Genomic DNA, 912393 nt, shown 5'->3' with positions numbered 1-912393 from the left:
GACAAGGCCCGGCAACTGGCGCAGAAGCGCGCCGCCGCCGAAGCCCGCCACCGCCGCGAGGATGCCGCCCTGGCCCTGCGCGAACAGCGTCGCCGCGAAGCCGAGGCCCAGCTGGCCAACGCCCGCGCCAAGGCGGAGCGGGCCCAGGCCGTGGTGCCGGTGCCGGAAGTGGTGGAAGTGCAGCCCGTGCCGACCCTGGCCGAGCAGGTCAAGCAATGCAGCACCTTGTCCGTCTTTGCGCGCGAGAGCTGCCTGTGGAAGCTGTGCGACGGCAAGTGGGGCAAGAACGGCTGCCCCTCCTACGAGCGCAACAACGAAGGTGCCTGATCCCTCCCTCTCCTGCGCTGCCGCTTCCGGTGGCGCAGGCTGCTTCACTCCCGCTTCATCTCCCCCGACAAATTCCTGAAGGCCCGCCCGTGCGAGCGGGAGCATTTCTTGCTTGCCGACAGACCACTCCGCAGCGAGCGGCCAGCACGGCTGTGGTCCGCTGGCGACAGATGAAAAGTCTTGCCGCAAGCGGCTTTGCGCGAGGAAGTTGCCGCTATAATGCGCGTTTTTCTTACCCCCCCTGCAAGGAAAAAGGCATGAATGCACTGCTCTGGTTCGTCGTCCTCTACTGGGTCATCTCGGTCGGTATCGGCCTGTATGCCACCCGCTACGTGAAGAGTTCGAAGGACTACGCCGTCGCCGGCCGCTCGCTGCCGATGTCGGTGGTGACCGCGACCGTCTTTGCGACCTGGTTTGGCTCCGAGGCGGTGCTCGGCGTGTCCTCGACCTTCCTCAAGGACGGCCTGGGCGGCATCGTGGCCGATCCCTTCGGCTCGTCGCTGTGCCTGATCCTGGTGGGCGTGTTCTTCGCCAAGAAGCTGTACCGCATGAACCTGCTGACCATCGGCGACTACTACAAGAAGCGCTTTGGCCGCGCCGCCGAAATGCTGGTGACGATCTGCATCGTCATCTCCTACCTGGGCTGGGTGGCGGCGCAGATCAAGGCGCTGGGACTGGTTTTCAACGTCGTCTCGGGCGGCTACATTCCCATGCACTGGGGCATGATCATCGGTGCCGGCAGCGTGCTCATCTATACCCTGATGGGTGGCATGTGGGCCGTGGCCATCACCGACTTCCTGCAGATGATCATCGTGGTGGTCGGCATGCTTTATATCGGGTATGAAGTTTCGGGTATGGTCGGCGGTCCGGGGGTGGTGATTGCGCACGCCGCCGAGGCCGGCAAGTTCAACTTCTGGCCGGCCGCTGAACTGAAAGACGTGCTGTGGTTCTTTGCCGCCTGGATCACCATGATGCTGGGCTCGATTCCACAGCAGGACGTGTTCCAGCGCGTCATGTCCTCCAAGAACGAGAATGTGGCGCGCAACGCCTCGGTGCTGGGTGGCGTGATTTATTTCTTCTTCGTCTTCATCCCCATCTTCCTGGCCTATTCCGCTACGCTGATCGATCCGGCCATGGTCTCGCGCCTGCTGGAAACCGATTCCCAGCTGGTGCTGCCGACCCTCATCATGGAAAAGATGCCGGTGTTCGCCCAGGTGATGTTCTTCGGCGCGCTGCTGTCGGCCATCAAGAGTTGCGCCAGCGCGACCCTGCTGGCACCGTCGGTGACCTTCACCGAGAACGTCCTCAAGGAAATTCGCCCGTGGAAAAGCGACCGTGAATTCCTGTTCTCGATGCGCGCCGTGGTGCTGGTCTTCACGGTGGGCGTGACCACGCTGGCCCTGAACAGCCAGTCCAGCATCTATGAAATGGTCGAGAACGCTTACAAGGTGACCTTGGTGGCGGCCTTCGTGCCGCTGGCCTTCGGCGTCTACTGGCAGCGCGCCACCCGTCAGGGCGCACTGATGGCCATGGTGCTGGGCCTGGTCTCCTGGATCACGCTGGAATATGCCGCCCCGGACGGCCTGTGGCCGCCGCAACTGGCCAGCCTGCTGTTCTCCATCGGTGGCATGGTGGCCGGTTCGCTCCTGCCCCAGGTGCTGGCCCCGGTGCCGCCCATGGTGGCGGTGCCCGCCGAGGGCAGCGTACAGTCCTGATCCGGCTTGCTCCAGCGAAACGGTCGCCCGGCCTTGCCGCGCGGCCGTTTCGTCTTTTTGGGGAAGCCGCCAGAACTGCTGGGCCAGGTGCTGTCAAAGCAATTCCAACGCCCGGGTTTTCGAACTTGTTCGATATTTATTTGACAATAATTCGAGAGCCACCCGGAACTTATTTGCTTTCCATCAACCTGAAATGGCATGACTGAGCACATTCGCCCCTACGATGTCGCTGCCGATGCGTTGTTTCTGGACTTCGACGGCACCCTGGTCGACCTGGCGCCCCAGCCTGAAGAGATCGTGGTGCCGCCGGAGCTGATCACGCTCCTGCAGCGCATCCAGCAAGAATCGGACGGCGCGCTGGCCATCGTCAGCGGCCGTCCGCTCGATCAACTGGATTTCTTCCTGGCCCCGCTGCGCCTGCCTGCGGCCGGTGTGCATGGTGCCGAGCGGCGTACGGCCGATGGCCGCATCCTGCAGCAGCCGGTGCCGGACGTGCATCACCTGCGCGAGCGCCTGCTGCCGCTGGTGGAGTCGCATCCCGGCCTGCAGCTGGAACTCAAGCGCGGCGCACTGGCCCTGCATTACCGCCACGCCGCCCATCTGGAACAGCGCTGCGTGGAGACCATGATGGACGCGCTGCGCCATGAACCGGGCTTCACCTTGCTGCACGGCAAGATGGTGGTGGAAGCCAAGCCGCACATCAACAAGGGCGACGCCGTCGCCGCTTTTCTGCATGAGGCCCCGTTCCGGGGCCGCCGTCCGGTCTTCATCGGCGATGACGTGACCGATGAGGCCGGCTTTGCCATCGCCCAAGGTGAAGTCTTCGGCGGATTTGGCATCAAGATCGGCGCCGGCCCCAGCCAGGCCCTGCAACGCCTGGCTGATCCAGCCGCCGTGCTGGACCTGCTGCGCCAGAGCGTGGAGGTACGCAGCACCCCCGGATAGCCGTCGTACCGGCCTGTTTGCCGGCCCCGCAGCACATCGCCTTCCATCAAGAAATCTGACCCACAGAACAGAGCACGAGGAACCATGAGCCAGCCCAGCCCCGATCCGCATCAAGAAGCGCAACCGCAACCCCACTCCCAGACGCAGCATTCCGAACAACCGCACCTGGCCGCCCAGGCGCACGACATGCCCTCGACCTCCTCGCTGGAGCTGGGCGTGATCGGCAATTGCGCCTTCTCGGCCTTGGTGGACAAGATGGGCCGCATCGTCTGGTGCTGCCTGCCGCGTTTCGATGGCGACCCGGTCTTCAATGCCTTGCTCGATCCGACCGACAATGGCGCGCTGTGGGCTTTCCAGCTGGAGAATTTTTCCCACAGCGAGCAGTGGTATGAACCCAATACGGCGGTGCTGCGCACCCGCCTGTACGACACGCTGGGCCAGGGCATCGAGATCACCGACCTGGCGCCGCGCTTCCAGAGCCGCGGCCGCTTCTTCCGGCCGCTGCAGCTGGTACGCCGCATCCATCCGCTCTCGGGCGCGCCGCGCATGCGCGTGGTGCTGCGTCCCAAGTTCGACTGGGGCCGCGAAGTGCCGCCGCAGACGCGCGGCAGCAACCACATCCGCTATGTCGGCCAGGAACAGACCCTGCGCCTCAATACCGATGCGCCCATCAGCTACATCGTCGACGAGACCGCCTTCGTGGTCAGCCGCCCCTACAACTTCATCCTCGGTCCGGACGAAACCCTGCATGGCGGCATCAACGATACCGCCCGTGATTTCGAGCAGGAAACCACCGCCTACTGGCGCAACTGGAGCCGCGCCCTGGCCACGCCGCTGGAGTGGCAGGATGCCGTCATCCGCGCCGCCATCACGCTGAAATTATCGGTGTATGAAGATACGGGCGCGATCATCGCCGCCATGACCACCAGCGTGCCCGAAGCACCGGGCAGCCAGCGCAACTGGGACTACCGTTATTGCTGGCTGCGTGACGCTTTCTTCGTGGTGCGTGCCCTCAACAGCCTCTCCGAGCTGGGCACCATGGAAGACTACCTGCGCTGGCTGACCAATGTGGTGGTGCGTTCCGGTGGCGGGCACGTGCAGCCCCTGTACGGTATCGGCCTGGAAGAAGCGCTGCCCGAGCAGATCCTGGATCACCTGCCGGGCTACCAGCATCACCAGCCGGTGCGCGTGGGCAATCAGGCGTATGAACATTTCCAGCACGACGTCTACGGCAACATCGTGCTGGGCGCGGCGCAGGCCTTCCACGACATGCGCCTGCACCATCGCGCCGGGGCCGAACACTTCCAGCATCTGGAAGCCGTGGGTGAACGTGCTTATGAAGTCTACAACCAGCCCGATGCCGGCATGTGGGAGTTGCGTACCCGCTCGCGCATCCATACCTCGTCGGCGCTCATGAGCTGGGCCGCCTGCGACCGCCTGGCCAAGATCGCCGCCCGCGTGGACCTGCCCGAGCGCGCCCGCTACTGGGGCGACCGTGCCAAGGAAATCGGCGACCGCATCCTCACCGAAGCCTGGAATGAACAGCGCCAGGCCTATGCCGAAAGCTTCGGCGGACGCGACCTCGATGCCAGCGTGCTGCTGATGGTGGAAGTTGGCCTGATCTCGCCCACCGATCCGCGCTTCATCTCCACCGTGGAAGCGCTGGAGAAATCGCTCTGCGACGGCCCCTACATGCGCCGCTACGAAGCCCCGGATGATTTCGGCCGTCCCGAGACTGCCTTCAACATCTGCACTTTCTGGCGCATCGACGCGCTGGCACGTATCGGCCGCAAGGAGCAGGCGCGCGAGATCTTCCAGGCCATGCTGGATGCCCGCAACCACCTGGGCCTGCTGTCCGAGGATACGCATCCGGTCACGCGCCAGATGTGGGGCAACTTCCCGCAGACCTATTCGATGGTGGGCATCATCAACTGTGCGATGCGCCTGTCGGCGTCATGGGAGGCGGTGATCTGATGGGCAGACTCGTCGTCGTTTCCAATCGCCTCGCCGATCCCCGCAAGCCGGCTGCCGGCGGGCTGGCCGTCGCGCTTGGCGAGACCCTCAAGAAGACCGGCGGACTCTGGTTCGGCTGGAGCGGCAAGGTGGTCGAGCACGGCACGCCCGGCGAGGGCGAGCTGCGCGTCAACCAGGCCGGCCCGGTCACCCTGGCCGAACTCGATCTGTCGCAGGAAGACCATGATGCCTACTATCGCGGCTACGCCAATGGCGTGCTGTGGCCGGTCTTCCACTATCGGCTGGACCTGGCGCATTTCGAGGCCGGCCACCTGGGCGGTTATCGCCGGGTCAATCAACTCTTCGCGCGTAAATTGTTTCCGCTCTTGAAGCGCGATGACATTGTCTGGATCCACGATTACCACCTCATCCCGCTGGCCGCCGAACTGCGCGCCATGGGCTGCGAGGCGCGCATTGGCTTCTTCCTGCATATCCCGCTGCCGCCGCCGCCGATCCTGACCGCCATCCCTTCGCATGAATGGCTCATGCGCGCACTGTTTGCCTATGATCTGGTGGGCTTCCAGAATCACGCCGACCTGCAGCACTTCGCCCAGTACGTGCAGGCCGAAGCGACCGCCGAGCCGGTCGGTCCCAACCAGTTCCGCGCCTTCAACCGCACGGTGCATGCCAATGCCTTCCCGATCGGCATCGACGTGGCCGAATTCCAGCGCCTGGGCCAGGCCAAGGAAGCGCGCGATACCTATGAAAGCACCAAGGCCGAGTACTCACGCCGGCGCTTGCTGATCGGCGTGGACCGGCTGGATTACTCCAAGGGCCTGCCGCAGCGCATCCGCGCCTTCCGCGAGCTGCTGCGCCTGTATCCGGAAAATCGCCACAGCGCCACCTTGTTGCAGATCGCCTCGCCCAGCCGTGAAGACGTGGAAGCCTACGGCGACATCCAGCGCGAGCTGGAAAGCCTGTGCGGCTCCATCAACGGCGACTTCGGCGACTTCGACTGGATGCCGATCCGCTACATCCACCGTACCGTGGCGCGCCGCCGACTGCCAGGTTTGTACCGTGCTTGCGCTGTGGCCCTTGTGACGCCCCTGCGGGACGGCATGAACCTGGTGGCCAAGGAGTTCGTCGCCTCCCAGGATCCGGACGATCCGGGCGTATTGGTGCTCTCGCGCTTTGCCGGGGCGGCCGAGCAGATGAAACAGGCGCTCATCATCAACCCCTACGACACCCACGGTGCCGCCCAGGTGATCCAGCAGGCCCTGCAGATGTCGCAGGGCGAGCGGCGCGAGCGCCATGCCGCACTGATGGAGAACATCCGCCAGTTCGACGTGCATTGGTGGTGTCGTGAATTTCTTGACACCCTGCGCAGCAGCCGCGCCGCCCCTGTTGAGGGATGAGACGGGAGCAGGCCACCGGCAGGGCCGGGTGGTGAATAAACTTTCCAAAAAGCAAATCTTTGCCTGGTGCGAGGCCCGAGCCGTCGCGCCAGCGCATCGCCTGCGCGGGCAGGTTCACTAAAACTCCGCCAAAAGCCTTTATAATTCAGGGTTTTGGAAGTTTTTTGCGGAGTTTGTCATGCCCATTTATGCGTATCGCTGCGAAGCGTGTGGTTTTGCCAAGGATGTCTTGCAGAAGATCTCTGACGATGCGTTGACCGTTTGCCCCTCCTGCAACAAGGACAGCTTCCGGAAGCAGCTGACTGCGGCCGGCTTCCAGTTGAAGGGTTCGGGCTGGTACGTGACCGATTTCCGGGGCAATGGCAGCGGCACGGCCAACAGCAAGGGTGCCAATGGCACCGGCATTGCCGGCTCAGCTGACGCCCCCGCTGCGCCTGCCGATGCACCTGCTGCTGCAGCTGCTCCGGCCGCTGCGCCCGCACCGGCACCGGCGGCGGCTGCCCCTGCGGCAGCGTCCACCCCCAGCGCCAGCTAACGAGGCCTTCCTTTCCCCCATGCGCAAATACTTCATTACGGGTCTGCTGATCCTGGTCCCCCTGGCGATCACGCTGTGGGTACTGAACCTGATCATCAGTACCATGGACCAGTCGCTGCTGCTGCTGCCGGAGGCCTGGCGGCCGGCGCACTGGCTGGGCCACAACATTCCCGGCCTGGGCGCGATCCTGACGCTGCTGATCGTCTTCCTCACCGGCCTGGCCGCGCGCAATTTCATCGGCCGCCGCCTGGTGCTGCTGTGGGAAGGCCTGCTGACCCGCATTCCGGTGGTGAAGTCGATCTATTCCAGCGTCAAGCAGGTCTCCGACACGCTGTTCTCGCCCTCCGGCAACGCCTTCCGCAAGGCCGTGCTGATCCAGTACCCGCGCCAGGGTTCGTGGACCATCGCCTTCCTGACCGGCGCGCCCGGTGGCGAGGTCAAGAACCACCTGCAGGGTGACTTCATCAGCGTGTATGTCCCTACCACCCCCAACCCGACTTCCGGTTTCTTCCTGATGCTGCCGCGTGCCGATGCCATCGAGCTCGACATGTCGGTGGATGCAGCCCTGAAGTACATCGTCTCCATGGGCGTGGTCGCCCCCGAGATGGTCACCGACAAGAAGATCATCACCGACGCGGCGGCGCCGAAGAATTGAGGGGGCGGCCGGCAGTCCGCTGCCCGGCCAGCCCCGCCTTCGCCCTTAGCGTCTTCTCTGAAATCCAACAAGAACACTGTCAACGGAATCACAACCATGTCCATGCGAACCCAATACTGTGGCCTCACTACCGAGGCACTGCTCGGCCAAACCGTCAGCCTGTGCGGCTGGGTGCACCGTCGCCGCGATCACGGCGGCGTGATCTTCATCGACCTGCGCGACCGCGAAGGCCTGGTCCAGGTGGTCTGCGACCCGGATCGCGCGGATGTCTTCAAGAATGCCGAATCGGTGCGCAACGAGTTCTGCCTGCGCATCACCGGCCTGGTGCGCAACCGTCCGGAAGGCACCACCAACGCCAACCTGAAGTCGGGCAAGATCGAAGTGCTGTGCCAGGAACTGGAAGTGCTGAACCCGTCGGTGACGCCCCCGTTCCAGCTGGATGACGAGAACCTGTCCGAAACCACCCGCCTGACCCACCGCGTGCTGGACCTGCGCCGTCCGCAGATGCAGAACAACCTGCGCCTGCGCTACAAGGTCGCCATGGAAGTGCGCAAGTTCCTGGATGCCCAAGGCTTCATCGACATCGAAACCCCGATGCTGACCAAGTCCACCCCGGAAGGCGCACGTGATTACCTGGTGCCCTCGCGCGTGAACGCCGGCGAATTCTTCGCCCTGCCGCAATCGCCGCAGCTGTTCAAGCAGCTGCTGATGGTGGCCAACTTCGACCGCTACTACCAGATCACCAAGTGCTTCCGCGACGAAGACCTGCGTGCTGACCGCCAGCCGGAATTCACCCAGATCGACTGCGAAACCTCCTTCCTGAACGAACAGGAAATCCGTGACTTGTTCGAAGGCATGATCCGCCTGGTCTTCAAGAACGCGCTGGACATCGACCTGCCGAACCCGTTCCCGGTGATGGACTTCGCCACTGCCATGGGCATGTATGGTTCGGACAAGCCGGACATGCGCGTCAAGCTCGAATTCACCGAGCTGACCGATGTCATGAAGGACGTGGACTTCAAGGTCTTCTCGGGCGCTGCCAACAGCGAAGGCGGCCGCGTGGTCGGCCTGCGCGTGCCGGGCGGCGCCGAAATGCCGCGTTCGGAAATCGACGCCTACACCCAGTTCGTCGCCATCTACGGCGCCAAGGGCCTGGCCTACATCAAGGTCAATGAAAAGGCCAAGGGCCGTGACGGCCTGCAGTCGCCCATCGTCAAGAACATCCACGATGCGGCCCTGAACGCCATCCTCGAAAAGACCGGCGCGCAAGACGGCGACCTGATCTTCTTCGGTGCCGACAAGGCCAAGGTGGTCAACGATGCCATCGGCGCGCTGCGCGTGAAGATCGGCCACAGCGAATTCGGCAAGAAGAATGGCCTGTTCGACGACGCATGGCGTCCGCTGTGGGTGGTCGACTTCCCCATGTTCGAATACGACGAAGACGGCCAGCGCTGGGTCGCCCTGCACCACCCGTTCACCTCGCCCAAGGATGGCCACGAAGACTTCATCTCGACCAACCCGGGTGCAGCCATTGCCAAGGCCTACGACATGGTCCTGAACGGTTGGGAACTGGGCGGCGGTTCGGTCCGTATCCACCGTGCCGACGTGCAGAGCAAGGTGTTCCGCGCCCTGAAGATCGATGACGAAGAAGCCCGCCTGAAGTTCGGCTTCCTGCTGGATGCCCTGCAATATGGCGCGCCCCCGCACGGCGGCATCGCCTTCGGCCTGGACCGCCTGGTCACCATGATGGCCGGCGCCGAATCGATCCGCGACGTGATCGCCTTCCCCAAGACCCAGCGCGCCCAGTGCCTGCTGACCCACGCTCCGTCGGAAGTGGACGAGAAGCAGCTGCGCGAGCTGCACATCCGCCTGCGCAATACCGAGCCGGCAGTGAAGGCCTGATCGATTCATCGATTCATCGATTCGACATTCAGCTCCGTATCGATTCATCGATGGGGTGGATGAATCGATGAGGGCAGCAACAAGAAGCGCGTGCAGAAATGCACGCGCTTTTTTCATTCCGGCAGCGGATTGCTAAACGATATAAACAATATAAAAATTTAAGGCGAAAAATCGCCAAATCATTTACGCATGCATGCGCACAGAGCATGGCTGCATGCACAGATATCATTTCCGCCAGTCTCCCGCTGACCCTATTATCGGCCGCATATCAACGTCTGACATGAGGGGAGAGCATGCAAGCAACGACATTACCAGCCGGCGGGATTCCGGTGGTCACCAACCACCAGCGCCGTCGCGCGATCATTGCCACCGTGATCGGCAATGGTCTCGAATGGTTCGATTTCACCGTCTACAGTTTCTTCGCGGTGATCATCGCCAAGCTGTTCTTCCCGACCGGTAACGACCTGACCTCCTTGCTGCTGGCAGTGGCCACCTTCGGTGTCGGTTTCTTCATGCGCCCGGTGGGCGGCATCCTGCTGGGCATCTACGCCGACCGCGTGGGCCGCAAGGCGGCGCTGTCGGTCACCATCCTGCTCATGGCGGTGGGCACCACCATGATCGGCCTGGCACCGACCTATGAAAGCGTGGGCCTGTTCGCCCCGCTCATCATCGTCGTGGCACGCCTGCTGCAAGGCTTCTCGGCCGGCGGCGAAATGGGCAGCGCCACTGCCTTCCTGACCGAATACGCGCCCGAGCGTGAACGCGCCTATTACTCCAGCTGGATCCAGGCCAGCATCGGCGTGGCCGTGCTGCTGGGGGCGGCCGTCGGTACCTTCGTTACCACCAGCCTGGATCCGCAGGCCCTGGCCAGCTGGGGCTGGCGACTGCCCTTCCTGCTGGGCATCATCATCGGCCCGGTGGGTTACTACATCCGCAATCACCTCGAAGAAACCCCGACCTTCCTCGAAGAAAAGGACAAGACCGATTCGCCCTTGAAGGAAGTGATCCGCAACTTCCCGCGCGAGACTTCGGCCAGCTTTTCGATGGTGATCCTGTGGACGGTCTGTACCTATGTGCTGCTGTTCTACATGCCGACCTACTCGGTCAAGGTGCTGAAGCTGCCGCAGACCACCGGCTTCATCGCCGGCATGGTCGGTGGACTCTGCATCATGGTGCTGGCCCCCATCGTCGGCCGCCTGGCCGACCGCATCGGACGCCGTCCGCTGCTCTCCGGTGCCGCCGCGCTGATCCTGGTGCTGGCCTATCCCATGTTCGCTTACATCAACAGCGCGCCCAGCCTGTCCACGCTGCTGATCTTCCAGCTGGTCTTCGGCACCCTGATTGCGGCCTATACCGGCCCCATCCTGGCGGCCTTCTCCGAACTGTTCCCGGCCAAGGTGCTTTCCACCGGCCTGTCGGTGGCCTACAACCTGGCCGTGACCATCTTCGGCGGCTTTGCTTCCTTCTTCATCACCTGGCTGATCGCTGCCACCGGCAACAACATGGCCCCGGCCTTCTACGTGATGATCGCCGCTGCCATCAGCTTCGTCGGCACCCGCTTCGTGCGTGAGCCGCAGTACCTGCAACAACATTGAATTTCGCCATGACCAAGATTCTCCTGAAGGGCGGCAACGTCCTCGACCCGGCGCTGGGCAGCCTGTTCCCGCGCCATGATGTCCTGATTGAAAAAGACCGCATCGTCGATGTCTCCGCTACCCCGCTGGAGGTGAGCGGCGCACGCGTGATCGACGTCACCGGCAAGACCGTCATGCCCGGCCTGATCGATTGCCACGTGCACGTGCTGGCCTCGCTGGCCAACCTGGGCCTGAATGCCTTGCAACCCGGCTCGCTGACTTCGATCCGCGCCTTGCCCATCGTCGAAGCCATGTTGAATCGCGGCTTCACCAGCGTGCGTGATGCGGGCGGTGCCGACTGGGGCCTGGCGCAAGCTATTGCCATCGGCCTGGTGCCGGGTCCGCGCATCTTCCCCTCGGGCAAGGCGCTGTCGCAAACCGGCGGCCATGGCGATTTCCGTCCGCGTTCCGATGTGCTGGAGCCGTGCTCCTGTGCCTTCCGCGCCGGTGCCATTGCGCGCGTGGCCGATGGTGTGGATGCCGTGCGGCTGGCTGCCCGCGAGGAATTGCAGAAGGGGGCAACCCAGATCAAGATCATGGCCTCGGGCGGCGTCGCTTCGCCCACCGACCCCATCGGCAATACCCAATACAGCGAAGATGAAATCCGCGCCATCGTGGCCGAAGCCGAAGCCGCGCAGACCTACGTGATGGCGCATGCCTACACCGGCCGCGCCATTGCCCGTGCCGTGCGCTGCGGCGTGCGCACCATCGAGCACGGCAACCTGGTCGATGCCGAGGCCGCACGCGTGATGCGCGAGCACGGTGCCTTCGTGGTGCCCACGCTGGTCACCTACGACTCGCTGGCCCGTGATGGCGCGCGCCTGGGCCTGCCGCCGGATTCGGTGGCCAAGATCGAATCGGTGCGCCAGGCCGGCCGTGACTCGCTGCGCATCTATGCCGAGCACGGCGTGCAGATGGGCTTCGGCTCGGACCTGCTGGGCGAGATGCATCAGGATCAATCGACCGAATTCCTGATCCGCGCCGAGATCCTGGGCAACCTGGAAACCATCCGCTCGGCCACCTCGATTGCCGCTGCGATCCTGCAGCGCGAAGGCGAATTGGGCACCGTGCGCGCCGGTGCGCTGGCCGACCTGATCGTGGTCGACGGCAATCCGCTGCAAGACATCACGCTGCTGACCGGCCAGGGTGAACACCTGTCGCTGGTCATGCAATCCGGTCACATCCACCGCAGCCGCTGATCGCCGGCACTGCGTCGTTTGCGCCGCAGCTTTCCGCACCTCATGGGAAAGCTGCGGCGGGCATGCTTTTCGCTCTACCATCTCGACCTGGATGAGACCTTTCGAGCCGGAGCGCCGACCATGCGTATATCGCCCCTTCCCCCATTACCTTCGCTGATCGCCTTCGAGGCGGCCATGCGCCATGGCAGCTTCACCCGCGCGGCGGCGGAACTGCACCTCACGCAAAGCGCCATCAGCCGCCAGATCGCCCAGCTGGAGCGCTTTCTCGGCAAGAAGCTGTTCCTGCGCGAGCCGCGCGCGTTGCGCCTGACGGTGAGCGGCCAGCGCTATGCCGCGCTGGTGCAGCGCCTGCTGGTCGATTGCGCTGAAGCCACCGAAGACATCATGAAGCGCAAGGGCCATCAGGAACTGACCGTGGCCTGTTCGCAGGGGGTGGCGGTGCTGTGGCTGACACCGCGCCTGGCGCGTTTTCGCGCCCAGCATCCGGATTGCCACCTGCGCCTGGTGGTCAATGACAGTCTGGCCCAGCTGTCCGAAACCGATTTCGACATGGGCATCTACTTCCTGCGCGATGGCCCGCCTTCGGGCCTGGCGGTGCGCCGCCTGTATGACGAGGAAGTGTTCCCGGTCTGCTCCCCGGCCTATCTGAAGGGCCGTACGCTTGCTCCGGCCGAGCTGCCCCAGGAAACCCTGCTGATGCTGGAGGACGGGCAGCGCCAGTGGATGTCTTGGCAGAACTGGCTGGCGCACAACGGGGTGGACGATGTGCGCATCGAACAGCAGATCCTGTCGAACCAATATCCGGTGCTGTTGCAACTGGCCATGGAAGGGCAGGGTATCGTGCTGGCCTGGCGTCACATGATCGACGCCTGCATGGAGCAAGGGCTGCTGGTGCGCGCCTGTGAAGCCAATGCCAGCCTGGGCGGCGGTTATTATGCGGTGTGGCCGCGCGACCGCATCGAGCATGCAGCGGCACGGGCCTTCCGCAGCTGGCTGGTGGCCGAGAGCGAAGCCTCGCTGCTCTGAAACGCTGCCGTCCCGATACAATGGAGCCTTTCCCGCATCACGGACAGGCCATGACGCAAGCCAAGCCCCACAAGATTCCCGAATCGGTGCTGGTGGTGATCCACAGCGCCGATCAATACGTGTTGTTGATCGAACGGGCCGACCAGCCCGGCTTCTGGCAATCGGTGACCGGTTCCAAGGATGCCCTTGATGAGCCCTTGTCGGAGACCGCCCGACGCGAGGTGGAGGAAGAAACCGGCATCGTGGTGGCCGACACCGGCGTAGACTCCTTGCAGGATGGCGGAAACCGCGTGCCGCGCGCGCATCTGCGCGACTGGCAACTTTCCAACATCTATGACATCTATCCGGTCTGGCGGCACCGCTATGCGCCGGGCGTGACGAGAAACACCGAACATGTCTTTGGCTTGCTGGTGCCCCGTGATATTCCGGTGACGCTGGCCCCGCGCGAGCACACCCGCCATGTCTGGCTGCCGTATCGCGAGGCAGCCGACCGCTGTTTCTCGCCCTCCAATGCGGAAGCGATCCTGCAGTTGCCGCGCTATCTGGCGACCTAGCCAGCGTCTTGCGCGGGACCGCCACCGGACAAGAAGAAGAGAAAGGTTGCATCGATGAAGCTGCGTGTCGCCACATACAACATCCACAAGGGCGTGACCTCCTTTGCCGGCCGCCCGCGCATCCTGGCGCTGAAGCAGGCGCTGGCACAACTGGATCCGGATATCCTGTTCCTGCAGGAAGTGCAGGGCCGCCACGACCTCAACGCCCTGCGCCACGCCTCCAACTGGCCGCAGCAGGGGCAGCATGAATATCTTGCCGGTGATACCCACCACGCCGCCTACGGCATGAATGCCGTGTATGACCATGGCCATCATGGCAATGCGCTCATTTCGCGTTTTGAAATCGCTTCCATCCGCAACCAGGATGTGTCGGACCATGCCTATGAGTCACGTGGCATCCTGCATTGCGTGGTGCCCATCGAAGGGGTGGAGGTGCATTGCTACGTGATTCACCTGGGGCTGTTCGCAGGGGGCCGTCGGCGCCAGATCGATGCGCTGATCCAGGCCGTGAGCACCTCCTCGCCGCCCGATGCTCCCTTGCTGATTGCCGGTGATTTCAATGACTGGACCAACCAGTTGAGCCGCACGTTGTACCAGAACCTGGGCGTGACCGAAGTGTTCGATCAGCCGCAGCCCAATGCGCGCGGCGTGATGCATGGCTTGCGCCGACTCGGTGGCTTGTCGGCACCGATCCGCCCGGCACGGACCTTTCCGGCCATGATGCCGTGGCTGAGATTGGACCGCATCTATGTGCGAGGTTTCCGCGTGGAAATGGCGGAGGTCCTCAAGGATGGCCCTTGGGCGCGCCTGTCGGACCATGCCCCGATCGTGACCGAACTGCAGCTGGCCTGATCTTGCGCCACCTCACCTTTACTGACGGCAACCAGATTGCGCTGCTGCACAGTGGCGCGGGGTTCTATCCCGCCCTGATCAGCGCCATCGACGCAGCACGCGTCGAGATCTATCTGGAAACTTATATTTTTTCGCTCGACGATACGGGGATACTGGTCTGCGAAGCCCTGCAAAGAGCCGCCGGACGCGGCGTTGTGGTCTATGTCATCAATGACTGGCTCGGTACCGGACGCGAAAATACTAACAAATTGCGACTCGCGCTGACGGCGGCCGGGGTGCAGCATCGCTCCTTCAATCCTTGGTTCCGGCGCGGCGTGGCGCGCAGCCACCGCAAGCTGTGCGTGGTGGATCGGCAGGTGGCCTTCGTTGGCGGGCTCAACATCAATGACGACATGGTGTCCGACCGTGACCACATCACCGCGCTGCCCGCACCGCGCTGGGATTTCGCCGTGAGCGTGCTCGGGCCGCTGGTGCAGGACATCTATCGTGAAGTGCAGGCGCAATGGCTGCGTGTGGGGCGCATGAAACTGAAGGCGCGCTGGCGCAACTTCAAGCGCCTGCGCCATGGCCACCCAGGTCCAGTGCATGACCAGACCCAGGCTGCGCTGGTGGTGCGCGACAATTTCCGCAACCGGCGCACGATCCAGCGCGCCTATCTGCAGGCGCTGGGGCGTGCGCGGGAGACGGCCTTCCTCGCCAATCCCTATTTCGCCCCGGGCCGCAAGATGCGTCGCGCGCTGGAAGAAGCCGCCATGCGCGGGGTGAAGGTGACCCTGCTGCTGGGCGTGGGACAGTTCGTGATGCAGGATGCGGTGGCGCATTCCTTCTATCCCAAGCTCCTGCGCGCGGGCGTGCGCATCATCGAATACACCCATACGGAACTGCATGCCAAGGTGGCCGTGGTGGATGACAAATGGGCCACCGTGGGATCGAGCAACTATGACGGCCTGTCGCTGTTCGTCAACCAGGAAGCCAACGTGGTGGTGCAGGATCCGGCCTTCGCCGCTTACCTGCGCCAGGAGATCGAAGCCGGTGCGGCCGGGGGCCGGGTGGTGCACCTGTCGGACTTCCTGCACGTGCCCTGGTACAAGCGGGCGGCGTATGGTGCGGCCTTCCTCTTGTATCGCACGGTAATTCACATCATCACGCTCGGAAAAGACGCTTGAGACTTTTTGCCGGGTGTTTGATTTACCGAAAATTCACCATATCGCGTTCCAAGCTGAAATCGAATAAGATGACCATCCCGGTTTTCGAAGGACAGCCGTGCGCGGCTTCCTGCCATTTCAATAAAAGGAGCGAGTTATGGATGATGTGGTCATTGTCGCAGCACAGAGAACGGCGATCGGCAAATTCGGCGGATCCTTGTCGAAGATTGCGGCGGCCGATCTGGGTGCGCAAGTCATCAAGGCCCTGCTGGCCAAGACCGGCATCAAGCCGGAAGCCATCAGCGAAGTCATCCTCGGCCAGGTGCTCACGGCTGGCCTGGGCCAGAACCCGGCGCGCCAGTCGGTCATCAAGTCGGGCCTGCCTGACATGGTCCCGGCCTTCGTGGTCGGCAAGGTCTGCGGCAGCGGCCTGAAGGCGGTGCAGCTGGCGGCGCAGGCGATTCGCTGCGGCGACGCCCAGATCGTCATCGCCGGTGGCCAGGAAAACATGAGCGCCTCGCCGCACGTGCTCAACAACTCGCGTGACGGCTTCCGCATGGGCGATGCCAAGCTGACCGACACCATGATCGTCGATGGCCTGTGGGACGTCTACAACCAGTACCACATGGGCATCACCGCCGAGAACGTGGCCAAGAAGTTCGAGATCAGCCGCGAAGAGCAGGACGCCTTCGCTGCCGCCTCGCAGAACAAGGCTGAAGCGGCGCAGAAGGCCGGCAGGTTCAAGGATGAGATCGTGCCCATCGAAATCAAGGGCAAGAAGGAAACCGTGGTCTTCGATACCGATGAATTCGTCAAGCACGGCGTGACTGCCGAAGCCCTGGCGGGTCTGCGTCCGGCCTTCGACAAGGCTGGCACGGTGACGGCCGGCAACGCCTCCGGCATCAACGATGGTGCGGCGGCCGTGGTGGTGACCTCGGCCAAGCTGGCCGCGGAACTGGGTCTGCCGGTGCTGGCCAGGATCAAGGCGTATTCCTCGGCTGGCCTGGATCCCAGCATCATGGGCATGGGCCCGGTGCCGGCATCGCAGCTGACCTTGAAGAAGGCCGGCTGGACGCCGCAGGATCTGGACCTGATGGAAATCAACGAAGCCTTCGCCGCGCAAGCCATTGCGGTGAACAAGCAGATGGGCTGGGACACCAGCAAGATCAACGTCAATGGCGGCGCCATCGCCCTGGGCCACCCCATCGGTGCCTCGGGCTGCCGCGTGCTGGTGACGCTGCTGCATGAGATGGTGCGCCGTGATGCCAAGAAGGGCCTGGCGAGCCTGTGTATCGGTGGCGGCATGGGCGTGGCGCTGGCGGTGGAGCGTTGAGCCTGTTGATGCGCTTGTCGTGATGAAGAAACGCCGGCTTTTCAGCCGGCGTTTTTCTTTGGGGCAAGATGGGGGCCCCGCCGATCAGCTTCCTTTTGCCATTGGTTCTTCCGCACTGAAATTGCGGATCGTGATGGCTTTGCGTCCTGAAGGCAGGGGTTGGTTGGCCTGATCCAGCCATTGCCATTCAATTTCTTTCGGAGAGATGTCCAGCCCGCGATCACGCGGATCGGGGAAGGGCTGCCCTTCTTCGACATAGGCCTGGCGGTTCCACTGGTTGAAGACCTTGGCCAGAGGATGGGCCGGATCAATTCGTCCGTGCCAGATACCGGTAGCGGGTGCAGGAAGCAAGCCTGTGGCGCGCAGTTCGCGTGAAGGAACGGGGATCTCGCGCAGCACGCCTTGGGGGACGCGCCAGTCTGGGACATGTCGTGCAGCTGGCGCTTTGGGAACCGGTATGCCGAGATAGTGGAAACGAAGAACGCCAGACTCTTTTGTGATGTCGTCAGGGGGAGTGAAGGATTCGCCCTGCTCGTAGTGCATGGGTACCTGTGCCGCATTCCAGGCGACTTGGCGGGGAGTGTAGGGTTTGACTAATTGGGCGATCCAATAACCGCTGATGACGGCATTGGTGTTTGGATGCTGGATCAGAGGGCCACCTTGTGGCTTTTCAGGGAGGATAAAGCCGTCTGGGATGTGAGCGCGGCCTTGGCGCTGGGAAGCTGGGGAGGGTTTGCCGATTTCAGATACAACCACCTTGACGGGTTTGGCACCGTCGATCAGGGATTGTTTGTCGCCATCCCAGTAGGGGAGGATGGCGGGAGGCAGGGGGAGGACTTTGTCGAGGTTGGGGAGGCGCAGGTCCGGGTTGAGGTGGAGCATATCTCCGATTGCCATATATCGGTCGGCCCTGTCTGGATCGGGTACATTGCCCGTCAGTTCGTCAGCAGTAGCGAAGCTTGCTGCGAGATAATTGGCACTTGCCGCGCTGCCAAAGGTAGCTCCTTGATGGAGTACTCGCAGCGCTTCATCATATTTCGTCATTGCATTCAGACTGACGCCCAAATTCAGGCTGGCAAGTGCACTCTCTTGTGCAACAGCACACCTCAGCATTGTTAATCCGATCGCCTTATTTCCCCAAAATGATCCGCGAGGATCATCGTAGTTGGCGTTGAGTTTTCGGCCCAGGTAGGCCTGTGCTGCGGAGCTACCCATCTCAGCAGCGAGAGCCCAAAATGCGTAGGCTCTGGTGGCGTCCTTTTTTACTCCGGATCCGTTTAGATGGTATGTCCCCATCAGATCGTAAGCGCTTGGAATGCCCATCTGCATTGCTTGTTCAACCAAGGTAACGGCGCGCTCGGAATCTTGCGTAACCCCCCTGCCTGCCAAGTAAAGACTTGATAAATTCAACATGGCTTTCCAATGCATTTTTTTTGCGGCGTTTTCCCAGAGAATGGCTGCCTTTCTGTAGTCCCGGTCTTCAGGCCAGAGGTCGTAGCTGGTGATTGCCAATCCCTCTCGAAACCAGTTCTCTGCGATCTCATCCAGCTTGCTCTCGACGTCTTTCTCATGTCGGCAGATGAAGTTTTCCATATGGGGCTGGAATGTTTTAAGGGGCATATTGCGAGGAAGATGGTCCATGGAGCAAGCTGAGAAAAAGGGGAGTGACAAATACACCAGCGATCTTTTGATGCAGTAGAAAAGGCCGATGGTTTCGGATTTAAGATCACACTTCATCTGTGAAGTCATGCCAATCGGAACTCCGAAGTTCTCTTGTCCGAAAATGGGAAAAGAAAGCTTTTGGGTGAAGTATTTGCTTCCTTGCTGCTCTGGTTGTCCAGCATCTGTCGTTGCCATTGAAGGAAGGTTCTCTTGATGTCCAATGGAGATCCATTTCCGCCATCGCACGCTGTCGTGCTAAATGAGTGCAAGGAAAGAACTTCCTTCCTCAGTTTTTCGCTCAACAGCGGATCATCACACCCGATATTGATTTCAGCATCCACCGCCATGCTGCGCAGATTGAGATTGGCGCTGCCCAAGGTGAAGAAGGCATCGTCGATGATCATCAACTTGCTGTGAATGTAGATCTCGCGATATTTGTCGCCCGTGCTTTTCCCGGTATGGTCGTAGGTCCAAAGGCTGGCTGCCAGCGTCTTGATACCCAATGCCTCCAATTCCTCGGCGATCTCGGCATTGCCGTAGGGTTCCTGTTGTCCCGGCGGGGGCTTGGGCGTTCGTACAAGCTCCGGTGGCGTACCATTCCCCGTCTCTTTGAGGCTGACCCTTTCAATCTCCCTCTGTTGTTGTTTCTGACGGACCTGTTGCTGCTCTTCGAACATCTTGTCCTGATCAGGCATCGAAGTTCCCAGCCCGAGCAGCTTGAGTGTTTCATGCGTGGCCGGGACCATCTGTACTCGTTCGGGTGTAGGGATGACGATGAAGACATGCAGATCCGGAAGGGTCTTCAATGGCTGTCCCGCTTCCTTCCACGCAGCAATGAAGTTGCGCCGCATTTGCTTGAGATACCTGGCCCATTCGGTGTACTGGAAATACTGGTTTTCGATGTAGATGTAGTTGGAAGCAAAACTGGTCGCTTGCCGATACAGGCGCTGGATGGTTTTGTCACCTTCCTCCGGCTGGGTGCGCACGATCTGTGCGCGGTGAGCGGCCTTGCCCGCGCTTGCCTTCAGGCCAGCAGGCGGTGAGCGCAGATCATGCACGCGCTGGATTGTCTGACCGGGAGGGGCGACCCGATTCCAGGCATCGACAAAGTTCTTGCTCACGCAGATGAGTACCTCACCGACAATACGGCACGCATAATCCTGAAATGGCTTCAGGCCCGGGAGATTGTCTCCACCGCCTTCCCATGATTCACCTCGGCGCGGATCATGAAACAGGTGTTTTCTGGTATCCCAGTAATCGGTGACGCTGTTCAAGCCCATGACGTAACCAACCGCGTGCTTGCCGTGCGCATGGTCATAGTCGATCAGTATCGTTTTTTGATGCGCAGTCGAGGCTTCCATGAAGGAGATAGCTTCCATCCGCGGGAAGATCTTCTTGTTTTCTTTCGAAAGGCTCTCGCGCACCTTGTCGCTGTCGCACGCGCGGACCTTGAAGCTGAGATGAGAATGGGTGCCGTGGGTCGCATCAAAGAACCACAATGCGTTGAAGTAGTCGCGGCGCTCCTGTGGCGTCATCCCGGCTTCATGTGGTTTTCCGGAGAGGCGCTCGTGATGCCGGATGCGCTTGACCTGCTCCGCTTGGAACATCCCGTAGCCCGGTGTATTTCTCGCCAGAGCGGAGACCAGTCCATCACGCCAGCACAGCACCCGCACCTGAACCGGCTTGCCGTTGTTGTACTTGCCGGCCGCGACCTCCCTGAGCAAATCCCCCCAGGTCGGACCCCGAGGCCAGGTATTGCCCGTGCGTTCCAGTTCCATGGCGGGATCGAAGCCCCAGCAAATGATTTCCACACTGTGCTTGGCCCGCCGGATGTCCTGCAAGATACGGGAAAAGCCTTCTTCGCCGCAGATCAATATTTCCAGCTGGTTGGCGTGATAGATCGGAGAGTTGCTGTCTTCTGCGCGTTCCAGCAGCCATTGTGCAGTGGCGGTGGCCGATCTTTTGCGCAGATCCATGGGCACGCTGCCCGGATGATGTGTTTCTTTCATAAGTAGCGTCGTTGAAAGCGCGATGGTTGTCGTCAACGAGCGCTTGTCGTTTCTGAAGGGGAAAAGTTGCGAATCGTGATGTCCTTGCGGCCTGAGGGCAGGGGCTGATTCGCCTGATCCAGCCATTGCCATTCAATTTCTTTCGGAGAGATGTCCAGCCCGCGATCACGCGGATCGGGGAAGGGCTGCCCTTCTTCGACATAGGCCTGGCGGTTCCATTGGTTGAAGACCTTGGCCAGCGGATGGGCCGGATCAATTCGTCCGTGCCAGATACCGGTAGCGGGTGCAGGAAGCAAGCCTGTGGCGCGCAGTTCGCGTGAAGGAACGGGAATCTCGCGCAGCACGCCTTGGGGGACGCGCCAGTCTGGGACATGTCGTGCAGCTGGCACTTTGGGAACCGGTATGCCGAGATAGTGGAAACGAAGAATGCCGGACTCTTTTGTGACGTCGTCAGGGGGAGTGAAGGATTCTCCCTGCTCATAGTGCATGGGTACCTGTGCCGCATTCCATGCGACTTGGCGGGGTGTGTAGGGTTTGACTAATTGGGCGATCCAATAACCGCTGATGACGGCATTGGTGTTTGGATGCTGGATCAGAGGGCCACCTTGTGGCTCGTCAGGGAGGACAAAGCCGTCGGGGATGTGCGCGCGGCCCTGACGCAGTGAAGCGGGGGAGGGTTTGATGTCCGCCAGTGAGGCTGTCTTGACTGGCTTGGCACCATCGATCAGGGATTGTTTGTCGCCGTCCCAATAGGGGAGGATGGCGGGAGGGAGGGGGAGAACCTTGTCCAGGTTGGGGAGGCGGAGGTCGGGGTTGAGGCGGAGCATGTCGCTGATGGCAGAGTAGCGTTCAGCACGATCGGGATCCGGTCTCGGACCGCCAGATTCGAGACCTCCTCGAAACTCTACCGCCATATGGATGGCACTCATTTCGTTCCCGAATTTCACGCCGTCGTGATAAACCTTGAGCGAGCGTTCCAGTTCTTCAGGCAGTGCGATACGCAATCCAAGTTCGGACGCGCCATTACCGTTTTCTTGTGCGTAGGAACATTCCAGCATTTTTCTTCCAATGACTGAATTGCCCCAGAATGTTCCCTTGGGGTCGTCGTATGCCGCCATGAGCTTTGCCCCCAGATAAGCCTGAGCATCAGCATCTCCCATCTCGGCCGCGAGGATCCAGAATGCATAAGCCCTCGTCGCATCTTGTTTAACACCTGTTCCATTGATGTGGTAAGTCCCCATCAAATCGAAGGCCTTCGGCACTCCTTTGCGCATAGCCTCCTCAACAAGTTGAACAGCACGCTCCGTGTCCCGCGTAACGCCTTTTCCCTCAACGTAAAGACTTGCCAGGTTGAGCATGGCTTTCCAATGCTCTTTTTCGGCCGCCTTGGTCCAGAGAGCCGCCGCCTTATTGAATTGACGATCATCAGGCCAAAGGTCAAAGCTGGTTAACGCCAAACCTTCTCTGAACCATTGCTCGGCTTGTGCATCGAGTTGAGGTTCTGCAGGTTTTTCGTATCGGCACGTCCATATTTTCATGTGTGGATCGAATGCCGTCAGGGGCATGTTGCGGGGAAGGGAGTTCATGCAGGAATTCAAGAAAAGAGAAAGAGTAATGGCGAGCGAAATTGTCTTGAGAATGCCCTTGCCGGGAAATGCTTTTGGAGTAGGTTCGTTGTTCATGCCAGTCGGATCGAGGAAGTGCGTACATCAAAAAATGGCAACAAGAAGCCTGTTAAGGGTTTCCGTGAAGCTTTCTTATTCTGGTTAACTCGCAACAATTCCTGCCAAGCTTCAAATGCAGATTGAATTGACGATGAAGTTCCGTTGCCGCCGTCGCATGAAGCAGTGCTTCCGGAGTGCATAGAAAAAACCTCCCTCCGCAGTTTCTCGCTCAACAACGGATCATCACATCCGATGTTGATCTCAGCATCCACTGCCATGCTGCGCAGATTCATGTTGGCGCTACCTAACGTAAAGAACGCATCGTCGATGATCATCAACTTGCTGTGGATATAGATCTCGCGATATTTTTCACCCTTGCTGTCCCCGGCATGATCGTAGGCCCACAGACTGGCCACGAGCGTCTTGATGCCGAGGGCATCAAGCTCCTTTGCGATGTCTGCATTGCTTCGGGCTTTACCGTCAGGAGTAGCTGGCTTGGGTCCCCGCACCAGCTCTGGCGGAGCACCATTTTTCCTTTCCTTGAACGCGTAGGTCGCCAGTTCTTTCTCCTGTTCCCGCAGAGCCAGCTCTCGTTCCACTTCCTTGTCCTGATTGGGCATCAATGTGCCATGCCCGAGTGCCTTGACGGTCTCGTGCGTGGCCGGAACCATCTGCGTGCGCTCCGGGGTGGGGGTGACGATGAAGACATGCAGATCGGGAAGCGCCTTCATCGGCTGTCCTGCTACCTTCCATGCCGCGATGAAATCACGCCGTAGCTGCTTGAGATACCGCGCCCACTCGGTGTATTGGAAGTACTGGTTCTCGATGTAGATGTAGTTGGAAGCAAAACTGGTCGCCTGCCGATAGAGACGCTGGATGGTCTTGTCGCCTTCCTCGGCCTGAGTGCGCACGATCTGCGCGCGATGAGCGGCCTTGCCAGCGCGAACCTTCAGGCCAGCTGGCGGGGAGCGCAGGTCATGCGCACGCTGGATTTTCTGATCGGCAGTGGCCACCCGATTCCAGGCATCCACGAAATTCTTGCTCACGCTGATCAGGGCCTCGCCGCAAATGCGGCAGGCGTAGTCTTGCAGTGGTTTCAGGCCGGGAAATTCATCCCCGCCGCCTTCCCACGATTGCCCCCGGCGCGGGTCGTGAAACAAGTGCTTTCGCGTATCCCAATAATCGGTGACGCCGTTCAATCCCATCACGTAGCCGACTGCATGTTCGCCTTCTGCATGGTCGTAGTCGATGAGTATCGTTTTCTGATGCGCCGTCGATGCCTGGACCAGGGATTGGTGCTCAGCCATCGCCAGCCTTGCCGAACGCTCTTCTGCAAGACTCTGGCGGACCTTGTCGGCATCACCCGGGCGAACCTTGAAGCTGAGATGCGCAGACGTACCATGGGTGGCATCAAAGAACCACATTGCGTTGAAATGACGGCGCCGTTCCTGCGGTGTGAGGCCGGCTTCGTGTGGCTTGCCGGAGAGCCGTTCATGATGCCGCAGGCGCCTGACCTGATCCGCATTGAGGGTGCCATAACCCGGCGTATTCTTGGCCATCGTGGAGATCATGCCCTCGTTCCAGCACAGCACCCTTACATCGACCGGCTTGCCGTTGTTGTACTTGCCGGCCGCGACCTCCCTGAGCAAATCCCCCCAGGTCGGACCGCGCGGCCAGGTGTTGCCCTTGCGTTCCAGTTCCATGGCAGGGTCGAAGCCCCAGCAGATGATCTCCACGCTGTGCCGCGCCTGGCGGATGTCTTGCAAGATACGAGCAAAGCCCTCTTCGCCGCAGATCAATACTTCAAGCTGGTTGGCGTGATAGATCGGGGAGTTGCTGTCTTCTGCGCGCTCCAGCAGCCATTGCGCCGTTGCGGTAGCACTACGTTTGCGCAGGTCGATGGGGACGCTGCCTGGGTGGTAGGTCTGTGTCATGGCGATGATCCAGAAAGGGAAGGGGTTCAGGCGCCTGCATGGCGCAGGCGGCTTTCTGCGTCCGCTTCAGTACTGCGGTAGCCCGAGGCCGCCAGTTGTTGGTCCAGTGCGCTGACCTGTTCGTGGACCGGTAAATCAAAGCAGTAGCCATTGGGGAGCTTGACCGAGTAGCTGTCGTCGCCCGGCTGATGGCCTTCGATCCTTAATCGCCCGGCCGCGTCAGTGACGCCCACGTCGATCTGCGCCCCCTGCTTGAAGAGCGTATAGGGCTGGTGTGCCAGCGGCCTTCCATCGCGCGCATGACTGCGCAGGCGCACCAGCAAACTGCCGCTCTGCTGCAAGTCTTCATAGGTAGGCGGTGGCGCTATCTCCGGTGGCGGACAATTGGCCGGACCCAGCACATTGTGTTCAGCAGCCTGTTGCCGCCACTGTCCGCTGGTGCCGTGTTCGATGAGGCTGGCATTCCAGCGGCTGAAGCTGCCGCCGCCATGGATTTGCGTGTCATCGCGCGAACGGATGCTGATCTTCGGGGCCTGCAGAATGATCTCTTCGCTGGCCTCCAGCAGGATGCGTCGCGCAGCCTGAAGCTCGACGTGTTCTTCGTGCGCCTGCACCTTGACACTGCCCTTGCCGCTGATCAGCTTCATGTGCTTGCCGGCAAAGGCAGCGAACATTTCTCCTGCCCGCATCAGCAATTTGCGTCCGGCATTGAGCTGGGTATTGTCCCGGCTGACCAGGTCGATATGCCGGGACGCGCCCAGCACCATGGTGTCCTGGCTCGTCACGCTCACGCCGGCCGGTGCGTCGAGGGCGACCATGGGTGCCGCAGCGTGCCTCGTGCCGCCGGCCGCTTCGCTCGTGTCCCATGCCTGCAGCTGCTTCCTGATGCGCTCCAGCTGCGCCAGATCGGTCACTTCTGCGTGGTACCTGGCGGCATCCTGGCTCAGGCGCTGCGCCAGTTCCTCCAGACTGTGCAGGGTGTCCAGCAGGGCCTCGCGCTCCAGCATGCGGCCGCGCCCCCGGTCCTGTGCTTGTGCCGTAATGAGGATGCCTTTGGCCCCACGCAGGACGCCATGCCCATCCGTGCGCGCCTCCAGTCCCTCGCCACGGCCATCTCCCTGCCCGTCGTGGCGCGGTTCGGTGAGATAACCCAGATTGATCTGGCTGTGCTGGTGCTCGCTGGCCAGTTGCGTGCTGATCTGTCCGGGTGTGTCATCCAGCCGCAGCTGGTTGTAGCGGACGCCTTCGATCTCCTTGCTCTTGATCCCCGAGAGGAAGCGATTGCCGGGCAAGCCGCCGCTGTGGCTGAAGCGCGCCGGATGGTTGATGCCGTTGTGCAGGACACCGGCGACGAACATCTTGTCCGGATCACCCCCAAGAAAATCGATCAGCACTTCCATGCCGACCCGGGGCACCGCATCGTGCCCATAGCCTGCTCCGGCCCAGGCGCTCGATACCCGCACAAATGCGCTATCCCGTTCCTGCCCGCTGGTGCCCGCACCTTGCGCGTGGACGTGGTCTTCCACGTGCAAGCCCTGCAGTTGTACCTTGATGCGGCCCAGCTCGTCGCAATACACCTCCTCGTTGGCAGGCCCGACTACCAGTGCGGTGACCGGATGCACGGCCGGCAGATGCAGCCGGGGATCGTAATGCGGTGCCAGCGGCGCGCTGCGGCGGCGGCAGCTGAGCTGGTTGCGGTAGCGCATGTCCGCTGCGCCCTGTACATCGGCTTGCCAGGTGGAGGCGGGCAGCAGGCGGTCGATCGCATCCTGCAACGCTTTGGGGAAATTGTTTTCGGCTTGCTGCCGCAAGGAGGTCACGATGAATTCGCGCAAGGTGCGATCTTGGCCGTGCATGTCCGGATGCCCTTCCAGCTCGAACCAGTGCCCCACCGCCAGATCGCGCACCGTACCACTGGCCTCGAAGGATTCGCTGCGGCCCTCGTGCGCCAGCATGCGGGCATCGGCCAGGCGCAAGTGATCTTGCTGGCCATCCGCAGCGTGAGGGGCCTCGATCAACCCGTCATTCAGGATGGCCGCCAATGCCCGGCCGGTATCGCCCTGGTCGATCGCGCTGTGGCTGGCGGCTTCCTCCACGCGCACCGCCTTGTAGTCCCAGCTGCCGCGCCATACGCGACCCGGCACCAGGTTGCGCTGGCGGCTCCATGCGCTGATGGTGTCGCGCTCCTCGGTGGCACCCTCGCGGTGGTAACGCACCGTACCGGCAAGGGCTCGGGGCAGCAGGGCGGACTGATCGCAGAACACCAGCTTATGCATTGGAACGTCTGCATCCTCTGTCCTGCCGGTCTCGGCAGCGGGCTGGGGGCTGGCTACATACCAGGCAATGCCCTCGCGCCGGCAGAGCCGCCTGATGAAGTGCGCATCGGATTCGTTGAACTGATGGCTGATCTCGCGCATCGGATAGCGGCGATCTTCCAGGCCATCCAGATCGAAGTGAAACGCCGTCGCCAGTGCGGGGCTGCGCTGACGCCATTCACCGAGCATGATCTCCAGGATGCGCGGCACGCTCAGTTGACGGAAGACGCGGGTGTTGATGCGCTCCTCCATGATCGACAGCGCGTCCTTGAGCGTGAGCTGGTAGACCCGCAGCGCACCGTCGGCCTGGCCGGCGCGCGCCTCGGTGATGATCCCGTTGGTGTGATGCAGAGCGCCGCGGTCAGTCACGATCTCGATGCCCAGCGGCTGTCCGAGCAGGGCCTGCAGCGGCAGTTCAGGATCGCTGGACACGCAGGTCAGCTTCGCCTGCAGCCCTTCCAGACAAGCTTCCTCGATGTCGACCCGCTGCACCAGCAGCCATTGCGCGAAACGAGCTTCCTGCGCTCGCCAGCGCAGCCTGAGGGGACGGCGTTGCTGCGAGAGTACGACGCCGGCAAATGCCGCAGCGATGGTCTGGAATTGATCTGTCATGGCGGAATGGACGGCAGCGACAAGTGTGGTCGCAAAACTGGCCAGCATAGTGAGGCTGATCCACCAGGGCAGAGATTCACCAAAGAAAGGATGTGAATCCCGATTTTCTTGAGCAAATGATTCAAAAAATATCGATAATTAGCCCTACCTACTTAGCGCCAACGACCAATTCTCATCCCTACATGGACACCACCCGCATCGACAAATGGTGCTGGGCCGCACGCTTCTTCAAGACGCGGTCTCAGGCCACCGAAGCCGTGGAGCGCGGCCGCATCAAGCTCAACGGCGAGCGCACCAAGCCCGCCCACAACGTCAGGAACGGCGACCGCCTGGACATCGACAACGGTTCCACCGAATGGGAAGTGCTGGTCACCGGCATCGCCGACAAGCGCGGCTCTGCCGCCATTGCCGCGACCCTCTATCAGGAAACCGAGGAGAGCATCACGCGCCGTGCCGCGCTGGCCGAACGCCATCGCCTCTTCCGCGAACCCTCGGCCGAGATCAAGGGACGTCCCACCAAGCGTGACCGCCGCCTGCTGGACCGCTCCTCATCCTGATCCCGCCGCAGCGCTGGCTCGTTGTAAGATGAAGGCCGTTTCCCCGGCCTGTCTTTTCTCCAACCCAGGTGCAAAGGTGCAGATGTCTCAGGTGGTCTCTTCCGAATCGATGCAGTCCGTCCCCGTGGCCCGGCCCCTGCGCAAGGAGTGCCCGCCCGGTGCCTGCGATTGCCAGCGTGAGGCGCTGCTGGAATGCCTGCACGCGCCCGAAGCGCGCGTACTCTGGCTTACCCGTGAAGAAGAAAAACGCCTGATCGAACGCATCACCCGCATCAGCACCTACGACGAGCTGCTGCATGTGGGCAGCCTCATGCGCAAGAACCTCGGCATCCACCTGCACATCAGCCCCGGGGCCAACGAGGTGCGCACCGTGCGCGGCCTGCAGATCCACCTGGCCGAGCAGCCCGGCCTGTGCCGCAAGACGCGCGACACCATCCCGGCGGCCATCCGCAAGTGCCTGGAAAACAATCCCACCATCGTCTATGCCCTGCTCGATGCCCACGACCTGCTGGGCGCCGCCAGCCCCCCTCCCGAGTCCGCCTGAAGACTTGCCGCGCAGCAAAAATCCGTACCACAAGACAGCCCGATTTTTTGTTTGACATTTGCGGCGCGATGAATAATAGTACGATCGTTCGAATAAATTCTGCATGAAGATAAATTCATGTCAGGTTATCCAGGGCACAAGACAGCGGACCCCGAGCCGCGCCCGTCGAACCGGTTCCTTCCCGTCGCCGCCTGCGGCGGATATCAAAGAGACAACGATGACTGAGACAAGCAAGGTGACCACCGCGCCCGCCCGGCCCAAGTTCCTGCGCAAGGGCGAGCAGACCCGCGCCGCCATCCTGGATGTGGCGCTGGAGCTGGCCAGCCGTGATGGCCTGGAAGGGCTCACCATCGGCCTCCTGGCCGAGAAGATGAAGATGAGCAAGTCCGGCGTCTTCGCCCATTTCGGCTCGCGCGAGGACCTGCAGATCGAGGTCGTGCGCCTGTACCACAACCGCTTCGAGCAGGACGTGTTCTATCCCTCCATCAAGGAGCCGCGCGGCCTGCCGCGCCTGGAAGGCATGTTCGCGCGCTGGATCAAGCAGGTCACGGTGGAAATCGCCCTGGGCTGCATCTACATCAGCGGCGCGGTCGAGTATGACGACCGCCCGGGCGCCATCCGCGACCACCTGGTTGCCATGGTCCAGGCCTGGCGCGATGCGCTGGAACGCTGCATCAAGCAGGCCATGGAAGTCGGCCACCTGCGCACCGACATCGAGGTCAGCCAGATGGTCTATGAAATGTATGGCCTGATCCTGGCCCTGCATCACGATGCGCGCTTCCTGCACATTCCCGGCAGCGTCGAACGCGCCGAGGCCAGCTTCCGCCGTCTGATCGACAGCTACCGCCCGCAGGGCAGCGACAGCGCCAGTACCAGCGCCCCCAAGAATTCCAAATCGGCTGCCAGGAAGGCAGCGTAACCCGTCCGGAGACATTCATGCCCCAATACAACGCCCCCTTGCGCGACATGCAATTCGTGCTGCACGAGCTGCTCAATGTCGAGGAAGTGTTCAAGGAACTGCCGCCCCACGCCGACACCAACCGCGAACTGGTGGATCAGGTGCTGGAAGAGGGTGGCAAGTTCGCCTCGCAGGTCCTGTTCCCGCTGAATCATTCGGGGGACCGCGAGGGCTGTCATTTCGATCGCGAGAGCAAGGCCGTGACCACGCCCAAGGGTTTCAAGGAAGCCTACAAGCAATACGTGGAAGCCGGCTGGGCGGCATTGTCCTGTGATCCGGACTTCGGCGGCCAGGGTCTGCCGCTGACGATCAACAATTCCTTCTACGAGATGCTGAACTCGTCCAACCAGGCCTGGACCATGTACCCCGGCCTGTCGCACGGTGCCTACGAGTGCCTGCATGCGCACGGTTCGGATGAACAGAAGCAGCTCTACCTGCCCAAGCTGGTCTCGGGCGAATGGACCGGCACCATGTGCCTGACCGAAGCCCATTGCGGCACCGACCTGGGCCTCCTGCGCAGCAAGGCCGAGCCGCAGGCTGATGGCTCCTACAAGATCACCGGCAACAAGATTTTCATCTCCGCCGGTGAGAACGACGTCTCCGCCAATATCGTTCACCTGGTCCTGGCCCGTTTGCCCGATGCGCCGGAAGGTTCGAAGGGGATTTCACTTTTCCTGGTACCCAAGTTCCTGCCCAATGCCGACGGCTCCCTGGGCGCGCGCAACCCGATCTTCTGCGGTGCCATCGAAGAGAAGATGGGCATCCACGGCAACGCTACCTGCCAGATGAACCTGGACGGCGCCACCGGCTGGCTGATCGGCCAGCCGCACAAGGGCCTGCAGGCCATGTTCGTGTTCATGAACGCGGCGCGCCTGGGCGTGGGCATGCAAGGCCTGGGCCTGACCGAAGTGGCCTACCAGAACGCCCTGGTCTACGCCAAGGACCGCCTGCAGATGCGCAGCCTGTCCGGCATCAAGGCCGCCGACAAGCCGGCTGACCCGATCATCGTGCACCCGGACGTGCGCCGCATGCTGCTGACGGCCAAGGCTTTCGCCGAAGGCGGACGCGCCTTCACTTCGTATGTGGCGCTGGAGCTGGACAAGGAACTGACCCACCCGGATGAGCAGGTGCGCAAGGACAGCGCCGACATCGTGGCCCTGCTGACCCCGGTGGTGAAAGCCTTCCTGACCGACAACGCCTGGATGGCCACTTCCGAGTGCCTGCAGGTCTACGGCGGCCACGGCTACATCGCCGAGTGGGGCATGGAGCAATACGTGCGCGATGCCCGCATCAACATGATTTATGAAGGGACCAACACCATCCAGTCGCTGGACCTGCTGGGCCGCAAGATCCTGATGGACAACGGTGCCAAGCTGAAGAAATTCGGCGCGCAGATCCAGGCCTTTGTGGAAGAACACGGTACGGATGAGTCCATGTCCGAGTTCATCACTCCGCTGGCCGACATCGGCGACAAGGTGACCAAGCTGACCATGGAAATCGGCATGAAATCCTTCGCCAACCAGGATGAAGCCGGTGCGGCTGCGGTGCCCTACCTGCGCGTGGTGGGCCACCTGGTGTTCTCCTACCTGTTCGCCCGCATGGCCAAGATCGCGCTGGAGAAGCAGGACAGCGGCGACGCCTTCTACACCGCCAAGCTGGCCACGGCGCGCTTCTACTTCGCGCGCCTGCTGCCGGAAACCGCGATGCTGATCCGCCAGGCCCGTTCGGGTGCGGCCAACCTGATGGCGCTGGACGCAGAACTGTTCTGATCGCAACACCACGCCGCGCGCGGGCTGCACGCCTGCACGCGGCGTTGATCCAACGCAATGCGGCCCGTGACGGCGTCACGCGGGCGTCACTGCGGCAGGGCATGCTGTGAGCCGCCGCACCCGGGATAAAGAGCGTACAGTGAGCGCTCGTCCCAGCGGCGCAGCACCTTGCCAGGCCCGAATTCATGTTTCATGTTTGCAGCACCAGCAAAGGAGATTTGCGTGTCCAATTTCATCGTCAAAAAAGTGGCCGTGCTCGGCGCGGGCGTCATGGGGGCCCAGATTGCCGCCCACTGCATCAATGCCCGCGTGCCGGTCGTGCTGTTCGACCTGCCGGCCAAGGAAGGCCCGAAGAACGGCATCGTGCAACGCGCCATCGAGAACCTCAAGAAACTGAGCCCGGCGCCGCTGGGCAACAAGGATGACGCGGCCCTGATCCAGGTCGCCAACTACGAGGATGACCTGGCCGTGCTGGAAGGCTGCGACCTCATCATCGAAGCCATCGCCGAGCGCATGGACTGGAAGCACGACCTCTACAAGAAGGTCGCCCCGCACATCGGCCCCAAGGCGATCTTCGCCTCCAATACCTCGGGCCTGTCGATCAATGCCCTCTCCGAAGGTTTCGATGCGGGCCTGAAGGCGCGCTTCTGCGGCGTACACTTCTTCAACCCGCCGCGCTACATGCACCTGGTCGAACTGATCCCGACCCAATCGACCGAACCGCACATCCTCGATCAGCTCGAAGCCTTCCTCACCACCACCCTGGGCAAGGGCGTGGTGCGGGCCTTCGACACGCCCAACTTCGTGGCCAACCGCGTGGGCGTGTTCGGCATCCTGGCCACCATCATCGAAGCAGAAAAGTATGGTCTCTCGGTCGATGTGGTCGATGACCTGACCGGTGCCAAGCTGGGCCGTGCCAAGTCCGGTACCTTCCGTACTGCCGACGTGGTGGGCCTGGATACCATGGGCCACGTCATCCGGACCATGCAGGACAACCTGAAGGACGATCCCTTCTTCTCTTCCTATGCCACCCCGCCGCTGCTGGCCAAGCTGGTCGAGCAGGGGGCGCTGGGCCAGAAAAGCGGTGCCGGTTTCTACAAGAAGGTGGGCAAGGACATCCTGCGCATCGATCCGGCCAAGGGCGATTACGTCCCGGGCGGTGCCAAGGCCGATGACATCATCGCCCGCATCCTCAAGGAAAAGGATCCGGTCAAGCGCATGAAGGCGCTGCATGATTCGACCAATCCGCAAGGCCAGTTCCTGTGGGCCATCTTCCGCGATGCCTTCCACTACATCGCCGTGCACCTGGAATCGGTGGCCGACAACGCCCGTGACCTGGACTTCGCCATGCGCTGGGGCTTCGGTTGGAGCGTCGGCCCCTTCGAGACCTGGCAAGCTGCCGGCTGGAAGCAGATCGCGCAATGGGTCAAGGAAGACATCGAAGCCGGCAAGGCACTCTCCACCGCACCGCTGCCCGACTGGGTCTTCGATGGCCGTGATGGCGTGCATTCGGAGAAGGGCTCCTGGTCGCCCTCCAAGAAGGCCGACGTGGCCCGTTCCGAGCTGCCGGTTTATCAGCGCCAGGCCTTCCGTGCCCCGCTGGTGGGCGAAGGTGCAGCCGATGGCAAGAGCGCCGGCACCACCTTCTTCGAAGACGAATCGGTGCGCATCTGGCATCAGAACGACGATGTGCTGATCCTGTCCTTCAAGACCAAGATGCACGTGATCGGCCAGGGCGTGATCGATGGCATGAACAAGGCCGTCACCGAAGCCGAGCAGAACTTCAAGGGCCTGGTGATCTGGCATCCGGATGCGGCCGAAGGCGGCGCCTTCTCGGCCGGTGCCGACCTGCAGTCGATGCTGCCGCTGTTCATGTCCGGTGGCGTCAAGGCCATCGAGCCGGTAGTGCACCAGCTGCAGCAGGCGCACCAGCGCCTGAAGTACGCCAGCGTGCCGGTAATCGCCGCGGTCGCCGGCCTGGCGCTGGGCGGTGGCTGCGAATTGCTGCTGCATACCGCCAAGCGCGTAGTCTCCATCGAGTCCTACATCGGCCTGGTGGAAGTGGGCGTGGGCCTGATCCCGGCCGGTGGCGGCCTGAAGGAAGCCGCCGTGCGCGCTGCCAAGGAAGCCAAGGGCAACGACATCCTGCAGTTCCTGAAGGAATACATGCTGGCTGCGGCCACTGCCAACGTCTCCAAGTCCGCACTGGAAGCGCGCAAGCTGGGCTACCTGCGCGAGGATGACGTGATCGTCTTCAACCCCTATGAATTGCTGCACGTGGCCAAGGTCGAGGCGCGCGCGCTGTTCGATGCCGGTTATCGTCCGCAACTGCCGCCGCAGGTGCCGGTGATCGGCCGCAACGGCCTGGCCACCATCATGGCACAGCTGGTCAACATGCGTGATGGCGGCTTCATCTCGGCCCACGACTTCAAGCTCGGCAAGATGATTGCCGAGACCGTCGCCGGTGGTGAAGTGGAAGAGGGCAGCATCGTCAATGAACAATGGCTGCTCGACATCGAGCGCAAGTTCTTCATGGAACTGCTCAACCACCCCAAGACCCAGGAACGCATCATGGGCATGATGCAAACCGGCAAGCCTGTGCGCAATTAATGAAACCTCTCTCCCCCTGAAGGGGAGGGAGAGTCCAAGGAGATTTGGTAATGAGCAAACAACTGCAAGACGCCTACATCGTCGCCGCCACCCGCACCCCCATCGGCAAGGCGCCGCGTGGCATGTTCAAGAACACCCGCCCGGATGACCTGCTGGTGCGTGCCATCCAGTCCGCCGTGGCGCAGGTGCCGGGCCTGGATCCCAAGCTGATCGAGGACGCCATCGTCGGCTGCTCCTTCCCCGAAGGTGCACAAGGCCTGAACATGGCGCGCAATGCCGTGCTGCTGGCCGGCCTGCCCAACACCATTGGCGGCGTCACCATCAACCGCTACTGCGCCTCCGGCATCACCGCTATCGCCATGGCGGCCGACCGCATCCGCGTCGGCGAAGCCGACGTCATGATCGCCGCCGGTGCGGAATCGATGTCCATGGTGCCGATGATGGGCTTCCATCCTTCCATCAACATCAACGCTTTCAAGGATGAGAACGTCGGCATGGCCTATGGCATGGGCCTGACCGCCGAGAAGGTGGCGCAGCAGTGGAAGGTCTCGCGTGAAGCGCAGGACGAGTTCTCGCTGGCTTCGCACCAGAAGGCCATCGCCGCACAGCAGGCCGGTGAATTCGCCGACGAGATGACCTCGGTCGAGATCGTCGAGCGCTTCCCCAACCTGGCCACCGGCGAAATCGACATCAAGACCCGTACCGTCGCCCTGGACGAAGGTCCGCGCGCCGATTCCAACCTGGCCGCGCTGGCCAAGCTGAAGCCCGTCTTCGCCGCCAAGGGCAGCGTCACGGCCGGCAACAGCTCGCAGACCTCCGATGGCGCAGGTGCGCTGATCATCGTTTCGGAAAAGATCCTGAAGCAATTCAACCTGACCCCGCTGGCGCGCTTCGTCTCCTTCGCCGTGCGCGGCGTGCCGCCGGAGATCATGGGCATCGGTCCGAAGGAAGCGATTCCTGCGGCCCTGAAGGCCGGTGGCCTGACCCAGGACCAGATCGACTGGATCGAACTGAACGAAGCCTTCGCTGCACAAGCGCTGGCCGTCATCGGCGACCTGGGCCTGGACCCGAGCAAGGTCAACCCCATGGGCGGTGCGATTGCCCTGGGTCACCCGCTGGGGGCCACCGGTGCGATCCGTGCCGCCACCACCATCCATGCACTGCGCCGCAAGAACCTGAAGTACGGCATGGTGACCATGTGCGTGGGCACCGGCATGGGTGCGGCGGGCATCTTCGAACGCGTCTGATCCGCGCCAGCAAGGCCTGATGCAAAAGCCGCACTGCGCATGCCGTGCGGCTTTTTTCATGAACCTTATAAATCATTTATAACATTCAAGGAGACTGTGCAGATGGATATCCAGCTCACCAAGGCCGATGGCATCCTGACCATCCACTTCGATCGCGAAGACAAGAAGAACGCCATCACCGCGGCCATGTACCAGCAGCTGGCCGATGCCTTGAAGGAGGCAGAGACTGACAATGCGGTCCGCGCCATCCTCTTCACCGGCAAGCCCAAATCCTTCTCGGCGGGTAATGACCTGGAAGACTTCCTGAAGAATCCGCCCAAGACCCAGGATGCGCCGGTATTCCAGTTCCTCTGGCAGATCAGCCATGCCAGCAAGCCCATCGTGGCGGCCGTCTCGGGCGTGGCCGTGGGCATCGGTACCACGCTGCTGCTGCATTGCGACCTGGTGTATGCAGCTGACAATGCCAAGTTCTCCATGCCCTTCACGCAACTGGGTTTGTGCCCGGAGGCGGCGTCTTCGCTGCTCTTGCCGCACATCGCCGGTTACCAGCGTGCGGCCGAGAAGCTGTTGCTGGGCGAAGCCTTCGGCGCAGACGAAGCCTGCCAGATGGGTGTGGTCAACCGCGTGCTGCCGCTGGAGGAATTGCTGCCCTATGCGCAGCAGCAGGCAGCCAAGCTGGCGGCGTTGCCGGCGGCCTCGATCCGGGTGACCAAGCAGTTGATGAAGAAGAATCGCGTCACTGCGACCGAGCAGCAGATGGTGGCCGAGATCGAGCACTTCTCGCGCATGCTGACCGCGCCTGAGGCCAAGGAAGCGTTCACGGCTTTCTTCGAGAAGCGCAAGCCGGATTTCACGCAGTTTGCCTGAGCCGGGGCGGCGGGGGCGCCCGCCGTCACTTCCAGCTGCTCTTCCCCGAAGCAATCACCTCCACCGGCTCCACCCGCTGCTCATAGGGATGGCGCAACACGATGCGGCTGGCGAATTTCTCGATGCCGATCTCGTCCTCCAGCAAGCGTTCCATCAACTCCTGAAACAGCGCCACGGTGGGCGAGACGATCTTGAGCAAATAGTCATACCCCCCGCTGACGTTGTAGCACTCCACGATTTCCGCATACTTGGCCGCGCCCTGTTCGAACTTGCGGAAGTCCGCCGGGCGATGACTGCCCAGCGTAATCTCGGAGAACACCACGACATGACTGCCCAATTTGTCCAGCGCGACCCGGGCGGCATAGCCGGCGATGACGCCGTTTTCTTCCATGCGCTTGGTCCGGGTCAGACAGGGACTGGGGCTGAGATTGACGGCCTCGGCCAGCTCCACGTTCGAGCACCGGCCCTCGCGCTGCAAGTGCTCGAGGATCTTGATGTCGGTGCGGTCGAGAGGGTCGGTAGGTCGCATGGTCCGATCATAGCACCGCATCGCCGGCCTCAGGATCAACGCCGCCCCGCCGCCGATCGCGCTTCCGTCAGCGACTCGTCCAGTGCATCGATCACCATGCCCGCCTGTTCCGCCGTCAGCACCAGCGGCGGCCGGATCTTGAGCACGTTGTGGCCCATCGCGCAGGCGCTGAGCAGCACGCCCTTCTGACGCATGCGGTTGACCACCTCGCTGGTGAGCGCGCGGTCAGGCGTGCGCTGCGTCCGGTCCGAGACCAGTTCGACACCCACGAACATGCCCGCACCGCGCACGTCGCCGATGGCTTCATGGCGTTCGGCCAGCGCACGGATGCCGTCAAACAGCACGCCACCGACCTCCCGTGCATGGGGAATCAGGCCTTCACGTTCAATCGTCTTCAGCACCGCCAGCGCAGCGGCACACGAGACCGTATTGCCGGCAAAGGTATTGAAGTAACGCGAGCGCTGCCCGAACTCCTGCAACACATCGGCCGTCGCCAGAATGCCTGCGACCGGCTGGCCATTGCCCATCGGCTTGCCCATGGTCACGATGTCCGGCGCAATCCGGTGGCGCTGGAAGCCCCACATGTGCTCGCCGGTGCGGCCGAAGCCCGGTTGCACTTCATCGGCGATGAACAGGCCGCCGGCCGCCTTGATGGCCTGCACCGCGCCCCGGAGGAAGCCCGCTGGTCCCGGCAGGATGCCGTCACTGGTGAAGAGTGAATCCACGATCAGGGCGGCAGGCTGGATGCCGTGCCGCTGCAGGTCGGCGATGGCGGCTTGCACGTCGCGGGTGAATTTTTCTCCCAAATCCTGCCCCGGCGCATGATAGGCACGCGGGGCCGGCACCAGGCGCACATGCGGTCCCAGGTTGACGCTGCTGCCCAGCGAGGGCGAGAACTGCGAGACCGCATCGGTGATGCCGTGATACGCCGTGTCGGTGACGATCACGCCGGTGCCGCCGGTGCGGACCTTGGCGATGCGATAGGCCAGGTCATTGGCTTCGCTGCCGGTGCAGGTGAGCATCAGGTGCGCCAGCGATGTATCCGGCACCGTCGCCAGCAGGCGTTCGGCCAGCTCCAGGATGGTGTCGTGCAGGTAGCGCGTGTTGGTGGCCAGCGTCTGCACCTGTTCGCAGATCGCTGCGGTGACGGCCGGATGGCAGTGTCCCAGCGAAGTGACGTTGTTGTACACATCCAGATAACGCCGCCCCTGCGGATCGATCAGCCAGACGCCCTCGCCACGCACGATGTGCAAGGGATGTTCATACATCAGCCGATACGCCGGCCCCAGCAGGGCATTGCGGCGCTCGATCAGGGCCCCGGTGACGGGCCCGACGTCGGCACGGCCGGGGATGTAGGCGTTGACCATGGTGAGGTCGGTAGGGGTGCTCATGCAATGCTCCTGTGTCAGATGTCGGAAAGCAGGCGGTCACGCGCGTCCTGCCGTGGCAGGTCGGCCAGCTGGCCGAGCGCCTCCCAGGCCGCCGGGTTGTGCCGCATGATGTAGGCGCGGTTGTGGGGATAGCGCACCGCGCGCCATTCGGAAATGAGCGCCGTGACCAGATGGCGCGTGACCATGAGGTCGGCGACGATCTCCTGTTCCGGCGCGGTCAGCGGCAGCTCGGCGTGATAGGCCGCGACGAACTGCGCTGGTCCGGCAAACGGATCCTCGCTGCCGGTCATGTGGAACGCGGCCGCCGTGGCGACTTCACCCACCAGTGGCGCATGCAGCATGTCGCCGAAATCGATGATGCCGGTGATGCGCTCCAGCTCCTGCGGTGCCACCAGCACGTTGTAGAGGTGATAGTCGTTGTGGATCACCTGCGCACGCACGTCGCCCAGGCGCGGCAGCACATCTCGTTCGAAGCGCGCCATGAAGTGCCGTGCCAGCTGCTGCTTGGCCGGATCCTGCAGGCTTTCCATCTTGTCGCGCAAGCGGTGCGCTGTGGAGACATTCCACAGCAGGTCATGATGCGCCCCGGTATGGCTGAATCCTTGCAGGGCCAGGTCCAGCCTGGCCAGGCCACTGCCCATGGCGCGCCGCTGGCCGTCGCTGCGTTCGGTGTGCTTGATCTGTACGCCGTCGAGGTAAGTCAGCAGGCGCACCATGCTCACGCTGCCATCCGGCAGTGTCACCTGTTCGATGCTTTGCCCGCTCAAGGAGCGCAGTACGCGCTGAATCGGAAGATCCGGTGCCGCCCGCGCGATGTGATCCAGCGCGGCGATCTGGAAATCCACCACCGCCGCCTGTTCGGAAGGATTGCTGATCTTCAGCACGTAGCGCGTGCCATCGGCGCTCTCGATGCAGGCGTTCTGGTCGCGCTCACCTCCCAGGGCGCTGGACTTGCCCGCGATGCCATAGCGGGCGGCGGCCAGTTGTTCCAGCGCTGCCGGCGCAAGATCAGGTGCCGCCGTATTCAAGGCGGCGGGTTCTTGCAATGCGGTCTCAAGCATGATGCGTCCTGTCTCTCGTAGGCGCGACGGCAGCCATCAAAGGCCTACCAGCGTGGCCAGCTGGCGGAAGTCCGTCAGCCGGCTCACGCCATAGCCATCGCAGTAGGGCTCGTGATTGCGGTCGATGTAAGCCTTGCCCATGAAGCCGAGATCCTTGGCCGTCATCAGGTCATAGCGGAAGCTCGACGAGCAATGCACCATCTCTTCCGGGCCGCAGCCCAGCTGGTCGAACATGTATTCAAAGGCCTGCCCGCGCGGCTTGTAGGCTTGCGCTTCCTCGGCGGTGTAGACCGCATGGAAGGGCGCTTTAAGGTGCGCCACGCTGTGCGGAATCAGGTCGATCATGGAGTTCGAGAGGATCACCAGCGGGATGTGGGGCGCGATCTTCTCCAGCGTTTCCACCACATGCGGATGTGGCTGCCAGGTCGGCACGGCCGCATAGAGGGCCTGGCCATCGCTGTCCCGGCATTCCACGCCATGGGCGTGGCAGGTGCGGCGGATGGCGTTGTCCACCACCTCCAGGAACGGTTTCCAGGCGCCCAGCACTTCGTCGAGACGATAGAAACGGAAGCTATCCAGGAAGGACGGCATGCGCTTCTCGTCGACGCGGTCGGCAAAGAGCCTGCGGGCGGTCGGGCCCATTTCAAAATTGATCAGGGTGCCATAGCAGTCAAAACTGATGTACTTCGGCTTGAAAGTCATTTGCTCAAACTCCTTCGTTGGGGATGGAAGAAGTATGGTCGCCGGCCTCCAACTAATAATTTTTATTGCGCCGGGATCGGAGCAGCTTCTACTTTTAAAAGTCAGCTTTCCGGCATTTTTCGTTACGCTGCGCTGCTCGTCCTGCTGGCAGCCAGCAAGGACGGGCGCTGCACGAGCATTAACCTGGGCTTAATGCTGCGTTCAATGAGCATTAATCACCGTACCGGGAGCGCGCACCATAATCAGTCCACACCCCGTTGCGGCCTCGTCCCCTGCGTTCATGATCCGGCTGCCGACTGTCGATGGAGCTCCTGATGCAATTGAAGTCGTACTGGCTGGACACCTCATCCCCCTTCGTCAGCACCCACACCGCCTTGCCGGGCGACGGATGCGACGTACTGGTCGTCGGTGGCGGCATCACCGGTTCAGCGGCCGCCCTGGCGCTGGCGCGCAAGGGGGCCAGGGTGGTGGTGTGCGAAGCGGATATCGTCGGCGGTGCCGCCTCCGGCCGCAACGGCGGCATGTGCAACAACGGCTTCGCGCAGGACTACGCTGCCTTGTCACAACGCCTGGGAACGGAATGGGCCAACCGGCTGTATCGCGCCTTCGATGCCGGCGTCGATACGGTGGAACGGCTGGTGCGCGAGGAATCCATCGACTGCAGTTTTGTACGCTACGGCAAGCTCAAGCTGGCGGCCAAGCCCGAGCACGTCGACAAGCTGGCGCGCAGCCAGGCCCTGCTGGCCGCCAACGTGGATGCTGACACGCGCCTGATCACCCGCGCCGAGCTGCGTGACGAACTGGGCAGCGACCGTTACTACGGTGGACTGCTGATGGAAAAGAGCGCCGGCATGCATGTCGGCCGCTATGTGCGCGGCCTGGCCCACGCGGCCCAGCGACGCGGTGCGATCTACCTCGAACACACTCCCGTGCTGGGCCTGAAGGCGCAAGGAGGCGGCTATCAGGTGCAGACGCCTGCCGGCAGCCTGCGCGCCAGCCAGGTGCTGCTGAGCAGCGGCATTTCCCAGGTCGGTCCCTTTGGCTGGATACGCCGCCGCATCGTGCCGGTCGGCGCTTTCCTGATCGTCACCGAACCCTTGCCGGCGGAGCTGCTGGCACAGTTGCTGCCGACGCGGCGCATGTACACCGACACCAAGAATTTTGTAAATTATTTCCGCGCTACGTCGGACAATCGCCTGCTCTTCGGCGGACGCGCGCGTTTCGCGGTGTCCAATCCGCAGTCCGATGCCCGGAGCGGCGAGATCCTGCGCAGCCAGATGCTGGAGGTCTTCCCGCAACTGGCCAAGGTCCGCATCGACTATTGCTGGGGCGGCATGGTCGACATGACGGTGGACCGCCTGCCGCGTGCCGGGCAGCGCGATGGCGTGTTCTATTCCATGGGTTACAGCGGCCACGGCACCCACATGGCCAGCCTCATGGGGACGCTGATGGCCGAGGTCATGGACGGCAGGACCGATCTCAATCCATGGAAAGATTTCGACTGGCCGGCCATTCCCGGTCATCTGGGCAAGCCCTGGTTCCTGCCCCTGGTCGGGGCCTGGTACCGGCTCAAGGATTGGCTGCAGTGAGGTGTGCCGGGCTCACGACGAGCCGGTCGCGTCCGGCGCGCTTGGCGTCATACAGGGCCGCATCGGCCAGCGCCATCAGGCTTTCCAGCGCCAGTGCCGGCTTGGTGTAGAGACTGACGCCCACGCTCAGGCTCACCGCCTCGGGAGTGGCCACGCCCTTGCGCGCCACGTGGGAGAAGGCCATCCGCAACTGTTCGCCGAGATGGGCGACCTGTTCTTCACGCACATCCTGCAACAGGATCACGAACTCATCCCCGCCCAGCCGCGCGGCCAGCGCATCGGCGGGCAAGACTTCACGCAGCAGCGTGCTCAGGGCTTCCAGCAACTTGTCGCCGGCGGCATGGCCGTGCAGGTCGTTGACCTGCTTGAAGTTGTCGATGTCGATCAGCAGCAGCGCGCCCGGATGGGCCTCGCTGGCCCGTGCCAGCAGCGCCGGTGCGCGCGCCTGCAGGGCGCGCCGGTTCAGCAGTCCGGTCAGGGGATCACGTGCGGCCAACTGCCCGATGCGTTCTTCGCGGCGATGGCGCTCGGTGCCGGTCATCGACAAGGCGATCAGCATCACCGCCATCGATCCCTCCACCAGCGACACCTGGATCAGCACGCCACCAAAGGCCGCCAGATCCACGAACGCCCCCAGCGCCAGCGCCGAGACCGCCTTGGCCACATAGAACAGTCCATGGATCAGCAGTACGAAGCGCAGCTGCACCGCGCCCACGCTCAACGACGCACCATGCGGACGCAGCAGGGCGCTGGCCTGCAAGGTGAGGGCGGCGATCATCAGCGATTGCAGTCCCAGCATCACGCGCGACCACCAGGCGTGCACGGGCAGCAACAGCATCAGCAGCCACAGCAAGGCAATCAGCCACCAGGCGCGCGAGATGCGGGTGCGCGTGAACCAGGCCACGCCCGCCAGGAAGCAGGCATGCGCCGCGATCAGCAAGCCGTTGGCGAACCAGATGCCGACCAGCAGATAGCCGCGCGAGCGCAGCAGCGCAAGGAAGGAGCCGACCGTGATGATGGCGAAGCCGCTGCTCCACAGCAGCAGCGAACGTTCCCGGACGCTGGTCCATTCGATGGCCAGGTAGAGCGAAGCGGCTGCCGCCAGCGCGATGGTGAGGATGAGAAGAGTGGAGGGATCGAGAGCCATGACAGGAGCAGCGCCAGTTTGCCGCGCAATAAATACGGCTCCATTTTAGCCTTCCGGCACGATGCCTCCGGAAATCCCTCCGCAGGAGGTGTTGCTGCGGGAGAACTCAGTCTGCCGCCGCTGGCCCGGCAGGTGCCGTTGATGCTTCTCCAGCGTCTGCCGCCGTCGTGCTGTCGGCAGCTTGTTGCGGCGAGAGATGCGGCAGTTTCCTGTTGATCAGGGGCAAGTTCTGACGTTCGCTGCCATCGGGCATGACGGCCTGTTCGGCCGATAACCAGTTGCCGTTGTCTTGGGACATGAGGGTTCTCCAGGTCATGAAAGGGGTTCAGCAAGCCCGGAGCTTGTCTCTTCCACGCCAACAACTCGTTGATAAATCTCAATGGGGCTCATGTTTTGATGGGAATTCTTCTTATTCATTGGATAATACCCGCCATCGGTAGCGCTACCTTGGGCAGGTGGCCGCCGCTTCTGCCTCGCCGCTCGGCGGGCAGCGCAACTGGGCACCACGGGATGGGGATGTGAACGAACTCAAGACAGAAACCGGTGCCGGCGACCACGCGTCCCGGCTTGCATTGCGACAACTGATTCGCGCGGACCAGCTCACGGCGGCCCGCCATACCGTCATGCTGTCGATCCCGGTGGCCTTCGTGCTGAGCGGCATCTCCACTTTCGTGGCCTGGCATTCCGGCAAATTCTGGGTGGCCCTGATCTGGCTGGCCTGCGCCACGCTGGTCAACCTGGTGCGGATCCCGCTGTGCCGCCTCTCACCGCAACGCGTGGCGCAACTGGTGCCGTGGATGGCCCCGCGCGGTCAGGTGCGCGACGCCAGCGACGTGGTGGAACTGAACCTGCGCCTGCACTGGATCCTCGCCCTGATCTCGGGCTTCGCCTGGGCCGGCATGCCCTGGCTGAGCGAAGGCTATACCACACCCGAGACCCTGTTCTATCTGACCTGCGTGTGCGGCATCACGGCCGGTGCGGTCACCCACGGCTTCGCGTTTGCTCGCATCCCGATCAGCTTCATCACGCCGCCGCTGCTGTCGGTGATCTTCAGCCTGTTTGCCTTCAATCGCACGCCGACCCGCCTGGCGCTGGCAGCGACGGCCGTGATCTACCTGGCCGGCCTGATTCGCGGTGCCCGCGTGGGCGAGCGCATGTTCGCGCGCGCCTGCGCCCTGAAGAACGAAGCCACTGCCGCCAGCCAGGCCCTGGCCGTGGCCCACGAAGACCTGCGCCAGTTCGCCGCGCGCATGCAATACCAGGCCGAGCACGATCTGCTGACCGGCCTGCTGGACCGTGCCGGTTTCATGCAGGTGGCCGCGCAGGTCCTGGTGCAGCAGCGGGAACGCCAATGCCTGATGTTCCTTGACCTGGATGGCTTCAAGGTCATCAACGATGCCTACGGGCACGAAGCGGGCGATCAGGTGCTCATCGAAGTGGCACGCCGCCTGCAGGCGGCCTTGCCCGAGGGCGCTACGCTGGCGCGCCTGGGCGGCGATGAATTCGTGATCCTCTATCCGCTCACCGCCCACGCGGAGCCGCCGGAGCACGTGGCGCAGCGCCTGATCGCAGCGATGCGCCAGCCCTTCGCGCGCCTGGCCCATCGTCACATCGGCCTGAGCCTGGGCATCTACCTGTCGCGTGGCGACGATATCAACGAGATGCTGGTCTGCTCGGATGCCGCCATGTACGAGGCCAAGCGCCGTGGCCGCAATCAGTACCAGGTCTTCAATACGGCGCTGGATGCGCATCTGCAGATGAAGCGCGATGTCGAACGTGATCTGGCGCAGGCGCTGGCCGATGGCGAACTGCAGGTGTGGTTCCAGCCCATCGTCTGCGAGGACGGGCGCGCGCTTGATGGCTTCGAAGCGCTGGTGCGCTGGACGCATCGCCGCCATGGTCCGATTGCGCCGCCCGATCTGATCGAGATTGCAGCGCTGGCAGGACTGTCGGAAGAGCTGCTGCGTTTCATCATGGGCGAGGTGGCGCACATGATCCAGTTCATGCGGGACAACGGCCGCAGCGACCTGCGCGTGTCGATGAACATCTCGCCGCGCGAAATGGAGCGCATCATCATCGAGGATCTGGTGGTGGGCACCCTCAAGCGCCAGAACCTGCCGGCGCAGATGCTGGAGATCGAGATCACCGAAGAGACCGCGCTCGACCTGCAGGCCGCCACCCAGACGCTGACCGCGCTGGCGCTGCAGGGCGTGAGCATCGCCATCGACGATTTCGGCGTGGGCTATTCCTCGCTGGGCTTCCTGCGCCAGCTGCACGTCTCGCGCGTGAAGATCGACCGCAGCTTCGTCACCGGCCTGGCCGACCAGACCGAGAACCAGGCGCTGGTGTCGGCGGTGCTGCAACTGGCGGCCTCCTTCGGCTTCCAGGTGGTGGCCGAGGGTGTTGAGAGCGAGGAAGACCTGCAGGTCCTGCAATCCATGCATTGTCACGCCATGCAGGGGCATTATTTTGCCGAACCGATGCCCGCCGAACGCGCGCGCCAGCACGTGCTGGCACTGACTCCGGCCTGACCGTCCGCAGTCCCGCCCGCGACGGCGGATGCACCCGGACAAAGTTGAAGCAGATCAAGCTTTGTGTTCTCTGTCCGGTTTGCGGGCAATCCTGCAATTGAACTCACCTCCGCCTGCGGCTATGCTGCGACACAGCAAGCCCGCATGAGTGCGTCCGGCCTCATGCCATTCCCTCAGGAGGACACCATGTTTCCACCGACGCAGGCCACGCCTGCCGAGCGCTACGGTCAACTCATCCGCGATGCCCTGGGCGCGCAGACGATGCGGGTCGCTGTAGTCCACCCCTGTTCCGCCGAGGCCTTGCAGGGCGCGCTGGAAGCGCGCGAAGAGGGCCTGCTGGAGCCGCTGCTGGTCGGGCCTGAAGCCCGGATACGGCGCGTCGCCGAAGAAGCCGGCCTGTCGCTGGCGGGTCTGCAGATCGAGTCCACCGAACACAGCCACGCCGCCGCTGCGCGCGCCGTCGAGCTGGCGGTACAAGGGCGGGTATCCGCGCTCATGAAGGGCAGCCTGCACAGTGACGAACTGCTGGGGGCGGTCGTGGCCTCCGGCTCGGGACTGCGTACCGAGCGCCGCATCAGCCATGTGTATGCCATGGCCATTCCCACCTATGCCAAGCCGCTCATCATCACCGATGCCGCCATCAACATTGCGCCCACCCTGGCGCACAAGCGCGACATCTGCCAGAACGCCATCGACCTGCTGCACGTGATGGGCGTGCCGCGTCCGCATGTGGCGGTGCTGGCGGCAGTGGAGACGGTCAATCCGGCCATGCCCTCCACGCTCGATGCCGCAGCCCTCACCGTGATGGCCACGCGCCATCAGATCACCGGTGCGCTGGTCGACGGCCCGCTGGCTTTCGACAATGCCATCAGTCTGCAATCGGCCAGCATCAAGCAGATTACTTCGCCGGTGGCCGGCAGTGCCGACATCCTGCTGGTCCCCGACCTCGAAGCCGGCAACATGCTGGCCAAGCAATTGATCTACCTGTCGCAGGCCGAGGCCGCCGGGCTGGTGCTGGGGGCACGCGTGCCGGTCATCCTCACCAGCCGCGCCGACAGCCTGCGCGTGCGTCTGGCCTCCTCGGCACTGGCCCGTCTGTTCGCCTCGCGCAGCAAGGTGCAGGCGGTCGGCAAGGAGGCTGCATGAATCGCTGGCTGCTGACCTTCAATGCAGGATCGTCCTCGATCAAACTGGGCGTCTTCCGGCTCGATGGCGAGCGCGCCAGCAAGATCGGCCACGGACAGCTCGACCTGCATCTGTCTCCCTTGCGGCTGCGCCTGGAGATCGAAGGCAAGGCGTCGGCCATGGCCATCGACGCCGATCCTGCTGCCTCCATGGACAAGGTACTGGAGCAGGTGCTGCACCAGCTGGAAGTGGGTCACGAGCAGGGCGCGCTGTGTGCAGTGGGCCATCGCGTGGTGCATGGCGGCTTGCATCTGGCCCATTCGGTACTGCTGGATGAGCGCATCGAACAGGAACTGGAATCGCTGGCCCCGCTGGCCCCCCTGCATCAGCCGCAGAACCTGCGCCTGATCCGCGCCATCGGGCGCCTGCGCCCGGGCCTGCCCCAAACGGCCTCCTTCGATACCGCATTCCATGCGACGCAGGATGCACTGGCGCGCCGCTTCGCGCTGCCGCGCAAGCTGCATGACGAGGGCGTGCTGCGCTATGGTTTCCATGGCATTTCCTACCGCTACATCGCCAGTGAATTGCGCCGCCGCCAGTTGCCCGAGGCGCATGGCAACGTGGTGGTGGCGCATCTGGGCAATGGTGCCAGCCTGTGCGGCATCCAGAACGGGCGCAGTGTCGATGCCAGTACCGGATTCTCCACGCTGGAAGGCGTGCCCATGGGCACGCGCTGTGGTGCTCTCGATGCGGGCGTGCTGCTGTATCTGCTGCAGCAAGGGATGACGCCGGCGGCGCTGGAAGACTTGCTGTACCACCAGTCTGGCCTGCTGGGTGTGTCCGGGGTGAGCGCCGATGTGCGCACCCTGCAGCAGAGTACGGAACCCTCCGCGCGCGAGGCGCTGGAGTTGTTCGCGTTGCGCTGTGCCGGTGAAACCGCACGCCTGGCGACCACGCTGGGCGGCATGGATGCGCTGGTCTTCACGGCCGGCATCGGCGAACACGATGCGCGCATGCGTGCGGCCATCTGCGCTCGTCTCGACTGGCTGGGCGTGCAGCTCGACGAGAGCGCCAACACCCAGCATCTCGAATGCATCAGCCATCAGGCCAGCCGCGTGCGCGTGCTGGTCATTCCGACCAATGAAGAACAGGTCATTGCCGACGATGCGGCAAGACTCATCCATGGGAGCCCTGCATGACGACCTCATCTGCCAGCCACGCCCGCCATCCCGCACCAGAGCCTGCGGCCTGCGGGCCCGGCTGCGTACCGCTGTTCTGGCCCATGATGCTGGCCACCGAAGTGTTCCGCCAGGGACAGGAAGTGGTGGACAAGCATCTGCGCTTTCTGGAAGAAGAGACCAAACTGCATTCCCTGCATCACCCGCAGATGGCCACCGCCAACCAGGTGCGCCTGACGCTGCGTACGCTGAGCTTGCGCGAATACGGCAAGCCCGCTGCCGCGCATGCGGTCCCGACGCTGGTGGTGGCTCCCTATGCGGGACACACCTCGGTGATCGCCGACTACTACCGCGGTCAGAGCCTGGTCGAAACGCTGATGGAACATGGCGTACCGCACGTGTTCCTGACCGACTGGCACAGCGCCAGCGAGGACATGAAGGACCTGGAGATCGACAATTATCTGGCTGATCTCTGCGTGGTCATCGATGAACTGGGCGGGCGCGCCAACCTGGTGGGTCTGTGCCAGGGTGGGTGGATCTCGGCCATGATCGCGGCGCGCTTCCCGCACAAGGTACAGCGGCTGGTACTGGCCGGCTCGCCCATCGATGCCGGGGCGGGAGAAGGCCCGCTCAAGCAGATGGTGGAGCGCACGCCGATTCGCTTCTACGAAGATCTGGTGCGTACCGGCGGCGGCCTCATGCGCGGCAGTTTCATGCTGCAGGGCTGGAAGAACATGCATCCCGACGAGCATTACTTCAGCGAACATGTGGACTTGTTCCAGCACATCGACGACCCCGTGTATCTGGCCAAGCGCGAGATCTTCGCGGCCTGGTACGAAACGCCGATCGACCTGCCGGGACGCTGGTATCTCCAGGCCATCCGCCAGATCTTCAAGGCCAATCTGCTGGCACGCGGCCAGTACGTGGCGCTGGGCAAGATGCTGGACCTGCGCGATATCACCTGCCCGCTCTACCTGCTGGCCGGGGAACGCGATGACATCACCACACCCGAGCAGGTGCTCAACGCAGCGCAATTGGTGGGCACCCCTGCTGCGCACATCACGCAGCGCGTGGTGCCGGGCGGGCATATCGGCCTGTTCATGGGCGGGCGCACCCTGGCTGAGGCCTGGCCGCAGATCGCGCAGTGGCTCGCTGCATGAAGGCCGACCTCAGATCGCGGAACTGATCGCCACCCGATTGCGGCCCGCTGACTTGGCGGCATACAGGGCCTGATCGGCTTCGGCCAGGAGTTGTTCGGCTTGCGCGTGACGCTGCAAGTCGGCCTGGGCCACGCCGAGGCTGATGGTGACCATGCCGAAACGGCTGTGCGCATGCGGCAGGGCGAGGTGCTCGACGGCTGCCCGAATGCGCTCGGCCACCTTGCTCGCGCCAGCCGCATCGCTGCCCGGCAGGATCACCACGAATTCTTCGCCGCCATAGCGCGCCGCGCCGTCCTCATTGCGCGCCAGGCTGGTCCGCAAGGCGGCCGCCACCTGGGCCAGAACCAGGTCGCCGGACTGGTGGCCGTAACCATCGTTGTAGAGCTTGAAGAAATCGACATCGATGAAGATCACGCTGAGCTGCCGCAACGTTCCCTCGCGCAGGTGCTGCCAGTGGCGCGCCATCAGCTCGTCCATCGAGCGGCGGTTGATCAGTCCGGTCAGGCCATCGATGGTGGCCAGCGTGGTCAGGGTCTTTTCCGACGCATGGCGGCGCAGGAATTCGCTTTGCATCGAGCGGAAGAAGGAGAGGGCGCTGAAGATCAGCAGGATGGAACCGATGATGAGGATGGCCAGCGTCTTCTGCCAGTAGTTGTAGATGTTGCTCTTGGCATAGCCGACGAAGACCATCAGGTTGGTGCCCGGCACCGCGTGAAAGGCGTACAGGCGCTCGACGCCGTCATTGACCGACTTCCAGAAGAAGTGACCGGAGTCCTGCTTCAGGAAACTGTCGAGCATCGGTGCCGAACTCAGATTGCGGCCGACCATGGCCGGGTCATAGGGAATGCGCACATACACTGTGGCATCGCGCGAGTAGATCGACAGGACGCCGTTGTTGCCCACATCCACCCCTTCCAGCATGGAACGGAAATAGGCCAGGTCCAGCACCATCATGGCCACGCCAGCGAAGTTGCCCTGCACGTCGGTGATGCGCCGGGACAGCACGACGACGAAGTAATCCTTGGCCAGCTGGATCGGCTTGGAGAGGAACAGCTTGCCGGCGGGGCTGTCGGCGTTCTGCTGGGCCTGGAACAAAGGCGCATCGCTGAAATCATTGGTCAGCAGCGTCGGCGAACTGCGTGAACTGGAGACCAGGAGGCCGTGCTTGTCGAGCACGGCGGTTTCGACGATGTAGCGATTGGCTTGTCCGCCCGTGAAGAGAAACGATCCCAGCTCGCTGCCCGACACCGGGAAATGCAGCACCTGGCGATAGCGTTCGCCGATGGAATCGAGGACCGAACAGAAAAACTCTGCGTGCCGCTGCAGGCCGCGCTGCATCACCAGCGTGATGTTGGCCGCATGGCCGATGGCCGTTTCTTTCGCCTGCTGGTGACTCTGGTAGATGGCACCGCCGCCGAGCAGGATGGCCATCAAGACCATGATCACCCAGCCCCTTTGCACATCGCGCTTCAGGATTTGAATTTTGGACTCCGGAACGTCACAGACCAGATGCGTGGCCCGTCCATTTCTGTTCCGGGAACTGCCTCACGTGGCTATCTGCAGGAAAGGGCGAGCAGGCAGCCCCTTTTTTGGAAACGGAATATAGCAGCAAGCGCCAGTGCGCGCAGCTTCCAGGCCGCGGGATGCAGCCTGCCAACAACACGAGCAGGGGAGGTCATACCAGTTGTTGCAGCGATTTCTCAGGCAGCAGGACTTGCAACCACTGCTGCACCGGGTGCGGCAATCGCAATGGACGCCTTGAGGAACCACGCCAGCACCGATTCGGCGGTCTTGCCATCGACGATGTGCGGTACGCAGCGATAGGAAAAACTCACGCCCTCGCACAAGGCCATCAGCCCGATGGCGATCTCGCGCGGCGGCGCGGCCGGGGCGGTGCCGGTCAGGCGGCAGTAGGCTTCGACGAAGCGGGTGATCTGGCCGTAGCGCTGCTCCAGGAAGGTATCGAGCTGGGCGCGGAATTTTTCGTCGCGCAAGGCAATGATGCGCGCTTCCATCCACAGCAGGCTGCATTTGTCATCGCGGTACAGCGCCGAGTACTGCACTGCCAGCGCGTCGCGCAGGGCATCGGGGTCGGTCAGTTCGCCACCGAGGATGCGCTCGAAGCCGCGGTCGATGCTCTCGCCTTCACGGCGCAGCAGCTCGAAGAACAGCTGCTCCTTGTCATCGAAGTTGGAGTAGAAGGCCCCGCGCGAGTATCCGGCGGCGGTGCTGATATCCTCCACGCTGGCCTGCGCGTATCCCTTCTGCATGAACACCGCGTGCGCCGCCTCCAGCAGACGTTCCCGGGTCTGCTCACGGCTTTGCTCGCGGCTGAGTCGTTGGCGTGTCATGGGGCTGGATTCTAACACTGTTGTATTCGGATACAGTATTGCATTTGAATTCATATGTGCATTAGAATCGCTGAACTTTTGTAAAGATGCGGAACGCGCCGCGGTCCGACACCTGACACTACCCTTTCCCGAAAGGAATGCTGTGAAGCCAGTCTCCCGTCCGTGTTCCGGCCGTCTTTCCACGTCTCTTTCGGCCCCTCGCCGCGTTCCGCTGGCGCGCATGGCGCTGCTGGCGATTCCCTTAACGTTGTTGCTCTCGGCCTGCAGCAAGCCGGCCCCGGTCGCCGACGCCCCGCGCGAAGTGGTGGTGCTGCAGGCGCAGGAACGCGGCAGCACCCGGCCGCTGCACCTGCCGGCCGAAGTGCAGTCGCGCTACGTAACCTCGCTCTCCTTCCGCGTGGCCGGCCAGTTGGTGGAACGGCGCGTGCATCTGGGTGACGCCGTGCGCAAGGGCCAGGTGCTGGCGCGCCTCGATCCCTCGGACGCCGACCAGAATGCCGCCTCGGCGCGCGCCGAACTGGCCTCCGCCCGCCAGCATCTGGATGCAGCGGAGAAGCAGTTGCAGCGTGACACCGCACAAGCCGCCGAACAGCTCATCAGCGCCCAGCAACTGGAGCAGAGCCAGGATGCGCATGCCGCCGCGCTGTCGCAATTCAAGGCCGCGCAGGCCCGTGCCTCGGTGGCCGGCAACCAGCGCGACTACACCACCCTGGTAGCCCAGCATGATGGGGTCATCAGCGCCGAGCAGGCCAATACCGGTGACGTCTTGAGTGCGGGCCAGCCGGTTTATTCGCTCGCCTGGTCGGGCGCAGTGGACGTGGTCACCGACGTGGCGGACCGCCAGTTGGCCGGCCTGCAGCCCGGTGCCGCCGCCGAGGTCACGCTGGCGGCCCTGCCCGGCAAGAGCTACAAGGGCCGCGTGCGCGAGGTCAGCCCGGCGGCCGATCCGCAAAGCCGCACCTTCCGCATCAAGGTCACGCTGGAACAGCCGGACGCCAGCGTGCGCCTCGGCATGACCGGTGAAGTGAAGATCACACCGGCCGATACGGCGCAGGGCCAGGTGCTGCTGCTCCCGGCCACCGCCCTGTTCCATCAAGGTGCCAAGCCTGCGGTGTGGATCGTGACCAATGATGGCAAGCTGGAACTGCGTCCGGTCACCGTCGCGGCCTACGGCGAGCGCAGCATCTCGCTCTCGCAAGGCGTGGCCACACAGGACAAGGTGGTGGTGCAGGGCGTGCATACCCTTACCGCGGGTGAGAAGGTCAAGCCGGTCGCCCCGCTGCACGCCGAGGACTTCGCCCTATGAGCGCGCCTGGCCGTTTCAATCTTTCCGCCTGGACCCTGCAGCACCAGGCGCTGGTGACCTTCATCCTGGCGCTGGTGACGCTGCTGGGCATCGGTTCCTACTCGCGCCTGTCCCAATCGGAAGACCCGCCCTTCACCTTCAAGGTGATGGTGATCCAGACCGACTGGCCCGGTGCCACCGCGCGCCAGGTGCAGGAGCAGATTACCGACCGCATCGCCCGCAAGCTGCAGGAGACGCCCGATGTGGATTTCCTGCGCAGCTATTCGCGCGCAGGGCAGTCGCAGCTTTTCTTCACCATCAAGGACACGGCCCCGGCCTCGCAGGTGCCGCAGACCTGGTACCAGGTGCGCAAGAAAGTCGGCGACGTTGCGGCGACCTTGCCACAGGGCGTCAGGGGCCCTTACTTCAATGACGAGTTCGGGGACGTCTACACCAACATCTACGCCCTGGCCGGCGATGGCTTCACGCCTGCGCAGCTGCGCGACTATGCCGACCAGCTGCGCGGCGAACTGCTGCATGTGCCGGGCGTGGCCAAGATCGATTACTTCGGCGAGCGCCAGGAGCGCATCTACATCGACATCGGCAATACCCGCATGACGCGCCTGGGCATCAGCCCGCAGCAACTGGCCGACGCCATCGGCGGGCAGAATGCGGTGGTGCCGGGCGGCCTCATCACCACCAGCAGTGACCGTGTCTACGTGCGTCCCACCGGCCAGTTCGACAACCTGCGCGCGCTGGAAGACAAGATCATCCACGTCAACAACCGCAACTTCCGCCTGGGCGACATCGCCACCATCACGCGCGGCTACGACGAACCGCAGGAGCAGGAGATGCGCGCCAACGGCCAGCCGGTGCTGGGCATCGGCGTGACCATGCAGCCGGGCGGCGACGTGATCCGCCTGGGCAAGGCGCTGGACGAGCGAACTGAACAATTGCGCAAGCGCCTGCCTGCCGGGCTCACGCTGACGGCAGTGTCGAGCATGCCGCATGCGGTGGAAAAATCGGTCGATGACTTTTTGGAAGCCGTGGCCGAAGCGGTCGCCATCGTGCTGGTGGTGAGCCTGGTATCGCTGGGCATCCGCACCGGCATGGTGGTGGTGATCTCGATTCCCATCGTGCTGGCGGTGACGTCGCTGTTCATGTACCTGTTCGACATCGGCCTGCACAAGGTTTCCTTGGGCACGCTGGTGCTGGCACTGGGTTTGCTGGTGGATGACGCCATCATCGCCGTCGAGATGATGGCGGTGAAACTGGAACAGGGCTGGAACCGCCGCCGCGCTGCGGCCTTCGCCTACACCAGCACGGCCTTCCCGATGCTGACCGGCACTCTGGTGACGGTGGCCGGCTTCCTGCCGATTGCGCTGGCCAAGTCGGGGACCGGCGAATACACGCGATCCATTTTCGAGGTCTCGGCCATTGCACTGCTGTTGTCCTGGCTGGCGGCGGTGGTGCTCATTCCGCTGCTGGGCTATCACATGCTCAAGGAAAAGCCGGGCGCGCTCACCGATGAACAGATCGCCGCCAATCCGCATGCCGGCCATGATGAGGAAGACCACGATCACCCCATCTACCAGACCCGCATCTACACCTGGCTGCGCCGTTCGGTGGCCTGGTGCGTGGCCTTCCGCGGCCGCGTGGTGATCGCCACCACGGTGCTCTTCATCGCTTCCCTGGCGGCCTTTGCGCTGGTGCCGCAGCAATTCTTCCCCAGCTCCGACCGCCCTGAATTGCTGATCGACCTGCACCTGCCGGAGCGCGCCTCCTTTGAAGCCACCCAGCGCGAGGCGGTGCGCATGGAAGCGCTGCTCAAGGATCGCCCGCAGATCGACCACGTGGTCAGTTTCGTCGGGGTCGGTGCGCCGCGCTTTTACCTGCCGCTGGATCAGCAACTGGCCAGCCCCAACTTCGCGCAATTCGTGGTCACCGCCAAGTCGGTGGAAGATCGCGAGGCCTTGGCCCGCGCGCTGGAAGAGCCGCTGCGCAAGCAGTTCAGCGGGGCACGCACGCGCATGACCCGACTGGAGAACGGCCCGCCGGTGGGCTTCCCGGTGCAGTTCCGCATCAGTGGCGAACAGATTCCCAAGGTGCGTGCCATCGCCGAACAGGTGGCGGCTGAATTGCGCAAGGAGAGTCGCGCCACCAACATCCAGTTCGACTGGGATGAACCGGCCCAGCGTTCGGTGTCCTTCGAGATCGACCAGAAGCGTGCCGGCGAACTGGGGTTGAGCAGCCAGCAGATTGCCAATTTCCTGGCGATGCAATTGTCGGGCTTCACGGTGACTCAATACCGCGAACGCGACAAACTCATTGGCGTCGACCTGCGGGCCCCGCGCAGCGAGCGGGTTGATCCGTCGCGCCTGGCTACCTTGTCCATGCCGACCGCCAACGGCCCGGTGCCGCTGGCCGCGCTCGGCCAGTTCCACAATACGCTGGAATACGGCGTGATCTGGGAGCGTGATCGCCAACCGACGATTACCGTATTGGCTGACGTGCGCGCCGGCGTGCAGGGCATCGACGTCACCAATGACGTCAACCGCAAGCTCGATGCGCTGCGTGGCGAGCTGCCGGTGGGCTATCGCATCGACGTCGGCGGACCCGTGGAAGAGAACGCCAAGGCGCAATCCTCGATCTCGGCGCAGATGCCGCTGATGATCATTGCCGTGCTGCTGTTGCTGATGGTGCAGTTGCAGAGTTTCGGCCGCACCCTGATGGTGGTCATGACCGCACCGCTCGGATTGATCGGCGTGGTGGGCGCACTGCTGCTGTTCGGCCAGCCCTTCGGCTTCGTCGCCATGCTGGGTACCATCGCCATGCTGGGCATCATCATGCGCAACTCGGTGATCCTGGTGGACCAGATCGAGCAGGACATCGCCGCAGGACGTGGCCGCTTCGATGCAATCGTCGGTGCCACCGTGCGCCGCTTCCGTCCGATCACGCTGACTGCGGCGGCGGCCGTGCTGGCGCTGATTCCGCTGTTGCGCAGCAACTTCTTCGGTCCGATGGCCACTGCCCTGATGGGCGGTATCACCATCGCCACCATCCTGACCCTGTTCTACCTGCCGGCGCTGTATGCGCTGTGCTACCGGGTCAAGCCGGATGAAACCCATCACCGCGACCACGCCGCGCAAGGGAGCCACTGATGAGCGCCGTTCGTTTGATGTTCGCCCCGCAGGTGCGCCCTCTGGCGCTGGCCGCCGTACTGCTGCTGTCGGGTTGCGCGCTGGGCCCGACCGGCGAAGCACCGGCCGTGCCGCAACCGGTCCACTACGCCGCCGAGGCCACCCCGGCCACGCTGGGTCCGCAGGAGGCGCGCCAGACCTTCGTACTGGGCCAGCGCAGCGTGCCGCAATGGTGGCGCGCCTTTGGTTCGGCGGATTTGTCCGCCTGGGTCGAGGAGGCGCTGCGCAGCAATCATTCGCTGGCTGAAGCGGATCGCAACCTGGCCAGTGCGCGCCTGCAATTGCGTGCGCAGATCGATGAATCGCTGTGGCCGACCATCGACGCGGTCGGCCAGGCCCAGCGCCAGCGCGCCCTGGGTCTGCCCAATCTTGGCCCGACCACCAACCTGTACAACGTCTTCGCCGGCCAGATCCGCGCCAGCTATACCTTCGACCTGTTCGGCGTGGAGCGCTTCGCCAACTCGGCGCTGGCCGCCCAGGTCGATGCCCAGTCCTACCAGTTCGATGCGGCACGCCGCGCGGTAGCGGCCAATGTGGTCATCACGGCCATCAATGCCGCCTCCCTGCGCGCGCAGGTGGCCGACACCGAGCGCCTGGTGGCGCTGGCCGATGCCGACGTGGGGGAATTGCAGCGGCGTCTGGCGCTCGGTGCCGTGTCCAATGACGATGTCCTGTCCGCGCGCGCCAATGCGCAATCGCTGCGCGCCAGCCTGCCCGCCCTGAAAGCGCAATGGCAGGGCGCACGTCACGCGCTGGCGGTACTGATGGGCCGCACGCCGGATGCCGCACCGGCCGATCTCGACATCACGCGCCTGAAGCTGCCCGAACAGGTGCCGATGACGGTGCCTTCGGAATTGCTGAAACAGCGCCCCGACATTCTCGCGGCCGATGCCGCATTGAAGGTGGCGGCCGCACAGCAGGCGCTGGCGACAGCGGAGATGTTCCCCAGCCTGTCGATCAGCGCATCGTTCGGCCAGTCCGGTTTCTCCTGGGCCAAGGCCACCAGCGGTGCGGGAGCCGTGTGGGGTCTGGGCGCATCGCTGACGCAGCCGCTGTTCCATGGCGGTGCCCTGCGCGCCAAGCGCGATGCCAGCAAGGAAGCCTACCTCGCGGCCGAGGCGCATTATCGCCAGACCGTGTTGAATGCTTTCCAGAACGTGGCCGATAGTCTGGTGGCCTTGACGCAGGATGCCGACGCCTTGCAGGCCTCGGCGGCGGCACGCGCGGCCACCGAGCAGGGCTGGCGCAATGCGCAGCGGCGCGCGCAACTGGGTGCTTATCCGGCCAGTGCTGCGCGGGCCGGCGAACGCCAGTATCTCAATGCGAGGCTGGGTGAAATTCGCGCAACCGCCAGCCGCATGAACGATACGGCCACGCTGTACCAGGCCATGGGCGTGGGGTTGGACGCACCGCCGCAGCAGGCCGCCCAGCCCTGAGGATCGCGCAGTTCAGCCACCGGTGTACTGGTGGAACAGGTGGCTGAACAGCCGTGTCAGGTCCTTGAACAGCATCGCCCCGCCGCGTCCGGCGTGGGCCTCGACAGTCATGCTCAACATGCCGATGAACACGGCCAGGCGCAGGGTGGTGGTATGCATGATGTTCTCCTTGGGTTGCGGTGTCGATGGAGACATCGTGCGCCGCTGCCATCACGGCCGTATGTCAAAAAACCACGCGCGTATTTCAGCTGAAATATTTTCTCTTTCCTGTCAGTGATTCGTCAGTCACGCGACGCGCAGCTCGGCTATATTCTCGCAGGATGGCAGGCCTCCGGCCCGCCATCGAGGGATGCGGCAACGATAACGACAACACGCGCGGGCGCGCAAGGAACATCGGGGATTTCATGTTGAGAATGCTGGTATGCATGGCAGCCTTGCTGCTGAGCGGTTGTGCCTCCATCACGGGCACGCAGACGCAACCCGTTTCGATTCAGGCCACGCAGGGCAACCAGATCATCTCGGGCGCCACGTGTACCCTCACCAATGACGCGGGCCAATGGTTCGTGAAGACGCCGGGCAGTGTCACCGTCAGGAAGAGTACCGCCGACCTCTTCGTGGAATGCGCCAAGGATGGCGTGACCGGACAAGTCAAAGCCGTCTCCCGGGCCAACAACAATGTCTGGGGCAACGTCTTCGCGGGTGGGCTGATCGGCTATGCCATTGACCGCAACAGCGGTGCCGGCTTTGATTATCCCGAGACGGTCACGGTGATCCTGGGCGGCAAGCTGGGCATGATGTCCCCCTCTGGCGTGGCCGGGGCGGCACCTCCCAACGGCAGCAACGTGGGCACGGTCAGCATCGATCCAAGCCCGCCGGACGGCCGCTGGCGCGCTGTCATGTCCTGCGATGCCAACCGCTTCAACAAGGATTCACAGCCCTTCCAGGCCAACTTCAACGCCCAGGTGGACGGCAACCGTGTGGTCATCCGACGGCGCAACAAGATTGCCGAAGAAGTGATGTCGGGCACCATCTCCGGCGAGTCCCTGAGCCTGGCCGGGATGGGTTACCGGCTGGAGAACCCGGCCAATTCGTGGACCTTCAAGATTGACGGCGTCTTCATGGGCAACGGCAAGATCTACAACGGCAAAGGCGCGCAGCTGGCCAAGAATGGCACGACTGCACGCCTTTGCACGGTACTCATGATCCACACCGATGTGCCGCCCCCGGTACCACCGCAAACGCCCGAGGCGGGCGTCGCGACCCTGCAGTAAGCGCGGGCCGCGATCCTTCAGCCCTTGCTGGCCCCGAAGGTCAGCCCGGCCACGAATTGCTTCTGCATCACGAAGAACAGGATCACCGAAGGCAGCGCTGCCAGGATGGAACCGGCCGAGACCAGGTTCCAGGCCGTGGTCCATTGCCCGCGCAGCGCCGCCACGCCCACGGTGATGGGCGCCACGTCATCGCCCTGGGTCAGCACCAGCGCCCAGAAGTAATCATTCCATACGAAGGTAAATACCAGCACCGCCAGCGCTGCCAGTGCCGGGCGAATCAGCGGCAGCACGATGCGATAGAACACGGTCCACTCGCCGGCCCCTTCGATGCGCGCCGCCTCGATCATCTCGAAGGGCAGCTGCTTGATGAAATTGCGCAGGAACAAGGTACAGAATCCGGTCTGCATGGCGATATGAAACAGCATCATCCCGGTGATGGTGTTGAACAGGCCCAGCGACAGCGACAGGTCGCGCACCGGAATCATCAGGATCTGCTGCGGCACGAAGTTGCAGGCCACGAAGGTGGCGAACAGCACCGTGTTGCCACGAAACTGGTAAGTGGACAGCGCAAAGCCGGCCATGGCCGCCAGCGAGATGGCGCCGATCACCGAGGGGATGGTGATGAGGCAGCTGTTCCAGAAGTAATGCAGCATGGGCGAGGCGGTCAGCGCCTCGCGGTAATTCTCCAGCATGGCGAAGTCCTGCGGCCAGCCCCAGTAGTTGCCGGCCATCAGTTCATCGTTGGAGCGGATCGAGGTGACCAGCGCGGTCAGCATCGGCAGCAGCCAGATCAGCAGCGCCACCGGCAGCGAAGCCCGGTAGAGCGCGCGGTTGATCGGCTTCCATTTTTCTATCGGCATGGGGAACATGGCGATCTCTCTTTTCTCTTGAGCGTTGGGCGATGGACGTGCAGCGACGGATGATCAGCGTTCGTCGCGCAGCATGCGGCGCAGTTGATAGATGATGTAGACCAGCATGATGGCAAACAGCGTCACCGCCACGGCCGCCGAATATCCCTGGCGGTAATACTTGATGGCCTGGTCATAGGCGTAATACGCCAGCACGGTGGAGCTTTCGTAAGGACCGCCGCTGGTCATCACCGAGATCAGGTCGAAGCTGCGCAGCGCCCCGATGATGCTGACCACGAAGGCCATGAAGGTGGTTGAACGCAACTGCGGCAGGATCACGTAGCGCAGCATGCTCCAGCCCTTGGCCCCTTCCATGCGGGCGGCTTCCACCTGGTCATGGTTCAGGGCGGTCAGGCCGGTGAGGAACAGGATCATGCAATACGCCGTCTGCGGCCACAGGGCGGCGAAGATGATGCCGAAGGTGGCATAGCGCGCATCGCCCAGCACCGGCACGCCCTGGCCCAGGATCAGCGACAGCAGGCCGAAGCTGGGATCATAGAACCAGCTGTAGATCAGCCCGACCACCACGCCCGAGAGCACGAAGGGCGCGAAGAACAACGACTTCACCACGCGCATGCCGGCCACTTTCTGGTTCAGGTAAAGCGCGATGGCCAGGCCCATGGGCGGGGCCAGCAGGAACATGAGCAGCCACAGCACGTTGTTCTTCAAGGCCGTATAGAAGGTCGGCGCATGGAACAGTTCGATGTAGTTGGCCAGGCCCACGTATTTGGGAGCGGTCATGCCATCCCAGCTGAAGAAGCTGAGATAGATCGTATAGAGAATCGGGTACAGCACGTAGACCAGCGTCATCACGCAGGCCGGCGCCAGGAACCAGAAGGCGGCGCGATTGCGGCGGGCGGCACTGCGCTGCGGGCCGGAGACCGGCGTGGCAGCAGGTTGGGTCGCAGGCGGCTGCGCGGCGGATGTGGGCGCTAGCATGGCGGGGGCTCCTTCTTTTTCTGCGGGCCATTCCGCTGCTGCACGGGGCAGGCGGAATGGCCCGGATGGGCTGCCTGGACCAGCCAGGCATCAACAACGACGATCAGGACTTCTTGTAGATACGCTTGCGGCTTTGTTCCAGCTCGTTGAGCACGTCATCGATCTTGGTCGGATCGCTGACGAACTTCTGCATGCCCTTCATGCCTTCATCGGCCATTTCCTTGGTCATGTCGCGATCATAGAACTGCGAGATGCCGCCCTTGGCGTTGGAGAGGATCTCGAAGCCGATGCGCGAGATCGGATCGGCCGGGGCCGGCGACTTGCTGTTGGCCGGCAGCGAACCCAGGCCATCGGCCAGCTTGGCGCTGATGGCCGGCGTGCCGACGAAGGCGATGAAGCGGCGCGCATCGGTCTTGTTGCGGGCCTTGGCCGGGATGTGGATGGATTCGGTCGGACCTTCTTCGGCGGTCGGCACATTGGCATCGATGATGGGGAACTGGAAGTAACCCATCTCCGGTGCCAGCTTGGCCGGGAAGCCCTTGGCGATGAAGGTGCCCATCAGCATCATGGCGGCCTTGCCCTGGAACAGGAAGGGCTGGGCGCCATCCAGGTCATAGGACAGCGCATTGTCGATGAAATACTTGTTGTCGATCAGGCTCTTCCAGGCGGTGTAGACCTTCTTGACGCGCGGGTCGGTGTAGGCGACGTCGCCGGCCATCAACTGCTGGTGGAAGGCGTTGCCGTTGATGCGCAGGTCGAGGTAATCGAACCAGCCGGCCAGGGTCCAGGCGTCACGGCCACCCACGGCGATGGGGGCGATGCCGGCGGCCTTGAGCTTCTTGCAGGCCTCCAGGAATTCATCCCAGCTCTTGGGTTCGGCCGCGATGCCGACCTTCTTGAACAGGTCCTTGCGATAGAACATGCCCCAGGAGTAATACACGGTCGGTGCCGAGTATTGCTTGCCCTGCCAGGACGAGGCTTCCTTGGTGGAGGCGTAGGTGCTGTCCCAGCCGTTCTTCTTCCAGTCTTCGCTCAGGTCTTCCAGCAGGCCGCGGCTGGCGTAGAAGGCCATGCGTTCGCCGTTGTGCCAGTTGATGATGTCCGGGGCCTGGGTCGAGAGCCAGCCCGGCAGTTGTACCTTGTAGGCTTCTTCCTCGATGAAGGACACCTTGACGTCGACGTCCGGGTTGGCCTTCTTGAATTCATCGACCGTGGATTGCCACACGGTGCGCTGTACGGCGCCCTTGTAGGCGATGTTGACGGCCAGCGTGCCGGCCAGGGCGGCGGCGCTCCAGGCGGCGGAGGCGGCCAGGCAGCCGGCGATCACGGTCATGCGCATCATTTTCTTCATTGTTGTCTCCGAATGTTTGGTTCAGACAGTTGAAACCATTGAAACCGCTAAACAGTTTATAAAATTTATAAAGTTTAAAAAGTCTTGAAGTTCTAAAAAGTTGATACGGCGGTGTCGTGGATCTTCCAGATTTTTCCAGGATCCTGCAGGTTCTGTCGCCTGCTCATGCACGGCTGCCGCAGCCGCCGTGCTGTCTTCCAGAGTGAGGCCGGCGTGTTGCTTATCCTTGCGTACGCGGACGATAAATCGCCACGCCCTGCGGTTCCAGCGCTGCCTGTCCGACCAGGAACTGCGCGCCGTCGGCATGCGGCAGCGTGATCGGTGCGTCACTGTAGTTGAAGGCGAACTGCAGGCCGCCGCGCTGCTGCAGGCGCAGGCCTTCTGGCAGACGTTGCGGAGCCAGTCCGGCGGCGCGCGCCACCTGCTCGAAGTAGCGCGTGGTCAGCCCGGCATCGAAGATCCCAGCCAGGTAGTGCGCACGCTCCTTCTGCACGATGGCCGGGTGGCCGTCAGCGAAGGTGGCAATGGTCTGCAGGCCGTCGCCATCGGCTTCGATCAGGTCGCGCCAGTAGCGGGCCTGGCCTTCTTCCGTACCGAACCGTACTGTTTCGCTGACGTTGGGACGCATCGATTCCACGCGCCATACGCGCATCGGCAGCAACTGCTGCAGCGGGCCCGGCGGCAGGGTCGAAGGAATCTGCAGCGATTTGGTCTTGGAGCCGCTGCGCGGACCGAACACCACCTGCGCGCCACTGTCTGCGATGCGGCCCGGCAGGTCGTCCGGCACGATGGGCAGCGGCGGCACCACGATCATGGCGTAGCCTTGCAGATCGGCGTTGAGCGGGACGATGTCCACATCCAGACCCAGCGAACGCAGGGTCGAGTAATAGTCGAAAGCGAAATGCGCATATTCGAAATCGATGCCCTGGAAATGGATCTCGAAGAGCCACTTGGCATCGTAGTCGAACAGCAGCGCCACCTTGCCGCGCGGCTGGGCCAAGGCACCGTTGGCGTTTTCCACCGCGATGATTTCCTGGGCCACGCGCTCCGCTTCGGTACCGCCCACGTCGAGGCGATTATCCGGGCGGTTCAGGCCCGCATGCAGTTGTTCTTGCGCGAACGGGCACTGGCGCCAGCGGAAGTAGGAGACGCAGCCGGCGCCATGAGAGAAGGCTTCCCAGCTCCACAAGCGCACCATGCCGGGCAGCGGGGCCGGATTCCAGTGCGCCCAGTTCACCGGGCCGGGCTGCTGTTCCATCACCCAGAACGGCTGGGCCGACATGCCACGATACAGGTCGTGGTTGAAGCTGGCGAAATCGGGATGGCCGGTGCGCAGCCAGCGGGCCTTCGTTTCGGCGTCGTACCACATCACTTCCAGCGCACCCAGCGGGTAGCTGTCCCAGGTGGCGACATCGAGGTCGGCCGCTACCGGATAATGATCGAACTCCAGGAACATCTGCATGAAGTTGTGCACCATCAGCCGGCCCGGCGAGAGCGGGCGCAGGATCTCGACCTGCATGCGGTTGTAGCGCACCACTTCGTCCGAGGCAAAGCGGCGATAGTCCAGACGATGCGAGGGATGGGCCTCGGTGACGGTGCCGACGGGCGCATCGATCTCGTCGAAGCTGCGGTATTCCATGCTCCAGAACACCGTGCCCCACGCGGTATTGAGCGCATCGATGCTGCCATAGCGCTGGCGCAGCCACTGGCGGAAGCGGCGCTGGGCCGAGGGCGAATAGCTGACCACGGTCTGGTGGCAGCCGTATTCGTTGTCCAGCTGCCAGGCGGTCACCGCCGGATGCTGGCCGTAGCGTTCGCCCAGCAGGCGCACGATGCGCTGCGATTCTTCGTAATACGAGTCCGAGGAAAAATCATAATGGCGGCGCGAACCGAAGGCGCGTTCGCGGCCGTTGGCATCCACCGCCAGCACGTCGTCATGACGGTCGATGAGCCACTTGGGCGGGGTCGCGGTCGGGGTGCACATCACCACTTCCAGACCGTGGCTGGCCAGCACCTCGATGGCGCGGTCCAGCCAGTCCCAGCGCAGGTCGCCGGGCGAGGGCTCGATGCGGCTCCAGGCGAATTCGCCGATGCGCACCTGCTTGATGCCGAGCGCCTTCATGCGCTGGGCATCGCTTTCCCACATGGCCTCGGGCCAATGTTCGGGGTAGTAACAGACTCCCAATCGTAACGACATGATCGTGGTTCCTTAGCGGTAGTGAAGCGTCAAGAGAAGAGGGCGCGTGCGCACTGCCTGTTCAGGCTGCGGCGGCCAGGCCCGGATGAACTTGTGTGCGCGCCAGCGCCACCCCGTCCGCATCGAACAGGTAGGCGCAGCTCGGCGCGACCGACACGCGCAGGCGCTCGCCGCGCGCGATGTGGGCATCGCCCGGGGCCTTGGCCACCAGCGGCTGGCCGGCCGGTTCGTCCAGGTGCACATAGGTCTGCTCGCCCAGGCGCTCCACCAGCATCACTTCGCGGGTGATGCCGTACTGGCCCTGGCTGCCGATTTCCATGTGTTCGGGGCGTACGCCCAGGGTCACCGGCTGGCCCGGCTGCACCGGTCCCTTGGCCGCCACCAGCAGGGTTTCCTCGCTGTGCTGCAGGCGGATCAGGATGCCGTTCTCCTGCGCATTCACCACCTGCGCGGGCAGGAAGTTCATGCGCGGCGAACCGATGAAACCGGCCACGAAACGATTGCGCGGATGGTGATACAGCTCCATGGGCGCACCGACCTGGGCGATGCTGCCGAAGCGCTGGGTATCGGCACCGGCATGCAGCAGCACGATGCGGTCGGCCAGGGTCATGGCCTCGACCTGGTCGTGCGTGACGTAGACCACGCTGGCCTGTTCGAACTGGCGATGCAGGCGGGCGATCTCGATGCGGGTCTGGCTGCGCAGGGTTGCGTCGAGGTTGGAGAGCGGTTCGTCGAACAGGAACACGCCGGGACGGCGCACGATGGCGCGGCCGATGGCCACGCGCTGGCGCTGGCCGCCGGAGAGTTCCTTGGGCTTGCGCTGCAGCAGTTCTTCCAGCTGCAGGATGCGCGCCGCTTCGCGCACCTTCTGCTCGATCTCGGCCTTGGGCAGCTTGGCCAGGGTCAGGCCGAAGCTCATGTTTTCATACACCGTCATGTGCGGGAACAGCGCATAGCTCTGGAACACCATCGCTACCGAACGCTGCGCCGACGGCACGTCATTGACGCGCTTGCCGCCGATGAAGAGATCGCCGCTGGTGAGATCTTCCAGGCCCGCGATACTGCGCAGGAGCGTGGATTTGCCGCAGCCGGAGGGACCCAGGAAAACACAGAATTCATGTTCGCCAATGTCGAGATCGACATTACGGATTACCGGCGGTGCGTCGCCGTAGGCTTTTTGTGCTGCACGCAAGCTGATGCTGGCCATCACGTTTTCCTAGCAGAAATGGATTGCAGGGCAGGGCACCACGAGGCAGGTGCAGCGTCAGGTTAAGCGCTTAATCAAGTGACCCAAAAAAAAGATCGCCTGAGTTTCCTGTATGCAATCGGGGGTTGTCTCCACGTCGTTGTTCTGAGCGTGTTGCCGTGTTGGGTTGGCAAATATTTTGGTCGATCATACCCATCTTGGATGGCCTCTGCAACAACAATCCTGTAACGAAAAACTGCCAGCGTTTTGTCAGGATTGTGTTCCTCTGAAGGAGTGGGGCGCGGATGAACAATGCGTAAATCATTTACGGATCGGCTGCGCGGCGCGTCTTCAGTTTGAGCAGCGCGGCCCGCGTGTGCGCGTTGACAAGCCCGTCATAAGCGGTTTGAATGCGAGGGCTTCCAACTCCATGCACCCATGACCACCTTATCCGAAGTTGCCCGTCTGGCCGGTGTCACCTCGGCCACTGTGTCCAATGTCCTGCGCCAGCGCGGCAAGGTCGGCGAGCAGACGCGCCAGCGCGTGCTGGAGGCGGTCGCCCAGCTCGGCTATCGTCCGCACCTGACCGCACGTGCCCTGGCTGAGGGGCGCGCGCCCACGCTGGCGCTGGTGGTCTCCAGCATCGCCAACCCTTTCTATCCGGAATTCGCCCTGGCGGCCGAGCGTGCGGCGCGCGAGCGCGGCCGCTTCCTGATCGTCTGCAATACCAACGACGATCCCGACACCGGCCGCGCCTACCTTGACCAGATCGCCGGAACGCTCTCCGACGGCGTGCTCATCATGAATGCCAACCTGCCCATGGACGAGCTCAAGAAGACCGAGCGGCGTGGCGCCCCGGTGGTGCTGTGCATGTGGGAAAAACCGGACGCCCCGCCCGAGCTGCCCTGCATCGCGGTGGATTTCTATGCGGCTGGCGCGACTGCCGCGCAGCACCTGCTGGGGCTCGGCCATCGTCACATCGGTGCGCTGGTCGGCAGCAAGAAGAGCGGCATCCACGCGGAACGCTATCGCGGTTTTGTCGAGGCCTGTGCCGCTGCCGGCGTCAAGCACACCTTGCAGAGTGCGCGCTACATCGCTGATACGGTCGAGGCGGGGTATCAGGCCACCATCGCGCTGCTGCGCGAGGAGCCGCAGCTCACGGCCATCTTCGCCAGCAATGATCTGCCGGCACTGGGTGCGATGAACGCCATCGCCGACCTGGGGATGAATGTGCCGCGCGACATCTCGGTGATCGGCATCACCGACATCCAGTGGGCGCGGGTCTCGCGTCCGGCGCTGACCACCGTGGCGGTGCCGACGGAAGAAGCGGCGCGCATGTCCATCGACCTGCTGCTGGCCTTGATCGAGGGCCGCAGTCCCTCGCCCGTGATGCGCGTGACGGCGACACCGCAGCTGGTGCAGCGGGCTTCCACGGCGGTGCCGCGCAAGCGCAAGGTGTGAGCGCGGTTCAGCGTGGCTGCAGGCTGTCCAGATAGGCGCAGAACATGTCGGCCATGGCCTCGCCATGGGCGCGTATTTCCCTCTCAGGCAGCGTGCCGCGCGAAAGATGTTCGCCCGCCGTGGTGAGTGTGGTCATCATCAATTGCCCCGCGCGTTTGCGCCGCGGCGCGGACACCCCCGGCAAGGCTTCGCGCATGAACTGCGCGATGATGCCGTCCCAGTCGTGGCGCATTTCTTCAGCCTCGCGCGCATCGCGGTAGAGCGGCGCGGCATCGGCCAGCGCCATCCGTACCTGGGCCTCTTCGAATTCGCTGCGCAAAAAGGCATGCACCAGTTCGCGCAGGCGGCGTGCCGGTGGCTTGTCCGTCTCCTGCAGCAGCTGGCGCACCATCGCCGTTGTCTGCTGCCACTCGTCGGCCTGCAGGCGAAACAGGATGGCCGCCTTGTTGGGGAAATACTGGTACACCGATCCCACACTCACGCCCGCGCGCTCGGCCACGCGCGCGGTCGTGAAACGCGGCGCACCTTCGCGCAGCAAAACCTGAACAGCAGCTTCCAGGATGGCTGCCACCAGCTCGGTGGAGCGGGCCTGTTGCGGTGTCTTGCGCAGGGAAATCTCGGGGCGGCGGGGCTTGTTCATGGGGAGAAGGGGGAAGAGGCGAAGACGTAAATGGAATGCGACTAGGAAACCTGACGAATCCGTCACATACTGCCATTCGACGGAATATGACGGATTCGTCGCATTCTACTGCGCAGCGTTCCTGCCATCAACGGGACTTCCGCAACATTCCTGAGTCCACCCTTCACAATTTTCTTCGAGGTTTCCCATGAACGGAAAACAGGCAGACCCGCCTCACTCCATCCCGCCGGCCACCGCCGCCGGCACCGGCACATCCGTCCTGCAGGCGCTTGCACCGCTGACGCTGGCCGTCTTCATCGCCTTTCTCACCATCGGCCTGCAGTTGCCGGTGCTGCCCTTGCACCTGAAGGAGGCACTGGGCATGAACGCCACCGTAGTCGGTGTGGTGGTCGGTGCGCAATTTGCAGCGGCGCTGCTCTCGCGTGCCTGGGCCGGCAACGTGGCGGATCTGCGTGGCCCCAAGCGCGCCGTCGTCGGCGGCTTCGTGGCCGCAGCGCTGTCGGGGTTGATCTATCTGGCCTCTCTGCTGTGGCTGGACCAGCCTGCCATCTCGGTGGCGGTACTGCTGGCGGGACGCGTCCTGCTGGCGCTGGGCGAGAGCCTGGTCATCACCGGCACCATGGGCTGGGGCATCGCGCTGGTCGGGCCGCAGCATGGCGGCAAGGTGATGGCCTGGCTCGGCATCGCCATCTATGCAGCCATGGCCGGCGGTGCACCGTTGGGTGTGGCCGTCAGCAAGGCCTGGGGATTTGCGGGGATTGCCGGTGTGAGCGTGCTCTTGCCGATAGGGGCGCTGCTGGCCGTCAGTCCCCTGCGTGGCGTAGCGCCCGGTGCCAGCCGCCGCACGCCCTTTTACCAAGTACTGGGTGCCGTGTGGCAGCCTGGCCTGGGGCTGGCTCTCGCCAGCGTCGGTTTCGGCGTCATCACGGCATTCATCGCCTTGTTGTTTGCGGCACGGTCGTGGGGGGATTCCTCGTTGGCCTTCACCAGCTTTGGTGTGGCGTTCATCTTGGCGCGCCTGTTCTTTGCCCATCTGCCGGATCAGATCGGTGGCGCAAAAGTGGCGCTCGTGTGTGTGGTCATCGAGGTGTGCGGGCAGTTGCTGATCTGGCAGGCCGATAGCGCCTGGATGGCCTATGCGGGTGCGGCACTGACCGGTTTTGGCTATTCGCTGGTGTTCCCCGGATTTGGCGTGGAAGCGATGCGCCGCGCACCACCGCAGACGCGCGGCCTGGCCATGGGGGCGTATGTGGCCTTCCTGGATCTGTCGCTGGGCATCACCAGCCCGCTGGCCGGTGCGCTGGCCAGCCATGCAGGGTTACAGAGCGTGTATCTCGCGGGGGCCGTGGTGGTAGGCTTGTCGATGCTGGTGGCGCTCTCTCTGCTTTCCAAACCGCCTGCCAGTCAAGGGCGATAAGAGCTCGCTACGGACTATAAAAAAATCGCCGCTGTTTTCACAGCGGCGATTTTCGTTCCTGCCCAAGCGTCAGCAGCGGCAAGCAGCGAGCTCATGCATTGCGCGGATTGCGCCCATGCTTGCGCTGATACATGGCCTGGTCAGCCGCATGCAGCAAGGCGCTGAAGTCGCACATCTCCGAAGGCGTCACGGTCGCCGCGCCCAGGCTGATCTCGATGTCGGTGTGCGGCCACTTCACGCGGGCCACGGATTGCTTGATACGTTCCGAGACTTGCATGGCACCGGTCTCATCGGTATCCGGCAGGATCAGCGAAAACTCGTCGCCACCGTAACGTGCCAGGAAGTCGCTGGCCCGCAACGGCGAGCGCAGCACGCGCGCCAGTTGCACCAGCAGCGCATCACCGGCCGGGTGGCCATAGGTGTCGTTGTATTGCTTGAAGTAGTCCACGTCCACCATCAGCATGGTCAGCGGACGGGCATTGCGCAGATGGCGTGTCCATTCTTCTCGAAGGCGCGAATCGAAACTGCGGCGGTTGCCGATGCCGGTCAGGGCATCGGTCATGGTCTGCTGTTCCAGCTTCTGCATGGCGCGATGGCTGTCGATCTGTGCTTCCAGCTGGCGTGCCAGTTTCTGGAAGGCGTCACGTTGTGCCGGGGTCAGGGTGCGCGGTACGCGGTCCATCACGCACAGCGTGCCCAGGATGTCGCCATTGCCCGACACCAGCGGCACACCCGCATAAAAATGCACAGCCGGATTGCCGCGTGCCAGCGCACTGGTGGCAAAGCGCAGATCGCTGGACAGGTCATTGACTTCCGTGATCTGGCCCGGCGTACGTGCCGCCATTTCGCACAGCGAGAAGTCGACCGCATTGCGCATCACCCCGGTCTGGCCGGGGAAGCGCCACCACTGGTTGCGGGCATCGCCACGGCCATTGTTGACCGACAGGTAAGGATGCTGCAGGCCGATGTCTGCGTGCAGCTGGCTGAACATGCCCATGGGCGTGCCGCAGACGCTGGAGGCCAGCGAGATGAAGTCGGACAGGGCCGGCTCCAGCCAGGCATCGGCGTCACTGTCGGTGTGCGCAAGCTCGATGCGCTGGGAGGCGTTGTCCGTCATGGCGCGATGCGCAGCTTGGGTCCGCTTGAAAATGGAGCGTTCGGGAGTGTACTGAGCGTGCAAATCTCGAATGTTCATGGCGCGATACTCGTGAGGGTTGTGTTGCGTTATGTTTGGTCGCCGTCAGCGCAGTGGACTGCAGTGGGGAGGACGGCGTGGCATAGCGGTGTGCAAGTGGAAATATTTTTCTTTTTCTTCGCCACACACCATGTTGCCCTGCGACATCAAGGTAGCAGATCGAGTTCGGAAGTAAACCGATTTGGAACATCCTCTTACAATTTATACGCGTTCGTAGCGCAAACGATGCTATTCCGATCACATACAAACAGCTTGGCTGATCATGCTGACAATTGACGATTTATTAGTCTCTTACCGGCGATATGCGACATTAGTTTTTTCGCGCTGAAATGAACATCGGACAGCACCACTTTCGCGTGTCAGCGGATTCTTATATTGCTCTGCAATATGTCGGGGGAAAGGCGACGAACGGGCGTCGCCATGCGGCGACATAACGCTGTCGCCACAGGGAGACGATTAATGCTTGCCAAGCGCGATGGTCGTAAATAAACTCTGCCGTTCCTTGTTTGATCCGATCAACGTTTTTGAAAGCAGAGATGTCGACCCAGCCCAAAGCAGGCGCAGTCCTGTTCGCCAAAGATGTAGCCCGCCTCGCCGCGTTTTATGCGCAGGTGCTGGCGGTGGTTCCCAAGCAGGCCCAGGCGGAGAAAGTAGTGATCGAAGCCGAGGATTTCCTGCTGGTGATTCATGCGATTCCGCAAGCCAGTGCAGCTACGGTGGAGATCACTTCGCCACCGGTGCTGCGCGAGAACGTGCCGGTGAAGCTGTTCCTTCCCGTGCGTTCGCTCACCCACGCCCGACTCGCCACGCAGCAGCTCGGCGGTGGCATGAAAGCGGCCGAGGACGAATGGAGTGGTCCGGATTTCCGTGCCTGCGATGGCTTTGATCCGGAAGGCAACGTGGTGCAGTTCCGCGAATTCCTGCGCGAACCCGCACTGGCATCCTGAAGCTCGGATGCACTGACCACGCACGGTCGCGCGGCATCACAAGAACAATATCGCGCACCTGTCGTGCACCAGCAAAAAAAGCCGCCCGGTCTGCACCGTGCGGCTTTTCGTTTTGAGGGCCGCGCCGTGATGGCGCAGGCAGGCCCGCAGCTTATTGCAGGGCGAGCTTGAAGTAGCTCTCGCGCTGCATGTCCACCACTTCCACCGTGAGCTGTACCTGCAGATCCTTGGGCCAGCTCTGGTCCTTCTGGAGTGCCGCGCCCAGCAGGTCGGATACCTGCTTCTTGTCTTCCAGCGTGCGACCGGTCAGGATGGCCAGGCGCACCGCCACGAAGGCACGTTTGGCCTCCGGTGCGGTACCGACCAGGTAGTTGTCCAGACGCACGGCACGCGCCTTGATGGCGGTTTCTTCAAAGTGTCCGCTGGCCACCAGTGCCTGGTTCAGCTTGAGCAGCGTCGGTTGCACATCGAGGGCGAGATTGCCGGTGTATTCCAGTACGAGATGGGGCATGGTGTTTCCAGTCCTTGTGGGTGAGTGGAGGGATCAGCATTGAATGATGAGGGCTCAACACTGTAGGCCAAAACGAAGTCGCGTGCGATTGGGCTCACTGATGCGCCAGATAATCAGGACAAATAACCCGACAGCTTGCCCAGGTCAATGTTGCCGCCGCTGATGATGACGCCCACGCGTTTGCCCTGCAGCTGCTCCTTCAGCTTGCGGGCGGCAGCAAAGCCCAGGCAGCCGGTCGGCTCGACCACCATCTTCATGCGCTCGGCAAAGAAGCGCAGGCCGGACACCAGCTCGGCATCGCTGACGGTGTGGATGTCGTCCACCAGCTGGCGAATCACGTCGAAGGTGTACTTGCCCAGATGCTGCGTCTGCGCGCCATCGGCGATGGTCTTGGGCGTATCGATATGCACGATCTGGCCCGCGCGCAGCGACTGCTGTCCGTCGTTGCCGGCTTCCGGTTCGACGCCATAAATCTTGCAATCGGGAGACAGTGCCCGCGCCGCCAACGCCGCACCGGACAGCAGGCCGCCGCCGCCGAGGCAGACGAAGAGCGCATCCAGCGGACCGGTTTCCTGCAGCAGTTCCAGCGTGGCCGTGCCTTGCCCGGCCATCACGTGCGGATGATCGTAGGGCGGGATGAGCGTCATCTTGCGCTCGGCGGCCAGGCGCGCACCGATGGCCTCGCGGTCTTCGGTATAGCGGTCATACATCACCACTTCGGCACCATAGCCACGCGTGGCGGCGACCTTCGCTGCCGGCGCATCCTCGGGCATCACGATGACGGCGGGAATGCCCAGCAATTGCGCGGCCAGCGCGGTCCCCTGCGCATGGTTGCCGGAGGAGAAGGTGATGACGCCATGCTTGCGCTGTTCGCTGTCGAACTGCGAGAGCGCATTCATGGCACCGCGGAACTTGAAGGCCCCCATGCGCTGGAAGTTCTCGCACTTGAAGAACAGCTGTGCGCCCACTTCTGCATCGGCCGTGCGCGAACGCAGGACGGGCGTTCTGTGCGCCCACGGCTTGATGCGTTCGGCGGCCAGCAGGACATCGGCGAAGCTGGGGGATTCGGTAGCGCTGGAGACGGGAATCATGAGGTTTCCTTCAAGTGGGATGGAAAGAGACAGTGACGATGCATATGGCGGGGAGCGCGCGTGACGGCCGCGCTTACTCCTTCTCGTCGTTGTAGACGGTAGCGCGCGAGACACCCAGATGCGCGGCCACGATCTCGGCCGCGCGCCGGATATCCAGGCAGCCGGACTGGCGCAGTTCACGCATGAGCTGGCGGCGGTCTTCGGCCTTGAGGCTGCGCGGCGTAGTCGACAGCCGCGCGGCAAAGGCATCGATGCGGCTGCGCAGGCCTTCGGCACCGGCCGGCTCCAGCGTCTCGGCCACGCGCACGCCCTGGTCGATGCCACCGAACTGGCGCAGCATGCCCTGCAGCGCACTGAACAGGGTCAGGTCGATGTTCATGCACAGCGCGGCCATGTATTTGCCATCGGCATCCTTGATGCCGATCGAGGTGCTCTTGGCTTGTCGTCCGTCCGGCAAGGTGTTGGCGTAATTGGTGAGGACCTGCGGATAGCTCTCGTCGGCGATGCGCGCCAGACCCAGTTCGGTAGTGGCGTCGCCGACCTCGCGGCCGGACAGGTTGTTGTGCAGGGCGACGATGGAGTGATCCGCATCGCGCAGGTCGTGCAGCACCACTTCGCAGAACGGCGCAAAGGTCTCGCCCAGACCTTGCGCTACCTGTTGCAACTGTGAAAGCAGCAGGGCGTGGTCGGGACGGTCGGGTTTCTTTTTGCGGGTGCGGGAGCTCATGCAATACATATTATCTAAAATTAGACGTTGTGTATAGATTGGATTTTACGCTGCATTCTCGTCCGCTTGCGAGGGCCGTTGCGGACTGCAAGACGGCGGCTGTTGCTATCATGAGCTCTCATTCATGACCGGTTTTTCCAGCCGTCCACCCCTGAGCGCACCCATGAGAGACCTTCCCCCCACGGCCACGTTGCGGGCCTTCGAAGTTGCGACCCGGCATGCCAGCTTCACCTCCGCCTCGGAAGAGCTGCATGTCACCCAGAGTGCGGTCAGCCACCAGCTGCGCCACCTCGAAGCGTTGTGGGGCATGGCGCTGTTCCAGCGCGGCAAGTCCAACACGCTGACGCCGGCCGGGGCCGCGCTGGCGCCGGTGGTGCGCGAGTTCTTCGCCCGGCTGGAGGCCACGCTGTCCGAGCTGCTGGTGACGCTGGAGACCACCGATACGGCCATCCACTTCACGCCGGCCGAACCGGATGTGGCGATCCGCTTCGGTCCCGGCCACTACCCCAGCCTGTTTTCCGAATTCCTGTTCCGCGAGCAGATCTTCCCGGTGGCCAGCCCGGCCCTGCTGGCGCGCCTGGGCATGCCCCGCAAGCCGGCTGACCTGCGCCGCTATCCCCTGCTCACGCGGGCCGGGGCCGACATGGTGCCGAAATGGGACCTGTGGTTCCAGCAAGCCGGGGTGAGCGTCTCGGCCCTGCGCGAAAGCGTGCGCCTGGCCGATACCAACATGACCATCGAAGCAGCGCTGCTGGGCCAGGGCGTGGCCCTGGCCCGCAGCGGCCACGTCGAACAGGAACTGGCCAATGGCAGCCTGGTGCGGCTGTTCGAGCTGGCCTTGCCCTCTCCGCTGGCGTATTACTTCGTCTGTCCCAAGGGCGTGGAAACGCAGCCGCACGTGGCCAGTTTCCGGGCCTGGCTGCAGGCGCAGTCACAGGCGGCCGGTGCACGCTACTGACATGCAAGGTCACCGCCTCGGCGCCAGGTATGAGGATTTGCTCATGGCGGGATGAGGAGACTTCGCTTCTGTCCGGCGGCGCTCCTGCTTACCATGGCGCATGCCTTTGCCCGTCGTCCTGCTCATCCTCCTTGCCGCCTTCCTGCACGCCAGCTGGAATGCGCTGCTGCGCAACGGCGCGGACCGTCTCTGGTCGATGGCCGTGATGTGCCTGGCCGTGGCGTTGGCCAGTCTGGCCGTGACGCCGTGGCTGCCGCTGCCCTTGCCGGCCAGTTGGCCGTACGGACTGCTCTCGGCCCTGCTGCACGTGGGCTACAACCTGTTCCTCGTCCGCAGTTACCGTAGCGGTGAGCTGGGCCAGACCTATCCGATCGCGCGTGGATCCTCGCCCCTGCTGGTGACGCTGGGTGCGGCCCTGCTGGCCGGTGAGATGCCGGGGCCGGCGGCGCTGCTGGGAACAGGACTGGTATCGGGCGGCATCATCGCGTTGGCATTCAGGGGCAGCAGGATGGCGTTGCCCGGACTGCGCTATGCCCTGGGGACCGGCTGCTTCATTGCGGCCTACAGCGTGGTGGATGGCCTGGGCGTGCGGCTCTCCGGCAGCCCCATGGCCTATACCGCATGGATGTGCGCCGGCTGGGGTTTGCTGATGCCCGCCGTCTTCGTGGTGTGGCGCGGCCCCCGCGCATTGTGGCAGCCCCCCGCCTCGGCGGCGACCTGCGCCACCGCCTTCGCTGGCGGACTGGTCTCGCTGCTGGCCTATGGCATCGTCATCCAGGCCATGGCGCTGGCACCGATGGGGGCGGTCTCGGCACTGCGCGAAACCAGCGTGCTGTTCGCCGCCGTCATCGGCCGTCTGTTTCTGGGCGAGACGCTGACTTGGCCACGTGTGCTGGCCTGTGCTGCCATCGCAGCGGGGACGGTACTGATCGGTTGATCCGCTGGCCGTTCCTGCTCCCCTCCCGTTTTGCTCACTCCATGGAGATCTGTCATGACTCACGCATCAACCAAGCCCGTCATCCTCATCACCGGCGGCAGCCGCGGCATGGGCGCCGCCACCGCGCGGCTGGCCGCTGAACGTGGCTACGACGTGGCCTTCAGCTACCTGCGCGATGCGGCCGCGGCCGATTCGGTGGCGGCCGATATCGCGCAGCGCGGCGCACGGGTGCTGGCGCTGCAGGCCGACAGTGCCGACCCGGAGCAGGTGGCGCAGCTCTTCGCTGCCATCGATGCGCGCTTCGGCCGTATCGACGTGCTGGTCAACAATGCGGCCATGCTGGAGCGCCAGTCACGCATGGAAGACCTGGGTTTCGCGCGCATGCAGCGCATCTTCGCGGTCAACGCCATCGGACCCATGCTGTGCGCGCAGCAGGCCGTCCGGCGCATGGCCTATCGGCATCAGGGCAGGGGCGGGGTGGTGATCAACGTGTCGTCGGCCTCGGCCCGCCTGGGCAGTCCCAACGAGTATGTCGACTACGCCGCCTCAAAAGGCGCACTGGAAACCTTCACCACGGGCCTGGCCAAGGAAGTGGCGCGTGAAGGCATCCGCGTCAACTGCGTGCGGCCCGGTCACATCTATACCGAGATGCATGCCAGCGGCGGCGAACCGGACCGGGTCAACCGGGTCCGCGAATCCATCCCCATGGGAAGGGGCGGACAGCCCGAGGAAGTGGCGCGCGCCATTCTCTGGTTGGCCAGCGAGGAAGCTTCCTTCAGCACGGGGACCTTTCTCGACGTGACCGGAGGCAAGTGAAGCCGGGCTCCCGAGATCAGGCCGCGATCTTGTGCACCCGCGCGAGGAAAGCCTGGGTGGCCGCCTGCGTCGGCGCATCAATCACCTGCGCCGGCGGCCCGGCCTCAACCACCACACCATCGCGCATGAAGATCACCTTGTCCGCAACCTCGCGGGCAAAGGCGATTTCATGGGTGACCAGGATCATCGTCATGCCGCGCTCGGCCAGTTGCTTGATGACGTTGAGGACCTCGCCGACCAGCTCCGGATCCAGTGCCGAGGTGGCTTCGTCGAACAGCATCACTTCCGGATCCATGGCCAGCGCCCGCGCGATGGCCACCCGCTGCTTCTGGCCGCCGGAGAGCTTCTCGGGATACATCTCCGCTTTCTCCGCCAGCCCGACCTGCGCCAGCAGTTTCATCGCCTGGGCATGGGCATGCGCCTTGGGGCGGCGCAGTACGGTGACCGGGCCTTCCATCACGTTCTGCACCACCGTCATGTGCGGGAACAGATTGAAGTGCTGGAACACCATTCCCGTCTGCGCGCGAAAACGTGCCATGGTCCGGTCGCTCAGCTTTTCCGGCACCGTCTGGTCGAAGTCAAAACACTCGCCGCCGATCTTGATGACACCGTGATTGGGCGCGGCGAGCAGGTTCAGGCAGCGCAGCAGGGTGGATTTTCCCGAGCCCGAGGGACCGATCAAGGCCACCACTTCGCCCTTGGCAATCTCCAGGTTGATGTCCCTCAGTACCGTCTGGTCGCCAAAGGACTTCTTCAAGCCGCGTACAGAAATCATGATGGGTTTGCTCATGGCGCTTCCTCAAGCCTTGATCTGATGCAGTTCCAGCCGCTTGGCCACCACGGTGGCCGGGAACAGGATGATGAAATACAGCACCGCCACCAGGGTATAGATCTCCAGGGGGCGATAGGTGTCGTGGGCGATCAGCTGGCCCTGGTAGACCAGGTCGGGGACGGCCAGCACCGAGAGCAAGGACGTGTTCTTCAATTGCATGATGGACTGGCTCACCAGCGGCGGCGTCATGCGCCGGAAGGCCTGTGGCAGGATCAGCCGCCGCATCACCTGCCAGCGGGTCATGCCGATGGCCTGGCCCGCCTCGGTCTGCCCGGCATCGATGGAGACGATCCCGCCTCGCACGATCTCCGAGTAGAAGGCCCCGCCATACAGCGTCAACGCCAGTGCAGCCGCCATCCAGGGCGAGAGTTCGATGCCCAGCAGTACCGGTAGCGCATAGTAGAACCAGATCAGCTGCACCAGCACCGGCGTGCAGCGGAACACCTCCACATAGCCGCGCAGCACACCGCACAGGGTGCGGTTGGAGGAGACCCGGCCCAGACCCACCAGCACGCCTACCAGCAGGCCGGTGACGACGACCACGGCGGTGAAGAGCACCGTGGTGATGACGCCCGACACGATGATGCCGCGGTATTGCCACAGCATCCCGAAATCCCAGCTGTACATGGCCGCTCCTCAGAACTTGAGCTGCGGTGGGAAAGCGGTCGGGGGCACCTTGGCGAGATTCTGCATGTTGGCCACGATGATTTCGCGGATGCGGCCGGCCTTGCGCGATTCCTCCAGCCAGCCGTTCACTGCGGTCACGAAACTCTGATCGGCCTGCTTGCGGATGCCGATGTTGGTCGGGGCCGTTTCATCCGGTGTGGGGAAGACGATGTGACCGATGTTGGGCAGTTTCACCAGCAGCGAGGTCGACAGCAGCACCACCAGCACCTGGCAGTCGGCGCGTCCCGATTGCAGCGCCATGGTGGCCGCGGCCGAGGTCTCGAAGCGCAGGATGGTGGCCTTGGGCAGAATGCGCGTGACCAGCTGGTCGTGCGAGGAGCCGACGTCCACGGCGACTTTGATTTCAGGCTTGTTGAGATCTTCCCAGGCCTTGAACTCCAGCCCCTTGCGGGCGACCACGGTATTGATGTTGTTGTAGAGCGGATTGCTGAAATCGACCACTTCGCGGCGCTGTGGTGTGGGTGCCATCGCCAGTTGCGCATCGATCTTGTTGGTCTGCACGTCCAGCACCGCATTGCCCCAGGTGGTCTCGACCCATTCGACTTCGGCCTTGAGATAGCGCGCCAGGTCACGGCCGAAATCAGCACAGAAACCTTTCCACTCCTGCGTCACCAGATCCTTGTTGAAATAGGGGATGGCACCGTTGATGGCACCCAGGCGCAGCTTGCCGGTACGCTTGACGCGCGCCATGGTCGATTCGATATCCTGCGCGAAGACTTCCGGCAGGGTCAGTACGGCCGTGCCGGCCAGTGCCGAGTGGAGGAAATGTCTGCGTGAAATGCTCATGTGGGTCTCCTGGTAGGGTGGGTCGTGGCTCGTGCTTGCGGGGTTTCACTTGAAAAAAGACTGCGGTACAAAGCGCATTGCAGGCGGGGTCGACCTAGCGATTTTCATGCCATCCATACGCACGGCTGATCGATGCAGTACTCGCCCGGCCAGCCTCTTGCAAGAGGCTGGCCGCACCATGAACGGTCGGTGTTGCACCACGGTGAAGGCATGTGCCGGCATGGTGCTTGCTGTCTGCCTTCGTCAGGCGCGTTCTTGTCGCTATTGTCGTGGCCGCTGAGGCTGAATCCGTGAGCTGAATCTGTGAACTGCAATCTGCAAATTGCAATTTTCGGTTTCCCTGAAAATTATTTAAACAATTATCGTCGGGAATGCGTTGCCGTGCACGCCGCACTGCACATCGTCGCGCGCGCGGCATCAGGGTGTGTCGAGCGCCCATGCACGGCCATCATGATCGCGCACCCGCACCGTCGCCAGCCAGAGATGGACGTCTTCCACGCAGCGCACGTTGACGTTGATCTGCGCAGGTGCCGAGCGCGGGTGGCAATGAGTATGCGTGCCGCACAAGCGACAGAAGAAATGCGTGGCACGCAGGGTGCCGAAGCGGTACAGGTTCAGTGCCCGGGCGCCGGCCAGCAATTCGAAGTGGCGGGCGTCGATGCGATGGTGCAGCGCGGCCTTGCGCACGCAGTAGGAGCAATTGCATTGGACCACCTCCTCGATATGGGAGAGGAAACGGAAGCGTACGGCACCGCAGTGACAGCTGGCCTGATGCAGGCGCAGGCCTGGCGCGGTGCCCCGGTCCTCCACGTCAGGATCCTGGGGGCGGGACATGGAAGACGCTCTCGAGGCGGATCAGGCGTAGACCTGACCGAAGCGGTTGGCCAGGAAATCCGGCAGGCTGATCGCCTCCTGGCTGATGAAGCCGCGCTGCGGCAACTTGCCGAGCCGGAACAGGTCGACCGCCGTGCAGACGCCGGAAGCGGTGGTGCTCTGGATCGCACTCTCGTAGTGGCCTTCCTCATGAATGGCGAAAATCTTGCGGGTGAAGACTTCCTGGACGAACTTGTCGCCGCGCATGCCGCTGACGGTCACGAACACCAGCACCACGTCCTGCATGGTGGTGGGGACGGCCTTGCGCAGGATGGTCTTGAGCAGTTCCTGGTCGTGCTTCAGGCCCAGGTCGCTGAGCAGGAATTTCATGCGCTGCTGGTGACCGGGATAGCGCACCGATTTGTAGTCGAGATTGCGGATGCGGCCGGCCAGCGTTTCACACAGCGTGCCGAGCCCGCCGGAGGTATTGAACGCTTCATACTCCACGCCATCCAGCGAGAAATGTTCGATGTCGGCCAGCGGATCGACCGCCACCTTGACGCCGTCGCGCAGGGCTTCGCAGGGATGGCAGTACTCATTGACCAGTCCGTCCACGCTCCAGGTCAGGTTGTATTTGAGTTCGTTGGTAGGGTACTGCGGCAGCGCCCCGACGCGCATCTTGACGTCATGCACTTCGTCGAAGGAACCGGCCAGATGGTGCGCGGCGATGCCGATGAAGCCCGGTGCCAGTCCGCATTGCGGCATGAAGGCCACGGGCGCGTCGGCAGCCAGTGCGGCGATGGCCTTGGTGGCCCGCACGTCCTCGGTGAGATCGAAGTAGTGGGTACCGGTATTGCGCGCTGCGCTGGCCACCTTCACGGCCATGTGATACGGCAGGGCGTTGATCACGATGTCGGCCGGGTGCAGCAGTGCTTCCAGCGCCCGCGCATCCGAGGAATCGACCACGGCCTTTTCGATGTTGAGCGCGCTGACGGCCTGCAGGGCCTGGGCATCGCGGTCGGCGATGGTGACGTTGTAGTCGCCGCTGTCGGACAGCAGACGTGCAATCGTTTGGCCAATGTGGCCCGAACCCAACAAGACGGTGCGCATGATGAAACTCCAGAGTGAATGAGACGAAGAGGCTGGTCTTCATTCTAGGAAGCTTCGCGGACAGAATATACGGACAATGTGTCAGAAAGCAGGGTCCGGCACTACAGAAAGTAGTGCGACTTCGTCATTCTGTCGGTTCGCCTGGTCCGGAACGGCCGTTCAGCGGGTCTTGGGCGCATCGCCGCGGTCGATCTTGCGTGCCAGCACGACCGAGGTGGTGGTTTTGATGACGCCATCCATTTCGCCGATCTCGTCCAGAATGCGGTCGAGCTGCTCCGGCGTGCTCACGCGCAGCCATGCGACATAGTCGAACTCGCCGCTGACCGCGCACAGCTGATGGACTTCCGGCATGCGGTTGAAGCGCCGCACCACATCCTTGCCCGCCTTGGGCTGCAGGGTGATGCCGACATAGGCCTGCAGGCTGGAATCGAGCACGTCACTGCCCAGCTTCAGGGTGTAGCCGGCGATGATGCCGCTTTTTTCCAGACGCTCCACGCGCGCAATGATGGTGGTCCGCGCCAGGTCCAGCCGGCGCGCCATGTCGGCCACCGAGGCCCGCGCATTCATCTGCAATTCCGAAATGATCTGGCGATCGACATCGTCCAGCAGGTCCAGTCTGATCATGCTGTGGGCTCCGGGGAAGGGAGGAAAAAATCAGTAAGCGCTACAGAAAGACGAAACGGCACGTCATTACGTCAGTTTAGACCACTATTTCGACGTTCTTGCCCTTTTTTGTGTCAGCGCTCCACCCTAGACTGCGGTCTCGCTGCCGGCGAGTGCGCCGGTCCCTTCCATGCTTCACTCTTTTGCAGGTGCAGCGCACATGAAAGTCGTCGTCATCGGAGGTGGCATCATCGGCACGGCCACCGCGTACTGGCTGGCCACTCGCCACGTTGAGGTGGTGCTCATCGAACGCGAGGCCGATGTGGCCTGCCAGACCAGCGCCGGCAATGCCGGCGTGATCGCACCCGGCTATGTGACGCCGTGGGCAGCGCCGGGCATGCCGGGCAAGATCCTCAAGTATCTCTTCAAGGCCAGTTCGCCAGTGGTGTTCCGGCCGCGGATGAGTGCACGGCAATGGCGCTGGATCAGCCAGTGGCTGGGCAACTGCACGCTGGAGCGCTATCGCCGCAACAAGCTGCGCATGCAGCGCATCGCCTATTACAGCCGCGATTGCCTGCACGAGTTCCTGGCGCAGCATCCATTTGATTACGGCCGCAGCCAGGGCTATCTGCAGCTCTTTCGCAGCCGCTTCGACGAGGACATGGCGGCCCCCGCACTGGCCTTGCTGGAGGAAGCCGGCATTGCCCACCAGCGCTTGAGCGCGGCGCAATGCGTGGCGACCGAACCGGGGCTGCAGCACGCGCGCATCGAACCGCTTTCGGGCCTGTACCTGCCCGATGACGAGGCCGGGGATTGCGCGGTTTTCGCGCGCCAGTTGCGGCGCTTGTGTGAGGAGATGGGCGTGCAGTTCCGCTTCGGTACGCAGGTCAGCGGTCTGCTGGTGCAGGGTGGACAGGTGCAGGGTTTGCAGGTGCGCAGCGTAGGGCAAGCCGGGCAGTTGGCATGCGATGCCCTGGTGGTTGCCGCCGGCGTGGACAGCCATGCCTTGCTGGCACCGCTGGGCATCCGTGTGCCGCTGTATCCGGTCAAGGGCTATTCGGCCACCATTCCCGTCCGCTTTCCCGAGGCGGCACCGCGTGCGGCCGTCATGGATGAATCCCTGAAGACGGCCATCACCCGCATGGGCGATGTGGTGCGGGTGGCCGGTACCGCCGAACTGGGCGATGACCGTCTGCAGTTGCGCGCCGCTTGCCTGCATACCTTGCGTCAGGTGATGCGTGACTGGTTTCCGCTGGCCGGCGATCTTGATGATGCGCAGTTCTGGGTCGGACGCCGTCCCATGACGCCCGATGGACCGCCCCTGCTGGGTCCCACGCCGGTCCGCAATCTGTTCCTGAACCTTGGTCACGGTTCGACCGGCTGGGCCATGTCGCTGGGCTCCGGCCGCATCGTGGCGGACCTCATCACGGGTAGCCCGCCGGCCATCGATATCGATGGCCTGACCCTGGCCCGCTATCCATGAGCAAGGCAACCCTTACCCCTACCGAAACGGAGAAAACATGACTGGTGCAGATGTCCTCGTGAAACTGCTGGAAGAATACGGCGTGGAAGTGATCTTCGGCGTGCCCGGCGATACCAATGTGGCTTTCTACAAAGCCCTGAACCGCTCCGGCAAGGTGCGCCACGTGATGGCACGCGACGAGCGCTCGGCGCTCTACATGGCCGACGCCTATGCGCGCTACAGCGGCAAGCCCGGCGTGGCCGAGTGCCCTAGCGGTGCCGGTGCCATGTATTCCCTGCCCGGCATGGCCGAGGCCAACAGTTCTTCCATTCCGCTGATCCTGCTGACCAACGATATTCCCCTCAAGGGCGAAGGTCGCGGCATGATCACCGAGCTGGACAACGCCAAGCTGTTCGAACCGGTGTGCAAGCTGTCCTTTCAGGTCAAGACCACGGCCAAGATTCCGGAGGCAGTCAGGCGCGCCTTCCGGACCGCCACATCGGGTCGTCCGGGCGCGGTGCACCTGACCTTCCCCGAAGATATCCTGGCCCACGCCTCGGCCAGTACGCCGGACGAGATTTACGCCGAGCCTGAGTGCCGGCGCTTCCCGGCCTTTCCCATGCGTCCCGATGCGGATCTGGTGCGGCAGCTGGCCGCGTTGCTCGACGCATCGCGCCGCCCGGTGCTGGTGGCCGGCGGCGGGGTGATGCATTCCGATGGCGGGGCAGCCCTGCTGGCCCTGGCAGAGAAGATCGACGCCGCCGTGGTCACCACCATCACCGGTCAGGGGGCGGTGCCGGACGAGCACCCGCTGGCGCTCGGTGTCATTGGCGACAATGGCTTCCATCCCCATGCAGCACGGGCGGTCGAGGAGAGCGATCTGCTGGTTTACCTCGGTTGCAAGATGGGATCGGTGGTCACCATCGGCTGGACCTTCCCCAGCCATCAACAGGAACGCCAGCGCGTGCAGGTCGATATCGACCCGGCAGTACTGGGCAATACCGGTCGCAACGATCTCAACATCGCCGGCGACGTCCGTTCGGTCTTGCAGGATCTGCTGCCGCTGGTGACGCAGCACGAACCGCGTGCGTGGAATGCTGAACTCAACGGCATGCGGCGTCGATTCTGGGAGCAGGCCCAGGCGGATTTGCACAGCGATGCACTGCCGCTCAAGCCCCAGCGCGTAGTCCACGAATTGAACCGCCGGCTGCCGCCGCGTGCGGTCATGGTCTCCGACGCCGGCACGCCTACGCCGCACATGACGCGTTATCTGCGCCTGCCCGGCGATGGTTCGCGGCTGGTGATCCCGCGTGCTTTCGGCGGACTGGGCTACGCGATTCCGGCGGTGGTCGGTGCCTGGCTGGCGCGGCCCGACGTGCGGCCCATCGGCCTGTTTGGCGATGGCTCCTTCTCGATGTCCTGCGGCGAACTGGAAACGCTGACCCGCCTGCAGGTACCTGCCGTGCTGCTGCATTTCAACAATGGCTGTTTCGGATGGATCAAGGCGCTGCAGAAGCTGCACAACGATGCGCAATACCTCTCGGTCGATTTCACCCGGCTGGATGTGGCGCGCATTGCGCAGGGCTTCGGCCTCAAGGGCTTGCGTGCGGCCAATGCCGAAGAACTGGTCGCTGCACTGGATGAAGCCTTTGCCAGCGAGGGGCCGGTGCTCATCGATATCGTCTCCGAATCCATCGTCGATGAATGTCCGCCGGTCTATTCGTGGATCAAGGCCATGGGCAAGGATCCGCTGGCCGTGGGTGGCGCATAGCAGGCGTTTTGCCCGGGTTTGGTTAGAATGCCGGGCATTCCTTCCGATTTTTTCAAAGGCCACGCATGCTTGGCATCGTCATGCTCGATACCGTTTTTCCGCGTCCCGTGGGCGATATCGGCAATCCCGCGACCTTTCCTTTCCCGGTGCGCTTGCGCAAGGTCAGCCGGGCCTCACCCCAGAAGGTGATCTTCGAACGGGCCAGCGGCATGGTGGATGACTTTGTCACTGCGGCGCAGGCCTTGCAGGCGGACGGCTGCAAGGCCATCGTGACCAGTTGCGGTTTCCTGGCGCTGCATCAGCAGACCATCGCGGCAGCGCTGGAGATTCCGTTTGCCAGTTCCAGCCTGTGCTGGTTGCCCACGCTGTATCACGCCTTCGGCGGTGCGCGCCATGTCGGCATCCTGACGGCGTCCGGTGCCAGTCTCGGTGCGGCGCACCTGGCTGCGCTGGGGGGCAGCATGGATTCGCCCATCGTGGGCATGCCGGTGGAGTCTGAATTCGCGCGCGTCATCGTGGGCAATCAGCCCGAGGGGGATATGGATCGGGTGCATGCCGAGATGGTGGCGGCCGCCGATCAGCTGGTCGCCACCCAACACCAGGTGCGTGCCATCCTGCTTGAATGCACCAACATGCCGCCGGTGGCGGGCCTCATCGCACAGCGCACCGGGCGTCCGGTCTTCGACCTGGTGGGACTGGCCAGGCAGATGATGGGCCTGGCACCCTGAGTGCCAAGCTGGTGAAGAGGTCCTAAGGCTTGCCCTTGGCCGGCTTGGGATAAACCTTCAGTACGTCGATGGGCTGGGCATAAGGCGAACTCCAGGTCTGCTCATGCAGGGCCGCCACGCGTTGTGCCATGGCCGCGTCATGCAGCACCACTTCCAGATTGCGCGAGTTGTCCAGATAACCGCCGGCCCAGTTGCTGGTACCGACCCAGGCCACCTTGCCATCGATGCTCATGGCTTTGGTGTGGATCACTCTGGCGAAGGGGATGAAACCGCTGCTGGCCTGCGGCAGGGTCACGATGCGGATCTCCACGTTGGGCAGCACCGCCAGGCTTTGCAGGTAGCGGATGGCGGGGGCCTCGGTGTTCCAGTTGGAGACCATCAGCTTGATCTTCACGCCGCGCGTGGCCGCTGCGCGCAGGGCATCATCGATCACGGCGTAATAGGGCCGGGTGTGGTTGGGACCATAGGAGAGCGGCGCATAGTCCAGCAACTGCACCCGCACTTCCTGTTGCGCTTCTCCGATCAGGCGTACCAGTTCGCTTTGCGAATCGCCCACGCCGGGCGGGTTGTAGGCATTCGGGCTGGCCACGAGGTAATTGCCGCGCGCCACATCGGCCGGGACCACGCTGCGGTTGGTCATGACCGGGGTTTGTCCTGCGGCGATGGCCGCCTGCGCCGCCCAGTCGATTTCGAAGATGGCCTGCACCTGCGCTGCCACGGCCGGGTCGGTGATCTTCAATCCGGTCTCATGGATGTGCGAGAACGAACGCCAGTCGAAGTTCTGGCTGCCCACATAGGCGCTGCGGCCATCGACCACGAAATACTTGGCGTGGATGATGCCGTTGCCGGTCATGCGGGAATAATCGATCTGGCGGAATTCCAGATTCGGGATGCGCTTGAGCTTCTCGATGGTGGCCGGGACCGAGGCGAACTCGCCCTTCTTTTCCATCAGGAAGCGGATCTTCACGCCGCGCCGTCCGGCCGCCTCCAGGTGCGCCATGATGTCATCGAGCGCCTCGCCATCCTGCCCGGCCACGTAGAACTGGCCGAACACGATCTCGCGCTGCGCGCTGTCGAACATTTCCTTCCACACCACGGCCGCATCGCGCAGATCCGGCGTGGCCAGCGTGGTTTCGCGCGGCACGGTGTGGACCAGTTCGAAGCCGGGAATGGCGAATTCGGCCCGGACCGGTGTGGCCAGCGAAAGAACCAGCCCGAAGGCGGCAGCGAGACGAAGCAGAAGACGGCGTGGCGCGAGGGTCATGATGTCGGCAAGGGAGAAGTCAGTGTGGTGCTCAGGCGATGTGCAGCTTGCCCTGCGGTTGCGGGCTGTGTTGCGGCTGCGGGTTCAGGCGGCCGACGCAGGCGCGCAGCATCAGGACCTTCAGATGATCGTTGATGCGCTCGATGCGTTCTTGGAACAGGTTGAAGAAGAACATGCCGACCACCGCAATGCCGATGCCCAGTGCCGTCGCATACAGCGCGGTACCGATGCCCTGCGACACCTGGCCCGGGTCCGACACGCCCTGCACCGCCAGTGCCTTGAAGGTGTCGATGATGCCGAGGATGGTGCCGAGCAGGCCCAGCAGGGGCGCAGCGGTCACGATGGTATCGAGGATCCACAGGCGCTGCTGCACTTCGCCGCGCTTGGCAATGTAGACCGACTCGCTGAAATCTTCCAGGTCCTTTTCGGTATGCAGGTGATGCTTCTCGGCCAGGATGTCCGACACCAGGGCCAGCGGCAGGCTGGGACGGGTGGTCAGTTCGGCCGGCAGTTCCTGCAGATGCTGGACCGCGTGCGTCATGGCGCGCTCCAGGCCCGTGGCCTGGCGCATGGTGTAGCCGAAGAACAGACCGCGTTCGACGATGACGAAAATGGCCAGCGCCGCGCAGGCGTACATCAGGTAGAAGGCCAGTTCGTGGAGTAGTTGCATGTTCATGCTTGCCTCTCTTGCAGTGATGGGCGGCCCGTGTTGCAGGTGCGGGCCGCCCGGTTCAGGCCGCGATCAGAAATCCGCGGTCAGGGTGACGGTGAAGGTGCGCGGGGCACCGATGTAGAGCGAAGGATCGGTGCCAGGGATGCCGTTGACCGCCACTGCGTTGGTGGTGAACTGGCTGCCGCTGCCGCCGTTGAGGTTGAGGTACTGCTTGTCGAACAGGTTGTAGACGTTCAGGCGCACCGTCGGCTTCTTCAGCCAGGTGGTGGACGCGAAGGTCATGCCGGCACCGGCGTTGAACAGGGTGTAGCCACCCAGTGCATCGTCGTTGACCAGCGTGGTGTAGCGGCGGCCGGTGTACTTGGCCTGGCCGAACACGTACCAGCCATCCTGTTGGTATTGCAGCGACAGGCCCGACAGCCAGTTCGGCGTATCCGGGAATTCCTTGCCCGAGGTCGGCAGGAACTGGGTCGAACTGTTGCGCAGGTCCTGCTTCATCTTGCTCTTGATGTAGGACAGCGAGCCATACATCGACAGGTTGCGGGTGAAGGCGTAACCGGTTTCCAGTTCCAGGCCGTGCGAGCTGGCATCGCCGACGTTGTAGTCGGTCTTGTTGTTGGTGTCCGGGTTGTAGGCGCTGGCGATGCGGTTGTGATAATCGATGTAGAACAGCGAACCGGAGGCCATCCACTTCTCCGTGTTGTAGCGGTAGCCGAGGTCGTAGTTCCAGGAGGTTTCCTTGTCCACCGGCACTTCGCGCTGGGTCGCCCCGACCAGCTGGCCGTTGACGATGGTGCCGCCCGAGAGCAGCCCGAAGTAGGAGAAGTTGCCCGGCGCCTTGAAGTTCTTGGCGGCATTGAAGAACACCGACTGCTTCTCATCGAGCTGGAAGCGCACGCCCAGGCTGGGCAGGAAGTCGGCGTAGTTCTTCTTGACCTTGTAGTAGCCGGCGCTGGAATAGCTGTTGGTGCCGCTGGTGGAACCGGTGCTCGGGTAGTTGGTGAAGTCGCGGTCGATGGAGGAGTAGCGGCCGCCGACTTGCACGTTGAGCTTGTCGTTCATCATGCTGATGCTGTCCTGCAGGAAGATCGACTGCGCCGTGCTGACGGTCATGGTGTCGCGGTACTGCAAGATGGAGCCATCGGCATTGCGCAGCCACTGGTCCGAATTGTCCTGCCACAGGTCGGCGATGTTGCCGTTGTTGTCCACGCGGCTGAAGGGGCCGGTCTGCTGGTGACGGGCGCGCTCGACCCAGTAACCGGCCAGGATGCGGTGGTTGTCCAGCTGCTGGTTGAACTTGAAGGTCACGCCCGGACGATAGGTGCGGGTGCGGCTGCCTTCGTAGGCGTAGACCGTATCGAGACGATCGCCGTCGCCGTTGACGTCGCGTGCGCCGCCACCAAGCTGGCTGGCGCCGGTCACGCCGCCTTCACGCACGGTCTGCAGCTGGTTGCCGCCGGTGCCGAAGCCGTACCAGAAGTAGGGATCGATATCCAGGCTGGAGGTCGGGCTCAGCTGGAAGTGCGCATTGATGGTGCCCAGCCAGTTCTCGAAGGGATTGAGGTTGTAGGCGTAGTACGCGTTGTTGGCGATGTTGGCCGCAACGTTGGGTGCATAGGTGGTGTCGTTCTGCGCGGTACCGGCCACTGCGGGCTGGTGCTGTGGAATGGTGCTGCCGAAGTCGGCATTGCGGCCCAGTTGGGCGATCTGGGTCTTGGTCAGCGAACGGTAGTTGTTGTTGAGCTGGCGGTTGTAGAGCAGGTTGGCGTTGATGAAGCTGCCCTGGCCCAGGTCGAAGTTGGTGCCGATGTCGACGTGATCCTTGATGGCGCCGCCCGGTCCCTTGAACTTGTCGGCAGTGGTCTTGGAGTACGAGATGAAGAACTTGAACTTGTTGTCCAGCAGCTTGCCCGAGTCGAAGCGCACATAACGCTTCCACAGGCTGTTGGAGCCGAAGGCATTGGTCACGCGGATGCGCTGCTGGTCTTCCGGTGCGCAGAAGGTCATGCCGATGTTGCCGCCGGTGGCGCCCACGTGCGGCGCTTCGGTGTCGGTCGAACCCTGGGTCACGAAGACGTTGCACAGGTTGTCCGGCTCGGTGTACTCCTGCGGATACACCGCGAAGTTGCCGGAGTCGTTGACCGGTGCGCCGTTGATGGTGAAGCCCAACTGGTCGCTGTTGAAGCCGCGCACCCGGATGTTGCCGCCGAACAGGCCCGAGCCGTCGTTGTCGTAGGTGTTCACGCCGGGCAGCAGGTTGATCATCTGGTAGGGCGTGCCGGTGGGCGATTGCTTCTCGATGTAGTCACGGTTGACCGAGCTGCGCGCCTTGGGCGAATCTTCCGCCTGGATCAGGCCGGTGGCTGCAGCCGTGCCGGCACTGGCGCTGCCGCCGCCCTGCACGGTCACGGTGCCGACGTCAGTGGTGGTGGACTGGGCGAAGCTGAAGGCCGGTGCGCCTGCCATGAAGAGCCCGGATATCAGCAAGGACAGCCGGGTGAGTTTGCATTGCATGTCGTGTTCCCCTGGGTTTGTTGAACTGCGTGTCGAAATCGTTGCGCCCGGTGCGCGCCCCCTGCGTTCTGCAGCGAGCCGCGTCAGACGGGAATGAATTCCAGATCGGCGGTAAACCGGTGCGTGCTCTCGCCCTTGTAGCTGTCTTCCGGGAAGGGCGCGAAGGCGGCGCGATTGATGGTCTTGCGGGCGGCATCATCGAGCAGCATGGAGTTCGATGAACTCTCGATGCCGCTGTCGACCACGCTGCCATCGCGCTTCAACACGAACCACACGCGCACCTTGCCTTGCGGGCGCAGGGTGCTGGCTTCGCGTCCGGTCGGATAGCGCTTGATGCTGTTCAGATGTGCGCGCAACTGGCCGACGTAGGTCTGCTCGATGTTGGCGGTGTTGGTCGGCGGCGGCGACGGCGGGGCCACCGGCGCGGACTGCACCGGAGGTGCGGCCGGAGCGCTGGGTTGCGGCGGCGTGGCCGGCAGGATCGGTGCGGTGGCCGAGGGCGGTGCCGGGTCCACCGGGGCCGGCGCTTGCTTGACCGGAGCCGGCTTGGCCACGGGCTTGGGTGCTTCCTGTTTCTTCGGCGGCTCGACCGGCTTGGGCTGCGGTTCCACTTGCGGCTTGGGTTGCGGCGCCGGAGGCGGCGGTATTTCCGTCAGCGAGATTTGCACCGGCTGCGGATCTTCCTTGCGCTTGAGTTCGGTCACTTTCTGCACGCCGGCCAGGATCAGCACGGCCAGCACCACCAGCGAGGGCAGCGTGGCCAGCGGCTCACGGAAACGGAAGAGGATGGGAACGTTCATCATCACTGCTTGCGAGTGGCAATCGAGATGGAATCGAAGCCGCCCTTCTTGAGCGTATCCATCACGTCGACCAGGCGCTGCACTTCCACGCCGCGGTCGCTGTTGATGATGAGATTGAGTTTCTCGCCATCCTTGCGCAGCTTGTCGAGGCGGGCGGTGAGGGCGTCCAGGGTGGTGTTCTCGCCATCGACCTGGATCACGTCTTCCTTGGCGATGGTGATGACGGCCTTGGTCTGCGGTTTCAGATCCTGGGCGGTGGACGAACTGGGCAGCTGGGTCTTCAGGCCCAGGGCCGGAATCACGTTCAGGCTGATCAGCACGAAGAAGACCAGCAGGAACATCATGACGTCGATCATCGGGATGATCTCGACGCGGGCCTTCCGTTTTTTGGGTTCGTCCCAACTGCGCATGCCACACTCCTCGAAGCTTCGTTATACGATTTGTAGCGCTATAGTTTTTATAGCGATGCGCAGCGTAGCGAGGAAATGTGTCGTGCGTATTGCACCATGCGGGTTTGCGTTAACCCGAGTGAAGAAAATGTTGCCTGGGATTATCCGCAAGTCCGCAGTTGTGCCAGCGGCTGACGCCTGCCGGCGACAGCGCGCGGGCTGCCATCAGCGCCGTGGCACGGGCATGCGGGGCAGCATGGACAGCAGCAGCTTGCACAGGTAGACCACGATCAGCGAGCCCGAGAGATCGCCGATGGACATGACGATCAGGCCGCTCCAGAAATCCGGATAGACCCCGCGCATGACGAACCAGATCAGCTGGAACAGCGGATTGGAGAGCGCATAGAGCAGGATGCAGGCCATCAGCCGGGTGGTGTTGAGGTTGCCCAGGTTGCGCCCCAGGTCCATGCCGGAGAGGGTGAGGCGGTAAGCCAGGTAGGGGGCGCCGGCCGAGATCAGGCAGTAGCCGGCGGCGGCGATGAGGTCATGCGGGAACAGCTGATAGGTGGCCGCCGTGGCCAGGGAGCCGACCAGCAGGCCCACGCAGCCGGCCTCGGCAAAGAGCAGGGTGCAGATCAGGCGCACGCCGGCGGGCAGGTAGATCCAGGCGATGCCCTCGGTGAACTGGGTGCGCCGGAACAGCCATTCGTTGATCGAATAGAACAGGAAATAGCACAGCGCCGTGCCGGCGATGGCGGCCAGGTGGGTGCGCAGGACGGAACGATGGTCGGGCGAGGCGTGCATGGCGAGGGGAGGCTGGGACATGCGGAACGGCGCGTATGTTACCCAATGCGGCGGGGCGCTGCACCTCAACAATTTTCAGCAGTGTGGCGCGCCAGCCTCGCAAATCGGCGTGCAAACGTTACCGCCGGACGCATTGCTGCCGGTCAAGACGGTAAAGTTTGCACTTTCCGGCAGGCCCGGCGTATGATTCGCTATCAATTCTGGAACGATGTCGCGCGCGCGTGTTACGCGCGCTCCGTACGTAACGCGTTCCTGACTTGCAAGACAACAACCAACACCATCGCCATATGGGTAAAAACAAGCGGCCGGCGGATATCTACCTGAGATTTCTGCAACTGGCCGAAGCACTCCGGGGATTGCCGTCACTGGCTACGCTGGATCCGCTCGAAGACCGGATCCTGGCTTTCATCGCCCGTGCCGGGCAGGAGCAGCAACGCCTGTCGGTGCGCGACCTGATGGCGCAAAGCGAATTCGGTTCGCCCGCGATGCTGCATGCACGCCTGAAATCCATGCGCGAGAAGGGCTGGATCGTGCTGGCCGATACCGAAGATCCGCGCCGCAAGCAGGTCGAGCTGAGCCAGGCTGCCTGGCTGCATTTCGACAAGCTCTCCAAGTGCTTGGTGCAAGCCACGCGCGACAAGTAATCTCCCCCCGTCATACGGCTGTCATGCTGCGGACATACCGGGCCGTTAATCTCACGGCCTCGCTGCGGCGCTGACTGCCTGCCGCCTTGCAGCTCATTGTCCCGGATGGTTTCGATGCGACTGCTTTCCCTTTTTTCTTCCCGCGCCGCCTTCCTGTGCTCGCTGTTGCTGGCCGCCTGCGTCTTGTCGGCCAGTCCGGCCCGGGCCGCCGATCCCCACAAGCTGTGGGAAATCACCAGCCAGCAATGCCTGCCCAACATGCAGTCCACCGGCCAGCCGCAGCCATGCGTGATGGTCGATCTGGCGCGCGGCTTCGTGGTGCTCAAGGATCTGGTCGGTCCCGCGCAATACCTGCTCATGCCGACCCGTCGCCTGACCGGCATCGAAAGTCCGGAGTTGCTGGCGCGGGATGCGCCCAACTACTGGGCTTATGCATGGGAGCAGCGCGGGCGTGTGGCGCAGGCCCTGGGCCGTCCGCTCTCCGATGAACAGCTGGGCATTGAAATCAATTCGGCGGCCGGCCGTTCGCAATTGCACCTGCATCTGCACATCGATTGCATGCGCCGCGATGTGGCGGCCAGCCTCGATGATCACCGGGGTGACCCTTTGCAGCAATGGCTGCCGTGGTATTTCGAAGGCCATCGCTACTGGGTCATGCGCCTGCCCGCCGATGCACTGGCACTGCACGACCCCTTCAAGCTGGCCGCTGCCCGCAGCGCCTATGCGGCCGACAACATGGCCGCGCAGTCACTGCTACTGACCGGGGCGCGTTTTGCCGATGGCAGCACCGGCTTCTTCCTGGTCAACATGCCGGTCAACTTCGACCGCGAGGAACAGGGCAGTGCCGAAGTGCTGATGGATCACGACTGCCGCTGGTAAGCCAGCACATTCACTCGGCGAATTCGCGCACCAGCGTATCGAACACCAGCCGCAGGCGCGGCGGCACCGGTCCGCGTTGCGGACGGTAGAGGTACATGTCCCAGGGATCGGGTTCGTGATCAGTCATGACGGGGACCAGCCGTCCTGCCGCGATGTCGTCCTCGCACAGGAACCCGGCGATCTGGCCGATGGCCACGCCACTTCTCACCAATAAATATTCGCCCTCGGAATCATCGCAGAGGAAGCGGGCATGATCGGCCATCCACTGGTTCTCCTGCGCGAACAGCCAGGGCCAGGGGCGGCCCGTGCCCCGGTCCAGCATGGCGGTGCAGGGCAGGGCGCGCAGGGCCTCGGTGTCCTCCGGGGCCCCATGGCGGCGCAGGAAGCGCGGCGTTGCCACCACGTAGAAGCGTACCTTGCCCAGACGCCGCACCACGAAGCGGTTGTCCGGCACGGTGCCGACGCGGATGCCGATGTCGATCTTTTCTCCTACCACGTCGGCGCGCTGATCGGTCAGGCGCAGGTCGAAGCGCAAGCCGGGATGCGCCTGCGCCAATCGCTCCACGATGGGCAGCAGGCGGCTGCGACCCAGTGCCGACGGTGCGGCCAGGCGCACCAGTCCGCTCATCTCGTCGGCCGGGCTGGCGGCCTCCGTTTCGAAGAGTCCATCCAGATCACGCAGGCTTTCGCGTGCGCGTTCGGCGAGCGCTTCGCCGAAACTGGTGATGCGCACCTGGCGCGTATTGCGATGGAACAGCATCTCGCCCTGCAGGCGCTCCAGTTCCTGGATGGCGCGGGTGACGGCTTGCGGTGAAATGCCGAGCCGGATCGCGGCTTCCTTGAAGCTGCCGGTATCGGCGGCAGCGCAGAAGATGCGCAGCATCTCCAGTCGGTTGAGCATGATGATTCCTGAAAATGGAATTCTGTAATCTTATCATTTCCATTGTTTGGCATAGTGGCGCCACCCATAATCCTCCCATCGACACGCAGCAACCGCAAGCCAACCCCTCACTGGAAAGGATTCATCATGAGCAACAACATCAAGGACAAAGTCGTCGTCATCACCGGTGCCAGCAGCGGCCTGGGCGAAACCACCGCACGTCACCTGGCTGCACTGGGCGCCAAGTTGGTACTCGGTGCGCGCCGCACCGATCGTCTGGAAAAGCTGGTGGCCGACATCACCGCCGCCGGTGGCCAGGCCATCGCCGTGACCACCGACGTGGCGCGCCGCGACGACGTGGAAGCCCTGGTCGCCAAGGGTGAGCAGCACTTCGGCCGCATCGACGTGCTGGTCAACAATGCCGGCATCATGCCGCTGGCCCCGATGGCCAAGCTCAAGGTCGAAGAGTGGGACCGCATGATCGACGTCAACGTCAAGGGCGTGCTCTATGGCGTAGCCGCCGCGCTGCCGCGCTTCGCTGCGCAGGGCTCGGGCCACATCATCAATGTGTCGTCGGTGGCGGGCATCAAGGTCTTCGCCGGCATGGGCACGGTCTACAGCGCCACCAAGTTCGCGGTGCGCGCCCTGACCGAAGGCCTGCGCGCCGAAGCACCGGACGGTGTGCGCACCACCATCATCTCCCCGGGGGCGGTGGATTCCGAACTGAAGACCCACAGCAGCGACCAGGAGACCTCGGAAGCCCTGCTGGCCTGGTATGAGGCCAACCAGATTCCGGCCGATTCGGTGGCGCGTGCGATTGCCTATGCCATCGAGCAGCCGGCCAATGTGGATATCAGCGAAGTGGTGCTGCGTCCGGTGGCGCAGGAATTCTAAGTTTTCCACAGCCGTTTTCAGCCGGTTCGATCTGACGGCACCGTCGGGCAGCCTTGCCCGGCGGTGCCGTTTTTCGTTGGCTTGTCATCCTGCCATTGCCGAATCGGTAATGATTTCACGGCGGCATGTTGTTTGCTTCAAACGCCGCCATGACGCCGTGCAGACAAGCACCGTCCTTTTCTATATGATTGCCGACCCAAAAAGAAGGAGTGATCGATGGCGAACGCGTGCGGTGTGGATTTCGGCACCTCCAATTCCACGGTCGGCTGGATGCGTCCGCAGGCCGGGGATTCCCTGCTGCTGCCGCTGGAAGACGGCAAGGCCACGCTGCCTTCGGTGGTGTTCTTCAATGCCGACGAGAACAGCTTCAGCTATGGCCGCGCCGGTCTGGGCGAATACCTGGCTGGCTACGAAGGCCGCCTGATGCGCTCGCTGAAGAGCTTGCTCGGTTCCGGCGCCATCGATGGCCAGACGGAAGTGGGCGGCCGGGCGCTGCCCTATCGTGGCCTGCTTTCGCAGTTCATCGGTGAACTCAAGCAGCGCGCCGAACGCGCGGCCGGGACTTCGTTCTCCAAGGTGGTGCTGGGCCGTCCGGTGCACTTCGTCGATGAGGATGCGGCCGCCGACCAGCTGGCCCAGGATACGCTCGAAGAGATCGCGCGCGATGTCGGTTTCAAGGACATCGCCTTCCAGTTCGAACCGATTGCGGCCGCCTTCGATTACGAGTCGCGCATCGACAAGGAAGAGCTGGTACTCATCGTCGACATCGGCGGCGGTACCTCCGACTTCTCGCTGGTGCGCCTCTCGCCCGAGCGCGCGGCGCGCAGCGAGCGGCGCGAGGACATCCTGTCCAATGGCGGCGTGCACATCGGCGGCACCGACTTCGACAAGTATTTCAGCCTGGCCTGCGTGATGCCGCTGCTGGGCCTGGGCGGCCGCCTGCAGGGCAATGCCGAGATCCCCTCCAGCTATTACTTCAACCTGGCCACCTGGCACACCATCAACCAGCTCTACACCCGCAAGGCCTGGCAGCAACTGCAGGACGTGGCGCGCGAAGTGGCCGACCGCGAGCGCTTTGCGCGCCTGCTGGACGTGGTCGAGCAGCGTTGCGGCCACTGGCTGGCGCTGCAGGTGGAGGCGGGCAAGATCGCGCTCTCCAGCGCCGAGCAGACCCTGCTGGACCTGGACCGCCTGCGCCAGCCGGAGCGATTGCCGCTCCTGCGCAGCGACTTCAACGGTGCCGTCGATCACCTGGTGCAATCGGTGGAGCAGACCGTGCTGGCGCTGTTGCAGCAGGCCGGCCTGCGCGCCGACGATATCGACAGCGTGTTCTTCACCGGCGGTTCCAGCGGCGTGCGCCTGCTGCGCGAACGCATCAGTGCGCTGGCACCGCAGGCGCGGCATGTGGAGGGCGACCTGTTCGGCAGCATCGGCAGCGGCCTGGCCATCGACGCTGCACGCAAGTTCGGCTGACGCCGCAGCAGGGCCTGGCTGCTATACAATGCGGCGACCCGGTCCGGATCGCGTGGGTTTGAGGCGATATGAAGCAAATCGCCCGCCACGGCTTCGCGACCGCCCGCATTGAACTGCCTCGCGGATCTGCCCCGCACCGACATGAAACCTTCTGCCGAATCCTTCGTGCGCCGCGTGCGCAGCAAACTCGACGAACTGTCCAGTACCGAACGCCAGCTGGCCGACTTCCTGCTGGAGTTCCCGGGCGAGCTGGCCAGCTATGCCGGCAACGAGCTGGCGCAACTGGCGGGCGTGTCGCCGTCGACCGTGAGCCGCTTCATCCGCCGCGTCGGTTACGAGAGCTACGAGGAAGCGCGCCGCCACGTGCGCGAGGAACAGGAGACCGGCTCCCCGCTGTTCCATGCCAGCAGCCCCGGCGCTGCGCGCCAGGTGCGTTCGGTGGCGGCGCACTTCCAGCAATCCCAGCAGAACCTGGCGGCCACCTTCGAGCGCCTCTCCGACGCCACCCTGGCCGAGATCGCCCGCGCCATCGTCAACGCGCCCCAGGTGCTGATCTTCGGCAGCCGCAGCAGCCAGGCCTTTGCGCTCTACCTGCGCTGGCAGATCATCCAGGTCTTGCCGCGCGTGGCCTGCCTGCCGGGGCCGGGCGAGACCCTCGCGGAATACACTGCCGGTCTGTCCGAGCGCGATTGCGTGATCGTCTTCGGCACGCGCCGCCAGACCGGGCAGATGGAACGCCTGCTGGAGGCCGCCACGCGGGCCGGATCTTATCTTCTCTACATCAGCGACCAGGCCTCGGCCGACTATGCTTTGGCCACCTGGTCGCTGCAGGCACATTGCCGCGGTCCCGGCTCGCTGGACAATCATGTCGGCGTGATGGCGCTGTGTGATCTCTTGTCCACCCTGGTGATCGAAGCCAGTGGTGCCGCCGGACGCAAGCGGCTGGCGGCAGTGGAGCAGGAGCATGAGGAACTGGGCGACTTCGATTGAGTTGCCGGGCTGGAATGTCGGACGACTGCCTGCTTCCAATATTGAAATCGTGATTTCAGGCACTTCAATTTTCTGACTCCCGATTTTCATGCGTGCCGCCCCGCGCCGGTGCGGCGACCGTGCTGCCTGCCCTCTTGCGGCGCATGCCGGGCGTTCCCGGCCGGTCATTTCCTCCTGAAATCCTGATTTCATCCCTCCAAAATGGCTGGCACGCAGATTGCTAATGCAGCTGCATGAGTGAAATCTCAATTTCAATAAACAATATATATTGAAATCTAGCTTTCATTTCTGGGCATGCTGGACTACAGTAGTTTCACGGCCGCAAGGTCAGGTGGCCGTGGTCTCCCAGCCTCGCATCACCCGATGCACATACCGAGCAGCACTCATTGGACCTTCCAACGCAAGAGGAGCAGACCATGGCCGGACCCACACTTTCATCGCCCGACCTGCCGCACTCGCCGCGCGTGGCCGAACTGGACGGCGCGCTGGACAAGATCGGGGTGACCCGTTCGCATCACACCATCATCTTCCTGATTCTGATCGGCTGCCTGTTCGACGCCTTCGAACAGAACGCCATCGGCCTGGTCGGCCCGCTGCTCAAGCAGCAGTGGGGCCTGACGGCGACCGACATCGGCCTGCTCAATACGGTCACCTTCGCCAGCGCCGCCATCGGCCGCATCGTCTCCGGTCTCGTGGCGGACCGTTATGGCCGGCGCGTCATGCTGAGCCTGGACCTGCTGCTGTTCACACTGGGAGCCGGCATCTGCGCGCTGGCCCCGGACCTGACGGTGATGGCTGTGGGCCGAGCCATCGTCGGTTTCGGTCTCGGCGGTGAAATCGCCATTGCGGTCACCATGCTGGCCGAATTCTGTTCCAGCAAGTTCCGTGGCACCGCCGTGGGCCTGGTCAATGTGGGCGCGGGCGGCATGGGCAATTTCCTGGCGCCGGCCTTCGGCCTGCTGGTGTTTACCCTCTTTCCCGGTGAAAACAGCTGGCGCTGGCTGTTCTTCTGCCTGATGCTGCCGGCACTGCTGGGGGCCTTCTATCGCCGCTACATTCCGGAGACGCCGCGTTTCCTGCTCTCCCGCAACAAGATCGCCGAAGCCAATCAGGTGCTGGCGCGATTGGCCAGCGGCAAGCTCTCCGGCCCGGCGCCGCAAGGCCGTGACTGGATCAGCGACGATGGCAGCCGCCAGCAGGCCGCACCGGCCAAGGTGCGCTCCATGGAAATTTTCCAGGGCGCGCTGGCGCGGCGCACGCTGCCGCTGTGCATCGCCATCTGGATGACCTATGGCGCGCAGATCTCGGTGCTCACGCTCATGCCGACCATTCTGGTGAGCCTGGGCTACACCATCTCCAAGAGCCTGCTGTTCACCATGGTCATGCAGAGCGGCAGCCTGCTGGGGGCGATTGCCGCTTCGGTGGTCGGATTCCATCTGCCGCGCAAGCGCGTGCTGACCGCCGGTGCGATCTGCGCCTGCCTGGCGGCGCTGGCGATCGGCTTCCTGGCCAAGAGCATCGTGCTGATCCTGGCGGCGGGTGCGGTGTTCCAGTTCTTCGTGCTGCTGCTCAACACCACCATCTGGATCTTCGCGCCCGAGCTGTATCCGACCCGCGTGCGCGCCTTCGGCACCGCCTTCATCCTCGCCACCGGTACGGCGGCGGGTGCTCTGATGCCGCTGGTCGCTGGCCGGCTGTTCGATGCCTTCGGGCTGGCGGGCGTGTTCGGCATGATCGCCGCCATGTACGGCATCTTCACTGTTGCCATCCGCACCGTGCCCGAGACCTATGGCAAGTCGCCCGATGCACCGCTGGAGGAGACCGCGCCGGAGGCAGTGGTGCCGGCGGTCGCTGCACGTAGTTGATTTTCTTTTTCATGAGTCTGGCATGCCGCATATCCTGTTGATCAATCCCAATTCCTCCCAGGCCACCACCGAGATGATGGTGGCCATTGCCCGCACCTCGCTGCCAGCGGGATATGCCCTCAGCGGCGTGAGCGCGCGGCAGGGGCCGGAGATGATCGTCAATGCCGTGGAACTGGCGGCAGCGGGGGCGGAGGTCGAGCGCAACTGGCGCGAAGGCGGACGGCACAGCGTCGGGTGCATCATCAGCGCCTTTGGCGATCCTGGCATTGAGCGCCTGCGTGCGCTTGATGGCCGGCCCGTCGCCGGGCTGTGTGAAGCGTCGATGCTGGAAGCAGCCGAGGGTGGACGCCGCTTCGGTGTGGCCACCGTCACGCCGGAGCTGGCTGATGTGATTGGCGAAAAATCGCAGCAGGCGGGTGTCGGTGCGCTCTACACCGGCATTCGTCTGACCGCCGGTGATCCGCGCGCGCTGGCGGCCGATCCGCAGGCACTGGTAGAGGCACTGGCGCAAGCCGTGCGCGCCTGCGTGGAGCGCGATGGTGCCGAGGCGGTGGTGATCGGCGGCGGTCCGTTGGGGCAGGCGGCGATGGCACTGGCGCAGCGGTTTTCGGTGCCGGTGATCGCGCCGATTCCGGCGGCCGTGCGCTACTTGCTAAAGGCCTTGCAAGCCATGGAAGCAGCCGCCTGAATCTTGAACGTCGATTGCGGCATCATCCACCGTTCGTCCTGAGTAGACCCTCGAGGGTCGTATCGAAGGCGTGGCTACGGTAACAAGGCAGGTGCGCCTTCGATACGCCGCGCTGCGGCTACTCAGGTCGAACGGCAGGTTTGGTGCGACATGTTCATAGCATCGCCAGCGGCTGCTTGCGCCGTGGCGGTGGAAAGGCCGCGTCCAGCTCACTGTAGTCATTTTCGTTCAGATGCAGCGCCAGGCAGGCCCGGTTGGCCTCCACGTGCGCGACATCGGCGGCCTTGGGAATGGCGATCACCCCGGGACGTCGCAACACCCACGCCAGCGCCACCTGCGCCGGTGTCACGCCGTGGCGCTGCGCGACCGCCTTCAGGGCCGCCTGCTTGAGGATGCGTCCTTGCTCGATGGGCGAATAGGCCATCACGGCTACGCCGCTTTGTTCGGCCTGCGGCAGCAGGTCATATTCGATCCCCCGGCGCGAGAGGTTGTACAGCACCTGATTGCACAGCACCTGCTCGCCACCGGGCGCATCGGCCAGCTCGTCCATGTCGTCGGTGTCGAGATTGCTGACGCCCCATCCGCGAATTTTTCCCTGCGCCATCAGGGTCTCCATGCCCGCGATGGTGGCTGAAAGCGGATGCGATCCGCGCCAGTGCAGCAGGTAGAGATCCAGATGATCGGTGCCCAGGCGCTTGAGGCTGGCCTCGCAGGCGGCGATGGTGCCGCGCTCGCTGGCGTTGTGCGGCAACACCTTGCTGACCAGATAGACCTGTTCGCGGCGGCCGGCGATGGCTTTGCCGACCACGCGTTCGGACTGGCCATCGGCATACATCTCTGCGGTATCGATCAGCGTCATGCCCAGGTCGATGCCGGCCTGCAGGGCGCGAACCTCGGTGCTGGCGGCCGCGGCGGACTCGCCCATGTTCCAGGTGCCCTGGCCAAGTGCCGGGACTTGCGCGCCATTGCGCAGGGTGATCATTGGAATGGGCTGCATGCGGGGCTCCTTCATCGGTGGCGGGAAATCATTAGAACCCATTTTGCGCATCGGTTCATCGCGCCCGGCTTATTTCCCTTATTCATGCGGTCATGCCGTGTGGCAACTCCCGGCGTGCCGCGCCGATTGTGGGCACAGGCAACTGGTGGCATGATCGCAGCCAATCAAAAAAGGAATCGGGGGAAAGTCCATGTTGCGTCGTTTGCGTACCGCCTTCGCCAAGTACTGGGCGCGCTGGCTGCTGGCGCTGTTGCTGATCGGCCTGGCCGAGGCGGTGGTGGTGGGTGTGCTGCCCAATCGCGTGGTCGAGCGCATGGACCTGTTCTTCTATGACTTGCGCATGCGTGTGGCCAAACCGGCACTGGATCCGCGCATCGTCATCGTCGATATCGACGAGCGCAGCATCAACGAGCTGGGCCGCTGGCCCTGGAGCCGCGACCTGGTGGCCAAGCTGGTGGAGCAGATGACGCAGGCCTACCAGGCGCAGTCAGTCGGTTTCGACGTGGTCTTCGCCGAGCCCGACACCACCTCCGGCTATGGCCGTCTGGAAGACCTCGCGCGCGGACCGTTGAAGGACGTGCCGCAACTGGCACAGCAATTGCGCCTGCTCAAGCCGCAGATGGATTACGACGCACGCCTGGCCGCCGCCCTGCAGGGCCAGCCGGTGGTGATGGGCTATGCCTTCTCCAATGAGGGCGGGGCCGTGATCAAGGGGCAGTTGCCGCCGCCCGCCTTCAGCGTGGCCGCCCTGGGCGGGCGCGATGTGGAGGTGGTGCGCTGGCGCGCCTATGGTGCCAACCTGCCGCAGCTGCAAGCGGCGGCGCGTGCCGGTGGCTTCTTCAATCCGGTGCCCGATGATGACGGGCTGATTCGCACGGTCTCGCTGCTGGCGCGGCATGGCGACAACTTCTACGAGTCGCTGGCCCTGGCGACGGCCCGGGTGGCGGTCGATGGCAAGCGCATCAAGCCGGTCTTCCTGACCGGCGCGGATGGACTGCTGGGGAATCAGAAGGAGACCTACGATGCGCTCGCCGCCATCGCCGTGGAGGCGCGTCCCCAGCCGCTGATCATTCCGGTGGAGCGCGGGCTGACCACGCTGGTGACCTATCGCGGACGTGGCGGACCGCAGGGCGGTGCCTATCGCTATGTACCGGCAGTGGACGTGATCCGTGGCACCTATCCGCACGACCAGCTGGATGGCCGCATCATGCTGGTCGGGACCACCGTGCCTGGCCTGAACGACCTGCGGGCCACGCCGGTGAGTCCGGTCTATCCCGGGGTGGAGATCCACGCCAACCTGATCGCCTCCATCATCGATGATGATTTCAAGACCCGCCCCGATTTCGCGGCGGGCTATGACGGGCTGCAGGTGGCGCTGGCCGGCCTGCTGCTGGGCCTGCTGTTGCCCGCGCTGGGGCCGCTGGCCTCGGTGCTGCTGTCGCTGGGGACGGCGGCCGCCCTGGGCGGACTCAACTACTGGCTCTATGACAGCGCCGGCCTGGTGCTGCCGCTGGCGTCCTCGTTGCTGCTGGTGGCGCTGCTGTTCATCAGCAACCTGGCCTGGGGCTACCTGTTCGAATATCGCAACCGCAAGGCCATCGTCAACCTGTTCGGCGAATACGTGGCTCCCGAACTGGTGGCCGAAATGGCGGCCAATCCGGCCAGCTACAACATGGAAGGCGAGATCCGCGAACTGACCGTGATGTTTTCCGATGTGCGAGGATTTACTACCATCTCCGAAAGCTTGCAGCCCAACGAGCTGCGTGAATACATCAACATGTATCTCACGGCCATGTCCGAAGATATCCGTGGCAATCGCGGCACGCTCGACAAGTACATCGGCGACGCCGTGATGGCCTTCTGGGGCGCGCCCCTGGATGTGCCCGATCACGCCGCCCGCGCGGTGGCCACGGCATTGAAGATGCAGCAGACCACGCTGTTGCTCAACGAGGAATTCACGCGCCGCAACTGGCCGCCGCTGAAGATCGGCATCGGTTTGAACAGCGGCCAGATGCGCGTGGGCGACATGGGCTCGCGCATCCGCAAGGCCTATACGGTGATGGGCGATGCGGTCAATTTGTCCTCGCGCCTGGAGTCGATCACCAAGGTCTACGGGGTTGGGGTGCTGGTCGGTGATGCCACGCGCCAGGCCGCGCCGCAGTTCGCCTATCGCGAATTGGACCGGGTGCGGGTGAAGGGCAAGAACGAACCCGTGCCGATCTTCGAGCCGCTGGCCGTCGAGAGCGAACTCGATGCCGGGTTGCGCGCGGAAGTCGAGCAATGGCATGCGGCGCTGGCGCTGGTGCGCGCGCTGCGCTGGGAGGAGGCGCAGGCCGCCATCGAAGCGCTGCAGGCCGCGCACGCGCGGGGACTTTATGCGCTCTACCTGGAGCGTATTGCGCACTATCGCCAGTCGCCGCCGCCGGCCGATTGGGATGGCGTGACGACCTTCGATACCAAATAAAAAGACCTGGTCAGTCCGCCGCATTTTCCCTGGGGAAATCAGCGCGGTGTGATCGCCGCGTGACTTGTTTTGCACAAACGTTCTCATCCGCTGGCACTTCACGAAAATCTTTGCATGTTGAAACCGCAAATCATTTCCGAGTGGCAATCAAGTGCTGTGCAATCAGCCGCAAACGCCCGCTGGAAGCGGTTTTTCAGCGATTCTTGTCGACGCGGTCAGGACTAGTCAGTATACTTTACAAGCATCAAGAGTGATGTTGCCTGGCAAGGCGGCGTCGCTGCCGGACGCGATTGATCCCTCCTCCAAGAAGTGGAATATCGGTGTCCGGGCGCATCTGCTTCAGGGGTTCCTTTTCGTCTTGTTGTTCGCTTCCGTGGTCCGGGTACCTGCGTGCCGGCCACGCATTGCGTCCGCGCGATCCATGTGCTGACGTCAGTGCAGGCGGCTGGCCGGATGGGAGGGTGGCAGTGACAGCGTGGCTTGCCGCCGCGCTGCGCAACAAGAAAACTGGGAGGGCTCGCCGGGGGGCGGGTCACAGAGACGATGAAACGATGCTTTGGGCATTCTCTGATGGGGATGGCGCTGCTGGGCAGCGCCGTCGCCGCGTGGGCGCAGCCGCAGCCGGCACCACAGGCTTCCGCCGTGGCGGTGGGCAGCGCGCCAGTCCGCAACGACGAACGATTCGACATCACGCGCTTCGCGGTGGAGGGCAACACCTTGCTGACCCAGGCCAGGGTCGACGAAGCGGTCACGCCTTTCCGCGGCCCCGGCCGCGTCTATGGCGACATCCAGCAGGCGCTGGAAGCCCTGGAGAACGCCTATCGCAGTGCCGGGTATACCGCCGTGCAGGTCAGCGTGCCGGAGCAGGAACTGACCGGCGGCGTAGTACGCCTGCAGGTGGTCGAGACGGTGGTGGGCAAGGTGGTGGTGAGCGACAACCGCCATTTCAGCGAGCAGAACATCCGCGTCAGCATTCCGCAGTTGGTGGAGGGCAGTGCCCCCAACTTGCGGCGCATTTCCGAATCGGTGCAGCTGGCCAACGACAACCCGGCCAAGCAGGTCAACGTCACGCTCACCGCCTCCGAATCCACCAACCAGATCGATGCGGCCATCACGGTCAAGGATGACAATCCCCTGCGCGTGATGCTCAACGTCGACAACAGCGGCAACCGTGATACCGGGCAATGGCGCACCGGCGTGGCCGTGCAGCACTCCAACCTGTTCAACCGCGACCATGTGGCCACGGTGGCCTACACCACCTCGCCCGACAGTCCCTCGGGGGCCAAGGTCGACCTGTATTCGCTGGGTTATCGTCTGCCCATGTATGGACTGGGCGACAGCCTCGATTTCATCTACGGCAAATCCAACGTCACATCGGGCCAGACGCTGGCGGTCAACTCCACGCTCAACATCACCGGCCGCGGCGAAATCTATGCGCTGCGCTGGAACCACTACTTTGCCCGCAGCGGCGAGTGGAGCAGCAAGCTGGTCTTCGGTGCCGACTACAAGAAGGTCGATTCCAGCTGCAACATCAATGGCGGTCTGCTCAATGGCGCCTCGCTCAATACCTGCCTGCCGTATTCCACATTGCCGCTGTCGGTGAGCTACAGCGCCCAGCAACAGGGCGTGGGACAGGTGCTGGACTACAACCTTGGCATCGCCCGCAACATGGCCACCGGCGAGGCGCGCCGCAACGACGCGCTGCAGGTGACGGACCGTTATTCGCTCTTCACCGGTTCGCGCCAGTCGATGGACAATTTCATCATCGTGCGGGGCGGTGCAAGCTGGTTCAAGGTCTTCCAGAATGACTGGCAGGTACGCCTGGCCAGCAGCTTGCAGGTCTCTCCCCATGCGCTGCCGCCGGTGGAACAGTTCGGTCTGGCCGGGGCTAATACCGTGCGCGGCTTCACCGAGCGCGCGGTGGCCGCCGACAGTGGTGCGGTGGTCAATGCCGAACTCTATACCCCGGATCTGCTGGTCAAGAGCGAAGCGCGCGGCAACCTGCGTCTGCTGGGTTTTTTCGATGCCGCGCGCGGTGCCAACAACAACGTGACTGCGGCCTCGACGGTGCCGTCCACGCTCACGCTGGCCAGCTTCGGCGCCGGGTTGCGCTATACGCTGGGACGTGACTTCACCTTGCGCCTGGATGTGGCGCGGGTTCTGCTCAACGGCAATTCCGTCACCGAACAGCGGGGCGATCTCAACGCCCACCTGAGTGCCATCCTGGGGTTCTGACATGACATCACCATCCACTCCCGCACCAGCCCCGGTTCCGCCGGCCATCGAACTGCTGCCGCCCTCGATCACGGTACGTGTCGGCAAGCGCCGCCTGACGGTTTCCTGGCGGGCGCGCAAGCCCTTGCCGCTGCTGCTGTCGCGTCTGTTGCAGCGTGTGTGGAAGCGGGCGCTCGCGCCCGGGTTGCGGCTGTCGCTGGCCGCCGCCGCCGTGTGTGGCGCGTGGCAGGCCCCGGCGCTGGCTGCCGCGCCTGCGCCCGGTACCTTGCCCACCGGCTGGAGCGTGACCAATGGCAATCTCAGCTTCAGCCAGAACGGCAACACGCTCAACATCAACCAGTTGTCGCCGCAGGCCATTGCCCGCTTCGCCTCGTTCAGCATCGGTGCCGATGCGGCGGTCAACGTGGCCCAGCCGAGTTCGTCCGCGGCCTTGCTGGCCAAGGTGACCGGTGCCGACATCTCGCAGATCTACGGCAAGCTCTCGGCCAATGGCACGGTGGTGCTGTACAACCCCAATGGCGTGGTGATCGGGCCCGGCGGTACGGTGGATGCCGCCCGCTTCATCGCGACCTCCCTGGCCATCAGCGACAACGACTTCCTGGTCGGCCGTCTCAATTTCATCAAGGACGGCAATGCCGGCCTGGTGGACAACCAGGGCAAGATCAGTTCGGCCACCGGCGGCAGCGTCTACCTGATTGGCGGCAGCGTGTCCAACAGCGGCATCATCACCAGCCCGCAGGGCGAGGTCATCCTCGCAGCCGGCCAGACCGTGACGCTCGCCGATACCGCCACCCCGGGCGTGACCGTGAACGTGACCGGCAGTGCCGGCAACGTCACCAACCTCGGCACCATCACGGCCGAAGCCGGGCGCATCGGCGTGGCGGCGGGCCTCATCACGAATGGTGGCGTCATCAATGCCTCCAGCGTGGTGCGCGAGGGCGGACGCATCTTCCTGCGCGCCTCGGGCAATCTGACCACCACGGCCAGTTCCGGCATCAGTGCCGATGGCACCAAGGGCGGCAATGTCACGCTGTATGCCGCCAATGCCGCCTTCATCGATGGCGATGTGTCGGCGCTGGGCGCGCCAGGGCAGGGTGGATTTGTGGATACCTCCGGGCTGAAACGGCTGGATGTGGTGAAGGTGCCGAAGGTCGGGACGGGCGGGACCTGGCTCATCGATCCGCATGATCTGGAGGTGGTGCCCAACACCACAACGAACGTCAGCTTCGATGGCTGTTCGTCCTACGCGGTCACCTCCACCGATAGTGGCGCGACGATTTCGGCGGCGACCATTTCCAATCAGCTCAGCAATGGTGTCAGCGTCAGCCTGACCACCGGCGATAGCGATGGCGTGGGCGGCAACATCACCGTCTCCGCCAACATCACCAAGAGCGGCGGCGCGGACAGCACACTGACGCTCAACTCCGCCAACAACATCAGCATCCGGGCCAACATCATCAGCGAGAGCGGACGGCTTGGGCTGACCCTCAACAGCGGCTATGTGCAGTCATCGCAAGAGAGCTTCTCGGAAGCCCGCATCATGGACGCGGTCAAGCCGCGCAATCTGAGTACCATCGACAATGGCGCACGCATCGTGCTGAACGGCGGCTCGCTGAGGGTCACCGATGATTCCGGCAACGGGGATCTGCTCATCAGCAATGGCACGGTCAACCTTGGCAGCGGCAACCTCTACGCCGCAGCAGTGCGCGTCAACAGCGCCGGTACGCTTACGCTCAACGGCGGCGGGGGCAATATCAATTCGCTCACCAACAACGGTACCGTCAGCGTCGCCTCCAACGGCGAGGGCAGATTGTCGGTCGGTAGCGATGGCATCACCAACAACGGTACGCTCAACATCAGCGGTCGCGTCAACTCCAGTGGTGATGTGACCAACAATGCCAATGCCACGCTGGTCCTCAATGGTGACGCTGCCGTGTTGAGCGTCACCGGCAATGCCAGTGTGAGCAACTATGGCACCCTGACGATGGCCGGCGGCAATGTCAGCGCGAGCTACATCCGCAACGAGACCAACGGCACCATGTCGGGCAATGGTACGTTGTCGGTCAGTGGGTCGTTTACCAATGACGGTATCCTCGCACCAGGTGGCGACGGGACAGTGGGGCGTCTGGCGTTGCGGGCAACCGGCGACCCCAGCGATGCCAGCTTCAGCCAGGGCGATACCGGAAAAATGCTGATCGATATCGCAGGTGCCAGCGACGGCAGTTATGACGTGATCGAATTGACCGGATTCTCTTCGACCAGGCTGGACGGCAGCCTCAAGACTCGTCTGCTGGGCGGCTACTCACCCGCTGGCGAAGTGAGCATCAATGCCATCAACATCAGCGGCACTTCGTCACCGACTGGCTACTTCCGCTCCGTGACCGGGGATATCGTCACGGCGGGCGGACAGGAGAAGATGTTCAAGGCGGTCTACGGTGACAACGGCCTGGCGAACCTCTCCCTGCGCGGTGCCGAGACCTTCACTTATCAGCAGTACGGCTATTCGGAAGGGGGCTGGGAGGACCGCCAAAACTGGGTCAGCAACGCGACCGTAGGCAACGTGTCCACCTACATGCCGACCCAGATCGATACCGTGGTGATCTCGGGCAACCAGACCGTGAGACATGACAGTGTTGACGATACCATCGCCAATCTGCAGATCGCAGCGGGATCCGAGCTCAACCAGCGCGGCGGTACGCTGACGGTACGCAACAGCACCAGCAACAACGGCACGATCAGCGTCAACCGCATGAGTGGCTCGAACAACAGCATCGCTGCCCTGGTGCTCAATGGCACCACCAGCGGAAACGGCACGCTCAATATCGGCAGCACGGACTTCATCAACGGCGAGACGGTCCTGCTCAACGGAACCGTCACCTTGGCCAATGCCGCCCAGTCCAACATGACGGCGGAGCTGGTCGCCGGCAACCTGACCCTGGGCGGCGATGTCCGCCTGTCCAATCTGACCGTGTCCAACGGCACCGTGACCGGCAACGTCGGCTCGCGCCTGGTCGTGGCTGATGCCTTCAGCCAGACCGGCGGCAACCTGACCCTGGCTGATGCCGCGCTGTCGCAGGCTACCGGCTCGCTGGCCATCGGCAACATCACCGCCAACAATCTGGTGCTGCAGGCTGCCAATGGCAACCTTACCCAGAGCACCGGTACCTCGATGCGGGTGAAGTCGCAATTGATCGCCTCGGCCAGCAGCGGCATCACCTTCAACAACAGCGGCAACCAGATTGCCGGCTTTGCCGCCAACAACAGCGGCACCGGCGACATCACGCTGAAGAACGCGCTCAACACCAGCGATGCCAGCGCGGTCAGCATCAACGGTGTGACCACCGCGCGCGGCAACATCAGCATCGACAACACGGGCGGTGTGGTCACTTCGGCCATCGGCACCCGCGCCAGCTTCCTCGGCAGTCTGCCCAGCAATGCCAATGGCACGGCCATCAGTACCGACAGCAAGCTGGCCACCTTGGGCATCAACAGCACCGGCCAGCTCAAGAGCAGCAACGGTTCGGTCAGCGTGGTCACGCACAGCCCGCTGACCATCGGTTCGGGCGGCGTCAGCGCCACCGGAACCATTACCCTGACCGCGAGCGCCTCGTCGGGTAGCAACGACACGCTGACGGTCAATGGCGTGCTGGTTTCTACTGGCGGCAACATCACGCTGTCGGCGGGTGATTCGATGACCATCAACGCCAACATCTCCACCTCGCCGCCGGGCGTGGCGCTGCTGTCGGTGGATTCCGGCCAGGTGATCGGTTACGCCCAGGGCGTCACCATCGTCGACGCCAACGGGACGCGCACGCCGGTAGCGGCCAGCTCCAGCAGTTCCAGTTCCAGTTCCAACTCCAGCAGTACCAGCAGCAGCGCGTCCAACAGCCAGACCGCGCTGGCCGTGCAGCAGCAACAGAACCAGCAGAGCCGTGACTTGCAGGCCAGCCTGAACAACGCCCAGCTCACCGATACCGTGCCCGCCACCAGCGGCAATGTCGTACAGCAGACCGGTGCCACCACCCAAACCGTGGGCGGTACGACGGACCACTTTGGCGACGAAGGCGATGACCGCAAGCAGGCCAAGAAACCGCTGCCGATGTGCACCTGATAACCGGATGATGTGATCTTCATGAATTCCTTCAAGCAAACTTCGCCGGCCTCGGTCCGGCGCCCTCTGGCCGGGTTGATCCTGGCGCTGCTGCTTCTGCTGGCGGTGGCGACTGCTTTCGCCCAGTCGCAGCCGGTGGTGGGCCAGGTCACCCATCTGTCGGGTGTGCTCAGCGTGCGCCATGCGGACGGTGCACGCGTGGTGCTGTCGGTGAAATCGGCGATCCTGCAAGGCGATACGCTCATCACCGAGCGCGAGACCTATGCCCGCGTCAAGTTCGTCGACAACGGCGAGATCGTGCTGCGGCCGGGTTCCGAGGTGGCGGTGAGCAAATACCTCTATGACGAGAAGGAACCCAAGAATGATGCCGTGGCCATCGGCCTGGTCAAGGGCGGTCTGCGGGCGGTGACCGGGCTGGTCGGCAAGCGCAATCATGATGCCGTCAATTTCGATACGCCCACGGCCACCATCGGCATCCGCGGCACCCACTTCGGTGCCCTGTACTGCCAGGACGATTGCGCCGGCGTGCCTACCCCGAGCGGGCAGCCGCCGGCCAATGGCCTGCATGTGGATGTGGTGACCGGGGCCATCCAGGTCACCAACCCGAGCGGATCGCAACTCTACAGCGCCGGCCAGTTCGGCTTCGTCCCCTCGATCTCGCAGCCGCCGGTGATCGTGCCGCCGGCACAGGGCGTGACAGTGACGATGCCGCCGGCCATCAGCAGCAATGGCAACACCGGGACACAGAAGATCGGCGCGGCCAAGCTGGATGCCTGCGTGACCCAGTAAGGCGGGAGCGGCTGGCGGTAGACCAAGAGAAAAGGCACCGGCTCTGGAGCGCGGTGCCTTTGTCGTTGAGGGCGGGATGGATCAGAAGTCGAGCACGGTGCCCGTGGCCAGCATGCGCGGCTGGTGCGCGCTGTTGCCAGCCTTGATCTCGGCGGCGATCTCGTCCAGCTGCCCGGGTTTGGCGTGCGTGATCAGCACCTCGGGCCGGCCTTGCAAGTGTTGCAGTTCTTCCAACAGCAGGCTGGGGCACAGGTGCTTGGACAGCAGCGCAAGCTCACGGTCGCGATTGGCGAACGCGGCCTCGATGATGAGGTAGCGCAATTGTCCGATGCGATTGAGCGCTTCCCACAGCGGCGGGCAGAGACAGGTATCGCCGCTGAAGGCCAGTGACGACCCGCTCACATGATTGCGCAGCTGGTAGCCGACCGCCGGCACCGTGTGCGCCGCAGGCAGCGGCGTGATGCTGCGCTGGCCCAGTTGCACCGGCTGGCCGGGCTCGACCGTGGCAAAGCGCAGGAAGGCTTGCTCGGGGGTCGGGATGACGCTGAAGTCGGGCCAGATATGCCAGTTGAAGATGTGCTTGCGGATGATCTCCATGGTCGCGGCCGTCGCGTGCATGGTCAGCGGCGTGCTGCGCATGTCGCCCACGCTGTCGATCATCAGCGGCAGGCAGGCAATGTGATCCAGGTGCGCATGGGTGATGAAAACGTGATCGATCTGCGCCAGCCGCGTCAGCGGCAGGTCGCCTACGCCAGTACCGGCGTCGATCAAAATATCGTCATCGATGAGCAGGGAGGTGGTGCGCATGCCATTGCCACCGATGCCCCCGCTGCAGCCCAGGATTTCTACACGCATTGTGATTGCCGCTCATAGAGTTGTGGGTTCCGGCCCTGCCGCACGGGTTGAGAGGGAACCTTGTTGCAGCCCGGAAACCCTTTTCCGGACTGGCTTTGCGGACGATGTGGCAAATTATGCAACACAGATGGATGGTAAGGGATACGGCTCATCAGCGCAATCGGGAGATCCCTGAACGCGGGCGCGGCCAAGGGGTGCTGGTCGCGGTTGCCGGCAAGCGCAGAATTGGCGGCCAAATCCCCTCAAGCTCGCTGCAAGACGGCGTGCGCTGCCGGTCTAGAATCGCGATGATGCCGAAAAAGCATCCGCCAGAAGTGCGTCGGCATTGCCCTTGCGCAATGATCGCGCCGTGTCCGTCCGCCAACGCTTCAGGGAGTCGCATGTTGCCAGCAGTCCACCCAGCAGCCCACACCTGCCAGACCGTCCAGTGCCTGCACTGCGGCGGACGGGAGCGGGCGGCATGAACGTCCCGGCCAGCATGCATGATCTCGCCCCCACGACCGGCGAGCACCGCGACATTGCCTATCGCCTGGAACGGCTGACCGAGCTGTGCCGCGAGCTGGGCAGCCAGCGCGACATTCCGCTGTTGCTGGAGCGCATCCTGCTGACCGCGCGCGACATCACGCGCGCCGATGGCGGCACGCTGTACCGCACCACCGACCATGGCGACGCGCTGCGTTTCGACATCTCCGTCAACCAGACCCTCAAGATGCACCAGGGCGGCAGCAGTGGCCAGGCCGTCTCGATTCCCGATATCGCCCTGACGCTTCCCGATGGCCAGCCCAACCTGGCGGCGGTCGCTGCCTATGCGGCCAACACCCGGGAGTCGGTCAACATCGCCGACGTCTACCAGGCCAGCGGCTTCAACTTCAACGGCATGCGCCTGTTCGACGAGAAGTATGGCTACCGCTCGAAGTCCATCCTGACCGTGCCGATGCAGGATCACGAGGGGGAACTGGTGGGGGTGTTGCAGCTCATCAATGCCATTGATCCCGACAGTGGCGTGCCGGTCCCCTTCTCGGAGACCGACCAGCGCTTCATCGAGGCCCTGGCCTCGCAGGCCGCCATGGCGATGACCAACCAGCAGTTGATCGCGCGCCTGGAAAACTTGTTCGAAAGCCTGATCAAGCTGATCAACATCGGCATCGGCGAAAAGTCGCCGCACACCGGCCGCCACTGCGAGCAGGTACCGCAACTGGCCATGATGCTGGCCGAGGCTGCGCACAACACCACCGAAGGCCCGCTGGCCGATTTCCGCATGACCGACGCCGATCGTCGCGAACTGTGGCTGGCAGCGCTGCTGCACGACTGCGGCAAGATCGGCACGCCCAGCCACATCGTGGAAAAAGCCACCAAGCTGGAAACCATCTTCGATCGCATCCACCTGATCGATACCCGATTCGAAGTGCTCAAGCGCGATGCCCAGATCCGCGTGCTGCAGGAGAAGCTGGCGCTGGGTAGCGCGCTCACGCCGGAGCGCTCCGCCGAGCTGGACGCCGGCCTGCAGGCCGAGTTTCTGCAGATGGAGGATGAGCGCGCCTTCCTGCGCAGGATCAACTACGGCAACGAAGGCATGCGCGCCGAAGACCAGCAGCGCGTGCTGGATATCGCCGAACGCAGCTGGCGCGGTCCCGACGGCCAACTCCGCAAGCTGCTCGATGACGAAGAGGCCGGCAACCTGCGCATCCGTGCGGGGACGCTAAACGATGCCGAACGCGCCATCATCAACAACCACATCGTCATCACCATCAAGATGCTGGAGTCCCTGCCGTGGCCCAAGCAGCTGGCCCGCGTCACCGAATTTGCCGGTGGCCACCACGAGCGTATGGATGGCAAGGGCTATCCCAAGGGACTGACACGGGAGCAGATGTCGGTGCAGGCGCGCATCATGGCGGTGGCCGACATCTTCGAAGCCGTGACCGCCGCTGACCGTCCCTACAAGCGCGGCAATACCCTCAACGAGGCGGTCGATATCCTGGCCGGCTTCAAGGCGCGCAATCACATCGATCCGGATATCTTCGACCTGTTCGTGCGCGAACGCATCTACGAAAAGTATGCCGAGCAATTCATGCATCCCAGCCAGATCGACCCGGTCGACCTGTCGCGTATCCCCGGCCATGGCGGGTGAAGGCGCGACGGCATCGCCAAGCTGGGTTATGCTGTTGGCTTCATAAAGTCTCCCTTCATTGAAGACGCTGTGCGCACTGCGCGGCAGCGCATCGAGGAAAAGCATCACGTGTCCCAGGCAGTAATCCGATCGTCCGTTCCTTCCAGCCCGCCCGCCAGTTTCCTGCGCCGTCATTGGCGCGGTGATTATTCGCTGGGCCGTTCCTACTGGCTGCATACCGTCCTCCTGACTTCGCTGGTGCCGGCGCTGGCCATCTCGGTACTGGCGCGGCTGACCAATGACATGCCGGCGCGCTACGGCATGGCCGGCGTGCTGGGTATCGCCACCTTCAGCTACCTGGCCTGGACCTGGGGTGTGTGGGGCTGCTGGCGCTCGGCCAGCAAGCACGTGGCACGCGGCGGACGGCGCTGGGCCGAGGTGGTGGTCAAGTTCCTGATCGTGTGCGGTGCCATCAGCATGGTCACCAGTACCTGGCGGGCCGCGCATTCCGTGCGCGAACAGCTCGAGATCGCCCTGGGCAAACAGCTCGGGCCACCGGTGGTGTACCAGGTGCGGGTGGATGGCAAGTCGGTCCTGCTGCAAGGAGGGATGAACGACGGCGCGGCCGATGGGCTGGATGCGATCCTGCAGCAGCATCCTGGCGTGCAGACGGTGGTCCTGTATTCGGCCGGTGGCTGGGTGCGCGAAGGCAAGCTGGTGGGCGAGGTGATCCGCCGCCGCCGGCTCAATACCTATGTCGAGCAGGAGTGCTCGTCCTCCTGCACGCTGGCCTTCCTGGCGGGACGTGACCGCGCGATGGATCCGCGTGCGCACATCGGTTTCCATACGCTCTATACGGTCGGCGGCGATGATCGCATCAACAAGAGTTTCGACCGCAAGCTGACCTTCGATACCTACGGCAAGCTGGGTCTGCCGCATGACTTCATCGAACGCATTGCCGATACCCCGGCGGCGCAGAGCTGGTATCCGGAGCTGGGCCAGCTGCTGCAGGCCGGTGTGCTGACGCGTCTGGCACCGGGCGGCGAGACCGCGCAACTGGCCACCATCGCCACCTCGCGCGACGTGCTGGAGGCGGAATTCAAGAAGGGGGCGCTGTTCGACATCATGGCCCGTTACCACCCCGCCGACTTTGCCCGCACCATCGACCTGGCCTGGGCCAAGGTACAGGCGCATGCGTCGGACGCCGAGATCCTGGCCGTGGGCCGCGAGCAGGTCGGCCTGTTGAGCCGGCGGCTGCTGCCGATTGCCTCTGATGCGTCACTGGCCGAATTCCAGCAATTGCTGCTGGACGAAGCTGTGGCCTTGCGCGGCATCAGCGTGGCGGCCTGCACCGAGCTGATCTACCCGCGTTCGCGCGCGGAGGCGGCGGCCGGGCGCGAGGCGCCGCAAGCGGCCTTGCCGCAGGAATTCGCCAATCGCGAACAGGTGATGACGCAGCGTCTGCTGCGTGACGCCGATCCGGCCAATGCCGGGCGCTACAGCCTGGCCGAGCGCACCCGCGTGATGCGCAAGGCACTTGCGCCGCTGACCCAGGAACAACTGAAATTGCTGTCTTCGCCCCTGCGCCGCCAGGCTGACCCGGACGCTACCTGCGACGCCTCCATCGCCTATCTGCGCGCAGTCATGCAGTTGCCGGCGGAGGAACGGCGGGTGGCCCTGCGCGTGCTCTACTCACGCAGCTGACACGTTCCTCATGGCCGATCTCCCAAGCTCCCGCCCCGCCTTCGCCGACAGTCTGCGCACGCTGTTGGCAGCGCTGGCGTGCGGCGTGGGCTATGCCTTGCTGGCCAGTCCCGCTGCCCATCTGCAGGACAGCACTACGCTGGCTCCCATCGCTGCGCCGGCACCGGCGCTGATGATCGCGCTGCTGTGGCGCGAGCCGGCGCGCGACTGGTTCCCTTATCTGCTGGCGGTGTTCGTGGCGATGATGGTGGTCGGCGATCGCGACAGCCTGCCGTGGCAGGTCGATGCCGGCTTTGCACTGCTCAACGTGGTGCAGATCGTGGCCTGCGTCCTGCTGGGGCGGCGCTTCGTCAGCCGCGACGGACAATTCGACGGGCTGGTCAGGCTGGGCCGTTTCCTGCTGCTGTTGCCGCTGGTGGCGGTGGCCGTGGTGGCGGCGCTGAGTGCCACGCTGGCTGCCGATGTGATGCCGGGCGGCTGGTGGGCCGAATGGCGCACGCTGTTGGTGGGGCATGGGCTGGCGATCCTGGTGTTGACGCCGGCCGTGCTGACGTGGTCAGACGGTGCCTGGCGCAGGCTGTTCCATGACCGCATCACCCTGCTGGGCGCGCTGGCGGTGAGCGGCGTGCTGCTGGCTTGCGCGGGCTTGGGCTGGTCGGGCGAGGTGCAGCGCGTGCTGCTCTCGCTGGCGCTGGCCGGCGCCGCGCTGTATGGCGGCCTGCGCAGCGCCACCCTGGCGACCAGTCTGGCGGCCGTGATGGCAGTGCTGTTCACGCTTTACGATATCGGCCCCTATGCGCAGGAGGGGCTGGACAGCACCTGGAACCTGCAGGTCGACCTGGCCGGCCTGGCGATGCTGACCTTCTTCATTGCCGTGGCCATGCGTGAACGACAGGTCCTGGCCGCCCGCATGGAACAGATGCGCCGTTTCGAAGCGCTGGGGATGATGGCCGGCGGCATCGCCCATGATTTCAACAATGTCCTGGGCGCAGCCGGCGGCTATGCGGAACTGGCCCAGGAGCAGCTCGATGCCGACGCGCCCGCCCAGCGCCCATTGAGCGAAGTGCTGGCGGCCGTGCGTCGTGGCCGCGATCTGACCGAGCAGATCCTGCTGGCCGGTCGCCGTGGCGATCGTCATCGCAGCCTGCTCGATATCCGCGATCCGGTGGCCGAGGCCGTCATGCTGGCCCGTCCGCTGTGTCCAGCGGCCGTGGTGATCGCCTACCAGCCGCCGCCACAACCGCTGGCCGTGCAGGGCCATGCGGGACAACTGGCGCGCCTGGCGCTGAACCTGATCCGCAATGCCAGCCAGGCGGCGCGCAGCCAGGTGGTAGTCAGTCTGCATGCCGGAGCCACGCCGGCGCAAGCGCCGCTGGCCGGTGAGCTGCCGCAGCCGCAGGCGGTCTGGCTGGAAGTGACGGACGATGGTGCCGGCATCGCCCCGGAACATCTGGCACGCCTGTTCGAGCCCTTCTTCAGCACCCGCAGCGGGGGCGGCGGCAAGGGTAGCGGCACCGGTCTGGGGCTGGCCATCGTGGCCGGCATCGCCATTGAACATGAAGGCGGCGTGGCGGTCAGCAGCTCGCCGTCGGGGACGCGCTTTCGCCTGCTGCTGCCGCTGCCGGCACAGGAGCTGCCGCTGGCAGTACCTGAGCGCGTCGTACCCTCTGCTGCGCCGGGCGCGGCCGGCGCGAGTGCCTGTGGACAAGGCGAATGCGTCTTCGTCATCGATGACGATGCAGCCCAGCGCGCCCTGTGCGCGCAGTGGCTCGCCAGTCTGGGCTACAGCCCCATGGTGTTCGGCGACCCGCAGCAGGCGCTGGCGGAATTGACGCTGGAGCCGCTGGCCGTGGATCTGGTCATCACCGATCTGGACATGCCGCAGATGCAGGGCGATGCGCTCATCGCCGCCATGCGCACGCTGCGTGCCGACCTGCCCGTGCTGCTGTGTTCCGGCCAGCCGCGTGTGGCCACCCTGGCGGCGGCGCTGGCAGCGCGATCGCTGGCCAAGCCGTATGATCTTCCTGCCCTGCGGCGTGCGGTCCTGCACGCCCTGGGCGCATCCGAACGAGGTTCTCCATGAGCATCACGCCCCCGCCGCGCATTCTGGTCGTCGATGATGACCAGGCCATGCGTCAATTGCTGGTCGACTACCTGAGCGGCCACGGACTGATCGTGGACAGCGCCGCCACAGGTGCCCAGGCGCAGGCCGCCGTGCAGGCCACGCAGTACGACATGGTGCTGCTCGACCTCGGTCTGCCCGATGTCGATGGTGCCGAACTGGCGCGCGGCTGGCGGGCTGCGGGTGGCTTGTCCATCATCTGCGTGACCGGCCGCAATGAGGAGGCCGACATGGTCATGGGCCTGGAACTGGGCGCGGATGACTACATCACCAAGCCCTTCTCGCCGCGCGAAGTGCTGGCACGCATGCGCGCGGTGCTGCGGCGCGCCGCGGCGCAGGCTGCGCCGGCCGCTCCGGTGACGCGCGGCCGGCATCCGCGGGCCTATCGCTTCGCCGGCTGGGAGCTCAACCTCAATACGCGCCGGCTGACCGCGCCGGACCAGCGCCAGGTCAGTCTGACCAATGCCGAATTCAGCCTGCTGGTGGCGTTCCTGGGCGCACCGGGCCGCATCATTTCGCGCGAACACTTGCTGGAAAGCACGCGCGCCTTCGACGAAGTCTATGATCGCGCCATCGATGTGCAGATCCTGCGCCTGCGCCGCAAGCTCGAAGCCGACCCCAAGCATCCGACCCTGCTGCGTACCGAGCGCGGGGCCGGCTATCTTCTGGATACCGAGATCGAGGTGATCTGGAGCTAGGGCTGGCGTGGCAGCCGCGCCACGGCCACCGGCAGTCGATGCTGCGGTGCGGTAAAATGCTGTCTTCAAGTCTTGCGGACGTGCTTTCGCCCAGTTTCCGGCGATGGCAGTGCGTGCGCAGGGCATCTCTGCCGTACCGCCCTTGCCGCCTCACGCGCGCTGACGCGTTCATGATGGTGCCGGCCCCTGCGGCCTGTTTCTTCCCTGCCCATGACGACTCTCTCCTCATCCACTTCGCGCCTGCGCGACCTGCGCCAGAACGTTCTGGCCGGCCTCACCACCTCCTTCGCGCTGGTGCCCGAATGCATCGCCTTTGCGCTGGTGGCGCAGTTGAACCCGCTGATGGGGCTATATGGCGCTTTCTTCATCTGTACCATCACGGCCCTGTTCGGTGGCCGCCCGGGCATGATTTCCGGGGCGGCCGGCTCGATGGCCGTGGTCATCGTGGCCCTGGTCGTTCAGCATGGTGCACAATATTTCCTGGCGACGGTGGTGCTGTCGGGCGTGATCATGCTGCTCTTCGGCGCGCTGCGGCTGGGCAAGCTGGTGCGCATGGTGCCGCATCCGGTGATGCTGGGCTTCGTCAATGGCCTGGCCATCGTGATCGCGATGTCGCAGCTGGAACATTTCCGCGTCGAGACCCCCGCCGGTCCGCAATGGTTGCAGGGCGGGGCGCTGGCCATCATGATCGGCCTGACGCTGGCCACCATGCTGATCGTGTGGCTGCTGCCGCGCGTGACCAAAGCGATTCCACCGGCGCTGGCGGCCATTCTCGGCGTGGGCCTGGTGACTTATTTCAGCGGCCTCCACACCCGCACCCTGGCCGACATGGCGCAGATCGCCGGCGGCCTGCCGCCGCTGCACTGGCCCAGTGTGCCGATGAACCTGGAGACGCTGCGCATCATCGGTCCCTATGCGGTGCTCATGGCCATCGTCGGCCTGCTGGAAACCCTGCTGACCTTCAACCTCACTGACGAAATCACCGCCAGCCGTGGCCAGCCCAACCGCGAATGCCTGGCACTGGGCGCGGCCAACATCGTCTCGGGCCTGTTCGGCGGCATGGGCGGTTGCGCCATGATCGGCCAGACCATGATCAACCTCGGCTCGGGTGGGCGCTCGCGTCTTTCCGGTGTGGTGGCGGGCGGGATGATCCTGCTGTTCATCCTCTTCCTGTCGCCGGCCATCGAGCGCATCCCGCTGGCCGCGCTGGCCGGTGTCATGTTTGTGGTGGCGCAGGAGACCTTTGCCTGGGGTTCGCTGCGCGTGCTGGGCAAGGTGCCGCGCAGTGATGCGCTGGTCATCATTGCGGTGACCATCATCACCGTGCTGACCGACCTGGCCGTGGCCGTCCTGTGCGGCATCGTCATCACCGCGCTCAACTTTGCCTGGCAGCATGCCCGTGAAATCCGTGCCGACCGCCGCGATGAGGCCGACGGCAGCCGCACTTACCTGCCGCAGGGCACGCTGTTCTTCGCCTCCACCACACACTTCCTCGACCTCTTCGATACGGCCAGCGATCCGCAGCAGGTCACCCTGGATTGCCGTCATCTGCGCCTGGCGGACCACTCCGCCATTGCGGCCGTGCAGACCCTGGCCGAGCGTTACGTGCGTGCTGGCAAGGAGTTGCGCGTGGTGGCCTTGTCGCTGCGTTGCAGCCAGTTGCTGGAACGCGCGGGTTTGCCGCAGGTGGCGTAAAAAAAAGCCCGCCGTCGCTTGCGCAAGGCGGGCCAGAAGTACCACGGGAAATCATGCTTCATCGTCGGCCCGCATCGCAGGATGCGGGCCGATGTCACGTCTGCGTGCTTACTTCGATGAGGATAGTTGCATTTCCGGACTACCCCATCCGCCGCCCAGGGCACGGATCAGGTTGACGGTGGAACGGGCCCGTTCGCCATCGAGCGTGACAGAGGCGCGCCGGGTCTGCAGCACGGTGCGGTCGGCATCGATGACGCTGAAGTAGCTCACCGCACCCTCGCGGTACTGCGTGTGCGAGAGTTTGGCTGCGCGCGCGGAGGCGGCCACGGCTTCATCCTGGGCGCGGTTCTGGTCGTCCAGGATGCGCAGGTTGGCCAGGTTGTCTTCCACTTCGCGGAAGGCGTTCAGAACCGTGCCGCGATAGGTTGCCACCTGCTCTTCATAGCTGGCGCGCGCACGATCCACACCGGCCTGGCGGCGTCCGCCATCGAACAGCGGCATCGACAGCGCCGTGCCCACCAGCGGGCCCAGGAGGAAGGTGCGGCTGGACCAGTTGAACAGATCACCCAGTTGCGCCGACTCATACCCCAGGCCACCGGTCAGGTTCAACGCCGGGAAGAAGGCCGACTTGGCCACGCCCACGCGGGCATTGGCGGCAGCCATCGCGCGTTCGGCGGCGGCGATGTCGGGACGGCGCTCCAGCAGCGTCGAGGGCAGTCCGGCCGGCACCGACACGCTCAGGCGCGTCAGCGGTTGCGGCGGCAGCGAGAACTCGGCCGGGGTGCGGCCCAGCAGGATGGCCAGCGCGTGTTCGGCGGTGGCGCGCTGGCGGGCGATGCCCAGCGCTTCCGATTGGGCCGAGGCCAGTTCGGAACGGGCGCGGGCCACGTCCACTTCACTGATGTCGCCTTCGTCGAAGCGGCGCTGCACCAGGCGCAGCGATTCCTGGCGCAGTTCGACGGTGCCGCGATAGAGCTCGGCGGCAGCGTCCAGTTCACGTACCTGGAAGTACTGCTGCGCCACGTCTGCCTGCAGGGCCAGCAGTACCGAGTGGAACAGCGCTTCGCTGCGCTGGGCGTCGGCGGTGGCGGCATCGACGGTCGAGGCGACCCGGCCAAAGAGATCAACTTCGTAAGAAACGTTCACCTGAGCACGATAGAGAGTGAACGGTTGTGTGTTGGCATCGGCCGGCAAGCCTTGCGAGGCGGGCGACGGGCGCTGGCGGGTCGCACCGACCCCTGCATCCACCTGCGGGAAGTAGCCCGAGCGCGCATCGCGGGTCAGGGCGCGCGCCTGGCCCAGGCGGGCGGCGGCCGCCTTGAGGTCCTGGTTGGCTTGCTGGGCGGTGTCTTCGAGGGCGTTCAACTTGTCGTCGCCGAAGATTTTCCACCACTCGCCACGGGCAATGTCTTCGGCCGGTTGCGCGGTCTTCCACTGGCTGCCGTTCTCGCCTGTTTGCGGCGCAGGGGCCGCTTCCTTGAAGGCGGCCGGGGTGTCCACCGCCGGACGTTCATAGGTCGGGGCCACCGAGCAGCCGGCCAGCACCAGCAGTGCCGCCAGCAGTGCCGAGCTGATGCGCACGGGGCGCAGCAGGCGGCTCATCGAGAGAGATTGGGTCATCATTTTTCTTGCTCCATTCATGGGCCGATCCGCAGATCAGCGATCATCCTGTGCGCCCGGTGCAGCGTGGGCGATGTGGGTGCCGGCGGTCATCGGGGCTTCGTGATGCGAGGCCGAGTGCAGGGCACGGCGATCGATGGTACGCAGCAGGACATAGAACACGGGCGTGAGGAACAGGCCGAAGAGGGTCACGCCCAGCATGCCGAAGAACACTGCAATCCCCATCGCATGGCGCATTTCCGAACCGGCGCCGGAGGAGGTCACCAGCGGCACCACACCCATGATGAAAGCGATCGAGGTCATCAGGATCGGACGCAGACGCAGGCGGCTGGCTTCGATGGCGGCTTGCACGGCACTGCGGCCCTGCATCTCCAGTTCGCGGGCGAATTCCACGATCAGGATGGCGTTCTTGGCCGACAGGCCCACCAGCACCATCAGGCCGATCTGGGTGAAGATGTTGTTGTCGCCGCGGGTCAGCCACACACCGGTCAGTGCCGCCAGGATGCTCATCGGCACGATCAGGATCACGGCCAGCGGCAGGGTCAGGCTTTCATAGAGCGCCGCCAGCACCAGGAACACCAGCAGCACGCTGATCGGGAACACCCAGACGCCTGCGTTGCCGGCCAGGATCTTCTGGTAGGTCAGGTCGGTCCATTCGAACTTGATGCCGCGCGGCAGGGTGGCAGCCGCCACGCGTTCAGCCGCAGCCTGGGCCTGGTCCGAGGAATAACCCGGAGCCGGACCGCCATTGATGTCGGCGGCGGTATAGCCGTTGTAGCGCACCACCATTTCCGGACCGAAGGTCTGCTTGACCTTCACCACGGAGGACAGCGGCACCATCTCGCCGGCATCGTTGCGGGTCTTCAGTTGCGCGATGTCCTCGGCCTTGGCGCGGAAGGGCGCGTCAGCCTGGGCACGCACCTGGTAGACGCGGCCAAAGCGGTTGAAGTCGTTCACGTACAGCGAACCCAGGTAGATCTGCATGGTGTTGAAGACGTCGGTGACCGGAATGCCCAACTGCTTGGCCTTGACGCGATCCAGTTCCACATCCAGCTGCGGCACGTTGATCTGGTAGCTGGAGAACATCGGGCCCAGCGCCGGTTCCTTGGCGGCGGCCTTCATGAAGGCTTGCGCGGCCTTGTCCAGTTCGGCGTAGCCCAGCGCATCGCGGTCTTCGATCTGCATCTTGAAACCACCCAGCGTACCCAGGCCCATCACCGGCGGCGGCGGGAAGACGGCGGTGAAGGCTTCCTTGATGCCGCCGAATTTCTTGTTCAGCGAGGCGGCGATGGCGTTGCCCGACAGTTCCTTGCTCTTGCGTTCCTCGAAGGGCTTCAGGCCCACGAAGACGATACCGGCCGAAGAGCTGTTGGTGAAACCGTTGATGGACAGGCCAGGGAAGGCAATCGCGCTGGCCACGCCCGGTTCCTTCAGCATGATGTCGCTCATCTTGCGCATCACTTCTTCACTGCGGTCGATCGAAGCGCCATTGGGCAGCTGGGCGAAGGCCACCAGGTATTGCTTGTCCTGGCCCGGCACGAAGCCGCCGGGAACGATGTAGGACACACCCAGGGTCGCCGCCAGCAGCACCACATACACGCCCATGGTGGCACCCTTGCGCTTGATCACGCCGGTCACGCCATGACCGTAGTTGTCGGAGGCGCGGTTGAAGAAGCGGTTGAAGCGGATGAAGAAGCCACCGAGGAAGCGGTCCATCTGCCGCGTCAGCCAGTCCGGCTTGTCGCCGTGGCCCTTGAGCAGCAGGGCGGCCAGAGCCGGGGACAGCGTGAGCGAGTTGAAGGCCGAGATGACGGTGGAGATCGCAATGGTCATCGCGAACTGCTTGTAGAACTGGCCGGTGAGGCCTGTCATGAAGGCCAGCGGAACGAACACAGCCACCAGCGTCAGGGCAATGGCGATGATGGGGCCGGAGACCTCCTGCATGGCGCGATAGGTGGCGTCACGCGGCGAGAGGCCGGCACCGATGTTGCGTTCCACGTTTTCCACCACCACGATGGCATCATCGACCACGATACCGATGGCCAGCACCATCCCGAACAGCGACAGCGCATTGATGGTGTAGCCAAAGCCCAGCATCAGCGAGAAGGTACCGATGATGGAGACCGGCACGGCCAGCAGCGGAATGATGGAAGCGCGCCAGGTCTGCAGGAAGATGATCACCACGATCACGACCAATGCAATGGCTTCCAGCAGGGTATGCACCACCGCTTCGATGGAAGCCCGCACAAACTGGGTCGGGTCATAGACGATGCTGTAGCTGACCGAGCTGGGGAAGTCGGCCGACAATTCCTTCATCGCCGCGCGCACCTGGGTCGAGACATCCAGCGCGTTGGCGCCAGGGGCCTGGAAGATGGGGATGGCCACGGCCGGCTTGTTGTCCAGCAGCGAGCGCAGGCCATATTCGGAGGCGGCCAGTTCGACACGTGCGACGTCACCCAGGCGGGTGGTCGCTCCATCGGGCGAGGCCTTCAGGATGATGTCGCGGAATTCGCCCTCGGTCTTCAGACGACCCTGCGCGTTCACCGACAATTGCAGCGGTGTCTCCGGCGAGCTGGGCGAGGCACCGATCACACCGGCCGCCACCTGCACGTTCTGCTCGCGGATGGCGCGCACCACGTCGGTGGCCGTCAGGCCGCGCTGGGCCACCTTGTTGGGATCGAGCCAGACGCGCATGGCGTAGTTGCCCGAGCCGAACAGGCCGACTTCACCCACGCCCTGGATACGCGCCAGCCGGTCCTTGACGTTCAGGACCGCGTAGTTGCGCAGGTAGGTGGTGTCGTAGCGGTTGTCGGGCGAGGTCAGGTGCACCACCATGGTCAGCGTGGGCGAGGATTTGAGCGTGGTCACGCCCAGTCGCTGCACGTCTTCCGGCAGGCGCGGCAGGGCTTGCGAGACGCGATTCTGCACCAGCTGCTGGGCCTTGTCGGGATCGACGCCCAGACGGAAGTTGACGGTGATGGTGAGGTTGCCGTCGCTGTTGGCCTGCGACTGCATGTAGAGCATGTTTTCCACGCCGTTGATCTGCTCTTCCAGCGGCGAAGCCACCGTTTCAGCGATCACCTTGGGGTTGGCGCCGGGATACTGCGCGCGTACCACCACGGAAGGCGGCACCACTTCCGGATATTCGGAGATGGGTAGCTGCAGCATGGCCAGCACGCCGCCCAGCAGCAGCAGCACCGACAGCACGCCCGCGAAGATCGGGCGGTCGATGAAGAATTTTGAGATATTCATGTAGGTTCCTTGTCAGTCGTCAGGATGCAAATGCCCTGGCAGCGGGCCTTGCAGCCCCTGCGACTTGTTCTTCCTTGAATGCGAGAGCGTTCTGGCGTGGATCAGGCCTTGCCAGCGGCAGGTGCCGGTGCGGCCGTAGCGGCCTGGGTCTGCATCGGCACCACGGTCGGGGTGATGGCGTCACCCGGACGGATGCGCTGCAGGCCATTGACCACGATGCGTTCGCCCGGCTGCAGGCCCTTTTCGATTACCACCAGACCGTCATGGCCGGCGCCCACCACCACCTGGCGGTAATTGGCCTTGTTGTCCTTGTCGGCTACCATGACGAAGCGCTTGTCCTGGTCGGTACCGAGGGCCTTTTCGTCGATCAGCACGGCCTGGTGCGGCGCGCCGCCACCCAGGCGCACGCGGGCATACAGGCCCGGGACCAGCTGGCCATCGGCGTTGTCGAAGATGGCGCGCACGCGGATGGTGCCGGAGGCGGTATCGAGGCGGTTGTCCACCGAACCGACGCGGCCCTTGCGGGAGTAGCCGTCTTCATTGGCCAGGCCCAGTTCCACCGGTACGGTGGCACCCGCGGCGCGCGCCGGGTTCACGTACTTCAGGAAGCTTTGTTCATCCACGTCGAAGGAGGCATAGACCTTGGCGACCGACACCAGCGTGGTCAGCGGGGCATTGGCTGCGCCCGGGTTCACCACGTTGCCCACGGTCACTTCGGCGCGCGAGATGCGGCCCGAGACCGGTGCGGTGATGCGGGTGTATTCCAGGTTCAGGCGGGCCGCGCGCAGGGCGGCACGGGCGGCGGCGACATTGGCCGAGGCTTCGCGCGAGGCATTCTGCTTCTCTTCGAAGTCGCGCTTGGCAATGGCGTTGTCGCCCAGCAGGCGCTGGCCACGGGCCAGGTCGGAGGCGGTATAGCCGGCACGTGCTTCGGCACCGGCCAGTTGCGCTTCGGCGCGGGCGACTTCGGCCTCATAGGGGCGCGGGTCGATGGTGAAGAGCACGTCGCCCTTCTTCACCAGTGCGCCATCCTTGAAGTGGACGGCGGTCAGGGTGCCGCCCACCAACGGGCGGACCTCGACGCGATCGACCGCTTCGATGCGGCCCGAATAGGATTGCCAGTCGATGATCTGGCGCTGGACCACTTCGGCGACATCGACCGGCGCGCCGGCGGCGGCAGCGGTCGGGGCCGTGGAGGCATTGGCCGAGAGGCCGACCATGGAGATGGTGCCACCGACCGAGAGGGCGATGACGGCCAGGACTGTGGCAGTGAGAGCGAAACGTTTGCGCAGTGGGGCGGGAGTGTTCATTTTCTTGTCCTCAGAGTGAAGTGGAGGGGTGAAGCGGATGCGGCAAAAATTCAGGGAGCGCAGCATCGCGTCGCAGGGTGGCGAAGCGGCAGCGCAGGAAATTGACGATCTCGGTCAGCAGCGGCAGGTGCGTACGCAGGGCCCCGTGCGTGATGCCGACGAAGCGCGAGACCTGCGTGGGCACGCCGGCGCGGATCAGGCTGGAGGCGTATTTCTCGGCCTCCGGGCAGAGCACGTCACGTTCGGCGGTGGCAATGAAGGCCGGCGGCAGCCCCGCCAGGCGGCTCACTTCCAGCGGCGCGGCATAGGGATGCAGGCGCTGCATGGTCTGCGGCAGGTACTGGCGATAGCTGGCCGCGCAAGTCTCGGCGGTGACATCGGATTGCAGGCGGGTGGCATCGCCCAGCAGGCGCATGCTGGGGTCCAGCATCGGGCTGATCAGTACCTGGGCCGCCAGCGGCTTGCCGCAGCGGTCGCGGGTCATCATCGTCAGGCTGGCGGCCAGGCTGCCGCCGGCATCGTCGCCAGCGACCACCATGCGGTCCAGGTCCACCTGCAGTTCGGTGGCGTTCTTGCAAGCCCAGGTGGCAGCGGCGAAGGCATCTTCGGGCGCGGCCGGGAAGGGCTTGGCCGGCGCCAGCGCGTAGCCGACCGACAGCACCACCGCCTGGTTGTGCTCGGCCAGGAAGCTGGCCGGGGTGTCGGCGTCATCCAGCGAACCACTGGTGAAACCGCCGCCGTGGAAATACAGCACCAGCGGGCGTTTCTCACCTTTGGGCAGGGCGGCAGCGGGCTGGTACAGGCGCACGGGGATGCGTCCCAGCGGGCCGGGAACGAAGAAATTGCGGATGTCCAGCGGAGAGGAACCTTGCATGATGAGCGCCTGGGCCGAAGCCACTTGTCCAAGAATGGAGCGGATTGTGCGCCACAGCAGGGTCTCGAATAAACACCTATAATCCAACAACACTGTTCGGTCAGTCTGAACAATCAGTGAAATTAATTCATTCACTTTTCTGATCCTTTCAGTGAAGAAAAAGCCCTAGCTTCCTGCTTCGGTGAAGTGGGTGGCTCATGCAACATCGATGCTGTTGTCATCCGATACGCAAAGTTGGCTGGATTTTGTCTGTATTTGGTTTAAATTGGGATGGGGCTGGTCACTGCGATCCAGGTCCATCCGGTCATGGCAAGATGGCGCGCCGGGGGCGGTGCCTGGTCTTGCAGGGATCTGTCTTGCCCCCGATTGCCGCCCCGGCGTTTTCCCTGGCGTCGGCCTCAAAGGAGAGAGCGATGGACCGTTTCCAGGCCATGCAAGTCTTTACTGCTGTGGTGGATGCCAACAGCTTCACACGCGCTGCCGACAACCTGAACCTGCCGCGCACTACCGTGACCACCCTGATCCAGGGGCTGGAGAGCATGCTGAAGGTGCGCCTGCTGAACCGCACCACACGTCGCATCAGCCTCACGCCCGACGGCGCGGCGTATTACGAGCGCTGCGTGCGCATCCTGGCGGACGTCGAGGAGACTGAACAATCCTTCCGCAATGTCACCCGCGGTCCGCAGGGGCGGCTGCGTATCGATGTGCCGGGCTCCATCGGCCGGCTCATGCTGCTGCCCAACCTGTGCGACTTCTACAGCAAGTACCCGGACATCGAGCTGGTCATGGGCATGGGCGATCGTCCCGTGGACCTGGTGCAGGAGGCCGTGGACTGCGTCATCCGCATCGGCGACTTGCAGGATTCCTCGATGGTGGCGCGCCGCATCGGCACCTTCCAGACCGTGACCTGCGCCGCCCCGTCCTACCTGGAGCGCCATGGCGTGCCGCACACCATCGAAGACCTGCAACAGCACCAGTCGGTCCATTATTTCTCCGGCCGTACCGGCCGCACCATCGACTGGGACTTCGTGGTCGATGGCATCACCCGCGAGGTGAAGATGAATGGCCGTCTCTCGGTCAACGATGCCGATGCCTACGTGGAGTGCGCCCTGCAAGGCTTCGGCATGGTGCAGGCGCCGCTCTACATGGTCACCCGCCACATCGATGAAGGCCGTCTGGTGGAAGTGCTGTCGCAATGGAAGCCGGCACCGCTACCGATTTCCGTGGTGTACCTGCACAACCGCCATCTCTCGCCCAAGGTGCGTGCCTTCGTCGACTGGGTGGCCGAACTGTTCGCCACCTGCCCGTTGAACAAGGCCTGCACCATGGGCATGGAAGAGAGCGAGTGCCACTTCGTCAACAAGCCCGAATCCACGACGGTGCGCACGGTGGTGGAGCAGTACAACATCGCCGAGAGCGTGTTCTGATCGATGTAAATCTGGCTTGGGGTTCGGCGAGGATTATGCAGGGCGGGCCGGTGTTTTCGCGTGCCTTAAGCTGCTGGTTTTTTGCCCGATTCTCTTTTCATGCTTGCTGGAGTTTCAGGTGAAATCGCGCTGGCGCGTGGTTTTCGGTGTGTTCGCGCCATGATCATTGCGCTCAATCGTGCAAGGGCATACCTGATCCTGCAAACTTCTTGCCCGATTCTCCATGGATGGGCTGCGGAGGATCAGGCAGTTGCCAGTCCGCGCTAGAGTCGCGTCTGTCTTTCAATGAGAGGAGCTTATGGACCTCGATCTGCATTCCGTTCAGGATTCCGGCCCGTTGCTGCTGCCGGAGGCAGTGGAGAGTGCGCCCGCCCGGCAGCAGGATGATCCGCGTTTCCAGGCCATGCAGCAGGAGCTGCTGCAACTGCTGGAGCGCACTACGGCCGGCGTCGAAGGCATGCTGGCTACGGCCATCCCCAACCTGGAAATCTATCGCATCACCTGTCCGAGCGGCCCCAAGCACGCGGTGCAGAAGCCGGTCTTTGCGGTCATTGCGCAGGGTTCCAAGCGCATCTTCGTGGGCGATGAGATCTACGAATACGATCCCATGCATTACCTGGTCGCCTCGGTGGATCTGCCGGTGGTCGGCAAGGTCATGGTGACCAGTCCCGATGAACCCTATCTGGGGTTGCGGCTGGAGCTCGATACCCAGGAAATCGGCGAGCTGATCGGCGACGAGAACCTGCCGGCGTCGGCCAATTTTGGCGAAGGGGCTGCGCGCGGCCTGTATGTGAACCGGCTGGACGTTGACCTGCTCGATGCCGTGCTGCGCCTGTTGCGCCTGCATGAGACCCCGCGTGACGTGCCGATCATGGCGCCGATGATCCGGCGCGAGATCCTGTATCGCCTGCTGATGAACGGCCAGGGAGCGCTGTTGCGCCAGACCGTGCTGCAGGACAGCCAGATGAACCGCGTGGCCAAGGCCATCCGCCTCATCAAGGAGGGCTATGAGCAGGCCTTGCGCATCGAGGATGTCGCACGCGATGTGCATATGAGCGTGTCTTCGCTGCATCACCACTTCAAGCTGGTGACGGCCATGAGTCCGCTGCAATACCAGAAGAATTTGCGCCTGCAGGAAGCCCGCAAGTTGATCCTCACCGCCGACGCCAGCGTGGCTACTGCCGCGCATCGCGTGGGTTACGAGAGTTCATCGCAGTTCAGCCGCGAGTACAGCCGCCTGTTCGGCGCACCGCCGCTGCGCGACAAGCGCCGCTGGCAGGAAGAGGAAGCGCCGGTGCTGTGAGCTTGAGCAGGCGTACCAGGAGCTCGCTAGAATGAGCGGCTTGCGGCAGTTAAGTTATCCACATCCCATTTGATTCGGAGACAGCATGCATTATCGTCGCCTCGGCAAGAGCAACCTGAAGGTATCGGCCCTGTGTCTGGGTTCCATGATGTTCGGGGACCAGACTGACCTGGAAGAGTCCGGCCGCATCGTGGCGTCGGCCCGCGAGCATGGCATCAATTTCATCGATACGGCGGACGTCTACACCAAGGGCAAGTCCGAGGAAATCGTCGGCAAGCTGCTGGCCGGACAGCGCCATGAGTGGGTGCTGGCCAGCAAGCTGGGCAATGCCATGAGTGGCAAGCCCAATGAGTCGCACTATTCGCGCAGCTGGATCGTGCGCGAGACCGAGAACATCCTCAAGCGCCTGGATACCGATTACCTCGACATCCTCTACATGCACCGCGACTACCAGGACGAGAACCTGGAAGAGGCCGTGCAGGCGCTGGGCGATTTGATCCGTGCGGGCAAGATCCGTGGCTTTGGCGTCTCCAACTTCCGTGGCTGGCGCATTGCCGAGATCGTGCGCCTGTGCGAGAAGAACAATGTCCCGCTGCCGCTGGTGTGCCAGCCGTATTACAACCTGTTGAACCGTCAGCCCGAAGTGGAAATCCTGCCGGCCTGCGCCAACTATGGTTTGGGCGTGGTGCCCTACAGCCCGATTGCACGCGGCGTGCTGACCGGCAAGTACCAGCCCGGCCAGAAGCCGCCACAGGACACGCGTGCCGGGCGGGGCGACAAGCGCATGATGGAGACCGAATTCCGCGAGGAATCGCTGCTGATCGCGCAGCGCCTGCAGCAGCACTGCGAAGCGCGCGGGATCAAGCTGGGCCAGTTCGCCACCGCCTGGGTGCTGGCCAACGCGTCCATCAGCAGCGTCATTGCCGGACCGCGCACGCTGGCGCAGATGGAGGATTACTACGATGCAGCGGAAATGACGATCAGCGCAGAGGAAGAGGCATTGGTCGATAGCCTGGTCACGCCGGGGCATGCGTCCACGCATGGGTACAACGATCCGAATTATCCGTTCTTTGGGCGGGTGGTGAGGGGCTGACGTCACACCGCGCGTCGCGCATCGGTGCATGAAAGCGGATCAGCTGCAGGCGGCTGATCCGCTTTTTTTGTTTACGATTTTCCCGGGTAGCACGTCAGCGCAACGCAGCGATCCTCCGCGCCCCCTCCGCCTTGATCTGCTGAATGTCAGTCCCCGGCACCACCAGGTCCATGCCGATGCCCTTCATGCGCTGCGCCATCTCCATGGTGCCGGCGAAGATCCCCACGTATTTGCCCAGCTTGCGCGCCAGCGCCAGCAGATGATCGATGGCCTCGTTGAGGCGTGCATCATCGTAGGCGTCCGGCGCCAGGCCGAGTTCGATGGCCAGGTCGCTGGGGCCGATGAAGATGCCGTCCAGGTCCGGAGTCTGCAGGATCGCTTCGGCGTTGGCGTAGCCTTCGCGGGTTTCGATCATGGCCAGGGTCAGGATGGTGGCGTTGGCGTGCGCGAAGTAGTCCGCGCCGCCATACAGGAAGCCGCGCGCCGGTCCATAGCTGCGTCCGCCGCGCGGTGAATAGTGGCAGGCGCGCACGAAGCGCTCGGCGTCGGCCGCCGTGTTGATGAGCGGGCAGATCACGCCGTAGGCACCGGCATCGAGCAGTTTGTTGATTTCTCCCAGGCTGTTTTCGGAACAGCGCACCAGCGGCACGGCGGGCGTGCTGGAGATGGCCTGCAGCATGGGCAGTGCCGATTCGATCGAGAACGGACCGTGCTGCAAGTCCACCGTCACCGCATCGTAGCCGCTGTGGCCCAGCACCTCGGCCAGCAGCGAATTGCCCATCGATACCCAGCCCGAGAGGGCCAGTTGCTGTTGCGCGAAGAGGGTGCGCAGCCGGTTTTCCCGCATCGTTCGTCTCCCATGGATGGGCCTGCGCCATTGCAGGCCAGGGGCCATGTTAAGTCCGAATGCCGAAGCCTGGCATGAAACTTCTTCAGCCGCGGTACTGGAAGGCCGTGTCGTCGATGGCGCGCCGGCGGCCGGCGATCTGGTCGGCGACCAGCGCCGCGCTGCCGCAGGCCAGCGTCCAGCCCAGCGCACCCTGGCCGATGTTGAGATGAAGATTCTCCACCGGCGAGGCGCCCACGATCGGCACGCCGCTCGGCGTCGCCGGACGGAAGCCCATCCACGGCGACAGCGTGGCATCCTCGCCCAGCGCGCAGCCGGGGAAGAGTTCGCGCAGGCCGTTCTTCAGTTCTTCGATGGCCGCCGGCGGAATGCTGCGATCCTGGCCCACCAGCTCGATGCGCCCGGCCACGCGCAGGCGCTGGCCCAGGCGCGCATAGACGATCTTCCTGGAGATGTCGGTGATGGAGACTTGCGGTGCCGCCGTACGGCTGGCTTCGTCCTCCAGCGGCACGGTGATGCTGTAGCCCTTGAGCGGATAGAGCGGCAGGCGCAAGTCCAGCAAGCGGGCGAACTCCACGCTCTCGGCGCCCAGCGCCAGCACGAAACGATCCGCCGCAATCCATTCGCCACCGGCCTGCACCGCACGCAGCGCGTGGCCTTCACGACGCACCTCACTGATGCGGGCACCACCGATGAAGCGGAAGTTCGGATGGGCCTGCATGGACGCCACCAGCGCGCGGCAGAACTGCGGACAATCGCCCGCCTCTTCGCTCGGCGTGTAAACGCCGCCGACCCAGTCGCGCTGCGAGTGGCCCAGCGCCGGCTCGATGCGGATGCATTCGGCCGCGCCCAGGACTTCCTGTTGGCAGCCATATTGCGACTGGAATTGCACCTGCTGCGCGGCGGCTTCCAGTCCCTGCGCGTCGGTGAACATCACCAGCTTGCCGGAACGTTGATGGTCGAATGACAGCTGCAGGCCGGCGTTCCATTGCGTGAGCTGATCGCGGCTGTAGAAGGCCAGTTGCAGCAGGTCGATGGTGGTCTGGCGCACCCGCTGCGCGTTGCAGCAGCGCAGGAATTCCAGCAGCCAGCGGTATTGGGCGAGATCGGCCGTGGGCCGGATGGTCAGCGGCGAATCCTTGCTGAAGAGGTAGTAAGCCCACTTGGTCCAGACCGAGGGGTCGGCCAGCGGCGCCACATAGGAGTAACTGAGCTGGGCGCCATTGCCCTGGCTGGTGCCCTCGCCGGGCTGTTGGCGAGCATCGATGAGGCTGACCTGATGGCCATCCTGCAGGAGACGGTAGGCAGTGGTCACGCCGATCACGCCGGCGCCCATTACGCAGATATGCATGGAATTTCGTTGAAGTCAGTCAAGAACCGCGCGGCGCGTGGCCTGCAGCGGATCAGCAGCAGACTACCGAAGAGCCGCACGGGTGTCACATGCCGAATTGGCATGAGCTTTTGCGCGCACGCAAAAGCGTTTTGCGACGGAGGATCTCCGGTGCCGGCCCATGCTGCGCTACAATAGCGCCCGATGCAGGCCAGACAGCCGCTGGCCGTCTTCGCAAGGAGGTGGCGGGAGGAAGGTCCGGACTCCACAGAGCAGGGTGACGGTTAACGGCCGTCCGCTGAAAGCCGGCGCAAGCCGGTATAAGGCGAGGAACAGGGCCACAGAGACGAGCGTATTCAGTTACGGTGAAACGCGGTAACCTCCACCCGGAGCAATTTCAAATAGGCACGCGTTGATGTGGCTCGCGGAGCGTGCGGGTAGAAAGCTTGAGCGGCGGAGTGATCCGTCGCCTAGAGGAATGGCTGTCATAGCGGGTTTCCCGCCGTAACAGAATCCGGCCTACCGGCCTGCTTCATTGAATTCATTGACATAAAACACACTGCGGCCCGTGGGCACTGCGGGCTCGCCAGAGACCCAGGAGACCCATGAATCAAACCGCCGCCCCCGTGGTATTCGAAGAACTGACGGCTGCCAACGGCCGTCGCATCGGCATCGCCACCCTCGCTTCCGAAAAAACGCTGCATGCCATCTCGCTGGAGATGGTCCGGCTGCTCACGCCGCAACTGCAGCAGTGGCAGGCCGATCCGGGCGTGGCCATGGTGATCCTGCAGGCGCAGGGCGAGAAAGCCTTCTGTGCCGGGGGCGACCTGCAGCAGCTCTATCGGTCCATGCGCGAGCATCACGCTTCGCCCGCACGCGAGGACATCCGCGCCAATACCTACGCGGCCGAATTCTTCGAGCACGAATATCGTCTGGATTATCTTGTCCACAGCTTCGCCAAGCCCATCCTGTGCTGGGGGCATGGCATCGTCATGGGCGGCGGCATCGGCCTGATGGCCGGTTGCAGCCACCGCGTGGTCACCGAAAAATCGCGCCTGGCCATGCCGGAAATCACCATCGGGCTTTATCCGGACGTGGGCGGCAGCTGGTTCCTGGCGCGCATGCCGGGCAAGACCGGCATCTTCCTGGCGCTGACCGGTGCCAACCTCAATGCCAACGACGCGCTCTTCGCCGGGCTGGCTGACTATCGCGTGGCGCATGCCGCCAAGGCCTCGGTGATCGATGCCCTGCTGATGCAGCCGTGGGGGCAGGGCAATGATGCCGAATTGCTGGATCGTGTCCTGGCAAGCGCGCAGGCCTCGTCCTCGCAAGAAGGGGCGGCGGTCTTCGCGGCCGCCAACCTGCGCACGCATTTCGATCTGATCGACTCCCTGTGCCGCCGGCCCACGCTGCCCGAGATCGTGGACGGCATCCTCACCTTGGAGACCGAGGATGCCTGGCTCGTCAAGGCACAAGCGACCTTGCGCGCCGGTTCGCCCGGTTCGGCGTGGCTGGGCTACGCCTTGCAGAAGCGGGTGCGTCCGCTGTCGCTGGCGCAGGTGTTCCGGCTGGAATTCGTGGTGTCGCTGCATTGCGCGGCACGCCCCGATTTCGTCGAAGGTATCCGCGCACTGATCATCGAGAAGGACCAGAAACCGCAATGGAATCCGGCTTCGCTGGCCGCCGCCACGCCGCAATGGGTGGAAGGTTTCTTCGCTGATCCGTGGCCGCAGGCGGATCATCCGCTGGCTGACCTGGGTGCATGAAACGCTTCAGGCGCTCCCCGGCCGGGCCAGCGGTCCGGCCTTACAGACCCAGTTCGGACAGGCTCGGATGATCGGCCGGGCGCGGGCCTGAACGGTCCCAGTGGAATTTGCGGTCTGCCTCCTTGATGGGCAGGTCGTTGATGGAGGCATGACGCAGGCGCATCAGGCCATGCTCGTCGAATTCCCAGTTTTCATTGCCATAGGAGCGGAACCAGCTCCCCGAATCATCGTGCCATTCATAGGCGAAGCGCACGGCGATGCGGTTGCCTTCGTGCGCCCAGACTTCCTTGATGAGGCGGTAATCCAGTTCGCGCGCCCATTTGCGGGTGAGGAAGGCGACGATCTCGGCCCGTCCGTGGACGAAATCTGCACGATTGCGCCAGCGGCTGTCTTCGGTATAGGCCAGCGAGACGCGTTGCGGATCGCAGGAATTCCACGCATCTTCGGCGGCACGCGCCTTCATGGCGGCGGTCTCGCAGGTGAAGGGCGGAAGTGGCGGACGCTGGGCAGGGCTATTCATCGACGGTCTCCTTGGATGAACCGGACGGGCCGGCTGTTCATGGTGTACGACGGGACGGCAAGCGGAAATGAGGCAGTGTGCAGAAGTCAGGCCGAAAAAATTCTAGGCGCTGCGGGTGGCCTTGGCAAACGAAGCTTGCTGCTCATGGAGGTCGCTCCTGCTGTACGTGCCGGTCCGGATGGCAACTGTGCTGGCGGGGCTTGTGCAAGGAATGCGTCCGGACACCGTGCATTCACTGTGGCCAGTGTGCAAGCGAAGAACCATCAGGGGAGCGTAGTGCGGAAGCGGGTGAAGCGAGGGGGGGAGGGGACGGCCGATCCTGTCGAATCGGCCTCGATTTGAATGCCCTGAACCTGGTTTAGGGCATTCAAATGCGCGAAGCGTGAAATTATTTCTTCTTCTTGTTCACGGCTTCCTTGAAAGCCTTGCCAGCCGAGAACTTCACGGTGGTTGCAGCGGCGATCTTGATTTCTTCGCCGGTTTGCGGGTTACGGCCGGTGCGAGCAGCGCGCTTGCCGGTCGAGAAGGAACCGAAGCCAACCAATTGCACGGTATCGCCCTTGGTCACGGCCTTGATGATGTTCTCGATGACGGAGTCCAGCGCGCGCTGGGCTGCTGCCTTGGAGATCTCGGTGTCGGCGGCGATAACGTCAACCAATTCAGATTTGTTCACTTTAAAATTCCTTTCACTGTTAAGGTGCCCAGATTTTAGCACTGGAATGAGCCGGATCCGCAAGCCCTATCTGCGTTTTCAGCCGATAGGCCCTGGCCGGAACCGGCTTGGATTGAAAAAAATCGACGTGCTTTTCAACACCCGCAAACGGGCCATGCCGGCCGCGTTCTTGCGTATCGATCTTCCCAAAGACACGGATAGTAAAAGGTGCTCGCCGCGGAAGTCAAAACAAAAACGCTTCCGGCCATTCATTTGACGAAGAATTTGATGAAGTTTCGGGCTCGGATGCTGCTTCGCCGACCTCCTTCCTGTACGCCCTCCCGGTATCACCTTCCTCGTGGTTGTGACCGGGATGGAAAACGATCCGGGTGATGGCATCCCGAATCCGGATATTTTTTGCCCTTTTTTCCGCCCTCTGGTGAACTTAAGTTGCACTGCAAAATCCATGTCCGTTAGCCTCGCGCACTCGCAAATCGGGCGCAGTCGGATTCCCTCCAATTTCCTCTCTGGCGCTGCCCCGAAATCGGGCGCAGCGGCTGTTCCATGCGGCGCAAATCCGCGCCGTTGCGCAATTCTGGCGCGAAACACATGTGTATAGCTCAGGTTGCACCTTCAATGTAAATGCTAAGTCCTTCATTTTCTTCACAAATGTTGTGAATGGCCGGTTTTAAGGAAGTGCGCTAAGTCTTTGACTTTATTAGCAAAATCCCGGTTTTTCGCTGCGTATACCGCTTGACCTGCAATAGTGCATCCACTAAAGTGGGCGGCAGTGTCAAAAAGTGTTTTTTTGTGGGGCATTTGTGGCGTCATTTGCATTTGCCCGGCAGGACACGGCACCCGATCAGCAATCTCACTCGCCGCAGGCGAAGGAAAAACACAGTGTTCCAGGGCGCGTCAGCACTCAATCTCGATGCCAAAGGACGGATGACCATTCCGGCCAAGCATCGTGACGCCCTGATTGTGCAGTGCGAAGGACGCGCCACCGTGACGCGCCATCCGCATGGCTGCCTGCTGTTTTTCCCGCGCCCGACTTGGGAAACGCATCGCGAGCAGATCGCCAACTGGCCGATGTCGGCCCGTGCCTGGCAGCGCATCTTCCTGGGCAATGCCCAAGACGTGGAGCTCGACAGCGCCGGCCGCATCCTGATCGCGCCCGAACTGCGCGCGGCCGTGGGCTTGCAGCGTGATGTGATGTTGCTGGGCATGGGTAGTCATTTCGAAATCTGGGATGCCGTCAAGCTGGCCGAAAGCGAGGCCGAGGCTGTGGCAGGTGGCATGCCGGATGTGTTGAGCAACTTTTCCTTCTGACGGCCGGACAAGATGAATCTGCAACCGGTGCCCGAGCTGCAGCACCGCACCGTGCTGTTGGAAGAAGCCGTGGACGCGCTGGCCATTGTGGGCGAGCGCGCCAATGGCATTTACCTGGACGGAACCTTCGGCCGCGGCGGTCATAGCCGCGCCATCCTGTCCAGGCTGGGCCCGCAAGGGCGCCTGATCGCATTTGACAAGGATCCGTTGGCCATCGCCACGGCGCAGAAGATTGACGATGCCCGGTTCGAGATCGTGCACGACAGCTTCGCGACCATGGATGAAGCGCTTGCCGCACGCGGCATTGCGCAGGTCGACGGCGTATTGATGGATTTGGGCATCTCGTCGCCGCAGGTGGATGACGCCGCGCGCGGCTTCAGTTTTCGCCTCGATGGCCCGCTGGACATGCGCATGGATACCACCCGTGGCGTGTCGGCAGCGGAATGGCTGGCAACGGCAGATGAACAGCAGATTGCAAAGGTGATACGAGATTATGGGGAAGAACGGTTTGCTCTTCAGATTGCAAAGAAGATTGTTGCTGGCCGGGCAATCGAGCCAATTTCAAGCACACGACAGCTTGCCGCGCTCGTGGCACAAGCCGTCAAAACCCGCGAGAAAGGCAAAGACCCGGCCACTCGTACATTTCAGGCTGTACGGATTTTCGTCAATCAAGAGCTTGAAGAACTCGAAGTAGGTCTGGACAAGGCATTTGCCCAGATGGCGCAGCACGGGAGATTGGTCGTGATCAGCTTTCACTCGCTGGAAGATCGCATCGTCAAGCAGTTCATGGCCTCCAAAGCCCATGCGCCGCAGCCCGACCGTCGCCTGCCGATCCGTGCCGTGGACCTGCCGCAAGCGCCGGCCCGCCTGCTGCCGCGTGTCATGCCCAGCACTGACGAAGTCACTGCCAACCCGCGTGCCCGCTCGGCGGTCATGCGCGGCCTGGAGCGCGTGACGCCCGTTTCCTCCACCACGACCCAAGGGGCGCCTGCATGACCGGGCGCCTGTGCATCCTGCTGACCATCATGCTGGTGGGTTGCGCGCTGTCGGTCGTGAGCGCCCAGTACAAGGCCCGCAGCCTGTTCATCGAGCTGGAACGCGCCCAGAGCGCGGCCCGCCAGCTCGACGTCGACTGGGCGCAGCTGCAGCTGGACCAATCGACGCTGGGCAAGAACGCCCGCATCGAGGAACTGGCGCGCCGTGACCTGGGCATGGTTCCGGTCTCCTCCGCCCGTACCCAATACCTGACCGTGGGGGCACCATGACCAAGATGCCTCCGCGTACCAACCTCTCCGGTGGCCGTGTGGCGGCTTCCAAGGGCGTGGCGTTTTCTTCCAATCCCATCTTGCAGGTCAAGCTGCCGGCCTGGCGTTCGCGCTTCGTGCTGTTCGTGCTGTTTGCCGCCTTCGTGGCGCTGGTATTGCGCGCGCTGTGGCTGCAAGGCGTGTCCACCGATTTCCTGCAGAAGCAGGGGGCGTCACGCTACGCTCGCACGCTCGAATTGCCGGCCACGCGCGGCAAGATCACCGACCGCAACGGCCAGGTGCTGGCTTCGTCGGTGCCGGTCAAGGCCATCTGGGCCATCCCGGAAGACGTGCAGGCCGCACCCAAGGACAAGCTGGTGCAGCTGGCCAAGCTGCTGGAAATGAGCGATGCCGAACTGCGCAAGAAGCTCGATTCCGACCGCAGCTTCGTCTACCTGAAGCGTCAGGTCGAACAGGATACCGCTGACAAGATCGTCAAGCTGGGCATTCCCGGCATCGAGACCCGCAAGGAATACAAGCGCTTCTATCCCGAAGGCGAGGTGATGGCGCACGTGGTCGGCTTCACCAATATCGAAGACGCCGGGCAGGACGGCATGGAACTGGCCGCGCAGAAGACCCTGGCCGGCATGACGGGCAGCCGCCGCGTCATCAAGGATCGCCTGGGCCGCGTGGTGGAAGACATCGAATCCATCCGCGAGCCGCATGACGGCCGCGACCTGACCCTGTCCATCGACAGCAAGATCCAGTACATCGCCTTCACCCAACTGAAGGAAGCGGTCGAGAAATTCAAGGCCAAGGCCGGCGGCATCATCGTGGTCGATGCCAAGACCGGCGAGGTGCTGGCCCTGGCCAACCTGCCGACCTACAACCCCAATGACCGTTCGGTGCTGACCGGCGCGCAGCTGCGCAACCGCGTCGTGACCGATACCTTCGAACCCGGCTCCACGCTCAAGCCCTTCACCGTGGCCCTGGCGCTGGATACCCATCGCGTCACGCCCTCGACCGTGTTCCAGACCGCGCCCGGCAAGATGACCATCGGCACCGCCACCATCGGCGACTCGCATGCCCACGGTCCGCTGACGGTGGCGCAGATCATCGAGAAGTCTTCCAATATCGGTACCGCCAAGATCGCGCTGGGCATGCCGCCGGAAGAGATGTGGGAAATGTTCACCACGGTCGGCTTCGGCCAGCAGCCCAAGTTCGGCTTCCCGGGTGCGGTGGCCGGGCGCGTGCGTCCCTACAAGTCGTGGCGTCCGATCGAGCAGGCCACCATGAGCTACGGCCACGGCATCTCGGTCTCGCTGATCCAGCTGGCGCACGCTTACCTGATCTTTGCCCGCAATGGCGACATCATTCCGCTGTCCTTCACCAAGGTCACCGATTCGCCCATTGGCCAGCGCGTCATCTCGGCCGATACCGCCCTGCAGATGCGCCGCATGCTGGAAACCGTGGTCGCCCCCGGCGGCACGGCCCCGCAGGCCCAGGTGCCGGGCTATCGCGTCGGTGGCAAGACCGGTACCGCCTACAAGATCGAGGGCGGCAAGTATGTGCGCAAGTACGTGGCCTCCTTCTCGGGCATCGCCCCGATGTCGGACCCGCGCCTGATCATCTCGGTGATGATCGACGAGCCGCAAGGCCAGCACTACGGCGGCCCGGTGGCCGGCCCGGTGTTTGCCAACGTGGCCGCCAATGCCTTGCGCGCATTGAACGTACCGCCTGATTCCAGCGTGACCAACATCATCATTCCCAAAGAACCGCTAGAGGAGAGCATGTAATGTCCCAGCGCGTTCCGAGCCTTCAAGAGATCCTCGCCTGGCTGCGCCAGGCGTCGCCGTCTGCGCAACTGACCTCGGATTCCCGCCGCGTGGCAGCGGGCGACGTGTTCTTCGCCTACGTGGGCGACGCCGACGGCCGTTCCTATATTGCCGATGCCGTCGAGCGCGGTGCCGCTGCCGTGCTGTATGAAGCCGATGGCTACAGCTGGCCCGAGCAGATCGATGCGCCGCACCTGGCCGTGGCCGACCTGAAGATGCGTGCCGGCGAGATCGCCGCCGCCTGGTATGGCCAGCCTGACCAGCACATGCTGACGGTGGCCGTGACCGGCACCAACGGCAAGACCTCCTGCGCCTACTGGCTGGGTACGGCACTGTCGCGCCTGGCCGGTGCCAGCAGCGCCGGTGTCATCGGCACGCTGGGCGTGGGGTCATTCGTCAACGGCAAGCCGCAAGGCTTCGACGTCACCGGCTACACCACGCCGGACGCCGTGCTGCTGCAACGCAGCCTGTTCAAGCTGTCGCAGGCCCGCGTGAGCGCGCTGGCCATTGAGGCTTCCTCCATCGGACTGGCCCAGGGCCGCATGAACGGCATGCACGTCGATGTCGCCCTGTTGACCAATTTCACCCGCGATCACCTGGATTTCCACGGTGACATGCAGACCTACGAAGACGCCAAGCGCAAGCTGTTCCAGTGGCCGGGCCTGAAGCATGCCGTGGTCAATCTGGATGACGGCATGGGCCAGCGCCTGCTGCCGTTGCTGGCCGAGCGCAAGCTGCCGGTGATCGGCTACGCGATTGCGGACGAGCTGGGCGGCGATACGCACGGCGTACCGACTTTGCGCGCCAGCCAATTGCGCAGCAGCCATACCGGTACCGCCTTCCATGTCGATTCCCCTTTCGGCAGCGGCCAGGTCAAGACCCAGCTGGTCGGACGTTTCAATGTCAGCAACGTGCTGGGCATCATGGGTGTGCTGCTGACCCAGGGCGTGGCCTGGGATGCCGTGGTCGCTGCGGCCGCCGCGCTGCTGCCCGCGCCAGGCCGCATGCAGCAATTTGGCGGACCCGATGTACCGCTGATCGTGATCGATTACGCGCATACGCCCGATGCCCTCGACAAGACCCTGTCCACCCTGCGCCAGGTCGCTACCCAGCGCGGTGGACAGCTTTGGTGCGTGTTCGGCTGCGGCGGCGATCGCGATCCGGGCAAGCGCCCGCAGATGGGCCAGATCGCCGAGCAGGCCGACCAGGTGGTGCTGACCAGCGACAACCCGCGCACCGAAGATCCCCATGCCATCATCGAGCAGATCCGCGCCGGCATGAGCCGCGTCGAACCGACCGTGCTGCCCGATCGCGCCGGTGCCATCCTGTGGGCGATCCGCCATGCCACCAAGGCCGATGTGGTCCTGCTGGCCGGCAAGGGGCACGAGCCCTACCAGGAAATCGCCGGCAAGAAATTGCCCTTCCTCGATGCCGACCATGTCGCGCTGGCGCTCGCCGCGCGCTCGACCATGATGGGGGGCGCATGATGCGATTCGATTTCCGCCAGTTGCTGGAATGGATCCGCACCGCGGAGGAAGCCGCCTCCGCGCACACCGTGCCGGGCGTGGTCAATGCGTCGGCCGGCGTGCTCGACCTCAATGACGTGGTCACCGACAGCCGTGCGGTCAAGCCCGGCAATGTCTTCGTCGCGCTGCGCGGCGAACGTTTCGATGCGCATGATTTCCTCGATGCGGTGGTCGCCCAAGGCGCTGCCGCCGTGGTGGTCGACCGCGTGCCGCCGGGATTGAGCGTACCGGCCATCGTGGTGCCCGACACCCGCGCCGCACTGGGCCAGATCGCCCATGGCTGGCGTGCGCAGCGCCAGATTCCGGTCATTGGCGTCACTGGCAGCAACGGCAAGACCACCGTCAAGGAAATGATCGCCGCCATCCTCGCTGCCGCCTTCGGTGAAGACGGCTACCTGGGCACGCGCGGCAATTTCAACAACGAGATCGGCGTGCCGCTGACCCTGTTCCGGCTGCGCGCACAACATCAGGCGGCCGTCATCGAGATGGGCATGAACCATCCGGGCGAAATCGCCGTGCTCTCGCGCATCGCCGAGCCGACGCTGGGCCTGGTCAACAATGCCCAGCGCGAGCATCAGGAATTCATGGCCAGCGTGGAAGCGGTGGCCCGCGAAAATGGTGCCGTGATCCGCCACCTGCCCGCCGATGGCGTGGCCGTGTTCCCGGCCGATGACGATTTCACTGCGCTCTGGCGTGAAGAAGCCGGTGCGCGCCGCGTGCTGACCTTCGGCCTGAATGCGCAAGCCGATGTGAGCGCCAGCTACCAGGCCACCGCTTTCGGCAGCACCCTGCAAGTGACGGTGAAAGGGCTGGCCGTGCCGCCCGCACAGTTCAAGGTGGAACTGGCTGCCGTCGGTGAGCACAACGTACGCAATGCGCTGGCGGCTGCCGCCTGCGCGCTGGGTGCCGGCATCCCGGTGGACGCCGTGGTGCGCGGCCTGCAGAGCTTCGCCCCGGTGAACGGCCGCCTGCAGCGCAAGCAAGCCCGCAGCGGTGCGCTGGTGATCGACGACACCTACAACGCCAACCCTGATTCCGTGCGCGCCGCCATCGACGTGCTGGCGTCCATCGCCGGCCCGCGCGTGCTGGTACTGGGCGACATGGGCGAGGTCGGCGACCAGGGTCCGCAGTTCCATGCCGAGATCGGTGCCTATGCCCGCAGCCGTGGCATCCCGCTCTTCTTCGGACTGGGCGAATTGACGAAACACGCCGTCACTTCGTATGGCCCCGCGCTGCAAAACGTAGCGCAGGCCATGCATTTCGACGACATCGCCGCACTCAATACGGCGGTAGAACAGGCCGCGCCGCAGGGCGCGACCGTTTTGGTAAAAGGTTCACGCTTCATGAAGATGGAGCGAGTTGTACAGCATCTGGTCAACGTTGAATCCCTCACGCAACATCAACAGGAGACCCATTAGCATGCTGGTCTGGCTCGCACAGAATTTTCAACAGGATTTCGGCTTTCTGCGCCTGTTCAACTTCATCACCTTCCGCGCGGTGTTTGCCACGCTCACGGCCCTGCTGATCGGCATGATCGCCGGCCCGGCCGTGATCCGCATGCTCACCCGCATGAAGGTCGGTCAGGCCGTGCGCCAGGATGGTCCGCAGACTCACCTCATCAAGTCCGGCACCCCGACCATGGGCGGCGTGCTGATCCTGATCGGCATCGGCATTTCCACCTTGCTGTGGGCCGACCTGTCCAACCGCTTCGTGTGGATCGTGCTGATCGTCACGCTCGGTTTCGGCGCCATCGGCTGGGTCGATGACTACCGCAAGGTGGTCTATCGCGATCCGGAAGGCATGCGCTCGCGTGAAAAATATTTCTGGCAATCGCTGATCGGCCTGGTGGCCGCGTTCTACCTGGCCTTCTCGGTATCCGAGGTGAGCAACATGAAGGTCTTCGATCTCTTCGTCGCCTGGGTGCGTTCCGGCTTCAGCCTGGACCTGCCGCCCAAGGCCGACCTGATCGTGCCCTTCTTCAAGACCGTGACCTATCCGCTGGGCGTGTGGGGTTTCATCGCGCTGACCTATTTCGTCATCGTCGGCACCAGCAATGCGGTCAACCTGACCGATGGCCTGGACGGCCTGGCCATCATGCCGACCGTGCTGGTCGGTGCGGCCCTCGGCCTGTTCGCCTACCTGACCGGCAATGCGGCCTATGCCAAGTATCTGTTCATCCCGCACATCCCGGGGGCCGGCGAACTGCTGATCTTCTGCGGAGCCATGGGCGGCGCGGGACTGGCCTTCCTCTGGTACAACGCCTACCCGGCGCAGGTGTTCATGGGCGACGTCGGCGCACTGGCGCTGGGCGGTGCGCTGGGCACCATCGCGGTCATCGTTCGTCAGGAAATCGTGCTCTTCATCATGGGCGGCATCTTCGTGGTGGAAACGCTCTCGGTGATGATCCAGGTGGCCTATTTCAAGTACACCAAGAAGCGCTTCGGCACCGGCCGCCGCGTGCTGCTGATGGCACCGCTGCACCATCACTACGAGCAGAAGGGCTGGAAGGAAACCCAGGTGGTGGTGCGTTTCTGGATCATCACCATGATGCTGGTGCTGGTCGGTTTGTCGACGCTGAAGCTGCGGTAAACAGGCGATATGAACAAAAACGGCAGCCCTTGTGAAGTATGGCAAGCGCTGCCTTTGTGGTTGGCAGGGCAGTCCCTGCATGGCAAGAAACAAGTGAAGAAGTGAGTCTGGAAACAACGATGAATTACTCGGGCAAACACGTTCTGGTGCTCGGACTCGGCGAGTCCGGCCTGGCAATGGCGCGGTGGCTGGTCTACTGCGGCGCCGGCGTGCGCGTGGCCGATACCCGTGGCGAAGCGGCCCTGGCCGAGCGCCTGGCCGCCCTGCGCGCCGACGCGCCCGAGGCGCAGGCCGTGCTGGGCCAGACCTTGTCGCCGTCCTTGCTTGATGGAATCGATTTCGTCGCCGTCAGTCCCGGCCTGGCCCCCGAAGGCGAGCTGGCACCGCTGATGCCGGCCATTGCCGAACGCGGCCTGCCGCTGTGGGGCGAGATCGAATTGTTTGCGCAGGCGCTGGCCGCCTTGCGCGAAGAGACCCTGTATCAACCCAAGGTGCTGGCCATCACCGGCACCAACGGCAAGACTACCGTGACCCGCCTGACCGGCCTGCTGTGCCAGCGCGCCGGCCTGTCGGTGCAAGTGGCGGGCAACATCAGCCCGGCCGCCCTGGATGTGCTGCGCGAAGCGGTCATCAAGGACAAGGTATTCTTGGCCGAACTGGCCGAGCAGGATGCGATCGCCGCCGAACAGGCTGCCGCCGAAGCTGAAGCGCAAGCCGCGCAGCAGGCCGTGCTGGATGCCCAGCAGGCGGCCGAAGCCGAGAAGCATCGCCGTGCCGCCGCCAGCATCGAGGCGGCCGCTGCGATTGCGGTGCCGGTGTTGCAGGCGCAGCCGCAAGCAGACGCGCCGGTCTCCGCATCGGAATCTGAACCCGCGCCGCAGATGGATCTGCTGGCGACTGCGGAGCAGCAGCCGGTGGCAGAGCAGGAAGCAGGACAGGAGAACGTACAGGATTCTGTACCAGCTTCTGTGCAGGAATCTGTACCGGAAACAGGACAGGGTACAGGACAGGAAACAGGACAGGAAACAGGACAGGAAACAGGACAGGAAACTGCACTGCAGCCGGCACCCGAGACCGCGCATTCCGCCACCGAAGCCTCCCCCGATGACGCCGAGGCAGCCGGCTCCGCCGCGCACGAAGCGCCGGAGCCGGCTGTCGCGGCCACGCTGGACGTCGCTTCCGACGCGATCCCGCAAGCCGAGATCGACGCCCCGGCGACCACTGGCGAGGCCATGAACCTGGGCGACTTCATGGAAGTCTCGCGCAAGGCCGAGGAAGATGCGCTGGTGGAAGTCCCGCCACCGCCGCCGCCCGAGCCGACCTATCGCGGCTCGATGCCGCAAGCCTGGGTGCTGGAGCTCTCCAGCTTCCAGCTGCACACCACGCACAGCCTCCAGCCGCACGCCGCCACCGTCCTGAATTTGACCCAGGATCACCTGGACTGGCACGGCAGCATGGAGCACTATGCCGCCGACAAGGCCCGCATCTTCGGCCAGGATACCGTGCGCGTACTCAATCGCGATGACGCCCTGGTGATGGAGATGAGCGCCGCCGCCGCGCCGCTGTCCACCTTCGGCCTGGATGAACCGTCCACGCCCAACAGCTTCGGCCTGGTCAACGACAACGGCATGCTGTGGCTGGCCAATGCCTTCGTGCATGAAGATGACGAAGTGCCGGAGGGCAAGCGCCGCCGCAAGCAGAAGGACATGCTGCCGCCGCCGGTGACCGTCAAGCGTCTCATGCCCGCCGATGCCCTGCGCATTCGCGGTGCCCACAACGCCATGAATGCGCTGGCCGCACTGGCCCTGTGCCGCGCCATCGACCTGCCGATGGCACCGCTGCTGCATGGCCTGCGCGAGTACACCGGTGAGCCGCATCGCGTGGAACTGGTCGGCGTGATCCAGGATGTCGAATACTACGACGACAGCAAGGGCACCAATGTCGGTGCCACGGTGGCCGCGCTCAATGGCCTGGGGCTGGGCGGCCGTCCCAATCGCATCGTGCTGATCGCCGGCGGCGACGGCAAGGGCCAGGACTTTTCGCCGCTGGACCTGCCAGTACAGAAATATGCTCGTGCAGTCTTGCTGATCGGCCGTGACGCTCCTGCCGTGCGCGCCGCCCTGGCCGACAGCGGGGTCGAGCTGATCGATTGCGCCAGCCTCCAAGCCGCCGTGGAAAAGGCCGGAGAACTCGCCACCGCTGGCGACATCGTGCTGCTCTCGCCGGCTTGCGCCAGCCTGGACATGTTCCGCAACTACGCCCATCGCGCCGAAGTCTTCGTGGATGCGGTGCGTGAACTGGCGCTCTCGCGCGGTGAGGTGCTGGCATGAAACTGGGCCTGTCTTCCGTGCGCAGCTGGCTGGGTGGCTTGAAAGAAGCCGCGCCGGCGGCCGCCGGCCGCGCCCAGGGTGGCCGCAGTGGCCGTGGCAGCGCATCGGGCAGCATCGGTTTCGAGCAGCGTTCGCGCATGATGGAATACGACCAGCCGCTGATCTGGGTGGTGCTGCTGTTGATGCTGTTCGGCATGGTGATGGTCTACTCGGCCTCGGTGGCGCTGCCGGATTCGCCCAAGTACGCCTCCTATTCGAATTACCACTTCCTGATCCGCCAGGCGATCTTCATCGTGCTCTCCATCATCGCGGGCGCGCTGGCCTTCCGCGTGCGTATGGAGACCTGGCAGAAGTGGGCGCCCTATCTGTTCGCGATCACCCTGATACTGCTGTTGATGGTGCTCATTCCTGGCGTCGGCAAGGGCGTCAACGGTGCCAAGCGCTGGCTCTCGCTGAAGGTCATCAACCTGCAGCCCTCCGAACTGATGAAGCTCTTCATCGTGCTGTACGCCGCCGACTACACGGTGCGCAAGCAGGCGGTGATGCACAAGCTGGTCAAGGGCTTCTTCCCGATGGCGGCCGCCGTCGGCCTGGTGGGCTTGCTGCTGCTGCTGGAGCCCGACCTCGGTGCCTTCGGCGTGATCGTCTGCATCGCCATGGGCATCCTGTTCCTGGGCGGCATCAACGGCGTCTGGTTTGGCGGCATCGGTGCCACGCTGGTCGGGGTGTTCTCGCTGGTCATCGTGACTTCTCCGTGGCGGCGCGAGCGTATCTTTGCCTACCTGAATCCGTGGGAAGAGGAAAACGCACTGGGCAAGGCCTATCAGCTGTCGCACTCGCTGATCGCCTTCGGCCGTGGCGAGCTCTTCGGCGTGGGCCTGGGCAGCAGCGTGGAAAAACTGCACTACCTGCCGGAAGCGCATACCGACTTCCTGCTCGCCGTGATCGGCGAGGAACTCGGTTTCGCCGGCGTGCTGGTGGTGGTGCTGCTGTTCTACTGGCTGGTCAAGCATGCCTTCGAGATCGGCCGCCAGGCCATCGCGCTGGACCTGACCTTTGCCGGCCTGGTGGCCAAGGGCATCGGCATCTGGCTGGGCGTGCAGGCCTTCATCAACATGGGCGTGAACCTCGGCCTGCTGCCGACCAAGGGCTTGACGCTGCCGCTGATGAGCTATGGCGGTTCGGGCGTGCTGCTCAATTGCGTGGGCCTGGCCATTCTGCTGCGCATCGATTACGAAAACCGGGTGCTCATGCGCGGAGGCCGTCTATGAACGCGCCCCGCACATTGCTCATCATGGCCGCCGGTACCGGTGGCCACATCTTCCCCGGCCTGGCCATTGCCGACACCATGCGTGCGCGCGGCTGGCAGGTGAGCTGGCTGGGCACCACGCACGGCATGGAGCGCGAGCTGGTGCCGCGCCATGGCGTGGAGATGGACAGCATTGTCTTCGCCGGCTTGCGCGGCAAGGGCCTGATGCATACGGTCAAGGGCGTGTGGCGCCTGGCGGCAAGCTTCTTGCATTGCCATGCCATCCTCGGCCGCCGTCGCCCCGATGTGGTGCTGGGCATGGGCGGTTACGTTACCGTGCCGGGCGGCATGATGGCGCGCCTGCGCGGCAAGCCGCTGGTGCTGGTCAATGCGGACGCGGCCCTGCTGCTGTCGAACAAGACCCTCACGCCGATGGCCACCAAGGTGCTGTTCGGCTTCCCTGCCGATTTTGGCAAGGCAGCGGGCAAGGCCGAGGTCACCGGCAATCCGGTGCGCAAGGAAATCATCGCGCTGCCGCAACCGGCCCAGCGTTACGCCGGCCGCAGCGGCCCGCTGAAGATTCTGGTGGTGGGCGGCAGCCTGGGCGCCAAGGTGCTGAACGACAACGTGCCGGCGGCGCTGGCAAAACTGCCCGCCGGGTTGCGTCCGCAGGTGACGCATCAATCGGGCAAGCAGCACATCGCGGCCTTGCGTTCAGCGTATGAGGCGGCAGGCGTGCAGGCCGAAGTGGTCGATTTCATCGACGACATGCCGCGCCGCTATGCCGAGGCTGATCTGGTGATCTGCCGCGCCGGCGCGATCACCGTCTCCGAGCTGACGGCAGCGGGCGTGGCCAGCGTGCTGGTTCCGCTGGCGGTGTCGACCACCTCGCACCAGATCGACAATGCCAAATGGATGGCACAGAACAAGGCGGCGATTCACCTGCCGCAACGCGAACTGACGCCGGATCACCTGGCCGGTTTGTTGCAGAAACTGGACCGCGCTGCATGCCATGCCATGGCGCAGGCGGCGTACGAACAAGGCCGGCGCGATGCCAACGAGGCAATCGCGCGCGTGCTGGAAGGACTGGTAACACCATGAAGCATCGCGTCAAGAATATCCATTTTGTCGGCATCGGCGGCTCGGGCATGAGCGGCATTGCTGAAGTCTTGCTCAACCTGGGCTACGGCGTCTCCGGCTCGGACCTGGGCAGCAACGCCGCCACCCAGCGCCTGGCGCAGCTGGGTGCCAGCATCCGCTATGGCCATGCAGCCGAGAACATCGAGGGCGCTGACGCCATCGTCACCTCCACCGCCGTCAAGGGCGACAACCCGGAGGTGCTGGCCGCGCGCAAGAAGCACATCCCCATCGTGCCGCGTGCGGTGATGCTGGGCGAACTGATGCGCCTGAAGAAGGGCATTGCGATTGCCGGTACGCACGGCAAGACCACCACCACCAGCCTGGTGGCGAGCGTGCTGGCGCAGGGCGGGCTGGACCCGACCTTCGTCATCGGCGGCCGCCTCACCAGCGCCGGCGCCAACGCCAAGCTGGGCACCGGCGAATTCATCGTGGCCGAGGCCGATGAATCGGATGCGTCCTTCCTCAACCTTACGCCCGTGATCGAAGTCATCACCAACATCGATGCCGATCACATGGAAACCTACAACCATGATTTCGCGCGCCTGAAGCAGGCCTTCGTCGAGTTCACCCAGCGCCTGCCGTTCTACGGCGTGGCCGTGCTCTGCCTGGATGACCCACACGTGCGAGAAATCATGCCCATGGTCTCCAAGCCCATCCTCACCTATGGCTTCCATGAAGACGCCGATGTGCGCGCCATCGATGCCAAGGCGGTCGAGGGCAAGATGGAATTCACCGTGATCCAGGACGGCTACGCCCCCATGCAGGTGAGCCTGAACCAGCCCGGCATGCACAACGTGCAGAACGCTTGCGCCGCCATCGCGATTGCGCGCGAACTGGACGTGGACGATGCCGCCACCCAGAAAGCACTGACCGAATTCAACGGTGTGGGCCGTCGCTTCACGCGTTATGGCGAAGTGCCGATCACCGATGCGCAGGGCAATCCGGCCGGTCATTTCACGCTGGTGGACGATTACGGCCACCACCCGGTCGAGACCGCCGCCACCATCGCCGCCGCCCGTGGCGCCTATCCGGGCCGCCGTCTGGTGCTGGCCTTCCAGCCGCATCGCTACACCCGCACGCGCGACCTGTTCGAGGATTTCGTGAAGGTCCTGTCCTCGCCCGATGTGCTGGTGCTGGGCGAAGTGTATTCGGCCGGTGAAGCGCCCATCGTGGCCGCTGACGGCCGTTCGCTGGCGCATGCGCTGCGTGCGGCAGGCAAGGTGGAGCCGGTCTTCGTGGATGACATCGGCGACATGCCCGAGACCATCCGCAACGTGGTGCGCGATGGCGATGTGGTCATGACCATGGGCGCGGGATCGATTTCCGCCGTACCCGGCCGCCTGGTGGCGCAAGCCGGTGGCAAGAACGAACAGGGGGCCGCATGATCAGCCAGGACCAGATCAAGGCCTTCGGCCGTGTCGGCGTGCTCTTCGGCGGCCGCTCCGCCGAGCGCGAAGTGTCGATGATGTCGGGCAACGGTGTCCTGCAGGCCTTGCGCAGCAAGGGTGTGGATGCGCATGCCTTCGACCCGGCCGAGCGCAGCCTGGGTGATCTGCAGGCCGAGAAATTCGACCGCGTCTTCATCGCCCTGCATGGCCGCTACGGCGAAGACGGCACGCTGCAGGGCGCGCTGGAACAGATGGGCCTGCCCTATACCGGTCCCGGCGTGATGGCCTCGAGCATCGCCATGGACAAGATCATGACCAAGCGCATCTGGCTCTCGCACGGCCTGTCGACGCCGCGCTTCCTGAGCCTGGATGCCAAGGCCACTACGCGTGAGCAACTGCGCGTGGTCCCTGACGAGCTGGGCCTGCCGCTGATGTTGAAGGCGCCGCACGAAGGTTCGACCATCGGCATTGCCAAGGTCAACGGCTACTCGGACATGCAGGCCGGCTTTGATCTCTGCGCGCGCTACGACAGCGTGGTGCTGGCCGAGGAGTTCATCCGTGGCCGCGAACTGACGGTGCCTGTGCTGGGCACGGGCCGCGAGGCGCGCGCGCTGCCGGTCATCGAGATCCGCGCACCGGAGGGCAATTACGACTACCAGAACAAGTATTTCACCGACGACACGAAATATTTGTGTCCGGCGCCCCTTGACGAGGAACTGACGCGCCATTTGCAGGATCTGGCGGTACGTGCGTTCAATGCGCTCGGTTGCCGTGGCTGGAGCCGTGTGGACTTCATGCTGCGCGAGGCCGATGGCAAGAGCGAGCCCTTCCTGCTGGAAATCAATACCTCGCCCGGCATGACCGGCCATTCCCTGGTGCCGATGGCGGCCAAGGCCGTGGGCCTGAGCTATGAAGACCTGTGCTGCATGATCCTGCAGATGGCGTCGCTGGACATGACGCCCTCGAAGGACTGGACGCCGCAGGCGGGCCAGCCGTAATGGCCCGGGTTTAAGGAAGAACGCGTCGATGTGGCAGGACGTCAAGATGCTCAACGCCATCAGCAGTGCGCTCATTGCGCTGGTGCTGCTGGCCCTGGTGGCATCAGGTTTATGGTGGGTGGCGCAGCGGCCGATGTTTACGCTGCACACGATACGCATCGAATCCTCCGGCGACATGCCGCTGGAGAAGGTCAATGCGTTGACGGTGCGGGCGACCGCGGTGCCGCGCATCCATGGCAATTTCTTCACCGCCGATCTGACGGCGGTGCGGGCGGCCTTCGAAGCCGTGCCCTGGGTGCGCAAGGCCATGGTGCGGCGTGAATGGCCGGACCGGCTGGTGGTGAAGATCGAGGAACACAAGGCCCTGGGCACCTGGGGCGAGGATGGCAAGCTGCTCTCGCAGAAGGGTGACGTGTTCACCGCCAACCTGGCCGAGGCCGAGGACGACGGTGACCTGCTGGAGTTCGATGGCCCGCCCGGCAGCGAGAAGCAGGTGGTGGCGCGGCTGGCGCTGTTTCGCCAGTGGTTCGCGCCCATCAAGCTGGAGCCGGAGTCGCTGGTGCTCTCGAACCGCTACGCCTGGACCGTGCGGCTGGACAACGGCATGACCGTCGAGCTGGGCCGTGACCAGGGCGATGCGGTGTTGAAGGAACGGGTGGCGCGGCTGGTGGCGGTGTATCCGCAGTTGCTGGAACGATTGCAGGGCAAGATAGAAAGCGTCGACTTGCGCTATCCCAACGGGATGGCCCTGAAGGCAGATGGAATGGTGCTGGCGGCAATGAACGGGAAAAAGAAATAAGCGGAATGCTATGACAAAAGACGCAAAAAATCTGATCGTCGGTCTCGACATCGGCACCTCGAAAGTGGTGGCGGTGGTGGCCGAGGTGCTGCCCGATGGCCGCCATGAAGTGATCGGGCTGGGGCAGTCCGAATCCAAGGGGCTCAAGAAAGGCGTGGTGGTCAACATCGAGGCCACCGTCGAATCCATCCAGCGCGCGCTGGAGGAAGCCGAGCTGATGGCCGACTGCAAGATCCGCAATGTCTACACCGGCATTGCGGGCAGCCACATCCGCAGCTTCAATTCCAGCGGCATGGTCGCCATCAAGGACAAGGAAGTCACCGCGGCCGACGTCTCGCGCGTGATCGAGACCGCCAAGGCGGTCAACATCCCGACCGACCAGCAGCTGCTGCACACGGTCCCGCAGGAATTCATCGTCGACAACCAGGAAGACGTGCGCGAGCCCATCGGCATGAGCGGCATCCGCCTGGAAGTGAAGGTGCACATCGTCACCGGTGCGGTCTCTGCCGTGCAGAACATCGTCAAGTGCGTGCGCCGCTGCGGCCTGGAGGTGTCGGACCTGATCCTGCAGCCGATGGCTTCGGCCGATTCGGTGCTGACCACCGACGAGCGCGAGCTGGGCGTGGTGCTGGTCGACATCGGCGGCGGTACCACCGACGTGGCGGTCTTCACCGAAGGTGCGATCCGCCATACCGCGGTGATCCCCATCGCCGGCGACCAGATCACCAACGACATCGCCATGGCCCTGCGCACGCCTACGCTGGAAGCCGAAGAAATCAAGCTGCGCTATGGCGTGGCCAAGCAGATCCTGGCCGATCCGACCGAGACGCTGGAAGTGCCCGGCCTGGGCGACCGCAATCCGCGCACGCTCTCGCGTCAGGCCCTGGCCGCCGTGATCGAGCCACGCGTGGAAGAGCTGTTCGCGCTGGTGCACCAGGTGGTGCGCGAGTCGGGTTATGAAGAGGTGCTGTCTTCCGGCATCGTGTTGACCGGTGGCTCGGCGATGATGCCGGGCATGACCGAACTGGCCGAAGACATTTTCCTGAAACCGGCGCGCCTGGGCACGCCCGAGTACAGCGGCCAGCTGGCCGACGTGGTGCGCAGCCCGCGCTACTCGACCGTGCTCGGCCTGCTGCAGGAAGCCAAGAAACAGTATCTGCGCGGCTACATCGTGACGCGCCAGGAAGGTTCGGTGAAGGCGGTCTGGCAGCGCATGAAGGAATGGTTCCTCGGCAATTTCTGATCGATTCTCATCGGCTGCCACGAGCGGCCGGTGGTGAATGCATCAGGATGTAAAAGCATTGGTCGTTGCTGGCGGTTCGGTTGTACGGTTCTGGCAGTAAAAATTGATGAGAACGGCAGCAAATTTGCAGCAGTGTTTTCTTAGAATAGCGGTATCAAGGCTTCAAGAATTTAAGGTTTCAAGAATTTAAGGTTTCAAGGTATCAGTCGCATCATTGGCAGCATCGGTATCAGCATCAACAAGAAACAACAGGGAAGCACACATACGGACAGCAGTGATCAGTTGCTAGTCGTCACACCGCGTGATGCCTATCAACTGCCAGCTGCAGGACACATATATTTTAAGGAGTCATCATGGAAATCGATATGGTCGACAATGCGACGCTGGGTACGATCATCAAGGTCGTGGGCGTTGGCGGTGCTGGCGGCAATGCCGTGCAGCACATGATTAACAAGGGTGTGTCCGGCGTCGAATTCATCGCCGCCAACACGGATGCCCAGGCACTGAAGCAATCGAAGGCGCACAACGTCATCCAGATCGGTGATACCGGTCTGGGCGCCGGCATGCAGCCCGACGTCGGCCGCCGCCTGGCCGAGGAAACCCGCGCCCGCATCGAAGACTCCCTGCGCGGCGCGCACATGGTCTTCATCGCCGCCGGCATGGGTGGCGGTACCGGCACCGGTGCCGCTCCGGTGGTGGCGCAAGTGGCCAAGTCGCTGGGCGCACTGACGGTGGCCGTGGTCTCCAAGCCCTTCTCCTACGAAGGCCAGAAGTGCATGGACATCGCCGACGCCGGCCTGGAAGAGCTGACCCAGCACGTCGATTCGCTGATCATCATCCTCAACGAAAAGCTGGAAGAGATCTACGAAGACGACAGCATGATCGAATGGCTGTCGCACGCCGATGACGTGTTGAACAACGCGGTGGCCGGTATCGCCGAAATCATCAACGTGCCCGGCCACATCAACGTCGACTTCAACGACGTCAAGACCATCATGGGCGAGCAGGGTAAGGCCATGATGGGTACCGCAACCGCTGCTGGTGTGGACCGCGCCCGCGTGGCCGCCGAGCAGGCCGTGGCCTCGCCGCTGCTGGATGGCATCGACCTGTCCGGCGCGCGCGGCGTGCTGGTCAACGTCACTGCCAGCCGTGGCCTGAAGGGCAAGGAAATCAAGGAAGTCATGGCTACCGTGCGCGCCTTCGCGGCACCGGACGCCTCGATCGCCCAGGGCATCGCCTACGATGACAGCATGGGTGACGAGATCCGCGTGACCGTGGTGGCCACCGGCCTGGGCCGTGCCCGCAAGGCCGTGCAGCTGGTGCAGACCCCGGTCATGCGTACCGGTACCCACAACGAGCCGATGATGGCCGTCGGTGGCGTGATGCCGCAAGGTAACGCGCAAGCCGGTGGTGCTACCTTCGGTGGCCTGAAGGCCCCGGCCGTGTGGCGTCGCGAGTCGGCTTCCGACACCGTGCGCGCCCTGGAAAAGAACGGCATGGAAACCTACGACATCCCGGCCTTCCTGCGCAAGCAGGCGGACTGATCGTCGTTGGCCACGGACGGCTGCCAGCTTCACAGCAGGCCGCTCCGTTCCAAGGCATACTAACGCCGCGCCTGGTGCGCGGCGTTTTTTCGTGCGCAGCGTGCCGGCAACTCATCTGCTGAATCGATCAATCGCGGCAGATGCATCTGTTTCACCACTTAATTCACTGTCCTACAACCAGACGAGGAAACACCATGACCATCAAGATCGGCGACCGCCTGCCCGAAGGCACCCTGACCGAATTCATCGAGACCGAGACCGAAGGCTGCAGCCTGGGCCCCAACGCCTTCAAGGTGTCGGACCTGGTCAAGGGCAAGAAGATCGCGCTGTTCGCGCTGCCCGGTGCCTTCACCCCGACCTGTTCGGCCAAGCACGTGCCGGGCTACATCGCCCTGGCTGACCAGTTCAAGGCCAAGGGTGTGGATGAGATCTGGTGCATCTCGGTCAACGATGCCTTCGTCATGGGCGCCTGGGGCCGCGACCAGAAGGCCACCGGCATCGTGCGCATGCTGGGTGATGGCAGCGCCACGTTCACCAAGGCCTTGGGCATGGAATTCGACCTGACCGAACGCAACATGGGCGTGCGCTCGCAGCGCTATTCCATGCTGGTCGAAGACGGCGTGGTCAAGCAACTGAACCTGGAAGCCCCGGGCAAGTTCGAGGTCTCCAACGCGGAAACCCTGCTGGGCCAGCTGGGCTGATGCCTGCCGGGATTTCCCGGCCACCAGGCGAAAAAGAAACGGCATGCTGCGGCATGCCGTTTTTCCTTGGGGAAACGGATTTATCGCTGTGATCGATGAATGGGCGCCTCCGGCCCCTGTTTTACAGATAGGAACGATTTGCAACAAAGCCCTGCGGCAAGGGGCGGGGCAGGGGCATCTTGGCTATAATGACCGGATGTTGAAACAGCGCACAATCAAGAATCTGGTCAAGACCACCGGCGTCGGCCTGCACTCCGGCACCAAGGTCGAGCTGACCCTGCGTCCGGCCGCCCCCGATACCGGCATCCTGTTCCGCCGCGTGGATCTCGATCCCGTGGTCGAGCTGCCGATGATCGCTACCGGCGTGGGCGATACCCGCATGGCCTCGACCCTGACCAAGGATGGTGCCAAGGTTTCCACCGTCGAACACCTGCTGTCGGCCTGCGCCGGGCTGGGCATCGACAATCTGATCATCGACCTGACTGCCGAAGAAATCCCCATCATGGATGGTTCGGCCTCGTCCTTCGTCTTCCTGCTGCAGCAGGCCGGCCTGCAGGAGCAGAACGCGCCCAAGAAATTCATCCGCGTCAAGAAGGCGGTGGAAGTGCGCGAAGGCACGGGCGACAAGGAAAAATGGGCGCGCCTGGAGCCCTATGACGGCTTCCGCCTGAAGTTCTTCATCGAATTCAACCACCCGGCCGTGGATGGTACCGGACAGGTGGCCGAGGTCGATTTCGGCATCGACTCCTACGTCAAGGAAATCGCCCGCGCGCGCACCTTCGGTTTCATGCAGGACGTGGAAACCCTGCGCGGCATGGGCCTGGCCCGTGGCGGTTCCTTCGAGAACGCCATCGTCATGGATGAGTACCGCATCCTCAATGCCGACGGCCTGCGCTACGACAACGAGTTCGTGCGCCACAAGATCCTCGATGCCATCGGCGACCTGTACATCATCGGCCATCCGCTGCTGGCCAGCTACGATGCCCACAAGTCCGGCCATGGCTTGAACAACCTGCTGCTGCGCGAATTGCTGTCCCAGCCGGATGCCTATGAGATCGTCAGCTTCGACCAGCTCGACCAGGCCCCGCAGACTTACGTGATGCAAGCCCAGCAGGAGTGGGCGCTGAACTGACGCTGGCGCTGATGCTGGCTGCACACGCCGCAATGTAAAACGCCCCGGCCTGGACCGGGGCGTTTGCTTTTCTGGCGGTGGCTTGCTGGCGATCTGACGAGAGAAATCTTGTAAATTTTTTAGAAGAATCTCGTGATCCGGCTATTTCAGGACTATTTTCTCTGAAGAAATGGCGGGTCTTCTCCTGCCTGCTTGGCCAATCTGCGCTGGTCGCGCCGCCGTATCATGGCGTCGATGGCTTCCTTCAGGCCCTGGCTGCGCGGATCGCTGGCCAGTGTACTGCTGAGTTCGGCGAAGGAAGTGAGCGCGTTTTCGGTCAGTTCCAGCACCCGTTTTGGCGCTGGCGGGGGGGGCGTCCGGCCAACTTGCACTTTGATTCGGATTGAATTAACCTGCCATCCGTCCTTCAGCAGGCGGTCCTGCAGCCTCGGGGTTTGCTGCTTCAACCGTGCCGCCAGCGCTGCATTGGGCGCGCTCATGACCAGCACGCCAGCTTCAAACTGCAAGATCTGACACGCGGCAAACATCGCCGGCAAGTTCGCGGCCACTGACTGCTGCAGCGTGCCCATGCGAGCCAGGGCGGGCAACAGCGCCGCCATCGTCGAATTCGACCGCAAGAAATCCGCGGCTCCCTTCGTGCTCTTCGCCATGCGTTGAGCACTTGTGAGAGCAGGCCGATAAGGGGTAAACGTAGATGCGTACTTCATCTTTAAACCTTATCACATCCGGTGTCTGACCGGCCGGAGACCAAGGAGCAAAGATGCAAATTATCCTGTTGCACCCCCGTTTCACCAAAGCCCGATCGGTCACGCTCGGTACCAAGCACCTCCTGCTGATGTTGCTGCTGCTGGTGAGCGTGATCGCCGGCGCTTCGCTGTCCATCACCTATTTTCTGCTCAACAAGGCCGGCGACCCGGATGCCGCGCCCATGCTGCACAAGCTGGCCGTCTCCATGAGCCAGGAAGAAGATGGCCGCAACGAGAAATTCCTGAAAGAGAACCTGGCCATGATGGCCGTGAAGGTCGGCGAGATGCAGGCCCAGATGATGCGCCTGGATGCGCTGGGCGAACGCGTGCAGGGCCTGGCCGGCATCCGTCCGGAAGAATTCAATTTCAAGGAGCTGCCCGGTCGTGGTGGCGCTGAAGTCTCCAGCATCGCCGGCTCCGGCCGGGATGTCGGCATGGACGAGCTGCGCCGCATGCTCGACAACCTGGCCCAGGATGCCGGCCATCGTTCCGATTATCTCAACGCGGTGGAATCCACCCTCATGGGCGACAAGATCAAGTCGCGCCTGCTGCCGACCAATCAACCGGTCAACGTGGCCTACAACTCGTCGAGCTTCGGCTGGCGGCTGGACCCCTTCAGCGGCCATAACGCCTTCCATGAAGGCCTGGACTTCCCGGCCCCGGTCGGCACCCGGATCGTCGCCGCCGCCGCCGGGGTGGTGATCGCCTCGGAATATCATTATCAGTTCGGCAACATGCTTGAAATCGACCACGGCAACAACATCATCACCCGCTACGCCCACGCCTCGCGGCTGTTCGTGAAGGTGGGCGACATCGTCAAGCGCGGCCAGCATGTGGCCGATGTGGGTTCGACCGGGCGTTCGACCGGGGCGCACCTGCACTTCGAGGTCCGCATACGCGGCATCGCCCAGGATCCGCGCAAGTTCCTGGCGCTCGGTGCCACCGGCGGCAACCAGCCCAAGCAGATGCCGGTCTTCGTCGCGGGCCGCTGAGTCCGTTCAGGCAAGTTCTGGCCGGCGCCAGCCCCCGTGGGGCGGGCGTTTGCGGCCGGGCAGGGTAGCCTGCAGGCCGCATTCCCTGCACGTTGTTGCATCTCTGGCAAGCCTGGCATGACGATTTTTGCCAAATCCCCATCCCCCATTGAAACCTTGCAAACACGCCCGATCTAAAGCGAATGCGGTGCGCAGGCGGCATGAAGACGGGCTGGCGAGCCAATGCCCTCGGCCTGCGTGCTAGAATCCATGGTTTATTTTCGGGCGTTGTCGGCTGGAATCCCGCGGCCGGGAGCCCAACGTCACTCTGCCGGATCGTTCATCGGCGCTTTTATAGAATCCAAGCATGTCATTCCTGACCAAGATTTTCGGCAGCCGTAACCAGCGACTGCTCAAACAATATCAAAAAATCGTCCGCCAGATTAACGCGCTGGAGCCCTCGGTCGAGAAGCTGAGCGACGCCGAACTGCAAGCCAAGACGCCCGAATTCAAGCAACGCATCGCCGGCGGCGAGACGCTCGATGCGATCCTGCCGGAAGCCTTCGCCGTCTGCCGCGAAGCGTCCCGCCGCGTGCTCAAGATGCGTCACTTCGACGTGCAGCTCATCGGCGGCATGGCGCTGCACTTCGGCAAGATCGCCGAAATGCGCACCGGTGAAGGCAAGACCCTGATGGCAACCCTGCCGGCCTACCTCAATGCGCTCGGCGGCAAGGGCGTGCACGTGGTGACCGTCAACGACTACCTGGCACAGCGCGATTGCGAAGACATGGGCCGCCTCTACAGCTGGCTGGGCCTGACCACCGGCGTGAACCTGTCGCAGATGGAACACGACGTCAAGCAGGAAGCCTACGCTGCCGACATCACCTACGGTACCAACAACGAATTCGGTTTCGACTACCTGCGCGACAACATGGTCTTCGATGCCGATGACCGCGTGCAGCGCGCCCTGAACTTTGCCATCGTCGACGAAGTGGACTCGATCCTGATCGACGAAGCACGCACGCCGCTGATCATCTCCGGCCAGGCCGAGAACCACACCGAGCTGTATTACAAGATGAACGCCGTGCCGCCGCTGCTGACCCTGCAGATCGGTGAAGAGACCCCGGACGGCAAAGGCAAGATCGAAGTCCCCGGTGACTACACCAAGGACGAGAAGAGCCACCAGGTCCTGCTGACCGAAGCCGGTCACGACAAGGCCGAGGAAATCCTGACCCAGATGGGCCTGCTGCCCGAAGGCGCATCGCTCTATGATGCCGCCAACATCACCCTGATCCACCACCTGTACGCCGCCCTGCGCGCGCACACCCTGTATCACCGCGACCAGCATTACGTCGTGCAGAACGGCGAAGTGGTGATCGTCGACGAATTCACCGGCCGCCTGATGACAGGCCGCCGCTGGTCCGATGGCCTGCACCAGGCCGTCGAAGCCAAGGAAGGCGTGAAGATCCAGAACGAGAACCAGACCCTGGCCTCGATCACCTTCCAGAACTACTTCCGCATGTATGCCAAGCTGTCCGGCATGACCGGTACGGCCGATACCGAAGCCTACGAATTCCAGGAAATCTATCACCTTGAAACCGTGGTGATCCCGCCCAACCGTCCCAATGCCCGCAAGGACCGCCAGGACCAGGTCTACAAGACCGCGCAAGAGAAGTACATGGCCATGGTCAAGGACATCCAGGACTGCTACGAGCGCGGCCAGCCCGTGCTGGTGGGCACCACCTCGATCGAGAACTCGGAACTGCTCTCGGGCATCCTGACCAAGTCCAAGCTGCCGCACAATGTCCTGAACGCCAAGCAGCACGCGCGTGAAGCGGAGATCGTGGCGCAGGCCGGCCGTCCCAAGATGATCACCATTGCCACCAACATGGCCGGCCGTGGTACCGACATCGTGCTGGGCGGCAACGTGGGCAAGCAGATCCAGCTGATCGAAGCCGACGAGTCCCTGTCGGATGCCGACAAGGCCGCCAAGTCGCAGCAGCTGCGCGATGAATGGCAGTCCCTGCACGACCACGTGGTCAATGCCGGCGGCCTGCACATCATCGGCACCGAGCGCCACGAATCGCGCCGCGTGGACAACCAGCTGCGTGGCCGTTCCGGCCGCCAGGGCGATCCGGGTTCCTCGCGCTTCTACCTGTCGCTGGATGATGCGCTGCTGCGCATCTTCGCCGGCGACCGCGTGCGCGCCATCATGGACCGCCTCAAGATGCCCGAAGGCGAACCGATCGAAGCCGGCATCGTGAGCCGCTCCATCGAGTCGGCCCAGCGCAAGGTGGAAGCCCGCAACTTCGACATCCGCAAGCAATTGCTGGAATACGACGACGTCGCCAACGACCAGCGCAAGGTCATCTACCAGCAGCGTAACGAGTTGCTGGAGTCGGCCGAGATGGCCGAGATGATTGCCTCCCTGCGTGATGGCGTCTTCACCGACCTGTTCCGCGAATACGTGCCGGCCGAGTCGATGGAAGAGCAGTGGGACATCCCCGGCCTGCAAGCTGTGCTCAAGAACGAATGGCAGCTCGACATCGACCTGGAAGCCATGCTCAAGGCCGAACCCGACCTGGCCGAAGACGAACTGCTGGAGCGCCTGCTGACGGCCGCCAAGGAGACCTATGAAGCCAAGGTCGCCGTGGTCGGTGTGGATGCCTTCGCCGGTTTCGAGCGCAGCGTCATGCTCCAGAGCATCGACAACCACTGGCGCGAACACCTGGCCGCACTGGATCACCTGCGCCAGGGTATCCACCTGCGCGGCTATGCGCAGAAGAACCCCAAGCAGGAATACAAGCGCGAAGCGTTTGAGCTGTTCGCCCAGATGCTGGACCTGATCAAGAACGAAGTCATCAAGGTCGTCATGACCGTGCGCATCCAGAGCCGCGAGGAAATCGAAGCGGCCGAGGAAAGCATGGCCGGTGGCTCGCCCATCAACGTCAACTACCAGCACGCCGACTTCGATCCCGAAGCCGCGCCGGAGGAACTGCTGGCACCGACCGCCCAGGCCGGTGGCGAAGACGACGGATCGGAATACCCCAAGGTCGGCCGCAACGATCCCTGCCCTTGCGGCAGCGGCAAGAAGTACAAGCAGTGCCACGGCAAGCTGGCCTGAACCAGAGTCCCCCGGTTCGGCCGCATTCCGGCCAGAGGTGAAGAGGCTGTCCACCCAGGCGGGTGGGCGGCCTTTTTTACATCCTGCAGGTGAAGGCTTCTGCAAAATTGGCCTGGCTCCCTTTATGATGAACGCTCCGGCAGCCCACGCCTGCCGCCCAGGAGAACAAGAAGATGTCGCTCGCCAAGATGTTTCGTGCTTCCCGTCCCAGCGTCACTGCCACCGCCATCGCCATCGCCGTCCTGCTGGCCGGCTGCGCGTCCTCGCCGCTGCCGCAGTGGCGCGACAGCGGCAACCCTGGCTACGCGCCCGTCACGCCCTCCATCCCGGTGACCAATACCGGCGTGCCCGCCGTGGCCATCAGCACCGCGCCCCCCACCCGTGCGGCGCTGGTGGAAGCGGCCAAGGCCGAGTGGGATTTCTTCGGCAACCAGCAGATCGACATGCGCCATGAACCCTTCAGCGCGCCGCGCCTGGGCTTGCTGGAAGACGAAGGCGAGGCCGTGCAGCGAGTGGCCGAGTACTGGCACGCGGTCGGCAAGAACCTGACCGGTGCGGATTGCCAGCAAGCCTGGTCGGCGGCCTTCATTTCCTGGCTGATGGTGAGCACCAATGTGCCGCCGCAGGATTTCGCGCCCAACGAAACGCACTTCAACTACCTGAGCTTCCTCAAGGACCGCCAGTCGCGCCCCTCGCCGCAATTCGTGTTGCGCCCGGCCGAGAGCGAGCCGATTGCGCCCGGTGACCTGATCTGCGCCCCGCGCGGCAACAACAACATCACCACCATCGACGAGATTCGCCCCGGCCTGGCCGGCCATTGCGACCTGGTGGTGGAAGTGCATGCCGATGATGGCTGGGCCGGCGTGATCGGCGGCAATGTATTCAATTCGGTCTCCGAATCCCTGATCCCGGTGGATGAGCAGGGCCGTGCCCAGCCGATTGCCGCGCGCCCGTGGCTGGTGGTGCTCAAGAACCTGCTGCCGTGAGGCCGCCCATGCTGATCCTGGGAAAACTGCTGCTGGGGCCCCTTTTGCTGACGCAAGCCAAACGCCTGCGCCAGACCGCGCTGCGCCTGCCGGAAGCGGCCGGTCCGCGCAGCGGCATGGAGTTTCCCGCCTTGCAGCCTCGGCTGGTGGCCGAGCCGTTGCGCGTGCTGGTAGTGGGTGATTCCTCGGCGGCCGGGGTCGGGGTGGAGCATCAGGAGCAAGCCCTGGCCCAGCCGCTGGCTCGCCAGCTGGCCGCGCGCACCGGCCATCCGGTGGCCTGGCAGCTGGTGGCGCAGAGCGGCGTCAATTCGCTCGAAGCGCTGGACCTGCTGACGCGCCATGAGATCGGTCCGGCCACCGTCCTGGTGGTGGCCCTGGGCGTGAACGACGTGACCTCGCAGATGAGCCCGCAACGCTACGTGGCCAACCTGCGCCTGCTGTGCGAACGCCTGATGGCGCAGGCCGGGGTGGAGCACATCGTCTTCTCGGGCTTGCCGCCCATGCACCTGCTGCCGGTGGCACCGCAGCCGCTGCGCTGGTATCTGGGCCGCTACGCGTGCAAGCTGGACCGCGCCCTGCGCGACTGGATCGATGCCGAGGCCGCCTTGCGTTACTGCTCCCTGCAATGGGCGCTGCCGCATGAGATGGCGATTGACCGCTTCCATCCGGGCCACGGCCAGTATGCGCAATGGGCCAGGATGAGCGCCGAGATCATCGAAAGCGAGTTCCTGCGTCATCAGCCGGTGACGGAAAGTGTTTAAAATACGCGTTCCGATTTTTACGCTGAAAGCTCGCCATGGCCGTCAATTCCCCGATTCCCGTTCCTTCCGACCTGAAAGCCGTCGCCGGCATCGAACTCGGCCATGCCGAAGCGGGCGTGCGCAAGGCCAATCGCAAGGACGTGCTGGTCATGAAGCTGGCCGAGACCGCCACGGTGGCGGGCGTCTTCACCAAGAACCGTTTCTGTGCCGCCCCGGTGCAGATCTGCCAGGCCAACCTGGCGCAGCTGAGCGCCGGCAAGCCCATCCGCGCCCTGGTGATCAACACCGGCAACGCCAACGCCGGCACCGGTGAAGAAGGCCTGCAGCGCGCCAAGTCGGTCTGTGCTGCATTGGCCCAGCAGATGGGCGTGGAGCCGCAGCAGATCCTGCCGTTTTCCACCGGCGTGATCCTGGAGCCGCTGCCGGCTGATCGCATCATCGCCGGCCTGCCGCAAGCCATCGGCAACCTGAAGGCCGACAACTGGTTCAACGCGGCCGAGTCCATCATGACCACCGACACCCAGCCAAAGGCCGCGTCGCGCACGCTCACCATCGGCGGCAAGCAAGTGGTGATGACCGGCATCAGCAAGGGCGCTGGCATGATCAAGCCCAACATGGCCACCATGCTGGGTTTCCTGGCCTTCGACGCGAAGCTGCCGCAGGCACTGCTGAACCAGCTGGTCAAGGATGCCGCTGACCATTCCTTCAACTGCATCACCATCGATGGCGATACCTCGACCAACGATTCCTTCATCCTGATGGCCACCGGTGCCGGCGAACTGGAGATCACCAGCGCCGACAGCGAGGAATACAAGCAACTGGCCGCGGCCGTCACCGACCTGTCGCAGCACCTGGCGCACCAGATCGTGCGCGATGGCGAAGGCGCGACCAAGTTCATCGAAGTGGCCGTGGAAGACGGCAAGAGCATCGAGGAATGCCGCCAGATCGCCTACTCCATCGGCCACTCGCCGCTGGTCAAGACCGCCTTCTTCGCCTCCGACCCGAACCTGGGCCGCATCCTGGCCGCCATCGGCTATGCCGGCATCGAGGATCTGGATGTGTCGAAGATCAACCTGTGGCTGGACGATGTGTGGGTCGCCAAAGATGGCGGCCGCAACCCGGATTACCGCGAAGAAGACGGCCAGCGCGTCATGAAGAAGGCCGAGATCGTGGTGCGTGTGAAGCTGGCGCGCGGCACGGCCAAGGCTTCCATCTGGACCTGCGACCTGTCGCACGACTACGTCTCGATCAACGCCGACTACCGTTCCTGAGCGTTTTTCTTCACCTCGCGGCGTTTCGCCGCCATCGGCCCACCCATCCCCGGGCCGGTGGCGCGCCCGGGATGGCGGCGGCAACATGAATGTCCGCGCCCTCGGATCAATTTTATTCACACCGGCCGCCAGCGCCTTGCGCCACAATGGCGCGTGCATTCCCGCCCCGTTCATCCCGATTTGCGATCACCATGACCCAGCTAGACCAATTCCTGCAGCGTGCCGAAGCCTTGCTGGCGCGCGTCGAAGCCATCCTCCCCAACGCCGCCGCCCGTGAACCCGACTGGAACGCCGCCGTCGCCTTCCGCTGGCGCGGTGCGACCGCCCAGCGTCCCGGCTACCTGCAGGCGGTGGGGCAGATCTCGAAGATCGGCCTGTCGGACCTGCATAACATCGGCCCGCAAAAGGAACAGATCGACCAGAACACCCGCCAGTTCGTCGAAGGCCGCCCGGCCAACAACGTGCTGCTGACCGGCGCGCGCGGCACCGGCAAATCCTCGCTCATCAAGGCGTGCCTGAACCAGTACGCCGACCGTGGCCTGCGCCTCATCGAAGTGGACAAGGATGACCTGCACGACCTGCAGGACATCGTCGAACTGGTGGCGGCGCGTCCGGAACGCTTCATCGTCTTCTGCGACGATCTTTCCTTCGAGGAAGGCGAGGGCGGCTACAAGGCGCTGAAGGTGGCCTTGGACGGCAGCATCGCCGCGCAGTCCGACAACGTGCTGATCTACGCCACCTCCAACCGCCGCCACCTGATGCCGGAGCGCCTCTCCGACAACAACACCTACACCCACACCGAGGATGGCGACCTGCACCCCGGCGAAACGGTGGAAGAAAAGATTTCGCTTTCCGAGCGCTTTGGCCTGTGGGTGACCTTCTATCCCTTCAAGCAGGACGATTTCCTGGACATCGTGGCGCACTGGCTGCGCCACTTCGGCTGCAATGATGCGCAGATCGCCGAAGCCCGCGCCGATGCCCTGCGCTGGGCGCTGCAGCGCAGCTCGCGCTCGGGCCGCGTGGCCTGGCAGTTCGCGCGCGACTACGCCGGCAAGGCGCAAGGCTGATGAGCGGAGATTCCAAGCCGGTGGCCAAGCCCATCGATGTAGCCGTGGGCATTCTGATGCAGCCCAACGGCGACGTGCTGCTGGGCCAGCGTCCGGACGGCAAGCCCTATGCGGGGTACTGGGAATTCCCCGGCGGCAAGGTGGAGCCGGGCGAAAGCATCTTCGCGGCGCTGCAGCGCGAGTTCAAGGAAGAGCTGGGGATCGAGGTGCTGGACGGTGAGCCCTGGTGCGGCGTCGAGCACGTCTATCCGCATGCCCATGTACGCCTGCATTTCTACATTAGCCGCCAGTGGCGCGGTGAGCCGCAGAGTCTGGAAGGCCAGGCCTTTGCCTGGCAGGGCAGCGTGGGCGTGGAACCGCTGCTGCCGGCCACCATTCCGCTGCTCCAGTGGCTGGATCAGCTGCGATATGGCGACGAAGCCTGAAGATGGGTGGCTTTAAGGCGAAATGAAGGAAAAAGCCCGTCATCACTGCACGGGCTTGTCCCCTTCGTCTTCCAGTGGCAGGTTCACTGCGGGGATGGTGTACTTTTCTTCGGCCCAAGCACCCAGGTCGATTTGCTTGCAGCGTTCGGAACAGAAGGGGCGGTACTTGTTCTTCTCGCTCCATTCCACCTTGGTGCCGCAGGTCGGGCAGTCTACGATCGTGGCCATACGTTTACTTCACTTCATTCGATTCAGATTACGGATCAAAAGCCGCACAGCGCCAGTTCGAAGGGCACTTCGCCCTCGAAGGAGCGCGGCTTCTCGTCGCCATCCTGCTGGGTGAAACGCACCCACAGCATGTATTTGTTGGCCGAGATCTCGGGGATGGCGCCGAGGTTGATGTCCAGTGACAGGCGCAGCATCTGGTAGACCTTGCCCTGCAGCATCTGCTGGTAACTGCCGCCTTCGGCGTTGATTTTTACTGCATGTCCGGATTCGCGCAGCAATCGCATGACGATGGCGATGGCATCGAACAGCGGGATCAGCGGGGCGAACCAGTTGGAAATGTCCTGGAAACGGCGTTCAAACGGATGTTGTTGCCAGGCGTAATAGGCCGGCAGGTCGAATTCGCAGGCGCCGCCCGGGATGATGGTGCGGCCGCGAATGCTCATGAGCCATTCATTGTCGCGGATGTTCTGGCCGGTCTTGCCCTGGGCAGCCGAGAGGGCGCTGCTGGCCTGGTCGACTTCGGCCAGGATGGCATTGAGCATCTCGGGCTCGACATTGGGATTGGACTGGTAGGCCAGGAGGATCTGCTTTTGCCGTTCCAGCTCTTGCAGCAGGTCGGACTTGAGGTCGGCGCGTCCGGCGACCTCCAGCATTTCAAAAATGGTGGCAAGGGCGATGTGATGCTGATGCGGGCTTTCCTGGTGCAGGAAGAAGACGAATTTCTCGTAGAGGTCTTCCAGTCGCAACAGCGTGCGAATACGCTCATTGAAAGGGTATTCGTAGACGATCAAAGCATGATCCCTTTATTGGTTGAACCGGACTTGTTAGGCCGCTGACAGGCCGCGTGGGTGCAATAACCTCGTCAACATGTGCAATGTCTGTGATTCTGACCCATGCAGAAGAAAATTACAAATGCAGTCGCCATCAAATGAAGCTGCAGGCGCGCATCGCATTTGCCGCGCTGCCCAAGTGCATTGCTGCAGCCGCGCAAGCTGCACCATCGCTCAGTGCCCGCCTGCCAGCGCCAGGTAGCGCGCATGCAGCTCGCGTACCTGAGCCGGCAGCTCGGCATTGCTGCCGCCGTTGTCGATGACGTCCTGCGCCACCGCCAGCCGCGCCTGCCGGCTGGCCTGCGCGGCCATGATGGCTTCGACTTCCTCGCGTTGGAGGCCGTTGCGCTGCATGACCCGCGCGATCTGCACCTCTTCCGGACAATCCACCACCAGGATGCGGCTGGCGCGGCCAACCCAGGTGCCGGACTCCACCAGCAGCGGCACCACGAAGATGACATAGGGACCGGTGGCATCCTCGGCCTCGCGCACGGTTTCGCTGCGGATCAGCGGATGCAGGATGGCTTCCAGCGCATGGCGTGCCGTCGGGTTGCCGAACACGTGCTGGCGCATGCGGGTGCGGTCCATGGCACCGTTCGCATCGATGAATTCGCCGCCGAAATAATCGCGGATGGGATCGATGGCCAGGCCCTGCGGTGCGGTCAGGGCGTGGGCGATGGCGTCGGTATCGACCAGCGAAGCGCCGAGCTCGCCAAACAGGTTGGCCACCGTGGTCTTGCCGCTGCCGATGCCGCCGGTCAGGCCGATGGTGAAGCGTTCAGTCAATGAGGTCATGGGATCAGAAGTCGTAGAGAAGTTGCGTGAGCCAGCCATGGCCCATCAGCAGGGTCAGCATGCCGGCGCAGGCCAGGCAGGGGCCGAAGGGAATGGCCTGGCCGCGCCGGTGGCGGCCCAAGCCCATCAGCGCCAGGCCCAGGACTGCGCCCAGCGCCGAGGCCAGCAGCAAGACCAGCGGCAAGGCCTGCCAGCCCAGCCAGGCCCCGAGTGCGGCCATGAGCTTGAAGTCGCCATAGCCCAGACCCTCCTTGCCGGTGGCCAGCTTGAAGATCCAGAAAATCAGCCACAGCACGCCATAGCCGGCCATCGCGCCCAGCACGGCATCCTGCAGCGGCACCAGGCGATGCACCACGTTGACCAGCAGCCCCAGCCACATCAAGGGCAGGGTGAGGTCGTCGGGCAGCAGCATGGTCCGGGCGTCGATCACCGCCAGCGCAATCAGGAAGGACGCGCACACCATCAGCGCCACGCCGTGCAGGCCCAGGCCGAAACGCCAGCCCAGCAGGGCGAACAGCAGTGCGGTCAGCAGCTCCACCAGCGGATAGCGGGCGCTGATGGGGTGGTCGCAGAAGGCGCAGCGTCCTCGCAGCAGCAGCCAGCTCAGTACCGGAATCTTGTGATGCAGCGCCAGCGGCGCGGCGCAATGCGGGCAGGCGGAGGCCGGCAGCCAGAGGTTGTAGCGGTCGGCATGCGGCAGGGCCTCGCCGCGTTCCTGGGCCACGAAGTTGGCAGTCTCGCGCAGCATCATCAGCGGCACGCGATGGATCACCACATTGAGAAAGCTGCCGACCAGCAGGCCCAGCAGCGCCGCCGCGCCAGCGAGTGCAGCGTTGCCGGGGAAGGCCAGAGCATCCAGGAAAGACATCGTCGGGTTCAACTGGTTTGGTCGTCAAAGAAGGGGAAGACAGGCGTGCCGGCTTATACCACTGCACCCATGCGGAACACCGGCAGGTACATCGCCACCACCAGGCCGCCGATCACCACGCCCAGCACCGCCATGATAACGGGTTCCATCAGGCTGGTGAGGGCAGTGACGGCTTCATCCACTTCGCGTTCGTTGAGATCGGCGATCCTGCTCAGCATGGCGTCGAGGGCGCCGGCCTCTTCGCCCACGGCCGTCATCTGCACTGCCAGGTCGGGGAAGACGCCCGTGGCCTGCATGGCCGCATGCAGCGAGGCGCCATTGCGCACGGCGTCGCGCACGGCCAGCGAGGCGTCGGCATAGACCACGTTGCCGGCTGCGCCGGAGACCGTTTCCAGCGCTTCCACGAGGGCGATGCCGGCACCGAAGAGGGTGCCGAAGGTGCGGCTCCAGCGTGCCAGCGCCGCTTGCCGCAACAGCTTGCCGAACAGCGGCAAGGACAGGCTCAGGCGCTGCGCCGCCAGTCGCAGCGGAAGATAACGCCGCCACGCCAGCATCGCCAGCACGCCCGTCACCAGCGTGCCCAGCAGCAGCCAGGGACCATGCTGTCCGAGCAGACGCGCCGTGGCCATCACGATGCGCGTGGGCAGCGGCAACTCGGCCCCGAATTGCTGGAACATCTGCTCGAAAGCCGGCACCACCCACAGCATGATGACCACCGTCACGATGATCGCCACCAGCACCACGGCACAGGGATAGGCCAAGGCCGCGCGCACCTTGCCGCGCAAGGCCAGGGATTTTTCGCGATAGAGGGCGATGCGCTCAAGCATGCTGTCGAGCATCCCGGCTTCTTCGGCGGCGCGCATCAGGTTGCAGAAGAGCGCATCGAACTGGCGCGGATGGCGCGCCAGCGCCGCATGCAGGCTCTCGCCGCGCGCCACGGCCTGGCGCACGTCGTCCAGCAGCGTGGCCAGTGCGCTCTGGCCGGCGCCGCGAATGGCGATGTCCAGCGACTGCAGCAGCGGCAATCCTGCCCGCAGCATGGTGGCCAATTGGCGGGTGAAGAGGGCGATCTGTTTGGCGCTGATGCGGCCACGCGCCCTCGCTGTGGCCGGGTTTGCCGCAGGGGCCGGGCCATTGTCGAGGTCGGCCGCACGCTCCGCGCGCCGCAGCCGCGCCACGCGCATCCCCTGCTGGCGCAGCCGGGCACGTGCCTGGGCTTCATCGCTGGCTTGTATCACACCGCGTTGCGGGCGATTGTGGCGGTCCAGCCCTTCCCAGCGGAATTGGGACGCCGATGTCGTGCGATCAGGTGCAGGCAAGGATTTCTCCCATGCTGGTTTCACCGCGCAAGACCTTCAGCAGCCCCGCCCGCCGCAGGTCGATGATGCCCTCCGCTTGCGCCTGCCGGCCCAGTTCCAATGTGCCGGCCTGGGCCAGTATCAGCGACTGCATGGCCGCGCTGACCGGCATGACCTGATAGATGCCGGTGCGCCCGCGAAAGCCGGTCTGGTTGCAGGCCGGGCAGCCGTGCGGCACGAAGGTGGCCGGCGTACCACCGGCCGGACGGCGGCAGCGGCACAGCTTGCGCACCAGCCGCTGGGCCACGATCAGGCTGACCGATGCCGCAATGTTGTAGGCCGGCACGCCCATGTTGAGCAGCCGCGTGAGCGTGGCCGGGGCATCGTTGGTGTGCAGGGTGGAGAGCACCAGGTGCCCGGTCTGCGAAGCCTTGACGGCGATGTCGGCAGTTTCCAGGTCGCGGATCTCGCCTACCATCAGCACATCCGGATCCTGGCGCAGGAAGGCGCGCAGTGCCAGGGCGAAGTCCAGTCCGGCGCGTTCGTTGATGCTGACCTGGTTGATGCCGGGCAGGTTGATTTCCACCGGATCCTCGGCGGTGGCGATGTTCACCCCCGGCTGGTTCAGGCGCTGCAGGCAGGCATACAGCGAGACCGTCTTGCCGGAGCCGGTCGGCCCGGTCATCAGGACCAGCCCGTGCGGCTTGCTGATGGCCTGCAGCAGCGCTTCCTGCTGGGCCGGTTCATAGCCGAGGTCGCTGATCGACAAAGCCGCCTGCGCAGTATCGAGAATGCGCAGCACGATCTTTTCACCGAACTGCGTGGGCAGCGTCGAGACGCGGAAATCCACCGTGCGCGCACCCAGCGCCAGGCGCATCTTGCCATCCTGGGGCAGGCGCTTTTCGGCGATATCCAGACGCGCCAGGATCTTCAGGCGGGTGGCCAGCTTGTCGCGCAAGCTCAATGGCGGCTGCGCCAGCTCGTGCAGCACGCCATCCAGCCGCAGGCGTACGCGGAAGAGATGTTCGAAGGGCTCGAAATGCAGGTCGGAAGCGCCCATGCCGACGGCATCGGCCAGCAGCTTGTGCAGCAGGCGCACCACGGGGACGTCATCATCGGCCACGGCCGTGTCGGGAGTGTGCAGCATGGGAGACCTCGCGCAGGGGCGCTGCCGCAGGGCAACGCACAGGGGAGGGCAAGTCTCCCACGCGCGGCGGCCGCCCGAAAAGCGGGCCGGCCGTTTGCGCGGGACAAAATCGGTGGAGTTCGATGCCGGCCTGCAAGGCCCGGCGCAGGTTCAGTCCTGTGCCTTCACTTTCGCAGGCAAGGCGATGAGCTTGACCATGCGGATGGCCTGGTTCTGTACCTGCACGATCTCGATCACGCAGCCATCGATCTTGACGGCCACGCTGGCTTCGGGAATGTCCTGCAGGGTTTCCAGCAGCAGGCCGTTGATGGTCTTGGGGCCATCCAGCGGCAGCTTCAGGCCCAGGCGCTTGTTGATGTCGCGCAGGGTGGTGCTGCCCTCAAGCAGGCAGGTACCGTCCTTGTCCCAGCCGAAACCTTCGCCGGAGGATCCGGGCGAGGAGGTCGTGAATTCGCCGATCATCTCTTCGATGATGTCCTCCAGCGTCACCAGTCCCTGCACTTCACCGTATTCATCGACCACGATGCCCAGGCGTTCGTGGTTTTCCTGGAAGTACTGCAGCTGGGTGAAGACATCGGTCTCCACCGGCACGTAATACGGTGCCGAGAGCAGGGTGCGGATGTCATCGTGGGTGATGTCGTCTTCCTGGCGGAACAGCGAGACCGTCTTGCGCACATGCAGGATGCCGACGATGTGATTGATCTCGCCCTCGAACACCGGCAGCTTGTTGTGATAGCAGGTGGCCAGCTGGTGCAGGATCTCCTCCACCGGGGCGGCCAGGTTCAGGGCCTCGACCTGGGCGCGCGGGGTCATGACGTCTTCCACCGAAATCTTTTCCAGGTCGAACAGGTTCAGCAGGATGCTCTTGTGCTTCTGCGGAATGAAACTGCCGCCTTCGAGCACGATGGAGCGCAGCTCTTCGGGAGAAATGCGCTGCTCGGCCGCGCGCGATCCGGTCTTGATGCGCAAGACCTTGAGGATGGCGGAAACGAAAATGTTGACGAACCACACCAGCGGCTTGGCCACCCGCATCAGCGGCTTGAGAATGAAGCTGGTAAAGAGCGCAATGCGTTCGGGATGGGTGGCACCGATCACCTTGGGCACGATCTCGGCAAAGATGATCAAGAGCGCCGCCACGAAGGCGGTGGCCGCCGTGATCACGCGCTGGTGGTTGCCGAAGGCGGCAATGGCCAGCGCCGTCACCAGGGCTGTGGCCAGCGCATTGATGACGGTATTGGCGATGAGGATCAGCGAGAGCAGCCGTTCAGTGCGATCCAGCAACCACAGGATGGTGATGGCGGCCCGGTTGCCCTGTTTGGCCAGGTGCCGCAGGCGATGGCGGTTGGCGGCCATCAGCGCCGTCTCGGTCATGGAAAAGAAGGCCGAGAGCAGGATGAGAATGAGGAGTGCAAGAGCTTGCACCCATATGGGTACGGTATCCAAACGTTGCCGTCAGTGGGTTGCCCTCACGCATGGGAGGGAGTCGGCGGGCCTGTTTGCTTGTCATCATGACAGGCAAGCCAGGGCGGCCAGCGAGCGCCAAAGTCTAGACGATGGGGGCTTATCTCGCAAGCCGGGCGGCGGCGCGGTGTGGCGGCTGCGCCCGGACTTGCCCTTCAGTAACCCTTGCTGCGGTCGTAGAGATGCGGCGGCGGCAGGCCGCCCAGCATGGCGGCAATGGCCACCGCCGCCTGCCTGGCGCGTTCGCGGCGCGAGGGCGTGGCCGCTGCATGGGGCGTGACCAGCACGCGCGGATGGCGCCAGACGGCAGCCTCGGCGGGCAGCGGTTCTTCATCGAACACGTCCAGCACGGCACCGGACAAGTGCCCGCTGTCGAGCGCGGCCAGCAGATCCGGCAGGCACACGTGGCTGCCGCGGCCGACGTTGATGACCGCGGCACCGCGCGGCAACTGGCGCAAGAGATCGGCATCGATGAGGTGGCGGGTATCGGTGGTCTCGGGCAAGAGGCAGATCAGGATATCGGTGCGGGCCAGGAAATCCGGCAACGCAGCGGCCCCGGCAAAGCAGGCCAGCCCCTTTTCGCTGCGCAGCGAGCGCGCCCAGCCGGCGGTCTCGAAGCCGACCGCTGCATGCATGCGCGCCGCCGACAAGCCCAGCGCACCCAGGCCCAGCACGCCTACGCGGGTTTCGCGCGCCGTGCGGGGCGTGGAGAATTCGCGCCATTCGGCGCGCGCCTGCTGGGCAATGATGCGCGGCATGTCCTTCAACAGCATCAGGCTGCTCATGAGCGTGAATTCGGCCATGCGCTGCTGCGTTTCAGGCGTGACCATGCGCACGATGGGCAGCTCCGGCAGGTGCGGGTCTGCAAGGATGTGATCGACTCCGGCAGCCGCACTGATGATGGCCTTCAGGTTGGGGAACTGCGCCAGCCGCCCCGGCTCGGGCTGCCACACCAGCACGAACTGCACGCGCGCCGGATCGACTTCCGGATCATCCCAGGCGCGCACGTCGAGGCCCAGTTCGGGTGCGAATTCATGGAAGCTGGCGCGCCACTCGGCCAGCGCGGCAGCACCGCCGGACTTGATCAGCAGCACGGGAGCAAGAGCAGGGGTGGTCATGCTTGTGGCTCCACGGGATTGGCCTGGTGCATGGGCCGGCGCAAGGCCGGGTCGAAGGGATTGATCCGGCGCGACAGGGCGGCGGCTTCCCGCTGCAGCATCTGCACCAGGGTCGGCAGGCGCTCCTCGGTCAGGCGCGAGGTCAGCGTGCCTACGCTCAAGGCACCGACGATGTTGCCGCCGGCATCGAAGAGCGGCACACCCAGCCCGGCCATGCCATCGAGCAGGCCGGCCTGGCGTGCCGCATAACCGGTCTCGCGCACACGCTCGATTTCCGTGCGCAGGTAGACCTCGTCATAGACCCCGAATTCGCGCAGGCGCGGCACGTTGTAGCGGATCACTTCCTCGCGTTCTTCTTCCGGCAGGAAGGCGAGGATGGCCAGCGCGCCCTGGCCCACGCCCAAGGCGACGCGCCCGCCGATGTCGCCGGTGAAGGCGCGGATCGGGAAGGGACCATCGACGCGATCCACGCACACCGCATCGAAGCGCGAGCGCAGCAGCAGGAAGACCGTATCACCGAGACTGCCGCACAGCCGCAGCAGCGCCGGGCGGCACAGGCTGCGCACATCCGACGCATTGCCGGCGCGTGCGGCCAGGGCGAACAGGTCCATGCCCAGGCGATACAGCTTGCTGCGCTCATCCTGTTCCACCACGCCTTCCCCGGCCAGCGATTGCAGCAGCCGGTGCGTGGTGCCCTGGGTCAGGCCGATGGTCTTGGCCACTTGCGTCACCCGCATGCCTTGCGGTGGTGCATCGGCCAGCGCGCGCAACACCGCAAAGGTGCGCTGGATGCCGTTGACCGGCAGGGAGGCGGGGGCGCTGGCGGCCGTGGCCTCGTCGTTTTGCTCGCTCATGAGGGGGCTTTGTCTGCTGGGTGGAATCGGCGGTGGTTCGCTCGCCGATGCATTTCATTGAATGGAATAAATATAAAAAATTTCCCGACTGTCGAAATACGATAGCAGAATTGGCACCGAAATTGCATCAATAACGAAACAGGAGACGCGCCGCTCACATCGCTTCAGCGATGGGGTTGCGCAATTGAAAGTATGCATCGGAGCGCCCGCCGGCCGACAAGCCCGCCAGCCGTGCAGCGCCCGAACCTTGCGACAGGGAGCTTGCAATGTCATTTCTCACGCTGACCAATGTCAGTAAGTTCTATGGCGATACCCAGGCGGTATCGGGGTTCAACCTCACGGTGGAAAAGGGTGAGTTCATCTCCCTGCTCGGTCCTTCGGGCTGCGGCAAGACCACCACCCTGCAGATGATCGCGGGCTTCGAGGCCGTCAGCGGCGGCCGCATCGAACTCGACGGCCGCGACATCACGCATGCCAAGCCCAATACGCGCGGCCTGGGCATCGTGTTCCAGACCTATGCGCTGTTCCCGCACATGACGGTGGAGCAGAACGTGGCCTTCGGGCTGGAGATGCGCAAGTGCGGCGCCGCTGAGAAGCGCGACCGTGTGGCGCAGGCCATGTCGCTGGTGCATCTGGAAAAACACGGTGCGCGCTATCCGCGCGAACTCTCCGGCGGCCAGCGCCAGCGTGTGGCACTGGCGCGTGCGCTGGTGATCGCTCCGCCGGTGCTGCTGCTCGATGAGCCGCTCTCCAACCTCGACGCCAAGCTGCGCGAAGAGATGCAATTCGAACTGCGCGACATCCAGCGCAAGGTCGGCACCACCACCATCATGGTCACGCACGACCAGAGCGAAGCCATGTCCATCAGTGACCGGGTGGTGGTGATGGAGGCCGGCCACATCACCCAGGTCGGCCGTCCCCTGAACGTGTATGAACATCCGGCCAACCGCTTCATCTCCACCTTCGTGGGCAAGGCCAACCTGCTCGAAGGCCAGGTGGTCGGTGCCGCAGGTGAACGCGCTGACATCGCGGTGGGCGGCATGATGCTGTCGCTGGAAAGCACCGACGCCGGCCTGCGCGGCGGCGGCCGCGTGGTGCTGGGCCTGCGTCCGGAAAAGATCCGCTGTACCGCGCCCGGCCAGGGCCGCTGCAATGGCGAAGTGGTGCGCCGCTTCTTCCTCGGCAGCCAATGGATGTATGAAGTGGAGACCCCGCTGGGCCTGCTCTCGGTCCTGTCGGCCAACGATGGTGCCGAAGCCCTGGAGCAGGGGGCTGCCGTCGGCCTGGCGTGGAGCGACTACAGCCTGCGCCTGGTCTCCACCGCCCGCAGCGATGAAGGGGTCGCAGCATGAGCGCGGCCGGCACAACTTCCGTGGCACCGCCCGTGGTGAGTGCCGCCGATAGCGACAAGGCGCCCGGCCAGCGCAGCCTGCCCTGGCTGATGTCGGCCCCGGCCATCCTGCTGTGCACGGTGATGCTGCTGGTGCCGCTGGTACTGACCTTCGTGCTGTCCTTCAACGCCTATGATGCCGAGACCGGCCCCAAGGCCGGCACCTTCACGCTGGAGCATTACGCAGCGGTGCTGACCGATCCGTATTACTACGGCATCTTCTGGCGCACGCTGTGGATCTCGGGCCTGGTCACGCTCATCTGCATCGTCGTCGGTGCGCCCGAGGCGTACATTCTCAACCGCATGCGCAAGCCCTGGCGCTCCATCATGCTGCTGGTGGTGCTGGCCCCGCTGATGATCTCGGTGGTGGTGCGCGCCTTTGGCTGGAGCATGCTGCTCGGTCCCGAAGGCCTCATCAACGGCACGCTGGTGGCGCTGGGCTTTGCCAAGGTCAAGCTGCTCTATACCGAAACGGCCATCGTCATTGCGCTGGTGCATGTGATGCTGCCCTTCATGGTGATCCCGGTGTGGACCTCGCTGCAGAAGCTCGATGGTGGCGTGGCCAATGCGGCGCTGTCGCTGGGCGCCTCGCCCATCACCGTGCTGCGCCGTATCGTGCTGCCGCAGATCATGCCCGGCATTCTCTCGGGCAGCCTGATCGTCTTCGGCCTCTCGGCCAGCTCCTTTGCCATTCCGGGACTGCTGGGCGGACGCCGCCTGAAGATGATGGCCACCATCATCTATGACGAATACCTGCACGAACTGAACTGGCCCCTGGGCGCAGCCATCGCGCTGCTGCTGCTGGTGGCCAACCTGGTCATCATGCTGGGCTGGAACCGCATGATCGAACGCCGCTACAAGAAAGCGCTGGGCTGAACCATGAACAAGAACGGACCGATTGCATTGTGCTTCAATGCGCTGGTGATCCTCTTCACGCTGGCCCCGATCCTGGTGGTGTGCGTGATCGCCTTCACCCCCGAAAACACCCTGACCATGAACGGGCCGGAATTCTCGTTGCGCTGGTTCAAGGCGGTGTTTGAGTTTCCCGACTTCGTGAGTTCCTTCTGGAACAGCCTCTGGCTGGCCCTGGCAGCGGCCACCATCTCCACCGCCCTGGCCATTCCGGCGGCCATGGCGCTGGTGCGTTATCCGCATCGCTGGTCCGGCGTCTTGCAGGGCCTGTTCCTGTCGCCGCTGATCATTCCGCACCTGGTGCTGGGCGTGGCCCTGCTGCGCCTGTTCTCGGTGGTGGGTGGCGCGGGCAGTTTCGGCTGGCTGGTGCTGGCGCACTCGCTGGTGGTGACGCCCTACACCATGCGCCTGATCATGGCCGCGCTCATCGGCTTCGACCGCAGCGCCGAGCATGCCGCCCTGTCGCTGGGGGCCACGCGCTCCACGGTGTTCCTGCGCATCACGCTGCCGATGATCCTGCCGGGCATCACCGGGGGCTGGCTGCTGGCCTTCATCAACAGCTTCGATGAAGTCACCATGTCCATCTTCGTGACCTCGCCCTCGACGGTGACGCTGCCGGTGCGCATGTACATGTACGCCACCGAATCCATCGATCCGATGATGGCGGCCGTCTCGGCGCTGATGGTGGCCATCACGGCGGTGGCCATGATCATCCTGGACCGGGTCTATGGCCTGGACCGCGTGCTGGTGGGGCGTTCATGAATCACACCTCTGCTCCTGCACAGGCCCAGCTGGTACGGCTGGCCGAACGCGATCGCGCTGCGGTCAGCTTCACGCTGGACGGCCGCCCGGCGACCGCGCTGGAAGGCGACACGGTGCTGACCGCCGTACTGACCAATACCGCGAGCCTGCGCCGAAATGAATTCAGCGGCCAGCCGCGGGCCGGCTTTTGCATGATGGGCGCGTGCCAGGATTGCTGGATCGCCACCGACAGCGGCGAGCGCCTGCGTGCCTGCTCCACCTTCATCCGTGCCGGCATGCAATTGCGCAGCGGCCAGGAGGAACCCGCATGACGCGCGCAGCTCCCGTCATCGTCGGTGCCGGCCCGGCCGGTGTGCGTGCGGCGCAGACGCTGCTGGCCCATGGCGTGCGGCCCATCGTCATCGATGAAGCCGCGCAGGCCGGCGGCCAGATCTATCGCCAGCCGCCGCGCGGGTTCCTGCGCAGCCGCAAGACGGTCTATGGTTTCGAAGCCAGCCGCGCGCAATCGGTGCACAGCACCTTCCATGCGCTGCGCGAGGCCATCGACTACCGTCCCAACACCCTCGTCTGGAATGCTCAGCCGGGTTTGCTCGACCTGATGGAGGGCAGCGCGCAATCCGCTTCAACGCTGGCCTGGGAAGACATCATCGTGGCCACCGGTGCGACTGATCGCGTGCTGCCTTTCCCCGGCTGGACCACGCCGGGCGTCTATACCCTGGGCGGCTCGCAGGTCGCGCTCAAGTTCCAGGGCTGCGCCATCGGACGCTCGGTGGTGTTGGCCGGCAATGGTCCGCTGCTCTATCTGGTGGCCTACCAGTATGCCAAGGCCGGTGCCCGGGTGGCGGCGGTGCTCGACAGCAGCAGCCTGGCTGACCGCATTGCCGCACTGCCCGCCATGCTGGGCCAGCCGGCCTTGCTGGCCAAGGGCATCTACTACCTTGCCTGGCTCAAGCTGCATGGCGTGCCGGTGCATTCGCACGCGCGGGTGCTGCGCGTGGAAGGCGATGCGCGGGTGCAGGCGCTGGTCTGGCGTCGCGAGAACCTGGCAAGTGCGAGTGGCAAGCCGGGTACCGAGCAGCGCATTGAATGCGATGCCGTCGGTTTCGGCTATGCACTGCGTTCTGAAACGCAATTGGCTGATCTGCTGGGTTGCCGCTTCCAGTTCGACAGCCTGCAGCGCGCGCACCTGCCGGTGCGCGACAAGAGCACCCGCAGCAGCGTGCCGGGCGTCTATCTCGCCGGTGACGGTGCCGGCATCATGGGGGCCGATGCCGCCGAGCTGGCCGGTGAACGCGCTGCGCTGGCCTTGCTGCAGGATCGCGGCATCGCCGTCGATGCGGCCCGTGTGACGCAGATCGAAGCGGAGCTGGTGCGCATCGGCGCTTTCCGTCTCGGACTTGAGCGCGCTTTTCCCTTCCCCGAACGCTGGGCGGCGACTGCATCGGACGATCTGGTGATCTGCCGCTGCGAGAACATCCGCGCCGGTGAATTGCGCGCGGCCGTGCGCGAGAAAGGCGCAGCGGAAATGAACCGGCTCAAGGCGCTCACCCGCGTTGGCATGGGCCGTTGCCAGGGCCGCATGTGTGGTGCCGCGGCCGCCGAAATCCTGGCGCATGCCGCTGGCCTGCCGGTGCAGGAAGTCGGTCGCCTGCGCGGCCAGGCACCGATCAAGCCGATTCCATTGGGCATGCATGTGCCGGCCCCCGAGCCGGTCTCTGCGCGCGTGATCGCGCTGCATGCGCAGGAGGATGCTTCATGAAGAGCCTCCATACTGAAGTCCTCATCATCGGCGGCGGCATCGTCGGCAGCTCGGCTGCGCTGGTGCTGGCCAAGGCCGGACGCCGCGTGACCATCCTGGAACGCGACCTGTGCGGTGCGCGTTCCAGCGGCATCAACTACGGTGGCGTGCGCCGCCAGGGGCGGCCCGAAGTGCAGCTGCCGCTGTCGCAACGGGCGCATCAGATCTGGGGCGATCTGCAGTCCCTGATCGGCACCACCGGCGAATACGAACGCAGCGGCCACTTCAAGCTGGCCCGTAGCGAGGCCGACATGCAATCGCTGATCGCTTATGCCGAACTGAGCCGGCCCTATGGCCTGGGGATCGAACTGATCAGCGGCGAACGCCTGCGCCAGCAATGTCCCTGGCTGGGCGGCGCGGCGGTCGGCGGCTCGCTGTGTCCGGAAGATGGCCAGGCCAATCCGCGCCTGGTCTCGCCGGCCTTTGCGCGTGCGGCCGAAGCGGCGGGCGCGACCGTGATCGAGCGTTGCGAAGTCATGCAGGTGGGTCACGATGGCCGCGACTTCGTGGCCGAAGCGCGGCAGGGTGGCGAACCCTTGGAAGTGCGTGCGGAAGTGCTCATCAATTGCGCCGGTGCCTGGGCCAATCGCGTGGCGCAGTCCTTTGGCGAGGCCGTCCCCCTGACCAGCGGCCACCCCAGCATGGTGGTGACCGAACCGATTCCCCACTTCCTGCCCTGGAGCCTGGGCGTGGAGGGCGGCTCCATCTACTGCCGCCAGGTGGCGCGCGGCAACGTGGTGCTGGGCGGCGGCCGCGGCTACGAGCAGGATGAACTGCGCGCCCGCGCCTCGCATGATTCCATTCTCGGGCTGCTGCCGCAGGCGGCGGCCTTGCTGCCGGCGCTGCGCCATGTCCACATCATCCGCAGCTGGAGCGGCGTGGAAGGCTACTTGCCGGACCAGCATCCGGTGATCGGTCCCAGCACCACGCAACTGGGCCTGCTGCATGGCTTTGGTTTCTGCGGTGCCGGTTTCCAGATCGGGCCGGCTGCCGGTGAGGCACTGGCCGAGCTGGTGCTGCATGGCCGCAGCACCATCGCGCTGGATGCTTTCTCGATTGGCCGTTTCCTGCCGCCACGTTCCGACGCTGTCGACCTGTTGTCCTCCCACCCTGAAAGGAAGATCTCATGATGTCGCTTTCCCGCACCGCTGCCCTCGGACTGTTGCTGGCCGCCACCGCCGCCCAGGGGCAGGCGCAGACCCGCACGCTGTACGTCGGCATGAATGGCGGCAACATGGAGAAGACCTTCACGCAAGCGGTGTTCGCTCCCTTCGAGCAGAAGTACAACGTCAAGATCGCCGTGGTGCCCGGCGGCTCGGCCGACATCCTGGCCAAGGCCCAGGCCGCCAAGGACAAGCCGCAGATGCACCTGATGTTCTTGGACGATGGCGTGATGTATCGCGCAGTCGGCATGGGCCTGTGCGAGAAGCAGAAGCCCAATCCCAACCTGGCCAATCTGCTGCCGGTGGCGCACATCAAGGATGACCTTGCTACCGGCGTGACCATCAGCGTCACCGGCCTGGCCTACAACACCAAGGTCTATGCCGAGAAGGGCTGGGCGCCGCCGACCTCCTGGCTCGACCTGGCGGACCCCAAGCTCAAGGGGCGCGTGGTGTTCCAGTCGCTGCCTTCATCCACTTTCGGGCTGCATGCCTTCCTCGCCTTCAACCAGCTCAAGGGCGGCACGGATGCCAACGTCGATCCCGGCTTCAAGGCCTGGCCCTCGACCATCGGGCCCAATGTGCTGGAGTACATCTCCAACTCGGCCAAGATTTCCGAGATGGCACAGACCGGCGAGGCGGCCCTGTTCCCGTACACGCCCACGCAATCGACGCTCTTGAAGAGCAAGGGCGTGCCGGTGGAATACGTGCAGCCCAAGGAAGGTGCCATCGTGCTGATGGTGGCGCAGTGCGTGATTGCCAACAATACCGAGCCGCAGCTGGCGCAGGAGCTGGCGGCCTATCTGCTCTCGCCGCAGGCGCAAGCGCTGGCGCTGGAAAACGGCAACTACAACCCGACCAATACCAAGGTCCAGGTCAGCGGCACGGCCGCGGCCGAGCAGGCGCGCATGAATGGCTTCGTCAAGGCCGCGCGCGCGGTGGACTGGGATGAGATCAACAAGAATCGCGCCGTGTGGAATACGCGCTGGAGCCGCACCATTGAGCGATGAGATCGGCAGCTCGTTGGCCTGAAACGCAGGGATGCGTAAATGATTTATCTGATTTTGCAGAACCTCTGGTAGTTTTTTACGCCACCTGCGCGGTGGCGTTTTTTTTTGCGCTGATGGCGCGTGATCCCCATTTTTGTTTATCTGTGGCATCGATAAATCGATGTCGATTGTGCAATGGCGCAGATAAACCACAGCAGACCGTCCCGAGGCGCGCAGTGGCGGGTAGGGCAAAAATCGCGTATAATGCATGGATCGCTCAAGAACCGAGCGGAAATCCTGATCCCCACGCGCCTTGTCGTACAGCATCTTGCAATCCGCGTGATTCGCATCTTCATCCGCTTCCCCGAGTAAAGAAACTGCGCTGCCGGTCTCGCCGCCAGCGGGTTCACCTGTCCTCCGACCTTAACGCTCCCGGCCTCCCCATGGCGTGGCCAGTCGTCAAAGCCAGAGATTGCAAATCCCCGAGCCCTTCCTCCGTGAGGTCGCGTGCTCACGCACAAGAAAGAGAAAATGGCAAAAGAAGAACTGATCGAAATGCAAGGACAAGTCTCCGAAGTCCTCCCCGACTCGCGTTTCCGCGTGGCGCTGGACAACGGCCATTCGCTGATCGCCTATACGGCCGGTCGCATGAAGAAGAATTTCATCAAGATTCTGGCGGGCGACAAGGTTACGCTGGAACTGTCTCCCTACGACCTGAACAAGGGTCGCATCATCTTCCGTCACCTGGAACAGCGCGGCCCGAGCGGCCCCCGTCCGGGTTTCCGTCGCCGCTGAGATCGCGCGGCGCATCCCTCCCACGCCCAATGGCGTGATGCGCCGCCTGATGCCTTCCGGCTCGCCTGTCCTTCACGACGGTATGCGCCCTCCCATGATCGGTTTTGCGAAAGAAAAAAAATATGCAAGCTCCGGTCACTCATCAGGAGCAGTACAAGGGCTTTCACATTTCACTGCGCTGTCAGGGCGAGGGTGGCTTGTGGGAGGTTGCTGAAGTTCATATCGCCGACAGCGGCGGGCTGGCGCCGCCCCTGTTTCCACGTCGCCAGCTGCCTGGCCGGTTTGATAGCGCGGTATTGGCCGTGGAGCGCGGCATGGGTTGGGCGCGGGCGGTGATCGACAATCTTGATCCAGCGCTGGATGGGGATTGGCTGAAGTGAATTGCGTTGAGTTGAGCCGGTCCGGATGGGCCGGTGGCTCAAGCTGATGAAGCGCGACGGGCTCTTCCTTCCCTTTCTTTTTCTCCCCCTCCACTGGCTACTCCCTTCATGGAGCATGGACACACGCCATGCGAAGCCGCATGAACGGTCCGATATCCCTGCGTTCTCGCGCATCGAAAAAATTTAGACTTTTAGTGCAAATTATTCTCGTCCGACGGTAATTTCATTTCCCTCGGTTAATCTCTGCCCTCCATTTTGGTACCGATGCTTCCGGTGCAGCCTGCCCCGGGACCACCGCGTCAGCGGTGCATCGCCGGGGGCATGAGTCTGTCTTCCATCGCTTCTCCTCCCCCGATGCACCTGTGAGCAACTGGATGCCGTTCACCCTGCGACGGCGTTCATCGTTTGGGGATGCAGTGATTTACCTTCCAACTGTGCTGCAGAGGCTTGCGGGCCTGCTGCTGCTCTTTCTTTCCTCCTTGGCCCAGGCGCAGCAGCCGCTCGACGTGGCTTTCGCGGGCTTCGCCTATTCCGGCAGCGAGAGCACGCTGGACGACCGCTTTCCGTACTCGCGCCGCTACGAGGCGACCCGCAAGCGTGCCGGCACCACCCTGCATCAGACACTGATGCAGCAACTGCAGGCCACGCCGCCCGCCCACCTGCGCATCGTGCCGCAACTCGACGAACTCAAGGGCCGCGACCAGGCGCTGGCCGTGGCGCTGGTGGTCGGCAACGAGATGGTCTCCGAGGAAAGCTTCGGCAGCCTGCACAAACTGCTGATCGTGGTGCGCGCGCAGGTGATGTTCTTCGATTTCAAGTCCATGAACGTGATCCGTTCCTATCCCGTCAGCTTTGCCTACGTCGACGTCCTGGATCACCCGGCTTCGGAAGACGAGATCCTGTCCCGCATCGCCCTGGTCTACGAAGGCAACGGCGGCAAGCCCGGCATACTCGGCCGCTTCGTCAACAACGTGGCCAAGGCCGAGTTGCCGGCGCAGGTGTCGCGCACCCTGCAGGTCGTCAACGTGCAGGTGAGCCCGGAGGCATCTGGCCTGCTGCCTGGCTTCCTGAAGTCCGCTCCCGGCGCATTGGAGAACTGGGCCGCCGATCTGGCCGGCGAAGCCATCTCCACACGCGCCGGCGTACCCATCCTGCCCTTCAGCAAGGGCTATGCGATCGGCAACGTGATGTCCTTCCGCGTCTCCGATGGGGCCGTGTGGGACCTCAAATTGCCCAAGCCCGACTACGAGATCAGCGTCGATCTCACCGGTTTCAAGAAGGTCAGGTTCAGCGAAGTTGAAGGCGGTGCCACCACCTACGTCTACGGTGCCTACGGCGGCATCCGCCTGATCGAACCGCTGGGCAACAAGGTGTATCTGGATACCGCGCTCAAGAACGGCGAGTCGCGCGTGATTCCGGCCAGCCAGGATTACGTGGACGACTTCCCGCATTTCTATGACGCGCTCAATGGCATGTTCGTCAAGCTGGCCCAGGTCATCGATGGCCGGGGTGACGAGAAATGGCTCAAGAGCGCCGCTGCCGCTCAAGACATCGAACAACAGATTGTCCACACCAAGGAGTTGATGAAGTCATGCAAATAAATCGCCATCCCATCCGCCATCGTTGCCGGTCTTTCCTCATCCTGCTGATGGCGGCGCTGGCCCTGTCGGCGCAGCCGGCCCTGGCGCAGATCCAGCAGGCCCGTGGCCAGTACTCGCTGAGCTACAAGGAATCGGTTGGCGTATTCGACCGCACCGAGGCCTCGCCGGCCATCAAGCAGAAGGCACGCCAGGAGGCCGCGCTGAAGGCGGTCGAAAGCTACTACGCTGAAGCCGGTCAATCGGAGTCGGCCAACTTCGATGCGATCCGCGCCAAGATTCTTGAGAATCAGGATCGCTACATTCTGGATACCACCGTGCTCTCCGAAACCGATGACCCCAAGGAGATGCGCTACACCATCGCCGTGCGTGTCTCGCTGAACGTGGCCAATCTGCGCAACGCCGTGCAGGCCAGCTCGGCGGTGGGCAAGGCAGCCCAGGGCGAGAAGTCGGCCATGAGCTTCGTGTTCGTCTCGCGCCAGGTGGACAGCGCCAAGTCTTACGATGATCGCGTCTACAAACGCCAGGACGAGGGTGCGCAATTCTCCGGCTCGGCCACCGCCAAGGAGAGTTACAAGGAGTCCACCAACGAAGGTGAATCGGTAGGGAAGGGGCGCGTCAGGACCCAGGGTGGGATTTCGCGCGAGAGCCGTAACGGCGTCGACGTGTCGGCCAAGTCGACCGTCACCTCGGAGACTGGCGGCAGCACCACGCGCAAGGCGACCGACACCACCTGGCGCGTGCTGCCCAGTGCCAACCTGAACCAGACCTTCGTGGCCAAGTTCTCGCAGGCCGGCTATGACGTCATCGAAGCGGCCATGGTTGAAACCGCCGGCTTCAAGATCGCCGCCATAGAGGCCGACTACAAATCCGGAAATGATTTGCAGCCGCAGACCCTGCGCGCGATCGCGGCCGGCATGAAGGAACATCAGATCCCCTACATCGCCCTGGGCACGCTGGACGTCGGCTTGGCCGAGAAGGATCCGCAGAGCGGGCTGCAGCGCGTGGCGGTGACCGTCAATGCCAAGGTGTGGGACGTGACCAAGCCCATTCCCCGCACCCGCGTGGCGGTGGGCCCGGTGGCCTATGCCGGCGTCGGGCCGACCGAAGAGGAGGCGCGTGGCAATGCGCTCAAGGCCGCTGCCAGCAATGCTGCCCAGGAACTGTCGAGCCGCATGGCCACCATGGGACTGCAGTGATTGCGCTGCTTTTTCCCTTTGTTTCCCTCTGACTGAAAGATCTTCATGAAAAAATCTATCGCGTTCGCCGTGGTCTCGATGGCCCTGGTTTTCCCTGTTACCAGCTTCGCCCAGTTCGGCAATTTCCTGGGAGGCAGCAAGCCCGCTTCTTCCAGTACAGGTGCCGATCTGTCCGGACAGCAGTCGCAGCTCACGCGCACCTATCGTGCGGCCGGCAAGGACGTGCTGACTGCCAACGGCCACATCGGTGCAGCGCTTGGCATCAAGGCCCAGGCCATCAATGCGGCAGCGACGTCCGATTCGATGTCGGCCAGCGACCTGGAGGCGCAGGACAAGGCCATCAGCGCCGATGCCCAGGCCATCTCCGATGCCTTGAAGAGCGGTGCCACCCTCAAGGATGAGGCGGCCAGGAAGGAATACGCAGAGGGCCTGGTGGTACTGGTCCAAGGGGTGAAGAAATACATCGCCATGTCGGCCGAGGCGCAGACGTTTGCCAATGGCCTGAGCAGCGCCTCGCCGATGCAGCTGCCCGGTCTGCAATCGGGTGCCTACATCGTCAAGAGCCTGCCCACCAGCATCGGCAACCTGACCGGGCTGCTGAAGAATGCGGTCAGCTTCGCCAGGAGCAATGGCGTGGCAGTCCCGGCCGATGCCACCAGCGTGCTGTGATGGCGCCCGGACTGTTCCATTGAGAGGACGCCATGCAGCCAAGAGTGCGAGCAATACTGATGGTCTTGTCGATGGCGTTGCTGTCGGCCTGTGACAGCAAGGACGAGTCGGCTGCTGGTGTTTCGGCCAGCAGTCAGACGACGACCACGGCGGCGACACAGTCGCCGGCGCCGCCGGCGCTGGGCGTGGGCAGTACCAGTCGCGTCAGCCGCGAGGCCGAGGCGGTCGGCAGCACGCTGGAACTGGCCGTGGTTGCTGCCTTGCAATCGGCGGTGGCGCAGGTCAACGGCGTGCAGATGGCGAGCCGGATGCACAGCCTGCGGCAGGGGCTCGATGTGGTGGTCAACGGCGAGCGGGATTCCGTGCGCACCGAGGCCTTCGCGCAACGCATGGTCGCGGCCTCGCAGGGTGCGGTGCTGAGTTACGAGATCCTCTCGCAGGAGGAAATCGACAAGCTTGATGAAGAGACTGTCGCCAAGGTGCAGGCCAGTGACGCCGGGTACCGCTATTCTTCGGCGGTGCAGGGGGAGGGCAGCCAGGGCGCGCAATCGGCGTCGGCCGAACTCAGTCACAAGGCCATGCGCAGCTACTGGAAGGTCAAGTTGCGCGCCGAGATCGCCCAGTACCAGGCGCCCGATGAGAAGGGCCGGCCGAAGATCGTGGTGGTGCTGCCCAAGACACTGGTGTCCACCTATGCGGTCGGCGACAGCAAGGTTGCCTCCGATGAAGTGGCGCGTGCGGTGCGTGGCCGCCTGTCGGACATCCTCACGCAGACCAGGCGCTTCATCGTGCTGGATCGCGAATTCGGTGCCGAGCTGCAAGCCGAGATCGATCACATCAACAGCGGCAACGTCCGTGTGCAGGACAGTGCCCGTATCGGCCAGCAACTGGCCACGGATCTGTTGCTGATTCCGACCATCGAGCGTTTCGACTATCCGCGCTCGGTACGCAAGCTGCGCATGTCCGATCGTGAGCTGGTGTCGTACGCGGGCGGCGGTCGCATCACCTTGCGGCTGGTCAACGCGGCCACCGGCCAGGTGGTGATGTCGCAGAGCTTCGAGCACAAGCTGGCCAGTGCCGATCCGAGTACGATGCCGCGGGTCATCGATGGCAAGAGCATGGCGGCCGGGTTGATGGATGCTTTGTCCAGTCAGATTGGTGGTGCCATTGTGACGGAAATCTTTCCGGTATCGGTGGTCTCGCTGGAGGGCGATCAGGTGGTCCTGAGCCAGGGGGGTGAATCGCTGCAGGCGGGCCAGCGCTGGAAGGCCGTCTATCTGGGGGAAGAACTCAAGGACCCGCAGACCGGCAATTCGCTGGGGCGCAAGGAAACGCCGGTGGGGACGATCCGCATTGATCGCGTCGCCGCCCAGACGACCTATGGCACGGTGGAGGAGGGCAGTATGCTCAAGGAGCTGTCCTTCAAGGCAGGCAGCATCGAGTTGCGCGCCCTGCTGGCCAAGGCCGGCCTGGCGCAGGCCCCTACGACTGCCAACGGGCAGTTCTCGAGCAAGCCCGTAGCAGCTGCGGCTGCGCAATCCCGTAGTCGCAGCGACAGATCCGCCGCTGGGGAGACTTCCCTTGCCAGTGAGTCCGAGAAGGATGGCAAGTGGTGAGCGCATGATGAGCGGGGGGAGTCAAGGCCCGCTTCGTCTGCAGGGGCCTGTAACCCGAACCCCTAGTTAGGCGGCTGTCTCTTGATTGGCCTGATTTAGTGGGTACGGCAAGCTACAAAAATGCGCGCAATATCTGGCCGCGCACTGGTCCGTCCAACTGTCCGTACGCTCAGACTGGCCAGGTTCTATGCTTGAAGTGATGCGCTAGTTGAACTTTACTGCCAGCAGCGCTTCTCCCGCTTTTTGCTGCTTTCTGTACCCGGCTTCCTTATTTTCAGCGGAACTATTTTGCTCGCCGTCTTTCATTCGATCAGCGCGCCGTGTGGCGCCGGCCAGTTTGATGCAATTTTCTGGTCGTGGTCGGCATGTGGCTTGTAGTCTGTATCCTTCGCACCATAGAATAGCGCCGCGACTCATTCATTTTTGTTAAGTTTTCGGGGGGTATATGCATCATTTCCATTTGGAAATGATTCGCCGAGCTGGCGGCCCAGCTTCCCGATTTTCCATTTCACCTGGTTCGGATCGACAAATCTGAACAAGAGCACGGACGACATGCGCCAGAAACGCCATGAACATTCATTTAAGCCCCCGCGTATGTGATGCGCCCGTTAGCTCAAATCACGCCCCCGAAGTGCTGTCTCGCGCATTGGGCGCCTGGCTGCGTCTTGCAGTGACCGTCTTTCACAATGGGGGGGCGGTATGAGCATTCCCGCCACGTCGGAGCGCGCTGCAGGCACTGTCCGCTTCTCCGGCTATCGGCCCTGGCTCGATGGCATCAGGGCGGTGGCCATCTTGCTGGTGCTGCTGGAGCATACCAACCTCTTCAAGCAATTCAACTTGGGTGGGGTCGGCGTCGGTATCTTCTTTGCGCTGTCAGGTTATTTGATTACCGGTCTGCTGTGGGATGAGTTTGCCCGCGAAGGCCGACTGGCACTGGTGCCTTTCTACATTCGGCGCTTCGCGCGTCTGGCCCCGGCGCTGCTGATCGTGGCGGCGGTCGCGGGCGTGGCATTTCTGGCAGAAGGGCAGCGGCGCGCTGCTTTCAACGGCCTGTTCGCCGTGACGTACACGGCCAATTACGCTGCCATTTTCAGCGGCCATCATCTGGCTGGATTCGGGCATACCTGGTCGCTAGCGGTGGAAGAGCATTTCTATCTGGTTTGGCCACCACTGATGCTGTTGTTGCTGCGGCGTTTGCAGGCGTCCAGCTTCATCAAGGCCGTGCTGGCGATCTGCGTGGCAGTACTGTGCTGGCGGGCTTTGCTCTTTGTGTTCTTTGGGGAGCAGGTCAGGCTCATGCTCTATGCCGGCAGCCTGGAACGGCTCGATTCCCTGCTATATGGTTGCGCGGCGGCGGTCGCCGTGCGTCGCGGCTGGCGTCCGGGGATTGTTGCCCTCCTGGCTGGCGTGGCGGCAGTGGCAGCCAGCATCGTGTGGCTGGCCCCCCTGAGCAGCGTGTTCTGTCCGACCCTCATCGGTGCGGGCGGTGCCTTGCTGATCGCGGCACTCGACTGCGAGCGTCGTGCCGTGGTGCAGCGGCTTCTCTCAGCAAAGCTGATGGTGCGTGCCGGGATACTTTCCTACGGTATTTACCTGTGGCACATCCCTTTGCTGCAACTGGCTACACGTGACGGCGAGGGCCCCTTGGGTCGCATTTTGCTGGCGATGACACTGGCCGTGATCTTGGCACATGTCTCCTATCGTTACTGTGAAGTGCCGATCCGCGATAGTGTGCGGCGGCGGCTGGCGCGCAAGCCTGACCCGGCACCGATATGAAGGCAGGGGCGCATTTGCCTGCGATCCGGCAGGTGCCTGCGGTATCGGCAGGACTCTGTCAGTGTCACGAATGAAGAATCAGGAATAATCGGTCCCGTCCGTGACGGGCCGGTCAGTGAGGAAGATGAGCAATGCGCGCTCATTTTTGAGTCCTCTGGACAAAGCTGGTGCAAACGGAATGCGCAAAAAAAACAGCGAGTTATTTCAACTCGCTGTTTTTTTCGGTAATTCTGGTCGGGGTGAGAGGATTCGAACCTCCGGCCTCTACGTCCCGAAGAATGCGCACAGTGTATGGAGCCGCCCAATCTGCGGGGTGGTCAGTAAAGTACTACAGTCAGTACTACACTGCTTCATGTTTGAAAAAGCAAAGGTTTCGCTGCTGTAAAGATCCTACTTTTTCGGGCGCTTCTCCCCTAATTTCTCCACCCATGCATTCAGCTGGTTGAGCAGAAAGATACGATCTGCCTCATTCAGCGTGTCGATTTTCCCAGCTATCGAATCAACGACTGTCGCGGATCGCGTAGAGGCTCCATCAAACAGCTGGGAAAGTGGGACGCTCAATTCATCTGCAAGGGCTTCTAAGGTGGCTAATCCTGGCGCAACGACACCTCGCTCGATACGCGAGAGCGAGACCGTATCTATACCTAGCTTCTCCGCCACTTCTGCCTGAGTTCTCCGTTGGGTCCTTCTGGCATCAGCGGCGTTCTTGCCAATCCGTTGAGCAATAGTAATCGTCATTCCTATGAGCGTAATTTGCATAGTACAGGCGACTTATGTTGTTCTATTCCTTTCCTTTGTGTAATATCTAAATATGCCTTTTATAGGCATATTGAGTTTATTTTGGTGGGTTCCCTTGGCCGTTAATCGGATTGTTGGCGCGGGTGAGAGCTAGGCCGCGTCGAGGTAGCTGCGGGGGACAGAAGCTATGGGGGAAAGCGATGAAAGGCAGGATCATTCCAGTAGCAATTTTTGCGGTGCTGTTCTTTGTGGGGATGAAATATGTTGTAGAGCCGTGGAAGAAGGGCAGTAAGTCAAATGCGCCGGAAGTGAGCAAAGCCGTCCCTGGAAAAACAGAGGGGAAGCATGAGTCAGCGATCGAAGCCGCACGGAAGAGAGAGCTAGCAAGCGATTTGAAAGATCCAGTTTTCGCCGCGGCTGGAAAGTTGCAGTTAGCAGCGAACCGAGCAATAGGCTTTCTGATGAGGGAAGCGCCTGACTACTACCAAATGTACAAAAGCGATTTGGATCGCCGACAAGAGGCGGTGACGAGCGAGTTCAATTCATATTCAGGTACGAAGACGTCGAAGATCGGAGTCATCGTGGACTATGCGAAGACTGTTGGTCGAGTATGTGAGAGCGCCCTCGCATCGGGTTCGTTCGAATGCGGAACGCTCAAAAGAAATCTTGAGGAATTTAGTTCTCTGGCAGGCGATTACCGTTAGTCGCCGTGGCCATCACAGATTCTGATGTTGTCCTAAATATGTTTAAGCATTATTTAAAGGGGAAACCATGAGCAGTTTGGAACGTGAACAGCGAATTCGGGAGGACGAGAGAATTCGCGTCAATGAGCGCATGCAGCTGGAACGGAAGCAGGAAGAAAAACAGTTGAAATTGATTCGTGACGCGGAGAAGATGGCTGCGATCGAACACCATATCGCAGCTTACGGCTTCAAAGAAACGTGGGTAAAGGTTGTCACACCCTATTTGTTGCTGAGTATCTTGTTTGGCGTAGTGGTTGGCTTATTCAGATGGTTCAATATGGGAGATGAATCCTTCGTCATGAAGATAGTTGAGCCGGCGTTGTGGGCCTTTTCAGCCGCAGCGATAGGTGCGTTGGTTAGCGTAATTGCGGCATGGCTAGAATGCCTTGAAGCGCGGTAGTGAAAGGATTGGAGGCCTGGTTCTGGCGATGCAACTGGGAGTATGAATAGATGCGATGGGAAGACGCTATGTCATTCGGCTTGAATTTTCTTTATGTCAGAAAGACGTTGTAGCTGTTGAAAATATTCTGGCCGATTCTTGGCTAGCCATCGCACCACGGCTGCATTTTCCAACAGCGTTGATCCGATATACGTTTTGACGATCTCGAGTTGTAAGCTAGCCGGGCCGTAGCCCTCTTCAAGTAATTTGGTATCCGCTTGCATTGCGGATAATTCTCGCTCTAAACGGCGGAGAGCATCAGTTGGGGGAGCAGTTTTTTTACTAGAACTCGCCTTCCTTACAAGCTGATCAGGCGGAGTATTTTGAAGCATTGCTGTTGCGAGCTTCAGTGAATAGTTTCCGAGATTAATCATGGCTTGAGCTACATCGATTTGTCGAAATGGGGTCATTTGCTTCAGGATTCGGAACATTCCAGACGTTGCTGGCTTATCCGCCAACAGCGTAATGACTTCGCTACAAATACCATCAAGTAAGCGAAATCGCTCGCGAATCGCATTCGGTGAAATAGCTAATGCATCGGCTAATTGCTGAATAGATGCCCCACGTTCGGCAGCGAGAACAATCATTCGGTGTGCTTGAACAACTGATAGACGATTTACCTGCTTGTTGTACGTATAGCCTTCGTCGTCAGTGGCTAGTAAGCACAATGCGTGTTGTAGTCCAAGATCCCGCAGAGCCTCTACGCGTAAGCGACCATCCAAAATGATGAATTCTCCGACCTGACTTGGGTTATTCGTAACGACAATTGGCTCTACCAGGCCTATGGTCTTAACTGAGCTTTGAATTTGCAGATATACAACCGATTCCTTTATCCCCGTCGGTAACGGAATCGGAAAAGATAAATTTTCCAGCGGTATCTTGATGCATTCACGTTCAAAGCCTAAACGAACTGACTTGGGATGAGAGTTCGTCATCGTGCAGTACCCTTGCGAGGCAGAAGATCAGCTAAGGGCTGAGGAATGCTTATCAGCTTTTCTGATTCAAGCAAGGACGCAAATTCTCTATTCGTAAATAAATCCTTAAAAATCTCACGTGCCACTACGAGAGAATGTTGGACGTACTCAGATTTCTTTTGAATTCGGCGATGCATTTCAACTTCCCGCTTGTATAGCTTTGTGAGCTCTTCTGGAGTCATGGGCTTTCGATTTGCTGCCTTTGCGAAGCCATTATTTCCTTTCTTGCCACTACGAGCTCTTTGCTCCAAAATTCTGCGTACGACAGTAACTTTGTGACCTTTAAGTTCTCCGCTGTCATATGCGCTTAAAAGCAGTTGCTGTGTTTCGCTATCGTTAGCACGAGAAATGCTGACGGCGAGATGCAATGGAATGTGGCCCGACTCAGCGGCGGCTAGAAGGCGTTTTTCTCCTCGCTCAAGAAGATTTGCTACATTGTTTACCCAAGAGGTAGTACATCCCAGCTTCGTTGCCACTTCATGATCACTGTATCCGCGCTGCTTCAGTACCCTAACTTGCTCCATTGTTTCAGCAGCTCTTGGCGTACGTCGAGCGATGTTTTCCACAATGCTCATGACATGTCCGGTTTGTTCATCTACATCCAGAATTAGTGCAGCGATTTCTGTTTGGCCCAACATTTTGCAAGACTCTAGACGACCCTGGCCGCAAATGAGTGCATAAGGTAATGCTCCAGTTGTCGAAGGAACGCGTCGCACTGTGATTGGTCGTTTTAGCCCAATCCGTTCAATATTCTCAGTAATCGCCTTGTGAATTTTTTGGTTGCGCACGCGCGGATTCGCTATATTAATATCAGCGATAGGTATCATTTCGACTCGTGGGGGAGATGTGTTCATGCTACCTCTCGGAAGTTGGTCCGCCCCGCTAACTGATAAAAATTCGCCAATGAATCGGTGCGGTAAAAGTCCAATGAAAATTCGTTATCTGCCAGAATCGGCAGGTTTTCCGATGAAAAATCCAATGCGGGGAAAACGTAGTAATCATGGGCTTGCGTATTTGATGAGTCCATACGAACCACGATCGTTATATCTGGGTGAAGACCAGCGTCAAACCGAATTAGCCAGCGATGCGAGCCTGCTGTGCTCGTTTTGCACCTTGCGATAACGAGCGACACAGAGAGTTCGTTGTTGATCGTTATTAAGTCGTTTAAGCCATTGTGAGAGGTCCATCCACCTGCCAATTGGATCCCCGCAGTTATCTCAGCTATAAGTTGCGGATGACGTTGACGTAAAGCACGATTAATTTCCAAATAGGTGTAGTCTCTGCGCGGCGTGTACCCAATAAGGCTGTAAGCGCGCAATAGGCTTCCAAAGCGCGTTCGATATGCAGAAGTGGAGGGGGCTTCGTCGTCTTCGTCAATCAACATTCCCGACAGCGCTCCGTATCGAGTCAGTGTTCTTCGAAGTAAGTCCAGCATTGCCGTGTCATCTAGGTGCTGAGATCGACTCGCGATAACAGACTGGACCTCCATAAACATCGCTACAGGAACAATGGCTTCGAAAGCGCCATCTTTGCGAATCCATTGCTCGGGTGGATTCCTTACATGCTGAATTTTTAGCTTGAAAGAAGAGCGGTTATAGACATTGTTGCCAATGTATTTTTCGTTGGTGAGGATTTGGTGAATGGCACCTTTGCTCCAAGGTCTTCCTGCATCGTTCTTCAGGCCTTCCTGGTTCAACTTGGACGCTATTACAAGTTCAGGCATTCCCTCTTCTAGAAACAACCGATAGATGCGGTTGACTGTGGCAACTTCTTCTTCTGGACCTGGCACGAGAATGACGCGATCCGTTTGGATGCTTTTTTTCTGTCCTCGCGAGAGCAACCCCTTCGAATTCTGCTGTTCGTCAATAAGCTGTCGGCGTAGTCCAAATCCCGGGGTGCCGCCTTGACGCCATCCTCGTTGGACAAGGTTGCACGCGCCATTGAAGACTTTCACTCCAAGTTCTCGACTGTATTCAGCGGCCATGCTTCTCTTCAGGCCGATAAGAACAGTTGAAGATATCGATCCATCGTTATCGAATGGCTCCGCGCAATAGATTATTTGTATGTTTCGTCGTTTGCACGCATAGACGTACGTGGCAGCTTCATCGGGGTCGGGAAAGCGGCCCCACCGACTAATGTCGTAGACCAAAATGGCCTTGAAACTAGGAACGTCCTGCTCGACGTCGTGGAGCAGTGCCTGCAAGCCCTTGCGCCCCCTAAGATTCAAGCCACTCTTGCCAGAATCCTCATAGGTCTTAACTATTGTCATGCCGTGTGAGCTAGCGTACTTGGCAATGACTAGAGCTTGATTTTCTGTGGAGTACTTTTGATGCTCAGTAGACATGCGTACATATTGCGCAACCGGAATCTGGGATGCTAACGAGGGATCTGCAGTACTGTTCTGGCGTGTTCCCGGCATGCGTTCACTCCACCTAATGGGCAATAGCTGTCTCGCTCACTATAGTTCTGAACTCTTTCAGAATGATGACCGTTTCATGACGGAAGTAGCGAATTTAGGCTGGGTGTAGACACTGCTGCGAAAGCAAAGCGACTCATCACAACGGCGCAACTATATGCCTATATGGTAGCAGTGCTGTTTAGTATGCTTATGGCGTGGTTCGAATGTCTTGATGCACGTGAATAGCAGGTCTTACGTGCATCCGCCACTTTGTTCGTAAATTGCCCATCACTACGCTGGGCAATTCTTTATGGGCGTGTGTTGATCTTTGCCAATGTTTGTTGCGTTTGTTGCTGCTTAAGCCTTAAGTCTGCAGCCTTCGCAAGTTCAGTTGCCCGCTTGGCGTTCTTCAGTTGTTGCTTGGCTTGATCCTTTTGTGCCTGCACTTGCCTTTTCTGGCCATCCATTTCTTCGATCATTTCTTTGTATCGCATAAGCGCCTCCTCACTATATTTATTCTTTACCGTCGGTGCTGTAATCTGACGTGATAATTTCAACTATATGTGAGCATCGGCATATGCCATATCCAATTGACCGGAAACTCGTTATCGGAATTGCTTCTAGCGCACTCTTTGATCTTTCTACATCGCATCAGGTCTTTCTTGATAAGGGGGCTGAGGCATATCGAAAACATCAAGAAGAGAATATCGATAAGCCTTTTGACAAAGGCGTTGCGTTTCCTTTCATTCGGCGTTTCTTGAACATCAATAAGGCGTTTCCAAAGCAATCGCCGGTTGAAGTCGTCCTTCTTTCTAGGAATTCACCAGAAACGGGACTTCGAGTTTTTAGATCTATACGGCACTATGGTTTGGACATATCACGTGCTGCTTTTATGACAGGGCGTTCTCCTTATGAGTACGTTCCGGCTTTCAACTCGTCTCTGTTTCTGACGGCAAATGAAGAAGACGTTCAGAAGGCCATTGACGCAAACTATCCCGCAGGTTTGGTACTTCCCTCCATAGTGTTTGATGACGAACTAGATTTGGAGCTGCGTGTAGCCTTCGACTTTGACGGGGTCATCGCTGACGACGAGGCGGAAGCGGTCTATAAGAAAAATAATGATCTGAATGAATTTCAAGAGCACGAAGCGCAGAAGGTACTGATACCTCACAAGCCCGGTCCATTGGCAGACCTCTTTACCAAGCTTGCTTTCATGCAGAAGCTGGAAGAACGACAAATGAAGCATGACTCCGCATACAAAAAAATATTGCGTATCTCGATTGTGACTGCACGAAATGCCCCTTCGCATGAACGTGTGGTGACAACACTGAAGACATGGGGGGTGTCAGCAGATGAGACTTTCTTCCTTGGTGGTATGGAGAAATCGCGGATCTTGACGATTCTGAAACCGCATATGTTTTTTGATGACCAGAGAAGTCATCTGCAATCTTCCGCAGGAAATATCCCGATGGTTCACATCCCATTCGGTATCGCAAATAAGTGATGTGAATAGAGATAAACGACGAATGGCCGAAAGGAAGGGCCATTCGATCAAGGGCGTACATCAGGATGAATGCTTGAATCCTGCGCTCAACGATTTGCTGACTACTTCCAGTTGTGCATCAAGCTCACCGGCAGAGGCCGCCGCTTTCAGCGCTTCAAGGGTGGGAATAAGCTCAGCGATAGTGCCCACTTCCACAGTGCTCTTCCCCTTTGCAAGTTCGACAGCTTTAGCACCGTATTTTACGGTCATACAGATTTTCCCGTTGTCTGCCGTCCACCACCACGGACGAATACGTTTGCTTGTTTCGACAGTGCTGCGAGCACCAGTGTCAGTATTCTTGATCGTCCGAAAGATCGTTGGAGAAAACACCGTTCCTTCTTGTTGTGCTTTGGCGAGCTGGACTTGTTCCCAGATCTTAGCGATGAATCGGTTACGGCGTTGCATGAGTGGAGGCATGCCACTCGGGCGCTTCGTTGTAACCAGTTTCAGATTTGCCAGCTCGCCCATCTTGTTCTCCTATGTAAAGTTGATGCAGGAGAGGATGTATTCGCCTTTGAATGGAATCAACTGATTTTTTGACGTATTTCGGATGCCGTCACAAATCAGCCGTATGCCGGTAATAAATACCGACATGACCGAAGATCAAAAACGAATACAGCAGGCTTGCATCGAATGGATGGTTCAACATAAAGACGCCTTTAACTACGCAGTAACGCTCACCCTTAAGTCTTGTCGGCGATTAAGGAATGATCGAGGACAGGCCGTAGAGCAACTAAGCCATTTCGAGGCAAAACAGACACTACGTTATTTCGTGAAGCGCTTGAACATTGGTCTATTTGGGAAAGCCGCGAAGCGCTTTGGTCGGTCTGTTTCGATCATTCCTGTATTGGAAGGTCACGGTGCAAATAAACGACTGCACTATCACTGCGCCATTGGTCTCTTGCCAGAGAAAATGAGTGTTGATACGTTCAATGCCGCAGTCAGAGATGCATGGTCAAAAACACCGTTTGGCTATGACGAGATTCGCGTGACACCAATCAGTAGCGTGGATTGGTTTTCCTACATGGGGAAAGAAATTGGTTTCAAAAACGCAGACGTTCTCGATTGGGAAAATGTGGTGATTCCGTCTGCATCTACGTCGCTGGTCTAAGCGCCCTTCGTAGACTGATCGTTAAAGAGCATCAGTGCTCTTTAATGGGCTTCCTACGAAAGGTGAAAGTGCAGCGAGTAAAAGGTATGTGCCGTTTGTTGAAGAAGACTGATATCTCTAGCTAGAACGGAATCTCATCATCCATATCCGAGAAATTAGGGGCTTTCCCAGAAGCAGGCTTTTTTGCTCCACTGATATGCAAAGTGAACTTTTGCTCGTTGCGTTCGATCCATTCCCATCCCAGTGCGGTAACAAGGAGCCCTTCGTAGCTGTTGTAGCTGTTTCCTTCGTCGGTCATTTCTGTAATTTCGACGAACGCTTTCTGTTTGAGCCGACGTAGACCGAGAGAAAAGCCAATGTTTGTCAGTCCTGCGCGTTCGACGTCCTTTTTGACGCCCCAAAGAGCAGTGGCTTGTTCATCGTCTGGAACATTTCCTGCTGCAATCGCCAGCACAGTAAGTTCAACCTGCGAGAGCCCTTCTACATCGGCAACAGGATCTGTCTCCGCAATATGTTCAATTGTTCTAGCCTGATTCAACATAGCGGACAACTTTTCTGTCAATTGATTTTGGAAGTTCACAAAATCTTGAGGTGCCTCTGTCTTGTAAGTTAATACTGCGCGGTGCTGAATATCAAAGGGAAATTTTTTCCCTTCCTTGAAGCGTTCGTCGCTGCACACCATAACAACGGGTCTGCCTGCTGCGAGAGCAAAGCCTAGCTCATACCAAACATTCGGATTGTCGGTTGTAATATCAGCCAAACATACCGCTGCACGTCGGATGTTCTCCTCGATGGCTTGGATTAGGATGGTCGCGGATGCATCTTTGTCGACACGATATGGTTCCATTCCGGCATCTTTAATCGCGGGCTTGAAGATGCTTTCAAACCGCTTATCAAACTTCCCAGAATCAAATGGCTGTATTACAAAGCAAGTTTGCATGTCCGGCCTTCACCTTTGTTTTTGAATTTTTAACGTCGATCAGATAGCAAAGAAAATAGCAGAAATCTTTGCTTTGTAGGTAAGTGCTTGATTCTTCTGGGCCTCTGCGCGATCAGCTTTTATGTTGATCTTCGTAAGAAAAGAATACATCGTCTGACGTGTGTTTTCTTTGATTGCAGAGGATTTATGTCGCAGGCAAAAACGCTTACGGAAAAGGAACTGAAGAAAGTTCTTCTCTACATCGCGTTACGCAAACATGCAGCACGCAATCGTGCAATGTTGTTGCTTACACATTGGTCGGGTATGCGGGTAGGGGAAGTTGCAGCATTACGCATTGGTGATGTTTTGTCCTCGGACGGTTCTGTTAAGTCAGAAGTCCGGTTGCTGCCGGAGCAGACAAAAGGAAGTCATGCACGCACAGTCTTCCTTGGTACGCGAATCCGTAAGGAACTGACGGCGTACATCGCAACGCTACAACGACCATCGTCGGACAAGCCGTTGTTCTATACCCAGAAGCGTGCTGGATTTACGGCCAATACTCTGTGCCAACACTTTCACCATCTTTATAAGCAGGTCGGTGTGGAGGGAGCTAGCAGTCATTCTGGGCGAAGGAGCTTCATCACAAATCTTGCAGCGAAAGGTGTTGGTGTACGTGTCCTGATGGCTCTTGCTGGCCATCGTAATATCTCCACCACTCAGGCATACATTGATGTGAATGACGAACTGCAAAGGGCTGCAGTGGAGTTGCTTTAACCCCCTACAAGTTTGCAGCAACATAGAAGTCTCAGTGCTCTATGGCGTTCCGAGTCTAGTTGCTTGAACGGAATTGATCGACGACACGTAGCTGAGGATTCCTTCGCGCTGAAATTCACTTTCAGACTCGTTAAATGCCGCAACAAACTTATCGTATCGGCCTTGCTCAATTTTGAGATGGTGATTAGATAGCGCCACATTAAATGCGGTTACCTGAGGTGCGGGACCTTGTTCTTTATTGGGATTCAAATTGAATCTAGACCGAGCCGCGGATATCTTTAATTCTGCAGTGGCCGCTATCAAGTCTGCTTCGTTGTCGCTTGATAAGATGATGTCATCGACATACACACTGACGGCTAAGCCTGCAAATTTTCGAGGTAAGGCCTGCAAACTGTGACCAAGTGCACTTTTAGCCAAGCAAAGAGACGCTAGCAATGGCGATTGAACAAAGCCAAACGGAAGAATCAAAGCCTTGCTAGCAGGGTGGATGACAGTAGATTTCGTAGCTATAGACCTAGCATCTTTGTAGCTGAAAATCCCCTTAAGGCTTCTTGTTACGCGCGATTTGTTAATGCTGCCAAAGAAATCCTGGATATCAAGATGAACAAAGAGTGAGTTGTTTGTATGCATCTCCAATGCTTTAACGTGCCCGCCGGCTCTTAAGTGGAAGTAGTTTTTTGGCGGCTGCCAACGATTGCCCAGTAACTTCTTAATGGAATTCCCATCCTCCAACGTTTCACTCGTCGGTACAAAAACCCAAACACCTGGTTTTAGTTCGAATTTAGATGCCCAAGTCGGAAGCATATGGCCAACGATAGTTGTAAATCATGCCCAGCAGAACAACGAGCTTAGTCGCAAACCGGAAAATCTCGGTTGCGAGCACGATGCTTGCCAGGACCAGGTGATGTTTATTGTTCATAACCATCCTCCTCATCAAATCCCGGCTTGCCTAGCGCAAAGCGCATGATTACCCAACCAACAGATACCATGAGGAAACATATAGATACTTCTAGGTATCGACATAGTCACAGGGTGACACGATGAGGGATAGGCATCGAGGTACGAAGGTGCCTATCGCCGGGATAATAGATATTAGCACGAGGTATTGCGGGTTGTGCCTTGGACCGGAGATGTGCTCTTCTTGCGCTTTGTCTGTGTTCCGCTCTCCTTATTTCAGTTGCAGGTTGTGGGTTTCATTGGACAACACAAGACCATTGAGGCAGTCCTGGGTGGACGTCTCGGAGATAAGATCTGATTGTCTTGCCTCCGTCCGACTTGGCATTATGCTCAGCTTCGGAGGGAGGGCTTGGTACTGCGGTATTACTTGTTACTTTGCGCTGCAAGAATGCGACGAGCTTCGGCAACGGTCTGCTTCTTAGGGGACGTGTGCAGGACACTCGGAACGCTAGACAAATCCCACGCAATCGCATCATTGTTAATGTATCCAACTTCCTTTGTCAGATAGAAAGATGCGCCGTCAGTGTCATGCAGCGGGGTCAAGTCGAAGCGCGACATGCTGCCAGTCGTCCTGTTCCAAACGCCCCGAATGGTCTTTTCCAAGTGTTCGTTACGCTCGCCCGGAATGTTTCCGATAATCAGATGCGCATGAATCCGCTTGTTTCCGTTTTGACCTTCGATCACGGGGATGGCAATGATCCTGCACTTGGATTTCGTACGCGCAGCACGGCTGCGGTTGCCGTGCATTTCCCAGTTCAGTTTTGTAATGAAGTAGCGCACCGCAGACCTTGCGGCGTGGACTGAGATGTCGTCCTTCATGGTAAGCGTCAGCATGTGTGACGCGAAATCGGTGTAGCGGTTAAGCAAGTGCTGATGCCCGCGTTGGAGATTATTGTTGTTCATTTTTATTCTTCTTTTTCGTATTTCAGCACAGCTTGTTCTGTGTTGATGCCGCCATTGTGCATGGTATCGGGGCCGCCGTCTAATAAAAAAGGCGGGCCTTGGAAGGCCCGCCATGCGTCGGTTTTTGTCGTTACGTATTCTGCGGTGCAGCCAGTGCGATATGCCCGTTTTGGAGCGTCAGGCGCTTTTTGGGATCAGCATCTTGCGCAAGCCTGAATGTCTTTTTCGTGCGATTCGATTGCAGTGCGTCGATGTTCATTTCTCCTGACAACTGGCTGGCATAGAAGCGTTCGATCATTTCTACAGAAGTGCGAGCGTTTCGCGCGAGAGTCAGCAGATCAATGTTATCCCCGTCGAGCAATCGGAACATGATGCAAGTGTGACGAAGGCTGTAAATCGTACGGTCTTCTTCGAGCGCGCCTTTCTTGAAGTTCAGGTCTTGCAGCAGATAGTTGAACTGCTGCTGTAGCTTGCGCAGTGCCGTTGCCCGATTTGTATAGGTCGGCATGAACACGTAATTGTTCGGTTCGGCAAGTTCGCTTTTCGCGTTCTCAGTCTGGATTCCTTCGTAAATGGCGACGGCTTTTTCGAGAGTAACGATTGGTTTGTCGTGCTTCTTGCTTTCAGGCAGCGTCAACCGCAAAAACGTATGATCGCCACGGATGATCTCGATGTGTTTGTGGCACATGTTTTTCAAGTCAGTAGGGCGGATGAATCCGTTAACCATGAACGCGATCATGTTGGGCAAGTCGCTGGTGATCGTTACGCGTCGAATCTCCCGTTTTTTTTCCTTTGTTTCATCGGTCGCGGATTTCAATTCGACGTCTTGTCCGACGAGCTGTTTTGCCCGGGCCAAGAGTGCGTCGTATTCGGATGGCCGGAACCAGCCGCGAGGTTGATCCTGTTTCTGTACTTTGGGGAATAACGGCATTGTTTTCAGCAAGTGCCGATTGTGCGCATATTCTAGAACCTTACGCACCAGACCCAGATACCGTAAGATCGAGGATCCCGACAAGGTTTCGCCGAGCTTCGCCACGAATTTCTCAAGTTCATCGAATGTTACATTTGCGACGTCCATGGTGCGGAAGCGGGGCAAAATGGTCGCATCGAGGAAGTATTGGTCGTTCTGATGGGCAGCCTGAGAGATGTCTTTGCGAACCACCCGCGATTGTTGCAGTTCCATCATGGCTTTGGCGCAGACATCGAACCGGCTCTTGGATGAAGTGCTCGTTCCGTTCAGGCGATGGTAAACGACCTCCTGATACAGCATCTTCGCAGCCTTGAAGGCTTCGGCTTTATGTTCTGACTGCGAGCTGCGCTTGATGGTCTTCTTTGCCTGTTCATCGTACAAGCGGATCTGCCAGAACTTACTTGCGGGCATCCGGTAAATTTTGAGTTTGTCGGGATAACCAGGTACGCTGTGGAGCGAGTCGGGAATTGGTACGGTGCGCGACGCCTTGGTCGACGCCGGGATCGAATTGCTGGACGCAGCTTGGGCTGCGATTGTAATACGGGTCATTTTTATTGTTTTTATAAGTTAAGATGCTTACAAGCAAGCACCAGACCCGTAGTCTACGTTCGCCGATACGGCTACGCAAATTGTATTTTGGCGTTTTTACTGCGCTTAAACCGGGGCCACATCAACCGAAACGCGATTTATCGCATACCGTGCCACAGAGATTCCGCTCGCCTTATCCGGATTGAATAATGCGAGGTTCATGCCTGTGCTGACTGAGCTACGGAAGGCAACGCCGTCGTAACCACTCTTCTTGATGAACTCGCATAGATATTGACTTGGAATATAGTCGATTGCCGCGCTCCTCGGAAGAACGGGACGTGTTAGCTCCTCTCCCAGTCTCTCAAGAAAAGGTATGTCTGCACGGAGTTGCCCGATTGCGCTCGCGTCGCCAAGAACAAAAGGTGAAACCAATTTGCGGGGTTCGCGCAGATCAACCGCAGCCAGCGGAGGGAGAATCCTGAATTCTGCGACGCATGCAATTTCGCCCGTATGGGGCCGTATCTCGGCCGCTGCCGTTTCAGGCAACGAACCCAAATACAGATAGGGAATTCCGACGGGGTTAGCGCGCCCATGCGTTGCATATTGTTTGGGAGGTGCTCCCATCTCAGCAAGCGGATATGGGGTGTCGCTGGTCATTATTCGCGCTCGATACCATATCTCAGGTAGCGGATCAGCGATCAAGTGAGAGAGAAGTTCGCGAAGTCGGGCCGTATCGAGCGCTTCGTCGAGAAAATATCTGTTTTTGTAGAGGAGTTCGTCTCTTAACGTTTCCCACCGTACCAAGCCTTCGCTCTTATACGTCGCTGAAGGAGCGAACGATTTCCTAACAATCTCTCCATCGTCCAGAACTTCTGCTAATAGTGCTTTTGCGTTAGCAAGATCAAGGCGTGGATGCGAGAAAAGGCTCCAATCTTCCTTCATCCATTCGGCTAGAGTTTTCCCTTGAGCGCTCGGCTCGTAGACACTGACGAGCATTTCAAAGACGGTCGCAAGTTGAGCTGGCTCAATTAAGTCAACATCTATTGAGCCGCAAAAATCACATGTTCCTCGGTTGGGATTCAATGACGGAATAATGTTTTTGCTGAGGCCCCGGTCTCCGAAACACTGAGGGCAACAATAAGCAGCCATAGTCGAAGTCTACGAGAGAAAATCTGCAAGCGTCTCTAGATGATGTTTCATTGCCAGTTTCTTCACATGCCCTAATCCAGGGAAGTGCTTCTTCTCATGGAGCTCTCTGAATTCGGCGATGGAACTACCTTCAACTAAATGGGATGCTCCCGAATTTAGTTTGGCAATTAGTTTCTCAAGAGCCTGACTAAATTTGCCGGCCGGATCCGTTGGCGTGTCATTTGTTGTCGAGAGAAAATGATATACGTACATCACATCATCTTTATCTGGATCGATATGAGTGAGATGAATTGCAACCGCATAAGCAGGCCCACCGCCTTCGCTGTAATCATCTCCAACCACGAGAAAGTCACCGAATCCGTTCATGCCTTCTTCCTCAAATGTGACATGAAGATCTGAGAATTTTTCAACCGGAGGATAGTCTGCGTTCTTGCGCCGTACGAAACCGTCACGTATAAGGACACGTTGGCTACCCTTGAAGTGCCTCCAATACAATTTACCGCAGTATTTTTCAACAAAGACGTGTAGCGCGTCTATCTGCGCGCTTTGAAGCTTGTCCGCCAGTACTTTCGGTTCAGTAAATCCAGCATGTATGAAGACGGGGCTATGATCTTTATGAGTCTCGTAACACTGAAATGCGATGTCGGCAGACATGCTCTCTTTCAGCAAAACGCCGGCTGATATTGTCTTTTGGTCTCCAAAGTTATCTTGGAGTAGTTTTGAAATATCGGCGCCGTCACTTGCGTGATCACCATAATCCGGATTCACAATGACAATGGCCCTGCCGTTCGCATCGCAAATTGCTTTGAGAGTTCGATCTAAGCCATTTAATGCTTCTTTCACCGGTTCAATAATTGGTACGAACTGTGCGTTCGCCATTAAACCAGCAGTCTCGCGAATTGCTAGGAGCTCAAACTGTTTGCCGCGAAAGTATGGGTGGTACATTTTGTCGTTATGCCCAAGTCATTGCTACGTTAAGCGGTGTTTGCACTGCGTCAACTAGGCGACCATGATCCGCACGCTTTACTTGAATGGAGAGCGCGGCTGGTCGTAAAGATGCTGGCAATTGTTCAACGAAAGAATTCAGCGATGCCAAACTGCGGGTCTTCTTTAGCGTGCTAATCATCTCGCGATGCAAATCTTGAGGCGGTAACGTTTCAAAACGTCGCCGTAATGCCCCCCAAAGCATTGTATTTGGAACGTCAGGCGCTTCGACCCCAAGATTCCTCAATACTGTTTGAGCTTCTTGTACGCGTAGCGTCTCGAAAATAGCTATCGGACAAATTAACTCGGTTTGTTCGACTGCAGTGCGAACAGTGCAGATTCGATCCCATCGAGCCAGACTTAAAATGCCGATTTCCGTGGGAGTGTTATCGATAACTCCCTGTACATGAGCCTCGCCGGCAATCACGTAAACTTTTGGAAATACCTTGCGATAGTTTGAAATTTGGTTGGCTAAACGTGCGAGAGAATCACGGTCAGACTTAATCTCATAGACTGTGGCTGTACCGTTTAAGATAATCAAATCCGCTTTGCAGGAGCCTATGCGGAATTCCGTAAGCATGCTCGCAGTGTTCAGCGAATGGCGCCCTAGCAGAATATTATGTGTTATTGCTGCGCGATAAACATATTCGTCGCGGGTGCCAGCTTTACGAAGGATGCCGAAGGCTTTATCAAACGCGGAGCTTACGGTATCTGAGTGGTTTGGCTTGTCGCTAAGAATGCCAGCATCAGCCATCAATCGCGCAAATAATGGGGAACGGCCTTTCCTTGCCAGTTCGTGAAACACGCTGGACGAGAAAAGGCGAGAAAGCGCTGATAATTGTCTTGTAGTTAATGCCATTCTTTTTTCAGGCCCATTTGCAATTGCCTGAGCCATAGGTCCCCGATGTTCCTTGGCTGTTACCAAACGATCTAGCTTCAGTTTATATCATTACCCCAATGATGGCTTGATCCAATAAAGCTGACGCTAGTTTCGTTTCGGGAAATCAACGAAGAAGCGACGCATAGCCTTACGGCTTGCTCTTGTGCAAAAGCTATTTTGTCGTGATGTTGGGGAATAATGCGGCGTTTGATCGTGGAAATCAAAGGAAATCCACAGACCTAACCTAACAGATGTACTACAGCGAACACTGTAGTACTGGGAAACAGACCATCTTATGGAAACCCGCATGGCTGCTGGGTTTAATGGTCGGGGTGAGAGGATTCGAACCTCCGGCCTCTACGTCCCGAACGTAGCGCTCTACCAGGCTAAGCTACACCCCGTCGAGTGAGATCTAAGTCAGTGATTTCGATCTACTGCGAAAGCCGATAATTCTAACAGGGATTTTTTGAATTGGCTATCGGGAAGTGAAATAATTGCATCCGCAGCGCGCCGGGCGGCGATTTCCGCCTGTTCGCGCGTATAGGCCAGGGCGCCGGAGTGAGTGATGGCCGACAGCACTTCGTCGAAATGCTGTTCATCACCGTTCTCGATGCAGGTGCGCACCAGTTCGCGCTGTTGCGGTGTGCCGTGCTGCATGAGCCAGATCAGCGGCAGCGTGGGCTTGCCTTCGCGCAGGTCGTCGCCGACGTTCTTGCCGATCTCGGCGCTGTTGCCGGAATAATCCAGCACGTCGTCGATCAGCTGAAAGGCGGTGCCGATGGAGCGGCCATATTCGCCGGCAGCTTCGATGCTGGCTTTGTCGGCACCGGCAATCAGGGCGCCGATCTGGCTGGCGGCCTCGAACAGCTTGGCGGTCTTGGAACGGATCACCTGCAGGTAGCCGGCTTCGTCCACATCCGGATTGTGCATGTTGAGCAGCTGCAGCACCTCGCCCTCGGCGATGACGTTGGTGGCATCAGCCACGATTTCCATCACACGCGGGTTGCCCACCGCCACCATCATCTGGAAGGCGCGCGAATACAGGAAGTCGCCTACCAGCACCGAGGCCGCATTGCCGAACATGGCATTGGCAGTCTGCTTGCCACGGCGCAACGAGGATTCGTCGACCACGTCGTCATGCAGCAGCGTGGCCGTATGAATGAATTCGATCACGGCCGCCAGCGAGTGGTGATGCTCGCCCTTGTAGCCGAAGGCATTGGCGATGAGCACTACCAGCACCGGGCGCAGGCGCTTGCCGCCCGCACTGATGATGTATTCGGCGACCTGGTTGACCAGCGGCACCTCCGAGTACAGCTGGCGGCGGATGACTGCGTTGACTGCCTCCATGTCGGCGACGATCGGATGCATGATGGTTTGTTGCGAAGCGTTTTGTACGGCGGCAGACAAGGCGGAACCTGTTGGAAATGGTTATTCCCCAGATTATACGATGACAAGGCAGGGGCACGCCAAAGACCCTGAGCCCGGAAACTAAAGGTTTTTCATTGTTGGAATGAAAACATGGGTGGGGATACGGGTTGCCTGGCGGACAAGTTCTCTTCCATTGTCCTGCGGGAAACTGTGTTGTACAGAGGTCGGGCAAAGTGTCAAGGCTTTTGACCGTGCGGCTAAGTGCCTGTATAATTTGCGGTTTTCCTGTTTCGCCATGGGTTTTTGACGGGCGCGGCAAGGGAAAAATCGTTCTTATTCATTCATTCGTGAGGTTTCACATGTACGCGGTCATAAAAACCGGCGGCAAACAATACAAAGTTGCTGCTGGCGAAAAACTCAAAGTAGAACAGATACCGGCTGACATTGGCTCCGAAATCACTTTGGATCAAGTGCTCGCAGTGGGCGCAGGCGAAACCGTGAAGTTCGGTGCGCCGCTGGTCGCAGGTGCTACGGTGCTGGCTACTGTGGTAGCACAAGGTCGCCATGACAAGGTCCGCATCTTCAAGATGCGTCGTCGCAAGCACTACCAAAAGCGTCAAGGCCATCGTCAGAACTACACCGAACTGCAAATCGTCTCCATCAACGCCTGAGCGTTGACCCGAACGAACTGCTCATCCAAAGTCATCAAGGAGTTTTAAATGGCACACAAAAAAGGCGGCGGCACTACGCGCAACGGCCGTGACTCAGAATCGAAACGCCTGGGCGTCAAGGTTTATGGCGGCCAAGTGATCAACGCTGGCGGCATCATCGTCCGTCAACGCGGCACCCGCGTCCACGCTGGCGAAAACGTCGGCGTCGGCAAGGACCACACCCTGTTCGCCCTGAAGGACGGCAAGGTCAAGTTCGTTGTCAAGGGCCTGCAACAGCGTCAATACGCTACCGTCGTTACGGCGTAAGCGTTCCTGTCATCCGGGTTCGCCCGGAAACCAGGCATAAAAAAGGCTCTGCCGATGGTGGAGCCTTTTTGATTTTTGAAGAGCCGTCAACAAAGCGCCGAGCCCAGGCTTCCGTCGGAAGCGCCGGGGTGGGTCCTGACCAGGACCGAGGTGCATCGACGTTTTGTTAGCGGCTCCCATGTCCCATGAGGCGTCCAAATCATGAAATTCATCGACGAAGCACGTATTGAAGTCGTGGCGGGGGATGGCGGCAACGGTGTCGCCAGCTTTTGCCGCGAGAAATTCCGCCCCTTCGGCGGTCCCGACGGCGGCGACGGCGGCAAGGGCGGCACCATCTGGGCCGTGGCCGACCGCAACGTCAACACCCTGATCGACTATCGCTACGCCAAGCTGCACCGCGCCGGTCGCGGCGAAAACGGCCGTGGCTCGGACTGCTACGGCAAGGGTGCCGATGACGTCTACCTGCGCATGCCGGTGGGCACGCTCATCGTCGACATCAACACCGGCGAACACATCGCCGACCTGACCTTCCACGGCCAGACCGTGATGCTGGCCAAGGGCGGCGAAGGCGGCTGGGGCAACATCCACTTCAAGACCTCCACCAACCGCGCCCCGCGTCAGAAGACCGAAGGCAAGGAAGGCGAGCGCCGCGAGCTGCGCCTGGAACTGAAGGTGCTGGCCGACGTGGGCCTGTTGGGCATGCCCAATGCGGGCAAGTCGACCTTCATCACGGCCGTCTCCAACGCCCGTCCGAAGATCGCCGACTACCCCTTCACCACCCTGCACCCCAACCTTGGTGTGGTGCGCGTGAGCCACGAGAAGAGCTTCGTGATCGCCGACATCCCCGGCCTGATCGAAGGTGCGGCCGATGGCGCCGGTCTGGGCGTGCAGTTCCTGCGCCACCTGCAGCGCACCGGTCTGCTGCTGCACATCGTCGACCTGGCCCCCTTCAATGAGGAAGTCGATCCGGTCAAGGAAGCCAAGGCCATCGTGCAGGAACTGAAGAAGTACGACCAGTCCCTGTTCGACAAGCCGCGCTGGCTGGTCCTGAACAAGCTGGACGTGGTGCCCGAGGCCGAACGCGCCAAGCGCGTGAAGGATTTCGTCAAGCGCTTCGGCTGGAAGGGCCCGGTCTTCGAGATCTCGGCGCTCAACCGTGACGGCTGCGAAGAGCTCATCAACGACATCTACAAGTATCTGGAAACCAAGCGCGCCGAAGAGCACCGCGCCGAAGAAACCCAGATGACCGAGGAAGCCCGCGCCATCTCCAGCATCGATCCGGACGATCCGCGCTTCAAGGTCCTGGACTGATTCATCCCGGCGCAGCCCTGAAGCTTCTTGGGGCTGCGCGCGGGGGCGGTTCGGGCTATCATCTCTGCCTGTCGGATTTTACGACCGCTCCCAGAAGAATCAGAACCCGGAACACTATGCAATCGGTCATTCAACGCGCCAAGCGACTCATCATCAAGGTTGGCTCTTCCCTGGTCACCAATGATGGCAAGGGCCTGGACGCCAACGCCATCGCCCGCTGGGCGGAACAGATCGCGCAATTGCGTGCGCTCGGCAAGGAAGTGGTGCTGGTCAGCTCCGGCGCGGTGGCCGAGGGCATGCAGCGCCTGGGCTTCGACAAGCGCCCGACCGGCATCCATCACCTGCAGGCCTGCGCGGCCGTGGGCCAGATGGGCCTGGCACAGATCTACGAAACCAGTTTCCGCAAGCACGACCTGCACACCGCACAGGTGCTGCTGACCCACGCCGACCTGGCCGACCGCGAACGCTACCTCAATGCCCGCTCCACCCTGTTCGCTCTGCTGCAACTGGGCGTGGTGCCGGTCATCAACGAGAACGACACGGTGGTCACTGATGAAATCAAGTTCGGCGACAACGACACCCTCGGCGCGCTGGTGGCCAATTTGATCGAAGCCGAAGCGCTCATCATCCTCACCGACCAGCCGGGCCTGTTCACCGCCGATCCGCGCAAGGATCCGACGGCCACCCTCATTTCCGAAGCGCGTGCCGGCGACCCGTCGCTGGAGCTGATCGCAGGCGGCACCGGCACCGGCATCGGCCGTGGCGGCATGCTGACCAAGATCCTCGCCGCCAAGCGCGCGGCCACCTCCGGCGCACATACCGTGATCGCCTGGGGACGAGAGGAGCAGGTCCTCACACGCCTGGCTGCAGGTGAAGCCATCGGTACCCAGCTCAATGCCGAGACCGCGCAACTGACCGCGCGCAAGCAATGGATGGCAGATCACCTCAAGACCGCCGGCCGTGTGGTGCTCGATGCCGGCGCAGTGCAGAAGCTGAGCCTGGAAGGCAAGTCGCTGCTGCCTATCGGCGTGGTGGAAGTCTCGGGCGAGTTCGGCCGGGGCGACGTGATTACCTGCGTGGACGAGAGCGGCCGCGCCATCGCGCGCGGCATGAGCAACTACAACAGCTCGGATGCGCGGCGCATCATCCGCCATCCTTCCTCCGAGATCCAGGCCATCCTCGGGTTCGTCGAGGAGCCAGAACTGGTGCATCGGGATAATCTGGTGCTGCTGTGAAGGCGATGCATCGAATTGCAGCAAAGAAATAATTTATACGATTTATACGATATAAATCATTTCATGCGGGCAATAAAAAACGCGGCCAAGGCCGCGTTTTTTATTGTGTGCTTCGAGCCAGCCGCCGGGATCAGCGACGCACCGGATCAATACGCGTCTGCGTCTTGAGGCGATTGACGATGCTCTTGACGTTCTCATTGTCGGCAATGATCTTGCCTTCGCAGAAATAATCCTTGAACAGCGCGCCATCGATGCGATTGACGCCGATATCGCGGATCGGCTGCCACTTGTCGCGGCGCGAGCGCGACCATTTGCCATCGGGATGGCCGAAGGCGTAGGTCTTCTTTTCCCAGGTCTCGCAGCGCATGCCTTCGTACATCACGTTGACCGCACCGCCTTCGGTCTTGGTGACCACGGTGTAGCGCACTACCTTGTCGGTGCCGATCGACACGGAATTGGTATCGATGTAGGCCTTCATGGTGGCATTCGGGCTGAGATAGAACTCGGCCAGGTTCTGCTCTTGCGGCGTCGGCGGCAACTGCACGGCAATTTCCTGCCAGGGCTTTTCCTCGTCGTCGAATTCTTCATCGAAGCTCTGCGCCAGTGCGCCGGCGCAGGCCGCCAGCAGCGAGCAGGCCAGCACCGTGCGGCGCAGGCCGCGCACGGTGAACAGGGAACGTGGGGGTTCAGGTTGCTGGAAAGAGGGCATGGAACTCACTTGGTTTCCGGCGTGTTCGCGCCGTTGCAGGGCTGGGCTTGTGCGGCCTGGCCGGGATTCTTGTGGGGATGCGCAATGCGCCCGGCTTGCTCGGCCCGGCGCGGGCCGTGGCCCGGACGACTCAGGAAGCGCGACAATTCCTGCAGCGCCTGCTGATAGACCTCGCGTTTGAACTCGATGACCACATCAAGCGGCACCCAGTAGTCATGCCAGCGCCAGGCATCGAATTCCGGATGCGAGGTGCCGCGCAGGTTGACGTCGCAATCGCGCCCGACCATGCGCAGCAGGAACCAGATCTGCTTCTGGCCGCGGTAATGGCCGCGCACTTCGCGCTTGATGAAATGATCGGGGACTTCGTAGCGCAGCCAGTCACGGGTGCGGCCGATGATCTTGACGTGCTCGGCACGCAGGCCGATCTCTTCTTCCAGTTCCCGGAACATCGCCTGTTCGGGGGTCTCGCCGTGCTTGATGCCGCCTTGCGGGAATTGCCAGGAGTGCTCGCGTACGCGCTTGCCCCACCACACCTCGTTATTGGCGTTGAGCAGGATGATGCCGACGTTCGGGCGGAAGCCTTCTCGATCCAGCATGGTGATCCTCAAACTTTCTGCGGCTGGAAGTCCCTTTCAGGCAGGCTCATGCGACTGCGGGCGCACGCGGCAAAGCCGGTACGCCAGGCGGTCAGGAGCAATCACATCGATGCACGGATGTCATTGAAACTAGGAGCAAATCTGCAAAGAAAGGGCGCATCAGCCAGCTAATCCTTTAAAATTGGAACGATTATAACCCTCCTCTTTTTAAAAAGAACCGACCGTCATGCGCGCCTCACGTTTTTTTATTTCCACCCTGAAAGAAGCCCCGTCCGACGCTGAAATCGTGAGCCACAAGCTGATGATGCGTGCTGGCATGATCAAGCGTCTGGGAGCTGGCATCTACACCTACATGCCCATGGGTCTGCGCGTGATTCGCAAGGTCGAAGCCATCGTGCACGAGGAAATGAATCGCGCCGGCGCCGTCGAGCTGCTGATGCCGGTGGTGCAGCCGGCCGAGCTGTGGCAGGAAACCGGCCGGTGGAACAAGATGGGTGCCGAGCTCATGCGCGTGAAGGATCGCCATGGCCGCGATTTCGCCATCCAGCCGACTTCCGAAGAAGTGGTCACCGACGTGGCCCGTACTGAGCTGCGCAGCTACAAGCAATTGCCGGTCAACTTCTATCACATCCAGACCAAGTTCCGCGACGAGCGCCGTCCGCGTTTCGGCCTCATGCGCGGCCGTGAATTCACGATGAAGGATGCCTACTCCTTCGACCGCGATGTCGATGGCCTGAAGAAGTCCTACCAGGCCATGTATGACGCCTACGTGCGCATCTTCACCCGCTTCGGCCTGGAGTTCCGTGCCGTGGCCGCCGACAATGGTGCCATCGGCGGTTCCGGCTCGCACGAGTTCCACGTCATCGCCGCCACCGGTGAGGACGCGCTGGTCTATTGCCCCACCTCCGATTACGCCGCCAACATGGAAGCGGCCGAAGCGCTGCCCGTGGACAGCAGCCGTGGTGCCGCCACCCAGGCGCTGGAAAAGACCGCCACGCCCGGCAAGTCCAAGTGCGAAGCCGTGGCTGAATTGCTGGGCCTGCCGCTGGCACGCACCGTCAAATCCATCGTGCTGGCAGTGGACAACGAAGATCCGGCCAAGAAGGAAATCTGGCTGCTGCTGTTGCGCGGCGACCATGAACTCAACGAAGTGAAGGCCAGCAAGATTCCGGGCCTGTCCACCTACCGCTTCGCCAACGAAGCCGAGATCGTTGAATGGTTCGGCACGCCCCCGGGCTACCTGGGCCCGATCGGCACCAAGAAGCCGGTCAAGGTGGTGGCCGACCGCACGGTCGCCAACATGGCCGATTTCGTCTGCGGCGCCAACGAAGCCGATTTCCACTACACCGGTGCCAACTGGGGCCGTGACCTGCCCGAGCCGCTGGTGGCCGATATCCGCAATGTCGTTGAGGGCGATGCCTCGCCGGACGGCCGTGGCGTGCTGGCGATCCAGCGCGGCATCGAAGTGGGCCACGTGTTCCAGCTGGGCACCACCTATTCCGAAGCGATGAAGGCGACTTACCTGGATGAGTCCGGCAAGCCGCAACCGCTGGTGATGGGCTGCTACGGCATCGGCGTGACCCGTATCCTGGGCGCGGCCATCGAACAGAATTTCGACGACCGCGGCATCATCTGGCCGACCTCGATTGCGCCCTTCGAAGTGGTGCTCTGCCCCATGGGCTATGACCGCAGCGAAGCCGTCAAGACCGAAATCGACAAGCTGTACGCGCAACTGACCGAGGCGGGTGTGGATGTGGTGCTGGACGATCGTGGCGAGCGTCCGGGCGCGATGTTCGCCGACTGGGAACTGATCGGCGTGCCGCATCGCATCGTGGTCGGTGACCGTGGCCTCAAGGATGGCAACATCGAATACCAGGGGCGCCGCGATGCAGAAGCCACCCAAGTACCGCTGGCCGAGGCGCTGGCCTTCATCCGGGGCAAGCTGGCCGCCTGATCTTTCCACAGGCTGCAATGACAAAGGCGGACGCCATGGCGTCCGCCTTAGTTTTTGGGGAGAGCGAAATTACTTGGCCGGGACGATGGTCACGGTCTCGCGCAGAATGCCGCCCGAGGCGACGCTGCCATCGCTGTTGCCCTGGCCGTTGACGCGCTTCTCGCAATCGATGCGATCCGATTGCGGCAAGCCCTCACAGCGGCGCAGGGCGTTTTCCTTCAGTTGCGCCGCGCCCGGATCGGTCAGCGTGCCGCGCGCAGCGGCTTGCTGGGCAGCACCGGCTTCACGCAGGCAGGTAGCGCGGTCTTCGGTGGAGGCGCCGCTCTTGCAGGCGGCGATCTGCTGCTGGTATTCCGAATTGCCGGCCTTGCCCGCAGCGAACACGTGCGAGGCACCGCCCAAGGCGGCCAGGCCGATCACGAGGGCGCTGGCCGAACGCAGCAGTTGGTGACGCAGGGTGGCGGTTTGGTTTGGCATGGTCATTTCCTTTCTCTTGGTCATGAGCGTCCAGGCTCATCAGTGGATGGCACAGGGATAGACCCGGTTTCCGGTTTTCGGTTCTTTTATTCAGTTCTGCCGGAGGCGATGTGAGCTGGAAAGCTGAAACCGGCCTTTGCGGCCAGTGCCACACCCTGCAGAACCGCCATGATAGGCGGTGACAGGCCTGCTCGCCATCAGAGAAGTGCTGCATGCGGCGTCAGACAAGAGGAAAACCGGCCGGCAAGGCGACGCCTTCTGAAACATCCGGAAACAAAAACGCCCGCATGACATCTGCGGGCGTTTTTGTTTGCAAGTCGCTTGCAAACCGCGGGCGTCGATCAGCTCAGGTGAGCCGAGATCAGCTTGGTCATTTCAAACATCGTGACTTGCTTCTTGCCACCGAAGATTGCCTTGAGCTTGTCATCGGCATCGATGTTGCGCTTGTTTTCGGCGTTCTGCAGCTTGTGCTTCTTGATGTATTCCCAGACCTTCTTGGTCACTTCAGTGCGTGGCAGCGGCTTGGCACCGACCACCTCGCCCAGGGCTGCCGACGGCGTCAGCGGCTTCATGAAGGCGGCATTGGGAGTACGTTTTGCTGCGGGCTTGGCGGCGGGTTTTGCTGCGGCTTTCTTGGGAGCGGCTGCCTTGGGAGCGGCCTTCGGTGCGGCTTTCGGCGCTGCCTTGGCTGCAGGCTTGGCTGTGGCCTTGGGAGCGGCGGCTTTGGCGGCCGGTTTGGCGGCTGCCTTGGCGGCGGGTTTGGCTGCGGGTTTTGCTGCTGGCTTCTTTACTGCGGCTGCTGCTTTTTTTGCTGTGGCCATCGGAAAGACTCCTCACAAGAATGAGATGAATGCGTCATTTACGCACCGCTAATAGTGGTGCTCTTTGCACGGCCACGCAAGTATTTTTTAGTGGATTTTCCCGTGAAAGCGCCAGGAAACAACGAGCCGCCCCGATCCGCCGTCAAGCCGCGCCGGTAAAGGGATCGCGGCGGATCGCGGAAGTCCCGGAAAGGGCCGCATCGGCGATATCGGAGGGGAAGGAAAAGCGATGAAAGAAGGGCATGTTTTCGTGCGCATGACGCGTGCAGAAAACGTATCCGGAGAGACCGGATTGGGGCTCGAAAACGGAGCGGAAAAGCGGAGGAGGGGAGTTTTTCCGGCGCCAGAAGAGACCGCCGGAGATCGTGTGGAAGGGCCGCAAAGCCTTTTCCAGAAAGACTTTGCGGCCGATGCCGTCAGCGCATGCCGCCCGGCAGCATGCCCTTCATGCCACGCATCATCTTCATCATGCCGCCGCCCTTGAGCTTCTTCATCATCGATTGCATCTGCTCGAACTGCGACAGCATGCGGTTGACTTCCTGCACCTGCACGCCGGCACCGGCGGCGATGCGGCGCTTGCGGGTGGCCTTGATCAGTTCCGGCTTGGCGCGTTCCTGCGGGGTCATGGAGTTGATGATGCCTTCCATGCGGCGCACCTGCTTCTCGGCCTGGTCCATGTTGGCGTTGCCGGCGGCGGCCTGCATCTGGGCCGGCAGCTTGTCCAGCAGGCTGGTGAGGCCGCCCATCTTCTTCATCTGCGACAGCTGGGCCTTGAAGTCATTGAGGTCGAACTTGCCGCCGCCCTTGATCTTGTGCGCCAGGTCCTGCGCGGCTTCCATGTCCACGCCCTTGCGTGCCTCTTCCACCAGCGCCAGGATGTCGCCCATGCCCAGGATGCGGTTGGCCATGCGCGAAGGATCGAAGGCTTCCAGGCCGTCGAGCTTTTCGGCCACCCCGGCGAACTTGATGGGCTTGCCGGTGATGTGGCGCACCGACAGCGCAGCACCGCCGCGCGAGTCGCCGTCCAGCTTGGTGAGCACCACGCCGGTCAGCGGCAGGGCGTCATTGAAAGCCTTGGCGGTGTTGATGGCGTCCTGGCCCAGCATGGCGTCGACCACGAACAGGGTTTCGATGGGCTTGATGGCAGCGTGCACGGCACGGATTTCATCCATCATGGCCTGGTCGATGCCCAGACGGCCGGCGGTGTCGACGATCAGCACTTCGTGGTGATGCTTCTTGGCGTAGTCCAGCGCGGCCAGGGCGATGTCGACCGGCTTGTCGGTCGGCTGGCTGGGGAAGAAGTCGGCACCGGCCTGGCCGGTCACGGTCTGCAGCTGGCCGATGGCGGCCGGGCGGTAGACGTCGGCGGAGACGGTCAGGACCTTTTTCTTCTTGTTCTCGCGCAGGTACTTGGCGAGCTTGCCGACGGTGGTGGTTTTACCGGCACCCTGCAGGCCGGCCATCAGGATGATGGCCGGCGGCTGGGTGGCAAAGTTCAGTTGCGAGGCTTCGGCACCGAGGTCGGCGCCCATCAGGCTGGCCAGCTCGCGCTGGACCACGCCGACCAGGGCCTGGCCGGGGGTGAGCGAGCCGATGACCTCTTCGCCCATGGCTTTTTCCTTCACCTTGGCGATGAACTCGCGCACGGCGGGCAGGGCCACGTCGGCCTCCAGCAGGGCCAGGCGCACTTCGCGCAGCATCTCGGCGGTATTGGATTCGGTCAGTCGCGCCTCGCCGCGCATGGTTTTGACGACTTTGGCGAGGCGTTGGGTCAGGTTGTCTAGCATGGTGATATCTGCAAATGAATGGGGGCGGAAAGGCCGCAGGGCCGCTGGCCGCGACTACGACGCACCGGGAGTGCGCAGGCGGGGCGGCGGGCAATCCTGCATTCTAACCGATCAGCCCCGCTGCGCCCCTGCCGGCGCGTGCGGCCCAGATGGGGGCGCTACGTAAAATTAACAGCTTGTACGGCTTGCGCTCTTTGTGTATACATGGGCGCTGAATTTCCAAGCGCACAGAATAATCAAGGCCCCTGCCACGCAGCACGGGCCAACGCCATCGAGACTGCCGGCCTGCACGACTGCCGCCGGCGCGCCGTATCAACAACGATACACACAAGAGGAGAGTGGAAATGCAAAAGCAAAAACCAAAACAATGGATCGCGCTGGCCCTGCTGGCCACTGCCGGTTTCTCGGCCACCAGCCACGCGGCAGACGACGTCATCCGCCTGGGCAACCTGAAGTTCGCCCACTATGGCGCGGTGTCCTACATCAAGGAGATCGCCCCCAAGTGTGGCATCAAGGTCGATGAAAAGGTCTTCGCCAAGGGCCCGGACGTGATGCAGGGCATCCTGGCCGGTGAGCTCGATGTGGGCACGACCGCCTCCGAGGCCGCCATTTCGGGCCGGGCCAACGGCGCACCGATCTATGTGGTGGCCGGTTTCGCCAAGGGCGGCGCACGCCTGGTGGCGGGCAAGGACTCCGGTATCAAGTCGGTCAAGGACCTCAAGGGCAAGAAGGTGGGCGTCACCCGGGGCGGCATCCATGAAGTGCTGCTGGATGCCGAATTGGGCCAGAACGGCCTGACGGCCAAGGATGTCACCATCGTCTATCTGGCCTTCGCCGACCTGAACCAGGCCCTGCTGGGCAAGAACATCGACGCCATGATGCAGAGCGAGCCGCAATCCTCGCAGGCCATCAACAAGGGCTTCGGCGTGGAAGTGATGAAGCCGTATGACACCCCGATCGGCGAGCCCTATCGCACCATGGTGATGACCGAGAAGTTCTACACCGAGAAGCGTCCGCTGGCCGAGAAGTTCATGCGCTGCTTCCTGGAGGCGACCAAGACCTTCATCGACAAGCCGGAAGTGGCCGAAAAGTACGTGCGTGAAGTGATCTTCAAGAACCAGATCACCAAGGAAGACTTCTACGACGCCATCGGCAACTCGCCTTACGCCTACGACATCACGGCCGAGCACATCCAGGTCACCACCGACACCATGGCCAAGTACGGTACCGGCAAGATGGCCAAGCCGCCGGTGGCCAAGGATTGGGTGAAGACCGATCTGCTGGAGCAGGCCAAGAAGAGCATGAACCTGAAGTAAGACGGGGGAATCTCGATGGCAAATAACAACAAGGGCAGCTTCCTGCAGGGGCTGCTGGTGCCGATCGTCGTGATCGCGCTGTGGGAGGGCGCGTCCCGGGCTGGCTGGATCAATCCGCAGATCCTGCCTTCGCCCTGGGCGGTCCTGAAGAAATGGGTGGAATACGCCACCCCGCTCAAGCCCTATGAGCCCGAGGCCGGCAGTTGGCTGGCCTGGGCCTTCTCGGGCGAACTGATCATGGATGCCATCGGCAGCCTGTACCGGGTGGTGGCAGGCTTCCTCATTGGTGCCGGCCTGGCCCTGCCGCTGGGCTTGCTGATGGGCTCCAGCCAGCGCATCTATGGGCTCATGAATCTGACGGTGCAGGTGATCCGTCCGATTCCGCCTATTGCCTACATCCCGTTGGCCATCCTCTGGTTCGGGCTGGGCAATCCGCCGGCGCTGTTCCTGATCTCGCTGGGGGCGTTCTTCCCGGTGCTGATGAATACCATCGCCGGGGTGCGCCAGGTCGACAGCATCTACCTGCGCGCGGCCCGCAATCTGGGGGCGAGCCAGTCCACGCTGTTCCTGCGGGTGATGCTGCCGGCGGCGGTGCCTTACATCCTCTCGGGCGTGCGCATCGGCATCGGGACTGCCTTCATCGTGGTGATCGTGGCCGAGATGATTGCGGTGAGCAATGGCCTGGGCTTCCGCATCATGGAAGCACGTGAATATTTTTGGTCGGACAAGATCATCGCCGGCATGATCACCATCGGCCTCCTGGGCCTGGCGATCGACCTGGGCATGAGCCGCCTCAACAATTACATGCTGCGCTGGCATCGCGGGCTGGAGAACTGAGATGAACCAGACAAATGCTTCTCCGCGCATTCGCATACAGAATGTGCACAAGGTCTTCAAGACCGATGACCGCGAGGTCGTGGCCCTCAAGGACATCCATTTCGATATCCCGGACGGCCAGTTCGTCTGCCTGCTGGGGCCTTCCGGCTGCGGCAAGTCGACGCTCCTGAACGCCATCGCCGGGTTTGCCCTGCCATCGTCCGGCCAGATCCTCACCGGCGACAAGGTGGTCACCGAGCCGGGACCGGATCGCGGCATGGTGTTCCAGGAATACGCGCTCTTCCCCTGGATGACGGTGGAACAGAACGTGGCCTTCGGACTGGAGATCAAGGGAACGCCCAAGGCCGAGATCCACCAGCGCGTCACGCAATTGCTGGACAAGCTGGGTCTGATCGACTTCCGCACCCGCTTCCCCAAGGATCTCTCGGGCGGCATGCGCCAGCGGGTGGCCATCGCCCGGGTGCTGGCGCTGGATTCGCCCATCATGCTCATGGACGAGCCCTTCGGTGCCCTCGATGCGCTGACCCGCCGCAACCTGCAGGATGAGCTGCTGCGCATCTGGGACGAGTTCAGGAAGACCATCGTCTTCGTCACCCACAGCATCGAGGAGGCCATCTACCTGGCTGACCGCATCGTGGTCATGACCTACCGCCCGGGCACGGTCAAGCGCGACATGCTGGTGAACCTGCCGCGCCTGCGCGATCCGGCGGACCCCGAGTTCAATGCCTTGAAACGCGAACTGGGCCAGCTGGTGATGGAAGAGCAGCAGCGCCATCACAATGCGGAGATGAAGGCGGCGGCGGTCGACTGACGTGGCTGCAGCTCTCTATAGTGATGTGCCCGACACGGCAGGCAAGCCCTGCCGTGTCGCATTTGGCGGGCCCGATTCGCGCGCCGGCTGACCGGGCGCAAGCGGGCCGGGGGCCGAGATGGTGTAAACTCGGGTGATGCAAACTTATTTTTTCATCCTGGCTGCGCTGCTCTATCTGGGCTGCGCCTTCATGCCTTCGGAGCGGCGCGTGCCGATTTCGGCGGGCATCGTGGCCGGCTGGATGCTGCATGGCGGGGCGCTGCTGTCGGACATGTTCGCGCCCGACGCGTTGCGGGTGGGCTTTGCGGTCATGCTGTCGTCCACGCTGTGGATCTCGGTGGCGGCCTACTGGCTGGAAAATCGCAATTTCTCGCTCGACAGCATGCGCGTGCTGGTCTTGCCGGTGGCGGCGGTGGCCGTGGTGCTGCCCAGCGCCTTCCCCGGCAACATGGTGGCGCTGGCCGGCAAGTCCGACTGGTTCCTGGCGCACATCGCCATCTCCATCCTGGCCTACAGCACGCTCACCATCGCCGCCTTCCATGCGGTGCTGATGGTGCTGCAGGAGTCGCGCCTGCATACCCGGCCCGGTCCGGCTGCCCAGTCGGGCTGGTTCGGGCTGGCGCTGGATCGACTGCCGGCGCTGCTGACCATGGAAAAACTGCTGTTCCGCCTGATCGCCTTCGGCTTCACCTTGCTGACGCTGACGGTGCTATCGGGTGTCGTCTTCTCCGAGCAGTTGTTCGGGACACCATTCAAGTGGGACCACAAGACGGTCTTCACCATGCTGTCCTGGCTGCTGTTCGGCCTGCTCCTGGCCGGCCGTCGCTGGCAGGGATGGCGGGGGCGGACCGCGCTGAGCTTCACGCTGGCCGGGTTCGCCATCCTTTTATTGGCTTATGTGGGCAGCCGGTTCGTTCTTGAAGTCGTGCTGCATCGGGTTCTGATATGAAATATCTGATTTGGCTGGTGGTCCTGCTGGCCGTGGTGGTGTGGTTCCAGCGCGCCAAGAAATCCATGCTGGCCGGCAGCGACCGTGCCGCCGACGGCAACTCTGCCGCCGGTGAGCCCGAGCCCGGCATGCCGCGGCCCAAGCCCTCGCGCTTTCGCCGCCGTGGCGACAGCAATGTCGAGACCATGGTGCAGTGCGCCCATTGCGGCATCCACTTCCCGTCCTCCGAGGCGGTGGTTCACGCCTCCGGCGCGCACTACTGCTGCGAAGAGCATCGCCGCCTGGCTTCCTTCTGAGCATGGACGCTGTCTTCTCTGACCCCGGCGCCTGGATCATCGATGGCGACGGCTGGTGTGATCACGCCCGCCGCGAACCCTCGCCCAATTGCGACGAACGTCCCGAAGGCGTGGCTGCCGAGCTGCTGGTGATCCACAACATCAGCCTGCCGCCCGCTGAATTCGGCGGCCCTTATATCGCCGACCTGTTCTGCAACCGGCTCGACTTTGACGCGCATCCTTATTTCAACCAGCTGCGTCCCCTGCGCGTCTCGGCCCACTTCCTGATCCGCCGCGATGGCGAAGTGGTGCAGTTCGTCCCGGCCCATCGCCGCGCCTGGCATGCGGGCGTGTCCAGCTTCGAGGGGCGCGAGCGCTGCAATGATTTTTCCATCGGCATCGAGCTGGAAGGGACCGACTTTGAACCCTTCACCGAAGCCCAATATGAGACGTTGGTGCAGCTCTCCCAGGCCCTGGTAACGCGCTACGGATTGACCGCCGTGGCTGGCCACGAACACATCGCGCCGGTGCGCAAGACCGACCCCGGACCCTTCTTCGACTGGGACGGCTATCACAACAAAATGGTGAAAATCGTTAACGCGGCGCAATTGCGCTTCCCCGTTGGCCTTCACAAAAGTCAAGCTTGAGCAGCAGAAAAATTCTCTAAATAGCGGTTGCATCCGCCCGGACCCGCTACTAGAATTAGTCCCATTCGATGTTTTGATACTAGATGTAGTGTTCAGTTGAACTTGTTGTTGGTATCGGGTCTTCATCCACGGTCGGCCCGTTTCAGGCAGTGCTTCAGAAGGTGCAAGACCCGCGAGGCAGTAACCAAGTACGACAACGCCCCCGGTTCTCCTTCTTTTAATTCCGTTCCACACATCAGTTTCAAGCAGTTTTGCGTCAGCATGAATGTCCACGCAAGGGACAGTCATTGTGGGACGCTTCCGCCGTTCGCGGGTCCTTTGCCGTTCGGGGCCCGGATGAAGTTATTAGCAACGCAGGTGGCAACCCCCGGCCATCTGCCCCATGTACCCCAGGAGGCTAAGTGCGCTCAACCCAAGAAATTTCCGTCAAATCGCCCGCTCCGTTCGGCACCTCTGCCGAGCTGGAAGGTTCCGCTGAAGGCCAGGCCATCGTGTCCCAGACCGCTGGCCTGGGCGAATACCGCATCATCCGCCGCAATGGCGCGGTGGTCGGTTTCGAGCCCTCCAAGATTTCCATCGCCGTGACCAAGGCCTTCCTGGCCGTCAACGGTGGCCAGGGTGCCGCTTCGGCGCGTGTACGCGAGATGGTCGAGCAACTGACCACCAACGTGGTGTCGGCGCTGGTGCGCCGCCAGCCCACCGGTGGCACCTTCCATATTGAAGATATCCAGGATCAGGTCGAGCTGGCCCTGATGCGTTCGGGCGAGCATGACGTCGCCCGTGCCTACGTGCTGTACCGTGCCAAGCGCATGGAAGAGCGCGCCCAGCAAGGCGCCGCCACCAAGACCGAAGCGGCCGCACCGCAACTGCACGTGACCGAAGACGGCCAGAGCCGTCCGCTGGACATCAACGAAGTCCGTTCCCTGATCGCCGCTGCCTGCGTCGGCCTGGAATCGCACGTCGATGCCGATGCCATCCTCTCCGAAACCGTCAAGAACCTGTATGACGGCGTGCCCGTCGAAGAGCTGTACAAGTCCGCCATCCTGGCTGCCCGCGCGCTGATGGAAAAGGACCCTGCTTACAGCCAGGTGACCTCGCGCCTGCTGATGCACACCATCCGCAAGGAAGTCTTCGGCAAGGAAGTGGCTCAGGCCGACGCCCCGGCCGAGTACCTGGAGTACTTCCCGCAATACGTGAAGAAGGGTATCGAAGCCGAGCTGCTCGACACCAAGCTGGCCCAGTTCGACCTGGCCAAGCTGGCTGCCGCCATCAAGCCCGAGCGCGACCTGCAGTTCGGCTACATCGGCCTGCAGACCCTGTATGACCGTTATTTCCTGCACATCGGCGGCACCCGCATCGAGATGCCCCAGGCGTTCTACATGCGTGTGGCGATGGGCCTGGCACTGAACGAAATCGACCGCGAAACCCGCGCCATCGAGTTCTACGACCTGCTGTCCTCGTTCGACTTCATGAGCTCGACCCCGACCCTGTTCAACTCGGGTACCCAGCGTTCGCAGCTGTCTTCCTGCTACCTGACCACGGTGGCCGACGACCTCGACGGCATCTACGAAGCCATCAAGGAAAACGCCCTGCTGGCCAAGTTCGCCGGCGGCCTGGGCAATGACTGGACCCCGGTGCGTGCCCTGGGTGCGCACATCAAGGGCACCAACGGCAAGTCGCAAGGCGTGGTCCCCTTCCTGAAGGTGGTCAACGATACCGCCGTGGCGGTCAACCAGGGCGGCAAGCGCAAGGGCGCGGTCTGCGCCTACCTGGAAACCTGGCACATGGACATCGAGGAATTCCTCGAACTGCGCAAGAACACCGGCGACGACCGCCGCCGCACCCACGACATGAACACCGCGAACTGGATTCCCGACCTGTTCATGAAGCGCGTGATGGAAAAGGGTGAGTGGACCCTCTTCTCGCCCTCCGACACCCCGGACCTGCACGACAAGTTCGGCCGTGCCTTCGAAGAAGCCTACACCGCCTATGAAGCCAAGGCCGCTCGTGGCGAGCTGAAGCTCTTCAAGAAGGTGCAAGCCAACGACCTGTGGCGCAAGATGCTGTCGATGCTGTTCGAAACCGGCCACCCGTGGATCACCTTCAAGGATCCTTGCAACATCCGTTCGCCGCAGCAACACGTGGGCGTGGTGCACAGCTCCAACCTGTGCACCGAGATCACCTTGAACACCAACGAGAGCGAGATCGCGGTCTGCAACCTGGGTTCGGTGAACCTGCCGGCGCACCTGGTCAATGGCGAGCTGGACCATGCCAAGCTGCAAAAGACAATCCGCACCGCCATGCGCATGCTGGACAACGTCATCGACATCAACTATTACGCCGTCAAGAAGGCACGTGATTCCAACCTGCGCCACCGTCCGGTGGGCATGGGCATCATGGGCTTCCAGGACTGCCTGCACATCAAGCGCGTGCCGTACGCCTCGATGGACGCCGTCGAATTCGCCGACCGCTCCATGGAAGCCGTCTGCTACTACGCCTACATGGCTTCGACCGAACTGGCCGAAGAGCGCGGCCGTTACGCTTCCTACCGCGGTTCGCTGTGGGATCGCGGCATCCTGCCGCAAGATTCCCTCAAGCTGCTGGCGCAAGAACGCGGCGGCTACCTGGAAACCGACAGCACCGAGACCCTGGACTGGGGCGCCCTGCGTGCACGCATCGCCGAACACGGCATGCGCAACTCGAACTGCGTGGCCATCGCCCCGACGGCGACCATCTCCAACATCATCGGCGTGTCTGCTTGCATCGAGCCGACCTACCAGAACCTGTACGTGAAGTCGAACCTGTCGGGCGAATTCACCGAGATCAACGAGTACCTGGTGCGCGACCTGAAGGCCCGTGGCCTGTGGGACGAAGTCATGGTCGCCGACCTCAAGTATTTCGACGGCAGCCTGGCCAAGATCGACCGCATCCCGCAAGACCTGCGCGACATCTACGCCACCGCCTTCGAAGTGGATCCGTCCTGGCTGGTGGAAGCCGCCTCGCGTCGCCAGAAGTGGATCGACCAGGCCCAGTCCTTGAACATCTACATGGCCGGTGCTTCCGGCAAGCGTCTGGACGAGACCTACAAGCTGGCGTGGCTGCGTGGCCTCAAGACCACCTACTACCTGCGCACCATCGGCGCGACCCACACCGAGAAGTCGACTTCCCGTGCTGGTGCACTGAACGCCGTGGCCGTTGATGGCGGCGCCGGTGCCATGGCCTCGGCTTCCGGTACGGCCGTGCCGGTCGCACCGATCGCTTCGGCGGCTGCTGCCTCGGCTGCCTACGTGATGCCGACCCCGGGTGCTTCGATCGAAGCCGATGGTCCGGTCTGCACCATGCGTCCGGGCGATGCGGGCTTCGAAGAGTGCGAGGCCTGCCAGTAAGCAATCCGGGCAGGGCCGGGACGGCCTGCTGATGAGGATGATCCAAGGTCATCCGAGATGACGGCAGCAACACTGTCCCAAGTCCTGCCCACCCTAGCCGGCGCATCGCGGTGAACTTCACCGGATGCGCCGTTGTCACCTGATAGACACCCGCCGCGCCATGGTCATGCGACCTCGCCGGCAGCTACCGATAAAGTAAAGAGGAACCACAGATGCTTTCTTGGGATGATGAAGTCAAGCAACCGGCCCAGGCGCCGCGCACCCCCAACCTGCAGCCGCAACTGCAACCGGCCTTCGGCCAGTCCAATGCTGCGCTGAACCCGGCACTGATGGCCGGCAACAGCGAGCAGGTCGACACCACCCGCCGTGTCAATGCTGCCGACAAGCGCATCATCAACGGCCACACCGACGTCAACCAGCTGGTGCCCTTCAAGTACAAGTGGGCCTGGGACAAGTACCTGGCCGGCTGCGCCAACCACTGGATGCCGCAAGAGATCAACATGCAGCGTGACATCGAGCTGTGGAAGAACCCGAACGGCCTGACCGAAGACGAGCGCCGTCTGGTCAAGCGCAACCTGGGCTTCTTCGTCACCGCCGACTCGCTGGCCGCCAACAACATCGTGCTGGGCACCTATCGCCACATCACCGCACCGGAGTGCCGCCAGTACCTGCTGCGCCAGGCTTTTGAAGAAGCGATCCACACCCACGCCTACCAGTACATCGTCGAATCGCTGGGCCTGGATGAAGCCGAGATCTTCAATGCGTATCACGAGGTCGCATCGATCCGCGACAAGGACGAGTTCCTGATTCCCTTCATCGATACGCTGACCGATCCCGAGTTCAAGACCGGCACGATGGAGAATGACCAGAAGCTGCTGAAGTCGCTGATCGTCTTCGCGTGCATCATGGAAGGGCTGTTCTTCTACGTGGGCTTCACGCAGATCCTGGCACTGGGTCGCCAGAACAAGATGATGGGCGCGGCCGAGCAGTACCAGTACATCCTGCGTGACGAATCGATGCACTGCAACTTCGGCATCGACCTGATCAACACCGTGAAGATGGAGAACCCGCACCTGTGGACTCCGGAGTTCCGCGACGAAATCAAATCGTTGTTTTTACGCGCGGTGGAGTTGGAATATCGTTACGCAGAGGATACAATGCCGCGAGGCGTGCTCGGGTTGAACGCTACCATGTTCAAGGGCTACCTGCGATTCATCGCAAACCGCCGCGCACAGCAAATCGGATTGGACCCGCTGTTCGCACAAGAAGAAAATCCGTTCCCGTGGATGAGCGAGATGATCGACTTGAAGAAGGAGCGCAACTTCTTTGAGACCCGTGTCATCGAATACCAAACCGGGGGCGCACTGAGTTGGGAATGATGTGCAGTCTTGAAGTTCTCTTCATCGAGACATGATGCACAACAGGAGCCGGGTAGCTTGCAAGATGCCCGGCTGCTGAAACGGAAAAGGCCTACGCCAAATTAATGAACAGTCAGAGACCGAATCAATCTTCTCTGTTATCGCCGCTTAACCCCATCTTGTCGGGTCAGGCGGCTTTTCCTTTGAAAAACACCAAGGTTTTTCAGGAACGCGATTCCGACGCTAGCGTTTGAACACGCTGGCGTTTTTTTTGGTGTCGCGCCTGCTCCCGTAGTCGCATCTTCCTGCGCCATTGCGCGGGCACTACCGGAGGGGCGTCGCCAAGATAGCTGAAGCGCTGCATAGGTGAGGGGATGCAGCAGTTCAGCTGGTGCCGAATTCATTAGCGCAAGCCACAGGCGGCTTGTGCCGATGAATAGCTCGCCCGCGTCATCGCGATGTCGCGTGCGGGTTGCTTATATCAAGCTTGATTTTTTCCATTCACGTGAAGAAGGAGAAACAAAATGGCAACAGCAGCAAAGAAGACCGCGGCGAAGAAGCCGGCGGCAAAGAAGGCGGCAGCCGCCAAGGAAACCACCAAGAAGGTAGCCGCGCCCAAGGCCGCAGCCGCCAAGAAGACCGTGGCCAAGGCCGCCGCCAAGCCGGCAGCTGCCAAGAAGGCAGCCGCTCCGAAGGCAGCAGCGAAGAAGGTTGCAGCCCCGAAGGCAGCAGCAAAGAAGACCGCAGCTCCGAAGGCAGCCGCAGCGAAGAAGGTTGCAGCCCCGAAGGCAGCAGCCAAGAAGACCGCAGCTCCGAAGGCCGCCGCAGCGAAGAAGGTTGCAGCTCCGAAGGCAGCAGCCAAGAAGACCGCAGCTCCGAAGGCCGCCGCAGCAAAGAAGGTTGCAGCACCGAAGGCAGCAGCCAAGAAGGTTGCAGCTCCGAAGGCAGCAGCCAAGAAGACCGCAGCTCCGAAGGCCGCCGCAGCGAAGAAGGTTGCAGCTCCGAAGGCAGCAGCCAAGAAGGTTGCAGCGCCGAAGGCAGCCGCCAAGAAGGCAGCAGCTCCGAAGGCAGCCGCAGCGAAGAAGGTTGCAGCGCCGAAGGCAGCAGCCAAGAAGGTTGCAGCTCCGAAGGCAGCCGCCAAGAAGGCAGCAGCTCCGAAGGCAGCCGCTCCCAAGGCCGCAGCCGCCAAGAAGGTTGCAGCGCCGAAGGCAGCTGCTCCCAAGGCCGCCGCCAAGAAGGTCGCCGCTCCGAAGGCCGCAGCGCCCAAGGCAGCTGCAGCACCGAAGGCAGCCGCCAAGAAGGCCGCCGCTCCGAAGAAGGCAGCCGCCAAGCCGGCAGCCGCCGCAGCAGCACCGGCCGCCAAGACCGTGCTGAACCCGGCCGCTGCATGGCCGTTCCCGACCGGCGCTGGCCGTCCGTAAGATCGGCGTGCGTCTAGTCTGATCCCCTCAGACTGAAGGCCGCTGTATGGCATTGCGCCATGCAGCGGTTTTTTTATGCCTGCCGGAAGGGCCTTGCCTCCCCCGTGCCGCCGCTCCCGGCGATGATGAAGGACTGCATCTCTGCTCTGGCATTCCGGCACAATGGCACAATATATGAAAGCTCAGGTATGCTCGCACGCGGCGCTAACGCTTGCCTGCGCGACCACCTCGCCGCGGGCAGCACGCAGCAGTCAGCGATTGCGCAGCGACCGCTTGCCCACTAGTATGTGCCCTGCCTCTCACTGATGGAGATCCCTGTGCTGCATAGTATTTTCACGATGATCGTCAACGCCGTCGCCAGCATTCTGGCCGGTGTCCTGCTGCTGCGCTTCTGGATGCAGGTAGTGCGCGTACGTCCGCCGCAATCGGTGGGTCAATTCGTCTACCAGCTCTCGGACTGGCTGGTGCTGCCGCTGCGCCGGGTGATGCCGGGCGGCCGCCATGACTGGGCCAGCCTGCTGGGGGCCTTCCTCATCGTGCTGCTGTCCATCATCGCCATCCTGGGCTTTCAGAGCGGTTTCGACTTCAAGCTCATCTTCCTGGTGGCACTGGAGCGCTTCTTTGAATGGATCTGCTACGGCTTCATGGCCACGCTGATCATCGAGGCCGTCTTCAGCTGGGTCAATCCGCACGCACCGCTGGCCCCCTTCGTGCGGGCCCTGAACGATCCGCTGCTGCGTCCGCTGCGCAAGATCATCCCGCCCCTGGGCGGTGTTGACCTGTCGCCGCTGGTCCTGCTGATCCTGCTGCAGATCGCGGTGCGCGTGGTCAGTGGCCTGCTCTTCGGCGGATTCTGACCAGACCGCCGGGTTTGTCTCCACGTGAAAAGAGCCGGACATCCGGCTCTTTTTTCATCTGCACGCGGCAACAACGCGATCAGCGCTTCTGCTTTGCCGACCACTGCTCCAGCGCCTGCATGGTGTTCTCCACATGCTTTTCCGGATTCATGTCGGTGTACTCGTAGAGGATCGCATGGTCCGGCGTGATGACGTAGGAGGTACGGCTGGCATAGCCGGTGACCTTCATGAACTGCGCGTCATAGGCCTTCATGATCTTCTTGTCGACATCGGCCGCCACCGCGAACTTGCTGCGGCATTCGCTGACCGAGAACTTGTTGAGGGTCTCGATGTTGTCGCCCGACACACCGATGACGGTGGCCCCCAGCGCCTTGTAGCGATCCACGGCTTCCGCAAACAGGTGCGCTTCGATGGTGCAGCCGGAGGTGAAGGCGGCCGGATAGAAGTACAGCACCACCGGACCTTTCTTCAGCGCTTCCGACAGCGAGAAGGTCGACACCTGTCCGCCCAGCGAACTCGGTGCGGAGAACTCGGGGGCCTTGTCGCCCGGCTTGAGAGCGGCCAGTGCGCCCTGCGAACACAGCACCGCCCCCAGCAGGAGCGAGGCACCACACCAGCGGCGCAGGCGCGCGGCCGCATCGGCCGTGAGGGAAAACGAGGAAGGGTTCAGCATGGCGAATCTCCTTGATGATGCGGGGAGCCGGCATCGCGCGTGAGCCGCTGCGCGTGACCGGCAGGGAAGCCCATCAGCCGAAGCGATAGCCGAAGGCCTTGTGGAAGCGCTCTTCGATCTCCGCCTTGGACGGTGCATGGTTCTGCGGACCTTGCGAAGCGATCTTGATGGAACCCATCAGGCTGGCCAGGCGGCCGGTGGTTTCCCAGTCATAGCCTTCGGTCAGGCCGAACAGCATGCCGGCGCGGAAGGCATCGCCGCAGCCGGTCGGATCGGCGATCTTGTCGGCCTTCACGCAGGGGATGGCGTGGTGCTTGCCGTCCACGAAGATGTCGGCACCCAGTTCGCCGCGTGTGACCACCAGGGCCGTGACGCGTTCAGCGATCTGCGCCAGCGACAGCCCGGTGCGCGCCGTCAGCAGTTCGGCTTCGTAGTCATTGACCGCGACATAGGTCGCCAGGTCGATGAAGTTCTTGAGGTCATTGCCATCGAACATCGGCATGCCCTGACCCGGATCGAAGATCAGCGGGATCTTCAGTTCAGCCGCCTGCTGCGCGTGCTGCAGCATGCCGTCACGGCCATCGGGCGCGACGATGGCGAACTTGACCGCACCGGCGTCAGCGACCTTGTTCTCGTGCGACCAGGTCATGGCACCCGGGTGGAAGGCGGTGATCTGGTTGCTGTCGGCGTCGGTGGTGATGAAGCACTGCGCAGTGAAGGAGGATTCGAACTGGCGCACGCATCGGGTCGAGATGTCCAGGGCGGCAAAACGCTCCATGTAGGGTGCGCTGTCCAGGCCGACGGTGGCCATCACGATCGGTTCGCCACCCAGCAGCTTGAGGTTGTAGGCGATGTTGCCGGCACAGCCGCCGAACTCGCGGCGCATGGTGGGCACCAGGAAGGAGACGTTGACCTTGTGCAACTGGTCAGCCAGCAGGGCTTCAGCGAAACGGCCCTCGTATTGCATGATGTTGTCGTAAGCGAGGGAACCGCAGATCAGGGAGCTCATGGCGTGGTCGGGACAAGTGAGTGAATGATGCCGCATTGTAGAAGAAAAGCGGCGTGCAGTCCGAACCTGACGCAAGTCGTTTCGAGTTCAGGCCGGGCAGTGATGATCGGTGACGATCAGCCGGGATGAGTCCGGGTCAGGGATAGAAGAGATAGATGCGATAACCCGAGACCAGCGCATCCTTGAGCTCGAAGTTGAGCTTGATCTGCTGCTCGCTCTCGGGCCCGATGCCACGGTCGACCTGCGCCGGGTCGGCCAGGTAGTCGCGCGGGCGGAAGACGCGCCGCACCACCGCCTTCTCGTCGTCATTGTTGAGCGTAAGTTCAATATGCGGCCAGGCCTGGGCGCTGGTGCCGCGATTGCGCATCACCAGCGAGAGCGCATAGACGTTCTGGTTGGGTGGCACCACCTGCAGTTCGTTGGATTCCAGCGAGAGGCGCTCGATCTCGGTGGGCAGGCCCACGGTGCAATGGAAAGCCACGCACATGCCGTTGAGCATGGGACGCAGCTGCGGCACGGAAGCCGCCAGCGGATTGCGCCAGTAATAGAGCGATTGCAGCAGCAGTACCGGCACCATCACGCCGGCCAGCACCATCATCACCATCTTCATGGCCTGGCTGATGCGCGCGCGGCGCTCGGCACGCTTGACGAAGCCGGGTTCGTCGGCGGGCTCGCCGTCTTCCGCTTCCGCTTCTTGTGCGTCGGATTTTTCGCCATCGCCGGGGACGCCGTCCTTGGCATCGGCCACATCATGCAACACCGGCTCATCGTCGATACGGAAGACGGCGGCCACCTCGGGCGGCGCGGCAATCTCGTCGGACTCGGCCGAGGAGCGGCGCAGCAGCGCTCCGCTGTCGGGGCCATCCTCTTGCGGCGGCATCGGGCTGCTGGCTTGATCCTCGGGACTTGTCTTGTCCACAGGCACAGCGGGTTTGAAGCTCGCACCAAGATCCGGGAGGTAGCCCGGACTGGTTGGCGAGCGGAACACCTTGGGCTCGGCAATGACCGGGATGGCGGCAGGCAAGGGAGCCGGCGCAGCAGCCTGGACGGGCGCGGCTGCCGACATTGGCTGCGGCGCAGGAACGTTCACCTCGGGGACGGGCGTTTGAGCAGGGGGAACGAAGGGAGGCTGTTGCGCGGTCAGCGGCGCGCCAGTTCGTTCATAGGGGCTGTTAGCGGGGGGCGTCGGGACGGAGGAGGACGAAGCTGCCGGCGCAAACACCGGTGTCGCCATCCCGGCCTGGGCTTTGCTGCCTGGTGCCGGTTGGTAGTGGCCGTCGGCCACGCTGGCCTCGACCAGGTATTCGTTACCGTTGAAGACCTGGCGGCAATTGCCGCAGCGGACCAGTCCGCCGCGCAGTTTGAGCTGGTCGCTGGCGACCCTGAAGATGGTCAGGCAGTGCGGACACTGGGTCGCCAACGCCATGGATTACTCCGGCAGGCGGCCTGCCAGGGCCACCCAGCCTTCATGTTCGGCCCAGACGGTCAGGGCGATCCAGGGCGCGTAGGCGTTGATGACTTCTTGCGCCTGGCGATCCAGCACGCCCGAGAGCACCAGCGCACCGCCGGCGCGCACGCGGCCGGCCAGCATGGGGGCCATCAGCTGCAGGGGGCCGGCCAGGATGTTGGCCACCACCACGTCGAAGCGCTCACCTTCCGGGTGGGCTGCGGCGAAGGGTTCCGGCAGGTAATAAGTCGCGCTGCAGTGGTTGCGTTCGGTATTGTGCTTGGCTGACTCCAGCGCCTGCGGATCGATGTCCACCCCGATCACCTGCGGCACGCCGATCTTGGCGGCCACCAGGGCCAGGATGCCCGAGCCGCAGCCGTAGTCCAGCAGGGTTTGGGCCTGGGTGGCATTGGCTTCCAGCCACTCCATGCACAGCCGGGTGGTCGGATGGCTGCCGGTGCCGAAGGCCAGGCCCGGGTCCAGTTCCAGCACCAGGGCGTCCGGATCGGACGGTGCCTCGTGCCAGCTGGGTACCACCCAGATACTCTGGCCGATGTGGATGGGCTCGAACTGGGATTGCGTCAGGCGCACCCAGTCCTGCTCTTCCACAGTGCGCGTGGCAAAGGGCAGGGCATAGTCCAGGCCGATGGCCTTGGCCGCATCCATCACGATGGTGGCGTGGTCGGCATCCTTGCCGGCCAGCGCCACCACACGGCTGCGGTCCCAGGCGGCTTCTTCCGGCTCCATGCCGGGTTCGCCGAAGAGCGGACGCTCGGCGTCCGTCCCTTCATCGGCATCTTCCACCGACACCGAGAGGGCGCCAGAGTCCATCAGGGCGTCGGACAATGCCTCCGCCTGTTCGCGCGCCACTTCGATGACGATTTCTACCCAAGCCATGCCTGCCTTTGCTGTCGTTACTGTTATTACTGTTGTTGCTGCTGAACTGCGATTTACTTCTTGAGGGACTTGTCCGCTTCCGGCGCCGTCGGACGTTCCGACAACTTATGTTCCAGATAATGGATATTGGTTCCGCCTTCGAAGAAACGCGCATCCACCATCAGCTCGCGGTGCAGCGGGATATTGGTCGAAATGCCTTCCACCACCATCTCCGACAGCGCGATCTGCATGCGGCGGATGGCCTGTTCCCGGGTCGCACCGTAGGCAATCACCTTGCCGACCATGGAATCATAGTTGGGCGGCACGAAATAACCCGAGTAGGCATGCGAATCGACGCGGATGCCAGGACCACCCGGCACGTGCCACGCCGTGATACGGCCCGGCGAGGGGATGAACTTGAACGGATCCTCGGCGTTGATGCGGCACTCGATGGCGTGACCCTTCAGTTCGATGTCGCGCTGGCGGTAACGCAGCTTTTCGCCGGCGGCGATGCGGATCTGTTCCTGCACGATGTCCACACCGGTAATCATTTCGGTCACCGGGTGTTCCACCTGCACGCGGGTGTTCATCTCGATGAAGTAGAACTCTTCATTTTCGTACAGGAACTCGAAGGTACCGGCGCCACGATAGTTCATCTTGCGGCAGGCTTCGGCGCAGCGTTCGCCGATCTTCTCGATGATCTTGCGCGGGATGCCCGGTGCTGGCGCTTCCTCGATCACCTTCTGGTGGCGGCGCTGCATGGAGCAGTCGCGCTCGCCCAGCCAGACGGCTTGCTTGTGCTCGTCGGCCAGGATCTGGATTTCCACGTGGCGCGGATTTTCCAGATACTTCTCCATATAGACTTCCGGATTGCCGAAGGCGGCACCGGCTTCGGTCTTGGTCATGGTCACGGCATTGATCAGCGCGGCTTCGGTATGCACCACGCGCATGCCACGGCCACCACCGCCGCCGGCGGCCTTGATGATGACCGGATAGCCGATCTTGCGGGCGATCTGGACGATTTCCTTGGGGTTGTCCGGCAACGCGCCTTCCGAACCCGGCACGCAGGGCACGCCGGCACGGATCATGGCCTGCTTGGCCGAGACCTTGTCGCCCATCATGCGGATGTTTTCCGCGCGCGGGCCGATGAAGACGAAGCCGGACTGTTCCACGCGCTCGGCGAAATCGGCGTTTTCCGAGAGGAAGCCGTAGCCGGGGTGGATCGCTTGGGCGTCCGTCACTTCAGCGGCGCTGATGATGGCCGGCATGTTCAGGTAGGACAGGGCCGACGGGGCCGGGCCGATGCAGACCGACTCATCGGCCAGCTTCACGTACTTGGCCTCGCGGTCGGCCTCGGAGTGCACGACCACGGTCTTGATACCCAGTTCGCGGCAGGCGCGCTGGATACGCAGGGCAATTTCGCCACGGTTGGCGATGAGGATTTTTTCAAACATAACAGGAATGAGGCGTCGCCAGGTTCAAGCGTTATAGGTTCCGGAGCCGGGCCGCAGCAGCCGGCATGTGCCGCGCGGCGGCCGTTGCTGCCAGGCCAGGGACTGCTGCGGCGGGAATCAGCCCAGCACGAACAGCGGTTGGCCGAACTCGACGGCCTGGCCGTTTTCCACCAGGATCTGCTTGACCACGCCACCCTTGTCGGCGTCGATTTCGTTGAGCAGCTTCATGGCTTCGATGATGCACAGGGTATCGCCTTCCTTGACTTCCTTGCCCACTTCGACGAAGGCCGGTGCGCCCGGTGCCGAGGAACGGTAGAAGGTACCGACCATGGGCGACTTGACGATGTAGCCTTCCGGCACGGCCGGCGCCGCCGGTGCGGCAGCGGGAGCAGCTGCAGCCGGGGCGGCCGCGGCCACGGGGGCGGCGGCGGGGGCGTAGGCTTGCTGTTGCGGCACCATCACGACCTGGTTCTGGGCATTCGGGGACGACTTGACGATGCGGACCTTGCTTTCGCCTTCGGTGACTTCCAGCTCTTCGATGGCCGATTCAGCAACCAGGTCGATCAGCGTCTTGAGTTTTCGTAAATCCATTTGAATCCCTCGGAATGTAGATGAGTAGTGTTAAACGAAACGCCGGCGCTCTGTGGCGCCCGGCGGGTTCAGTCTGGGTCTTGCAGTACGTGAAGCGATCCGTTCGAAGCGGCGTGTCCGCCCTCAGGATTGACGCAGCCAGAAATCAACGGCCATACGATAGCCATCGACCCCGAAGCCGCACAGGACTGCCCGGGCGATGCCGGACAGATAGGAAAAATGCCGGAACTCCTCGCGCTGGTGCACATTGGAGATATGCAATTCCACGAAGGGAATCGCCACCCCGGCCAGCGCATCGCGCAGGGCCACGCTGGTATGGGTCAATCCACCCGGATTGATGATGATGCCATCGACCCCCTCCAGGCGCGCTTGGTGGATGCGGTCGATCAGCGCACCTTCGTGGTTGCTCTGGAAGGTGGCCAGGGTCGCGCCGGCGGCGCGGGCCTGTTCTTGTGCACGCTGTTCGATATCGGCCAGCGTGGTGGATCCGTAGACTTCCGGCTCCCGGGTTCCGAGCAGATTGAGGTTCGGACCATTGAGCAGGAGAAGCTGTTTTGCCATGGAGATTAAGCTCCGTTTGACGACGATGCGCGCATTTTGCCGTCAAATGCCATCATTTGGCAAGAAAAACTTTCTTTTCACGGATTTGCGTTTGCGGGCCGCCGAGGTGGCCCTGCGAGTGACTCTGCGAATCAGAGCTGTGACAGGTCGGCGCGCAGTTCATCGAACTTGATGCGGCCCAGGTAGACCTTCTTGACGTTGCCGTCCTTGCCCACCAGAGCGGTGAACGGAAGACCGCCCGCCTGATTGCCGAATTGCCGCAGCAAATCGGTGGCGCCGGTTCCGGCAACGAAGAGAGGATAGCGGATTTGGTACTTTTGCGCAAACTTGGCGATATTTTCCTGACTATCGACGCCAATTCCGAGGATTTGCACCGGCGCGATCTCCTGCTGCAAGGCCGTCAGCTCGGGCATTTCTTCCACGCAGGGGCCGCACCAGGTGGCCCAGAAGTTCACGACCAGGGGTTTGCCCTTGTATTGCGCCAGCGATTGGGTCTGGCCGCTGGCATCCGGCATCGATTGCGACAGCAGCTTGTCGAGCGCCTGGGTCTCGGGCGAGGCGGGCGGGTTGGCGCGATGGCTGGCATAGATGCCAACGCCCACGCAAACGACCGCAACCACGGCCAACAAGATCACATTTTTCAGTTTCGTCATGAATCAGTCCTCGGAGGGGGCATCGATGAGCGCCGCCAGCGCGGCCGCATCGCCGCGCTCGGGGCGTTTGCCAGGGGCGGCACGCAGGCTGCCGCGCAAGTCGTCTTCGTCATACAGGGCCAGATGGGCCAGTTCGGGGTCGGCACCGCGCTGGGGCAGCAGGAAGCTCAGGGTTTCCACCGCCTGGCCGGTGCGGAAGTGGCTGGTTTCGCCGACCTCGAAGTTCACATTCTTGTTCAGAAGGAAAATCTCGACATCCTTGGCGCTGGGGGAGAACAGCTGCAGGTGGATGTCCGAATGTTCACCTGCCGTGCCATTCCACACCGCGCCGGTAATGTAAGGATTGAACTGCTGCAGGTCCTGCATCAGCTGCAGGGCCACCTGGCGCAGGTGCAACAGGCGCGCCGGCTGGGTATCGGCAAAGAAGAGTTCGTTGTAGATGCGGACTTCTTCTTCGATCTGCTCGTTATCCGGCATGATCTCGCCGCGCATCTTCTGGTTGCCCAGGATCTGTTTGGCCGCCTTGCGTTTGGCGCTGCCGTAGTCGGCACCATCTTCGGCGATCATGCGCGCGGCGGCGGCGGCGATTTCTGCACGCAGCTGCTCTGTGGGGGAGGTGAATTCAAATTCAGACATGGGCGACATCATACTCGTTAGCAGGTGCAGCCGCCGGCTCAGGTAAAATCGCGGGATTACACCCCAAGATTCGCTATGCATATACACATCCTCGGCATCTGCGGCACCTTCATGGGCGGCCTGGCCGTGCTGGCCAAAGAGGCTGGCCATACCGTGACCGGCTGCGACGCCAACGTCTATCCCCCCATGAGCACCCAGCTGGAAGCCCAGGGCATCACCCTGACCCAGGGTTTCGAGCCGTCGCAGGTGGAGATCAAGCCGGACCTGTTCGTCATCGGCAACGTGGTCTCGCGCGGCAACCCGCTGATGGAGGAGATCCTCAACCGCGGCCTGCCCTATGTCTCCGGCCCGCAATGGATGGGCGAGAACATCCTGCAGGACAAGTGGGTCCTGTCGGTGGCCGGCACGCATGGCAAGACCACCACCTCGGCCATGCTGGCCTGGGTGCTGGAACACGCGGGCTACCAGCCGGGCTTCCTGATCGGCGGGGTGCCGATGAACTTCGGCATCTCGGCGCGCCTGGGCAGTGATGGCCAGGGGGGACCTTCGCCCTTCTTCGTCATCGAGGCCGACGAGTACGACACCGCCTTCTTCGACAAGCGCAGCAAGTTCGTGCACTACCGCAGCCGTACCGCCGTGCTGAACAATCTTGAGTACGATCACGCCGACATCTTCCCCGATCTGGGGGCCATCGAGACGCAATTCCACCATCTGGTGCGCACCGTGCCCGGGATCGGCCGGGTCATCGCCAATGGCCGCGAAGCCGCATTGCAGCGCGTGCTGGCGCGCGGCTGCTGGAGCGAACGTGAAGATTTTGGCGTAGCCGCCGGCCAGCCCGGCTGGTCGCTGCAGACCCATGAGGATGGCCGTTTCGAGGTCTTCTTCGCAGGCCAGTCTCAAGGTACGGTGGACTGGTCGCTGACCGGTGAACATAACCGCATGAACGCCCTGGCTGCGATTGCCGCCGCCCGTCACGTGGGCGTGCCGGCGGCCCAGGCCATCGAGGCATTGGGCGCGTTCCAGAGCGTGAAGCGGCGCATGGAGCTGCGCGGCAGCGCCAATGGCGTGGCCGTCTATGACGATTTCGCCCATCATCCGACCGCCATCGCCACCACCGTGGCCGGCCTGCGCAAGAAGGTCGGTGCCGCGCGCATCCTGGCCGTGCTGGAGCCGCGTTCCAACACCATGAAGCTGGGCACGATGAAAGAAGCCCTGCCGGGCAGCCTCACCGAAGCGGATCTGGTCTTCGGTTTCGGCGCCCAGTCCGGGCGTGATGCTCTGGGCTGGGACCTGGCCGAGGCGCTGGCCCCGCTGGGCCAGAAGGCCGCTGCCTTCCACGACCTCGATGCACTGGTGCAAGCCGTCAAGGCCGCCGCGCAGCCCGGCGACCATGTGCTGGTGATGAGCAATGGCGGCTTCGGCGGCGTACACCAGAAGCTGCTGGACGCGCTGGCATGATCCTGTACCTGCACGGCTTTCGTTCCTCGCCGCAGTCCTTCAAGGCGCGCGTGATGGGACAGCGCATGGCCGCGCTCGGCCTGCAGGACCAGTACGTCTGCCCGCAACTGCCGGCCTCGCCGGCCGGGGCCATCGCCCTGGCGGGTGCGCTGGTGGCAGGGGTGGACCCGGCCGAGCTGACCGTGGTCGGCTCGTCGCTGGGCGGTTACTACGCCACCTGGCTGGCCGAGCACACCGGCTGCCGGGCGGTGCTGGTCAACCCGGCGGTCAAGCCGCCGCGTGACTTGGAATCCTATGTCGGCGTGACCACGCAATACCACTCCGACGAACCCTTTGAATTCAAGCGCGAGTACATCGCCGAGCTGCTGGCCCTGTCGGTGCCGGCGATCACGCGCCCCGAACGCTATTTCCTGCTCGCGGCCACCGGTGACGAAGTGCTGGACTGGCGCGAGATGGTGGCCCATTACCCCGGCGCGCGCCAGACCGTCATCGAGGGCAGCGACCATGGCATGGCCGAGTTTGCCGACCATCTGGACGAGGTGCTGGCCTTCTGCGGCGTGGACCTGCCCGGCAAGGCGGTGCGCTGATGCCCCATCCTGTCCGCAAGGCGCGCTGGATGGCGCATCCGCAGGCATTGGCGACGCTGCTGGCGGCCGATGGCGACCTGATGCGGCGTACCCGCGCCTGGCTGGCCGACCCCGGTTCCATGACCCTGAAATTGAAGAAACGGACTGAAAGCTTCAGCGTGCGCCTGCTGCGCCAGCGTCCGGGCCGCATCCTGGCCGATGAGCATGAAGCCTTGTGCATATCGCCCCGTAGCCGGGTGGTGGAGCGCGATGTCATCCTGCTGGGCGACGGGCAGCCGGTGGTGTTTGGCCATACGGTGCTGTCGACCAGCTCGGTCAAGTCCGACTGGCCCTTTTTCAGCAAGCTTGGCAGCACGCCCCTGGGGGCCAACTTGTTCTTTGATCCGCTGGTCGGGCGCAGCCCCATCCAGTATGCTCGGCTGCCCGCCGGCCACCCGCTGATGCGCCGCATCGCGCAGGCCTTGCCCGAGTCCGAATTGCCGACCAGTTTGCTGGCGCGCCGCTCCCTGTTTACCCGGCGCGGCGGCGTGCTGATGGTCACCGATGTTTTCCTGCCGGCACTGGAGGCGCTGATGCGTCCGCTGCCGGCCCACGTACCGATTGAAAAGCGATAGAAGCAGATGAATTTATTGTTCGAAGAATCCGGCGATTTCAAGGCCGGCTCCATCATGACCCAGCAGGGCGAGTCCTACCAGGTCGAGATGGCCTCCGGCAAGCGCGCCAAGGTCAAGTCGCGCGATGCGCTGCTGCAATTCGCTGCCCCCGCGCCGCAGGAGCTGATGCAACAGGCCCAGGCCATCGCTGATGAAGTCGACCTGGATTTCCTGTGGGAAGTGGCCGGCGAAGAAGAATTCGGCTTCACCGACCTGGCCGCCGAGTATTTCGGTCACGCCCCGCTGCCCCCGGAAGCGGCCGGTCTGCTGCTGTGCCTGCATCGCGCACCGATCTATTTCTACAAGAAGGGCCGTGGCCGCTACAAGGCGGCACCGCAAGCCTCGCTGCAGGCGGCCCTGGCCGGGCTGGAAAAGAAGAAGCAGCAACTGGCCGCACAGGCCGTGTATGTGGAAGAACTCAAGGCCCACAAACTGCCGGAAGCCTTCCGCCCCATCGCCCTGCAACTGCTCTTCAAGCCGGACAAGAACGGCATCGAATTCAAGGCCCTGGACGCCGCCGCCAAGGAAATGCAGACTACCCCGCAGCGCCTGATGCTGGCTGCCGGTGGCGTGGCCTCTCCCAAGGATCTGCATTACGCGCGTTTCCTCTACGAATTCTTCCCGCGCGGCACCGGTTTCCCGGCCATCGATATCCCGCCGGCGGCTACCGATCTGCCGCTGGCCGATGTCCAGGCTTTCTCCATCGATGACGTGACCACCACCGAGATCGATGATGCCCTGTCGGTCACCCGTCTGCCTGACGGCAAGCTGCGCGTGGGTATCCACATCGCAGCCCCGGGCCTGGCCATCAAGCGCGGCGACGCCATCGATGCGATTGCGCGTGCGCGCATGTCCACCGTCTACATGCCGGGCGAAAAGATCACCATGCTGCCCGACGACCTGGTGGCCACCTATACCTTGGATGCCGGCGCTGCCCGTCCTGCGCTGTCGCTGTATGCCACGCTGGACGCGGCCAGCTGGGAAGTGCTGGGCACCGAGACCCGCGCCGAGCTGGTGCCGATCGCCGCCAACCTGCGCCACAACGACCTCGACGAGCTGGTCACCGAGGAAGCCCTGGCCGAAAATCGCGGCGAGTATCCGCACAAGGAAGAGATCGCGCTCCTGTGGCAGTGGGTGCAATTGCTGGAACAGGGCCGCATGGCCAAGCGCGAGAGTTTCGGCCTGCGCCCGGAACAGAACAATCGCGTCGACTTCAATTTCTATGTCGAGAACGATGTGGTGAGCATCGTGCGCCGCCGCCGTGGCGCGCCGCTGGACAAGATCGTGGCCGAGCTGATGATCTTTGCCAACAGCACCTGGGGCAAGCTCATGGCCGATCACGGCGTGCCGGGCATCTACCGCGCGCAAGGCGGCGGGGCCGGCGGCTGGGCCGCCAAGATGCAGGTGCGCATGGTCACTCACGCCGCGCCTCACCAGGGCCTGGGCGTGGATCAATATGCCTGGAGCACCTCGCCGCTGCGCCGCTATACCGACCTGGTCAACCAGTGGCAGATCCTGGCCTGCATCGAGCACGGCGTGACCGCCCCGCTGGTGGCGCCCTTCAAGCCGCGCGATGCCGATCTCTTCGCCATCGTCTCGGGCTTCGATGCGGCTTACTCCGGCTATGCCGATTTCCAGTCGACCATGGAACGCTACTGGTGCCTGCGCTGGCTGGCGCAGGAAAACGCCCGTACCGTGGAAGCGGTGGTGCTCAAGGATGAAATCCTGCGCCTGGTCGAGATCCCGCTGGTGCTGCGCATGCCGGGCCTGCCGCAACTGGCGCGCGGCCTGCAGGTCAAGCTGGACCTGCTGCGCTGGGACGAGGTCGACCTGACCGTGGAGGCGCGCCTGCTGGAAGTGCCGGCCGCTGCGGCCCAGGCGCTGGCCAGCGACCTCGGTGAAGACGATGACGAGTTGCTCGAAGGCATGGCCTCCATGGGCAGCGAAGAACAGGGCGAGGAAGCCGCTGCCGAGCAAAATTCGGTACAGAACAATGTACAGAACGATGCACAGGATTCCGTACAGGAAAATGCACAGGAAGAGCCACATCCCGACGCCGCCGATGCCGACGAAAACCCGTCGGCCCAAGCCGCGCAATGACGCGGTGCTGGCGTAGAATTGGCGCTGTGAATATCGTCGTTGCTCCCCGTCTGCTGTGAATCTGTTTGCCCAACATCGTCTGCTGAGCGTCGCGCTCGGAATCTCGCTGCTGGTGCATGGCCTGCTGCTGGCCGTGCACTTCGCCGCGCCCGACGCCTTCCGCTTCAAGCCGTCCGATCCGGAACTGGAAGTCATCCTGGTCAACGCCAAGCATGACAAGAAGCCTGTCAACGCCCAGGCGCTGGCGCAGGCCAACCTGGATGGCGGCGGCAATGCCGACGACGGCCGCGCCAGATCGCCGCTGCCGGACATGCAGCACGTGGAGAGCGGTGACAGCGTCAAGGCCGCGCAGCGCAAGGTGGCCGAACTGGAACAGCAGCAGCGCAAGATGCTGGCGCAGTTGCAGGAGGCGCGCCAGCACGTGGCCAGCGCCGAGCAGCAGAAGCCGACCGAGACGCCGCAGCCCAACGCGCGCGACCTGACCGAAACCGCCAAGGCCATGGCGCGCATGGAAGCCGAACTGGCCAAGGACATCGCGCAATACAACAAGCGCCCCAAGAAGACTCAGATCACGCCAAGCACCCGCGAAGTCGGTTATGCCCAGTACTTCAAGGCGCTGCAGGACAAGATAGAAAAGGTCGGCACCCTGAACTTCCCGACCCGCGACGGCAAGAAGCTCTACGGTGAACTGCTGGTGGTGATCCCGGTATTCCAGGACGGCAGCATCTACGAGCGCGATGGCGGCGTGGTGGTGCGCACCAGTTCCGGCAATGCCGCGCTGGACCAGGCGGCGGTGGCCATCGTGCGGCGCTCGGTGCCGTTCGGCCGTTTTCCGGAGAACATGCGCACCAGCGGCAAGGATGATGTGTGGGAAGTCATCGTGACCTTCCGTTTCACCCGTGACCAGGGCGTGCAGGCAGAACTGGGGGCCGGCTGATATCGCCAGCGGCGCAGCGGTCCGATACAAGAACAGCAAAGAGCAGTCAGAACATATAACGAGGGAGCAGGCAAACCACCATGGATGAATACGTCGTCATCGGCAATCCGATTGCCCACAGCAAGTCGCCCGAGATCCATGCGCAGTTCGCCGCCCAGACCGGCCAGTCGCTGCATTACGATCGCCTGCTGGTTCCGCTGCACGGTTTCAAGGCAGCGGTGCAGGTGTTCCAGCGGCGCGGCGGACGCGGTGCCAACGTCACCGTTCCCTTCAAGCTGGAAGCGCATGCGCTGGCCGATCAACTGACCGAACGCGCGCGTCTGGCCGGTGCGGTCAATACGCTCAAGTTCGAAGGCGGCCGCATCCTCGGCGACAACACGGATGGTGCCGGCCTGGTGACCGACATCATGGTCAATGCCGGCCAGGCGCTGGCAGGCCGTCGCGTGCTGTTGCTGGGCGCCGGCGGTGCCTCGCGTGGCGCGCTGCTGCCGCTGCTGCAACAGCAGCCGGCCGAACTGGTGATCGTCAACCGCACGCAAGCCAAGGCCGATGAACTGGCGCGCCAGTTCCGGGAATTCGGCCCGGTACGCAGTGCGGCCTATGCCGAACTGGAGGGCGTGTTCGATGTCATCATCAACGCTACCTCGGCCAGCCTGTCGGACGATCTGCCGCCGCTGCCGGTATCGGTGTATGGCAGCGAGACCCTGGCCTACGACATGATGTATGGCCGCCAGCCCACGGTCTTCATGCAGAGCGCCCAGCAACACGGGGCCAGCGTGCGCGATGGCCTGGGCATGCTGGTCGAGCAGGCCGCCGAAGCCTTCCAGCTGTGGCGCGGCGTGCGGCCCGCCACCGCCGAGGTGTTTGCCAGCCTGCGCCAGCAGTTGTCGCAATAAGCACCAAGCACCAAGCAAAAGGCCGGCAGTCCTCCACAGATGTAGAGGACCGCAGGAGTGCAGGACGGTATGAGTGCATGAGTGCACCTCTGCAGGATCGCACCATGACGGAATTTCCCGGATCGACAGAACACGGCAACAGAACAACAACCGGCTCATGAAATCGCTACGCAAGCTGCTCTTCTGGATCATCGTCCTGCCCATCACCCTGGTACTGCTGCTGCAGCTGTACTTCTTCGTCCAGATCTGGTGGTGGAAGGATCACAATCCGGAGTCCACCAGTTTCATGCGCCAGCAGTTGTCGATCCTGCGCGAGAAGGACCCGAATGCCCAGCTGCAATTCCGCTGGGTGCCTTACGCTCGCATCTCCAACAATCTCAAGCGCGCCATCATCGCCTCGGAAGATTCCAACTTCTCCGAGCATGACGGCATCGACTGGGAGGCCCTGCAGAAGGCCTACGAAAAGAACGAGAAGAAGGGCAAGGTGGTGGCCGGCGGTTCCACCATCACCCAGCAGCTGGCCAAGAACCTGTTCCTATCGGGCGAGCGCAGTTACCTGCGCAAGGGCCAGGAATTCATCATCACCTACATGCTGGAATTCCTGCTCGACAAGCAGCGCATCTTCGAGCTCTACCTCAACGTGGTGGAGTGGGGCAACGGTGTCTTCGGTGCCGAGGCCGCAGCCCAGCATTACTACCGCACCACGGCCGCCAATCTCGGCGCGGAACAGGCGGCACGGCTGGCGGTGATGCTGCCGCGTCCGCGCTATTACGATCGCAATCGCGGCTCCGGCTATCTGGCCGCGCGCACCAGCCTGATCCTGCGCCGCATGAACGCAGCCACGCTGCCGCCCACGCACAAGTAATCCTGCGCTGCTGCCGCAGCCACATGACCGCCGTATGACAGCGCACTCCGTTCGCCACAGCCGTGCGGCATGCGGCGCATTGGCGCTTGCCTGGCACGGGGCTTGAACGTACACTTGCGCACGTTTCGCGCCTGTCGCCACGGGCTGCCGCATTTCACCCGGGACTCTTCCCCCCGCGTTCCACCGAGCGAGAACCCATGATCAATGTATTCGTGTTGCAAAACGGACGGCTGAGCCAGGTCAACATCGACAGCCGCACCGACCTCGAACAGGCCGCGCCGGTCTGGGTGGACCTGACCGAACCGAATGACGAAGAGCGCGCCTGGGTCAAGAGCATCTACGGCGTGACCCTGCCCGACGAGGACGAATTCAGCGACATCGAAGCCTCGGCTCGTTACTTCGAAGCCGAGAACGGCGACCTGCACCTGCGCACCGACTTCCTCTTCGAAGGCGACGACGATTCTTCCTCCACCATGACGGTGGCCTTCATCCTGGCACGCAACATCCTGTTCTCGGTGCATGCGGAAGACCTGCCGGTGTTCCGCCTGGTGCGCATGCGTGCGCGCTCGCGGCCCGGTTCCATCGGCGACTACCGCGACGTGCTGCTGGACCTCTACGAGACCGATGCCGAATATTCGGCCGATGCCCTCGAAGGCATCTACCAGAAGCTCGAAGCGGTGAGCACCAGCGTGCTCAAGAAAAGCCTCTCCGACCAGGCCGCCGCCGAAGTGCTCAACACCATCGCCCACGAAGAAGACTTGAACGGCCGCATCCGCCGCAACATGATGGATACGCGCCGCGCGGTCAGCTTCCTGATGCGCGGACGTCTGCTCAGTTCGGAGCAGTTCGAGGATGCGCGCCAGATCCTGCGCGACATCGAATCCCTGGATGGCCACACCGCCTTCCTCTTCGACAAGATCAACTTCCTGATGGATGCCACCGTCGGCTTCATCAACATCAACCAGAACAAGATCATCAAGATCTTCTCGGTGGCCTCCGTCGCTTTCCTGCCGCCGACGCTGATCGCCAGCATCTACGGCATGAACTTCAAGGTCATGCCGGAACTGGATTGGGTGGTGGGTTATCCGCTGGCCATCCTGATGATGGTCGGATCGGCCATCGCGCCGTTCTGGTATTTCCGTCGGCGCGGCTGGCTCAACTGAGACTGTCTGCTGACGGCGACGTCCTCATTTCTCCGACAAGCATTGCCGGGCTTCTCCGATGCCGCGCACGCAGGCTGCGCGGCACACTGCGAACATCGTCCATCGCATTCGTGCATTCGTGCAGAGGAGAACACCATGTCCGTCCGTCATCACTACATCTCGCTGGCCGTGATCAGCGCCAGCTTTGCCGGTTTGCTGATTGGCTGCGCGAGTCCGCAGCAGGCTCCCTATGGCGCGGCACCGACCTCGCAGAACTATGAACGCGTGGCGTCCTATTCCGGTACCGGCGTGGTGGAAGCCATTGAAGTGACTCACAAGGAAAGCAGTGGCGTGGCCGGTGCGGTCATGGGTGGCGTGGCCGGTGGCCTGCTGGGTAATGCCGTCGGCGGCGGCACCGGCCGCGTGCTGGCGACGGTCGCGGGTGCCGCCGGTGGTGCCTATGCCGGTAACCAGGTCGAGCGCAATAACTCTGCCGGTCGCCAGGTCTACAACATCCGCGTGCGCATGAGCGATGGCTCCTTGCAGACCTTCGCGCAGGAAGACAATACCGATTTCCGCGTGGGGGACCGCGTGCGACTGGATAATGGCCGCATCAGCCGTTATTGATCGCCGTCAGCAAGCGTCATCAAGCGCCATTACTGATATTACTGATTGTTGAATTCATTTTGATACCGACCCGTTCGGTATTGAAACAGGCGCCAAACATCATGAAGCGCTAAAGAGAAAGCCGTCCGTGCCATGCACCGGACGGCTTTTTCGTTTCTGCGATCGGACCTCAGGCCGGGTACAACGCGCCGAGCACCCGCAAGCCGCGTGCCCCGGTCACCGCCGGCAGGTTGCCCGGCAGCCGCAGATCAAAGCGCCGCGCCAGCCAAGCGAAGGCCAGCGCCTCCACATGCTGCGCAGCCACGCCCAGAGCGGCCGTCGACTGCACGGTTGCGCGGCTGTCCAGTTGCTGCTGCAACAGCCGCATCAGGAAGGCATTCTCGGCGCCGCCTCCGCATACATAGACCTGCTGCGCCGTGGGTGCGTGCGCGGCGATGGCGTCGGCAATGGTGCTGGCCGTGAGCAGCGTCAACGTGGCCTGCACATCTTCCGGGGCGATTGCAGCGCCCGTGCGCAGCAGGGCCGCCTGCAGCCAGTCGAGATGGAACAGGTCGCGTCCCGAACTCTTGGGCGGCGGCAAGCGGAAGAAGGGTTCATCGCGCAATTGCGCCAGCAGTCCCGCATGCACTTGTCCCGAGGCACCCCATTCGCCGTTGGCATCATAGGCGCGCTGCTGGTGCAGATGAATCCAGCCATCCATGAGCGCATTGCCGGGGCCGGTATCGAAGCCGTAAGCGCCGTCTTCCCCCGCCGGCAGGATGCTGATGTTGGCGATGCCGCCGATATTGACGACCACCCGCGACTGCGCCGCATCGCCGAAGATGGCGCGATGGAAGGCCGGCACCAGCGGTGCGCCCTGGCCACCTGCGGCGACGTCGCGGCTGCGGAAGTCGGCCACCACATCGATGTTGCACAGTTCGGCCAGCAGCGCCGGGTTATTGGTCTGACGCGTGAAACCGAGTTCGGGACGATGGCGGATGGTCTGTCCATGCACGCCCACCAGGTGCACGTCGGCCGCCGTCTTGCCGGCCTGCAGCAGCAGTTGCGCCACGCAGTCGGCGTAATGCACGGCCAGCGCATTGGCGGCCAGGGCTTCGCGTTCGATCTCGTTGGGCCCGGCGGCCTGCAGGGCCATCAGGTCCGCGCGCAGATGGGCGGGGAAGGGCACGTAAGCCGCCGCCAGCGTGGCGGTGATCGTCTGGCCATCGAAGGCGGCCAGGACGCCGTCGACGCCGTCAAGACTGGTGCCGGACATCAGGCCGATGGTCAAAAAGGGAGAATCGTTCATGGCAGGCAGCTCGTAAAAAGAAAAGGGCGGCCGCTGATTCTACAGCGCCGCCCTGGTCGGGGAGTTCGGACAGCCGTCTCTTACTTGGCTGCCGCCAGCTTCACATCGGGCGCACCCGGTACGCGCAGCATGGCCATGCGATGCTGCATGTCGGCGGCCACGGTGCGGAAGCGCTGCAACTGCGGGCCGGTCAGGGCCTGGTTGTTGGGCACCTCCACCGACAGCGGATTGCGCGGCTGGTTGTTGACGCGGAACTCGTAGTGCAGGTGCGGGCCGGTGGCCCAGCCGGTCATGCCGACGAAACCGATCACGTCATTCTGGCTGACCTTCATGCCCTTCTTGATGTTGGGCGCGAAGCGGCTCATGTGGCCGTAGGCGGTGGAGTAGCCGCTCCAGTGCTTGATGACGACGATGTTGCCGTAGCCATTCTGCTGGCCCACGAAATCGACTACGCCATCGGCGGCCGCATGGATGGGCGTGCCGGTCGGTGCGGCGAAGTCCACGCCGGTATGCTGCTTCCACTGACCCAGGATCGGGTGCAGGCGCATCGAGAAACCGGAAGAGATACGGGTGAAGGCCAGGGGCGACTTCAGGAACGCCTTCTTGAGCGACTTGCCATCGAAGGCGTAATAGCCGCCACCGCCGGTCTTGCTGGCCGGGTCGCTGAACCACACGGCCTGGTAGCGGTTGCCGGCATTGTCGAATTCACCGGCCAGCACGCGGCCGGTGCGCACCAGGTCGCCATTCTGGTAGAAGGTCTCGTAGACCACGTTGAAACGGTCGCCACGGCGCAGGTCGGAGGCGAAGTTGATGTTGGTGGCGAACATGTCCACCAGCTGCATGGCGACCGCATCGGGGATCTGCGCGTTGTCGGTGGCGGCGAAGAGCGAGGAGAAGATGGTGCCGGCACGCATTTCCACGCGGCGCTCCAGCACGGCGGGCTGGGCTTCGGCGGTGAGCTTGCCGTCATGGCGCGCGATCACCAGGTTCTTGGGCGTGTCGCTGCCGTCGTCGAGGGTGGCGGAGAGCTTGATGAGCTCGCCGTTGTCATCGGTCTGGGCCACGACGCGCTTGCCGGCGCGCAACTGCATCACGGTGCGCGCCAGGGTATCGGACTTGATGAAGGCGGTGGCCTCATCGTCATCCACACCGAGGCGGTTGAGCAGGGTGGCCAGGGTGTCGCCGCTGCGGACCTTCTCTTCGTTGACGTAATACTGCGAACGCTCTTCCAGTGCACTGATCTGCTGTTGCAGGTCGGGCAGGGCCAGTTCCTTGGAAATCGGGTTCACCGGGGCATCGCGCAGGTCCGGCTCGGCCGGGGCGAAGCCGGCGGCACCGATGGTGAAGGCAGCCAGGAACAGGGCGCTGGCGCCGATGATGCGGGTCTTGGGCGAGGAAGCGGCGACTTTGTGGTGGCAGGACTGCAACGCGGAGAAGCACAGGGACGAGACGTGCTTGAGTTTATCTTGTGGGAACATGCAAACCGAATACGTTAAAATCTGACGTTTCCGTGGCGGATGGCGGGTGATGGCTGCAATGCGGCGTTTCCTGTCCCCCCGCCGTGTTGCGCCCGCGTAACATCGCCTACGGGTCGAGAACGTTTTCCTGCTGCTGAGCTTCTGAGGCCGCGTCCTGGCGCTGGGCAGAAAAAACGAAAGTCGGAATTATAGCAACACGATTTAGCGGTCCTGTCCTACAAAAGCCAATTTTTTAGTTATATCGATGAACGCCGACCAGTCCACCTCCGCCGCCTCTGCCCAAGCAGCTCCTTCCCGCCTGCCTCTCACCGACAAGGTGCAGGAAGCGCTGGCCATCACCAAGCGCGGCATCGATGAGCTGCTCATCGAAAGCGAATTCGCGCAAAAGCTGGCGCGCGCCGAGCAAAGCGGCCAGCCGCTGCGCATCAAGCTGGGCCTGGACCCGACCGCGCCCGACCTGCACCTGGGCCACACCGTGGTCCTGAACAAGATGCGCCAGCTGCAGAACCTGGGCCATCAGGTGATCTTCCTGATCGGCGATTTCACCTCGATGATCGGCGACCCGTCCGGCCGCAATGCGACGCGCCCGCCGCTGTCGCGCGAGCAGATCGAGATCAACGCCAAGACCTATTTCGCCCAGGCCAGCCTGGTGCTGGATCCGTCCAAGACCGAGATCCGCTACAACTCCGAATGGTGCGATGCCCTGGGCAGCCGCGGCATGATCCAGCTGGCCTCGCGCTACACGGTGGCGCGCATGATGGAGCGCGATGACTTCACCAAGCGCTTCAAGGAAGGCACGCCGATTTCGGTGCATGAATTCCTCTACCCGTTGATGCAGGGTTATGACTCCGTGGCCCTGAAGTCGGACCTGGAGCTGGGCGGCACCGACCAGAAATTCAACCTGCTGGTGGGCCGCGAACTGCAGAAGGATTTCGGCCAGGAGCCGCAGTGCATCCTGACCATGCCGCTGCTGGAAGGCCTGGACGGCGTGGAAAAGATGTCCAAGTCCAAGGGCAATTACATCGGCATCACCGAGCCGGCCAACACCATGTTCGCCAAGGTGATGAGCATTTCCGACGTGATGATGTGGCGCTACTACGACCTGCTGTCGTTCCGTTCGATGGCCGAGATCGCCGGCTACAAGGCCGAGGTCGAGGCCGGCAAGAACCCGCGCGACATCAAGGTGGCGCTGGCCCAGGAAATCGTCGCCCGCTTCCACTCGCAGCAGGCCGCGGAAGATGCGCTGGCCGACTTCGTGAACCGCTCCAAGGGCGGCATCCCGGACGATATCCCGGAAGTCTCGCTGTCGGGCGCGCCGCTGGGCATCGGCCAGCTGCTCAAGCAGGCCAACCTGTGCGCCTCCACTTCGGAAGCGCTGCGCATGGTCGAGCAGGGCGGTGTGCGCATCGACGGTACCGTCATCAGCGACAAGGGTCTGAAGGTCGAGGCCGGCCAGTGCGTGGTGCAAGTGGGCAAGCGCAAGTTTGCCCGCGTCACCCTGGCGTAAGCTGGAACGCGCATGATCGCTCTCTTGCAGCGGGCCAGCCAGGCCTCGGTGGTGGTGGATGGCCAGACGCTGGGCAGCATTGGCACCGGGCTCATGGTGCTGGTCTGCGCCGAGCGCCATGACACCCCTGCCGAAGCCGACGCCCTCTTGAAGAAGCTGCTGGCCTATCGCGTCTTCAGCGACGAGGCCGGCAAGATGAATCGCAGCGTTGCCGACGTGCAAGGGGGCTTGCTGCTGATCCCGCAATTCACGCTGGCGGCCGATACCAATTCAGGCACGCGCCCGTCCTTCACGCCGGCGGCAGCACCGGAACTGGGACGGCAACTGTTCGACCATTTCGTGGCCCAGGCGCGTGCGCGCCATGGCGAGGAAAGGGTAGGAACGGGGCGCTTCGGAGCCGATATGAAGGTGTCGCTCACCAACGACGGTCCGGTGACCTTCTGGCTGCAGGTCAAGCCCAAGGCGCCGGCTGCCGATATGAACGTTACTGAATAAAACCGAGCCCGGCATTGAAGCCGGGCGGCGCGTCCCCAAATGGATTCGTAATGCGTGTTGCATGTGGCCTTACTTTTAGGAGGTGATATGAAATTCTGGAGCGATTCTTTCAAGGACGGTGCCAACATCCCGGGCGAATTCGCCTTTGCGGTGATGGATCCCAAGACGCACGTGGCGCTCTCTGCCAATCGCAATCCGCACTTCGCCTGGAGCGATCTGCCGGCTGGCACCAGGTCGCTGGCGCTGGTGGTGCATGATCCCGACGTGCCTTCGCGCGGCGATGATGTGAACCAGGAAGGCAAGACCGTGCCGCTGGAGCTGCCGCGTGTGGATTTCTATCACTGGACGCTGGTGGACATTCCGGCGGGCGTGAGCGAAATCAAGGCCGGCCAGTTCAGCAACGGCGTGACCGCGCGCGGCAAGCCGGGACCGGCGGTGCTGGGCGATGTGATGCCGGGCGCGCGCCAGGGTATCAACGATTACACCGGCTGGTTCGCCGGTGACGGCGACATGCGCGGCGACTACTTCGGCTATGACGGCCCCTGCCCGCCGTGGAACGATGCGCTGGTGCACCGCTACATCTTCACGCTGTACGCGCTGGACGTGGAACAGCTGCCCGTGGTCGGCAACCTGGAAGGTTCGGTGGTGGTCACTGCGCTGCGCGACCATGTGCTGGATCAGGCGTCCCTCACCGGCCTCTACACCCTCAACCCTAACGCGGTACCGCGTAGCTGACCTGACTGCACTGCATGACCGACATCCTGCTGATCCGCCACGGCGAAACCGACTGGAACGTGGACAAGCGCCTGCAAGGGCATATCGACATCGGCTTGAATGAAGCCGGCCAGCGCCAGGTCCTGGCGCTGGGCGAGGCGCTGGCGGGGGAGGGCATCGATGCCGTTTTCGCCAGCGACCTGCAGCGTGCGCGCGATACGGCCCAGGCCGTGGCCGGGCCAGCGGGATTGGCGGTGCAGATCGATGCGGGCTTGCGCGAGCGCTGCTACGGCGGCTTCGAGGGCTTGCGCCATACCGAGATCGAAGCGCGCTATCCGGAGGCGTATCGCCAGTGGAAGGCGCGCGAGCCGGACTTCCGCTATCCCGCCGGCGAGCGCATCGCCGAGACCATGCGCGAATTCTATGAACGTTCGGTGGCGGCCGTGCAGCGCGTGCTGGCTTCGGGCAGCTATCGCAAGGTGGCCATCGTCACCCATGGCGGCGTGCTGGAGTGCGTACATCACTGGGCCAGCCAGACTTCCTTCGCCCAGCCACGCAGCTTTGACATCTTCAACGCCAGCGTCAATCGCCTGCACTGGGATGGCGAACGTGCCCACATCCGCTCCTGGGGCGAGATCGGGCATCTCCAGCGCGAGACGCTGGATGAGGTGGATCGCTAGTCATTCATTGCCTTGAGGTAATCAGCAGGGTGGCAGGAAGGCATTTGGCCTGCCGTTTTTCCTGTGCAGTGATATTTGATATTGGCATTTCTCCAACAATCTCCGCTGCCCAATAAATAATCAGCCCCAAAGATGTAACCGCGCCCGATTCTTGTTGGGCGAGGCAGGCAATCGCGCTAAAATAGCGCCCTTCCCCGTATCTCCCCCTATCCACGTCGTGAACATTGGGCCCTATTCCCTGCGCAACAACGTGTTCGTCGCCCCCATGGCGGGTGTGACCGACCGTCCGTTCCGCCAGCTGTGCAAGCAGCTGGGGGCGGGCTATGCCGTCTCGGAAATGGCCGCGTCCGATCCGCGCCTGTGGCACAGCGAGAAGACCTCGCGCCGCATCAACCACGATGGCGAGATGGAACCCAAGGCGGTGCAGATCGCCGGGGCCGATCCCGTCATGCTGGCCGATTGCGCGAAGTACAACGTCGAGCGCGGGGCGCAGATCATCGACATCAACATGGGCTGCCCGGTCAAGAAGGTCTGCAACAGCTGGTGCGGTTCGGCCCTGCTGCAGGACGAGGAACTGGTGGCGCGCATCCTGGACGCGGTGGTCTCTGCGGTGGATGTGCCGGTGACCCTGAAATTCCGCACCGGCTGGAACCGCGCCAACAAGAACGCCCTCAAGATTGCCGCCCGCGCCGAGGCCGCCGGTATCGCCATGCTGACCCTGCACGGCCGCACCCGCGCCGACGGTTACAGCGGTGAAGCCGAGTACGAGACCATCGCCGCCGTGAAGGCCGCCGTGAAGATCCCGGTGGTGGCCAATGGCGACATCACCACGCCCGAGAAGGCGCGCGAAGTCCTGCGCCTGACCGGGGCCGATGCCGTCATGGTCGGCCGTGCCGCCCAGGGACGGCCCTGGATCTTCCGCGAGATCGATCACTTCCTGCGCACCGGCGAGCACCTGCCGGCACCGCTGGTGACCGAGGTGGCGCACCTCATGGATGAGCACCTGCAAGCCCACTACGCTTTTTATGGCGACTACCTGGGCGTGCGCACGGCACGCAAGCATATCGGCTGGTATGTGCGCGACCTGCCGGGCGGCGAGACCTTCCGCCGCAGCATGAACCGCATCGAAGACTGCGGCCAGCAGTTGCAGGCGGTGCGGCAGTTCTTTGCCGAGCAGGCCGTGCATGGCGATCGCCTGCAATACGGACTGGCCGACGAGGTAGCCCTGGCCGCCTGAAGCAACACTGCAGGACGGCAGGACGGCAGGACAGCACGACAGGACAACAAGGGTATCGGATGCGCTGGCGCAAGCAGCAACAGCGGGCGCAATTGATCAACAACACGGCATCGCCACGCACCATCGCGCCCGCGGGAAAACGGCGCATTCAGGTTTGCGGGGTGACACCGACAAGAACAGAAGCAGCAGAGCAATGAGCAAAGAAAGTATTGAGGATGTCGTCAAGAAGAGCCTGGAAAAATATTTCCGGGATCTGGGTGAACAGCTACCGACCAATGTCTACGACATGGTGCTGGCCACGGTCGAAAAACCGGTCTTCGAGACCGTGATGGCGCGCGCCGAGGGCAACCAGTCCCAGGCCGCCGAGATCCTCGGCATCAACCGCAACACGCTGCGCAAGAAGCTGCAGCAGCACGGCCTGCTGTAGCCGCCAGCGGCCTTGCCGGCGCGCCAGGGCGGGCGCCGGGAGGGTGCGCGGGTGCAGCTTCCTTCCACGGTTTTTCAGGTTTCCTTTTCCTTACCAGTCTTGCCTACCATGATCAAACAAGCACTCATTTCCGTATCCGACAAGGCAGGCGTGCTCGACTTCGCGCGCGCACTGTCCGCCATGGGCGTCAACATCCTGTCCACCGGCGGCACCGCCAAGCTGCTGGCCGACAATGGCGTGCCGGTCACCGAAGTGGCCGACTACACCGGTTTCCCGGAAATGCTGGATGGCCGCGTGAAGACGCTGCATCCCAAGGTCCATGGCGGCATCCTGGCCCGTCGCGATTTCCCCGAGCACGTGGCTGCGCTGGAACAGCACGGCATCCCCACCATCGACATGGTGGTGGTGAACCTGTATCCGTTCCAGCAGACCGTGGCCAAGGATGAGTGCTCGCTGGAAGATGCGATCGAAAATATCGACATCGGCGGCCCGGCCATGCTGCGTTCCTCGGCCAAGAACCACAAGGACGTGATCGTCATCTGCGATCCCACCGATTATGAAGGCGTGCTGGCCGAGCTGAAGTCCGGTGGCGACCTGGCCTACGAAAAGCGCTTCGCGCTGGCCAAGAAGGTCTTCGCCCACACCGCGCAATACGATGGCGCCATCACCAATTACTTCACTGCCCTCGGTGAAGACAAGCAGCACAGCACCCGCAGCGCCTATCCCGCGACCCTGAACCTGCACTTCGAGAAGGTCCAGGACATGCGCTACGGCGAGAACCCGCACCAGAGCGCTGCCTTCTACCGCGACATCAAGAAGGTCGATGGCGCGCTGGCCAACTACACCCAGCTGCAGGGCAAGGAACTGTCCTTCAACAATATCGCCGATGCCGATGCTGCCTGGGAATGCGTCAAGAGCTTCGATCCGGCCACGGAAGCGGCCTGCGTCATCATCAAGCACGCCAATCCCTGCGGCGTGGCCATCGGTGCCCACCCGCTGGAAGCCTACAGCAAGGCCCTGCAGACCGACCCGACCTCGGCCTTCGGCGGCATCATCGCCTTCAACCGCGAAGTGGACGCGGCAGCGGCCGAAGCTGTGGCCAAGCAATTCCTGGAAGTGCTGATTGCCCCGTCCTTCAGCGCCGAAGCCAAGCAGATCTTCGCTGCCAAGCAGAACGTGCGCCTGCTGGAAATCCCGCTGGGCACCGGTCTGAATGGCTACGACTTCAAGCGCGTCGGCGGTGGCCTGCTGGTGCAGTCGCCGGACGCCAAGAACGTGCTGCTGGCCGATGTGAAGGTGGTCAGCAAGAAGCAGCCTACCCAGCAGCAATTGCAGGACCTGATGTTCGCCTGGCGCGTGGCCAAGTTCGTCAAGTCCAATGCCATCGTGTTCTGCGGCAATGGCATGACCTTGGGCGTCGGTGCCGGCCAGATGAGCCGTATCGATTCTGCGCGCATCGCCTCCATCAAGGCGCAGAATGCCGGCCTGACCCTGGCCGGTTCGGCCGTGGCGTCGGATGCCTTCTTCCCGTTCCGCGATGGCCTGGATGTGGTGGTCGATGCCGGTGCCACCTGCGTCATCCACCCGGGTGGCTCCATGCGCGACCAGGAAGTCATCGATGCGGCCAATGAGCGCGATGTCGTCATGCTGCTGACGGGGACGCGTCACTTCCGTCACTGATCGTCAGTGTTTGCTGCAACAAAAACGCCCGGCTGCATGCCGGGCGTTTTTCGTGGTGCACACTCTTGCAGCAGCAAGGCTGCGCATGGACCTGCCGGTGGCTCTTATCCCGATTGACCGGCATCCGGCGGTGTGTCGTATTCTGGATCTGTTCCAAGTGCTTCGAGCCGAGCACAATTCCATTTCCCATCCAATGCCGCCTGGTAGAGCATCCCCAAGGTCAGCGGGGTCCGCTCGTACTTGGCCCGCTTTTTCTTGGACAAAGCCATGTGGATCACCTCGATGAGATTGAATCCCTCGCCGAGGAAATATCGGTCGAAACTATAGTCCCCAGGATCGATGGAAAACGCCGCGAAGTAGCGATCAATGAAGTCAGCAGCTTCATCGCCGGTGAGGTGCATGTCTCCGGTCAGCGTGGTGGTTCTCACCAAGTGCATTTGATCGCTGGTGCCATGTCGCTGTCGGACCCAAGCTTCAAAGGAGTCCCATGTCAGAGTGTTCATGACAGAACTCTATCGACAGGGTCGACGCGACGGTTGTAGTTCGCCACAGCTCGAACGCTGATCGCTGCAACGTTGTAAGCCATGAAGACCCATCCAACAACCGGGACAGCTCGTCCCACAAAAGCACCGATGTTTCTGGTCATGAGGATTTGGAGGCGCTTGATGCTTTCTCGTGTCACCGTTGGTAAGATGCGTTTCTTCAGATCGTAGTTCAGGTATCTTCGAGACAATATGGACGCAACTGACGTACCCTTCGTCGCTCCCCTGGGCTTGGCGCGTGTGGGAATAATGTTTTCACCAGCGACGATGGCAGCTGCCGCGCCAATATCGTCTACACCAAGTTCTTTGCAGGTCTCGTCGACAAAAATGTAGAAAAGTAATTCATTTGGGGAGAGGTTTTCATGAATTCCATAGCGATATTTGTTAGTCATTATTTTTCCTATCTCGGATGAATCAAGAAACAACGGGGAGCTGTGACAAGCCGTTCAGACAACTCCGAATTGCCGAGGTTCGGAAAGAAGAAATGCACTTTGGTGCTGCATTGTGGTGGTGCCATAGACGCAATCATCAGGGCGTCAAGCCGGCTTTAGCTGTTCTCGCTGATCATTCCTTCGTGGATGGCAATGCGCGTCAAGGCCGCTTCAAACCGCTGCCGCGATTCCGAGGTCAGCTGCTGCAGGTATTGATGCAATTGTGCGTCAGCCACGTTGCGGTTGGCGCATTGCGCGCTGTAGCGCTCGAACTGCGACAGCTGCATCAGCAATTCCGCCACGTGACGGGGGCACTCGCAGGCCACCGTGGTGGACTGGTTGGCAAAGGCGATCAATTCATTGTCATCCCAGCGGCGCGGCGGCAGCGCCTTGTCGCCTGCCTCTTCATCGCGCGCCGGTGACGACAGTGCCGCCAGGCCGCGCAGCCATTGCAGGATCACCACATCGGGCTGCGGCGCACGCAGCAGGCTGATGCCCACCGCCGCCAGCGTCTCGCACACGGCTTCGCTGGCAAATCCATACAGCACCGCCATCGGCAGCCCGCTCAGCGCGGGTGCCGAACTCTCCAGCGCGCCCAGCCAGCCGGCGTGCAACTGCGGCTCGTGCAGCAGCAGGGCATCCACTTCTTCCCGCTTCAAGGCCATGGCCGCCTGTTCGATGCTCTCGAACGGACCCAGCAACTGCAGCGGACGCCCCAGGCGCTGCAGCAGGCCGGGTTTGTCCAGGCGCTGCGCCAGGGTGGAGCCGATCACCGCCAGCCGCCATTGCCCCTGCACCGCTTCCGGTGGCGTCGGGCGGGCTGCGTGCAGTTCCGCGTGGGTGGCCGCCACCTGCTGCAGCTGATCCATATCCAGTCCGGCCAGGCTGCCGATGGCGTGGCCCAGTTCGGTCAACTGCCGGATCAGCGCCAAGCGCCGCACATCGGCTTCCGAATACAGGCGCTGGCCGCTCGGTGAGAGCTGGCCCTGGGTCAGCGCATAGCGGCGCTCCCACACCCGCAGCGTGGCCACCGGCATGCGCAGCATGCGCGCCACCGCGCCAGTGCGGCGCAAGGCTTCGCCAGCAGGTTTGTCGGCCGCAAGGGCAGGGGAAGAGGTCGATTGCGCAAGGCTCATGATGGGCTCCGGTGAATCATATTTGACACAGATTATAGACGCTAATTTGGCGTCATGAGTCAAGTGTGACGCATTTATTCAGTACAATCCGGAGTCATGAAACAGAAAAGCCAAGTCACCGGACATCGCGGCAACAAGGCGCACTTGCCCAGCAAGCCCTGCGCCGTGTGCGGCCTGCCCATGACCTGGCGGCGCGCCTGGGCCAAGAACTGGGACGAGGTCAAATACTGTTCCGAAGCCTGCCGCCGCAAGCGCGCCCACCCTGGCCTTTGAGGAGTCGAGCCATGTATCGCAAACATCAATTCGACCTGGTGCTGGAGTCCCCTTCCCCGGAAGACGCACCCGCTGCACCCGCCACCTCTGCTGCCGTCGCAGCGGTCCCCACGCCGCGACCGCTGGCGCTGCTGCCCCTGCTGCCGACCCTGGCCGCCGCGCGCGAGCGCATTGCCGCCGTGCGTCCCGGCGCCTATGCCCGCACCCGCAACAGCCTCGATGGGGCGGTGACCGGCTTGTCGCCCTATCTCACGCACGGTTTCGTCAGCCTGCGCGAGGTGCTGGCGGGCGTGTGCAGCCGCCAGGCGCTGGATGTGCAGCACAAGTTCGTCTATGAGCTGGGCTGGCGTGCCTTCTATCGCTACGTGTGGGCCAGGCGCGGGGCGCGCATCTTCGATTCGCTGCACGCCGGCCCGCTGCCGGAGTCGGCCTATGCGCGCGAACTGCCGGCCGATATCCGCGAAGCTGCCACCGGCCTGCCGGTGATCGACCAGGCCGTGCGCACCCTGTATGCCACCGGCACCCTGCACAACCACGCGCGCATGTGGCTGGCCAGCTATGTGGTGCATCTGCGCAAGGTGCATTGGCGTGCGGGGGCGGACTGGATGGTCGGCCATCTGCTGGATGGCGACCTGGCCAGCAATCATCTGAGCTGGCAGTGGGTGGCCGGGACCGGCAGCCACAAGCCTTATCTGTTCAATGCCGAGAACGTGGCCAAGTACGCCCCGGCCGAGTGGCACAGCCCAGGCACGGTGGTAGACACCTCATATGAAGTGTTGGGCGAAATCGCCCTCAATCCCGACCCGGTAGCCGCCGAACCCGCCCAGCGCGCGCGGGAACGCTGCAAGGAGCCGACCCTGCTGCCAGTGCCACCTGAACATTTGGGCAGTTTGACCCCGGAGGCGCAAGCCGTGGCCGGACGCGATGTCTGGCTGGTCCATCCGTGGAGCCTGGGCGAGTTGCCCGCCGATCTGCCGGCTGACACCATAGTGGTGGGACTGTATCTGTCTGACTTCCATCTGCTCTGGCCGTGGGACCAGCGCCGTTGGGAGTTCGTCGGTGCGCGCATGTGCGAGCTGACCTCGCTGTGCTGGCACGGCGACGCAGCCACCGTCGGCCGTGCCCTCAAGACTGCCCGCAGCGTGCGTTGTGTGGCCGATCCGCATCTGGCCCCCTGGTTGCCGCTGTGGGCACAATGCGTAGCGGCACCGGAACTGTTCCCGGTGGTCGACAAGCCCAGCGACCTGTTCACCCAATGGTGGCGGCGCAGCACGCAAGGCCTGCAGAGCGCCGCCGAGCTGTTGGCGCGCACCGAGCGCAAGGAGCGGCGCGATGGCGGAGCCTGACCCTGACCCTCGTCCGCCACAGGAAGAGATTACCGTGCTGTATGACGGTGCCTGTCCGCTGTGCCGGCGCGAGATCGGCGTGTACCAGCGCGGCGCGGAGGATGCCCCGCTGCGCTTTTGCGATATCAGCCGCCCGGATGTGCCCGCCACAGAGCTTCCTGCGGGCATGACGCGCGAGCAGTTGCTGGCGCGCTTCCATGTGCGTCGCGCTGATGGCGTGGTCTTCAGCGGTGCCGAGGCCTTCGTGCAGTTGTGGGCCACCTTGCCGGGATGGCGCTGGCTGGCCCGGCTGGCGCGTCTGCCCGGCATGCTGTGGCTGATGGAGCGCAGCTATCGCGGCTTCCTGCGCGTGCGTCCGGCCGTGCAACGGCTGGTGGTGCGGCTCGAACGTCGCCAGGACCGAGGCTGACATGAGCGTCGGCCTGGTCTGGTTCAAGCGCGACCTGCGCTTGCGCGATCACGTGGCGCTGGCTGAGGCGGCGCGGTGTGAGCGTGCGTTTGCGGTGTTCATCATCGAGCCTGCATGGCTGCAGAGTTTTGAATGCGATCCGCGTCACGTGGATTTCCTGTTGCGTTCCCTCGTCCCCTTGCAGATCGAATTGAAGCAACGCGGCCTGCCTTTGCTTCTGCGCATTGGTGAGGCAGTGCAGGTATTGGAATCCCTGCGTCGCGAATGGGGCGTGACCCATCTCTTCAGCCACGAAGAAACCGGCCCGGCCTGGAGCTATGCGCGCGATATTTCGGTGAACCGCTGGAGCCGCATCCAGGGCGTGCAGTGGCAGGAGTTTCCTCAAACCGGCGTGGTGCGCCGCCTGCGCAGCCGCGATGGCTGGGCCGCGCGCTGGGTGCAGCGCATGGAGGCGGTGCAGATTGCCAATCCTGTCGGCTTCCGTGCGCCGCAAGGGATGCAGCCCGACAAGCTGCCCACATTGACCGCACTGGGTTTGCCCGAGGTGCGCCTGCAACCGCCCGCCGGCGAGGCGGCAGCGTGGGATACGCTGCGCGCCTTCCTCGGTGGCGGCGGGCGCGAATACCGGCGCGGCATGTCCAGTCCGTTGACCGCACCCGACGCCTGCAGCCGGCTCAGCGCGCATCTGGCCTTCGGTACCATTTCCATGCGCAGCGTGCACCAGGCTACCGAGCTGGCCATCGAACACACGGCTGACCGCGAGCTGGCGTATGGCCTGCGCGGATTCTCCAGTCGCCTGCGCTGGCATTGCCACTTCATGCAGAAGCTGGAAGACCAGCCCGATATCGAATGGCGCAATGTGGCGCGTTCGCTGGATGGCTTGCGTCCGGGCGATGGCGGTCCGTGGGGTGCGGAGGCGCAGGCGCGTTTCGATGCCTGGTGCGAAGGCCGTACCGGCTATCCCATGATCGATGCCTGCATGCGCCAGCTGTGCGCCACCGGCTGGCTCAACTTCCGCATGCGCGCCATGCTGGTCAGCTTTGCCGCCTATCACCTGTGGCTGCACTGGCGAGCGCCGGGGCTGTTTTTGGCGCGGCAGTTCCTGGATTTCGAACCGGGCATCCACTGGAGCCAGATGCAGATGCAATCCGGCACCACCGGCATCAACACCCTGCGCATCTATTCGCCGTCCAAGCAGGCGCGCGATCATGATCCGCTGGGCGAGTACGTGCGGCGCTGGGTGCCGGAAGTCGGTACGGCGGCTTATCCCGATCCCATCGTGGACGAGAAGACGGCGCTCAAGCAGGCCAAGGATGCCCTCTACGGCCAGCGCAGCAGCAGTAGCGCGCGCGGAAGCCGATGCCATCCAGGACAAGCACGGCTCGCGCAAGAGTGGCCTGCCCTCGACCACCCAGCGCCGCCCGCGCCAGAAAACCGCGGATCCGGGGCAGGGCGTCTTGTTCTGACACGGGTTGCCCGCCTGATCGGTTAGACTGGCGGGCATGAAAATCCTCGGTATCGACCCTGGCTTGCGCACCACCGGTTTCGGGGTCATCCACAAGCAGGGCAACACGCTTTCCTATATCGCTTCCGGCACCATCAAGACGCCGGATGGCGACCTGCCTTCACGCCTGAAGGTGATCCTGGCCAGCGTCGGCGAAGTGGTGAAGTCCTATGCACCGGACTGCGCGGCCATCGAAAAAGTGTTCGTCAACGTCAATCCACAATCCACCCTGCTGCTGGGACAGGCGCGCGGCGCGGCCATTTGCGCGCTGGTGGCCGCCGACCTGGCGGTAGCCGAATACACGGCCTTGCAGGTCAAGCAAGCTGTGGCCGGCCATGGACGCGCCCAGAAGGCGCAGGTGCAGGAGATGGTGGCGCGGCTGCTGAAGCTGCCCGGCCTGCCGGGCACCGACGCCGCCGATGCGCTGGGCGTGGCGATCTGCCATGCGCATGGGGGAGGGGTCTTGTCCGACCTCGGCGCGCTGGCCCCGGCGCTGGCGCGCAAGGGCATCCGCATGCGTGGCGGGCGTCTGGTCGGTTAGTGCTTTTTCTTGAAGAGCGACAGCACGCGCTGCGCCAGCTTCACCACCACCAGCACCACTGCCCCTGCGACCACGCCGAAGAGGGCATTCAAGACCGCCGGGGTGATCGCCCCGAGGATCGGTCCGACGACCGCGATAGCCTCCACCGCTTGCGCCGCCACCTCGATGGCGTGATGCGCGAAAGGCAGGCCGTGGGTCAGGATGCCGCCGCCGACCATGAACATGGCAATCGTCCCGATCACCGACAGGCTGCGCATCATCTTCGGTGCGGCCGCCAGGACTGCCCGGCCGATACCGGCCTTGAAGCGTCCCCAGGCGCTTGCGCCCGCATGCTGCACCAGGTAGCGGCCGCCGTCATCGAGCTTGACGATCCCGGCCACCAGCCCATACACGCCCGCCGTCATGATCAGTGCGATGCCGACCAGTACCGTGATCTGCTGCTGCAGCGGCGCACCGGCAACGGTACCCAGGGTGATGGCGATGATCTCGGCCGAGAGGATGAAGTCGGTGCGCACGGCATCCTTGATCTTTTCCTGCTCGTAGACCAGCGGATCGACGTCCTCCGCCGCCTTGGCGGCGACTTCATGATGTTCGTCATCGTGCGGAAGATACTTGTGGGCCAGTTTCTCGAAGCCCTCAAAGCAGAGGAAAGCGCCCCCCAGCATCAGCAGCGGCGTCACCGCCCAGGGGATGAAGGCACTGATGGCCAGCGCCGCCGGTACCAGGATGGCCTTGTTCTTCAACGAACCCTTGGCGACCGCCCAGACCACAGGCAATTCCCGCTCGGCGCGTACGCCCGCGACCTGCTGGGCATTGAGGGCCAGGTCGTCGCCCAGCACGCCGGCCGTCTTCTTGGCGGCCACCTTGGTCATCAGGGAAACGTCATCGAGCACGGTGGCGATGTCGTCAATCAATGCGAAGAAGGCGCTACCGGCCATGTTTTTCCTTTGTCTTCATCTCTGAGGGTGGCTTGGATACTGTTTATCCGAACAGTGCTGTATCATCGCGGGATTATCACAGAAGCTGCCTCCCACGCACATCCCTGACGCCATGATCGGTCGCCTCTCCGGAATTCTTCTAGAAAAAATCCCCCCGAACCTGCTGGTTGACTGCCAGGGCGTCGGTTATGAAGTGGCCGTGCCCATGAGCACCTACTACAACCTGCCGGGCCTGGGCGAGAAGGTCACGCTGCTGACCCATCTGGCCATCCGCGAGGATGCGCACATCCTGTTCGGGTTTGGGACCGCCGAAGAACGCAATACGTTCAAGGAGCTCATCAAGATTTCCGGCGTGGGGGCGCGCACGGCCTTGTCCATCCTCTCCGGCATGTCGGTGGCCGACCTGGCCCAGGCCGTGACCCTGCAGGAAGCCGGGCGCCTGACCCGCGTGCCCGGCATCGGCAAGAAGACCGCCGAACGCCTGCTGCTGGAACTGAAGGGCAAGCTCGGTGCCGATCTTGGCGCGGTGGCCGGCGTGGTCCACAGCGACGCCTCGGCCGACATCCTCAATGCCCTGCTGGCGCTGGGCTATTCGGACAAGGAAGCGACCCTGGCCATGAAGCAGGTGCCCAAGGACAGCAGCGTCTCGGACGGCATCAAGCTGGCCCTGAAGGCGCTCTCCAAGGGCTGAGCCCGGCCAGACAAGGATTAGAGCATGAGCATCCAGACCGACGATTTCTCCGAACAGCGCATCATCTCCGCCACCCCGGCCTCGGCCAACGAGGAAGCCATCGAGCGCGCCCTGCGGCCCAAGCAGCTGGACGAATACGTCGGCCAGGAAAAGGTGCGCGCCCAGCTCGAAATCTTCATTTCGGCCGCCCGCAAGCGTGGCGAGCCGCTCGACCACACCTTGCTGTTCGGCCCGCCCGGCCTGGGCAAGACCACCATGGCCCACATCATCGCCCGCGAGATGGGCGTGAACCTGCGCCAGACCTCGGGCCCCGTGCTGGAGCGCGCGGGCGACCTCGCCGCGCTGCTGACCAATCTCGAAGCCAATGACGTGCTCTTCATCGACGAGATCCACCGCATGTCGCCGGTGGTGGAGGAAATCCTCTACCCGGCACTGGAGGATTATCAGATCGACATCATGATTGGCGAAGGCCCGGCCGCCCGTTCGGTGCGGCTGGACCTGCAGCCTTTCACGCTGGTGGGCGCCACCACCCGCGCCGGCATGCTGACCAATCCGCTGCGCGACCGCTTCGGCATCGTCGCCCGGCTGGAGTTCTATACCCCGCCAGAGCTGGCCCGCATCGTCACGCGCAGCGCCGGCTTGCTCAATGCCCCCATTGTCGAGGAAGGCGCGCTGGAAATCGCCCGCCGCAGCCGTGGTACCCCGCGTATCGCCAACCGCCTGCTGCGCCGCGTGCGCGACTATGCCGAGGTCAAGGGGGAGGGGCGCATCACCCGCGAGATGGCCGATGCCGCTCTGGTGATGCTGGACGTGGACCCGGTCGGCTTCGACCTGATGGACCGCAAGCTGCTGGAGGCCGTGCTCTTCAAGTTCGGCGGTGGGCCGGTCGGGCTGGACAACCTGGCGGCGGCCATCGGTGAAGAACGCGACACCATCGAAGACGTGCTGGAGCCCTACCTGATCCAGCAAGGCTACCTGCAGCGCACCCCGCGCGGGCGCATCGCCACGGGGCTGGCCTATCAGCATTTCGGCGTGACTGCGCCGCAAACCGGTCCGAACGGTGAACTCTGGGGCGCATGAGCTCTGCCATTCTCAAGTTGGACAGGACTGTTGCAGCCACTGAAAAACAGCATGACGCGGAGCAGGTCAATCTGATGAATTTTTTGTCAGATCTCGTATAAAAGCGAGTTTTTGCTTGTGCAAAAATTAATCGTCATCGACAATGGATAGCTATTCACTATCTTTCGATGTGAGCCCTCCATGCTAATGTCGAGCCAAGCCCTCCGCTACGCGCATCAGTTGCTGGATGCCCGCGCTCAGTCCCGCATCATCCCGCGCATTTCCGAGTCCGAGCCGCTGTCGGTCGAAGACGCCTACGAAATCGCCCACAACATCCGCAATATCCGCGTTGCCCAGGGCGAGCAGCCTATCGGCCGCAAGATCGGCTTTGTGGTGCGCAAGAACTGGGAGCGCTACGGCATCATCGATGAAGCGCGGATTCCGACCTGGGCACCGATGTACGATGCCACGGTGCGCTTCGCCGAAGACAATCACGGCGCGCAATCGCTCACCGGTGCGGTGCAGCCGCGCATCGAGCCGGAGATCGTCTTCAAGCTCGGCAAGACCCCGGCCCCCGGCGCATCGCTGCTGGAACTGGCCGATTGCCTGGAGTGGATGGCGCATGGCTTCGAAATCGTGGTCTGTCCCTTCCCCAACTGGGAATTCACGGTAGCCGATTCAATTGCCGCCTTCGGGTTGCATGGCACCCTGATCGTGGGCGAGCCGCACGTGCTGTCTTCGGCGACCAAACACCACCTGCCGCAGATCCTGGCCAGCGCCAGCGTCTCTCTGTCCTGCAACACGGAGTCGTCCAGCGTGCTGCGTGCCGCCGGCTTCTGCAATGACGAGATGGACAGCCCCCTGCACGCCCTGTGGCACCTGCACCAGCTGCTGCAGAAGCAGACCCGCTTCCGCCAGCTGCAGGCCGGCGAGATCATCAGCACCGGGACGTGGACCGACGCCTGTCCCATCGAACCCGGCCAGACCTGGACCACGGCCTTCTCGGGCGTGACCCTGCCGGGCCTGACCGTGTCCTTCGTCTGACGCAGGCGAACGCGCACTGATGGCGATCTGGGTGGATGCCGATGCCTGTCCGGGTGTCATCAAGGACATGCTGTTCCGGGTGGCCGACCGCACCACCATCATCGTGACGCTGGTGGCCAACCGCCCCTTGCGCACACCGCCTTCGCGTTACATCAAATCCATGGTGGTGCCGGCCGGCTTCGACGTGGCCGACAAGGAAATCGCCCGCCAGTGTGAACCCGGCGACCTGGTCATCACCGCCGACATCCCGCTGGCCGCCGACGTGGTGGCCAAGGGCGCGCTGGCGCTCAATCCGCGCGGCGAGCTCTATACGGCGCAGAACATCGGCCATCACCTCAGCACCCGCAATTTCATGGAAGAGCTGCGCAGCAGCGGCGTCGAGACCGGCGGCCCGGCCGCCTTCAGCGCCAGCGACGGCCGCGCCTTCGCCCGCGAGCTGGACCGTTACGTGCTCAACGCTTCACGTCTGGCCTGACGCGTCGGCGTTACTGCTCCCGCAGCCAGGTTTGGGTGCGGCCCAGCATGGGCATGCCGACATAACCGCGCACATTGAGTTTTTGCCCCTCATCGACCACCGTCAGCTTGCTCTTGTAGACCTTGCCATTGGCCGGATCGATGATCTGGCCACCGTTGTATTCTTCGCCGTCCTTCTTCAGGCCCGACAGGATGGTCATGCCGATGACCGGCTTGTCCTTGAGCTCGCCTTCACACTTCTGGCAGACCGGGTTCTGGTCTTCTTCCGGCGCACGGAACAGCTTCTCGATCTTGCCGCTCAGTTCGCCATTGTTTTCGCTGATGCGGATGAGCGCCTTGGGCTTGCCGGTGGCGTCATCGATGCTCTTCCACAAGCCCACCGGCGAGCCATCGGCCCAGGCGGCAGCACTGGCCAGCAAAGTAGCAGCCAGCAGCGACAGCGTGGCCAGGCGGGAAGGGGAGGAAATACGGTTCATGCTGATCTCCTGTTATCGAGTCGAATGCCATAAAAAGCACGATTGTTCTAATTTTTTCGATCCAGTCTAGACAAGCCCGCGCCGCAAGGCAAGCAGAAAAAACAAAAGCCGCCGTCCCTTGAGGGACGACGGCTTCATGAAGAAACAGGCTGGCTTACTTGAGCTTGGCCAGCTGTTCCTTCACCTTTTCCAGCGTAGCGCTGAAGTTGGCGACACGCTCCTTCTCCTGCGCCACCACGGCTTCGGGCGCACGGGCCACGAAGCTTTCATTGGACAGCTTGCCATTGGCCTTGGCGATCTCGCCGGTCAGGCGAGTGACTTCCTTGCCCAGGCGTTCACGTTCGGCGGCCACGTCGATTTCCACCTTCAGCATCAGCTTGACTTCGCCGACGATGGCCACCGGTGCCGGCGACTCCGGCAGTTGCGGCACCACCGTGGCTTCCGACAGGCGCACCAGCCCTTGCAGGTAAGGCAGGAAGGATTCCACGGCCGACGCATCGGCGGCTTCCACGATCAGCGGCACGCGCAGCGACGGCGCCAGTTGCATCTCGCCGCGCAGGTTGCGGCAGGCATCGGTGTAGGCCTTGAACTGGGCGACCCAGGCTTCGGCATCGGTGTCGATCTTCTCCAGGTCGGGACGCGGATAGGCCTGGCGCATGATGGAATCGCCCGCCGGATCCGGCTTGCGATCGGTCAGCGGGGCCACGCTTTGCCACAGCTGCTCGGTGATGAAGGGCAGCACCGGATGGGCCAGGCGCAGCACGCTTTCCAGCACGCGCAAGAGCGTGCGGCGGGTGGCGCGCTGTTGCGCTTCATTGCCGCTCTGGATCTGGGCCTTGGCCATTTCCAGGTACCAGTCGCAGTACTCGTCCCAGACGAACTTGTAGATGGCGGTGGCGATGTTGTCGAAGCGGTAGTCGGCAAAGCCCTTTTCGACTTCGGCCTCGGTACGCTGCAGCAGCGACACGATCCAGCGGTCAGCCTTGGAGAACTGCAGCTTTTCCTTGTCGCAGACGCCCTTCTCGTGGCCGTCGAAACCGCAGTCCTGGCCTTCGGTATTCATCAGCACGAAGCGGGTGGCGTTCCACAGCTTGTTGCAGAAGTTGCGATAGCCTTCGCAGCGGTTCAGGTCAAAGTTGATGTTGCGGCCCAGGGTCGCCAGTGAGGCGAAGGTGAAGCGCAGCGCATCGGTGCCGAAGGCCGGAATGCCGTCCGCAAATTCCTTGCGGGTAGCCTTCTCGATGCTGGCCGCCTGCTTGGGATTCATCAGGCCGACGGTGCGCTTGGCCACCAGTTCATCCACGCCGATGCCATCGATCAGGTCGATCGGGTCCAGCGTGTTGCCCTTGGACTTGGACATCTTCTGGCCAGACGCATCGCGCACCAGGCCGTGGACGTAGACGGTGTCAAACGGCACCTTGCCGGTGAAGTGCGTGGTCATCATGACCATGCGCGCCACCCAGAAGAAGATGATGTCAAAGCCTGTCACCAGCACCGAGGAGGGCAGGAACAGCTTGTAGTCCGGCGTTTCTTCCGGCCAGCCCAGGGTGGAGAAGGGCACCAGCGCCGAGGAGAACCAGGTGTCGAGCACGTCTTCATCGCGCTTGACGGACTTGCCACCGGCTTGCTTCTTCGCTTCTTCTTCGGTGCGGGCGACGTAGATGCCGCCATCCTCGTCGTACCAGGCCGGGATCTGATGGCCCCACCACAGTTGGCGCGAGATGCACCAGTCCTGGATGTTGTTGAGCCACTGGTTGTAGGTGTTGGTCCAGTTCTCGGGGACGAATTTGATCTCGCCCGAGGCAACTTTTTCCAGCGCGGTTTCGGCAATCGACTTGCCGGGGAAGTAGGTCCCTTCCGGTGCCGGCTTGCTCATGGCGACGAACCACTGGTCGGTCAGCATGGGCTCGATCACCACGCCGGTACGGTCGCCACGCGGCACCATCAGCTTGTGCGGCTTGACCAGTTCCAAGAGGCCCAGCGCGTCCAGGTCGGCCACGATCTGCTTGCGCGCTTCGAAGCGGTCCAGGCCCTGGTACTTCTCGGGCGAATTCTCGTTGATGGTGGCCTTGAGGGTGAACACGCTGATCATTTCCAGGTTGTGGCGTGTGCCCACCTGGTAGTCGTTGAAGTCGTGCGCCGGGGTGATCTTCACGCAGCCGGTGCCGAATTCCTTGTCGACGTATTCATCCTTGATGATGGGGATCTCGCGGCCCACCAGCGGCAGCTTGATCATCTTGCCCACCAGCGCGGCGTAGCGCTCGTCGGTCGGGTCCACGGCCACGGCGACGTCGCCCAGCATGGTTTCCGGACGGGTGGTGGCTACCACGATATGGCCGCTGCCATCGGCCAGCGGGTACTTGATGTGCCACATGGAGCCGTCTTCTTCTTCCGACACCACTTCCAGGTCGGAGACGGCGGTGCCCAGCACCGGGTCCCAGTTCACCAGGCGCTTGCCACGGTAGATCAGGCCCTGCTCGTAGAGGCGCACGAAGACTTCGGTGACGGCCTTGGACATCTTCGGGTCCATCGTGAAGTATTCACGGGCCCAGTCGGTGGAGGCGCCCATGCGGCGCATCTGACCGGTGATGGTGGAGCCGGATTTCTCCTTCCACTCCCACACCTTCTCGACGAATTTTTCACGGCCCAGGTCGTGGCGCGAGACCTTCTGCGCATCCAGCTGGCGTTCCACCACGATCTGGGTAGCGATGCCGGCGTGGTCGGTGCCGGGGATCCAGGCGGTGTTGTAGCCGCGCATGCGGTGGTAGCGCGTCAGGCCATCCATGATGGTCTGGTTGAACGCGTGACCCATGTGCAGGGTGCCGGTCACATTGGGCGGCGGCAGCTGGATGGAAAACGAGGGCTTCTCCGCGTCGGTGGTGGCGGCGAAGTAACCGCGCTTTTCCCACTCCTCGCGCCAGAATTTCTCAATCTCGGCGGGCTCGAACGACTTGGCTAATTCCATGATTTGACGTGTGTTTTTGCGAAACCCATCATTATAAGGGACGGACAGGGCAAATCTCGCCACAGGCGCGAAATTGACGCGCTCAACGCCGGTCTTGGGCCGCCCGCCAATCCATTGCCCCAGGGCATGTTGCCCGGTCCGAATGCTGCGCTGCACACCCAGCCCATCCGAAATGAAGCCTTGTTCCTCACGCCAATTGGAGTAGAATCCGGCCCACGACAAGGACTGCGCAAGCGGCCCGCGTCGCATCGCTAGGGGTCCTGGCACCGGAGCACATGCTCTGGCAGCCGGGTGAGAAATACCCTTGAACCTGATCTGGATAATGCCAGCGAAGGGAAGCAACCGGCAGCATGACGCACCCACGGTCCGCAGTACTCCACGCCGTTCGTCCTCTTCCGCAACCTCCTTTGCTGGCTCCGAGCCATGAGTCATCAAGCAAAGGAGCCGAAATGAATGCCAACCCGAAATTCCTGTCCGCGACGGCCACCGTCGACGAGGCAGCCGTCCAGCCTCTCCCGAATTCCCGCAAGATCTATGTGACCGGCTCGCGCCCGGACATCCGCGTGCCCATGCGCGAGATCAGCCAGGCCGACACGCCGGCCATGTTCGGTTCCGAAAAGAATCCGCCGATCTATGTCTATGACACGTCCGGCCCCTACACCGACCCGGACGTGAAGATCGACATCCGCGCCGGCCTGTCCACCCCGCGCCTGCCCTGGATCCTGGAACGCAACGACACCGAGGAACTGCCCGGCCCGACTTCCGAATACGGCCAGCAGCGCCTGAACGACCCGGCCCTGGCCGAGCTGCGCTTCAACCTGCATCGCAAGCCGCGCCGTGCCAAGGCCGGTGCCAACGTGACCCAGATGCACTACGCACGCCGCGGCATCATCACGCCGGAAATGGAATTCATCGCCATCCGCGAAAACCTGCGCCGCAAGGAATACCTGGAACAACTGAAGGGCTCCGGCCCCATGGGCAACAAGCTGGCCGACCTGATGGGCCGACAGCATCCCGGCCAGTCCTTCGGAGCGTCGATTCCCGCCGAGATTACCCCTGAATTCGTCCGTGACGAAGTTGCCCGCGGCCGCGCCATCATCCCCGCCAACATCAACCACCCGGAAGTCGAACCGATGATCATCGGCCGCAATTTCCTGGTCAAGATCAATGCCAACATCGGCAACTCGGCCGTCACTTCCTCCATCGGCGAGGAAGTGGAAAAGATGACCTGGGCCATCCGCTGGGGCGGCGACAACGTCATGGATCTCTCCACCGGCAAGAACATCCACGAGACCCGTGAATGGATCATCCGCAATTCGCCGGTCCCCATCGGCACCGTACCGATCTACCAGGCGCTGGAAAAGGTCAACGGCAAGGCCGAAGACCTGACCTGGGAAATCTTCCGCGACACCTTGATCGAGCAAGCCGAGCAGGGCGTGGACTACTTCACGATCCACGCCGGCGTACGCCTGCAATACGTGCCGCTGACGGCCAAGCGCATGACCGGTATCGTCTCGCGCGGCGGTTCCATCATGGCCAAGTGGTGCCTGGCGCATCACCGCGAATCCTTCCTCTACGAACACTTCGAAGAGATCTGCGAGATCATGAAGGCCTACGATGTCAGCTTCAGCCTGGGCGACGGCCTGCGTCCCGGCTCTATCTACGACGCCAACGACGAGGCCCAACTGGGCGAATTGCGCACCCTCGGTGAGTTGACCCAGATCGCCTGGAAGCACGACGTGCAGGTGATGATCGAAGGTCCCGGCCACGTGCCCATGCATCTCATCAAGGAAAACATGGACCTGCAGCTGGAGCAGTGCCACGAAGCCCCGTTCTATACGCTTGGCCCCTTGACCACCGACATCGCGCCCGGCTACGACCACATCACCTCCGGCATCGGCGCGGCGCAGATCGGCTGGTATGGCACGGCCATGCTGTGCTACGTCACCCCCAAGGAACACCTGGGCCTGCCCAACAAGACCGATGTGAAGGACGGCATCATCACCTACAAGATCGCCGCGCACGCCGCCGACCTGGCCAAGGGCCATCCGGGCGCGCAGATCCGCGACAACGCGCTGTCCAAGGCACGTTTCGAATTCCGTTGGGAAGACCAGTTCAACATCGGCCTGGACCCGGACAAGGCGCGCGAATTCCACGACGAAACCCTGCCCAAGGATTCGGCCAAGGTGGCGCACTTCTGCTCCATGTGCGGCCCGCACTTCTGCTCCATGAAGATCACCCAGGAAGTGCGTGATTACGCCGCCAAGGAAGGCATCTCCGAGATCGACGCCCTCAAGCAAGGGATGCAGGTGAAATCGGTCGAGTTCGTCAAGATGGGCGCCGAGATTTATGCGAAGCAGTAAGCCATGCAGATCGAACTGAACGGCAAGCCTCATCCGCTGCCTGACGGCGCCACGCTGGACCAGCTCATTGCCGGCCTCTCTCTGGCCGGTAAGGCGGTGGCCGTGGCGGTGAACCGCCAGGTGGTGCCCAGCGCGCAATGGCCTGAGCGCGCGCTGGCCGAGGCCGACAAGGTAGACGTAGTGCGCGCCATCGGGGGCGGATGAACGATTGTTCCGCGGCGGCGCGCTGGAGCTTCCAGGCGCCGCCTCCCGTGGCACGCAGCTCTCACAGACAAGGAATCGACATGAACATGAACGACGCCCCCCTCCTGAGCGAGGACAAGGGCCTGACCATCGCCGGCAAGACCTATCGCTCGCGTCTGCTGGTCGGCAGCGGCAAGTACAAGGACCTCGACGAAACCCGTGCGGCGACGGTTGCCAGCGGTGCCGAGATCATCACGGTGGCGATCCGCCGCGTCAACATCGGCCAGGACCCGAATGCGCCCAGCCTGCTGGACGCGGTGCCGCCCTCCGAATTCACCATCCTGCCCAATACGGCGGGGTGCTACAACGCTGCCGATGCGGTCTACACGCTGCAACTGGCGCGCGAACTGCTGGGAGGCCACAAGCTGGTCAAGCTGGAAGTGCTGGGCGACGAGAAGACGCTGTTTCCCAACATGCCCGAAACGCTCAAAGCCGCCGAGACCCTGGTCAAGGATGGCTTCGACGTGATGGTGTATTGCAGCGACGATCCGATCCAGGCGCGCATGCTGGAAGACCTGGGGGTGGCCGCCGTCATGCCGCTGGCCTCGTTGATCGGCTCGGGCATGGGCATTCTGAATCCATGGAATCTCTCGCTCATCATCGAACAGGCGCGGGTGCCGGTGCTGGTCGATGCCGGCGTGGGCACGGCCTCCGATGCGGCCATTGCGATGGAGCTGGGCTGTGATGGCGTGCTGATGAATACGGCCATTGCCGGTGCACGCGATCCGATTCGCATGGCGCGCGCCATGAAACTGGCGGTGGAGGCGGGCCGCGAAGCCTTCCTCGCAGGACGCATTGCGCGCAAGTTTGCCGCCTCGCCGTCCTCGCCGATGGCCGGCCGCGTGGCGTGAGCATGCAGGCCGCTTATCGCGCCACGCCGCCCTGCGTGCTGGTCTTCTCCGGCTCCGACCCCAGCGGCGGGGCCGGCATGCAGGCCGATATCCCGGCCATCACGGCACTGGGTGCGCATCCCTTGTCGGTGCCGACGGCATTGACGGTGCAGGACAACGTCAGCGTTTTTGCGGTGCATGCGCTCGATCCGGAACTGGTGCGTCATCAGGCGCAGGTGCTGATTGACCGCTTCGACATCGCAGCGGTCAAGCTGGGCATCGCAGGCAGTCGAGAAAATGCCGAAGCGATCGCCGGCCTTATCCGGCAGTTGCGCGCGCGTGACCCGCATTTGCCGGTGGTGCTCGATCCGGTGCTGGCCAACGGCAAGGGTGACCAGCTCTCTCGCGACGATGCTGCGCGGGTGATCGAACCCTTGTATGAATTGGCCACCGTCATCACCCCCAACCTCAACGAGGGGCGCCGCTTGTGCGGTGATGTGGAACCGGCGCGGCAGGCGGCGCTGCTGATGGAGCGCGGCTGCGCGCATGTGCTGCTCAAGGGCGGCCACGGTCCGCAGGAGCAGGATGTGATCAATCGCTGGTTCGGACAATTGTTCCGTTCCGAGTTTGCCGAAGAGGCCATCGAGAGCGCGCGCTGGCGCTGGACCCGGCTGCCTGATGAATTCCACGGCAGCGGCTGCACGCTGGCGGCCGCGCTGTCGGCCTGCCTGGCGCGCGGCCTGCCGATGCGCGAGGCCATCGACCTGGCGCAGCAGTACACGCAGCAGGCCTTGTCGACGTCCTATGCGATTGCCGAGGGGCAGCGCATCCCCAATCGCGTGCCTGCCTTTGAACCTGTTATTGACGCCGCCGTTGCGGCAGGAGCCTGACATGAAACCCGAGTACGCAACGCATCTGCGTGGCCTCTACATTGTCACGCCGGATTGGGATGACACCGCCCAATTGCTGGCCGCCACCGAGCTGGCCTTGCAGAACGGTGCTGCGCTGGTGCAGTACCGCCACAAGACCGCCGGTGTGGAGCAACGCCGCGCACAGGCTTCGGCATTGCTGGCGCTGTGCCGGCAATATGATGTGCCCCTCATCATCAACGACCACGTGGACCTGTGCCTGGAGATCGATGCCGATGGCATCCACGTCGGCGGTACTGATGCTTCCATTGCCGAGGTGCGCAAGGCCGTGGGGCCGGAGCGCATCGTCGGGGCCTCGTGCTACGGCACGCTGGAGCTGGCGCATGCGGCGTATCGCGATGGCGCCAGTTATGTGGCCTTCGGCGGCTTCTATCCGTCGCGCGTGAAAAAATATGATTTCCGGACGGCCCCGGAAATCATTGCGCAATCCAAGCGCGAGATCCCCTTGCCGGTGGTCGTGATCGGTGGCATCACGCTGGAGAACGCGCCGCCGCTGGTGGCGCAGGGAGCGGACATGGTGGCTGTCATCAGCAGCGTGTATCTGGTGCCGGTGGAGGAGCGCAAGACGCGGCAGTTGGCGGATCTGTATCGCTGAGGCGCATCTTCATACTCTCTGACCGTTCGGACTGAGTAGACCCGCTGGGTCGTATCGAAGACGCAGCGAAGACACTCCAGTGCAGCTGCGCCTTCGATACGCCGCAGTGCGGCTACTCAGTCCGAACGATAAGTGAATGACCAAACAAAATGTAAATGGCGTCGCGCCGGGTATCTGATGAACCTCGTCCCGAGTCATTCCGAATTTGAGCGGTTCGACGCCTACGTACGATGTGATGATGTGCTCTTGCATACTTAACCTGTCCCGGCGAACTCTGGATCGCCTCGCCGAAGTTGCTAATAAAATATTTGAATCTTTCGTCTCTCCTCTCATTTCCTTGCCACCACAGGTCCCAGTTTGAAATTCATGAACGGGCCCGATGTCTTGGAACTAGGTCGGCCAGTGTCAAGAAAGGAAGGAATCTTTGGTCGTGACTTTCCTCTTCAATGCTTTTGGGTAAACGGTTTGAGTTTTGGGAGCCATTTGTCCCAAGCGCCGCGTGGGAACATGGTAAGAGCCTTCTGAGAAACGTTTTGATCGTGAAATCCTGTGAGTGTTATTCCAAGTTTGAAAAGAACGATGAATCCAAGGTATGTGAACGGGTTGCCGTCTTCCGCGACCAGCTTCGCAAGAACGACGCTTTCTTCATCGAGGAATATATTGCTGTCCTTGAATCGGACGTTCTCCATCTGCCGTCCAAAGCCGATGTGAGATACGGTTTCGGCAGACCCGGGCGAATAGCCTATATTTGTGAAGCTGCGGAATTCCACTCTCTGCTTCAGATGATTGAAAGTTACGCTGTCTGCGGGACCATAAATTTTCTCAATTTCTTGAGGCGTCATACCGAAGCATATTTTCCCTGCTCCAATATACGGGATGATTTCGAACGATTCGTCTTCATTCATTTCTTGTCACCTTAAAAGAGAGTTCTTCTCAAGACATTTAAAATATTCCAGCATTTCAAGCATTGCCTCGTTGTACCTTTTGGTCTCGCCAGCTCCTTTCGCAACCTTTCTTACATCTCGAATCTCGATCGCCATTGCATCTCTCCACTTTCCTTGTGAAAGTAACGATTCAATGGCATTTCTGTATGCGATCGAACCTGGCATTTGACCGTTGCTAGCAGTCTTCGAGTGGTCTCCAGGGGCCATTTGGATTGCCGGTCCGTCATTGTGCTTCAATGGACTAGCATCATTAGCCGGCATGTGATGCGAATCTTTTCCATCGTTCCTTGGCCTGCTCGTCTTGCCGTGTGCTCCCCCTCGATATGGCCCTTTGCCACTTCCCTGTCGGAGATGATCACAAGGCCCCTTCTTCCTTCCCTTGATCGTGGTATCTTTGCCGCCCCTCTTGCCTCCGCCACCTCCTGAGGCCGTCGTCGCTGCATTGACGTCCCTCGCCACCTTGGCGTTTTCCTGCGCTTCTTTAGCGGCCTTCGCAGCCTTGAGCGCTTCTTCAGCTTCGCGGGCTCCCTTGGCGAATCTTGCCGCGCTGACTGCTCGCTTGGCCACCTTGCCTGCCGTCGTGACAACCTTGCCACCCGGGATCATGCTTGCCGCAGCAATTCCCGCTTCAACGTAATCGCCCTCGGCGGTATAGATGGCCGCATCAATCGCACCCGTGATGACAGACAAGCCCGGAACGAAACTGGCCACGCCCAGCACGCCGTGCACCCACGGACTGGACTTCTGCCAAAACGTTTTCTCGGCCGCAGTCTCTGCCTTGATGGCTGCATTGGCTCCGCCACCGAGCGGTTCGATGCGCGTGAACGACCTGTCAGCCTGTTCGAGGATGACGCCTTTGGTCGTCATGACACTGCATCCCGCGTCATGTCGACCGGGGCGCAGGGCGAGCCGTTTAGTCCAAGCCAGGTGTGATCGGCCAAGCGCCCAAGAACAGGCGCGAAGCCGCGTGGCAACCGCTCGCTGGCGTCAAGCCGGTTGACTAGCAGTTCATGTGGGGAGACGAGGTGAAACGGGGAAACCCGCCGCAGAATGCGGACGGAGAGAGTGTCCGGAAGCAGCTCTTCCAGACCCGGGGGCGCTTTGGGCATGCGAAGATCCTGTGCTCATCAAGTATCCCTCCCTGATGCAACACTGGCCCGCATTGTAATGTTTCCGTGCGGGAATCCGCAACTCCCGGATGATGACTTCGGCAATGAAGCGCTGAAGACGCGACTGACTGATACCGGGCCTGCCTAGGCTATCGCTCGATAAAAAAACAGCCCCGGCCGTGTGAACGACCGGGGCTGCAGGTTACAGCGTGCGAGCGCCTTGCGTGCCTCGCAAAAAGAGCCAGCTCTCCTATCAGCCTTCCAGCAAGCTGCGCAGCATCCACGCATTCTTTTCGTGCAGCTGCATGCGTTGGGTCAGCAGGTCGGCGGTCGGTTCATCAGCGGCGGCATCGACGGTCGGGAAGATCGAACGTGCGGTGCGGGTCACGGCTTCCTGGCCGGCCACCAGCTGGGCGATCATCTCTTGCGCATTGGGCACGCCTTCGGCTTCGGGGATCGAAGACAGCTTGGCGAATTCCTTGTACGAACCCGGTGCCGGATAGCCCAGTGCGCGGATGCGTTCAGCGATCAGGTCCACTGCCAGTGCCAGTTCGTTGTACTGGCCTTCGAACATCAGGTGCAGCGTGTTGAACATCGGACCGGTCACGTTCCAGTGGAAGTTGTGGGTCTTCAGGTACAGCGTGTAGGTGTCTGCCAGCAGTTTGGACAGGCCGTCGGCAATCTTCTTGCGGTCCTTGTCGTTGATGCCGATGTTGATCGAGGGGGCTGCCACATTCTTCTTTGCCATTATTCGCTCCTTAGCTGTTCGGTTTTTCGTAAGCGGGTACATACACTGCGCAACACCGCGATTCTATTGCAAATCGCAAACGGACAAACTGCGACTACGCAACTATTGATAAGAGAGTGGGGCCGACGTTCCCCATTTCAATCGATTTTGGAGATAAATGCACGCCTATAAATCAATCGGGCCGATAGATCAAAACCTATCGGCCCGACGTCTCATCGACTGCAACGGCAATCAGATCAGGATTTGGCGCCCTGCTGCGCACTGCGATACAAGGACAGTGACAGGGCCACGCCACCAATGGCCGCAATGGCGGCGAAGAGGAACACCTGCGGATATCCCAGTTGTCCCGCGATGGCCCCGGCCAGCGGACCGGTGATGCCCAGCGCCAAATCGAGGAACACCGAATACGCTGCCAGTGCCGCACCACGATTGGCCGGTGACACCAGGCTGACGGCTTCCACCCCCAGCGAAGGAAACACCAGCGCAAAGCCGAAACCGGCCAGCGCCGCGCCCAGCAATGCGAGCGTAGGCGTGGTGGCGCTCCACAGCAGCAGCAGGCCGACCGATTCGGTCAGGAAGCACACCACCGCCACGCGATAGCCACCGAAGCGCGTGATGACGTTGGCAAACAACAGACGCGCACCGACGAAGGCGGAGGAGAAGGCGGTCAACGCAAAGGCCGCGCCGCTCCAGTGCTGATCGGCGTAATACAGGGTGATGAAGGTGGCGATCGACCCGAAGCCGATGGTGCCGAAGGCCAGGCCCATGCCATACGCAAACACCTTGCGCAGCACCAGCTTGAAGGACAGCTGTTCGCCCTGCACCACCGGTGTGACCGGACCACTGCGCGCCAGCACGAAGCCGAGTACGGTGAGCAGCATGCCGGTCAGGCCGATCATGGCAAAGCCCAGCGAGCGGTCCAGCACCACGCCCAGCGGTGCGCCGATGGCCAGCGCCGCATAGGTGGCGATGCCGTTCCAGGAGATCATCTTGGCGGTGTTCTCCGACCCCACGCGGCCCACGCCCCACATGATGGCGCCGGTACCGACCAGGCTTTCGCCGAGACCGAGGAAGGCACGGCTGGCAAACAGCAGCACCAGCGACAGGAAGGGCAGCGGCTGCGCCAGCGCCGAGAGCAGCAACAAGCCGCCGCTGGCCGAACACAGCAGCATGCCGCGCATGACGGTGTGCTTGGCGCCCATGGTATCGATCATGCGGCCGGCATTGGCGCGGCTCACGAAGGTCGCGAAATACTGCACGCTGATGCCCAGGCCCGCGATCACCGAGCTGTAGCCCAGGTCGAGGTGGATGTAACCCGGCAGCACCGCCATCGGGATGCCGATGGCCAGATAAACCAGGAAGGTGAAGAAGGCGGTGGCGATGATCTGCCGCGTGACCTTGGCCGGCGTCAATGGACGCGGCGCAGCGGCGGGCACGGGCGTGCCGGTGGAACTGGGACTACAGGAATCGTCGGACATGGCGGGAAAGTCGGAATGTGAATCCGGAAGGGCAAACCGGAATGAACAGGCCGCGCGCGCCGGTGTGCGCGTGAACAGCCAAACCGAATTTTACTCCCGCCCTAAAAATGCTGCAGGACAGCAAAAGATTTTTGCCTGTCAATTCAGCAACTTAGTCGTTTTTGTGCGACGTCTTGTTGCCTGCAGGCTGTATTTCAACGCTGGCAGTGCAGTGCGTCGGTGGCCCGTTCGCGTACCGCGGGGGCGTAGTCGGCCCCCAGGATTTCCGGTGCCAGCTCGGCCAGATCGCGCTGCACGGCCGGTTCGCACCAGTGGCCGTTCAGGCGGGCCAGCGCCGCCAGCAGGTCGGGAGTGAGGCGGTCCAGCACCGGGCGCACCTGCAGCGCCAGGTCTGGCGGATTGGCGAAGGGCGGACGCTGCTCCACACGCCACTGGCGATGCAGGTCGCGCTGCACGATCTTGCCGGCCTCGAACTGGTCCTGGAAGAAGCGCCGGGTCCATGCGGCATCCAGTCCCAGTTTCTGCGCACGGGCGGCCACGTCGTCGAGAATGACCGCCTCGCGCGCCGGATCATCGATGGGCGCATGCGAATTCCATTTGCTGCGCGCCACGGGAGCGGCGACGTCGAGACGGGTCTTCTGCAAGGTCAACAATTGTTCGACATCGCTGCGCGCGGCCGGGGGCGGCGTGGTGGCGCAGGCGGCGAGCAGCAGGGCGGCGATCAGGGGCAGGGCGGCGAAGGAGCGGGAAGACAGGCGGCGCATGGTCGGAAGAGTCGATTGCTGAGGTGAGTGCCGGGTTCGGCTGTGGATAAATCAACTGTGCGGCAGTATAGCGCCGCGCCTGCCCGCCCGGTCAGGGCACGCGCCCTTTATAATCGCGGGATGCAAAATCTTCTCCACAACCTCAATGAAGAGCAGCTCGCCGCCGTGACGCTGCCCGCGCAATCGGCGCTGATCCTGGCCGGTGCCGGTTCCGGCAAGACCCGGGTGCTGACCACCCGCATTGCCTGGCTGATCCAGACCGGGCAGGTCTCGCCCTCGGGCATCCTGGCGGTGACCTTCACCAACAAGGCCGCCAAGGAAATGACCGCGCGCCTGTCGGGCATGCTGCCCATCAATACGCGCGGCATGTGGATCGGGACTTTCCACGGACTGTGCAATCGCCTGCTGCGCGCGCATCACAAAGATGCCGGGCTGCCGCAGACCTTCCAGATCCTGGATACGCAGGACCAGCTCTCGGCCATCAAGCGTTTGCTCAAGCAGATGAACGTGGACGACGAGAAGTATCCGCCGCGCAACCTGATGTACTTCATCAACAGCGCCAAGGACCAGGGCCTGCGTGCCAAGGATGTGGATGCTTACGACGACTACAACCGCAAGTTCGTCGAACTCTACGAGCTCTACGACCAGCAATGCCAGCGCGAAGGTGTGGTCGATTTCGCCGAGCTGCTGTTGCGCACCTATGAATTGCTCTCGCGCAACCAGCCGCTGCGCGAGCACTACCAGGGCCGCTTCCGCCACATCCTGGTCGACGAGTTCCAGGACACCAACGACCTGCAATACAAATGGTTGAAGCTCATGGCTGGTCAGCACGGCGCGGTCTTCGCGGTGGGCGATGATGACCAGAGCATCTATGCCTTCCGTGGTGCCAACGTGGGCAACATGTCGGCCTTCGAGCAGGAATTCCATGTGGAGAACCTGATCAAGCTGGAGCAGAACTACCGCTCGCACGGCCACATCCTGGACACCGCCAACGAACTGATCGCCAACAACAGCAAGCGCCTGGGCAAGAACCTGCGCACCGATGCCGGCCACGGCGAGCAGGTGCGCGTCTATGAAGCCACCAGCGACCTGCAGGAAGCACAATGGATCATCGAACAGGTCAAGGACCTGATCGCCGAAGGCTGGGCGCGCAGCGAGATCGCCATCCTCTATCGTTCCAACGCGCAGTCGCGGGTGCTGGAACATGCGCTGTTCAGCTCGGCCATTCCCTATCGCGTCTACGGCGGCCAGCGCTTCTTCGAGCGCGCCGAAATCAAGCACGCGATTGCCTACCTGCAGTTGATGGACAACCTGCACAATGATTCGGCCTTCCTGCGCGTGGTCAACTTCCCCACGCGCGGCATCGGTGCCAAGGCCATGGAGTCCTTGCAGGATGCAGCGCGCCAGTATGGCTGCTCGCTCTACGCCGCCGTGCCTTACGTGGCGGGCAAGGCGGGCTCTTCCTTGAATGCCTTCATCAAGCTGATCGAAGGCGCGCGTTTCGAGACCCAGCATCTGCCCCTGCCCGAAATGGTCAAGGTGGTACTGGACCTGTCCGGCCTGATGACCCACTATCGCAACGAAAAGGAAGGCGCAGACCGCATCGAGAACCTGGAACAGCTGGTCAGTGCGGCCACGCTGTTCGTCTCGGAAGAGGGCTATGGCCTCGATGCCCCGGCCTTCCTCGGCCCGCAGGCGCAGGCCTCGGCCGGCACGGCCATCACCACCGCCGATGGCGTGGAAGTGCTCGATGCCGATGCGCCACTGGTGACCATCATGTCGCCGCTGTCAGCCTTCCTCTCGCATGCCTCGCTGGAAGCCGGCGACAACCAGGCGCAGGCCGGCCAGGATGCCCTGCAGCTGATGACGGTGCACTCGGCCAAGGGGCTGGAGTTCGACGCGGTCTTCATCACTGGCATGGAAGAGGGATTGTTCCCGCACGAGAACAGTGCCAAGGAAGAGGGCGGCGTGGAAGAAGAGCGCCGCCTGATGTACGTGGCCATTACGCGGGCGAGAAAGCGGCTCTTCATGACCTTCTCGCAGACCCGCATGCTGCACGGCCAGACGCGCTACAACATGCGTTCACGCTTCTTCGATGAAATGCCGGAGCAGTCGATCAAGTGGCTCTCGCCCAAGATCGCCCAGCATCACTGGTTCGCCAATCCCAAGTCGGCCTGGGATGAAGTGCCGGAAGCGGGCAACAACCGCATCGCGCAGAACTTCTCGCGCCAGACCGATTCCGGCTGGCGCATCGGACAGAACGTGTCCCATGCCAAGTTCGGCGAGGGCGTCATCGTCAACATCGAAGGCGGTGGCGGTGCGGCGCGGGCGCAGATCAACTTTGGCAAGTTCGGGATGAAATTGCTGGATCTGTCGGTGGCGAAACTGGAGAAAATCTAAGTTTTTGCGTTGCCGTTGAATTGGGTTTGCGCAGTGAAACGCCCCGTTGCCTTCTGCAGTGCAACGGGGCGTTTTCCATGCCTGCTCCGGCGACTGAATTCTCCATTGTGCTGCTGGATGCACGGCGTGACCACGGACCGCAATCGTAAAATCGTAAAAGAGATTCAAGCCCTTGCAACGATGGCTTTCGACGGGTAACTTGCCAGAATGACTGAGGTGGTAACAGACCCGAACCTTGCCAGTGCATCGATCGCGGCTTCCAGCTGCGCCATCTCCTCCACCACGACGCGCACGACAAAGCAGTCTTCCCCCGTGATGCGGTCTGCATCAATCACCTCTGGCATCGACGCGAAGGCGAGCAAGCAGCGTTTGATCTCCGCGTGGGTCGTGCGAATCCGCACCAATGCGGAGATATTGTGTCCCACCAAGCCCGGATTTATTTTTGCCGCGTAGCCTTCGATGACACCCCGGTCTTCCAATTTCTTGATACGTGCGGTGACGGCTGGTTGAGATAAACCGATCTGCTTTCCCAGTTCCGTATTACTGATGCGCGCATTGTGTTGAAGCGCCTCCAAGATGCGCCAATCCAGGCGGTCCAGCGCATCCCCTTTGATTTCATTCGTAGAGTCACTCATCTTTTTTTGATTCATTCAGTTGAGGCCTTGAATTCATTCGAAGCTTCATGGTGCCTGAAATCCGTTCTTCATACAATGAGCGCTGTTTCATCAATGGAGACTTCGCAAATGCATCCTTCCGTCCTTCTGGTTCCTGGTATCGGCAACTCCGGCCCTTCGCACTGGCAGAGTTTATGGCAGTCTTCACATCCGAACTGGCGGCGCCTCATGGTCGACAATTGGGACAACGTTGAATGCGAAGACTGGGTATCCGCACTGGAGCGACAACTTGTCAATGCTCCTGAAGACACCCTGCTGGTAGCCCATAGCCTGGGATGTCTGGCGGTGGCACATTGGGCTGCACAATCGCAGAAGAAGCTCGGTGGCGCCTTGCTGGTGGCCGTTCCCGATCCTGCCTCCTCTTCATTTCCACGTAGCGCGGCGCGTGGATTCTCGCCACTGCCTTCGCAACCATTGAGGTTTCCGACGCTGGTCGTCTGCAGCACCGACGATCCCTACGGTAGCGTGGACCATGGCCGAGAATGCGCCAATGCCTGGGGCAGCGAGTTCGTCGTGGTCGGAGCGAAGGGACATCTGAATGCTGAAAGCAACTTGGGTGCCTGGCCGCAAGGGCTAGATTTGCTCGCAAGACTATCCTCTTCGATCGCTGATGGCCAAGGGAATTGATGAAACCTGGGGGCAACTCACACTTTCGCGCCGACGATGTCATCCCTGAAGCCATCAGATCAAAACCCCCGTCGGCGCTCCTGCTTCAGCCAAGCCTTGATCTGCTGCACATCCGCAAATGACGCCAACGCCGCCCGCAGAGCTTTGCCGTCTTCCCGCATCCAGGTCATTTCCTTGTTCAGGTCGCGCACGATACCTTTGGGTGAGACGCGCGCATAGGGTGGCATGTCATAGCTCTGCTTGAAATGCTGTTCTACGTGAGATAGTTCCTGATCCAGCTCCACCAGTTGTTCCTTGAGGATCTGGTTGTAATGCTTCAATCGTTCCGCGCTGATGCCGTTCAACGCACCCTGGTCGATATGCTCCAGTTCCAGTTGGAGTTCAAGCAGTCTCAGCAGGTCGTTCTTTTCGTAGGCCTGGTTGACCTGCTGCATCAGCTGGGTCTTGCGGTCACGCTCGGCGGCGTCGGGTTCGCGGTCGGGATGCAAGGCGCTGGCCAGCTTGCGGTAGACCGCACGGATGGATTGGCTCAGTTCGATGCGTTCCGACTCAAGTTTGACTTCCGCTGCCCGCTGCCGCGGTGATTTCTTGCGGCTCGCGCGGCGCTCCTCGCGCGCTTGCGCCGCCGCCATTTCCTCCTGCTCCCTCTGTTCGAGCATGGCCTCCATTTGCTGCATGATCTCTTCCGGCGTCGCACTGCCAAGATCGTCGCCGAGATCGATGTCCAGCATCTCTTCGATCACCTGCTTGACCTCGTGGAGTTCATCTTCGGTCTCACGATCATAGTCAGACGCACTGTGCTGGTTGTAGATGAGCTTGAGTTCAGGATCGTCCTGCTTTCCAAGCAGGCGATGCGCCATGTCGGCAATCATTTCCGAGAGCATGGTGCGCTCACCCTTGGTCAATCCTTTTTGTGGCCATGCTTCATGCAGGCGCCGGACCAGCTTGCCATTGAGTTCTTGCAGCTCCCGGTCCAGCGGCACGAACTGGTCGACATACTTTTTTTGGAAGTCGGCCATGGCATTCTCCCATTCCGCCAGGCTAGCGCGCCGCTTGCCAATCTGCTTGATAAGGTCATTGAACTTCTTCTGGGCTGGCGACAGGGGGACTTTCTGTTCGGTGTCGTCAATACTGATGGCGCGCAGGTGTGGCTTGGGCATGGGGTAGGGGACTGACTCGGAATCCAGAATTTTAACCGGGTCCGCGACAAGCCAGATGCGTACGTTGGGGCTGGCGCCTCGTGCACTGGACGGGCATTGGTGAAGGAACTGGCAAGGGTCCAGACCAGGTGCGGCCGGGGTGAAGTTTTCTGTAAATTTGCCTCAGCCGAGTTCGATCATGGCTTGCACTTCGTCCCAGGTCGCGGCATAGGCCCCGGCCTTGGAAGCGGCAATGGCCGCCCCGGCCGCCGCACATTGCAGGTGGACCTGCGCCGGGGCATCGGGCTGGCGCAGCTGGCTGGCGATCCAGCCGCCCATGGAGGCATCGCCGCAGCCCACCGTATCGACCACCTCGACGCGATAGGCAGGCTGGTCGATGACCTGCCCGCCTTTGATCCACTGCATGCCCTTGGCCCCCAGGGTGTAGAGGATTTCCGCCTGTGGAGCCAGCGCTTGCAGTGTGGCCAGCGCATTGCCGTCACCGGGGAAGAGGCGCTCCAGGTCTTCGTCGGACACCTTCACGTAATGCGACAGCGACAGCAATTGCTGCAACAGGATGCGATAGGAGGGGCTGTCCATGAGCTTGCGCCAGTTGGGATCGAAGGCGATCTTCTTGTTGCGCAGTGCCGCTTCCTGGGCGATCTGCAGCAGTCGCGAGGCCAGCGGTTCGCGGGTCAGGCTGATGCAGCCGAAGTGCAGCACGCGGGCCTCGTCCATCCAGCCGGCGGGCAGGCGCTGCGGGTCGAAATGCAGGTCGGCGCTGTCGTCGCCGATGAAGAAATAATCGGGTGGGGTGGTCGAGGTCACCATGGCCAGCAGCGGTGCCTTGGCGTGCTGCTGGGTGAAGCGCATGTCCAGTCCGGCCGCTTCGGTGAGCGCATACAGCTCGGCACCGAAGACGTCAGTGCTGACGCTGCCGGCGTAACCGGTGGCCACGCCCAGGCGGGCGGCCGCGCGTGCCACGTTCCAGCAGGCACCGCCGGGAATGGCGCGCCACTGGCCGTCAGGCTGGCGGATGAAATCGGTCAGGGCTTCGCCGAAGACGACGAATGCGGCGCTCTGGGTCATGCTGGTCTCCGTGGGCTTGTCGTTATGGGGGTAAGAAATAGATCGTCGGTTCAGTCTTGCAAGGCGTGGCGCGCGCAGGTCTCGTCGGTCACCAGGCCGGTGAGCCAGCCGCCGCGCAAGGCGGCGCGCACGGCGTCGGCTTTCTTGCTGCCGCCGGAGAGCGCGATCACCGGCCGCTGCGGTGCCTGCGCCAGCGGCGGCGTGGTCACGCGCGCAGCCAGCGACGAGGGCAGCATGACGCCGTCGACGTCGAAGGCGTGGCAGATCATCTCGCCGATCGCCCCCTGGCGCTGCAGGTCGGCCACTTCCTCATCGTCGATGAAACCGTCCTCGTGCATCGCGCCCTGCAGGGCGATGGTGCCGATGCCCAGGAACGTCACATCGGCGCGCTCGGCCAGGCCGGTCACGATCTTGTAGGCGCGGTGGTTGCACCATTGCTGGCGGTCGCGTTCACTCTCGGCCACGCGCGGGGCGGGCAGCAGGTAGAAGCGCGCGCCCAGTTTTTCTGCAGCTTGCAGAGCCACGTCGTAGCGGTTGGCCGAACCGTCGGAAGCAAAGGCACCGATCATCGAGACGATCTGGTGCTGCGGACGCTCCAGTTCCGACAGGCGCTCGATGGCCGCCTTGAGCGTGCGTCCCGAGCCGACGTTGACCACCAGCGGTGCTTCCGAACTGAGGTATTGCTCCATCACTTCGGCCCCGGCCACGGCCAGCATCTGCTGCACTTCCTGTGATTCATTGGGGTTCTCAGCCCCGCCTGCGCCCGGCACCACGCGGCACACTTCCAGCCCGTAGCGCTCCTGCAGGCCCTGCGCCAGTTCCAGGCAGGACGAGACCGGATGCGTGATCTGCACCTTCACCAGATTGGCATCGGCCGCATAGGCCACCATGCGCTGCGCCATCTGGCGCGAGATGCCGAGCCGTTCTGCGATTTCGTTCTGGGTGTTGCCGGCCACGTAGTACATCCACGCGGCGCGCGCCGCCAGGTCGAGTTTGGATGCGCTGCTAGACATGTTCTCCTCGCCAGCCGGCCCGTGGCTGCCTATGCAGGCGGGCGCGGGCTGTCTCTGTGATGTTGATGCGGTGAATTCCCTCTTGGGTCGCCATTTTACGGCCAGTTGACCGTTCCATTATTGCGAAGCTTGGGCAAATGCTCAATCAAAAAGCAAATGCTTGACACAAATTCGAGAATGGATGAATATTTGCCCATAAAAATAATATTTGCTCAAAACGTAGTTAGCGAAAACCGTTAGCGAAAACCGCCTTTCCCTGCATGCGTACACCGGCATCGTCTGCCGCTGCCACCCAGGAAGAACGTGCAGGAGGGCCCATAACATTCGGAGACCAGCATGTCCAAACTCGTGCGCACCCGTGCGTCCGGCTTTACCCGCGTTCGCTTCACCCTGGCCGCTGCGGCCATCTCGACCCTGTTTGCTGCCGGCCATGCACGAGCCGAGCCGGTGACGCTGAACATCGCGTCCATCAACAACCCCGACATGATCGAACTGCAGAAGCTGGCACCGGCGTTCGAGAAGGCCAATCCCGACATCAAGCTGCGCTGGGTCACCATGGAAGAAAGCGTGCTGCGCCAGCGCCTGACCACCGACATCGCCACCAACAGCGGCCAGTTCGACCTGATGACCATCGGTGCGTATGAAGCGCCGATCTGGGCCAAGAAGGGCTGGCTGGCACCGATGAGCGGCCTGCCGGCGGATTACGATGAGGCCGATCTCATCAAGCCGGTGCGCGAGGGCCTGAGCGTCGATGGCAAGCTCTATGCGCTGCCGTTCTACGCCGAAAGCTCGATGACCTACTACCGCAAGGATCTGTTCGAGCAGAAGAAACTGACCATGCCGCAGCACCCGACCTGGGATGAGGTCGCCAAGCTGGCCGCGCAACTGCATGATCCGGCCAAGGGCGTCTACGGCATCTGCCTGCGCGGGCGTGCCGGCTGGGGCGAGAACATGGCCATCATCACCACCATGGCCAATGCCTGGGGTGGCCGCTGGTTCGACGAGCAATGGCAGCCGCAGCTGTCCTCGCCGGAATGGAAGAAATCGGTCAACTTCTATGTCGACCTGATGCGCAAGTACGGCCCGCCGGGCGCCAGCTCCAACGGCTTCAATGAAAACCTGGTGCTGTTCTCCAGCGGCAAGTGCGGCATGTGGGTCGATGCCACGGTGGCGGCCGGCATGCTCTATCACGGCAAGGATTCCAAGGTGGCCGACAAGACCGCCTTCGCTCCCTCCCCGCAGCAGGTGACCGACAAGGGTTCGCACTGGTTGTGGATCTGGTCGCTGGCCGTGCCGAAGTCCTCCAAGTCGCAGGACGCCGCCAAGAAGTTCGCCGCCTGGGCCACCTCCAAGGAATACATCAATCTGGTCGCCAAGGATTCCGGCTGGGCCCTGGTGCCGCCGGGTACGCGCAATTCGACCTACGCTTCGGCCGAATACAAGAAGGTCTCGCCCTTCTCCGACTTCGTGCTCGATGCGATCCAGACCGCGGACGCCAACAAGCCGACCCTGAAACCGGTGCCTTACACCGGCGTGCAGTTCGCCACCATCCCCGAGTTCCAGTCGATCGGGACCGTGACCGGCCAGGCCATTGCCGGTGCACTGGCCGGCAAGACCAGCGCGGATGCCGCCCTGGATGCCGCCCAGGCACAGGCAGTGCGGATGATGCGCCAGGGCCGCTACATCAAGTAAGTCCTTCCGCTTGTGGTTCCGCCGGCATGCAGCCCGTGCTGCATGCCCCGCGCGCGATGTGAGCGGCATGCCTGCATGCCTTGCACATCGCGCCGTTCTCCCCGGCTGTCTGCACCTTGCGTGCGCCGCCCGGATTGAAATGCCGAGGCCGTCATGTCCACGATCCACTCTACCCAGGTGTCGTCCACCTCACCGATGATGCAGAGTTCTTCCCAGCCTGCTGCACGCAAGCAGCAGACCAGTCCGCCGCGCAAGGAGCGCTTCAATCCCATCCGCCTGATGCAGACGCCGTCGGTGCTGATCCTGCTGGCCTGGATGATCGTTCCGCTGGTGATGACCATCTATTTTTCGGTCAATCGCTACAACCTGATGGCCCCTGACCAGACCGGTTTCGTGGGTCTGGAAAATTATATTTTCCTGTTGCAGGACCCGGCCTTCTGGCCCTCCATCGGCAACACCGCGCTGCTGATCGGTTCGGTGCTGGCCATCAGCGTCATCGGCGGCACCCTGCTGGCGGTGCTGTTCGACCAGCCCTTCCGCGGGCGCGGCATTGCGCGCCTGCTGGTCATCGGTCCCTTCTTCGTCATGCCCACCGTGGCCGCGCTGATCTGGAAGAACATGATCATGCATCCGGTCTATGGCATCCTGGCCTACGTGATGCGCCACCTGGGGCTGGAGCCCATTGACTGGCTGGCCGAGTACCCCATGCTGTCGGTCATCATCATTGTGGCCTGGCAGTGGATTCCGTTTGCCTTCCTGATCCTGTTGACCGCGCTGCAGTCGCTCGATACCGACCAGAAGGAAGCTGCACAGCTTGATGGCGCAGGGCCGGTGCGCATCTTCTTCTACATCGTTCTGCCGCACCTGAAGCGCGCCATTACCGTGGTCATCATGATCGAGACCATCTTCCTGCTCTCGGTCTTTGCTGAAATCTTCACCACCACCGCAGGCGGCCCCGGTACGGCCACCACCAACCTGACCTTCCTGGTCTATTCGATCGGCCTGCAGCAGTTCGACATCGGCATCGCTTCGGCGGGCGGCATCTTCGCGGTCGTGCTGGCCAACATCGTCTCGTTCTTCCTGGTGCGCATGCTGGCCAGGAACCTCAAGGGAGTCAACGAAAAATGAGCGATCCTAAGAAAAGCCCCCTGTGGGTGGCGGCGCTGGGCTGGGCCTGCGCCATCGTGCTGTTCTTCCCCATCTTCTGGGTGGCGGTGACGGCCTTCAAGACCGAGTCCCAGGCCTATACCCCCTCGCTGATTTTCTTGCCCACGCTGGACACCTTCCGCGAAGTCTTCAGCCGCAGCCACTACCTGGGCTATGTGCAGAATTCGTTGATCGTGTCGCTGGGGTCGACGCTGTTGTCGCTGCTGCTGGCGGTGCCGGCGGCGTATTCGATGGCCTTCTTCCCGACCGGCCGCACCCAGAAGCTGCTGCTGTGGATGCTGTCGACCAAGATGATGCCGGCCGTGGGCGTACTGATCCCCATCTATCTGCTGGCAAAAAACACCGGCCTGCTTGATACGGTAACCGGGTTGACCATCATCTATACGCTCATCAACCTGCCCATCGCAGTGTGGATGGCGTTCACCTACTTCAATGACGTACCCAAGGAAATCCTCGAAGCAGCCCGTATCGATGGGGCCAACGCGTGGCAGGAAATGATTTACCTGTTGCTGCCCACGGCCATGCCGGGCCTGGCTTCCACGGCCTTGCTGCTGATCATCCTGTCGTGGAATGAAGCCTTCTGGAGCCTGAACCTCACCAGCGTCAATGCGGCACCGCTGACGGTGTTCATCGCCTCCTATTCCAATCCGGAAGGCCTGTTCTGGGCCAAGCTGTCGGCCGCCTCGCTGCTGGCGATTGCCCCGATCATGGGGCTGGGCTGGCTGGCGCAGAAGCAGCTGGTGCGCGGCCTGACCTTCGGAGCGGTGAAGTGATGATGGCGCGCCAGGCGATCACCCACCTGATCTGCGACTGCGACGGCGTGCTGCTCGACAGCGAGAGCATCGCCCTGCGCGTGCTGCATCGTGAACTGTTGCCGCTGCTGCCCGCCTGGAGCGGTGCCGACGATGACGAGCAGGAAGAGCAGCGCAGTCAGGCCCTGCACACCGCCATCGCGCATCGCCTGGGCATGTACACCGACATCCTGCTGGGCGAAGTTGATCTGGAATTCGAACTGGGCCTGGATGCATCCGCCGCCGAGCGCATCCACCAGGCGGTGGCCGTGGCCTGCGGCGAAGAAGCGCAGCCGGTGCCGGGCGTGGTCGAGGCCTTGCAGGCGATCCGCTTGCCGCGTGCGGTGGCCAGCAACAGCGATGCGCCGCGCATCGAAGCCGGCTTGCGCCGTTGCGGCCTGTATCCGCAATTCGCCGGCCGCATCTACAGCGGTCATGACGTGGCCCATCCCAAGCCGGCACCGGATGTGTATCTGGCGGCAGCGGCGGGCTTCAATGTTGATCCGGCGCGCTGCGTGGCAGTCGATGACAGCGTCACCGGCGTGCGTGCGGCGGTGGCCGCCGGCATGTACGTGCTCGGCTTCACCGGGGTGGCGCATGACCGCAAGACGATGGCGCGCAAGCTGAAGGATGCCGGCGCGCATCAGGTATTCGAGGACATGAAACAGTTTCCGCAACTGGTGAGTGAATTGATCTGGCTGCGCTGAGCAAAGAGCGCGCAGTCCCCCTACAAGAGAACGAGGAGAATCCCATGGCAGCCGTGAGCATCAGGAACCTGGCCAAGCGCTACGACGACAACGAGGTCATGCGCGACATCAATCTGGAAATCGAGGATGGCGAATTCGTCGTCTTCGTCGGCCCCTCGGGCTGCGGCAAGTCGACCTTGCTGCGCATGATCGCCGGGCTCGAAGAGATCAGCGATGGCGACCTCGACATCGGTACGCGCCGCATGAACGACGTGCCCGCGTCCAAGCGCGGGGTGGCCATGGTGTTCCAGTCCTATGCGCTGTATCCGCACATGAGCCTGTACGACAACATGGCCTTCGGGTTGAAGATCGCGGGCAAGTCCAAGGCCGAGATCGATGCCGCCGTCCAGCATGCCGCCAAGATCCTGCACATCGATCACCTGCTGGACCGCAAGCCGCGTGCGCTCTCCGGGGGGCAGCGCCAGCGCGTGGCCATTGGCCGCGCCATCACGCGCCAGCCCAGCGTGTTCCTTTTCGATGAGCCGCTGTCGAACCTCGATGCCGCGCTGCGCGTGAAGATGCGCCTGGAATTCGCCAAGCTGCATGACGACCTCAAGACCACCATGATCTACGTGACCCACGACCAGATCGAAGCCATGACTCTGGCCGACAAGATCGTGGTGCTCTCCGAGGGACGCATCGAACAGGTCGGTTCGCCCCAGCAGCTGTATCACCATCCGGCCAATCGTTTCGTGGCCGGCTTCATCGGTTCGCCCAAGATGAACTTCATCGATGGCACCGTGGCTGCCGTGCAGGCCGATGGCGTACAGGTGCAATTGCCCGGGGGCGGTCTGCAGTGGGCTGCGGTTGACGGCAGCACGCTGCAAGCGGGGCAGAAGGTCACGCTGGGCGTGCGTCCCGAGCATCTCAACATCGCCCGGGGCCAGGCTGCGCTGCAGGCACGCTGCACGGCGCTGGAGATGCTGGGTGATTTCTCTTACCTCTATGCGGCCCATGAAGGCAGCGACGATGCGCTGATCCTGCGCGTGCCCGACAGCCTCGATCCGCCGCATGGCAGCGTCTTGCACCTGGCTGCCGATCCGGCCCGCTGCCATCTGTTCGGTGCCGACGGCCAGGCCTTGCCGCGCCTGGCATCGGGCGTGGCCGCGCCGCGCCCGCATTGATCCCTTCGACCATTCACCTCCTCGACAAGGACCAGGCATGACCCGTACCGCCACTTCCATCGACCAGGACGCCGCCGACAGCCTGACCTGGCTGCACATCGGCGCCGGCTCCTTCCATCGCGCCCACCAGGCGGTCTACCTGAATGCGCTGCGCGAGAGCGGCGCTGACTGCCGCTGGCAACTGGCGCTGGCCAACATCCGCGCCGACATGAGCCCGCTGCTGGAAGCGCTGGCCCGCCAGCAGGGCCAGTACACGCTGGAGACCGTCACGCCCGAGGGTGAGCGCAGCTACCAGCGCATCGCTTCCATCGGCCGCATCCTGCCGTGGGATGAACGGCTCACGCAACTGATCGCCGCCGGTGCGGAAGAGCGCACCCGCATCATCTCCTTCACCGTGACCGAGGGCGGCTACTACCTCGACCATCACTACCAGCTCGACACCGGCAACGCCGATCTGGCCGATGACCTGCGTTGTGCCCTCGACGGCAGCGGTGCACCGCGCACCATCTACGGCGCGATTGCAGCCATCCTGCGCGCACGCAGCCAGGCCCATCCGCAGGCGGCGCTGACCCTGCTGAACTGCGACAACCTGCGCCACAACGGCGAACGTTTCCGCGACGGCCTGCGCCAGTTCCTGACCCTGCGCGGCGAGAGCGCACTGGTGGCCTGGATGGATGCCCATACCACCAGCCCCAATGCCATGGTGGACCGCATCACCCCCCGCCCCACACCGGCGGTTGCGGCCCGTGTGAAAGAAAATACAGGTGTCGACGATCCCTGCGCCCTCATGGGCGAGTCCTTCATCCAATGGGTGATCGAAGACGACTTCAAGGCCGGTCGCCCGCGCCTGGAAGCGGCCGGCGTGGAGATGGTGCAATCGGTGCTGCCCTACGAGGAAGCCAAGATCCGCATCCTCAATGCCAGCCACAGCTGCATCGCCTGGGCCGGCACGCTGGCCGGGCTGCAATACATCCACGAAGGTACGTTGCGCGAGGACATCCGCCAGATGGCGCATGACTATGTGACGCAGGACGTGATTCCTTGCCTCACGCCCAGCCCCATCGACCTGGCGGCATATCGCGATACTACGCTGGCGCGCTTCTCCAATCCGGCCATCCAGGACACCAACCAGCGCGTGGCCGCCGATGGCTATTCCAAGATCCCGGGCTTCATCCGCCCGACCTTGCAGGAGAGCCTGGCGGCCGGCCGCGATCCGCAGGCTACAGCCATGCTGCCTGCGCTGTTCCTGGTATTCCTGCAGCGCTGGGCGGCCGGTGCGCTGCCTTACGAATACCAGGACGGCATCTTCGACGCCGCCGCCGCGCGCAGCATGCTGGCGGCAGAGGATGTAGTGCAGGCCTTCTGCGCCGATGCCGTGCTGTGGGGCGAACTGGCCGGGGACGCGCGCCTGGTGGCGCTGGTGCGCTCGGCTTATGGACGCGTGCAGCAGTGGCTGGGGCAGGCGCACTGACGCTGCCTTTTGTGCCCAAGGCGTCATAGAATTGCCGTTCAATAACGAATAACGAGGAGCACCATGTATCTTGGGATCGACCTGGGTACGTCCGAGGTCAAGGCGGTGGTGATCGACGAGACGGGCGCGCTGCTGGCGCTGGCTGGCAGTACGCTGACGGTCTCGCGTCCGCATCCGCGCTGGTCCGAGCAGAGTCCGGCCGACTGGTGGCAGGCCACCTGTGCCACCGTGGACAAGCTGCGCGAGCAGCTCGGCAGTGAGCGCTTCGGCCGCATCCGCGCCATTGGCCTGTCCGGCCAGATGCATGGTGCGGTGCTGATGGATGCGCAAGATGCGGTGCTGCGTCCGGCCATCCTCTGGAGCGATTCGCGCAGTGCCCCCGAATGTGCCGAGCTGGAACGCCGCGCACCGCGCCTGCACGGTATCGCCGGCAACCTGGCCATGCCGGGTTTCACTGCGCCCAAGCTGCTGTGGGTGGCGCGCCATGAACCGCAACTGTTTGCGCGTATCGCGACCGTGCTGCTGCCCAAGGATTGGCTGCGCTTCATGATGACCGGGCGCAAGGTGTGCGATCCCTCGGACGCCGCCGGCACGCTGTGGCTGGATGTGGAAGGCCGCAACTGGTCCGACGAACTGCTGGCCGCCTCCGGCATGCGGCGCGATCAGATGCCGGCGCTGGTCGATGGCAGCGCGGTCTCGGGCACGCTGCTGCCGGAAGTGGCACAGGCCTGGGGCTTGCGTGCGGACGTGATCGTGGCCGGTGGTGCCGGTGATGGCGCGGCCAGTGCAGTGGGCATCGGTGCGGTCAAGCCGGGTGATGGTTTCCTTTCGCTGGGCACGTCCGGTGTGCTGTTCGTGGTCAATGATCGCTTCCGTCCGAATCCTGGGCGCGCCATTCACGCCTTCTGCCACACCCTGCCGCAGCGCTGGCACCAGATGAGCGTGATGCTCTCGGCGGCCAGTTGCCTGCGCTGGTTCTGCCGCTTGTGTTCCGTGGATGAGAAGAGCCTCCTGGCCGAGATCGAACAACTCGACGAAGAAGCGCGCAACAATGCGCCGCTGTTCCTGCCTTACCTGTCAGGTGAGCGCACACCGCACAACGATCCTTACGCCACCGGCGTCTTCCACGGGCTGACACCGGAACACCAGCGTGCCGCACTCGGTTATGCGGTACTTGAAGGCGTGGCCTTCGGCATGGTGGATGGACTCGATGCGCTGCGTGCGGCGGGCACCGATGTGGCCGAATTGTCGCTGGTAGGAGGTGGCGCGCGCAGTGCTTATTGGGCACAGTTGCTGGCCGATGCGCTGCAGGTGCGCATCGTCACCCACGTGGGCAGCGAGGCCGGCGGTGCGCTGGGTGCGGCGCGCCTGGCCTGGCTGGCCGACGGCGGCGATGAAGCCGAGGTGTGCCGCAAACCGGCACAGCAGGCGCTGTACCAGCCCGATGCAGCACGGCATGCGGCCCTGCAGGTGCGGCTGCAACGCTATCGGGCAATCTATGCGCCGTTTGCGCCCTTGCAGGGAGAGAGTGCCTGAGCGCAGCGCTTACTTGCGCTGGAACTTGAACACCGAGATCGCCTGCAGCAGGCGCATGGTCTGCTCTTCCAGACTGGTGGCCGCTGCGGCCGCTTCTTCGACCAGCGAGGCATTCTGCTGGGTGCTGGCATCCATCTGCGTGATGGCTTCATGCACCTGGTTGATGCCCGCACTCTGCTGCTGGGTCGCCTCGTTGATCTCGCTCATGATGCCCGAGACCCGCTGCACCGAAGCCACGATGTCGCGCATGGTGCTGCTGGCCTGCTCCACCTGGCGATTGCCCACTTCCACCTTGGCCACCGAGTCGTCGATCAACTGCTTGATCTCCTTGGCCGCCGCTGCCGAGCGCTGCGCCAGCATGCGCACTTCCGAGGCCACCACCGCAAAGCCGCGTCCCTGCTCGCCGGCGCGCGCCGCTTCCACGGCGGCATTGAGTGCCAGGATATTGGTCTGGAAGGCGATGCTGTCGATCAGGCTGATGATGTCCACGATCTTGTTGGAGGATTCGCTGATCTCGTTCATCGTCGTGCCGGTGCTGGCCACGGCATCGCCGCCGCGCATGGCAATGGATGATGCGGTCCCGGCCAGCTCGTTGGCCTGGCTCGCGTGATCCGCATTCTGGCGCACGGTGCCGGCGAGCTGGTGCATGCTCGATGCCGTTTCTTCCAGATTCGCGGCTTGCTGTTCAGTGCGGCGTGAGAGATCCATGTTGCCGGTGGCGATTTCGCGGGTCGCCATATTGATGGTCTCGACGTTGGATCGCACGTCGCCGATGATGGCGGTCAGGTTCACGTTCATCTGGCGCAGCGAGGCCAGCAGGCGGCCCAGTTCATCATGGCGGCCGGTCTCGATGCGCACCGAGAGATCGCCTCCGGTGATGGCGTGGGTGATATCGAGGGCCTGCTGCAGCGGCTTGATGAGCGCGGCGCGCAGGGCGATCCACTGCACGATGGACAGCAGGGCTGACGCGGCCGCCAGTGCGCTGATCCACCACTGGTGCAGCGTCATCATGCCGGCCAGTACGACGGCGATCTGGATCGCCAGCATCACGCCCATCGACCAGTTCAGGCGCGTATTCAACTGCATGCGCCCGAGCCTGCCCAGCCATCCGGCCAGTCCGGTCCGCACCACTTCACCACGATGCAGGGCAATGCCCTTGGCCTGGCCACGGCGCATGCTTGCGTAGAGCTTCTCGGCGCCATCCACCGCCGCGCGTTCGGGCTTGGTGCGGACCGACATGTAGCCGACCACCTGGCCGCTTTCGCGGATGGGCGTCACGTTGGCACGCACCCAGTAATGGTCGCCGCTCTTGCTGCGGTTCTTGACCAGTCCGGTCCAGGGTGTGCCGCCCTTGATGGTGGCCCACATGTCGGCGAAGGCCTCGGGCGGCATGTCGGGATGGCGGATCAGGTTCTGCGGCGCGCCCAGCAATTCCTCTTCCTCGAAACCGCTGATCTCGATGAAGTAAGGATTGACGTAGGTGATATTGCCCTGGAGATCGGTCTTGGAAACGATGGCCTTGCCATCGATGAGCAGGCGTTCCTGCCCCGTGACCGGCATGTTCATGCGCATCTGATACCCCCGTGTAAGAAGCTGTGATGATGGAAAGTCCAGCTGGCGGGGGCGGGCGGTGGAGCGGATGCTGTTCGCCTCTCCCTTGCGAACACATCGGACCGGGCGCGCCAGGCAGCGACAGCCTGGCGCAAGGTCCTGTATGACGGGAATGACGCGTCAGACGATGGGATTGTCTCCGTTGTGCGGGCTGTCGGACCCTCTGCGGGGCTTTCCGAAGACGCTAGTGTAGGTCGGATAGAACGAACAGTACATGATGACCGTCAATATTATCGAGATCGGCAGCAGGATGAAGAACACCGCCGTAATGCTGCCGGTCAGCAGCGTGATGGCCATGCTGATGACCGTGGGCACCACGATGGCGATCACGATCCAGGCCAGGCCGAAGACCAGGAACGCACGCCCGGCGCGGCGCACCGCGAAGAAGCTGTAGAACAGTGCCTTCCCCAGCGGCATCTGCTGCCACATGATCAAGGGGGCGGCATACCAGAACGCCATGGCCGCCGGCACGTAGAGGGCGGCCGCCACCAGCATGGCAATGCGCATGCTGCCAGCGGCGCTTTGCAGTTCCTCGGTCGACAGGCCGCCACCCATCATGGCTTTCCAGAAGCTGCCGCCGTCGGCCAGCGCCGAAGCCGCTACCACCAGCGTGGCCACCAGCAGATAGAGCAGGCCGAGCTTCAACAGCGTATTGCGCGCCGGGCTGCGGAAGCCGATCAACAGCAGGTTGGGGAACACCCGCTCACCGCGCTCGATCTGCGCGCAGGCCTGCATGAACGACATCGAGAACAGCGGGATCAGGATCAGCGGCAGCATCTGGCCGAGCACCGGGATGATGCCCAGCGCCAGCATCAGGAACATGTAGGCGAAGAACAGCGTGGAGATTTCGGCCGGTTGCTTTCTGAACAGGGCGAAGCCCTGTTTGACCCAGGACCAGCCGGTGTGTGCGGGGATCTTTTCCATGGCTCCAGTGCTTACAGCGTCGGTGGCGCATCCTGGATGCGCAGGCGCAGGATGCGTTCGAAGTGCGTCGGATCATGCGGCGTGAGCATTTCGGCTTCGCGCGGCAGATAGAAATCGTACAGGCGCGAGAGCCAGAAGCGCAGCGCGGCAGCGCGCAGCATCGGCTGCCACGCCACGCGTTCGGCGTCCGAGAACGGACGCACGGCACGATAGGCGGCCAGCATGGCTTCGCTGCGGGCAGTGTCGAGCACGCCCGTGTCCAGGTCCACGCACCAGTCGTTGACGGTCACGGCCAGGTCGAACAGCCAGGTATCGCAACCGGCGAAATAGAAATCGAAGATGCCCGACAGCTGCTCGCCCACGAACATCGCGTTATTGCGGAACAGGTCGGCATGCACCGGTCCACGCGGCAGGGCGCGGTAGTCGGCGGTGGCGGCAAAGTCCTTCTGGTACTGCACTTCGCTGGCGAGCAACTGGCCCAGTTCGGCCGGCAGGAAGGGCAGCACCGCCGGGGTGGTTTCCAGCCACCAGGCCAGGCCGCGCAGGTTGGGCTGCAGGATCTTGAAATCCTTGGCCGCCAGGTGCATGCGCGCCAGCATGTCGCCCAGCGCGGCGCAGTGCACCGGCTGTGGATCCAGCTGCGACTGGCCTTCGAGCTTGCTGACGATGGCTGCCGGCTTGTCGTTGAGCAGGTTGACGATGGCGCCCTTGTCGTTGGGCACCGGCGCCGGCACCGGGATGCCGCGCTGCGCCAGGTGGCGCATCAGTTCGAGATAGAAGGGCAACTGTTCGATGTGCAGCTTCTCGAACAGCGTCAGCACGTATTCGCCTTGCTCCGTGCCGATGAAGAAGTTGCTGTTTTCGATGCCCGAGGAGATGCCTTTGATCGAGGTGGCGCGGCCGAGCGGGAATTGTTCAATCCAGTCCGAGAGTTGTTCCAGACTGACCGGTGTAAAGACTGCCATGACGAAAATGAAAAGAGGATGCTGGCTGGGGCGCGCTGCCGCCAAATCCGGCGGCTGCGCGAGGGGGAGGGCAGATGCGCCGTCCTTCCCGTTCCTGAACCGGCTGCGCAATGCGGCCGGGTGATGCGGTTGATCGCTGTCGATCGCGCGCCATCATCGTCTGGCGACGCGCGCGATCAACGGAATCACTTCTTGGTGGTGCCGTCGGTGTCGCCTTCCTGAGGCTTCTTGACACCCCAGTCGAACTCGCCGACCTTCCACTGGGCCGAGCTAGGCGGCGGGCTTTGTGCATCGCCGGGGGTGGAACCGCCCAGTTGCGGATTGGGACGCACGTAGTAGGTGCTGGGACCGGACTTGACTTCGATTTCCTTGGTCTGGCCGTGGTCGCGGCGTTCCTTGATGCTGTTGCCCTGCGTGCGGCTGTCTTCGCCCGGCTTGCGGATGGTCACGGCCGGTGGTTCGCCTTCTTCCAGCTTCTCCAGTTCGGGCGGCGGCGGAGCGGGCTGGGCAGCCAGGCCTGCGGGCGGAGTTTGTGCCAGCGCCAGCGGCGCGGCCAGGCCAGCCGATGCGCACAGCAGCAGCGCTGCCAGGGACTCTTTGAACCGGAGTTGGGATGGTTTCATGATCTTATGAAGAAAAAGGGGTGTTGTTTTCTTCATTGTAGCAAACCATCAAGGTCTGGCCGTCGCGTTTCTTCATGGGAATGATCAATAAGACAACAGGCAAATGCGAGCGCGCGTGGCCGTGTTGAGCCGGATCCATCGCCGGGGCTAGTCCAGCAGCGGGATGCGGGTGCTCAGCCAGTCGGCCAGGGTAGGGGGCATGGCCACCACTTTGACGAATTCTTCATCTTCGCCTTCGCTGGCATCGAAGTAGGCGAGGTGGTCGCGGGCATAGTCGATCAGCACGGGATAGTGCCCGCCCCATTGCACGGTGAAGTAGCGTACCGCGCGCCACTGGCCCTGCTCATCGAAGATGCGCAGGCGGATCTGGTCGTGCCGGTGGTCGCCGCTGCCGGTGCCGCACAGTTCGACCAGGAAGTCTTCGCCCCGATAGTGGCGCAGGCCGCCGTTGAGCTTTTCGGTGTACATCTGGCATTGCTGGTAGTGGGGCCGGGTGCTGGTGACCACGGCAATGGCCACGCCATAGCTCATCACCACCATGTAGAGCAGGGTGGTGGTCCAGTAGGCTGGCTGCCAGCGCGGCTGGGCCTGACCGATGACGCGGCCCATGCCCCAGCAGAACCAGGCCAGGGTGGCGGCCATGAGCAGGGCCGCCAGCCAGTACAGGGTTTCACGGTGCGCGTGCAGGCTGTCTTGCCACCGGTCGGGGTGCCATGGCTGCCACTGTGTGGCGGGAAGAAACAGCATGGCCGCACCGGTCGCCATTGGTATCAGGCACAGGAACAGCGCCGCGTACAGCGTGCCCAGGAAGAGTTGCGTGAAATAGGCGCGGGCGACCGGCATAAAAGAGAAGGTGCAAGAAAGTGGTATGAATCTTCATGAAGTTGCCCTGCATCATGAATTCTTGCGTTGTTGTTTCAAATCGTACGTTGGTGAGGGGAAGTGAACTTTCTTGCGTCTATCGCTGATGCCATGCCGGTTCTGGTCCGGTAAAAAGAGAAGGCCGGACGGCATCGCTGCGGTCCGGCCTCGTCGTGCTCATGAAGTGCGGTGTTACAGATACATCCCGCTCTGACGCTCTGCCTCCTGCTGGGTTTCCGCCGGCTTGGACTTCTCGGCGTGGAATTTCTGGATGGCTGCCAGCACGTCGGCAGGTTCATCGATCACCTGCAGCAGGTTCACGTCCTTGGGCGAGATCATGCCGTCGTCCACCAGGCGGGTCTTGATCCAGTCCACCAGTCCGGCCCAGAACTCGCTGCCCACCAGGATCACCGGCATCATGCGCGACTTGCCGGTCTGCATGAGGGTCAGTGCTTCGGTCAGCTCATCCAAGGTGCCGAAACCGCCCGGCAGCACCACGTAGGCATCCGCATATTTCACGAAGGCCACCTTGCGCGCGAAGAAATGGCGGAAGGACAGCGAGATGTCCTGCCAGGCATTGCCGTGCTGTTCGTGCGGCAGTTCGATGTTCAGGCCCACCGAGGGCGAAGCGCCTTCGTAGGCGCCCTTGTTGGCAGCCTCCATGATGCCGGGGCCGCCGCCGGAGATGACGGCATAGCCGGCGTCGGAGATCAGGCGGGCGATCTCCACACACAGTTGATAATGGGGATTGTCGGGCTTGATCCGGGCAGAACCGAAGATGGAAACGGCAGGACGCAGCTCGGAGAGACGTTCGGTCGATTCGATGAATTCTGCCATAATCGTGAGTACATGCCACGACTCGCGCGCCTTCTTGGCCGTCGCGCGTTCGATGTCCCCCACCTCCCGCAGACGCGGGACATTTTTTCCTCTCTGTTCCATATGCAAAAAACCTTGTTGTTAGTTGATGGTTCCAGTTACCTCTATCGGGCCTTCCATGCACTGCCCGATATGCGTAACGCGGAAGGCGCGCCCACCGGTGCGCTGTACGGCATCATCAATATGCTGCGCCGACTGCGCAACGATTATCCCGCAAGTTACGTTGCCTGTGTGTTCGACGCCAAGGGCAAGACTTTCCGTGATGATCTCTATCCCGACTACAAGGCCACCCGCAAATCCATGCCGGAAGACCTGGCATTGCAGATCGAACCGATTCACGCCGCCGTGCGCGCCCTGGGTTGGCCGATCCTGATGGTCGAGGGCATCGAGGCCGATGACGTCATCGGTACGCTCTCGGTACAAGCCACCGCCGCCGGACTGGACACCATCGTTTCCACCGGCGACAAGGACATGGCCCAACTGGTCAACGAACACGTTACCTTGGTCAACACGATGAGCAATGAAGTTCTCGACATTGCCGGCGTGACTGCAAAATTCGGCGTGCCGCCCGAGCGCATCGTCGATTACCTGAGCCTCATCGGCGACACCGTCGACAACGTACCCGGCGTCGAAAAGTGCGGCCCCAAGACCGCCGTGAAGTGGCTCTCCGCCTATGGCTCGCTCGACGGCGTCATGGCCAACGCCGACAAGATCACCGGCGTGGTCGGCGAGAATCTGCGCAAGGCCCTGGACTGGCTGCCGCAAGGCCGCGTGCTGGTCACGGTCAAGACCGATTGCGATCTGTCGGAGCACATGAAGTCCATCCTCGAATCGCTGACCATGCAGCCGGTCGACAAGGAAGTGCTCAAGGATCTCTTCACCCGCTACAACTTCCGCACCTGGCTGCGCGAACTGGGCGAGGGCAGCGAGCCGGCGGGTGCCAAGGCCCCGCTGGTCGGTGCCAGCGCCGCTGCAGCACTGGAAGCGCCGGCCCAGGGTGGCCTCTTTGCTCCTGCGCCCAAGGTCGAGTACGAGACCGTGCTCACCGATGCGCAACTGGATCAGTGGATCGCCACCATCAACGCCGCCGAACTGACGGCCGTCGATACCGAGACCACCTCGCTGGATGCGATGCAGGCCGAGCTGGTCGGCATCTCGCTGTGCTGCGAGCCGGGCCGTGCTGCCTACATTCCGGTGGCGCACAACTACCAGGACGCACCCGAACAATTGTCGCGCGAGCACGTGCTCGCCAAACTGAAGCCCTGGCTGGAAGACGCCAGCAAGCCCAAGCTCGGCCAGCACCTGAAATACGACAGCCACATCTTTGCCAACTACGGCGTTCGTCTCGCTGGCGTGAAGCACGACACGCTGTTGGAATCCTACGTCTTCGAATCACATCGTCCGCATGACATGGACAGCCTGGCTGCACGTCATCTGGAGCGCAAGACCATCACTTATGCCGAAGTGTGCGGCAAGGGTGCGTCGCAGATCGGCTTCAATGAAGTGGCCATTGAACGCGCCACCGAATACGCCGCCGAAGATGCGGAAGTCACGCTGGCCCTGCATCACGCCATGTGGCCGCAGATCGAGCATGATGACAAGCTGCGCTTCATCTACGAGAAGATCGAAGTTCCGACCTCGGTAGTGCTGCAGAAGATCGAACGCAATGGCGTGCTGATCGACAGCGAGCGCCTGGGCCAGCAATCGCACGATCTCGGCAAACGCATGCTGGAAATCGAACAGCAGGCCTACGATCTGGCTGGCCAGCCTTTCAACCTGAATTCGCCCAAGCAGCTGGGCGAGATCCTGTTCGGCAAGCTGGAGCTGCCGGTGGTCAAGAAGACCGCCTCGGGCGCACCGTCCACCGATGAGGAAGTGCTGCAGAAGCTGGCCGAGGATTATCCGCTGCCCAAGGTCCTGCTGGACTATCGCGGCCTGGCCAAGCTCAAGTCCACCTACACCGACAAGCTGCCCAAGATGATCAACCCGGCCACCGGCCGCGTGCATACCAACTATGCACAGGCGGTGGCGGTCACCGGCCGCCTGTCCTCCAACGAACCGAACCTGCAGAACATCCCGATCCGCACGCCCGAAGGACGCCGCATCCGCGAAGCCTTCGTCGCCTCCGAAGGCTGCGTGATCGTCTCGGCCGACTATTCGCAGATCGAGCTGCGCATCATGGCGCACATCTCCGAAGACGAGAACATGCTGAAAGCCTTCGCCAACAACGAAGACATCCACAAGGCCACCGCCGCCGAAATCTTCGGCATCGCGCCCGAGCAGGTTGAGTCCGAGCAGCGCCGCTATGCCAAGGTCATCAACTTCGGACTGATCTACGGCATGAGCGCCTTTGGCCTGGCCGGCAACCTTGGCATCGAACGCTCTGCCGCGCAGATGTACATCGACAAGTACTTCATGCGCTTCTCGGGCGTGAAGCGCTACATGGATGAAACGCGCCTGCAGGCCAAGGCGCGCGGCTACGTGGAAACGGTCTTCGGCCGCCGCCTGTGGCTGCCCGAGATCAACTCGCCCAACGGTCCGCGCCGACAAGGCGCCGAGCGTGCGGCGATCAATGCGCCCATGCAGGGCACCGCGGCTGACCTCATCAAGCTGGCCATGATTGCCGTGCAGGACTGGCTGGAGTCGACTGGCATGAAGAGCCGCATGATCATGCAGGTCCACGATGAACTGGTGCTGGAAGTGCCCCAGGAGGAGCTGGCGGTGGTGCGTGAAAAGCTGCCTGAATTGATGAAAAATGTTGCGGAGCTGAAAGTTCCCTTGCTTGCCGAGGTCGGAATCGGTAAGAATTGGGACGAAGCGCATTAATCTTCACCCCCTCACAGGAAAACGCGGCTTTCCGCTGTGCGATAGTGCAGGGGCGTGAACGATTAGGCAAAAAAGCAAGATTGGCAGGAAGGCAAGCTGACGCCGTGACGTGACCCCAGTGGTCAGCAGGCGTCAGTGCCCCGACCAAGCCAGCACCTGAATGACAAGACAAGCAGACCGGCGTCGCAACCGCAGACGAACAAAGACGGGATGACGCCCTGGGTGGTACCGGACGGGGTCCGGGCAACCGAGGCTGAGGCAGGGAAGCAGGGGACAAGCACATTCATCACCGGCCATGACCGCATGCGGTCCGTGGCCGTTGTCATCTCCGTCTTTCCGTCCGGCCTCCGATGAACACATGGGAGGAGACGTCATGAAGTCAGGAATGAAGGTAGGTACGCGCCTGGGATTGGGGTTTGCGTGGGTGGTCTTGCTGCTGGTGCTGGTGACCGGCTTCGGCATCTTCAACATGCACCAGGTACAGGGACGCTTCACCCACGTGGTGGAGGTCAAGAATCCCGAGAGCGCACTGGTCAAGGAGATGCTGGAGACCGTGGGCGAGCGCTCCATCTCGCTGCGCAACCTCATGCTGCCCGCCGCGCCCGAAGATGTGGACATCGAGGCGCAATACATCGAAGGCCAGACCCAGAAATACAAGGTCGCCGCGCAGAAGCTGCAACAGCTCTTTGCCGATTCTTCGGACACTTCCGAGGAAGAGAAGGCGGCCCTGCCCAAGATCCAGGCGCAGGCCGCTACCGCCGAGAAGCTCATCAACGAAGCCGTCGAATTCGGCAAGCGCCGCGAAGCCTATGAACTGGCGCAATTCCTGAAGGAGCAATACCTGCCGGTGCAGAAATCCTGGCAGGTCGAACTGAAGGCATTGGCCGCACTGGAAGACAAACTCAACCGCGAAGCCGCCGACAGCAGCGCCGCCGCCTATGCCCGTGCGCGCCTGCTGATGCTGCTCATCAGCGCCATCGGCGTGGTCACCGCGATCCTGGCGGCGGTCTGGATCACGCGCCAGATCCTGCGCAAGCTGGGTGGCGAACCGGACTACGCCGTGCAGATCGCCGGCCAGATTGCCGAAGGCGACCTGGCTGTCGTGATTGATACCCGCGCGGGTGACAACGACAGCCTGCTGGCGGCCATGCGCGTGATGCGCGACAAGCTCGCGGCGATCGTCTCGGAAGTGCGACGCGGTTCTGAAACCATCACTACCGCCTCGACCGAAATCGCACGCGGCAACCTGGACCTCTCCGGCCGCACCGAGCAGCAGGCTGGCGCGCTGGAAGAGACCGCCTCCTCCATGGAGCAGCTCAATTCCACCGTCAAGCAGAATGCCGAGAACGCCCACCAGGCCAACGACCTGGCGCTGGCTGCCTCCGACGTGGCGGTGCAGGGTGGCAGCATCGTCTCGCAGGTGGTGGAGACCATGCAGTCCATCAATGCCTCCTCGCAGAAGGTAGCCGACATCGTCAGCGTGATCGATGGCATCGCCTTCCAGACCAATATCCTCGCGCTCAATGCGGCGGTGGAAGCGGCGCGTGCGGGCGAGCAGGGGCGCGGCTTTGCAGTGGTGGCGTCCGAAGTGCGTTCGCTGGCGCAGCGCTCGGCCTCGGCCGCCAAGGAAATCAAGGTGCTCATCGGCGACTCGGTGGGCAAGGTGGAAAACGGCAGCAAGCTGGTCGAGCAGGCCGGCAGCACCATGACCGAGATCGTCACCAGCATCCGCCGCGTCACCGACGTGATGACCGAGATCACCCACGCCAACCGCGAGCAGAGCAGCGGCATCGAACAAGTCAACGAGGCCATCATCCAGATCGACGACATGACCCAGCAGAACGCCGCCCTGGTCGAACAGGCAGCGGCCGCAGCGCGCCAGCTGCAGGAACAGGCGGCCGGTTTGCAGCAACTGGTGAGCGTGTTCCGCATCGATGCGGCACAGGCGCGCGTGACTTCGTCCACTTCTGCAACTTATGCACAACCGGCTTCGGCTGAGCGCGTCATCGACGTCACGCCCGGTGCGCCGGAGCTGCCGGGCGGCAAAGCGGCACTGGCGGTGCAGGGATGAAGCCGGGTCAAAACCTGGTCAAGCCGCGCTCAACACGTTCTGCCGATTGCGGTTAGACTCCGGCAGGGGATGAAGCCGGCGTGCGAAAAATGCCAGCTTGTCCGGTGCCATGAAAGCGGTCTGCAAGGACCGCTTTTTCATCTTGGCGCTCCCCCGCATCACCATCACTTCCACCACAACGAGGCCAAGTGCCACCAAGATGGAGAACCCGATGAACGACCTTCGCAATGATTTCAACAGCCTGCTGGGCCAGAGCAACCTGTCCGGCAACGCTGATCGCCGCACCTTCCTCAAGACCGCGCTGGGCACCGGCTTTGCCGCCGCCGTGCTGCCGGTGTGCGCGCAGACCATGATCAAGACCGATACCCAAGGCCTGACCGCAGGCGAGGTATCCATCGACGTCAACGGCCAGCGCGTGCCGGCCTATCGCGCCCAGCCCGAGGGCAAGACCGGCCTGCCGGTCATCATCGTGGTCTCCGAGATCTTCGGCGTGCATGAGCACATCGCCGACATCGCGCGCCGTTTCGCCAAGCTGGGCTACCTGGCCATCGCACCGGACTTCTTCGTGCGCCAAGGCAATCCCATGGCCTATACCTCCATTGCCGAGCTGCAGAAGGAAATCATTTCCAAGGTGCCCGATGCGCAGGTCATGGGCGACATTGATGCCTACGTGAAATGGGCCGGCGAGAACGGCGGCGACATCAAGCGCCTGGGTATCAACGGCTTCTGCTGGGGCGGCCGCATCGTGTGGCTCTACAGCGCCCACAACCCCCAGGTCAAGGCCGGGGCCGCCTGGTATGGCCGCCTGGTGGGCGACAAGACCGCGCTGTTCCCGAAACAGCCCATCGATATCGCGCCCACGCTGAAGACGCCGGTCATCGGCCTCTACGGCGGCAAGGACCAGGGCATCCCGGTTTCCACCGTGGAGCAGATGAAGGAAGCCCTGCAGAAGGCAGGCAACAAATCCGAATTCCATGTGTACATGAATTCGGGCCATGCCTTCAACGCCGACTACCGTCCCAGCTATGTGGAGGCGGACGCCAAGGATGCGTGGAGCAAGGTCGTGGCTTTCTTCAAGCAGCATGGCGTGGCCTGATGTTGATGCAATAATTTGGCGAGCTTCTTGTTGGTGCGCTTCTGATGCAGATCAAGGCAGGGCGCACCAAGATGTGCAGCGCGCAGGCAAAGGGACGGAATTCTCCGTCCCTTTTTCATTGAACCGCAGAAAGAACACATGGGTTTACGGCGCTTCCGGCCTTGGCACGCCGTTTGCTAAAGAAGCGATTGAGTAGAAGCGGCTAGCAGTCGGTAACGAAGACACTTACCTTCTTGCGGGGCATTGCTCGTGACGCCATCGGAGCCTTCCGGTGGTCCCTCTCTTTTGACAGGACACGAGACCATGCACATTGCCCGAGCGCCTTCTCATTCTGCGTTGCCGTTTTTCGCAATACTCCCCCTGATCGATTCCCTTTCCGGCAATGCCATCCGAGGTGGGCGATGAACGCTGTCACCGATCGTTTCAATGGTAGTGCCGACACCACACTGCCTTTGCGGGTGAGGGCAGTGCGCCACGCGGCCGAAGGGATTCGTCTCTTTGAACTGGTGGCGCAGGAGGGTGCCGCGTTGCCGCCCTGGACGCCGGGCGCGCACCTGCGCCTGCATTTGCAAGACGGTCTGGTGCGTGCCTATTCCCTCTGCAATACGCCGCAGCAGCGCGACTGCTACGTGATTGCCGTCAAGCGCGAGAGCGATTCGCGCGGTGGATCCGCCTTCCTGCATGAACAGGTGCAGGCGGGTATGGCGATCAGCGCATCGTCTCCCGTCAATGCCTTTCCCCTCATCGCCGACACCCGCGCGCCCTTGCTGCTGGCCGCTGGTATCGGCATCACGCCGCTGCATGCGATGGCCGCCGAGATGGCCGCGCAGGGCAGACGTCATCGCCTGCATTACTTCGCGCGCAGCCTGGCACACGCTGCATTTTTCCATGAACTGGCCGCCTGTTCGCAAGGCATGTCGCTGCACCTGGGGCTGGACGGTAGTGAGACCGAGCGTGCCATCGCAGCGGCGCTCGCAGCCGTGCCGCCTTCGTCGCCGCTCTATGTGTGCGGACCTGCACCTTTCATCGAGGCCGCGCGCCGTCATGCGCAACTGGCGGGTTGGCGCGAGCAGGACATTCATTTCGAATTGTTCGCTGCGCCTCTGATGGCGCATGCCGAGCCGCCATCCGCTGCGCAGGCTCAGGCCGAAGAGCACGTCTTCGAACTGGTCCTGCACCGTTCCGGCCTGCGCTGCGAGGTGCAGCCCGGACAGAGCATCGTCGCAGCCGCTGCGCAACTGGGCGTGGTGATCGGCACCTCCTGCGGCGAAGGTTTCTGCGGCAGTTGCGAAAGCGTCGTGCTGGAAGGCCAGCCCCTGCATCGCGACAGCGTGCTCTCTGACGCCGAACGCGCCAGTGGCCGCCGCATCCTGCCCTGCGTATCGCGCTGTGCCGGCACGCGACTGGTTCTGGATCTGTAATTGGTTAGTGCGCAAAGCAAGTTCAACCCACCTGGAGAGGAAGGCTATGAAGAAGCAATCGATGCAAAAGCGGACATTCCTGCGGCACCTGGCCGCGCTGTGGCTGGGCGCGGCTGCCCTGTCGGTGACGGGCCTGGCCCACGCCGAGGACAAGGTCACGCTGCTGTCGAACTGGTATGCGCAGGCCGAGCACGGCGGCTTCTACCAGGCGGTGGCCAAGGGTATCTATAAAAAATATGGGATGGATGTGACCATCAAGATGGGTGGTCCGCAGGTCAACAACATGCAGATCCTGGTGGCCGGGCAGGCTGACTTCAGCATGGGCTATGACTTCACGGTGATGAAGGGGATCGAGCAGGGACTGCCGCTGGTGACTGTCGGTACGTCCTTCCAGTCCGACCTGCAGGGCATGATGACGCATGATGATGTCAGCAGCTTGGGTGGTCTCAAGAGCAAGACCATCCTGGTCGCTGGCTCGGGCCAGTCGAGCTGGTGGCCGTGGCTCAAGTCCAAGTACGGCTACACCGATGCGCAGTCCAAGGCCTACACCTTCAACCTGCAGCCCTTCTTTGCCGATCCCAACATCGCGCAGCAGGCTTATCCCTCGTCCGAACTGTTCCAGGCCGACAAGGCCGGCGTGAAGAGCAAGTTCTTCCTCTTCGCCAGCGAAGGCTATCCGCCTTATGGCACCACCATCGTTACGCTGCAGAAGACCGTCGCCACCAAGCCTGACCTGGTGCAGCGCTTCGTCAAGGCGACTGCCGAAGGCTGGAAAAGCTACCTGGAAGACCCGGCACCGGCGAATGCCCTCATCAAGGCCGACAACAAGAACATGGGCGATGAGCAACTGGCCTATGCCCTGGGCAAGCTCAAGGAACTCAAGGTCGTCACCGGGGGGGATGCGGCCAAGATGGGCATCGGCGTGATGACCGATGAGCGCTGGAAACAGACCTATGACGTCATGGTCGCCACCGGCCTGCTCAAGGCGGGGACCGATTATCACAAGGCCTACACCACCCAGTTCGTCAAGGACATGAAGGTCATGCCCTGATGTTGTGACCCGCCGATCGCTGCTGCCTTGTGCTGTCCGCAGCAGCGATCCCCTTCGCGTGAGGACGCCATGATTCCCTACACAGTACCCATGACCGCGCGCCGCATTCCGGTGATCGATTTCGCCGATGCGTTCTCGCCCGAACTGGCCCGCCGCGAGGCGCTGGCCTGGGAGATCCACAAGATCTCGCGTGACGTGGGGTTCTTCTACCTGGTCAATCACGGTGTCGCGCCCTCGCTGGTCGAGCAGCAATTCGATTGGGCGCGGCGTTTCTTTGCCTTGCCCCAGACCAGCAAATCGGCCATCGACATGCGGCATTCTCCGTCCGGCTACGGATACGAGCGCATGGGCGCGCAGGCCCTCGATGAAGGATCGCCCGCCGATTTGAAGGAAGGCTTCCAGTTCGGCTTTGACATCGCGCCCGATCATCCGTATGTACAACGCGGCCTGCTGCGCTATGGCCACCACCTGTGGCCGCAGGATCTGCCGGGTTTCGAAGAGCACTCACGGCTGTATTACGACGCCGTGCGCGCCCTGTCGCATCGCCTGCTGGGCATGATCGCACTGTCGCTGGAGATGCCCGAGGATTTCTTCGAGCCGGTGCTGCAGGCACCCATCGCCACCCAGCGCATGCTGCACTATCCGCCCCAGCCTGACGGTGCCCGCCACAACCAGATCGGTGCCGGGGCCCATACCGATTGGGGCCTGGTCACCATCCTCGCGCAGGACGACATCGGCGGACTGGAAATCTGCAATGCCGATGGCCAATGGGTGAGCGCGCCTCCCATCGCGGAAAGTTTCGTGGTCAACATCGGCGACCTGTTGCAGCGCTGGAGCAATGACCTGTATCACAGCAATGCGCATCGCGTGCTCAATGCGGGCAGTGCACCGCGCTATTCCCTGCCGTTCTTCCAGGATGGCGACCAGGCGGCGGTGGTGGCCTGCCTGCCCAGTTGCTGCAGCGATGAACGCCCGGCGCGCTACGCCCCCTGCACCATCGGTGACTACCTGGAAATGAAAGTGAAGCAGACCTTCGGGGCGGTAGCGGCGGCCTGAGCTGCCGCATGACACCTCGAAGCCAATGTATTTCGGCGAAGGCGACCGTGTTGGCACGCCGGCCGGAACACTGCGAACCATGGCGTTCGCAGTCCAAGCAGAAGGAGCAGCCTCATGCTGGTAACTCAACAAAAAGTCTTGCGCAAGTTCTGGTACGCGCTCATGCCCGTCACGCAATTGAAGGATGGTCCGCAGCCCTTCACGCTGTTGGGAGAGAAACTGGTGGTATGGCTCAAGGAGGACGGCTCACCCGCCGCCTTGCAGGACCGCTGCTGCCATCGCACGGCCCGGTTGTCCAAGGGCTTCGTGGAAAACGGCAACATCGTCTGCGGCTATCACGGCTGGACCTTCAACGGCGAGGGCGCCTGCGTGCGCGTGCCGCAGAGCGTGGATGGCAGCGTGCCGTCCGGTGCCTGCGTGAAGTCGTATTTCTGCAAGGAACGCTACGGTTATGTATGGGTGGCGCTGGAAGAACCGCTGCGCGATATCCCGGAGTTTCCCGAGGATGGCGCGCCCGGCTATCGGCGCATCTTCCAGTTCTACGAGCGCTGGGAGACCAGTGCCTTGCGCATGATGGAAAACTCCTTCGACAACTCCCACTTCAGCTACGTGCATCGCGCCACCTTCGGCCTGTATGACCAGCCCAAGCCGGAGAAATACGAGATCGAGGAAACCGACTACGGCTTCGAAGCCGAAACCCGTGTGCCGATCAAGAACGTCCCGGCCAGCCATCGCGTCACCGGCAGCACCGCCGACACCACGGTGCGCCACATGTTCAACCGCTGGTACCTGCCCTTCGTGCGCCGCTTCGGCTGCACCTATCCGGAGAGCGGTCGCCATCACATCATCTACAACTGCGCCACGCCCATCGATGATGGTGCCATCATGCTGTCGCAATGGCTCTATCGCAACGATACCGAGGAAGAGTGTTCCGAAGCCGAGCTGATCGCCTGGGATGCGCCCATCCTGGTGGAAGACCGCGAGATCCTGGAAGCCACTGACCCCGATGCCTGCATCGACGTGCGCCGCCGCCAGGAATTTCACATGGCCTCGGATCGGCCCGGTCTCATCATGCGCCGCATGCTGCTGCAATTGCTGGAAGAGCACGGCGAATCCGAAGTGTTCCGTATCCACCCCGCTGCATGAACCCGCCAGGAGATCCCATGGACAGAGATGAATTCGCCATGTCGCAGGCCGCGGCATGGGAGCAGGAGAGGGCGGCCGCGGTGGCCGCGGTGTCTGATGCGCCGCCGGTGCTCTCGGCACAGCGGGTGGAGAAGACCTATCGCAACGGCACGCATGCGCTGGACGAGGTGAAGCTTGATATCGGGCGCGGCGAGTTCGTCTCGCTGCTGGGCCCCTCGGGTTGCGGCAAGAGTACCTTGCTGAAGATGTTTGCCGGGCTGGAAGAACCCTCCCACGGCCACATCCGCTGGTGGGGCGGCAACCTGGCCACGGTGGGCACGCCTGAACGCACGCTGGCCATGGTGTTCCAGGAAGCCACCCTGATGCCCTGGGCCACGGTGGAGCAGAACGCAAGGCTGCCGCTGGAGCTGCGCCACGTGCCGCGCGCGCAGGCCGATGCGCGGGTGGCCGAGGCCTTGAAACTGGTGGGCCTGGAAAAATTCCACAAGGTGCTGCCGCGCGAACTGTCGGGCGGCATGCAGATGCGGGCGTCCATTGCCCGTGCGCTGGCGACCTCGCCCAATCTGCTGCTGATGGATGAACCCTTCGGGGCTCTGGATGAATTCACCCGCAACAAGCTCGACGCCGACCTGCGCGACATCTGGAGCAAGCAGGACCTGACCGTGGTCTTCGTCACCCACAGCATCTATGAAGCGGTGTTCCTGTCCTCGCGCGTGATCGTGATGGCAGCCCGCCCCGGGCGGGTGATTGCGGATGTGGCCATCGAGGTGGACGGTCCGCGCGATGAAGCTTTCCGTATTTCGGCCCCCTTCATGCAGTACTGCAAGACGCTTTCCGATTACCTCACGCTGGCCAACCAGCAAGGAGACGGCCATGAAGCCCAACACTGATCCGCTGGTCAATCGTCCCGGGTTCTGGCGCGTGGTCGCGCCGCTGTCCATTGGCATCGCCCTGCTGCTGATGTGGCAGATCGTCTGCACGCTGCTGGAGGTGCCGCCTTACCTGGTACCCACGCCCGCGCTGATTGCCAAGACCCTGGTGGCCGATTGGGGCATGCTGATGGAGTCGCTGCTGGTCACGCTGAAGATCACCTTCCTGGCCTTCGTGCTGGCGGTGATCCTGGGCGTGTCCATCGCTTTCGTGTTCGTGCAGAGCCGCTTTATCGAGGTCAGTCTCTTCCCTTACGCGATCATCCTGCAGGTCACGCCCATCGTCGCCATCGCTCCGCTCATCATCATCTGGGTCAAAGACACCACGGCCGCGCTGACGGTATGCGCCACCATCATGGCGCTGTTCCCCATCATCTCCAACACCACGCTGGGACTGCGCAGCGTCAATCCGGGCCTGCTCAACCTGTTCCGGCTCAACAAGGCCACGCGCTGGCAGACCTTGCGCCGCCTGCGCATTCCCAGTGCCTTGCCGTATTTCTTTGGCGGCCTGCGTATTTCAAGCGGGCTGGCGCTGATCGGGGCGGTGGTGGCCGAGTTCGTGGCGGGCACCGGTGGCACCGGATCGGGACTGGCCTACCAGATCCTGCAGGCGGGTTTCCAGCTCAATATTCCGCGTCTGTTTGCGGCCCTGCTGCTCATCACGCTGACCGGCATCCTGCTGTTCTGGCTGATGAGTGCGCTGTCGCGCGCCATGCTGGCCGGCTGGCATGAGAGCGAGATGGCATGATGACGACTGTCCAAGGAGCCGACCTGTCATGAACACTTTCTTGATCCGCAACCTGCAGGCCATCCTCACCGGCCTGCCCGGCGAGGCCGCGCGCCACGCCGGTCCCGACATCCGCGTGGCCGATGGGGTGATTGCCGCCATCGGAAAGCTCGACGCACTGCCCGGTGAGAACGTGATCGATGCCAGCGATTGCGTGGCCTATCCGGCCTGGGTCAATACCCATCATCACCTGTTCCAGTCGCTGTTGAAGGGGGATCCGCTGGGCATCAATGCCACGCTCACGCCCTGGCTGGCGGCCACGCCTTATCGCTATCGCGCCAAATTCGATGCCGAGCTGTTCCGCCTGGCTGCGCGCATCGGCATGGTCGAACTGATGCGCTCGGGCTGCGGCACGATTGCCGATCACAACTACCTGTATTACCCCGGCATGCCGTTTGATACCTCGGAGATCCTGTTCGAGGAAGCGGAGAAGCTGGGACTGCGCTTCGTGCTGTGCCGGGGCACCGCCACCCGCACGCGGCAGCTGGAGGCGGAGTTGCCCAGTGCACTGCGTCCGGAGACGCTCGATGCTTTCCTGACCGACATGCAGCGCCTGGCCAGGCGCTTCCATGATCCCGCGCCCGCTTCGATGCGGCGCGTGGTGATGGCACCGACCACGCCGCTGTATTCGGCGGCCCCGGAGGAAATGCGTACCATCGCCGATGCCGCGCGGGCGTTGGGTTTGCGACTGCATAGCCATCTCTCGGAGACCGTCGGCTACCAGGACAGCGCACACGCCATGCATGGCTGCCGCCCGGTGGAATTTTGCGAGCGCATCGGTTGGCTGGGGCCAGACGTGTGGTTTGCGCATCTGGTGAAGCTCGATGCCGAGGAAATTGCCTTGCTGGGAAGTACCGGAACGGGCATCGCCCATTGCCCGCAAAGCAATGGTCGCCTGGGCAGCGGCATCGCCCCGATCCGGGCGCTGGAGGCAGCGGGCGTGCCGGTGTCCATTGGCGTGGATGGTGCGGCCTCCAACGAGGCGGCCGACATGATCTCGGAAACGCACGCCGCCTGGCTGATGCAGCGCGCCCGGCGCGGCCAGGAGGCGACTCCGACGTTCCGGGGCGGGGCTTTCGAAGGCGGTGCCGATGAAGCGACGGTGGAGGATGTGGTGCGCTGGGGTACGACCGGTGGCGCCCGGGTGCTTGGCCTGGACGGACTGCAGGGCCTGCAGGTGGGTCAGCAAGCTGACATTGCCTTGTACCGGCTGGATGATCCGCGCTACTTTGGCTTGCATGATCCGGCCATCGGCCCCGTGGCCTCGGGTGGGCGGCCTTTCCTGAAGGCAATGTGGGTCGGCGGCCGCGCCGTGGTTCGCGATGACGCCATCCCCGGCGTGGATCTGGCCGAACTCGGTGCGCAGGCGAGGCAGGCTGTCAAAAAGATGCTCGAAGGCAATTGAGGCTGGCAAAGCCGGCTGCATGCGGCCGGCTTTGCGCGCGCTGCCCCACGAGCCACATGGGATCCCGGCCAAAACTGCTAAAATGCCGGGATGATCAAGAGACGCAATTCTCCCTTCAGTTTCTCAGCCGAGGATTTCGACGAATCCGTGGATTCCTTTGGCGCTTTCGACCCATTCCATTCCGACGCCCCTTCCCGCCACGCTGCCGGCTCCGATGCCAGCGGCCAGGCCGAGGGCGACGATGCCGCTGACGAGGTCCGTCCCCCGCTGGAACTGGACCTGACCAATCATTTCCTGATCGCCATGCCGTCCATGCTGGACCCGATCTTCGGCGGCACCGTGGTCTATCTTTGCGAGCACAACCACAACGGCGCGCTGGGCGTGGTCATCAACAAGCCCACCGACATGACCATGGATGTGCTGTTCGACCGCATCAATCTCAAGCTGGAGATCCGGCCCGACACCCCCGATGCCATGCCCGAGCTGTATCGCCGCCCGGTCATGTTCGGCGGCCCGGTGCAGGTGGAGCGCGGCTTCGTGCTGCATTCGACCTCGGAAAAATATTCCTCGACCCTGCAGGTTACCGATGAGGTCGCGCTGACCACCTCCAAGGACGTGCTCGAAGCGGTGGCCCACGGTGATGGCCCCGAGCGCGTGCTGGTCACCCTGGGTTGCTCGGGCTGGAGCCCGGGCCAGCTCGAAGGCGAGATCGGCCGCAATGGCTGGCTGACGGTCAAGGCTGACCCTGCCATCATTTTTGAGTTGCCGGTGGAGCAACGCTTCACGGCGGCGCTGGCCCTCTTGGGCATCGATCCGGTGATGCTGTCCGGCGACGCCGGCCGGGCCTGAGGGAGCGGGGACGTTTGGATACCATCCTGGCCTTCGACTTCGGCTTGAAGCGCATCGGCGTGGCCGTGGGCAATACCGGCCTGAAGCAGGCGCAGCCGCTGGCGGTGATCAGCGAAGCGACCAACGACGGCAAGTTCGCGGCCATTGCGCGCCTGATTGCGGAGTGGCAACCGGCGCGCTGCGTGGTCGGCCTGCCCCTGCATCCGGACGGTGCCGAGCACGAGATGAGCGTGCGCTGCCGCCGCTTTGCCAACCAGTTGCACGGCCGCTACGGGCTTGAGGTCACGCTGGTGGATGAACGCTACAGTTCGGCGGTCATCCAGCACCAGCGCGGCGAACAGATCGACGACCAGGCGGCCGCCATCATTTTGCAGCAATACTTTGACGACGCACATTCATGAGCACAACACCTTCCCAGCTTGATGCAGAAGCGCTGTACCAAACCTTGGTACAGCAGATCCAAGCCGGCCTGCAGGGCGCAACCGAGGTTGCGCTGGTGGGCATCCACTCCGGCGGTGCCTGGCTGGCTGAACGCCTGGCTACCGAACTGGGCCTGGCCGAGCGCCTGGGCTTCGTCGACGTGTCCTTTCACCGTGACGATTTTTCCGAGAAGGGCCTGCGCGCTGACGTGAAACCCAGCCAAATTCCCTTCGATGTCGAGGGCGCCACCATTCTGCTGGTCGACGACGTGCTCTACACCGGCCGCACTACACGGGCCGCCATCAACGAACTGTTCGACTATGGCCGTCCGGCGCGCGTGCTGCTGGCGGCGCTGGTGGACCGCGGTGGCCGCGAGCTGCCCATTGCCGCCGATTTCGTCGCGGCCTCGGTCGAACTCAGCAAACAAGAAAACCTGCAACTGCAACGCGCCGACGACGGCCGCTTCTCCCTTACGGTGGTCCATGCTTAATCCCCAACTCAACAAAAACGGCGAACTGCAACACCTGCTGACCATCGAGGGCCTGCCGCGCTCGATCCTGACGCACATCCTCGATACTGCCTCGTCCTTCGTCAGCATCGGCGACCGCGAAGTCAAGAAGGTGCCGCTGATGCGCGGCAAGAGCGTCTTCAACCTGTTCTTCGAGAACTCCACGCGCACCCGCACCACCTTCGAGATCGCCTCCAAGCGCCTCTCGGCGGACGTGATCAACCTCAACATCCAGGCCTCCAGTACCAGCAAGGGCGAGTCGCTGCTGGACACCATCGACAACCTGGCGGCCATGCACGCCGACATGTTCGTGGTGCGCCACGCGCAATCGGGCGCGCCCTTCCTGATCGCCAAGCACCTGATCGATACGAAGCAGTCGCACGTCCACGTGGTCAACGCCGGTGACGGCCGCCACGCGCACCCGACCCAGGGTCTCTTGGACATGTACACCATCCGTCACTACAAGAAAGACTTCACCAACCTGCGTGTGGCCATCGTCGGCGACATCCTGCACAGCCGCGTGGCGCGCTCGGACATTCACGCGCTGACCACCCTGGGCGTGCCGGAAGTGCGCGCCATCGGCCCGCGCACCTTGCTGCCCAGCGGTCTGGAGCAGATGGGCGTGCGCGTCTTCCACAACATGGAAGAAGGCTTGAAGGATGTGGACGTCATCATCATGCTGCGATTGCAGAACGAGCGCATGAGCGGTGCCTTGCTGCCGTCGGCGCAGGAGTTCTTCAAGAGCTACGGCCTGACCCCGGAACGCCTGGCGCTGGCCAAGCCGGATGCCATCGTCATGCACCCCGGCCCGATGAACCGCGGCGTGGAAATCGACTCCGCCGTGGCCGATGGCGCACAGGCCGTGATCCTGCCGCAGGTGACCTTCGGCATTGCGGTGCGCATGGCGGTCATGAGCATCGTGGCTGGCAATTGAATTGAGTGTGGTGTCCTGAATCTGCCCTTCGATACGCCGCTGCGCGGCTACTCAGGGCGAACGGAGTCGATGTTTGACGATCCCGTTTCACCTGAGCCCGTTCGGGCTGAGTAGGCCCGCAGGGCCGTATCGAAGTCAGCGCACGGTGTGCGCGATCAGAAGTAGAGGTGAGCATGGCGTTTTATGTTTATCTTTTACGCTGTTCGGATGGAAGCTATTACGTAGGCCATACGGACAATATCGAGACGCGGATTGCACAGCATCAGTCTGCTGCATTGAAGTGCTATACCTCGACTCGGCTGCCGGTGCAGTTGCTGAAGACGGAAAGCTTCGATACCAGAGATGAGGCTCTGGCAGCGGAGCGACAATTGAAGGGCTGGACTCGCAGGAAAAAAGAAGCCTGGCTCGCAGGAAATTTTGAAGAATTAAGACGACTCGCTAAAAAGACATTCAACTGATGAAACTGCATATCAAGAACGGCCGCCTGATCGACCCGGCCAACGGCATCGATGCCCAGCAGGATGTGTATGTGGCCGCCGGCAAGATCGTCGGCGTCGGCCAGGCCCCGGCTGACTTCGTGGCCAACAAGACCATCGACGCTACCGGCCTGATCGTGGCTCCCGGCCTGGTGGACCTGTCGGCCCGCTTGCGCGAGCCCGGCTACGAATACAAGGCCACGCTGGAATCCGAAATGCAGGCCGCCATCCAGGGCGGCGTGACCAGCCTGGTCTGCCCGCCGGATACCGACCCGGTGCTGGACGAACCTGGCCTGGTGGAAATGCTCAAGCACCGCGCCCGTTCGCTGAACCAGGCCCACGTCTATCCGCTGGGCGCGCTCACCGCCGGCCTCAAAGGAAAAGCGCTGACCGAAATGGCCGAGCTGACCGAAGCCGGCTGCATCGGCTTTTCGCAAGCCGAAGAGCCGATCACCGATACCACCGTGCTGCTGTCGGCCCTGCAATACGCCAAGACCTTCAACTACACCGTCTGGCTGCGCCCGCAGGACCCGCACCTGGGCCGCACCGGCATCGCCCACAGCGGCCCGGCCGCTTCGCGCCTGGGTTTGTCGGGCGTGCCGGTGATGTCGGAGACCATTGCGCTCTATACCCTGTTCGAACTGATGCGCGCCACCGGTGCCCGCGTCCACCTGTGCCGCATGTCCTCGGCCGCCGGTCTGGAGCTGGTGCGCCAGGCCAAGAGCGAAGGCCTGCCGGTGACCTGCGATGTGGGTGTACACCACATCCATCTGTGCGACCTGGACATCGGCTTCTTCGATTCCAATGCCCGCATGACGCCGCCGCTGCGCTCGCAGCGCGACCGTGAAGCGATTCGCACGGCCTTGCTGGATGGCACCATCGATGCCGTCTGCTCGGATCACACCCCGGTCGATGACGATGAGAAGCTGCTGCCCTTCGGCGAAGCCTCGCCGGGCGCAACCGGCCTGGAACTGCTGCTGTCGCTGTCGCTGAAGTGGGCGCTGGAGACTGAAGGCGAGGGCAAGGAAGTACTGTCCAAGGCCATCTCCAAGGTGACCCATCGCGCCGCCAAGGTGGCGGGCCTGAAGGCCGGCAACCTGGCCGTGGGCAGCGTGGCCGACCTGTGCCTGTTCGATCCGAATACCTTGTGGAAGGTACAGGGCTCGGCACTGGCCAGCCAGGGCAAGCACACGCCCTTCCTGGGGTATGAGCTGCCGGGCGTGGTCAAGGCGACCATCGTCTCGGGACATATTGCCTTCGAGCGCTGAAAACCTGCCGCTTGATTTTCGGTTTGATTCTTTCTTGATCGATGGTTGACTAGAGGCAACCTCGATCTTGAATTTCAATCAAGCCGTTGTTCGTCACGACGATTCGATCACGCCCTCATCAAGACCCGAATACGCCATGTTCGTTTTCCGTTTGCTGCGCCTGATTGCGCATCTCTTCAAGGGCATGGCGGTCTGTGCCTTCCTGTTCCCGTTGACCTCCGAGAAGGGGCGGGAGGCGCACATCCGGCGCTGGTCGCGCAAGCTGCTGCGCATCTGCGGCATCGCCATCAAGATCGACAGCCCGCTGCCGATTCCGCGTTCGTTGCTGGTGTCCAATCACGTGAGCTGGCTGGACATCTTCGTGGTCAATTCACTGCAGCCCTGCCGTTTCGTGGCCAAGTCGGAAATCCGCAGCTGGCCCCTGATCGGCTGGCTGTGCGCCAAGACCGGCACCATCTTCATCTCGCGCGGCAAGGCCAGCGACGTGCGACGCATTTTCAAAGGCCTGGTGGAAAGCATCGAGAAGGACGAGCACGTGGCCTTCTTCCCCGAAGGCACGACCGCCGCGCAGGGCACGCTGCTGCCTTTCCACGCCAACCTGTTCGAGGCCGCCATCGATGCCGGGGCACCGGTGCAGCCGTATGCGCTGCGTTATGTGGATAGCGAGGGCCGGCTGCATGCGGCGGCTGACTTCATCGGGGACATGTCCATCGCCGAGAGCATCATGAGCATCCTCAAGTCCAAGGGGATGACGGCCGAACTGAAACAATTGCCCCTGATCAGCACGGAAGGCGCGCATCGCCGCGACCTCGCGCGCACCGCACGTGAAGTCATTGCCACCGGACTGGGATACTCGCTGGAATCGCTCAGCCCGGCCGCCGCGCCTGCGGACACTGCACCTGGAACAGCGCCCGATCCTCAAGTCGCACCGCACTGAGCTTGCCGCCCCAGACACATCCGGTGTCGAGGGCGATCAGGTTGGGGCGCATCACCAGACCCAGTGTGGACCAGTGACCGAAGACCACCGTCACGTCTTCGGTCCTTCGCCCTGGCACCTCGAACCAGGGCATCAGTCCTTCCGGAGCCGCTGCCGCGCCTTCCTTCACCGCAAAATCCATCGTCCCGTCCGCCTGGCAGAAGCGCAGGCGGGTGAAGGCATTGATGATGCAGCGCAGGCGATCGTGGCCGGTCAGGTCATCGCTCCAGCGATCGGGCTGGTTGCCGTACATGTGGCGCAGGAAGTCCATCCACTGGTCGCTGCGCAGCATGGTTTCCACTTCGCTGGCCAGGGCCAGGGCTTGTTGCAGGTCCCATTGGGGCAGCACGCCGGCATGCACGATCAGGTGGCCTTGTTCGTGGATGGCCAGGGGACGGTGGCGCAGCCAGTCGATGAGCGCGTCACGGTCGGGGGCGTTGAGGATCTCGTCCAGGGTGTCGTCGCGGTGCGCCGGGCGGATGCCGCAGGCCACGGCCAGCAGGTGCAGGTCATGGTTGCCCAGCACCGATTGGGCGCGCTCGCCCATCTGCATCACGGTGCGCAGGGTTTGCAGGGACTGGGTGCCGCGGTTGATGAGGTCTCCGGCGAAGATCAGTGAAGGGGTGGTGTCCGGGAGGCTGGCCAGCAACTGTTCCAGGGAACCGGCACAACCCTGCAGGTCGCCGATCGCATAGATAGGGGAAGAAGAATGCATATGAAGTAAAAAGCTTGCTGTGCCTGCAAGAATGGGCAAGGAAATGTTAGCGGCTGTCATACATAAAAGTTATCATACGACGGCATTTGCACGGTTGTGCCTATTTTGATCATGAAACGTTTCTTTGACATTTTTGTTGCTGTGGCGGCCTGCCTGGTGCTGGCACTACCGATGTTGCTGGTGGCCATCCTGGTCAAGCTGACCTCGCGCGGACCGGTCCTGTACTGGTCGGATCGGGTAGGGCAGGATAACCGGATCTTCAGCATGCCCAAATTCCGGTCGATGAAAACGGGAACCCCGGCGGTGGCGACGCATCTGTTGACCGATTCCGGTTCACACCTGACGCCCATCGGCGGCCTGCTGCGCAAGACCAGCCTGGATGAGCTGCCGCAACTGTGGAGCATCGTGCGAGGCGACATGTCGCTGGTCGGTCCCCGGCCGGCGCTTTACAATCAGCATGATCTCATCGCGTTGCGCAGTGAACGCGGGGTACACAGGCTCAAGCCGGGCCTGACGGGCTGGGCACAGGTGAATGGGCGCGATGAACTGCCGATTCCCGTCAAGGTCCAGTTCGACGAGCAATACCTGAGACAGCAGTCCTTCTTCTTCGACCTGCGCATCCTCTGGATGACGGTGGCCAAAGTGCTCGGACGGGATGGTATTTCTCACTGAACATCTTGCAAGGAACCAATAAAAATGAAGGATTGGCAGTCATGAGACGCCATGTGCTGGATTTGCCGCGGTTGAACAAGCAAGCCATCGTTGCCACCATCGATGTCCTGATCTCCTTGCTGGCGACCTGGATCGCCTTTTCCCTGCGCTTGGACAGCTTGCACTGGCCGCAGGGTTACCAGTGGCATGTCTACCAGATTGCTCCGGTACTGATGTTGCCCATCTTCGTGCGCATGGGCCTGTACCGCTCGGTGTTCCGCTACACCGGGATTGCCGCGATCGTGACCATCGCCAAGGCGGTCGCACTCTACGGACTGTTGCTGTTCACCTTGCTGGTGTGGCTGGCCTTGCCGGGCGTTCCGCGTTCGCTCGGCGTGCTGCAGCCGCTGCTGCTGCTGGTGATGGTGGGCGGAAGCCGCGCCTTTGCCCGGCTGTGGCTGAGCCAGGTCGACTCCAAGCGCAAGCATCTGCGGCAGTCGCGTCTGCTGGTCTACGGTGCCGGCCAGGTGGGCGCGCAGATTGCCGAAGCCATGGAGCGGCAGCACCAGCTGGTGCTGTTCGGTTTCCTGGAAGACAACCGCGAACTCTATGGCAAGACCATCAACGGCCGCCGCGTCTATCCCGCCAGCGAGGCCGAGCGTCTGATCGAGACCTTTGCCATCACCGATATCCTGCTCGCGCTGCCCTCCATCAGCCGGGCCCGGCGCAAGGAAATCATCGAGAAGTTGCGGCCGTTCCACGTGCATATACGCTCGGTCCCCGATCTGGCAGACCTGGCGCAAGGAAAAGTGGCCATCACCGATGCCCATGAACTGGATATCCTCGATTTGCTGGGGCGCGAGCCGGTGCTGCCCAATCCCGCGCTGGTAGGCCGCAACGTCACCAACAAGGTGGTGCTGGTCACCGGGGCCGGCGGCAGCATCGGCAGTGAGCTGTGCCGCCAGATCCTCAGCTCGCGGCCCTCCAAGCTGCTGCTGTTCGAGCAGAATGAATACAACCTCTACACGATTCACCGCGATCTGCAGCAGCGGCAGACCAGCGTCTCGCCCGGCACTGAACTGATCCCGCTGCTGGGCGACGTCTGCCACTTCGATCGCATCAGCCAGGTCTGCCGTACCTGGCAACCGCGCACGATCTACCACGCCGCGGCCTACAAGCACGTGCCGCTGGTTGAGCACAACCCGGTCGAGGGCGTGACCAACAACGTCTTCGGGACCTATTGCGTGGCGCGGGCTGCGATTGAAAACCAGGTCAGCGACTATGTGCTCATCAGCACCGACAAGGCGGTGCGCCCGACCAACATCATGGGAGCCAGCAAGCGCATGGCGGAAATGGTCTTGCAGTCGCTCTCCGATGTCGAGGTGGTGCCGCGTTTCCTCGGGCAGGAAGCCAATGGCACCGGGACGCGCAACCTGACGCGTTTTTCGATGGTGCGATTCGGCAATGTGCTGGGCTCTTCCGGCTCGGTGGTGCCGCTGTTCCGCGAGCAGATCAAGGCCGGCGGTCCGATCACGCTCACCGATCCCGAGGTGACGCGCTACTTCATGCTCATTCCGGAGGCCGTGCAACTGGTCCTCCAGGCCGGTGCGATGACCGAAGGCGGTGACGTGTTCGTGCTCGACATGGGCGAGCCGGTCCGCATCCTTGATCTGGCGCGACGCATGGTGGAATTGTCCGGCTTGTCGGTACGCGATGAGCACAATCCGGACGGAGACATCGAAATCCAGACGGTCGGACTGCGCCCGGGTGAGAAGCTGTATGAAGAATTGCTCATCGGCGAACAGCCGGCGCCGACTGCGCATCCGCGCATCATGACCGCGCATGAAGATTTCATCCCGTGGGACCGTCTGGCCGAGGAACTGCGTCATCTCCATGACGCGCTGCAGGCCAATGACATCGGGGCCATCCGCGCGCTGCTGCACAAGCTGGTCAGCGGCTACCAGCCGGCAGCCGAGATCGTTGACTGGGCCTTTGTCGAGAAGCGCCGCCAGGCCGCGCAGCGACAGGAGAGCCCGCGTCTTGAGGTGGTCAGCAAATCATGATGGCTCGCTCTGAATCCGTATTCCCTCCAACCCGTATCCGTACTTGAGGACCTGATTTCCATGATCTCCAATTCCATTTTCAAAGCCTACGACATCCGCGGCATCATCGACAAAACCCTGGACGACCAGGTCGCCTTCCAGATCGGCCAGGCCTTCGGTGCCGCCGCCCTGGCCAAGGGGCAGAAGAAGGTCGTGATCGGGCGCGATGGCCGGCTCTCGGGCCCCTCGCTGTCGGCCGCGCTGGCCAAGGGTTTGCAGGCGGTCGGGGTGGATGTGATCGATCTCGGCATGGTCGCCACGCCGATGGTCTATTTCGGCACCCACGTGCTGGACACGCAGTCCGGCATCATGGTCACCGGCAGCCACAATCCGCCGGACTACAACGGTTTCAAGATGGTGCTGGCCGGTGAAGCCATCCACGGCGAGACCATCCAGGGCCTGTACCAGGCCATCGTCAAGGGCGAATTCCCGCAGGGTGCCGGCAACTACAGCACGCATGACATCAAGGCCGCCTACATCGCCCGCATGATTTCGGACGTCAAGCTGGCCCGTCCCCTGAAGATCGCCGTGGACTGCGGCAACGGCGTGGCCGGTGCCTTTGCCGGTGAAATATATCGCGCGCTGGGCTGTGAAGTCACCGAGCTGTTCTGCGAAGTGGATGGCAATTTCCCCAACCACCACCCCGATCCGGCTCATCCGGAAAACCTGCAGGACCTGATCCGCTGCCTGCAGGAAACCGACAACGAACTCGGCCTGGCCTTCGATGGCGACGGTGACCGCCTCGGCCTGGTGACCAAGGATGGCCAGATCATCTACCCGGACCGCCAGCTGATGCTCTTCGCCGAAGACGTGCTGACCCGCAACCCGGGCAAGGAAATCCTGTACGACGTCAAGTGCACCCGCCACCTGGCGCCCTGGATCACCGCACGCGGCGGCCAGCCGCTGATGTGGAAGACCGGCCACTCGCTGGTCAAGGCCAAGTTGCGTGAAACCGGTGCGCCGCTGGGCGGCGAGATGAGCGGCCACATCTTCTTCAAGGACCGCTGGTTCGGCTTCGACGACGGCCTCTACGCCGGCGTGCGCATGCTGGAACTGATGGCCCGCCAGAGCGATCCGTCGGCCGTGCTCAATGCCCTGCCGCAATCGGTCAGCACCCCGGAACTGCAACTGAAGCTGCAGGAAGGCGAGAACTTCGCGCTCATCGGCAAGCTGCAAAGCGATGCCAGGTTCGAGGGTGCCCAGGACATCATCACCATCGACGGCCTGCGCGTGGAGTACGCCGACGGCTTCGGCCTGGCCCGTTCCTCCAACACCACGCCGGTGGTGGTGCTGCGTTTCGAGGCCGAGACGCCGGAGGCACTGGAGCGCATCCAGGGCGAATTCCGCAAGGTCATCCTGGCCGCGCGTCCTGATGTGACACTGCCGTTCTGATGGGCCGATGAGGTAAGATGCTGGCCCACCAATAAAGTCACGCCAACGTGGGTCAGCCTTGAACATTCTTATCGTCCGTGTCTCCTCGCTGGGAGACGTCGTCCACAACATGCCGATGGTGGCGGACATCCATCGTCATTTCCCCGCGGCTCAGATCGACTGGGCGGTCGAAGAGGGCTACACCAGCCTGGTCGGCCTCAATCCCCACGTCCGCAAGATCATCCCGATCGCCCTGCGTCGCTGGCGCAAGACCCTGTTCTCGGCGGCCACGCGCGCCGAGATCGGGGCATTCCGGCGGGAGCTGCAGGCCGAGCGCTATGATCTCGTGTTCGATACCCAGGGCCTGCTCAAGACCAGCGTCGTGATGCGCATGGCGCGCCTGGCACCGCAGGGCCGCCGCATCGGCCTGGCCAATGCGACCGAAGGCTCGGGATATGAACCAATCTCCCGCATTTTCCATGACCAGAGCATCCCGGTCGGCCTGCGCACGCATGCCGTCACGCGCGCCAGGCTGGTCGCGGCGGCTGCGCTGGGCTATCAGCTGGAAGGTCAGCCCGACTTTGCCCTGCAGCCGCCGGAGCCGGCGCGCTGGGCCTGGATGCCGGAGCAGCCGTATGTCGTTTTCTTCCACGGTACCGCCCGCGCCGCCAAGCAGTGGCCGCAGGCGCAGTGGATCAAGCTGGGCCAGGCCCTGGCCGAGCGCGGATTGCAGATCCTGCTGCCCTGGGGCAGTGCCCGCGAGCAGGAGGCGGCACGCCAGCTGGCGGCCGGCATTCCCGGTGCCACCGTGCTGCCGGCGCTGCCGATGATGCAGGCCGTGGCCCTGGTGCAGCAGGCGCGGCTGGTGGTCGGACTCGATACCGGCCTGACCCACATCGCTGCCGCCTATGGCAAGCCGACGATCGAACTCTACTGTGACTCGCCGCGCTGGAAGACCGAGGGCAACTGGTCGCCGGCGATCATCAACCTGGGCGATCTGGGCGCGCCGCCGTCCGAAGAGGATGTGTTGAAGGCTGCGCTGGGCCTGCTGGCCTGAGTTTGATTGTCCCTTGGGGCGGACTTGGGTATGCGTTGAAGCAGATCAAACGCCCCGTTCAAAGCATCAACTTTGCGTGACAAGCCGCATCCGGCCTGCCTTGCAGGCGTGCCGGAGCAGCCGTGTTGGCCACACGGGCAGAGCGCTTGCGGGCATAATACGCGCCATGGAATCGCAAATTATCGAGATTGGCCTGACCGAATGGCAGGTCGAGTATCCCAATCAGGACTGGATCACTGCGCTGGAAGCCGGCAAGGTGCTGTACTTCCCGCAGCTGGCATTCCAGTTGATGGACTCCGAGCGCAAGCTGCTGGATCCGGCCGTGCGCGCGCCCAAGTCGCGCAACATCAGCCTGGACGCCCGCGGACACATCAAGGGTGCCGCCGGCGGCACCGAGCAGCAGCTGGCCCTGGCCGCGATGATTGGCCGCTTCCGCGAGCAGGCGTTGTCGCTGGTGCATACCTTGTTGCCCAAATACCGCGATGCCTTGCGCATTGCTCCGACCAGCTACCGCCCGATGCAGGTGGAGACGCGGGCCCAGTCGTGGCGTGCCGATGACCGCCGCATGCACGTGGACGCCTTTCCTTCGCGGCCCAATTACGGCGAACGCATCCTGCGCGTCTTTACCAATGTGAATCCCGATGGCGTGCCGCGCGTCTGGCGCGTGGGCGAGCCTTTCGAGACCGTGGCGCAGCGCTTTTTGCCGCGTGCCAAACCTTATGTGCGCTGGCAGGCCAGCGTGCTCAAGGCGCTGCATGTGACCAAGTCCTTCCGCAGCGAATACGATCACCTCATGCTGCAATTGCATGACGGCATGAAGGGCGACATGCAGTACCAGCAGGATGCCCAGCAGGTCACCATGCCCTTTGCCGCCGGCTCCGTCTGGATCTGCTTCTCGGACCAGGCCTCGCACGCGGTCATGTCGGGCCAGTACATGATGGAACAGACCCTGCACCTGGCACCGGACCAGCAATATGATCCGCAATCCAGTCCGCTGGCCATTCTGACGCGCCTGGTCGGCCATCCCCTGGTCTGAGATGCGGCTGCTGTATTCACTCGTCTGGTGGCTGGTGCTGCCGTTGGTACTGCTGCGCCTGTGGCGGCGCGGCCGCAAGGAACCGGGCTACCGGGCGCATGTGGGCGAGCGCCTGGGCTTCTATTCGCAAGAGGCGCGCCTGTCTGGCCCACAGGCGCGTTTCATCTGGGTGCATGCCGTCTCGGTTGGCGAGACACGTGCCGCCGAGCCGCTCATCGACGCCTTGTTGCAGCAATATCCGCAGCATTCCATTCTGCTCACCTGCATGACCGCCACCGGCCGCGAGACGGGGACTCAGGTCTATGGCAAGCACGGTGCGCGCGTGGTGCAGAGCTTCCTGCCGTACGACACGGGATGGATGTGCGCGCGTTTCCTGCGCCACTTCCGGCCTGTGGTGTGCGTGCTGATGGAGACCGAAGTCTGGCCCAACCTGATCAGGCAATGCCGCCGGCACCAGGTGCCGGTGATGCTGGCCAATGCCCGCCTGTCGGAGCGTTCACTGCGGCGCGGCCAGCGTTTTGCCGCGCTGCTGCGTCCGGCGGCCGAGGCGATCGATGTGGTCGCGGCCCAGTCGCCGGCCGACGCTGAGCGCCTGCGTGCCTTCGGGGCGCGGCACGTCGAAGTGACCGGCAGCCTCAAGTTCGACGTGCAGCCGCCGGCCGAGATGGTCGAACGCGGTCTTGCATGGAAGCGCGCCATCGGGGAGCGCAAGATCCTGCTCTGTGCCAGCACGCGCGAGGGCGAGGAAGCCTTGATTCTGGATGCGCTGGCCAAGCTGGGGAGGACCGGCTGGCTGACGGTGATCGTGCCGCGCCACCCGCAGCGTTTCGATGAGGTGGCCGGGCTGATGCAGGCACGGGGTTTGCGCCTGCGCCGGCGTGCTGCCCTGGGGCAGGGCGTTGACTGGGATCAGGTGGATGTCGTGTTGGGCGATTCCATGGGCGAAATGTTCGCCTATTACGCCTTGTGTGATGTGGCCTTCATTGGCGGCAGTCTGTTGCCGCTGGGGGGGCAGAACCTGATTGAGGCGCTGGCGCTGGGCAAGCCGGTGCTGGTTGGCGAGCACACCTTCAATTTCCTCAGTATCACGGACCAGGCCATCGAGGCCGGTGCGGCTTGCCGCATCTCTTCAACCGAACAGTTATGGGACATGACGAGCGCGCTGTTTGCCGATCCGGATCGGATCGCTGCCATGACGCATGCGGCGCATGGCTTCGCCGGCGCGCATCAGGGCGCCTCGCATAAAACAACAGAACTGCTGGCACCCCTGTTGGCAAGATGAGCGCGTGAAGTCCGTTTCAGAACTCGTAACTTTACGAGGCGCAAGGAGTTGTTGCTTTCGGGAACGCCTGTCAAGCGGCCAATCTCGCAATTGGTCACCAGTTCTGAGATAATTCCCGGTCGTTGGCTTTTGGAGTTGTCTTAAATGCAACTTAACGAGTCCATTGCTATTTGCCGTAAATTTATCAGGGTCGTGAAATGATTTTTGTCACCGGGGGGGCGGGCTTTATCGGTTCCAATTTCGTGTTGGAATGGCTGAAATCCAATGACGAGTCTGTCGTCAATTTCGACAAGTTGACATATGCAGGCAATCTTGAAAATCTCAAGAGCTTGGGGGATGATCCCCGCCATATTTTCGTCCAAGGTGACATCTGCGATCAGGATCAGGTGCAGGCGTTGTTCCTGCAGTACCGTCCGCGCGCCATCCTGCACTTCGCCGCCGAAAGCCATGTGGATCGTTCCATCCATGGTCCGGGCGAGTTCATTCGCACCAACATCAACGGTACCTTCTCCCTGCTGGAGGCAGCCCGTGCCTACTGGAACGGGCTGGACGGACAGGAAAAATCCGATTTCCGTTTCCTGCACGTGTCCACCGATGAAGTCTACGGCTCGCTCAGCCCTGAGGATCCGGCCTTCACCGAGACCACGCCGTACGCGCCCAACAGCCCTTATTCGGCCTCGAAGGCGGCTTCCGACCACTTGGTGCGCTCGTATCATCACACCTACGGTTTGCCGACCCTGGTGACCAATTGCTCCAACAATTACGGTCCCTATCACTTCCCCGAGAAGCTGATTCCCCTGGTCATTTCCAATGCCCTGGCGGGGCAGTCGCTGCCCATCTACGGTGACGGCATGCAAGTGCGAGACTGGCTGTACGTGACTGATCACTGCGCGGCCATCCGCCGCGTGCTGGAGGCCGGTCGTCCCGGGCAGGAATACAACGTCGGCGGCAACAATGAAAAGGCCAACCTGGACGTGGTCAAGGTCTTGTGCGGCCTGCTGGATGAGCTTTCGCCCAAGGCCAGCGGCAAGTATTTTGATCAGGCCGTGTTCGTGGCAGATCGTCCCGGCCATGACCGTCGCTACGCCATCAACGCCGCCAAGATCGCCGGCGAACTGGGCTGGACCCCGGCCGAGACCTTCGAGACCGGCATGCGCAAGACGGTCGAGTGGTATCTGGCCAATCAGGACTGGGTAGCCAACGTGCGTTCGGGCGAATACCGCAAGTGGATCGAAGGCAATTACCATGGCCGTGAGCAAATCGCCGGAGCACAATAATGAGCACAGCTACCCAATCGGCAAGCACCAAGAAGGGCATCATTCTCGCGGGAGGCTCGGGCACGCGCCTGTACCCCGTCACCACGGTGGTGTCCAAGCAGCTGCTGCCGGTCTATGACAAGCCCATGATCTATTACCCGCTGAGCACGCTGATGCTGGCGGGGATTCGCGACATCCTCATCATCTCGACACCGCAGGACCTGCCGCGTTTCCGCGACCTGCTCGGTGACGGCAGCAAGTGGGGCCTGTCGCTGAACTACGCGGTGCAGCCTACACCGGATGGCCTGGCACAAGCCTTCATCATCGGCCGTGACTTCATCAACGGCGAGAACTCGGCACTGATTCTGGGTGACAACATCTATCACGGCGAGGATTTCGAGCGCAACCTCAAGCACGCTGCGGCGCGCGAGAGTGGTGCGACCGTCTTCGCCTATCATGTCAATGATCCCGAGCGTTATGGCGTGGTCGAGTTCGACGCTCAGCGGCGCGCGGTCAGCATCGAAGAAAAGCCGGTCGCACCGCGTTCCAACTACGCCGTGACCGGGTTGTATTTCTACGACAAGCAAGTGTGTGACATCGCGGCATCGATCAAGCCCTCCGCCCGCGGCGAGCTGGAAATTACCGACGTCAACCGTGCCTACCTTGAAGCAGGTACCCTGAATGTGGAACTGATGGGGCGCGGCATGGCATGGCTCGATACCGGTACGCAGGATTCCTTGCTTGAGGCCGGGCAATTCATCGCCACCCTCGAACACCGCCAGGGACTGAAGGTGGCCTGCCCGGAGGAAATCGCTTTCCGCAAGGGCTACATCGACGCCGAAATGCTTGAGCGCCAGGCCGAGGTTCTCAAGAAGAACGCCTACGGACAGTATCTGTTCAGACTGTTGCGCGGAGATATCGTCTAGTCCACGCCCATCGGACATCAGCCATGCGGATCCCGATGGGGTCCGTTTTTGATTTTTCCCTAGCCCATTGACGCAGCATGCAAATCCAGACGACAGACCTGCCCGGAGTAGTGATCATCGAACCCAAGGTGTTTGGCGATGACCGCGGGTTTTTCTATGAAAGCTTCAATGAGCAGCGCTTCGCAGAAGCGACTGGTCAGCGCGTCAACTTCGTGCAAGACAATCATTCGCGCTCGGCGCGCAATGTCCTGCGCGGGCTGCACTATCAGATCCAGCAGGCGCAGGGCAAGCTGGTGCGCGTGATCATGGGCGAGGTGTATGACGTCGCCGTGGACATCCGCAAGAGTTCGCCGCATTTCGGACGCTGGACCGCCGTGCGGCTGTCTGCCGAAAACCGCCGCCAGTTGTGGATTCCGCCGGGCTTTGCCCATGGTTTCGTGGTCACCACCGACTACGCTGAATTCCTCTACAAGACCACCGATTACTGGGCGCCCCAGCATGAGCGCTGCATTCGCTGGGATGACCCGGCGCTGGGGATCGACTGGCCGCTGGATAGCGAGCCCGTGTTGTCGGCGAAGGACGCGGTCGGCGCATTGCTGGCCGATGCGGAGGTATTTGAATGAAGATTCTGGTGACCGGCAAGAACGGTCAGCTTGGCAGTGAACTGGTCCGTGCGTTTCGTGGCGTGGCCGAGGTCGCGGCGTTTGATCGTCAGACGCTGGACCTGGCCGATATCGGGCAGTTGCGCAGTCTGATTCGCGCGCAAGCCCCCGATGTGATCATCAATGCCGCGGCCTACACCGCAGTGGATCGCGCCGAGACCGAGCAGGCGGCAGCGCACGCGATCAATGCGCAGGCACCTGCCGTCATGGCCGAAGAGGCCAGCGCTCTGGGGGCGGCACTGATTCATTATTCCACCGACTACGTCTTCGACGGACGCAAGGCCGGGCCATACCTCGAAACCGATCCGACCGATCCGCAGAGCGTCTACGGCAAGACCAAGCTGGCGGGCGAGCAGGCCATCGCCGCGGCTACCGACAAGTTCTGGATCTGGCGGACCAGCTGGGTCTATGGCGTGCACGGCGGAAACTTCCTCAAGACCATGCTGCGTCTTGCCAGCGAGCGCACCAGCCTGCGTGTCGTGGCGGACCAGTTCGGTGCGCCGACCTTCGCCCGCGCAATTGCTGAAGCTACCCGCGATGCCTTGATGGCAGGCGACAACGCCGGCACGCCCGCGCGCGTGGCCGATACGGCGGGCATTTACCATTTCACCGGCGGAGGCCGGACCAACTGGCATGGCTACGCTCAATACGTCATCGAGCGTGCAGCCGAAGCCGGGCAGCCCTTGAACATCAAGGCAGCCGACATCGAGGCCATCCCTGCATCGGCTTATCCGGTACCGGCACCGCGCCCGTCCAATTCCTGCCTGTCGCTGGAGAAATTCACGCAGACCTTCGGCCTGCCCATCGCTGCCTGGCAGGATGGCGTCGATCGCTGCCTGGCAGAATTGTTAGCGCACCATGATCAAGCATAAGAGCACGCCCCTCTCGATGTTGTCCGGACTGTGGAGCCATCGCGTCCTGATGCTGGAACTGGCGCGTCGCGAGGCCATCGGCCGCTACAAGGGTTCCTTGCTGGGCGTCTTCTGGAGTCTCGTGACGCCCTTGTTCATGTTGACCATCTACACGCTGGTGTTCAGCCATGTCTTCAAAGCGAAGTGGGGCGGGACCGGCGACGAGTCGCAATCGCAATTCGCCATCGTGCTGTTTGCCGGGCTGATCGTCTTCAATTTCTTTTCGGAATGCATCGGCAAGGCGCCCAGCCTGGTGCTCAACAACGTCAACTTCGTCAAGAAAGTGGTGTTCCCGCTGGAGATCCTGCCTTGCGTCAATCTCCTGTCGGCGCTGTTTCATGCGGCAGTGAGCCTGCTGGTCCTGGTCGGTTTCGAATGGACTGTGGCGGGCCATGTGCCGGTGACGGCGCTGTACATACCGCTGGTGCTGCTGCCCCTGGCCATGCTGATTGCCGGGGCGAGCTGGCTGCTGGCGGCCACCGGCGTCTATCTGCGTGACATTGGCCAGACCATCGGCATCTTCCTCACCGGCCTCATGTTCCTGTCGCCGATCTTCTTTCCGACCTCTGCATTGCCGGAGCAGTGGCGTTCGCTGGCGCGGCTGAATCCGTTGGCGATTCCCATCGAGCAATCGCGCCAGGTGCTGATCTACGGCCATGCGCCCGACTGGCGCGAATGGCTGGTGTATGCGGCCGTCGCCGCAGTGACGGCCTGGTTCGGTTATTTCTGTTTTCAAAAGGCCAGAAAGGGTTTCGCGGATGTCCTCTGATATTGCGATCCGCGTCTCCGGTGTCAGCAAGAGCTTCAACACCTACGAGCGTCCTGCCGATCGGCTCACCCAGGCGGTACTGGCAGGCCTGGCCAGAATCGTGCCGGTGCCGGGCTTGCGGCAACGCCTGGGCCAGCGTGCGCATCAGCTGGCGCGCAAGCACCATGCGCTGTCCGATATCTCGCTGGAAATTCGCAAGGGCGAAACGGTCGGCATCATCGGCCGCAACGGCTCGGGCAAGAGTACCCTGCTGCAGATCATCTGCGGCACGCTCAATCCGAGCGCCGGATCGGTCGAGGTCACGGGGCGCGTGGCAGCCTTGCTGGAGCTGGGGTCCGGTTTCAATCCGGAATACAGCGGACGCGAAAATGTCTTCATGAACGGACAGCTGCTGGGTCTTACGCGCCAGCAGATCGAAGCCCGCTTCAAGGACATCGAGGCGTTTGCCGATATCGGCGATTTCATGGACCAGCCGGTCAAGGCCTATTCCAGCGGCATGTATGTGCGCCTGGCCTTTGCCGTGATCGCCCACGTCGATGCCGACATCCTCGTGATCGATGAAGCGCTGGCTGTAGGCGATGCCTTCTTCACCCAGAAATGCATGCGCTTCCTGCGCGGTTTCATGAAGACCGGTACGGTGCTGTTCGTCAGCCATGACACCGCCTCGATCAAGAACCTGTGCACGCATGCCGTCTGGATCGACCGCGGTCACATGCGCTCGGCAGGCGAGCCACGCCATGTCTGCGATCTGTACCTGCAGGAATTCTATGAGGCCCAGCAGGGCAAGAGCGCCGTCGCCAAGGTGGCGCGGTCCAGCATTCGCGCTGAAGGTCCGAGCGTGGATGTGCGGCGTGACAAGATCAATGCCAGCAACCTGCGCAATGACCTGCAGGTCTTCACCTTCGATCCGGAGGCCGCAGCCCTGGGCAGCGGCGGTGCCGCCATTACCGATGTGAGCTTCGTCGGTGAGGATGGCGAGCGTCTGAACTGGGTGGTGGGCGGCGAGGCGGTGACGCTCGCCATCAGCATCACGGCTGTCGATTCCTTGCGCTCGCCGATCGTCGGTTTCTTCGTCAAGGACAAGCTGGGACAGACGCTGTTTGGGGAAAACACCTATCTCAGCTATGAGTCCGACCCCGTACCGTGCGCGGCGGGTGAGCAGCTGCAGGCGCGCTTCGAGTTTCGCATGCCGATCTTGCCCAATGGCCAGTACTCGATCAACGTCGCCGTGGCCGAGGGCACGCAGGACGAGCATGTACAATTGCATTGGATTCATGACGCCCTGATCTTCAAGTCCGAGTCCAGCAGTGTTTCCAGCGGACTGGTGGGCATACCCATGCAGGCCATCGTGCTGGAGCCGACCTGACCATGCGCGCCGCAGCCCTACTGCGCAATACCGCATCCCTTTCTTCAAACCATGGCCATCCCGTTGCAATTGGCCGTAGCCGAAATGATCAATGATGAACGTGCAATCCAGAAATGACAGCCAGTCCGCCACGCCGCAGCAATCGGGCCTGGAATTCACGGGCGAACGCTTTGTCCCGGAAGAGCATGGCAACATCGAGCTCGAACATTGGCACCGCTATCTGCAGGCGCGCGAACTGGCCGTCGGCAAGGATGTGCTGGATATCGCCAGCGGCGAAGGCTATGGTTCCGCCCTGATCTCGGAAGTGGCGCGCCAAGTGACGGGCGTCGATATCGCCCCCGAAGCCGTGGCCCATGCCAGCGCACGCTACCAGCGTCCCAACCTGCGCTATCTGGAGGGCAATTGTGCGGCCATTCCGCTGCCCGATCACAGCGTCGACCTGATCGTCAGCTTCGAGACCATCGAACATCACGAGCAGCACGAAGAAATGATGCGCGAGTTCAAGCGCGTGCTGCGTCCCGATGGCCTGTTGCTGATTTCCAATCCCGACAAGCATTTCTATTCGGAAGTGCCGAACTACAGCAACCCGTACCACGTCAAGGAGCTCTACGAGCAGGAGTTCAAGCAGCTGCTCTCGGGCTGGTACAAGAACACCCGCTACTTTGGACAACGGCTGGTGTACGGTTCGGCGATCTTCCCGGAGGCCGGGGCGTCGGAGTCGATCCACTACGAAATGCAGGATCGAGAGATCCGTCCCAGCAGTGGCCTGCCGCGTCCGCTCTACTGGATTGCGCTGGCATCGGATGTGGAGCTGCCGGCGCTGTCGACCGGCTTGTTCGAGCAGGATATCCTCAAGTCCGAATTGCTGAGCCAGTGGAAAGCCGCGGTCAAGGATCAGGCCCGCGTGCTTAGTGAGCGGGCCCATCAGCTGGAGGAACGCGCCGAACACATCAAGCGCCTCAATGCCGAGCTGGAGGCCGCGCAGGAAGCCTTCGCTGCGGTGACCACCAGTATTTCCTGGAAGGCCTCCTTACCCTTGCGCGAAGCCCGCCGATGGGTGATGACACCCGGCGCCCAGATTCGCCGTTACAGCGGGTACGGTTTTGGCGGGGCGCGCTGGATCTATCGCAGCATTCCGTTCTCGGCGCAGGCGCGCGTGGGACATCGTCGCTTCGTGCAAAAGTATCTGCCGGCGCTTTGGCGTCTGCTGACCCGTGTCGATCGCGGCCGTGTCGGCAACCAGGCACGCGCCATCAAGGGAACGCCCTATACCGAGTTCCCGTGGCAGACCACCACCATCGAATTGCCGCAGCACGCACAGCCGCTGGTGTCGGTCATCGTGCCCATCTACGGCAAGCACAACTACACCCTGCGCTGCCTGGCGTCGATCCAGCGCCATCTGCCGGCCCTGCCGTTCGAGGTGATCGTGGTGGACGACTGCTCGCCTGACGAATCGCGTGACATCCTGGCGAAGGTCAAGGGCATTCGCCTGGTCCTCAACGAGACCAACCAGGGATTCCTGCGCTCCTGCAACCTCGGTGCCAAGCAGGCCCGCGGGCAGTACCTGTATTTCCTCAACAACGATACCGAAGTCACGCCAGGCTGGCTCGATACCCTGATCGCCACCTTCGACCAGTTCCCGGGGACCGGCCTGGTCGGTTCCAAGCTGGTCTACCCTGACGGCGTGCTGCAAGAGGCCGGGGGCATCATCTGGAAGGATGGCAGCGCCTGGAATTTCGGCCGCTACAAGGACCAGCTTGATCCCGTCTATTGCTACGCCCGCGAAACTGACTACTGCTCGGGCGCTTCGATCGTGGTGCCGGCCGCGCTGTATGCCGAGCTGGGCGGTTTTGACGAGTTGTACTTGCCGGCCTACTGCGAGGATTCCGATCTGGCATTGCGCATCCGCAGCCGCGGCTATCGGGTGATCTACCAGCCGCAGTCCGTGATCGTCCACTATGAAGGCGTAAGCAACGGCACCGACCTCAACTCTGGCGTCAAGGCCTATCAGGTCGAGAACATGCGCAAGCAATACGAGCGCTGGAAGGACTTGCTGGCGACCTACCAGGACAACGGCGTGGACGTCGACCGTGCCAAGGACCGCACGGCCGCGCGTCGCGTACTGGTGGTGGATCACTGCACGCCGACGCCGGACCGCGATGCGGGATCTGTGATCATCTTCAATCTCATGCTGCTGATGCGCGAGATGGGCTTCCAGGTCACCTTCGTGGCCGAGGACAATCATCTGTATCTGCCCGGATACACCGATGAGCTGCAGGCCTATGGTGTCGAGGTGCTTTATGAACCCTACTGCCCGTCGGTGGAGGCGCACGTCAAGCAGTGCGGTTACCGCTATGACCTGGCGCTGCTGATTCGCCCGGGCGTCATCGAGAAGCATCTGGAAACCGTGCGTCGCCATTGCCCGCATGCCAAGCTGATCTATCACACCGTGGATCTGCATTACCTGCGCATGCAGCGCGAGGCCGCCGTTGCCGGCATCGACAACAAGCGCGACGTCGAGCAGATGAAGCTCATCGAGCATGATGCCATTCGCCGCGCCGATGCCAGCATCGTCGTGAGTACGGCCGAGCAGGCGCTGCTCAGGCAGGAGTTGCCGCAAGCACCGGTGCACGTGCTGCCCCTGATCATGGACGTGCCGGGTACCCGCGTCGGCTTTGCCGAGCGCCAGGACATCATCTTCGTGGGCGGCTACCAGCACACGCCGAACGTGGACGCCGTCGAGCACTTCGTGGCCGAGGTGCTGCCGTTGATTCACCAGAAGTTGCCCGACGTGCGCCTGCATGTGGTCGGCAGCAACGTGCCTGCCAGCATCGAGGCACTGGCCAGCGAGCGCGTGATCATCACCGGATTCGTCGACGATCTGCAGCCGCTGCAGGACCGCATGCGTGTCAACGTTGCGCCCTTGCGCTACGGTGCCGGCATCAAGGGCAAGATCGGCAGTGCCATGGCCGTCGGCCTGCCCAGCGTAGCCACCACCATCGCCACCGAAGGCATGGGCCTGGTGGCCGGCCGCGACGTCCTGGTCGGTGATGATGCACAGGCGCTGGCGGATCAGGTCTGCCAGCTTTACACCGATGAGGCCCTGTGGACCGCCATGAGCGCAGCCGGTATCAGTTTCGCTGATCAGGCATGGGGAGCGCGCGCGGCATGGAAGGCCTTCGAGAAGATCCTCGACAGCGTCGATCTGCCGGTCCGCCAGAGCAAGCGGCCGCTGTCGCTGTGGCGTCCGACATCAAACTGATAAAAAGCGGATAGGGGGAATACGTGAAATTCGGACTGGGTACCTGGAGGTTTTTGCTGGCCGTGCTGGTGGCCATCTCCCACTTGTGGGAAGGGATGATTCACGGTCCTGCCGCCTATGCGGTATGGGGTTTCTTCATCCTGAGCGGCTATCTGATGACGCATGTGCTGTGCTTCAAGTACGGCCATGAAGAAGGCGGCCTGCGCGACTATGCGTTCAACCGCTTCCTGCGCATCTATCCGGCCTATGCGGTTGCGGTGGTGGCCGGTGCGGCCACGCTCTACATTCTGCCGCGCATCGGCGTGCTGCCCTCGGCGCTGAACCCGCAGTTCGTGCGCCCGCATGGCGCGCTGGAGTGGCTGTCCAACGCCTTCCTGCTGCCCATTCCGACGCCGGGCCTGTTCGTGCCGGTGGCTGGCGCGCTGGCGGTGGAGATCGGGGCCTATGTCTTGATGCCCCTGATGGCCATGAACCGTTCCGCAGCCTGGCTGGCATTCATTCTGAGTGCTGCGCTGAACGTGAAATACGGATTTGGCCTGGAGACCTTCGGGGATCGCTACTCGGGCTTCCTGACCTGTTTCATGGCCTTTGCCGCAGGCACCTTGTTGTCGCAGTATCGTGAACCCTTGTCGCGCCTGCGCGCGCCCTGGCTGAGCCTGCTGGCCTGGGGGCTGCATTGCCTGGTCTGGCTGCGTTTCCCTTATTGGCCGTGGACTTATGGCCTGTATGTATCCCTGCTGCTGTCGGCGTGGGTGGTTCTGTCGCTGGCACCCAGCAAGCCGGGATGGCTGGATCAGTTCCTCGGTGACCTCTCCTATCCGGTCTACCTGTTTCATACCACCGCCGCCATCTGGCTGGTGGCCGCAGGCATGCAGATGCGTTCGTTCCCCTTCTTCTGCGTAGCCTTCGTGATCACCCTGCTGGTGTCTTGGTTGGTGATTCGTCTGGTCGATCGTCCCCTGGCGGGCTTGAAGAAGAAACGTATTGAAAGGATGAAACAAGCATGACCGAAGTTCAAGCCACCGTGCGCGATGTGACACCCGTGACCGAAGCCGGTGACGGTGCCCGCTTCGATGCCGTCGTTGCCGTCGTCATTCCCAGTTACCGTGTCACGCGCCACATCCTGGGCGTGATCGAGGCAATGGGGCCGGATGTCGCCCAGATCTACGTGGTGGACGACAAGTGCCCCGACGGCTCAGGTGACTTCGTCGCCCAGCACTGCACTGACCCGCGCGTGCGGATCCTGCGGCATGAAGTGAACCAGGGCGTGGGCGGTGCGGTGATGACCGGCTACCAGGCTGCGGTCGAGGGCGGGGCCGATGTCATCGTCAAGGTTGATGGCGATGGCCAGATGGATCCGGAGCTGATTCCCTACTTCGTCCAGCCCATCGTCGATGGCATTGCCGACTACACCAAGGGCAATCGCTTCTACGATCTCGAAGAGATCGGCGCGATGCCGCCGATGCGCCTGTTTGGCAATACGGTGCTGTCGCTCATGGCCAAATTCTCCACCGGCTACTGGGACTTGTTCGATCCCACCAACGGATTCACCGCCATCCATGCGGATGTGGCGCGCCATCTGCCTTATGACAAGATCAGCCGGCGCTACTTCTTTGAGACCGACATTCTGTTCCGTCTCAATACACTGCGCGCGGCCGTCATCGATATTCCCATGGCGGCCAAGTATGGCGATGAGGTCAGTGGCCTGAAGATTTCAAAGATCGTCGGCGAATTCCTTGTCAAGCATGCACGCAACTTCGGCAAACGCATCTTCTACAACTATTACCTGCGCGACCTGACGCTGGCCTCGCTGGAATTGCCCATCGGCCTGCTGCTGCTCGGCTTCGGCGTGATCTATGGCGGTTATCACTGGCTGGTCGCAGCCGGTTCCGGAACCGCCACGCCGGCCGGTGTGGTGATGATGGCCGCGCTGCCCATCCTGACCGGCTTGCAGTTGCTGCTGGCATTCCTTGGCCACGACATCTCGACGGTGCCCAAGCGTGCGCGCCACCTTGGGCGTCTGAAACGACTGCGCAAGCCGGCCAAGGACAAGCTCCCGGCGACGGAGCAGTGATCTCATGAAATACCTGCGATTCCTGAAAGAAAAAGCCAAGGGATATTCACTCGGCACCATGCTCAGGCTGGAGTTCGAGTCGCTCTTTTTCGGCATCTTTTCGCTGGTGCCCACCACCGGTGGCGTGATCCTGCGCGCCCTGGTGAGCAAGGTCTTCTTCAAGCGCTGCGCCGGCTTTGCCTGGATTCAGCCGCGCGTGACCATCGTGCATGCCGACCGCATCACCATGGGCAGCAACTTCGGCGTCAATTCGGGCAGTTACATCAACGGGGTGGGTGGTATCGAATTCGGTTCCTATGTACTGATCGGCAGCAACGTGACCATCTCCTCGGGACAGCATCCGATTGAGGGTGAACTGCCTCCGGTGTTTGCCCGCCAGAGCATTCCGAAGAAGATCGTCATCGGTGACGATGTCTGGATCGGTGCCGGTGCCGTCATCATGCCCGGAGTCACCATTGCCAGGGGCACCGTGATCGGTGCCAATGCCGTGGTGACCAGGGATACTGAAGAATATGCTGTCATGGTCGGCGCACCCGCACGCATGCTGCGCAAGAGGGGGGCAGCATGAGCAGCACCCTGGTGCGATACCTGATCGTGGCAGTGCTGGCCTATGTGATCGACATGGGCGGCTACTATGTGCTGCTGAAGATGGGCGTTGATCCGATCTGGGCCAACGTGGCAGTCAAGATCCTGGCGGCCATCTGCGGTTTCTTCATGCATCGCCGCTTCACCTACCAGATCAAGGAAGCCGACGGACAGATGGCCCATGCGACCAAGTATTTCGGACTGGCGCTGCTCTATACCCCGATCTCGTCGGTGGTTCTGTACCTTCTGATGCTGGTCATTCCGCATCCGGTCTATGCCAAAGCAATTGCTGACGTGCTGCTGTTCATCGTGACCTTCTGGGTGACGTCAAGTTTTACCTTTACCCGCAAGAAATCTGGCGCTGCGGCCGCCGTTGGCGGTGTCGATGCCAACGAGAAGAACTGAACCCGAGACACCATGGAAATTGAACTGATCGAATCCGATACCGCGCGCATGGATGATTACATCGCGCTGTACCAAGCCTGTTTTCCGCAAGCAGACAAGCTGCGCCGCCAGTATCTGAACTGGCTCTACATCGATAACCCGGAGGGCCGGGCACTGGGTGCCGATGCCGTCTGCGATGGCAAGGTGATCGGACAGGTGATTGCGCTGCCGGGCCGCTATCGTCTACGTGGCAGGCAGGTGCGCGGGCTGGTGGCGGTCAACGTTGCGGTCCATCCGGATTTCCAGGGCAAGCACCTGTTCAAGCGATTGGGACTGAAGATGTGCGAATTCGGCGCCTTGCGCGGATTCGAGTTTGTCATCGGTGTGGCCAATGCGGCGGCGACGCCAGGCTGGGTGCGGCAGATGGGCTTCCAGTTGGTGGGCCCGCTGCAGGCCCTGGTGGGACTGGGTGCGCTCAACGCGCGAGCCTGCGAAGAAGGGCTGGCCCAGGCGGACCTGTTTCAGGAGTGGGGCGATGCCGCCCTGCAATGGCGCAGCAATAGCCCGGTCAATCCGGTCGCGCTCCAGCGCGGTGCCGATGGCCAGCTGCGCGTGTTTGCCTCGGCAGGAAAGCCAGGCATGACGGCACTGGCGGTGCTGCCGCCGGCGGCCCACGAGAAGGTCCAGCCCAATGGACTGGGTGCCGGGCTGCTCTCGGCCAAGGTGTTCGTGGGCAACATTCCGGGGTACCGCTTCGGTGTGAATTTCCAGCCTATCCCCGAGCGTCTCAAGCCGTCACCGCTGAATCTGATCTACAAGAATCTGGTGGACAATACCGACAAGCTGTCCCTGGACAAGTGTTATATCACGTTCCTGGACTTCGATGCCTTCTAAGCACGCCCTTTTCCTGTTCGCGCATCAGGACGACGAGTTCGGTGTCTTCGCCGAAATCGCGAGACTGCTGGAGGCCGGCGATCGCGTCTCGGTCGTCTATCTGACCTCAGGTGCGCTCGATGGTGGGCCGCGTCCCGATCGCAATGCCGAAAGCCTCGATGTGCTCGGACGCTTGGGCGTAGCGGCCAGCAGCGTGCATTTCATCGGAGAGAAGCTGGGCGTGCCGGACAGCAAACTGGTCGAGCACATGCCGGCCGTACTGGCCGAGCTGGCTGCGCTGTGCCATCGCATTGGCCAGCCGGAGCTGCTTTACCTGCTTGCCTGGGAAGGCGGTCATCAGGATCATGACGCCGCCCATCTGATTGGCCTGGCGCTGGCAAAGTCCTCGCATTGCCTGCCGCAGACCCGCCAGTTCACGCTCTACACCGGGGCCGGGCTGAGCGGACCTTGGTTCAAGCTGTTTGCGCCCTTGGCCGCCAACGGCGAAATCATGGCGCGGCGCATGTCGTGGACCGAGCGCCTGCGCTTCATGCGCTACTGTTTCCTGTATCCCTCGCAGGCGAAGACCTGGGTGGGACTTTTTCCATTTTTGTTCCTTCATTATGTGGTCCGTGGTACGCAGATGCTGCAACCCTGTTCGCTCGCGCGCATCCACGAGGCAGCACATGACGGGCCCCCCCTGTATGAGCGTCGCGGATTCTGCAGTCAGGAAGACTTTTTCCGTGCGGCCCGCCCTTTCATCGCGTCCAGCATTGGCCATGTGAAGGAGCTGCGGCCATGAAGATCGCCATCACCGGAGCCACAGGCTACATCGGTCGGCAGCTGGCGGCTCTGGCCTTGCATCAAGGGCATCATCCGCTGCTGCTGACACGGACCGCACCGGCGGCCGATGCCGGCGCATGGCTTCGTTACGATCTTTTTGATACGGACGCCCTGACCCTGCCGGGCGATGTGCAGGCCGTGGTGCATCTCGCCTTCAATCCGCGCGTGGCGACCGAAGCCGATGGCGACGCCGAGATGGTGGCCGCCCTGCGCCTGCTCGACGCCGCTGCCGCCGTGGGTGCGCGCTTCGTGTTCGTTTCCAGCCAGACGGCGCGCGAGGATGCGCCTACCGCCTATGGACGCACCAAGTGGCGTATCGAGCAGCTCGTGCTGCAGCGTGGCGGCAGCGTGGTGCGTCCCGGCCAGGTGTACGGCGGCGCCGCGATGGGACTGTTCGGGTTGCTGGTCAATCTGGTGGACCGGCTCCCGATGTTGCCCGCATTTCTGCCTGCGCCATTGATACAACCGGTCCATGTCGATGATCTCGCGTTGGCGCTGTTGCGCATCGCGCAGCTGCCGGATGCGACACCCGAAGTGCATCTGATCGCGCAGTCGCAAGCGCTGAGTTTCACAACTTTCCTGCGCGCGATTGCAGCCAGCCATGTGCGCAAGACACGATTTTTCGTGCCAGTGCCGACCGCACTGGTCCGATTGGCCGTGCGACTGCTGGGCGCTGAGCGCAGCAATCGGCTCGGGCTGTCCCGTCTGGATTCCCTGTTTGCCCTACCGGTCATGGATACCCGTGGCAGCCTGGCGCTGCTCGGCTTGCAACTGCGTTCGCTGGAGAGCGGCATGCAGCCCGCCGCGCCCGGCGACCAGCTCGCCGCCGAAGCCGCGGCAATGCTGTGCTACGTACTCAATCGCCGTCCCGACAGTGATCTCGTCGAACGATACATCGCTGCCATCGGGCGCTTCCGGGAAGGGCGCGCTCTGGGTCTGCCCGGCTTTACGCTGCGTCATCCGGCGCTGCTGGCCTTGCTCGATGATCGCGCCTTCCTGGCCAGCGAACGCGGGCAGGAACTGGCATGGCGACTGGACGCGGCCACCTTGCTGGCAGAGGCAACGCAGGCGGGTGCAGAGCGTTTCATCGGCATCCGGCAACGGGCGGGAATGCTGCGCTATGGTCTTGGCCTGGCGTGTGCCGTCGCATCGGAAGTGTTCTGGCGGATTGCCCGCCCGGTGAGCATGCCGCTGTTCTTGCGTGACGCCATCAACAGGAGTTTCCCGTGAGCCCGGAGTTTGACGTCATCATCGTGGGAAGTGGCCCGGCCGGCGTATCGGCGGCGTTTCCGCTGGTCGAGGCAGGCGTGAAAGTGCTGATGGTCGATGGCGGACGCCAGGAAGACGTGCGGCGTCCGACACGCAGCTTTCTGGAAGAACGTGCGACCGATCCGCGGCAGTGGGAGTGGATGGTCGGCGAGCGCTTCCATGCCCTCGGCATGCGCGAGGCCATCTCTCCCAAGTTGCGCGTGCCGACCCATGCGCACGTCTTTGCAGACTTTGCGCAGGTCAATCGAGTGGATTCACAGGGATTCATTGCATTGGGGTCGCTGGCTCCCGGCGGCTTGTCCAATGCCTGGGGCTGCGGTGTGGCGCAACTGTCTCCCCAGGAGCTGGCGGCGTTTCCCTGCCCGAGCGATGCCATGCACGATTCCTATCGCACCGTGGTGGAACGCATTGGCGTGAGCCGTTCGCAACAGGATGAACTCACTGACTATTTCGGCATGCAGGGCGAAGCACAGCCCGAGATCGCGCTCGACAAGCTGCATACGGCACTGGACCAGAAGTATCGCCGACATGGTGCTGATCTGCTGCAGCAGGGTTTCAGGCTCGGGCGTTTTCCCGTGGCCGTGCTGAGCCAGGACCGTGGTGCGCGCAAGGGATGCAATCGCAGCGGGAACTGCCTGTTTGGTTGTGAGCGTCGCTCGCTGTATTCCGCCAGTGAAGATCTGGCGACGTTGCGTCAATTCCCCAACTTCCGCCATGCACGCTTGCAGGTGGAGTCGCTCCGGCAGGATGCAGGGCAGGGCTGGCAGGTGTACGGGGAGGATCCGCAGGACCGTCAGCGCAAGACTTTCAGCGCGCGTCAGGTGCACCTGGCTGCGGGCACTGTCGCCACCACCCGGCTGGCATTGTCTGCCCTCAAGCACGAGGCACCGGTGCGGCTGCTGTCCTGCCCCACGGCCGCCTTCATTCTCTGGATGCCGTCTTTCCTGGGCAAGCCACGCGCCGACGCCTTCGGCTACGGGCAGCTGGCATTTGTCCAGACCCTGCGGGAGGATGTGACCGCACTCGGTTCGACTTTCTCGACCGTCGGCCTGCCCATGACCGAGTTCGCGCGCCATCTGCCGCTGCGTCGCAGGCTGGCGGTGGACGTCTTGCGTTCGCTGATGAGTTCCTGCGTGGTGGGCAACATGTTCCTTCCCGGGCATCTCTCCGCGAACCAGGCACATCTCACGCCAGACGGACGCCTGCACATCCGGGGCGCTTACCATGAAGACGTTCCGACCCTGTTGAAGCAGGCCGCGGCAAGCCTGCGCCGCGCCTACGCGCGCTTGGGGGCCTACATGTTGCCGATGAGTTTCACGGCCGGGCAGCCGGGCGGCGACATTCATTACGCGGGTACCTTGCCGATGCGCGAGCGGCCGCAAGCTGGCGAGACCTCGGCCATCGGCGAACTCGCCGGGCTCGACGGACTGTTCGTGGTCGACGGCGCAAGCCTGCCCAACCTGACAGAAAAATCCCATACGCTCACCATCATGGCCAACGCCGATCGTATCGCCCGGGCCGCATTGCAGCGTCTTCACTCCGCATGAATCTCATGAACTCATCTCTTCCTGATCGCAAGCCGGGATACCCGGGCGTCGCGCAACCGATGCTGCTGACCATCACCGCAGTTGTCCTGGCGGCGGTGGCACTCTGGGGAACGGTCTCACAAGGCTGGTGGCAACAGAGCATATGGGCCTCCGCCGCCGCTGGCATTTCCTTTCGCGCCACCGTCGGCACGCTGCTGGTGCTGTGCTTTGCGGGCCTGGCTGCGGGACTGCCGTTCCTGCTTCTGCTGGGGGCATGTGCGTCCCTGTTCGTGGCACTGGCCGGACTGGGACCCTTTGCCGCCGTGATCTGGTATTGGACCTGCGCCACCCTGATCGGGGCCTGGACCCTTTCGTGGTGGAAGGACGATTCGGCCACCGTCTGGAGCGTTCGCAACAGCGGATTCGGATTCGTGTTCACCGGCAGTCTCATCGGTCTCATGGCGCATTTTCCGATCAATACGCCGACGCTCTATCTGCTGCTCTTCAGCGGCTGGGCTCTGCTGGCCAGCTGGCGTCTCGGCGTGTGGCGCGCGGTCGGCCGGCCCTCGCGCATGCGCGAGCTGCTGGTACGCCAGCGTCGCAGTGTCCAGGAATCCCTGCTACTGTCCCTGGTACTGGTCGGCATTTCGCTGGTGCTGTTCGTGACCATGCTGCCCGAGCTGGGGCACGATGCGCTGGCCATGCACCTGAACCTGCCGGCCCGCATTCTGGCAGCCAAACGCTGGGACTTTGACGTAACCCAGTACATCTGGTCGGTGATGCCGTTCGGCGCCAATTGGGTGACGTTGCCGCCATTCTTCCTGGATGGCCAGCAGGCGGCGAAGTTGATGGACTCCTCCTTCGTGCTGGCGACGGCGTGGCTGTCGTTCCGCATCCTGGCGCCTCGCATTGGTCCGGTCTTGGCGCTGGCGGCACCTGCCCTGATGCTGACCTTGCCGCTGAGCATGCTGGTGTCGGGCTCGATGTTCGTGGAGCCAGTCATCGGCTTCCTGTTCCTGTTGTGTCTGGCCGAGTTGACCGGCACCAGCGAAAAGCCGCATGGTGCCTGGCTCTATCTGGGGGCCATCGCCGGCTATCTGTGCGCTTCCAAGCTGCTGGGCGCGCCGCTGCTGCCGATTCTGCTGCTGGCGGTGTGCCTGCTGGCGCGTCAGGGCAAGTTCCAGCGACCGAGTTTCCTGGTGGTGGCGGCGGCAGTCGCCTTGTTCTTGCTCATCAGCTGCCAGCCCTATGTCGTGGCATATTTGAAGACGGGCAATCCGCTCTTCCCGTTTTACAACAACATTTTCAAATCGCCGTTCTTTACCATCGGCAGCGTCTTCAACAATGGACAGGCGTTTGCCAATCCGTTCTATGTGCGGCCGCTGGGCCTGGACATGTTCTGGGATGCGAGCATCAAGTCGATGGGATACGGCGAGTTTCCCGCAGATGGTGCCATCGGCATCGTCTTCCTGGTGCTCATCCCGTTGGCCTTGCTCACCGCCATCCTGACGCGTCACTGGTGGGTCCTGGGCGGCTTGCTGGCCACCACCTTTTATTGCGCGCTGGTGTTCCAGACGCAGGCCTATTTGCGCTATGTGTACCAGATGCTTCCGTGGTTCATCGTGTTCGGTGCCTGGGCTCTGGCACGCCTGTCCAAGGCAGCGCTGACGGCATCCGCGCTGGTGCTGCTGCTGTGCCTGGTCAGCCTGGCGCGCTATCCGGTGGTCTACTGGCCGCTGATGCAGTTCTCTCCGCGTTTGCTGGTGGATCGTGATGCCCATCGTGCAATGCTCGAGCGCAGCAAGCCCGCCGTGATCATCGGCGACATCCTGCAGCAGATGGATAGTATCCGCAGCAAGCAGATTCTCATCGTTGGCACCGATCCGGTCTACAGTCATTACCCGGCAGGCACCATCGCGTTTTCTTGGCACTCGTGGCCGTTCTTCTCCTCGCCCGAGCGCGACACCAATTTCAAGAAATTGCTGCGCGATTTCGACATCGAGGTCATCGTGCACCCGGTGGGGCAAAACGAATCGCATGAGGCCGATATCATGTCGGTGACCACCGAGCTGTTCCGTCTCAATGGCATGCGCGTTGGTCTGGTCAAGACCGATGGCCTGTTCCGGGTCGAGCGCGTCGCAGGACCGGTGCTCGATCAACCTGGTCCCAAGTGGGATCTCAACGGGAATGCCGTGGTCAAAGGCGGCGTGACCGCTACCGTCACGCATCCGGTCTATCAGACCATCGACGTGAAAGGACAGCGCCGTGGCCTGTTGCATGTGAAGGTATCTTGCCCTGAGGGAACACAGTTCCGATCCCAGGTTAACTGGATCAATTTCCGCGGTGAAATGAGCAGCACCGACATCGAAGTGCATTCTTGTCACGGTGAAAACACTATAATTGACCGCGCTGTGGCGATTCCTGCCGGGACCGTTCAGGGCATCGTGTTCGGCAGTTCGCACGATGAGCGTCCCGTGACCGTAGGCGAGATCTCCTTCAAGACCCCCTCATAAATTCTTTATCAATCCAGACTCGGCTATCCCTCAGGCTATGAAAACCGCAATCATTACCGGCATCTCAGGACAAGACGGCGCTTACCTGGCGCAACTTCTGCTTGACAAAAACTACGTAGTCTATGGCACCTATCGACGCACCAGTTCGGTCAACTTCTGGCGCATCAACGAGCTGGACATTCAGGATCATCCGAACCTGCATCTGGTGGAATTCGACCTGACCGACCTGGGCACCACGCTGTCCCTGGTGCAGAAGGTACAGCCTGACGAAATCTACAACCTGGCCGCCCAGAGTTTCGTCGGCGTCAGCTTTGAGCAGCCGACGACCACGGCCCACATCACCGGTCTGGGTGCGCTCAACATTCTGGAAGCGATTCGCCTGGTCAATCCGCGCATCCGCTTCTACCAGGCGTCGACGTCGGAAATGTTCGGCAAGGTTCAGGAGATTCCCCAGCGCGAAAGCACGCCTTTCTATCCGCGTAGCCCGTATGGCGTGGCCAAGCTGTACGCGCACTGGATGACGATCAACTATCGTGAGAGCTACAACATCTTCGGTACCAGCGGCATTTTGTTCAACCATGAAAGCCCGCTGCGCGGCCGCGAATTCGTGACCCGCAAGATCACTGACTCGGTGGCCAAGATCAAGCTGGGCCAGCTGGACTGCCTGGAACTGGGCAACCTGGACGCCAAGCGCGACTGGGGCTTTGCCAAGGAATACGTGGAAGGCATGTGGCGCATGCTGCAGGTGGACGAGCCCGATACCTTCGTGCTGGCCACCAACCGTACCGAGACCGTACGCGACTTCGTGCAGATGGCCTTCAAGGGTGTGGGCATCAACCTTGAGTTCCGCGGTGCAGCCGAGCAGGAGACCGCAGTGGACGTGGCCACCGGCAAGACCGTCATGCGCATCAATCCGAAGTTCTACCGTCCGGCCGAAGTCGAGCTGCTGATCGGTGACCCGACCCGCGCCCGCGAAATTCTGGGCTGGCAGCCGCAGACCACGCTGGAGCAGTTGTGCGCGCTGATGGTGGAAACCGATGTGCGTCGCAATCAGGCGGGGACTTCGTTTTGAAGATATTCCTTACCGGGAGTGATGGATTCACTGGCAGGCATTTCACTGCCAGTGCCATTGCGCGCGGACATGAAGTGATCGCCCTGACCGGGCAACTGGATGACAAGGCGGGACTGGAGCATCAGCTTGCGCAAGCGCAGGCGGATGCGGTGGTCCACCTGGCGGCCATTGCGTTCGTTGGCCACGCGGATGCCGGTGCGTTTTACGATGTCAACGTGCTGGGCACGATGAATCTGCTGGATGCTCTGGCGCGCGTGCCGAAGCGTCCGGCGGCAGTGCTGCTGGCCAGCAGCGCCAACATCTATGGCAATTGCGATGTATCGCCGATTGGCGAGAGCCAGCCCCCGGCTCCTGCGAATCATTACGCCATGAGCAAGCTGGCCATGGAATACATGGCGCGCAACTACCTCGACCGCTTGCCGATCGTGTTCGCGCGTCCCTTCAATTACACCGGGGCAGGGCAGCACGCGTCCTTCGTCATTCCCAAGCTGGTCGACCATTTTGCCCGACGGGCCAGCGTGGTGGAGCTGGGCAACCTTGATGTCGAGCGCGAATTCAATGATGTGCGTACCGTATGCGACGCCTATCTGGCCCTGCTCGACAAGGGCGCGCCAGGGCAGTGCTACAACGTCTGCTCGGGCCAGCCCGTGACGTTGCGCGCCGTCATCGCCTTGCTGCAAGAGATCACGGGACACAGTCTGGAAGTGCGCGTCAATCCGGCCTTCGTCCGTGCCTCCGAGGTGCGCACGCTGTGCGGCAGCCCGGCTTTGCTGGAACAGGCCATAGGCCCCCTGCATCATCCTGGCCTGCGCGCGACGCTGCAATGGATGTTGGACACCAGCCCGGTGGCGCATTGATGGTGGCGAATTCCTTGGCAGGTCCGGCAAGGCTGACGTGCGGAATTGCCATGTGCACCTGCAACGGCATGCCCTACCTGCCGCAGCAGCTCGACAGCCTGCTTCAGCAGGACCGCTTGCCCGATCAGATTGCCATTCATGACGATGCCTCCGATGACGGCAGCTGGGAATACCTGCATCAATGGGCTGCGCGCCAGAGCATCGACGTGAAGCTGGTCAGGAACGAGCCCCGCCTTGGGGTGGTCAAGAATTTTGAGGCTGCAGTGCAGTCGCTGCAGACGGACCTGATCTTCCTGTGTGATCAGGATGACGTGTGGCTGCCGTTCAAGATCAGTCTGCTCAGCGAGCAATTCGAGCAGGATCCGGCGCTGACCCTTCTGCACAGCGACGCCCGGCTGGTCGATGCGCAAGGCGTCGACATGCAGGCTTCGCTGTTCCAGTCGCTCGGTCTGAGTGAGGAAGAGCGCGGCTGGGTGGCGCAAGGCCGCGCACTGGACGTGCTGTGCCGGCGCAATATCGTCACCGGAGCGGCGGCTGTGTTCCGCCGCAATCTGCTGCCCCTGGCCCTGCCGTTTTCGCCGGATTGGGTGCACGATGAATGGCTGGCCATTCTCGCAGCTGCCACAGGCAAGATGCGCTCCGAACCAAGCAGCACGGTCCAATATCGTCAGCATGGACGCAATGCCATCGGCATGGAAGCACCAGGCCTGGCCAGATTGGTCAAGCGCTTCAGGTTCGTGATGGCGCTCCCCGAAAGCAAGTTCCAGTTGCTGCGGCTGACCCGTGTTGAACAGCTCAAGGCACGCCTCGAACGCGAGGGCCGCCTGACCCCGGACCTGGCCGCGATGCTTGCTGACTGGCTGCGCTTTGCCCGTTTTCGTGCCGGCCTGTCGCGGTATCTGCCGTTGCGCATTCTGGCTGTCCTCAGGCATGCCGTGTCTACCAGTGATTACCGTCGTTTCGGCCGCGGTCCGCTCAGTGCGTTGCGCGACGTGCTGATGCGCTGAGCGTCTGCGCCTTCACTCCTTGCCCGTCCGTACGCGAGACCGCTCCATGTCCCCAGCTCTCATTTCCCTGTCAGTCGTCAGTCACGGTCACCGCGCGCACATTGCCTTGCTGCTGGCCGATCTGGCGCGATTGGGGCGTACGGATATCGAAGTGATCCTGACGGTCAATTTGCCGGAATCCTTCGACGACTTGCTGGCGGACCTCCCGTTCCCGGTGGTCGTGCTCAACAATCCTGAACCCAAGGGTTTTGCCGCCAATCAGAATGCGGCCGTGGCGCATGCAAGCGGGCAATGGTTCGTCATCCTCAATCCGGATATCCGCTTTCATGACGATCCCTTTGACGCCCTGCTGGAGGTCTCGCGCATGGTGCCGGCTGCCATCGTCGCACCGCTGATCGTCAATGCAGAAGGACAGGAAGAAGACAGTGCGCGTCACTTTCCCTCTCCCTTGCAACCGTTCAAACGCTATCTCGCCCGGCTGTTTGGCGTCCACCTTGCCAATGACAGTATTCCCACGCGTGGTCAGGTGGCCTATCCGGACTGGGTGGCAGGCATGTTCATGATGCTGCCCAAAACCATGATGGAGCAGTTGGGCGGACTTGACGAGCGTTATCGCATGTACTACGAGGATGTGGATCTGTGCGCACGCGCTAGGCTGGCCGGGCATGAAGTGCGCGTGGCGCGCGCCATACCGGTCGAGCATAACGCCCAGCGCGACAGTCACCGCAAACTGCGCTACCTGCGCTGGCATATCAGCAGCGTCATCCGCTTTTTCACTTCCCCGGCATATCGTTCCCTGCGGCAACAACGTAGTCGTTGAAACGCTCTGCCGATGCGGTTCTTGCGGGTCTTCATTGCACGCAGTTGCAAAGAGTGGTGCGGCAGGACATTTTTGCCGTGAATTTTTCGGAATTCTCATCCGGCGTGGTTAAAATACTGGGTTTTGCAGGAAAACTCTGCAAAAAGATCGGCATCTGCGCATCGATAGCGAGCGGGATGCATGGCTGGAGAGGGCGATCGCCCACAAGGGGGGAGTAAATGTTGTTGTCAATTGTTGTGCCATGCTACAACGAAGAAGAGGTGATCGACTTCACCAAGCTGGAGTTGTTCAAGCTCATGGATGAGCTGGACGATCTCGATGCCGAACTCATCTTCGTCAACGATGGCAGCCGTGATCGTACGCTGGAAAAACTCAAGGCCATCGCCCGTGAAGACGCCCGGGTGCGCGTGGTCTGCCTGTCACGCAACTTCGGTCACCAGATTGCCGTGACGGCCGGCGTCGACGCTGCGCGCGGGGACGCCGTGGTGCTCATGGATGCCGACCTGCAAGACCCGCCGGCCGTGGTACATCAGATGGTGGCCCATTGGCGCGAAGGCTATGACGTCGTCTACGCCGTGCGGAGCGAACGCGAAGGCGAGTCAGCCTTCAAGATTGCCACTGCCCGTGCTTTCTATCGCTTGCTCAACAAGATGTCGGAAGTCGACATTCCCCTGGATACCGGCGATTTCCGTCTGATGAGCCGCCGTGTGGTCGACACCTTGTGCGCCATGCCGGAGCGCGACCGCTTCGTGCGCGGCATGGTGAGCTGGGTCGGCTTCAAGCAGATGGCCCTGCCGTACGCGCGCGCGCGCCGGGTGGCCGGCGTGACCAAGTATCCCCTCAAGAAGATGCTCAAGTTCGCCACCGACGGCATCCTGTCCTTCTCCAGCAAGCCGCTGCAGATGTCCATCGGACTGGGCATGAGCGCTGCGGGCCTGGCATTTCTCGGCATCCTCTATGCCCTGTTCCTGCGCATCTTCACCCAGGTCTGGGTCGAGGGCTGGACCGCGCTCATGATTGCGGTCCTGTTCATCGGCGGCGTGCAACTGGTGTCGATCGGCATCCTGGGCGAATACATCGGCCGCATCTACAGCGAGATCAAGCGTCGGCCCCTGTACGTGGTGTCGGAATACATCGGATATGCACCCGAGGCCCGCATCGAGGGCTCGCGCAGCCCGGTGGTGGCGGTCGTCGATGCATCGGCCTGAGCGGGATGCCCCCTTGATGAATCGATTTTCCGCCAAACAGCTGATCCGCCTTGCCGTCGGCGTAGGCGTTGCGCTGGTCTTCGGCTGGCTGGCCTTGCGCCACACCGACTGGAATCAGCTCAGCACGACGCTGCTGGCCGCCAACAAGAGCCTGATCCTGCTTGGTTTGCTGATCTTCGCGGTCGGTTACGCCTGCCGCATCGCGCGCTGGACCTCCATGCTGCGCGTGTCGCGACCGGCCTTGCGCTGGTCCGATTGTGCAGGCCCCTTCCTCGCCAGTTTCGCCGCCAACAACGTCCTGCCTTTCCGGGCCGGCGATCTGATGCGCATGGTCGCCTTCAATCAGCAGCTGGGCACCTCGGCGGCGACGGTGGTGGCCACTTTGTTCGTGGAGCGATTGCTGGACCTGCTGATGGTCATCGTCATGCTGGGTGCAGCGGTCCTGCTGGTGGGCGCACGCCTGCACAGCTATGTCGATCTGGGTGCCGGTGCCTTGCTGCTGATGGCGCTGGCGATCATGGCGGTGCTGCTGTTTCCGCACGCCATGCGTCCGCTGGCGCGCTTCTTCCTGGCCTTGCTGGCCAAGGTGTTGCCGGGGCTGGCCAAGCGCCTTGGCGATGAAATCGGCAAGGCATTCGACACGCTGGAGTCGATGTCGCGTGGCCCGACCATGCTGGTGCTGGTGGGATGGTCGCTGCTGGCCTGGCTGTGCGAAGGCATGCTGTTCTGGCTGGCGGCGCTTTCACTGCCTGCCGTCAGCGAGCCTGCCAGTGCCTGGCTGGCGCTGCCGGTCGGTACCCTGGCCACGCTGATCCCCAGCACGCCCGGCTACGTCGGCACCTTTGATTTCTTTACCGCGAAGACCCTTGCCATTGGCGGCAACGATATGGCTGCCTCGACGGCCTATGCGCTGCTGGTCCATCTTCTTTTGTGGCTGCCGCCGACCCTGAGCGGTGGTCTTTACCTGCTGGTGCGCTCGCTGCGCCCCAAGAAAGTGCTGGAACATGAGTGAACAGATCCGCGTCAGCGTTGCCGTCATCGGTGGCGGTTTTACCGGGCTCAGCGCAGCCTATGAATTGTCCAAAGCCGGCGCCTCCGTGGCCGTGCTGGAAGCTGAAGAAGAGCTGGGCGGCCTGGCCGCTGCCTTCGATGTGGAAGGCGAAAAGCTGGATCGCTTCTACCATCACTGGTTTACCAATGACCTCGAAGTGATGCACCTGATCGACGAGATCGGCCTGTCCGACAAGGTCACCATCAACCCGACCAACACCGGCATGTACTATGCCAACCAGTTCTTCAAGCTCTCCACACCGATGGATCTGCTGCGCTTCACGCCGCTGGGTTTCTTTGACCGCATTCGCCTGGGCCTGCTGGCCTTGCGCGCGCGCCGCGTCAAGAACTGGATGGAGCTGGAAGACAAGACCGCGGAGCAATGGCTCAAGGAACTGGGCGGCGAGTCGGTCTTCCGCGTGGTGTGGGAGCCGCTGCTCAAGGGCAAGTTCGGCGAAGCAGCCGCCCGCAAGGTCTCGGCCGTGTGGTTCTGGAACAAGCTGAAGCTGCGCGGCGGCAGCCGCGGCAAGGGTGGGGAAGAGCGGCTGGCCTATCTGAAGGGCGGCTTTGTCTCGATTGCGACCCGCCTGGCAGAGCGCATCACGCAGGCCGGCGGCCACGTCATCACGCGGGCACCGGTGCAGAGCTTCCGTCGCGACGATGGACTATGGCAAGTGCAGACGCCCAAGGGTGTCATCGTCGCCGATCATGTGATTGCCACGCCGGCGCTGCCGCTGATCGCCGATATGGTGAAGGAATGGGCCAGCCCCGACTACCTGCAGCAGCTGCGTCGCATCGAATACCTGGGCAACGTCTGCCTGGTGCTGGAACTGAACAACAGTCTCTCCAGTACCTACTGGCTCAACGTCAACGATCCGACTTTCCCGTTCGTGGGGGTGATCGAGCACACCAACTTCGAGTCCACCGCCACGTATGGCGGACGTCACATCGTCTATCTGTCCAAGTATCTGCCGGTCGACGAGGCGCTGTATTCCATGAGTGCCGATGAAGTCCTGGCCTATGCCATGCCGCACCTCAAACGCATGTTCCCGCGCTTCGACGAGAGCTGGATCCTCGACCACAAGGTATGGAAGTCGCGCTGGTCGCAGCCCGTGGTGGAGAAGCACTACAGCCGCCTGATTCCGTCGGCCGAAGGGCCTCTGCCGGGCCTGCACATTGCCTCCATGGCGCAGATTTATCCGGAAGATCGCGGTACCAATTATGCGGTGCGTGAAGGGCGCAAGATTGGACGGCATGTCGTTCGCTTGCTTGGGAAGGCATGATGAATTCGTTCCGACGTGGCTACGCGATCTTGCTGACGCTGGCGCTGATTGCGTTCGCCGTCTTCTACTGTGTCGCAAAGGATTCGGTGCAGCTGAATCGGCAAGGCGATGCGGCCCTGTTCGAACAGCTCGCAGAGAACGTCCATGCCGGACGCGGCGTCGTGTCGCAAGTGTTTTCTCAAACGCAGAATTTCATCGATCGCTCCTACGCTGGAACGCCGCCCGATGTCTTGTTTGAGCGTGCGGTGTCGGGGCAACTCATCGAGCCCGCCACTGAAGAGCGCAGCATGCTCGGGTTTCATGCCTACTTCGTTCTTTATCCGATTTCTCTGCTGCTCTACCTGATGTCATCTTCGATGGCACTGGTCGTCTGGCAGACTGCGGCTTACTGCGGGTTGCTGTGGGTTGCCTGCTCCTTCGTGGCCAGGCGGAGCGGAAGTCTTGCACTTGCTCTGATGTTCGGGATGATCGTCGTGGTCAATCCGAACTGGTTCCTGGGAATTCAGGGGCAGTTCTATCCGGACCGCCTGTTCGTCTGCGCGGGATTCGTGCTGATGTGGGCACTTCATATTCGTGCCCGCCTTTGGTCTCTTCTGCTGATATCGCTGTTTCTGGTCGTGCTCAACGAGCGTGCCGCGCTGATCGGTGGATTGTTGATCGGGATGCACGCAGTATTGTTTGGAATCGGGCAGGGAGCGCCGGCGCGCAGTCGGGTGGTCACATTGATTGGGATCGCGGGGCTGTTATTGGTATATGCATTCCTGGCGAAGAAATACATTCTCACCAATGCGTATTACTCCAGCTATATGCCCGCCAGTCTCTCGCACCTGATGGACCGCTTGGCAGATGGAGCATTTTCCCGGGGTATCGCACGCAATTTGCTGAATAACGCGTTCCTGTTGATCCCGGCTCTTTTTGCCCCACGATATTTTCTGATGGCGTTGGTCGTATTGGCACCGAATATCGTCGGATCCATCGGCGGGGCGGAGAAGGTGGGTTGGTCGACGCACTATCACTCCTACTATTTTCCGGTACTGGTATTTGCAGCTGCGGCAGGTTTCCTGAATCTCTACGGGTATTTGCGGTCGCGCATCAAGTGGGTGATGCCGGCATTTGCCTTGCTGTCAGTGGCCAGTGTGGCGGCGCAGGAGGCTGGTGCATGGAGCGAGATGGGCAAGCCGTCTCAATGGCTCTCTTCCAGCCTCGCACAATATCTGGCCTATCAGAAAGGTCAGCCTACGGGTTACGAATTACGTAAACGGGTCTCGGAAAGCTTTACGCCCGGAACGCTCATCTCTACCAATGAGATGGGCATGGGGTTGTTGCATCAGCAGAATTCGGTTGCGCCGTTTCCTTTGGGGCTGTCGAAGGCACAGGGCATATTGATCAATTGTGATGAATTGCTTCTTCCCGTGCATTTGGACGGACATGCGGAGAGTCTGACTGTTGGAAAAGTCCTTCAGACCAGACTGGGCTTCGATGTGAAAGCAATGAAACAGCCATTTCCTGGCTTGTGTGCCATCCTTGCCGGCCATCAGTAGATTGCCGCTTCAGTTCGCTTGCTCTGAATCGAGAACGCAACTTGTCCAAATTCAATGTCAACTCAATCGCTTCGGCATGCCGTAGCGAAAACTTCCGGCAGATGATCCGCTACGGGCTCGTCGGTTTGATGAATGTATCGATTGAATATCTTGTTTTCAATCTGGTTTACTATTTTTTCAAACAGTCGACCCTCGTGGCGAATACCTGGTCCATCGGTATCACCATGTCTTTCGGGTTTCTTTTTCACCACGCTTTTACCTTCAAAAACCGCTTCTACAGTTGGGTGCAGGCGCTGCGCTACGTTCTTGTAGTGACGCTTGGTGCCGCACTTAATTACGGACTGCTGTTTTTGTTGCTGAAGGTTATAGATCAGGCCTACCTGGCAAAGCTCCTTCAGATCATTTTGCTTTCCCTGTACAACTTCAACATGTACAAGCACTTCGTCTACGTGAACAAGGACTGAACTCCATGGCTGTCGTCGTCTTCATGACCATTGTCATGCTTTCCTGGTTGACCGGAATCGGTCTCTTGCGTTTCTTCCGTGTGGATGCAGGACGAATGGTAGCTGCAGATCCTCTGCTGGAAAGCATGCTTGGATTCATTATGCTCTCGCAGCTATATTGTCTGCTGGGTTTGTTCGGGATACTGCAGCGCTCTTACTTCCTGATGAGCAGCGCAGTTCTCGTCTTGCCAGGTGTTTTTCTCCTGTGGCAGAAAAGGACGCAGTACTTGAATCAAGCGTTGGCTTGCGTGAAACGGCTGACGTGGCCGGCTATCCTGTGCATTGCTCTGCTGCCGATGCTGCTGTTGGCCCTTACGGTAGCGACACTTCCTCCGCTGAATTGGGATGAGATTTCCTACGCCTTGACGTTTCCTAAGCTGCACATTGCTGCGGGTAATGTCAGCTATCTGACTCAGTACGGAATTTTCAGCGCCTTTCCCTTGTTCGGTGAGACGCCGATCGGTATTCCTTATCTCCTGGTTCCAAGCCCCACTGGATCGCACCTTGTGGTCCTGGTATTTCTATTCGCGTCCTTGATGCTGGCTTTCCGCCTTGCGGGCGCACTGTTCGAGTCGCGCTTGAACGCATGGTTGTGCGTCATCGCCTTGGCCTACCTGCCCCTGACCTTGGGTAATATCGGGACCGCGAAGATTGAGCCATATCAGCTGGCCTATATCCTGGCGGCATTTCTCATGCTGGTCCGGTACAGTCAACAGCCACATGAGACTTATCGTGTCCTGTCTTATGTATTCATCGCTTTCGCAGCGGGTATCAAGTACACCACCATCTTTGCGGCACCTTTCTACCTGTGCGCATACCTCATGGCAACGCCCATCCAGCGGGGGGTGCTTGTCCATGTGAAGGAGATTTGCCGGCTCGTTTTGATTGGTATTGCCATCAACGCGGTCTGGTTGATCGTGAACTGGCACAATGTGTGCAATCCCTTTTTCCCCAACCTTGTCGGCGTCTTTGGCCAATGTCTAAAATATCCGGTGACCAAGGACATCATGGATATGGTTATGGAAGGGACCATGTGGCAAAAGGGCACATCCTGGTCTACTACGCATTCACTTGAGAACTTCAAGGCTCTTTTCATCGCCGGATTCGGAACGATCAACTCGCTGCTGCTGATTGTCGCTCTGTCCGTGTTTGCCGTGCGCAAAAAAAGCCGCTCGCTGCCCCATCTGAACTGGATATTTGGCGGCATTGTACTGACACTGTTGTTGCAGGCTTTCGGTATCTATTGGGAATTCCGCTATACCTACTTTGCCTTTACGTTCTTCCTGCTCTTTATCGGAGCCGTCCTTTTGCAGACGGTACCTGGAAGACTGGTCCGAGTAGCGACTGCCGTACTTCTGAGTCTGCAAGCCTATCAATCCTGGACCGCTTATTTTCAGCACAATCCCGCAGTCGGTTTTGTCATGAAGGGCGACATTCCGCGACAAGGCTACCCGGACAAGTTCGTGCATCTGTATTGGGTAGCGGCCTGGCTGAACCAGAATACGCCGTCCAATGCGGTTATTGCGTTCAACTGGGGCGTGCAACCTTTCTATTATCTGGACCGTACTTTTTATTTCCTCCATGACTGGAATCCTGAAGAAAATATTCAGTTGTTTGATCAGGCGACACAGTTGCAACAGGCATTGCGGCACCGGAATGCCAGCTATCTCGTGTGGAGAAATCAGGATGACAGCGGCTATGTCGATCCCAGCAAGTCCAAGGCATTCCGCGCACGCATGAATCATTTCGTTGATGAACTGGAGCGCAGCGGGTGGCTCAGGCAGGTGCATAGCCAGGACGATGTCCGCATTTTTGTCATTCAGAGAGAGGCCTCTCTGCCTTCTCCTGAAGGCTCTCCAATAACGCAGCCAAAGTAACTGACCATGTACGATCTGAACGGTAAGAGAATTCTGGTTACCGGCGCTACCGGTTATGTCGGACGCAACCTGGTGAGATTCCTGCTGGCCAAGGGGCACAAGGTCATTGCATGCAGTCGCAATGCTGGTGATGCAACTGCCTTCATGCAAGCTGGTGCGCAACATCGTGTGCTGGACTATGGTGATACTTCCAGGTTGACACAGCAGCTAGTTGACGTTGACGTGATTTTTCATGCCGCGGCCGATCTGCGAAATTGGGGACGCGAAACCGAAGAGCAAAATTTCAATGTCGGTGCTACCGGGCGACTGCTCAAGGCGGGCAGTGGCTGTGTTCAGAGATTCGTTCTGGTAAGTACGGAGGCCGTCTTGTTGGGAACGGGATCAATGCAGGGTCTCACCGAGGGCACTCCCTATCCAGCCGATCCTGTCGGCCAATATGCGCGCTCGAAACAGGCGACCGAGAAGCTGGTCCTGGCAACGGATCCGCACGAGGTGGAATGTGTCAGTGTCAGGCCGCGCATGATCTGGGGAAGAGATGACACGACCATCTTGCCCAAGCTGCAGCAGGCTGTTTCGTCGGGTCGTTTCTTGTGGATCAATCACGGCAACTATCTGACATCCACTACGCATATCGATAATCTTTGCGAAGGCCTCTATCTGGCCGCGGCCCATGGCCGTGCCGGGCGTGCTTATTTCGTGACAGATGGGGAGCCAGTGCTCTTCCGTCATTTTGTGGAATATCAGTTGCGTGGGGCCGAGGGCAAGATCAGCGCTCGTTCGCTGCCTCGCTGGTTGGTACTCTGTTTGGCAACTGTGGTAGAGACCCTTTGGCGCGTGCTCGCAATCCAATCGCTCCCGCCGATCATGAGATCGCAGGTTTATCTGACGGGCAGTCCTGTCACCATTGATGATTCGCTTGCACGAACTGAACTGGGATATCGTGGTAAAACCTTTGCGCAACTTACGCAACAGCCGTCGCCGGAGCTGTCGGTTGATGAAAGCAAGGCATGATCTTGTTTGGCACCTGTACCTCATTCCGTTCTTGTGATGAAGCCTAATACGTTAAAACGTATCGACAATACGATAGGGCGCATGATGCTCGTGCTGCTGCGCCCAGTCGTTTTTTGTATCGATAAATTCTGCTCCCGCAGAGTCTTTCCTGACCAGCCCAAGAAGATTTCCTTCTTGAAGATACTGGGCGGAGGAAGCTTGCTGATTGCCTACCCGGCAATCCTGAGCATCCGCAAGCAATTTCCGCAGGCGCGACTCATTCTAGTGTGCGCCAAGGAAGTTGCTGTTTACGCAGAGCTGACAGATTTGTTTGACGAGATCGTGCCGATCAACACCGGTTCGATATCGGCTATTGCTCAATCCTCGCTGCGTGCAATCAAGGCCTGTTTCGCCAGCGACTTTTTCGTCAACTACGAGTTGCATTCCAAACTGAGTGCCATCTTTGCTTCTCTCACCTGCTCTACCGAGCGTTTTGGTTTGTACCAAGACTGGAATCGTTGGCAGGAACGGTACATCAATCATCCGGTCTTTTATAACTCTGCAACTCCCATTTACGTCGGATATGAGCAGATTGCAAGAAAGACCGGTGCCACTCCGGTTGAGTGGTCTGCCGCATGCAGACATTTCCAGAGTCATCTCGGGTTTCAGCGCGCGGCCAGCGCATCTGCATCTGATAAGTCGACACTGATTGGTGTGGCAGCATTTTGTTCTGCCTTGTACAAAGAACGGCAGTTTTCCAATGAGGAGTTCGCGCAGATCCTTGATCGCCATAGTCCCGAGAGCGGTGCCGAAGTCATGATCCTGGGGGGGAAGGCTGATCTGGAGCCCGCTACCGCGCTGGCCGGGGTGATCGAATCGCAACTGCCGTTGTTGTCGGTGAAGAACATGGCCGGAAAGACCTCATTGCGCGACGTGGTGCATCTTTTTGAGCGGTTCACGTTCCTGCTTTCCATCGATTCCGGCTTGAATCACATCGCCAGGCTCTTGCAGATACCGACGATTACCTACTGGGGACCAAGTGACCCGCAGTCACGTCTCAAAGAGATCAATCCGGCTTACGAGACCGTTTTTTATCAGAAGATTTCCTGTGCGCCCTGTGTGCACCTGATCGACCTGCCGCCATGTGCAGGCAACAATGTTTGCATGAAGCAGTTTGTTCAGCCGCGACTGGCTGAGATTTCGAATGATGGGTGGGAAATATGATGAGTCTGCGAGTGGCAGTGGTGGGGTCTGGGCCTTCTGGTAGTTCTGCTGCCAAAGTATTGATGGATGCCGGAATTTCTGTCGACATGTTCGATGTGGGTGTCGATGCAGCATCGGCTGCGTCGGCCGAACCTGTCCATAAAAAGGAAGGACTCATTCCTCACAAGACCCTGTTTGGCTCCTCTTACATGTACCGCCGTCAGGATGGTCTTGCTCTGCAGGTTTCTGATAATGTCAGCTTCGATACCAGCCACGCAAAGGGGGGGCTTAGTTCTGTGTGGGGTGCAACGGTAGGTGCCACGACCGCGCATGACATCGCCGATTGGCCGGTAAAGATCGAGGATCTGTCCCATCATCTCTCCCAGGTGTTTGAGGATATGAGATTGTCCGCGCGAGCGGATATGCTCGACAGCATTTATCCAATCACCTTGCACGGCACGGAACTACCTTACGAAAATCGTCAAAGTGCCCATATCCTGCGCAAGGTCGCGGAGAACTCAACGGCCTTGCTTGCGGATGAATTGATGGTGGGCAAGGCCAAGCTTGCCATCGACAGTACTCCTGGTTCACCGACCGCGTGCGTATTGTGTGGCGAGTGCATGACCGGGTGCACGCGGGGCGCGATATTCAATGCCTGGGACAAGGTAGCGTTGCTGAAGAAGCGGCCACAGTTCCGCTATCTGGAAGGTAACATCGTTCATCAGTTTGAGGAACGTGATGATGGCGTCGACCTCATTTTTTCACCGCTGCAAGGCGGCGACCGGCAGCGTGCGGGTTATGATGCCGTGATTCTGGCGGCAGGGTGCATCGACTCTACCAAAATCGCCGACGCGTCGCTCGGATGGACCGGATACGAATACAAGATCCTGGATAGCCAGAAGTTCTATTTCCCGGTCTGGGTGGGCCGTGGTGGCCACAGCCCCATTGATGAGTCCATCTCCCTTGCACATCTTTATGTACAAAGTTTTGATAGCAACAAGAACATCATTCAAGGGCAGCTTTATCCGGGAAAACTGATCGCCCAGACGATTCTGGAACATCTGTTGGGACGGGTGGGCAAGATGTTCGGAAAGCTGATCTCCCCCTTCCTCAATCGCTGCTTTGTAGGCGTGGCCTATTTTTCCTCTACAGTTTCCGGAAGGATAGGAATCCGTTTCGAGGAAGGGAACAAGATGGTGGTCAGCGGCACTGATAATGTTCGCAGTACGACCGAATTCGACACATTTGCCCGAAAGCTCAGGAAGCACGCAAAACGCACGGGCTTTACCGCTCCCTTCGGACTCAAGATGCGTTCAAAGCTGGGGCATAGCCAGCACTTCGGCGGTACTATCCCGATGAAGGCCAACCCTGCCCGTTACGAATCGGATAGTCTCGGACGGCCCTTTGGCTGCCAAAAGGTATTTATCGTTGACTCCACCGTATTGCCATCCATTCCAGCGACCCCTACCACCGGTCTGGTCATGGCGAACGCAGCGCGCATTGCGACCTGGATCTCTGCCAATCTTCGGAGCCATTGAGACAGGGCACCGGCCCCGTGCTTTGAGCGCAGACCTTAGCTGCAAGCGATTTGTCTGAATGCCTCATCCGGTGTGCAGGGTGGCTGCCAGCCGAGTTTGCTGCAGGTCTTCCCAATCTCCACCTGCAACGACCCGCACAATCTCTGCGCCACCGCTCCCTTCCCCAACAACCTTGCCCCCCATTCGAGCACCGGCGCAGGCACGGGAATCAGCCTGGCCGGGCGGCCCAAGGCCTGGCCCATGCGGCGCAACAGCTCGGTGGTCGACAGATCCTCCCCATCACTGACCAGAAAGATTTCATTGGCTGCCGCCGGGTGATGCATGCACAGCGTCATCAGGTCGACCAGGTTGTCCAGGGCGACCAGGCTGCGGCGGTTACCGGTGATGGCACCGAGCGGGAGCGGGATCCCCTTTTGCAGCCATCGCATCATGCTCCTGAAATTGGCCTTCACGCCCGGCCCGTAGACCAGCACCGGCCGGATCACCACTACTTCCATGCCACCCTCGGCAGCCAGAGCCATCAGTGCCTGCTCGGCCTCCATTTTGGAAATGCCATACGCATCGACGGGGGCCGGCGTATCGTCGGCGGTGAACGGGTGTCCCGGTGCAGTCTGCTCGCCATTGACCTTGATCGAGCTGAGAAACACCAGTCGCTTGACGCCCGCGTCCCTGGCCTGTCTTGCCAGCGCAAGACTCCCCTCCACATTGACCCGGCGGAACAAGCTCAACGGATCGCCGGCGGTCTCATTCATCACGTGAACGCGCGCAGCACAATGCACTACCGTATCAATGCCGGTCAGCGCCGCGTGCCAGTTCGTCTGCGGTCCCAGGTCGCCGGTCTCCACCGCCTCCACACTAGCAGGCAACAAGCCGCCGGACGCCGCGGTGCGCAGGGCCGCACGCAGAGCGAGATCGGGACGGGGAGCGAGGTGCCGCAGCAATGCGCTGCCGACAAAGCCGGAAGCGCCGGTAACGAGGATACGCATGAAGGAGTGCGGGATCGTGATGGCCAGAAGGGGCTCCATACTAACATCCGATCCGGCTCGCAATGATCCGGAAACACGTCGCGGCCGGACGCCATCGTCCGGCCCCGTTGGGCAGTTGCGTCATGCCTGCACAAAAGCCCGGTGGCCATCGTACAATCTCAGCACCAAAATCAAGCCGGCCGTTGGCACCCGATGCGTCGGCAAATCATCAGGGGAAAATTCATGCGATTCGTGTCGCCGAGAGGGCTGCTCGCCACCCTCCTGTGCAGTCTGTCCTTCGTTGTCCATGCCCAGTTGCCAGCCGCTGCCAGCGCGGCAGCGACGGAATCCACGGAAGCCCCGTCATTGCCCGTGCGCGAGATTCAGGTCGCCTCCGAAGCCTTCACGCGCGGCGACAAGATTCCTTCCTGGGTGGAACCCATCGAGGTGCCCGGGACGCGGCGTACCGAGGCCATCGTCATGCGCCTGTGGGACACACAGTTCCGCGCCGACAGCCAGCCGGTCTTCTACGTCAATCGCGCAGCACAGATCAATGACAGCAGCGCCCTGGCCTCGGCCGGGCAGTTGATCATCGACTTCGTGCCGCAGTATCAGAAAATGCATCTGCACAGCCTGCGCGTGTTGCGCGGCAAAGAGGTGCTGGATCACACCAGCCGGGTGCAGGTGCGCTTCCTGCAGCGCGAACTGGGCATGGAAAACGGCGTCTTCAGCGGCTCGGTCCAGGCAGTCATGCTGGTGCCGGACCTGCGCGTGGGCGATACGGTGCAATACGCGTATTCGGTCGAAGGCACCAATCCGGTCTTCGGTAGCACCTACGCGAATGAGGCAGGGTGGGACTGGCCCATTCCGGTCGAGTTGCGCAGTGTCATCCTGAGCCATCCTGTCGGCCAGCGCGTGGACTGGAAAATGGTGGGCGAGATCGGCAACACCGATATCCGTCCCGACATCAGCCAGGCCGCCGGCTGGCGCAAGCTTCGCTTCACCGAGCGCGGCATCCGGATCGAGGAACCCGATCGCTGGGTCCCGGCCGACTTCAGCCTGCGTCGTTTGCAGTTCACCAGTTGGGATAGCTGGAACAGCGTCGCCCGCTGGGCCGATGGCCTGTTCCCGCCCGCGCCGGTGCCGGCCGCGCTGCAAGCCCGTCTGGAGCAATGGAAGAAACTACCCACCGATGAGCAGCGGGCCGTGGCGGCCCTGCGTTGGGTGCAGGACGAGATCCGCTACTTCTCCGTCTCCATGGGAGAAAGCTCGCATCGTCCGCACCCGCCCGCCGACGTGGTCCGTGACCGCTACGGTGACTGCAAGGACAAGACCTATCTGCTGGTGACGCTGCTGCGCGCCATGGGGATGAACGCCGTTCCCATCCTGACTTCGCTGGCCGAGCTGCGCACCGTTGCGCGTTATCTGCCCAGTCCCCTGGTCTTCGACCATGTGCTGGTGCGCCTGCGGCTCGATGGTGCGGATTACTACCTGGACCCGACCATGCAGGGACAGTCCGGCTCGCTGAGCAAGCAGGGCAGCGGTGTCGAAGGCGCAGCGATACTGGCGGTGGCACCGGAGACGACTGCCCTGGAGAGCATGCACTGGACTGATGCCGTGGCGCGCAATACCGCCATCCTGGATGAAGTGATAGAGATTCCCGCCCTGGATGCCGATGGCACGCTCAGCGCGACCTGGACCTGGGTCGGCAGTGATGCCGAAACCATGCGCGTAGTCTCCCGCAGCCTGCCGGAAGAGCGCTTGCGCAAGTTCGCACTCGGTGGCTACGAGCGCCGCTATCCCGGTATCGACCTGGTGGCCGTGCCGGTGCTGGAGGACGATGCCGCCAACAACCGCGTCATCGCGCGTGCCCGCTTCAAGCTGCCCAAGCCGGCCAAGGCCTATCCGGATGGGTGGGTAGTCAAGTACGGGGCCAGCATCATGCAGGGCATCTATGATCTGCCGCGCAACTTCAAGCGCAGCTACCCGGCCAAGGTCTCGCGTGCCCCTTACCGCCTGCGTTACACCTTGCGCATGGTCTGGCCTTCCAATGTCTCGATGATGCGCGATCCGCTGGAACGCAACCTGCGCAACGAGTTCTTCACGTATTCGACCAAGCGGGTCTTCCGGGGCAACGTGCTGCAGGTCGAGCGCAGCACTGGAAGTGCTCAAGGAGACCGTCACTCCTGACGAGCTGCTGGCACTCAACGGCGCGCTGCAGCAGCTGGAATCGATCACCGCGCAAGGCGAATTCGTGGAGCGCGAGGCGATCAAGACGAGTGGCTTCATGGGCATGGGCGGCAGCACGCTCAAGGACACCGTGCGCCGTCGCCTGCAGGAGGAACTGGCCGCCTACGACCGCGTCATCGCGGCTGGCCGCCTGCGTGGCAATGACCTGGTCGAGGCCTTGTGCCGCCGCGCCGAAGTGCGCGCCGAGATGGACGAGCCGGCCAAAGGGATGGCCGACGCCGAAGAGGCCGTGCGCCAGGGACCGTCCAATCCCCGTGCCTGGGAGTGCCGCGGCCACGTCGCGCGTGACAGCCGTGATTTTGCACGCAGCATTCCCGATTACACTCGGGCGCTGACCCTGGGTGGCAATGAAGGCTCGCTGTACCAGTCGCGCGGGATCTCGCGCTTCTTCATGGGCAAGTACCAGGAGGCCTTGGCCGATTTCACGCAGTCGGTTCTGATTTCCAAGGATGACGCCGAGTCCCGCCATTACGTGCTGCTATGGCAAGGTCTGGCGGCCCGGCGAACCGGTCAGCCACCCAGTGCAGAGCTGCTGCAGGCGGCGCGCGGCAAGGGCAGCGACGATGTCTGGCCGAACCCGCTGCTGGCGCTGGTAGCCGGCAGCCTTGGCGAGGACGGCGTGCTTCAGGCAGCACAACGCAAGCAGGGCGATGACAAGGACATGGCACTGACCGAAGCCTGGTTCTTCATCGGCCAGATGCGCCTGGCCAGCGGCAATGTCCCGGCCGCACGGGAGGCATTCGAGAATGCGCGCAAGCCGGGCGTGAGCGTCTATCTCGAGTACCAGGCGGCGGGCTGGGAGTTGGCCCGCCTGGAACAGGCGGCCAGCAAGTAGCGCCAGCAGAACTGGATCTGAAGGAAAAAAAAGAGCAGACCCTCGGGTCTGCTCTTTTTGCTTCGGCGTTTTCGGCGTCCGAACGATGAATGGCAGTTGGTTTGTCGCTTACTGCTTGGCCGCCACGCTCACCGTATTTTCGTTGAGGCCACCACCCAACGCCTTGTACAGATCAATCGCATTGTTCAAGCGCAGTTGCCGTGCCTGAATCAAGGCCTGCTGCGCCGAGAACAAGTCTCGCTGCGCATCAAGCTGATCCAGCGAAGAGGCAATCCCGTTCTTGAATCGCAGGTCGGTCAGCTTCAGGCGTTCCTGCTGGGCCGCCAGGAAAGCTTCCTGCGCCTTGACCTGATCGTCCAGCGTACCGCGTGCCACCAGGGCATCGGCCACTTCGCGGAAGGCGGTCTGGATGGTCTTCTCGTAGGTCACCACGGCCTTGTTCTTGCGCACTTCCGCCAGATCCAGATTGGCGCTGTTGCGGCCGAAGTCGAAGATCGGCAAGGACAGCGAAGGACCAAAGCTCCACGCACCCGAACCCGACTCGAACAATCCACCCAGCGTGCTGCTGGCGCTGCCGTAGCTGCCGGTCAGCGAGATGCGCGGGAAGAACGCCGCCCGCGCCGCGCCGATGTTGGCATTGGCCGCCAGCAGGCTCTGCTCGGCCGAGCGGATGTCCGGACGATTGGTCAGCAGATCGGAAGGCAAGCCCGCCGGAATATCGGTCACGATCTTTTCATCCGACAGCAGCTGTGCCGGCGGCAGGTCGCCGACCTTCTTGCCGACCAGCAGCGTCAGTGCATTCTCGGCTTGCGCGCGCTGGCGTTCCAGCTGGGACTTCGATACTCGGGCCGACTCCACCAGCGTCTGCGTCAGGCGGAAATCCAGCGCCGAACTGGCGCCCACGTCAAAGCGCTTCTGCGCCAGATCCAGATTGGATTCGCGCGACTTCAGCGTGTCGTTGGCCAGCTGCAGCTGTTCCGCGTAGGAACGCTCGGACAGATAAGCCTGCGCCACCTGCGCGATCAGGCTGATCTGCGCCGACTTCTGCGCTTCTTCGGTGGAGAGGTAGCTCGCCAGTGCCGCATCCTTCAGGTTGCGCACACGGCCGAAGAAGTCCAGCTCGTAGGCGGGAACCGCCAGGCCGACCTGATAGCTGTTGCTGATGAACGGCTGGCCGGTCAGCGACTGGCTGGCCGCAGTCCGCGTGCGGGCGGCGCTGCCATTGACGTTCAGGTTGGGCAGCAGATCGGCACGCGCGATCTGGTATTGCGCGCGGGCTTCCTCGATGTTGAGGACGGCCGTGCGCAGGTCACGGTTGTTTTCCAGGGCAGCCGCGATCAGCTGCTGCAGGCGCTGGTCCGGGAAGAACTGGCGCCAGCCGAGGTTGACCGCCTGCAGCTCGGCACGGCCGGCGGCATCGGCCGGGTAGGCCGTCTCCACCGGGGCTTGCGGACGGTCATAGGTGGGAGCCAGCGAGCAGCCCCCCAGTACGCCGGCCACCATCAGCGCTGCGCACAATTGCAGCAGGCGAGGCGAGCGCGGCAACGACAGATTAGCCATTGTCATTCTCCACTATTGATCTTGGGCGAGTGGTCGGCGTCAAACTTGCGCTGACGCTCGCTGCCCTTGAAAATCTTGCGCACGACCACGAAGAAGATCGGCACCAGGAACACCGCCAGCACGGTGGCAGTGATCATGCCGCCCATCACGCCGGTACCGATGGCGCGCTGGCTGGCCGAACCGGCACCCGAAGCGATGGCCAGCGGCAGCACGCCGAGGATGAAGGCCAGCGAGGTCATGATGATCGGACGGAAGCGCAGGTGCACCGCTTCCAGCGTCGCTTCAATCAGGCCCTTGCCCTGCGCCTGCAGATCCTTGGCGAACTCGATGATCAGAATCGCGTTCTTGGCCGACAGACCCACCACCGCAATCATCCCCACCTTGAAGTACACGTCGTTGGGCATGGCGCGCAGCGTCACCCCCAGCAGTGCACCGAGGATACCCAGCGGCACCACCAGCATCACCGCCAGCGGGATCGAGGTGCTTTCATAGAGCGCGGCCAGCACCAGGAACACGGCGATCAGCGACAGGGCATACAGCGCCGGAGCCTGGTTGCCGGAGGTCTTTTCTTCCAGCGACTGGCCGGTCCACTCGAAACCGAAGCCCGGCGGCAGCTTGGCCACATAGGATTCCATCTCGGCCATGGCTTCACCGGTACTGCGGCCAGGCGCTGCGCCACCGGCAATCTTCATGGCCGGATAGCCGTTGTAGCGGATCAGCTGCACGGGGCCGTTGATCCACTTGGCCGTCACGAAGGCCGAGAAGGGCACCATGCCGCCATTGGCGTTGCGGGCGTACAGGCTGGTCAGATCTTCAGGTTGCAGGCGACGGTTGGCATCGGCCTGCACGATCACGCGCTGCTGGCGGCCCTGGTTGGGGAAGTCGTTCACATAGGACGAACCCAGCGCCGTGGACAGCACACTGTTGATCGTCGAGAACGGCACGCCCAGCGCATTGGCCTTGTCGCGGTCGATGTCCAGTTGCAGCTGCGGCGCATCTTCCAGGCCTTCCGGACGCACACCGGCCAGCACCTTGCTCTGCGAGGCCATGCCCAGGATCTGGTTGCGTGCCTGCACCAGCGCCGCGTGACCCAGGCCGGCACGGTCCTGCAGACGGAAGGTGAAGCCCGTTGCATTACCCAGTTCCGGAATCGGCGGCGGGTTCAGCGGGAAGACGATCGCATCCTTGATCTGCGAGAAGGCACCGAAGGCCTTGCCGGCAATCGCATCGGCCGACTGCGACTTGTCGCGCTCGGACCAGTCCTTCAGCGGGGTGAACACCAGCGCCGCGTTCTGGCCGTTACCCGAGAACGAGAAGCCCAGCACCGCAATGGCGTGTTCCACCGCCGGATCCTTGAGGTAGTACTCCTCGATCTTCTTGACCACCTCGGTAGTACGCGCCGTGCTTGCGCCAGGCGGCAGCTGGACGTTGGTGATGATGTAGCCCTGGTCTTCGTTCGGCAGGAACGAGGCCGGCAGGCGCACGTACAGCAAGCCCACGCAGGCCACGATCACCACGTAGACGATCATGTAGCGGCCGGCCTTGCTGAGCATCTTGCCGATCACGCCCTGATAGGCATTGGCGGTGGTGTTGAACTTGCGGTTGAACCAGCCGAAGAAACCCTTCTTCTCGTGGTGGTGACCCTTCTCAACAGGCTTGAGGATGGTCGCGCACAATGCCGGCGTGAGGGTGAAGGCCATCAGCACCGAGAACACCATGGAAGCCACCATCGACAGCGAGAACTGGCGATAGATCGCACCCACCGCGCCACCGAAGAAGGCCATCGGGATGAACACCGCGATCAGCACCAGCGTGATACCGATCAGCGCGCCGCTGATCTGGCCCATGGCCTTGCGGGTCGCATCAGCCGGCGAGAGACCTTCCTCGCTCATGATGCGTTCGACGTTTTCCACCACCACGATCGCATCGTCGACCAGGATACCGATGGCCAGCACCATGCCGAACATGGTCAGCACGTTGATCGAGAAGCCAAACAGCAGCAGCGTGGCAAAGGTACCCAGCAGCGCCACCGGCACCACGATGGTCGGGATGATGGTGTAGCGGATGTTCTGCAGGAACAGGAACATCACCAGGAACACCAGCACAATGGCTTCGATCAGGGTCTTGACCACTTCCTCGATCGAGATCTTGACGAACTTGGAGGTGTCGTAAGGGATGGTGTACTTCACACCGGCCGGGAAATACTTGGCCAGCTCTTCCATCTTCTTGTGCACGGCGGTGGCGGTACCCAGCGCGTTGGCGGTCGGCGACAGCTGCACGCCGATGAAGGACGAAGGCTTGCCATCCAGACGGCCGGAGGTGTCATAGCTCTGGCCACCCACTTCGATGCGGGCGACGTCGCGCAGGCGCACGCTCGAACCGTTGGTATTGGCACGCAGCACGATGTTGCCGAACTGCTCGGGCGAGGTCAGCTGACCGTTGACCACCACGGTCGCGGCGATCTGCTGGCTGCCGGGGCTGGGCAGGGCACCCAGCGTACCGCCGGCCACCAGCGCGTTTTGCGCCTGGATCGCGGCCGTCACGTCAGCCGGGGTCAGGCTCAGGCCGATCAGCTTGTTCGGATCGATCCAGATGCGCATGGCGCGTTCGGTACCGAACAGCTGCGCCTGGCCCACACCGGGCACGCGCTTGATTTCGTTCAAGACGTTACGCGACAGATAGTCACCCAGCGCCACCGGATCGAGCTTGCCATCGGTGGAAGACAGACCGATGAAGAGCAGGAAGTTGGAACGCGACTTGGTCACCTGCACGCCCTGTTGCGTCACGGCTGCCGGCAGGCGGGCCTCGACGCGCTTCAGGCGGTTCTGCACATCCACCGCCGCCAGGTCCGGATTGGTTTCCGGCGAGAAGGTGATGGTGATCTGCACCTGGCCGTTGGCCTGGCTTTGCGACTCGATGTATTGCAGGCCATCGGCGCCGTTCATTTCCTGTTCGATCAGGCTGGTCACCGAATCGTCCAGGGTCTGCGCGGTCGCACCCGGATAGGTCGCCGTGACCACGATGGTCGGCGGCGCGATGCTGGGGTACTGGGCTACCGGCAAGCCGGTAATGGCCAGCGCACCTCCCAGCATGATGAAGATCGCTAGCACCCACGCAAATACGGGGCGATCAATAAAGAACTTTCCCATCTGGCAGCCTCTTAGTTAGCTTTCTGTTGGGCGCTCGCCTCTTGCTTGGCCGGCTGGCCAGCAGCTTGTGCGGGAGCGCCCGCGGGATTCCATTGGACCGGCTTGACGGCGGCACCCGGGCGGACCTTCTGCAGGCCTTCCACGATGACGCGATCACCTTCCTTCAAGCCATCGATGACCTGCCAGTTGTTGCCGCGTGCGCCGCCGGTCTTGACCGGACGGGCCTCGACCTTGCTCTCGGCATTGACCACCATCACCGAGGAGCCGCCGGCATCACGCACCACGGCTTGTTGCGGCACCAGCAGGGCCTGTTCGTCCACGGCTTGTTCGATCTTGGTCCGCACGTAGGTACCCGGCAGCAGCAGGCGCTTGGGGTTGGGGAATTCGGCACGCAGCGAAACCGAACCGGTGCTTTCATCCACGCTGATGTCGGAGAACAGCAGCTTGCCCGGCTGTTCGTAAGCCTGGCCGTTTTCCAGCACCAGGGTCACGCTGGCCTTGTTGTCGCCCACGCTCTTGAGTTGACCGGCGGCCATCGCCTGCTGCAACTTCAACAGGTCGGCGCTGGACTGGGTCACGTTGACGTAGACCGGATCGAGCTGCTGCACCAGGGCCAGCTGGGTGGCATCCCCCTGGCCGACCAGCGCACCTTCGGTCACCAGCGCGCGGCCGATGCGGCCGGAGATGGGCGAGGTCACGGTGGCATAACCCAGGTTCAGGTTGGCCGTCTGCACCGCTGCCTTGCCGGCGGCGACATCGGCTTCAGCCTGCTTCTGGGCGGCCACGGCGTTGTCATATTCCTGCTTGGAGACCGCGTTGACTTCCACCAGCGGCTTGTAGCGCTGCGCGGTCAGCGAGGTTTGCGTCAGGTTGGCCTGGGCGCGCGCCAGCGTGGCTTGGGCGCTTTCCAGGCTGGCCTTGTACTGGGCCGGATCGATCTTGAAGAGCACCTGGCCCTCCTTGACCTCGCTGCCTTCCTTGAAGACGCGCTTTTGCACGATGCCTGCCACCCGTGCACGCACCTGCGCCACGCGGAAGGCTTCCACGCGGCCCGGCAGTTCATTGGTGATGGCCACGCGCTGCGGGGCAATGGTCACCACCGACACCTCGGCCGGCGGCATCTGGCCGCCTTGCGCGGCGGGTTTCTGTCCGCAGGCAACCAGCGCGGCGGCAACGGCGACGGTCATGGTGAGGCGCGTGAAACGACTGACTGAGCTCATAGATATCTCGCACGAAAGTAAAGTTGAAGCCGCCAGGGGCGGCGATGAAACGAATTCGGTAGAACCGGTCACGACGATGATGCTGTGCCTGTCATCCGGTGATGGAGGGGATGGATGAGCCGGGCTACAGATTGTTGCAATGCAAGAAAGTCCCCACCCCTTCATGCCAGGGTGATGAATTTTTTTGCAGATGATGAACGGCAGGGACTTGAAGCGGATGCTATTATACATACATCCATGAATGTATGTATTTCTTCCAAACATCACATTAATTTAACAAACTTGTTCGAAACGGCGTAGCAAAATATGAGCGATTCCTTGCATTTTGATTCGAAAGCTACTCTGATGCCGTTTCCGCTGGTCTGAATCCGAGCTCTTCCATGCCTTCGGGCGATAGGCCGAGCTGCTGGGAAGACGAATTTGACGCCCTGATATTGTGCACGAAACTCACTTACTTCTTCATGACGATGATTGCGCACATGAAGCCTTTGACGAAACTCTGCCGGTTGCGGGTGATGTGCATCCGCAACACGGCCGCCCAGTGGCGCGCCTGAGGGGCTGCGCCATGGCCATTTGCCCGGGAGTCTGTTGACATGGCCCGTTCGACCAAGGAAGAAGCGCTGGAAACGCGTGCCCGCATCCTCGATGCGGCCGAGCAGGTGTTCCATGAGCGCGGCGTCTCGCAGACCTCGCTGGCTGACGTGGCCAAGGCCGCTGAAGTCACGCGCGGGGCCATTTACTGGCACTTCAAGAACAAGAGCGATCTGTTCGACGCCATGTGCGAGCGCGTGCGCCTGCCCATGGAAGCGGTGCTGGAAGAAAACGCCAGCCCGCAGGTGGAAGATCCGCTGGGCCAGTTCCTGCGCAGCGGCATCTATGTGTTGACCATGGCGGCGACCGATGAGCGCTGCCGGCGCGTGTTCGACATCATCTTCAACAAATGCGAATTCGCCGACGCGCAGGACCCCATCCTGATTCGCCAGCGCGAATGCCACGTCGATGGATTGTTGCGGCTGGAGCAGATCCTGCTCAATGCGGTGGCACGCGGCCAGCTTCCGGCCACGCTCGATATCCGCCTGGCCTGCCTGGCGGCGCATGCCACCTTCAGCGGTCTGCTCACTGACTGGTTCTTTTCCCCCGACAGTTTCGACTTGGTCAAGGATGGCGAGCGCATCCTGGCGGCCTCGCTCTACGCGCTCAAGACCGCGCCGTCGCTGCAGAAGACGCAGCCGGACTAATAAGCCTCGAAACCCGGGTGGTTTTCAGGCGATATGAAGGATCAGGATAAAACGGAAGGGAATTCAGGCAGGCCGGAGAACCCAGCCCCCGCCTGACCGGCCTGCGCCATGTACATGACGCCCGCCGGCCAGAATGCGATATGAATCAATAAACCAAAAGACCAGGCTCAATAGGTCGGCATCGAAGGATCCACCTGGGCGGCCCAGGCATGAACGCCCCCGCTCAGGTTGATGACCTTGGTAAAGCCCTGGCGCTCCAGGAAGGCGGCCACCTGCATGCTGCGGCCGCCGTGATGGCAGATGCAGACCACCGGCTGTTCCTCGTCCAGCTCCGCGAAGCGGCCGGGAATGGTGTTCATCGGCACCAGCTGCGAGCCGGCGATGTGGCAGGTCTGGTGTTCCCAGGGTTCACGCACATCCAGCAGCAGGGGCGTGGGGCGGTCCGGATCGTTGATCCAGGCCGCCAGTTCCGGGGCAGAGATGTGCTCCATGATGCTTGTCCTGTCTCGGCCCTGAGGCTCAGAACGTGAAGTGGGACGGCGTGATCGCTGCGTGCAGCGGCTTGGCCAGGGTTTCCACGATGTTGACGGTTTCGAAGGCGTGTTCCGAGGTGCGGGTGATCAGTTGCAGTTCCATCACCGGGGCCGAACCGACGATGGCCAGCAGGCGGCCGCCGATCTTGAGTTGCTTGCCGAAGGATTCCGGCAGCAGCGGCAGCGAGCCCGAGATGACGATGACGTCGTATTCGCCAACCTTGCCATCGGCACCGGTCCAGCCTTGCGCGCCATTGCCCAGTTGCACGTCGACGTTGGCCACGCCGTAGTCCGACAGGTTCTGTTCGGCCAGGGCCTTCAGTTCCGGCGAGATTTCCACGGTCGTTACGTGGCGCGCCTTGTGCGCCAGCAGGGCTGCCATGTAGCCCGAACCTGCGCCGATTTCCAGCACGTATTCGTGCTTCTTCACATTGGCTTCCTGCAGGATGCGCGCTTCGATCTTCGGAGCCAGCATGTTTTCACCACCCGGCAGCGGGATCTCGGTGTCGAAGAAGGCCAGGCTGCGATAGGCGGCCGGGACGAATTCTTCACGCTTGACGACCATCAGCAGGTCCAGCACGTCTTGCGCCAGCACGTTCCAGGGGCGGATTTGCTGCTCGATCATGTTGAAGCGGGCTTGTTCGATATTCATGGCGGTGGCTCGATCTAATCTAATAGCGACGGAAAGGCAGCATTTTAGCAAACACCGCCCGGCTAATCAGCCCATCTATGCGCCGAAAAGGCCGCTGGAGGCGCTTCTGTTGCGGGTTTTCCTCAATGCAATGCGAGCGCGACGGGCTGGCGTCAGGCTTTGAGCCCGTTCAGGCAAAGGTCGATCATGCTCTCCAGGTAGGCCAGCGGATCGATGGGTGTGGCTGCGCAGGGTGCGAGTGATTGCTCCCACAGCATCAGCATGATGAGGGGAGCGACGATGACTTTCTTCATGGCGTCGGCGTTGATGCGGCGGAATTCCCCGCGTGCCATGCCGCGTTCGAGCACGCGCACTATCGTCGCATCTCCGCGCGCGGTCACTTCATCATGGTAAAAGCGTGCAAGTTCAGGGAAATTGCCGGATTCGGCCACCATCAGCTTGGCAATGCCGACCACGCCGGAATGCGAGGCGGACTGCCACCAGTGCAGGATGAGATCACGCAGCAGTTCGGCGCTGCTGCCGGCGTGGCCTTCGATGCGGGCTTCGGCCTGGTCCAGCAGGGGCAGCACATTGGCGCGTACCACCGACTTGAACAGGCTTTCCTTGCCATCGAAGTAGAGATAAAGGGTGCCCTTGGAGACACCCGCGCGGGTGGCCACGTCTTCCAGTCGGGTCGCGGCGTAGCCGCGTTCGACGAACAATTCCAAGGCCGCCGCCAGCAATTCCTGGGGGCGGTCCTGCTTGCGTCGTTCCCAACGCGGTTCTTTGGCCGATGCAGACATGAGAAACAAGATTACCGGGAGGGGGCACTGTAAGTGGCAAGCCGCGCCGCCGTCAAGCGGCCAGATCAAGCCGCCGGCACTGCGCGCCGCCCGATGCACTACAATGCAGTCCCTCCGCGCCAACCGCCATCAGGAAAGTCCATGAACTGCCGAGACGCATGCGGCGCTTGCTGCATTGCCCCTTCCATCACCAGCCCGATCCCCGGCATGCCCGATGGCAAGCCGGCCGGCGTGCCGTGCGTACAACTGGGCGAGGACATGCGCTGCAAGATCTTCGGCCAGCCCGAACGTCCGGATTTCTGTGCCGGCTTGCAGCCTTCCGTGGAGATGTGTGGAGAGCACCGCGGTCAGGCCATCGCCTGGCTCAGTGAACTGGAGACGCTGACAGCGCCGGGCAGCCAAGCTGGCCGGCGAGGGGAGAGCATCTGAAGCTGGGAAGCCTGTCTAGAAGGCTTCCTCGCGCCGCCGTCGGGCTTCTTCGCGGATATCCTCGATGAGCCGGCGGGTATCCACCTTTTCCTTGAGGTGTGCGGCATGGGCTTCACGGCTGATGGGAGCGATGGTGGTCAGCTCCTTCAGATCGGCAGTACTTTCTTCGTGTCGATGATGCACCGCTGCTCCTGAGTCGATAAGGGGAGGGAGGAACTCTGCCTTTGTACCACGGATCGGGCGCATCTGGCGAGTTTGGCATCAAATGACAGCGGATGCCAGCCCGATACGCCCCGTTTCGGTGCTTACGGGAAAATCTCCGCCAGCCGCTCGCTGGGACGCACCAGCATCGTGCCTTTCGGCGCCACCACGATCGGGCGGTTGATCAGGACGGGGTGTTCCAGCATCGCATCGATCAGTTGGGCGTCGGTCACGCCATCCGCATCCAGCCCCAGTTCCTTGAACAGCGCTTCCTTGCTGCGCACCACCTCGCGCACCGGCACGCCCATGGCCTTGATGAGGCCTTCGAGCGTGGCGCGGTCGGGCGGATTCTTCAGATATTCAATGATGGTCGGCTCGACGCCGCCGTCGCGCAGCCCTTGCAGGACATTGCGTGAGGTACCGCACTTGGGGTTGTGATAGATCGTGATGCCGGTGTTCTTGCTCATATCGTCAGCCGAGGAAGGGAATAAAAAGCCATGTTAGCGCGGATTCCTGACAGCAAAATGTAAGTTTTGTCACCCTGCTAAGGTAAAATCCGATTTTGTTGCAGCGCACCGAGTGCACTTTTTGCAGCCGGGTGTGGTCGAAACGCCGCTTTATGGCGACGCCAGCCATCCCGGACGGACCTTCGCTGCCACTTTTGCAGGGTTTGCCCCTGGCCGGGACGGAAAAAAGGCCATTTGCTTCATGTTGTAGCGGCTTATTGTGTTCCGATGGCCGGATTGCCGGGCTTTCGGGCCTGAAAGCAGCCATTTCCTTCATTTCGTTCATTTCCCGTCAACCCCACATCAACAGCCACCCACAGCACCCGTATGGATACTCTCCTCGCGCTCAAGGCGCTCATCATGGGCATCGTCGAAGGCCTGACCGAATTCCTGCCCATTTCCTCCACCGGCCACCTGATTTTGGCCAACAGCCTGCTGCAATTCACCGGCCCCGATTTTTCCAAGGAGAAGGCCGACGTTTTCGAGATCGTCATCCAGGCCGGTGCCATCCTCGCGGTGTGCTGGGAGTATCGGGTCCGCATCGCCACCGTGCTGACCGGCATGTTCACCGACCGCAAGGCCCAGCGCCTGGTGATCAACCTGATTGTGGCCTTCCTGCCGGCGGCCATCCTCGGCTTCCTGTTCAGCCGCCGCATCAAGGAAGTGCTGTTCAACCCGGTCTCGGTGGCCATCGCCTTCATCGTCGGCGGCCTCATCATCCTGTGGGTGGAACGCCGCAACAAGGACCGCATGAGCATGGCCTCGGCGCGCGTCGAAACGGTGGATGACATGACCCCGCTGGATGCCCTGAAAGTCGGCATCGCCCAGGCCTTCGCGCTGATCCCCGGCACCAGCCGCTCGGGCGCCACCATCATCGGCGGCATGATGTTCGGCCTGTCGCGCAAGGCGGCAACCGAATTCTCGTTCTTCCTGGCCATCCCGACCCTGTTCGCTGCCACCATCTATTCGCTCTACAAGGAGCGCGCCCTGCTGTCGGCCGCCGACGTCCCGCTGTTCACCGTGGGCACCGTGGCTGCCTTCGTCTCGGCCTTCCTGTGCGTGCGCTGGCTGCTGCGCTACATCAGCTCACACGATTTCACCATCTTCGCCTGGTATCGCATCGTCTTCGGCATCATCGTCCTGGTGACCGCTTATACCGGCGCTGTCGCCTGGGTGGAGTGATCCCCCGGTGCCTGACGCCCGTGCACGGCTTGCGCGGGCGTCAGGCGCCTGTCAGCCAGCGCCCTGGCGGGCGCGGTACACTGCAGCACCCGTGGCCGGCCTCGCTGCCGGCGGCGGTCTACAACTTCCTTTTCGCCAACTCCCTTCAGAGCACACCCCATGGCCAACGTCTGCAGCGCCGGGCTTGATATCGGCTTTGCCTCCCTCGGTTACGCGCAGATCGGTTTCCTCGGCATCGTCCAGGGCATCACCGAACTGCTCCCCATTTCTTCGACCGCCCACATGCGCGTGGTACCGGCCTTCCTCGGCTGGCATGATCCCGGCTCGGCCTTCTCCGCGGCCATGCAGCTGGCGGCCCTGGCCGCCGTCATCAGTTATTTCCGGCGCGACGTGAGCGCCGTCACCGGCGGCAGCCTGGCGGCCTGGCGACGCCGCGATTTCAACGATCCCATGTTCAAGCTGGCCGTGGCCATCATCCTGGCCACCATCCCCATCGGCATTGCCGGGCTGGCCTTGTCGCATGTCCTGAACGCCTGCGGCTCGCCGCTGCGCAGCCTGACCGTGATCGGCTGGTCCTGCATCGTCATGGCGGTGCTGCTGGCGATCTCGGAAATGGTCTGCCGCCATCGCCGCAGCGTCGACCAGATGCGCCTGCGCGATGCGCTCATCGTCGGCCTGGCGCAGGTCGGTGCGCTGATCCCGGGCGTCTCGCGTTCCGGCTCCACGCTCACGGCGGCGCTGTTCCTGAACTTCCGCCGCGAGGAAGCGGCGCGCTTTTCCTTCCTGCTGGGCTTGCCTGCCATCGCCCTGGCCGGACTGAAGGAACTGGCGGTCTTGCTGCACGCCCATATCCCGCTGGAAGCCTGGGGCGTGCTGCTGTTCGGGCTGGCCGTGGCGAGCGTGTCGGCCTTCGCTGCCATCTGGGGGTTGATGAAATTCCTGGAGCGTTTCTCGACATGGCCCTTCATCGTCTATCGAGCTGCGCTGGGTGTTTTCCTGCTGCTGGCGGTGTCGCGAGGCTGGCTGCAATAAAATAGCGCCTTCGCTACGCAGCAGCTTCAGGTTTTTTCATGGTCGATTTCGATTCCCTGCCTCCCGGTGCCACCCAGCAAGAACGTGCTTTGCACGTGCTGGAAACGGTATTCGGCTACTCGTCCTTCCGCGGTCACCAGAGCGAGATCGTCCAGCACGTCGCCGGGGGCGGGGATGCCCTTGTCCTCATGCCCACCGGCGGCGGCAAGTCGCTCTGCTACCAGGTGCCGGCGCTGCTGCGCGAGGGCACCGGCGTGGTGGTTTCGCCGCTGATCGCGCTGATGCAGGACCAGGTCGATGCACTGGCCGAAGTCGGCGTGCGGGCCGCCTTCCTCAATTCCACCCAGAGTTTCGACGAAGCGCTGCAGATCGAGCGCCGCCTGCGCCAGGGCGACCTGGACCTGCTCTACGTCGCCCCCGAGCGCCTGATGACGCCGCGCTGCCTGGACCTGCTGGAGTCCGCCCGCATCTCGCTCTTCGCCATCGATGAGGCGCATTGCGTCTCGCAATGGGGCCACGATTTCCGTCCGGAATACATCAAGCTCTCGATCCTGCACGAGCGCTTCCCGCAGGTCCCGCGCATTGCGCTGACGGCCACCGCCGACCAGCAGACCCGCGAAGAAATCATCCACCGCCTGCAACTGGAAGATGCGCGCCAGTTCGTCTCGTCCTTTGATCGTCCCAACATCCGTTACCAGATCGTGGAAAAGGCCAATGGCCGCAAGCAGTTGCTGGACTTCATCAAGAACGAACACCCGGAAGACGCCGGCATCGTCTACTGCCTCTCGCGCAAGAAGGTCGAAGAGACCGCCGAGTTCCTGCGTGGCGAAGGCCTCAATGCGCTGGCCTATCACGCCGGCATGGACTACGCGCTGCGCACCAAAAACCAGGCGCGCTTCCTGCGCGAAGACAAGATCGTGATGGTCGCCACCATCGCCTTCGGCATGGGCATCGACAAGCCCGACGTGCGCTTCGTCTGCCACCTCGATTTGCCCAAGAGCGTGGAAGGCTACTACCAGGAAACTGGCCGCGCCGGCCGTGACGGCCTGCCAGCCGACGCCTGGATGGCCTACGGCCTGCAGGACGTGGTGCAGCAGCGCCGCATGATCGACGAATCCGAAGCCGACGAAACCTTCAAACGCGTGCTCGGCACCAAGCTCGATGCCATGCTCTCCCTGTGCGAGACGCTGCACTGCCGGCGCGTGCACCTGCTGGATTACTTCGGCGAGAAGTCCAGCCCCTGCGGCAATTGCGATACCTGCCTCACGCCCCCGCTCTCCTTCGATGCCACGGTTGAGGTTCAGAAGCTGCTCTCCACCGTCTATCGCGTCGAACAGCGCTTTGCCCCCGGCCACGTGATCGAGGTCTTGCGCGGCATCGATGGCGAGCGCGTCAAGCAATGGCGCCATGATCAACTTTCCGTGTTTGGCGTGGGCAGCGATCGCGGCGAGGCGGAATGGCGCGCCATCCTGCGCCAGGTGATCGCGCTGGGGTTGCTGACGGTGGATGCCGAGAACTACAGCGCCCTCAAGCTCACCGAGGCCGCGCGTCCGGTGCTGCGCGGAGAACAGCAGGTGCAGCTGCGCCGCTATCGCAAGCCGGAAAAAGCCAAGCGCAGCTCGCAGCGCTCCAGCTTCGTCGAGACCGATCTCAGCAGCGAAGAGCAGGCACTTTTCGAGAAGCTGCGCTGGTGGCGGATGGAAACCGCGCGCACACACAACGTGCCGGCCTACGTCATCTTCCACGATGCCACCATGCGCGAGATCGCCAAGGCCCGGCCGCAATCGCTGGACGACCTGCGCCACGTCACTGGTGTGGGCGAGAAGAAGCTGGAAACCTATGGTGCCCAGATCATCGACCTGATTGCCGGCATGGAGTCGGCCGACGCCTGAGAGGGCGACGGCGGATTCTCCCTGATTTTAGTCAAATCCCTTCATTGCCTGCGTCACCTGCGCCAGCGCGATAAAGCGCCGGGCGGGCGTTTGCGGCCGACGTTGCTGCCGTAACGCAACTTTCCTTCATACGGTACTTTTACCGGCCTCTTCCCTGATTTGCTGGCCCCGCTTGGCGATATCATCAACGGCGGGGAATCGGGTTCAACACCAACGAAGGTGAGCCGGGGGGCGATATGAAACTCAATGATCTGAAGATAGGCGTGCGCCTGGGCATGCTGTCGGCACTGCTGCTGGCGGCCATCGCCTTTGTCGGCATACGTGGCGTGATGGTGGTCGGGGAAATCTACGGCCAGGGGGCGCAGGGCATGGAGACGGGAGCCCTCATCGAGCAATCGGTCGATGCCGCCCGCAGTGCGCAGGTGCAATTCAAGATCCAGGTGCAGGAGTGGAAGAACACCTTGCTGCGCGGCAAGGATCCCGCTGCCTTCAACAAATACCGCCAGGCCTTCATCGATGAAAGCGCCGCCACCCAGAAGCAGCTCAAGACCCTGGAAGCGCTGATGCCGCGTATCGGCATGGATGCCGAGCCTGCGCGCAAGGCCCAGCAGGCCCATGCCGAGCTGCTCAATCGTTATCTGGAAGCGCTCAAGCTCTATGCCTCCGACGATCCTGCCTCGGTGGCGCGGGTGGATGAACAGGTCAAGGGTGTGGATCGCGTGCCGACCAAGATGATCGATGACATCGTCGTCGCCGTGCTGGACCACAGCCGCAAGACGCGTGACGCCATCAATGCCGACAGCCTCTTCGACTACCAGCAGGCGCGCTTGCTGCTGCTGGTCTCGATCGGCCTGTCGCTGCTGGTGGGCCTGGCCATCACCTGGACGCTGGTGCGCAGCATCGTGCGCCCGCTGGGCGAAGCGGTGCAGATTGCGCAGACGGTAGCGGCCGGCGATCTGCGCTCACAGGTTGTCATTCACGGCAAGGATGAGACGGCGCAACTGTTGCGCTCGTTGAAAGAGATGAACGACAACCTGGCCGGCATCGTTTCTGAGGTGCGCAGCGGCACCGGTGCGATTACCGTGGCGGCGACCGAGATCGCCAGCGGTAACAGGGACTTGTCCGAGCGCACCGAAGAGCAGGCCGGTTCGCTCGAAGAGACGGCCGCCTCGATGGAAGAGATCACCTCCACCGTGCAGAAGAACGCCGAGAACACGCACCAGTCGCATCAACTGGCCGATGAGGCATCGGGCGTGGCACGCAAGGGCGGCGACATGGTCGGTGCGGTGGTGCAGACCATGCAGGCCATCGAGGAGAGTTCGCATCGCATCGTCGAGATCATCAGCGTCATCGACGGCATTGCCTTCCAGACCAACATCCTTGCGCTCAATGCCGCAGTGGAAGCCGCGCGCGCCGGCGAGCAGGGGCGCGGGTTTGCGGTGGTGGCTTCGGAGGTGCGCAGCCTGGCCCAGCGCAGCGCCACGGCCGCGCGCGAGATCAAGGAGCTGATCGACGATTCGGTCGGCAAGATCAATGCTGGCTCGGCCCTGGTCAGTGGTGCAGGCGGCACCATGGAAGACATCATCACGGCCATCCAGAAAGTGGCGGCGATCATGGATGACATCAACGTCGCCAACCGCGAGCAGAGCGCGGGCATCGATGAAGTCAACAAGGCGGTGGTGCAGATGGACAGCGTCACGCAGCAGAATGCGGCACTGGTGGAAGAAGCTGCTGCGGCGGCGGAGAGCCTGCAGTTCCAGGCGGAATCGCTGTCACGCGCGGTGGCGGTCTTCAAGCTTCAGTGAGGCCGTCGCAGAAATGACAATGGCATGCCTTGGAGCATGCCATCGGAGCGATCTTTAAGTGATCACCGTGGGTGATCGCTTTCATTCATCACCTGTCGCATGCACGATTGCGCGTTGAATCATGCATGCAGCGCGCGTATTCAGGCGCGCTTTTCAAACACCAGATCCCACACGCCGTGACCGAGGCGCAGGCCACGGTTTTCGAACTTGGTGGTATCGCGGTAATCCGGACGCGGCACGTAGCCGGAGGGATCGGTGGCGGTGTTCTTCAGGGTGGGTTCAGCCGACAGCACTTCCAGCATCTGGATGGCGTATTCCTCCCAGTCGGTGGCGCAGTGGAGATAGCCGCCGGGGGCCAGGCGCGAGCTGATCAGTTGCACCAGGGGCGACTGGATCAGGCGGCGCTTGTTGTGGCGCGCCTTGTGCCAGGGATCGGGGAAGAACACGTGCACGCCGGCCAGGGAATCGGGGGCGATCATGTTGGTGAGTACTTCGACGGCATCGTGCTGGATGATGCGCACATTGTCCAGGTTGCCTTCGCCGATCAGCTTGAGGTAGCTGCCGACGCCGGGGGTATGGACTTCGACGCCGATGAAGTTTTTCTCGGGCATGAGGGCCGAGATCTTGGCGCTGGTTTCGCCCATGCCGAAGCCGATTTCGAGGATGGTCGGAGCCTGGCGACCGAAGGTGACAGCCAGGTCCAGCGGGGCCTTGTCGTAGGGGACCAGGAAGCGCGGACCCAGTTCTTCCAGCGCGCGTCCTTGCGCGACCGACACGCGCCCGGCGCGGGTGACGAAACTGCGGATGCGGCGCTCGCTGGGATCATAGAACAGCGGCTTGCCGGATTTGTTTTCAGACATGGATGACTCGAAGCAATTGAGGCGCGGCCCGCAAAGTCGCACCGGTCAGGGACGGGCGAACAGGGCCGCAGGGAAGCGATCTGGAGCGGGTGAAGGGGATCGAACCCTCGTCTTAAGCTTGGGAAGCTTCTGCTCTACCATTGAGCTACACCCGCGAGGCGAGCAATTTTACGCGGTTTCGGGGTGTTTTGTGAACTTGAAGATTGCTCGGTGGTATCGATTCTGTAGTAGCTGGTTACTTCGAGCGGTTATCGCAAACCGACTACGATGCGTTTCTTCTTGAGGCAGCCTCAATGAGCAAGACAGCCAAATACTATCGCGTTGTGGAATGGCGGAAGTATTTTGGAGCGAGCTTTCTCAGATATAGCGAGGCTGCCACAATAACGAGGACGTTTTGACCAAGGAATGCAATTCATTGGCTCTACATGCATCTTCTACAGCTCGTTTGTCTTCTCCTTGCAGGTTGGGGCCTAATATTATTTCTTCTATCAAAATATGTGGCTCAAATGGTACGCTGATACCGGATTCTGGCACCGCTACGCCAGCTTCTTCGGCGTAGCGAAGCGAAATCGCGATACGCAATTCATGTTCACTTTCAAAAGCTTTGTGTTTATAGAAGAAACGTTCAAGCATACCTACGTTAAGTCTTACTTTAGTTAAGTCAACGTATCTGACGTGACCCCATACAGGAGTCTCCTCCGCAAATCTAGGTTCGAGATGAAAAGGCCTCAGCGCATTCTTCAATTTTGATGCAGTAGTTCGTATCGCAACTCCTTTTCTTTCCGAGGCGTAGAGCTTCCACATCGCTTCGCTCTCATCTTCTCCCTTATTCCAACAACTAATTTTAGTTAATCGTCGAAGTTCTTCGAAAGCTCTCTCAGTACCGTCGATTCGTTCAAATCGAGGGTCAACAGGATGCGGATAAACTATTGACGTTGCGCCTTCAAACGGATCGTCAAACTGACGTGCCTAGATAAAAGCAAGCTATCAATGTGGCGCTTCAGCTCATTTCTTCTGGTGACGGGCTGCGCTCTAATCTCTCCAATAACTGTAAAATTGAAAGATTTTAGTTAGTGTTATTTTGATTCGATAGGAAGGACTCATCTATCGGAAGTTAAATTTTCCTCCGTATTTTTCTGTATTGCCAATGATAGATTTTATTTCGTTACGTCTCACGTTGACCAAGATCTCCGAGCATATTACCGTATCGGAAGATGACGTCGCTTATTATTCAGAGTTGGTCGGTGCCAATGATAAGTCGTTGAAAATGTGTATGTATTGCACGGGGTCGTTTTTCAAGATGTCCAGGGCTGCAATGCAACTATCAGCGCTGCTATTTCGGCAGCCTCAGAAGATTGACTGGTTTGATAAAGGCGATATTGGTAGTCCTCTTTTCTTGCCGCAGGCTAAAGAAGAGGCCAAAGCAATGTTGATCAACTGGGCTTTACGAGAACGGAAACTTAAACAAGAGCTGAACTTCCACTGTCTATCGAGATACTCAAGATGGAGTGAAGTAAAGTCCGAATTGTCGACCTTGGCCTATAGCGCTCGTCTACCTAGGATGTGGGAGATTGGCTTTGATCGTACCCAAATTATCCCGCTTCTTGTTGAACATAAGATGATTCCTGCGCCCGTCATTGAATTAGTGCCGCCTTCAGTTAAAAAGGGAAAACACTATTTCAGAGGCGAACTAAGTGAAATTTTGGAAGAGGCCATCGAAAGGGCAGAGCGTCCGGAAGATGAAGAGGCTATCTGGATAGAAATGGTCAAATTTGCGCACAGTGTTCCCCCATATTTCCCCATCACTGGGTATTGCGCAAAAAAAGGGATTCTCTACGTGATTGTCAATAAAGATGGTACGTCAGAAAATGAGACAAGTTCAATGACGAAATCTCAGTTCATGAAGAGGATCAGAAGAAGAATAAAATCCGATTAAGTTCGTAGAATTTGCTCAAATTTTTAATGTGCCGATAGTGATAGAAAGATGTCCGAAGATTTTGTCTCGCTATATAAAGTAATTGAATTGGTCGCAATTCGCGTGCCTGTCTCCACCGAGGAGGTAGACCCATTCGCCGATGAGCCTGTCACTAACAGTGCGGTTGCGAAAATACTCGCACGTTCCCCCGTACTCAGTTGCTTCAAGAGTGCACGAGCGTCGATTGCTTTACTCCATCTATTCTTTGGTAAAGAAAACAGTATCAGCTGGCTCGAGCTCACGGAAGCGGGTTTTGCAGTCTTGTCGGATGTCGCCCCGGGGGAAGGTCAAGAGATTCTCTTAAACTATTCTCGAGGCGAGAAGCAATTTAAGGCTTGGGTAAAGGCTGGGCGGGAACAAGCTGACTCGTCCGAAGTATCTTTAGCGCTTCCACAGTTGCCTCGTTCCATGTTTATTGGTTTTTCGAAAAAACAGGTCATCGAGCTGCTAGATGATGCAAAAATCGATCACAATCTCGTGAAAGATGAGAATGCGTCTACCGTAAATGTTTCTTTGATCTCTGATTCCGCTAGTGACAATTCAGCTCACGCTACTTCGGTAGTTGCAGCAAAGACCAAACAACGACGATTCAATGGTCCTATGCGGGAGCCGTTAACCTTGGCATTCAAAATGGCCAGTGATCCTTCATCCTGGCGCTCAGTATGGGCGGCCCTCGTGGTTCTTGCTAAGTCGGATCCAAAACCTTACCCGATCACTGGTTACAGCGACACGGAGGGCGTGAAGTACAAGTTAAAGGGCGTCGATCGTTCTTTCACTCAAGACGATGTGGCGTCTCGAGTGCGAACTCGTACGATTAAAACTGACACTTCTAAGGAAAAGGTTAGTGTTCTAACCCCTGAGCAATAGAGCGCGACTGAGTTGGCAACAATCTCAGCGGAAGCCTCAAATTTGAAATGGTGTAAACTCGTTTATCGCAAGTCTTCGAGCAATAATCCTCCCCCACGTGCTGGTCGAAGCATCGGCGCCCACCTTGATGAACACCTTGTGGAGAAGGAAATAATCAGGCGATTCCTGTTGGATCTTTCAGCAGCGATATTCTCATCCAGGCGAACTCAAGCGTTACGCACTGCTGGCGAAAATGGGCTCATGAACAGATGCAGCTTCGAGCCGCGGTTTCGGGGAGTATGTTGCCTTGAGGTAATTTCTGGTGAGGTTAAGACTCTGATGTATTTTCGTTGAGCAATTCCCAATAGGGGGGCGTTTAGCACTTGGTGCTCCGGCCGCTATGATGGGCTCAATTCTGTGAGAATTTAAACATAAAGCCGTCGAGTGCCGTTTCGGCATATCGGCGGCTTTATGCCATTTAGCCGATATGGCTTCGATTATCCTCCATGTGCATCAGATAATTTTTATTTGGAAATTATCTGATGCCAATACTGAAATGGACGCGGCCATAACTTGTCCAAATTTAGCCAAATCGGCCGTAACGCCATTAGGGCGCGACAAAAAAATAAGCTCCGATTCAGCGATTGGGATGTCTTCTTATAGATGAAGAGAAGGGCAGCCCCAGTCGTGAACCTTAATTTATGGAGCTTAGCATGAATATCATTGTCCCTTCCGAGCAGGTGCCTCGTCTGCTTACCACTAAAGAATTGGCCCGCGTGATGTCGGTCCGGTCTCAATCGATTCACAAGCGGTACTGCCTCACGGGCAGCTATCACGGTGTTCGCCCGTTGAAGATGCTCAACCGCCGCCTCATGTGGCCTTCGGATTCGTTTGAACAACTGATCAAGGGGATGAAATAATGTACCAACTTGCCCCTATGAATTCTCAGCCTGCATATCCGCTGCATGCTTTCCCCGGTTTGCTGGGGCAGTTGATGCAGGCCCAACTGCGTTGCGGCATGATTGCCGAACTCGCTGGGCCGATTGGCGTAGCCCTCTCCACGTTGGCCACCCAGGATCTGGCCAACGTCCAATTTGGCGCTCAGACGCAGCAGCCAGTGGGAGGTAGTGTCGTCGTGCTCGCCCCGAGCGGAACCGGTAAATCGATGATGCTGCACCCTGGTCTGCGGCCCTTTGTGGATTTCGATAACGATCAAGCCCGTTTGGCAGAGGAGCGTGCGCCGTTGGAGCGCGCTCGGGAAAAGGCTTGGGAAGCTGAATGCCGCGCTGTGCAAGACGCCATTGCCAAACACCTTGAGGAGCCGGCAAAGCTAACTGAGTTGAAGGAGCGTTTGCAGGCTCTCTATCAACAGAAGCCGGAAGCCACGAGTCAGGCGACCGTATTGTGTCAAGACATGACTACCCAGGCGATTGTCCACGATCTGTCGCAATGGCACGCGATGGGCCTTGTGACCGATGAGGCCGCTCTTTTGCTTAACGAGCGTCCCGCCAAAAACTTTCCGCTTTACGTGCGCCTAAATGACGGCACGCCTTATACGGTGAGCCGTGTCACAACCGGTCGCAAGCGCCTGGAAGCGCCCCGTTTTTGCTCCCTCCTGATGTTGCAACCGGAGCTTTTCTTCGAGCATCGCCTGAAGTACGGGAAGATTGCGCGGGGTAGCGGTTGGGATGCGCGCAATCTGTTCTCTGTGGTGTCTCCTTCCGCTCAGTCGTTCTATTTCCAGACGCCGGAATACTACACAGCGCATGAAAAGTATGCCGCACGTGTTACGCAATTACTGAACGAAAGTATTCGTCCTGACAGGAAGGGGGCTGCAGATCGCCGGATCGTCAAGCTGACGCCCGAAGCCGCAGCGTATTTGCAGCAGCTCAACGAAATGGTAAAGCAGGCACGGTCCCACGGTGGACCGTGGGCCAGCATATCTGACTATGCCGCACGTCACGCTGAGCGTACGGCAAGGGTCGCCGCTGCTTGGCACGTCTTCGAAGGCACTGAAGGTGATCTGTCACAGGAATATATCGAGCGCGCTAATGCCGTGTGCAGCTGGCACCTCGGCGTGTACTTCCAGTACCTGGGTGTTTCCGTGGAGAAGTCCCTTGTGATGGCGGATGCGCAGGCGCTGGAGTCGATCTTGCAGGATTGTGTGCGAGACAACGGTAACCCCTACTTCAAGCTGAGCAAGTTACGCAATGAATCACCCAACGCGGGTTTGACTAAACCGCGCTTCGATAAGGCGTTGGAGCAGCTCTGCTACCAACGCAAGGCACAGATCATCGAAAATCGTAACACGCTGATCGTTCAGCTTATGTCAGTCGCACATCCATTCTTCGCTCAAATTCCGACGCATCCGGCTCAGCGTTTCTGAGCTAAAAATCGGCGCGTTTCAGTATATTCCTCATTAACCACTTTCCCGCAGCCCGCCGGGGTGTTCAATCTGCACGTCCCGGTGGCAACGCGAGGAAGGTGGGTGGGGTCTTTTTGCTTATTAATAGGATAAATAGATTAACTATTAAACGGCAATAAGGGGGCCTGCATGGATACCGCAATGCCTTACAAGGTACAACTACTATGAAAAAAGATACTGCTACACCTAGTAGTGGTGAAGAGCCACTACGCTTTTTCCTTAATCTGAGTCGTACATTGAACTCAGTACGGGATGAGTGCGGAACGCCTATCACGGGCGGTCATGACTTAGAGAACATCTCCTCATTGCTACGGTTCATGAGACAGGTCTTGTACAGCCTTGCACAACCCTACGAGCTGCGTCGGCGAAACGACCGTGAGATCGTGCATGGAACACCATGGGCCAAAGACTTCCAGAGATTGGACATATTTGCTCATCTCTATGCGGACGATCTGCACTTTTCGCCCTTATTGAACTTGTTTTTCCAAGTCTATCGTCGCCATCCTATTCGCCTGTGGGTTGCTGATGGGCGCATTCGAGGGGGCGAGGACGCTACCTTGCCAGCGCGTATGCGGATGTGTAATCACTTCGTTACCTGCATGCGTAAGCGTGCGATAAGGCTGAAGCTCAAAGCCAAGATTTCGGACTGGCAGCGCAACATCAAGAAAAATCAGGAACGGCTGTTCCGCTACATTCCGGCTTTGTACGAAGAGTCGAGCCGTTTGGTTTTCGTTCGTCTGGATCTGTTGTATCGCAAGAATCTGAAGCCTAGGACCGAGATCGACAAGATCCTGGATGAGCGTCCCTTTACCGTGGGCGTACAACAGGACCGTTACTTCAACCTTTTCCCGTCGCGGCAGAGCAATGAGGTAGGACAGGGGCAGCGCGTGGCCTTGCAACGCAATCAGCCAGTACAGCTAGGTCTTTTGGGGGATGCCTCCTCTTCGCAGATGGTTTCGCGTCCGAGTATTAACGAAGTGTTGAGCGATCGCGAACGCTTGATGACCAACCTGCGTAGCAAGCCGTCGTTGTTTAGCAAGTTGGCAGGTTATGTTATCCGTATCGAGTTCACTCGAGACGCCGGGTACCACCTGCATGCGGCATTTATATTCAAGGAGGCCAAGCATCACGCCTACTTGGGAACGCAAATTGGGAAGTACTGGGAAGAGGTGATCACGCGTGGTCGGGGCTACCATTTCAACTGCAATCGCGAGGACTACAAGTATTTTGCCGTGGGGCCGATTGACGCTCATGAAAGTGAAAAGCGAGAAAAGTTGATGGAGGTGCTGTGCTATCTGGCCAAGAGAGATCAGTACGTGCACGTGAAGCCTTCCAAAGGGGCCAAGATGTTTACGACTGGACAGTTTCCAAAGAAGCGCCTGAAGAAGCTAGGCCGGCCCAGAATTAATAGGCTAAAACCTGCTGAGAAAGTGAACAAAGACGCTCAGATCGCGACATCAGACATAGTTCTTGGCCAGCAGGGGCGTGGCTTTGCGAGGAGTGGTGCTAACTGGGGCACTGCTGGCTTGGAAAAAATTACGGGGTGGGGAAAATGATAAGAGGAGCAGCAAATGGGCGCTACTTGGGCGAGGCTTCGTTGTGTGGGTCACACACTATCGGACTCATTTTAGGGATCCTTTCCACGGCATTGGGCCTAGCACTTGCAACCTATGTTGGCTGGTACCGAGCAGGATCGCCAGTGGAAAAATTTTTCTGGATGGCGCTCGGAACGGTGACGGTGCTCGGTACGCATCTGTTACCCGTGCGGTTCGGGGTGCCAGGTAAAGCGCGGGTGGCGGTCATAGTGATCTGGGCTGGGTGTTTGGGGCTGGCTTTGTACAGTCATGTCACGTTCTATTTATTGAGCCAGGAGCACGCTGGCCAAAAACGCGCGGCAGCCGTCCATATTGACCAGAGGGACCAAAGCAGTACCGGTACTCCACCTCGAACTTTGCTGGCGATAATTAAGGAACGTGAGAAGGTCTCAGTCGAATTGGCCAACAATCAGGCGCATGCTTGCAGCGGCTCATGTCCATGGCGGGATGTCAGGGCGACGGCTCTGCGTGCAAGGCTGGAGACCTTGACTACTGAGGAAACAGCCGTAAAGCGCTGGCAACAAGGCCGTGATCGTGCAACCGAGCGTTTCCAACAGCAACAGGATGCGGCGCGTCAAGATCTGGTGGCGGCTAAGTTATCCGAAGTGCTGGACATTTCGGTCGATGACATCAATGTCGCCCACGCCTTGTTGTTCGCGGTCGTCTTAGAAGGGCTAGCTTGCTTGGGCTGGCTGTTCGTTTTCTCCACGGGCAGGCCTCCGCCGGTCGACCAAGGGCTTGCTAAGGTGAGCACAGGTATCCTTGGGGACAGATCAGAGGTAGTCCCCGCAGGCAGAATCGAGGTGACTGACTCAGACGGACAGCAGAAGGCGTCCGAAACGGTATCCAATTCAGAGCCAGGCGGCGATTGGACTATGCAGATACCCGGCAGAGATACACCACGCAAAGTCAAGGAGGCGTGGCTCGAAGTACAGGTGCGAGCTGGCAAGCATAAGCCGACTGTTGTGAAGGTTCGTGAATTTTTGGGGTGCGGGCAGCTTGATGCTCGGGATTTTACCCGTCATCTGAAGGAAGTCATGGCAGAGGCTTCGCCCGAGTCGGTCACGCGACATCGGAGACAGCGATCATGACCATCTGATACGTCGGCCATGACCAGTGGAAGGGTCGCCTCACTGTAGGCAGGCGACCTTTTAGATAGAGGTCTGGCAACGGAATCCCCGTTGCCAGGTTACCAGGGCATTCTTCGGTCATGACTGCGCGTGACTTTGCAATGTTGTTGCACTTTCTCCGCGGATTGACAGAAATGCTTTACGTGACAGCGTGACCAAAGTCGAGATCCTACCTGGTGGTCGACGATTGCAACATTTGACTAAGGTAAGGATTGTCGCGTCGTGATAACAGCTTGAGAGGCGCCAGCATACGTTCCGTCAACATAACAGCAAACGTTGCCGCTAGGTGCTAGGATCCTCTGGTAGAGAGGGGCGAGATATGATCGACGAGAGCGACAACGAAGTGGTAGTGGGCCAAGTGATATATGTATTTGCTTCCGTTGGCCTTGCCAGGGAATTTAAGGCGTGCTTAAACACTGGCTCGATTGGAACATGTATGGAAAATTGGCCGCCGGTGGCAATCTACCCGCCGGCTATTCTCGGCGCGAAGCCTATGTAATGTCAGAAATGGACAAAAAAATAAGCAGAGGGCTTCGTTGTGGCGATGTGCCAGGCGCTTTTCATTGCTCTTCAAAAGTGAATATTAAGAGCTCTGGGGCACGAATTGCTGGAGCCGTGAAAGAGCTGTGGCCCACCTGGTCCGGTTGCCGGGTATGAACGATCGACCGCTCCCGAGGGGCTAGTGTATCCGACTGGCCTAAATAGAACAGTTGGAATACCAGATCCATACGGTGATCGATATGCACCTCGACAGAGATAGGGTGCAATTCGTGCAAACCAGTGAGTAGATGGACAGCGCCCTAGTTGCTATGCATTGGCACGCAGGCGAAGTCTGTTTCTCTTCGTCGCCTGCTGGGTCAAAAGCGGGGAAATTCAACGCCCAGTTCGGGCGAGCCCTGGACGGGGCTGCTCGCAAAGGACGCTTATCAAATGCCTGTGCCACCTAGCGACCTTTAGGGCAGGACGAAAAGAACTCACCAGTCTCGTGGTAATACTTCGAGATATATCGCTTAGTGGCGCCTTGCCCTGCAAGAAGTATTCCTGCGGGGCATTTCAGTTCAATGAGGGTGTTTCCCCGACTTGCACCAGGATTCCCACTCGGCGAGCTGATCATGGGAGACGATGGCATCGGCACCTTGGTCCTGACGGAACGCATTGATCCAGTCGTTCACACATTGATTCGGATCACCGGTGGGTGGCGCGGACGTGACCTCCTTGCCAAATTTGTAGTTCTTTTCTGAAATTAGCGTACCGTTAGCATCCCATCCTTTGACTATGCCGTGCACGACGAGACCATGTTCGTTGTCGTAGTGATAGGGAACTTGTCCGGTCATCTTTCCCGTACCTGGATCAAATGACTCATCCAGTTGCTGCACTCCGTTGCTGAAAGTAGTGCGACGAATCACTTTCCCGTCTGGATCATAACTGGTCATCTCTCCATCGTACTTGCCACCCATGATGTTGGCTTCACGCAGACGTTTGCCGGTCTTCTGGTCAAATATCTCTTCAGGTCCAAACAAGGTGCCGTGTTGCCACTGTGCCGTATGGACCAGTATGTCGCTGTCAACGCTATAACTACGCTGGGTACCATCCGGTTGTCCATCCTCCATGTTGACTTCCGTTCTGAAACGTTCTCCGCGTTGACTTTGTCCGACCAGTTTCAATTGGTAGGCAAGGTGATTGTTCTTGAAGGCCGCTTCGATCTCTGCATTTTCCTCTCCTGGACGTTTGCAGACGACAGTCCCATCCAGAACACCATCGGAGACGTGGATATCACAGAGACGGCCAAAATATGAGGTGTAGCCGCCGGTGACTTGGTTGAGTGTGCTGAGTACCTTACCAAAACCGGCATGCGATCCCATGAACTTCTCAGCAGGGACGTTGGTTACCAGGCCACTGAATGGTGAATTGGACGAGCCTGAATAGATCTTGCCATTGGAGATCTGGGCGTTACGGAAGTCCAACGTGCTTGGCTGGCACCCAGCCAAGCTAAGCAGGAGAGGCAAAAGAAATAGGGGAAGGTGTTTTGTAAGCATGATGGAATCACAAAAAAGATGGTTGAAGAACTGGCCTATGCAATGAGATAGGTCCGCGATGCCTACGAATTTCTGAAATCATTTCGTCGTCGGGTCCATGCGTACAGACGGCGGTTCAAGCTATCCCGCCCCATGTAAAGTTCCCGTTTGAGCTTTTGGAGTAGGGTGCGCTTCGTTTTCTTCCGACCAATGGTTGTGCCGAGGATGTCGTGGCGATGAACGAGAACAGCAGGCGTCACCGATAGCGTTCTCACGTGATGCTCCCAATTGCGGTTGAGTAGATCGTCGACCGCATAGACAATCTTCCGTGCATGGGCGACCAAGATGCGAGCCGCATCGCGATGAATGACATACCCTTGGGTGCCAAAAGGCTGCTTGCGATGATCTTTGACTACGTTTCCGTTGGACAATGTGGCGACCTCCCATGAGTCTTCTCCGCCGATATCACACAAGCGCATGATTCCGAACGAGAAAGTCGCATGAGCAATTGCATCCAACGTAGGTAGGAAGTCGTCGGTCAGTTCAACATCATTTTCCAGAACACACCACATTTCGTCGTTGGACTGAATCAGCTGCTCCCAGATCTGGTAATGACTGTCATAGCAGCCGACCTCGGAGAGATTCATATGATGGCCATGGACCTTCCAGCGGGTGATTGCGTCATATGAAGATGGATATTCCGTGAAGCGCTCTGCGTCAAAGAACCGAAATTTCCTTTTTAGTTTGGAAAACTGCTTGGCAATGTATTGGCGTCGAACTTTGCTCTCGACGAGCGAAACGACAATGATGGAAATTTCACGGGAATTCATTTTTCTTTTATGGAAATAGGCGAAGGCGTTCCAAATACCGACGGATGAGCGAAGCTGCCATTCGCGATATCTGGAACTGACCTTGATCGTCGATATGAGGGCTATCGAATTGGCGAACCAATTCAGGCTGCGTAGAGACAAGACGCTTAGCCCGACAAAGCACCACAGAGCGCGGATGCGGGGCGGCAAAATCCTGCCCCTTTCCGCACCCGAAAGTCAGATCGGTAGCGCTGGCTAAGGAGGTGGTCTTCCCGTCAGCGCCAAAGTTGAACCAGTACGATCAACGCAAAGAGGATGAGCAGCGTGAATTTGAAGCTCTTCGGGAAAGCTTGGACTTTTCCGTCCTTTAAGAGGTAGACGTCGCCCGAGAAGGCGATGATCAAGGCGATCGGCATGAACACCAGGACGGCAAGAACTAGTGCCCAGCGGCGACGATACCAAGGTACCTGGTCATAGCTGGTGTACCCCAGCACCTCGGCGGGAGCGCCGCAATTGGGACAAGCCGTTGCGCATGCGTGTACTTGATGCTGGCAATGCGGGCAGTTGAGAAAGCGGGACATATTTTTCCTTTTTGTTTGAGTGATTGGTTTTAAGAGCCGATGAAAACGAGAAGGGAAACGGCCGACAGGACAACAGCCGTGCTGGCCATCCCTTTGCCGGATCTGTTTTGTTGGAGGTTGATGGCGCCGGCGGCTAACCCGAGGCTCGCGAGAGCACCCGCGCCGATGATTTGGTCGTGATCGAGAAAGTCGACCTGGAGGGCACAGAGAGTGGACAGGATTGCCAAGACAAGACTGATGATTGCGAGCCAAGGAGAGCCTTGAACTCCCGCAGCCAAGCCGGCTTGTGGTGCTCCGCAGTGAGGGCAATGCAGGGCGGCGGCATGAATTTCGTTGCCGCAGTCGCGGCAGAAGACCATGGGCATATAGTTATTCCGTCAACTGTTGATGTGTTTTTAGGCCGCTGGAAACGCAGGCAGGGCTGGGCTGGTGCCGTACGACGCACAGTTACGGTGGTAATTATTGATGAATATACTCAACATGTAAACGTTGAATAAAGGCCGTCGTTAATCAGTCATCGGTTTGGCATCATGCGCGGCATGGTCAATCGACAAACAACGACAAGTACGGAGCCGCCTAGTGATGGTAGGAATGCGGTCTGCGTTGAACTTGGCAGTGCGCTCAAAAAATTCCGAATCGCAGCGGAAAAGTCCCAAGAGACATTGGCATTTGAATCGCTCGTAGACCGAACCTACATTTCAAGTGTGGAGCGAGGTGTCGCAAATCCATCTGTTCTGACGTTGGCGAACATTTGCTATTGTTTGAACATCACCTTGGCTGATTTATTTGAGTCGATACATGTATCGCTGGCGCCGGACGAAGAGAACAGGCGGCGATCGAATCGAGCTCAACCTCGATTGACGCCAAAGAAGTCGAGATTGCGTTAGTTCGACGAGGTGTGCTTTGTCCGGGCGGAAACTTTTTCGCGCAACTGATGACTGAAGGGACTCGCTGATTGAGGACCTACTTTCATTTCCGCAGTCGGCAGAAAGAACTCGTCCACAACAGCCGGCAATTCTTCCACCGACTCCTCAAATACTCCATTTTCAAGTCCTGTCTTCGCCGCGTGATCCAACGCTTGCTGATCAAATCCTCCTTTCATGCGGCGATCATGTGTTTCTTGCGCTTGGCGGATGGCGTCTTCCAATGTGGTTCCCTCCCGAATCGTTAAATCCACGTAGTAGATGGGCGTGCGATGTGACTGCACCGTGCTTTTTCCTCTCAGCCTGAGCTCCAGGGGAAGGGCGGCCAGCAGTCCTCCAGAAACCGCGGCGTAGTAGTGCAACCTGGCCGTTAGTGTCCGAATACTGTTGTAGCCAGTCGTCCGGAAGATGAAAGTCCCCAGCTCGTCAGCCTGGTCGATCTGCACGTTGAGACGCCCGTATGGCTTGCACTGACCTTGCGCGAATTCGCAGGTATCGGGGCCAGGGCAGGGTAGATCAACCATCCCGTCTTGGGTCAGACGGCGGCATGTGGCGCCGTTACCATTGCACAGCGGCCTGCTGGCATGTCGGTCAAAGAAGCAGTAAGATGCGCGCAGGTTTAAATCAGGCTCACTGAACATGACCGTGACTGGTATGGCGCGCAGCTTATTGCCGGGGGATGCTCCTCGATAGACGGCGTCGAGTGGATGCGGTGCCCAGCCGTCTTGCAGTTGTATCTGGCTGATGATTGTAAATTGGTCATCCTTCTCCGGCAGCTTCCGTCCGTTCTTCTCTACCACCTTGCCAATTGAAATCCGCCCCAGAATAGGCGGGGTAATGCATAGACCTTTGATCATGGGATGCTCCAAAAAAGTAAAGCCAGGCATCCGAAGATGCCTGGCGATCAGGGGAAAACCAGGAAGCGGCGGTTGCCGGCTTTGGGAGAGAGATAGCTTTTGACCAAAGTTGGATGGTCGGCTTCCAGTCGGCTGGTATCGAGCTGAGTACTGTCTTTGCTGCGCTTCCAAGAGACGGATCCCGTCTCGAAGAGCGCCCGACTGGCGCTTCCCATCATTTGCTGGATGGTTTGCTTCAGTTGCTGCTCGATTTTGTCTCGGGTGGCGATTTCTTCTCGAATGGCCTGCAGATCTGCAAAGACGGCCGACATGGCGCGGTTGTCCCGGAAGTCGGCTACATCGCAATAGTCATGCGCGTACAACGACCGTAAAGCCCGATCCGCCGACTCTGAGCCGTCGGCAGGCGGTTGCATATCCCGTTCTACGTAATACCAGAACTCACGTTCGAGCTTGATCAATCCTTCGATTAGCTCCTCATCGCGCTCAATCCGGTGAATCTGGATTTCCTGACCGCAGATCAGTACACATATATCAGCCGCGTCCTTACCGGTCACAGCCAACTGGTGCTGGACTTGGCATTGCACGTATTCAGGGACCCCCTCACGCCAGATCCGGGCGCCAAACTCGCCGGCGGTCTTGCATTCCAGGATCTGGACACCAGGTGCTCCCAGAATCTCGCGATCAATGTTGGCGAGCATCCAGGATTTGTCGGGATCGGGATGCTGAAGCACTGCATTGAGCTTGCGTACCTTGTTGCCGGTCTCATGCATATAGTGAGCCGCCACAATGGGTTCTAAGAGACTTCCCCAATAGGTTGCACTGGTACGATCTCCCGGATCGGCTTGAGGGAGCAGGTGGGCGCGGCCTGTCTTGATCATCCACAGCTCCAGCATGGATTGATGGGGATTCAATCCGATCGCGGCAGCCGCATCCGAACTTCCGATGCCCTTACGCCGGACCGATAGCCATTCTTCTCGAGACAGGTCACGGGTCTTGACTAACCGTAAGGCAGCACGACCGGGACGCCTGGTCGGTTGCGCATTTAGTACAGGCATAGCACTCCTTTCAGAAAAGAGAAAGCCCGGGCACCCGGCTCGGGCTTTATGTCGTTGAGATCAAGGCTCAGCTCACCAGAGCGATGGCTTGGGCCAGGGCATCATTCTTCAGATTGGCACCCGTGCCGAACCAAGCGGAATCCAGGCGGTAGTCCGTACTCCTGGCACGGCGTTCGTGGTCCACGAACTCGGTCACTGCATTGAGCAGGCCGAATGCGGTGTTTTTGGTGGAAGACAGCTCCGCACCCCGGCCATGGCCTGCATACAGCTCCCGTACTTTCTTCATGGCGCGTTCGTTGGTGAGTTTCTCCTGGGGATTGGCAAAGAGTTGAGTAATGAACGCATCCGATTCAACATGCTTCAGTTTGCGTTCAGAGAGTGTCTTCATCTGATAGACGAAATCGTCCCAAGAGGAAGACGACAGCCCCAGTTGGCGTTTGACCGCCTTGGGATCGAAGGTGGTGGAATGAGGCACTTTGACGGCGGCACTTCCGTCCTTGAGAGCAATGGCCAGAGTATTGTTGCAGACGACCCGAATGCTGGTGAACTGGGCGGTTGTCGCCAGCGTGCCGTCACACCCGGTGGCCAGGAGCAAATAGCCGTTCATGGTGTCATTGCCCTTGATGTTAGCGCTCATGTTGGTCTTGGCCAGCGCCCACACCTTACGGCCGCCTTTGAGAACCCCGGCTGTTTCCAAGGTAAAACCATGTGCCTTGGTCAGGTCACGGTAGAACTCCAGGACATCGCGAGGCTGTACGACTTGGAACCGTTGCGAGACCACCGAGAGTGCGGCGCCTGTGTCAGAACGATAGAGCACTTTCTGATCGTCGAATGCGCAGTGGCCTGCGTTCTCGCCAGGCTGGAAGTAGACAGGGGACTCCTGGATATTCCATTCCATGCCGGCCTGCTTGGCCCAAACGGAGATGGGGGATTTAGCTGAGAGCTGATTGCCGAGACCGTGCCAGGGTGTGGCGTTGGCGTAGGCCATTGTTTCAATCAGGTGTGCCATGGTGATTTCCTTTCTAGAATGAAAAAAGCCCGTCGTGAGACGGGCTGTTGAGAGGGCAATGAAGGGGATTAACTGGAGAATGTGTAGTTGCAGTCGGCGCAGCGGTATGTGCGTAGAACCTTCGGAACGACGTTGTCGGTTATTGTTGATTTTGTCTTGCAACCACTTGCACTGCCGACCAATGTATCGATGCAGGATTTCGCAAATATCACCAACGGGAACCTCCGCGGGGGCGTCGGCGAGCCGCCGGGACCAGTTCCGATTTTTCTGGCAACTGGCGGTGCAGAGCGGCTTGGTGCAGTACCTCTTGTGACGCCGAACAAGCCGCCGATCCATTTGCCGCGGTGCTGAAAGAGTAGATTCAAGGAGTGGCAGGCAGGGCAGGCGAGACTCATGCTGTTCCTTTGTCGGTCAGGAATAGGAAGGTCAGCACGGCGTTTCCCACGATACTGAGGATGAGGATAATACGGAGATTCAACATGAGTATTCCTTGGTGAGCGTTAAACGAGGAGTTGGAAGAGTTACTTTTCCAGTCTCACACAAGGAATATATATCTGAAGAATTCTAGGATGTATCGGTAAGCAATGGTGTTGGTGGAATGTCAGGAAGGGAGCTTTTCGACGAACGTGAGTGCGTCCCTGTCCGTCATCGGATGCGAAAGATAATAGCCTTGTGCAGAAGGGCACTTGAGCTGCTGCAGCACCCTAACAGAAAGCGCGGCAGCTTCTGGATGCTGTTCAGCGTGGGCGATGAACTCCTGCACAATTTATGCGGATGAGATTAATCGCCGTATATGCCCCCAGCCAAGGAAGCGCATCCGAGATCTGCCCTGCGTACGACGCGACCAGTGCACAGAGAATGCTTAACACGGTGGTGACGGGAATGGAGTTGAGCGTCGATTTGCGAACGACATCGAGCTGGTCGGCGTGGATAAGCCGTAAGAGGGAGGCATTTTGTGGTGAATAGGCCGGCTGATCAGTAGTCATAAGGCAGGGAAAGCGTGAAGCATTGTTGTGGGGGGCAGGTCGTTCGATAGATGAAAACATCGCGTCAATGCGCGTCGGACACGGCTGTTGAGGACAATGACTTTTCATCGTTCGTCGCTGACTTCGGCTGACATTTTTCTGGGCGTGAGTTGATTGACGCGGCAAGATGGCGTTTCAAGGTGATGGGGTGCACACCGAGGTGTGCAGCGACATCGGAGGGGCGCCAGTTATGGACATCAACAAATCGACGTGCCTGTGTAATCTGCGGTCCGGAGAGGCGAGGACGCCTGCCAATTCTCTTTCCTTCGGCCTTTGCGGCAGCCAGGCCGGCACGGGTGCGTTCACTAATGAGCGCCCGTTCAAACTCGGCCAGGGCGGCCATCATATGAAAAACGAGACGTCCACCCGAGGAGCTGGTATCGATGTGTTCGGTGATGGAGTGAAAAGAAATACCTCGTCGGTTCAGGCTCTCGAGAATCCGAATGAGGTGAGAAAGAGAACGTCCCAAACAATCCAGTCGCCAGACGGCGAGCGTGTCACCGGGACGTAGACGTTTGAGTAATCGCAGCAAACCTGGGCGCTCAGTCGATGCACTCGAGATCCCCAAATCTTCAAGGTGAGCAGGTTTGTCTGGATCACGGCAGTTCGCCAGCTAGGGTAAGCCGTCTGCAGAGCACTTCCCAATAGATTAAAAATCATATTTCAAACAAGACCTCGTTTCACTCCGCAACTGGAATAATCTGGCGTTGCTCGTCCTTAATTGGCTTCATTCAACAACCCCTGCTCCACCATCCCCCTACGCGCCTCTTGCCCCGCAAACATCGTCAAGAAAGCCCGCCCCGCCACAGCAGACCCCGAGCGCGCTCCAACCGCCCCGGCATACACGGTATAGCTCTGAATGGCAGCCGGTAACGGCCCCACCAAACGCGCCCCTTTGACCAGCAGGATTTCACTCTGCTGATGCAAGGCCAGCGCAGCGCTGCCATCCACCAGCTTCTCCGCCACCAGCCCCCCAGGCACAAGCACTTCCTTGGCATGCATCTGCGCAGCGATGCCCAACTGCTCAAACAATTTTTCCAGATAGATACCACTCGATCCCCCCGCCTTCGGATCAATCAGCGCAACGGAGGGCGCCTCCAGCAACGCCTTCTTGAACTGCGCGACGGTAGCGATGGCGGGCAACGGCGCACCTTGCTTCACCGCCACCGCAATGCCCACGCGCGCAATCGGTCGGCTGCTGGTGAGGTTCAGATAACCATCCTTGCCCAGCCCGTTCAACACGCCATCCGGCAGCACCGCCACGTCAAAGGCCGCTCCTGAACGTACACGTTTATCCATCACGCCGCCGGTCGCATTTTCGACCGTCACATGGATACCGCTGCGCTGCTCAAAGTCCGCAGCAACGGTCCGCACGACCGGCGCAATGGCCCCGGCAGCAAATACCTTGAGCTCCTCCGCCGACGCAGGCGAGGCGATCGAGACGGACAGGGAGGCGATAGCAAAAAACGAGACACAGAACGAACGCACGGTTTCTCCAGGATATCGATGACGGCCGATGAGACAGGCGCAAGCAGAAGGGGATGACAGCCGCGCTGATTATACGTCGCGTAGTTGTACCGTGTTGGCGCCGCGCAGCCGGCGCGAAAAGGGGGCCACGCCCTACCCGAATGTAATGAAATGTATTGGGATCGCCGGCCCAATACGTTTCATTACTTTTCTCGCCGTTGACGACATATTGCCGCGCCAACAGCCGGATATAGTCAAAGCCAAGAATGGGAATCATTCCCGTGTTGCTACGGGCTTTCCCTCATAAGGTTCTGCAAGGAAGCATCGTGAATTTCAAGCGTCTCTTTTCCGGGCTGGCGATCGTGTCGGCCCTTGTATTGTCTGCTCACGCCTCGGCGCGCATGGTGACCGATCTTGCCGGGCGCAACGTCGAAGTCCCCGATCATCCTCAGCGCGTGCTGCTGGGCGAGGGGCGCTTCGTCTTCGCCATGGCCTTGCTGGACCGGGACAATCCGGTCCAACGCATCGTCGGCTGGCAGGGCGAACTCAAGGCCCAGGACCCCTATGCCTGGTCGCAACTGCTCCAGCGCTTCCCGCAAGCCGGGCGCGTGCCGCTGATCGGCAAGACGTCAGAAGCCAGCGTCAGTCCCGAGAAGATCGTCTCCCTGCAACCGGATCTGGCCATCTTCGGGCTCACCGGTCACGGTCCCACGCCCTCCAATCCCATGCTGCGGGCACTGCATGACGCGGGCATCCCCGTTATCTTCATCGACTTCCGCGACAAGCCCATGCTGCACACCTGGCCCAGCATGCAGTTGCTGGGCCAGGTGCTGGATCGCCAGAAGGAAGCGCAGCAATACATCGACTTCTACCAGTCGCACCTGGCACGGGTGAAGCAGATCGTCGATGCGGTGCCCGCTGCGCAACGTCCCAAGGTCTTCGTGGAAATGCTGGCCGGCGTCTGGCCCGCCTGTTGCCACACCACGGGCAACGGCAGTTTCGGCGATATGGTGCAGGCCGCCGGCGGCCTCAACATCGCTGCGGCCACGGTGCCGGGAACGCTGGGTGACGTCAGCATGGAATATCTGCTGTCGCACCAGCCCGATATCTACGTCGCCACCGGCAGCCGTTCCGAACCGGGCCGCGATGGCTTGCTGATCGGGCCCGGCGCAGCGGCGACGCTCTCGGCGTCGAGCCTGTCGGTCCTGCTTGCGCGTGACGGCATTCGCGATCTGCAGGCGGTCAAATCGCATCACGCCTTCGGTATTTGGCACGCCTTCTACAATTCGCCCTACAACATCCTGGCCATCGAAGCGCTGACCAAATGGTTCTATCCGCAACGCGCCGCCGCACTCGACCCGGATGCCTCCAAGGATGAGTTGTATCGCCGCTTCCTGACGGTGGACGGCACCGGCACCTATTGGACCCAGCCCGCCAAATGACCGCTTCGCATCACCTGCCCCTGGAGAGCGCGGTGGCTTCCGGGTCGTCCGCCGTGATTGATCCGGTGCGCGCCTATCGCCGTGCCATACGCCGCCGGACGATGTTCACGCTGGTCTTGCTGGCCCTCATCGCCGCATCGCTGTTGCTGGACATTGCCACCGGGCCGGCCGGCTTGTCCCTGCACGATCTGCTGCGCACCCTGTTCCATGCCGATGCCGTGCCGCCCGCCATGCGCGTGGTGGTGTGGCAGTTCCGCCTGCCCACCGCACTGATGGCCTTGCTGGTCGGGATGTGCCTGGGGCTGGGCGGTGGCGAGATGCAGACCGTGCTGGACAATCCGCTGGCCAGCCCCTATACGCTGGGCATCTCGGCCGCTGCCGCATTTGGTGCCGCACTGGCCATCACCTTCAACTGGCAGTTCCCCTTGCTGCCAGCGGGCATGACCATTTCGGCCAGTGCGTGCGTGAGCGCACTGTTGTCGGTGCTGGTGCTGGAACGGGTGGCGCAGTGGCGCGGGGGCTCCACCATGGGTGTGATCCTCTTCGGTATCGCACTGGTCTACGCTTTCCAGGCGCTGATCATGCTGCTGCAATTCGTCGCCAGCGAGGAAGCCCTGCAAGGCATCGTGTTCTGGACCATGGGCAGCCTGGCGCGTGCGAACTGGACGACCGTCACCATTCTTGCGCTGGCCTTCGTGCTGGTGGCGCCCTTCGCCATGCGCGACGCATGGCGGCTCACCGCCGTGCGGCTCGGTGAGGACCGTGCTGCGAGTTTTGGTATCGACATGCGGCAGTTGCGGCTCATCAGCCTGCTGCGCATCAGCGTGCTGGCGGCCTTGTCCGTCTCCTTCGTCGGGACCATCGGATTCGTCGGCCTGGTGGCGCCACATATTGCCCGCTTGCTGCTGGGCGAGGACCATCGCTATTACCTGCCGGGCAGCGCCATGGCCGGGGCACTGATCATCTCGCTGGCTTCCGTGGCCTCCAAGTCCATCCTGCCGGGCGTGCTGATCCCGGTGGGCATCGTGACGTCGCTGGTCGGTATCCCGCTCTTCCTGGCCATCGTCGTGCGCCGCTTGCGGCAAGACTGATTTCTCCACCCTCACGGTTATTTCATCATGAACAAAGCGTTCTTCTCCCTGGCCATGCTGCTTGGTATGGCCGCTGCCTTGCCCGCGCATGCGGCTTCCACCGATGCCTGTGCGGTCGCCATCCAAGGCCAGCCCGGCAAGAAGTTCTCGCTGCAGCGGATCGATGTGCCGGCCACCTGCGAGCGCTTCACCGTGCATCTGGTTCACACGGGCAAGAAGCCCAAGGAACTGGCCGGTCACAACTGGGTCCTGGTGCGCACTGCGCAGATCGATGGCGTTATCCGCGATGGCCTGCAAGCAGGACCTGCCGCCGACTACCTGCCCCAGCATGACAGCCGCATCATCGCCGCCACGCCGATGCTGGGCGGTGGCGAGCGCGCCAGCGTGAGTTTCCCGACGGCGCGTCTGCAGGCCGGCACGGACTATACCTTCTTCTGTTCCTACCCCAGCCATGCCATGCACATGCGCGGCACGCTGGTACTGCGTCCGCAAGCACAGCCGTGAACGCCAATTCGCTCCACGTCGGCGGCCTTGAAGTCGCCTATGGTCCGCGCAAAGTGATCGATGGGTTGGACCTGCCCACCTTGACGGCGGGCTCGGTCACGGCGCTGCTGGGGCCGAACGGCAGCGGCAAGTCCACGCTGCTGCGCTCCCTCGGTGGGCTCACCAGCATGCAGGCCGGCAGCATCCGCCTGGGTGAACTGGAGCTGGCGCACGCTGGCGTTGCGGCGCGCGCACAGCACGTGGTGTACATGCCGCAGACCTTGCCGCGGCCGATTCATTTGTCGGTCTTCGAATCGGTGCTGGTGGCAGCGCAGGCCCAGCAGCGCAGCCGGCCCGACGTGCGCGAGCTCGAACGCGTGCAGGCCCTGTTGCAGCACCTCGGTATCGGCCACCTGGCCCAGCATCATCTGGACGAATTGTCCGGGGGGCAGCGTCAGCTTGCAGCACTGGCGCAGGCGCTGGTGCGCCGTCCGCGCGTGCTGTTGCTGGATGAGCCGCTGTCGGCACTGGACCTGAACTATCAGCATCTGGTCATGGAACTGCTGCGGCGGGAAACGCGCCATCATGGCCTGGTCACGGTGGTGGTGTTGCACGATCTCAATACCGCCTTCCGCCACGTTGACCGGGTGTTGCTGTTGAAGCGTGGCCGCTTGCTGGGCGCAGGCTCCGCACGCGAGGTGCTCACGCCGGCAGCACTGGCCCAGGCCTATGGCGTGCAAGCCCGGGTCGAGCCCTGTTCACGAGGCTACGGCCAGGTGCAAATCGATGGCCTGCTCAGCGTGGAATGACGATGGTGACGCGCAGCCCGCCGCTGGCGCGATTGGATAAGCGGATCTCGCCACGATGCGCCTGCACCACCGTGGCGGCAATCGACAAGCCCAGGCCGAAGCCGCCCGTGCTGGCATTGCGCGAGTCTTCCAGGCGATAGAAGGGTTCGAGCACGCGCTGTTGCAGTTCTTCGGCGATGCCGGGGCCGTCGTCGTCGACCGTGATGGTGACCTGCGTGGCACTGTCGTGGAGCTGGATGCGCGCCCGCTCACCGTAGCGCAGCGCGTTCTCCACCACGTTCTGCAGGCAGCGCCGCAGGCTGCGCGGATAGCCTTCCAGCGCCTGCGCATGGCCGCTGACGGCCACGTCGCCCCCTACCTCGGCCTGGTCGCTGCGCAGGCTTTCCAGCAGGCTGTTGAGATCAATACGCTGGCGATTCTCCTGCACGTCGATGTCCTGCACGACGTTCAAGGTGGCAGAGATCATGGCGTCCATTTCGTCGAGGTCCTTGCGGAATTTTTCCTTGCGATCTTCATCGGCCAGCATTTCGGTGCGCAGTTTCATCCGTGTGATCGGTGAGCGCAGATCATGCGAGACCGATGCCAGGAAGCGCGTTCTCTCGGCGATGTTGTCGATGATGCGCCGTTGCATGGCATTGAACGCCTGCGCTGCCGTGCGCACTTCCAGGGGGCCATCGGTGGCCAGCGGCGCACTGTGGATGTCTCTTCCCAGCTTTTCGGCCGCATGCGCCATGGCCTGCAATGGCTTCATGGCCAGCCGGACCGCCATCCACGCCACCAGGGCCACCGCGAAAATGCGCAGCGCATAAATGCGGACGATGTAATCCAGCGTTGCGCTGTGCGGCACCGTGCTCATGCCAGCCTGGCCCTCCTGGATGTCGGCCTGCAGCCAGCTGCCATCCTTGAGTGCCACCTGTACCACGAAGCGGCCATGCGGAAATTCATCGGTCAACAGCGTTTTCCAGGCGCCCTCGCGCGTGCCGAGTCGGTCGTCCAGCTCTGCTTGCAAAATGTGCCATGGGCGCGTCCCGGCATGCTGTTGCAACACCTCCGAAAAAAGCGCTATTACGCTCTGCTCGGCATGGCCCGCCGGCGATGTGGCAGACGCATGATCCGGGCTGTTTTGCATCAAGGCTAGATTGAACTGGCTGTGCGACAAGGACCGCACCAGATCCGCGCGTTGCGCCGGACTGGCCTGGTCGAGGATGTTCACCACGTCAGCCAGGTGGGTGGCTGCCAGCCGAGTCGGCATTTCCATGGCGGTGCCGTAGCGCATGTCGTACCAGATGGTGCCGGTGAGCATCTGCGCCACCAGCATGCCTGCCACGAGGATCAGCGCCAGCCGGCCGGAGAGCGACTGCGGCCACCATCGCAAGCGCAAGGGCAGCGCCTTCATGCGTCGTAGACGACATCGGCCATCAGCATGTAACCGGTATTGCGGACGGTGCGAATCAATGCAGGGGCACGCGGATTGTCCGCCAGTTGCTGACGCAAGCGGCTGATGCAGACGTCGATGGTACGGTCGAAGGGCGTGGCCTCCCTGCCGTAGACGAGGTTGAGCAGATAGTCGCGCGAGAGCGCGCGCTTGGGATGATCCAGCAGGGTACGCAACACCTGATAGTCGGTACTGCCCAGCGTAATGGTCACGCCCTGTGGCGAGATGGCCTGGCGTGCCTGCGTATCCAGTTTCCAGCCGGCGAAACTGATATAGGCGATGCGGTCGGCCTCCTGCTTCTCGGGGAAGCTGCGGGCGCGCCGCAGGATGACCTTGATCCGCGTGAGCAGCTCGCGCGGATCGAAGGGTTTGGGCAGGTAATCGTCGGCGCCCATTTCCAGTCCGACGATACGGTCGATCAGCGTGCCGCGGGCGGTCAGCATGATCAGCGGCGTGTTGCGTTTCTTGCGCAGTTCGCGGCACAGCTCCAGTCCATCTTCGCCGGGCATCATGAGGTCGAGGATGATGATGTCGATCTGTTCCTGGCCGAGGATGTGCCACATCTGCTCGCCGCCCGTGGCGGTGTAGGGGCGGTAGCCGGCCGATTGCAGGTAGTCGGCCAGCAGCTGGCGGATTTCCGGATCGTCGTCGACGATCAGCACGTGATCTGGTTTGCTCATGAGCGCGAGGTCTTGCGGGCCGTCGTTCTGTTTTTCCAGCTTGGTGGAAAGGCAGAAGATCTTGATGGCGGCGGCGTGTTGCCCAAGACAAGATTCGTTCAAAAATGAGAATCATTATAGCTTGAGCCACAAGACAGGCCGCCGCGGCCTATGCGCTCCAGTGCATGAGGCACCGTCTCAGGTCAAAGGCGTGTGCCCGGCCGCAACCCCGCAGAGGCATTCCAATCCCCAAACGCCCGCGACTTGACGCCGGCTTCGATCAGGCACTTCTTCACCAGCTTCAACACCACCAGCGCCAGCCCGAACATCACCATCAGCGATCCCGTCTGCACCAGGGCTTCGCCCCACATCGGCAGGCCGGGTGTGCGCAAGGGCAAGCGTACCTGTCCGGCCTGCGCTGACCAGAACAAGGTCCATCCCAGCCATCCCATCATCGGCATGAACGGCAACATCGCCCGCCATCGCAACAGCACTGGTCCGCAGAACAGCAGCCAGTACATGAACACCAGCAGCGGCAAGAGTACGTGACGCAGCGTGCTTACCAGCGCCGGCAGCAGCGCTACGCGCTGTCCTGCGGCTAGTCCCGCATCTGCCATGCCGGCCAGGACGATGCACACGAGCAAGACGGCCAGCGTTGCCGAGGTGCCAGCCGGTGCGAACAAGCCGCGTTGCTTGCGCCACAGCAGTTGCGCGAAACAGCCGCCGCACAGCAGACCAGTGAGCACGCTCGTGATGACGGCCGGCAATGGCAGCGCGCGATGCAGCAGCGCCGCCGCCACCAGCGTGATACCGGCCACGGCAATGCCGATCTCCATGGCCCATCGGACGCGCCGATGCAATGGCAATACGTGGATGTGATCGTTCACGGTCGCTGCCCTGGCGCGGACCGGGGAAGCTGCACGTGTGCGCGAGAGGACGCGCGCAAGAGGAGGAGCAAGCGAAGAGGCAAGCGGCATGGCGACACTCCTCGGGGCCACGTCGTGGCAGTGAGTGCAGGGAGATCAATCGTGAGAGGCAGCATTAAGCAAATTTTAATGCTCGTTTCATCAAATGAAATCAGTCCGTTTGGACTGGAAAGCCGATCCCAAGATATCCATTGCCTGCACGCATCCTGAGCATCTCACTGCACCCAGTCCATTTGGACTGGTTCATTTCTGCAGATCGTCCCTTATAATTTTTTGCCCCTTTTTCAGGAGTGGGCGCACCGGGCTCCGCCCACATTTCACTGGCCGGCATGGGGTATGCCGGTCCTTGCTTCGTCTCCTGTGGAACGCTCATCGTCTATGTTGTTGCTTACCGGAAGTACCGGATTCATCGGGGGAGCGCTGGCCGCTCGTCTCATCAAGACGCCTCGCTGGGAGCGCACGCTGTTGCTGGTCCGATCGGCCAACCGCGAAGAAGGATGCGCACGTCTTGCCGCCAACCTGCGCCTGCATGGCGTGAGCGAACAAGCCCTGCTGCGCCTGTCGTCCGGGCAGATCATCTGCGGCGACCTCACCGGTGTGGAGCGCTGGATCGATGATCCACGCCTGCTGCAGGTTACCGATGTGGTGAACTCGGCGGCACTGGCTTCCTTCGGTAGCCATCGTTCCATCTTCCCCACCAATGTCGATGGCGTGCTCAGCATGGCTCATGGCCTCAGCCGCGGCCGCAAGCTGCGGCGTTTCATACAGATCGGCACAGGGATGTCCTGCGGACGCAATGCGCCGCGTCCGGTCTCGGAAGATTACGCACCCGGTGACGACGTGGAGCACTACCTCGACTACACCGCCAGCAAGTACCAGGCCGAACAGCGCCTGCGCAACGAATTGCCGGACCTGCCGCTGGTGATCGCGCGGCCCTCCATCGTGGTCGGTCATACCGAACTGGGTTGTGCCGCCTCGGGCAGCATCTACTGGGTATTCCGGCTGGCGCGCGCCTTGCAGGCTTTCCCGTGTGAGCTGGACCAGAAGATCGACGTGATCCCGGTGGACTATTGCGCCGAGGCCCTGCACCTGCTGCTGGAAAAAGCCACCCTCAAATACTCGGCCTACAACATCTCTTCCGGACCCACGCACGCCTGCACCTTCGGCCAGATCGACGAAGCCATCAGTTTGGGAACGGGCGGCAAGAAAATGTCACGCTACCGCCAGACCCATTACGAAAGCTTCCTGCAGATGCAGGACCGCTTCAAGGATCTGATCGGTCCCTGCAACCGGCGCATCGTGCTCAAGGCGATTCGTTCGTATGGGTATTTCGCAGCCGAGGAAGTGCTCTTCGACAATGCGCGCCTGATGGAAGAAGGCATGCGGCCGCCGCAGCCGCTGACGCATTACGTGACCCTGTGCGAGCGTACCAGCAAGGATATTCTGATCGCCCAGCAGATGAAGTACGACTACAAGACCTGAGCAAGACCCGACCCGACCCGAGACCCGACCCATCCGCCCAGGCCATTGCCTCATGCGGTCTCGTCGGGTGCATCGAGCAGGATCTCGATGCGCTCCTTGCCCCGCCCGGTGTTCTTGCGCTTGAGCCGGATCGTTCCGACTTCGGCGGTGGTGCGCGGATGAGTACCGCCGCAGGCCATGCGGGCAAATCCTTCCACTTCCCAATAACGGCGTCCGGCCGCTTCATCGCTGAAGGCGGTGACGATGGGCAGCCCGGCCGCCACCAGTTGCTGTGCGGCGGCCTCGATGGCCGGGAACAGCGGGGCCAGGCTGATCTGGCTGGCGAAGTCCACGCGCGCCTTGTCCACCGCGATATGCGCGCCGATACGTTCGATGCCGGGGCACATCTGATAGACCAGCTGCAAGACCATCTCGGCAGCGAAGTGCAGGCGCATCAATCGGTAGCGCCGCGCCCAGTCGATCTGCAGCGTGACAGCATCGCCGGCCTTGAGGCCATGGCCGGGTGGCAGCGTATAGAGGATGGCCTGCTCGCGCTTCTCGGCCAGCAGCACGGGGTGTCCGCCCAGCGTGCCGGCGTCGCTTTCCTGACCACCGGAGAAGGCAAAGAAGATGGTCTGCGCCACCTGCACCTGATCGCCCTCGACGGCGGTGATGGTGGTGTCAAGCTCGGTCTGGTAGGGGGCAGACCAGAAAATTTTTTGCGTCATGGTATTGCCTGGCGGAATCAGTGGCGCTGCAATTCGATATGCGCCATATGGGGTGAGCGCAGATTCTACGATGAAAGCGGACTTGTCCGACGCTTCGCCGCTTCACGCCGGGGCCGTGTCGAGCAGGCGTTCGATGGCCGCAATATCGACCTCATCGCGCTGCGCCGGCCGCAGCAATTCATCGGCATAGCTGCGCCACAGCCCACTCTGCAGGAAGTAGCGGAACAACTGCGCATCCAGATGCTGCTCGCGGCACATCCTGGCCATGATGCGCAGGGACTCCGACAAAGTTTTGGCGGGCTTGTAGGGACGGTCAGCCGCCGTGAGCGCTTCGAACACGTCAGCCAAGGCCATCACCCTATCTTGCAGCGGCAACTCGCTTGCGATCAGGCGACGCGGGTAGCCGCTGCCATCCATTTTCTCGTGATGATTGGCGGCCGTGTCGGGCACGCTCTTGAGTAAGTCCGGCCAGGGCAGGCGCTTCAACATCACCAGGGTTTGCACGATGTGGTTGTTGATGGCGAAGCGGTCTTCCTCGGTCAGCGTGCCGCGCCGCACGGTCAGGTTGTGCAGCTCGCCCATGTTCTGCCGGTACTGCGGCAGTGTCATGTCGAAGCCCAGGGTGTTGCGCGGGTCGCCGCGTTCGACCGGAGGGCGGTGCTCGTCCTCCCAGGCCACCTTGTGCTCGGGCCGGTCGGCCAGCAATTGTTCGGTGCAGGGCAACGTCTGTTCAGGCAAGCCGGCGCGGGTGGCCAGCAGGCGGCGGCTTTCTTCGTCGGCCAGGCCCAGGGTGTCATCGAAATGGCGCTGCCAGGTCTGCGTGGCAATCTGCTGCAGGCGGACGATGGCCTCGTCGGACATGGTCTCGCCGCCGACGTTGCATTGTGCGACGAAGGCAAAGTCTTCACGCAGCCGCTGACGCCGTTCCTCCAGCCGTGCGCGCAAGGCCTCGGCCTGATCCGCAGGCAGCGCGGCGGGCAGTGCGCGCAGCAATTCCAGCTCGGCATCGCGCCACAGCACTTCAAAGCGCATGCGCACTTCGTGGATGCGGTTGTGGATCACTTCCAGCTTGGTGGCCTTGTCGACGATGTGCTCGGGGCTGGTGACCTTGCCGCAGTCATGCAGCAGCGCTGCCAGCTGGAATGCGTAGCGCTGGTCTTCGTTCAGGGTGAAGTCCGCGTAAGGTCCTTCACGCTCCTGCACCAGGCTTTCCACCAGCATGATGGCCAGGTGCGGCACGCGCTCGCAATGGCCGCCGGTGTAGGGACTCTTGGCGTCGATGGCGTCGGCCATCAGGCGGATCAGGGATTCCAGCAGTGCCTTCTGCGCGGCGATCAGCTGGCGTGTTTCGATGGCCACGGCCAACATCCCCGAGAGCCGCCGCGCGAAGGCCAGGAAGCGCGGATCTTCGTGTGCACTGTCATGCGCATGCATCAGTACCAGCACCCCCTCCAGCGAGCCGTTGCGGCCGCGCAGATCCAGTTCCACGCGCAGCCGCCCATCCCCGGTCTCATGGGCCTGGTCGCTGGCGGCACCCTGTTCGTCATAGGCCATGTTCTCGGCCAGGCCGCATTGCTGGCCGTAGGCTGCCGCGCGCTGCATCTGCCGCTGCTCGCGTTGCCACAGGTAGACCGCGCCACCATCGCAGCGCGTGGCCTGTACGAATTTTTCCAGGACCTGCTGCAGCATCTCCTCGACGTGGGTCTCGGTGCTGAGGATGGCGCTGATGTCGAGGAAGGCCTCCACCGTCAGGCTGACGTGATCCACCATGTCGGTGAGCATGTTGACTTCGCGCAAGGTGCTGCGATCGCGGTTCTGGGTACGGAAGTCGAAGCGCGACATGCGTCCGGCCTGCTGCGCCAGCCGCTCCATGCTGCGGCCGATGGCGCGTCCAGCCCACCAGCCCAGCGGCAGGAAGGCCAGTACCAACAGCAAGGCCACCAGCACCATGTTCTTGCGGTTGCGGTCCAGCTGGCCCAGCAGTTCGTCGCCGGGCGCGGCGATGAGCAGCTTGAGGGCATGGCCGTCGATCACGTTGAAAGGCAGCGACAGGCCCAGCCATTCACGGCCTTCCACGCTGTAGAGGGCGCTGGATTCGCCCGCCCTTGCGCGCTCGGACAACTGCGTCAGGCTCGGCACGTCCAGTTCCGCGAGTCCCCGGAAACGAAAACTCTCGCCCTCCTGTTCCAGCACGCGCGCCATGTCGCTGTAAGCGATCACCTTCTGGTGCTCGTCCACCAGCGCCAGTTCGCTATGCGGGGTCAGGCGCAGGTTGCCCAGGCTGGTCGCCAGATCGTCCAGGGTCATGTCGATGGCCACCACGGCATCGCTGTAGCGGGCGCGCTGCGAGAGGCTGATGCCGATCTGGCGCGTGGTAAAGAACACGTACGGCGCCGAGATGGCCGGTATCAGCGAGCGGTCTGCGGCGGCGTACCAGGGCCGCGTACGCGGGTCGAAGCGATAGGCCGGTTCGTCGCGCAGGGATAGCAGTTTCAGTTCGGCGTCATAGAAGCGGTATTGGCCGTGCTGTGCACCGGCGGCATCGCGCACGATGCTTTGCACCAGGAAGGCTGCGTCGGGCGGGGCTGAAAAGAAGGCGCGCTGTTCGGCTCCACGCAGCGAGCGCACCAGCAGGAAATCGCCATTGGGGTAGCCCACGTAGACCGCCGACACCAGCGGATTGGCCACCAGGTCGATGGAGAAGGCGGCGATGCGCGTGAGGCGGTCATCGAGACGGCTGGCTTGCGTGATGGGATCGAAGGCCAGCTGGCGCAGCGTGGCCACGGCGGGATCGATGATGCGGCGTGAGCGCTCGGTCATGATGCGGCCGGCGTCTTCGGCCGAGCGTTCGGCCATGTCCAGCAACACCTGGCGCGCGCCCCACCAGCCCACCGACACCAGTACCGCCGCCAGCAGGATCATGCCCGCCATCACCAGTCCGGAAATGCCGAAGCGCACCGGCAGGCCCGGCACGGTGGCGTCATCATCAGAGGGGGCAAACAAAGGGCGTTCGGGAGGGGGCATTGAGCACACAGTGGCTGGGTGACATGCAACGGAACCCGCGATGCCATCGGCGCCGCCGCACCACCGGCGCACAACGGGACACGGCCTTTTTTTGTTCGAGCCAATATACCGGAATTACGTTGGCGCAGCAAAAAGCAGTCAAGGGGTGTTTCATGCCGCTGACTGCTGCTGTGCAGGCGGGCCTGTGGCGCAGTACAGGCACGGCTTGTGCGGCGGTTGCTCACGCGTCGGCGACGGAAAAACCACACATTTGCCAACAGATGCAAGCATGTTGCTGCTTGTGGTGTACAATACGACTTGTACTTGCATCAAGTTGTATTCTTGTTGGTTCCAATTCCGCCTGACTGTCGTTCCCTCCTCGGTCGTTCTGTTTTCTTTCCTTCGGTTTCAGTTCTTGGTTTCAAGTGCCTTCGAGGCATGTGCCTTCATTCGTCCAAACTTTCCAGAGGAAACAAACATGAGCAGTCAAACCGGCGTAGTCAAGTGGTTCAACGATGCCAAGGGCTTCGGCTTCATCACTCCTGATGCCGGCGGTGCCGACGTCTTCGCGCACTTCCAGGACATCCAGTCCAACGGCTTCCGCAGCCTGTCGGAAAACCAGCGCGTGTCCTTCGACCGCGGTGTCGGCCCCAAGGGTGAAAAGGCCACCAACATCAAGGTCATCTAAGACCGCGATCTTCGCGCAAGCGAACCCGAACATCCTCGCTGACCGCGCCTGAACGCTCCCGGAATTCCATACGCTCCAGGGGCCGGGCCGGCAGACCCGCAGTCTCTTCTTGTCGGCGCGATTTTTTCGCAGACTCTCACCTGGCAGATAGCCGGGGAGGGCCGGTTCCGCAGGAGGGGAGTGCGCAGGGCGCAGCCCTGCCAGAGAACCACTTGTGGCCGTGCAGATAGCGCGGGCGGGTGGACTACGAAGGCAGTGGCGCGCGCCGATCACGGCAAGCGCCGTGGAGCAAATAGTTAATTAATCGCTCGTAGCAGCGTGACACCGGACCGCACCAACGGCGGCCCCCGGACCACAACTCGAACACCTGGATTGCGACCGCACCGGCCATATAGGCCGGGCAGGACAACTCCGCAGCACCTGGCAGATCGCCAGGGTCATGGGGTAATCCAGCGTTAATCAATGAACGGCCCACCTGGTTCCAGGTGGGCTTTTTGCGTTCTGGAAACAATATAAATAATTTCTGCGAATCAGCCGGCAATACCGTGTTCGCCTCCTCCGAGCAACTGCAGCGCCTGCGCCACTACCGCTTCCGGAGTGATCTGGAAATGCCGGTACAGTACCTCGGCCGGCCCCGGCGCGCCAAATCCAGCCATGCCGACGAAGCCGCCGCGCGTACCCAGGTATGGGTCCCAGCCAAAGCGCAGCGCTGCTTCCACCCCCACGCGCACCGTTCCCTTGCCCAGGACCGATGTGCGATAGTCGTTGTCCTGCTGGTCGAACAATTCCCAACACGGCAGCGAGACCACGGCCGTGGCAATCCCGCGTGATTCCAGCACGTCCCGCGCAGCACAGGCGATGGCGACCTCGGAACCGGTGGCCAGCAGGGTGACCTGGCGCGGGCCACATTGCGCCTCTTCCAGCACATAGCCTCCGCGCGCGCAGAGATTGCTGGCCTCGTAACGCTTGCGCACTGGCGGCAGGCTCTGTCGTGCGAAGACCAGGCTGACCGGTCCGCTGCGGTGCTGCATGGCGACTTCCCAGCATTCCACCGCCTCGCTGGCATCGGCCGGCCGCATCACCAGCATGTTGGGCATGGCACGCAGCGAGGCCAGGATTTCCACCGGCTGGTGTGTCGGCCCGTTCTTGCCGATGCCGATGGAGTCGTGACTGAACACGAATTTCACCGGCAAGCCCATCAGCGCAGCCATGCGCATGGCCGGCCGTTCGTAATCCGAGAAAGCCAGATAGGTCACGGCCAGCGGAATCACGCCGCCATGCGCGGCCATGCCATTGGCCATCGCGCCCATCACGTGTTCGCGTACACCGCAGTGCAGGTAGGCGCCGCTGCGGTCGCTGGCGGTGAAGGCCTTGAGCGAACCCTTGTGCGCCGTGGGCGCTTCAAGATCGGCGCAGCCCACCATGCGTTCAGGGATCACTTCGGCCAGCAGCTGATTGAGCGCGGCCGAGATCAGGATGCCGCCCTGCGCCTGCGCCGGCTCGTGCGCGCTACGCTTGAATTGCAGCAACACCTCCTGCCACCCATCGGGCAAGTCACCCCGCAGGACACGTTCGAATTCGGCGCGCTGCGTGGGCGGCAGGGCCTGCAGGCGCTGATGCCAGGCGGCATGTTCATCGCGATTGCGTTGGCCGAAGTTGCGCCACGGCGTGAGGATGTCCTGCGGGATCTCGAAGGGGGCATGCGGCCATTGCAGCAGATCGCGTGCGGCTTGTGCATCCTCCGCGTAGAGCCGTGCGCTGTGGCCGCCGCGCTGGCCCTGCACACGCGGGATGCCACGGCCGATGATGGTGCGGCAGGCGATCATCGAGGGACGGTCCGAGGCACGTGCAGCGTCGAGTGCGCGCGAGACCGCCTCGATGTCATGCCCGTCCACCTCCACCACGTGCCAGCCGGCCACGCGGAAACGCTCGGGCACGTTCTCGCTGATGGAGAGTTCGGTGGCGCCGTCATCGGTGATCTGGTTGTCGTCCCACAGCAGGGTCAGTTTGGCGAGGCGCAGATGGCCGGCCAGGGAAATCATTTCCTGTCCGATGCCTTCCTGCAGGCAGCCATCGCCGACGAAGGCGTAGGTGCGGTGATTGACGATGCCATCGCCGAAGCGCGCATTCAGGTAAGCCTCGGCCACCGCCATGCCGAAGGCATTGGCGATGCCCTGGCCGAGCGGGCCGGTGGTCACTTCGATACCAAGTTGCGGATCGTATTCCGGATGGCCGGCACAGTGCGAACCGAATTCACGGAAGTTGCGCACCTGCTCCAGCGAGATGTGTTCATAGCCGGTGAGGTAGAGCAGGCTGTAGAGCAGCATTGAGCCGTGGCCGTTGGAGAGCACCACGCGGTCGCGGTCCGGCCAGGTCGGATCGGCAGCGTGAAAGCGCAGGTGGCGGGCGTAGAGTGCGGTGGCGATCTCGGCCATGCCCAGCGGCACGCCTTGATGGCCTTCAGTGGCGCGCACGATGGCGTCGATGGAAAGAAAGCGGATGGCATGCGCCAGCGGCTGCAGGGGATGTGGGGTCATGACAGCAAGACGCATCTGCCCGGCAGAACAGGGCGATGCGTCAGTCTCCGTTGTAATGGTGGAGACTTATTCTTGGCGGTCGGTACGGGTGCAGGCAAGCGATGAAAATTCAGGCTTGGCTGAATTGGCGTCAAGTAGACGCAAGTTTCCCGCTCTCTTCACGCAACCACTGCAGGAACAACACCACCTCCGGCCGCGACTTGTTGCGTGCCGGACAAACCGCAAAGTGCTGCGTGATCTCCAGCGCCATGCCATTCGCAAACACCGGCTGCAGCCGTCCGCTGGCCAGATGCCCGGCACCGAAGGCATCGCTCTCGAAGACTACGCCCAATCCCTGTACCGCTGCTTCGATGCTCATCATGGCGCGGTCGAAGCGCAGGGCGATGCGTTCCGGACGCAGGTCCGGCGCGTAGCGGGCAAACCATTCCGGCCATTGCAGCAGGCTGCCGCGCGACTGGATCAGCGGGGCCAGCACCAGGTCTTCCGGGGTCTCGATGCGATGGCGCGCGAGAAAATCGGGACTGGCCATGGGGATCACCTGCTCCGACAACACCGGTTCGATTTCCAGATCCGGCCAGTGCGGTACGCCGCAGCGGATGTCCAGATCCACCTGCCCGATCTCGAAATCGGAAATTTCCGGCGAGGCCGACAAGCCGAAGGCGATCTCCGGATAGCGCTGCGTAAAGCGTCCGATGCGCGGCATCAGCCACAGGCTCGCGAAGCTGGGGCTGGAATGGATCTGCAGCGAATTTTCCACGCCATGCCGCAAATCGTCGGTGGCCGAATTGATCGCCCCGAGCGCACCGGCCACGCGGTTGAGATAGCTCTGTCCTGCCGGCGTGAGCTCCACACCCTTGGTGGAACGCTCGAACAGGCGCAGCCCCAGCAGCTTTTCCAGACGCGCCACCTGGTGGCTGATGGCCGACGGCGTGAGATGCAATTCAGCCGCCGCAAGATTGAAACTCTTGCGGCGTGCGATCGCTTCGAAGGCCATCAGAGAGGTCAGTGGAGGAATCATGGTGTCTCGGTTTTTGGTCTTGTGAACGTTTCTGCTGCGTCACGGCATGCGCGGGCGCGGGCTCGCGGCCGATTTTAGCGCATCGATCCGGCAGATGAAGCTTCGTCACATTTTCATGACAAAGCATCACTTGTCGCAGCCGGATGAAAGTTCGAAGATCGCCGCCAGAACAACAGGGAGACATCCGTCCATGCGCGCTATCTGGCGCGGCATCCGCTCGCGGGAGGACTGCGCGGAGGTTTTCACCGTTGCTCATTCGCATGCCACTTTCAGGAGACCACACCATGCTGCTCAAGAACAAAGTTGCCGTCGTTACCGGCGGTGCCGGGCTCAACGGCCTGGGATTTTCCACCGCGCGCCTGATGGCTGCGCATGGCGCGCGCGTCGTCATCCTCGACCTTGAACGCGCCGAGCCTTCCACCGCTGCGGCCCGTCTGGGCGAGGGCCATCTCGGCCTGGTGGCCGACGTCACCGACAAGGCCTCCTGCGAGGCCGCAGCGCAAGCGATCCTGCAGCAGTTCGGCCGCATCGACATCCTGGTCAACAATGCCGGCATTACCCAGCCCGCCAAATTCCTCGACATCAGCGGCAAGGACTATGACCGCATCCTCGATGTCAGCCTGCGCGGCACGCTCTACATGTCGCAGGCAGTGCTGCCGGCCATGCGCGCGCAGCAGGGCGGTTCCATCGTCTGCATCTCCTCGGTCTCGGCCCAGCGCGGTGGCGGCATCCTGGGCGGTCCGCACTATTCGGCGGCCAAGGCCGGCGTGCTGGGGCTGGCGCGGGCCATGGCGCGCGAGTTCGGACCGGACGGCATCCGCGTCAATTGCGTCACGCCCGGCCTCATCTCGACCGACATCAACAAGGACATCCTCAGTGCCGAGAAGAAAGCCGAGATCGCCCAGACCATTCCCTTGGGCCGCTTGGGCGGGCCGGATGACGTGGGCGGCGTCTGCGTGTTCCTGGCCAGCGACCTGTCGCAGTACTGCACCGGCATCACGCTGGATGTCAACGGCGGCATGCTGATCCATTGAGTTGTTCACGCGCCGCTCGGTCGTGTGGCCCGGCGCGGTTTCATCGATTCCCACCATAAAAAATGCCAGGAGACAAAAGATGAAAGACGAGATCGCATCAAAGAAGATGAGCCGCCGCCAGATCCTGAAGGCAGGCGCTGTCGGCGCTGCACTGCCGCTGTTTTCCATCCTCACGCGGCCCGCCAATGCGGCCGAGTTTACTTATAAATTCGCCACCGGCCAGGATCCTTCGCACCCGGTCAACAAGCGCGCGCAGGAAGCCATCGACCGCATCCGCAACGCCACCAACGGGCGCATGGAGATCAAGCTGTTTCCGGCCAACCAGCTGGGTTCCGATACCGACCTGATGTCGCAGATCCGCAATGGCGGTGTGGAATTCTTCAACCAGGCCAATACCGTGCTCTCCACGCTGGTGCCGGCCGCCGGTATCGTCAATACCGGTTTTGCCTTCCAGGATTACGCGGCCGTGTGGAAGGCCATGGACGGCCCGCTCGGCACGCACGTGCGCGCGCAGATCGAGAAGGTGGGACTGCTGACCATGTCCAAGCCATGGGACAACGGCTTCCGCCAGATCACCACCTCGACCAAGGCGATCAGGAGTGCCGCCGACGTCAAGGGCCTGAAGCTGCGCGTGCCGGCAGCGCCGATGCTGACCTCGCTGTTTTCGGCACTGGGCGCGAGTCCCACGCCGATCAATTTCAACGAGGTCTATTCGTCGCTGCAGACCAAGCTGGTGGAAGGGCAGGAAAATCCGCTGGCCATCATCAGCACCGCACGGCTTTACGAAGTGCAGAAGTTCTGCACGCTCTCCAATCACGTCTGGGACGCCTACTGGATTCTCGGCAACCGCCGCGCCTTCGACAAGCTGCCCAAGGACATCCAGGAGATCGTCCGCCGCGAACTCGATCAGGCCGCCACCGATGAGCGCGCCGACATCGCCAGCTTCTCCGGCATGGCCCGCAATGACCTGGCCGGCAAGGGTTTGCAGATCGTCGATGCGGACAAGGACTCCTTCAAGCAGGCGCTGGCACAGGCCAATTTCTACAAGGACATGCGCGCCAGGTTTGGCGAGGAGGCGTGGAAGCTGCTGGAATCCAGTGTCGGCACACTGGGCTGAGGAGCTGCATCAGAACTCCGCAGAGGGAATACGTAATTCAGAATACAAAATATAGAATGCGGAAAAGAGAAGGCCGGAGTCAGTTTGCTCCGGCCTTCCGTGTCTGTCACCGGGGAAAAATCTCAGCGTGGACCACCGCCTGGTCCGCCATCGCCCCAGCCTCCACGTGGTCCGCCGCCGCCCGGGCCGGGTCCGCAGAACCAGGGCGCGCAGACGCAGCCCCCCAGCGTGGTCAGCAGCAGCGCTGCAGCCAGCAGCGTCGTCAATCGTTTCATGGTCAACCTCATGCAAAGAAATGGAAAGAGATGCAGTGAGGCAGCATTGAACTACGCCAGTCTGCTAAGCGCAGTCAGGCAATTGCAACAAAGGATGTCATTTGCCGGGGAGGGCGTTCGCTTCAGTCGAAGCCGCGCACGCGCTCCTTGTCCATGCGCGGCAATTCCCAGTGAAAGCGGATCGCCAGCAGGCGCACCGAAAAGCCCAGCAGCAGGGAGCTCAGGGTGGCGATGCGGCCATCGATCTGCCAGTGCAGGATCAGCACATACAGGCTGCCGGTCAGCAGCGACACGCTGGCATAGATCTCGCGTCGCAGGACCAGCGGAATCTCGTTGCACAGCACGTCGCGCAGCAAGCCGCCGAAGACACCGGTGACCATGCCCAGCATCACCACGATGGCCGGGTGGAAGTTGTCGAAGCTGCGCGCGATATCGCAGCCAATGATGGTGAAAGCCACCAGCCCCAGTGCATCCACCACCAGGAAAGCGGACTTGAAATGATGCAGGGCGCGCGCCGCGACTGCTGCCACGATCGCCGCGCAGATGGTGAAGCCCAGATATTCGGGATGCGCCACCCAGCCCAGCGGATAGTGGCCGATCAGGATGTCGCGCACGGTCCCGCCACCCAGCGCCGCCACCGTGCCGATGAGGCAGATGCCGAAGATGTCCATGTCCTTGCGGATGCCCATGAGCGCGCCCGAGATGGCTTCGGCGCAGATGGCGATGAGGTAGATGGTATGCAGCAGCATGGCAGGGTCCGGGCTGGCGGTAGTCGCGAAGCCCGAATTATTGCATGGCGCGGTCCCGGCGCCATGCTGCGGCACCCAAGATCAGGCGGAGGTATCGATGATGTTGCCGATGGCCTTGACGCCCGAGGTCACGCTGTCGGCCACCGAATGCGCGGCCGAGGAAACGGCATCGACCGTGGTGTCGTAGGCGCTTTCAATCTCGTCACCGACTTCGGAGGCGACGTTCTTGATGGGCTGGATGATGGTGTTGTAGAAGCTGCTGTTGCCGGAGGAGACCGAAGACACGCTCATTTGAAACTCCCTTGTAGTGGTAGGCAGCCAGCATCCCCCTCTGATGAGGGAGATGCGGACAGGAGTTCATCATAGGCAAGCGCGGTGAGCGTGCAAAGATGCAGACACCCCCTTATCGGGTAAAGAAATGCAATGCCTTGTAAAGCGGTGTAGGCATGCCGCTTGCACGGCATGCCACCGGGCCTTACTGCGCCAGTGCCAGCGTGGTTTCCTTCTGGCGCGTGGCAGTGTTCGCGCTCGCAGAGGCCGGTGAGCGCGGGGCGCTGTAGCTGATCTTGAACACCGACATGGCCTGGCTCAGTTTGATCGACTGGTCGCGCAGGTTCTCGGCAGCGGCGGCAGCCTGTTCCACCAGGGCGGCATTCTGCTGGGTGGTTTCGTCGATGGCGTTGACGGCCTGATTCAATTGCTCGATGCCGCCGCTCTGCTCATTGCTGGCCACCGTGATCTCGGCCATCGTGACGGCCATGTTTTCCACCGCGCCCCCGAGGTCGCCCATGGCTTGCGCGGTTTCGCGGACCAGCTGGTTGCCGCTCTCGACTTTCGCGCGCGAGTCGTCGATGAGGCCCTTGATGTCCTTGGCGGCGGCCGCCGAGCGTTGCGCCAGCGTGCGCACTTCGGCGGCGACCACGGCAAAGCCGCGTCCCTGCTCGCCGGCACGCGCCGCTTCCACGGCGGCGTTGAGCGCCAGGATGTTGGTCTGGAAGGAGATGCCGTCGATCAGCCCGATGATGTCCACGATCTTGTGCGACGCCGCGTCGATCTCGTCCATGGTCTTGCCCATGCGCTGCACCGAATGGCTGCCACGCTGCGCAATGGAGGAGGCCGATTGCGCCTGGCGATCGGCGTTGGCCGCCGAGTCGGCATTCTGGCGCACGGTGGCGGCGAACTGCTCGACGCTGGAGGCGGTCTCTTCCAGTGCCGAGGCCTGCGATTCGGTACGGCTTGAGAGATCCATGTTGCCGCTGGCGATCTCGCCGGTGGAGATGGTCATCGATTCCACGTTGCGGCGCACGTCGCCGATGATGGCGCGCAGGTTGACGTTGAGCTGCTGCAGCGCTTGCAGCAGCAAGCCCATGTCGCCGCGCGCATCGGTATCGATATGCAGGTCGAGATCGCCGCCGGCCAGGCCATGGACGGACTTGATGGCGCGCTGCAAGGGCGCCACCACGCTGGCATGCAGCACCGCCCACGAGCCCAGCAGCAGCGCAGCGCCACCGAGCGTGCCGAGCCACACCGCATAGGGGCTGCCTCCGGCCGTTTGCACGGCACTGCCCGCGACCGCACCGCCGAGGATGAACATGAGCGTGAGCACGCCCATCATCCAGCCCAGCCGCTTGGCCAACGGCAGATCACGCAGGCCCTGCAGCCAGCCGATGAAGCCGGTGCGCGCCACTGCGCCGCGACGGATGCGCAGGCCGCGCGCCTGGCCGCCGACGAAGGCACGATAGGCGCTGTCGGCCGCCTGTACCTGCTCCCGCGAAGGACGCGTGCGCACGGACATGTAGCCGACCGCGCGGCCGTTCTCGCGCACCGGCGTGACGTTGGCCTGGACCCAGTAGTAATCGCCATTCTTGCAGCGGTTCTTGACCAGCCCGTTCCAGGGCAGGCCTTCCTTGAGCGTGGCCCACATGTCGGCGAAGGCCTCGCGCGGCATCTCGGGATGGCGCACGATGTTCTGCGGGGCCCCGATCAGTTCGGCTTCGTCGAAACCGCTGATTTCCACGAAGTAAGGATTGACGTAGGTGATGTTGCCCTGCAGGTCGGTCTTGGAGACGATGGACTTGCCATCCTCCAGCAACCGTTCGGTGGTGGTGATCGGTAGATTCATGCGCATGCTTGCCCCCGTTGCCCTGACCGTTGCTGACCTTGCGGGGTCACGGTCCTGCCGCTGTTGTAGAAAGCCGCCGTGCTTCGTCCCCAAGCGCGGCGACCCCGTTTTCATACCGGGCCGCGTGCGGCCTAGTGTGGAATTGCGTGTCGGTGTCATGGCGTTCCATGGCATTTCCGCAAAGATGTGCGACGCCAGCCTGTATCCGGCTTGGGCGGCGCGACACGGAAACCATGATGACCAGAATCTAAACGCTGTACCGCGCTTTCAATCGGTCAAAAAGGCGGGACTTTCCATGGGTGAACCAGAAACGGGAGCAGCATTCCTGCCGGGCGGGGCGGGGCGGGGCAGGGGCGATGAGGAACGGAAACTGTTTCCGCTCATCATCGTCATCGGCATGACGGTGGTCGCTTATTGGCGCGGCTGTACCTGAAACAGCACGCCTTGCGGCACCAGTTCTACCGAGAGCAATTGGTCGGCCACCACCTCGGTCATGCGCTGGCCGGGATTGTCCAGGGCGACCGTGGTGAGGCGGGTAATCAGGGGCAGCAGCTTGTCCTCGCTGCCGGAGATGAAACTGCGCGCGGCACTGGAGGCGCAGATCAGGAATTCGTCACGGGCACCGGGGACCTTGTTGGTCATCATCACGCCCACGTTGCGCAGCTCACCCTTCTTGTTGAGCGTGCCGATGAGCGTGGTCCGGGCCGGGCCGACCTGGGTGTCGAGCACGTATTCATATTTTCCCGGATGCAGGCGCGACGCGTCCAGCATGTAGAGGTGGGCCATATGCTCGGGCTCTTCCACTTTCATGTCCCTGAGCACGTCAGCCAGCCGGTTGTTGAAGCGATCGGCAAATTGCTTGGGGGTGAGGCCCAGCGTGGTCTGGGCCGCTTCGTGCGCTGCCAGCTCCTGGTCGATGTGGCGGTCGCAGCCGGTCGCCAGCAGCGTGGTGGCCAGCAGGGTGCAGGACAGAAGACGCAGCGGAGATCGTAAAAGTGTCAGCATGTTCGTCAGAATGTCGTGTGTTGCGCTACATTGTGCATCATTCCCGTGGGATACAAGCTGTCGCAGATCAAGTGTGGAGGCCGGTTTGTGTGGGTTGGTGATAAAGTACCTTGCCGACAACAAGGCCAAGACGACAACATCCAGACCCACGCCAAGCCCATGACCGCTTCCCCCTCCGGCCAGCCCGCTGCTGCCCCCTCCGATCTGCACGAATTGCGCGAGATCATCCGTAGCTTTTCCAGCGAACGCGATTGGCTGCGTTTCCATACGCCCAAGAACCTGGCCATGGCCCTCTCGGTGGAGGTGGCCGAGCTGATGGAGCACTTCCAGTGGCTGCCGACGGGTGCCGATCATGAACTCGATGACGCCGCGCGCGAAGGCATCCGTCATGAGATGGCCGATGTGCTGGTCTATCTGATCCAGCTGGCCGACCATACCGGCGTCGACCTGCGCAGCGCCGTGCTGGAAAAAATGGAACTGAATCGTCGCAAGTATCCGGTTGAACTGGCCCGTGGCAATGCGCGCAAATACAGCGCGCTGGCCGGGCCGGCTGCCGGTACCGACGCCGGCGATGATGCCTCCGGTGCCGGCTGAGGCTGGCGCTGTCCTTGCTTTCCTCCCTCTCATGTTCGCTGCCCGGAGCTCGCCTTGACCAACTGGAATGACGGTTACGTCGTCGACATCGCCTACACCTACGGCTATTACCCCGGCATGAATCCGGCCCGCCTGCCGCTGGCCTTCGCCTTCCACGGCCTGCAGGCACCGGCCATCCAGACCGCCTGCGAGCTGGGTTTCGGGCAGGGCCTGTCGACCAATTTTCACGCAGCGGCATCCACCACGCGCTGGTGGGGCAATGATTTCAATACCTTGCAGGCGGCCTTCGCCCAGGAACTGGCGGCGGCCAGTGGCAGCGGTGCGCAGCTGGAGGATTCCAGCTTTTCGCATTTCTGCCGCCGCGACGATCTGCCGGATTTCGATTTCATCGCCCTGCATGGCATCTGGAGCTGGGTCTCCGAGGACAACCGCGAGATCATTCTCGATTTCATCGACCGCAAGCTCAAGCCGGGCGGCGTGCTCTATCTGAGCTACAACACCCAGCCGGGCTGGTCGGCCTTCATGCCGCTGCGCGACCTGCTGGTGCAGCACACGCAACTGGCCGGCAACGAGGAACGCGGCCTGCCCACGGCCGCTCGCATCGAGGCCGCGCTGGCCTTTGCCACACGGCTCTTCGAGACCGACCCGGTCTATGCCCAGGCCAACCCCTTCATGCGCGACCGCTTCAAAATGCTGCAGCAGCAGTCGCGCAGCTACCTCGCGCACGAATATTTCAATCGCGACTGGCACGCCGAGCCCTTCGCCGAGATCCATCGCCGCTTCTCGCAGGCCGGTCTGCAGTTCGCCTGCCCGGCGCACTACATCGATCACCTCGACATGGCCAACCTGACCCCGGCGCAGCGCCAGTGCCTGGCCGAGATCGACGACCCGGTGCTGTACCAGAGCACGCGCGACTTCATGGTCAACCAGACCTTCCGCCGCGATTACTGGGTGCGCGGCGGGCAGGTGCTGGACGAGCGCCAGCGCGTGCAGGCGCTGGCGCTGCAAAGCGTGGTGCTGCTGACCGAGCCGGACAAGGTGCCGCTGACGATTCAGAACGTGGCCGCCGAGATCACCCTCAACCGGCTCATCTACGAACCGATCCTGCAGGCGCTCTCGGACTACCAGCCGCACACGCTGGTGGACCTGGCGGCCTCGCTGGCGCATCGCAACCTGAACCTGTCGCAGGTGATCGATTCGGCGCTGATGCTGATCGGCACCGGCCACGCCGCTCCGCTGCCCCCCGAGCTGGATGTCGCCACCCAGGCCCAGATCGCGCGCCGCACGGCCGACCTCAATGCCTATCTCCTGCATCGCGCAGCGCTGGTGCTGCCGGAGAGCCAGGAGGGCGACATTGCTCATCTGGTCAGCCCGCTGACCGGCGGTGGCGTGAAGGTGGACCGCGTCGAGCAGTTGTTCCTGCTGGCGCGCGAAGTCTGCGGTGACGATGTCGAAGCCTGGCCCGCCCAGGCCTGGCAGCACATCGCTGCGCAGGGCAAGCGGCTGGTGCGCGATGGCGTGCGGCTGGAAGCCGAGGACGAGAACCTGGCTGAACTGGCGACGCAGGCGCGGCTCTTCGCGCGTACCAGGCTGCCCTTGCTGCGGGCGCTGCAGGTGGCGTGATGCGCGTGCCGATGCCATGGATGAGCTTGCCGCCGCGTTTGTCGTGAATTCCTCACACCCGGCCTGACGTCCGCATGACAGCGCCCTGACAAGCACGGCGATCCTGCGTGCAGGGCGGCAATCGCGTTGCGTCGCAGCGAACTAGCCTGTACGATTTCGCGTGGCCATATTGCCGCCCATCACTGCCGTGCCTGCCGCGCCTGTCCTGCCGGTGCCGAACCTCTCTTTTAGGAAAGTCGGTTTTCAGCTTATGTCCCTGTCTCGTCAACTCCAAACACGCCTGACCCTGTCCGGCACCGCCGCTGCGCTGCTCACCGCCATCGTGCTGACCGCCATGGCCATGAATGGCAGCACGCAGGGCCTGGCGGTCGCCGCCGTGGTCCTGGTGCTGGTGTCGGCCCTGCTGTCCTGGGTGCTGGCGCGGCAACTGCTGCAACCGCTGTCCGGTCTGGAGGCCGGCATGCAGCAGCTGCAGGAAGAGCACAAGCAACTGGTGGAGCAACGCGATGATGCCCGCACCCACTTGGAAGAAATGGAAAAGACTCTGGCCCGCGTCGGCCTGGAAGATGCGCTGACCGGCCTGGCCAACCGCCGCCAGTTCGAGCGCGGCCTGCTGGAAGAATTCAACCGCGCGGCGCGCACCAACCTGTCGCTGGCCATCATCATGATCGACATCGATCTCTTCGATGAATACAACGCCAGCTATGGCCGCATGGCCGGCGACAAGGTCTTGCGCCGGGTCGGCAGCGCCATCCGCGATACCAACGTGCGTCCGGAAGATCTGCTCTCGCGTTTCGGTACCCAGGAGATCGCCGTACTGTTGCCGGGTTCGCGCCTGGATGGCGCACTGATCGTGGCCGAACGCATCCGCAAGTCGATCGAACAGCTCAACATCGAGCACAGTGCCAGCCCGACCGGCCGCGTGACCATCAGCATCGGCATCGCCGCCGTGGCCCCGCAGCGTCAGGTCGACGAACCCGATACCGTGCTGCGCGAATCGGAAAAGGCGCTGGCCCTGGCCAAGGCAGCGGGGCGCGATTGCATCCGCACCACCGACGATTTCCGCAAGGCTTGAGCTGCATAGCGCTAGCCGCTACCCGCTGCCCCAATGAAAAATGCGGCCCGTGGTGTCCCACCGGGCCGCATTTTTCATGGTTCTTCGACGCTCCGCGTTCAGGGCTGCTCGGGCCCCGGCACCAGGAACTTGGACTTGGCGCAATACATCTTGGCGTTGGTATCGTTGTAGACGATCTTGCTGCCGGCCTGCGACTGCCTCATCGGATAGGCCGAATCATCCTCGGGGGTGAAGCGAATGCCCAGTGCGCCCTTGATGGCATCGGTCAGCTTGACCGGCGTGGTGTTGAAATACGCGCCGATGAAGTCGGCCTGGCTGCTGCTGTCATTGACCAGGAAATCGGTGGCCTGCATGCCCCACAGCGTGACATTGGTGGCCTTGAACCAGTAGGCCCCGCCCTCGGTCTTGTAGGGCGGGCCGAAGGCGGCCACGAGGTAATCGAAGAAATACTTGCTGTTGAGCTGGTTGAGGCACAGCAAGGCATTGCCGACCTCAATGCCGAAGCTGGGTTGTGGCGCAGCCTGCGCCGCCGGTGCGCCGGCCACGGCACCGGCCAGCGTCAGCACCAGCGCGCACAGACGCGGGCGCAGGCAGGTGCGCAGGCGAGATACGATCTTCAAACGAACTCCCGGAAATTGCCGTCTTGGCATGTTGTCGGTACGGCACGCAGGGCGGGCCGGGGAGTCGATTGTAGGGGGGATTTGAGATTTTTTCCAAACAGCAGGATATTTTTGTTGCTGGCAGGAATCGTCTGGGGCCTGTTCCCATGCATCTCGCAGATTGCATGGGAACAGGCACTAGCGCTTGCCGCGCAACACCCGGTCGCCGCGGGCCGAGGGTCCTTCCTGCGGTGCTTCGCTGGCGGCCAGGTGGCCCAGGCCATCGAGGAAAGAGGCGATGCCGGTGCCCTTGACCAGCACGCAGGGCTTGCCCAGCTTCTTGCAGGTGCTTTTGACCAGGTGGTAGGCGTTGTGGCTGATGTTGCCGGAGGCGCAGATGACGATGTCGGCGGCGGCCAGCATGGGCGTGAGCCGGTGCAGGTTGTCCTCGCGTCCACCATCGTGATGCAGGAAGCGCCCGGCGCGGGTTTCGATCTCGGCCCGGTAGTGATTGCGGGCACCGGTCAGGCCGCCGACGCAGAGCACACAGCGGTCATCGAGGGACAAGGCGATGGGGCCGGCCGTGGAGGCCGAAGCGGAAGCAGAGGCAGCAGCACGCATGAAGGGACTCGCAGGAAGTGAGTGACGGTCCCAGCCTAACCCCAGTGCCCCGGCTTGCGAACGAATCAATTTGCAGCAGCATATGCGCTTTGCGTTGGCGCAGCGCCACGCCCGGTCAGGCAGCGGGCGGTGGGGCGGCAGGCGTCGGTGGTGTTGCCGGAGCTGCCGCGGAGGATTGCTGTGCGCGCACCTGTCGCTGCATGGCCCGCACGAAGTCCGGCAGGCGGCGGCCATTGCGGTCAGGATAATGGCCTTGTTCGCTCATCTGCCGGACGCGGTCCAGGCGGAAGGAGCGGAAATCGTCACGCGTTTCGCACCAGGCGGCCAAGAGCCAGGTGCCGCCGAAGAAGGCCAGCGCCAGCGGCCACACCACCCGCTGGCTGCTGCGCTGCTGGGCATCGGTGTAATGCAGCAGCAGTTTGTGACGGCTGTTGATGGCCTGGCGGATGGCTTCCAGCCGCTCGCCCTGGCCGCAGTCGTCCTGCATGGCCGGCGCAAAGAGCGGAGTGGCCTCGACGAAATCGCGTTTTTCCTTGGGCAGGGCCAGCACCACCTTGGCCAGCGCCGAGGCCGCCGAGGCGCCCAGCTGAGGGCCGCCCCAGGCTTGCACCATCCGCATGCCGATCACCAGCGCATCGATTTCATCGGCGTTGAACATCAGCGGCGGCAGGTCATAGCCAGGCTTGATGCGGTAGCCGACCCCGGCTTCGCCATCCACCGGCACGCCCGAGAGCGAGAGATCGCGGATGTCGCGATAGACCGTGCGCTCCGACACCGACAGCCATTGCGCCAGCTGGCGCGCCGTGGTGAGACGGCGTCCGCGCAGGTACTGGGTGATCTGGAACAGGCGGTCGGCTCGACGCATGACAGGCGGAGGAAAAAATGATGCGCGCCATTCTGGCACGCATGTTCCCGGCCCGCCACGAACTTCGATGCTGCTGTGCAAGATGCGGGCATGGCGCTGGCCTGGCGAGCCGATCCGGTCCGTTCAATGCATTGCGTGCAAGGCCAGACGATTGCCTTCGCTGTCGATGAACTGGGCGATGTAGCCGATATCGTTGGGCAGCTGGAAGCGCTCCATGGTCACTTCACCGCCGGCCGCCTTGACGCGGTCCAGCACCGCCTGGATCGAGGGGCCGGCATCCAGGTAGATCAGCGTGCCCTGGCGCGTGGGTTCCAGCCAACCCGGCGCGGTCAGGCAGCCGATGGACTGCCCGTCATCGCGCACGAAGATGGCCATGGGGCCTTCCTCGGACAGCTGCTCCTGGCGCAGCTTGGTGGCAAAGACGGCTTCGTAGAAGCGGGTGGCGCGCTGCAGGTCCTTGGTGGCGATCTCGAACCAGTTGACTTGGGTTTGCATGATGTTCTTCCTTTTCTTGGGAGGGGAGCGTTGTCTATGCCGGCTGGCATGGAAGGCATCATGCGCGAGGGCTACTGACAACGTCCTGTCAGTAGCCCTCGCGCCCCCGGGAAGAAACGGTCAGCAATCAGCGCGTCGCCGCCGCCGCCACGCCCTCCTGCTGCGGGTGCTCGCCGCTTTGTTCACTTTCCTTGCGAGCCGCATAGCGCCGCGCCAGTACCGCGCACAGCATCAGCTGCATCTGGTGGAACAGCATGATCGGCAGCAGCACCACCGCCGCCCCGCTGCCGGCAAACAGCACCGAAGCGATGGGGATGCCCGAGGCCAGCGACTTCTTGGAGCCGCAGAAGACCAGCACGATTTCATCGCCGCGCGGCATCTTCAGGGCGCGGGCGCCATAGGTGGTCACCAGCAGCACGGTCCCCAGCAGCACCGCATTGACCAGCACCAGCAAGGCCAACTGCCCCGGCGGGAACAGGTGCCACACACCCTGCGCCACGGCCACGCTGAAGGCGGCATAGACCGACAACAGGATGCCGCCGCGATCGACGACATTGACGATGACCTTGTGGCGATTGATCCAGTCACCGATCCAGGGACGCATCAGGTTGCCCAGCACGAAGGGCAGCAGCAATTGCAGCAGGATGCTCAGCACCTGCGACATGCCGTTGGCTTCGTGATGACGATGCAGCAGCAAGGTCACCAGCAGCGGCGTGATGATGATGCCCAGCAGGTTCGATGCAGTGGCACCGCAGATCGCTGCCGGCACGTTGCCGCGTGCAATGGAGGTAAAGCCGATCGAGGATTGCACGGTGGAGGAGAGCGTGCAGACGAACAGCACGCCCATCCACAGTTGCGGCGTCAGCAGGTCGGGAACGGCGCTCTTCAAGGCCAGGCCTAGCAGCGGGAACAGGATGAAGGTCGAGGCCAGCGTTAGCAAGTGCAGGCGCGGCTGCTTCAGTCCGGACAGGGCCGCCTCGCGCGAGAGCTTGGCGCCATGCAGGAAGAACAGCAGCGAGATGGCCGCATTGCTGGCGATGTGCATGATGTGCTCGAAGCTCCCGGTGGCCGGGAAGAAGGTGGCCAGCAGCACGGTGCCGATGAGCAACTGGGTGAAGCGGTCGGGGAGAAAGCGGTTCATGGCGCGCTCGCGGAAAAAATGAAGGGACGATTCGGGTTGCCCTCATGATAGGAAAGCGCACGGCCATCGGGAACCCCTCTGATCACGTTGACTGTCATCGGAAACTCCGATGATAATGGCCGCATGCTCAATCCGCTCTGGCTCCAGACCTTCGCTACTGCCGCGACCTCGTCCAGCTTCACCGAGGCCGGGCGCCAGCTCGGGCTGACGCAATCGACGGTGAGCGACCACATCCGCCGCCTGGAAGAGAGCCTGGGCCGTCGCCTCTTCGTGCGCGATACGCATTCGCTGGCACTGACCGCTGATGGCGAAAGCCTGCTGGTCCATGCGCGCCTGATCCTGCAGGCGCATGCCCGCGCCGAAGCGCAGTTCAGCGCCCCGCGCCTGCGTGGCCGGGTGCGCTTCGGCACCTCCGACGACCTCGCCATGGGCCCGCTGCCGGACATGCTGGCGGCCTTTCGCAGCCAGCATCCGGAAGTCGAACTGGAAATCACCATCGGCCTCACCAGCGAGCTCTATGCCTCGCTGGACCAAGGCAAGCTGGACTTGCTGGTCGGCAAGCGGCGGGCCGGCGAATCGCGCGGGCACAGCATGTTCTCCACGCCCATGCAGTGGCTCACGCGGCCCGATACCCTGGTTGACCTCACCGAACCCTTGCCGCTGATCCTGCTGCCCGAGCCCAGCATCACGCGTGCGGCCACCTTGCAGGCACTGGGCAAGTCAGGCCATCACTGGCGCATCGTCTGCACCAGCGGCAGTCATGCGGGCTGCATGGCGGCGGCGCGCGGCGGGCTGGGGCTGGCGGCATTGCCGCAGCATCTGGCCTCGCGTGACCTGGTGGTGCCGCTGAATCATGCGGCACTGCCGCGCCTGCCGGATGTGGAATATGTGGCGCTCACCGCGCGGCGCTTGTCGCGGCCGGCGGACACGCTGTACCAGATCCTGATGGCCAGCCGCTTGAGCCGGGGCTGAACAGCACAGCGGGAGCGGGTTTCAGGCCGCCTCGACGATCAGCGCCGGAGCATTCAGTGAACGGATGCGGCGATCCACGAAATAACCACCGGCTTCCATGTAGCGCAGATAGTGGCGTGCGCATTGCGTGCAGCGCGCGATATTGCAGCGGTTGTACGGATACCAGGCCGGCGCGATGGGAGCCTCGGGCGAGGCGTAGCGCGTGCCCTGCGGATGGTATTCGGTGAAGGTCGGTTCGTCGTAGGGATCGGCAATGAGCGTGGCCACGTCCACCAGTTGCGTTTCCGGCAGCGACAGCGGCAGGCTGATCCAGCCGCTGCTGTCGGCCGCGCGGCAATTGCAATCCATGGTGATGGCCGCACTGTCGGCTGCCAGGGCGCGCAGTTGCGCCAGGTCCGGATGGGGGAGCAGGTCTTGCATGAGCGGGAGCAATCAGTGCGTGAGCGCGGAACGGCCTGTGGATAACCGAAGTGCAAATGCTATAAACGATTTATCCACAGGCTGGCGGAAAACAAGAAAAACCCGGGAAAACTACTTTTTCGGGTTGTAGCGGATATCCCCTTCGAACAGCTGTGCGGTGCCGCCACCCAGGTCGGATTGCACCGGCCACACTTCGTGCCCGATGCGCAATTCCGTACCTTCGTAGACGGCCTTGGCGACGATGATGCGTGCGTCCTCGGCGGCGACCATGCCTTCCTTCATCTGGCTCACTTCTTCCAGCAGCACCTTGACCTCGTAGGCCAGCGCCTTGCGCTTGTCGCTGGTCTCATGCAGCAGTTCGGGGGTGGCCTTTTCGGGATTGAGCTTGTAATAGCTCTGCTGCTTGATGGTGCGATCCAGCTCGGCCACCTTGCGCGTGTATTCCTGTTCCTTGATGGCGATCTTCTCTTCCAGATACGGATCGAGGCCGACCTGGACGCGCGTATGCGTGGTGGTGGACGCACCGATCACGTTGGCGCGGATGATGTTGGTCGCTTCCACGCGGCCGCCGATGATGTGGCCGGTACGCGGATTGCCCTTGCCGACCGTGATCTCGTTGCCGGCCAGCAGCTCGCAGTGACGGGCGTTGCCGAGTACCAGGATGTCGTCGGCGGCTTCGATGTGGGCGCTCTCGGCAAACATCACCTGCACCGATTTCTGTGAACTGATGCGCGAGGCAATGGCGGTGGTGCCGGCCTGGGCGGTGACGCCTTCGCTGTGGCCGATCACGCCGCCCTTGACCGTGACGCTGCCGCCGGCCACGATCTCGGCCGCTTCCACGGTGCCGTTGATGACCACGTCGCCGCCCACATTCATCTTCATGCCGGTAAGCACGTCACCGGAGACGCGCACCGTGCCTTCGAAGCTCAGGTTGCCGGTGGAGAGGTCGACGTTTTCCACATCCAGCACCGGGTTGACCTTCACGCCATTCTTGATGACCGTGGGCTGGCCCGGCACGATGGCCACCAGCAGGTCGGGGTCTTCCTCGCTCGGTTCGGCACCGATGCATTCCTTGGCGAAGGGCACGTCGGCAATCGGCCGTGCCGGCACCTTGCCGCCGCGGATGTCGATGCCATCCTGGCCCGGTACCGGTGGCGTGCGGCGCATCAGCGGATCACCGACCTTGACCAGCAGGATGTGGCCCATGTCGGCATAGGAGACCACGGCATCTTCGTCGATGTCGGCCAGCTCTTCTTCCTTCTCTTCCAGCAGGCTCTCGAAACGGGCCGGCTCGGCAGGCGTGGGCATGAGGCCTTGCGCCACCACCAGCTTGTTGCAGAAGCCGGCCGAGAGCGCCCCGCGCAGCTGCTCGTGCAGGATGCCGTAAGTGATGCCGGCGGCGCGGATGGCGTTGACCACTTCCACGCTCTTGGCGCGGCCACCGTAGGGCGGCACCAGGGTCAGCGAGGCCGTCATCAGGTCATCGGACACATCGAGCGAGAATTCACCATCGCGCCGTTCGGCGATGACCTGGGTAACAGGTTCCTTGGCATCCTCGGCCTTGCGCACGAAGCCATTGAGGACCGAATCCTGGAAAAACAGTTTGGTCAGCCCATGATCGGTCATGGCCTGTTTCAGGAAGGCCAGCGTCAGCGGCGGGAATCCCTGTATGGGTTGCCAGGTGGCGCTCAGTTCGCCGCTGGCCCTGTCGAACGCAAACGACAGCGGTTGCGGAGTTGCTTGGTTCATGCTGTTCCTCGATGTAAGGCTGCACCGGGTCTGTCTCGGATCGCTCGCGTGTCATGGCGCCAGCCAGGTACGCGGGGATGTCTTGTCGTGCGATGGAGGTGCGGGCCGTGATCCGGCGCGTTGCTGACCGCACCGGCAAAAAAGCGGCGGCAGTCCCCCTGACGCAATACGGATGACATTGTAATGTGGCAAGATGATCCAGTAATTTGTTCGATAGCACAAGTTTTGCCAATTTTGGCTCTAGATTAGGCTCTTATCGTTGGTTTTATGTTAAGTACCCAAATAGAAGACTTCAAGGGGGAAGATCCTCGCGATGAGGCATTGAGTGCGGCCCGTTATCGCGCTGGCCGCACCAGTACGCTGGTGAGCATCGTGGTCAATATCGCGCTGGTGATGCTGCAGGTCACGGCCGGCGTGTTCTCCGGATCGCAGGCCCTGATTGCGGACGGCATTCATTCGCTGTCCGATCTCATTTCCGATTTCGTGGTGCTGCTGGCGGGCCATCACAGCCGCAAGCAGGCTGACGACGATCACCAATATGGTCACCAGCGTTACGAAACGGCGGCCTCGCTGGCGCTGGGTGCATTGCTGCTGGCGGTGGGCCTGGGCATGCTGGTGTCGGCGGCCCAGAAGATCCAGCACTATGGCGAAACGCCACCGGTCCATGTGGCGGCCTTGTGGGTGGCGCTGGCGGCCTTGCTGGCCAAGGAACTGCTGTTCCGCTACATGCTGCGCATCGCCGAGCGCGTGCGCTCCAGCATGCTGGTGGCCAATGCCTGGCATGCGCGTTCGGATGCGGCTTCCTCCTTGGTGGTGGCGCTGGGCATCGTCGGCAGCCTGGCGGGCTTCACCTTGCTGGATCCGGTGGCTGCGGCGGTGGTGGGCTTGATGGTGGTGCGCACCGGCTGGGGATTTTTCTGGAGCGCGCTGCATGACCTGATGGACCGCGCCGTGTCCGCTGAAGAAGGCGAGGCCATCCGCGCTACCATCCTCGCCACGCCCGGAGTGCAGGGGGTGCATGACTTGCGCACGCGGCGCATGGGCGATCTCACGCTGGTGGACGTGCATCTGGAAATCGATGGCACGCTCACCGTCACCGAAGGCCATGCCATTGCCATCGACGCGCGGCGCCGGGTGCTGGAAGCGCATCCTGTGCTGGATGTGATGACGCATGTGGATCCGGTCGATGCGGTCGATGCGGTAGAGCAGGGTGATGCGTACTGATCGTCACAATGTCTGCCTGGCAATACATTGTGTAGCGTACGCCGCAGCATTCTGACGAACCCGGCACGACAACTTGTCTAGCGCGGCCGTCTTCGTTTAAAATCCGGGCTTCTCTTTGGGGAGTAGCCAGCTTCCGGGTCATCCGGAAGAGCCCGTGTCAACATTCTCGGCAGCATCGCTGCCGTGGCGCGGGTAGCCATCCAGGTAGGCGAGACCATAGACGTATCCTGCGGCCAGGCTGGGCGCGCAGGCGCGTCCATGGACTTTTCGCCCGGCCAAGGAATCCCCGCTCATGAATTTCCCCGCTCTCCTTCTCCTCGCGCTGGCGATGTCCACGGACGCCTTTGCGGCCGCCATCGGCAAGGGCGCCGCCATGCAGAAGCCTCGCTTCCTGCAGGCATTGCGCATCGGCCTGCTGTTCGGCGTGATCGAAGCCATCACTCCCCTCATCGGCTGGTTCGCCGGTTCTGTCGCGACCAAGTGGGTCTCGGAATGGGATCACTGGATCGCCTTCGTGCTGCTGCTGGTGCTGGGTGCGCGCATGATCCGCGAAGGCTTGAGCGACGATGATGAGGAAGAAGAGGCCAGTGCTACCCCGCAGAAGCAATCCGTGGTCATGCTGGCCCTCACTGCGGTGGCCACCAGCATCGATGCCATGGCCGTGGGCGTGGGCCTGGCCTTCATCGACGTCAACATCCTCGAAGCCGCGCTGTTGATCGGCCTGGCCACCACCACCATGGTCACCATCGGCGTGATGGTCGGCCGCGTGCTGGGCCACCTGATCGGCAAGCGCGCCGAGATCATCGGTGGCGTGGTGTTGATTGGCGTGGGCGCGGCGATCCTCTATGAACACCTGAGCCGCGTGGGCGGCTGATATCAGGCTGGTGCCGCCGGACGCAGCCTGGCTGCGCGTTCGGCACAGTAGTCGGCGGCCATCAGGCGGAAGGCCGTGACCGCCGGATTGTCCTGGTCCGCGCGCCAGGCCATGCTCATCTCGGCACGCGGCATGTCGCCTGCCAGCGGACGGAATTCCACCCGGTCGTAATGGAAGCGCTGGGCCGAGGCGGGCAGGATGCCTACGCCCAGCCCGGCACGCACCAGCGACAGGATGGTGTGGCTCTGGTCGATGTATTGCGTGAAATCGGGTTTGACGTCCGCCGCACCCAGCATGGCCATGATGCGTTCGTAGAAATATTTTCCATGCGTGGGCGAATGCATGATGAAGGGCTGGCCATCGAGCTGGGCCGTGGCGATGCGCTCATGCGCGGCCAGCGCGTGGCCTTGCGGCATGGCCAGCACCAGTGGCTCGTCATCCACCAGTTGCAATTCCAGCGGCTGGCGTGATGAGACCGGCCGCAGGAAGCCGATGTCGATGGTGTTGGCGGTGAAGGCTTCCAGTTGCGACACCGAAATCAGTTCGAACAGCACCACGTCGATCTCGGGCAGGCTCTTGCGCGCCTGCATCAGCAGCTCAGGAATCAGCTCATAGCCGGCCGCACCGGTGAAGCCGACCCGCACCCGCCCGGTCTTGCCCTGGCTGGCGCGGCGCACCGTGCTCTCGGCCTGCTCCGACAATTGCAGCAGGCGTGAAGCATCGGCCAGGAACACCCGGCCTTCGGTGGTCAGGCGCACGGTGCGTCCGACCCGTTCAAACAATTGCACGCCCAGCCTGTGTTCCAGCAGATGGATCTGCCGTGACAGGGGCGGCTGGGTCATGTTCAGCAGCGCCGCTGCACGACGGAAATTGAGTTCGGTCGCAGCGACCACGAAACAACGGACTTGAGCCAGATCGAGCATGGGGATTCGCCGGTAAGGGGAGCGTGCATTATAGGCAGTTACGCTCCCGGCCACGGCCATGATCCTGTTCAGGTGGTGAGGCTGCCCTCCGGCCGCTGTCCGGCCAGACCTTGCGCCAGGCTGGCCAGCACCATCTCGCCCATGGCCGTGCGCGACTCCACGGTGGCGCTGGCGCGATGGGCTTGCAGAACCACCTGGTCCATTTGCAACAAGGCCGCCGGTACGTTGGGTTCATCCACGAACACATCCAGACCCGCACCGGCGATCACGCCGCGCTGCAGGGCATCCACCAGATCCTCTTCCACCACCAGCTTGCCGCGCGCGATGTTGATGAGGATGCCTTCGCGTCCGAGCGCACCGAGCACGGCGGCATTGATGATGCCTTGCGCCTTGTCGGCGGCGGCCGCCAGGACCAGCACATCGCTCTCGCGCGCCAGTTGCAGCAGCTCGGCCTGGAAGGTGTAGGGCAGGTCCTCCATGGCGCGCAGGTCGGTATAGGCGATCGGGCAGCCGAAGGCCGCTGCGCGCTGGGCGATGGCGCGGCCCACCTTGCCCATGCCGACGATGCCCACGCGCTTGCCGCTCAGGCGGCGCGACAGTGGAATGGCCGTCGGCGAAGGATGGCGCACCCAGTCACCGCGCTGCACGAAGGCATGGCCCGGACAGATCTGCCGGCTCACCGCCAGCATCAGCCCCAAGGCCAGGTCAGCCACATCCTCGGTCAGCGCGCCGAAGGTGCCGGTCACCGGCAGGCCCTTGCTGCGCGCATGGTTGAGGTCCACCGCATCGGTCCCGACACCATTGACCGCCACCACCTTCAACGCCGGCAGGCGATCCATGAGCGCATTGCTGATGCCGGTGTGGCCGCCGGTGATGACGCCTTCGATCACCGCACCATGGCGCTCGATGTAGGCTTCCTTGTCGTCCTGCTCGAACAGGCGGTGCATATGATAGAGGCTTTCCAGCTTGTCGTTGATGGCCGGGACCAGGATGGGATTGAGCTGCAGCACGTGGCGTTTCATGGGGGGACTCCTTCTCGTTCGGTGGCAATGCCGGCGGATGATGCGGGCATTCGGGCAGGGCGTCCAATCCGAAAAGGCTATCAATTGATTCACGAAATGGTGACTGATTCGGTATCAGTATCGATTCAATCCGCACATCACCTGATAGCCAGAAAAGATTGGACGCCATGCAGGGCCGCCGCCATGATTCCCAGCGTCGGCCACCGAGACACGCAGGGGCCGCAATGAATGCCGGGCGTCAACAGATCCCTCCGGGGACACACAACAAAGCCCGCCACCCGCACAGGAGACAAGCATGAACCTGGGATCACCCCGGACCGGCCGCACGCTGCCGTCCTGAGCGCGGCAGTGCCACGCCATTGCCGCCATCCATAACGATAAACACGAGACACGCCCAAGGAGTCCGACGATGAATCACGTCGACGCCGCCGACCCGGTCGGCCGCCGCAGTTCCGCCGCATCCGCCTCATCCGCAGCCCCGGCCGCCAGCGCGTCCGCACCGCTGGCCCAGCAGAAACCGACCCGCTATCGCTGGGTGGTGATGGGCCTGATCTTCATGATCTGGGCCATCGCCTGCGCGGATCGCGCCAATTTCGGCATCGCCCTGCCTTACATGAAGAAGGAGTACGGCATCTCCAATACCGAAGCCGGGATGATCGTGAGCCTGTTTTCGTTTGCCTACGGCATCGTGCAGATTCCGGTCGGGCTGATGTACAAGCGCCTGAGCGAGAAGACCACCGGCATTCTCTTTTCCGTCTTCATGCTGCTGACTTCGCTGTTCACCGGCCTCATGGGCACGACCTCCTCGGTGCTGCTGTTGCAGCTCTACCGCGTCGGCCTGGGTTTGTCGGAAGGTCCGCTGGGCATCGGCTGTACCAACGTCATCAATCGCTGGTTCCCGCCCGAGGAAAAGGGCACCGCCACCGGGCTCTGGATTGCCGCCTCCAAGCTCGGCCCGCTGATCGTGCCGACGGTCTGCATCATCGTCATCCAGCTCTGGGGCTGGCGCGAAATCTTTTACGTATTTGCGGTGCCGGGCATTTTCCTGGCCATCCTGTGGTTCTTCCTGGTGACCAATTCGCCGGCCGAGAATCGTTTCTGCAATGAGGCCGAACGCCGCTACATCACGCAGGACGTGCCCGCCGGTCCGGCCAGCAGCGGCGCACGTCCGGCCCAGGGCGCGCAAGTGGCACCGATGCCCTGGCTGGACGGCATCAACCGGACCCGCCGCGTGCCGCGTCTGGAAACGCTGCGCCAGGTCTTCACCTCCTGGAACGTGATCGGCGTGGCCATCGGCTATGGCTGCATGATCGGCATCAGCAACATCTTCATGTCATGGATCCCGACCTACCTGGTGACGGTCAAGGGGTTTGCCTCGGTGAAGATGGGTTTCCTGGCCTCGGCTCCGTTCATCGGTGCGGTGGCCGGCAACATGCTGGGCGGGATCATCTCGGATCGCCTGCTCGGTGGCCGCCGCAAGCCCATGATGCTGCTGGGTGCGCTGGGCACGGCCGTGATGACGCTGATGCTGGTGGAAGCCCCGGACAGCGTGCTGTACCTCGGAGCCATGCTGATGTTGTCGGGCCTGATGCTGGGCATCGGCTTTGCCGGGTATTCTGCTTATCCCATGGGGCTGGCGACCAAGTCCACCTATCCGACCGCGTTCGGCATCGTCAATTCGCTGGGGCAGATCGGTGGGGCTTGCGCCCCCCTGGCGGTGGGCATGCTGCTGGATCGCTATGACTGGACCAGTGTCTTCCTCTACATGGTCGGCACCTCGCTGCTGTGCCTGGTGCTGCTGCTGAGCGTGGTGGAACCGATTACCGTGATGAAGGCCGGAGAGGAAGCCTGAGTCTCATCTGAGCCGTGAAAGCGCGAAGGGCCCGCCATGGTGCGGGCCTTTTGCTTGCCTGAAGAGGCTATCCATGTTGTTTTGGAATAATATCCTACGGATATTAATAGGCATCGAATTATATATTGGACAAACACTCTCCCCGAAGGCACTCTTGGGCTCCCTTTTTCCCTAAGCAGCCCTGAGGAGACACCCATCATGCCGACCTACCGTTCCTATACCACCACCCAAGGCCGCAACATGGCCGGCGCGCGTGCGCTGTGGCGTGCCACCGGCATGAAGGATGGCGATTTCAGCAAGCCCATCATTGCGGTCGTGAACTCCTTCACCCAGTTCGTGCCCGGCCACGTGCACCTGAAGGACCTGGGCCAGCTGGTGGCGCGCGAGATCGAGGCGGCCGGCGGCGTGGCCAAGGAATTCAACACCATCGCCGTGGATGACGGCATCGCCATGGGCCACGACGGCATGCTGTATTCGCTGCCCTCGCGCGACCTGATCGCCGACTCGGTGGAATACATGGTCAACGCCCACTGTGCCGACGCCATGGTCTGCATCTCCAACTGCGACAAGATCACTCCGGGCATGCTGATGGCCGCCATGCGCCTGAACATCCCCGTGGTCTTCGTCTCCGGCGGCCCGATGGAAGCCGGCAAGGTCATCAAGACCGTCAACACCGACAAGAAGGTCATCAAGCTCGACCTGGTCGACGCCATGATCCAGGCCGGCGACAAGAACATCTCCGACGCCGACGTGGCCGAAGTGGAACGCTCGGCCTGTCCGACCTGCGGTTCCTGCTCGGGCATGTTCACCGCCAACTCGATGAACTGCCTGACCGAAGTGCTGGGCCTGTCGCTGCCGGGCAATGGCACCGTTCTCGCGACCCACGCCGACCGCAAGGAACTTTTCCTGCGCGCTGGCCGCCTGATCGTCGAACTGGCCAAGCGCCACTACGAACAGGACGACTACAGCATCCTGCCGCGCAACATCTGCACCAAGGAAACCTGGGAAAACGCCATGGCCCTGGACGTCTCCATGGGCGGCTCCACCAACACCGTGCTGCACCTGCTGGCCGCAGCCCACGAAGCCAAGGTGGAATTCACCATGGCCGACATCGACCGCATCTCGCGCAAGGTCCCCTGCCTGTGCAAGGTCGCGCCGATGACCAACAAGTACCACATCGAAGACGTGCACCGCGCCGGCGGCATCATCGCCATCCTGGGTGAGCTGGCCCGTGCCGGCCTGCTGGACACCTCGCGTCCGACCGTGCACAGCAAGACCCTGGGCGAAGCCATCGAGAAATTCGACATCCGCGTCACCAGCGATCCGGCCGTGCACAAGCTGTTCCGTGCCGCCCCCGGTGGCGTGCCCACGCAGACGGCCTTCTCGCAGGAAGAGCGTTTTGAAGACAGCGACCTGGACCGCGCCAACGGCTGCATCCGCGATCGCGAACACGCTTACTCGCAAGACGGCGGCCTGGCGGTCCTGTACGGTAACATCGCCGAGAAGGGTTGCATCGTCAAGACCGCTGGCGTGGATGAAAGCATCCTGAAGTTCTCCGGCACCGCACGCGTCTTCGAGAGCCAGGATGCGGCTGTGGAAGGCATCCTGGGCGACAAGGTCAAGGCCGGTGATGTGGTCATCGTGCGCTATGAAGGCCCCAAGGGCGGCCCCGGCATGCAGGAAATGCTGTACCCGACTTCGTACATCAAGTCCAAGGGCCTGGGCAAGGCCTGCGCGCTGTTCACCGATGGCCGCTTCTCCGGCGGTTCCTCGGGCCTGGTGATCGGCCACGCGTCGCCGGAAGCGGCCGAAGGCGGTGCCATCGGCCTGGTGGAAGAGGGTGACATGATCGATATCGACATCCCCAACCGCACCATCAACCTGCGCATCTCCGGTGAAGAGCTGGCCAAGCGCCGTAGCGAGATGGACGCTCGTGGCGACGCCGCGTGGCAGCCGGGCAACCGCCAGCGCGTGGTCTCGCAGGCACTGCAGGCTTATGCGGCGCTGACCACGTCGGCTGATCGCGGTGCCGTGCGTGATTTGTCGCAGTTGAAGCGTTGATACGTGCGACGTCACTGACCGCGACGAAACGACGCTGCAAAAGCAAAACCGCCCGGTGCGAGCCGGGCGGTTTTTTTCTCCTGCGCATTGAGGTTGCGCGGGCTTACGCCTTGATCGCCGGTCGCATATGCGTAGACGCAAACGCCAGCCCTTCTTCGAAGGACGACAGCACCATGTCCACCTGTTCTTTCACGGTCGTGGCCTCTACCTCTTCATTGAAGAATGAGGGGCGGATGGTGACCAGCAGCGCATGCGGCAGGTTCTCGCGCAGGTCATGCACCACCGCCATCCACGCCTCCAGCTTCTCGCGCACCGGATAGACCAGGAACACGATGGATACCAGTTCCGCCTTGCTGGTATCGGGCTGTTCATCCTCGGGCTGGTCCAGCGTGATGCTGCGGGCATCGATGCCGGTCACGCGCAGCGCATGCACCAGCAGTTCGGAGAGCAGGTCATCGCGCTCCCCGCGCAAGCCGCCGCACAGCACCACCGAGCCCTGCGGCACATCCAGCGAACCCTGCCAGCGGCCCAGCCGCGCCTGACGCAGTTCGCGCAGGTGTGCGCCGACGCCGCTGTTGAGCAATGGCACTTCGCGCCGGCGACGCAGGCTGCGTGGTGCGCCCGGGCTTTGCGTGAGCACTTCGGTGAGCTGCGACACCGAATGCAGCAGCCGTTCCTGCTGCGCACCCTCGATGCGGCCATGGCGCAGGTCCAATGCCGCCAAGGCCAGGCCCGGCAGCAGGATCTGGTCGCAATACTTGGCGAAGCTCTGCTTCTGAAGATGGCCGCGTGCATCGCGGATGATGGCCTCGGATTCACCGGCCAGGGCGCGCTGGTAGAAGCGCTCAGCGTGCGTCATGTCCGGCGCTTCGCCCAGCAGGATGGTGATCGGTTCGAGTGCGGCCACGTGGCGTCCGGCCACCACCAGGCACAGCGTCAACGGGGTGGAGAGCAGCAGGCCGATGGGGCCCCACAGCGTGCCCCAGAACAGCGCCGAGACGATCACCGCCAGCGGAGAGAGACCGGAGCTGTGACCATACACGCGCGGTTCGATGAAGTTGGCCACGATCACTTCCAGCCCCACGTAGAAGGCCAGGAAGGATAGCGCCAGCCACCAGCCTGGATCAATGGCGGCGATGAAGACCGAAATCATCAGTCCGGACGCCAGCGCGCCCAGGTAAGGAACGAAACGCAGCACCCCGGCCAGCGCACCCCACAGCACCGCATGCGGCACGCCGCCGGCGGCCAGCACCGCGCCCATGATGAGTCCGAACACCAGGTTGACCACGAACTGCGAAAAGAAGAAACGCGACACGCCCTCGGCGGCATCGCCCAGCGCCTGCATGGTGCGGCTCATCTCGGTCAGCCCGGCCAGGCGGATCAGGCGTTCGCGCAGGGACTCCTGTTCCAGCAGGATGAACACCAGCAGCACCAGCACGATGCCGGCCTGGCCGATCGGCCCCCAGGCCAGCGCAAACAGCCGCCGCAAGGCGCCGCGCACCGACATGCGGGTATCGGTTTCGGGCGTGGCCGCCGCTGCAGCGGCGGCGGCTGCGGTCCGGCTGTTTTTCTTGCCGCTGCGCGCGCTCTCCGGAACCGGCTGCGGGATTACCGCGCTCAGTTCGGCTTCCAGCCTGGCGAAGGGGCGCTCGGCCATGGCGCGCACGCTTTCCACCTTGTCCTGGATACCTTCGCGATATTGCGGCAGGTCGCTGGTCACGCTCACCAGCTGGAAGGTCAGCACCACCGCCAGTGCCACCAGGCAGCCACCGACCAGCAGCACCGAGACCATGGCCGCCGCCGCCCGGTTCAGGCCCAGGGCATCGAGTTTCCTCACCAGCGGCAGGATGATCAGGCTGGCGATGCCGGCTACGGCCAGCGGAGCCAGGATGTCGCGGCCGAAGTAGAGCATGCCCAGCACCACGGCAGCCCCCAGCAAGGTAGTGGAGCTCAGGCGCGAGAAGGCGGAAGTCTTGAGGTTTTGCATGGCGTGGATGTGGGCAGGAAGGCAGGCCGGTCAGGAATGCAGCGCGAGTATAGCCGTTGCCCTTGCGGTGCGCGCATGGCGGCTTGACGTTTTCTGCACCATGCCGCGCAAGCTCAGCTGTGGCGCGGCTTGCGGACGGGCCAGTTCAGCGGATCACTTCATACAGTTCCAGTGGCAGCCCATCCGGATCGGCGAAGAAGGTGAAGCGCCGGCCCGTGTATTCATCCACGCGGATGTCTTCCACCACCACGCCACTGGCCTCCAGCTCAGCCTTGCTGGCAGCCACGTCGGCCACGGCAAAGGAGAGATGGCGCAGGCCGCAGGCCTCGGGGCGCGAAGGACGGGGCGGCGGTTCAGGGAAGGAAAACAGCTCGATCTGGCTGCCATCGGGCAGGCCCAGGTCCAGCTTCCAGGAGTCGCGCGCCTGGCGGTAATGTTCGGCGATCACGCGCAGACCCAGCAGGTCCACATAGAAGGCCTTGGAGACGGCATAGTCGGAACAGATGACGGCCACATGATGAATGCCTTGCAGTTGCATGGAATGCTTTCAGGAAAAGGGTTCAGCCGGGACGGCCTTTGGCACCCGCACCGTGCTGCGCCAGTCCGGCACAGACCGCGCGCACCTTGTCGCGCAGCCAGCGGTGCGCCGGGTCCAGCTCCACGCGCGGATGCCACATCAGCGAGACGATGATGGGAGCGGTCGCGATCGGCAATTCGAACAGATGGATGCCGGACGCGCTGCCATCCTTGCGCGGCGCGCCGGCCGTGGTCAGGAAGGAGCGCGGCACCATGGCCACCAGGTCGGAGTTGCGCACCACCGCCAGCGCACCGGGAAAACTCGGCACCACCGCCACCACCTTGCGCACCAGACCGCGCTCGGCCAGCGCGGCATCGAGCGGACTGGCGCGGTCGCCGCGCGGCGAAGCGCTCACGTGTTCATAGGCGCAATAGCGCTCGGCACTCACGCGCCGCAGGGCCGCCAGCGGATGGCCGATCCGCACCGCACCGACGAAACGGTCACGGAACAGGGTCTGCAGGCGCACCTCCGGTCCCATCTCGCTGGCCACGCCGATTTCGAGATCGGCACTGCCTTCACGCAGGGGCAGCGGACTGCGCTCCACCTTGGGCGCGAAGCGCAGGCGCACCAGCGGCGCTTCGCGGGTGACGGCACGGATGAGCGCGGCACCACAGGCTTCGATGAAGCCCTCGTTGGCGCGGATGGTGAAGTCGCGCTCCAGCCGCGCCACATCCAGTTCCGGTACCGAAGGGCGCAACACCGAGCGCGCTTCATGTACCACGTTGCGCACACGCTCCTGCAGCGCTTCCGCGCAGGGTGTCAGGACCATCTGCCGCCCGGCCCGCACCAGCAACTGGTCGCCGGTCGCCTGGCGCAGGCGCGTCAGGGTGCGGCTCATGGCCGAGGCGCTCAGGCCCAGGCGGCGCGCAGCCCCGGCCACGCTGGCTTCGGCGATGAGGGCATCCAGAGCGATCAGGAGGTTGAGGTCGGTATCGGGCATGGCGGCATCCTAGCATGCGAGGGGTGACATGGCGTCCCGTGCAATGATCCAATGCAAGCCATGCGTCTTCCGCCTTGTCTCGCGGCTGGCTATAGTGAAGACCTGATTCGATCTTCCCAAGCGATCCCCATGTCACTCTTTACCGACCTGCCCGGCGACGAAGGCCTGCCGGGCGTGCAGCGCCGCCGCGCCATGCTGGCTGTCATGATGGCCACCACCATGGCTGTGTTCGACGGCACCATCATCAACGTCGCCCTGCCGCAGATCAGCCTGGCCCTGCAGACCTCGGCCGCGGCTTCCGTGTGGGTGGCCAACGCCTACCTGCTGGCCACCGCGATGACGCTGGCCGCGTTTGCGGCCCTGTCCTCACGGCTGGGCTTTCGTACCCAGTTCACGGCCGGGCTCGCCGTGTTTACGCTGGCGTCGCTGGGCTGCGCCCTGTCGCGCTCGGTGGATCTCCTCATTGCCATGCGCGTGCTGCAAGGGCTGGGTGGCGCGGCCATGCTGAGCATTGCGCCGGCCATCCATCGCACCGTCTTTCCCAATCGCCTGCTGGGCCGCATCCTTGGCCTCAATGCCGTGCTGGTGGCCGCCAGCACCGCCGTCGGTCCGGTACTGGGCGGCACCTTGCTGGCCGCGCTGGGCTGGGAGTGGATCTTCCTCATCAACGTCCCGCTGGGCATCGTCGCCGTGCTGCTGTCGTGGAGTGCCATTCCGGAAACACGCAAACCGGCCCAGGCACCCTTCGACGTGGCCGGTGCGCTGTGGTCGGCGCTGGCCATGGGTGCCATCATCATGGCCGCCGACACCTGTGCGCGCTTTGCCGAACCGGGGCAGGGCACTCATGCCATGCTGGAGGCGGCAGCCTACGCGCTGGTGGCGCTGCTGGCCGGCACCGCTTTCGTGCGCGGGCAGCGCCGCGTGCCGGAGCCGCTGTTGCCGCTGGACATCTTTGCCAATGCGCGTTTCTCGCTGGCCGCACTGACCTCGCTGGCGTCCTTCGTGGGGCAGGGCATCGCCTTCGTGGCCTTGCCCTTCCTGTTCCAGAACGGCTATGGCTATACCGCGTTTGAATCGGCGGCGCTGTTCACACCCTGGCCGCTGGGCATCGTGCTGGTGGCGCCGCATGCGGGCAAACTGGCGGACCGCCATTCCCCCGCGCTGCTGTCGAGCCTGGGCCTGGCGCTCTTTACGGTAGGCCTGGCTTTGCTGGCGCTGCTGCCCGATCACGCCCAGGCCTGGGACATCGGCTGGCGTGCCCTGGTGTGCGGCATGGGCTTCGGTTTCTTCCAGAGTCCCAACAATCGCGAGATGTTGTCCAACGTTGCCCGCGAACGCAGCGGCAATGCCTCCGGCGTGCTGGCCATCATGCGCACCTTCGGCCAGTGCCTGGGCGCCGCCTTGCTGGGTACGGTCCTGGCGATTTACCCCGCCGGTGCCGTCGCGCAAGGGGAAGTGCGCATGAGTGCGGCGCAGGATGGCGAGGCGATTCGTCTCGCACTGTGGATCGCGGTATTGGCCACGGCGCTGGCGACTGCGGTCAGCGCCAGCCGTCTTCGGCGCAAGGCGCAATCGCCCGCCTGATCTGCCCTCGCGGGCCATGGTGCAGAAAACGTCAACGCCCGCCGAGCTCATCATTGACTGAAATGTACCCAAATTGGTAACTTTTTAGTGAGCCGATAAATCCTCGCTGATTCTCGCTTTGTCCCGGCAGGCAGGAGCATAGACTGCTTCTGCTTGTCGGCGGACTGACTGCAACAGGGCGAACCACAATCACAACAGCGTCCCGCTTCACCCCTCCTCGCCCACTCAAGCGTTCAGGTCCCGCAGTCCTTCCCGGGCAAGCTCCGTCAAACTCTCTCCGGCCTCACCTTCCATCGGCCGGGGGATACCGCAAAAGGGGGCAATACCATGGGCAAGTTGAAAGTCGTGACCAGGCTGGCGTTGGGCTTCGGCCTGATTCTCGTGTTTCTGCTGGGCATCTCCGTACTGGGCATGGCAGGCATGTCGCGCATCAATGATGCACTCACCGACATCACTGCCATCAATAATGCCGAAACCAAGTTGGTTACCGTCTTGCGCAACGCATTGAGTCAGCGCGCCATCGCGATTCGCAATATTGCCTTGCTGGAAGATCAGGAAAGCATGCGCGTGGAGTCGCAGACATTGGCGCGGCAGGAAAAGATTTACGCCGATGCCTTGCTTGCGCTCGACAAGATGTTCAGCACGGAAGCCGCTACCACCGAGCGCGAGAAGCAGCTGCTGTCGAAGATCAAGGCCGATGAAGCCGCCACCGTGCCGCTGATGGCCAAGGCGCTGCAGCTGGGTCTGGACAACAAGCCGGCCGATGCCGTGAAGGTGCTCATCACCGAAGTGCGGCCCAAGCAACTGGCCTGGATCAATTCGCTTACCGAGCTGGCCGATTTTGAAGACCAGCTCAATGAGGAAGCTGCCGCCGATGCACGTACTACCTACGCCTGGCTGCGCACGGTGATGCTGACCGCCGTCGTGCTGGCGCTGCTGGTGGGTATTGCCGCCTCGGCTCTGATTGCGCGCAGCATCCTGCGCCAGCTGGGAGCCGAGCCGTCGGAGGCGCAGGCCATCGCGCGCGAGATTGCCTCGGGCGATCTCACCGCCACGGTGCGCCTGCGGGACGGCGACGGCTCCAGCCTGATGGCTTCCATCGAGCAGATGCGTTACCAGTTGAACGTGATCGCACACGGCATCAAGTCGGCGGCCGAGACCATTTCGGTGGCCAGCGGCCAGATCGCACAGGGCAACTTCGACCTCTCGCAACGTACCGAAGAACAAGCCGCCTCGCTGGAAGAAACCGCCGCCAGCATGGAAGAGCTGACCACCACCGTGCGCCAGAACACCAGCCACGCCGCCGAGGCGCTGCGCCTGTCGGGTGGTGCGGCCGAGACGGCAGCCACCGGCAGCGAAGCCTTCGATCGCGTGGTCTCGACCATGGACAAGATCTCGGCCAGCTCGGGCAAGATGGCCGACATCATCGGCGTGATTGAAGGTATCGCCTTCCAGACCAATATCCTCGCCCTCAACGCAGCGGTGGAAGCGGCCCGTGCCGGTGAGCAGGGGCGCGGCTTTGCGGTGGTCGCCTCGGAAGTGCGCTCGCTGGCGCAGCGCAGTGCGGTGGCGTCCAAGGAGATCAAGGACCTGATCGGGGAATCGATGGCGCATGTTGGCGCTGGCTCGCAACTGGTGGCCAGCGCCGGTGAGCAGATGAGCGGCATCGTGGCCTCGGTGCAGCGCTTCGGCGAGATCATGAACGAGATCGCCACCGCGACCCAGGAACAGGGCAGCGGCATCGAGCAGATCAACACGGCCATCGTGCAGATGGATCAGGTGACCCAGCAGAATGCGGCACTGGTGGAAGAAGCCAGTGCGGCAGCGCAGTCGCTGTCGCAACAGGCCAGTGGCTTGCTGAAGGTGGTGTCGATCTTCAAGATCCGCCAGGATGCCTCGACCATGCCCGGCAGTGGCCATGCATCGCCTGCTGCACCGGGCTTGCAGGGCGCGCCGCTGGCGGCCCTGCACTGAGACTGGCTGCGCGAAGCAGTTGCAGGCCGGCGCTTGCCGGCCCAGCGAGCCTCAGCCCTGGCCGCCGTCTTCCTCGTCTTCGTCCTTGGGGACGAAGACCATGCCGGTCTTGGCGTTGTAATCCATGAGACCGGCATAGCGGCCCCAGGCGATCATGGTCTCGAAAGTCTTTTCGGGATTGTCGTAGGGCAGGGCGCTGCCGATGTCCTTCAAGACGCGTTCGGCCTCGATTTCTTCCGCTTCGCCCAGCACCGCCAGGATGATGTGGAACAGACGCAGCTTGTAGACCTGCTCGGCGAAGATGGCGCGCTGTCCCTTGCGGTCGGCGGCCACGAAGCGGCGGCCGAGGTCGGTCAGGTAGACCTCCTGCTTGGGCGTATCCACCAGTTCCAGGATCTCGGCGGCCTTCACGGTGCCGATGGTCTCGCCGAATTCCTTGCCGATCTCGTCCGAGATGTCGTAGATGTTGTTCAGTTCCGGCTCGTCGTGCAGCAGGCTCATCAGGCCCAGGATCTGGCCCACCGGGATCAGCGGGATGGATTCCATGCGCTTGCGTCCGCGCGAGATCGGCTCGCCCGGCACATGCACTTCCGGCGGCAGGTCGGGCAGGGAGAGCGTGGTGATGGCTTCGTGGATGATGTTGACCAGGCGCTGGAATTCCGGGCTCTTGGAGTCGCGCGGATAGGGCAGCGGATTCTCCAGCACCAGGCCCAAGCGGCCCGGACGCGGGAATACCACGACGATGCGGGTAGCCATTTCCACCGCTTCCTCGATGTTGTGGGTGACCATGAAGATGGAGGTCAGGCCGCTGTCCGGGGCACGCCACAGGCTGATCAATTCCTGGCGCAGGTTCTCTGCGGTCAGCACGTCCAAGGCACTGAAGGCTTCGTCCAGGCACAGCAGTTTGGGCTTGGACACCAGCGCGCGCGCAATGCCCACGCGCTGGCGCATGCCGCCCGAGAGCTCACGCGGATAGGCGCTGTGGTAGTTGCCCAGGCCGATCAGTTCGATGGCGCGGTCCACTGCCGCATCACGTTCCTCGCGGGTCGGGTTGTGCGACATCAGGCCCACGGCCACGTTCTGTTCCACCGTCAGCCACGGGTAGAGCGCAAAGGTCTGGAACACCACCGAGGCATCGCGATTGACGCCATTGAGCTGTTTGCCGGCGGCCATGGTGTGGCCCGAGCTGGGTTCGACCAGGCCGGTCAGGCAGCGCAGGATGGTGGACTTGCCCGAGCCGGACTGGCCCAGCAGGGCCAGCAGTTCGCCCTCGTGCACGGCCAGGTCGATGTTGTCCAGCACCTTGAGCTCGTGGCCGCCGGCGGTGTTGTAGGATTTGCTGACGGCGCACAGTTCAGCGACGGCGGGACGTTGTTGCGGAGAAGTCATGGTCATGGCGTGGCTCAAGGTCAATCGAGGCGGAAACGGCGTTCGGCGAAGGCATACAGGCGACGCCAGACAAACTTGTTCATCAACACGACGAACATCGACATCACGCCGATGCTGGCGATGATGAGGGGCGTGTCACCGGATTTGGTGACTGCCGAAATATAAGCACCCAGGCCATCGGCCTTGAGCGAGACATCGCCCCAGCTGGCCAGCTCGGCCACGATGGAGGCATTCCATGCGCCACCGGCGGCGGTACAGGCACCGGTCACCCAGAACGGGAAGATGGCCGGCAGGATCAGGGTCTTCCACAAATTCCAGCGCGACAGGCCATACATGCGGGCGGCTTCCTTCAGGTCATTGGGAATGGCCATGGCACCGGCGATGACGTTGAAGAGGATGTACCACTGCGTGCCCATGGCGATCAACAGGATGCTGCCCCAGTTCATGCTGACGTTGGCGGCCACGAACCAGCCCACCACCAGCGGGAAGGTCATGTTGACCGGGAAGGACGCGCCGATCTGCGCCAGCGGCTGGGCGAAGCGGGCGATGTGCGGCTTGGAGCCGATCCACACGCCCACCGGGGTCCAGATCAGGGTGGCAATCACGGTCATGGCCAGCACCCGCAGCATGGTCAGGAAACCCAGCCAGACGATGTGGCCGAACAGGCTCCAGCTCATGGCCCCGTGCAAGGCATCGATGGCGGCCACCAGTCCGCGCAGGGCTTCGAAGATCAGCAGGCCGCAGATCGCGCCGGTGATGACGCGCTTGGTCCAGCGCTCACGGGTGATGCGGGCCGGCGTGGGCGCGGCCGAGGTGGCCGGACGACGGCGCGCCAGCCAGTCGCCCAGCGGCAGCCACAGTTTTTCATCAAGCCAGGTAAAGACGTAGGAGCCGCGCAGCAGGTCATACACCCACGAGGTCGGCGGCGAGGTCGATTCGGTCAGTTCGATCTTGAACTTGTCGGCCCAGGCCAGCAGCGGCCGCCAGACCAGCTGGTCGCTCACCAGGATCAGCGCCAGCATGGCGATGACCGCCCACAGTGCCGCCGTATGGTCGCCCTGGTCGATCGCCTGGGCCATGTAGGAACCGAGGCCGGGCAGCTTCAGGTCCTTGTTCATGACGCTGATGGCTTCGCTCTGCGCCACGAAGAACCAGCCGCCGCCGAAGGACATCATCGAGTTCCAGATCAGGCTGTGCGCCGAAGCCGGCAGCTCGACCGTGCGGAAGCGTTGCCACGCGGTGAGGCGGTAGGTGGAAGCGGCTTCCTGCATGTCGGTCGGGATGGTGACCATGGAGTGATAGAAGCCGAAGGCCATGTTCCACACCTGGCCGGTGAAGATGGCGAAGATGGCCGCGCATTCCACGCCCATCAGGCTGCCCGGGAACAGTGCCATGAAGCCGGCCACGGTGGCCGAGAGGAAACCCAGCACCGGCACCGATTGCAGGATGTCCAGCGCTGGCAGGATCAGGGCACGCGCGCGGCGGCTCTTGGCGGCCAGGTAGCCGGTGCCGATGGCGAAGAACAAGGAAAACGCGAAGGCGATCCACATGCGCAGCAGGGTGCGGCCGGCGTAATAGGGGATCATGGCGGGCGAGCTGTCGACCTCCAGCTGGTCGGACGGATCGAAGTGCACCAGCATGCCCTTGCCGAAGTGCAGGGCGCTCCACAGCAGGCCGAACAGCACCGCCAGCACCAGCGCATCGATCCAGCCGAAGCCAGGCTTGACTTCTTCATAGGCCGTCAGTTGCGGCGAGGTGGTCTTCATTGTCATGGCGGCGAGGCTGGATGGCGGTGTTGGCGGTAAGTGCGGTTGTGGCGGTGTTGGCTCGGCAAGGCATGGTCAGGCGCGCCGAGACCGGTCGTGCACGATCCATTCATGACCGATCCGTCACCCCCCGGGACCGGCGCGTCACTGTATCAAGGAATTCTGACAGTTTCTTGACCAGCTTTCCGGAGGCCGACATTTGGTTCTTCGCTGGAAGCAAACTTGTGGCTTAACGCCTTGGAGACGAAAAAGGCTGACGTCCGCCGAATTCGATCCGCAACGTATCGCCATGTCGCCAACAAAAAAGCCGCCCTGTTTTCACAGGACGGCTTCGCGCATCGAAGTGAAGGACCGTTTCAGGCGGGCTGCCGTTGCCCTTCCGGCACCCCCTTGCGCGGGATCATCGTCCACATCGTCAAGCCGCTGAGCAACAGCAATCCCGCCAGGATATACAGCGCGATATCGATATTGCCGGTCCGCGTCTTGACCAGGCCGATCAGCCAGGGACTGACGATGCCGCTGGTGATGCCCACGCTGGAGATGAAGGCGATGCCGGGCGCGATGGTTTGGGACGGTAGCAAGCCCGGCGGCAGCGACCAGAAGATCGGCAGGGCCGCAAAGATCAGCACCGCCGCCACCGACAGCAGCCCCAGCGACACCGCAAAGCTCGACGGATGCAGAGTCAGCGCCGCCAGTGCCAGCGCACCGCCGGTGGTACATACCAGGAAGTGGCCGTGACGTTCATTGCGGCGATCCGAGCGGCGCGCGATCAGGATCAGGCCGATGGCGCCGATGGCGTTGGGGATCACGGTGTAGAGCGAGACCTGCACCACATCCTTGATGCCGAAGTCGCGGATCATCAGCGGCATCCAGAAGTTCAGCGTGAGCGAGCCGCAGGTCAGCGCAAAGTAGATGAAGGCGAACAGGTAGGTCGGCCGATGCGACAGCGCCTGCTTGAGCGCCGTCAGCGAGTGGGCGCTCACGTGATGCGTGCGCAGCGCTTCCTGGCTCTGGCGGTTCTGCAGGAAGCCGCGTTCTTCCGGCGTGAGCCAGGTGGCCTGCGCCGGTCCGTCGGCCAGCAGGAAGATCACCAGCACCCCCAGCACCACCGCCGGTGCGCCCTCGATGGCAAACATCCACTGCCAGCCATAGAGGCCCATCACGCCCGCCATGTCACGCATGATCCAGCCCGAGACCAGTCCGCCCAACACGCCCGCTACCGCCACCCCGGCAAAGAAGATCGCCATCACCGCCGCGCGGCGGCGTGCCGGGAACCAGTAGCTGAGATACAGCACGATGCCGGGAAAGAATCCTGCCTCGAATACGCCGAGCAGGAAGCGCAAGACATAGAAATGCGTCGCGTCGCTGACGGCCATCATGCCCACCGACGCCAAGCCCCACAGCACCATGATGCGCGAAAAGGTGCGGCGTGCGCCGAAGCGGGCCAGCAGCATGTTGCTGGGCACCTCGCACAGGACATAGCCGACATAGAACACCGCCGCGCCGAGGCCATACATGGCGTCGCTGAAGCCAAGGTCCTGCTTCATCTGCAACTGGGCGAAGCCGATGTTGATGCGGTCCAGGAAGGACACCACATAGCAGATGAAAAGAAAGGGAATGATGCGCAGCCAGACCTTGCGATAGATCGCGTCTTCGGCCGCCACGCTCAGCTTGATTGCGGAAGGGGCGGCCAGCGTGCCGGCACCCGGGGATGGGGTCATCATGAAAGTCTCCGTTGAACAGGCACCTGTGGCGGTGCTCTTGTGGATGTCGATGAAAGAGGTGGGTCGCTCAGGCTGCTTCGGCCAGCGCAGCCGATGCTGCCGGGTCCACCCCGGCACGCGCGCGCTGCATGGCTTCGATCAGCACCTCGTGGCCGCCGATGTGATTGGCCAGCAGCAGGATCAGGCGCGCATTGACGTCCTGGCTGGTGGCGTCGTCCAGGCCGCGATGCATCTCGATCAGGGCTTCATAGAAGTCGTCCGGACGCGTCAGGTTGGGGGCGGTATTGAGGCTCATGCTCGTCTCCTTGTTGAAAGTGTTGTCAGGTCATGCAAAGGGATCAGGCCGCGTCCAGCACCGTGGCCGGCTGCGCAGCGGGCTCGTGGCCGGTGGCGCGCTGCAGGGCTTGCTCCAGTGCGGCTGCATCGACCGTGCGCCAGCGTGCGCAGACGTGCTGGTCGGGGCGGATCAGGTAGCAGGTATGCGGCTGGCCGTCGTAGCGTTGCGCCACCAGGCCCTCGATGTCCTGTACCTGCACGGCACCGTCTCCCAGTGCCGAGAGCACGGTGTGGTCTTCCGCACTCGCCTGCGCGCCGCTGACGAACAGCAGGCGCAGCGGCAGGCTGCCTTCGATCAGCCGCACCAGCGCCGGCAGCAGCGCGGCAGAGAGGGAGGCCGGCGGGGCAAAGATCATCGCCACGAACTGGTCGCCCAGATGCGGCAGCAGCCAGCCGGGTATGGTGTCGGTCAGCACCGGCGCATCGGTGCAAGGGGCGCCGGCTTGCATCGCGCCGTGGAAAGGCGCGCTGTCGGCGCTGCTCAGGGGCGAACCGTGCAGCGTGGCCGGCAACGAGAGGCGTCCGCTGTTGACCAGCCTGCGCGCGAAGGCGTGCTCGCGCGCCAGCGCCAGTACGGCATCGCGGAAGCAGCGGCTGACCGCACTCTTGGGCGTGATGAAGTCAGTGGAGCGGGTGGAGTTGAGCAGGTTCTCGTCGGCGGCGAATTCACGCTCGCTGGCATAGCTGTCCAGCAGGCTGTCAGGGGCCTTGCCTTGCAGGACGAAGGCCAGCTTCCAGGCCAGGTTCTCGGCATCCTGTATGCCGCTGTTGGCACCGCGCGCGCCGAACGGCGAGACGCAATGCGCGGCATCGCCCACGAACAGCACCCGGCCATGGCGGAAGCGGTCCATGCGCACGCAGGAGAAGGTGTAGACGCTCACCCATTCCAGGGTGAACTGAGCGTCCTTGCCCAGCAGCGCCTGCACGCGCGGGATCACGCGTTCGGGCGTTCTCTCCAGCACCGGATCGGCATCCCATCCGAGCTGGAAATCGATGCGCCAGACATCATCGGGCTGGCGATGCAGCAGCACCGACTGGTTGGGATGGAAGGGCGGATCGAACCAGAACCAGCGTTCGGCCGGGAAGGGGGCCGCCATCTTGACGTCGGCGATGAGGAAGCGGTCGCGGAAGGTATGGCCCACGCTCTCCAGCCCCATCATCTTGCGCAGCGGACTGCGCGAGCCATCGGCGGCCACCACGTAGCGCGCCTTGAGCAGATAGCTGCCTTCGGGAGTCTCCACCGTCAGCGCTTCGTGATCGCCATGATGGGCAATGGCGCTGACCCGGCTCTTCCAGCGCAGCTCGATCAGGCTGTGCTGTCGCGCCTGCTCCAGCAGATAGCCTTCCACGTAGTACTGCTGCAGATTGATGAAGGCCGGGCGCGCATGGCCGCATTCGGGCAAGAGATCGAACTCGTAGATGGCCTCCTCGCGCAGGAAGACCTTGCCCCGGTTCCATCCCACCCCCTTGTCCACCATGCGCTGGCCGCAGCCGATGCGGTCAAAGATGTCCAGCGTACGCTTGGCAAAGCAGATCGCGCGCGAGCCGGTGGAGAGGGTGTCGTCGTCATCCACCAGCACCACGCGGATACCCTGGCGGGCCAGGTCGATGGCGGTCACCAGTCCGACCGGACCGGCCCCGATCACCACCACCGGATGCAAGGCCGCATCGGCAGGACGGGTTTGTTCGAGGCAGGGCTGGTACATGAAACGTTGCTGCTGGTAATCGATGGCTGGGGTGGAATGCATGGTGTCTCCTCGCTGTCCTTTCTCTTCTGTGTTCTGGCGCGGGCAAATCGGGTCAGGCCTGCAGTGCGGCCCACATTTCCTTGTCGCGTTCGGCAGTCCAGATGCGCGGATGGCTGATGCCGGACGCCTCGTCCGCTGGCAGCACCCGGTGCTGGGGCATATTTCTCCTGCGGTGTTCATCGCGCTGGCGGAGAAGACGGCGCAGATTCGCCAGATCACGGCCTGGGTGGTGCGCCATGCGGTGGCGCAGGCGGCGCAATGGCACGCGCGCGGGCTGGTGGTGCCGATTGCGATCAATACTTCGGCGCGCGATTTCGAGTCCGACGAGCTCTTGCGCCTGCTGGCGTCGCAACTGAAACAGCATGCGGTACCGCAGGGCCTGATCGAGATCGAATTCACCGAGAGCGCCATGGCCAGCAATCCAGAGGTGGTGCGCCAGCGCGTGCAGGCCATTCGTGAACTGGGCGTGCAGGTCGCCATCGATGATTTCGGCAGCGGCTTCAGCAACCTGTCCTACCTCAAGAGCATTCCGGCCGACATCATGAAGATCGATCGCTCCTTCATCCGCAGCCTGGCCGAGGATGAGGCCGATCAGGTGATCGTGCCGACCATCATCCATCTGGCGCACCAGCTCGGGTTCAGCGTGGTGGCCGAAGGCGTGGAGAGCGAGCGCACCGCCCGGATCCTGCATCACCTCGGCTGTGACTTCGCGCAGGGTTACGCGATCGCACGGCCGATGCCGGCGGAGGACCTGGAAGAATGGCTGGGGATGGTGCAATGAGCAGCGCCTGGGGCCGGGACTTGTGTGCTGACGCCCGCGCGCTGCTCGGGGGATTACTGCCGGTTCGCTTCCAGCAGTTGCAGCGACAGGATGTCGGTGGCCAGAGCGGCCAGTTCTTCCAGGGCCTGTCGTTCGTGGGCGCGCAGGATGCGCGGTTCGGTATCGATTACGCACAGCGAGCCAAACGCGCGGCCCTGGTACATCAGGCGGATGCCGGCATAGAAGCGGATGAAGGGCGCTCCGGTGACCATGGGATTGTTGACGAAGCGCGCGTCCTTGGTGGCGTCGGAGACGGTGAAGATGTCTTCCTGCATCACGGCGTAATTGCAGAAGGCCCACGAGCGCGGCGTGGACGTGATGTTCAGGCCATGTGCCGCACGGAAGATCTTCAGCTCCGTGGTCAGGAAGGTGACCAGGGCAATGGGTACGTCCAGCAGTTCGCTGGCGAGCCATGTCAGGCGATGAAAGCGGGCCTCGGAATGTGTGTCTTCCATTGTCTGTTCAACAAAGCGCGCACGTTCTGGCTCGTTCGGGCTGACCGGATAAGGAACCTCGATCTGTGGCCCAGCGTGACCGGCAGTGGGCTCGGGTTGTTTCACTTCACGATGGCCGAGCAGGGTCATGACCGAACTCAGCCGGGTACGCCGATGGCCGCCCGGGGTTTTCCAGGAGGCCAGCATGCCGCTTTCCATCCACATCTGGGCGGTCGTGATCGATACCCCCAGCAGACGGGCGGCTTCTCTCGAAGTCATCGCCGGGTCGCCAGGAGGCATCTCCTTGTCATCAGATGGTACTGCTCGACCCATTTGATTGATCCTTGTAAAAGTATAGCTGTTCAGGTGTAAGATTTGTATATTTCACATATTTAATATTTTTGCGGATGGCAGAAATGCAACGAATCATAGATTCTTTAGTATTTTTCACTTTCTGCGGGATCTGCTGTGTGCAAAATATGAAATAAACAGAGATTCATACTGTAGTCAGAGGAGCTTACGTGTTCCTTGTGGTGGCGACATTCTTGTTTGGCGGGAATGTGTTGCGCCGCGTCATCTTGGGTGACATTCATGCCAAGCGGGCATTGTAGTGCCCCTTGCGAAAACATGTCGGACAAGCGCCAGCCTTCTGCCCGGAAGCTGACCTGCGTCAAGCCTTGGGGGGCTGGCAGGACGGCTGGGAAGGGAGCGGTGGCAAAGCGTTGGAAAGAGACGGGATGGATCATGGGCAAGCAAAAAGGGGTAGCCCCGGCTTCTCATCGGATGAAAATGAATGTGGGCGACCAGACCTACGTGATTGAAAGCCGCACGCTGGGCGGGCTTCACGAGCATCGGCTCTATGCCTATCGGGTGTGGTGCGACGGCGAACTGGTGAAGGATTGGACCGAAGGCAACATGGCCGACTTTTTCGGCCAGTTGCCCACGGCTGGCAGGTCATAGAACGCAACTGCTCCGGCACGCCTTCGGTGCCGGAACGCTGTCCCGCCTTCTCATCCCCCCGAGAAGGTGTTAGCCCTGCTCCGCAAGGAGCGGGGCTTTTTTTTGCCTGTGCGCGCCGCAGCGAAGAATTAGGTATGAGTGAATCTCATTGATCGATGAGATCAAATCATTTTTATTCATGGATGCGGCGACATAGAATCCAGCCTGAACATTGACCGCACCGAGTCTGCTGCGCACGCCGCCTTCATCATTGGCGCGTGCCTTGCAGATTCGATTTCCGCAAAGGGGCGCAGACACATCATGAGCAACGACTTCTCATTTGCCATCAAGAGCATCTGTTTCGACGAGGACTATCGTCCCGGCGACAACACGCGCATTACGACCAACTTCGCCAACCTGGCGCGGGGCGCGCAGCGCCGGGAGAACCTGCGCAATACCTTCCGCATGATCAACAACCGCTTCAATGCGCTGGCACACTGGGACAATCCCAAGGCCGACCGCTACGCAGTGGAGCTGGACATCATCTCCGTGGAAATGGGGATGGCGGGACAGGACACAGCACAGGCGCTGCCGCTGATCGAGGTGCTCAAGACCAACATCGTGGATCACCACACGGGTGAGCGCATCGAGGGCATCGTCGGCAACAATTTTTCTTCCTATGTGCGCGATTACGATTTCAGCGTGGTGCTGCTGGAGCACACGAAGCAGCAGTCCGCCTTCAGCGTACCCGATCATTTCGGCGAACTGCATGGCAACCTGTTCAAGCGCTTCGTCGCTTCTCCCGCCTACCGCCAGCACTTCAGCAAGCCACCGGTGATCTGCCTCAGCGTGGCCAGCAGCAAGACCTATGAGCGCACGGAGAACCTGCATCCGGTGCTGGGTGTGGAGTACCTGCAAAACGAAAGCTCGCTGACCGACGCCTACTTCGCCAAGATGGGCCTGACGGTGCGCTACTTCATGCCCCCCGACAGCGCCGCGCCGCTGGCCTTCTACTTCAGCGGCGACCTGCTGCGTGACTACACGAACCTGGAACTGATCGGCACCATCAGCACGATGGAGACTTTCCAGAAGATCTATCGACCCGAGATCTACAACGCCAATTCCGCAGCCGGCAAGACTTACCGGCCCAGCCTGCAGCATGAGGACTATTCCGTCACGCGCATCGTCTATGACCGCGAGGAGCGCAGCCGTCTGGCGGTCCAGCAGGGCCGCTTCGCCGAAGAACATTTCATCAAGCCGTATCGCGCCGTACTCGAACAATGGTCGCGTGCCGGCGCTCATTGAACTCTCCACCTGCAAGGTTCTCCACCGTGAAAAAATTATTGCCCACCTCCACCGCCGGCAGCCTGCCGAAACCCGTCTGGCTGGCCGAGCCCGAGAAACTCTGGTCGCCCTGGAAACTGCAGGGCGATGAACTGCAGGAAGCCAAGCGCGATGCGCTGCGCCTGTCGCTGCAGGAGCAGCAGCATGCCGGCATCGACATCGTCAGTGATGGCGAGCAGACGCGCCAGCATTTCGTGACCACCTTCATCGAGCATCTCGACGGCGTGGATTTTGCAAAGCGCGAGACGGTACGCATTCGCAATCGCTACGACGCCAGCGTGCCCACGGTGGTGGGGGCGGTATCGCGCCAGAAGCCGGTGTTCGTGGAGGATGCGCGCTTCCTGCGCAGTCAGACCGAACAGCCGATCAAGTGGGCGCTGCCCGGCCCCATGACGATGATCGACACGCTCTACGACAATCACTACAAGAGCCGCGAGAAACTGGCCTGGGAATTCGCCACGATCCTCAACCAGGAAGCGCGCGAGCTGGAGGCGGCGGGGGTGGACATCATCCAGTTCGATGAACCGGCCTTCAATGTCTTCTTCGATGAGGTCAACGACTGGGGCGTAGCTGCGCTGGAGCGTGCCATCGAAGGACTCAAGTGCGAGACTGCCGTGCACATCTGCTATGGCTACGGGATCAAGGCCAATACCGACTGGAAGAAGACGCTGGGGTCGGAGTGGCGGCAGTATGAGGAGACGTTCCCCAAGCTGCAGGCTTCCAACATCGACATTGTCTCGCTGGAATGCCACAACGCGCGCGTGCCGATGGACCTGATTGAACTGATTCGCGGCAAGAAGGTGATGGTCGGTGCCATCGATGTGGCCAATCACGCGATCGAGACGCCGGAGGAAGTGGCGGCGACCTTGCGCCGGGCTTTGCAGTTCGTGGCGGCGGACAAGCTGTATCCGAGTACCAATTGCGGGATGGCACCCTTGCCGCGTGAAGTGGCGCGCGGCAAACTCAGTGCGTTGAGGGCGGGGGCGGAGATGGTGCGCAGGGAGTTGGATGCCTGAAATTTGCGCGAGCAGATCAATCTACTGGTGATGCTGCCAATTCTTCGGTCACGCGTTTATTCAAGGCACCGCCAGCCTGGTAGTTTTCGGTAATCAACTTGACGTGAGTTTTGAGTTCGGGAACATACCAGAACGCGTCGTACATTCTGCCGCTGGCCGACTGTTGCGTGCTGGCGTTTCGGCTGGCGGAAATGGCCACTGAACCAGCCTGGCTGCTGGTGACGGTGGAAGTGGCGACGGCGGCAGTCGGATTGAATTCCTTGCTCCATTCGCCTTCCATTTCCACTTTGATTGCATGGTAGGTACCAGCCGGTACTTTGATATCGACCCAGCCCAAGACCGTGTAATTTTTGGTGATGTGCTGCACCTTCGTGCGTGCATCAGGGTTGGCGGTATCGTATTCCACTTTCCAGGTCTTGCCCGGTTTGAGCGGGAAATCATAGGGACGATTGGTAACGGTATTCTTGCCATTGATGTTTTGCACTACGGCCCAGTCGGCATTGCGCAACAATTCCTTGGGTGGCAGATTGGAGTCTTCCGCCTTGGCGGAAATGACCATGGTCTTGCTGCCGGAGCGGACAATGGCGACGTCCCATTTCTTGGTGGTAGAGCCGAGTATGCCTGCCGTGTTTTGTTCTTCGGTGGCTTGATAGACCCAGGCATCACCCTCCTGCAACGATGGCGCATCGGCAGTTTGGGCGTAACTGGCACTGGCGCACAGCAGAGATGCGCTGGCAGCAAAATAGCCGATGATGGGACGGGTTTTTATCATCGAGTATCCTCGTGAGGTCGTTGTTGTGCAATTGGTGTCGCGCAGATGTATGCGGTCAATGCATTGATAGTGCTGTGATGGCAAAACAGCTGCAGCGATCATACGGCCTCTGGCTTTCAAATCACTGACTGATCATTCTCATTCGGATCGGTGCATTGACCACTCTTTGAGAGAGGAAGATGGGGCCTGGCTGCAATCGATTTTCCATATGAAAAGGCCACCGAATGGTGGCCTTTTCAAAAGCGTCGACGCTTTGGTGATGGTAGTTTTATTTCAGTCCCGAGGAGTCCGATCGATTCGAATGGGCTCGCTAGATTTCATTGTTGCTTGTCACCGTCTTACCAGCTGGTCTCCCTCTCCGCCGTAGAAGAAATCTTGTGAATGGCCAGATCCGCCCCTTCAAATTCCTGCTCCGGATCCAGTCGTATCCCGACCGCCTTCTTCAGCAAGCCATAGACGATCCATCCGCCCGCTGCCGCAATGGCGATCCCCATGATGCTGCCGATGAGCTGCGACATGAACGACACGCCACCGCGTCCGCCTAGCGCCTGCAAGCCGAAGATACCCGCCGCAAGACCGCCCCACAGGCCGCACAAGCCATGCAGCGGCCACACGCCCAGCACATCGTCGATCTTCCACTTGTTCTGGGTGCGGGTGAACATCCACACGAAAATCGCCCCCGCAATGCCGCCGGTAACCAGTGCACCCAGCGGATGCATCAGGTCCGAGCCGGCGCATACCGCCACCAGGCCGGCCAGCGGGCCGTTGTAGGCGAAGCCGGGATCGTTGCGACCCATCAGCAGCGCCACCAGCGTGCCGCCGGCCATGGCCATGAGCGAATTCATGGCGACCAGGCCATTCATCTTGTCCAAGGTCTGCGCGCTCATCACGTTGAAGCCGAACCAGCCGACCGTCAGGATCCACGCACCCAAGGCCAGGAAAGGAATGTTGGAGGGCGGATGCGCGGCCACCGCGCCTTCCTTGCTGTAGCGGCCACGGCGTGCGCCCAGCAGCAGGACCGCCGGCAGCGCGATCCAGCCACCCACCGCGTGGACCACGATGGACCCGGCGAAGTCATGGAACTCGGCACCGAAGGTGGCCACCAGCCAGGCTTGCACGCCCAGGTGCTGGTTCCACGCGATGCCCTCGAAGAAGGGATAGACTAGTCCCACCAGCACCGCCGTGGCGATCAGCTGCGGATTGAATTTGGAACGCTCGGCAATGCCGCCCGAGATGATCGCCGGGATGGCCGCCGCGAAGGTCAGCAGGAAGAAGAATTTCACCAGCTCGAAACCGCTGCGCTCGGCCAGCGTTTCGGCACCGGCAAAGAAGCTCACGCCGTAAGCCACGTAATAGCCGATGAAGAAATAGACGATGGTCGACACCGCGAAGTCGGCCAGGATTTTCACCAGGGCATTGACCTGGTTCTTCTTGCGCACCGTCCCCAGTTCCAGGAAGGCAAAGCCGGCATGCATGGCCAGGATCATGATCGCCCCCAGCAAAATGAAGAGGGCGTCTGCGCCGTTTTTGTGATCGTCCACCAGAAAATCTCCCAAAAAGTGTGCAAGGAAATGTTTGAAAGCCACGACTAAAGCAATTTCCGTTCCATTTTGGTGATTATTTTGCAGTCGGCTGATTTTAAAGAACTTTTCAGGTGCATCAGCCTATATTCATTCTTTTGGCCGCACGAAGAGTGTGCAAGACGAGGCGCGTCTTCAAAGGCTGGCTGCATTTTGGTGCGCAGGCCTGCCGGGCTTCAGAGTGCTCCCTGAGAGCCGAGTCAGTGCGATGACACGAACAGCGCCGACGGTTCCGGATCGGGCAGCGCATACGCATCCTTCATCCGCGCCACCTCTTGCGTCGGCGGCAGTTCGAACAGGCGTTTGAATTCGCGGCTGAACTGGGATGCACTCTCGTAGCCGACGCGTGCGCTGGCTTCGGCCACCGTCAGGCCATTGCGCAGCATCAGCAGACGCGCCTGATGCAGGCGCGTCGATTTCAGGTATTGCATCGGCGAGGTAGCGGTGACCGCCTTGAAATGCGCATGGAAGGAAGGCGGACTCATTCCGGCCTCGTGCGCGAGCTGCCCCACATCCAGTTTGTCCGCGTAGGCGGCATGGATCTTCCTGATGGCCCTGGCGACTTTTCCATACTGCCCGTCAGTGCGCAGTGCGGCGCGCATGGAGGCTCCTTGCCGGCCCGTGAGTACCCGCAGGTAGATCTCCTTCACCAGTGAACGGCCCAGGATCCTGGCTTCCATCGGCACCCGCATCGCTTCCAGAAAACGCAGCACGGAGGCGGACATGCTGGCATCCATCCGGGTCGCGAACATGGTCTGCGGATGGGCGGAGAGGTCGGCATCGTCCATCTGCACCAGCACTTCAGCCAGCAGCTGAAAATCCAGCCGGAAATAGATCGCCAGCAAAGGCGTCTTCTCTGTGGCGTCGGTTTCCATCGTGAACGGGACGGGTACCGAAACAGCCAGGTAGTGACGGGCATCATAGAGATAGGTTTGCCCGCCGAGGAATCCACGCTTGCGTCCCTGCACGACCACCACGATGCCCGTCTCATAGAGGACCGGCGTTTCACTCAATGCACGGTTGGACCTGAGGAAGCGCACATCCGGCAGCAGCGACAGGTTGTAGCCCTCGTCAGGAGCGAGCTCGGTGAGCAGCTGCACCATGCGCTGGTGCGCATTCGATTTTTTCTGCGCGGATTTCTTCGTGCTTCCCGACATGAGCAATCTCATAGTTTTAGGCAAACACCACATGCTAACCGACATGGCGGATTTGTGGAGTCCTGCCTATGATGGCACCCATCGTCCTCTGCGTCGGGAAGCTGCTTCGGCCTCCGGGAGAAGCCACCATCAAGGAGCTACAAGGATTCCCATGAAAAATTCCAGGACATTGCATTTCCTGATTACGGGCGTGAGCTCGGGCTTTGGCCGGGCGCTGGCGGATGCTGCCCTGCAGGCTGGCCATTCAGTAACAGGCACAGTGCGCAGCCAAGCCGCCAAAGAGCAATTCGAGCAGCTTGATCCCGCACGGGCGACGGCCATCGTTCTCGATGTGACCAATTTCCCCGCCATTGCTGCGGTGGTCGAGCACCTGGCTCCGGTGGATGTGCTGATCAACAACGCCGGCTATGGACATGAAGGCGCGCTCGAAGAATCCTCGTTTGAAGAGATGCGGCACCAGTTCGATGTCAACGTGTTTGGTGCCGTGGCCATGATGAAGGCCGTGCTGCCCACCATGCGCGCAAGACGCAGCGGCCACATCATCAACATCACCTCCATGGGGGGATTCATCACCATGCCGGGCATTGCTTACTACTGCGGCAGCAAGTTCGCCCTGGAAGGCATTTCCGAGACCCTGGCCAAGGAAGTGGCGGCGTTCGGCATCAAGGTCACCGCCGTGGCGCCCGGTTCCTTCCGTACCGACTGGGCAGGGCGCTCCATGGTGCGCTCGCCCCGCAGCATTGCGGATTACGACGCCGTGATCGATCCGATCCGTGCGGCACGCCAGGCCAAGAGCGGACACCAGCTCGGCGACCCGGCCAAGGCGGCGCAGGTGATCCTCGACATTGCCGGCGATGCCAACGCGCCGGCCCATCTCCTGCTGGGCAGTGATGCCGTCAAGCTGGTGCGCGAAAAGCTGGCGCGGATGGGCGAGGAAATCGACGCATGGGAAACGATCTCGGCATCAACGGATTTCCGGTGAACGATCTTGCGTGAGAGTCCGATGTCGTTGAGATAGTGTGATGCCTGGATCGATCGCGACACTATCCATCGGGAAGAGGCGAGATCATGCGGCCCGAGGGCCGCATTTTTTACGAGAAGAGCGCCGCATGTTTCTGCGGTCAGGACTGGTCAGCAGGGTTTCATCGGACGGTCATATTCGGTTGCTAGATTGCAAGCCCCCGTGTCTTCGTCACTCTTTCCCTCACCCTCACAGGAGTCGCCATGCCAGACCGCAACCCGCTAGCCGACCACAGCCGCCGCCGCTTCCTGCGCGACAGCGCAGTCACGACGATTGCCGCCACTACCACCTTGGCCGCACCCGCCGCATTTTCCGCCGCCCCCGCCATCGTCACTTCCGAGCGCCTGCGCCCGCAATTCCCCGGCGGCATCATGAGCGGCGATGTCACCCGCGACAGCGCCATGATCTGGGCGCGCGCCGACCGCAATGCGCGCATGCTGGTCGAGTATTCCACCCGCGAGGATTTCAGCAACCCGGTGCGCATCGCCGGTCCCACCGCACTGGCACGCGAGGACTACACTGCCCGCGTCGACCTGCGCGGCCTGCCGGCCGGTCAGCGTCTCTACTACCGCGTGCGCTTCCAGGACCTGGTGCATGAGTCCGCCCTGAGCGAACCGCTGACCGGCAGCCTCATGCTGCCCGCCACCACGCCTGCCCAGGCGCGCGACATCACCTTCGCCTTCTCGGGCGACGAAGCGGGCCAGGGCTGGGGTATCAACGAACAGTGGGGCGGTTATCGCGTATATGAAAGCATGCGCCGCTTCCGTCCGGATTTCTTCATCCACTCGGGCGACCAGATCTATGCCGATGGCCCCATCCAGGCCGAAGTGAAGCTGGAGGACGGAACGCTGTGGCGCAACGTGGTGACCGAAGCCAAATCCAAGGTCGCGCAGACGCTGGACGACTATCGCGGCAACTTCGCCTACAACATGCTGGACGCCAACAAGCGCCGCTTCGCCGCCGAGGTGCCCTTCCTGGTGCAGTGGGATGACCACGAAGTCCGCAACAACTGGTATCCCGGCCAGGTGATCGGTGCCGCCGAAAAGCGCTACGACGAACGCAACATCGATGTGCTCGCCGTCCGCGCGCGCCAGGCCATGTTTGAACACAATCCCTTCCGCATCGACAGCGCCGATCCTTTCCGCATCTACCGTGCCTTCAACCACGGTCCGCTGCTGGACGTGTTCATGCTGGACGAGCGCAGCTATCGTGGCCGCAATTCTCCCAATCGCCAGAAGGGCGGCCATGATGCCGACTTCCTCGGTCCCGAACAGATGCGCTGGATCAAGCAGGCGCTGCTGCGTTCGCGCTCGACCTGGAAGCTCATCGCCAGCGACATGCCGCTCTCCATCGTGGTGCCGGACCTGAACCCTGATGTGCCCCAGGGAACCTTCGAGGCCTGGGCCAATGCCGACAACGGCAAGCCCTCCGGGCGCGAACTGGAAGTAGCCGAACTGCTGCGTTTCATCAAGCAGCACGACATCAAGAACGTGGTGTGGGTCACGGCCGACGTGCACTACGCCTCGGCCACGCACTACGCGCCCGAGCGTGCGCAGTTCACCGACTTCAAGCCCTTCTGGGAATTCGTCGGCGGCCCCATCAATGCGGGGACCTTCGGGCCGGGCGAGATCGATCGCACCTTTGGTCCGGATGTGCGTTTCGTCAGCATCCCGGCGGACATGAAGCAGAACCGTTCGCCAGCCGAGCTGCTGCAGTTCTTCGGCATCGGCAAGATCGACGCGAAGAGCAAGGCCCTCACCGTCACGCTGCACAACACCGACGGCAAGGAAATCTACAAGGTGGAATTGCCGCCCGAGGCCTGATCGCCTGCAGGGAGTACGGGCAGAATCGGACCGGACTCAGCCCGGTCCGGCAAGCTTGCGCGAGATGTTCGCGCAGGCTTGCAGCAGCGGTGTCACATACGCCTGCTGCGCATCGGGCAGGCGGCGATAGAGCGGAATGCTCACGCTCACGCAGGCCACCGGCACGCCATCGGCACCGACGATGGCAGCACCGTAACAAAAAATCTGCGCTTCGTTTTCTTCACGATCTTCGGCGTAGCCGCGCGTGTGGGTCTCTTCGACATCGGCGCGCAGCGCCTCCAACGTGGTGTGTGTGTTGGATGTGAAGGCTTCCAGATGCAGCGTGCGCATCAGGCGTTCGCGCTGCGCTTGCGCCAGCCCGGCCAGATAGGCTTTCCCCACCGAACTCGAATACAAGGTCACGCGCGTGCCGATGCGCGAATCCATGCGCACGGCTTGGGGACTTTCCAGTTTCTCGATGTAGACCATGCTGTGATCGCTGGGCACGGCCAGGTGCACCGTCTCGCGCGTGATGTCGCGCAGCTGGCGCAGCGACTCGATGGCCGTGGTGCGGATGTCGCTGCGGTCCCAGGCACGGCTGGCCAGATGGATGAGGCGTGGCCCGACTTCATACTGCTTGCTGCGCGGGTTTTCCACCACCATGCCCTCGGCCATCAGCGCGCCCAGGATGCGATACACCGTCGGACGCGGATAGCCCGACAGCGCCGCCAGTTGCGCAATGGAGAGCGGCGCTTCCTGATCGGCGATCAGCTGCAGCACCGCCATGAACTTGGAGAAGGCGGCAGTGCCCGCGATCTTGTTGTCGTCAGCTTGTTTGTCGTGGTCGGGCATGAGCGCGGGATCGTGGGGCAGGAGTGGATCAAGGACAGGGGCAGGATTGCGTACAAGATTCAGTACGGAAATCCGTACAGAATTCTGTACCGAATTCGCGCCAGATTATAGCCGAGCCCATATGCAAAAAATCCCGCGCCGTCTGGAGCCGGCGCGGGCAAATGGCATTGCACGTGAAAAGATTGCGTTGGCCTCAGGCCACCAGATAGCCGCCATCGACCGGTACGATGGCGCCGGTCATGAAGGAAGCCGCCGGCGAACACAGGAAGGCCACGACATTGCCGATGTCTTCCGGCTTGCCCCAGCGGCCCAGCGGCGTACGCGCGAGGATGGGGCCGGCACGCACCGGGTCATCCTGCAGGGCCTGGGTCAGCGGCGTGGCGATCCAGCCGGGGGCTACCGCATTGACGCGGATGCCGTCAGCCGCATAGGCGATGGCCAGCGACTTGGTCAGCTGCGCCACGCCGCCCTTGCTGGCGCTGTAGCCCGGCACCAGTCCGCCGCCGAAGAAGCTGAGCATGGACGCGGTATTGACGATGCAGCCACCGGATTGCTTCAGCAATGCGCGGCTGGCGGCGCAGACGCGCATGGTGCCGGTGAGGTTCACGGCGATGACCTGCTCGAAGACATCCGTTTCCAGTTCCTCGCCACGCTTGATGATGCCGGCGCAGTTGACCACGATATCGAGTTGTGTGAGACCGCTCAGCACTGCGCGCACGCTGTCTTCGCTGGCCACGTTCATCTCGGCCAGGGTGATGCCGCTGCCCTCGAATGGCTCATGCACAAAGGGCGGCAGGCCGGCGGCAATGACGTGCGCGCCCAGTGCGGCGAGCTGGCGTGCAACGGCTGCGCCGATGCCTTGGGTGCCGCCGGTAACGAGGGCGGTCTTGCCCTGAAGCAGGTCGGGAATGAAGCTCATGAAAATTCCTTCTGGTGAGTGGCAGGAGACTGGCTGGATGCCGCTACCCGTCGGGCGGCGGCATCGGGTCAGGCTACTGGGGCATGAAGCATTGCGTCATGCGGCGTGCGCCTCGATCGGCTTGTCCACCACGAACATGTAGACCAGGGCAGCGGCAAAGGCTACGGCGGCGCTGATCAGCAGGGCATTGACGAAGGAGTGCGTCTGGTCCACCACCACGCCCGTGATGACCGGGGCCAGCGAGCCGCCGAGATAGCCGCCGAAGTTCTGCATGCTGCCCAGCGAGGCCACCAGGCGGCGCGGAATGGCCACCGACACCAGCGCCCAGGCACCGCCGGAGGCCATGTTCACGAAGGCCATGGCCAGCGAGATGTAGACGATGGCCATGGTGGTGCTGGGCGTGTAGGCGGCCGGAATGGTGAAGGCACCGGCACCGATGAGGCCCGCGCAGATCGGCCACTTGCGGCTGCGGATGGCGGGCATGCCGCGCTTCATCAGGCCATCGGCGATATAGCCGGAGGAAAGCATGCCCAGCGTGCCGAAGATGTAGGGGATCACCACTACCCAGCCGGTGCGGGCGATGGAGAGATGGCGTTCATGTTCGAGATAGGCGGGCAGCCAGGTGAGGTACAGCCACACCATGTAGATCACGCCCATGAAGCCGAACAGCATGCCCCAGGTGGTGCGGTAGGTGAACAGACTCTTCCATTCGGCCCAGCTCAGCTTGGCATTGGCGTTGGGATCCTGGTCGTGGTCATCGGCGAGATAGAGCACTTCGGAAGGAGTGAGCTGGACTTCGTTGCGATTCCGGTAAAACAGGTACCAGCCCACCGAGACGGCGATGCCGAGCAGGCCCATGATGATGAACATCATGCGCCAGCCGAAGGACAGCATCAGGATCGTGAGGATCGGTGGGGCCAGTGCCGGGCCAATGGTGGAGGAGGCCACGAAGATGCCGGTCGGGCCGCCGCGCTCGCGCATGGCGAACCATTCGGACACGACCTTGGCTCCCGCCGGGAACTGCGGCGCTTCACCCAGGCCGAGGAACACGCGCGCCACCAGGAATTGCTGCAGCGTATGGACGAAGCCGCCCGCCAGTTGCGCCAGCGACCAGACGAACATGCCCGCGCCCAGCATCACGCGCGCGCCGAACTTGTCGAGCATCGCGCCGATGGGCAGTTGCGAGAAGGCATAGGCCAGCGAGAAGGCCGACAGCAACAGGCCCATCTGCGAGGCCGAGAGGTTGAGCTCCTGGCTCACCGAGTGGTTGGCGATGGACAGCGTGCTGCGGTCGAGGTAGTTGACGATGCCTGCCAGCATCAGGAAGCTCAGTGCCACGAGCTGTATGCGTTTGAGCCGGGGGCTCTTTTCCTTTTGGACTTCCATGGGTTACGTCTCCAGTGTGAATGAGTCAATGCCATTGGCGTGCTTCGTGCCGGCTCCGTCTATTGCGGAGCTCGCTGTCGATGACATGGCCGAAGCGTCATGCAAGGATGCGGTCTTGAGGACGGTGTGGAGTCCGTCCCTGCGTGTTGCTTGTCCGGCGCTGCCCGGGCGGCGGCTGCCTGCCCCGGCATGCGATCCTTGCTTGCCCGGATGATTCTGGTGGCCGAGCGGCAAGCCGCTCAGTAAGTTGCGCGTCCGCCCGAAAGATCGAACACCGCGCCGGTGTTGAAGCTGCAGGAACCGGAGCACAGCCATGCGCACATGTCGGCGACCTCATCGACGCTGCCCAGGCGATGCATGGGGCTCTTGGCGATCATGGTCTGCACATGGGCCGGCGACATCTGCTCCAGCAGTGCGGTCTTCACGGCGGCCGGTGCAATGGCGTTGACCAGCACGCCCGTCTCGGCCAGCTCCTTGCCCAAGGACTTGGTCAGCGCCAGTACGCCCGCCTTGGCGGCGCTGTAGGCCGAGGCATTGGGCGTGCCTTCCTTGCCGGCCAGCGAGGCGATGTTGACGATGCGTCCGCGTCCGGCCGCGCGCATGGCCGGCGTCACGCTGCGGCAGGCATGGAAGACGCCCAGCAGGTTGACCTGCACGATGCGATGCCACTCACCCACGTCATACTCGTCCAGCGGCACGGTCGGACCGGCGTAACCGGCGTTGTTGATGAGGAAATCGATGCGCCCGGTGTCGGCCAGCAATCGCTGTGCGGCCTGCATGACCGCAGCGGCGTCGGTGATGTTGAGGCTTTCTTGCCGATAGGGCGAGGCCGGGTCGTGCAGCTGGTCCCAGACGACGACCTGCGCGCCGCCAGCGGCCAGGCGTGCGCTGATGGCTGCGCCGATGCCGCCATGGCCGCCGGTGACCACGGCCACGCAGCCGCCAAAGTCATGGGATGCGCGGGAATAAGTCATGTCATGCATCCTCAGCGCACGAAGCGATCGACGTAGTCGCTGCCCAGGCCGACCGCTTCATAGTGCTTGCGGCACATGTCGAGCTTGGTGAAGACATCCTCGTAGCCTTCGAACTTGCCCCAGGGGTCGCAATAGAACATGACGCCGGTGATGTGGAAGTAGGTGATCATCTCTTCCACGTCTTCGGGCACGTAGAGGGTGTGGGTCTCGCCCGGCGGTTCAAAGACGTAGCTGCCCTGTTCGGCGATCCAGTCATGTTCCAGATAGCGCCAGCGGCCTTTGAGCACCATGCCGTGTACCGGTGCCGGATGGCGGTGGCGCGACAGCACGCCGGACTTGCGCACGCGCAGCAGGTTGGTCCAGTAGCCCTGCGAGACATTCAGGCAGAGCGGACGGAACCAGACATTCTCGGCTTGCGGCACCCACACGCGTTCGTCCTCCGGGACCGCCGGATTGACCACGATCTCCAGTGGCGCTTCCTTGGGGTTGGGGAACTGGTAGGGCTTCATCTTCAGATCGGCGGGCATGGGGGTGCCGGTGGCTGTCATGTGGGGTCTCCTGATGTTCTTCTGTTGAATCCGCACTTTGTTCAATATATGGACAAAGCGTTCGCCATATGGTCAATGTCGACGATAGAAGACGGTGTGTCAATGGCGCTTCGGCCCGGACAGGCCCGCCAGAAAGCGAGCCGGAATCGCGTGCGCCGGTCTGCTCCACTGCAATTGCGGGCGCGTGCAGCGTCCGCAAGACGAGCCTGCAAGTTTGTGTGAGGATGCATGAAAATTATGCATGACTGCCGTTCAAGCCAGCCCGCGGGAGAGCATGGGCGCGCTGCGAGAACGTCTGCGTTGCTACCGCCGTGGGATCAGGCGATCAGGCGATCAGGCCTCGGCCGGTCCGGACCAGTGCACCTGCGCGAAGGCTTCGGACAGAAAGTCCAGCATCGCCCTGACCTTGGCCGGGAGATGCGCGCGGCTGGGGTAGACCGCGTAGATGCCGAGGTCCGGCACGGTGTAGTCGGTGAGCAGCGGGACCAACTGTCCGCTGCGCAGGTACTGGTCGATCATGAAGGTCGGCTGGCGCGTGATGCCGATGCCGCCCAGCGCTGCCTGCACGCAGCTGTCGCCATTGTTGACGTGCATGCGCGCATTGACGCGCACGCTCACCGGACCTTCCGGCCCGCTGAACTGCCACTCGTCCTTGCCGTGGTTGTAGCTGTAACTGATGATCTGGTGTTGTGCCAGCTCGTGCGGATGGCGCGGCGTGCCGTGCTGTTCAAGGTAGTCGGGGGAAGCGCAGATGGGCAGGCTGGTGCTGGTGAGCTTGCGGTGGATCAGCGTGGAATCGGCCAGACGGGCGATGCGGATCGCCAGGTCATAGCCTTCGTCGATGATGTCGACGATGCGGTCCGAGAGGGTGATGTCCAGTTCCACTTCCGGATGGCGTTCCAGGAAGATCGGCCACAGCGGTGCCAGGTGCAGGATGCCGAAGGTCACGGGGGCATTGATGCGCAGCAGGCCGGCGGGCTTGGCGCTGCCGGCCAGCAGCAGTTCATCGGCTTCTTCCAGCGCTGCAACTATCTGCTTGCAGCGTTCCAGGTAGAGGCTGCCGGCTTCGGTCAGCGAGAGCCGCCGGGTGGTCCGCTGCATCAGGCGCGAACCCAGGCGCGCTTCCAGTTCCAGTACCGTGCGTGAGACGGCGGCCTTGGAGATGCCCAGCGCGTCGGCCGCCTTGACGAAGCTGCCGAGGTCGGCCACGGCGATGAAGCATTCGATTTCACGCAGTTTGTTCAAATCGTGTTTTCCCCGAGAGGGCGCTGCGCTGGCCCCCCCGGAACAGACGGCGGCTCAGGCAGCTGCCGGAAGTTGTGCCAGCAGGCGGGCGCCGGTGCCGAAGGCGAAGGCGTCCATGCGCAGGCTATGATACGTCGAACCGCTGTCGAGGTGTACCAGCTGTGTCCAGTCATCGGCCGCGCCCATGGCGAAGAACAGGCTCAGCAGGTGTTCGTCGCTGGGATGCGTGCGCACTGCATGCGGGGCGGTGGTCCGGTAGCCGAACAAGGCCTGCAGGTCACCGGCCTGCATGCGGTCGAGGAACCAGCGCAGGAATTCCAGCGTATGCGGGGCATCGCCACCTTCGATCTCGTTGCGGCGCAGTTCGCGCAGGTTGTGCGTGAAGCTGCCCGAGCCGACCAGCAAGATGCCTTCCTTGGCCAGCGGCGCCAGCAGGCGGCCGACCTGATAGTGATATTCAGGCGGCTGCTGCGATTGCAGCGACAGCTGGATCACCGGCACATCGGCTTGCGGATAGAGATAGCGCAGCGGCACCCAGGCGCCGTGATCGAGGCCCCAGCCGCCATCGGTATTGGCCGGCAGGCCGCCGTCGCGCAGGCGTTGCGCCACGTGCTCGGCCAGCGCCGGTGCGCCGGGGGCGGGATAGTCCAGTTCATAGAGTTCCTGCGGGAAACCACCGAAGTCATGGATCACGCGCGGCTTGGCCTGGTTGCCCACGCGCGGCGTGAAGGTCTCCCAGTGCGGCGACACCATCACGATGCCACGCGGACGCGGCAGCGTCGCACCGATGCTGGCCAGCAGCGGCCCGGTGCGGCCCGGTTCGACGGCCAGCATGGGCGAGCCGTGCGAGACGAACAGCGAGGGCAGGGGAAGGCTATCGACGGTGCTGGAGAGAGTGGACACGGTGGACATGATGGTTTCCTTGTGAATCGCTATAAACGATATAAAACATTTAAAACATTTAAAACGTTTGGAACATCGACTGCTTTGATGCGGTTTGAAACTTTGTCGCCGGATGGCGTGCGCCGGGCACGGGCCCGGCGCTGATCCTGCGAGAGATTGTTGGCTGATGATGCCATCAATGTGCCATCAGCGCTGCGCTTCACGCTTCAGGGCAAAAGCGCCATCACCCAGCAGGAACACGGCAATCAGGCCGACGATCCAGAGCGCCAGGTATTCCCAGCCGCCTTTGGGATTGGTGAAGAAGAAGCCGGCCTTGCCATGCACCAGCACGATCGCGCCCAGCAGGTCCGCTGCCAGCGGCAAGGCCAGCCAGCGACCGTAGAAGCCCAGCACCAGCGCGATGCCGCCCACCACTTCCAGTGCCATGACCGGATAGGCGAACCAGCCCGGCACGCCCAGCGAGGCGAAGAAGCCGACGGTCCCGGCGGGTGTGAAGACGAACAGTTTCAGGCCGGCGTGGACCAGGAAGAAAATGCCCATGGTGACGCGCAGCAGGAAGGCGGCGTAGTCGGCACGGGTGTTGACGGTAACGGTGGTCATGGTGATCCCGGAAAAGTGTGGAGTGGATGAAGGATGGCGAGCGTTGCGCTTTTGCTTTTTCTTGCATGCGCAACGGCAGTCGCCAAGTCCACACTGTAGGGAAGAAGGCAGGCCGGATAAACCGGTGGCGGCGGGATGGATTGTCTTGGAGAAGTTGACAATCCATCCGCGCCGGAGAGGATCAGTCTTCGCTGTCGCGCGAGACCGGCTTGGCTTCCTCGCGGCGGTTGTAGCCGGCCACCATGTCGAAGCGGAACAGGCGGCATTCCAGGGCGCCGTTGAAGAACGGGGTCTTGCGGGCTTCCTTGAGGCGCATCAGCTTGGGCAGGCCGAGGTCGGCCGAGAACAGGAATACGCTCCACCCCGCAAAGCGCTGCTTGAGCGTGCTGGAGAAGGCGCTGAAGAACTGCGTGAACAATTCCTCGGTCGGCAAGGCATGGTCGCCGCGCACGCCGATACGCTCACCGTAGGGCGGATTGGAGAGGATGATGCCGACCAGCGGCTTGCCCTCGGCATCGACCGGCGGCTTGATTTCCTGCGCTTCGATCTGCTTGAGCGGGACTTCGAAATGCACACCGGCGCGCACCAGGTTCTTGCGAGTCAGTTCCACCATGTCGCCGGAGATGTCGCTTCCGAACAGCGTGGGCGTGGTCGGAATCGGATTGGGTTTGAAATCGCCCTTGATGGCGAACCAGGCATCGGCATCGAAGTTGCTGAACTTCTCGAAGGCGAAGCGGCGGCGCGCGCCCGGCGGCACGCCGGCGATGATCTGCGCGGCCTCGGCCAGGATGGTGCCGGAACCGCACATGGGATCGAACAGCGGCACGCCCGGCTTCCAGCCGGCGGTACGCAGCAGGCCTGCAGCGAGGTTCTCGCGCAGCGGCGCATCACCGGTTTCTTCGCGCCAGCCGCGCTTGAACAGTGCCTCGCCCGAGGTATCGAGATAGACCGTGAAATTGTGGGCATCGACGAAACCGGCGATGCGCATGTCAGGCGTGCGGGTGTTCACCGATGGGCGCAGCTTGAACTGGTCGAGGAAGCGGTCGCAGATCGCATCCTTGATCTTGAGGGTGCTGAACTCCAGGCTGCGCAGGGGCGACTTCACGGCGGTCAGGTCGACGCGGATGGTGTGCGATACCTTGAACCAGTCTTCCCAGGCTTGCGCCAGGGTGAGGTCGTAGATGTCGTTCTCGTTCTTGTAGGAACCATGGCCCATGCGCAGCAGCACGCGGCTGGCGATGCGCGAGTGCAGGTTCATCTGGTAGGCCGCCAGCAGGGTGCCGGAGCAGTGCACGCCACCGGGAACCTGGTTGTGCACCTTGAGGTTGGCGGCAGGGCCGGCGTGCTCGGCGATCTCGTTGAGTTCTTCCGCCAGGGCCGTTTCCAAGCCGCGCGGGCAGGGACAGAAGTAAGAGTAATTGGTGTCGGGAGATTGCATGGGAGTACCTTTTATCCGTTGGAAAACAAAGTAACAAAAATGAAAAAAGCCGGACTGCGCGGCTAGCTGCGCAGTCCGGCGTCATTGTACGCTGGCCGCTCAGCCTTTCGCGAAGGCACGCTCGATGAAGTCCAAGCGATCCTGGCCCCAGTAGCCTTCACCGTCGTAGACGTACCACGGCGCACCGAAGATGCTGGCGGCATTGGCCTCATCGGTGAAGCGGTCGAATTCGGCCTGCACGCTGGCCGTTTCGGCCGACTTCAGCAGGGCCGCGCCATCGTGGTCATGGGCATTGGCGATGGCGACCAGGGTGTCGTGGTCGGCGATGTTGCGTTGTTCTTCCCACACGGCGCGCATGATGGCGCCGGTCAGGCGCAGTGCGGCGGCGGTGCCGTGGGCCAGCTGGGTGGCGATGATCAGGCGCGCCGCATTGTCGCTGTTGACCGGGAAATAGGTCGGCTGCAGTACCATGGGCTTGCCCAGGAATTCGCTCCAGCGTGCCAGTTCCTTGAGGCGATAGGCCTGGCGCTGCGGTGCGCGCTTGGCCAGCGGCAGGCCGCCGGAGACTCCGAAGATCTTGGACAGATCGAAGGGCTTGGGCAGGATCTGCACCTGGTATTTTTCGGCGAGGGCGACGAAACGATCGTGGCCCAGGTAGGCGAACGGTGAATGCGGCGCGAAGAAGTACTCACAGACTTTGCTCATGACCGGCTCCGGAAGGATGAGTGTGGAATGTAGCGGACGAAGACTGCTGAGATAGTTGCAGAATGATCAGAACGGCTTGACCACCACCAGGATCACGATGGCCAGCATCAGCAGCACCGGCACTTCGTTGAACCAGCGATACCAGACGTGGCTGCGCACGTTCTTGCCGTGTTCGAATTTCTTGAGTAGCGAGCCGCAGGCGTGCTGGTAGCCGATCACAAGCACCACCAGGAACAGCTTGGCATGCAGCCATCCATTGCCGGGGCCCTTCCAGAACGACCAGGTGATGGCCAGCAGCCACACGCCCAGCACCAGCGCCACCAGCGAGATCATGCCGGTGAAGCGGTACAGGCGGCGCGCCATGCCCAGCAGGCGTTCGCGCGCGACCAGGTCGGTCTCCTGCGCCAGGTTCACGAAGATGCGCGGCAGGTAGAACAGGCCGGCGAACCAGGAGGCGATGAAGACGATGTGCAGGGCTTTGATCCAGAGCATGGCTATCCTTGTCGTACGTGATGGCTTGGGGGTGTGGCGAGCGTGTGTCTTACTGGCGGACCTGTCCCTGGCCCAGCACCACGTATTTCAGCGAGGTCAGTCCTTCCAGTCCCACCGGGCCGCGTGCATGCAGCTTGTCGTTGGAGATGCCGATCTCCGCACCCAGGCCGTATTCGAAGCCATCGGCAAAGCGGGTCGAGGCATTGACCATGACCGAGGCCGAATCCACTTCGCGCAGGAAACGCATGGCGCGCGTGTAATCCTCGGTGATGATGCTGTCGGTGTGCTGCGAAGAATGGCGATTGATGTGCTCGATGGCCTCATCCATGTCGGCCACCACTTTCACGGCCAGGATGGGGGCCAGGTATTCGGTGTCCCAATCCTCTTCGGTGGCCGCCTTGAGCAGCGGGTAGCCGGCCAGGATCTCGGCGGCTTCCGGATCGCAGCGCAGTTCCACTTCCTTGACGCGATACAGTTCGGACAGCGGCGGCAGGATGGCGGCAGCGATGTTGCGCGACACCAGCAGGGTCTCCATGGTGTTGCAGGTGCCGTAGCGATGGCACTTGGCATTGAAGGCCACATCGAGTGCCTTGCGGGTGTCGGCCTTGTCGTCGATGTAGACGTGGCAGATGCCGTCGAGGTGCTTGATCATCGGCACCTTGGCTTCCTTCATGAGGCGCTCGATCAGGCCCTTGCCGCCGCGCGGGACGATCACGTCCACGTATTCCTGCATGGTGATGAGCGCACCCACGGCAGCACGGTCGGTGGTCTCGACTACCTGCACTGCCTGTTCCGGCAGACCGGCACCGGCCAGTCCTTCCTTGACCAGCTTGGCCAGCGCCTGATTGCAGTGGATGGCTTCAGAGCCGCCGCGCAGGATGGTGGCGTTGCCACTCTTGATGCACAGGCCGGCGGCATCGACCGTCACGTTCGGACGGGCTTCGTAGATGATCCCGATCACGCCCAGCGGCACGCGCATCTGGCCGACCTGGATGCCGGTGGGGCGGTACTTCATGTTGCTGATCTCGCCGATGGGATCGGGCAGGGAGGCGATCTGCTCCAGGCCTTCGGCCATGGTGGCGATGGCCTTGTCGGACAAGGTCAGGCGATCCAGCATGGCTTCGGCCAGACCGTTGGCGCGGGCAGCGTCCAGGTCCAGCGCATTGGCCGCACGCAGGGCGTCAGCGTCGCGGCGGATGGCGGCCGCGATCAGCAGCAGCGCCTGGTTCTTGGCAGCGGTATCGGCGCGCGCCATGGCGCGCGAGGCAGCACGGGCCTGCTGGCCGATGCGGTTCATGTAGAGGTCGATGTTTTCCATGCAGTTTTCTCCGGGGCGCGATGCGCGCGTCGGGTTCGATGTTCGGTATTCGATGTGCCGGGTGTACGGCCGGATCAGCGTCCGCGTGCCAGCTTCAGGCCCAGTTGCAGCAAGGCATCCCACGGGTCGCCGGCAAAGCTGCGGGCACGCAGGCCCTTGACCATGCGGTCGACCAGGGCCGCTTCCTGCAGCGCCTGTTCCAGCGCGGCCAGGCTGATGCGGCGCAGGGCCGGCTCCATCAGGCGTTCACGAGGGCCCCAGATGCGGTATTCCTTCAACAGGGCGCCCACGGGTTTGCCCTGGGCCATGCCGGATTTGAGCTTGAGCAGGGTGCGGATTTCTTCGGTGACCGCCCACAGCACCAGCGGCAGCGCCTCGCCTTCGCCCTTCAAGCCGTCCATCATGCGCGTCAGGCGCGCGATGTCGCCCGAGAGCATGGCTTCGTTGAGCTTGAAGACGTCATAACGCGCCACGTTCAGCACCGCGTCCTGCACCTGTTCGAAACTGAGCTTGCCGGGCGGATGCAGCAAGGCCAGCTTCTGGATTTCCTGGTGCGCAGCCAGCAGGTTGCCTTCCACGCGATCCGCGATGAAATCCAGGCAGGCCCGGTCGGCGCTCTGCTGCTGGGCCGCCAGGCGGTTGCCGATCCAGGCCGGCAGCTGCGCGCGTTCCACCAGCGGAATGTCGATGTAGACCGCCGCCTGCTGCAGGGCACCGACCCAGGCCGCTTTCTGCGTGGCCCAGTCCAGTTTGGGCAGGCTGATGATGGTCAGATTGTCGGGCGAGAGATTGGCGGCGTAATCCTGCAGCGCCTGTCCGCCATCCTTGCCGGGCTTGCCGGTGGGGATGCGCAGCTCGATCAGTTTCTTGTCGCCGAACAAGGATTGCGACTGGTTGGCCGCCAGCAGCTCACCCCACTTGAAGCTGCGCTCCACCACCAGTACCTCGCGCTCGGTATAGCCGTTGGCGCGTGCACTGCGGCGGATCTTGTCCGCCGCTTCCAGCGCCAGCAGGTGCTCGTCGCTGGCGATCACGTAAAGCGGGGCCAGCGATTTGCCGAGATGGGCGTCCAGGGAGTCGTGGCGCAGTTGCATGCTGATTCCGCGTGCCGCTCAGGAGTCCGAGTCGGCCGCAGCCTTCTCGTTCTTGATGGCGGTCTTGGAGGCCGACAGGCGACGCAGGATCTGCTGCACCAGGTCGGACTGCATGTCGCGGTAGAGCAGCACTTCCTCGGCCTGCTTGGCCAGTTCCTGGTTCTCGTCATAGGTGATGACGCGGCGCAGGGTGATGGCCGTCGGCGGGATCAGGATGACGCCCTTGGCATCGGTGACCGAGAAGGTGAAACGCTGGAACAGCGCGTATTCACGCACGCGGCCGTTGGTGTTCAGGGTCAGCACCTGGCGGTCGCGGGAATCGGCCAGCACCTTCAGGTTGGCCTCGGCCTCCTTGGGTTCGGACAACACCTTGGCGCCGCTGGCCTCGATGTTGCGCTTGAGTTCCACCCCGACCGCCGAGTTGGGCGCGAAGCCCAGGTAGATGGTCTTGAAGGGCAGGTCAGCCGCGCCGCGCATATGGAAGCCGCAGGCCGTGAGCATCACGGCCGCCGCCACCAGCAGCAGCCATTGCGAGAAACGCTTGATTTGGACTTGAGCGTGCATGGAGTTCCGTCGTTAAGGTTGGGCCGGATCAGGCAACGATGTTGACCAGCTTGCCCGGCACCACGATCACCTTCTTCGGTGCGCCGGTCAGGAATTTCTTGACGTCTTCGTTGGCCAGTGCGGCGGCTTCGATGGCGGCCTTGTCGGCATCCTTCGGCACGGTCACTTCGCCGCGCAGCTTGCCGTTGACCTGCACCACCAGCTTCAGCTCGCTCTGTTCCAGCGCGGCCGCATCGACCTGCGGCCAGGCGGCGTCGAGGATGTCGCCCTGCGCCTGGGCATAGCCCAACTGCTGCCACAGCACATGGGTGATGTGCGGAGCCACCGGGTTCAGCACGCGCAGGAAGATCGAGAAGCACTCGGCGATCACTGCATCACCGGCCGCACCGGCCGCTGGCTTGGCGGCTTCCAGTGTGTTGAGCATCTTCATGCAGGCCGAGACCACGGTGTTGTACTGGATGCGCTTGAAGTCGTTGTCGGCTTGCTGCAGGACCTTGTGCACTTCGCGGCGCAGGGTCTTCAGAGCATCATCGAGCTGGGCGGCATCGAGTGCACCGGCGGCGGTGATGCGCGCAGCGTTGTTGTAGCCGAAGGCCCAGACGCGGCGCAGGAAGCGGTTGGCGCCTTCCACACCGGCACCGGACCATTCCAGGGTCTGCTCCGGCGGCGAGGCGAACATGGTGAACAGGCGGGCCGTATCGGCACCGTACTGGTCGATCTGCGCTTGCGGGTCGATGCCGTTGTTCTTGGACTTGGACATCTTCTCGGTGCCGCCGATCATCACCGGCTGGCCGTCTTCCTTCAGCACGGCCGAGACCGGACGGCCCTTGTCGTCGAAGGACAGGTCCACGTCAGCCGGGTTGTACCAGGTCTTCTTGCCGGCGGCGTCTTCGCGATAGTAGGTCTCGTTCAAGACCATGCCTTGCGTCAGCAGGTTGGTGAAGGGCTCGTCGAACTTGACCAGGCCGAAGTCGCGCATGACCTTGGTCCAGAAGCGCGCGTACAGCAGGTGCAGCACGGCGTGTTCGATGCCGCCGATGTACTGGTCCATGGGCATCCAGTAATCATTGCGGGAGTCCACCATCGCCTCGTTGCTGCCCGGCGAGGTATAGCGCATGTAGTACCAGGACGAATCCACGAAGGTGTCCATGGTGTCGGTTTCGCGGCGGGCCGGCTTGCCGCAGCAGGGGCAGTCGACCTTGAGGAATTGCTCATGCTTGTTGAGCGGATTGCCGCTGCCGTCCGGCACGCAGTCTTCCGGCAGCACCACCGGCAGGTCCTTCTCGGGCACCGGCACGTCGCCGCAATCCGGGCAATGGATGATGGGGATCGGGGTGCCCCAGTAACGCTGGCGCGAGATACCCCAGTCGCGCAGGCGGAAGGCCACCTTCTTCTCGCCCAGGCCCTGTGCGGCCAGATCGGCGGCGACCGCGTCGACGGCGGCCTGATAGCCCAGGCCATCGTACTTGCCGGACGCGATGGTCTTGCCGGCTTCCTTGTCGCCGTACCATTCTTCCCAGGCTTCGGTGGAGTAGGTCTTGCCTTCCACGGCGATGACCTGCTTGATCGGCAGCTTGTATTTGCGGGCGAAGGCGAAGTCGCGCTCGTCATGCGCCGGCACGCCCATCACGGCACCGTCGCCATAGGTGATGAGCACATAGTTGCCAACCCAGACTTCGACCTGCTCGCCGGTCAGCGGATGGGTGACGAACAGGCCGGTCGGCATGCCCTTCTTTTCCATGGTCGCCATGTCGGCTTCGATCACGCTGCCTTGCTTGCATTCGGCGATGAAGGCTTGCAGGGCCGGGTTGTTTTCTGCGGCGAGGGTGGCCAGCGGGTGTTCCGGGGCCACGGCGCAGAAGGTCACGCCCATGATGGTGTCGGCGCGGGTGGTGAAGACGAACAGCTTGCCGTCGTTGATCAGCTGGCCGTCCGCGCCCTTGATCTGGTGCGGGAAGGCGAAGCGCACGCCGGTGGACTTGCCGATCCAGTTGGCCTGCATCAGGCGCACGCGCTCGGGCCAGCCGGGCAGCTTGGTCTCGACGTGTTCCAGCAGTTCGTCGGCGTAGTCGGTGATCTTGGCGTAGTACATCGGGATCTCGCGCTTTTCGATCACGGCACCCGAGCGCCAGCCACGGCCGTCGATGACCTGCTCGTTGGCCAGCACGGTCTGGTCGATCGGATCCCAGTTCACGGTCCCGGTCTTCTTGTAGATGATGCCCTTCTCCAGCATCTTCAGGAACATCCACTGGTTCCACTTGTAGTACTCGGGACGGCAGGCCGTCATCTCGCGCGACCAGTCGATGGCCAGGCCCATCGACTGCATCTGCGACTTCATATATTCAATATTGGAATAAGTCCACTGCGCCGGCGGCACGCCATTGGCCATGGCGGCGTTTTCGGCGGGCATGCCGAAGGCATCCCAGCCCATGGGCATCAGGACGTTGTAGCCGTTCATGCGCAGGTAGCGATACATCACATCGTTGATGGTGTAGTTGCGCACGTGGCCCATGTGCAGCTTGCCGGAGGGGTAGGGCAGCATCGAGCAGGCGTAGAACTTCTTCTTGTCGCGGCCTTCCTTGTCGCGGGCGTTTTCGACGGTCTTGTAGGCGTCGATGGCGTTCCAATGCTGCTGTGCGGACTGTTCAACTTCGGCTGGGCTGTATTTATCTTGCATGACGGGCTGATACGGATGGAATTCGGTTGGGAGGGGACTGCAATTCGAAACCCTGCATTATACCGGCTCACCGCCCCGGCGCGGCATTCCGGCCCGCCCTTGCGCGGTCCCCGCGCCGCCCCGCCCGAAAAAAAGCCCGCCTCGGTGAAGAGGCGGGCCAAGACCCCTGTGCCTGAGCAGGGCGGCAGCAGGGATAGCAGCTACACGGTTCCCGCCTGCGAGGGGGCGACGGACTGGGATGGTGCGCTGACCAGCATGAAGGCTGGCGTGACGTATGAAACCATCGGCAACGGCGGTGTGGCGTGTTCTCGAAATACTTCTTGTTAATTCTCGAAAAATTGTGAAAAAGCAATTTTTTATTGAGGTTGGCTTGAATTTGGCTGCTTCGTTTGACGGGAGATGGAAAGTCGCTGTGAGCCAGCATTTGTGAGTTTTTCGTTCACATTCCACACGGTTTGATGGTCATGAGGGCGTAACAATCGGGCGGCATCATGAAATCGTTTTCATTTGCCCCGGAAACCCCGTGCGTCCGTCCATCAAACAAGTTGCCCATCTGGCTGGCGTCTCCATTGCCACCGTGTCCCGCCTGCTCAACAAGCCGGGTTCGGTCAGTGCGGAAACCGCCGAGAAGATCCACCGCAGCATCGCCGAACTGGGTTTCCGTCCCAATTTCACCGGCCGCAACTTGCGCGCCGGCAATTCGCGCACGGTCGGGGTGGTGGTGCCGACCCTGTCCAACACGGTGTTCGCCCAGTGCCTGCAAGGCATCGAGCTGGCCGCGCGCGCGCTGGACTACTCGGTCATGTTCACCACCACCGAATACCTGCCCGAAGATGAGTCGGCGGCGGTGGAGTTGCTGCTGGGCCATCGCGTCGATGGCGTGATCCTGACGGTGGCCGATGCCGGTGCCAATGCCACGCTGGACCTGCTGGAGCGCGAGCGCATTCCCTTCGTGCTGGCCTACAACCAGCTGGCCGATGCCGCAGCCGATGCGGATGCCGAGGCCGCCACGCATCGCGCTTCGGTCTCGGTGGACAACCGCGCTGCCGCCTGCGATGCCGTCAGCCACCTGATCGGGCTGGGGCATCGCCGCATCCAGATGCTCTCGGGGCGTTTCAATGCCTCCGACCGCGCCATGCAGCGCTACTGCGGTTATCTCGATGCCATGCAAGCGGCCGGACTGGCGCCGCTGCCGGCCATCGAGGTCGAGCGCCACACGCTCACCGCTGCCACCGATTACCAGCAGATGATGGCCGACCCCTTGCATCGCCCGACGGCGCTGTTCTGTTCCAACGACCTGCTAGCCCTGAGCGCCATGCGCGACCTGCGCGCGCTGGGCTTGCAGGTGCCGGAGGACATCTCGGTGATGGGCTTCGACGGCATCCCTGTCGGGGCGCTGATGCAGCCGGTGCTGGCCAGCGTGGTGCAGCCCTCCGAGCAGATCGGCGATGTCGCCCTGCGCACGCTGGTCGATGCCATCGAGCGTGCGCTGCCGGCGGCTGCTGCCGCTGCGGCGGTCGAGGAGGCGCCGGTGCCGGTCATCGCCGGAGTGCGCCATATCCTTCCGCATACGCTGCGCGAAGGGGGCTCGGTAGCACCGCCTGCACCGGCCTCTTGCTGATGCAGATGCTGATGTCGTCAAGAATTTGTTGTGCCCTCGTTGTTCAACCCTTAGGAAAGGATCTGACATGTTCCTGAAACGTGTTATTCAAACCGCTGCCGGCGCGCTGTTGCTGTCGGCTTCCCTGGCCGCTTCGGCCCAGACCGCGATCTGCTACAACTGTCCGCCCGAGTGGGCGGACTGGGCTGCGCAGATCAAGGCCATCAAGGACAAGACCGGCATCACCGTGCCGCCCGACAACAAGAACAGCGGCCAGGCCCTGGCCCAGCTGACGGCCGAGAAGGCCAGCCCGGTGGCTGATTTCACCTACCTGGGCGTGTCCTTCGGCATCGAAGCGAAGAACAAGGACCTGGTGGCCGCCTACAAGCCGGCCCACTGGAACGATATCCCCAACGGACTGAAGGATCCTGACGGTTACTGGGTCACCATCCACTCCGGCACCATGGGCATCATGGTCAACGTCGATGCCTTGAAGGGCAAGCCCGTGCCCAAGTCCTGGGCCGACCTGCAGAAGCCCGAGTACAAGGGCCTGATCGGCTATCTCGACCCGGCTTCGGCCTTCGTCGGCTATGTCGGCGCGGTGGCGATCAACCAGGCCATGGGCGGTACGCTGGACGATTTCTCGCCGGCCATCACCTTCTTCAAAAACCTGCAGAAGAACCAGCCCATCGTGCCCAAGCAGACTTCCTATGCACGCCTGATCTCGGGTGAAATTCCCATCCTGCTGGGCTATGACTTCGACGCCTATCGCGCCAAGTACAAGGATCACGCCAACGTGGCGTTCGTGATTCCCTCGGAAGGCACCGTCACCGTGCCCTACGTGGTCTCGCTGGTGAAGAACGGACCGCACCAGGCTGAAGCGAAGAAGGTGCTGGACTTCCTGCTGTCCGACCAGGGCCAGGCGATCTGGGCCAATGCCTACCTGCGCCCGGTGCGTGCGGCGGCGATGTCGAAGGAAGCCGAAGCGCGCTTCCTGCCGGCCTCGGAATACGCCCGTGCCAAGGCGGTGGACTACGGTAAGATGGCCGAAGCCCAGCGCAAGTTCGGCGAGCGCTACCTGGCCGAAGTACGCTGAATGCAGACCGCAGGAGCAAGCATGAAGAGCATGATTCCCCCGGCGTCCGGCGCGCCGGCCCCGCTGGCCGGCCAGCCGCCGGCGGCGCGTCCGCGCGCAGCCGGCAACGGTGTCTGGCTGTGGTTCGCCGTCCCCGGCCTGACCCTGTTCTGCGCCTTCTGGCTGCTGCCCATGGTGCGGCTGGTCGGCGTGGGTGCCTCGGGACCGGATGGCGCGATGGCCTATCTGTCGGTGCTGACCAACCGCCATTACTTCACCAGCCTGATGTCCACGCTGGCGCTGTCGGCAGTGGTCACGGTCGCCACGCTGGCCATCTCGGTGTTCGTCGGCTTGTTCCTGCAACGCAATCGTTTTCCTGGCCAGTCGGTGTTGCTGGCCATGCTGACCTTCCCGCTGGCGTTTCCCGGCGTGGTGGTCGGCTTCATGGTCATCATGCTGGCCGGACGCCAGGGGCTCATCGGTGCCTTCACCAACTGGCTCTTTGGCGAATCGCTGGTGTTCGCGTATTCGCTGGCGGGGCTGTTCCTGGGTTACCTGTATTTCTCGATTCCGCGCGTGATCCTCACTGTCGTGGCTGCCGCTGAAAAACTCGATCCCTCGCTGGAAGAAGCGGCACGCTCGCTCGGTGCCAAGCCGTGGCAGGTGCTGCTGCACGTGGTGCTGCCCGCACTGCTGCCGGCGCTCATTTCATCGGGGGCGATCTGCTTTGCCACCAGCGTCGGTGCCTTCGGGACCGCCTTCACGCTGGCGGCCAATATCGATGTGCTGCCCATGACCATCTACAACGAATTTACGGGCTACGCCAACTTCGCCACGGCGGCCTCGCTGTCCATCGTGCTGGGCCTGATCACCTGGGCGGTGCTGGCACTGGCGCGTTCGCTCACCGGCAGCGGCGTGGCCGCTGCGGCATAAGGAAGAGCCATGCAAAATCGTTTCCGTTTTTACCTGCAGCTGGGATTCACGCTGCTGGTGTGCGCCTTCCTGGTGGTGCCGGTGGTGCTGTCGATGCTGGCCGGCGTGACCGAAAATTTCTTCGTTGGCTTGTCCAGCGGACTGACGCTGCGCTGGGTGGCCCAGGTGTGGGAGATGTACCAGCCCACCATCTGGCGCTCGCTCATCATCGCGCTGGCCTGCCTGGCGGTGACCCTGGTGGCCGGCGTGCCGCTGGCCTACATGCTGGCGCGCTATCGTGGCGGCCACAGCCGCCTGGCGCGCGTCATCGAAGAGTTGCTCATGATGCCGGTGGCCGTGCCGGGCCTGGCCACCGCACTGGCGCTGATCATGGCTTATGGCCAGTTGCGCGGGTTCCGCGCCAGCATTCTCTTCATCCTGGTCGGCCACGTGATCTTCACGCTGCCCTTCATGGTGCGCCCGGTGCTGGCGGTGATGCAGTCCTCGCAGCTGGCCCAGCTGGAAGAAGCCGCCGCCAGCCTGGGGGCGGGGCGGATGCGCCGCTTCTTCGGCATCGTCATTCCCAATGCCGCCTCGGGCATCCTGGCCGGGGCGCTGATGGTGGTCACGCTTTCCATCGGCGAATTCAACATCACCTGGATGCTGCACACGCCGCTGACCCAGACCCTGCCGGTGGGCCTGGCCGATGCCTATGCATCGATGCGGCTGGAGGTGGGGTCGGCGTATACGCTGATCTTCTTTTTCATGATCATTCCGCTCCTGATCGGCATGCAGTGGGCGACCCAGGCAACACGCAAGAAAGTCAGTCTATGAAGCCCAAGCAAGAAGCCGTTTCCATCCGCCTGCAGCAATGCGCCAAGTCCTTCGCCAATGGCACGCGTGCGCTGCAGCCGCTGGACCTCGATATCCATCCCGGTGAAACCCTGGTCCTGCTCGGTCCCTCGGGCTGCGGCAAGACCACCACGCTGCGCATGATCGCCGGGCTGGAGTTTCCCGATGAAGGCGGGCGCGTGTTCTTCGGCGACGAAGACGTGACCGCACTGCCGATTGAAAAGCGTGGCGTGGGCATGGTGTTCCAGAACTATGCGCTGTTCCCCAACATGAGCGTGGGCGAGAACATCGCCTATGGCATGAAGATCCGCAAGATCCCCGCCGGCGAACGTGCCGAGCGCGTCGAGCGCCTGCTCGAGATGGTGCATCTGCAAGGCCTTTCGCATCGCCGCGTGGACCAGCTTTCGGGCGGCCAGAAGCAGCGTGTGGCCCTGGCGCGCGCACTGGCGATGGAGCCGCGCGTGCTGCTGCTGGACGAACCGCTGACGGCACTCGATGCCAAGCTGCGCGAAGCTGTGCGCAGTGACCTCAACAAGCTGCTGCGCAGCCTCGGCATCACCGCCATCTATGTCACCCACGACCAGGGCGAGGCCATGGCGCTGGGCGACCGCATCGTGGTCATGGAACGCGGCAAGATTTCGCAGATCGGTACCCCGCGCGAGATCTACTATCATCCCGCCAATGACTTCGTGGCCGATTTCATCGGGGCGATGAATCGCGTGCAAGGTATCGTTTCGGGAGATAGATTGCTGTTGCCCACAGGGAGCCTGCCGTTGCTCGACAAGCTCGATGCGGCCCAGCAGGGGCAGCAGGCCTGTGCCCTGTTCCGTCCCGAAGATGTCGAGGTGGTGGATGTCACCGAAGCCGATGCGCAGTGCGTGCGCGGCAAGCTGCTCAACACTTTCTTCCTCGGCGACCGTACCCGTTTTGAAATCGAAATTGGCACCGAACGCCCGGTCATTGCCGAGACCAGCCGCCGTGGCTGGTGGGAAGCCGGCCAGCAGATCGCCATCCGCGTGCCGGCCGAAGCACTGGTAAAACTGGCACCGCGTGCCGAGAAGGAGACCGCATGATCCTGGGACAGATTTCCGACCTGCACATCAAGACCGATGGCAAGAAATCCTATCGCGTGGTGGATACCGCCGAAGCACTGCGCCGTTGCGTGCGGCAGGTCAATGCCTTGAAGCAGAAGCCGGACGTGCTGGTCATCACCGGCGACCTGGTGGACTTCGGCAAGCCCTCCGAATATGCCTGCCTGCGTGACTTGCTGGCACCGCTGACCATGCCGTACTACCTGTTGCCGGGCAACCATGACGAGCGCAATGCGCTGCGCGCGGCCTTCCCGGAGCACACCTATCTGCAGCAGGGCGGCGAGCGCATCGAGTATGTGATCGAGGATCATCCGGTGCGCATCATCGCGCTCGATACCGTGATTCCGCGCGCCAGCGGCGGCGCACTGGCCGCCTCCAGCCTGTTGTGGCTGGATGAGGTGCTGGCCCAGCAGCCGGAACGGCCGACCGTGATCGCCATGCATCATCCGCCCTTTACCACCGGCATCGGGCACATGGATGACATGGGGCTGGCCGATCCGCAGGCGTTGGAGGCGGTGGTGCGCAAGCATCCGCAGGTTGAACGCATCCTGTGCGGCCACCTGCATCGCTCCATCCAGCGCCGCTTTGGCGGGACGCTGGCCACGACTTGTCCGGGCGTGTCACACCAGGTGCAGCTGGACCTGGATCCGCAAGCACCTTCCTGCTTCGTCATGGAGCCGCCGGGATTCCAGTTGCACTGGTGGGATGCGGCTGCGCAGAGCCTGGTCAGTCATACGGCCTTCATCGGGGAATTCGATGGGCCGTACCCGTTTTATGATGGGGATGAGTTGATTGATTGATCGATTGAACGATCGATCGCTTGGTTGATTGATCTCTTTGAGAGATCAATCAGGGCCGCCGCAGCGATGGGGGAGATGAATGGAAAACGGCAATATCACTTCCACACCAGCGCAATGACCGGCGGCTCGCCATAATCCTCGCAGCGGTCATTGATGGCCGTGCAGCAGAATTCCACATCCTCCACCAGGTCTGGCAGGCGCTGGTGCAGGTCGGCGCTGTGGCTGATCTCGATGGTCAGCACTTCCTTGGGCTTGAGCCTGAACTTGCACATGCCGTCCTCATCACGCAGATAAGACAGGCAATCGACCCAGGCATCCATGCTGCGGCCATAGAAATCCGGGAAGCCGAAGGCGGCTGCGCTCTCGGTATGGAAACTGTCCCAGTCGGTGATGCGGTCGCCCGCCAGTTGTACGGTGGCCATGCCTGCTCTCTTTCAGTTTGCTTGTCTGTTGCTCTTGCCGCCGCCCTTGGGGTCGGTGACGAAACCCAGCTTGGTCAGCCCCGCACCCTGCGCGGCCGACATCACTTCGGCGATCATTTCATAGCGGGTCGACTTGTCGGCGCGCAATTGCAGCTCGGGCTGCGGTTTCTTGGCCGCAGCAGCCGCCAGACGCGCATCCATGTCCGCTTCGCTGACCGGCTGGTCGTTCCAGTACAGCTTGCCGGCGGCATCGATGCCCAGGGTGATGGTCTCCGGTTTTTCCGGGGCCGGGTTGGACTGCGCGGTGGGCAGGTCCAGCTTCAGGGCGTGGGTGAACATGGGCGCGGTGATGATGAAGATCACCAGCAGGACCAGCATCACGTCCACCATCGGGGTGACGTTGATGTCGGCCATCGGGGCCGAGTTCTGGTTGTCGTTGAATCCGCCGAAACTCATGTGGGACTCCTCTCGGATCGGGTGTCGAAAAAATTATTTGCGCATGCCGCCGACGCGCTCGCCGGTGGTCAGGTAGGCATGCAGGTCATGTGCGAAGCCATCCAGTTCGGCCAGCACCACGCGGTTGATGCGGGTGAAGGCGTTGTAGGCCAGCACGGCCGGGATCGCTACCAGCAGGCCCAGCGCGGTCATGATCAGCGCCTCGCCCACGGGACCGGCGACCTTGTCGATCTGCACCGTGCCGCTGGCCGAGACCGCCACCAGCGCGTGGTAGATGCCCCAGACGGTACCGAACAGGCCCACGAAGGGCGCGGTCGAGCCGACCGAGGCCAGCAGCGTCAGGCCGCGTTCCAGCCGCGCCGAGACGCGGTTGATTTCGCGGCGCAGGGTGCGGGTGATCAGTTCGCCCGGATCGGTCGCGGCGTTGAGCGACGGCGTGCCCTGTTGGCGCGTGCCGATGTCGGCCGCTTCGGCGGCACGCTCGGCCATGGGGGTGTAGATCTGTTCGCTGTCCAGGCGCTGCATGGCGGCGGTGGCGTCGGCCAGGGTCGGGGCCTGCCAGAATTGTTCGAGGGCATTGCTGCCACGGCGGATGCGCCAGGCGGCCCAGGCCTTGGAGAGGATGTAGAACCAGCTGGCGATCGACATCAGCAACAGCAGATAGGCCACCGAGTGCGAAACGGCATCGCCTTGGGCCCAGTAGTGGGCAAATCCAACGTTCTGTTCCATGGTAGGTGCTTTCGGGAAAGACGCCGCGCGCGCGCGGCAGGGAGTCAATGACGGTTGGTTGGGGGTGAGTCGCTTGGAGCGGCGGACCCCAAAAAAATTCGCTGCCGGACCTGGTGGGGCGCGGCAGCGTCGGGCATTTCCTGTGATTGCGGGCTCGGCTTACTTGAAGCCCAGCACATCCTGCATGTCATACAGGCCGGTGTCCTTGTCGGCCAGGAAGCGTGCGGCGCGCAGGCTGCCCATGGCGTACGACACGCGGCTGGAGGACTTGTGCGAAATCTCGATGCGCTCGCCGATGCCGGCAAACAGGACCGTGTGGTCACCGATGATGTCGCCGCCGCGCACGGTGGCAAAACCGATGGAGGACGGATCGCGCTCACCGGTAACGCCTTCGCGGGCGTAGACGGCGACGTCGTCGAGCTTCTTGCCCAGCGCATCGGCGATGACTTCGCCCATCTTCAGCGCAGTGCCCGAGGGAGCATCGACCTTGTGGCGGTGGTGGGCTTCGATGATCTCGATGTCGTAGCCGTGCGAGAAATTCTTGGCGGCCAGTTCCAGCAGCTTCAACGTGACGTTGACGCCCACGCTCATGTTGGGCGCGGCCATGACGGCGGTGCGCTTGGCGAATTCGGCGATGGCGGCTTTGCCTTCGGCCTCGAAACCGGTGGTGCCGATGACGACCTTCACGCCGTGGGCGGCGCAGTATTCCAGGTGCTTGAGCGTGCCTTCCGGACGGGTGAAATCGATCAGCACGTCAGCACCGGCCAGGCCGCGTGCCAGCTCGGATTCGATGATCACGCCGGTGGTCTTGCCCAGGAACAGGCCGGCATCGGTGCCGATGGCAGGCGAGGCGGGCGTATCCAGGGCGCCGGAGAGGTGCAGGCCCTCGGCGTTGAGGATGGCTTCGATCAGCATGCGGCCCATGCGCCCGGAGGCGCCGGTCACCGCGATATTCAGTGCAGTCATGTAAAACTCGGAAGAAAGAAGTGCGAAGGACGGGGCTTGCCTGGCTTACTTGTTGGTGGCCGAGGAAGGCGCCACCGGCGAGGCGGGCTTGATCTCGCTGTCGTCCTTGGGTTTGTCGCTGAAGCCGGCCTTGGAACCGACCTTGGCGTCAGTGATCAGGGTCAGGTATTCGCTTTCGGTGGGCAGGTTCTGGCCGCCTTCGACGTGATCCAGCAGGTCATCCTTGAAGAACACCGAGACGCGGCTGGTCATGATCTCGCCGTTGCCCTTGGCCAGACGGAAATCGTAGTCCCAGCGGTTGCTGTGGAACATGTCGGTCAGCAGTGGCGTGCCCAGCACGAAGCGCACCTGGTCGCGTGTCAGGCCGGGGCGCAGTTGCGCCACCATTTCCTTGGAGACGAAGTTGCCTTGCTGGATGTCGATGCGGTAGGGCTTGAAGAAGCCGAACAGGCTGTTGCTCTTGCCGGTCACCTTCACGCCCGAGGTATCGGTGGGTGCTGCCTGTTCCGGTGCCTTGGTCGAGGAGCAGCCGGCCAGCGAGACGGCCAGTGCAGTCAGGACGCCGATGGCGGTGGTGTGATGACGGGACTTCATTCGGGAAAGCATGCGCATAAAGATTTCAACCGGGTTGAGCCATGAGCCTAAAGCGCTATATGATAAGCTAGAACTTACTTCTTAAATAGGCATGAGTGCGTTCCGGGTGTAAAAGGGCGTTCCCCACCGCCCCGCCGGAACGGTCCGCCAGGTCTTCCCAGTGGACCGCCGCGCCTGTTCGAGACCAGTAAAACCCGGGAACCCACTCTACCATGCCGAACAATCCATCCGAACTGAAGGCCAGCGGCCTGAAGGCGACCCTGCCGCGCCTGAAGATCCTCGAAATCTTCCAGAACACCTCCGTGCGCCACTTGAGCGCCGAAGACGTCTACAAACAATTGCTGTCCGACAACCTCGACGTCGGCCTGGCCACCGTCTACCGCGTGCTGACCCAGTTCGAACAGGCCGGCCTGCTCCAGCGCAATCACTTCGAGACCGGCAAGGCCGTCTTCGAACTCAACGAAGGCTCGCACCACGACCACCTGGTCTGCCTGGATTGCGGCAAGGTCGAGGAATTCTTCGACGCCGAAATCGAGAAGCGCCAGCTCAAGATTGCCCAGGAGCACGGTTTCGAGATCGCCGACCATGCCCTGGCCCTCTACGGTCATTGCAAAAACTGCAAGAAAGTGAAGAAGTAAGTTTGCTTTCGCTTGCCTGGCTTGATTCCGGCAAGGCTGCATGAAGGAAAATGTAAAAAAGCCATGTGAGGTCTCACATGGCTTTTTTGCGTCCTGGCGCGATGGTTGTGCTGGCAGCGATCAGTGCTGGCTCAAGGCGCTGGAAAGCAGCTTGGCCGTGATATCGACGATGGGAATGACGCGTTCGTAGGCCATGCGGGTCGGTCCGATCACGCCCAGAGTGCCGACGATGCGGCCGTTGACCTCGTAGGGGGCGGTGACGATGCTCATGTCGTCCATCGGCACCAGCTGGGATTCTCCGCCGATGAAGATCTGTACGCCCGTGGCCTTGCTGGACACATCCAGCAGCTGCAAGAGCCCGGTCTTCTGCTCGAACATGTCGAACAGGCGGCGCAGTGAATTCATGTTGGAGGAGAGGTCGGTCACCGACAGCAGGTTGCGTTCGCCGGAGATGACCACGTTGTTGTCGGCCTCTTCGTTCATGGCGTCGCTGCCGGCTTCGACGGCGGCCTGCATGAGCGCGGTCATGTCGTCGCGCAGCTGGCGCAGTTCGCCCTGCAGGTGGATGCGCACCTGGTCGAAGGACTGGCCGGCGTAATGCTGGTTGATGTAGTTGGCGGCCTGGGTCAGCTGGCTCGGGGTGTAGTCGACGTCGGTCAGGAGCATGCGGTTCTGCACGTCGCCGCCCTGGTCGACGATGACCAGCAGGATGCGCTTTTCCGACAGCCGCAGGAACTCGATCTGCTGGAACATCGATTCGCGCTTGGGCGTCATCACCACGCCGGCGAACTGCGACAGCGAGGACAGCACCTGGGCCGCATTGGTGATGATCTTCTGGGGCGAACCGCTGTGCTGCAGGCGTGCCTGCAGGCGGCCTTCGAGGGCGCTTTCGTCGATGGCCTCGACGGTGAGCAGCGTGTCGACGAACATGCGATAGCCGCGCGGCGTGGGCACGCGGCCGGCCGAGGTGTGCGGGCTGGCGACGAAGCCCATCTCTTCGAGATCGGCCATGATGTTGCGGATGGTCGCCGGCGACAGTTCCAGGCCCGACAGTTTCGACAGGGCGCGCGAGCCCACTGGCTGGCCGTCGGCGATGTACCGTTCGACCAGGGCCTTCAGGAGTGTGCGGGCGCGGTTATCGAGTTGCATGGGGCATATTCTAGCGGCATATCCGGTAAATGTGACGGCCGCATCAGTTCTTCCAGAAATTGAACAAAGGGTCAGGCTTGCGCCTGCAGCCAGTCGTGCAGCTCATGCAGGTCGCGGCAGATGGCGTCGGGCGTGATGCCTTCGGGCAGGGTGCGGTCGAAACGGTTCATCCATACTGCCCGCAAACCGGCCCGCTGCGCACCTTGCACGTCCAGCAGCGGATCGTCGCCCACATAGACGGTGGCTGCCGGGGCGACCTGCAGTGCCTCGCAGGCGGCGTGGAAGATGGCCGGATCCGGTTTGGCGCGGCCGAAGCGATGGGCGGCAATCGAGACCCCGAAGTGCCCGGCCAGGCCGATGCGCTCCAGATCGGCAAAGCCGTTGGAGACCGAACCCAGCGTGAGTTTGCCCTTCATGCGCAGCAGCGCCGGTTCGACGTCATCGAACAGCGCCACCGTGCTGCGCGCTTCGGAGAACAGGGCCATGGCCGGGTCGACCAGCGCCAGGTCCACGTCATGCTCGCGGAAGACCTCGGAGAGCGCCGTGTGGCGCAGCTTCCAGAGGTCGATGCGATACATCGGGTCGGTCTTCATCAGGGCCATGCGGCGTTCGCGCAGGCCGGCAATGGTATGGGTGGCCACCACGGCGGGTGCATGCTCGCGCAGCCAGTCGTAGAGCAGGCCTTCGGCACGTACCAGCACCGGTTCGATGGCCCACAGGGTATCGTCGAGATCGAACAGGACTGCCTCGATGGGGGAGGGAGCGGGCGAGGAGGGCAGGGAGGAAGCGCTTGGTTTCATTACAATGTCATCTCAAATTATGGTCTAATCCGCAGCATGTGGCCCATCAAATTACCCGTTCAGGCAGCCGTACCCAAAACCGTCGCCATCGTCGGCAAGTTCCAGGCCGTCGGCATCGCGCAGATCTTGTCGGACATCGCGGTGTTCCTGGAGTCGCATGGCCACACCGTGGTCTTCGAGTCCGAGACCGCCGAGAACATCGCCCTGCAAGGCTATGACAGCATGACGCCCGAGCAGATCGGGCATCACGCCGACGTGGCCATCGTGGTCGGCGGCGACGGCACCATGCTCGGCATCGCGCGCCAGCTGGCACCCTACAACGTGCCGCTGATCGGCATCAACCAGGGCCGCCTGGGCTTCATCACCGATATCGCCCAGGACCGCATGATACCGGCTCTGGCCGACATGCTGGAAGGCAAGGTCGAAGCCGAGTCGCGTTCGCTGCTGGAAGCGCGGGTCTACCGCGAGGGCAGCGAGATTTTCCGGGCGCTGGCCCTGAACGATGTGGTGGTGGCGCGCGGCTCCACCTCCGGCATGGTCGAGCTGCGGGTGGAGGTCGATGGCCGCTTCATGTACAACCAGCGTTCCGATGGTCTCATCGTGGCCACGCCCACCGGTTCCACCGCCTATGCTCTGTCGGCCGGTGGCCCCATTCTGCATCCCAGCCTGCACGGGATCGTGATGGTGCCGATTTCTCCGCATTCGCTGTCCAACCGGCCCATCACGCTGTCGGATTCCTGCGAGATCGTGATCCAGGTGGTGGCCGGGCGCGAGGTCAGCGCCAACTTCGACATGCAATCCTTGACCAGCGTGCTGCATGGCGACCGCATCGTGATCCGCCGTTCGGCGCACAAGATCACTTTCCTGCATCCCGAGGGCTGGAGTTATTTCGATACCCTGCGCGAGAAGCTGCACTGGAATGAATACCCCTCCATAGAAGGCCGATTACAATAAGCGCGCATCAAGCCCGGCCTTCGCGTGCCGGCCCGCTTGAGCCTACTGGCCTGTCCGTCCAACCCGCTGCGAGACCACCATGCTGCGTACCTTAACGATTCGCGACTTCGTGATTGTCGATGCCATCGAGCTCGAATTCGCGCGCGGATTCTCCGTCTTCACCGGCGAAACCGGCGCCGGCAAATCCATCCTCATCGATGCCCTGGCACTGGCCATGGGCGGACGGGGCGATCCCAGCGTGGTGCGCGAGGGCGCGGCCAAGGCGGATGTGAGCGCCGATTTCACCGCCACGCCGGAAGTGATGGCCTGGCTGGACGAACACGAATTCAGCGGCGAGCACGACGGCGTGCTGCTGCGCCGGGTGATCGACAATGCCGGCCGCAGCAAGGCCTACATCAACGGCAGCGCCGCCACCGCCGCGCAATTGCGCGAAGTCGGCGAGATGCTGGTGGACATCCACGGCCAGCACGCGCACCAGTCGCTGATGAAGGCCGATGCCCAGCGCCAGTTGCTGGACAGCCAGGCCGGTCTGCTGGAACCTGCGCGCGAGGTGGCTGCCGCCTACAAGACCTGGCGCGCCCTGGCCCGCCAGCGTGAGCAGTTCGAGCAGGATGCGCGCAATGTGCTGCTGGAGCGCGAGCGCCTGGAGTGGCAGGTGGCCGAGCTGCACAAGCTGGCCGTCAAGCCCGGCGAATGGGCTGACATCAGCACCGAGCACAGCCGCCTGTCGCATGCTGCTGCGCTCATTGGTGGCGCGCAGGAGGCGCTGGGCGTGATCTCGGAATCGGAGTCGCCGATCCTCTCGCAACTCTCCTCGATCACGCAGAAGCTGAGCAAGCTGGTCGATGTCGATACTGCCTTGAAGCCGGTGCTCGACGCGCTGGAACCGGCGCAGATCCAGCTGCAGGAAGCGGTCTATGCCTTGAATGATTATCTCGGCCGCGTTGAACTCGATCCCGCGCGCCTGCAGGAAGTGGAAGAGCGCCTGGAAGCCATCCATTCGACCGCCCGCAAATTCCATGTGCAGCCCGATGAGCTGCCCGAGGAGCATCGCAAGCTCTCCGAAGAATTGAAGCAACTGGCCGATGCCAGCGACCTCGATGCTCTGCGCGCGCAGGAAGACAAGCTCAAGCAAGCCTATCTGGCGCAGGCGCAGAACCTCTCCAAGGCGCGCGCCAAGGCAGCGGCCGCATTGGGCGAGGCGGTCACGGCCGCCATGCAGGATCTGTCGATGGCCGGTGGCCGTTTCGAGATCGCGCTCAATGAAGTGGAGCCGGCGGCATACGGCCTGGAACAGGTGGAATTCCTGGTGGCCGGCCACGCCGGCGTGGCACCGCGCGCCTTGGCCAAGGTGGCCTCGGGCGGTGAACTGGCGCGCATCTCGCTGGCCATCTCGGTGATCGCCTCGGCCGCCACCACGGTACCGACCCTGATCTTCGATGAAGTCGACAGCGGCATCGGCGGTGCCGTGGCCGAAGTGGTCGGACGGCTCTTGAAGCGTCTCGGCCAGGAACGGCAAGTGCTGTGCGTGACGCACTTGCCGCAGGTGGCCAGCCAGGCCAACCAGCACTACCAGGTCAAGAAGCGCAGCGAGGGCGGCAAGACCCTCTCCGACATCGACGGGCTGGACCCCAAGGCACGCGTGGAAGAAATCGCCCGCATGCTGGGCGGACTGGAAATCACGGCCACCACGCGCAAGCATGCGCGCGAGCTGCTGGCTTCCTGATCGCCCTCACACCAAGAACATCAAGAAACCCAAGCTCAACGACCATGCCCTTCCGCAAAGAACCTCCCTACACCCACGGCAGCCCGGCCTCCACCGCCGTGGTGCTGGTCAATCTCGGCACGCCCGATGCGCCCAATGCAGGCGCGCTACGACGCTACCTCAAGCAATTCCTGTCGGACCCGCGTGTAGTGGAAATCCCGCGTGCGGTGTGGTGGTTCATTCTCAACGGCATCATCCTGCCCTTCCGCTCCTCCAAGTCGGCCGAGAAATACGCCAGCATCTGGACCGAGGAAGGCTCGCCGCTGCGCGTGCATACACAGCGCCAGGCCGCTGCGCTGGCGGTGCAACTGGCCGGGCGCGGCCATCATCAGTTGCAGGTGGTGTATGCCATGCGCTATGGCACGCCTTCGCTGCCCGAAGTGCTGGACCAGCTGAAGCAACAGGGCTGCACGCGCATCCTGGTGCTGCCGGCCTATCCGCAGTATTCGGGCACGACCACTGCTTCCATCTTCGATGCCGTCTTCGACCATTACCGCCTGGTGCGCAACATTCCCGAGCTGCGCCTGATCCGCAACTATCACGACCAGGATGCCTACATCCAGGCGCTGCGCCAGTCGGTGCTGGATCACTGGGACCTGCACGGCCGGCCAGACAAGCTGCTGATGAGCTTCCACGGCGTGCCCAAGCGCACGCTGATGCTGGGCGATCCTTACCATTGCGAGTGCTACAAGACCGCACGCCTGCTGGCGCAATCGCTGGGGCTGACCGATGAGCAGTACCAGGTCACCTTCCAGTCGCGCTTCGGCAAGGCCGAGTGGCTGCAGCCTTACACCGCGCCCACCGCCCAGGAACTGGGCCGGCAGGGCGTGCGCCGCATCGACGTGATGTGTCCCGGTTTCACCAGCGACTGCCTGGAAACCCTGGAAGAAATCGCCATGGAAGTGAAGGAAGACTTCCTGCACGCAGGCGGCAAGGAGTTTCACTTCATCCCCTGCCTGAATGAATCACCGGCCTGGATCAACGGCATGGTGGAGATCGTCGAGCAGCACCTGGCCGGCTGGCCGACCATGAGCAATGCCGCCTCCCGCGAAGAGATGGCGCGCCAGCAGGCGATCGCCGCAGAGCGGGCAAAGGCACTCGGCGCGGATCGCTGATTTTTCAGGAAGCTTCATATCGGCCGCCGACCTCGGGCGGCCAACCGACGTCAGCCTGCTAAAATGGCGGGCTGAACGCCTTTACTGTCGCCGATGTTGTCTGTCCGGCAACGATCTTGCCTGGTGCAGGGCGACCAGATTGTTCATACAAGAAAAAAACCGGGGGTAGCGGCGCTCAGAGCGTGTATTCGCTCACCAGATGCGTATAGCTGATCCAGGCGGTAGCCAGCAGGCTGTACAGGGCAACGAAGATAATGGCCGCAATCAGTGGCAGTTTCATGATGACACCTTGTTGGCGCGACAAGCGATGAGGGGAAGTGGGAATGCCGTCAAACGAGCCTGCCCCAAAGGGCGGGAACTCGAATTCAGTTTAGGTCGAGGTCGAATTAACTTGAAGTCAGACCCCGTAATTTCTGTAAGCGCGCGTAACATTTTTCTTCTTGAAATCGCATAAACAGGCAAAAAGTCGCCGGAAAGTGCCAAAAAGCCCTTGAAAAAGCAGGGACATGCCCTACTTGTGCCGCATCCCTTGGCGGACGGCGCTTCACATCAGGCTGCCGCACGCACGTAAATCATTGATTTGTTGGAGGTAATTCAGGAATGCAAGACATGGAAAAACAGGAAAACCCATCCGTCCAGCAAGACAACCAGGCTGCTGACGCCGCTGCTGCTACCGCCGCCGAGCAGGCTGCTCCGGCTGCCGCTGCCGAGCCCACGCTGGAAGACAAGCTGGCCGCAGCCGAAGCCCGTGCTGCCGAGATGCAGGACGCCTTCCTGCGTGCCCGTGCCGAAGGCGAGAACATCCGCCGCCGTGCTCAGGAAGACATCGCCAAGGCCCACAAGTTCGCCATCGAGGGCTTCGCCGAGTCGCTGCTGGCGGTCAAGGACAGTCTGGAAATGGCCCTGAAGATCGAAAACGCCTCGCTGGAATCGCTCAAGGAAGGCGTGGACATGACCTTGAAGCAACTCTCCTCGGCCTTCGAGAAGAACAAGCTGCAGGAAGTCAGCCCGCAGGCCGGCGAGAAGCTCGACCCGATGAAGCACCAGGCCGTCTCGGCCGTGCCGGCCGAGCAGGAAGCCAACACGGTGGTTGCCGTGCTGCAAAAAGGCTATATGATTTCCGACCGTCTGCTGCGTCCGGCGCTGGTGACGGTGGCCCAGGGAAAGTAAGCGGACCGGCGCCGGAAGGAGAAAGAGGCAAACGGCATCATTTTTGCTTCATCCGGTGGTTTCGGCGCTTGAAAGTCAGTCTTTCCTCCACATATTCAAACCATTCAAAACACCTGTAGCCCGACATCCAGGGCTGAAAGAACGAAGGAAAAATCATGGGAAAAATCATTGGTATTGACCTGGGCACCACCAACTCTTGCGTTTCCGTCATGGAAGGCAACCAGCCCAAGGTGATCGAGAACTCCGAAGGCGCGCGTACCACGCCTTCCATCATTGCGTATCAGGAAGACGGCGAAATCCTGGTCGGCGCTCCCGCCAAGCGCCAGGCCGTCACCAACCCGAAGAACACCATCTACGCCGCCAAGCGCCTGATCGGCCGCAAGTTCACCGAGAAGGAAGTGCAGAAGGACATCAACCTGATGCCCTACCAGATCGTGGCCGCCGACAACGGCGACGCCTGGATTGGCGTGCGCGACAAGAAGCTGGCCCCGCCGCAGATTTCCGCTGAAGTCCTGCGCAAGATGAAGAAGACCGCCGAAGACTACCTGGGCGAAGAAGTCACCGAAGCCGTCATCACGGTGCCGGCCTACTTCAACGACGCCCAGCGCCAGGCCACCAAGGACGCCGGCCGCATCGCCGGCCTGGACGTCAAGCGCATCATCAACGAGCCGACCGCAGCGGCACTGGCGTTCGGCCTGGACAAGGCTGAAAAGGGTGACCGCAAGATCGCCGTGTATGACCTGGGCGGCGGTACTTTCGACGTGTCCATCATCGAAATCGCTGACGTCGATGGCGAAAAGCAGTTCGAAGTGCTGTCCACCAACGGTGACACCTTCCTGGGCGGCGAAGACTTCGACCAGCGCCTGATCGACTACATCATCGAGGAATTCAAGAAGATCAACGGCCTGGACCTGTCCAAGGACGCCATCGCCCTGCAGCGCATCAAGGCCTCGGCCGAACGCGCCAAGATCGAGCTGTCGTCCTCGCAACAGACCGAGATCAACGAGCCTTACATCGCCATGGCCAATGGCGCACCGGTCCACCTGAACCTGAAGATCACCCGCGCCAAGCTGGAGTCCCTGGTGGAGGAACTGATCGCCAAGACCATCGAACCCTGCCGTACCGCCATCAAGGATGCCGGTGTGAAGGTGTCTGACATCGACGACGTGATCCTGGTCGGCGGCATGACCCGCATGCCCAAGGTCATCGAGAAGGTGAAGGAATTCTTCGGCAAGGATCCGCGCCGTGACGTGAACCCCGACGAAGCCGTGGCCGTCGGTGCCGCGATCCAGGGTTCGGTCCTCTCGGGCGACCGCAAGGACGTGCTGCTGCTGGACGTGACCCCGCTGTCGCTGGGTATCGAAACCATGGGCGGCGTCATGACCAAGATGATCAAGAAGAACACCACCATTCCGACCAAGTTCAGCCAGGTGTTCTCCACTGCCGACGACAACCAGCCGGCCGTGACCATCAAGGTCTACCAGGGCGAGCGTGAAATGGCCGTGGGCAACAAGGCCCTGGGCGAATTCAACCTGGAAGGCATCCCGCCGGCACCGCGCGGCACCCCGCAGATCGAAGTGACTTTCGACATCGACGCCAACGGCATCCTGCACGTGGGCGCCAAGGACAAGGCCACCGGCAAGGAAAACAAGATCACCATCAAGGCCAACTCCGGCCTGAATGAAGAAGAGATCGAAAAGATGGTGCGCGACGCCGAAGCCAACGCCGAGGAAGACAAGCGCCTGAAGGAACTGGCCGAGACCCGCAACCAGGGTGATGCGCTGGTGCACTCGACCAAGAAGGCCCAGGGCGAATACGGCGACAAGCTGGAAGCCGGCGAGAAGGAAGTCATCGAAGCCGCCATCAAGAACCTGGAAGAAGCCCTGAAGGGTGACGACAAGGCCACCATCGATGCCAAGACCGAAGCCCTGTCGACCGCGGCGCAGAAGCTGGGCGAGAAGATGTACGCCGACCAGCAGGCGCAAGCCGCTGCCGCCGGTGGTGCTGCGGGCGCCGCAGGTGCTCAGGCCGGTGCCGCCGGTGCAGCCCCGAAGGACGACAACGTGGTCGACGCCGACTTCAAGGAAGTGAAGTAATCCGGGACTGACGCCTCGTTTCATCGGAGGTCAGCGCTCGCGCCCGGGTGCGGTTTTTCCGCAGCCCGGGCGGATTTTTGAGAAGCATCCACCCGGCCGGGTTGTTTTTTCGGCCAGGCCGGTACGCCGAGTCCGCAGTCAAAAGCTGAACTCGGCTTTTTCACATTGTTGGTTTCCGGTCGTGCTTGCGCGGCCGCAGATGCAGGCCATCGCAGCAGCGACGGAACACAATAACAAGGTGGGTTATACAACATGGCAAAACGCGATTTTTACGAAGTGCTCGGACTGGCGAAGAACGCCAGCGACGACGAAATCAAGAAGGCTTATCGCAAGCTGGCGATGAAGTACCATCCTGACCGCAACCCGGACAGCAAGGGCGCGGAAGACAAGTTCAAGGAGGTCAAGGAAGCCTACGAGATGCTGTCGGACCCGCAGAAGCGCGAGGCCTACGACCGCTACGGCCATGCCGGCGTCGACCCCAACATGGGTGGCGGCGGCGGTGCCGGCGCGGGTGGCTTTGCCGATGCCTTCGGCGACATCTTCGGCGATATCTTTGGCGGCGGCGGTGGCCGCGGCCGCAGCTCCGGCCCGCAGGTCTATCGCGGCGCCGACCTGCGCTACAACCTGGAAATCACGCTGGAACAGGCTGCGCACGGCTTCGACACCACCATCCGTGTGCCGTCCTGGGACCAGTGCGATACCTGCCACGGCAGCGGCGCCAAGCCCGGCACCTCGCCGGTCACTTGCACCACCTGCGGCGGTCATGGCCAGGTGCGCATGCAACAGGGCTTCTTCAGCATCCAGCAGACCTGCCCCAAGTGCCACGGCAGCGGCAAGATCATTCCGGAACCCTGCACCACCTGCGCCGGTGCCGGACGCATCAAGCGCAACAAGACGCTGGAAGTGAAGATCCCCGAAGGCATTGACGACGGCATGCGCATCCGTTCCTCCGGCAACGGTGAGCCGGGCGTCAATGGCGGTCCCCCGGGCGACCTGTATGTGGAAATTCACATCAAGCCGCACGACGTGTTCCAGCGCGATGGTGACGACCTGCATTGCGAGATGCCGATCTCCTTCGCCAAGGCGGCACTGGGTGGCGAGATCGAAGCTCCCACGCTCAACGGCAAGGCGTCCTTCTCCATTCCCGAAGGCACCCAGAGCGGCAAGACCTTCCGCCTGCGCGGCAAGGGCATCAAGGGTGTGCGTTCCGGTTACGCGGGCGACCTGTTCTGCCACGTCGTGGTGGAGACCCCGGTCAAGCTGACCGATCGCCAGAAGGAACTGCTGCGCGAGTTCGAGCAGCTCACCACCGAAGGCGGCGCCAAGCACAGCCCGCAGACCAAGACCTGGAAGGACAAGGTCAAAGAATTCTTCGAGTAATCAGCAGCATCTGCATCATCGGCAGCAAAGCAAAAGGCCAGCGATCTCGCTGGCCTTTTTCTTGTCCACAGCCTGAATCAAGGCCTCAGAAGCAATGCTCCTGTGCCGGGAAGCTGCCATCCTTCACGGCCGCCACATAGTGGCGCACCGCCTCCTCGATGCCGCTGGCCCCGTCCATGAAGTTGCGCACGAAGCGGCTCTTGTGGCCCGGGAACACGCCCAGCATGTCATGCATCACCAGCACCTGGCCCGAGCAATCGGGGCCGGCGCCAATGCCGATGGTGGGGATGGCCAGGCGGTCGGTCACTTCCTTGCCCAGCGTGGCCGGCACCGCTTCGATGACCACCAGCGAAGCGCCCGCCTGCTGTACCGCCAGCGCATCCGCATGCAGCTGCGTGGCGCCATCGCTGGTCTTGCCCTGCACCTTGAAGCCGCCCAGCTGGTGCACTGACTGCGGCGTCAGGCCAATGTGCGCGCACACCGGGATGCCGCGCTCGGTGAGGAACTTGATGGTATCGGCCAGCCACACGCCGCCTTCCAGCTTGACCATCTGCGCGCCCGCCTGCATCAGCTGCGCGGCGTTGCGGAAGGCTTCCTCGCGGGTCGGGTAGGTGCCGAAGGGCAGGTCGGCGATGATCAGCATGGTGCGGGTGCCGCGCGCGACGGCCGCCGTGTGATAGGCCACATCCTGGATCGTCACCGGCAGGGTCGAATCATGGCCCTGGCAGACCATGCCCAGGGAGTCGCCGATCAGCACCGTTTCCAGCCCGGCGCGCTCCATGAGCGTGGCGAAGCTGGCGTCATAACAGGTCAGCATGCTGATCTTGTCGCCCTTGGCGCGCATCGCCTGCAGGGTGTGGGTGGTCACCGGCTTGGCGCGTGCCGCGCCCGATTCCTGAAGATAGCCTGCCATGAAAGATTCAACCTCCGTGATTGAGAAAGGCGCGCGGCCCGTGCATCTCCTGGATGTGCTGCAGCAGGATGGCCAGATCGGCATCGCTGTGGGCCGGATCCAGATGCTCGGTGTTGACGGTCAGTACCGGCGCGTCTTGGTAATGATAGAAAAATTGACTGTAGCACTCCGACAGCCGTTGCAGGTAATCCAGGGAGATGGCTTCCTCCATGGCGATCCCCCGCGTTGTGATGCGCGTTTGCAAAACATCGGCCGGTGCCTGCAGGTGGATCACCAGGTCCGGCACCCGCGCCTTGGGCTGCAACTGGCGATACAAGGCGTCATAAAGCGCCAGTTCATCGCCGGCCAGGGTCAGCTGGGCGAACAGGATGTTCTTTTCCAGCATGAAGTCGGCAATGAAGCGTCCCTCCAGCTGCGCCGGATCCAGCGGTGCCTGCAACTGCCCCATGCGCTGCAGGAGGAAAAAAACCTGGGTCTGGAAGGCATGCCGTGCAGCATCCCGGTAAAACTCGGCCAGGAAGGGATTGCCTTCCGGCTGCTCCAGCACGGCCTGTGCGCCCCCAGAGCGCCGACAGGCGCGTGGCCAGCGAAGTCTTGCCAGCCCCGATCGGGCCGTCGATTGCGATATAGCGATAGCTTTCCAGTTCCATGGTGTCTTTCCCCCGGCACGCCGGGTGCGGCATTGTAGTTGATTTCATTGCGGCCGGCCTGAATGGCCGACCTGGCTTTTTGTTAATTCTTGGCAACTTTTCGATGATTGTCCGTTGGTGCAGACAACTCAACCGGAATTCGGCCTTTATTCCACGCAAGGCGAGACCCGGGCAGCCAGCACAATAGGCTGAGGGTCAGTGCGCGCAGGATAGACCCGTTGCAAGCTGCATTAGTGCCGGGCGGCAGTGGGTGCAGGGGTGCTGAATCGCCTTTGTCGCCGCCAACTTCGCCTGCGCACCGGGCGGTTTTGCCAAAGAAGCGCCCGTAGTTGCCGTAAACACCGTCAAGGGCGGGCTGTGTGCATCGCGATCATGGCCGTGCGCTTTGCCCCGAGCTGACAACAACCAACAGGAAAACGTGGCTGTGAAATCGCTTCGCAATATCTTGCCGATGCTGTGCCTGGTGAATCTGCTGCTGTTCATGATGCTGGCCCAGCACTGGTGGCTGGGGGCACTGGTCGGCCTGCTGATCGGCGGGGCCTTCTACCTGACTTGCCTGCCCGCCCCGGCGGTGCCCGCCATGGCCGCGCCGCAGCCATCCTTGCCACCTGCGGCAGCGCTTGCTGGCGGGCTGCAGAGAGAGCCGGTGATGGCAGCCGAGCCGGCTGGCGCAGTTGCGAGCACCGCGCCACTGGCCGAACTGGTCCGAGAAGTGCTGCCGGTGTGGCAGGGCAATGTGCAACTGGCGCGGGCCCAGACGCAATCGGCCATCGACGGCTTGACGGCCCGCTTCGTCGGCATCCACGAGCGCCTGGGCGGCGCACTGGACCCCGCCCGACATAGCGCCAACGGCGAGATCCTGCAGACCGTGCAGCACGCTGCTGAACAATTGGGTGCGATTGCCTCGGCGCTGGAAGGCATGCTGGCCTCGCGCCAGGTGCTGGTGACCAAGTTCGACAGCCTGATGGCGGCCAATGACGAGATTCGCCGCCTGGCCCAGCAGAACGAGCAACTGGCCGGCCAGACCGGCGTGACCGATCTGCTCAGCGACGAGCAGAGCTGGCAGGAACTGGCCGAGCGCTCGGCCGAGAACAGCCGCCAGATCGCTGCCCGCGCCAAGAGCGCGCGCCAGCAGATCATGGCGGCCATCGGTGCCACCGGGGATGCGGCTGATACCGAAGGCATCGCCGAAAACTCGCGCGCCGTGATCGACCAGATCATCGCCGACTTCCGCCACTCCGCCATGAAGCTCACCACGACCATGGAAACGCTGGAAGACGAAGGCCGCGAAGTCGACCGCGAAGTGTGCGACATCCTGGTCCACCTGCAATTCCAGGACCGCATCAGCCAGATCCTGGATCACGTGCAGCAGGACATCCTGCGCCTGCGCAACGCGGCCGCCGAGGCGCGGGCGCTGCCCTCGCCGCAGCAGTGGCTGACTGATCTTGAAAAGACCTATACCACCCAGGAACAACGCCAGATGCATGCCGGCCAGCAGGGCCATCCCGCGCCACCGTCGCAGGTGGATTTTTTCTGAGATCACGAGGCACCGAGATGGAAAAATGCATATTGATCGTCGACGATTCCTTCAGCCTGCGGCAGACCATCACGGCAGCCCTGAAGAGCGCCGGCTATCAGGTCGAAGAAGCGGCTGACGGCCTGGAAGCGCTGAAGAAACTGGATGGCCGCAAGTTCAATCTGGTCATTTCCGACCTCAACATGCCCAATCTGGATGGGCTGTCCTTCGTGCGCGAGATGAAGCAGATGCCTGCCTACAAATTCACCCCCGTCATCATGCTGACTACCGAAAGCAGCGAAGCGCGCAAGCAGGAAGGCAAGGCCGCCGGCATCCGCGCCTGGGTGCACAAGCCCTTCCTGCCGCCGGTGCTGCTCGATGCCGTAGCCAAGCTGGTACAGCCGTGAGCCATACCACGGACCCTTGAAGAGAATGCCGAGAACCCGACGATGCCGCTGACGTATTCCGTGCAAGAAGACAGGCTGCTGCTCACCGTGAGCGGCGGACTGACCATTTTCCAGGCGGCCGAGCGCAAGCCGGAGCTGCTGCACGCCCTGACGCTGCCGCAGACGCAGGTGGTGCTCGACCTGTCCGGCGTGGATGAGCTGGATACGGCCGGTATCCAGCTGCTGCTGCTGTTGCGGCGCGAGCTGGCCGCCGGTGGACGGCAGCTGGAGATCGGTGTCTACAGTCCGGCCGTGCTGGCCACGCTGGACCTGCTGCAATTGCATGAGCGCTTCAGCCCTGCCGTGGAGGCCGCATGAAAAAGGACTCCGCCCGCGATGCCGTCGTCCAGGAAGCCCGCGAACTGCTCGTGGCCATGGAAGCGGCCTTGCTGCAGATCGAGATGGAAGGACCGAGCCGAGACAGCATCAACGCCATCTTCCGCGCCGCCCATACCATCAAGGGTTCGGCCGGCCTCTTCGCCTTCGACAGCATCGTGCAGTTCACGCACCAGGTGGAGCATGTGCTGGATCTGGTTCGTGAAGAACGCCTGCCCCTGAACGCGCCCATGATGTCGTTGCTGCTGCAGTGTGGCGATTACGTCAGTGACCTGGTCGATGCCATCGAGCGCAACCAGGAAGCCGAGGAACCCAATGCCGAACGCCGAGCCACGCTGCTGGCTGCACTGGCCGAGGTCGCGCAGTCGGCCAGCGCACCGGGCGAGGCGGCCAGCGAGCCGGCACGGCTGCTGCAGCGGCTCACCGGCACTGCCTCCGCGGACGCGGCCCACGGCGGCGATGCCCACCGGGACGAGGCCCTGCAGGCGACGGCCGATTATCCCTACTGGCACCTGTCGCTGCAGTTCAATGAGAATGTCCTGCGTGATGGACTCGATCCCCTGTCTTTCCTGCACTACCTGCGTTCGCTGGGCCGCATCGTCGCCATCCTGCCGGTGGAGGCAGACATTCCCGAAGCGGCGGCCATGGATGCCGAGAGCTGCTACCTGGGCGTGGAAATCTGCCTGGCCTCCGACTCCACCCGGCAGACGCTGGAAGACGTGTTCGAATTCGTACGCGATGACAGCCGCATCGATATCCTGCCGCCGCAGAGTCCCCTGGCGGCGTATGCGACGGTGCTGCAGCGGCTCGCCCCCGACGATGCGGCGCGCCTGGCCGCCCAATGGCGCAGCCTGGACTTGTTCACCGAAGCCCAATGGCGCTGCCTGGGCGCAGCCACGCTCGCTGACGCCGCCGCCCCCGCAGTGCCGGCGGCCGCGCCCGGCGCCGGTGCTCGGCCGCGCCCGCTGGACGAGCGGCGTGCGCAGGAACAGAAGTTCATCAAGATCGAGGTCTCCAAGCTGGACCAACTGATCGACCTGGTGGGCGAGCTGGTCATCGCCGGTGCCAGTGCGCGCCTGATTGCCCGACGCCGCAAGGACAGCCAGTTCGAGGAGGCCACCCAGGCCATCGACAGCCTGATGGAACAGATCCGCGATGCCGCGCTCACGTTGCGGATGGTGCAGATCAATGAGGTGTTCCAGCGCTTCCCGCGCATCGTGCGCGACATCGCCCGCGATCTCGACAAGGATATCGATCTCACCATGACCGGCTCCGAGACCGAGCTGGACAAATCCATGGTGGAGCGCCTGGCCGATCCGTTGATGCACATCGTGCGCAATGCCATCGACCACGGCATCGAGCCTGCCGCCGAGCGCATTGCCGCCGGCAAGCCGGCCAAGGCCTCGCTGCGGCTCAATGCCATGCATGAATCCGGCAGCGTGCTGGTGGAGGTGATGGACGATGGCCGGGGCATGGATCGCACACGCATTCTGGAAAAGGCGATCGCACAAGGACTGACGACGCCGGAGGCCGAACTCAGCGATGCCGAGATCTACCGCTTCGTCTTCGAGCCCGGCTTTTCCACCGCCGAGCAGATCACCGAACTTTCCGGACGCGGTGTCGGCATGGATGTGGTCAAGCGCAACATCGATGCCCTGCAGGGCGAGGTGGCCATCGATACCGAACCCGGGCGTGGCACCGTGGTCCGCATCCGCCTGCCGCTGACACTGGCCATCATCTCGGGCTTCCAGGTGGTGGTCGGCAATGCGGTGTTCGTGATTCCGCTGGACATGGTGGTGGAGTGCATCGACATGCCGCCGCGCCAGAACGGCAGCCATATCGTCGCGGTCCGTGGCGAGCCCTTGCCGTTTGTCCCGCTGCGTGAGCTGTTCGACCTGCCTGCGCGGGAACAGGCCCGTGCGCGCAAGAGTCTGGTGATCGTCCAGTACGGGCAATTGCGCGCCGGGCTGCTGGTCGATGGTCTGCTGGGCGAGTGCCAGGCGGTGATCAAACCGCTGGGGCGGCTGTTCGGCAAGGTCAAGGGATTGTCGGGATCGACCATTCTGGGTGATGGCCGGGTCGCGCTGATCCTGGATATTCCGCACCTGGTGCAGCACACCCAGCAACAGGAACAAGGCAATACGGCGGCCTACGCCGAACGCAGTGTGGCGTCGGCGCCATGACGGGCCCGATCAAGGGACCCGCACCACGAGGGGAAGCGAGCATGCAAGAATCGATGACCAACAGGATGAGCATCAAGCAGATCTTCATCTGGCTGGGTGTAGTCCTGTCCATCCTGGTGGCGGTGGTGATCAGCCTTACCGATACGCTGCGCCAGGCCAATAGTGCGCTGGAGCAAGCGCATCAGTCCCGCTACGACTCCGCCGCGCTGGCCAATGAACTGCGCCGCACCACCGAGGACATGACCAAGTTCGCGCGCGCCTACGTGACCACGGGCGACCCCAATGACGAGGATCGCTATTACATGATCCTGGACATCCGCAATGGCAAGCGCGCGCGGCCTTCCAACTACGACCGTTTCAACTGGGACCTGGTCAGTGCCCGCAAACTGCCGGTGGAGGCGGGTGCCCAGACGGTGCCGCTGAGCGAGCTGATGAAGCAAGCCGGTTTCACCGAACAGGAGTTGGCCAAGATGCAGGAAGCCCTGAAGCTGGGCGACCAGCTCTCGCGCATCGAGATCACCGCCTTCCATGCGGTCAAGGGCGAGTTCGATGATGGCGAGGGCAAGTTCACCGTGGTCGGTGCGCCCAACCAGGCCATGGCGCAGGAGCTGGTCTTCGACCAGACCTACCGTGCGCTGTTCGGCCGCGTGATGGCCCCGATCAATGACTTCCTGCGCCAGGTCGACGAACGCACGCAGGCCCGTGTGCTCAGGGCCGGCCGCGAGTATGCCGAACTGGAACAGAAGATCTTCTGGCTGCTGACCGCCTCGGTGGTAGTGCTGTTCGCCTGCCTCGGGTTTGCCTATCGCACCATCCGTTCGCAGATCGGCGGCGAGCCGCGCGATGCCATGAGCGTCCTGCGCCGCGTGGCCGAGGGCGATCTGACAGTCACCGTGCCACTGCGCAAGAACGACAAGGTCAGCGTGCTCTACAGCACTCAGCAGATGGTCAACAAGTGGACCGACGTCATCGGTGATGTCAGCGGTACAGCCAGTGCGCTGGCCTCGGCCTCGGAAGAGATTTCCTCGTCTTCGCAGGCGCTCTCGCACAATGCTTCGCAACAGGCTGCCAATGTGGAGGAAACCAGCGCCTCGGTGGAAGAGATTACCGCCACCATCGCCCAGAACGCCGACAACGCCCGCACCACCGATGGCATCGCCAGCCTCTCGGCCAGTGCGGCGACCGAAGGCGGCGAAGCCGTGCGCGAGACCGTGGCTGCGATGAAGCAGATCGCCAGCAAGATCGGCATCATTGATGACATCGCCTACCAGACCAATCTGCTGGCGCTCAACGCTGCCATTGAAGCGGCCCGCGCCGGCGAGCACGGCAAGGGCTTTGCGGTGGTCGCGGCCGAAGTGCGCAAGCTGGCCGAACGCTCGCAGACCGCCGCCCAGGAAATCATCGCGGTGGCCGAGAACAGTGTCGGTCTGGCCGAAAAGGCCGGCGGCCTGCTCAACCAGATGGTGCCCTCGATCCGCAAGACCGCCGACCTGGTGCAGGAAATCGCCGCCGCCTCGGCGGAACAGTCGACCGGTCTGGAACAGATCAACAATGCCGTGCACCAGATGGCGCAGACCACGCAGATGACGGCCTCGGCTTCCGAAGAATTGTCGGCGACCTCGGAAGAAATGAGCGCACAGGCCATCCATCTGCAGGACCTGATGCGCTTCTTCCGCGTGGATGAATTGCAGAAGCCCGGCGTGCGCGGTGCGGCCGGTGGCGTACCGGAATCCGGCGGGCGGCGCGGCAGACGCGCTCAGTCCGCTGCGCAGGGCGGGCACGAGAGCACGCGCCGCCTGTCGATGCTGGATGTGGATGAGGATGCGCCGGGCGTGGATGAATCCTCGTTCAAGCGTTTCTGAGGAGCGTGCCATGGCGTTGAACTTGTCCCGTATCAATCCGCCGCGCGCACAGCGCGGCAGCAAGGAGAGCAGTCCATGCCCAGCGTATCGTTGAATGGCGAATCCGTCCGCAAGCGGCAGCAGGAAGAGGTCATCGAAAGCCGCCAGTTCCTGACCTTCCTGGTCGGAACGGAAAGCTTCGCCATGCCCATCGCCAGCATTCGCGAGATCATCGAATTCGGCGGCCTGACCGAAGTGCCGCTGATGCCTGATTTCCTGCGCGGCGTGATCAACCTGCGCGGCTCGGTGGTGCCGGTGATCGACCTGTCGGTGCGCTTCGGCCGTGCCCCCACGATGGAGGCCAAACGTACCTGCATCATCATCATGGAACTGGTCCAGGACGAGCAGCTGCTGTTGCTGGGCGTGATGGTCGATGCGGTCAGCGCGGTGCTGAGCATCGGTGTTGATCACATCGAGCCGCGCCCGTCATTCGGTGCCGGCATCCGCGCCGATTTCATCGAGGGCATGATCAACGTCAATGAGCGTTTCATCGTCGTGCTCGATGTGCAGCGCGTCCTGTCGGTGGATGAACTGGCGAGCCTGCTGGGCATGAGTGCCGAGGATGCGCTGGGCGGTGTGCCGGTGCTTTCGGCAGAAACGGAAAGGGAGTAGGCCCATGCCCCGACCCGGCAACCTGGCAGGCAGCAGCGACAGCACGCACGGCAGCAGTGCCGGTGTGGCCACGGCTGTTGGCAGCGTGCCGGGTCTGCATGCCGGGCGTGGGGCTCAGGCGGCGTCTGCTGCCGTCATTCCGGTGACGCCGGTGGTGGCCGCCATCGCACCGGCCAGCGGATCTGCCGACCCCGAGGTCAGCGATCACGACATGCTGCTGTTCCAGAAATTGTTCAAGCAGGATATCGGGCTGCACTTGCCCTTGTCCAAGAAGGCCCTGCTGCAGAGCCGCCTCAGCCATCGACTGCAGGAACTCGGCCTGCGCGGACTGGCACAGTATCACCGCCTCATCACGAGTGCCGAGGGGGCCGAGGAACGTCAGCGCGCCATCGATCTCATCACCACCAACGAAACCTATTTCTTCCGCGAACAGGGCCATTTCGATTTCCTGACGCAGGATCTCCTGCCACGCTGGCGCGACCGCCAGCATCTGCGCGTCTGGAGCGCGGCCAGCGCCACCGGCGAGGAAGCCTATTCACTGGCCATGCTGCTGGACCATCACCGGCCCGCCGGCAGCTGGTCGATATTCGGCTCCGACATCAGCACGCGCGTGCTGCGCTTCGCGCGCCGCGCGCTCTATCCGATGGCGCGCGGGCAGAACATTCCGCGCCTGTATCTGCGCCGTTATTGCCTGCTCGGCACCGGCGAATACGAAGGCCATTTCCTGGTACAGGCAGACCTGCGCGCCAAGGTCGAATTCGCCCAGCGCAACCTGACTGCGCTGGACGAACACGACGATGGCCTGTATGACCTGATCTTCCTGCGCAACGTCATCATCTACTTCGATTGCGAGACCAAGCTGCAGGTCTTGCGCGATGTGATCGCGCGCCTGCGGCCGGGCGGCTACCTGGTGGTCGGCCATTCGGAATCGCTGCACGGCATGGAGCTCGATCTGCTGATGCATTCCCCTTCCATCTACCGGAGGCCGCCATGAACGCACCATCAGCCATCCGCGTCATGGTGGTCGATGACTCCTCGGTGGTGCGCCAGCTGGTACAGCAGCTGCTGGCGCAGACTGCCGACATCCGCGTCATCGGGACCGCGCCCGATCCGGTGTTTGCCTTGCGCAAGATGCAGCAGGAGTGGCCGGACGTGATCCTGCTCGACATCGAGATGCCGCGCATGGATGGCATTACCTTCCTGCGCCAGATCATGGCCAGCAGGCCCACGCCGGTCATCATGTGCAGTGCGCGGGTCGGCGGTGCCGGCGATATCACGGCCGAAGCACTGGCCGCCGGTGCGGTGTCGGTGATTGCCCGTCCGCAACTGGGCGTGCGTGATTTCCTGCATGAAGCGGTCAACGAACTGGCTTGCGCCATCCGGGCCGCGGCGCTGGCCGGGGCCGGCGGCAGGGGCGCGATGGCGGCCATTGCGGCACGGCCTGTATCGCCCGTGCTCAAGCTGCGCCCGGTCAAAGCAGCCGCTCGCGAAATGCTGCATGATGACGGCTGGGCTGCGGTGCTGCAGCGTCATACCGCCGATGCAGTATTGGCAGCGCCGGGGCCGGAGGACGGCTATCGTCCGCTGACGGCGCGCATCGTCGCCATCGGCGCTTCGACCGGGGGGCCGCAGGCACTGGAGCGGGTGCTCAAGCCTTTGACTGGCCGCTGTCCCGGCATCGTGGTGGTGCAGCATATGCCGCAGCGTTTCACGCGCAGTTTTGCCGAACGCCTGCACCGCATTTCCGGTGCCGAGGTCAAGGAAGCCGAGCATCACGATCTGGTCCTGCCGGGGCGCGTGCTGATCGCGCCCGGCGGCCGGCATCTGGTCCTGCGGCGCGATGGCCAGCAGTACTATGTGGAAACGCTGGATGGCCCGCTGGTGAGCCGGCACAAGCCTTCGGTGGACGTGCTGTTCCGCTCGGCGGCCAAGGCCGCGGGCAGCAATGCAGTGGGCATCATCATGACCGGCATGGGGGACGATGGCGCAAGGGGGATGCGGGAAATGGCCGATTGCGGCGCCGCCACCTATGCCCAGGACGAGGCCAGCAGCGTAGTCTTCGGCATGCCGAAAGAAGCGATACACATGGGCGGCGTCGGTGACGTCCTCCCGCTCGATCATATCTCCGCAGTGATAGAACAATATGCCTCTAGAGAATCTCAATGAGCTGATCGAATCCGCGCTGGTCGTCGACGACAGTGCCCTGCAGCGCCAGCACAGCGTGTCGCTGCTGCAGGAGCTGGGCGTCGATCTGATCTACGAGGCCGGCAACGGCAACGAGGCGCTGGATCTGCTGGCGCTGCTCAAGCTGCCGCCCGGACTGGCGGTGATCGACCTGGAAATGCCGGGCATGGATGGCATCGAGCTGATCCAGCAATTGCAGCAGAAGGGCATCGACATTCCCCTGATCGTCGCCTCCAGCCGCGAGACCTCGCTGCTGCTGTCGGTGGAGACCATGATCCAGGCCCTGGGCATGAACCTGATCGGGGTGCTGCAAAAGCCGCTCAACCAGGGCCAGCTGCGCGCCGCATTGCAATCCTTCCGTCCGCGTGGCGGCGGTGCCCACGCCGATGATGATCCCCAGCCTTCCATGTGTGAAAGCGACCTCGGCACCGCCATCGGTGGCGGCCAGGTACTGCCCTATTTCCAGCCCAAGGTGGACGTGCAGACCGGCATCCTCAAGGGCGTGGAAGCGCTGGCCCGCTGGATCCATCCCGAACGCGGCATGATCCCGCCGGACCGCTTCATTCCGCTGGCCGAGCAGTGCGGCCTGATCCACGATCTCACCATCAGCATGATGGACCAGTCCATGGCGCAGGCGGCCGTCTGGCATAGCCGGGGCCTGGCGATCAAGGTGGCGGTGAATCTCTCGCCGCTGTCGCTGGAGCAGCCGGACTTCCTGCATCGCATTCTGGAACTGGTGGACAAGCACGCGCTGCCGGCCGAGAACGTGGTGCTGGAAATCACCGAGAGTTCGGTGGTGGCGCACAAGGGCAATTCACTGGGCATGCTGGCGCGGCTGCGCCTGAAGGGCTTCGGCCTGTCGATTGACGATTACGGCACCGGTTTCTCGTCGATGCAGCAACTGGCGCGCATCCCCTTCACCGAACTGAAGATCGACCGCTCCTTCGTCCATGGTGCGCATGACCGCAAGAACCTGCGCGTGATCCTGCAATCGGCGCTGGACATGGCCCAGCGGCTGGAACTGGTGACCGTGGCGGAAGGGGTGGAAACGATGGAAGACTGGCGTCTGCTGCAGGACTTCGGTTGCAGCCTGGGGCAGGGCTACCTGATCGGCAAGCCCATGCCGGCCAATGAATTGCCGCTGTGGCTGAAGGGGCATCATCGCCGTCTCGGTGAATTGCGGCCGCTGGGCAAGGGTGCCGCCACGGGCGGCTCGGTTTGAGCAGCCTGGTTCAGATCACAGCCGGCTGATCGGCTGATCGGTGATGGCGTCCAGGAAATGGCGCGCCGCGCCCAATCCCGGAATGCGCACCTGCGCATCAATCTCCAGCATGGGCACCAATACGAAGGCGCGCTGCGCCATGCGTGGATGCGGGACGATCAGTTCTTCATCCTCCAGCTGCGCCTCTCCATACATCAAGACATCCAGATCCAGCGTGCGCGGGGCGTTGCGATAGGGCCGCTCGCGTCCGTGCTGCAGCTCGATGGCCTGCAACGCATGCAGCAGTTCCAGTGCGGTCAGTGACGTGGAGACCAGTACGACGGCATTGACGTAGTCGTCGCCACTGGAATCGATGGGCGCGGTGCGATAGAGCGAAGAGCTCCGCAGCAGTTGCGACTCGGGCAGCCGGGCCAGATGGGCGATGGCTTCTTCGACGATGGCGCGGGCGTCGCCCAGGTTGCCACCGATGCCAATCCAGGCCAGCGTGGAGGATGATTCCACGTTGATCAGTCGTCGCCTGTTGGCGCGCTGTCCCCACCCGCACCACCGGCACTGCCGCTGCTGCGACGGCGGCGACGGCGCTTGGGGGCCTCACCCGTGCCGGCATCTGCTGGTGCATCCGGCGTGTCGGCCGCTTCCTTGGGGGCGCGTGCACGCACCGGCGCAGGGGCAGTGGCTTCCTGCTCGCAGCCGCTGTCGCTGGTTTCAACGGTGTCCCCTGGCGACTTGCTGCGGCTGCGTCCACCACGGCGCTTGCGCTTCTTGGGACCGGCATTGCTGCCGGCAGGATCGGCCGGTTTGCGGGCGATCAGTTCTTCGCGCTCGGCACCGTTGCCGGCGATGAAGGCTTCCCACCATTCGCCGAGTTCGGCATCAAGTTCGCCGGACTGGCAGCGCAGCAGCAGGAAATCGAAACCGGCGCGCAGGCGCAGGTGTTCCAGCAATTTGTACGGAGCCTTGCCGACGCGGCGCTCGAAGCGCGGCTGCATGGCCCAGATGTCGCGCATGTCGGAGGCAATCTTGCGCTGCAGGGCCAGCTTCTCGGTCTGGGCATCGAGCACGTCATCGGCGGCCAGATGCAGGGCGGGAATCGGATACTCGCCGGCAGCTTGGTAGGCGCGCCATTTTTCCAGCACCTGGTGCCACAGCAGCGAAGCGAACAGGAAGCCCGGCGAGACGCCCTTGCCTTCCTTGACGCGGGCGTCGGTATTGGCCAGCGCCAGGCTGACGAACTTCTCGCCCAGCGGCTGTTCCAGCACCACGTCCAGCAGCGGCAGCAGGCCGTGATGCAGGCCTTCCTTGCGCAGCTGCTGCAGGCAGGCGAGCGCATGGCCGCTCATCAGGAGCTTCAGCATTTCATCGAACACGCGGGCGGCCGGCACGTTGTCGATCAGCGGTGCCATCACGCGGATCGGTGCGCTGCTGGCCGGATCGATGGTGAACTTGAGCTTGGCCGCGAAGCGCACCACGCGCAGCATGCGGACCGGGTCTTCGCGGTAGCGCGCTTCGGGTTCGCCGATGATGCGCAGCTTCTTGTCGCGGATGTCGGCGATGCCGCCGTGGTAATCGAGCACGGCCTGGCTGGCCGGATCGTAGTACATCGCGTTGATGGTGAAGTCGCGGCGGGTGGCATCTTCATGCTGTTCGCCGAAGGTGTTGTCGCGCAGCACGCGGCCATGTTCATCCTTGGGCGCGGCTTCGGCCGAGGCACCCCGGAAGGTGGTGACTTCGATCAACTCTTGTCCAAACATCACGTGCACGATCTGGAAACGACGGCCGATGATGAAGGCGCGGCGGAACAATTGCTTGACCTGTTCCGGCGTGGCATTGGTGGCCACGTCGAAGTCCTTGGGCTTGATGCCCAGCAGCAGGTCGCGCACTGCACCGCCGACGATGAAGGCCTTGTAGCCGGCATCCTGCAGGGTTTGCGTCACGCGCACCGCATTGGGCGAGACCAGTGCCGGATCGATGCCATGCTCTTTGGGCCCGAGCACATCGGGCTCGATCTTGCCGCCTGCGGCAGCGGCCTTGGCGCGCGATTTTTTCACGGGCTCGGCACTCTCGGCGGCGGCAGCCTTGCCGCGGCCGAGGATGGAGCGAATCAGTTTCTTGATCATTGCGCGTGGCCGTCGGCGAAGAGGTTCAGCACCGGCCAGCCGCGCGCCTGGGCGTGCGCCAGCAGCTTGTCGTTGGGGTTGGTGGCGATCGGATCGGTCACCCGTTCCAGCAGCGGAATGTCGTTCTGTGAATCGCTGTAGAAATAGCTGCGTTCGAACTGGTCCAGCTTGAAGCCCAGACGCTCCAGCCAGGCTTCGGTGTGGACGATCTTGCCCGGGCCGAAAGTCGGCGTGCCGTCCAGCTTGCCGGTGAGGTTGCCGGCGTCATCGAGCGCGGGCAGGGCGGCGATCAGGTGTTCCACGCCGAAGTGCGAGGCGATCGGCTTGGTCACGAAGTGGTTGGTGGCGGTGACGATGGCCACCAGGTCGCCGGCGTCCAGGTGTTTCTTCACCAGGGCCACGGCTTGCGGCAGGATGGCGGGCTTGACCACTTCGTCCATGAATTGCAGGTGCATCTCGTCGAGCTGCGTGCGCGGGAAGCGCGACAGGTTGCCCAGCGCGAATTCCAGATAAGCCACCGGATCGAGCGTGCCGTTCTGGTAATGGGCGAACCATTCGTCATTGGCCTTGCGGAAGCTGTCGGCATCCACGGCGCCGATGCGCGCCATGAATTCGCCCCACTCGTGGTCGGAGTCGAGCGGCAGCAGGGTATGGTCGAGATCGAAAAGGGCGAGGTTCATTGTTCTCCGGATTCCTGTTGTAACAGTTCGCGTAGCAAGGGCAGGGTGATGGCGCGCTTGGTGGCCAGCGAGTAGCGGTCCAGCGCGTCGAGCATGCGCGACAGCGAGGGCATGTCGCGCCGGTAGTGGGTGAGCATGTACATCATCACGGCCGGGGGAATTTCCAGGCCGCGGTCCAGGGTGATCTGCAGCAGGGCGGCGATCTTCTCGTCATCCGACAGGTCGTGCACCTGGTAGATCAGGCCCCAGCCGAGCCGGGTGCGCAGGTCTTCGCGCAGCTCCAGGCGGGTCGGCGGCAGGGTGCCGGTGCAGACCATGCAGCCGCCCTGTTCGCGGATCTGGTTGAACAGGTTGAAGGCGGCGATCTGCTGTTCCTCGAACAGTTGATCGACGTCATCGAGCAGGTAATGGCTGGTCTGCGGGCTGTAGTCGAAGGCCGACTCGGGGGAGTCGGCACTGATGAGGCGGGCGCGGTTGCCTTCCTGGCCGGCCTTGGTGGCCAGGGCGTGCAGCAGGTGGGTCTTGCCGGCACCGGCTTCGGCCCAGAGGTAGATGAAGCGGTCGGTGCTGGCACTGCCGGTCTGGATGGATTTGTCCACGCCGGCCGTGGCCAGCAGCTTCAAGCGCTCCAGCAGTTCTGCGTTGCGGCCGGTCACGAAGCTGTCGAAGCTTTGCGGCTGGTCCGCGCTCAAATCGAGCGGAATCTGTTTCATCGGTGGCTATCAGCTACGAAGGCCGCAAGCTGCTTGCGGCCAGTTAATGCAGGACGGCGCCAAGCGCCCGAGCCTGCGCAGCGTCCTGCAAGGGCAGGGAGGCTGTGATCAATCATAAACTCTTCAACGGTTGTAAAAATTGCTGGCCAGATACTCGCGCCGCACATGCATGGCGATCACCGAGACGATGGCCGAGGCCGGCAGCGCCAGCAGCACGCCGACAAAACCGAACAGCTGGCCAAAGGCCAACAGCGCGAAAATTACCACCAGCGGGTGCAGGCCGATACGCTCGCCCACCAGCTTGGGCGTGAGGATGAAGCTTTCCAGCACCTGTCCCACGCCATAAATCAGGGCCACCCACAGCAAGCCGATGGCGCCATCGAATTGCAGGATGGCCGCCAGGATCGCCAGCACCAACCCCAGGCCGAAGCCTACATAGGGAATGAACACCAGCAGGCCCGTCAGGACGCCCACCGGCAGGGCGCTGTCAAATCCGGCTGCAGTGAGCGCAACCGAATAATAGACCGCCAGCACCAGCATCACCAGCAATTGTCCACGCAAGTACTGTCCCAGCAGGCTATCGACCTCGGCCGCCATGGTATTGACGCGGCCGGCCCAGCGGCGCGGGATCATGATCTGCAGGCGCTTGAGGAAGGGATGCCAGTCCTGCAGCAGGTAGAACAGCACCATCGGCACGAACAGCAGATTGGCCAGCCAGGCCAAGAGCGCCGTGCCCCCGACCTTGGCCGAGGCCAGCACCGAACTCCACAGCTCGTCGCCACTGGTGCTGATCTGTTGCGTGAGCAAGGCCTTGATGCCCGCCAGGTCCAGCCGCACATCGATGCCCAGCTGGTGCAGGCGCGGCGAGAGGAAGGCGTTCAGCTTGTCCAGCAGCGGCGGCACCTGGGCCTGCAGCAGCGGGATCTGGCGCAGTACCAAAGGCACCACGATCAGCACCAGCGCCAGTCCGGCCAGGATCAGCAGCAAGACCATGATGGTCACGCCCACGAAACGCGGGATGCGCAGCGGGCCGATGCGGCGGCTGGCGATCCAGTCCACGCCCGGGTTGAGCGCATAACCGATGATGCCGGCAGCGACGAAGGGCGAGAGCATCGGGCCCAGCGCCATCAGCAGTGCCAACAGCAAAATGCCGACAATCAGCCACGCCAGGTTCTGTTTTTGCTCTTCGGACAAAGAAAAAGGCATGGATTCGGAGTTCGCGGGTGGCGGTTTTGTTAAAATCACGGCTTGGCAGGGGCACTTCCGCCCTGAATCCCCTATTTTACCGTCTTCACTGGCAATATTTCATCATGACTTCACCTTCCAATGTCTCCCTCTCCTACCGTGACGCTGGCGTCGATATCGATGCCGGTGACGCCCTGGTTGAAGCGATCAAGCCGTTCGCCAAGCGCACCACCCGCGAAGGCGTGCTGGGCGGCATTGGCGGTTTCGGTGCCCTGTTCGAAATCAGCAAGAAGTACAAGGAACCGGTGCTGGTGTCCGGCACCGACGGCGTGGGCACCAAGCTCAAGCTGGCTTTCCACCTGAATCGTCACGATACGGTCGGTATCGACCTGGTGGCCATGAGCGTCAACGACATTCTGGTGCAGGGTGCCGAGCCGCTGTTCTTCCTGGATTACTTTGCCTGCGGCAAGCTGGACGTGCCCTCGGCCACCGATGTCATCAAGGGCATCGCCGCCGGTTGCGAACAGGCCGGCTGCGCCCTGATCGGCGGTGAAACCGCAGAAATGCCCAGCATGTACCCGGACGGTGAATACGACCTGGCCGGCTTCGCAGTCGGCGCGGTGGAAAAGTCCAAGATCATCGACGGTACCAAGATCGCCCCGGGCGACGTGGTGCTGGGCCTGGCCTCCTCGGGCGCGCATTCCAACGGCTACTCGCTGGTGCGCAAGATCCTGGACGTGGCCAAGCCGGACCTGGAAGCCGACTTCCACGGCCGCAAGCTGGCCGATGTGCTGATGGCTCCGACCCGCATCTACGTCAAGCCGCTGCTGTCGCTGATGGAGAAGCTGGAAGTCAAGGGCATGGTCCACATCACCGGTGGCGGCCTGGTCGAGAACATCCCGCGCGTGCTGCAGGATCACCTCACGGCTGAACTGGACGCCAAGTCCTGGACCATGCCCCCGCTGTTCACCTGGCTGCAGCAGCATGGCGGCGTGGCTGATGCGGAAATGCACCGCGTCTTCAACTGCGGCATCGGCATGACCGTGATCGTCTCCAAGGAAAACGCCGACGCCGCTGAAGCCCATCTGAAGGCCGCCGGTGAAACCGTCTACCGTATCGGCACCATCCGCGCCCGCGCCGAAGGCGAAGCACAGACCATCGTGCGCTGATCGACCCCTGTAAATCGTTTTAACGATTTATAAAGTAAAAAGGCTGCATTCTCAGGAATGCAGCCTTTTTTATTTCCGGTGGAGAATTTCTCGCCGGATGAAAACTTAGTTTTGTTAAAACAAAAACTAAGTTTCCAACAAGAAAAAACTAACAGTGAGTTCAGCTCGCCTGCCCGACATCCCCATCCTGCTCCGCCAGGATCTGGCGCGGGACGGCCTGCAGGCCACGTGCCACGCCATTGGGCGGCGGCACGCGCACCGGCTCGCTGATGTCGGCGGCGGTGGAGAGCACGTTCAGGGTATCTTCCGGCGGGGCATCCCAGACCGGATCGTCGATGGCCTCGAAGACGCGCTTCAATTGCGAGCCCCAGCTGCGGCGGATCATCTGGAAATACTGGTTCTGCTCGTCGATGGTCACGAAGCGGGTCACGGCCAGGTCTTCGCTTTCATAGACCAGCAGGTCCAGTGGCAGGCCCACCGAGATGTTGGACTTGAGCGTGGAATCCATGGAGATCAGCGCGCACTTGGCGGCCTCGTCCAGCGAGGTCTGCGGCGTGACGACACGGTCAATGATGGGCTTGCCATACTTGGATTCGCCGATCTGGAAGTAGGTGTTCTCGTCGTGTGACTCGATGAAGTTGCCGGCCGAATACATCTGGAACAATCTACAGCGCTCGCCACGGATCTGGCCGCCGAAGATGATGCTGACGTTGAAATCGATACCGAACTTGCTCAGCTCGGCGGCCTCGCGGTCATGCACGGCGCGAATGGCATCGCCCAGGATCTGGGCGGCTTCGTACATGGAGGTGGCGGTCCAGATGCTGCGGCCTTCCGCATTGGTGCGGTCGGTCAGCATCTGGCGGATGGATTGCGAAATCGACAGGTTGCCGGCGGTCATCATGACCATCACGCGGTCGCCCGGATTCTCGTAAACACTCATCTTGCGGAAGGTGCCGATATGGTCCACTCCGGCGTTGGTGCGCGAATCGGACAGGAACACCAGGCCGCTGTTGAGGCGCATGGCTACGCAGTAGGTCATGATGGAAAAGTGATACGTGGAAACGGAAAGCCGGATTTTACCGTAAGGCCCGGTGCCAGAGCGTGCGCGCCGGGGGCATCTGTCGTGACGTACCTACAGTAACGGCCTGTTTCCCGAAAAGATGACAGCGGCTGTGCTTCTTTCTTGCGCGCGAAGCACAGCCGGGGCGGCTTACGCTGCCAAAGGAACAAGAAAATCGCGGCTGATGCGATTGCCCAGTTCGAAGATGCGCTCCAAAAATTCGGTGAGCGTATCGTGCAGCCCGGCTTCCAGGATTTCCTCGATGCGGGCGAACTTCAGGTCGGCATGCAGCTTGCCCGCAAAGCGCTCGGTATCGGCCGAGACATCATTGCGCACGTGATGCAGATTGGAGATCACGTTGCCCATGCAGGCCAGCAGCGAACGCGGCATGTCGGCCCGCAGGATCAGCAGCTCGGCCACGCGCTCGGGGGTGATGACGTCGCGGTAGACCTTGCGGTAGATCTCGAAGCCCGACACCGAACGCAGGATCGCGGCCCAGTAGTAGAAGTCCAGCTGTCCCGCTTCATCGCGCGCCGACTGGCTTTGCGATTGGGATTGAGATTGCGACTGGCCATTCTGCTTCTGCGATTGCGTTTCCTTGGCCCCGTGGAACTTGACGTCGATGATGCGCGCCGTGTTGTCCGCACGTTCCAGGAAGGTCCCCAGGCGGATGAAGTGGAAAGCCTCATCCTCCAGCATGGTGCCGATGGTCACGCCGCGCGAGAGGTGCGAGCGATGCTTGACCCATTCGAAGAAATCACTCGGGTTCTGCTCCAGCGCATTGGTTTGCAGATAGGACTGCATCTTGATCCAGGTGGCGTTCTGGATCTCCCACGCTTCGGTCGTCAGCGCGCCGCGCACGGCACGCGCATTCTCGCGCGCTTGGCGCAGGCAGGAGGCAATCGAGGACGGGTTGTTGGGGTCCCGCACCATGAAGTCGATGACGTCCTTCTGCGTAAGCTTGTCGTATTTCTGGTTGTAGCCATAGAGCAGTTCCGAGATGCCCAGCACGGCGCGCCAGCCTTGCTCGGCGTCGTCGACCGATTGCGGCAGCAGGGCGGTCTGCACGTGCACGTCGAGCATGCGGGCGGTGTTCTCGGCGCGCTCGGTGTAGCGGGCCATCCAGAAGAGGTGATCGGCGGTACGGCTCAGCATCTTATTTCTCCAGAATCCAGGTGTCCTTGGTGCCGCCGCCTTGCGACGAGTTCACCACCAGCGAGCCTTCCTTCAAGGCCACGCGCGTCAAGCCGCCCTTGACCATGGTGATCTGCTTGCCGGATAACACGAACGGACGCAGGTCCAGGTGGCGCGGAGCGATGCCCGATTCCACATAAGTCGGGCACACGGAGAGGGCCAGCGTGGGCTGGGCGATGTAGCCATCCGGCTTGGCGATGATGCGTGCGCGGAAGTCTTCGATCTCCTGTTTGGTGGAAGCCGGGCCGACCAGCATGCCGTAACCGCCGGCACCGTGCACTTCCTTGACCACCAGCTTTTCGAGGTTGGCCAGGGTGTAGGAAAGATCCTCCTTCTTGCGGCACTGGTAAGTGGGTACGTTGTTGAGGATGGGATCCTCGGAAAGGTAGAAGCGCACCATGTCCGGCACATACGGATAGATCGACTTGTCGTCGGCCACACCGGTGCCGATTGCATTGGTCAGCGTCACCTTGCCGGCGCGATAGGCCTGCAGCAGGCCCGGCACGCCCAGCGCCGAATCGGGACGGAAAGCCAGCGGATCGAGGAAGTCGTCATCGATGCGGCGATAGATCACGTCGACCCGCTTGGGGCCGCGCGTGGTGCGCATGTAGACCACGTTGTCCTTGACGAAGAGGTCCTGTCCCTCGACCAGTTCCACGCCCATCTGCTGGGCCAGGAAGGCGTGCTCGAAGTAGGCCGAGTTGTACATGCCCGGGGTCATCACCACCACCGTCGGATCGGTCACGCCGGCCGGCGCCACCGAACGCAGGTTGTCCAGCAGCAGGTCGGGATAGTGATCGACCGGCGCAATCTTGTGGCGCTTGAACAGGTCCGGGAAGAGCCGCATCATCATCTTGCGGTTCTCCAGCATGTAGGACACGCCGGAGGGCACGCGCAGGTTGTCTTCGAGTACGTAGAATTCACCTTCGCCCGCTCGCACGATGTCGACCCCGGCGATGTGCGCGTAGATGTCGTTGACCACGTTCACATCCTGCATCTCGCGCCGGTACTGGGCGTTCTGGAAGATCTGCTCGGGCGGGATGATGCCGGCCTTGACGATCTTCTGTTCGTGATAGATGTCGTGGATGAACATGTTGAGCGCTTTGACGCGCTGGACCAGTCCCGCTTCCAGCTTGGCCCATTCGGCCTTGTGGATGATGCGCGGGATGATGTCGAAGGGGATCAGGCGCTCGGTGCCGGCATCGTTTCCATAGACGGCGAAGGTAATGCCGACGCGGCGGAAGATCAGGTCGGATTCGGCACGTTTGCGGGCGATGATTTCGGGCGACTGCGCCGAAAGCCAGCTGGCGAATTCTGCATAGTGCTGACGCACTTGACCTGCTTCGCTGCCTGCGCCTCCTGAATACATCTCATCAAAAAAATGTGCCATAGATTTGCTTCGTGTTCCCGTGGGGAGCGGGAATCTTTCTAAGTAGGTTGTAACGAAAACAGAGGCGGTGGGTACGGCAAAACTACAGCGTGGGTACAGCGTAATGCGATGGCGCTAGGGGACTGCCGCTGCACGCCAGCGCCAGCGTGCATGAAGAAAGACTAACAGAGGCTTGAATTTTTTGACAGAGGAAAATTGCATGCTTTTGCTCCTCGCCCGCGCGGGTCTGCTCCCATCAAACGCAGACCCGCAGCGGCTTCAGTTATTCCATGGCGTGGGTGCGGGAACCTCGCAGGGGGCCGGCATGTCGATGGTCTTGAAGTCGGCCGGACTAACGATTTCCAGATACTCCATGTCGGGCGAATAGTCGAACAGGAAGTGCACGATGCCCGGCCGCTGGTGCACGCAATCGCCGGCCTTGACCAGCGTGACTTCGGTCTCGTACATGAAGCGCGCCCAGCCTTTGAGCATGATGACGATGTGGAAGTTGGCCTCGTGCCGATGCCATCCGGTGCCCGTTTCCGGGGCCATGTTGGCCTTGACCAGCTGGGCCACCACCTGGCCGCCGGTGGCCGCGGCAATGCCCAGGTCGCGATACAGGAAGAAGTCGCGCAGCCCTCCCGTTTCATAGGGCGTGTCGCCTTCGCTCACATGCGAAAAGCTGTTCTGCGCCAGTACGCTTGCCTCCGCTACGGTATTCATCACATCCATCCTTTCTGCGGTCTCCCGCCATGGGCCTGCGACAAAAACGGGCGCGACTTTTCCTGCCGGTGCTGCGCGCGCCCTAGAATTCCACGTCCAGTTCGTCGATGTCCTCCGGTTCCTTTTTGGCGGCGGTGATCCATTCCTGCATCTCCGGCATGGCCATGATGCGTTTGGCATAGGCGGTGCAGATGGGATCAAGCTTGACGTCATAGGTCATGAAGCGCGTCACCACCGGCGCATACATGGCATCGGCCATGGTGCGCTGTTCGCCGAACAGGAAAGGCCCGCCGTACTTGGCCAGACACTCCTTCCAGATGGTGGTGATGCGCACGATGTCGGCTTCGGCGCGGGACCACACCTTGAAGTTGGGGAAGTGGCCCTTGAGGTTCATCGGCAGCGCCGCGCGCAGGGCCGAGAATCCCGAATGCATTTCGCCGCACACCGAGCGGCAATGCGCACGGGCGGCGAGGTCGGCCGGCAGCAGCTTGGCGCCGGGGCGGATTTCGTTGAGATATTCGGCAATGGCCAGCGTATCCCATACCAGTACGTCGCCATGGTGGAGGCTGGGTACCAGGATGGAGGAAGACAGCAGCAGGATCTCTGCCCGTGCCGACGGGTCGTCCGGCGGCACGATGTCTTCCTCGAAAGAGAGCCCGGCGAACCTGGCCATGAGCCAGCCGCGCAGGGACCACGAGGAGTAGTTCTTGCTGGTGATGCGCAAAGTCGTCTTAGGCATGTCAGTCCTTTATCTGTTTTGTGCAGGTTGACTTTGGGCACGCGGCCGCGTGAGCGGCGGTGTCTTGTTCATGGTCATCTTCATCGTCCGCCCCGTCTGCGCTCGGGAAGGACACGGGCCACAGGAGCGGACCGCGTACCACTACTTGCAAGGCTTGTGCCAGCTCGCGGGAACGGCAGGCCACGCACCGCCGGCATTTCCGCGCGGCCACCAAAGCCGCTGGAAAACTCCCAAAAGCTGCGCGCAGGCGGGCTGGCGGCCCATCAATGGCACGACAATTGCATCGTCGCCATGGCGAGCGGACACCAAAAAGAGACAACCGAGGGCGGCGCTTCATGATCAATACCTATCAGCTCTACCAGAACTACGCCGACGCCACCGATCCGCTGCGGGCCTGTGCCCGCATGATGGCACCCCTGCTGGGGGCGACCTGGCCTGGCGTTCCGGTCAATCCGGCGTTGCGCAAGATGGCCTCGGCCTGCGAGGTTTTTGCGCGGACGCAATTGACCCATGCGCGCCCGCCCTTCGAGATCGGCGAGGTGCTCGACGGCGGACGCACAATTGCGGTGCACGAGGAGGAAATCAGCGCCACGCCCTTCTGTGGCCTGCTGCATTTCCGCAAGGAAACTTCGGCCGTGCAGCCCAAGGTGTTGGTGGTCGCGCCCATGTCTGGCCACTTCGCCACGCTCTTGCGTGGCACCGTCAAAACCCTGCTGCGCGATCACGACGTCTACATCACCGACTGGCGCAATGCCCGCGATGTTGCCCTGGAGCACGGCCGTTTTGGCCTGGATGAATACGTTTCGCACGTGATCGGATTCCTCGCCGAGCTGGGCCCCGGTGCGCACCTGCTGGCGGTGTGCCAGCCGACCGTGGCGGCGCTGACCGCCGCCTCCGTGATGGCCGAGGACAATCATCCGGCCCAGCCGCGCACCATGACGCTCATGGCCGGGCCCCTCGACACCCGGGTCAATCCCACGGCCGTCAACGCGCTGGCCAAGAGCAAGCCGATCAGCTGGTTCGAGAAGAACATGATCAGCACCGTCCCGGCGCGCCATGGCGGGGCCGGGCGGCGCGTCTATCCTGGCTTCGTGCAGTTGAGCGCCTTCATGAACATGAACCTGAACCGCCACGTCGACGCCTTCCGCAAGCTGTATCACCATCTGGTCGAGGGCGAGGAGGCGCAGGCCGCGCAAATCAAGGATTTCTACGAAGAGTATTTCGCCATGGCCGACCTGCCGGCCGAGTTCTACCTGGAAACGGTGCGCACGGTGTTCCAGGAACATGCGCTGCCGCTGGGCAAGCTGACCTATCGCGAGCGCGTGGTCGACCCGCGCGCCATCCGCCGCACGGCGCTCTTTACCATCGAGGGCGAGAAGGACGATATCTGTGCGGTCGGCCAGACCGTGGCCGCACAGGAAATGTGCAGCAACATCCGGCCCTACATGCGCCTGCACCATGTTCAGACGGCCGTGGGACATTACGGGGTCTTCAACGGACGGCGCTGGGACAACGAGATCTATCCGCGCCTGCGGGATTTCATTAACATGCATCACAGGTAAGCTTGCGGCGTACTTGCCAATGCGAGTGAAAAACTTAGTTTTCAGGATCGAAAGATTAAGTTTTTCTTCCCCCGGCACTTACACTCTCACATACACTCACAACGAGGCAGCCCCAACCGGAAAGTCACCAGGAAAGTAATCAGGCGGTAAGAAAAACAAGGTATGCAGGAGATCTGCTCCGCATGTCGCCAACAACCAAGCCCCGCGCTTGACCATTTGCTTGTCGTAAAGGAATTCCATGTCGATCCACGTGGCCCTGAACCATGTCACCTCTTACAAGTACGACCGTGCCATCAACCTGGGTCCGCAAGTCATCCGCTTGCGTCCCGCCCCGCACAGCCGTACCCGCATCCTGAGCTATTCGCTGCGCGTGCTGCCCGAGCCGCACTTCATCAACTGGCAGCAGGACCCGGAATCGAACTACCTGGCGCGCCTGGTATTCCCGGAGAAGACCACCGAATTCAAGATCGAGGTCGATCTGGTGGCCGAGATGTCGGTCATCAATCCCTTCGACTTCTTCCTCGAACCCTATGCCGAGGAGTTCCCCTTCGAGTATGCCAAGGACCTGCAGAACGAACTGCTGCCCTACCGGCAGAAGCTGCCGCTGTCGCCGCTGTTTGAAAAATTCCTCAAGAGCATTCCGCGCGAGAAGATCGGCAGCGCCAATTTCCTGGTGGCGCTGAACCAGAAGCTGGCCGACCACATCGGCTACACCATCCGCATGGAACCCGGCGTGCAGACGCCGGAAGAAACGCTGCAACTGAAGTCCGGCTCCTGCCGCGATTCTTCCTGGCTGCTGGTGCAGCTGCTGCGCCACCTGGGGCTGGCGGGGCGCTTCGTGTCCGGCTACCTGATCCAGCTGACAGCCGACCAGAAGTCGCTCGATGGTCCCTCCGGTCCCGAGGCCGACTTCACCGACCTGCACGCCTGGTGCGAAGTCTATCTGCCCGGTGCCGGCTGGGTCGGGCTGGACCCGACCTCGGGCCTGTTTGCCGGGGAAGGCCACATCCCCTTGTCCTGCACGCCGGAGCCGGCCTCGGCCGCGCCGGTCAGCGGCCTGGTCGATCCTTGCGAAGTGGAGTTCGAGCACCTGATGTCGGTCAAGCGCATCTGGGAAGCGCCGCGCGTGACCAAGCCCTACACCGAAGAGCAGTGGGCCGCCATCGAGAAGCTGGGCCACGCCATCGATGCCGACCTGCAGGCCAATGATGTGCGCCTGACCATGGGCGGCGAACCGACCTTCGTGTCGCTGGACCACCCGGATGAACCGGAATGGAATACCGCCGCCCTGGGTGCGACCAAGAAGCCGCTGGCCGCCGAGCTGTATCACCGCATGCGCGACAAGTATGCCGCGCAGGGCCTGCCGCATTTCGGCCAGGGCAAGTGGTATCCGGGCGAGCAGCTGCCGCGCTGGGCGCTCAATTGCTACTGGCGCCGCGATGGCGAACCGATCTGGCTGAATCCTGAATTGATCGGCGACGAGACCAAGCCCAACGTCAGCGACAAGATCGTCACCAGCCACTTCCTGCACCGCGTGGCACAGCGCCTGCAGGTGGATGGCAAGAACGTCTTCCCGGCTTATGAAGACGTGTTCTACTACATGTGGCGCGAGCGCCGCCTGCCGGGCAATGTCGATCCCTTTGATTCGCGCGTGGATGACAAGCAGGAGCGCGAGCGCCTGATGAAGGTCTTCACGCAGGGCCTGCAAAGCGCGGTCGGCCATGTGCTGCCGCTGGCGCGCCGCGACGATGGCCGTGGCTGGCAGAGCGGGGCGTGGTTCCTGCGCAGCGAGCGCTGCTACTTGTATCCGGGCGATTCGCCGCTGGGCTATCGCCTGCCGCTGGATTCGCTGCCCTGGGTCAAGGAGGGCGAGTATCCGGCCGTCTATCCGGCCGATCCGACCCAGGCCTTCCGCCCATTGCCCAGCAGCGCCGAAATTCGCCGCCAGCTGGGCAGCCCGCAGGAGCCGGCTGCGCTCCTGAAGAAGGCGGCCAGCACTGCGGCTGCCCTTGGCATGGAAGGCAAGGCGGCGGGCAATACGGCCAATGCTGCCAATGCCGCTACCACGAGCAACGCCACCCAGTCCGTACCGGCCCCCTTCGAATCGGCCAACTGGCTGACCCGCACCGCCCTGTGCGCCGAGGTGCGCAATGGCGTGTTCTACCTGTTCATGCCGCCCCTGTCGCAACTGGAGCATTACCTCGAACTGGTGGCTGCCATCGAAGCCGTGGCCGAGGAACTGAAGCAGCCGGTGCTGCTGGAAGGCTACGAGCCGCCGCACGATCCGCGCCTGCGCAAGTTCAGCGTCACGCCCGACCCCGGCGTGATCGAGGTCAACATCCAGCCGGCCAACAACTGGAGCGAACTGGTCGAGCAGACCACGCACCTGTATGACGCCGCACGCGCCTCGCGCCTGACGACCGAAAAGTTCATGCTCGACGGCCATCACTCCGGCACCGGCGGCGGCAATCACATGGTGCTGGGCGGCATCACGACCAGTGATTCCCCTTTCCTGCGCCGGCCCGATCTGCTGCGCAGCCTCATCTCGTACTGGCACAACCATCCTTCTCTGTCCTACCTGTTCTCGGGCATGTTCATCGGCCCGACCTCGCAGGCACCGCGCATCGATGAGGCGCGCAATGATTCGACGGTGGAAATCGAACTGGCCTTCAGCGAGATGGACAAGCAGGTCGCCAAGGGCGATTGCCCGCCCTGGCTGGTGGACCGCCTGCTGCGCAATCTGCTCATCGACGTCACCGGCAATACGCACCGCGCCGAGTTCTGCATCGACAAGATGTATTCGCCCGACAGTGCCACCGGCCGTCTTGGCTTGCTGGAATTGCGCGCTTTCGAAATGCCGCCGCACGCACGCATGAGCCTGACCCAGCAACTGCTGCTGCGCGGCCTGGTGGCGCGTTTCTGGAAGGAGCCCTACAAGCCGGCGCGCCTGGTGCGCTGGGGGACTGAACTGCATGACCGCTTCCTGCTGCCGCATTTCATCGAGCAGGATTTCGCCGATGTGATGGCCGACATGAACGAGGCCGGCTATCCGATGCGTGCCGAATGGTTCGCGCCGCACATGGAATTCCGTTGCCCCAAGATCGGCGACTATGCGGTCAAGGGCATGCAGGTCGAATTGCGCACCGCGCTCGAACCCTGGCACGTGCTGGGCGAGGAGAACAGCGGCGGCGGTACGGCGCGCTATGTGGATTCGTCGCTGGAACGGCTGCAGGTCAAGATCAGCGGCATGGCCTCCGATCGCTATGTGCTGACCTGCAATGGCGTCTCGGTGCCGCTGCAGCCCACCGGCATCGTCGGCCAGTTCGTGGCCGGCATCCGCTATCGTGCCTGGCAGCCGCCTTCGGCGCTGCATCCGACCATTCCGGTGGATTCGCCGCTGACCTTCGACCTGGTCGATACCTGGAATGGCCGCAGCCTGGGCGGTTGCCAGTATCACGTGGTGCATCCGGGCGGCCGCAATTACGAAACCTTCCCGGTCAATGCCTTCGAAGCGGAGAGCCGCCGCCTGGCGCGCTATTTCCGCATGAACCACACCCCGGGAAAATGGCAGGTCACCCCGGCGCGGGCGTCTATCGAGTTTCCTTTTACGTTAGACTTACGCTACTTCTAAAACTGAGCCGGGCGCGGCCCCGCGCCGCTTGCAAGGCGACACGCCGCACGGGACCTGCTCCCGGCGCGTGCGCCACCCGGCCGCCAATGACTTATGCCCCAGCGTCTCCTGGAAAGCTATCCAGTCGCCAGTGATCGTTACGACGAGATGCTGGCGGCTGACGGCCGCCTGCGCCCGCACTGGCGAACGCTGATCGACCAGCTTGAAAACCTCTCGCCGGAGATGCTGCGCCGGCGCGCCAACGAGGTACGTGACGCCATCGCCTCCGATGGCGTGACCTACAACGTCTATGCCGACCCCAAGGGTGCCAACCGGCCCTGGGAACTGGACCTGCTGCCGCACCTGGTGTCCTCCGAAGAATGGGATTTCCTGGAACGTGCCGTGGCCCAGCGCGCACGCCTGATGAACGGCTTGCTCGCCGACATCTACGGCCCCCAGCACCTGATTGCCGAAGGCCTGCTGCCGCCCGCTCTGGTGTTCGGCCAGCACGGCTACCTGATGCCCTGCCACGGCTGGCAGCCGCCCGGTGGCGTGCATCTGCATGCGTATGCCATCGACCTGGCGCGCTCGGCCGACGGCACCTGGTGGGTCGTGTCGGACCGCACGCAAGGTCCGTCCGGCACCGGCTATGCCTTGCAGAACCGCCAGATCATGTCGCGCGCCATGCCGGAAGCGCTGCGCGACATGCACGTGGAGTCGCCGCACCGCTACTTCCACACCTTGCGCGCGATGTTGACGCGCCTGGCCCCGGCCCAGGGTGAAGTGCCGCTGATCGTGCTGCTCACGCCCGGCCCCTACAACGAAACCTATTCCGAACATGCTTTCCTGGCGCACACGCTGGGCTTCCCGCTGGTGGAAGGGGTGGACCTGACGGTGCGCAGCGACCAGGTATTTTTGAAGACCCTGAACGGCCTGCGCCGCGTGCACGCCATCCTGCGCCGCATGGACGATGACTATTGCGATCCGCTGGAACTGCGCGCCGATTCCGCCCTCGGTGTGCCGGGCCTGACGCAGGCTGCGCGACTGGGCAATGTGGTCATCGCCAATTCGCTGGGCAGCGGCGTGCTGGAATCGACCGCGCTGCACGGCTTCCTGCCGGCCATCAACGAACGGCTGTATGGCGAATCGCTGCTGCTGCCTTCGGTGGCGTCATGGTGGTGCGGCGAAAAACCGGCGCTCGATTACACGCTGGCGCATCTGGATGAACTGGTGATCGTGCCGGCGTTTTCTTCGATGCGCATGCAGCCGGTGTTTGGCCATACCGTTACGGGCACCGCGCGTCGCCGCCTGATCGAAAGCCTGCAACTGCAGCCGCACGCTTATGCCGCCCAGGAATGGGTGCGCCTGTCGCAAGCGCCGGTGATGTCGCGCAGCGGTGACTATCGTTTGATGAACCGTACCATCAGCCTGCGCGTGTTTGCGGTGGCCGATGGCGAAGGTGGCTATCAGGTCATGCCGGGTGGATTGACACGCGTGGCGCCACGCCAGCGGCGCGACGTGGTCTCGATGCAGCAGGGCGGTACCAGCAAGGATGTGTGGGTGCTGCGTGAAGAGGAGCGCCCGGACCCGGCCATGGCCGATGACGGCCATGGTGCAAAAAACGTCACGGTCATCAGGGGCACGGTGGATGTGTCCTCGCACTCGGGCGAGAACCTGTTCTGGATGGGGCGCTATTCGGAGCGCGTGAAAAATCTCTCGCGCCTCTTGCGCACCACCCTGCAATACACCATGGATGGCCAGACCGAGAGCCGTGGCATGCTGGGCAGTGTCTCGTGGATCTGCAGCCAGCTCGGCGTGCAGATGCCCAAATCCGAACCGCGTCCGACCATCACCGGCCTGCAGCAGAGCCTGCAGGCGGCCGTGGTCGATCCTTCGGCGCCGGTGAGCGTGGCCACGCAGTTGCGCCAGCTCGCCAATGCCGCCTACCAGGTGCGCGAACATCTGTCGCTGGACAACTGGCACGCCCTGACCAAGATGCCGGCCATGGTGCAGGAACGCATCAACACACCGGCCGCTGCACAGCATGTGCTGGGCAACGTGATCGATGCCTGCTCGGGCCTGGCCGGTCATGCGCTGGATGACATGACGCGCGATGCCGGCTGGCAGTTCCTGATGGTGGGCCGCCACATCGAACGCATGGCCAACATGGCGGCGCTCTTCGACAACTTCCTGCGCCTGCCGCCGCAGCGCCAGACGGCGGCACTGTCGTGGCTGCTGGAGGCGGCCAGCAGCATCGTCACTTATCGCGTGCGCTATCGCCGCACGCCGGAGTGGCTGCCGGTGCTGCACCTGCTGGTGTTCGACGTCAGCAATCCGCATGGCATGGCCTACCAGTTCCGCATGCTGCAGCAATACATGGCCGAGATCGCCCAGCAGCTGGGCTTGCTGAGCATGACCATTCCGGCGCACCTGACCAGCCAGCTGGAGGCGATGAACCTGGCCGAGTTTGCGCACGATCATCCCAACGTCGCCGAGGCCAATGCGCGCCTGACGCAATTGATGCGCGATGCCGTCAGCGGCGGCTACATGCTCTCGGATGATCTCTCGCGCCATTACTTCACGCCGCTGACCGCACCGGTTAGCCAGGGGGTATGACATGAGCGAGCGCACCGTCTACCGCATCCATCACCAGACCACTTACCAGTATTCGCTGCCGGTGCGGCTGTCGCACCAGGTGCTGCACCTGACGCCGCGCGAACTGCCGTGGCAGCAATGTCTCTCGCACACCGTCAACGTCTTGCCGTCGCCGCAACTGGTGCGCAGCTACGAAGACAATTTCGGCAACGTCATCAAGGCCTTCTCGCTCGATACCGACCACACCAGCCTCGATGTGCAAGCGGATTCCTGGGTCGCGCTCACGCCGCGTGCGCAGCCGCAGCCCGGCATGCAGTGGGAGGAAGCGGCCACGGTGATGGCCTATCACGGCGGCCGCATCATGGCACCGGGCATGCTGGAGGCATCCAATTTCCTGTTCGAATCCTCGCACGTGCGCATCAAGCGCGAGTTCATCCGCTATGCGGCCGAGTGCTTCAGCCCGGGCCTGTCGGTGGTGGAGGGGGTGCGTGCGTTGATGATGCGCATCCATGAGGAATTCGCCTTCGATCCGGCCGCGACCACCGTGTCCACACCGGTGACGGAAGTCTTCACCAACCGGCGCGGCGTCTGCCAGGACTTCGCGCACCTGATGCTGTCCTGCCTGCGCTCCATCGGTTTGGCGGCACGCTATGTGAGCGGCTATCTGCTCACCGAGCCGCCCCCGGGACAGCCGCGCCTGATCGGGGCCGATGCCTCGCATGCCTGGGTCTCGGTGTATTGCCCCGGTGCGGACGGTGGTGAGGGGATGTGGATCGATGCCGATCCGACCAATGGCGTCTTCCCCGATACCAGTCACATCACGCTGGGCTGGGGACGCGATTTCCTCGACATCTCACCCTTGCGCGGCGTACTCATCGGCGGCGGGCAGCAGACCATGCAGGTAGCAGTGACGGTGTTGCCGGGCGAAGAGGCGCAGGGTTTGCAGCTGTCAATCTGAGCGCAATTTTCTGTATTGTTGCCGCCGCGTCGCCACAAAATACGATGGCCACTATTCGAAAGAATAGTGGCCATGTTTGTTTTTACGCCAAGCTCGGGATTGCGCTCAATGTGCCCCTGCGTCCGCCACCATCAGCGGCTTGCCGCCATCGGGACGATTGCGGTCCGAGGCCTGCTTGACCAGCAAGGCCACCGTGGACACCAGCGCAGCCACGGCCACCACGGCGAAGACTTCGCTGAAGCCCAGCTGGCGGCGCGTGAGTTCGGCCACCAGGAAGGAACCGGCGATACCGCCGAAGCGCCCCACGCCCAGCATCCAGGCCACGCCGGTGGCACGGCCCCGCGTCGGATAGTAGGCCGCGGCCAGTGCCGGCAGGGAAGATTGCGCGGTATTCATCAAGGTACCGGCCACGAACACCACGACGGTGAGCACGCCCACATTGCCCGCCGCCTGCCCGATGGCAAACACCGCCACCGCAGTGGCGGCAAAGCCGATCGCGATGACGCGGTTGGCGTTGTAGCGGTCCATCAGCCAGCCGAACAGGATGGCCCCCACGCCGCCCAGCGGGAACAGCGCAGCAATGAGCGTGGCGGTCTTGGGTGCCAGGCCGGCATCCTTGAACAGCACCGGCATCCAGTTCACCAGCGCATAGAAGATCACCAGGCCCATGAAGTAGGCCAGCCACAGCATGCAGGTGCCGACCAGGTAGCGCCGTTCGAACAGCAGGGCGATGCCGCTCTTGCCGGTGGGGGCTTCGCCTTGCGGGCCTGTCTCGGTGAGGGTGAAGCGATTGAAAGCGGTGGCTGAAGAAGAGATGCGGCGCAGGACCGCGCCGATGCGCTCGGCCGCATAGCCCTTGGCCACCATGTGGCGCACCGATTCCGGCAGGCTGGGCAGCATCACCAGCAACAGCAGCAGCGGGGCGGCACCGCCCAGCATGAGCACGCTGCGCCAGCCCCACAGCGGAATCATCCACGCCGCCAGGAAACCCCCCAGCGCTGCGCCCAGCGGGAAGCCGCAGAACATGGCATTGGTCAGCATGGCGCGGCGCGCGGACGGGCTGTATTCACTGGTGAGCGTGACCGCATTGGGCATGGCCGCGCCCAGGCCCAGGCCGGTCAGGAAGCGCAGGATGGTCAGCTCCTGCAGGTTGCCGGCGAAGGCCGAGCCCAGGCAGGCCACGCCCATGACCAGCACCGACAGCAGCAGGATCTTGCGGCGGCCGTAGCGGTCGGCCAGAGGGCCCGACGTCAGCGCACCGGCGGCCAGGCCGAACAACGCGGCGCTCAACACGGGAGCCAGGTCCGGCTTGGCGATGCCCCAGTCCTTGAGCAGCGAGGGGGCGATGAAGCCGATGGCGGCGGTGTCGAAGCCGTCCAGCAGGACGACGAAGAAGCACAGCGCGAAGATCAGCCATTGATAGCGCGAGAAGGGCTCGCGGTTGATGAACGCCTGGACGTCCAGGGCAGGGGTGTCTGGTCTCATGTCTCTCTCTTCTGGATGTTGGGGGTACGGCTGTTTTATTTTTTGTGCGAAAAGTATAAAACAATGCAGAAGTTATTTGTGCGGTCAGTGCGCATATGTGCGGTTAGCGAACACAATCGTGTTTTGTGAAGGAAAGCGCAAAGGCCCCCGCCCGTCGGGCTGGCGCGGGCAGGGGGGATGGGAGCGGTGAAGGAAACTGTCCGAAAACCCAAGCCAGCCATGGGCGCTGGCGTCAGGCGGTTCTGCTCAGGGGGTGCGGATATGATCGATCAGGGCGATGGTGGCTTCATCGGGAGGCGGCGTGAGCAGGCTGACGATGACCATGGCAGCCATCCCGACCGGGACGCCGAAGATGCCGGCCGAGATCGGCGCGATGTGGAACCATTGCCCGGCGGCACTGCCGCCGAAGGCGGGGTTGGTGTGCAGCATGTAATACACGCACATCAGGAAGCCGCAGACGATGCCGGCAATCGCACCGGCCTGGTTGGCACGCTTCCAGAACACGCCCAGCACCAGCGCCGGGAACAGCGTGGAGGCCGCCAGCGAGAAGGCCGCACCGACCATGGAGAGGATGTCGCCCGGTTTCAATGACGCGGCGTAGGCGGCCAGCAGCGCCACTACCAGCAACAGCAGCTTGGAAATGGTCACGCGTTTTTGCGTGGAGGCGCTGGGGTCGACCACCTTGTAATACACGTCATGCGAGAGCGCATTGGAGATGGTCAGCAGCAGCCCATCCGCGGTGGAGAGTGCTGCCGCCAGTCCGCCTGCCGCCACCAGTCCGGAGACGAAATACGGCAGGCCGGCGATCTCGGGCATGGCCAGCACGATGATGTCGCCATCCATGGAAATCTCGCCCAGCTGCACCAGGCCATCGCGATTGAGATCGTTGATGGAGACCAGTGGATTGAGCTTGTCCATGTTGGCCCAGTAATACACCCAGTCCGGCAAGTGACTGTAGCTGCTGCCCACCAGCGAGGTGTAGATGTCGTATTTCACCAGTACGGTGAGCGCCGGCACGGTGAGGTAGATCAGCATGATGAAGAACAGCGTCCAGAACACCGAGCTGCGCGCCCCCGCCACGGTGGGCGTGGTGTAGTAGCGCATCAGGATGTGCGGCAGCGCCGCCGTACCCAGCATCAGGCAGAACACCAGCGCCAGGAAATTGTTGCGTTTGATGTCCGAGCTCTGCTGGTCGCGACCGGGGAAGGGTTCGGTCTGCGAGACCGGTGGCTGCGCGCGTGCAAGATTGGCCGCGCGTGCTTCGGTCCATTTGCGTTCTGCCTCCTGGGGGGACTTGGGATAGGACGATAGCGCGCGGCTGGCGGCCTTGATGTCGGCCAGCGAAGCGTGGCTATCACGCCGTACCTGGTCGGCCTGATTTTGCGCCTCGACACGTCCATCGAGCCAGGATTGCGGCAGGCCCTTGAGCTTGCGGTCGTAGTCATCGGCGCGCGCCTGGAAGATCTTGCGCACTTCCTTTTCCTTGGGGTCGTCTTCCAGTTTGTGTTCCAGCGCCGAGAGCTTGGGCAGCACCGCGCCATAGGCCACCGGCGGCACCGGTACCGTCGCATGCTTGGCCGAGAGCCAGATCACCGGGATCAGGTAGGCGAACAGGATGATGATGTATTGCGCCACCTGGGTCCAGGTGATGGCGCGCATGCCGCCCAGGAAGGAGCACACCAGAATGCTGGCCAGCCCGAGGAAGATGCCGATGGAAAAATCGATGCCGGTGAAGCGCGAAGTAATCAGCCCCACGCCATAGATCTGCGCCACCACATAGGTGAAGGAGATCAGGATGGTGGCCGCCACGGCCAGGATGCGGATCACGTTGACCCCGTGGCTGCCGGGTCTGCCCGGATAGCGCGCGGCCAGGAAATCGGCGATGGTGTATTGCCCGAACTTGCGCAGGTAAGGCGCGATCAGCAGGGCCACCAGGACGTAGCCGCCGGTCCAGCCGAGGATGTAGGCCAGCCCGTCGAAGCCCTGCAGGTAGAGGCCGCCGGCCAGGCTGATGAAGGTCGCCGCCGAGATCCAGTCGGCGGCCGTGGCCATGCCGTTGAAGAGCGGTGGCACGCGCCGTCCGGCGACATAGTATTCGGGCACGTCGGAGGTGCGGCAGACCACGCCGATGCCGGCATACAGGCCGATGGTGACGAACAGGAACAGGTAGCCGATCCACGAGCGCGGCATGCCCTCGCGCTCCAGGATGGCCAGCACGCACAGGAAGATGATGAAGCCCAGCGTATAGAAACCATAGTAGCGGCACAGCCGCCGGAAGAAGTCCTTGTTACTCTCCATGCCAGTGCTCGCCTTGTTCACGTCGGACCAGTTGTTCGATGCGGCGCATGCGGCGCACGTAGAGGACCACGATGGCCAGGTAGATCAGCATCATGCCCTGCGCGGCCATGTAGAAGGAGACCGGCCAGCCGAACAGGTGTACCCGGTCCAGTTCGCGTGCGAAGTAGATGAAGAAGAACGTGGCGGCGAACCACAGCGCCAGCAGCCAGGCCGTCATGCGGCGGGTGCGGTGCCATTGGTTGCCGGGATCCGGGGGAGGCGTGCCGTGGTCCATGTCAGGTGATGTCGTCGAAGAAGGGCGTGCGCGGCATCATGCGAAAGCTCACGCGAAAGAGGCTGCCCGGATATTTGGGATCGCTGCTGCGCGGATTGTGGGTGATCTCGACGATCGCCTCATGCTGCTGCGCGATCTCGCGCACGATGGCCAGGCCCAGGCCGCTGCCGGTGCTGGGCGTGCCGAGGATGCGATAGAAACGCTCGAACACGTTGCTGCGTTCGGCCACCGGAATGCCGGGGCCGTTGTCTTCCACTTCGAGGATGGCCAGGCCTCCGCCCTCATCGGTGCGCGCGCGCACGGTGACGCGGCCATTGCCATCGTGCGGTGTGTAATGCAGGGCATTGTCCAGCAGGTTGGATAACAGTTCGCGCAGCATCACCGGGTTGCCGGTGATGAGGATGGGGTGATCCGGCTGCTCGAAACCGAGGTCGATGCGCTGGGTGAAGGACATCGGCACCCAGTCCTGCACCACGCTGCGCGCCAGTTCGTTCAACTCCAGCGGGACCATGCCGCCGGATTGCGATTGCTGGTTTTCGGCGCGCGCCAGTGACAGCAATTGATTGACCAGGCGCGTGGCGGTTTCCGAACTCTTGGCCAGTTGTTCCAGCGAACGGCGCACGTCGTCCTGGTCATCCTGCCGCAGCGCCAGTTCGGATTGCATGCGCATGCCGGCCAAGGGCGTCTTCATCTGGTGCGCGGCATCGGCGATGAAGCGCTTCTGGATGGCGATGGTCTGCGATAGCCGCGCCAGCATGTCGTTGAGCGAACGTACCAGCGGGGAAATCTCTTCGGGCACCTGGCCGGAGTCGATGGGCGAGAGATCGTCGGGGCGACGCGCACGGATGCGCTGCTGCAATTCCGACAGCGGAGAGAGGCCGCGCGAGAGTGCGAACCACACCAGCGCCAGCGCCACCGGCAGGATCACGAACTGCGGCAGGATCACGCCCTTGATGATTTCATTGGCCAGTTGCGCGCGCTTTTCCAGGGTCTCGCCGACCTGCACGGTGGCAATGCGCGGCTCGCGCTGGGCAGCGCGCTGGGCGGCGCTGCGGCGCAGGTCTACCTGCAGGGTGGCGATGCGTACATCACTGCCGTGCAGGATGTCGTTGCGGAATTGCACCGTGCCAAGTGTGATGCGATCTTCGTCGGCTGGCGGTTGCGGCATGTCGACGTCGCCTTCGACATATTCGCCATTGGGGCCGGTGATCTTGTAGTAGATGTTGTCGATGTCGTCGGCGCGCAGCAGGTCGCGTGCCGATACCGGCAGGCGCGCCACCGCCTTGCCGTTGACTTCCGAGACCTGCTGCGCGAGCACGGTCACGCTGTCTTCCAGCGCGCGGTCGAAGGGCTGGTTGGCAATCGACTGCGCAATCAGGTAAGTGATGGCGATGCTCATCGGCCACAGCAGCAGCAGCGGGGCCAGCATCCAGTCGAGGATCTCGCCGAACAGTGAACGCTGGATGCGTTCCACCGGTTGCGTCGCCAGGGCGGCGCGGCGCTTCTTGCGGGGCGTGGGAGCAGCGGGAGCGGCAGTGGACTCCGGCGCGGCCTCGGGCGGCGGGGCGGATGCAGCGGCGGGGGAAGGATCGCGCGCGGTCATGGGGGATCAGCGCGCGGCGTGCCAGTGTGAAGCGAAGGCGGACGCGGCCTCAGGCCGCGCTGTTGGAGGCCGCCAGCGGGGCAGCGCCGTTCTCGGGCAGCTTCTCCAGGCAATAGCCGAGCCCGCGCACGGTGGCGATGCGTACGCCGCCGACCTCGATTTTCTTGCGCAGACGATGGACATAGACCTCGATGGCATTGTTGCTGACTTCCTCTCCCCATTCGCACAGGTGGTCCACCAGCTGTTCCTTGGAGACCAGGCGGCCGGTGCGTTGCAATAATACTTCGAGCAGCCCCAGTTCCCGCGCCGACAGTTCCAGCATCTGTTCGCCGATGTAGGCAATGCGGCCGACCTGGTCGAAGGACAGCGGACCATGTTTGATGACCGTCGGCCCGCCGCCGGCACCGCGCCGGGTCAGCGCCCGCACCCGCGCTTCCAGTTCGGAGAGCGCAAAGGGCTTGGCCATGTAGTCGTCGGCACCGAGATCGAGGCCTTGCACGCGCTGTTCCACCGAATCGGCGGCCGTCAGGATCAGCACCGGCAGGCGCGAATTGCGCGCGCGCAGGCGGCGCAGCACCTCCAGGCCGGACATCTTGGGCAGGCCCAGGTCGAGGATCAGCAGGTCGAAATCCTGGGTGGACAAGGCGGAATCGGCTTCCACCCCGTTCTTGACGCAATCGGCGGCATAGCCGGAATGGCGCAGGGAACGGGTCAGCCCGTCGGCCAGTACGCTGTCGTCTTCAGCAAGGAGGATGCGCATAAGAATCGGTCAGCGAGGCAAGGCCGGCTGAATTGTCTCGGATGGTTGAATTATTGTGATACCTTTTCATTCATATTCCACTAATTCAACCCCCAATGCAAATCAGGGATTGCCTGATGAGCGCTGTCCTTGAGACAGGTCAGGTCGCGGGTTTGAAGTGTAACAATTCAGATTGGGGCATTGAAGTCTGAAGCTTAGGCCTTATAGTAGGAGGCGTCAGCAAGATTTACTTGCTGGCAGCGCAATTTTTGTTGATATAATTTCTCGCATCCATTTCTGGAAAAACCGCTGGAAAATCTGATGAAACGTTTGTGGGTCCTGCTGCTGATCTGTTTGCTCCCGGTGCAAGTATTTGCAGCGGTGCTGACGTACGCCAGCTCGATGGCCGCGACCGACTTCGCAGTCCCGGCCCCGGTGCAAGCAGCCGTGGCGACCCAGCATCTGGTGTCCAAGACCGTTTCCCTGTCCGACCAGGCCGCTTCACTCAGTGATGACCAGTCGCACGCCTTGGTGGCCGATGCCGCCGGCAGCGATGACGACAGCACCGGTTACGCCGACAGCGGTGAAGATTTCTCCACGCACGCCGGTATCGGTGACGAGCCCGTGCTGATGCAATCCCTGGCCATGGTGCCGCAAACTTCCCGCCTGGCGCCCGCTCTGCGTAGCGATGCCGCCCTGCAACCCCCGTTCCTGCCCCGCGCAGGACGTCCTCCCCGGGCCTGATCCCGTCGCCACGCGCGACAGGTTTTGCTGCGCCCGCTGAACTGCCCCTGATGGATTGAGGCTTCGCGCCGTGCGACAGCAGGACCCTGCGCGTGCGCGGCCAGCGTCGGCCTGCCCGCGCCGGTGCTGATCCTCCAGGGCACACCTGTTCCAGTGATTCCGAATTACGGCCGATGTGACCGCATCACATCATCAGAATCCTTTAGGAGATAGCATGAAAAAAGCATTTGTCGCGCTGATAGTGGCGGTCATGACGCTGTCTGTTGGCATGTCGGCCGTCGAAGCCAAGCGTCTTGGCGGTGGCGGTTCGATCGGCAAACAGTCTTCCAGCGCCAGCCGTCAGGCGCAGAGTCCTGCCCCGATGCAGCAGAACCAGGCCGCCGCTGCCAAGCCGGCCGCGCCTGCTGCCGCTCCGGCTGCAGCCGCCGCCAAGCCGAGCATGTGGAAGGGCTTGCTGGGTGGCGCCTTGCTGGGCCTGGGCCTGGGCGCGCTGCTGTCGCACTTCGGCCTGGGTGGCGCACTGGCCAGCATGATCAGCACCATCCTGACCGTGGCCTTGATTGCCCTGGCGATCATGTTCGTGATCCGCATGTTCCGCCGCAAGTCGGAATCGGCACAGTCCGTGCAACCGGCTCCGGCCTGGGCCAGCGCTGCACCGCAAGCGGCTGACAACGCATCGTCCACGCCGCAGATCGGCTCCATGCTCAAGACCGACCAGTCCGCCGCCTCGACCACCCAGAGCGGTTTCGGTGGTGGTTTCGGCAATGCCGAGGCAGCGCCTGCCTACGGTATCCCGGCCGGTTTCGACACCGTGGGCTTCGTGCGCAATGCCAAGACCTACTTCATCCGCCTGCAAGCAGCATGGGACAAGGCTGACATCAACGACATCCGCGAATTCACGACGCCCGAGATGTTTGCCGAGCTGCGCCTGCAGATCCAGGAACGCGGTGCTGCTGCCAACCAGACCGACGTGGTCTCGCTGGATGCGGAAGTGCTGGGCGTGGAAACCGTGGGCAATGATTACCTGGCCAGCGTGAAGTTCTTCGGCTTCATCAAGGAAGATCCGACCGCCTCTCCGGCCCAGTTCGCCGAGATCTGGAACCTGTCCAAGCCGGCTGCCGGCCAGGGCGGCTGGGTGCTGGCTGGTATCCAGCAGCTCGATCCGGTCCAGGGCTGAGTCACCGGCCCGGACAAATTGGCAAGAACGTTCATGTAGCAAGTATCAGTTTGGCGCGGAAGGCGGCGGTTAGTGGATGAGCGTCGCCAGTCCGTTTTACCGCCGGCTTTTGCCGGCGGTTTTTTTTGTTCGCTTTGTTCTGCATTCCACGCCTGAAGTTTTCTTCATTTCGGTCCGGAGCCGCCCAAGTGGCGGGCATCATCTTTCCTGTTCCGGCCTTTTCCTTCGTATCGCAGCGTCCCATAAAAAAAGCACCGCATCAGCGGCGCTTTTGAGATTGCTCGTCCGGCGCAGTGCCGGTGGGATCTCTGCCCCGATCCCGATCCCGATCCCGATCCCGATCCCGTCCTGGAGAACGCTCGTCCGACAGAGGAAACAACAACGCCACCATCACCAGGATGATCAGCAGTGCCAGCGTGATCTGATCCAGTCCGTCCATGGTCATGCGGTCTTGCCGTGTGATCGACGCCGCGCGTCGCGCCAGCCCAGGCTTTTCTGTTCGACGGTGCGCAGCAGGCTGTCGCTGACTTTGCCCAGCAGGGCCAGGATCAGGATCGCGCACAGCACCAGGTCGGGCCGGCTGCTTTCGCGCCCGTCCGAGAGCAGGTAGCCCACGCCCTTGGTGGCAGCGATCAGTTCGGCCGCCACCAGGAACATCCACGCCAGGCTCAGTCCCCCGCGCAGGCCGGCAAACAGGTAGGGCAGGGAGGCTGGCAGCAGGATGTGGCGGATCAGTTCGCCGGTGCTGAGGCCGGAGCTGGTGCCGACTTCGATCAGCTTGTGGTCGATGTCGCGAATGCCGGCCACCAGATTCAGGTACACCGGGAAAAACGCACCGATGGCAATCAACACCACCTTCGGCGTTTCGTCGATGCCCAGCCACAGCAGCAGGAGCGGAATCCAGGCCAGGCTCGGGATGGCGCGCAGCGCCTGGAAACTGGGTTCCAGCAGGGCTTCGGCGCGGCGGCTGATGCCGACCAGTAGCCCCAGGGCGACTGCCAGCACGCTGCCGATCACGAAGCCGGAAGCCACACGGGCGAGACTGGCAGCGATATGCGGCAGCAATTCACCGCGCTGCGCCAGTGACCACAGGGTGTGTGCCAGCTCGCTGGGCGGTGGCAGCAGGCGCGCGGGAATCCAATCCAGCCGCGCACCGGCTTCTACCGCCAGCAGGAACAGCAAAGGAACGATCCAGCCGGTGAAGCGCCCCGGACGATAGCCATCGTCATGCGGCCAGCCCCGACGGCGCGGGGTGGCCGCGCGCGCCACGGGCGGCTTGGCGGCGTCCGGCTTGGACGTGGCCTGCAGCTTGGCCGGAAGCGGGATGGGATCAGCCATGGCCTCAGGCCTTCACCACGCCCTGCGCATAGCTGGGATCGATCAAGGCATTGATGGTGCGCGGCAGGTCGGTGCCGCTCTTGACCAGGTCTTCTTCCAGCAGGATGGGCGAGGCTGCGCGCAGCGCTTCGATATGTTCGCGGCCGATCTGCGGCTGCGAAAAATCGTTGCGCTTCAGTTGCAGGCGCGCCACCGGGGCCGACAGCCTGGACTCTTCCGACAGCAGGGCCACGGTCTCGTCGGGATGGGCGATGATCCAGGTGCGAGCACGTTCATAGGCGGCGAGCACGCGCTTGACCTGGTCCGGATGACGGGCGGCGAACGTGTCGCTGACGTTGAGGAAACCGTAGGTGTTGAAGTTGACGTTGCGGTAGATCAGGCGCGATCCGGCTTCCAGTTCGCTGGCCGCCAGATGGGGATCGAGCCCGGACCACGCGGCCACGCGGCCCTGTTCCAGTGCGGCGCGGCCATCGGCGTGCTGCAGGTGGACGATCTCGACGTCGCTCTTCTTGAGGCCATTCTCATGCAGTGCGCGCAGCAGGAAGAGATATGGATCGGTGCCCTTGGTGGCGGCGATCTTCTTGCCCTTGAGTTCGGTGATGGACTTCACCGTCGACTCCTTGCCCACCGCCAGCGCCGTCCATTCCGGACGCGAATAGATGTACACCGCCTTGACCGGATTGCCATTGGCCCGCGCCAGCAGGGCGGCCAGGCCGGCGGTGCTGCCGAAGTCCACGCTGTCGCTGTTGAGATATTCGAGCGCGCGGTTGCTGCCGGCGCTGAGGACCCATTTGACTTCCGTGCCTTGCGCCTTGAGGTCTTCCTCCAGCCAGCCGAACTTGCGCAGCACCAGGCTGGGCGGCGAGTAGTAGGCATAGTCCAGTCGGATGGTCTTGGGCGGCTGTGCGGCACGCGCCAGCAGGGGCGCGCTGCCCAGTACGGTAGCGCCGAGCGCGGCGGGGGCCAGGCGCAGGAAGTCTCTGCGTTGCATGAATGGGTTCTCCCTAGGTTGGATCGCCCCGCGCGAAGTGGCGCAGCGCGGCCATGGCAGGCCGCACAGGCGGGACAAACCGACACTCTAAGGACGAAGCTCTGGCGGAAGAACGACTATTTTCGCGCTTGCATATGCGGGCGGCGCATGTGGCCGCAGGCTCGAACGGGGGGCATTCCATGGCGGCCGATGGCCGTCATGTCCTCATGCAGAGATGCAGAGATGCAGAGGTGCAGAGGTGCAGAGATGTACAGATGCAGTTGTGTAGAGGAGACGGGATGCGGCCGTTCAGTCATGTAGTCCTCTGCAGGAGCGGCAGACCGGCCAGGCAGAGAGAGGAGGACGAGGAGGACGATGAGGCCACGGAGAAGATGCGTCTCCGTACGCGCCTCATCGATTTACGGCAGGCACAGCTCGAACAGCGCACCACCATCCGGATGATTGGACAGGCGCGCTTCGCCATGCCGGGTCTCCTTGTTGTGGGCGGTGGCAATGGCATTGCACAGGTCCATGCCCAATCCGGTGGACGGCTTCTTTTCCTGGGTGCCGATGCCGGGGCCATCGTCGCGCACCGTGAAGATCACGCCGCCTTCCGGATGCTTGCGGCAGCCCAGTGCGATCTGCGAGCGTGCAAAGCGGCTGGCATTCTGCAGCGCCGCTTCCAGCGCCAGTGCCACCAGGTGTTCATCGAAGAAGCCGATCACCGGCATGTCGGTTTCGTCCACCCGCAGGGTGATGTCGCTGCTGCGGGAGACGCCGTGCTCGCGCACCAGGGCATCGAGGAAGTCCAGCGGCGAGACCGCCTCGACCTGCGCGCGCAGGCCCTGGGAATCGGCCTTGTAGAGGGTCAGGAAGGCGATCAGCTTTTCCTGCAGGGCCAGGCAGGTGACGTGAGCCTGCTGCACGCGCGGCACGTCGTCGGACAGGCGGCGCAATTCCCCCTCCAGCACGCCCAGGGAGTTTTTGATGTCGTGAATGATGATCGCGGCAAGCTTGGGATCCATGGTCAGCTCTTCGGGGCTACTTTGGTCAGGGTGTCGCGCAGGAATTTGTGCATCTTCGCGACTCTATCGTTGCCGGGAATCAGGCGGTCCAGGGTGGCCAGGTAGCGGCGCACGCGCTTGACGTATTCTTCGTTCCAGCCGCGCTGGCTCATCCACAGCAGGTGCAGCTGGGCGGCGGCGAGCAGCACGCCGGTGTTCTCCGGCATGCTGGCCAGCGCCTCTTCCAGGCGCGCCAGCGACTCGTCGGGCTTGGCGCTGCGCATGAGGGCATTGGCTTCGGCGATGATGCTCATGCAGTGCTTGACGGCACCGTCGATAAGCTCTTCGGCCAGGTTGGCGCGGCCGGTATCGGCCAGCACCTTGCGCGCCAGCATCTGCAGGGTCTTGTTCTCGTGGTCGGACTTGACGGCTTCGGCGATGAGCTTGGCGCCTTCCTCATCCTTGCCCATCGAGAAGGCCGCCTTGGCCAGGGCCAGGGTGGCGGTGTCCGAGGCTTCCTTGCCGGCCGCCTGGCGGGCCGTCTCGAAGGCCTGCTGGGCCGAGATGGTGTCGCCCAGCTGGACGTAGGCCTGGGCCTGCACGGCGGCCTGCGCGGAGACGAAGAGGTTGGATTCCTCGTAGCGGCGCGGCGCGCTTTCCAGCAAACGCAGCGCGGCATCCGGATCGCCGCTGTCGATGTGCACCTGGGCCAGCGAGAGCAGGTCGGTCGGTTGCGCGGTGAGCGAACCCTTGGTGTGCTTCAGCACCTTGTCATAAGCCTCGCGCGCCTGGTCGAGATGGCCGCTGCGGTAGGCCACGTCGCCCACCAGGCGGCTGCGGCGCGCCGAGGGGATGATCTCGGAAGACTTGGTCAGCGCCTCCAGCGCGCCTTCCTGGTTGCCCTGGGCTTCGTCGATCTGCGCCATCAGGTCGTAGGCCGCGATGAACTGCTTGTTCTGCGCCAGTACGTCTTGCACGATCACGCGCGCATCATCCATCTGGCCGGCCACGATGTTGCAGCGGGCCAGGCCGATCTTGGCCCACACCAGGTCGTCGCGCATGGCCAGGGCCTGCTTGTAGACCTCGCGCGCTTCGTCGATGCGGCGCTGTTCGATCAGCAGCGTGCCCTTGGTCTTCATGATCTCGACGATCCACTTGGGCGCCGACTTGAGCACGTTGTCGCATTCGATGATGGCGCCGGTGATGTCCTTGCGCTTCATCTTTTCGGTCACCGGCAGCATGGCGTGCTGCTTTTCCAGCAGGCGGTCCACGCGCTCGGCGATGCGGCTGGCCGTCAGCGGCTTCAACATGTAGGCGTCGGGCTGGAACTCGGCGGCGCTGGCCACCAGGTTGTAGCCGCTCTCGGCCGTCACCATGATGAACATGCAGGTCGGCGACAGCATGTTCTGGGTGCGGAAGAACTCCAGCAGCTGCTGCCCGTTGCTTTCCTTGTTGAGGTTGTAGTCGCAGATGATCAGGTCATAGGTGCCGGACTGCACGAAGCGGATGGCTTCATCGGGCGTGGCAGCCTGGTCGACCTTGGTCACGCCGAGCTGCCCGAGGTGCATGCGGATGTTCTGGCGCATCGTCGGCATGTCGTCGATGACCAGGCAGCGCAGGGCGCTGATGTGGCTGAAGGGCACTAAACTCATGAGAACGGTCTGTAAAGCGATCTGTAAGGCGATCTGTTCGGGATTGCGGAATGCCGTGGGCCGAATAATTGCCGCGGCGCAATATCGTGCGAGATGACGACTATTGATACCAATTTGGCCATTGCTGACGAATTATTCCCCCCAACTCGCGAGTGTGCCGTTTTTTTTCCTTCCATGCATCATTCCTCTTCGATTTATGAAGTTTTTGGAAGGTCTGCCTCTCGTATAATTGTGGTTTTCGCCCACGGATGGAATTTAGGCCGACAAAAACGCTTGCACTAAGCACTGTTTTTTTATACAGTATCGCTCTATCGGGGCGGTCATCCACTGCCCCCCGGGCAACACCCGCGGCCTGCCAGCGATGGCCAGCCACCGTGAGCAACATTCAAGCAACATCAGCAAGACTCCCCCTGACACCCGTCTTCACGACATTTTGCCGAGAGAGATTTATGGACGACAAAAAAGCTGCGAACAACTCTGAAAAGAGCAAGGCGCTGGCCGCCGCGTTGGCACAGATTGAAAAGCAGTTTGGCAAGGGCTCGGTGATGCGCATGGAAGATGGCGTCATCGCTGAGGAAATCCAGTCCGTGTCCACCGGCTCCCTGGGCCTGGACATCGCCCTGGGCATCGGCGGCCTGCCGCGCGGCCGCGTGATCGAAATCTACGGTCCGGAATCCTCGGGCAAGACCACCCTGACCCTGCAATCGATTGCCGAAATGCAGAAGCTGGGCGGCACCTGCGCCTTCATCGACGCCGAGCACGCGCTGGATGTCACCTACGCGCAAAAGCTGGGCGTGAACCTGAACGACCTGCTGATCTCGCAGCCCGACACCGGCGAACAAGCCCTGGAAATCTGCGACGCCCTGGTGCGCTCCGGTGCGGTGGACCTGATCGTGGTCGACTCCGTGGCCGCGCTGACCCCCAAGGCTGAAATCGAAGGCGACATGGGCGATTCCCTGCCGGGCCTGCAAGCCCGCCTGATGTCGCAGGCGCTGCGCAAGCTCACCGGCAGCATCAACCGCACCAACACCACCGTGATCTTCATCAACCAGATCCGCATGAAGATCGGTGTCATGTTCGGCAACCCGGAAACCACCACCGGCGGTAACGCGCTGAAGTTCTACGCTTCCGTGCGCCTGGACATCCGCCGCACCGGTTCGATCAAGTCGGGTGATGAAGTCATCGGCAGCGAAACCAAGGTCAAGGTCGTCAAGAACAAGGTTGCGCCCCCGTTCCGCGAAGCCCACTTCGACATCCTGTATGGCGAAGGCACTTCCCGCGAAGGCGAGATCCTGGACCTGGGTTCGGAACACAAGGTGGTCGAGAAGTCCGGTGCCTGGTACAGCTACAACGGCGAGCGCATCGGCCAGGGCAAGGACAATGCCCGTAACTACCTGAAGGAACATCCGGAGCTGGCTCGCGAGATCGAGAACAAGGTCCGTGTCGCCCTGGGCGTGCCGGAACTGGCCGGTGGCGAAGCGGAAGCCAAGGCTTCCTGAATCCGCGCTTAAAGGATTCAAGCGCCATCGTGGCGACAGGGTTTGCCTGAGCCCTGGGTGTCGTGATGGTGGCTTGTTTATCTCGCTGGTGCCGTGCTGTGTTGGCGGTCTCAGGGGGAGGCAATACCGCAGTACAGCAAGTTCGCAACATGCCAAGACCGCCGATCAGCCTGAAAGCAAGGGCGCTCAAATATCTCTCTTCACGTGAGCATAGTCGCCAGGAACTTGCGCGTAAGCTTGCCCCTTACGCGCAAGAGGGCGATGACATCGAAGAGCTCCTGCAATGGCTGGAGCAGTCCCGTTTTCTTTCCCAGGAACGTTTTTCCGAATCGCTCGTGCATCGCCGCTCGGCGCGCTACGGCAATCAGCGCATCATCTCCGAACTTCACGGCCATGGCATTGAAGGTGAAGCCATCGCCGAACTGAAGGCCGATCTGGCCGCCGGGGAGGGCGAGCGTGCCGCGCAGGTGCTGCGCCGCAAGTACGCCGCACCGCCCGAGGATGCCGAGACCCGCGCCAAACAGATGCGCTTCCTCCAGCAGCGCGGTTTTTCCCATCGCAGCATCCGCGAAGCCTTCCAGACCGCTTGGGCCGACGACGAAGAATCCGCCTGAACCCAAGCTGCATCCAGCAGGGCCGGCCCGGCCAAGCACATTTTTCCCGCGTTTTCCTCGAAATCTCCCACCGGCGTGCGGCTTTGTCCTGCCCGATGGTAATTCCTGCGCATTGCGCCCGGTGTTAGCGCTACCGGCCAACAGGCCGTTTGTCGTGTGCTAGAATTCGGAAGTTTTTGCTGCGGCGCGCAAGCCTGAGGAGATACCGCGTGTTGCCGGTTTGTTAAAACGGCGCAACGGTGCAAGGCCCACGTCAGGAGCAGGAATGGATAATGCGAACGCTTCGGCGCAAGCTGGTGCGTTTCGACTATCAGACCAACTAAAGCAGACGGCATGCATATGCCCAATTCGACGAATTCACTCGCAACCCGCGCAGCTCACGCCTGCGCCCGACTCCATCCGGCAACGGATGCGACCCCCGCCTGCGGGTTGCAGTCTGCTTTCTGGTCGGCCGGCTCAATGCCGGCTTCCGAATTTCAATCCGGCAAGTTTCATTCATTCAGTGTCTAAAGGGAAGCTCCCATGAAAATCCATGAGTATCAGGGTAAAGAAATCCTGCGCCAGTTCGGCGTAACCGTGCCGCGCGGCATTCCTTGCATGTCGGTCGACGAAGTCGAAGCGGCTGCCCAGAAGCTCGGCGGCCCGGTGTGGGTCGTCAAGGCCCAGATCCATGCAGGCGGCCGCGGCAAGGGCGGTGGCGTGAAGGTGGCCAAGTCCATCGAGCAGGTCAAGGAGTACGCCAACCAGATCATGGGCATGCAGCTGATCACCCACCAGACCGGCGCTGAAGGCCAGAAGGTGCGTCGCCTGCTGATCGAAGAAGGCGCGGACATCAAGAAGGAACTGTACGTTTCCCTGGTCACCGACCGCGTCTCGCAGAAGGTCGTCCTGATGGCCTCCAGCGAAGGCGGCATGGACATCGAAGAAGTTGCCCACAGCAACCCGGAAAAGATCCACAACGTCATCATCGACCCGATCGATGGCCTGACCGACGCCCAAGCCGACGACGTGGCTGCCAAGATCGGCGTGCCTGCCGCATCGATCCCGGCTGCTCGCCAGAACCTGCAAGGCCTGTACAAGGCTTACTGGGAAACCGACGCATCCCTGGCTGAAATCAACCCCCTGATCCTGACCGGCGACGGCAAGGTCATCGCCCTGGACGCCAAGTTCAACTTCGACTCCAACGCCCTGTTCCGTCACCCGGAAATCGTCGCCTACCGCGACCTGGACGAAGAAGATCCGGCTGAAGTCGAAGCTTCCAAGTTCGACCTGGCCTACATCTCCCTGGACGGCAACATCGGCTGCCTGGTCAACGGTGCCGGCCTGGCCATGGCCACCATGGACACCATCAAGCTGTTCGGCGGCGAGCCGGCCAACTTCCTGGACGTGGGCGGCGGCGCCACCACCGAGAAGGTCACCGAAGCCTTCAAGATCATGCTGAAGAACCCCGAACTGAAGGCCATCCTGGTCAACATCTTCGGCGGCATCATGCGCTGTGACGTGATCGCCGAAGGCGTGATCGCGGCTTCCAAGGCCGTCTCACTGAAGGTGCCCCTGGTGGTCCGCATGAAGGGCACCAACGAAGACCTGGGCAAGAAGCTGTTGGCCGATTCCGGTCTGCCGATCATCTCGGCCGATTCCATGGAAGAAGCCGCCCAAAAGGTCGTGGCAGCTGCCAAGTAAGTAACCCAACACGCAAGCCTGCGCGGCGCGAGCCGCCGGCTGCAAGCGATTGCAGCCCAGGCGCCGCCCGCGGCGCAGGCATCACAGTCAAGGAAGAGAAATGTCGATCCTCATCAACAAAGACACCAAGGTCATCACCCAAGGTATCACCGGCAAGACCGGCCAGTTCCACACCCGCATGTGCCGCGACTACGCGAATGGCAAGAATGCCTTCGTCGCAGGCGTGAACCCGAAGAAGGCCGGTGAAGACTTCGAAGGCATCCCCATCTATGCCAACGTCACCGAAGCCAAGAACGCCACCGGCGCCACCGTCTCCGTGATCTACGTGCCGCCCGCCGGCGCTGCTGCTGCCATCTGGGAAGCCGTCGAAGCCGAGCTGGACCTGGCCATCTGCATCACCGAAGGCATCCCCGTGCGTGACATGCTGGCCCTGAAGGACCGCATGGCCAAGGCCGGTTCCAAGACCCTGCTGCTGGGCCCGAACTGCCCCGGCCTGATCACCCCGGACGAAATCAAGATCGGCATCATGCCCGGCCACATCCACAAGAAGGGCCGCATCGGCGTGGTTTCCCGCTCGGGCACCCTGACCTATGAAGCCGTGGGCCAACTGACCGCCCTGGGCCTGGGCCAGTCCTCCGCCGTCGGTATCGGTGGCGACCCGATCAACGGTCTGAAGCACATCGACGTCATGAAGGCCTTCAACGACGATCCGGACACCGACGCCGTCATCATGATCGGTGAAATCGGTGGTCCTGACGAAGCCAACGCTGTACGCTGGATCAAGGACAACATGAAGAAGCCGGTGGTTGGCTTCATCGCCGGCGTGACCGCGCCCCCGGGCAAGCGCATGGGCCACGCAGGTGCCCTGATCTCCGGTGGTGCTGACACCGCTGAAGCCAAGCTGGCCATCATGGAAGAGTGCGGCATCAAGGTCACCCGCAACCCGTCCGAAATGGGCCGTCTGCTGAAGTCGGTGCTGTAATTGACCACGGGCTGACTCGCTCAGCCACGGCAGTAAAGCAGTACCGCAAGACCAGCATGGGGAGCTCCGGCTCCCCATGTCATTTCTGGCAAGCCGTCCCGATGGGAGGCACTAACCGCGCATAACGCGGTCTTCCAGCCATGCGCCCGATCCGAGGCGCTGTTTTTCCAAGAGGACATGCATGGAATTCCTGGCCAACCTGAACTGGGTCGCCGTGGCGCAGATCATCCTGATCGATATCCTGCTCGGTGGCGACAATGCCATCGTCATCGCCCTGGCCTGCCGCAATCTGCCCGACAAGCTGCGCATGAAGGGCATCGTCTGGGGCACGGTGGGTGCGATCGGTATCCGCATCGCCCTGATCGCCTTCGCCGTGACGATGCTGCAGTTGCCATTCCTCAAGCTGATCGGTGGCATCCTGTTGCTGTGGATTGGCATCAAGCTGCTCAACGAAGACGATGAGCACACCGACATCAACGGCAGCGACCGCCTGTGGGGCGCCGTCAAGACCGTGATCGTGGCGGACCTGGTGATGAGCCTGGACAACGTGATCGCCATCGCCAGCGCCGCTGAGCAAGCGGCCGGTGAGCACCAGCTGCTGCTGGTGGTATTCGGCATCGTGGTCAGCATCCCCATCATCGTCTGGGGCAGTACCCTGGTGTTGAAGCTGATGGAGAAATTCCCGGTCATCGTCACCCTGGGTGCAGCCTTGCTGGGCTACATCGCCGGTGGCATGATCTTCAGCGATGTCGCGGTACAGGGCTGGATCGAGGGCTTCATTGGCGACACCGAATTCGTGTTGCCGGGCGCTGCGGTGCACCTGAGCCTGCCCGGCCTGGTCGGTGCGCTCGGTGTGGTGCTGACCGGCCTGACGCTCAAGCGCCGAAAGCAGGAGCGCCAGAAAACGGCCGTCTGAGCGGCAAAGGTGCGTGCAGGCCATGGGGATGGCCGACACGCTGCACACCAGAACCGGTGCCGCAGCGCCCGATACCCGGCCATGCTTGAGCCAGGTCAGCGCCGCAGCACGACAAACCTGATAGCTTTGCAATTTTTTCGCTGGTACGCATGACCGGCGCTGCCGATACTGGCAACGCCCTTTTCATTTTTACGAGGATCCCATGAAACCCGTCGTCACCCGTCGCCCCCAACAAGGCTTCACCCTGCTCGAACTGATGGTCACGCTGGCCATCGTCGGCATTCTTGCGATGCTGGGCGCCTCGCAATACCAGGACTACATCGCCCGCGCGCGCGTCTCGGAAGGCTTCAACCTGGCCGAACCCTACAAGCTGGCCGTGACCGAGCAGATCAGCTCCAACAACGGCGTCTTCACCGTGGCGCAACTGGGCCTGCCGGCCTTCACTCCGACCGACAACGTCAGCAAGATCGAAGTCTCGCCGATGGAGAAGCGCGGCGTGGGCGGTGTCATCACCATCACTTACAGCCCGCGTGTGGGCGACGGCGGCACGCTCACGCTGACCCCGACCATCACCTCCGGTACCATCCAGTGGCAATGCGCTGCCAAGGATGTGAAGCAGGCGGCCACGCCCGAAGGGGCTACGGCCAATACCGGCTTCGTTGCCGGTACGCTCCCGGCCAAGTTTGCACCGGCCAACTGCCGCGGCTGATCTATGCTTGCAGCAGCGGATGCAGCATGAAAAAACGCGCCCTCGGGCGCGTTTGTCATTGGTGTTGTCCACAGGTGAATTTGCTGCAGCTTCCCGCCTCAAGGGCGCGCCATGCTGATGTCGCTCTTGCCGCCGCGCTTTTCGGTCACGCAGATATCGGTCATGACCATGGTCTTGTCGACCGCCTTGCTCATGTCGTAGACGGTCAGCAGCCCGACCTGCACGGCCGTCAGTGCTTCCATCTCCACCCCGGTCTTGCCGAAGGTTTCCACTCGCGCGGTACAGCGCACGGAAGAACTGGCCGCATCGGTCTCGAACTCCACCGACACATGCGTCAAGGCCAGCGGATGGCACAGCGGAATCAGGTCGCCCGTGCGCTTGGCCGCCATGATGGCGGCGATGCGGGCGATGCCCAGCACGTCGCCCTTCTTGGCCGTGCCCGATTCGATGATGGCCAAGGTGGCCGGCTGCATGCGGATCACGCCGGTGGCCAGCGCCACGCGATGGGTCTCGTTCTTGCCGCCGACATCGACCATGTGCGCTTGTCCGCCCTGGTCGAAATGGGTGAGGCCGCCGTTGGGCGCGGAGTCGCCGGATGTGCTCATGCTGGTTCGCTGATGATGAAATGAAGGGAAAGGAGCGGGTATCATAGCAGGCAGCCTGCGGCTTGCCGCCAGCGCCGAGCTGTGCACCGACTGCACCGCCGCCGCTGTCTTGCTTTCACCATGTGTCTGCCATCGATGACTGGGTCCATGCAACGAACCGTCCCTGAACTTTCCCGCCGCCCCCTGCGCCGCCTGCTCATGCGTGCGCTCAGTGCCACCTTCCTGCTGCTGCCGGCCGCTCCCTTGACGCTGTTGCCGCATCCCGGCGTGGCGCAAGGCCTGCCGACCCTGGGCGATACCGAACGCGAAGGCCTGTCGCCGCTGATGGAGCGCAAGCTGGGCGAAGAAATCATGCGCGACATCCGCACTGACCGCGATTATGTCGACGATGGCCCGATCTCGGAATACCTCAACAATTTCGGCCAGAACTTGGTCTCCATTCATCCTGAGGTGCGCGGCGAGGCTGGCTTCGATTTCCAGTTCTTCATGGTGCGCGATCCCATGCTGAACGCTTTCGCGCTGCCGGGCGGCTTCATCGGGGTCAACAGCGGCCTGGTGCTGGCGGCACAGTCGGAATCCGAACTGGCCGGCGTGATGTCGCACGAAATCGGCCACGTGGCGCAGCGTCACATCGCCCGCATGCTGGGCCAGCAGAAGCAGAATTCCATGATCCAGCTGGCGGCCATCGTACTGGGCGCGCTGGCCGGGGTGTCCAAGGCCGGTGGCGATGCCGCCATGGCTACCATGATGGGCGGCACTGGCCTGGCCGTGCAGCGCCAGCTCAACTTCAGCCGCGATGCCGAACGCGAGGCCGATCGCATCGGCCTGCAGATCATGCGTGATGGCGGCTTCGATCCGTCGGGCATGGTGACCTTCTTCGGCCGCTTGCAGACGGCCTCGCGCAATTACAGCGATGCCGTGCCGCCTTACCTGATGACGCACCCGCTGACCACCGAGCGTATCGCCGACATCCAGGCCCGCATCCGCGACCAGCGCTACAAGCAGCGCGTGGACAACCCGGAATTCCAGCTGGCGCGCGCCCGTACCCAGGTCTTGCAGAATGACGGCGTGCAGGGCCTGCGCGACAACGTCGCCAAATTCACCGACCAGGCCAAAGGCAATACCAAGCTGATGACGGCTGCCGCCAAGTATGGCCTGGCTTTCGCCTACTACCGCCAGAACCGCTTCGAGCAGGCCGAGGCCGCATTGAAGGAGGCCCAGGAAGCGGCCATCCCGATGAAGACCGGCATCTTCTTCGGCAGTCTCGACATCGACATCAAGATCGCCCGCAAGCAGACCCAGCAGGCGCTGCAGGTGGCGGAGAGCATGCGCCAGCAATACCCGATCTCGCGCAGCGTCGCGCGCCAGTACGCCGATGCCCTGATCGCCGCCAACCGCTACGACCAGGCCGTGGGCTACCTGCGCGACCAGGCGCAGCTGTATCGTTCGGATGCCCAGGTGCAGCAGCTGCTGGCCAAGGTCTACGCCGCGCAGGGCAAGCAGGCCCTGCAGCATCTGGCGTTGGCCGAATCCTATGCACTCAACGGCAGCCTGCTGGCGGCCATCGATCAGTTGGGGATTGCCCGCAAGGCACCGGATGCGACTTTCTACGACCAGTCACAGATCGATGCGCGCGAGCGCGAATGGAAGGCGCGCTGGAAGGATGAGCAGAAGGAGCTCAAAGACCGCTGACCCCTGCCTGCCGGAAAGTCAGGCGGGACGGGGGCTACAGACGAATCTGAAAGTTTGTTCCAGTTGATCGCTGGCGATGCGTTGCAGCGGCAGGTCCTGCCCGTTCCAGGTGAAGGAAAGTGTCAAATCCTCAGCGCCCTCCAGCCAGCGCAGCAGGGCCTCTTCATCTGTTTGCCCGGCGTGATGCAGGCAGGGCAGCAGGGTGGCCAGGTCGCGGTCATCGACGCCGGCAATGATCTCGCCGCTGCGCAGGTAGAGTCGGCCGCGTTCATCCATCCAGGCGGCATCGACTTGTTCCACCGCGGCCTGGGTATGCAGGATGAGGGAGGGCACAAGCGCATCCGCGCCCGGCTCGGTCCGCAGGATATGCGGCATCCACTCCAGATCCACGTACACCCGCTGCGGCCCGTTCTGGAAGTACCAGCGGCCGCTATCGTCGCAGGCGTAGTTGCGGTCGATGAAGGCCAGCAGGGCAGGGTGGCGGATGGGGTCTCCGGGCAGTTCCAGTTGCTGTGCCCTTTCGTCGCGCATGCGCCATTGGCCGCGCGCATCCAGCCGCAGCCAGCCGAAGCAGTACGGCACGTTGGGCCAACGGGCCATGGCCTGGCGGACGATCTCATCCATGGGCCAACTCCGCGCGGGCCACGAAGGCGCTTTCCGCTTTACCTTCCAGGAAATGCAGCAGCCGCTGCGGCAGCCACGCCAGGCTGCCCGGCGGCCCGCCTGCGGCAAAGCCGACATGGCCGCCCTGTTCGGGATATTCCAGCAGCACTTCCGGTGCCGCCGAGCGCGGCAGGTGGCGCGCCGGCAGGAAAGGATCGTTCTGCGCATTCAATACCAGCGTGGGCACGCTGATGTCGTGCAGGATGTGCTTGGCGCTGGCGCGGTCCCAGTAGTCGTCGGTATTGCGATAGCCGTGCAGGGGCGCGGTGACGACGTTGTCGAAGGCATAGAGATCGCGCGCCGACAGCAGGGCCTCGCGGTCGAACAGGCCCGGGAACTGGTCCAGCTTGGCCAGGCACTTGGGCCGCATGGTGCGCAGGAACACCCAGGTATAGAGCCGGTTGAAACCACTGGCCAGCGCCGCACCGCCCCCGGCCAGGTCCAGCGGGGCCGACACCGCGCAGGCGGCGTCGACAATCTCGGCCTCGTGCTGGGATTCGCCCAGCCAGCGCAGCAGGGCATTGGCACCCAGCGAGACGCCGCAGGCATACAGGTGCGTGGCCGCCAGGTCTTGCTGGCGCAGCTTGAGGCGGCGGATGATCCAGTCCAGCTCGGCGGTGTCGCCCGAGTGATAGAGGCGCGGCGCCAGGTTGATCTCCCCCGAGCAGCCGCGAAAATGCGGAATCGCCCCATGCCAGCCACGCCGCTGCACCTCGGCCATGAGCGCGCGGCTGTAGTGGCTGTCGGAAGAGCCTTCCAGCCCGTGGAACAGCACCAGCAGCGGCCGTCCCGGCTGGCCGTCGACGAAATCGATGTCGATGAAGTCGCCATCGGGCGCTTCCCAGCGCTCGCGCCGGAACGCCACCTTCGGCTTGGGCAGGAAGGTGGACGGATAGATGGTCTGGAGATGGCCGCCGGGAAGCCAGCGGGGCGGTATGTAAAGCATGGTGCAGCCTTGCTCGGAATCGGATGGCGCAAGCGCCTGTGGATAAATCAGGCCGCCGTCAATGCAGCATGGCCCCGCTGATCACCGGCTCCACCGGTGCCGCGCCGGGTGCGACCGAGGCGTGGTGCATTACCATGCGCCAGCCCAGGGCTGTCTTGAGGTAGACGTTGGTGGCGATGACGTGCACATCCTGCTGCGGGTCGCCGCCTTGGTCGATGTCTTCCACCACGCTGTGCACGGCGGTCATCATGTTCTGGGTGGCGTGCAACTGGCGCGGGCGGATGTGCAGGCCGCCGTTGGAAAGGATGTCTTCCCATACGGCGCGGATATCTGCGTGGCCGACCAGGCGTTGTGCGCCGGGGTGGATGCAGACGATTTCCTCGTCATCGGCCCACAGGTCCATCAGCGCGTCCAGGTCGGCACGGGCCAGGGCGTCGTAGTAGGCAGCTTCGATTTCATCGGGCGAACCATGGATCAGTTTGTTGCGGGGCATGACAATCTCCGGATCAGATGAAAAGAGGGCCTTGTGGGCCCTCTCGTGTCTGGTGCGAAAGCTCGATGTTAGTGGCCTTTGACCACGGTACCGGGTTTGAGCTGGTACTGGGTACCGCAGTACGGACATTTGGCCGCGCCGTGCGCGTCCAGTTCCAGGAACACGCGCGGGTGCGAGTTCCAGGCCGACATGCTGGGGTTGGGGCAGTGGGCCGGCAGGTCCTTGCCTTCGAGCAGGATCACGCCCTGCGATGCTTGAGCTTGGCTCATCTTGTTCTCCGTTGCTTGCAATTGACTGAAGTTGTTACGTGAAAATCTGCGCTGATCCGGCGGCGCCTCACACCAGCGTAAGCCAGTGCTTGTACTGCGGGGCCCGCCCCGAGACCACGTCGAAGAACAGGGTCTGCAGCTTCTCGGTGATGGGGCCACGGCCGCCGTTGCCGATGACGCGGCGATCCAGTTCGCGGATCGGCGTGACCTCGGCGGCGGTGCCGGTGAAGAAAGCTTCATCGGCGCAATACATCTCGTCGCGGGTGATGCGTTTTTCGATGACCTCGATGCCCAGGTCGCGCGCCATGGTCAGCACGGCGTCGCGGGTGATGCCATCCAGGCAGGAGGCCAGGTCGGGAGTATAGATCTTGCCGTTCTTGACGATGAAGACATTTTCACCCGAGCCTTCGGAGACATAACCGTCCGTGTCCAGCAGCAGCGCTTCGTCGTAGCCATCGGCCAGCGCTTCCTGGTTGGCCAGGATGGAATTGATGTAGTAGCCGCTGGCCTTGGCGCGCACCAGCGAGACGTTCACATGGTGGCGGGTGAAGGAAGAGGTCTTCACGCGGATGCCCTTGTTGATGCCGTCTTCGCCCAGGTAGGCCCCCCACGGCCAGGCCGCGATGGCCACGTGGATCTGGTTGCCCTTGGCGGACACGCCCAGCTTTTCCGAGCCGATCCAGATCAGCGGGCGGATGTAGCAGGATTCCAGCTTGTTCTCGCGCACCACCTGGCACTGCGCCTCGGCCAGGGTGGCCTGGTCGAACGGCACTTCCATCTGGAAGATCTTGGCCGAGTTGAACAGGCGCTGGGTATGTTCCTTCAGGCGGAAAATGGCCGTGCCTTCCGCGGTCTTGTAGGCGCGCACGCCTTCGAAGACACCCATGCCGTAATGCAGGGTGTGGGTCAGTACGTGAATGGTGGCGTCTCGCCAATCGATCAGCGCGCCGTCCTTCCAGATCTTGCCGTCGCGGTCAGCCATGGACATGGTGGTCTCCCTGTGTGCGGTGAATGCAAACTTCCCGAAATGGATTGTTCCGTTCTGACAAATCGAACTGAACAAAGAGCACCATTCTAGCGGATTCACGCGAGTAAAAACTTTCATCTGTAGAATGAAAGGCCTGAGTGAAAATGCACACACCATCACGCGCGCCGACCCTCTGCGGCCGGCCGCTTCTTCAATCGCCCACGGAAGACAAATGCAGAAGGAGACAGGCGAGGACCGATCAGGGGCCGGGAGCAATCCCCCCGCGCACGACCCTGACGCTGCCCGCCGCATCGAGAAGGAAGCCTTCCAGGAAGGCTGGCGCGCCAGTGCCTCGACCATTCCCGCCGTGCTGGCCTGGGGCATGGTTTCGGGCATGGCCATGGTCAAGTCGGGGCTGACGATCTACCAGTCGCTGGGCATGAGCTTGCTGGTCTATGCCGGGTCGGCCCAGTTCGCGGCGCTGCCCCTGCTGGCGGCCGGAGTGCCGCTGCTGGTGGTGTTCTTCACCGCCATGATCGTCAACCTGCGCTTCGTGATCTTCTCGGCGGCCGTGGCACCGCATTTCGAACACCTGCCCTGGTATCGCCGGGTCTGGTACGGCTTCTTCAATGGCGATATCTCGATGGCCTTCTTTCCGCAGCGCTATCCTCCGTCTACTTTTCATCAACCTGCCGGCAAGATCGGTTATTTTGCGGCGATCTGCTATCCGGGCTGGGTTGCTTGGCAGCTCGGCGCGACCATCGGCATCCTCCTCGGCAGCCAGATTCCGGAAAGCTGGAATATCGGCTTTGCCGGCACCCTGGCGCTGATCGCCGTGATGATCCCCATGACCAGCAGCCTGCCGGCCCTGGCCGGGGTGGTTGTGTCGGGTACGGTGGCGGTGCTGGCGCTGGACCTGCCGTACCGGCTGGGCCTGCTGCTGGCCATGGTGCTGGGCATGGCGGCGGCGATGCTGGCCGACAAGCTGCTGCCCGGCAGCGGCAGCGGCAGTGACGGCGATGCAGAGGCGACGGCATGAGCGACTGGTATGTCTGGGGCGCCATCGTGCTGCTGACCATCTCCACGATCGTCACCCGCAGCGGCTTCTTCCTGTTCGGCCATGCGGTCAAGCTGCCGCCGCGCGTCAAGCATGCCCTGAGCTACGCGCCGGCAGCGGCCATGGCGGCCATCATCTTCCCGGATCTGGTGACTTCAGGCGGGGCCATCGAGATGAGCCTGGCCAACCCGAAGTTGCTGGCCGGCATCGGTGCCGGCGTTTTCTTTGCGGCAACGCGTCATCTTTTGGGAACTATTGTGGCAGGAATGTCACTCTTTACACTGCTGCGCTGGTTGCTATGAAGTTTCGCGCAGAGCGCCAGGATGCGCTCCGGATGTTGTTGAGGCTGCCAAAAAGCCGTCAGGAGCGGGTCAGGCTGGAGTAAAATACGGCGTTTTTCGCCCCCTTCTTCGAATTCCACCCTATGAAATTCAACCGACTGAGCGATTTGATTTCCGCCAAGCAATTGCAAGGCAAACGCGTCTTCATCCGTGCCGATCTGAACGTCCCGCAGGATGATGCCGGCAACATCACCGAAGATACCCGCATCCGCGCTTCGGTCCCGGCCATTCGCGATGCCCAGCAGGCAGGCGCTGCAGTGATGGTGACCTCCCACCTGGGCCGTCCGACCGAAGGCGAGTTCAAGCCCGAAGATTCGCTGGCCCCGGTGGCCAAGCGCCTCTCCGAGCTGCTGGGAAGTGAAGTCAAGCTGGTCGCCGACTGGGTCGATGGCGTGGACGTGCAGCCCGGCCAGGTCGTGCTGCTGGAAAACTGCCGTCTGAACAAGGGCGAAAAGAAGAACAGCGACGAGCTGGCGCAAAAGATCGCCAAGCTCTGCGATATCTACGTCAATGACGCCTTCGGTACCGCGCACCGCGCCGAAGCCACCACCTACGGCGTGGCCAAGTTTGCCCCCGTCGCCTGTGCCGGCCCGCTGCTGGCCGCCGAGCTGGATGCGCTGGGCAAGGCCCTGAACCAGCCGGCCCGTCCGCTGGTGGCCATCGTGGCCGGTTCCAAGGTCTCGACCAAGCTGACCATCCTGAAGACCCTGGCCGAGAAGGTCGACAACCTCATCGTCGGTGGCGGCATCGCCAATACCTTCATGCTGGCGGCCGGCCTGAAGATCGGCAAGTCCCTGGCCGAGCCGGACCTGGTGGACGACGCCAAGGCCATCATCGAACTGATGGCCAAGCGCGGCGCTTCGGTACCTATCCCCACGGACGTCGTGGTGGGCAAGGAATTCTCCCCGACCGCTGCAGCCACCGTGAAGGCGGCTGCTGATGTGGCTGACGACGACATGATCTTCGACATCGGTCCCCAGACCGCTGCCGTCCTGGCTGAACAGCTGGGCCGCGCCGGCACCATCGTCTGGAACGGCCCGGTGGGCGTGTTCGAGTTCGACCAGTTCGGCCGTGGCACCGAAACCCTGGCCAAGGCCATCGCGGCATCGTCCGGCTTCTCGATCGCCGGTGGCGGCGATACCCTGGCCGCCATTGCCAAGTACAACATTGCCGACAAGGTCGGCTACATCTCCACCGGTGGTGGCGCTTTCCTGGAATTCCTGGAAGGCAAGACCCTGCCGGCTGTCGAGATCCTGCTGCAACGCGCGCAATAAGCATGACCGGCGCTGCGCCCTGTTGCCGGGCGCAGCGCCCGGCTGTTCCATCCGAATTCTGAGTCTGTAGCACCACCAATGATGAACGCGTCCGAGACGCGCGTTCGGGGCGGAAGCTCTCCGCCTGATCGGCCCTGCATCGGGCCGGGCAGCGGGCTTCTATCACCAAGTCGCAACCAGAAGGTATTCATGTCCAGAGCAACAAAAATCGTCGCCACCATCGGTCCCGCTTCCAGCGACCGTGACACTTTGACCCGCATGATCCGCGCCGGCGTTGACGTCGTGCGTCTCAATTTCTCGCACGGCAAGCCGCAGGACCACATCGACCGCGCCACCCTCGTGCGCGAAGTGGCCGACGAATGCGGCAAGAAGGTCGCGATCATGGCCGACCTGCAAGGTCCCAAGATCCGCGTGGGCAAGTTCGAGAATGGCAAGATCATGCTGGCCAACGGCGACAAGTTCATCCTCGATTCCGATTGCCAGATGGGCAACCAGGAACGGGTGGGCCTGGACTACAAGGCACTGCCGCGCGACCTGAAGGGCAACGACGTGCTGTTGTTGAACGACGGCTTGATCGTGCTGAAGGTCGAACGCGTGATGGGCAACGAGATCCACACCGTGGTCAAGATCGGTGGCGAGCTGTCCAACAACAAGGGCATCAACCGCCAGGGTGGCGGCCTGTCCGCACCGGCGCTGACCGCCAAGGACATGGACGACATCAAGACCGCCATGAGCTTCCAGGCCGATTACGTGGCCGTGTCCTTCCCCAAGAACGCCACCGACATGGAAATGGCGCGCCAGTTGTCCAACGTCGCCGGTGAGCCCTTCGGCCACAAGCCGATGATGATCGCCAAGATCGAGCGCGCCGAAGCCATCCCGCTGCTGCAGGAAATCCTGGATGCCTCCGATGGCATCATGGTGGCCCGTGGCGACCTGGCCGTGGAAGTGGGCAATGCCGCCGTGCCGGGTTTGCAGAAGCGCATGATCAAGATGGCGCGCGCCTCCAACAAGTTGACCATCACCGCGACCCAGATGATGGAGTCCATGATCGTCAACGCCGTGCCGACCCGCGCCGAAGTCTCGGACGTGGCCAACGCCGTTCTGGATGGCACCGATGCCGTGATGACCTCGGCCGAGACCGCCTCCGGCAAGTATCCGGTGGAAACCGTGGAAGCCATGTCGGCCATCTGCCTGGAAGCCGAGCGCTCCGAGAACGTGCAGCTGGACGCCGATTTCCTGAACCTGCGCTTTACCCGCGTGGACCAGTCCATCGCCTATGGCGCGCTGTTTACTGCACACCACCTGCGCGTGAAGGCCATCGCTGCGCTCACCGAATCCGGTTCGACGGCGCTGTGGATGAGCCGTCACAACATCGATATCCCGATCTTTGCGATCACCCCCAATGTCGCCACGCGCCGCAAGGCTTCGCTGTTCCGCAACGTGCATACGCTGGAACTGGCCCAGGCGCCCGACACCGAAGCCATGTTGAAGGGCGCCCAGGATCTGCTGCTGGCGCAAGGCGTGGTACAGAAGGGTGACCTGATCGTCGTGACCTGGGGCGAGCCCATCGGCCAGGTCGGCGGCACCAATGCGCTGAAGATTCTGCGCGTTGGCGAGTACTGATTTTTCATCGTTCTGGAGTTTTCATCATGCCTCTCGTATCCATGCGTCAACTGCTGGACCATGCCGCCGAAAACGGTTACGGCCTGCCGGCGTTCAACGTCAACAACCTGGAGCAGGTCACTGCCATCATGGAAGCCGCCAATGAAGTCGGCGCGCCCGTGATCATGCAAGCCTCCGCCGGTGCCCGCAAGTACGCGGGCGAAGCCTTCCTGCGCCACCTGATCTCGGCGGCCGTGGAAGCCTATCCGCACATCCCCGTGGTGATGCACCAGGATCACGGCCAGTCGCCGGCGGTCTGCATGGCGGCCATCAAGTCCGGTTTCTCCTCCGTGATGATGGATGGCTCGCTGGAAGCCGACGGCAAGACCGTGGCCAGCTACGAGTACAACGTCGAAGTCTCGCGCAAGGTGGTCGAGTTCTCGCACGCCATCGGCGTGACGGTCGAAGCCGAACTGGGCGTGCTGGGTTCGCTGGAAACCATGAAGGGCGACAAGGAAGACGGCCACGGTGCTGACGGCACCATGACCCGCGAACAGCTGCTGACCGACGTGAACCAGGCTGCCGACTTCGTCAAGGCCACCCAGTGCGACGCACTGGCGATTGCCATCGGTACTTCGCACGGTGCCTACAAGTTCTCGCGCAAGCCCACCGGCGACATCCTGGCGATCGATCGCATCAAGGAAATCCACGCCCGCATCCCCAACACCCACCTGGTGATGCACGGTTCTTCGTCGGTGCCGCAGGAACTGCTGGCCGAGATCCGCGAATTCGGCGGTGACATGAAGGAAACCTACGGCGTGCCGGTCGAAGAAATCCAGGAAGGCATCAAGCACGGCGTGCGCAAGATCAACATCGACACCGACATCCGCCTGGCCATGACCGGTGCGATCCGCCGCTACCTGTTCGAGAACCCGTCCAAGTTCGACCCGCGCGACTACCTGAAGCCAGCCCGCGAAGCCGCCAAGCTGGTCTGCAAGGCACGTTTCCTGTCCTTCGGCTGCGAAGGCCAGGCGGGCAAGATCAAGCCGGTCTCGCTGGAAAAGATCGCCGAGAAGTACAAGAGCGGCGAACTGGCACAGATCGTCCAGTAAGCACGCAAGCCGCTGAACGGCCTACGCCGGACGCAAGGCCCCACCGACCGGAATCGCCCTGAAAATGGCGGTTCCGGTTTTTGACTTTACGAGAAGACCACCATGAGCAGTCTCTACAAATCCTCGATCACTTCCCTGCCGCTGCTGGGCACAGGCAAGGTCCGCGAAAACTACGCCGTCGGCGACGACAAGCTGTTGATCGTGACCACCGATCGCCTGTCGGCCTTCGATGTCATCATGAACGAACCGATCCCCGGCAAGGGCAAGGTCCTGAACCAGATGAGCGATTTCTGGTTCGAGAAGCTGGGCCACATCGTGCCCAATCACCTGACTGGCGTCGATCCCGAGTCCGTGGTGAGCCCGACCGAAGCGGAGCAGGTGCGCGGACGCGCCGTGGTGGCCAAGCGCTTGAAACCCATCCTGGTGGAAGCCGTGGTGCGCGGCTACATCATCGGTTCCGGCTGGAAGGATTACCAGGCCACCGGTGCGATCTGCGGCATCAAGCTGCCGGCAGGCCTGCAGCAGGCTTCCAAGCTGGAACAGCCGATCTTCACCCCGGCCGCCAAGGCCGACCTGGGCGAACACGACGAAAACATCAGCTTTGAAGAAACCGAAAAGCGCATCGGCACCGAACTGGCCCACAAGATCCGCGACGTCGCCATCCAGCTCTACAAGGAAGCCGCTGACTACGCGGCCACGCGCGGCATCATCATCGCCGATACCAAGTTCGAATTCGGCCTGGATGACAACGGCGTGCTGCACCTGATGGATGAAGTGCTGACTGCAGACTCTTCGCGCTTCTGGCCGGCGGACAGCTACCAGGTCGGCATCTCGCCGCCGTCCTTCGACAAGCAGTTCGTGCGCGATTACCTGGAAACCGTCGAGGGCTGGCAGAAGACCCCGCCGGCACCGGCGCTTCCGGCCGATGTGATCGAAAAGACCGGTGCCAAGTACCGCGAGGCGCTGGAACGCCTGACCGGCGAGAAGCTCAAGGACTGACGAGGACCGGACATGAACGATACTGTCAAACCGTTGATCGGCGTGGTCATGGGGTCGTCCTCCGACTGGGAGGTGATGCAGAATGCGGTCGCCATCCTGAAGGACTTTGGCGTGCCCTTCGAAGCCCAGGTGATCTCCGCGCACCGCATGCCGGACCAGATGTTCGCCTACGCCGAGAGCGCCCGCACGCGCGGCCTGCGCGCCATCATCGCCGGTGCCGGCGGTGCCGCGCACCTGCCGGGCATGATCGCCGCCAAGACCATCGTGCCGGTGCTGGGTGTGCCGGTGCCTTCGAAGTATCTGCGTGGCGAGGATTCGCTGTTGTCCATCGTGCAGATGCCCAAGGGCATTCCGGTGGCCACCTATGCCATCGGTGAAGCCGGTGCCGCCAATGCGGCGCTGTCGGCCATCGCCATGCTGGCCACCACCGACGCGGCCCTGGCTGAAAAGCTGGAAGCCTTCCGCAAGACCCAGACGCAAGTCGCCCTCGACATGAAGTTGCCTGTATGACCCAGCAGTCCGCCTCCACCCTTCGTCCCGCCGTTCCCTCGACCACTCCGGCCACCTGGCTGGGGGTGATGGGCGGTGGCCAGCTCGGCCGCATGTTCGCCCACGCGGCGCAGAGCATGGGCTTCAAGGTCGCCGTGCTGGAAGCCGATGCCGACTGCCCGGCCGGGCAGGTGGCGGACCGCCTCATCAACGCCGCCTACGACGATGGTGCGGCGCTGGCCGAACTGGGGGCGCTGTGTGCGGCCATCACCACCGAGTTCGAGAACGTCTCGGCCAAGAGCCTGGCCACCCTGGCGGCACAGACCTTCGTGGCACCCGCGGCTTCCGGCGTCTCGATTGCGCAGGACCGTACTGCCGAGAAAGCCTTCTTCACCGAGTGTGGATCGCAGTCCGGCGTGCTGCCGGCTCCGCACCTGGTGATCAACAGCGAGGCCGATATCGATGGTCTCGATGCCAAGCTGCTGCCGGGCATCCTCAAGACGGCCCGCATGGGTTATGACGGCAAGGGCCAGGTGCGCGTGCGCACTGTCGACGAGGTGCGCGCCGCTTTCGCCGCCATGAAGGGCGTGACCTGCGTGCTGGAGAAGATGCTGCCGCTGGCCTATGAAGTCTCGGTGCTGGTGGCGCGCGGCCATGATGGCCAGGCCGTGGTCTATCCGATTGCCGAGAACGTGCATCGTGACGGCATCCTCTTCACCACCACCGTGCCCGGTCCCAACATCAAGGCCGATGCCGCTGCGCGTGCGCAGCAGGCGGCTTTGCAGATCATCGGCGCGATGCAGTATGTCGGTGTGCTGTGCATCGAATTCTTCGTGCTGGACGATGGCGCGCTGGTAGTCAACGAGATGGCCCCGCGTCCGCACAACAGCGGCCACTACACCATCGATGCCTGCGTCACCAGCCAGTTCGAACAGCAAGCCCGCGCCATGGCGCGCCTGCCGCTGGGCGATACGCGCCAGCATTCGCCCTCGGTGATGCTGAACATCCTCGGCGATGTCTGGTACGAGGATGACACGGACGCCCAGCGCGAACCGGCCTGGGATCAGGTGCTGGCACTGCCCGGTGCGCACCTGCACCTGTACGGCAAGGCTGAAGCGCGCCGTGGCCGCAAGATGGGCCATGTCACTTTCACCGGCGCCACGCTGGCCGATGCACAGCGCCAGCTGGCAGCCGCCTGCGCCATCCTCGGCATCACGCTGTAAGCGAGGCCGGCGATGAACGACAAGCGCGCTTCTTCCATTGTGTCCATCGACGTCGCGGCCATCATGCACGCCGCGCGCAAGCTGGAGCAGGGCGGGCTGGTGGCCTTCCCGACCGAGACCGTCTATGGCCTCGGCGGTGACGCCGAAAATCCGGCCGCCATTGCTGCCATCTATGCGGCCAAGGGACGTCCTGCCAATCATCCGGTGATCGTGCACGTTTCACCGGAAGCCGATATCGGCTACTGGGCCGCGTCGGTACCTGTGGAAGCGCGGCGCCTGATTGCCTCGTTCTGGCCGGGTCCGCTCACGCTGATCCTCAAGCGCGCGGCGCACATTCCCGATGCCGTGGCCGGTGGCCAGGATTCGGTGGGCGTGCGCTGCCCTTCGCATCCGGTGGCGCAAGCGCTGCTGCGCGAATTCCGTGGCGGCAAGGGCGGCATCGCCGGTCCCTCGGCCAACAAGTTCGGACACGTCAGCCCCACCACCGCCGAGCACGTGCGCGAGGAATTCGGCAGCGATGCCGACAGCCCGGTGGACTATGTGCTCGACGGCGGACAGAGCGAAGTGGGCATCGAGTCCACCATCGTCGACCTGTCCCGCATCGAGACCCATGGCCCGGTGCTGCTGCGCCCCGGCCAGATCAGCGCGGATCGTATTGCTGCCGTGCTGGGTGTGCCGCTGGCGACGCCCGACGCCACCGCACCGCGCGCATCAGGTACGCTCGATGCGCACTACGCACCGCATACGCCGGTGGTGCAGGTTGCGTCGGCCGAGCTGCCAGCGCTCCTGGGCAAGCTGGCTGGCATCGGTCAGAAGGTCGCGTTGATCCAGCGCGAATTCCGGGGTGATGGTGTGCCCGGCGTGACGGTGATCCGGCCCATGCCACTCACTGCCGATGCTTATGCCCACGATCTCTATGCCGCCCTGCGTGACATGGACCATGCAGGCGCAGACCTCATCGTGGTGGAGTCCCTGCCCCTCAGTGCAGACTGGCAAGGTGTCAACGACCGCCTGCGCCGCGCGGCTTTCGATTCGCAGGGTTTGCTGGCGCGCCTGCTTCAGGGCTGAACGGCAGCTCAACCATAGTTCGCTCGTCCGCTCAGCCAGTGACCTGCCAGGGACAAGTCGTCGCTTTGTACTTCCTCCACGCCCCCGTTCTGCTGCGCCAGTACTGACTCGCCAGTCAGTACGCGGTTGCCAAAAGCAGACATGCACTATCGTGCTCTTCACATGTTCTATACAAAATGTGACAAAGCTGGCATAGTATCTCCACCGAATAGCACGCGCGTTCTTTTTGTTTCGTCAGCGTAAAAACCACGTACGGACCAGTTACGCAGGATTACGTTGAATAATGAAAAACGGTAACCAGCCGTGACAGCAATCCCGTCTATCGCCAGACATCGGGAATAAAAAATCCGGGCACTGCCCGCAACTCTTGGAGACAGCAATGCAAAAACAATTTTCCTTCCTGCCCAAACTCGCCGCATTGTCCGTGATGGCAGCGTGCGCTGCACCGGCCATGGCGCAGACCGCGGGCAGCAATATCATCAATCTCGGCTGGTTCCATCTGGCACCCCAGGATTCCAGCGAAACCCTGCGCAAGAACGACGGTCCTGGCGCTGGTCCGATCCCCGGTTCCGGCGCAACCGTCAATAGCGCCGATACCCTGGGCATCGCTTTCACTCACTTCCTGACGGACAACGTCTCGCTGACCGCCGACCTGGGCATTCCGCCGACCTTCAAGCTTGACGGTACCGGCACGCTGGCCGGTGTGGGTCAGATCGGACAGGCCAAGCAGTGGAGTCCGGCGATCGTCGCGAAGTATCACTTCGGTGATGCCAACAGCACCTTCCGCCCCTTCGTTGGTGCCGGCGTGACCTATGTCTGGTATGACAACATCGAACTGAGCAACAACTTCCAGCGCACCATCTCCAGCAAGTACACCAATGGTGCCGTCACCAGCGCCAAGTCCAGTGCCGCCCTGAGCTCGTCGTGGGCCCCGGTGCTGACCGTGGGTGCCAACTACAACTTCGACAAGAACTGGTCCGTGGGCTTGTCCGTGTCCTACATCCCGCTCAAGACCAATGCCGACATCACCACCGAGCTGCCCGCTGCAGCAGGTGGCACGACGCACTCGAGCACCAGCCTGACGATCAACCCGATCGTCAGCTTCCTGTCGGTGGGCTACAAGTTCTAAGACCTGAACACTGCTGCAAAAAAATGGCACCCGGAGCAATCCGGGTGCCATTTTCTTTTGGGCAGCTGCCTCAAAGCACAGCAGACGCGCTGTTCAGAAAGCCTCAGTCTTCGTGAACCGGCCGTTGTGGAAGACCAGCGCGGCCTGCGGGTCGACTTCGCAATGTTCCACCTCGCCCACGAAGATGACGTGGTCGCCTTCCGGATACTGGCTGCGGTTGTGGCATTCGAACCAGGCCGAGGCCCCATCCAGAATCGGCTGGCCGGTGCGCGAGAGCGTGTAGGCCACGCCTTCGAAGCGGTTTTCCATCTTGCTGGCGAATTGCTGCGCCAGATGCGCCTGCTCGGCGCTGAGGATGTTGATCACGTAATGCGAATTGCCGGAGAACACCGGCAGGCTGTTGGCGCGTGTACCGAGGCTCCACAGCACGAGTGGAGGATCCAGCGAAACCGAATTGAAGGAGCTGGCGGTCAGTCCCAGGAGACTGCCATCGGCCAGCCGCGTGGTGATGACGGTGACGCCCGTGGCGAACTGCGACAGGGCCTGGCGGAAATGCGCCGCGTCGAACTGACGCGCTTCGGCGCGGGGAAAGCGTGTGTGCATCGGGAGTCTGCTTGGAGGTCGAAGCGCTGCGGCCTGCACCTTGCGGCCAGCCGGTCAATGCGCGGAGATGCACATGATAACGGATCGCGCGCAGTCTTGCCGTGCGGGCTGGGCTTGGATGGCTTGAGAATGCTTCACATCGGCCTCACTTGAGGTGCTGAATTGGAGTAAAGTTTTATAACAAGCAACTTAACGGGAGAACATCATGGCCACGGAAATTGCAGTACTCGGCGGCGGCTGCTTCTGGTGCCTGGAAGCGGTGTACCAGCAGGTCAAGGGCGTGCAGTCGGTGGAGTCCGGCTATACCGGCGGCAGTGTGGTCAATCCCAGCTACGAGCAGGTGTGCGGCGGCCAGACCGGGCATGCGGAAGTAGTCAAGCTGGCCTTCGATCCGCAGCAGATCAGCTTCCGCGAGATTCTGGAAATTTTCTTCACCATCCATGACCCGACCACGCTGAACCGCCAGGGCAATGACGTCGGTACGCAGTATCGTTCAGTCATCTACTATCAGGACGAGACCCAGCATGAGACGGCCAAGCACATCATCGCCGAGATGGCCCTGGTGTGGGATGCGCCCATCGTGACCGAACTGTCGCCGCCGCAGACCTACTATCGCGCCGAGGACTATCACCAGAACTACTTCGTGCAGCATCCCTTCCAGGGTTACTGCGCTTTCGTGGTGGCGCCCAAGGTGGCCAAGCTGCGTGAGGTGTTTGCCGAGAAGAGCAAGCCGGAATAAATTCTCGCCGGCGTTACGACGTCCCAAGTACTACGTACAACGGGCCTGCCTCCGGGAAGAGGGCAGGCCCGTTGCTTGATGGGGCTGGCGAATGCTTATTGTTGTGCGTAGATGTACCTGCGCGACCACGGCAGCTGCTGTGCGCTGCGGCCGGCCTTGGTGCAGATGACCTGATACAGCGAGATCCAGTCGCGTTCGAAACCGTAGGCGCTGCCGGCCAGGTAAACGCGCCAGATACGGTAGCGCTTCTCGTCGGTCACGCGGTGGATGGCGTCGGCGTTGGCTTCGAAATTGTCGGCCCACAGGCTGCAGGTGCGGGCATAGTGGCGTCGCAGGTTTTCGACGTCGAAGGCTTCCAGGCCGCCTTCCTGCATGGTCCGCAGCACCGTGCTGATGTGCGGCAGTTCGCCGGCGGGGAACACGTACTTGTCGATGAATTCACCGGCCCCATAGGGCGACTCGCCATTCTCGATGTCGGTGCTGGTGATGCCGTGGTTCATGGCCATGCCGCCATCGGCCAGCAGCTTCCTGATCTGGGCAAAATACGTCGGCAAATTCTTGATGCCCACATGCTCGAACATGCCCACCGAGGTGATGCGGTCAAAGGTGCCGGTGACGTCACGGTAGTCCTGCAGGCGAATCTCGATGCGGTCGCCGAGCCCGGCCGCTTCCACCCGCTCGCGCGCCAGGGCGTACTGGTTCCTGGAAAGCGTCACGCCCACGCAGCGCGCACCGAATTTCTGCGCCGCCCGCAAGACCAGCGCACCCCAGCCGCAGCCGATGTCGAGCAATGTGTGGCCGGGCTTGAGCTGGATCTTCTCCAGGATGTGGTCGATCTTCTTGAGCTGGGCCGTGGCGAGATCCTCGTCGCCGTTCTCGAAGTAGGCGCAGGAATACACCATGTTCTCGTCCAGGAACAGCTTGTAGAAATCGTTGGAAACGTCGTAGTGATACTGGATGGCTTCGGCGTCCCGCTTTTTGGTGTGCGTCACGCTGCGCACCATGCGGCCCAGCCGGCCCTCGGCCTTGAGGGTGTTGGAAGCCAGACCGTTGGCGACCTGGATGATGCTCTTGACCTTGCCCTCGACCTCGATCTTGCCTTCGACGTAGGCCTCGCCCAGGTTGGCCAGCGACGGCTTGAGCAGTGAAGTGATGGCTGAAGCGTGCGGAACCTTGAGCGTGACTTCAGGCGTACCGCTGCTGAAGTCGTAATGCTGTCCGTTCCACAGCTCCAGCCGCAGTGGCAGGGCCGACACATTGCGAATGTTTTCTACCCAGGCGTCTAGCTTCTTTTCCCAAAACACGATGTCCTCCGCGTCAGTGATGAATGCTGATCGGCCCTGCCAGGCATCGTGCGATGTCCTCAGGGCTGCAGGCGCTGCCGTTGCCACTGGCCATCATCGGAGCGCGTGTAGAGCACGCGGTCGTGCATGCGGGAGGGGCGGCCTTGCCAGAATTCGATGCGATCGGGAATCACCCGGTAGCCGCCCCAATGTTCCGGGCGGGTCGGGTGGTCCCCGAATTGCTGCTTGGTTGCTTCGTATTGCTGTTCCAGCGTCTCGCGGCTGGCCACGGTCCGGCTCTGCTGCGAGGCGATCGCGCCGAGCTGGCTGGCCAGGGGGCGACTGTAGAAGTACGCGTCGCTCTCTTCCTTGGTCACGCGCTCGATCTTTCCTTCGATGCGGACCTGGCGTTCAAGTTCGACCCAGTGGAACAGCAGCGCCACGTACGGATTCTCCGCCACATCGACGCCCTTGCGGCTGTCGTAATTGGTAAACCAGGTAAAGCCCAGCTGATCGAACTGCTTGATCAGCACGATGCGCGACGACGGCCGTCCATCAGCCCCCACGGTGGCCACGCTCATGGCGTTGGGCTCGGGGATCTGCGCCTTGGTCGCTTCGTCGAACCAGACTGCAAACTGGTCAACGGGATCGGCGGCAGTGTCGAGTTCGGACAAACTGGCGCGGCTGTAGTCTTTACGTAGGTCAGCTAACGACATGCTTCTTGCTCCTTGGGGAGTGGCGCTAGATTAGCGCGTTTCAAAATGTTTTGCAGAGCAGCAAAACGGCGAATGCGAGCCATTGTGCGGCCTGGCGGCCGCTTGCTCCATGATCGCAAGCAAGGCGCGCCAATAAAAAAGCCGATGCATTATCGCATCGGCTTTCGTGGTTTGCCGGGGCCGGAGCAGGTCCGGCCGCTTCAGGCAAGCGCGAGCAGGATCAGTTGGTCTTGACGGCTTCGACCTGGATGGCCAGCTTGGTCTCCATCGAGAAACCATACTTGGCACCGTAGTCGATACCGAAGTCGGCGCGGTTGAAGGAGGCCGACGCATCGCCACCGCACACTTCACGCTTGAGCATCGGGTGCTGGATGCAGGTGAACTTGTTCAGGGTCAGGGTGACCGGCTTGGTCACGCCGTGCAGGGTCAGTTCGCCTTCGACGGTGGCCGGCTTGTCGCCGTTGAACTTGATGTTGCCCTTGTATTGGGCGGTCGGGTACTTGGCGACGTCGAACATGTCGGCGCTCTTGGCGTGATCGTTCATCTTGGCCATGCCGAAGTCGATGGAGGCGGTATCGATGGTGATGTCGACGGTGCCGGTCTTGGCAGCGCGATCCAGGGTCACGGTGCCGCTGGTCTTGTCGAACTTGCCGCGCCAGATGGACACGCCCATGTGGTCCGCTTCGAAGCTGGGGTAGGTGTGGCTGGGGTCGATGCTGTAGGTGTCGGCAGCGTTGGCGGAGACGGCGGCACCGGCGGCGACCAGGGCGAGCAGGAGGTGATTCAGTTTCATTTGTTTGGATTCCTTGAGTGAAAAAAACCGCAGGGGAGCCCGCCCCTTGCAGGGCGGTGCGTCATGGCGCGGAACGACTTTTATTGATGTTGTTGAGGCTGCTGATGCTGCTGCTACGAATTACTGGGCCACGATGTGGAACTTGATCGTCACTTCATCGGCCACCATGCCGGTATCCTTCCACTCGCCTTCACCGACGTTGTAGGTCAGGCGCTTGATGGGCAGGGCACCGTCGAAGACCTGGGCGGCTCCGTCCTTCTTGACGGTCAGCGGGAAGCTGACATCGGTGCTCTTGCCCTTGATGGTCAGCTTGCCGGCCACGTCATACTTGCCGGCGCCAGCGGCCTTGATGCTGCTGGCCACGAAACTGGCCTTGGGGTATTGGGCGGCGTTGAACCATTCCTTCTTTTGCACTTCCTTGTTGTACTCGGCTTCACCCAGGTCGAAGCTGGCGACGTCGATCTCCACCGACGCCTTGCCTTGTTCCGGCTTGGCGGCGTCGAAGTCGATGGCGGCGTTGAATTTCTTGAACTTGGCATCGACCGGGACGTTGAGCTGCTTGAAGGTGGCAGTGACGCTGCTCTTGGCGGCATCCACCTTCAGCGGGGCTGCGTGGGCGGAGAGGGTGAAGGCAGCAGCGGCCAAGGCCAGCAGAGTGGGTTTGAGGAAGCGGGTGGAGCGAGTGGAGGTCATGTCGGGTTCCGTAAAAAAACGAGCAATATGAATGATCTTGCGTAGCGTGCGGCGTGCAGGGGATCAGGGCAGCATGCGTTTGAAGAGTTTGTCACGATCGATGAACTGGTGCTTGAGCGCGGCCAGCACGTGCAGGGCAAAGGCGGCCAGCAGGGTCATGTTGAGCCAGTAGTGGGTGGCCTTGAGCAGCGGCTTCCACTCCGGATTCGGGGCAATCAGCACCGGCAGCGGCACCACGCCCAGGTAGACCACCGGTACGCCGGCGGCCAGGCTGTAGAAATAACCGGAGACGGGAATGGCGAACATCAGCACGTACAGGCCAAGGTGCAGCCCGTGTGCCGCCGACTGTTGCCAGCCCGGCATGTTGGCCGGATAGGCCGGTGCCTTGTGCGTGAGACGCCACAGCAGACGCACGCAGACCAGCGCCAGTACGGTCACGCCCAGCCACTTGTGCCAGGAAAAATACTTCAGCTTGGTCGGGGTCAGGCCGGGAATGTCGACCATGGTCAGCCCCAGGCCGAAGGCGGAGATGATCAACAGGGCAATCAGCCAGTGCAACAGCACGGCGGGTTTGGTATAGCGTTCCATAGGATGTGGCGAGCGGTGGTGGCGTTTGGAGCGGCTGGCTCTGCAATGGTTCTGCAGGGCGGGCAGGCCGGGCTGGCGTCGCGAAATCCGCGAAGATTCCGGGCGGCAAGCGATCATGCCACTCTTTTTGACTCTGCTGAGTATAAAGAGCTTTCGCTGCTCGCATTACTCGCCGAAATGGCACTTCAGCCATCCGTTTTTGCGAGTAATCCTAACAATGATTCAGGATTGTGGCCGCACAAATGAAAAATGGCGCACATTGCTGTGCGCCATTCGTGCATTTTGCTAATCGTTGATATGAACTATCAGATCTGCTTGGCCAGTTCCACGGCGGTACCGATGTAGTTGGCCGGGGTCATGGCCAGGAGGTGGTCCTTGGCTTCTTGCGGGATGGCCAGGCCATTGATGAAGTCGCGCAGCGCGTCTTTGGAAATGCCCTTGCCGCGGGTCAGTTCCTTCAGCTGCTCATACGGATTTTCGATGCCATAGCGGCGCATGACGGTCTGCACCGGCTCGGCCAGCACTTCCCAGGTGGCGTCGAGGTCGTCGGCCAGGCGTTGCGGATTCACTTCCAGCTTGTTCAGGCCGCGCAGGCAGCTGTCGTAGGCCAGCAGGGTGTAGCCGAAGCCCACGCCGATGTTGCGCAGCACGGTGGAGTCGGTCAGGTCACGCTGCCAGCGCGAGACCGGCAGCTTCTCGGCCAGGTGCTTCAGCACGGCGTTGGCCATGCCCAGGTTGCCTTCGGAGTTTTCAAAATCGATCGGGTTGACCTTGTGCGGCATGGTCGAGGAACCGATTTCGCCAGCCTTGGTGCGCTGCTTGAAGTAGCCCAGGGAGATGTAGCCCCAGATATCGCGGTTCAGGTCCAGCAGGATGGTGTTGGTGCGGGCCACGGCATCGAACAGTTCGGCCATGTAGTCGTGCGGCTCGATCTGGATGGTGTAGGGGTTGAAGGTCAGGCCCAGGCGCTTTTCCACGACTTCCTTGGAGAAAGCGGCCCAGTCGGTCTGCGGGTAGGCCGACAGGTGGGCGTTGTAGTTGCCGACGGCACCGTTCATCTTGCCCAGGATCTCGACGCTGGCGATGCGCTTGGCGGCACGTTGCAGGCGCGCCACGACGTTGGCCACTTCCTTGCCCAGGGTGGTGGGGCTGGCCGGCTGGCCGTGGGTGCGCGAGAGCATCGGCACTGCCGCGTGTTCGTGGGCCAGGGCGGTCAGCTTGGCGATCACGGCTTGCAGCGAGGGCAGCAGCACGGTGTCGCGCGCGGCCTTCAACATCATGCCGTGCGAGGTGTTGTTGATGTCTTCGGAGGTGCAGGCGAAGTGAATGAATTCGGAGGCGGCCACCAGTTCGGGCACATCCTTCACTTGTTCCTTGAGCCAGTATTCCACGGCCTTGACGTCGTGGTTGGTGACGGCTTCGATTTCCTTGATGCGGGCGGCGTCGGCTTCGGTGAAGTCGGCAGCCAGCTTGTCCAGCAGCGCGCGGGCCTCAGGCGAGAACGGCTTGATCTCGGCGAAACCAGCTTCGGACAGCGCCTGCAGCCAGGCAATCTCGACCTTCACGCGATGGTGCATGAAGCCCGCTTCAGACAGCAGCGGACGCAGTTGATCGGTCTTGGAGGCGTAGCGGCCGTCCAGCGGGGACAGGGCCGAGAGAGCGGAGAGGGACATGATGGAAACGATGGAAACGGAAGAGATGCGTTGACTGAAGATTGGCGAGTTTTGGCAGGCTTTTATGCCAAAACCCGAATCGCCTGAGCCCGGCATTTTACCATCGGCACGCCGGCCGGCCCAATTTTCCCGTCCGGCCCAGTCCTGATGGACCGTTGCATTCCGTTCCTGGCGCGATTCTTCATAAATTTGTCAGGAAATGCGAATGTTATAATCGAATGAGATTATTACTCCTCACGCTATGCTAAAACTCATCGGCTCCAATGCCAGTCCGTTCGTGCGCAAGGTGCGCGTCGTGATGGCCGAAAAAAAGATCGATTACGAATTCATCCTGGAAGATGTCTGGAGTGCATCGACCACCATCCAGGAAAGCAATCCGCTGGGCAAGGTGCCCTGCCTGCTGATGGATGATGGCGGTGCCATGTTCGATTCGCGGGTGATCGTCGAATATCTCGACACCCTGACGCCGGTCGGCAAGCTGCTGCCGCCCAATGGCCGCGAGCGCGCCGAGATCAAGTGCTGGGAAGCGCTGGCCGATGGCGCCCTGGATGCCGCCGTGCTGGTACGCCTGGAAAAGACCCTGCGTCCGACCAAGCAGCAGAGCCCGGAATGGATCAAGCGCCAGTGGAGCAAGGTGGAAGCTTCGTTGAAGGCGATGGCCGATGGCCTGGGAGAAAAGCCCTTCTGCGTGGGCAACCATTACACCCTGGCGGACGTGGCCGTGGGCTGTGCGCTGGGGTGGCTGGCGTTCCGCTTCCCCGACCTGGCCTGGCGTGAGGATTATCCGCAACTGGCGCGGCTGTTCGACAAGGTGTCGGAACGGACCAGCTTCAAGGAAACCGTACCGCATCTGTGAGGTGCAGGGCCATGGGCCCTTGGCCAAGTTTGGCGATGACGTAAAAAAGCGCGCTCCGAGGAGCGCGCTTTTTGTTTGCCCTGGGCTGCTTGCGATTACTCGCTGGCCGGGGACATCTGGCTTTGCAGGTAATTCTGGATGCCGACCTTGTCGATCAGGTCCAGTTGGGTTTCCAGCCAGTCGATGTGTTCTTCGGTGTCGTCCAGGATCATCTGGAACAGTTCGCGCGAGACGTAATCGCCATGCTGTTCGCAGGTGGCGATGCCTTCCTTGACGGTCTTGTGGGCCGCCTGCTCCAGCTTCAGGTCACACTGCAGCATTTCCTGGGTGTTCTCGCCGATCATCAGCTTGTGCAGCGCCTGCAGGTTGGGCAAGCCGTCCAGCATCAGGATGCGGTCGATCAGCTTGTCAGCGTGCTTCATTTCGCCGATGGATTCGGCGTATTCCTTGGCACCGATCTTGTCCAGGCCCCAGTGCTTGTACATGCGGGCATGCAGGAAGTACTGGTTGATGGCCGTGAGCTCATTGGTCAGTTGAGCATTGAGCAACTTGATGACTGCGGGATCGCCTTTCATGGGGATTACCTTTAAAAATTGATGTAAGAGGAAAACCGCGTTAATTATGGGTGACTGTATAGCTGCCTGACCGCGGACCGACGGATCATAGTCCAGATGCCTGCATTGTTCAGCAAGAATTATCGCTAATCATTCTTACTTTGGTTGGCGTATGAAGGAAAAAGCAAAAAACCTCCGTCGCCAGGCGAGGGAGGTTTTCGGTTGCAGGCCCGTGGGGCAGGGCTTGCCGGGAAGTGCCGGGGTGGCACTTCCCTTGGGTGTAGCGACTGCTGAAGTTTATTTCTTGTCAGGATCCGTCACGAAACCGATCTTGGTCAGCCCACCAGACTGCGCCGCCGACATCACCTGCGCCACCTTTTCATACTGGGTGGTGCGCTCGGCGCGCAGGTGCATTTCCGGTTGCGGCTGCTTCTGGGCGGCCACGGCGATGCGGGCGCTCAGTTCGCTGCTGTCGATCTTTTCTTCATTCCAGAACACGTTGCCGGCCGCATCGATGGACAGGTTGATGCTTTCCGGCTTGACCTGGTCCGGCTGGCTGCTGGCCTTGGGCAGGTCGATCTTGACCGCATGGTTCATCACCGGGATGGTGATGATGAAGATGATCAGCAAGACCAGCATCACGTCCACCAGCGGCGTGGTGTTGATCTCGGGATTGAAATCGTCGTCCGAATCGGACAGGGAACCCATACCCATCATGCCCTCCCGACTGCGGTCAGCTTGGCCTTGCCGCCATTGGGCTGGCCGTCTTCACCGGCGGCGCGGGCGCCGGTGACGAACAGGGCGTGCAGGTCGAAGCCGAACTTGTTGAGCTTGGCGATGGTGGTCTTGTTGCCGCGCACCAGGGCGTTGTAGCCGAAGGTGGCGGGAATGGCCACGGCCAGGCCCAGTGCGGTCATGATCAGGGCTTCGCCGACCGGGCCGGCGACCTTGTCGATGCTGGCCTGGCCGGTGGTGCCGATGGAGACCAGCGCGTGGTAGATGCCCCAGACGGTGCCGAACAGGCCCACGAACGGTGCGGTCGAGCCGACCGAGGCCAATACTGCCATGCCGGTCTGCAGCTTGCCGGAGGCTTCATCGATGGCTTGGCGCAGCGACAGGGTGACCCAGTCGCTCACCGACAGTTGATCGTGCAGGTGGCCCTTGTGGGCGGTGTGGTGGCTCATGGCAGTGACACCGGCCTTGGCGACTTCGGCGAAGGGATTGTCATGGCCCAGGGTGGCCACGCCTTCGGGCAGGCTGGTGGTATCCCAGAACTGGTGACCGGCGGCGGCCGAGGCCTTGCGGAAACGCAGCAGCTGGAAGGCCTTGGTGAAGATCACGTACCAGGACGCGATCGACATGGCCAGCAACAGGACGGCGACGCCCTTGGTAACGAAATCGCCTTGGGCCCAGAGGCTTTCCAATCCGTACGGACTAACTTCCATGATGTTTCCTTCTATTTTTGGCTATCAGATGAGGGGAATGATGAAACGAAATGACTGCCTGGCCGGGCAAGACCCGGCCAGGCGAGATGCTTTGCTCAGTTCAGGCGGAAGGCCAGGCTGCCGACCGTGCTGACGGTGATGGCCTTGCCGTTCTCGATGTAAGGCTTGAAGACGGCGCGCATCACGGCGCTGCGGGCGGCATCGTCCAGGCGCGAGTAGCCGGAAGACTTGGTGATCTCGACCTTTTCGGCACGGCCGCTGGTGTTGACTGTCACGCGGAATTCCACCACGCCTTCTTCACCCATGCGGCGCGAGACGCTGGGATACGTCGGGTTCGGCTTCTCGATATATTCGATGCCGGAAGTGATCTGCTTGGGCAGGACCGGGCCAGGCGGTGCGGCCGGGGCCGGCGTCGGTTCGGCAGCCACCTGTGGAGCCGGTGCGGCCGGTTGCGGCGGCTGGGGCGGCGCAGTGATGGCAGTTGGTGCCGGCGTTTCGGTGACGGGAACCGGCTTGGGCGGTGCCACCACCTTCTTGACGATCTTCACCTGCTTGGGCGGGGCCGGCTCGGCCTTGGGCGGCGCGGGCTCAGGGGCCTTCTCGGGGACGATGAAGGTGGCGATGACTTCCTTGGGAACGGCGCTGGCAACCTGGTGGACCAGGCCGCTTTGCAGCGCCCAGAAGAAGGCAATGTGCAACAGGATGATCAGGCCCAGCGGGCCGATCTTGCGTGCCTGGCGCATCAGGGCGCTGGGTGGGCTGACACTCATGAGAGACGGTGAAATGGCGTTCATTGATCTGGTTCAGGCAGCGGCCAGTGACGGATGGAATACTACCGGACGCACACCTTGCTGTGTTTGACGGGAACTGCTGAGGCATTCGCGCAGGACGTTCTTGGCGCAGGAATGGCACTTGCCGCAGCAGGTGCCCACGCCAAGCTGCTTGCGCAGCTCGGCCATGGACGACACGCCTGCATCGACCGCCTGATGGATCTTGCCTTCAGAGATGTTGTTACAAACACATACGATCATTTTACGCCTTGCTGCCTGCTTCATCAGGCTCTTGACTTGACGATGGCTAAGTTCTCGCTCCTGCAACCATGCGCGAGAAGAAGTTGAATTTTTCCTGCGGTGGCATCGTGCGTTCCACTACATGTGCCCATTGTTCCGACAGCTGCTGGCAGGTGGCCCGCAGCACCGGTGCCAGGTTGGGCAGGTCCGCCAGGGCCTTGAGGTGTCTTTCGATCACCGAGGCCAGCTTCACGCAGCTCTGCGTTTCCTGGCTGTTGTTGGCGGTGTAGTGCGACATCAGATGCAGCACGGCGGACACCAGAAGTTCAGGCTGGGCCGGTGCGTTGCTCGGTTCCACGAACGTGGACGTCATGTTCTCGTTGACCATCAAACTCTCCTCGCTGGGCTAGCTTGGCTGGCGGTGCGTCATGACGAACGACGCTGGCTGGCCTGTTTATGGATCCACCTTGTCCTGATACTGCCGGCTTACGCCGTCAGGATCAGCTTGTTCAGCTGGGTCAGACGCAATTTATAGATGCGACCGCCGTGATCAATCTCAAGCTCGCGCATCTGACGGAACAGGTCCGTACTCTTGATGCGGGTGATCGGCGTTCCGTTGGCGGTCGTGCCCGGCTTGTTGCGACGGTCCATGCTGTTGTCGTTCAGTTGGCTCATTACAATCACCTCCTATTAAATGCGAACAATTCTTATTTAGATTATTTGCGATTTGCGGCGGGATTGCAAGCCCTTTTATCGGTGTGATTGATAATTTTTATCATTTAGGGTCGTGCAGGAAACACTTCCAGCCTATCAAGGCTGTCAAGCTTGTCCAAAAGAAAATGCCCCGGCGCGAAGATCGCGCGCGGGGCATCCGATAGTTGCCTCTATGAAAGCTTAATCCGGCAGGGCTCCGCTTTCGATGATGCCGCCCCCCAGGCAGACGTCGCCGTCATAGAGCACTGCCGACTGGCCCGGCGTGACCGCCCATTGCGGGGTGTCGAAGGCCAGCGAGAAGCTGCTGCCGGCATCGGCAAAACCACAGGGAACATCCGCCTGGCGATAGCGCGTCTTGGCCGACAAGGCCGGCAGTTGCGGCGCATGGCCTGCGACCCAACTGATCTGGCCGGCCGAGAGGGTCGGCGAGAGCAGCCAGGGGTGGTCATGCCCCTGGACGATGTAGAGGGTGTTGTTTTCCACGTCCTTGCGGGCCACGTACCAGGCATCGCCATGGCCATCGGCATTCTGGTGCGCCTTCAGGCCACCGATGCCGATCCCCTTGCGCTGGCCCAGCGTATAGAAGGACAGGCCCACGTGCTGGCCCACGGTCTGGCCGTCGGCGGTCTTGATGGGGCCGGGCTTGTAGGAAAGGTAACGGTTCAGGAATTCACGGAAAGGGCGCTCGCCGATGAAGCAGATGCCGGTTGAATCCTTCTTCTTCGCGTTTGGCAGTTGCAGCTGCTCGGCGATCTTGCGCACTTCGGTCTTGTGGATCTCGCCCAGGGGGAACACCGTGCGCGAGAGCTGCTCCTGGTTCAGGCGATGCAGGAAATAGCTCTGGTCCTTGCTGGCGTCGAGCGCCTTGAGCAACTGGAAGTCGCCCTGCGGCCCCTGGCGCACGCGCGCGTAGTGACCGGTCGCGATCAGATCGGCACCCAGCTTCATGGCGTGGTCGAGGAAGGCCTTGAACTTGATCTCGGCATTGCACAGCACGTCAGGATTGGGCGTGCGCCCGGCCTGGTATTCACGCAGGAATTCGGCGAAGACGCGATCCTTGTATTCGGAAGCAAAATTCACTGCCTCGATATCCACCCCGACCACATCGGCCACGCTGACCGCGTCGATCCAGTCTTCCCGGGTGGAACAGTATTCAGAATCGTCGTCGTCTTCCCAATTCTTCATGAACAGGCCGATGACCTCATAGCCTTGCTCCTTCAGCAGCCATGCCGAAACCGACGAATCCACGCCGCCCGACATGCCGATGACTACTCTTTTCTTGCTCATGTTGTTTCCGTTCAATGCGGCCATCCATAAAGAGGTCCGCCAAGTGATGCGCCCGCCTCAGCCGGGCAGGGCGCCGATGGCGCTGGGATCCGTATGCACCAGTTCCAGCGGTGCGCGCTGGCCGGCCAGGTAATCGTCCACGCAACGCAACACCAACGGGCTGCGATGCCGTTCGGCGCAGGCGGCCAGTTCGTCGCGTGTCATCCAGACGGCGCGCACGATGCCCTCGTCCAGCGGCCGGTCCAGGGCTTCGCCGACCGTTCCCGCAAAGGCAAAGCGCAGGTAGGTGACCGACCGGCCGCCGCGCGAGGACGACACGTTGCGTGAAAGATAAGTCCCCACCAGCGCCGTCGGTGTGAAGACATGCGCCGATTCTTCCAGCGCTTCGCGCACGGCTGCCTCGATCAGGGACTCGCCCGGTTCCAGGTGGCCGGCCGGCTGGTTGATGCGCAGTCCGCCGGCGCTGTGCTCTTCCACCATCAGGAAGCGGCCGTCGCGCTCGATGATGGCGGCCACGGTGACAGAGGGTTTCCAGACTTCAGACATTGATGACCTCGTGAATCCGCCATTTTACCCTGTCAGGGCCGACTCTTCAGCGCCCGGGCCGCCACGGCGCGGGATCGCCGGGCTTTCTTGCCTGCCCGCCAATTTCTCGCCGCACAAGGCGAGTCGTGTAAGATTGGGCCAAGAATCCACAAAAAAAGGAGTCAGGAATGAGGATAGCGATCCCCGCCGAAAGCCGGGACGGAGAAACCCGTGTCGCCGCCACCCCCGAAACCGTCAAGAAACTGGTGGCGGCCCGGCACGAAGTGATGGTGGAGTCCGGCGCCGGGGTCAAATCCAGCATTCCTGACGAGGCCTATGTGGCCGTCGGCGCCAGCATCGGCAGCGCCGAAGCGGTCTATACCGCCGAGATCCTGCTCAAGGTGCGCGCCCCCAATGAGGGCGAACGCGCTCGTCTCAAGCCGGGTACCGTGGTCGTCGGCATGTTGAATCCCTTCGATGCCGACAACATCGCCGCCATGGCCGCCGCCGGCCTCACCGCCTTCGGCCTCGAAGCCGCGCCCCGCACCACTCGTGCGCAATCGCTGGACGTGCTGTCCTCGCAGGCCAACATTGCCGGCTACAAGGCCGTGCTGATGGCGGCCAACACCTATCAACGCTTCATGCCCATGCTGATGACCGCCGCCGGTACCGTCAAGGCCGCGCGCATGCTCATCATGGGGGCCGGCGTGGCCGGCCTGCAGGCCATCGCTACGGCCAAGCGGCTGGGGGCGGTGATTGAAGCCTCCGACGTGCGTCCGGCGGTCAAGGAGCAGATCGAATCGCTGGGGGCCAAATTCCTGGACGTGCCCTTCCTGACCGAGGTAGAAAAGGAAATCGCCCAGGGCGTGGGCGGCTATGCCCGCCCCATGCCGCCGGACTGGATGAAGCGCCAGGCCGAGCTGGTCCACGAACGCGCCAAACAGGCCGACATCATCATCACCACCGCCCTGATCCCCGGCCGCAAGGCCCCGGTGCTGATCAGCGAGGAGACCGTCAAGGCCATGAAGCCCGGTTCGGTGATCCTGGACATGGCGGTCGACCAGGGCGGCAACTGTCCCTTGTCGGAACCCGGCAAGACCGTCATCAAGCACGGCGTGCACATCATCGGCGAAGGCAACCTGGCGGCCCTGGTGGCGGCCGATGCCTCGGCCCTGTACGCGCGCAACGTGCTCGACTTCCTGAAACTGATCATCGATGCCGAAGGCAAGCTGGTCATCAACAAGGAAGACGATATCGTCGCGGCCACGCTGCTCTGCCAGGGTGGCGAGATCCTGCGCAAATGAATCTGCCGGCCCGGGTCGGCAGAAAACCCGGGCGTTTTCAGTCCCCTCACGCCCATCACTTTTGAAACAAGAAGGAAGAAGTACATGCAACGCATCATGCTGCGCGCGAAGATCCATCGCGCCTCGGTCACCCAGTGCGACCTGAACTATGAAGGTTCCTGCGGGATCGACGAAGACCTGCTGGAAGCCGCTGACATCCGCGAGTTCGAGAAGATCGAACTCTACAACGTCAACAACGGTGAACGTTTCTCCACCTATGCCATTCGCGGCAAGCGCGGCAGCGGCGAGATCTCGTTGAACGGCGCGGCGGCCCGCCTGGCGCACCTGGGCGACCTGCTCATCATCTGTACCTACGCCCCGATGAGCGATGAAGAAGTCGCCAGCTACAAGCCCAAGGTGGTCTTCGTGGACGACAAGAACCGCATCACCAGCCTCAAGGCGATCTGACCCTCGACAAGAACCATGCGGCCCGTTTCACCAGCGGGCTGCCTCACAAGGAGGAACACCATGGAAGTCAGCCACACCATCATCAACCTGATCATCTTCGTGTTGGCCATCTACGTTGGCTACCACGTGGTCTGGACGGTGACCCCGGCCTTGCACACACCCCTGATGGCGGTGACCAATGCCATCTCGGCCATCATCATCATCGGCGCCATGCTGGCCGCGGGCCTCACCGAAGGCACGGTCGGGCGCATTGCCGGCACGCTGGCCGTGGCGCTGGCGGCGGTGAACGTGTTCGGCGGCTTCATGGTGACCCAGCGCATGCTGGAAATGTTCAAGAAGAAAGCGCCCAAGGCCAAGTCGGGAGAACGAGCATGAGCATGAACCTGGTGACCCTGCTGTACCTGATCGCATCGATCTGTTTCATCCAGGCCCTGAAGGGTCTCTCGCACCCGGCCACGGCGCGCCGTGGCAACAGTTTCGGCATCGCCGGCATGGTCATCGCCGTGCTGACCACGCTGGCGCTGATCGTCAAGATCAAGGGGGAGGGATCCAATCCTTCCGGTGATATCGGCTACCTGCTGGTGGCTGGCGGCGTGATCGTCGGTGGCGGCATCGGCGCTTATCTGGCGCGCAGCGTCGAGATGACCAAGATGCCCGAACTGGTGGCGGCGATGCATTCGCTCATCGGTCTGGCGGCGGTCTGTATCGCGGTGGCGGCGGTGGCCGAGCCGTGGGCGCTGGGAATTTCGGCGCACGGGCAGCTGATCCCGGTGGGCAACCGGGTCGAACTGTTCATCGGTACCTTCGTGGGGGCCATCACCTTCTCGGGTTCGGTGATCGCTTTCGGCAAGCTCTCGGGCAAGTACAAGTTCCGCCTGTTCCAGGGTGCGCCGGTCAACTTCGCCGGCCAGCATTTCCTGAACCTGCTGCTGGCGGTGGCCATGATCGGTTTCGGCATCATCTTCGTGCTGACGCAAAACTGGCTGCCCTTCATCATCATGGCCGCCATCGCCTTTGCGCTGGGCGTGCTCATCATCATCCCGATTGGCGGGGCGGACATGCCGGTGGTGGTCTCGATGCTCAACAGCTATTCCGGCTGGGCGGCGGCGGGCATCGGTTTTTCGCTGAACAACTCCATGCTCATCATCGCCGGTTCGCTGGTCGGTTCCTCCGGCGCGATCCTGTCCTACATCATGTGCAAGGCGATGAACCGGTCCTTCTTCAACGTGATCCTGGGCGGCTTTGGCGGTGAAGCGGCGGCCGCCGGTGGTGGGGCGCAGCAGCAGCGCGACGTCAAGTCGGGATCGGCCGACGATGCGGCGTTCCTGATGGGAAATGCAGAAACCGTCATCATCGTGCCGGGTTACGGGCTTGCCGTCGCACGCGCGCAGCACGCACTGAAGGAACTGACCGAAAAGCTGACCCACAACGGCGTGACCGTGAAATACGCAATCCACCCGGTGGCAGGCCGCATGCCGGGCCACATGAACGTGCTGTTGGCTGAGGCCGAGGTGCCCTATGACCAGGTGTTCGAGATGGAAGACATCAACAGCGAATTCGCCCAGGCCGATGTGGTGCTGGTGCTGGGGGCCAATGACGTGGTCAACCCGGCGGCCAAGGATCCCAAGTCGCCCATTGCCGGCATGCCGATCCTGGAAGCCTACAAGGCCAAGACCGTGATCGTGAACAAGCGCTCCATGGCAGCGGGTTATGCAGGTCTGGACAATGAACTGTTCTACATGGACAAGACCATGATGGTCTTTGGCGATGCCAAGAAGGTCATCGAGGACATGGTCAAGGCGGTGGACTGATCTTCCCCGGCCTCAATGGAAAAACGGGTTGCGCAGTGATGCGCAACCCGTTTTGTCTTGGATCCGTGAAGTCCGAAGGTGCTGCTTACTTGGTCCCGAAAATGCGATCCCCCGCATCGCCCAACCCTGGCACGATGTAGGCATCCTCATCCAGGTGGGAATCCAGGGAAGCGACGTAAAGCTTCACATCCGGATGCGCATCAGCGAACACCTGCACGCCTTCCGGTGCCGCGACCAGGGCCACGAAGACGATATGCGAAGCCGGCACGCCGCGCTTCTTCAGGGCATCCACCGCATAGACGGCCGAGTTGCCGGTGGCAACCATGGGGTCGCACAGGATCATGATGCGGTCCTGCAGGTCCGGCAGGCGCACCAGGTATTCCACTGGCAGGTGATTCTCGTCGCGATAGACGCCGATATGGCCCACGCGCGCCGAGGGGATCAGTTCCAGCAGGCCATCGCTCATGCCCACGCCCGCACGCAGCACCGGCACCACGGCCAGCTTCTTGCCGGCGATTACCGGCGCTTCATAGGTCACCAGCGGGGTTTCGATGGTCTCGGTGGTCAGCGGCAGGTCGCGCGTGATTTCGTAACCCATCAGCAGCGTGATCTCGCGCAGCAGGTCGCGGAAGGTGCGGGTGGAGGTGCGCTTGTCGCGCATGTGCGACAGCTTGTGCTGGATCAGCGGATGGTCGAGGATGAAGAGGTTCTTGAAGCGCGGGTCTTGTTTCATGGCAAATGCGTATCTGCTGGGTGGAGCGGCGGGTGCCGCAAGTCAGCATTGTCGCATTTCCTGACCGCCTGCGCGACGCCGGGACGTCGCGCAACTGCAGCATTGTTCACCTCATCGGCGACCGAACATCATCTGTTCGGCCAGCAAGCCGCGTGCTGCCGGCAGCAGGTCGATCGCGCCCAGCGACAGGCCCAGTGCCGCCTGCAGGGGCGAACCTTGGGGCGAGCCGGCAAAGATGCGCGCCATCAGGTCGGTCAGGCGAATGGTCAGGCCGCGATCCTGCCCGCGCTGGCGCTCGAAGGCCTGCAAGGCTTCGGGAGAGACCTCGCGCGCCAGCACATCGGCCAGCACGCGGGCGTCGCGCAAGCCCAGGTTCAGGCCCTGGCCGGCGACCGGATGCAGGGTTTGTGCAGCGTTGCCGATGGCCACCACGCGCCGGCTCTGGCCGGGGCGGGCGTTCAAGCCCAGCGGGAAGGCGTGGCGTACGCTGATGCGGGTGAATCGGCCCACCCGCTCGCCGAAGGTGCGCTGCAGGGACGCGAGGAAGGCGGCATCGTCCAGCGCCAGCAATGCTTCGCCGGTGGCAGGACGTACGCACCACACCAGCGCATAGCCATCATCCTGCGGCAGCAGGGCCAGCGGGCCTTCATCGGTGAAGCGTTCAAAGGCGCGATGGGCGATCACGCCATCGGCCTGCACGTGCGCGATGATGCCCAGTTGCTGGTAGTCGCGCTGCAGGCTTTTTTGCTGCTGTTCTCCGAAGACGCCACCCTCGGCCTGGATCACCAGTTGCGCTCGCAGTACGCGTCCATCCTTGAGGGTGACGGCGACTTGGTCTTCTTCTTCCGTGATCTCCTGTGCTTCGGCGGGGCGCATCTGGGTCAGTCCCAGCGGTGCGATGGCCGAGGCAAGGGCGCGGTTGACCTCGCCATAGCGCGCCACGTAGCCCAGCGCGGGCAAGTGGTAATCATTGCGGTCCAGCAGGGTGCGGCCGAAGTGGCCACGGCGCGAGACGTGGATCTGTTCGATGGCGGTGGCACTGAGGCCGATGTCGTCCCAGGCAGCCAGTTCATCGAGGATCTGGCGGCTGCCGTAGGAAAGGGCAATGGTGCGCGGGTCAGCGGCGGCTTGTTCAGGAGACTTCATGTCCACCAGAGCGATGCGCGCGGCGGACAACTGGCGGCGCGCCAAGAGGCCGGCCACGCTCTGGCCGACCGGGCCACCGCCGCAGATGATGAGGTCGAAATCGACGGATTCCATGATGCCGGGAAATGCCTTCTGCAGAAGATTCAGGAAGGCCTCATTGTAGCGGAGCCGCGCCGGCCGGGCTTGATCCGGCGCATGCGCGGCCCTGGGGAGACGGGCGCTTAAGCCTGGCGCATCAGCGCTTCAATGTCATCGACCTTGGTGGGCACGCCCGTGGTCAGCAATTCGCAGCCGGAGGGGGTGACGTGCGCATCATCCTCGATGCGGATGCCGATGTTCCAGAACTGCTCCGGCACGCCCTCGCCGGGACGCACGTAGATGCCCGGTTCGATGGTCAGCACCATGCCCGGCTGCAGCGTGCGCCAGGGCTTGCTGCCATCGGCGGTGGCGGGATCGCGATAGTCGCCCACGTCATGCACATCCATGCCCAGCCAGTGGCCGGTGCGATGCATGTAGAACTGGCGATAGTCGCCTTTTTCGATCACGTCTTCCAGCGAGCCGACCTTGGATTTGTCCAGCAAGCCGGTATCGAGCATGCCCTGCGCCAGCACGCGCACGGCGGCGTCATGGCCATCCATGAAACGTTTGCCGGGTGCGGTCTCGGCGATGGCGGCGGCTTGCGCGGCCAGCACGATCTCGTAGAGCGCCTTCTGCGGCCCGCTGAACTTGCCATTGGCCGGGAAGGTGCGGGTGATGTCGGCGGCGTAGCTGTCCAGTTCGCAGCCGGCGTCGATCAGGACCAGGTCGCCGTCCTTGATTTCGGCGTCGCCCGCGCGATAGTGCAGCACGCAGCTGTTGGCGCCGGTGGCGACGATGGAGCCATAGGCCGGATACTGCGAACCGTTGCGGCGGAATTCGTGCAGCAGTTCGGCTTCCAGGTGATATTCGCGCAGGCCGGGACGGCAGATGCGCATGGCGCGGCAATGCGCCTCGGCGGAAATGATGCCGGCGCGCTTCATCACGTCGATCTCGTAGGCGTCCTTGAAGAGGCGCATGTCATCCAGCAGCACGCTCACATCGACCACCGCGCCGGGCGCGGACACGCCGCTGCGCGCCAGTGCGCGTACGCCCTGCAGCCAGCGCTGCAACTGGGCATCGCGCTGGTCGTCCTGGCCGAGCGCGTAGTAGACGGCGCGGGCGTCGGAGAGCAGGGCGGGCATGTTCTTGTCCAGCTCCTCGATCGGATGGGCTGCATCGAGCGCGAAGAGCTGCTGCGCGGCCTGCGGGCCGTGGCGGTAGCCGTCCCAGATTTCGCGTTCCAGGTTCTTGTCGCGGCAGAACAGGATGCTGCGGTTTTCCTTGCCGGCCACCAGTACGAGTACGGCTTCGGGCTCGGTGAAGCCGGTCAGGTAGTAGAAGTAGCTGTCGTGGCGATACGGATAATCGGCATCCCGATTGCGCATCACCTCGGGCGCGGTCGGGATGATGGCCACGCCGCCCCCGGCTTGTTGCAGGCTGGCCAAGAGGCGCGCGCGGCGGGCGGCGAAGGGGGTGGCGTCGAAGCTCATGGTCGGGTTCCTTGCGGTGGCAGGTTCAGTGCTTCCAGTTGATCGATGGTGCCGACGTTGTGCCAGTCGCCGCGATACACATCGCCGCCGATGCGGCCCTGGTCGGCGTACTGGCGCAGCAGCGGCCCCAGTTTGGCGTGGCTGCCGGGCGCGATGCCGTCGAACATTTCCGGGCGATACACGCCGATGTTGGCAAAAGTCAGCTTCGGCTGGCCCTCGTTGGCGATGGCGAAGTTGTTCAATGCGAAATCCCCCTCGGGATGGAAGGGCGGATTCTTGACCAGGTACAGCCAGGCCAGGTCACGCTTGTCTTGCGGCAGCGGATTGCCCCACGGGTCCTCGTCTTCCAGCACGGTCAGCAGTTCGCTGTAGTCGAAGTGCGGGCACCAGATGTCGCCGGAGACCGCTATGAAAGGTTCTTCACCCAGCAGGTGGCGGGCCTGGGCGATACCGCCTGCCGTTTCCAGCGCGGTCTTTTCGGGTGAATAAAAGAGCTTTGCGCCATAACGGCTGCCGTCACCGAGGGTGTCTTCGATCATCTGGCCCAGGTGGGCGTGATTGATGACGATCTCGGTGATGCCGGCGCGTACCAGCGAGAGGATCTGCCAGACGATCAGCGGGCGGCCGCGTACTTTCAGGAGCGGCTTGGGGCAGGTATCGGTCAGCGGACGCATGCGCTCGCCGCGGCCGGCTGCGAAGATCATGGCTTTCATGCGGGGCGCCTCAGAAGGTGTAGCCGAACTTGGGCGCGTGTTCCTGTTCGAGCTTCTCGATCAGGCGCACCAGCGGCGTGAAGGCCACGTAGCGGCGCGCGGTCTTGAGGGTGTATTCCATGACCAGCGGGATGTCCTTCAGGTAGCCATCTTTGCCGTCGCGATGCCACAGGCGCGCGAAGATCCCCAGCACCTTCAGGTGGCGCTGCAGGCCCATCCATTCGAAGTCGCGGTAGAAGGTATCGATGTCCGGCGTGACCGGCAGGCCAGCGCGGCGCGCCTTTTCCCAGTAGCGGATGGCCCAGTCCAGCACCATTTCCTCATCCCACTGGATGTAGGCATCGCGCAGCAGCGAGACCAGGTCGTAGGTGATGGGACCGTAGACCGCATCCTGGAAGTCCAGGATGCCCGGGTTGCCCTTGGGCAGCACCATCAGGTTGCGTGAATGATAGTCGCGGTGCACGTAGACCTGGGGCTGCGCCAGGTTGTTGGCCAGGATGGCGTCGAAGGTCTTGTCCAGCACCGCGTTCTGCTCGTCGGTGAGGGTCACGCCCAGGTGCTTGCCGATATACCACTCGCGGAACAGTTCCAGCTCGCGCAGCAGCAGCGGGCGGTCGTATTCGGGCAGGGCCTCGGGCTTGCTTTGCGCTTGTAAAAGTACCAGGGCCTCGATCGCATCCATGTATAGTGCGTGCGCGCTGTCGGCCGAGAGCTGCGACAAGTAGGTCGTGGAACCCAGGTCCGAGAGCAGCAGGAAGCCGCGCTCGGTATCCTGCGCCAGTACCTTCGGCACGGTCACCCCGGTCTCGCCGAAGAGGCCGGCGACCTTCACGAAGGGACGGACGTCCTCCTGCGGCGGCGGGGCATCCATCACGATGGCACTGCCGCCGTCGGGTGTGTCCACCCGGAAATAACGGCGGAAGCTGGCGTCGGCCGAGGCCGGGCGCAGGGTGGAGGACAGCACCGGGGTATCGGCCAGGGTGGCCAGCCAGGCTTGCAATTCGGACAGGCGGAGATCGGGGGTGGAACCAGGTGAAGACATGAACTATCTGAGGAAATCGTTTGACGAGGTTGAGTTCCCATATAATAAGGGATTAAACCCAAAAAATCCGCCTGCACGGTATCTAGCCTCTCTTTTCATGATCCGGTTTTCCAAGTCTTTCACTGAACGTACTGTCAACTGGCGGCTGGCGCGTCTGTTCTCTTCGGCAATGGTAGTGGCTTCGGCCTCGGCCCTGCTGCCGCTGTCGGTGCACGCCCAGATGAGCATGCCCACCGCTGCGCCTGCCACGCCGCCCGCACAGGACCAGGACGCCCCGGTCAATGTCAGCGCCGAGCAGATGACCGGCCGTCCCGACCGCCAGGTCAATCTGGACCGCGACGTGGAGCTGGTCAAGGCAGCGACCACCATCAAGTCCGACAAGGCCGAATACCGCATCATCCAGGATGAAGTCGAGGCCACCGGCCACGTCTGGATGCAGCGCCTGCAGGACCAGTACACCGGCGACTACGCCGAGATGAACATGGGCACCGGCGCCGGCTACGTGACCAATCCGACTTACCTGATCGGCAAGAACGGCGGGCGCGGCAAGGCCGAGCGCATCGACTTCCTGGCGGACGACCAGGCCAAGGTGACGCAGGGGACCTACAGCACCTGCGAAGCACCGGATCCCGACTGGTATCTGCGCGCCAACACCATGGACCTCGACAGCGGTCGCGATATTGGCACCATGCATGGCGGCCTGCTGTATTTCAAGGATGTACCGATTCTGGGTTCGCCCTGGATGACGTTCCCGCTCTCGGGGGAGCGCAAGTCGGGCGTGCTGCCGCCCACCATCGGCATGACCAGTACCGGTGGTGCCGAGATCTCGGTGCCTTACTACTTCAACCTGGCACCCAACTATGACCTGACGCTGGTGCCGAAGTACATCGCGCGCCGCGGGCTGCAGATGGGGGCGGAAACCCGATACATTGGCGACACCTATAGCGGTGTCACCAACGTGGAAGGCATCCAGGATCAGGTCACCGGAACCGGCCGCTATTCGCTGTCCTCGATCCACAATCAGACCTTGGCACCCGGCCTGCAGCTGGCCTGGAACCTGAACAAGGCCTCCGACGACGACTATCCGTCGGACTTCGCGCACTCAATCACGGGCAGTACGCAGCGCCTGCTGCCGCGTAACGTCAGCCTCAGCTACGCCAGCACCTACTGGAGCGTGACCGGACTGGTGTCAAAGTACCAGCTGCTGCAGGACGTCAACGCGCCGATCGGCAAGCCCTACGACCGGGTGCCGCAGATCACTTTCACGGGTAACCGCTACGACATCGGCGGATTCGACTTCAGTACCACCGCCGACTTCACCCGCTTCTCCAGCGGCGACCTGATCGGCGGCGACCGCGCCTACGTCACGCAAGCGGTGTCGTATCCCATCATCCGCCCGGGCTATTTCATCACGCCCAAGGTGATCCTGGATGCGACCAGCTACAACCTGAACAATGTCTCGGCGGGTCAGCCGACCAATCTGACGCGTACGGTGCCGACGGTATCGCTGGACTCCGGCCTGATCTTCGAGCGAGACGCCAACCTGTTCGGCCGCAGCGTGACCCAAACGCTGGAACCGCGCCTGTTCTACGTCCGTACCCCTTACCGCGACCAGTCGCAGTATCCGGTGTTCGATTCCGGCCTGGCCGACTTCAACTTCGCGCAGATCTTCACCGAGAACCGCTTCGTCGGCCACGACCGCATCAGCGACGCCAACCAGCTGACCGCCGCCGTCACCTCGCGCCTGATCGAGGAAAACGGCCTGGAGCGCCTGCGCGCGGCCATCGGCCAACGTTACTACTTTGCCGATCCCAAGGTCGGCATCAGCGGCACCACCACCACCACGCTGGGCAGCAAATCCGATCTGTTGCTGGCCTTGGGGGGGCAGATCACCCGCGAGTTCTCCACCGACAACACCGTGCAGTACAGCGAGACCCTGCGCCAGATGGTGCGTTCCACCTTCGGCATCCGCTGGCAGCCGGCCCCCAAGCGCGTGCTGAACCTGCAATACCGCCTGGACCGTACCTACATCAACCCCTACACCGGCGTGCTCGATCCGCTCAAGCAGATCGACGTGTCCGGCCAGTGGCCGATTACCCAGCGCATCTACGCCGTCGGCCGCATGAACTATTCGATTCCGGACCGCACCGTGGCCGAAGGCCTGGCCGGCTTCGAGTACAAGGCCGACTGCTGGGTCTTCCGGGTGGTGGCGCAACGCATACCGACCTCGTCCACCAAGGCATCGACGGGCTTCTTCATTCAGCTCGAACTCAATGGCCTCTCCAAGATCGGGTCCAACCCGCTGGATGCCATCAAGAGCAGCGTGCCCGGTTACCAGAACGTGAACCTGCCGGATACCATGCCCGGCAACAACTTCTAACCTTTTTCGAACCAACGATTAGTCCATGCGTAATATGCGTACACCACTCCTCGCAACAACCAAAACAGTGACCGCGCTGCTGTGCATGCTGGGCGTGATCAGCAATGCGCATGCGCAGTTCGCGACCACCATCATCCCGGTAACCCCGCCGGAAACCACCAGCAGCGCGCCGTCGGCACCAGCCAAGGGCTCGCCCAAGGCCGCCGTCAAGCCCGCCGCCAGCAAGCCGGCCGCCCCTGCGGCGGTGCCAGCTGCCCCCGCACCGGCGGCAGCCAGCGCGCGCAATGAGCCGCGCCCGGTGGATTCCATCCTGGTGGTGGTCAACAATGAAGTCATCACCCGCCAGGAAGTCGCCGAGCGCCTGGCCAGCGTCGAGAAGCGCATGGCCGCACAGAACGTGCAGCTGCCCCCGCGCCAGCAACTGGTGCGCCAGCTGGTCGAGCGCATGATCGTCGAACGTGCCCAGGCGCAAATGGCCAAGGAAAACGGCATCGTGGTCGACGATGCCATGCTGGACCGCGCCATGCAGCGCATCGCCGAGCAGAACAAGCTGTCCATGCCGGAATTCCGCAGCCGCCTGGAGGCCGAGGGCATGAACTACGCCAGCTTCCGCGAAGAGATTCGCCGCGAAATCCTGAGCCAGCGCCTGCGCGAGCGTGAAGTGGACAACAAGGTGGTGGTCACCGAGTCCGAGATCGACAACTACCTCGCCGCCGAAGCCAATGCCGGCGGCCAGCGTCAGGAACTGGACATCGCCCAGATCCTGATCCGCGTGCCGGAAAACGCCAGCCCCGAACAGCTGGCCGCCCGCCGTGAACGTGCCGAAGACGTGCTGCGCCAGTTGAAGACCGGTGCCGATTTCGCAAAGACCGCCGCCGCTTATTCCGATTCGTCGGATGCCCTGTCCGGTGGCGACCTTGGCTGGCGTCCGGCGGACCGCCTGCCGCAACTGTTCCTGGATGGCGTGGCCAAGCTGCAGGATGGCCAGGTCAGCGGCCTGCTCAAGAGCGGCAACGGCTTCCACATCCTCAAGCTGGTCGGCCGCCGCGCCGCCGGGGGCACCCAGGCAGCCGCCCCCGCCGTGCAGCAGACCCACGTGCGCCACATCCTGATCAAGGTCAACCAAGTCGTCACCGCGGCCGAAGCCAAGCGCAAGCTGACCGAACTGAAGGAGCGCCTGGACCACGGTTCGGCTACCTTCGAGGAACTGGCCAAGCTGTACTCCAATGACCTGTCCGCCTCCAAGGGCGGCGACCTCGGCTGGATCTATCCGGGCGATACCGTGCCCGAGTTCGAACGCGCCATGGACCAGTTGAAGCCGGGCGAAGTCAGCCAGCCCATCGAAACCCCGTTCGGCTATCACCTGATCCAGGTGGTCGAGCGCAAGACCGACGATGCCTCCAAGGAGCGCACCCGCCAGGCCGCGCGCCAGGCCATCCGTGAGCGCAAGATCGAGGAAGCCACCGAGGACTGGATGCGCCAGATCCGCGACCGCGCCTACGTCGAGTATCGCAACGACGATTGATCGCCGCACCGGCAGGGGCAGCCAGCGGGCTGTCCCCATGCGTGCAAGAGAGGCCGGCCTTGTCGCCGGCCCTTGCCTTTTTGAAGCCCGTTTTTTCCCATACAGGCCATGAGTGACACCGCCATGAACCGACCCATCCTCGCGCTGACCTGCGGCGAACCGGCAGGCATCGGTCCGGAAATTTCCCTGCGTGCCGCCTGGGAGTTGCGCCACGAAGCGCGCTGCATCCTGCTGGGTGACGCCGCCTTGCTGGCACAGACGGCCTATGAGATCGATCCGCAGATGCGGGTTGCGGCGCTCTCCATCCAGGCCTGGCGCAACAGCGGCCTGCCCGATTTTCCGGTCGATTGCCTCACCGTCATCGATTGTCCGGTGGCCGAACCGGTGCGTGCCGGCGTGCTGGATGCGCGCAATGGCCGTGCCGTGTTGCAGACGCTGGACCTGGCCGTGCAGGGCGCGCTCTCCGGCGCCTTCTCCGCCATCGTCACCGCGCCGCTGCAGAAGAGCGCCATCAACGATGCCGGCGTGGCCTTCACCGGCCACACCGAATACCTGGCCGAAGTCACCGGCACGCCGCAAGTCGTGATGATGCTGGCCGGCGGCGATGCGCCGCACCTGCGCGTCGCCTTGGCCACCACGCACCTGGCCTTGAAGGATGTGCCGTCCGCGATCACCGGCGAGAGCCTGGCACGCACGCTCGACATTCTGCAAGCCGACCTGCGCGACAAGTTCGGCATCGCCCATCCGCGCATCCTGGTCACGGGCCTGAACCCGCATGCCGGCGAGAATGGCTATCTGGGCTGCGAAGAAATCGAGGTCATCACGCCCGCGCTGGAAGCGGCCCGTGCACGCGGCATTGATGCCCGGGGACCGTATCCCGCCGACACGCTGTTCCAGCCCAAGTACCTGGAAGAGGCCGATTGCGTCCTGGCCATGTATCACGACCAGGGCCTGCCGGTCCTGAAATTCGCCAGCTTCGGCCACGGCATCAACATCACCCTCGGCCTGCCCCTGATCCGCACCTCGGTCGATCACGGCACTGCCTTGGACCTGGCCGCCGCCGGCCTCGGCCACGCCGACCATGGCAGCCTGTGCGTAGCCATCCGTGCGGCTGCCGACATGGCGCGCCGCCGGGCCGCCGCCTGATATTGCAAGAACCCACTGGAACCACCATGAAACACATCCCGCGCAAACGCTTCGGCCAGAACTTCCTCACCGATGACGTGGTGCTGCACGACATCATCCGCTCCATCGCGCCCGCCGCCGACGATGCCATGGTCGAGATCGGCCCGGGCCTGGCGGCCATGACTGCGCTGCTGCTGGAAGAGTTGCGCCACCTGCACGTGGTGGAACTGGACCGCGACCTGGTCGAGCGCCTCAAGAAACGGTTCAGCGCCGAGCGCCTGACCGTGCATTCAGCGGACGCCCTCAAGTTCGACTTCGCCAGCATCCCGGTGCCGGAAGGCCGCAAGCTGCGCGTGGTCGGCAACCTGCCCTACAACATTTCCAGCCCCTTGCTGTTCCACCTGGCCGAGATCGCCCCGCAGGTGCAGGACCAGCATTTCATGCTGCAGAAGGAAGTGGTCGAACGCATGGTCGCCGAACCGGGCGGCAAGGCCTATGGCCGCCTGTCGGTGATGCTGCAGTGGCGCTATCACATGGAGTTGCTGTTCGTGGTGCCGCCGACCGCCTTCGATCCGCCGCCGCAGGTGGATTCGGCCATCGTGCGCATGATCCCCCTGGCGCAGCCCATGGCCTGCGAGCAGGCCTTGCTGGAGCAGGTCGTCACCAAGGCCTTCTCCCAGCGCCGCAAGGTGATCCGCAACTGCGTGGCGGGCCTCTTCACGGAAGACGAATTGCGCCAGGCCGGCGTCGATCCGCAGGCGCGTCCGGAAGCGGTGCCGGTGGACCAGTTCGTGGCCCTGGCCAACCTGCTGGCCGCGCGCCAGGCCTGAGGCCCGTACAGGGCGTGCAATGCGGCTGTTGCACTTTATTACAGCCGCGGCGCCACCCGTAAGAACTGTAACGAAGTTTCATATTCCGTAGTTTCAAGCTGAACCTGTCTTATATTGGAATCGTGCCGCGACAGATCGCGGACTTCTTTGACAGGAGCCAATCATGGCCAGCAAAAAAATCGCATCGGTATTGATCGCCACCACTCTTCTGGCTTCGGCCGCCGTCGTCAGCACGCCTGCGATGGCGCATGACCGGGGCGGCAACGGCGTGGCGATTGCTGCCGGTATCATCGGTGCCGTCGCCATCGGATCACTGATCGCCAACTCGCAGCCGGCACCGGTCTATCAGGCCCCGCCGCAACAGGTTTACTATGAGGCCCCGCAGCCGGTGTATTACCAGCCGCCGCAGCAGGTAGTCTACGAGCAGCCGCGCTACTACGCCCCGCCGCCGCCGCGTCCGGTGCGTTACGTGGAACGGACCGAGGTACGTACCTATCGTTACGACGACCGTCCGGACTACTACTCCTACTACGGCCGCTGATCACGGCCGATGAGCAGGGCGGAGGACCACGGTCCTTCGGCAGGACATCCAGGCGCAAGCCATCTTGAGGAAAACGGGCAACCTTGTCGGGTTGCCCGTTTTTTGTCGTGGGGCGCAGAAAAGCGGTGGTGGGCAAGCAAAGCGTCAGTAAAACGCTACATAATGACGAGCCGCTTGGCATTTTGTCAGCATAATGAGGCTGATCGTTTCGTCAGAATGACGAAACAGCGCGCATTGCCAACCAGCAAGGAGATGCCCCCACGATGATGGCCCCCATCGCCGCCGATGACATCCGGACCGCCCTCGACGCCGGCCACCTCTGGCCGGCGCTGCAGCCGCTGGTGCATCTGCGCAGCGGCCGCATTGCCGGTTTCGAAATGCTGGCGCGCTGGACCTGTCCGCAGCGCGGTGTGGTCTCCCCCATCGATTTCATCGACATCGCCGAACGTGGCGGCGTACTGGATGTCCTGCTGCTCAAGTTGCTCGACACGGTGGCCGCCACCCTGCGCCACTGGCCCCCGGAGCTGCGCCTGGCGATCAACCTGTCGCCCTGCCAGTTCCTCGACGGCAGCCTGCTGGACCGTCTGGCTGCCGTGATGCATCAGCATGGCCTGCCCATGTCGCGCCTGCAGCTGGAGATCACCGAGACCGTGCTGGTGCAAGACCACGAGCGCACCTTGCAGACCATCCTGGCCGCACGCCAGGCCGGGGCCAGCCTGTCGCTGGATGATTTCGGCACCGGCTATTCCAGCCTGACGCGCCTGCAGTCCTATCCCTTCGACGAGATCAAGATCGACGCCAGTTTCGTACGCACCATGGACCAGAACCCGGACAGCTTCCGCATCGTGCTGGCGGTCGCGGGCCTGGGCCAGAGTCTCAAGATGCACGTGGTCGCCGAAGGCATCGAGACTGAACACCACGCCCATCTCCTCAAGCGCATGGGCTGCGAATTCGGGCAAGGCTTCCATCTCGGCCGTCCTGCTCCGCTGGCCGATGCGGCACGGCTGATCGGCGAGCGCGGCGTGTGGTCGCGCCTTAGCGCCGGGATCGATACCTCGCCCTTCCAGCGCTGGCACCAGCTCGATTCGCTCTATCGCAGCGCGCCGGTTGGCCTGTGCTTCCTCGACCCCTTGCTGCGCGTGGTCAGCGCCAATGCCATGATGATCGACCTGCTCGGTGGCTATGCCGGCACCGAGCTGGAGGGCAGCCCGGTCATCGATCTGTTGAACCGCAGCGAACATCGCCCGCTGTTGCAGATGGTGGCCGAGGTGGTCGACGGCGCGTCTCCTGCCGCCACGGAATTCTTCAATTCGCGTACCGGACGTACCTCATTGCTGGCCTTCCAGGTGGTGCGCAGCGACCTGGGTGAATTGTTGGGCATCTCAGGCTCGGCGGTGGACATCACGGCGCGCGTATCCGCCGAGCGCACCGTGCGCGACAGTGAAGAACATTTCCATCGGGCCATCGACCTCAGTCCCAACATCCCCTGGGCCGCCGATGCGCAAGGCGTGATCGACTACATTGGCCCGACCTTCGAATGGCAGCCCGAGCTGACTACCGCCCAGCGCCACCAGCAGTGGCTGGCGCGCATGCCCGAGGAAGACCGCTTGCGGGTGCGTCAGGAATGGCTGGCCAACCTGCCCACGGGGCGCCCCTTCCGCACCGAATTCCGCGTGCTCTGGCCGGACGGCCAATGGCGCTGGATGCGCAGCCGTGCCTCGCCCCACAGCGACAGCGAGGGCCGCATCGTGCGCTGGTACGGACTGATCGTCGACATCAGTACGGAGCGCCGCTTGCAGTACCGGATCAGCGCGCTGGAAGAGCAGATCCACCGTCTGCGCGGGACCGATCAGGACTGAGTGGTCGCGATGCTGCGGACTTGCATGGCGGGCCTTCGGCGAGCGCCCGGCAAATCGGGGATAATGTCGGCTTGCTTCACGTTAGCCATGAAAAGGAGTCGCCAAGTGAGAATGTTGCATACGATGCTGCGCGTGGGAAATCTGGACCGTTCCATCGATTTCTATACCCAGGTGCTGGGCATGAAACTGCTGCGCAGGAATGACTACCCCGACGGCAAGTTCACGCTGGCCTTCGTCGGTTACGGCGAAGAACGCGATCACACCGTGCTCGAACTGACCCACAACTGGGATACCGAATCCTATGACCTGGGCACCGGCTACGGCCACATCGCCATCGAGGTCGACGATGCCTACGCCGCCTGTGAGGCGGTCAAGGCCAAGGGCGGCGCGGTCACCCGCGAAGCCGGTCCGATGAAGCACGGCAAGACCGTGATTGCCTTCGTCACCGATCCGGATGTACCCCAAAGTATTCACTAATTGTTTGCTACCCCAAAGAGTTGTCTATCAGTGTATATCTTTCGCTAGCCAATCCGTCGCGCTACCTTCGTCCACCTCTTGCAGATCAATATTTCACTCTTTCATTACCACTTGCAGCTTGGTTTTTTGTCAGTGAAACGGTGAAATAGATTCCCAATGACTGGAGCGGGCTGCCCGGCCTCAACAGCATCTCCCGCCTGTATCCCGAGCTTGTAAATATATTCTGCATCTTGTCGGCGCATGAAACATGCGCTTGCCTTTCCGCATTTCCCGCTCTTAGTGAATCGCTAGTGGAATTGTCTGAAGGCGCTAGTTAAAGGCTTGACGCACCTTGTCTGGCACAGACATATTTTCCAATGCGCCAGGCCAGATTCGAAAACTCGCTCTACCGCGAACTGGATGGCTGCGTAAGCAATGCGCCCTGATATCCCATCTCTATTTGCTAAACTTACGTAGGTCTCGATCGTCCCACGCCGTTGTTTACAATCGATTTTCTCGTTGGTAGACGCATCTCAACTCCCCTTCTACCAACTATCATTGTTCAATCTTTTTTTACTGTGCGGTTTTTTGCATTGCCTTGCTTAAGATGTTGATTTGCTCGCAGATTTGATAATCATCTAGCCGTCCTCCTCTCGGCAAGCGCCGAGCGATAAAGTAACGGTGCGAACCCAACTTTATCAAGGAGAACAGCAATGTTATTTTGCGGGATAGACCTCCATTCAAACAATTGCTTTGTGGTTGTTTCGGACGACACCGATAAAGTCTTATATTCCAAACGGCTGCGGAATAATCTTGCGGAAATAAGTACCGCACTCAGCCCCTATCGGTCTGACTTATTTGGTGTCGTTGTGGAGTCGACTTACAATTGGTATTGGCTGGTCGATGGCTTGGTGGAAGCTGGGTATCCGGTACACTTGGCCAATACGACTGCTATCAAACAATATGATGGTCTCAAGCATCGGGGCGATGAATCCGATGCACGTCATCTGGCACATATTCTGCGTCTTGGATTGCTACCGGAAGGCCATATCATGCCCAAGCCTTTACGGGCAGTGCGCGACCTGGCACGCAAACGCATGCAGCTGGTTCAGCAACGGACCATTCAAGTCGTCTCGATCGAAACCTGTCTGGCGCAACAAACAGGTGGCCGGATATCCAGCAACGATGTCAAGCAACTGACCAATGCTCAGGTCGACAGCATGTTGCTGGGCATGGCCGAATCAATAGCGATCAAAGCGAATCTGGCGGTGTTACAGGCACTGCAAATACAGATCGATGGCATCGAGAAGGCATTGTCTCAACACTGTCGACGAGATCCCGGCTATCACTTGCTTAAAACGGTATCTGGTATTGGTCCCATACTGGCCGCAGTCATACTTCTTGAAACCGGAAGCATCGACCGATTTGCTGATGTCGGCAATTACGCCTCTTACTGCCGATGCGTCGGCAGTACACATATTTCCAATGGAAAGAAGAAGGGCGCCGGCAACGCAAAGAATGGAAATCCCTATCTGGCATGGGCATTCGTCGAAGCAGCCAATTTTGCAGTGCGCTTCTCCGATTCGGCACGTAAGTTCTATCAACGCAAGAAGGCGAAACGAAACGGCATCGTTGCCATCAAGGCTGTAGCACACAAACTGGCACGTGCCTGCTATCACATGTTAAAGACGGGAGAGCAGTTCTCGATTGAGCGTTGCTTTACGTAAGTTTGGCAACGGCCGGCGAGCCAGGGAAAGGGGTGGACACTGAGCCATCAGAATTGATTGGATGCCGTGCCGTTTGCCATTGCTGTTTGTTCTGGGGGAAATGAATCGTCCGGATTGTGAGCCACAACAGGGCTGGGGCCGCTACGCGGCAACCATAGAATTGTCATCAATTGGACACAAGACGGTACCGAGATGCTTCTGGGGCAGCTGAACTGCCAGGGCGGAGATATCAGTCAGAGCTCCGCTTGATCCATATGGGTGACTGGTGCGATTCACGCAACCATACACTGAAGCGAAGGGCTCGAAGCTGCCAACAGAACGCGAGCGCAATGGCTTGAAATAAAGATATCGCGGAACGTCGCGAGTATTGAATTCGCTCCTTTACAGAGAACGGCTAATGGGTGACCCTCTCCATTTGACCCACCTTCCATTGCCTGCTGAAGGCAGCCACTCGGTCATACGACCCTTCATATCCCAACTCTCTTAAGTCCAGGAACATCTGTTTCAGGATCCTTCTTTGCTTGCGAGATTTGACCGCTTCTGCGCTTAGCCAGGCAGAAAGTCTGGGGACGAAGGAATCAAGCGAGCTTGGCGAATGCCTTGTGGGATAAGAGGGTTCGCTTACCTCTGTGCGAATGTAACGGCGAACTGTATTGCGGGAAATGTCGAGCCTGCGGGCGATTTCCCGAATTGAGATGCGGTCTCTGATGTACCAGCGTCGAATAATTCCAAGTAGGGCCACGTCTATCACTCCGTTCTCCTGCTCGCTGTCATGAGCAGGATTGTGGTCTAAACATGGGTCAACTTTGGATGCAAATTACCTGTGAAAGTGGGTCAGTTTTCAATGCAAATCAACACACAGACCTTCATCGTAAAGGTGATTCAAGCCCTTGGAACGATAGCTTTCGACGGGTAACTTGCCAGAATTACTGAAGTGGTAACTGGCCCAAATCGTGCCAGCGCATCGATAGCAGCTTCCAGCTGCGCCATCTCTTCAACCACGACACGCACAATGAAGCAATCTTCCCCAGTTATGCGGTGTGCTTCAATAATCTCGGACATCGCCTCGAAGGCGAACAAGCAGCGTTTGATCTCCGCGTGGGTGGTACGAATCCGCACCATTGCGGAGATATTGTGGCCCACCAAGCCGGGATTTATTCTTGCCGTGTAGCCTTCAATAACACCTCGGTCTTCCAATTTCCTAATGCGGGCGGTGATGGCTGGTTGAGATAGACCAATCTGCTTTCCCAGCTCTGTATTGCTCATGCGCGCATTGTGTTGAAGGGCCTCCAAGATGCGCCAGTCCAGGCGGTCTAACGCCTCCGCTTTAATTTCATTTGTCGAGTCCATCATTTTCCGTCAATTCATCGGTTCAATGCCGTCAATTCATTCGAATGCCGATGTTGCCTTAGTTCCGGTCTCAATACAATGAGCACTGTTTCATCAATGGAGCTTTCGCAAATGCATCATTCCGTCCTTATGGTTCCCGGCATCGGCAACTCTGGCCCTTCTCACTGGCAGAGCCTATGGCAGTCCTCGTATCCGAATTGGCGGCGCCTCATCGTCGAAAATTGGGACAAAGTAGAACGCGACGACTGGGTATCTGCCCTGGAGCGACAACTTGTCGATGCTCCTGCAAACACCCTGCTGGTAGCGCATAGCCTTGGATGCTTGGCGGTGGCACATTGGGCTGCACATTCGGAAAAGAAGATTGGTGGAGCCTTGCTGGTCGCAGTTCCCGATCCAGCGGCACCTTCATTTCCGCGTGGGGCGGCGCATGGATTCGCACCTATACCGCTGGTGTCATTAAGTTTTCCGACGGTCGTCGTCTGTAGCACGGACGATCCCTACGGCAGCGTGGACCACGGCCGAGAATGCGCCAATGCCTGGGGCAGCGAATTCGTCGAGGTTGGAGCGAAGGGGCACCTCAATGCGGAAAGCAAGCTAGGTGCCTGGCCGGAAGGGCTAGATTTGCTCGCAATAATGTCCATGTCCACCGATCGCGGCCGAGAGACCCCATAGTCAATATGCGCATCGTGGAAAGAAAACTCCAATCGCATTGCCAAGCGACCGTCACCTCCGTGCTAACCGTTTGATCAGTTCATGGTGCTGCGGCCAATCCTCCAGCAGCAACTCTGCCTGGGCGATTTCAAAAGCATCAAATTCGAAGCTTGGCGCCACCGTGCAGCCCACCAGACTGTGACCGTCTTGAACCGTACACTCCGCCGCAAACCAGGCGCCTGCCGAGACCAGCGCCTGGAAATCGGCACCGTCATGCTCAAGCGGATTGCCCAGGCGGAAAGTCTGAAGCGCCCCGTGCGGCTGCAGGACGTGGACGTGTAGAGGGTCACCTTCATAGAAGTGCCACATCTCTTCCGAATCGATCCGGTGCCACGTCGATCTATCCTTGCCACCAAGAAGGTAATAGATTGCGGTCGTCGCTGAGCGCGTCAAACCGCCCGAGGAACGCGCTACGCGCTCCTGGCTGCGATGGGTCTCCCGATAGAAACCTCCCTCCGGATGCGGTTGAAGGTTCAGATGGGAAATCAATTCTTCGAAGCGGTGTCGAGACATTTTCAGGATGATAGATAGGTTAAAGGGGATCCGCTCGATGGTCGGCGTCGAAGTGTTTCGCCACGATCTGGAGTGCGCTCTCGCCAGACATCCTTCGGAATGATCCAAAGCAGACCTGCGCAGCCGTCGGCGGATATCACCAGCATATTACGATCATCGCCTCACATGGCAAGCTTCCGTTTCCTGCGTACACTCACTCTTCCGCTGGTTCAGCGGCATTCTGGCGGCCCCATCCTTCCGCCACGACTCGACGTTGGCTACGAAAGCAGCAGATCACGTCACGCCTGCGGGCCGACCGCCCTGGTGCCATCTGCAATACAGCCCGAACGCGTGTTGATGCAACAGATGTTGCACGGGGACACGCGATCTTTGCTACCATCGACCGGATTCAAATGTACCAACGCACATCCATGAGCCAAGTCGCACATCCTCCGCGCAGTTTCAGTGAACTGGAAGCCTTGATCCGGGAACGTTTCAACGATTTGCGGCCGCAATTTCAAGCCGGCGCGGCCTTCTTGCTGGACAATCCCGGCGAAGTGGCGGTCTCGACCATGCGTGCCCTGTCGCACAAGGCCCAGGTGCAACCGTCCACGTTTGTGCGCCTCGCGCAGCATCTGGGTTTTGCCGGCTGGGCGGATTTGCGTGCGCTCTTTGTCGAGCGGCTGGCCGGTGAGCCCAAGGCCTATGCGTTCAAGGCCAAGAACATAGTCCGTCGCAGCAACAGCGACAAGCTGGTGGCAGAACTCTTTACCGCGCAGCGCGCCAACCTCGATATCTCGGAGCCCAAGAGTGCCGACCGCATGCTCGGTGCCGCACGGGCACTGTTGAAGGCACATCACGTCCACATCGCCGGCTTTCGCGCCGCGTTTTCCATTTCCTTCCTGTTGCATTACCTGTATCGCCTGTTCCGGACGTCGGTATCGCTGGTGCGGGGCAGCGAAGGCTCGATCGAGCTGGAATTGCGCGCCATCGCGGCACACGATGCGGTAATAGTCGTCAGTTTCGCCCCGTACTCCACCGAGGCGGTGCGCGTTGCCGAAGCCGCCAAACAGGCTGGCGCCAAGCTCATCGCATTGACTGACAGCGCGGTCGCTCCGATCGCGCTCAAGGCCGACCATTGCATCTTGTTTTCTCACGAAAGCCCCTCCTTCTTCCCCTCCATGGCTGCTGCCACGGCCATTGCGGAAAGCCTGATAGAGCTGGTGATTTCGATTGACGATGAGCACGCCGTCACCCGGCTGGAACTGGCCGAAAGCGACTTGCACAGTACCGGCGCCTACATAGCCCGTTAAACATCCTTCCTCTTTTTGTCAGGCGCTTCGTGCGCCTGCACCTCTGCATTTCCCCATCTTGCTTTTGACACCATGTTGTGCGGCGACATCGCTGCAAGTGCGCCATTGGTGTGCTTCGCGCCGAGTTCACGCACCAACAGCATGCTGCGATTGCACCAAAATAATCAAATAAAAACAGTTATGCAACATATGTTGCATAACTGTTTTTATTCATTTATATTGCGCCTCAGATCGTTTGTGCAACGAATGTTGAATTTTCTGGTTTTCCTGTCACCAAATTTTGTTGCACATCAAGAGGATAAAAGGACTGTCACCATGACCCATGTTTTCCATCGCAATCCCCGTAGCAAACTTCCCGTGGCCGTTGCCGGCGAAGGGATGGCGCTGATCGATCAGGATGGCAAGCGCTATCTCGATGCATCCGGTGGTGCTGCGGTGTCCTGTCTTGGACATGGTCACCCCCGCGTGATCGAGGCCATTCGCGCTCAGGTGGCTGAATTGGCATATGCCCACACCTCATTCTTCACGACGGCGCCGGCAGAAGAGCTGGCCGCGATGCTGGCCGATGCTGCGCCCGGCTCCCTCAATCATGTCTATTTCGTGTCGGGCGGGTCTGAAGCGGTCGAGGCGGCGTTGAAGCTGGCGCGCCAGTACTACGTCGAAATCGGGCAGCCACAACGCCGGCATATCATCGCGCGCCGACAGAGCTATCACGGCAACACGCTGGGTGCGCTGGCCATCGGTGGTAACGCATGGCGTCGCGACATGTTTATGCCCTTGCTTATCGATGCACATCACATTTCCCCGTGCTACGCCTATCGCGACCGTGCCGACGGCGAAAGCGATGCGCAGTATGTGCAACGCCTGGCCGATGAGCTGGAACAGAAAATTCTCTCGCTCGGCGCCGACCAGGTGATCGCGTTCGTGGCCGAAACGGTGGTCGGCGCAACGGCCGGTGCGGTGCCGCCGGTGGGCGACTACTTCCGCAAGATGCGTGAGGTCTGCGACCGATATGGCGTCTTGCTGATTCTGGATGAAGTCATGTCCGGCATGGGGCGTACCGGCTATCTCTTCGCTTGCGAAGAGGATGGTGTCGAACCCGATATCGTGGTGATTGCCAAGGGCCTGGGCGCCGGCTACCAGCCGATCGGCGCCATGATCTGCAGCGATCGCATCTACGATGCTGTGTTGCGCGGCTCCGGATTCTTCCAGCACGGCCATACCTACATCGGTCATGCAACGGCATGCGCCGGGGCCTTGGCTGTACAGAAAACGATCCGGGAAGAGTGCCTGCTGGAAAACGTCCGCCAGCGCGGAGAGCAGTTGCGTAGCGAATTGCGTCAGGTGTTTGACGACCAGCCGCATGTGGGCGATGTCCGTGGCCGTGGTCTGTTCGTTGGCGTGGAGCTGGTGGCCGATCGCCGCAACAAGCTGCCGCTGGACCCGAGCTTGCGTACCCACGCCCGCGTCAAGGCCGAAGCCATGAAGCGCGGTCTGCTGGTGTACCCGATGGGCGGCACCATCGATGGCCGCAACGGTGACCACATCCTGCTGGCGCCACCGTTCATCGCCACGCCAAACGATATCAGCGAGATCGTGCAACGGCTCTCCGAGTCGGTCGCTGCGTCGCTCGCCTGAGTCCGGTCAGATCCACATTTTCCACGAGGAGGGGTAACAATGAAACACCTAGTCAGTCTGGCCGCACCGGCCGCAATGCTGTCCATGCTGTTGCTTGTACTGCCACAGCAAGCCCGTGCGGCAGATTCCGCATTGGGTCCCACCCTGCAAAAGATCAAGGATGCCAACCTGATCGCCATCGGCCATCGCACCAGCTCCATTCCGTTTTCCTATTACGACGAAAATCAGCAGGTGATCGGCTATTCGCAAGACCTGTGCAACAAGGTCATCGATGCCGTCAAGGCCAGGATCGGCGCGGCCAAGCTGGATGTGCGCATGGTGCCGGTAACGTCGCAGAATCGTACGCCCCTGCTGCAGAACGGCACCATCGATCTCGAATGCGGCGTGACCAGCAATCTGAAGAACCGCTGGCAACAGGTTTCCTTCGCGACCAACTTCTTCGTGGCGAGCAGCCGCATCCTGACCAAGCGCGACAGCGGCATCAAGGACTTTCCCGACCTGGCCGGCAAGGCGGTGGTGACCAATGCCGGGACCACATCCGAGCAACTGCTGCGCAACCTCAATGAGCACCGCAAGATGGGCATGCAGATCCAGAGCGCCAAGGACTACGGCGAGGCCTTCCTGATCCTGCAGTCGGGGCGCGTGGCTGCCTATGTGATGGACGACGTACTGCTGGCCGGCGCCCGTACCACTGCGCAAAGGCCCAATGACTGGGTGTTGACCGGCAATCCCTTCGGTGCGGAACCGTATGCCTTCATGGTTCGCCGTGATGATCCGCAATTCAAGCAGCTGGTGGACGACACCTTGTCCGGCCTGATGAAGAGCGGCGAGATCAAGAAGATGTACGCCAAGTGGTTCACCTTCCCGATTCCACCAAAGAACGTGAGCTTCAACTTCCCGATGTCGGACACCGTCACGAAGTTGTACGCGACGCCCAGCGACAAGCCGATGGATTGAGGCAGGCCATTGCCACATCCATGCTTCAGGAGATCCGTATGACCACGCCCAGCCGCCTGCCTCCCATTGCCCATGAACAGATGACGCCGGAGCAGACCGCCATGCTCGAGGCTATTCTTGCCGGACCGCGCAAGAACCTCAACGGTCCTTTTGTGGCCTGGATCCATAGTCCTGCACTGGGTGAGCTGGCACAGCGGCTTGGCGCGTTCTGTCGCTACCAGACGGGTCTGCCGCTGCGATTGTCGGAACTGGCCATTCTGGTGACGGCAGCCGCATGGCGATCGCAGGCGGAATGGCACATCCACCTGCCGATCGCCCTGGAAGCCGGTCTGGCACCGGAGATTGCAGAGCAGATTCGTCAGGGCGCGACGCCGGAGTTCCACAAGGACGATGAGCGGGCTATCTGGACCTTCGCCAATGAGCTGTATCGCGACAAGCGTGTTTCCGAGCGGACCTATGCAACCGCCGTTGCGATGTTCGGCTTGCCGGTGGTGGTCAATCTGGTGGGATTGCTGGGCTATTACGCCCTGGTGGCGATGACCTTGAACACGTTCGGCATGCGTGCCGAAGGGCAGGGCGAGGCTGACTTGCCCTTCGCCGAAGCGGCGTCCTGAGCGCCGGAAAAGGAAGTAATGATGGCATATCAATGGCAATGGTCAGTATTCCTTCAGGCGCCCAGCGCCGGGCAGACCTATCTGGACTGGCTTCTTTCGGGCCTCGGGGTCACGGTCGCGCTTGGCCTGTCTGCCTGGGGTTTGGCGCTGGCCCTGGGAATCTTCCTCGGCATCCTGCGCACACTGCCCAACCGTGCCTTATCCGGTTTTGCCGCCTGTTATGTGGAGCTGTTTCGCAATGTGCCGTTGCTGGTGCAGATCTTCATCTGGTATTTCGCCATGCCGGAACTGCTGCCCTGGGGCGATGCAGTCAAAGCGCTGCCGCCGATGACGCAACAGTTCTTGATGGCGATGCTGTGCCTTGGCATGTTCACGGCAGCCCGGGTCTGCGAACAGGTGCGCTCGGGCATCGAATCCTTGCCGCGCGGCCAGAAAGGCGCTGGTCTGGCGCTCGGCCTGACACTGGGGCAAACCTATCGTTTCGTGCTGTTGCCGATGGCCATGCGCATCGTGCTGCCACCGCTGACGTCCGAATTCCTCAATATCTTCAAGAATTCCGCCGTGGCGTCGACCATCGGCCTGCTGGAGCTTGCCGCACAAGGGCGTCAACTGGTGGACTATACCGCCCAGCCTTATGAGGCATTCATCGCGGTCACGCTGGCCTATATGCTGATCAATATTAGTGTCATGTCGCTGATGCGGATACTGGAACGCAAGACCAGCTTGCCCGGCATGGCCGGAAAGTAGAGGAGACATGCATGGCATACGAATTCGATTTCAGCGCGGTGACACCGGCGGCACTCAAGGTGCTCGGCGATGGCATGCTGGTCTCGCTCAAGATCACCCTGGTCGCCATTGTGTTCGGCATGGTCTGGGGGACACTGCTGGCGATGATGCGGCTGTCTAGGCATGGTCCCTTGCAATGGTTCGCCGCCGTCTACGTAAATCTGTTCCGCTCCATCCCGCTGGTGATGGTGTTGTTGTGGTTCTTCTTGATCGTGCCGCAGTTGCTGCAGAACCTGTTCGGTCTGTCGCCGGCCAACGATCTGCGCATGACCTCGGCCCTGGTGGCATTTGCCCTGTTCGAAGCGGCATATTACGCCGAGATCATCCGGGCCGGCATCAATAGCGTGTCGCGGGGACAGATGGCGGCTGCCTATGCCTTGGGCCTGAACTATCCGCAGGCCATGGGCATGGTGATCCTGCCCCAGGCCTTCCGCAACATGGTGCCGCTTCTGCTGACGCAAGGTATCGTCCTGTTCCAGGATACGTCACTGGTGTATGTGAGTGCGCTGGCCGATTTCTTCGGACGCGCCTACAGCATCGGCGAGCGCAATGGCCGCATCATCGAAATGCTGTTTGTCGCAGGTGCGGTGTATTTCATCATCTGCTTTTCCATGTCCTTGATGGTCAAGCGCTACAGGAAGAAAGTCGCAACATGATCACGCTGCAAGATGTATCAAAGTACTACGGTGACTTCAAGGTGCTCTCCGGCTGCAGCGCCACGATTGCCAAAGGAGAAGTGGTGGTGGTCTGCGGACCTTCGGGTTCTGGCAAGTCGACACTGATCAAGACCATCAATGCGCTGGAACCGATTCAGGAAGGCAGCATTACGGTCGACGGCATCAAGGTCAACGACCGCAGCACTAACCTGCCCGGATTACGCTCGAGGGTAGGCATGGTGTTTCAGCATTTCGAGTTGTTTCCCCATCTGACGATCGCCGATAACCTGACCTTGGCGCAAGTGAAGGTACTGCGCCGAATGAAGGACGAAGCCCATCAGCATGCCATGAGATATCTCGAGCGCGTTGGCCTGAAAGCACATGCGGGGAAATACCCGGGTCAGTTGTCCGGAGGGCAGCAGCAGCGCGTCGCGATCGCGCGCGCACTGGCGATGGATCCGATTTGCATGCTGTTCGACGAACCCACCTCGGCACTCGATCCTGAAATGGTCAACGAGGTCCTGGATGTCATGGTGGAGCTCGCGCAGGAAGGCATGACCATGGTCTGCGTTACCCATGAAATGGGATTTGCCCGCAAGGTGGCGCATCGTGTGATCTTCATGGACCAGGGAAGCATCGTCGAAGACCGCAGCAAGGATGACTTCTTTGGTGGCGGCACCGGTCATTCAGTGCGTAGCAGACAGTTTCTTTCCAAGATTCTTTCACACTGAGGCCTGGTATGGCGACTCATCACCCTATCTCGGCGGGCGTTTTTTCAAATGGGTCTTCAACAGTCAGTCGATGATCGGCATGGTCGCTTGGCCGCGGGATCTCTGCCAACGGCAGCCTTGCTTGCATGAGGTGAGTATTGGCCGTTAAAGAACCACCTATTTTCATTTTAAAGAGCCAGCAAGTGGCAAATTAGGAGAGCCAGTCAATGGCCGCATGATATTGCCACCGATTGGCAAAATAAGGTGGCCGGCTAATGGCATAGGTTGAGCCACTTAGTGGCCATTTAGAGATCCACCAAATTGCAGAAGCCAACTTCGCTAAGCTTGAGCCGGGCGCATCAGGTCAACCAACACAAAAGGGATCCTGTATGTTGCCACACAGGATCAACGTGCCCAACACAGACACAAAGGAAGGGTCATCGCTAGGCCGTGCTTCAGCGTGGCGACAGGCGTCGTCCTAGCCACATCAGGCCGCCGTTGCAGGCCACGGCGAATATTGACAGTAGCAATGCCACCGCCATGATGGTGCGGATGTCTCCCAGGTTCATGGCATTGGTCAGCAGGAAACCGAGCCCGAGCTGCGAGGCGAACATCTCCCCGATCAGGACCCCCAGCAGCGTCAGGGAAAACGCCAGGCGCAGGCCGGCCGTGATTTCCGGCAGGATGGCCGGCAGTACAATGTGCAGCAGCGACTGGCGGCGCGTTAGCCTCATCGACTGGCCGGCGCGCAGCAGTACCGGACGCATCTGGCGGATCGCATTCATCGTGAAGACCATGATGGGGATGATGCCGTGCATCACCCCGAAGGCCACCTTAGCCGACAGGCCCAGCCCGAACACTAGCAGCACCAGCGGATAGAGCGTGACCTTGGGGATGGCATACATATTCAGGAGGATGGGTTCGGAGACGTCGCGCGCCATCCGGTTCACGCCCAGCAGCAGGCCCGCCGTCAGGCCACCTACCAGCCCGATCAGCAGGGCGTAGAGCAGGGCCTTGCCGGTTTCCAGCGCATGCAGCCAGAACTCGCTGGTCTGCATCATGCTGCCCAGGGTCAGCACGGCCTGCCCCGGCGAAGCCAGCGCACTGCCGCCATTGATCCAGTACAGGCCCTGCCAGGATGCGGCCAGGCCGGCCGCCAGCAGGGCGTAGAGCAGCGGGGTTTGCATCTCGCGCATCGGTTTCATGGCTTGTCCTTTCAGCGACGCAGGCGCGTCTGCAGGCGACGGTCCAGCGCGTTCAGCAGGAGGTTGACGAGGGTCACGCTGGCCAGCACTAGGAACATCAGCGCATACATGTCGTTGTTCTCGAAGTTGTTGTAAGCATAGCCGATCGCATAGCCTATTCCCGAGCCCGATAGGATGAACTCGGAGGCGATCACGCCGATGAAGGCGTAGGCCACCACCAGCTTCACCCCGGTAAAGAGGTAGGGCAGTGCCGCCGGCAGCTTCACGCGCACCGCCGATTGCCAGGGTGTGAGCCGCAGTACCCGGGCGGTCTTGTGCAGGGCGCGCGGGATACGGTCCAAGCCGTTGAGGGTGGCAGTGATCATGGTGACGATGGCCAGCAGCACGGCGATGGCGATGATGGGCGCCGAGCCCACGCCGAAGAGCACGATGAAGACCGGATAGAAGATGAAGGTCGGCACCGCGTAATAGCTGGCCAGCAGAGGTTCGATGGCGCTGCGCAGGCCCGGCAGCGCATGCAGCAGCAGGCCGCAGATGAAGCCGAGGATCACGGCCAGTACCGTGGCTACGCCGATGTTGGACAGGCTGATGGCGATGTCCTTGTCGAACTTGCCCTCGCGCAGGATTTCCCACGCGTGGCGGGCCATGGCCGAGGGCGCGATCATGGTGGTGGGCTGGATGAGGCCGCTGCGGCACAGCAGTTCCACCAGTCCGATCAGTACGATCACCACTGCAATGCGGACCAGGCCATCGAGCTGATGTGCCGACCTACGCGCCGGGCTGGCGGCAGCGCTATGAGCAGAGCTTGCTTCAGCCATGGCTGGCTCCCATTACCTTCAACGACTCCACCCGCAGGCGTTCCCACAGGCGGGCATTGACCTCGCCGAAACGTGGTGTGGAGACCACCCGGCTATCGCGGTCACGCGGCCAGCCGGTCTCGACGATGTCGATGAACAGGCCCGGCCGTGAGGACATCACGCCGACCCGGTCCGACAGCATGGTGGCCTCGTCCAGCGCGTGGGTGATCAGCAGGACGGTGGCGCCGGTCTCGCGCCACAGGCGCAGTAGTTCGTCGCCCATCAGCAGGCGGGTCTGCTGATCCAGCGCGCCAAAGGGTTCATCCAGCAGGATCAGGCGTGGCTGCTGCACCAGCGTGCGGGCGATACATACGCGCTGGCGCATTCCGCCCGAGAGTTGCGCCGGATAAGCAGTGGCGAAATCCTTCAAGCCCATGAAGGCCAGCGCGTAGTCGACCCGGCGCTTGATCTCGGCGCCCTCCATGCCACGCATGCGCAGCGTGAAGGAGATGTTGTCGCGCACGTTCAGCCAGGGGAAGGACGCGTCTTCCTGGAACACTACCCCCACGCCATCCGGCACGCCCTTGACCTCGCGGTTCTCGAACTGCACCGTGCCGTCGGAGGGCGAGGCCAGGCCCGACAGGGTGTCGAGCAAGGTGGACTTGCCGCAGCCGGAAGGGCCGACCACCGAAAAGAACTCGCCCTGGTAGAGCGTCAGGTCAATCGGCCCCAAGGCGTGGAAGACGCTGCCGGCCTTGCCGAACTTGCGGGTGACACCCTGCAGCACGGCATGCGGTACACGGGGCGTGGTGGCCGGGCTGTCCTGCCGGAGGGCCTCGGCGGCCAAGACGGTGTGTTCACTCTTCATGGCGGCCCCCCTCACAGCTTGCTCTTGATCTTGATGGAGGGCGGCAGCATGCTGCTGTCGATGAGCTTGTCCCATTCCACGTTGTCCTTGATCTCGCCGATCAGCTTGAGGCCGTTGGTCATGCGGTCCAGTTCGTCCTGGTCGAAGTCGCCCTCGCTCCACATGCGTGCGCGCACCATGTTGTCCACCGCTTCGCGCGCCACTTCCGGACTGAGCTTGAAGCTGCTCCCCAGTAGTTTGGCGGCGGCGGCCGGATCGCGGTACACCGCCCGCACGCCTTGCTGGCGACCTTCGATGATGGCGCGGATGGTCTTCGGATGGGCCTTGGCATAGGCCCGGGTGGTGATGCCCACCGAGGTGGTCATCGGTTGCAGCACTTCGCCGGCGCTATAGACGGTGCGGTACTTTTCCTTACGCACGATGGACAGGGGTTCTATCAGCACGGCTGCAGCTACCGAACCCTGCTCCAGCATGGTCAGGCCGTTGATGTAACCGCCCGAGGCCACGCGCTGCACCTGGGCTGCATCCACGCCCTTGGCTTTGAGCGCCATCAGCAGCAGCATTTCGGATACGCCCTTGGGCGAGGTGATGGCGACCTTCTTGCCGGCCAGGTCGGCGATGCTCTTGACGGGGGAATTGGGCATGGTCACGGCCGACGCTTCGGCCACGCTGCGGGTACCGGTATTGACGATGACCACGTCCAGCCCCTGGCGCTGTGCGGCCAGCGCGGCCGAGACCGCTACTTCCCCATACGGCAGCTTGCTGGCCAGAATGTTGCGCACCGTGGTGCCGCCACCGCCGGAGGTGAGGATGCCGGTGATGTCGACCCCGGCCTTCTTGAAATAGCCTTGCTCGATGGCAATCGCATAGGGCAGGCCGTAGAGGCTGGTGCCCCATTGCGTCACCGAGATTTCCTCGGCGCGGGCCAGACCAGGGAGGGTGACCGGTACAGCCACTGCAACCAGGGCAGCACTGAGAGACACTACAGCTTGCAGGTTCTTGCAAAAGCTTTTCATGATTTCCTCGACACGTGATGGGCACTGCAATCGGATACTCGCAAGGGGCGTACCTGCAAGCACTTGATGCTGTCAATGCAAACGACGTGCCAAGCTTAGATATCGATCAAAAAATCGTCGAAAAATCCTTCTGCAGTCTGAAAAATATAGTTAGATATCTTAGTACGTGTGAAAAAGGAGATGCATGCGAGGCAGGCGGCCGCGCTTTCTCCGATGGTGCAATTATGCTGCCCGCCCGTCACTTGCTGGTGCGTCTGCACAGGGATGGGGCAGTGTCGAGGAGGTTCAGCCCAGCCCGGAAGCCAGGCGTCCGACCTCTTGGGTGGAGGGCATGCGCTTGCCGGCTTCCACCGCCTGGCGCTCGTCCCGCGCCAGGTTCAGGGCCATGGCGATGAGCACCTTGCGGGTAGTCTCCAGCTCTTCCTCGCTGATACCCTCCAGGCTCAGGTCATTGACGTCCTCGGCCAGCGGCACCAGCTTCTTCTTCAGGGCGCGGCCCTGCTTGCTGAGGAAGACGTGGACCTTCTTCTTGTCGCCCGGGAGATGGGTGCGCTCCACGTAGCCGATGGCTTCCAGCGACTTGAGGGCGGTGGCGGTGGTGGCTTCGCTCACGCCGGCCCGCTCGGCCAGGTCGCGCTGGGACAGGCCGTCGTGTTCCCACAGCACGCGCAGGATGGTCCAGTGGCCGTAGCTGACCCCATGGGGCGCCAAGCGGATCTGCAGGCTGCGGATGAAGGCACGAGCCGCATCCTTGACCAAGTGGGCGACGCGTTCGGCGGCCAAGGCCTGTAGCGCCTGTTCCAATTCATCCGGTTCATTTTTTTCGACCGTGGCGGCGGCCAGTGGCCTGGATCGTGTGGCTTTCATCATTTCATCAGGAATCTAAGATTACGCAATCATACCCATTTGCAGTCCGCTCAGGGGTCAGCGTAAACCACTGTGACAGGCTGGCCTACATCTTGCATAATCGTAGATATCGAAGAATATTTTCGGGGTCACCATGTTTCTCGCCACTGCCATCGATCAGGTCGTACTGTCCAGCTGGGATGAGTTCGCTACCGCCAGCGACCAGCTGGAGGGCTGGGTATTCCGTGGCCAGGCCGATCATCGCTGGCCGCTGGTCAGTTCGCTGACCCGTCACCTGGCACGCTATTGCCCCGATCCCTCGCTGTGGCCCCTGCGCGAGGAGCGGGCGATCCGGGTGTTCCGGCGCAAGGCCCATGTCTTCCTGCATGACGCGGCGGTACTGGACGATGACCTGCGCTGTCTGGCATTGATGCAACACCATGGCGCGCCGACGCGGCTGATCGATTTCACCAAGTCACCCTTCGTGGCGGCCTTCTTTGCCATGCAGCAACTGCATGGCGACGCCGCCGTCTATGCCCTCAATACCCCGGCCTTGTGGAAGGCGGCGCCGCGCTTCGATCCGACGCTCAATCGCGAAGCCATCGACCTGCGCAAGCCCGACAGCTACCAGCGTTATTTCGCCGGCAACGCCTTGCCGCTGGTGTGGTTCGGTGAACCCAACCAGATGGATGCGCGCCTGGTGGCGCAGTCTGGCATCCTAGTCGTGCCGGGTACGCTGGAGGCGCCGCTGGAGCGCCTGCTGGCCGGCTACGAGGCCAGCGAACCGCTGATCCGCAAGTTCATCCTGCCGGCGGCGCTGCGCGAGCCGGCGCTGCGGGCGCTGTACCGGATGAACATCACCGCCGCCACGCTCTTCCCCGGCCTGGATGGCCTGGCCCGTTCCATCGACTACGAGCTGGAGGTGGTGTGGGAGCAACTGATCGTCGATTACCAGTCCAGACTGGGCAAGATCTGAACCCCACGTCGCCACCGCGTCCCTTTTTCCAGGAGTCCTGAACACCCTGCATCACATCCGCCGCATCGAAGTCCGCTCCCAAATTGTTCGATATCTAACTTAATTTTAGTCGCCATTCCAGTTTTCTTCATTTCGGGGCCAGCCAGCCCCTCACCACGCCAACGAAAGGATTCACCATGTACGACCATTACGCCATCGAAAAACTGATCGACCTGTGGCTCTCCGAAGACATCGGCGCCTGCGACCTGACCGCCCAGACCATGATCGAGCCGGACGAGCAGGGCCATTTCGTCATGAATGCCCGTGAATCCCTGATCGTCTCTGGCATCGAGGTGGCCGCCCGGGTCTTCCGCAAATACGACGCAACGCTGGCAGTGCAGGTGCATCACGCCGACGGCAGCCGGGTCGAGGCCGGTGCCATCCTGCTGACTGTCAAGGGCAATGCGCGCAGCGTCCTGACTGCCGAGCGCACCGCACTGAACCTGGTGCAGCGCCTGTCGGGTATCGCCAACGAAACCGCCCGCTACGTGGCCGAGATTGCCGGTACCCGGGCGCAGCTCATCGACAGCCGCAAGACCACCCCCGGCCTGCGCATGCTGGAGAAGCACGCCGTGCTCTGCGGCGGCGGCCTGAACCACCGTCTGGCGCTGGACAACGGCGTCATGATCAAGGACAACCACATCGCCGTTTGCGGCAGCATCAAGGAAGCGGTGGCCCGGGTGCGTCGCAAGCTGCCGGTACTGACCAAGCTGGAAGTGGAGTGCGACCGCGTGGAACAGGTGCGCGAGGCGCTGGCCGCCGGGGTGGACGTGATCATGCTGGACAACATGTCCCTGCCCGACATGCGCGAAGCGGTCGGCATCGTCGATGGTCGCGTCAAGGTCGAGGCCTCCGGCGGCATCCGCCTGACCACCATCCGCCCGGTGGCCGAGACCGGGGTGGATTACATTTCCACCAGCAAGATCACGCAATCGGCGCCGGCCGTGGACATCGGCCTGGACGAAGCATGAGCCCGGCCAGCACGGCGCCCGGCACCTTCTTCCTGGTGGTCGGCCCCAGCGGGGCCGGCAAGGACACCCTGATCAGCGGCGCCCGCGAGGCGCTGGCCGATGCGCCCTATGTCTTTGCCCGCCGCGTGATCACCCGACCGGCCGGCGCCCCCGGTGAAGACCATGACGCCGAGACCGAAGCCGGCTTCGCCGCCCGAGCGGCGGCCGGGGAGTTCCTGCTGACCTGGCAGGCGCACGGCCTGTCCTATGGCCTGCCGGGTCAGTTGCTGGCCGAGCTGGCAGCGGGTCGCCACGTCGTGGCCAATGGCTCGCGCGCCACCGTGGAAGCGCTGGCGCAGCGCCTGCCCAGCCTGGTGGTGGTGGAAATCTCGGCCCCGCCCGAGGTGCTGGCGCAGCGCATTGCCTTGCGCGGGCGTGAGGATCATGCGCAGATCCTGGCGCGCCTGCAGCGCCAGGTCGACCCCGCGCCGCCCGGCATCCTGCGCCAGGCGGTGGCCAACGACAGTGATACCGCCACCGGTATTGCCCGCCTACTGACGGTATTGCGCGCCCCCTTGCAACATTGCGTGGTGCGCGCTGCGCCGGCGGAGACCGGGGAGGAGGCGGTGGCCTATGCCCATCCGCGCCACTGGGCGGCCGGCACTCGCCTGCGCCTACGCGCTGCGGCCGGTGCCATGGTCGACGTGCGCATCCATCATTGGCCAGACGGCGGCCAAGACGCTAGCCCCTGGCTGGCGCTCCCCGCCGGCTTGCGTCAGCGCCTTGGATCGGCTCAGACGGTACAGGCCTTGCGCCTGCTGGCCCCAGCCAGCCGTCCCTTGTGGAGCCGCAAGCTACGCGGCGAACGTCTGCCGGCGCATCAGTACCAGGCCATCCTGCAGGATGCCGTCGATGGTCGCTACAGCACCACCGAGCTGACCACCTTGCTGGTCTCGATCACCCGTGGCCTGGATGCCGAAGAAATCCTGGCGCTGGCCCAGGCGCGAAGCCGCATGGTCCGGCTCATCAGCTGGGACGAGCCCATGGTGGTCGACAAGCACTCCCTGGGCGGTGTCCCCGGCAGCCGCATCACGCCCATCGTGGTACCGATCGTGGCGGCCTGGGGGCTGGCCATGCCCAAGGCGTCCTCGCGCGCCATCACCTCGGCCGCCGGCACGGCCGACACCATGGCCTTGCTGGCCAATGTCGACCTGGATGGCGAGGCCATGCGCCGCTGCGTGCGCCAGGCGCGGGCCTGCATCGCCTGGAATGGCCGTATCAGCCATTCCATCATTGATGAAGTGATGAACCGCATCATCCGGCCCTACGGGTTGGAGACTGCGCACTGGTCGGTGGCCTCGATCCTGTCCAAGAAGGCGATCGCCGGCGTCACCCATCTGGTGGTGGATGTGCCGTACGGTCCCTATGCCAAGCAGCAGACGCTGGAACAGGCGCAGCAGTTGTGCCTGCTGTTCGAACAGGTAGGGCTGGGGCTGGGCATGCAAGTGCGGGCGCTGGCCACCGATGGCAGCCAGCCCATCGGGCGCGGCATCGGTCCGGCGCTGGAAGTGCGCGATATCCGCCAGGTCCTGGCGGGCGATCCGCAGGCGCCGCAGGATTTGCGTGCCAAGGCACTGCTGTTCGCGGCGCATCTGTTGTCCTTCGATCCGCGTCTGGGGGAGGTCGACGTCGCCTTGCAAAAGGCCACCGAACTGCTGGACAGCGGTGCGGCCCAGGCCGCGCTGGCGCGCATCATCGCCGCCCAGGGACCACCCCAGGTGGAAGCCGCGCCCTGCGCCGAGGTCTTGACCTGGCATGCCAGCCAGGCCGGCGTGATCGGCCAGGTCGATGGCTGGGCCATCGCGGGACTGGCGCGTACCGCCGGCGCTCCGGCGCATCCGGGGGCGGGACTGGACTTGCTGTGCCGGGTGGGTGAGCGGGTGCAGTCCGGGCAGGCGCTGTTGCGGGTGCATGCCGCCAGCGCTGCGCACCTGGAGCTGGTCGGTGCCGAACTGCAGGCTCTGGCCAGTCCGGTGGTGTTGGTCGGCCACTGAAGGCTGGACGGAAATGGCAGCGGCGCCCGTACGCGGGGCGCCGCTGCAATGTCACGCTCAATGTCCGGCTTGTGCGCGTGAGCGGGCGATGCTCTCCGGTACGCCTTCCCAGGCCGGCTTGCCGGTGGCGAACTCGCTGCGCAGATAGGCCAGCAGATCACCCACCTGGGCATCGCTGAAGCTGTTGGCAAAGCCCGGCATGTAGCCCAGCGCCGGATTGGCCGGTTCGCGGATGCCTTGCAGGATGACGTGGATCAGATTGTCCGGGGTGTCGCTGTGCAGGTTGGTGTTGACCCGCAACGAGGGCCGCACGCCAAACAGTGTCGGTCCCGCTCCTTCGATGTGACAGGCCGCGCAGGCACCCTGGAACAGCCGCTTGCCATTGGCCTGCGACAGCTTCTGACTCTCGCTGAGGCTGGTCGTGGCGATCGGGGCCGGTACCGTGGCGTTGGCGGTCACGGTCTGGAACGAGGCCAGGTAATGCGCGATGGCGCGCACGTCGCCGGCCGGCAGTTGCGCCAGTTCGGCCACCACCGGCGCCATCGGTCCGGCGGCAATGCCGTGACGGTCCGAGAAGCCGCTGCGCAGATAGCTGAACAGTTCATCCTCGGTCCAGGGCGTGGGCGACTTCGACAGCGCCGTCAATGCCGGGGCTTCCCAGCCATCGCCCGTGCCGCCGCCCAGGTACTGGCGTCCGCCCTGTTCCGCGCCCAGGGCATTGCGCGGTGAATGGCAGGCGGTGCAGTGACCGGCCCCCTCCACCAGATAGGCGCCGCGATTCCACAGGGCCGAGCGGTCGGGGTCGGGCTGGAACACTTCATTCTTGTGGAACAGCAGATTCCAGCAGGCCAGCAGCGGACGCATGTTGAAGGGGAAGCGCAGATCGTTTTCCGGCGGCGTGCTGGAGACCGCCGGCTGGGCCATCAGGTAGGCGTACAGCGATTGCATGTCGGCTTCGCTGATCTTGGCGAAGGCGGTGTAGGGGAAGGCCGGGTAGAGATGTCGTCCGTCCCGATGGATGCCTTCGCGCATGGCGCGTTCGAAGGCGGCATAGGACCAGTTGCCGATGCCGGTCTTTTCGTCGGGCGTGATGTTGGTGCTGAAGACGGTGCCGAACGGCGTCTGCAGGGCATGGCCGCCGGCATTGGCGACCCCGCCCGGGGCCGTGTGGCAGACCGCGCAATCGCCAGCCAGCGCCACCCGGCGCCCGCGTTCGATGGTGGCGGCTGAATACAGGTCGGCCGCAGGCCGCGCCACCGGTGCGATCTCGGCGCGCCAGGGCATTGCCAGGGTCAGCGTGGCGCCCAGTGCCGCCGCAGCACCCCCCAGCCAGCCGTATTTGCGCAGGCGGCGCCAGCCGCCCGGCCGCTGGCCCGAACCCTCTTGATGTTCCAGTGCCAGCCTGATCTGCTCACCCGAAAACGGCGCCTCGCGCAGACGTACGCCGGTGGCGGCATGGATGGCATTGGAAATCGCCGCCGCCGCCGGCAGCGTGAAGGCGCCGCCCGCCTTGAGCTGGATGTCGCGTAGCGCCGGCGCGTTGCCGCCATCGATGAGGTCGACCTGGGGCAGGCCGGCACTGGCCTGGCCCGGCAGGGGGCGCAGTTCGCGCGACCAGGCATCGAAGCCCTGGTCCGGTGCCAGCGTCTGCGCCATCGCCAGTCTGGCCTGTTCGCCCAGCAGGGCGCGTTGTTTCTGGTCGAGTTGATCGTCAGCGGCAGGTGCGGCGGCCGCTGTCGTCCCCGCGCGCTGGTCGTGGCCGGCGGTGACCCGGGTCACGCTCAGTTCGCCCGAGGCGCGGTCGTATTCCACATCGGCCACCCAGGCCGACCAGCTCTGCACCGGCTGGCCCTGTTCCTGTTCCAGCGTGCTGGCATAGGCAAAGCCACGTCCGCGCAGGACGTTGCCCTGCACCTGCCGCGCCGGGCCGTCCCAGCCCGCCCCCTCGGCAACCGAGCGCACCAGCGCCGCGCCATGCGCATCGGACAGATGCCGCAGACGGTATTGCACCGCGTCCTCGCCGATGCGCTGGGCCAGTTCATCGAAAAAGATTTCCTGCGCGAAGGTGCTCGCTGCCAACGGGATTGCGGCACCTTGCGGCCCGATGATTTCCTGCGCCTGCCAGTCATAGGGCGAGGCCAGGGCAACGCCGTCGCGCGGGTCGGTGGCATCCTCCAGCGCATAGGCGGTTTCCGTCAGCAACCAGGCCAGTGGCGGCGATGGGGCGTCCTGCTCGATATGCATGTGGTAGCTGCCGAGTCGGCCATCCTGGTCCAGTTCACCATGCAGCTGCAGCGAGGTCGGGCTGCCGGCAAAGGTGGTCGGCTCCAGCACCAGCGAAACTGCCTGCCCGCATTGCAGGGACAGTAGCGCGACCACGCCGGCCACGTCGCTGGCGGCGCTGAGCTCCTGCATGCAGGCCGGCGGGCGGTGGCTGCGCACCTCCACCTGGGCTAAGGGCAGGGACAGCAGGGCCGCCACTTCCATGGCGATCAGTGCGGGATTGCCGAAGGGCAGGTCCAGTCGCAGGCTTGCGCCCATCGGGGTGGCCATGGCGACGATGCCGGTGGCGGGGAAAGCGGGCGGGGCAGGGGATGCGGATTGCGCATCGCGCCACTGGTAGTGGGCGTCCAAGGTGATGTCGTGCAGGCCGCTGGAATCCTGGCCCCGCGCATGCAGTGTCTGCGCGGCGCGCACGCGTGGGGTGCTGCCCTGCGGCGCTGCCTCGCTCCAGCGCAGGCGCAACTGGCTGCGTGCCTGGTGGGCCAGTTCATCGCTGTCGGCGACGACAGCCACCAGATGCCGGCGCTGTATCACCTGTGGCGCGCCCGGGCAGCGCAGCGCGGCTTCGCTGTCGAGGCCTTGCAGGCGGGCACCGGTATAGAGGGACTGTTGCCAGTCCAGTCGCGGCGGCAGGGCCAGGCGGGCATGACGCAGGGACGCCGCGCCGGTGGTCAGGGGAGCAGCCATCTGCTGGGGCAGGGGCGCACTCATTGCGCCATCCCCTGGCGCTGCAATTCGACCGCGCGCAGGGCCGCGCGCATGATCTCCACATGGGTGCCGCAGCGGCAGAGGTTGAAGTCCAGTTCGCTGCGGATCTCGTCTTCGGTCGGGTTGGGCGAGCGCAGCAGCAGGGCCTTGATGGTCATGATCATGCCGTTCATGCAGTAGCCGCATTGTGCGCCCTGCTCATCGATGAAGGCCTGCTGTACCGGGTCCAGCCGGCCCTCCAGGGCCAGGCCGTCCAGCGTGGTCACATTGCGTCCGGCCACGCCAGCCAGCGGGATCACGCAGGAGCGGGCTGCCACGCCATCGACCAGCACGGTGCAGGCACCGCACTCGCCCAGGCCGCAGCCGAATTTGGGGCCGTTCAGGCAAAGGTCGTTGCGCAATACGTTCAGCAGCGGCGCGTCGGCGGCAATGTCCAGCGTGGCCGTATGGCCGTTGACGTGGAAGATGATGGGTTCTTGCTTGTGCATGGTCTCTGGTGTCGCGGCCTGCCCTGCGAAGGCATTGCCATGGATCTCTATCGTCAGCACATCAAGCATCCTTCATGCCAATGCGCTTGCCTCGGCCAGTATGCCCGCCTGCGGACAGGCCATCCGGCAGCCTTGCCCGGCCTTGCTGAAAAATAGTGTACACACTCAATAATGCCAAGTAAATCACGAATTTCCATGTTGCATTGCGCGGTCTCGAACTGGTGCGGTCGGACGTCTAAAACTCCCGTATTTGGTGCTGCATCGCACATAAAAGGGGATTTGTCTGGCGCGACTGGTGCGACGGAAAATCCCGGTTGCAAAGATCGTGGAAATGATTAAATATAGTGTATGCATTACAAATTTGCGAACTTCGCATGACCATGGCAGATCAAGGAGAACCTTACATGCAGCAGCGTCTTTACCGTATCGGGCAGATCGTCCCCAGTTCCAACACCACCATGGAGACCGAGATCCCGGCCATGCTGACGGCACGCCAGGCGATCCGCCCCGAGCGCTTCACCTTCCACTCCAGCCGCATGCGCATGAAGAAGGTGGTCAAGGAAGAGCTGGCTGCCATGGATGGTGAATCCGACCGCTGCGCCGTCGAGCTGTCCGATGCCCGTGTCGATGTGCTGGGCTATGCCTGCCTGGTGGCCATCATGGCCATGGGCCGTGGTTATCACCGCCAGTCCGAGCAACGCCTGACTGCCCACACCGCCGCCAACGGCGCCGATGCTCCGGTGGTCACCAGTGCCGGCGCGCTCATCGATGCGCTCAAGGTCATTGGTGCCAAGAAGATCGTGGTGGTCGCGCCCTACATGAAGCCGCTCACCGAGCTGGTGGTGGACTACATCCGCCACGAAGGTTATGAAGTGCTGGACTACCGTGCCCTGGAAATCCCCGACAACCTCGATGTAGCCCGTCATGACCCGGCCAAGCTGCCGGCCATCGTGGCCCAGATGGATACCAGCCAGGCCGACGCCATCGTGCTGTCGGCCTGCGTGCAGATGCCCTCGCTTCCGGTGATCGCGCAGGTCGAGGCGATGACCGGCAAGCCTGTCATCACCGCCGCCGTGGCTACTACTTACGCCATGCTCAAACGCCTGGAGCTGGACCGCATCGTCCCGGGCGCCGGCGCGCTGCTCTCCGGCGCCTACTGAGAGGGGCCGCCATGCAGAGCAGCTTCCTCTACGGCGCCAATATCCTGGCCAACGGCATCCGCCAGCATTACCTGCGCTTCGGTGGCAAGGACGGCGCACGTGCCGGCCGCGACGCCGTCATCATCGTCCCTGGCATCACCAGCCCGGCAGTGACCTGGGCCTTCGTCGGCGAACGTTTCGGCCAGCAGTTCGATACCTATGTGCTGGACGTGCGCGGCCGTGGCCTGTCTTCGGCCTCGGAGACGCTGGACTATAGCCTCGATGCGCAGGCGGCCGACGTCATCGCCTTGGCCGAAGCGCTCGGACTGGAGCGCTATTCGGTGGTCGGGCACTCCATGGGCGGACGCATCGGCGCCCGCGCTGCGAGCCAGCAGCCACGCGGCCTGACGCGGCTGGTGATGGTCGATCCGCCGGTCTCCGGCCCTGGTCGCCGCACCTATCCCTCCAAGCTGCCCTGGTACGTGGATTCCATGCGCCTGGCGCGCGAGGGTTGCTCGGCCGAGCAGATGCGCGCCTTCTGCCCGACCTGGACCGAACAGCAACTGCAACTGCGTGCCGAGTGGCTGCACACCTGCGACGAGCGGGCCGTGATCGCCAGCTTCGAGGGTTTCCATACCGATGATTTCCATGCCGACCTGCCGGCCTTGAAGCTGCCGGTAATGTTGATGCAGGCCTCGCGCGGCGACGTCATCCTGCCCGAGGACGTGCAGGAACTCCAGGGCCTCCTGCCGCAGTTGGTGGTGAGCCGGGTGGAGGACGCCGGCCACATGATCCCGTGGGACAACGAGGCCGGCTTCTACGCCGCCTTTGGCGACTTCCTCGGCGCGCCGCTGTAAGGGCCGCATTCATCCCAAGACCGATTGCAAAGGAGAACACCATGGCCGTCAGCGACCATGACCTGATCAGTGCCTGGAAAGAGGTGCTGACCCTGTCCAAGCTGGAGCCGGGACAAATCGTCACCGTGCTCACCAGCAGCAGCACCCATCCGCAGACCCTGTCCACCGCCATGACCGCCGCCGCGCTCATGGGCGCCACCGTCAACCGGCTGGACCTGCCCCCGGTCAATGCCGAGAAGGCCCTGAGCCGTGACTCCCTGGCCTATCTCGGCACCACGCCCTTGACCGGCAACCGCGCCGCCATCGCTGCCCTCAAGGAGAGCGACCTGGTGCTGGACCTGATGACCCTGCTGTTCTCGCCCGAGCAGCACGAAATCCTCTCCACCGGCACCAAGATCCTGCTGGCCGTGGAGCCGCCCGAGGTGCTGGTGCGCATGGTTCCCAGCGAAGACGACCGGCGCCGCGTGTCGCAGGCGGCGCAACTGCTGGAGGGCAAGCGCGAGATGCACATCACCTCCGATGCGGGGACGGACCTGCGCTGCCCGCTGGGCGAGTTCCCGGTGATCCAGGAATACGGCTTCGTCGATCAGCCAGGACGCTGGGACCACTGGCCCAGCGGTTTCGTGCTGACCTGGCCCAATGAGCGCCAGACCAATGGCACCCTGGTCATCGATCGCGGCGATATCCTGCTGCCCATGAAATGCTATGCCCAGGAAGCCATCGTGGTCACCGTCAAGGATGGTTTTGTCACCGGCATCGAGGGTGGCCTGGATGCCGAGCTGCTGAGCGACTACATGGCCTCCTTCAAGGACCCGGAGGCCTATGCCATGTCGCACATCGGCTGGGGCCTGCAGCCGCGCGCGCAATGGTCCACGCTGGCCATGTATGACCGCGAAGCCACCATCGGCATGGATGCCCGCGCCTACGAGGGCAATTTCCTGTTCTCTTTCGGCCCCAACAACGAAGCCGGTGGCAGCCGCACCACCGCCTGCCATATCGACATCCCCCTGCGCCGCTGCACGGTGGCGGTGGACGGTACGGCGGTGGTCAAGGACGGCAAGTTGCTGGACGGCTTCATCTACGGCAATTCGCAATGAGGCCAGCCGGGTGCGCCCGGCAGCCTCTTCAAAAGGAAGATACGATGCACAAGGAAGTGGAAACCTATCAGCGCCAGGGCTTTGGCCACACGCTGGAAATGAAGCCGCCCTTCGGTCTGCTGATCGTCGATTTCGTCAACAGCTTTGCCGACCCGGCCCAGTTCGGCGGCGGCAACATCGGCCCGGCCATCGAACGCACGCGCAGCCTGCTGGCCCATGCGCGCCAGCATGGCTGGCCGGTGGCGCACAGCCGCATCGTGTTCGCCGACGATGATGCCGATCGCAACATCTTCGGCATGAAAGTGCCGGGCATGGTCACCCTGAAGGAAGACCTGCCGGGCAGCGCCATCGTGCCGGAACTGACCCCGGCCGCTGGTGAGCTGGTGGTGCGCAAGACCGTGCCCTCGGCCTTCTTCGGTACCTCGCTGGCACCGTGGCTGACCCAGCACGGCGTGCAGACCTTGCTGGTGGCCGGTGCCGTGACCAGTGGCTGCGTGCGCGCCAGCGTGGTCGATGCCATGTCCTGGGGTTTCCGCCCGCTGGTGGTGTCCGACTGCGTGGGTGACCGCGCCATCGGGCCGCATGAGGCCAACCTGTTCGACATGGCGCAGAAGTACGCGGCCGTGATGCCGCTGGACGAGGCGCTGAAGGTGGTCGCCCAGCCTTGATGCCCGGACGGCGGTAACGGTCCGGGTCGTGATGAATCTGATGTGCACCATGGTTTGAGATGCAAGCAACGAATCTACCCGGCCAACCATCCGGCCAGACCCCCCGCGAGGCGCGTCGTCAATTGCTGGAGCGCGGCGACACGCTGCTGGTGACCCGCGCCCCGCAACCCGGTGCCAAGCCCGCGCCCGGCCAGCCCGGCGCGGCTTCGTCCTATGTGCAGCCGCTACCGGACGTGTTCGTGGCCCTGCTGGCTGAGGGTCGGGTGCTGGCCTTCAACGGTCACGTCGATCTTGGCACCGGTATCCGCACCTCGCTGGCCCAGATCGTGGCTGAGGAACTGAGTGTGGACATGGACTGCGTGACCATGATCCTCGGTCACACCGAGGAAGCCCCCAACCAGGGTCCAACCATTGCCAGTGCCACCATCCAGATTTCCGCCGTGCCGCTGCGCAAGGCTGCAGCCCAGGCGCGTGAGCACCTGCTGGCCATGGCGGCCGCGCAGTGGGATGTTCCTCCCGCACGCCTGCGCATCGAGGCGGGGCGCATCACCGATATCGACCAGCCCGAGCGTAGTACCAGTTATTTCACCCTGTTGGCCGGGCAGAAGATCGTCCTGACTCTCGACCCTGGCGACGTCCCGTTGAAGCCGGCCAGCCAGTACACCCTGGTGGGCCGCAGTTCGCAGCGTGTCGATATTCCTGCCAAGGTACGTGCCGAGCCGGTCTATGTGCACGACGTGCGCGTGCCGGGCATGCTGCATGGGCGCGTGGTGCGCCCGCCGCACCCGGGACGCGACGGCGGTGACTTCATCGGCAACAGCCTGCTGTCGGTGGACCAGGATTCCGTGGCCCACATCCCCGGGCTGGTCGCGGTGGTGGTGCAGGGTGATTTCGTCGGCGTGGTGGCCGAGCGCGAGGAGCAGGCACAGCGCGCCATGCATGAACTGAAGCTGCGCTGGAAGGACATCCCGCCGCTGCCCTCCATGGACGACCTGGAAACCCGCCTGCGCGAGCTGCCCGCCAAACGCCGCGAACTGGTGCGCCAAGGCGATCTGGATACCGCCATGAGCAGCGCAGCCCGGCGCATCGAGCGCACCTATGTCTGGCCTTACCAGATGCATGCCTCCATCGGCCCCTCCTGCGCGGTCGCCGATTATCGCGAGGAGGGCCTGACGGTCTGGTCCGGCACGCAGAATCCGCATGTCATGCGTATCGACCTCTCTCGCCTGTGCGCGCTCGACGAAGGAAAGATAGAAGTGATCCGGCTGGAGGCCGCCGGATGCTATGGCCGCAACTGTGCCGATGACGTGGTGGCCGATGCGGCCCTGCTGTCACGTGCCGTGGGACGCCCGGTGCGGGTGCAACTGACCCGCGAGCAGGAGCATGCCTGGGAACCCAAAGGGGCGGCGCAACTGATGCAGGTGCGCGGTGCCATCGATGAAGCGGGCCGGCTCTCGGCCTATGGCTTCCAGACCCGTTATCCGTCCAACGATGCGCCGGTGCTGGCGCTGCTGCTGACCGGCAAGATCGCTCCCGAACCCCGCGTGCTGGAGATGGGCGATCGCACCGCCGTGCCACCATATGCCTACCCGCACCTGCAGATCGATTGCGACGACGTTGCGCCCATCGTGCGAGCCGGCTGGTTGCGCGGAGTCTCGGCCATGCCGAACTCCTTTGCCCATGAAGTCTTCATCGATGAACTGGCCGAGCTGGCAGGCCAGGATCGCCTGGCCTATCGCCTGGCGCACCTGCCCGACGAGCGCGCCAGCGCGCTGCTGCAGGCCGTGGCGGAGAAGGCCGGCTGGGTGTCCGGTGCCAGCGGTTCGCGTGGCACGCCGGGCGCCGACGGCAAGCTGCGCGGGCGAGGCATCGCCTATGCGCGCTATGTCCACAGCAAGTTCCCCGGGTTTGGCGCAGCCTGGTCGGCATGGGTCATCGATATCGAAGTCGATCCCGCCGATGGCGCGCTGAAGGTGACTTCATTGGTGGTGGGGCAGGATACCGGCATGATGGTCAATCCTGATGGCGTGCGCCACCAAATGCATGGCAACATCCTGCAATCGCTGAGCCGGGTGTTGAAGGAGCGTGTCAGTTTCGGTCCGCAAGGGACCATCAGCCTGGAGTGGGGCGCCTATCCCATCCTGCATTTCACGGAAGTGCCGCCCATCGAGATCGTGCTGATGCAGCGCCAGGACCAGCCCCCCATGGGGGCAGGCGAATCGGCGTCGGTGCCGAGCGCGGCGGCGCTGTCCAATGCGCTCTTCGATGCCACCGGGCGCCGCTTCCGCCAGCCGCCCTTCAATGCGGAATGCATCCTGGCGGCACTGGGCGAGCCCTTGCCGGCGGTGTGAATGATTCGGCGGCTCGGCCTTATTCGTCGATCATCTTGCGCAGCAGGAATACCAATGCCACCCGTTCTGCCGGATTGAGATTGCCGTAGGTGGCCTCGGTGATCTGGGCGGCGAAGGGCACCGTATCGGCCACCAGCGCGGTAGCGTTCTTGCTCAGCGACACCAGTACCTTGCGGCGGTCGGCCTCGTCATGGGACAGCTTGATCAGGTCGCGCGCCTTCAGGCGTTCGACGATGCCACGGATGGTAGCCTGGTCGATGGCGGTCACTTTGACGATGTCCGACAGTGAGCAGGTCTGCAGGTCGCGGATTGCGCACAGCGTCACGAACTGCGCGGCCGTCAGTTGCGAATCCGGGATATGTTGCTGGAAAATGGCCGCGTGGCGCTGGTAGGCGCGGCGCAGCAGATGCCCGATCTGGTCGGAGAAATGATAGTCGGCGGTGGCGGGCTTCTTGGTCATTGGCGCAAGGGATGGGTGGTTTGGCGTGCCTTGTTCGCCGGCGGCGAGCAAGGGGCAGCTGCTGATTCTAATGTCCTGCCTGCCGGCTGTACAGGCAAGCGTCGCTGTGGCCTTGCCTGCTGCGGATGTCTTGGCGCGCTTGCGTGGCGCCGATTTGAAAGTTGTCGTACTTGTCATCGGAGAGGGTTGAACAATGTTGATCGATTTCGCAGGGCTCAAGCCCGTCGAAGCTTATGAGTGGATGTCGGCGCTGATCGTGCCTCGTCCTATCGCCTGGGTTTCCACGCTGGACGGGCAGGGGCGGGCCAACCTGGCGCCGTTCAGCTTTTTCCAGATGATCACCGGCAAGCCGCCGACCCTGCTGATCTGCCCGCTGCTGCAGCGGGGTGGCAAGCTCAAGGACACCGTCAACAACATCAGCGCCAGCGGCGAGTTCGTGGTCAACCTGGCCGCACCGGCGCAGGCCCTGGCCTTGAATGCGACCTCCTTTCCCTTCGAGGCCGGCGTCAGCGAATTCGAGGCCTGCGGCCTGCAGGCTGCGCCCAGCCAGCTGGTGCAGCCGCCCCGCGTCGAGGGTGCGGTGGCCAGCTTCGAGTGCAAGCTGGCAATGATGGAGCCCTACCCGCGCCATGAGCCATCCTGCCACCTGATCTTCGGCCAGGTGCTGGCTGCGCACGTGGATGACCAGTTGCTGGATGTCGATGGCAAGCTGGATCCTGGCCAGGTCGATCTGCTCTTCCGCATGGGCGGCGAATGGTACGGCCGTAGCCGTACCGAATCTAACTTCACCTTGCCGCGCCCACGCTGATCCCTTCCTTCGACCAGGGCGGTGCGGCCACGGCTGCACCTGCTGCTGGCGGAATCGCCCTCCTGCTTCGCCGGTCTGCCGACCGCGCTTCTTCCATATCCCGTGTGGCCATCTGTGATGCCGTCGACGCGATGTCGTGGTGCACAACGCACTCTGCTTGTGCAGTTTTCCGGTTTCGCATTAATATGGTGTACACATTATAAATAAGAAACGTAAAGGCGGTTTTGGCGTCGCCGTGGAGACAAGCAGGAAACCCGCGTGTATGCCGCATATATCCTTATATTAACCTGATGATTACGTGCTCGGTTTGAGATGGGTCAAGGCTGGCCTGTATTTTGCTAACACTGAATATTTATAGTGTATGCGTCATAAAAAGAAGCGTGTGATGCGGCTTTCACAGCTGCTTCCCCACGTCTCGCCAATACCCGCAGGAACAGCTAACGAAGCCGCACGCCGGCATACAGGAGAGGGAGATGTTGTCGCTACCAGTCGCACAGGGTGCCGGACTGACGGCCGTCATTGATGCCAGCCCGGCGCGCGCCGATCTCGCGCTGGCCGAGGATGAATACCTGATCACGCGCACCGATATCGAGGGACGCATGGTCTATGTCAATGCCGCCTTCGTGGCACGCAGTGGATATGACGTCGACGAATTGCTGGGTCAGCCGGCCAGCATGATGTATGCCCCCGATACGCCGGCCGAGGTCGGCGCCGATCTCTGGCGCACCGTCAAGGCACGGGGTGCCTGGACCGGTGTGATGCGTCATCGCGCCAGGGATGGCCGTTGTTTCTGGGCCAAGGCCACCATCACCCGGACCCTGGTCGACGGCGTACATGTGGGCCATACCACCGTGCGCACCCGCGCCTCCGAGCAAGAGGTCGGTCGCATGCGGGCCTTCGTGCAAGCTCGTCGCGGCGGTGGTGCGCGCCACTGGGAGTTGCGCGAAGGTCGCCTGATGCTGCGTGGCGTGGGGCGCTTGCTGCGCATCACGTTGGCACCCACGCTGGCCTGGCGCATGCGTTTCGCACAAGGACTCAATATCTTGCTGTTGCTGGCCGCACTGGTCTGGTTGGCGAGTGCGGCTGCGCCGCTGGGGTGGTTCGTTCCGCTCGTGCTCGGCCTGTCGCTGTGGCAGGCGCTCGTGCTGGCATTGGCGGCGCGACGTGTGAGCCGGCCGGTGGAGGGCATGCTCCGGCACGCCCGCAGCATCGGTGCGGGCGATTTGACCGAGGCCGCCAGCGCGCAAGGGAGTAGCGATGACGAGGTGGCGCGCCTGGCGGCCAGCATGGATGTAATGCAAAAGAGCCTGGCCAGCCTGGTACGCGATCTGCGCGAGGGTGTGAGCACAGTCGGCGGTGCTGCGACCGAGATATCCGACGCCAACATGGACTTGGCGGCGCGCACCGAAGAAACCGCTGCCGCCGTCGAGCAGACCGCCAATCGCATCGCCGAGCTGGACAACGCCGTGCAGCGCAATGCCGGCAGCGCGCAACAGGCCCATGGCCTGGCCAACGCCTCGGTCGCCGCCGCCGAAGAGGGCAGCGAACTGGTACGCAAGGTGATCGCCAGCATGGACGAGATTTCGCGCAGCGCCACCGGCATCTCGGAGATTTCTTCCGTGATCGAGGGCATCGCCTTCCAGACCAACATCCTGGCCCTCAATGCTGCCGTGGAAGCGGCCCGCGCCGGCACGCACGGGCGCGGTTTTGCGGTGGTGGCCAGCGAGGTACGCAGCCTGGCCCAGCGCAGCAGCGATGCAGTACGCCAGATCAGCCAGTTGCTGGAACGCTCCGGTCGCGACGTGGCCAATGGCGTGCGCCTGGCCGATGCCGCCGGCGGCAGCCTGGAACAGATCGTCGGACTGGCGCGCGAGGTGGTGGTGACCGTGGGCGAGATCAGCGACGCCTCACGTCAGCAGGGTGGCGAAATCACCCACATCAACCATGTCATCGCCCAGATCGACGACGCCGTACGCCAGAACGCCGCCATGGTGGAGCAGGCCGCGGCGGCGGCTGTCGCTTTGGCCGAACAGAGTCGGCGGCTGGACCAGTCGGTGGCGATGTTCCGCACCCGGCAATAGCAGCCGCAATTTCGCCAGCGGCGCCGCTGGCATCGACGCATTCCAACAGAAGCCCGGATTACCGGGCCAGGCAGGAAAGCAGCACCTGCAGTCACGGCATTACCAGCAACACCTCCAACACTTCAACAAAGGGAAAACAACATGAAAAAGGCATGGATACTCGCGGCCGGCAGCCTGTTCTGCGCGAGCGGTGCGATGGCGCAATCCAACGTCACCATCTATGGTGTGGTCGATACCTACCTGGGCTACACCAACGCGACCGGGCGCGGCTCGGTGGTGTCGCTGGACAGTGGCGGCTACCAGGCCAGCCGCCTGGGTTTCAAGGGGACCGAAGACCTGGGCGGCGGCCTGCGTGCCAACTTCCAGATGGAGAACGGCTTCGCCTCCGATACCGGTGGCATGCACGACAGCACCCGCCTGTTCAACCGCCAGTCGTGGGTCGGTCTGGCCAATCACCTGGGTGAGTTGCGCCTGGGTCGGCAGAACTCGCCGGGCTTCCTGATGATCGCACGCCTGGATGCCTTTGCCGGTGCGACCTATGCCTCCTTCCTGAACAACGTCTCGGCCTACACGCCGCGCTATGACAACGTGATCGGCTATATCTCGCCGGTGATGCGCGGCTTCAAGCTGCAGGCCTACTATGGCCTGGGCGAGCAGACCACGCCCAGGAACGGCCTGGCTACCACCATGCTGGCGGGCGAGTACGAAAGCGGACCGTTCTACCTGGGCCTGAGCCATTCCACCCAGAACAGCGCCAACGACAACATCGCCATCCGCTCCACCTTCGCCGGTGGTGCCTATGACTACGGCAACGGCAAGATCTTCCTGGGCTACTACCGCGGCAACAACCTCGGTGCGGCCGCCACCACCAATGTGCGCGGCAGCTACTACGGTGCGTACTCGATCTCGGCCAACTATCGCCTGAGCGCGCAGGCCACCATCGGGGCCGGCTACGGCTGGGCCAAGGACAGCACCGGCGCCGGCCGCGATGCCCGCCAGATCAGCCTGATCGCTACTTATGACCTGTCCAAACGCACCATGCTCTATACCACCTATGCCCACCTGACCAACAGCAACGGTGCCACCTTCTCGCTGGCCGGTGCGGCGCCGATCACCAAGAACGTGCCAGCCAGTGGCGGCACGGTGAACGGCATGCAGTTCGGTATCCGTCACCTGTTCTGATGCGCTGCCGGAAGGTGTGCGGGCTCCACCCGGCGCGCCTTCCTTCCCCTGCCGTTGCTTGCACCTGCGGGTGCAGAAAGGAAAGATCGTGAACGTCTCCCTCCATCTCAAGCATCTCAAGCATCTCAAGCATCTGAAGCATCTCGTTGTCGCCGTACTGGGCCTGGCGGGCGCTGCCGGCGCACTGGCCCAATCCACCATCAAGATTGGCGAGGTCAACAGCTACAAGGCCCAACCGGCCTTCCTCGAACCGTACCGCCGTGGCTGGGAACTGGCCCAAGAAGAGATCAATGCCGCCGGCGGCCTGCTGGGCAAGAAGGTGGAAGTCATCTCCCGCGATGACAACGGCAACCCGGGGGACTCGGTGCGGGTGGCCGAGGAACTGGTGACCCGCGAACAGGTATCGCTGCTGTTCGGCGGCTTCCTCTCCAACACCGGCCTGGCATTGACCGACTATGCCAAGCAGCGCAAGATCTTCTTCCTGGCGGCTGAACCGCTGACCGACAAGATCGTCTGGCAGAACGGCAACCAGTACACCTATCGCCTGCGTCCCTCCACCTACATGCTGGTGGCCTCGCTGGTCAACGAAGCGGCCAAGCTGAAGAAGAAGCGCTGGGCGCTGGTCTACCCCAACTACGAGTATGGCCAGTCCGCCATTGCCACCTTCAAGAAGCTGATGCAGGAGCGCCAGCCGGACATCGAATTCGTCGCCGAACAGGCACCGCCCCTGGGCAAGATCGATGCCGGTTCGGTCACGCAGGCGCTGGCCGATGCCAAGCCGGATGCGATCTTCAACGCGCTCTTCGGTGCCGACCTCGGCAAGTTCGTGCGCGAGGGCAATACCCGTGGCCTGTTCGAGGGACGCGAAGTGGTGTCGCTGCTGACCGGCGAGCCGGAATATCTCGATCCGCTGAAGAATGAGGCACCGGTCAACTGGATCGTCACCGGCTACCCCTGGTATGCCATCGATACGCCAGAGCACAAGAAATTCGTCGATGCCTATCGCAAGAAATTCAGCGACTACCCGCGCAACGGTTCACTGGTCGGCTACGTGGCGCTGATGTCAATCGCCACCGGCATCAAGGCGGCCGGCTCGGTCGAGAGCGACAAGCTGGCGGTCGCCTTCTCGGGCCTGAAGGTCGCGACTCCCTCCGGCCCGATCGTCTATCGCAGCCAGGACCACCAGTCCACCCTCGGTGCCCACGTGGGGCGCACGGCGCTCAAGGATGGTCGCGGCATCATGGTCAACTTCAGCTACGTCGATGGCGCTTCAGTGCAATTGCCGGATGCCGAAGTCAAGAAACTGCGTGCGGCCAACTGAGCTGGTCCACGCCTTGCCGCAGTCCTGGGCAGCAGCGTGCTGCGCAGGACTGCGGTCACAGGGGATAAAGCATGACTCTCTCTAGCCTGATCGTGCAGATGATCAACGGGCTGGCCGATGCTTCCACCATGTTCCTGGTGGCAGCGGGCCTGTCGCTGATCTTCGGTGTCACGCGCATCGTCAACTTCGCCCACGGCTCGTTCTACATGGTGGGCATTTATGTGGTGTACACGCTGGTGTCCTTGATCGGCGCCAGCGGCCTCGGTTTCTGGAGTGCCGTACTGCTCTCGGCGATGGCCGTAGCGGTACTGGGCGCCTTGGTGGAAATCCTCATCCTGCGCCGCATCTACCGCGCTCCGGAACTGTTCCAGCTGCTGGCCACCTTTGCGCTGGTACTGGTATTGAAGGATGCCGCGCTCTACCTGTGGGGGGCGGAAGACCTGTTCGGCCCGCGCGCGCCCGGCCTGGGTGGCGCGGTGCAGCTGCTGGGCCGGCGCATTCCGCAATATGACCTGGTGCTCATCGCCATCGGCCCGCTGGTGTTGGGCGTGCTGTGGCTGGTCCTGAACCGCACCCGCTGGGGAACACTGATCCGCGCCGCCACCCAGGACCGCGAAATGGTCGGCGCCCTGGGCATCAACCAGTCCTGGCTGTTTACCGGCGTGTTCGCGCTGGGCTGCTTCCTGGCCGGCCTGGGTGGCGCCCTGCAGGGGCCGCGCATTCCCGCCAACCTGGCGCTGGACCTGGAGACCATAGGCAACGCCTTCGTGGTGGTGGTGGTCGGCGGCATGGGGTCGGTCCCCGGCGCCTTCCTGGCGGCCCTGCTGATTGCCGAGATCAAGGCCTTGTGCGTGGCCATCGGCCAGGTGTCCGTGTTCGGGATGGTGATTTCGCTGTCCAAGCTGACGCTGGTGGTGGAATTCCTGGTCATGGCGGTGATCCTGGTGGTCCGTCCCTGGGGCCTGATGGGCAAGCCCCAGGCCGCCCCTCGCAGTACCGGCCAGCCGGAAGCACCGCTGGCTCCGGCCGGCGCCGGCGTACGCAAGCTGGCCTGGGCGGCCCTGGCGCTGCTGCTGGCGGCGCCCTTGCTGTCGCACAGCTTCCCCTACCTGACGGTGCTGCTGGTGGAGATCTTCATCGCCGTGCTGTTTGCGGCCAGCCTGCACTTCATCATGGGGCCGGGCGGCATGCATTCCTTTGGTCACGCGGCCTATTTCGGGCTGGGTGCCTATGCGGCGGCGATGCTGGTGGTCAAGCTGCACTGGCCGATGGAGCTGGCGCTGGTGGCCGGTCCGCTGGTGGCCGGGCTGGGCGCGCTGCTGTTCGGCTGGTTCAGCGTGCGCCTGTCGGGCGTGTACCTGGCCATGCTGACCCTGGCCTTCGCGCAGATCGTCTGGGCCATCATCTATCAATGGGATGACGTCACCGGTGGCAGCAACGGTCTGGTCGGTGTCTGGCCGGCCGCCTGGCTGGCGTCGCCGCTGGCCTACTACTACCTGGCGCTGGCCTGCGCGGTGGCCGGCCTGCTGTTGTTGCGCCGCGTGTTGTTCGCACCCTTCGGCTATGCGATGCGGGCCGCCCGTGATTCGGTGCTGCGTTCGGACGCCATCGGCATCGACGTCAAGCGCATGCAATGGCTGGCCTTTGCACTGGCGGGCGTATTCTGTGGCGCGGCCGGGGTGTTGTTCGCATTCTCCAAGGGCAGCATCTCGCCGGAGGCCATCAGCGTAGGCCGTTCGGTCGATGGCCTGGTGATGGTCATGCTGGGCGGCCTGCAGACCTTGCTGGGACCGGTGGTGGGTGCATCGGTCTTCACCTGGCTGCAGGATGTGATCGCACGCGAGACCGATTACTGGCGTGCCATTCTCGGGCTGGTGATCCTGGCGCTGGTGCTGCTGTTCCCGGCTGGCATCGCCGGTTATTTCCAGCGCTTTGTCGGCAGACCGGCGCGCCAGGGGAGCGGTGCGGTCCCGGAACTGAAAGCCGGTATCGGCAAGGAGGCGGCATGAACCTGCTGACAGTAGACAACATCAGTAAATCCTTCGGCGGCAACAAGGCCGTCAATGGCGTGTCCTTCGACCTGGCACCGGGCCAGCTGCTGGCACTGCTGGGGCCCAATGGCGCCGGCAAGTCGACCTGCTTCAACATCCTCAACGGCCAGTACCGGCCCGAGACCGGCAGCATCCGCTTCGACGGTCACGATATCGCCGGCATGAAACCGCGTGATATCTGGCGGCTCGGCGTGGGGCGCACCTTCCAGATTTCGGCCACTTTCAGTTCCATGACCGTGCTGGAAAACGTGCAGATGGCGCTGATGTCGCGCCAGCGCAAGCTGTTCGGTCTGTGGCGCCCGGCGGCCTCCTACTTTGCCGATGAGGCCATGGCCCTGCTGGAGCAGGTCGGCATGGCCGCCCAGGCGCAGCGCCCTTGCGGCGTACTGGCCTATGGCGACGTCAAGCGGGTGGAGCTGGCCATCGCCCTGGCCAACCGGCCGCGCCTGTTGCTGATGGACGAACCAACGGCCGGCATGGCGCCCAAGGAGCGCAACGAACTGATGGCCCTGACCAAGCGCCTGGTGCTGGAAAAGAACATGTCGGTCCTCTTCACCGAGCACAGCATGGACGTGGTGTTTGCTTTTGCCGACCGCATGATCGTGCTGGCGCGTGGGCAACTGATCGCCGAGGGTGATGGTGAGACCATCCGCAATCATCCCAAGGTGCAGGAAGTCTATTTCGGCAGCGGCAAGACATTCGAGAAGGAAGGAAACCCATCGTGAGCGCTACCGTACTCCCCAAGACCGATCCTCTGCTCAAGGTCAGCGGATTGAATGCCTTCTATGGGCGCGCCCACATCCTGTTCGACGTCGCCCTCGAAGTGGGGCGCGGCGAAGTGGTCGCCCTGATGGGGCGCAACGGCGCCGGCAAGTCCACCACCATGAAGGCGGTGATGGGCCTGCTGGAGCTGACCGAGGGCGAAGTCAGTTTCCGTGGCAAGGACATCAGCCGCGCCCGTCCCTACGAGATCGCCCGCGACGGGATGGGCTTCGTGCCTGAAGACCGGCGCGTGTTTTCCGACCTGTCGGTGATGGAAAACCTGGAGGTGGGCCGTCAGCCGGCGCGGGAAGGGGCGGTCCAGTGGACGCCGGAAAAACTGTTCCACCTCTTCCCCAACCTGGGCGAAATGCCGGACCGGCCGGGCGGCCAGATGAGTGGTGGCGAGCAGCAGATGCTGACGGTCTCGCGCACGCTCATGGGCAACCCCTACCTGGTGCTGCTGGACGAGCCCTCGGAAGGGGTGGCGCCGGTCATCGTCGAACAGATGGCCAACATGATCATGACTCTCAAGCGCGAGGGCATGGCCATCCTGTTGTCGGAGCAGAACCTGCACTTCGCCGAGCTGGTCAGCGACCGTGCCTACGTGCTGGAGAACGGTCATATCCGTTACCAGGGCAGCATGACGCAACTGGCGGCCGATGAAGAGGTGCGACGGGCCTATCTGTCGGTATAGGGGAGGGCGCATGGACAGTATCGACCTTGAAGTGCTCAGGCGCAGCGCGCAATGGTTGCAGGCCGGCCACCGCGTTCTGCTGGTGACGGTGGTGCGCACCTGGGGGTCGGCGCCGCGTCCGGTGGGGTCGCTGCTGGCCATTCGCGACGACGGCCGGGTTGTCGGTTCGGTCTCCGGCGGCTGCATCGAGGATGATCTGATCGCCAGCGTGCAAGCGGCCGGCATCGTGCAGGCCTTGCCCGGGCGCCTGTGCTACGGCATCGATGCCGACCAGGCGCATCGCTTCGGCCTGCCGTGCGGCGGCACCATCGAACTGGTGACCGAGCCCTTGTCGCTGCACAGTCGCATCGACGAGCTGCTGGCCCTGCTGGCGCGTGGCCAGCTGGTGCGGCGGCGCCTGTGCCTGCGCAGCGGTACGGTCGCGCTGACACCGGTGACGGCCGGCGGCATGCTGCAGGTCGATCAGGACAGCCTGGAAACCCTGCATGGACCGCGCTACCGGCTGTTGCTGATCGGCGGCGGGGCCTTGTCGCGACTGGTCTGCCAGATGGCGCAGGCGCTCGATTTCCAGGTGACCGTCTGCGATCCGCGCAGCGAGTACATGGAAGACTGGGACCTGCCCGGCGTGCAGCTGGCGCGCACCATGCCCGACGATACGGTGGATGCGATGCAGCCCGATCCCCGGACGGCTGTACTGGCGCTCACTCATGATCCCAAGCTGGATGACCTGGCACTGATGCAGGCATTGAAGACCCCGGCCTTCTACGTCGGCGCACTGGGCTCGCGCCACAACAACCATGCTCGTCGCGAGCGCCTGCGACTGTTCGATCTTTCCACCGACGAGTTGCGCCAGCTGCGCGGACCGGTGGGAATTTTCATCGGCAGCAAGACGCCGGCGGAAATCGCCATTTCCATCATGGCCGAGATTGTTGCGGTGCGTAACGGGGTGGAGCTGCCACGCCTGTGGGGCATCGAAGCGGCCAAGGCGGCGCGTGGTGGCCGCGACGCCCCGCCTGAGCAGGAGCGGGGAGCCACCTGCCTGCGTCACCAGGGGTGAGTGTGGCCAGCCACGCCGGGCCTGCCCCAGTGCGGGGACAATCTTCCCCGGTGATGCGCAATAAATAATGTGTACGCTTTATATGGTGTCGATCGCACGCCCCTTCTTCGACTCGGGGAATCACCGAATTCCCGCACCAAAATGGCGTTATTTGCCCCTTTGTTGGTCATCCATCGCACTGCAATGCAGCAAGAAAATTCTCTTGGATAAACCTCTATTCTTTTAAAAATAGAGTGTGTACACTCTATTTCATTCGACGTATCAGGAGCGTTTGCGTCGTCGCTTTTTATCCCGGCTTCAACCCAGCTTCCTACCTATTTCGCAAGGAGATCAGAGTGTCCAATTCCCCACGTATCGCCGTCGTCGGCGCAGGCCTGGGCGGTGCCGCTACGGCGGCGCTGCTGCTGCAGGAAGGTTTCAATGTGCGCGTCTACGAGCAGGCGCCCGGTTTCTCCCGTCTGGGAGCGGGCATCCACGTCGGCCCCAACGTGATGAAGGTGCTGCGTCGCATCGGCATCGAGGATGAGATGAACCGCCAGGGTTCGCGCCCCGACTTCTGGTACAGCCGCCACTGGGAAACCGGCGATGTGCTGGCGCAGATTCCGCTGGGCGACTACGCCGTCAAGCACTATGGCGCCTCCTACCTGACGGTGCATCGCGGTGATTTCCATGAACTGCTGATCAAGGCCCTGCCCGGCGATCGCGTGAGCTTCGACAAGTGCCTGACCAAGGTCGAGGATCGCGGCAACGTCGTCATCCTCAGCTTTGCCGATGGCACCACCGAAGAGGCCGACATCGTCATCGGCGCCGATGGCGTCAACTCCCGCATCCGCGAAGAACTGCTGGGCGTGGAACCGCCCAAGTACGCCGGTTACCTGGCGCACCGCGCCGTGTTTCCCACCCCTGAGGTCAAGGCAGGCATGCTGCCCTTCGATGCCTGTGTGAAGTGGTGGAGCGACGACCGTCACATGATGACCTACTTCGTCACCAGCAAGGCCGACGAGCTCTACTACGTGACCGGCGTACCGGTCGAGAAGTGGGACCTGAACGACCGCTGGCTGCCTTCGAGCAAGGAAGAAATGCGCGAGACCTTCCGTGGCTGGCACCCGACCGTGCAGGCGCTGGTCGATGCCACCGTGGAAGTGACCAAGTGGTCTCTGCTGGAGCGCGATCCGCTGCCGCTGTGGAGCCGTGGCCGCCTGGTGTTGCTGGGCGATGCCTGCCACCCGATGAAACCGCACATGGCACAGGGCGCGGCCATGGCCATCGAGGATGGCGCCATGCTGGCACGCTGCTTCAAGGAAGTGGGCGTGAGCAACTACACCGACGCCTTTGCCCTCTACGAAGCCAATCGTGCCACTCGCGCCAGCAAGGTCCAGCGCATCTCGCACGAGAACACCTGGCTGCGCACCAATGAAGACCCGTCCTGGTGCTTTGGCTACGATGTCTTCACCGAGCCGCTGGTCTCACCGAGCAAGGCCGCAGCCTGAGCGCTTTGGCCTGCAAACCGCCGCGCCGGCTTCGAGGGAAAGCGAAGATGGCCCGGCTCTTGCATCATTCATGTCACCGGTGAACTGCGCCGGTAAGGCTGTCGGTTCAACCCGCTGCCGTTTCGATCATTTGAGGAGAGTTGCATGTCCACGCTACCCGCGACAGTGGAAAAGGGGCTACAGGCCGCCGGGGTCGGCAAGTTCCAGTACCGCTTGTTCGTCATCTTCGGCCTGGTCTGGCTGGCCGATGCGATGCAGGTGTTGTCCATCGGTTTTTCGGCACCGACCATCGCCAAGACCTTCGGCCTGACGGTGCCGCAGGCGCTGCAGAGCGGCACCATGTTCTTCGTGGGCATGCTGCTGGGCGCCTTCGTCTTCGGTCGCCTGGCCGACCGCATCGGCCGTCGTCCGGTGCTCATGTGCGCGGTGGTGATCGATGCCTGTTTCGGCGTGGCCTCGGCTTTCGCTCCCGACTTCACCTGGCTGCTGGCTCTGCGCCTGCTGACCGGCATCGGGGTGGGTGGCACGCTGCCGGTGGATTACACCATGATGGCCGAATTCCTGCCCAGCGCCCGTCGCGGTCGCTGGCTGGTGATGCTGGAATCGTTCTGGGCCATCGGCACCATCTGCCTGGCGGTGCTGGCACTGGTGGCGGTGAGCTGGGGCAACGATGCCTGGCGCGTGATCTTCTTCGTTACCGGACTGCCAGCGCTGGTGGGCGTGGTGCTGCGCTTCTACGTGCCGGAGTCGCCCATGTACCTCAACCGCAGCGGCAAGTCCGACGCCGCCCGCAAGGTATTGGAGCGGGTCGCCAAGGTCAACGGCAGCAGCACCCCGATTCCGCCGCTGCAGCCCGAAGTGGTGGAGCGCAAGCCCATGAGCGCGCTGTTCTCGGCCGCCCTGCGTCGCCGCAGCCTGTCGCTGTACCTGGCCTGGGGCCTGATCTCGCTTGCCTACTACGGCGTGTTTGTCTACCTGCCGGTCAAACTGGGTTCGGAGGGCTTTGGTTTCATGCGTGGCCAGATCTTCTTGATCTTCCTGGCGCTGGTGCAATTGCCTGGTTATGCGCTGTCGGCGTACGGGGTCGAACGCTGGGGTCGCAAGCCCACGCTGGTCGGTTTCCTGTTGTTGTCGGCGGTGGGCTGCATGCTCTACAGCCTGGGCAGCGATCCCAAGCTGGTGGTCGGTTCCACGCTGTTGCTGAGCTTCTCCCTGCTGGGCACCTGGGCCGCGCTGTATGCCTTCACGCCCGAGGTGTACCCGACCGACCTGCGCGCCAGCGGCATGGGTACGGCCGGCGCGGTGGCCCGCTTCGGCGGTCTGTTCGCTCCGGCCATCATCGCCCCGGTCATGGCCAGCCACTTCACGCTGTCGCTGGTGATGCTGTCGACCTTCTTGGTAGCCGGCGCCGTTGCCATCCTGTGTGTGGATGTGGAGTCACGCAACCGGGCGCTGGAATGAGTTAGTCAGATCGCCGGAGCTTGTTACTTCGAAGGAGCCACCGCTGCGTGAACTGCACCCCAAAGGTTGAATTTATGTCCAACTTTTGGGGTGCAGTTCACTGGAGTGGCGTATGTCCTGATGTTCACAGGATTTGCAAAATTGGGGAGCGGCCGTGTTGCAGTGCTGCAGTTTACTTATCCAATGACTGCGTTCCTAGTCGACTGGAAATTTTATGGTCATACTCTGTCAGCCATACAATTCGTTGGTCTGGCCTTGATGGCTATCGCCATCTGGTCGGCGAAGAAAAATGGATGACTCGACCTTCAGCTAGGTGGCACCGGTGGGAGCATGTCTCTAGGATTAAAGTCTTTTCCCGACATGAAATCGTCGTACTCTTTGAGCGTTTCTTCACTTGGAGGCTCGCCGGTCAAGTCGAGGTGCCGTAATCCATCTGCGATGTCTCGGCGGTTGACGAACCCCATGATGTATTTTCCGTTTTCAAGCTCGAAGTCTAGTGAACCACACCAGAGATTGAGCCTGCCATATCCTGGCGAAAGAGCGGGAATCTTTTGTTTTCCCTTGACTTCATGTTTTGCAAGGGCGACCCGAATCCACTCAAGCCGTTTGAATTGCATTTGGACGTGCCTGTGATGGGCATCCAATTCGTCAGCAGGAACATCCCCACTTAATACAGCCTCCAGCTGCTGCTTCAGCACCTCGTTCCCATGGCGCTGAGGATCTTTATCGAGAGTCTTGAGATCTTTCAGATTAAGTGCAATGCCACCATTTTTTTGCCACTTCAGAATGTCGCGCACGCGCTCATCCCATGTACGTAGAAGTTCGTATGCCGCGAAGATCCACATTTGCGATTGTGCCAGCAGGAAGTAAGTGCCACTCGGCGTTTTCTCTTCTTCCAAGTATGCCCTGAGATTCTGGTATTCAAGTCTGGTGATGAACTCGTCGACGATCGCCAGATTGTTTGCTTGCACTCGTAGAAACATGTTGTCCCAGAAGAAGTGCAATTGACCTAGCGAGCGGGGCAACGCCCTAAAGTCAATGTCATCTGGGCGGGAGTATCTTACTTCATCATCAGTGAGGTCCATATTGCACCTGGTCGAGATCAAGAATCAGCAATGTCTTCAATGCTACGTCAGCAGAAAAAAAGCCCGCATATGCGGGCTTTTCCTTAATCAGCAAAACTGAAGTTCTCTTTCTTCTGAATAAATTCTATTTTATATCCGTCAGGATCCTGTACAAAAGCAATGACAGTCTTGCCGTGTTTCATAGGGCCTGCTTCGCGCGTAACGATACCGCCCTTCGCCTTCACGGCATCACAGGCTTGATAAGCATTTTCAACTTCGATCGCAATGTGACCATAGCCGGAACCGAGATCATATGATTCCGTATCCCAATTATGAGTTAGCTCCAGGACAGTGTGATCGATCTCTTCCCCATAGCCAACGAATGCAAGTGTGAACTTTCCTTCGGGATAATCGTTCCTGCGTAGCAGCTTCATCCCGAGCACATTGACGTAGAAATCAATGGATTTGTCCAAGTTGCCGACCCGTAGCATGGTGTGCAGCATTCTCATTGGCTATTCCTTCCTCTGGCTAGTATTTTGTAACGCACACATTATCGTATATTCGAGCCGAATATGCAGGGAACAGTACTCTGGCTGGACTGTGTGACCCTTCGTCTATTGTGCGTTGACCTCTGTCCTCTGGCGAGTCGTGTTATCTTGGAAGTAGAGCTTCTACATTGACCTGATCTTCTTGGTGAGACCTGCATGGCATCAGTTTTCTTCTCATACACACACGTAGATGAGTCGCTGCGCGACCAGTTAGAAGTCCATCTTTCTTTGCTGAAGCGGGAGGGGCTAATTTCTGCGTGGCACGACCGGCGTATCGTCGCAGGCGACAATCTGGACGACAGTATTGACGATCAACTTGAGAAAGCGGACATCATTCTGCTACTAGTCAGCGCGAACTTTATCGCATCAGAGTATTGCTACGCGACTGAAATGAAGCGCGCATTGGAACGCCATGCCACCGGTGAGGCGCGCGTCATTCCAGTCATCCTACGCGCTTGCGACTGGCATAGTGCCCCGTTTGGAAAACTCAATGCTGTCCCAACTGATGGCAAGGCGGTGACATCCTGGCCCAATCAGGACGAGGCATTTGCGAACATCGCGAAATCCATCCGCGCCGCGGTGGCAGCGAAATCTGTATCACGTGTATCGCAGGGGCGCGCTTCAGCGGCGGCAAGTGCGCCGCAGGCAAGCCCGGCTGTGGCGGCTGAACAAACCTTTAGCCCGCAATTGCCAAGGTCTAGCAACCTGCGTGTCAGGCACCAGTTTTCGGACCTTGATAGGGATACGTTTGTTACGGAGGCGTTCGAATTTATTGCCCGATTCTTCGAAGGATCGCTCCAGGAATTGCAGACGCGGCACCCCCAATTCCAAGGAAGATTTTCGCGGATAGATGCCCGTCGCTTCACTGTAAGCATCTACAAAGACGGCAAGAGCGTCTCGCAATGCACCATCGTACACGGCGGCGCCTTTGGTGGAAGTGGCAGTCGCGAGATTACCTATTCGAATCAAATCGCAACACATACGAATAGCTTCAATGAAGCGCTTACCATCACAGAGGACAGCCAAACCTTGTATCTCAAGCCAATGATGTCCATGGCGCGAGGGGTCGCCGATAAGCTGTCGGCAACCGGTGCCGCGGAATATCTGTGGTCTATGTTAATGGAACCGGTACAACGGTGACGGAGCACAGCTGGTGACTCAGCTGTGGACAATATGATCGTTTCGCTCTTGTCGGGGAAAAATTCGGCAGGCGGGTGTTTTCCTCCATTGTTTGCTACCAACCTGCGGCGCTGATCTGGCTGGGTTTTGGACTCATTTGCCCTAACGTTGCGGCGAAAACAATTTCCTCGGAGTTGTGCTTACTCTTCGCACGGAAATTGTTTTCTGTTGTGGCCTATTCCATGGGCAGCACTTTGATGTGCGTAACATGTGCGCTGGCACAGAACCTTAGATCAGACGACAGCCGGGTACGCCTGTTCAAAACCTAACCGGCGCGAGACGTCCTTGCCAGCAGCCAGCACCAAGGCTCGCATGCCTGGCTCATCGCGCATCATGCGATAGGTGGGCGCTACTACCGACACTCCACCGATCATCTGGCCTTGCGCGTTCCAGATAGTGGCTGACATGCCACTCGAATCTTCGAACATTCCTTGATGCGACACTGATAGCCCGGTCTCGCGGATGATCGCCAGTTCCTCCCGCAGCAGGTTTGGATCGGTAACGGTTTCGGGGGTGTATGCCACCAGCTTTGTACGCATCAGATATTCATCAATCCAAGCTGCGCTTTGGTGCGCTAGTAGTAGCTTGCCAATGGACGAGCAATACAGCGGACGACGCAGACCGACCGGGAAAAGGAGCCGGATTGGTTTGCGCGTCTCGATCACCTCGATGGATTCGGCAGCAGGCTCATCGCTGGCGAGTACGCTCAATTGCACTGTCTCGCCTGTATCGTTGTGCAGTCCCTGCATGACTTGGCGTGCCAGCTGCAGAAATCGCTCTTTGGAGGTGATGGCCTCGGCAACGCGCATTGTCTCGTCGCCTAAGCGATAGGCGCCACCAACGTTGATGACATAGTTGGATGCTTCCAACGAGCGCAACAAGCTCAGCAAGCTGGTCTTGGGCAAACCGGTTAGCGTGACCAGACGCGCTAGCGTCAGGCCATTGGCGCTCAGGGCGATTTCGTAAATCACCTGCAGGACACGTGCCGGGGCGCGCACCGGTTCAAAGGCTTTCTCCAGTTTCCAGTGCTTGGGTTCGGTTTTTGCGCTCCTATGGAGCCGACTCCGAACAACTCAAATTTGTTCGATGAACATATCACAGGCGCGCTTAATCGGGCAAAGGTCGCTCCGATTACATTGCCTAGTCCGCAGCTAGACAAAATTATTGCCCGAGTAAAGTCCGGTGAACCAGGATCGCTGCTAATCGCCGGTACCGCTGGCGATGGAAAAACCTATCATTGCAGAGGATTATGGAGCGAGTTAGGCGGAACATCCAAGGCATGGGCACACCCGAGCTTGGGCAAGGAATTGACGTTATCGGATGGACGGATAGCGGTATTCGTTAAAGACCTGAGCGAGCTTTTTGGGGCCACGTGGGGCACAAGTGCAACTAAGGCCTTGAAGGCGACGATATTACTGTACGAGCAAATTTACCTCTAGTCAAATTTCGACATACTGTCGAACATATCTCATTCCTAGCACTTCAGAATTTCGGCCCGCACTTTAAGGGCATCAGGGGAAAAATGGCGTTTAACTAGTCAGAGCGTGCGCATATCTAGGAATAGCCACGCATATCTTGGAATTTCACACATGAAAAATTCAATCACGTGAACAAAATTCTCCTGAAATATTATTCTGATCGCAGATCGTCTCTTTCTTCGAGAGCTTCCCTCAGATATGAGGTCAATTTCTTCAAATCATCCTTCGTAAGCCTCGCGGCTAAAAGGACAAATTCGGCCAATTGTTCATTTGGTTCGAAAAGGTAACTGAGCGGCACATCCAAGGCCTTCGCTAAGCGGAGGGAGGTTCCCTGATCAGGTATATGAACTCCCCGCTCGTACTGATTGATCCTCGGGCTTGCAGAATATTCATCTATACCAGCCGACACCCCCAAACCAAATTGGGTGAGACCAGCAGCCTGCCTGGCGCTCTTAAGCCGCCGCGGGAAAACGCCAGAAGTGTCTTTTTTCGAACTCATCCTAAGAGTGTCTTAGGATGCTATTGACGTTGTACTAAGACTTACTTAGTATCTGTTCTTCCTGTCTTCCACGAAGAATATTGAGCGTCCTGATTTCCCCGTGATTCTCAGCTAGCCATATTGTCTTATTACTGTACCCAATGAACGTCTGTGATATTCGGCCACTTTCAACTTACATCGGAGTTGGCGGTGCCTCTAAGAGAGTTAAATCCATCTCCATGAAGGTCGATGGTAGTTTGACGGTTGAGTGGCGTCGAGAACCTGGAAACCGAAACAATCGTAATATCCCGCTGCGAGGAAGTGAGCCAATAGAGCAATTTGCGCAATGGGTGTTGATTTGCTCGCAGATTTGACCCTCTCCATTTGACCCACCTTCCATTGCCTGCTGAAGGCAGCCACCCGGTCATACGACCCCTCGTATCCCAGTTCTCTTAAGTCCAGGAACATCTGTTTTAGGGTCCTTCTTTGCTTCCGAGATTTGACCGCGTCTGCGCTGAGCCAAGCGGAGAGCTTGGCGGTGAAGTCATCGAGCGAGCTTGGCGAACGCCTTGCTGGATAAGCAGGTTCGCTGACATCGGATCGGATGTAGCGGCGAACTGTGTTGCGGGAAATGTCGAGCCTGCGGGCGATTTCCCGAATTGAGATGCGGTCTCTGATGTACCAGCGTCGAATAATTCCAAGTAGGGCCACGTCTATCACTCCGTTCTCCCGCTCGCTGTCATGAGCAGGATTGTGGTCTAAACATGGGTCAACTTTGGATGCAAATTTCCGGGGAAAGTGGGTCAGTTTTCAATGCAAATCAACAGTATGAGATTTCCGGATTCACATCGAAATACAATAACGGAATCCGAAAAGAGACGACTTGGACAACATCTGAGGACGGGCAGAAAGCAATTCGTATTGCACAGAAAATTGCCAAGACAATCTCTGAATCAATGCGCCCAGAGCTAGTCAACTCGGATCTTAAACTTCCGTTGTTTATATCGTGTATGCACTTACCTTTTACTTCGACTCGAATTGACCAAACGATCAGTCGCGAAAACTGGTATGCCGTAGGACGTGTGAATTTGCGGGATTTCGACGATTTGTTCGAAAAAGTTGAGGCCAACATCACAGAGTCCGACCTAAATGAACTCGAGTTCATTGACCCCCATCGCGCTTGGCGTAGCGAATCGTGGTTCTCTATTGGTACGAAATGGAAAATTAAACGTCACCAGTTGCGGCGTTCTTTAGCTTTGTATGCGTCTACCTCTGGTTTTGTTTCACTACCATCTCTGAGAAGACAGCTCAAGCACATTACCCAGAAGTTGTCACTCTACTACGGAAAGGGAAGCAACCACATCACAAAGATCCTGACAGATAGCAGCGATCATTTCGCCAAGGAATATCAGGCGGCACAGACAGAGTCGCAAGCATTGGCTTATATCAAACTGATTTTCAGTGCTGGGGAAAAGCTTTTTGGTGCCCATGGAATGTTCACGCAGAAGAAATTTCAAGATGGCTCACTGGATTCGCTGCCGACTAATACACGTGAGAGCACGCTGAAGCAGTTCAAAAATGGCGAGCTTTCGTACAAAGAGACGCCACTTGGCGGTTGCACCCAAACGACTCCTTGTATGAAGCGTGCGTTTCGTTCCGTAGTCGGTTGTCTGGACTGTACGCGTGCAATCATCAAGCCGGAGAAGCTTCTTAGAACTATCAAGATTTACGAGAGCAAGCTCTCGAGCTTCTCGGGCGATGACGTCGCTCAGAAGATGGAGGAAAGGGACCTAGCGCACTTAAATCTTTATTACGAGAACTACATTAAGCCCAAGATCTAACTATGAAAGAAATCGCTGTCAGTAAGTATTTCCAGGCATTGGAACGACTTGAGAAAAATCAACCAAGGATTGTTTCAAAGGGCACTCTAATAAACAACGATTCTGTCGCCGTTGAGGCGGGCGCAAAAAAAGGCAGCATTAGAAAAGCGCGAGCAGGGCATCAAGCGCTCATCACAGAGATTAAAGCAGCCTCTGATCGACAGCGCCTTCCGTCGCCTGGTACGCAGGCATTATCAAAAGTAAGAGAACGTTCTTTTGAAGAAAAACTTGCAAACTGCATGAAAGAACTCGAATGCTGCCAGCAGCAACGGGATGAAGCGATTGCCCGCGAGATTTCACTGATTGTGGAACTGCGGGATGCTAAGAACAAAATAGTACAGATGAGTAGCGGAAAAGTGAAAAGCATCCATGCCAAAATTCGGACGGATGCACCTTCCTAGTGTCCTGTCCCATTAGTTGATGGCATTAATTTTGCATACGGCTGCGCTATCTTGTAACTGGAGATATCGAGATGAGAAGAGGCAGACCGACGGTTGAATTGCTGTTGACGGAGGAGGAGAGAGCACAGTTACTATCGTTCGCTCGAAGTCGCTCGCTGCCTGCTGCGTTGAGCATGCGAGCGCGTATCGTTCTTAGCAGCGTAGAGGGCGAGCTCAATAGCGCTATCGCTGCGCGGTTGAAACTCACCAAGGCCACCGTAGGGAAATGGTGCACACGGTTCATCGAGCGCCGTATTGCAGGTCTGTACGATGACGTGCGTCCTGGCAAGCCCCGCACGATTGACGATGAGCGTGTGGCGCAGTTGATCAAGACCACGCTGCATACCAAGCCAGCTAATGGTTCGACGCACTGGAGCGTGCGTACCGTGGCCGCCGAGACCGGCATTTCCAAGACCAGCGTGCAGCGCTACTTCCAGCTCTTCGGGCTGCAGCCGCATCGTACCGAGAGCTTCAAGCTGTCCAACGACCCATTCTTCATCGAGAAGCTGCGCGACGTGGTCGGCCTGTACCTGAGCCCTCCGGAGAACGCGCTGGTCCTCTGTGTGGATGAGAAGAGCCAGTGCCAGACGCTGGAGCGCACGCAACCGATGCTGCCCATGGGCTTGGGCTACATCGAGGGCGTCACGCACGACTACAAGCGTCATGGCACGACCACGCTATTTGCAGCGCTAAACGTACTCAATGGTGCCGTGTTGGCCGCCTGCAAGCCACGTCACCGACACCAGGAGTTCCTGTCCTTCCTGCGCGAGATCGACAAGGCTGTACCGGCCGAATTAGACGTTCACTGCATCTGCGACAACTATGCCACTCACAGCCACCCGAAAATCAAGGCCTGGATGGCCGCCAGACCACGCTGGCATATGCATTTCATCCCGACATACAGTTCGTGGCTTAATCAAGTCAAACGGCTTTTCTCGCTCATCACCGATAAGGCCATCCGCCGCGGTTCCTTCACGAGCGTCAAGCAACTCGTGCAGCGTATCGACCACTTCGTTGCCGCCTACAACGCCAATTGCCAGCCGTTCAAGTGGGCCGCTACCGTAGACTCGATCCTGGAAAAGCTGCATCGACTTTGCTCACGTATCAGCGGGACAGGACACTACCCCTAAGCAGTTTATAATGCGCATGTTCGATAACATATACATTTGTGAAAGTAATCTCAATGCATTTTTCCGGTCATCAACCCCCTTTAAATATCAGTCTTGCCGCGATGTACATTCCCAGGACATTGGGGTGTTGGGAGCTACAAGATCGAGTTCATCCAGAAGAAGGAACAGTACAGCGCCGCCGACTGAGGCAAGTCGCTGTCAGCCTGCCAGCCCGCGCACGCGGGCTTTTTTCATGGCGCGGCCATGCGGCGGGATTTTCGCAGCACAGGCCGTGTCCATGAGGATGCATCGCTGCATCCACGCATGTCTGCATCTTGCATCTCTGCATCAACAGAACAACAACAGGAACGCCAATTGAGCCTCTACCAACTCTCCAAAAGTCATCTGCGCCGGCTATGGGTCGAATACGGCATCCTCTGGAGCGGTGCCATCATCGTCGGCCTGGTTGCGGTGCTGTATGCACAGGCCATCGAACTCGGCTTCGGTGTCTTCCGCAGTATCGAACACAGGTCGCCCTGGCTGCCGCTGCTGCTCACGCCCGCTGTCTGTGCCGCCTGCGTGTGGCTCACGCGCCGCTACTTCCCCGGCTCGGAAGGCAGCGGCATCCCGCAGGCCATTGCCACCCTGCATGGGGATACCGCTGAACGCGGCAGCGTGCTGCTGTCCATCCGCGTGCTGGTCGGCAAGATCGTGCTGTCGGTGGTGGCCATCGCCGGCGGCATGACCATCGGCCGCGAAGGACCGACGGTGCAAATCGGTGCGGCCATCATGTACAACCTGCGCCGCCTGTATCCGACCGGATACGAGCACATGGAACGCCGCCTGATCCTGGCCGGTGCCGCCGCCGGCCTGGCGGCGGCCTTCAACACGCCGCTGGCCGGCATCGTCTTCGCCATCGAGGAACTCTCGCGCAGCTTCGAACAGCGCGCCAGCGGCGTGGTCATCACCACCATCATCTTCGCCGGGCTGGTGGCACTGTCGATCAATGGCAACTACACCTATTTCGGCTCCATCGCCTTCCCTGGCGAAACCAGCGGCCGCCTGATCCTTGCCGTGATCGTGACCGCGGTACTGATGGGCGTGGCCGGCGGACTGTTCTGCTGGCTCATCCTCAATCCCACCCGCTGGATTCCTGCCCCCGTCGTGACGCTGCGCGCCGAACGTCCGGTGGCGTTCGCGGCGCTGTGCGGTTTCATCGTCGCGGTCATCGGCGTGGCCGCCGGCGGGGCCACCTTCGGCAGCGGCTACGAACAGGCGCATGGCCTGCTCAACGACGGGCAGGGGCTGTCGGTGTTCTATCCCTTCCTCAAGTTCGCCTCCATGATCGGCTCCTACCTGCCGGGCCTGCCGGGCGGTATCTTCGCGCCTTCGCTGTCCATCGGCGCCGGCTTCGGCAACCTGCTGCACCTGCTCTTCGGTGGCACCTCGCTGCCGATGCTGGTGGCGCTGGCCATGGTGGGCTACCTCGCGGCCGTCACGCAATCGCCGATCACCGCCTTCGTGATCGTGATGGAAATGGTCGACGGCCATGCGCTGGTGATCTCGCTGATGGCCACCGCGCTGATTGCCTCGGCGGTCTCCAAAGTATTCGCACCGCCGCTGTACGAAACGCTGGCCGAACGTTATCTCAAGCACTGACGCTACACATCGTCGAAAGGCTGCGTCAATTTGACGCAGCCGCCCACACCCGCTCCCCGGGCAGCTGCGCGCCGCCTTCGTCATTCTGTCGTGCCGCGCGCGACAATATGTCGCACTCCCTCGTCGTTTTGCTTGGCCATAATCGCCCGCTGTACTTGCCTGCACAGACAGGCAGACCGATAACGACAACCCCTGGGGATTTCCATGCAACTCACTCCTTGTGCCTGCGCCATCGCGCTGGCGTTCAGCGCTTGCGGCCATGCCCTGGCCCAGACCACTTCTGATGCGGCCGATGCGCCCCTGCCGACCGTCACCGTGCGCGGTGACAAGCCTGCCGCAACGGCCCCGCTCAACGCCGACAGCGCTGCGCTGCTGGCCGATCAACCCGGTTACGCCAGCGCCGCAGCAGGCGGCGTTTCGGCGCTGCCGGTCCTCAATGGCTTCGCTGCCGACCGCCTCAAGATCCGCCTCGATGGCATGGAGGTCACCGCCGCCTGTGGCAACCAGATGAACGCACCCATGTCCTACATCCCGCCCGCGCAGGTCGGGATCACGCGCGTGATGGCCGGCATCACGCCGGTCAGCGTGGGTGGCGACAGCATCGGCGGCACCATCGAACTGGCGTCGCCGGCACCGCAGTTCGCGGCACAGCCCGGCGAGCTGTTGACCAAGGGGGGCTTCTCGGTAGCAGCACGCAGCGTCAATTCGGAAGTATCGGCGTCAGTGGAAGGGACGGTGGCCAGTGACAGTCTCTCGGTGCATTACGTAGCCAGCCAGTCGCGGGCCGAGAGCTACGTCAACGGCCGTGGCGACAAGGTGCTGGGCAGCCAGTTCGAGAGCAACAACCACGCGGTGACGGTGGCCGCACGCGGCGACGGGCAGCAACTGGTGTTCAAGGCCGGGCAGCAATACATCCCCTACCAGGGCTTCCCGAACCAGTACATGGACATGACCGGCAACCGCTCCACCTTTGCCAACCTGGGCTATGAGCGCCGCTTCGACTGGGGCCAGCTGCTGGGCCGCGTGTACTGGCAGCGCACCGAGCATGAGATGGGATTTTTCAGCGCCGAACGCACCGGCACCATGCCCATGCAGACACAGGGCCGTGATCTCGGTTACACGCTGCGCGCCGATATCGACCTCGCGCCGGAGGGCCGCAGCGTACTGCGCGTGGGCAACGAGTACCACAGCTTCCATCTGGATGACGACTGGCCGGCCGTACCTGGCTCGATGATGATGGGCCCCCGGACCTATGTGAACATCAACGACGGCAAGCGCGATCGTTACGCCCTCTTCGCCGAGTGGGAAGGCAAGTTGAATGAACGTTGGAGCACGATCGTGGGTGTGCGCGACGAGTTGGTCAAGACCGATGCCGGCAACGTGCAATCCTATGGCACCAACATGATGAACATGGCTGACCTGACGGCGGCCAATGCCTTCAATGCCCGCGGCCACGCGAAGACCGACAACAACATCGACCTCACCGCACTGGCGCGCTTCACGCCCGACGCCGGGCAGACCTGGGAGGTGGGTTATGCCCGCAAGACGCGTTCGCCCAATCTCTACGAGCGCTACACCTGGGGCCGCGGCACCATGGCCATGACCATGACCAACTGGTTCGGCGATGGAAACGGCTATGTCGGCAACATCGATCTCAAGCCGGAAGTGGCGCATACCCTCTCGGCCACCGCTGACTGGCATGCGGCCGACAAGGACGGCAACGAACCGCGCTGGTTCTTCAAGCTGACACCGTATTTCAGCTACGTCGAGAACTACATCGATGCCGACGTCATCGGCCGCTTCAATCCCTACAGCGTCAGCACTGCCTCGGGTGCGCTGCTGCAATTCGCCAATCACGATGCCCGTCTGTATGGCATCAACGCCTCGTGGAAGTGGCCGCTGTTGCGCACTGCCGGACTCGGGGACATCGCCTTCACCGGCAAGGCCGGCCTCACGCGCGGCAAGCGTGTCGATGGCGGCAACCTGTATCACATGATGCCCTTCAACGTGCTGGCCGCGCTGGAGCAGCAGCAAGGCGCGTGGACCAACCGCGCTGAAGTGAATTACGTCGCACGCAAGACGCTGGTGGACAGCAATCGCTTGGAGCCGGTCACCGCCAGCTATACCGTCTTCAACCTGCGCAGCAGCTATCAGTTCAACCAGGCCATCAGCGTCAGCGCAGGCATCAGCAACCTGTTCAATCGCAACTACGCCGATGCGCTGGGCGGGGTCTACCTGTCGGGATTGGCCAAGACCAAGAGCGGCAGCCTGCAAGCCTTGCCGGGCTATGGGCGCTCGCTGGACGTGGGTGTGAACGTGCGCTTCTGAGCGAGTGAGGGAGGGCCGGACCCGGCCGGTCAGAAGATCGGCATGGTCTCGGCTGCGCTGTCGCGCAAGGCTTTCTTGGCCGATTCGAATTCGGGGAAGATCGATTGCACCGTGGCCCAGAAGCGCGGGCTGTGGTTCATCTCGCGCAGGTGCGCCAGTTCATGCGCGATCACGTAATCGATCAGCGGCAGGGCGAAATGCATCAGCCGCCAGTTCAGGCGGATGCGCGCATCCGACGTGCAGGAGCCCCATTGCGTGGTGGCCGAGGACAGTGCGTAGGAGCGATATTGCACGCCCAGCTTCTCGGCATAGATCATGAGCCGCTTGCCGAACAGTTCTTCGGCGCGCGCCTGTAGCCAGCCCTGCACGCGATCCTTCAATTGCTGCTCGCCGGCGTCGGCCGGCAGGCTGATGTTGAGTTCGCGCGTGACTTCGTCAAGAAACACCGCCTGGCGCTGGCCGGTGCGGATGCGCAGCGTGATGTCGGCACCCAGATAGGGCAGGGTGGCGCCATCGCGCCATTGCATCTGCGGTTGCAGGCGACGCGCCGAACGCTCGCGGCGCTCGTTGAGCTTGGAGAGGATCCAGCGCTGCTTCTCGCGGATGGCGTTGTCGATCTCGGCCAGCGTGACCCACTTGGGCGCGGTCACGCGCAGGCCTTCATCACTGACCAGGAAACCGATGGTGCGGCGCTTGGAACGCAGCAGTGCGAAATCGATGGTGTGCTCGCCCAGCTGGATGCGGCGCTTGCCATCGGCCGGACGGGCCGTGGTCGGCGGGGCCAGCAGCGGGCTGGGAGGTGAGGGTGATGCGGGTGATTCGGGAATCAGGGGCGGCGGCAGCGGAGCCGCATGGACGACCGGATGCGGTGTCACGATGAGCGGCGGCTGCACCGTAGGTGATGGCAACGCCGGACCCGGATCGACGGGCGCCGCTGCCGGCGCGGCAGCGGGCGCGCCAAACAAATCCAGTTGCAGCGAGAGCTGGTCGGGATTGGGTTTGGGTTTGCGGAGCAGTATCAAGGCAGTCGCGGCGTCCTGTGTTGCTGTTGGCTAAGGAGTTGGCCGCGCGGCATTACTGCGATGCAGTCGTGGCGGCCGGCCGGGGCGCGCTGTTTTTGTAGACGTCCGGCGAAATCACGCGCATCTCGGATTCTATCCAATTTTCGACGCGCTCGTTCAATTCCTGGGGATTCAGGCCTTCCGGCGAAATCGGCTTGCCGATCGAGACCGTGATGACGCCCGGCTTCTTGACGAAGCTGCCCTTGGGCCAGCATTCGCCCGAATTCATTGCGACGGGTACCACCAGCGTATTGGTTTCCACGGCCAGGCGCGAACCGCCGGCCTTGTACTTGCCCTGCGAGCCCACGGCGGTGCGCGTGCCTTCCGGGAACATCACGATCCACTGGCCATCGCGCAGACGGCGGCGGCCATGTTCCAGCACTTGTGCAAAGGCATCGCGGCCTTTCTTGCGATCGATCGGGATCATGCGCAAGAGCCCGATGCCCCAGCCGAAGAAGGGAATGTAGGTCAGTTCCTTCTTGAATACGAACACCAGCGGACGCGGCATGTTGATGACGTAGAAGATGGTTTCCCAGGCCGATTGGTGCTTGGAGAGCAGGATCACCGGCGCATCGGGAAGGTTCTCGGTGCCGCGCATTTCGTAGCGGATGCCGCAGATCACGCGCGCGGTCCAGATCACGAACACGTTCCAGCGCGAAGTCCACCAGTAGCGCTGGGCGTAAGGGAAGGGGGCCGACAGCAGGCAGGCGAAGGACCAGATGATGGTGGCCACGGCCATCAAGACCATGAAGACCACCGAACGCAGAATCAGGACAAGGCGCAAAATCGTTTCTCCCATGCCGAAGCATGTTGTTGTAATGAATGGGGTTGGCTGCGCGGTCGCAGTGACGGCACTATACCGAGACCCCGACCGGCGACTTCAGAATGAAATCAACCACTGCCGATAAATCCGGAAAAACCAGCGTGCCCGGCGGCAAGCCGCCCTTGGCCTGGGTCTTCTCGCCCTTGCCGGTCAGCACCAGGTAGGGCGCACAGCCGGCCACATAGCCCGCCTGCAAGTCGCGCAGCGAATCGCCTACGGTCGCCACACCGCCGCGCAGGCTGATGTTGAAGCGCTTGGCGATCTCGTGGAACATGCCCGGCTTGGGTTTGCGGCAATCGCAATTGTCATCGGCCGAGTGCGGGCAGAAGAACACCGCATCGATATCGGCACCGGCCTGCTGGGCCGCATTGTGCATCTTCTGGTGGATGGCGTTGAGGGTCTTGATGTCGAACAAGCCGCGCGCCACGCCGGACTGGTTGGTGGCCACCACCACGCGATAGCCGGCCTGGTTCAGGCGCGCGATCGCTTCCAGCGAACCCTTGATGGGGATCCACTCGTCGGGCGACTTGATGAAGGCATCGGAATCCTGGTTGATGACGCCATCGCGGTCGAGAATGATCAGTTTCATTCCTGCTTTCCTTCATGAATACCGCCGCGCCAGGACAAGCCCGTGCGCGGCGGATCGGTGTTGCGTGTACGACAGCCGGTAGCGTGATGGATTACGCCGCCAGCTTGGAAATGTCAGCCACCTGGTTGAGCATGCCATGCAGCGAGGCCAGCAGGGCCTGGCGATTCTTGCGCAGCTGTTCGTCCTCGGCATTGACCATCACGTCGTTGAAGAAGGCATCGACGTTCTGGCGCAGTTGCGCCAGGGCCTTGAGCGCACCGGCGAAGTCACCCGCGGCGTAGGCTGCCTGCACCTGCGGACGCGTGGTCTGCATGGCGGCGAACAGGCCCTGCTCGGCGGCTTCCTGCAGCAGGTTTTCCTGCACGGCACCGTGGGCGTCGATGGCCACGCCTTCGATCTTCTTCAGGATGTTGGTGATGCGCTTGTTGGCAGCGGCCAGGGCCTCGGCTTCCGGCAAGGCGGCGAAGGCTTGCACGGCTTGCAGGCGTTCCACCACGTTGTCCAGCACGTCAGGCTGCTGGGCCACCACGGCTTCCACTTCGTTCTGCGCAAAGCCGCGCTCGCGCAGCAGGCCGCGCAGGCGGTCGTAGATGAAGGCCTGCACATCGGCGCGCGGATCCTTGAAATTGGCGTTGCCGGCGAACAGTCCCGCAGTCGCATCCAGCAAGGCGGTCAGCGACAGCGGCAGGCGTTTTTCGACCAGCATGCGCAACACGCCCAGGGCATGGCGGCGCAGGGCGAACGGATCCTTGTCGCCGGTCGGCTGCAGGCCGATGCCCCAGATGCCGACCAGGGTTTCCAGCTTGTCGGCCAGGGCCACGGCGGTACCGGTGGCGGTGGCAGGCAAGGCGTCGCCGGCAAAGCGCGGCTGGTAGTGTTCGGAAGCGGCCAGTGCCACTTCATCGGACTCGCCGTCGTGACGCGCGTAATACGTGCCCATGATGCCTTGCAGTTCGGGGAACTCGCCGACCATGTCGGTCAGCAGGTCGGCCTTGGCCAGCAGTGCGCCGCGCTCGGCTTGCTTGACGTCGCCGCCCAGCAGGCTGGCGATCTTGCCGGCCAGTGCCTGCACGCGCTCAGTGCGCTGCAGCTGGTTGCCCAGCTTGTTGTGGTAGACCACGTTGGCCAGTTGCGGCACGCGATCGGCCAGGGATTTTTTCTTGTCCTGCTCGAAGAAGAACTTGGCATCCGACAGGCGCGGACGCACCACGCGCTCGTTGCCGCCGATGATGTGTTCGGGGCGATCGGTCTCCAGGTTGGAAACGATCAGGAAGCGTGAACGCAGCTTGCCATCGGCGTCGGTGAGCGCAAAATATTTCTGGTTGGTCTGCATGGTCAGGATCAGGCATTCCTGCGGCACGGCCAGGAATTCATCTTCGAACTTGCATTCGTAGACCACCGGCCATTCCACCAGTGCGGTGACTTCGTCCAGCAGCGAATCCGGCATCAGCACTTGATCGCCACCGGCCTTGGCCAGCAGCGCTGTGCGGATCTTTTCGCGGCGCTCGGTGAAACTGGCGATGACCTTGCCTTGCGTGGCCAGTGCCTCGACGTAGGCATCGGGCGAGGCGATCTGCAGCACACCCGAGGACAGGAAGCGATGGCCCAGCGTGGTACGGCCGGCATCCAGGCCCAGCGTATTGATCGGCACCACGTCGTTGCCCAGCAGCGCCACCAGGTAGTGCGCGGGACGCACGAAGTGCACCGTCTCGCCGGCCGCGCGGCCGAACTGGCGCTGGTAGCTCATGACCTTGGGGATGGGCAGCTTGGACAGGCTTTCGTCGAGCGCAGCCTGCAGGCCCACGGCCAGGGCCGAACCCTTGGCGGTATAGGTGTAGAAGAAGCTCTCGGCCTTGCCATCCTGGGCGCGTTCCAGCTGGTCCGGGGTGATGACGGTGGCACCGGTGGAGGCGGCCAGTGCGGCCAGCTTCTTCACCAGCGGTGCCGACGGGCGGCCTTCGGCGTCCAATGCGACGGTCACCGGCAGCACTTTTTCGCGGATCGATTTGTCCGGCGAGGCGGCGCGCACTTGCGTGATGGAGACGGCCAGGCGGCGCGGCGTCGCGTAGGCGGTGGCGGCAGCGCCGGCATCGAGATAGCCGCGGCTTTGCAGGCCATTGAAGATGCCATTGGCGAAGGCATCGCCCAGCTTGGCCAGCGCCTTCGGCGGGAGTTCTTCGGTGACGAGTTCTACGAGGAGTGTCTGGTTCATGTTGTCTGTCTTGCTGTCTTGCTCGGGACACCGGTCAAGTCAACCGGTGCCGCATGATGTCGTGTTGCTGCGTCTCAGGCGGCCGCTTGTGCCGGTGCCTAGCCCAGCATCGGGAAGCCCAGGCGCTCGCGCGATTCGAAGTAGGCCTGCGCCACCGCCCGCGAAAGATTGCGGATGCGGCCGATGTAGGCGGCGCGCTCGGTCACCGAAATGGCGCCACGGGCGTCGAGCATGTTGAAGGTGTGGGCGGCCTTGAGCACCTGTTCATACGCGGGCAGGGCCAGCGGCACTTCCATCAGGCGCTTGGCTTCGGCTTCGTAGTTGGTGAACAGCGAGAACAGGAAGTCGGTGTTCGAGTACTCGAAGTTGAAGGTGGATTGTTCCACTTCGTTCTGGTGGAACACGTCGCCATAGGTCAGGTGCTTCTTGACGCCGTTCTCGGTCCATTCGGTCCAGACCAGGTCATAGACGTTTTCCACGCCCTGCAGGTACATGGCCAGGCGCTCGATGCCGTAGGTGATCTCGCCCAGCACCGGCTTGCAATCGAGGCCGCCGACCTGCTGGAAATAGGTGAATTGCGTCACTTCCATGCCATTGAGCCAGACTTCCCAACCCAGGCCCCAGGCGCCCAGGGTGGGGTTTTCCCAGTCATCCTCGACGAAGCGCACGTCGTTTTGCTTCAGATCCAGTCCCAGCGCCTCCAGCGAGCCCAGGTACAGGTCCAGGATGTTTTCCGGCGCCGGCTTCAGGACCACCTGGTACTGGTAGTAGTGCTGCATGCGGTTGGGGTTTTCGCCATAGCGGCCATCCTTGGGACGGCGCGAAGGCTGGACATAGGCGGCGCGCCACGGTTCCGGGCCGATCGCGCGCAGGAAGGTTGCCGTGTGCGAGGTGCCCGCGCCGACTTCCATGTCGTAGGGTTGCAGCAGTGCGCAGCCCTGGGCGTCCCAATATTCTTGCAACTTGAGGATGATTTGTTGAAATGTCAGCATCGTGTGTGGTGGCCTGGCGAACCGGCGGAGGAATTGCGAAAACCTTGAATTTTAGCGCCTTTTGGGGCGTTTGACCCGGTTTTGCCAGGGCGCGGCACTGCCGGCCCCTGGCATTTGAGATCAGTGGCGAATGCGCGCGGCCTTGTTGCGGCCCCAGGCCAGCAGCAGCATCAGCAGCGCCAGCCCGACGATGAGCTTGTTGCCCAGCAGAATGTAGGGGGTCTGGCCGCCATAGCCCTGCACCTGGCCGGAGAGCACGCCGCGCGTGTAGGGCGGCAGTTCGCTGACCGCGCCACCCGGCAGGATCACCGCCGTGGCCCCGGTATTGGTGGCGCGCAGCATCGGGCGGCCGGTTTCCAGCGTGCGCATCTGCGAGATCTGCAGGTGCTGGGGCAGGGCGATCGAATTGCCGAACCAGGCAATGTTGGACAGGTTCAGCAGCAGGCTGGCCTGCGGCTGGCCGGCGCGGTAGGCAGCGCGCAACTGGCCGGCGATTTCTTCGCCAAACAGATCTTCGTAGCAGATGTTGGGCAGCACCCACTGGTCCTTCACGCCGAAGGGCGACTGCACCGGCGCGCCGCGCGTCATGTCGCCCAGCGGGATGTGCATCAGGTCGACGAACCAGCGAAAGCCCGGCGGGATGAATTCACCGAAGGGCACCAGATGGTGCTTGTCGTAGCGGTAGGGCATCAAGGCCGATCCCAGTCCCGGGCCGAAGCCCAGCACCGAATTGGCATACAGTTGCGGACCATCGGAGAGCGGAATGCCCAGCGCCAGATGGCTGCCGCTCTTTTGCGCGAAGCGCGCGATGCGTTCCAGGTAATCCGGCGGCAATTGCTGCGGCAGCAGCGGGATGGCGGTTTCCGGGGTGGCGATCAGGTCGGCCGGGGCGGCGCTGATCATCTGTTCGTACATGCCCAGGGTGGAGACCAGGGCATCGTTGGAGAATTTCATTTCCTGCGGAATGTTCCCCTGCAGCAGGCGCACCGTGATCGGCTGGCCTTGTGGCGTGGTCCAGTGCACCAGCCGCAAGGCCACGCCGCCCGCGCACAGCAGGGCCGCAGCACACAGCGGCAGCACGATGCGCTGGCCAGTGCCAGCCACGCCCTTGCGCGTGAGGCCCATCCACAGCAGCGCCAGGCTGCCCGCGATGAGCGCTGCGACCCAGCCGACGAAATAGACGCCGCCCACCGGGGCGAATCCGGCCAGCGGGCCGGCCGTATGCGCATAGCCCGAGATCAGCCAGGGAAATCCCGTGAAGACCCAGCCGCGCGCCCACTCCGACAGCGCCCACAGCGCCGGCAGCATGAACAGCGCCAGTACCAGCGGCGAGGACGACCAGCGATGGCGCAGCCAGCCTGCCAGCGCGGTAGCCGCACCCGCATACAAGCCCAGATAGAGCGCCAGCAAGCCCACGGCCAGTGCCGCCATCCAGCCCGGCATGCCGCCGTAGTCATGCATGCTGATGTAGAGCCAGTGCACGCCCGCCGCCGCCCAGCCGAAACCGTACAGCCAGCCGCGCAGGAAGTGGCGGCCGGTGGAGGCTTGCGGTTGCGCCAGCACGCCATGGAACAGCCAGGCCAGGGCCAGGATCTGCAAGGGCCACAGCTTGAAGGGCGCGAAGGCGAAGACGTTGACCGCACCCGCTGCCACCGGCAGCAGCAGGGCCAGCGCCGTGCCGAGGCGACCGCGCGCAGCGGTCGCGCCGCGCGGCAGCGGCAGGTCTTGGGAGGAGGGGGAAGTCACGGTTGCAACGGCAGGCAGATCAGGCGATTCACTCGTCGTCCAGCGGTGCCGGCGGCAGCTTGGACACCAGCAGCACGTGGACCTGGCGCGCATCGGCGCGCAGCACTTCGAAGTGCAGGCCATCGATGTCGAATTCGTCGCCCTTGCGCGGCACGCGGCCGACGTGATTGGCGACCAGTCCGCCGATGGTGTCGGCGTCTTCGTCGGAGAAGCGGCTGCCCACTTCGGCGTTGAACTGCTCGATCTCGGTCAGGGCTTTCACGCGCCAGCGCGCGCCGTGCGGGCCATCCTTGAGGGCCAGCACATTGTCTTCGGCTTCATCGAAATCGTATTCGTCCTCGATGTCGCCGACGATCTGTTCCAGCACGTCCTCGATGGTGATCAGGCCGGCCACGCCGCCGTATTCGTCCACCACCACGGCCATGTGGTTGCGGTTGGCGCGGAAGTCGCGCAGCAGTACGTTCAGGCGCTTGGATTCGGGAATGAAGATGGCCGGGCGCAGCATGTCGCGCACGTCGAAGGATTCCTCGGCGTAGTAACGCAGCAGGTCCTTGGCCAGCAGGATGCCGATCACCTTGTCGCGCTCGCCATCCACGGCGGGGAAGCGCGAGTGGGACGTGGCCAGCACTTCGGGCATCCAGGTTTCGATCGGTTTGGAAATGTCGATGGTGTCCATCTGCGAGCGCGGCACCATGATGTCGCGCACGGCCAGGTCGGAGACCTGGAACACGCCTTCGATCATCGACAGCGCATCGGCGTCGATGAGATTGCGCTCGTGTGCGTCGTGCAACACTTCGAGCAGTTCTGCCCGGTTCTCGGGCTCGGGGGAAATCAGTGCGGTGAGTCGTTCAAACAGGGAACGATGGGGTTTAGCGTCAGACTTGACGCTACTAGGGTGATCTTGCATGGCGTTAGGCGCGAGCCCGACGTAGTTTCGAAGAGCCATAGGATACAACAATTATGTGACAAGTCCACTAAGGCCCGGCCACAGCGGGCTGCCGTCCCGCTTGCCTCTTGGAAATTCCGATGTCTTCACGCCATTTCACCGAGCAAAAAAAAGCCGGCATTCACGATGCCGGCAAGTACACCCTCAGGGAAAAACTTTCTGCCTGGTGCTCAGGCGTAGCTCAGGGCCGGCATCGCCGTGTCTTGGGAATATTGCTGCACAGCGGCCTGCTGCGAGCCGCGTACACCGCTAGGTGCAGCCTGCTCGGCCGAGAGCTTGAAGATGCTCACCACATCGGTCAGGGCCACGCTCTGTTGCTGCATGGAGGCGGCGGCCGCGGCAGCCTGTTCCACCAGGGCTGCGTTCTGCTGGGTGGTTTCGTCAATCCGGGCCACGGCGGTGTTGATCTGTTCCAGGCCGGCAGTCTGCTCGGCGCTGGCGGCGCTGATGTCCTGCACGATGTGGGTCACGCTCTGGATGCTCCTGACCACTTCGTCCATGGTCGACCCGGCTTCGCTGACCTGCTTTTCACCAGTAGCCACCTTGGCGACCGATTCATTGATGAGCGTCTCGATTTCCTTGGCGGCAACAGCCGAGCGCTGGGCCAGCGAGCGCACTTCGGAGGCGACCACCGCGAAACCACGGCCTTGCTCACCGGCACGGGCCGCTTCCACTGCAGCATTCAGGGCCAGAATGTTGGTCTGGAAGGCGATGCCGTCAATCACGCTGATGATGTCCACGATCTTGTGCGAGGAGGTGCTGATGGCGTGCATGGTTTCGACCACGCGGTTCACGGCGGCGCCGCCCTTGGTGGCCACGTCCGAGGCATTGTCGGCCAGGCGCTTGGCTTCGCGGGCATTGTCGGAGGTCTGCTTGACGGTGGCAGTCAGCTGCTCCATCGCCGAGGCGGTTTCCTGCAGAGAGCCGGCTTGCTGCTCGGTGCGGTGGGACAGATCCATGTTGCCGCGCTTGATTTCGTCTGAGGCCACGGCGATGGTGTCGGTACCATGGCGCACTTCACCGACGATGGCCACCAGGCTGTCATTCATGCCCTTGAGCGCGGCCATCAGCTGGCCCAGCTCATCCTTGCTGGTGACTTCGATGCGGCTGCCGAGGTCACCCGCTTGCACGCTCTGCGCCACGCTCACGGCCTGGGCCAGCGGACGGGAGATCGAGCGGGTCAGCAGCCAGGCGATCAGGCCACCCAGGATCAGGGCCGCAATGCTGGCTCCCGTCATGGTCCACTTGGCCATGGTGTAGGCGGCTTCAGCTGCGTCCACATTGGCTGCGGAATTCTTGCGCAGCAGCTTGTTGAATTGCTCCACGTGGGCAATCACGCGATTGAGGATGGGCATGCAATCCTTGACCAGCGAAGTGCGTGCCGCTTCGTTCTGTTGCGAGGTCGCCAGCTTGACGATGTTGACGGCCACCGGCAGGTATTGCGCCTCCAGCTTGCGCAGTTGCTCCAGCATGTCGCGTTCCTGCGGCGTGGTCGCCGGATCTTGCATCAGGCGGGTCAGCTCGGCCATGCCGGAATCGATATCTTTCTGGGCGCTGCCGACCAGGTCGAGATCGCCTTTCTGTTCGGCAGTCCCATTGACCAGCGTCAGGTTGCGGGCCGCAATGGCGCGCAGGCCCACGGCGAATTGCACTTTGGAAAGTGCTTCAAGCTTGCCCTCGTCGATGGAGGTCAGGAAGACGATGCGATCATTCAGACGCGAGACTTGCTGCAGGCCGAAGCTGGCGACGGCCACCAGCAGGACCAGTACGGCGGCAAAGCCAAGGCCAAGACGATGGCCGATCTTCAGGTTCTTCATGACATCCTCCCCGATGGGTTTAATTGGTGTGGAAGCATTCTCGTTCAGCCGGAGTCCGCTTCCCATCGGGCTTTTCCTGAATTGCCTAGTTAAATGTCAGCGGAAAATCACCGTCAAATTGTCACTCCATTACGAAACGGAAAAAATCGATGATCACATCGGAAAAACCGATTACTTTTTGGCGTGATAAAGCGGCAACGGCTTGAGGCAAAGCAACAAAAATGAAACCTGGGCCGGAAACAAAAAACGGCCTGCAGTAGCAGACCGTTGTTTGCGACATCAGATTGCGTTGCCGAAGCGGCAAGGCAGTCCTTGCTTCAGCGTGACTTGTAGGGATTGTCGTAGCCCAAGGTAGCCAGGATCTCGGTTTCCAGCGCTTCCATCTCGTCGGCTTCCTCATCGTCCTCGTGATCATAGCCCTGCGCATGCAGCACGCCATGCACCACCAGGTGAGCGGTGTGTTCTTCCACGGTCTTCTTCTGCTCGGCGGCTTCCTTCTCCAGCACGTCGGTACAGAAGATGATGTCGGCTTCGGTGACTTCGCTGTCTTCATCTTCCGTATAAGCGAAGGTCAGCACATTGGTGGCGTAGTCCTTGCCGCGATAGTCGCGGTTGAGGTCACGGCCTTCTTCGGAACCGACGAAACGCAGCGTCAGTTCGGCCGGCGCAAACAGCGCGGCCTGCACCCAGCGGCGCAGGAGAGGGCGGGTGATGCTGTCCTTGAGGCGGTCGTCGGCATATTGCACCGACAGCGTGAGTTTATGTTTTGGCATGGCGCGGCTTGGCGGATTTGGTCAGGAGATTGGTGGCAGTGCGGGCAGTGGCGCGCGCGGTATCCGGGCGCGGGTTGCCGGCGGCATCATAGGCATCGACGATGCGCGCCACCAGCGGATGGCGGACCACGTCGGCACTGGTGAAGCGCGAGAAGGCGATGCCGCGCACGTCATGCAGCACCGACAGCGCATCGACCAGGCCGCTCTTCTGGCCGTGATGCAAGTCGACCTGCGTGACATCGCCGGTGATGACGGCCTTGCTGCCGAAACCGATGCGGGTCAGGAACATCTTCATCTGTTCCGGCGTGGTGTTCTGCGCCTCATCCAGAATGATGAAGGCGTGATTGAGCGTGCGGCCGCGCATGTAGGCCAGCGGGGCGATCTCGATGGCCTGTTTTTCGAAGAGCTTCTGCGTGCGGTCGAAGCCCAGCAGATCATACAGCGCGTCATACAGCGGACGCAGATACGGGTCGACCTTCTGCGCCAGATCGCCCGGCAGGAAGCCCAGGCGCTCACCCGCTTCCACGGCCGGGCGCGTGAGCACGATACGCTGCACGGCATCGCGTTCCAGCGCATCGACTGCGCAGGCCACGGCCAGGTAAGTCTTGCCGGTACCGGCCGGGCCGACACCGAAGGTGATGTCGTGTTCGAGGATGGCATTCAGATACTGGCTCTGGTGCGGCGTGCGTCCGCGCAGGTCGTGCTTGCGGGTCTTCAGGATGGGGCTCTCGGGCAGCGGGTCCTGGCTGTCCTTGTCATCGGCGGCAGGCGCAGCCGGTGCAGCAGCGGCCTTGCCACGGCGCGCCGGCAGTGGCGGCAGGCCGGCTTCTTCGTCGGCGGCGGCGTTGGCGCGCTGCTCCACCAGGGCCAGCTGGATATCGTCCACGGCCACCGGACGGTCGGCCTTCTCGTAGAAACGTTCCAGCACTTCCACCGCGCGTTCGGCATTGGTGCCGGTGACCACGAAGCGGTCGCCACGGCGGAAGATGGTCACGTCCAGCGCGGCGGAAATCTGGCGCAGGTTTTCATCGAGCGCACCGCACAGGTTGGCCAGGCGCTTGTTGTCCAGCGGCTGGGGCGTGAAGTGATGAGGCTGATTGGGGATTTTTTTCAATGCACGATTCCGGTTAAGGGGATTGAATCATCAATGACGGGTCACGATCTCGCCACGCAGCGAGAAGGGGAAGGCTTCGGTCACGCGGACTTCGAGGATCTCGCCGATGAGGCGCTGGCCGTTCGGACCACCGTCGAAGTTGACCACGCGATTGCTCTCGGTGCGGCCTTGCAGCTCATGCTCGCGGCGCTTGGAAATGCCTTCCACCAGCACCTTTTGCACCGTGCCGACCTGCGCGGCACTGATCTTTGCCGCGTTCTCGTTGAGCGCGGCCTGCAGGCGCTGCAGGCGGGCCAGCTTGACTTCCTGCGGGGTGTCGTCGGCCAGGCTGGCGGCGGGCGTGCCGGGGCGCGGGCTGAAGATGAAGGAGAAACTGTTGTCGAAGCCCACATCGGCCACCAGCTTCATGAGCGCTTCGAAATCTTCCTCGGTCTCACCGGGGAAGCCGACGATGAAGTCCGATTGCACCGTGATATCCGGACGCACCTTGCGCATGCGGCGGATCACCGACTTGTATTCCAGCGCGGTATAGCCGCGCTTCATCGCCGCCAGCGTGCGGTCCGAGCCATGTTGCGCCGGCAGGTAGAGGTGATTGCAGAGCTTGGGCACCTTGGCATAGGTGTCGATCAGGCGCTGCGAGAATTCCTTGGGATGGCTGGTCACGAAGCGGATGCGCTCGATGCCCGGCAGCTCGGCGATGTATTCGATCAGCAGGGCGAAGTCGGCGATCTCGCCGTCTTCCATCACGCCGCGATAGGCATTGACGTTCTGGCCCAGCAGCATGATTTCCTTCACGCCCTGGTCGGCCAGCCTGGCCACTTCGGTGAGCACATCCTCAAAGCGGCGCGAGACTTCCTCGCCGCGCGTATAGGGCACCACGCAGTAGCTGCAATACTTGCTGCAGCCTTCCATGATGGAGACATAGGCGGTCGCCCCTTCCACGCGGGCCGGCGGCAGGTGGTCGAACTTCTCGATCTCGGGGAAGCTGATGTCCACCTGCGGACGGCCGCTGTAGCGCCGCTCGGAGATCATCTGCGGCAGGCGATGCAGGGTCTGCGGACCGAACACCATGTCCACGAAGGGTGCGCGCTTGATGATGGCGTCGCCTTCCTGCGAGGCCACGCAGCCGCCCACGCCGATGAGCAGGTCGGGTTTGTCCTTCTTCAGCGCACGCAGGCGGCCCAGGTCGGAAAACACCTTCTCCTGCGCCTTCTCGCGAATCGAGCAGGTGTTCAGCAGGATCACGTCGGCCTCTTCCGGACGATCGGTCTTGACGAGGCCTTCGGCGAGATGGAGCACGTCGGCCATCTTGTCCGAGTCGTACTCGTTCATCTGGCAGCCGAAGGTTTTGATGAATACTTTTTTCTGCATAAATCTTTATCAGGCGAAGAGCGCAGGAAGGACGCATGGAACATGCGCGCGCCGGCGAGGAGGAGGGCGGCGGGCCGCTTGAATGTGCTGCTGCAGCGGTGGTGGAGCCCATCCCCGGAGGTTCGCGATTATAGCACCGCAGGCCCCGTGCAGCCGCCGCCAGCGCCGGGTGGGCCTGTCCATGAGGCAATTCTCAGAGTTGCGCGCAGCAGTCCTGCAGCCATGCCAGCACGGCGCGCAGCCGGGGCAGGGTCTTGAGGTCGCGATGGAAGACCGCCCACAGTTCGCGCTGCAGCTGTGGCGCGGACTCCACAGTCTGCAGTTCCGGTGCCAGCAGATAGCTTGGCAGCAAGGCCAGGCCGACCCCAGCGCGCGCGGCCATGCACTGCGCCACCAGGCTGGTGCTGCGCAAACGCACCGGGTTGCCGGCGGCATGGTCGGCGATCCAGCGCGTCTCCGGAATGTCCGGCACGCCATCGTCATAGGCCACGAAGGGCGCCGTCTTGCGCGCCCGTCGCCAGAGCGCGACGTTGTCGGCCGTGCCACACAGGTAAAAACGCACCGCGCCCAGCGGCCGGGCAATCAGTTCGCCATCTTGGGGCTTGCCGAAGCGCAGGGCCAGGTCGGCTTCGCGCCGCGCCAGGCTCAGGGTCTGGTGGCCCAGCGCGAATTCCACGTCCAGCGCTGGCCATTGTTCCAGCAGAGCGGGCAGGCGCGGGGCCAGGAACATGGTCCCGATGGCATCGGTGCAGGCCAGGCGCAGCTTGCCTTCCAGCCGCAGGTCCCCGCCCGCCAGGGTGCGCGCCAGTTGCCGGGTCTGTTCCTGCATGGCGCGGGCAGCCGTCAGCACGCTCTCGCCCAGGCGGGTCAGTTCCACATCCTCGGCGCGGCGCAGGTACAGCGGACCCTGCAGGGCCTCTTCCAGCAGTTGCAGGCGGCGGCCGATGGTGGCATGCGTGACGCCCAGCGCGCGGGCCGCGCCGGAGAGGCTGCCGGCTTCGACGAAGGCCGCGAAGCTGCGCAGGCTCTCCCAGTCGGCATCCAGGGCGGCATGCATGGCTTGCGGGGAGGGCAAGGGCGCGGCCTTGCTGCGGGCTGTTAATTTTTTCACAGGGGCCTGGCGATTTTGGTGAATGGCAGTGCGAATTTTATCGGACTAAGATGGTCCGTCACTGTGCATTGACGTTCAGTTGCAGCGTTTTATCGACTTCTCTCGAACATTTTTTAACAAGGAACCGCGCATGTCCTCTCCCCATACCCTGATCCAGATCGCAGGTGGCAGCGCCCGCGCCGCCACCTGGCAGGAAGCCGTCCTGCTCATCATCGACCACCAGACCGAATACACCACCGGCCGCGCCCCGCTGGCCGGCATCGATGCCGCGGTCGGCCAGATCGCCGAGCTGCTGCGCCAGGCCCGTGCCGCCGGTGCGCCGGTGATCCACATCGTCCACCACAGCAAGCCGGGCAGTGCCATGTTCGATCCGCAAGGTCCGCACGTGGCCATCATCGACGGCGTGCAGCCGCAGGGCGACGAGCTGGTGCTGCCCAAGGGCCTGCCCAATGCCTTCGCCGGTACCGCGCTGGACGAGGCCATCAGGAAGACCGGCCGCAAGTCCCTGATCGTGACCGGCTTTGCTACCCACATGTGCGTGAGCGCGACCGTGCGCTCGGCACTGGACCATGGCTATGCCTCCACGGTCGTGGCGGCTGCCTGCGCTACCCGCGACCTGCCTGATCCCTTGGGCGGTGCGCCGGTCAAGGCGGCCGAGGTCCAGCGTGTGGCGCTGACCGAACTGGCCGATCGCTATGCCACCGTGGTGGCAGATGCGGCGGCGCTGGCCGGGGCCTGATCTCATTGCATGACGGCTTTTTCGCACTGCGCGAAAAAGACAATCACAAGGACGCTACCACCGAGGTAGCGTCCTTTTTTCATGCAGCTTGAAAATGATCTGACTTATTCATAAGGGGATCGATATCGAAAAAATTCAAAGAAAATTTCATCACGTTGACGACGAGGAACTAGCAATAATTAGAAATAACGCATGAATATTCAGGAGTGCTGAAATTCAGGAGACAGAATCGCTTAGTTTGTCGGCTTTCCGCAATTCGCGCATGTCCGCATCCGGTTGGCACGACAGCCGCCTGCCATGCGGCAGATGGGCGAGGCAAGCACAACAGGAGAAGCTGCTGTTGTGCTGCATTTCAATAAAGAACGCGCACGGCGCGCACGGATGGCCTGGCAGGCCGTCCTTAGAAAAAGGAATGAGTCGACCATGATTCCGGCCCCCTTCAGCGACCGGCTTGCAGCGCTGCTGGCCCGAGGCCAGCGCACCATACTCGGCATCGCCGGTCCGCCCGGCAGCGGCAAGTCCACGTTCGCCGCTTCGCTGCTGGCGCATGCACAGGCGCACGGACTGACGCAGTCCGTCATCCTGCCCATGGATGGCTACCACCTCGCCAATGCGGAGCTGGCACGGCTGGGCCGCGCCACGCGCAAAGGGGCGGAAGATACCTTCGACAGCGCCGGTTACGTCCACCTGCTGGCGCGGCTGCGCCAGCAGCAGGCCGATGAAGTCATCTACGCACCGCAATTCCTGCGCGAGATCGAGGAAGCCATTGCCGGCAGCATCGCCATCCCTGCTGATACCCGGCTCATCATCACCGAAGGCAATTACCTGCTGCTCGACCGCGGCCACTGGTCGCGCGTGCGGCCCTTGCTCGATGAGGTCTGGTATGTCGATGTCGATCCTGCCGTGCGGCTGCAGCGGCTGATTGCGCGCCACGTGCAGTTTGGCCGCAGTCCGGAAGAGGCCGAGGCGTGGGTGATGCACAGCGATGAAATCAACGCAGCGCTGATCGAAACGACGCGCAGCCGTGCCGACCAGATTGTTCGCCGGGACTGACCGTTCCGGCGTGTTGTATGCAGCAAGCAGCAAGTAGCAAAGGGTCGCGACAGGCCCCAGCCATCCCCCTCGAACTTCCAACAAGAACGGAGACCAGCATGATCCAGAAAACCCTCGCCATCGCCTGCGCCACTCTTGCACTGGGCGCCGCCACGGCCACTGCACAGGCGGCGGACAAGCCCCTCAAATCGGTCGGTGTCACCCTCGGCGATTTGGCCAATCCCTTCTTCGTGGCCATCGCCAAGGGCGCTGAAAGCGGCGCCCACAAGATCAATCCGGACGCCAAGGTCACCGTGGTCTCCTCCAAGTATGACCTCAACACCCAGGTCGGCCAGATCGAGAACTTCATCGCCAACAAGGTTGACCTGATCGTGCTCAACGCCGCCGATTCCAAGGGCGTCGGCCCGGCCGTGAAGAAGGCCAGGAAGGCCGGCATCGTGGTGGTGGCCGTGGACGTGGCCGCAGAAGGTGCGGACGTCACCGTCATGTCGGACAACACCATGGCCGGCGCCGAGTCCTGCAAGTTCATCGCCGACAAGCTGCAGGGCAAGGGCAATGTGGTCATCGTCAATGGTCCGCCGGTGTCGGCGGTGATGGATCGCGTCACCGGCTGCAAGGCCGAGTTCAAGAAATCGCCCGGCATCAAGATCCTCTCCGACAACCAGAACGCCGGCGGCAGCCGTGATGGCGGCATGACCACCATGTCCAACCTGCTGGCCGCGCAAGGCAAGATCGATGGAGTCTTCGCCATCAACGACCCGACTGCCATCGGGGCCGAGCTGGCGATCCGCCAGGCCAAGCGCAGCGACATCAAGGTCATCACCGGGGTCGATGGCGCACCCGATGCCGAGCGCGCGCTCAAGGACAGCAAGTCGCTCTTCGCCGCCTCGCCCGCGCAGGACCCGTATGGCATGGCTGCTGAAAGCGTGGCCATCGGCTATCAGGTCATGAATGGCCGCGCCCCCGAGAAGGCCGTCAAGCTGCTGCCGGTCAAGTTGATCACGCGCGACAACGTGGCGGATTACAAGGGCTGGGTCCCGGCCAACTGAAGCCACGCATCTGGCAGCTCACCTGACAGGTGAGCGAGCCCGATCCGCAGCGCCCGCAGTCAGGAGATCTTCCGGCTGCGGGACGCGCTTGCCGCCCCGCGGCTGCTTTCCTTGATTGCCATGACTTCCACTCCCATTCTGCAGATGACCGGCATCAGCAAGTCCTTCGGGGCCACGCGCGCGCTGTCGGACATGCACCTGACCATCCGCCCCGGCGAGATCCACGCCCTCATGGGCGAGAACGGCGCCGGCAAGAGCACGCTCATGAAAGTGCTGTCCGGCGTCCATGCGCCCGATGACGGCCAGATCCTGCTGGACGGCAAGCCGGTCTCGCTGCGCGACCCCGGTGCCAGCCGCGCTGCCGGCATCAACCTGATCTACCAGGAACTGGCGGTCGCGCCCAACATCAGCGTGGCCGCCAATGTCTTCATGGGCAGCGAACTGCGCACACGCTGGGGGCTGATCGATCACGCCGCCATGCGCGCGCGCACCGATGCCGTCCTCCGCCAATTGGGTGCCAGCTTCCGTGCCTCGGACCGGGCCGGACGTCTTTCCATCGCCGAACAGCAGCAGGTCGAAATCGCCCGTGCCCTGGTGCATCGCAGCCGCATCGTCATCATGGATGAACCGACGGCGGCGCTCTCCGAACGCGAGACCGAGCATCTCTTCGGCGTGGTGAAACGCCTGCGCGATGAGGGCCTGGCCATCATCTACATCAGCCATCGCATGGCCGAGGTGTATGCCCTCGCTGATCGCGTGACGGTACTGCGCGATGGCAGCTTCGTGGGCGAACTGGCGCGCGAGGAGATCGATTCCGAACGCATCGTGCAGATGATGGTGGGCCGCTCGCTGGGCGAGTTCTACCAGCACACCCGCATGGCCCCGGAACGCGCGGCGGCCTTGCCGGTGGTGTTGCAGGTGCAGGATCTGGCGGGCGGCAAGGTCAGGCCGGCCAGCTTCGCGGTGCGTGCCGGCGAGGTACTCGGTTTTGCCGGACTGGTCGGTGCCGGGCGTACCGAACTGGCGCGCCTGCTTTTCGGTGCCGATGCCCGCAGCGGCGGCCACGTGCTGCTGGATGGCCAGGCCGTGCAGATAGATGAACCGCGCGCCGCCATGCGCGCCGGCATCGCCTACGTGCCGGAAGACCGCAAGGGCCAGGGCCTGTTCCTGCAGATGGCCGTGGGAGCCAACGCCACCATGAACGTGGCGGGCCGCCACAGCACGCTGGGACTGGTACGCAGCGGCGCGCTGGATGGCGTGGCGCGCGATGCCATCCAGCGCCTCAACGTCAAGGTCGCGCATCCCGGCGTGGCGGTGGGCAAGCTCTCCGGCGGCAACCAGCAGAAAGTCCTGCTGGCGCGCTGGCTGGAGATTGCACCCAAGGTCCTGATCCTGGACGAGCCCACGCGGGGTGTGGATATCTATGCCAAAAGCGAGATCTATCAACTTGTCCACAAGCTGGCCGAACAAGGCGTGGCCGTCGTGGTCATCTCCAGCGAGCTGCCGGAAGTGATCGGCATCTGCGACCGCGTGCTGGTCATGCGCGAGGGCAGCATCACCGGTGAACTGGCCGGCGCGGCCATCACCCAGGAAGCCATCATGCATCTGGCCACCGATGCGGGGGGCATGCATGGTGCGCATGGACAGGCCGCTCCGGCTTACGGCATGGCGCATTCGGGCTTGCCTTCTTCTCCTTCTTCTCATTCCTCCTAGTCATGGCTCATCCAACTCCTCTGCACAAGAACGCGGCTGCGGCGCGTTCCTCTTCCACGGCGTCGCAATGGCTGCTGCACCGGCTGGGCATGTTGCCGGTACTGGTGGTGCTGTATCTGCTGTTCTATGCGCTCACCATCTATCTCAGCGGCGACGGCAGTTCCAACTTCGCCACCGCCGAAAACACCATGAACATCCTGCGCCAGGTCGCCATCAACCTGGTGCTGGCGGCCGGCATGACCTTCGTCATCCTTACCGCCGGCATCGACTTGTCGGTCGGCTCGGTGCTCGCTGTCTCTGCCGTGCTGGGCATGCAGATATCGCTCAGTGCCGCGCCGGGCTGGTCGATTCCCATGTTCATCGTGTCGGGGCTGTTGATGGGCATGGTCAACGGGGCCATGGTGGCCTTCCTCAACATCAATGCCTTCGTGGTGACGCTGGGCACGATGACGGCCTTCCGCGGGGCGGCCTATCTGCTGGCCGATGGCACTACGGTGTTGAACAATGACATCCCCAGTTTCGAATGGATAGGCAATGGCGATTTCCTGCACGTCCCCTGGCTGATCTGGGTGGCGGTCGCGGTGGTGCTGCTGTCCTGGGTGATCCTGCGCAAGACGGTGCTGGGCATGCACATCTACGCCATCGGCGGCAACCTGCAGGCGGCGCGCCTGACCGGTATCCGCGTGGGACTGGTGCTGCTGTTCGTGTATTCGATCAGCGGCCTGTTCGCCGGCCTGGCCGGTGCCATGTCGGCCAGCCGCCTGTATGGCGCCAACGGCAACTGGGGCAGCGGCTATGAACTGGACGCGATTGCCGCCGTGGTGCTGGGCGGTACCAGCCTCATGGGGGGCGTGGGCACGATCTGGGGGACGGTGGTAGGGGCACTGATCATCGGCGTGATGAACAACGGGCTGACCATCCTCGGCCTGTCCTCGTTCTGGCAATACGTGGCCAAGGGCGCGGTCATCGTGCTGGCCGTGATCCTCGACAAATGGCGTCAGAAGGATGCCGCGCAATGACACTCTCTTCCCCATCCGGAGCCGGCATGTCCCTTCCCGATCTCGAAAGCCGCGCCTTCCTGCAGGCGCATGTGGCCGATACGCTGGCCTTTTACGACCGCCATGCCATCGATCCCGAGGGCGGATTCTTTCACTACCTGAAGGACGATGGCAGCGTCTATGAGCGCAGCCATCGGCATCTGGTCAGCGCGACGCGGCTGGTCTTCACGCAGTCCATGGCGTATCTGCATACCGGGCAATCACGCTATCTGGAACAGACGCGCCATGCCCTGGCGCATCTGCAGCGCTTCCGTCATGCAGAGGGACCGTTGGCCGGCCTGTATGCCTGGACCCTGCGCGATGGCCAGATCGAGGATGGCACCGTCATGGCCTATGGCCAGGCCTTCGTGCTGCTGGCATTCGCGCAGGCACACCGCGTCGGCCTGTGTGATGCGCAGCAGGTGGCGCAGGCGTATGAACGCATGGAGAGCGCTTTCTTTGAGCCTGCGCATGAAGCGTATGCGGACGAGATCACGCCCTCCGGCGAGTTGATTCCGTATCGCGGCCAGAACGCCAACATGCACATGTGCGAAGCCTGCCTCGCTGCGCATGTCGCCACCGGGCGCGCGGTCTACCTGGAGCGTGCGCAGTTGCTGATCAAGCGCTTCGTGTTTGGATTGGCACGGCAATCGCAGGATCTGGTGTGGGAGCATTATCGTCAGGACTGGTCCCTGGATCACGACTACAACCGCGGCAACCGCGACAACATTTTCAAGCCATGGGGCTTCCAGACCGGCCACCAGACCGAGTGGGCCAAGCTGCTGCTGATCGCGCATGCACAGGAGCCGCGCCCGGCCTACGTGACGCGTGCTGCCGAATTGCAGGACGCGGCGTGGCAGCATGGCTGGGATGCCCTGTATGGCGGTTTGATCTACGGCTTCGATCCGGAGCTGCGGCCGTATGACACCGACAAATATTTCTGGGTCCAGGCCGAGTCTTTCGCCAGTGCATGGCGTTTGTGGCGCGTGACCGGGGAAGAACGTTTCCGCCAGCAGTATCACGCCATCTGGGCGTGGAGCTGGGCGCATCTGGTCGATCATCATCACGGGGCCTGGTTCCGCATTCTGGCCGCCGATGGCAGCAAGCTGGAAGACACCAAGTCGCCCGCCGGCAAGGTCGACTATCACACCATGGGCGCGTGCTGGGATGTGATGGAAGCGGGCGGCCTGCACGTGTGAGCAACACGCTCAGGGAATCTTCAGGAATACCTTGTCATAGATCTTGCGGATTTCCGCCACCGATTCCGGATCGTGCCATTTCTCGACGATGGCGCGATACGATGGCTTGGCGCGTTCGGCCAGCAGGACCTTGTTGACCTGCTCCACCACTTGCCGGCCCCATTCGTTATGGGGGCACATCACGCGATTGAAGACGACTTCATTGGCCTCCTGCATCGGCAGCGCCACCAGTTCGCCGGCATGGCCCATGGCGCGCGCCTGGTCGAAGGCCAGCAGCGGCAGCTCAACCATGTAGTCAAGGCGGCCGGCCAGCAGCATGCCGATCGCTTCCATCTGTTCGGAATAATTTTCACGCGGCGGATAGGTGGCCAGCAGCTTGTCCACCGTCGGGCTGTAGGAGCGGTCACGCATCACCGATGTAGTCAGCCGTGGGTCTTGCAGCAAGCCCGTCAGCGAGGTCCGGTGCCTGAACTCCTCCACGCGATCACGCCGCACGATGATGCGCAGTGGCAGGAAGATCGACATCGGCAGCGAGAGGTAGCCGTAATATTCGCGCTCCGGGGTCTTGAGCATGCCGTTGAAGCACCAGTGACTGCCCTTGCGGATCTCGCTGTTGATGCGCGGGAAGGGGGCCTCCAGTTCGACGTGCTCGTAGCCGGGCATTTCCTTTTTCAGCACGTTGAGGGTGAGATCGAAGATGCCCTGATGCGCGAATTCTCCGCTGCGAATCATGTAGGGCGGCACATTGTATTTGCCCCAGGTGATCTGGTCGGCTGCCATCGCAACGGGCAGCATGGCCGCCATGCACGCGCAGCACACCAAGTGGGCGATGGGTTTGAGCCAATGACGGTGGAGCATGCGCGACTTCCTTTTCAGATGGGGGCCGCGGAAGACGACGGCGGCGACGCCGGTGCCAGCAACACACGATTGCGGCCATCGGTCTTGGCTTGATAGAGCGCCCGGTCGGCCGCTTGCAGCAAGGATTCCAGCCGCGCGTCGGGATGGGCCGGAATGCACCAGGCCACGCCGGCGCTGATGGTAATGCGGCCCAGAGCGGATCCGGCATGCGGCAGGTTCAGCGCATGGATGGCATCGCACATGCGCTGCAGGATGTGCTGGCCCTGGAGGCCATCGGTCTCGGCGAGGATCACCGCGAATTCTTCGCCGCCATAGCGCGCTACGGTTTCACCGGCGCGGCCGATGGTGTGCTGCAGTGTCTGCGCTACCTGGCGCAAGACCGCATCCCCTGCAACGTGGCCGTAATGATCGTTGTAGGGCTTGAACCAGTCGACGTCGATGAAAGCCACCGTCAGCGGCTTGGCGTGGCGCAGGCTGCGTCGCCATTCGTGATCCAGTGTCTCGTCGAAGCTGCGGCGGTTGGCGATGCCGGTGAGGCCATCGGTGAGGCTGAGTGAACGCAGACGCTCGTTGGCCTGCGCCAGATCACGCGTGCGTTCGGCGATGCGCAGCTCCAGCGATTTGTTGAGGGCGCGCAGGGATTCCTTTTCCTGTTCCAGTTGCGCGTAGAGCGCGCGGTTCTGGCGTGACTGCTTGCGCAGGCTGGACAGCATCGCGTTGATGGCATCGGCCAGGAAGTGCAGCTCATGGCGCGTGCGTCCGCGCAGGCGGATGCGTTGCGGATTGTCGGGGTGGTCGGGCTGGTTCAGATCCTGCCCGCGTACGAAGTCCGACAGCCGGGTGATGGGCCGTCCGAGCCAGCGGTGGAAGACGTAGAGGAAGATGAACCACAGCACCAGCGTCTTGATGACCGAGTTGATGAGGATCAGCGTAAAGCCGTAGGCCACCTTGCGGATCACCACCTGGCGGCTGGAATAGACGGTCCAGGCACCGATGTCGTGGGTGACGCCGTGTTCATCGCGATAGAGAATCGGGAAGCGATGGCTGGTGGCGGCATTGAAGAAGCCCGGCTTGACGGCACTGCGTGCGCCGTCGGCGTCGACGTGGATCTGTTTGCCATCGTGATCGATGATATTGCCCAGGGCCATCACCAGCTTGCCTTGCGGGTCTTCGATCTTCACCCCGGTGACCACGGGCAGGTTGCTGATGCCGCGCAGGGTGGCCTTTTGCACGTCCCCCTGGAAGCGCCAGGTGGAGCTGGCCAGACTGGCACCGAAGGTCAGGTCCATGGCCCGCAATTCGTTGTCCACACCGGATTGCGTGTGCTCATATTCAGCGCCAAGTTGGAGGCAGGTCACGATCAGCGTCACCAGAAAGTAACTGCCGAAGATGATGCGCAGCAGATGGACTGCCAGGGAATTCTTGGAGAGCAAATTCATGTTCTTGCGTAGCGGGTTGCCTTGCTCAGGAGTTCGCGCGTGCTTGCAACGCAATGCTGATGCGGTATGCAGACATCGTGCCAGCGCGAGGGGTGCGGGCGACCGATGGCGAGACGCTGCGTGGCGTCATGGCGTGGTGTGCAGGCAATGCGGCGATGGTTGTAGCCACGACGGACCAGCGCGCATTATTACGGATGCGCTGCTTTGGCATGGCGTGGAACTGCCGCATTGAATCTCCTCCCGCGGATGTGATGAGGGCCGTTAGCGGGCCGCTTAATTGCTGTTCACGTGCGGGGTAAATTCTAACGTCAGGTGTTGCTAAGATGTTGGTGAAAGCTGCTTGAACGTAAGCAAATTGTCCATCTCGTTCGCATCATTGCCGCCGAGGCAGGAGTGTTGGTGAGGATTGTGCGCTCGCCGTTGCCCTGCGGCATGAGCGGAGATCCTTCGCAGGTTTGATGCGCTGACTGCGCGGCGCAGGGTGCGCTGGAAATGAACAGCCGTCACCGTGATGACGACTGTTCGGCTTGCCGGGCTTGCGCGCGTACTTGAGTTGCAACTGCCAGGATGAATATCAACCGCGCGCTCGTTTCCAAGAAAGGTAACGATACTGCGTAGGGTGGCTTACTTCTTCAGCCAGGCCAGGCGATAGAGTTTCTGGTCGTTGAGATAGAACGCCTGGATACTGCTGCGCACTGCTTCCGAATTTTTGTAGATGGTGAGGAACCGGGCAATGCGCGGATCGTTTGTCTTGTCGCTGCGGGCCACGAACTGGATTGCCCAGGAATCATCCTCGTAGCTGGTATAGGCCAGTCCCTTGTGCGCATCGAATGCTTTGGAGGCGATGATGAAATAGGGGAAGCCCTGCGCCAGATCCACATCGGGCGTCACGCGGACCAGTTGCGGTCCCTCGACCTCGACGAACTGCAGCTTCTTGGGATTGGAGACGATGTCGGCCTGGGTGCCGAGCAGCCCTGTGTCAGGGCGTAGCGTGATCAGGCCTGCGTGCTGCAGCAGGCGCAGGCCGCGGCCGACGTTGACGGGATCGCTGGCGATGGCCACCTTGGCGCCGTTGGGCAGATCGGCCAGGGAGTTGTATTTGCTGGAGTACAGGCCCAGGTAGGAGAGGATGCCAGCCTGCACGCTGGTGAGCTTGAATCCCTTGCTGCGCACGGCATTGGCCAGGTAATTGCTGTTCTGGTAGTAGTTCAGGTCGATGTCGCCGGCATCCAGCGCGATGTTGGGTGTGGCCCAGTCGCTGAATTCGATGACTTGCACATCGAGGCCTTGTTTCTTGGCTTCCTTGGCGGCCACTTCCACGGAGTCGGCGAAGACGCCGGGTACTACGCCGATCTTGAGCGGGGCGGCCAGTATGGTGCCTGCTGCGGCCAAGCTGGCGAGCAGTATGGTGAGCTTTGGTATCCAGCGTTGGGTGAGCGAGGGGGAAGCGGTCATGAAGGGCCTGTTTGCGAGAAAGGTCAGAATGGTGGGAAGAGGGATGCCAGTATAGGCAGGGCTCTTCAGTGGCCAAACAAACGATTTCGCATTTGCTTCTTGGGGATTCGAGTAAGCGCAGCAAATCCGGAATGTCCGAATGAGCAGCTTCGTAGGTCAAGAGCAGACAGCTGTCGAAAATGCGATAAGATCCCACGAGACAAGAAAAAATTGGGGGATGCATGGCAAACGAGCCAGACATTTGGGGTAAGGACGGGGTTTTGAGTTTTCCGATCGAGTGTGAGGAAGTGCTAGCCCATTTGAACCAAGACATGAGGGATGACTGGTTTCATGATGCGATTCAGTACAAAGATCTTTTCGCGGGTAAGCATAATTTAAAAACACTGATTGCCGAGCTGTTGCTAGAGGGAAATGGGAGATATCAGGCTAGCTCACGTCAGATATGCGATATTCCAAAAAAGGGACTCGGAATCCGTTACGCCCTTGAGACAGATTTTTACGACCGCTTTATTTATCAGGCGATTTGCTCGTTCCTGATCAAATACTATGACCCGATGTTGTCCCACCGCTCCCTTGGTCATCGCTATAACGACGGGGAAGCAAAGACTAAGTATCTTTTCAAAAACCGAATCAAGTTGTGGGGCACTTTCGAAGGGGTGACACTGACTGCATTCAAGGATGGGAAAGTACTACTAGTTACGGATCTTATAAATTACTTCGAGAATATAACGATCGATTCCATTCGGAAGGCTTTCTATGGGAAGCTGGAGCGAATTAACGCCAATGGGAAAGAAAAGTTTCAAATTCGGAATGCGATATCGACGCTCACCGATCTATTGGCCCGATGGAGTTTCAGTGAGCGGCATGGTCTTCCGCAAAATAGAGATCCGTCTTCTTTTATTGCAAACGTAGTTCTTTCCGATGTGGACCTTGGGATGGTCGATTTGGGTTATGACTACTATCGGTATGTCGATGATATACGAATCATTTGCGATAGTCCGCAGCATGCCAGAAAAGCGTTGCATCAGTTGATTGGGCAGCTTCGTACAGTAGGTATGAACATCAACTCTGCCAAGACTACGATTCTTACGGCAGAAGACACGCCAGAGGTAATCGCTCAACACTTCCCAAATACTGACGATAGAAGTCTTGCGATTGAGACGATGTGGCGATCTCGAAGTAGAAGAGTTATTGCCAGATCTGTGCCGCTTGTTTATCAAATGCTAAAGGCGTGCATTGAGAAGAAAGAGACTCAATCGCGGCAGTTCAGATTTGCGGTCAATAGATTGATTCGATTGGTCGATTCGGATTTGTTTGATCTTGGTTCTCTAATATCGGCGGACTTGGTTCAATTGATATTGAACAGTCTTCAAGACCAAGCGGCATCTACAGATCAATATTGCCGCCTACTGTCGATACTTAATTTGTCTGATGAAAATCTCTTATTCATAGAGGAGTTTCTTGGTGATGAGGGAGCGTGTATTTATGAGTGGCAAAACTATCATCTCTGGTTTGTGCTAGCCAGAAAAGGACATAAAAGCGATCGCTTAATTAGTATTGCCGAGACAAAATTATTGGCAAAGCCGTTGTCAGTCGAAGTGTCTGCCATTTTTATTTACCTTAACTGTGTGGGTGAGGCACAAAGGCTAAAGCCGCTAGTAGCCCGCTTCGATGCAAATTGGCCTTACATGCACCAACGCTACTTTTTGTTTGGAACAAAAGATCTTCCTAAGGAAGATTTAAAGCCGTTGGTGGAGATTTTGGGGACGAAGGTGAGGGGAACTGTTCTTCGAGCTTCTAAATTCTTTGATGAAAAGAAGCGTCCACTGGCAGACCGAGAAAAGAGTTCTATTTTAGAGATTTTCGATCAAATTAGCCCATATGAATAATGAGCGTATTGTAGTTTTTCTTTTCCTGAAAGATTATGCAGAAAATGGTGATGATCGATTCTTTTTGTATGAAGAAAAAGAGGGAAAGATTAAAGAAGTATCTGCTGCCGAACTAATAAATTTTCAGGGCGTGTTGCTCTGTCACGATTATTGGTTGATCGCGCCTGCAATTTTCGATGCAGTGAAAAGTCTTCCTAAAACCGTAATCGATGTTCAAGAGTTTTCCGTCTCCATAAGCGGATTTAGAGAAGATCGATTAGAGAGGGATCGTAAGGGAATTGCCAAAATTCTGGCAGCTACTTTGGAGGATGGAACGGTTCCGAAAACATACTCGGAAATGTTCAATAAGGAGAAGGAATTTGAAGAGGATGGATATGCTGCATTTGCAGCGTGTTTGTTAGAGCATTGGAAGCAGCTGATAATTCAAGCACATGATGCAGGAGAGTTGGAGCGCCAGAATGCCATTGAGATTCCAATCTTTAATCTGCTATACAAACACATCGTAAGCGGTATTGGAATCCAGGTAGATGTTTTGCGTGAGCACAAGCAAGACATCTCTTATCAATATTATTCAGCTCTTAAAAAGTTTTCCGATAAACATGATTTTCCCTTGGAGGTCCCTAGCGATAATGCTATCGCGAAACGCCTCATGCCACTAGGTTTTGATTTTTCAGAAGTGTCGGTTGATGCGGTACTGCGCTTTCTCCGCACTCCCGATAGTTTTGGAGAGGATGTGTTGCGGTTGAGAAAGCTCGATGCTTCTCGCGGCATACTCGATGCGCTACCGGTCTCGCGTAAGAAAGCTCGCCCCATCATCGATATTTTCGGGTCCGTAACTTCACGTATTTATTTTAAAAATCCTGTCTTACAAAATTTGGCAAAACAATACCGGAATATTATCGTCCCTGATGCTGACCTTGCTCTGTCCTATGTGGATTACGATCAATTTGAGGTCGGAATAATGGCCGCCATATCAGAGGATCCTAATATGTTGCGCCTTTATTCTTCATCCGATATCTACTCGACTTTGTCTGTAGATATTTTTGGGACGGAAAATGACAGAAAAATTGCCAAAAGGCTTTTTCTTTCTTATGCCTATGGAATGAAACCTAAATTCCTAGTGCAGGCGGCCGTTGAGCACGGAGCAGATCGATCACGGGTGAAGACTTTTTTCTCCCAGTTTACAGTGTTTGAAGAGTGGAAGAAGAGTGTTGAGTCTCGTTTTGAGCGGGAGGGGAAAGTAGGAACAGATGTTGGGAATTTCCAGCGTCGCGCGGGAAGTGAACGGTTGACAGAGCGAGAGAAGCGGGCATGCGTAAATCAGGTCGTGCAAGGAACAGCGTCATTAATTTTCAAAAAGGCTTTACTAAAGTTGGGGAATGAGCCGATAAGAATTTTGGTGCCGATGCATGATGCCGTTTTGGTAGAGCATAGAAGAGATTACGTACCTCAAAGGTTGGTTGAGATTTTCGGCGAAGTTATGACCGCGCATTTTGGTGGAAGGATTACGGGGAAGGCATCTCTAGAACCGTTTTATAGAGCAGTCGCGTAGGACGGGATTATTGAATTTGAGGCTAAGTTTTTATCGGTATCCCTTTCGTGAATCGGAGATTTGTCTGGAAAATTGCGACGCTGCAACTCCGTAATCGCTATTCCATGTCGATTATGGCGTTTGCTTCACTGTCTTCGTTCGGAATGTCATCCTCAGAATCATGCGCTTGCAACTGCTGTTTTTCCGCGGCAGTCAGCTTGGGTAATTCATTTAGGCTTGTTTTCTGCTGTTCACTGCGCAGTCCGGGGCGAATATCATCTAACGCCAGAATTACGCGTTGATCAGCAGCATGCGATAGCATTTCTTCTCGGGCAGTCTCGAGGATTGCCTCTTTAAGAGCATTAGCTTGCTCTTGCACAATCAACTCTCAATGACCCAAAACAAAAAACCCGCCCTTCTTTCGAAGAGGCGGGTTTTTCGGACGGCGCCGCATACGCATGATTGCACATGCAGCGACGGGTATCTGGTGGTGATAGGTGGACTTGAACCACCGACCCCAGCATTATGAGTGCTGTGCTCTAACCAGCTGAGCTATATCACCAGGAGGCAAGCCCGAGACTATAGAGGTCCAATCGCCTTCTGTCAATACTTTTTCCGCATTTCCCTCTTAATTTTATCCACAGGCCCCGGCAGCTCATCCGGCGCGGCGTTCCGCCAAGGCTTGCTGCACCCGCGCCAGCACCTCGGCCGTAGCCTCCGGGCGGTTGCAGTCGATGCTGATGCGCTCCGGCATCGAACGCAGCCAGGTCAGCTGGCGCTTGGCCAGTTGGCGCGTGGCCGCAATGCCTTTCTCGCGCAGGGCCGTGGCATCGATGCTGCCGTCCAGGTACTCCCACATCTGGCGATACCCCACACAACGCATCGACGGCAGCCCCAGATGCAGGTCGCCCCGCGCGCGCAAAGCGGCGACTTCACGTTCCAGCGCGCCACCGCGCAGCATCAGATCAAAGCGCAGCGCAATGCGCTCATGCAGCACCGCACGATCCGCCGGTTCCAGCGCCAGCGGCAGCATCTCGAACGGCAGCGGCTCAGGCGGCTTCTGCGACAGCAAGGACGACATCGGCTGCCCCGTCAGCAAGCTGATCTCCAGCGCACGCTGGATGCGCTGGCTGTCAGTCGGCTTCAGTCGCGCAGCCGTGACCGGGTCCAGCGTCGCCAGGCGCGCATGCATGGCCGGCATGCCGATCCGTGCCGCCTCCTCGTCGAGTTGCGCACGCAATGCCGGATCGGCCTGCGGCAGCTCATCCAGCCCGTCGCGCAGCACCTTGAAATACAGCATCGTGCCGCCCACCAGCAAGGGCAGCTTGCCGCGCGATGCAATCTCCAGCGTGAGCCGCAGCGCATCTTGGCGGAACTGCATGGCCGAGTAAGCTTCGGTCGGGTCGATGATGTCGATCAGGTGATGTGGCACCGCAGCCAGCTCTTCCGGGCTGGGCTTGGCGGTGCCGATATCCATCTCGCGATAGACCAGGGCCGAATCGACGGAAATGATTTCGCAGGGCAGGTGGCGGGCAATCTCCAGCGCAGCGGCAGTCTTGCCGGACGCAGTGGGGCCCATGATGGCCACCGCCAGAGGCAGTTGCTGGGTCATCGCACTGTCCTTACTGACCACGCAGGAAGAGCTTGTCCAGATCCGACAGGCCCATCTGGGTCCAGGTCGGACGGCCGTGGTTGCACTGGTCGGAACGTTCGGTGGCTTCCATCTGGCGCAGCAGCGCGTTCATCTCGGGCAGCGTCAGGCTGCGATTGGCACGCACCGCCGTATGGCAGGCCAGCGTACCGAGCAGTTCGTTGCGGCGCTCCAGCAAGACACGCGAACCGCCGTACTCGCGCACATCGCGCAGGACGTCGCGGGCCAGCGTCTGGGCGTCAGCGTTCTTCAGCAGCGCCGGGACGGCACGCACGGCCAGCGTGGTCGGGGACATTACGGCAATGTCGAAGCCCAGGGCCGACAGCGTTTCCTGATGTTCTTCCACCGTGCCCACTTCCACCGGATCGGCATAGAAGGTGACCGGAATCAGCAGCGGCTGCACGAACATCTCGTTGCCATCGAGCGCGGTCTTCAGTTGTTCGTAAAGGATGCGTTCATGTGCGGCATGCATGTCCACCACCACCAGGCCGGCCTGGTTCTGCGCCAGCACGTAGATGCCATGCAGTTGCGCCAGCGCGAAGCCTAGCGGGAAGTCGCCGTCCGGCAGGGGGGCGGCGGGCTGTGCAGCAGACTGGAAGGCTGCGCTGTTGAAGCCTGCCGCCGCATTGCCACTGTCGCTCTGCCCGGCAGGCTCGCTGCGGAACATGTTGCCGTAGGCCGCGCGATCCTGGCGTACGCCAAAGCCGCCGCTGCCCGGTCCGCCGTTGCCGGCAAAGGAGAACGGGCGCGGTTGTTCAGCGAACTGGGCGGAGAAGCTCTGCTGTTTCTGTTCGCGCATCCAGGGCAGCGGGGCATTCGGGCCACTGGCGGGAGCGGGCGCGCCCTCGGCGCTCTCGGTCTGTTGCTGCGGCAGATTGCCGAAGGACACGGCCGAGGTCTGCGCCAGCGCGCGCGAGACTGCGTGGAACACGAACTGGTGTACCGCGCGGCTATCGCGGAAACGCACTTCGATCTTGGATGGGTGCACGTTCACATCCACCAGCGCCGGGTCCAGCGTCAGCGACAGCGCATAGGCCGGATAACGGTCGCCATGCAGCACATCCTGATAGGCGGCGCGCACGGCGTGGGTGAGCAGCTTGTCACGGACGAAGCGGCCGTTGACGTAGAAATACTGGCCATCGGCGCGTGCCTTCGAGGCCGTCGGCAGGCCGACGAATCCATGCAGGCGCAAGGGGCCCGCGCTCTCGTCGAGCGGCAGGCGCGCGTTGGCGAATTCGTCGCCGAGGATGTGGGCGCTGCGCTTGGCGAATTCACCGACGTTCCAGTGATCGACCGTCTTGCCGTTATGCGACAGCGAAAAACTCACATCCGGACGCGCCAGCGCAATACGCCGCACGACCTCGGCGCAGTGGCCGTATTCGGTCTGTTCCGACTTGAGGAATTTGCGCCGCGCCGGGGTGTTGAAATACAGGTCCTGCACGTCGATGGTCGTGCCCTGTGCGCCCGAGGCCGGGGCCACGGTACCAAATTGGGAGCCGGTGATTTCCCATGCATGCGGGGCATCGGCGGTGCGGCTCGTTACCGTGAGCTGCGCCACCGAGGCAATCGAGGCCAGCGCCTCGCCGCGGAAGCCGAGCGTGGAGACATTCTCCAGGTCAGTCAGCGACGCAATCTTGGACGTCGCATGGCGCGCCAGTGCCAGCGGCAATTGCTCAGGTGGAATGCCGCGTCCGTTGTCGGTGATGGCGATGCGCTTGACCCCGCCTTGCTCCAGGCGCACGGTGATTTGCGTGGAGCCGGCATCAAGCGCGTTCTCCAGCAATTCCTTGACCACGGCGGAAGGACGTTCGATCACCTCGCCAGCGGCAATCTGCGAGATCAACTGATCGGGCAGGGCCTGGATGGGGCGGTGGGACGGGGCGGCAGCCGGTTCGGAAGCGGGGGAGGAGTGCGGTGCGTTCATGGCGGGATTATACCTGCCGACGCCAGGGGCCGGATGTGACGAAGCCGCCCGGGGGGCGGCTTCTTGGGAGCTGATGCGATCAGGGTTTTCTGCAGGGCAATCCGCGGATCGCCGCGCAGAAAATCATGCAAACGATATAAACGATTTACACACGGAAGGTGCTCACTGCGGCAGCCAGGCGCTCGGCCTGCTGCTGCAGCGATTGCGCGGCGGCTGCGGCCTGCTCCACCAGCGCTGCATTCTGCTGGGTGCTCTCATCCATTTGCGCGATGGCACGGTTGATCTGGTCGATGCCTTCGCTCTGTTCGCGGCTGGCGGTGGTGATCTCGCTGATGACGGTGGAGACGCGCTGCACGCTGGCCACCACGTCATTCATGGTGTTGCCGGCCTGGGAGACCAGCTGGCCGCCACCGGCCACGGTCTGCACCGAGGCGTCGATCAGTTCCTTGATTTCCTTGGCGGCCGAGGCGCTGCGCTGGGCCAGCGTACGCACTTCGGTGGCGACTACGGCGAAGCCGCGTCCCTGCTCACCGGCGCGGGCCGCTTCCACCGCCGCGTTCAATGCCAGGATGTTGGTCTGGAAGGCGATACCATCGATCACGCTGATGATGTCGACGATGCGCTGCGAAGAGCTGTTGATGGCATCCATGGTCTGCACTACCTGACCCACGACGTCGCCGCCGTGGCTGGCGACTTCCGAAGCGGAACCGGCCAGTTCATCGGCTTGAATCGCGTTGGCGGCATTCTGCTTCACGGTCGAGGTCAGCTCTTCCATGGCCGAGGCGGTTTCTTCCAGGGCACCCGCTTGCTGCTCGGTACGCGAAGACAGATTGAGGTTGCCGGCCGCGATCTCGCTGGCGGCGGTGTTGATTTCTTCGGTCCCGGCACGCACGCTGGAGACCACTTCCGACAGGCCCATGCTGATACCGTTGAAGGCGCCCATCAGGCGGCCGATCTCATCGCTGCTGTGCACGTGCAGGCGAGTGGTGAGGTCGCCACCGGCGATGCGGTCGGCGGCATTGCACACCGCATCCAGCGGACGGGTGATCATGCGGTTGATCATCACCGTCAGGATCGCGCCGAGCACCGCCAGGAACAGCAGGCCCAGGCCGATGTAGAGATTGCGCATCGAGTTGACTTCGCGGGTGATCTCATCGACCGCCGCTTCACCGACGATGACCCAGTTCCACGGGGCATAGTGAGTGAAGACGGCGATCTTCTGGCGGCCATCGCTGCCGGTGTAGCGCAGCTGGCCTTCCTTCTGCTGCACCAGGGTCTTGATGTAGGTGTTGCCGCCAGCATCCTTGGCCTCGATCAGGTTGCCGCCTTCTTCCTTGCCTTCGCGCGGGGCACCGGCAATCATCACGCCCTGGTCCTTGCCTTCGCGGCCATTGAGCGCGTAGAAATTGCCGGTCTCGGCGATCTTGAGCGACTTGATCTGGTCCTTCAGCGCCTTGACGTCGGCCGAGATGTCGATGCCCACGTAGAGCGCGGCGATGATCTGGCCGGCGTCATTCTTGAAGGGCACGTACTTGGTGATGTACTGCTTGCCGAACAGGGTGGCCACGCCGCTGTAGGTCTTGTCGGACTTCAGGGCGGCATAGCCGGGATGGGCGCGGTCAAGCAGGGTGCCGACGGCGCGTTCGCCATTTTCTTTCTTGACGGAAGTTGACACGCGCACGAAGTCATCGCCGGTCTTGGCGAAGATTGTGGCGGTCACGCCGGTGTGGGCGGTGAAGCGGTCGGGGATGGAGAAATCCATGTTCAGTTCGCGGCCATCATTGGACAGCACCGGCGTGGCGCGGTCGCCGATCTGCACGGTGCGGCTTTCGTCCAGGGTGAGCTTGCCGAATTCCTTGTCGAACATGGTGGAGAAGCGGTCCACCTGGCTGTTCACCGAGCGGTCGAAGATGCCCACCATGTTGGCCACGCCGCGCGCGTCGTTGCCCATCTGTTCGATGGAGCGCGATTCCACCATGCGTGAAGCGGAGTAAGTGATCAGCATCAGTGCGATCACGAAGACGATGCCCACCAGGGCTACCGTCATGGCAGTCAGTTTTGCACCGACCGAGCGATGGAACAGAGATGCGCCGCGCGCATCAGACATTGCATTAGCCATGGCTGTTGTTGTTCTTGAAGTCAAAGGGTGTGGAAAAGCAAATACCGAACCAAAACCATCCGAGGACCGATGGCGATCGCTGACTACGCGCCCATCTCGCCATCGTTTGCCCTCCTTCTTTCCGTCTTCCGGAAGGTCCTGCAACACAGTGCCTGCGTACCGATGACAGCTTGGCCGGAGGAGCGGCATGCTGCATCGGATTGCCGAAACGGCAATGCAACGCGGTCACTCACGTCAGGGGCCTTCCTTGCACGGAGGCCCAACGTTCATGCTGAAATCACGGTACTTGCGGGGAAGCGAGTCAGTATATCGTCAGCATTTTGCGCTACATCAAAATACTTCGAATGTTTGCGCCCACATGTAACTGTGCTGTTGTTTTTCCGGCGAGAAAGTGCCTTTTTTGCATGGAACTTTCGATTGTTCTTGCCTGCTTGTATTTATTTCTCTCCAAGTTCAGCCGCGCGGTCCTGTCGCCCCCGGCGGAGCGGCGTTTTCTCCGCGGTAATCCCGCACCCAGCTTTCGAGTTGATCAGCCGACATCGGCCGCGAAAAATAATAGCCCTGCGCCACGTCACAGCCCTGGCTGATCAGCAGCCGGTACTGGTCGGCATCTTCCACACCTTCGGCCACCACGGTCAATTTGAGGCTTTCGCCGATGCGGATGACCGCATTGGTCAGGGCGCTCACCGCCGCGTCCTTGGCCATGTCGCGCACGAAGCTCTGGTCCAGCTTGAGTTCGGAGACTGGCAGCTTGCGCAGGTAGCCGAGGCTGGAATAACCGGTGCCGAAGTCATCCATGGCCAGCGGAATGCCCAGTGCATGCACGGCGGCGATGGTCTGGTTGGTGCTGGGGTTGGTATCCATCAGCACGGTCTCGGTGATTTCCAGCGTGAGGTCGGTCGGTGCCAGGCTGTAGCGGCGCAGCAGGCCGGTGAGAAATTGCGGCAGGTCGAGATCGTGGAAATTGGTGGCCGACAGGTTCACCGAGACCGACGGCACCTGGATCCCGCGCCGCCGCCAGTCAGCCAGCTGGAAGCAGGCCTCTTCCAGCGCCCACTTGCCCAGTTCGCCGATCAGGCCGCATTCTTCGGCAATCGGGATGAAGCGGCCCGGCGAGATCTGCCCCAGTTGCGGATCGTGCCAGCGGGCCAGCGCTTCCACGCCGTGCAGGCTGAGGTCGTGCAGGTTGATCTGCGGCTGGAAGTGCAGTTCGAAGCTGCCGCCGCGCAAGGCATCACGCAGCGCGCCTTCCAGCACCAGGCGTTCCTGGGCGAGGCTGTTCATCTCCTCGCTGAAGAAGCTGAAGCGTCCCCGGTTCACGGCCTTGGCCTGGTACATGGCGATGTCGGCGCGATGCAGCAGGGTCTCGATGTCGTGGCCGTTGTCGGGGAAGATCGCCACCCCGATGCTGGCCGAGGGATTGAGCGGCGTGCCGTTGATGTGGCAGGGCATGGCCAGCCGTTCCTGGATGCGCTTGACCACTTCGGTCAGGTGGTCGGTGTCGTATTGGGTCAGCACCACCACGAACTCGTCGCCGGAAAGACGGCCGACGATGTCCGAGCGGCGCGCCTGTGATTGCAGCCGCGTGGCCACCGTGCGCAGCAGTTCATCGCCGGCTTGGTGGCCCAGCGAATCGTTGACCTGCTTGAAGCGATCAAGGTCGATGAACATCACCGCCACCATACTGCGGTTGCGCTCGGCTGCCGCGATCGCCTGCCCGGCCTGTACCAGCAGCAGGCTGCGGTTGGGCAGCCCGGTCAGCGAATCATAGAAAGCCAGCTGGTGGATGCGCGCCCGCGAGGCTTCGCGTTCGATGGCCAGCGCGCACAGATGCAGGCCGGCATCCACCAGCAGGTGGTGGAAGGCGCTCGGCGCGCGCGGCTGGCGATAGTAGAAACCGAAAGTGCCGATGACCTTGCCATCGGCCGACTTGATCGGGGTCGACCAGCAGGCCTGCAGGCCGTGGCTCAAGGCGATTTCCTTGTAGTCGGCCCAATGCGGATCGGTGGCGATCTCTTCCGAGACCACGCTCTCGCCGGTATAGGCGGCGCTGCCGCAGGAGCCCACCAGCGGACCGATCTGGATGCCCTCGATGGCGCGTGTGTAGGCTTCCGGCAGGCTGGGCGCGGCCAGGGTATGCAGTCGGCCCTGTTCATCCACGCGCAGCACCGAGGCGATCACCTCGGGGGCGACGCGTTCCACTTCTTCGCACAGCAGGTTCATCTGCTCGGCCAGCGAGGAATCGCGGGCCATGGCGTTGAGCACGCGATACTGCAGGACTTCATGGACCTTGGTATTGGTGATGTCGGTCATCACGCAGACCGCATTGATGAGCTTGCCCTGCACGTCGAGGATGGGATTGACCACCGCCGAAATCCAGACCGGCTGTTCGTGCAGGTCGTGGATCAGTTCCTCGGTGTGAAAGCTGTGTCCCTGCAGCAGCTCGCCATGGCAGCGCTCGATCGACTTGACGAACGTCGGGTGACTGGCAAACAGCTCGCGTGGCAGCTTGCCGATGGTCTGCTGGCTCTGGAAGCCCAGCATGCGGGTGAACCCGGTGTTGTGGAAGACGATGCGGTTCTGCTCGTCGGTGATGAGCACGGCATTGTCGGTTTCGTTGATGCCCAGCGAGAGCAGGTGCAGGTGTTCACGGTCGCTCTTTTCGCGGGTGACGCGGTAGGTGACGTCGTTGCCGATGCAGATCACGCGCTCGGCCTTGCCCTGGGGATCGAGCAGGGGCGAATAGGTGGCTTCCCACCAGATCGTGCGACCACTGCGCGTGCGGCGCGGGAAACGGCCGGAGAAGAAGCGGCCACTGCAGACATCGCGCCAGAAGATCGCATATTCCTCGCTGTCGGCATAGCCGGGCGGACACAGCACGCTGTGCGGCTGGCCGATCAGGTCGTCGGCCAGGTATTCCATGGTTTTGAGGTAGTTGCGGTTGGCCGCCAGGATCATGCCCTGGGGCGAGAGTTCGACCACGCCCAGCGAGCGGTTCAGGGCGCTGAGCACATTGTTGCTGTGATGCGAATCGTCGATGTGCGAACTGATGTCGGCCGCCACCGAGATCACCTTGCGCAGCTGGCCGCTGCCATCCAGGATCGGACTGCACAGGGCTTCCAGCCAGACGATGGTGCCGTCGATTCTGCGCCGCTGCAGCGTGCCGGCGATCACCTCGCCCTGGCGCAGGTGCTGCCAGAAGCGCTGGTAGTCCTCGGTCTCGACAGAGAGCGGGTCACACAGCATGCGGTGATGCTGGCCCACCACTTCATGTCGCTGGTAGCCCAGCATGCCGAGGAATTTGTCATTGGCATCGAGGATGCTGCCATCGGCAGCGAATTCGAGAATGGCCATGGAACGCCAGAGCGCGCCCAGCAGCGCCTCGCGTTCCTCCTCGCGCAGGCGCTGGTGATCCCCCTGCGGCTGCGACGGATGATCGAACTGGCCCACGAATGACTCCTGGCTCCCCATACAGCGCCCCCTCTGGCCGGTATTGACGCCCGTGCGTCTTGCCTCATGCAGTGCGGAGTTGCGATTGCCCGGGTTCCCCGTTTTCCCCCGGTGGCTTCCATTTGCCCGTCCGTCAGCGCCGTCCCGTCTGCCTTACCGCCAGCGACCGCGCCGCGGAAAGGCGCAGAACATGCTTGATGATGCATATTCGTGACATCAAAACTGAACGAATCTGACTTTGATCATATGCCAAATTCTTCCGGTTGTGCGTGCGGGCGGCGGCCTTGGCGGGCCGCCACACAACGCTCTGCGAGCTTGTGTGAGGATCTTCTTGCGGCAAGTTTCCTCAAGGATTTTATCGGCCGGTATCGGGGCTTCTTGAGTTGCAGCGGGGTGAGTGTTGTATGATGCCTGCGCAGGTGCGCGAGATCGCTTTGCCTGTGCGATAGGTCCCGACGAAGTTGCTGAAGGGAAATATCCGGCCGCGCGGCGATGGGGAGCCTCGGCCTTGATGAATCACCAAAGATTGGGCTTTATGGATTATCTGCAGTGGCTGGACGTGCTGGTGCACGTGGACAAATATCTGGGCGTCCTGATCGAGCAGTACGGCCCGCTCATTTATGCGGTGTTGTTCCTGATTGTCTTCTGTGAAACCGGGCTGGTGGTCCTGCCCTTCCTGCCGGGGGATTCGCTGCTGTTCATCGCCGGTACCTTCTGTGCGCTGGGGGCCATGGACATCTGGCTGCTGATGGGCCTGCTGATCGCCGCCGCGGTGGCCGGCAACACGCTCAATTACTGGATCGGCGGCTGGGTCGGGCAACGCGTCTATACCCACAACTACCGCTGGCTCAACCCCGACGCCCTGCGCAAGACCCACAGCTTCTACGAGAAACACGGTGGCAAGACCATCGTGATCGCCCGTTTCACCCCCATCGTGCGCACCTTTGCGCCCTTCATCGCCGGCGTCTCGGCCATGAGCTTTGCGCGCTTCCAGCTGTTCAACGTGCTGGGTGCCTTCCTGTGGGTGGTCAGCCTGGTGGTGCTGGGCTACCTGTTCGGCAATATTCCGGTGGTGCGGGAGAACCTCAATACGCTGGTGCTCATCGGCATCGTCGGTGCCATCGTTCCCATCGTGCTGGGCGCGCTGTGGCAGCTGTGGCGCAAATTGCGCGGCAAGCGCAAGGTCAGCAACGCCTGATGTCCGCCTTCCCGGCAGGACGCGCCCGATAAAAAACCCGGCCTGCAACTGCAGTGCCGGGTTTTTTGTTGCCTGCCAGGGCCGACTTTCAGGTCAGGCGATTCTTGGCCAGCGGCGGGTTCTTGGCGAAGTAGTTGCGGATGCCGGTCAGGATGGCATCGGCCATTTGCTCCTGATAGCGCTCGTCGGTGAGCTTGGCTTCTTCTTCCGGGTTGGAGATGAAGGCGGTCTCGATCAGGATGCTGGGAATGTCCGGAGCCTTCAGCACGGCAAAGCCGGCCTGTTCCACCGCGCCCTTGTGCAACTTGTTGATGCCGCCGATTTCCTTCAGCACCGCATTGCCCACGCGCAGGCTGTCGTTGATCTGCGCCGTGGTCGACAGGTCCAGCAGCACGCTGGCCAGCTGGCGGTCATGGGTCTTGATGTTGACGCCGCCGATCAGGTCGGCCGAGTTTTCCTTGTTGGCCAGCCAGCGGGCGGCGGTGGAGCTGGCCCCCTTTTCCGACAGGGCGAACACCGAGGAGCCGCGCGCCGTCGGCTGCACGAAGGCATCCGCATGGATCGACACGAACAGATCGGCCTGCACCTTGCGCGCCTTGACCACGCGCTGGCCCAGAGGCACGAAGAAGTCGGCATCACGGGTCAGCATGACGCGCATGTTGGGGTATTGCTCGATCTTGCGTTTGAGGCGCTTGGCGATGGACAGCACGACGTCCTTCTCGCGGTTGCCGCGCGCACCGGTGGCACCGGGGTCTTCGCCGCCGTGGCCGGGATCCAGCGCGATGGTGATCATGCGGGTCAGCTGCATGCGCGGCTCGTCCGGCACCACCTTGGGGTTGCGCTCGGTCTTGTCTTCCGGCTGCGGCTTGATCTCGGCCAGCGGGGCCGGATCGGGTTTGGGCGGTGCGGCCGGGGCCTGCGCCAGCGGCGGGGTGGCCGGGCTTTCCTTGTTCCACTCGCCCTTCTGGATGAGGGCGGCGATCGGATCGGGCGGCGCGGCCGGGTACAGGTCGATGACGAAGCGGTATTTGTATTCGCCCACCGGGGCCAGGGTGAAGACCTGCGGCTTGATCTCGTCCTTCAGGTCGAACACCAGGCGCACCACGCTGGGCCGGTTCTGGCCCACGCGTACCTGCTTGATGTAGGGGTCGTTGGGCTGGATCTTGGCGACCAGGTCCTTCAGGGTGCTGTTGAGGTCGATGCCCTCGATGTCCACCACCAGGCGCTCCGGGTTCTTGACCACGAAGTGGGTGACCTTGAGGTCGCTGTCGTTTTCCAGCGTGACGCGGGTGTAGTCCTCGGACGGCCAGACACGCACGGCCAGGATCTGCGAAGCCAGAGCGGGCAGGGGAGTGACGACGGAGACGAACAGGGCGCCGCCGGCTTTGAGGATGGTGCGGCGGGTTTTGGACTTCACAGGTTGGGAGCGAATTTCAGTCGAGCGAGGCATTGATGACCCTTGTCGGACAACGCACGCAATTCTACATCACGACCGTCCCCTGCAAGCGACAGGTTGACGTGTATGTCCGGTGGCGGCAACACCGGATCGCCCTTTTCAGGCCATTCGACGATACAGACGGAGTTTTCGTTGAAATGTTCACGAAAACCGGCATCGAGAAATTCTTCCGGGCTGGCCATGCGGTACAGATCGAAGTGGATGACTGTTACCATGCGGCCTGCGAAGGAAACTTCATAAGGCTCCGCCAGCGTGTAGGTCGGGCTCTTGACCCGCCCCTGGTAGCCCGCCGCATGCAGCAGGGCGCGCGTGAGCGCGGTCTTGCCGGCCCCGAGGTCGCCGTGCAGGTAGATCGCCAGGCCCGGCGCCAGCACCTGGGCCAGGTCGGCCCCGAGGCGGGCGGTGGCGGCTTCGTCGGGCAGGTGGAGGTGGAGTCGCTGCATGCTCATGCTGTTCTGGGTCATCCGGGATGGTTCGTTACAAGGTTCTAGTCTGAAGGTTCAAGCGCTCATGTCCATTCACCCCACGCCTGCCGATCCGATCGGGAGCACTGCCATCGCCGATCCCGCCGGCCTGGTGGCGCTGGCGGCCGCCATCAAGGCCTGGGGCCGGGAGCTGGGGTTTGCCGAGGTGCGCATCGCCGATGTCGACCTGTCGCACCGCGAGGCGGGCTTCCAGGCCTGGCTGGACAAGGGTTATCACGGCGAGATGGATTATATGGCAAGCCACGGCCTGAAACGGGCACGGCCGGCCGAACTGGTGCCGGGCACGGTGCGCGTGGTGAGCGTGCGCATGCCCTACCTGCCGGCCGCCGCCGATCCGGATCAGCCCGAGCAACCTGACTGGCGCGCCCGCGAAGAGGCGCGCAGCGCCGATCCGGCGGCCGCCCAGGTCTCGATCTATGCACGCGGACGCGATTACCACAAGGTCCTGCGCGCCCGCCTGCAGCAGTTGGCCACCCGCATCGAGGGCCGCATCGGCCCCTTCGGCTACCGCGTCTTCACCGATTCGGCCCCGGTCATGGAAGTGGCCCTGGCCGAGAAGGCCGGACTGGGCTGGCGCGGCAAGCATACGCTGCTGCTGCATCGGGAGGCCGGCTCGATGTTCTTCCTGGGCGAGATGCTGACCGACCTGCCGCTGCCGGTGGATGAACCGGTCACCTCGCACTGCGGCCAATGCAGCGCGTGCATCACGGCCTGTCCGACGGGGGCCATCGTCGCCCCTTATGAGCTGGATGCGCGGCGCTGCATCTCCTATCTCACCATCGAACTCAAGGGCAGCATCCCGCAAGACCTGCGCCCGCTCATCGGCAACCGCATCTATGGCTGCGACGACTGCCAGCTCTACTGCCCGTGGAACAAGTTCGCCCAGCGTGCCAGCCTGCCGGACTTCGATCCGCGCCATGGCCTCGACCGGGCGAGCCTGGTCGAGCTGTTCGGCTGGAGCGAGGACACCTTCCTGAAGAACACCGAAGGCAGCGCCATCCGCCGCATCGGCCATGAACGCTGGCTGCGCAACCTGGCCGTCGGGCTGGGCAATGCGGCCGATGCACCCTCGCACCGTGGCGATGCGGAGATCGTGGCGGCCTTGCGGGCGCGCCTGGATCATCCGTCAGCGCTGGTGGCCGAGCATGTGGCCTGGGCGCTGGCCCGTCATGGAGTCCATGGAGTCGCAGGAGCAGATGGAGTAGAGTGACCCCTCCCAACAAGGAGGAGACACCCCATGCCCAGACTGAATCGTGCCGTCCTGCTGGCCAGCGCGCTGGCTGCGAGCCTGCCGCTGGCGGCCAGTGCCCAGCGCGCATCGACCGAAAAGATCGCCATCCCCGGCCTGCAGCAACGCGCCGAGATCCTCATCGACCGCTGGGGCGTGCCCCACATCTATGCCGCCAGCGAGCGCGATGCCTTCTTCATGCAGGGTTTCAATGCCGCGCGTGACCGCCTGTTCCAGATCGACCTGTGGCGTCGGCGCGGGCTGGGCCAGCTCTCCGAAGTGTTCGGTCCCGCTTATCTGCCTCAGGACCGTGCGACCCGGCTGTTCCTCTACCGCGGCGACATGCGGCGTGAATGGGCCGCCTATGGTCCCGGTGCGGAAAGCGTGGCGGAGGCGTTCGTGGAAGGCATCAATGCGTATATCGATTACGTCTCCCTGCATCAGGAAAAACTGCCTTACGAATTCCGCCAGCTGGGCTATCTGCCGGCCAAGTGGCAGGCCGAGGACGTGGTGCGCATCCGCAGCCACGGCCTCACGCGCAACCTGCAAAGCGAAGTGGCGCGCGCCAAGGTGGCGTGCGCGGCCGATCTGAAATCCGATGAAATCCGCTCCGGCCTGACCCCGCCCTGGACCGCGGGGATGCCAGAGGGTCTGGACCCTTGCCTGCCCAAGGACCTGCTGCAGGTCTTCACGCTGGCCACGCAGGGCGTGCGGATTACCAAGGAGAGCCTGAACGCCGCCACCACGGCAGGCGACAGCCAGCTGGTGCGCATCGAGCCGGCCGTCAATCCGGAAGAGACCATGGAGGGCAGCAACAACTGGGTCATCGCCCCGTCGAAGTCGGCCACCGGCCGCGCCATCATGGCCAACGATCCGCATCGCGCCTATTCGGCCCCGTCGCTGCGCTACATCGCCCACCTGAGCGCACCGGGCATGAACGTCATCGGGGCCGGCGAACCGGCCCTGCCGGGCATCTCCATCGGCCACAACGGCAGCATCGCCTTCGGGTTGACCATCTTCAACATCGATCAGGAAGACCTCTACGTCTACCAGCTCAATCCCGACAATCCACAGCAATACCGCTATCAGGGCCAGTGGGAATCGATGCGCGTACTGCATGAACCGGTGCGCATCAAGAACGGCGCACCCGCCGTGGCCGATCTGAGTTTCACGCGCCATGGTCCGGTGATCTACGTCGATCAGGCCAAACACCTGGCCTACGCGGTACGGTCGGGCTGGCTGGAGCCGGGCATGTCGCCTTACTTCGGCAGCATCGCCTACATGCGCACGCGCAATTTCAAGGACTTCAAGCAGTCCATGCTGAACTGGGGCGCGCCCACCGAGAACCAGGTCTATGCCGACACCAAAGGCAACATTGGCTGGGTGCCGGGCGGGCTGGCACCGAAGCGGCCCAACTGGGACGGGCTGCTACCGGTGCCGGGTGACGGGCGATATGAATGGTCCGGCTTCTGGCGCGGCGACCAGCTGCCCTCGTCCTACAATCCGGCGCAGGGCTGGTTTGCCTCGGCCAACCAGATGAATCTTCCTGCCGATTATCCCTACCGCGAGCGCAAGCTCGGATTCGAGTGGACCAACAATTCGCGCTTCACCCGCATCAGCGAAGTGCTGGCCAGCCTGCCCAAGGTCTCGCTGCAGGATTCGATGCGGCTGCAGAACGATGACCTGGCCATCCCCGCACGCCGCCTGGCCGCCTTGCTCAAGCCCTTGTCCTCCGATGACGCCAACACCCGCGCTGCGCTGGCCATGCTGGGCCAGTGGGATTATGTCGAACGCAGCGAGTCGGCCCAGCCGGCACTGTACGAAGTCTGGCTCTCGCGCCATCTCGGCAAGGCCTTCAAGGAAGCCGTGCTGCCCAAGACGGCTGCCGATGCGATGGGGGCGCCTGATACGGCAGTGCTGCTCGATACGCTGGAAAACCCGGTACCCGCCTTCGGCGCCGATGCTGCGCAGGCGCGCGTCCGGCGCGATCAGGTGCTGCTCTCCAGCCTCGGTGCTGCCTGGGCCGAACTGGCCAAGCTGCAAGGCGCGGATCCGTCGCAATGGCAATGGGGCAAGCTGCACCACAACCTGATGGCGCATCCGCTGGCCGATGTGGTGGATGAGGCGACCCGCAAGAAGCTCAACGTCGGACCCATGCCCAAGCATGGCGGGGCCTATTCGCCCAATCAGTCGACCTATCGCGTCAATGATTTTCGCCAGACCAACGGGCCCTCCTTCCGCGTGGTGGTGGACGTAGGCCGCTGGGACAATTCCTGGGCCGTCAATGCGCCGGGCCAGTCGGGCGACCCCGACAGCCCGCACTATCGCGATCTGGCCGACAAGTGGTTGAAGGGCGAGTATTTCCCGCTGCTGTATTCACGCGGGGCCATCGAGAAAGTCACCGAGCACCGCATCGTGGTGCAGCCGGTGCGCTAGACAGCAGGGCTGGCCTGATGCGGCAGGATCAATGCACCAGCGCCAGCCAAACCGGAATGCTCAATGCCGAGAGCAGCGTCCCGAATGAAATGAGGAAGGCCGTGAAGGGCCCGTTGCCGCCCATGCGCGCGGCCAGGATGTAGGCGCTGGAGGCGGTGGGCAGGCTGCAGAACAGCACCACGATGCGCCACTGCAGCGGTGGCAGCTGCAGCAGCATGCCGATCAGGTAAGCGGCCAGCGGCACTGCAACCAGCTTGATGACGATGAACCAGGCCACTACCGGCTTGCTTTCTTTCAAACCCGACAGCCGCAGTCCGGCCCCGACCATCAGCAGGCCCAACGCAATGGAAGCCGCGCCCAGCCGCGAGAGCACCACACTGGCCACTTCCGGCAAATGCAGCCCTAGTGCAGAAAACGTCAACCCGCCAGCAGTCGCCACCAGCAAGGGATTGCGGGCCAGCTCGCGCAGCAGGTTGCTGTTTTTTGCGGCCAGCGCATGGACCGCCGCGATATTGCACAGGGGCACGCCAAAACCCAGCAGGATGGCCATCAGGCCCGCGCCTTCTTCGCCCGCCATGCGGGTGGCCAGTGCCAGCGCGATATAGGAATTGAAGCGAAAGGCGCATTGCATGCCCGACTCGTAGGTCATGGGCGTGGCGCGCAGGAAGGGTTTGCCCAGCCAGGTCAGCGCGATGCCCACCAGCAGCGCCGCAACGCCCGTCTGCACCATGCCGCCGGTGACCGAGAGATCAACCTTCAGGCGCGCCGTCGAATAAAACAGCAGCGCAGGGAAGAGGATGAAATAGACCAGCTTCTCCATGCCGGCCCAGAATTCTTCGCCCCAGTTGGAAATGCGATGGATCAGCAGGCCCAGTGCAATGAGGCTGAAGTCCGGCAGCAGGAGGTTGAGGATCTCCACGTGCTTACTTCAGCAGGCGTGCCAGCTCGACGGCAGTCTTGACGTTCATCTTGTCGAAGATGTGGGCGCGATGGACTTCCACGGTGCGCATGCTGATGCCCAGCTCATCGGCAATGACCTTGTTCATCTTTCCGGCCAGGATCAGGTCCAGCACTTCGCGCTCGCGCGCGGACAGCGCCGCCAGGCGGCTCTGCACGGCATCCTCGGCACTGCCGGCGCGCGAACTTTCCAGCGCTTCCAGCACGCGGTCCATCAACTGGTTGTCGTTGAAGGGCTTTTCGAAGAAATCGAAGGCACCGTTCTTGAGCATATCCACCGCCATCGGCACATCGCCGTGACCGGTGAGGAAGATCACCGGACGCCGGTGCAGCAGGCCCTTGGTCTTGAGTTCATTGAACAGCGCCACGCCGCTGGTGCCGGGCATGCGCACGTCCAGCAGCAGGCATTCGCCCTCGGCGTCGATGCCGCTGGCATGGGCCAGTGCGCCCAGCACGGCGGCACCGCTTTCATAGCCGATGGCGGCGATATTGCGCGAGCGCGCCAGCCAGGTCAGCGAATCGCGGATGATTTCTTCGTCGTCGACTATGTGCAGCATCGGTATGCGGGGCGGGAATCCAGTGTGGGAGGGGCGTCTCGTTATTGTGGCTGCCCGCTTTGGGCGGGCAGCGAAAACCGGAAGATTGTACCGCCTGCCGGGTTATCGGTGTAAGTGAGCGTGCCGCCGTGGAATTCGATGGTGGTGCGGCAGATGTTCAAGCCCATGCCCATGCCCTCGGCCTTGGTCGAGAAGAAGGGAGAAAACAGGCGCGCCGCCACTTCCTCGGCAATCCCGTGCCCCTGGTCGATCACCGAGACCGTGACCGATTCTGCACCATCGTCATTGCGGGTCAGCTCGGCCGTCACGCGCAGGATGCGGCGCGCCGAGGGCACGGCGGCCATGGCCTGGATGCCGTTGCGGGTCAGGTTCAGGATCACCTGCTCCAGCAATACCTGATCGCCCAGCACCGGCGGCAGCGACTTGGGCACCTGCCATTGCAGCACCACGAAGAACTGCTGGGCCTGCAATTCGATGAGCGGGGCCACGTTGTCCACCAACTGTCGGATCTGCAGACGCTGGCGCGCCGGTTCGCGCTTCTTGACGAACTGGTGCACGCTGCGGATCACGTGGCCGGCGCGCTGGGCCTGGGTGTGGATCTTTTCCAACGCCGGCTGCAGCGCCTTGGGATCGGCCTGGCCCTGCTGCATCATGTTCAGCGCCCCGGTGGTATAGCTGGAGATGGCCGCCAGCGGCTGGTTCAGCTCGTGCGCCAGGGTCGAGGCGATCTCGCCCATGCTGGCCAGGCGGGCGCTGGCCTGCAGTTTTTCTTCCTGGGTGCGGTTGAGGTCTTCGGCTCGCTTGCGTTCGGAAATGTCGAGGATGGAACCCATCCAGCCAGTCTGCTTGCCATCCTGGTCCACCAGCGGCGATTCGAAGATCAGCACCGGGAAGCGCTCGCCGTCGCGGCGCTGGAAGATGGTCTCGAATTGCGGCGTGGCGCGCCCGGCCAGCACGTTGGAGAAACGCTCCTGGTATTCATCCATGGCTTCCGGCGCCCAGTAAGGCATGGGCGGGATCTTGCCGACCAGTTCTTCGGCCGCGAAGCCGACCATCTTGCAGAAGGCCGGATTGACGTAGGTGATGCGGCCCTGCAGGTCGCGGGCGCGCATGCCGGTGACCAGTGAATTTTCCATCGCGGCACGGAACACGGCTTCGTTGAGCAGGGCCTTCTCGGCCTTGGTCCGGCGGTTGATGTCGCGCCACAGCGCCCACAGGCTCCACAGCAGACCCAGCGAGAGCACGATCACCGAGCCCACCAGCAGGTTGGGCAGCAGCTTGGGTGCGCTCTTGGTGCTGTTGGTATGCAGCACCAGCGTCAAGCCCGGCAGCTCCAGTTCACGCCGATGGGTGTAGACGTTCAGGCCCGGTCCGCCCGAGGTGCGGCGTGCCACCACGTTGTCATCGGTATCGGTGAGCGAGATTTCATTGTCCTGGGCGAACCACCACGGCACCATCTCGTTGAGGATGCGTGCCACCGCATAGCTGGCCACCAGGCTGCCGATGTAGTGATTGTCATGGAACAGCGGCACGTGATAGTCCATCAGCATCGGCTCGGCGATGCCGGGCGGGATGGCCGGCGGGCTGTAGAGCGGACGGCGCATCTGGCGCGCGCGGTCGGCCGTCATCAGCGAGGGTTGCGAGAGGTCCTTGCGGCTGATAGGCAGATCATCGGTTGAAGCGACCGGATGGCCTTCGGCATTGAACCAGGTCACGCGATAGAACTCGCGGTTGTTGCGCAGCAGGGCGTTCAGGCGGCTGCGGAAATGATCCTGATGCAGGCGGCCGTTGCTGATCTCGCGGCCGATGATGCGCATGCTCTCGTCATCGCGGCTGAGCTGGAAGCGGATCGCCTGTTCCACCCACAGCGAATCGGCGATCAGTTGCTCGAGCCGTTCGCTGGCTTCCATCTGCTGGGCCTGGCGCGGCAGCCAGATCAGCGTGGCCAGGAACAGGCACACCAGCAGGAAAGGGATCAGCCAGCGCATGGTGGTCTTGCGGCCGGAGGCCTGCAGCTGCGAGGCGGCATCGGGCTGGGGAGCGATCGGGGGCGGCGGGACGGTTTTCATGACGCCGCCAGTGTAGCCGCGCCCAAAAGCTTGCGCCAGCTTCCTGCGTGGCGGGAAGTGGACGGCAGGGACATTGTGGTTAACCACACTTGCTCCGTTTTGGTGAGGCCGCGCAAAATTCGCCAGCACAATCCGGTCCCCGCCAAGACCGGCCTTAGTCCATAAAAATTACTAACTAAATCATTTCCATCTCATTGGGGAGACAAGCATGAAACTGAAGTCCATCGTCTTTGCGCTGGCTGCGGCGACTGTCGTCAATGCCGGCCTGGTGGCCAGCGCCTTCGCGCAACAGCCCATCATCATCAAGTTCAGTCACGTGGTGGCCAACGACACGCCCAAAGGCAAGGCCGCCGAGCGTTTCAAGGAGCTGGCCGAGAAGGCCACCAAGGGCCGCGTGAAGGTCGAGGTCTATCCCAACAGCACGCTGTACAAGGACAAGGAAGAACTGGAAGCCCTGCAACTCGGTGCCGTGCAGATGCTCGCGCCGTCGCTGGCCAAGTTCGGTCCGCTGGGCGTGAAGGAGTTCGAAGTCTTCGACCTGCCTTACATCTTCCCCAGCAAGGACGTGCTGTACCGGGTGACCGAAGGTCCGATCGGCAAGGATCTGTTCAAGAAGCTGGAGCCCAAGGGCATCACCGGCCTGGCCTATTGGGACAACGGTTTCAAGGTGATGTCGGCCAACAAGCCGCTGCATCAGCCCTCGGACTTCCGTGGCCTGAAGATGCGCATCCAGTCCTCCAAGGTGCTGGATGCCCAGATGCGCGCACTGGGTGCCAACCCGCAGGTGCTGGCCTTCTCCGAGGTCTACCAGGCGCTGCAGACCGGCGTGGTCGATGGCACCGAGAACCCGCCCTCGAACCTGTACACCCAGAAGATGCATGAAGTGCAGAAGCACGTCACCGTCTCCAACCACGGTTATCTGGGCTATGCGGTGATCGTCAACAAGAAGTTCTGGGATGGCCTGCCCTCCGACGTGCGCACCCAGCTCGAAGGCGCCATGAAGGATGCGACCAAGTACGCCAATGCCATCGCCCAGCAGGAAAACGATGCGGCGCTCGCCGCCGTCGAAAAGACCGGCAAGACTACCGTCTACCGTCTGACCGACGCGCAGAAAGCGGAGTGGCGCAAGGCGCTGCTGCCGGTACAGCAGCAGATGGCCAGCCGCATCGGCAAAGAGCTGATCGACGCCGTCAACAAGGAATCGGCCGCGCTGGGCCAGAAGTAAATCCGTTGGCTCCAACGGGCGCCCGCCTTCGCAATGAAGCGGGCGCATTGCAGACAAGAACAATCCGAACAAGCAATGTCATGGGCTGATACCACTGCGGTATCGGCCTGCTGGCGCAAGGAGACTTCATGAAGTTACTCGACCACCTGGAAGAGTGGCTGATCGCGTTCCTCATGGCCGCGGCCACCTTCATCATTTTCGTGGCGGTGGTACACCGCTACGCCTCGGGCCTGGATATTCCCTGGCTGCAGGACCAGCTCATCCAGATCAACATGAGCTGGGCCCAGGAGCTGTGCATCTTCATGTTCGTGTGGATGGCCAAGTTCGGCGCCGCTTACGGCGTGCGCACCGGCATCCACGTCGGCGTCGATGTGCTCATCAACCGCATGAACACCCCGTGGCGCAACAAGTTCGTGCTCTTCGGTCTGTTTGCCGGCGCGCTCTTTACCGGCATCGTCGGGACCTTCGGTGCCGAGTTCGTCTACGACATCGCGCAGCACGACAGTACTTCTGAAGTGCTGGAATTGCCGATGTGGATCGTCTACCTGGCCGTGCCGCTGGGGTCGTACCTGATGTGCTTCCGTTTCCTCCAGGTCGCGTGGAATTTTTATCGGACCGGCGAATTGCCCAAGCATGACCATGCCCACGTGGAAGGTCTGGACGAAGAAACCAGCGGAGGTAAAGCATGAATGCACTGATCATTTTCGTCTTGCTGTTCGGGCTGATGCTGACCGGGATGCCCATCTCGATCTCGCTCGGCCTGACGGTCCTGACTTTCCTGTTCACGATGACCGACGTGCCGATCCAGTCGGTGGCGCTGAAGCTGTTCACGGGCATCGAGAAGTTCGAGATCATGGCCATCCCGTTCTTCATCCTCGCTGGCAATTTCCTCACTCACGGCGGTGTGGCGCGGCGCATGATCAACTTCGCCACCTCCATGGTCGGTCACTGGCACGGTGGCCTGGCGCTGGCCGGGGTGCTGGCCTGCGCGCTGTTCGCAGCGGTGTCCGGCTCGTCGCCGGCCACTGTGGTGGCCATCGGCTCCATCATCCTGCCGGCAATGGTCAAGCAGGGTTTCCCGAATCGCTTCGGCGCGGGGGTGATCACGACTTCCGGCGCATTGGGCATCCTGATCCCGCCTTCCATCGTGATGGTGATGTATTCGGTCTCCACCAATACCTCGGTGGGCAAACTGTTCATGGCGGGCGTGGTACCGGGCTTGCTGCTGGCCTTCCTGTTGGGCCTGACCACCTGGTTCCTGGCGCGCAAGAACAATTATCCGCGTCTGAAGAAGGCGACCTGGGCCGAGCGCGCTGCAGCCTTCCGCAAGAGCGGCTGGGGCCTGTTCCTGATCGTCATCGTCATGGGGGGTATCTACTCTGGGGTGTTTACGCCGACGGAAGCTGCGGCCATGGCGGCGGTGTATGCCTTCTTCATCGCGGTCTTCGTCTACAAGGACCTGAGCCTGAAGCAGGTGCCCAAGGTGCTGCTGGATTCGGCGTCGATGTCGGCCATGCTGCTCTACATCATCACCAATGCGGTGCTGTTCTCCTTCCTGGTGACCAGTGAAAACATTCCGCAGACGATGGCGGCATGGATCACCGATTCGGGACTGGGACCGATCACCTTCCTGCTGGTGGTCAACATCCTGCTGCTGCTGGCCGGTAACGTGATGGAGCCGTCGTCGATCGTGCTGATCCTGGCACCGATCCTGTTCCCGGTGGCGATGAAGCTGGGCATCGATCCGGTGCACTTCGGCATCCTCATCGTGGTCAACATGGAAGTGGGCATGTGCCATCCGCCGGTGGGCCTGAATCTTTACGTGGCCTCGGGCATCACCAAGATGGGCATCACCGAACTGACCATTGCGGTCATGCCGTGGCTGCTGACCATGCTCGGTTTCCTGGCGCTGGTGACCTACTGGCCGGGCCTGTCGCTGTGGCTGCCGAACCTGATCTACAACTGATCCGCAACCACGCCGTGAGACGATGAAATCGGCGCCGTTACCTGGCTTGCACCAGGCCGGTGCCGATTTCGTCAGATGTCTGTCAAGTTGCTGAAAAGTATGTTGGTTTTGCCCTGAAAAAGTGCTTTGAGACGGCACAAAGTGCTGCTAAAGTGCGTGCTTTGCTGAATCGGCGCCGTGTATTTGCCGCCCTGGCAATCGAGTTTTGTTTTAGGTTTTTCTAGTGAGTTGTTGATGTACTTGCCTTGGCGGCGACCCCTCCGACACATCGGTCCGGGCGTGGCGAGGCAGCACCGAATACAAAGCGGGTGGTGCATAACAAACGGTATCAATACCGGGAAACTGAGGAGACGTGCATTCGATTGAAACCGTTCAAACGGTCGGGAATGCATCTGGAGTATTTTGAAGGCGCATCCGCGGATGCGCCTTTTTTCTTTGTGTCGCGTGGTGCTGATGATGTGTATAAATCGTTTATACGGTTTATATGTTTTACCTCCCGCACGCCGCCGTCAGCCCAGTACCCGCTCCCCGTGTGGCGTCGACACCACAGCACGCAGGCTGGCCTGCTTTCCTTCCTGCAACACGATACGCGCATCGTCCAGTCCGATGGCCCGGCATGCGGCCTGCAGATCCTGCGCGGCGGGATGTTCCAGAACCAGTTGCTGCAAACGGCATCCGCGGTCGGGCAGGGCGCTGGCCGGGTGCGGCTGGCTGAGCCACTGGATCAGCGACGGCATCACGCCCTCGCAGGCCAATGTTCCATCGGCGGCGATGGTGATGAGCCAGTCCAGCGCGCCGCGGCTCATGGGTTCGATCACGCCCGGTGAAACGGGGCTGGCCGCTACGGCCGCCGCGATATCGCTGGTGCGGGCCACCCAGTGCGCCAGGCGGGGCGCAGCGTCCTTGCCCAGATGATCCATGCCGAACCAGCGCGGCCGCTCGGGCGCATCGGCGTTGGGGTCGATGGTGATGACTTCCAGATAGAAGCCTTCGCCCAGCGACAGCAGTGCATTGTGCGTCCCCAGTCGCACATGCTGGCCGCCAATGCGCGGTGCCATGGAAACGCCCAGGCACTGTTCCACCCAGACCATGCCGGATTTGAGCGTGGGGGCGGTGATGACCAGGTGGTCCGGATCGGTATGCAAGGGGGCGGTGCTCATGCGGTCTCCATCAAGTTTTGCCTGATGGTATCAAGCCCGCGCGTGAATTGCTTACAATAGCTGCCCCAGGTCCACGCCACGGCTCCCGATGACCCCAGCAGATTCTCCACTGACCGCCCTGTTCTCCGCCGTAGTGCATACGCCCTTCGGCGGCATGGGCGTGCGCACCCAGGCCGGGGCCGTGGTCGAGATGGTTTACCTGCCGCCGCATTACGCCGAGAAGGATGCCACCGATGCCGTGGCCGCGCAGGCAGTGCAGCAGATCACGCGTTACCTGGCTGACCCCGCTTTTCGTTTCGAACTGCCGCTGCTGAGCGTGTGCAGCGCCTTCCAGCAGCGCGTCTGGCATGCCATTGCCGAGATTCCCTGTGGTCAGGTGCTGACCTATGGCCAGGTCGCCAAGCGCATCCAGTCCGCGCCGCGCGCGGTCGGACAGGCTTGCGGGGCCAACTGGTATCCGCTGGTGATTCCCTGTCATCGGGTGACGGCGGCGGGCGGCCTGGGCGGCTTCTCGCATCATGACGATGAGGATGGCTTCCACCTGGAGGTCAAGCGCTGGCTGCTGCGCCATGAAGGCGTGGCGGGATACTGAAGAAGTCGCATGGGACGCACCACACCAAAGATCGAAGCCCCGTCCGTGAGCCGCGAGGCCATCGACGAATTCTGTGACAGCCTGTGGCTGGAAGATGGCCTGTCCAAAAACACGCTGGAAGCCTACCGGCGCGACATGACCCTGTACGCGCACTGGCTGTATCAGGAGCGCGCCAAGGCCCTTTACGAGACGCAGGCCGAAGATCTCAACGCCTATTTCGCGGCGCGCCACGATGAGACCAAGCCCAGTTCCTCCAATCGCCGCCTGGCGGTATTGAAACGTTTCTTCCAACTGGCCCTGCGCCAACATCACGTCACCGCCGATCCCTGCCTGAAGCTGCGCTCGGCGCGCCAGCCGCAGCGCCTGCCCAAGACCATGTCGGAGGGGCAGGTGGAAGCGCTGCTGGCCGCGCCCGATGTGTCCACGCCGCTGGGCCTGCGTGATCGCGCCATGATCGAGCTGATGTATGCCAGCGGCTTGCGGGTCTCGGAACTGGTGACCTTGAAGAGCATCGAGGTCGGCATGAACGAAGGCGTGCTGCGCGTGACCGGCAAGGGCAGCAAGACGCGCCTGGTGCCCTTCGGCGAGGAAGCCGGTGCGTGGATGGCGCGCTACCTCGCCGAGGCGCGCAGCCAGATCCTGCAGGGACAGATCGATGATGCGCTCTTCGTGACCGCACGGGGCGGGCCGATGACGCGCCAGATGTTCTGGACCCTCATCAAGAAATACGCGCTGCAGGCCGGTATTACGGTGCGCCTGTCGCCGCACACGCTGCGGCATGCCTTTGCCACGCACCTGCTCAACCATGGGGCCGACCTGCGCGTGGTGCAGCTGCTGCTGGGCCATGCCGATATTTCCACGACGCAGATTTACACCCACGTCGCACGCGAACGCCTCAAGCAACTGCATGCCGCACATCACCCCCGCGGCTGATCTTGCGGCATAATGTGCGCCCATGACGGCCCGGCCGGCCTGTGCGGCCGGTCAGTGTACCGTCAGGAAGAGACCGATGAGCGCCAAGAAAGAACACATCTCCGAAACTCCCGCCACGCAATTCCTGCGCAAGCAAGGCGTGGCGTTTACCGAGCATCCCTACGCCTACGAGGAGCACGGCGGCACCTCGGTGTCCTCGCGCGAATTGGGCGTGGATGAGCATGCGGTCATCAAGACCCTGGTGATGCAGGACGAAGCCGCCAAGCCGCTGCTGGTACTCATGCATGGCGACTGCAAGGTCTCCACCAAGAATCTGGCGCGCCAGATCGGCTGCAAGTCGGTCGAGCCGTGCAAGCCGGAGGTGGCCAACCGCCACTCGGGCTTCCTGATCGGCGGTACTTCGCCCTTCGGCACGCGCAAGACCATGCCGGTCTATGTGGAGTCGACCATCCTCGAACTGGACAAGATTTACATCAACGGCGGACGGCGCGGTTTCCTGATCGGCATCGATCCGGCGGTGATCCTGAAGGTGTTGCCGGCCAAGGCGGTACAGTGTGCGCTGGCCGATGCGGCGTGAACCGTCACGCTCACACTTGACGACACTTGACGCGTGCTGACGCCGCTCCCCGATAACAGAGACAACAGAAAGCAAAAGCAGAAAGCCCCACCTCATGTACAACATCCTCTTTGCCATCGCGGCCTACCTGATCGGTTCACTGTCCTTTGCGGTGCTGGTGTCCAAGCTGTTCGGCCTGTCCGATCCGCGCACCTATGGATCAAAGAATCCGGGCGCGACCAATGTCCTGCGCAGCGGCAACAAGAAGGCCGCCGCGCTCACCTTGCTGGGCGATGGCTTCAAGGGCTGGCTGGCGGTGTGGCTGGCGCAGAAATTCGGTCCGCACTATGGCGTGGACGATACCGGCATCGCGCTGGTGACGCTGGCGGTCTTCCTCGGGCACCTGTGGCCGGTGTTCTTCCGCTTCGTCGGCGGCAAGGGCGTGGCTACTGCACTGGGTATCCTGCTGGCGCTGAACCCGTGGCTCGGTCTGGCCACGCTGGCGACCTGGCTGGTGGTGGCCTTCGCTTTCCGTTATTCCTCGCTGGCAGCGCTGGTGGCAGCGCTGTTTGCACCGTTCTATTACGGCCTGCTGTTCGGTACCACCGATGGCATCCTGCTGGCCGTGGTCGCCATGGCGGCACTGCTGATCTATCGCCATCGCAAGAACATCGGCAATCTGCTGGCGGGCAAGGAAAGCCGCATTGGTGACAAGAAGAAGGCGGCCAAGTAAGCCTGCCGATTGGAATGAAAAGAAGGGCCGCAATTTGCATTGCGGCCCTTTTTGTTTATATCGTTTAAATGATTTACGCGATTCAGGCGGTGGTAGTGTCTTCCTGCCGCTGCGGCGGCCGCAACTCATCCAGCGGCCAGCGCGGACGCACGCCGAAACCGTATTCCTTGCGCGCCGCACCCGGCTCCTCGCGCAGGCGCATGGCACCGGCGAAGGCGATCATGGCGCCGTTGTCGGTGCAGAATTGCAGCTCCGGGTAGAACACTTCATAACGCCGCTTGGCCGCCGCCGCATTGAGGGCCGCGCGCAGCTGCGCATTGGCACCGACACCGCCGGCGATGACCAGACGCTTCAGGTTGGTCTGTTTCAGGGCCGTCATGCACTTGGCCACCAGTACGTCCACGATGGCATCGACGAAACCGCGCGCGATGTTGGCCTTGTCCTGTTCGCAGATGTTGGCGCTGTGCTGCTTGACCACGGTCAGCACCGCCGTCTTCAAGCCCGAGAAACTGAAATCCAGATTCTTGGAATGCAGCATCGGACGCGGCAACTGGTATGCGCCTGGATCGCCGAACTCGGCCAGGCGCGAGATCGCCGGTCCCCCCGGATATCCCAGTCCCAGCAACTTGGCCGACTTGTCAAAAGCTTCCCCGGCGGCATCATCCAGCGTCTCGCCCAGCAGTTCATAGCGGCCCACGCCATCGACCCGCATCAGTTGCGTATGCCCGCCCGAGACCAGCAGCGCGATGAAGGGAAAGCGCGGCGGCTTGCTCGCCAGCAGCGGCGAGAGCAGGTGGCCTTCCAGGTGATGGATGCCCAGTACCGGCTTGTCCAGCGCCAGACCCAGTCCGCAGGCCACCGATGCGCCCACCAGCAGCGCCCCGGCCAGACCCGGTCCTTGCGTGTAGGCGATGGCGTCGATGTCGGCGGCTTGCACCTGGGCATCGGCCAGGGTTTGCTGCAGCAGGGGAATGGCGCGGCGGATGTGGTCGCGCGAGGCCAGCTCGGGGACTACGCCGCCATATTCCTGGTGCATGGCAATCTGCGAATGCAGGGCATGCGCCAGCAGGCCGCGCTCGGTGTCGTACAGAGCAAGGCCGGTTTCGTCACAGGAAGATTCGACGCCGAGAACTAACATGGGGATGGACTCAATGAAGCCGCCGCAAAAAGAGCCCGGTGGGGGCCGTGCGGCAAAGGCGCTATTGTAATGGAAAGCCACCGGGCAAGCGCCCCGGCTGCGGCAGGCGGCGGTTTTGGTGTACCCTTCGGCCATGCAAAACGATGCCCACATTCCTGCTCCGGCTGCGGCCGTCGAGCCTGTCGCCAGTGCCGCTGCCTCGTCACCGGCCCCGTTCGCAGCCGCCCGTTTCATCAAGGAAATAGGACGCGGCAAGGACGGTGCCCGCAGTCTTTCGCGCGAGGATGCGCAACTGATGTATGCCGCCATGCTCGATGGCCGCGTGAGTGATCTCGAACTTGGCGGCATCCTGCTGTCCATGCGCATCAAGGGCGAGTCGGTCGAGGAGATCGCCGGTTTCCTGGCGGCCGCCGAGGCCTCCTTCACGCCCCTGCATGCGCCCGCGGGTCCCTATGCGCCGGTGGTGCTGCCCAGTTACAACGGCTCGCGCAAGATGGCCAACCTGACGCCGCTGCTGTGCCTGTTGCTGGTGCGCCGCGGAGTCCCCGTGCTGATGCACGGCGTCACCCACGATCCGCAGCGCGTGACCAGCGCCGAGATTTTCACTGCACTGGGGGTGCCGCATGCGGCCTCCGCCGCCGAGGCCGAAGCGCGCATGGCCGCCGGCCTGCCGGCCTTCATCCCGATTGCTGCGCTGGCCCCGGCCGTGTCGCGCCTGCTCGATCTGCGCCGCATCCTCGGCGTGCGCAACTCCACGCATACGCTGGTCAAAATCATGCAACCGTTTGCGCAGCCCGCCTTGCGTCTGACGTCGTATACCCATCCGGAATACCTGGAGATGCTGACCGACTACTTCAGTCACGCCGCCCCGCATGATCGCGGCGACGCCTTCCTCATGCGCGGCACCGAAGGCGAGACCGTGGCCAATGCGCGGCGCGCCCAGCGCATCGACTGGTTCAGCCGCGGCACCCGCACCGTGCTGGTGGAAAAGCAGAGCGTGGCGGAGGAATTGCCCGACCTGCCCGAAGGCCAGGACGCCGCCGCTACTGCCGCCTGGATCAACGAGGTATTGGCGGGGCAGCGCCCGGTACCGCAAGCCATCGCGGAGCAGGTCGATCACTGCGTCGACGTGGCGGCACGCGTGGGAAATTGATGCACTGCTGCGTGGGTGATTCGCCACAGCGACTCCCGCCATGCGGGAAGCTGACAGATTGACAGGCGGGACGCGCGCAGCAGCAAGCGCCGGCGGCGGATCGCACGCGGGCGGAACAAGAACAAGAAAGGAAGGAAGCAAGATCCCAGGGGGGAGCGGGATCGTGATTCGGGAGGGGGAGAAATCTCGGGAAACGACACGAGAGGAGCACGCAGCGAACGCTGCGGGAGCGCGTCTTCAGGTGCGGGTGCGGCGGCGGGTGGTGGCGGTCTTGGTCGGTGCAGCGGCTTTTTCTGACGCCTGGATGGCGACTTGCGAGAAGGCGAAGATCACTTCCTTGACGATCTTGCGCTGGGGCGCAGGCAGATTGATGAAGGCTTCGAAGGCCTCGCGCTCGCGGTAGCCGATGGCTTCTTCCCAGCGCGCGCGGCGCTTGTCGATGCGCTTGCTGATCTCCTCGCCGAAGCGCAGATGCTGTGGCGTCACGATCAGCCATTCGGCCAGCGTTTCCAGCTTGTCCTGCTTGGGCATCGACTCGCCCAGCAGCCAGCGGCGTACGCCGTGCAGCGTCATCGGCTTGCCCCAGTAACGTAGATTGAATTCCCGTTCCAGAACGGCGGGCTTGGGTTCGTATCCTGCTTTTTCCATCGCTGCGCGCAGGCGCTTTGCGAATTTTTGATTGGCGGTTTCCATGATTTCGAAGGTACTTTGAGGTAGCGCTTTCCGGGGTACGTTTGCTTCCGAGGTGAGTTACGCCGCAAACGTGATTTATACTCACTGGTCGGAAAGAGTGCGCCATCGCTCCTGCAACGGCCCGCGCAGGAGCGCGCCGAAGCAGTTCCGGCAAGCATTTCCGGCCGATGGGAAAGCGTCCATGTGCAAGTCTCCAAAAGAGTCTTTGGTGCAACGAGCCGCCGCATTTGGCACGGGTCACCGTGCACAGATGTCAGGTCATCAGGCCACTGCAAGTACGTCGCGCGGAGCGCATGGCAGGGACTGGCCTGGTGCATCGCATGCTTGACGCAGGAGGGACGATGCCGGTCTTGTGATGCAGGCATTGTCGGTCCAACTCTCCTGCCTGTGCATCGGCAGGGCGCAATTTTTTAAGGTTTGTGTCCGCCGCGAGACACGCCGCAAGGAGCGAGACACGGCGTTCCAGATCTGATGCGACGCGGCATCTTGCGGCCGAAGCGCGCTAGAATAGCGGGAGATCGAAAAGCGCACCGGGCATCCGGTGAATGAATAGCCGATATCTTTCCCATTCCACGGGATGGAGTTTTTGTTAGATAATCCGGCCCGAGCTTTTGGGGGGCGACACCGTCCGGCGTCTTGCCGGGGAGTCACACAAGCAGCACGCTGGTTGCAACGAATCGAATAACTCAAAGAAGTCAGCAGCATCCCTGTGGTACGTTTTGGTTACGTAACTTTTTGAGGTTCCCGGAATGACGTCGGCGCGCGTCGTGGCAGCGGCATGGTTTCCTGCCGCGCACGAGGTGTGCGGGCGCTTTCCGGGATGGAACGCGGCGACCCGTTGCCCGGCAACGGCGATCGACTGACGTCCTGCGGCCCGCTGCGCCATGCTGCCAGCGCGCTCGTCGCCAGGACGGAACGGCCGCGATACCGAGCAGGCGTCCTTTCCTGCGGGCTCCCAGCGATCGCCCGCGTGGAAGGTGCGCACCCGAGCCCAGGTTCGACAATGTCAGCTTCCTTTCATTTCCTGCTGTTGGCCTTCGCCTTGCTGGTCGCCAGCCTCTCGGCCTACGCGGCGCTGGAGGTCTCCGAGCGCATCGTGCTGCAGGAGTCACAGCACCGGCGCTTGTGGCTGGCCATCGGCGCGGTGGTATTCGGTCTCGGCGTGTGGGGCGCGATGCTGCTGACGGTGGCGTCGCTGGACGCGCCCATGCCGATCGCCTTCGATGCGCGCATGGTGGTGCTCACCCTGCTGCTGTGCCTGTCCAGCGCTTTCTACCTGATGCATCTGACGGGCATGCGGCGTCCGCAACCGGCCCTGCTGGTCATTGGCGGGCTGGCCATCGGTGCCGCCTTCAATGCCGCCTTCCATATCGCGCTCAAGTCGATGACGCTGGTGCCGCCGCTGGTGTATCACACGCCCTTGCTGATCGTGGCCCTGGTGGTGTCGGAAGTGGTGGCGGTCTTCATCGTCACGCTGTTTTCCGCCAGCAACGGACGCAAGCCCATGACCGGTTCGCTCAATTCCCAGCAGGCGCGGCGCGTGCTGGCGGCGCTGCTGGTGGGGGCCGGGCTGGTGTCATCGGCGGCCGCCGGACTGCGCGCACTGCTGATCGATCCGCAGGCGCAAAGCCTGGCCGGGGAAGGCATCACGCGCGAACACCTGGTCAATGGCCTGGTGTTCCTGGCCTTTCTGGCGATGGCCATGGCGCTGGTGGTCAGCGGCGTGCAGCGCAATCAGGTCTTGAAGAAGATCGTTGGCCGCACCAATGACAAGCTGCTGCACTTCGCCACCCATGATGTGCTCACCGGCCTGCCCAATCGCGCCTTGCTGGCGGACCGCATCCAGCATGCGGTGGAAGTGGCGCGTCGCAACGGCAAACCGTTCGCGGTGCTGTTCATGGATCTCGATGGCTTCAAGGCCATCAATGATTCGCTCGGCCACGCCGTCGGCGATGGCTTGCTGGTGGCGGTGGCGCAGCGCATCCGCGCCTGCATCCGTGGCGAGGACATGGTGGCGCGCATCGGTGGCGACGAGTTCGTGGTGGTGATGAGCAATCTGTCCACGCCCGAGGTGGTGGAGCAATTGTCGGAGAACATCCTGGCCGAACTGCGCCTGGATTTCCAGATCGAGGATGCGACCTTGCGCGTGACCTCCAGCATCGGCATCGCGGTCTATCCCAACAGCGGCGAGTCGGTCGATGCCCTGATGAAAAATGCCGATGCCGCCATGTACGAAGCCAAGCAGAGCGGACGCAACACCTATCGCTTCTTCGAGCCGGCCATGCATGCCAGCGCCATGCGCCATCTGCAGGTGCGGCAGGCGCTGCAGCAGGCAATTGACCAGCAGCAGTTCCGCCTGCACTTCCAGCCCAAGTATCGCGGTGCCGGCAAGGAACTGACCGGGCTGGAAGCGCTGCTGCGCTGGCATCATCCGGAGCTGGGCGAGATGGCTCCGTCCGAATTCATTCCCATTGCCGAGCGCTCGGGGCAGATCCTCTGCATCGGCGACTGGGTATTGCACGCGGTGTGCCGGCAGATCGTGTGCTGGGATGCGGCCGGCGTGAAGCCGGTCAAGGTGGCGCTGAACCTGTCGCCGCTGCAGATGCGCAGCGATCTGGTGGAGCGCATCATCAAGGTGGTCAGTGCGTCCGGCATCGCGCCGCAGCGGCTCATGTTCGAGATCACCGAGACCGCCGCCATGAAGGATGTGGAACGCACCACGCGCGTGGTGCGCGAACTGCAGTCGCTGGGTTTCGACATCGCCATCGACGACTTTGGCACCGGCTATTCCAGCCTGGCCTACCTGGCGCAGTTCCACTGCCGCCAGGTCAAGATCGACCGTTTCTTCACCTCCCGCCTGGATCTGGACGATCACTCCGGACGCGCCATCGTGGCCGCCATCATTGCGCTGGCACATGCCCTTCAGATGGAAGTGGTGGCCGAAGGCGTGGAGACCGAAGGGCAGCTGCGCGAACTGCAGCTGCTGCATTGTGATCAGGTGCAGGGCTTCCTGCTGGGGCGGCCGGACGACGCGGTCAGCGTGCCCGGTCTGGTCGACGCCAGCAATGACGATCTGTTTGCCGCCGGCGGCGTGATCAAACGCTGAGTTCGGCGCGCTGCGCGCGGCGCTGGATCACGCGCAGATAGGCCAGCAGGCCGAGGGCCACCAGGCCCAGACTCAGGCTGTTGGCCAGCCAGAACCCGGACGGGCCGCGCAGCGCCGGCGGTGCCACGCCCAGCGGATCGAGTCCCAGCAGATAGCCGCCGCCCAATCCCACTCCCCACAGCGTGACCGCGTAGATGACGGTGGGCACCACCGCCACCTTGTAGGCGCGCAGCACGAAGGCCGTGGTCACCTGCATGGAATCGAACAGCTGGTAGAAGGCGATGTAGAGGAACAGCGGCAGCGCCGCACCGACGATCACCGGATCGGGCGTGTAGGCGCGAATGATGTGTTCGCGCAGGAACCAGACGATCACCCCGATCACTACCGACAGCGAGACCGCCAGGCGGATGCCGGCGCGGCCGATCTTCTTGGCCTCCGCCATGTTGCCGCCGCCGATGGCTTGCGCGACCAGGGTGCTGGTGGCGCTGGCAATGGACAGCGGCAGCATGTACAGCACCGTGCCGACGTTGGCCGCGATCTGGTGGCCTGCCACCGGGACCGCGCCGAGGCGCGCGATGAACACGGCCATCAGCGTGAAGGCGGTCACTTCGATGAAGTAGGACATGCCGATCGGAATGCCCAGCAGCAGCAGCGTGCGCTGGCTCTTCCACGAGGGCGCGACGAAGCCGCTGCCAAACAGCTTGAGCGGACGATACAGCGGCAGGCGCGCCACCAGCAGCCAGGCGGCGATCATCATCAGCCAGGCGATCAGCGTGGTGGCAATGGCGCAGCCGGGGCCGCCGAAGGCCGGCAGGCCGAGGCCGCCGAAGATGAGCAGGGCGTTCAGCGGCAGCTTCAGCAGCAGGCCGCCCAGCTGCAGCGCCATCACCATCTTGGGCCGCGCCAGGGCGGTGTTGAGCGAGGAATAGACGCGGAAGAACAGCGTGGCCGGCAGCGCCAGCGCTTCGATGCGCAGGTACAGCGTGGCCTTCTCCACCAGTTCCGGCGAGGCCTTGGCCACGGCCAGGAACAGCGGTGAAAACATCAGGATCAGCGAGCCCACGATGGACAGCAGCACTGCCAGCCACATGCCTTGCTTGACCTCGTTGCCGATCTCGCCCACGCGGCCTGCGCCGTACAGCTGGCCGATGGTCGGCTGCAGCGCCTGCAGCACACCCGACAGGCCGACGAACACGCTCACGTAGATCGACACGCCCAGCGCCAGCGCGCCCAGGTCCAGCGCCGAGAAGCGCGAGACCATGGCGGTATCGATGACGCCATTGGCGATGATGGCCAGCTGCCCGATCAGCAGCGGCCACGCCAGCCGCGTGATGCGGCCGACGTGATGGCGGGAGGAGAGGGCGGGCAGTTCAGTCGTCACGCGGCAGCCAACCTTGCGTCAGCGACCGGCACGGCGGTACAGGCGGAAGCGCTCGTCGCGGTCGGAGGGGCGGCGGCCTTCCCAGACCATGCGCCAGTTGCCGGGGTACTGGCGCAGCATGATGGAGGCATCCTGATTGCTGACGTCATCTTGCAGCAGCAGGTAGTCGCAGCTCTGGTCGCGCTCGTCGGCAAAGCGCACGTTGCCGAAATAGGCGAAGGAGGCGCGCTGCGCCGGTCCCACATTGCTCTGCACGCACTGCTTGACCGAGGTCAGTTTCGATTCGATCTGTTCGGCCACGCCCGCATAGCTCTTGCCGTAGTTGACCCAGGGCAGCCACAGCGTCATCAGCAGCACCCAGCACAGGATCACGCCACCCGACGACAGCACCACGGCCCGCCACAGCACCGAGGGACGGCGCGAGATGCGCCAGTGCACCACCACGATCCAGGCCACGGTGGCGGCCACGGCGATGGCCAGCGAGATCCATTCGAAGCCGGGCTTGAAGCCCGGCGCAAGCTTGTAGGCATTGCGCGCGATCTGGGCCGGCCAGCCGGTTTCCTTGGCGATCCAGCCGATCCAGATGAAGGCCGCCGAGGTGGTCAGCGTCATCACCGAGAACCAGTCCACCGCATTGATCGCTCCGCGCTTCATGGTCGGCAGGCCGAACGCGGCCAGGATCGCCAGCGCCGGCAGCAGCGGCAGCAGCATGCCTTCTTCGCGATGCACGTTGACCAGGATCAGCAGCGTGATGGGAATCAGGAAGGCCAGCGGCAAGGCGATGTGCAGCGAGCCCAGCTGGCGGCGCCAGGCGTACAATGCCCAGCCGGCGAAGGGCCAGGCGGGCCAGGCAAACCACACGCCGTATTTGCCGAGGAAGGCCAGGGTGGCCAGCGTCGGGCGGTTGAGCTGGTAGATGTTCCAGCTCATCCACAGCTCGAACTGGCTGGCCGCTTCAGCCGGGATCAGGCGGTGCAGCGCGGCTACCCAGGCGGCGCTGATCAACAGCGCCATCGGCAGTGCCAGCAACAGCAGCAGGCCGAGGGCGCGGCCATCCTTGCGCAGGGCGGCCAGCAGGACCAGCGCGATCATCACGCCGACCGGCAGCAGCCAGCCATAGGTCAGCACCAGCATGCCCAGCGCCAGTCCCAGCCAGATGCCATGGCGCAGCTTGCCCGCATCGAACACGCGCGCCGCGCCGAACATGGCATAGGCCACCAGGGCGATCTGCAGGGTCTTGGGGCTGGTCTCGTGGCTGTGCAGCAGCAGGCCGAGGAAACCGAGATAGATCAGGAAGGCACCATCGGCCAGGGTGCGGCCGAAATCCTTGGGTTCGGGCTGGCCGCCGAAGGCCAGCTTCAACGGCTGCGCTTCGGCGCGGCGGCCCAGCAGGTAGGTGGTGTACCAGATCGACAGCGAGCCGACCAGGAAGCAGCCGATGATGGAAACGCGGGCCGCCAGCGGGTCGCCCAGCAGCCAGCCGAACAGTTTGATGCAGATTGCACCAAACCAGTAGGCCAGCGGACTTTCCGCCGGCAGCGGCAGGCCGGCCACGTTGGGGGTGAGCCAGTCGGCCAGGTTGCCATGGGCCATGGTCCACATGATGCCGAAGCTGGTGGCATCCTCGTTCTTCCAGGGATCGCGGCCGATCAGGCCGGGCAGGATGTAGAGGAGGGCGAGCGCAAGCACGGCCAGGCGCGGAAGCGCATTGGTCGCGGCGGCGGGAAGACGGACTGGCTTCATCAAGATCTTGTTGCTCTTGTTCTGTGCTGCGTGTTGGGTGATGCGCGGGCTGGGGTGGCCTGGGCCGCGCGGTCGCCGTTGTCGGCGGCTGGTGTTTTTGGCTGGTGTTTTTTTAGCAGGCCCTATTGTGCAGGAAAACCCGGTAAATAGTTGTTTCTGTCTGCTACATGATGGTGCAGCCCCTGATGCTGCCCCACCGGTGAGCCCAACAAAAAAGGCAGCCGGAGCTGCCTTTTTTGGAGGAAGTACTGATTACGCCTTCGAGACAGCAGTCTTCGAACCGACGGAACCGAACTTCTGGCGGAACTTCTCGACGCGGCCAGCGGTGTCGACGATCTTGTGCTTGCCGGTGTAGAACGGGTGCGATTCGGAGGAAACTTCGATCTTCACCAGGGGATATTGCTTGCCTTCGAACTCGCCGGTTTCGCGGGTGCCGATGGTGGAGCGGGTGATGAACTTGAAGTCGTTCGACATGTCGTGGAACAGGACTTCGCGGTAATCCGGGTGGATGCCTTCTTTCATGATTGCCTCAAGAGTAGTTTGGTAGCCAATCGCCACTTCGTCGGTCGCCCTGCTTCTTGACCCGATTGATGATCACTTGCCGGTTTGGAAAAGTCCGAAATTATACAGTGGAATCAGGGGCTTGGGTCAAGGCGGCCGCTCGGCCGGGCCGGCGCGGCGTGGTATTTCGGATGAAAATGCCCCAGCTTTGTTTCCCGCGGGGCAATGAAAAACGGCATGTCCGCTCAGGGACATGCCGTTTTCCGAACCTGCCAAGGACTTGGTTGCTTTTGCGAACTTAGTTGCCCCGGCGCATCATGTCGAAGAACTCGGCGTTGTTCTTGGTGGACTTCATCTTGTCGAGGATGAATTCCATCGCTTCGATCTCATCCATGTCGTACATGAGCTTGCGCAGCACCCAGATCTTTTGCAGCTGGTCCGGCTTGATCAGCAGCTCTTCGCGGCGGGTGCCGGACTTGGAGAGGTTGATGGCAGGATAGACGCGCTTCTCGGCCAGGCGGCGCTCGAGGTGCACTTCCATGTTGCCGGTACCCTTGAATTCTTCGTAGATCACGTCATCCATGCGCGAGCCGGTTTCGATCAGGGCGGTGGCGATGATGGTCAGCGAACCGCCTTCTTCGACGTTGCGGGCGGCACCGAAGAAACGCTTCGGGCGCTGCAACGCGTTGGCGTCCACACCACCGGTCAGCACCTTGCCGGAGGCCGGGATCACGGTGTTGTAGGCGCGTGCCAGACGGGTGATCGAGTCCAGCAGGATGACCACGTCCTTCTTCATTTCAACCAGGCGCTTGGCCTTTTCCAGCACCATTTCGGCGACCTGCACGTGACGCGTGGCCGGTTCGTCGAAGGTCGAGGCGACCACTTCGCCGCGCACCGAGCGCTGCATTTCGGTCACTTCTTCCGGACGTTCGTCGATCAGCAGCACGATCATCACGGTGTCCGGATGATTGGTGGTGATGGCGTGGGCGATGTGTTGCAGCATCACCGACTTGCCCGACTTGGGCGAGGCCACCAGCAGGCCGCGCTGGCCGCGTCCGACCGGGGCGATCAGGTCGATGATGCGGCCGGTGATGTTTTCCTCGCCGCGCATGTCGCGCTCAAGCTGCAAGAGCTTGTTGGGGTGCAGCGGCGTGAGGTTTTCGAACAGGATGCGGTGCTTGGAGGCTTCCGGCGGTTCGCCGTTGACCTTGTCGACCTTGACCAGGGCGAAATAGCGCTCGCCATCCTTGGGCGTGCGCACTTCACCTTCGATGGAGTCGCCGGTGTGCAGGTTGAAACGGCGGATCTGCGAAGGCGAGATGTAGATGTCGTCGGTGGACGCCATGTAGCTGGCGTCGGGCGAGCGCAGGAAGCCGAAGCCGTCAGGCAACACTTCGAGGGCGCCATCGCCAAAAATCTGTTCTCCTGATTTTGCGCGCTTCTTCAGGATGGCAAACATCAGCTCCTGTTTGCGCAGGCGCGCAGCATTCTCGATGTCCAGGCTGATGGCCATTTCCAGCAAGGCAGAGACGTGCATCGCTTTTAGTTCTGATAAGTGCATATGAGTGTCCCGGGACGGGATAAGTAAAGGTGGGGGAGGGAATTGCGTGGTGTGGATCTAGGATAAAGCCGGGCACCGTGTGCCGGGCGGACGGCAGCGCGAGCGCGCCGCCGTCGGATGTTACATCAGAATCAGATGTTGCTGTCGATGAACGAGACCAGCTGGCCCTTGGCCAGTGCGCCGACCTTCTGGGCAGCGGCTGCGCCGTTCTTGAACAGGATCAGGGTCGGGATGCCGCGGATGCCGAACTTGGCCGGGATGGCCTGGTTGGAGTCCACGTCCAGCTTGGCGATCTGCAGCTTGCCGTCGTATTCCTTGGCGACTTCTTCCAGGATCGGGGCGATGGCCTTGCAGGGACCGCACCATTCCGCCCAGAAATCAACCAGCACGGGCTTGTCGGACTTCAGCACATCGGCTTCGAAAGAGGCGTCAGTAATATGTTTGATATGTTCGCTCATGGCATTTCCTCGGTATGAGGCAGTGGTGTAATTAGTCAATCAGCGCCGTGGACAAATACCATCAGGCCTGGCGTGAGCCATCAACGCTTCCGGAGTTGCTAGGTCTACGTGGAGTCGTTGCGCGCCGATTCAAGTTGTAATTGAAGCGCGGCAGAGGTAAGCGGCGGGGTACAGGGGCAATCATAACCCATTTTGAGGGAAAGTGTGGACGCTCGCTCCGTGGCCTGTTGTCACCCGTCCTCATCGCCCTCATTGCAGCGCTGCGCGAGCACCGGCGCGGCTTTGCCCGTGGCGCCCGCGAGGCCGGCAGGGGGCCGTCTGGCATACAATGCGCAGCATCGTCTGCTCCGGTGCGATTGAAAAAATCTGTCGGAGCAAGAGAAAAATACAATGGCTGCACGGTCCGCTGACGCTCTCGTGCCGCCCCGGCCGTGTCCATACACGCTATCCTCACCAGCCCTCACTGACGCCAGAGAACGCATGCTGCTTGCCACCGTACCGATCCCGCCCACTCCAGATTTCTGGCAACAGGCCGTGCGCGCGCTGCTGCGCGAGGGTCAGCCGCTGGGGCAGGCGCTGCAGGCACAACAGCAAGGGGCGCTGGATTTCTCGGGCGTGCAATTGATGGTGCCGGCGTTTTCCCACGCCCAGAATTTCAAGGCGGCGCTGTCGCGCGAACTGCGCCGGCCCTACATCGCCCCGCGCATCAATACGCTGTCCGGCCTGCTGGCGATGCAGCCGCCGGGCGAGAGCGCGCCGCCCTCCGAGAGCGAGCGGCTCATGCAGCTCTATGCGCAATTGCGCGAACATGGCTGGCTCAAGAAAATGTTTTCCGCCCGCCGCAATGCCGACCTGCTGCCGCTGGCGCAGACGCTCTTGTCCTTGTCCGATGAGCTGACCCTGGCGCTGCTGCCGGAGATCCGCGCCAATGCGGATGGTGAAGAGGCAGCGGCAGGCCGCTGGACCCAGGCCCTGGCGCAATTGCTGGAGCCGCTGGCACCTTCTGCGCACGGCATGCTCTCCGACGAAGCGGCGCTGGTGTGGCAGGTGTGGAAGACGCAGCTCGATGCCTATGACCGCATCGTGCAACGTTTCGACGCGATGCTGGCGCTGGCGGATCAGGCCAGCCTGCCGCTGGTATGGGTCAGCCCGACCGAACCGGAACCGCTGGACGCGGCCTTCCTGTCGGCCTACGCACAGCGCCAGCCGGTACGCATCGTCACGCTGGACTGGAGCCGCGCGGTCATCGCACCGCTGCATCCGCTGTATCTCTCGGCCTGGGAAGAGCTGGTGCGGGACGATGATGGTCTGCCGATGGAAGCGGACCAGGCTGCGGTCTCCCCGTCGCATCCCATCGCGCTGCCGCGCCTGTGTCCGGCCGGCGACCTCGAAAACGCCGCCATCCAAAGCGCGCAGATCGTGCTGCGCTGGCTGCAGCAGGGCAAGACCGACATCGCCATCGTGGCCCAGGACCGCGTCACCGCACGCCGCCTGCGCGCCTTGCTGGAACGCGCCGAAGTAGCCGTGGCCGACGAGACCGGCTGGAAGCTCTCCACCACCCGCGCCGCCGCTGCGCTGGCCGCGTGGAATGACCTGGTCTCGGCCCGCGGTGAAACCAATGCGCTGCTCGACCTGCTGAAGTCGCCCTTCGTCTTCCCTGAGGATGCAGAACGCAGCGACCGCGTCATGCGCATCGAAGCCCGCCTGCGCCGTACCAACATCGCCGGCGACTGGCAGGCGCTGCAATCGGCCTTCGCCGAAGCGGGGCAGGCCGATGACCTGGCTTGCATCATCACGCTGGCCAAGCAGGCCGCGCGCTTCGGCGGCCGCAAGACGCTGGCGCAATGGTGCGAGACGCAGCGCGGCCTGTGTCAGGCGCTGGGCATGGAAACCGCGCTGCGCGCCGATGGCGCGGGCGAGCAATGCCTGCTGATGCTCGACGAGATCGCCGCCGAGCAGGGCGGGCTGACCGATACCTTCAGTTTTGCGGAATGGCGCGCGCTGCTCAATTTGCGTCTGGATGCCACTTCCTTCATGCCGCCCATCAAGGACCGGCGGGTCGTGATGCTGCCCCTGAACGGCGCGCGGCTGCGGCGTTTCGAGGCGGTGCTGGTGATCGGTGCGGATGCCGCGCACTTGCCTTCACCGCCGCAGGAAACCCTGTTCTTCTCCAATGCCGTGCGGCGCGAACTGAACCTGGCCACGCGCGCTACGCGCCAGCGCCAGCAACTGCGCGACCTCACCGAATTGCTGTGCGTGAATCCGGAGGTGGTGCTGTGCTGGCAGACCCATCAGGATGGCGAGCCCAATCCCGTGAGCCCGTGGATCCAGCGCCTTGAACTGAAGCTGGCGCAGCAGGGTGCCGCGCCACTGGAACGCGTGACGCCGCCGCCGCCGCTGAAGCCACTGCGTGCGGTGCGCTCCACCATGCCGATGCCGAGCGCACAGGATCTCTTGCCGGCCTCGCTGTCGGCCAGCGGCTTCGGCAGTTTCCTGGCCTGCCCGTATCAGTTCTTTGCGCAACGCATGCTGCGCGTGGCGGTGATGGATGAGCTCTCGGACATACCCGAGAAGCGCGACTACGGCAGCTGGCTGCACGAAATTCTTTACCGCTATCACGCCCACCTGCGCGACAACGACACCCCGCTGCCGGCCCGCGCGCCTTTGCTGGCGCAACTTTCCGAGGAAGTCTTCCAGCGCGAGATGCAGCGCCATCCGGCCGCGCTGGCCTTCCATGCGCGCTGGCAGAAGGTGATGCCGGCCTATCTGCTGTGGGCCAACGAGCGCGAAGCCGAGGGCTGGCAATTCGCCTTCGGTGAAGAGTCGCGGTCACACGCCCTGCAATGGCAGGATGGCGGCATCGAACTGTATGGTCGCCTTGACCGGGTGGACCGCAATGCCGAGGGCGAGCGCGCCGTGCTCGACTACAAGACCCGGACCGCCGCCAGCCTCAGGCAGAAGGTCAAGGAAGAGGATGACCACCAGTTGGCCTTCTATGGCCTGCTGGACGGTGGCGCAGTGGAACACGCGCACTACGTCGCCCTCGAACTGGGCCCTGACAAGAAAACCGGCGACGCCGCCGCCCCCGATTTCGCACGCCAACAGAAGATGCTCCAGCAACAGATCACCACCACCATGCAGGCTGTCGCCCACGGCGCGGCTTTACCGGCCAACGGTATCGAATCCGTCTGCCAGTATTGCGAGATGCGCGGCCTGTGCCGCAAGGGAGCCTGGCTGTGAGCGCCGCCGACAAGAAGCAGCCGGCGGCCTATGAGGTCAATGGCGAGGCCGTCGACGCCGCCGTCTTCACGCGTGCCGCCTGCGATCCGCGCCATTCGGTGGTGGTCGAGGCCTGCGCCGGCAGCGGCAAGACCTGGCTGCTGGTGGCGCGCATGTTGCGTCTGCTGCTGGCCGGGGCACAGGCACCGGAACTGCTGGCCATCACCTTCACCCGCAAGGCCGCGCAGGAAATGCGCGAGCGCCTGCTCGAACTGCTGCACGAACTGGCTCTGGCCGACGATGCGCAGGCCGCCACGCTGCTGCGCGAACGCGGTGTGGCCGAGCCCGACCTGCCCCGCTTGCTGCCGGTGGCGCGCGGACTGTACGAGCGCATCCTCTCCTCTGAACAGAGCCTGTCCATCGACACTTTTCACAGCTGGTTCGCGCGTTTGTTGCAGATTGCACCTTTGGCCTCTGGCGTGCCGCACGGCTATACCCTGACCGAAAAGAACGGCGAGCTGATCGATGAAGCCTACCGCCGCTTCATGCAGAAACTGCGTGAGCCCGAGGGCGCGCCCGTCAAGGCGGCACTGCTGGAACTCTATGAACTGGCGGGCGATTTCAATGCGCGGCAGTTGCTCGACGCCTTCATCGACAAGCGTGCCGAATGGTGGGCCGCTACGCAGGATGATGGCGAGGAGGGCGAAGAGTCAGCCGACACGTCCTCGCCGCTGCGCTGGCTGGAAGCGCTGTGCGGCCCTGATGCACAGCGCGATGCGCGCCTGTCGCTGTGGGACGATGCCGCACTGGTCGCGCGGGCCAGCCAGATCGCGATCCTGCTCGGTCAAGGAGGCAGCGCCAACAAGACGCGCGCGGTGGCCATCGAGTCGGCATTGACGGCGGGTTCGACGCTGGAGAATTTCGACGCCCTCTACAGCCAGTTCTTCGATGACAAGGACAAGCCGCGCAAGAACGGCAAGGTCAAGTCGCTGCTGGCCGCGCTGGTGCAGCACTTCGGCAGCAGCGAGGAAGCTGCGCTGACGGCCTTTGAAGAAGAGTTCAATGCCGTCGGCAACGCACTGCGCAAGCTCCAGGGACGCAGCAAGGAAAAGGCGGTCCTGCAACTCAACCGCGCCCTCTTCACCGCTGGCAGCACCTACCTGGCCTGCTATCAGGAGGTGAAATCCGAACAGCGCGTGCTGGACTTCGCCGACCTCGAATGGCAGGCCTACCGCCTGCTGCGCAACGAGGCCAGCGCCGCCTATCTGCAGACCCGACTGGATGCGCGTTACAAGCACATCCTGCTCGACGAATTCCAGGACACCAACCCGCTGCAATGGTGCATCGTGCGCTGCTGGCTCGATGCCTATGGTGGTGATGCGGCCCAGCCCAGCGTCTTCGTGGTGGGCGATCCCAAGCAATCCATCTATCGCTTCCGCCGCGCCGAGCCGCGCGTGTTCGTGGCCGCGCGCGAGATGCTGCGCGTGCAGGGCGCCGCCATCCTGCGCGCCAACCAGACGCGCCGCAATGCCTCGGCCGTGGTCGATGTACTGAATCGTTCATTCGTCATGGGCGGCAATCCGCTGTTCGCGCAGCAGACCACGCTGGGCCTTGCGGGGGGCGAGGTCTGGCGGCTTCCGCTGGCGCGGCAGGACGAGGATGCAGAAAACGTCATTTCGCCTGAAACCCCCGAAGAACCGGCTTCCCCCGAGTCCACGAACAGCGCTGAAGACATCATCCCCTGGCGCAACCCCCTGACCACGCCGCGCGACGAGGAAGATGATGCGCGCCGCCTGCTGGAAGGGCAGGCGCTGGCGCAGGCTTTGCTCAAAGCCTGCCGCGAAGTGCCGGTGGCCGACGGCAAGGGAACGCGCCCCATGCGCTGGGGCGACATCATGCTGCTGGTCCGCAAGCGCACGCACCTGGCGGCCTATGAGAGTGCCTTGCGCGCTGCGGGCATTCCTTTTATTTCCGACAAGCGCGGCGGCCTGCTCGAATCGCTGGAGATCGCCGACCTGATCGCGCTGCTGACTTTCCTCATCACGCCCAACGACACGCGCGCGCTGGCCCACGTCCTCAAGAGCCCGATCATCGGCGCGGCCGATGAGGACCTGGTGCAGATCGCGCGCCGCGTGGCGCAAGCCGAGGGCGGACACTGGTGGCAGCATCTGCAGGGCATGCAGGAGGAGGGCAGCGCTTCGGCCGCTCTGGTGCGCGCCGTGACTCTGCTGCAGCGCTGGCTGCAGGCGGCACCGCACCTGCCGGTGCATGACCTGCTGGACATGATCCTGCATCAGGGCGAACTGGTGGCGCGCTATGCGCAGCATGCCTCGCCGCTCACGCGCAGCCAGACGCTGGGCAACATTGCGGCCTTCGTGGAGCTGTCGCTGAACATGGATGCCGGGCGCTATCCGAGCTTGCCCAAATTCATCGATGCCTTGCGCGTCCTGCAGCGCACTTCAGGTGGCGATGCGCCGGACGAGGCGAGCGTGGATGCCAGCGCCGATGCCGTGCGCATCCTCACCGTGCACAGTGCCAAGGGACTGGAAGCCCCGGTGGTGGCCATCCTCGATGCCAATCACAGCGATTCGGTGGAAGACAATCTCGGCATCCTCTGCGCCTGGCCGCAGGATCAGGATGCGCCCACGCACTTCTCGGCCTTTGGCCGGCGCAGCGAACGCGGCTGTGCGCGGGATGATCTGTTCGAGGAAGAAGAAAGCCTGAAGACCCAGGAAGATTGGAACCTGCTGTACGTCGCCGTCACGCGTGCCAAGCAGTTGCTGCTGGTCTCGGGCGTGGCCGGTAATCGCGGGGCGGGCGAGGGCGGGGTGGTGGATGGCAGCTGGTATCAGCGTCTCTTCGCCAGTGATGCACCGGTGCGCGAGATCAGCGAGGAAGCCGTTCACGGTGCCGATGCTGCCGCTATCGAAGAGCAATTCTCGCTGGCGTTGTTCGATCCCAAGCCGGTACCGATGTCGCTCTTCGGCGCGGCGCAAGAGGAGGAAGATGCGCTGCCCGAGGTCGATGCCGATGGCACGCTGGTCAGCACCGAAGCCATCGATGAAGGCGTGGCCCTGCATGCACTGCTGGAACGGCTCACGCACGGCAACGCATGGCCGTTGCACTTGCCATCGCCGCCTGCTCTGGTGCGCTGGCTGGGCATCTCTGCGGAGATGGCACAGGTAGTGCATGCGCAGGCACGCGTGGTGCTGGCACAGCCTGAACTGGAGCGCTTCTTCAATCCGACACTGCATCGCTGGGCGCGCAATGAAATGGAGATCGTCGCCCCGTCTGGCGTCATGCGGCTGGACCGCGTGGTCATGTTCGACGACGAAGTCTGGGTCATCGATTACAAGCGCCGTCTGCTCGACAGCGAGCGTGCCGATTACGCAGCGCAGCTGGCCCGCTATCGCAGTGCGCTCGTGTCAGTCTTTTCTGACAAACGAATCAGGTCTGCTCTGATTACCGCTGACGGCATCCTGACGGAGCATTGAGGCTCCCCTAACTACATTCATCTTCTCAATGCGCTTCGGATAACTTCCAGAAATTCAATAAATATCAAATTAGGAAATTCAGATTTCCGTTGTAGGTAAAAAAAAGATCATCGCGTAGAGCAAGAGTGATATCTTCTGTGCTCCGGTTTTTTTGATGAGAGATTTTTTCTTCAAAAATCTTCTTGGAAAAATCGGGCCCGATCTCGTCGGGCTGCTCGTGCCGCACATGCCCGGCATGTTGCTTACGCGATCCGCAACATGCATGTCATCGTCGAATGATAGTGTGCTGCTGCGGTTCAACACCACATCGTTACAGGAGGAGATATGGAGTGGGCTCTTCCGTCGTTCACCCTCGCACAGACGCTGCAATGGAATGCCCTGCTGGTATTCGGCGGCCTGCTGCTCTTCGGGCTGATCGCGGGCTACGTAGTTTCCAAGTCCCCATGGGTGCCTCGCATCACGGGTTATCTGCTGGTCGGTTTCCTCTTGGGTGCCGGCGGGTTCAATCTGCTTTCCGGTGAAGTCCTCAAGGTCACCAACATCTTTGCCGACATTGCGGTCGCGCTGGTGGTGTACCAGTTGGGACGCTACGTCGACATCGGCTGGCTGCGCCGCGAAAAATGGCTGATGATCACGGTGGCCGTCTCGGCCGTGCTGTGCTTCGGTTTCGTCAGCATCGCCCTGACCTGGTTCGGTACCGATTCGGTCATGGCGCTGCTGGGTGGCGTGATGGCCATTGCCACCGCACCGGCCGTGGTGCTGGTGGTGCTGCGCGACCTCAAGGCGGAAGGCCAGGTCACGCGCCGTCTGGCGGCCATGACCGCGCTCAACAACTTCGTGGCCGTGCTGGCCGCCTATGCGCTCTTGCCGGTGATCGCGCATGAGGCCGGTACGCCCGTCTGGACGCTGATCCAGCACACCCTGTATTCGCTGGTCGGCTCGGCCATCCTGGCCTATCTGACCTACTGGCTGATGATGCCGCTGGCGCGCCTGCTGGGCCGCGAGAACAGCTCGCAGTTCGTGCTGGTGATCTCGGTGATTGCACTGGCCATCGGCGTGGCGCATGCGCTGCATCTGCCGGTGATGCTGACCATGCTGATCTTCGCCATCCTCTCCAAGAACCTGGATCGCCAGTTCGATCTGATGGAGCTGGAGTTTGGTGTCGCCAATGAGTTGTTCGTGGTGATGCTCTTCGTCACCGTGGGCGCCTCGATGAAGCTGTCGGACTTGAGCCTGCTGGGCTTCTCGGTGCTGATCCTGATCGCGGCGCGCTTCCTGGCGATGGGCTTGGGCGTGTTCCTGTTTGCCCGCTTTGCCCGCATGAACTGGCGCCAGGCCGGCCTGCTCACGCTGGGCACCTTGCCCATGACCGAAGTCGGCGTGGGCCTGATGCAAACCGTTTCGTCGCTGTATCCGCACACCACGGCCAATGTCTTGCCGCTGCTGGCGGGCAGCATGGTGGTCCTGGAATTCCTGGGGCCGGTGGCAACCCAGTTTGCCCTGATCAAATCTGGAGAGAGTGGACGCGAATGAATACCGAGACACTGATCCGCAACGAACAAGAGTCCCCCGGTACCCAGGCCCACGTGGCCGGTCCGCAGGGCAGCGCCGGCATCTTGCCGTTCGGTTCCTCCACGCCCTTTACCATGGGCATCGAGCTGGAACTGCAACTGGTCAACCGCCGCAACTACAACCTGGCCAGCGATGCGGTCGATCTGCTGAACTGGATCGAGCCGCGTGACCTGCAAAAGCAGATCAAGCTGGAAATGACGCAGGGGATGATCGAGCTGAACTCCGGCATCCACACCCGCGTGGATGAACTGATCGAGGAATTGAAGGGCTTGCGCGGCGCCTTGAACCGTGGCGCGCAATACCTCAACATCGATGTCTCCGGCGGTGGCGCGCATCCCTTCCAGCACTGGAACGAGCAGCGCATCACGCCCAGCGAGCGCTTCCATTACCTGCACGAGAAATACGGCTACCTGGCCAAGACCTTTACCGTCTTCGGCCAGCACATCCACATCGGTGTGGAGAACGGCGATGATGCGCTGTATCTCACGCACGGCTTCTCGCGTTACGTGCCGCACTTCATCGCGCTGTCGGCGGCGTCGCCCTTCTACCAGGGCGCGGACACCAAGTTCGATTCCTCGCGCAGCAACGTGGTGCGGGCGTTCCCGCTGTCGGGCACGGCACCGGTGCATACCAAGTGGGCCGAGTTCGAGACGTATTACGATGAACTGCACCAGATGGGCATCATCGCCAGCATGAAGGATTTCTATTGGGATATCCGTCCCAAGCCAGAATACGGCACCGTGGAAATCCGCGTCTGCGATACGCCGCTGACCATCGAGCATGCGGCGCACCTGGGTGCCTATGCGCAATTGCTGGCGCGCTGGATTCTCACCGAGCGGCCGTTCGTGGTCGGCGATGATTTCTATCTGCTGTACCAGTTCAACCGTTTCGAGGCCAGCCGCTTCGGGCTCAACGGCCAGCTGGCGCTGCACGGCGCGACGCCTTCGCAATCGCGCAAGCTGCCCATCTATGAACACCTGCTGCAGCAATTGCAGTTGCTGGAACCCTATGTGGCCAACGAGGCCGAGCAGCAGACCATCACGCGCCTGCGCCGCATCGCGCATGATCGCTTGTCCGACGCCAGCTGGCTGCGGCAGATGTTTGCGCAGCGGGGCTCGCTCAATGACATGATGCGCTTGTCCTCCGAATTGTGGATGGGCGTGGAGCCGCCGCCGTATTTTCAGTAAACGATATAAATGATATAAGTTGCTGGTTAGGATAAAGTTGCACCAAAGTTGAGGCACCTGGCATTCCGCGTGTTTGCAGAGCACGCGGGATGATGGGAGGAAGAAGGCGAAGGGCCGGTATCGCGAGATGCCGGCCCTTGGTCTTTGTGGCTTCCCGAGCGCGCGTTGTTTCCTGGCTCTTGTGTTTTCGGGGCGGGATCGCGGACAATCACGGCTTTGAAGCGGCCTCGGGCTGCACCGAGATGCGTGCCGGAGGAAGCATGAGCAAGAACAATCCCAATCAATTTGATGTCGCCATCATCGGCGCCGGTGCGGCCGGCATGATGTGTGCCGCCGTGGCCGGCCAGCGCGGCCGCCGCGTGGTGCTCATCGACCATGCCGGCAAACTGGCCGAGAAGATCCGCATCTCCGGCGGCGGCCGCTGCAATTTCACCAATGTGGGGGCGGGGCCGCAGCACTATCTCTCGCAGAATCCGCATTTCTGCCGCAGCGCCTTGTCGCGCTATACGCCGCAGGATTTCATCGGGCTGGTCAAGCGCCATCGCATCGGTTTCCATGAGAAGCACAAGGGACAGCTGTTCTGCGACGACTCCGCCGAAGACATCATCGCCATGCTCAAGGCCGAGTGCGAGGCGGGCAACGTCAGCTGGCGCATGCCCTGTACGGTGCAGGAGGTCGGCAAGAGTGGCGAACAGTTTCGCATCGCTACCAGTGCCGGCGAGATCCAGGCCAGCAGTCTGGTGATTGCGACCGGCGGCTTGTCCATTCCCAAGATCGGGGCCACCGATTTTGCCTATCGCATCGCGCGCCAGTTCGACCTGAAGCTGGTGGAGACGCGTCCCGGCCTGGTGCCGCTGACCTTCGACGGCAAGGCCTGGCAGTCGCTCACCGAACTGGCCGGCATCGCGCTGGAGGTGTCGGTGGAGACCGGCGAGAAGAAGGAGCGCGGGCATTTCCTTGAAGACCTGCTGTTCACTCATCGCGGGCTGTCCGGGCCGGCCATCCTGCAGATTTCCAGTTTCTGGCGGCCGGGCACGCCGCTGCGGCTCAATCTCTTGCCGGAACTGGATGTGGCGCAGTTGCTGATCCAAGGCAAGGGCACGCTGAAGAAGAATCTCGGCAATCTGCTGGGACAGTGGCTTCCCAACCGCCTGGCCGAAGGCTGGCTCAAGATCAATGGCTTCGATGCCAACGCGCGCATTGCCGACATGCCCGACAAGTCGCTCAAGAAGCTGGGTGACTCGCTCAATCATTGGGTGATCCTGCCCAGTGGCTCGGAAGGTTATCGCAAGGCCGAGGTCACGCTGGGCGGCGTGGATACGCGTGAGTTGTCGCAGCAGACCATGATGGCCAACAAGGTGCCGGGATTGCATTTCATCGGCGAAGCGACGGACGTGACCGGCTGGCTCGGCGGCTACAATTTCCAGTGGGCGTGGGCCTCAGGCGTGGCGGCGGGTTCCGCGGTGTGAGGCCGGCCTGGAAGGCAGGTGTTGGACTTTTTCCTTCATTTGCCCTTGACTTCAGGTGAAGGATCATCTTGACTGTGATAAGTGCCTGATTCTTATCCGTTTTTTACCACGGTGGTGGAAAAAATGCCACGTTTGGCCTTCCAATCGGGTGCCAGTCCTGCTACAATCGCTTTCTTTGCTAATCCAACCTAACCTTTCTGGTTTGAATTTACATGACCACTATTCGCGTTAAAGAGAACGAGCCGTTCGAAGTTGCAATGCGTCGCTTCAAGCGCACCATCGAGAAGACCGGTCTGCTGACCGAACTGCGCGCACGCGAGTTCTACGAAAAGCCGACCGCTGAGCGCAAGCGCAAGCTGGCTGCTGCCGTGAAGCGTCACTACAAGCGTATCCGCAGCCAACAGCTGCCGAAGAAGCTGTACTAAGAATTTCTCGCCGCGCACTCGTGCGGCCGATGTGTAAACCCGCTCCGGTGTTGGTCCGCAGCGGGTTTTCGCATTTATTCCCGATTTGTCGAGGTGTTTTCTCCGGGTGCCTGGCTGGCCTGGTTTTTCCTGTTGGCAGCCCCAAATAGGAAGGAAAGCACCAATTCGGGCTGGCGATAAGCCCATCCATGTTCTACGATGCCAAGACCGGGCCTTGCCTTGTTGCTGCCCGGAATACTGGATGCGGGATGGCGCCAGATCGCAGAATACTCATCCACCTCATCTTCGGAGTACCCCATGGGTTTGAAAGAGCAGATCACGGAAGACATGAAGGCCGCCATGCGTGCCAAGGACATGGGCAAGCTGGGCACCATCCGCCTCTTGACCGCCGCGATGAAGCAGAAGGAAGTCGATGAGCGCGTCGAACTGACCGACGCCCACGTGCTGGCCATCATCGACAAGATGGTCAAGCAGCGCAAGGATTCCATCTCCCAGTTCGAAGCCGGCGGCCGCCAGGACCTGGCTGACGTTGAAAAGGCTGAACTGGCCGTGCTGGCCACCTACATGCCGGCCAGCCTGTCGGATGACGAGATCAAGGCTGAAGTCCAGGCCGCCGTGGCTGCCACTGGTGCTGCCGGTCCCCAGGACATGGGCAAGGTGATGGGCGTGTTGAAGCCCAAGCTGGCCGGACGTGCCGACATGACAGCGGTGTCCGCCCTGGTCAAGGCCGCGCTGACTGCGTAAGCAGCCCTTTCGCCTCGTTACCTAACGCCCCGCTGCCCAGGTGATTCCTCAGTCGTTCATCCAGGACCTGCTCAACCGCGTCGACATCGTCGACGTGGTAGGTCGTTATGTGCAACTGAAGAAGGGTGGCGCCAACTTCATGGGCCTGTGCCCTTTCCACAACGAGAAATCCCCCAGCTTCACCGTCAGCCCGACCAAGCAGTTCTATCACTGCTTCGGCTGCGGCGCGCATGGTACGGCGATCAGTTTCCTGATCGAGTATTCGGGGATGGGGTTCGTGGAAGCGGTGAAGGATCTGGCCCAGAACGTGGGCATGGTGGTGCCCGAGCGCGAAGACAACATCCCCCTGGCACAGCGCCAGGAAAAGCAGGCCAAGAGCATGGCCCTGTCGGACGTGATGACGCGTGCCAACGATTTCTATCGTCATCAGTTGCGCAGTGCGCAGCCGGCGATTGCCTATCTCAAAGGACGCGGACTGACCGGCGAAGTCGCTGCCCGCTTTGGCCTGGGCTATTCGCCGGACGAATGGGACAGCCTGCGCCAGGTCTTCCCTGACTACGAGAACGAAGTGCTGGTCGAGTCCGGCCTCGTCATCGACAAGAGTGAAGAGGGCGGTGGCCATCGCAAGCGTTATGACCGCTTCCGTGGTCGGATCATGTTCCCCATCCGCAATACCAAGGGCCAGGTGATCGGTTTTGGTGGCCGGGTGATGGATGGCGGTGAACCGAAGTACCTGAACTCGCCTGAAACGCCGCTGTTCCAGAAGGGCAGCGAGCTGTATGGCCTGTTCGAGGCGCGCCAGGCGATCCGCGAGGCGGGTTATGTGCTGGTCACCGAAGGCTACATGGATGTGGTGGCGCTGGCCCAGCTGGGTTTCCCGCAGGCCGTGGCCACATTGGGAACGGCGTGTACGCCCATCCACGTGCAAAAACTGGTGCGCCAGACCGATGAGGTGATCTTCAGCTTCGACGGCGACAACGCCGGCCGCCGCGCCGCCCGCCGCGCGCTGGAGGCCTGTCTGCCGCATGCGTCGGACAACAAGACTATCAAGTTCCTGTTCCTGCCCAAGGAACACGACCCTGACAGTTACGTGCGCGAGATGGGCGCGCCGGCCTTTGAAGAGCAGATCCGCGAAGCCATGCCGCTGTCGCAGTTCCTGTTGAAGGAAATCATCGGCGAGAACGACTTGCGTACGCCCGAAGGCCGCGCCCATGCGCAGTTTGCCGCCAAGCCGCTGCTGCAGGCCTTGCCGGCATCCGGCCTGCGTTTGCAGATCGTGCGCAGCGTGGCCCAGGCCACGCAGACCACGCCGGCCGAGCTGGAAGTGCTGTTTGAGCTGGAAAAGCCGGTGGCGCGCGTACGCAGCGCCCCGCCGCGCACCAAACGCACCGCCCCGGTCGGGCTGGAGCGCCAGATCATGCGGCTGCTGGTGGCGCATCCGCAACTCTCGGCCGACCTCGATGCCGCCGCGCTGGAAGCCATCGCCCGCATCGCGCCAGACCAGGCCGAGCTGCTGGCCCATCTGGTCGGTGTGGCCCAGGGCATGGGCGAGCAGGCCAATTTCGCCGCGCTGGTCGAGCACCTGCGCGAGGGCGGCCCCGAGTTTGACTCGATGATCGCGGAAATCGCGGCCGAGTCGGAATCCGAATTTGATGTGGTGCGGGCCGAGATGGCCGGTGCCATCCGCCAGGCCAGGATCCGCGCGCTCGATGACGAGATGCAGATGCTGGTGGCCTCTAACCTGCGCACCGAGGAAGAGCGCAATCGCTATCGTGAGCTGATGCAGCGCAAGGAATGGCTCAAGCGCCAGACCGGCGGTGCGGTCGCAGCAGGTTGAGGGGCGGCTTTCCCGTGGAAGCGGGGAGGGGCTGAAGGAAGAATCGGCGGGGAGGGTCTTGCGTGATGTTTGCGTGACCCGATCTGAAGAGTGAGCAGGAGTAGGGAAGCAGAAATCGGCCTGGTGTGGAAAACGCGGTAAAGCACTGCAAATTGTCGTGTTTTACGCACCGGATCGCTGGCGGATGGCCGAATATCCCGGCTTGATCCCAGGGAAAAGAGCCCCATCTGTGCTATAATAGAGGGCTTTAGTTCCGCCGGATGGCTCTTGCATCCCCACCCTGCGGCGACATGCCTTCACCCCGGCGCATCGGGAGGGAGGACGGCAGACAGCGGTATCGCCTGCCGGATTGCAAGCGGCACGACTGCCTGCTGCGCGCGATCGATGGCCCGCCGGTAAAAGGAACGTTGCGCGTGCAGCCGGAGTCTACCGGGCAACCGATACCGGAGTTGCATCATTAGCATGACTTGATTGGCGCAATGAGTGAATTCTCAATTGGCAGTTGATTCTATGGCAAATGCAATGAAGAAACCCGCGAAAACTCCAGCAGCGTCGGCAAAGAGCAGCAAGACGGCAGCGGCGGTAAAATCGACCGCTGCGGCCAAGACCACCCAGGCGGTAGCCGCCAAATCGCCAGTCAAGGGGACGGCGAAGGCTGCTGTCACCGTAAAACCCACGGCCAAGACTGCAGCAGCAGCGACGCCGAAAAAGACGGCAGCCCAGACAACTGCCGCCAAGCCGGCCCGCGCCGCATCGCCCAAAGCGACTGCAACGCCAGCCAACAAGTTACCTCAAGCCGCCGAACAAGCGGTTTCTGTGAAAGCGACGAAGACTTCCGTGACCACCAAGAAACCCGAAACCAAGACCGCCAAGACCACCAAAGCCGCACAGGTGGAAGGCAAAGACGTCAGCGCGACTGCTGCGTCGAGTGTAAGCCAAACCACTGATGCCGCTGCCCTGGCAGCCATCGACACGTCCGGCTATGTGCTGCCGAGCGTCAAGGTGCCGGGCCGCCGTGGCCGCAAGCCCAAGGAATTCCAGCCCGAGAGCGACGAAGTTGCCGCACTGAACACCATCGAGCGTACCGAACTGAAGGCCGCCGACAAGGCCAAGGCCAAGGACCGCAAGGCCAAGGAAAAGGCCTTGCTGAAGGACGCTTTCTCTTCCGACACCGAAGCCAGCGAAGAAGAGCTGGAGCGCCGTCGCCAGAAGCTCAAGACCCTGATCAAGCTGGGCAAGGAACGTGGTTTCCTGACCTTCTCGGAAATCAACGACCACCTGCCGGAAAACATTGTCGATCCGGAAGCCATCGAAGGCATCATCGGTACCTTCAGCGACATGGGCATCTCGGTCTACGAGCACGCTCCTGATGCGGAAACCCTGCTGCTGTCGGACAACGTGGCCAACGTGGCCAGCGATGATGACGCCGAAGCCGCAGCCGAAGCTGCACTGTCGACCGTCGATTCCGATTTCGGCCGTACCACCGACCCGGTGCGCATGTACATGCGTGAAATGGGTTCGGTCGAACTGCTGACCCGCGAAGGCGAAATCGAAATCGCCAAGCGCATCGAAGACGGCCTGAAGGACATGATCCAGGCCATCTCCGCCTGCCCGACCACGATCGCCGAGATCCTGGCTGCGGCTGACCGCATCTCCAAGGATGAGATCAAGGTCGACGAAATCGTCGATGGCCTGGTCGATCCCAACGAGAGCGAACAGCAGGTCGAGGCGGCCTCTTCCGACTCCGATGAGGACGACGAGGAAGAGGAAGAAGAGGAAGAAGACGAAGAAGAAGAGGAAAACGAGAGCAGCGGCTCTGGTGCCGCCGGCTTCTCCGCCGAACAGCTGGAACAGTTGAAGCGCGACGCGCTGGGCAAGTTTGCCGTCATCGGCACCCAGTTCGAGAACATGCGCAAGGCTTTCGAGAAGGAAGGCTACAACTCCAAGCCTTACGTCAAGGCACAGGAAATCATTTCCAACGAGCTGCTGGGCATCCGCTTCACCGCCAAGATCGTCGAGAAGCTGTGCGACACCCTGCGTGCGCAGGTGGACGAAGTGCGTACCGTGGAACGCCAGATCCTGGACGTGGCCGTCAACAAGTGCAACATGCCGCGCGCGCACTTCATCAAGGTGTTCCCGGGCAACGAAGTGAACCTGGACTGGGTGGATGGCGAAGTCGCCGCCAACCATGACTACAGCGCCGTGCTGAGCCGCAACGTGCCGGCCATCAAGGAACTGCAGCAGAAGCTGATCGACCTGCAGGCGCGCGTAGTACTGCCGCTGCCGGACCTGCGTGCGATCAACAAGAAGATGGGCGCCGGCGAGAAGAAGGCGCGCATGGCCAAGCGTGAAATGACCGAGGCCAACCTGCGTCTGGTGATCTCGATCGCCAAGAAGTACACCAACCGTGGCCTGCAGTTCCTGGACCTGATCCAGGAAGGCAACATCGGTCTGATGAAGGCGGTGGACAAGTTCGAATATCGTCGCGGCTACAAGTTCTCGACCTATGCCACCTGGTGGATCCGTCAGGCCATCACCCGCTCGATCGCTGACCAGGCGCGCACCATTCGTATTCCGGTGCACATGATCGAAACGATCAACAAGATGAACCGCATCTCGCGTCAGATCCTGCAGGAAACCGGTGCCGAGCCGGATCCCGCGACCCTGGCGATCAAGATGGAAATGCCGGAAGACAAGATCCGCAAGATCATGAAGATCGCCAAGGAACCGATCTCCATGGAAACGCCGATCGGCGACGACGACGATTCCCATCTGGGCGACTTCATCGAGGACAACAACACGCTGGCGCCGGCCGATGCGGCCTTGCATGCGTCGATGCGCAACGTGGTCAAGGACATCCTGGATTCCCTGACCCCGCGCGAAGCGAAGGTGCTGCGCATGCGTTTCGGTATCGAGATGTCGACCGACCATACGCTGGAAGAAGTGGGCAAGCAGTTCGACGTGACCCGCGAGCGTATTCGTCAGATCGAAGCCAAGGCATTGCGCAAGCTGCGTCATCCTTCGCGTTCGGACAAGCTCAAGAGCTTCCTGGAAGGGAATTGATCTTAAGGGTGAGTCAGGATTGGCCGGCGAGATGTTAAAATCGCCGGCTGATTTTTTGGCCCCCTAGCTCATGCTTGGTTAGAGCAGCGGACTCATAATCCGTTGGTGCCGTGTTCGACTCACGGGGGGGCCACCAGTACTGAAGCGGCTTAGCGCTTAATTGCGTTAAGCCGCTTTTTTCTATGCTGGGGACTTTTTCGCCCAAAACGTCATAATTACCAATTTAAAAAATCAACAACTGGAGTTGGGGAATGGACCGGTCACCTTATCTATGCACGTTTGGTAAAGACAGCGTACCTAGCTGGATATGCTCAAGTTGCAATGCGGGTCAGCTCAAATTGCTTCCGGAGTCACTGATCACTAAGTGGACAAAAGAAAGCACCGTTGTCTGGGAGGAAGAAGGATCGGAGCCAGAGTGGATCAAAATGGTTTTCGCTTGCGTGTTCGAGTGTTCCACTTGCAAAGAACCGTATAGCTGCACCGGTACCGGTGGCGTTGAAGAAATACAATATGAAGGTTGCGACGGTTATCAGCTATACCACGAAGAGTACTATTTCCCGAAATATTTCGAGCCATCACTCGTCTTGATAGACCTGCCGCCGAATTGCCCCGATGCAGTTTTGGCAAAATTGCATGACTCGTTTTCACTGTTTTTTGCAGACGCGAGTGCTGCGCTCAATTGTGCGCGGGCTTCCGTAGAAGCTCTCTTGACCAATTTGAAGGTCAACAAAACCGAAGTGAAGAAGGGCCAACGTTTTAGCCTAACTCTTCACAGAAGAATTGGAAATCTGCCAGCAAAATATCAGCACATTAAGGATTCTCTGATGGCTGTAAAGTGGCTGGGCAATGCTGGAAGTCACAATGGGAAAGCGCCAACACGCGAAGACGTGTTGGACGCTTATGACCTTTTGGAATGGGTTCTTTCTGATTTATATACCAACAAGGATAAGAAACTCAAGGCCCTTGCCCGCAATGTCAATCGTCGTAAAGGGCCGGTTCAGCGACGGTAAGAGAGAAAGTCGTTAGCTTTTCTTCTTTGTGCCGATACGATCAATAGCAAGCCGTAACGAGCTGGTCGCCAGATGAGCATATCGTTGCGTGCTTGCTGACGTCTTGTGTCCTAAGACTGCTCCTACAGTGTACAAATCGACTCCATCGTTAATCATGGAACTGGCGGCACTGTGGCGAAGGTCGTGAAAATGCAACCAGTCTAAACCTACCAATTTTCGCGCATCCCTAAAATGCTTAGATATGCGACTTTGATCAGGGAGGGAGACTTTAATGCAGCAGCGGATTTTTCTATGCATTGGAACGATTCGAGGCTCTCCATTTTTTGTGTCGTCTAGTACGAAAGCGTCGCCCGTTCTTTGTGCTCGGAGTATTTCGGACATACGCATGCCGCTATAAAATGCAATGCGGACAGCAGCACGTGTCGGGCGGTGCTTCAATGCCAGGCACAACTCAAGCATTTCTTTACGGCTGATGTAACGCCGACGTTCATTGCGTACCAATGGAGCAATCACGCGCTCCGCCGGATCATGGTCAGACATCCCATGATGCTTCCATGCGTACCTGCATGCTGAAGTGAGATAACGAATACGATTTCTCAAGGTCGCAGCCGCAAGCGGCGTGTCGTTATCCTCATCGTTACGCCCAGCTCTTGCCATATATGTCTTGCAGACCTGGGCGAGTTCCGACATATGCCGCCCTTTATATGCGAAGTACATTTGTGCCAGTTCGCGGGCGATGTTTGCGCCACTTTTTAATACCGGAATGCGTTCCTCGATATAAATGGCCACAGCGTCATCAATAAGATGATCAGGACGTTCAACATTATTTGCTACGGCATAGAGACGCGCTGATTCTTCGCGGTCGAAGGCATCCGCCTGGGATTTATTCCAAGTCTTCGGAAGGTATTTTCTAACCCTGATCCGCTTACCTTTAAGGCGGCGGTCAAATTCAAAGACGAAGTTACCTCTTTCTTTATCTCGGTATATCGGCATGATTCCAGATAGCTATGTAAATCGGCTAGTTTGAACAGTATGCGGCGACCAATTCGATAGCACGGTATGGGACCAGCAGGGGCCGCGAGGTCGTAAATGTGCCGCGATGACACTCCCAAGGCGTCCGCTGCTGCTGAGACGGTAATCAGGACCGGCTCAGGATTCGCGCTTTGCATTTGTATTCCCTTCGAACATAGGGTCAACAACTTCAACGAAAACATTGCTGAAGTCGGTTAAGTAAAGCATTCGATCTCCACGGTTGAGTGCCGCGTATCGACGAACGCTGCCACACTCATCGCACGTGAGGATGTCCGCGAGCGGTACACCACGGAACAGCCCTGCGGGTGCGTTATCCAGCTCCACCCATGCAAATCTCTCGCCATTGCCCAGATGCTGACGAATGACCGACACATAGCCTGCCAGCACGCCGTCATCGGGTGTGTCGAACGTAATGCGGTCCAGGGGCTGCGGTGGCAGCATGACGAAATCACGCAGTTTCGGCTGTTTGGCGAAATACTTGGCGGCGTAGCCTTCGGCGCGGTAGGACACGGCGGGATTGATGGTTGTGGTTGCGTTCACTTCTGGTTCTCCTGAATGGCCGTAACAGAACACACGCCAAAGCGATCGACGGCGGCGGCGATCACGTCGCAGCTATGAGCTGCGATGGCGGTGTAAGAATGGCGCGCGCTGGCGGTGCGCACGACGACACGAAACGCGGTCATGGAGCGTTCCCTTTCGTTGGGTTGGGATCAATGGGAAGTTCGCTGACATCGAGCCGGCCAGCGCGCCAGTCGGCGACCTGGCGAGGCGTGCCATGGCGCGGGGAATTGTCCGGTACCGGCACCACGCGCGGCCAGGGGCATGCCTTGATGGCGTCCCATGAGGCCAGCGCCTGGCGCTGTTCGTCCGCCGTCATGGCTGACGCTGGCCACGGCGGCCTGCCATCGACCACCGGCCGAGGCCAGGGGCATGCGCCCAGGGCGAGCCAGGCATGATCGATCTGCGCGGCCTGGTCGGGCTTGAACATGACCGGGGCCGGCGCAGTCTTCGGTTCGAAGGACACATCGGCCGCAAAGTCAGGCGTGGCGGGCTGCGTACAGTTATTTACACGAGTCCAAGGGAACCCCGAACCCGCCGATGTGCGGGCGTCGTGCCCTTGAACGGGCGTCCATGTATGCCGAACGGATTTAAAGACCACACCGACCATCTGGCGGCATTGCACGCCGTAGGGCATGACGCGTTCACATTCCTCATAGCGGCCGGACACAGTCTTGGTCTCCTTGGCCAGGGTGACCATCAGATCGTCGCGCTTCACCAGTGCTCCGCCCTGTGCACGCAGATAGCTCGCCCAACATGCGCGCTTCTCGCCCTCGACTTTTTGCACGGCATCCCAGGCAGCGGCCATGGCCGGCGGGGCTTGTTTGACCATGTCTGCCGGCACGCGGCGCAGCTCGCGCCACACGCTTACCGGTGCGCCACCCCATTGCTGGAACTGGCGAATACCCCAGCGGGCCGCCCAGGCTTCCACGCGGGCCGAGGGCGTTAGCTCACGATCCCCTGCCATATCCGTGGTGATGAGATAGCCTTCTTTGGTCTTGTGGTCCGCCACGCCATCGATGTTCTTGGCCACGTATTTGGCGATATAGCCAGCAGCACTACCTTTCGCCCAATCAATGCGTTTCACATCCAGGCGACGCTTGAATGCCCCCGGTTCGCCTCGATCCACGCGCCAGGCATATCTCTTCATGACGCGGATAGCGCGGCTGGCAACGTCCTTGACGTGCGGTGTGGTGTAGTCCGGCAGCGCGCGTACGAACACCAGCATGTGCCAGTGAGGACAACCATCGTGATGCGGCTCAGCGATACGGAAGCCGTACAGACCGATGCCGCGACGGGCCAGCGCCGAACGCGCCAGCGCAGTCATCTTGCCCAGGTATCGATTGGCCGTGCGCGGGTCCGAGCCGTCATATTTCGGATTCGGCTTGCCCGTATGCAGCGTGGCATGGAAGCGCGATGGGCAAGACCAAGTGAGGAACAGGCCCTGATCGTTGCACTCCTTTGCGATGGTCTCGAAACCATTGATGCGCAGCATGAGTTCGCCGCGACGAATGGTCTTATTTGCAGTCGTCTTCTCGGCCAGCTCAGCAATGCTGAATTCTTGCCCAGCCTCATTGCGCACAATGGTTGCTTCCAGTGCGGCGGCATTTCTCCTATTCTGTGCCAGGCGAGAGAGTACGGCGTCATTACTGGCATAGGGCTCGCCGTGGTAATGCACATAGCCCAAGCGAATATTGCCGCCCTCAAAGGCGCGGCCGACCACCTTCCGCAGTTGCCTGCGCCACCAGCGCGGATCCACCACACGCGCAATGATGGCGCGCAGGTCGTCATCATCCACGTCAGGCATATCAATGCCGTAGTCGCTACACTCCTGCTCGATGAGGTCGCGTGCGTGGGTATCAGAAATCGCTTTCCACAAGACTTTCTTGACGTTCTCGGCGGCTTTCTCGGCCGTGGCGCAAATATCAGCATCATCCTGCGACAGATCTACTCCGGCCGGCACGTACTGCTCAGCGAATTCCCGGACGAACTGAACGGCGACTGGCTCAAAAATCTTGTTCCAGTGCCATACCGACATCAGTTCCAGGGCCTGGCTCACGACACGTCCACGCCACTTCAGCGGAATACGGGCCAGCTCTCCGGCAAACTGCCGAGACTCCACGAAGGCCCGATGCCGACGGCGTGTCTTCGCATCGACTGTTCTAGACTGCATTGAGAGCTCTTTCGTAGGTCGTAATGGCACGCAGCACCGCATGGCGCATGGCCGAGCGTTCAGCTTCTGAGAAGGAGTGGATAGGAGATTCCCAGCGGTCCGCCGAGAGTCCTGCCAGGGCCAGAATGTGTCGACGCACTGGCCTAGCCATTGCCGCCCAGGAATAGGCAATGCCAGTTTGCAGATTGGGCCGCCTGCGATTGCGCAGCAGTGAAATGGATTTACTTAGCTCAGCCTTGGCAGCTTCATTACCCGGAGGTGTGGGCACCCATGCCGCTCGCTCGCGCAGCAGGTCCGCTGCCGGACGGAATGACGCATGGTCTTTAATTCGTGCACCGCGCATGATCACCCTTTCACCAGCCCGAGAGCCGCCAGAAGAGCCGGTGCAAGCAGCAACAGAACAGCGATGCCATGAGCGATCAGCGTACGCATTACCATGCCCCCATCAGGCCGCCGAGACGCTGCAGACGCTGAGCAAGACGATGTGCAATGGCAGATTTACCCTGCCAGATCACATTCCACTGCAGTTCATCTTGCAATACAGCCTTGCGCAGAAGCATGCGCTGGGCGCATTGAAATTCTTTGATGTCGTCGTCCATGCGAAGCCGCAGCGAGGCGAGGGCAAGCGTTGTCTGTTGCTGATCGAGAGCCATGTGAGGTTTCTTTAGGGTGAGCGAATCCCGCGTGCGCCAAACGGCGCACGACAGGTCTTAGTCAATTTGGGGTTCAGCGACCGGCTAGGCGGTCACAGGCAAGTCAGGCAGTACCCGTTCCTTGCGGGGCAAGGTACGCACGGGGCGAGATGGGAAGGCTCACCTCGGGATTGGGCATGGCCGACAGGGAAACGGTGCGAGAAATCTCCAGCGTGGCAACGAAGGTATGACCGCAATCGACGTTCTGGCATCGATAGGTGATTTCCTTCATCAGCGTAGACATGGTTCGGCTTTTGGCTGCACGCACTGGGCTTTGGCAATGAGGGCACGGCAGGCTGATTACACGCATGTTGTTTTCTTTCCCTTGATGGCATAGAGTGCACGCCCCTTGCCAGTAACACGTTTGATACCTTCTCGAACAGACTGGGCCAGCACGAACTCGGCCGCTTGTTCGATCGTGTCAAAGCCTTCTCGCATCATGATCACTTCCAGGGCTTCGACTAACGCAGGATGGGTGAACGGTAATTCGATATCAGGCATTGCGAGGCACTGAAAAGTGGCTCGTGAGCGCCTTGGCCTGCACGTTCTGCTCGGATAAGATCGGCATCGAATAGGATTGCGCCAGGGCGATGGCCTGATGCATCAGCAGATCATGGGCCAGTGTCGCCAGGTTCTCGCCCTGATACTGCGCCAAGGCTTTCATGATGTCATAGTTGTCGTCGTTGACGCGCACTACAATGCGGCGATGACGAATTTTGCGGGGATCGTCGTACATGGCGGTCTCCGATGCTCAAGCCCGTCCGGCCTTGACGTCTTTGTCGTAGGCGGCCATGCCGCGCAAGATCAGGAGGCGCACAAAGGACGAGCGCGTGCGCAAATCCTGGCGGGCCAACTCAGCCAGTCTTTGTTCTTCATCAGCTTCAAGGCGGAAGGTAACGGCCACCGAAGTATCGGTATGGGGGCGGGCTACGTGCTTGGAGAGGGTAGGCATATGGGATAATCGTTGTACACGTCACTTAGCAATGGCGTGAATATAGAGTCCAAATGGACCCATGTCAATCGATTTATGCGTCTTTATGAACACAATTGGGGAACGCCTCAAGTCGGAACGCACCCGACTGGGATTTAATCAAACTGAATTTGCAGCCATAGGAGGCGTGCAGCGCCGCGCGCAATTGTTTTACGAACAAGATGAACGTCGCCCGGATGCAGGTTATTTGCAAGCTGTGGCACGTTTGGGTGTGGACGTGCAGTTTGTCGTGACAGGTATAAGAAGTGGTCAAGCACTGTCTTTGGATGAAGAACAATTACTCGCTCGATTCCGCAATCTGGACCTAATGGGAAAGGCTCGCTTACTTGGGATGGTTGAAGGGATAGGCACCTCAGATACCTCGGCCCCCTCGCAAACACACAAGCGCAATATCCAAATGACGATCCACGGATCAGTTGGTCAGCAAATTACTGGGGATATCACTGCTCCGCAGAACATCATAATGGGACGCAAAAAAGTAAAAGTGAAATAGAGTGGATTGAGGTGGCGGTTAGATTCCTCGCTTATTCAGATTCATCTAACCGTCGGCAGGACCAGGCGGTAGTGCCTACGGTAGCTGTGTTGAGTTGCATCCCAAACTGACATTCCCCGGAAAATTGCATCCTAAGTTGACCCATGTTTAGACCACAATCCTGCTCATGACAGCGAGCGGGAGAACGGAGTTATAGACGTGGCCCTACTTGGAATTATTCGGCGCTGGTACATCCGCGATCGCATCTCGATCTGGGAAATCTCCCGCCGGCTGGAGATCTCTCGAAACACGGTTCGTCGCTATATCCGATCCGGAGCGATCGAGCCATCCTACCCATCCAGGCGATCATCCAGTGCCCGAGATGAATTCGCGCCTCGACTTTCAGCCTGGTTCAGCGCCGAGGCGGTCAAATCGCGCAAGCAGAGACGAACTCTGAAACAGATGTTCTTGGACTAAGGGAGCTGGGATATGAAGGGGCGTACGACCGCGTGGCAGCCTTCGGGAGGCAATGGAAGGTGGGTCAAACGGAAAGGGTCAATTCTGCGAGCAAATCAACAACATTTCCCCCTATTTTGAGGGGAGGGTATATGCCACAGAATAATAAATCTCCCTTACTTTCTCTTCGATCGCTGCTGCGACTAATAGGAAAAAACTAATCCGCATTCGATCTACGAAGTTAGCGCCTTGCGTAACGCCATTACGATTGCGACTGTTTTCTCTAAAACTTCCTCTTGAGTATTCAAGCCAAAGTCCTCTTTCAGTTGCATTAAACTTTCGCGCGTCGTTGAACTGACGCGGACGTTCAGCCTACCACTCGCTTCTGAAATGAAACCAGGTACTTTTTGCTTAGGTTTATTCTTCGATCCCATTGGTCTGCCCATGCAGTTCTCCTTCAATTAGAGTGGTGAAACGCCGTAGCAACAGTTTATCAGTATCGTTGGCTCGGTCAAAAAAGGACTGCCACATATGACTGATACGTTACGAGCCATATGGAACGTTAGTCGTTCCGATGTTCACTTTTCTAGCATTTCGCTCTTAAGTTTCTTGTCCGAGAATAGCTGAAAAATCAGTCTTCGCATCCATTGGTTACCCGGTTCCTTGTGGAACTTGGCATGCCAGAAACAGTTGATGCCCGTCTCGGGCAATTCCACTGGATGCTGTAGAAATCGTAGGTCGAACGGCTCCAGGCATTGTCGTGCATAGCGTTCTGGAACGGTGGCGATCATGTCGGTGGTGGAGAGGATGTGACCGACCGCCACGAAATGCGGCACGGTCAGACGGATGTTGCGGCGTATGCCCTTGCGTTCGATCGCTTCGTCCAGCCGTGCATGGCCGGTGCCGGAGGCCACTACTTTGACGTGGTCGGCTTGGGAAAACTCTTCCACACTGATCTTCTTCTTGTCCAGTGGATGGCCGCGACGCATCAGGCAGACATATTTCTGCTCGAACAGGCGCTGCTGGAAGAATCCTGCCTTTAGTTGCGGCAGTAGCCCCACAGCCAGATCGACGTGACCGGACTCCATGCTTTCCTTCAAATTGAGCGTGGTGTTGCGCACCGTGTTGACCGCGATGTTGGGGGCCACGCTGGCAAGGGCATCCATCAGACGGGGCAGAAAATAGATCTCGCCGATGTCGGTCATGCCGATGGTGAAGGTGCGGTTGGTGCGCTCGGGATCGAACAGGGCCTGCTGGTTGAGTGTGCTGTGGATGGCACTGAGCGCATAGGCAATCGGTTCGGCCAGCTGGATCGACAGCGAGGTTGGCTCCATCCCCTTGGATGTACGCAAAAACAATTCATCCCCCAGCAGTCGGCGCAGACGATTGAGCGCATTACTTATGGCCGGCTGGGTCTGTCCGAGCTTTTCGGCAACGATGGACACGCGTCGGTCAATAAGCAGCTGGTTGAAGACGACCAGCAGGTTGAGGTCGATATCCTTGAGTTCCACGTTCTTGTCTCCGGTTTTTTATGTGTTCGTAATATCACTCACGGTGATGTTGAAAATTCAGAGAATACTCTATGTTTATAAAGTGCCGCTTCCTATAATCGCCTCACCCATTCAAAAACAACGACAGGCAGAAGGAGACAGGCATGGAACTCGTGGTGCAACCGCTCGGGCGTGCGCTGGCCGTGAAGGCCGGTGACAACCTGCTGGATGCGTTGCAGGCCAATGGCGTGCCGGTGTCCTATAGCTGCCGTGCCGGACGCTGCGGCACCTGCCGCTGCAAGCTTATCGAAGGCCGCGTGCTGGAATCGGCCGGCGATGCCAAGCTCACCAATCCGGGCGAAGGCAGTCATGTGCTGGCCTGCATGAGCGTCATCACCGAAAGCTGCGTGGTCGAGATCCCCGAGCCCGACGAGATCGTCATGCATCCCGCGCGCATCCTCAAGACCAGCGTGGTGGCGCTGGAAGAGCTCACCCATGACATCCGCCGCGTGGTGCTCAAATCGACCAAGCCACTGTCGTTCTCGCCGGGCCAGTATGCCTTGCTGCAATTCACGCCCGAGCACGTGCGTCCCTATTCGATGGCAGGGCTGCCGCAAGACGATACGCTGGAATTCCATCTGCGCCGCGTGCCCGGTGGCCGCGTGACCGGCTATGTGTTCGATCAGCTCAAGGTGGGTGACCAGGTGCGCGTATCCGGCCCCATGGGCACGGCCTATCTGCGCAAGAAGCATGAGGGGCCGCTCTTGTGCATTGCCGGTGGTACCGGACTGGCTCCGGTACTCTCCATCGTGCGTGCGGCGACGGCCCTGAAGATGACCAATCCCATCCATCTCTATTTCGGCGTGCGTTCCTCGAGCGACCTGTATGGCATGGACTGGCTGGCTGAACTGACGCGCAGCAATCCGAATCTGCACCTGCACGTCGTACTGGCGACCAATGAAGCCGGCACGCGTCATCGCGTCGGCCTCGTGACCGATGCCGTCGCCGCCGACTGGCAAAACCTCAGCGGCTGGCGCGCCTATCTGTGCGGCGCGCCGCCGATGGTTGAAGCCGCCACCTTGATCGCCAAGTCCAAGGGCATCTCCATGGAGCACATCTATGCAGATGCGTTCTACGCCAGTCCCAACTAAGCCGAGTAATGATGATGAAAATGGAAATCTCTGAGCAGATCCGCGCGGCCCGTGCGCAGTATTACGCCGATATCAACCAGTTCAGCATGACACCGCTGTGGGAAGTGCTGGGGAGGCTGGTGCCCAGATCGCCTGCGCCGCTGGTGCAGCCGGTGCTGTGGAAATATGCCGAACTGCGCGAGCAGGTCATGCTGGCGGGCCGTCTGATCAGCGCCGAAGAGGCCGAGCGGCGCGTGCTGATTCTGGAGAATCCCGGTCTGCGCGGTAACTCCTCGGTAACGCAGAGTCTCTATGCGGGGCTGCAACTGATCATGCCAGGTGAGGTCGCACCGGCACATCGTCATACGCAATCGGCACTGCGCCTGGTGCTCGATGGCGAGGGTGCCTACACCGCTGTGGATGGCGAACGCACTACCATGCGTCGCGGCGACTTCATCATCACCCCGGCCTGGACCTGGCACGATCACGGCAATCTCGGCGAGCAGCCAGTGGTCTGGCTCGATGGGTTGGATATTCCGCTGGTGCGTTTCTTCGATGCCGGCTTTGCCGAACCGGGCCATGACCTGTCGCAGGGCGTCAGCCGCCACGAGGGCGATGCACTGGCGCGCTATGGCAGCAACATGGTGCCGGTCGATTTCAGCCAGCCGGCCAATGCACCGACCAAGGTCTTCGTCTATCCATACGCGCAGAGCCGCGCGGCGCTGCAGAAGATCGCGCAGGGTGCCATCGATGCCCATCACGGGTACAAGCAGCGCTTCGTCAATCCGGCCACGGGAGCATCACCGATGCCGACCATGGGTGCTTTCATCCAGTGGCTGCCGAAGGGCTTCGAGAGTCTGCCCTACCGCTGTACCGATGCCATTGTCTACGTTTGCCTAGAAGGCGAGGGCGAGGCGCTGGTCGGTGAGCAGCTGTTGCACTTCCAGGAAAACGATGTGTTCGTGGTGCCGTCGTGGAGTAGCCTGCAACTGCGCGCGAAGCGCCAGGCCATCCTGTTCAGCTATTCGGATCGTCCGGCCCAGCAGGCCGTCGGTCTCTGGCGCGAGGAGCGCATGGCGCGTGCGCCGGCATAGTGCCGGCGCGGCCATCGTCCTGATTTTTTCATTTCGTCATTCCCGGTGTCTCCAGGGCCGCTTCGGCGGTCAGGCCCCGGCTCAACCCTGCTTCGGAGATTTCATGAACTACGTGCTTCCCCCCGCGCCCCTGACCACTCTGGAAGTGGCGGGCAGCGTCGATACCTTTCCGGTCAATCGCATTTTCTGCGTCGGTCGCAACTATGCCGCGCATGCCCGCGAAATGGGCAAGGATCCGGAACGCGATCCGCCATTCTTCTTCATGAAGCCGGCCTGCGCCGCGGTGCGTGCTGGTGCGACCGAGAGCAGCATCGGCTATCCCGCGATGACGGCCAACTTCCATCACGAGATCGAACTGGTGGCCGCCATCGCCAAGGGCGGGCGCAACATCCCCGTGGAGGACGCGCTGTCGTACGTCTACGGTTATGCCGTCGGTCTGGACATGACCCGCCGCGACCTGCAGCTGGAGGCGCGTGACAAGGGCCGTCCCTGGGAATTCGGCAAGTCCTTCCGTGACTCCGCACCCATCGGCCCCATCCATCCGGTGAGTGGCGTGGGCCATATCGTCGATGGCGAGATCGCGCTGACCGTCAACGGTGAACCACGCCAGCGTTCCGATGTACGCGAACTGATCTGGTCGGTGGCCGAGAGCATCGCCTATCTCTCGCAGTTCGAGTCACTGGAACCGGGCGACCTGATCATGACCGGCACCCCCGAGGGCGTCAAGGCGGTGGTGGCCGGTGACCTGATGGAAGGTCACGTCGCCGGGCTGGGTACGATCCGCGTGCGCGTGGCGGGCTGAGGCGGCCACGCATTCTGGAGGAGAACATCATGCAAGAAGCGACCATCGCTTTCCCGCGCGAGCAGAAATGGAACGGTGACGGCTCCAGCCGCATTCCGTTCTGGGCCTATACCGACCAGGCGCTGTATCAGCGCGAGCTGGAGCGGTTCTTCTATCGCGGCCACTGGAACTATGTCGGGTTGGAAGCGGAAATCCCCGCGCACGGTGACTTCAAGCGCACCGTGGTGGGCGAGCGCTCGGTCATCATGACACGTGACGCCGACGGTGATATCCACGTGGTGGAAAACGTCTGCGCCCATCGTGGCATGCAGTTCTGCCGCGAGCGCCACGGCAACCGCAAGGAGCTGGTCTGTCCGTACCACCAGTGGAACTACCGGCTCAATGGCGACCTGCAGGGCGTGCCGTTCCGTCGGGGCGTCAAGCAGGATGGAAAGGTCAATGGCGGCATGCCGACCGACTTCAAGGTCGAGGAGCATGGCCTGACCAAGCTCAAGGTGGCACGTCGTGGTGGCGTGGTGTTCGCATCCTTCGATCACGAGGTGGAACCGCTGGAAAAATTCCTCGGCCCGCAGATGCTGGAATACTTCGATCGTCTCTTCAATGGCCGCCAGCTCAGGATCCTGGGCTACAACCGTCAGCGCATCCCGGGTAACTGGAAGCTGATGCAGGAAAACATCAAGGACCCGTATCACCCCGGTCTGCTGCATACCTGGTTCGTCACTTATGGCCTCTGGCGCGCCGATAACAAGTCGCAGCTGCGCATGGATGAGCAGTTCCGGCATGCCGCGATGATCTCCACGCGCGGCACCGGCGGCGTCAAGAGCGAGGTGACCGCTGGCGTCTCCAGTTTCAAGGAAAGCATGCAGGTGCATGACAAGCGTCTGCTCGACATCGTCCAGGAAGACTGGTGGAAAGGCCCCACAGCAGTAATGATGACGGTTTTCCCCAGCGTGATCTTCCAGCAACAGGTCAACAGTGTCTCCACCCGACACATCCAGCCCAACGGCACCGGTTCCTTCGATTTCGTCTGGACCCATTTCGGTTTCGAGGATGACACGCCTGAGATGACCGAGCGCCGCCTGATTCAGGCCAACCTGTTCGGACCGGCCGGTTTCGTTTCGGCGGACGATGGTGAGGTGATCGAATTCTCGCAGGCGGGTTTCGAACAGAAGCCGGTGCACCGCACCCTGGCCGAACTGGATGGCCTCGAATGTCACGACACTGAACACATGGTGACCGAGACGCTCATCCGCGGCATGTATGCCTACTGGCGCAAGATCATGGAGGTTTGAATGGAAGCCAGCCTGTACATCGAACTGTGCCAGCTCTATGCCCGCTATGCCGAGGTGGTCAGCAGCGGTCGCTGGGAAGAGTGGCCCGATTTCTTCACCGATGCCTGTACCTACAAGGTGCAGCCGCGCGAGAACCATGAGCGTGGCTTTCCGCTGGCGACCATGTCCTTCATCAGCAAGGGCATGCTGCATGATCGAGTCTATGGCATCCGCGAGACGCTGTTCCATGATCCCTACTACCAGCGCAACGTCACCGGCCTGCCGCTGCTGCGAGCGGACAGCGGCGAGGCACTGGAAGTGGAAGCCAACTATGCCATCTTCCGTACCAAGCTCAGCCAGGAAAGCAGCGTCTTCAACACCGGTCGCTATCTCGATCAGGTAGTGCGCACCGGCGACGGTCTGCGCTTTGCCAGCAAGCTGTGCATCTACGACACCGAGATGATTCCCAACTCCATGATTTATCCGATATGAGGAGAAGTAATGACTGAACAGATCAGCGACCAATGGGTTCAGGCCGTCAGTGTCGAGGCGATTCCCGAGGAGGAGGTGATCGGCGTGGATGTGGGCGGAAAAGAGATTGCACTGTACCGCGTCGATGGCCAGGTCTACGCCACCGACAACATCTGCACGCATGGCCATGCAAGGTTGTGCGATGGCTTCCTGGAAGGCCACGAGATCGAGTGCCCGCTGCACCAGGGAAAGTTCGACATCCGCGATGGCCGCGCCATGTGCGCACCGCTGACGGTGGATGTGCGCACTTACCCGATCCGTATCGAAGAGGGCAAGGTGTTCGTCGCCCTATGAACCGGCTGTACCGCGTTTTCCAAAGAAGAGAACCGGCATTCCAAGTCCTGAAAACAAAAATGGCCAGGCAGCGTCCACCCATCGACGAGAGCAAGCGCTCGTCAACGGTAGGCGCGTCCATGCGCACCCTGCATACCACAGAGAACAGAGGAGACAACATGACATTGAGCAAGCATATCCGCGCCGCGCTGGCAGCCGGCGCCGCCTTGACGGCAGTAGTGCCGGGCAGCACCGCTGCCGTCGCCGCCGAGCCGCTGAAGATCGGCCTGTCAGCACCGCTGACCGGCAGCCAGGCGGTGGTCGGGCAGGATCAGATCGATGGCTTCAACCTGGCACTGGAACAGTCCAAGGGACAGTTGGGCGGACGGGCGGTGACGCTGTTCAAGGAAGACGATCAGCTCAAGCCCGAGATCGGTGCGCAGATCGTGCGCAAGTTCGTGGAAAAGGACAAGGTCGATGTCATCGTCGGCATGGGCTTTTCCAATGTCTTCATGGCGGGTCTGAAGGCCGTGGTCGATACCGGGGTGGTGGCCATCGGTACCAATGCCGGTCCTTCACCGGTGGCCGGTGCCGCCTGTGCGCCGAATGTGTTCTCGGTGGCCTGGCAGAATGATGGCAGCGCCGAAGCGGTAGGCCAATACGTCAAGTCCAAGGGATACAAGCGGGTGGTGCTGATGGCGCCTAATTACCAAGCCGGCAAGGATATGGTGGCCGGCTTCAAGCGTTTCTATCAGGGCCAGCCGGCCGATGAGCTCTACACCCAGGTCGGCCAGACCGATTATTCCGCCGAGATTGCCCAGGTGCAGGCGGCCAAGGCCGATGCGGTATTCGTCTTCTATCCGGGCGGCATGGGCGTCAATTTCGTCAAGCAGTTCAGCCAGGCCGGTCTGCTGGGTAAGCTGCCGATGTTCTCGGTGTTCACCGTCGACGGCACCACCATGCCGGCGCTGCGTGATGCGGCGGTGGGCAGCGTCTATGGCGCGATGTGGGATGCTGCCTTGCAGACCCCGGAGAGCCGCCAGTTCGTCGAGGCCTTCCAAGTCAGGTACAAGCGGGTACCCAGCGAATATGCCGCTACCGGTTACGACGCGGCGCGCCTGCTGGATGTCGCAGTCAGGAAGGTCGGCGACAAGAGCTCCGATCGCAAGGCCTTCGCTGCTGCCGTCAAGGCAGCCGGCACCGAGTTCCGTTCGGTACGCGGTCCCTTCAGCTTCAACCGCAACAACATGCCGGTACAGAACTACTACATGTTCGAAGTGGCCAGGGACGCTGGACAGATCGTGGTCAAGGAGAGTGGTGTGGCTCTGGCCAAGCATGCCGACAGCTACGTGACCCTGTGCAAGAGGATGTAAGCCATGGATCTCCTCACGCAGATTGCCACGCAGTTGCTCAATGGCGTGCAATACGGAGTGCTGCTGTTCCTGCTGGCTGCGGGCCTGACCCTGGTGTTCGGGATCATGAGCTTCGTCAACCTGGCGCACGGTTCGCTGTACATGCTGGGCGCGTATTTCTCTGCGCTCGGCTATGAGTACGGTGGCAATTTCTTCTGGGCCGTGCTGGCCGCACTGGGTGGCAGCGCGGTCGTCGGCATGCTGCTGGAGCGGCTGGTGGTGGCGCGGCTGTACCGGCGCGATCACCTCGATCATGTACTGGCCACCTTCGGCCTGGTGCTGTTCTTCAATGAGCTGGTGCGCATCGTGTTCGGTCCGCAGCCTTATTTTCTGCCGCTGCCGACGCTGTTCGAGGGTACTGTCTCGCTGTTCGGTCTGGATTATCCGGTCTATCGGCTCGCCATCATCGTCACCGGCATCGCGGTGGCGCTGGGCAGCCAGTGGATGATCAACGGTACCCGCCTGGGCATGCTGATCCGTGCCGGCTCGGTCAATCCGGGTATGGTCGGTGCGTTGGGCATCAACATCCGCCTGCTCAACGGTTTGCTCTTTGCCATCGGTGCGCTGCTGGCCGGACTGGCTGGCGTGATGGCAGGTCCCATCCTGTCGATCCAGTCGGGCATGGGCGAGCCGGTACTCATCGCCACGCTGGTGGTAATCGTCATCGGTGGCATCGGATCGATTCGTGGTGCGTTGTATGCCGCGCTGATCGTGGGTATCGCCGATACACTCGGACGAGCTTTCCTGCCGCAGCTGTTCCGTCTGGTCATGGAACGCGAGACGGCCACGGCGGCCGGGCCTGCGGTAGCGTCCATGCTGGTCTATATCCTCATGGCACTGGTGCTGGCAGTCAAGCCCAACGGACTGTTTCCTGCGGGAGGCAAATGATGCGAACCACTCCGTTCGCGGCTGCACGCGGCCTGGCCTTCTGGGTGCCCGTACTGTTGCTGCTGATGCTGGCGGCGCTGCCGGCCCTGGCTGACTGGCTGGACCAGCGCTTCTTCATCACGCTGGTGGCGCGCATGCTGGTCTATGCGCTGGCAGCGGTGGCACTCAATCTGGCGCTGGGCTATGGTGGCATGGTCAGCTTCGGCCATGCGCTGTTCTTTGGCGTGGGCAGCTATTGCGTGGCAATCCCGGCCTTCCATGGCATCGATGCAGGCTGGCTGCACCTGCTGGTCTGCATCGTGGTCTGTGCGCTGCTGGGCACGGTGACCGGGCTGATCAGCCTGCGCACCAGCGGTATCGCCTTCATCATGATCACGCTGGCCTTTGCGCAGATGGGCTACTTCGTTTTCGTCAGCCTGAAGAACTATGGCGGTGACGATGGCATGAGCATCACAACGCCATCGCGCCTGGGGCCGCTCGATCTGGGTGATCTCAAGACGCTCTACTACAGCGCCTTCGTGCTGCTGTGCATGGCGTTGCTGGCGATGTGGCGCATCCGCAGCGCGCCCTTCGGAATGGTGCTGCGCGGTGCACGACAGAACGTGCGTCGCATCCATGCACTGGGTTTCGCGGCGTCGCGCTATCAACTGGCCGCCTACGTGATCTCGGCGGTGCTGTGCGGCGTGGCCGGCGTGTTGTTTGCCAATCTCAACGCCTTTGCTTCGCCCAGTACCCTTGCCTGGTCGGTCTCGGGCGACCTGATCGTGATGGTGGTGCTGGGCGGCATGGGGTCGGTTTCTGGGCCCTTGCTGGGGGCGCTGGCCTTCCTGGGCATGGAAGAGGTACTCAAGTCCTGGACCGACCACTGGGCCGTGGTATTCGGCCCGATGATCGTGTTGATCGCCCTGATGGGGCGCGCCGGGATCGCGGGTCTGCTCACGCGCATCGATACCTTGCTGGCGCGAGGTCCGGCACGGCCTGCAGCGACCAGTCCGGCCGGACTGCTCAAGGAGGAATCGCAATGAGCCAGATGCTGTTGGAGACACGCGGCCTCAGCAAGCGCTATGGAGGCTTGCTGGTGACCGACCAGGTCGATCTGGCGATCCGCCCGGGCGAGCTGCACGCCATCATCGGCCCCAATGGTGCCGGCAAGACCACGCTGGTCAACCAGCTCTCAGGTGAGCTGCGCGCTGATGCCGGAACGATCCACTTCGCAGGCCGCGACGTGACTGCGCAGGGTATTGCGCAGCGCGCGCGTGGTGGCTTGCTGCGCTCGTACCAGATCACTGCCGTGTTCGAGGAATTTACCGTTCGCGAAAACGTGGTGCTGGCCGCGCATGGGGCGCGCCGGCATGGTTTTGCCTTCTGGCGTGCCTTGCTGGAGCAGCCGGACCTAGCCATCGTGGCCGAGGCGGTGATTGCGGAAGTGGGGCTGGCTGCGCTTGTCGATACGGTCGCTGGCGAGCTGGCCTATGGCCAGCGCCGCCAGCTGGAACTGGCCATGGCACTGGCCGCAGGGCCACGCTTCCTGTTGCTGGACGAACCCATGGCGGGCATGAGCGCGCAGGAGTCGGCTGACGTGGTGGCGTTGCTGCAACGGCTCAAGGGGCGCTACGGCATCCTGCTCATCGAGCACGATATGGAGGCCGTATTCGCCCTGGCCGATCGCATTACCGTGCTGGTCTATGGCCGCGTGATGTTCTGCGGCACGCCTGAGGAAATCCGCCATCACCCCGAGGTGAAGGCCATCTATCTGGGAGAGGAAGCGTAATGGCCGCCTTGCTGCAAGTGGAAAACCTTACGGCCGCCTATGGTCGCGCGCAGGCCTTGTTCGGAGTCGATTTCGACGTGGGAGTCGGCGAGGTGGTGACGCTGCTGGGCCGTAATGGCATGGGCCGTTCGACCACGGTGAAATGTCTGTTCGGCCTGTTGCGTGCGCAGTGCGGACGCATCCGCCTGGGCGGACGGGAAATCCATGCCGCACCGTCGCACGAGATCGCCCGGCTCGGGCTGGGACTGGTGCCGGAAGGGCGACAGATCTTTCCCAACCTCAGCGTGGAAGAAAATCTGATCGCCACCGCCCGCGCACCGCGCCACAAGACCGTCGCGGCACCGTGGACGCTGCAACGGGTGTATGCGCTTTTTCCTCGCCTGCAAGAACGTCGCCGCAATCTGGGCTGGCAATTATCTGGAGGGGAGCAGCAGATGCTGGCCATCGGTCGCGCTTTGATGACTAACCCCACGCTGCTGGTACTGGATGAAGCCACCGAAGGGTTGTCGCCGCTGATCCGCCAGGAGATCTGGGATTCGCTGTCCGGCCTCAAGCAGGAGGGACTGGCGCAGATCGTCATCGACAAGAACATTAAGCCGCTGCTCACGCTGGCCGACCGTCACTTCATGCTGGAGAAGGGGCGCGTGGTCTGGTCCGGCACATCTTCGCAACTGGGTCAGCAGAGCCAACTGGTCCATCAATATCTGGGAGTCTGAGTACCATGAGCAGCAACACCGTCACCGAGCGCATCCTGTATAACTATTTCCGCAGTTCCTCTTCCTATCGTGTGCGTATCGCCCTGAACTTGAAGGGCCTGCCGTTTGATTATCGCGCCGTGCATCTGAACCGCAATGGCGGTGAGCAGTTCGGTGCTGCCTTCCAGGCCATGAATTCGCAGGCGCTGGTGCCGGTGCTGGAGGAGGAGGGCGCGCTGATCAGTCAATCGTTGGCCATTCTGGAATATCTCGATGAACGGTATCCGCAGGCGCCGTTGTTACCCGACGACGCGTTCGCGCGCGCCCATGTGCGCCAGCTCGCCAACACCATTGCTTGCGAGATGCACCCGCTGAACAACCTGCGCGTGCTGAAGTATCTCACTGGCACGCTGGGCCTGAGCGAGCAGCAGAAGAAGGAGTGGGTCCATCACTGGAACTGCCTCGGTCTGCAGGGATTGGAACAGCAGGTCAGCAGTTCCCCCTGGCGCGGCCGTTTCCTGGCCGGCGACAGTCCAGGAATGGCCGATTGCTGCCTGGTGCCGCAACTGTTCAATGCGCAGCGCTTCGATGTTGATCTCACACCGTATCCGACGCTGCTTGCGATTGCAGCCGAGTGCGAGCAGCTCGACGCGTTTGCCGCCGCCCATCCGGCTCGGCAGCCAGATGCCGAGTAAGTTCTAACAAAAAGTACGCCATCCAAGAGCTGACAAGAAAACATATTCAACGAACAGGAGGAAAAGACATGCAGAAGACGGAAATGGCCGGCGCGCTTGCGCTGCTGGCAGGGATGATTGCGCCCGGTGTGGTGCAGGCGCAAGGATCGGTGAGTATCTACGGTATCATCGATACGGCGGTGGCCTACACCACCCACGCCAATGCAGCAGGTAATTCGGTATTGAAAATGCCCACGCTGACGGGTTCCTTCCCTTCGCGTATCGGTTTCAAGGGGATCGAAGATCTGGGCGGCGGCCTGCAGGCGCTGTTCGTGCTGGAGTCCGGCTTCGGCCCGGACACCGGCGCAATGGGGCAGGGCAATCGCCTGTTCGGGCGGCAATCCTTCGTCGGTCTCAAGAGTGGCTGGGGGCAGGTATCGCTGGGACGACAGGTCAACATGACTTTCCTGGCCACGGCCAAGAGCGATGTGATCGGGCCGAGCCTGTTTTCCATCAGCAGCATCGATCCCTATCTGCCCAATGCCCGCAGCGATAACGCCATCGGTTATCTGGGCAGTTTCAATGGCTTCACCATCGGTGGCACTTACAGTTTTGGTCGCGACAGCTCCGCCACGGGTGGCCCGGCGGCGACCAATTGTCCGGGCGAGATCGCCGGTAACAGCAAGGCCTGCCGTCAGGTCACTGGCTTGCTGGGCTATGACGGACAGGGCTATGGCGTAACCACTTCCTATGACATCCTCTATGGCAATGCTGGCGCGTCCAATGGTCTCAATAGCAGCGACAACACGGACCAGCGCGTGACTCTCAATGGCTATGTCATGCTGGGGCAGGTCAAGCTGGGAGGTGGCGTGATAGACCGCCGCATCCGCGCGGCCGGGAATCTCAATACCGATAGTGATCTGTACTATCTGGGCGTAAGCTATCCCTTCTCCGCCGCGCTGGTGTTCGATGCGCAGCTGATGCGACTCAACGTCAAGAACAGCAGTAATGACGCCACCATGTCGGTGGCGCGGCTGACCTACAGCCTTTCCAAACGCACCGCGCTGTACGGTTCGCTGGGCTATATTCGCAATGTTGGCAGCTCGGCCATTGCCGTCGATGCAGGTGGTACGGTGGGGGTGGGCAAGAACCAATTGGGGGTCATGAGCGGATTGAGGCATACGTTTTGATTAGCTCTGCAAATATGCGCGTTTGCAGGAGCGGGCGTGTCAACCTCGGCGCAATGAAAGAGGTGGTCCTGCTTGATTGATATTTTCACGGAGACAGGGAATGACACTCGGCACCAGAATCTGGACGACGGAAGTAGTTCAGCCTGAACATCGTTTTGACTATTGGATCGGAGCGATCTGTGAATGTTTTCTGGAAATGGCTGCCGAGTCCAGAACCCGTAAGGATTTCTCTGCCAGACTGGAGTCCAGGGAGCTGGCAGGGTTGCAATTGAACCGAGTAAGCGGTAACGCGCAGCAGGTTTTTCGATCACGCCGCGCCATCAGTCGCGGTGATTGCAACTACTACTACCTGCTTTGCAAGCAGTCTACGGTTTGTAACGTCATTCAGCACGATATGAACCAGGCCCGGCTACTGCCCGGCGACATGGTGCTGATCGACTCGAGACGCTGTTACCAGCTGGATTTTCCGGAACGTGTCGATACGCTTTCGCTCCAGCTGCCTATCAGTTGGCTCGATTCGTGGCTTCCAGATACCCAACCGTTGCTAGGCAAGCGCATTGACGGCAGCAGCGGTTGGGGTGCCGTGTTGAGCGCCTATTTGCGCCAGATCGCCTTCACCACATTGATTCTGCCGGCAGAGCAGCACCGGGATCACCTCGGCGGGCTGATCGCCGCCGTCTTCGACCAGGGGCATGTTGAAAAGGCAGATGGAAGTGCGGATCGTGCGCTAGTCAAGCACGTCCAAAAACTGCTAGGGGCTCATTTTGCCGAGCCGGGCCTGGGAGCAGCAGAGGTTGCCGCCAGCCTGGGCGTCTCGGTACGCACGCTGTATCGGGCGCTGGCGCGTCAGGGCATGACTTTTTCCTCGCTGCTGAATCAGCGGCGCATTGAGGCGGCGCGACGAATGCTGGTCTCACCTAACTACCAGCAACTGAGCATCGCCGAGATCGGTCGACGCGCTGGTTGGCTGGATGCATCCCATTTCTCCCGCACATGGCAGGCCTACACTGGACAACTGCCTAGCCAGACACGTCAGCATTCAGAAGAGCATCGCTGAGCCTGGCACGAATCAGCCATTGCCACGGCACGATGCGCCGATTTATCTCCTGCATCGTGAGGCAGCATTGAGTCTCCGATAACTACACCAAGGAGACAAACATGACTTCCGATACCTATGTTTTGGTACACGGCGCGTGGCATACCGGCGAAACCTTCGAGGCCACCGCATCTTGCTTGCGAGAGCGAGGACACTTCGTCCATTGCCCAACCCTGGCAGGAAACCGCCCGCATGAAGATTACCAGGCAATAACCCTAGAGAAGTGTGTCGCTTCGCTGGCGCATTACATCGACCAGCACGACCTACGGCAGGTGCGTCTGCTCGGTCACAGCTATGGCGGCATGCTGATCTCGGGCGTTGCCGAGCTGGTGCTGCATCGTCTGCAGCGCCTCATCTACCTCAATGCCTTTGTTCCCTTGCCCGGCGAAAGTCTGGCCGACATGACCCCGCCCCATTATCGGGCGCTCTTCGAATCGTTGGCTCAGGCCAACCAAGGTGCCGTCATGCTGCCCTACCCGATTTGGCGTGAAAACTTCATCAACGATGCCGATGAAACACTGGCGCAGGAGACGTTCCAGCGGTTGCATCCCCAGCCCTATCGATGCCTGACCGATCGACTACTCTTGAGCAAGCCTACCGCGGAACTTCCGATCGGAAAGTCTTACATCAATTGCCGCCAGGACACCGCGTTGCCGCACAGCCTGCCTTGGCATCCCCGGCTCTCGGAGCGACTAGGCTTGTTCCGCTACGTAGAGGCAGAAGGTAGCCACGAGGTCATGTTCACTGATCCGGCCGGGCTGGCAGAGGCCATCCTCCTTGCCGGTCGCGACTGAGGCGGGGAGAGCAATATGAAAATCATCCAAATGATATTGGTGACGGCCGTTCTGGTCACGCAGGCGGGTAAGGTGTTGGCGCAGGAATCTTCGTGGAGTTTCTATGGCGGGCTTGGTCACATTGCCTTCGCTACCGCTGCCTCGGTGAAGGTCAATGGTGCCGAGGTAAGAGATGGCGGTGCCAGCGCTTCCAGCAATAACGCGATGGCGTTCGGCGTGGTCTACCATTTCGACGAACACTGGAGCGCGGAACTGGCTCTGGGCCTGCCGCCGACCACAACCCTTACAGGAAGCGGGACCCTGAGCAGTGCTGGTACGCTCGGCAAGGTCAAATACGGCCCTGCTGTGCTCTCGGTACGCTATGTTTTTTTTAAACAAAGCCTGGTACAGCCCTACATCGGTGCCGGTATCAATTACACCCATGTATTCAGCTCGCAAGATGGCTTCGTACAGGGACTGAAGACCCGTAGTGCGTTCGGGCCGGTCTTGCAAGTGGGCGTCAGCGTGCCGTTGAAGGAACACTGGAGTCTCGTGCTGGACGTAAAGAAAATCTGGGCCAGCACCACTGCGACCGGCACTTTGCCCGCGTTGGGTGGTAGCTCGGCCACTGCAGATGTTCGGCTGGACCCACTTGTAAGTACCGTGGCATTGAGCTATCGCTTTTGATTTCGCACGAGTGCACATCATCCCCATGGCGCTCTGTCGCACCATGGGGATGCCATGAGTGACCACGCCGACAACGCGGATACTCGAAATTATCGGGCAATCTCCGTCGGCTTGGAGGCGGCGCGGGGAGTGCCCGAACTGCCGGCCGATTGCCGCTGCCATTTCTGTGATGAAGTGCTGACCGCGAATGCGCTGTTCGGCGATGTGAGCTGTCCTGGTGAAACCTATCCGAGCGGATTGGCCGTGTGCATTCTGCGGGACCGAATGGGGCCATAGGAGGACCCCGAAGGATGCAGCATCATGCATTAATTCATGCCAGATCACAAATCATGTAAGCCGATCGGTGTGGCCGGATGAAATTGCATCATTAATTTCTTGCAGTGTCCTCTTACGAGAGCTTCCGGCACGCCGCCATGTGGGACTAGTTTGAAAGTTCCAGGCATCATGTTGCTCTCCAAAGTGACGGCCCATCCAGTTTTATGGTTCGGATCTGAGGTGATCAGCTTGTTCAAAGAGCTCACGAATTCTGCGGGGGACACAATAGTCGGCTGTAGCATGGGTCCTGAGGGATTGTAGAATTTGTCATATATATGAGTAGGGATTCTATCAACAATTCTGGTAATCAACTTTCGGCAGTTCTTTGCAGCCCGGTTGCCCCAAATGACGCAACAGAACGATTTAGTGCTGCAATCCCCCCGCTATTTTAAAAGAGCGCTCCACCCACATAGCAGTGCCTGAGCAAACTCCACTGTCCCACGCTTGATCTTTTGAGCAACAATCCAATCGCGCCAAATCTAGCTACGATCTCCTTCATAAGTCCGTGAAGCGGGGGAGCAAATCCTGATCAACCATGCGGATTTCGATGGCATTAGCGATCTTGACGTGCTCTGGGTTCTCATCAGAAAACGGTTCGTCGGTGACGCTGACCACGATCGTGCCGATTTGCATATCTTTGCCTTTTTCGTCCTGGCCAATAACAGGCAGAAGTGCGCGGGCCTCGGGGACTTGTTGAGCGACCAGTACTTGAGGGAGGTAGAGCATCCACCCCACTCCCGGACGATCCTTAAAGACCTTTCTGTCGAAGTAGCTTGCTGTTTCCAGCGTTACCACAGACGGGGCAAGCAAATTAACATTCTTGAGGACAAGTCTCAAGACCGGTTCAGCAGTCATAGAAAACGCGCCTGGCTTTGCTCTTAGGGAGATCATGCTTGTCTCAGGAGTAACCCGGCCAACGTATTGCAGCGAGGCACCTTCCGGGCCTTCCTTCCCATTCCACATGCTGACAATCTTTGGATCGACGGCCGTCTTCAATGACTCGGTAAGTACTGCGATGGCCGCTGTCGTGGGGCCTGTGGAATCGAAGACCTCGTAACGGTAGGCCTCATCCTTAGTGTTGCCCTTTAAGAGCCATTCATCGAGCAGGGGAGAACATGCTTTGAGCTCCTGTCGGATTGAATGCAGCTCGGTCAACATGGCGGGCACATGCAGCGGGCCAGGTTGCCGGAAGATGGTGGTCAGTTCATAGGGTCGCTTCATGGCTCAAATACCGTTTCAATGGGTAGCCGCATTGCGGAGAATATTTTGGAAAAGAAGCGGTAGCTCATGGGCTGCATGAAGTACCACCTCAACTGAACAGGAGGGAGAGGCTTGGCTACCAAAGATTGTGTGGTTGCCTCGGCCATGATCGGCTCGTCACCCTTCCACCACTCGTGCGGGTCACCGAAGTCATCGAAGAACTGGTCGTACTTTGCTTTGGCCTCCTTCAAGAGGCATTGGCTCGAATCGAAGCCATCAAACGTGACGCCGCTGAACAACCACTCTGTGATAAAACCTTGGCCAACAGGCATGCCGCTGATGCGAGCTTGGTAGGTGATCGATACCTCTGACCACCCGGCGGTCGAACGATTGAACGGTGCGCCACGATCTGGCGTGCAATCTGGGCACTTCTTGCGTTCCTTGATCTGCGCTTCGGTGCGTGCAATGGGTGCGGACTTTGCCTTTTCAGCCTCTTCCTGGCGCTTGCGCGCCTGCTCCTTCGCTGCCTCACCTGCTGCGCCGGCGACGACACCCACACCGAGTGCAGTCAAGATACGGGCGACGACGCCCTCGATCAGGGGTGCCGCCAATGACGCCATCAACGATCTCCCTTGAGCATATGGTTCATGACGGCATCGAGGTCGTCGAGCCGTTGTTCAGGCGTCGCGCCGGGCTTACGCAGGTAGTGATCGACTAAGGGATCATCCTGGATGCGCGGAGCGTCCGCAGACAGGTACATCAGCCGCACGATGTGCGGTGTGCTGGTAAAACCCGCTCGGGCAGCGTAGTCGTAGGCATCTTGCATGCGCTGCAATACTACCTCACGTCCCGGTTCGTCACGCATTTCGGGGTGCTTGACAAGGAACTCATCACACACGGCCGCAACTAACTGGCGGGCTTCACCTTGTTGCAGGTTCTGCCACTGCGCCTCAGTGAGCGTCAGCATGTTGCCTCCCGATCCAAACGCGCCTGCCTTCATGCAGCAGGTGCCACTCATGAATGTGGTCGAAGAACTCTTCACGCTGTGGCGCATCGAGCGTGTGCGCCAGGTTGACCAGGACACGTGGATCCCAGAAACGAAGCAGGGCACGGCGGCCGTCTGGGAGATTCACGTCCATTCGCAGTTGCAGCAGTTGTCCGAGGCCTTCCAGGTCTTGCGGCGCGATCAGCCAAGTAAGTGACGGCGCATCTCGTTCGAGGGTGGTCAGCTCGGCAATGGTGGGCTCGTCTGCCATGGATGTGTCTACCAGCCAAGGGCCGGCATGGGCCAGCGCTGCGTCCGTCGTCCGCCCAAACAGGGGGAACAGCCCGCTACTCGGGTGGAATCGCTTACAGAGCTGGGCTTGGTACTGCACACCATCGACTAGCGCGTACAGCCGAAGCGCGGGAATGGAGTGGTGCAGTTGTTCCAACCGTGATTGCACGTCGAGCATTGTCACTCCCGGATGACGATTGGGCTGCCGAAGTGTGCGGCTTTGCGGAGGCAATCTAGGCAGATGCCGGAGTCGGTCGAAGCCGCGACCTGTGATGCGGTAGCAAGCGCCTCTGCTTTGGCGTCCGCTGCTGAATCGCCAATCGTTGATTCGTCTGACCAGGTTGTTGTCGCCTGCGTGCAGAGCAGGAGGGCGCCACACTCGGTCGTGTCCAGGTGGCGGGCATAGCCGCGTCCCTCGCCGTCCACCATGTCAGATGCGCCAGAGTTGATCGCGAACACGCCTTTGCACTTGGGGCATACCACCATGTCACCGACACGGGCCATGTACTTGCCGTGGATGCTGCTGGTGAGGTCGGCGCTGATGACCGTACCGCCGTGACTGGTCTTGTCTCCAAGGGTAATGAAGGGACGACTCATGATTTCCTCGCCAGGTTATACATGGTGCGCAAGGGGGGCGCTGTTGTGCTGGCTTTGACGAGGGGTAATAGAATTTGTTCCCAGTGCGCGGGAAAGCCGCTGTGGCGCATCCTACGAGCCCGTAGAGGGGCTTGGAAGGGAGGGGGGAGCATAGAATAGTTATCAAAATACAACTATCTTGTCTTTTTTCAACCCAGCGCGCGCGGTTGCCCCCACCCCGCGCCTGCCCGCTACATAGGTCGGTTTTGACTCAAATCTGAACTGGTCAGTAAAGCCCTCCTTATAAGGCGTGAGGCCTCGCGCGCCTGCCGCCAAATTTGACGCACTTTGATGCACTCTGCGACTAGGTTTCAGATTGCCTATGGCAAAATGCACGGTTAAACGATGAGTTGAGCTCGTCGGAAAGAAAATTACACTAAGTGTTGCATTTAGGACACTTTTGCTGGCAGCCAAAGACAATGAAAATCCCGCGAATCGGTGCTACACGAGCCGAAAAAAATGTTGCAGAAACCCGACCAGGAACGGGAACGGGAACGGTGCAGTTGGATAAGAAAAACAAAAAAGCACGTGGTCTTAAAAAAGATCGTACGTTAAGAATATCTGGTGCTCGGGCTGAGGACGCTACCGTTTCTGATATTTCCCTGGTCAGCCTGTTTTGCGGTGCCGGCGGCCTTGATCTGGGTTTTCACCAAGCTGGTTTTAAAACAAGCATAGCTTTTGATTTTAATGAGGACGCGGTCAACTCTTTCAACGAAAATTTCGAGGGGACGATCGCACAGGTTGGCGATGTGGAAAAGTTGGGGCCAAACGGTATCTTGGCCCAAGTGCGTCAAAAGATTCCTAAGGGCTCGAAGATAGGCGTTATAGGCGGACCACCATGCCAAGGGTTTTCTCAAGCCAATGCTAATTCTTCCGCCGATGACCCTCGGAACAAGCTTCCGCAAACTTATCTGAAAATTGTTGACGCCCTATCGAAAGAGTATCGTGTGCAATTTCTGCTGATAGAAAACGTCAGTGGGATCAAAGCTTCCAAGCACAGTGAGACTTTTGAGGGAATTATTTCTAGCATTGAAGCGTTTGACTTTGTTTGTAAATACTCCGAGCTAAATTCGGTGCATTACGGAGTAGCGCAGGAGAGAAAGCGAATGATTTTGCTCGGCCTTCCTATGGAGTTGGCTACGCATTTCTCTTTCCCAAAAATTGGGGGGAAAGTTAAAACCGTGCGAGATATGATTGGTGATCTTCCCGAACCAACTTATTTCAACCGATCATTACGAGCTGAAGACATAACGTTCCACCCGAATCACTGGACAATGAATCCTCGGTCGAAGAAATTTGACGGGACATATATCGCTGAGAAGCAATCACGTAGTTTCAAGAAAATTAGTTGGGATAAACCAAGTAAAACGATCGCTTTTGGAAACAGAGAAATTCTGGTCCACCCAAATGGACGAAGACGACTCAGCATTTATGAAGCAATGAGATTGCAAGGGTTTCCACGATCCTTCGTTTTGGAAGGGAATCTGAGTGCTCAGGTAACACAAGTGTCGAATGCAGTGCCTCCGCCAATGGCGAAGGCAATAGCCAAAGCAATCAAGGCAGCTTTCGCACGAGTAAAACAAACTAAATAGGCAAGGGGTTAGGGCTATGGCGGGGAGAAGAATGCCGGGACATGTTCTGAAGAATTCACAGGGTGTAAGCGGGTTGTCGCTAGAGGACCGCATTTTAGCGTCGCGTTTATCGAAAGACCCGGTAGAAACAATACTCAAGACTGATGACCGTGTTATTGCTCGGGTCACTGATGGTATCTATCGCCAGCCTGGCTCTGCTTTACGAGAATTAATCTCGAATGCTTACGACGCGGATGCGACGAACGTCTATATTGAAACGGATGCCCCGCGTTTTGGCACGATTAAGATTACGGACGATGGGCGAGGGATGTCGCCGAAGGTGCTCGCAAGGCTTCTTGAACATATCGGCGGTAGTTCCAAACGAACTCACGAAGGCAGTGAGATCGGTGTCGCATCTGAAAGCGACTCTACGAGAAGCAAGTCGGGCAGAAAGCTGATTGGCAAGATTGGCATCGGATTGTTCTCTGTGGCCCAACTTACGCAGAAATTTCAGATTATTACGAAGATCGAGGGAGAGAGTTTCCGCACAATAGCCTCGGTAGTGATGAGAACTTACACTGAGGACGATCTCAAAAATGCAGCCGAAGGAACGAAGTTCGAAAGTGGAAAAGTTAAAATTTGGAGTGAGACAGCTGACGATAAAGGAGCACACGGCACTACAGTGATTCTTAGCGACCTGCGCCCGCAGGCCCGTGACACCCTGCGTAGTCGAGACGTCTGGACTTCGATTCATGAATCGAGCGAAGCGGCAGAAGAACTATCTACATTAAGTCCGCCGCTTTTTCATATTGGACACGTTGATCCGAAGACCGGCGAGCAAATTACCGATACTGCTAATGTACCTTGGAAACCGGATGACACTCCTGCGGAAAAATTCTCCAGGTTAGTTGATTGTGTATGGGATCAAGTAGGTGCCTCCAATCCGAATCCCAAGCTGGCCGACCTTTTCGACTACTATCTTCAGATGGTGTGGAACTTGAGTTTGTCTGCGCCGCTTCCCTATGTAGAGCAGCACCCCTTTGACATTGATCGTGGTGAAAACATTGCGCCATTCCTTTTGATGAATATGGCGAAAGGCAGCGCCAAGCCTATTGATTTGAGAGGTCAGGAGACAGTCCGATCTGTGGTTGGATTGGAGGAGGGGGCAAACGTCGATGATGAGTTCAACGTTTATTTAGATGGTTTGAAGCTTGCTCGACCAATTCGCTTCAATAAGCTACCTCGCACAAGTCATACCTTGCAGAATTCCTTGATGTTCTTTGGTAAATGCAATCAAGAATTCTCAGGCATCCCAAAAGAGATAAGTAGTGGTTCCTTGAAATTCGAAGCCTATTTATTTTGGACACCTAAAATTGCACCGCGAGAGCATCGGGGCGCTCTAGTCAGAGTGAATGGTGCCAGCGGAACCTTATTTGATATCAGCTTCATGCGATATCAAACATCAGAAAACATGCGGTTGAGCCAGATCACGTGTGAGATTTTTGTTCATGCTGGTTTGGATGGTGCGTTGAATATCGATCGTGAATCGTTCAATTTCGCGCATCCGCACTATGTCTATCTCACTCGCTGGTTGCACAGCGCCTTAAGACAGGTTGCCAATACTCAGAAGAAGTTGGCGAGCGAATCTCGTGCCGAATTGCGTGAGATCAAAACCGACGATACTTTGGGGAAGCTCCAAGAAGTGGTTAGGCAGGAGTGGAATTTGGTTGGAAATGATCCTGATGAATCGCCGCCGCCAATTTTATTCCATTCAAAAGAATTTACTTCTCAAACCACCACAAAGCAGCTGCAAGGTGCCTATGCTTTCGATCGAGAAGTAGTGCTCGCGCCGCTCCGTCCGAAGAGGAAAACAGCCACGGCAGAAGCCGACGCTCGTATCTTTGAAGAGCGAATCAAAGCTATTGCGCAGCTGCTAGCTGCGTATGGGGTTTTCGATCAAATGACAAAGGCTCGCCAAGAGCGACTGCTTCGCGGCATTGCCGATATCTTGGCTACGGAGGCAGATCAATGACTTCCGCTTCCGCTATGCAAGTCGAAAACGCCGCAGACGATTTTGGTGAAATTTTTCCAGCCGATACAACGTATCAGCCGAAAGACTTTGCTGCCAAGAAACAATTTCAAGCGTGGCACCGTCCTCGTAAGCAATATGTCCGGGAAAGCCAATGGTGCGCTGCCATTGACGAGCTCATAGAAAAAATAGATTTTGATGGCAGAGCACTTAGGTATTTAGGGCTGCCTGGTGATGAATTATTTGACTTGCGAACTATTCACGACAGAATCTGTGAGCCGCGGGATCTTCGGCTTCGGTTCTTGGGATTCAACACAGGCGGCGCTGAGGATGGCCCAGCGCGATATGAACTCAATCTTTCGGAAGTTGAAGTTAAAGGTCTTCCCAAAGTCGATCCACTTTCGAAGGTGTTGCCAGATGACTTTAAGTCGTTGGGAATACCATCGTCTGTTGCAAACACAAATGCAAAAGATTTCGTTCATTTTGATATTGTGAATGTTGATCTGTGTGATGGCTTATTCACCTCAAGACCCGGCGTCACATCGGATTCGTACTACAACGCAATCCGGGAAATCGTGAACATTCAAACCAGAAGAGCTGATCCGTGGTTGCTCTTTCTGACTACGCGGGTTGGACCCACTGATGTTCATCCCGATACGGTTAGTACGCTCCAGACTTGTGTGGAGCAGAATATGGAAAATTGTGATCGCTTTGCACGTGCGGCCCGTCGTTATCTAAATGTTTCGGAAAGGGCACATGTGAAGTCCGCGTTCGAAGCACGGGAGTCTTTTGGGCCCTTGTTTGCCACGGGCATGGGTAAGTGGTTGATTGGCTTAGGGCTGACTGGGAATCAATGGGAAGTGAAGGTTAAGAGCTTGTGTAGTTACAAGGTATATCCAGAAAGTCCAGTACCTGACCTGATTTCGGCCGTCTATGAGTTTGTACCAATTGAGATCAAGGCCCAAGATAGATACAACCTAGTAGCTGATAGAAATGCTGCTACAAAAATTCCGGATGAATGCTCACTTGCCGCGGATATTCTTCCTTTTGTGAGCAATACTTTGGATTTGGATTCGTATCTGCAGCGAAATCCTGCTGAACTAGCGGAACTCATCGATCGCGCAGCATCGTTAATGGCGACGGCAAGATATACCCAGGAGGATTATAGGGAATGGGCGCTTCGCCAGCAGTAGGCGCGCTTATGCGAGCTTCACACGCTGTCTCTGAATAACAAATCCTGCCCAGGATTTCGGGAGATAATCCCCCTCTTTCTTGCTGGGGAATATTTTGCCCAAACGAGCGCAAAGCCGCGAATTAGCGCACTGTATGCGTAACCAGTAACCCGCGTCGGATGGGGCTTTGCGGCGTGCCGTCAACATACGCTTTTGACTCATAATCCGTTGGTGCCGTGTTCGACTCACGGGGGGGCCACCAAAAAACTCTGAGAAATCAGACATTTACACCACTCTTCGGAGTGGTGTTTTTGTTTCTGCATCCTGCTGTGACCAAAACGTGACCGTTTCCGCGTGGTGCGCCAGGTGGGAGGGAGCAAGATGGGCATAGCGCTGCACCATGTCCAATGTCTCCCATCCGCCCAGGTCCTTGAGCACTAGCAGCGGCGTGCCGGCCTGCACGTGCCAAGATGCCCAGGTGTGGCGCAGATCGTGAAAACGGAAATCTGTGATCTGCACCAAGGCGCAAGCGCGCTTGAAACACCTGTCATCGATCTGGCTGATCCTGCTGGGTTTGCCATCTTTAGTCGCCCGCTCGAAAACATAGAGCTGTGCCGTATGCAGCCGGCGCTCGATCACCGCCAGTGCGTCGGCATTGAGCGGCACGGCCCGTGCGTACCCGGACTTGGCCTCTTCAGCGGTCACCCAGGCATTGCGGTTTGTCAAGTCCACATGCTTGGGCTCCAGTGACAGGAGCTCGTCGGCGCGCATGCCGGTGGCCACGGCCACCAATGCGATATCACGCATCCATTCAATCGAAAGCGCATCGATCAAAGCCTTGATAACTGGCCTCGACTCGAAGCGCACCCGCTTGTCCGGCTCCTGGAACTTGCTCAACTTCGGCGGCCGGCCGATCCATCCCCACTCTGTGGCAAGGGTCAGGATCCGTTTGATCGTGGCCAGGTATCGATTCTTCGTGGCCGGCGTCACCGGGGTTGCCTTCCGATGCCTGTGCGTGGTGTGCGTTGGCAACTTCTGAAGGATGCTGCCGGCAGTTAAAGAGCGGATCGGGGTGGAAGCCCCGAGGGCGGCACGCCAATACATCACGTGCCTCACCTTCGTTTCGTAGTCGCGCTGGCCTTCTGCCAGCTTCAGCATGCCCAGCGCTGCCTCGTCGAAGGTGTGATCAGGTTCCTCACCCAGCTTGGTGGAACGCCACAGGTCGGCCTTTACTCGGTCGTGGAGTTCTTGCGCGGCTTGTTTATCCGTCGTGCCAGAAGAGCGTCTAATTCGCGGGACGCCTGGCGCGCGGATGTCAATCCACCAGATGCCTGATGAGGGATTTTTGCGGATTGGCAATTGTTTTCTCCTGCAACCCGCAGCGGTAGCCGGGTCACATTGTTGCGTTTCTCGCTGAGTTCCGCAAGGCGGGAGGGCCAGACGCGCCAAACACGGGATCCAGGCAGGCGGAATCCGATTTGCTCGCGCATGGCGAAAACGGTGCTGTAGGACAGCTTCAGCCGCTCGGCCGCCTCCTGCAGGGTCATGGCGATTTCGTCGTTCATCGCGCTTTAGCCGCCCTGCGGGGGATTTGCGTCAGGCCCACTTAACGCAATGGATTTTGCGTTAAGTGCAGCTTCGAGTTCTGTGACGCGTGCCTCCAGTTTCTGAACGTGCTGCTCCCAGGTCAGTGGCCAGAGCGGGCCGCAGCCGTTCGGGCAACCCTCTTCCTTGGCTTGCCGATAGGCTCTGCCGATGAGAGTCGCGTGCAAACCACACTTTGCGCAGTGAAGAACTCCTGTTGCCAGGCCAGGCCGCTGGTGGCGGCCATCATTGGAAGCAGAGTCAGTCAGTCGAAGAATGCTGTCAACCTGCTCTTGGGTCAGTACCACGCCAGCGACGAGGCCGGCGATGGAGGATTCCGAAGCTTGAGGTTTATCAGCAACACGATCCAGATCGCAGATCAAAGCGTCAACCTGGACTGCGCTGAAAATGGGCGAGTTCGGCATGACGTCAAGCATCAGTTTGACAGCTTGGCGCAATTGGGTCGTATCGCTCATGCTGCGCTCCCTTTTTCCGGCATGTGCGAGTGCTTTCTGGTAACCGGATCGACAAGCCAAGTGTGACCGTGACCATCACCATAGGCGGTGCACAGTTGGCATCGATAGAGGGCATCATTGAAATCCATGCAAACACAGACCCAATCGTGAACGCAGCCATTGTTCTCACGGGGGTTACTCACGGCCGGCCCCCTTGCTGGCCAGCGCGGACCACCATCGACATCAGGCAAAACCGTGCCCACTTCTCCTGTTCGGTGAACTCAGAACGAACATGCACCAGTGTCGCCGTGGGATGCTCACGACGAAGTTTTCGTAGTGCCTTCGCCGCGGCGAAGCGGCTGCCAAACAGCGGCGACAGGCCCAGCGTCACGGTTTTCTTGAGCTCACCGCCGGCGAGGGCATACATCGTCTTCTGTACCTGGTACGTATCCACGCGCAGGCGCTTGGCAGCGCCGGATTTTTGAGGAGTCTTGTTCATTTGACGAGCCTCAGATGATTGCCAGATTCGCGCGCTGATTCCTTCAAAGCGCGCGCCACCCTCAAGCCGAAGAACGCAATGATCGAGCGTTGATCGAACGCAGGCAGCAGGCGGAAGTCCCTGATAAGCGCCGCCTCGGTGGCGGTGAGGGTAGCAGTCGGCTGTTTGCTGGCCGCCAGCTTGATACCTGAGCGATTTTCTTTTTTCATTTTTTCCCTCCATCAGCCAGCTCGGGCAGATTGTCCTTGTAGGAGCGCATGGTCTCCATGTAGCCGTCGATCACTTCGCCGCCGAGCTGTGCCAACTGCTGAACGTCTTGATTGCCACCAGCCATCGCTTGAATACCGGCCAAGAGGCTGCCCAACGAGTTCAGCATCCCGACCGCGCAATCGCTGGCATCAATGCAGGTCCGAACGACCTGCTTGAGGTTCTCGTCCACTCTGTTCATTTCTGGCCTCCCTGCGATGCCGGCTTCAGCCGATGTTCGATTTCCATTTCAACGATCACGCCCAGGAACCGCAGCATGTGGGCCGCGCGGTTCAGGTCTGCGGACAGATAAAGACCGTTGATTTTCTCCAGCACGGCGCTGGCCGAAGGGCGGGCCTGGTCGGCCCGATTGAGTGAGGTAGTGCGGCCAAGCAAAACGTCTATTTGCGCGTGAGCGCGCTTGCGACGTGCTGTCGCAAGGGTGGCGCACCCTTTCTTCCGCCCGGGGAAAATCGGGTTGATGACCTTGGGGCGATTGAATGCCGGATGCGACAGGAGGATGGCGGAAGGCTTCATTCTGCGGCCTCCAGTACATCGAGCTCGCGGCTCAGGTTGGCGGCCGCGTCGAAAGCCGCACCGATGGCACCGGTGACAGCCGGCTTGCATGCTTCGGGGTTCTGCGTCGCAAAGACATGCAGGATTTCCAGTTGCGCGAGGAGCTGCTCTGCCTGGTGGGCCAGATAGCTGGCATCTTTGGGGATGGGGCGCGTGGATGCGGACTCCACGCCCTTGACGCTAGCCGCGCCTGTGCTACTATTTCTGCTCATGAAATTAACTCCTGACAGGGTGAGTTTCATAAGGCCACTAAGTGTTTGCCGCACTTGGTGGCCCTTTCGTTTATGGCAGTAGAACTGTGATATCTGCCAAATATCGCCGGGCCGCGCGAATAAGTGCATCAGCCTCTGGGCCGGCGTCGACGGTTTCTTTGAGCGCGACTGCAAGCAGTCGGTCGCAAAGCTCGAGTCTCAAGCGGACTTCGTCCGTTATGCCGGCTTCGTCTTTTCGTTTTGAATTCTTGTCCATACGGCCCTCCTATATTTCGGATAATAGATTTTCCTATATTTTAGGTCAATAGAAATATCTATATTTTTGCATTTCATGTTCTCGAGCAACGATGGAACTAAAGTCCTGTGGGAATATTTGCGACGGACGAACGGAAGTTTAAAGACTCGCCAGCCTATGGGCGAGTAACATTTTGCAGAAAAAAACGGCTAATCTTCCGCTTGGAAATTTTTGTTCAAGTGCAAGATCATCGCTTTGGTCTCTTCATCAATCGGAGCTAATTTTCGGACCAAATCAGGGGTTATTTCAGGATCATCGAGAGCAATACTACAAAAGGTCGAAATTCGAGAGGGAGAAAAATCTCCATAAATCCCCACCAGGCTATCTTTCACGGCATTGATGAAGTAGGTTCTAAAAGATTTTCTTCTGTCTTTCAACTTTCTCGGAAGATTTTGGAGTCTGCTGGAGCTGCTTTCCGATTCTTCCTTTGCACGAGACGCGAGCGACGTCAATTGAGCGTGCAAAGGCGGTAGATATTCTTCTAATCGCCAAGCAGTTGATAGTCTCTTTCGCGAAGGAGGGAGGGGCTCAGCAGATTCCAACAATTCTACTTTGAACATTTCTCCTGCCCTATCAAGTTGCTCTGGTGTCAGCGAATAACCGAAACGGAAAGGATTTCGGTTTTTTAACTTTTTGAATTTAATCAGCTTTAGGGCGAGCTGGTCTGCAAGAGCCGAAATTTCGGCAAGTTCATTTTTGTATTCTTTTTCGGTAAGAAGCAGGTCGGCATCGAAATTATGCGAGGCGCGTCTGATCGATCCGAGGAGGCCGCCGTTTAAATTGAGTTTCTCTGGTGAAGCAAAAGTGCTAACAAAGGTTCTGTTAAGTAGGAAATTCCAGATATTTTGCATTTCCGCCCTGGTTCCAAGGCGTAACAACATTTCCGAATCTCGCTGCACCACCGCGTAAATTTCAGGTGGAGTATCAGTCTTCTCGGCAAGTATTGCTTGATGCTGCTCCCATGCTTGCACAAGCGACCTGGGTGCCCAATCAGGAAATATCATTCGATTCCTTTGGACCAATACAGCAAAATCCTCTCCAAATGGAACAGCCAGGCAAATGTCAGATTCATTTAGATTAACTCTCAGTGAATGCCTTTAGCTGTGCCAGGACAGCTTGGCGTTGCGCTTCAGATTTGAGCGAATCAAACGCGATTGCCACCGCGATGGCTTCCTCAGAAAGATTCGGGTAAGCAGCTCTACTTAAATCTCCTACCTTTGCATCACCTGTGATTGCCGCCTTAGGTCCCTTGCCTGTCTCAAGCCAGTAAGGAAGGACATGCAGGGCGCGAGCAATGCTCGCCAATTTAGTGGTCCCTTTCGACATGTCGTTTTCAAGGTCGCTAAGGGTGGGTTGGCGAAGCCCTACAAGTTGTGAAAGCTCGGCCTGGGAAAGATTTGCATCTTTACGCGCTTCTTTTATGCGTTGTCCTAAAGACATTTTTTAAACTCCAAAGTGTTGATAGATATTCTTATATTAAACCCCATAGATTTTCCTATTGAGTAAAAATATAGATATGTCTATACTGAATCGTATGGACATCCAAAAAATAGTTAAGGCGCTTCTTCAGGCTGGCCTCACACAAGCCGAGATCGCTAAGCACGTAGAGTGCAGCCAGCCAACCATTTCGGACATCGCCAATGGTCGTGTCGGGAAGGTTCGCCCATCGTATAAGGTCGCGATGGGGATTCAATCGTTGGCGAAATCGCGAGATATTGGGGAGGACGGTAGTCTTCGTCCGCCTGATCAGGCCTCGTCTTGAGGGGTGTATATGCTGACCCACACCCCCATCGGCCCCATGCCAGACGGCTCTTATGCTGTTGGCTATCCCACACCTGGTTGCTCAGTGATGACCGTTGCTTCGGCCGGCATGACGAAGGAGCGCGCCCAGGAAGAGGCGGCGCGCTTGAATGACGAGCAGGAGAAGAGGGCGGCCGCGATTGAGCGCGACCGCCAGCTGCGGATGCGGCCAGAAACATTGCGGCCGGTCACTGACTACCTTTCCGAGATTGAACTTGCCGGCGGTGCCGAGGAGGGCGAGTGAAAGCTATCGCCGGCTTCGCAAATGAGATTGCTACTGCCAGTTGGACGGTGGATATCCATCCAGCTTCTTGCCCGCCCAGCCACTTACTTCGGTGACGATTAATCCATCGTCTGCGTCAACGAACATTGCGAAGTGATCTCTCAGGGCGGCGCAATTGGCGTTGATGCGAACAAAGCACCAAGTTGATTCCAGCACACGGGTCGCGCCGAATTTGGCTAGTTCATCGTAGAGAGTTTTGTAATCGCGCGCTTTGCGCAAGTCATAGTCAAGAAAGTAGAGAGCCAAGATGAAATCTCCTAAGAAAAAGCAGGAATGGACGCTCCCGGCCGGGAGCCTGGTGAAGGTCGATGGACTTCCTTACGAGCTGGCAGCAGACACAGTAGTGCGCGGATTTGAACCGCCGCGGTACGACGGTCCGGAACACAGCGCAGCGTGCGCTTCGGATAAACCAGTGAACGAATGCAGCTGCCGCAGCACGCGGAGCGCTATATACCCTTGATTCTCGCGACAGTGTCAGTCATCACCGCGATAGGGTCGATCTGAACGCTGAGCGAAGTATCGCAATTCCGACAGGCCTTCTCGGTACAGTTGCCGCTGACCCATTCCGGCCAGCGCCGGCAACAACCTGGAGAGCTGTATGGCAACTTCCCGCACCGTGGCCACCCCCGGCCAAGATCCCAACACGAACACCGCCGACACCGGTGCAACCGACACCGCTGGCCAGGCAGGCGCGAGCACTGGCGATAGCTCTGGCACCGTCCAGGCTCAAGCCGCCACCGGCCAGCCTGCTGCAGACGCATCGCTGCAGGCCCAACTGGACGAGATGAAGGCCACCACCGAGGCCATGGCCGAGCAGAATGCCGCGCTGGCCGAGCAGGTCAAGGCCCTGCTGGCCGCTGGCCTGCGCACCGCCCAAGCGCAGAGCCCCGCGCCGGTCCCGCTGCCCAGCATCGATGACAAGGCGGTGCGTGCCTCCACCGTGCCGGTGTTGACGAAGGACGGCTGGTTTGTCCCCGAATCGAAGGTCTGGCAGGTCACCGCCGGCGCGAAGGCCGCCTGACATGTGCGGCGGCGGCGGTACCCCTGCGGTCGTACAGACCGATCCCAAGGCGGAAGCAGCGGCAGCAGCGGCCGAGGCGGCGCAGAAGACGAATTCTTCGAACGCCGCCCGCCGCCGCCAGCAGCAATCCTCCGCACTCTCCACCGGCGCAGGCACTGCGCTCTCTCTCGGTAAGGCCACGCTCGGGCAATGAACGAACTCGTCGACAAGGTAATGCGCCGGCATGGCCTCATGGTGGGCCAGCGGCAGACTCACGACTCCAACTGGCGCGAGGTGTTCGACTACCTTGCGCCCGAGCGTGCCATCGGCTGGTACGGCGCGACCGATGGTGCCAGCAACACGGCGGCCGCCCAGCGCGCGCGCCTCTACGACAACACCGCAATGGACGATGCCGAGACCCTGAAGTCGGCCATTGCATCCGGCATGCACCCGCCGAACTCCCGCTGGTTTGACCTCGATGCCGGCCAGAAGGCCGAGGACGAGACGCGCTGGATGGACGGTGCAACGCAGTTCCTCTTCGAGAACATCCATTCGTCCGGCTTCGACTCCACCGCTTACGAGAACCTGAGCGACCTGATCCCGGCCGGCTGGTTTGTCATGTTCATCGACCAGGCCAAGGACGAGCAGGGCAAGCCCATCGGGGGCTTCAACTTCGAACCCTGGCCGCTGTGGCAGTGCTACGTCGCCGCCTCCACCTCCAAGGGCCGCGTGGACACGATCCATCGCCAGTGGTGCCCGACCGTGGAACAGGCCGTGGCCGAATACGGCCTGGATGCCATGTCCGAGGCCACGCAGCGCAAGTTCAACGACGGCAAGCTGTCCGAGACCGTCAACATGACCTGGGCCATCTACCCGAACCGCGAGGGCAAGAAAGGCATCCTGAGCAAGAATCTGCCGTTCAAGTCCGTACACATCGAGGACGGCAAGCACCTGGTGCGCGACAGCGGCTTCCACGAATTCCCCTGCGCCGTGCCGCGCTGGCGCTTGATCCCATCGACGCCCTACGCCACCGGCATCGGCTCCAACGTCCTGCCCACCGTCAAGACCCTGAACGACATCCTGCGCATGGAGCTGCAGAGCCTAGATATCGCGGCGTCTGGCATGTGGAAGGCAAAGGACGATGGCGTGCTGAACTCCCGCACGCTGAAGATCGGCCCGCGCCGCGTGGTGATGATGGCCGATATGGACAACCTGCAGCCGTTGGAGACGGGCGCGAATTTCCAGGTGACGTTCTCCAAGGCCGAGCAGCTGCGCAAGAGCATCAGCCGGTCCCTGCTGGCCGACCAGCTCACCCCGCTGGATGGCCCTGTGCGCTCCGCCACTGAGATCCAGCTGCGCGCCAACCAGATCCGCCAGCAGCTCGGCCCTATGTTTGCCCGCTTCCAGGGCGAGTATCTGCAGGTCATGATCGAACGCTGCTTTGCCATCGCCTACCGGGCTGGCGCGCTGACTGCCGAACTCGGCCCGATCCCGGAATCCCTGCTGGGCCGTGACTTCATCGTCAAGTACATCAGCCCGCTGGCCCGTGCCCAGAAGATGGAAGAGGTCACGGCGCTCGATATCTTCATCGATGGACTGATCCAGCAGGCCGCTGCCACCGGCAACACCAGCACGCTGGACATCGTGGACATGGATGCCGCGAACTACGAGAAGGGCCTCGCGCTCGGCGTGCCGGCCAAGCTGCTGCGCGGCCCGGACCAGCTGGCCGAGAAGCGCCAGGCCGACAACCAGGCACGCCAGCAGGCCCAAGCCCAGGCCCAGCAGCAAGAGCTGATGCAGGCCGCAGGCCAAAAGGTCGTTGAAAACACTCTTTCGCAATAGGAACAGATATGCCGATCAATGCCACTCTCACCGGCGCAGGATGGGTCGTTCAGCCGATCACGCCCAAGCCCGTCTCCTCGGATACCGATTCCCAAACCAATGCGCTTGGCCTGGTGAACCCGGCCGGTGGCCCGCCTATCGCTTTTCCCATCGGTAGCGGCGTCCCGAAGCGTCACAAGAAGCCTGGCCTGCAGCGCCTGGCTCTGTTCGACAAGGCGGTAAACGTCGGCGGCGGCAGCGCGGCGAACTGCTCGGATATCGCGCTGGATCGCTTCTACCCGTTCACCGGCAGCACCAGCGTGGTATTCACGGTCCCATCCGCCAACACCTTCCGCTTCTCGCAGTCGGCCGTACTGTCCACGCCTCTGGACATGACCAACGGTTCGATTCACATCAGCATGATCCCGTCTGTGAATTCTTCCATCGCGGCCACGCCAACGGCCATGTTCATTGAGCTTTATTCGGCAGGTACGCCGGCATCGCCTGGCACAAAATTTATCTCGGCCGACATCCGCGCCGAGCTGCTGGCCAAGATTTCTACGCCAGGTTGCTTCGGCTGCTTCAGCATTTCGGTTTCGGAAATCAACACGCTGAACGGCGGCGCACTGCTTACCGACAAGAGCGCCGTTTTGTTCGTGATGCTGCGAGTTACCTACGCGGCTGGCTCTGTGGGAGGTCAGATGGCGCTGGGTGCGATTGACTATGTGCCGAACGCAAGTACCACTGCCCAGGTTGTTTTCTGCTTTGACGATGGATACCTCGCCAGCAACCTCGTCGCCAAAAGCATCTTGGACAAGGCCGGCATGGTCGGCGTGCTGTATCCGGACCCGTTGTCCTTTTCGTTCACTGGTGCACAGCCGATCCCGCGCATGACCACAGCGGACATCGATCGCTTCGTGGCAGCTGGGTGGCAGGTTGCTTCTCAGCGATATTCCATCGAGGGTGATAGCGCCCTGATCACCGATGACGTGTGGTTCGAATATCAGAAAGCCAATCTGAACATGCGCCGCAGCATGGGCTGGCCAGGTGGGGAGGATGGATCCTGGTACGGAGGCGCGGCCAACCCGTTCGGCAACGGCATGACCGATACCCTGATTGCCAAGCGGCGCTATGCCGATCGCCTCTTCCGGACCCTGCGCGCCTACTACTTCAACCCGCTTTCCGTCACAGAGACTTGGCCTTTTGGCGATCCCAAGGCTGTGCGGAGCTGCGGATTCAATGCGTTCGGCAACAGCTCGGCGGGTGCAAGTTCTGAGGCGCTTTGCGGTAACGGTGGCGCACCAGAAGGACGAGAAAGTGGCTTGTCTGCAGGTAGAGCCGGTAGAGCATTGACGTCTACCCGCACCCAGATGACGTGCCCTCCGGCTGCACGGAGTGCATCGGCGATCCGAATGCTGTTAGCTAGCACCTGATCTGATGAGTGGGGCGCCAGTTGGCGTGCCAAATTACTGTTTTGCAAGTCAATGACAATTAGCGCGGTATTTTCGGCATTGTTGGTCTGCATGTTCAACTGCTCCTTAAATGTGAGGACTTCCTCATTATTATAATCATATAATGTGAGGATGTGCTCACATAAGTCTACTTCTACACGCCGCGTCCCAAAGCAGGATCGCTCCGAGAATCGTATTCGCCAAATCCTAGCTACCGCGGAGGAATTGATCTACGACCGGGGGCTTGAGGCAGTGACCATGACAGAAATTGCAGCCGTGGCTAGCATGTCGATTGGCGCCCTTTATCAGTATTTCCCCAATAAGGACGCCATTGCGACAGCAATGCGCACTGCGTATGCAGAAGAGATGGACCGTTTGTGGAGTGCGTTTCTATCCCAAGAGGAGAAACTCGATCTTCATGGTTTCGCGGACGGTATTGTTGATTTGATGACTGGTTTCATTTCAGCGCATCCTGCCTACTTGGTATTGTTTTCATCGTCGGTGAGAAGTACGCGTACTGATGCAGAGAGGGAGAGCCTTCGCATGCGTTTCGCCCAGACATTCATTCGGCGTGCCCCTGAGATAGGGAACGCCGAGGCTGTGCGTATGGCGCAGATTGCTTTGGGAATGGTGAAGAGCCTAATCGGCGTGTGTGAGCAAGCCTCGTCGGCTGAAAAACCTCAGCTTGAAGCGGAAATGAAAACAGCTCTGTTTGGATATCTATCCACCAGGATGGATAAAAGATGATCAAACGGAAGAATCGTTTATGGCCGGTTGCGGACATCTTAGAGTAATAGGCTATCGGCGCTGAGTAGTTTTATGGTTGGAATAGCCCCTTGAATCTCAGGACACGAAGACTCTCTTAAATTAGAGGATAGTCTTATGACCAGTTTTACGACTAGGCAAACCGTGGACCATATCGAGATTCTGACCGAGCCGGAGCGTCGCAGAAGACGCACGCCCCAAGAGAAAATAGCCATCGCCCAGGAGACCTTGGCTCCTGGAGCTTCCGTATCAGCCGTTGCCCGGCGACACGGGGTGAACCCGAACCAGGTGTTTGGTTGGCGCAAGCAATACCAGGAAGGCAGTCTGACCGCCGTCAAGGCTGGCGAGACGGTAGTCCCTGCCTCGGAGCTGGCCGCGGCCATCAAGGAAATCAAAGAACTGCAGCGGCTGTTGGGCAAGAAGACCATGGAGAACGAGATTCTGCGCGAGGCCGTCGAATGGGGCCGGTCAAAAAACCTGATTGCGCGCTCGCCCTTGCTGCCGGAGGACGACCAATGAAAGTGGTCTGTGACGTTCTCGGTGTGGCGCGCTCTGCAGTGGCAGTAAAACGAGCCCGGAGCCCGGAATGGCGAGATGGCCGTAGTGCTCGCAAAGTCGACGACAGCGGCTTGCTCGAAGAGATTGAGCTGCATGTCGCGAGCTTGCCGAGCTATGGCTATCGCCGCATCTGGGCTTTGCTGCGACGTAGCCGGGAATCTCTGGGGCAAGCGTGCGTGAACCATAAGCGGGTCTATCGCGTCATGCGAGAGCACGAGTTGCTGCTGCGCCGACCTGGTGTGAGACGCGACAATCGACGCCACGATGGTCGCGTAGCGGTCAAGCAAAGTAATGCGCGCTGGTGTTCGGACGGCTTCGAATTCCGTTGTGATGACGGGGCTGCATTGCGAGTGACGTTTGCACTGGATTGTTGTGACCGTGAAGCCATCAGCTGGGCGGCCACTACCGGTGGGCATAGCGGGGATGTCGTGCGCGACGTGATGCTGGCCGCCGTGGAGCAGAGGTTTGGAAGCACGCAGACTCCACAGGTGAATGAATGGCTCAGCGACAACGGCTCGGCCTACATCGACCATCGCACACGCAGCTTCGCTCGCGAGCTGGGATTGGAGCCCTTGACCACGCCCGTGCGCTCGCCACAGAGTAACGGCATGGCGGAGCGGTTCGTAAAAACGATGAAGCATGATTACATCGCCTTCATGGATAAGCTCGATGTGCCCACGGCGCTCACACATCTGGCCTCTGCCTTCGAGCAATACAATGAGCGCCATCCGCACAAGGCCCTGAAATACCGCTCGCCTCGCGAGTTCAGACGGGCTGCAGCATCAGTAACTTAACGATGTCTGAGTGTCCTGAATTGCGGGGGCAACTACAATGGTTTTCTAGCTGTCCAGCTCGACTGAATGAATATTCACAGAAAAAGCGCCACCTATTCTCATTTAGTTAGCACCAGGTAGCCTCACATTTTTAGCTCCACTACCTCTGACGATACGGAGCCTCAAATTTTCATGAAATTATGGAAAGATAGGTATCCGTGCAATTAAAAAATCAGCCGTCAAGATTTGAACTGGGTTCTGGTAACACAAGTGACTATCTCACCCGCTCCCCACCGCTTCCTGCCAAACAGGAAACAAGCCCCAATCTCCGCTTCATCTCATCTGCTCATCAGACAACATCCCGCGCTATAGTCGAGCCTGCCCCTTCGACCACCCCTGCGCCACGATGAAAAACAATGCCATGGATTACCTGCCCCGCATGGTGATCTTCTCCCGCGTCGTCGAGTTGGGCGCCTTCTCCAAGGCGGCTCGCGAACTCGGGCTGACCTCCTCGTCGGTGAGCCAGCACATCAGCGCGCTCGAAGCCATCCTCGGGACTACCCTGCTGCACCGGACCACCCGCAAGCTCAGTCTGACCGAAGCCGGGCAGGGCTTCTATGCCCATTGCGCGCGCATCGTCGCGCTGGCCAACGAGGCCCGCGATGCCACCGAGAGCCTGCATACCGAACTGGTGGGAGAGCTGCGCATTGCCTCTTCCAGCTTCATGGCACCCGAATACCTGGTGCCAGCCCTGGATGATTTCATTCGCAATCATCCACAGTTGCGCATCAGCATCGATGTCTGCGATCACAACTTCGACCTCATGGACAAGAGCGTCGACCTGGCCCTGCGCGTAGGCCGGGCACCCGGTCCGGGAGATATCCCGCTGGCCCGGATGGAGGCCGTGCTGTGTGCGGCGCCGTCTTATCTCCAGGCCTACCCGCCGATCCGCCGACCCGAGGACATGCTCCATCACCAGTTGCTCTTCTTCAGCCCGCACGGGCCGGGTGCACCTGTGGAGCTAACCCTGCGCGACCGCGCCGGGCAGTGCGCGCAGCTGCGGCTGACGCCGCGCATCACGGCCAACCATGCGCGCTCTTTGCGGCAATTGGCCGTGCAGGGACATGGCATAGGCCGCTTCCTGCGCAGTAAGGTGCAAGATGATCTTAAGTCGGGACGGCTGGTGGAAGTCTTGCCGGACTGGTCGCTGGAGGGCTATTGCGCCTTCATCACCACCCGCCATCGCGACGCCGTGCCCGCCAAGATCCTGGCCTGCATTGCCCAGATCCAGGATTATTTCGCGCGCCGTCATCCAGCCGAGGACGAGGAAACGGCTGCGCGGTAAAGCGTTGCGGCGCTTGCATTGTTCAATTTGATTAACGAGTACGTTCGCAAAACGACGGCTAATCAAATCGCTGCGCTTGTAATACAGTTCCCCTGTCGTTCCCTGCCGGTCATGTGTCGGGGGGCACTGCGGGCTGCAAGCTCGCGCCGGCGTTGCGTTACCGCGGAGGGGGTTTTCGGTGGCGCAACACGGTAGAGGGAAGAGGGCGATGCCGACAAGCGCAGGATGCACCCGCCTTTCCTCTCTGGGACGACAGTCAATGGACAGATCAGCATCTGCTCGGCATCGTGATCGACATTGGCATATCAACCGCATGGGCTGCCCCAGCCCCGTCAGCCGGCTTGTGCGCTCCACCCCCGCTCCCGCCCTTGCATGAGTAAAAGGCATCGAAGCCCCAGAATTTATCGTTTTATTTGCCCCCCGCGCTGCCCTTACCATGAGGCTATCTCATAGTCACCCGGTCAAAGGCACGCAAATGACGATCTCCGCGCAGCACAGCAATCTCCATCAACTCCTGCTTTCCCACTACGGCGACGAGGCCCTGGTGCAGCGCCAGTTCGCGCGCCTGGAAGTCCCCGCTTCGACCCTGCGCCCCGCGGCGTCCGAGGTCTCGCGCCTGGAACTGGCGCAGGCCCTGAACATGCTGCTCTTCGAAGGCCTGCTGCAACAGGTCGCCACCGGCCGTGACTATGTGGCCGATGCCGAGCGCGAGGGCGTCAAGATCTGCTTCGACCACGGCGCCGTGCGCACCGTGCGCCTCGGCCGCGACAGCGGGTTCCCCGATGGCGAAACCCTCTTCACCAGCGTGCTGTTGCCGCTGGGCTACCAGCAGACCGGCACCTATCCGCTGGCGCGCATCAAGATGACCGGCCGCGTCTATACCCACATCGACGACGCCGAGCAGATCGCCCAGTTCTTCGTGAGCGAACTGCATCCTGAACAGTTCTCGCCGCAATTCCAGCAGACTGTGAACGCCGTGCTGGCCACGTCGCGCAATCCGCTCTCCGATGAGGTGCTGGCCCTGCTGGCCAAGCTCTCCGCACAAGGCAAGCTGGATATGGACGAGGCCAAGCGCCTGCTGCCCGCCATGCTCAAGTGCTTCGCCCGCCATCACGACCTGCCGACCCTGTCGCAGTACGAAACGCTCAAGGCCGAGTCCGCCGAGATGGCCTGGATCTCCACCGAAGGCAATGCCTTCAATCACGCCACCGACCGCGTCTCCGACGTGGTGGCCACCGCCGAACGCCAGCGCCAGCTGGGACGTCCCATCAAGGACCAGGTCGAAGTCTCGCGCAATGGCCGCGTGCGCCAGACCGCCTTCCGTGCGGTCAAGGTCGATTACCAGCTGCAGGGCGAGGATGGACAGCCGGTCGCCGTCACCGTGCCGGGTTCCTTCTACGAATTCATCTCGCGCGACTATTTCGCCGACGAGGCCGGCCAGCGCAAGCTGGACCTGACCTTCGACAGCGGCAACGCGCAAGGCATCTTCAAGATGACCGAGGCGGTGGCGTCCGGTGCGGCCAGCGACGAGGCGGCCAGTGTCTGCTGAGGCCACGCTGGCGCGTCTGCAGGACCTGCTGGGCAACGCCGGCCTGATTACCTCCGCGCCCGAGCGCCAGCCCTATGAGCACGGCCCGCGCTATGGAGCCGGACAGGCGCTGTGCGTGGCGCGTCCGGCCAATGTGGCGGAAGCCGCCGAGCTCATGCGCCTGTGCGCAGCCGAGAAGATCCGGCTCGTCCCGCAGGGAGCCAACACCGGCCTGGTCGGCGCGGCTTCGCCTGATAGTTCGGGTTTGCAACTTATCCTCAGCATGGAACGCATCAAGGGCGTGATCGATATCGATCCGGTCGATGGCGTGATCCAGGCCTGGGCCGGCACCCGCCTGTCGGACCTGAACCAGGCGCTGGCCCCGCACGGGCTGTGCTTTCCCATCGACCTCGGGGCCGATCCCTCGGTAGGCGGCATGCTGGCCGCCAATACCGGCGGCGCACGCCTGATCCGCTATGGCGACGTGCGCCACAACACGCTGGGCCTGCAGGCGCTGCTGATGCAGCCGCCCGGCGAACTGCTGGAGATGGGCAACCGCCTGCACAAGAACAATACCGGCCCGGACTGGAAACAGCTCTTCATCGGTACCGCCGGCAGCTACGGCATCGTCACGCAAGCGGTGCTGCGCGCGCATCCGCTGCCGCGCCAGCGCGCCACCGCCTTGATCGTGCCGTCCTCGCTGGAGGCGGGCTTGCGCCTGCTGCAGGATGCCCAGGCGCAGTTCGCCGATTTCCTCACGGCCTTCGAAGGCATCTCGCGCAATGCGCTGGCATCGGTCTTGCGCCACCTGCCGCAGGTGAGCGCCCCCTTTGATCCATTACCGGACTATGCCTTGCTGGTGGAACTGAGTTCGTCGTCGGCGGCCAGTGAGCACTTCGATCTCGACAAGCTCTTCATGGCCTGGCTGGAACGTCATTTCGACGATGCCATCGTCGATGCCGTGGTCGACAAGCCCGAGACCCTGTGGCGCCTGCGCCATGCCATCAGCGACAGCGTCAAGCAGGAGGGCAGGATCGTCGCCTTCGACATCTCCGTCTCGCGTTCGCGCATGCCGGCCTTCCGTGCGGAGGCACTGGCCCTGGTGGAACGGGACTTCGCCGGGGCCGAGGTGTTCGACTTCGGTCATTGGGGCGATGGCGGCGTGCATTTCAACCTGGCCATCCCGCCGGCGCAGCAGCCGCAGTTTCCGCCGGAGCGCATCGAGGCCTTGCGCACTGCGCTGTATGACTTGGTTGCAAAACGTTACCAAGGCAGTTTCAGCGCCGAGCACGGCATCGGTCCCTTCAACCAGCATTACTACCAGCGCTACACGCAGCCCGAGCAACGCGCGCTGGCCGGCCGGGTGCAAGACGTGTTCGATCCGCACTGCCTGCTGGGCAATACGCGCTTCACATGACGGGCAGCGTGCCGGGACGCTCTGGAGGGGAGGGCACGCCATTTGCTATAGTGCGGGCTCCTTCACCTTCTGCCCCGCCTTCAGCCAGCGGTCTTCGTCCCATGCGCCGTTTCATCCCGTCAACGTCCTGCCTGATCGCCTTCGATACGTCGGCCCGGCACATGTCGTTTACCAAGGCGGCCAATGAATTGCACATGACGCAGGGCGCGGTGAGCCGCCAGGTGGCGATCCTGGAGGAGTACCTCAACGTCAAGCTGTTCGAGCGCATCAACCGCCGCCTGATCCTCACCGAAGCCGGCCGCGATTATGCGGCCCAGGTCTCCACCATCTTGAAGCAGATCGAGATGGCCACCTTCCAGGTGATGACCTACAACAGCCTGGCCAGCGTGCTGAACCTGGCGATCCTGCCGACCTTCGGCGTGAAGTGGCTGATCCCGCGACTGGCCAAGTTCGCTGCCGCCTATCCCGATGTGCTGCTGAACCTGAGTACGGAAGTGCTGCCCTTCGATTTCAATACGCGCCAGGTCGATGCCGCCATCCACTTCGGCGAACCCGACTGGCCCGATACCGTGATGGTGCGGCTGATGGGCGAAGAAGTGGTGCCGGTCTGCAGCAAGGCTTTGGCCGAAGGCCTGGGCTCGGTAGAGGACCTGGCCAACGTCACGCTGCTCCAGCACACCACGCGCCCGCAGGCCTGGCAGGACTGGTTCCGCCATGTCGGCGTGGATTGCCCCAATGCCTTGTCGGGCCCGCGCTTCGAGCAACTGGCCATGGTCATCCAGGCCGCTGTCGCCGGCATGGGGGTGGCGCTCATGCCCAAGTTCATGGTCGAGACCGAGATCAGCCTGGGGCAGTTGCACGTCCCTTTCCCGCTGGCGGTCAAGAGCCCGCAATCCTATTACCTCGTCTATCCCGAAAAGAACGCCGGCAAGGCGGCCATCCTCAAGTTCCGCGAGTGGATCCTGAGCGAAGCACAGGGCGGCTGAGGTCTTCCATCGCGCTGCATCGATTCGGTGCAGCGATTTCCCAGGCTGACAAAAACTCATGGCCGCGCATTTTTCTCCTGCGTGCAGATGCATCTCGTGTCATGCCATGAGGGCGCTGCAGGCCGCCACCGGCGCGGCCCCGGCACCGCGGCTGGAAGCGCCACGGCACGGGGGCTTGCGGCCGATATGAAGTGATGCGCTGCACCATCCTCGCCCATCCTCGCGCATTCTCGCGCGCCAGGCCAGTGCATTCCAAAAACTCATGATGTGGTGAAATTTTTTGGTTTTAAGAAGTGGGGCGGCTGTCCTTATACTCCATCGTTTCAGACCCATCCCACTCCACTTTTCAAGGGAACCCCATGTCATCTCCACGCATCTTCTCCACCCTGGGTGCTGACTTCTCGGCCTACGCCGGCAACGATCTGGTGATCCGTTCGCCGCGTGATGGCGAGGTCATCGCGCAACTCAAGGCGCAGACGCCGGCTGACGCCGAAGCGGCCATCGCCGGCGCGCAGCAGGCCTTCCTGGCCTGGCGCGAAGTGCCGGCGCCGGTGCGCGGCGAACTGGTGCGCGTGCTGGGCGAAGTGCTGCGCGAGCATCGCGACGAACTCGGTGCCCTGGTCACCCAGGAAGCCGGCAAGATCCTCTCCGAAGGTTTGGGCGAGGTGCAGGAAATGATCGATATCTGCGACTTCGCCGTGGGCCTGTCGCGCCAGCTGCATGGCCTGACCATCGCCTCCGAACGTCCCGGCCACCGCATGATGGAAACCTGGCATCCGCTGGGCGTGGTCGGCGTGATCACCGCTTTCAACTTCCCGGTCGCCGTGTGGGCGTGGAACGCCGCGCTGGCGCTGGTGTGCGGCAATGCCGTGGTGTGGAAGCCTTCCGAAAAAACGCCGGTCACGGCACTGGCCGTGCAAGCCCTGTTCGCCAAGGCCGTGGCGCGTTTCTCGGCACAGCGTCCGAACCTGGTGCCGGCGCAACTGTGCGGCCTGCTGATCGGCGGTGCCGACCTGGGCGAGACCCTCTCGCGTTCGGCCAGCGTGCCGCTGGTGAGCGCCACCGGCAGCGTGCGCATGGGCCGCAAGGTCGCCACCGTGGTGGCCGAACGCCTGGGCCGCAGCCTGCTGGAACTGGGCGGCAACAATGCCATGATCGTCGCGCCTTCGGCCGACCTGAACCTGGCCCTGCGCGCCATCACCTTCTCCGCCGTGGGCACGGCCGGCCAGCGCTGCACCAGCCTGCGCCGCCTGTTCGTCCACAGCAGCATCCATGACCAGGTGGTGGCGCAGATCAAGCGCATCTATGCCAGCGTGAAGGTCGGCGATCCGCTGCAGGGCGATACGCTGGTCGGCCCGCTGATCGACCAGGCTGCTTTCGATGCCATGCAGGCGGCACTCAAGCAAGCGCGTGCGCAGGGCGGTGAAGTCACCGGCGGCGAACGGGTGGACGTGATGGGCCAGCAGTCCTGGTACGTGCGGCCGGCGCTGGTCACCATGCCCGGCCAGACCGCGATCATGCATCACGAGACCTTCGCGCCCATCCTCTACATCGTCAAGTACGATGAACTGGGCGATGCCATCGCCATGAACAACGCCGTGCCGCAAGGCTTGTCCTCGGCCATCTTCACCAATGACATGCGCGAAGCCGAGCTCTTCGTCTCGGCCGTGGGCAGCGACTGCGGCCTGGCCAACGTCAACATCGGCACCAGCGGGGCCGAAATCGGCGGCGCCTTCGGCGGCGAAAAGGAAACCGGCGGGGGCCGTGAATCCGGTTCGGACGCCTGGAAGAACTACATGCGCCGCGCCACCAACACCATCAACTACAGCAAGACCCTGCCGCTGGCGCAGGGTGTGAAGTTCGATATCGACTGAGCGACGGCCACGTCCAACCGCAGTACCCCAAGCAAAAATGCAGCACCGCTGCCGGATTCCTGCTCCACCTGGGAATCCGGCATGGCATCCCACGACCCACGCCCGCGCAAGCGGGACCCACAACGGCAAACCGGCAAGGAGTGCAGTAATGAAGATGAAGACCCTGGCAGTGACCTGTGCAATCGCTGCGACCCTGATCGCCACTGGTGCACAGGCGCAGACCAAGACCATTTACGTCGGCATGAACGGCGGCACGATGGAGAAAAACTACACCGCCTCGATCTTCCCCGACTTCGAGAAGGCCAACAACGTCAAGGTGGTGGTGGTGCCCGGCACCTCCTCCGACATCATCGCCAAGATGCAGGCCCAGCGCGACAAGCCGCAGATGCACGTGGCCTTCCTCGATGACGGCATCATGTACCGCGCCATCAACATGAGCCTGTGCGAAAAGGTCAAGGACGCCGCCGTGCTCAAGGATGTCTATCCCTTCGCACGCCTGGCCAACGACCAGGCCGTGGCCATCGAGATGGGCGTGCTCGGCATCGGCTACAACAAGAAGCTGTTCGCTGAGAAGGGCTGGCCGGCACCGACCTCGTGGATGGATTTTGCTGATCCCAAGTACAAGCAGAAGGTGGTGTTCCAGTCGATCTCGGCCAGTACTTTCGGCCTGTATGGCTTCATGATGTTCAACCGCCTGGTGGGCGGTACCGACAAGAACGTCGACCCCGGCTTCAAGAAGTGGGGCAGCACCATCGGCCCCAACGTGGTCGAATATCTCTCCAGCTCGGCCAAGATTTCCGAGATGGTGCAGACCAATGAAGCGGCCATCTTCCCGCTGACCGTGACCGGCATCGCCAACCTGAAGGACAAGGGCATCCCCGCTGAATTCGCCACCCCCAAGGAAGGCGGCGTGCTGCTCATGACCGGCGCTTGCCCCATCAAGGGCAACAGCGAACCGGAACTGGCGCAGAAGCTGCTGGAATACCTGCTGACCCCGGCGGTGCAGGCCAAGAGCATGGCGCTGGCCAATTCCATCCCGGTCAACCGCAACGTGCCGCTGTCGGACGCCGCGCAAGCCAAGCTGGGCAAGAGCGAAGTGCTGACCAAGAACCTCAACACCGTCGACTGGGATACCGTCAACGAAAAGCGCTCCGAGTGGAACAACCGCTGGAACCGCATGATCGAGCAATAAGCCTGTATCGATCATGACCGCAGCCTATCGTTTCAATCCGGCCTTCCAGTCGCCCCAGGGGTCGCCCATCCGGGAGCTGTTCAAGTACACGCAGCAACCGGGCATGATCTCCTTTGCCGGCGGCTATCCGGCGCCTGCGCTGTTCGATACGCAAGGGCTGGCAAAGAGCGCCGCCACCCTGCTCGACAGCGCAGCGGCGGCCTGCCTGCAATACGGGGCGACCGAAGGGGCGGCGCAACTTGCGCAAGTGCTCAAGCGGGTCACGCGTGCGCGCATCGGTGGTGCCGATCCGGGCGAACTGATTGTCACCACCGGTTCACAGCAGGGGTTTGAACTGCTGTTGCGCATCCTGCTGGAGCCGGGCGATGGCGTGGTCATCGAGCGGCCCTGCTATCCGGCGGCGATCCAGGCCTTGCGCCTGGCGCATGCCGAACTGCTGGAAATTCCGGGGGACGCCCAAGGCATGGATACCGATGCCCTGGAAGCCTTGCTGCTGGCGGGCGCCCGGCCCAAGCTGCTGTACCTGGTGCCGAGCTTCGCCAATCCGACCGGCGCCACCTTGCCGCTGGCGCGCCGCCGTCATTTGCTTGCGCTGGCGGTGCGTTATCAGTTCATCGTGATCGAGGATGATCCCTACGGCCAGCTGCGTTTTTCCGGGCAGGCCGAGCCGCCGCTGCTGCAGGTGGCGCAGGAGATCGAGGGTGCGCGTGACTGGCAGGTGTACCTGTCGAGTCTGTCCAAGATCGTGGCACCGGGTTTGCGCATCGGCTGGATGTGCGGCCCCTCGGAGATTCTGCGCCGTGCCGTCATCGCCAAGCAGACCGGCGACCTGTGCACTGCGCCGTGGATGCAGATGGTGGCGGCGCAATATCTGCAGGCCGGGCATCTGGAGGCCCATCTGCCGCACATCATCGCTACCTATCGCGAACGTTGCGCGATCATGTTGTCTTCGCTGCGCGAGGCCTTCGGCGATCGTCTCTCGCTGATCGCGCCGGAAGGCGGCATGTTCATCTGGGCCAGCTGGAAGGATGGCACCGATGCCACGGCGCTGCTGCAGACCGCGGTGCGCCACAACGTGATGTACGTGCCGGGCAGCGCCTTCTATGCCACGCCATCCGATCCGGGCCATTGGCGACTTTCTTTCGCCAATGCCCAGCCTCGGGAGATCATCGACGGCGTGGCTCGCCTCAAGCAGGCACACGAGGAATGGATGCACGTGCAAGCATGACTTTTCTTCTTGCATGAAAAACGCCCCGATGCGCAGTGCGGATCGGGGCGTTGTCTTTGCGGCGTCGTGGAAACGATTTACAGGTCGATCTTCATGCGCGCCACGACAGTGCGTTCCGCCCCCGGCATCACGTAGAGGTTGTTCCACGAACCGGGATAGTAATTGCGGTTGAAGAGGTTGTGCACGTCCAGCGACAGCCGCACATTCTTGCTCACCTGCCAGTAGCTCAGGAGCTTGACCGTCGCATACGCCGGCAATGAATAGGTGTCGGCGGTATTGCCCGAACGATTGCCGACGTAGTTCACGCCGCCCCCCAGTCCATAGCGCGCGCCATTGGCCGTTGCATCTTCACGCATGACCAGAAGACCTGCGCTGTAGGCCGGGATGTTGGCCAAGCGCGTGCCGGCGGCCAGGGTCTTGTCCTTGGTCACGCGCGCATTGTCCCAGGCGAAATTGGCCGAAAGACGCCAGTGCGCATCGATCTGGCCATAGGCATCGGCCTCGAAGCCGGTGCTCTTGGCTTCGCCGGCCGCCACCTGGAAACCGGGCGTATCGCTGGCGGTAAGCACATTGGTCTTGGTGATGTCGTAGACCGCGAAGTTGGCCCCCAGGTGTTCATCCGTGGTCTGCAGCTTGAGGCCGGCTTCATAGGCGGTCGAATGCTGCGGATCGAAGGCGCGGCCGCTGGCATCCACGCCGCTGTTGGCACGGAAGGATTTGCCCGCCGTCACATACACCGAACTCCAGGCCGTCGGCAGATAGGTGATGCCCGCGCGCGGCGACACGGCGCTCTGTTGCTGCGAGGTGGTGGTGACGCCGCCCACGCGGTTCTCGATGCTCTGCTTGTACTGATCCCAGCGCACACCCGCCAGCAATTTCCATTGCGGCGACAGGCTCAGTTGGTCCTGCACGAACACGCCCTTCACGCGCTGTCTTTCGTCCGAACTGCTGGTGCGGTTGGTCAGCGGCAGCAACGGGCTGCCGTAGACCGGATTGTAGATATCGATGGGGGTATTGGCCGAGCGCAGGATTTCCGTATTCATCCACAGCGTCGATGCTTCTGCACCGATCAGGAGGGTGTGGCCGATGGCACCGGTGTTGAAGTTGCCCTGCAGCTCCGCCTGGAAGGAGGTATCGCGCGAGGGAAGCTGCCGCCAGGTGCGGGTGCGGTTGAGCGTGCGGTTGTCAGCGGCCAGCGGATTGGAGAGGGCCGCTTCGGTGTAATAGCCATCGAAGCTGCTTTCCTTGTAGCTGGCACCAAGCCTGGCACGCCACTGCTCGGACAGCGTGCGCTCCAGCGTCAGCTGATGCGTATTGCTGCGCATGGCCATGTTGCCATCCGAGGGTTCGTTCAGGACGCGGTCGCGCGGCAGCGTGCCCAGCACGCCGCGCACGTTGATCAGGCCGCGGTCCAGCGGCGTGCTGGCCTGCAGGAATTCGGCCTCGTAGTTCAGCAGGGTGTCCTTGTCGATCACCCAGGCCAGCGAGGGGGCCACCAGCGAGCGGCGGTTGTTGAGCAGGCTGGAACGGCTGTCGCCTTCCTCGGTCATGGCGATCAGGCGATAGGCCAGGTTCTGGCTCAGGGGACCGGTGCTGTCGACCGTGGCACGGCGCAGGCCACCAGTACCGGCACTGAGTTCGGCGCTGTTCTTGCGCGTGAATTGCGGTTTCTTGGTGACGATGTTGATGGTGCCGCCCGGCTCGCTGCTGCCATAGAGCGCGGCGGCCGGGCCCTTGAGGAACTCGATGCGTTCGATCGTGGCAGTATCGCGGCGCGGATTGTAGCCGCGCGAACCGGGGAAGCCATTGACCAGGAAACCCATGTCGGTACTGCTGAAGCCGCGAATGGCGAAGTTGTCCCAGGTGCCGCCGAAGTCGTTGAGGCGGCTGATGCCGCTGACGTAATCGACCGTATCGGCCAGACGCACCGCACCCAGGTCCTCGATCTGCTGGGTGGTCATCACGCGTACCGACTGCGGCAGCTCCATCAGCGGGGTATCGGTGCGCGTGGCACCGCTGGTGCTGGTGGCGTTGTAACTGCTGCTGGCCTGGTCGCGGCCAGCAGAGACGCTGATCTCGGGCAAGGCCGCTGCATTGCTGCCGGCGGCCGTGGCCGCATCGTCGGCCCATGCCAGCGGCGCAACCGCGAGCAGGCTGGTCAGCAGCCACGCGGCGCTGGTGGCGCAGCGGCAGGGAAGGGAAGTCGCAAATCCTCGGTGCATCATCATCGGTATTCAAACAGCCAGGCAAATAATCGGGCCGATGAATATAAATGATAATCGTTAACAATTGTTGGGAAATTGTAAGTTTGTTGTGAAGAAAAGTCTGTTCAAGTTGTTGTTTTGCAATGAGCGTCATTTCAGCGCCGAGATCTGCCCGTTGCGGATCAGCCGCGCCCGCAGCACGTTGCGGCTGATGTCGAGCAGGCGCGCGGCCTGTACCTGATTGCGTTCGCAAAACTCGAAGGCGGTACGAAATACCGTGTCTTCGATTTTTTCAAACAGGCCCGCCTGCGATTGATTGAACAGGTTCTGCAAGGCCTGTTCCAGCGCTTGCAAGGGATCGTTGCTGCAATCGATGCCGCCATGCGCGGCGTAGGCCGGGCGCCGCTCCACATGGGAGAGATGGAAGTGCTCGGCGCGCAGGCTGTCTTCCTGGCAGATCAGCAGCGCATGGTGGATGGCATTTTCCAGTTCGCGGATATTGCCCGGCCAGTCGTGCTCGCGCAGCTTGCGTTCGCCTTCGGCATCGATGCGGGGCGCGCCATAGCCCAGCCGCTGGCGATATTCATGGAGGAAGTGATAGGCCAGCGGCAGGATATCCGCAGGCCGCTCGCGCAAACGCGGAATGGCCAGTTGCACCACCTGCAGCCGGTAATACAGATCCTGGCGGAAATGGCCGGCCGCCACCGCATCTTGCAAGCGCACGTTGGTGGCGGCAATGACGCGCACGTCGATGGGAATGCTGCGCCGTGATCCCAGCCGCACCACTTCGCGTTCCTGCAGCACCCGCAACAGCTTGACCTGGATGGCCAGCGGCAGGTCGCCTATTTCATCGAGGAACAGCGTGCCGTCGTTGGCCGCCTCGAACCAGCCGGCCTTGTGCGCGATGGCACCGGTGAAGGCGCCTTTCTCATGGCCGAACAATTCGCTCTCGGCCAGGCTCTCCGAAAACGCACCGCAATTCACGGCCACGAAGGGCGCATCACGGCGATGGCTCAACGCATGCACGTGACGCGCAATCAGTTCCTTGCCGGTACCGGTGGCACCGATGATGACCACGTTGGCATCGCTCGGTGCCACACGCTGTACGCGTTCCAGCAAAGCCACCGAGACCGGATCGTGGAACACCTGCGCCGTGGCGCGAATGGACGTGCCCAGCTTGCGCGCATGCGGCAAGGTCAGCAGCGGCGATGCGGTGCGCGCGGCAACGTCGCCATCACCCTCCGGCGAAGAGGGCAGCGCATACAGATGGGCAGAGCGAGGGCTGGCATGCATGTCAGGCTCCGGGCTTGTGGAATCTCCTGCTCCGGGGGGAGAGACAGGAAGGGAAGGTGAATTGATTCTAACAATATGCAAAGAGCGAATTAACGACCAATTCAGCATAAGCATGCTCGGTATACGTTGGGTCATCGCCCGCAAAAGCTTGTCTGACAAGGAACTGACGATCATCCGTCGCCGTCTGGCGACAGCTTCGGCAGGAAAATGCAAAGCTGTCATACAGCTTCGAAAACTTAGTAAATAAGGAGGCACATCGGAGCAAGCCTGGCGCAGCATTCTTGCTGCTCCAGCAGCAGCGCGGGAGCAGATTGCTGCTGCAGCAGTAGCCCGCATTTTTGCAAGTCCTTGATTTTAAAGGCTTCGCAGGGTGGCACGTTCTTCGCTGAATGAGGAGGGCGGATGCGATTGCGTCCTTCCTTCAGTCATCCAAGGAGAGCCTTCTTCATGAGCCGTCCCCTGCAAGTCGTCATCGTCGCCGGAAGCGGCCGCCGTCCCTCCCGTACGCTGGGTCTGCTCAATGCCATTGCAGCGCAGCTGGGCCAGCACATCGCCATCCAGACGGAAGTGGTGGCGCTTTCCGACCTGAGCGGCCAGTTGCTCAGTGCCACTGAACTGGCGCAGTTGCCCGACGCCGTGCGCCAGAAGATCGCCGCCATTGAAAACGCCGATCTGCTGCTGGCGGGCAGCCCCGTCTATCGCGGCTCCTATTCGGGGTTGTTCAAGCATCTGTTCGACCTGGTGCCGCAGGAGTCGCTGTTCGGCAAGCCCGTGCTGCTGGCCGCCACCGGCGGCAGCGATCGCCATGCGCTGGCCATCGATCACCAGTTGCGTCCGCTGTTCGCCTTCTTCCAGGCGCTCACGCTGCCGCTGGGCGTGTATGCCAATGCCCAGGAGTTCGACAACGAAACCATCATCAGTGCGGCCCTGCAGGAACGCATTGCCCTGACCGTGCGGCGGGCGCTGCCGGTGTTGCAGGCGCTGGCAACAAGCACAGTCCCGAGCTAGTGGGTTTGCTGATTCGGTTGTGCCGCCAGACACCGTTCATCCTGAGTAGCGGCTTTGCCGCGTATCGAAGGACGCTCCGTCAGATGCGCGTCTTCGATACGGCCCTGGCGGGCCTACTCAGTCCGAACGGTTTCAGATTGATTTGCATCCATTGATTCTGTCCATTGCATTGCCCTTACATCCATTCTTTTTGATGACCACAAGGTCCACAGGAGATTTTTTATGAGCCAAGCACAGTCCATCACCGTCCCCCGCAACGATGCCGTCAAGTTCGCCTATTGGGTCCCCAACGTCAGCGGCGGCCTGGTGGTGAGCACGATCCCGCAACGCACCGACTGGAGCCTGGAGTACAACCAGCGCCTGGCAGTGGCCGCGGAAAAGGCCGGCTTCGAATACGCCTTGAGCCAGATCCGTTTCACCGCCGGCTATGGTGCCGAATACCAGCACGAGTCGGTCTCCTTCAGCCAGGCCCTGCTGCACGCCACCACCAAGCTCAAGGTGCTGGCCGCGATCCTGCCCGGTCCGTGGCATCCGGCCGTGGTGGCCAAGCAGATCGCCACCATCGACCACATCTCGCAGGGCCGCATCGCCATCAACGTGGTCAGTGGCTGGTTCAAGGGCGAGTTCCAGGCCATCGGCGAACCCTGGCTGGAACATGACGAACGCTATCGCCGTTCCAATGAATTCATCCGCGCACTCAAGGGCATCTGGACCCAGGATGACTTCACCTTCAAGGGCGATTTCTATCGCTTCAACAATTACACCCTCAGTCCCAAGCCGGTGCAGAAGCCGCACCCGGAAATCTTCCAGGGCGGCAGCTCCCGTGCCGCGCGCGACAACGCGGCCAGCGTCTCGGACTGGTACTTCACCAACGGCAATACGGTCGAGGGGCTCAAGGCGCAGATCGATGACATCCAGGCCAAGGCCGCGCAGAACGGCCACAAGGTGCGCATCGGCGTGAACGCCTTCGTGATCGCCCGCGATACCGAAGAAGAAGCGCAAGCCGTCCTGCAGGACATCATCGACCACGCCCACGTGGAGGCGGTGCACGCCTTCGGCGACGCGGTCAAGCAGGCGGGCAAGGCTTCGCCCGAAGGCGAGGGCAACTGGGCCAAGTCCACCTTCGACGACCTGGTGCAATACAACGACGGCTTCAAGACCAACCTGATCGGCACACCGCAACAGATCGCCGAACGCATCGTCGCGCTCAAGGCCATCGGCGTGGATCTGGTGTTGACCGGCTTCCTGCACTTCATCGAGGAAGTCGAATACTTCGGCCAGAAAGTGTTGCCGCTGGTGCGTGAACTGGAAGCGCGTCAGGCCACGGCAGCGGCTGCACCACAGCAGGCGAAGACACTGGAAGCGGTGGCATGAGCATGAGCGGCACGCTTGAGCTCGCGCTGCCCGCCCATGTGGACGCAGACGCCGGCACATCGGCGCAGCGCTCGGTGCAGGCCGGCGTCGCGCCGGTCCTGCAACTGGAGGGCATCAGCCTGTCCTTCGGTGGCGTGCAGGCCTTGCGCCATGTCGACCTGGCCCTGCATGAACGCGAGATCCTGGCCGTGATCGGTCCCAACGGCGCGGGCAAGAGTTCGCTGGTCAACGTCATGAGCGGACTGTACCGCCCCACGCAGGGCACGGTCAGCCTGGCCGGCAAGCGTTTCCGGCAGGTGCCCACGGCACGCCTGGCGCGGCTGGGCGTGGCGCGTACCTTCCAGAACCTGGCCCTGTTCAAGGGCCTGAGCGTGCGCGACAACATCGTGCTGGGCCGCGTCGATGCGATGCGGTCCAGTTTCGTGGAACAGATCGCCGGTCTCGGCCGCGCCCGCCGCGAGCGCAACGAGGCCCGTGCACTGGCCGCGCAGATGATGGACTTCCTCGACCTGCGCGCGCATGCGGAGCGTCCGGTGGGTGGCTTGCCCTATGGCCTGCAGAAGCGCGTGGAACTGGCGCGCGCGCTGGTGGCGCGACCCCGGGTGCTGTTGCTGGATGAGCCGATGGCCGGCATGACCGTCACCGAAAAAAGCGAGATGACGCATTTCGTGCGCGCCGCGCGCGATCAGTTCGGGACCGCCATTCTGCTGATCGAACATGACATCGGCCTGGTCTTCGGACTCTCCGACCGCGTGGTGGTGCTGCAGCATGGCAGCAAGATTGCCGATGGCGCACCGGCCGAGGTGCGCCAGGATGCCGCCGTGATCGAGGCCTATCTGGGCGTGGCCCAGCCTGAGCATCACACCACGCAGGAGGCCGCGTGATGGCTGACTTCGATTGGGTGTTCTTCGCCGAAGTGCTGTCCGGTGGCCTGCTCTCGGGGGTGATGTATTCGCTGGTAGCGATCGGCTTCGTGCTGATCTACAAGACCTCGGGCGTGCTCAATTTTGCGCAGGGCGCGCAACTGCTGTTTGCCGCGCTGACTTTCGTGAGTCTGGTGGAGCGCGGTGTTCCTTTCGCGCTGGCCTTGCTGCTGACGCTGGCGGCGATGATCCTGCTGGGCCTCTCGATTGAGCGGGTGGTATTGCGTCCCTTGCAGAACCAGTCGCCGATGACGCTGTTCATGGCCACGCTGGGTCTGTCCTACGTGATCGAGGGCGCGGCGCAATTGCTGTGGGGCACGCAGGTGCATGCGCTGGAGCTGGGCATCGCCGATACGCCCCTGCAACTGGGCGGGATGATGATCTCTTCCTTCGATCTCTTTGCCGCTGCCACGGCGGCCGTGATGGTGGCGCTGCTGTCGGCCTTCTTCCGCTACACCCGCCTCGGACTGGAATTCCGCGCGCTGGCCGATGACGGCTTTGCCGCATTGGCAGTGGGTTTGCGCCTGCCGCGCATTCTTGCCGCGGTGTGGGCCACGGCCGGATTGATCGCACTGATCGCCGGTCTCTTGTGGGGCGCGCGCCTGGGCGTGCAGTTCTCGCTGTCGCTGGTGGTGCTGAAGGCCTTGCCGGTCCTGGTGCTGGGCGGTTTCGATTCGGTGCTGGGGGCCATCGTCGGCGGCCTGCTCATCGGTGCGCTGGAAAAACTGGCGGAGGTCTATCTCGGTCCGCTGGTGGGCAGCGGCATCGAAGGCTGGTTCGCTTACGTGGCCGCCTTGGCCTTCCTGCTGGTCAGGCCCAGTGGCCTGTTCGGCCAGCGCGCATGGCAAAGGGCCTGACATGACGACTTCTCTCGCTTCTTCGCCGCGCGTGCTGCCCCTGCGTGGCCTCTCGTGGCGGCGTGCCGCACCCTGGCTGCTGTTGCTGCTGGTGGCCTGGGTCATTCTTCCCTGGTTCGCCTCGCCCTATGTCATCGATGCCTTGCTGATTCCTTTCCTGGCACTCTCGCTGGCGGCGGTCGGACTCAATCTGCTGACTGGTTACGCGGGCCAGCTGTCGCTGGGCAGTTCGGCCTTCATGGCGGTGGGCGCCTTCGCCGCCTACAACCTCAACCTGCGCGTGGAGGGCCTGCCGCTGCTGCTCTCCATCGCGCTGGCGGGCGTGGCGGCGACCGCCATCGGGCTGGTGTTCGGCTTGCCCAGTCTGCGCCTGCGCGGTTTCTATCTGGCCGTCTCGACGCTGGCAGCGCAGTTCTTTGTGCAGTGGGTGCTGGTCAAGTTCAGCTGGTTCAGCAATGACAATCCGTCCGGCGTGATCGATGCGCCGCCGCTGGTGGTGGGCGGGCTGGCCTTCGATACGCCGGCGGGCCGCTACCTGTTCGCGCTGGCCATCGTCACGGTGCTGACCTTGCTGTGCTGGCGGCTGGTGCAGAGCCAGACCGGCCATCACTTCATCGCCGTGCGCGACAACGAACAGGCCGCCCGCGTGATCGGCGTGCCGGTGCTGCGCACCAAGCTGCTGGCCTTTGCCGTGTCGTCCTTCGTCATCGGCGTGGCCGGTGTGCTGTGGGGCTTCGTCTACCTGCGCACGGTGGAGCCGGCCGGCTTCAATCTGGATCGTTCGTTGCAGATTCTCTTCATCGTCATCATCGGCGGGCTGGCGACCATTCGCGGGGCCTTCCTGGGGGCGGCGCTGATCGTGGTGTTTCCGCTGCTGCTGTCGCGCCTGGGCAGCCTGCTGCTGGGGCAGTGGTTCGACTCCGGCGCGCTGGAAATGAGCCAGCGCATCGTGCTCGGGGCGCTGATCATCTTCTTCCTCATCGTCGAGCCGCAGGGCCTGGCGGCCCTGTGGGAACGCGCGCGACGTCGCCTTCATGCGCGCCCGTCCTCGTCATAACTTTTTACCTTCACATCCACCCTCACCACGGAGAAGCTCTCTCACCATGCTGCACGCAAAATTATTAAAAACCTTCATTCTCTCCGCAGCCCTACTGTCTGCAGGCCTGCAACATGCCCATGCCGATGAACAATTCTTCCCCCTGCAGAGTTACCGGGTGGGTCCGTATGCGGCTGGCGGGACCGGCTTCTTTGGCGGCTTCATCGATTACCTGAACCTGGTCAACCTGCGCGACGGCGGCGTGGGCGGCGTCAAGCTGACCTGGGAAGAAGGCGAGACCCAGTACGAAGTGGAGCGCGGCGTGGAAGTCTACGAGCGCCTCAAGCAGCGTCCCAACATCGCCACCTGGAATCCGCTCTCGGTCGGCATCGCCTATGCGCTGCTGGACCGCGTCACGGCCGACAAGGTGCCGCTGCTGACCATCAACCATGGCCGCACCGATACCACCGATGGCCGCGTCTTCAAGTACATCTTCCCGCTGCTGCTCAACCCTTACAGCGAGACCTCGGGCATCGTCAACTACATCGCCAGCAAGGAAGGCGGCAGCGACAAGCTCAAGGGCAAGAAGATCGTGGTGCTGTATCACGGCTCGCCCTATGGCAAGGAGACCATTCCGATCTACAAGCTGCTGTCGGAAAAATATGGTTTCTCGCTGCAGCAGATCGAAGTGCCGCACCCCGGCAATGACCAGCAGGCGCAATGGCTGGCGATCCGCCGCGCCAAGCCCGACTATGTGGTGCTGCGCGGCTGGGGCGTGATGAATCCGGTGGCGCTGAAGACGGCGCAGAAGTCGGGCTTCCCGGCGGATCACATCATCGGCAACGTCTGGTCCAATTCGGAGGAAGACGTGATCCCGGCCGGTGACGCGGCCAAGGGCTATGTGGCCATCACCACCGTGGCCGCAGGCGCGCAGTATCCGGTGCTGCAGGAAATCCAGAAGACCGTCTACGGCGCTGGCAAGGGCAACCTGCAGGATCCCAAGCGCATCGGCAGCGTCTATCACAATCTCGGCGTGCTCAACGGCATCCTCAACGGCATCCTCAACGTGGAAGCGATCCGCATCGCCCAGGCCAAATTCGGCAAGCGCACGCTCACCGGGGATGAAATCCGCTGGGGTCTGGAGAACCTCAATATCGACCAGGCCCGCACGGCTGCACTCGGTGCCAAGGGGCTGTTCCACTCCATCCACGTGACCTGGGACAACCACGAAGGCGATGGCCTGGTGGCCTTCCAGCAATGGGATGGCAAGCAGTGGAACGTGGTCTCCGACTGGATCGCCCCGGACTGGAAACTGCTGCGTCCCATCATCGAAAAGTCCGCCCTGGCCTATGCCAAGGAAAAGAACATCAAGGTGCGCAAGAGCATCGATGACTGAGGGCAGGGCGGTCCTGCGGTGATGCAGTGATGCACTGATGCGCTGATGCGCTGTTGCGGGACCACCTGCCGTCTTCTTCCACTTCTCCATTTTTTCTGAAAGGTCCGACCATGTCTGCCGTGCTCGCCCCCTCCACACAGTCTTATTCTCCCGCCAGCGGCCCGGTACCCGGCTTGCCGCGCGCGGCACAACCGGCGCACGTGATCCGTGATGACGCCGAAGCCATCGCCGTCGCCCACACGCTGGCCAAGCGCCTGGCGCAAGGCGCTTCCGAACGCGACCAGCTGCGCCGCTGGCCGGTGGAAGAGATCGAGGCCTATTCGCAAAGCGGCCTGTGGGCCATCAACGTGCCGCGTGCCTTCGGCGGGGCCGAAGTCTCTTATGCCACGCTGGCCGAAGTGATCGCCATCATTTCCGCGGCCGACCCGTCGCTGGGCCAGATCACGCAGAATCACCTGGGCTTCGTGGCGGCGGTGCGCACCGTTTCCGATCCGGAACAGCAACAGCGTTTCTTCGCCGATTTCCTGCGCGGCGTGCGTTGGGGCAATGCCTTCTCCGAGTCGGGATCCAAGCGGGCTGCGGACTTCGAGACGCGCTTCGTCGATGCCGGTGACCACGTCATCGTGAGCGGCAAGAAGTTCTACTCCACCGGCGCGCTGCTGGCGCATTACGTGCCCATCGTCGCCAATGATGAAGAGAACCGCACCTGGTACGTGGTGGCCGAGCGCAATGCACGGGGCTTGACCGTCATCGACGACTGGTCAGCCTTCGGCCAGCGCACTACCCTGAGCGGCACCGTCATCATCGATCAGGTGAAAGTGCCGAAGACGCATCTGATCCCGGCCTACAAGGGCTACCTCGAACCCTCCGCCGACGGCGCCATCTTCCAGATCATCCAGGCTGCGGTGGACGTGGGCATTGCCCGCGCCGCGATTGCCGATACCCAGGACTTCGTGCGCACCAAGTCGCGCCCGTGGATCGACAGCCAGCGCGATCACGCCTGGGAAGATCCGTATTCCATCCAGGCCGTGGGCGACCTGCAGATCCGCCTGCATGCCAGCGAAGCGCTGCTGGAACGCGCGGGCCGCGCCATCGATGCGGCCGTCGCCGCCCCCGATGCCGAGAACGTGGCGCGAGCGCAGATCCTGACGGCGGAAGCCAAGGTGCTCTCCACCGAGATCGCCATCCACGCTACCAACAAGCTGTTCGAGCTGGCGGGCACGCGTTCCACGCTGGGCCAGTACAACCTGGACCGCCATTGGCGCAATGCGCGCACGCACACGCTGCATGATCCGGTGCGCTGGAAATACGCCATCGTCGGCAATTACTACCTCAATGGCGTCAAGCCGCCTTTCCATGCATGGAGCTGAGATGAGTGCGCCGCTGTTGCAGATCGAGTCCATCGAGGTGCGTTATCAGGGCGCGCTGCTGGCCTTGCAGGATGTGAGCCTGGACGTACAGGCGGGCGAGATCCACGCCCTGCTGGGGGCCAATGGCGCGGGCAAGTCGACCACGCTCAAGGCGGTCTCCAATCTGCTGGCGGCGCAGCGCGGGCAGGTGCGCGGCGGGCGCATCCTGTTCGAGGGGCGGGAGGTGGCGCGCAGCAGTCCTGCCGACTTGGTGCGGCAGGGACTGGCGCAGGTGCTGGAAGGACGGCATTGTTTTTCGTCCCTCAGCGTGGAAGAGAATCTGCTCACCGGCTGGCCCGCGCACTTCACGCGGCGTGCCGTGCTGCGGGAGGCGCTGGATCGTATCTATGCCTTCTTTCCGCTGCTGCATCAGCGTCGCCGCAGCCTGGCCGGGCTGTGCTCGGGCGGCGAGCAGCAGATGCTGGCCATCGGCCGCGCGCTGATCTCGCGGCCGCGCCTGCTGGTGCTGGATGAGCCCTCGATGGGGCTGGCACCGAAGGTGGTGGCGGACATCTTTGCGCAACTGAGCCGGCTCAACCGCGAGGAGGGCGTGGCCCTGCTGGTGGCTGAACAGAATTCGGCGGTGGCGCTGCAGTACGCGCATCGCGCCACGGTGCTGGAGCACGGGCACAGCGTGTTGAGCGGCGACGCCCGGGCGCTGCGGGAGCGTGCCGATATCCAGGCCTTCTATTTCGGCGAGGGCAATGTCGCGCAGGCCGCCTGACCTGCGTGAACAGGCCCTAATCCTGAAAGGCCTTCATGCGCGTACTCAGGTGCTGCAGCAGCCGGTTGGCCGCCGTCGACAATTGCCGTCCGGTGCGCGTGATGAGATGCGCCTCCGAGCGTGTCAGCAGCGTATTGCGCACCGGGATCGCGTACAGTTCACGCGCCGCCAGTTCGGTAGTGACCGCGAAGAGGGGCAAGAGCGTGAAGCCCAGCTCGGACTTCACGAAATGCTTGAGGATGGCAATCGAGTTGGTGGTGATGGTCGGCGTCAGACGGGTCTTCTCGATCAGCGTGGCGGCTTCCACCAGTTGCCGCGTGCCATAGGCCAGATGCGTGAGCGCCATCGGATAGGCCGCCAGCTCGCGCAGCGTCACCGATTCCACCTTGCCCAGCAAGGGAAACTGCCGTCCCACGATGGCATACATGGGCTGGCGCGCCACCGCGCGGCTGACGATCTTGGCTTCCACCGGCGGATTGAAGACCAACCCGATTTCCGCCTCATCGGCCGCGACCGCACTGACGACCTCGTTGGTGCCGGCCAGATCCAGCACCAGTGAGATCTCCGGATACTTCTTGCAGAACTGCTTGATGGGTCCGCTCACCATGTCCGAGATGAATCCTTCCCCCATGATGATGTTGATCGATCCGCGCTTGAGTCCGCGGATCTCCTGCAGCTTGGCCAGCACGTCGGACTGGTGCGAACGCTGCTCGCGGTAATACTCCAGCAGCAGGGCCCCGGCCTCGGTCGGACTGACGCCGCGTTTGTGGCGTTCGATCAGCGGCACCGCCAGCTCCTGTTCCAGCAGGCTGATCTGGCGGCTCACCGCCGAAGGCGCGATGTCGAGCGCATCCGCTGCAGCGCGCACGCTGCCGCTGCGTACTGCCTCGTGCAGATAGGCGATGCGGTGGTCGTTGAGGGTCTCGCCCATCGGATTCTCCGTGTTCTCGAAATTAGAACAATAAACATGATCTGTGCGGATTGATTGTAGTGATCAAAGCCGCCAAACTCAACGTCCATCAAAGGCAAGTTCGCGCAAAACACGGTGAACGCCGTGCATCTTGTGGTGTATTTCGGTGATTTTGCTGCGATGCGCAAAATCGGTGCGAGCCGCGCATCACGCTGGCGCAAGCCTGCCTCGATTTGGTGAAGATGAGTTGATCGCAAGAGAACGCAGAGGACAAGGATGAAGAAAATCGGAGTGATTGGCCTGGGCAACATGGGCCGTGGGATGGCATTTTCCCTGCAGCGCGGGGGCTATGAGGTGACCGGCTATGACGCCCTCGCAGCGACCCGCACGGAGCTGGCGCAGCGGGGATTGCATTGCGTGGAGACGATTGCGGCTTTGGCTGCGGCGGTGGAACTGGTGGTGCTGTCGCTGCCGACCTCGGACATCGTGGAGCAGGTCGTGCTGGGTGAGGGCGGGCTGTTGCACAGTGGCAAGGCCGGACTGGTGATCGTCGATACCACCACCGCCGACCCCAACAGCACGCGCCGCCTGGCGGCCGAGTTGCAGGCAGCGGGGATGGAACTGGTCGATGCGCCGGTCAGCGGCGGCCCCAAGGGCGCGGCCACGGCCACCATGGGCATGGTCATCGGCGGCAGCGCCGAGATCGTGGCGCGCATCGAACCGGTGCTGGCCGTGATGAGCGCCAAGCGCGTGCACGTCGGTCCGGTGGGTGCCGGGCATGTGGCCAAGCTGCTCAACAATCTGGTCACCGGCACCCATCTGCTCATCGCCGGCGAGGCCGCGCGCATCGCTGCGGCTGCCGGACTGGATGCGCGCCAGATCTTCCAGGGGCTGGCCGCCGGCTCGGCCAACAGCAAGGTGATCGAGCATTTCTATCCGACCTGGATCTTCAATGAAGCCTTCGATTCCGGCTTCACCATGAAACTGATGCGCAAGGACCTGCGCCTGGCCATGAGCCTGATCGAACAGACCGGGAGTGCCACGCCGCTGGCGCAGGAAGCCGGGCGGCTGTGGGCCGGGAGCGTGGAGCGCCTGGCCGATGCGGAAGATTTCAACCGCATCGTGACTTACATCGAACCTTCCCAACATTGATTGCCGGAGCACGCATGCAGCCCCATGACACAGACCAACTGATGCTGGCCTTCGGCCATTTCTTCCCCGCAGCCAAGGAAATCGGCTCCTGGATCAACGGCGAGCTCGTGGCCGGGCAGGGCGAGAGCATCCAGCTCTACAACCCGGCCACCGGCCGCCCTTCGCTGAGCTACCGTGATGGCGGTGGCGCCGCCGTGGAGGCCGCTGCCGCGGCCGCCCAGCGTGCGCAACGCCAGTGGTGGGTACTGAGCCATGCGGCCCGTGGCCGCGCGCTGTATGCGGTGGGCGCAGTCATCCGAGCCGAGGCCGAAGCCCTGGCGCGGCTGGAAGCGATCTCCTCCGGCAAGCCGATTCGCGACTGCCGTGCCGAGATGCAGAAGGTTGCTGAGATGTTCGAGTATTACGCCGGATGGGCCGACAAGTTCTATGGCGAAGTCATTCCGGTCCCCAGTTCGCACCTGAACTACACCCGCCGCGAACCTTATGGCACGGTGCTGCAGATGACGCCGTGGAATGCCCCGGCCTTTACCTGTGGCTGGCAGCTAGGTCCGGCGCTGGCCACCGGCAATGCGGTGCTGCTCAAGCCCTCGGAGCTGACGCCGTTCTCGTCGCTGGCCATCGCGCGCCTCGGTGAGCAGGCCGGTCTGCCGGTCGGGCTGGTCAACGTGCTGGCCGGCCTCGGCCAGAGCATGGTGCCGCAGGCCATGGCGACCTGGTCGGTGAAGAAGGTGATCTTCGTCGGCTCGCCCGCCACTGGTGCGCTCATCGCCAAGGCCGCCGCCGAACGCGTGATGCCCTGCGTGCTGGAATTGGGCGGCAAGTCGGCCAACATCATCTTCGATGATGCCGACCTGCGCCTGGCCGCCTTCGGTGCGCAGGCGGCCATCTTCTCGGGGGCCGGACAGAGTTGCGTGGCGGGTTCGCGCCTGCTGGTCCAGCGCAAGGTGTATGAGCAGTTCGTCGAGACGGTTGCGGCCGGCGCGGAAAAGATCCGGCTCGGCGCACCGCTGGAGGACAGCACCGAAGTCGGGCCCATCAACAACCGCCGCCAGTACGAACACATCCAGCGCATGGTGGCCAGCGGACTGGAAGCGGGCGCGACCCTGGCCGCCGGTCATACGCGTTATGGCGATGAGGGCTATTTCGTGCGGCCGACCCTGCTGGCGCAGGCCAACAATGCGATGGAGGTGGCGCGCGCGGAGATCTTCGGTCCGGTGGCCGTGGCCATTCCTTTCGAGGATGAAGCCGAGGCCATCGCCATTGCCAACGACAGCGAATTCGGTCTGGCCGGTGCGGTGTGGACGCGCGACGTGGCACGTGCGCATCGGGTGGCTGCGGGCGTGAACGCCGGTACCTTCTGGGTCAACAGCTACAAGACCATCAACGTGGCCTCGCCCTTCGGCGGTTTCAATCGCAGCGGCTACGGGCGCTCCAGCGGCATGGAAGCGCTCTACGACTACACGCAGACCAAGAGCGTGTGGGTCGAGACCGCAGCCAATCCGGCCACGCCCTTCGGCTACGCCGGCTGACGATTCCGTTCCAGGCAGCACCACACCGACCGATCCACCATCACAGAGGGCTGCCCGGCCGATGCCGGGCGGCCAACGTCACGAGGGAGAAGCAAGATGCAAGCAAGCTACGCAAGCCATGTCGCGCAACCACAGGGAGAGCGGACCCGCTTTCCCTTCCTGAAGCTGTACTTCTTCACGGCCATCGTGATGTTGCTGGCGGACTGGATCGGTTCGGTCACGCTCAATGTCGGTCCGGGCAAGGTGGTGTTGCTGCCGATGGTGTGGGCCATCATCATGGGCGGGTTGCTGGGCTTGCTGCACAAGTCCATGCCCGCGCCCTTGCGCCTGGATACGTCCCTGCAGTTTCGTGCGGCGTCGGTGCTGCAGCCGGCGCTGCTGCTGTTCATCGCCAAACTCGGTCTGATGGTCGGCAGTTCGCTGCCCAAGCTGGCCGCCGCCGGCTGGGCGCTGGCCTTCCAGGAGCTGGGCCACTTCGTCGGCACCATCCTGATCGGCCTGCCCCTGGCACTGCTGCTGGGCATCAAGCGCGAAGCCATCGGTGCGACCTTCTCGGTGGGGCGCGAACCCAGCCTGGCCATCATCGGCGAGCGCTATGGCATGGATTCTCCCGAGGGACGCGGCGTGCTGGCCGAGTATCTGACCGGCACCCTGTTCGGTGCCGTGTTCATCGCCATCCTGGCCGGTTTCCTGGCCAGCCTCAACATCTTCCATCCCTACGCGCTGGCCATGGGCGCAGGTGTCGGATCGGGCAGCATGATGGCCGCCGCCGCCGGTGCCGTGGCTGCCCAGCAGACCGCGGAAGTGGCCAAGGATGTCATGACCTTCGCCGCCGCCAGCAACCTGATCACCACCACGCTGGGGACTTACTTCACGCTGTTCATCTCGCTGCCGCTGGCGGTGTATGGCTATCGGATTCTGGAGCCCATCCTGGGCCGCACCACGCGTGCCTCGACCGAGCAGAGCCAGGTCACGGCCAGCGATCATGCCGAAGTTCCGGAACTGAGCGAACTGCAGAAGTGGGGAGCCTGGGGCGTGGCCGCAGTACTGACGCTGGTGAGCGACTGGATCCTGTATGGCAGCAAGCCCGTCGAGACCTTGCCGGGCATGCTGGTGATCGTGGCCGCAGTGGCCGTGGGCGACATGCTGTGCCGCCTGACCGGCCGCAAGGTGCCGGCGGTGTGCTGGGTCTCCATCGTGGCCATGGCGCTGACTTCGCCGCTCTGTCCGTGGGCCGCACAACTGGTGGCGCTGACCGGCAAGATCAATTTCCTGTCGGTGACACCGGTGATGCTGACCTTCGCCGGTCTGTCGCTGGCCAAGGATATCCCGGCGTTCCGCCGCCTGGGCTGGCGCATCGTGCTGGTGTCCTTCGCCGCCAACGCTGGTACCTTCATCGGTGCCACACTGGTGGCCGAGATCTTCCACTGAGGGTCCATAAAACTGAGGCTTGGCTGGCCCAGATCAAAACATCGCCAATGAGCGCAACAGCGCACTCACCCGGCTGACTATACTTGGCACCAGGATGGCCGCACGGCAACAGGCTGTGCGGCCATCTTGCTTTCATGCTTCCAGTTTCCGTCCCAGGATGATGTGATGTTCAATCAACTCAAAGCCACCTTCAAGTATTTCAATGATGCCGTCCCGTTCAAGCTGGGTCCGGCCCTGATCGCCACGGCGGTCCTGATCCTGCTGCTGCTCACGCCCTGCCCGGCGGGGCTGGAGCCCAAGGCCTGGGCACTGGTGGCGATCTTCCTCACCACCATCGTGGCCATCATCCTGAAGGTCATGCCCATCGGCGTGATGGCGATGATGGCCATCGTCATCGTCTCGCTGTCGCAGGTCACCTCGACTTCCTCCAAGGGTGCGATTGCCGATGCGCTGGCCAGTTTTTCCAATCCGCTGATCTGGCTCATCGTGGTAGCCATCCTGATCTCGCGTGGCTTGAAAAAGACCGGGCTCGGCCGCCGCGTCGGGCTGATGTTCATTGCGCTGCTGGGCAAGCGCACGGTGGGCATCGGCTACGGGCTGGCCATCTGCGAACTGGTGCTGGCCCCGTTCACGCCCAGCAATACGGCGCGTGGCGGCGGCATCGTGCATCCCATCATGAAGTCGATTGCCAACGCCTTCGATTCCGATCCGGCCAAGGGCACGGAGAACAAGGTCGGCACCTATCTGGCGCTGGTCAACTATCACGCCAATCCGATCACCTCGGCCATGTTCCTCACCGCCACCGCGCCCAATCCGCTGGTGGTCAACTATGTGGCCAAGGCCACCGGCCATGCGCTGCAACTCTCATGGACCACCTGGGCGCTGTGCATGCTGCTGCCGGGCCTGGTGTGTCTGCTGATCATGCCGATGGTGATCTACCTGCTCTCGCCGCCGGAGCTGAAGTCCACGCCCAATGCGGTGGACTACGCCCGCAGCGAACTCGACAAGATGGGCAAACTCGGGGCCAGCGAAAAGGTGATGCTGGGGACCTTTGCGCTGTTGCTGCTGCTGTGGGCCAATGTCCCGGCCATGCTGCTGGGGGCGGCCTTCACGCTCGATCCCACGGTGGTGGCGTTCGTTGGATTGTTCGTGCTCATCATCACCGGCACGATTGACTGGGATGATGTGCTATCGGAAAAGAGCGCGTGGGATACGCTGGTGTGGTTCGGCGCCCTGGTGATGCTTGCCGAGCAGTTGAACAAGACCGGCGTGGTGGCCTGGTTCTCGGAAGGCATGAAGGCCGCCATCGTGGCCAGCGGCATGGGCTGGATCGCGGTGGCTGCAGTGCTGCTGCTGGTCTTCGTCCTGTCGCATTACTTTTTCGCCAGTACCACGGCACACATCAGCGCGATGATGCTGGCCTTCCTCACGGTGGGCGCGCAATTGCTGCCGCCGCAGTACGTGGTCCCCTTCATGCTGATGATGACCGCGGGCTCGGGCGTGATGATGACGCTGACCCATTACGCAACCGGTACTTCGCCCATCATCTTCGGCAGCGGCTACGTCTCCATGGGCAAGTGGTGGGGTGTAGGTTTCGTGATGGCCGCGGTGGAATTGCTGGTGTTTGCGACGGTGGGGATGGTGTGGTGGAAGCTGTTGGGATACTGGTAGGCGACCGACATTGATCCTGATCTGACCTCGTGGGGCGAAGCCGGAGCATTTGCGCCCCTTGGCAGAAACGGCTATTGTGTCGGGCTTCGCCAGTCAGCTTTGACGCTCAAGAAATGGAAAACTCCACACGCTCGGAAAAATCGAGGCAGCTCATCATCCAAGCTGCACTCTCCGTGATCGCCCGCGACGGGGCAAACAAGCTGACGATTGATGCCATTGCCAAAGAGGCCGGAATCAGCAAGGGCGGCGTCCTGCATCATTTCCGCACCAAGCAGGCTGTGCTGGTGGCGCTGTTGGACAACCAGCGTGTGCACTTCGGCCATTTCGCACGTGAGTTCCTGGAAGGGGAGGGCAAGTACTCTTCCGAGCCTGCCCTGGCCATGCAGATTTCCGTCCTGCGCGAAGCCTCCAAACAGCCGCATTCGGTGGCCTTGGCCATTCTTGGTGCCATCAGCGAGCAACCCTCGCTCGTGGAGGGAGTCAAGAGGACCGACGCCGATCACGTTGCGGCCATCCGCAATGAGGCCGCTGACCCCGACCTGGCGATTCTCCGCTGGACCGCTGCGCGCGGCTTGCTCTGGACCTCGCTCTTCAATATGTGCCCACTTTCCGAGCAGGAGCGGCAACGCTGCTTCGATCTCCTGCTCGATGAGTCGCGCTGGACAAAGAACTCTCCCCAAAAATCCAAGCCACGCAAGCACTGAGTCGCCGGGTGTCGCTGGCAACTCCGTGGCATATCCGTCTCATTTAAAATAAAAACCGTCTGGACGGTATGTAAACCGGTAATTCGGTGCTATAGTGATCTCGCGCTATGGCCATAGTGCAGCCGCCGTGCCCCATCCCCAGCCTGATCGGGGGCGATGGGTCGTTAACCTCTGGCTGTCCTGGCGACTTCACGCCGCGCTGCGGACTTCGCTCATGCGATTGAAGCCAGGCCTGACATTACAAAGGAAATACATCATGCGTTCTTCCCATACGGTGAAGCGACTGTGCTTCGTTGCGCTTGTCTGCGCCATATTGACCGCGTGCGCGAGCTCGGATCCCGTGAAATACACCGGGATCGACTCGTCCAAGGTATTGACCGCCAATGAAGGCGACAGTACCGGTCGTGTCCCCTTTTCCTATTCGCAACCGGTCGACTGGACGAGTTATGAGGCCGTGGTCTTGCCGCCGGTGGCCATCTATCGGGGCGCTGACAATCAGTTCGGTAGCATGAGCGAGGAGGACAAGGCGACGCTGGCCAACTACATGCAACAGAAATTTGCGGAGGAGTTGCGCAGCCGCTTCAGCCTGAGCAATGCAGGCACGCGCAAGGCATTGTTGATCAAGCTCACCCTGACCGGCGCGCAGACCAACACCGCCGTGATATCGACCTTTACCCGTTTCGACATTGGCGGCGGCCTCTACAACGCAGTCCAGAATGCGCGTGACCGGGAGGCCCTCGTCGGTGGTTCCATCATCTATTCGGTCGAGGTGTACGACGCCTCTGTCAAGCGACTGCTCAAGGCCTACATCACCAAGCAGTATCCGAAGCCGTGGGATATCGGCGCAAGCATGGGCGCTCTCAGTGCCTCCAAGGCCGGGATTGATAAAGGTGCGAAAGCACTGCTTGTCCAACTGCGTTAGCACCCCGACCCTTGACTATCCATGTGCAAGCGGGCGAAGCAGGCGAGTTCGTCGAGAGCATTGGCATGAAGGCAGACCTGCGATTGCCCTTGGTGTTTTCTGCGCTGTTCCTGCTCGTCGTCGGCAACATCTTCCCGATTGCCGACATGATGGTCGGGCGCGCAGTGGTCAGCGTCACCATGATCGAATGTCTGATGCTGAGCAACTCTTCCGGATCCGGAACGGTGTACCTCATCATGCTGATCACCACCATCGTTTATCCACTGCTGGAGATGCTGTCGATGGCGTTCAGATTGCTGCGCGGTACGCCGCCCAAAGCGATCTCCCGCTACCGGATTGTCCGCGTCTTCAACAGGATGCGGCCCTGCACGATGATCCAGATGTACATCATGGGAATGCTGGTGACCATCTGCCAGGTCAGCCTCATTGCATCCCTGGTGCCGGGCATCGCCCTGGCATCGCTGAGCATGTTGATCGTTCTTTTCGCTGCACTGCTGGTCAGCGACTCAAGTGACTTGTGGAGGTGAGATGGAGTACGGGCCAGATCGGCATCAGCACCATGCGCCGGCTGCCCGCCGGATGAGCAAACTGATTTGCCTGTTGATTGCGCTGCCAGTGTGCATTGGACTGGTGGCATGCAGCAGCACCGGCATGCGGTATCACACGCTGAGCAACCATGTGAATGTCGACATGAAGAATTCGGGTCACATCACCAGTCGCGACAGCGATGCGCTGCTCATCGAGGTGCTGCCGGTCAGGACAGCGGAAGCGCTCAATAGCTCACGCATCATGATCGGACACGGCGATGGAAGCATGACCCCGGCATCTGCTGACCAGTGGACGGCACCGCTCCCGGACGAACTGCGGACGGCGATCTCCCTGGCGCTGCAGCAGCGACTGGATGCAGTGGATCTGTATCACCAGAGCGATAAGGGAAAAGCGCGACGGCTGCAGATTTCCGCCACGCTGACCAGGTCCGATTTCAACGGGGGCCGTCGTTTTTCCGGCATCGTCGAATGGGAGGTAAAAGCGATTCCGGCGGATGAGAGCATCGTGGGACGAACCAGTCTGAATCTGGATATTGTGGAGGGGGCCGAAGGCCAGGTCATCGCATTCCAGAAACTCTCCAACAGCGTGGCCGCCGATGTGGCCGTCGCCGCCAGAGCAGTGGCTGCCCTCCTCAAGTAATACTGGAGTCACCCGCGCAGGCGGCATCGGCTTTGGGAGGTCGGCATCCCGATGTGACGGCAGATTTCGTCGTCTCAGCGATGACGGAGCAGCAGGTGCACTGAAGATGGCAGCTTCCGCCAAGAGCTGCCATTTTTCATGGTGCTGCTCTGCACTGGCTTCGGGTACTCAGGTCAAGTCCAGCACAATCCGCCCATCAATCTTGCCCTCTTCCATGCGCGCAAAGATGGCATTGATGTTGTCCAGCTTGTCCCAGGTAAAGTGCGCCGCCACCTTGCCTTCGGCCGCGAAGACCAGCGACTCTTCCAGATCCTGGCGCGTACCGACGATGGAGCCGCGCACGGTGATGCGCTTCAACACCGTATTGAACACCGGCAGGCTGATGTCGCCCGGTGGCAGGCCCACCAGCGCCATGGTGCCGCGTGCACGCAGGAAACCGAACGCCTGTTCCATCGCCTTGGGCGACACCGCCGTCACCAGCGCACCATGCGCGCCACCGATGATGCGCTGGACTTCGGCCACCGCATTGTGGTCGCGGCCATCGACGGTCAGGTCGGCGCCCAGTTTTTTGGCCAGCGCCAGTTTGTCTTCGTGGATGTCGGCAGCGACTACGTGCATGCCCATGGCCTTGGCATATTGCACGGCCATGTGGCCCAGGCCGCCGATGCCGGAGATCACCACCCATTCACCGGGGCGCACCTCGGTTTCCTTCAAGCCCTTGTAGACGGTCACGCCTGCGCACAGCACGGGGGCTGCCGGGCCGAAGTCCAGGCCAGCAGGCAGGTGGCCGACGAAGTTGGGATCGGCCAGGCCATATTCGGCAAAGCTGCCGTTGACGGAATAGCCGGTGTTCTGTTGTTCGGCGCACAGGGTTTCCCAGCCGGTGCGGCAGGGCGAGCAGCAGCCACAGGCCGTATGCAGCCAGGGCACGCCGACGCGGTCGCCTTCCTTGACGTGCTTCACGCCCGCGCCCAGCGCAGCGACGTAGCCCGTGCCTTCGTGGCCGGGAATGAACGGGGGTGTGGGTTTGACGGGCCAGTCGCCATGGGCGGCGTGCAGGTCGGTATGGCAGACGCCGCTGGCTTCGAACTTGACCAGGATCTGGCCCGGACCAGGCGTGGGGACGGGCACTTGTTCAATCGACAGGGGCTCGCCGAATTCGCGGACGACGGCCGCTTTCATCATTTGCGTCATATGCACTCCTCGGGGGGATCAACGGGATGCCAGGGCAGGACGCGGCCTTGTGCTGCAATGGCCAACTGTTGTTCCTGCCTGCAAGCGTCAATATCCTCCGCGTGCCGCACGACGACAATCGATGATTGCGCATGGATTGATCCATGTCGCCCATCGTTGAAAAACAAGGTGAGGGCAGTTGCGCATGCCTTTGCCGCATGCGTGCCTGACGCGCTTACTTTGCGATCACCACTTCCACATCGGTTTCCGCCAGCAGGGTGGCCAGTTCCGGCGGGGGCGGGGCATCGGTGAAGAGCACGTCGATCTGCGACAGGTGCGCCATCTTCACCAGCGCCTGCCGTCCGAACTTGCTGGCATCGGCCACCAGCCAGACCTGGCGCGACTGTTCGATGATGGTCTGGGCGACCTTGACTTCACGGGCATCGAAGTCACGCAAGACGCCATCCATCTCGATGCTGGAAATGCCGATGATGCCGATGTCCACCTTGAACTGCCGGATGAAATCGATGGTGGCCTCGCCCACGATGCCGCGATCGCGCGCGCGCACCACGCCGCCGGCAATGATGACCTCCAGCGCCGGATTGCTGGCCAGCGAATTGGCCACGTTCAGGTTGTTGGTCACCACGTGCAGGTTCTTGTGCTGCTGCAGGGCGCGCGCCACCTCTTCCGTAGTCGTGCCCAGGTTCAGGATCAGCGAACAGCCATCCGGCACCCGCGCCGCCACCGTGCGGCCGATGCGGCGCTTGGCGTCGGCATGCATGACCTGGCGCTCGGGATAGGCAATGTTCTCGGTCGAGGACAGCAGTCCGACCCCGCCGTGATAACGCGCCAGCAAACTGGCATCGACCATCGCCTTGACGTCGCGGCGCACGGTCTGGGTGGTCACGTTCAGCTGCTGGGCCAGCTCTTCCACCGAAATGGTGCCGTGCTTGCGAACGCATTCCAGCAGCGTCTGTTGCCTGGGATTGAGCATGGAGGTGATCGAAATCCGTTGATTTTTTGGAAACAATTTAGATTGGATATGAACATTAAAAAACATAAACGAACATAAAACAACAAATAATTGTTGATTTACTTTCGGGATGTCGCTTATCTTACGGTGCATTGGCAACTCCCGGGAAAGTGCGGGGTTGCCCCGGCAGCTGTTGCACGCAAACACAGCGGAACCGCTGAGACGGCAATACGGTTACCGCACACAAGCAACACGGCGCCAATACGGCACCAATACGGCACCAATACGGCAGTAATACAGCGGAAACACGACAGCAATACAGTGGCAGCCCCGACAGCAGTACGGTGTCATTGGCGCGGCCAGTACAGTTTTGCTACGGCACCAATACAGTTACAACCCGGAACCCATACGGATCCAATACGGAGAAGCGGCGAATGACGCTCGAATATGATCTCTTGGTGGTAGGCGGCGGCATCAACGGCGCAGGCATTGCGCGCGATGCGGCCGGACGGGGCCTGCGCGTGCTGCTGTGCGAGCAGCATGACCTGGCCCAGCATACCTCCTCGGCCAGCACCAAGCTCATCCACGGCGGCTTGCGCTACCTCGAATATTACGAATTCAAGCTGGTGCGCAAGGCCCTGCAGGAACGCGAAGTCCTGCTGCGTTCGGCACCGCACATCATCTGGCCGCTGCGCTTTGTCATGCCGCACGACGCCAACCAGCGTCCGGCCTGGATGATCCGCGCCGGCCTGTTCATGTACGACTACCTCGCCAAGCGCGAGATCCTGCCCGCCTCCGAAGGCGCGAACCTCGCCCGCCATCCGGGCGGGCAGCCGTTGAAGGGCGACTATCGCAAGGGCTTCGTCTATTCCGATGGCTGGGTCGACGATGCGCGCCTGGTGGTCTTGAACGCCATGGATGCCCAGGAACGCGGTGCCCGCATCCTCACCCGCACCAAGTGCATCAGCGCCCGCCGCGAAGGCGATACCTGGCATGCGGTGCTGGAACACCAGCACGCCAGCGGCGTGCAGCAGGAAGAAGTGCGCGCCCGCGCCATCGTCAACGCCGCCGGTCCCTGGGCCGCGCGCTTTGCGCAGTCGGTGCCGCAGGCCAAGACCGGGCGCAGCCTGCGCCTGATCAAGGGCAGCCACATCGTGGTCAAGCGCCTGTTCGACCACCCCTACGCCTACATCTTCCAGAACCCGGACAAGCGCATCATCTTCGCCATTCCCTATCAGGAAGAGTTCACCCTCATCGGCACCACCGACCTCGAATACCACGGCGATGCCGGCAAGGTCGAGATCGATGCGGAAGAAATCGATTATCTCTGCGAGATGGCCAATCGCTACTTCAAGCGCCAGATCGGCAAGGAAGACGTGGTCTGGACCTACTCCGGCGTGCGTCCCCTGCTGGACGACAGCGCCGAGAATGCCTCGGCCATCACGCGCGACTACCTGCTCGAATGCGACGATGCCGGCGCGCCCATGTTGAACGTCTGGGGCGGCAAGATCACCACCTATCGCAAGCTGGCCGAAGAAGCGCTGTCCATGCTGGCCCCGCACCTGGGTGCGTCGAGCCAGCCGTGGACGGCCGGTGCGCCGCTGCCCGGCGGCGACCTGGAACAGCCCGGCAAGATGGTGGCGCGCTACGACTTCGATGCTTACCTGCGCAAGCTGCAGGCGCGGACTCCGTGGCTGCCGGCCGGGCTTGCCCATCGCTATGCGCGCAGCTATGGTTCACGCGTGGACCAGATCATCGGCCAGGCCGACAGCCTGGCAGCGCTGGGCGAAGAACTGACACCGGGCCTCTACGAGGCCGAGGCGCGCTACCTGGTGCAACACGAGTGGGCGCGCGGTGCGGATGACATCCTGTGGCGGCGAAGCAAGCTGGGCCTGCACTGCGGGCCGCAGCACAGAGGACGGCTGGAGGCGTGGCTGGCGAATTTGCCGGACGCCACGCCCCACTGAGCCAGGTCACCGCATACCAGATCAATCAAAAATGTAGCGAGGAGACAGCGTGACCCTGGAACTGAAACAAGTGGCCAAGACGGTCGGTGCCGAAACGCACCTGTACCCGCTTGACCTCCATCTCGCCAAAGGCGGCATCAACGTCCTGCTGGGCCCGACCCAGGCCGGCAAGACGTCCCTGATGCGCATCATCGCCGGGCTCGACAAGCCCACCGCAGGGCGCGTGCTGGTCGATGGCCAGGACGTCACCGGCGTGGGGGTGCGCGAGCGCAACCTGGCGATGGTGTACCAGCAATTCATCAACTATCCCGGCCTGACGGTGTTCGAGAACATCGCCGCGCCGCTGCGCCTGCAGAAGCAGCCCGAGCAGGAGATCAGCAAGCGCGTCAAGGAAATCGCCGACAAGCTGCACATCACGCATTTGCTGCAACGCCTGCCGCTGGAACTCTCCGGTGGCCAGCAGCAGCGTTGCGCGCTGGCGCGTGCGCTCATCAAGCGCGCCCCGCTGGTGCTGCTCGATGAACCGCTGGTCAACCTCGACTACAAGCTGCGGGAGGAATTGCGCAGCGAACTGATTTCGCTCTTCGCCACCGGCGACACCACCGTGGTCTACGCCACCACCGAGCCGCAGGAAGCGCTGCTGCTGGGCGGCCACACCGCCGTGATGCACGAGGGCCGCCTGCTGCAATTCGCGCCGACCCTGGAGCTGTTCAACAGCCCGGCCTCCACCCGCGTGGCAGCGATCTTCAATGATCCGCCGATGAACCTGCTGGACGCCACGGCCATCTCCACCGGCCAGGGGGTGGCTGCCATCCGCATGAACGATGGCAGCGTGCTGGAGATCGCCGGACGCAGCTTGTCCCTGTCGGAAGGCCAGCCCTGCAAGCTGGGCATCCGCTGCAATGACGTGCGCCTGGAGGCGCTGACTGCACCGGGCGTGAGCCTGGGCTGCAGCGTGACCCTGGCCGAACTCTCCGGTTCCGAAACCTACCTGCACCTGCGCCATGGCGATGTGCCCCTGGTGGCACAGCTGTCGGGCGTGCATGAAGTGGCCATCGGCAGCACGGTGCAAGTGAGCATCGCCGCCGCCAAGGCCTTCCTGTTCGATACACAGGGACGCCTGCTGAGCGCCCCGCTGGAGACCCGCTGACATGGCCCGCATCGAATTCAAGAACCTGGGCCACGCCTACAGTGGCAACCCGGCCAGCCTCAAGGACTATGCCCTGCAACCCATGAACATGGTGTGGGAAGACGGCGGCGCCTACGCGCTGCTGGGCCCCTCGGGCTGCGGCAAGTCCACGCTGTTGAACATCATTTCCGGCCTGCTGCAGCCTTCCGAAGGGCAGGTGCTCTTCGATGGCCGCGACATGACCCGCATGGCTACCCGCGATCGCAACATCGCGCAGGTGTTCCAGTTCCCGGTCCTGTACGACACCATGAGCGTGTTCGACAACCTGGCCTTCCCGCTGCGCAACCGCAAGATCGCCGAGCGCGAAGTGCAGGCGCGCGTGCGCGAGATCGCCGAGATGCTCGACCTGACCCGCGACCTCAAGCAGCGCGCCGCCGGTCTCTCGGCCGATGCCAAGCAAAAGATTTCGCTGGGCCGTGGCCTGGTACGCAAGGACGTGGCGGCCATCCTCTTCGATGAACCGCTGACGGTGATCGATCCGCACATGAAGTGGGAGCTGCGCCAGAAACTCAAGGAAATTCATCACCAGTTGAAGCTGACCCTCATCTACGTCACCCACGACCAGGTCGAGGCGCTGACCTTCGCCGATGAAGTGGTGGTCATGACCGAGGGCAAGGTGGTGCAGCAGGGCAAGCCGGAGGCGCTGTTCCTGCGCCCCGATCACACCTTCGTCGGTTACTTCATCGGCAGCCCCGGCATGAACTTCTGCCCGGTGCGCGTGGAGGGCGATGCGGTCCTTCTGGGCCAACAGCGCCTGCAGGTCGAGGCCGCGCAGTTGCAGGCCCTGAAGAACAGCAGCGGTGAGCTGAAGCTGGGTATCCGTCCCGAATTCGTCGAGCTGGCCGCACCCGGTACGGCCGGTGCGGTCAGTGCCGAGGTCACTCAGGTCCAGCATCTGGGCACCAGCCAGCTGGTGACCGCGCAGTTCGAGGGCATGAGCGTGAAGGCGCGCGTGGCGCCCGAACTGAAGATCGCCACCGGCCCACAGTGGCTGCGACTGGCCAAGCCGGAGACGATCTACTTCAGCAACGACGAGAGAATTGGACGCTAAGCCATGAACAAGCCCTACAACAACAAGGCCTGGTTCTTCATCCTCCCGGTCTTCCTGACGGTGGCCTTCTCGGCCATCATTCCGCTGATGACGGTGGTCAACTATTCGGTGCAGGACATCATCAGCCCCGAACAGAAAGTCTTCGTGGGCCTGGACTGGTTCCGCGACGTCATGCGCGACAGCGAGCTGCATGCGGCCCTGCTGCGCCAGCTGATCTTCTCCTTCTGCGTGCTGCTGGTGCAGCTGCCGCTGGGCATCGGCCTGGCGCTGGCCATGCCGCACAAGGGCTGGAAATCCTCGGCCACGCTGGTGATCCTGGCCATGCCGCTGCTCATTCCATGGAACGTGGTCGGCACCATCTGGCAGATTTTCGGGCGTGCCGACATCGGCTTGGGCGGCTATCTGCTCAATCTGCTTGGCATCGACTACAACTACGCCTCCAATCCGCTGGACGCCTGGCTGACCGTGCTGCTCATGGACGTGTGGCACTGGACGCCGCTGGTGGCGCTGCTGGCCTTCGCCGGTCTGCGTTCGATTCCGGACGCGTATTACCAGGCGGCGCAGATCGACGGTGCCAGCCGCTGGGCGGTGTTCCGTTTCATCCAGCTGCCCAAGATGCGCGGCGTGCTGGTGATCGCGGTGCTGCTGCGTTTCATGGACAGCTTCATGATCTACACCGAGCCCTTCGTGCTCACCGGTGGCGGCCCCGGCAACTCGACCACTTTCCTGAGCCAGTACCTCACGCAGAAAGCCGTGGGCCAGTTCGACCTTGGTCCGGCCGCCGCCTTCTCGCTGATCTACTTCCTCATCATCCTGCTGTTGTCCTTCGTGCTCTACAACTGGATGCAGAGCGCCGGCAACAACGCCAATGCTTCGGGTGGCCAACATGAATAAGACCCAGGACAAGACCCTCACCCGCACTCTGGTGATGCTGGTCTACATCGCCTTCACGCTGGTACCGCTGTACTGGCTGCTGAACACGTCGTTGAAGACCAACGAGGAGACGCTGTCGGTCTTCACGCTCTGGCCCAATGCGCCGACGCTGAACAACTACAAGACGATCTTCACCGATCCGTCCTGGTATTCGGGCTACATCAACTCCATCATCTACGTGGCCATGAACACGGTCATGTCGCTGCTGGTGGCCTTGCCGGCCGCGTATGCCTTCTCGCGCTATCGCTTCCTGGGCGACAAGCACATGTTCTTCTGGCTGCTGACCAATCGCATGACGCCGCCTGCGGTGTTTCTGCTGCCGTTCTTCCAGCTCTATTCGACCATCGGGCTGTCGGACACGCACATCGCGGTGGCGCTGGCGCACATGCTCTTCAACGTGCCGCTGGCGGTGTGGATCCTGGAGGGCTTCATGTCGGGCGTGCCGCGCGAGATCGATGAGACGGCCTATATCGATGGCTTCTCCTTCCCGCGTTTCTTCCTGCGCATTTTCCTGCCGCTGATCAAGTCGGGCGTGGGCGTGACGGCCTTCTTCTGCTTCATGTTCAGCTGGGTGGAACTGCTGCTGGCCCGCACGCTCACCTCGGTCAACGCCAAGCCCATCAGCGCCATCATGACGCGTACCGCGTCGGCCGCAGGCATGGATTGGGGCATCCTGGCTGCGGCCGGCGTGCTGACGATTGTTCCGGGAGCCCTGGTGATCTGGTTCGTGCGCAACCACATCGCCAAGGGCTTCGCAATGGGGAGAGTGTGATCATGGGAAATGCTTTGTCGTGGATGTCGTGGACGCCACCGGTTGCGATCTTTTTCGTCTGCGTGGTGCTGATGCTGATCGGCATGACGGTGTGGGAGATCCGCTCGCCGACCATCGAGCGCAAGGGCTTCCTGCCCATGCGCACCACCCGTGGCGACCGCCTGTTCATCGGGCTGCTCACGGCCGCTTACATCAACCTGGCCTGGGTCGGACTGACCGATATGGAACAGTGGTATGCAGCGGCGCTGGGCTTCGTGGCGCTGGTGCTGATCATGCGCAAGGGCTAAGACGAGTTTTCAGGCAGCAGGCAACAGATCTGTAATCACAATGGACGTCCGGGGATTCTCCTTCCCTACCCGGCACGCCAACTCAGGGGAAGGTGACGAGGAGACATGATGCAGAACATGCGGAAAATCAAACTGACCGTGCTGGCCGCCGCCATGGCCATGGCCGGTATCGCGGGCAATGCCTGGGCCGACATCAAGGCCGCCGAGAAGTGGGTGGATTCGGAATTCCAGCCCAGCACGCTGTCGCGTCCACAGCAGGTCACCGAGATGCAATGGTTCATCGACGCCGCCGCCAAGCTCAAGGCCAAGGGCGTCAAGGAAATCCACGTGGTCTCCGAGACCCTGGATACGCACGCCTATGAATCCAAGACCCTGGCCAAGGCCTTCGAGGAAATCACCGGCATCAAGGTCATCCACGACGTGATCCAGGAAGGCGACGTGGTCGAGAAGATGCAGACCTCGCTGCAATCGGGCAAGTCCATCTATGACGGCTGGGTCAACGACTCCGACCTGATCGGTACCCACTACCGCAACGGCCAGACCGTGGTGCTGAGCGACTACATGGCCGGCCCCGGCAAGGAATACACCAACCCCGGCCTGGACCTGAAGGACTTCATCGGTACCAGCTTCACCACCGCGCCGGACGGCAAGCTCTACCAGTTGCCCGACCAGCAGTTCGCCAACCTCTACTGGTTCCGCGCCGACTGGTTCGCACGCAAGGACCTGCAGGACAAGTTCAAGGCCAAGTACGGCTATGAACTGGGCGTGCCGCAGAACTGGTCGGCCTACGAAGACATCGCCGCCTTCTTCACCAATGACGTCAAGGAACTGGACGGCAAGAAGGTCTTCGGCCACATGGACTACGGCAAGAAGGACCCGTCGCTGGGCTGGCGCTTCACCGATGCCTGGCTGTCCATGGCCGGTGCCGCCGACAAGGGCCTGCCCAACGGCTTGCCGGTCGATGAATGGGGTATTCGCGTAGCCGATGACAAGTGCACCCCGGTCGGTGCCTCGACCTCGCGCGGCGGTGCCACCAACTCGCCTGCAGCGGTCTACGCCCTGACCAAGTACCTGGACTGGATGAAGAAGTACGCTCCGCCCGAAGCGCTGGGCATGACCTTCTCCGAAGCCGGCCCGGTGCCCGCCCAAGGCCACATCGCGCAGCAGATCTTCTGGTACAGCGCCTTCACCGCCAGCATGACCAAGCAGGGCCTGCCGGTGGTCAACGCCGACGGTTCGCCCAAGTGGCGCATGGCCCCCGGCCCGCACGGTCCGTACTGGAAGGACGGCATGCAGAACGGCTACCAGGACGTCGGCTCGTGGACCTTCCTGAAGAGCACCCCGCCGGACCAGATGGCCGCAGCCTGGCTGTATGCGCAGTTCACGACCTCCAAGACCGTCTCGCTGAAGAAGTCCATCGTCGGCGTGACCTTCATTCGTGACTCCGACATCCGCTCCGACTACTTCACCAAGAACGCCGCCAAGTACGGTGGCCTGATCGAGTTCTACCGCAGCCCGGCCCGGGTGGCGTGGACCCCGACCGGCACCAACGTGCCTGACTATCCGAAGATGGCGCAGATCTGGTGGAAGAACATCTCCTCGGCCATCTCCGGCGAGAAGACCCCGCAAGGTGCCATGGACAATCTGGCCGATGAAATGGACGGTATCATGGCCCGCCTGCAGCGCGCCGGCATGAAGCAGTGCGCGCCCAAGCTGAACCCGAAGAAGGATCCGGCCACCTGGCTGTCCGACAAGGGCGCACCGTGGGCCAAGCTGGCCAACGAAAAGCCGAAGGGCGAGACCATCCCCTACGACAAGCTGCTGCAAGCCTGGAAGGATGGCCGCGTCCGCTGATGCAGCCTGATCGCCATCACGCGTGAGATGACGCCATCCCGGCCGGTGTCGGGGTGGCGTCTTCACGTTGATCGGGTGCGTGTTGACTTGGTTTCGGGTTGAACCTTAGTCTCTCCCGAGAATGGCCGCATGTGGATTGCGGTTGCGGCCCGCAGGAATGTGTTATTCCATTTTCAAACTTTAGTATTTCAGTCGTCTGCAAGGAATCATCATGGCCTATCTGCTCGCCCTCGACCAGGGTACCTCCAGCTCGCGCAGCATCATCTTCGACCAGAGTGGCGCCATCGTCGCCACGGCCCAGCAGGAATTTCCGCAGATCTTCCCGCAGCCGGGCTGGGTCGAGCACGACCCCATGGACCTGTGGCAGAGCCAGTTGCAGACGGCACAGAAGGTGCTGGCGCAAAGCGGCATCAAGGCCGAAGAACTGACCGCCCTGGGCATCACCAACCAGCGCGAGACCACCGTGGTGTGGGAGCGCGCCACCGGCAAGCCGGTCTACAACGCCGTGGTCTGGCAGGACCGCCGCGCTGAAGTGGTGTGCGCGGCGCTGCGTGACCGTGGCCTGGGCGAGGCCATCCAGAAGAAGACCGGGCTGGTGCTCGATCCTTATTTCTCCGGCACCAAGCTGCGCTGGATCCTCGACAATGTCGACGGCCTGCGTGCGCGTGCCGAACGTGGCGAATTGCTGTTCGGTACCGTCGATTCCTGGCTGGTCTGGAACCTGACCGGGGGCCGCCTGCACGTGAGCGATGTGTCCAATGCCTCGCGCACCATGCTGTGGAATATCCACACCGGGGCGTGGGATGAAGAGCTGCTGCAATGGCTCGATATTCCCGCCGCGATGCTGCCGCAGGTGCATGCCTCGGCCCACCTCTATGGCGAGATCGATGCACAGCACCTGGGTGCGGCGGTCAAGATCGGCGGCATCGCCGGCGACCAGCAGTCGGCCCTGTTCGGACAGGCCTGCGTGCGTCCCGGCATGGCCAAGAATACCTACGGTACCGGCTGTTTCATGCTGCTGCATACCGGCGACCAGTGCGCCACTTCGCACAACGGCCTCATCAGTACCGCCGCCTGCCAGGTCGATGAACGCAAACAATATGCGCTCGAAGGGAGTGTCTTCATCGGCGGTGCCGTGGTGCAGTGGCTGCGCGATGGCCTCAAGGCCATCAAGACTTCCACCGACGTCGAGGGCCTGGCCTGCACGGTGGAAGATTCGGGCGGGGTGGTGTTCGTGCCGTCCTTCACGGGGCTGGGTGCGCCCTACTGGAATCCCGGTGCCAAGGGTGCCATCGTCGGCTTGAGCCGGGGCAGCACGGTGGCTCACATCGCCCGCGCGGCGCTGGAATCAATCGCTTTCCAGAGCACTGCCTTGCTTAACGCGATGGTCAAGGATGCGGTCTCGCCCATCACCGAATTGCGCGTGGATGGCGGGGCGGCGGCCAACAATCTGCTGCTGCAGTTCCAGGCCGATCTGCTGGGTATTCCGGTGATCCGTCCGCAAGTGACCGAAACCACCGCGCTGGGTGCGGCCTATCTGGCCGGAGTCGCCACGGGTGTCTATCGTGATTTGTCGGAGCTGTCCGCGCAGTGGCGCATGGAGCGCACTTTCGAGCCGCGCTTCACGCGCGAGCAGGCGCAGGAGCGCATCCACGCGTGGGAAGCAGCGATTCGGCAGGTCAGTGCAGGCTGAGGCGCTCTCGGAACGGGGACGTTGGTTCCGCCGGTTTCAATTGAAACAGGACGCACGCCTTTTGACACAGGACGATAACAACACTGCGCCATGATCCTCTCAAGCCCGGCGCATCCCGCTGCCGGGCATGAGACGAGGAGCGGATCATGGAACACCTGCTGCTGGACGCGATGCAACTGGCCGATGGCTTCATCGAGGCTGCCACCACCTTCCTGATGGCATGTGACATCAGCGTGCCCGCGGCCTCGCACGAGGCGCACGGGCGTCACTTCATGACGGTGCTGGGGATGGCCTGAACAGGCCGGACCGGTCCGGTCCGCGGGCTCAGGCTCAGGAGGGTGTGCCCGTACTGAGCATGTGCATGGTATCGAGATGGCTCAGGCGCGCCCATTCCTCGCCGCCACGGGCAACGATGGTATCGGCTTCGGGCGTGGCCATGAGGTCGAGGATCTCGGTGTCGCTCATTTCCATGTCGTCGTTGTAGCGGAACACCTTCAGTACCGGCCGCGTCAGGTCCTGCGCATTCTGGCGGATCACGAAGCCGGAGCGGCCGGATTCCAGCTTGACGATGGAACCCACCGGATAGATGCCGAGGGTCTTGACGAAGGCCAGGAACATGGCGCGGTCGAAGTGGCCGGTCCAGGACGCCATGCTGGAAATCGCTTCGGCCGGGTCCCAGGCACGCTTGTAGGGACGGTCCGAGGTGAGCGCGTCATACACGTCGCAGATCGCCGCCATGCGCGCATACAGGCTGATCTGGCCACTGCGCAGCAGTTCCGGATAGCCGTGGCCATCCATCTTCTCGTGATGGTGCAGGCAGACATCGCGCGCGTAATCGGGCACGTTGGGGTCCTGGCTCAGGTATTTGTAGCCCAGCTCGGGGTGCTTCTTGATCTGGGTGAATTCTTCGTCGGTCAGCTTGCCCGGCTTGTTGAGCAGTTCATGCGGCAGGAAGGCCTTGCCCACATCGTGCAGGAAGCCGCCCAGGCCGGCTTCGCGGCAGGCCTTCTCATCCAGGCCCAGGGTGCGGCCCAAGGCCACCATCAGGGCGCAAACCGCCACCGAGTGCAGGTAGGTATATTCATCGGCCAGCTTCAGGCGCAGCACGCTGAGCGTGCCATTCGGGCTTTGCAGGACGGCACCGGCAATTTCTTCCACCACCGTGACGCAGCGCTCCATGTCCAGCGCCTTGCCCAGCCGGGCTTCGCTGAACATGGCCTTGGTCGCCTTCTTGGCGTTCTCGCGCAGGGCTTCGGCGTCCAGAAGGGTGGTGTCGATGTCGGGGCCGGGCGGCAGTTCGGGGCTCGGCTCGGCGGGCGCTGCGGCGTCATCCTGCCCGGTCTCGGCAGCCGCTTCGGCCACATCCAGGCCGCGCTCCGGATCGATCCAGCAGTGCTCGATGCCGCTGCCATGCGCCTGCCTGAGGTCAGCTTCGTTCTTGAGCAGGAACTTGTTCTTCCAGAACGGATGGTCCAGCCAGGCCGCTTCGAAGCCGCAGAAATACATCCCGAGGACCAGATCCTCCGTTTTAATTTTTTTCAACATTTCTCGTACATCTTTCCGGCGCACCGGGGAACGGGTTGGCGTGGCATCCCTGGGCCGCAGGCGGTGGAGCGCCGAGGGCAGTGCGGTCAGGATTGCCGGTCGTTAATGATCTCATATGCATGACCATATGTGAACGATTCTGCTTGTTGCAATTTCGCCAATTTCGTCCCGAACGGGCCGCTCAGACCACCGCCGGCTTGATCAGCGGCTGCTCGGCGAGGGTGCTGCGGATCAGGCCCAGGGCGTGCTGCAGGTCACTGCGGCTGGCGACGCCGCCGATGCACACCCGTACCGCCTGCAGCGGGGCCGCTGTCACCGAGAAGGCGTCCACGCCCACCACGGCCACGCCGTTGCTGCGCATCTGCGCCGAAAAGCTGCTGGCCTGCCAGCCGCCGGGCAGCTTGAGCCACAGATGGAAGGCCTCCGCTTCCGAGGCATAACTGTGCTCGGGGAGGATGCGGGCCACGATCTTCTGCCGCGCCATCGATTCCTTGCGGATGTTGGCCAGCGCCAGGTCGGCCACGCCGTCGCGGATCCAGTGTGTGGCGAGGGTCGAGGTGAGTGGCGAGGCCATCACCGTGGTGGCGCGCAGGGCTGCGGTCAGGCGCGCGGCGGCGGCGTCGTCGGGGGCCACCATGTAGGCAATGCGCAGGCCCGCGCCTACGCTTTTGGCCAGGCCGGTCACATAGTAAGTCAGCTCGCTGCCGATGCTGGCGATGGCCGGCGGCGCTGCGCGTGGCAGGAAGCCATAGGCGTCATCCTCGATGATGGCCACTTCATAATGGCGCGCAATGTCCACCAGCGCCTGGCGGCGTGACAGCGAGGTGGTGCAGGTGGTCGGATTGAGCAGGGTGGGATTGCAGTACAGCGCCTTGGGCGCATATTGCGCGCAGGCACCGGCGAAGGCCACGGCATCGATGCCTTCGTTGTCCATCGGCAAGCCGACCAGCTTGATGTTGAGATGGCCGGCCAGCGCCCGCAGGCCGGGATAGGTCACGTCCTCGCAACAGAGCACGCCGCCCGGCCCGACCAGCATGGTCAGGATGGCCAGCAGCGCACATTGTGCGCCCGGCGTCACCAGCACCCGCTCCGGTTCCACCACCAGCGCGCGCCGGCGCAGCCAGAGCGCGCCGGCCTCACGATCCTCAGTCGAGCCGCCGAAATCCTGATAGCGCAGCAGATCACGCAGGCGGCCGTTGACCTTGTTCCAGCCCGCCTGCATCAATTCCATCAGCTCCGGCGACTCCGGCTCGGGCGGCATGTTCATCGACATGTCGACGTTGGGCCGGCCTTCGGTCACGCGCGGAATGCGCGGCCGGCGCTTGCCGCAGACGAAGGTGCCGCGTCCCACCACCGAATCCACCAGGCCGCGCCGATGCGCTTCCGTATAGGCGCGGGCCACGGTGGTGAAGTCCAGGTCCAGCAACTCGGCCAGCTTGCGCTGCGGCGGCAGACGCTGTTCGGGTTGCAGGTGGCCGGTGGCGACATCCTCGGCAATCGCATTGGCGATGGCCATATAGAGCGGGCCGCCGCCCTTCTTCAACTTGGGAACCCACACGCTGCTGTGCTTGGACATGGTGCCTTCCTTGATTGCCGGCGTTCAATATTGACTGCATCGAAACATCTCATTGAATGCAAGTTGCATTCCATCCAATCGCCGCCGCGGTTGTCGCCAATTGCACCGTCGTGCATCACGTCGCGCGCCCTTGCGCACCAACTCAACACATCTCGCCGCGCCAGAGTGCAAGCGGGTTTGCGCGGTGTTGGCGAATTGTATGGAGCGATTGAATGGATTGCTTCGCCAGGGTCAAAAAACACCTCGCCGATCATGATTCGCCAAGCCGCACCGATGCTGGCCTGCGCCTTCGCGTGGAGAGATTGACGGGATTTTTATGCAGTCAATTCCTGCATTGACGGGGTGCCGGTGGCACGCCTGATGCATTCAATGCCAGCGTCGCGGCGAGGTCGCCGGACCACTTCCCCAAGTGCCGACCCACAGCAATCGAGAGGAGTATCACCATGCCCGCAGTCACCAAAGCAGCCCACGCCCCCGGCGATTTCCTGGTGGATTATGAAGAGAAGGTATTCGAAGACGTCAAAGCCCAGCCGGGCGAAAAAGCGCTGGTGACCTTCCACACCGTGGCATTCGAAGGCTCGATCGGTTTCGTCAATCTGTTGCAGGCCACGCGCCTGAAGCGCAAGGGTTTCGAGACCTCGATCCTGCTCTATGGCCCCGGCGTGACCCTGGGCGTGCAGCGCGGTTTCCCGACCCTGGGGGATGAGGCTTTTCCCGGTCACCAGAACTTCAACAAGCAGATCGTCAAGTTCATGGAAGAGGGCGGCAAGGTCTACGCCTGCCGCTTCGCGCTGCAGGCTTTGTACGGCCATGGCGAGCCCTCGCTGATCCCGGGCATCCGTCCCATCAATCCGCTGGACGTGCTGGACCTGGTGCTGCTGCATCGTCGCGACAACGCCTTCATTCTCGACACCTGGACCCTGTAAGCGGAAGGGCGGCCCATGAGCATGCACAAGAGAACGGTACGGGCGGCGGCGGTGCAGATCGCGCCCGACCTCGACAGCGAACACGGCACCGTGGCCAAGGTGTGCCAGGCCATCGCCGATGCTGCGGCCCAAGGTGCGCAACTGGTGGTCTTTCCGGAGACCTTCGTTCCCTACTATCCGTACTTCTCGTTCGTGCGGCCGCCCTTCGCTTCGGGGCCGGAACACCTGCTGCTCTACGAGCGCGCCGTGACGGTGCCCGGTCCCGTGACCCAGGCCGTATCCGCCGCCGCTCGCCAACACGGGACGGTGGTGGTACTGGGCGTCAATGAACGCGACCACGGCACGCTCTACAACGCGCAGCTGGTCTTCGATGCCGATGGCACGCTGGTGCTGAAGCGCCGCAAGATCACGCCGACCTATCACGAACGCATGATCTGGGGCCAGGGCGATGCCAGCGGCCTGAAGGTGGTGCCGACCGCCGTCGGCCGTCTCGGTGCACTGGCCTGCTGGGAACACTACAACCCGCTGGCGCGCTACAGCCTGATGGCGCAGCACGAGGAAATCCACTGCGCGCAATTCCCCGGCTCCATGGTGGGGCAGATCTTTGCCGACCAGATGGAGGTGACCATCCGCCATCACGCCCTCGAATCGGGCTGCTTCGTCATCAATGCGACCGGCTGGCTCAGCGATGAACAGATCGCCGCCATCGAGCCCGATCCCCAGGCGCAGAAGGCGCTGCGCGGTGGCTGCTGTACCGCCATCGTGTCGCCCGAAGGCAAGCTGCTGGCCGAGCCCCTGCGCAGTGGCGAAGGCATCCTGGTGGCCGACCTCGACATGGAACTGGTCACCAAGCGCAAGCGCATGATGGATTCGGTGGGCCACTATGCGCGCCCGGAACTGCTGCACCTGGTGATCGATGATCGCCGCACTGCTCCCATGTGCTCGCTGTTCCCGGCCGAACAGCCTGCTCCCGTCACTCATCCTTCCGCGAGGTTCCCTCATGCAGACAGCCGTCATCCAGTTGCATCCCCAGCGCCCGAGCCGCAAGGCGGCCGTGGAGCTGATCTCGGAACTGCAGTCCCTGGGACTGCGTCTTGACGATCCCGCTGCCGGCGCGCAGAGCCGCCGGGGCGGGGCAGGGCCGTCGGATCACAAGGCGGTGACCGTCGATGGTCACACCGTGATGATCCCGGTGCATACCGCCGGGGCCTGGTCCTCGCCCTACGTGGCCACGCAGCCGGGTGCCGATGGCGCTGCCCGCATCCTGCGCGATGGCGTCGAGGTGGGCGTGGTGTCCTTCCCGCATCAGCCGCGCTTCTACAAGATGCAGACCTTCGATGGCATCCCCTACGGCAAGATCGCCACGCTGCATGGCGCCGATGTGCTGGCCACCACCATCCTGCAGAGCTGCATCCGTTACGAGAGCCGCCGCAAGTCCTGCCAGTTCTGCGCCATCGGCCAGTCGCTGGCGGCCGGCCGCACCATCCTGCGCAAGACCCCCGAGCAATTGGGCGAGGTGGCGCGCGCGGCGGTGCTGCTCGATGGCGTCAAGCACATGGTCATGACCACCGGCACCCCCAATGCCACCGATCGCGGCGCGCAGCTGCTGTGCGAAAGCGCCTTCGGCGTGAAGTCGGCGGTGAACCTGCCGATCCAGGGCCAGTGCGAGCCGCCGGACGACAATGCCTGGTTCCGCCGCATGGCCGATGCCGGCATCGATACCCTGGGCATGCATCTGGAAGCGGTCACGCCGGAAGTGCGCAAACGCATCATGCCCGGCAAGGCCACCGTACCTGTCGAGCGTTACATGGAGGCGTTCGCCGCTGCCGTCGAGGTTTTCGGGCGCGGGCAGGTCAGCACCTACATCCTGGCCGGCCTGGGCGACAGCGACGAGGCCATCCTGAAAATGAGCGAGCAGCTCATCGCGCTGGGCGTGTATCCCTTCGTGGTGCCGTTCGTACCGATCTCGGGCACGCCGCTGGAAGACCATCCCTCGCCGGATGCCGTCGCGATGCGCCGCCTGCTGGCACCGCTGGCGGCCATGCTGGAGCACGCCGGCATGCGATCGGGCGATGCCAAGGCCGGGTGCGGCAAGTGCGGTGCCTGCTCTTCGCTGTCTTCGTTCGAAAGGAAGTGAGATGAGCGACGTCGCCGAACACGCATCGCTGGCCCCCGAGATCCTGGCGCGGGGCGTGCGCATCAAGCTGGCGCTGGACACTGGGGAACGCGAAGCAGCGCGCCGCCTGCGCCGCGCCGTATTTTGCGCCGAACAGAAGGTATTTCAGGAGGACGATGGCGACGCTACCGATGCCATCGCCATGCCCATCGTGGCCGTTCTGGAGCGCGATGAGGGTTGGCGGGAAATCATAGGAACGGTGCGAATCCATGAATCTTCGCCAGGCGTGTGGCATGGCTCGCGGCTGGCCGTGGCACGGCAGGCGCGCCGCGTCGGCTCGGTCGGCAGCGGTCTCATCCGGCTGGCCGTCTGCACTGCGCATGCGCACGGCTGCCACACCTTCCTGGCCCAGGTGCAGAGCCAGAATGCGCCGCTGTTTCACCGCCTGCACTGGCATACGCTGGCAGAGATTGAAGTCCATGGCCTGCCGCATCACCTGATGCAGGCCGACCTGTCGTTCTATCCCCCGATCAGCGATGGCGATGTCGGTTTCGTCGTCGGTCGCGAGGAGCGCACGCCATGAATGCGCGCGACAGTTCGCCTACGCTGGCGCAGATCATCGAGACCCTGCGTGCCTCGCGCGGCATCGCGCACAAGCGCGATATCGATGCCGTGATGCAGGCGCTGTCGCCAGCCCCGACCATGCAGCACCAGGGCCATACGCTGGCCGTAGGCGACGACTGCGCGGCCATTCCGGATGGCGACGGCTATCTGCTGTTTGCCATCGAAGGTTTCCTCAACGAGTTCGTCGACCAGCAGCCCTGGTTTGCCGGCTACTGCGGCGTGATGGTCAACGTCAGCGACATCTACGCCATGGGCGGACGTCCGCTGGCGGTGGTCGATGCCCTGTGGAGCCGTGGTGGCGAAGCCGCGCGGCCCATCCTCGACGGACTAGCCGAGGGCGCGCGCGTCTATGGAGTGCCGCTGGTGGGCGGCCACAGCAATCGCCGCAACGACCGCGAACAGCTCTCCGTCTCCATCATCGGCCGGGCCACGCGCCTGCTGACCAGTTTTGATGCGCGCAGCGGTGAACACCTGGTGGCCGCCATCGATCTGCGCGGGCGCTTCCAGGAACCGTATGCCTACTGGAATGCCAGTACCGGCGCGCCCGCCGAACGTCTGCGCGGCGACCTCGAAGTGTTGCCCGCACTGGCCGAAGCGGGGCTGGCGCGTGCCGCCAAGGACATCAGCATGGCCGGCGTGATCGGCACCGCCTTGATGCTGCTGGAGTGCTCCGCCAAGGGCGCGGTGATCGATCTGGAGGCCATGCCGTGTCCGCCTGGTGTCGATTTCCAGCGCTGGCTGAGCGCCTTTCCCAGTTATGGATTCCTGTTGAGCGTGGACGATGATGACCTGCCGGAGGTGCTGGCCCGCTTTGCTGAGCGCGGCATTGCGGCAGCGTCCATCGGCCGCATCGATGACAGCTGCCAGCTCGATCTGTGCTGGCACGGACAGCGTTTGCCCTTCTGGAACCTGGCCGAGGAAGCGCTGATCGGTTGCGGTCCGCGCCGGGAGGCCTGAATGGAAACCTCACGCATACCGTTGCGCATCGCCATGCTGACCCACTCCGTCAATCCGCGCGGCGGCGTGGTGCATGCCCTGCAACTGGCCGAGGGTCTGCAGGCGCTCGGCCATGAGGTCAGCCTGTTTGCGCCGGATGCGCGCGGCAAGGGCTTGTTCCGTCCGGCAGCCTGCACCTTCCATCCGGTGCCGGGGCCGGTGCAGTGCGAGGGTGTCGTCGGCATGGTGCGCCAGCGCATCGAGGACTACCTGCGCTGCTTTGAGCAGACCGACATGCACGCCTTCGATCTTTGTCACGCCCAGGATTCCATCAGCGCCAATGCACTGGCCACGCTGGTGGAGCGGGGCGTGATCCGGGGCTACGTGCGCACCGTACATCACCTCGACCAGTTCGATGATCCGCAGTTGCATGCCTGGCAGGAACGGGGCTATCGCATGGCCGACCGCGTGCTGTGCGTCAGCCGCACCTGGCAGGACATCCTGCAGCACGAGCATGGCGTGCGCGCCGAGCTGGTGTCCAATGGCGTCGACATGCTGCGCCATTCGCCCCGGCCGGATCCGCGCGACCAGGCCGTGCGGCGCGCGCAAAGCCTGACCGGCAAGCCGCTGTTGCTGGCCGTGGGCGGCGTGGAGCCGCGCAAGAATACGCTGGGCATCCTGCAGGCATTCGTGCGCCTGCGCCGCGTTTATCCGCAGGCGCAACTGGTCATCGCCGGGGGCGCGAGCGTGCTGGATCACGCCGGTTATCAGCGCGCTTTCCAGGCCGAGCTGGCGGCCGCCGCCTTGCCGGCCGACGCCGTGCGCATCCTCGGGCAAGTGGACGACGCCGACATGCCGTCCCTGTTCCGTTGCGCCGATGTGCTGGTCTTTCCTTCCCTGAAGGAAGGCTTCGGACTGGTGGTGCTGGAAGCCATGGCCAGTGGCGTGCCGGTGGTGGTGTCGCGCATCGCGCCCTTTACCGAGTATCTCGACGGCGATTGCTGTGCCTGGGTCGATCCGCACGATCCGGCCTCGATGGCCGCCGGCATCGCGCATGCGCTGGCGCCGGCGGCGCGGCCTGGCCTGATCGCGGCTGGCCTGGAAGTCTGCGCGCGTTTCTCGTGGCAGCGCTCGGCACGCCGGCATGTGGAGTTGTATGCAGATTTCATCCGCTGTCAGCCCGTGGCAGCGTCATTCCAAGAGGAACACCATGCCTGAAATGCACTTTCGTGTCCGCTGGCCGGACGACACCGTCACCGACTGCTATTCCCCCTCGCTGGTGGTCAAGGAACATCTGGAGGAGGGACGCAGCTACGCGCTGGCCGACTTTGTCCAGCGCAGCGCCACGGCATTGAACATCGGCAGCGAGCGGGTCCGGGCGAAATACGGCTTCGCCTGTTCCTCGGCGCTGGACCAGCTGCGTCGCATCGAGGAGATGGCGGCCCGCTTCGAGGCCAGTGCCGATCCGGTGGTCCGGGTCGAGTCCTTCACGCCCTGATCGCTCCATCACGCCTTATCCAACACGACATCACTGCACGAGGTACACCATGTCCACCCAAGTCTCAGGCGCGACGCGCCACCATAGCGTCATCATCATCGGCGGCGGCCAGGCCGGCCTGTCGATCAGCTGGTACCTGAAGCAGGCCGGCATCGATCACGTGGTACTGGAAAAACACCAGGTCGGCCACGCCTGGCGGCATGAGCGCTGGGATACCTTTTGCCTGGTCACGCCCAACTGGCAATGCAACCTGCCCGGCTATCCGTATCGCGGCGACGATCCCTATGGCTTCATGAAGAAGGACGAGATCGTGGCCTACCTCGATGGTTTCGTGGCCAGCTTCCAGCCACCGGTGCGCGAAGGCGTGACGGTCGGGAAGCTGTGGCGCGTGGGTGAGCGCTGGCATCTCAGCGCCAGCGATGGCGCCTACACGGCGGACCAGGTGGTGGTGGCGGTCGGCGGCTACCACATCCCGGTGGTGCCGCGCGCGGCCGAGCGCCTGCCGGCCGATATCGTGCAGATCCATTCCAGCCAGTATCTCAATCCGCAGTCGCTGCCCGAGGGCGAAGTGCTGGTGGTCGGCACCGGCCAGTCCGGCTGCCAGATCGCCGAGGACCTGCACCTGGCCGGCCGGCGCGTGCATCTGGGCGTGGGTGAAGCTCCGCGCGTGGCGCGCACCTATCGCGGCAAGGATGTGGTGGAGTGGCTGGACAAGATGAAGTATTACGACCTGCCGGTGGACCAGCATCCTCTGGGCACCGGGGTGCGCGAGAAGACCAATCACTACGTCACGGGACGTGACGGCGGACGCGACATCGACCTGCGCAAGTTTGCCCTGGAAGGCATGCAGCTCTACGGCAAGTTCGACACGCTGGAGGGTGAGGTGGTGCGTTTCGGTGGCGGCCTCAAGGGCTATCTCGACGAGGCCGATGCAGTCTCCGAAAGCATCAAGGACAGCATCGACAAGTTCATCGCCGCGCAGCAGATCGAGGCCCCGACGGAGGCCCGCTATGTGCCCGTCTGGCAGCCGCCCGCTGAGGAAGTACGCACGCTCGACCTGCGCGCACGGGGTATCTCGGCCGTGGTGTGGTGCATCGGATTCCGTACCGACTTCAGCTGGATCGCCGAACCCATTTTCGACGGGCGCGGCTACCCGGGCCATGTGCGCGGCGTGACGGCTGCACCGGGTCTGTATTTCCTCGGCCTGCCCTGGCAATACACTTGGGGTTCGGGCCGCTTCTCGGGCATCGACCGCGATGCCCGCTACCTGTTCGAGCACATCAGTGCGCTGCGGGCGCAGGCAGGTCAGCCGGACCTGTCCCAGGCGGCCTGAGAGACCCCGGAACACTGGCCAAGCGGGCCGTCACGAAAAAAAGCCCGTCCGGGGGAGGGACGGGCTGAAAGATCCGCTGGATGTCGTCGCAGCGGACAAGGGGAAAGAGGAGATCCCGATGTGCGTACTCTAGGCCCCGAAAATTAAGCCAGACTTAAATCGCAAGAAAAGTGCAGCGCCCGCCGTGCGGCAAGCAGGGATGGTGTTTCTGCATGGCAACGTGGCATGCGCGCATCACTTCATCTCCATGTGCCGGGAACTTCACGATTTTGTGAAACGCCCGCGTCGCCCGCTGTTACGCTTGCAATCAATCGGATCGCGTGACTACAACGGGGGAACGATCCGACATGGCGTCTTCCGCATCAGAACGGGGCGAGCCACGGCAGGGGCCGGGCTCATGACTGCGGACGGCACCATTCCCTGCACTCCGGCCAGACCGGGGTCATAACGACATTCCATCTGCCTTCAGGTCCGACCGCAGCCTTGCTGTGGCCGGGGCAGGCGTTTGCCCGATCATCCACAGTTTTTCCAGATCCACACATCATGACATCTTCCTCCCTGCGTACCCGACTCATCGCCCTCTGTGCCGGCATCGTCGTGCTGGCCATGCTGGCCATCGTCCTGACCAACTTCCTCACGGCACGCTCGCGCACCATGAGCGTGCTGGATGGCCAGATGGCCCAGCTGGCGCAAAGCCAGGCGTCCGCCATTGCCGAATGGGCCGACGCCAGGAAACTGGTGGTATCTTCCATCAAGCAGGCGGCCGATGCCGCCGAGCCCTTGCCCTTCGTGAAGGCGGCCGAGACCGCCGGTGGTTTCGACCTGGCCTACATCGGCTATGCCGACAAGCACGCCGTGTTCTCGCAGCAGCGCAACCGGGCCCCGGACTACGATCCGACCAAGCGTCCCTGGTACCAGCTGGCCGCTTCCAGCAAGGGGCCGGTGCTGACCGCGCCCTACACCAGCGCCAGTACCGGCAAGCTGCTGGTGACCTTTGCCGAAGCCATCAGCAAGGATGGCCAGGTCACCGCAGTAGCCGCAGCCGACGTGCTGCTCGACAGCGTAGTGGCCGACGTGGTGGCCATCAAGCCGACCCCCAACAGCTACGCCTTCCTGGTCGACCTGGGCGGCAAGATCATCGCCCACCCCAATGACAAGCTGCGCCTGAAGCCGCTGTCGGACCTGGATGCCGCCATCACCCCGCAATCGCTGGCCGCCGCCATGGCCGCCAACAGCCATCAGGAACTGGCCCTGGATGGCCGCCAGCAGATGCTGTTCGCTGCCCGCGTGGCCGGCACCGACTGGCTGCTGGTGGTGGCGGTGGACCGCGCCGATGCGCTGGCTTCGCTGACCGCCATGCTGGCCAGCTCGGGCGTCATGGCCGTGCTGGTGACCATCCTCGCGGCGCTGGTGCTGGGTGCCCTGATCTCGCGCGTGTTGCGCCGCCTGTCGGTGGTGCAGCGTGCGCTGGAAGAAATCGCCGATGGCGATGGCGACCTGACCCGCCGCCTCGATACCCAAGGCAGTACCGATGAGCTGGGCCGCATCAGTGCCGCCTTCAATCGCTTCGTCGACAAGGTCGAGCACGTCATGCTCGACATCCGCGAAGCCAGCCACACCATCCATGCCGCCACGCGCGACATCGCCAGCGGCAACATGGACCTGTCGCAGCGTACCGAATCGCAGGCCAGCTCGCTGGAGCAGACCGCCGCCGCCATGGAGCAGCTGACCTCCAGCGTGCGCCAGAACGCCGACAATGCCCAGGAAGCCAATACGCTCTCGCAGTCCGCCTCCGAGATCGCCGGCCGTGGCGGTGCCATGGTGGAGCAGGTGGTGCAGACCATGAGCGCCATCAATGCCTCCTCGCAGAAAATCGTGGACATCATCAGCGTGATCGACGGCATCGCCTTCCAGACCAATATCCTGGCCCTCAATGCAGCGGTGGAAGCGGCCCGCGCCGGCGAGCAGGGACGCGGCTTTGCAGTGGTGGCCTCGGAAGTGCGCTCGCTGGCCCAGCGTTCGGCCACGGCCGCCAAGGAGATCAAGGTGCTGATCGGCGATTCGGTGGAGCAGGTACGCGCCGGCGAGCAGACCGTCAGCGAAGCGGGCAGCACCATCCGCAGCGTGGTGGAGAGCGTGCGCAAGGTCAGCGACGTGGTGGCCGAGATCACCTCCGCCAGCCGCGAGCAGAGCCAGGGCATCCAGCAGACCAACGACGCCGTGGCCCACATGGATCAGGCCACGCAGCAGAACGCGGCACTGGTGGAAGAAGCCGCCGCCGGGGCACAGCAACTGCAGGAGCAGGCGGCGCGCCTGGCTGAAGTGGTGGCCTTGTTCCGCTTGCGGGATGTCGCGCGGCAGTGATTCACGCTGCAGGCCGGTTCTAAACCGAAGTCATCTTCATGAAAAAACCGCGCTGGCCTGACAGGCCAGCGCGGTTTTTCTTTTGGTAAAAGGGGCAACTCCTTCTCAGCGCTCGCGCACATCCGGCAGCAGCACCGTCAGCACGCCCGCCAGCGGCAGGAAGGCGCACAGGCCATAGACCCAGGCGATGCCGTACAGGTCGGCCAGATGGCCCAGCAGGGCCGCGCCGATCCCGCCGAAGCCGAACATGAGACCGAAGAACACGCCGGCGATCATGCCGACCTTGCCCGGCACCAGTTCCTGCGCATAGACCACGATGGCGGCGAAGGCCGAGGAGATGACCAGTCCGATCACCACCGACAGTACGGCCGTCCAGAACAGGTTGGCGTGCGGCAGCATCAGGGCGAAGGGCGCAGCACCCAGGATCGAGATCCAGATCACCAGCTTGCGGCCGATGCGGTCGCCAATCGGGCCGCCGACGAAGGTGCCCACCGCCACCGCGCCCAGGAACAGGAACAGATACAGCTGCGAGGACGCCACCGACATCTGGAAGCGTTCGATCAGGTAGAAGGTGAAGTAACTGGTGAAGCTGGCCATGTAGAAGTATTTGGAAAACACCAGCAGCGCCAGCACCACCAGCGCGCGTCGCACGGTGGCCGCCGGCAGCGCCTGCGCCGCACGCGGCCTGGCCTTGCCCTTGTTGGCGGCGAGATGGCCGCGATACCAGGACGACACCCTCGACAGCACCACGATGGCCAGCACCGACAGCAGCACGAACCAGGCCACGTTGCCTTGGCCATACGGCACCACGATGGCCGCCGCCAGCAGCGGGCCGAAGGCCGAACCGGCATTGCCGCCGACCTGGAAGGTCGACTGGGCCAGGCCGAAGCGGCCACCGGAGGCCATGCGCGCGATGCGCGAGGCTTCCGGGTGGAAGGTCGAGGAGCCGATGCCGATCAGGGCGGCGGCCAGCAGGAAGGCAGTGAAGCTGCCCGCCAGCGCCAGCAGCACGATGCCGACCAGGGTGGCCACGGCACCGGTGGGCAGCAGCCAGGGCTGGGGATGGCGGTCGGTATACATGCCGATCCAGGGTTGCAGCAGGGAGGCGGTGACCTGGAAGGTCAGCGTGATCAGCCCGACCTGGGTAAAGGTGAGCCCGTAGCCGGTCTTGAGCATGGGATAGATCGAGGGCAGCAGCGCCTGAATCATGTCATTGATCAGGTGGGCGCCGCCGCAGGCCAGGATGATGCTCATCACCAGCGGCTGGGCGGCGATGGCCGCAGGAGAATCGGTGGAGGCCGTCGCGCCGGAAGGCAGGGTGGCATTGGAGTCGGTGGCACTGGTCATGGTGTCGGGGATGGCAAGCACGAGGAAGACTCGAAGCGTATCATTGGCACCTATTCATGCTGATGACACTTGTTGTCGAATAAATGCCATGCGTGCCCACCTGACTTCCGTCTGCCCCAGCGCCGAAGTGGATGCCTTCCAGCACCTGCCCAGCAGCGTGGTGGCCTTTGCCCGCGAGCTGTCGGCGCGCGACCTGCTGACGGCGCACTCGCACCGGCGTGGCCAACTGCTCTATGCAGTGGACGGGGTGATGCAGGTGCGCACCCCGCAAGGCGTGTGGCTGGTACCGCCGCAGCGGGCGTTGTGGGTGCCGCCACAGGTGGAGCACGAGATCCTGATGCTCACGCGCGTGAGCATGCGCACCCTCTACATCGAGGAGCGGCAGGGCCAGGCGCTGGGCGCGCAATGCCGGCTGCTGGAAGTGTCGGTGCTGCTGCGCGAATTGATTCTGGCCTTGCTGGCCGAGCCGCGCGAGTATGCGCCGCGCAGCCGGGCCGGCCATGTGGCCGAACTGATCCTGTCGGAACTGGCCCGTGCGCCGGCCATTCCGGTGGCCATCCCGTGGCCGCGCGACCGTCGCCTGCAGGCCATCTGCGAAGCCATTCTGGACGATCCCGGGCGGCAGTTTTCGCTGGCCGACTGGGCCGGGATGGGCGGGGCCAGCGTGCGCACGGTGATCCGGCTGTTTCCGAAGGAAACGGGTTTGCAGTTCCGCCACTGGGTGCAGCAGGTGCACCTGAGCGAAGCGCTGGTGCGGCTGGCGCGCGGGGATGCCGTGGGGGTGGTGGCGCAGGCACTGGGCTATCGCAGCCAGAGCGCGTTTTCCAACATGTTCCGCAAGGCCCTGCGCAGCTCGCCCAATCACTACCTGCCGCGCCAGGACCGGCGGCGCATCACGCTGGCCTCACCCGGTCAGTAGTTGATGACCACCACCTTGGGGCCACGCCGGTCCGCCGGTGCGGAAGCCTGCGCGCGGTCTGCCCCTGCGGCGCGCTCGGGACGCTGCGGGTCACGCTCCAGGAAGTAGGGATCATCCTGCGGGGCGAGGGCCGTGACGGCCCCCATGATCTGCTGGGCGCGCTCATTGGCTGCGCCCTCGCCGACGGAACAGACCTGGAAGAAATCGGCGCTGCCCTCGGAAAAATCGACGCGGCACTTCTCCGCCACCATTACCGAGATATCAAGCGCACCGGCATTGGCGGCCATGGCCCGCTCGGTGCGGGCCGCTTGCCAGGTCAGCATCAGCGCCAGCAGCGCGACGACGGCATGGGTCTTGTTCATGGGAATCTCCTGTTCAGCCCTAATGTAGCGTTTCGCCATGCCCCTGCGCATCGGAGAAATCCTGAGCCGCCACGTTCGCCGCAATCGTCTCAATCGCCCGAGACGCCGCGTCCCGCCTGGATGATGCCGGTTTGCAAGTGTAAAGATTGCCGATCTTTTACCGTAATCAAGTCATGAGAACTCCGAACCAGGAGAGTGGACATGGCAATGGAAACCGATCTGGCCATCACGGCGCGCGATGCGCTCACGCAACTGGCCCAGCAACAGCAGCCGCGCAATGAGGCCAACGCTGCGCCGCCGGGCGCGCCCGTGGCGACCGTCACCGCGCTGCCTGAAGAAGGCGTGACGCTGTCGTTGTCGGCCCAGGGCAAATTGATGGCGGCACTGGCCACGGCGGTCGATAGCGTGACCACGGCGGCGGTCGATTCGACCGAGGCGGTCCAGGCCAGTCCCATGCAAGGCGTGGTCAAGACCCTCATCGATGCCGCGCGCCCGATCACGCGTGACACGCTCTTTGCCATCGAAGCACGGCTGGTGGCCGCGCGCCGCGGGGCCGATGCGATTGCGGCCGCCGATGCCGAGCTGCCACCGTCGAATGATCCGCAGCGGCTGCGCCAGGCACGCCAGGCCACCGAGTCCTTGTATGGACGCGCGGACAATCCGTTTACCTACATGTCGCGCGCCGAGCTGTCGGCCATCGTCTATGACGAGAGCGGCGCCTACACCACCAACGAGCGCTACGCAGCGGCCAACCAGCGCACTGCGCTGGATCAGAAGTACTGGGCACCGGTGTTCCAGCGGGCGTTGGAGAGCGGTGACTGGAAGCCGGTCATCACGGCGGCGCTGGTGTTCTATGCCAGCTTGTCTGCATTGGAGCAGACCGCCTATCCGGACAACTACGCGCAACTGCTGCAGCAGTATCTCGATCTCTACCAGTTGCAGTCGCCTTCCTCGCCGAATGCTTTACCGCCGCAGCAACAAGCCGACCTGGCGCGCATGCTGGAAACCCTGGTGCTGCCGCTCGGTCCGCTGGCGCTGGGCGGCGGCGTGATTCGCGGACTGATGCTGCCCCGTCTCGGCCCCTCGCTGGCCGAACTGATCGCCGCCGCACCGCGCCTGGCCGATCTGGTCCAGATCGGCAACAGCGCCCATGCGGCGCAGGACAGCGCCTATCTGGTGCTGCTGCAACGCGTCTTCGGCGTCACGCGCCGCGAGGACGAGCCGTCCCCGGTGCGCCGTGCTGCGGCAGGAACCAATCCACGTGACTTCCTCGCCTATGGGGATCGCCGCCTGCTGGCCGAGGCCTACGCCTATGCGCAGTCGCATGCAATGGCGCTGGAAGACATCGATGCCCTGGCGCGCGACCTGGCGGCCTATCGCCGCTGGCGTGCCGCAGCGGCGGGCATGGCGGCCGTGGGCCAGTCGGGAGACGGCGGCATGGAGGCGGTGGAGCAGGTCTTGTCGCATGCCGCGCGCATGAGCAGCGAAGAGGCCGTGATCGCGCGCCGCCTGCTGGCCAGCCGTGCGGCCAGCCAGACGCAACTCGATCATGGTTTCCTGGCCTGGCTGCTGGACCCTGCCGGCGGTGGCTGGCGCGATGGCGAACTGAGCGGCCATGCCAGCAATTTCAGCGCGCTGGAAAAATTGCTGGCTGGTCTGGCCGGGGTGGCCATCGGCGACAGCCTGGGCGAATCCGGCGAACTGGAGGCGTCCTATCGCATGGTGCTCGAACGCATCGCCTTGCAGGATCAGGAACCGCAGTGGCTGCGCCAGCCTGCGCAAGCCGCCGCCGACGGCACGCGTACGCTCACGCTGGCGGCGCAGATGGCGGCGCTGGCGCGCAGCGATGCTGCCGACAACGCCTTCATGAACAATGCCCTGATGCTGCTGCGCATGTATCGCATGTCATTGACCATGAGCCCGGCCGAACAGCGCACGCTGGCCGAGCTGGTCTTCTCCGCCATGAAGAAGCGCCGCGTGCGCGCACGCCGTGGAAAACTCTTCGTGGCATGGGCCGAGCGCAGTCCGTTGATGCCCTCGCTGCCGGGCTGAGACAGTCGCCTCATGCATCGGGCCAGGCGCGCTGCAGGATGGCGTCCTGCGCCGCCAGGCTGGTGCCGCCGAGGGTACCGTAGACACGTCCGCCATCGCCGTCGGCGCGGCTGGCCAGGAAGGCATCGGCCGATCCGCCCGGGGCATGGCGCGCCATCAGCATGCCCTGCAGGGCCAGCACCAGTTGCTGTACCAGACGCCGCGCACAGGCTTCCCGTTCCTCCTCCGCTGCCGACAGCATCTGCTTGAGTGAGCGCACCCGCTGTGCCAGCGCAGGATGGGTGCTGGCCGCATCGTCCAGTGCCATCAGCAGTTGCGCGAAGCCTTCGGTCTCGCGGCTGATGGCACGCAGGACGTCCAGGCACATCACATTGCCCGAGCCTTCCCAGATCGAATTGACCGGCGCTTCGCGATAGAGCCGCGCCATCGGACCGGTTTCCACATAGCCGTTGCCGCCCCAGACTTCCATGCATTCACCGGTGAATTCCAGCGCGCGCTTGCAGATCCAGAACTTGGCGGCGGGCGTGACGATGCGCTTCCACGCGCGTTGCAAGGGATCATCGGGCGCATCGAAGGCATGCGCCACGCGCAGCATCAGCAGGGTGGCGGCCTCGCTCTCCAGGGCCAGGTCGGCCAGCACGGCGCGCATGATGGGCTGTTCGGCCAGCCGGCGGCCGAAGGCACTGCGGTGGCGAGCATGGTGGATGGCCTGCACCAGGGCCTGCCGCATCAGCGCGGCACTGCCGATGATGCAATCCAGGCGCGTGTGGTTGGCCATCTCGATGATGGTCGGAATGCCGCGCCCATCCTCGCCGACCATGATGCCCATGGCTTCCTCGAATTCCACTTCGCTGCTGCTGTTGGAGCGATTGCCGAGCTTGTCCTTGAGGCGCTGTATCAGGATGGGATTGCGCGTGCCATCCGGCAGCCAGCGCGGCACGAAGAAACAGGACAGGCCGTTCTCGGTGCGCGCCAGCATCAGGTGCGCATCGCACATCGGTGCCGAGAAGAACCACTTGTGACCGGAGAGCAGGTAAGCCTTGCCGCGCCCGTCTTCCAGCGGATCGGCCGACATGGCGATGGAGGCATTGCTGCGCACGTCGGACCCCCCCTGTTTTTCGGTCATGCCCATGCCGATCAGGATGGAGCGCTTCTGCGTGATCGGCAGGTCGCGCCCGTCGTGCTCGCGCGAGAAGAGGCGGCTGCGCAATTGTTCGAACAGCGCCGGTTCCTGCTGCAGCACCGGGATGGCGGCGAAGGTCATGGTGGTCGGGCAGAGCGAACCGGCTTCGATCTGCGCATGCAGGAAGTAGCCGGCGGCGCGGGCGGCGTGGGCACCATCGCCCGGCTGCATCCACGGCAGCGCATGCAGGCCGGCGCGGCGCAGCTGTTCCAGCAGCGTATGCCAGGCCGGGTGGAATTCCACCACGTCGATACGATGGCCGGTGCGGTCATGCGTGTGCAGCACCGGCGGCTGCGTGTTGGCCAGCGTGGCCAGTTCACGCATCTCGGCCCGGCCCAGCAGCTCGCCCTGGCTGGCCAGGGTGCAGTCGTGCCAGTGTGCGCCTTCGCGCTGCACCGCTTCGCTCAGGGCGAGGTCACTGCGGTAGAGGTTGTAGTCGCACAGGTCGGGGACCTGGTTGGTGATGTCATGGGTGTGCATGTCGTCTCCATGGTTGCGCAGCCGCTTGCCGATGAGTACGCCCTGTTGGAGTTGTGATGGGACGTGTTCACTACCGTTCACTACAGTGTAGGGCATCGTCGATGGGCAGGCAGGGCAACATTCCTTTAAATGATTTGGCTATATCCTTATAAGCATCTTGTTAGGCCGCGCCGCCGGCACATGCGGTGGAGTCATATTAGAATGCCCCTTTCGACCAAAGATCGCCCCGTGCCTGCGCACGGCTGCGCAAGGAAGCCAAGCAGATGTCTTATCCGACCATCGAATCCACCATCGGCAATACTCCGCTGATCCAGCTGCCGCGCATCGGCGGCGAAGAAGCCAAGTGCCGCAACAACCTCATCCTCGGCAAGCTCGAAGGCAACAATCCTGCCGGTTCGGTCAAGGACCGTGCCGCCTACTCGATGATCACCCGCGCCGAAGCGCGCGGCCAGATCAAGCCCGGCGATACCCTCATCGAAGCCACCAGCGGCAATACCGGCATCGCCCTGGCGATGGTGGCGGCCATGCGCGGCTACAAGATGGTGTTGCTGATGCCGGAAAATCTTTCCGAAGAACGTCGCCAGAGCATGGCCGCCTATGGGGCGAAGATCGTGCTGACACCCAAGAGCGGCGGCATGGAATACGCTCGCGACCTGGCCGAGCAGATGCAGAAGAACGGCGAAGGCCTGATCCTCGACCAGTTCGCCAATGCCGACAATCCGCTGGCGCACTATGAGACCACCGGTCCGGAAATCTGGCGCGACACCAAGGGCAGCATCACCCACTTCGTCAGCGCCATGGGCACCACCGGCACCATCATGGGCGTGTCGCAGTACCTCAAGGAACAGAATGCCCAGGTGCAGATCGTGGGCGCGCAGCCGGAAGAGGGCTCGTCCATTCCCGGCATCCGCAAGTGGCCGGAAGCCTACCTGCCCAAGATCTTTGACCGTTCCCGCGTGGACCAGGTGGAATCCGTCAGCCAGGCCGATGCCGAGAACATGGCGCGCAAGCTGGCCGTGACGGAAGGCCTGTTCTGCGGCATCTCCGCAGCCGGGGCCTGTGAAGTTGCGGTGCGCCTGTCGCATCAGCTGGAGAATGCGACCATCGTCTTTATCGTGTGCGATCGCGGGGATCGTTATCTGTCGACTGGGGTGTTCCCGGCTTGAGGCGGTGAAGGCAGTGCGTGGTCCGCAGCAGCGGACGCGCACGATGCGCACGATGCGCACAACAGGATGCAATGAAAAACGGAGCCGATGGCTCCGTTTTTTTATATGGTCGGGGGCAAAGAAAACTTAGTTTTTTCCGTACGGAAACTAAGTTTTTCCTGAAGCTCTGCCTCAGCAACAGCACCGCAGGAGCAATGCTGCCGGACAGAAGCGGATTACTCGGGGGTGCCGCCAGTCGGTGCCGGTGCGCCGGGCGCTGCGCCTGGCTTCGGCTTGAACTGCTTGTCGCTGATGCGGAATTTTTCACGGCGGTCGCCCATCAGTTCGCGCAGTTCGCGGATCGACAGTTCGCTCACCTCGTGCATGCGGATCAGCAGCGATGCGCCCACCGGCAGGCGACGGTGACGGATCTTGCTGATCACCGGCGGTGCCACTTCCAGCGCGCGCGACAGAGCGGCATCATTCTTCAGATGCAGCTTTTCGATCAGCGCATCGAGCAGATGGTTGGGATCGTAGTTGACGTGATCGGTGATCGAGTTGGATTCAGCAGTATCGTGGGTATTCATGATCGGGACGTTCCATTATGCAGATGTTTGTGGAAGGCATTGCGCCTATGCATTAATTGTTTGTAAAACTGCAAAACGCGACTGACGTTATCCGAGAAGGCGTTGCCTCTTTCTGCAAGATATCGAAAGCCCTATCAAAGAACGGCTTCAAAACAACACGGTTCAAGTTCTCTGTTCTCTGACCTAGTGCGCCTGAAGCAGCAGCACAACAATAATTCTATGTCTATATAGAAATAATTGCACATTTTTCATGCAGTCAGAAAATTCTATTCCACAATAGTTGCAGAAACTCATTTTCGAATTTGTAACAGATATTAACAGGATTTTTTGCGCAGTTGCTATTGTTGTTCTTTTGATACGACAAATGGAAGCATATTCCAGCCACTTAGCCCCAGATTGCGCAAGGTAGCCATGTTTTTCTCAAAGATGGCGGCCGCGTCGGGGTAGGCTGCCACCGCCCGGTCGATGCTGCTTTCTCGCAACAGATGGAGGATGGGAAAAGGCGAGCGATTGCTGTAGTTCTCGATATCGTCCGGTCCCGCGTCGGCAAACTGGTAATCCGGATGGAAGCTGGCGATCTGCAATTCCCCGTCCAGCTCCATTCTTTCCAGCAGGCGATCGGCCCAGTCCAGGAAATCGTTGTACTCGTGAAAATCGGCTAATGCGAGCGGCAGGATGAAGAGGGTGGTGTCGACCTGCTCCGGGTCGGCTTTTGCCAGAAAGCTCAGTTCTTGTTCCAGCTCGACAGAAAGATCATTCCAATCCTGCTGCCGGCTGACGTGGTATCTGACCTGATTCTTCACATGCACGGACTTGGCAAATGGACAGAGATTCAGGCCGATCACGGCCTGTTCCAGCCAGGCGCGTGTCAGCGCCACGACAGCGTCGTCGCTCGGAGTTGTCGGGGAAGGGGCAAGGGAAGGTGAAGAAGTGCTCATACAGGCATTGTCGCACGGCCATGGCGGGGGCAGCCACGGTGACAGGCCACCGGCTTGATCTGTCCCATCACAAACGCCCACAGCCGCGCCAGATCGGCTATGCTTGCCAACCTTTGACGGCAGCCCGCCACGCCGGGCCGCCTTTCCCTTGCACGAACAGATTCCCATGGCGCTCAAATCCACCATCTTCAAGGCCGACCTGCAGATTTCCGATATGGATCGGCACTATTACCAGCAGCACGCACTGACCATCGCCCGCCATCCCTCCGAGACCGACGAGCGCATGATGATCCGCGTGCTGGCCTTCGCCCTCAATGCTAGCGAGGCGCTGGCCTTCGGCAAGGGCTTGTCCGATACCGACGAGCCGGACCTGTGGCAGAAGGACCTGACCGGTGCCATCGAAGTGTGGGTGGAAGTCGGCCAGCCGGACGACCGCGCCATCCTCAAGGCCTGTGGCCGTGCCGACAAGGTGCTGGTCTACAGCTACAGCAGCACCTCGCACATCTGGTGGGGCCAGACCGGCAGCCGCGTCGACCGCGCCAAGAACCTCAAGGTCATCAATATTCCCGCCGAAGCCAGCCAGGCCCTGGCGGCGCTGGCCCAGCGCACCATGCAGCTGCAATGCACGATCCAGGATGGACAGATCTGGCTCGGTGCCAATGAGAACATGGTGTTGATCGAGCCGGAAACGGTGAAGGACTTTGCCTGATACCTTGCCTGATGCAACGGGTCAGCAAGTAGCACGGCAGTCACGGCAGACAAAAAACGCGTCCGAAAACTTAGTTTTCCGGACGCGTTTTTTTAATCTGAAGCAAGCAAAAACTTAGTTTTTTTCCAGCGCCTGCGCGCGTCGTTCCAGATGCCCCAGCAGCCGCTGCCCTTCTTCGGAGTGGAACCAGTCGGCATGGCCGAGGAAGTAGGTGTCATAAGCCAGCGAGGCATTCTGCGGCGACTGCGTGACGCCGTGGAAATAATCCAGCTCGGCCAGTGCGAACTCGGCATGCACCAGCGGCAGCAATGCCGCCAGGGCGCGCATCTGGCGTGCCGTCAGAGGCAGCGTAGCGGCATAGCCATCGAGCATCGCATCCAGCAGGTCGAGGTGGACCAACTGCACTGCACGTTGCGGAATGGCCAGCCACTCGACGATGTTGCGCTCGATCGCCGTGGCCAGGTCGTGCAGGGCGCAGGTGCGGTCACACAAACCGAAATCGAGCACGGTCTGCACCTGCGCTTCAGGCGTGGCATCGCTCCACAGCAGGTTGGAAGCGTGCCAGTCATTGTGCGTCCACAGCGGGACGAATTCATCCAGATAGGGCTTGAGCGCGGCATGCCAGGGCAGCAGGTGCTGCGCCACTTCGCCGCGCCACGGACGGTTTTCCAGATAGTCGGCAATGGCCGGGCGCTGCTCGATGTAATGCTGCAGCGGACGGACCGGATCTTCCTGCGAGAAGATGGTGAAGCTCGACACCAGCGGGCGCGCCGGGCGTGCCGGCGCATCGTAACCGGCCGAGGCCAGGTGCAGGCGGGCCAGCATCTGTCCCGCTGAGCGGGCATGGGTGCAACTGGTGAAGGGCGTCCATGACATCGCTTCCCGATACAGATCCACGCCCGGTGCCAGCGGGAAGACCTCATAGGTCCAGTACTCGTCGGCCAGTGCCGTCGCGCCCTCAAGGGTGGCCAGCGCGCTGCTGACCGGCAGCCCGCGCGCCTGCAGGTGGGCGACGAAACGATGTTCCTCGGCCAGCGCCGCCACATCGCGCACGCGCGCATGATGGCGCTTGACGATGATGGGCCCGCTCTCGGTCTGCATCACGCAGGCCGCCGAGAACGGGCGCGGGCTGTGCCACTCCAGTCGCAGTGGCTGGCCCACGTCGGGATAGTGGCGCAGCACGCGTGCCACCTCGGCCGAGGTCAGCGCGGGCCAGTCGGAGATGACCGGCTCCACGCCCATGCCGTGGCTGATGACGCGGGTGAGATGATGGGAAGCGGCGTCCATGGTGACTCAGCAGGGCGGCAGATCAGAAATCATATTGCAGCGACAGCCGCGCGGTACGCGGCGCGCCGAGGTGCACGTAGCCGTCGCCCAGGTACTGGCCGGCATCCTTCCAGTAACGTTTGTCGAAGACGTTGTCGAGGTTGGCGCGCAGGGTGGCAGTGTGGCCGCTGATACGCAGCTTGTAGCGCAGGCCGGCATTGAACACATGCACCGCCGGCAGGCTCACGCTGCCGTCGCGGGTAGCCGGCTTGCTGGCGCTGTAGAGCCAGCTGCCCATCAGGTTCACGCCTTCCACGCCCGGCAGGGCATAGTCGGCATGGACGCTGCTGCGCAGGCGCGGCACGTTGACCACTTGCTGGCCATCGTAGGCGGCGGTGCCGGTATCGCTGGCGCGCGCGCGGGTGGCCGTCACGCTGGCACCGACGGCCAGGCGCGGGGTGAGCTTGCCGCTGGCACCGAGTTCGAGGCCGGTGTTGGTTTGCTGGCCTTGCTGGACATAGGTGAAGCCACTGCTGCTGTTGTCCGGCTGCTGATACTCGTAGGCCTTGCGAATGCGGAACACGGCAGCGGTCAGCGCCAGGTCCGGCGAGACGTCATATTTCACGCCGGCTTCCAGTTGACGTGCCACGGAGGGCGGCAAGGTGGTCGGGAAGTTGCTGCCCCAGAAGGGCGCGGATGTGCCCAGCGTCAGCGTCTCGGCATAGCTGCCGTAGAGCGAGACGTTCTGCATCGGCTTGAAGATCAGCGCCAGTTGCGGCAGGAACAGGTTGCGCGAAGTCGCACGGGTGACACTGCCGTCCGAAGCGAAGGCCTGCTCGTTGAGCCACACCTGTCGGCCCCCGGCAATGGCTTGCCAGCGCTCGGAGAATTGCAGGCGGTCGCTGAAGAACAGGGCTTTCTGGCGGCTGTCCAGATTGCGATACGCCGCGCCGGGCACATCGGTGGCCGGTGCCAGTGCAGGCGTTCCACTGTAAATGTTGCCACTGCCGACCAGCACGCTGATGCCATCCGATTTATCCACCACCCGGCGCGACATGGCCACGCCCATGGTCAGCTCATGCTTGAGCCAGCCGGTCGCGAACTTGCCGATCATGACCGCCTGCGCTTCATCGTTGCGGCGTTCGTCATTGGGCACGCGATAGTCATACACATCGAAGTCGCCATTGGCCGCAAAGGTCGAAGACGCTCCGCCACCGCTGCCATAAGGGAAGGCCAGGTAGTCATCGATGACCGCCCGGCTGCGGCCTGCCTGCACGTAACCATGCCAGTTGGCATTGAAATCGGTATCCACCCGCAGGCGATAGTTGAGCGAGCTGTCACGCACCGGCTGCGCCCACGATTGGGGCGTCAGCATGGTCCTGGGCGAGACGCCTGAGGGCAGCGTGGTGCCGCCCAGCAGCTGGTACCCGGCCACCGAGTGCTGGGCCTTCTGCTGGTATTCGGCATCGAACTGCACCAGCGTCTTCGACGACAGCGCCCAGCTTGCCGAGAGCGAAGCGAAGTCACGCCAGCCATCGCCATTGTTGACGTAGGAGTGGATGTCTTCATGCGCGGCATTGATGCGCAGGCCGAACTGTTTCTGTTCACCGAAGAGCGTGCCCAGGTCGGTGGCCAGGTAGCGCGATCCATAGGAGTCGGTCCCCAGCGTGATCGAACGCACATCGGCCGGACGCTTGGTCACGTAGTTGACGATGCCGCCCGCGCTGCTCACACCGGCCTGCAGGCCGGCTACCCCCTTGAGGAATTCGACGCGCTCCTTGTTTTCCAGCGCGATGGTCTGCTCGCCGGCCACGGTGAGTCCGTCGATGCGATAGGCGCTGGCCGGGTCCAGCGTGATGCCGCGGATGCTGAAGTTTTCGTAGTAACCGACCGGCGCATAGTTCTCGTTGATGGATGCATCATTCTTGACCACATCCGAGAGCAGGCGCGATTGCTGGTCCTGCATCTGCGCGGCAGTGACCACCGCCACCGAGGCCGGCGTATCGATCAGGGGCGCATCGTCGAAACCGGCCACGCCCGCCGAGCGCACGCGGCCTGCGTCGCGGCCGGTACCGCTGGCGGTGACGTTGACCGTGGGCAGGGACTCGCCCTTGTCGTCGGCGGCGTCAGCCGCACGGGCGATGGCCGGCAGGCCGAGCGAGGTGCCGGCCAGCGTCAGCATGAGCGTGGAGGCCAGGGGTGCAATGCGTTTCATCGTGGTTCTATCGTGGAAAGAAAGGAGCAGGAGCACGCAGTGAGCGCTCCCTCATCAACAGTGCCATCAAGGGTGAATCCGGGTGGGCGAGACGGCAGGTCAGCGGTTGCGTGCCGCCGCGACCGCACGGCCAAGATCGGCCACCGACATCGCATAGAAGTAGCTGCGATTGTACTGCGTGATGGCGTAGAAGTTGTTGGTGGCCACCCAGTACTCGGTCGGGCCGGTGCCGTTCTGCAGGTCGACCAGGCCATAACGCAGGCCGGCCGGCAGGGAGGACGTGGAGATGCCGGCCGCTTGCAGTTCCTCGACGGTGTACTTGGCTTCCAGGCCCTGGTTGAGCATGGCTTCCCACTGGCGGTTGTCATTCGAGACCGTGACCGGGAAGGCCACCGGTTCGCCGCGCTGCCAGCCGTGCACGGCCAGGTAGTGGGCCACGCTGCCAATGGCGTCCACCGGCGAATTGCGCAGGTCGATCTTGCCATCGCCATCGAAGTCCACCGCGTATTCGCGGATGCTGCCCGGCATGAACTGCGGCCAGCCGATGGCCCCGGCATAGGAGCCGCGCAAGGACATCGGATCGATGCCGGCCTCGCGCGCCAGCAGCAGGGTGTTTTCCAGTTCGCCCCGGAAGAAGGCCATGCGCGCATCACGGTTGGGGGTGTTGGGGTAATCGAAGGCCAGCGTGGTCAGCACATCCATCACGCGGAAGTTGCCGGTGTTGCGGCCGTAGACGGTTTCCACGCCGATGATGCCGACGATGATTTCCATGGGCACGCCGTATTGCGCCTCGGCGCGGGCCAGCGCGACGCCATAGCTGTTCCAGAAATCGACCCCCGCATTGATGCGCACCGGTTCCACGAAGCGCGCGCGGTAGGCCGCCCAGTTCTTGGGCTTGGTGCTGGGGGCCGGCTTGATGAGCTGGATGGCGCTGTCCACGTAGCGGGTCCGGGCGAAGAGGGCGTTCAGATCGCTGCGCTGGAACTGGTTGCGTTCGGCCATCTCATCCATGAAGCGGGCGACGTCCTTCCACTCGTTGAAGTTGACGAACTCGCCCTGGTCGTCAGCGGCCACCTTCTTCCTGGCCTGCGGCTTGGCTTTCTTCTCGGCTGCCTTCTTGTCTTTGTTGTCCACCGCCTTTTTCTGGGTTTTCTTTTCCACAGGCTTGCCGTCCTGCGCCTGCACGGTCATCGGCAAGGCACACAGTGTGGAGATCAGCAGGGTGGCGGCGAGGGCGGTCAGGCGAGGCAGGGAGATGGGCATGAGCAGGATGAGCAGCAGGGGAGGCCAGACAAGCGGGCAAGTATACCGCATCGGCCGCCGCGCCCTGCGCTGGTGCATGATGCCGACGCGGCTTTGACCACGATAGGCGACAGCCAATGTACACTAGTCCGAGGAGACAACCCGGCCAGCCTGGTGTTTGCCGGGTGGCAATATCATCGCAACAAGATCGCAACGAGATTGCAACAAGAGCAAGAATGACTACCGCCATCTATACGCACGCCGATTGCCAGCGCCATGAAATGGGTGACTGGCACCCTGAGACGCCCGCTCGTCTCGAGGCGATCGAAGACCAGCTGATCCTGAGCCGCATCGATCAGTTCCTCGACCGCCGCGAAGCCCCGCTGGCCGATCCGGCCGAACTGGAGCGTGTGCATACTGCCGCCGCCGTTGATTACGTGCGCGAGCACAGCCATGCCCTGAGCCTGTCGGGGCAGTCGTATCACTCCGTCGATGGCGACACCCTGCTCAACAAGCACAGCTGGAAAGCCGCCCTGCGCGCGGCCGGCGCGGCGGTGGCCGCGACCGATGCGGTGCTGGCCGGCGAACTGGACAATGCCTTCTGCGCGGTGCGTCCGCCGGGCCATCACGCCACGCCCGCCAAGGCCATGGGCTTCTGCCTGTTCAACAACGTGGCGGTGGCGGCGCGCCATGCCATCGACGTGCACGGGCTGGAACGGGTGGCGGTGATCGATTTCGACGTGCATCACGGCAATGGCACCGAAGACATCTTTGCCCATGATCCCCGGGTGCTGATGGTGAGTTTCTTCCAGCACCCCTTCTATCCCTTCTCGGGTGACGGGGCGACCGAATCGCACATCGTCAACGTGCCGGTGCCGGCCTATTCCGATGGCAGCGCGGTGCGCCAGCTGGTGACCGAGAAATGGCTGCCGGCGCTGCATGCGCACCAGCCGCAGATGATCTTCATCTCGGCCGGTTTCGATGCCCACCGCGAGGATGACATGGGCCAGATGGGCCTGGTGGAAGCCGATTACGCCTGGATGACGCGGCAGATCATGAAGATCGCCGACCAGTACGCCAAGGGCCGCATCGTCAGTTGCCTGGAGGGCGGCTACAACCTCTCTGCGCTGGGGCGCAGTGTGGTGGCTCACTTGAAGGTGCTGGCCGACCTGGAATGAAAGTTAGATTTTCCACAGGCGTTTTTAAGAAATGGCGCGATAAAAACTAAGGTTTTTGTCGCGCCTTGCTTTTTATGCACAGGGGGCAGTCTGTCCGCCGCCCGCTGCATGCTTCATCAAACCTCTGCAGGCGCATTTGCCTCATGGGCCTCATAGGTCTTATGGGCCTCATAGGCCGCAATGATCGCATCGGCCACCGCCCGCACCCGTGCCGTGCGGTTCAGGTCGCTGTGCAGTACCAGCCACATGTCGTAAGGCACGGCCCGCTGCGGCCAGATGCGCACCAGGCCGCTGGCCTTGTCGCCCACATGCGTGGGCAGTTCGCCGATGCCGAAACCCGCCTGCAGGCTGTCGACCATGACCAGCCCGGTACTCACTTCCATGGCCACGTTGGCGTGGGCGATGGATTCGCCGCAGATCTGCTCGGACTTGCTGGGCGAGACGCTGCGCGGATAGATCACCACGTCATGTCCCTTCAGGCCGGTGCCGGGATCGGGCAGGCCGCGCTTTTTCACATAGGCTTTCGAGGCATACATGCCGGTATGCAGCCGTTTCAGATGGCGCGCGATCAGGTCCGGCGCATCCGGGCGCACGGTACGCACGGCGATGTCGGCCTCGCGCTTGGTGAGGTTGGTGAGCTGGGTGGAGGTCGAGAGCACCACGCGGATTTTCGGATGCTCCTGGTGCAGCCGGTGCAAGGCCGGTAACAGAAAATGGCGCGCCGTAATGTCGGTGGCCGCCAGCCGTACCACGCCGCACAGGCGTTCATCCATGCCCTGCATCTGGCGTTGCAGCTGTTCCGCGCCTTGCTCCATCTGCGTAGCGGCAGCTGCCGCCATCTCGCCCGCCGGGGTCGGCACATAGCCACTGGGCGTGCGCAGGAACAGGCGCGCACCCAGCGAGCTTTCCAGTGCGGCCAGGCGGCGGCCTGCGGTGGCCTGGTCGATCTCCAGATGTTCGGCGGCCCCGCGCAAGGTGCCTACGCGATAGATGGCCAGGAAGATGCGGGCGTTGTCCCAATCCATGATGTGCCTTTGCTGCAAGAGGGGATTCAGTGAAGACGTGATGCAAATTTGCATCAGCGCGCTGATTTTATACCTCTTTATTGCATCACTGCCCGAGCCTAGAATCTGCCCCATTCAACCCGCCCCGGTCTTCTCCGGTCGCGGGATTGCGGTTCTCCCTCGCACCCTGCGTGCAGAAAGTCCTGTTGCCATGTCTTCCATACAATGCCCTCGTGCGCCAGCCTCGGTGCTGGCACCTCCCCTTGCCGATGTCGCCCCGCATGCCGGCATGCTGCCGCTGGTGGCCTTGGCCATCGGTTTCGTCATGGCCATGCTGGATGTGACGGTGGTCAACGTCGGGCTGTCCAATATCTCCAGCAGCCTGGATGCGCCCTTGTCGATGCTGGTGTGGATCGTCGATGGCTATACGCTGACCTTCGCCGCCATGCTGCTGGTGGGCGGCGCACTGGCCGACCGCTTCGGTGCGCGGCGGCTTTATCTGACCGGGCTGTTCCTGTTCGTAGTGGCCTCGCTGCTGTGCGGGGCTGCACCCAACGGGCCCTTCCTGATCGCGGCACGCCTGCTGCAGGGTTTGGGCGCGGCCTTCTTCATGCCCAGTTCGCTGAGCCTGCTCACGCACGTGTATGAGGATGACCGCGTGCGTGCCCGCATGCTGGGCGTCTGGTCGGCCACCGTCGGCCTGGCCGCTGCTGCCGGACCGCTGCTGGGCGGGGTGCTGATCCACTGGCTGGGCTGGCGCAGCGTGTTCCTCATCAACGTGCCGGTGGGCCTGCTGGGTTTGCTGATGGCGCGCAAGCTCATTCCCCAAGTTGCCGGACACGCCCGTGCGCTGCATCTGTTCAGCCACCTGGCCGGGGTGGTGATGCTGGCCGGGATTTCCTTCGTGCTAATCCAGGGGCCGGTGTATGGCTGGGCTTCTCCGCGCATCCTGGCGGCGCTGGCAGTGGCGGTGCTGGCCGCCGTGGCGCTGGTGCGCCATGAACTGCGCGGCATTGCGCCGCTGCTGCCCAAGGCGCTGTTTGCCACGCCGCAGTTTGCGGCGGCCAATGGCATTGGCTTCCTCATCAACTTCGGCGTCTATGGCAACCTGTTCTACCTGGCGCTGTTCCTGCAGCAGGGACGCGGCGCGGATGCCCTGCAGACCGGGCTGCAACTGGTACCGATGATGGCCGTGGTCTTCTTCGGCAACCTGATGTCGGGCCGCATGGCCGCGCACTGGGGGCCGCGCGTGCCGCTGCTGCTGGGCCTGTCGGTGGGGACCGTCTTTACCGCCGTGGCCATGAGTTTCCGTCCCGAGACGCCGTACTGGCTGCTGGCCCTGGTGTGCGCGGCGGCCAACCTGGGCATCAGTACCGCCATTCCTTCCATGACCACGGTGGTCATGCAGGTGGCCGGCAAGGCCCACGCCAACAGTGCGGCGGCCGCGCTCAATGCCAATCGCCAGATCGGTGCTCTGGTCGGCGTGGCCCTGATGGGCGCGATCCTGCATAGCATTGAGGGCTGGAACCTGCGCAATCCGCTGGCCTTCGGCGTGATGGCGCTGGCTTATGGCGTCGCCCTGTGGCTGGTGTGGCGCTTCGTAGGTGTTGCCAAAGAGCAATGGGTGACGCGCCGCGCGTGAGCGCGGGTGTTGTTCCCCGTCCAACGGCCTGCCCCGACTTGCGCGCGGCAGGCCGTTTTCTTGGGGATTTGTTAGGGATTGGCGGGGCAGGGCCGTAAAATAGCGCCTTCAACGAAATACGCATCAGAAAGAAGCTCCGCATGTCCATCCAATGGTTCCCCGGTCACATGAACTCCGCCCGCCGCAAGGCCGCGGAGAGCATGGAAAAAGTCGATATGGTCATCGAAGTGGTCGATGCCCGCCTGCCGCAGGCCAGCTGCAATCCCATGATCGAGCAGCTGCGCAATGCGCGCCAGCGTCCTTGCCTGAAGATCCTCAACAAGACCGACATGGCCGATCCGGTGGCCACCCAAGCCTGGATCGACTACTACAACAGCCAGAAGGGCGTCACCGCCGTGGCCCTCTCCTGCAAGAAGCCCTCCGATGTGGCGCGCGTGCCCAAGCTGGCGATTCAGGTGGCACCGCATCGCGGTACTGCCCTGAAGCCGCTGCGCATGATGATCATGGGCATCCCCAACGTCGGCAAGTCGACCCTGATGAATGCGCTGCTGAAAAAGCGCGTGGCCGCCGTCGGCGATGAACCGGCCGTGACCAAGACCCAGCAGCGTCTCTACCTGGGCAACAACATGGTGCTCACCGATACCCCCGGCATGCTCTGGCCCAAGATCGAGCATCCCAGCGATGGCCTGATGCTGGCGGCCAGCCATGCGGTGGGCAGCAATGCGCTGATCGAAGAGGAAGTGGCGACCTTCCTGGCCGACCTGCTGCTGCAGCGCTATCCGCAGTTGCTCAAGGCGCGTTATGGCTTCAATACCGAAGGCATGGACGGCGTAGCCGTGGTGGAGGGCGTGGCGGCCAAGCGTGGCTTCCGCCTCAAGGGCGGCGAATACGATTTCGAGAAGGCCGCGCACACCTTCCTGCAGGATTACCGCAGCGGCGCACTGGGCCGCATCTCGCTGGAAACGCCGCAGTCGCGTGCCGAGCTGCTGGCGACCTATCAGTCCACCGACAATCCCGATGCCCTGCAGGCCGAGGATGAAGAGGAAGACGACGAGGACTACGACTGGCGAGACGCTCCGGATCACCGCGGGCGTTGAATCTAAGTTTTTCTTTCCGGAAAACTTAGAAACCGGACTTCAAAAACTAAGTTTTTGAGGGATTACCGGCAAGCGAAAAATTCCCGCCCAATGAAAAAGGCCAGCTCGATGAGCTGGCCTTTTCGTTGATGCAGGCAAGTCAGGCGTTGCGGATTACCAGGAAGTGATCACGGAACCCTTGTACTTTTCCAGCACGAACTTCTTCACTTCCGGGCTGTGGTAAGCCTTGACCAGCTTGGCGACCCAAGGCTTGTCCTTGTCGGCGATACGCACGGCGATCACGTTGGCGTAGGGACCGGTGGAGGCTTCCACGGCAATCGCATCCTTGGTCGGCGACAGGCCGGCCGATTCAGCGTAGTTGCCGTTGATGACGGCAGCATCGAAGTCATCCAGCGAACGCGGCAGCTGGGCGGCATCCAGTTCGATGATCTTGATCTTCTTGGGGTTTTCCACGATGTCCAACGGGGTTGCCTTCAGGCCGGCATCGGCTTTCAGCTTGATCACGCCCTTGGCTTGCAGCACCAGCAGGGCGCGGCCGCCGTTGGTCGGATCGTTGGGCACGCCCACGCGCGCACCTTGTTTCAGGTCGTTGAGCGACTTGATCTTCTTGGAGTACACGCCCATCGGGAAGGTGATGGTGCTGCCCACGCTCACGAACTTGTAGCCACGGTCCTTGATCTGCGCATCCAGGTAGGGCTGGTGCTGGTAGGAGTTGGCGTCCAGGTCGCCGGCGGCCAGCGCGGCGTTGGGCTGGATGTAGTCGGTGAATTCGATGACCTTCATCTGCACGCCGTCTTTTTCCAGCAGCTTCTTGACCTGTTCCATGATCTCGGCGTGCGGACCGGCGGTCACGCCCATCTTGATCTGGTCTTCGGCCATGGCGGGAGCACAGGCCAGGCCGGCGGCCAGGCCCAGGCCTGCGATGAATTGAATCAACTGACGACGCTTCATGACTTTCCTTTCGAGCTTTGAGGTGGGCAGCGGATAGCTGCCGTTTTTTTGTAGTAACTGCGCTCAGCGGTGGCTGAGCTTGCGGACCAGCAGGTCTCCCAGGGATTGCACCAGCTGGACGAACACGATCAGGATCAGCACCACGGCCAGCATCACTTCCGGCAGGAAGCGCTGGTAGCCGTAGCGGATGCCCAGGTCGCCCAGGCCGCCGCCACCGATGGCACCGGCCATGGCCGAATAACCGACCAGGCTGACGAAGGTGATCGTGAGACCGGCGACGATACCAGCAAATGCTTCAGGCACCAAGACCTTGTAAATGATTTGCCAGGTGGTCGCACCCATGGCTTGCGCCGCTTCCACCAGGCCGTGATCGACTTCGCGCAGGGCGGTCTCGACCAGGCGCGCAATGAAGGGCGCGGCGGCGATGGTCAGCGGCACGATGGCAGCGGCCGTGCCGATGGAGGTGCCCACGAAGAAGCGCGTCATCGGGATCACCGCCACCAGCAGGATGATGAAGGGCGTCGAGCGCACCGCATTGACCAGCAGGCCGGCGATGCGGTTGAAGGCGACGTTGGGCAGCACGCCCTTGGATTCGGTGATGTGCAGGGCGATGCCGAGCGGAATGCCGAGCAGTGAGCCGACCACGCCCGAGATCACCACCATCATCAGCGTCTCGCCGAAGGAGCTGACGAACAGATCGATCAGTTCAGATGACATGGTTGAGCTCCTCGACGACCACGCCCTGCTCGCGCAGGTATTGCATGGCCTGCTTGATGTTGTCCTGGGTACCGTTGGCGAGGATCGCCAGCGAACCGAATGCCTGGCCCTGGATCTCGTCGATCTGGCCGTGCAGGATGTTGAAATTCAGGTTGAAGCGGCGCACCGCTTCCGACAGGTGCGGCTGGTCCACATCGTTGCCGGTGAAGGCGAAGCGGAACAGGTGGTCGGTGCCCTGGCCGACGTCGGCACGCGCCAGGCGCTCGCGCAGGCGGGCCAGCACGCCCTTGGGCAGCTCGTGGGCGATGACGTCGCCGATCAGCGCGCGGGTGACTTCATGGCGCGGCTGGCGGAACACCTCCAGCACTTCGCCCTGTTCGATCACCTGGCCGGCTTCCATCACGGCCACGCGGTCGCAGATCTGCTTGATGACTTCCATCTGGTGCGTGATCAGCACGATGGTCAGGCCCAGCTCCTTGTTGATCTTGCGCAGCAGTTCGAGGATGGAGCGGGTGGTTTCCGGGTCCAGCGCCGAGGTGGCTTCGTCCGAGAGCAGGACCTTGGGATCGTTGGCCAGGGCACGGGCAATGCCCACGCGCTGCTTCTGGCCGCCGGAAATCTGTGCCGGATAGCGGTCGCGCAGGGCGGTCAGGCCCACCAGCTCCAGCAAGGGTTCGACCTTGGCGGCGATCTCCGGCTTGCTCTTGCCGGCCAGTTCCAGCGGCAGCGCGATGTTGTCGTAGACGCTGCGCGAGGAGAGCAGGTTGAAGTGCTGGAAGATCATGCCGATGCCACGGCGCGCTTCGCGCAGTTGGGAGGACGACAGCGAGGTCAGGTCCTGGCCATCGAGGACGATACGTCCGGAAGTGGGACGATTCAGCAGGTTCAGGGTGCGCACCAGGGTGCTCTTGCCCGCGCCGCTGCGGCCGATGATGCCGAAGATCTCGCCCTTGCGGATCGACAAATCGACATTGCGCACCGCTTCGACATTGCCGAACCGCTGGGTGACAGCTTGTATTTCGATCATGATGGAAAAGAAGAATGGCAGCGGGCCCCCGGGTGCCGACGCCAGCGCGGCATCGTGGGACGCTGCGGGCGGGTCAGGACCTCAGGTCTCCACTGCCATCAATATTTTTATAAGAAGGCGCTATTTTAAGGCGGCAAGGTTATATAGGGAAAATAAATTTTCGCCTATGCATATAACCGGCGCGTCTTAGCATGCGGCGGGAACCCGCGTGCAGAGCGGCTTTGCGGGGCGATTTGCACAGTGGGCCCGGTCCCGGGAGACGACCTTGACTCGATGTTGAGCGAGAAAGGTGTCGAATAAGTTTTGTCGTTCACCTCATTTTTTCACTGAATGCCGTCCGTGACGGTGCCAGGGCTTATCTTCCTGAATTTTTTGTCCGGCGTGCTGCAGCGCGCCGGATCCAGCCCCGGAATCCTCCCCATGTATGCCTTTCCTGTCACTGACCTGGCCGAGCGCCTCGACGCGCTGCTGGAGCTGGCCGATATCGATGAAGTCATCCTCACCCGAGCGGGTGCCGACAACCTGGTGCTGGTGCGCGAACCGGTCTGGCGCGGAGTGCAGGAAGCCCTGCACCTGCTGGGCAACGATCTCAATGCCGAACGCCTGCTGTGCAGCCTGTTGCAGCTGCGCGCCGAACTGCTGCCGCTGAAGGAGCAGCCTTGAGCCCGCTCTGGATGACCCCGCTGGCGCGCGAGGACCTGGCCTGGTGGCGTCGCCATGACCGCCGGGTTGCACGTCAATTACTTCATTTGATGCGACGACTAAGTGAAGGAGCTTGCATTCCATCGGCCCGCCGGGTGGCCTTGCCCCTGCGCTTGCCCGGACTTTACGCGGTGCGCGTGCAGGGTGAACACCGGCTCGTCATCGAGTTGGTGGCGGGCAGGCTGGTGATTCATCAGTGCCGGTTTCATTACTGATGGACAACAAAATGCGCTGACCTCTATGTGTGACATGGGTTGCGATAAAGCTACAGAAAAGTCTTATAAATCATATTAATTAAAGGAATGATTCATTTGAGGAATAAAAGTCGGTTTAGATTTGCCGTGACTTCTTGATGTTTCTTTCGGAAGCCTGGGTGGTGCCCTCGTCGCAAGGTGATGTCCACCCTCCAATCAACAGCAATCAAACCACTACGGAGTACTCTATGAAAAAGTCCATCCTGGCCCTGGCCGTGCTGGCTGCCTTCGGCAGCGCGGCGCACGCGCAGAGCAGCGTGACCATCTACGGTGCGGTCGACGCCAGCCTGTCCTACACCAACAAGATCTCCACCGGCGGCAAGGATACGGGCGGCCAGATGGCGCTCGATTCCGGCCTGATGAAGGGTTCGCGCCTGGGCGTCAAGGGCGTGGAAGACCTGGGCGGCGGTATCAAGGCGCTGTTCACCATCGAGAACGGTTTCAGTGTCGATACCGGCGAGGCGGGCCAGGGCAAGCTGCTGTGGGGCCGTCAGGCGACCGTGGGGCTGTCGGGCAACTTTGGTACGGTGCTGGTCGGCCGTCAGAACGACATCCTGGGCGAGATCGGCGCCATCAGCTCGGCTGGTGACTTTGGCGGCGTGGTCAGCCGTGTCCACTCGCAGAACCTGGACCGCACCAACGGCGAGCGCGTCAACAATTCCATTCGCTACAACACCCCGAACTTCGGCGGCTTCAGTGGTAGCGTTATCTATGGCTTCGGTGAGCAAGCCGGCAATACCGGTGCCGGCCAGTCCTTCGGCCTGGGCGGTACTTACGCCAATGGTCCGCTGACCCTGGGCCTGGGCTATTTCCAAAGCAAGATGGGGGCTGGCTCCAGTGACGTCAACGGCGCCTCCGCCTGCAATGGGGCAGAGGCGGGCAAGGACAAGGCGGGCGATACCTGCCTGAAGACCTGGACGCTGGCAGCGGCCTATCAGTTTGGTCCGGCCAAGGTCTATGGTTCCTACTCCCGCCTGAGCCTGCCGCTGGCCAAGGTGCCGTCGCAGATCGCCTTCAATCCCAAGCATGACTACAGCTTCCGTTCGCTGGCGCATCCCAAGGCCCCTGGTGCCAAGCCTTACTATGACATGCCTGACGATGGCGATTTCCTCATCGGCGGTGCCAACCATGAGTCCAGCAGCACTCTGGATGTCGGCGTGAATTACAAGATCTCGACGAACCTGGCGCTGATCAGCAGCCTGCAGTACACCCGCGCCAAGTTCGCTCGCAGCGCCGATGGCCGTCTCCTGCAGCTGAACCTGGGTGCCAAGTATGACCTGTCCAAGCGTACTTCCACCTATGCGGTCATCCGCAATCTGCGTTCGTCCGACATGTACAGCGTCGGTCTGGGCAAGGATCGCGAACCTGGCCTGGATCGCAGCCAGACCGGCATCAACGCCGGCCTGATCCACAGCTTCTAAGTTCTGGCACTGCATCGGGCTCGTGGGAGCCCGATGTTTTGGCCCGCATCTGCAAGGATGCGGGTCTTTTTTTATGCAGAAACCTTTGTGAGGTCGATGCTCGGTCAACTCAGCTGCGCGAGATCGGAGAGGAGGCCTTGCATTCCGGATCCGCTCCGATCGCCGCCCAACAAAAAACCCGCATCATCGCTGATGCGGGTTTTTTACTTGCAGCACAGGCCATGCGACGCATGGCCCGCAGCCGGAAGGCCAATTACATCATGCCGTCCATGCCGCCCATGCCGCCCATACCACCCATGCCGCCAGGCATGCCGGCCGGCTTGTCCTCGGTCACTTCGGCCACCAGGGCGTCGGTGGTCAGGATCAGGCTGGCCACGGAGGCAGCGTTTTGCAGAGCCGAACGGGTCACCTTGGCCGGATCCAGCACGCCCAGTTCCACCAGGTCACCGTAGGTGCCGTTGGAGGCGTTGTAGCCGAAGTTGCCCGAACCTTCCAGCACCTTGTTCACCACCACCGACGGCTCGTCGCCGGCGTTGAAGACGATCTGGCGCAGCGGCTCTTCGATGGCGCGCAGCACGATCTTGATACCGGCTTCCTGATCCGGATTGTCACCCTTCAGGTCCTTGACGTTGGCGCGAGCACGCAGCAGGGCAACGCCACCGCCAGGCACGACGCCTTCTTCAACAGCAGCGCGGGTAGCGTGCAGGGCGTCTTCGACGCGGGCCTTCTTTTCCTTCATTTCGACTTCGGTGGCAGCGCCAACCTTGATCAGTGCAACACCGCCGGCCAGCTTGGCCACGCGCTCTTGCAGCTTTTCACGGTCGTAGTCGGAGGTCGCTTCGCCGATCTGGGTGCGGATCATTGCCACGCGAGCTTCGATGCCAGCGGCTTCGCCGTTGCCGTCGATGATGGTGGTGTTTTCCTTGCCGATTTCAACGCGCTTGGCTTGGCCCAGTTCAGCCAAGGTAGCCTTTTCCAGGGTCAGGCCGACTTCTTCGGCGATCACTTGGCCGCCGGTCAGGATGGCGATGTCTTCCAGCATGGCCTTGCGGCGGTCGCCGAAACCAGGAGCCTTGACGGCAGCGGTCTTCAGGATGCCACGGATGTTGTTGACCACCAGGGTAGCCAGGGCTTCGCCTTCGACGTCTTCAGCCACGATCAGCAGCGGACGGCCAGCCTTGGCGACTTGTTCCAGCACCGGCAGCAGGTCACGGATGTTGGAGATCTTCTTGTCGAACAGCAGGATGAAGGGATTGTCCAGAGCGACGATCTGCTTCTCTTGGTTGTTGATGAAGTACGGCGACAGGTAGCCACGGTCGAATTGCATACCTTCGACGATGTCCAGTTCGTTTTCCAGCGACTTGCCGTCTTCCACGGTGATGACGCCTTCCTTGCCGACCTTTTCCATGGCCTTGGCGATGATGTCGCCGATGTCCGCGTCGGAGTTGGCCGAGATCGAGCCGACTTGAGCGATTTCCTTGGAGGTGGTGGTGGGCTTGGCCAGGTTCTTCACTTCACCGACGATGGCGGTGACAGCCTTGTCGATACCGCGCTTCAGGTCGGTCGGGTTGAAGCCGGCGGCGACGTACTTGAAGCCTTCGCGCACGATGGCTTGAGCCAGCACGGTTGCGGTGGTGGTACCGTCACCGGCGTTGTCGGAGGTCTTGGAAGCGACTTCCTTGACCAGCTGGGCACCCATGTTTTCCAGCTTGTCCTTCAGTTCGATTTCCTTGGCGACGGAAACGCCGTCCTTGGTCACGGTCGGGGCGCCAAAGCTGCGCTCCAGCACGACGTTGCGGCCCTTGGGGCCCAGGGTGACCTTGACTGCGTTGGCCAGGATGTTGACGCCGTTGACGACCTTGGCGCGTGCTTCATCGCCGAAAATAACTTGCTTTGCTGCCATGTTGGATTCTCCAGAAATTCGGTTCAGTTCATGTCGCCGGGCTCGGGCCTGAAGATTCAGGGAGCACCGGCTGCTGTCTTGTTGCCGATGGCCTTCACGTTTTCTCTATCTATATAGAAGGAAAAGGAAGGCCGGATGCCGAATTACTTCTCGACGACGGCGAACAGGTCTTCTTCGCGCATGACCAGCAGTTCCTGGCCATCGATCTTCACGGCCTGGCCGGAGTACTTGCCGAACAGAACGCGGTCGCCGACCTTCACGGCCAGTTGGCGGACCTTGCCATCTTCCAGGATCTTGCCGTTGCCGACGGCCAGGACTTCGCCTTGGTCCGGCTTTTCGGTCGCTGCGTCAGGCAGAACGATACCGGAAGCAGTCTTGGTTTCCTGGTCGAGGCGCTTGACGATAACGCGATCGTGCAAAGGGCGAAGATTCATGAGAACTCCTTAATTTTCAATAAGTTAGCATTGATTGCGGCGATGCCTGCAACGGTTTTCTTCCAAATGCAGCAGACGTCACCGCATGAAAAAGGGGATTGCGCCCGGCGGCGCTGTTAGCACTCTGCCGTGACGAGTGCTAAGTATAGGGATGGGTTGGGGAATTTTCAAGGCGTCAATTGCCGTGTTTGCTCGCCTGGTCTGCGCAGCGGCACTCAAAAAAATTCGAGGTCAGTTAAGAGAAATGCAGGCATGGCTCTGAATATGTAAAAAATAGAATGAGAATCATTATTATTACGGCTCTTTCGGATCAGTCCGGAAGAGCCTTTTTTTATAAGAAATGAACGGCGGAGGTTCGCCAGTATTTTTATTGGACCGAAATGCAATGCAGAACAATCAGGCCCCATTCAACCATGCACGCGATCTGCGTATCGCCACTTCAACCCTTGCCTCGCTCGTGATGCTCGGCTTCCCGCTGGCCGGCATGGCGCAGCAGTCCGCGGCGCCCGACGGGCCGGCGGGGCTGGAACCGATCCAGGTCAGCAGCGATTGGCTCGGCACTGGCTTCGAGAGCAGCGTGAAGACCTATCCCGGTGCCCGCACCGTGGTCAAGAAGCAGGAGATCGACAGCACCGGCGCCGTCAGCATCGGCGAGGTGATGCGCCGCATTCCCGGCGTGCAGTCCAGCGACAGCGCCGGTAGCTCCGGCAGCGCCATTGCCTTGAACATCGGCGTGCGCGGTCTGACCGGACGCTTTTCGCCGCGCTCGACCGTCCTGATGGATGGCATCCCCTTGTCGGTGGCGCCCTATGGCCAGCCCCAGCTTTCGTTTGCGCCCCTGAGCCTGAACAACATCGAATCGATCGATGTCATCCGTGGCGGCGGCGCGGTGCGCTTCGGCCCGCAGAACGTGGGCGGCATCATCAATTTCAAGACGCGCTCCATTCCCGCCAGCGAGGGCATCTCGGGTGATGCCTCGGTGCGCTACAACAGCTACGGCAAGGGTGGCGGCAATGCGCAGTACACCGCCTTTGCCGGCGGCCAGAGCGACACTGGCCTGGGCATGGCTTTCCTGTACTCGGGCCAGGACGGCAGCGGATGGCGCGACAAGAGCGATGAGCATCTCAACGATTTTGCGCTGAAGATGCGCTACGAAATTTCCCCGCGTTCCGAACTCCACGCCAAGTTCAATTACTACGACGTGCTGAGCCGCACGCCGGGCGGCCTCACCACCGTGCAGTACGCCGCCGATCCGTTCCAGAACACGCGCCAGCGCGACAACTGGAGCGGTACCCGCAAAGGCTTCGACGTCGGTTACCTCAATACGCTGTCGGATCATCAGGAGCTGGAGATCCGGACCTACTTCAACCAGGCGACCCGCCAGAGCAGCTTGATCAACGTGACCGGCGTGCGCCTCTCGCATCAGCCGCGCAACTATGAAACGCTGGGCGTCGAGCCCCGCTACACGCAGCGCTTCGCCTGGGGCGGCACTACGCACGATGTCACCGTCGGCTACCGCTATATCCGCGAGCGCGGGGATGACAACATCTACAACGAAGCGGTCCGCACCGGTGTGCTGAGCGGATTCACCCAGTTCCAGAACAGTACCGATGCCCATGCAGGCTACATCGATGACAAGATCGCATTCGGCAAATGGCGCATCACGCCGGGCCTGCGTTTCGAACAGGTGCGGTCAAGTCGCTACGAAATGGGCAAGAAGGATCCTTACGAAGTGGCCAACGACAAGCTGCTGCCCTCGATCAACCTGGCCTATCTGCTCACGGAGCAATTGACCCTGTTCAGCAACTACAACACCTCCTTCGGCGTGGTGCAGAATTCGCAACTCAACACCATGTCTTCCGCCAATCCGCTGTCGCCCGAACTGGCCCGGACGATGGAAGGCGGCATGCGCTGGAAGAGCGCACAGGCCTCCGCCGAAGCCACGGTGTTCCACATCAATTTTGACAACCAGATCGTGTCGGTGCAGGGAACAACGCCCAACGTCTTCCGCAACATCGGCCGGACCCAGCATGATGGCGTCGAACTGTCGATGGACTATGCCTTCGCTCCGGACAGCCCCCTGAAAGGATGGTCGGTCTTCGCCAACTACACCTACACCCGCGCCCTGCAGAAGTCAGGCAGCAATCCCGGCAAGGACTTGCCGTTCTATGCACGCACGACCGATACGCTCGGGGTGCGCATGCAAACCGGTCCCTGGACGCTCAACCTGTCGACCACGCACCAGGGCCGACAGTTTGCCGATGAAGCCAACACCGTCGCCGAAAGCGCTGACGGCAGCATCGGAGAAATCCCGGGCGTGCGTCTCTGGAATGCGCAGGCGAGCTGGAAGGTGCCGGGCAAGAAGGGATTCGACCTCACCGCGGGCGTCAACAACCTGCTGGACCGGCGCTACTTCACCCGTACCGTGGATGGCAATCTGGGCAAGCTGGTCGGTGCGCCGCGAAGCTTGTATGTCCAAGGACGTTACACATTCTGACCGTGCCGGGATGAATGAAATCGCGCACAGGCCGCCGCGGCCATCGTTCATCTCGCCCTTCCGCAAGCAGGGTCCCGGATCCAGGTTCAAATGAAGATTAATTCCCGCGATACGAGAATTTATCCCCGGAAATGAGGCTGGCAGTTCGAGCCAGCCTCGTTACAAGTGCAGCTTTCTGCTATTTTCCCACCCTAATTGGTGCGCTCCTTCGCATCCCGATTCAAAAAAGTGCATAAAACGTGCGATATGAATGAAGCGCCGCGTTGGCACGGAACTCGCTCTCCCAGCCGCACCATTACGGTGTATTCTGCCCGGCGGGGCGGTGTAATGGAGGAACTGCCCCGCCTGGCCTGGCGCTGCGGCCGGGCCGCTTGCCTGCTGTGGCTCCGTCCCTTTTTATCCGGGGATGCCCCTGGGGAAAGCGCCCGAGTGGCGATGCTGCAAGGCATGGCTCGGTTTTTGCAGTAGCAGAGTCCGCAAGCAAGAACCGGTCAGCGACTGGGAGGCGCTGCGGTGCTTTCCGATCAGGTTGCCGTCCACACGGCGGTCAGAATCGGTCAGCGCACATAACAAATGGCACAACGAACTGCGTTTTCAATCTTTCATTGGAAGTAATAGGAGCAATTCATGCAAAAAATCAAAATGATTCCTGTCGCTACGGCACTGGTGGCAGCGTTCTCGTTCGCAGGGGCAGCGCAGGCACAAGAAGTCATCAAGATCGGTCACGTCGCTCCTCTGACCGGTCCCAACGCGCACATCGGCAAGGACAATGAAAACGGTGCCCGCATGGCCGTGGACGAACTCAACGCCAAGGGCTTCGAGATCGGCGGCAAGAAGGTCACCTTCCAGCTGGTCCCCCAGGATGACGCTTCCGATCCGAAGCAAGCCACCACCGTGGCCCAGGCCCTGGTCGATGCCAAGGTCAAGGGCGTGGTCGGCCACATGAACTCCGGTACCACCATCCCGGCTTCCAAGATCTACTTCGACGCCGGCATCCCGCAAATCTCGCCCTCGGCGACCAACCCCAAGTACACCCAGCAAGGCTTCAACACCGCCTTCCGCGTGGTGGCCAACGATGGCCAGCTCGGTGGCGTCCTGGGCCGCTATGCCGTCAATGAACTGAAGGGCAAGAACGTGGCCGTCATCGACGACCGCACTGCCTACGGTCAAGGCGTGGCTGAAGAATTCCGCAAGAGCGCACTGGCTGCCGGTGCCACCATCGTGGCCACCCAGTACACCACCGACAAGGCTACCGACTTCAACGCCATCCTGACCTCGGTCAAGTCCAAGAAGCCTGACCTGGTCTTCTTCGGCGGCATGGATGCCGTGGCCGGCCCGATGCTGCGCCAGATGGATCAGCTGGGCGTGGCTGCCAAGTTCATGGGCGGTGACGGTATCTGCACCACCGAACTGCCGAGCCTGGCCGGTGCTGGCCTGAAGGACAGCGAAGTGGTCTGCGCCGAAGCCGGTGGCGTGACCGAAGCAGGCAAGAAGCCGCTGGAAGACTTCAAGGCTGCCTACAAGAAGAAATTCAACCAGGACGTCGTGATCTACGCACCGTACACCTACGATGCGCTGATGACCCTGGCTGATGCCATGAAGCAGGCCGGCTCGTCCGACCCCAAGGTCTACCTGCCGGTCCTGGCCAAGATCAAGCACAAGGGCGTCACCGGTGAAATCGCCTTCGACGCCAAGGGCGACATCCTGAACGGTACCCTGACCCTTTACACCTACAAGGGCGGCAAGCGTACCCTGCTGAGCGTGGTCAAGTAATTTGACATCAAGCTTCACCTCCGGGACCGCCACGGTTCCGGCGGGAGCAGCAGTGACAAGCCCCGGCCTTCGTGCCGGGGCTTTTTCTTTCATATCGACCAAAAGCCGCATCGACCCGCCGCCGCATTTACAGATTATAATGAGACACGTTCTCATTAAATCTTGCGGTCATGGCCGACCTCGCTCCTTCCCGTCCTCACGACATCGCTGGCATTTACACCGGGCATCACCGGTGGCTGCTGGGCTGGCTGCGCCGCCGTACCGACAATGCCGAGCTGGCGGCCGACCTGGCGCAGGATACCTTCGTGCGGATGATGGTCTCGCGCCGCGATTTCATCGTCGATGAAGTGCGCACCCTGCTGGCCACCATCGCGCGCGGCCTGATGATCGATCATTTCCGCCGCTGCGCGCTGGAAGCTGCCTTCCTGGAAATGCTGGCGCAGATGCCGCCCGAGCACCTGCCATCGCCCGAAGCGCAACTGCTGGTGCTGGAAACCCTCAACGAAGTCGACGCCATGCTGGCCGGCTTGCCGCCCAAGGTGCGCAGCGCCTTCCTGCTGTCGCAGCTCGATGGCCTGGCCTATGCCGAGATCGCGGTGCGGCTGGAGGTGTCGCTGAGTTCGGTGCAGCAATACATGAAGCGCGCCTTCACCGCCTGCTACCGGCTGCAATATGGGCTCTGAGCGCACGGCCCCCAACGACGACATCGTCATGGCCGCCATCGACTGGATGGTGCGGCTGCAATCGGGCAACGCCACCGATCATGAGCACGAAGCCTGCCGCCGCTGGCGCGCCGAACAGCCGCAGCACGAGCTGGCCTGGCAACGGCTGCAATCGCTCAGCGAGCGGGTCGCCACGCTGCCGCGCGCGCTGGCCCACGGCAGCATCGGTGCGAGCGAAGCCCGCACGCGCAACAACCGCCGCTTTGCGCTCAAGACCTTGTGCGTGACGATGGGCGCGGGGCTGCTGGCGGCCAGTGCAGCACGATGGACGCCCTGGCAGGCCTGGATGGCCGGCTACACCACCCGCACCGGAGAGCGGCGCCGGATCACGCTCGCCGATGGCACCCTGCTGCAACTCAACAGCGCCACTGCGGTGGACGTCAGTTTCGACGAGCGGCAGCGCCTGATCCGTCTGCATCGCGGCGAAGTGCTCATCACCACGGGACATGAAGAGCGCCCTTCCTATCGTCCCTTCCTCGTGCAGACACGGCTGGGGCAGGCGCGCGCACTGGGCACCCGCTTCCAGCTGCGCGATGCGGAGGAGGGCATGCGTCTTGCCGTTTATGAGGGCGCGGTGGAATTCCGTTCGCAAAATGAGAATGCACCTGTGCGCGTGGATGCGGGGCGTCAAGGGCTGTTCGATGCGCAAGGGCTGGTCGGCCGCCTCCTTGCCACCAATGAACAGGCCATCGCCTGGACCGATGGTGTCATCGTGGCCGACCGCATGCCGCTGGGCCAACTGGTGGCCGAGCTGGATCGCTATCTCCCCGGCAAGCTGCGCTGCGATCCGGCGGTGGCCGGCCTGACCATCTCGGGCGTGTTTCCGCTCGACCAGCCGGCACGCATCCTGGCGGCCATGGCGCGGACCTTGCCGGTGCGGGTGGATTCCTTCACGGATTACTGGATCACCTTGCGGCCACGTACCGCCACCTGAGACCGGCATGGATATAAAACATTTTTAAAATTTTTCTGCAGGTTTTTGGATCTCGTTCGGTTTACCAGATAGCAAGCCCTCTGAAGCTCACCATCGAACGACATCCATGACCATCCGAACCCGCTTCCCCTCGCGTCCGACCCTGTCCCGACTGGCCATCCTGGCCGCCTTCGCCAGCCCCATGGCCGGTGTGCAGGCGCAAGCCACCGATGCCCAGCGCCAGGCCTACGACATCCCCGCTGGTCCTCTCGACCAAAGCCTCAACAGCTTCGCCCGCCGTGCGGGCGTGCTGCTCTCTTTCGATCCGGCCATCACGCGCGACCGCCAGAGCGCGGGTCTTTCCGGCCGCTATACGGTAGCGGAAGGGTTTGCCGCGCTGCTCAACGGCACCCCGCTGCAAGCGATCCGCAACGCAGACGGCGGCTACACGGTGGCTGCACCGACGGCCACCACCGGCAGCAACGCCAATGCCGTTCTGCCCACCGTCACGATCACCGAAAGTGCCGACCCCACCGCGCCCTACGCGGGTGGACTGGTCGCACGCGGCGGCAGCCTCGGCGTACTGGGTACGGCCAGCGTCATGGACACGCCCTTCAGCACCACCAACTACACCTCGCAAGGCATCGAGGATGTACAGGCGCGCGCCATCGGCGACGTCATCGCCAACGATGCCTCGGTGCGCAACACCAATGGCAATGGCGGTTTCGGCGACAGCTACCAGATTCGCGGCTTCACCATGTCGGCCAATGACGTGGCCTTCAACGGCCTGTATGGGATGGTGCCGCTCACGCGCATGCCCATCTCCATGGTCGAGCGCATCGAAGTGCTCAAGGGACCGGGCACGCTGATGTATGGCATGGGCCCGGCCGGCGGCGTGGGCGGGGCGGTCAACCTGATTCCCAAGCGTGCGCACGAAGATCCGATCTCCAGCGTTACGGCCACCTATCTTTCCAATTCGCAGTTCGGATTGAAGGCCGACCTCGGCCGCCGCTTCGGTGAGCAGCAGGAGTGGGGTATCCGCGTGAACGCGCTCTATGCCGATGGCAACACCGGCCTGTCCGGCAGCAACCAGCAGCAGAACATGGGCTCGGTCGGACTCGACTACAACGGCGGCCGCGTGCGCTGGAGCCTGGACGCCTACACCCAGCACGAAGATACCCGCAACTTCCGTCCGCAATTCAGCATCAGCAGCCTGGTGATGCCGGAAGCGCCCTCGGGCAAGACCAACCTCTATCCCGGCACCACCCTGCAATCGGATGACAAGGCCGTCGCCACCCGCCTGGAATACGACATCAACGACCACCTGACCGCTTACGGTGCCGTCGGTTATCACGAGGCCACGTCCTCCCAGAGCTGGCCCAGCGCCACCATCCTCAATGCGGCCGGTGATACTGCCGCGCTCTACAACGGTTACTACGACCAGAAGGTCGTTTCCACCTCGGCCGACGTCGGCATGCGTGCTCGCTTCAACACCGGCGGCATCAAGCACACCGTGATGCTGGGCGTGAACATGCTGGATCAGCAGACCGATTACTTCTACCTCTCCGAGAGCAGCAGCGTCACCTCCAATCTGTATCGTCCGGTCGCCTTGCCCGCGGTCAGCGGCGCACGTGGCGAACCCACGCCGCAAAGCCAGATCCGACTGACCAGCGTGGCGCTGACCGATACTCTGTCGCTGGCCGATGACCGCCTGCGCATCACCGCCGGCTTGCGTCGCCAGCAGGTGTATTCGCACAGCCTGGTCGATGCCACGCAGACCTCCAACAAGACCGCCATCTCGCCGGTGCTGGGCGTGGTCGTCAAGCCGGTGCAGAACGTTTCGCTGTATGCCAACTACACGGCGGCCCTGAGCGCAGGTGGGTTCACTTCGGCCAGCGACGGCAATCCCAACCAGCTCTTCCCGCCCTACAAGTCCAAGCAGGTGGAGACGGGTGCCAAGATTGACTGGGGCCGTATCACGACCACGGCGGCCGTATTTCAGATCGAGCAGGCCAATGCCAGCACCACGCTGGTCAATGGCGTGAGCACCACCACCCAGGATGGCCGCAATCGCGTGCGCGGACTGGAACTGGCGGCTTATGGCGAACTGCAGCGCGGCCTGCGTTTCAATGCAAGCGGCACCTTCTTCGATGCCAAGCAGTACCACACCGACAACGGCACCAATGACGGCAAGGATGTCGGCGCGATCCCCAACAGCAACTTCAACCTGGGGCTGGATTGGGATGCGCCGTGGCTGCAGGGCCTGGCCTTGAATACGCGTGTCACCCGCACAGGTTCGATGTGGTACAGCAACGAGAACAAGCTCAAGGTGCCGGGCTGGACCCGTGTCGATATCGGTGCGCGCTACATCACCCGGGCGGCAGGGCAGGTCGTGACCTATCGCGCCAACATCGAGAACCTGTTCGACAAGAATTACTGGCTGATGCAGAACGGTTATGTGGGTACGTCATCGGGGCGGACACTGGTGCTGTCGGCGCAGGTCGATTTCTGATCTGAGTACGTCACTCACGCGCGTGAGGAATGCCTTGCTGCTGAAAAGCGGCAGGGCTTTTTTTCAAGAAACGCTTAAAAGATTTAAATGATTGATAAGTTTTAAAATTGAGTCGATCAAAACCTGACGAGTCCATCAGGTTTCGATCAGGCCATTTTCTTGTCCATCTCGCGCGCACTTTCCAGAAACACGCGACGCAGCCATTCGATCCCCGGATCATTGGTGCGATAGCGATGCCACTGCATCATCTGATGCATCTCCGCCAGCGGCAGCGGACTTTCCTTGAGCACCACCGGCAATTGCGTGGCCAGCTTGCGCGCCAGCCGGCCATGTACGGTGGCGATGCGGTCGGTGCCCTGCACCAGTGCCACGCAGGAGGCAAAGCTGAAGCTGGTGATCTCCACCCGCCGCGCAAAGCCCAGCTTGCTGGCCATCCACGCCTCCACCGAGGAGGCGTTGGCACCGGGCGGCACCATGACCACATGACCGGCCTCCATGTAGCGCTCCAGCGTCAGTTTGCCCTTGGCCAGCGGACTGTCGCGCCACACCACGCAGACGTGACGTTCGCGAAACACTTCCTCCGCCGGATGATCGGGCGTACAGAATTCCTGCGGCAGCACCAGCAGATCGACCTCTGCGCGATCCAGCGAACGGGTCGGATCCTGCACCTGCGGCATCAGCGCAAATCGGATCTGCGGCCCTTCGGCATGCGCGCGTGCGATCACGCGCGGGATCAGCACGTTGAGGCTGAAGTCGGAGACCGAGATGCGGAATTCCCGATGTGACTCCGCCGGGACGAAAGCGGGCTTGGCCGCGATCGATCCTTCGATACGCCGCAATACGTCATTGACCGCATCGCGCAGCACTTCGGCGCGCGGCGTGGCTTCCATGCGGCGGCCGACCTGGATCAGCAATTCGTCATCGAAATATTCGCGCAGGCGCGCCAGCGCATTGCTCATGGCGGACTGGCTCAGGTGGATCTTCTCGGCGGCGCGGCTGATGTTGAGTTCGGTCAGCAGCGCGTCGAGCGCGACCAGCAGATTGAGGTCGAGCTTGTTGAAACGCATTGGATAAGTCTCCGTTGTCGGGTGCCGGCCTTTCTTTTGTGCAAGGGTTGCAGGGCCGGTCATGTATTGATCCCGTCCATATCATGAATCAAAACAATCCATTTGATCAATATCAACCTCGACCTTAACCTTCATCCATCCGCTGCACGGCCTCGCAGAAGCATCCAAGAAAAGGCCGGCACGGCAAGCCGGTGGCGCCCTGCGCCATTGATCGGCCTGGCCCCGACAAGACGCCGCGACGGCGAAACAACAAGCCAGGCAGGGTAGGAGACAAGGAGACAGAAGTGAAGAGAGGAACCGTACCAGCCCGGCGGCTGGGGAATCGTGCCGTCCTGGCCGTCGTGGCCATGATCGGGAGTGCCAGCATGCAGTCCGCGCAAGCCTTCGAAGGGGGCGTTTCGCCATTCCCCACCGGGTCCACCAGTGAATACATCGCCGCGCTGCCGCCCATCCCGGGCCTGTTCGCGGTAGAGCAGTTCAACTACAGCAGTGCCGACGGCCTGTACGACAACAAGGGCAACAAGCGCCCCATCCCCTTCAAGACCGATGTGTTCTCGGCCACCACGCGCCTGCTGGCTTCCTATGGCGTCGAATGGATGGGCGCCAAGGTCTATTCGCAACTGGTGTTGCCGGTGGTCTCGCTGCATACCGAAGTGATGGGCCACGGCGAGAACCACAACGGCCTCTCCAACGTCACTGTCACGCCGCTGCTGCTGCGCTGGGATGTGGCCGCGCATACCAACGTCACCTTCGGCTTCGACTTCGCGCTCAAGACCGGTTCCTACGACCCCAATCGCACCAGTGTGGCGGTCGGCTACACCTCGTATCAGCCGGTGCTGGCGATCCGTCACAACGATCCCAACGGGCTGGACCTGGGCATCTCCAACCGCCTGCTCTTCAACGACAAGAACAGCGATACCAATTACCGCTCCGGCTCTGCCTACGTGGCGGACTTCATTGGTGGCTGGAACTTCGGCAAGTGGAAAGTCGGCGTCACCGGTTCCTATCTGAACCAGTTCACCGATGACCGCCAGAACGGCACCGACATCACCGGCAACCGCACGCGCAGCTTCGCCATGGGGCCGACCGTGGCCTACAACGCCGGCACCTACAGCATCAACATGAACGTGCAGCGCGGCCTGTACGCCGCCAACACGGCCAAGAGCGATGCCATCTGGATCAACTTCGCCATGCCGCTGTGGATGGGCGGCCCGCACTGAGGCCGCGCAGCCGTCCATCCGTATCACTCATCATCAAAGGAGTTACACCATGTTCCGTTACTTCCCGACGAACTATGTCTGGAATCTTTCCGTCGATCTCGCCATCGAGATGGGCGCACGCATCGGCGAAATCGAAGCCATGTGCGCCCCCCTGCAGGAGGCGGCCAAACAGCCTGACGCCGAAGGCACCGCCGCCTTCCGCGCCACCTGGGCGGACATGGCAGAAAAGCTCTGCAGCCTGGCCGCCGAGGATGAAGCGCGCGGCCGGCTGCTCTCGGCCGGTGCCAAGTACAAGCGCGCGGCCAGCTACCTGCTGACCTGCGAACGCCTGCAGGGTCACGGTGCACCGGGCCGGCTTGAGCTGTATCGCCGCTTCCTGGAAGTGTTCCAGCGCGGCATCACGCTGGCCGGTGACAACTGCGAGCGCGTCGAGATTCCTTACGAAGGCAAGGTCATCTCGGGCCTTTATACCCGCGCGAACAATGTACAGGGTCCTGCCCCGATTCTGGTCCAGCTCAATGGCCTGGATTCGACCAAGGAAATGAAATACCTGGTCGGCCTGCCCGGCTGGCTGGCCGAGCGCGGGGTCTCGTCGCTGGTGATCGACCAGCCCGGCACCGGCGAAGCCCTGCGCCTGCATGGCATGACCGCGCGTTTCGATGCCGAGCACTGGGCGCGCCACGTGGTGGACTGGCTGGAACAGCGCGACGATGTCGATGCCAGCCGCATCGGCTGTGAAGGCGTCTCGCTGGGCGGCTACTACTGCCCGCGCGTGGTGGCCATGGAGCCGCGCTTTGCCTGTGGCGTGGTGTGGGGTGCCAATCACGACTGGCGCGATGTACAGAAAAAGCGCCTGGAAAAAGAGGGCGATTTCCCCGTGCCGCATTACTGGCAGCACGTTTGCTGGGTGTGGGGTGCCAAGGACATCGACGACTTCATGCGCATCGCTGAAGACGTGCATCTGGATGGCGTGGTCGAGAAGATTCGCGTGCCCTTCCTGGTCACCCACGGAGAGAAGGACACGCAGATTCCCCTGAAGTGGGCGCACCGCACCTACGAACAGCTGGTCAACAGTCCCAAGCGCGAATTGAAGATCTTCACCGACCGCGAAGGCGGCGCGCAGCACGCCAGCTTCGACAACTCCATCAACGCCGGCCACGTCATCGCCGACTGGGTGGCCGAGACCCTGGGCGGCCGCACCAAGCGCTGATGCGTCCCGTGCAGCTACGAAACACCGAGTCAATCACAAGGAAATCCGCATGAACATCATTGGACCCGATGCCCTGGTCTTTGGCGTGGACGATCTGCCCGCCTGCCGCCAGTACCTGCTCGACTATGGCCTCAAGGAGGGTGGTAACGACCGTTACGAAGCCCTCGACGGTACCGCCATCGTGCTGCGCGCCAAGGACGACGCCACGCTGCCGCCCCCCATGGGCACCGCCAGCCTGCTGCGCGAAACCGTCTATGGCGTGGCCGACGTCGCCACCCTGGATGCCATCGAAACCGAACTGCGCCGCGACCGCGAAGTCAGCCGTCGCGATGGTGTGGTGCGCAGTGTGGACGATATGGGCTTTGCGCTGGCCTTCCAGGTCACCGTGCGCCGTGCGCTCGACATCAAGTCGGAACGCGTCAACGGCCCCGGCGATGCCCAGCGCGCCCCGAACCAGCTGGGCGTGCCCGCCGAGGGCGAAGCCCTGCCGCGCACGCTGTCGCACGTGGTGTATTTCGTGCCGGATGCGGCCAAGGCCGAGGCCTTCTATCAGCGCCTGGGTTTCGTCTGCACCGACCGCTTCACCGGCGTGGGTCCCTTCCTGCGTCCGGCCGGGACCCTGGATCACCACACGCTGTTCATGATCCAGACCCCGCCCTTCATGAAAGGCTGCGAACACTTCACCTTCCACATGGGCGGCCCGACCGAGGTGCTGCTGGCCGGCACCCGTTTCGTCGAAAAGGGTTATCAAAGCTTCTGGGGACCGGGCCGCCATCGCTTCGGCAGCAACTGGTTCTGGTATTTCAATTCGCCGCTGGGCTGCCACGTCGAATACGACGCCGACATGGACCTGCACGACGATCAATGGGCCGCGCGCGAAGCACCGATGGGTGCCGATGCCTCGCAATTGTTCCTGTTCCAGTACCGCGAGAAGTGGGCACCGGGCGGCCCGCCGCCGCCGGGCGCGGCACACTGATTGCCTGGCATAGCGGGAGAGACAGCCATGTACCTGTGCCATGTCACGCAATTGCCTGAGGACGGCGCACGCGGTTTCGATACCAGCGGGGCAGGGCAGGCCACCATCTTCCTGCTGCGCCGGGGCGACCAGGTGCGGGCCTGGCAAGACAGCTGCCCGCACCACGGCACACCGCTGCCATGGCGGCGCGATGCCTATCTCGATGCCAGCGGGCAGCACGTGGTCTGTGCCGCCCATGGCGCATTGTTCGATCCGCTCACCGGGGTGTGCACGCTAGGCCCTTGCCTGGGCGACTCGCTCACGCCGGTGGCGCTGCGCATCGATGACGACGGCGGCCTGCACCTGGCCACCGGCGAAGACGATCCACTCATCAAGAAAAAGATTCAGGAGACACCATGACACTCGCAGCCCAACGCATCCTCATCATCGGCGGCGGTTTTTCCGGCGCATCGGCGGCAATTGACCTGCGCCGCCGTGGCGCCCAGGTCGACCTGGTGGAACTCGATCCCCAGTGGCGCAACTATGGTGCCGGCATCAGCCTCGGCCCGGCCACGCTGCGGGCCCTGAAGCAACTCGGGGTGCTCGATGCCTTCCTGCGCGAAGGCGCGGCCGGTGATGGTGTGCGCCTGTGCCTGCCGCACGGCCCGCAGATCGCCGAGCTGCCCACCCCGCGCCTGGCCTCGCCCGATGTCCCCGGCGGCGGTGCCATCCTGCGTCCGGTACTGGCGCGCATCCTGGCCGATGCCACCCGCGCCTCGGGTACCGACGTGCGCCTGGGCTGCACTTTCACGGCGCTGCGCGAGATCGGCGACGAGGTCGAGGTCGACTTCACCGATGGCCAGACCCGCCGCTATGACCTGGTCATCGGTGCCGATGGCCTCTATTCCAAACTGCGGGCCCATCTTTTCCCCAACGCACCCAAGCCGCGCTACAGCGGCCAGGCCGTTTGGCGCGCCATCCTGCCGCGTCCGGCGGAGATCACCACCTGCACCATGTGGATGGGGCCGCAAATCAAGCCCGGCGTCAATCCGGTGTCCAAAGACGAGATGTACCTCTTCGTCACCGAGCCGCGTCCGGTCAACGACCACGTCGATCCGGCCACCTTCGTGGCGCGCCTGCGCGGCCTGCTGGAAGACTTCAGCGCCCCTGTGTTGAAGACCATCCGTGACCAGCTCGACGACAACGCCCGCATCATCTTCCGCCCGCTGGAAGGCTTGCTGCTGCCGCGTCCGTGGTATCAGGGCCGCGTCGTGCTGATCGGTGATGCGGTGCATGCCACCACGCCGCACCTGGCCTCCGGTGCCTGCATCGGCATCGAGGATGCGCTGGTGCTGGCCGACGAACTGGCGCGCAACGGCAACGTAGCGCTGGCCTTGTCGGCCTTCGAGGAACGCCGCTGGGAACGTTGCCGCATGGTGGTGGAGAACTCGGCCCGGCTGGGCGAGATCGAGGTCGGGGGCGGCGACAAGGACGAGCACTCGCGCATCATGCGCGAATCGCACGCGGCGCTGGTCCAGCCGATCTGATTTTTTTCATCAATATAAAAAATATAAACGATTAACGCTTAACGCTTCTGCAATCTGCGTACGACGCGAGGAGACAAGATGATCACGACCTATTCCAAGCGCGCCCTGGCTGCGCTGATGCTGGCACACTGCGCCGGCATGATCGACCTGGTCGCGCTGCCGGTCTGGGTCGGCACGCTGGTGGCGCATTACCACTTCGATGCCCGCCAGGCTGGCCTCTTGGCCTCGCTCTTCCTGGGCGGCGCGGTGCTGGCCAGTGCCGTGCTGGCACCCCGTTTCGATCCCGAGTCGGCACGCTGGAAGGCTGCCATCGGCTTTGGCCTCTCGGCCCTGTTGTTCGCCGGGGCGGCGCAGACCCAGCACTACCTGCTGCTGGCCTTGCTGCATGCGGCGTGCGGCATCACCACCGGGCTTTCGCTCAGTGTCACGCATGGCACCATCGCGCGCGGCAGCAATCCGCATCGGGGCTTTGCGCTGGTGGGTATCGCGCTGGGCGTGTTTGCCATCCTGTTCCTGGGCAGTGCGCCGCCGATTATCGCCAGCGTCGGTGGTCCTGCCTTGTTCTATCTCTTCGCGGGGGTGATGGCCATGGGTGCGCTGGCTTGTGCCCTGGCGTTTCCCCGCCCGGAGACGGATGGCCTGCCGCGTGTCGCCAAGCCGCGCGAGCCGGTGCCGCGCCAGGTCTGGTACGGCATTGCCGGCATCGCCTGCATGGGGCTGGTGCAATCGATGACCTTCAGTTTCCTGGAACGTGTGGGCAGTGATCGCGGCTTCGGACTGGAAGCGATCACCGGTGTGCTCATCGCGCTGGGCTTCGTCAACCTGCTGCCCGCACCGCTGGCCGCTCTGCTGGAGAAACGGCTGCCCGCCCGCAGCGTGCTGATGGCCGGTCCGCTGGTGCAGGCGCTGCTGGTGGTGGTGATCATGAGTTCGTTGCGTTTTGCACCTTATGCGGCAGCGGCCTCCGTGTTTGCTGCCGTGATGATCTTCACGCACACCTTCGCCTTCGGCCTCATGGCCCGTCTGGACCGCAGCGGCCGCGCCATGGCTGCCACGCCCGCCATGCTGATGACGGGGGCGGCCATCGGCCCCATCCTCGGCGGCACGCTGGTGCAGGGCTGGGGCTATGGCAGCCTGGGTCCGGTGGCGGTGGTGCTGGGCGTGGGGGCATCGATCTGTTTCTCGCGGCTGCCGCGTGCAGTCGCCGTTCAACCTCAAGAGGCTCTGGCATGACCGCATCCCTGCAGACGCGTCGCCGTCATCGTTTCGTCGACCTGTCCATCTATCTTGAAAACGACGTGCTCTCCGACCCGCCCCCGCTGGCCCCGAAGATCACTTACCAGAAGCATGCCGACACCCTGCCCGAATTCATGGCCATGCTGCCCGGCACGCAGCCCGAGGATTATCCCGATGGCGAGGCCGCAGCGGCCGAGTGGGTCACGCTGACCACGCACAACGGCACGCATCTGGATGCACCGTGGCATTTCCATTCCACGCAAGACGCAAAGAATGGCGGCGCGCGCCCCTCCATCACCATCGATGAAGTGCCGCTGGAATGGTGCTTCCAGGCTGGCGTGAAACTGGACTTCCGTCACTTCCCCGATGGTTATGTGGCCACCGCCGCCGATGTGGAAGCCGAACTCAAGCGCATCGGCCACGTGCTGCAGCCACTCGACATCGTCGTGGTCAATACCCGCGCCGGCTCGCGCTACGGTCACCGTGACTATCTCGGTGCCGGCTGCGGCATGGGTTACGAAGCCACCATGTACCTGCTCGAACGCGGCGTGCGCCTGACCGGCACCGATGCCTGGAGCTGGGACGCACCGTTCTCCTATACCGCGCAACGGGTGGCCGAGACCGGCGACAAGTCCCTGATCTGGGAAGGCCACAAGGCCGGCCGCGACATCGGTTACTGCCACCTGGAAAAACTGCACAACCTCGAAGCGTTGCCGGCGCATGGCTTCACCATCAGCTGCTTCCCGCACAAGATCCGTGGGGCCAGTGCCGGCTGGACGCGCGCGGTCGCGATCTTCGACGAAACCTGATACCCGCCGCCGCACGGACAGCCATCAGCAGATTCACGCAATGCAAGCGATTCAGACGATACAAGCGATTCAATGGAGCCCATGATGTCCTTCCCCCCGATACACCGCGTCGTCACCGGCCACGATGCGCAAGGCCGATCCATCATCAGCAGCGACGGTCCGCTGCCGACCGTGGTCGAAGTGGCCGCCATTCCCGGTACGCTGTTCCATGAAGTTTGGAGCACCAGCGCCACCCCCGCGCGCGTGGACAATGGCCCTGATCCCAGCCTGGGAGCACTGGTGCTGTCGCCCCCGGCGCGCGGCACACGCATGCGCTTCGTCGACATCCCGCCCGATACGGAGGAATTTCTCGCCAGCGCCAACAGCAAGATGCACGAAGCCTTCAGCCAGATCGGCGAAGCTTCGGCATCCACCGTGCAGACCGACTCGCCCCATCCGCTCATGCATCGCACGGAATCGGTGGACTACGGCATCGTCATCGAAGGCGAGATGACGCTGGTGCTGGATCGTGGCGAAGTCGCCCTGAAACCCGGCAGCGTGGTCGTGCAGCGTGGCACCAATCACGCCTGGGCCAATCGTTCCGGCAAGCCTTGCCGCATGCTGTTCATCCTGGTCGATGGCGAGTATGACCCGGCCATTGCCGCCCAACTCGCCAAGGGAGCGTAAGCCATGAAGTTCGCCACCCTGCGCGACGGCACGCCTGATGGCGCGCTGGTACTGGTCGCGCGCAATGCCGCCACCGCCTTGCCGGTGCCGCGGATCGCGCGCACTCTGATCGATGCGCTGGCGCGCTGGGACGAGGTCACGCCCGCCCTGGCCGAGCGCTATCAGGCCCTCAATGAAGGCCGGGCTGATGGTGCCATCGCCTTCGATGCGCAGCTGTGCATGGCACCGCTGCCGCGCGCACCGCAATGGCTGGACGCGTCGGCCTTCCTCAATCACGGACGCCTGATGGAAGAAGCCTTCAAGACATCGCCGATTCCGTATTTCGATACCGTACCCGTGATGTACCAGGGGGCCAGTGATGATTTCCTCGGACCGCATCAGGACGTGCCGCTGCGGTCGGAAGCCGAAGGCATCGATTTCGAAGGCGAGTTCGGTGTGGTGGTCGGGCCGGTCGCCATGGGCGCGACACCGGACGAAGCCCTGCAGGCCGTGCGCCTGGTCGTGCAGCTCAATGACTGGAGCCTGCGCGCACTCGGCCCGCATGAGATGAAGACCGGTTTCGGCTTCCTGCAGGCCAAGCCCTCGACGGCCTTTGCCCCGATTGCCGTCACCCCCGATGAACTGGGCGATGCCTGGCGCGATGGCCGCGTGCAGATGCGCTTGCAGGTGCAGTGGAATGGCGCGCGCTTTGGCGAACCGCACGGCGGTGAAATGAATTTTTCCTTCGGACAGCTGATCGCGCATGCGGCGCACAGCCGTCGCCTCACCGCGGGCTGCATCATTGGCTCGGGTACGGTCTCCAATGTGGCGCGCGCGGCCGGTTCAGCCTGCATCGCCGAGCGGCGCGTGATCGAGAAGATCGATCACGGCGAGATCCGTACCGGCTTCATGCACTTCGGCGATGAGGTGCGCATGCAGGCGCATTACGAGGATGGCCGTCCCGGTCCCTTCGGTATCGTTCAGCAACGCGTGGTGCAGGCAGCATGAGGGTCCTGGTCACCGGCGCGGGCGGCTTCATCGGCGCGATCCTGCTGCAGCTGCTGCAGCAGGCGGGGCAGGTCGGCCAACAGCGTATTGCGCGGCTGGCGGCGATGGACCGCAAGTTGCCTGCGCTACCCGAGTCCGTCGAATGCATCGAGGGTGAATTGCAGGATGCCCAGGTGCAGTCACGCCTGGCACAGTTCGGTGCCGATCTCTGCTTTCATCTGGCAGCGGTGCCGGGCGGTGCGGCCGAAGCCGATCCGGCCTTGAGTCGCCGCGTCAATCTGGATGCCACGCTGGATCTGTTCAACTTGCTGGCCGAAGGCAGGGCAACGGGCAGTGCGCCGCCGGTGGTGGTGTATGCCAGCACCATCGCGGTGTATGGCACGCCCTTGCCGGACCCGGTCACTCCGGCCACGCCCACGCGTCCGGCGCTGATCTATGGCGCGCACAAACGGGCTTGCGAAATCCTGCTGGCCGATGCCACGCGCCGTGGTGTGCTTGATGGCCGTTCGCTGCGGCTGCCGGGCATCGTGGCGCGTCCGCGTGCTGCCTCGGGATTGGTCTCGGCCTTCATGAGCGAGCTGTTGCATGCGCTGGCGGCGGGCGAGTCCGTGACGCTGCCGGTCGGACCGCAGGCCACCGCGTGGTGGATGTCGGCACAACGTTGTGCGGAGAACCTGCTGCATGCGGCGGTCATGGATCCGATGCTGGATACCGAGGGCGACATGGAACGCACCTGGGCCTTGCCCGTATTGCGGCTATCCATGCAGGAAGTGGTCGCAACGCTCTCGGCCTTGTATCGCGTGGATGGCCATGCGCTTGTGCGCTATGCCCCGCAAGAGCCGGTGGAGGCGGTGTTTGGCCGCTATCCCGAACTTGATGACCGTATCGCGCGCCGACTTGGCTTGCGTGATGATGGTTCGCCTGCCGAACTGGTACGGCGCGCCTTGTCTCTCCATTCCTGATCTCTCCGGACGCGCAGTTTTGCTGCGCGTCCCGGCATTTGTGCTGCGCTGAATTATTTGCACGCCGGCCCTCCTTCCTGCCCTCAGGGCATATAGCTCCCTGCTGATCCATTGAGGACAATCAGTCCGTTTCCGTTGCCATATGGATTCATTGAGTTCACATCTCAGGGACTATTTGAGACTTTGCATCAACTAACATGATTTGCAACAGCCGAACAAATTCTTGTTTGGCGAGACTGTAAAGTTGGGTAAAATTTCCGCTCGGCATATTTTCCTTGCGGAAATGTCGCCACAAACAGGCAGACGGACCATCAGGGGTGACAGGTCCGCACCCGTTCAGCACCGCCCGAACCACAACTAAAAATCATGAAACAAGATCCTCAGGGAGTCTTGCGGGGCCCTTCGCGCCCACGCAGGCTGGCGACCGCTTTGTCCTTCGCTTTCAGTCTTGGCCAGTGGGGCCTGGCGCACTACGCGCAGGCACAGACCGATCCGGCCACGCAGCAGTATCAGCGCGAGCAGGAGCGCGAACGCGCACTGCGCCGCCAGCAGGAAACCACACCGGATGTCCGCCTGCCCGCAGAGTCGGCCGCGCCCGCACTGCCGCTGCCTGCGCAGGAGACACCGTGCTATCCGATCCGGCGTGTGGAGCTGCGGGGGGAGGAGGCGGCGCGTTTCGCCTGGCTGCTAGGGGACGAGGCCTCAGTGGACGGGCGCTGCCTGGGCGTGCAAGGCATCAATGCCCTGATGACGCGCCTGCAAAACGCCATCGTCGCGCGCGGCTACATCACCACACGGGTGCTGGCCGAGCCGCAGGATCTCAACAGCGGCGTGCTGATGCTGACCTTGTTGCCGGGCCGCGTGCGGCAGATACGCTTCGCCGCCGATGCCGATCCACGCGGCACGCAATGGAATGCCTTGCCGGTCCGTCCCGGTGAGCTGCTCAACCTGCGCGACATCGAACAGGGTCTGGAAAATTTCAAGCGGGTCCCCACCGCCGAAGCCGACATCAAGCTCGAACCTGCGCAGGGCGAAGGCGCACTGCCCGGCCAGAGCGATCTGGTCATCAGTTACCGGCAGGCTTTTCCCTTGCGGCTGGCGGTCTCGGTCGACGACAGCGGCTCCGATGCCACCGGCAAATACCAGGGCAGCATTACCCTGTCCTATGACAATTGGTGGACCCTCAATGACCTGTTCTACGTCAGCGTCAACCATGATCTGGGCGGCGGCCATGCCGGCCCGCGCGGATCGCGCGGCAGCACCGTGCATTACTCGCTGCCCTTCGGCTACTGGAACCTGGGCTTCACCACCAGCAGCAGCGACTACCACCAGACCATCGCCGGGCTGACGCAGACCTATCTCTATCGCGGCCAGAGCGAGACCAGCGAAATCAAGCTCGCCCGCATGGTCTATCGCGATGCCTCGCGCAAGACGTCGGTCTCTGCCAAGGCCTTCCTGCGGCGTGCCAGCAATTTCGTCAACGATACCGAGATCGAGGTCCAGCGCCGCCGCACTGCCGGCTGGGAGTTGGGCCTCGCACATCGTGAATTCATCGCCGATGGCGCACTCGATCTGAGCCTGGCCTACCGGCGCGGCACCGGTGCATTCTCGGCCTTGCCGGCACCGGAAGACGTCTTCGGCGAAGGCAGTGCGCGCTTCTCGCTGGCCACGCTCGACCTCAACCTGAGCCAGCCCTTCAGCCTCGATGCGCCATGGGGACGACAGGCACTGCGCTACACGCTGGCCGCACGCGGCCAATGGAATGGTACCGCCCTGGCACCGCAGGAACGCTTCTCCATCGGCGGCCGTTACACGGTGCGCGGCTTCGATGGCGAGATGACCCTGCTCGCCGATCACGGCTGGTTCGTGCGCAATGAGCTGGCGGCCGCACTGGGCAGCAGCGGCCAGGAGTTCTTCATCGGCCTCGACTACGGCGAAGTCGCCGGACCCTCGGCGCAACTGCTGGTTGGCAAGCACCTGGCGGGCGCGGTAGCGGGCCTGCGCGGCGGCTACAAGAGCCTGTCGTGGGAAGCCTTCGCCGGCACACCGGTTTCCAAACCTGAACGTCTTGAGACGGCCCGCCTCACGGCCGGCTTCTCCCTCACCTGGTCCTACTGATGCTCATGACACCCGCTCCCCGTTTCGAGATCCTCGCGCCGCGCCTGCTGGCGGGCGAATTCAACGAAGCCACCGCCTTCGGCTCGGCGGCCTGGCTGTGGCTGCATTCAGCGCGTCACCGCAATGTGCCGCTGCATACGCTCTCCACGCTGCTGCTGCCGGCGATCAAGGAAGGCCGCTTCGTGCTGGTCTCCGAGCGCGGCCAGCCGGTGTTCTACATGAGCTGGGCCGATCTCGACGAGGCGGCGGAAGCGCGCTACCTGCAGCACTCGCCGGAACAGATGCGGCAGGAAGACTGGAGCAGCGGCGAGCGCCTGTGGATCCTCGACTGGATTGCGCCCTTCGGCCACACCAACCTGATGATGCAGCTGGTACGCAAGCGCCTGATGGCCACCCGCATCATGCGCACCCTCTATCACCGTGGCGCGGAGCGCGGCATGCGCATCATGGAGCTGCATGGCATGGCCGTTCATCCGCGCGAGGCGCGCGCCTGGTTCGCGTTGCATCCGCCTGCCACGCCTGCCATTGCCAGCGCCGCCGATCCACTTGCCCTCTCTGCCTGAACCATGAACAAGCTCTGTTATCGCGTCATCTTCAACAAGACTCGCGGCCTGCTCATGGCCGTGTCGGAACTGGGCCGCAGCCATGGCGCGGCACCCGGTGCGGACGGCATGGCCACCAGTGCCGTGCCGCCGCTCAACGCTGCGCGCCTGCAGCCGCTGGCCTTCGCGGTGCTGGTGCTGGCCGGCGCGCAGCTGCTGACGCTCCCTGCCGCGCAGGCCCAGATCGTGGCCGATCCGTCGGCACCGCGCTCGCAACAGGCCGTGGTGGTGACTACCGCCAATCGACAGTTCAGAGCAATCGTTCCGTTAAGTCAATGGACTTTGCAAGAGCGTGATGCCGCGCTGGCAGATGCATTGACGGCGGTCGGCGGGATAGGGCAGGTAGCGGCGATCGGTTCAGGAAAATCTGCACAAGGCACGAAGAGCAGCGCGGCCGATGCAGAGAAAGGCACGAAGACCAGTGCTACTGATCCAGAGCCGAGTACAAAGCCCGTCCCGGCTGAACCTGAGAAGGTAGTTGCAGAAAAAGGACCCAATGTAGAAGAGGGCAACAAGCCATCTGCAGATTATAGTGTTCAGGGTAAAGGCTACGGCGATGCCAGGTATTTTGGGACTGATGGGAAGGAGATTCCCGTTGGCCTGCCGTCTGCTGGTAAGGATCAAGTCACCAGGAATCCGGTAGACACGCAACTTCCTAGTACGAATACTCTCGTTCTAACAGAGAAGGAGGCGCGAGCTTTAGGGGGAGAAAACAGGGGCTTGATTTACGTTGCAGAAAGTCCGCGAGGAAAGCAGGATGCTCAGGATTTTCAGGCTGGAACGAGCGGGGCATTCTCGGATTTGAATACGAAGAAGATGGCGGTTCCTGCGCTGCGATACGATAATCCCAACGAAAGAGGGGTCAATTTTATTAAGTTTGATGGCGTCGAGACTTCGAAGGACGGATCGATGCTACTTTTGCTTGATGCGAAAATTAAACTCCCATTATGGAGCGATTCAACTAAAAGAGAGATCTTGAATACAATGCAGCGTGTTAAAACCGCTATTGAGCAGAATCCTGGCTATAAGGTTGTATATGAGTTTCCTAACGCCAAGGTTGAACGCCAAGCGGCGGAATTTATTCGGGAAAGCCTTTTTGACGATATTGTTACCACCAGAGTGAGAAAGCCATGAGTTCAGAAAATATCAGGTTAAGACTTCATGCTCGTCCAGATAAAAACCAAACAATAACTGAGCGACATGCAAGAATCATGGAGGGGCTGTCCCGCTTGGAGGGCGTGCTGAGTATCGCGGGTTGCGAGATTCCATCAGCACCGGAATGTGGAGATGGACTGGTCGCTCTCTATTCAATAAAACCTCCCGTTAGAGGATTAAGAATTGCTGGGGATTATGCTTATAGGGGTGATAGATATATCTACGAAGATCGGGGGTCCTTCGACGAACATTTAATCTACGAATTCAAAATTTCAAATAAAAAAATAAATTATCGCCATGTCATAAATTCTGATTTTATTAAGGTGATAGAGGTTTTTTCTGGATATCGTGCTGGAGTTTTTTATGATGATTACGCATTCTCATATCAAGGAAGAGATGCATCGGATAATCCTATTTACTTTAAATTAAAAGAAGATAAGTCAATTAATGTTGATGGAAGAAATAGTATTTATACGTTGCATCCAGCTCAGTTCTGGGACTCAGAGCTTTGTCATCGTGCCCTAGGCTACGGGCCTGAGGAAGTCATCGCGAGACTTAAAGGAGTTTGCCCATTGGTTACTCCCGTGTTGGATGGGGTTTACATTGTTTTGAATGACGACCCGAAGATGACCTATGAGACCTATGTGGAGATGAATAGCACCATCAAGCCAATTTTAGGATTGATCTGATTTTTCTCTTAGAGGCTGTTGCGAAATTATTGTAAAACTTTTTTAACCGTGTCCAGAATATCGAGCCGCAAGCCGATGACAGGAAGGCTTCGTGGATATGAGCATAGCGTTCGTAACGAATCTTCAGGCGCCGAAACGAGTGCAGCCAAGCAATCGAGCGTTCGACCGGCCAACGGGTTTTACCAAGCCTGCTGCCATGGCGCGTAGATTTTTGCGAGCATCGGTTTGATGCCACGGGCTCGCAGGCGCTGACGGTGTTGCTCAGAACTGTAGCCTCGGTCACCTTGAACGATTTTCGGTTTGTGCAGAGGGCGTCCGCGCTTTCCTCGTATATGCGGAATCGCCTCGACAAGTGGGTCGAGCTGGGTAATGTCGTAGCGATTCGCGCCGGTCAGGATGACCGCGAGCGGGATGCCTTGCGCGTCGACGATGAGATTATGCTTACTGCCAAGTTTGCGCCGGTTCGTGGGATTCGGGCCTGTTATTTTTTTCGCCAGCATGGCCCGAATCGACGAGCTATCGACGAGAGCACGCGTCAAATCGACTTCACCACGTCGACGTAGTTCCGCGAGGAGCGTCTCGTGTATGCGTTGCCACGGTAATCCTCCCTTAAAACCAACGCCGCCAGAAGTAGAATATTCTCACAGAGGAGTTCTACAAATGAAGAGATCGAAGTTCACAGACAGCCAGATTATCGAGGCGATCAAGCGTGTTGAAGCAGGCCTTGGTGTTCCGGACATCTGCCGCGAACTAGGCATCAGCACAGCGACGTTCTATAAATGGCGCTCGAAGTACGGCGGCATGGATGTATCGATGATGGCGCGCATGAAGGAGCTCGAAGCGGAGAACGCCCGGCTGCGCAAAATGTACATCGAGGAAAAGCTCAAGGCCGAGATTGTGGCAGAGGCGCTCGAAAAAATCTGGTAAGGCCATCTCGTCGCAGCGAGATGGCCAAGCGCGTTGTTGAAGAACGTGGTGTGCCGATCAAGCTTGCCTGTCAGGCGTTTAAGGTAAGCGAAACCTGTTATCGCTATATCAGCAAGCGTAAGCCAGAGAATGAAGAGATCGCAAACTGGTTGCTCCGACTGACCGATAACCACCGCAGTTGGGGCTTTGGTCTGTGTTTCCTGTATCTGCGCAACGTCCGTGGCTTTGGCTGGAATCATAAGCGCGTCTACCGTATCTATCGCGAACAGGAGTTGAACCTGCGTATCAAACCGCGCAAGCGGTTGGTCCGCGAAGTACCTAGGCCGCTTGCTGTACCTAGTGGCTGCAACCAGACCTGGTCGATGGACTTCATGCACGACCAGCTTGCAGATGGGCGAAGCATCCGCTTGTTCAATGTGATCGACGACTTTAATCGAGAGGCACTGGGCATCGAAGTGGATCTCTCGCTACCATCGGAGCGAGTGATTCGTAGCCTGAAGCAAATCATCGAATGGCGCGGTAAACCCAGCGCCATTCGATGCGACAACGGCCCGGAGTACCTGAGTACCACAATTACACAGTGGGCACAGCAAACGGGCATTGAGCTGCAGTACATCCAGCCGGGCCAGCCGCAGCAGAACGCTTATGTGGAACGGTTCAACAGGACTGTGCGCTATGAATGGCTATCTCAGTATCAGTGGGATGATTTGGAGCACGTTCAGCAATTTGCGAGCAACTGGATGTGGACCTACAACCATGAACGCCCTAACATGGCCTTGGGCGGATTTACCCCGAAACAGCGGCTGGCCATGGCTGCTTGACGTTTCTACTTCTGGCAAACGTTAGAAATGGGGGGATTACCGCTCGAACTCCTGTATGTCGGCATCACCATCCCGGATCGTGCGTATATGCCCTTCGCGAAAGCAGATAGTTGATGAAGGCTTTAACAAATAGTGATTTGAGAGATCTACAGCAGAAAGTGGAAGCCTTGTCGGACAAGGCGGAGCCTCGTGCGACGCTAACGGTTCTGTTGAGATGGATTGAAAGTCATCAGGAGAAAATGATGAGCCCGCCTTTCAGCGACTATGGTCTTGATAAATTTTCTCAGTTCAAATTGGAAGATTATCCGGTATCGAAATCTTCATTACGGGGGAGAGAGTTAGAGCATTTTAGAAGGACAGTGAGCAAACTGAGTCTGAAAGATCTCGCCTTTGTAGCGATGTTCATTCGCGATTCATTAGAAGCATTGCTTATGCCTGAAGTCGATGGTGAGTGCCCAAGATGTAACGGTTATTCCATTGCGGTCTTCAAGAATAAATGCGATGGCAAGCTTCTGCTTCTATGCAAGACATGCGGATTTGGCTGGTATTTTGATGCCGCACAAGATACTGGCGGCAAGCGGGAATACGAATTTGCTACCGAGAGGGAGCTTCGCGAATACGGACTAGTTTAAGTCGCGAGGATTTTATAGATATGAGGTGCTGGAAGTTGCTATAAGCAACCGACGCAGGTCAAAGCTTCGAGAAAATAAGGAAATAAATGTCGATGGCCGTAACAACTTATTTACACTTTATCCAGCTCAGTTTTGGGTCTTAGAGCTTTGTCATCGCGCGCTAGGATATGGGCCTGAGAAAGTCATCGCGAGGCTTGAAGGAGTTTGCCCATTGGTTACTCCCGTGCTGGATGGCGTGTACGTTGTTCTGAATGATGATCCTCGAATGACTTATGACGAGTACGTGGAAATGAACAACACGATCAAGTCGATGTTGGGTTTGATCTAGTATTTGCCGTTGTGTGAAAACTATATAAATAGTTTTATCGAGTCAGTTCAGGATGCTGTTTCAATTGATTGTGTATCGGAGCATTACGTGCGTTTGACAGGTTTTCTGTTGATTGTCTTTATCCTGGCTTGGTTGTTGTGGAAGCCCAAGCCGGGCGGTGGCTTCGGTTTTCTGGGCAATGTGATTGTCGACGTCGTTGGAGATTTTCTGTTCCGCTGACATGCAGGCGCAGACACTGGCGGCTTCACCGGTAAAAAACTATCCCCCGATTTTCAAAAAACGCGTCGTGCTCATCGTCGATGTCTGGAAAGACGGCCACAGCCCTTGAGTGCAAGCATCGCGTTCACGCCGCCAGGCCGAACTCCTCCAGCGTATAAGGCTGCCGCTGCTGCAGCACTTCGCGCAATTCCATCGCCTTGCTGAACAGCCAGCCCTGCGCATGAATCTGCGGTGCGATGCTGCGTATGAGCTGCAATTGCTCTTCCGTCTCGATGCCCTCGATGACCACCTTCAGCTCCAGCTCGGTGGCCAGGCGCAGCAGGTTGGGGACCACCGAGCGCAGCGGTGAACCGGTGCTCAAGGCACCGGTGAAAAGCCGGTCGATCTTGATGCCGTCGAACTGCGCATAGGACAGATGCGACAGATTGGCACTGCCGGTACCGAAGTCATCGATCCAGATCGCAAAGCCCGCCTGGCGCAACAGCTCGATGTTCTGTGTGAAAGTGGCCGAACGGATGTCGGCACGCTCGGTGACTTCCAGATGCAATTGCGGACGCAGGCCCGGCGTGGCCGCCGTCAGTTCGAGCGCGAACTCGATGAAGTCCGCATCCTCGATGTCGGCCACCTCGGTATTGACCGCCAGCACCAGCATCGGATCGGCCTGCAGCAGATCCTGCATCTCGCGCAGCGCACGCGCCAGTACCACCTTCGCGAGCGCCGTGCTGAGCCGGTTTTGCGCCGCCAGCGGGACGAAGATGTCCGGGCCGATCTCGGGTTCATCCGCCGGGCGCCAGCGCGCCAGCGCTTCGTATCCCTTCAGGCTCAGGTCGCGCACGCAGACGATGGGCTGGTACAGCAGCACGATCTCGTCATTGGCGATGCCCTCGCGCAGCTTCTCCACGACACCCTGATTGCGGCGCAGGCGCAGATGCATCAGGTAGGCCAGCGCACCCAGCAGGAAACTGCCCGCCAGCAGCGCCACAAAACTCAAGGGCTGGGCCAGCGCAAACCAGTGCAGGCGCGCGCTCGCCTTGGCGCACAGGGCCATGTCGCGGCTGCATTCGGTGATGTCGATGCCGGGCAGCAGGTCCATCGCGCCGGCCGGGTTGTAGCGCAGGCCGTCGCGCTCGGCATAGGTGTGCGTGCCGTTGCCGTTGGTGATGCGCAGCGATACATCCTGATAGAAACGATTGAGATCGAAGGTCGAGGGTGAGGCGATGGCCAGGCTGCGGTTCAGGGCCACCAGGTTGCTCTGGTAATGCGTCTGCAGCACTTCCTGGTGGCTCCACACGCTGAAGCCGCCGTGCGCATGATAGTGCGGTTCAGGCAGGCGGGTGAGCTTGTCCAGTTTGCCCCACAGCGCCGTACAGCGCACCATGCCCTGCTCGATGCGGCCCAGGTCGGCCACATAGCTGTTGGCATAGGTGATGTTGCGCAGGATGGTGAGGTCGCCCTCCGAGCACATCTCGAAGGGACTCGCTTCGGCCCGGCGCAGCGCATCGGCGGTGGCGCGTCCGGCGTCTTCCGCACGCTGCAAGGCCTGCATCGACGAGGCGTCGATGTGGCGGATCTCCGAAACGGTCAGCGCGAGCTGCGCCAGAAAGACGCCTCCGACCATGCTGGTGCAGGCCCAGAGGAGAATTTTCCAGGAGGAAACGCGCCGGAAGACTTTGCGATTCATTGCTGAGACAGTAATTATTTCGCGCAAGCTTAATTTAAAACCGCGTCTCCTTATTCGGTTTTTTTCGTTGGCGATTGTTTTGCATCGTGTTTTGCGACGATTTCCCAGCGCCCGGTAGGAACGCGCATCGCAAGTGATGCGCGCCATCCACGAATCTCGCCAGTCCTCGCTGCCACGCGGATTGGCTCACGCCATGCGCCATCGCGCCGGTCTCAGGAAGTGATCTTGACCGCGCGGCCGATGTAGAGGATGGGGCCGGTCGGACGGCCCGTGGGCGAGCCGTTACCCGGCTCCAGGGTGATCTCGAAGAGCTGGTCCGACTGCAGCGGTGGCAGCTTGTCCAACGGGACTTCCTGGGTCTTGCCAGGCTTGACGATGCCCAGCGAGACCGGGCCGTTCCAGTTGGCCCCCTTGGTCCAGAATTGCAGCGCCTTCTCCTGCGGCACGGTGGCCACGCCCAGAGGGATCAGGTTGAGGCGGCCGCTGCCACCGGTCTGTACCACCCAGCCGGGGGCCTTGTCCTGCGGCGCCACCAGCACCACCATGTAGGCCGGCGCACGCGTCGGCGGCTCGGCACGCAGCATGAGCACGGCCAGCAGCAGCGAGCAGGCCAGCGCCGCGCCGGTACTCCAGCGCCAGAATTGCACGCTCTCCCACCATGCATGCCAGCCGCCACGCTGACGTACCGGGGCCGGCATGGGCAGGCTGCGCTCGATGCGCTGCCACAGGCTGGCCGATGGCTGCACCGGCTCGGCCAGTGCGGTCAGGGGATGCAGCTTGGTTTCCCATTCATCGACGGCGGCACGCAGTGCGCCGTCCGTGGCCAGGCGCTGCTCCACCGCCTGGCGCTGGGCGTGCGGCAGCGTGCCCAGCACGTACTGGGCCGCCAGCCATTGCAGTTCATCGTGTGATGCATTCATCCGATACACTCCCGCAGCGCGGCCAGGCCGCGCTTGATCCATGCCTTCACCGATCCCAGCGGCGCTTGCAGGCGCTCGGCGATTTCGCCATGGGTGCAGCCATCGACATAGGCGTAGACGATGCTGGCGCGTTTGGCATCGCTCAACTGGCCCAGGCACTCGTCCAGCCGGCCGAGGTCGGCTTGCCACTCGGGTGCATCCACGGCGGGCTCGGCGCGGTCGGCCAGTTCTTCCAGGTCATCACCGGCGGAGACTTCGTGCTGCATGGCGCGGATGCGATTGAGTGCCGTATGGCGTACTACCGTGTAGATCCACCCGCGTGCCGCTCCGCGCGCCGGGTCGAAGCTGGCGGCGCGGTTCCACAGATTGAGGAAGGCGTCATGCAGGACGTCCTCGGCCAGTGCGCGATCACGCACGATGCGCAAGGCCACCCCCAGCAGAGTGCGGCCCTCGTGTTCGTAAAGCGCCTGCAATGCACGGCGCTCGCCGCGCGCGCAGGCCAGCAGGGCGGCTTCATGATCGAAGGAGGCGGGGACGTCAGTCACGCGAAATCAGGCTCCGGTCGCAGGTTGCCCGGCCGGAACATCCGGCCGGGGTGACCTGGATTATAGCGAGGTTATGGCGTGGATTACGCTCGCATCAGGAAGCCTTCCAGAAGATATAGTCGGCCTGATAGCCCACCTTCTGCTTGGCACCCGCCGAACCCATGTCGCAGCGATCAGCCGGTGCCACGCCACCCTTGGTGGCGACGCGCTGGATATAGGTCGTCTGCGTCATCGCACCCATGCCGGTAGCCGGATTGGCCTTGACCAGCTGATGCGGGATATTGCCGGTGCCAGCCGGGGCCACCGCGACCTGCGCACCGGTCACCTTGGATCCGTCGCTGCTCTCCCAGGTGGCCGGCGGGCCGTAGTAACGGCCGACCTGCATGCCGCTGCGATCCTTGAGCACGGCATCGGGGCCGACGAAGGTCCATTCGAACTGGCCGGGCATGTCCTTCTTGGCGCGGCATTCATAGAGGATCTCACCCACGCCCACGGTCTGCAGCACGACCTTGTTGCCGGCCGGGACCTTGACGGCGTCCGGCAGGCTGTCCTGCGAATACATGGTCGACATGGGCGCGCAGGCCGCCAGCGTGAGGGCCGCGGCCAGGGGCAGGGCGATACGGAGGGAACGGGTAGACAGAATGGCAGTTTGCATGATGGGCTCCTTGTTTCTTGAAATGGATGGTTGTCTCGTGCAGCCCGCCGCCGCATGCGCGACAACGGGGCTGACATGAGGTACTACCCGCGAGGAGCCGATCTGGATGCAGTGATTTGAAAATATTTTTTAAAAAAAGATGGGCGGGAGAATTGGTGAGTATTTTTAACGGGAAGTTCTACTTCTCCCGCCGCAGCGCGAACACCGCACCCGCCAGCACGATGAAGCCGCCAATGATGGCTTTCTGCCAGGTACTGGGCACGCCGGCCAGGATCAGCACGTTGTTGATCAGGGTCACCAGCAGCACGCCCAGCAGCGTACCCACCACACTGCCATGGCCGCCCGTGATGCGCGCACCGCCCAGGACCACCGCGGCGATCACATCCAGCTCGCTGCCCACCAGGTCGAAGGGATTGGCCAGGCGCGTGCTGGAGACGTGCACGATGCCCGCCAGTCCGGACAGGAAACCGGCATAGCCGAACACGAACAGATGCACCGAACGCAATTTGTAGCCCAGCCGTTCGGCGATGGCCAGGCTGCAGCCCACGGCGTAGACGGCGCGCCCCATCAGGGTCTTGTTGAGCAGCCACCAGGTCAGCGCACTGGCCAGCACCAGCACCAGCACGGTGGCGGGCAGCACGGCGTGCAGGCCGCTGGCCGTGTCATGCCGCGCCAGGGCCAGCTTGCCGAACTGGTCCATGGCATGCGGCACGTTCATGAAGAACACGGTCCCGACGAAGGTCAGCAGGATGCCGCGATAGAGATACTGTGTACCGATGGTGACGATCAGCGAGGGCGCCTTGAGCCAGTCCACCAGCAGCCCGTTGAGCACACCCAGCGCGGTGCCGCCGGCCGCACCGGCCAGCAGGATGACGGCGATGTGCGTCTCCGGGAAATACGTCATCACGACCTTGGTGATGGAATACATGGTGAGCGCCGCGATGGCCGCGAAGGAGACGTCGATGCCACCGGCGGCCAGCACGATCATCACGCCCAGCGCAAACAGGCCCAGCGTGGTGCAGGCGCGCACGATGTCGAACAGCACCGCCAGCTGGAAGAAGGCGGGATTGATCAGGGCCACCGTCACTACCACCAGCAGGATCAGGACGAAGGTGAACAGCGAAGGGTTTTTCTTGAGCAGCGCACCCAGGCTGGCTGCCGCACTGCGCGGGGGCAGGGCGGGACTGGTGTCGGTGTGGGCGTTCTGGCGGGTCAAAGTGCTTGCATCCATGCTCGGTTCTCAATGTTCGTGGCTTTGTTCGGAGACCAGGTCGTGCGCGAGGTCGCTCTCGGACAAGCCCTCCACCTCGAAGCGGCGCACGATGCGTCCGCGCTTCATCAGCAGCAGGTTGTCGCAGTTCTGCAGCAGCTCGGGCAGGTCGTCGCTGATGAGGATGACGCCCATGCCCTGTTTTGCCAGGTCCTGGATGATGCGGTAGATGATGTCCTTGGAACCCACATCCACGCCCACCGTCGGCCCGTGCAGGATCAGCACGCGCGGATTGATGGCCAGCCAGCGGCCGATCAGCACGCGCTGCTGGTTGCCGCCGGAGAGCGACTGCACCGGACGATCCACGTCCGGGGTGGCGATCTGCAATTGCCTGACCGTGTCCACCGAGAAGCGCTGGCAGGCCGCCGCATCGAGTGCACCGAACTTGCCGCGCATCTTGCGCAGGATGGTGGTGATGATGTTGTCGCGAATCGATTTGTCGAGGAACAGGCCTTCGCTGATGCGATCCTCGGGTACGTAGCCGATGCCATGCGTGATCGCATCGCCGGGCGCGCGCAGCGACAGTCGCTGTCCGTCCAGCACGATCTGTCCGCCATGCGCCGGTTCGACCCCGGCCAGCGCCAAGGCCAGTTCATTGCGGCCCGAATCAAGCAGGCCGGTGATGCCCAGGATCTCGCCTTCATGCAAGGTGAAGCTGACATCCTCGAAGGCGGCGCGGCGCGTGAGGGCCGTGACTTCCAGGCGGGTCTTCTGCAATTGGGCGTCGACGCGATAGCGCTCCTCGCTCAACTGTTTGCCGGTCATCAGCTGGCCCAGCTGGGCCTTGGTGAAGGTCTGGATCGGTCCTTGCGCGACTTTTTCGCCATCGCGGAAAACGATGGCCTGGCCGCCGATGGCAAAGCATTCATCGAGCTTGTGGCTCACGAACAGCACCGCCACGCCATTGGCGCGCAGGCCGTTGATGACCTTGACCAGCGCATCGACTTCCTTCTGGGTGAGCGAGGTAGTCGGTTCATCCATGATCACCATGCGCGCGCTGGTGGCAATCGCGCGGGCGATGGCGATCAACTGGCGGGTGGCGATGGGCAGCTCGTCCACGCGCGTATCGAGAAACGCCGCCGTGGCCGGCAGATTGACCGCGCGCAGGGCGCGCGCCGCCGTGTCGTTCAGGGCGCCGCGATCGAACAGGCGTGCCAGCCGCCCCTGATGGCGCACCAGCTGGGCGCTCAGGGAAACGTTCTCGGCCACGCTCATGTTGGGCAGCAGCGAGAGATCCTGATACACCGTCTCGATGCCCAGCGACAGCGAGGCCAGCGGCGTGAGTTCGGCCACGCGTTCGCCCTGGATGAAGATTTCTCCTTCGCTGGGCGGCTGGGCCCCGGCGATGATCTTGATCATGGTGCTTTTGCCGCAGCCGTTCTCGCCCAGCAGATGATAGATCTCGCCGGCGTGGATGGTCAGATCGATGCCGCGCAGGGCATGCACCCCGGCAAAGCGCTTGTGGATACCCTGCAGCCGCAGGAATTCCTGGGCAGGCGCGCCGTCGGGGCGGGAAGTGTCGTGAGTGCTCATAGTCCAACGCGATGACGAAGGACATCCGCCGTGGCCGGGATGATGATGCGGGCGCGCGGCGGATGTCCGGTGGGTCTGATCAGGCCGCGATCAGAACGCGTACTGCTTGTAGTTCTTCTTGTCCACTTCGACCCAGGCCTGGCCGGTGACGATCACGCCCACGCCCGGACCCTTCTTGACGCTGACCTTGTTGTAGCCGGGAATGCCCAGGTCCATGCCGTCGGTGATTTTCTTGCCCTGCACCAGCATCATGGCGGCCTTGTTCATGGCCAGGCCGGCATCCTTCGGATCCCAGAAGGCGATGCCACCCACGGCACCCGACTCCAGGAACTTGGCCGCTTCGCTCGGCAGGCCGGTGCCATAGACACAGACCTTGCCCTGCAGGCCGGCTTCTTCCACGGCGCGGCCGATACCCAGCACGTCGAGCGACGACGAACCCTGGAAGCCCTTGATGTCAGGATGCTTGCGCAGGATTTCCTTGGCCTTGGCGTAGGCCTTCTCGGCATCGTTGGCCGATTCGTTCTTGGCATCCACCAGGGTCATCTTGGGATACTTCTTGGCGGCATTGGAGGCGCCGCCATCAGCCCACTGCACCTGCGACTGGCTGCCCAGCGAACCGACCAGCGACGACCACTTGCCGGTCTCGCCCATGCAGGCGGCCAGGCGGTCATTCAGGCGGGCGCCATAGGCGGTGTTGTCGAAGGCTTCGATATCGACCAGGGTGTTCTTCTGGTTGTCGGCTTCATGGGTGACCACCTTGATGCCGCGATCCAGGGCGCGCTTCAAGACCGGCTCCAGGGTCGGCGGATCCATCGACACCACGGCGATGGCATCGACCTTCTTGGCCACCAGGTCTTCCACCAGGCGTTGCTGCTGGGCGGCATCCGATTGGGCCGGGCCGATCTGGCGCGTGGTCACGCCGGGATTGGCGGCAGCGAATTCCTTGACGCCCACTTCCATGCGGTTGAACCAGCTGATGCCGGTGATCTTGACCACGGTGACGATATCGATGGGTTTGTTCTGCGCCTGCAGCGCGCTGGCAAAGCCGATGGCTGCCAGAGCCGAACCCAGTACGCAAGCCGATTTCTTGTTCATCATGTCTCCAGTTTCCCCACTATGTGGATGGATCTTGACAGGCGGGGTGCTGTTCAAGACTTGCGCAATTGCGCCTTTGAATTCGGGAAAAAATCACGCCAGCTGACCCGCGCCGAGGCCAGGAAGCACAGCAGCAGCAAGCCCCAGGCGCAGTCGCGGAAGAAGTTGGAAATCTCCAGCAGGTTGAAGGTCGAGGACAGCAGCTGCAGCGCCAGCGCCGAGAAGAACAGGCAGACCATGCGCCCGTAGCCGCCTTGCGGACGGATGCCGGCCATCACCGCGATCAGGATGGCGATGAGCAGGTAGGAGTTGCCATAGTCGGCCTTCACGCTGGCAGTGCGTGCGGCGATGATGACGCCGGCCACCGAAGCCAGCACGCCGCTCAAGGTGTAGGTGGCAAAGCGCAGGCGATTCTGCGAGATGCCCGCGTAACGTGCCGCGCGCGCATTGGTGCCCAGCAGGTAGAGCTTGATGCCGAACAGGCTGTAGCGCATCAGCCAGCCCACGCCCAGCAGCAGCGCGACGAAGATGATGAAGGGGATCGGTACGCCCAGCACCGATTCATTGCCGATGGCCGAGATCGGATCGACCACGCTGATGCGCAGGCTGGAGCCATTGGTCAGCACCACGGCCAGTCCGGTGAAGATCATCTGCGTGCCCAGCGTGCAGAGGATCGGCGTCAGATTGCCGCGCGAAATCAGCCAGCCGTTGAGCGCACCGCCCACCAGTCCGGTGACCAGTGCCACCGCGATGAAGCCCAGGGTATAGGTCCACGGTGCCGCATCGGGCGCGGCCACCAGCAGCGGCATGGTGGCTGCGGCCACGACGCCGGCCAGATTGGCCAGGCCGATGCCGGAGAGATCGATGCCGCCATTGCCCGAGATCATCGCCAGCGCCACGCCGATGGCCAGCAGGCCCAGTTCAGGCAGCTGGCTGGCCATGGACTGGAAATTGTAGAGGTCCAGGAAGTCGCCGCGCGAGAACACGGTGGCCACCAGCAGGATGGCCAGGTTGATGACCAGCAGGAACAGCAGTTGCGGGTCGGAGATCTTCAGTTTCATGGTCGGTTCACCTTGCGGGGGAATGTCATTGCGCCTGCGCCAGCGCACCGGCGTTGGCCTGCAGCAGAGCCAGCGCTTCCTGGCGGCTGGGCATGGACGGGGCGGTGCCGGGGCGGGTGACCGAAATGGCCGCCACCGCCGTGGCCAGCCGCGCGGCCTGTTCTGCGCTCATGCCTTCGGCCAGTCCGGCGGCGAAGGCGCCGTTGAAGGCATCGCCCGCACCGGCGGTCTCCACCACGGTGCCCGCGCACAGGGCTGGCAGATGCAGCGATTGCGAGCGGCTGTGCAGCAAGGCACCCTGCGCACCCAGCGTGATGAGGGCGCAACCCACGCCGCGTTCCAGCAGCACGTCGGCAGCGCGGCGGGCATCGTCGACGGTGTGGATTTCGATACCGGTCAGCAGGGCCGCTTCATGTTCATTGGGGGTGATGAAATCGCACAGGCCATAGATCTGCGGCGGGAAGTCGAGCGCCGGGGCCGGGTTGAAGACGGTGGTGGTGCCTGCCGCGCGGGCGATCTGCAGGCCGGTGAGTGCGGCCTCGGGCGGCTGCTCCAGCTGGGTGACGAAGACACTGGCCGCTTCGATGGCCTGGTGTTCGCGTTCCACATCCTGGGTGGACAGTTGCGAGGCGGCACCCGGTACCACGATGATGGCATTGTCGCCGCTGGCATCGTTGACGTAGATGAAGGCTGCCCCGGTGGGTGCATCCTCGATCACGCGCACGTGCGGGGCGATGGTTTCCTGACGCCACAGCGAAAGCGCGAAGTCACCGAAGGAATCCTTGCCGATGGCCGAGATGAAGCGCACCGGCGCACCGACGCGCGCAGCGGCCACGGCCTGGTTGGAGCCCTTGCCGCCGGGCCCCATGGCGAAGCCGGTGCCGGCGATGGTCTGGCCCAGGCCGGGCATGCCCGGTGCGCGGAAAGCGAGGTCGGCCACGTAGATGCCCAGCACGGCCACGCCGGTCTTGTGCGAGAGGGAAGTCATGCTCACGCCTCCGGTGGCAACACACCTTTTTTGAGCAGGAAGCAGCCGTAGAAGCGGCGCTCGCCGGTGGCGATCACGCAATACGCTTTCTTGGCCGCTTCGTAGAAGGCGAAGCGCTCGATGGACCCGAGCGGACGTTCGCGGCCTTCAGCCTGGTTGACTTCCTGTTGCAGTTCCTGCTGTACCGGCGGGATGGTGGCGGGTTCGCCCATGATCTCCATGCGCCGCACCGGCTGCTCCACGGCATTGTCCAGCGGCAGCACCGAGAGGATGGCGCGCGCAGCTTCGGTGGTGCCCACGCCATCGATGCGCAGCACCTTGCCCAGCACCGTCTGGCGGGCCACCGAGTCGGCCGGGAAATTGGCGTCGCACAAGACCAGTTCGTCACCGTGTCCCATCGCGCGCAAGGCGTAGAGCACATCGGCGTTCAATAAAGGATGCAGATTTTTAAGCATGTCGTCTCCTGTGGATTTTATAAGTATGCTTATAGAATAAATCTAAATCTTGTTGCTTGGGAGTCCTTGTTCAGCTTGATTGTTCACCGTAAAAAACTAATATTTCAAGATTTCATTTCTTTCGGTTTATTAGTCAGCATATCGTCAGGACTTCGTCAGGAAAACCGTATTGCGCTGAAGCACAAGGTTTTCATTCGCCATAAGGAATCCAGATGTTCTTGACGTGCGTGGCCTGGCGCAGATATTCGCTGCCTTCAGCTTGCGCAGCATCGTGCCAGTCGGTGACCTCGCCGTGATCCACGAAGCAGCGCTTGAGATTGCCGACGGACAGCCGCTCGGCCGTCGCCGAGAACTCGGCCGGTCCGCGTACCCACAGGGCATCGACCTCGTCATGCTCGGCCAGTACGGTGAGCAGTTCGGCGCTCTTGCCGGTGACAATGTTGATGACACCGCCGGGCAGGTCCGAAGTATCGAGTACCTGATAGAGGTCGGTCGCGACAAGCGCTGCCTGCTGGCTCGGCACGGCCACCACGCGATTGCCCATGGCGATCAAGGGCGCCACCAGGCTGATGAAGGACAGCAGCGGCTGTTCTTCCGGACAGACCACGCCGACCACGCCGATGGCTTCCGGCATGGCCAGGGCCACGCCACGCAGGGGCGGCTGGTGCACGGCGCCGTCGTACTTGTCGGCCCAGGCGCCATAGCTGAAGAGGCGCTTGATCGCGGCGTCCACTTCGGCCCGCGCGGCCTCGGCGGAGACGCCGGTGGTGAGGGCAATGCGGCGCGCGAATTCATCGGCGCGCGCTGACAGGTTTTCCGCGATGTAATACAGCCCTTGGGCGCGACGATGGGCAGTCGCGCTGCTCCAGCCACCGGCCTTGACGGCAGCGGCGACGGCGTTGCGGATATCCTTGCGGTTGCCCAGGCCCACATCTTCCAGACGTTCGCCACTGGCCGCGTGGCAAGCCATGGAGACTTCGCCATCCGGACGGACCTGCTTGCCGCCGATGTAGAGCTTGGCAGTGCGGTCGACCAGGCCGCCTTGCAGCGGAGAGTCCTTGCGCGCGCCGGCCGGCGTGGCCGATGCAGTATTGCGTTGCGCGCGGTTCAGGCGATGGCGCGGTTTGAGGTATTCGTAGCAGCCTTCGCGTCCGCCCTCGCGGCCATAGCCGGATTCGCGCACGCCACCAAAACCGACGGCCGCATCGAACTGGTTGGTGCTGTTGATCCACACCACGCCCGCTTTCAGCTGCGGGGCCACGCCCAGGGCCAGCCCGATGGTTTCGCTCCAGACGCTGGCGGCCAGTCCATAGCGGCTGTTGTTGGCCAGTTGCACGGCTTCGTCGGGCGTGCGGAAACTCATCGCCACCAGCACCGGGCCAAAGATTTCCTCGGTGGCCACGGTGGCAGCAGGATGCACGCCGGTCAGCAACGTGGGCGGATAGAAGCAGCCGCCGGGCGGCACATCGAGGGCCACCTGATGGCACTGCGCACCTTCACGCACACCCTGTTCGACCAGGCGGCGCACGCGTTCGAGCTGCACCGGGGAGATCAGCGCGCCCATGTCGCTGCACTTGTCCAGCGGTGCGCCGACCTTGAGTTTTTCCATGCGCTTTTTGAGCCGCGCGATGAAGAGATCGTGAATGCCTTCCTGCACCAGCAACCTGCTACCGGCACAGCAGACCTGCCCTTGATTGAACCAGATCGCATCGACCACGCCTTCAATGGCGGCATCGATATCGGCATCATCGAAGACGATGAAGGGCGACTTGCCGCCCAGCTCCAGCGTCAGCGACTTGCCGCTGCCGGCGGTCTGTGCGCGGATCAGGCGGCCCACTTCGGTGGAGCCGGTGAAGGCGATTTTCTGGATGCCGGGATGCGCGACGATGGCCGCGCCCGTGCTGCCATCGCCGGTGACGATATTGAGCACGCCCGCTGGCAGCCCGGCCTGCTGTGCCAGTTCGGCAAAGAGCAGGGCCGTCAGCGAGGTGTCTTCGGCGGGTTTCAGGACCACCGTATTGCCCAGCGCCAGCGCCGGGGCGATCTTCCAGGCCAGCATCAGCAGCGGGAAATTCCACGGCACGATCTGGCCGACCACGCCCACCGGAACATGATCCGGGAATTCGCTTTCCTGCAGTTGCGCCCAGCCGGCGTAGTGATAGAAGTGACGCGCCACCAGCGGCACGTCCACATCGCGCGATTCGCGCAGCGGCTTGCCGTTGTCCATGGTCTCCAGCACGGCCAGCAGGCGGGCGTGGCGTTGCACGGTGCGGGCCAGCGCATAGAGGTGACGCGCACGGCCATGGCCGCCCAGCGCCTGCCACCCGGCCAGCGCGGCGTGGGCGGCGTTGACGGCGGCATCCACATCCGCCGCCGAGCCTTGCGTGAGGTGCGCCAGCCGCTTGCCGCTGGCCGGATCCAGATCTTCCAGCTGGCCGCCGGGCTGGGTGAAACGTCCCGCGATGAAGTGGCCGAACGAGGCCTCGTGGCTGGCCAGCCAGGCGCGGGCATCCTTGTCACTCTCGGGGGCGGGGCCGTAATCCATGGTGTCGAAATAGGTGGAAACGCTCATTGTGCTTGTCCGTGCAGGGTGGCTTAGCCGATGGCATGCCGGTTGAAGGCGGAGTAACGGCCGGTGACGTGGTGTTCCAGCTGGCGTTCGATATCGGCCAGCAGGCTGGAGGCTCCCACGCGGAACAGATCGGGTTGCAGCCAGTCGTCACCCAGTTCTTCCTTCATCAGCACCTGGTATTCGAGAACATCCTTGGCCGTGGCGACTCCGCCTGCGGGCTTGTAGCCGACTTTGATACCGGTCATCTCCTGGTACTGGCGGATCATGCGCAGCATCACCAGCGAGACCAGCGGCGTGGCGTTGACGCTTTCCTTGCCGGTGGAGGTCTTGATGAAATCAGCGCCCGCCATCATGCAGACCATCGAGGCCTTGGCGACGTTGCGCAGGGTCTTCAGTTCGCCGGTGGCGAGGATGGCCTTGACGTGGGCGTCGCCACAGGCCTGGCGGAAATCGCGCATCTCGCGGTAGAGCGCTTCCCAATTGCCGGTGAGCACGTGTTCGCGAGTAATGACGATGTCGATCTCGGCGGCACCATCGCGCACCGAGGCTTCGATTTCCTTGAGCTTCAGGGCGTGCGGATTGAGACCTCCCGGAAAGCCCGTCGACACCGCCGCCACCGGAATATTCTTTCCTTCCAGCGCTTCCACTGCCGTCTTCACGAAGCGGTGATAGACGCACACCGCACCCGTGGTCAGCCCGCGTGCCTGCATGCCCAGCGCCTCCAGCAGATCGGCGCGCACCGGATTGGCAGCCTTGGCGCACAGGCGGCGCACGCGTTGCGGGGTATCGTCGCCGGACAGCGTGGTGAGATCGATGCAGGTGATGGCCTTGAGCAGCCAGGCGGCCTGCGCATCCTTCTTGACCGAGCGGCGGCCCTTCAAGGTGGCGACGCGCTTTTCGGCGGCGCTCAGGTTGATGCGCAAGTGTTCGAAGGCGGCAGCGTCATAGGGCTGCACGCTGTTGCGCGGATGGCCGGCGGGCGCGCTATCCTCGCGCACGATGTCGGCCTCGCCCTGCGCACGGCGCAGGGAAGGGGTCTTGCTGGTCATGTTCATGGCTGCGTAACTTTTAGTTAATTACCGTAGGCTGGTGCCGACGGGCAGGTCTCTTCCATGTGCTGCTTGCGCTGGGTCAGGCTTGGCTCTTGCATGCATCGACGCCGTCCGCCGGCCTCGCTACAATGTGGCCCAACGCGCTAAATGTTTTGCAAATAACATTTAATGGCTGTAACGTTACATCCATAACTTTTAAGGCGCAACCTTTTTTTATCTGCAACATTTCCCGATCAGGAAAACGCCTCATGGCATCGATGACCCCGACGTCGACCGGAAAGCCGGTCCCTCAACCCACGCTGGGCGAACGCGCACGCGCCCAGCGGCTCTCGCGCATGCAGGACATGATCCGCGAGCAGGGCCCGACGCCGCTGGCGCGCATTGCCGAAGTGCTGGGAGTGACGGTGATGACGGTGCGGCGCGACCTGGCCGCCGACGATTCACCGCTGATCTGCCTCGGCGGGCATGTGCTGGAAAGCAGCCCCGGCGCTGGCGAGAACCGCTATTCGATCGACCGCGAAGCCGACCAGCACGCCCAGCGCAAGCGCCTGGCCTGCCAGCGCGCGGCGCAGCGGGTGCAGGAGGGGGACAGCATTTTCATCGACTGCGGCACCACCATGACGCATCTGGCGGAGGCCTTGCCGGTTGATATCGGCCTGAGCGTGATTTGTTATTCCCTGAACATTGCCAACATCGTCAGCCAGCGTCCCAATACGCAGGTGATCCTGCTGGGCGGGCTGTATCACCCGTCATCGGCCTCGTTTGCGTCCGAAGAGGGCGTGGCCTATCTCAAGCGGCTGGGCGTGAACAAGGCCTTCCTGTCGGCGGGCGGGGTGGATGCGCGGCGCGGCGTGAGCTGTTCCAACTTCCACGAAGTGCCGATCAAGCAGGCGGCCATCGCCAGCGCGGCGGAGTGCTACGTGGTGATCGACCAGAGCAAGCTGGGCCGTTTTCGTCCGGCCTTCTACAGCACGCTGGAAGTGTTTTCGGGGATCGTGGTGGGCGGGACGCCGGAACAGGATCAGCTGGACCTGTTCTCGGACTTTCCCATCGAGGTGGTGGCAGGCTGAGAGCCGCCACCGGATTGATGCGCAGGCAGGTCAGTTGCGGGTGGCGATGGAGGGATAGTCGCCGCAGCCTTCCGGCCAGGGCGTGAGGATTTCATAGCCCTTGGCGGTGACCACCACCATGTGTTCCCACTGGGCCGACAGCGAGCCGTCAGCGGTCAGCACGGTCCAGCCGTCGTCGAGCTGGCGGGTGTGGCGCTTGCCGGCGTTGAGCATCGGTTCGATGGTGAAGATCATGCCTTCCTTGAGCGGCAGGCCGCTGTTGCGCTGGCCGTAGTGCAGCACTTGCGGTTCATCGTGGTAGATGGTGCCGATGCCGTGGCCGCAATATTCACGCACCACCGAGAAGCCGTCGCGCTGGGCCACGGTCTGGATCGCGTGGCCGACATCGCCCAGGGTCGCGCCCGGGCGCACTGCGCGGATGCCCGCGCACATGGCCTCGTAGGTGGTGTTGACCAGCTTGCGCGCGGTGGCGTTGGGGGAGCCGACGAAGTACATGCGACTGCAGTCGCCGTACCAGCCATCCTTGATGACGGCGACGTCGATGTTGATGATGTCGCCATCCTTGAGTACCTGGCCGCCGGGGATGCCGTGGCAGATCACGTCGTTGACGGAACTGCAGATGGTCTTGGGGAAGCCGTGGTAGCCGATGTTGGCCGGGGTGGCCTGCTGTACCTTGACGATGTGGTCATGGCAGATGCGGTCCAGTTCGTCGGTGGTGACACCGGCCTTGACGTGCTCGGCCACGATATGCAGCACTTCGGCCGCCAGTTGCCCGGCCACGCGGGCCTGGGCGATTTCTGCGGCGTTGCGCAGCTTCACTTTTCTCATGCTTGTCTGTTCGGTGGGTGCTGCGCGGTGCGCAGCGGTCGTTCGGGCGACTATTTTAGCCGGGCTGGCAGACGGCTGCCGCATCGGCACCCGGTAATGGCGATTTTTCGAGGCGCGGCGCAGACTTTTTTCCACAGCCGTGCTGACGCGGACTTGTCAGTAGAATCGATGCAGACCGCATGATTCATTCATCGCATTGATCAATCCAACAGCATCACCAACCAACACGAACCCATGGAACTGAGGCAACTGCGCCAATTCATCGCGCTGGCAGAAGAAAAAAGTTTTACCCGGGCAGCCACGCGCTGCCATGTGGTGCAATCGGCCCTGTCGTCCTCGATCCGCCTGCTGGAAGAAGAACTGGCGGCAGCGCTATTCGTGCGCACCACGCGCCGGGTGGAGCTGACGGCGGCCGGCGAGGCTTTCCTGGAGAGTGCCCGCCGTTCACTGGCGGCGCTGGAACAGGGGGCCACCAACGTGGCCGACGTCAATGCGATGCGGCGTGGCCGGCTGTCCATCGGCACGGTGCAGAGCCTGCCCTCCTTCGTCGATCTGCCGGCGCTGCTGGCGCGTTTCCACCGTCGCCATCCGGCGGTGGAGGTGCGGCTGTGCCAGGGCGCGGCCGGCGAACTGAACGAAAAGATCGATGCCCGCCAGCTGGACCTGGCCATCCTGCCCATCGAGGAGAGCGGGGAGGGTCTGCAGCAACACATCATCGCCTGCGACGAACTGGTACTGGCCTGCCATCCCAGCCATCGGCTGTCCAAGGCGCGTTCGGTGACACTGGAACAACTGGCCGGCGAGGGCTTCGTCGATTTCGAAACCGGGCTGGGTACGCGTGCGCTGGTGGATCGCGGCTTTGCGGAAGCAGGCTTGCGGCGTCGCGTGGCCTTCGAGGTCAGTGATCTGGTGACCTTGCTGGACCTGGTCGGGCATGGACTGGGCGTGGCGCTGTTGCCGCGCGATCTGGTGCATGCACGGCGTGGCAAGCTGGCCAGCGTCAAGCTGCGCGGGGTGGAGCTGTGCTGGGAGCTGGTGGTCACGCACAAGGCCGCCGCCCGCAATGGCGTTCTGGTGCTGGATGCGGCACCGGCGGCGTTTCTGGAGTTGTTGATGGAGCAGGCGCAGGCCCGGGAACAAAGCTGAATCAGCGCCCCGGCAGCAGCGCCTGTTCCGCCAGCTCAGCCAATCCTTCCGGATGTTCGCTGGCCTGCATCGAGCGGGCAATGGCGTGGCAGCGTTGCGCCACGTCAGGCGCTGCGAGCAGGCGCGCCAGCGCTGCTTGCAGGCGTGCTGCGGAAAGGCGTTTGGCCGGAATGATCTCGCCCACCCCCAGCCGTCTGATCCGACAGGCATTGTCGAACTGATCGTAGGCAAACGGCACCACCAGCTGCGGTACGCCTGCCCGCAAGGCAGCAGCGGTGGTGCCGATACCGCCGTGATGGACGATGGCGGCCACCTCCGGCAGCAGGGCATCGAAGCTCACATAGGACTGCCACAGCACGCCCTCGGGCAAGACTGCCGGCAGTTGTTCGCGATGCCGGGTCACCAGCAGTGCGCGGCGGCCCAGAGCCTGTGCAGCCCGTACAGCGCTGGCAAAGAACTGCGCGGCATGCTGATGACCGGAACCTGGCGTGAATACGATGGGGGCCGGGCCGCTGTCCAGAAACTGCCGCAGCGCAGGTGTCCAGTCCGATGGCGAAGACGACGCCGGAGGCGGAAATTGTCCGCTCAGGAAAGGCTGCGGCCAATCTGGCTGGACCGCGCCGAACCAGTCCGGGAACAATCCCAGCGATGCATCCGGTGCCTGCATCACGTGCGCAAAGAAATGCGCCACCGGCGGCAATCCCAGCCTGGCCCGCACGGCATTGAGCGCGGGCAGCGCGGGCGGATCGATCATCCAGCGGTGTGCCAGTGACCACAGGGTCTTGCGCCAGGGCAGCGGCAGCCAGCCGGGGACGGGCAGCGATCCCATGGCCAGCAGGTCATGGCTGCTGCACAGGTTGGAGGGGGCGAGATAGGTGGCGACGATGCGCAGTCCGGGGCGCAGGGTGCGCGCAATGTCAGCCGCCGGGACCAGCAAGGGATGGCTGAGGATGACGCACTCTTCCTCTGCAGGCAATTGAGCCACCAGCTGGTGCAGGCAATCGATGTAGGGTACGGCGGCCCGGCAGATCACCTGCCAGCCCCGGCGCTCATCCCACAGGTCCGGATTGGCCAGCACGGCCTGGAATTCTTCAACGCTGCCCAGGGGATAGCAGGACAGTCCCGCTTGCTCGAACAAGGCCGCATGAAAACGCGGCACCACCATCAGTACCCGATGTCCCCGCGCTTGCAGGCCGAGACCGAGCGAGAGGAAGGGCAGCATGTCGCCGGTGGTGCCGGTGGTGGCGAGGATCAGCAGGGGAGCTGGGCGGGCAGGCGCTGGCATGGGTGGTTTGGGGGCGAAATGAAGATGGCTTCAGGGGTGCGCGCCACTGTAGCCGATTTCGCTTGCCCTCGCCGTCGTCAGATGAAGCGTTTGACCGCTCGAGGCCCGACCAGCGCCACCACCATCATCACCAGCGCCACCCCCACGAAGCTCACCCGCAGCCCCAGGTGCTCGGCCACGCCCCCGATGCACACCGGCCCCAGCAGCATGCCGACATAGGCGAAGCGCGCCACGGCGGCGATGCTCTCGGCAGCCGGCATGCCCGGTACGCGCGCGGCGGCGAGGAAGAAGATCGGCATCAGGTTGGCGATGCCCAGCCCGGCCAGCAGCAGGCCGGCCATGGTCGCCAGCGGTGTCGGCAAGGCCGCCGCCAGCGCGATGCCGGCAGCCCCCGCCACCCCGCTCCAGAGCAGCGTACGCAGGCCGCCGATGCGTGCACGGATGCGGTCGCCGGTCAGCCGCCCGGCCGCCATGCCGGTAGAAAACGCGGCGTAGCTGTAGCTGACCCAGGCGGCGGGCGACTGGGCGATGTCGCGCATGTACACGGCGGCCCAGTCATACATGCCGCCTTCGCACATGAGTGCCAGGAAGGAGATCACGCCCAGCACCAGGACCATGCGGCGGGCGGATTTGTCGGTGCCGGGCGTGCTCGCGGTTTCATCATGGGCATCGTCTGGCAAGGCGAAGGGGCCGATGGACAAGGCCACCGACAACGTCACCACCGCCACCAGCGCGGCATGCGCCAGGGGCGACAGGCCGGGCAGGGCGCCCAGCGCCGAGCCGGCGATGCCGCCGATGCTGAACATGGCGTGCAGGGTGGACATGATGGGCCGGCTGCGGCCGTTTTCCACCAGCGCGGCCTGGACCGACATGGCCACGTCGAAGGCGGCCATGGCGCTGCCGAACACCAGCAGCAGCGCCACCAGCATCCAGAACTGCGGGGCCAGCGGGATCAGCAGCAGCGTGGCCGCGTAGAGCATGCCGGCCTGGCGCAGGGCGCGCGCGCTGCCCACGCGCGCGATCCACTTGCCGGACTGGCCCATGGTCAGCAGGGCACCGCCGGCCACCGCCAGCATGGCCAGCGACAGCACCGCATCCGACAGGGCGAAGCGATCCTTCACCGAGGGAATCAGGATGCCCCAGGTGGCGAAGGTGGCCCCGTTGACGAAGAACTGCGCCATGGTGGCACGGGTGGCGTTGCGGATGCGGTGCGGGTGGAAAGCGGGGGCGGATGAGCTGCCTGAATGCATGGAGAGGTCTGGCGAAAGTCAAAGATCGTCACTTTGCCAGTTTTTGATTCATTCGTTAAATGGATTATTCAGATCAGCTTGATCGATTCCACAGATGAATCACGCTGGCCCTCTGATGCCGAGCGCCCTCAACCAGGCATCAATCTGGCCATAGGCGTCTTGTTGCCATTGTTCAGGTGTGCGTTCGCCGAGGACCTGCGATTGCTCGACGAAGTGGCGCACACAGGTAGGTCCGAAACCGTCGACGCTGTCGAATTTGCGGTCAATGAAACCGTAACCGGCTGCAGCGCTGGGATGCTGCAGCAGGGCGCGGCATTCTTCTGCAAGCACATCCGCCCCGCCCGGATAGTTGCGGATGCAGTAGTAGATGTCATAGGCATCCTTTTGCTTGTAGCGCCCTTCGATGGCGTGCCCTTTCATGGCCAGCAAGGCGGGGATCGAGCACACGGCGATCTCGACCCGATTGGTCCCGCCGGCTGGCATGGGGCCGCTGATGGCGACCCATTGATAGAAACGCAGGGCGAGATCGGCACCATCGGCGCGCTGCACGGCGAAGTCGCTGATTAGCGGCGGGACGTTCTTGACGATCTCCGCATCGCGCGGCATGAGGAAGTCGACAATGATGTCGATGGGCGCGCCTTCGTCTTCGGTGGGAACTTGCCGCAGCAACTGGAAGCGGCGCAGGTCCCGGCGCTGCTGATATCCGTGTTCCTGCAAGGCTTCTACCAGCGTTGCGTATTCACCGTCACCCAGCGCTTCGGCATCAAGGCTGAGGTCAACGTCCACCGTGCCCACGTGCGGCATGTCGTCATTGCCCAGCAGCAGCCACGGAACCGCACCGCCGACGATGGCGAATTTGCCTTTGAAACTCCCGAGGATCTGACCGATTTCGATCAGGACTTTTTTGACTGCAGTACTTGTACGATCATCGTAATCAGTGGCGGATTGCGGTTCGCCGGGCGTCAGCTTTTCCATGTGAGCAATGTCTTTCTGAGATGGTCTGCGGCCTCCCGTCCGCGTTCGCCTGCGTGGTACAGGTCTAGATAGGTTTGAATGGGACTGGTGCAGACCGCGCCGGGCGCGGGTTCCTGCGTGTCACGAAGAAGA

General features: G+C 62.3%; 825 protein-coding genes, 4 tRNA genes, 1 other RNA gene, 7 pseudogenes and 2 riboswitches (2 of these 839 cut by a window edge). Of the genes and pseudogenes, 477 read left to right on the top strand and 360 right to left on the bottom strand.

The window, feature by feature from the left end; genetic code table 11:
• The 15 genes from ACWHXP_RS19435 to ACWHXP_RS19365 all read left to right on the top strand — a co-directional run.
• Positions 1–327 carry the end of a phage tail protein gene (locus ACWHXP_RS19435; protein WP_489635255.1) on the top strand. The gene continues 621 nt to the left of window position 1, outside the view, so only the last 327 of its 948 coding nucleotides appear in the window; the start codon falls outside the window, past its left edge; its stop codon occupies positions 325–327.
• A gap of 257 nt (positions 328–584) precedes the next feature.
• On the top strand, positions 585–2042 hold the full coding sequence (locus ACWHXP_RS19430) for a high affinity choline transporter 1 (protein ID WP_489635256.1): 1458 nt from the start codon (positions 585–587) through the stop codon (positions 2040–2042).
• Between the two features lie 198 nt (positions 2043–2240).
• Positions 2241–2987, top strand: coding sequence for a trehalose-phosphatase (gene otsB, locus ACWHXP_RS19425; protein ID WP_034329435.1), 747 nt, complete (start codon positions 2241–2243; stop codon positions 2985–2987).
• Positions 2988–3071: 84 nt separating this feature from the next.
• Positions 3072–4961: a glycoside hydrolase family 15 protein gene (locus ACWHXP_RS19420; RefSeq protein WP_034329431.1), complete on the top strand. Its 1890-nt coding sequence runs from the start codon at positions 3072–3074 to the stop codon at positions 4959–4961.
• A complete protein-coding gene (gene otsA / locus ACWHXP_RS19415; RefSeq protein WP_489635257.1) occupies positions 4961–6355 on the top strand; it encodes an alpha,alpha-trehalose-phosphate synthase (UDP-forming) in 1395 nt (464 codons plus the stop codon). Before ACWHXP_RS19420 ends, otsA begins: the two co-directional genes overlap by 1 nt.
• Before the next feature lie 178 nt (positions 6356–6533).
• Positions 6534–6890 carry an FmdB family zinc ribbon protein gene (locus ACWHXP_RS19410; protein WP_121042382.1) on the top strand — a complete coding sequence of 119 codons (357 nt, stop codon included), beginning with the start codon at positions 6534–6536 and terminating at the stop codon, positions 6888–6890.
• A gap of 19 nt (positions 6891–6909) precedes the next feature.
• Positions 6910–7545 carry a DUF502 domain-containing protein gene (locus ACWHXP_RS19405; protein WP_034329425.1) on the top strand — a complete coding sequence of 212 codons (636 nt, stop codon included), beginning with the start codon at positions 6910–6912 and terminating at the stop codon, positions 7543–7545.
• 96 nt (positions 7546–7641) lie between these two features.
• Positions 7642–9447 (top strand): aspartate--tRNA ligase, encoded by a 1806-nt coding sequence (gene aspS, locus ACWHXP_RS19400; protein ID WP_209533794.1) that lies wholly within the window; start codon positions 7642–7644, stop codon positions 9445–9447.
• A 293-nt stretch (positions 9448–9740) separates the two neighbouring features.
• On the top strand, positions 9741–11042 hold the full coding sequence (locus ACWHXP_RS19395) for an MFS transporter (RefSeq protein WP_121042384.1): 1302 nt from the start codon (positions 9741–9743) through the stop codon (positions 11040–11042).
• An 8-nt stretch (positions 11043–11050) separates the two neighbouring features.
• The gene (locus tag ACWHXP_RS19390; RefSeq protein WP_034329458.1) at positions 11051–12280 is read left to right on the top strand and encodes a metal-dependent hydrolase family protein; all 1230 of its coding nucleotides are present in this window, start codon (positions 11051–11053) and stop codon (positions 12278–12280) included.
• A 120-nt stretch (positions 12281–12400) separates the two neighbouring features.
• Entirely contained in the window at positions 12401–13306 is a 906-nt protein-coding gene (locus ACWHXP_RS19385; RefSeq protein ID WP_034329416.1) for a LysR substrate-binding domain-containing protein, read from the top strand.
• A gap of 50 nt (positions 13307–13356) precedes the next feature.
• The gene (gene nudB, locus ACWHXP_RS19380; RefSeq protein ID WP_489635258.1) at positions 13357–13860 is read left to right on the top strand and encodes a dihydroneopterin triphosphate diphosphatase; all 504 of its coding nucleotides are present in this window, start codon (positions 13357–13359) and stop codon (positions 13858–13860) included.
• A gap of 54 nt (positions 13861–13914) precedes the next feature.
• Positions 13915–14712: an endonuclease/exonuclease/phosphatase family protein gene (locus tag ACWHXP_RS19375; protein ID WP_039785241.1), complete on the top strand. Its 798-nt coding sequence runs from the start codon at positions 13915–13917 to the stop codon at positions 14710–14712.
• 2 nt (positions 14713–14714) lie between these two features.
• Complete coding sequence (locus tag ACWHXP_RS19370) at positions 14715–15878, top strand: phospholipase D-like domain-containing protein (protein ID WP_039785243.1); 1164 nt, start codon at positions 14715–14717, stop codon at positions 15876–15878.
• Positions 15879–16014: 136 nt separating this feature from the next.
• On the top strand, positions 16015–17190 hold the full coding sequence (locus tag ACWHXP_RS19365; RefSeq protein WP_039785245.1) for an acetyl-CoA C-acetyltransferase: 1176 nt from the start codon (positions 16015–16017) through the stop codon (positions 17188–17190).
• Positions 17191–17274: 84 nt separating this feature from the next.
• On the opposite strand, the gene ACWHXP_RS19360 is transcribed toward ACWHXP_RS19365, so the two are convergent.
• The 5 genes from ACWHXP_RS19360 to ACWHXP_RS19340 are packed head-to-tail and all read right to left on the bottom strand — an operon-like array spanning position 17275 to position 27386.
• A complete protein-coding gene (locus ACWHXP_RS19360; RefSeq protein WP_489635259.1) occupies positions 17275–19047 on the bottom strand; it encodes an SEL1-like repeat protein in 1773 nt (590 codons plus the stop codon).
• Positions 18936–20897: a phospholipase D-like domain-containing protein gene (locus tag ACWHXP_RS19355; RefSeq protein ID WP_489635260.1), complete on the bottom strand. Its 1962-nt coding sequence runs from the start codon at positions 20895–20897 to the stop codon at positions 18936–18938. The genes ACWHXP_RS19360 and ACWHXP_RS19355 overlap by 112 nt, the downstream gene beginning before the upstream one ends.
• Positions 20894–22543, bottom strand: coding sequence for an SEL1-like repeat protein (locus ACWHXP_RS19350; RefSeq protein WP_489635261.1), 1650 nt, complete (start codon positions 22541–22543; stop codon positions 20894–20896). The genes ACWHXP_RS19355 and ACWHXP_RS19350 overlap by 4 nt, the downstream gene beginning before the upstream one ends.
• The gene (locus ACWHXP_RS19345; RefSeq protein WP_489635262.1) at positions 22540–24459 is read right to left on the bottom strand and encodes a phospholipase D-like domain-containing protein; all 1920 of its coding nucleotides are present in this window, start codon (positions 24457–24459) and stop codon (positions 22540–22542) included. Before ACWHXP_RS19345 ends, ACWHXP_RS19350 begins: the two co-directional genes overlap by 4 nt.
• A 26-nt stretch (positions 24460–24485) precedes the next feature.
• Positions 24486–27386, bottom strand: a complete 2901-nt coding sequence (locus ACWHXP_RS19340) for a type VI secretion system Vgr family protein (RefSeq protein WP_489635263.1) — start codon at positions 27384–27386, stop codon at positions 24486–24488.
• Between the two features lie 182 nt (positions 27387–27568).
• On the opposite strand from ACWHXP_RS19340, the gene ACWHXP_RS19335 reads away from it, so the two are divergent.
• The 7 genes from ACWHXP_RS19335 (at position 27569) to ACWHXP_RS19305 (ending at position 35938) form a co-directional block, all read left to right on the top strand.
• Positions 27569–27943, top strand: coding sequence for an RNA-binding S4 domain-containing protein (locus tag ACWHXP_RS19335; protein ID WP_039785255.1), 375 nt, complete (start codon positions 27569–27571; stop codon positions 27941–27943).
• An 82-nt stretch (positions 27944–28025) separates the two neighbouring features.
• Complete coding sequence (locus ACWHXP_RS19330) at positions 28026–28487, top strand: hypothetical protein (protein ID WP_413460452.1); 462 nt, start codon at positions 28026–28028, stop codon at positions 28485–28487.
• Between the two features lie 217 nt (positions 28488–28704).
• On the top strand, positions 28705–29406 hold the full coding sequence (locus ACWHXP_RS19325; RefSeq protein ID WP_489624390.1) for a TetR/AcrR family transcriptional regulator: 702 nt from the start codon (positions 28705–28707) through the stop codon (positions 29404–29406).
• Between the two features lie 17 nt (positions 29407–29423).
• Positions 29424–31214: an acyl-CoA dehydrogenase C-terminal domain-containing protein gene (locus ACWHXP_RS19320; RefSeq protein ID WP_034329395.1), complete on the top strand. Its 1791-nt coding sequence runs from the start codon at positions 29424–29426 to the stop codon at positions 31212–31214.
• A gap of 222 nt (positions 31215–31436) precedes the next feature.
• On the top strand, positions 31437–33824 hold the full coding sequence (locus ACWHXP_RS19315; protein WP_121042396.1) for a 3-hydroxyacyl-CoA dehydrogenase/enoyl-CoA hydratase family protein: 2388 nt from the start codon (positions 31437–31439) through the stop codon (positions 33822–33824).
• A gap of 50 nt (positions 33825–33874) precedes the next feature.
• A complete protein-coding gene (locus ACWHXP_RS19310; protein WP_008334355.1) occupies positions 33875–35071 on the top strand; it encodes an acetyl-CoA C-acyltransferase in 1197 nt (398 codons plus the stop codon).
• Between the two features lie 102 nt (positions 35072–35173).
• The gene (locus ACWHXP_RS19305) at positions 35174–35938 is read left to right on the top strand and encodes an enoyl-CoA hydratase (RefSeq protein WP_420104918.1); all 765 of its coding nucleotides are present in this window, start codon (positions 35174–35176) and stop codon (positions 35936–35938) included.
• 25 nt (positions 35939–35963) lie between these two features.
• Here ACWHXP_RS19305 and ACWHXP_RS19300 read toward each other — a convergent pair whose 3' ends face one another.
• The 4 genes from ACWHXP_RS19300 to ACWHXP_RS19285 are packed head-to-tail and all read right to left on the bottom strand — an operon-like array spanning position 35964 to position 39621.
• Positions 35964–36467: an Lrp/AsnC family transcriptional regulator gene (locus ACWHXP_RS19300; protein ID WP_252697061.1), complete on the bottom strand. Its 504-nt coding sequence runs from the start codon at positions 36465–36467 to the stop codon at positions 35964–35966.
• 35 nt (positions 36468–36502) lie between these two features.
• On the bottom strand, positions 36503–37858 hold the full coding sequence (locus ACWHXP_RS19295) for an aspartate aminotransferase family protein (protein WP_489635264.1): 1356 nt from the start codon (positions 37856–37858) through the stop codon (positions 36503–36505).
• 14 nt (positions 37859–37872) lie between these two features.
• Positions 37873–38919 (bottom strand): phosphotransferase, encoded by a 1047-nt coding sequence (locus tag ACWHXP_RS19290; RefSeq protein ID WP_489635265.1) that lies wholly within the window; start codon positions 38917–38919, stop codon positions 37873–37875.
• Positions 38920–38955: 36 nt separating this feature from the next.
• Positions 38956–39621: a haloacid dehalogenase type II gene (locus tag ACWHXP_RS19285; RefSeq protein WP_209580307.1), complete on the bottom strand. Its 666-nt coding sequence runs from the start codon at positions 39619–39621 to the stop codon at positions 38956–38958.
• A gap of 314 nt (positions 39622–39935) precedes the next feature.
• On the opposite strand from ACWHXP_RS19285, the gene ACWHXP_RS19280 reads away from it, so the two are divergent.
• Positions 39936–41210, top strand: a complete 1275-nt coding sequence (locus ACWHXP_RS19280; protein WP_489635266.1) for an NAD(P)/FAD-dependent oxidoreductase — start codon at positions 39936–39938, stop codon at positions 41208–41210.
• On the opposite strand, the gene ACWHXP_RS19275 is transcribed toward ACWHXP_RS19280, so the two are convergent.
• Positions 41191–42357 (bottom strand): GGDEF domain-containing protein, encoded by a 1167-nt coding sequence (locus tag ACWHXP_RS19275; RefSeq protein ID WP_489624399.1) that lies wholly within the window; start codon positions 42355–42357, stop codon positions 41191–41193. The genes ACWHXP_RS19280 and ACWHXP_RS19275 overlap by 20 nt on opposite strands.
• A gap of 106 nt (positions 42358–42463) precedes the next feature.
• Positions 42464–42655: a hypothetical protein gene (locus ACWHXP_RS19270; RefSeq protein WP_134221096.1), complete on the bottom strand. Its 192-nt coding sequence runs from the start codon at positions 42653–42655 to the stop codon at positions 42464–42466.
• Between the two features lie 220 nt (positions 42656–42875).
• Between ACWHXP_RS19270 and ACWHXP_RS19265 the strand changes: the two genes are divergently transcribed.
• From ACWHXP_RS19265 to ACWHXP_RS19250, 4 genes are all read left to right on the top strand, one after another.
• Positions 42876–44888, top strand: coding sequence for a putative bifunctional diguanylate cyclase/phosphodiesterase (locus ACWHXP_RS19265; protein ID WP_489635267.1), 2013 nt, complete (start codon positions 42876–42878; stop codon positions 44886–44888).
• Between the two features lie 63 nt (positions 44889–44951).
• Positions 44952–46034 (top strand): bifunctional enoyl-CoA hydratase/phosphate acetyltransferase, encoded by a 1083-nt coding sequence (locus ACWHXP_RS19260; protein ID WP_489624401.1) that lies wholly within the window; start codon positions 44952–44954, stop codon positions 46032–46034.
• A complete protein-coding gene (locus ACWHXP_RS19255) occupies positions 46031–47212 on the top strand; it encodes an acetate/propionate family kinase (protein ID WP_489635268.1) in 1182 nt (393 codons plus the stop codon). The genes ACWHXP_RS19260 and ACWHXP_RS19255 overlap by 4 nt, the downstream gene beginning before the upstream one ends.
• On the top strand, positions 47209–48351 hold the full coding sequence (locus ACWHXP_RS19250) for an alpha/beta fold hydrolase (RefSeq protein WP_489635269.1): 1143 nt from the start codon (positions 47209–47211) through the stop codon (positions 48349–48351). The genes ACWHXP_RS19255 and ACWHXP_RS19250 overlap by 4 nt, the downstream gene beginning before the upstream one ends.
• A gap of 9 nt (positions 48352–48360) precedes the next feature.
• Here ACWHXP_RS19250 and ACWHXP_RS19245 read toward each other — a convergent pair whose 3' ends face one another.
• Both ACWHXP_RS19245 and ACWHXP_RS19240 read right to left on the bottom strand, forming a co-directional pair.
• The gene (locus ACWHXP_RS19245; protein ID WP_489625521.1) at positions 48361–49791 is read right to left on the bottom strand and encodes a sensor domain-containing diguanylate cyclase; all 1431 of its coding nucleotides are present in this window, start codon (positions 49789–49791) and stop codon (positions 48361–48363) included.
• A gap of 260 nt (positions 49792–50051) precedes the next feature.
• Complete coding sequence (locus ACWHXP_RS19240; RefSeq protein ID WP_051057342.1) at positions 50052–50702, bottom strand: TetR/AcrR family transcriptional regulator; 651 nt, start codon at positions 50700–50702, stop codon at positions 50052–50054.
• A gap of 220 nt (positions 50703–50922) precedes the next feature.
• Between ACWHXP_RS19240 and ACWHXP_RS19235 the strand changes: the two genes are divergently transcribed.
• The 3 genes from ACWHXP_RS19235 to ACWHXP_RS19225 are packed head-to-tail and all read left to right on the top strand — an operon-like array spanning position 50923 to position 56623.
• Positions 50923–52008, top strand: a complete 1086-nt coding sequence (locus ACWHXP_RS19235) for an efflux RND transporter periplasmic adaptor subunit (protein WP_489635842.1) — start codon at positions 50923–50925, stop codon at positions 52006–52008.
• Positions 52005–55148 (top strand): efflux RND transporter permease subunit, encoded by a 3144-nt coding sequence (locus ACWHXP_RS19230; RefSeq protein WP_343726029.1) that lies wholly within the window; start codon positions 52005–52007, stop codon positions 55146–55148. Before ACWHXP_RS19235 ends, ACWHXP_RS19230 begins: the two co-directional genes overlap by 4 nt.
• Positions 55148–56623 (top strand): efflux transporter outer membrane subunit, encoded by a 1476-nt coding sequence (locus ACWHXP_RS19225; protein ID WP_489635270.1) that lies wholly within the window; start codon positions 55148–55150, stop codon positions 56621–56623. The genes ACWHXP_RS19230 and ACWHXP_RS19225 overlap by 1 nt, the downstream gene beginning before the upstream one ends.
• A 12-nt stretch (positions 56624–56635) precedes the next feature.
• Here ACWHXP_RS19225 and ACWHXP_RS19220 read toward each other — a convergent pair whose 3' ends face one another.
• The gene (locus tag ACWHXP_RS19220; RefSeq protein WP_158601263.1) at positions 56636–56782 is read right to left on the bottom strand and encodes a hypothetical protein; all 147 of its coding nucleotides are present in this window, start codon (positions 56780–56782) and stop codon (positions 56636–56638) included.
• A gap of 245 nt (positions 56783–57027) precedes the next feature.
• Between ACWHXP_RS19220 and ACWHXP_RS19215 the strand changes: the two genes are divergently transcribed.
• Entirely contained in the window at positions 57028–57894 is an 867-nt protein-coding gene (locus ACWHXP_RS19215) for a hypothetical protein (protein WP_489635271.1), read from the top strand.
• Positions 57895–57911: 17 nt separating this feature from the next.
• Here ACWHXP_RS19215 and ACWHXP_RS19210 read toward each other — a convergent pair whose 3' ends face one another.
• The 5 genes from ACWHXP_RS19210 to ACWHXP_RS19190 all read right to left on the bottom strand — a co-directional run bounded on the left by ACWHXP_RS19210 (position 57912) and on the right by ACWHXP_RS19190 (position 64496).
• Positions 57912–58763 carry a carbohydrate ABC transporter permease gene (locus ACWHXP_RS19210; RefSeq protein WP_489635272.1) on the bottom strand — a complete coding sequence of 284 codons (852 nt, stop codon included), beginning with the start codon at positions 58761–58763 and terminating at the stop codon, positions 57912–57914.
• A gap of 54 nt (positions 58764–58817) precedes the next feature.
• Positions 58818–59741 (bottom strand): carbohydrate ABC transporter permease, encoded by a 924-nt coding sequence (locus ACWHXP_RS19205; RefSeq protein ID WP_034331164.1) that lies wholly within the window; start codon positions 59739–59741, stop codon positions 58818–58820.
• 103 nt (positions 59742–59844) lie between these two features.
• Positions 59845–61092, bottom strand: coding sequence for an ABC transporter substrate-binding protein (locus tag ACWHXP_RS19200; RefSeq protein ID WP_051057388.1), 1248 nt, complete (start codon positions 61090–61092; stop codon positions 59845–59847).
• Between the two features lie 220 nt (positions 61093–61312).
• Entirely contained in the window at positions 61313–63289 is a 1977-nt protein-coding gene (locus tag ACWHXP_RS19195) for a beta-galactosidase (RefSeq protein WP_134221105.1), read from the bottom strand.
• Positions 63290–63350: 61 nt separating this feature from the next.
• Complete coding sequence (locus tag ACWHXP_RS19190; RefSeq protein ID WP_134221106.1) at positions 63351–64496, bottom strand: ABC transporter ATP-binding protein; 1146 nt, start codon at positions 64494–64496, stop codon at positions 63351–63353.
• 417 nt (positions 64497–64913) lie between these two features.
• On the opposite strand from ACWHXP_RS19190, the gene ACWHXP_RS19185 reads away from it, so the two are divergent.
• Complete coding sequence (locus tag ACWHXP_RS19185) at positions 64914–65936, top strand: LacI family DNA-binding transcriptional regulator (protein WP_489624405.1); 1023 nt, start codon at positions 64914–64916, stop codon at positions 65934–65936.
• A 7-nt stretch (positions 65937–65943) separates the two neighbouring features.
• Here ACWHXP_RS19185 and ACWHXP_RS19180 read toward each other — a convergent pair whose 3' ends face one another.
• Positions 65944–66576 carry a TetR/AcrR family transcriptional regulator gene (locus tag ACWHXP_RS19180; protein WP_489624406.1) on the bottom strand — a complete coding sequence of 211 codons (633 nt, stop codon included), beginning with the start codon at positions 66574–66576 and terminating at the stop codon, positions 65944–65946.
• 187 nt (positions 66577–66763) lie between these two features.
• Here ACWHXP_RS19180 and ACWHXP_RS19175 point away from each other — a divergent pair, with 187 nt between their 5' ends.
• The gene (locus tag ACWHXP_RS19175; RefSeq protein WP_489635273.1) at positions 66764–67993 is read left to right on the top strand and encodes an arabinose transporter; all 1230 of its coding nucleotides are present in this window, start codon (positions 66764–66766) and stop codon (positions 67991–67993) included.
• Between the two features lie 91 nt (positions 67994–68084).
• Here the strand turns inward: ACWHXP_RS19175 and ACWHXP_RS19170 are convergent, their stop codons facing one another.
• On the bottom strand, positions 68085–69173 hold the full coding sequence (locus ACWHXP_RS19170) for a GGDEF domain-containing protein (RefSeq protein ID WP_489635843.1): 1089 nt from the start codon (positions 69171–69173) through the stop codon (positions 68085–68087).
• Positions 69174–69724: 551 nt separating this feature from the next.
• Between ACWHXP_RS19170 and ACWHXP_RS19165 the strand changes: the two genes are divergently transcribed.
• Complete coding sequence (locus ACWHXP_RS19165) at positions 69725–70135, top strand: VOC family protein (protein ID WP_489624408.1); 411 nt, start codon at positions 69725–69727, stop codon at positions 70133–70135.
• A 151-nt stretch (positions 70136–70286) separates the two neighbouring features.
• Here ACWHXP_RS19165 and ACWHXP_RS19160 read toward each other — a convergent pair whose 3' ends face one another.
• The 3 genes from ACWHXP_RS19160 to ACWHXP_RS19150 form a co-directional block, all read right to left on the bottom strand.
• A complete protein-coding gene (locus ACWHXP_RS19160; RefSeq protein WP_489624409.1) occupies positions 70287–70646 on the bottom strand; it encodes a 5-carboxymethyl-2-hydroxymuconate Delta-isomerase in 360 nt (119 codons plus the stop codon).
• A 113-nt stretch (positions 70647–70759) separates the two neighbouring features.
• Positions 70760–71737, bottom strand: a complete 978-nt coding sequence (locus ACWHXP_RS19155; protein ID WP_121042449.1) for a threo-3-hydroxy-L-aspartate ammonia-lyase — start codon at positions 71735–71737, stop codon at positions 70760–70762.
• Between the two features lie 73 nt (positions 71738–71810).
• Positions 71811–72473 (bottom strand): helix-turn-helix transcriptional regulator, encoded by a 663-nt coding sequence (locus ACWHXP_RS19150; RefSeq protein ID WP_489635274.1) that lies wholly within the window; start codon positions 72471–72473, stop codon positions 71811–71813.
• Between the two features lie 154 nt (positions 72474–72627).
• On the opposite strand from ACWHXP_RS19150, the gene ACWHXP_RS19145 reads away from it, so the two are divergent.
• The 3 genes from ACWHXP_RS19145 to ACWHXP_RS19135 all read left to right on the top strand — a co-directional run bounded on the left by ACWHXP_RS19145 (position 72628) and on the right by ACWHXP_RS19135 (position 75175).
• Entirely contained in the window at positions 72628–73422 is a 795-nt protein-coding gene (locus tag ACWHXP_RS19145; protein WP_489635275.1) for a LysR substrate-binding domain-containing protein, read from the top strand.
• Between the two features lie 100 nt (positions 73423–73522).
• Positions 73523–74359: a DMT family transporter gene (locus tag ACWHXP_RS19140; protein WP_209568239.1), complete on the top strand. Its 837-nt coding sequence runs from the start codon at positions 73523–73525 to the stop codon at positions 74357–74359.
• Positions 74360–74413: 54 nt separating this feature from the next.
• Complete coding sequence (locus tag ACWHXP_RS19135; RefSeq protein WP_489624411.1) at positions 74414–75175, top strand: SDR family oxidoreductase; 762 nt, start codon at positions 74414–74416, stop codon at positions 75173–75175.
• A gap of 16 nt (positions 75176–75191) precedes the next feature.
• On the opposite strand, the gene ACWHXP_RS19130 is transcribed toward ACWHXP_RS19135, so the two are convergent.
• From ACWHXP_RS19130 to ACWHXP_RS19105, 6 genes are all read right to left on the bottom strand, one after another.
• Complete coding sequence (locus ACWHXP_RS19130) at positions 75192–75965, bottom strand: amino acid ABC transporter ATP-binding protein (RefSeq protein ID WP_039787624.1); 774 nt, start codon at positions 75963–75965, stop codon at positions 75192–75194.
• 9 nt (positions 75966–75974) lie between these two features.
• A complete protein-coding gene (locus tag ACWHXP_RS19125) occupies positions 75975–76634 on the bottom strand; it encodes an amino acid ABC transporter permease (RefSeq protein WP_287019358.1) in 660 nt (219 codons plus the stop codon).
• 9 nt (positions 76635–76643) lie between these two features.
• Entirely contained in the window at positions 76644–77480 is an 837-nt protein-coding gene (locus ACWHXP_RS19120) for a transporter substrate-binding domain-containing protein (RefSeq protein WP_034331134.1), read from the bottom strand.
• Positions 77481–77897: 417 nt separating this feature from the next.
• A complete protein-coding gene (locus tag ACWHXP_RS19115) occupies positions 77898–78314 on the bottom strand; it encodes a GFA family protein (RefSeq protein WP_489624412.1) in 417 nt (138 codons plus the stop codon).
• Positions 78315–78335: 21 nt separating this feature from the next.
• A complete protein-coding gene (locus tag ACWHXP_RS19110) occupies positions 78336–79403 on the bottom strand; it encodes a saccharopine dehydrogenase family protein (RefSeq protein WP_489635276.1) in 1068 nt (355 codons plus the stop codon).
• 159 nt (positions 79404–79562) lie between these two features.
• Complete coding sequence (locus ACWHXP_RS19105) at positions 79563–80027, bottom strand: Lrp/AsnC family transcriptional regulator (RefSeq protein ID WP_039787628.1); 465 nt, start codon at positions 80025–80027, stop codon at positions 79563–79565.
• Positions 80028–80226: 199 nt separating this feature from the next.
• On the opposite strand from ACWHXP_RS19105, the gene ACWHXP_RS19100 reads away from it, so the two are divergent.
• The 3 genes from ACWHXP_RS19100 (at position 80227) to ACWHXP_RS19090 (ending at position 83967) form a co-directional block, all read left to right on the top strand.
• A complete protein-coding gene (locus ACWHXP_RS19100) occupies positions 80227–81489 on the top strand; it encodes a D-amino acid dehydrogenase (protein ID WP_489635277.1) in 1263 nt (420 codons plus the stop codon).
• A gap of 37 nt (positions 81490–81526) precedes the next feature.
• Complete coding sequence (locus tag ACWHXP_RS19095) at positions 81527–83239, top strand: thiamine pyrophosphate-binding protein (protein WP_039787653.1); 1713 nt, start codon at positions 81527–81529, stop codon at positions 83237–83239.
• A 65-nt stretch (positions 83240–83304) separates the two neighbouring features.
• On the top strand, positions 83305–83967 hold the full coding sequence (locus tag ACWHXP_RS19090; RefSeq protein WP_489635278.1) for an aspartate/glutamate racemase family protein: 663 nt from the start codon (positions 83305–83307) through the stop codon (positions 83965–83967).
• A gap of 22 nt (positions 83968–83989) precedes the next feature.
• Here ACWHXP_RS19090 and ACWHXP_RS19085 read toward each other — a convergent pair whose 3' ends face one another.
• The 6 genes from ACWHXP_RS19085 to ACWHXP_RS19060 form a co-directional block, all read right to left on the bottom strand.
• Positions 83990–85231, bottom strand: coding sequence for a phospholipase D-like domain-containing protein (locus tag ACWHXP_RS19085; protein ID WP_276837408.1), 1242 nt, complete (start codon positions 85229–85231; stop codon positions 83990–83992).
• Positions 85232–85262: 31 nt separating this feature from the next.
• Positions 85263–85907: a MotA/TolQ/ExbB proton channel family protein gene (locus ACWHXP_RS19080; protein ID WP_039787660.1), complete on the bottom strand. Its 645-nt coding sequence runs from the start codon at positions 85905–85907 to the stop codon at positions 85263–85265.
• Between the two features lie 66 nt (positions 85908–85973).
• Positions 85974–88418 (bottom strand): TonB-dependent receptor, encoded by a 2445-nt coding sequence (locus tag ACWHXP_RS19075; RefSeq protein ID WP_343741353.1) that lies wholly within the window; start codon positions 88416–88418, stop codon positions 85974–85976.
• Between the two features lie 83 nt (positions 88419–88501).
• A complete protein-coding gene (locus ACWHXP_RS19070) occupies positions 88502–89221 on the bottom strand; it encodes an energy transducer TonB (RefSeq protein WP_489635279.1) in 720 nt (239 codons plus the stop codon).
• The gene (locus tag ACWHXP_RS19065) at positions 89221–89628 is read right to left on the bottom strand and encodes an ExbD/TolR family protein (protein WP_034330477.1); all 408 of its coding nucleotides are present in this window, start codon (positions 89626–89628) and stop codon (positions 89221–89223) included. Before ACWHXP_RS19065 ends, ACWHXP_RS19070 begins: the two co-directional genes overlap by 1 nt.
• Positions 89629–89832: 204 nt before the next feature.
• The gene (locus ACWHXP_RS19060) at positions 89833–90432 is read right to left on the bottom strand and encodes a hypothetical protein (RefSeq protein ID WP_227022656.1); all 600 of its coding nucleotides are present in this window, start codon (positions 90430–90432) and stop codon (positions 89833–89835) included.
• Between the two features lie 266 nt (positions 90433–90698).
• On the opposite strand from ACWHXP_RS19060, the gene ACWHXP_RS19055 reads away from it, so the two are divergent.
• On the top strand, positions 90699–91055 hold the full coding sequence (locus ACWHXP_RS19055; RefSeq protein WP_039787669.1) for a helix-turn-helix domain-containing protein: 357 nt from the start codon (positions 90699–90701) through the stop codon (positions 91053–91055).
• A 114-nt stretch (positions 91056–91169) separates the two neighbouring features.
• Positions 91170–91934 (top strand): CDP-diacylglycerol diphosphatase, encoded by a 765-nt coding sequence (locus ACWHXP_RS19050; protein WP_489635280.1) that lies wholly within the window; start codon positions 91170–91172, stop codon positions 91932–91934.
• A 10-nt stretch (positions 91935–91944) separates the two neighbouring features.
• Here the strand turns inward: ACWHXP_RS19050 and ACWHXP_RS19045 are convergent, their stop codons facing one another.
• A complete protein-coding gene (locus ACWHXP_RS19045; RefSeq protein WP_209533754.1) occupies positions 91945–92835 on the bottom strand; it encodes a LysR family transcriptional regulator in 891 nt (296 codons plus the stop codon).
• 126 nt (positions 92836–92961) lie between these two features.
• Here ACWHXP_RS19045 and ACWHXP_RS19040 point away from each other — a divergent pair, with 126 nt between their 5' ends.
• From ACWHXP_RS19040 to ACWHXP_RS19020, 5 genes are all read left to right on the top strand, one after another.
• Positions 92962–93708 carry an SDR family oxidoreductase gene (locus ACWHXP_RS19040; RefSeq protein ID WP_489635281.1) on the top strand — a complete coding sequence of 249 codons (747 nt, stop codon included), beginning with the start codon at positions 92962–92964 and terminating at the stop codon, positions 93706–93708.
• Positions 93709–93924: 216 nt separating this feature from the next.
• Positions 93925–95181, top strand: a complete 1257-nt coding sequence (locus ACWHXP_RS19035; protein WP_489624420.1) for an Hsp70 family protein — start codon at positions 93925–93927, stop codon at positions 95179–95181.
• Positions 95182–95322: 141 nt separating this feature from the next.
• Positions 95323–96171 (top strand): MurR/RpiR family transcriptional regulator, encoded by an 849-nt coding sequence (locus tag ACWHXP_RS19030; RefSeq protein WP_489635282.1) that lies wholly within the window; start codon positions 95323–95325, stop codon positions 96169–96171.
• A 416-nt stretch (positions 96172–96587) separates the two neighbouring features.
• Entirely contained in the window at positions 96588–98036 is a 1449-nt protein-coding gene (locus ACWHXP_RS19025) for an MFS transporter (protein WP_489635283.1), read from the top strand.
• Between the two features lie 22 nt (positions 98037–98058).
• On the top strand, positions 98059–98724 hold the full coding sequence (locus tag ACWHXP_RS19020; RefSeq protein ID WP_489635284.1) for an aspartate/glutamate racemase family protein: 666 nt from the start codon (positions 98059–98061) through the stop codon (positions 98722–98724).
• Between the two features lie 154 nt (positions 98725–98878).
• Here ACWHXP_RS19020 and ACWHXP_RS19015 read toward each other — a convergent pair whose 3' ends face one another.
• A complete protein-coding gene (locus ACWHXP_RS19015) occupies positions 98879–99721 on the bottom strand; it encodes an aldo/keto reductase (RefSeq protein WP_489624422.1) in 843 nt (280 codons plus the stop codon).
• A gap of 190 nt (positions 99722–99911) precedes the next feature.
• On the opposite strand from ACWHXP_RS19015, the gene ACWHXP_RS19010 reads away from it, so the two are divergent.
• From ACWHXP_RS19010 to ACWHXP_RS18995, 4 genes are all read left to right on the top strand, one after another.
• Positions 99912–102185, top strand: coding sequence for a CHASE2 domain-containing protein (locus tag ACWHXP_RS19010; protein ID WP_489635285.1), 2274 nt, complete (start codon positions 99912–99914; stop codon positions 102183–102185).
• Positions 102186–102728: 543 nt separating this feature from the next.
• A complete protein-coding gene (locus tag ACWHXP_RS19005) occupies positions 102729–104420 on the top strand; it encodes a ShlB/FhaC/HecB family hemolysin secretion/activation protein (protein ID WP_489635286.1) in 1692 nt (563 codons plus the stop codon).
• Between the two features lies 1 nt (position 104421).
• Positions 104422–108531, top strand: coding sequence for a beta strand repeat-containing protein (locus ACWHXP_RS19000; RefSeq protein ID WP_489635287.1), 4110 nt, complete (start codon positions 104422–104424; stop codon positions 108529–108531).
• A gap of 21 nt (positions 108532–108552) precedes the next feature.
• Positions 108553–109320: a FecR family protein gene (locus tag ACWHXP_RS18995; RefSeq protein WP_121043072.1), complete on the top strand. Its 768-nt coding sequence runs from the start codon at positions 108553–108555 to the stop codon at positions 109318–109320.
• A gap of 81 nt (positions 109321–109401) precedes the next feature.
• Here ACWHXP_RS18995 and ACWHXP_RS18990 read toward each other — a convergent pair whose 3' ends face one another.
• Positions 109402–110175, bottom strand: coding sequence for an MBL fold metallo-hydrolase (locus ACWHXP_RS18990; RefSeq protein ID WP_489624426.1), 774 nt, complete (start codon positions 110173–110175; stop codon positions 109402–109404).
• Between the two features lie 460 nt (positions 110176–110635).
• Between ACWHXP_RS18990 and ACWHXP_RS18985 the strand changes: the two genes are divergently transcribed.
• The 5 genes from ACWHXP_RS18985 to ACWHXP_RS18965 all read left to right on the top strand — a co-directional run bounded on the left by ACWHXP_RS18985 (position 110636) and on the right by ACWHXP_RS18965 (position 118501).
• Complete coding sequence (locus ACWHXP_RS18985; protein ID WP_489624427.1) at positions 110636–112303, top strand: HD-GYP domain-containing protein; 1668 nt, start codon at positions 110636–110638, stop codon at positions 112301–112303.
• 108 nt (positions 112304–112411) lie between these two features.
• A complete protein-coding gene (locus ACWHXP_RS18980) occupies positions 112412–113986 on the top strand; it encodes a COG3904 family protein (RefSeq protein WP_489624428.1) in 1575 nt (524 codons plus the stop codon).
• A 10-nt stretch (positions 113987–113996) separates the two neighbouring features.
• Positions 113997–116069, top strand: a complete 2073-nt coding sequence (locus tag ACWHXP_RS18975; RefSeq protein ID WP_489635288.1) for an ATP-binding protein — start codon at positions 113997–113999, stop codon at positions 116067–116069.
• Positions 116066–116806 carry a response regulator gene (locus ACWHXP_RS18970; RefSeq protein ID WP_121042495.1) on the top strand — a complete coding sequence of 247 codons (741 nt, stop codon included), beginning with the start codon at positions 116066–116068 and terminating at the stop codon, positions 116804–116806. Before ACWHXP_RS18975 ends, ACWHXP_RS18970 begins: the two co-directional genes overlap by 4 nt.
• A 210-nt stretch (positions 116807–117016) precedes the next feature.
• Entirely contained in the window at positions 117017–118501 is a 1485-nt protein-coding gene (locus ACWHXP_RS18965; protein ID WP_489635289.1) for a SulP family inorganic anion transporter, read from the top strand.
• Between the two features lie 108 nt (positions 118502–118609).
• Here ACWHXP_RS18965 and ACWHXP_RS18960 read toward each other — a convergent pair whose 3' ends face one another.
• The 4 genes from ACWHXP_RS18960 to ACWHXP_RS18945 all read right to left on the bottom strand — a co-directional run bounded on the left by ACWHXP_RS18960 (position 118610) and on the right by ACWHXP_RS18945 (position 125557).
• Positions 118610–120124 carry an efflux transporter outer membrane subunit gene (locus ACWHXP_RS18960; RefSeq protein WP_134221130.1) on the bottom strand — a complete coding sequence of 505 codons (1515 nt, stop codon included), beginning with the start codon at positions 120122–120124 and terminating at the stop codon, positions 118610–118612.
• A 33-nt stretch (positions 120125–120157) separates the two neighbouring features.
• Positions 120158–123373, bottom strand: a complete 3216-nt coding sequence (locus ACWHXP_RS18955; RefSeq protein ID WP_489635290.1) for an efflux RND transporter permease subunit — start codon at positions 123371–123373, stop codon at positions 120158–120160.
• A gap of 101 nt (positions 123374–123474) precedes the next feature.
• Positions 123475–124683, bottom strand: a complete 1209-nt coding sequence (locus ACWHXP_RS18950; protein ID WP_034330438.1) for an efflux RND transporter periplasmic adaptor subunit — start codon at positions 124681–124683, stop codon at positions 123475–123477.
• 10 nt (positions 124684–124693) lie between these two features.
• A complete protein-coding gene (locus ACWHXP_RS18945) occupies positions 124694–125557 on the bottom strand; it encodes an alpha/beta hydrolase (protein WP_227022654.1) in 864 nt (287 codons plus the stop codon).
• Positions 125558–125970: 413 nt separating this feature from the next.
• On the opposite strand from ACWHXP_RS18945, the gene ACWHXP_RS18940 reads away from it, so the two are divergent.
• The 3 genes from ACWHXP_RS18940 (at position 125971) to ACWHXP_RS18930 (ending at position 129380) form a co-directional block, all read left to right on the top strand.
• Positions 125971–126984, top strand: coding sequence for a LysR family transcriptional regulator (locus ACWHXP_RS18940; protein ID WP_121042504.1), 1014 nt, complete (start codon positions 125971–125973; stop codon positions 126982–126984).
• 298 nt (positions 126985–127282) lie between these two features.
• Entirely contained in the window at positions 127283–128287 is a 1005-nt protein-coding gene (locus tag ACWHXP_RS18935) for an AraC family transcriptional regulator (RefSeq protein WP_489635291.1), read from the top strand.
• Between the two features lie 85 nt (positions 128288–128372).
• Complete coding sequence (locus ACWHXP_RS18930; RefSeq protein ID WP_310837206.1) at positions 128373–129380, top strand: aldo/keto reductase; 1008 nt, start codon at positions 128373–128375, stop codon at positions 129378–129380.
• Positions 129381–129474: 94 nt separating this feature from the next.
• Here the strand turns inward: ACWHXP_RS18930 and ACWHXP_RS18925 are convergent, their stop codons facing one another.
• On the bottom strand, positions 129475–130227 hold the full coding sequence (locus ACWHXP_RS18925) for an HpcH/HpaI aldolase family protein (RefSeq protein WP_121042510.1): 753 nt from the start codon (positions 130225–130227) through the stop codon (positions 129475–129477).
• Between the two features lie 85 nt (positions 130228–130312).
• Positions 130313–131578 carry a D-amino acid dehydrogenase gene (locus tag ACWHXP_RS18920; protein ID WP_489635292.1) on the bottom strand — a complete coding sequence of 422 codons (1266 nt, stop codon included), beginning with the start codon at positions 131576–131578 and terminating at the stop codon, positions 130313–130315.
• 182 nt (positions 131579–131760) lie between these two features.
• Here ACWHXP_RS18920 and rnpB point away from each other — a divergent pair.
• Positions 131761–132095: RNase P RNA component class A (rnpB, locus tag ACWHXP_RS18915), an RNA gene on the top strand.
• 67 nt (positions 132096–132162) lie between these two features.
• The gene (locus ACWHXP_RS18910) at positions 132163–133323 is read left to right on the top strand and encodes an enoyl-CoA hydratase/isomerase family protein (protein ID WP_489635293.1); all 1161 of its coding nucleotides are present in this window, start codon (positions 132163–132165) and stop codon (positions 133321–133323) included.
• Between the two features lie 40 nt (positions 133324–133363).
• On the opposite strand, the gene ACWHXP_RS18905 is transcribed toward ACWHXP_RS18910, so the two are convergent.
• Both ACWHXP_RS18905 and ACWHXP_RS18900 read right to left on the bottom strand, forming a co-directional pair.
• Positions 133364–133843, bottom strand: coding sequence for a nuclear transport factor 2 family protein (locus ACWHXP_RS18905; RefSeq protein ID WP_134135697.1), 480 nt, complete (start codon positions 133841–133843; stop codon positions 133364–133366).
• Positions 133844–134231: 388 nt separating this feature from the next.
• Complete coding sequence (locus ACWHXP_RS18900) at positions 134232–134516, bottom strand: HU family DNA-binding protein (RefSeq protein ID WP_006465510.1); 285 nt, start codon at positions 134514–134516, stop codon at positions 134232–134234.
• 879 nt (positions 134517–135395) lie between these two features.
• Here ACWHXP_RS18900 and mraZ point away from each other — a divergent pair.
• The 17 genes from mraZ (at position 135396) to lpxC (ending at position 155542) form a co-directional block, all read left to right on the top strand.
• Positions 135396–135824, top strand: coding sequence for a division/cell wall cluster transcriptional repressor MraZ (gene mraZ, locus ACWHXP_RS18895; RefSeq protein WP_006465511.1), 429 nt, complete (start codon positions 135396–135398; stop codon positions 135822–135824).
• A gap of 12 nt (positions 135825–135836) precedes the next feature.
• Entirely contained in the window at positions 135837–136820 is a 984-nt protein-coding gene (rsmH, locus tag ACWHXP_RS18890) for a 16S rRNA (cytosine(1402)-N(4))-methyltransferase RsmH (protein WP_489624437.1), read from the top strand.
• Positions 136817–137089, top strand: coding sequence for a cell division protein FtsL (gene ftsL / locus ACWHXP_RS18885; protein ID WP_034329293.1), 273 nt, complete (start codon positions 136817–136819; stop codon positions 137087–137089). The genes rsmH and ftsL overlap by 4 nt, the downstream gene beginning before the upstream one ends.
• Positions 137086–138864, top strand: coding sequence for a peptidoglycan D,D-transpeptidase FtsI family protein (locus ACWHXP_RS18880; protein ID WP_134221143.1), 1779 nt, complete (start codon positions 137086–137088; stop codon positions 138862–138864). The genes ftsL and ACWHXP_RS18880 overlap by 4 nt, the downstream gene beginning before the upstream one ends.
• Positions 138864–140390, top strand: coding sequence for a UDP-N-acetylmuramoyl-L-alanyl-D-glutamate--2,6-diaminopimelate ligase (locus ACWHXP_RS18875; RefSeq protein WP_489635294.1), 1527 nt, complete (start codon positions 138864–138866; stop codon positions 140388–140390). Before ACWHXP_RS18880 ends, ACWHXP_RS18875 begins: the two co-directional genes overlap by 1 nt.
• Complete coding sequence (locus ACWHXP_RS18870; protein WP_489635295.1) at positions 140387–141847, top strand: UDP-N-acetylmuramoyl-tripeptide--D-alanyl-D-alanine ligase; 1461 nt, start codon at positions 140387–140389, stop codon at positions 141845–141847. The genes ACWHXP_RS18875 and ACWHXP_RS18870 overlap by 4 nt, the downstream gene beginning before the upstream one ends.
• Before the next feature lies 1 nt (position 141848).
• Positions 141849–143018 carry a phospho-N-acetylmuramoyl-pentapeptide-transferase gene (gene mraY / locus ACWHXP_RS18865; protein ID WP_034329301.1) on the top strand — a complete coding sequence of 390 codons (1170 nt, stop codon included), beginning with the start codon at positions 141849–141851 and terminating at the stop codon, positions 143016–143018.
• A gap of 119 nt (positions 143019–143137) precedes the next feature.
• A complete protein-coding gene (murD, locus tag ACWHXP_RS18860) occupies positions 143138–145348 on the top strand; it encodes a UDP-N-acetylmuramoyl-L-alanine--D-glutamate ligase (protein WP_489635296.1) in 2211 nt (736 codons plus the stop codon).
• Positions 145345–146619, top strand: coding sequence for a putative lipid II flippase FtsW (gene ftsW, locus ACWHXP_RS18855; protein ID WP_134135692.1), 1275 nt, complete (start codon positions 145345–145347; stop codon positions 146617–146619). Before murD ends, ftsW begins: the two co-directional genes overlap by 4 nt.
• Positions 146616–147698 carry an undecaprenyldiphospho-muramoylpentapeptide beta-N-acetylglucosaminyltransferase gene (murG, locus tag ACWHXP_RS18850; RefSeq protein ID WP_489635297.1) on the top strand — a complete coding sequence of 361 codons (1083 nt, stop codon included), beginning with the start codon at positions 146616–146618 and terminating at the stop codon, positions 147696–147698. Before ftsW ends, murG begins: the two co-directional genes overlap by 4 nt.
• Entirely contained in the window at positions 147695–149122 is a 1428-nt protein-coding gene (gene murC, locus ACWHXP_RS18845) for a UDP-N-acetylmuramate--L-alanine ligase (protein ID WP_134135690.1), read from the top strand. Before murG ends, murC begins: the two co-directional genes overlap by 4 nt.
• Positions 149119–150123, top strand: a complete 1005-nt coding sequence (locus tag ACWHXP_RS18840) for a D-alanine--D-alanine ligase (RefSeq protein WP_489635298.1) — start codon at positions 149119–149121, stop codon at positions 150121–150123. Before murC ends, ACWHXP_RS18840 begins: the two co-directional genes overlap by 4 nt.
• Before the next feature lie 28 nt (positions 150124–150151).
• Positions 150152–150922: a cell division protein FtsQ/DivIB gene (locus tag ACWHXP_RS18835; protein ID WP_121042532.1), complete on the top strand. Its 771-nt coding sequence runs from the start codon at positions 150152–150154 to the stop codon at positions 150920–150922.
• 10 nt (positions 150923–150932) lie between these two features.
• Positions 150933–152165 (top strand): cell division protein FtsA, encoded by a 1233-nt coding sequence (gene ftsA / locus ACWHXP_RS18830; RefSeq protein ID WP_008334543.1) that lies wholly within the window; start codon positions 150933–150935, stop codon positions 152163–152165.
• Between the two features lie 353 nt (positions 152166–152518).
• Positions 152519–153709 (top strand): cell division protein FtsZ, encoded by a 1191-nt coding sequence (gene ftsZ / locus ACWHXP_RS18825; RefSeq protein ID WP_034329320.1) that lies wholly within the window; start codon positions 152519–152521, stop codon positions 153707–153709.
• Positions 153710–153903: 194 nt separating this feature from the next.
• A complete protein-coding gene (locus tag ACWHXP_RS18820; RefSeq protein ID WP_034329321.1) occupies positions 153904–154410 on the top strand; it encodes a peroxiredoxin in 507 nt (168 codons plus the stop codon).
• A gap of 196 nt (positions 154411–154606) precedes the next feature.
• Positions 154607–155542: a UDP-3-O-acyl-N-acetylglucosamine deacetylase gene (lpxC, locus tag ACWHXP_RS18815; protein WP_039790443.1), complete on the top strand. Its 936-nt coding sequence runs from the start codon at positions 154607–154609 to the stop codon at positions 155540–155542.
• 152 nt (positions 155543–155694) lie between these two features.
• On the opposite strand, the gene ACWHXP_RS18810 is transcribed toward lpxC, so the two are convergent.
• Positions 155695–156249 carry a DciA family protein gene (locus tag ACWHXP_RS18810; protein ID WP_489635299.1) on the bottom strand — a complete coding sequence of 185 codons (555 nt, stop codon included), beginning with the start codon at positions 156247–156249 and terminating at the stop codon, positions 155695–155697.
• A gap of 53 nt (positions 156250–156302) precedes the next feature.
• Between ACWHXP_RS18810 and ACWHXP_RS18805 the strand changes: the two genes are divergently transcribed.
• The 7 genes from ACWHXP_RS18805 to ACWHXP_RS18775 all read left to right on the top strand — a co-directional run bounded on the left by ACWHXP_RS18805 (position 156303) and on the right by ACWHXP_RS18775 (position 164893).
• Entirely contained in the window at positions 156303–157280 is a 978-nt protein-coding gene (locus ACWHXP_RS18805) for a M23 family metallopeptidase (RefSeq protein ID WP_121042534.1), read from the top strand.
• Positions 157281–157626: 346 nt separating this feature from the next.
• Positions 157627–160383, top strand: coding sequence for a preprotein translocase subunit SecA (gene secA / locus ACWHXP_RS18800; RefSeq protein ID WP_489635300.1), 2757 nt, complete (start codon positions 157627–157629; stop codon positions 160381–160383).
• 173 nt (positions 160384–160556) lie between these two features.
• Complete coding sequence (locus ACWHXP_RS18795) at positions 160557–161369, top strand: DUF2272 domain-containing protein (RefSeq protein WP_489635301.1); 813 nt, start codon at positions 160557–160559, stop codon at positions 161367–161369.
• Positions 161370–161377: 8 nt separating this feature from the next.
• On the top strand, positions 161378–162130 hold the full coding sequence (locus tag ACWHXP_RS18790) for an SGNH/GDSL hydrolase family protein (protein ID WP_489635302.1): 753 nt from the start codon (positions 161378–161380) through the stop codon (positions 162128–162130).
• A 35-nt stretch (positions 162131–162165) separates the two neighbouring features.
• The gene (gene argJ, locus ACWHXP_RS18785; RefSeq protein WP_489635303.1) at positions 162166–163401 is read left to right on the top strand and encodes a bifunctional glutamate N-acetyltransferase/amino-acid acetyltransferase ArgJ; all 1236 of its coding nucleotides are present in this window, start codon (positions 162166–162168) and stop codon (positions 163399–163401) included.
• Positions 163402–163592: 191 nt separating this feature from the next.
• Positions 163593–164468 carry an ATP-binding protein gene (locus tag ACWHXP_RS18780; RefSeq protein WP_039790449.1) on the top strand — a complete coding sequence of 292 codons (876 nt, stop codon included), beginning with the start codon at positions 163593–163595 and terminating at the stop codon, positions 164466–164468.
• Positions 164468–164893, top strand: coding sequence for an NUDIX domain-containing protein (locus ACWHXP_RS18775; RefSeq protein ID WP_343741379.1), 426 nt, complete (start codon positions 164468–164470; stop codon positions 164891–164893). The genes ACWHXP_RS18780 and ACWHXP_RS18775 overlap by 1 nt, the downstream gene beginning before the upstream one ends.
• Positions 164894–164935: 42 nt before the next feature.
• Here ACWHXP_RS18775 and yacG read toward each other — a convergent pair whose 3' ends face one another.
• The 9 genes from yacG to ACWHXP_RS18730 all read right to left on the bottom strand — a co-directional run bounded on the left by yacG (position 164936) and on the right by ACWHXP_RS18730 (position 173492).
• Positions 164936–165121 carry a DNA gyrase inhibitor YacG gene (gene yacG, locus ACWHXP_RS18770; protein WP_034336666.1) on the bottom strand — a complete coding sequence of 62 codons (186 nt, stop codon included), beginning with the start codon at positions 165119–165121 and terminating at the stop codon, positions 164936–164938.
• A gap of 35 nt (positions 165122–165156) precedes the next feature.
• Positions 165157–165912 carry a cell division protein ZapD gene (gene zapD / locus ACWHXP_RS18765; RefSeq protein ID WP_034336663.1) on the bottom strand — a complete coding sequence of 252 codons (756 nt, stop codon included), beginning with the start codon at positions 165910–165912 and terminating at the stop codon, positions 165157–165159.
• 213 nt (positions 165913–166125) lie between these two features.
• Positions 166126–166746 (bottom strand): dephospho-CoA kinase, encoded by a 621-nt coding sequence (coaE, locus tag ACWHXP_RS18760; protein ID WP_489624446.1) that lies wholly within the window; start codon positions 166744–166746, stop codon positions 166126–166128.
• A gap of 4 nt (positions 166747–166750) precedes the next feature.
• On the bottom strand, positions 166751–167614 hold the full coding sequence (locus ACWHXP_RS18755; protein ID WP_489624447.1) for a prepilin peptidase: 864 nt from the start codon (positions 167612–167614) through the stop codon (positions 166751–166753).
• Between the two features lie 53 nt (positions 167615–167667).
• The gene (locus tag ACWHXP_RS18750) at positions 167668–168933 is read right to left on the bottom strand and encodes a type II secretion system F family protein (protein ID WP_489635304.1); all 1266 of its coding nucleotides are present in this window, start codon (positions 168931–168933) and stop codon (positions 167668–167670) included.
• Positions 168920–170059 carry a GspE/PulE family protein gene (locus ACWHXP_RS18745; RefSeq protein WP_489624449.1) on the bottom strand — a complete coding sequence of 380 codons (1140 nt, stop codon included), beginning with the start codon at positions 170057–170059 and terminating at the stop codon, positions 168920–168922. The genes ACWHXP_RS18750 and ACWHXP_RS18745 overlap by 14 nt, the downstream gene beginning before the upstream one ends.
• Before the next feature lie 150 nt (positions 170060–170209).
• On the bottom strand, positions 170210–171502 hold the full coding sequence (locus tag ACWHXP_RS18740) for an HlyC/CorC family transporter (RefSeq protein ID WP_489635305.1): 1293 nt from the start codon (positions 171500–171502) through the stop codon (positions 170210–170212).
• 173 nt (positions 171503–171675) lie between these two features.
• Entirely contained in the window at positions 171676–172638 is a 963-nt protein-coding gene (locus tag ACWHXP_RS18735; RefSeq protein WP_204726183.1) for a 2-hydroxyacid dehydrogenase, read from the bottom strand.
• Positions 172635–173492 (bottom strand): IclR family transcriptional regulator, encoded by an 858-nt coding sequence (locus tag ACWHXP_RS18730; RefSeq protein ID WP_489635306.1) that lies wholly within the window; start codon positions 173490–173492, stop codon positions 172635–172637. The genes ACWHXP_RS18735 and ACWHXP_RS18730 overlap by 4 nt, the downstream gene beginning before the upstream one ends.
• A 266-nt stretch (positions 173493–173758) precedes the next feature.
• Here ACWHXP_RS18730 and ACWHXP_RS18725 point away from each other — a divergent pair, with 266 nt between their 5' ends.
• The 14 genes from ACWHXP_RS18725 (at position 173759) to ACWHXP_RS18660 (ending at position 188536) form a co-directional block, all read left to right on the top strand.
• Positions 173759–174844, top strand: a complete 1086-nt coding sequence (locus ACWHXP_RS18725; protein WP_489635307.1) for an ABC transporter ATP-binding protein — start codon at positions 173759–173761, stop codon at positions 174842–174844.
• Positions 174841–175758: an ABC transporter permease gene (locus tag ACWHXP_RS18720; protein WP_489635308.1), complete on the top strand. Its 918-nt coding sequence runs from the start codon at positions 174841–174843 to the stop codon at positions 175756–175758. Before ACWHXP_RS18725 ends, ACWHXP_RS18720 begins: the two co-directional genes overlap by 4 nt.
• Positions 175759–175761: 3 nt before the next feature.
• A complete protein-coding gene (locus ACWHXP_RS18715) occupies positions 175762–176556 on the top strand; it encodes an ABC transporter permease (protein ID WP_121042562.1) in 795 nt (264 codons plus the stop codon).
• On the top strand, positions 176553–176867 hold the full coding sequence (locus ACWHXP_RS18710) for a (2Fe-2S)-binding protein (RefSeq protein ID WP_489635309.1): 315 nt from the start codon (positions 176553–176555) through the stop codon (positions 176865–176867). The genes ACWHXP_RS18715 and ACWHXP_RS18710 overlap by 4 nt, the downstream gene beginning before the upstream one ends.
• Complete coding sequence (locus ACWHXP_RS18705) at positions 176864–178315, top strand: FAD/NAD(P)-dependent oxidoreductase (protein WP_489635310.1); 1452 nt, start codon at positions 176864–176866, stop codon at positions 178313–178315. Before ACWHXP_RS18710 ends, ACWHXP_RS18705 begins: the two co-directional genes overlap by 4 nt.
• Entirely contained in the window at positions 178312–179484 is a 1173-nt protein-coding gene (locus ACWHXP_RS18700) for an NAD(P)/FAD-dependent oxidoreductase (RefSeq protein ID WP_489635311.1), read from the top strand. Before ACWHXP_RS18705 ends, ACWHXP_RS18700 begins: the two co-directional genes overlap by 4 nt.
• Positions 179481–180524 carry an ABC transporter substrate-binding protein gene (locus tag ACWHXP_RS18695; protein WP_039790463.1) on the top strand — a complete coding sequence of 348 codons (1044 nt, stop codon included), beginning with the start codon at positions 179481–179483 and terminating at the stop codon, positions 180522–180524. Before ACWHXP_RS18700 ends, ACWHXP_RS18695 begins: the two co-directional genes overlap by 4 nt.
• 510 nt (positions 180525–181034) lie before the next feature.
• The gene (gene infA, locus ACWHXP_RS18690; protein WP_006713209.1) at positions 181035–181298 is read left to right on the top strand and encodes a translation initiation factor IF-1; all 264 of its coding nucleotides are present in this window, start codon (positions 181035–181037) and stop codon (positions 181296–181298) included.
• A 122-nt stretch (positions 181299–181420) separates the two neighbouring features.
• Entirely contained in the window at positions 181421–181678 is a 258-nt protein-coding gene (locus ACWHXP_RS18685) for a hypothetical protein (protein ID WP_489635312.1), read from the top strand.
• A 416-nt stretch (positions 181679–182094) separates the two neighbouring features.
• Complete coding sequence (locus ACWHXP_RS18680; RefSeq protein WP_489624464.1) at positions 182095–183279, top strand: hypothetical protein; 1185 nt, start codon at positions 182095–182097, stop codon at positions 183277–183279.
• Complete coding sequence (locus tag ACWHXP_RS18675) at positions 183270–184475, top strand: hypothetical protein (RefSeq protein ID WP_489624465.1); 1206 nt, start codon at positions 183270–183272, stop codon at positions 184473–184475. Before ACWHXP_RS18680 ends, ACWHXP_RS18675 begins: the two co-directional genes overlap by 10 nt.
• Positions 184476–184520: 45 nt before the next feature.
• A complete protein-coding gene (locus ACWHXP_RS18670; protein ID WP_034333952.1) occupies positions 184521–185144 on the top strand; it encodes a hypothetical protein in 624 nt (207 codons plus the stop codon).
• Positions 185145–185188: 44 nt separating this feature from the next.
• Positions 185189–186760: a CsgG/HfaB family protein gene (locus ACWHXP_RS18665; RefSeq protein ID WP_489635313.1), complete on the top strand. Its 1572-nt coding sequence runs from the start codon at positions 185189–185191 to the stop codon at positions 186758–186760.
• 699 nt (positions 186761–187459) lie between these two features.
• Positions 187460–188536, top strand: a complete 1077-nt coding sequence (locus ACWHXP_RS18660; RefSeq protein ID WP_489635314.1) for an acyltransferase family protein — start codon at positions 187460–187462, stop codon at positions 188534–188536.
• A gap of 390 nt (positions 188537–188926) precedes the next feature.
• Here the strand turns inward: ACWHXP_RS18660 and ACWHXP_RS18655 are convergent, their stop codons facing one another.
• Complete coding sequence (locus tag ACWHXP_RS18655; RefSeq protein WP_489635315.1) at positions 188927–189274, bottom strand: helix-turn-helix domain-containing protein; 348 nt, start codon at positions 189272–189274, stop codon at positions 188927–188929.
• A 200-nt stretch (positions 189275–189474) separates the two neighbouring features.
• On the opposite strand from ACWHXP_RS18655, the gene ACWHXP_RS18650 reads away from it, so the two are divergent.
• Together ACWHXP_RS18650 and ACWHXP_RS18645 are read left to right on the top strand one after the other, a co-directional pair.
• Complete coding sequence (locus tag ACWHXP_RS18650) at positions 189475–189978, top strand: hypothetical protein (RefSeq protein WP_489635316.1); 504 nt, start codon at positions 189475–189477, stop codon at positions 189976–189978.
• 67 nt (positions 189979–190045) lie between these two features.
• A complete protein-coding gene (locus ACWHXP_RS18645) occupies positions 190046–190417 on the top strand; it encodes a hypothetical protein (RefSeq protein WP_489635317.1) in 372 nt (123 codons plus the stop codon).
• Between the two features lie 71 nt (positions 190418–190488).
• Here ACWHXP_RS18645 and ACWHXP_RS18640 read toward each other — a convergent pair whose 3' ends face one another.
• The 4 genes from ACWHXP_RS18640 to ACWHXP_RS18625 form a co-directional block, all read right to left on the bottom strand.
• Positions 190489–191391 (bottom strand): plasmid partitioning protein RepB C-terminal domain-containing protein, encoded by a 903-nt coding sequence (locus ACWHXP_RS18640; RefSeq protein ID WP_489635318.1) that lies wholly within the window; start codon positions 191389–191391, stop codon positions 190489–190491.
• The gene (locus ACWHXP_RS18635) at positions 191388–192284 is read right to left on the bottom strand and encodes a plasmid partitioning protein RepB C-terminal domain-containing protein (protein ID WP_489635319.1); all 897 of its coding nucleotides are present in this window, start codon (positions 192282–192284) and stop codon (positions 191388–191390) included. Before ACWHXP_RS18635 ends, ACWHXP_RS18640 begins: the two co-directional genes overlap by 4 nt.
• The gene (locus ACWHXP_RS18630; protein WP_489635320.1) at positions 192281–193849 is read right to left on the bottom strand and encodes a recombinase family protein; all 1569 of its coding nucleotides are present in this window, start codon (positions 193847–193849) and stop codon (positions 192281–192283) included. Before ACWHXP_RS18630 ends, ACWHXP_RS18635 begins: the two co-directional genes overlap by 4 nt.
• Before the next feature lie 287 nt (positions 193850–194136).
• Positions 194137–194322, bottom strand: a complete 186-nt coding sequence (locus ACWHXP_RS18625; protein ID WP_489635321.1) for a hypothetical protein — start codon at positions 194320–194322, stop codon at positions 194137–194139.
• Positions 194323–194405: 83 nt separating this feature from the next.
• Between ACWHXP_RS18625 and ACWHXP_RS18620 the strand changes: the two genes are divergently transcribed.
• A complete protein-coding gene (locus ACWHXP_RS18620) occupies positions 194406–195332 on the top strand; it encodes a 5'-nucleotidase (RefSeq protein ID WP_489635322.1) in 927 nt (308 codons plus the stop codon).
• A gap of 60 nt (positions 195333–195392) precedes the next feature.
• On the opposite strand, the gene ACWHXP_RS18615 is transcribed toward ACWHXP_RS18620, so the two are convergent.
• Positions 195393–195839: a DUF6641 family protein gene (locus ACWHXP_RS18615; protein ID WP_489635323.1), complete on the bottom strand. Its 447-nt coding sequence runs from the start codon at positions 195837–195839 to the stop codon at positions 195393–195395.
• Between the two features lie 124 nt (positions 195840–195963).
• On the opposite strand from ACWHXP_RS18615, the gene ACWHXP_RS18610 reads away from it, so the two are divergent.
• On the top strand, positions 195964–196482 hold the full coding sequence (locus ACWHXP_RS18610) for a hypothetical protein (RefSeq protein WP_489635324.1): 519 nt from the start codon (positions 195964–195966) through the stop codon (positions 196480–196482).
• A 121-nt stretch (positions 196483–196603) separates the two neighbouring features.
• Here ACWHXP_RS18610 and ACWHXP_RS18605 read toward each other — a convergent pair whose 3' ends face one another.
• On the bottom strand, positions 196604–197422 hold the full coding sequence (locus ACWHXP_RS18605) for a hypothetical protein (protein ID WP_489635325.1): 819 nt from the start codon (positions 197420–197422) through the stop codon (positions 196604–196606).
• 186 nt (positions 197423–197608) lie between these two features.
• Between ACWHXP_RS18605 and ACWHXP_RS18600 the strand changes: the two genes are divergently transcribed.
• On the top strand, positions 197609–198175 hold the full coding sequence (locus tag ACWHXP_RS18600) for a tyrosine-type recombinase/integrase (protein WP_489635844.1): 567 nt from the start codon (positions 197609–197611) through the stop codon (positions 198173–198175).
• Between the two features lie 39 nt (positions 198176–198214).
• Here the strand turns inward: ACWHXP_RS18600 and ACWHXP_RS18595 are convergent, their stop codons facing one another.
• From ACWHXP_RS18595 to ispB, 8 genes are all read right to left on the bottom strand, one after another.
• Positions 198215–198979, bottom strand: coding sequence for a reverse transcriptase domain-containing protein (locus tag ACWHXP_RS18595; protein WP_489635326.1), 765 nt, complete (start codon positions 198977–198979; stop codon positions 198215–198217).
• Positions 198980–199495: 516 nt separating this feature from the next.
• Positions 199496–200035, bottom strand: coding sequence for a hypothetical protein (locus tag ACWHXP_RS18590; protein WP_489635327.1), 540 nt, complete (start codon positions 200033–200035; stop codon positions 199496–199498).
• Positions 200036–200165: 130 nt separating this feature from the next.
• The gene (locus ACWHXP_RS18585; protein ID WP_489635328.1) at positions 200166–201554 is read right to left on the bottom strand and encodes a hypothetical protein; all 1389 of its coding nucleotides are present in this window, start codon (positions 201552–201554) and stop codon (positions 200166–200168) included.
• A gap of 105 nt (positions 201555–201659) precedes the next feature.
• A complete protein-coding gene (locus ACWHXP_RS18580; RefSeq protein WP_489635329.1) occupies positions 201660–202682 on the bottom strand; it encodes an RES family NAD+ phosphorylase in 1023 nt (340 codons plus the stop codon).
• A gap of 9 nt (positions 202683–202691) precedes the next feature.
• A complete protein-coding gene (locus ACWHXP_RS18575; RefSeq protein ID WP_489635330.1) occupies positions 202692–203627 on the bottom strand; it encodes a sce7725 family protein in 936 nt (311 codons plus the stop codon).
• A 7-nt stretch (positions 203628–203634) separates the two neighbouring features.
• Entirely contained in the window at positions 203635–204561 is a 927-nt protein-coding gene (locus ACWHXP_RS18570; RefSeq protein ID WP_489635331.1) for a sce7726 family protein, read from the bottom strand.
• A gap of 309 nt (positions 204562–204870) precedes the next feature.
• Positions 204871–204947, bottom strand: a tRNA-Pro gene (locus tag ACWHXP_RS18565).
• A 16-nt stretch (positions 204948–204963) separates the two neighbouring features.
• Complete coding sequence (gene ispB / locus ACWHXP_RS18560) at positions 204964–205914, bottom strand: octaprenyl diphosphate synthase (protein ID WP_489624468.1); 951 nt, start codon at positions 205912–205914, stop codon at positions 204964–204966.
• Between the two features lie 359 nt (positions 205915–206273).
• Here ispB and rplU point away from each other — a divergent pair, with 359 nt between their 5' ends.
• From rplU to proB, 4 genes are all read left to right on the top strand, one after another.
• Positions 206274–206585 carry a 50S ribosomal protein L21 gene (gene rplU, locus ACWHXP_RS18555; RefSeq protein WP_006713215.1) on the top strand — a complete coding sequence of 104 codons (312 nt, stop codon included), beginning with the start codon at positions 206274–206276 and terminating at the stop codon, positions 206583–206585.
• 48 nt (positions 206586–206633) lie between these two features.
• Positions 206634–206891 (top strand): 50S ribosomal protein L27, encoded by a 258-nt coding sequence (gene rpmA / locus ACWHXP_RS18550; protein ID WP_006713216.1) that lies wholly within the window; start codon positions 206634–206636, stop codon positions 206889–206891.
• 201 nt (positions 206892–207092) lie between these two features.
• Complete coding sequence (gene cgtA, locus ACWHXP_RS18545) at positions 207093–208202, top strand: Obg family GTPase CgtA (RefSeq protein ID WP_121042573.1); 1110 nt, start codon at positions 207093–207095, stop codon at positions 208200–208202.
• Between the two features lie 116 nt (positions 208203–208318).
• Positions 208319–209437, top strand: coding sequence for a glutamate 5-kinase (gene proB, locus ACWHXP_RS18540; RefSeq protein ID WP_088756265.1), 1119 nt, complete (start codon positions 208319–208321; stop codon positions 209435–209437).
• 130 nt (positions 209438–209567) lie between these two features.
• On the opposite strand, the gene ACWHXP_RS18535 is transcribed toward proB, so the two are convergent.
• Both ACWHXP_RS18535 and ACWHXP_RS18530 read right to left on the bottom strand, forming a co-directional pair.
• The gene (locus tag ACWHXP_RS18535) at positions 209568–210146 is read right to left on the bottom strand and encodes a CNP1-like family protein (RefSeq protein ID WP_311434652.1); all 579 of its coding nucleotides are present in this window, start codon (positions 210144–210146) and stop codon (positions 209568–209570) included.
• Positions 210147–210151: 5 nt separating this feature from the next.
• The gene (locus tag ACWHXP_RS18530; protein ID WP_121042577.1) at positions 210152–210742 is read right to left on the bottom strand and encodes an RNA pyrophosphohydrolase; all 591 of its coding nucleotides are present in this window, start codon (positions 210740–210742) and stop codon (positions 210152–210154) included.
• A 226-nt stretch (positions 210743–210968) separates the two neighbouring features.
• On the opposite strand from ACWHXP_RS18530, the gene ACWHXP_RS18525 reads away from it, so the two are divergent.
• Positions 210969–212696: a proline--tRNA ligase gene (locus ACWHXP_RS18525; protein ID WP_489635332.1), complete on the top strand. Its 1728-nt coding sequence runs from the start codon at positions 210969–210971 to the stop codon at positions 212694–212696.
• 69 nt (positions 212697–212765) lie between these two features.
• On the opposite strand, the gene ACWHXP_RS18520 is transcribed toward ACWHXP_RS18525, so the two are convergent.
• The 3 genes from ACWHXP_RS18520 to ffh form a co-directional block, all read right to left on the bottom strand.
• Positions 212766–213173, bottom strand: a complete 408-nt coding sequence (locus ACWHXP_RS18520; RefSeq protein WP_134221188.1) for a hypothetical protein — start codon at positions 213171–213173, stop codon at positions 212766–212768.
• A gap of 341 nt (positions 213174–213514) precedes the next feature.
• On the bottom strand, positions 213515–213994 hold the full coding sequence (locus tag ACWHXP_RS18515; protein WP_286864128.1) for an SWIB/MDM2 domain-containing protein: 480 nt from the start codon (positions 213992–213994) through the stop codon (positions 213515–213517).
• Between the two features lie 416 nt (positions 213995–214410).
• Positions 214411–215781 (bottom strand): signal recognition particle protein, encoded by a 1371-nt coding sequence (ffh, locus tag ACWHXP_RS18510; RefSeq protein ID WP_039790476.1) that lies wholly within the window; start codon positions 215779–215781, stop codon positions 214411–214413.
• 344 nt (positions 215782–216125) lie between these two features.
• Here ffh and ACWHXP_RS18505 point away from each other — a divergent pair, with 344 nt between their 5' ends.
• From ACWHXP_RS18505 to ACWHXP_RS18460, 10 genes are all read left to right on the top strand, one after another.
• Positions 216126–217097, top strand: coding sequence for an ABC transporter substrate-binding protein (locus tag ACWHXP_RS18505; RefSeq protein WP_310161817.1), 972 nt, complete (start codon positions 216126–216128; stop codon positions 217095–217097).
• A gap of 15 nt (positions 217098–217112) precedes the next feature.
• A complete protein-coding gene (locus ACWHXP_RS18500; RefSeq protein ID WP_489635333.1) occupies positions 217113–217934 on the top strand; it encodes an ABC transporter permease in 822 nt (273 codons plus the stop codon).
• A 1-nt stretch (position 217935) separates the two neighbouring features.
• Positions 217936–218745 (top strand): ABC transporter ATP-binding protein, encoded by an 810-nt coding sequence (locus tag ACWHXP_RS18495; protein WP_034334689.1) that lies wholly within the window; start codon positions 217936–217938, stop codon positions 218743–218745.
• Between the two features lie 136 nt (positions 218746–218881).
• Positions 218882–219694: a cytochrome C assembly family protein gene (locus tag ACWHXP_RS18490; RefSeq protein WP_489635334.1), complete on the top strand. Its 813-nt coding sequence runs from the start codon at positions 218882–218884 to the stop codon at positions 219692–219694.
• Positions 219691–219990 (top strand): PP0621 family protein, encoded by a 300-nt coding sequence (locus ACWHXP_RS18485; RefSeq protein ID WP_209568205.1) that lies wholly within the window; start codon positions 219691–219693, stop codon positions 219988–219990. The genes ACWHXP_RS18490 and ACWHXP_RS18485 overlap by 4 nt, the downstream gene beginning before the upstream one ends.
• A 2-nt stretch (positions 219991–219992) precedes the next feature.
• On the top strand, positions 219993–220616 hold the full coding sequence (gene ampD / locus ACWHXP_RS18480) for a 1,6-anhydro-N-acetylmuramyl-L-alanine amidase AmpD (RefSeq protein ID WP_489624473.1): 624 nt from the start codon (positions 219993–219995) through the stop codon (positions 220614–220616).
• A gap of 401 nt (positions 220617–221017) precedes the next feature.
• The gene (locus ACWHXP_RS18475) at positions 221018–224002 is read left to right on the top strand and encodes a ribonucleoside-diphosphate reductase subunit alpha (RefSeq protein WP_489635335.1); all 2985 of its coding nucleotides are present in this window, start codon (positions 221018–221020) and stop codon (positions 224000–224002) included.
• A 212-nt stretch (positions 224003–224214) separates the two neighbouring features.
• Positions 224215–225381, top strand: coding sequence for a ribonucleotide-diphosphate reductase subunit beta (locus ACWHXP_RS18470; protein WP_121042594.1), 1167 nt, complete (start codon positions 224215–224217; stop codon positions 225379–225381).
• A 503-nt stretch (positions 225382–225884) separates the two neighbouring features.
• Positions 225885–226781: a histone H1-like repetitive region-containing protein gene (locus tag ACWHXP_RS18465; protein WP_489624475.1), complete on the top strand. Its 897-nt coding sequence runs from the start codon at positions 225885–225887 to the stop codon at positions 226779–226781.
• A gap of 317 nt (positions 226782–227098) precedes the next feature.
• On the top strand, positions 227099–227638 hold the full coding sequence (locus ACWHXP_RS18460; protein ID WP_039790523.1) for a YggT family protein: 540 nt from the start codon (positions 227099–227101) through the stop codon (positions 227636–227638).
• A gap of 79 nt (positions 227639–227717) precedes the next feature.
• Here the strand turns inward: ACWHXP_RS18460 and ACWHXP_RS18455 are convergent, their stop codons facing one another.
• The 9 genes from ACWHXP_RS18455 to ACWHXP_RS18415 all read right to left on the bottom strand — a co-directional run bounded on the left by ACWHXP_RS18455 (position 227718) and on the right by ACWHXP_RS18415 (position 235547).
• On the bottom strand, positions 227718–228311 hold the full coding sequence (locus ACWHXP_RS18455) for a peroxiredoxin (protein ID WP_084320258.1): 594 nt from the start codon (positions 228309–228311) through the stop codon (positions 227718–227720).
• A 73-nt stretch (positions 228312–228384) separates the two neighbouring features.
• Positions 228385–229320: a carbohydrate kinase family protein gene (locus ACWHXP_RS18450; protein WP_489635336.1), complete on the bottom strand. Its 936-nt coding sequence runs from the start codon at positions 229318–229320 to the stop codon at positions 228385–228387.
• 136 nt (positions 229321–229456) lie between these two features.
• Entirely contained in the window at positions 229457–230746 is a 1290-nt protein-coding gene (locus ACWHXP_RS18445; protein ID WP_489635337.1) for a DUF3426 domain-containing protein, read from the bottom strand.
• Positions 230747–230749: 3 nt separating this feature from the next.
• Complete coding sequence (prmA, locus tag ACWHXP_RS18440) at positions 230750–231664, bottom strand: 50S ribosomal protein L11 methyltransferase (RefSeq protein ID WP_489635338.1); 915 nt, start codon at positions 231662–231664, stop codon at positions 230750–230752.
• 53 nt (positions 231665–231717) lie between these two features.
• On the bottom strand, positions 231718–233097 hold the full coding sequence (gene accC, locus ACWHXP_RS18435) for an acetyl-CoA carboxylase biotin carboxylase subunit (protein WP_134221202.1): 1380 nt from the start codon (positions 233095–233097) through the stop codon (positions 231718–231720).
• 117 nt (positions 233098–233214) lie between these two features.
• Positions 233215–233688, bottom strand: coding sequence for an acetyl-CoA carboxylase biotin carboxyl carrier protein (gene accB, locus ACWHXP_RS18430; RefSeq protein ID WP_121042608.1), 474 nt, complete (start codon positions 233686–233688; stop codon positions 233215–233217).
• Positions 233689–233811: 123 nt separating this feature from the next.
• Complete coding sequence (gene aroQ, locus ACWHXP_RS18425) at positions 233812–234249, bottom strand: type II 3-dehydroquinate dehydratase (protein WP_088756245.1); 438 nt, start codon at positions 234247–234249, stop codon at positions 233812–233814.
• A gap of 131 nt (positions 234250–234380) precedes the next feature.
• Positions 234381–234902, bottom strand: a complete 522-nt coding sequence (locus ACWHXP_RS18420) for a TlpA family protein disulfide reductase (protein ID WP_489635339.1) — start codon at positions 234900–234902, stop codon at positions 234381–234383.
• Between the two features lie 3 nt (positions 234903–234905).
• Positions 234906–235547, bottom strand: coding sequence for a hypothetical protein (locus tag ACWHXP_RS18415; RefSeq protein ID WP_489635340.1), 642 nt, complete (start codon positions 235545–235547; stop codon positions 234906–234908).
• A 66-nt stretch (positions 235548–235613) separates the two neighbouring features.
• Between ACWHXP_RS18415 and mpl the strand changes: the two genes are divergently transcribed.
• The 9 genes from mpl (at position 235614) to ACWHXP_RS18370 (ending at position 244803) form a co-directional block, all read left to right on the top strand.
• Positions 235614–236996 (top strand): UDP-N-acetylmuramate:L-alanyl-gamma-D-glutamyl-meso-diaminopimelate ligase, encoded by a 1383-nt coding sequence (mpl, locus tag ACWHXP_RS18410; RefSeq protein WP_489635341.1) that lies wholly within the window; start codon positions 235614–235616, stop codon positions 236994–236996.
• Positions 236993–237583: a YqiA/YcfP family alpha/beta fold hydrolase gene (locus tag ACWHXP_RS18405; RefSeq protein WP_034329938.1), complete on the top strand. Its 591-nt coding sequence runs from the start codon at positions 236993–236995 to the stop codon at positions 237581–237583. Before mpl ends, ACWHXP_RS18405 begins: the two co-directional genes overlap by 4 nt.
• Positions 237583–238197, top strand: a complete 615-nt coding sequence (locus tag ACWHXP_RS18400; protein ID WP_489624481.1) for a chorismate--pyruvate lyase family protein — start codon at positions 237583–237585, stop codon at positions 238195–238197. Before ACWHXP_RS18405 ends, ACWHXP_RS18400 begins: the two co-directional genes overlap by 1 nt.
• Before the next feature lie 6 nt (positions 238198–238203).
• A complete protein-coding gene (locus ACWHXP_RS18395) occupies positions 238204–240336 on the top strand; it encodes an RNB domain-containing ribonuclease (protein ID WP_489624482.1) in 2133 nt (710 codons plus the stop codon).
• A 55-nt stretch (positions 240337–240391) separates the two neighbouring features.
• Entirely contained in the window at positions 240392–241273 is an 882-nt protein-coding gene (gene tolA / locus ACWHXP_RS18390; RefSeq protein WP_121042622.1) for a cell envelope integrity protein TolA, read from the top strand.
• Positions 241274–241353: 80 nt separating this feature from the next.
• A complete protein-coding gene (gene aroE, locus ACWHXP_RS18385) occupies positions 241354–242169 on the top strand; it encodes a shikimate dehydrogenase (RefSeq protein WP_134221209.1) in 816 nt (271 codons plus the stop codon).
• A gap of 157 nt (positions 242170–242326) precedes the next feature.
• Positions 242327–243034, top strand: a complete 708-nt coding sequence (mtgA, locus tag ACWHXP_RS18380) for a monofunctional biosynthetic peptidoglycan transglycosylase (RefSeq protein WP_034341590.1) — start codon at positions 242327–242329, stop codon at positions 243032–243034.
• A 197-nt stretch (positions 243035–243231) separates the two neighbouring features.
• Positions 243232–244197: a magnesium/cobalt transporter CorA gene (gene corA, locus ACWHXP_RS18375; protein ID WP_039789235.1), complete on the top strand. Its 966-nt coding sequence runs from the start codon at positions 243232–243234 to the stop codon at positions 244195–244197.
• Between the two features lie 135 nt (positions 244198–244332).
• The gene (locus ACWHXP_RS18370) at positions 244333–244803 is read left to right on the top strand and encodes a glycine zipper 2TM domain-containing protein (RefSeq protein ID WP_489635342.1); all 471 of its coding nucleotides are present in this window, start codon (positions 244333–244335) and stop codon (positions 244801–244803) included.
• A gap of 169 nt (positions 244804–244972) precedes the next feature.
• Here ACWHXP_RS18370 and ACWHXP_RS18365 read toward each other — a convergent pair whose 3' ends face one another.
• A complete protein-coding gene (locus tag ACWHXP_RS18365) occupies positions 244973–246091 on the bottom strand; it encodes an anhydro-N-acetylmuramic acid kinase (RefSeq protein ID WP_489635343.1) in 1119 nt (372 codons plus the stop codon).
• A gap of 80 nt (positions 246092–246171) precedes the next feature.
• Entirely contained in the window at positions 246172–247569 is a 1398-nt protein-coding gene (locus ACWHXP_RS18360; protein ID WP_034341584.1) for a M23 family metallopeptidase, read from the bottom strand.
• A 244-nt stretch (positions 247570–247813) separates the two neighbouring features.
• On the opposite strand from ACWHXP_RS18360, the gene tyrS reads away from it, so the two are divergent.
• From tyrS to purH, 7 genes are all read left to right on the top strand, one after another.
• Positions 247814–249076, top strand: coding sequence for a tyrosine--tRNA ligase (gene tyrS, locus ACWHXP_RS18355; protein ID WP_489635344.1), 1263 nt, complete (start codon positions 247814–247816; stop codon positions 249074–249076).
• Positions 249077–249088: 12 nt separating this feature from the next.
• Positions 249089–249571 (top strand): D-aminoacyl-tRNA deacylase, encoded by a 483-nt coding sequence (dtd, locus tag ACWHXP_RS18350; RefSeq protein ID WP_134221212.1) that lies wholly within the window; start codon positions 249089–249091, stop codon positions 249569–249571.
• An 87-nt stretch (positions 249572–249658) separates the two neighbouring features.
• Positions 249659–250306 (top strand): YbhB/YbcL family Raf kinase inhibitor-like protein, encoded by a 648-nt coding sequence (locus ACWHXP_RS18345; protein ID WP_489635345.1) that lies wholly within the window; start codon positions 249659–249661, stop codon positions 250304–250306.
• Between the two features lie 14 nt (positions 250307–250320).
• A complete protein-coding gene (locus ACWHXP_RS18340; RefSeq protein ID WP_489635346.1) occupies positions 250321–250965 on the top strand; it encodes a histidine phosphatase family protein in 645 nt (214 codons plus the stop codon).
• Positions 250966–251182: 217 nt separating this feature from the next.
• On the top strand, positions 251183–252202 hold the full coding sequence (gene dusB, locus ACWHXP_RS18335) for a tRNA dihydrouridine synthase DusB (RefSeq protein WP_329801473.1): 1020 nt from the start codon (positions 251183–251185) through the stop codon (positions 252200–252202).
• Between the two features lie 193 nt (positions 252203–252395).
• Complete coding sequence (locus ACWHXP_RS18330) at positions 252396–252629, top strand: Fis family transcriptional regulator (protein ID WP_006463627.1); 234 nt, start codon at positions 252396–252398, stop codon at positions 252627–252629.
• 108 nt (positions 252630–252737) lie between these two features.
• Positions 252738–254309 carry a bifunctional phosphoribosylaminoimidazolecarboxamide formyltransferase/IMP cyclohydrolase gene (gene purH / locus ACWHXP_RS18325; RefSeq protein ID WP_489635347.1) on the top strand — a complete coding sequence of 524 codons (1572 nt, stop codon included), beginning with the start codon at positions 252738–252740 and terminating at the stop codon, positions 254307–254309.
• Positions 254310–254413: 104 nt separating this feature from the next.
• On the opposite strand, the gene ACWHXP_RS18320 is transcribed toward purH, so the two are convergent.
• The 3 genes from ACWHXP_RS18320 to ACWHXP_RS18310 form a co-directional block, all read right to left on the bottom strand.
• Positions 254414–254812: a DUF1493 family protein gene (locus ACWHXP_RS18320; protein ID WP_489635348.1), complete on the bottom strand. Its 399-nt coding sequence runs from the start codon at positions 254810–254812 to the stop codon at positions 254414–254416.
• Entirely contained in the window at positions 254809–255243 is a 435-nt protein-coding gene (locus ACWHXP_RS18315; RefSeq protein ID WP_489635349.1) for an STM2901 family protein, read from the bottom strand. The genes ACWHXP_RS18320 and ACWHXP_RS18315 overlap by 4 nt, the downstream gene beginning before the upstream one ends.
• A 155-nt stretch (positions 255244–255398) precedes the next feature.
• Positions 255399–256418, bottom strand: coding sequence for a MerR family transcriptional regulator (locus ACWHXP_RS18310; RefSeq protein ID WP_084320261.1), 1020 nt, complete (start codon positions 256416–256418; stop codon positions 255399–255401).
• A gap of 96 nt (positions 256419–256514) precedes the next feature.
• Between ACWHXP_RS18310 and ACWHXP_RS18305 the strand changes: the two genes are divergently transcribed.
• Genes ACWHXP_RS18305 through ruvC form a run of 5 tightly spaced genes read left to right on the top strand, consistent with a single transcriptional unit; the run spans position 256515 to position 260491 of the window.
• Entirely contained in the window at positions 256515–256691 is a 177-nt protein-coding gene (locus ACWHXP_RS18305; RefSeq protein ID WP_084320263.1) for a DUF2256 domain-containing protein, read from the top strand.
• 11 nt (positions 256692–256702) lie between these two features.
• Positions 256703–258037 (top strand): FAD-binding domain-containing protein, encoded by a 1335-nt coding sequence (locus ACWHXP_RS18300; protein WP_489635350.1) that lies wholly within the window; start codon positions 256703–256705, stop codon positions 258035–258037.
• Positions 258024–258446 carry a thiol-disulfide oxidoreductase DCC family protein gene (locus ACWHXP_RS18295; protein ID WP_489635351.1) on the top strand — a complete coding sequence of 141 codons (423 nt, stop codon included), beginning with the start codon at positions 258024–258026 and terminating at the stop codon, positions 258444–258446. The genes ACWHXP_RS18300 and ACWHXP_RS18295 overlap by 14 nt, the downstream gene beginning before the upstream one ends.
• A 1-nt stretch (position 258447) precedes the next feature.
• Positions 258448–259938, top strand: a complete 1491-nt coding sequence (locus ACWHXP_RS18290; protein ID WP_489635352.1) for an FAD-binding domain-containing protein — start codon at positions 258448–258450, stop codon at positions 259936–259938.
• Positions 259939–259948: 10 nt separating this feature from the next.
• The gene (ruvC, locus tag ACWHXP_RS18285) at positions 259949–260491 is read left to right on the top strand and encodes a crossover junction endodeoxyribonuclease RuvC (RefSeq protein ID WP_034341567.1); all 543 of its coding nucleotides are present in this window, start codon (positions 259949–259951) and stop codon (positions 260489–260491) included.
• Here ruvC and ACWHXP_RS18280 read toward each other — a convergent pair.
• The gene (locus ACWHXP_RS18280; protein ID WP_489635353.1) at positions 260488–261429 is read right to left on the bottom strand and encodes a DUF808 domain-containing protein; all 942 of its coding nucleotides are present in this window, start codon (positions 261427–261429) and stop codon (positions 260488–260490) included. The genes ruvC and ACWHXP_RS18280 overlap by 4 nt on opposite strands.
• Positions 261430–261541: 112 nt before the next feature.
• On the opposite strand from ACWHXP_RS18280, the gene ruvA reads away from it, so the two are divergent.
• The 4 genes from ruvA to ACWHXP_RS18260 all read left to right on the top strand — a co-directional run bounded on the left by ruvA (position 261542) and on the right by ACWHXP_RS18260 (position 264698).
• Complete coding sequence (gene ruvA, locus ACWHXP_RS18275) at positions 261542–262120, top strand: Holliday junction branch migration protein RuvA (protein WP_034341563.1); 579 nt, start codon at positions 261542–261544, stop codon at positions 262118–262120.
• A 24-nt stretch (positions 262121–262144) separates the two neighbouring features.
• Positions 262145–263200 carry a Holliday junction branch migration DNA helicase RuvB gene (gene ruvB, locus ACWHXP_RS18270; protein WP_034341561.1) on the top strand — a complete coding sequence of 352 codons (1056 nt, stop codon included), beginning with the start codon at positions 262145–262147 and terminating at the stop codon, positions 263198–263200.
• 180 nt (positions 263201–263380) lie between these two features.
• Positions 263381–264223 (top strand): 2-keto-4-pentenoate hydratase, encoded by an 843-nt coding sequence (locus tag ACWHXP_RS18265; protein WP_199725087.1) that lies wholly within the window; start codon positions 263381–263383, stop codon positions 264221–264223.
• 19 nt (positions 264224–264242) lie between these two features.
• Positions 264243–264698 (top strand): YaiI/YqxD family protein, encoded by a 456-nt coding sequence (locus ACWHXP_RS18260; RefSeq protein WP_489635354.1) that lies wholly within the window; start codon positions 264243–264245, stop codon positions 264696–264698.
• Between the two features lie 10 nt (positions 264699–264708).
• Here the strand turns inward: ACWHXP_RS18260 and ACWHXP_RS18255 are convergent, their stop codons facing one another.
• Both ACWHXP_RS18255 and ACWHXP_RS18250 read right to left on the bottom strand, forming a co-directional pair.
• Positions 264709–265173 carry a DUF2147 domain-containing protein gene (locus ACWHXP_RS18255; RefSeq protein ID WP_121042655.1) on the bottom strand — a complete coding sequence of 155 codons (465 nt, stop codon included), beginning with the start codon at positions 265171–265173 and terminating at the stop codon, positions 264709–264711.
• Between the two features lie 154 nt (positions 265174–265327).
• On the bottom strand, positions 265328–268138 hold the full coding sequence (locus tag ACWHXP_RS18250; RefSeq protein ID WP_489635355.1) for a valine--tRNA ligase: 2811 nt from the start codon (positions 268136–268138) through the stop codon (positions 265328–265330).
• A gap of 243 nt (positions 268139–268381) precedes the next feature.
• Positions 268382–268492: riboswitch (TPP riboswitch) on the top strand.
• A gap of 95 nt (positions 268493–268587) precedes the next feature.
• Between ACWHXP_RS18250 and thiC the strand changes: the two genes are divergently transcribed.
• The 5 genes from thiC to thiE all read left to right on the top strand — a co-directional run bounded on the left by thiC (position 268588) and on the right by thiE (position 273098).
• Complete coding sequence (gene thiC / locus ACWHXP_RS18245; protein ID WP_489624497.1) at positions 268588–270501, top strand: phosphomethylpyrimidine synthase ThiC; 1914 nt, start codon at positions 268588–268590, stop codon at positions 270499–270501.
• Positions 270502–270504: 3 nt separating this feature from the next.
• Positions 270505–270705 (top strand): sulfur carrier protein ThiS, encoded by a 201-nt coding sequence (gene thiS / locus ACWHXP_RS18240; RefSeq protein WP_008334753.1) that lies wholly within the window; start codon positions 270505–270507, stop codon positions 270703–270705.
• 80 nt (positions 270706–270785) lie between these two features.
• Positions 270786–271595 (top strand): thiazole synthase, encoded by an 810-nt coding sequence (locus tag ACWHXP_RS18235; protein WP_121042671.1) that lies wholly within the window; start codon positions 270786–270788, stop codon positions 271593–271595.
• 2 nt (positions 271596–271597) lie between these two features.
• Positions 271598–272464 carry a bifunctional hydroxymethylpyrimidine kinase/phosphomethylpyrimidine kinase gene (gene thiD / locus ACWHXP_RS18230; protein WP_489624498.1) on the top strand — a complete coding sequence of 289 codons (867 nt, stop codon included), beginning with the start codon at positions 271598–271600 and terminating at the stop codon, positions 272462–272464.
• Position 272465: 1 nt separating this feature from the next.
• On the top strand, positions 272466–273098 hold the full coding sequence (gene thiE, locus ACWHXP_RS18225; protein ID WP_486728724.1) for a thiamine phosphate synthase: 633 nt from the start codon (positions 272466–272468) through the stop codon (positions 273096–273098).
• Between the two features lie 443 nt (positions 273099–273541).
• Here thiE and ACWHXP_RS18220 read toward each other — a convergent pair whose 3' ends face one another.
• The 5 genes from ACWHXP_RS18220 to aroQ (ACWHXP_RS18200) all read right to left on the bottom strand — a co-directional run bounded on the left by ACWHXP_RS18220 (position 273542) and on the right by aroQ (ACWHXP_RS18200) (position 278141).
• On the bottom strand, positions 273542–274003 hold the full coding sequence (locus tag ACWHXP_RS18220) for a hypothetical protein (protein WP_489624499.1): 462 nt from the start codon (positions 274001–274003) through the stop codon (positions 273542–273544).
• A 6-nt stretch (positions 274004–274009) separates the two neighbouring features.
• On the bottom strand, positions 274010–274909 hold the full coding sequence (locus ACWHXP_RS18215; RefSeq protein WP_489635356.1) for a hypothetical protein: 900 nt from the start codon (positions 274907–274909) through the stop codon (positions 274010–274012).
• A gap of 495 nt (positions 274910–275404) precedes the next feature.
• Positions 275405–275899 (bottom strand): Dps family protein, encoded by a 495-nt coding sequence (locus ACWHXP_RS18210; protein ID WP_008334773.1) that lies wholly within the window; start codon positions 275897–275899, stop codon positions 275405–275407.
• 236 nt (positions 275900–276135) lie between these two features.
• Positions 276136–277377 carry an MFS transporter gene (locus ACWHXP_RS18205; protein ID WP_489635357.1) on the bottom strand — a complete coding sequence of 414 codons (1242 nt, stop codon included), beginning with the start codon at positions 277375–277377 and terminating at the stop codon, positions 276136–276138.
• A gap of 194 nt (positions 277378–277571) precedes the next feature.
• Entirely contained in the window at positions 277572–278141 is a 570-nt protein-coding gene (aroQ, locus tag ACWHXP_RS18200; RefSeq protein WP_039789277.1) for a gamma subclass chorismate mutase AroQ, read from the bottom strand.
• 120 nt (positions 278142–278261) lie between these two features.
• On the opposite strand from aroQ (ACWHXP_RS18200), the gene ACWHXP_RS18195 reads away from it, so the two are divergent.
• On the top strand, positions 278262–280541 hold the full coding sequence (locus ACWHXP_RS18195; RefSeq protein ID WP_121042681.1) for a UvrD-helicase domain-containing protein: 2280 nt from the start codon (positions 278262–278264) through the stop codon (positions 280539–280541).
• 164 nt (positions 280542–280705) lie between these two features.
• On the opposite strand, the gene ACWHXP_RS18190 is transcribed toward ACWHXP_RS18195, so the two are convergent.
• Positions 280706–281191 (bottom strand): Lrp/AsnC family transcriptional regulator, encoded by a 486-nt coding sequence (locus ACWHXP_RS18190; RefSeq protein ID WP_489624503.1) that lies wholly within the window; start codon positions 281189–281191, stop codon positions 280706–280708.
• A 93-nt stretch (positions 281192–281284) separates the two neighbouring features.
• Here ACWHXP_RS18190 and ACWHXP_RS18185 point away from each other — a divergent pair, with 93 nt between their 5' ends.
• The gene (locus ACWHXP_RS18185; RefSeq protein ID WP_489624504.1) at positions 281285–281842 is read left to right on the top strand and encodes an RBBP9/YdeN family alpha/beta hydrolase; all 558 of its coding nucleotides are present in this window, start codon (positions 281285–281287) and stop codon (positions 281840–281842) included.
• 59 nt (positions 281843–281901) lie between these two features.
• Here ACWHXP_RS18185 and ACWHXP_RS18180 read toward each other — a convergent pair whose 3' ends face one another.
• The 3 genes from ACWHXP_RS18180 to ACWHXP_RS18170 all read right to left on the bottom strand — a co-directional run bounded on the left by ACWHXP_RS18180 (position 281902) and on the right by ACWHXP_RS18170 (position 285083).
• A complete protein-coding gene (locus ACWHXP_RS18180) occupies positions 281902–283002 on the bottom strand; it encodes a J domain-containing protein (RefSeq protein ID WP_489635358.1) in 1101 nt (366 codons plus the stop codon).
• Positions 283003–283164: 162 nt separating this feature from the next.
• Entirely contained in the window at positions 283165–284070 is a 906-nt protein-coding gene (locus ACWHXP_RS18175; protein WP_489635359.1) for a carbohydrate kinase family protein, read from the bottom strand.
• A 50-nt stretch (positions 284071–284120) separates the two neighbouring features.
• Positions 284121–285083 (bottom strand): sugar-binding transcriptional regulator, encoded by a 963-nt coding sequence (locus tag ACWHXP_RS18170; RefSeq protein WP_489624507.1) that lies wholly within the window; start codon positions 285081–285083, stop codon positions 284121–284123.
• Positions 285084–285419: 336 nt separating this feature from the next.
• Here ACWHXP_RS18170 and ACWHXP_RS18165 point away from each other — a divergent pair, with 336 nt between their 5' ends.
• From ACWHXP_RS18165 to xylB, 7 genes and pseudogenes are all read left to right on the top strand, one after another.
• Positions 285420–286775 (top strand): ABC transporter substrate-binding protein, encoded by a 1356-nt coding sequence (locus ACWHXP_RS18165; protein ID WP_489624508.1) that lies wholly within the window; start codon positions 285420–285422, stop codon positions 286773–286775.
• Between the two features lie 153 nt (positions 286776–286928).
• The gene (locus ACWHXP_RS18160; protein WP_034330884.1) at positions 286929–287903 is read left to right on the top strand and encodes a carbohydrate ABC transporter permease; all 975 of its coding nucleotides are present in this window, start codon (positions 286929–286931) and stop codon (positions 287901–287903) included.
• Between the two features lie 50 nt (positions 287904–287953).
• Positions 287954–288715 (top strand): annotated as a pseudogene (locus tag ACWHXP_RS18155) (carbohydrate ABC transporter permease); the annotation flags it as partial.
• Complete coding sequence (locus tag ACWHXP_RS18150) at positions 288715–289440, top strand: HAD family hydrolase (protein ID WP_489624509.1); 726 nt, start codon at positions 288715–288717, stop codon at positions 289438–289440. The pseudogene ACWHXP_RS18155 and the gene ACWHXP_RS18150, both read left to right, overlap by 1 nt.
• Positions 289441–289484: 44 nt before the next feature.
• A complete protein-coding gene (locus ACWHXP_RS18145) occupies positions 289485–290603 on the top strand; it encodes an ABC transporter ATP-binding protein (RefSeq protein ID WP_489635360.1) in 1119 nt (372 codons plus the stop codon).
• A 37-nt stretch (positions 290604–290640) separates the two neighbouring features.
• Positions 290641–292074 carry a D-arabinitol 4-dehydrogenase gene (gene dalD / locus ACWHXP_RS18140; protein ID WP_489635361.1) on the top strand — a complete coding sequence of 478 codons (1434 nt, stop codon included), beginning with the start codon at positions 290641–290643 and terminating at the stop codon, positions 292072–292074.
• Between the two features lie 63 nt (positions 292075–292137).
• Positions 292138–293610, top strand: coding sequence for a xylulokinase (xylB, locus tag ACWHXP_RS18135; protein WP_489635362.1), 1473 nt, complete (start codon positions 292138–292140; stop codon positions 293608–293610).
• Between the two features lie 9 nt (positions 293611–293619).
• On the opposite strand, the gene ACWHXP_RS18130 is transcribed toward xylB, so the two are convergent.
• The 6 genes from ACWHXP_RS18130 to ACWHXP_RS18105 form a co-directional block, all read right to left on the bottom strand.
• Entirely contained in the window at positions 293620–295182 is a 1563-nt protein-coding gene (locus ACWHXP_RS18130) for a methyl-accepting chemotaxis protein (RefSeq protein ID WP_489624511.1), read from the bottom strand.
• A 159-nt stretch (positions 295183–295341) separates the two neighbouring features.
• Positions 295342–296145 carry a BPSS1780 family membrane protein gene (locus ACWHXP_RS18125; RefSeq protein ID WP_489624512.1) on the bottom strand — a complete coding sequence of 268 codons (804 nt, stop codon included), beginning with the start codon at positions 296143–296145 and terminating at the stop codon, positions 295342–295344.
• An 11-nt stretch (positions 296146–296156) separates the two neighbouring features.
• Entirely contained in the window at positions 296157–297110 is a 954-nt protein-coding gene (locus ACWHXP_RS18120) for a homoserine kinase (RefSeq protein WP_034330901.1), read from the bottom strand.
• 185 nt (positions 297111–297295) lie between these two features.
• Positions 297296–297733 carry a hypothetical protein gene (locus tag ACWHXP_RS18115; protein ID WP_039789298.1) on the bottom strand — a complete coding sequence of 146 codons (438 nt, stop codon included), beginning with the start codon at positions 297731–297733 and terminating at the stop codon, positions 297296–297298.
• A 147-nt stretch (positions 297734–297880) separates the two neighbouring features.
• Positions 297881–298576: a hypothetical protein gene (locus tag ACWHXP_RS18110; protein WP_489635363.1), complete on the bottom strand. Its 696-nt coding sequence runs from the start codon at positions 298574–298576 to the stop codon at positions 297881–297883.
• Between the two features lie 210 nt (positions 298577–298786).
• A complete protein-coding gene (locus ACWHXP_RS18105) occupies positions 298787–299533 on the bottom strand; it encodes an LOG family protein (RefSeq protein WP_121042707.1) in 747 nt (248 codons plus the stop codon).
• Here ACWHXP_RS18105 and polA point away from each other — a divergent pair, their 5' ends adjacent.
• The 17 genes from polA (at position 299534) to ACWHXP_RS18020 (ending at position 318650) form a co-directional block, all read left to right on the top strand.
• The gene (gene polA / locus ACWHXP_RS18100; RefSeq protein WP_489635364.1) at positions 299534–302296 is read left to right on the top strand and encodes a DNA polymerase I; all 2763 of its coding nucleotides are present in this window, start codon (positions 299534–299536) and stop codon (positions 302294–302296) included.
• Between the two features lie 373 nt (positions 302297–302669).
• On the top strand, positions 302670–304367 hold the full coding sequence (locus ACWHXP_RS18095) for a methyl-accepting chemotaxis protein (RefSeq protein ID WP_489635365.1): 1698 nt from the start codon (positions 302670–302672) through the stop codon (positions 304365–304367).
• Positions 304368–304578: 211 nt separating this feature from the next.
• Entirely contained in the window at positions 304579–305463 is an 885-nt protein-coding gene (locus ACWHXP_RS18090; RefSeq protein WP_489635366.1) for a dienelactone hydrolase family protein, read from the top strand.
• Positions 305464–305864: 401 nt separating this feature from the next.
• Entirely contained in the window at positions 305865–306884 is a 1020-nt protein-coding gene (locus ACWHXP_RS18085) for a PDR/VanB family oxidoreductase (protein ID WP_489635367.1), read from the top strand.
• Positions 306885–306945: 61 nt separating this feature from the next.
• Entirely contained in the window at positions 306946–307935 is a 990-nt protein-coding gene (locus tag ACWHXP_RS18080) for an ABC transporter substrate-binding protein (RefSeq protein ID WP_489624516.1), read from the top strand.
• Positions 307936–308004: 69 nt separating this feature from the next.
• Entirely contained in the window at positions 308005–308991 is a 987-nt protein-coding gene (locus ACWHXP_RS18075) for an isopenicillin N synthase family dioxygenase (RefSeq protein WP_489624517.1), read from the top strand.
• A gap of 114 nt (positions 308992–309105) precedes the next feature.
• Entirely contained in the window at positions 309106–310137 is a 1032-nt protein-coding gene (locus tag ACWHXP_RS18070; protein WP_039789311.1) for an aromatic ring-hydroxylating dioxygenase subunit alpha, read from the top strand.
• 17 nt (positions 310138–310154) lie between these two features.
• A complete protein-coding gene (locus tag ACWHXP_RS18065; protein ID WP_489635368.1) occupies positions 310155–311027 on the top strand; it encodes an ABC transporter ATP-binding protein in 873 nt (290 codons plus the stop codon).
• Positions 311011–311814, top strand: coding sequence for an ABC transporter permease (locus ACWHXP_RS18060; protein WP_039789316.1), 804 nt, complete (start codon positions 311011–311013; stop codon positions 311812–311814). Before ACWHXP_RS18065 ends, ACWHXP_RS18060 begins: the two co-directional genes overlap by 17 nt.
• 28 nt (positions 311815–311842) lie before the next feature.
• On the top strand, positions 311843–313258 hold the full coding sequence (locus ACWHXP_RS18055) for an amidohydrolase family protein (protein ID WP_489624518.1): 1416 nt from the start codon (positions 311843–311845) through the stop codon (positions 313256–313258).
• A 90-nt stretch (positions 313259–313348) separates the two neighbouring features.
• Positions 313349–314107 carry a YqgE/AlgH family protein gene (locus ACWHXP_RS18050; protein ID WP_198516533.1) on the top strand — a complete coding sequence of 253 codons (759 nt, stop codon included), beginning with the start codon at positions 313349–313351 and terminating at the stop codon, positions 314105–314107.
• 14 nt (positions 314108–314121) lie between these two features.
• Positions 314122–314508, top strand: a complete 387-nt coding sequence (ruvX, locus tag ACWHXP_RS18045; RefSeq protein ID WP_008334858.1) for a Holliday junction resolvase RuvX — start codon at positions 314122–314124, stop codon at positions 314506–314508.
• Positions 314505–315017, top strand: a complete 513-nt coding sequence (gene pyrR / locus ACWHXP_RS18040) for a bifunctional pyr operon transcriptional regulator/uracil phosphoribosyltransferase PyrR (protein WP_489635369.1) — start codon at positions 314505–314507, stop codon at positions 315015–315017. The genes ruvX and pyrR overlap by 4 nt, the downstream gene beginning before the upstream one ends.
• Positions 315010–315969, top strand: coding sequence for an aspartate carbamoyltransferase catalytic subunit (locus tag ACWHXP_RS18035; RefSeq protein WP_008334861.1), 960 nt, complete (start codon positions 315010–315012; stop codon positions 315967–315969). The genes pyrR and ACWHXP_RS18035 overlap by 8 nt, the downstream gene beginning before the upstream one ends.
• Positions 315970–316142: 173 nt before the next feature.
• Positions 316143–316427: a GIY-YIG nuclease family protein gene (locus ACWHXP_RS18030; RefSeq protein ID WP_489624519.1), complete on the top strand. Its 285-nt coding sequence runs from the start codon at positions 316143–316145 to the stop codon at positions 316425–316427.
• On the top strand, positions 316427–317713 hold the full coding sequence (locus tag ACWHXP_RS18025) for a dihydroorotase (protein ID WP_039789323.1): 1287 nt from the start codon (positions 316427–316429) through the stop codon (positions 317711–317713). Before ACWHXP_RS18030 ends, ACWHXP_RS18025 begins: the two co-directional genes overlap by 1 nt.
• Positions 317714–317849: 136 nt before the next feature.
• Positions 317850–318650: a lysophospholipid acyltransferase family protein gene (locus ACWHXP_RS18020; protein WP_489635370.1), complete on the top strand. Its 801-nt coding sequence runs from the start codon at positions 317850–317852 to the stop codon at positions 318648–318650.
• Here the strand turns inward: ACWHXP_RS18020 and ACWHXP_RS18015 are convergent.
• On the bottom strand, positions 318580–319404 hold the full coding sequence (locus ACWHXP_RS18015; protein ID WP_489635371.1) for a symmetrical bis(5'-nucleosyl)-tetraphosphatase: 825 nt from the start codon (positions 319402–319404) through the stop codon (positions 318580–318582). The genes ACWHXP_RS18020 and ACWHXP_RS18015 overlap by 71 nt on opposite strands.
• A 111-nt stretch (positions 319405–319515) precedes the next feature.
• Here ACWHXP_RS18015 and ACWHXP_RS18010 point away from each other — a divergent pair, with 111 nt between their 5' ends.
• The 35 genes and pseudogenes from ACWHXP_RS18010 (at position 319516) to ACWHXP_RS17840 (ending at position 361071) form a co-directional block, all read left to right on the top strand.
• Positions 319516–320076, top strand: coding sequence for a sugar transferase (locus ACWHXP_RS18010; RefSeq protein ID WP_039789887.1), 561 nt, complete (start codon positions 319516–319518; stop codon positions 320074–320076).
• A gap of 41 nt (positions 320077–320117) precedes the next feature.
• Positions 320118–322118 carry a polysaccharide biosynthesis protein gene (locus ACWHXP_RS18005; RefSeq protein ID WP_489635372.1) on the top strand — a complete coding sequence of 667 codons (2001 nt, stop codon included), beginning with the start codon at positions 320118–320120 and terminating at the stop codon, positions 322116–322118.
• Positions 322119–322178: 60 nt separating this feature from the next.
• Positions 322179–323549, top strand: a complete 1371-nt coding sequence (locus ACWHXP_RS18000; protein ID WP_199725088.1) for a phosphomannomutase/phosphoglucomutase — start codon at positions 322179–322181, stop codon at positions 323547–323549.
• Between the two features lie 58 nt (positions 323550–323607).
• Complete coding sequence (gene waaC, locus ACWHXP_RS17995; protein WP_489635373.1) at positions 323608–324585, top strand: lipopolysaccharide heptosyltransferase I; 978 nt, start codon at positions 323608–323610, stop codon at positions 324583–324585.
• Positions 324586–324751: 166 nt separating this feature from the next.
• A complete protein-coding gene (kdoO, locus tag ACWHXP_RS17990) occupies positions 324752–325621 on the top strand; it encodes a Kdo hydroxylase KdoO (protein WP_034338000.1) in 870 nt (289 codons plus the stop codon).
• Position 325622: 1 nt separating this feature from the next.
• Positions 325623–326903: a lipid IV(A) 3-deoxy-D-manno-octulosonic acid transferase gene (gene waaA / locus ACWHXP_RS17985; RefSeq protein WP_489635374.1), complete on the top strand. Its 1281-nt coding sequence runs from the start codon at positions 325623–325625 to the stop codon at positions 326901–326903.
• Between the two features lie 197 nt (positions 326904–327100).
• Positions 327101–328180, top strand: coding sequence for a dTDP-glucose 4,6-dehydratase (gene rfbB / locus ACWHXP_RS17980; protein ID WP_034337994.1), 1080 nt, complete (start codon positions 327101–327103; stop codon positions 328178–328180).
• Positions 328180–329085, top strand: a complete 906-nt coding sequence (rfbA, locus tag ACWHXP_RS17975; RefSeq protein WP_489635375.1) for a glucose-1-phosphate thymidylyltransferase RfbA — start codon at positions 328180–328182, stop codon at positions 329083–329085. The genes rfbB and rfbA overlap by 1 nt, the downstream gene beginning before the upstream one ends.
• A gap of 77 nt (positions 329086–329162) precedes the next feature.
• The gene (rfbC, locus tag ACWHXP_RS17970) at positions 329163–329708 is read left to right on the top strand and encodes a dTDP-4-dehydrorhamnose 3,5-epimerase (RefSeq protein ID WP_121042745.1); all 546 of its coding nucleotides are present in this window, start codon (positions 329163–329165) and stop codon (positions 329706–329708) included.
• Positions 329705–330619, top strand: coding sequence for a dTDP-4-dehydrorhamnose reductase (gene rfbD, locus ACWHXP_RS17965; protein WP_489635376.1), 915 nt, complete (start codon positions 329705–329707; stop codon positions 330617–330619). The genes rfbC and rfbD overlap by 4 nt, the downstream gene beginning before the upstream one ends.
• A complete protein-coding gene (locus ACWHXP_RS17960) occupies positions 330606–331427 on the top strand; it encodes an ABC transporter permease (protein ID WP_489635377.1) in 822 nt (273 codons plus the stop codon). Before rfbD ends, ACWHXP_RS17960 begins: the two co-directional genes overlap by 14 nt.
• Positions 331417–332793 carry an ABC transporter ATP-binding protein gene (locus ACWHXP_RS17955; protein WP_489635378.1) on the top strand — a complete coding sequence of 459 codons (1377 nt, stop codon included), beginning with the start codon at positions 331417–331419 and terminating at the stop codon, positions 332791–332793. The genes ACWHXP_RS17960 and ACWHXP_RS17955 overlap by 11 nt, the downstream gene beginning before the upstream one ends.
• 91 nt (positions 332794–332884) lie before the next feature.
• Positions 332885–336055: a glycosyltransferase gene (locus ACWHXP_RS17950; RefSeq protein WP_489635379.1), complete on the top strand. Its 3171-nt coding sequence runs from the start codon at positions 332885–332887 to the stop codon at positions 336053–336055.
• A 23-nt stretch (positions 336056–336078) separates the two neighbouring features.
• Positions 336079–337062, top strand: coding sequence for an acyltransferase family protein (locus ACWHXP_RS17945; protein ID WP_489635380.1), 984 nt, complete (start codon positions 336079–336081; stop codon positions 337060–337062).
• On the top strand, positions 337059–338129 hold the full coding sequence (locus ACWHXP_RS17940) for a glycosyltransferase family 2 protein (protein ID WP_121042753.1): 1071 nt from the start codon (positions 337059–337061) through the stop codon (positions 338127–338129). Before ACWHXP_RS17945 ends, ACWHXP_RS17940 begins: the two co-directional genes overlap by 4 nt.
• Positions 338130–338526: 397 nt before the next feature.
• A pseudogene (locus ACWHXP_RS17935) lies at positions 338527–338685 on the top strand (DapH/DapD/GlmU-related protein); the annotation flags it as partial.
• 8 nt (positions 338686–338693) lie between these two features.
• Positions 338694–339119: a GtrA family protein gene (locus ACWHXP_RS17930; protein WP_034337947.1), complete on the top strand. Its 426-nt coding sequence runs from the start codon at positions 338694–338696 to the stop codon at positions 339117–339119.
• A gap of 12 nt (positions 339120–339131) precedes the next feature.
• Complete coding sequence (locus tag ACWHXP_RS17925; RefSeq protein ID WP_489635381.1) at positions 339132–339992, top strand: GNAT family N-acetyltransferase; 861 nt, start codon at positions 339132–339134, stop codon at positions 339990–339992.
• A complete protein-coding gene (locus ACWHXP_RS17920; protein ID WP_489635382.1) occupies positions 339982–340773 on the top strand; it encodes a PIG-L deacetylase family protein in 792 nt (263 codons plus the stop codon). Before ACWHXP_RS17925 ends, ACWHXP_RS17920 begins: the two co-directional genes overlap by 11 nt.
• On the top strand, positions 340770–342044 hold the full coding sequence (locus ACWHXP_RS17915; RefSeq protein ID WP_489635383.1) for an NAD-dependent epimerase/dehydratase family protein: 1275 nt from the start codon (positions 340770–340772) through the stop codon (positions 342042–342044). The genes ACWHXP_RS17920 and ACWHXP_RS17915 overlap by 4 nt, the downstream gene beginning before the upstream one ends.
• Positions 342041–343630, top strand: coding sequence for an FAD-dependent oxidoreductase (locus ACWHXP_RS17910; protein WP_209580063.1), 1590 nt, complete (start codon positions 342041–342043; stop codon positions 343628–343630). The genes ACWHXP_RS17915 and ACWHXP_RS17910 overlap by 4 nt, the downstream gene beginning before the upstream one ends.
• A gap of 5 nt (positions 343631–343635) precedes the next feature.
• Positions 343636–346122, top strand: coding sequence for a hypothetical protein (locus ACWHXP_RS17905; protein WP_489635384.1), 2487 nt, complete (start codon positions 343636–343638; stop codon positions 346120–346122).
• Positions 346123–346159: 37 nt separating this feature from the next.
• Positions 346160–347194 (top strand): GDP-mannose 4,6-dehydratase, encoded by a 1035-nt coding sequence (gene gmd / locus ACWHXP_RS17900; RefSeq protein ID WP_489635385.1) that lies wholly within the window; start codon positions 346160–346162, stop codon positions 347192–347194.
• Positions 347137–348051, top strand: a complete 915-nt coding sequence (locus ACWHXP_RS17895) for an NAD-dependent epimerase/dehydratase family protein (protein ID WP_489635386.1) — start codon at positions 347137–347139, stop codon at positions 348049–348051. The genes gmd and ACWHXP_RS17895 overlap by 58 nt, the downstream gene beginning before the upstream one ends.
• Before the next feature lie 50 nt (positions 348052–348101).
• A complete protein-coding gene (locus tag ACWHXP_RS17890; RefSeq protein ID WP_489637748.1) occupies positions 348102–349058 on the top strand; it encodes a glycosyltransferase family 2 protein in 957 nt (318 codons plus the stop codon).
• A 106-nt stretch (positions 349059–349164) separates the two neighbouring features.
• Positions 349165–349878, top strand: a complete 714-nt coding sequence (locus tag ACWHXP_RS17885) for a glycosyltransferase (protein ID WP_489635387.1) — start codon at positions 349165–349167, stop codon at positions 349876–349878.
• A 236-nt stretch (positions 349879–350114) separates the two neighbouring features.
• Positions 350115–351086, top strand: coding sequence for a glycosyltransferase family 2 protein (locus tag ACWHXP_RS17880; RefSeq protein WP_489635388.1), 972 nt, complete (start codon positions 350115–350117; stop codon positions 351084–351086).
• 16 nt (positions 351087–351102) lie between these two features.
• Positions 351103–352098, top strand: coding sequence for a lysylphosphatidylglycerol synthase transmembrane domain-containing protein (locus tag ACWHXP_RS17875; protein WP_034337895.1), 996 nt, complete (start codon positions 351103–351105; stop codon positions 352096–352098).
• Positions 352091–353419 (top strand): NAD(P)/FAD-dependent oxidoreductase, encoded by a 1329-nt coding sequence (locus ACWHXP_RS17870; protein WP_489635389.1) that lies wholly within the window; start codon positions 352091–352093, stop codon positions 353417–353419. The genes ACWHXP_RS17875 and ACWHXP_RS17870 overlap by 8 nt, the downstream gene beginning before the upstream one ends.
• Positions 353416–354960: a hypothetical protein gene (locus ACWHXP_RS17865; RefSeq protein ID WP_489635390.1), complete on the top strand. Its 1545-nt coding sequence runs from the start codon at positions 353416–353418 to the stop codon at positions 354958–354960. The genes ACWHXP_RS17870 and ACWHXP_RS17865 overlap by 4 nt, the downstream gene beginning before the upstream one ends.
• A 41-nt stretch (positions 354961–355001) precedes the next feature.
• Positions 355002–355424, top strand: a complete 423-nt coding sequence (locus ACWHXP_RS17860; protein WP_343724204.1) for a GtrA family protein — start codon at positions 355002–355004, stop codon at positions 355422–355424.
• A 5-nt stretch (positions 355425–355429) separates the two neighbouring features.
• The gene (locus tag ACWHXP_RS17855; protein WP_489635391.1) at positions 355430–357340 is read left to right on the top strand and encodes a hypothetical protein; all 1911 of its coding nucleotides are present in this window, start codon (positions 355430–355432) and stop codon (positions 357338–357340) included.
• Positions 357341–357346: 6 nt separating this feature from the next.
• Positions 357347–358351 carry an NAD-dependent epimerase/dehydratase family protein gene (locus tag ACWHXP_RS17850; RefSeq protein WP_489635392.1) on the top strand — a complete coding sequence of 335 codons (1005 nt, stop codon included), beginning with the start codon at positions 357347–357349 and terminating at the stop codon, positions 358349–358351.
• A gap of 81 nt (positions 358352–358432) precedes the next feature.
• Positions 358433–359554: a glycosyltransferase family 9 protein gene (locus tag ACWHXP_RS17845; protein ID WP_343724201.1), complete on the top strand. Its 1122-nt coding sequence runs from the start codon at positions 358433–358435 to the stop codon at positions 359552–359554.
• Entirely contained in the window at positions 359554–361071 is a 1518-nt protein-coding gene (locus ACWHXP_RS17840; RefSeq protein WP_343724200.1) for a GMC oxidoreductase, read from the top strand. Before ACWHXP_RS17845 ends, ACWHXP_RS17840 begins: the two co-directional genes overlap by 1 nt.
• A 35-nt stretch (positions 361072–361106) precedes the next feature.
• Here the strand turns inward: ACWHXP_RS17840 and ACWHXP_RS17835 are convergent, their stop codons facing one another.
• Positions 361107–362096: a UDP-glucose 4-epimerase family protein gene (locus tag ACWHXP_RS17835; RefSeq protein WP_489635393.1), complete on the bottom strand. Its 990-nt coding sequence runs from the start codon at positions 362094–362096 to the stop codon at positions 361107–361109.
• Positions 362097–362279: 183 nt separating this feature from the next.
• On the opposite strand from ACWHXP_RS17835, the gene ACWHXP_RS17830 reads away from it, so the two are divergent.
• The gene (locus ACWHXP_RS17830; RefSeq protein WP_489635394.1) at positions 362280–364226 is read left to right on the top strand and encodes a DUF3857 domain-containing transglutaminase family protein; all 1947 of its coding nucleotides are present in this window, start codon (positions 362280–362282) and stop codon (positions 364224–364226) included.
• A complete protein-coding gene (locus tag ACWHXP_RS17825; RefSeq protein WP_489635395.1) occupies positions 364201–365121 on the top strand; it encodes a tetratricopeptide repeat protein in 921 nt (306 codons plus the stop codon). The genes ACWHXP_RS17830 and ACWHXP_RS17825 overlap by 26 nt, the downstream gene beginning before the upstream one ends.
• Before the next feature lie 108 nt (positions 365122–365229).
• Here ACWHXP_RS17825 and adeC read toward each other — a convergent pair whose 3' ends face one another.
• Genes adeC through ACWHXP_RS17810 form a run of 3 tightly spaced genes read right to left on the bottom strand, consistent with a single transcriptional unit; the run spans position 365230 to position 371050 of the window.
• Entirely contained in the window at positions 365230–366681 is a 1452-nt protein-coding gene (gene adeC, locus ACWHXP_RS17820) for an AdeC/AdeK/OprM family multidrug efflux complex outer membrane factor (protein WP_121042795.1), read from the bottom strand.
• A gap of 2 nt (positions 366682–366683) precedes the next feature.
• Positions 366684–369830: an efflux RND transporter permease subunit gene (locus tag ACWHXP_RS17815; RefSeq protein ID WP_209568130.1), complete on the bottom strand. Its 3147-nt coding sequence runs from the start codon at positions 369828–369830 to the stop codon at positions 366684–366686.
• Positions 369831–369841: 11 nt separating this feature from the next.
• Positions 369842–371050, bottom strand: a complete 1209-nt coding sequence (locus tag ACWHXP_RS17810) for an efflux RND transporter periplasmic adaptor subunit (RefSeq protein ID WP_489635396.1) — start codon at positions 371048–371050, stop codon at positions 369842–369844.
• 593 nt (positions 371051–371643) lie between these two features.
• On the opposite strand from ACWHXP_RS17810, the gene ACWHXP_RS17805 reads away from it, so the two are divergent.
• Positions 371644–372288 carry a TetR family transcriptional regulator gene (locus tag ACWHXP_RS17805; protein ID WP_204726132.1) on the top strand — a complete coding sequence of 215 codons (645 nt, stop codon included), beginning with the start codon at positions 371644–371646 and terminating at the stop codon, positions 372286–372288.
• Positions 372289–372455: 167 nt separating this feature from the next.
• Here ACWHXP_RS17805 and ACWHXP_RS17800 read toward each other — a convergent pair whose 3' ends face one another.
• The 3 genes from ACWHXP_RS17800 to ACWHXP_RS17790 form a co-directional block, all read right to left on the bottom strand.
• Entirely contained in the window at positions 372456–372779 is a 324-nt protein-coding gene (locus tag ACWHXP_RS17800; RefSeq protein WP_034338809.1) for a rhodanese-like domain-containing protein, read from the bottom strand.
• A 28-nt stretch (positions 372780–372807) separates the two neighbouring features.
• Complete coding sequence (locus ACWHXP_RS17795) at positions 372808–373473, bottom strand: protein-L-isoaspartate O-methyltransferase family protein (protein ID WP_489635397.1); 666 nt, start codon at positions 373471–373473, stop codon at positions 372808–372810.
• A gap of 152 nt (positions 373474–373625) precedes the next feature.
• Positions 373626–374255, bottom strand: coding sequence for a TetR/AcrR family transcriptional regulator (locus ACWHXP_RS17790; RefSeq protein ID WP_039789386.1), 630 nt, complete (start codon positions 374253–374255; stop codon positions 373626–373628).
• A gap of 141 nt (positions 374256–374396) precedes the next feature.
• Between ACWHXP_RS17790 and ACWHXP_RS17785 the strand changes: the two genes are divergently transcribed.
• Positions 374397–374684 (top strand): YkgJ family cysteine cluster protein, encoded by a 288-nt coding sequence (locus ACWHXP_RS17785; RefSeq protein ID WP_199725089.1) that lies wholly within the window; start codon positions 374397–374399, stop codon positions 374682–374684.
• Positions 374685–374699: 15 nt separating this feature from the next.
• Here the strand turns inward: ACWHXP_RS17785 and ACWHXP_RS17780 are convergent, their stop codons facing one another.
• The 3 genes from ACWHXP_RS17780 to ACWHXP_RS17770 form a co-directional block, all read right to left on the bottom strand.
• Complete coding sequence (locus ACWHXP_RS17780) at positions 374700–374867, bottom strand: hypothetical protein (protein ID WP_008325257.1); 168 nt, start codon at positions 374865–374867, stop codon at positions 374700–374702.
• A gap of 122 nt (positions 374868–374989) precedes the next feature.
• Positions 374990–375352: an arsenate reductase (glutaredoxin) gene (gene arsC / locus ACWHXP_RS17775; protein ID WP_121042806.1), complete on the bottom strand. Its 363-nt coding sequence runs from the start codon at positions 375350–375352 to the stop codon at positions 374990–374992.
• Between the two features lie 4 nt (positions 375353–375356).
• Positions 375357–375677, bottom strand: a complete 321-nt coding sequence (locus ACWHXP_RS17770) for a hypothetical protein (protein WP_489635398.1) — start codon at positions 375675–375677, stop codon at positions 375357–375359.
• Positions 375678–375718: 41 nt separating this feature from the next.
• Here ACWHXP_RS17770 and ACWHXP_RS17765 point away from each other — a divergent pair, with 41 nt between their 5' ends.
• From ACWHXP_RS17765 to ACWHXP_RS17750, 4 genes are all read left to right on the top strand, one after another.
• The gene (locus tag ACWHXP_RS17765; protein ID WP_039789391.1) at positions 375719–376573 is read left to right on the top strand and encodes an undecaprenyl-diphosphate phosphatase; all 855 of its coding nucleotides are present in this window, start codon (positions 375719–375721) and stop codon (positions 376571–376573) included.
• A 159-nt stretch (positions 376574–376732) separates the two neighbouring features.
• The gene (locus ACWHXP_RS17760; RefSeq protein WP_489635399.1) at positions 376733–377605 is read left to right on the top strand and encodes an undecaprenyl-diphosphate phosphatase; all 873 of its coding nucleotides are present in this window, start codon (positions 376733–376735) and stop codon (positions 377603–377605) included.
• A gap of 38 nt (positions 377606–377643) precedes the next feature.
• Positions 377644–379497, top strand: coding sequence for a DNA helicase RecQ (gene recQ, locus ACWHXP_RS17755; RefSeq protein WP_489635400.1), 1854 nt, complete (start codon positions 377644–377646; stop codon positions 379495–379497).
• A 236-nt stretch (positions 379498–379733) separates the two neighbouring features.
• Positions 379734–381302, top strand: a complete 1569-nt coding sequence (locus ACWHXP_RS17750; RefSeq protein WP_489635401.1) for a methyl-accepting chemotaxis protein — start codon at positions 379734–379736, stop codon at positions 381300–381302.
• Positions 381303–381442: 140 nt separating this feature from the next.
• Here the strand turns inward: ACWHXP_RS17750 and trmB are convergent, their stop codons facing one another.
• The 3 genes from trmB to ACWHXP_RS17735 all read right to left on the bottom strand — a co-directional run bounded on the left by trmB (position 381443) and on the right by ACWHXP_RS17735 (position 382966).
• The gene (trmB, locus tag ACWHXP_RS17745; RefSeq protein ID WP_310837052.1) at positions 381443–382162 is read right to left on the bottom strand and encodes a tRNA (guanosine(46)-N7)-methyltransferase TrmB; all 720 of its coding nucleotides are present in this window, start codon (positions 382160–382162) and stop codon (positions 381443–381445) included.
• 81 nt (positions 382163–382243) lie between these two features.
• Positions 382244–382317: transfer RNA gene (locus ACWHXP_RS17740), tRNA-Gly, on the bottom strand.
• Between the two features lie 202 nt (positions 382318–382519).
• Positions 382520–382966 carry a DUF2971 domain-containing protein gene (locus ACWHXP_RS17735; RefSeq protein ID WP_489635402.1) on the bottom strand — a complete coding sequence of 149 codons (447 nt, stop codon included), beginning with the start codon at positions 382964–382966 and terminating at the stop codon, positions 382520–382522.
• A gap of 373 nt (positions 382967–383339) precedes the next feature.
• Between ACWHXP_RS17735 and ACWHXP_RS17730 the strand changes: the two genes are divergently transcribed.
• The 6 genes from ACWHXP_RS17730 to ACWHXP_RS17705 all read left to right on the top strand — a co-directional run bounded on the left by ACWHXP_RS17730 (position 383340) and on the right by ACWHXP_RS17705 (position 390094).
• Entirely contained in the window at positions 383340–384098 is a 759-nt protein-coding gene (locus ACWHXP_RS17730; protein ID WP_489635403.1) for a hypothetical protein, read from the top strand.
• Between the two features lie 48 nt (positions 384099–384146).
• Positions 384147–385004, top strand: coding sequence for a hypothetical protein (locus tag ACWHXP_RS17725; RefSeq protein WP_489635404.1), 858 nt, complete (start codon positions 384147–384149; stop codon positions 385002–385004).
• A 692-nt stretch (positions 385005–385696) separates the two neighbouring features.
• On the top strand, positions 385697–385903 hold the full coding sequence (locus ACWHXP_RS17720) for a DNA-binding protein (RefSeq protein ID WP_489635405.1): 207 nt from the start codon (positions 385697–385699) through the stop codon (positions 385901–385903).
• Positions 385903–387369: a DUF3987 domain-containing protein gene (locus ACWHXP_RS17715; RefSeq protein ID WP_489635406.1), complete on the top strand. Its 1467-nt coding sequence runs from the start codon at positions 385903–385905 to the stop codon at positions 387367–387369. Before ACWHXP_RS17720 ends, ACWHXP_RS17715 begins: the two co-directional genes overlap by 1 nt.
• A gap of 368 nt (positions 387370–387737) precedes the next feature.
• On the top strand, positions 387738–388964 hold the full coding sequence (locus ACWHXP_RS17710; protein ID WP_489635407.1) for a hypothetical protein: 1227 nt from the start codon (positions 387738–387740) through the stop codon (positions 388962–388964).
• Positions 388965–389107: 143 nt separating this feature from the next.
• The gene (locus ACWHXP_RS17705; RefSeq protein WP_489635408.1) at positions 389108–390094 is read left to right on the top strand and encodes a hypothetical protein; all 987 of its coding nucleotides are present in this window, start codon (positions 389108–389110) and stop codon (positions 390092–390094) included.
• Positions 390095–391191: 1097 nt separating this feature from the next.
• Here the strand turns inward: ACWHXP_RS17705 and ACWHXP_RS17700 are convergent.
• The 4 genes from ACWHXP_RS17700 to ACWHXP_RS17685 form a co-directional block, all read right to left on the bottom strand.
• Positions 391192–392097 (bottom strand): toxin-antitoxin system YwqK family antitoxin, encoded by a 906-nt coding sequence (locus ACWHXP_RS17700; protein ID WP_489635409.1) that lies wholly within the window; start codon positions 392095–392097, stop codon positions 391192–391194.
• A gap of 134 nt (positions 392098–392231) precedes the next feature.
• Entirely contained in the window at positions 392232–393119 is an 888-nt protein-coding gene (locus ACWHXP_RS17695; protein WP_489635410.1) for a glycosyltransferase family 25 protein, read from the bottom strand.
• Positions 393120–393232: 113 nt separating this feature from the next.
• Positions 393233–393538 (bottom strand): hypothetical protein, encoded by a 306-nt coding sequence (locus tag ACWHXP_RS17690; RefSeq protein WP_489635411.1) that lies wholly within the window; start codon positions 393536–393538, stop codon positions 393233–393235.
• Positions 393539–393567: 29 nt separating this feature from the next.
• Positions 393568–393903, bottom strand: a complete 336-nt coding sequence (locus ACWHXP_RS17685; protein WP_489635412.1) for a hypothetical protein — start codon at positions 393901–393903, stop codon at positions 393568–393570.
• Between the two features lie 174 nt (positions 393904–394077).
• Here ACWHXP_RS17685 and ACWHXP_RS17680 point away from each other — a divergent pair, with 174 nt between their 5' ends.
• Entirely contained in the window at positions 394078–394425 is a 348-nt protein-coding gene (locus ACWHXP_RS17680) for a helix-turn-helix transcriptional regulator (RefSeq protein WP_489635846.1), read from the top strand.
• Here ACWHXP_RS17680 and ACWHXP_RS17675 read toward each other — a convergent pair.
• The 5 genes from ACWHXP_RS17675 to ACWHXP_RS17655 all read right to left on the bottom strand — a co-directional run bounded on the left by ACWHXP_RS17675 (position 394422) and on the right by ACWHXP_RS17655 (position 399895).
• The gene (locus ACWHXP_RS17675) at positions 394422–395318 is read right to left on the bottom strand and encodes a recombination directionality factor (RefSeq protein WP_489635413.1); all 897 of its coding nucleotides are present in this window, start codon (positions 395316–395318) and stop codon (positions 394422–394424) included. The genes ACWHXP_RS17680 and ACWHXP_RS17675 overlap by 4 nt on opposite strands.
• A gap of 47 nt (positions 395319–395365) precedes the next feature.
• A complete protein-coding gene (locus ACWHXP_RS17670; RefSeq protein WP_489635414.1) occupies positions 395366–396373 on the bottom strand; it encodes a YqaJ viral recombinase family nuclease in 1008 nt (335 codons plus the stop codon).
• 67 nt (positions 396374–396440) lie between these two features.
• The gene (locus ACWHXP_RS17665; RefSeq protein WP_489635415.1) at positions 396441–397382 is read right to left on the bottom strand and encodes a DUF932 domain-containing protein; all 942 of its coding nucleotides are present in this window, start codon (positions 397380–397382) and stop codon (positions 396441–396443) included.
• A 1050-nt stretch (positions 397383–398432) separates the two neighbouring features.
• Positions 398433–398975: a recombinase family protein gene (locus ACWHXP_RS17660; protein WP_489635416.1), complete on the bottom strand. Its 543-nt coding sequence runs from the start codon at positions 398973–398975 to the stop codon at positions 398433–398435.
• 149 nt (positions 398976–399124) lie between these two features.
• The gene (locus ACWHXP_RS17655) at positions 399125–399895 is read right to left on the bottom strand and encodes a molybdate ABC transporter substrate-binding protein (RefSeq protein WP_489635417.1); all 771 of its coding nucleotides are present in this window, start codon (positions 399893–399895) and stop codon (positions 399125–399127) included.
• Between the two features lie 305 nt (positions 399896–400200).
• Here ACWHXP_RS17655 and ACWHXP_RS17650 point away from each other — a divergent pair, with 305 nt between their 5' ends.
• Genes ACWHXP_RS17650 through ACWHXP_RS17635 form a run of 4 tightly spaced genes read left to right on the top strand, consistent with a single transcriptional unit; the run spans position 400201 to position 403699 of the window.
• Positions 400201–401316, top strand: coding sequence for an ABC transporter substrate-binding protein (locus ACWHXP_RS17650; RefSeq protein ID WP_489635418.1), 1116 nt, complete (start codon positions 400201–400203; stop codon positions 401314–401316).
• Complete coding sequence (locus ACWHXP_RS17645) at positions 401313–402407, top strand: FecCD family ABC transporter permease (protein WP_489635419.1); 1095 nt, start codon at positions 401313–401315, stop codon at positions 402405–402407. The genes ACWHXP_RS17650 and ACWHXP_RS17645 overlap by 4 nt, the downstream gene beginning before the upstream one ends.
• A gap of 27 nt (positions 402408–402434) precedes the next feature.
• A complete protein-coding gene (azu, locus tag ACWHXP_RS17640; RefSeq protein ID WP_489635420.1) occupies positions 402435–402911 on the top strand; it encodes an azurin in 477 nt (158 codons plus the stop codon).
• Positions 402908–403699 carry an ABC transporter ATP-binding protein gene (locus tag ACWHXP_RS17635; protein WP_489635421.1) on the top strand — a complete coding sequence of 264 codons (792 nt, stop codon included), beginning with the start codon at positions 402908–402910 and terminating at the stop codon, positions 403697–403699. The genes azu and ACWHXP_RS17635 overlap by 4 nt, the downstream gene beginning before the upstream one ends.
• Here the strand turns inward: ACWHXP_RS17635 and ACWHXP_RS17630 are convergent.
• The 3 genes from ACWHXP_RS17630 to ACWHXP_RS17620 all read right to left on the bottom strand — a co-directional run bounded on the left by ACWHXP_RS17630 (position 403686) and on the right by ACWHXP_RS17620 (position 406680).
• Positions 403686–405080, bottom strand: a complete 1395-nt coding sequence (locus ACWHXP_RS17630; protein ID WP_489635422.1) for an ATP-binding protein — start codon at positions 405078–405080, stop codon at positions 403686–403688. The genes ACWHXP_RS17635 and ACWHXP_RS17630 overlap by 14 nt on opposite strands.
• An 11-nt stretch (positions 405081–405091) precedes the next feature.
• The gene (locus ACWHXP_RS17625; RefSeq protein ID WP_489635423.1) at positions 405092–405814 is read right to left on the bottom strand and encodes a response regulator; all 723 of its coding nucleotides are present in this window, start codon (positions 405812–405814) and stop codon (positions 405092–405094) included.
• A gap of 182 nt (positions 405815–405996) precedes the next feature.
• Positions 405997–406680: a hypothetical protein gene (locus tag ACWHXP_RS17620; protein ID WP_489635424.1), complete on the bottom strand. Its 684-nt coding sequence runs from the start codon at positions 406678–406680 to the stop codon at positions 405997–405999.
• Between the two features lie 417 nt (positions 406681–407097).
• Between ACWHXP_RS17620 and ACWHXP_RS17615 the strand changes: the two genes are divergently transcribed.
• The gene (locus ACWHXP_RS17615; RefSeq protein WP_489635425.1) at positions 407098–408201 is read left to right on the top strand and encodes an SDR family oxidoreductase; all 1104 of its coding nucleotides are present in this window, start codon (positions 407098–407100) and stop codon (positions 408199–408201) included.
• 50 nt (positions 408202–408251) lie between these two features.
• Here ACWHXP_RS17615 and ACWHXP_RS17610 read toward each other — a convergent pair whose 3' ends face one another.
• Both ACWHXP_RS17610 and ACWHXP_RS17605 read right to left on the bottom strand, forming a co-directional pair.
• Positions 408252–408908: an alanyl-tRNA editing protein gene (locus ACWHXP_RS17610; protein WP_489635426.1), complete on the bottom strand. Its 657-nt coding sequence runs from the start codon at positions 408906–408908 to the stop codon at positions 408252–408254.
• Positions 408909–409010: 102 nt separating this feature from the next.
• Positions 409011–411932, bottom strand: a complete 2922-nt coding sequence (locus tag ACWHXP_RS17605; protein WP_489635427.1) for an HD domain-containing phosphohydrolase — start codon at positions 411930–411932, stop codon at positions 409011–409013.
• Positions 411933–412389: 457 nt separating this feature from the next.
• Between ACWHXP_RS17605 and ACWHXP_RS17600 the strand changes: the two genes are divergently transcribed.
• Positions 412390–412599: a cold-shock protein gene (locus tag ACWHXP_RS17600; RefSeq protein ID WP_088756495.1), complete on the top strand. Its 210-nt coding sequence runs from the start codon at positions 412390–412392 to the stop codon at positions 412597–412599.
• A 530-nt stretch (positions 412600–413129) separates the two neighbouring features.
• Here the strand turns inward: ACWHXP_RS17600 and tkt are convergent.
• Both tkt and ACWHXP_RS17590 read right to left on the bottom strand, forming a co-directional pair.
• Entirely contained in the window at positions 413130–415136 is a 2007-nt protein-coding gene (tkt, locus tag ACWHXP_RS17595; RefSeq protein ID WP_489635428.1) for a transketolase, read from the bottom strand.
• 130 nt (positions 415137–415266) lie between these two features.
• Positions 415267–416154, bottom strand: coding sequence for a LysR substrate-binding domain-containing protein (locus ACWHXP_RS17590; protein WP_121042822.1), 888 nt, complete (start codon positions 416152–416154; stop codon positions 415267–415269).
• Between the two features lie 284 nt (positions 416155–416438).
• On the opposite strand from ACWHXP_RS17590, the gene ACWHXP_RS17585 reads away from it, so the two are divergent.
• Positions 416439–417188, top strand: a complete 750-nt coding sequence (locus ACWHXP_RS17585; protein ID WP_489635429.1) for an SDR family NAD(P)-dependent oxidoreductase — start codon at positions 416439–416441, stop codon at positions 417186–417188.
• Between the two features lie 79 nt (positions 417189–417267).
• Complete coding sequence (locus ACWHXP_RS17580; protein ID WP_489635430.1) at positions 417268–418305, top strand: TRAP transporter substrate-binding protein; 1038 nt, start codon at positions 417268–417270, stop codon at positions 418303–418305.
• A 122-nt stretch (positions 418306–418427) separates the two neighbouring features.
• Here the strand turns inward: ACWHXP_RS17580 and ACWHXP_RS17575 are convergent, their stop codons facing one another.
• The 4 genes from ACWHXP_RS17575 to ACWHXP_RS17560 form a co-directional block, all read right to left on the bottom strand.
• Complete coding sequence (locus ACWHXP_RS17575; RefSeq protein WP_166675556.1) at positions 418428–418580, bottom strand: hypothetical protein; 153 nt, start codon at positions 418578–418580, stop codon at positions 418428–418430.
• Between the two features lie 122 nt (positions 418581–418702).
• Positions 418703–419329 (bottom strand): trimeric intracellular cation channel family protein, encoded by a 627-nt coding sequence (locus ACWHXP_RS17570; RefSeq protein ID WP_034331895.1) that lies wholly within the window; start codon positions 419327–419329, stop codon positions 418703–418705.
• Positions 419330–419410: 81 nt separating this feature from the next.
• Positions 419411–419620 (bottom strand): hypothetical protein, encoded by a 210-nt coding sequence (locus tag ACWHXP_RS17565; RefSeq protein ID WP_034331894.1) that lies wholly within the window; start codon positions 419618–419620, stop codon positions 419411–419413.
• A gap of 184 nt (positions 419621–419804) precedes the next feature.
• Positions 419805–421457, bottom strand: a complete 1653-nt coding sequence (locus ACWHXP_RS17560; protein ID WP_489635431.1) for a methyl-accepting chemotaxis protein — start codon at positions 421455–421457, stop codon at positions 419805–419807.
• A gap of 151 nt (positions 421458–421608) precedes the next feature.
• On the opposite strand from ACWHXP_RS17560, the gene ACWHXP_RS17555 reads away from it, so the two are divergent.
• Positions 421609–421884 (top strand): hypothetical protein, encoded by a 276-nt coding sequence (locus ACWHXP_RS17555; protein ID WP_489635432.1) that lies wholly within the window; start codon positions 421609–421611, stop codon positions 421882–421884.
• On the opposite strand, the gene ACWHXP_RS17550 is transcribed toward ACWHXP_RS17555, so the two are convergent.
• Positions 421863–422456 carry an attG domain containing protein gene (locus ACWHXP_RS17550; protein WP_134135580.1) on the bottom strand — a complete coding sequence of 198 codons (594 nt, stop codon included), beginning with the start codon at positions 422454–422456 and terminating at the stop codon, positions 421863–421865. The genes ACWHXP_RS17555 and ACWHXP_RS17550 overlap by 22 nt on opposite strands.
• A 159-nt stretch (positions 422457–422615) precedes the next feature.
• Between ACWHXP_RS17550 and ACWHXP_RS17545 the strand changes: the two genes are divergently transcribed.
• The 3 genes from ACWHXP_RS17545 (at position 422616) to ACWHXP_RS17535 (ending at position 425748) form a co-directional block, all read left to right on the top strand.
• Positions 422616–423050, top strand: coding sequence for a nucleotide pyrophosphohydrolase (locus tag ACWHXP_RS17545; protein ID WP_252697206.1), 435 nt, complete (start codon positions 422616–422618; stop codon positions 423048–423050).
• A gap of 54 nt (positions 423051–423104) precedes the next feature.
• Positions 423105–424673 (top strand): methyltransferase regulatory domain-containing protein, encoded by a 1569-nt coding sequence (locus ACWHXP_RS17540; protein WP_489635433.1) that lies wholly within the window; start codon positions 423105–423107, stop codon positions 424671–424673.
• A 250-nt stretch (positions 424674–424923) separates the two neighbouring features.
• Positions 424924–425748 carry a diguanylate cyclase gene (locus tag ACWHXP_RS17535; protein WP_121042834.1) on the top strand — a complete coding sequence of 275 codons (825 nt, stop codon included), beginning with the start codon at positions 424924–424926 and terminating at the stop codon, positions 425746–425748.
• Positions 425749–425846: 98 nt separating this feature from the next.
• Here the strand turns inward: ACWHXP_RS17535 and ACWHXP_RS17530 are convergent, their stop codons facing one another.
• The 5 genes from ACWHXP_RS17530 to ACWHXP_RS17510 all read right to left on the bottom strand — a co-directional run bounded on the left by ACWHXP_RS17530 (position 425847) and on the right by ACWHXP_RS17510 (position 429469).
• A complete protein-coding gene (locus tag ACWHXP_RS17530) occupies positions 425847–426368 on the bottom strand; it encodes a hypothetical protein (protein ID WP_034331888.1) in 522 nt (173 codons plus the stop codon).
• A 177-nt stretch (positions 426369–426545) separates the two neighbouring features.
• Positions 426546–426968 carry a DUF2325 domain-containing protein gene (locus ACWHXP_RS17525; RefSeq protein WP_489635434.1) on the bottom strand — a complete coding sequence of 141 codons (423 nt, stop codon included), beginning with the start codon at positions 426966–426968 and terminating at the stop codon, positions 426546–426548.
• Between the two features lie 115 nt (positions 426969–427083).
• Positions 427084–427833 (bottom strand): helix-turn-helix transcriptional regulator, encoded by a 750-nt coding sequence (locus ACWHXP_RS17520; protein WP_343741477.1) that lies wholly within the window; start codon positions 427831–427833, stop codon positions 427084–427086.
• Positions 427834–427956: 123 nt separating this feature from the next.
• A complete protein-coding gene (locus ACWHXP_RS17515; RefSeq protein WP_489635435.1) occupies positions 427957–428328 on the bottom strand; it encodes a VOC family protein in 372 nt (123 codons plus the stop codon).
• 127 nt (positions 428329–428455) lie between these two features.
• Positions 428456–429469 (bottom strand): bile acid:sodium symporter family protein, encoded by a 1014-nt coding sequence (locus ACWHXP_RS17510; protein WP_489635436.1) that lies wholly within the window; start codon positions 429467–429469, stop codon positions 428456–428458.
• Between the two features lie 123 nt (positions 429470–429592).
• Between ACWHXP_RS17510 and ACWHXP_RS17505 the strand changes: the two genes are divergently transcribed.
• Positions 429593–430441, top strand: a complete 849-nt coding sequence (locus tag ACWHXP_RS17505) for a LysR family transcriptional regulator (protein WP_034331884.1) — start codon at positions 429593–429595, stop codon at positions 430439–430441.
• Positions 430442–430462: 21 nt separating this feature from the next.
• Here the strand turns inward: ACWHXP_RS17505 and ACWHXP_RS17500 are convergent, their stop codons facing one another.
• Complete coding sequence (locus tag ACWHXP_RS17500) at positions 430463–430861, bottom strand: hypothetical protein (protein WP_209533619.1); 399 nt, start codon at positions 430859–430861, stop codon at positions 430463–430465.
• 111 nt (positions 430862–430972) lie between these two features.
• Entirely contained in the window at positions 430973–432610 is a 1638-nt protein-coding gene (locus ACWHXP_RS17495; RefSeq protein ID WP_489635437.1) for a flagellar assembly protein A, read from the bottom strand.
• Between the two features lie 267 nt (positions 432611–432877).
• On the opposite strand from ACWHXP_RS17495, the gene ACWHXP_RS17490 reads away from it, so the two are divergent.
• Together ACWHXP_RS17490 and mntP are read left to right on the top strand one after the other, a co-directional pair.
• Positions 432878–433834, top strand: a complete 957-nt coding sequence (locus ACWHXP_RS17490) for a cation diffusion facilitator family transporter (RefSeq protein ID WP_489635438.1) — start codon at positions 432878–432880, stop codon at positions 433832–433834.
• A 103-nt stretch (positions 433835–433937) separates the two neighbouring features.
• A riboswitch (yybP-ykoY riboswitch) is annotated at positions 433938–434119 on the top strand.
• A 7-nt stretch (positions 434120–434126) separates the two neighbouring features.
• Positions 434127–434708: a manganese efflux pump MntP gene (mntP, locus tag ACWHXP_RS17485; protein WP_134135569.1), complete on the top strand. Its 582-nt coding sequence runs from the start codon at positions 434127–434129 to the stop codon at positions 434706–434708.
• A 2-nt stretch (positions 434709–434710) separates the two neighbouring features.
• On the opposite strand, the gene ACWHXP_RS17480 is transcribed toward mntP, so the two are convergent.
• Complete coding sequence (locus tag ACWHXP_RS17480) at positions 434711–435631, bottom strand: LysR family transcriptional regulator (protein ID WP_489624568.1); 921 nt, start codon at positions 435629–435631, stop codon at positions 434711–434713.
• Between the two features lie 68 nt (positions 435632–435699).
• The gene (locus tag ACWHXP_RS17475; protein WP_489635439.1) at positions 435700–436653 is read right to left on the bottom strand and encodes a 2-hydroxyacid dehydrogenase; all 954 of its coding nucleotides are present in this window, start codon (positions 436651–436653) and stop codon (positions 435700–435702) included.
• 409 nt (positions 436654–437062) lie between these two features.
• On the opposite strand from ACWHXP_RS17475, the gene ACWHXP_RS17470 reads away from it, so the two are divergent.
• Positions 437063–438505 (top strand): MFS transporter, encoded by a 1443-nt coding sequence (locus ACWHXP_RS17470; protein ID WP_489635440.1) that lies wholly within the window; start codon positions 437063–437065, stop codon positions 438503–438505.
• Between the two features lie 198 nt (positions 438506–438703).
• Positions 438704–440566, top strand: a complete 1863-nt coding sequence (gene ilvD / locus ACWHXP_RS17465) for a dihydroxy-acid dehydratase (protein WP_121042856.1) — start codon at positions 438704–438706, stop codon at positions 440564–440566.
• 103 nt (positions 440567–440669) lie between these two features.
• Here ilvD and ACWHXP_RS17460 read toward each other — a convergent pair whose 3' ends face one another.
• The 3 genes from ACWHXP_RS17460 to ACWHXP_RS17450 form a co-directional block, all read right to left on the bottom strand.
• The gene (locus ACWHXP_RS17460) at positions 440670–442553 is read right to left on the bottom strand and encodes an AI-2E family transporter (RefSeq protein WP_489635441.1); all 1884 of its coding nucleotides are present in this window, start codon (positions 442551–442553) and stop codon (positions 440670–440672) included.
• A gap of 145 nt (positions 442554–442698) precedes the next feature.
• Positions 442699–443091, bottom strand: coding sequence for an SMU1112c/YaeR family gloxylase I-like metalloprotein (gloA2, locus tag ACWHXP_RS17455; RefSeq protein ID WP_489635442.1), 393 nt, complete (start codon positions 443089–443091; stop codon positions 442699–442701).
• A 22-nt stretch (positions 443092–443113) separates the two neighbouring features.
• On the bottom strand, positions 443114–444070 hold the full coding sequence (locus tag ACWHXP_RS17450; protein ID WP_252697222.1) for a LysR family transcriptional regulator: 957 nt from the start codon (positions 444068–444070) through the stop codon (positions 443114–443116).
• A 129-nt stretch (positions 444071–444199) separates the two neighbouring features.
• On the opposite strand from ACWHXP_RS17450, the gene ACWHXP_RS17445 reads away from it, so the two are divergent.
• On the top strand, positions 444200–445654 hold the full coding sequence (locus ACWHXP_RS17445) for an MFS transporter (protein ID WP_489635443.1): 1455 nt from the start codon (positions 444200–444202) through the stop codon (positions 445652–445654).
• 327 nt (positions 445655–445981) lie between these two features.
• Complete coding sequence (locus ACWHXP_RS17440) at positions 445982–447628, top strand: methyl-accepting chemotaxis protein (protein WP_489624572.1); 1647 nt, start codon at positions 445982–445984, stop codon at positions 447626–447628.
• A gap of 51 nt (positions 447629–447679) precedes the next feature.
• Here the strand turns inward: ACWHXP_RS17440 and ACWHXP_RS17435 are convergent, their stop codons facing one another.
• From ACWHXP_RS17435 to ACWHXP_RS17415, 5 genes are all read right to left on the bottom strand, one after another.
• Complete coding sequence (locus ACWHXP_RS17435) at positions 447680–449023, bottom strand: ABC transporter ATP-binding protein (RefSeq protein ID WP_039789920.1); 1344 nt, start codon at positions 449021–449023, stop codon at positions 447680–447682.
• Between the two features lie 14 nt (positions 449024–449037).
• Positions 449038–450783 (bottom strand): ABC transporter permease, encoded by a 1746-nt coding sequence (locus ACWHXP_RS17430; RefSeq protein ID WP_039789481.1) that lies wholly within the window; start codon positions 450781–450783, stop codon positions 449038–449040.
• 356 nt (positions 450784–451139) lie between these two features.
• Positions 451140–452507 carry an MFS transporter gene (locus ACWHXP_RS17425; RefSeq protein ID WP_489635444.1) on the bottom strand — a complete coding sequence of 456 codons (1368 nt, stop codon included), beginning with the start codon at positions 452505–452507 and terminating at the stop codon, positions 451140–451142.
• 67 nt (positions 452508–452574) lie between these two features.
• Positions 452575–452802 carry a DUF2783 domain-containing protein gene (locus ACWHXP_RS17420; protein ID WP_121042872.1) on the bottom strand — a complete coding sequence of 76 codons (228 nt, stop codon included), beginning with the start codon at positions 452800–452802 and terminating at the stop codon, positions 452575–452577.
• Between the two features lie 43 nt (positions 452803–452845).
• On the bottom strand, positions 452846–454591 hold the full coding sequence (locus ACWHXP_RS17415) for an FAD-dependent oxidoreductase (RefSeq protein WP_489635445.1): 1746 nt from the start codon (positions 454589–454591) through the stop codon (positions 452846–452848).
• A gap of 148 nt (positions 454592–454739) precedes the next feature.
• On the opposite strand from ACWHXP_RS17415, the gene ACWHXP_RS17410 reads away from it, so the two are divergent.
• A complete protein-coding gene (locus ACWHXP_RS17410; protein WP_489635446.1) occupies positions 454740–455372 on the top strand; it encodes an EAL domain-containing protein in 633 nt (210 codons plus the stop codon).
• A 53-nt stretch (positions 455373–455425) separates the two neighbouring features.
• Here the strand turns inward: ACWHXP_RS17410 and ACWHXP_RS17405 are convergent, their stop codons facing one another.
• The gene (locus tag ACWHXP_RS17405) at positions 455426–456124 is read right to left on the bottom strand and encodes a GAF domain-containing protein (protein WP_489635447.1); all 699 of its coding nucleotides are present in this window, start codon (positions 456122–456124) and stop codon (positions 455426–455428) included.
• A 158-nt stretch (positions 456125–456282) separates the two neighbouring features.
• Positions 456283–456591: a hypothetical protein gene (locus ACWHXP_RS17400; protein WP_489624585.1), complete on the bottom strand. Its 309-nt coding sequence runs from the start codon at positions 456589–456591 to the stop codon at positions 456283–456285.
• On the opposite strand from ACWHXP_RS17400, the gene ACWHXP_RS17395 reads away from it, so the two are divergent.
• The 3 genes from ACWHXP_RS17395 to ACWHXP_RS17385 all read left to right on the top strand — a co-directional run bounded on the left by ACWHXP_RS17395 (position 456590) and on the right by ACWHXP_RS17385 (position 459144).
• Positions 456590–456805: a hypothetical protein gene (locus ACWHXP_RS17395; protein ID WP_489624586.1), complete on the top strand. Its 216-nt coding sequence runs from the start codon at positions 456590–456592 to the stop codon at positions 456803–456805. The genes ACWHXP_RS17400 and ACWHXP_RS17395 overlap by 2 nt on opposite strands.
• Positions 456806–457105: 300 nt before the next feature.
• The gene (locus tag ACWHXP_RS17390; protein ID WP_134135544.1) at positions 457106–458089 is read left to right on the top strand and encodes a DUF1852 domain-containing protein; all 984 of its coding nucleotides are present in this window, start codon (positions 457106–457108) and stop codon (positions 458087–458089) included.
• A gap of 26 nt (positions 458090–458115) precedes the next feature.
• Positions 458116–459144 carry a methionine synthase gene (locus ACWHXP_RS17385; RefSeq protein WP_489635448.1) on the top strand — a complete coding sequence of 343 codons (1029 nt, stop codon included), beginning with the start codon at positions 458116–458118 and terminating at the stop codon, positions 459142–459144.
• Between the two features lie 16 nt (positions 459145–459160).
• Here ACWHXP_RS17385 and ACWHXP_RS17380 read toward each other — a convergent pair whose 3' ends face one another.
• The 3 genes from ACWHXP_RS17380 to ACWHXP_RS17370 form a co-directional block, all read right to left on the bottom strand.
• Positions 459161–459916: a hypothetical protein gene (locus ACWHXP_RS17380; RefSeq protein WP_489635449.1), complete on the bottom strand. Its 756-nt coding sequence runs from the start codon at positions 459914–459916 to the stop codon at positions 459161–459163.
• Positions 459917–460254: 338 nt separating this feature from the next.
• Entirely contained in the window at positions 460255–461457 is a 1203-nt protein-coding gene (locus tag ACWHXP_RS17375; protein ID WP_489635450.1) for an ammonium transporter, read from the bottom strand.
• Between the two features lie 239 nt (positions 461458–461696).
• Entirely contained in the window at positions 461697–462599 is a 903-nt protein-coding gene (locus ACWHXP_RS17370; protein WP_489635451.1) for an AraC family transcriptional regulator, read from the bottom strand.
• Between the two features lie 205 nt (positions 462600–462804).
• Here ACWHXP_RS17370 and ACWHXP_RS17365 point away from each other — a divergent pair, with 205 nt between their 5' ends.
• Both ACWHXP_RS17365 and ACWHXP_RS17360 read left to right on the top strand, forming a co-directional pair.
• The gene (locus ACWHXP_RS17365; protein WP_489635452.1) at positions 462805–463635 is read left to right on the top strand and encodes an oxidoreductase; all 831 of its coding nucleotides are present in this window, start codon (positions 462805–462807) and stop codon (positions 463633–463635) included.
• Between the two features lie 242 nt (positions 463636–463877).
• On the top strand, positions 463878–465497 hold the full coding sequence (locus ACWHXP_RS17360; RefSeq protein ID WP_489635453.1) for an alkaline phosphatase D family protein: 1620 nt from the start codon (positions 463878–463880) through the stop codon (positions 465495–465497).
• Positions 465498–465533: 36 nt separating this feature from the next.
• Here the strand turns inward: ACWHXP_RS17360 and ACWHXP_RS17355 are convergent, their stop codons facing one another.
• The 15 genes from ACWHXP_RS17355 to leuS all read right to left on the bottom strand — a co-directional run bounded on the left by ACWHXP_RS17355 (position 465534) and on the right by leuS (position 481191).
• A complete protein-coding gene (locus ACWHXP_RS17355; RefSeq protein WP_034340063.1) occupies positions 465534–466328 on the bottom strand; it encodes an IclR family transcriptional regulator in 795 nt (264 codons plus the stop codon).
• A 193-nt stretch (positions 466329–466521) separates the two neighbouring features.
• The gene (locus ACWHXP_RS17350; protein WP_489635454.1) at positions 466522–467247 is read right to left on the bottom strand and encodes an SDR family NAD(P)-dependent oxidoreductase; all 726 of its coding nucleotides are present in this window, start codon (positions 467245–467247) and stop codon (positions 466522–466524) included.
• A gap of 96 nt (positions 467248–467343) precedes the next feature.
• Positions 467344–468633: an MFS transporter gene (locus tag ACWHXP_RS17345; protein ID WP_121042928.1), complete on the bottom strand. Its 1290-nt coding sequence runs from the start codon at positions 468631–468633 to the stop codon at positions 467344–467346.
• 239 nt (positions 468634–468872) lie between these two features.
• Positions 468873–469607, bottom strand: a complete 735-nt coding sequence (locus ACWHXP_RS17340; protein WP_489635455.1) for an SDR family NAD(P)-dependent oxidoreductase — start codon at positions 469605–469607, stop codon at positions 468873–468875.
• A gap of 11 nt (positions 469608–469618) precedes the next feature.
• Positions 469619–470155: a 2,4'-dihydroxyacetophenone dioxygenase family protein gene (locus ACWHXP_RS17335; protein WP_121042930.1), complete on the bottom strand. Its 537-nt coding sequence runs from the start codon at positions 470153–470155 to the stop codon at positions 469619–469621.
• A gap of 333 nt (positions 470156–470488) precedes the next feature.
• Positions 470489–471400 (bottom strand): LysR family transcriptional regulator, encoded by a 912-nt coding sequence (locus ACWHXP_RS17330; RefSeq protein ID WP_489635456.1) that lies wholly within the window; start codon positions 471398–471400, stop codon positions 470489–470491.
• Between the two features lie 54 nt (positions 471401–471454).
• On the bottom strand, positions 471455–472312 hold the full coding sequence (locus tag ACWHXP_RS17325; protein WP_034340096.1) for a dioxygenase family protein: 858 nt from the start codon (positions 472310–472312) through the stop codon (positions 471455–471457).
• A gap of 177 nt (positions 472313–472489) precedes the next feature.
• Positions 472490–472903 carry a DoxX family protein gene (locus tag ACWHXP_RS17320; protein WP_121042936.1) on the bottom strand — a complete coding sequence of 138 codons (414 nt, stop codon included), beginning with the start codon at positions 472901–472903 and terminating at the stop codon, positions 472490–472492.
• Positions 472904–473084: 181 nt separating this feature from the next.
• On the bottom strand, positions 473085–474341 hold the full coding sequence (locus ACWHXP_RS17315) for a THUMP domain-containing class I SAM-dependent RNA methyltransferase (RefSeq protein ID WP_489635457.1): 1257 nt from the start codon (positions 474339–474341) through the stop codon (positions 473085–473087).
• Positions 474342–474440: 99 nt separating this feature from the next.
• On the bottom strand, positions 474441–475046 hold the full coding sequence (locus ACWHXP_RS17310) for a 2-hydroxychromene-2-carboxylate isomerase (protein WP_489635458.1): 606 nt from the start codon (positions 475044–475046) through the stop codon (positions 474441–474443).
• A 66-nt stretch (positions 475047–475112) separates the two neighbouring features.
• Entirely contained in the window at positions 475113–475538 is a 426-nt protein-coding gene (locus ACWHXP_RS17305) for a CopD family protein (protein ID WP_008325441.1), read from the bottom strand.
• Between the two features lie 49 nt (positions 475539–475587).
• Positions 475588–476856 (bottom strand): glutamate-5-semialdehyde dehydrogenase, encoded by a 1269-nt coding sequence (locus ACWHXP_RS17300; protein WP_034340111.1) that lies wholly within the window; start codon positions 476854–476856, stop codon positions 475588–475590.
• Between the two features lie 74 nt (positions 476857–476930).
• Entirely contained in the window at positions 476931–477950 is a 1020-nt protein-coding gene (gene holA / locus ACWHXP_RS17295) for a DNA polymerase III subunit delta (protein ID WP_121042941.1), read from the bottom strand.
• An 18-nt stretch (positions 477951–477968) separates the two neighbouring features.
• A complete protein-coding gene (locus ACWHXP_RS17290; protein ID WP_051057643.1) occupies positions 477969–478514 on the bottom strand; it encodes an LPS-assembly lipoprotein LptE in 546 nt (181 codons plus the stop codon).
• Positions 478515–478542: 28 nt separating this feature from the next.
• Positions 478543–481191, bottom strand: a complete 2649-nt coding sequence (gene leuS / locus ACWHXP_RS17285) for a leucine--tRNA ligase (protein WP_489635459.1) — start codon at positions 481189–481191, stop codon at positions 478543–478545.
• 523 nt (positions 481192–481714) lie between these two features.
• Here leuS and ACWHXP_RS17280 point away from each other — a divergent pair.
• From ACWHXP_RS17280 to ACWHXP_RS17255, 6 genes are all read left to right on the top strand, one after another.
• A complete protein-coding gene (locus ACWHXP_RS17280) occupies positions 481715–482812 on the top strand; it encodes a LacI family DNA-binding transcriptional regulator (RefSeq protein ID WP_204726077.1) in 1098 nt (365 codons plus the stop codon).
• A 67-nt stretch (positions 482813–482879) separates the two neighbouring features.
• Positions 482880–483887 (top strand): ABC transporter substrate-binding protein, encoded by a 1008-nt coding sequence (locus ACWHXP_RS17275; RefSeq protein WP_034338144.1) that lies wholly within the window; start codon positions 482880–482882, stop codon positions 483885–483887.
• Between the two features lie 21 nt (positions 483888–483908).
• On the top strand, positions 483909–484799 hold the full coding sequence (locus ACWHXP_RS17270; RefSeq protein WP_489635460.1) for an ABC transporter permease: 891 nt from the start codon (positions 483909–483911) through the stop codon (positions 484797–484799).
• Between the two features lie 9 nt (positions 484800–484808).
• Positions 484809–485612 carry an ABC transporter permease gene (locus ACWHXP_RS17265; protein ID WP_134221345.1) on the top strand — a complete coding sequence of 268 codons (804 nt, stop codon included), beginning with the start codon at positions 484809–484811 and terminating at the stop codon, positions 485610–485612.
• Positions 485609–486703 (top strand): ABC transporter ATP-binding protein, encoded by a 1095-nt coding sequence (locus ACWHXP_RS17260; protein WP_034341014.1) that lies wholly within the window; start codon positions 485609–485611, stop codon positions 486701–486703. Before ACWHXP_RS17265 ends, ACWHXP_RS17260 begins: the two co-directional genes overlap by 4 nt.
• Entirely contained in the window at positions 486700–487521 is an 822-nt protein-coding gene (locus tag ACWHXP_RS17255) for a phosphodiesterase (RefSeq protein ID WP_489635461.1), read from the top strand. Before ACWHXP_RS17260 ends, ACWHXP_RS17255 begins: the two co-directional genes overlap by 4 nt.
• 95 nt (positions 487522–487616) lie before the next feature.
• On the opposite strand, the gene ACWHXP_RS17250 is transcribed toward ACWHXP_RS17255, so the two are convergent.
• From ACWHXP_RS17250 to ACWHXP_RS17230, 5 genes are all read right to left on the bottom strand, one after another.
• A complete protein-coding gene (locus tag ACWHXP_RS17250) occupies positions 487617–487943 on the bottom strand; it encodes a barstar family protein (protein WP_489635462.1) in 327 nt (108 codons plus the stop codon).
• Between the two features lie 12 nt (positions 487944–487955).
• Entirely contained in the window at positions 487956–488399 is a 444-nt protein-coding gene (locus tag ACWHXP_RS17245) for an ExbD/TolR family protein (RefSeq protein WP_134135514.1), read from the bottom strand.
• Positions 488400–488432: 33 nt separating this feature from the next.
• Positions 488433–489128 carry a MotA/TolQ/ExbB proton channel family protein gene (locus ACWHXP_RS17240; RefSeq protein ID WP_034341031.1) on the bottom strand — a complete coding sequence of 232 codons (696 nt, stop codon included), beginning with the start codon at positions 489126–489128 and terminating at the stop codon, positions 488433–488435.
• Between the two features lie 159 nt (positions 489129–489287).
• On the bottom strand, positions 489288–490094 hold the full coding sequence (gene dapB, locus ACWHXP_RS17235; RefSeq protein WP_039786793.1) for a 4-hydroxy-tetrahydrodipicolinate reductase: 807 nt from the start codon (positions 490092–490094) through the stop codon (positions 489288–489290).
• 45 nt (positions 490095–490139) lie between these two features.
• Complete coding sequence (locus ACWHXP_RS17230) at positions 490140–490688, bottom strand: outer membrane protein assembly factor BamE (RefSeq protein ID WP_489635463.1); 549 nt, start codon at positions 490686–490688, stop codon at positions 490140–490142.
• 212 nt (positions 490689–490900) lie between these two features.
• On the opposite strand from ACWHXP_RS17230, the gene fur reads away from it, so the two are divergent.
• Positions 490901–491326, top strand: coding sequence for a ferric iron uptake transcriptional regulator (gene fur, locus ACWHXP_RS17225; protein ID WP_034341048.1), 426 nt, complete (start codon positions 490901–490903; stop codon positions 491324–491326).
• Positions 491327–491446: 120 nt separating this feature from the next.
• On the opposite strand, the gene hrcA is transcribed toward fur, so the two are convergent.
• A complete protein-coding gene (hrcA, locus tag ACWHXP_RS17220; protein ID WP_034341051.1) occupies positions 491447–492475 on the bottom strand; it encodes a heat-inducible transcriptional repressor HrcA in 1029 nt (342 codons plus the stop codon).
• A 71-nt stretch (positions 492476–492546) separates the two neighbouring features.
• A complete protein-coding gene (locus ACWHXP_RS17215) occupies positions 492547–493275 on the bottom strand; it encodes an HAD family hydrolase (RefSeq protein ID WP_489635464.1) in 729 nt (242 codons plus the stop codon).
• Between the two features lie 36 nt (positions 493276–493311).
• Here ACWHXP_RS17215 and ACWHXP_RS17210 point away from each other — a divergent pair, with 36 nt between their 5' ends.
• From ACWHXP_RS17210 to dnaJ, 6 genes are all read left to right on the top strand, one after another.
• A complete protein-coding gene (locus tag ACWHXP_RS17210; RefSeq protein ID WP_039785185.1) occupies positions 493312–494229 on the top strand; it encodes an NAD kinase in 918 nt (305 codons plus the stop codon).
• 79 nt (positions 494230–494308) lie between these two features.
• A complete protein-coding gene (gene recN, locus ACWHXP_RS17205) occupies positions 494309–495955 on the top strand; it encodes a DNA repair protein RecN (RefSeq protein ID WP_489635465.1) in 1647 nt (548 codons plus the stop codon).
• A 44-nt stretch (positions 495956–495999) separates the two neighbouring features.
• Positions 496000–497109 carry a ferrochelatase gene (hemH, locus tag ACWHXP_RS17200; protein WP_489635466.1) on the top strand — a complete coding sequence of 370 codons (1110 nt, stop codon included), beginning with the start codon at positions 496000–496002 and terminating at the stop codon, positions 497107–497109.
• 600 nt (positions 497110–497709) lie between these two features.
• Positions 497710–498279, top strand: coding sequence for a nucleotide exchange factor GrpE (grpE, locus tag ACWHXP_RS17195; RefSeq protein WP_489635467.1), 570 nt, complete (start codon positions 497710–497712; stop codon positions 498277–498279).
• Positions 498280–498434: 155 nt separating this feature from the next.
• Positions 498435–500375: a molecular chaperone DnaK gene (gene dnaK / locus ACWHXP_RS17190; protein WP_489635468.1), complete on the top strand. Its 1941-nt coding sequence runs from the start codon at positions 498435–498437 to the stop codon at positions 500373–500375.
• Positions 500376–500627: 252 nt separating this feature from the next.
• Positions 500628–501755, top strand: a complete 1128-nt coding sequence (gene dnaJ / locus ACWHXP_RS17185; RefSeq protein WP_121042964.1) for a molecular chaperone DnaJ — start codon at positions 500628–500630, stop codon at positions 501753–501755.
• A gap of 85 nt (positions 501756–501840) precedes the next feature.
• Here the strand turns inward: dnaJ and panB are convergent, their stop codons facing one another.
• Together panB and ACWHXP_RS17175 are read right to left on the bottom strand one after the other, a co-directional pair.
• On the bottom strand, positions 501841–502668 hold the full coding sequence (panB, locus tag ACWHXP_RS17180) for a 3-methyl-2-oxobutanoate hydroxymethyltransferase (RefSeq protein WP_121042966.1): 828 nt from the start codon (positions 502666–502668) through the stop codon (positions 501841–501843).
• Between the two features lie 7 nt (positions 502669–502675).
• A pseudogene (locus ACWHXP_RS17175) lies at positions 502676–503318 on the bottom strand (deoxynucleoside kinase).
• A gap of 424 nt (positions 503319–503742) precedes the next feature.
• Here ACWHXP_RS17175 and ACWHXP_RS17170 point away from each other — a divergent pair.
• The 9 genes from ACWHXP_RS17170 (at position 503743) to ACWHXP_RS17130 (ending at position 513718) form a co-directional block, all read left to right on the top strand.
• Complete coding sequence (locus ACWHXP_RS17170) at positions 503743–504855, top strand: chemotaxis protein (RefSeq protein WP_134135500.1); 1113 nt, start codon at positions 503743–503745, stop codon at positions 504853–504855.
• 17 nt (positions 504856–504872) lie between these two features.
• Positions 504873–505241, top strand: coding sequence for a response regulator (locus ACWHXP_RS17165; protein WP_039785198.1), 369 nt, complete (start codon positions 504873–504875; stop codon positions 505239–505241).
• A 42-nt stretch (positions 505242–505283) separates the two neighbouring features.
• Positions 505284–505598, top strand: a complete 315-nt coding sequence (locus tag ACWHXP_RS17160) for an STAS domain-containing protein (protein ID WP_039785201.1) — start codon at positions 505284–505286, stop codon at positions 505596–505598.
• Positions 505595–507799 (top strand): chemotaxis protein CheA, encoded by a 2205-nt coding sequence (locus tag ACWHXP_RS17155; protein WP_489635469.1) that lies wholly within the window; start codon positions 505595–505597, stop codon positions 507797–507799. Before ACWHXP_RS17160 ends, ACWHXP_RS17155 begins: the two co-directional genes overlap by 4 nt.
• Positions 507800–507840: 41 nt before the next feature.
• Positions 507841–509661, top strand: a complete 1821-nt coding sequence (locus tag ACWHXP_RS17150) for a methyl-accepting chemotaxis protein (RefSeq protein WP_489624635.1) — start codon at positions 507841–507843, stop codon at positions 509659–509661.
• 75 nt (positions 509662–509736) lie between these two features.
• The gene (locus tag ACWHXP_RS17145; RefSeq protein ID WP_209533566.1) at positions 509737–510312 is read left to right on the top strand and encodes a chemotaxis protein CheW; all 576 of its coding nucleotides are present in this window, start codon (positions 509737–509739) and stop codon (positions 510310–510312) included.
• Between the two features lie 4 nt (positions 510313–510316).
• Positions 510317–511306, top strand: a complete 990-nt coding sequence (locus tag ACWHXP_RS17140) for a CheR family methyltransferase (RefSeq protein ID WP_371925500.1) — start codon at positions 510317–510319, stop codon at positions 511304–511306.
• Complete coding sequence (locus tag ACWHXP_RS17135) at positions 511303–512478, top strand: protein-glutamate methylesterase/protein-glutamine glutaminase (protein ID WP_121042976.1); 1176 nt, start codon at positions 511303–511305, stop codon at positions 512476–512478. Before ACWHXP_RS17140 ends, ACWHXP_RS17135 begins: the two co-directional genes overlap by 4 nt.
• Positions 512456–513718: an EAL domain-containing response regulator gene (locus ACWHXP_RS17130; RefSeq protein WP_489635470.1), complete on the top strand. Its 1263-nt coding sequence runs from the start codon at positions 512456–512458 to the stop codon at positions 513716–513718. The genes ACWHXP_RS17135 and ACWHXP_RS17130 overlap by 23 nt, the downstream gene beginning before the upstream one ends.
• Before the next feature lie 15 nt (positions 513719–513733).
• Here the strand turns inward: ACWHXP_RS17130 and folK are convergent, their stop codons facing one another.
• The 5 genes from folK to ACWHXP_RS17105 all read right to left on the bottom strand — a co-directional run bounded on the left by folK (position 513734) and on the right by ACWHXP_RS17105 (position 518434).
• Positions 513734–514219 carry a 2-amino-4-hydroxy-6-hydroxymethyldihydropteridine diphosphokinase gene (gene folK / locus ACWHXP_RS17125; RefSeq protein WP_489624637.1) on the bottom strand — a complete coding sequence of 162 codons (486 nt, stop codon included), beginning with the start codon at positions 514217–514219 and terminating at the stop codon, positions 513734–513736.
• Positions 514220–514224: 5 nt separating this feature from the next.
• Positions 514225–515835: a polynucleotide adenylyltransferase PcnB gene (gene pcnB / locus ACWHXP_RS17120; RefSeq protein WP_489635471.1), complete on the bottom strand. Its 1611-nt coding sequence runs from the start codon at positions 515833–515835 to the stop codon at positions 514225–514227.
• Positions 515832–516515, bottom strand: coding sequence for a histidinol-phosphatase (locus tag ACWHXP_RS17115; protein ID WP_034338372.1), 684 nt, complete (start codon positions 516513–516515; stop codon positions 515832–515834). The genes pcnB and ACWHXP_RS17115 overlap by 4 nt, the downstream gene beginning before the upstream one ends.
• Positions 516512–517228, bottom strand: a complete 717-nt coding sequence (gene hda, locus ACWHXP_RS17110; RefSeq protein ID WP_034338369.1) for a DnaA regulatory inactivator Hda — start codon at positions 517226–517228, stop codon at positions 516512–516514. Before hda ends, ACWHXP_RS17115 begins: the two co-directional genes overlap by 4 nt.
• A 123-nt stretch (positions 517229–517351) precedes the next feature.
• A complete protein-coding gene (locus tag ACWHXP_RS17105) occupies positions 517352–518434 on the bottom strand; it encodes an AI-2E family transporter (RefSeq protein ID WP_489635472.1) in 1083 nt (360 codons plus the stop codon).
• Between the two features lie 104 nt (positions 518435–518538).
• On the opposite strand from ACWHXP_RS17105, the gene purM reads away from it, so the two are divergent.
• Positions 518539–519582: a phosphoribosylformylglycinamidine cyclo-ligase gene (gene purM / locus ACWHXP_RS17100; protein ID WP_121042984.1), complete on the top strand. Its 1044-nt coding sequence runs from the start codon at positions 518539–518541 to the stop codon at positions 519580–519582.
• Between the two features lie 160 nt (positions 519583–519742).
• Here the strand turns inward: purM and ACWHXP_RS17095 are convergent, their stop codons facing one another.
• The 5 genes from ACWHXP_RS17095 to ACWHXP_RS17075 form a co-directional block, all read right to left on the bottom strand.
• Complete coding sequence (locus tag ACWHXP_RS17095; RefSeq protein ID WP_088754567.1) at positions 519743–520621, bottom strand: proteasome-type protease; 879 nt, start codon at positions 520619–520621, stop codon at positions 519743–519745.
• A 171-nt stretch (positions 520622–520792) separates the two neighbouring features.
• Positions 520793–521797: an alpha-E domain-containing protein gene (locus ACWHXP_RS17090; protein ID WP_034338357.1), complete on the bottom strand. Its 1005-nt coding sequence runs from the start codon at positions 521795–521797 to the stop codon at positions 520793–520795.
• 1 nt (position 521798) lies between these two features.
• Positions 521799–523226, bottom strand: coding sequence for a circularly permuted type 2 ATP-grasp protein (locus ACWHXP_RS17085; protein WP_034338355.1), 1428 nt, complete (start codon positions 523224–523226; stop codon positions 521799–521801).
• A gap of 258 nt (positions 523227–523484) precedes the next feature.
• Complete coding sequence (locus ACWHXP_RS17080) at positions 523485–523928, bottom strand: cupin domain-containing protein (RefSeq protein ID WP_121043100.1); 444 nt, start codon at positions 523926–523928, stop codon at positions 523485–523487.
• An 82-nt stretch (positions 523929–524010) separates the two neighbouring features.
• Positions 524011–524667 carry a glutathione S-transferase family protein gene (locus ACWHXP_RS17075; protein WP_034338352.1) on the bottom strand — a complete coding sequence of 219 codons (657 nt, stop codon included), beginning with the start codon at positions 524665–524667 and terminating at the stop codon, positions 524011–524013.
• 335 nt (positions 524668–525002) lie between these two features.
• On the opposite strand from ACWHXP_RS17075, the gene ACWHXP_RS17070 reads away from it, so the two are divergent.
• The 4 genes from ACWHXP_RS17070 to ACWHXP_RS17055 all read left to right on the top strand — a co-directional run bounded on the left by ACWHXP_RS17070 (position 525003) and on the right by ACWHXP_RS17055 (position 533392).
• Positions 525003–526229, top strand: coding sequence for a polyhydroxyalkanoate depolymerase (locus ACWHXP_RS17070; protein ID WP_209579925.1), 1227 nt, complete (start codon positions 525003–525005; stop codon positions 526227–526229).
• Between the two features lie 238 nt (positions 526230–526467).
• Entirely contained in the window at positions 526468–529860 is a 3393-nt protein-coding gene (locus tag ACWHXP_RS17065) for a transglutaminase family protein (protein WP_489635473.1), read from the top strand.
• A gap of 93 nt (positions 529861–529953) precedes the next feature.
• Entirely contained in the window at positions 529954–532455 is a 2502-nt protein-coding gene (locus ACWHXP_RS17060; protein ID WP_121042990.1) for a circularly permuted type 2 ATP-grasp protein, read from the top strand.
• A gap of 1 nt (position 532456) precedes the next feature.
• Positions 532457–533392: a transglutaminase family protein gene (locus tag ACWHXP_RS17055; RefSeq protein ID WP_489635474.1), complete on the top strand. Its 936-nt coding sequence runs from the start codon at positions 532457–532459 to the stop codon at positions 533390–533392.
• Between the two features lie 105 nt (positions 533393–533497).
• On the opposite strand, the gene ACWHXP_RS17050 is transcribed toward ACWHXP_RS17055, so the two are convergent.
• The 5 genes from ACWHXP_RS17050 to ACWHXP_RS17030 form a co-directional block, all read right to left on the bottom strand.
• Complete coding sequence (locus ACWHXP_RS17050; RefSeq protein WP_489635475.1) at positions 533498–534877, bottom strand: MFS transporter; 1380 nt, start codon at positions 534875–534877, stop codon at positions 533498–533500.
• A gap of 246 nt (positions 534878–535123) precedes the next feature.
• Positions 535124–537175, bottom strand: a complete 2052-nt coding sequence (locus tag ACWHXP_RS17045) for a sodium:solute symporter family protein (protein ID WP_121042996.1) — start codon at positions 537173–537175, stop codon at positions 535124–535126.
• The gene (locus ACWHXP_RS17040; RefSeq protein WP_034329583.1) at positions 537165–537449 is read right to left on the bottom strand and encodes a DUF4212 domain-containing protein; all 285 of its coding nucleotides are present in this window, start codon (positions 537447–537449) and stop codon (positions 537165–537167) included. Before ACWHXP_RS17040 ends, ACWHXP_RS17045 begins: the two co-directional genes overlap by 11 nt.
• A gap of 1 nt (position 537450) precedes the next feature.
• Entirely contained in the window at positions 537451–539052 is a 1602-nt protein-coding gene (locus tag ACWHXP_RS17035) for a sensor histidine kinase (RefSeq protein ID WP_204726065.1), read from the bottom strand.
• A gap of 49 nt (positions 539053–539101) precedes the next feature.
• Complete coding sequence (locus ACWHXP_RS17030) at positions 539102–539812, bottom strand: response regulator (RefSeq protein ID WP_039789191.1); 711 nt, start codon at positions 539810–539812, stop codon at positions 539102–539104.
• A 300-nt stretch (positions 539813–540112) separates the two neighbouring features.
• Between ACWHXP_RS17030 and ACWHXP_RS17025 the strand changes: the two genes are divergently transcribed.
• Both ACWHXP_RS17025 and ACWHXP_RS17020 read left to right on the top strand, forming a co-directional pair.
• Positions 540113–540535: a hypothetical protein gene (locus ACWHXP_RS17025; protein WP_121043002.1), complete on the top strand. Its 423-nt coding sequence runs from the start codon at positions 540113–540115 to the stop codon at positions 540533–540535.
• A gap of 214 nt (positions 540536–540749) precedes the next feature.
• Positions 540750–541712 carry a Tim44 domain-containing protein gene (locus ACWHXP_RS17020; protein WP_489635477.1) on the top strand — a complete coding sequence of 321 codons (963 nt, stop codon included), beginning with the start codon at positions 540750–540752 and terminating at the stop codon, positions 541710–541712.
• 259 nt (positions 541713–541971) lie between these two features.
• On the opposite strand, the gene ACWHXP_RS17015 is transcribed toward ACWHXP_RS17020, so the two are convergent.
• From ACWHXP_RS17015 to ACWHXP_RS16995, 5 genes are all read right to left on the bottom strand, one after another.
• A complete protein-coding gene (locus tag ACWHXP_RS17015) occupies positions 541972–542157 on the bottom strand; it encodes a hypothetical protein (RefSeq protein ID WP_489635478.1) in 186 nt (61 codons plus the stop codon).
• Complete coding sequence (locus tag ACWHXP_RS17010; protein ID WP_489635479.1) at positions 542154–543050, bottom strand: ABC transporter permease; 897 nt, start codon at positions 543048–543050, stop codon at positions 542154–542156. The genes ACWHXP_RS17015 and ACWHXP_RS17010 overlap by 4 nt, the downstream gene beginning before the upstream one ends.
• Before the next feature lie 4 nt (positions 543051–543054).
• Positions 543055–544041: an aliphatic sulfonate ABC transporter substrate-binding protein gene (locus ACWHXP_RS17005; protein WP_489635480.1), complete on the bottom strand. Its 987-nt coding sequence runs from the start codon at positions 544039–544041 to the stop codon at positions 543055–543057.
• A gap of 398 nt (positions 544042–544439) precedes the next feature.
• A complete protein-coding gene (locus ACWHXP_RS17000; protein ID WP_252697276.1) occupies positions 544440–545045 on the bottom strand; it encodes a sensor histidine kinase in 606 nt (201 codons plus the stop codon).
• A gap of 2 nt (positions 545046–545047) precedes the next feature.
• Positions 545048–546676 carry a response regulator gene (locus tag ACWHXP_RS16995; RefSeq protein WP_121043012.1) on the bottom strand — a complete coding sequence of 543 codons (1629 nt, stop codon included), beginning with the start codon at positions 546674–546676 and terminating at the stop codon, positions 545048–545050.
• Between the two features lie 449 nt (positions 546677–547125).
• Here ACWHXP_RS16995 and recA point away from each other — a divergent pair, with 449 nt between their 5' ends.
• From recA to ACWHXP_RS16965, 6 genes are all read left to right on the top strand, one after another.
• A complete protein-coding gene (recA, locus tag ACWHXP_RS16990) occupies positions 547126–548175 on the top strand; it encodes a recombinase RecA (RefSeq protein WP_034341268.1) in 1050 nt (349 codons plus the stop codon).
• Positions 548176–548324: 149 nt separating this feature from the next.
• Complete coding sequence (gene recX / locus ACWHXP_RS16985; RefSeq protein WP_121043014.1) at positions 548325–548789, top strand: recombination regulator RecX; 465 nt, start codon at positions 548325–548327, stop codon at positions 548787–548789.
• Positions 548790–549311: 522 nt separating this feature from the next.
• A complete protein-coding gene (sucC, locus tag ACWHXP_RS16980; protein WP_121043016.1) occupies positions 549312–550472 on the top strand; it encodes an ADP-forming succinate--CoA ligase subunit beta in 1161 nt (386 codons plus the stop codon).
• Positions 550473–550572: 100 nt separating this feature from the next.
• Positions 550573–551454: a succinate--CoA ligase subunit alpha gene (gene sucD / locus ACWHXP_RS16975; protein WP_489635481.1), complete on the top strand. Its 882-nt coding sequence runs from the start codon at positions 550573–550575 to the stop codon at positions 551452–551454.
• 181 nt (positions 551455–551635) lie between these two features.
• Positions 551636–552370, top strand: a complete 735-nt coding sequence (locus ACWHXP_RS16970; protein WP_489624648.1) for a TerC family protein — start codon at positions 551636–551638, stop codon at positions 552368–552370.
• A 202-nt stretch (positions 552371–552572) separates the two neighbouring features.
• Complete coding sequence (locus ACWHXP_RS16965; protein WP_039789165.1) at positions 552573–553079, top strand: pilin; 507 nt, start codon at positions 552573–552575, stop codon at positions 553077–553079.
• 98 nt (positions 553080–553177) lie between these two features.
• Here the strand turns inward: ACWHXP_RS16965 and moaC are convergent, their stop codons facing one another.
• A complete protein-coding gene (moaC, locus tag ACWHXP_RS16960; protein WP_121043022.1) occupies positions 553178–553684 on the bottom strand; it encodes a cyclic pyranopterin monophosphate synthase MoaC in 507 nt (168 codons plus the stop codon).
• A 147-nt stretch (positions 553685–553831) separates the two neighbouring features.
• On the opposite strand from moaC, the gene ACWHXP_RS16955 reads away from it, so the two are divergent.
• Positions 553832–555376 carry a M48 family metalloprotease gene (locus ACWHXP_RS16955; protein ID WP_134135467.1) on the top strand — a complete coding sequence of 515 codons (1545 nt, stop codon included), beginning with the start codon at positions 553832–553834 and terminating at the stop codon, positions 555374–555376.
• Between the two features lie 18 nt (positions 555377–555394).
• Here the strand turns inward: ACWHXP_RS16955 and ACWHXP_RS16950 are convergent, their stop codons facing one another.
• The 5 genes from ACWHXP_RS16950 to ACWHXP_RS16930 form a co-directional block, all read right to left on the bottom strand.
• Positions 555395–556000 (bottom strand): DUF2946 family protein, encoded by a 606-nt coding sequence (locus ACWHXP_RS16950; RefSeq protein ID WP_489624649.1) that lies wholly within the window; start codon positions 555998–556000, stop codon positions 555395–555397.
• The gene (locus ACWHXP_RS16945) at positions 555993–556985 is read right to left on the bottom strand and encodes a YheT family hydrolase (protein WP_489635482.1); all 993 of its coding nucleotides are present in this window, start codon (positions 556983–556985) and stop codon (positions 555993–555995) included. Before ACWHXP_RS16945 ends, ACWHXP_RS16950 begins: the two co-directional genes overlap by 8 nt.
• Positions 556986–557043: 58 nt before the next feature.
• Entirely contained in the window at positions 557044–557478 is a 435-nt protein-coding gene (locus ACWHXP_RS16940; RefSeq protein ID WP_489635483.1) for a YybH family protein, read from the bottom strand.
• Between the two features lie 68 nt (positions 557479–557546).
• Entirely contained in the window at positions 557547–557747 is a 201-nt protein-coding gene (locus ACWHXP_RS16935; RefSeq protein WP_008325571.1) for a zinc-finger domain-containing protein, read from the bottom strand.
• A gap of 67 nt (positions 557748–557814) precedes the next feature.
• Positions 557815–558735 carry a branched-chain amino acid transaminase gene (locus ACWHXP_RS16930; RefSeq protein ID WP_121043031.1) on the bottom strand — a complete coding sequence of 307 codons (921 nt, stop codon included), beginning with the start codon at positions 558733–558735 and terminating at the stop codon, positions 557815–557817.
• Positions 558736–558946: 211 nt separating this feature from the next.
• Between ACWHXP_RS16930 and ACWHXP_RS16925 the strand changes: the two genes are divergently transcribed.
• From ACWHXP_RS16925 to ACWHXP_RS16885, 9 genes are all read left to right on the top strand, one after another.
• Complete coding sequence (locus tag ACWHXP_RS16925; protein ID WP_489635484.1) at positions 558947–559753, top strand: AzlC family ABC transporter permease; 807 nt, start codon at positions 558947–558949, stop codon at positions 559751–559753.
• The gene (locus tag ACWHXP_RS16920; RefSeq protein ID WP_489635485.1) at positions 559750–560073 is read left to right on the top strand and encodes an AzlD domain-containing protein; all 324 of its coding nucleotides are present in this window, start codon (positions 559750–559752) and stop codon (positions 560071–560073) included. The genes ACWHXP_RS16925 and ACWHXP_RS16920 overlap by 4 nt, the downstream gene beginning before the upstream one ends.
• Before the next feature lie 122 nt (positions 560074–560195).
• Positions 560196–561386, top strand: coding sequence for a phosphoglycerate kinase (locus tag ACWHXP_RS16915; protein ID WP_034331814.1), 1191 nt, complete (start codon positions 560196–560198; stop codon positions 561384–561386).
• A gap of 189 nt (positions 561387–561575) precedes the next feature.
• On the top strand, positions 561576–563009 hold the full coding sequence (pyk, locus tag ACWHXP_RS16910; RefSeq protein ID WP_034331813.1) for a pyruvate kinase: 1434 nt from the start codon (positions 561576–561578) through the stop codon (positions 563007–563009).
• Between the two features lie 26 nt (positions 563010–563035).
• Positions 563036–564100 (top strand): class II fructose-bisphosphate aldolase, encoded by a 1065-nt coding sequence (gene fba / locus ACWHXP_RS16905; protein WP_006461735.1) that lies wholly within the window; start codon positions 563036–563038, stop codon positions 564098–564100.
• A gap of 102 nt (positions 564101–564202) precedes the next feature.
• Positions 564203–565099: a phosphoribosylaminoimidazolesuccinocarboxamide synthase gene (locus ACWHXP_RS16900; RefSeq protein ID WP_489635486.1), complete on the top strand. Its 897-nt coding sequence runs from the start codon at positions 564203–564205 to the stop codon at positions 565097–565099.
• Positions 565100–565111: 12 nt separating this feature from the next.
• The gene (gene purE / locus ACWHXP_RS16895) at positions 565112–565609 is read left to right on the top strand and encodes a 5-(carboxyamino)imidazole ribonucleotide mutase (protein WP_034331809.1); all 498 of its coding nucleotides are present in this window, start codon (positions 565112–565114) and stop codon (positions 565607–565609) included.
• Complete coding sequence (locus ACWHXP_RS16890) at positions 565606–566811, top strand: 5-(carboxyamino)imidazole ribonucleotide synthase (protein WP_489624653.1); 1206 nt, start codon at positions 565606–565608, stop codon at positions 566809–566811. Before purE ends, ACWHXP_RS16890 begins: the two co-directional genes overlap by 4 nt.
• Positions 566812–566823: 12 nt before the next feature.
• Positions 566824–567879, top strand: coding sequence for an L-threonylcarbamoyladenylate synthase (locus ACWHXP_RS16885; RefSeq protein WP_489635487.1), 1056 nt, complete (start codon positions 566824–566826; stop codon positions 567877–567879).
• Positions 567880–567887: 8 nt separating this feature from the next.
• On the opposite strand, the gene ACWHXP_RS16880 is transcribed toward ACWHXP_RS16885, so the two are convergent.
• Positions 567888–568022, bottom strand: a complete 135-nt coding sequence (locus ACWHXP_RS16880; protein ID WP_276321816.1) for a hypothetical protein — start codon at positions 568020–568022, stop codon at positions 567888–567890.
• Between the two features lie 236 nt (positions 568023–568258).
• Here ACWHXP_RS16880 and ACWHXP_RS16875 point away from each other — a divergent pair, with 236 nt between their 5' ends.
• Positions 568259–569008 carry an OmpW/AlkL family protein gene (locus ACWHXP_RS16875; protein ID WP_489624655.1) on the top strand — a complete coding sequence of 250 codons (750 nt, stop codon included), beginning with the start codon at positions 568259–568261 and terminating at the stop codon, positions 569006–569008.
• Between the two features lie 93 nt (positions 569009–569101).
• On the opposite strand, the gene ACWHXP_RS16870 is transcribed toward ACWHXP_RS16875, so the two are convergent.
• On the bottom strand, positions 569102–569611 hold the full coding sequence (locus ACWHXP_RS16870) for a flavin reductase family protein (RefSeq protein ID WP_034339252.1): 510 nt from the start codon (positions 569609–569611) through the stop codon (positions 569102–569104).
• Between the two features lie 205 nt (positions 569612–569816).
• Between ACWHXP_RS16870 and msrA the strand changes: the two genes are divergently transcribed.
• On the top strand, positions 569817–570350 hold the full coding sequence (gene msrA / locus ACWHXP_RS16865) for a peptide-methionine (S)-S-oxide reductase MsrA (protein ID WP_034332032.1): 534 nt from the start codon (positions 569817–569819) through the stop codon (positions 570348–570350).
• A gap of 95 nt (positions 570351–570445) precedes the next feature.
• Here msrA and ACWHXP_RS16860 read toward each other — a convergent pair whose 3' ends face one another.
• The 6 genes from ACWHXP_RS16860 to purB all read right to left on the bottom strand — a co-directional run bounded on the left by ACWHXP_RS16860 (position 570446) and on the right by purB (position 576096).
• Entirely contained in the window at positions 570446–571654 is a 1209-nt protein-coding gene (locus ACWHXP_RS16860; protein WP_489624657.1) for a class I SAM-dependent methyltransferase, read from the bottom strand.
• Between the two features lie 59 nt (positions 571655–571713).
• Positions 571714–572349, bottom strand: a complete 636-nt coding sequence (gene pdxH / locus ACWHXP_RS16855) for a pyridoxamine 5'-phosphate oxidase (protein WP_034332028.1) — start codon at positions 572347–572349, stop codon at positions 571714–571716.
• A gap of 220 nt (positions 572350–572569) precedes the next feature.
• Entirely contained in the window at positions 572570–573142 is a 573-nt protein-coding gene (locus tag ACWHXP_RS16850; RefSeq protein ID WP_034332026.1) for a YceI family protein, read from the bottom strand.
• Positions 573143–573262: 120 nt separating this feature from the next.
• A complete protein-coding gene (locus tag ACWHXP_RS16845; RefSeq protein ID WP_489635488.1) occupies positions 573263–573835 on the bottom strand; it encodes a YceI family protein in 573 nt (190 codons plus the stop codon).
• Positions 573836–573898: 63 nt separating this feature from the next.
• A complete protein-coding gene (locus ACWHXP_RS16840; protein WP_259434133.1) occupies positions 573899–574423 on the bottom strand; it encodes a cytochrome b in 525 nt (174 codons plus the stop codon).
• 305 nt (positions 574424–574728) lie between these two features.
• Positions 574729–576096 (bottom strand): adenylosuccinate lyase, encoded by a 1368-nt coding sequence (gene purB, locus ACWHXP_RS16835; protein WP_034332021.1) that lies wholly within the window; start codon positions 576094–576096, stop codon positions 574729–574731.
• A gap of 241 nt (positions 576097–576337) precedes the next feature.
• Between purB and ACWHXP_RS16830 the strand changes: the two genes are divergently transcribed.
• Positions 576338–576952, top strand: coding sequence for a glutathione S-transferase family protein (locus tag ACWHXP_RS16830; protein WP_134221387.1), 615 nt, complete (start codon positions 576338–576340; stop codon positions 576950–576952).
• A 95-nt stretch (positions 576953–577047) separates the two neighbouring features.
• Here the strand turns inward: ACWHXP_RS16830 and bfr are convergent, their stop codons facing one another.
• The 9 genes from bfr to ACWHXP_RS16785 all read right to left on the bottom strand — a co-directional run bounded on the left by bfr (position 577048) and on the right by ACWHXP_RS16785 (position 582508).
• On the bottom strand, positions 577048–577527 hold the full coding sequence (gene bfr, locus ACWHXP_RS16825) for a bacterioferritin (protein WP_008325625.1): 480 nt from the start codon (positions 577525–577527) through the stop codon (positions 577048–577050).
• A 276-nt stretch (positions 577528–577803) separates the two neighbouring features.
• The gene (locus ACWHXP_RS16820; protein WP_034332017.1) at positions 577804–578220 is read right to left on the bottom strand and encodes an ExbD/TolR family protein; all 417 of its coding nucleotides are present in this window, start codon (positions 578218–578220) and stop codon (positions 577804–577806) included.
• Positions 578220–578951, bottom strand: a complete 732-nt coding sequence (locus ACWHXP_RS16815; protein ID WP_039786252.1) for a MotA/TolQ/ExbB proton channel family protein — start codon at positions 578949–578951, stop codon at positions 578220–578222. Before ACWHXP_RS16815 ends, ACWHXP_RS16820 begins: the two co-directional genes overlap by 1 nt.
• A gap of 95 nt (positions 578952–579046) precedes the next feature.
• Positions 579047–579745 (bottom strand): energy transducer TonB, encoded by a 699-nt coding sequence (locus ACWHXP_RS16810; RefSeq protein WP_121043053.1) that lies wholly within the window; start codon positions 579743–579745, stop codon positions 579047–579049.
• A 9-nt stretch (positions 579746–579754) separates the two neighbouring features.
• The gene (locus ACWHXP_RS16805; RefSeq protein WP_034332014.1) at positions 579755–579982 is read right to left on the bottom strand and encodes a (2Fe-2S)-binding protein; all 228 of its coding nucleotides are present in this window, start codon (positions 579980–579982) and stop codon (positions 579755–579757) included.
• Between the two features lie 46 nt (positions 579983–580028).
• Positions 580029–580349, bottom strand: coding sequence for a hypothetical protein (locus ACWHXP_RS16800; RefSeq protein ID WP_088754613.1), 321 nt, complete (start codon positions 580347–580349; stop codon positions 580029–580031).
• A 98-nt stretch (positions 580350–580447) separates the two neighbouring features.
• Positions 580448–580636: a hemin uptake protein HemP gene (gene hemP, locus ACWHXP_RS16795; RefSeq protein ID WP_008325641.1), complete on the bottom strand. Its 189-nt coding sequence runs from the start codon at positions 580634–580636 to the stop codon at positions 580448–580450.
• 219 nt (positions 580637–580855) lie between these two features.
• Positions 580856–581962: a tRNA 2-thiouridine(34) synthase MnmA gene (gene mnmA / locus ACWHXP_RS16790; protein WP_489624661.1), complete on the bottom strand. Its 1107-nt coding sequence runs from the start codon at positions 581960–581962 to the stop codon at positions 580856–580858.
• Between the two features lie 57 nt (positions 581963–582019).
• Complete coding sequence (locus ACWHXP_RS16785; protein ID WP_489624662.1) at positions 582020–582508, bottom strand: NUDIX hydrolase; 489 nt, start codon at positions 582506–582508, stop codon at positions 582020–582022.
• Between the two features lie 167 nt (positions 582509–582675).
• On the opposite strand from ACWHXP_RS16785, the gene ACWHXP_RS16780 reads away from it, so the two are divergent.
• The 4 genes from ACWHXP_RS16780 (at position 582676) to ACWHXP_RS16765 (ending at position 586049) form a co-directional block, all read left to right on the top strand.
• Complete coding sequence (locus ACWHXP_RS16780; protein ID WP_489635489.1) at positions 582676–583791, top strand: Re/Si-specific NAD(P)(+) transhydrogenase subunit alpha; 1116 nt, start codon at positions 582676–582678, stop codon at positions 583789–583791.
• 84 nt (positions 583792–583875) lie between these two features.
• The gene (gene panD, locus ACWHXP_RS16775) at positions 583876–584238 is read left to right on the top strand and encodes an aspartate 1-decarboxylase (protein ID WP_008325650.1); all 363 of its coding nucleotides are present in this window, start codon (positions 583876–583878) and stop codon (positions 584236–584238) included.
• Between the two features lie 60 nt (positions 584239–584298).
• Positions 584299–584613, top strand: coding sequence for an NAD(P) transhydrogenase subunit alpha part 2 (locus ACWHXP_RS16770; RefSeq protein ID WP_489635490.1), 315 nt, complete (start codon positions 584299–584301; stop codon positions 584611–584613).
• Positions 584610–586049, top strand: a complete 1440-nt coding sequence (locus ACWHXP_RS16765) for an NAD(P)(+) transhydrogenase (Re/Si-specific) subunit beta (RefSeq protein WP_489635491.1) — start codon at positions 584610–584612, stop codon at positions 586047–586049. Before ACWHXP_RS16770 ends, ACWHXP_RS16765 begins: the two co-directional genes overlap by 4 nt.
• 85 nt (positions 586050–586134) lie before the next feature.
• Here the strand turns inward: ACWHXP_RS16765 and upp are convergent, their stop codons facing one another.
• From upp to ACWHXP_RS16740, 5 genes are all read right to left on the bottom strand, one after another.
• Positions 586135–586782: a uracil phosphoribosyltransferase gene (gene upp, locus ACWHXP_RS16760; protein WP_006461705.1), complete on the bottom strand. Its 648-nt coding sequence runs from the start codon at positions 586780–586782 to the stop codon at positions 586135–586137.
• A 111-nt stretch (positions 586783–586893) separates the two neighbouring features.
• Positions 586894–588042, bottom strand: coding sequence for an FAD-dependent monooxygenase (locus tag ACWHXP_RS16755; protein ID WP_489635492.1), 1149 nt, complete (start codon positions 588040–588042; stop codon positions 586894–586896).
• A 107-nt stretch (positions 588043–588149) separates the two neighbouring features.
• Positions 588150–589496: a Xaa-Pro aminopeptidase gene (gene pepP, locus ACWHXP_RS16750; protein WP_121037713.1), complete on the bottom strand. Its 1347-nt coding sequence runs from the start codon at positions 589494–589496 to the stop codon at positions 588150–588152.
• Positions 589493–590209 carry an N-acetylmuramate alpha-1-phosphate uridylyltransferase MurU gene (gene murU, locus ACWHXP_RS16745; RefSeq protein WP_343724119.1) on the bottom strand — a complete coding sequence of 239 codons (717 nt, stop codon included), beginning with the start codon at positions 590207–590209 and terminating at the stop codon, positions 589493–589495. Before murU ends, pepP begins: the two co-directional genes overlap by 4 nt.
• A gap of 10 nt (positions 590210–590219) precedes the next feature.
• Positions 590220–591251 (bottom strand): aminoglycoside phosphotransferase family protein, encoded by a 1032-nt coding sequence (locus ACWHXP_RS16740; RefSeq protein ID WP_088754622.1) that lies wholly within the window; start codon positions 591249–591251, stop codon positions 590220–590222.
• 97 nt (positions 591252–591348) lie between these two features.
• On the opposite strand from ACWHXP_RS16740, the gene ACWHXP_RS16735 reads away from it, so the two are divergent.
• The 8 genes from ACWHXP_RS16735 (at position 591349) to ACWHXP_RS16700 (ending at position 601694) form a co-directional block, all read left to right on the top strand.
• Positions 591349–593631: an LPS-assembly protein LptD gene (locus tag ACWHXP_RS16735; protein ID WP_134135449.1), complete on the top strand. Its 2283-nt coding sequence runs from the start codon at positions 591349–591351 to the stop codon at positions 593629–593631.
• Between the two features lie 25 nt (positions 593632–593656).
• Entirely contained in the window at positions 593657–595156 is a 1500-nt protein-coding gene (locus ACWHXP_RS16730) for a peptidylprolyl isomerase (RefSeq protein WP_121037705.1), read from the top strand.
• Positions 595157–595279: 123 nt separating this feature from the next.
• Positions 595280–596302 (top strand): 4-hydroxythreonine-4-phosphate dehydrogenase PdxA, encoded by a 1023-nt coding sequence (pdxA, locus tag ACWHXP_RS16725; RefSeq protein ID WP_489635493.1) that lies wholly within the window; start codon positions 595280–595282, stop codon positions 596300–596302.
• Positions 596303–596328: 26 nt separating this feature from the next.
• Positions 596329–597111 carry a 16S rRNA (adenine(1518)-N(6)/adenine(1519)-N(6))-dimethyltransferase RsmA gene (gene rsmA / locus ACWHXP_RS16720; RefSeq protein ID WP_121037700.1) on the top strand — a complete coding sequence of 261 codons (783 nt, stop codon included), beginning with the start codon at positions 596329–596331 and terminating at the stop codon, positions 597109–597111.
• A 163-nt stretch (positions 597112–597274) separates the two neighbouring features.
• Positions 597275–597652 carry a hypothetical protein gene (locus tag ACWHXP_RS16715; RefSeq protein ID WP_034335597.1) on the top strand — a complete coding sequence of 126 codons (378 nt, stop codon included), beginning with the start codon at positions 597275–597277 and terminating at the stop codon, positions 597650–597652.
• 263 nt (positions 597653–597915) lie between these two features.
• Positions 597916–599511 carry an EAL domain-containing protein gene (locus ACWHXP_RS16710; RefSeq protein ID WP_209568022.1) on the top strand — a complete coding sequence of 532 codons (1596 nt, stop codon included), beginning with the start codon at positions 597916–597918 and terminating at the stop codon, positions 599509–599511.
• Between the two features lie 105 nt (positions 599512–599616).
• Positions 599617–599988: a lactoylglutathione lyase gene (gene gloA, locus ACWHXP_RS16705; protein ID WP_489635494.1), complete on the top strand. Its 372-nt coding sequence runs from the start codon at positions 599617–599619 to the stop codon at positions 599986–599988.
• A 692-nt stretch (positions 599989–600680) separates the two neighbouring features.
• Positions 600681–601694, top strand: a complete 1014-nt coding sequence (locus ACWHXP_RS16700) for an IS110 family RNA-guided transposase (protein ID WP_489635495.1) — start codon at positions 600681–600683, stop codon at positions 601692–601694.
• A gap of 424 nt (positions 601695–602118) precedes the next feature.
• Here the strand turns inward: ACWHXP_RS16700 and ACWHXP_RS16695 are convergent.
• Together ACWHXP_RS16695 and ACWHXP_RS16690 are read right to left on the bottom strand one after the other, a co-directional pair.
• Positions 602119–602445 (bottom strand): annotated as a pseudogene (locus ACWHXP_RS16695) (winged helix-turn-helix transcriptional regulator); the annotation flags it as partial.
• A 131-nt stretch (positions 602446–602576) separates the two neighbouring features.
• Complete coding sequence (locus tag ACWHXP_RS16690; RefSeq protein ID WP_489635496.1) at positions 602577–603047, bottom strand: Lrp/AsnC family transcriptional regulator; 471 nt, start codon at positions 603045–603047, stop codon at positions 602577–602579.
• Between the two features lie 108 nt (positions 603048–603155).
• Between ACWHXP_RS16690 and ACWHXP_RS16685 the strand changes: the two genes are divergently transcribed.
• A complete protein-coding gene (locus ACWHXP_RS16685) occupies positions 603156–603716 on the top strand; it encodes an RBBP9/YdeN family alpha/beta hydrolase (protein ID WP_489635497.1) in 561 nt (186 codons plus the stop codon).
• A gap of 51 nt (positions 603717–603767) precedes the next feature.
• Here ACWHXP_RS16685 and ACWHXP_RS16680 read toward each other — a convergent pair whose 3' ends face one another.
• A complete protein-coding gene (locus ACWHXP_RS16680; protein WP_489635847.1) occupies positions 603768–604268 on the bottom strand; it encodes a cupin domain-containing protein in 501 nt (166 codons plus the stop codon).
• Between the two features lie 410 nt (positions 604269–604678).
• On the opposite strand from ACWHXP_RS16680, the gene ACWHXP_RS16675 reads away from it, so the two are divergent.
• Complete coding sequence (locus tag ACWHXP_RS16675) at positions 604679–605560, top strand: MurR/RpiR family transcriptional regulator (RefSeq protein ID WP_489635498.1); 882 nt, start codon at positions 604679–604681, stop codon at positions 605558–605560.
• On the opposite strand, the gene ACWHXP_RS16670 is transcribed toward ACWHXP_RS16675, so the two are convergent.
• Entirely contained in the window at positions 605557–605703 is a 147-nt protein-coding gene (locus ACWHXP_RS16670; protein ID WP_489635499.1) for a hypothetical protein, read from the bottom strand. The two genes, ACWHXP_RS16675 and ACWHXP_RS16670, sit on opposite strands and share 4 nt — an antisense overlap.
• A gap of 172 nt (positions 605704–605875) precedes the next feature.
• Between ACWHXP_RS16670 and ACWHXP_RS16665 the strand changes: the two genes are divergently transcribed.
• Genes ACWHXP_RS16665 through ACWHXP_RS16640 form a run of 6 tightly spaced genes read left to right on the top strand, consistent with a single transcriptional unit; the run spans position 605876 to position 610942 of the window.
• Positions 605876–607198, top strand: a complete 1323-nt coding sequence (locus tag ACWHXP_RS16665) for an aspartate aminotransferase family protein (RefSeq protein ID WP_489635500.1) — start codon at positions 605876–605878, stop codon at positions 607196–607198.
• Positions 607199–607237: 39 nt separating this feature from the next.
• Entirely contained in the window at positions 607238–608155 is a 918-nt protein-coding gene (locus tag ACWHXP_RS16660; RefSeq protein WP_489635501.1) for a transporter substrate-binding domain-containing protein, read from the top strand.
• Between the two features lie 38 nt (positions 608156–608193).
• On the top strand, positions 608194–608769 hold the full coding sequence (locus ACWHXP_RS16655; protein ID WP_489635502.1) for a carboxymuconolactone decarboxylase family protein: 576 nt from the start codon (positions 608194–608196) through the stop codon (positions 608767–608769).
• Positions 608770–608790: 21 nt separating this feature from the next.
• Entirely contained in the window at positions 608791–609516 is a 726-nt protein-coding gene (locus ACWHXP_RS16650; protein WP_489635848.1) for an amino acid ABC transporter permease, read from the top strand.
• A gap of 11 nt (positions 609517–609527) precedes the next feature.
• Complete coding sequence (gltK, locus tag ACWHXP_RS16645) at positions 609528–610211, top strand: glutamate/aspartate ABC transporter permease GltK (protein WP_489635503.1); 684 nt, start codon at positions 609528–609530, stop codon at positions 610209–610211.
• Positions 610208–610942 (top strand): amino acid ABC transporter ATP-binding protein, encoded by a 735-nt coding sequence (locus ACWHXP_RS16640; protein ID WP_489635504.1) that lies wholly within the window; start codon positions 610208–610210, stop codon positions 610940–610942. The genes gltK and ACWHXP_RS16640 overlap by 4 nt, the downstream gene beginning before the upstream one ends.
• 434 nt (positions 610943–611376) lie before the next feature.
• Here ACWHXP_RS16640 and ACWHXP_RS16635 read toward each other — a convergent pair whose 3' ends face one another.
• From ACWHXP_RS16635 to ACWHXP_RS16615, 5 genes are all read right to left on the bottom strand, one after another.
• Positions 611377–612126 carry an ABC transporter permease gene (locus ACWHXP_RS16635; protein ID WP_489624310.1) on the bottom strand — a complete coding sequence of 250 codons (750 nt, stop codon included), beginning with the start codon at positions 612124–612126 and terminating at the stop codon, positions 611377–611379.
• 11 nt (positions 612127–612137) lie between these two features.
• Positions 612138–612944, bottom strand: a complete 807-nt coding sequence (locus ACWHXP_RS16630; protein ID WP_489624311.1) for an ABC transporter permease — start codon at positions 612942–612944, stop codon at positions 612138–612140.
• Positions 612937–613791, bottom strand: coding sequence for an ABC transporter ATP-binding protein (locus ACWHXP_RS16625; protein ID WP_489624312.1), 855 nt, complete (start codon positions 613789–613791; stop codon positions 612937–612939). The genes ACWHXP_RS16630 and ACWHXP_RS16625 overlap by 8 nt, the downstream gene beginning before the upstream one ends.
• Positions 613792–613802: 11 nt before the next feature.
• Positions 613803–614807 carry an ABC transporter substrate-binding protein gene (locus ACWHXP_RS16620; RefSeq protein WP_489635505.1) on the bottom strand — a complete coding sequence of 335 codons (1005 nt, stop codon included), beginning with the start codon at positions 614805–614807 and terminating at the stop codon, positions 613803–613805.
• 285 nt (positions 614808–615092) lie between these two features.
• On the bottom strand, positions 615093–615674 hold the full coding sequence (locus ACWHXP_RS16615) for a MarR family winged helix-turn-helix transcriptional regulator (RefSeq protein ID WP_489624314.1): 582 nt from the start codon (positions 615672–615674) through the stop codon (positions 615093–615095).
• 133 nt (positions 615675–615807) lie between these two features.
• On the opposite strand from ACWHXP_RS16615, the gene ACWHXP_RS16610 reads away from it, so the two are divergent.
• From ACWHXP_RS16610 to phnN, 3 genes are all read left to right on the top strand, one after another.
• Complete coding sequence (locus tag ACWHXP_RS16610) at positions 615808–616629, top strand: FRG domain-containing protein (RefSeq protein WP_489635506.1); 822 nt, start codon at positions 615808–615810, stop codon at positions 616627–616629.
• A 176-nt stretch (positions 616630–616805) separates the two neighbouring features.
• Complete coding sequence (gene nadC, locus ACWHXP_RS16605; RefSeq protein ID WP_489635507.1) at positions 616806–617639, top strand: carboxylating nicotinate-nucleotide diphosphorylase; 834 nt, start codon at positions 616806–616808, stop codon at positions 617637–617639.
• Complete coding sequence (gene phnN, locus ACWHXP_RS16600; RefSeq protein WP_489635508.1) at positions 617636–619672, top strand: phosphonate metabolism protein/1,5-bisphosphokinase (PRPP-forming) PhnN; 2037 nt, start codon at positions 617636–617638, stop codon at positions 619670–619672. The genes nadC and phnN overlap by 4 nt, the downstream gene beginning before the upstream one ends.
• Positions 619673–619729: 57 nt before the next feature.
• Here the strand turns inward: phnN and ACWHXP_RS16595 are convergent, their stop codons facing one another.
• Positions 619730–622666 carry a c-type cytochrome gene (locus ACWHXP_RS16595; RefSeq protein WP_489635509.1) on the bottom strand — a complete coding sequence of 979 codons (2937 nt, stop codon included), beginning with the start codon at positions 622664–622666 and terminating at the stop codon, positions 619730–619732.
• A complete protein-coding gene (locus ACWHXP_RS16590) occupies positions 622663–623151 on the bottom strand; it encodes a (2Fe-2S)-binding protein (RefSeq protein WP_489635510.1) in 489 nt (162 codons plus the stop codon). The genes ACWHXP_RS16595 and ACWHXP_RS16590 overlap by 4 nt, the downstream gene beginning before the upstream one ends.
• Positions 623152–623555: 404 nt before the next feature.
• Here ACWHXP_RS16590 and ACWHXP_RS16585 point away from each other — a divergent pair, with 404 nt between their 5' ends.
• Genes ACWHXP_RS16585 through ACWHXP_RS16565 form a run of 5 tightly spaced genes read left to right on the top strand, consistent with a single transcriptional unit; the run spans position 623556 to position 629263 of the window.
• Entirely contained in the window at positions 623556–624311 is a 756-nt protein-coding gene (locus ACWHXP_RS16585) for a maleate cis-trans isomerase family protein (protein WP_077237730.1), read from the top strand.
• 11 nt (positions 624312–624322) lie between these two features.
• The gene (locus ACWHXP_RS16580) at positions 624323–625147 is read left to right on the top strand and encodes an alpha/beta fold hydrolase (RefSeq protein ID WP_489635511.1); all 825 of its coding nucleotides are present in this window, start codon (positions 624323–624325) and stop codon (positions 625145–625147) included.
• A gap of 41 nt (positions 625148–625188) precedes the next feature.
• A complete protein-coding gene (locus ACWHXP_RS16575; protein WP_489635512.1) occupies positions 625189–626244 on the top strand; it encodes a 2,5-dihydroxypyridine 5,6-dioxygenase NicX family protein in 1056 nt (351 codons plus the stop codon).
• Positions 626245–626288: 44 nt separating this feature from the next.
• Complete coding sequence (locus ACWHXP_RS16570) at positions 626289–626912, top strand: isochorismatase family protein (protein WP_489635513.1); 624 nt, start codon at positions 626289–626291, stop codon at positions 626910–626912.
• Between the two features lie 59 nt (positions 626913–626971).
• Positions 626972–629263, top strand: coding sequence for a xanthine dehydrogenase family protein molybdopterin-binding subunit (locus ACWHXP_RS16565; RefSeq protein WP_489635515.1), 2292 nt, complete (start codon positions 626972–626974; stop codon positions 629261–629263).
• Between the two features lie 19 nt (positions 629264–629282).
• Here ACWHXP_RS16565 and ACWHXP_RS16560 read toward each other — a convergent pair whose 3' ends face one another.
• Positions 629283–629723 (bottom strand): MarR family winged helix-turn-helix transcriptional regulator, encoded by a 441-nt coding sequence (locus ACWHXP_RS16560; protein ID WP_489635516.1) that lies wholly within the window; start codon positions 629721–629723, stop codon positions 629283–629285.
• Between the two features lie 193 nt (positions 629724–629916).
• Here ACWHXP_RS16560 and ACWHXP_RS16555 point away from each other — a divergent pair, with 193 nt between their 5' ends.
• The 11 genes from ACWHXP_RS16555 (at position 629917) to ACWHXP_RS16505 (ending at position 642927) form a co-directional block, all read left to right on the top strand.
• Positions 629917–630531: a flavin reductase family protein gene (locus ACWHXP_RS16555; RefSeq protein WP_489635517.1), complete on the top strand. Its 615-nt coding sequence runs from the start codon at positions 629917–629919 to the stop codon at positions 630529–630531.
• Between the two features lie 473 nt (positions 630532–631004).
• Entirely contained in the window at positions 631005–632612 is a 1608-nt protein-coding gene (locus tag ACWHXP_RS16550; RefSeq protein WP_489635518.1) for a methyl-accepting chemotaxis protein, read from the top strand.
• A 141-nt stretch (positions 632613–632753) separates the two neighbouring features.
• Positions 632754–633794 carry a porin gene (locus ACWHXP_RS16545; protein WP_489635519.1) on the top strand — a complete coding sequence of 347 codons (1041 nt, stop codon included), beginning with the start codon at positions 632754–632756 and terminating at the stop codon, positions 633792–633794.
• A gap of 133 nt (positions 633795–633927) precedes the next feature.
• The gene (locus ACWHXP_RS16540; RefSeq protein ID WP_489635849.1) at positions 633928–635115 is read left to right on the top strand and encodes an ABC transporter substrate-binding protein; all 1188 of its coding nucleotides are present in this window, start codon (positions 633928–633930) and stop codon (positions 635113–635115) included.
• Between the two features lie 71 nt (positions 635116–635186).
• Positions 635187–637124, top strand: coding sequence for an ABC transporter permease (locus ACWHXP_RS16535; protein WP_489635520.1), 1938 nt, complete (start codon positions 635187–635189; stop codon positions 637122–637124).
• Positions 637121–637891, top strand: a complete 771-nt coding sequence (locus ACWHXP_RS16530; protein WP_489624327.1) for an ABC transporter ATP-binding protein — start codon at positions 637121–637123, stop codon at positions 637889–637891. The genes ACWHXP_RS16535 and ACWHXP_RS16530 overlap by 4 nt, the downstream gene beginning before the upstream one ends.
• Complete coding sequence (locus ACWHXP_RS16525; protein ID WP_489635521.1) at positions 637888–638622, top strand: ABC transporter ATP-binding protein; 735 nt, start codon at positions 637888–637890, stop codon at positions 638620–638622. The genes ACWHXP_RS16530 and ACWHXP_RS16525 overlap by 4 nt, the downstream gene beginning before the upstream one ends.
• Positions 638623–638632: 10 nt before the next feature.
• The gene (locus ACWHXP_RS16520; protein WP_489635522.1) at positions 638633–639679 is read left to right on the top strand and encodes an XdhC family protein; all 1047 of its coding nucleotides are present in this window, start codon (positions 638633–638635) and stop codon (positions 639677–639679) included.
• A gap of 335 nt (positions 639680–640014) precedes the next feature.
• Positions 640015–641169 carry an FAD-dependent monooxygenase gene (locus ACWHXP_RS16515; RefSeq protein ID WP_489635523.1) on the top strand — a complete coding sequence of 385 codons (1155 nt, stop codon included), beginning with the start codon at positions 640015–640017 and terminating at the stop codon, positions 641167–641169.
• Positions 641170–641313: 144 nt separating this feature from the next.
• Positions 641314–642630, top strand: a complete 1317-nt coding sequence (locus ACWHXP_RS16510; RefSeq protein ID WP_489635524.1) for an MFS transporter — start codon at positions 641314–641316, stop codon at positions 642628–642630.
• A 90-nt stretch (positions 642631–642720) separates the two neighbouring features.
• Positions 642721–642927, top strand: coding sequence for an EamA family transporter (locus tag ACWHXP_RS16505; RefSeq protein ID WP_489637747.1), 207 nt, complete (start codon positions 642721–642723; stop codon positions 642925–642927).
• A gap of 8 nt (positions 642928–642935) precedes the next feature.
• Here ACWHXP_RS16505 and ACWHXP_RS16500 read toward each other — a convergent pair whose 3' ends face one another.
• Complete coding sequence (locus ACWHXP_RS16500; RefSeq protein ID WP_489635526.1) at positions 642936–643715, bottom strand: hypothetical protein; 780 nt, start codon at positions 643713–643715, stop codon at positions 642936–642938.
• Between the two features lie 83 nt (positions 643716–643798).
• Positions 643799–644203, bottom strand: a complete 405-nt coding sequence (gene gloA / locus ACWHXP_RS16495; protein WP_489635527.1) for a lactoylglutathione lyase — start codon at positions 644201–644203, stop codon at positions 643799–643801.
• Positions 644204–644398: 195 nt separating this feature from the next.
• On the opposite strand from gloA (ACWHXP_RS16495), the gene ACWHXP_RS16490 reads away from it, so the two are divergent.
• A complete protein-coding gene (locus tag ACWHXP_RS16490; RefSeq protein WP_489635528.1) occupies positions 644399–645382 on the top strand; it encodes a toll/interleukin-1 receptor domain-containing protein in 984 nt (327 codons plus the stop codon).
• Positions 645383–645654: 272 nt separating this feature from the next.
• Here ACWHXP_RS16490 and ACWHXP_RS16485 read toward each other — a convergent pair whose 3' ends face one another.
• The 3 genes from ACWHXP_RS16485 to ACWHXP_RS16475 form a co-directional block, all read right to left on the bottom strand.
• A complete protein-coding gene (locus ACWHXP_RS16485) occupies positions 645655–646419 on the bottom strand; it encodes an IclR family transcriptional regulator (RefSeq protein WP_489635529.1) in 765 nt (254 codons plus the stop codon).
• 631 nt (positions 646420–647050) lie between these two features.
• Complete coding sequence (locus tag ACWHXP_RS16480) at positions 647051–647398, bottom strand: helix-turn-helix domain-containing protein (RefSeq protein ID WP_489635530.1); 348 nt, start codon at positions 647396–647398, stop codon at positions 647051–647053.
• A 204-nt stretch (positions 647399–647602) separates the two neighbouring features.
• The gene (locus tag ACWHXP_RS16475; RefSeq protein WP_489635531.1) at positions 647603–648097 is read right to left on the bottom strand and encodes a winged helix-turn-helix transcriptional regulator; all 495 of its coding nucleotides are present in this window, start codon (positions 648095–648097) and stop codon (positions 647603–647605) included.
• A gap of 44 nt (positions 648098–648141) precedes the next feature.
• On the opposite strand from ACWHXP_RS16475, the gene ACWHXP_RS16470 reads away from it, so the two are divergent.
• The 5 genes from ACWHXP_RS16470 (at position 648142) to ACWHXP_RS16450 (ending at position 654793) form a co-directional block, all read left to right on the top strand.
• Positions 648142–649218, top strand: coding sequence for a hypothetical protein (locus ACWHXP_RS16470; protein WP_489635532.1), 1077 nt, complete (start codon positions 648142–648144; stop codon positions 649216–649218).
• A 2-nt stretch (positions 649219–649220) separates the two neighbouring features.
• Positions 649221–649658, top strand: coding sequence for a hypothetical protein (locus ACWHXP_RS16465; RefSeq protein ID WP_489635533.1), 438 nt, complete (start codon positions 649221–649223; stop codon positions 649656–649658).
• 71 nt (positions 649659–649729) lie between these two features.
• On the top strand, positions 649730–650827 hold the full coding sequence (locus tag ACWHXP_RS16460) for an IS630 family transposase (protein ID WP_489635534.1): 1098 nt from the start codon (positions 649730–649732) through the stop codon (positions 650825–650827).
• A gap of 354 nt (positions 650828–651181) precedes the next feature.
• Positions 651182–652465 (top strand): chloride channel protein, encoded by a 1284-nt coding sequence (locus tag ACWHXP_RS16455; protein WP_034335606.1) that lies wholly within the window; start codon positions 651182–651184, stop codon positions 652463–652465.
• A 204-nt stretch (positions 652466–652669) separates the two neighbouring features.
• Complete coding sequence (locus ACWHXP_RS16450; protein WP_489635535.1) at positions 652670–654793, top strand: TonB-dependent receptor; 2124 nt, start codon at positions 652670–652672, stop codon at positions 654791–654793.
• Between the two features lie 29 nt (positions 654794–654822).
• Here ACWHXP_RS16450 and ACWHXP_RS16445 read toward each other — a convergent pair whose 3' ends face one another.
• From ACWHXP_RS16445 to ACWHXP_RS16390, 12 genes are all read right to left on the bottom strand, one after another.
• Positions 654823–655815: a M48 family metallopeptidase gene (locus tag ACWHXP_RS16445; protein ID WP_134135437.1), complete on the bottom strand. Its 993-nt coding sequence runs from the start codon at positions 655813–655815 to the stop codon at positions 654823–654825.
• Positions 655816–655867: 52 nt separating this feature from the next.
• Positions 655868–656653, bottom strand: coding sequence for a lysophospholipid acyltransferase family protein (locus ACWHXP_RS16440; RefSeq protein WP_489624671.1), 786 nt, complete (start codon positions 656651–656653; stop codon positions 655868–655870).
• Positions 656654–656708: 55 nt separating this feature from the next.
• Complete coding sequence (gene gmhB, locus ACWHXP_RS16435) at positions 656709–657266, bottom strand: D-glycero-beta-D-manno-heptose 1,7-bisphosphate 7-phosphatase (RefSeq protein WP_017451462.1); 558 nt, start codon at positions 657264–657266, stop codon at positions 656709–656711.
• 91 nt (positions 657267–657357) lie between these two features.
• Positions 657358–659478, bottom strand: coding sequence for a glycine--tRNA ligase subunit beta (gene glyS, locus ACWHXP_RS16430; protein WP_252697618.1), 2121 nt, complete (start codon positions 659476–659478; stop codon positions 657358–657360).
• Positions 659479–659576: 98 nt separating this feature from the next.
• Complete coding sequence (gene glyQ / locus ACWHXP_RS16425; protein WP_489635536.1) at positions 659577–660470, bottom strand: glycine--tRNA ligase subunit alpha; 894 nt, start codon at positions 660468–660470, stop codon at positions 659577–659579.
• 120 nt (positions 660471–660590) lie between these two features.
• Positions 660591–662216 carry an apolipoprotein N-acyltransferase gene (gene lnt / locus ACWHXP_RS16420; protein ID WP_489635537.1) on the bottom strand — a complete coding sequence of 542 codons (1626 nt, stop codon included), beginning with the start codon at positions 662214–662216 and terminating at the stop codon, positions 660591–660593.
• Between the two features lie 28 nt (positions 662217–662244).
• On the bottom strand, positions 662245–663123 hold the full coding sequence (locus ACWHXP_RS16415) for a CorC family transporter (protein ID WP_034332131.1): 879 nt from the start codon (positions 663121–663123) through the stop codon (positions 662245–662247).
• Between the two features lie 209 nt (positions 663124–663332).
• Positions 663333–664979 carry a methyl-accepting chemotaxis protein gene (locus tag ACWHXP_RS16410; RefSeq protein ID WP_489635538.1) on the bottom strand — a complete coding sequence of 549 codons (1647 nt, stop codon included), beginning with the start codon at positions 664977–664979 and terminating at the stop codon, positions 663333–663335.
• Positions 664980–665296: 317 nt separating this feature from the next.
• Positions 665297–665752, bottom strand: coding sequence for an rRNA maturation RNase YbeY (gene ybeY / locus ACWHXP_RS16405; RefSeq protein WP_134221408.1), 456 nt, complete (start codon positions 665750–665752; stop codon positions 665297–665299).
• Positions 665739–666866 carry a PhoH family protein gene (locus ACWHXP_RS16400; protein ID WP_034332135.1) on the bottom strand — a complete coding sequence of 376 codons (1128 nt, stop codon included), beginning with the start codon at positions 666864–666866 and terminating at the stop codon, positions 665739–665741. The genes ybeY and ACWHXP_RS16400 overlap by 14 nt, the downstream gene beginning before the upstream one ends.
• Before the next feature lie 30 nt (positions 666867–666896).
• Positions 666897–668237: a tRNA (N6-isopentenyl adenosine(37)-C2)-methylthiotransferase MiaB gene (gene miaB, locus ACWHXP_RS16395; protein WP_489635539.1), complete on the bottom strand. Its 1341-nt coding sequence runs from the start codon at positions 668235–668237 to the stop codon at positions 666897–666899.
• A 193-nt stretch (positions 668238–668430) separates the two neighbouring features.
• Entirely contained in the window at positions 668431–669294 is an 864-nt protein-coding gene (locus ACWHXP_RS16390) for a LysR family transcriptional regulator (protein WP_051156696.1), read from the bottom strand.
• A gap of 184 nt (positions 669295–669478) precedes the next feature.
• Between ACWHXP_RS16390 and ACWHXP_RS16385 the strand changes: the two genes are divergently transcribed.
• The 6 genes from ACWHXP_RS16385 to ACWHXP_RS16360 all read left to right on the top strand — a co-directional run bounded on the left by ACWHXP_RS16385 (position 669479) and on the right by ACWHXP_RS16360 (position 676138).
• Complete coding sequence (locus ACWHXP_RS16385) at positions 669479–670087, top strand: cysteine hydrolase family protein (protein WP_489635540.1); 609 nt, start codon at positions 669479–669481, stop codon at positions 670085–670087.
• A gap of 423 nt (positions 670088–670510) precedes the next feature.
• Positions 670511–671140: a nucleoside/nucleotide kinase family protein gene (locus ACWHXP_RS16380; RefSeq protein WP_489635541.1), complete on the top strand. Its 630-nt coding sequence runs from the start codon at positions 670511–670513 to the stop codon at positions 671138–671140.
• A gap of 98 nt (positions 671141–671238) precedes the next feature.
• Positions 671239–672189: an ABC transporter substrate-binding protein gene (locus ACWHXP_RS16375; protein ID WP_039790115.1), complete on the top strand. Its 951-nt coding sequence runs from the start codon at positions 671239–671241 to the stop codon at positions 672187–672189.
• A 120-nt stretch (positions 672190–672309) separates the two neighbouring features.
• Positions 672310–673902 carry a sugar ABC transporter ATP-binding protein gene (locus ACWHXP_RS16370; RefSeq protein ID WP_489635542.1) on the top strand — a complete coding sequence of 531 codons (1593 nt, stop codon included), beginning with the start codon at positions 672310–672312 and terminating at the stop codon, positions 673900–673902.
• A gap of 2 nt (positions 673903–673904) precedes the next feature.
• Positions 673905–674921, top strand: a complete 1017-nt coding sequence (locus tag ACWHXP_RS16365; RefSeq protein ID WP_034332147.1) for an ABC transporter permease subunit — start codon at positions 673905–673907, stop codon at positions 674919–674921.
• A 26-nt stretch (positions 674922–674947) separates the two neighbouring features.
• Positions 674948–676138, top strand: a complete 1191-nt coding sequence (locus ACWHXP_RS16360; RefSeq protein WP_489635543.1) for an AGE family epimerase/isomerase — start codon at positions 674948–674950, stop codon at positions 676136–676138.
• Between the two features lie 9 nt (positions 676139–676147).
• Here the strand turns inward: ACWHXP_RS16360 and ACWHXP_RS16355 are convergent, their stop codons facing one another.
• The 3 genes from ACWHXP_RS16355 to ACWHXP_RS16345 form a co-directional block, all read right to left on the bottom strand.
• On the bottom strand, positions 676148–676942 hold the full coding sequence (locus tag ACWHXP_RS16355) for a TIGR02285 family protein (RefSeq protein WP_489635850.1): 795 nt from the start codon (positions 676940–676942) through the stop codon (positions 676148–676150).
• A 68-nt stretch (positions 676943–677010) separates the two neighbouring features.
• Positions 677011–678435: a GGDEF domain-containing protein gene (locus ACWHXP_RS16350; protein WP_489635544.1), complete on the bottom strand. Its 1425-nt coding sequence runs from the start codon at positions 678433–678435 to the stop codon at positions 677011–677013.
• 624 nt (positions 678436–679059) lie between these two features.
• Positions 679060–679890, bottom strand: a complete 831-nt coding sequence (locus ACWHXP_RS16345; RefSeq protein WP_489635545.1) for a MetQ/NlpA family ABC transporter substrate-binding protein — start codon at positions 679888–679890, stop codon at positions 679060–679062.
• A 221-nt stretch (positions 679891–680111) separates the two neighbouring features.
• Between ACWHXP_RS16345 and ACWHXP_RS16340 the strand changes: the two genes are divergently transcribed.
• Together ACWHXP_RS16340 and ACWHXP_RS16335 are read left to right on the top strand one after the other, a co-directional pair.
• A complete protein-coding gene (locus tag ACWHXP_RS16340) occupies positions 680112–681779 on the top strand; it encodes an RNA-directed DNA polymerase (protein ID WP_489635546.1) in 1668 nt (555 codons plus the stop codon).
• The gene (locus tag ACWHXP_RS16335) at positions 681772–683331 is read left to right on the top strand and encodes a DNA polymerase (protein ID WP_489635547.1); all 1560 of its coding nucleotides are present in this window, start codon (positions 681772–681774) and stop codon (positions 683329–683331) included. The genes ACWHXP_RS16340 and ACWHXP_RS16335 overlap by 8 nt, the downstream gene beginning before the upstream one ends.
• 97 nt (positions 683332–683428) lie before the next feature.
• Here the strand turns inward: ACWHXP_RS16335 and ACWHXP_RS16330 are convergent, their stop codons facing one another.
• The 6 genes from ACWHXP_RS16330 to ACWHXP_RS16305 all read right to left on the bottom strand — a co-directional run bounded on the left by ACWHXP_RS16330 (position 683429) and on the right by ACWHXP_RS16305 (position 692475).
• Entirely contained in the window at positions 683429–683689 is a 261-nt protein-coding gene (locus ACWHXP_RS16330) for a hypothetical protein (RefSeq protein ID WP_489635548.1), read from the bottom strand.
• A gap of 106 nt (positions 683690–683795) precedes the next feature.
• A tRNA-Met gene (locus tag ACWHXP_RS16325) sits at positions 683796–683872 on the bottom strand.
• Positions 683873–683965: 93 nt separating this feature from the next.
• A complete protein-coding gene (gene miaA / locus ACWHXP_RS16320) occupies positions 683966–684922 on the bottom strand; it encodes a tRNA (adenosine(37)-N6)-dimethylallyltransferase MiaA (protein WP_204727163.1) in 957 nt (318 codons plus the stop codon).
• 10 nt (positions 684923–684932) lie between these two features.
• Entirely contained in the window at positions 684933–686885 is a 1953-nt protein-coding gene (gene mutL, locus ACWHXP_RS16315; RefSeq protein ID WP_209567993.1) for a DNA mismatch repair endonuclease MutL, read from the bottom strand.
• Between the two features lie 145 nt (positions 686886–687030).
• Positions 687031–688992, bottom strand: coding sequence for a methyl-accepting chemotaxis protein (locus ACWHXP_RS16310; protein ID WP_420840868.1), 1962 nt, complete (start codon positions 688990–688992; stop codon positions 687031–687033).
• 465 nt (positions 688993–689457) lie between these two features.
• Entirely contained in the window at positions 689458–692475 is a 3018-nt protein-coding gene (locus ACWHXP_RS16305; protein WP_489624680.1) for a sensor domain-containing protein, read from the bottom strand.
• A gap of 514 nt (positions 692476–692989) precedes the next feature.
• Between ACWHXP_RS16305 and ACWHXP_RS16300 the strand changes: the two genes are divergently transcribed.
• Positions 692990–693652, top strand: a complete 663-nt coding sequence (locus ACWHXP_RS16300) for a VTT domain-containing protein (RefSeq protein ID WP_204727166.1) — start codon at positions 692990–692992, stop codon at positions 693650–693652.
• Between the two features lie 88 nt (positions 693653–693740).
• Here the strand turns inward: ACWHXP_RS16300 and ACWHXP_RS16295 are convergent, their stop codons facing one another.
• Entirely contained in the window at positions 693741–695102 is a 1362-nt protein-coding gene (locus tag ACWHXP_RS16295) for an N-acetylmuramoyl-L-alanine amidase (protein WP_039790105.1), read from the bottom strand.
• Positions 695066–695551, bottom strand: coding sequence for a tRNA (adenosine(37)-N6)-threonylcarbamoyltransferase complex ATPase subunit type 1 TsaE (tsaE, locus tag ACWHXP_RS16290; protein ID WP_039790104.1), 486 nt, complete (start codon positions 695549–695551; stop codon positions 695066–695068). Before tsaE ends, ACWHXP_RS16295 begins: the two co-directional genes overlap by 37 nt.
• Positions 695552–695618: 67 nt before the next feature.
• Between tsaE and queG the strand changes: the two genes are divergently transcribed.
• On the top strand, positions 695619–696803 hold the full coding sequence (gene queG / locus ACWHXP_RS16285) for a tRNA epoxyqueuosine(34) reductase QueG (RefSeq protein ID WP_489635549.1): 1185 nt from the start codon (positions 695619–695621) through the stop codon (positions 696801–696803).
• Between the two features lie 27 nt (positions 696804–696830).
• Positions 696831–699257 (top strand): penicillin acylase family protein, encoded by a 2427-nt coding sequence (locus ACWHXP_RS16280; RefSeq protein WP_489635550.1) that lies wholly within the window; start codon positions 696831–696833, stop codon positions 699255–699257.
• A gap of 28 nt (positions 699258–699285) precedes the next feature.
• On the opposite strand, the gene ACWHXP_RS16275 is transcribed toward ACWHXP_RS16280, so the two are convergent.
• The 3 genes from ACWHXP_RS16275 to ACWHXP_RS16265 are packed head-to-tail and all read right to left on the bottom strand — an operon-like array spanning position 699286 to position 702840.
• The gene (locus tag ACWHXP_RS16275; protein ID WP_034334306.1) at positions 699286–700176 is read right to left on the bottom strand and encodes an AEC family transporter; all 891 of its coding nucleotides are present in this window, start codon (positions 700174–700176) and stop codon (positions 699286–699288) included.
• A gap of 4 nt (positions 700177–700180) precedes the next feature.
• On the bottom strand, positions 700181–700771 hold the full coding sequence (locus ACWHXP_RS16270; RefSeq protein ID WP_489624682.1) for a response regulator transcription factor: 591 nt from the start codon (positions 700769–700771) through the stop codon (positions 700181–700183).
• Positions 700772–700812: 41 nt separating this feature from the next.
• Positions 700813–702840: a PAS domain S-box protein gene (locus ACWHXP_RS16265; protein ID WP_039790098.1), complete on the bottom strand. Its 2028-nt coding sequence runs from the start codon at positions 702838–702840 to the stop codon at positions 700813–700815.
• Positions 702841–703048: 208 nt separating this feature from the next.
• On the opposite strand from ACWHXP_RS16265, the gene ACWHXP_RS16260 reads away from it, so the two are divergent.
• From ACWHXP_RS16260 to ACWHXP_RS16250, 3 genes are all read left to right on the top strand, one after another.
• Entirely contained in the window at positions 703049–704065 is a 1017-nt protein-coding gene (locus ACWHXP_RS16260; RefSeq protein ID WP_088754662.1) for a TRAP transporter substrate-binding protein, read from the top strand.
• A gap of 128 nt (positions 704066–704193) precedes the next feature.
• On the top strand, positions 704194–704754 hold the full coding sequence (locus ACWHXP_RS16255) for a TRAP transporter small permease (RefSeq protein ID WP_121037603.1): 561 nt from the start codon (positions 704194–704196) through the stop codon (positions 704752–704754).
• On the top strand, positions 704751–706031 hold the full coding sequence (locus tag ACWHXP_RS16250; RefSeq protein WP_489624683.1) for a TRAP transporter large permease: 1281 nt from the start codon (positions 704751–704753) through the stop codon (positions 706029–706031). Before ACWHXP_RS16255 ends, ACWHXP_RS16250 begins: the two co-directional genes overlap by 4 nt.
• A 509-nt stretch (positions 706032–706540) precedes the next feature.
• On the opposite strand, the gene ACWHXP_RS16245 is transcribed toward ACWHXP_RS16250, so the two are convergent.
• Complete coding sequence (locus ACWHXP_RS16245) at positions 706541–707191, bottom strand: VOC family protein (RefSeq protein ID WP_489635551.1); 651 nt, start codon at positions 707189–707191, stop codon at positions 706541–706543.
• A gap of 88 nt (positions 707192–707279) precedes the next feature.
• Between ACWHXP_RS16245 and ACWHXP_RS16240 the strand changes: the two genes are divergently transcribed.
• The 4 genes from ACWHXP_RS16240 to plsY all read left to right on the top strand — a co-directional run bounded on the left by ACWHXP_RS16240 (position 707280) and on the right by plsY (position 710005).
• Positions 707280–707783 carry a methylated-DNA--[protein]-cysteine S-methyltransferase gene (locus ACWHXP_RS16240; protein ID WP_489635552.1) on the top strand — a complete coding sequence of 168 codons (504 nt, stop codon included), beginning with the start codon at positions 707280–707282 and terminating at the stop codon, positions 707781–707783.
• 9 nt (positions 707784–707792) lie between these two features.
• Entirely contained in the window at positions 707793–708716 is a 924-nt protein-coding gene (gene xerD, locus ACWHXP_RS16235) for a site-specific tyrosine recombinase XerD (RefSeq protein ID WP_259434168.1), read from the top strand.
• Between the two features lie 76 nt (positions 708717–708792).
• The gene (locus tag ACWHXP_RS16230; RefSeq protein WP_039790088.1) at positions 708793–709293 is read left to right on the top strand and encodes an aminoacyl-tRNA deacylase; all 501 of its coding nucleotides are present in this window, start codon (positions 708793–708795) and stop codon (positions 709291–709293) included.
• 94 nt (positions 709294–709387) lie between these two features.
• Positions 709388–710005, top strand: a complete 618-nt coding sequence (plsY, locus tag ACWHXP_RS16225; protein WP_121037592.1) for a glycerol-3-phosphate 1-O-acyltransferase PlsY — start codon at positions 709388–709390, stop codon at positions 710003–710005.
• Between the two features lie 82 nt (positions 710006–710087).
• Here the strand turns inward: plsY and tsaD are convergent, their stop codons facing one another.
• On the bottom strand, positions 710088–711143 hold the full coding sequence (tsaD, locus tag ACWHXP_RS16220) for a tRNA (adenosine(37)-N6)-threonylcarbamoyltransferase complex transferase subunit TsaD (RefSeq protein ID WP_034334290.1): 1056 nt from the start codon (positions 711141–711143) through the stop codon (positions 710088–710090).
• Positions 711144–711276: 133 nt separating this feature from the next.
• Here tsaD and ybiB point away from each other — a divergent pair, with 133 nt between their 5' ends.
• A complete protein-coding gene (gene ybiB, locus ACWHXP_RS16215; protein WP_121044818.1) occupies positions 711277–712296 on the top strand; it encodes a DNA-binding protein YbiB in 1020 nt (339 codons plus the stop codon).
• Between the two features lie 237 nt (positions 712297–712533).
• On the opposite strand, the gene ACWHXP_RS16210 is transcribed toward ybiB, so the two are convergent.
• Positions 712534–712989, bottom strand: a complete 456-nt coding sequence (locus tag ACWHXP_RS16210; protein ID WP_034334286.1) for a hypothetical protein — start codon at positions 712987–712989, stop codon at positions 712534–712536.
• A gap of 1003 nt (positions 712990–713992) precedes the next feature.
• Here ACWHXP_RS16210 and ACWHXP_RS16205 point away from each other — a divergent pair.
• Positions 713993–716095, top strand: a complete 2103-nt coding sequence (locus ACWHXP_RS16205; RefSeq protein WP_489635553.1) for a putative bifunctional diguanylate cyclase/phosphodiesterase — start codon at positions 713993–713995, stop codon at positions 716093–716095.
• Here the strand turns inward: ACWHXP_RS16205 and ACWHXP_RS16200 are convergent.
• The 5 genes from ACWHXP_RS16200 to trxA all read right to left on the bottom strand — a co-directional run bounded on the left by ACWHXP_RS16200 (position 716085) and on the right by trxA (position 721739).
• Complete coding sequence (locus ACWHXP_RS16200) at positions 716085–717476, bottom strand: MATE family efflux transporter (protein WP_489635554.1); 1392 nt, start codon at positions 717474–717476, stop codon at positions 716085–716087. The two genes, ACWHXP_RS16205 and ACWHXP_RS16200, sit on opposite strands and share 11 nt — an antisense overlap.
• Before the next feature lie 18 nt (positions 717477–717494).
• A complete protein-coding gene (locus tag ACWHXP_RS16195) occupies positions 717495–719219 on the bottom strand; it encodes an ArnT family glycosyltransferase (protein WP_134221433.1) in 1725 nt (574 codons plus the stop codon).
• A 252-nt stretch (positions 719220–719471) separates the two neighbouring features.
• Positions 719472–719741 (bottom strand): type B 50S ribosomal protein L31, encoded by a 270-nt coding sequence (locus tag ACWHXP_RS16190; protein WP_034331092.1) that lies wholly within the window; start codon positions 719739–719741, stop codon positions 719472–719474.
• A gap of 277 nt (positions 719742–720018) precedes the next feature.
• Entirely contained in the window at positions 720019–721281 is a 1263-nt protein-coding gene (gene rho, locus ACWHXP_RS16185; RefSeq protein ID WP_008325783.1) for a transcription termination factor Rho, read from the bottom strand.
• 131 nt (positions 721282–721412) lie between these two features.
• Entirely contained in the window at positions 721413–721739 is a 327-nt protein-coding gene (trxA, locus tag ACWHXP_RS16180) for a thioredoxin TrxA (RefSeq protein ID WP_006462943.1), read from the bottom strand.
• A 480-nt stretch (positions 721740–722219) separates the two neighbouring features.
• On the opposite strand from trxA, the gene ACWHXP_RS16175 reads away from it, so the two are divergent.
• The 8 genes from ACWHXP_RS16175 to dnaG all read left to right on the top strand — a co-directional run bounded on the left by ACWHXP_RS16175 (position 722220) and on the right by dnaG (position 735686).
• Positions 722220–724979, top strand: coding sequence for a PD-(D/E)XK nuclease family protein (locus ACWHXP_RS16175; RefSeq protein ID WP_489635555.1), 2760 nt, complete (start codon positions 722220–722222; stop codon positions 724977–724979).
• Entirely contained in the window at positions 724976–728452 is a 3477-nt protein-coding gene (locus ACWHXP_RS16170; RefSeq protein ID WP_489635556.1) for a UvrD-helicase domain-containing protein, read from the top strand. Before ACWHXP_RS16175 ends, ACWHXP_RS16170 begins: the two co-directional genes overlap by 4 nt.
• Positions 728453–728776: 324 nt before the next feature.
• Positions 728777–729985: a cation:proton antiporter gene (locus tag ACWHXP_RS16165; protein WP_034331088.1), complete on the top strand. Its 1209-nt coding sequence runs from the start codon at positions 728777–728779 to the stop codon at positions 729983–729985.
• Positions 729982–731211: a YbdK family carboxylate-amine ligase gene (locus tag ACWHXP_RS16160; RefSeq protein ID WP_039790074.1), complete on the top strand. Its 1230-nt coding sequence runs from the start codon at positions 729982–729984 to the stop codon at positions 731209–731211. The genes ACWHXP_RS16165 and ACWHXP_RS16160 overlap by 4 nt, the downstream gene beginning before the upstream one ends.
• A 260-nt stretch (positions 731212–731471) precedes the next feature.
• A complete protein-coding gene (locus tag ACWHXP_RS16155; protein WP_489635557.1) occupies positions 731472–732680 on the top strand; it encodes a BaiN/RdsA family NAD(P)/FAD-dependent oxidoreductase in 1209 nt (402 codons plus the stop codon).
• Between the two features lie 212 nt (positions 732681–732892).
• Entirely contained in the window at positions 732893–733105 is a 213-nt protein-coding gene (gene rpsU / locus ACWHXP_RS16150; RefSeq protein ID WP_006462949.1) for a 30S ribosomal protein S21, read from the top strand.
• A 297-nt stretch (positions 733106–733402) separates the two neighbouring features.
• Positions 733403–733849, top strand: a complete 447-nt coding sequence (locus ACWHXP_RS16145) for a GatB/YqeY domain-containing protein (RefSeq protein WP_489624700.1) — start codon at positions 733403–733405, stop codon at positions 733847–733849.
• A 40-nt stretch (positions 733850–733889) separates the two neighbouring features.
• A complete protein-coding gene (gene dnaG, locus ACWHXP_RS16140; RefSeq protein WP_039790070.1) occupies positions 733890–735686 on the top strand; it encodes a DNA primase in 1797 nt (598 codons plus the stop codon).
• A gap of 491 nt (positions 735687–736177) precedes the next feature.
• On the opposite strand, the gene ACWHXP_RS16135 is transcribed toward dnaG, so the two are convergent.
• Entirely contained in the window at positions 736178–736471 is a 294-nt protein-coding gene (locus ACWHXP_RS16135; RefSeq protein ID WP_227022640.1) for a hypothetical protein, read from the bottom strand.
• A gap of 52 nt (positions 736472–736523) precedes the next feature.
• Between ACWHXP_RS16135 and rpoD the strand changes: the two genes are divergently transcribed.
• The 3 genes from rpoD to ACWHXP_RS16120 all read left to right on the top strand — a co-directional run bounded on the left by rpoD (position 736524) and on the right by ACWHXP_RS16120 (position 739759).
• Positions 736524–738749: an RNA polymerase sigma factor RpoD gene (rpoD, locus tag ACWHXP_RS16130; RefSeq protein ID WP_008325811.1), complete on the top strand. Its 2226-nt coding sequence runs from the start codon at positions 736524–736526 to the stop codon at positions 738747–738749.
• A 57-nt stretch (positions 738750–738806) separates the two neighbouring features.
• Positions 738807–738885: transfer RNA gene (locus ACWHXP_RS16125), tRNA-Ile, on the top strand.
• Between the two features lie 115 nt (positions 738886–739000).
• Positions 739001–739759 carry a DUF4145 domain-containing protein gene (locus ACWHXP_RS16120; protein ID WP_489635558.1) on the top strand — a complete coding sequence of 253 codons (759 nt, stop codon included), beginning with the start codon at positions 739001–739003 and terminating at the stop codon, positions 739757–739759.
• 12 nt (positions 739760–739771) lie between these two features.
• Here the strand turns inward: ACWHXP_RS16120 and ACWHXP_RS16115 are convergent, their stop codons facing one another.
• From ACWHXP_RS16115 to ACWHXP_RS16070, 10 genes and pseudogenes are all read right to left on the bottom strand, one after another.
• Positions 739772–740752, bottom strand: coding sequence for a tyrosine-type recombinase/integrase (locus tag ACWHXP_RS16115; RefSeq protein ID WP_489635559.1), 981 nt, complete (start codon positions 740750–740752; stop codon positions 739772–739774).
• A 14-nt stretch (positions 740753–740766) separates the two neighbouring features.
• Positions 740767–740928: pseudogene (locus ACWHXP_RS16110) on the bottom strand (helix-turn-helix domain-containing protein); the annotation flags it as partial.
• Positions 740909–741331 carry a hypothetical protein gene (locus ACWHXP_RS16105; protein WP_489635560.1) on the bottom strand — a complete coding sequence of 141 codons (423 nt, stop codon included), beginning with the start codon at positions 741329–741331 and terminating at the stop codon, positions 740909–740911. The pseudogene ACWHXP_RS16110 and the gene ACWHXP_RS16105, both read right to left, overlap by 20 nt.
• Positions 741328–741474, bottom strand: a complete 147-nt coding sequence (locus tag ACWHXP_RS16100; RefSeq protein WP_008331387.1) for a hypothetical protein — start codon at positions 741472–741474, stop codon at positions 741328–741330. Before ACWHXP_RS16100 ends, ACWHXP_RS16105 begins: the two co-directional genes overlap by 4 nt.
• Entirely contained in the window at positions 741471–743522 is a 2052-nt protein-coding gene (locus tag ACWHXP_RS16095; protein ID WP_489635561.1) for a replication endonuclease, read from the bottom strand. The genes ACWHXP_RS16100 and ACWHXP_RS16095 overlap by 4 nt, the downstream gene beginning before the upstream one ends.
• A 431-nt stretch (positions 743523–743953) precedes the next feature.
• The gene (locus tag ACWHXP_RS16090) at positions 743954–744175 is read right to left on the bottom strand and encodes a hypothetical protein (protein ID WP_259432933.1); all 222 of its coding nucleotides are present in this window, start codon (positions 744173–744175) and stop codon (positions 743954–743956) included.
• A gap of 103 nt (positions 744176–744278) precedes the next feature.
• Positions 744279–744524, bottom strand: coding sequence for an Ogr/Delta-like zinc finger protein (locus ACWHXP_RS16085; RefSeq protein WP_006465440.1), 246 nt, complete (start codon positions 744522–744524; stop codon positions 744279–744281).
• Positions 744515–744715, bottom strand: a complete 201-nt coding sequence (locus ACWHXP_RS16080) for a hypothetical protein (protein ID WP_006465441.1) — start codon at positions 744713–744715, stop codon at positions 744515–744517. Before ACWHXP_RS16080 ends, ACWHXP_RS16085 begins: the two co-directional genes overlap by 10 nt.
• Entirely contained in the window at positions 744708–744950 is a 243-nt protein-coding gene (locus ACWHXP_RS16075) for a hypothetical protein (RefSeq protein WP_006461600.1), read from the bottom strand. The genes ACWHXP_RS16080 and ACWHXP_RS16075 overlap by 8 nt, the downstream gene beginning before the upstream one ends.
• A 15-nt stretch (positions 744951–744965) precedes the next feature.
• Positions 744966–745166 (bottom strand): hypothetical protein, encoded by a 201-nt coding sequence (locus ACWHXP_RS16070; protein WP_489635562.1) that lies wholly within the window; start codon positions 745164–745166, stop codon positions 744966–744968.
• A 61-nt stretch (positions 745167–745227) separates the two neighbouring features.
• Between ACWHXP_RS16070 and ACWHXP_RS16065 the strand changes: the two genes are divergently transcribed.
• Positions 745228–745698: a helix-turn-helix domain-containing protein gene (locus ACWHXP_RS16065; protein ID WP_402706561.1), complete on the top strand. Its 471-nt coding sequence runs from the start codon at positions 745228–745230 to the stop codon at positions 745696–745698.
• A gap of 668 nt (positions 745699–746366) precedes the next feature.
• On the opposite strand, the gene ACWHXP_RS16060 is transcribed toward ACWHXP_RS16065, so the two are convergent.
• Together ACWHXP_RS16060 and ACWHXP_RS16055 are read right to left on the bottom strand one after the other, a co-directional pair.
• Positions 746367–746579 carry a hypothetical protein gene (locus tag ACWHXP_RS16060; protein ID WP_134040266.1) on the bottom strand — a complete coding sequence of 71 codons (213 nt, stop codon included), beginning with the start codon at positions 746577–746579 and terminating at the stop codon, positions 746367–746369.
• A 132-nt stretch (positions 746580–746711) separates the two neighbouring features.
• Positions 746712–747644 carry a LysR family transcriptional regulator gene (locus ACWHXP_RS16055; protein WP_489635563.1) on the bottom strand — a complete coding sequence of 311 codons (933 nt, stop codon included), beginning with the start codon at positions 747642–747644 and terminating at the stop codon, positions 746712–746714.
• 143 nt (positions 747645–747787) lie between these two features.
• On the opposite strand from ACWHXP_RS16055, the gene ACWHXP_RS16050 reads away from it, so the two are divergent.
• The 17 genes from ACWHXP_RS16050 to ACWHXP_RS15970 all read left to right on the top strand — a co-directional run bounded on the left by ACWHXP_RS16050 (position 747788) and on the right by ACWHXP_RS15970 (position 762186).
• Positions 747788–748774 (top strand): 2Fe-2S iron-sulfur cluster-binding protein, encoded by a 987-nt coding sequence (locus ACWHXP_RS16050; protein WP_121042292.1) that lies wholly within the window; start codon positions 747788–747790, stop codon positions 748772–748774.
• A 14-nt stretch (positions 748775–748788) separates the two neighbouring features.
• On the top strand, positions 748789–749847 hold the full coding sequence (gene gtdA, locus ACWHXP_RS16045; RefSeq protein ID WP_489635564.1) for a gentisate 1,2-dioxygenase: 1059 nt from the start codon (positions 748789–748791) through the stop codon (positions 749845–749847).
• A gap of 103 nt (positions 749848–749950) precedes the next feature.
• Positions 749951–750649 carry a fumarylacetoacetate hydrolase family protein gene (locus ACWHXP_RS16040; protein WP_402706569.1) on the top strand — a complete coding sequence of 233 codons (699 nt, stop codon included), beginning with the start codon at positions 749951–749953 and terminating at the stop codon, positions 750647–750649.
• 29 nt (positions 750650–750678) lie between these two features.
• A complete protein-coding gene (locus tag ACWHXP_RS16035) occupies positions 750679–751941 on the top strand; it encodes an aromatic ring-hydroxylating dioxygenase subunit alpha (protein WP_402706570.1) in 1263 nt (420 codons plus the stop codon).
• Positions 751942–752412 (top strand): aromatic-ring-hydroxylating dioxygenase subunit beta, encoded by a 471-nt coding sequence (locus tag ACWHXP_RS16030; RefSeq protein WP_121042286.1) that lies wholly within the window; start codon positions 751942–751944, stop codon positions 752410–752412.
• A gap of 9 nt (positions 752413–752421) precedes the next feature.
• Positions 752422–752745 carry a non-heme iron oxygenase ferredoxin subunit gene (locus ACWHXP_RS16025; RefSeq protein WP_402706573.1) on the top strand — a complete coding sequence of 108 codons (324 nt, stop codon included), beginning with the start codon at positions 752422–752424 and terminating at the stop codon, positions 752743–752745.
• Positions 752746–752903: 158 nt separating this feature from the next.
• On the top strand, positions 752904–754097 hold the full coding sequence (locus ACWHXP_RS16020) for an ABC transporter substrate-binding protein (protein ID WP_489635565.1): 1194 nt from the start codon (positions 752904–752906) through the stop codon (positions 754095–754097).
• A 3-nt stretch (positions 754098–754100) separates the two neighbouring features.
• On the top strand, positions 754101–755024 hold the full coding sequence (locus ACWHXP_RS16015; protein WP_489635566.1) for a branched-chain amino acid ABC transporter permease: 924 nt from the start codon (positions 754101–754103) through the stop codon (positions 755022–755024).
• Positions 755024–756049 (top strand): branched-chain amino acid ABC transporter permease, encoded by a 1026-nt coding sequence (locus ACWHXP_RS16010; RefSeq protein WP_455749106.1) that lies wholly within the window; start codon positions 755024–755026, stop codon positions 756047–756049. The genes ACWHXP_RS16015 and ACWHXP_RS16010 overlap by 1 nt, the downstream gene beginning before the upstream one ends.
• Complete coding sequence (locus ACWHXP_RS16005; protein WP_489635567.1) at positions 756046–756795, top strand: ABC transporter ATP-binding protein; 750 nt, start codon at positions 756046–756048, stop codon at positions 756793–756795. The genes ACWHXP_RS16010 and ACWHXP_RS16005 overlap by 4 nt, the downstream gene beginning before the upstream one ends.
• Entirely contained in the window at positions 756795–757511 is a 717-nt protein-coding gene (locus ACWHXP_RS16000) for an ABC transporter ATP-binding protein (RefSeq protein ID WP_402706581.1), read from the top strand. Before ACWHXP_RS16005 ends, ACWHXP_RS16000 begins: the two co-directional genes overlap by 1 nt.
• Positions 757512–757516: 5 nt before the next feature.
• Positions 757517–758185 (top strand): maleylacetoacetate isomerase, encoded by a 669-nt coding sequence (gene maiA / locus ACWHXP_RS15995; RefSeq protein ID WP_402706583.1) that lies wholly within the window; start codon positions 757517–757519, stop codon positions 758183–758185.
• A gap of 68 nt (positions 758186–758253) precedes the next feature.
• Positions 758254–759354, top strand: a complete 1101-nt coding sequence (locus tag ACWHXP_RS15990; RefSeq protein WP_402706585.1) for a porin — start codon at positions 758254–758256, stop codon at positions 759352–759354.
• A 100-nt stretch (positions 759355–759454) separates the two neighbouring features.
• Positions 759455–760411, top strand: coding sequence for a helix-turn-helix domain-containing protein (locus ACWHXP_RS15985; protein ID WP_402706587.1), 957 nt, complete (start codon positions 759455–759457; stop codon positions 760409–760411).
• 101 nt (positions 760412–760512) lie between these two features.
• Positions 760513–761244 carry an alpha/beta fold hydrolase gene (locus tag ACWHXP_RS15980; protein ID WP_489635568.1) on the top strand — a complete coding sequence of 244 codons (732 nt, stop codon included), beginning with the start codon at positions 760513–760515 and terminating at the stop codon, positions 761242–761244.
• 15 nt (positions 761245–761259) lie between these two features.
• Entirely contained in the window at positions 761260–761910 is a 651-nt protein-coding gene (locus ACWHXP_RS15975) for an OmpW/AlkL family protein (RefSeq protein ID WP_402706591.1), read from the top strand.
• A 54-nt stretch (positions 761911–761964) separates the two neighbouring features.
• The gene (locus tag ACWHXP_RS15970) at positions 761965–762186 is read left to right on the top strand and encodes a hypothetical protein (protein ID WP_402706592.1); all 222 of its coding nucleotides are present in this window, start codon (positions 761965–761967) and stop codon (positions 762184–762186) included.
• 534 nt (positions 762187–762720) lie between these two features.
• Here the strand turns inward: ACWHXP_RS15970 and ACWHXP_RS15965 are convergent.
• From ACWHXP_RS15965 to ACWHXP_RS15945, 5 genes are read right to left on the bottom strand one after another with little or no spacing between them, the layout of a single operon-like run.
• A complete protein-coding gene (locus tag ACWHXP_RS15965) occupies positions 762721–763446 on the bottom strand; it encodes an immunity 52 family protein (RefSeq protein ID WP_402706594.1) in 726 nt (241 codons plus the stop codon).
• On the bottom strand, positions 763443–764045 hold the full coding sequence (locus ACWHXP_RS15960) for a restriction endonuclease fold toxin 5 domain-containing protein (RefSeq protein WP_489635569.1): 603 nt from the start codon (positions 764043–764045) through the stop codon (positions 763443–763445). Before ACWHXP_RS15960 ends, ACWHXP_RS15965 begins: the two co-directional genes overlap by 4 nt.
• Complete coding sequence (locus ACWHXP_RS15955) at positions 764045–764392, bottom strand: hypothetical protein (protein ID WP_489635570.1); 348 nt, start codon at positions 764390–764392, stop codon at positions 764045–764047. Before ACWHXP_RS15955 ends, ACWHXP_RS15960 begins: the two co-directional genes overlap by 1 nt.
• On the bottom strand, positions 764376–764879 hold the full coding sequence (locus ACWHXP_RS15950; protein ID WP_489635571.1) for a DUF4123 domain-containing protein: 504 nt from the start codon (positions 764877–764879) through the stop codon (positions 764376–764378). Before ACWHXP_RS15950 ends, ACWHXP_RS15955 begins: the two co-directional genes overlap by 17 nt.
• A 2-nt stretch (positions 764880–764881) precedes the next feature.
• The gene (locus ACWHXP_RS15945) at positions 764882–765298 is read right to left on the bottom strand and encodes a PAAR domain-containing protein (RefSeq protein WP_402706602.1); all 417 of its coding nucleotides are present in this window, start codon (positions 765296–765298) and stop codon (positions 764882–764884) included.
• Between the two features lie 458 nt (positions 765299–765756).
• On the opposite strand from ACWHXP_RS15945, the gene ACWHXP_RS15940 reads away from it, so the two are divergent.
• From ACWHXP_RS15940 to ACWHXP_RS15930, 3 genes are read left to right on the top strand one after another with little or no spacing between them, the layout of a single operon-like run.
• Positions 765757–766929, top strand: coding sequence for a DNA cytosine methyltransferase (locus tag ACWHXP_RS15940; protein WP_489635572.1), 1173 nt, complete (start codon positions 765757–765759; stop codon positions 766927–766929).
• Between the two features lie 31 nt (positions 766930–766960).
• Complete coding sequence (locus ACWHXP_RS15935) at positions 766961–768940, top strand: ATP-binding protein (protein ID WP_489635573.1); 1980 nt, start codon at positions 766961–766963, stop codon at positions 768938–768940.
• The gene (locus ACWHXP_RS15930) at positions 768937–770130 is read left to right on the top strand and encodes a PP_RS20740 family protein (RefSeq protein ID WP_489635574.1); all 1194 of its coding nucleotides are present in this window, start codon (positions 768937–768939) and stop codon (positions 770128–770130) included. The genes ACWHXP_RS15935 and ACWHXP_RS15930 overlap by 4 nt, the downstream gene beginning before the upstream one ends.
• 264 nt (positions 770131–770394) lie before the next feature.
• On the opposite strand, the gene ACWHXP_RS15925 is transcribed toward ACWHXP_RS15930, so the two are convergent.
• The 11 genes from ACWHXP_RS15925 to ACWHXP_RS15875 form a co-directional block, all read right to left on the bottom strand.
• On the bottom strand, positions 770395–771438 hold the full coding sequence (locus ACWHXP_RS15925) for a tyrosine-type recombinase/integrase (protein ID WP_489635851.1): 1044 nt from the start codon (positions 771436–771438) through the stop codon (positions 770395–770397).
• The gene (locus ACWHXP_RS15920; protein WP_489635890.1) at positions 771339–771674 is read right to left on the bottom strand and encodes a hypothetical protein; all 336 of its coding nucleotides are present in this window, start codon (positions 771672–771674) and stop codon (positions 771339–771341) included. Before ACWHXP_RS15920 ends, ACWHXP_RS15925 begins: the two co-directional genes overlap by 100 nt.
• 6 nt (positions 771675–771680) lie before the next feature.
• Positions 771681–772169: a hypothetical protein gene (locus tag ACWHXP_RS15915; protein WP_489635575.1), complete on the bottom strand. Its 489-nt coding sequence runs from the start codon at positions 772167–772169 to the stop codon at positions 771681–771683.
• Positions 772170–772347: 178 nt separating this feature from the next.
• Complete coding sequence (locus ACWHXP_RS15910; protein ID WP_489635576.1) at positions 772348–772647, bottom strand: hypothetical protein; 300 nt, start codon at positions 772645–772647, stop codon at positions 772348–772350.
• The gene (locus ACWHXP_RS15905) at positions 772644–772856 is read right to left on the bottom strand and encodes a hypothetical protein (RefSeq protein ID WP_489635577.1); all 213 of its coding nucleotides are present in this window, start codon (positions 772854–772856) and stop codon (positions 772644–772646) included. Before ACWHXP_RS15905 ends, ACWHXP_RS15910 begins: the two co-directional genes overlap by 4 nt.
• Complete coding sequence (locus ACWHXP_RS15900; RefSeq protein ID WP_489635578.1) at positions 772853–773095, bottom strand: hypothetical protein; 243 nt, start codon at positions 773093–773095, stop codon at positions 772853–772855. The genes ACWHXP_RS15905 and ACWHXP_RS15900 overlap by 4 nt, the downstream gene beginning before the upstream one ends.
• The gene (locus ACWHXP_RS15895) at positions 773092–773430 is read right to left on the bottom strand and encodes a hypothetical protein (RefSeq protein WP_489635579.1); all 339 of its coding nucleotides are present in this window, start codon (positions 773428–773430) and stop codon (positions 773092–773094) included. The genes ACWHXP_RS15900 and ACWHXP_RS15895 overlap by 4 nt, the downstream gene beginning before the upstream one ends.
• Positions 773427–773681, bottom strand: a complete 255-nt coding sequence (locus ACWHXP_RS15890) for a hypothetical protein (RefSeq protein ID WP_489635580.1) — start codon at positions 773679–773681, stop codon at positions 773427–773429. The genes ACWHXP_RS15895 and ACWHXP_RS15890 overlap by 4 nt, the downstream gene beginning before the upstream one ends.
• 70 nt (positions 773682–773751) lie before the next feature.
• The gene (locus ACWHXP_RS15885) at positions 773752–773937 is read right to left on the bottom strand and encodes a hypothetical protein (protein ID WP_489635581.1); all 186 of its coding nucleotides are present in this window, start codon (positions 773935–773937) and stop codon (positions 773752–773754) included.
• A gap of 188 nt (positions 773938–774125) precedes the next feature.
• Positions 774126–774980, bottom strand: coding sequence for a hypothetical protein (locus ACWHXP_RS15880; RefSeq protein ID WP_489635582.1), 855 nt, complete (start codon positions 774978–774980; stop codon positions 774126–774128).
• Positions 774981–775053: 73 nt separating this feature from the next.
• Positions 775054–775416, bottom strand: coding sequence for a helix-turn-helix domain-containing protein (locus tag ACWHXP_RS15875; protein ID WP_489635583.1), 363 nt, complete (start codon positions 775414–775416; stop codon positions 775054–775056).
• A gap of 76 nt (positions 775417–775492) precedes the next feature.
• Between ACWHXP_RS15875 and ACWHXP_RS15870 the strand changes: the two genes are divergently transcribed.
• Positions 775493–775738, top strand: a complete 246-nt coding sequence (locus ACWHXP_RS15870; protein ID WP_489637746.1) for a helix-turn-helix domain-containing protein — start codon at positions 775493–775495, stop codon at positions 775736–775738.
• Between the two features lie 9 nt (positions 775739–775747).
• Positions 775748–776020, top strand: a complete 273-nt coding sequence (locus tag ACWHXP_RS15865; RefSeq protein ID WP_489635584.1) for a hypothetical protein — start codon at positions 775748–775750, stop codon at positions 776018–776020.
• A gap of 30 nt (positions 776021–776050) precedes the next feature.
• Here the strand turns inward: ACWHXP_RS15865 and ACWHXP_RS15860 are convergent, their stop codons facing one another.
• A complete protein-coding gene (locus ACWHXP_RS15860; RefSeq protein ID WP_489635585.1) occupies positions 776051–776305 on the bottom strand; it encodes a hypothetical protein in 255 nt (84 codons plus the stop codon).
• 352 nt (positions 776306–776657) lie between these two features.
• On the opposite strand from ACWHXP_RS15860, the gene ACWHXP_RS15855 reads away from it, so the two are divergent.
• The 3 genes from ACWHXP_RS15855 to ACWHXP_RS15845 are packed head-to-tail and all read left to right on the top strand — an operon-like array spanning position 776658 to position 778901.
• Positions 776658–777080 (top strand): hypothetical protein, encoded by a 423-nt coding sequence (locus tag ACWHXP_RS15855; RefSeq protein WP_489635586.1) that lies wholly within the window; start codon positions 776658–776660, stop codon positions 777078–777080.
• A gap of 1 nt (position 777081) precedes the next feature.
• A complete protein-coding gene (locus tag ACWHXP_RS15850) occupies positions 777082–777273 on the top strand; it encodes a hypothetical protein (protein WP_121044716.1) in 192 nt (63 codons plus the stop codon).
• Complete coding sequence (locus ACWHXP_RS15845) at positions 777270–778901, top strand: portal protein (protein WP_489635587.1); 1632 nt, start codon at positions 777270–777272, stop codon at positions 778899–778901. Before ACWHXP_RS15850 ends, ACWHXP_RS15845 begins: the two co-directional genes overlap by 4 nt.
• A gap of 1144 nt (positions 778902–780045) precedes the next feature.
• Here ACWHXP_RS15845 and ACWHXP_RS15840 read toward each other — a convergent pair.
• Positions 780046–780405: an isochorismatase family protein gene (locus ACWHXP_RS15840; protein WP_489635588.1), complete on the bottom strand. Its 360-nt coding sequence runs from the start codon at positions 780403–780405 to the stop codon at positions 780046–780048.
• Between the two features lie 58 nt (positions 780406–780463).
• On the opposite strand from ACWHXP_RS15840, the gene ACWHXP_RS15835 reads away from it, so the two are divergent.
• The 9 genes from ACWHXP_RS15835 to ACWHXP_RS15795 all read left to right on the top strand — a co-directional run bounded on the left by ACWHXP_RS15835 (position 780464) and on the right by ACWHXP_RS15795 (position 791997).
• Positions 780464–781078 carry a TetR/AcrR family transcriptional regulator gene (locus tag ACWHXP_RS15835; protein WP_489624751.1) on the top strand — a complete coding sequence of 205 codons (615 nt, stop codon included), beginning with the start codon at positions 780464–780466 and terminating at the stop codon, positions 781076–781078.
• A gap of 135 nt (positions 781079–781213) precedes the next feature.
• A protein-coding gene (locus tag ACWHXP_RS15830; RefSeq protein ID WP_489635589.1) for an IS3 family transposase occupies positions 781214–782448 on the top strand; the annotation gives its coding sequence in 2 pieces (ribosomal slippage) (positions 781214–781574 and positions 781574–782448; 1236 coding nt in all).
• Positions 782449–782848: 400 nt separating this feature from the next.
• Positions 782849–783772 (top strand): LysR family transcriptional regulator, encoded by a 924-nt coding sequence (locus ACWHXP_RS15825; protein WP_489635590.1) that lies wholly within the window; start codon positions 782849–782851, stop codon positions 783770–783772.
• Positions 783773–784247: 475 nt separating this feature from the next.
• A complete protein-coding gene (locus ACWHXP_RS15820; RefSeq protein WP_489624754.1) occupies positions 784248–785321 on the top strand; it encodes a DUF1338 domain-containing protein in 1074 nt (357 codons plus the stop codon).
• A complete protein-coding gene (locus ACWHXP_RS15815) occupies positions 785311–786717 on the top strand; it encodes an FAD-binding oxidoreductase (protein WP_489635591.1) in 1407 nt (468 codons plus the stop codon). Before ACWHXP_RS15820 ends, ACWHXP_RS15815 begins: the two co-directional genes overlap by 11 nt.
• Before the next feature lie 101 nt (positions 786718–786818).
• Entirely contained in the window at positions 786819–787703 is an 885-nt protein-coding gene (gene gcvA, locus ACWHXP_RS15810; protein WP_209567925.1) for a transcriptional regulator GcvA, read from the top strand.
• Positions 787704–788062: 359 nt separating this feature from the next.
• Positions 788063–789577 (top strand): L-piperidine-6-carboxylate dehydrogenase, encoded by a 1515-nt coding sequence (amaB, locus tag ACWHXP_RS15805; protein WP_489635592.1) that lies wholly within the window; start codon positions 788063–788065, stop codon positions 789575–789577.
• Positions 789578–789731: 154 nt separating this feature from the next.
• Positions 789732–790769, top strand: a complete 1038-nt coding sequence (locus ACWHXP_RS15800) for an ABC transporter substrate-binding protein (protein WP_420840906.1) — start codon at positions 789732–789734, stop codon at positions 790767–790769.
• 13 nt (positions 790770–790782) lie between these two features.
• Positions 790783–791997: an aminotransferase-like domain-containing protein gene (locus ACWHXP_RS15795; protein WP_489635593.1), complete on the top strand. Its 1215-nt coding sequence runs from the start codon at positions 790783–790785 to the stop codon at positions 791995–791997.
• 77 nt (positions 791998–792074) lie between these two features.
• On the opposite strand, the gene ACWHXP_RS15790 is transcribed toward ACWHXP_RS15795, so the two are convergent.
• Together ACWHXP_RS15790 and ACWHXP_RS15785 are read right to left on the bottom strand one after the other, a co-directional pair.
• Positions 792075–794225 (bottom strand): TonB-dependent siderophore receptor, encoded by a 2151-nt coding sequence (locus ACWHXP_RS15790; RefSeq protein ID WP_489635594.1) that lies wholly within the window; start codon positions 794223–794225, stop codon positions 792075–792077.
• 126 nt (positions 794226–794351) lie between these two features.
• Positions 794352–795494 (bottom strand): sigma-54 interaction domain-containing protein, encoded by a 1143-nt coding sequence (locus tag ACWHXP_RS15785; RefSeq protein WP_489635595.1) that lies wholly within the window; start codon positions 795492–795494, stop codon positions 794352–794354.
• 447 nt (positions 795495–795941) lie between these two features.
• Between ACWHXP_RS15785 and msuE the strand changes: the two genes are divergently transcribed.
• The 8 genes from msuE to ACWHXP_RS15745 all read left to right on the top strand — a co-directional run bounded on the left by msuE (position 795942) and on the right by ACWHXP_RS15745 (position 804221).
• The gene (gene msuE, locus ACWHXP_RS15780) at positions 795942–796502 is read left to right on the top strand and encodes an FMN reductase (RefSeq protein ID WP_489635596.1); all 561 of its coding nucleotides are present in this window, start codon (positions 795942–795944) and stop codon (positions 796500–796502) included.
• Positions 796503–796724: 222 nt separating this feature from the next.
• Positions 796725–797876: a dimethylsulfone monooxygenase SfnG gene (sfnG, locus tag ACWHXP_RS15775; RefSeq protein WP_489635597.1), complete on the top strand. Its 1152-nt coding sequence runs from the start codon at positions 796725–796727 to the stop codon at positions 797874–797876.
• The gene (locus ACWHXP_RS15770; protein ID WP_489635598.1) at positions 797873–798760 is read left to right on the top strand and encodes an ABC transporter ATP-binding protein; all 888 of its coding nucleotides are present in this window, start codon (positions 797873–797875) and stop codon (positions 798758–798760) included. The genes sfnG and ACWHXP_RS15770 overlap by 4 nt, the downstream gene beginning before the upstream one ends.
• Positions 798760–799656 (top strand): branched-chain amino acid ABC transporter permease, encoded by an 897-nt coding sequence (locus ACWHXP_RS15765; protein ID WP_204724910.1) that lies wholly within the window; start codon positions 798760–798762, stop codon positions 799654–799656. Before ACWHXP_RS15770 ends, ACWHXP_RS15765 begins: the two co-directional genes overlap by 1 nt.
• Position 799657: 1 nt before the next feature.
• The gene (locus tag ACWHXP_RS15760) at positions 799658–800713 is read left to right on the top strand and encodes a branched-chain amino acid ABC transporter permease (protein ID WP_489635599.1); all 1056 of its coding nucleotides are present in this window, start codon (positions 799658–799660) and stop codon (positions 800711–800713) included.
• 46 nt (positions 800714–800759) lie between these two features.
• Positions 800760–802088: an ABC transporter substrate-binding protein gene (locus ACWHXP_RS15755; protein WP_489635600.1), complete on the top strand. Its 1329-nt coding sequence runs from the start codon at positions 800760–800762 to the stop codon at positions 802086–802088.
• 110 nt (positions 802089–802198) lie between these two features.
• A complete protein-coding gene (locus tag ACWHXP_RS15750; protein WP_489635601.1) occupies positions 802199–803458 on the top strand; it encodes an SfnB family sulfur acquisition oxidoreductase in 1260 nt (419 codons plus the stop codon).
• A 1-nt stretch (position 803459) separates the two neighbouring features.
• Positions 803460–804221: an ABC transporter ATP-binding protein gene (locus ACWHXP_RS15745; protein ID WP_204724912.1), complete on the top strand. Its 762-nt coding sequence runs from the start codon at positions 803460–803462 to the stop codon at positions 804219–804221.
• A gap of 16 nt (positions 804222–804237) precedes the next feature.
• Here the strand turns inward: ACWHXP_RS15745 and ACWHXP_RS15740 are convergent, their stop codons facing one another.
• Positions 804238–805152: a LysR family transcriptional regulator gene (locus ACWHXP_RS15740; RefSeq protein WP_034341250.1), complete on the bottom strand. Its 915-nt coding sequence runs from the start codon at positions 805150–805152 to the stop codon at positions 804238–804240.
• Between the two features lie 249 nt (positions 805153–805401).
• On the opposite strand from ACWHXP_RS15740, the pseudogene ACWHXP_RS15735 reads away from it, so the two are divergent.
• The 8 genes and pseudogenes from ACWHXP_RS15735 to ACWHXP_RS15700 form a co-directional block, all read left to right on the top strand.
• A pseudogene (locus ACWHXP_RS15735) lies at positions 805402–806283 on the top strand (NAD(P)-dependent oxidoreductase); the annotation flags it as partial.
• Between the two features lie 14 nt (positions 806284–806297).
• On the top strand, positions 806298–807812 hold the full coding sequence (locus ACWHXP_RS15730) for an aldehyde dehydrogenase family protein (RefSeq protein WP_489624764.1): 1515 nt from the start codon (positions 806298–806300) through the stop codon (positions 807810–807812).
• Between the two features lie 96 nt (positions 807813–807908).
• Positions 807909–809243, top strand: a complete 1335-nt coding sequence (locus ACWHXP_RS15725) for a DUF3100 domain-containing protein (protein ID WP_121044595.1) — start codon at positions 807909–807911, stop codon at positions 809241–809243.
• A 165-nt stretch (positions 809244–809408) separates the two neighbouring features.
• Entirely contained in the window at positions 809409–810914 is a 1506-nt protein-coding gene (locus ACWHXP_RS15720; protein ID WP_489635602.1) for a DASS family sodium-coupled anion symporter, read from the top strand.
• A 113-nt stretch (positions 810915–811027) separates the two neighbouring features.
• Positions 811028–811618 carry a TetR/AcrR family transcriptional regulator gene (locus tag ACWHXP_RS15715; RefSeq protein ID WP_259434204.1) on the top strand — a complete coding sequence of 197 codons (591 nt, stop codon included), beginning with the start codon at positions 811028–811030 and terminating at the stop codon, positions 811616–811618.
• 256 nt (positions 811619–811874) lie between these two features.
• On the top strand, positions 811875–812540 hold the full coding sequence (locus ACWHXP_RS15710; RefSeq protein WP_489635603.1) for a DUF3313 domain-containing protein: 666 nt from the start codon (positions 811875–811877) through the stop codon (positions 812538–812540).
• Positions 812541–812551: 11 nt separating this feature from the next.
• The gene (locus tag ACWHXP_RS15705) at positions 812552–813067 is read left to right on the top strand and encodes a paraquat-inducible protein A (RefSeq protein ID WP_034331222.1); all 516 of its coding nucleotides are present in this window, start codon (positions 812552–812554) and stop codon (positions 813065–813067) included.
• A 52-nt stretch (positions 813068–813119) separates the two neighbouring features.
• Positions 813120–813728, top strand: a complete 609-nt coding sequence (locus ACWHXP_RS15700) for a PqiC family protein (RefSeq protein WP_489635604.1) — start codon at positions 813120–813122, stop codon at positions 813726–813728.
• A gap of 168 nt (positions 813729–813896) precedes the next feature.
• Here the strand turns inward: ACWHXP_RS15700 and adhP are convergent, their stop codons facing one another.
• Together adhP and ACWHXP_RS15690 are read right to left on the bottom strand one after the other, a co-directional pair.
• A complete protein-coding gene (adhP, locus tag ACWHXP_RS15695; protein ID WP_489635605.1) occupies positions 813897–814922 on the bottom strand; it encodes an alcohol dehydrogenase AdhP in 1026 nt (341 codons plus the stop codon).
• Between the two features lie 214 nt (positions 814923–815136).
• A complete protein-coding gene (locus ACWHXP_RS15690) occupies positions 815137–815895 on the bottom strand; it encodes a DeoR/GlpR family DNA-binding transcription regulator (protein ID WP_034331224.1) in 759 nt (252 codons plus the stop codon).
• A gap of 413 nt (positions 815896–816308) precedes the next feature.
• Here ACWHXP_RS15690 and glpD point away from each other — a divergent pair, with 413 nt between their 5' ends.
• The 9 genes from glpD (at position 816309) to ACWHXP_RS15645 (ending at position 825916) form a co-directional block, all read left to right on the top strand.
• Complete coding sequence (gene glpD / locus ACWHXP_RS15685; RefSeq protein ID WP_252697421.1) at positions 816309–817841, top strand: glycerol-3-phosphate dehydrogenase; 1533 nt, start codon at positions 816309–816311, stop codon at positions 817839–817841.
• 49 nt (positions 817842–817890) lie between these two features.
• The gene (locus ACWHXP_RS15680; protein ID WP_134137281.1) at positions 817891–818991 is read left to right on the top strand and encodes an ABC transporter ATP-binding protein; all 1101 of its coding nucleotides are present in this window, start codon (positions 817891–817893) and stop codon (positions 818989–818991) included.
• A 1-nt stretch (position 818992) separates the two neighbouring features.
• Complete coding sequence (locus tag ACWHXP_RS15675; RefSeq protein ID WP_489635606.1) at positions 818993–820081, top strand: ABC transporter ATP-binding protein; 1089 nt, start codon at positions 818993–818995, stop codon at positions 820079–820081.
• Positions 820082–820084: 3 nt separating this feature from the next.
• Complete coding sequence (locus ACWHXP_RS15670; RefSeq protein WP_310840341.1) at positions 820085–820975, top strand: carbohydrate ABC transporter permease; 891 nt, start codon at positions 820085–820087, stop codon at positions 820973–820975.
• The gene (locus ACWHXP_RS15665; RefSeq protein WP_039790027.1) at positions 820968–821786 is read left to right on the top strand and encodes a carbohydrate ABC transporter permease; all 819 of its coding nucleotides are present in this window, start codon (positions 820968–820970) and stop codon (positions 821784–821786) included. Before ACWHXP_RS15670 ends, ACWHXP_RS15665 begins: the two co-directional genes overlap by 8 nt.
• A gap of 2 nt (positions 821787–821788) precedes the next feature.
• Entirely contained in the window at positions 821789–822073 is a 285-nt protein-coding gene (locus ACWHXP_RS15660; protein WP_039790026.1) for a DUF2160 domain-containing protein, read from the top strand.
• 105 nt (positions 822074–822178) lie between these two features.
• Positions 822179–823927, top strand: coding sequence for an ABC transporter substrate-binding protein (locus ACWHXP_RS15655; RefSeq protein WP_034331199.1), 1749 nt, complete (start codon positions 822179–822181; stop codon positions 823925–823927).
• 211 nt (positions 823928–824138) lie between these two features.
• Positions 824139–825620 (top strand): glycerol kinase GlpK, encoded by a 1482-nt coding sequence (gene glpK, locus ACWHXP_RS15650; RefSeq protein WP_209579756.1) that lies wholly within the window; start codon positions 824139–824141, stop codon positions 825618–825620.
• 146 nt (positions 825621–825766) lie between these two features.
• Positions 825767–825916 carry a hypothetical protein gene (locus ACWHXP_RS15645; protein WP_166675037.1) on the top strand — a complete coding sequence of 50 codons (150 nt, stop codon included), beginning with the start codon at positions 825767–825769 and terminating at the stop codon, positions 825914–825916.
• Positions 825917–825950: 34 nt separating this feature from the next.
• Here ACWHXP_RS15645 and ACWHXP_RS15640 read toward each other — a convergent pair whose 3' ends face one another.
• Together ACWHXP_RS15640 and ACWHXP_RS15635 are read right to left on the bottom strand one after the other, a co-directional pair.
• Entirely contained in the window at positions 825951–827165 is a 1215-nt protein-coding gene (locus ACWHXP_RS15640; RefSeq protein WP_489624769.1) for an HD-GYP domain-containing protein, read from the bottom strand.
• 181 nt (positions 827166–827346) lie between these two features.
• Positions 827347–828741: an aminotransferase-like domain-containing protein gene (locus ACWHXP_RS15635; protein WP_489635607.1), complete on the bottom strand. Its 1395-nt coding sequence runs from the start codon at positions 828739–828741 to the stop codon at positions 827347–827349.
• A 443-nt stretch (positions 828742–829184) separates the two neighbouring features.
• On the opposite strand from ACWHXP_RS15635, the gene ACWHXP_RS15630 reads away from it, so the two are divergent.
• From ACWHXP_RS15630 to ACWHXP_RS15590, 9 genes are all read left to right on the top strand, one after another.
• The gene (locus ACWHXP_RS15630; RefSeq protein ID WP_006463016.1) at positions 829185–829667 is read left to right on the top strand and encodes an MSMEG_0572/Sll0783 family nitrogen starvation response protein; all 483 of its coding nucleotides are present in this window, start codon (positions 829185–829187) and stop codon (positions 829665–829667) included.
• Between the two features lie 15 nt (positions 829668–829682).
• Positions 829683–830765, top strand: a complete 1083-nt coding sequence (locus ACWHXP_RS15625; protein WP_489624771.1) for a Nit6803 family nitrilase — start codon at positions 829683–829685, stop codon at positions 830763–830765.
• The gene (locus tag ACWHXP_RS15620; RefSeq protein ID WP_121044812.1) at positions 830722–831804 is read left to right on the top strand and encodes an MSMEG_0568 family radical SAM protein; all 1083 of its coding nucleotides are present in this window, start codon (positions 830722–830724) and stop codon (positions 831802–831804) included. Before ACWHXP_RS15625 ends, ACWHXP_RS15620 begins: the two co-directional genes overlap by 44 nt.
• 1 nt (position 831805) lies before the next feature.
• Positions 831806–832366, top strand: coding sequence for an MSMEG_0567/Sll0786 family nitrogen starvation N-acetyltransferase (locus ACWHXP_RS15615; RefSeq protein WP_209532230.1), 561 nt, complete (start codon positions 831806–831808; stop codon positions 832364–832366).
• Entirely contained in the window at positions 832363–833364 is a 1002-nt protein-coding gene (locus ACWHXP_RS15610; RefSeq protein WP_489635608.1) for a sll0787 family AIR synthase-like protein, read from the top strand. The genes ACWHXP_RS15615 and ACWHXP_RS15610 overlap by 4 nt, the downstream gene beginning before the upstream one ends.
• Positions 833365–834561, top strand: a complete 1197-nt coding sequence (locus tag ACWHXP_RS15605; RefSeq protein ID WP_489635609.1) for an MSMEG_0565 family glycosyltransferase — start codon at positions 833365–833367, stop codon at positions 834559–834561.
• Positions 834554–834841: an MSMEG_0570 family nitrogen starvation response protein gene (locus tag ACWHXP_RS15600; protein ID WP_034338457.1), complete on the top strand. Its 288-nt coding sequence runs from the start codon at positions 834554–834556 to the stop codon at positions 834839–834841. Before ACWHXP_RS15605 ends, ACWHXP_RS15600 begins: the two co-directional genes overlap by 8 nt.
• A 49-nt stretch (positions 834842–834890) precedes the next feature.
• Positions 834891–836174, top strand: a complete 1284-nt coding sequence (locus tag ACWHXP_RS15595) for an MSMEG_0569 family flavin-dependent oxidoreductase (RefSeq protein ID WP_489624775.1) — start codon at positions 834891–834893, stop codon at positions 836172–836174.
• A 543-nt stretch (positions 836175–836717) separates the two neighbouring features.
• Positions 836718–838538: a methyl-accepting chemotaxis protein gene (locus tag ACWHXP_RS15590; protein WP_489635610.1), complete on the top strand. Its 1821-nt coding sequence runs from the start codon at positions 836718–836720 to the stop codon at positions 838536–838538.
• Between the two features lie 105 nt (positions 838539–838643).
• Here ACWHXP_RS15590 and ACWHXP_RS15585 read toward each other — a convergent pair whose 3' ends face one another.
• Positions 838644–839885, bottom strand: a complete 1242-nt coding sequence (locus ACWHXP_RS15585) for an MFS transporter (protein ID WP_489625530.1) — start codon at positions 839883–839885, stop codon at positions 838644–838646.
• Positions 839886–839973: 88 nt separating this feature from the next.
• Between ACWHXP_RS15585 and ACWHXP_RS15580 the strand changes: the two genes are divergently transcribed.
• The gene (locus ACWHXP_RS15580; RefSeq protein ID WP_489624777.1) at positions 839974–840804 is read left to right on the top strand and encodes an AraC family transcriptional regulator; all 831 of its coding nucleotides are present in this window, start codon (positions 839974–839976) and stop codon (positions 840802–840804) included.
• On the opposite strand, the gene ACWHXP_RS15575 is transcribed toward ACWHXP_RS15580, so the two are convergent.
• Positions 840798–841166, bottom strand: coding sequence for a hypothetical protein (locus tag ACWHXP_RS15575; protein ID WP_489624778.1), 369 nt, complete (start codon positions 841164–841166; stop codon positions 840798–840800). The genes ACWHXP_RS15580 and ACWHXP_RS15575 overlap by 7 nt on opposite strands.
• A 201-nt stretch (positions 841167–841367) precedes the next feature.
• On the opposite strand from ACWHXP_RS15575, the gene ACWHXP_RS15570 reads away from it, so the two are divergent.
• On the top strand, positions 841368–843218 hold the full coding sequence (locus tag ACWHXP_RS15570; protein ID WP_489635611.1) for a hypothetical protein: 1851 nt from the start codon (positions 841368–841370) through the stop codon (positions 843216–843218).
• A gap of 10 nt (positions 843219–843228) precedes the next feature.
• On the opposite strand, the gene ACWHXP_RS15565 is transcribed toward ACWHXP_RS15570, so the two are convergent.
• Positions 843229–844881, bottom strand: coding sequence for an isovaleryl-CoA dehydrogenase (locus ACWHXP_RS15565; protein ID WP_489635612.1), 1653 nt, complete (start codon positions 844879–844881; stop codon positions 843229–843231).
• 263 nt (positions 844882–845144) lie between these two features.
• Here ACWHXP_RS15565 and cysM point away from each other — a divergent pair, with 263 nt between their 5' ends.
• Positions 845145–846047 (top strand): cysteine synthase CysM, encoded by a 903-nt coding sequence (cysM, locus tag ACWHXP_RS15560; RefSeq protein ID WP_489635613.1) that lies wholly within the window; start codon positions 845145–845147, stop codon positions 846045–846047.
• Between the two features lie 215 nt (positions 846048–846262).
• Here the strand turns inward: cysM and ACWHXP_RS15555 are convergent, their stop codons facing one another.
• Positions 846263–846613: a hypothetical protein gene (locus ACWHXP_RS15555; protein ID WP_088754773.1), complete on the bottom strand. Its 351-nt coding sequence runs from the start codon at positions 846611–846613 to the stop codon at positions 846263–846265.
• 338 nt (positions 846614–846951) lie between these two features.
• The gene (locus ACWHXP_RS15550) at positions 846952–847551 is read right to left on the bottom strand and encodes a DUF1415 domain-containing protein (RefSeq protein ID WP_051156686.1); all 600 of its coding nucleotides are present in this window, start codon (positions 847549–847551) and stop codon (positions 846952–846954) included.
• Positions 847552–847717: 166 nt separating this feature from the next.
• Between ACWHXP_RS15550 and ACWHXP_RS15545 the strand changes: the two genes are divergently transcribed.
• Positions 847718–848260: a YaeQ family protein gene (locus tag ACWHXP_RS15545; protein ID WP_034333929.1), complete on the top strand. Its 543-nt coding sequence runs from the start codon at positions 847718–847720 to the stop codon at positions 848258–848260.
• Positions 848261–848374: 114 nt separating this feature from the next.
• Here ACWHXP_RS15545 and ACWHXP_RS15540 read toward each other — a convergent pair whose 3' ends face one another.
• From ACWHXP_RS15540 to mltB, 3 genes are all read right to left on the bottom strand, one after another.
• Complete coding sequence (locus ACWHXP_RS15540; RefSeq protein ID WP_489635614.1) at positions 848375–849547, bottom strand: phosphotransferase enzyme family protein; 1173 nt, start codon at positions 849545–849547, stop codon at positions 848375–848377.
• A 22-nt stretch (positions 849548–849569) separates the two neighbouring features.
• Positions 849570–851741 carry a TonB-dependent siderophore receptor gene (locus ACWHXP_RS15535; protein WP_489635615.1) on the bottom strand — a complete coding sequence of 724 codons (2172 nt, stop codon included), beginning with the start codon at positions 851739–851741 and terminating at the stop codon, positions 849570–849572.
• Between the two features lie 99 nt (positions 851742–851840).
• Entirely contained in the window at positions 851841–853004 is a 1164-nt protein-coding gene (gene mltB, locus ACWHXP_RS15530) for a lytic murein transglycosylase B (RefSeq protein ID WP_489635616.1), read from the bottom strand.
• A 215-nt stretch (positions 853005–853219) separates the two neighbouring features.
• On the opposite strand from mltB, the gene ACWHXP_RS15525 reads away from it, so the two are divergent.
• On the top strand, positions 853220–854161 hold the full coding sequence (locus ACWHXP_RS15525; RefSeq protein ID WP_489635617.1) for a histone deacetylase family protein: 942 nt from the start codon (positions 853220–853222) through the stop codon (positions 854159–854161).
• 116 nt (positions 854162–854277) lie between these two features.
• Here ACWHXP_RS15525 and ACWHXP_RS15520 read toward each other — a convergent pair whose 3' ends face one another.
• Entirely contained in the window at positions 854278–855186 is a 909-nt protein-coding gene (locus tag ACWHXP_RS15520; protein ID WP_489635618.1) for a LysR family transcriptional regulator, read from the bottom strand.
• 190 nt (positions 855187–855376) lie between these two features.
• Here ACWHXP_RS15520 and ACWHXP_RS15515 point away from each other — a divergent pair, with 190 nt between their 5' ends.
• Together ACWHXP_RS15515 and ylqF are read left to right on the top strand one after the other, a co-directional pair.
• The gene (locus tag ACWHXP_RS15515) at positions 855377–856807 is read left to right on the top strand and encodes an MFS transporter (protein WP_489635619.1); all 1431 of its coding nucleotides are present in this window, start codon (positions 855377–855379) and stop codon (positions 856805–856807) included.
• A gap of 140 nt (positions 856808–856947) precedes the next feature.
• The gene (ylqF, locus tag ACWHXP_RS15510; RefSeq protein WP_084320348.1) at positions 856948–857904 is read left to right on the top strand and encodes a ribosome biogenesis GTPase YlqF; all 957 of its coding nucleotides are present in this window, start codon (positions 856948–856950) and stop codon (positions 857902–857904) included.
• Positions 857905–858057: 153 nt separating this feature from the next.
• On the opposite strand, the gene ACWHXP_RS15505 is transcribed toward ylqF, so the two are convergent.
• The 3 genes from ACWHXP_RS15505 to ACWHXP_RS15495 all read right to left on the bottom strand — a co-directional run bounded on the left by ACWHXP_RS15505 (position 858058) and on the right by ACWHXP_RS15495 (position 860599).
• Positions 858058–858855 (bottom strand): MetQ/NlpA family ABC transporter substrate-binding protein, encoded by a 798-nt coding sequence (locus ACWHXP_RS15505; RefSeq protein WP_034333919.1) that lies wholly within the window; start codon positions 858853–858855, stop codon positions 858058–858060.
• A 63-nt stretch (positions 858856–858918) separates the two neighbouring features.
• Positions 858919–859572, bottom strand: a complete 654-nt coding sequence (locus ACWHXP_RS15500) for a methionine ABC transporter permease (protein ID WP_034333917.1) — start codon at positions 859570–859572, stop codon at positions 858919–858921.
• Positions 859562–860599: a methionine ABC transporter ATP-binding protein gene (locus ACWHXP_RS15495; protein WP_489635620.1), complete on the bottom strand. Its 1038-nt coding sequence runs from the start codon at positions 860597–860599 to the stop codon at positions 859562–859564. Before ACWHXP_RS15495 ends, ACWHXP_RS15500 begins: the two co-directional genes overlap by 11 nt.
• Positions 860600–861019: 420 nt before the next feature.
• Here ACWHXP_RS15495 and ACWHXP_RS15490 point away from each other — a divergent pair, with 420 nt between their 5' ends.
• The 3 genes from ACWHXP_RS15490 to ACWHXP_RS15480 all read left to right on the top strand — a co-directional run bounded on the left by ACWHXP_RS15490 (position 861020) and on the right by ACWHXP_RS15480 (position 862976).
• A complete protein-coding gene (locus ACWHXP_RS15490) occupies positions 861020–861262 on the top strand; it encodes a type II toxin-antitoxin system Phd/YefM family antitoxin (protein ID WP_034333913.1) in 243 nt (80 codons plus the stop codon).
• A complete protein-coding gene (locus ACWHXP_RS15485) occupies positions 861259–861516 on the top strand; it encodes a type II toxin-antitoxin system YoeB family toxin (protein ID WP_489635621.1) in 258 nt (85 codons plus the stop codon). Before ACWHXP_RS15490 ends, ACWHXP_RS15485 begins: the two co-directional genes overlap by 4 nt.
• A gap of 227 nt (positions 861517–861743) precedes the next feature.
• Entirely contained in the window at positions 861744–862976 is a 1233-nt protein-coding gene (locus ACWHXP_RS15480) for a porin (protein WP_489635622.1), read from the top strand.
• Between the two features lie 253 nt (positions 862977–863229).
• Here ACWHXP_RS15480 and groL read toward each other — a convergent pair whose 3' ends face one another.
• Positions 863230–864879: a chaperonin GroEL gene (gene groL, locus ACWHXP_RS15475; RefSeq protein WP_134221484.1), complete on the bottom strand. Its 1650-nt coding sequence runs from the start codon at positions 864877–864879 to the stop codon at positions 863230–863232.
• Positions 864880–865022: 143 nt separating this feature from the next.
• The gene (gene groES / locus ACWHXP_RS15470) at positions 865023–865313 is read right to left on the bottom strand and encodes a co-chaperone GroES (RefSeq protein WP_008115200.1); all 291 of its coding nucleotides are present in this window, start codon (positions 865311–865313) and stop codon (positions 865023–865025) included.
• Between the two features lie 385 nt (positions 865314–865698).
• On the opposite strand from groES, the gene ACWHXP_RS15465 reads away from it, so the two are divergent.
• The 5 genes from ACWHXP_RS15465 to ACWHXP_RS15445 all read left to right on the top strand — a co-directional run bounded on the left by ACWHXP_RS15465 (position 865699) and on the right by ACWHXP_RS15445 (position 873730).
• Positions 865699–867810: a TonB-dependent receptor family protein gene (locus ACWHXP_RS15465; protein ID WP_489635623.1), complete on the top strand. Its 2112-nt coding sequence runs from the start codon at positions 865699–865701 to the stop codon at positions 867808–867810.
• A gap of 627 nt (positions 867811–868437) precedes the next feature.
• The gene (locus ACWHXP_RS15460; protein ID WP_039789964.1) at positions 868438–869583 is read left to right on the top strand and encodes a branched-chain amino acid ABC transporter substrate-binding protein; all 1146 of its coding nucleotides are present in this window, start codon (positions 868438–868440) and stop codon (positions 869581–869583) included.
• 170 nt (positions 869584–869753) lie between these two features.
• A complete protein-coding gene (locus ACWHXP_RS15455; protein ID WP_034331954.1) occupies positions 869754–870266 on the top strand; it encodes a sigma-70 family RNA polymerase sigma factor in 513 nt (170 codons plus the stop codon).
• Positions 870256–871239: a FecR domain-containing protein gene (locus ACWHXP_RS15450; protein WP_489635624.1), complete on the top strand. Its 984-nt coding sequence runs from the start codon at positions 870256–870258 to the stop codon at positions 871237–871239. The genes ACWHXP_RS15455 and ACWHXP_RS15450 overlap by 11 nt, the downstream gene beginning before the upstream one ends.
• Before the next feature lie 106 nt (positions 871240–871345).
• Positions 871346–873730 carry a TonB-dependent siderophore receptor gene (locus ACWHXP_RS15445; RefSeq protein ID WP_489635625.1) on the top strand — a complete coding sequence of 795 codons (2385 nt, stop codon included), beginning with the start codon at positions 871346–871348 and terminating at the stop codon, positions 873728–873730.
• Positions 873731–873876: 146 nt separating this feature from the next.
• Here ACWHXP_RS15445 and ACWHXP_RS15440 read toward each other — a convergent pair whose 3' ends face one another.
• Entirely contained in the window at positions 873877–874797 is a 921-nt protein-coding gene (locus ACWHXP_RS15440) for a LysR substrate-binding domain-containing protein (RefSeq protein WP_209532199.1), read from the bottom strand.
• Positions 874798–875162: 365 nt separating this feature from the next.
• Between ACWHXP_RS15440 and ACWHXP_RS15435 the strand changes: the two genes are divergently transcribed.
• From ACWHXP_RS15435 to ACWHXP_RS15370, 14 genes are all read left to right on the top strand, one after another.
• Complete coding sequence (locus tag ACWHXP_RS15435) at positions 875163–876017, top strand: SphA family protein (protein WP_288067116.1); 855 nt, start codon at positions 875163–875165, stop codon at positions 876015–876017.
• 49 nt (positions 876018–876066) lie between these two features.
• On the top strand, positions 876067–877227 hold the full coding sequence (locus ACWHXP_RS15430) for an alpha/beta hydrolase family protein (protein WP_034331960.1): 1161 nt from the start codon (positions 876067–876069) through the stop codon (positions 877225–877227).
• Positions 877228–877276: 49 nt separating this feature from the next.
• Positions 877277–878203, top strand: a complete 927-nt coding sequence (locus tag ACWHXP_RS15425) for a VOC family protein (protein ID WP_489635626.1) — start codon at positions 877277–877279, stop codon at positions 878201–878203.
• A gap of 27 nt (positions 878204–878230) precedes the next feature.
• Positions 878231–878602 carry a Rieske (2Fe-2S) protein gene (locus tag ACWHXP_RS15420; protein WP_034331963.1) on the top strand — a complete coding sequence of 124 codons (372 nt, stop codon included), beginning with the start codon at positions 878231–878233 and terminating at the stop codon, positions 878600–878602.
• Positions 878599–879729 (top strand): FAD-dependent oxidoreductase, encoded by a 1131-nt coding sequence (locus tag ACWHXP_RS15415; protein WP_121044486.1) that lies wholly within the window; start codon positions 878599–878601, stop codon positions 879727–879729. Before ACWHXP_RS15420 ends, ACWHXP_RS15415 begins: the two co-directional genes overlap by 4 nt.
• A gap of 78 nt (positions 879730–879807) precedes the next feature.
• Positions 879808–880962 (top strand): MFS transporter, encoded by a 1155-nt coding sequence (locus tag ACWHXP_RS15410; RefSeq protein ID WP_489635627.1) that lies wholly within the window; start codon positions 879808–879810, stop codon positions 880960–880962.
• A complete protein-coding gene (locus ACWHXP_RS15405) occupies positions 880959–881774 on the top strand; it encodes a cyclase family protein (RefSeq protein WP_034331966.1) in 816 nt (271 codons plus the stop codon). The genes ACWHXP_RS15410 and ACWHXP_RS15405 overlap by 4 nt, the downstream gene beginning before the upstream one ends.
• 84 nt (positions 881775–881858) lie before the next feature.
• Positions 881859–882440, top strand: coding sequence for a cupin domain-containing protein (locus ACWHXP_RS15400; protein ID WP_134224029.1), 582 nt, complete (start codon positions 881859–881861; stop codon positions 882438–882440).
• Between the two features lie 3 nt (positions 882441–882443).
• A complete protein-coding gene (locus tag ACWHXP_RS15395; RefSeq protein ID WP_489635628.1) occupies positions 882444–883427 on the top strand; it encodes a fumarylacetoacetate hydrolase family protein in 984 nt (327 codons plus the stop codon).
• Entirely contained in the window at positions 883424–884389 is a 966-nt protein-coding gene (locus ACWHXP_RS15390) for an NAD-dependent epimerase/dehydratase family protein (protein ID WP_489635629.1), read from the top strand. Before ACWHXP_RS15395 ends, ACWHXP_RS15390 begins: the two co-directional genes overlap by 4 nt.
• A 366-nt stretch (positions 884390–884755) precedes the next feature.
• Positions 884756–886507 (top strand): ShlB/FhaC/HecB family hemolysin secretion/activation protein, encoded by a 1752-nt coding sequence (locus ACWHXP_RS15385; RefSeq protein WP_489635630.1) that lies wholly within the window; start codon positions 884756–884758, stop codon positions 886505–886507.
• 5 nt (positions 886508–886512) lie between these two features.
• Positions 886513–887070: a toxin-activating lysine-acyltransferase gene (locus tag ACWHXP_RS15380; protein ID WP_121044469.1), complete on the top strand. Its 558-nt coding sequence runs from the start codon at positions 886513–886515 to the stop codon at positions 887068–887070.
• Positions 887071–887073: 3 nt separating this feature from the next.
• A complete protein-coding gene (locus tag ACWHXP_RS15375; RefSeq protein ID WP_489635631.1) occupies positions 887074–888243 on the top strand; it encodes an ESPR domain-containing protein in 1170 nt (389 codons plus the stop codon).
• Positions 888240–888953, top strand: coding sequence for a hypothetical protein (locus ACWHXP_RS15370; protein WP_489624796.1), 714 nt, complete (start codon positions 888240–888242; stop codon positions 888951–888953). The genes ACWHXP_RS15375 and ACWHXP_RS15370 overlap by 4 nt, the downstream gene beginning before the upstream one ends.
• Here ACWHXP_RS15370 and ACWHXP_RS15365 read toward each other — a convergent pair.
• Positions 888928–889549, bottom strand: a pseudogene (locus ACWHXP_RS15365) (IS5 family transposase); the annotation flags it as partial. The gene ACWHXP_RS15370 and the pseudogene ACWHXP_RS15365 overlap by 26 nt on opposite strands.
• 64 nt (positions 889550–889613) lie before the next feature.
• On the opposite strand from ACWHXP_RS15365, the gene ACWHXP_RS15360 reads away from it, so the two are divergent.
• The 3 genes from ACWHXP_RS15360 (at position 889614) to ACWHXP_RS15350 (ending at position 891880) form a co-directional block, all read left to right on the top strand.
• Positions 889614–890701 (top strand): IS3 family transposase gene (locus tag ACWHXP_RS15360; protein ID WP_489635632.1). Its coding sequence is split into 2 segments (ribosomal slippage): positions 889614–889866 and positions 889866–890701, totalling 1089 coding nucleotides; the frame shifts between segments, so codons are not numbered across the junction.
• A gap of 113 nt (positions 890702–890814) precedes the next feature.
• Positions 890815–891333, top strand: a complete 519-nt coding sequence (locus ACWHXP_RS15355; protein WP_489624797.1) for a cyclin family protein — start codon at positions 890815–890817, stop codon at positions 891331–891333.
• A gap of 415 nt (positions 891334–891748) precedes the next feature.
• Positions 891749–891880, top strand: coding sequence for a hypothetical protein (locus ACWHXP_RS15350; protein ID WP_489624798.1), 132 nt, complete (start codon positions 891749–891751; stop codon positions 891878–891880).
• 124 nt (positions 891881–892004) lie between these two features.
• On the opposite strand, the gene ACWHXP_RS15345 is transcribed toward ACWHXP_RS15350, so the two are convergent.
• The 12 genes from ACWHXP_RS15345 to deoC form a co-directional block, all read right to left on the bottom strand.
• Positions 892005–893561: an EAL domain-containing protein gene (locus ACWHXP_RS15345; RefSeq protein WP_489635633.1), complete on the bottom strand. Its 1557-nt coding sequence runs from the start codon at positions 893559–893561 to the stop codon at positions 892005–892007.
• Between the two features lie 212 nt (positions 893562–893773).
• The gene (locus ACWHXP_RS15340) at positions 893774–894481 is read right to left on the bottom strand and encodes an anti-sigma factor (RefSeq protein ID WP_489624800.1); all 708 of its coding nucleotides are present in this window, start codon (positions 894479–894481) and stop codon (positions 893774–893776) included.
• Entirely contained in the window at positions 894478–895026 is a 549-nt protein-coding gene (locus ACWHXP_RS15335) for a sigma-70 family RNA polymerase sigma factor (RefSeq protein ID WP_489635634.1), read from the bottom strand. The genes ACWHXP_RS15340 and ACWHXP_RS15335 overlap by 4 nt, the downstream gene beginning before the upstream one ends.
• Before the next feature lie 94 nt (positions 895027–895120).
• Positions 895121–895681 (bottom strand): DUF3455 domain-containing protein, encoded by a 561-nt coding sequence (locus ACWHXP_RS15330; protein WP_039789139.1) that lies wholly within the window; start codon positions 895679–895681, stop codon positions 895121–895123.
• A 178-nt stretch (positions 895682–895859) separates the two neighbouring features.
• A complete protein-coding gene (locus ACWHXP_RS15325) occupies positions 895860–896912 on the bottom strand; it encodes an ABC transporter permease (protein WP_489635635.1) in 1053 nt (350 codons plus the stop codon).
• Positions 896913–896921: 9 nt separating this feature from the next.
• Positions 896922–898484 (bottom strand): sugar ABC transporter ATP-binding protein, encoded by a 1563-nt coding sequence (locus tag ACWHXP_RS15320; RefSeq protein WP_489635636.1) that lies wholly within the window; start codon positions 898482–898484, stop codon positions 896922–896924.
• 90 nt (positions 898485–898574) lie between these two features.
• Positions 898575–899582 (bottom strand): substrate-binding domain-containing protein, encoded by a 1008-nt coding sequence (locus ACWHXP_RS15315; RefSeq protein ID WP_034331985.1) that lies wholly within the window; start codon positions 899580–899582, stop codon positions 898575–898577.
• A gap of 50 nt (positions 899583–899632) precedes the next feature.
• Entirely contained in the window at positions 899633–900640 is a 1008-nt protein-coding gene (locus tag ACWHXP_RS15310) for an ABC transporter permease (RefSeq protein WP_134221499.1), read from the bottom strand.
• A 25-nt stretch (positions 900641–900665) separates the two neighbouring features.
• Entirely contained in the window at positions 900666–901628 is a 963-nt protein-coding gene (rbsK, locus tag ACWHXP_RS15305) for a ribokinase (protein ID WP_034331986.1), read from the bottom strand.
• Between the two features lie 2 nt (positions 901629–901630).
• Positions 901631–902083 carry an RbsD/FucU family protein gene (locus ACWHXP_RS15300; RefSeq protein WP_039789135.1) on the bottom strand — a complete coding sequence of 151 codons (453 nt, stop codon included), beginning with the start codon at positions 902081–902083 and terminating at the stop codon, positions 901631–901633.
• A 190-nt stretch (positions 902084–902273) separates the two neighbouring features.
• On the bottom strand, positions 902274–904655 hold the full coding sequence (locus ACWHXP_RS15295) for an aldehyde dehydrogenase family protein (RefSeq protein WP_489635637.1): 2382 nt from the start codon (positions 904653–904655) through the stop codon (positions 902274–902276).
• A gap of 23 nt (positions 904656–904678) precedes the next feature.
• Positions 904679–905710, bottom strand: a complete 1032-nt coding sequence (deoC, locus tag ACWHXP_RS15290; RefSeq protein ID WP_489624806.1) for a deoxyribose-phosphate aldolase — start codon at positions 905708–905710, stop codon at positions 904679–904681.
• A gap of 245 nt (positions 905711–905955) precedes the next feature.
• Between deoC and ACWHXP_RS15285 the strand changes: the two genes are divergently transcribed.
• Positions 905956–906777 (top strand): DeoR/GlpR family DNA-binding transcription regulator, encoded by an 822-nt coding sequence (locus ACWHXP_RS15285; RefSeq protein WP_034336049.1) that lies wholly within the window; start codon positions 905956–905958, stop codon positions 906775–906777.
• 30 nt (positions 906778–906807) lie between these two features.
• Here ACWHXP_RS15285 and map read toward each other — a convergent pair whose 3' ends face one another.
• Positions 906808–907605, bottom strand: coding sequence for a type I methionyl aminopeptidase (map, locus tag ACWHXP_RS15280; RefSeq protein WP_034336051.1), 798 nt, complete (start codon positions 907603–907605; stop codon positions 906808–906810).
• A 234-nt stretch (positions 907606–907839) separates the two neighbouring features.
• On the opposite strand from map, the gene ACWHXP_RS15275 reads away from it, so the two are divergent.
• Positions 907840–908751 carry a LysR substrate-binding domain-containing protein gene (locus ACWHXP_RS15275; protein WP_134221503.1) on the top strand — a complete coding sequence of 304 codons (912 nt, stop codon included), beginning with the start codon at positions 907840–907842 and terminating at the stop codon, positions 908749–908751.
• Position 908752: 1 nt separating this feature from the next.
• On the opposite strand, the gene ACWHXP_RS15270 is transcribed toward ACWHXP_RS15275, so the two are convergent.
• The 4 genes from ACWHXP_RS15270 to ACWHXP_RS15255 all read right to left on the bottom strand — a co-directional run.
• Complete coding sequence (locus tag ACWHXP_RS15270) at positions 908753–910036, bottom strand: glycosyltransferase (RefSeq protein ID WP_489635638.1); 1284 nt, start codon at positions 910034–910036, stop codon at positions 908753–908755.
• A 77-nt stretch (positions 910037–910113) separates the two neighbouring features.
• A complete protein-coding gene (locus ACWHXP_RS15265; RefSeq protein WP_489635639.1) occupies positions 910114–911286 on the bottom strand; it encodes an MFS transporter in 1173 nt (390 codons plus the stop codon).
• A 99-nt stretch (positions 911287–911385) separates the two neighbouring features.
• The gene (locus ACWHXP_RS15260) at positions 911386–912261 is read right to left on the bottom strand and encodes a nucleotidyl transferase AbiEii/AbiGii toxin family protein (RefSeq protein WP_489635640.1); all 876 of its coding nucleotides are present in this window, start codon (positions 912259–912261) and stop codon (positions 911386–911388) included.
• Positions 912249–912393: the 3' portion of a hypothetical protein gene (locus ACWHXP_RS15255; RefSeq protein ID WP_489635641.1), read on the bottom strand. The gene runs 944 nt beyond the window's last position; only the last 145 of its 1089 coding nucleotides appear in the window; the start codon falls outside the window, past its right edge — the gene reads right to left on this strand; its stop codon occupies positions 912249–912251. Before ACWHXP_RS15255 ends, ACWHXP_RS15260 begins: the two co-directional genes overlap by 13 nt.

It is taken from the genome of Herbaspirillum sp. Her2, from assembly GCF_057961375.1.
The sequence above is the reverse complement of the archived record's forward strand: the minus strand, read 5'-3'. Positions and strand labels throughout refer to the sequence as shown.

Bases quoted from the DNA above. Each gene is read 5' to 3' on its own strand.
- ACWHXP_RS19430 (WP_489635256.1), top strand. From the start codon at position 585: ATGAATGCACTGCTCTGGTTCGTCGTCCTCTACTGGGTCATCTCGGTC.
- otsB (WP_034329435.1), top strand. From the start codon at position 2,241: ATGACTGAGCACATTCGCCCCTACGATGTCGCTGCCGATGCGTTGTTT.
- ACWHXP_RS19420 (WP_034329431.1), top strand. From the start codon at position 3,072: ATGAGCCAGCCCAGCCCCGATCCGCATCAAGAAGCGCAACCGCAACCC.
- otsA (WP_489635257.1), top strand. From the start codon at position 4,961: ATGGGCAGACTCGTCGTCGTTTCCAATCGCCTCGCCGATCCCCGCAAG.
- ACWHXP_RS19410 (WP_121042382.1), top strand. From the start codon at position 6,534: ATGCCCATTTATGCGTATCGCTGCGAAGCGTGTGGTTTTGCCAAGGAT.
- ACWHXP_RS19405 (WP_034329425.1), top strand. From the start codon at position 6,910: ATGCGCAAATACTTCATTACGGGTCTGCTGATCCTGGTCCCCCTGGCG.
- aspS (WP_209533794.1), top strand. From the start codon at position 7,642: ATGTCCATGCGAACCCAATACTGTGGCCTCACTACCGAGGCACTGCTC.
- ACWHXP_RS19395 (WP_121042384.1), top strand. From the start codon at position 9,741: ATGCAAGCAACGACATTACCAGCCGGCGGGATTCCGGTGGTCACCAAC.
- ACWHXP_RS19390 (WP_034329458.1), top strand. From the start codon at position 11,051: ATGACCAAGATTCTCCTGAAGGGCGGCAACGTCCTCGACCCGGCGCTG.
- ACWHXP_RS19385 (WP_034329416.1), top strand. From the start codon at position 12,401: ATGCGTATATCGCCCCTTCCCCCATTACCTTCGCTGATCGCCTTCGAG.
- nudB (WP_489635258.1), top strand. From the start codon at position 13,357: ATGACGCAAGCCAAGCCCCACAAGATTCCCGAATCGGTGCTGGTGGTG.
- ACWHXP_RS19375 (WP_039785241.1), top strand. From the start codon at position 13,915: ATGAAGCTGCGTGTCGCCACATACAACATCCACAAGGGCGTGACCTCC.
- ACWHXP_RS19365 (WP_039785245.1), top strand. From the start codon at position 16,015: ATGGATGATGTGGTCATTGTCGCAGCACAGAGAACGGCGATCGGCAAA.
- ACWHXP_RS19360 (WP_489635259.1), bottom strand. From the start codon at position 19,047: ATGGCAACGACAGATGCTGGACAACCAGAGCAGCAAGGAAGCAAATAC.
- ACWHXP_RS19350 (WP_489635261.1), bottom strand. From the start codon at position 22,543: ATGAACAACGAACCTACTCCAAAAGCATTTCCCGGCAAGGGCATTCTC.
- ACWHXP_RS19345 (WP_489635262.1), bottom strand. From the start codon at position 24,459: ATGACACAGACCTACCACCCAGGCAGCGTCCCCATCGACCTGCGCAAA.
- ACWHXP_RS19340 (WP_489635263.1), bottom strand. From the start codon at position 27,386: ATGACAGATCAATTCCAGACCATCGCTGCGGCATTTGCCGGCGTCGTA.
- ACWHXP_RS19335 (WP_039785255.1), top strand. From the start codon at position 27,569: ATGGACACCACCCGCATCGACAAATGGTGCTGGGCCGCACGCTTCTTC.
- ACWHXP_RS19330 (WP_413460452.1), top strand. From the start codon at position 28,026: ATGTCTCAGGTGGTCTCTTCCGAATCGATGCAGTCCGTCCCCGTGGCC.
- ACWHXP_RS19325 (WP_489624390.1), top strand. From the start codon at position 28,705: ATGACTGAGACAAGCAAGGTGACCACCGCGCCCGCCCGGCCCAAGTTC.
- ACWHXP_RS19320 (WP_034329395.1), top strand. From the start codon at position 29,424: ATGCCCCAATACAACGCCCCCTTGCGCGACATGCAATTCGTGCTGCAC.
- ACWHXP_RS19310 (WP_008334355.1), top strand. From the start codon at position 33,875: ATGAGCAAACAACTGCAAGACGCCTACATCGTCGCCGCCACCCGCACC.
- ACWHXP_RS19305 (WP_420104918.1), top strand. From the start codon at position 35,174: ATGGATATCCAGCTCACCAAGGCCGATGGCATCCTGACCATCCACTTC.
- ACWHXP_RS19300 (WP_252697061.1), bottom strand. From the start codon at position 36,467: ATGCGACCTACCGACCCTCTCGACCGCACCGACATCAAGATCCTCGAG.
- ACWHXP_RS19295 (WP_489635264.1), bottom strand. From the start codon at position 37,858: ATGAGCACCCCTACCGACCTCACCATGGTCAACGCCTACATCCCCGGC.
- ACWHXP_RS19290 (WP_489635265.1), bottom strand. From the start codon at position 38,919: ATGCTTGAGACCGCATTGCAAGAACCCGCCGCCTTGAATACGGCGGCA.
- ACWHXP_RS19285 (WP_209580307.1), bottom strand. From the start codon at position 39,621: ATGACTTTCAAGCCGAAGTACATCAGTTTTGACTGCTATGGCACCCTG.
- ACWHXP_RS19280 (WP_489635266.1), top strand. From the start codon at position 39,936: ATGCAATTGAAGTCGTACTGGCTGGACACCTCATCCCCCTTCGTCAGC.
- ACWHXP_RS19275 (WP_489624399.1), bottom strand. From the start codon at position 42,357: ATGGCTCTCGATCCCTCCACTCTTCTCATCCTCACCATCGCGCTGGCG.
- ACWHXP_RS19270 (WP_134221096.1), bottom strand. From the start codon at position 42,655: ATGTCCCAAGACAACGGCAACTGGTTATCGGCCGAACAGGCCGTCATG.
- ACWHXP_RS19255 (WP_489635268.1), top strand. From the start codon at position 46,031: ATGAATCGCTGGCTGCTGACCTTCAATGCAGGATCGTCCTCGATCAAA.
- ACWHXP_RS19250 (WP_489635269.1), top strand. From the start codon at position 47,209: ATGACGACCTCATCTGCCAGCCACGCCCGCCATCCCGCACCAGAGCCT.
- ACWHXP_RS19245 (WP_489625521.1), bottom strand. From the start codon at position 49,791: ATGGTCTTGATGGCCATCCTGCTCGGCGGCGGTGCCATCTACCAGAGT.
- ACWHXP_RS19240 (WP_051057342.1), bottom strand. From the start codon at position 50,702: ATGACACGCCAACGACTCAGCCGCGAGCAAAGCCGTGAGCAGACCCGG.
- ACWHXP_RS19235 (WP_489635842.1), top strand. From the start codon at position 50,923: ATGGCGCTGCTGGCGATTCCCTTAACGTTGTTGCTCTCGGCCTGCAGC.
- ACWHXP_RS19230 (WP_343726029.1), top strand. From the start codon at position 52,005: ATGAGCGCGCCTGGCCGTTTCAATCTTTCCGCCTGGACCCTGCAGCAC.
- ACWHXP_RS19225 (WP_489635270.1), top strand. From the start codon at position 55,148: ATGAGCGCCGTTCGTTTGATGTTCGCCCCGCAGGTGCGCCCTCTGGCG.
- ACWHXP_RS19220 (WP_158601263.1), bottom strand. From the start codon at position 56,782: ATGCATACCACCACCCTGCGCCTGGCCGTGTTCATCGGCATGTTGAGC.
- ACWHXP_RS19215 (WP_489635271.1), top strand. From the start codon at position 57,028: ATGTTGAGAATGCTGGTATGCATGGCAGCCTTGCTGCTGAGCGGTTGT.
- ACWHXP_RS19210 (WP_489635272.1), bottom strand. From the start codon at position 58,763: ATGTTCCCCATGCCGATAGAAAAATGGAAGCCGATCAACCGCGCGCTC.
- ACWHXP_RS19205 (WP_034331164.1), bottom strand. From the start codon at position 59,741: ATGCTAGCGCCCACATCCGCCGCGCAGCCGCCTGCGACCCAACCTGCT.
- ACWHXP_RS19200 (WP_051057388.1), bottom strand. From the start codon at position 61,092: ATGAAGAAAATGATGCGCATGACCGTGATCGCCGGCTGCCTGGCCGCC.
- ACWHXP_RS19195 (WP_134221105.1), bottom strand. From the start codon at position 63,289: ATGTCGTTACGATTGGGAGTCTGTTACTACCCCGAACATTGGCCCGAG.
- ACWHXP_RS19190 (WP_134221106.1), bottom strand. From the start codon at position 64,496: ATGGCCAGCATCAGCTTGCGTGCAGCACAAAAAGCCTACGGCGACGCA.
- ACWHXP_RS19185 (WP_489624405.1), top strand. From the start codon at position 64,914: ATGACCACCTTATCCGAAGTTGCCCGTCTGGCCGGTGTCACCTCGGCC.
- ACWHXP_RS19180 (WP_489624406.1), bottom strand. From the start codon at position 66,576: ATGAACAAGCCCCGCCGCCCCGAGATTTCCCTGCGCAAGACACCGCAA.
- ACWHXP_RS19175 (WP_489635273.1), top strand. From the start codon at position 66,764: ATGAACGGAAAACAGGCAGACCCGCCTCACTCCATCCCGCCGGCCACC.
- ACWHXP_RS19165 (WP_489624408.1), top strand. From the start codon at position 69,725: ATGTCGACCCAGCCCAAAGCAGGCGCAGTCCTGTTCGCCAAAGATGTA.
- ACWHXP_RS19160 (WP_489624409.1), bottom strand. From the start codon at position 70,646: ATGCCCCATCTCGTACTGGAATACACCGGCAATCTCGCCCTCGATGTG.
- ACWHXP_RS19155 (WP_121042449.1), bottom strand. From the start codon at position 71,737: ATGATTCCCGTCTCCAGCGCTACCGAATCCCCCAGCTTCGCCGATGTC.
- ACWHXP_RS19150 (WP_489635274.1), bottom strand. From the start codon at position 72,473: ATGTATTGCATGAGCTCCCGCACCCGCAAAAAGAAACCCGACCGTCCC.
- ACWHXP_RS19145 (WP_489635275.1), top strand. From the start codon at position 72,628: ATGAGAGACCTTCCCCCCACGGCCACGTTGCGGGCCTTCGAAGTTGCG.
- ACWHXP_RS19140 (WP_209568239.1), top strand. From the start codon at position 73,523: ATGCCTTTGCCCGTCGTCCTGCTCATCCTCCTTGCCGCCTTCCTGCAC.
- ACWHXP_RS19135 (WP_489624411.1), top strand. From the start codon at position 74,414: ATGACTCACGCATCAACCAAGCCCGTCATCCTCATCACCGGCGGCAGC.
- ACWHXP_RS19130 (WP_039787624.1), bottom strand. From the start codon at position 75,965: ATGAGCAAACCCATCATGATTTCTGTACGCGGCTTGAAGAAGTCCTTT.
- ACWHXP_RS19125 (WP_287019358.1), bottom strand. From the start codon at position 76,634: ATGTACAGCTGGGATTTCGGGATGCTGTGGCAATACCGCGGCATCATC.
- ACWHXP_RS19120 (WP_034331134.1), bottom strand. From the start codon at position 77,480: ATGAGCATTTCACGCAGACATTTCCTCCACTCGGCACTGGCCGGCACG.
- ACWHXP_RS19115 (WP_489624412.1), bottom strand. From the start codon at position 78,314: ATGTCCCGCCCCCAGGATCCTGACGTGGAGGACCGGGGCACCGCGCCA.
- ACWHXP_RS19110 (WP_489635276.1), bottom strand. From the start codon at position 79,403: ATGCGCACCGTCTTGTTGGGTTCGGGCCACATTGGCCAAACGATTGCA.
- ACWHXP_RS19105 (WP_039787628.1), bottom strand. From the start codon at position 80,027: ATGATCAGACTGGACCTGCTGGACGATGTCGATCGCCAGATCATTTCG.
- ACWHXP_RS19100 (WP_489635277.1), top strand. From the start codon at position 80,227: ATGAAAGTCGTCGTCATCGGAGGTGGCATCATCGGCACGGCCACCGCG.
- ACWHXP_RS19095 (WP_039787653.1), top strand. From the start codon at position 81,527: ATGACTGGTGCAGATGTCCTCGTGAAACTGCTGGAAGAATACGGCGTG.
- ACWHXP_RS19090 (WP_489635278.1), top strand. From the start codon at position 83,305: ATGCTTGGCATCGTCATGCTCGATACCGTTTTTCCGCGTCCCGTGGGC.
- ACWHXP_RS19085 (WP_276837408.1), bottom strand. From the start codon at position 85,231: ATGACCCTCGCGCCACGCCGTCTTCTGCTTCGTCTCGCTGCCGCCTTC.
- ACWHXP_RS19080 (WP_039787660.1), bottom strand. From the start codon at position 85,907: ATGAACATGCAACTACTCCACGAACTGGCCTTCTACCTGATGTACGCC.
- ACWHXP_RS19075 (WP_343741353.1), bottom strand. From the start codon at position 88,418: ATGCAATGCAAACTCACCCGGCTGTCCTTGCTGATATCCGGGCTCTTC.
- ACWHXP_RS19070 (WP_489635279.1), bottom strand. From the start codon at position 89,221: ATGATGAACGTTCCCATCCTCTTCCGTTTCCGTGAGCCGCTGGCCACG.
- ACWHXP_RS19065 (WP_034330477.1), bottom strand. From the start codon at position 89,628: ATGCGCAGTTGGGACGAACCCAAAAAACGGAAGGCCCGCGTCGAGATC.
- ACWHXP_RS19060 (WP_227022656.1), bottom strand. From the start codon at position 90,432: ATGTCCCAGCCTCCCCTCGCCATGCACGCCTCGCCCGACCATCGTTCC.
- ACWHXP_RS19055 (WP_039787669.1), top strand. From the start codon at position 90,699: ATGGGTAAAAACAAGCGGCCGGCGGATATCTACCTGAGATTTCTGCAA.
- ACWHXP_RS19050 (WP_489635280.1), top strand. From the start codon at position 91,170: ATGCGACTGCTTTCCCTTTTTTCTTCCCGCGCCGCCTTCCTGTGCTCG.
- ACWHXP_RS19045 (WP_209533754.1), bottom strand. From the start codon at position 92,835: ATGCTCAACCGACTGGAGATGCTGCGCATCTTCTGCGCTGCCGCCGAT.
- ACWHXP_RS19040 (WP_489635281.1), top strand. From the start codon at position 92,962: ATGAGCAACAACATCAAGGACAAAGTCGTCGTCATCACCGGTGCCAGC.
- ACWHXP_RS19035 (WP_489624420.1), top strand. From the start codon at position 93,925: ATGGCGAACGCGTGCGGTGTGGATTTCGGCACCTCCAATTCCACGGTC.
- ACWHXP_RS19030 (WP_489635282.1), top strand. From the start codon at position 95,323: ATGAAACCTTCTGCCGAATCCTTCGTGCGCCGCGTGCGCAGCAAACTC.
- ACWHXP_RS19025 (WP_489635283.1), top strand. From the start codon at position 96,588: ATGGCCGGACCCACACTTTCATCGCCCGACCTGCCGCACTCGCCGCGC.
- ACWHXP_RS19020 (WP_489635284.1), top strand. From the start codon at position 98,059: ATGCCGCATATCCTGTTGATCAATCCCAATTCCTCCCAGGCCACCACC.
- ACWHXP_RS19015 (WP_489624422.1), bottom strand. From the start codon at position 99,721: ATGCAGCCCATTCCAATGATCACCCTGCGCAATGGCGCGCAAGTCCCG.
- ACWHXP_RS19010 (WP_489635285.1), top strand. From the start codon at position 99,912: ATGTTGCGTCGTTTGCGTACCGCCTTCGCCAAGTACTGGGCGCGCTGG.
- ACWHXP_RS19005 (WP_489635286.1), top strand. From the start codon at position 102,729: ATGAAACGATGCTTTGGGCATTCTCTGATGGGGATGGCGCTGCTGGGC.
- ACWHXP_RS19000 (WP_489635287.1), top strand. From the start codon at position 104,422: ATGACATCACCATCCACTCCCGCACCAGCCCCGGTTCCGCCGGCCATC.
- ACWHXP_RS18995 (WP_121043072.1), top strand. From the start codon at position 108,553: ATGAATTCCTTCAAGCAAACTTCGCCGGCCTCGGTCCGGCGCCCTCTG.
- ACWHXP_RS18990 (WP_489624426.1), bottom strand. From the start codon at position 110,175: ATGCGTGTAGAAATCCTGGGCTGCAGCGGGGGCATCGGTGGCAATGGC.
- ACWHXP_RS18985 (WP_489624427.1), top strand. From the start codon at position 110,636: ATGAACGTCCCGGCCAGCATGCATGATCTCGCCCCCACGACCGGCGAG.
- ACWHXP_RS18975 (WP_489635288.1), top strand. From the start codon at position 113,997: ATGGCCGATCTCCCAAGCTCCCGCCCCGCCTTCGCCGACAGTCTGCGC.
- ACWHXP_RS18970 (WP_121042495.1), top strand. From the start codon at position 116,066: ATGAGCATCACGCCCCCGCCGCGCATTCTGGTCGTCGATGATGACCAG.
- ACWHXP_RS18965 (WP_489635289.1), top strand. From the start codon at position 117,017: ATGACGACTCTCTCCTCATCCACTTCGCGCCTGCGCGACCTGCGCCAG.
- ACWHXP_RS18960 (WP_134221130.1), bottom strand. From the start codon at position 120,124: ATGATGACCCAATCTCTCTCGATGAGCCGCCTGCTGCGCCCCGTGCGC.
- ACWHXP_RS18955 (WP_489635290.1), bottom strand. From the start codon at position 123,373: ATGAATATCTCAAAATTCTTCATCGACCGCCCGATCTTCGCGGGCGTG.
- ACWHXP_RS18950 (WP_034330438.1), bottom strand. From the start codon at position 124,683: ATGAACACTCCCGCCCCACTGCGCAAACGTTTCGCTCTCACTGCCACA.
- ACWHXP_RS18945 (WP_227022654.1), bottom strand. From the start codon at position 125,557: ATGCAAGGTTCCTCTCCGCTGGACATCCGCAATTTCTTCGTTCCCGGC.
- ACWHXP_RS18940 (WP_121042504.1), top strand. From the start codon at position 125,971: ATGGACCGTTTCCAGGCCATGCAAGTCTTTACTGCTGTGGTGGATGCC.
- ACWHXP_RS18935 (WP_489635291.1), top strand. From the start codon at position 127,283: ATGGACCTCGATCTGCATTCCGTTCAGGATTCCGGCCCGTTGCTGCTG.
- ACWHXP_RS18930 (WP_310837206.1), top strand. From the start codon at position 128,373: ATGCATTATCGTCGCCTCGGCAAGAGCAACCTGAAGGTATCGGCCCTG.
- ACWHXP_RS18925 (WP_121042510.1), bottom strand. From the start codon at position 130,227: ATGCGGGAAAACCGGCTGCGCACCCTCTTCGCGCAACAGCAACTGGCC.
- ACWHXP_RS18920 (WP_489635292.1), bottom strand. From the start codon at position 131,578: ATGCATATCTGCGTAATGGGCGCCGGCGTGATCGGCGTGACCACTGCC.
- ACWHXP_RS18910 (WP_489635293.1), top strand. From the start codon at position 132,163: ATGAATCAAACCGCCGCCCCCGTGGTATTCGAAGAACTGACGGCTGCC.
- ACWHXP_RS18905 (WP_134135697.1), bottom strand. From the start codon at position 133,843: ATGAATAGCCCTGCCCAGCGTCCGCCACTTCCGCCCTTCACCTGCGAG.
- rsmH (WP_489624437.1), top strand. From the start codon at position 135,837: ATGAATCTGCAACCGGTGCCCGAGCTGCAGCACCGCACCGTGCTGTTG.
- ftsL (WP_034329293.1), top strand. From the start codon at position 136,817: ATGACCGGGCGCCTGTGCATCCTGCTGACCATCATGCTGGTGGGTTGC.
- ACWHXP_RS18880 (WP_134221143.1), top strand. From the start codon at position 137,086: ATGACCAAGATGCCTCCGCGTACCAACCTCTCCGGTGGCCGTGTGGCG.
- ACWHXP_RS18875 (WP_489635294.1), top strand. From the start codon at position 138,864: ATGTCCCAGCGCGTTCCGAGCCTTCAAGAGATCCTCGCCTGGCTGCGC.
- ACWHXP_RS18870 (WP_489635295.1), top strand. From the start codon at position 140,387: ATGATGCGATTCGATTTCCGCCAGTTGCTGGAATGGATCCGCACCGCG.
- mraY (WP_034329301.1), top strand. From the start codon at position 141,849: ATGCTGGTCTGGCTCGCACAGAATTTTCAACAGGATTTCGGCTTTCTG.
- murD (WP_489635296.1), top strand. From the start codon at position 143,138: ATGAATTACTCGGGCAAACACGTTCTGGTGCTCGGACTCGGCGAGTCC.
- ftsW (WP_134135692.1), top strand. From the start codon at position 145,345: ATGAAACTGGGCCTGTCTTCCGTGCGCAGCTGGCTGGGTGGCTTGAAA.
- murG (WP_489635297.1), top strand. From the start codon at position 146,616: ATGAACGCGCCCCGCACATTGCTCATCATGGCCGCCGGTACCGGTGGC.
- murC (WP_134135690.1), top strand. From the start codon at position 147,695: ATGAAGCATCGCGTCAAGAATATCCATTTTGTCGGCATCGGCGGCTCG.
- ACWHXP_RS18840 (WP_489635298.1), top strand. From the start codon at position 149,119: ATGATCAGCCAGGACCAGATCAAGGCCTTCGGCCGTGTCGGCGTGCTC.
- ACWHXP_RS18835 (WP_121042532.1), top strand. From the start codon at position 150,152: ATGTGGCAGGACGTCAAGATGCTCAACGCCATCAGCAGTGCGCTCATT.
- ftsA (WP_008334543.1), top strand. From the start codon at position 150,933: ATGACAAAAGACGCAAAAAATCTGATCGTCGGTCTCGACATCGGCACC.
- ftsZ (WP_034329320.1), top strand. From the start codon at position 152,519: ATGGAAATCGATATGGTCGACAATGCGACGCTGGGTACGATCATCAAG.
- ACWHXP_RS18820 (WP_034329321.1), top strand. From the start codon at position 153,904: ATGACCATCAAGATCGGCGACCGCCTGCCCGAAGGCACCCTGACCGAA.
- lpxC (WP_039790443.1), top strand. From the start codon at position 154,607: ATGTTGAAACAGCGCACAATCAAGAATCTGGTCAAGACCACCGGCGTC.
- ACWHXP_RS18810 (WP_489635299.1), bottom strand. From the start codon at position 156,249: ATGAAGTACGCATCTACGTTTACCCCTTATCGGCCTGCTCTCACAAGT.
- ACWHXP_RS18805 (WP_121042534.1), top strand. From the start codon at position 156,303: ATGCAAATTATCCTGTTGCACCCCCGTTTCACCAAAGCCCGATCGGTC.
- secA (WP_489635300.1), top strand. From the start codon at position 157,627: ATGTCATTCCTGACCAAGATTTTCGGCAGCCGTAACCAGCGACTGCTC.
- ACWHXP_RS18795 (WP_489635301.1), top strand. From the start codon at position 160,557: ATGTCGCTCGCCAAGATGTTTCGTGCTTCCCGTCCCAGCGTCACTGCC.
- ACWHXP_RS18790 (WP_489635302.1), top strand. From the start codon at position 161,378: ATGCTGATCCTGGGAAAACTGCTGCTGGGGCCCCTTTTGCTGACGCAA.
- argJ (WP_489635303.1), top strand. From the start codon at position 162,166: ATGGCCGTCAATTCCCCGATTCCCGTTCCTTCCGACCTGAAAGCCGTC.
- ACWHXP_RS18780 (WP_039790449.1), top strand. From the start codon at position 163,593: ATGACCCAGCTAGACCAATTCCTGCAGCGTGCCGAAGCCTTGCTGGCG.
- ACWHXP_RS18775 (WP_343741379.1), top strand. From the start codon at position 164,468: ATGAGCGGAGATTCCAAGCCGGTGGCCAAGCCCATCGATGTAGCCGTG.
- yacG (WP_034336666.1), bottom strand. From the start codon at position 165,121: ATGGCCACGATCGTAGACTGCCCGACCTGCGGCACCAAGGTGGAATGG.
- coaE (WP_489624446.1), bottom strand. From the start codon at position 166,746: ATGACCTCATTGACTGAACGCTTCACCATCGGCCTGACCGGCGGCATC.
- ACWHXP_RS18755 (WP_489624447.1), bottom strand. From the start codon at position 167,614: ATGTCTTTCCTGGATGCTCTGGCCTTCCCCGGCAACGCTGCACTCGCT.
- ACWHXP_RS18745 (WP_489624449.1), bottom strand. From the start codon at position 170,059: ATGCTGCACACTCCCGACACGGCCGTGGCCGATGATGACGTCCCCGTG.
- ACWHXP_RS18735 (WP_204726183.1), bottom strand. From the start codon at position 172,638: ATGACCACCCCTGCTCTTGCTCCCGTGCTGCTGATCAAGTCCGGCGGT.
- ACWHXP_RS18730 (WP_489635306.1), bottom strand. From the start codon at position 173,492: ATGAGCGAGCAAAACGACGAGGCCACGGCCGCCAGCGCCCCCGCCTCC.
- ACWHXP_RS18725 (WP_489635307.1), top strand. From the start codon at position 173,759: ATGTCATTTCTCACGCTGACCAATGTCAGTAAGTTCTATGGCGATACC.
- ACWHXP_RS18720 (WP_489635308.1), top strand. From the start codon at position 174,841: ATGAGCGCGGCCGGCACAACTTCCGTGGCACCGCCCGTGGTGAGTGCC.
- ACWHXP_RS18715 (WP_121042562.1), top strand. From the start codon at position 175,762: ATGAACAAGAACGGACCGATTGCATTGTGCTTCAATGCGCTGGTGATC.
- ACWHXP_RS18710 (WP_489635309.1), top strand. From the start codon at position 176,553: ATGAATCACACCTCTGCTCCTGCACAGGCCCAGCTGGTACGGCTGGCC.
- ACWHXP_RS18705 (WP_489635310.1), top strand. From the start codon at position 176,864: ATGACGCGCGCAGCTCCCGTCATCGTCGGTGCCGGCCCGGCCGGTGTG.
- ACWHXP_RS18700 (WP_489635311.1), top strand. From the start codon at position 178,312: ATGAAGAGCCTCCATACTGAAGTCCTCATCATCGGCGGCGGCATCGTC.
- ACWHXP_RS18695 (WP_039790463.1), top strand. From the start codon at position 179,481: ATGATGTCGCTTTCCCGCACCGCTGCCCTCGGACTGTTGCTGGCCGCC.
- infA (WP_006713209.1), top strand. From the start codon at position 181,035: ATGGCAAAAGAAGAACTGATCGAAATGCAAGGACAAGTCTCCGAAGTC.
- ACWHXP_RS18685 (WP_489635312.1), top strand. From the start codon at position 181,421: ATGCAAGCTCCGGTCACTCATCAGGAGCAGTACAAGGGCTTTCACATT.
- ACWHXP_RS18675 (WP_489624465.1), top strand. From the start codon at position 183,270: ATGCAAATAAATCGCCATCCCATCCGCCATCGTTGCCGGTCTTTCCTC.
- ACWHXP_RS18670 (WP_034333952.1), top strand. From the start codon at position 184,521: ATGAAAAAATCTATCGCGTTCGCCGTGGTCTCGATGGCCCTGGTTTTC.
- ACWHXP_RS18660 (WP_489635314.1), top strand. From the start codon at position 187,460: ATGAGCATTCCCGCCACGTCGGAGCGCGCTGCAGGCACTGTCCGCTTC.
- ACWHXP_RS18655 (WP_489635315.1), bottom strand. From the start codon at position 189,274: ATGACGATTACTATTGCTCAACGGATTGGCAAGAACGCCGCTGATGCC.
- ACWHXP_RS18650 (WP_489635316.1), top strand. From the start codon at position 189,475: ATGAAAGGCAGGATCATTCCAGTAGCAATTTTTGCGGTGCTGTTCTTT.
- ACWHXP_RS18645 (WP_489635317.1), top strand. From the start codon at position 190,046: ATGAGCAGTTTGGAACGTGAACAGCGAATTCGGGAGGACGAGAGAATT.
- ACWHXP_RS18640 (WP_489635318.1), bottom strand. From the start codon at position 191,391: ATGACGAACTCTCATCCCAAGTCAGTTCGTTTAGGCTTTGAACGTGAA.
- ACWHXP_RS18635 (WP_489635319.1), bottom strand. From the start codon at position 192,284: ATGAACACATCTCCCCCACGAGTCGAAATGATACCTATCGCTGATATT.
- ACWHXP_RS18630 (WP_489635320.1), bottom strand. From the start codon at position 193,849: ATGCCGGGAACACGCCAGAACAGTACTGCAGATCCCTCGTTAGCATCC.
- ACWHXP_RS18625 (WP_489635321.1), bottom strand. From the start codon at position 194,322: ATGCGATACAAAGAAATGATCGAAGAAATGGATGGCCAGAAAAGGCAA.
- ACWHXP_RS18620 (WP_489635322.1), top strand. From the start codon at position 194,406: ATGCCATATCCAATTGACCGGAAACTCGTTATCGGAATTGCTTCTAGC.
- ACWHXP_RS18615 (WP_489635323.1), bottom strand. From the start codon at position 195,839: ATGGGCGAGCTGGCAAATCTGAAACTGGTTACAACGAAGCGCCCGAGT.
- ACWHXP_RS18610 (WP_489635324.1), top strand. From the start codon at position 195,964: ATGACCGAAGATCAAAAACGAATACAGCAGGCTTGCATCGAATGGATG.
- ACWHXP_RS18605 (WP_489635325.1), bottom strand. From the start codon at position 197,422: ATGCAAACTTGCTTTGTAATACAGCCATTTGATTCTGGGAAGTTTGAT.
- ACWHXP_RS18600 (WP_489635844.1), top strand. From the start codon at position 197,609: ATGTCGCAGGCAAAAACGCTTACGGAAAAGGAACTGAAGAAAGTTCTT.
- ACWHXP_RS18595 (WP_489635326.1), bottom strand. From the start codon at position 198,979: ATGCTTCCGACTTGGGCATCTAAATTCGAACTAAAACCAGGTGTTTGG.
- ACWHXP_RS18590 (WP_489635327.1), bottom strand. From the start codon at position 200,035: ATGAACAACAATAATCTCCAACGCGGGCATCAGCACTTGCTTAACCGC.
- ACWHXP_RS18585 (WP_489635328.1), bottom strand. From the start codon at position 201,554: ATGACCCGTATTACAATCGCAGCCCAAGCTGCGTCCAGCAATTCGATC.
- ACWHXP_RS18580 (WP_489635329.1), bottom strand. From the start codon at position 202,682: ATGGCTGCTTATTGTTGCCCTCAGTGTTTCGGAGACCGGGGCCTCAGC.
- ACWHXP_RS18575 (WP_489635330.1), bottom strand. From the start codon at position 203,627: ATGTACCACCCATACTTTCGCGGCAAACAGTTTGAGCTCCTAGCAATT.
- ACWHXP_RS18570 (WP_489635331.1), bottom strand. From the start codon at position 204,561: ATGGCTCAGGCAATTGCAAATGGGCCTGAAAAAAGAATGGCATTAACT.
- ispB (WP_489624468.1), bottom strand. From the start codon at position 205,914: ATGCATCCGATCGTCGCCGACATGGAGGCAGTCAACGCAGTCATCCGC.
- rplU (WP_006713215.1), top strand. From the start codon at position 206,274: ATGTACGCGGTCATAAAAACCGGCGGCAAACAATACAAAGTTGCTGCT.
- rpmA (WP_006713216.1), top strand. From the start codon at position 206,634: ATGGCACACAAAAAAGGCGGCGGCACTACGCGCAACGGCCGTGACTCA.
- cgtA (WP_121042573.1), top strand. From the start codon at position 207,093: ATGAAATTCATCGACGAAGCACGTATTGAAGTCGTGGCGGGGGATGGC.
- proB (WP_088756265.1), top strand. From the start codon at position 208,319: ATGCAATCGGTCATTCAACGCGCCAAGCGACTCATCATCAAGGTTGGC.
- ACWHXP_RS18535 (WP_311434652.1), bottom strand. From the start codon at position 210,146: ATGCCCTCTTTCCAGCAACCTGAACCCCCACGTTCCCTGTTCACCGTG.
- ACWHXP_RS18530 (WP_121042577.1), bottom strand. From the start codon at position 210,742: ATGCTGGATCGAGAAGGCTTCCGCCCGAACGTCGGCATCATCCTGCTC.
- ACWHXP_RS18525 (WP_489635332.1), top strand. From the start codon at position 210,969: ATGCGCGCCTCACGTTTTTTTATTTCCACCCTGAAAGAAGCCCCGTCC.
- ACWHXP_RS18520 (WP_134221188.1), bottom strand. From the start codon at position 213,173: ATGCCAAACCAAACCGCCACCCTGCGTCACCAACTGCTGCGTTCGGCC.
- ACWHXP_RS18515 (WP_286864128.1), bottom strand. From the start codon at position 213,994: ATGGCCACAGCAAAAAAAGCAGCAGCCGCAGTAAAGAAGCCAGCAGCA.
- ffh (WP_039790476.1), bottom strand. From the start codon at position 215,781: ATGCTAGACAACCTGACCCAACGCCTCGCCAAAGTCGTCAAAACCATG.
- ACWHXP_RS18505 (WP_310161817.1), top strand. From the start codon at position 216,126: ATGCAAAAGCAAAAACCAAAACAATGGATCGCGCTGGCCCTGCTGGCC.
- ACWHXP_RS18500 (WP_489635333.1), top strand. From the start codon at position 217,113: ATGGCAAATAACAACAAGGGCAGCTTCCTGCAGGGGCTGCTGGTGCCG.
- ACWHXP_RS18495 (WP_034334689.1), top strand. From the start codon at position 217,936: ATGAACCAGACAAATGCTTCTCCGCGCATTCGCATACAGAATGTGCAC.
- ACWHXP_RS18490 (WP_489635334.1), top strand. From the start codon at position 218,882: ATGCAAACTTATTTTTTCATCCTGGCTGCGCTGCTCTATCTGGGCTGC.
- ACWHXP_RS18485 (WP_209568205.1), top strand. From the start codon at position 219,691: ATGAAATATCTGATTTGGCTGGTGGTCCTGCTGGCCGTGGTGGTGTGG.
- ampD (WP_489624473.1), top strand. From the start codon at position 219,993: ATGGACGCTGTCTTCTCTGACCCCGGCGCCTGGATCATCGATGGCGAC.
- ACWHXP_RS18470 (WP_121042594.1), top strand. From the start codon at position 224,215: ATGCTTTCTTGGGATGATGAAGTCAAGCAACCGGCCCAGGCGCCGCGC.
- ACWHXP_RS18465 (WP_489624475.1), top strand. From the start codon at position 225,885: ATGGCAACAGCAGCAAAGAAGACCGCGGCGAAGAAGCCGGCGGCAAAG.
- ACWHXP_RS18455 (WP_084320258.1), bottom strand. From the start codon at position 228,311: ATGCTGAACCCTTCCTCGTTTTCCCTCACGGCCGATGCGGCCGCGCGC.
- ACWHXP_RS18450 (WP_489635336.1), bottom strand. From the start codon at position 229,320: ATGAGCTCCCTGATCTGCGGTTCCCTCGCTTACGACAACATCATGCAA.
- ACWHXP_RS18445 (WP_489635337.1), bottom strand. From the start codon at position 230,746: ATGGCGTTGGCGACCCAGTGTCCGCACTGCCTGACCATCTTCAGGGTC.
- prmA (WP_489635338.1), bottom strand. From the start codon at position 231,664: ATGGCTTGGGTAGAAATCGTCATCGAAGTGGCGCGCGAACAGGCGGAG.
- accC (WP_134221202.1), bottom strand. From the start codon at position 233,097: ATGTTTGAAAAAATCCTCATCGCCAACCGTGGCGAAATTGCCCTGCGT.
- accB (WP_121042608.1), bottom strand. From the start codon at position 233,688: ATGGATTTACGAAAACTCAAGACGCTGATCGACCTGGTTGCTGAATCG.
- aroQ (WP_088756245.1), bottom strand. From the start codon at position 234,249: ATGGCAAAACAGCTTCTCCTGCTCAATGGTCCGAACCTCAATCTGCTC.
- ACWHXP_RS18420 (WP_489635339.1), bottom strand. From the start codon at position 234,902: ATGACGAAACTGAAAAATGTGATCTTGTTGGCCGTGGTTGCGGTCGTT.
- ACWHXP_RS18415 (WP_489635340.1), bottom strand. From the start codon at position 235,547: ATGTCGCCCATGTCTGAATTTGAATTCACCTCCCCCACAGAGCAGCTG.
- mpl (WP_489635341.1), top strand. From the start codon at position 235,614: ATGCATATACACATCCTCGGCATCTGCGGCACCTTCATGGGCGGCCTG.
- ACWHXP_RS18405 (WP_034329938.1), top strand. From the start codon at position 236,993: ATGATCCTGTACCTGCACGGCTTTCGTTCCTCGCCGCAGTCCTTCAAG.
- ACWHXP_RS18400 (WP_489624481.1), top strand. From the start codon at position 237,583: ATGCCCCATCCTGTCCGCAAGGCGCGCTGGATGGCGCATCCGCAGGCA.
- ACWHXP_RS18395 (WP_489624482.1), top strand. From the start codon at position 238,204: ATGAATTTATTGTTCGAAGAATCCGGCGATTTCAAGGCCGGCTCCATC.
- aroE (WP_134221209.1), top strand. From the start codon at position 241,354: ATGGATGAATACGTCGTCATCGGCAATCCGATTGCCCACAGCAAGTCG.
- mtgA (WP_034341590.1), top strand. From the start codon at position 242,327: ATGAAATCGCTACGCAAGCTGCTCTTCTGGATCATCGTCCTGCCCATC.
- corA (WP_039789235.1), top strand. From the start codon at position 243,232: ATGATCAATGTATTCGTGTTGCAAAACGGACGGCTGAGCCAGGTCAAC.
- ACWHXP_RS18370 (WP_489635342.1), top strand. From the start codon at position 244,333: ATGTCCGTCCGTCATCACTACATCTCGCTGGCCGTGATCAGCGCCAGC.
- ACWHXP_RS18365 (WP_489635343.1), bottom strand. From the start codon at position 246,091: ATGAACGATTCTCCCTTTTTGACCATCGGCCTGATGTCCGGCACCAGT.
- ACWHXP_RS18360 (WP_034341584.1), bottom strand. From the start codon at position 247,569: ATGTTCCCACAAGATAAACTCAAGCACGTCTCGTCCCTGTGCTTCTCC.
- tyrS (WP_489635344.1), top strand. From the start codon at position 247,814: ATGAACGCCGACCAGTCCACCTCCGCCGCCTCTGCCCAAGCAGCTCCT.
- dtd (WP_134221212.1), top strand. From the start codon at position 249,089: ATGATCGCTCTCTTGCAGCGGGCCAGCCAGGCCTCGGTGGTGGTGGAT.
- ACWHXP_RS18345 (WP_489635345.1), top strand. From the start codon at position 249,659: ATGAAATTCTGGAGCGATTCTTTCAAGGACGGTGCCAACATCCCGGGC.
- ACWHXP_RS18340 (WP_489635346.1), top strand. From the start codon at position 250,321: ATGACCGACATCCTGCTGATCCGCCACGGCGAAACCGACTGGAACGTG.
- ACWHXP_RS18330 (WP_006463627.1), top strand. From the start codon at position 252,396: ATGAGCAAAGAAAGTATTGAGGATGTCGTCAAGAAGAGCCTGGAAAAA.
- purH (WP_489635347.1), top strand. From the start codon at position 252,738: ATGATCAAACAAGCACTCATTTCCGTATCCGACAAGGCAGGCGTGCTC.
- ACWHXP_RS18320 (WP_489635348.1), bottom strand. From the start codon at position 254,812: ATGAACACTCTGACATGGGACTCCTTTGAAGCTTGGGTCCGACAGCGA.
- ACWHXP_RS18315 (WP_489635349.1), bottom strand. From the start codon at position 255,243: ATGACTAACAAATATCGCTATGGAATTCATGAAAACCTCTCCCCAAAT.
- ACWHXP_RS18310 (WP_084320261.1), bottom strand. From the start codon at position 256,418: ATGAGCCTTGCGCAATCGACCTCTTCCCCTGCCCTTGCGGCCGACAAA.
- ACWHXP_RS18305 (WP_084320263.1), top strand. From the start codon at position 256,515: ATGAAACAGAAAAGCCAAGTCACCGGACATCGCGGCAACAAGGCGCAC.
- ACWHXP_RS18300 (WP_489635350.1), top strand. From the start codon at position 256,703: ATGTATCGCAAACATCAATTCGACCTGGTGCTGGAGTCCCCTTCCCCG.
- ACWHXP_RS18295 (WP_489635351.1), top strand. From the start codon at position 258,024: ATGGCGGAGCCTGACCCTGACCCTCGTCCGCCACAGGAAGAGATTACC.
- ACWHXP_RS18290 (WP_489635352.1), top strand. From the start codon at position 258,448: ATGAGCGTCGGCCTGGTCTGGTTCAAGCGCGACCTGCGCTTGCGCGAT.
- ruvC (WP_034341567.1), top strand. From the start codon at position 259,949: ATGAAAATCCTCGGTATCGACCCTGGCTTGCGCACCACCGGTTTCGGG.
- ACWHXP_RS18280 (WP_489635353.1), bottom strand. From the start codon at position 261,429: ATGGCCGGTAGCGCCTTCTTCGCATTGATTGACGACATCGCCACCGTG.
- ruvA (WP_034341563.1), top strand. From the start codon at position 261,542: ATGATCGGTCGCCTCTCCGGAATTCTTCTAGAAAAAATCCCCCCGAAC.
- ruvB (WP_034341561.1), top strand. From the start codon at position 262,145: ATGAGCATCCAGACCGACGATTTCTCCGAACAGCGCATCATCTCCGCC.
- ACWHXP_RS18265 (WP_199725087.1), top strand. From the start codon at position 263,381: ATGCTAATGTCGAGCCAAGCCCTCCGCTACGCGCATCAGTTGCTGGAT.
- ACWHXP_RS18260 (WP_489635354.1), top strand. From the start codon at position 264,243: ATGGCGATCTGGGTGGATGCCGATGCCTGTCCGGGTGTCATCAAGGAC.
- ACWHXP_RS18255 (WP_121042655.1), bottom strand. From the start codon at position 265,173: ATGAACCGTATTTCCTCCCCTTCCCGCCTGGCCACGCTGTCGCTGCTG.
- ACWHXP_RS18250 (WP_489635355.1), bottom strand. From the start codon at position 268,138: ATGGAATTAGCCAAGTCGTTCGAGCCCGCCGAGATTGAGAAATTCTGG.
- thiC (WP_489624497.1), top strand. From the start codon at position 268,588: ATGAATGCCAACCCGAAATTCCTGTCCGCGACGGCCACCGTCGACGAG.
- thiS (WP_008334753.1), top strand. From the start codon at position 270,505: ATGCAGATCGAACTGAACGGCAAGCCTCATCCGCTGCCTGACGGCGCC.
- ACWHXP_RS18235 (WP_121042671.1), top strand. From the start codon at position 270,786: ATGAACATGAACGACGCCCCCCTCCTGAGCGAGGACAAGGGCCTGACC.
- thiD (WP_489624498.1), top strand. From the start codon at position 271,598: ATGCAGGCCGCTTATCGCGCCACGCCGCCCTGCGTGCTGGTCTTCTCC.
- thiE (WP_486728724.1), top strand. From the start codon at position 272,466: ATGAAACCCGAGTACGCAACGCATCTGCGTGGCCTCTACATTGTCACG.
- ACWHXP_RS18220 (WP_489624499.1), bottom strand. From the start codon at position 274,003: ATGAATGAAGACGAATCGTTCGAAATCATCCCGTATATTGGAGCAGGG.
- ACWHXP_RS18215 (WP_489635356.1), bottom strand. From the start codon at position 274,909: ATGACGACCAAAGGCGTCATCCTCGAACAGGCTGACAGGTCGTTCACG.
- ACWHXP_RS18210 (WP_008334773.1), bottom strand. From the start codon at position 275,899: ATGGCAAAGAAGAATGTGGCAGCCCCCTCGATCAACATCGGCATCAAC.
- ACWHXP_RS18205 (WP_489635357.1), bottom strand. From the start codon at position 277,377: ATGTCCGACGATTCCTGTAGTCCCAGTTCCACCGGCACGCCCGTGCCC.
- aroQ (WP_039789277.1), bottom strand. From the start codon at position 278,141: ATGCGCCGCCTGTCTTCCCGCTCCTTCGCCGCCCTGCCCCTGATCGCC.
- ACWHXP_RS18195 (WP_121042681.1), top strand. From the start codon at position 278,262: ATGCAAAATCTTCTCCACAACCTCAATGAAGAGCAGCTCGCCGCCGTG.
- ACWHXP_RS18190 (WP_489624503.1), bottom strand. From the start codon at position 281,191: ATGAATCAAAAAAAGATGAGTGACTCTACGAATGAAATCAAAGGGGAT.
- ACWHXP_RS18185 (WP_489624504.1), top strand. From the start codon at position 281,285: ATGCATCCTTCCGTCCTTCTGGTTCCTGGTATCGGCAACTCCGGCCCT.
- ACWHXP_RS18180 (WP_489635358.1), bottom strand. From the start codon at position 283,002: ATGCCCAAGCCACACCTGCGCGCCATCAGTATTGACGACACCGAACAG.
- ACWHXP_RS18175 (WP_489635359.1), bottom strand. From the start codon at position 284,070: ATGACCCAGAGCGCCGCATTCGTCGTCTTCGGCGAAGCCCTGACCGAT.
- ACWHXP_RS18170 (WP_489624507.1), bottom strand. From the start codon at position 285,083: ATGTCTAGCAGCGCATCCAAACTCGACCTGGCGGCGCGCGCCGCGTGG.
- ACWHXP_RS18165 (WP_489624508.1), top strand. From the start codon at position 285,420: ATGTCCAAACTCGTGCGCACCCGTGCGTCCGGCTTTACCCGCGTTCGC.
- ACWHXP_RS18160 (WP_034330884.1), top strand. From the start codon at position 286,929: ATGTCCACGATCCACTCTACCCAGGTGTCGTCCACCTCACCGATGATG.
- ACWHXP_RS18150 (WP_489624509.1), top strand. From the start codon at position 288,715: ATGATGGCGCGCCAGGCGATCACCCACCTGATCTGCGACTGCGACGGC.
- ACWHXP_RS18145 (WP_489635360.1), top strand. From the start codon at position 289,485: ATGGCAGCCGTGAGCATCAGGAACCTGGCCAAGCGCTACGACGACAAC.
- dalD (WP_489635361.1), top strand. From the start codon at position 290,641: ATGACCCGTACCGCCACTTCCATCGACCAGGACGCCGCCGACAGCCTG.
- xylB (WP_489635362.1), top strand. From the start codon at position 292,138: ATGTATCTTGGGATCGACCTGGGTACGTCCGAGGTCAAGGCGGTGGTG.
- ACWHXP_RS18130 (WP_489624511.1), bottom strand. From the start codon at position 295,182: ATGCGCATGAACATGCCGGTCACGGGGCAGGAACGCCTGCTCATCGAT.
- ACWHXP_RS18125 (WP_489624512.1), bottom strand. From the start codon at position 296,145: ATGGAAAAGATCCCCGCACACACCGGCTGGTCCTGGGTCAAACAGGGC.
- ACWHXP_RS18120 (WP_034330901.1), bottom strand. From the start codon at position 297,110: ATGGCAGTCTTTACACCGGTCAGTCTGGAACAACTCTCGGACTGGATT.
- ACWHXP_RS18115 (WP_039789298.1), bottom strand. From the start codon at position 297,733: ATGAAACCATCCCAACTCCGGTTCAAAGAGTCCCTGGCAGCGCTGCTG.
- ACWHXP_RS18110 (WP_489635363.1), bottom strand. From the start codon at position 298,576: ATGCCGGTCGCCCGCGCCTATTTCACGCAACTCTTCCTGGGCACGCTG.
- ACWHXP_RS18105 (WP_121042707.1), bottom strand. From the start codon at position 299,533: ATGGAACAGAGAGGAAAAAATGTCCCGCGTCTGCGGGAGGTGGGGGAC.
- polA (WP_489635364.1), top strand. From the start codon at position 299,534: ATGCAAAAAACCTTGTTGTTAGTTGATGGTTCCAGTTACCTCTATCGG.
- ACWHXP_RS18095 (WP_489635365.1), top strand. From the start codon at position 302,670: ATGAAGTCAGGAATGAAGGTAGGTACGCGCCTGGGATTGGGGTTTGCG.
- ACWHXP_RS18090 (WP_489635366.1), top strand. From the start codon at position 304,579: ATGAACGACCTTCGCAATGATTTCAACAGCCTGCTGGGCCAGAGCAAC.
- ACWHXP_RS18085 (WP_489635367.1), top strand. From the start codon at position 305,865: ATGAACGCTGTCACCGATCGTTTCAATGGTAGTGCCGACACCACACTG.
- ACWHXP_RS18080 (WP_489624516.1), top strand. From the start codon at position 306,946: ATGCAAAAGCGGACATTCCTGCGGCACCTGGCCGCGCTGTGGCTGGGC.
- ACWHXP_RS18075 (WP_489624517.1), top strand. From the start codon at position 308,005: ATGATTCCCTACACAGTACCCATGACCGCGCGCCGCATTCCGGTGATC.
- ACWHXP_RS18070 (WP_039789311.1), top strand. From the start codon at position 309,106: ATGCTGGTAACTCAACAAAAAGTCTTGCGCAAGTTCTGGTACGCGCTC.
- ACWHXP_RS18065 (WP_489635368.1), top strand. From the start codon at position 310,155: ATGGACAGAGATGAATTCGCCATGTCGCAGGCCGCGGCATGGGAGCAG.
- ACWHXP_RS18060 (WP_039789316.1), top strand. From the start codon at position 311,011: ATGAAGCCCAACACTGATCCGCTGGTCAATCGTCCCGGGTTCTGGCGC.
- ACWHXP_RS18055 (WP_489624518.1), top strand. From the start codon at position 311,843: ATGAACACTTTCTTGATCCGCAACCTGCAGGCCATCCTCACCGGCCTG.
- ACWHXP_RS18050 (WP_198516533.1), top strand. From the start codon at position 313,349: ATGATCAAGAGACGCAATTCTCCCTTCAGTTTCTCAGCCGAGGATTTC.
- pyrR (WP_489635369.1), top strand. From the start codon at position 314,505: ATGAGCACAACACCTTCCCAGCTTGATGCAGAAGCGCTGTACCAAACC.
- ACWHXP_RS18035 (WP_008334861.1), top strand. From the start codon at position 315,010: ATGCTTAATCCCCAACTCAACAAAAACGGCGAACTGCAACACCTGCTG.
- ACWHXP_RS18030 (WP_489624519.1), top strand. From the start codon at position 316,143: ATGGCGTTTTATGTTTATCTTTTACGCTGTTCGGATGGAAGCTATTAC.
- ACWHXP_RS18025 (WP_039789323.1), top strand. From the start codon at position 316,427: ATGAAACTGCATATCAAGAACGGCCGCCTGATCGACCCGGCCAACGGC.
- ACWHXP_RS18020 (WP_489635370.1), top strand. From the start codon at position 317,850: ATGTTCGTTTTCCGTTTGCTGCGCCTGATTGCGCATCTCTTCAAGGGC.
- ACWHXP_RS18015 (WP_489635371.1), bottom strand. From the start codon at position 319,404: ATGCATTCTTCTTCCCCTATCTATGCGATCGGCGACCTGCAGGGTTGT.
- ACWHXP_RS18010 (WP_039789887.1), top strand. From the start codon at position 319,516: ATGAAACGTTTCTTTGACATTTTTGTTGCTGTGGCGGCCTGCCTGGTG.
- ACWHXP_RS18005 (WP_489635372.1), top strand. From the start codon at position 320,118: ATGAGACGCCATGTGCTGGATTTGCCGCGGTTGAACAAGCAAGCCATC.
- ACWHXP_RS18000 (WP_199725088.1), top strand. From the start codon at position 322,179: ATGATCTCCAATTCCATTTTCAAAGCCTACGACATCCGCGGCATCATC.
- kdoO (WP_034338000.1), top strand. From the start codon at position 324,752: ATGGAATCGCAAATTATCGAGATTGGCCTGACCGAATGGCAGGTCGAG.
- waaA (WP_489635374.1), top strand. From the start codon at position 325,623: ATGCGGCTGCTGTATTCACTCGTCTGGTGGCTGGTGCTGCCGTTGGTA.
- rfbB (WP_034337994.1), top strand. From the start codon at position 327,101: ATGATTTTTGTCACCGGGGGGGCGGGCTTTATCGGTTCCAATTTCGTG.
- rfbA (WP_489635375.1), top strand. From the start codon at position 328,180: ATGAGCACAGCTACCCAATCGGCAAGCACCAAGAAGGGCATCATTCTC.
- rfbC (WP_121042745.1), top strand. From the start codon at position 329,163: ATGCAAATCCAGACGACAGACCTGCCCGGAGTAGTGATCATCGAACCC.
- rfbD (WP_489635376.1), top strand. From the start codon at position 329,705: ATGAAGATTCTGGTGACCGGCAAGAACGGTCAGCTTGGCAGTGAACTG.
- ACWHXP_RS17960 (WP_489635377.1), top strand. From the start codon at position 330,606: ATGATCAAGCATAAGAGCACGCCCCTCTCGATGTTGTCCGGACTGTGG.
- ACWHXP_RS17955 (WP_489635378.1), top strand. From the start codon at position 331,417: ATGTCCTCTGATATTGCGATCCGCGTCTCCGGTGTCAGCAAGAGCTTC.
- ACWHXP_RS17950 (WP_489635379.1), top strand. From the start codon at position 332,885: ATGATGAACGTGCAATCCAGAAATGACAGCCAGTCCGCCACGCCGCAG.
- ACWHXP_RS17940 (WP_121042753.1), top strand. From the start codon at position 337,059: ATGACCGAAGTTCAAGCCACCGTGCGCGATGTGACACCCGTGACCGAA.
- ACWHXP_RS17930 (WP_034337947.1), top strand. From the start codon at position 338,694: ATGAGCAGCACCCTGGTGCGATACCTGATCGTGGCAGTGCTGGCCTAT.
- ACWHXP_RS17925 (WP_489635381.1), top strand. From the start codon at position 339,132: ATGGAAATTGAACTGATCGAATCCGATACCGCGCGCATGGATGATTAC.
- ACWHXP_RS17920 (WP_489635382.1), top strand. From the start codon at position 339,982: ATGCCTTCTAAGCACGCCCTTTTCCTGTTCGCGCATCAGGACGACGAG.
- ACWHXP_RS17915 (WP_489635383.1), top strand. From the start codon at position 340,770: ATGAAGATCGCCATCACCGGAGCCACAGGCTACATCGGTCGGCAGCTG.
- ACWHXP_RS17905 (WP_489635384.1), top strand. From the start codon at position 343,636: ATGAACTCATCTCTTCCTGATCGCAAGCCGGGATACCCGGGCGTCGCG.
- gmd (WP_489635385.1), top strand. From the start codon at position 346,160: ATGAAAACCGCAATCATTACCGGCATCTCAGGACAAGACGGCGCTTAC.
- ACWHXP_RS17890 (WP_489637748.1), top strand. From the start codon at position 348,102: ATGTGCACCTGCAACGGCATGCCCTACCTGCCGCAGCAGCTCGACAGC.
- ACWHXP_RS17875 (WP_034337895.1), top strand. From the start codon at position 351,103: ATGAATCGATTTTCCGCCAAACAGCTGATCCGCCTTGCCGTCGGCGTA.
- ACWHXP_RS17870 (WP_489635389.1), top strand. From the start codon at position 352,091: ATGAGTGAACAGATCCGCGTCAGCGTTGCCGTCATCGGTGGCGGTTTT.
- ACWHXP_RS17865 (WP_489635390.1), top strand. From the start codon at position 353,416: ATGATGAATTCGTTCCGACGTGGCTACGCGATCTTGCTGACGCTGGCG.
- ACWHXP_RS17855 (WP_489635391.1), top strand. From the start codon at position 355,430: ATGGCTGTCGTCGTCTTCATGACCATTGTCATGCTTTCCTGGTTGACC.
- ACWHXP_RS17850 (WP_489635392.1), top strand. From the start codon at position 357,347: ATGTACGATCTGAACGGTAAGAGAATTCTGGTTACCGGCGCTACCGGT.
- ACWHXP_RS17845 (WP_343724201.1), top strand. From the start codon at position 358,433: ATGATGCTCGTGCTGCTGCGCCCAGTCGTTTTTTGTATCGATAAATTC.
- ACWHXP_RS17840 (WP_343724200.1), top strand. From the start codon at position 359,554: ATGAGTCTGCGAGTGGCAGTGGTGGGGTCTGGGCCTTCTGGTAGTTCT.
- ACWHXP_RS17835 (WP_489635393.1), bottom strand. From the start codon at position 362,096: ATGGAGCCCCTTCTGGCCATCACGATCCCGCACTCCTTCATGCGTATC.
- ACWHXP_RS17830 (WP_489635394.1), top strand. From the start codon at position 362,280: ATGCGATTCGTGTCGCCGAGAGGGCTGCTCGCCACCCTCCTGTGCAGT.
- adeC (WP_121042795.1), bottom strand. From the start codon at position 366,681: ATGGCTAATCTGTCGTTGCCGCGCTCGCCTCGCCTGCTGCAATTGTGC.
- ACWHXP_RS17815 (WP_209568130.1), bottom strand. From the start codon at position 369,830: ATGGGAAAGTTCTTTATTGATCGCCCCGTATTTGCGTGGGTGCTAGCG.
- ACWHXP_RS17810 (WP_489635396.1), bottom strand. From the start codon at position 371,050: ATGAGCTCAGTCAGTCGTTTCACGCGCCTCACCATGACCGTCGCCGTT.
- ACWHXP_RS17805 (WP_204726132.1), top strand. From the start codon at position 371,644: ATGGCCCGTTCGACCAAGGAAGAAGCGCTGGAAACGCGTGCCCGCATC.
- ACWHXP_RS17800 (WP_034338809.1), bottom strand. From the start codon at position 372,779: ATGGAGCACATCTCTGCCCCGGAACTGGCGGCCTGGATCAACGATCCG.
- ACWHXP_RS17795 (WP_489635397.1), bottom strand. From the start codon at position 373,473: ATGAATATCGAACAAGCCCGCTTCAACATGATCGAGCAGCAAATCCGC.
- ACWHXP_RS17790 (WP_039789386.1), bottom strand. From the start codon at position 374,255: ATGTCTGCATCGGCCAAAGAACCGCGTTGGGAACGACGCAAGCAGGAC.
- ACWHXP_RS17785 (WP_199725089.1), top strand. From the start codon at position 374,397: ATGAACTGCCGAGACGCATGCGGCGCTTGCTGCATTGCCCCTTCCATC.
- arsC (WP_121042806.1), bottom strand. From the start codon at position 375,352: ATGAGCAAGAACACCGGCATCACGATCTATCACAACCCCAAGTGCGGT.
- ACWHXP_RS17770 (WP_489635398.1), bottom strand. From the start codon at position 375,677: ATGAACGAAATGAAGGAAATGGCTGCTTTCAGGCCCGAAAGCCCGGCA.
- ACWHXP_RS17765 (WP_039789391.1), top strand. From the start codon at position 375,719: ATGGATACTCTCCTCGCGCTCAAGGCGCTCATCATGGGCATCGTCGAA.
- ACWHXP_RS17760 (WP_489635399.1), top strand. From the start codon at position 376,733: ATGGCCAACGTCTGCAGCGCCGGGCTTGATATCGGCTTTGCCTCCCTC.
- recQ (WP_489635400.1), top strand. From the start codon at position 377,644: ATGGTCGATTTCGATTCCCTGCCTCCCGGTGCCACCCAGCAAGAACGT.
- ACWHXP_RS17750 (WP_489635401.1), top strand. From the start codon at position 379,734: ATGAAACTCAATGATCTGAAGATAGGCGTGCGCCTGGGCATGCTGTCG.
- trmB (WP_310837052.1), bottom strand. From the start codon at position 382,162: ATGTCTGAAAACAAATCCGGCAAGCCGCTGTTCTATGATCCCAGCGAG.
- ACWHXP_RS17735 (WP_489635402.1), bottom strand. From the start codon at position 382,966: ATGTGGAAGCTCTACGCCTCGGAAAGAAAAGGAGTTGCGATACGAACT.
- ACWHXP_RS17725 (WP_489635404.1), top strand. From the start codon at position 384,147: ATGTCCGAAGATTTTGTCTCGCTATATAAAGTAATTGAATTGGTCGCA.
- ACWHXP_RS17720 (WP_489635405.1), top strand. From the start codon at position 385,697: ATGAATATCATTGTCCCTTCCGAGCAGGTGCCTCGTCTGCTTACCACT.
- ACWHXP_RS17715 (WP_489635406.1), top strand. From the start codon at position 385,903: ATGTACCAACTTGCCCCTATGAATTCTCAGCCTGCATATCCGCTGCAT.
- ACWHXP_RS17690 (WP_489635411.1), bottom strand. From the start codon at position 393,538: ATGTCCCGCTTTCTCAACTGCCCGCATTGCCAGCATCAAGTACACGCA.
- ACWHXP_RS17685 (WP_489635412.1), bottom strand. From the start codon at position 393,903: ATGCCCATGGTCTTCTGCCGCGACTGCGGCAACGAAATTCATGCCGCC.
- ACWHXP_RS17680 (WP_489635846.1), top strand. From the start codon at position 394,078: ATGGTCAATCGACAAACAACGACAAGTACGGAGCCGCCTAGTGATGGT.
- ACWHXP_RS17675 (WP_489635413.1), bottom strand. From the start codon at position 395,318: ATGATCAAAGGTCTATGCATTACCCCGCCTATTCTGGGGCGGATTTCA.
- ACWHXP_RS17670 (WP_489635414.1), bottom strand. From the start codon at position 396,373: ATGCCTGTACTAAATGCGCAACCGACCAGGCGTCCCGGTCGTGCTGCC.
- ACWHXP_RS17665 (WP_489635415.1), bottom strand. From the start codon at position 397,382: ATGGCACACCTGATTGAAACAATGGCCTACGCCAACGCCACACCCTGG.
- ACWHXP_RS17645 (WP_489635419.1), top strand. From the start codon at position 401,313: ATGACCGCTTCGCATCACCTGCCCCTGGAGAGCGCGGTGGCTTCCGGG.
- azu (WP_489635420.1), top strand. From the start codon at position 402,435: ATGAACAAAGCGTTCTTCTCCCTGGCCATGCTGCTTGGTATGGCCGCT.
- ACWHXP_RS17625 (WP_489635423.1), bottom strand. From the start codon at position 405,814: ATGAGCAAACCAGATCACGTGCTGATCGTCGACGACGATCCGGAAATC.
- ACWHXP_RS17615 (WP_489635425.1), top strand. From the start codon at position 407,098: ATGTTGTTGCTTACCGGAAGTACCGGATTCATCGGGGGAGCGCTGGCC.
- ACWHXP_RS17610 (WP_489635426.1), bottom strand. From the start codon at position 408,908: ATGACGCAAAAAATTTTCTGGTCTGCCCCCTACCAGACCGAGCTTGAC.
- ACWHXP_RS17605 (WP_489635427.1), bottom strand. From the start codon at position 411,932: ATGCCCCCTCCCGAACGCCCTTTGTTTGCCCCCTCTGATGATGACGCC.
- ACWHXP_RS17600 (WP_088756495.1), top strand. From the start codon at position 412,390: ATGAGCAGTCAAACCGGCGTAGTCAAGTGGTTCAACGATGCCAAGGGC.
- tkt (WP_489635428.1), bottom strand. From the start codon at position 415,136: ATGACCCCACATCCCCTGCAGCCGCTGGCGCATGCCATCCGCTTTCTT.
- ACWHXP_RS17590 (WP_121042822.1), bottom strand. From the start codon at position 416,154: ATGATTCCTCCACTGACCTCTCTGATGGCCTTCGAAGCGATCGCACGC.
- ACWHXP_RS17585 (WP_489635429.1), top strand. From the start codon at position 416,439: ATGCTGCTCAAGAACAAAGTTGCCGTCGTTACCGGCGGTGCCGGGCTC.
- ACWHXP_RS17580 (WP_489635430.1), top strand. From the start codon at position 417,268: ATGAAAGACGAGATCGCATCAAAGAAGATGAGCCGCCGCCAGATCCTG.
- ACWHXP_RS17575 (WP_166675556.1), bottom strand. From the start codon at position 418,580: ATGAAACGATTGACGACGCTGCTGGCTGCAGCGCTGCTGCTGACCACG.
- ACWHXP_RS17570 (WP_034331895.1), bottom strand. From the start codon at position 419,329: ATGCTGCTGCATACCATCTACCTCATCGCCATCTGCGCCGAAGCCATC.
- ACWHXP_RS17565 (WP_034331894.1), bottom strand. From the start codon at position 419,620: ATGAGCGTGTCTTCGGTCTCCTCCGGCAACAGCAGCTTCTACAACACC.
- ACWHXP_RS17560 (WP_489635431.1), bottom strand. From the start codon at position 421,457: ATGCGCATGAATCTACCGATCACCACCACCGAACGGTTGCTGGAGGAT.
- ACWHXP_RS17555 (WP_489635432.1), top strand. From the start codon at position 421,609: ATGGCGTTCCATGGCATTTCCGCAAAGATGTGCGACGCCAGCCTGTAT.
- ACWHXP_RS17550 (WP_134135580.1), bottom strand. From the start codon at position 422,456: ATGCTGACACTTTTACGATCTCCGCTGCGTCTTCTGTCCTGCACCCTG.
- ACWHXP_RS17545 (WP_252697206.1), top strand. From the start codon at position 422,616: ATGACCGCTTCCCCCTCCGGCCAGCCCGCTGCTGCCCCCTCCGATCTG.
- ACWHXP_RS17535 (WP_121042834.1), top strand. From the start codon at position 424,924: ATGTCCCTGTCTCGTCAACTCCAAACACGCCTGACCCTGTCCGGCACC.
- ACWHXP_RS17525 (WP_489635434.1), bottom strand. From the start codon at position 426,968: ATGCGTGCTGCTGCCTCTGCTTCCGCTTCGGCCTCCACGGCCGGCCCC.
- ACWHXP_RS17520 (WP_343741477.1), bottom strand. From the start codon at position 427,833: ATGCGTCGAGCCGACCGCCTGTTCCAGATCACCCAGTACCTGCGCGGA.
- ACWHXP_RS17515 (WP_489635435.1), bottom strand. From the start codon at position 428,328: ATGCAAACCCAAGTCAACTGGTTCGAGATCGCCACCAAGGACCTGCAG.
- ACWHXP_RS17510 (WP_489635436.1), bottom strand. From the start codon at position 429,469: ATGAACCGCTTTCTCCCCGACCGCTTCACCCAGTTGCTCATCGGCACC.
- ACWHXP_RS17505 (WP_034331884.1), top strand. From the start codon at position 429,593: ATGCTCAATCCGCTCTGGCTCCAGACCTTCGCTACTGCCGCGACCTCG.
- ACWHXP_RS17500 (WP_209533619.1), bottom strand. From the start codon at position 430,861: ATGCAAGACCTGCTCCCCCATCCGGACCTGGCGCAACTGCGCGCCCTG.
- ACWHXP_RS17495 (WP_489635437.1), bottom strand. From the start codon at position 432,610: ATGAACCAAGCAACTCCGCAACCGCTGTCGTTTGCGTTCGACAGGGCC.
- ACWHXP_RS17490 (WP_489635438.1), top strand. From the start codon at position 432,878: ATGTTAAGTACCCAAATAGAAGACTTCAAGGGGGAAGATCCTCGCGAT.
- mntP (WP_134135569.1), top strand. From the start codon at position 434,127: ATGAATTTCCCCGCTCTCCTTCTCCTCGCGCTGGCGATGTCCACGGAC.
- ACWHXP_RS17480 (WP_489624568.1), bottom strand. From the start codon at position 435,631: ATGCTCGATCTGGCTCAAGTCCGTTGTTTCGTGGTCGCTGCGACCGAA.
- ACWHXP_RS17475 (WP_489635439.1), bottom strand. From the start codon at position 436,653: ATGAAACGCCACGTGCTGCAGCTCAATCCCATCCTGGTCCCGGCCATC.
- ACWHXP_RS17470 (WP_489635440.1), top strand. From the start codon at position 437,063: ATGAATCACGTCGACGCCGCCGACCCGGTCGGCCGCCGCAGTTCCGCC.
- ilvD (WP_121042856.1), top strand. From the start codon at position 438,704: ATGCCGACCTACCGTTCCTATACCACCACCCAAGGCCGCAACATGGCC.
- ACWHXP_RS17460 (WP_489635441.1), bottom strand. From the start codon at position 442,553: ATGCAAAACCTCAAGACTTCCGCCTTCTCGCGCCTGAGCTCCACTACC.
- gloA2 (WP_489635442.1), bottom strand. From the start codon at position 443,091: ATGCAACTGCAAGGCATTCATCATGTGGCCGTCATCTGTTCCGACTAT.
- ACWHXP_RS17450 (WP_252697222.1), bottom strand. From the start codon at position 444,070: ATGCCCGATACCGACCTCAACCTCCTGATCGCTCTGGATGCCCTCATC.
- ACWHXP_RS17445 (WP_489635443.1), top strand. From the start codon at position 444,200: ATGTCACTCTTTACCGACCTGCCCGGCGACGAAGGCCTGCCGGGCGTG.
- ACWHXP_RS17440 (WP_489624572.1), top strand. From the start codon at position 445,982: ATGGGCAAGTTGAAAGTCGTGACCAGGCTGGCGTTGGGCTTCGGCCTG.
- ACWHXP_RS17435 (WP_039789920.1), bottom strand. From the start codon at position 449,023: ATGACCATGACTTCTCCGCAACAACGTCCCGCCGTCGCTGAACTGTGC.
- ACWHXP_RS17430 (WP_039789481.1), bottom strand. From the start codon at position 450,783: ATGAAGACCACCTCGCCGCAACTGACGGCCTATGAAGAAGTCAAGCCT.
- ACWHXP_RS17425 (WP_489635444.1), bottom strand. From the start codon at position 452,507: ATGATGACCCCATCCCCGGGTGCCGGCACGCTGGCCGCCCCTTCCGCA.
- ACWHXP_RS17420 (WP_121042872.1), bottom strand. From the start codon at position 452,802: ATGAGCCTCAATACCGCCCCCAACCTGACGCGTCCGGACGACTTCTAT.
- ACWHXP_RS17415 (WP_489635445.1), bottom strand. From the start codon at position 454,591: ATGCATTCCACCCCAGCCATCGATTACCAGCAGCAACGTTTCATGTAC.
- ACWHXP_RS17405 (WP_489635447.1), bottom strand. From the start codon at position 456,124: ATGACTTCGAGAGAAGCCGCCCGTCTGCTGGGGGTATCGATCACGACC.
- ACWHXP_RS17395 (WP_489624586.1), top strand. From the start codon at position 456,590: ATGGGCAAGCAAAAAGGGGTAGCCCCGGCTTCTCATCGGATGAAAATG.
- ACWHXP_RS17400 (WP_489624585.1), bottom strand. From the start codon at position 456,591: ATGATCCATCCCGTCTCTTTCCAACGCTTTGCCACCGCTCCCTTCCCA.
- ACWHXP_RS17390 (WP_134135544.1), top strand. From the start codon at position 457,106: ATGAGCAACGACTTCTCATTTGCCATCAAGAGCATCTGTTTCGACGAG.
- ACWHXP_RS17380 (WP_489635449.1), bottom strand. From the start codon at position 459,916: ATGATAAAAACCCGTCCCATCATCGGCTATTTTGCTGCCAGCGCATCT.
- ACWHXP_RS17370 (WP_489635451.1), bottom strand. From the start codon at position 462,599: ATGGTGCAGCTGCTCACCGAGCTCGCTCCTGACGAGGGCTACAACCTG.
- ACWHXP_RS17365 (WP_489635452.1), top strand. From the start codon at position 462,805: ATGAAAAATTCCAGGACATTGCATTTCCTGATTACGGGCGTGAGCTCG.
- ACWHXP_RS17360 (WP_489635453.1), top strand. From the start codon at position 463,878: ATGCCAGACCGCAACCCGCTAGCCGACCACAGCCGCCGCCGCTTCCTG.
- ACWHXP_RS17355 (WP_034340063.1), bottom strand. From the start codon at position 466,328: ATGCCCGACCACGACAAACAAGCTGACGACAACAAGATCGCGGGCACT.
- ACWHXP_RS17350 (WP_489635454.1), bottom strand. From the start codon at position 467,247: ATGAGCTTCATTCCCGACCTGCTTCAGGGCAAGACCGCCCTCGTTACC.
- ACWHXP_RS17345 (WP_121042928.1), bottom strand. From the start codon at position 468,633: ATGGAAGTCCAAAAGGAAAAGAGCCCCCGGCTCAAACGCATACAGCTC.
- ACWHXP_RS17340 (WP_489635455.1), bottom strand. From the start codon at position 469,607: ATGACTTATTCCCGCGCATCCCATGACTTTGGCGGCTGCGTGGCCGTG.
- ACWHXP_RS17335 (WP_121042930.1), bottom strand. From the start codon at position 470,155: ATGACAGCCACCGGCACCCCCATGCCCGCCGATCTGAAGATGAAGCCC.
- ACWHXP_RS17325 (WP_034340096.1), bottom strand. From the start codon at position 472,312: ATGTCCACCGTGTCCACTCTCTCCAGCACCGTCGATAGCCTTCCCCTG.
- ACWHXP_RS17320 (WP_121042936.1), bottom strand. From the start codon at position 472,903: ATGACCACCGTTACCGTCAACACCCGTGCCGACTACGCCGCCTTCCTG.
- ACWHXP_RS17315 (WP_489635457.1), bottom strand. From the start codon at position 474,341: ATGCAATCTCCCGACACCAATTACTCTTACTTCTGTCCCTGCCCGCGC.
- ACWHXP_RS17310 (WP_489635458.1), bottom strand. From the start codon at position 475,046: ATGAGCAAAGTCTGTGAGTACTTCTTCGCGCCGCATTCACCGTTCGCC.
- ACWHXP_RS17305 (WP_008325441.1), bottom strand. From the start codon at position 475,538: ATGCTCTGGATCAAAGCCCTGCACATCGTCTTCATCGCCTCCTGGTTC.
- ACWHXP_RS17300 (WP_034340111.1), bottom strand. From the start codon at position 476,856: ATGGAAAACATCGACCTCTACATGAACCGCATCGGCCAGCAGGCCCGT.
- holA (WP_121042941.1), bottom strand. From the start codon at position 477,950: ATGCAACTGCGCCACGACTCCCTGGACGCCCATCTCGGCAAATCGCTG.
- ACWHXP_RS17290 (WP_051057643.1), bottom strand. From the start codon at position 478,514: ATGCACGCTCAAGTCCAAATCAAGCGTTTCTCGCAATGGCTGCTGCTG.
- leuS (WP_489635459.1), bottom strand. From the start codon at position 481,191: ATGCAAGATAAATACAGCCCAGCCGAAGTTGAACAGTCCGCACAGCAG.
- ACWHXP_RS17275 (WP_034338144.1), top strand. From the start codon at position 482,880: ATGTTCCTGAAACGTGTTATTCAAACCGCTGCCGGCGCGCTGTTGCTG.
- ACWHXP_RS17270 (WP_489635460.1), top strand. From the start codon at position 483,909: ATGAAGAGCATGATTCCCCCGGCGTCCGGCGCGCCGGCCCCGCTGGCC.
- ACWHXP_RS17265 (WP_134221345.1), top strand. From the start codon at position 484,809: ATGCAAAATCGTTTCCGTTTTTACCTGCAGCTGGGATTCACGCTGCTG.
- ACWHXP_RS17260 (WP_034341014.1), top strand. From the start codon at position 485,609: ATGAAGCCCAAGCAAGAAGCCGTTTCCATCCGCCTGCAGCAATGCGCC.
- ACWHXP_RS17255 (WP_489635461.1), top strand. From the start codon at position 486,700: ATGATCCTGGGACAGATTTCCGACCTGCACATCAAGACCGATGGCAAG.
- ACWHXP_RS17250 (WP_489635462.1), bottom strand. From the start codon at position 487,943: ATGGCCACCGTACAACTGGCGGGCGACCGCATCACCGACTGGGACAGT.
- ACWHXP_RS17245 (WP_134135514.1), bottom strand. From the start codon at position 488,399: ATGAGTTTCGGCGGATTCAACGACAACCAGAACTCGGCCCCGATGGCC.
- ACWHXP_RS17240 (WP_034341031.1), bottom strand. From the start codon at position 489,128: ATGGAACAGAACGTTGGATTTGCCCACTACTGGGCCCAAGGCGATGCC.
- dapB (WP_039786793.1), bottom strand. From the start codon at position 490,094: ATGACTGCACTGAATATCGCGGTGACCGGCGCCTCCGGGCGCATGGGC.
- ACWHXP_RS17230 (WP_489635463.1), bottom strand. From the start codon at position 490,688: ATGAAGTCCCGTCATCACACCACCGCCATCGGCGTCCTGACTGCACTG.
- fur (WP_034341048.1), top strand. From the start codon at position 490,901: ATGCCGAACAATCCATCCGAACTGAAGGCCAGCGGCCTGAAGGCGACC.
- hrcA (WP_034341051.1), bottom strand. From the start codon at position 492,475: ATGCAACTCGATAACCGCGCCCGCACACTCCTGAAGGCCCTGGTCGAA.
- ACWHXP_RS17215 (WP_489635464.1), bottom strand. From the start codon at position 493,275: ATGAAACCAAGCGCTTCCTCCCTGCCCTCCTCGCCCGCTCCCTCCCCC.
- ACWHXP_RS17210 (WP_039785185.1), top strand. From the start codon at position 493,312: ATGTGGCCCATCAAATTACCCGTTCAGGCAGCCGTACCCAAAACCGTC.
- recN (WP_489635465.1), top strand. From the start codon at position 494,309: ATGCTGCGTACCTTAACGATTCGCGACTTCGTGATTGTCGATGCCATC.
- hemH (WP_489635466.1), top strand. From the start codon at position 496,000: ATGCCCTTCCGCAAAGAACCTCCCTACACCCACGGCAGCCCGGCCTCC.
- grpE (WP_489635467.1), top strand. From the start codon at position 497,710: ATGCAAGACATGGAAAAACAGGAAAACCCATCCGTCCAGCAAGACAAC.
- dnaK (WP_489635468.1), top strand. From the start codon at position 498,435: ATGGGAAAAATCATTGGTATTGACCTGGGCACCACCAACTCTTGCGTT.
- dnaJ (WP_121042964.1), top strand. From the start codon at position 500,628: ATGGCAAAACGCGATTTTTACGAAGTGCTCGGACTGGCGAAGAACGCC.
- panB (WP_121042966.1), bottom strand. From the start codon at position 502,668: ATGGCAGGCTATCTTCAGGAATCGGGCGCGGCACGCGCCAAGCCGGTG.
- ACWHXP_RS17165 (WP_039785198.1), top strand. From the start codon at position 504,873: ATGGAAAAATGCATATTGATCGTCGACGATTCCTTCAGCCTGCGGCAG.
- ACWHXP_RS17160 (WP_039785201.1), top strand. From the start codon at position 505,284: ATGCCGCTGACGTATTCCGTGCAAGAAGACAGGCTGCTGCTCACCGTG.
- ACWHXP_RS17155 (WP_489635469.1), top strand. From the start codon at position 505,595: ATGAAAAAGGACTCCGCCCGCGATGCCGTCGTCCAGGAAGCCCGCGAA.
- ACWHXP_RS17150 (WP_489624635.1), top strand. From the start codon at position 507,841: ATGCAAGAATCGATGACCAACAGGATGAGCATCAAGCAGATCTTCATC.
- ACWHXP_RS17145 (WP_209533566.1), top strand. From the start codon at position 509,737: ATGCCCAGCGTATCGTTGAATGGCGAATCCGTCCGCAAGCGGCAGCAG.
- ACWHXP_RS17140 (WP_371925500.1), top strand. From the start codon at position 510,317: ATGCCCCGACCCGGCAACCTGGCAGGCAGCAGCGACAGCACGCACGGC.
- ACWHXP_RS17135 (WP_121042976.1), top strand. From the start codon at position 511,303: ATGAACGCACCATCAGCCATCCGCGTCATGGTGGTCGATGACTCCTCG.
- ACWHXP_RS17130 (WP_489635470.1), top strand. From the start codon at position 512,456: ATGCCTCTAGAGAATCTCAATGAGCTGATCGAATCCGCGCTGGTCGTC.
- pcnB (WP_489635471.1), bottom strand. From the start codon at position 515,835: ATGATCAAGAAACTGATTCGCTCCATCCTCGGCCGCGGCAAGGCTGCC.
- ACWHXP_RS17115 (WP_034338372.1), bottom strand. From the start codon at position 516,515: ATGAACCTCGCCCTTTTCGATCTCGACCATACCCTGCTGCCGCTCGAC.
- hda (WP_034338369.1), bottom strand. From the start codon at position 517,228: ATGAAACAGATTCCGCTCGATTTGAGCGCGGACCAGCCGCAAAGCTTC.
- ACWHXP_RS17105 (WP_489635472.1), bottom strand. From the start codon at position 518,434: ATGCCTTTTTCTTTGTCCGAAGAGCAAAAACAGAACCTGGCGTGGCTG.
- purM (WP_121042984.1), top strand. From the start codon at position 518,539: ATGACTTCACCTTCCAATGTCTCCCTCTCCTACCGTGACGCTGGCGTC.
- ACWHXP_RS17095 (WP_088754567.1), bottom strand. From the start codon at position 520,621: ATGACCTACTGCGTAGCCATGCGCCTCAACAGCGGCCTGGTGTTCCTG.
- ACWHXP_RS17090 (WP_034338357.1), bottom strand. From the start codon at position 521,797: ATGCTGAGCCGTACCGCCGATCACCTCTTCTGGATGGCCCGCTACACC.
- ACWHXP_RS17085 (WP_034338355.1), bottom strand. From the start codon at position 523,226: ATGGCACATTTTTTTGATGAGATGTATTCAGGAGGCGCAGGCAGCGAA.
- ACWHXP_RS17080 (WP_121043100.1), bottom strand. From the start codon at position 523,928: ATGAATACCGTAGCGGAGGCAAGCGTACTGGCGCAGAACAGCTTTTCG.
- ACWHXP_RS17075 (WP_034338352.1), bottom strand. From the start codon at position 524,667: ATGCCTAAGACGACTTTGCGCATCACCAGCAAGAACTACTCCTCGTGG.
- ACWHXP_RS17070 (WP_209579925.1), top strand. From the start codon at position 525,003: ATGATCAATACCTATCAGCTCTACCAGAACTACGCCGACGCCACCGAT.
- ACWHXP_RS17065 (WP_489635473.1), top strand. From the start codon at position 526,468: ATGTCGATCCACGTGGCCCTGAACCATGTCACCTCTTACAAGTACGAC.
- ACWHXP_RS17060 (WP_121042990.1), top strand. From the start codon at position 529,954: ATGCCCCAGCGTCTCCTGGAAAGCTATCCAGTCGCCAGTGATCGTTAC.
- ACWHXP_RS17055 (WP_489635474.1), top strand. From the start codon at position 532,457: ATGAGCGAGCGCACCGTCTACCGCATCCATCACCAGACCACTTACCAG.
- ACWHXP_RS17050 (WP_489635475.1), bottom strand. From the start codon at position 534,877: ATGAGACCAGACACCCCTGCCCTGGACGTCCAGGCGTTCATCAACCGC.
- ACWHXP_RS17045 (WP_121042996.1), bottom strand. From the start codon at position 537,175: ATGGAGAGTAACAAGGACTTCTTCCGGCGGCTGTGCCGCTACTATGGT.
- ACWHXP_RS17040 (WP_034329583.1), bottom strand. From the start codon at position 537,449: ATGGACCACGGCACGCCTCCCCCGGATCCCGGCAACCAATGGCACCGC.
- ACWHXP_RS17035 (WP_204726065.1), bottom strand. From the start codon at position 539,052: ATGACCGCGCGCGATCCTTCCCCCGCCGCTGCATCCGCCCCGCCGCCC.
- ACWHXP_RS17030 (WP_039789191.1), bottom strand. From the start codon at position 539,812: ATGCGCATCCTCCTTGCTGAAGACGACAGCGTACTGGCCGACGGGCTG.
- ACWHXP_RS17025 (WP_121043002.1), top strand. From the start codon at position 540,113: ATGAAACGTTTGTGGGTCCTGCTGCTGATCTGTTTGCTCCCGGTGCAA.
- ACWHXP_RS17020 (WP_489635477.1), top strand. From the start codon at position 540,750: ATGAAAAAAGCATTTGTCGCGCTGATAGTGGCGGTCATGACGCTGTCT.
- ACWHXP_RS17015 (WP_489635478.1), bottom strand. From the start codon at position 542,157: ATGACCATGGACGGACTGGATCAGATCACGCTGGCACTGCTGATCATC.
- ACWHXP_RS17010 (WP_489635479.1), bottom strand. From the start codon at position 543,050: ATGGCTGATCCCATCCCGCTTCCGGCCAAGCTGCAGGCCACGTCCAAG.
- ACWHXP_RS17005 (WP_489635480.1), bottom strand. From the start codon at position 544,041: ATGCAACGCAGAGACTTCCTGCGCCTGGCCCCCGCCGCGCTCGGCGCT.
- ACWHXP_RS17000 (WP_252697276.1), bottom strand. From the start codon at position 545,045: ATGGATCCCAAGCTTGCCGCGATCATCATTCACGACATCAAAAACTCC.
- ACWHXP_RS16995 (WP_121043012.1), bottom strand. From the start codon at position 546,676: ATGAGTTTAGTGCCCTTCAGCCACATCAGCGCCCTGCGCTGCCTGGTC.
- recA (WP_034341268.1), top strand. From the start codon at position 547,126: ATGGACGACAAAAAAGCTGCGAACAACTCTGAAAAGAGCAAGGCGCTG.
- recX (WP_121043014.1), top strand. From the start codon at position 548,325: ATGCCAAGACCGCCGATCAGCCTGAAAGCAAGGGCGCTCAAATATCTC.
- sucC (WP_121043016.1), top strand. From the start codon at position 549,312: ATGAAAATCCATGAGTATCAGGGTAAAGAAATCCTGCGCCAGTTCGGC.
- sucD (WP_489635481.1), top strand. From the start codon at position 550,573: ATGTCGATCCTCATCAACAAAGACACCAAGGTCATCACCCAAGGTATC.
- ACWHXP_RS16970 (WP_489624648.1), top strand. From the start codon at position 551,636: ATGGAATTCCTGGCCAACCTGAACTGGGTCGCCGTGGCGCAGATCATC.
- ACWHXP_RS16965 (WP_039789165.1), top strand. From the start codon at position 552,573: ATGAAACCCGTCGTCACCCGTCGCCCCCAACAAGGCTTCACCCTGCTC.
- moaC (WP_121043022.1), bottom strand. From the start codon at position 553,684: ATGAGCACATCCGGCGACTCCGCGCCCAACGGCGGCCTCACCCATTTC.
- ACWHXP_RS16955 (WP_134135467.1), top strand. From the start codon at position 553,832: ATGCAACGAACCGTCCCTGAACTTTCCCGCCGCCCCCTGCGCCGCCTG.
- ACWHXP_RS16950 (WP_489624649.1), bottom strand. From the start codon at position 556,000: ATGGATGAGATCGTCCGCCAGGCCATGGCCCGTTGGCCCAACGTGCCG.
- ACWHXP_RS16945 (WP_489635482.1), bottom strand. From the start codon at position 556,985: ATGCTTTACATACCGCCCCGCTGGCTTCCCGGCGGCCATCTCCAGACC.
- ACWHXP_RS16940 (WP_489635483.1), bottom strand. From the start codon at position 557,478: ATGCCCCGCAACAAACTGATCCATGGTTCGCCCGATGAAATCGAAGCT.
- ACWHXP_RS16935 (WP_008325571.1), bottom strand. From the start codon at position 557,747: ATGAGCCAAGCTCAAGCATCGCAGGGCGTGATCCTGCTCGAAGGCAAG.
- ACWHXP_RS16930 (WP_121043031.1), bottom strand. From the start codon at position 558,735: ATGTCCATGGCTGACCGCGACGGCAAGATCTGGAAGGACGGCGCGCTG.
- ACWHXP_RS16925 (WP_489635484.1), top strand. From the start codon at position 558,947: ATGCAGAAGGAGACAGGCGAGGACCGATCAGGGGCCGGGAGCAATCCC.
- ACWHXP_RS16920 (WP_489635485.1), top strand. From the start codon at position 559,750: ATGAGCGACTGGTATGTCTGGGGCGCCATCGTGCTGCTGACCATCTCC.
- ACWHXP_RS16915 (WP_034331814.1), top strand. From the start codon at position 560,196: ATGAAATTCAACCGACTGAGCGATTTGATTTCCGCCAAGCAATTGCAA.
- pyk (WP_034331813.1), top strand. From the start codon at position 561,576: ATGTCCAGAGCAACAAAAATCGTCGCCACCATCGGTCCCGCTTCCAGC.
- fba (WP_006461735.1), top strand. From the start codon at position 563,036: ATGCCTCTCGTATCCATGCGTCAACTGCTGGACCATGCCGCCGAAAAC.
- ACWHXP_RS16900 (WP_489635486.1), top strand. From the start codon at position 564,203: ATGAGCAGTCTCTACAAATCCTCGATCACTTCCCTGCCGCTGCTGGGC.
- purE (WP_034331809.1), top strand. From the start codon at position 565,112: ATGAACGATACTGTCAAACCGTTGATCGGCGTGGTCATGGGGTCGTCC.
- ACWHXP_RS16890 (WP_489624653.1), top strand. From the start codon at position 565,606: ATGACCCAGCAGTCCGCCTCCACCCTTCGTCCCGCCGTTCCCTCGACC.
- ACWHXP_RS16885 (WP_489635487.1), top strand. From the start codon at position 566,824: ATGAACGACAAGCGCGCTTCTTCCATTGTGTCCATCGACGTCGCGGCC.
- ACWHXP_RS16880 (WP_276321816.1), bottom strand. From the start codon at position 568,022: ATGTCTGCTTTTGGCAACCGCGTACTGACTGGCGAGTCAGTACTGGCG.
- ACWHXP_RS16875 (WP_489624655.1), top strand. From the start codon at position 568,259: ATGCAAAAACAATTTTCCTTCCTGCCCAAACTCGCCGCATTGTCCGTG.
- ACWHXP_RS16870 (WP_034339252.1), bottom strand. From the start codon at position 569,611: ATGCACACACGCTTTCCCCGCGCCGAAGCGCGTCAGTTCGACGCGGCG.
- msrA (WP_034332032.1), top strand. From the start codon at position 569,817: ATGGCCACGGAAATTGCAGTACTCGGCGGCGGCTGCTTCTGGTGCCTG.
- pdxH (WP_034332028.1), bottom strand. From the start codon at position 572,349: ATGTCGTTAGCTGACCTACGTAAAGACTACAGCCGCGCCAGTTTGTCC.
- ACWHXP_RS16850 (WP_034332026.1), bottom strand. From the start codon at position 573,142: ATGAAACTGAATCACCTCCTGCTCGCCCTGGTCGCCGCCGGTGCCGCC.
- ACWHXP_RS16845 (WP_489635488.1), bottom strand. From the start codon at position 573,835: ATGACCTCCACTCGCTCCACCCGCTTCCTCAAACCCACTCTGCTGGCC.
- ACWHXP_RS16840 (WP_259434133.1), bottom strand. From the start codon at position 574,423: ATGGAACGCTATACCAAACCCGCCGTGCTGTTGCACTGGCTGATTGCC.
- purB (WP_034332021.1), bottom strand. From the start codon at position 576,096: ATGTCCCTCTCCGCTCTCTCGGCCCTGTCCCCGCTGGACGGCCGCTAC.
- ACWHXP_RS16830 (WP_134221387.1), top strand. From the start codon at position 576,338: ATGCTAAAACTCATCGGCTCCAATGCCAGTCCGTTCGTGCGCAAGGTG.
- bfr (WP_008325625.1), bottom strand. From the start codon at position 577,527: ATGAAAGGCGATCCCGCAGTCATCAAGTTGCTCAATGCTCAACTGACC.
- ACWHXP_RS16820 (WP_034332017.1), bottom strand. From the start codon at position 578,220: ATGGGTATGGGTTCCCTGTCCGATTCGGACGACGATTTCAATCCCGAG.
- ACWHXP_RS16815 (WP_039786252.1), bottom strand. From the start codon at position 578,951: ATGGAAGTTAGTCCGTACGGATTGGAAAGCCTCTGGGCCCAAGGCGAT.
- ACWHXP_RS16810 (WP_121043053.1), bottom strand. From the start codon at position 579,745: ATGAACGCCATTTCACCGTCTCTCATGAGTGTCAGCCCACCCAGCGCC.
- ACWHXP_RS16805 (WP_034332014.1), bottom strand. From the start codon at position 579,982: ATGATCGTATGTGTTTGTAACAACATCTCTGAAGGCAAGATCCATCAG.
- ACWHXP_RS16800 (WP_088754613.1), bottom strand. From the start codon at position 580,349: ATGGTCAACGAGAACATGACGTCCACGTTCGTGGAACCGAGCAACGCA.
- hemP (WP_008325641.1), bottom strand. From the start codon at position 580,636: ATGAGCCAACTGAACGACAACAGCATGGACCGTCGCAACAAGCCGGGC.
- mnmA (WP_489624661.1), bottom strand. From the start codon at position 581,962: ATGAGCAAGAAAAGAGTAGTCATCGGCATGTCGGGCGGCGTGGATTCG.
- ACWHXP_RS16785 (WP_489624662.1), bottom strand. From the start codon at position 582,508: ATGTCTGAAGTCTGGAAACCCTCTGTCACCGTGGCCGCCATCATCGAG.
- ACWHXP_RS16780 (WP_489635489.1), top strand. From the start codon at position 582,676: ATGAGGATAGCGATCCCCGCCGAAAGCCGGGACGGAGAAACCCGTGTC.
- panD (WP_008325650.1), top strand. From the start codon at position 583,876: ATGCAACGCATCATGCTGCGCGCGAAGATCCATCGCGCCTCGGTCACC.
- ACWHXP_RS16770 (WP_489635490.1), top strand. From the start codon at position 584,299: ATGGAAGTCAGCCACACCATCATCAACCTGATCATCTTCGTGTTGGCC.
- ACWHXP_RS16765 (WP_489635491.1), top strand. From the start codon at position 584,610: ATGAGCATGAACCTGGTGACCCTGCTGTACCTGATCGCATCGATCTGT.
- upp (WP_006461705.1), bottom strand. From the start codon at position 586,782: ATGAAACAAGACCCGCGCTTCAAGAACCTCTTCATCCTCGACCATCCG.
- ACWHXP_RS16755 (WP_489635492.1), bottom strand. From the start codon at position 588,042: ATGGAATCCGTCGATTTCGACCTCATCATCTGCGGCGGTGGCCCGGTC.
- pepP (WP_121037713.1), bottom strand. From the start codon at position 589,496: ATGAGCTTCGACGCCACCCCCTTCGCCGCCCGCCGCGCGCGCCTCTTG.
- murU (WP_343724119.1), bottom strand. From the start codon at position 590,209: ATGAAAGCCATGATCTTCGCAGCCGGCCGCGGCGAGCGCATGCGTCCG.
- ACWHXP_RS16740 (WP_088754622.1), bottom strand. From the start codon at position 591,251: ATGTCTTCACCTGGTTCCACCCCCGATCTCCGCCTGTCCGAATTGCAA.
- ACWHXP_RS16735 (WP_134135449.1), top strand. From the start codon at position 591,349: ATGATCCGGTTTTCCAAGTCTTTCACTGAACGTACTGTCAACTGGCGG.
- ACWHXP_RS16730 (WP_121037705.1), top strand. From the start codon at position 593,657: ATGCGTAATATGCGTACACCACTCCTCGCAACAACCAAAACAGTGACC.
- pdxA (WP_489635493.1), top strand. From the start codon at position 595,280: ATGAACCGACCCATCCTCGCGCTGACCTGCGGCGAACCGGCAGGCATC.
- rsmA (WP_121037700.1), top strand. From the start codon at position 596,329: ATGAAACACATCCCGCGCAAACGCTTCGGCCAGAACTTCCTCACCGAT.
- ACWHXP_RS16715 (WP_034335597.1), top strand. From the start codon at position 597,275: ATGGCCAGCAAAAAAATCGCATCGGTATTGATCGCCACCACTCTTCTG.
- ACWHXP_RS16710 (WP_209568022.1), top strand. From the start codon at position 597,916: ATGATGGCCCCCATCGCCGCCGATGACATCCGGACCGCCCTCGACGCC.
- ACWHXP_RS16700 (WP_489635495.1), top strand. From the start codon at position 600,681: ATGTTATTTTGCGGGATAGACCTCCATTCAAACAATTGCTTTGTGGTT.
- ACWHXP_RS16690 (WP_489635496.1), bottom strand. From the start codon at position 603,047: ATGATGGACTCGACAAATGAAATTAAAGCGGAGGCGTTAGACCGCCTG.
- ACWHXP_RS16685 (WP_489635497.1), top strand. From the start codon at position 603,156: ATGCATCATTCCGTCCTTATGGTTCCCGGCATCGGCAACTCTGGCCCT.
- ACWHXP_RS16680 (WP_489635847.1), bottom strand. From the start codon at position 604,268: ATGTCTCGACACCGCTTCGAAGAATTGATTTCCCATCTGAACCTTCAA.
- ACWHXP_RS16675 (WP_489635498.1), top strand. From the start codon at position 604,679: ATGAGCCAAGTCGCACATCCTCCGCGCAGTTTCAGTGAACTGGAAGCC.
- ACWHXP_RS16670 (WP_489635499.1), bottom strand. From the start codon at position 605,703: ATGCTGTTGGTGCGTGAACTCGGCGCGAAGCACACCAATGGCGCACTT.
- ACWHXP_RS16665 (WP_489635500.1), top strand. From the start codon at position 605,876: ATGACCCATGTTTTCCATCGCAATCCCCGTAGCAAACTTCCCGTGGCC.
- ACWHXP_RS16660 (WP_489635501.1), top strand. From the start codon at position 607,238: ATGAAACACCTAGTCAGTCTGGCCGCACCGGCCGCAATGCTGTCCATG.
- ACWHXP_RS16655 (WP_489635502.1), top strand. From the start codon at position 608,194: ATGACCACGCCCAGCCGCCTGCCTCCCATTGCCCATGAACAGATGACG.
- ACWHXP_RS16650 (WP_489635848.1), top strand. From the start codon at position 608,791: ATGGCATATCAATGGCAATGGTCAGTATTCCTTCAGGCGCCCAGCGCC.
- gltK (WP_489635503.1), top strand. From the start codon at position 609,528: ATGGCATACGAATTCGATTTCAGCGCGGTGACACCGGCGGCACTCAAG.
- ACWHXP_RS16640 (WP_489635504.1), top strand. From the start codon at position 610,208: ATGATCACGCTGCAAGATGTATCAAAGTACTACGGTGACTTCAAGGTG.
- ACWHXP_RS16635 (WP_489624310.1), bottom strand. From the start codon at position 612,126: ATGAAACCGATGCGCGAGATGCAAACCCCGCTGCTCTACGCCCTGCTG.
- ACWHXP_RS16630 (WP_489624311.1), bottom strand. From the start codon at position 612,944: ATGGCTGAAGCAAGCTCTGCTCATAGCGCTGCCGCCAGCCCGGCGCGT.
- ACWHXP_RS16625 (WP_489624312.1), bottom strand. From the start codon at position 613,791: ATGAAGAGTGAACACACCGTCTTGGCCGCCGAGGCCCTCCGGCAGGAC.
- ACWHXP_RS16620 (WP_489635505.1), bottom strand. From the start codon at position 614,807: ATGAAAAGCTTTTGCAAGAACCTGCAAGCTGTAGTGTCTCTCAGTGCT.
- ACWHXP_RS16615 (WP_489624314.1), bottom strand. From the start codon at position 615,674: ATGAAAGCCACACGATCCAGGCCACTGGCCGCCGCCACGGTCGAAAAA.
- ACWHXP_RS16610 (WP_489635506.1), top strand. From the start codon at position 615,808: ATGTTTCTCGCCACTGCCATCGATCAGGTCGTACTGTCCAGCTGGGAT.
- nadC (WP_489635507.1), top strand. From the start codon at position 616,806: ATGTACGACCATTACGCCATCGAAAAACTGATCGACCTGTGGCTCTCC.
- phnN (WP_489635508.1), top strand. From the start codon at position 617,636: ATGAGCCCGGCCAGCACGGCGCCCGGCACCTTCTTCCTGGTGGTCGGC.
- ACWHXP_RS16595 (WP_489635509.1), bottom strand. From the start codon at position 622,666: ATGAGTGCGCCCCTGCCCCAGCAGATGGCTGCTCCCCTGACCACCGGC.
- ACWHXP_RS16590 (WP_489635510.1), bottom strand. From the start codon at position 623,151: ATGCACAAGCAAGAACCCATCATCTTCCACGTCAACGGCCATACGGCC.
- ACWHXP_RS16585 (WP_077237730.1), top strand. From the start codon at position 623,556: ATGCAGCAGCGTCTTTACCGTATCGGGCAGATCGTCCCCAGTTCCAAC.
- ACWHXP_RS16580 (WP_489635511.1), top strand. From the start codon at position 624,323: ATGCAGAGCAGCTTCCTCTACGGCGCCAATATCCTGGCCAACGGCATC.
- ACWHXP_RS16575 (WP_489635512.1), top strand. From the start codon at position 625,189: ATGGCCGTCAGCGACCATGACCTGATCAGTGCCTGGAAAGAGGTGCTG.
- ACWHXP_RS16570 (WP_489635513.1), top strand. From the start codon at position 626,289: ATGCACAAGGAAGTGGAAACCTATCAGCGCCAGGGCTTTGGCCACACG.
- ACWHXP_RS16565 (WP_489635515.1), top strand. From the start codon at position 626,972: ATGCAAGCAACGAATCTACCCGGCCAACCATCCGGCCAGACCCCCCGC.
- ACWHXP_RS16560 (WP_489635516.1), bottom strand. From the start codon at position 629,723: ATGACCAAGAAGCCCGCCACCGCCGACTATCATTTCTCCGACCAGATC.
- ACWHXP_RS16555 (WP_489635517.1), top strand. From the start codon at position 629,917: ATGTTGATCGATTTCGCAGGGCTCAAGCCCGTCGAAGCTTATGAGTGG.
- ACWHXP_RS16550 (WP_489635518.1), top strand. From the start codon at position 631,005: ATGTTGTCGCTACCAGTCGCACAGGGTGCCGGACTGACGGCCGTCATT.
- ACWHXP_RS16545 (WP_489635519.1), top strand. From the start codon at position 632,754: ATGAAAAAGGCATGGATACTCGCGGCCGGCAGCCTGTTCTGCGCGAGC.
- ACWHXP_RS16535 (WP_489635520.1), top strand. From the start codon at position 635,187: ATGACTCTCTCTAGCCTGATCGTGCAGATGATCAACGGGCTGGCCGAT.
- ACWHXP_RS16530 (WP_489624327.1), top strand. From the start codon at position 637,121: ATGAACCTGCTGACAGTAGACAACATCAGTAAATCCTTCGGCGGCAAC.
- ACWHXP_RS16520 (WP_489635522.1), top strand. From the start codon at position 638,633: ATGGACAGTATCGACCTTGAAGTGCTCAGGCGCAGCGCGCAATGGTTG.
- ACWHXP_RS16510 (WP_489635524.1), top strand. From the start codon at position 641,314: ATGTCCACGCTACCCGCGACAGTGGAAAAGGGGCTACAGGCCGCCGGG.
- ACWHXP_RS16500 (WP_489635526.1), bottom strand. From the start codon at position 643,715: ATGGACCTCACTGATGATGAAGTAAGATACTCCCGCCCAGATGACATT.
- gloA (WP_489635527.1), bottom strand. From the start codon at position 644,203: ATGAGAATGCTGCACACCATGCTACGGGTCGGCAACTTGGACAAATCC.
- ACWHXP_RS16490 (WP_489635528.1), top strand. From the start codon at position 644,399: ATGGCATCAGTTTTCTTCTCATACACACACGTAGATGAGTCGCTGCGC.
- ACWHXP_RS16480 (WP_489635530.1), bottom strand. From the start codon at position 647,398: ATGAGTTCGAAAAAAGACACTTCTGGCGTTTTCCCGCGGCGGCTTAAG.
- ACWHXP_RS16470 (WP_489635532.1), top strand. From the start codon at position 648,142: ATGGGTCAACTTTGGATGCAAATTTCCGGGGAAAGTGGGTCAGTTTTC.
- ACWHXP_RS16465 (WP_489635533.1), top strand. From the start codon at position 649,221: ATGAAAGAAATCGCTGTCAGTAAGTATTTCCAGGCATTGGAACGACTT.
- ACWHXP_RS16460 (WP_489635534.1), top strand. From the start codon at position 649,730: ATGAGAAGAGGCAGACCGACGGTTGAATTGCTGTTGACGGAGGAGGAG.
- ACWHXP_RS16450 (WP_489635535.1), top strand. From the start codon at position 652,670: ATGCAACTCACTCCTTGTGCCTGCGCCATCGCGCTGGCGTTCAGCGCT.
- ACWHXP_RS16440 (WP_489624671.1), bottom strand. From the start codon at position 656,653: ATGGGAGAAACGATTTTGCGCCTTGTCCTGATTCTGCGTTCGGTGGTC.
- gmhB (WP_017451462.1), bottom strand. From the start codon at position 657,266: ATGAAACTGATCATTCTCGACCGCGATGGCGTCATCAACCAGGATTCC.
- glyS (WP_252697618.1), bottom strand. From the start codon at position 659,478: ATGAACCAGACACTCCTCGTAGAACTCGTCACCGAAGAACTCCCGCCG.
- glyQ (WP_489635536.1), bottom strand. From the start codon at position 660,470: ATGCTGACATTTCAACAAATCATCCTCAAGTTGCAAGAATATTGGGAC.
- ACWHXP_RS16415 (WP_034332131.1), bottom strand. From the start codon at position 663,123: ATGCAAGATCACCCTAGTAGCGTCAAGTCTGACGCTAAACCCCATCGT.
- ACWHXP_RS16410 (WP_489635538.1), bottom strand. From the start codon at position 664,979: ATGAAGAACCTGAAGATCGGCCATCGTCTTGGCCTTGGCTTTGCCGCC.
- ybeY (WP_134221408.1), bottom strand. From the start codon at position 665,752: ATGCCAAAACATAAACTCACGCTGTCGGTGCAATATGCCGACGACCGC.
- miaB (WP_489635539.1), bottom strand. From the start codon at position 668,237: ATGCAGAAAAAAGTATTCATCAAAACCTTCGGCTGCCAGATGAACGAG.
- ACWHXP_RS16390 (WP_051156696.1), bottom strand. From the start codon at position 669,294: ATGCATGCCGCCCTGGATGCCGACTGGGAGAGCCTGCGCAGCTTCGCG.
- ACWHXP_RS16385 (WP_489635540.1), top strand. From the start codon at position 669,479: ATGTCCTCTCCCCATACCCTGATCCAGATCGCAGGTGGCAGCGCCCGC.
- ACWHXP_RS16380 (WP_489635541.1), top strand. From the start codon at position 670,511: ATGATTCCGGCCCCCTTCAGCGACCGGCTTGCAGCGCTGCTGGCCCGA.
- ACWHXP_RS16375 (WP_039790115.1), top strand. From the start codon at position 671,239: ATGATCCAGAAAACCCTCGCCATCGCCTGCGCCACTCTTGCACTGGGC.
- ACWHXP_RS16370 (WP_489635542.1), top strand. From the start codon at position 672,310: ATGACTTCCACTCCCATTCTGCAGATGACCGGCATCAGCAAGTCCTTC.
- ACWHXP_RS16365 (WP_034332147.1), top strand. From the start codon at position 673,905: ATGGCTCATCCAACTCCTCTGCACAAGAACGCGGCTGCGGCGCGTTCC.
- ACWHXP_RS16360 (WP_489635543.1), top strand. From the start codon at position 674,948: ATGTCCCTTCCCGATCTCGAAAGCCGCGCCTTCCTGCAGGCGCATGTG.
- ACWHXP_RS16355 (WP_489635850.1), bottom strand. From the start codon at position 676,942: ATGGCGGCCATGCTGCCCGTTGCGATGGCAGCCGACCAGATCACCTGG.
- ACWHXP_RS16350 (WP_489635544.1), bottom strand. From the start codon at position 678,435: ATGAATTTGCTCTCCAAGAATTCCCTGGCAGTCCATCTGCTGCGCATC.
- ACWHXP_RS16345 (WP_489635545.1), bottom strand. From the start codon at position 679,890: ATGACCGCTTCCCCCTCGCTCACCCAACGCTGGATACCAAAGCTCACC.
- ACWHXP_RS16340 (WP_489635546.1), top strand. From the start codon at position 680,112: ATGGCAAACGAGCCAGACATTTGGGGTAAGGACGGGGTTTTGAGTTTT.
- ACWHXP_RS16335 (WP_489635547.1), top strand. From the start codon at position 681,772: ATGAATAATGAGCGTATTGTAGTTTTTCTTTTCCTGAAAGATTATGCA.
- miaA (WP_204727163.1), bottom strand. From the start codon at position 684,922: ATGACCCAGCAACTGCCTCTGGCGGTGGCCATCATGGGCCCCACTGCG.
- mutL (WP_209567993.1), bottom strand. From the start codon at position 686,885: ATGAACGCACCGCACTCCTCCCCCGCTTCCGAACCGGCTGCCGCCCCG.
- ACWHXP_RS16310 (WP_420840868.1), bottom strand. From the start codon at position 688,992: ATGTCTGATGCGCGCGGCGCATCTCTGTTCCATCGCTCGGTCGGTGCA.
- ACWHXP_RS16305 (WP_489624680.1), bottom strand. From the start codon at position 692,475: ATGGGGAGCCAGGAGTCATTCGTGGGCCAGTTCGATCATCCGTCGCAG.
- ACWHXP_RS16300 (WP_204727166.1), top strand. From the start codon at position 692,990: ATGGATTATCTGCAGTGGCTGGACGTGCTGGTGCACGTGGACAAATAT.
- ACWHXP_RS16295 (WP_039790105.1), bottom strand. From the start codon at position 695,102: ATGCCTCGCTCGACTGAAATTCGCTCCCAACCTGTGAAGTCCAAAACC.
- tsaE (WP_039790104.1), bottom strand. From the start codon at position 695,551: ATGCAGCGACTCCACCTCCACCTGCCCGACGAAGCCGCCACCGCCCGC.
- queG (WP_489635549.1), top strand. From the start codon at position 695,619: ATGTCCATTCACCCCACGCCTGCCGATCCGATCGGGAGCACTGCCATC.
- ACWHXP_RS16280 (WP_489635550.1), top strand. From the start codon at position 696,831: ATGCCCAGACTGAATCGTGCCGTCCTGCTGGCCAGCGCGCTGGCTGCG.
- ACWHXP_RS16270 (WP_489624682.1), bottom strand. From the start codon at position 700,771: ATGCTGCACATAGTCGACGACGAAGAAATCATCCGCGATTCGCTGACC.
- ACWHXP_RS16265 (WP_039790098.1), bottom strand. From the start codon at position 702,840: ATGAAAACCGTCCCGCCGCCCCCGATCGCTCCCCAGCCCGATGCCGCC.
- ACWHXP_RS16260 (WP_088754662.1), top strand. From the start codon at position 703,049: ATGAAACTGAAGTCCATCGTCTTTGCGCTGGCTGCGGCGACTGTCGTC.
- ACWHXP_RS16255 (WP_121037603.1), top strand. From the start codon at position 704,194: ATGAAGTTACTCGACCACCTGGAAGAGTGGCTGATCGCGTTCCTCATG.
- ACWHXP_RS16250 (WP_489624683.1), top strand. From the start codon at position 704,751: ATGAATGCACTGATCATTTTCGTCTTGCTGTTCGGGCTGATGCTGACC.
- ACWHXP_RS16245 (WP_489635551.1), bottom strand. From the start codon at position 707,191: ATGAGCACCGCCCCCTTGCATACCGATCCGGACCACCTGGTCATCACC.
- ACWHXP_RS16240 (WP_489635552.1), top strand. From the start codon at position 707,280: ATGACCCCAGCAGATTCTCCACTGACCGCCCTGTTCTCCGCCGTAGTG.
- xerD (WP_259434168.1), top strand. From the start codon at position 707,793: ATGGGACGCACCACACCAAAGATCGAAGCCCCGTCCGTGAGCCGCGAG.
- ACWHXP_RS16230 (WP_039790088.1), top strand. From the start codon at position 708,793: ATGAGCGCCAAGAAAGAACACATCTCCGAAACTCCCGCCACGCAATTC.
- plsY (WP_121037592.1), top strand. From the start codon at position 709,388: ATGTACAACATCCTCTTTGCCATCGCGGCCTACCTGATCGGTTCACTG.
- tsaD (WP_034334290.1), bottom strand. From the start codon at position 711,143: ATGTTAGTTCTCGGCGTCGAATCTTCCTGTGACGAAACCGGCCTTGCT.
- ybiB (WP_121044818.1), top strand. From the start codon at position 711,277: ATGCAAAACGATGCCCACATTCCTGCTCCGGCTGCGGCCGTCGAGCCT.
- ACWHXP_RS16210 (WP_034334286.1), bottom strand. From the start codon at position 712,989: ATGGAAACCGCCAATCAAAAATTCGCAAAGCGCCTGCGCGCAGCGATG.
- ACWHXP_RS16205 (WP_489635553.1), top strand. From the start codon at position 713,993: ATGTCAGCTTCCTTTCATTTCCTGCTGTTGGCCTTCGCCTTGCTGGTC.
- ACWHXP_RS16195 (WP_134221433.1), bottom strand. From the start codon at position 719,219: ATGAAGCCAGTCCGTCTTCCCGCCGCCGCGACCAATGCGCTTCCGCGC.
- ACWHXP_RS16190 (WP_034331092.1), bottom strand. From the start codon at position 719,741: ATGAAAGAAGGCATCCACCCGGATTACCGCGAAGTCCTGTTCCACGAC.
- rho (WP_008325783.1), bottom strand. From the start codon at position 721,281: ATGCACTTATCAGAACTAAAAGCGATGCACGTCTCTGCCTTGCTGGAA.
- trxA (WP_006462943.1), bottom strand. From the start codon at position 721,739: ATGAGCGAACATATCAAACATATTACTGACGCCTCTTTCGAAGCCGAT.
- ACWHXP_RS16175 (WP_489635555.1), top strand. From the start codon at position 722,220: ATGCTGCTTGCCACCGTACCGATCCCGCCCACTCCAGATTTCTGGCAA.
- ACWHXP_RS16165 (WP_034331088.1), top strand. From the start codon at position 728,777: ATGGAGTGGGCTCTTCCGTCGTTCACCCTCGCACAGACGCTGCAATGG.
- ACWHXP_RS16160 (WP_039790074.1), top strand. From the start codon at position 729,982: ATGAATACCGAGACACTGATCCGCAACGAACAAGAGTCCCCCGGTACC.
- ACWHXP_RS16155 (WP_489635557.1), top strand. From the start codon at position 731,472: ATGAGCAAGAACAATCCCAATCAATTTGATGTCGCCATCATCGGCGCC.
- rpsU (WP_006462949.1), top strand. From the start codon at position 732,893: ATGACCACTATTCGCGTTAAAGAGAACGAGCCGTTCGAAGTTGCAATG.
- ACWHXP_RS16145 (WP_489624700.1), top strand. From the start codon at position 733,403: ATGGGTTTGAAAGAGCAGATCACGGAAGACATGAAGGCCGCCATGCGT.
- ACWHXP_RS16120 (WP_489635558.1), top strand. From the start codon at position 739,001: ATGGACCGGTCACCTTATCTATGCACGTTTGGTAAAGACAGCGTACCT.
- ACWHXP_RS16115 (WP_489635559.1), bottom strand. From the start codon at position 740,752: ATGCCGATATACCGAGATAAAGAAAGAGGTAACTTCGTCTTTGAATTT.
- ACWHXP_RS16100 (WP_008331387.1), bottom strand. From the start codon at position 741,474: ATGACCGCGTTTCGTGTCGTCGTGCGCACCGCCAGCGCGCGCCATTCT.
- ACWHXP_RS16095 (WP_489635561.1), bottom strand. From the start codon at position 743,522: ATGCAGTCTAGAACAGTCGATGCGAAGACACGCCGTCGGCATCGGGCC.
- ACWHXP_RS16090 (WP_259432933.1), bottom strand. From the start codon at position 744,175: ATGGCTCTCGATCAGCAACAGACAACGCTTGCCCTCGCCTCGCTGCGG.
- ACWHXP_RS16085 (WP_006465440.1), bottom strand. From the start codon at position 744,524: ATGCGTGTAATCAGCCTGCCGTGCCCTCATTGCCAAAGCCCAGTGCGT.
- ACWHXP_RS16080 (WP_006465441.1), bottom strand. From the start codon at position 744,715: ATGCCTGATATCGAATTACCGTTCACCCATCCTGCGTTAGTCGAAGCC.
- ACWHXP_RS16075 (WP_006461600.1), bottom strand. From the start codon at position 744,950: ATGTACGACGATCCCCGCAAAATTCGTCATCGCCGCATTGTAGTGCGC.
- ACWHXP_RS16070 (WP_489635562.1), bottom strand. From the start codon at position 745,166: ATGCCTACCCTCTCCAAGCACGTAGCCCGCCCCCATACCGATACTTCG.
- ACWHXP_RS16065 (WP_402706561.1), top strand. From the start codon at position 745,228: ATGTCAATCGATTTATGCGTCTTTATGAACACAATTGGGGAACGCCTC.
- ACWHXP_RS16060 (WP_134040266.1), bottom strand. From the start codon at position 746,579: ATGGGCAGACCAATGGGATCGAAGAATAAACCTAAGCAAAAAGTACCT.
- ACWHXP_RS16050 (WP_121042292.1), top strand. From the start codon at position 747,788: ATGGAACTCGTGGTGCAACCGCTCGGGCGTGCGCTGGCCGTGAAGGCC.
- gtdA (WP_489635564.1), top strand. From the start codon at position 748,789: ATGAAAATGGAAATCTCTGAGCAGATCCGCGCGGCCCGTGCGCAGTAT.
- ACWHXP_RS16040 (WP_402706569.1), top strand. From the start codon at position 749,951: ATGAACTACGTGCTTCCCCCCGCGCCCCTGACCACTCTGGAAGTGGCG.
- ACWHXP_RS16035 (WP_402706570.1), top strand. From the start codon at position 750,679: ATGCAAGAAGCGACCATCGCTTTCCCGCGCGAGCAGAAATGGAACGGT.
- ACWHXP_RS16030 (WP_121042286.1), top strand. From the start codon at position 751,942: ATGGAAGCCAGCCTGTACATCGAACTGTGCCAGCTCTATGCCCGCTAT.
- ACWHXP_RS16025 (WP_402706573.1), top strand. From the start codon at position 752,422: ATGACTGAACAGATCAGCGACCAATGGGTTCAGGCCGTCAGTGTCGAG.
- ACWHXP_RS16020 (WP_489635565.1), top strand. From the start codon at position 752,904: ATGACATTGAGCAAGCATATCCGCGCCGCGCTGGCAGCCGGCGCCGCC.
- ACWHXP_RS16015 (WP_489635566.1), top strand. From the start codon at position 754,101: ATGGATCTCCTCACGCAGATTGCCACGCAGTTGCTCAATGGCGTGCAA.
- ACWHXP_RS16010 (WP_455749106.1), top strand. From the start codon at position 755,024: ATGCGAACCACTCCGTTCGCGGCTGCACGCGGCCTGGCCTTCTGGGTG.
- ACWHXP_RS16005 (WP_489635567.1), top strand. From the start codon at position 756,046: ATGAGCCAGATGCTGTTGGAGACACGCGGCCTCAGCAAGCGCTATGGA.
- ACWHXP_RS16000 (WP_402706581.1), top strand. From the start codon at position 756,795: ATGGCCGCCTTGCTGCAAGTGGAAAACCTTACGGCCGCCTATGGTCGC.
- maiA (WP_402706583.1), top strand. From the start codon at position 757,517: ATGAGCAGCAACACCGTCACCGAGCGCATCCTGTATAACTATTTCCGC.
- ACWHXP_RS15990 (WP_402706585.1), top strand. From the start codon at position 758,254: ATGCAGAAGACGGAAATGGCCGGCGCGCTTGCGCTGCTGGCAGGGATG.
- ACWHXP_RS15985 (WP_402706587.1), top strand. From the start codon at position 759,455: ATGACACTCGGCACCAGAATCTGGACGACGGAAGTAGTTCAGCCTGAA.
- ACWHXP_RS15980 (WP_489635568.1), top strand. From the start codon at position 760,513: ATGACTTCCGATACCTATGTTTTGGTACACGGCGCGTGGCATACCGGC.
- ACWHXP_RS15975 (WP_402706591.1), top strand. From the start codon at position 761,260: ATGAAAATCATCCAAATGATATTGGTGACGGCCGTTCTGGTCACGCAG.
- ACWHXP_RS15970 (WP_402706592.1), top strand. From the start codon at position 761,965: ATGAGTGACCACGCCGACAACGCGGATACTCGAAATTATCGGGCAATC.
- ACWHXP_RS15965 (WP_402706594.1), bottom strand. From the start codon at position 763,446: ATGAAGCGACCCTATGAACTGACCACCATCTTCCGGCAACCTGGCCCG.
- ACWHXP_RS15960 (WP_489635569.1), bottom strand. From the start codon at position 764,045: ATGGCGTCATTGGCGGCACCCCTGATCGAGGGCGTCGTCGCCCGTATC.
- ACWHXP_RS15955 (WP_489635570.1), bottom strand. From the start codon at position 764,392: ATGCTGACGCTCACTGAGGCGCAGTGGCAGAACCTGCAACAAGGTGAA.
- ACWHXP_RS15950 (WP_489635571.1), bottom strand. From the start codon at position 764,879: ATGCTCGACGTGCAATCACGGTTGGAACAACTGCACCACTCCATTCCC.
- ACWHXP_RS15945 (WP_402706602.1), bottom strand. From the start codon at position 765,298: ATGAGTCGTCCCTTCATTACCCTTGGAGACAAGACCAGTCACGGCGGT.
- ACWHXP_RS15940 (WP_489635572.1), top strand. From the start codon at position 765,757: ATGAAAATCCCGCGAATCGGTGCTACACGAGCCGAAAAAAATGTTGCA.
- ACWHXP_RS15935 (WP_489635573.1), top strand. From the start codon at position 766,961: ATGCCGGGACATGTTCTGAAGAATTCACAGGGTGTAAGCGGGTTGTCG.
- ACWHXP_RS15930 (WP_489635574.1), top strand. From the start codon at position 768,937: ATGACTTCCGCTTCCGCTATGCAAGTCGAAAACGCCGCAGACGATTTT.
- ACWHXP_RS15920 (WP_489635890.1), bottom strand. From the start codon at position 771,674: ATGAACGACGAAATCGCCATGACCCTGCAGGAGGCGGCCGAGCGGCTG.
- ACWHXP_RS15915 (WP_489635575.1), bottom strand. From the start codon at position 772,169: ATGAGCGATACGACCCAATTGCGCCAAGCTGTCAAACTGATGCTTGAC.
- ACWHXP_RS15910 (WP_489635576.1), bottom strand. From the start codon at position 772,647: ATGAACAAGACTCCTCAAAAATCCGGCGCTGCCAAGCGCCTGCGCGTG.
- ACWHXP_RS15905 (WP_489635577.1), bottom strand. From the start codon at position 772,856: ATGAAAAAAGAAAATCGCTCAGGTATCAAGCTGGCGGCCAGCAAACAG.
- ACWHXP_RS15900 (WP_489635578.1), bottom strand. From the start codon at position 773,095: ATGAACAGAGTGGACGAGAACCTCAAGCAGGTCGTTCGGACCTGCATT.
- ACWHXP_RS15895 (WP_489635579.1), bottom strand. From the start codon at position 773,430: ATGAAGCCTTCCGCCATCCTCCTGTCGCATCCGGCATTCAATCGCCCC.
- ACWHXP_RS15890 (WP_489635580.1), bottom strand. From the start codon at position 773,681: ATGAGCAGAAATAGTAGCACAGGCGCGGCTAGCGTCAAGGGCGTGGAG.
- ACWHXP_RS15885 (WP_489635581.1), bottom strand. From the start codon at position 773,937: ATGGACAAGAATTCAAAACGAAAAGACGAAGCCGGCATAACGGACGAA.
- ACWHXP_RS15880 (WP_489635582.1), bottom strand. From the start codon at position 774,980: ATGATATTTCCTGATTGGGCACCCAGGTCGCTTGTGCAAGCATGGGAG.
- ACWHXP_RS15875 (WP_489635583.1), bottom strand. From the start codon at position 775,416: ATGTCTTTAGGACAACGCATAAAAGAAGCGCGTAAAGATGCAAATCTT.
- ACWHXP_RS15870 (WP_489637746.1), top strand. From the start codon at position 775,493: ATGTCTATACTGAATCGTATGGACATCCAAAAAATAGTTAAGGCGCTT.
- ACWHXP_RS15865 (WP_489635584.1), top strand. From the start codon at position 775,748: ATGCTGACCCACACCCCCATCGGCCCCATGCCAGACGGCTCTTATGCT.
- ACWHXP_RS15855 (WP_489635586.1), top strand. From the start codon at position 776,658: ATGGCAACTTCCCGCACCGTGGCCACCCCCGGCCAAGATCCCAACACG.
- ACWHXP_RS15850 (WP_121044716.1), top strand. From the start codon at position 777,082: ATGTGCGGCGGCGGCGGTACCCCTGCGGTCGTACAGACCGATCCCAAG.
- ACWHXP_RS15845 (WP_489635587.1), top strand. From the start codon at position 777,270: ATGAACGAACTCGTCGACAAGGTAATGCGCCGGCATGGCCTCATGGTG.
- ACWHXP_RS15840 (WP_489635588.1), bottom strand. From the start codon at position 780,405: ATGCAGACCAACAATGCCGAAAATACCGCGCTAATTGTCATTGACTTG.
- ACWHXP_RS15835 (WP_489624751.1), top strand. From the start codon at position 780,464: ATGTGCTCACATAAGTCTACTTCTACACGCCGCGTCCCAAAGCAGGAT.
- ACWHXP_RS15825 (WP_489635590.1), top strand. From the start codon at position 782,849: ATGGATTACCTGCCCCGCATGGTGATCTTCTCCCGCGTCGTCGAGTTG.
- ACWHXP_RS15820 (WP_489624754.1), top strand. From the start codon at position 784,248: ATGACGATCTCCGCGCAGCACAGCAATCTCCATCAACTCCTGCTTTCC.
- gcvA (WP_209567925.1), top strand. From the start codon at position 786,819: ATGCGCCGTTTCATCCCGTCAACGTCCTGCCTGATCGCCTTCGATACG.
- amaB (WP_489635592.1), top strand. From the start codon at position 788,063: ATGTCATCTCCACGCATCTTCTCCACCCTGGGTGCTGACTTCTCGGCC.
- ACWHXP_RS15800 (WP_420840906.1), top strand. From the start codon at position 789,732: ATGAAGACCCTGGCAGTGACCTGTGCAATCGCTGCGACCCTGATCGCC.
- ACWHXP_RS15795 (WP_489635593.1), top strand. From the start codon at position 790,783: ATGACCGCAGCCTATCGTTTCAATCCGGCCTTCCAGTCGCCCCAGGGG.
- ACWHXP_RS15790 (WP_489635594.1), bottom strand. From the start codon at position 794,225: ATGATGATGCACCGAGGATTTGCGACTTCCCTTCCCTGCCGCTGCGCC.
- ACWHXP_RS15785 (WP_489635595.1), bottom strand. From the start codon at position 795,494: ATGCATGCCAGCCCTCGCTCTGCCCATCTGTATGCGCTGCCCTCTTCG.
- msuE (WP_489635596.1), top strand. From the start codon at position 795,942: ATGAGCCGTCCCCTGCAAGTCGTCATCGTCGCCGGAAGCGGCCGCCGT.
- sfnG (WP_489635597.1), top strand. From the start codon at position 796,725: ATGAGCCAAGCACAGTCCATCACCGTCCCCCGCAACGATGCCGTCAAG.
- ACWHXP_RS15770 (WP_489635598.1), top strand. From the start codon at position 797,873: ATGAGCATGAGCGGCACGCTTGAGCTCGCGCTGCCCGCCCATGTGGAC.
- ACWHXP_RS15765 (WP_204724910.1), top strand. From the start codon at position 798,760: ATGGCTGACTTCGATTGGGTGTTCTTCGCCGAAGTGCTGTCCGGTGGC.
- ACWHXP_RS15760 (WP_489635599.1), top strand. From the start codon at position 799,658: ATGACGACTTCTCTCGCTTCTTCGCCGCGCGTGCTGCCCCTGCGTGGC.
- ACWHXP_RS15755 (WP_489635600.1), top strand. From the start codon at position 800,760: ATGCTGCACGCAAAATTATTAAAAACCTTCATTCTCTCCGCAGCCCTA.
- ACWHXP_RS15750 (WP_489635601.1), top strand. From the start codon at position 802,199: ATGTCTGCCGTGCTCGCCCCCTCCACACAGTCTTATTCTCCCGCCAGC.
- ACWHXP_RS15745 (WP_204724912.1), top strand. From the start codon at position 803,460: ATGAGTGCGCCGCTGTTGCAGATCGAGTCCATCGAGGTGCGTTATCAG.
- ACWHXP_RS15740 (WP_034341250.1), bottom strand. From the start codon at position 805,152: ATGGGCGAGACCCTCAACGACCACCGCATCGCCTATCTGCACGAGGCA.
- ACWHXP_RS15730 (WP_489624764.1), top strand. From the start codon at position 806,298: ATGCAGCCCCATGACACAGACCAACTGATGCTGGCCTTCGGCCATTTC.
- ACWHXP_RS15725 (WP_121044595.1), top strand. From the start codon at position 807,909: ATGCAAGCAAGCTACGCAAGCCATGTCGCGCAACCACAGGGAGAGCGG.
- ACWHXP_RS15720 (WP_489635602.1), top strand. From the start codon at position 809,409: ATGTTCAATCAACTCAAAGCCACCTTCAAGTATTTCAATGATGCCGTC.
- ACWHXP_RS15715 (WP_259434204.1), top strand. From the start codon at position 811,028: ATGGAAAACTCCACACGCTCGGAAAAATCGAGGCAGCTCATCATCCAA.
- ACWHXP_RS15710 (WP_489635603.1), top strand. From the start codon at position 811,875: ATGCGTTCTTCCCATACGGTGAAGCGACTGTGCTTCGTTGCGCTTGTC.
- ACWHXP_RS15700 (WP_489635604.1), top strand. From the start codon at position 813,120: ATGAGCAAACTGATTTGCCTGTTGATTGCGCTGCCAGTGTGCATTGGA.
- adhP (WP_489635605.1), bottom strand. From the start codon at position 814,922: ATGACGCAAATGATGAAAGCGGCCGTCGTCCGCGAATTCGGCGAGCCC.
- ACWHXP_RS15690 (WP_034331224.1), bottom strand. From the start codon at position 815,895: ATGCTCAATCCCAGGCAACAGACGCTGCTGGAATGCGTTCGCAAGCAC.
- glpD (WP_252697421.1), top strand. From the start codon at position 816,309: ATGACGCTCGAATATGATCTCTTGGTGGTAGGCGGCGGCATCAACGGC.
- ACWHXP_RS15675 (WP_489635606.1), top strand. From the start codon at position 818,993: ATGGCCCGCATCGAATTCAAGAACCTGGGCCACGCCTACAGTGGCAAC.
- ACWHXP_RS15670 (WP_310840341.1), top strand. From the start codon at position 820,085: ATGAACAAGCCCTACAACAACAAGGCCTGGTTCTTCATCCTCCCGGTC.
- ACWHXP_RS15665 (WP_039790027.1), top strand. From the start codon at position 820,968: ATGAATAAGACCCAGGACAAGACCCTCACCCGCACTCTGGTGATGCTG.
- ACWHXP_RS15660 (WP_039790026.1), top strand. From the start codon at position 821,789: ATGGGAAATGCTTTGTCGTGGATGTCGTGGACGCCACCGGTTGCGATC.
- ACWHXP_RS15655 (WP_034331199.1), top strand. From the start codon at position 822,179: ATGATGCAGAACATGCGGAAAATCAAACTGACCGTGCTGGCCGCCGCC.
- glpK (WP_209579756.1), top strand. From the start codon at position 824,139: ATGGCCTATCTGCTCGCCCTCGACCAGGGTACCTCCAGCTCGCGCAGC.
- ACWHXP_RS15645 (WP_166675037.1), top strand. From the start codon at position 825,767: ATGGAACACCTGCTGCTGGACGCGATGCAACTGGCCGATGGCTTCATC.
- ACWHXP_RS15640 (WP_489624769.1), bottom strand. From the start codon at position 827,165: ATGTTGAAAAAAATTAAAACGGAGGATCTGGTCCTCGGGATGTATTTC.
- ACWHXP_RS15635 (WP_489635607.1), bottom strand. From the start codon at position 828,741: ATGTCCAAGCACAGCAGCGTGTGGGTTCCCAAGTTGAAGAAGGGCGGC.
- ACWHXP_RS15630 (WP_006463016.1), top strand. From the start codon at position 829,185: ATGCCCGCAGTCACCAAAGCAGCCCACGCCCCCGGCGATTTCCTGGTG.
- ACWHXP_RS15625 (WP_489624771.1), top strand. From the start codon at position 829,683: ATGAGCATGCACAAGAGAACGGTACGGGCGGCGGCGGTGCAGATCGCG.
- ACWHXP_RS15615 (WP_209532230.1), top strand. From the start codon at position 831,806: ATGAGCGACGTCGCCGAACACGCATCGCTGGCCCCCGAGATCCTGGCG.
- ACWHXP_RS15610 (WP_489635608.1), top strand. From the start codon at position 832,363: ATGAATGCGCGCGACAGTTCGCCTACGCTGGCGCAGATCATCGAGACC.
- ACWHXP_RS15605 (WP_489635609.1), top strand. From the start codon at position 833,365: ATGGAAACCTCACGCATACCGTTGCGCATCGCCATGCTGACCCACTCC.
- ACWHXP_RS15600 (WP_034338457.1), top strand. From the start codon at position 834,554: ATGCCTGAAATGCACTTTCGTGTCCGCTGGCCGGACGACACCGTCACC.
- ACWHXP_RS15595 (WP_489624775.1), top strand. From the start codon at position 834,891: ATGTCCACCCAAGTCTCAGGCGCGACGCGCCACCATAGCGTCATCATC.
- ACWHXP_RS15590 (WP_489635610.1), top strand. From the start codon at position 836,718: ATGACATCTTCCTCCCTGCGTACCCGACTCATCGCCCTCTGTGCCGGC.
- ACWHXP_RS15585 (WP_489625530.1), bottom strand. From the start codon at position 839,885: ATGACCAGTGCCACCGACTCCAATGCCACCCTGCCTTCCGGCGCGACG.
- ACWHXP_RS15580 (WP_489624777.1), top strand. From the start codon at position 839,974: ATGCGTGCCCACCTGACTTCCGTCTGCCCCAGCGCCGAAGTGGATGCC.
- ACWHXP_RS15575 (WP_489624778.1), bottom strand. From the start codon at position 841,166: ATGAACAAGACCCATGCCGTCGTCGCGCTGCTGGCGCTGATGCTGACC.
- ACWHXP_RS15570 (WP_489635611.1), top strand. From the start codon at position 841,368: ATGGCAATGGAAACCGATCTGGCCATCACGGCGCGCGATGCGCTCACG.
- ACWHXP_RS15565 (WP_489635612.1), bottom strand. From the start codon at position 844,881: ATGCACACCCATGACATCACCAACCAGGTCCCCGACCTGTGCGACTAC.
- cysM (WP_489635613.1), top strand. From the start codon at position 845,145: ATGTCTTATCCGACCATCGAATCCACCATCGGCAATACTCCGCTGATC.
- ACWHXP_RS15555 (WP_088754773.1), bottom strand. From the start codon at position 846,613: ATGAATACCCACGATACTGCTGAATCCAACTCGATCACCGATCACGTC.
- ACWHXP_RS15550 (WP_051156686.1), bottom strand. From the start codon at position 847,551: ATGAGCACTTCTTCACCTTCCCTTGCCCCTTCCCCGACAACTCCGAGC.
- ACWHXP_RS15545 (WP_034333929.1), top strand. From the start codon at position 847,718: ATGGCGCTCAAATCCACCATCTTCAAGGCCGACCTGCAGATTTCCGAT.
- ACWHXP_RS15540 (WP_489635614.1), bottom strand. From the start codon at position 849,547: ATGGACGCCGCTTCCCATCATCTCACCCGCGTCATCAGCCACGGCATG.
- ACWHXP_RS15535 (WP_489635615.1), bottom strand. From the start codon at position 851,741: ATGAAACGCATTGCACCCCTGGCCTCCACGCTCATGCTGACGCTGGCC.
- mltB (WP_489635616.1), bottom strand. From the start codon at position 853,004: ATGCCCATCTCCCTGCCTCGCCTGACCGCCCTCGCCGCCACCCTGCTG.
- ACWHXP_RS15525 (WP_489635617.1), top strand. From the start codon at position 853,220: ATGACTACCGCCATCTATACGCACGCCGATTGCCAGCGCCATGAAATG.
- ACWHXP_RS15520 (WP_489635618.1), bottom strand. From the start codon at position 855,186: ATGGATTGGGACAACGCCCGCATCTTCCTGGCCATCTATCGCGTAGGC.
- ACWHXP_RS15515 (WP_489635619.1), top strand. From the start codon at position 855,377: ATGTCTTCCATACAATGCCCTCGTGCGCCAGCCTCGGTGCTGGCACCT.
- ylqF (WP_084320348.1), top strand. From the start codon at position 856,948: ATGTCCATCCAATGGTTCCCCGGTCACATGAACTCCGCCCGCCGCAAG.
- ACWHXP_RS15505 (WP_034333919.1), bottom strand. From the start codon at position 858,855: ATGAAGCGTCGTCAGTTGATTCAATTCATCGCAGGCCTGGGCCTGGCC.
- ACWHXP_RS15500 (WP_034333917.1), bottom strand. From the start codon at position 859,572: ATGTCATCTGAACTGATCGATCTGTTCGTCAGCTCCTTCGGCGAGACG.
- ACWHXP_RS15495 (WP_489635620.1), bottom strand. From the start codon at position 860,599: ATGATCGAAATACAAGCTGTCACCCAGCGGTTCGGCAATGTCGAAGCG.
- ACWHXP_RS15490 (WP_034333913.1), top strand. From the start codon at position 861,020: ATGTATGCCTTTCCTGTCACTGACCTGGCCGAGCGCCTCGACGCGCTG.
- ACWHXP_RS15480 (WP_489635622.1), top strand. From the start codon at position 861,744: ATGAAAAAGTCCATCCTGGCCCTGGCCGTGCTGGCTGCCTTCGGCAGC.
- groL (WP_134221484.1), bottom strand. From the start codon at position 864,879: ATGGCAGCAAAGCAAGTTATTTTCGGCGATGAAGCACGCGCCAAGGTC.
- groES (WP_008115200.1), bottom strand. From the start codon at position 865,313: ATGAATCTTCGCCCTTTGCACGATCGCGTTATCGTCAAGCGCCTCGAC.
- ACWHXP_RS15465 (WP_489635623.1), top strand. From the start codon at position 865,699: ATGCAGAACAATCAGGCCCCATTCAACCATGCACGCGATCTGCGTATC.
- ACWHXP_RS15460 (WP_039789964.1), top strand. From the start codon at position 868,438: ATGCAAAAAATCAAAATGATTCCTGTCGCTACGGCACTGGTGGCAGCG.
- ACWHXP_RS15455 (WP_034331954.1), top strand. From the start codon at position 869,754: ATGGCCGACCTCGCTCCTTCCCGTCCTCACGACATCGCTGGCATTTAC.
- ACWHXP_RS15450 (WP_489635624.1), top strand. From the start codon at position 870,256: ATGGGCTCTGAGCGCACGGCCCCCAACGACGACATCGTCATGGCCGCC.
- ACWHXP_RS15445 (WP_489635625.1), top strand. From the start codon at position 871,346: ATGACCATCCGAACCCGCTTCCCCTCGCGTCCGACCCTGTCCCGACTG.
- ACWHXP_RS15440 (WP_209532199.1), bottom strand. From the start codon at position 874,797: ATGCGTTTCAACAAGCTCGACCTCAATCTGCTGGTCGCGCTCGACGCG.
- ACWHXP_RS15435 (WP_288067116.1), top strand. From the start codon at position 875,163: ATGCAGTCCGCGCAAGCCTTCGAAGGGGGCGTTTCGCCATTCCCCACC.
- ACWHXP_RS15430 (WP_034331960.1), top strand. From the start codon at position 876,067: ATGTTCCGTTACTTCCCGACGAACTATGTCTGGAATCTTTCCGTCGAT.
- ACWHXP_RS15425 (WP_489635626.1), top strand. From the start codon at position 877,277: ATGAACATCATTGGACCCGATGCCCTGGTCTTTGGCGTGGACGATCTG.
- ACWHXP_RS15420 (WP_034331963.1), top strand. From the start codon at position 878,231: ATGTACCTGTGCCATGTCACGCAATTGCCTGAGGACGGCGCACGCGGT.
- ACWHXP_RS15415 (WP_121044486.1), top strand. From the start codon at position 878,599: ATGACACTCGCAGCCCAACGCATCCTCATCATCGGCGGCGGTTTTTCC.
- ACWHXP_RS15410 (WP_489635627.1), top strand. From the start codon at position 879,808: ATGATCACGACCTATTCCAAGCGCGCCCTGGCTGCGCTGATGCTGGCA.
- ACWHXP_RS15405 (WP_034331966.1), top strand. From the start codon at position 880,959: ATGACCGCATCCCTGCAGACGCGTCGCCGTCATCGTTTCGTCGACCTG.
- ACWHXP_RS15400 (WP_134224029.1), top strand. From the start codon at position 881,859: ATGTCCTTCCCCCCGATACACCGCGTCGTCACCGGCCACGATGCGCAA.
- ACWHXP_RS15395 (WP_489635628.1), top strand. From the start codon at position 882,444: ATGAAGTTCGCCACCCTGCGCGACGGCACGCCTGATGGCGCGCTGGTA.
- ACWHXP_RS15390 (WP_489635629.1), top strand. From the start codon at position 883,424: ATGAGGGTCCTGGTCACCGGCGCGGGCGGCTTCATCGGCGCGATCCTG.
- ACWHXP_RS15385 (WP_489635630.1), top strand. From the start codon at position 884,756: ATGAAACAAGATCCTCAGGGAGTCTTGCGGGGCCCTTCGCGCCCACGC.
- ACWHXP_RS15380 (WP_121044469.1), top strand. From the start codon at position 886,513: ATGACACCCGCTCCCCGTTTCGAGATCCTCGCGCCGCGCCTGCTGGCG.
- ACWHXP_RS15375 (WP_489635631.1), top strand. From the start codon at position 887,074: ATGAACAAGCTCTGTTATCGCGTCATCTTCAACAAGACTCGCGGCCTG.
- ACWHXP_RS15370 (WP_489624796.1), top strand. From the start codon at position 888,240: ATGAGTTCAGAAAATATCAGGTTAAGACTTCATGCTCGTCCAGATAAA.
- ACWHXP_RS15355 (WP_489624797.1), top strand. From the start codon at position 890,815: ATGAAGGCTTTAACAAATAGTGATTTGAGAGATCTACAGCAGAAAGTG.
- ACWHXP_RS15345 (WP_489635633.1), bottom strand. From the start codon at position 893,561: ATGAATCGCAAAGTCTTCCGGCGCGTTTCCTCCTGGAAAATTCTCCTC.
- ACWHXP_RS15340 (WP_489624800.1), bottom strand. From the start codon at position 894,481: ATGAATGCATCACACGATGAACTGCAATGGCTGGCGGCCCAGTACGTG.
- ACWHXP_RS15330 (WP_039789139.1), bottom strand. From the start codon at position 895,681: ATGCAAACTGCCATTCTGTCTACCCGTTCCCTCCGTATCGCCCTGCCC.
- ACWHXP_RS15325 (WP_489635635.1), bottom strand. From the start codon at position 896,912: ATGGATGCAAGCACTTTGACCCGCCAGAACGCCCACACCGACACCAGT.
- ACWHXP_RS15320 (WP_489635636.1), bottom strand. From the start codon at position 898,484: ATGAGCACTCACGACACTTCCCGCCCCGACGGCGCGCCTGCCCAGGAA.
- ACWHXP_RS15315 (WP_034331985.1), bottom strand. From the start codon at position 899,582: ATGATGAACAAGAAATCGGCTTGCGTACTGGGTTCGGCTCTGGCAGCC.
- ACWHXP_RS15310 (WP_134221499.1), bottom strand. From the start codon at position 900,640: ATGAAACTGAAGATCTCCGACCCGCAACTGCTGTTCCTGCTGGTCATC.
- rbsK (WP_034331986.1), bottom strand. From the start codon at position 901,628: ATGACTTCCCTCTCGCACAAGACCGGCGTGGCCGTGCTGGGCATCTAC.
- ACWHXP_RS15300 (WP_039789135.1), bottom strand. From the start codon at position 902,083: ATGCTTAAAAATCTGCATCCTTTATTGAACGCCGATGTGCTCTACGCC.
- ACWHXP_RS15295 (WP_489635637.1), bottom strand. From the start codon at position 904,655: ATGAGCGTTTCCACCTATTTCGACACCATGGATTACGGCCCCGCCCCC.
- deoC (WP_489624806.1), bottom strand. From the start codon at position 905,710: ATGAACATGACCAGCAAGACCCCTTCCCTGCGCCGTGCGCAGGGCGAG.
- ACWHXP_RS15285 (WP_034336049.1), top strand. From the start codon at position 905,956: ATGGCATCGATGACCCCGACGTCGACCGGAAAGCCGGTCCCTCAACCC.
- map (WP_034336051.1), bottom strand. From the start codon at position 907,605: ATGAGAAAAGTGAAGCTGCGCAACGCCGCAGAAATCGCCCAGGCCCGC.
- ACWHXP_RS15275 (WP_134221503.1), top strand. From the start codon at position 907,840: ATGGAACTGAGGCAACTGCGCCAATTCATCGCGCTGGCAGAAGAAAAA.
- ACWHXP_RS15270 (WP_489635638.1), bottom strand. From the start codon at position 910,036: ATGCCAGCGCCTGCCCGCCCAGCTCCCCTGCTGATCCTCGCCACCACC.
- ACWHXP_RS15265 (WP_489635639.1), bottom strand. From the start codon at position 911,286: ATGCATTCAGGCAGCTCATCCGCCCCCGCTTTCCACCCGCACCGCATC.
- ACWHXP_RS15260 (WP_489635640.1), bottom strand. From the start codon at position 912,261: ATGGAAAAGCTGACGCCCGGCGAACCGCAATCCGCCACTGATTACGAT.